Source organism: Halobacillus sp. 12SKB (assembly GCF_052941655.1).
Window position 1 is genome coordinate 2,318,769 of record NZ_JBRFWR010000001.1, and the last position, 922,746, is coordinate 3,241,514.

The following is a 922,746-nucleotide window of genomic DNA, read 5'->3' on the forward strand; positions in this document are numbered from 1 at the left end:
AAGATAGTTGATACTTCTCCAACTGTTTACATACAATAGTACTGGTGCTCCATCGTTTGACTTATCTGCAGTTGAATTACATAATGAGGATGGTGCAGGAAAAGTTGCGCACACCTCTGAAAAGGTATTGCTTTTTTGTTTGAAGTTAATCTGATATGATGGGCAAAAGAAGTGAAGTGGAAACGTAAGCGTCGTATCATGAAACTTCAGTCGCAACGATTGCGTCATTATAATAAGGGGTGAAACGAATGTTTAAATTTAACGATGAAAAAGGACAGTTGAAATGTTCTTTCTGCGGTAAAAGTCAGGAACAAGTCCGTAAACTCGTAGCAGGACCTGGCGTATATATATGTGATGAATGTATTGAACTTTGTACGGAAATCGTCGAAGAAGAGCTGGGTAATGAAGAAGAAGTGGAATTCAAAGAGGTACCGAAACCTCAAGAAATCCGCGAAATCCTCAGTGATTATGTCATTGGTCAGGATCAAGCTAAAAAGAACCTGTCCGTAGCGGTTTATAACCACTACAAACGTATCAATGCAGGTGTTAAAAATGATGATGTAGAACTTGCGAAAAGTAACATCCTCATGCTTGGACCTACAGGTAGCGGTAAAACCCTACTTGCTCAAACCCTGGCACGGATTCTGAATGTGCCATTTGCTATTGCTGATGCTACTTCCTTAACAGAAGCTGGTTACGTTGGCGAAGACGTTGAAAACATCCTGTTAAAGTTGATTCAAGCAGCAGACTATGATGTGGAAAAAGCAGAAAAAGGCATCATTTATATTGATGAAATCGATAAAGTGGCTCGTAAATCAGAAAACCCTTCCATCACGAGAGATGTGTCTGGTGAAGGAGTGCAGCAAGCGCTTCTGAAAATCCTTGAAGGAACTCAGGCGAGTGTGCCTCCACAAGGTGGGCGTAAACATCCTCATCAAGAGTTCATCCAAATTGATACAACCAATGTATTGTTTATCGTTGGGGGAGCCTTTGATGGAATCGACCAGATCATTAAGCGTCGTCTAGGACGTAAAGTGATTGGCTTCGGTTCTGAACAAGCAGCTGATGAAGCTGAGAAGAAAGAATTGCTTACAAAAGTGCTTCCAGAAGACTTGTTAAGCTATGGTTTGATTCCAGAATTCATCGGTCGTCTTCCGGTCATCGGCAGCCTCGAGCAGCTTGATGAAGATGCGCTTGTAGAAATCCTAACAAAACCGAAGAATGCGCTTGTGAAGCAGTATCAAAAACTATTCCAAATCGACCATGTTGAGTTGGAAATGGAAGAAGATGCGCTTCGGGAAATCGCACGCTTAGCAATAGAACGTAAGACAGGGGCTCGTGGATTGCGCTCGATCATTGAAGGAATCATGCTGGATGTCATGTATGAACTTCCTTCCCGTGATGACATTGAGAAATGTATCATTACGAAAGAGACAGTCACTGCTAAAAATGGACGTCCTAAACTGGTTTTGACTGACGGCACTGTTGAAGATGATAATAAACAATCTCCTAAAGAGAGTGCGTAAATCTTAAGGAATAAATCCAAGAAGCCGTGCTACGAACATGATGTAGCACGGCTTCTGTTTTATAAAATTGACAGATGGCTACATAAGCATGAAAGGCTGGTTTCTGTTCATAATAAAGTATTAGAGGAGTGAGCCCCTTGACAGTAGTTGGTTAGGGGATTTCGGTGATGGCATCATTTGGTGCCGTTTCGTTTACTTTCCAAGTACATTTATATATGATAAAAATACGTAGTTGCAATAATCGGAGGTGCAAGAAATGACGGATAAACATAGAAAAAAGATACCTCTACTTCCTCTCAGAGGGTTGCTTGTGTACCCTTCAATGGTCCTCCACTTGGATGTGGGTCGTGAAAAGTCGGTACAAGCGTTGGAGCAATCCATGATGGATGACAATGAAATTTTTCTCGTGTCACAAAAAGAAGTGAATATTGATGAACCCTCAAACGATGACCTTTATGAGATTGGAACGGTTGCAAGAGTTAAACAGATGGTTAAATTGCCAAACGGCACCAATCGAGTCCTTGTAGAAGGTTTATATAGAGCTCATGTTGAAGAAATAGTCGATGATGATGACTTTTATCACGCAAATATCTCAAAAATTGAGGATGAGCATGTAGGAGAAAATGAGGAAGAAGCTCTTATGCGAACGCTTCTGGATCAATTCGAGAAATTTGTAAAAGTTTCTAAAAAAGTAAGCCAGGAAACCTTTAATACCGTATCCGACATCGATGAACCAAGCCATATGGCAGACATGATCGCTTCCCATTTACCTGTGAAGCTGAAAGAAAAGCAGTCGATTCTGGAAACAGCGAATGTGAAAGAGCGCCTTCAAAAGCTTGTCGACATGATTGGGAATGAACGCGAAGTTCTGCAAATTGAACAAAAGATTGGAAAAAGGGTAAAAAAATCAATGGAAAAAACGCAAAAAGAATACTATTTGCGTGAACAGATGAAAGCGATCCAAAATGAACTTGGTGATAAAGATGGAAAATCAGGTGAGGTGGCTCAGCTTAAAGAAAAAATAGAGCAGGCCGATATGCCTGAACGGGTGGAAGAAGTCGCATATAAAGAGCTTGGAAGATATGAAAAAGTTCCACAAAGCTCAGCGGAAAGTTCTGTCATCCGTAATTACATTGAATGGCTCGTAGCTTTGCCATGGTCGAAGGAGACAGAAGATAATCTGGATGTGAACCGCGCTGAGAAGATCTTAGACGAAGACCATTATGGTTTGGAGAAGGTCAAAGAACGCGTTCTTGAATACTTAGCGGTTCAAAGACTGACTCAAACGATCAAGGGGCCAATATTGTGTCTTGCTGGACCTCCAGGAGTAGGGAAAACATCCCTTGCTAAGTCCATCGCTCGTTCCATCAATCGAAAATTTGTAAGAATCTCGTTAGGTGGTATTCGAGATGAAGCTGAAATCCGTGGCCATCGCCGAACGTATATCGGGGCTATGCCCGGGCGCATTATTCAGGGAATGAAACGTGCAGAGACCGTGAACCCTGTATTTTTACTTGATGAAATCGATAAAATGGCAAGTGATTTCAGAGGAGATCCTTCTTCAGCGATGTTGGAAGTGCTTGACCCGGAACAAAATGGTACGTTCAGCGATCACTTTATTGAAGAGAATTATGATCTATCGAAGGTCATGTTTGTTGCTACAGCCAATAATATATCCAATATCCCTGGACCATTGCGTGACAGGATGGAAATTATCACTATTGCTGGATATACGGAAGTTGAGAAAGTTCATATTTCCAAAGAGCATCTGCTTCCTAAGCAGATCAAGGAAAATGGTTTAAAGAAAGGGCAGCTTCAATTACGTGATGATGCACTTTTGAAATTGATCCGGCGCTACACTAGAGAAGCGGGTGTACGGGGATTGGAACGCGAATTAGCTAGCCTATGCAGAAAAGCTGCCAAGATTATCGTTTCTGGTGAAAAACAACGGGTGGTTGTGACGGAAAAACAACTGGAAGACCTTCTTGGACGTCCGAAATTCCGGTATGGCCGTGCAGAGCTTGAAGATCAAATTGGAGCAGCTACCGGTCTTGCCTATACGACAGCAGGTGGAGATACACTATCAATTGAAGTTTCCATTTACCCTGGAAAAGGAAACCTTACTTTAACAGGGAAATTGGGAGATGTGATGAAGGAATCGGCACAAGCGGCTTTCAGCTATATTCGTTCAAGAGCGAATGAACTAAACATCGACCCTGAGTTTGTGGAAAAGAACGATATCCATATTCACGTACCTGAAGGCGCAACACCAAAAGATGGCCCTTCTGCCGGCATCACGATGGCGACTGCGCTCGTATCGGCACTGACAGGCCGTCCTGTCCGTAAAGAAGTGGGTATGACTGGTGAGATTACGCTTCGAGGACGCGTTTTACCTATCGGCGGTTTGAAAGAAAAATCCTTAAGTGCCCACCGTGCAGGATTAACAAAAATTATCATTCCAGATCAAAATGAAAAGGATTTGGAAGATATCCCTGACAGCATCAAGGAAGGTTTGACTTTTGTACCTGTGAAGCATTTGGATGAAGTTTTAGAACAAGCATTAACGGAGGCAGTACATGAAAGTTAACTCGGCTGACATCGTCATCAGTGCGGCGAGCAAAAAGCAGTACCCAAACACACCGATTCCTGAAATTGCACTGGCAGGAAGATCGAATGTTGGTAAATCTTCATTTATCAATCGGATGATTCAACGTAAAAATTTAGCAAGGACTTCTTCAAAACCCGGAAAGACCCAAACATTAAATTTCTACATCATTAATGAAAAATTCCACTTCGTCGATGTGCCTGGTTACGGGTATGCGAAAGTTTCAAAAAAGGAACGAGCGAAGTGGGGAGAGATGATGGAAGAATATTTTGCAGAGCGTGAGCAGTTGAAAGCGACTGCTTTGATTATCGACATCCGTCATAAACCAACAGAAGATGATCAATTGATGTATGATTATTTGAAGCACTTTGATCTCCCTGTTATGGTGATTGCTACAAAGCTTGATAAAATCAAAAAGGGTCAACGGAAGAAACAACTGAAGATGATCTTTGATGTCTTGGAAATGGAAGAGGAAGATGCATTGATTCCCTTCTCATCCGAAACCGGTGAAGGTAAGGATGTAGCCTGGAGAACCATGCTTTCCCATTTGAATTTATAATAACAGAACCACTTCTCTACACAGGGAAGTGGTTTTTTTAGTGTGCATGTATATTCATGCAAATTTCTATTATATTAAAGCAAATTCATGCATTTATACGAAAAGTCTGGCATTTTGCTGGTCATATCTATTATCAGCAGTATTTAATAGATTTTGGACTATGTTTAATTTTGGGAATTGTTAGATAACTAGATATAATTTAAAGTGTCGCTATTATTACAGAAAAATGACAAATTGATGAAGGGGAGAATTCTGGTTATGAAAAAATATTTATTAATGATCACCTTAAGCTTCTTCATGATTTTTACACTGGCTGCATGCGGTGGAAGTGAGGATGAAGGAGAAACTTCAGGGGATACAAACGAAAATGATTCTGGTAATGAATCATCAGAAGAAACAGCTTATGACCTTGTTGAGGATGGAAAGTTCACGTTCGCTGCTTCTGGTGAATTCCGACCATTCAGTATGACAGATGCAAGCGGGGAAATGACAGGTTTTGATATTGATGTGGCGAATGCCATTGCGGAGGAATTGGGCTTGGAACCAAACCCGCAAAAGCAGAAGTTCGCGAGTATCGTTGAAGGTGTGAAGACAGGCCGTTTTGACGCGGCAGTAGCAAGTCACACCATTACTGAAGAAAGACAACAGGAAGTAGATTTCTCTAGTCCTTACTATTATTCAGGAGCGCAAATTTTTACGCGTCCTGACAGTGATGTGGAAACATTAGAAGACTTAGAAGGAATGGAAATCGCCATTTCTAAAGGTTCTACTTATAGCACGTATGCGGAAGAAGTGACAGAGAATATCAAAACATATGACAGTGATGTAGTAGCATTACAATCGCTGGCAAAAGGTCGTCATGATGCTGTAATCACGGATTTCTTGACTGGGAAGGAAGCTTCAGGAGAAGGTCTTGAAATTGAAGCGAAAGAGATGATTGAGCGTAGTGAACAGGCGGTTGCTGTTGCAAAAGAAAACGAAGCCTTACTTGAAGAAATCAATGCAGCTCTAGAAACACTTCGTGAAGATGGAACACTTGCTGAAATCAGTAAAGAATACTTTGGTGAAGACATTACGACTCTGCCGGAGTAAACGCTTGTTTTTCAGGTTGAAGACCGAAGTTAAAAAGAGTGCGCAATGAGCGTACTCTTTTTGACATTATAGAGGAGTTGAAGTCAATTGTATTTGTATTCTGCTAACTTTTGGACAGCACTTATCGATAGTCGAGGCATGTTTTTTGAAGCCGCTCAAATGACCTTGGCCCTTACTGCGGTCTCTATTTTAATTGCGATCGTCATCGGGTTAATGTTCGCTTTTATGAAGATATCCAAAATCAAGCCGTTGGAATGGCTCGCTAATGTGTACATTTATGTGGTAAGGGGAACCCCTCTGATTGTTCAAATCTTCGTGTTCTATTATGGACTGACAGAAGTGTGGATGATTAGTGGGTTCTGGTCTGTAGCTCTTGGACTTGCCTTCCACAATGGCGCCTATATTGCAGAGATTTTCCGTGGATCCATTCAATCCATTGGTAAAGGTCAGACAGAAGCTGGTCGTTCACTTGGAATGAGCGGTACCTTGACGATGCGTCGGATCATCCTGCCGCAGGCTTTTAGACGTGCATTGCCTCCGCTTGGGAATCAGTTTATCATTGGTTTGAAGGATTCATCATTGGCAGCATTCATTGGTGTATCAGAAATATTTGCTGTAGCCACCACTCAAGGGGCCAATACATTCGACTATATGACCTGGTTGCTCGTAAGTGCCGTATGGTATTTGATTCTCGTATTCCTTCTGACGCTTGTTGTCAGTGCAATTGAGAAGAAAATGGCTGTGAGTGACTAACAGAGGAGGAAACACAATTGTCAGAGCAAATGATCCGAGTCAATAAATTGAATAAATCGTTTGGAGATCTGCATGTACTCAAGGACATAGATTTTCATGTGGAAGAAAGTGAAGTGGTTGTACTCATCGGGGCCAGCGGGTCCGGAAAAAGTACCATGCTGCGCTGTTTGAACTTTTTAGAAATGAAGAACAGTGGGGAGCTCTTTATTAAAGGGGAACAAATTGACCCTAAAAAAGATAATTTGAACAAAGTAAGACAACAAGTGGGGATGGTCTTCCAGCACTTTAATCTTTTTCCTCATATGACGGTATTAGGCAACGTTATTGAAGCACCGACCCAAGTCAAAGGAATCTCTAAAAGTCAGGCGAAAAAAGAAGGTCAAGAGCTTTTAGAAAAAGTTGGGCTTGGGGAGAAAGCCAATGATTACCCATCAAGACTATCAGGTGGTCAGAAACAACGAGTTGCGATTGCCAGAGCTCTTGCAATGAAACCAGAAATCATGCTGTTTGATGAGCCTACATCAGCACTCGATCCTGAACTGGTCGGAGAAGTTCTTGCTACAATGAAAGACCTTGCGAAAGAAGGAATGACAATGGTCGTGGTCACCCACGAAATGGGATTCGCCAGAGAAGTTGCCGACCGAGTTGTTTATATGCATGATGGAAAAATCGTAGAGTCAGGAGCTCCGAAAGACTTGTTTGAAAATCCTCAAGAAGAAAGAACTCAAGCGTTCCTGAGCTCCATTTTATAAAAACACAGAACCCCAGAGCCGGTCTCTGGGGTTCTGTGTCTTTTTCCTTTAAAGATAGTTGTTAAAGAAAATGGCAGGATTGTGGAAGACTTGATTTCGAGATGTTTGTGTGGATTTAGGGGCTCCGGGAAAAAGTTCGCTTTCCGTGGGCGAGTGATGAGCCTCCTCGAGCTAACGCTCTGCGGGGTCTCATCTACCACGCACTTCCCACAGGAGTCTCACCGTTTCCCTCCGCCCCTTGGCCGTATGAGTGTCTCGAAACCACTTCTAGAAGATGCAGATATTCAGCTTGATGGGAGTATAAGAATAAAACTCCCATGCCTAGGTATTTGAATCCAGGAAGCTTGATACTGGGCGCTTTATGCTTATAACAGTAGGTTAGTGGAAGACAATAAAAATTGGTAAAGGGGGTCGTTTCTCACATACATCGCATGGGGGGGTTGGGAAGCTGCGAGACTCCCGCGGGAATGGATTGGCTGGCGAGACCCCACAGAGCGGAGCTCGAGGAGGCTTGCCGTCATCCCCGCAGGAAAGCGAGTGGCTTCCCAACCACCCCTGACGCTCAACCCCAGCAACGAAACCCGAAAGCATCTCGAAACTGAGTCTTCCACAATCGGGAGCTTTAACAGAAGAATGGTTATTTCTTTTTTAATAGATAAAAGCCAAAAGCGATCAGGGCAAGCGGCCAGAAACGTTCGATCAATTGAAAAACGCCGTGGATCCATTGGAACCACGTAGGGCTGGTAGGGGCGAATATGGCAAACAAACCGATGCCGAGAAATAGAAGTGCAGGAATCAAGCCATTCTTCGTTTTTCTATAATGCAATAGAAAAGCTACGCCTACAATAATCAGATACATTCCCCAATGATCGCGCCAGAAAGGGATATGATCAACGGCTATGAAATGCAAACCGAATCCAGACAAAATCACACCAGTGAACAAGGATGAATGATCTTTTGTCCAATAGCTATGTAATAGAAAGGCCACCCCTATGAATATTACTAAAGTGGGCCATGAGTAAAATAGGGTCAGTTCGGGAATATTGAGGTGACGAAGGAAATAGTAAACGCCCACCCCGATAAATAACAGTCCGATCAGTGAATTTTGCTTATTCAGTATGAACACATCCTTTTCTATCGTACAAAAATGTCGTATCCTTGCGATTATGCGAAGGTTTTGGTATATTACAATCGGATTATAATTTAAAGTTCTTCTAAACAAATCGTTATTATTTTCTATATTATCTAATTTCATCCTATCATAAGGGATTCAAAATCTGTTCATATTTCTAACGGAAAATCGTCCGGATTTTGTGCTATACTAGTGGATATGTGATAAGTCTTGAACGTTTAATGGGGGTAGATGAAATGCACATTTTAGCTATCGGTCTTAATTACAGAACAGCCCCTGTGGAAATTCGCGAGAAGCTCACATTTTCCGAGGATAAGCTCACAGAAGCCATGCAGCGCCTCAACACTCAAAAAAGTGTTTTGGAAAATGTGATTATTTCTACATGCAACCGAACGGAAATTTATGCGGTTGTGGATCAAATCCACACAGGCCGCTATTATATTAAGCAGTTTCTATCCGACTGGTTTAACATCGACAAAGAAGAGTTTTCTCCTTTTCTTTCCATTTATGAATCTGATGGTGCGATTGAGCACCTGCTGCGCGTCACGGCAGGTCTTGACTCAATGGTCCTTGGAGAAACACAAATCCTCGGTCAAATGAAGCAGTCTTTCCTTCAGGCACAGGAGGCAGGGACCACAGGTACCATCTTCAATCAGTTGTTCCGTCAAGCGGTTACCATGGCGAAAAAGGGCCATAAAGAAACGGAAATCGGTGAAAACGCTGTATCTGTAAGCTATGCGGCGGTAGAGCTTGCCAAAAAGATTTTTGGTGATCTTGTCCACAAGCATATTGTCATCCTGGGTGCAGGGAAAATGGGAGAATTAGCTGCCAAGAACCTTCATGGTTCTGGTGTGCGAAAAGTTTCGGTGGTCAACCGCACCTTAGCTAAAGCTCAAAACGTAGCTGATCAATTCAACGGACATCCGCACACGATGGACGAGCTTGAGGGTGTGCTGGAGAATGCTGATATTGTCATCAGCTCAACAGGTGCAACAGACTATGTCATTACGAAGGAAAAGATGGAACCTATTCATAAGAAACGAAAAGGGAAGCCGCTCTTCTTTGTAGACATTGCTGTTCCACGAGATTTAGACCCGGCAATGGAAGCGTTGGAAAGTGTATTCTTGTATGATATTGATGACCTGCAAGGGATCGTGGATGCGAATCTTGCACTTCGAAAACAAGCAGCAAAAGAAATTGAAATCATGATTGAAGCGGAAATCGTAGAGTTTAAGCAGTGGTTGCAAACGATAGGCGTTGTTCCTGTGATTTCAGCTCTTCGATCAAAAGCCTTGGGTATCCAGGCAGAAACGATGAAGAGTATTGAAAGAAAAATGCCGGAGCTTACCGATCGTGAACGAAAAGTCTTGAGTAAACACACGAAGAGTATTATTAATCAAATGCTGAAAGAACCGATCTCTCAAGCGAAGGAAATGGCAGCTCAGCCAGATTCAGAGGAAACCCTGCGATTATTTACTCAGATCTTTGGTATAGAAGAACAGGTGAAAAAAGAGGCGGAAGAACAAGAAAAAAAGAACAGCGCGAAGGTGAAGAACGATACAGAGGCCAGTGATTCCATCTCCATCATCAGCCCTGTAGCCCATTCATAAGGTGGAACTGAAATGCTTGAATTCAAATGGGTTTACGAACTTATCCTTTTTCTATATGGATTGAGTATCATTGGATACTTCATCGACTTTGTACAAAATAACCGGAAGGCGAATATTACTGCCTTCTGGTTACTTAGTATGGTTTGGGTTTTGCAAACCTTCTTTCTGCTTTCGCAGGTTTTTGTGAAAGATGATTTTCCGATCATGACCGTTTACGATGGGCTATATTTTTATTCGTGGATTCTAGTGACGTTCTCGCTCATCATTAACAGACTCTTCAAAGTGGATTTTCTCGTATTCTTCACTAATGTGGTTGGGTTTTTAATCATGATCATTCACATTTTCACGCGGGCTCAAAATGTCTTGGAAAACAGGGGAGTGGCTCTCGTCAATGAGCTGCTTGTCATCCATGTCAGTCTGGCGATTATATCTTACGGTTTCTTCACGTTATCTTTTATCTTTTCTGTTATGTATTTGTTGCAGTACCGTCTGCTGAAGAAAAAGAAATGGGATGCAAAACTATTCCGTCTTGGTGATTTAACTAAGCTGGATCACTTCTCTTATGTGTCCATCATATTAGGTGTTCCTCTATTGTTGATCGCCATCATATTGGGAGTTGTCTGGGGATATGTCTCTACAGCTGTTTTCTATTGGTATGATTCTAAGACACTTGGGTCGTTGCTGGTATTAGTCGTCTACATTGTTTATTTGACGCTGAGAGTCATCAAAGGTTATCAGGGACGGACGATTGCCATTTTTAATGCAGCAGCATTTCTATTTCTATTGATCAACTTCTTCTTATTTGGTTCACTATCTAACTTTCATTTTTAGTTTCGAGGAGGAAATGTTTTGAGAAAAATCGTTATCGGATCCCGCAAAAGTAATTTAGCGATCACACAAACAGAATGGGTGATCGAACAGTTAAAACAGATCGATCCATCCTATGAGTTTGAAATCAAACGAATTTCGACGAAAGGGGATCAAATTCTTGACGTTACCCTTTCGAAGGTTGGAGGCAAAGGGCTTTTCATTAAAGAGATCGAGCAGGCCATGTACGATGGAGAAATTGATATGGCTGTGCATAGTATGAAGGATATGCCTGCAGTTGTTGCAGAAGGGCTGATGGTGGCGGCTGTTCCGATTCGTGAAGACCACCGTGATGCTTTTGTTTCTAATGGAAACGTGCCTCTTAAAGATCTTCCTGCTGGAGCAATCGTTGGGACAAGCAGTTTGAGACGAGGATCTCAAATTAAGGCTGTCCGCCCGGACGTTGAAATTAAATGGATTCGTGGAAATATTGATACACGTCTCCGTAAGTGTAAGGAAGAGGATTACGATGCCATTGTCCTTGCTGCTGCAGGATTAAAACGCATGGGCTGGGATGATGATGTCGTAACTGAATATCTAGAGCCTGATGTATGTGTTCCGGCTGTTGGGCAGGGAGCGCTTGCGATTCAATGCCGTGAAAACGATTCTGAATTACGTGATTTCCTTAAAAAATTGAATCATGAATACACCGCAACCACGGTAGCAGCTGAGCGTAAATTTCTCCATGACTTGAATGGTGGATGTCAAGTTCCAATCGGTGGCTATGCCTACCGTAAAGGAGAGGAAATCGTTTTGACAGCACTTGTCGGAACTCCTGATGGAAAGACCATCTTGCATGAAACGGTTTCAGGTAAAGATCCAATTGAAGTTGGAAAAGAAGCAGCAGATCGTTTGAAAGCTCAAGGGGCACAGGAAATTGTGGATCGTGCTAAAGAGGAGTATGACCAATAATGCAGCCATTGCAAGGGAAGAGAATTCTCGTTACTAGAGGACAGTCCCAAGCACGCTCATTTATTGAAAGAATAGAAGCAGAAGGTGGAGTGATCTATCATACTCCCCTTCTCTCCTTCCAATTGAATGATTCTGAATCTCACCAAGAGATTTTGACACGACTTCACGACTATTCCTGGGTGTTTATCACAAGCGCGAATGGCGTGAAGTTTTTTTTCGAGCTACTGAAGAAGTACAAAGTTGAGGTTCCTCATCACCTTAAATTTGCCATCATCGGTTCAAAAACCGAGAAACATTTAAACGAACTTGGATTTCAGGCCGATTTCATCCCCTCAAAATATCATGCGTCTTCGATGGGGGAAGAGTTTTTAGCAAGAGAACCTCTGCCTGGTCTCATTTTGTACATAAGAGGAAATCGTTCAAGAGACGCTCTTCCCCGCATGTTTAAGGACAAGGGTGTATTTTTCCATTCCATGACCGTATATGATACGCTACTAGTGGAAGATAAAAAGCCTGAAATCCTTGCGTGGATTCAGGAACGAAAAATTGATGCACTGACCTTTACCAGTCCGTCGACTGTCCGTGCATTTGTGTCTATGGTCAAGGAAAAAGGGACGGAGATTCCTTGTTTCTGTATTGGTCCAACCACAGCAAAAGAAGCAGATAAATGTGGGTTTACCAACGTTCATGTCCCGGAGCAGTTCACCATCACCCACATGCTAAAAGAAATGACTAACTATTTTTCTAATGAAGGGAAAAGATAAATATGAATGACTTGCAGTTCAAACGCCACCGTCGCTTGCGCCGAACGGATTCTATGAGAGCGCTTGTGAGAGAGACTCATCTTCGGACGGAAGATTTAATCTATCCGATTTTTGTTGTAGAAGGAGAAGACATCAAAAATCCAGTTGCTTCTATGCCGGGAGTTCATCAAGTCTCCCTTGACCACTTGAATGAGGAAATGGACGAGCTGGTAAGATTGGATATTAAATCTGTCATTGTCTTTGGTGTACCGGCAGAAAAAGACGACGTAGGAAGTCAAGCCTATCACGAGGAAGGGATTGTACAACGTGCTATTCGTCAAATCAAAGAAGACTTTCCTTCCTTAACCGTCATTGCAGATACTTGCCTATGTCAATATACTGATCATGGTCATTGTGGAATTGTCCGTGATGGAGATATTGCCAATGATGAGTCCTTGACCTACATTACAAAAACGGCGGTTACTCAAGCGGAAGCAGGTGCCGATATTATCGCCCCATCCAATATGATGGATGGTTTTGTTGCCGCTATTCGTCAGGGCCTTGATGAAGCTGGCTTCAGCCACATCCCTGTCATGTCTTACGCTGTTAAATATGCTTCTTCTTTTTATGGCCCGTTCCGTGATGCGGCTCACAGTTCTCCTCAATTTGGTGACCGTCGTGCTTACCAGATGGATCCAGCGAACCGCCTGGAAGCATTAAGGGAGGCAGCATCGGATGTAGAGGAAGGCGCTGATTTCCTAATCGTTAAACCAGCTCTTTCTTATCTTGACATCATGCGTGAAGTGAAAGATCGTTTTAACCTGCCACTGGTCGCCTACAATGTCAGTGGGGAGTATTCCATGATCAAAGCAGCTGCCCAAAATGGCTGGGTCAACGAAGAGGAGATTGTCCTTGAAAAACTGACCTCCATGAAACGAGCAGGAGCGGACCTCATTATTACTTATTTCGCTAAAGATGCAGCTCGTTGGTTAAATCAATAACGCGGACAGAAAGGGTGTCGTATAAATGAAAACATTTGATCGTTCAAAACAAGCCTATACGAAAGCAGTAGAATTAATGCCGGGTGGAGTGAACTCCCCTGTACGTGCATTTAAATCTGTCCAGATGGACCCGATTTTTATGGAAAAAGGCGCAGGTTCTAAACTTTATGACCTCGATGGCAACGAATATATCGATTATGTATTAAGCTTTGGCCCCTTAATTTTAGGCCATGCTGATGAAAAGGTAACAGAAGCGTTAACCAAAGCGACAGTGAATGGCACGAGCTTCGGTGCTCCTACTGAAATGGAAAACAAGTTGGCTTCCCTTGTGAGAGAACGGGTGCCTTCTATTGAAATGCTGCGGATGGTGAATTCAGGAACAGAAGCAACGATGAGCGCCCTTCGTGTTGCTCGTGGGTACACAGGCCGCGATAAAATCTTGAAATTTGAAGGAAATTACCATGGCCATGGAGATTCCTTGCTGATCAAAGCGGGCTCTGGTGTAGCGACTCTTGGTCTGCCTGACTCTCCTGGTGTACCGGAATCCATTGCCCAAAATACAATTACGGTCCCATATAATGATATAGAAAGCGTCCGGTATGTTTTTGAAGAGTTCGGAGACGATCTAGCGGCTGTCATTATTGAGCCTGTCTCCGGAAATATGGGTGTCGTCCCACCAAACGAAGGCTTCCTGCAAGAGTTAAGAACAATGACGGAAGACAATGGAACGGTTCTGATCTTTGATGAAGTTATGACTGGCTTCCGTGTTGGATACCACAGTGCTCAAGGACACTTTGGTGTGACACCTGACATGACATGCCTTGGAAAAGTCATTGGAGGCGGTCTTCCTGTAGGAGCCTATGGTGGAAAACGGGATATTATGGAGCGGGTTGCTCCTGTCGGTGACATCTACCAAGCAGGTACTCTTTCTGGAAACCCACTCGCAATGACGGCAGGTTTCGAAACGATCTCTGCTATGACGGAAGAAGCGTATGCTTCCATCAATAAAAAAGTAGACCGCTTAATTGAAGGTTACCAGCAAGCCGCTGAAAAACACAACATTCCACTCACAGTGAACCGGGCTGGTTCCATGGTCGGCTTCTTCTTTACAAACGAACCTGTGACGAATTTTGAAACAGCCAACCAATCGGATTTGGACCTGTTCATGCGTTATTTCCAGGGAATGATTGAAGAAGGGGTCTATCTGCCGCCTTCCCAATTTGAAGGGTTGTTCTTGTCTGTCAAACATACGGATAAGGATATCGAGAAAACCATTCAAGCAGCGGAGAAAGTCTTTTCACAAATTAAATCTTAATGTTATAAGCGCATGGGGTCCTCCATGCGCTTTCGTTATGTATATTACTCTAACTCTCGCATAAGGTGGTAATAGAGAAAAGTGTTTATTACCTTAGGGAGGGGACCGAACTTTGCAAAACAAACAAAATGTATTTTCCTTTTATTTAGATGAATCCATATGGTTCAAGGAAGGACAGGGCGTTCGCGAGTTAATCGGTATATCATTAGAACCTGAAATTACTATTGAAGAGCTTGGAGATGAGGTCCGGTTGAAAGGGACCGTCGATCTTGCGGGTGAATACATTCCGACTGGAAAACAGGATGCGCAGGATGAAAGTCCTCTTGCACCCTCTGTTCGAACCATGGACGTAGTCGAACCATTTGAAGAAGGCGTTCATACATTCAGCCACTCATTTCCAGTGGAAATCACGGTACCTTTAGAAAGGGTATCAAATTTAGAAGATGTGCTCATCGACATTGAAAGTTTTGATTACGAACTTCCCGCCAATCGTCAACTCCGGCTTCATGCTCATGTGAATATCAATGGACTGGAAGAAAGGAAGCAAGAAGCATCGAATGAACCGAATTTTGATGAATCAGCGACTGTCGGTCCTGTCAATTTTCAAGAACAGAGTCTAAAAGAATCACCTGTTCTCCCAGAGCGGGAAGCCCCTATTTTTCGGATTGATGAAAAAGATGAGAGTGAGCATACAGAAGAAGATGACGGACGATGGTTTTATAAAAAATCACAAAGCTTCCCAGAGTTCTTTGGTCATACTCAGGAAAATACCCAATTAACTCCGGAAGAGCCATCTTATGATAGTGGGGATTGGGGAGAAGTCAGTATTGAAGAGTCCAGCAGTAAAGAATCCAGCAGCGAAGAGTCCGACCAAGAAAGTGCTCAAGCACCTGGAGGTATGGATGGGATCAAACAAATCTTCAAACACTTGTTCCCGAACAGAGAGGACACGTACACACAAATGAAAATGTATATTGCCCAGGAAGAGGAAACGTTATCTTCGATTGCGGAAAAGTATGACGTATCGGTAAAACAATTAGAACGAGTCAATGATTATAAAGACGACGTTTCTCCTGGGCAGATTGTGTATATTCCGAACTAAATCCATTTATATTTGAAAGCGAGATACAAACCGAGGACCAATCCGAGAAGGAAGATGTCGAAAGTAGTCGGGAAGATGATGGTTCGCAGGGCTTGGAAAATTACGATGGGCAGCAAAGATTTTTCAATGACAAACAGCCACGTTCTGCACCATGGAGGCAGACGATAACGATACAAACGACTCATAAAGAGCACCTCTTTTCATTGGAGGATAAAGGCTCCTGGGCAATCGGCTCAGGGGTTTTCGCCTTTTTCTTTGACGTAGTTGACTAAATGCCTCTTTTTTATATACAATATGTAGTATAGTCTTTATACGTGAAATGCTTAGATAGGGAAGAGTACATGAACAATTCCTTCAGAGAGGAAAACGATTGGTGAGAGTTTTCCAGGAACCCTGTTAATGGAAGGTCGCCCTTGATGCAGCTTCTTTGAACAATGAGTAGGAGAAGCCGGTTAGAAGCCGTTATTTTTATTTGAGTGTACAGGAATGACTTCCTGTAAATTAAAGGTGGTACCACGGAAATGAACCCTTTCGTCCTTTTTTAGGATGAAAGGGTTTTTTATTTTTATAAAGAGAATAAAAGGAGGAAGATCACATGGATCAACAAGATCTTTCAATGCCTACAAAGTATGATCCGGCCGCTGTTGAAAAGGACCGGTATCAGTACTGGGTAGATGGTAAATTTTTTGAAGCTACAGGAGATAAAAACAAGGAACCTTATACAATCGTCATTCCACCGCCGAACGTAACAGGGAAGCTGCACCTCGGTCATGCGTGGGACACGACATTACAGGATATCCTGACACGTGTGAAGCGGATGCAGGGCTATGATGTACTGTGGCTGCCAGGTATGGACCATGCGGGGATTGCTACACAAGCAAAAGTAGACGCGAAACTTCGTGAAGAAGGCATCTCTCGTCATGATCTCGGCCGTGAAAAATTCCTCGAAAAATCGTGGGAGTGGAAGCATGAGTATGCGAAATTCATCCGTGCCCAGTGGGAAAAACTAGGGCTTGGACTGGACTATTCCCGTGAACGTTTTACTCTTGATGAGGGTCTTTCTGAGGCTGTTAAAGAAGTTTTTGTAACACTTTACGAAAAAGGTCTGATTTACCGCGGGGAATATATCATCAACTGGGATCCGGCTACGCAGACAGCTTTGTCTGATATCGAAGTGGAGTACAAAGATGTGCAGGGTGCGTTTTACCATATGCGCTATCCATTGAAAGATGAAGAAGGCACCATTGAGATTGCGACGACACGTCCAGAAACGATGCTTGGGGATACAGCCATTGCGGTACATCCGGAAGATGAGCGCTACAAGCACCTGATTGGTAAAAAGGCGATCCTGCCGATTGTCGGCCGTGAAATCGAAATTGTCGCTGATGATTATGTCGATATGGAATTTGGTTCTGGAGCTGTTAAGATTACTCCAGCACACGACCCTAATGACTTCGAAATTGGTAACCGTCACAACCTGGAACGCATCCTCATTATGAATGAAGACGGAACGATGAATGATAACGCCGGCAAGTATAAGGGTATGGACCGCTTCGAATGTCGTAAACAAATCGTCAAGGACCTTCAGGATGACGGTGTCCTCTTTGAAATTGAAGAACACATGCACTCGGTTGGTCACTCTGAGCGAAGCGGAGCAGTCGTTGAACCTTATCTTTCCACGCAGTGGTTCGTTGACATGAAGCCACTAGCTGATGCGTCCATCGACTTGCAAAAGGGAGACGATCAAGTACAGTTTGTTCCTGATCGATTTGAAAAGCCATATCTGCACTGGATGGAGAATACAAGAGACTGGTGTATTTCCAGACAATTATGGTGGGGTCACCGTATACCAGCCTGGTACCATAAAGAAACGGGCGAATTATATGTCGGTAAAGAAGAGCCGAAAGATCCTGAGAACTGGAAGCAGGATGAAGATGTTCTGGATACTTGGTTCTCCTCTGCGCTTTGGCCTTTCTCAACGATGGGATGGCCTGATGAAAACAGTGAAGATTATAAACGTTACTTCCCAACTAACGTACTTGTAACAGGGTATGACATCATTGGTTTCTGGGTCAGCCGCATGATTTTCCAATCCCTCGAGTTTACAAACGAGCGTCCGTTCAACGATGTTCTTATTCACGGTCTTGTTCGTGATGCTGAAGGACGTAAGATGAGTAAATCACTTGGAAATGGTGTCGATCCAATGGATGTCATCGATGAATATGGAGCCGATTCTCTTCGTTATTTCTTATCGACCGGTTCATCCCCTGGTCAAGACCTGCGTTTCCATTGGGAGAAGGTAGAGTCTACGTGGAACTTCGCCAACAAGATTTGGAACGCTTCCCGTTTTGCTTTAATGAACATGGGCGATTTGAAATATGAAGACATTGATATCACGGGTGAAAAATCAGTAGCTGATCAATGGATCCTGACTCGTCTCAACCAAACCATTGAACATGTGACGACAAACATTGATAAATATGAATTCGGGGAAGCCGGCCGTCACCTTTACAACTTCATTTGGGATGACTTCTGTGATTGGTATATCGAAATGGCGAAGCTGCCATTGTATGGAGAGGACGAAGCCCGTATCCATACGACCCGTTCTATTCTCGCGTACACACTCGATCAGACGATGCGTATGCTACATCCGTTCATGCCATTCATTACTGAAGAAATCTGGCAGCACCTTCCTCATGATGGAGAGTCCATTACACAGGCTTCATGGCCGGTGGTAAGTGAAGATTTCCATAATGAAGAAGCGGTGGAAGAAATGAATCGTCTGGTATCCATCATCCGTTCTGTTCGTAATATCCGTTCAGAAGTGGATACACCAATGTCTAAGGAAATCCAGTTGATGATTCAGGCGAAAGATGACGCCATTGTAAAAGAGCTTGAGAAGAACCGTGACTATTTAGAAAGGTTCTGTAACCCTAGTGAACTGACGATTGCTACAGACTTGCAGGCTCCTGACAAAGCGATGTCAGCCGTCATAACTGGAGCCGAATTGTACCTTCCATTAGCAGGCTTGATCAACATCGAAGATGAAATCAAGCGCCTTGAGAACGAATGGAAGAAATGGGATCAGGAAGTCACGCGTGTTCAAAAGAAACTTTCCAATGAAGGTTTCGTGAGTAAAGCCCCGGAACATGTCGTTGAAGAAGAACGCAAAAAAGAAACAGATTATCTTGATAAGCGTGCTAAAGTAGAAGCACGAATCAAAGAGTTAAAAGCATAAAGAAGACGGAGGGTATTCTACGGAGTACTCTCCTTTTTTGAAAAGAGGGAATAGAAATGGAGTATGAAGAAGCAATTGCTTGGATTCACTCTAGAGAGAAATTCAAAGTGAAGCCAGGATTGAAGCGGATGGAATGGATGATGGAGAGGCTTGGCCATCCAGAGAAAAAATTCAGATCGGTCCATATTGCTGGAACGAACGGGAAAGGGTCCACGCTATCTTTCCTGCGTCATATTCTTCAACAGCAGGGAATGTCTGTGGGAACCTTCACTTCTCCCTATATAGAGAGGTTCAATGAGCGGATTAGTGTTGATGGCCAAGCCATTGAAGATGAAGTTTTAGCTGAGTTAGTGATTAGAATCAGACCGCTGTCGGAAGAATTGAGACAAACGCCATTAGGAGAACCGACCGAGTTTGAAATTATAACAGCGATGGCCATGCTTTACTTTTCCGAGGCTGCACTTGATATTGTGTTAATGGAGACCGGTTTAGGAGGAAGGTTTGATTCTACCAACATCCTAACCCCTGTTCTATCTCTTATTACCAATATCGGACATGATCATATGAATGTTCTAGGTTCTACCATAGCAGAAATTGCAGAAGAAAAAGCAGGGATCATCAAACCTGAAATTCCTGTAGTTACGGGGGTCAAGCAGCAGGAAGCTATAAAAGTAATCACCAAAAAAGCGCAGTCATGTCATTCAAAGGTGTTCAGGCTTTATGATGATTTTGATGTCACTCATCAATCCAGTAGTCATGAAGGGGAGAGTTTCGTCTTTTCAAATGGAACGTTCCATTCTGAAACCTTTGTCAGTCAAATGAAAGGTCCTCATCAGGTGGAAAATGCGTCGTTGGCCATTCAGTCTGCAGAAGTTTTAAGCTCCCTTGGAATTCAAATGGATCGCAGTCTTTATGAAAAAGGAATTGCATCCACACGTTGGCCCGCGAGATTTGAGATAGTGAAGGACAAGCCTTTGACAATTATAGATGGCGCGCATAATGAAGAAGGCACAAGCGCTCTTGTAGAAACAGTGAAACGTCATTACTCTGGTAAAAAGATTATCCTCGTCTACTCGGCATTAGAAGATAAGCCTGTTAAAAAAATGTTGAAACATTTGGAAACTGTTGTCGATACAGCGTATATGACAACTTTTGATTTTCCGAGAGCCTTGAAAGGTCATGAGCTTGCTGAATACTCAGGGATTACGAAAACCTTCGCTGTAGAAGATTATAAGCAGGCGATTCGTAAAGCCTCTTCCAATGTTGGAGAAGGTGACGTCCTGCTCATTACGGGATCGCTGTATTTCATCTCTCAGGTAAGGGAATATTTTGAAATTAAAGAAAATTTAAGGTAGTATAGTAATGATCTGAATATTCTTATGATAAAATGGTCATGTTTTCAGTATAGGTCTTTAGGTTGGGGTGGTAGGATGACAAAGCGAAAGAAATATGCCGTTTGGTTTGTGTGGGCATCGATTTGGCCTACTAGTTTAGTTTACTTGTACTTATGGTTATCCCCTGTCTTTGAAGGAAACAAGATAGAGATTGCTGCATTTATCATCCTTGCTTCGATCGTAGCATTATTTCCGCTGCAAATCGGAGACCACCCTGTATTTTTCACGCATGGAATTGCCTTTGCCGTTTTTCTATATTATGGACTTTTCATAGAAATCATCGTTTCCCAAGTGGCCATTTTAGCATTGATGGCAAAAATGAGACTTGGTAGAACAAACCTTCACCGGTTACCGATTAATTTGTTTATGTTTTTACTGATTTCAGTAGTGTCCGCAGGCATCTATTACGCACTTGGAGGCACACATGGCCCTTCAGCTGTGAACGATCAAGGAGATGCCCTTCCAATTGTGAGTTATGCACTTTCGCAGATTGTCCTCAACCAATTTTCAATAAAATTTGTAGCCAAAGTACTTTACCATAAAGAGATTAAGTGGCTGGATAAAGGGTTTGTCTGGGAATTGCTAACAGCAAGCCTTGTCCTGCCAATCGGCTTTGTCCTTTATATGGTTTATTCAGAATTTGGAATGAGTGCGATCTTCTTTGTCGGCATTCCTTTTATTTTTATTTCAGGGATGTTGATGCTTTATCATAACAGCAATCAAGTGAATACCTATTTAAAAAAGACAAGTATCATAGGCCATGAACTGACAGGAAAACTCGGTGTGAAAGAAGTGCTTGATATTTTCGTCGATCGCTTGAGCGAACTCCTTCCCGTGGATTATATCTATGTGTATGACGTTAGTGAAAAGAAGCGGATGGATCTGATCCGCTTCTTTGATCGATCGGGTGAAATCGATTTTCCGCACATTCAACTTTCCAAGGGGCAAAGCATCAGCGGCAATACATGGCAGGAAGGAAAGAGTGTCTTTTATAGAAAGAAATCAGAATGGTCCCACTTGGAAAATCAATATACCCCTGACCGTGCTGAAACAGTCTTGTCTGTCCCTGTTGAGAGAAATGGAGAAATTGTTGGAGTCATTACCATCTACTCCAACAAAAAGCGAGCTTTCTTACAGTTTCAATTTATGATTTTAAATATCCTGGGAAACTATTTAGGTGTGGCGATAGATAATGCCAGGCACTATGAAAAGACAAAAGCAGAAAGTGAGCATTGTGCTCTTACTGGCTTATACAATTATCGGTATTTTGAGGACCACATCGTGAATATCTTTGAAATATATCAAGGTCAAGAGAAAGTAGAACCTATCTCCCTCGTATTATTAGATATTGATCATTTTAAACGTGTGAATGACACTTATGGACATGAAAGTGGCAATACAGTCCTTGCTGCAATGGCGGAAAGACTTCAAGAAGTGGTGGCAGGGCAAGGGACACTTGCAAGGTATGGTGGAGAAGAATTTGTGCTCCTTTTGCCAGGGTATTCTCAAAGTAAGGCATTAGAAGTGGCTCGTTCCATCCGCAAGAAGATCATACAAAAACCTTTTATTTCAAACCTGCACATTCATGAATCGCCAGGCCCCGTCTCTATCTCAGTCACGGCAAGCATTGGTGTAGCTACGTGCCCGGATCATTGTGATGGACCTTTTGATCTTATCCGTCAAGCGGACCGAGCGATGTACATCGGCGCAAAACAAAGAGGTAGAAATCGTGTGGCAAGTTACGAAGAACTTATTCAAACTGTTCAATGAAAAGAATTGAACAGTTTTTTTGTTTGTTTAGTAGGTAATTTGTCGAATGTCACAGGACAAAGTCCTATATTTACGATATAATTTTGATAATAGATGCAAATTGGGGGAGAAGGAGGATGTCTTATCTTAGGGAGGAGAAAGCATTTTCACTTGTAGAAGTGATTGTTGCCATGGCCTTGCTTCTTGTCGTATTCATCGTCTCGACACAAATCGTCATGAATACGCTGACACAATCGAATACGATAGATGAGGACTTTACGACTATGGAAATTGCTGATGGTGTGCTGAAAGCCTATCAATCTAAATCTCTTGAAGATTTGGACGATCTAAAAGGCGAAGGGGAAATACCTGTGAATATCCCTGACCTGCTCGAATTGCCATCCTCAACAAGTGTTGAACAATATGAAGGTCGTGTGCTGGTGACTGATCCTGATGAGACTAGTTTGGGTCACTACTTAACGAAAATTGTTGTTACCGTCTCGTCAAACAACAAAAAGACTCAACTGGAAGGGTATGTTGAGCGATGAACATCAAAAATGAAAAAGGGATGACATTAGTAGAGCTCCTAGCTGTTGTCAGTCTCTCGATGATTGTTATGGTGGCCGCTTATCATGCGTTTTACTTTGTCACAGGTGCTGTTGAAACGTCCTCGACAAAGACTGAAATTAGGAAAGAAGCGAACATCCTTGTCTTGAGTTTGGAGGAAAACTTAATCAACGTTGATTCTATTAAAGTCCAAAATGCGGATACAACGATCTTTCAAGCATTCACCGCAACAGCGACTCGTTTAAATGGCATGGATGACGATTCAACCTTTACATACATAGAAGAAACGACAGAAGTCTCTATTCAAAATGGTCATTTACTGATAGACGATATTCAGCAAAATGCTGATGATATGGACTTATCTAATACAACATTCGAGCTTAATGGTGATAAGTTGACCGTCCATTTAGAAATATTTAAAGAAAATACAGATGAAACCTACAGCCTGGTAAAAATCTTCCGCTTAGGGACTGAGTGATAGTAATGAGAAATTTTTTAAAAAATGAAGATGGCTATGTCCTTGTTACCGTTCTAATTATGTTTGTCATCTTTAGTATCTTAGGCTTGAGTTTGATGAGTTATACGATTGGTTCTCAGCAGTTTTCTTCCGCTAATACAGATTTTGTAGAGGCGAAAGCGGACGCAGAAATGAGAGCTCAGGAAACTGAGGCTCGCATTTTAAAAGGTGTGAATGAAATTAATGGTCACTTGGCTGGAGGTAACTTAAGTCTTGATGAAGTTATTAGTAGGATTTCAAAAGTGATTAATGATGCGAGAAACGAATTACCAGAGGGTGGCCACATAAAAACACAATTAATCAAAGACGGTGTCAATGGTGCTTACCTACAAAGGGTGGATATTGAGGTAGACATGGTAGAAACAGATAAAATATATGTCCGTACTCTTAGTATTTCCACAATCGCGGATGTTTTTCAATATAGTGCGGTTACACCTGGAAACTTAATTTTGAATGGACCTTCTTATTTGAAAGGAGACGTACAGGCAGGTGGTAATTTAATCCTTGATGATCACGGTTACTTTATATCCGGTGGACGAGGGCGTTGGGTTCCAACCACCTATGCCGGTATACAGGGTGACTTAAGGGTAGTAGGGAATTTTTATAACAAATCCAAAGGTGAAGAAACAAACATGTTTACTCCGAATGAGGATAATTTGACCAAGTACTTCAGTATTACCCCAAGAGTTATAGATGAATCAGTCGAAGTAGATGAGATTAATGTGGATAAGTACATTGATGATAAAAGAAATCATCCTCTAAAAGACGGTTATGGTTTAGTAGAGCAAGAAGGTGATGAAAGAATCACTAGAAATGAACGGTTTGATTATGGGATCACTTACAGCCCTCATAGGGAGTGCTACTTTATATTGTGTAGTACCTATCCATCTGATTTAGAAATTAGTCATGGTGGATCGTTGGTTGTTAAAGGCGACCTTCATGTGAGTGGAAATCTCATTTTAAAAGGGAAGTTAGAGGTTGAAGGCTCTATATATATTGAACGAGATGCAATCTTATCAGGAGAACTAATATTGGGTGAAAATCAATTTATTTACGTAGGCGATGATAGTACAATAGAAGATTTCGAACTAAAAAATGGAGCCATGTATATAAACAGGGATTTAAATATTAACGGTGATATGGATACAAACAGCACGATATACACCGGAAGTGGTGGTCGCATTGAGGGGATGGAGAATAAGTCTGGTACGTTAGTTATTTTAAGTGAAGGTCCCTTGATCATAGCGAACAATAATTTGTACATAAGCCCTAAACATGAAGAGCTCAAAACAATTAACGCTTTCTTTTATACAAATAGTGATTTAGAGATGTATGGGGTTGGTTCAAACTTAGTTATAAAAGGTGGAATTTATGGTAGGAATATTAAACTTAATGCAGTAAAAGGAAATACTAAAAAATATGGAGTTATTGACCAATCTCACTTTCGTGTTTATGATATGTGGTTTGAAAAAGGACAAATTACTCTTCCTATGGATGTATCTCGTTTTATTATTGACTATGAAGAAAAACTCATATCAAATCCACCGGATGGAATACCTACAGTCGACAAAATTTCAGTGAAAGAAATAGATTCTCACTTTAAAGATGAGTAAAGAAAGGAGGAGTCATGATGACAGATCTACTCATATGGTTAGTAACCATTGCTCTTGCATTCATTATTCTTCGATATGTACCGATGAACAACATATCTGTTAAAGGCCGAATGATTTTATGGCTCTCAGGATCATTGATTAGTTCATTGGCTCTTCTTGCAACCATCACATACACTTTTTGGATGGGGATTTTAGCTGCGCTGGTCCTAGGGGTTGTGTTTACTGTTCTACTTCAAGAAATAACCTCTCAAGTGTTCTTAGAGGAAAAAGGTCAAAATAACGTTACATCAAATTTGGGAAAAAGGAACCCATTAACCGCTGATCATGATTACTGGAACCAAAATCAAAATAATCAGGAACATATGATAGAAGAACATGATCCCATTGCACATGCGGATTCCTACCCTGATGAAGTGCCATTACTGAATGAAGAGACCCTTCAGGAAAGTTCATATGAAGAGGAAGAAAGTGAAAAGGAAATCCATACATTGGAGTCTACAGAGGTTGAAGAGAAATATTCTCTATCAGATGATACGGAAGTTGACTTGGAGGATCCTGATGAAGAGTTTCAAAAGAAAGATGATATAACCGAACTTTCAGCGTTAGAAGATGTACAACCGCAGGAAGATGAGTCTAACAGTGAAAATAATGATGATGAATTGCCCCTTATGGAGGAAGAGCTTGCCCAGCTAAGGATGGAAAAAGAAAGTATAGTTGATGAAGAAGATATTGAAGAGGCAGAGGATATTACAGAAGAAGAGTTGATGGCAGAAAGGAATCTTCAATTAGATTTTGATAGGCCCTACCTCAAACTTGAACCCATTGAGGCTGAAGAGATTCCAAGGGAAGAGGACACAGAAAGCTTGATTTTTGAGAATGAGGATTTGGAAACTGAGGAATATATTGTTCGCGAAATTAGCGAATCTACAGATTCCGACAAAGATATTACCCGGGAAATGAATGGTGAGGATGAGAATATCGTAGAAGATGATCATGATGAAGATCTCGTCGAGAGTCCACACCATAATATAGACCCTGATGTGGAAGATAACGAAGATAGTCTCGCTCTGGAAGAAGACAATAATGCAGAACTGGTAGCAGATGAAGCATTACGGAAACAACTGCTTGAGCTGATGATTGAAAAGATTGAACATATGGAAGAGCAAATGTCTGCTCTTGAGTATGAAGGTTACATCAAAGCTCATCTATCCGAGAGCTTACCAGATTTAGAGTATTACTCGATTTCCAAATTTCTAATTAAGCAGTACATTAAAAATGGAAAGATAGACGAGCTTGACTTGTTTGTAGGTGAGTTAATCGATAAGTTCGCATCATACTCGCTACTTATTGAAGATTTAAGATATGTACAACAACGATTTCAATATACAAAATAATGATAGGTGTGTAGAAAGAATATGAAAAAGAGTGTAGAAATTATCGGATTTCCAATCATCAGTATTTCAGCCGGTGAAGAAATTGGACGGGTGAAATCCATTGTAATTAATCCAGAAAAAGGGTCCGTAGATTTTTTGACGGTAGAGCATGAAGACTGGCAAGTGAGTGTGAAGGCGATTCCTTTCCAAAAAATCATCGGGATCGGGAAATATGCGATTACTGTTGAAAGTAAGCATTCCATTCTGGATTTGAATGAGATTCCGATTGCAAATCAGCTGATTAACAAGAAGGTTTATATTAAAGGTGCTCAAGTTATGACTCGTGTTGGGGAATTAGTGGGAGAAATCACGGAGTACTATGTAAACGAGACGAATGGACAAATCCTTTCTGTAGATGTGACAACAGGAGATCAACATAGTATTGAAGTTTCTTCAGAGTACATCATTACCTATGGTGAAAACCTACTCATACTGAATGAAGAGTTTTCAACAGGAGAAGTGGAAGCTAGGGATTCAGAAAAAGCTCCCGCACCAATAGAAACAAAGAAATCCTTTCATTTCTCTACAACCGCTAACCAGGAGCGTATCAATGAACTTGATCGTAAGCAAGATGAATTGTTGGAAGGGAAACAAGCGACAAAAAACATTGTGAATTCTCATGGTGAGACCGTTGTCACAGAAGGAACAGTTTTAACTAAGGCTGAAATTGACCAATTAAAACAGTACGGTCCAAGCGTTATTGTTGAATTGAGCATGAATGTAAAGTAATTCAAATAGATCCAGAGGAGGTGTTAAAAGTTGAAACGATCATTGAACCTTAAGCTGCTTTCTTTAGTGGTTGCTGTTGGTATGTCGATGTTTCTTTTTACAATCGGAAGTTCAGCAGCTATTCAATTTGTCACCACTGGAAAACACCTCCCGGAAAATACCGTAATTGCTTCAGTTAATGTATCAGAAAAAAGTAGAGAAGAAGCGGTACAACTGCTTTCAGAAAAGGTACAAGACTGGAAAGACAACCATTCAATTATTGTGAAGATGGATGGCAAGGAACTGAGCGTTGATGCGGAAATGATCCAGTTTAATGTAGAATCAACGGTTGAACAAGCGATGAATACAACCATACGAGATTTGCAGGTGACCATTGATGAGTCTTATATGTCGGAACTGAAATCTTATATGAATGATTCACTGGCTAAAGAGTTTTCCCAGAAACAATTCATTGAAACTGTGAAAAGGGATGCAGCCCAATTGGTAGATTCACCATTAGAGTATGTGGCCTATGACTTTGTGAAAGGTAATACAGCCTCCCTTTATGAAAGCGTTGGGGATCAATCGGTCGTCGTGCCAAAAGAAACGAGTATGGATCGAGCGGTGAACCTATTTGATGGAGAAGAGCTTGAAGATGGGGCGGTCTTTTCATTCAACCGCTTGTTAAATAGTGATGGAATTTACGATGAAGTTTCTCTAGATGTGCTGGCATCTGCTATTTATGGAGCGAGTGTTAAAGCAGGAATGATCATTCAGGAAAGACATATCAGCCACCGATTGCCGGAGTACGCAGAAATCGGTTTGGAAGCTAATGTAGACCTGAAACAAGGTCAGGACTTGAAAGTGTATAACCCATTCTCAGGGGACTATCAACTGTCGGTAAATGCAGAAGGTGGAAATGTCGATGTCCATTGGATCGGGTACCCGACAACCTCTGACTTTCATGTTCAGTTGCTGGACCGGGAAGAAATATCACCTAAAACAATCATTCAATATTCTTCTCTTGTTCAAAGAGGGTCATTCAACCTTTTACAAGAAGGAGAAAATGGTGAGGTGGTATCGGTTTATCGTATCGACAGATCTTTATCCGACGGAGTGCAGGAGTTTATTTCAGAAGACTATTATCCTCCTGTAGCTAGAGTGGAAGAGCACCCTCCTGGTTCAGAGGGGAGTTCAACAGAGAATTCAGGGTCGGATATTGTAGACAATAGCTCTAATTCTGAAGATGGCAGTGAAGGGGACTCCAGTGATTCGAAATCATTGCAAAAGAATGAGGATGGCATTTGGGAGGTCGTTCCTGATGGAGAATCTAAGTGATGGACGAAAAAGGATGAGCCGGTCATGATCAAGAGAAAAAGGTTAGGCGATTTGTTAAAAGATGCAGGAATTATTGAAGAGAGTCAGATTCAAGAAGCGCTGGAAAGCAAGAAGCCGGACCAGAAGCTTGGGGACATTCTCGTAGAAAAGGGCTATGTGACGGAAAAGCAATTGATTGAAGTGTTGGAATTTCAACTTGGGATACCACATGTTTCTTTGTTTCACTTTCCTATTGATCCTAATGTGATTGCCATTGTCAGCAAGGAGTTTGCCCTACGCAATCTCCTTGTTCCTATTCAACGGAAAGGGGAGGAATTGACAGTAGCTATGGCGGATCCGATGGACTATTTTTCTATCGATGATTTAAAGATATCTACGGGTTTCAAAATTTCTCCTGTCATTGCAACGAAGCATGAAATTCTCCAAGCCGTTAACCGCCATTATAATTTGAATGATTCGAATCTTGATGAAAATGAAGAAGACACGGATGAAGCACCTGCGATTAAATTAGTGGACCAGTTGCTTCAGGCGGGTGTCCAACTAAAGTCGAGTGATATCCATATTGACCCTCAGGAATCCCGGGTTTTGATCCGCTACAGGATTGATGGTGTGTTAAGGACAGAACGCACGTTACCGAAGTCTTTTCAAAACAGTCTGATCGCCCGTGTGAAGATCATGGCTAATTTAAACATTACTGAAAACCGGATGCCGCAGGATGGGCGAATCAAAACGAATGTTGATCGGTCACCGGTTGATTTAAGGATATCCATCCTTCCTACAGTCTATGGAGAAAAAGTCGTCATTCGGATTCTTGACCTTTCGAATGCATTAAGTTCAATCGAAGACCTTGGTTTTAACAAGATCAATGCACAGAAATATAAGCAATTGATTGAGCAGCCCTCTGGTCTTATCCTCATTACAGGCCCTACAGGGTCGGGGAAATCGTCCACACTTTATGCATCCTTGAACCGTTTGAATACAGACGATGTCAACATTATCACGGTAGAGGATCCTGTGGAGTATCAAATCGAGGGACTGAACCAAGTCCAGGTAAACACATCCATTGGACTTACCTTTTCTAAAGGGCTCCGTTCGATTTTACGTCAGGACCCTAACATTGTCATGGTCGGTGAGATCCGTGATTCCGAAACAGCGGAAATCGCCATTCGTGCTTCGCTCACGGGGCACTTAGTCTTGAGCACGTTACATACGAACAGTGCTATAGCCACAATTCCCCGTTTGTTCGATATGGATGTGGAGCCGTATCTTGTCGTTTCTTCCTTGTCAGGTGTGATCGCTCAGCGGTTAGTCAGAAAAATATGCCGGGATTGCAGACATGCCCATGCACTTACGGAGATGGAGAAAAAACATTTTCAAAAACGTGGAATGACAGCAGATACCATCTATAAAGGATCGGGTTGTGACAGCTGTCAAAACACGGGATACCGCGGTCGGATGGCCATTCAAGAAGTGTTAGTTATTGATGATGAAATCCGGACCATGATGATGAACAATGGCAGCATCGACCAAGTCCGGCGTTACGCATTGAAGCAGGGAATGCTTTTCTTATTAGACGATGGTTTGTTGAAAGTGAAGCAGGGACTTACGACGTTAGAAGAGGTGCTCCGCGTCGCCAAAGTCGACTAGCGAGGTGGTTAGACATGAGAGAGAAATTTGATCAGCTTCTGACGGTTGCGAACGAATTTGAGGCCTCTGATATTCATTTGACAGTTGGAGTGCCTCCGATATTCAGAATCCACGGTCAGTTAAGGAAGTATGGTAAAACTCCACTTAAACCAGTAGATACGGATGGAATGGCGAAAGCAATCTTATCTGATGATTTACACCAACAGTTGCTGAGTAACCGTGAAGTGGATGTATCCTACGGAATTGCAGGCGTTTCGAGGTTTCGTATTAATATTTACTATCAAAGAAATTGTCTTTCGATGGCGGTCAGGATTGTTCCCCGGGAAATCCCTTCCATTGAAGACCTTCATATGCCGCAAGTTTTAAAGAAAATCAGCAGTTATGCCCAAGGTCTTGTTCTCGTCACAGGTCCTACAGGTTCAGGAAAATCGACGACACTCGCTTCAATGGTTGATTACATAAACCAATCCGCGCGCAAGCATATCATCACTTTAGAGGACCCAATTGAGTACACCCATAATCATAAGAACTGCATAGTGGATCAGCGGGAAGTCGGATTTGATACGAGAAATTTTGCAAATGGACTACGTTCTTGCCTTCGCCAGGATCCTGATGTCATTTTGGTTGGGGAGCTTCGTGACTTTGAAACAATTTCGACAGCACTGACGGCTGCAGAAACCGGTCATCTTGTATTTGGGACCTTACATACGACCAATGCACCAGATACGATTGACAGAATCATTGATGTATTTCCGCCCAATCAACAAGGGCAGGTGAGGGTACAGCTCGCCAACGTCTTACAGGCAATTGTCTCCCAGCGCTTATTCCGCCGTCTGGATAAAAAGGGAAGAAGAGCTGCGGTTGAGATTTTGTTAAATACACCAGCGGTCAAAAATCTGATTAGAAACGAAAAGATACATCAAATAGAAAATGTCATGCAAACGTCCAAGGCTCAGCAAATGCAAACGCTCGAGATGTCGATCCAGGAATTGCTGAAAGAAAAAGTCATTGATGAACGTGATGCAGCTCCATATATGAAGGAAGGGGGCTTATAGCATGCCTCATTATTCCTATCAAGGACGCAGCCTTCATGGCAAAGCTCAAAAGGGCAGAATGCGTGCAAATTCTAGAAAAGAAGCAGTCATGTCGTTAAAAGAGCGGGGCATTACCATATCGGAAATTAAGGAAATCGATAGTATCTTCCTAAAAGATATCCAAGTAGGAAACCCGGTAAAGCCCAAGGATTTTGTTATTTACCTGAGGCAGTTTTCTACACTCATGAGAGCCGGGATTTCTTTGCTTGAATCGACAAAAATTCTTGCAAAGCAATCAAATAGTCGGGCATTAAGTGAAGCGCTCTATGATATTAGTGAGCAATTAGAAAGTGGACGCTCTTTTTCGGATGCAGCTGACTCCCATTCGAAAATCTTTTCGAACCTATTCATCAATATGGTACGAGCGGGCGAAGTAGGGGGTAATCTCGACGATATCCTCGAACGTTTAGCTGTTTATTATGAAAAACAATACGATACAAGACAGAAAATCATATCCGCCCTAACCTACCCACTTGTGGTTGGTCTGATAGCAATCGGCATCGTCATTTTTTTGTTAACCTTCGTAGTTCCGAGGTTTGCAAGTATGTTCGACACAATGGGAGGAGAGCTACCATGGATCACTCAATTGACGCTTAGTATGAGCCAGTTTTTCCAAAACTATTGGTATGCGGCCATCCTTACCCCGGTGCTACTAATTGTTACTTTTAAGCTGCTCGTAGTAAGAAATCCAAAGCTCCAATATACAGTTGATGCGCTGAAGCTTAAAATTCCTGTTTTCGGTCCGTTGATACAAAAAGCCGCCCTGGTGCGCATGACAAGTACACTGAGTTCATTAATGAATAGTTCCGTTCCTATATTAAAATCTCTGCAAGTGACACAAAACGTCGTAGAAAATAAAGTGGTGGAACGAGCAATCATGAATAGTTACAAATCCTTGGAAAAAGGAAACAACCTCTCCGATCCATTACGGCAGTATCCTATTTTCCCACCATTAGTGATACAGATGATGGCTGTAGGTGAGGAGACAGGGTCTCTCGATTACATGCTTTCAAAGGTGGCTGAATTCTATGAATCTGAACTTGAATATACGACAGACCGATTAAAAACGTTGATTGAGCCATTAATGATCTTAGTCCTCGCACTTGTGGTCGGGGGTATAGTTGCGGCTATTGCTGTGCCGATGTTTTCGATCTTCGACACAATCAATTAAGTTTTTGTAAGAATGTGCAAAAATGCTAGTTTGCAAGCTTTTTATCCTTTATAATGAACATAGGACATTTTGCTAATGAAAAAAGTAGTACATATCCGTTAGCAGAAAATCGAAAGTACTACAAAAGGGGAGAGAAAATGAAGAAGTTAAGAGAAATGTTGAAGAATGAGAAAGGTTTCACGTTGATTGAGCTTTTGGCTGTTATCGTTATTTTGGGGATTATTGCTGCGATTGCTATTCCGGCGATTGGAGGGATTATTAATAATACAGAGGCTGATGCACATGATGCTAATGGCTTGTCACTCATTGAGTCTGCAAGATTAGCTGAAGCAAGTGGGTTAGCAATGGATGATGTGGGAGACGGAACAGATAACGGATACACTATGGATACTCTAGTAACTAACACCTTTTTAGATGCAGTTCCACAAGATCCTGAAGGTGATGGAGGTTATGATAGTGGTTTTGTGGAAATAGCAATGGATGATGATGGAGTCACTTATACTGTTACCCTGGTTGGCTCTGATGGAACCACTAACAGAGTTAATGCTCAAACTAAAGCCCAATTATCGAATTAGATCTGTATGATTATAAGAGGAGGACATAATAACCAAGTCCTCCTCATTTACTTAAGGGGAAAATGAATAAAATGTTTAATATATATATGTTTATTACCGGTACAATACTGGGCTCATTTTTCAATGTCGTCGGTCTACGCTTACCAAAAAACATCCCATTCACAAACTCACGCTCTGCTTGCCCACAATGCTCCACACCTCTGCAAGCTAGAGACTTAATCCCACTCTTCTCTTACCTCATCTCTAAAGGTAAATGTAGACACTGTCAGCGTTCGATTTCCATTACATACCCCCTCGTTGAACTGATCACAGGGTTCCTTTTTCTAGTTGCATATATGTATCTAGGTTTATCATGGGAATTCGCAGGGGCGAGTCTGTTAATTTCTCTGGCGGTTATCGTGACGGTGAGTGATTTCCACTACATGTTGATCCCGAATAAACTGTTACTTTTCTTTGCGATAACCTTTGTTATATACCGAACTATTAGTCCATTGCAACCATGGTATGACTCGATATATGGTGCTTTAGCAGGGTTTACTATCATCCTTGTAATTATTTTATTGAGCAAAGGTGGCATGGGAGCGGGAGATATGAAGCTGTTAGGAACGTTAGGAATCCTGTTGGGTTTTAAATTAACGTTGCTCACATTATTTTTAGCCACTTTCATTGGGATGGTTGTCAGTCTGACTTTGCTGGCCTTCAAAGTGATTGGAAGGAAAGATCCTTTTCCATTTGGACTATCCATTGTGCTCGCTGCGGTCATTAGTTATCTTTATGGCTTTGACCTCTTGCGATTTTATTATGATACGTTTTTCTTATAGGAGGAGAGACTTTTGTTTCGTTTTTTTAAATCAAGCGGCCGGGTGAACTTCGTAATTAAAAACCATTGCATTCGATATGTCTTTTCAAAATCAGAGCATGCATGGGAGATCGATGACACTGGTGAAATCGTTCTCCCTCCTCATATTATGGAGGACGGGAAAATCAAAGACTCCAGGGAGCTTATGAGAATTGTTGATAGCTTCATTGAAAATAAAGGCTGGAGCAATAAACCGCTCTATTTCACTGTACCGGATCATTCGGTGGTTGTACGTCCTTATGAAGTGCCCGTTCACTTGAAGAATGATGAGATCAAAGGTTACTTATATATGCAATTGGGGGAAACCCTGCATCTTCCTTTTGATGACCCTGCATTCGATTATAGTATCCTCAGTGAAAATGAGGAAAAGAAAAAGCTGCTTCTTTTCGCTTTTCCAGAAGAACAGATTCGAATGCTGGATCAGGTGTTCAGAGGGACCAAGCTGAAAACGAAAGCGGCTGATATTAGTGCGCTGTCCATTTATCGTTTATACGAATATTTGGATTTAACCGTAGACGGAGAACATTTACTTTTGATCGATTGGAATTTAGATGGTTGTGTGCTGACAGTCTTCAACGAACACTTGCCGGCATTTATCAACCATACAAAAAGTCCGCTTCCTATGACGTTATGGAAACGAGAAAACGGCTGCTATTTATGGCAGGGGGATGATGAAGGTCCAACCGAATTTACTTATGATCAGGTAAATGAAGTAGAAAGAATTATGGATTTTTACAAATTTTCTGTTATGAATGGAGAAGCTTCGGTATCTAAAGTCCTTCTTACAGGAGATTGGCCGGAGAATGAACGGGTAAGGGTGTTGCTTGAAGAAAGAGGGATCCAGGTCGCTGCTTTGAAAGATGCAGACGTATTCTTGAATTCAGACCAATCTTCAAGCGTTGAATATATGGATGCGATTGGATTATCCATCAAGCCTTAAAGAGATGGAGGGGATGAGAGAATGGTAGTAGAAATTAATTTACTGGAACAAAAAGAAAAGAGAAATGTCCTCCCGTATTTAGTTGTCGCTTTTTTTGCTCTCCTATTATTAATCCTGTCCATCGTTTTCAATGCTCAAGAGTCAACCCTGGTCGAAGAAGCTTCCCGCTTGGATGAGCAGATCTCACAGGTACAGGTTGAACAGGAAAGCTTTGCAGCGACACCTGGAGGAGAAGGAACCGAAAGAGAACAGTTGAAGAATTCTCTTGAACAGTTGAAAGGTACGGTTGTTCCTACGATCCCTGTGGTCGAGGGTCTTGTATCTTTGCTACCGGAGCGAGGATTTTTTGAATCGTTCGCTTTAACGGGAGCTTCTGAAATAACAGTGAATGTAAGGTTTGACACGATCCAGGAAGCGGCTGAATACACGAATACCCTTCTTCAACAATCATTTATCTCTGACGTTGAATTAGCAGGGGTGGATACAGAAGTTGTAGATGATACAGAGGACCTATACGATTATCAACCCCGTTATACCGCGAGTTATTATATTGTTCTTGAGGAATCTATCCTCGCTACTGAGGGGGTGTCTACCCAATGAAAATCGAATGGAATCGTTCGAGTTTATGGGGCATCATTGCAGGGGTTGTCCTAATCATAGCGTTTTACATACTAGGTCAAAGAGTCATTTTGGATCCATATCAGGAGCGGGTGGCAGAAAAGGAAGCGACCTTAGCTCAAGAGCAGAAAATCCTTTCTGCCATAGAGAATAACCAGGAAGATAGTGATAGAGAACAAATCCTCAGTTCCCGTACAATGCAGCAGCAGTTGCCGGTCGTTCCTCTCATCGACCAAATGTTGATCGGTCTGGACCGGGCCGAGAATGCTTCAACAAGTTTGATCAACAGTATAGGTATTGCTGATTCTGAGTCATCCGTATCTATTGTAGAACGAGAAGAAGAATCGGAAGTGAATGGTGAAAATGATGAAAGTGAGAAGGGGGTAGATCTACAGAGTGATGCTCCCTCGGAAGATGAGGCTGGGCAACGGATTGAAGGGCTGCATACTCTTCAGTTCACCCTCGAGGTGACTTCTGAAAATTATGATGAAATGGTCTCTTTTATGAAAGAGATTCAATCGTTATCACGGGTCATACAAATCGAGTCGATCCAGTTTGATGCACCGGAGAGCGAGAATGAACTAGGCTATTCCATCGTCTTGAATAGTTACTATCAGCCATTATATGCCAATCTTGCTAATGAAGCGCCACAATACCATTATGGTGGAAGTCCGAACAAGGTGGACCCTTTTGCTTTCGAACAGTGGGATCATCCGAAGCCATCTGTATCTACAAAAACTGAGGAAACAGATCAGGAAGAGTCTTTGGATGGAGAAGATCTTGATCCAGTAGAAGATGACGAGGAAGAATCCTCCGAATCAGAAGTTGAAAGTCAATTGTAAGCCAAAATTGTCGAAGGACTACTGACAAATTTCAGCGTCGTTTTCAAAACTGCTGTGATAGGGTTGGAACAAACCTTGCAGGAGTGATCAAACCATGGATTCCAAAAATAAGATCTCCATCTCATTTCGGAACGAACATCAGCAGGAAACAAAACATGAAGTTGTTCGGACACAAAAGGAACATGCCGCTGCCATAGAGGAAGATAAGGAAGATGAACGTCCCGCTACCCGGGTGTACCACATTCCTTTTAAAAAGAAACGCTTTTCTTCAACACCAGTGAGGCCGTTGATCACTACCGCTCTGACCGCCCTATTTGTTAGTCTTGCCCTTGGTTTCCTGCTGCTTCGCATGTTTGTATCTTTAACAGATTCATCTGAGGCAGGCACGGAAACCATACCTGCATCTGGAGAGGCGAATACGGACACGGAAGTGGTGACATCAAAAGAAGAACCAACGGCCGAGCTTCCGGCAGGCCCCGCGCAAACGTTTGATACATATATCGTTCAAGCGGGAGCCTTTTCTACGGAGGGAAAGGCGAATGAATGGCAGAGTAAACTGACAGCTCTTCTTGTACCTTCCCTGGTTTGGCAACGGGATGGTCAATATTTCTTGTTTGTTGGGAGTGCACCGAATAAACAGGAAGCAGATCAAATTGCTGATCGTCTTGCAGGAAAAAGCATTGAGACTTATGTGAAACCTTTTGTCGTTACGATTGATAAAGAAATACCTCAAGCGTTGATCACCGCAATAGAAACCCATGAAATGGGAGGTTTGTCAGAGGCTGAAAGGAAGAAGCTCATGGGTGAAGTGGGTAAGAATACATCACTTGGACAAGCTTTGAGTGAATGGGAATCCCAGGATGATACGAATATTAATTGGTTAAAAGTTGCTCAATCATTAGAATAAGGAATACATCACGTGATATTCTAAGAAAAAAGGGAGTTTTCTTAACGGGAAACTCCTTTTTGTATATCTTTTTCTTGTAGAAGATGGTTATTTCTATTATCTACTGTTTTATGGGCATCTTGTAGAATAGAAAGAGCCCCATGTGTAGAGAGGATGAGTTTTGGGATGAAGCGCTTAGTCTTAGGGTCACAATCCCCAAGGAGAAAAGAATTACTTGAGCTGGCAGGCTTCGAGTTTGATGTCCGTCCTTCGAACGCTGAAGAAGTGATCGAAGAAGGGATGTCACCTGAAGAAGCCGTCCTTCACTTAGCGAGGTTAAAGGCTGAAAACGTAAAGGTGGGGGAGAGTGAGGTACTCCTGACTTCTGATACTGTCGTTGTTTACAATGGTGAAATCCTGGGGAAACCAAAGAATCATCAGGAAGCAAGAAAGTATCTAAGAACTTTAAGTGATACGACACACGAGGTTTATACAGGTGTTTGTTTAAAGACAGATCAAACTGTGGATCTGTTTCATGTTAAGACAGAAGTGACCTTTTACGCGTTGTCAGAGGATGAGATCGAGGCATATATCGGGACTGGGGAGGCCTGGGATAAGGCTGGTGGGTACGGCATCCAGGGCAAAGGATCTTTGTTTGTAGAAAAAATTCATGGAGACTATTTCAGTGTAGTTGGTCTGCCACTGTCAAGGGTGGCGCGTGAACTTAAGAGGTTAGGTATCTTCCCTGAGTAACTCCTTCTTGCATGGGGACTTAGAAGGAAAGGATGCGTATCTTTGACCCAAACGAGTGTTATGATCAAGGATGTTCCGAGGCAAGACCGCCCCAGGGAGCGGCTGATTGAACTCGGAGCTTCTCATTTATCGAATCAGGAACTGTTTGCCATCCTGTTAGGAAGCGGGACGAAGCGTGAGTCCGTAATGGAGCTCTCCAACCGGCTTCTTGTCCATTTTGAAGGAATCATGCTTCTTAAAGATGCAACCATTGAAGAGCTTACAGCCATTCGCGGGATTGGATCAGCAAAAGCTGTTTTGCTTCTGGCAGCGATTGAATTAGGAAAACGCATGCAAAAAATGAAGCCTGTGGAACGTTATATGATTAGAAGTCCAGAAGATGGCGCGGACTTTATCATGGAAGAAATGAGAGATCTGAAGCAGGAGCACTTCATCTGTTTGTTTTTAAACACGAAAAATCAAGTCCTCCATCGACAAACCATCTTTATCGGAAGCTTGAATGCTTCGATTGTCCACCCTAGAGAGGTGTTCAAAGAAGCGGTGAAAAGGTCTGCTGCTTCTATTATTTGCGCCCACAACCATCCTTCCGGAGACCCGACTCCATCACAAGAAGATATCCAGGTGACACGCAGGTTAAAAGAATGCGGAAAGATGATTGGCATCGAATTGCTGGATCATCTTGTCATTGGTGATCGCAAATTCATTAGTCTTAAAGAAAAAGGCTATTTGTAACACTATCTATTTTTGTGGATTTTTCGTATAATTGAATAGATGAAAAAGAAAAAGCGCCATTTATAGGATCTCCTTATAAATAGGCGCTTCTTCTAATCATGATTCTATATAGATGCCTAACCCCCGTTGATAGGAAAACGGGTTTTAGAAAGGAAGATATTATTGGGGATTTTTGGATTCTCTCAAGATTTAGGAATTGATTTGGGCACTGCAAATACTCTTGTCTTTTTGAAAGGTAAAGGAGTGATTGTCCGAGAGCCTTCAGTTGTTGCCAAAAATACACAAACCGGTGAAATTGAAGCTGTCGGAAATGATGCGCGAAACATGATCGGGCGAACGCCAGGTTACATAAATGTTATCCGACCGATGAAGGATGGCGTTATTGCCGATTATGATACGACTGCTCAAATGATGAAATATTATATAAAAAAAGCGTTAAAAACACGTTCCTCTTTTGCAAGTAAACCAAATGTCATGGTTTGTGTACCCTCCGGCATTACGATGGTTGAAGAGCGTGCAGTCATTGATGCAACGAAACAGGCGGGAGCGAAAGAAGCCTATCCGATTGCGGAGCCATTTGCGGCTGCCATCGGTGCAGGACTTCCTGTATGGGAACCGACCGGAAGCATGGTTGTTGATATTGGTGGAGGCACAACAGAGGTGGCGATCATCTCTCTTGGTGGAATCGTTACGAGCCAGTCCATCCGTATTGCAGGAGATGAGATGGATGACAATATCATTCAACATGTGCGCAAAAAGTACAACTTGATGATTGGTGAGCGTACGGCTGAAGAAGTGAAAATGGAATTGGGTGGAGCTGGAGAAGTCTCTGAAGTTGACGAAATGGACATCAGGGGACGGGATTTGCTCAGCGGCCTGCCGAAAACCATTACAATCCAAAGCGACGAAATTGTAAGTGCTATGAAAGATACGATTGATTCAATTATAGAAACGGTCAAAAATACGTTAGAAAAAACCCCTCCAGAACTAGCGGCGGATATCATGGAGCGCGGGATTGTCCTTACCGGGGGAGGCGCCTTGCTAAGGAACATCGATACAGTCATCAGTGAAGAAACGAACATGCCCGTATTTATTGCCGACAATCCGCTTGATTGTGTGGCGGTTGGAACAGGAAAGTCTTTGGAGTATATCCATCATTTCCGTTCTCAGCCGAATGTAGCAAGCCGGGCGAAAATGGAGTAGTATAACCCGTTATGCCCTCGTTATTTCGCAGAAAAAGACTGATGATTGTATTAGTAGGATTTATCGTACTCGTAGCATTAATCGGCTTTTCGATCCGTGACCGTGATTCGTTAAGCACACCTGAGAAATTTCTACAGGATTCGGTGGGTTGGATGCAAACCGTCTTCCATAAACCGGTCAGTCTTGTGGACAATACCATTGAAAATATTCAAGACATGTTTGGTGTTTATGAACAGAACGAAGTATTGAAGGCGAGGCTTTCAGAATACAAGGGTGTCATTCAGGAAAACCAAAGACTTCGTAGCGAAATTGGTGAACTCCAGCAAACGTTGGATAAGTCAGATAGTTTGAGTGAGTATTCCCCTGTGCAGGCAACGGTCATAGCCAGAAGTTCAGACCGTTGGTTTGAGCAGATGACGATCAATAAAGGGGAAGAGCACGGCGTTGAAAAAGATATGGCTGTTATGACAAGTGACGGTCTGATTGGGAAAATCAAGTCTGTTGGTGCTTTTCATTCGACGGTACAACTCTTAAGTGGGTTCGATCGTTCGAACAAAATTTCTGCCTGGGTCGTTCGGGAGGATCAGGATGAAGCCTTCGGTCTGATTGAAGGCTATGATGATGAAACCGGACGTCTATTACTAGAGGAAATCAAGTTAGATGAAGAGCTCAAGCCAGGGGACACTGTGATCTCATCTGGATTAGGAGGAGTTTTCCCCAGCAACTTGAGAATAGGAACGGTCGAAGAAGTCGTCAATGACCAGTTTGGGTTGACGCAAACCGCCTATGTAGAACCATTTGCCGATTTGTTTGATATCAATCATGTGATGGTTGTGGATCGAACAGCAGAAACGGTGGATCCGGAAGCTGAACAGGAGGAAGAAGCATCATGAGTCGATACTTCATTGCACTACTATGTTTGTTTTTCTTGATCATGCAGGGGATGGCCATGAGTATGCTGCCGGCTAATCTTGTTTACTCTGATTTGCTTATGACACCCCATTGGATCTTGATCTTCCTTTTGATTATTGCCATTTTCTATGACAAGGACGATACGTACAACGCTGTGTGGTATGGCCTTGCCTTCGGCTTATTGATTGATGTCGTCTACACAGGCGTTCTCGGGGTATATATGATTACATATACGCTGATCATTTATACCGTGCATGGTCTAAACAAATGGCTGCATGCCAACTTTTTTGCAGCCTCCATATTGGCGGTCGTCGGTGTGGCTTTAGCTGATACGATGTTGTATATCATTTATTCATTCGTACAAATTACATCCATGACTTGGGGAGATTACGCTCTATTGAGACTGCTGCCGACCCTGGCAGCCAATATGATTTTCTTCATCCTCCTCTATCCACTAGTGAAGGAAAAGGTGTATGCCTGGGGTGAAGAAGTGAGCAATATCTAATTTGGTGGAAATGTTTGAGGTTTGAGGTGAAAGAGACTATGGCTGCTAATGTACAGAAGGTGATGATTAAAGGAACAAGAGACGGTCTGACATTGCATTTGGATGATCAATGTTCCTTCTCATCCCTTTTAAAAGAATTGCAAAACCAATTGTCAATGAACGGACTGACAGATGAACATCCGATGATCCGTGTGACGATTAAGCTTGGCAACAGGTATTTGACTGAAGAACAAAAAGAAAAGCTCACAGAGGTTGTACGGGAAAAGCAGAAACTCGTCGTTGAGAAAATCGAGTCGGATGTTTTGACGAAAAAGGAAGCACTTGAGTGGAAAGAGAATACGGAAATCACCCCCGTCGCTAAAACCGTCCGATCCGGACAGTTGGTTGAAGTCAAGGGAGATCTACTTTTGATTGGTGATGTGAATCCAGGTGGACAAATCAAAGCCACGGGCAACATTTTTGTCATGGGGAGTTTGCGCGGAATTGCGCATGCAGGATTTGAAGGGGATACGGATGCGGTGATTGCATCTTCTTACATGCAGCCGAGCCAACTAAGGATTGCCGATCAATTAAGTCGTTCGCCGGACTATGAATCTGAGGGTGTGTATATGGAATGTGGATTCATTGATGAATCCATGGAGAAAATCCGTATCGATCGAATACAAGAGGTTGTAAAAAAGAGACCGGATCTGGTTAGTTTTGAAAGGAGAATGATCAATGGGTGAAGCGATAGTCATTACCTCTGGAAAGGGAGGGGTCGGAAAAACGACAACTACTGCGAACCTGGGGACCGCTTTGGCCTTGCAGAAAAAGAAGGTGTGTCTCGTTGATACTGATATCGGTCTCAGAAACTTGGATGTCGTGATGGGTCTTGAAAACCGCATCATCTATGACATTGTCGATGTCGTAAACGAACGCTGTAAAACGAAACAGGCCTTAATTACGGATAAGCGTTTTGATTGCCTTCATTTGCTTCCAGCGGCCCAGACCTCAGATAAATCTGAAGTAACTCCGGAAGCGGTCAAAGCCATTGTTCAGGAATTGAAGCAGGAGTACGATTATGTCGTCATCGATTGTCCGGCCGGGATCGAGCAAGGGTATAAAAATGCGGTCGCAGGTGCGGATAAGGCGATTGTAGTAACGACTCCTGAAAAATCAAGCGTCCGTGATGCAGACCGGATTATTGGACTTTTGGAGCAGGAAGAAATGGAATCTCCGAAGCTTGTGATCAACCGTATCCGGAATCATATGATGAAGAACGGGGACATGCTTGATGTTGATGAAATCGTCAATGTCCTGTCTATTGATCTATTGGGCATCGTTATTGATGATGATGCCGTTATTAAAGCATCCAATAGTGGAGAGCCTGTGGCTATGAAGCCTAATTCCAAAGCTTCTCTTGCTTATCGAAACATTGCAAGAAGAATTCTAGGGGAAACGGTCCCCCTTATGAAGCTTGATGAAGAACGAGGCGTTCTTGCGAAAGTGAAGAAATTCTTCGGCATGCGAACATAAAGATCGTGGTTTCACCTGTCACACCTTGTGGCAGGTTTTTTTATTTTGAATTAATAAACCTCCTCCTTGTCCCATAGACTGATAGAAAAAGACGTAGAGAGGGGTTTGGTTGTGAAAAAGAACATACGTGATGTACGCAAGAATATAGCCGATCGTAAAAAGAGAAAAATGCATAGTCAGGGGACAAGCCCGCCTGGAGGTTTCTCTCCACCCCAGGATGAAGAAATGCATGGCTATCCCCCACTGGTTAATAATTATGGCCATAAACCGGTGAAGAAGGAAGGTCAGTCAAGTGCTGTGTCTCGTTTAGGCATACAGGTGTTATTCGCTGTCTTACTTTTTGCCGTCGTAGCCTTAGGGAAAAATACCGACCTCGCTGTTGTGAAAGTACCGGGCGATTGGGCAGTCAGCCAAATGCAGGAAGAATTTCCTTTTGCCAAAGTAACGGCATGGTACAGCGACCGTTTCGGCGATCCTTTACAAGTCATCCAGCCGGATGATGAAGCGGATCAAGAACCTCTTGCCATGCCTGTAAATGGAACCGTGACGACTCCATTCCAAAATGATGGGAAGGGGATTATTTTAACAACGGAAAATGGATCTCAAGTAAAAGCGGTGCGAGAAGGAACCGTCATTTTTGCAGGCAATGACCCGGATTCAGGGAAGACGGTGGTTTTACAGCACGAAGATGGAACGAAAACCACGTACGGATATTTATCCTCCATTGATGTCCATTTATATGAACATGTCCAATCGCAAAAGGATTTGGGATCCGTGAAAGCGGAAGAGGGGCAGGCAGCTGAATTTTTCTTCGCCATTGAAAAAGACAATACATTCCTAGATCCAGTACAGGTGATCAAAGTGAATGAAGGTCCTTAAATTTCACGACCATATCCATGTCCACCCCCTCTTCTTTTTGCTCGCTCTTTCTGCTCTATTGACAGGGGCGATTTATGAATTTATCGTTTTGTTTTCTATCGTGTTTGTTCATGAGCTGGCCCATTTCCTTATGGCAAAACGGTTCAAATGGCGTGTGGAAAAAATGGAAATCTGGCTGTTCGGCGGGGCTGTCGTGAGCGAAGAGCACAACACAAGGCCCTTCCGGGAGCAGATGTTAGTAGTCATGGCCGGTCCTTTTCAGCATTTGTGGATCTTCGTCTTACTCAAGACCATTCAATCCATGATAGGCGTTCACCCTTTATTAGATGCCGCCTTTTTTTATAATGGGTTAATTTTTCTTTTTAACATGCTCCCGGTTTGGCCGTTGGACGGGGGGAAGTTGCTCTTTTACTTATTAAATCGTTTCTTTGCATTCAGGGTTAGTCTAGTTGTAGCGCTCTGCCTTTCACTTCTTTTCATGACAGTTGCTGGCTTTTGGATGTTTATGGAGGGGCGTTGGACGTTAGCGGCTATCCTTCTCACCGCCTTTTTATTTATTGAGAACATCCTGGAATGGAAACGGAAGTCTTACACGATGATGCGTTATCTCCTTTATTGCACGTATCAAGACAGGGAAACATTGAAAATCAAATACGTAAACGTACATCAAGAAACGCTTGTCCGTGATGTGCTGAAGAACATCCACTCCAACCGGCGCCACAAGTATGTATTGAAACATTCGAATCCTTTCTATATAGTAGATGAACAAGAGTGTCTCCGGGCTTTTTTTGAACAAAAAAAGCCGCATTTAAAAGTACGGGACATTGCTGAAATCGCTATATGACGAGGGATGACATGAGAAAATTAGTTTTACATACAAAGGCAGCTGAAAAATCGGGAGTGGTCATTGAAAATGGGGAAATCCATGAATATGTTATCGACCGGCCCGGTGCTGAAAAGCTCACGGGCTCTATTTTTTTAGGTAAAGTAGAACGTGTGGATCAAGGTTTGGATGCAGCCTTTATTGACATAGGAGCGGATCGATCAGGTTTTCTAAGGAAGGATATGGTTCCATGGTGCGAAGGGAATTTATCAACTGCATTGAGTGAAGGGCAGAGAGTTGTTGTACAAGCAATAAAGGAACCTGTGGGGAACAAAGGTGCTGCACTGACCGCTGACGTGACTGTGCCCGGGTTGTACACCGTTTATCAACCTTTTGCTCAAGGGAAACTTTCGATATCACGAAAGCTGGAAGTCGAGAAAAGAGCTGAGCTGGAGTGGCGGTTGGAGCAGGAATTGGAAAGTCCTGAAGGATGTATCATACGAACGGCAGCTGGAGACGTTGCTCCCGAGACCGTTATCGAAGAGCTGAGAGGCCTCCGGGTGGAGTGGGAAACGATGGTACAAAATAACGTTAATCAACCTTGTTGTTTATGGAGTGAGCCGAGCATTCCTGATGCATTCCTTCGTAAATTTCCAGCGACGACCATTCAAGAAGTGCTCATTGATGAAGCGAGCACCTCTAAACGTTTGAAGAAAAAGTTTCCTTCTATGGCAGAACGTATCCGCTGGGAAAGTGATGTGGAAAGAAATCTACCTGTATCCTTGGCGCGTCTTCAGGAGCAACTCATCAATCCTCTTGTTGAGTTGAGTAATGGGGTCAGCTTAGTCATCGAAGAAACGGAAGCGATGACAGTCATCGATGTCAATAGCCATAAGATAAAAGGGAGCTCTTTTGCAAACTCCCAGGCCCTTGATGTCAATAGAGCAGCAGCAAAAGAAATTCAAAAACAGATTCGTTTAAGAAATTTATCGGGCATCATTCTTATTGATTTCATTTCCATGAAAAATGAGAATAAAGAGAAAAAACTCGTCTCAGAAATGAGAGATCTTGTGAAAAAGGATCCTACAAAGACGAATGTGTTCGGAATGACTAAATTGGGACTTTTAGAAATGACGCGGAAAAGGGAAAACGCCAGTCTCCCTTCGTTATTAACCCACCCCAGGGAAGTGAATTTTACGGATGAGACGGCCGTTTACCGTTTAGAAAGGGAGCTTCTTAAAAAGAGGGAAGCCGAGGCTTTGATGATCGCTGTGCATCCGAATTTCATGGATTGCAAAAAACAATTGCTTTCTGAGCCGATTTCTAGTAAAATTCCACAGGAGCTGTTTGTTAGGCAGGATGCTGACATCTCTGGCTATCAAATAGAGCTTGAAGGGTCTTATGACATGATCCGGGAAGCTGTTCAGCGTCGCGGATATCATGTTGACAACTTGTTTTGATCTGTGGTAACATTGTTTTGTTATTCTAGTAGCACTCCGTTGCTACAACCGCACAGAACAGGTTTTAAAACCGATTTCCGGTACCTGAATGGCGAGTCTGAGTATATTGAGGAGGTGCAAGTATGTACGCAATTATTGAAACTGGTGGTAAGCAGGTAAAAGTAGAAAAAGGCCAGGAGATCTATGTTGAAAAAATGGACGTAGAAGCTGGTGAGTCTATCACTTTTGACAAAGTTCTTTTCGTAGGTGGAGATAACACGAAAGTTGGTGCTCCATACGTTGACGGTGCTTCTGTAACAGCTAAAGTTGAAAAACAAGGCCTTCAGAAGAAATTGACTGTCTTCAAATACAAGCCTAAAAAGAACTACAAGCGCAAACAAGGTCATCGTCAGCCGTATACGAAACTTGTCGTTGAAGAAATCAACGCGTAAGGTTCGTAACGATGATACAAGTATCGATGTTTCGCTCACAAGGAGAAATTACAGGCTTTGAAATTTCCGGACATGCGGAGAGTGGCCCTTATGGTCATGATCTCGTTTGTGCAGCCGTATCGGCTGTTTCGTTCGGTGCTGTCAATGCCGTTATCAGCCTTTGTGGATTCGAACCTGATGTCGAACAAGGTGGTGAAGGTGGTTATTTAAAAATCACTCTTCCTGAAGATCTGGATGAATCCATTCATTCAAAAGCTCAAACCTTATTAGAAGGCATGCAGGTGTCCTTGGAAACGATTGAACAAGAATACGATCAATATATGAAAATATCCCAACGATAAGGAGGTGAAGACTCATGCTACGTCTTGATTTGCAGTTTTTCGCCCAGAAGAAGGGTGTAGGTAGTACAAAAAACGGTCGTGACTCTGAGTCCAAACGTCTTGGAGCTAAACGTGCAGACGGACAACAAGCAACTGCTGGTTCCATCCTTTACCGTCAACGCGGTACAAAGGTGTACCCTGGTGCGAACGTTGGCCGTGGTGGAGACGACACATTGTTCGCGAAAGTGGACGGTGTTGTAAAATTCGAACGTTACGGACGTAACCGTAAAAAAGTCAGCGTTTATCCTGTAGCACAGGAAGCGTAAGCGAATAGTCCATCAGCAAAAAAGCCGCGCTTTGCTTTTCGCATAAGCGCGGCTTTTTTTATATCCTCAAGTTCATTTTTTTATTTAGCAGGTTTGACAAGGATCTTTACTCGTTCGTGTGGGGAGAGAGATTCTGTAGTCCAATTTAACCCATGCAAGATCAATGGGTTTATTCTGACCTCCATTCACCTGCGTAAATGTAACGGAACCTATAAGCTTAGGTTTTTTGTTTCCTTGAATTTTTGCTATACTTTTTATTATTATGGGTTGAACGAGGGAGCTGAAAGGATGGAAGAAAAAGAAATTATTGCGTTGCTCAGACATAAGCGTCATGACTGGATGAATCAAATTCAATTGCTTCAAGGTTACGCTACCCTTGGAAAACAGGACCGCTTGCTTTCACAAATGGAAGAAATTAAAGAAGAGGCGGAAGAAGAACGGAAATTATTGAACAGTGATGCGCTACAATTTCCTTTATGGCTTCTTTCTTTTAATTGGGTACATAAGACCTACCGACTGCGGTATTTCATAAGGGGAGAAGTTGATTTATCCCGTCATGATCATACATTGTTGGCTTATGGAAAACGGATGATTGAAATCATGGATGGACATATTGGAAATGAAGAACTTTATGAAGGTACATGTACCATCTATGTAGGTGGTCAGGATACGCTTGGATTGAGCTGGGAATGGGATGGTCTATTTCATGAGCCGGACCGTTTGAAAGAGAGGCTCAACGAAGAAGGATTTATTGCAACGATTTTTGACAGTAAAGAACTTTCTATTGAAATGACAATAGAATGAAGAGGTGAATAGACATGTTTGTCGATCAGGTGAAAGTATTTGTAAAAGGTGGAGACGGTGGAAATGGTCTTGTAGCTTATCGCCGTGAAAAATTTGTACCACGAGGTGGACCTGCTGGTGGTGATGGTGGAAATGGCGGCGATGTCATTTTTGAAGTCGATGAAGGTCTCAACACGTTGATGGACTTCAGATATCAACACCATTTTAAAGCGGCTAAAGGTGAAAACGGGATGAACCAGAAACAGCATGGGAAGAATGCTGATCCATTGGTTGTCAGTGTTCCTCCGGGTACGACTGTGAAAGATGCGGAGACTGATAAAGTCATCGCTGATTTGACGGACCATAAACAAAGAGCGGTCATCGCTAAAGGTGGGCGCGGGGGCCGTGGAAATGCGCGTTTCGCTACAGCAAGGAATCCCGCTCCTGAAATCGCTGAAAATGGAGAGCCAGGCGAAGAGCTTGATGTCGTCGTCGAATTGAAACTGTTGGCCGATGTCGGATTGGTCGGTTTTCCGAGTGTCGGTAAATCAACATTCCTATCCGTCGTAACCGCAGCAAAACCGAAAATTGCGGATTATCATTTCACTACTCTTTCTCCAAACCTTGGGGTGGTGGAAAGTCAGGACCATCGTAGTTTTGTTATGGCCGATCTTCCTGGGCTTATCGAAGGAGCGCATGAAGGCGTCGGTCTTGGTCATCAATTCCTGCGCCATGTAGAGCGGACGCGTTTGCTGCTGCATGTCATTGATATGTCTGGAATGGAAGGCCGCGATCCATATGAGGATTATGTAACGATCAATAATGAATTATCGTCTTATGATCAACGGTTGGAAAACCGTCCACAAATCATTGTCGCGAATAAGATGGATATTCCTGATGCAAAAGAAAATTTAGAACTGTTCAAGGAGCAGCTGGGGAATGATGACATTCCCATTTATTCCATCTCTACCGTTACACGGGACGGGTTGGATGAATTGTTATATGCCGTCGCGGATAAACTGGATGAAATTCCGAAACAGGAAGAACAGGTCGAAGAAGTGGACGAGCGGGTCATCTACAAATATGAAAAAGAAGAAGCACCATTTAAGATTACGCGTGATGATGACGGTGCCTATGTCCTTTATGGGGAAAAAATTGAATCCCTGTTCAAGAGAACAGACTTCTCCCATGACCAATCCATCAACCGGTTTGCACGACAAATGCGGAGTATGGGTGTGGATGAAGCGCTCAGAAAACGCGGAGCGAAAGATGGCGATACGGTAAGATTGATGGATTATGAATTTGAGTTTGTCGATTAAAGGGGAGGATTTTTCATGGCGGATTACAATGAGAAATTTTATTTAGTCCGTAGCGACATTCTTCCTGAAGCTATGATGAAGACCATTGAAGCGAAAGAATTATTAGAGCGGGGTAAAGTTGAGTCCATTTTTGAGGCTGTTCAGCAAGTGGGTTTATCCCGTAGTGCTTTTTATAAATATAGAGATGCTGTTTTTCCTTTTCAGGCGATGGTCAAGGAGCAAATGATTACTTTGTTCTTTCATCTTGAAGATCGAAAAGGAACGTTGTCGAATTTGTTAATGACGGTTGCTAAGTCGGGGTGTAATGTTTTGACCATCCATCAGACAATACCTCTTCAAGGGAAAGCCAATGTGACGCTCTCTTTGAATACTTCCGGAATGGAAGACAGCATAGAAAAACTGTTGCAGCAGCTGCACAAGTTAGATTTTGTAGATCGTGTAGAGATTTTAAGTACGGGAGCTTAATTGGAGGGGAAATCATGACGGAACAACGGATCGGATATTTAGGACCAAAGGGTACGTTTACAAAAATGGCAGTGGATGCTTTGTTTGAAGGTGGAGAGTTCATCGGTTACGAGAACATTCCTGCCTGCCTGGACGCGGTAGAGGCAGGGGAAATCAGTACAGCCGTTGTCCCGATTGAAAATGCGATCGAAGGCTCCGTACACTTGACGGTGGATTACCTCGTGCATCACGTCAACCAATCGATTATTGCAGAGTTAACGGTCCCAATTAAACAACACCTCCTCGTCCACCCGGATCATAAAGGGGAAATCAAAAAAGTTTATTCACACAGCCATGCCATAGCCCAGTGTCACCAGTACCTGCACACAAAGTACCCAAAAGCTGAAGTTGAATACACAGCCTCGACTGGGAAAGCGGCGGAAGTGGTAGCAAGTGAAGGGGCAGGTGTCGCTGCCATTGCCAATCATTTAGCGGCAGAGCAAAACGGGTTAAGGTTTATGGATACTGACATCCATGACTATGACAATAACCATACGCGGTTTGCGGTCGTTCAGAAGGTCCCGACTACTTTAAAAGTAAAGGATCATCCTATAACGAAACATAAAACGACAGTGATGGTTACACTGCCGAAGGATTATGTCGGCGCCCTGCATCAAGTACTCGCAGCCTTTGCATGGAGAAAAATGAACTTATCCAAAATCGAATCCAGGCCTCTGAAGACCGGTCTTGGTAACTACTTTTTCTTGATAGATGTCGATCAACCATACGATCACGTGCTATTTCCAGGCGTACAGGCAGAACTTGAAGCGTTAGGGTGTCAGTTGAAGGTGCTCGGAACTTATCCGAGTTACCAAGTAGATGTACCGACCCCTGTGAAATAAGCTTGGCCCTCATAACCCCAGAATCCCTTTGTTAATAGGGATTCTGGGGTTTGTTTATATTTTTTATCAAATTATTATAGGCTTTTTCATCAATGTTTTGGCTTGTGTTGCATAGAGTGTTATGAAGCTATTATTGCCTTATTGTTTTTACAGAATTACAGGAAGGGAGTTGCAGATGTGAGAATTCACATTGTACAAAAAGGAGATACACTCTGGAACATTGCCAAGAAATACGGGGTCGACTTTGAACAGTTGAAATCCATGAATACCCAGCTTTCCAATCCTGATATGATTATGCCGGGTATGAAAATCAAAGTCCCTCAAGGTACGAAGCAAGTGAAAAAAGAGGCTCCTAAAAAAGAGGCGCCTAAACAACAAGCACCCGCACCTAAGAAGGAAATGCCTTCACAACCACCATATAAAGATACAACACCAAAGCCGATTCCGAAGATTAAAGAAGATGAGAAGAAGCCAGTAGCTAAAGGTGTTATGGAAAAACCGATGAAGCCGATGCAGCCCATCAACATGAATATGCCGATTACCATGCCGAGTATCGATCAGCAGATGCAGAATTATTATACAACGTTCCACCTTCCTCAAATGCCGATGCCGCAGCCGAAAGAAGAATCACCAAAAGAGGTTTTAAAAGAAGAAGTAAAAGGAGAAAAGATGGAAGAAGTGAAGGGGATGCAATCTCCGGAACAAGCTCCTATGTTCGAGCAGCCTTATTATCAACCCATGCAACCGATGCAACAACCGATGCAACAACCGATGCAACAACCAATGCAACAACCCATGCACCCACAGTTGGTTCACACAGACTATTATTGCTGCCCGCCGTATCCTGTTATGATGCCCATGCATATGCCGATGTACCAACAGCCAATGCCGATGCAGCAGCCCATGATGGGGGACGAATCGAGCGATGATATGGTCCAAGGCGTGCAAGCAGGTGGTGACTGTGGATGCGAAGGAGGACAGCAACAACCATATGGACCAATGATGGGACCGTGGGGTCAGTCTCCTTACGGCGCTCAGCAGCCATGGGAACAACAACCATATGGGGGTATGCAGCACCCAATGGGTTATGGACCGCAGCAACCTCCTCACATGGGATGGGGTCAGCCACAGCAAGGCTGGGGTCAACCATATCCACAACAAATGGGGCAGTGGGATCCCCAACAGATGGGCCAAGGATATCAACAGCCTTGGAGGGAAGATGATGTAGATGAAAGCTGAACATCGAATGGGCGATTCATACACGGATCGCCTTTTTCAATGGATGCAAACAGAGGAAAAGCTCCCGATTGAATATGAACAGACCATCAAACCGAAGGTATACAAAATCCGGTATGACGGCCAGCCATTTATTTTAAAGGGATACCGTCGGTTTCATGTGATTGAAAAACAGGTGGAGTTTTTCGAACATTGGAATTATGCGTATAAAATAGCTGCAAGACCGTACCCTTTCTATGATCGAGTTTTTACCATCAGTAAACTTGGTTGTGACTGGGCTTTATTTGAATGTGTGGAAGGAAGGCATGCAGACTTCAGCCGGCATAAGGATCGAAAACAAGCGGTCCGTATTCTCCATCACTTTCATCGAACAACCAAAGGAATTGGAGTATTGTCGGTCCCTAAAGATCCACTCTATGTTAAATGGGAAAGGCGCTTAGAACAATTTGAAGAAACGAAAGATCTATTCACAGAGTTACGGAAGCGGGAAATGTACCAGGAACTACATGCTTGCATGAGCAAGCGTTTGGAAGATTTTACGGATCATCCCTGGGGGGAAGTGGAGGAGAGAGCCTGGGATCGTAATGAATGGCTTCATGGAGACGTGGCTCATCATAACTTCATTGTCGGTTCCGATAAGAATATAAAAATGATTGATTTTGACCTTTTGCATACAGGGCCTCGTTTATATGATCACATTCAATTGGCTCAGCGTTTTTTGCCATACGTGGAGCTTAGGAAATCTACATTGTTGCCGTACTTTCCGCATGTTACTGATAAGGAGATTTGGTGGAAAGGGGTCCTCGTCCCGGCTGATCTTTTGAGGGAATGGCTATATGGGTACCGGTTAAGCCTGAGAGAAGAAGCGTCAATGCCGCGCCATATGAGAAAATTGGAAAAAGCATGGGAAAACCGGAAGAAGTTTGTCCGATATGCTGAGCATATGCTATGATTAGATATCATATGTGTGAAAGGATGAACAATCCGGTGGAACAGAAAGTTGAAAAAATCGTATCCTGGCTTCAGGAAAAAGTCAAAGAAGCAAATGTAGAAGGTTTAGTCGTCGGGGTCAGTGGTGGAATCGATTCCGCTGTCGTTGCCAACCTGATAAAGAAAGCATTCCCAGATAACTCTTTGGGTGTCATCATGCCATGTAAAAGTCAATCCGATGACCAAGTGCATGCAAAAAGCGTGGTGGAAGCATGTGATCTTCCAGTAATGACCGTTGATTTAACGGAAACACACAACGTCATGTTCCAAACGATCAAACAGCAATTGAGCGATGCTGGATCTTTCAATGAAGAACAAGAAAAGTTAGCTGATGCTAATTTAAGAGCCCGCTTACGAATGAGTACCCTCTATACAATTGCCACCAATCATAAATACTTAGTGGTCGGTACAGATAATGCAGCCGAATGGTACACCGGGTACTTCACGAAGTTCGGGGATGGAGGCGTGGATCTCGTTCCTATTTCCAACCTCACTAAAGGTGAAGTACGAGAAATGGCTGAATATTTGGGTGTGCCTGATGAAGTGATCCATAAACAACCGAGTGCAGGATTGTGGGAAGGGCAGACAGATGAGAACGAAATGGGCACGAGTTATGATATGATTGATCGTCATTTGAAAGGGGAAGAAATCCCTGAAGAAGATCGAAATATTATTGAAGCGATGCACAAGCGCTCCGCACACAAACGTCAAATGCCACCTGCGCCTCCGAAATAAGCTTGGCGAATATTGACAGACTAAAACATTCTTCTTGGACCCATAGTAAGGGTAAAAGGAGAATGTTTTTATGTGGAAAATTGTTAGTATTCTTATGTTGACCTCGTTATTCATGTTCGCGTGTCAGGCGGATGAAACCGCGGAACCGAAAGAAGAAGAATCATCCCCTTATCAACCTCTTGGTTACGCACAAGATGGAGCGATTGAAAGAAGGGGGCAGATTCCTACAGGGAAAGACAGTTATTTCAAACGTACAGCAGAGGAAGAGTTCAGAAATGCGAAGTATGGCGAAACCAATCGTTCCCACGACAATGATTTTAATAACGAAGATGCCATGGCAGTTGTGGAGAAAGTCAATGAACTGAAAGAAATTACGATGACTCAGGCCTATTCAACCGATGAACGTATGTACGTGGCGGTCATGATTAACCCGTATGATCTTAGAGATAAGTCAATCCCGGAGAAAATAGAAGCCAAGGTAAAGCAAGTGACAGATAAAGACTTGATTGTCTATACCAATAACAATAGCTGGGATGAAATGAAAAACTTCAATGCCAGGGAATCGGAAGCACCTGATAAAATCAGGCAGAGATTTCGGAACTTTTTCAATCAACAATAGGGGCAAAGGGTTTGCTTTCAAGAAAAATGGGGATTGTGATATATTAGGGAGTAGAGTCCGGTGCGTATGTGAACTTACGCAAAGATACATGGAACTATAAGATTTGTCTGGGAGAGGAGAATGTCCAATGGCTGGCCATTCAAAATGGAGTAATATCAAGCATCGAAAAGGTGCTCAAGATGCGAAACGCGGAAAACTCTTCATGAAGCTTGCTCGTGAAATTTTCATGGCGGCGAAACAAGGAGGCGGCGATCAAGAAACTAATCCTGCCCTGCGTATAGCTGTAGATAAAGCAAGATCAAACAATATGCCGAAAGATAACATCGATCGCGCCATTAAGAAAGCGACCGGAGATCTCGAAGGTGTCAATTATGAGGAATATACGTATGAAGGGTACGGTCCTGGTGGGGTAGCGGTCATGGTTAAAGTGTTAACGGATAATAAAAACCGTACGGCAGCAGACGTCAGACACGCTTTCAATAAAAATGATGGCAATTTAGGGGAAAACGGCTGCGTGTCCTTCATGTTCAACCGCTCAGGCTATCTCGTCATCGACCGGGAAACAACAGAGGCCGATGAAGAAGAAATAATGCTTGAAGTCATAGAAGCCGGTGCAGAGGAAATGGAAACAACAGAAGAACAATTTGAGATCTACACAGATCCGGAATCTTTTTCTGATGTAAAACAAGCTCTGGAGTCTGGTGGGTATGTGTTTACTACAAGTGAAGTGACCATGATTCCTGAAACCTATACGGAACTAGGCGAAGAAGGCGTAGAAAAAATGTTGAAACTGATTGATATGCTCGAGGATAATGACGACGTTCAAGAAGTTTATCACAACCTGGATGCCGATGAAGCAATTCTAGAAAAATTGTCGTGACCCCCTGTTGCTATGATAATAACTTCTGTTTCTGGACACACTAGAAACAGAAAAATCAAGGCAAAACAGGGATTATTACGGTAAACGTTCATCCATCGACTTCTAAAAATGCTGATATACAAACATTTATAATTGAATACCTGAGATATACATTTAACTCACTCTCTTGTGTGAAAACACTTGGGGGTGAGTTTTTTGTTTTTGTTAGAGGATTTACACAAAGAATTTGTCTATGAGATTCAAGTCAGGGGTTACACGGACAAAAGCATTAAGGGTTATAAAAATGGTGTTCAACGTTTGCTCGATTATCTTGAAAAAGAATACTCAATTACAAAACTTGATCAAATCACTACCAAACACATTAAGACATATTTCATGTTCCTGAAGAAGAAAGGACGAAAAGAAACCTACATCAATGGAATTCACAAACAACTGAGATCGTTCTTTAAATACTGTCAGGAAGAAGAATATTTGACTGAGGATGAAAACCCTGTCCTTAAAATCAAATGGATGAAAGAGGAAATGCCCATAATCAAGACATTTAATGATGATGAAATCAGAAGAATGTTGAATGCCTACCACACCAAAGATTACTTAAATGGGCGTAATAAACTTATCCTAATGTTTCTATGTGACATTGGATGCCGGAACTCCGAACTCTGCAATATTACTGAGATAGATGTGATGGAAACGACAATCCGTATACATGGAAAAGGCAGAAAGCAGCGGTATGCCTTCATTAGCCCTTATTTGAAGAAATTCATGATTAAATACGAAAGGTTGAAGGATCACTATTTTAAAGATCGTCTCTTAGAACATAACAACTATTTCTTATCGTTTACTGGTAAGCCATTAACTCCTGAATCCATTGAGAACATTGTAAGGAAGGCTGGGCAAGTAGCAAAGGTGAGAGAGTCAATAAGATGCTCACCTCACACCCTGAGACATTACTTTTCACAGAAGATGCTGGAATCCTCAGATGTGTATTCTGTCTCTCGCTTACTTGGTCATGAAAATATCCAAATTACGAAACGATATTTGCAATCAATGGAAGACGAAAGAATCTTAGACCGTACAAGAGCGAACAGTCCATTAATGTCAATTAAGGGGAGCGGTAATCGCATCTAATCAAAATAAAAGAGGGCTAGAGATGGCGGTCTCTAACCCTCGGTTGGCATACTTGCCAGTTTAAGCGTAAGTCCATTTTACATTTTTTAAGAATGGATTTCAAGAAATTGGTGGAGTATGTCCTATTTTAATACGGTAGGGGGCATATCCATGTTAATCGGAAAAGTGGAACAGTTTAAGTCATTTAGTCAATTTGATTCTTTGAAGGACTTTAACAACAATATAGAACAATGGTTATTAGAGTATAAGCATGATTTTACTAAAAAGGAATTAGTATGTCTGAAACGTTTATATCGTTTCTGCTCCAAAGTGTTTGGAGTATCAACTATTTCCATCAACAAACTTTTGGCTGCCATTGAAGAAAAGGATCAAGTCAAAGTATCTGAAGCCACTTTCCACCGATTCAAACGTAAAGCGATTAAACTTGGCTTATTGTCTGTCCATGCAACGAAAAGGGTAAATGATAGTCAATCATCAAACGTTTGGATTTTTAACAAATATGACACCCCTTGTGAAACGGAAAAGGCGATAGAACAACAAACCGAAAAGCAGGAAAAGACATCCCCTAAAACTAGCAAACTATTTAAAACTACCAAACATAAAAGAGAACGTAAGGAACTCACTCATGAATATGTGTCAAGCAATGTACCTGAATCATTAGTTAATGCCATTAAGAGTCATTTTAACGATGCTGAGACAATCTATAAGGTTTGGCATAGGTTATCTATCGTCTGTCGTAAACAGTCCTCAGAAACGCTTAAATACGACTATATAGATGAATTTGTGAAGACGTATAGAGAAGTTATAGGTAGGCACAAACAAAATAAAATTAAAGGTGACTGGATGGGTTACTTATACTCAGCGTTTTGTATAAAGTGTTCTGAAATAAATCGAATGATCGGTGCAAATGAATCTGAGTTGTTTAGTTGGTTTAAAGAGGTTGTAGAAGTTTAGAAACCTTCTATAAACGTATATATGACGGTGCTTAGAGCGATTTAGAGATATTTTGTACTAGTGAAGTAGAAACGTGGTATTTCTCTGTATGGATGTAGATTAAGACGTTTTGTGGTATTTCTCTGAATAGATAGATGATGTAAACAGTTAATGTTATTTATCTGTATGGAATGTAAACAATGACTTGGTATTTATCTGAATAGGATAAATGTGAAGTTTTAGAAAATCGCTGGAGTGGTTGTCATTATTGGCTTTATAAAGATAAACGCAATTTTGTACTAGTGATAAGACCACGGATTACTTTATTTATCTGTATAGGTAAGCGTGTATAAACGGTGAAACGCCAACCCCCTTGGTACAACAATGTTTGTGGAATAAGTTGTTATTTTGTACTAGTGATAAGAAACTGTTTAGGAAAGCAGACTTTATTTATCTGAATAGATAAACTAGCGAAATAGGTGGTATTTCTCTGAATGGATAGATGTTCGATTTTTTACCATTTAGAAAACCCTACTCAACCCTTGTCATTGTTGGCTTTTTGAAATCATTTGCAAAAATGTACTAGTGATAGAAGTGACGCAATAGAATGGTATTTATCTGAATAGGTAAGTGGTAGCGAAACGAGGAAACCATATATCTCTTGATATGACTATATTTATGAAGGTTAATGATATTTTGTACTTATGATAGAAGAACTACCTATTTAGGATTTATTTATCTGAATAGGAAGTGAGCGTGTATAAGCAGAATATATTTATCTGTATGGATAAGAAATGTAACGCAGTAGGACGTATTTATCTGAATAGGATAAAAAACACCCGATTTTGGACAAAATTTGTACATAGTCCATTATACAAATTCAACTGTATCAATACTTCCAGCCGTTTAGTTTGGTCAATATATGGAGAGGGGTCAAAACTAGATGTTCGAAATAGAACCTTATTTATCTTAATAGGATACAAATTAAAATAGGTATTATTACCTACCTGTATGTTGATGTAACTTTTTTCAAAACCCACTTATACCAACGGTTCAAGAGGTCTAAAAGTGTTCCCTAATGGTAGGGGGCTTAATTAAGACTTTTCATGGTATTTATCTGAATAGAATAGCAACAACTTTTATTCCGAAAAAATGGTCGTATTTATCTGAATGGATATGCCTATAAAACATGAGTTTCATTTTGTCCAAGTTTAGAAAACTGTTTATGCCTTGATATTAAGGCATTTTCAAAATAATTGATTTTGCAATATCCTATAAAGTGTTGGTGTTACTGACTTTATGGACTATTCCATAACTCGACCCTAAAGGAAGAATAATGCTAGAAGTTTAGAAAACCGTTTACGCCTTGCTACTACTGTATTCTCAAATAAATTAAATTTATCAGTGCTTAAAGAGCCAGTAATAATGGGCTTTGTAGAAGATCCCATAACTCGACCCTAAAGGAAGAATAAAGGTGTGAAGTTTTAGAAACTCTTCAAACCATTGATATGCCTGCATTCATAATTCCCAATAAATTGACTTCCCTTATTTTATGGGACTCAAAATGGTTTTTTAAATGCACCATATAGGAAGGAAAAAGTATTTATACATAATGGGGTATTTTGATTTAGGATATTTTTTGTAGACCATGTGGCAGTGGGGATACAGAAGATGAAAATTTATCTAAACGTCTAGTATAATCAATGAAAAAATGCCTGAATCCTTTGGTGTGACTTACTTTCAGCCATATGAGGGGTATATGGAGTTCGATGCCCTCTAAGGGAAACAATAAATTCTTACCAAAACGAACATATCCAAATAGCGTAAACACTTTATAAACCTATGTTTGAGGAATTAGAGATAATTGTCTATAAGGGATGCTAATCAATTAGAAAAACGGCAAAACCCTTGATATGAATGACTTCACGGTACTTTCCGTTAAAATGTACTAGTGATAGAGAGTATTCCAACTTGCTTTAAGCGTTCAAGTTATTGAATGTTTAAAGGGGATTGGAACACCCCTCTTAGTATTGTATTACATTGTTATATGCCTCCTAGGAATCATGTTTTGATTTCTACTTTTTGATTGAGTAGTCGTTTTGGCTACTCTTTTTATTTTTTTTTAATATTTATGAGTGAGGTGATCTCATGGACATATCACAAATTCCAATGGAATCTTTGTTAGGTCAAGGAATCTTTTGTTTACTTTTCGTGTGGCTTTTAATTGATACTCGAAAAGAAGCGAAACAAAGAGAAATCCAACTTTCACAACAAATAGATAAACAAAATCAGGTACAAGAAAAGATAGTAGGTTCATTAGAAAGACTTGAAACACAAATAATTTACCTAAAGGATGATAGAGATGGCAGAAATAACAAGTAGTGCTTATGCAGATTTACGCAATCACATTGAATCAAATTGGCAGCATATTGAATTACAAGACGAAACAGGTACACCAGTTGTAAGATTAAGTCCTTCTGACAGTCGTGTCTCATGGACTCATTCAGCAGGAAGTCAAACACTTACATTACAAGTGGTTATAAAAGGTTCTGATTCTGATATAACAACTCCACAGACATTTGCAAAATCAGTTATTTTTAATGTGGCTAGTGGTGGAAGTGCTTTATCTACAGAATCATTTACTGCTTTCACAATGGAAACTGATCAAGACGAATTAACGGTGACTCATTCTATCCAAGTACCACAGGTGTAAGGAGTGGTTAAATGGCTACTCTAATTAGCACTCCACAAGATTTAGATAACATTCGTAATGACTTATCAGGCACATATGAGTTAGTAAACGATATTGACATGAGTAGTTGGGGGAATTGGACTCCGATTAGTGAATTTGGTGGTTATATTGATGGTAAAGGGTTTAAGTTAATAAATTTAACTGTGAATTTTGATGGGACATATGGTGGTTTAATTGGAAGAACCTCATCAACATTTACTGCAAAAAATTTAGGCTTTGAGAATGTTGATATATCCATCACAAATTATAATGCAGGTGCTTTGGTTGGTTATACAAGCGGTGGTAATACAGTTATTGATAATTGTTTTGTTGAAGGTGGAATAATTCAATCACAAGGTTATGCAGGTGGATTAATTGGTAATTTGCGTGGAACAACCACAGTGAAAAATTGTTATGCAATTTTAGACACTATCTACACCACTAATTATAGATCAAGTGGTTTTATTGGTGCTATGGTCGGTGATAACCACCTTGTAGAAAATTGTTATTCGGTTACTTATAACTTAACTTCTGCTGATCCAAGTGAAGTGTTTGGATTTGCATGGTATGAGAATAATTCTACCGTTACAAACTGTTTTTGGGACACTGATGTAAGTGGTGTAACTCAATCACATAATGGTACGGGGAAAACTACACAGGAAATGCAAACTCAATCAACTTATACAAATTGGGATTTTACTTCCACTTGGGGAATGAACGGTGACTATCCGTACTTACAAGTGTTTGGTTCTCCTGCACCAGTGGCGAAAACTCAGGAGATTACAGTTTCATCTTATGTTGGAAACATTAATTCTCCTTTGAAAAGGTTTGTTTCCACAAACAAGAAAGTTGAAAGTAGCATTTCTCCTATAATGACCCACACAGAAGCCAGTAGAAACGTTTTAAGAGAGGTTGAGGGTTATGTGTCTAGTATTAACTCAAACGTCTCTAAGAGCGTTAGAACACTTAAATCAGGAAATAAGAATGTAACAAGTTTTGTTAAACCGTTTAATTCTTCTCTTGATAAACAGGTCAAATTGCTTAAATTGTTAGATAGTCATGTGAAGCAAATAAACGCTAATACAGACGTTTTTATACCTTTGAATACTAACATAGTCAATGCCTATCTAAGTGTGCTGACAAACGTTTCTGAGACGTTTCATGTACATAATCAATCCATTACATACCAGGTTGAAAATCCTTCAATTTTGGAGGTGAAAGAATGATTTATAAGGGCGATACTGTCCGGCTGCAATGCCACTTTAAAACTTTTGAAGGACAGTCAGTTAATCCTGATAATGTGACTTTAACTATTTATGATTTAAATGAAAATCAAATAGAACAATTTACAGACACCAACAATGAAAAGTTAGGTGTCTTTTCTTATGATTACGAAACTGCCAGTGAATTGGACGAATTTATATTCGAGTTTGCTGGCAGTTTAAATCAAAAACCTATCCTATCAAGGGAGAAGGTTACTACAAAATTCATAGGAGGTTGAAAGAATGGAAGAGAATCAAAATCAAGAGCAACATGAAGAACAGAATCAGGAACAGGTTGAAACAGTCGCAAAAGAGGACTATGACAACTTAGTTAATGAGTTGGAACAAGTTAAAGGAAAACTTCCAAAAGAACCAACGGAAGAAGAACTTGCATTCCAAAAACGTGAAGCAGATTTATTTAATCGTGAGGTAAATGCAACTTTGAAAGAAAATGGCTTAGAACAATTTGCTTCAGTTGTCAAAGTATCCAACAATGACGAATTAGAAGAAACAGTAAAGGCACTCACACAAATTAAGAATGACATCATGGTTTCAACTGGTTATGTTCCAGAGGATCATGCGAAAGATGATGAGTACAGTAACTACGAAAAGAACAATGATGTTGCTGGAATGATTGGTACTAAATTAGGTAAGTTGTTCAAATAATTGTGGCTAGTCCACTTACATAAAACTATTAAAAGAAAAGGATGATTACATTGTTTAAACACGATAACTTTACAAATGCAGAACAGATTTCACTATCCCAGGAGATTGCTAAAATTGGAGTGCAATCTACACCACTAACCTCTATGTTGATGGCTAAAGGGAATGTTGAGAAAGCATTGTCAACTGTCTACACATGGAGAGAGAAAACTCTTGATCACACAGAAGATTTGTCAGCGGTTGAAGGGGAAGATACTACTACTTTCTACGAGACTGCTCGTGCAGAACTTTCCAACATTCTTGAAATCTTCAAGAAAGGTGCTTCTATTTCAGGAACGGCACAAGCGATGAAAGCAAGTCAACTTTCAAAGGAAGTCTCTGACCGCCTTCTTGAATTGAAAATCAACATGGAGAAGAAATTCATCAATGGTGTTAAAGCCGATGGTTCAACTACACCATTCAAACGTCAAATGAGTGGTCTGATTGAATTTGCTGATGCTTCTAATGATGTAGCAGTAACAGGTGGAGTAGTAGTAGAGAATACTGTTAAAGAAGCAATGCGTAACCTATGGGAACAAGATCTTGCAGAAGGTCAGGTGTATGCACTAGTAAACGCTGACGTTAAAGAAGATATTGATGCTATTTACAGTGATTCTTACCAATACAATCACGTAACGACTAACTTTGGTTTGAAAGTTGATTCCATTAACACAAACTACGGTACTGTAAATCTTGTACTAAGTAAGCATGTACCTGCTGATAAGGCAGTATTCTTCAACGATTCTTATGTTGATCTTGCTTACCTACGTCAACCACATTTTGAACCACTTGCGAAAACAGGTGATTCTGTAAAAGGTCACGTAATCGCAGAAGCGACACTTAAAGTTGGTTCTCCAAAAGGTATCTCAGTAGTAACAGTTTCACAAGCATAATACATAATCCAAGGGGATTGTCACTTAGAGTGGCAGTCCTCTTTTAATATTATTCAGAGTAAAAGGAGAATAAAAAATGACTAGAAAGGAAGAGTACCTTCTGAAACGTAGACGGAAGAAAATCAAACAAAATGAATTGGCCGATGCATTAGGTTGTAGTCAATCATTAATCAGTCGATGGGAAAAAGATGATTGCTTAATGTCAGAGGACAAAATAGAAAAATACGAAGAATATATAAATCAAAAATAATTCAAAAAGTAGAGGTGAAAATGTGATTATGAAAGATTCGTCATAACCACCACTTCTCACCCTGTTTGTGAAATAAAAAGAAATCACAGACATTAAAGGGTAAGGAGTGGCTGGAGATAACAATAAGATAATTTGCCGTACAGAGAAGTAGTGGGAGAAAATTTCTCTTCACTACGGCATGAAAAAAGAATTAAGAGAAAAGTTCCCTAAATGGTGTTCATTAGATGAACAATACTCAACAGTTTTAACAGATGACCTTGATAGTCTTCTAGGTTGTGCTATTCAAAAACAGGTAAAAGGACATGAAATTGATCACTTTTACAACTTTAATACTCTTTATAAGGGTAGTGAAGCCACAGACAATAAACTTATTGGAATTGATTTAGCCCTACATAATGGAATGAGTTGGTGTAATCACGTTGTTAAAATTGGAAAAGATGATTATGTGAATCCAAGAACCGCCAACCTTAACGTAATCAATAACATTCATAAAGGTAACTACTTTGAGAAATATGCAGGATCAACGGCAATGTTGATGTGGTCATTCTATGACTTACCATTGCCTGAAACAAAGTTAGGAAAGATGTTGCTGCTTTGTATTGATTCAGGTTTCTTAGGTCATTACGATAACAGGTTTAAAGAAGCGCATAACAACTATCTTAGGATGTTGGGGTTTGATGAGTTAATTGATTTACTCAATGACACCAATAAACAGGATTACTTTGATTTACAGAAACAATACAAAACAAAAGCAAAAATTAGATTGAATAGTGAAGGCAATCTTCAAACAAATTTACCTCTTTCAGAATTGGAAGGGGTTTTTAATTTGCCTTTAGAGTTACCTACACAACAATTCAGTATCAGAAAAAGGTTTAAAGAAACTTCAGGAACTACTCAAAGGATCAATTCAAAAGAGCAGATTGATAAGAAAATTATTTCCTTTGCTCTAACTGGCAAGAACAAATTTAAGTACACATATTTGTAAACAATTTACAATTATCACCGATAAAAAACAAGGAGAGATAAATAATGACAGTTACTAACAAAGACTTATTCTACTGCTATAGTCGAACCGTTTCTGACCATATATATAAATATTCGGAAGGGGAAATTTCACCTTTGACAATCGCAATTAATCCGAAGTCAGGTCGAACATTTTCTCTTTACGTGAAAAGTCCATTATTGCAAAAGGCATTAGACGATTATAAAAAGCAAAAGTAATTCACCGAAGGGAAAAAATAGGGTACGTTTCAGGACTTTTTGTAGAAAAAAGAGGGTATAAATGAAGCCCATTTTTCCATTATGTCGGAAAAAAGAGGGTATAAATGAGGACGAATTTACCCTGTTTACAAAGTAACTATAATTACAAATTAACTATATACAAATAAAAAAGAGTTGTCTGTTTTTCGCTTGCGCTTGGGAAGATCAAGTTCAAAACCATTCTTGGACAATTGTTATTTGTTGTTGGTTGTTTGTTATTTTTTATTGAATCTAAAGGAGAGAATCTATTAATGAAAAATGTCAAAGGTAATAAGTCTATCCGTTTGTATAATAAGTTTGTAGAAGAAAATAGTGAATACAAATTGTCGGTTGATGAATTGTATCTCTATTCTGTTTTGAGACGTTTAATTAATCGTAATGAAGAAGTTGTTACAAATATGGATGTCTTAGAGCAATACATAAAATTTTACAGTAAGCAACAGAAGTCCAGAGAGTATTTAAAAGAATGTTTGTTGTCTTTGATTAATAGACAAATAGTCCATGTGGATGGAAAAATTAACTCTTTCTCTTCATTGCTTACCTTTACATTCACTGAAAACTTAGGTGGGTATGAGTATATTCCCTTTGAACAATTTGATTCTTACGAGAAGAGAATCTACAACTACATTTATATGTGTGTGGCAAAGTGGAAAGGTAAGGGTGCTTTTATCTGTACTAAGAATCGTTGGGGAGACATTTTAGGCATTCATCCTAAGACGGCTGAGAAGTATGTGAATGAATGTGTTGATAATGGATTGATTTACAAAAGACCTGGCGACTTTACCAGTAACGAGAAGCGAAAAGGGCAGAAGTCACAAGAACCAAATCAATATAAAATTGTACCCTTTACTGAAGAAGAAAAGTCCAATATCCAGAAGAAGAAGGAGAAAGAAAATACTCTTAATTTAGATGCTGGTATTGATAAATCTTGGGGAGAAACGAATGAGTTTCCTTTTCCTACTGGCAATTGGCTTGTTCAAGGCAATGAATTAGATGAGCATGACTATGTTATTTATCTTAAACATAAAAAGAAGAATGATCACCTTTCAAAAGATTTTATTAGTAAGTGTAATGAAACAAGGAATCGCCTTGATAAGAATGGCAATTTTAAAAAGTACAATGAGAAAAAGTTAATTGAATTAGCAAAAGAAGAAATGAAGGGTGAAGAGAAGCAACTTGCTGATAAACTTAAAGAGCAAGCGACAGAAATTATAGATAAGACAAATGATGTTGCTTTGTTAGTTAATGGTCAAATAATTTCTCATGCCGAATGGAATCAATTAGATAAAGTCGAGGATGTTTATGGTTATTACGGCAAGCAGGAATCAAATACACCTGATGGGATGGCTTATGTAGTAGAACGTTATCCTGTATCTGATAACCAAGATGTAGAAATGTATAGACCTAAAAAGGATGGAAAATGGAGAAACTATATTGATACTGATTTAGAAAATCAGGCATACGAAGACGAGCGAATGATCGGGATTCCAAGTGATTTTGAATAATACATAAGTGTGACAGGGAGGGGACATTAGTGTCTCCTCCTTTTTTAATTCAAAAATAATCAAAATAGGAGAGATTTAAAATGGCAGAAATCAAAAAATTTGAAGTGAAAGAATCTAACGTGGAAGAGATGACAAGAGGTCAATTGATTGATCAAATGGTTGAGTTAGCACAAAAGAATTTAGAAGTGAGTAAACGTAATTCAGAACAAATAAATGAAATCAATGAACAGATTGAAAGAAGTAATCAACAACATACTTACATCATGGCTCAGGTAGATGAGATTAATGAAACTATTTCTAATATGAGAAAAACGGTAAATGCAACTAACAAAATGTTACGCAGTGGAAAAGGTGATAAGTAATGAACATTTATGAAGCGTTAGAGCATTGTTCGCACGTAAACAGAATTTATTTTATGTGGAAGCATGATTTGAAATTCGATCAAACTAGAGAAAAGTGGACAGAACAACAGTTATTGAATAATACGAACCGTAAAACATTCAATGGATTTAAAAAATGGGAACGTACACCTGAATATAAAGCGTTGCTGGCAATCTATTTAGATAGTCAAATGGCAAGCGACCTTGAAGAGATTTATGAGAAGGTTGCTGAATCTGCCAAGTCAGGTGAGAGTGCAAGCGTCAAACTTTATTTGGCTTTAACAAAAGAATTACAAGCACAGAAAAAGACAGCCATACAATTTTTAAATTCTACTGAGTATGAAGAAGATGAACCTGAAGAAGACGATGATTTAGATTTAGACTAAGGGAGTGAGGTGAATGGCTGCAACCAAAAAGAGAAGCAAGAAATTAGATAAAGTATTGTATGATTTTCGTTTGTTTGCGAAGAATTGGATTTACATAACTGATAACAATGGAGAAAATATTAAATTTGTCTTAAACCCTGAACAAGAACAATTCATAAATGAAATGGTTAAGTACAATATCATAGGCAAGGGTCGTCAGATAGGGTTCACGACTCTCTCTATTTGTTACATGATATGGTCTGCATTGACTAAACCTGATACTTCTTATCTGCTTATGACTCACCACAATAAAGTTACTCAGAGTGTATTAAGGCGAGTGAATAAGATTTATCAGATGTTACCGCATGAGAAGTACCCTGATTTATTCCCTAAGAAAGTCATTAGTAACAGAGATGAGATTTATTTTGATAACCATAGCAGGATTCAAGTTGCTACGGCTGGTGGATCGGATAGTATTTCAGGCAATACATTTCAACTTATACACTTCTCTGAGATGGCAAAATATCCTACTGAAGAACAGGAAGAAATTATTGCAACCGCTATTCCGGCACTTGCTAAAAACCCATATAGTAAAATTATTATTGAGTCAACGGCAATGGGTTTTAATACATATCAAGAAATGTTTATGAGGGCATGGAGAGGAAAGGAAACTGTATGGAAGGCACATTTCTATTCGTGGCTGGCTAGGGCATACAGTAAGCAATTCAAACACTCTTTTGATGAAGCGGAAGAATGGTATAAGTTACACAATGGGAGACGGATGAAAGTCAGTGACTTAGATCATGATGAGAAAGTGTTAAAGGAAAAGTACGGTGCTAACTTCCGTCAGTTGATGTTCAGGCGACATTACATAGAAACGAATAGTATTGAGAAGTTTCACAGAGAATTTCCAACTACTCCTGATGAAGCGTTCCAGACAACTAACAAAGGTGTATTTGATACTGGTAAGATTGTTGAACGTTTGCAGCATGTGATTGAACCAATGACTAACAATGAGATTTATGATGAGTTACCCGATGAATTGAAGCCATACATAAATAAGAATCTGTTCATTTACCACTGGCCGAAGAAAGGTATCCGTCATTATGGCGGTGTCGATGTGGCGAGTGGAACAGGAAATAAAACCGATAACTCTACAATTTCAATATTTGATGCGGAAGGAAAACAAACGGCTTCCTTCTATGCTAATGATGTACCTGTCTACAGGTTTGCCGAAGTGGTGAACAGTTTAGGCAGGTTTTTTAATTATGCTTATTTATCTATTGAGCGTAATAGTTATGGCTTGCCACTTTTAGAAAAGGTTAGGCAAGAGTACGGCTATCTTAATTTGTTGAAGCAGAAGACTTTCGACAAGAAAGGGAATCGGAAACTTCAGTTAGGTTTCCAAACTAATTCAGTTACTAAGCCGATTATCATAAATGATTTTGTTGAGTATTGGGATACAAACATGATTGTCATTGAATGTGTTCAGACGTTGGAAGAAATGAAGATATATCAAGACAACAATGGAAAGTTATCTAATAAGCAAGGGAACGGAAATCATGATGACTTAGTTATTAGTGTGGCTATGGCAATCCAAGCCATGAAGCAAGGTAAGTATTACGTAGATGTTTAAAGGAAGGTGATTAAATGGATTTACAACAATATGTGAATGAAAAGTATGAAGGTAAATCAGATTGGTTTGTAGAGGAAATACATATGGTACGTAATCAACAACGTGTGTTAGATGTACAAGATAAGAAAGAATATCTAAGTGGTGATCATAAGATCCTACAGAAACAATCGTACAAGTATAATGGTAAGACAGTTGAACCAACTAAGATTGTATTGCAATATGCTAAGACGCTACTTAATTTCCAGAAGGCATACTTGCTGCAGAATCCTATTACATTAACTGGTGATGAGAGTGTAGTAAAGAAATATCAGAAGGTTAATCGTAAAGGTAAATACAATCGTTTTAACCTGAGAGTATTGGATAAGGTATTGAAGTACGGTGAGTGTGCTGAATATATCTATATACATAATGGTGTGATTAAATCTAAACTAATTAATGCAGATGAGTTTGTACCTGTGTATGATGCTAACAATAATCTATTAGCAGTTATTGAAGCGTTTGTACATGATGGTATCAGTCATTACATTGTATATACTGAGGACACAGTGAGTAGGTATAGTGATAATGGTGGACAGTTACGAATGGTAGAACGTAATCCTTCTTTAAGTGGGCTACCTATTATATATCATAATGAGAATGAGTTGAGTGATGTTGAGGGTAGAAGTGAGTTAGATGATTGGATAAGTATCCTTGACCAATTGGAGAGTACAATTAGTAAGTATAGTGAAGCGACTGAGAAGTTTCTTGATCCTATATTCATTAATGTAGGTCAACAGTTAAAAGGTGAGTCCTTGCCAAGTGATATGATAGGTAAGGGTATTAACCTTGACGATGGGTCTCAGGCATATTACTTACAAGCCAAGTTAGACAGTAAATCATTTGAGACATTACATAAAACATTAGTACAGTCCTTGTTGGATATAAGTAGTACACCAGCAGTATCAATGAATAAGACGGACATAAGCAACTTGTCTGAGGTGAGTATTAAGTTACTCTTCCAGTTGGCTAATATCAAGGCAAGTATAAATGAACAGTTCATGCGTGATGGAATAGAGGAAAGAAACGATAAGATTAGACGGTTGCTGGCTATGCAGGGTACTAAAATGAGTGATGAGAAGTATGAAACTTTAGATATGGTATTCCAATATGCTACTCCACAAAATGACAGTGAAATCATTGAACAGTTGGAGAAATTGAGGGAACTAGGTGGATTAAGTTTAGAATCGTTGCTTAGTAAGAGTCCTCATACAACAGATGTTCAAGAGGAATTGAATAGATTGAGAAGTGAGTCGGGAAATAACGTGGGAAATAATTCTACTGATGAGGAATAATACATAGTAAACTTATCGTGATTAGATTGAATGAGAACGTTGATTTGTAGGGGAATAGATGAGGATAATATACAGTAGTGTACACACACCGCTGTTATGTCCTCGCTTTCTTCTTCAATTATTATTATTAAGTCCCTAAATATGCGCCATATCCCATGGTATATCCCTATAAAAGCAAAATTTTAACCGATAGATGCTACTGGAAAGCCCCTATTTATGCAAGATTCTATGCAGTATATTTCTATGAATAATTAAGCGTAAATATACGTTGTTTGAAAACGTTGATATATCAAGGGTTATGAGATGACTAAGTATAACAAACAATATGTAACCTAGTGTTCGTATTTTGTCTTTTAAATATTGATATTAAAGGGTTTCATATGCGAACACAGGCGTTTATATAGGCGTATTGCAAGTGATCATAGACTGTATGTGAGTGTATGTAATATACATAGTTGCCAATACCCCTAATCACTTTGGATAACCCCCTAACTAACCGTTTTACACACCCAGTAAAAAATATCCATTTATAGGCATAATGAAGCAGGAATATCCATTTATTTGTTGAATACTGGTAATTAAGAAGTTATTTCAATAAAGGGGGAAATCATGAAGAAATTATTACTGGTTGCTTTTCTTTTGATTTTAGTCGCCTGTAGTGAGAGTAGTAATAGTGAGACACTTGATGAAAATGACACTCAGCAAGGTATTAGACAAGAGGTTCGGGATGAGTCAATTGATATTGCTAATTCAGTTAATTATTTCGTTGAAAACAAAATAGTCGTTCCCTCAGCAATCAACAGGGACTTATTAGAAAAATGGTTTCCAGATATGGAGTTTACGGATGAGGAGTATGAACTTTACCAATATATTATTGATTTAGTATTAATTGGTGGAGGGGTAGTAAGATCTGATTTTGATGAGTACAATGTTAATCTATATAACGAAAATCTTGAAGTCGTTAAGGGTATTTTAGGTGAAGAGAATATATCTGATGAAAATTTAGATATGGAGTACGTTAGATTAATGCAAAATGTTGAAAGTGAATACGAAGATATTCAAAAAGACTCTATGCCTTCGTTATCATTAGAAGATACAAACTGCCGCACAGAGAATGGCTACATTAAAACAACTGGCTATATAAAAAATAACGATTCAAAGTCTTTTTCTTATGTGAGAGTCCAAGTTACCTACTTAGATAATAATAAAAATGTAATTGATACCGATTGGACTTACGCAGTTGATTCTCAACCACTTAAACCTAATGATCGAACATCGTATGAAATTTCTTCTCCCAAAAACAGTGAGGTAAAAAACTGTACTCATTCTATTACCGAATATCAATAACATAAATACCTTCATTACGAAGTTTATTTTTCAAGCCACTCATTTCGAGTGGTTTTTATTTTGCATTATTTTAGATAGGAGTGATCAAATGAACAATATACAACGTCTTGAAATGGAGACTAAAGGTGTCCAGTTAGAACAAAATGAATTAATTATCTACCTACAAGAAAATGGACTTCAACCACATGAATCATACAATGCTGAATCTGCCACAAGTAAGAAACAGATATATCAATCTGCCCTCTCTATTCTTGAATCATTAGCCAACAACCCTACACAAATGAAAAATAAAACATATGAAGATATGTCTGTATCTGACTTTGCTATCAGCATTCAAAATAGGATTGATCAATTAGAACGGAAAGTACGGAAACTAAAAACTGATGAACAGATTGAAAATGAATCCAACTTCTTCAGATTGTTTGGGGAGTGATTGAATGTTTGAGACAGAATTTAGTGAGTTTGTTAATGAGTTTGGTGTGAGTGTACATATTAATGAAGAAAGTCGAAAAGTAATCATTTCGTCTAAGACTGTTAATGAAGATTTTGATGATAGGGAAATACATACTGACTTTAATATTAAACGTGGAGATATCGTTCAATTTGATAATGGTGATTGGATTGTAATTTCTGAGGTTGCTGCTAAACGTTCTTTTGAATATAAAGCAATTATCCGTCCATGTAATCAAGCAATAGGAGTAGTTACAACTGAGCAAGTGTTTACTGGAGAATACGATCCTATGAATCGTCCCATTTACGATACGGTAGAGACAACAACTAATGTACCTGCATTTGTCGATTGGCAAAGGTTAAGTATAGAAGGTACTCAAATACGTTTGTCAGATACTGATATAGATATTGTTGTACAAGATAATGAAACAACTTCTACTATTGTAGTTAATGATGAGTTTGATTTAATCGACAAAAGGTATGCCGTACAGAACATAAATAAGTTTAAACAAGGTCTTCTTATATTACGTGCAAGTGTAACTTCCTAATAAAAAGGTATGATGTACAGGTTAAAAGGAGTGGCTTTTCTTGGGTATATTTGCTAAGATATACTTATCAATATCTTACATAAGAGAGAAGAGTAAAAGCCATATCTATAGGGATTTTCCTTTATAAATGTTTGCATTAGACAGGAAGTCTATCACAACCTTGATGCAGATGAAGCGATTCTGGAAAAATTATCGTGATCTCCCATTGCTATGATAATAACTTCTGTTTCTGGACACACTAGAAACAGAAGTTATTTTTATTTAGGGGGGATCCTGTCATGAAACGATGGGCCTTAATTGTTGGGTTAGCCATAGGCGTTGCAGTATTGAGTTGGTCGATCATTGATCAAACTCCACCGAAAACTTTTAAAGATAACACGCCACAAAGAGTCATCCAGGGTAAGGAGGAGCAATCAGAATCAGTGGAAACGTTGGTTAAGCCTGAACCTTTGAAGCTGACAGTCATTCTGAAGGAGCATTATATAGATGGTGTGACAGAAACCACAAAGAAAGAAGAAACCATCTGGTCTATGATGGATTTTTGGGCTTCGTATGAGGGATGGACGGTTGAAGAACAGGAAATAGATAAAGTAGTTTTTCAAAGGGAAGTTGATGATATTTCTCCTTTGACAAAACAGACAGGGTATTTTGGTTTAACAGAGGATGGGGAGTTAGCCGTCTTTCAAGGTCTTCCTGATCAAGGGAAGGTCATTGAGTCCTTTAAACCAATCCCCATTAAGCCTCTTGAAAGTAAAAGAGAGCATGAGTTGAAACAGGGAATTAAAATCAAGGACCACCGGCATTTTGAGCAAGTCGTCCGTCAATTTTCCAAAGAAGAGGAAGTATAAAAGACGTGAAACAGCCACCATTATTGTGGCTGTTTTGTTCCGTTTCAAGGGAGGTTCACTGCTTTTATCCATGGGCGAACATGTGCTTGTATGTTACAATAGGAAGGATAGCAATAAAGGGTAGAGAGGGAATTTTACAATGATTAGTTACGTGAAAGGTCAATTGACGACACTCGATGAAGGGTCGTTGACAATAGAAACAGGCGGCATAGGATACGAAGTGCTATGCGCTAATCCATTTCATTTTCAGGATTCGATGAACAAGGAAGTCAAAGTACATACGTACCATTATATAAGAGAAGATAATCAATCGCTTTTTGGTTTCAAGAAAAAAGAAGACAAACAACTATTCGCTCAATTACTGAACGTTTCCGGGATTGGACCTAAAGGAGCTCTTGCTATTCTTGGTACCGTCAGCGTGCCAGAATTCGTATCGGCCATTGAGCAGGAAGACGATAAATACTTAACGAAATTTCCGGGAGTAGGGAAGAAGACAGCTCGTCAGATGATCCTTGATTTGAAAGGGAAACTAATTGTCTGGCTTCCAGATGAAGATAATGAAGACACCCTATTCTATCAGGAAGATCTAACCTCGAAAGAGAAAAGGGCTGTAGTGGATGACGCAATTGAGGCTTTAAAAGCTTTAGGTTATACAGAAAAAGAAGTGAAGTTTGTCCGTACAGAACTTGAAAAAGCCAAACATGGCAGCGTGGATGATTATGTCAGACAAGGGCTGCAACTATTGATGAAATCTTAAGGTGAGGAGGGATGAATGTTGGAGGATCGCATGATATCTGGAGAACAACAGGAAACTGATCAGGAGATTGAGCTTAGTTTACGACCAGAAACTCTGAAGCAGTATATTGGTCAGGATCAGGTGAAAAATAATCTAAGCATCTTCATTGAAGCAGCAAAAATGCGAAATGAGCCGCTTGATCATGCGCTGTTGTATGGACCACCCGGGTTAGGTAAAACCACTCTTGCTTCGATCATTGCTAATGAGATGGGCGTTCAGTTTAGAACAACAGCTGGTCCAGCGATTGAGAGGGCTGGGGATTTGGCCGCGATATTATCATCTTTGGAACCAGGGGATGTCCTTTTCATCGATGAAATCCACCGCCTTCCACGTTCTGTAGAAGAAGTCCTCTATCCTGCAATGGAGGATTTTTGTCTTGATATCGTCGTAGGTACGGGGCCAAGTGCCCGTTCTGTCAGGCTCGATCTTCCCCCTTTCACATTGGTCGGTGCCACCACTCGAGCCGGCTTGCTTTCCGCACCTCTCAGAGATCGATTCGGGGTGCACAGCCGCCTGGAATATTACGATACCAAAGCGCTTTGTTCCATTGTAGAACGGACAGCAGAAATATTTTCTGTTGATATCGATGGTGCGGCAGCTGTTGAAATCGCACGACGTTCCAGAGGAACACCAAGGATTGCAAACCGCTTGTTAAAGCGTGTCCGCGATATTGCTCAAGTAAAAGGTGAGACAGTCATTAGCAAGGAAACGACAAAGGAAGCGCTTGAAATGCTGCAAGTAGATGCAGAAGGTCTTGATTTTATCGACCACAAGTTGCTGAAAGGGATCATGGATAGCTTCCAGGGAGGGCCTGTAGGCTTGGATACGATCGCCGCAACGATTGGAGAGGAGCCTCAGACGATCGAAGATGTCTATGAGCCCTTCTTGCTGCAAATCGGTTATATCCAACGGACACCAAGAGGCCGGGTAGTCACACCTAAAGCCTACGCTCACTTCAACAGGGAGGTGCCTGGCTCTTGACGGGCTTTGGTAAAATCTTTATTGTAATAGGGATTGTGTTCATATTGATCGGTATACTATGGAGTATATTTGGGAAATTACCAGGGGATCTTAGCTTTAAAAGAGGGAACGTTACGTTCTATTTTCCCATTATGACTTCCATTATTGTGAGCATTGTCCTTTCGTTGATTTTCTATTTCATAAGAAAATTTTGATACATTAAACATAAGAATAGGGGATTCACATGGATATCAAGCAATACGATTTTGATTTGCCGGAGGAGCTGATCGCTCAAGTTCCATTAGAAGATCGGACAGCTTCCCGGCTTATGGTTTGTGATCGTACAGAACAAACCATTGAACATCGGCATTTTTCTCAAATCACTGATTACTTAGAAAAAGGTGACTGCCTTGTATTGAATGACACGAAGGTTTTACCTGCTCGGCTATACGGTGCTAAAGAGGGGACCGGTGGAAAAGTAGAGGTCCTTCTTCTTCACCAGACCGAAGATGATGAGTGGGACGTGCTTGTCAAACCCGCGAAAAAGGTGAAAGTAGGCACGAAGATTGTCTTCGGAGAAGGGAAACTTGTAGCCGAGTGTACGGAATTGCAAGAGCATGGAGGACGCAAAGTCAAATTCAGCTACGAAGGCATTTTCCTTGAAGTATTGGAATCTCTTGGAGAGATGCCTTTACCTCCATATATCAAAGAGCAGTTGTCTGATAGAGATCGATATCAGACGGTCTATGCGAAAGAAGAAGGCTCAGCAGCTGCCCCTACAGCAGGACTGCACTTTACCGAAGAACTGTTAGAGGATTTGCAGGCGAAGGGGATTGAACTTGCGTACTTGACTCTTCACGTAGGGCTTGGCACCTTCCGACCTGTCAGTGTAGATCAAGTGGAGGAGCATGATATGCATGCCGAATTCTATCAGTTGAGTGGAGAAACAGCCAATCAGCTGAATGCTGTCAAAGAAAGAGGCGGAAGAATCATTTCTGTTGGGACGACCTCAACGAGAACTCTCGAGACGATCATCCGTGATCACGGGACATTCAAAGAGGCAAGCGGTTGGACGGATATCTTCATTTATCCGCCACAAAAGCTGAAAGCCATCGATGGATTGATTACAAACTTCCATTTGCCAAAGTCCACACTAATTATGCTGGTGAGCGCCTTTGCCGGACGCGACTTTATTTTGGAAGCCTATAAACAGGCAGTAGAAGAAAGGTATCGTTTCTTCAGTTTTGGAGATGCGATGTTCATTAAATGATCTTATGGGTCAAGAGTAAGAAAGGATAGAAATCATGGCAATCACATATGAATTGATTAAAACATGTAAGCAGACAGGCGCACGATTGGGGAAGGTCCATACTCCGCATGGGTCTTTTGAAACACCAATGTTTATGCCTGTCGGAACACTAGCAACCGTTAAAACAATGAGTCCGGAAGAGTTGGAGCGCATGGGCGCACAAATCATCCTCTCGAATACGTATCACCTGTGGCTCCGTCCTGGGGAAGACATCATTGAAGAGGCGGGTGGTCTGCACAAGTTCATGAACTGGAACGGATCCATTCTAACGGACTCTGGCGGATTCCAAGTCTTCAGTTTGAGTGACCTTAGAAAAATTGAAGAAGAGGGTGTCCATTTCCGTAACCATATTAGTGGGGAAAAGCTTTTCTTATCTCCAGAAAAAGCGATGCACATTCAAAACGCCCTTGGACCGGATATTATGATGGCCTTTGATGAGTGCCCTCCATATCCTGCCGAGCATAAGTACATGAAAGATTCTGTAGAGCGTACGAGCCGCTGGGCTGAGCGCTGCTTGGAAGCACATAAACGTCCGCATGACCAAGGCTTATTCGGGATCATTCAGGGTGGAGAGTATGAAGATTTACGCCGTCAAAGTGCTCGTGACCTGACATCCTTGGACTTTCCGGGTTACGCCATCGGTGGTTTGTCTGTTGGTGAGCCGAAAGACGTTATGAATCGTGTTCTTGAATTTACCACTCCTCTGATGCCGGATCAAAAGCCCCGTTATCTGATGGGTGTCGGTTCCCCCGATTCACTAATCGATGGAAGCATCCGCGGAATCGATATGTTTGACTGTGTACTCCCAACACGAATTGCTAGGAATGGGACGCTGATGACTTCTGAGGGAAGACTTGTGGTGAGAAATGCGAAATACGCACGTGATTTCCGTCCAATTGATGAGAATTGTGATTGCCACACATGCCGGAATTACAGCCGGGCTTATATCCGCCATTTAGTCAAAGCTAACGAAACTTTCGGTTTCAGACTTACGACTTATCATAATCTTTATTTTCTGTTAAACTTAATGAGGCAAGTGCGTGAAGCCATTAGAGAAGATCGACTCGGTGACTTTAGAGAAGAATTCTTTGAAATGTATGGTTTCAACAAACCAAACGCAAAGAACTTTTAGAAAGGGGGAAAATAAATGGATACATTAGTAGGTTTACTTCCAATTATTCTAATGTTTGTCATTTTCTATTTCCTATTGATTCGACCGCAGCAAAAGAAACAGAAGCAAGTACAACAAATGCAGTCGGACCTCCAAAAAGGCGATAGAGTTATAACAATCGGAGGACTTCACGGAACGATTCATGCGATTGATGAAGGTACTCTTGTGATTTCTGTACAAGATGGTACTCAACTGAAATTCGATCGTTCATCTGTACGTGAAAAATTGAGCTAATCAAATGCAATCCCGCTACATATCCTTGTAGCGGGATTTTACGTTTTATCATCTTTTTACGGTTTTCCGTGGCAGGTTGACCCCTATCATGCCTCCAAGCCAGGCCGCAAGAACCAGGCCTCCAAAATAACTCAACTGAGGCAGGGAAACCCATGAGTTTTCAAAAATGACCTGAAATAAAACCATGGCACTGACGAAGATCAGCCCTGTCATCCCCCCAGAGAGCCATCCCTTCTGTTCTCCCTTATAAGCAGCCAGCATGCCACCTATGGCGAGTATGCTGATACCGGCGACTAAAGCCAATTGATTGAGTGTCTCATATTCCATCCCAGTAAACCTTAGTAAAAGTGCTAACACTCCAGCAAATACAATCATCAAAATGAAAATAGAGCCGACTCCATACCCCAGGACCCCTGACAATAACTTTTTCATCCCATCCCCCCTTGATATGCTTGTCACTTTTATCTATATGCATGAAAACTCTATAGATAGAAGCAGATATTTTCCACTGGACTTGAATAAGTATTAGTAAAGTCCGTCCAAAAAGGGGAAGATCTATGTCAACTGTACTCGCAATCCTTATCTTTGTAGCTAGCTATGTACTGATTATGACGGAGAAGTTAAACCGTGCACTGGTAGCTGTAGCAGGTGGCGTACTTCTTTTAATGACAAAGATTTATGAGTGGGAACAAGCTTTTGGTTTTATAGACTGGAATACCGTTGCCCTCCTGTTTTCTATGATGGTGTTGGTTTCTATCACGAAAAAAACGGGGATTTTCACTTTTTTAGCTATTTGGTTAGCACAGCTTGTAAAAGGAAGACCTGTTCCGCTGTTGCTGGTAACAGCCCTTTTTACAGCGGTAGGGTCTGCTTTTTTAGATAATGTTACGACGGTCCTTTTGTTTGTACCTGTATTATTAACCCTCGTAGATCGTTTGAAACTACCGGCATTTCCTTACCTGATCATGACGATTTTCAGCTCCAACATTGGGGGTACGGCTACACTTATCGGTGATCCTCCGAACATTATGATCGGACAGGCGGTGGACCACTTCAGCTTTGTATCATTCCTTTATCATCTAGGACCTGTGGTATTGATTATCTTTATCCTCGTAACGATTGGCGTCATCCTGTTATTCCGCAAAGGACTGACGTATGATCAGGCATTAGCTGAAGATTTAATGAAAGTAGATGCGAAAGAACATCTGAAAATGTCTCCTTTGCTCTTTCAATCCATTTCCGTAATGCTTTTGACCATCATCGGTTTTATGATGCATCCGTTTATCCATATGGATATTACGACTATCGCTGTCAGTGGAGCTCTCTTGTTATTGTTCTTGTCTGAGAAAGAGCTTGACGTGGAACATGTTTTTCAAGAAGTGGAATGGGTGACATTATTTTTCTTCATGGGCTTATTTATGCTTGTTGGGGGATTAGAGACGGTGGGCGTGATTGATGAGTTAGCTAGAGGAATGGTATGGATCTCTGGAGGAGATATGCCGGTCACTTCAATGGTGATGCTTTGGAGTGCAGGAATTCTTTCGGGTGTGGTCGACAATATTCCGTTCGTTGCCGCAATGATTCCTGTAGTGCAGGAGCTTCAGGGATATGGAATGATGAACGTCGATCCGGTCTGGTGGTCTTTAGCTTTAGGGGCATGTCTTGGAGGGAACGGTACCCTTGTCGGAGCATCTGCCAATGTAGTTGTGGCCGGCTTAGCAGCCAGCCATAATAAACCGATTCCTTTTATTAAATTCTCACTGTACGGCTTTCCGGTTTTAATTCTTTCCTTAATCGTTTCATCCATTTACGTTTGGTTCCGATATTTGCTGCCATTTCTTTAATAAAACAGGAAAAATAGGTGATGTTAACTAAAGGGAAACCTTTAGGAAAGGTTGTGCTCGGATTGGTATTCAGCATTATCATTCGCACACTAATCACCTATTTGATTATCCTTCTTGTATTCCGCTTCATGGGGAAAAGGGAAATTGGTGAACTTAGTGTTATGGATCTGGTCGTATTTATTATGCTCGCTGAAATTGCCGTCTTTCTTATAGAAAATCCGGATGAGGCTATTTGGAAAGCCATCGTCCCCATGGCCGTCCTCCTTGCAATCCAAATAGGGAGTGCCTGGATTTCTTTAAAAAACCAGCGGTTCAGAAATTGGTTCGATGGAAAGCCTTCCATTATTATTAAACATGGAAAAGTAGATGAGAAAGAGATGAAGCGGCAGCGTTATAATTTCAATGATTTATTGTTACAATTGCGAGAACATGGCATTCAACAAGTCGGTGACGTCGCTTATGCAATCCTGGAACCATCCGGGAAGCTCTCAGTATTCGAAAAGAAAGATGACGGCAGCTCTGATTATGCCGTTGTTTTAATTGCTGATGGTGAAGTGCAATATAGTGGTCTTCAAACAATCCGAAAAAATAAACAATGGCTCGTAAATGAAGTACGAAAGCAAGGGTTTCATTCTTTCAAGGAAATATCATTATGTACGATTAACGATCAGGGCGAAGTTCAAATCGACCAAAACAACGAATTCCAATAGTCGATTTCTTCAAAAAAGGTAATAGATTTATTCAACTAACTGGCAGGATTGTGGAAGACTTGATTTCGAGATGTTTGTGTGGATTTAGGCGCTCCGGGAAAAGGTTCGCTTTCCGTGGGCGAGTGATGAGCCTCCTCGAGCTAACGCTCTGCGGGGTCTCATCTACCACGCACTTCCCACAGGAGTCTCACCGTTTCCCTCCGCCCCTTGACCATATGAGGTTCTCGAAATCCCTCTTATATTACCTTGCTTAAAACTGTTATAAATCCTGCTTAAACCGCGTTGATATAGGATTCTCAACCATAAAAGCTCCTATTGCTGGAAGGTAGTTTCGAAAATTTCTTCCGGCAAGTGGGCGGAGGGGAATGGGGAGACTCCTGCGGGAAAAAAGTGCATGGTGAGACCCCACAGGACGCAGTCCGAGGAGGCTCACCGCGCTCCCGCGGAAAGCGAGTTATTCCCCGCAGCCCCATCCACTCAACAAACGTCTCGAAACTGAGTCTTCAAGTATAGGGAGCTTTAGTGAAGTAAGTGAAATTAAGAAAGAGGATAAAAAAATAACCGCTTCGAGGCGGTTATTTTTTGTGGAAGAGACGGTTCCAGGGGATCATTTTTATTTCTTCCATTCGGATTAGACGAAAAACGAACAATAGCACAATGTATAAAACAGTAAGTCCCAACCCCATCGTCAACAACTGTGAAAGAGGTTTACTCTCAAGAAGCCACCGATGTTTCCATTGAAACCCCACGACCCCAATGATACCGATAACGAGGCCGAATCGAACGAACATCTGTAAAGGAAAGGAAATGACCTTATATTTCATAAGTACACCTAAGTGAAGCAGTGTAACAACAACGACACCTACTACGATGGCAAGGGCAACTCCATGAATACCGAATTCAGGCCGAGAACTTAGCCCGACAAGGACAATAAACTTGATAATGGCTCCAATTAAAGTATTCCACATGGCGGGGCGGGCAAGGTCCAAAGCTTGCAAGGTTGCTTGAAGAGGCGTCTGGATATAATGAAGTAGAAAGAATGGTGCCATAAACTGTAGCATGAAAGAAGCCTGGCTCGTACCATACACAGTCGTCAGGATGACAGCTGGAAAGATCATAAACACAATGGTGATCAGACCTCCGGATGCAATCGATAATCGGATTGACTGCATGATCCGGTAAGCAATCGTTTCGTTTTTTCCTTGCGCTGCAGCTTCACTAATTGATGGAACGAGTGAAATTGACAGAGCGTGAGTCAGAAAAGTTGGTAAAAACAGCAAGGGCAGTACATAGCCTGTGAGCTCACCATATTGTTTGGTAGATTCTATAGCAGTGATTCCAGCAATAGCCAAACTTTGGGCGACGAGGATCGGTTCAAAGAAATACGTTAAGGAACCAATGAAGCGGCTTCCAGTCGTTGGAAGAGCAATAGTCATCAGTTCGTTAAGCGTCTTCTTGCCCTCATGGATATGGTTTTTCCACGATTTACGCAGCCGGAAACTTTTGTGGATATTGAATTGTCTCAACATGTACATCAGGGAAACGAATTCCCCTATGACTGCTGAAACCATAGCTCCCGCGGCTGCATATTGAACGCCGTACGGAAAGAGCATTTTTGTAAGGACCACAACTGAACCAATCCGTACGATTTGTTCAATCACTTGAGAAACCGCCTGTGGTTTCATGTTCTGTCTTCCCTGAAAATATCCTCGAATGACAGATGATATGGCGATGATCGGGATGATGGGAGTGACGGCTAGCAAGGGATATAAAGCTCTTGAATCTGTAAGGAAATAAGTGGCTACAACGGGGGCTAACAGGAAGAGTCCGATCGTAAACAATATGCTCAAAGACCCCGTAATAGCAAGAGAAACTAATAGGATGCGTTTGATTTTACTTTCGTTCCGAGTTGCTTCCGCTTCTGACACTCTCTTTGAAATGGCCACAGGAAGACCGAACTGGGTGATGGTAATGGCTAAAATCAAAGTAGGTAGAGCCATCATATAGAGCCCCACACCTTCAGGCCCCATTACGCGGGCAACGACGATCCTGTTAATGAAACCGAGTAATCGGGTGATCAGTCCAGCAGCAACCAGAATCAGTGCACCATGTAAAAAAGATTGTTTTGACATATGATTGATCCGCCTTCTCAAAGAAATGAAATTCCGCTACAATGAAGTATATGCGTAAGGATGGACAAGGCATGACACCCGTTTACGAAAACCTTAGAGTGAGGAGTAACCTGATGGATCAGAAAAAAGTGGTCACAAGCTGGAGAAATGAATTGAGAATAGTTTTGCAAAGCAAGGTAGAAGAGTTTCACTTATTAGGTTATAAACGTGCGACCGAAGAAGAAGTGTGGGATTGTTTGATAAAAAAAGTTTGGAATGGCGAACCTGAAAAGAGGCTGCACCAAATGGTCCAGGATATCTTACATTTGCAGATCCATACATATACAAGTTATCTGACAACAGAGGCTTATCAGAATGATGACCTGCTCGCCTCCATTGAAGCATTGAAGGGGCCTTCAGAATATGAATGAGGCTTGATTTCTTTATGGTGATCAGCCTAAAGTTTTTCCTATTGTTGCGAAAGTTTGAAAAAGTAGTAGAATAGGTACGGGGATTATCAAATATTGTCTATTAGCATTTATACATATTAGCCGATGAATCATCGCATGTGTTCGTACATAAAGGAGGAACAGGACAGTATGGTGAAACGAGGGCGGATCGTAGCCTTTTTTATTGTGGTTTTATTACTGGCTGCTACGATTGGAACGACAGTAACAGGAGTTACAAAAGATATTAAATTAGGATTGGATTTGCAGGGTGGTTTCGAAATCTTATACGATGTCGAGCCGTTAGATGAGGGTCAGGAAGTGAATGATCAGGTCCTCGAGGCTACAGCACGTTCATTGACGGAACGTGTGGATACACTTGGTATAAGTGAAACGAACATCACTATTGAAGATGGGGGAAGAATTCGAGTACAGCTTGCGGGTGTGGAAGATCAGCAGACGGCAAGAGAACTGCTTTCGACAACCGCTGAACTTTCTTTCCGTGGTACGGATGGAAAGTTGTACATGGATGGTTCAGATCTTGTTGAGGGGAGTGCTCAGCAGTCCTATCATCCAGATACAAATGAACCCATCGTAACGCTGAAGGTTAAAAGTGCATCAAAATTCTATGATGTTTCAGAGGAAATATACAACACTCCGAACGATCCGAATACACCATATCCGGACAACCTTTTAGTGATATGGTTGGATTATACTGAAGAAACTTCCTTTGCTGAGGAGTGGGGGAAAGAAGATCCTGCTTATATTTCTGCACCAGGGTTTTCAGACGGCCCCGTTCGTAGTAATTCAGTAATGATCAGTGGAGATTTCACACAGGAATCCGCCAAACAGTTGGCAGATATTCTGAATGCAGGATCCCTGCCGGTCAATCTTGAAGAAACATATTCAACATCTGTTGGCGCTCAATTTGGTGAGCAAGCCATGAATAAAACGATCCTTGCAGGCTTTATCGGAATCGCAGCGATCTTCTTGTTCATGATTGCGTATTACCGTTTCCCAGGGATTATTGCAACACTTACGTTGAGTGTGTACATCTACCTGATACTCGTTGTCTTCGAATTGATGAATGGTGTCTTGACACTGCCGGGTATTGCCGCCTTGATTCTGGGTGTCGGTATGGCCGTGGACGCCAACATCATCACGTATGAACGAATTAAGGAAGAATTGAAATCAGGTAAATCTCTTCTCTCAGCCTATAAGGCAGGAAACAAACGTTCCTTAGCAACCATTCTCGATGCAAACATTACCACCTTGATTGCAGCCACTGTTCTATTCATTTTCGGAACAAGTTCAGTCAAAGGTTTTGCAACGATGTTGATTGTGAGTATTCTCGTCAGTTTCATAACAGCAGTGTATGGTACGCGATTATTCATGAGTTTATGGGTGAAGAGCCGCTTCTTGAATAAGCGACCGAAGTGGTTTGGAGTAAAACCAGAGGATATCCATGATATTGCTGAAGGAGAAGAAGTAGAAGCGACCTTCATGAAGCGGAAATTCGATTTTGTAGGGCTGAGAAAACGATTCTTTACGATTTCGATCGTCCTCGTCCTAGCGGGAATCCTGGCCCTTGCTTTCTTCCGCTTGAATCTAGGGATTGATTTTACAAGTGGCTCTAGAGTGTCAATTTTGTCTGATGGTAACGTCACTTCAGAACAAGTGGAACAAACCATGCAGGAAGAATTTGATGTCAATCCGAAACAGGTCATTATATCCGGAGACAACAGTGAAATTGCAGTCGCTCGCTTCGATGATGAGTTGAGCAAAGATAAAATCGGCGAAATTCAAAGCTACTATGAAGAGGAGTTCGGCAATACTCCGAACGTCAGCACGGTATCACCGATTGTTGGTCAAGAGCTTGCTAAAAACGCAGCACTGGCTGTTTTATATGCATCAATCGGGATTATCATCTACGTTACGATTCGGTTTGAAATCTTCTTTGCTTTGACAGCGATTATCGCCTTACTGCATGATGCGTTTTTCATCGTTGCATTCTTCAGTTTAACAAGACTGGAATTTGACATTACAATTATTGCAGCCATTCTTACCATTGTCGGTTACTCGGTGAACGATACGATTGTCACGTTCGACCGGATCCGGGAAAACTTGAGAATGAAGAAAAAAGTCAAATCCTTCAAAGAGCTTGCTAAAGTTGTCAATGACAGTTTGATGCAGACACTAGCCCGTAGCTTTAACACGGTCATTACCGTCATTTTCGCGGCTGTGATGCTGTTATTCTTCGGAGCGTCATCGATTACGAACTTCTCGTTCGCTCTAGTCATCGGACTATTAGCAGGAACGTATTCGTCCTTGTTTATTGCGTCACAGCTATGGCTCATATGGCGTGGCCGCAATATTAAAGATAACCCGATCAATTATGTGAAAAAGAAAAAAACAGACGGCCCTCAAGTATAAAAACTAAGGGTTCTACTTAGAAAAGACCATCCTCCATGAGGGTGGTCTTCTTTGGTTATTACAGCTTTTTTCAGGGTATAGGAATAATAGAAAGAAAACCTTTACCTATGAAGGAGTGTTTAACTTATGAAAGGGCAAAGCTATCTCATTTTGGCTTTCATTTTTGCATTAGTGATTGCTATTTTTGCCGTCATTAATGTTGACCCTGTTCAGGTCAACTACTTGTTTGGGTCAGGAGAAGCGCCACTGATTCTTGTTATTCTTATATCTGTTTTATTGGGTGGGCTGGCCACAGCATCCGTCGGGGCTTTACGTTATTACAAGTTGAAAAGAGAAAACAACAGATTAAAGTCAGAGGTTTCTGCCTCCCCTGGTATCACGAGTGAAGATCGGGATGTTCCTGATGAAAAAGGAGCGGATCCTGAAGAGGAAAATTCTTCATCAAACGTCACATAATTGCGTTTGCTACCCCTGGTCCGCTCTTGTATAATAGATGGGTCAGGGGTGAACTTATGATACAAAGCAAGATGAAATGGAAATTTACATATAGAAATCCGGAAGAAAGCTCGTCAGGTCTTCCAGGTGTTACTCCGCTTACGCAGCAGCTTTTGGAAAAAAGAGGGATTCACAATGCGGAAGCGGCGGACCGTTTTTTAAAACCTTCGATTGATCAGCTTCACGATCCTATGCTCATGGAGGGAATGGATCGGGCAGTAGCTCGTGTAAATGAAGCCATCGCCTCTAATCAGTCCATTCTTGTGTTTGGTGATTATGATGCAGACGGGGTAACCTCTACATCTGTCATGGTGGAAGCACTCAGAAAAGCGGGAGCGGATTGTGACTTCTATATTCCCAACCGCTTTACAGAAGGATATGGACCAAATAAAGAAGCTTTTCAATTTGCCTACGATTCCGGTTATGCTTTGATCATAACCGTGGATACAGGTATTGCCGCTATGGAAGAGGCAACATTCGCGAAAGATTTGGGTATCGATTTGATTATCACGGACCACCACGAAGTCCAGGAGGTCCTTCCTGATGCCTTTGCCATTATCCACCCGAAGACTTCAGCGGATTATCCGTTCCAGGAATTAGCTGGTGTTGGTGTTGCTTTTAAATTCGCCCATGCTTTATTGGGCCGGTTTCCAAAAGAGTTTCTTGACCTTGTTGTGATCGGTACGATTGCGGACCTTGTACCTCTGAAAGGGGAAAACAGGGTGCTTGCTTCCATTGGTCTGCAGGCAATCTCCCACTCGTCCCGCCCTGGAATTCAGGCTTTGAGGAAAGTGTGCAGCATTGAGGGGGATATGGATGAAGAGACAATCGGTTTTACAATTGGCCCCCGGCTCAATGCTGTAGGGCGACTGCAGGATGCAACTCCTGCGGTAGACTTATTGCTTTCGGAGCATTTAGAAGAAGCTGAACAAATTGCAGCTTTCATTAACCAGTTGAACCAGGAAAGGCAGAAAATTGTCGCTGCTATCGCAAAGGAAGCCGAAGAAATGGTTTCTGTTGAAAATGGGGAAGCTGAGAATGTCATTGTGGTTGCTAAAGAAGGATGGAACCCAGGCGTTCTTGGGATCGTCGCCTCCAAACTTGTCCGCCAATTTGATCGCCCGGCGATTGTCCTGGCCATTGATGAAGAAAAAGGGGAAGCTAAAGGTTCAGCACGAAGTATAGATGCTTTCGATTTATTCTCGAACTGTATGGAAATTCGCCATCGCTTTATACACTTTGGTGGGCATGCTCAAGCTGCAGGTATGACACTTGCCCTTGACCAAGTCGATGATTTACGGAACGATTTAATTTCTTTAGCCGAGGAAAAACTATCGGATGACGATTATCAACAAGTCCTTGATATTGAAACAACGGTTGAGCTGGAAGATATATCGCTGAAACAAATTGAGGAAGTCAACCAGCTCCGTCCATTTGGGATGGGCAACCCGAAACCTTTGTTTCATCTCAAGCACACCCCGAAAGAAGTACGGTTGATCGGTAGTAAAAAAAATCATCTGAAATTCCAATTCCAAAGCCAGCAGTCTCGCTTGGATGGTATAGCATTCGGAATGGGAGATCTTTATCAGCAAATATCCCCTCAAGCAGCATTGGATGTTGTAGGTGAACTTGGAATCAATGAATGGAACGGCCGGAAAAACTTACAAGTGATGATCAAGGACCTCCGTGTGAGCGAATGGCAGCTTTTTGATCACAGAGGGTCTAAGCATATAGAAAAGAATTTGATTATTCCACCCGATCAAAAGTATGCAGCTGTCAGCTTCCAGGGGGAAGAACAAGCTCCATGTGACGTTCCTGTCATTCAGGCAGAGACACTAGAAGCTGGTGACTCCTACGATGGTCTTCTGATTATCGATCTCCCTAAAAGGATGTCGGATTTAACTGAACTTTTATCTAAACTGGAAACTCGGAAAATTTTTGCCTGTTATCATATACAGGAGAGTACTTTTCTAAAAACATGGCCTTCAAGGGACCACTTCAAATGGTTTTATGGTATGCTATTGAAGCGTGGTCGGTTCAACCTTCATGAAGAAGCAGATTTACTTGCTAATCGTAAGGGATGGGACAAGTCCATGGTGGAATTTATTTCTGAGGTGTTTTTTGAACTCGATTTTGTTAAAATAAAAGACGGGATTATTACAGCAGAATCCGAACCTTCTCAAAAAGACTTACGCGAATCTTCGCTTTATCGTCAACGGGAAGAACAGCTGCAAATCGAACGTACCTTGTATTATTCCACATATAAAGAATTGAAGAGTTGGTTTGACCAATATATGAACCAGCGTTTTAAGCAAGTCAAGGAGGAAGTAACGAATGGATTATAAAGAGCACATTGCAATCGTTGAAGATTGGCCGAAAGAAGGTGTCCAATTTAAGGACATCACTCCATTGATGGACAATGGCCCGGCTTTCAAAGCAGCGGTTGATGAAATTGTAGAATACGCAAAAGACAAAGAAATCGATATTGTAGTAGGACCGGAAGCACGTGGCTTTATCGTCGGATGCCCTGTCTCCTATGCGTTGGAAATCGGCTTTGCACCTGTGCGTAAAGAAGGAAAGCTTCCACGTGAAACAATTAAAGTGGATTATGGTCTGGAATACGGAAAAGACGTTTTGACGATTCATAAAGACGCAATTAAGCCAGGTCAACGAGTACTGATTGTCGACGACCTTCTTGCTACTGGTGGTACAATTGAAGCGACCATCGACCTTGTCGAGCAGTTGGGCGGGGAAGTAGCTGGGTGTGCGTTCCTGATCGAACTCACATACTTAGATGGCCGCAGCAAATTGGACGGACATGACGTCCTTACTTTAATGCAATATTAATGGAAAGAGTGCCCTTATTAGGGGCGCTCTTTGTTTTACAATTGATCATCGGGCTTTTCCCTTTACAAGAAGAGTCCTTTTTTTGATAATGTTAATCAAATATATTTTGAAAGTTCTAAAGAAACTAGGGTGATTGAATGGCGAAAGATACAGTTCTAACTGCGGAAGAAGTCATAGAACAAGCGAGTCAGTATTTGAACGAGTCAGATCTGGCGTTTATTCGTCGTGCTTATGAATTTGCTGAAAAGGCTCATAGCAACCAGTTCCGAAAGTCGGGAGAACCTTACATCATCCATCCCATTCAAGTAGCTGGTATTCTTGTGAATTTAGAGATGGATCCTGAAACAATCGCGGGCGGTTTTCTTCATGATGTCGTAGAGGATACAGATGTCTCTTTGAAAGAAATTGAAGAAGCCTTCAATGAAGAAGTTTCTATGCTGGTTGATGGGGTTACAAAACTGGGTAAAATTAAATATAAATCCAAAGAAGCTCAGCAAGCGGAAAACCATCGAAAAATGTTTGTCGCTATGGCGAAAGATATGCGCGTCATTTTAATTAAGCTTGCCGACAGACTTCACAATATGCGTACCTTGAAACACCTTCCAGCTGAAAAACAGCGCCGGATTTCAAATGAAACGCTGGAGATTTTTGCCCCTTTGGCTCATAGACTTGGTATTTCCACCATCAAATGGGAGCTGGAAGATACAGCTCTACGGTACTTGAATCCTCAGCAATACTACAGGATTGTTCATTTGATGAAGCAGAAGAGGAATGAACGGGAGCATTATATCGAGGAAGTCATTGATGAAATCCGAGCTCAATTGCAGGAAGTTAATATTGATGCGGATTTATTTGGACGACCAAAGCACCTTTACAGTATCTACCGGAAGATGGTTCTTCAGAATAAACAGTTCAACGAAATTTATGACTTGTTAGCCGTTAGAATTACAGTCAACAGTATCAAAGATTGTTATGCCGTACTTGGCATCATACACACATGTTGGAAACCGATGCCGGGCCGCTTTAAAGATTATATAGCCATGCCGAAACCCAATCTATATCAATCTCTTCATACGACAGTGATCGGACCAAAAGGAGATCCTCTTGAAGTCCAGATCCGTACGCACGAAATGCATGAAATTGCGGAATACGGAATCGCTGCTCACTGGGCTTATAAAGAAGGAAAGCAAACGTCTTCAGAACAATCGTTTGAAGAGAAGCTTACATGGTTCCGTGAAATTCTAGAATGGCAAAGTGAAACGCATGATGCTGAAGAGTTCATGGAATCTCTTAAAGTGGATTTGTTTTCTGACATGGTTTACGTCTTCACACCAAAAGGAGACGTTATAGAGCTTCCATCTGGTTCAGTGCCTGTGGATTTCGCCTATCGCATTCATACGGAAGTTGGAAATCAAACGATTGGTGCAAAAGTGAACGGTAAGATGGAACCCCTGGATTATGAGTTGAAAACCGGGGACATCGTCGACATTATGACTTCCAAGCATGCGTATGGGCCTTCTAAGGATTGGATAAAGCTTGCTCAAACATCACAGGCGAAAAATAAGATCAAGCAATTTTTCAAGAAACAGCAAAAAGACGAGAACATTTCCAAAGGGAAAGAGCTTGTCGAGCGTGAAATTCGCAATTTCGGTATCCAACCTAAAGATGTGTACACAACAGATAATTTGAATCGTGTGTCTGAAAAGTTCAATTTCGCAAATGAGGAAGATATGTTTGCTGCTGTTGGATATCAGGGAATTACCGCTGCTCAAATTGCTACTCGGTTAACAGAGAAAATCAGGAAGCAGAAGCAGCAGGAACAAGATCTGGAGCAGACACTTGCTGATGTGAATACAACCGAAATCAAAACACCTGCAAAAACAGGAAAGAAAGATTCCGGAGTACGAGTGGAAGGCGTGGACAATCTTCTTGTGCGTCTATCCAAATGCTGTAATCCAGTACCTGGTGATGAGATCGTCGGTTATATTACAAAAGGGCGAGGAGTATCTGTCCACAGAAGCGACTGCCCTAATGTCCATACAGAAGAAGCACAAACACGGCTATTGCCTGTTAAATGGGAGACTTCAGTTACAGATTCCAAGCAGTATCACGTAGATCTTGAGATTTGGGGATATGATCGCCGTGGTTTGCTTAACGAAGTGCTTCAAGCTGTCAATGAAACGAAAACGAATATCACAGCGGTCTCAGGAAAGTCAGACCGGAATAAAATGGCGACCATTCATATAACCATTTTAATTCAGAATACGAGCCATTTACGGAAGATTGTTGAGCGAATCAAACAAATTCAGGAAGTGTACACGGTTCGTCGTGTCATGCAATAGAAATAAAAGGGGAATCTACGATGAAAGCAGTGGTTCAAAGGGCTGTAAACGCCTCAGTCACCGTTGAGGATAAAGCCGTAGGTACCATAGATCGGGGCCTGGTTGTTTTATTAGGTGTAACTCATGAGGATACGGAAGAAGATGCACGGTATTTAGCTAAAAAGATTCCATACTTGCGGATTTTTGAAGATAAAGATGGAAAAATGAATCATTCACTGGTTGATCTAGGCGGCCAGATGCTGTCTATTTCTCAATTCACATTGTATGGTGACTGTCGGAAAGGGCGCCGTCCCAACTTCATGCAGGCAGCGAAACCTGACCAAGCTGAAGAATTGTATGAATCCTTTAATCAGATGGTGGAGCATGAAGGTGTTAAAGTGGAAACAGGGCAATTTGGTGCAATGATGGATGTTCAATTAACCAATTCAGGGCCAGTGACATTAATCATCGACAGTAAAGAGCGATAAAAAAAGCTGTACTCACTCGAGTACAGCTTTTTTTGTTTGGCATGGTCGGAATTTGAAAGGTTCACTTTAACTAGTTGAAGTAATGAATTAAACCTTCGGTGATTCCTTGACTGGCCTTCATTTGATAAGATCTCGTTTTGACTGTTTGTTCTTCTCTTGCATCAGACAGGAAGCCAAGTTCTAGTAGAACAGACGGCTTATTATTTTCCCTGATCACATGGAAGTTTCCTTTTTTCGTTCCCCGATCTCGCAATCCTGTATGTGCAACCATGGATGACTGCAAAGAATCCGCGAGTGCTTTGTCATTAGGAGAGTAATAGTAACTATTAAGACCTCTGGCAATGACACTCATTGGTGCCGCATTGTAATGCAGGCTGATGAAAGCATCGGCATTGGAACGGTTTGAATGGAAGGAACGGATGGAAAGGGAAATGTACTGATCACTCGTCCTGGTCATCAGCACTTTGGCTCCATTGCTTTCCAGCTGGCTTTTAAGAAGAAAAGCCGTATCCAACGTTAATGTCTTTTCGTAGCTTCCACTTCTTCCCACTGCGCCAGGGTCGCGTCCTCCGTGTCCAGCATCGATCATAATCGTTTTCCCATTAAGGGAATTTGAAGTTGCCGGTGTTGCAGCAGTACGTTCTTTATTCACCTCTTCGACAATCCATCCAGCCACGTATGCTGTTTTACTGTCATAGGAAATCTTGTACCATTGTCCTTCTTTGCTTAAAACTTTAAATTGGTCGCCTTTGTGCCCTCGACCAACAATTTTGTCATTAGTAGATGGTCCTGATCTTAAGTTCGTGCCGTTATAGTTTAAAGATACATAGGTATTTTTAGAAGCAGGGGTGTTCGTTTGATTGTTGTCTGTTTCATTTACAAGCCAACCGGCTACCCAACCGGTATTTCCGCTGCTGTATTTAATTTGATACCAGCGGTCTTTTTTCGCTATGTATTCATAGGTTTCACCTTTACCTATGGTGGTAAGGATTCGGCCTCTTGTAGAGTTTTCACTTCTGACATTAAGAACGGCTGTTCCAACTTTTACTTTTCCTTTGACGGTTGATGACTGACCCTCATCTGGTTCCTTTTCTTTTGGAGGTTCATGAGTTTGTCTATTTTCTTTCGTCAGATAGTCCCCATGCACCCAGCCTTTCTTATTACCTTTTTGTACATAAACCCATTTCCCGTCTTTTTTCTTTGGCTCTACTACATCGCCTTTCATCAAGTAGCCTTCAATTCTTCCATCTAAATTCGGAACGGATCGAATCCTTAGATAGTCATACTTGGAATAGTGGCTCTCGGCTGTGCCTTGCTCCGCTTTTACTTTTGTCAGCCATTTGGCGACCCAACCGTCCTCCCCGCGTCGCTGAATTTTAAGCCAATCGTCTTTCTGATCTAAAATCGTGTACGTTTCCCCTGTATGGACTTTGCCAATACGGTTGTAATCCGTTCCAGGTCCGGTCCTTACGTTCAAGTGATCGACCTGGATCACTGCTTTGTCTGCATACACGGAAGGAGTCTCATAAAAGCTAAGAACCCCTAAAATAAAAATGAAGAAAATAATTCCTTTTTTCAAAAAATATCCCACCTCCTCATCAGTCTCCTTTCATTATTCGACAAATGCAATAAATATCCTTCTCCATAGGAAAAAGATTGATCTCATTAATTTGTGGTCATAAACTTGACATAAGGTTGAGGAAGATTATATGATTATAATCAATTCTAAAATGATTCGAACAAAACCATTGAGGAAAAAAGTAGTCAGTTTCCATGCGGACAGAGAACGAATGCCCTAGGCTGAAAGCATTCGATCGTTATATTCTGATGAAAGACGTTTCTTAGGTTCTACATCGAAATGACAGTAGGTGTGGACGTACACAGGCGTTAACTGTTTTGAGTGGAGGCTCTTAAGCCTCAAATCAGGGTGGCAACGCGGGTAATCCCGTCCCTTTTTCGCAAGCGCGGAAAAGGGACGGGATTTTTTGTGGTAAAAAATGGTTTATTTCGTTAGGAGGAGTTAGAAATGAGTATGAATGCCCCTCGTGGTACGCAGGATATTCTGCCTGGTACATCTGAAAAATGGCAGTACGTAGAAGAACAATTAGCTGACCTATGCCGTCGCTATCATTATAAAGAAATCAGAACACCTATTTTTGAACATACCGAACTTTTCCAACGTGGTGTCGGGGACAGCACAGACATCGTCCAAAAAGAAATGTACACGTTTGAAGATCGCGGAGGAAGAAGCATTACCTTGAGACCTGAGGGAACAGCTTCTGTCGTTCGTTCCTATGTACAGAATAAAGTTTATGGTTTACCGAACCAGCCGACCAAATACTTCTACATGGGTCCTATGTTCCGTTATGAACGACCACAACAAGGAAGAATGAGGCAGTTTGTGCAGTTTGGTATCGAAGCCTTGGGCAGTGACGATCCGGCCATTGATGCAGAGGTGCTTTCCCTTGCTTTGAACTCATACAGGGAGCTAGGGCTGAAATCATTGAAACTAGTGGTCAACAGTCTTGGTGACAAAGAAAGCAGAGAGGCGCATCGAGCAGCTCTGGTCCGTCACTTTGATCCACACCGGCAGGAACTTTGCGCGGATTGTCAAGTGCGGCTTGATCAAAACCCACTTAGAGTCCTGGATTGTAAAAAAGACCGTGAGCATCCAGCGATGGAAACAGCACCTTCCATTCTTGAATACTTGAATGATTATTCCAAAGATTACTTTGAACAGGTCAAACAATATTTGGATGTAATGGACATCGATTATGTCGTCGATCCAAATCTTGTTCGCGGACTGGATTATTACAATCACACCGCTTTTGAAATTATGAGTGAAGCTGAAGGTTTTGGTGCCATTACTACACTGAGCGGTGGTGGTCGTTATACAGGTTTAGTTCAAGAAGTGGGCGGTCCTGAAACCTCTGGCATCGGTTTTGCCATGAGTATTGAGCGCTTGTTGATGGCATTAGAAGCAGAAAACGTTGAACTCCCTACGGATGAGGGTTTAGATGTATTCTTTGTTTCACTTGGCGATGAGGCGAATCGTACAGCTGTCAAGTTAACAGATGAATTACGTCGAGCCGGTGTACAAGTGGACAAGGATTACTTAGGAAAAAAAATGAAAGCCCAGTTTAAAGCAGCTGATCGTCTTGGCAGTAAATTTGTACTTGTGCTCGGAGATCAGGAACTTGAAAATGGGGTCATTAATGTAAAAAACATGACATCAGGAGAGCAGCAAGAGGTGGCTCTTGATGGCGTCATCGACCATATGAAGAAAGAACTGACAGGAGGCAAATAAGATGGAAAGAACAAAATGCGGATCTATACGCAGAGAACATCTGGAGCAAGAGGTCACACTGAAGGGATGGGTACAAAAACGCCGTGATTTAGGTGGTTTAATTTTCATCGATTTAAGAGACCGTTCAGGCTTAGTACAGGTCGTTTTCAACCCTGAGACTTCTGGGGAAGCTTTGGAGAAGGCTGAGAATGTTCGCAGCGAATATGTCCTTGAAGTTAAAGGGACTGTTGTTGCGCGGGACGCTCAAACCGTTAACAGCAATCTAGGGACTGGGGAGATTGAAGTCGCTGCAAAGGAATTGACAATCCTCAACAAAGCGAAAACGCCGCCGTTCATGATTGAAGATCAGTCAGAGGTATCCGAAGATCTTCGTCTTAAATACCGCTACTTGGACCTGAGAAGAAAGGAAATGCAGGAGACGTTTAAAATGCGTCACCAAACAACTCAGTCGATCCGGAATTTCTTGAACGAAGAAGAATTTCTTGATATGGAAACACCGATGTTGACGAAGAGTACACCAGAAGGAGCACGTGACTACCTTGTTCCGAGTCGGGTTCATGAAGGTGAATTCTATGCATTGCCTCAGTCTCCTCAGCTTTTCAAGCAGCTGTTGATGATGTCTGGATTCGAGAAGTATTATCAGATTGTCCGCTGTTTCCGTGATGAAGACTTGCGCGCTGACCGTCAGCCTGAATTCACCCAAGTGGATATTGAGACTTCATTCATGACAACAGAAGATATCATGGCCTTGACTGAACGTATGATGAAGCGCGTCATGAAAGAGGTGAAAGGCGAGGAAATCGAAACCCCGTTCCTTCGTATGCCTTATGATGAGGCGATGGAACGGTTCGGTTCTGATAAGCCTGATACACGCTTCCGTCTTGAATTAGTGAATTTGTCTGAAGATGTGAAGGATTCCGGTTTTAAAGTCTTTAGCGGAGCGGTGGCTTCCGGGGGCCAGGTAAGTGCCATTAATGTGGAAGGAAAAGCCGATGAGTTTTCCCGAAAAGATATTGATAAAATGACAGAGGATGTCAAAGTATATGGAGCCAAAGGATTGGCATGGTTGAAAGTGAAAGACGGGGAGTTCAATGGGCCAATTGCGAAATTCTTCTCTGAAGAAGAGGCGGCATCGATCAAAGAAAAGACAGGCGCAAAAGACGGTGACCTTCTTCTCTTTGTAGCGGATCAGACTTCCGTGGTTCATGACAGTCTGGGAGCTTTACGTCAAAAGCTTGCCCGTCGTTTAGACTTGATTGATGAGACCAAGTTCAATTTCCTTTGGGTGACGGACTGGCCGCTATATGAGTATGATGAAGATGAAGGCCGATATCATGCGGCGCACCACCCGTTTACGATGCCAGCCGGAGGCCGTATGGATGAACTGAAGAAAAATCCAAAAGACGTCCGAGCAGAAGCCTATGACATCGTCCTGAATGGTTACGAACTTGGTGGAGGTTCCCTGCGTATTTTCGAAAAAGAAATGCAGCAGGAAATGTTCGAGGTGCTTGGTTTCAGTCAGGAAGAAGCGAACGAACAGTTTGGGTTCCTTCTTGAAGCATTAGAATACGGTACGCCGCCGCACGGGGGGATTGCCTTTGGACTGGACAGGCTCGTCATGCTACTAGCTGGCCGTACGAACTTGCGTGACACCATCTTGTTCCCGAAAACGGCGTCAGCCCAAGATCCAATGACAAACGCTCCGGGACCTGTAAGTGAAGCGCAGCTGGATGAACTTCACCTGCAATTGAAATTATCTAGTCAGTCTGACTCAGATGAATAAATGTGCTGGTTAATTGTTGATTCTGTTTAGGTTATATGCTAAGATTACAATACAAAATTAAAGAGACCAATCCTGATGTGTACGTTGTTCGAATGTACGTTTTGACCGAACATTTTTGAAACGGGAGCCTGGTGTTTCCATATGGAATGCATGCCTCTTAACCATCATTGATGGGAGGACGCAAGAAATGTGGAACAGGGCACCCACCTGCCTAGAGCGGGTTCAAAACTCATGATACGACGGCACAATTGGGATTGGTTTTTTTAATTGTAATTTTAATTGATCTGAAATGAAGAAGAGTGAATAGCAAAAAAGCGTTTCCCGGATAGGGAAACGCTTTTTTTAATGGTATTTCAAATGATAAAGATCGCCACGCTTTTTTTAGTTAGCGTGCAAGGTTCTCTAGATTTCCGTTTTTCTCCATACGAAATTGAGGTTTATAAGCATGCTCAGAATCATCAAACATAACCATTTTTCTAGCCCGATCCATAATTTGAATCAAGGCCTGGTAATCTTCGGTCATAGCTTCTAATTGGCCATTTAATTGCTGGTTTTGTTCTACTAAATCCTTATTTTGACGCTCTAGTTCTGAAAGGCGGTTTTGAAGAGAGCCAGATTGTTTACTTTCTTGCTTAAGGTTTGTTAAAAATGCAATCACGTCTTCTAAATCAAGTTCATGAGGAGACTGTTTCTCTTCATGATTTTCCGAGGCAACGGGCTCAGGAAGTAGGTAGTCTTCTTCCTCAATTTCTGCTTGATACAAAACAGGGGCCTGTGGCCTTTGATAGACGGGTTGCTGCTTCGCTTCTTTCCGCTTCTTCTCTTTTCGTTGCTTCTTCGCAAGCTCAACGGCCTGTTCATACTTTTGTCTGACTTCTGCATTCCATCTGAATCCGCAGGCAGCGGAAGTACGGTTCAAAATATCACCGACTTCATCAAAAGCTTTCAATTGTGTGCTACCTTCCCTTATATGTCTCAGAACGGTTTCAGCTAATAATAGATCATCTTCATGAGACCAGGCATCTTGTCTTACTTTAGGCATATTCACCACTCCTAATTTTACCTTTTAAGATAATAGTTTGTCAGATTTAGTAGTAGTGTAGCCAAGAAGAATTGGAAATATACTCAAGTAGACTTTTGCTTTTTTATTTTACTATAAACTTGCTCAAGAGCTTGTTCGAATTTACCCGTACGTTTTGGTTCATAGTACTGGCGTGTTCGTATGGGATCTGGAAGATATTGCTGATCCACCCATGCATTCTCATAATTATGAGGATACTTGTAATCAATCCCTCTTCCTAGCTTTTCTGCTCCTTTGTAATGAGAGTCTTTTAAATGCTGAGGAACTTCCCCGCTTTTTCCATTCCTAATATCAGCAAGCGCCGCATCAAGGGCTTTGTATGCACTGTTGGATTTCGGGGAGAGAGCAAGCTCAGTCACAGCTACCGCTAATGGGATGCGTGCTTCAGGAAATCCGATTCTTTCTGCTGCTTCCACGGCAGACAGGGCTCTGGGACCTGCCTGGGGGTTGGCGAGACCAATATCTTCATATGCAATGACTACTAATCTTCTAGCGATACTATCAAGGTCTCCTGCCTCGATTAATCGGCCTAAATAATGAAGGGAAGCATCGACATCACTGCCGCGAATCGATTTTTGAAAGGCTGAGAGGACATCATAGTGAGCATCTCCATCTTTATCATGTGAGAAACTTTTCTTCTGCATACATTCTTCGGCAACCTCTAAGTTGATCTCTACACGTCCTTTCTCATCAGCAGGTGTAGAAAAAGCGGCCAGTTCCAACCCATTCAATGCGGCGCGCAGATCGCCATTGGAAGATTGAGCAAAGTGGTTAAGAGCTTCGTCAGTGATTTGGATGTTCATGTGACCAAGCCCCTTTTCACGATCCTCTAGCGCCCTGTGTATGGCTTGTTTGATATGATCACTATCTAATCGAAACAGCTCAAATAAATGACAACGGCTTCGAATTGCGGGATTTATGGAATGGTATGGGTTACTTGTCGTGCAACCAATCATGGTTAAACGATTGCTCTCCAGGTGCGGAAGAAGGAAATCCTGCTTTGCTTTATCCAGGCGGTGGACCTCATCAAGTATTAAGACGAGTTGCCCGTGCATCTTCGCTTCTTCAACAGCGATTTCCATATCTTTTTTCTTATCGGTTACCGCATTCAACGTCTTATGAGGGATATTTAAGCTTTTGGCAAGTGCGGTCGCCATCGAAGTTTTCCCTGTCCCAGGGGGCCCGAATAAAATCATCGAAGCCAAGCGTTCAGCCTTGATCATACGGTTGATGGTTTTTCCTTCGGCGACGAGGTGGGACTGTCCGATAATTTCATCTATATTAGCTGGTCGCAATCGAAAAGCAAGCGGTTGCTGACTCATAGAACATTCTCCTTTTGACAGTTATGAATGTAAGCGTAGAATGATTCTTAGGAAAATGCAAGGGACTTGCCATTCATGCTATAATAGCGTTTGGTATAATAGAGAGAGGAAGATGGCCATGACTTATTTACAAAGGAAAAAGCGCGAAAACTTCATTCGCTGGAGCTTTTTCTTTATTGGTTTAGTCATCCTGGGCCTTGGCATTTCGATGACAATGCAGGTGAAAGAGTTTGGAATTGGACCATGGGATGTTTTTCATTATGGTCTATTTCTTCAACTGGGTCTTACCGTAGGGACCTGGTCGATTATCGCAGGATTGCTGATCGTTCTGACTAGTTCGGTTTTACAAAAAAAGTGGCCGCAGGTTGGGACAATCTTGAATATGATCCTCATCGGTGTTTTTATTGATTTCTTTAATTGGCTATTGCCAGAACCTGAAACAATGATTATGCAATTGTTTATTTTTATATCTGGAACGTTTGTCATTGCTCTAGGAATTGGTGTGTATGTTGCACCTGATATCGGAGCAGGACCACGTGATAGTCTTATGTTATTGATTACAAAGGCAACAGGATGGAAAGTGTCGAGTGTTAGAAATGGAATTGAAATCATCGTAGCCATTTTAGGCTTTGCCCTTGGAGGTCCGGTTGGAGCAGGAACAGTATTTATTGCTCTGTTTCTAGGTACATTCGTTGGATATACCTTACCACAGGCGAAAACATGGCTACAGTTTTTAATAATGAAGGGTGACATGTATGAAGATATCTACCAAAGGCCGTTACGGGCTAACCATCATGATTGAATTGGCAAGGAAATATGGAGACGGTCCTATTTCTTTGAAACAGATTGCAAGAGACAATGACTTATCCGAACATTATCTGGAGCAGTTGATCGCTCCATTGCGAAACGCAAGTCTTGTGAAAAGTGTTCGTGGTGCCTATGGAGGATATATGCTTACGAAGGCTCCCCATGAGATTACAGCAGGAGATGTGATCCGTGTCCTGGAAGGACCGATCACCCCTGTGGAAGGTATTGAAAATGAAGAGCCTGCCAAGCAAGCCTTGTGGAAGAGAGTCAGAGATGCAGTGAAAGATGTACTTGATACTACGACTCTTGAAGACTTGAAAGATCATGTCGATGATCAGACTCAGGATGCCTATATGTTTTATATTTAATGGTCGGAGGTGAAAAGATGAAGTCAATTTATTTGGATCATGCGGCGACTTCACCAGTCCATCCCAAAGTGATCGAAGAAATGATGCCTGTTTACCAAGAAGTATATGGTAATCCATCAAGTGTTCATCAGTTTGGTAGGCAAGCCCGTCGGATTTTGGATGAAGGGCGAAGAAGAATTGCCCATGGCCTCGGTGCGAATGAGAAGGAAATTGTTTTTACAAGCGGAGGAACCGAAGCGGACAATTTAGCGATCATCGGTACGGCAAGAGCCAATCGATCCAAAGGCAAGCATATCATTACCACTTCGATTGAACATCATGCTACATTACATGCAGTCGAATACTTAGAGTCTCATGACTTTGAAGTGACCTATCTGCCTGTGGATGAGCATGGGATGGTAAAAGTGGATGATGTAAAAGATGCGCTTCGTGAAGATACCATTCTTGTCTCCATCATGATGGTCAATAATGAAACGGGAGCCATTCAGCCGATTGAAGAAATAGCCGCTGAGTTAAAGGAACACCAGGCTTATTTTCATTCTGATATCGTACAGGCATACGGTCTGATGGATATTGATGTTTCACAACTTGGCGTTGACTTGATGGCGGTGTCCGGTCATAAGATCAATGGCCCGAAAGGTATCGGATTTTTGTATATCCGTGAAGGTACGGTGATTGAATCGCTTCAATATGGTGGAGAACAGGAACGGAAAAGGCGAGCAGGTACAGAAAACATCCCCGCCGTTCAAGGGTTGAAGACAGCTGTAGAGATTATGAAAGCTGAGCGTTCGACGTATAAAGAGAAATACCTTCATTATAAGCAGCTCTTTCTTCAAACACTGAAGGAAGAGAACGTTTCATATGAAGTAAATGGGTCTCATGAAAAAACAATAGAATCAATCGTAAACATCAGTTTTCCAGGAATGAATGTGGAAACGCTGCTCACGAACTTTGATTTATCAGGCATCGCTGCCTCTAGTGGAAGTGCCTGTACGGCAGGGTCTGTAGAGCCTTCTCACGTGCTCACAGCAATGTTTGGTTCCGACCATCCGAAAACGACAAATTCGATTCGGTTCAGTTTTGGACTCGCAAATAATGAAGAAGATATAATAGAAGCAGCAAGGAGAGTCAGCCAAATTATTAAACGGCTGACTTGATAAAGGAAGGTGAAAGAAATGAAAGATCCTAAAGATACACGGGTAGTCGTTGGAATGAGTGGCGGGGTGGATTCATCTGTCGCAGCTCTCCTATTGAAAGAACAAGGCTATGATGTCGTGGGTATTTTTATGAAGAACTGGGATGATACCGATGAGAATGGAGTCTGTACAGCTACGGAAGATTATGAAGATGTGATCCGCGTCTGCAACCAGTTGGATATTCCGTATTTTGCAGTGAATTTCGAGAAACAGTATTGGGATAAAGTGTTCACTTATTTCCTTGATGAATATAAAAAAGGTCGAACACCGAACCCTGATGTTATGTGTAACAAAGAGATCAAATTCAAAGCGTTCATGGATCACGCGATGTCTCTTGGTGCAGATTATTTGGCGACAGGCCACTATGCGCAAGTCCGTGAAAACGACGGTACGTATGAAATGCTTCGTGGAGTCGATCACAATAAAGATCAGACGTACTTCTTGAACCAGCTATCACAGGAAGTGCTCTCTAAAGTAATGTTTCCACTAGGTCATCTTGAGAAAAAAGATGTGCGTGCGATTGCTGAAGAGCATAGTCTAGCCACAGCTAAAAAGAAGGATTCCACAGGGATCTGCTTTATCGGTGAACGTAACTTCAAGGAGTTCCTAAGTGAATATTTACCTGCACAGCCAGGTAAGATGGAAACTCTTGATGGTGAAGTGAAAGGTAAGCATGATGGTTTGATGTACTACACATTAGGTCAGCGTCAAGGACTAGGCATTGGAGGCGCTGGAGATCCGTGGTTCGTTGTAGGTAAGAATGTTTCAGATAATATTCTCTACGTTGGACAAGGGTTCCATCATGACGCGCTTTACTCTGACGGTCTCATCGCTTCTGAAGCGAGTTGGACAAAAGGAGATGTACCGACTGAATCATTCAAATGCACCGCTAAATTCCGTTACCGCCAAGAAGATAGTGGAGTGACGGTGTACCCTATGGAAGATGGTACGTGGAAAGTCATGTTTGACGAACCAGAACGTGCCATTACCCCAGGGCAGGCGGTCGTCTTCTACGATGGAGAAGTTTGCCTGGGTGGAGCGACTATCGATGTCGTGCTCAAACAAGATGAAGCGATCACTTATGTAGGATAGAATGAAAAAGTCATGTCCGTATCTTTTGGACATGACTTTTTTATGAGCATAAGAAAAAAGTGAGGAAATGCCGTTAGAAATGTGATCGGTGGCATGAAAATGTCGATCAAGAAGAATATGGAAAGGAGAATTTTGAGAATGGATAAACTAAAGCAAGGAATTGAACAGATGCAAAACCATAATTATGAGGAGGCAGCGAAGCTGTTTACGGAGGCCATTGATGAGAATCCAAAAGAGCCTGTTGGGTATATCAACTTCGGTAATTTGCTCACACATATGAATGACCATGAAAGAGCAGAGCGCTTCTTTCACCGTGCCATCGAATTGGATGAGACGGCTGCCACCGCCTACTATGGTCTGGGGAATGTATTCTATGAGCAGGAGAAGTACACGAAAGCGCAGGAACAGTTCATCCAGGCGATTCAGCACGGGCTGGATGAAGCGGATGTCCACTTCATGTTAGGGATGACATTCATTCATCAAGAATACGTAAAGCTTGCTCTGCCTTATCTTCTTAGAGCATCAGAACTCGCCCCGGAAGACGTTGATGTCCAATTCCAATATGGACTGTGCCTGGCTCAAAATGGACAGATTGATCAGGCTGAACAAGTGATGAACCATGTGCTACAATTAGAAGAACAACACAGTGATGCGCATTATAACCTTGGGGTTGTTGCTCTTCATCACGAGAATGCCGAGAAAGCTTTGGACCATTTTTCTAAAGCTTTGGAAATAAATCCTGAGCATATGCTGGCAGCTCATGCTAAGGGACAAGTTGAACAAGCGTTAAACGAGTAGAGGAGTTCGATGGTCATGACTCAACAATCGCTCTTTCAAGATTCTAATGAAGAACGTCCGTATGTCAAAGGGGAATTGAGTCGGATGATCTTTCATAATGAATCCGAGCATTTTTCGATCGCTTCCATTCATGTGAAGGAAACAAATGAAGCTTTCGAAGAAAAGTCCCTTGTGATCAAAGGGCATTTTTCTCCTTTGGAAGAAGGCGAAACGTATATGTTTTATGGAGAATTCAAAAACCATAAGAAATTCGGGCTGCAATATGAGGTAGACATGTACAATCGTGTCCTCCCTGAAACGAAAGATGGAATCGTCCTTTACTTGTCCAGCGATCTTTTTCACGGCATCGGAAAAAAAACGGCCGAACGAATCGTAGATGAGTTAGGAGAACAAGCGATATCAAGGATACTTGAAAACCGTGATGTGCTGGACAGTGTTCCCAAGCTCCCTAAAGAAAAAGCGGATCAACTATATGAATCCTTAAAAGAGCATCAAGGGTTCGAGCACGTCATGATTCATTTGTCCCAATATGGATTTGGTTTGAAGCTTGCTCAAAAAATTTATGAAGCCTTTAAGGATCAAACGATGGCCATCATTGAAGAGGACCCTTACCAGCTCGTCTTCCATGTGGATGGCTTCGGCTTTCATCGCGCGGATGAAATGGCGAAGATGCAGAACCTTTCCCATGATCATCCCACAAGGATTCGGGCGGCATGTTTATATATGATGCAAAAAAGTATGAGTGCGGGCCATGTCTATTTACCGACAGAAGAGTGTCTCGTCCAGGTTGAACAGCTTTTGAATCAGGGCTCCGAGCCAGCCATTACTTTCGAACAGCTATCTGAGCAAATGATCCACCTTGGCGAGGAACGTTTTGTGTATATTGAAGAGGAACGGATCTACCTTCCGACACTATATTTTGCTGAAAATGGCTTTTGCAGTCATGTGGATCGCATTCAGGAAAAAGAGGTTGATGCAGCTCATACGCAGGCAGATTTGATGAAAATCATCGGGGACCTGGAAGAAGAGGAAGCGATGAGCTATGGGGAAGATCAGTTCAACGCCATTGAAAAAGCTCTTCATTCCAAGTTAATGATTTTAACTGGTGGACCGGGGACGGGGAAAACGACAGTTATTAAAGGAATCATCCATACGTATGCAGAATTGAACGATCTTTCTATCGATCCCGGAGATTATGATAGTGACAAGCCATTTCCATTTGTTCTTGCAGCACCGACAGGGAGAGCGGCAAAAAGGATGACAGAATCGACAGGACTTCCGGCAAGTACCATCCACCGTTTGCTTGGGTGGGATGGGCATGACTCCTTTGAACGCAATCAGAACAACCCACTGGAAGGGAGTGTCTTGATCATCGATGAGTTTTCGATGGTCGATATTTGGCTTGCAAATCAGTTGTTCCGTGCCATTCCTGATGATATGCAAGTTTTACTGGTTGGAGACGAAGACCAACTGCCTTCGGTAGGGCCCGGGCAAGTGCTTGCTGACCTCCTGGCTTCTAACACGCTTCCTTCTGTGAAGTTGACAGAAGTCTATCGTCAAAAGGAAGGTTCGAAAATCATCCAGCTGGCTCATGAAATAAAAAAGGATGCTTGTACTTATGCCTCCCTTGAAAAGGATCATGATTTTAACTTTATCCCAGCAAGAGAACACCAGTTAAGTGATCTCGTGACAAACATTGTTCAAAAAGCGTTGGACAAAGGGAATGAATTGAAAGATATTCAAGTACTGGCCCCGATGTACCGTACTGACGTGGGGATTCATAAGTTAAATGAAAGCATCCAGCAGACGGTCAATCCGAAAAGTAAACAAAAACGCGATTTGAGGCACTTCGATGTTACCTATCGAAAAGGGGATAAGGTCATCCAATTGGTAAATCAGCCTGAAGATGGTGTTTACAATGGAGATATCGGTGAGATTGTAGCGATTTTCCGAGCGGAAGAAAACGTCGATGGCGTCGAGCAGGTGGTCGTCGATTTTGAAGGAAAAGAAGTGGTCTATCCGAAAAAAGACTTGAACAGTATTATGCACGCCTACTGCACATCCATCCATAAATCTCAAGGTAGTGAGTTTTCCATCGTTATCCTGCCAATCGTAAGAAGTTACCGTAGAATGTTAAGAAAGAATCTAATCTATACGGCTATTACAAGATCCAAACAGTCTCTCATCATTTGCGGCGACCCTGCCGCTTTTCTTGACGGTGTGGGAACGACCGATACAAATACGAGATATACCAGGTTGAAAGAGAAACTCCAGGAAGAATCAGCTCCTGAAGTGGACACAGAAGAAGAGGAAGAGCAGTTGTCACCATATGATTTCATGTAGGAGGGAACGTTTTGGCTCATTCTATTGGGTTGTCTGGAAGTACCATCTTGTCCCATCATGACCGTCTTCCAGAGCTGTTTGATAAAGGATTGCCTCATGTGGAAATAGGAGAGTTTGGGGACAGAGATTCCTACCTCTCCTTTTTGAGTTTAGCGAGAGAGAACAACGTGAGTTTTGGTATTCACGTTCCTCACTTCAGAGAAAACAGCAAGTATGACCTTTTAGAAAAAGTGAAAATGGAACCGTCCCATGCGAGGGAATTGTTTGTAAAGGAAGTGCAGGAAGCGGCTCGATCAGGGGCTTCTTATGTCCTTGTCCATTTTCCTTACTTCAAAGGTGAGGCGGTGTTTTCGCACGATAAGATGGAGGAAGGGTTGCAGTTTTTACATCACTTACAGGAATCGTATGAAATTCCGATTGTGTGTGAACCAAAGCTCGGCCAAAATAAATCACCTGCAGGCATTCAGTACTTGTATGATTTTCCTATGAAACTCTGGGAAAAATACGGTCTGAGTATTTGCATCGATATCGGAGATTATAGGATTGCGGTGGAAGACAAGTGGAGAGAGTACATCGAACCGCTTGTTCCATTTACAAAAGTCGTACATATGCATAACGTCCGGTTCACTGATGAAGGATATATTTGGACACCCATTCACCCGGATTTTGAAAAACAAGGCACGGCCTTTGATATGGCGCCTTGTATAGAGCTTCTGGCTAAGGGCAGGGACAAATATTTCATACTTGAGCACACCCCGCATACAAATCCTTCTGGAAAAGATGTCGATGAAGGGATTGAGTGGATTACCCAACAACTCAAGTAATGTATGAATCTCATGATCGTGGACATACTATTTGGTAAAAAAAGGAGTATGTCCGATGAGATGTCCGAACTGCAATAATAAGAACCTTGGGAAAATCGGTAACGAACAATACTATTGTTGGAATTGTTGCCTGGAACTAACGATTGAAGATGGGAAAATGAATATCAACCAAATTGAGGAAGACGGCAGTTTAAGTTCTTTGAATGATATCTTTTATCAGCAGGGATCTTGATGATTCATGAGTGATCGCTCCTCTAAATGGTTGCGGAGATTCACCATCTTTTTCATTATCTTACTTTCTCTCTTATTGCTAGCCTGGTTGTTTCCGTATTATGACGGTGTCATCATCGTCATGGGTAAAGTACTCCTGCCGTTTTTGCTCGCTCTCGTTTTGTCCCTTTTGCTGCATCCACTCGTCCACGCGATGGAGGATCTTGGTCTATCCCGTACGGTCAGCATACTTGTGATTTTTGTGCTGTTCTTTTCGTTAACGGCCTTCGGACTGTATAAAGGGATTCCACGTTTACTGGATCAATTGAAGCTTCTGAATGAGCATTTGCCTTATTTGGTTGAGTCCTATCAAAATTGGACAAAGCAGCTTTATGCTCAAACAGAAAAGCTTCCGGATGGTCTGCATCATGAAGTGGATGCGCGTTTTGCAAGCTTTGAAGAATGGATGAGCGGAAGAGTGCTAGCCTTACTAGCTGGTCTTAGCGGGATTTTTAACATGATTGTTCTTCTGGCTGTTGTCCCTGTTATGACTTTTTATTTTCTTAAGGACTATAAGAGCATAGGAAAAACCCTGGTTTTTCTACTCCCTTCTAAATGGCATGAGGAGTCCAGACGGTTGGTTAGAGAGTTAAATCATTCTCTGGGAGGCTACATTCGAGGGCAGCTATTGATCAGTTTATTTGTTGGTGTATTAGCCACCGCGGGTTTTTGGTTGATTGATCTTCCATACCCTTTGGTATTAGGTTTAATTGCCGGATTGACCAACATCATTCCCTATTTCGGTCCTCTTCTTGGAGCGGGGCCTGCCGTCATTGTTGCGCTTACTGTCAGTGTGAATACACTCCTTTTTACATTAGCTGTTATCCTGGTCATTCAATTGGTCGAAGGAAATCTTCTTTCCCCGTATATCATGGGCAAGAGCATCCATATCCACCCCTTGTTCATCATCCTGGCTTTACTAGTGGGCGGAGAAGTGGCCGGGATCCCCGGACTGATTTTGGCCGTTCCTGTATTGACTTGTTTGAAAGTAGTGGCGTCTGAGATCCGTACAGGAAGGTTAAATATTGACAGATGAACAACAGTTATCTATAATTACGCTTAGCAAAGACTCTAAGGACGATAGAACACGATGAAGGAAAAAAGTAGGCGATTTGTTCATGAGCAGAGAGGTGCGTTCCAGGCTGAAAAACGCACTGCATGGAGGTTGTCGAAAGCTATTCCGGAGTGCGGTTAATTCCCGCCGGGTTCATGCCCCGTTACAGGCATTCAAGCTGATAGACGTGTATGGTCTATAACCAGGGTGGTACCGCGGAAACAAAACCCCGTCCCTGCCGATACTAAAGGCAGGGACGGGGTTTTTTTGTTCCTTCGTCGTCCGGAACTGTCTCTATACTAGCGATGAAACTGAGGAGGTTATTGAAAATGAAATCATTAACATCAGCGGAAGTCCGTCAAATGTTTCTTGACTTCTTTAAAGAGAAGGGACACAGCGTAGAACCTAGTGCGTCACTTGTCCCCCACGAAGACCCTACACTTCTATGGATTAATAGTGGTGTGGCAACATTGAAAAAATATTTCGATGGTCGAGTCATTCCTGAAAACCCGCGTATCGTTAATGCACAAAAATCGATCCGTACGAATGATATTGAAAATGTAGGCTTCACGGCCAGACACCACACCTTCTTTGAAATGCTCGGTAATTTCTCTATTGGAGATTACTTTAAGGAAGAAGCCATGGAATGGGCCTGGGAATTCCTTACCAGTGAACAGTGGATTGGGTTTGACCAAGAAAGGCTATCTGTTACTGTACACCCGGAAGATGATGAAGCTTACCAAATTTGGAAAGACAAGATTGGACTCGATGAAGAGCGCATCATCCGCATCGAAGAAAATTTCTGGGATATCGGAGAAGGACCTAGTGGCCCTAATACAGAGATCTTTTATGACCGTGGAGAAAAATACGGAAATGATGAAAATGATCCAGAACTTTACCCTGGTGGAGAAAATGAACGCTATTTGGAAATTTGGAATCTTGTTTTCTCCCAGTTCAACCACAACCCTGATGATACTTATACACCACTTCCTAAGAAAAACATTGATACTGGAATGGGTCTTGAGCGTATTGTTTGTGTTATTCAGGAAACGGAAACGAATTTTGAAACAGATCTATTCCTTCCAATCATTGAAGCAACAGAAAAAATGGCAGACAAAAACTATGGAGACAGCTTCGATACGGATGCTTCCTTCAAAGTGATTGCAGACCATATGAGAACCGTGACATTCGCTGTCAGTGATGGAGCTCTGCCTTCGAATGAAGGACGCGGTTACGTGTTGCGTCGCCTGCTGCGAAGAGCTGTACGGTTTGCAAAGCAGATCGGGATCGACAAACCGTTCATGTATAAACTAGTTCCTGAAGTCTCTAAAATCATGGTCGACTTTTACCCGGAAGTGAAGGAAAAAGAAACCTTTATTCAAAACGTCATTCAAACAGAAGAAGCGCGTTTCCATGAAACATTGAATGATGGGCTTCAAATTCTTTCCACCATCATCAAACAGGAGACAGAAAAAGGAAGCAACGTGTTCCCTGGAACAGAGGTCTTCCGTTTATATGATACGTATGGCTTCCCGAAAGAGCTGACAGAAGAGTATGTAGCAGAAGCTGGCTTCACTATTGATGAAGAAGGTTTCCAAAACGAAATGCAAAAACAGCGGGAGCGCGCACGGAGTGCTCGTCAAAAGACCGATTCCATGCAAGTCCAGGATGGAGTTCTTGGTGACGTTCACGTCGAAAGTGAATTCATCGGCTATGACACCCTTCAAGTCGAAACGGAAATTGTAGAATTGATTAAAGGTAAAGAGTTCAGTGGATATGCTGAAGAGGGCGACACCGTTTACCTTTTCCTATCCCAAACTCCTTTCTACGCGGAGAGTGGTGGCCAGATCGCCGATCGCGGTTTCCTGAGAACCGAATCTGCGGTAGTCGAAGTTACCAATGTCCAAAAAGCGCCTAATGGTCAGCATATGCATGAAGCGGTCGTTAAACAAGGTTCTATAGAAAAAGGAGCCACAGTCAAAGCAGAAGTGGATCAAAGTGGACGTTCCTTTATTGTTAAAAACCATACAGCGACACACCTTCTGCATCAAGCATTGAAAGATGTGCTCGGCGAGCATGTTAATCAGGCTGGTTCCCTTGTAGCTCCTGATCGCCTGCGCTTTGATTTTTCACATTTCGGTTCTGTAACGAACGAAGAAATGGAGAAAATTGAAGCCATCGTTAATGAAAAAGTATGGCAGTCTATTCCGGTCTCCATTGAGCTCAATTCCATTGAAGAAGCTAAAGCTAAAGGCGCGATGGCCTTGTTCGGTGAGAAATATGGCGACACAGTCAGAGTCGTTCAGGTTGGCGATTACAGCCTTGAGCTTTGCGGTGGTTGTCATGTCATGAACACAGCTGAAATTGGCTTGTTCAAGATTATTTCAGAATCCGGAATTGGTGCAGGCACTCGAAGAATTGAGGCTGTCACAGCTAAGGATGCCTATTTGTATATGAATGGCAAAGAAGCGTTGCTGAAAAAAGCCGGACAACAGTTGAAAACGAAGCCTGAGCAGGTGCCGGAACGAATTGAAGTCCTTCATAAAGAAATGAAAGACCTTCAAAAAGAAAATGAATCGCTAAGTGCGAAACTATCGAACATGGAAGCCTCCAATATCCTGGATGAAGTGGAGGAAATTAACGGTGTGAAGGTTCTTGCGAAGCAAGTGGATGTGAAAGATATGAACGCTCTCAGAACCATGGTTGATGATCTGAAACAGAAACTTGACTCCGGAATGATCCTTCTAGCCGCTCCGAATGGAGATAAAGTTCAATTGATTGCAGGAGTATCGAAGGACTTAGTAGAAAAAGGATATCATGCAGGTCAATTGATTAAAGAAGCAGCTACCCGATGTGGCGGCGGCGGTGGAGGCCGTCCAGACATGGCCCAAGCAGGTGGTAAAGACGCTTCTAAAATTCCAGAAGCACTGCAATATGCCAAGGAATATGCAAGTCAAAACGCCTAGTTTTTCCTATAGAAGAATTAGGTATATAATAGAGTAAATACTACAAAGTGCGAGGTGACTGTAATGAGTTCAATGGATAAAACGATGAGGTTCAACTTCTCTGAAGAACCGTTTGATCAAGATGTCCAATCCGTACTACTATCTGTTTACGGAGCATTACAAGAGAAAGGGTACAATCCGATCAACCAGATTGTCGGATATTTGCTTTCAGGCGACCCTGCATACATTCCTCGTCATCAGGATGCCAGAAACTTGATCCGCAAAATTGAGCGTGATGAGTTGATTGAAGAGCTGGTTAAATCTTACATCAAAGAGAATAAAGAGGGCATTGAATGAAAAAAATAGGATTGGATGTGGGCGAAAAAACGATTGGCATCGCCATATCGGATGCTTTGGGCTGGACGGCCCAGGGCCTCACCACACTCCGTTGGGACGAGCAGGACTATAATACGGCTAAAGAGCCGCTAAGAGAAGTCATACGTGACCATGACGTGACGGAAGCAGTCGTAGGGTTTCCGAAGAATATGAATGGTACGGTCGGCCCCCGCGGAGAAGCGAGCCAGACTTTCGCCTCATGGCTAGAAGAAGAATTTCATCTCAAAACACACCTTTGGGATGAACGTTTAACAACAATGGCAGCCGAACGAGTGCTGCTGGATGCAGATGTCAGCAGGAAAAAACGGAAAAAAGTCATTGATAAAATGGCTGCTGTCATGATTTTACAGAGTTATTTGGATTCGAAACAATAAGGAGGACGTTTGATATGGCATTAGAAAAAGAAGAACGCATCATCATTCCTGATGAAAATGGGGAAGAGCATTTATTTGAGGTCTTGTTCACCTTTGATGTTGAACAAACAGGACATTCTTATATTGCAGTAGTCCCTGCTGAACAAAAGGATGGGGAAGAAGTAGAAGTCTTTGCCTTCCGTTATGAAGAGAAAGGGAACGAAGAGGATGACCTTGCGTTATTCCAGATCGAATCCGACGATGAATGGGAAATGGTTGAGGAAATGTTGAACACGTTGACAGATGAAGATCTAACGTAATTTCTACCGCCTGCAGTGATCAGCTGCAGGCTTTTCTTATGCTATGAGATGAATACTCTTCCTTTCCACTCTAATTCCATGTAATAGAACGGAAAGAGTCTCTTCCCCTTGTAGAAAATTAAGGGAATATGTAGAAAGATTCTTTTACTTTATAGTATAATGAACCGGATGGAAGGGGGAAGTCCGTTGTCTAATTCTGACTTTAAAAATCAATATAAAAAAAGATTAAAAAATAGAATAGAGGAAGCGAGCACGGTGAGAAAAATAGTGTCAATCATTCTCACGGTCTTGGTTCTTGCTCTTTTGATCGGCGGATTCTCCGGCTACTTTTATGTGAAATCTGCATTAGAGCCTGTAGAGCCGGGGAATGATAAACAGATCAATGTCGAAATACCTTTGGGATCTTCAACATCTTCGATAGCAAGTATTCTTGAAGAGAATGAAATCATTAAAAACGATTTAATCTTCCGCTTTTATACTAAATTTAAAAACGAATCCGGTTTCCAAGCGGGGAATTATCAATTTACATCTTCCATGACGCTGAATGAAATTATTGAGACGTTAAAAACAGGGAAGCTTGTTAAGGAATCTGTGTACAAAGTGACCGTACCCGAAGGACGTAACCTTGAACAGATCGCAGAAGTTTATGCGGAAGACTTACCATTTACGAAAGAAGAATTCATGGAAAAAGTGAATGATGAGGCTTATATTAAAGAAAAGATGTCTGAATATCCTCAGCTATTGACAGAGGATATATTGAACGAAGAAATCCGCCACCCATTAGAAGGGTATTTGTTTGCTGCTACCTATGACGTCTATGTTGAGGATCCAACCATTGATCAGATTGTTAAGAAAATGCTGGATAAGACCCAGGCGGTTGTCCTTCCTTATGTCAATAAGATGGGAGATCTTGAAGGGATTGAAAATGTCCACGATCTCGTAACGATGGCATCCCTTCTGGAAAACGAAGCTCGAACAGCAGAAAGTCGTAAGATGATTTCCGGTGTGTTCCAGAACCGTCTGGTTGAAGATATGAAGCTTCAAACAGACCCGACCGTGCTTTACGCCCATGGAGAGCATAAAGACCGCGTCTTGTATGAAGATCTTGAAATCGAATCCCCATACAATACTTACTATATCACCGGACTACCGGTCGGACCGATTTCAAACTTCAATGAGAACTCTTTACAGGCAGCTGCTAAACCGAAGGATCATGATTATTTCTATTTCCTAGCTGATAGTAGTGGAGAGATTCATTACGCCAGTTCACTGGAAGAACATAACCAACTGAAAAATGAGTATATTAACTAACATGTTTTTTGAAGGAATGCAAAAAGATACTCGCATTCCTTCTTTTTTTTATGTTAAAATAGTGGGGTTGTAAATCGGATGTAAAAATGATGGGAAGGGTGAAAATCGGTGAATCAAGAAGAATATTTGCAGTCATTGCTTTCAAAGCCTTCCACAGCTGTTAAGAAAATGGAGTCCGATGCAGAAGAAATGCGTGTGCCAATCATGGAACCATTAGGAATTGATTTTCTCATGCAGCTTCTCAGGATCCAACAACCAAAAAAAATCCTGGAGATCGGTACAGCCATTGGTTATTCCGCGCTACGGATGTTGGAAGCTTGTCCAGGTAGTCAAATAACGACGGTAGAACGTGATGAACAACGTTACGAAGATGCTTTAAAAAATATTAAGGCTATGAATGCCGAGGAACAGATCCATGTAATAAAAGGAGATGCCCTAGAGGTAGCATCTACCATTGAAGAAGAAGGTCCGTTTGATTTATTATTTATTGATGCAGCCAAAGGGAAGTATGAAGAATTTTTCCACTTGTATTCCCCAATGGTATCCGACAATGGCGTCATTCTTTCTGACAATGTACTATTTAAAGGTTTTGTTGCTGATGATTCAGAAGCAAACCCAAGAATGGCTAAAATCGCTGATAAGATCAGGAAATTTAATGAGTGGCTTGTCCAACATCCTGATTACTACACAACCATTGTCCCAATCGGAGACGGAGTTGCCATTACTAAAAAGAAAGAATCATAAGAGGAATTATAGATAAGAATGGATTGGATGAAAGGAGCACCCAGGAGCATGAGTGATAAACCAGTAGTGATTGGAGTAGCGGGAGGATCAGGATCAGGGAAAACGAGTGTGACTCGTTCGATCATCCAGCGCTTTACAGATAAGACGTTATTAATGCTAGAACAAGATTATTATTATAAGGATCAAAGTGATGTACCGTTCGAGGAAAGGTTACAAACAAACTATGATCATCCTCTAGCTTTCGATAATGATCTTCTCATTGAGCATTTGAAACAATTGCTTGAGCAAAAGCCTGTAGAAAAACCGGTCTATGATTATAAGATGCATACCCGCTCAGATGAAACCATTCATGTCGAACCAAAAGAAGTAATCATCGTTGAAGGGATTCTTGTGCTGGAAGATGAACGCCTCAGAGATCTTATGGATATTAAAGTTTTTGTAGATACAGATGCAGATGTAAGAATTATCCGTAGATTAATGAGAGATATTAATGAGAGAGGCCGTTCACTCGACTCTGTTATTGAGCAATATATCAATGTTGTACGTCCTATGCACTTGCAGTTCGTAGAGCCAACCAAACGATACTCGGATATTATCATCCCAGAAGGTGGACAAAACCACGTGGCCATTGATCTTATGGCAACGAAAATTCAAACGGTTCTTTACGAAAAAGGACAATCAGTGACGAAAGAAAATAGTTGAAATACTGCCAAAAATCTGGCATAGTTTTCACTAGTAGTTCTAAAACATAATGTCCTCGGGTAGAGTATAGTAAATCATCTGTAATGAGCGTACAGTCGTACTGCTCATTTCCTATATAAAGGACATCATTTTTTCTTGTATTTAAAGGAGTGTATTTGGACCATGGCAGAAGAAAAAAGTTATTATATGACGGAAGAAGGTAAACAAAAGTTAGAAGAAGAATTGCATCACTTAAAAACAGAGCGACGTAAAGAAGTAGTCGAACGGATTAAAATTGCTCGCGGTTTCGGAGATGTATCAGAGAACTCTGAGTACGATGCAGCTAAAGATGAACAAGCTTTTGTCGAAGCACGAATTACACAAGTAGAAAACATGATTCGAAATGCAGTCATTATTGAAAATGATAATGAAAACCCTGACACAGTGACTATGGGTAAATCTGTAACGTTCCAAGAGCTTCCTGATGGAGACGAAGAGACGTACACAATTGTCGGAAGTGCAGAAGCTGACCCATTTGAAGGTAAAATTTCAAATGACTCTCCAATGGCTCAAAGCTTAATTGGACATGTTGTTGGTGATAAGGTTAAAGTTGCGACACCAGGCGGAGAAATCGACGTAAAAATCATTACAGTTGAATAAAAAAGACAGGGGCTTCCCCCTGTCTTTTTTCATGCTTACATACTGATTATCTTGAAGAAAATGGCAGTCTTGTGTGAGACTTCGTTTCGAGATGTTTATTTAGTGGATGGGGCTGCGGGGAAAGACTCGCTTTCTGCGGGAGCGCGGTGAGCCTCCTCAGGCTGACGCCTTGCGGGTTCTCACCAAGCACTCTCTTCCCGCAGGAGTTTCCTCATTCCCCTCCGCCCCTTCCCATGGAAGATTCTCGAAACATCTTCTTAAGTAATTAGCTCTTGATTGAGTGAAGTGGATAATATAAACCTCTCCAGAGCGGGTAATCACCGTAAAAGCTTGATACAGAGCATTTTATTCCTGTTTAGGAGGGAAGAGTGGGAGACACTACCTTTCGTTATAGGGGTTCGTTTCTCCCTTACATGGAATGGGGTGGTTGGGAAGCTGCGAGACTCCCGTGGGAGAAGGAGATAGGCGAGATCCCGCAGGACGTAGTCCGAGGAAGCTCGGCGCTCCCCACAGGAAAGCGAGTAGCTTTCCAACCACCCCTGAATCCCAATATGGCAAACGAATCCCGAAAACATCTCGAAACTGAGTCTTCCACAATAGGAAGCGATCGTGAGGTTTGGAATATAGCCCGGGAAATGAGATAGGAAAAAGAAAGCATTGGTAAGAGTCAAAACTTCATGTATAATAAACGGCGAGTAAAAAGGAGGCAGGAAATCATGTCAAACAAACAATCCCCGTATTCCCGCTCAGGTCGTTATGAGAAAAAGCGTCGTGGCACGAAGATGTTGACTTGGCTTGTAGGGGCAGGCAGTGTTTTCATGGTGTTACTCGTTGGGTTGATGGTCTTCGGTGGAGAGGACCAAAAAGGACAAGCACAGGATACAGCAAGTCAAGAGGTTACAAAGGAAGAGGAAGGTCCAAAGGAAGATTCTCAAGCGGAAGCCGGCGAGACCAGTGACAAAAATGACAAAGAAGAAATAGATAAACAAGAGGAAGATACTGAAGAGAAATCAGATAAACAACAGGTTTCCATTGAAGAATTCGAAGAACTGAAGCCGATCGAAGACGAAAAAGGATTGAAAATTGAAAAAAGTGATGACCCTAATGTAGAACGTGTCATCACAAAGGATTGGCCAGTTATTCCTACAGAAATGGAAACGAATGGTGAGCATCGGATTACTTATCAATCAGGTTCCCAGGACTATAAAGAGTTACAAGAGGCAATCAGAAGCGCTGTAGGCCTTTCTGAGGACAATATCATCTATTGGGATGTAAGTAATAGAGGTCACCACCAAAAAGCTAAGGCAACGGTCTCTGACAAAAATAAGACAGGATACCTCAGGGTACAGATTGACTGGATTGAAGGACAAGGGTATAAACCAGTCAAACTTGAAATTTTAAAAAATAAAAACGGTTGAGAGAGGAAGTTCAGTTATGGCAATTGGAATCATTGGAGCAATGGATGAAGAAATTGAATTATTAAAAACGAATATGGATGTAGCCTCAGAGAAAGAAGTAGCGGGCAGTCTTTTTGTTGATGGCCACTTGCATGGAAAAGAAGTCGTTCTATTAAAATCTGGCATTGGTAAAGTTAACGCTGCTATGGCTACGACTATTCTTCATGAACAATACGAAATTGATGCTGTTATCAATACAGGTTCAGCTGGAGGTTTTGCAAAAGATCTTGAAGTCGGAGATGTGGTTATTTCTTCTTTAGTGACACACCATGATGTGGATGTGACAGCTTTTGAGTATAAATATGGTCAAGTCCCAGGAATGCCTGACATGTTTGCTGCGGATGAAAACCTTGTAAAACAAGCAATGGATGCTGTCGAGAAGACGAATGCTAAAGCAGCGAAAGGCATCATCGCTACCGGTGATTCTTTTATGCAAGAGCAAGCCAGGGTAGATTTTGTTCGTGGTAAATTCCCTGAGATGATTGCAGCAGAGATGGAAGCCGCTGCGATCGCCCAGGTTTGTTTTAAGTATGGAACACCATTTGTTGTCATTCGAGCGTTGTCCGATATCGCTGGTAAGGAATCGTCCATTTCTTTTGATCAATTCTTACCGAAAGCAGCCGAAAATGCAGCCGTTATGATTATGGAAATGGTTAAGAATTACAAATGACAATCATTTCCACCGACACTATGATTCTCATATGTTAAGATTTTCATAGTAGGAGGTGGGCCGTTTTGAATACTTCCCAATGGTTAAAGAAGAAAGTAATGGATTACAAGCGGTTCGTGATGACACTTTTAATATTGAGCACGTATTTTTATATAGGTACACTGATCAGCCTTTATGAATACGGGACAAAGGCTTACTTGTTTTTGTATCCTGTCATTGGTATTGCTCTTTTAGCAGCATTTATCATGACTTTGAAAATAAGAAAATGGAAACGTCAACTCATAGAGGACTGAATGAAACAGCCACTCCATTCTCATAAGATGGTAGTGGCTGTTTTTTATCCATTCTTTCCTTGTTTACTCTGCTTATAGAATTCATGAAAGATCTTCATTAATGCTCGCTTTTCAATCCTTGATACATAACTCCTCGATATACCAAGCTCTTTGGCAATTTCACGCTGAGTTTTCTCTTCTGTTTGATTCAGTCCATATCGAAAGATAATAACTTCTTTTTCCCGCTCATCTAATACAGTGATGAAATCTTTGATCTTTTCCAATTCCATATGAAGTTGGATTTCCTCCACAATATCCGTGACATCCGCCTGAAGAATATCAAGAAGATTTAATTCGTTTCCTTCTTTATCATGGCCGATAGGATCTTGCAGCGAAATGTCCTTGCTCATTTTTTTCGTAGACCTGAGGTGCATAAGAATTTCGTTCTCAATGCAACGGGCGGCATAAGTGGCAAGTTTCGTCCCTTTTCCTGTCGAATAACTCTCAATTCCTTTTATTAAACCGATTGTACCGATAGAAATAAGGTCTTCAAAGTCTTCTTTCGTGTTTTCAAACTTTTTGACAATGTGCGCAACAAGTCGTAAATTGTGTTCAATCAGTTTGTTCCTGGCATCATGACTGCCTTCTGCCATCAATTGGAGCTGTTTAGCTTCTTCTTCTGGAGGCAGGGGATTCGGAAAAGCCTGGTTTTTTACATAAGACATGAAGAAGAGAGACTCTTTGAAAAAATAAAGGATGGAAGCGATGAGACTGCTCATAGGACGCACCTCCTCAAGGATTAGGCGAATGCCTACAACATACTTATGTCCTTGAGAAGTTGTCTGTGCTTGTCTATGGTTAAAAATAATGTTCATAAAGGTAAAAAAATGCCCCCATGAGAATGGGAGCATGTCGTATTATGAATCTGGTGCTTGTCGCTTCTGCTCTTCTTTGAGAACTTCTGCGTATTCATCCTTTACACTCTTTTCCCAAAGAGGAACGCCGGCGCGGTAGGCAGCTCTCGAAATCATATGTCCGGATACAGGAGCTGTCAACAGGACGAAGAATATTCCAAGAAGCAGCTTACCACTTACAATGTCATGTTCTACGTAGTGAAATAGAAAGGCACCGATCATAATTCCTGCTACACCCAGGGTTGAACTTTTTGTCGCCGCATGAAGTCGAGTGTAGACATCAGGAAAACGCAAAATTCCTATGGAACCAGAAATAAGGAAAAAGGCACCAATCAATAGCGACAGACATATGGTGATGTCGAAAATTAAATTAATCCATGTCCCGCTCAATGATAACACCCTTTTCTAAGAATTTCGCCAGTGCGACCGTACCGATGAATAGAAGAATACCAATCAGCAGGACGACATCATTAAACCTTGTTGTTACGAGCAGGACGGCGATTAGCCCTGCTAAGGCCATTAAATTGATTCCAATAATATCAAGGGCAACCGCACGGTCCGGATTTGTCGGGCCGAGGATCGCGCGATACAAGAGGAGAATCACGGAGATTGCTACAGCTACGACAGCAATGGTAGCTGATATTTGAATCCATGTTTGTGTCATATCAAGGATATCTTCCATTTAACGGGTCACCTCCATGATACGCTTTTCAAATGAATTTTTAATTTCGCTGACAGATTCTTGAACATCCGGCATATCCATCGCATGGATAAAGATTTTTGTATGATCTTCACTTACGACAACTGACAATGTTCCGGGAGTCAAAGAAATCAAGTTGGCAAGAAGAGTAATTTCAAAGTTTGTTTTCACATCGATTGGTAAAGCAAATATCCCTGGCTGCATATCCATTTTTGGCTTATAGACATGCTTGACAATGTCGATGTTGGATAGGACAAGCTCCCGTATAAACAAGAGAATGAGAAGGAAAAACTTCCACGTCCGTTTCATATAGAATGAATCTGGTACAAAACGCTGCAGGACGAAGAGAAGTATGATTCCTAAGATATAACCGACAAAGAAAGTTGTGAAATTGTATGTTTCACTCAGGAACATCCACATCATAGCGATGATGATGTTCAGTACGATTTGTAAAGGCATCAGCTTCTACTCCTTTAACACAGAATCAATATAGAGTTCTGGATCCATCATGTATTGAGCGATGATTTCTATTGTCGGGAAAAACCATTCAGCACCTACACCGAGGAGAATGGAAACCGTAAGCAGCCCCGCAGCAGGAAGAGCCATCCGTTTTCCTTTCTTTTTCCGTTCAGGAACAGGAATGTCCATCTTTTCTCCCCAATACCCTCTGATGAAAATCCTGATCATCGAGAATAGAATCAATAGACTTGAAATGAGGGCGATAATGACGATGAAAATTTCTTCTTCGCCTAGTCCGCCTCGCAACAATAATAGTTTTCCAATGAAACCACTGAATGGTGGTATTCCAGCCAAAACTAAAGATGCTAGAAACATAAGCCATCCGAGAACAGGATAATGATGGATCAAGCCACCCATCTTCCGTAGATCAGAGGTGCCCGCTACATAAGCAGTGGCTCCCACCAGGATGAAGAGTGCTCCTTTGATGACCATATCATGAACAAGGTAATAAATCGTCCCGGTTATGGAAACCTCTGTAAAGATTCCTATCCCCATAAGCATAAATCCTACGGCTGGTATAATATTGTACGCGACAATCAGCTTGATATTGTTTGTTGACAGAGCACCAACGACTCCAAAAATCATAGTCAAAGCTGCTAAGTAAATGAACAATGTGTGTGTCAATTCAACCTCTTGATTGAAAATCAAGGTGAACGTCCGCAGGATAGAGTAAACCCCTACTTTCGTCAACAGAGCCCCGAACAAGGCGGATACGACCGGATTTGGAGATATATAAGGCCGTGGCAGCCAATAATAAAGAGGGAAGACCGCCGCTTTTGTTGCAAATACAAAGAAGAACAAAATAGCGATTGTTGTCAAAATTCCTTGCTGTTCCACTTCCTGGACACGCTGAGCAGCTTGAGCCATGTTGACTGTTCCTACAACCGAATAAAGAAAGGCGATGGTCGTGACGAACAACATGGAAGAAAATAAGTTGATTAAGACATATTTAATCGATTCTCTAAGTTGTGTCTTCCCATTCCCTAATACAATCAATCCATAGGAAGCCATCAAAAGGACTTCAAAAAACACGAAAAGGTTGAATAAGTCTCCGGTTAAAAATGCACCACTTACTCCTGAAATCAACATGAAGAAGAAAGTATAGAAGTAAAAGGATTCTTCTTTTTCTGATAAGGATTGAGGGGCAAAGAAAACACTTGCTACAGCAATGATGTTTGTCGTTAGAACTAACGTCATTGCAAGTAGATCAGCGACAAGGACGATGCCAAAGGGTGCATCCCAGCTCCCCATCTCCAGGACAATGTTCCCGTTGTCTCTCACTTGCATGAAAATCCACCCGACAACGAGGAGATTAATAATCGCGAAAGCTTTGGATAAAGTGCGAACTAATTTTGTTTTTTTGTGTATAAAAGCTAAGAAGATGCCTGCTAATAAAGGCAGCACAATAGGCAATACAGCTAAATTACTCATAATCGTTACCCCTTAATTGCTCCATATTATCAGTGCCGTTAATTTTTGCAGCACGATAAGCTAATACAAGTAGTAGGCTTGTAACACCGAAACTGATGACGATTGATGTCAAGATCAACGCTTGCGGGAGCGGATCCGTGTAATTTTCTACTCCTTCAGTCAGTACTGGTGGTGCTCCTGTTTTCAACTCTCCCATTGTCAGGATGAACAGGTGGGCCCCATGAGAAATGAGGCCTGTTCCTATGATAATACGTAACAATTGTTTTTGAAGGAGGTTGTAGACACCCATAGTGAAGAGAATGCCGGCAAGAATGGCCATAATAATTTCCATGTATTATTCCTCCTCCTTGTTCTTTCTTAAACGGATTAATCCGTAGATTGCCATAGCGGCAATCCCTAATACAACAATTTCAAACAATGTATCTAATCCACGAAAGTCTACGAGGATGACGTTTACGATATTGTCCCCGCCGCCAAGCTTGTAAGAATTGTCTGTAAAGTAATCAGAAATAGACTCAAAGAACTTACTGCTGTGAGAAGAAATGGCTACCATTGTCATTAGTGCACCAAAGCCGACAGAAATGACAAGATTGAGTACCTTCGTGCTTGCAGGTTCATCTTTTTTACGAAGCTTTGGTAAATGATAAAAGACAAGCAAGAATAAAGCGACGGTTACCGTTTCAATGATCAACTGAGTAAGAGCCAGGTCGGGTGCTCGGTATAGAACAAATAACATGGACAATCCATAACCTACAACACCTAAAATAAGGATTGCGGCAATTCGGTTATTGGTAAGAGCGGTTCCTATCGCTGCGATGACCATCGTAACGGCAACAAGTATTTCAGGAGCCGTAATTTCCGCTACATTAGATGTATCCAATGTAAATCCACCCGTCATGGCCATAAAGGCGAATGAAATGACGATGATGGCTGCTAGAATCAAACGGACATATCGTCCTAGAGAACCATTCATGTATCCTTTTGTGATTGTACTAGAGTATCGTTCTACTCGATCAACGGTTCCATCGTAAACTTTGTTCATGCTTAATACTCCGGGTACAACGTTGTACACGGGTGCCCATACTTTTCTGGATAGGGCCAAAATACTACCAAAGACGAGAACAGTAAGGGACATAATGAATGGGGGGATAAACCCGTGCCAGAAGTATATATGTTTCTCTTCTAACGCGGCCCCTTTGACAGCTTCAGCAGCATGGGCAATGAATGGCTCATTGATGAAACTCGGGAACAAGCCAATGACAACAACACCTGCGACTAGAATAATCGGTGATATAAGCATACCAATGGGTGCCTCATGCGGTTTCTTAGGCAGTTCATTCAAGTGGGATTTTCCACGGAAAGTCCCGAAGAAAAAGTACATGGAATAGACGAACGTAAATATACTACCGAGAACAGCCAAGTAAGGTACACTCGTTTGTAAAATTCCAGCGATCCCGGTACTCGCTGCTTCCAAATGCAGGGAGGATTCAAAGAACATTTCTTTACTATAGAACCCGTTTAAGAATGGAAGGGGTACCCCAGCCATTGAAAAAGAAGCAAATAATGCGAGAGTGGCTGTCATAGGCATAAATGTCATTAATCCGCCAAGTTTACGGATGTCTCTTGTTCCTGCTTCATGGTCCACAATACCGGCTACCATAAATAGACTACCTTTGAACGTAGCATGGTTAAGAATATGGAAAACAGCACCAAAGATCGCGGCTTTTGTACCGAAACCAAGCATAGCCATAATCATTCCAAGCTGACTGATTGTTGAGAAAGCTAGAATTCCTTTCAAGTCTGTTTGCCTAACAGCCATATAAGAACCCCAGCATAATGTGACAATTCCTGCAATAGATACAATGATAAAGAACCACTCATTAGCGGAAAGCATTGGGGAATAGCGGGCAACCAGATAGATGCCTGCTTTTACCATTGTTGCCGAGTGTAAATAAGCACTGACCGGAGTAGGAGCTTCCATAGCATCCGGCAGCCAGATGTGAAACGGAAATTGAGCAGACTTTGTAAAAGCACCAAGCAGCAATAGAATCAAAATCAATGGGAAATATTCACTGTTAAGGATCAACTGTTGCTGATCGATCATTCCTCTTATGCTTGACGTGTTTGTCAATACACTCATGAAGATGAGAGCACCCAACAGACTTAACCCACCAAAGACAGTGATGAGCATCGACTTTAATGCACCGTATCTTGATTCTTTCTTAAAGTTCCAAAATCCGATCAATAAGAAAGATGATAGGGAAGTGAATTCCCAAAAGCTGTACAGGGCAAATACGTTATCAGATAATACAACTCCCAGCATAGAGCCCATAAATATGAGGAAGTACACATAAAAATGTCCCAGTTGCTCCGATTTATGTAGGTAAAAAACCGAATAGAAGGCAACTAGGGCGCCGATTCCGCTGATTAATAGAACAAATAGTAAACTCAGTCCATCCAGATGAAAGACCATATTCATATCCAGGGATGGAATCCAGGAGTACTTTTGGACGACCGGTTCAAAACCAGTACCTAAAAAGCGGGCAAAATAAATAAAAATCAACACAGGTACAATCGTAACGAAGAATCCTGTGTGTACTTTTTCTTTCCATTTACTTAAAAATGGGATAAAAATTGCAATGATAAAGGGCAATAATACAGCCACCAACATGTGGTATGTTCCTCCTTTGACGTAACTTTCCTCTATTTTTTAATTGGATTTTGGATGTTCGTAACGATGTGTTCACTCAATTGTAATCAAAAAAAGGTTCATTATTCAACTGTAGCATACCGGAGATATGCGCCGATAGGCTTTAATTAGTCTGTCCTTATAAATAAGAAGAAAGACATCATTTAACCAAATAAAAAAAGTCATAAAAAAACTCGTCCTCTGGTGGATGGACGAGTGTTCTTCGAATGGAAAGTCATTTTTTGTCATATAGTGTAAAATTTATCCTACATGTGAGATATGCTTATCTAAAAGGTGCTGGATGGAACGCGCATTTATTTCCCGTCTAATTTGTTCAATAAACTCATCTGAAAGATTGAGTTCAATGGCTTTGTGGTAAGATTGTATTAGTAGGGAATCCGATAATTGCTTCATGCCGCTGTCACACATGTGACAGTCACCTCCCGCTTAAATTGAATCACTGAACGTTCGAATTTTTAATGTATTCTTACCTTATCACGACCCTTATTTCGCCACAATATGGAAGTTATCTACATAAAATTGTAGATAACTTTTTGAAAAAAGTGGTTTAGGTGAGTGATAACAAAGAAGTTACTGTGTGGAATATGTGAATAAACTTATCCACAACCTATAATTGTCGGGATTTGTCGAACGATTCTTGTTCTTATCGTAAGTCTTTTTGAAACATGCTTCGATTTTGTATATGATGGTGAAGGAGATTTTGCCGTTGTATGAGGAGATGAACTGTATAGATGTTTAAAAACTTTTTACCAGATGAACATGTACCGAGCGTTTTTGATATCGACCCGGAACATTTAAAAGAAAAAGGAATTAAAGGTGTCATTACCGATTTAGATAATACTCTCGTCGCCTGGGATGAACCGGATGCAACCGAAGACATCAAAGGATGGTTCGATAAAATGAGCGAGCACGGCATCCAGGTTACGATTGCTTCCAACAATAATGAAGCGCGAGTAAAGCTATTTTCTGAACCGCTGGACACTAGGTTTATCCATAGTGCCAGAAAGCCATTATCCAAGGCTTTCAAGAAGGCTCAGAAGCAGATGAAGCTCAAGAAGGATGAAGTAGCTGTTATTGGAGATCAACTGCTGACCGATGTCCTGGGTGGGAATTCTGCTGGTTTCCATACAATCTTAGTTGTTCCTATCGTTGAGACGGACGGATTTGTCACGAAGTTCAACAGAAAGATTGAAAGACGGATATTAAATTGGATGCGAAGAAAAGGGAAGATTACATGGCAGAGGAGAGATCAGTGATGGCTGAAATAAGATGTCAAGGATGCGGAGCCGTCATTCAAACGACAAACCCAGAAGAAGCAGGCTATGCACCTGCGTCAGCACTAGAAAGGGAAGATATCATTTGCAAGAGATGCTTCCGATTAAAACATTATAATGAGGTGCAGGACGTTCCATTTCAAGATGATGACTTCCTGGAGATGTTGAACCAAATCAGTGATACAAAAGGGCTGGTGGTCCAGCTTGTAGATATATTCGATTTCAATGGAAGTTTCATTTCAGGATTGAAGCGTTTGACAGGAAACAATCCTGTCATTCTTGTAGGGAACAAGATGGACGTACTTCCAAAGTCAGTGAACCACGGGAAAGTAAAACATTGGTTGAAACGTTCAGCTAAAGAGAATGGCTTAGAGGTTGAGGATGTGTACTTAATCTCAGCCGAGAAAAATCAAGGGATTCAGCAATTATCCCAAGCCATCGATCACTACCGTGAAGGTGGAGATGTTTATGTTGTAGGTACGACAAATGTGGGTAAATCAACATTTATCAATACCCTTATTTCAAATACATCTGGCGTTAAGGATGCCATTACAACATCGTATTTTCCAGGGACAACTTTAGGATTTATCGATATTCCTTTAGATGATAACAGCTCACTATACGATACCCCGGGGGTCATACAGCGTCATCAGATGGCTCACTATGTGTCTGATAAGGATTTGAAACTTATTACTCCACGTAAAGAAGTCAAGCCGAAAGTGTATCAGTTGAATGAAGAGCAGACGCTTTATATAGGCGGGCTAGCCAGGCTGGACTTTGAGGCAGGCGAACGTAGTTCATTTGTGTGTCATTTCTCTAATGAATTGAATATTCATCGAACAAAATTGGAAAAAGCAGATGAACTGTATGAAAATCATTTGGGGGAACTGTTATCACCACCAGATAAAGATACAATGGCAAAACTTCCTCCGTTAAAAGGGCATACGTTAAAAATTAAAGAAAGCAAAACGGATATCGTTTTTTCTGGACTCGGTTGGGTGACTATTCCAGAAGGTGGCATCACGGTTACAGCACATGTGCCTGAGGGAGTGAAAGTGTCCTTGAGAGAGTCACTCATATAGGAGGGGATCATTTGTACAAACTAGGATTGATCGGCCACCCGATTGGTCATTCCATGTCTCCATGGATTCATGAAAAACTTATGGAACAACAGGGGATTGAAGGGAAGTATGAACTGCTGGAAATCCAGCCGGATGAGTTTGGTGAAAAAGTCAATTTATTGAAAGAAAAAGGGCTGGATGGTTTCAATATAACCGTGCCTTATAAAGAGAAAATTATCCCTTACCTGGACGGCCTGGATGAAAGCGCTCGGCACTTGGGCGCAGTGAACACGGTTCATCACACCGATCAAGGTTGGATCGGATATAACACCGACGGCAGGGGATTTGTCCATTCTTTGAAAAATCGCTACCCGGATATTTTTCACAAAGATGCAAATGTCTTGTTGTTAGGAAGCGGAGGGGCAGCAAGAGGGATATTTGAAGCTCTTTCGAGAACTGAAATTAATCGTGTAGATATAGCGAATCGTACGATAAAGAGAGCCGAAGACCTTATTCAGGATATTCCTACAAAGGGGTATGCTGGTGCTCTGACGCTTGAACAGGCAAAAAATACTCTCATGGATTATGACTTAATCGTTCAAACGACGACGGTCGGGATGAACCCTGATCATGACCAAATGATCGTATCATTGGATCACTTGACAAAAGGGACCGTTGTAAGCGATATTGTTTATCGTCCTATGAAAACGAAATTCTTAAACGAAGCGGAAAAAAGAGGAGCGCGGCTCCATTTTGGACATGAAATGCTGTTGCAGCAAGCCGTTTATGCCTTTCAAATATGGACAAACACCGAGCCTGATTCCTCGCTTTTGCTCACTGAATTCGAACAGAAATTGAAAGGGGTATAGAATGTTAACAAGTAAACAAAAGAAGCACTTACGAGCAGCTTCCCATAATATACAGCCGATTTTTCAAGTAGGAAAAGCTGGCGTGAATGAAAATATGACGAAACAAATTGATGAAGCCCTTGAAAAAAGGGAACTGATAAAAGTAAGCATTTTACAAAATTGCTTTGAAGATAATCATGTTGTTGCAAATGAAATTGTGGAAGCCACAGATGCTCATATTGTTCAGGTGATTGGAAATACAATCATCCTTTATAAAGAGTCCAAAGAAAATAAACAAATCGAATTACCATAAAGGGGAAGGTCAATGAAAAAAGTTGGAATTCTTGGTGGTACGTTTGACCCTCTTCATCAAGGTCATTTAATTATGGGTGAGTTTTCACGGGAAGCCATGAACCTTGATGAAGTATGGTTTATGCCTTCCTATATCCCCCCCCCATAAGCAGGAGTCTTCAACTAAGCCGGAAACAAGACTTGCCATGGTACAGACAGCGATCGCAGAACATCCGCACTTCCGTATTTGTGATGTTGAATTAGTCCGGAAAGGAACCTCGTTCACGGTTGATACCATGACTGATCTGGTCGAGAGGTTTCCTGATTATCAGTTCTTCTTCATCATTGGAGGGGACATGGTGGAACATTTACCAAAATGGCACCGGGTCGAAGACCTCTCGAAACTGGTCCAATTTATTGGGGTTGAAAGGCCTGGATATGGGTGGAATAATGAAATTCCAGTCCATTTTGTTGATATTCCATCGGTCGATGTATCTTCTACAATGATACGCGAACGTATTTCACAAGGGAAAAGCGTTCGGTATTTATTGCCGGAAGTTGTTGATTCTTTCATAAAGGAGCATCATTTGTATGAGAATTAGTCGTGAAGAGGCACTTGAATTTGTGCGTCCTGCCTTGAAAACAGCCAGATATGAACACACAGTGAGGGTGACAGACCAGGCGGTGGAACTTGCTGAGCGGTTTCAAGTAAATGTTAAAAAGGCAGAACTGGCAGCTGCTTTTCATGATTATGCGAAATATAAACCTATAGAGCTTATGGAACGTTGGATTGAGAATGACCGCCGACTGCCTAAGGATCTCTTGGATTATCATCATGAGCTGTGGCATGGACCCGTAGGAGCTTTAATGCTCGAGCAAGAGATAGGGCTTAAGGATGCTGAAGTCATTTCTGCTATCAGCTGCCATACGACAGGAAAAAAACATATGTCCACATTAGATAAAGTTGTGTTTTTAGCCGATTATATAGAACCTGGGCGTGATTTCCCGGGAGTGGATCAAGTACGGAGAAAAGCAGAAGAAAATTTGGATGAAGCATGTGCCTTAGCTTTGAAAAATACAATCATTTTTCTTATTGGTAAGGAAAGGACCGTTTATCCGGACACGTTTCATGCATATAATGATTTAATATGATCTTTTGATCATGGAAAAGATAGAGATGAAATAGGGAGGAAACCCATGGAAAGTAAAGAACTAGTAAATTTAGCAGCACAAGCGTGTGATGAAAAAAGAGCGCAGGATATTGTTGTTTTAGATATGTCCGAAGTTTCATTAATCGCAGACTATTTCTTAATTTGCGAAGGATCCAATGAACGCCAAGTGCAGGCTATCGCAAGGGAATTGAAAAATCAAGCGGAAGAAAACGGGATTGAAGTGAAGCGAATGGAAGGATTTGAGCAAGCACGCTGGGTTCTTGTCGATCTTAATGACATCGTTTGTCACATTTTCCATAAAGATGAGCGCCATTACTACAACCTGGAAAGACTATGGGGCGACGCAGATACGGTCGCTGTGGAAGGGCTAGAAAACTAATATGAGCTACGGGGATATGGCGCGCGTTTATGATCTCCTTATGCAGGATGCACCATATGAACAATGGGTGAATTTTACGAAGCAAATGCTTCAACAATATCATGCCAAAGGTCAAAAAATTCTTGATGTAGGTTGTGGTACAGGAGAGATCACCCACCGTCTCCATGATGAGGGGTATCAAATGACGGGTATCGATTTGTCTTCAGATATGTTAACCGTCGCGCAACAGAAAAAACCTCGAGCTGCGATTGAATGGATTCAACAGGATATGACTTCATTAGAAGGTTTGTCAGATTATGATTGTGTCATCAGTTATTGTGATGTCGTCAACTATTTAACTGATGAACAGAAGGTGCAGCAAGCGTTCCGTTCTATTTACCAAACCCTTACCCAAGGGGGAGTATTTTTATTTGATGTGCACTCTATAGATCATATTCGTAATGATCTCAGTGGTGCAACATTTGCTGAAGTCCGTGATGATCTATCTTTCATCTGGTTTTGTGACCCTGGGGAACTGGAGGATAGCCTTGTACATGATTTGACATTCTTCGTTGAGAGTGATGAAAAATATCAGCGTTTCGATGAAATTCACGAACAGCGAGGGTATGACCATACGGTGTTGCAGTCCTGGCTCGCTCAATCAGGCTTTAAGGTGCATGGAACATTTTCTGATTTTAGTGAAACCCCATCCATCGTCGGGGAACGCTGGTTATTTGTTTGTACTAAGGAATGAAAGTTGTGAAAGAGTCCGATATGTCGGACTCTTTTTTTATTGGCTTTGTTGAACTTCATAATGAATAAGTTCTCAGGGTGATCTTTTTGCAGGAATTTCGGAACTCTTGTCGAATATTATGGATTATAAATCAATGTGTTTTTTGTCCTCTTTATGTTTATTTTGAGTAGCCTCAAACATTTTTTGGAACAAAGGTCCAATGTGATCTTCTAAAGCTTGCAATCCCTCACCTGTAACCCCACCTTTCACAGTAACCTTTTCCATCAATTCCTCTAAAGTCATGACTTTCTGTGCCAGAAGTTCTCCCAATCCGACCATCATATTTTCCGTTAACGAGGTAGCTTTATCTTTGGGAAGGCCAGCAACATCACCTGCAGCTGCAATCCATTGGCTGAGTAAATAACTAATGAAGGCAGGCCCGCATGATACGATGTCAGACGCTACACGAATGTGTTCTTCTTTCACTTCGATGGGAGTAGAGATATGTTGGAAAGTCTGCTTTAGTAACTCTCGATTTTCATTCTTTATTTTTGATCCAAAAGTAAACAAGCTTACACCTGACCACGCATGATTTGTTATTGATGGAACAATTCTTGCAACCTGACAAGGCGTTACTTTTTCTAACTGCTCGACAGCTACAGGGCTCGTGATGGAAACTAGACACTGGTTTTCAGACCATTTGCCTTCCAGTGCATCAATGATGCCTTTGTAGTGATGCGGCTTTACGCAGATGAAAATAATATCGCTGTTATTTTGTAGTGCTGTTAAATCCTTCGCTACGTGTAGCTTTGGAAATTCTTCTTGGATTTTCACCGCTTTTTCGAGCGTTCGGTTGTAAATCGTCAATTTCTCAGCAGGTACGGCCCCGCTTTTAATGAGCGTTGAGATGAGCATACTTCCCATATTCCCTGTGCCGATGATTCCCCATTTCATTGGAATCCCTCCTTATTGATTACCTATATATCCATATTCCGAAAAATTATATTTATGAAAGAAGGTCAGAACATGAGCGTATTAAAGAGATACGTGTGGATTATTATTGTCCTTGCGGTTATTTCCTTCCTTTACCTTTCCAATCCATCTAATGAAGGAGATACCCAACTGACGGAGGTGGAAGAAGTGACCACCCAGGAAACAGTAAAGAAAAGTACTTCTTCAGGGAGTGTGAAAGTGGACATAAAAGGGGAAGTGCATAACCCAGGTGTTTATACAATGACAGAAGAAACAAGAGTGGATGATGCCATTAAAAAAGCAGGGGGAATGACAGAATCGGCGGACCTCACCAGTATAAATCTGGCGCAAAGAATACAGGACGAAATGGTTATTTTCGTAGCCTCTGACCAATCATCCTCAATTGAACCAGACGAAGTTGCATCACCGACGGGAGAAAAAGTAAGCATCAACCGTGCTTCAGCAAGTGAGATGGAAACGTTAAATGGAATTGGACCATCCAAAGCTGCTAGTATTATTAAATATAGAGAAGAGAATGGCCCATTTTCTTCTGTGGAAGATCTTGTGAATGTGCCAGGCATTGGTGAAAAGACATTAGAAAGTTTGAAGGAACTGATTACTGTTCCCTAAGTTTGACGGAATTTAAAGGTCAGAGTAAACTTGATGAAAAAAGTGGGGGTTACATAATGGAGCGGATTACTTGGAATCAATATTTTATGTCTCAAAGCTATTTATTAAAATCACGCAGTACGTGTCAGAGGTTAGCAGTCGGAGCAGTCATCGTAAGAGATAAGCGTATGATTGCCGGGGGATACAATGGGAGTGTCACCGGGGGTGTTCATTGTATCGACGAAGGGTGTTATGTCGTGGATGGGCACTGTGTACGTACCATTCATGCTGAAATGAATGCGCTTCTCCAATGCTCAAAGTTCGGTGTGGCTACAGAAGGGGCAGAGATCTACGTGACTCATTTTCCTTGTGTGCACTGTACGAAGGCAATTATTCAAGCAGGCGTGAAAGCTGTCTATTATAGCGAAGATTATAAAAATGATCCATATGCAATTGAATTGCTGCAGCAGTCGGGGGTACGTATGCAAAAGGTTCCTGTTGAAAAGGACCCGCTTCAACAGGAACAACAACTGCTTATACGTCAGATGCTTGAAAAGCTTGAGTCGAGTGATGATCCTGAGACAGAGCAACTCGTACAAGAAGCTGCTCAACTGCTAAGGTTGGACAACCAGTGATTTTGTTAAGAGGATCTTGGCATATTCCCATCATAGCCTTTGTGCTTGGCGGGGTGTTATCTATCCAGGAAGGTTTTACGTTTTATGTTGTTGGGTTTATTTTTCTTGCCTGGTTGTATAGTCACCGCCAACATCTTCTGTTTCTCTTCATTATCCTCTTATTCGGAATAGGAGGGTATATCCATCTTCCACTTGGTTCTTCTCTTTTTCCTCCTCAACTCCTTAATGAATCCATAGAAGGTAAAATCGTATCTGATTTGACAGAAAGTGATCAATCCTTCTCCGTCATATTAAAAGGGGAAGCTGGAAAAATACTCGTTCGCTATCTCAAAGAGAAAGGGAATGATCCTCCTCTTCCTGATAGTTTGAAACATGGAGCTTTTTGTAGGATTCAAGGAAAGGCGGAACCTTTTGAGGGTGCGAGGAATCCAGGGCAATTTGATTATCGTGCATATATGGCAGGCAAAGGAATTCATTCTCAAATTATTATAGCAGAGGAAGCGGCTCTTCAGTGTGAAGGGGGCTCGTGGATCAGTCATTTGTACGACACAAGAAGACAATTGAAAATGACTGTTCAAGACCGGGTGTATTCAAGCACTTATGTATGGATGGAGGCTCTGATATTTGGAGATACAGACCTTATCGATTCATCGACGGTTGAATGGTTTAGGGAGTTTAATTTATCCCATATTCTTGCCATCTCAGGGTTGCACGTGGGCCTTACACTTGGAGGGACTTATTTCCTTTTATACCGGACAGGCATAGCTACAAAAAAGCAATCCAAGCTCTTCTTACTTGCGCTTCTGCCTTTTTATATGTTTATTTCAGGTGGTGCTCCATCTGTCATGCGGGCAGGATTTATGGGCGTGCTTCTTATATTCTCAGGTTCAGTCCAGAAGAAGATCCCCATCACTGACCTCTTATCCTTCACCTGTTTTCTCTTATTAATTTCCTCCCCTTCTTATTTTTACCATTTAGGTTTTCAGTTCTCGTTTTTAGTCACCTTCAGTTTGTTGCTTACGATTCCAATTTTGAAACAATATGAGAGTAAATGGATTCAGTCTGCGGTGATAGGGTTGGTCAGTCAGCTTTCCCTACTTGCCTTACAGGTCCATTATTTTTATGAATTTCAACCTTTTTCTTTATGGATTAATATGATTGCTGTTCCATACTTTTCATTCTTCGTCATCCCCTTATTGATGATTCTTTTCCTCCTCTCCTTTTTCATGCCGTCTATATGCTTCTTTCTTTCCTATTTATTTTCCGTCGTTCATGAACTTGTTTTATCCACCTTTATCACCCAATCGGAATTCCTGGATTACCCATGGGTGATTGGGGAGCTTTCCTCTTTCTACATCGTTTTGTATGCATTCCTTTTCGTAATCATGATGAAAAAATGGGAACAGGAGCAGAAGGTGAAAACATTTCTTGCATCTCTAGCGGTTGTTTTCGTATTTGTATTTTATAGTTCGCTTCCGTATTTCTCTGAAAGAGGAGTTGTAACCATGTTGGATGTTGGTCAAGGGGATTCGTTTGTTATCGAGCTGCCGTATAGGAGGGGGATCGTTATGATTGATGCCGCAGGGCCGCCGATTTTTACTAAAAATAAAGAAAAGACTGCGAATGAGGTGATTTTACCTTTTTTAAAGTCGAGGGGGATTCATCGTATTGATGCGTTATTCATTACTCACGAAGATTCTGACCACAGTGGAAGTGTTCCATTCATCCTTCAAGAACTGAAAGTGGATCGGATTTATGTAAGTCCTTTTCATACAGAAAAATACGAAACTGAAGTTAAGGTAGAGAAAGTAAGCGCTGGGCAAAGCGTTTTGCTTGCTGGACATGAAATTCACGTCGTACACCCTGTGAGCGATAAAGATCATGGGGACCCAAATGACAATTCGCTTGTATTAGATGGTCTGTTTGGAGGGAAGCGTTGGTTCTTTACTGGAGACATATCTTCTGCAATTGAAGAAGACATCGTAGAGAGGAACTCGACATTAAAGGCAGATATATTAAAAGTGGCTCACCACGGAAGCCATACATCCACCTCAGATGAATTATTGATAAAGCTGAACCCCAGAATCGGCTTAATTTCAGCGGGAGTGGATAATCGTTATGGCCATCCGCATGATGAAGTGATGACAAGGTTAACTGGCCATGGGATTGTCTCGCTTCAAACGAACCGCCACGGTGCTGTCCAATACTTTTTTTCTGGGCAAAGTGGAACGTTTTCAACGTTTTTTCCGTATAATGCGAGCAGAGAATAAAAAAAGACTGCCGAAACAGCAGCCTTCCGGTTTTGCATCTCATTACTGTCCAAGAAAAGAAAACAAAACACCGATGAAGAAGATGACGAAGAAGAAAACAAATGAAAATACAAACCCTAACCCAGAGTCGATCACATCATTAGTTTTGGATTGAATATCGTTTTTAAACTCGTTCACTGTTACCCCTCCTATATCAATTACTAAGTATAGTCCATTTTTACCCAAAAATCTACATTTACCAGGCATGAAAACGAATTTTATTGACGATTCATACCTTTCCCACTCCTAGCAAGACTTGTCACAGATAATTCTTACTTAAGCGGTCAAACTAAACGCAAGAGAGGAACAACATCGTCCTCTTCAAGAGCTTCCGGGGCTCTTGAAATGGCGTTTATATAGATGGTTCATACGGCGACATCAGCACACCATTTTGACAGAAATTCCAAAGAAACATAAAATGGTGACACTGAGTTCCCCATTTTGGGGCGCCGTACTCTTTTTTTATAAAGGAAGGACAACCACTTTATGGTCAATGTAAAACAATCACAAGTGTACTTATTATATGGAGAAGAATCCTATTTAATCCAGGAACATAAAAATAAAATCATTGAAAAAACATTAAAGAAAGAAGACCGGGAGTTTAACATCTCCCAGTATGACTTAGAGGAGACACCTATTGAAGATGTCATTACAGATGCAGAAACCTTTCCATTTCTCGGTGATGGAAAAGTTGTTATTGCCAATCATCCTGTTTTTTTAAAGGCGAAACCGGATAAGCTTCCGTTCGAGCATGACACGGATGCACTACTGGAATATGTTCAAAATCCTGCTGAATACACAGTGCTAATTTTAGTTGCTCCTTATGAAAAGCTTGATGAACGTAAAAAAGCGTTTAAACAATTAAAGAAAAATGGAGAAGTGATCAGTTGCCAACCGGTTAAAGAATGGGACGTTGACAAATGGATTCAAACATTAGCAAACGATTTACATATTAACGTTCCTCATGAAATTCATGAACTGTTTACTCAAGAAATTGGTGCGAATCTCATGGCACTGAGAAAAGAAATGGAAAAATTAGCTTTGTATGTAGGCGAGGGCGGCGTTGTCACGAGAGAAATTGCAGAGCAGCTCCTTTCACACAGTGCTGAAGCTTCAGGTTTAAAACTTGTCGATGCCGTTATGGAAAAAGATTTGGGGAGAGCGATCCGGATATATAAGGACCTGGAAAAACTGAATGAAGAGCCGATCGCTCTAACTGCTCTTCTGGCTTCTCAATTCAGGATAATTAGTCAAGCGAAGGTACTTAAGCAGAAAGGATACGGTCAAAACCAAATGAAAAGTTATATAAAGGCCCACCCGTATGTCATTAAAATGGCGCTTAAAAGGGAGCGAGCCTTCTCCCAACAGGAATTGAATCAAATTATGAATCAGCTTGCAGAAACTGATCACAACCTGAAGCAGGGAAAAATGGAGAAAGCATTAGCTTTTGAAATGCTTCTCTATCGCTTAATCAATATCAAACAAAATACTCCCGTCTCTCCATAACTTTGATTTATGGGGAAGTCCGGTGAGCTTTAGGTAAAGATAAAACGAATATAAAGAAGCCCTCCGATAAATCGGAGGGCTTCTTTCATGTAAAAACGACCCATTCAATAAAGAAGGATCGTCTGTTGGTCATAAATTACGAATGAATTATAATGCGTTGACTAGTTTTGTTAGGCGGGATTTTTTACGGTTCCCTGTGTTCTGGTGAAGGGCACCACGTTGAACAGCTTTGTCGATTTTCTTAACAGCTGTAGGAAGTGCTTCTTTCGCGTTCTCTACATCCTTGCTTTCAACAAGCTTTTCTACACGTTTAACCGCTGTACGCATGTCAGATTTGAAAGCTGCATTCAAAGAACGAGCGTCATCATTCGTACGTACACGTTTTTTCGCTGATTTAATATTAGGCATAGTTTCACCTCCTAGGTAAAAACAAAAGACTCATTCATATCGAACAAGAGACATTTTACCAGAGCGGTGTGCTGTTTTCAATACTTATCTTAATACCAATCCCTTCATTTGCATAGTTTTTATCTGCTTGGGAGAAGATTTTCTTAAGGAGGTTGAAGTGAATGGAGGAAATTTTCGACTATACGTTGAGAACGGACCTGGCGCTTGAAGCACAGGAGATGAACGTGAAAGATGAACCGGGATCCTCAGACACTGATGGGGTCGAGGTTCATGAGAATGAAAAGAATGATATTAAAATTACGTATGTAACGGTGGATGAAGCAGGTGCGGAAAGAATAGGAAAAAAGGCGGGGCATTATGTCACGTTGGAATCACTCGCTATTCGTAAACAGGATCATCAGCTACAAGTGAACTTAGCAAAGACATTATCCGGACAGTTAAGGAAATTAATGAATGAATGTGGAATAAAAGAAATGGACCGGGGTTTAATCGTCGGGCTTGGTAATCATAATGTGACGCCAGACGCTCTGGGGCCATTAGTAACAGAAGAAGTCTATGTTACAAGCCACTTATTTGAGCTTCATCCTGAAACCGTATCGGATGGTTACCGACCTGTTTCTGCATTCACACCTGGGGTTATGGGCGTGACCGGGATTGAAACCAGTGATATGGTTCATGGCATCATTGAACAGACGAAGCCGGATTTTGTTTTGGTCATCGACGCCCTTGCTTCACGTTCTATCAATCGTATCAATGCGACCATACAACTTTCTGATACCGGGATTCATCCAGGGTCGGGGGTAGGCAACAAGCGGAAAGAAATCAGCAGAGAGACATACGGCATCCCTGTGATCTCCATTGGAGTACCAACAGTAGTCGATGCGGTGACAATTACAAGTGATGCCATTGATTATGTGTTAAAACATTTTGGCAGGGAGTGGCGTGAAAAAGATCGTCCTTCTAATGCTTTGTCCCCCGCCATGAACCCGTTTGAAAGAAAAACGCTGACGGATGAAGACCATCCGGATGAAGAGCAAAGCAAAGCGGTTATGGGCATGTTCGGCCAATTGGAAGAGTTGGAAAAGAAACAACTGATTAAAGAAGTGCTGACCCCGCTTGGCCACAACTTGATGGTTACACCTAAAGAGGTGGACAGTTTCATTCAGGATATGGCGCATGTCATCGCGAAGGGAATCAATGGGGCACTGCATCCTGGGATAGAAGATGGCGAAGCACAATCTAATTTTTAATAATGATTTAATAGAGAGGTTCTATTAAATTCCTCTCTCTCATACCATTTACTAGATAGTGGATGAGGGGGAGGATTTTTCATGTCTCGTTACCCGATCATGAAGAAAAATAAGAAGAGTTATATGAAGCAGGGGACAAGATGGACCATCATCGCAGTCACCGTTTTGCTTTTATTGTTTATCGGGATCGGTATCCTAACAGGAGCAAAAACAACCTATCGTATTTATTCAAGTACGATACAAGAGTGGACCACTAAGCTTGAAGGCAGTGCTTTCTTATATCTATTTGAAATGGAAAACCGGGCCTTTAAAGACGCCCATCCGGAAGGGAATCGAATTCCGAGTTTGACGACATTGTCTTTTCAATTACTCACGAGCCTGACACCCAATGATCCGCGAAGCCTTCTAGGGAGAGAAATACCGGGGTTATCTTCTTACAACAGTCAAATTATCATCGCTGGTAAAGGGACAGACTACTCCACACTGCCTATTGAGTCAGAACCTCCTATGATTGTAGATGACCGCGGGGAGGAAGGGGATGTGGAAGAAAATAACGAGGACAAGGGCAAGACAGAAGAAAGGCCTGTGGGTGAAGATCGGGTTTACATTTACCACACCCACAACACAGAATCTTTCTATCCGCATCTGCCTGATGAATCTACAGTCTATGACGGGAAAGTGAATATTACTCTTGTGGGAGAACGTCTGGGGGAAGGTTTAGAAAAAAGGGGTATTGGAACAATTGTTGATACGACAGATGTAGCTGCACTAAGAAGTGAAAACGGCATGCAGTATTATCAATCCTATGATGCCGTGAGACCTGTGGTGGAAGAAGCAATCAGTCAGAATGGAGACATACAGTACTTGTTTGATCTTCACAGAGATTCGCTTTCTAAGGAGCACACAACGACAACAATTAACGGTAAAGAATATGCGCGTTTTGCCTTTATCATAGGGGCTGAACATCCCAAATATGAACAGAATTTACAACTCGCATCCAAAATTCATCAGCTCTTGGAGGAGGAATATCCAGGGATCAGCCGAGGTGTTATAACGAAGAAGGGTTCTGGGGTAGATGGCGTCTATAATCAGGATTTGCATCCGAACGCTATTCTTATCGAGTTCGGTGGTGTTTATAATCATTTAGATGAGTTGTACCGTTCAGCTGATGTTATGGCTGAAGTTTTCAGTGATTATTACTTTGAAGATGAAAAAGTATCCACCGAGTAATGGAGGAGGGGCACAATGAAATGGTTGGCGGGGGGACTCATCATTGTCATTGTTTTTGTGACGGGAACTTTTTATGGCATTGAGAAGACGAACGAAAAGCTGGATGACCGCCCTGCTGTGGTGACGCCTGAAAAACCAGAGCAGGAAGTGGATCACAGGGTGGAAGAGCAAACATCCACCTTACCGGATTCTGGTGATTTCTGCGCTCCTCTCACGATAGACTCTGATGCGCCCTGGATCTCCCGGCTTGCCGGAGGAATGGGAAAAGGGGTAGCCTCGAGCTTCAATGGAGTCATCGTCGTTTTGTCTGAAATCATTCAGGCAGGGGAATAAGATTGAGATGTTGTTGGAGTTTACATTGAATAATGCTTCCCGTATTGCTATAATCAACCTAGATATTTGTGTCGAATTCAGTAGGAGTGATTTAAGTTGACAGCACAATCCAAACAAGAAAGGGTCCGCAATTTTTCGATTATTGCCCATATCGACCACGGGAAATCGACACTTGCAGACCGTATTCTGGAAAAAACGAAAGCATTAACCCAAAGAGAAATGAAGGAACAATTCCTTGACGCGATGGATCTTGAACGTGAACGTGGCATCACGATTAAATTAAATGCCGTTCAATTGTCATATGAAGCGAACGATGGACAGGATTATACGTTCCACTTAATCGATACCCCAGGCCACGTCGACTTTACATATGAGGTCTCTCGTAGTTTAGCGGCCTGTGAAGGTGCGATCCTGGTTGTAGATGCTGCACAGGGAATAGAAGCACAAACATTAGCCAATGTTTACCTGGCACTGGAAAACGATTTAGAAATCATCCCGGTCATTAATAAAATTGATCTTCCTGGTGCAGACCCTGAACGCATCAAGCAAGAGATAGAGGATGTCATCGGGATCGATGCTTCTGATGCCATTCTTGCTTCTGCTAAAGAAGGAGTAGGAATCGATGAGATTTTAGAACGGATCGTAAGCGATATTCCGGCTCCTGAGGGCGATGTAAAAGACCCGACTAAGGCTTTGATTTTCGATTCCTTGTACGATTCTTATAGAGGCGTCGTGGCCTATACCTGTGTTCGTGAAGGCTCTATCAAGCTGGGAGACAAAATTAAAATGATGGCCACTGGCAAAGAATTCGAAGTGAATGAGTTGGGAGTGTTCCGTCCGACCCCTACTCCGATGAAAGAGTTGAATGTCGGGGATGTCGGTTATTTGACGGCATCGATCAAAAATATCGGTGACAGCCGTGTAGGGGATACCATTACACTTGCCAATAACCCGGCAGCAGAACCACTGCCAGGATATAAGAAGATGAATCCGATGGTGTTCTGTGGGATGTATCCTGTAGATGCGAGCAAATATAATGACCTAAGAGATGCTCTTGAACGATTGGAACTTAATGATTCCTCCCTTCAATTCGAGCCTGAAACTTCCCAAGCTCTTGGTTTTGGATTCCGTTGTGGTTTCTTAGGAATGCTTCATATGGAAATCATCCAAGAACGTATTGAACGGGAGTATAAGATTGATCTTATTACAACTGCACCAAGCGTTATTTATCAGGTGACTCTTACAGATGGATCGGTCATTGATGTCGATAACCCTTCCATGATGCCGGATAACCAGAAACTTGAAGAAGTTCAGGAACCTTACGTTAAAGCAACGGTCATGGTACCAAATGATTATGTCGGTCCAGTCATGGAAATCTGTCAGCGGAAGCGCGGCAATTTCATGGATATGCAGTACCTGGATGACAACAGGGTTAATATCGTATATGAGATTCCATTGTCTGAAATTGTTTATGATTTCTTTGATTCCTTGAAGTCCCAAACAAAAGGGTATGCATCCTTTGATTATGAGTTGATTGGGTATCGTGTCTCCAATCTCGTGAAAATGGATATCTTGTTGAATGGGGATACCATTGATGCATTGTCCTTCATCGTACACCGTGACTTTGCGTACGAACGCGGCAAGCTCATAGCTGAAAAGCTCAAGGAATTAATTCCGAGACAGCAATTTGAAGTTCCAGTCCAAGCCGCAATCGGAAATAAAATCGTTGCTCGAACGACGATTAAAGCGATGCGTAAAAACGTTCTTTCCAAATGTTACGGTGGAGACATTTCCCGTAAACGTAAATTGCTTGAAAAGCAAAAAGAAGGGAAAAAGCGCATGAAGATGGTCGGATCTGTGGAGGTTCCACAAGAGGCCTTCATGTCCGTCCTTGACCTGAACGAAGACTAAAGCTAAAGGAAGACAGTTGAAACCGCAGGAGATTTTTCTCTTGCGGTTTTCCTTATGAAAGGTGGTAACATCCATGAAAATCCCATCCGCATATATTCACATCCCTTTTTGTCAGCAGATATGTCATTATTGTGATTTTACGAAGTTTTTCTATAATGAGCGCTTGGCAGATGACTATTTAGAAGCGCTTGAAAAAGAAATACACACGTATATCCCTGGAGAAAAAGCGGACGTGCGAACCATTTTTGTCGGTGGCGGTACCCCGACAGCCGTGAACCACAAGCAGTTAGAAAAGCTTCTGAAAATGATTGATGATCATTTTGATATTCCTGGCTGTGAAGAGTACACCTTTGAAGCGAACCCGGGAGATTTAGATATCGAAAAAGTACGTTTGTTAAAGGCCTATGGCGTCGATCGCATATCACTCGGCGTTCAAGTTTTTGATGATGATATGCTTGAAAAGATCGGCCGTGTACACAAAGTAAAAGATGTCTATACGAATATTGACCGTCTTGTTCAAGCAGGATTGACGAATGTGAGTATAGATCTTATGTACGCTCTTCCAGGGCAGACGGTTGAAGACTTTGAAAAGACTATTGATGAAGCGATGCAGTTCGGTTTGCCGCATTACTCTTCCTACTCTCTTCAAATTGAACCGAAAACCGTGTTTTATCAACGGTACAAAAAGGGTAAGCTCTCCAAGGCTAAAGAAGATGATGAAGCAGAAATGTACGAACTACTTCAGCGTAAATTAGCTGATGCTGGAGCTGTGCAATATGAAATCAGCAACTTCGCAAAGCCCGGGTTTGAAAGTAAACACAACCTGACATACTGGAATAATGAATATTATTATGGCATCGGAGCGGGTGCCCACGGGTATCTTCCAGGTAAGCGGACAATTAATATCCGTCCTTTGCCTGCCTATGTTAAGAAAGCCACGGAAGATGGAATGCCTGTTCTCCATGAGGAACCTATTGGTCTAAAAGAGCAGTTGGAGGAAGAAATGTTTCTCGGTTTGAGAAAGACAAAAGGAGTATCGAAAGAGCTTTTTCAACAAAAGTATGGAAAAACACTTGTCGATGTCTTCGGAAACAAGCTTACAGAACTAAAAGAGCGCTCGTTAATAGCAGAAGACACTGACCATATCCGTCTTACATCCAAGGGTCGTATTCTTGGTAATGAAGTATTCCAGGAATTCTTGTTGGATGAATGATCATAGGAACGTGCTTTTTGTTAAAAAGATCGGTTGATTTATAATGATAAGGGAGCGAGGGAAACGGTGATACTCCCGTAAAGTTAGGATCCATGCGATGTCCGTAGAAGACTATTTCCATGGATGTTTAGAGACTGTTTAGTGACCATTGATCCCTTTCCCTCCCTACCCTGAACTTTTATTGCGACGCTTGCTAGGGACATACTTCCCCACTGTGAACAAGGACATGGAGGAATGAGTAAAAAAAAGAGGTTTATCCGTTGACATCCCCCAACCCTTTTGATAATTTATTATTAGATTTAGCACTCACTGTAAACGAGTGCTAACAGAGGTGATCATCGATGTTAACAGATAGACAATTGCTCATTTTGCAAGTCATTATTGATGATTTCATTCTGACCGCACAACCTGTAGGTTCACGGTCAATAGCCAAAAAAGATGCTGTAACATTCAGTTCAGCAACGATAAGGAATGAAATGGCTGATTTAGAGGAATTGGGTTTCATTGAAAAAACCCATTCATCTTCGGGAAGGGTCCCTTCTGAAAAAGGGTATCGCTTCTATGTCGACCATCTTCTTTCTCCATTGCGCCTTTCCAGTCAGGAAATTGTGACCATCAGAGAAGCATTCGATGATAAAATGATGGAGTTTGAACGTGTGGTTCAGAAGTCAGCAGGTATTCTCTCCGATTTGACGAACTACACATCCATTGTTCTAGGACCAGAAGTATTCGAAACAAAACTAAAACAGCTGCAGATCGTTCCATTATCTGATCAGTCTGCTATTGCGATTTTAGTTACGGATACCGGTCACGTGGAACATCGTGCTTTCAACGTTCCTGTTGAGATCAAGGGTGCAGATCTGGAAAAGATGGTGAACATTTTAAACAGCCGGCTCCAAGGAGTCCCGTTGGTGAAATTGCATGATGTACTCTATTCTGAGATTAATGATCTATTGAAAACACATACTGATCATCACGAAGAAGCTTTCCAGTATTTGCGTGCAGCTCTCGTGGATGAGCATCCTACGAAACTGTACATCGGTGGAAAGACAAACATTCTCATGCAGCCTGAATTCAGGGATCTTGATAAAGTCAGGTCTTTATATGCCACCATCGAACGGGAAAGTGAGATGGCTGACTTGCTACGGACCGGTAAGGAAGGGATTCAAGTCCGAATAGGACAAGAAAACCCTTTTGATGCCATGCAAAACTGCAGTCTGATTACAGCAAGTTATCAGCTGGGGAATAATCAAGTGGGGACGATTGCCCTCTTGGGCCCGACTCGCATGGAGTACAACCGAATGTTTTCATTGATGAACGTCTTATCCAAGCATATGACAGATACATTCCGTGGCTGGTATTAGTACGGAAGAAAAGAAGAGGGCCATGCGCCCTATCGCTTCTTTATGTCTCATACTTTTTCAGGATAAGGATTCATGTTATAGTCAGTAACGGTGTAATGGAAAGTAGGAGGTGGAAGTCGTGGAAGAGAACAAGCAAGAAATCATCGATGAAAAAGATGAAACTCAAAATGAGGAATCTGAACAAACAGTAGTAGAAGAGACTGATGAGCTTGAACAGCTTCGTCAGGAGAAAGAAGAAATCAATAATCGACTGCTTCGTTTGCAAGCGGATTATGATAATTTCCGCCGCCGTACTCAAAAGGAAAAAGAGGCGGACAGGAAATATAGATCCCAGAGCCTGGTAGAGGAATTAATACCAGCTTTGGATAACTTTGAAAGAGCTCTACAAGTGGAAGTGGATGGCGATGCCGCCAAAAACTTCGCAAATGGAATGAAAATGGTCTATGACCAGTTCAAAGCAGCTCTGGAAAAAGAAGGCGTCGAAGAAATTCCTGCTGTAGGGGAAGAATTCGATCCTCATATGCATCAGGCGATCATGCAAGTCGAAGACGAAAATTATGAAAGTAATATCGTCGTCGAAGAGTTGCAAAAAGGATACCGCCTGAAAGATCGGGTCATCCGCCCGTCAATGGTAAAAGTGAACCAGTAAAAAATAATCTTATGAACGAGTACGTAAAGGAGGACATTTAACCATGGGTAAAATCATTGGTATTGACTTAGGTACAACAAACTCTTGTGTAGCAGTAATGGAGGGTGGAGAAGCGAAAGTAATTCCTAACCCTGAAGGGAACCGTACAACTCCTTCTGCTGTTGCATTTAAGAATGGTGAACGTCAAGTAGGGGAGGTCGCTAAACGTCAGGCGATTACAAACCCGAACACGATTCTTTCCATCAAACGTCATATGGGAACAGACTACAAAGTAGAAGTTGAAGGTAAAGAATACACGCCTCAAGAAGTTTCTGCCATCATTCTTCAGTATATCAAGAGCTATGCAGAAGATTACCTGGGAGAAACAGTAGATAAAGCGATCATCACCGTTCCAGCTTACTTTAACGACGCTGAGCGTCAAGCTACAAAAGATGCTGGTAAAATTGCTGGTCTTGAAGTTGAGCGTATCATCAATGAGCCGACAGCAGCTGCACTTGCATACGGCATTGATAAAGAAGACCAGGATCAAACGATTCTTGTTTATGACCTTGGTGGCGGTACATTTGACGTATCCATTCTTGAAATTGGCGATGGAACATTTGAAGTTATTTCTACAGCCGGTGACAACCGTCTAGGTGGAGATGATTTCGACCAAGTCATTATCGATCACATGGTAGCTGAATTCAAAAAAGAAAACGGCATTGATTTGTCCCAAGATAAAATGGCAAAACAGCGCCTGAAAGATGCAGCTGAGAAAGCCAAGAAAGACCTTTCCGGCGTTGCTCAGACTCAAATTTCTCTTCCATTCATCACTGCAGGAGAAGCGGGGCCGCTTCACCTTGAGATGAACTTGACTCGTGCGAAATTCGAAGAGCTTGCATCTGACCTTGTTGAGCGTTCTATGAAACCGACACGTCAAGCGCTCAAAGATGCTAGTATGAGTGCAAGCGACATCCACAAAGTTATTCTTGTAGGTGGATCTACTCGTATCCCGGCTGTACAAGAAGCCATTAAGAAAGAAATCGGAAAAGAACCATCTAAAGGTGTAAACCCTGATGAAGTTGTAGCTCTTGGTGCATCCATCCAAGGTGGCGTACTTCAAGGTGATGTGAAGGACGTTGTGCTTCTTGACGTAACTCCACTTTCCCTTGGAATCGAAACAATGGGTGGCGTAACAACGAAATTGATCGAGCGTAACACGACAATTCCGACAAGCCATTCTCAAGTGTTCTCCACTGCTGCAGACAATCAGACGGCTGTTGATATTCACGTCTTGCAGGGTGAGCGTGAAATGGCGCAAGATAACAAGACACTTGGCCGTTTCCAGCTGACAGATATTCCACCAGCACCACGCGGTGTGCCTCAAATCGAAGTAAGCTTCGACATTGATGCTAACGGAATTGTTAATGTACGTGCGAAAGACATGGGTACAAACAAAGAACAATCCATCACGATCAAGTCTTCTTCTGGTCTTTCTGATGAGGAAGTCGAAGAAATGGTTCGTCAGGCGGAAGAAAACGCTGAAGAAGACAAGAAGAAACGTGAAGCGATTGAACTTCGTAACGAAGCAGACCAGCTGATCTTCACGACAGACAAGACGATCAAAGATCTTGGCGAACAAGTAAGTGAAGAAGAAAAACAAAAAGCTGAATCTGCGAAAGAAGAACTTCAGACTGCCCTTGAAGGCGAAGATCTTGACGCAATCAAAGAGAAGAAAGAAGCACTTCAAGAACAAGTGCAAGCTCTCTCTGTGAAGCTTTATGAGCAGGCACAAGCTCAGGCTGAAGCTGCGCAAGGCCAAGAAGGCGGCGGAGCTGACGACGATGTCGTTGACGCAGATTATGAAGAAGTGAACGACGACGAGAACAAGAAGTAAGAAAAGGTAGAAAAAAAGTCAAAGTCAGGTTCTTCTTGACTTTGACTTTTTTCATGAACAGGTAAAGAGATGACGTTTGCCTGCCTAGATTTTCAATGTTAATATAAACCTTATGTAATAGCGTCCGGGAGAGTGATCGACAAGTGAGTAAACGTGATTATTATGAAGTCCTTGGCGTGTCCAAGGATGCTTCAAAAGATGAAATTAAGAAAGCCTACCGTAAACTGGCGCGTAAGTATCACCCTGACGTCAGTGAGGAAGACAATGCTTCTGAAAAGTTCAAAGAAGCAAAAGAAGCTTACGAAACGTTAAGTGACCAGCAGAAACGTGCCCAATATGATCAGTTTGGTCATGCCGGTCCGAACCAGGGCGGCTTTGGCGGTTTCGGTGGAGGCGCAGAAGATTTCGGTGGCTTTGGCGACATTTTCGATATGTTCTTTGGTGGCGGTGGACGTCGCCGTGACCCGAACGCACCAAGAAAAGGTGCAGATTTGCAATATACGATGACCCTTCAATTCGAAGAGTCCATTTTCGGAAAGTCCACCGATATCGAAATTCCTATGGAGGAAGACTGTGACACGTGTGATGGTTCCGGTGCTAAGCCAGGAACAACACCTGAAACTTGTTCCCACTGTCAAGGTTCAGGACAGGTCAATCAAGAACAGAACACACCGTTCGGCCGCGTGGTCAACCGTCGTGTTTGTCACCACTGCCAAGGCACAGGGAAATTCATTAAAGACAAATGTAACACCTGTGGCGGCGATGGCCGTGTGACAAAGCGCAAGAAAATTCATCTGGATATCCCAGCAGGTATCGATGACGGTCAACAAATTCGTGTGCAAGGTAAAGGGGAAGAAGGGGTCAACGGAGGTCCAGCTGGAGACTTGTTCGTAGTCATCCGCGTTCAGCCTCATGAATTCTTCCAACGCGAGGGCGATCACATTTTCTGTGAGATTCCTCTTACCTTTGCACAGGCCGCACTTGGTGATGAAATTGAAGTCCCTACTGTACACGGAAATGTGAAATTGAAAGTACCTGCAGGAACGCAAACTGGAAAGACATTCCGTCTGAAAGAAAAAGGTGCACCAAACGTCCATGGCCGTGGCCAAGGGGATCAGCATGTGAAGATGAAAGTCATCACGCCTAAGAATTTGACAGAACGACAGAAAGAATTGCTGCGTGAATTCAATGATATTAGTGGCAATGAAGCAACAGATGAGCAGCACGGAAACTTCTTCGAACGTATGAAACGTGCGTTTAAAGGAGACAGCTAAAGGTTAAAAGGAAGGTGTCTGTACGATTGGTTGATGGGTAGTTCATGGAATTTCCCGTTCTCTCGTACAGGCACTTTTTATCTTGAGAGTCTGGTTAACTATTCATAAGTACTTAGAAAAAATAATGAAGAGGGTGGATCATCAATGAAATGGTCTGAAGTATGTGTCCATACGACAACAGAAGCAATTGAACCGGTATCGAATATTCTCCATGAGTCAGGAGCGAGTGGCGTTGTCATCGAAGACCCGTCAGATATGAAAAAAAAGAAAACGAAACTGGGAGAAATTTATGAATTGAATCCAGACGATTACCCGGCAGAAGGGGTGTATGTAAAAGCCTACCTGCCTATGAACAGTTTTCTTGGTGAAACCGTGGACGGGATTAAGAAAACCGTATCCAATCTGACAGAATTCGGCATTGATATAGGGCATAATCATGTGACAATCAGTGAAATTCATGAAGAAGATTGGGCAACCGCGTGGAAAAAATATTATAAACCAGTCAAAATTTCTGAAAAAATTACGATCATCCCGACATGGGAAGATTACACGCCGGTATCCAGTGATGAAATCATTATTGAAATGGACCCTGGAATGGCTTTTGGAACCGGTACGCACCCGACAACAGTTCTTAGCATACAAGCCTTGGAGCAGTACTTAGAAAAAGGAGATAAAGTATTGGATGTCGGTGCTGGATCTGGAATACTAAGCGTCGCTTCTGTCCTTTTGGGTGCAGAGCATGCTTATGCTTATGATCTAGATGATGTAGCCGTTTCGAGTACAAGGAACAATGCTGCTCTAAATGGTGTGGAAGATAAAGTGACGTCTAAACTCAATGACCTTCTCGAGGGGGTAGACTGGGAAGCGGATTTAATCGTGTCGAATATTCTGGCAGAGATTATCGTCAAATTCACAGATGATGCCTACCGTGTCGTCAAGCCTGGAGGATATTTCATTACGTGCGGGATTATATCTGGTCGCAAGGAAATGGTCCGAGAACAGTTGATCCAATCAGGTTTTGAGATTGTCGAGACGAACAAAATGGAAGACTGGGTCAGCATCATTGCTAAAAAACCGGAGTGATTGAATGCAACGTTATTTTGTTGATCAAGAATGTTGGAACGGGGACACCGTTTATGTGAATGGGGAAGATACCCATCATATTGTTAGAGTGATGAGAATGAAGGAAGGGGACAACCTTGTAGCTATCCACCCAGAAAGAGGCCCCGCTTTATGCGAAATCACGAAAGTGGCCGAGGACGTTGTTCATTGTCATGTGGTTACATGGATGGAGGAAGACCGGGAGCTTCCTGTCCATGTGACAATTGTAGCGAGCCTTGGTAAAGGGGATAAGCTGGAGCAAATTGTCCAAAAAGGGACAGAGCTTGGTGCTTCTGCCTTCATCCCCTATCAAGCTGATCGTTCTGTTGCCAAATGGGATAATAAAAAAGCTGACAAGAAGATCCAGAGATTACAGAAAATATCTAAAGAAGCGAGTGAACAGTCCGAACGAACCATCGTTCCAGAGATACAATCTGTTCATACTCTCCATCAGCTTTTGGAGTTAAAAAAGAACTATGACCATTGTTTGTTTGGATATGCAGAGAGTGCGAGGCAGGGAAATTCCCGTTTGTTAAGTGAAGCTTTGGAATCGTTAAAACGGGAGGAAACTGTTTTAGTGGTATTCGGCCCTGAAGGTGGATTTTCTGAAAACGAAGTGGAAAAACTATCACACAAAGGGTTCGAATCGATTCGCTTAGGCCCGCGAATTTTGCGAATGGAAACAGCTCCTCTTTATTTCTTATCTAGTCTCTCTTATAAATTGGAAGAAGTTTGAAATGTCTGGACGAGCTCGCATTTTAATCGCTTTCATGCTAAAATGGAAGAGATGTACGAACAACTTAAACTTGAAAGGACGATCAACAAATGGAACAAAATCTAGCTAAAATGATTGATCATACACAGCTTAAACCGGATACACCGAAAGATAAGATTACACAGATTTGTAAGGAAGCAAAAGAACAAAGTTTTGCTTCCGTATGTGTCAACCCTCACTGGGTATCTTACTGCGCAGAGCTACTAGAAGGAACAGATGTAAAGGTTTGTACAGTTATTGGTTTTCCACTAGGAGCGACAACGAAAGAAACGAAAGCCTTTGAAACTAAGCAAGCGATCGAAAAAGGCGCAACTGAAGTTGATATGGTCATTAATATCGGTGAATTGAAATCAGGAAACAAAGAACTTGTACAACAAGATATCGAAGCAGTCGTTCGTGAAGCGGAAGGGAAAGCTATTGTAAAAGTGATCATTGAGACTTCGCTACTTACGGAAGATGAAAAAGTTACAGCATGTGAACTTGCAAAAGCTGCAGGAGCAGATTTTGTTAAAACATCCACTGGTTTCTCTGGTGGAGGAGCAACGGTTGAGGATATCAGCTTAATGCGTAAAACAGTCGGACCAGACATGGGTGTGAAAGCTTCCGGCGGAGTGCGTGATTACGAAGGTGCAAAAGCAATGATTGAAGCTGGTGCTACCCGCATTGGTGCAAGCTCCGGAATCGCCATCGTAAACGGCGAGCAAGGAACTTCTGATTATTAATTAAACGAAAGAAGCCATCTCCAAAAGGAGATGGCTTCTTTTTATGAGTTTCCGCCTTATTAAAGAATATGACAGGATTGTGGAAGACTCAGTCTGGAGATGTTTGTGTGAGTTTAGGGGCTCCGGGAAAAAGTTCGCTTTACATGGGGCGGGCGGCGAGCCTCCTCGGTCTTCGTCCTGTGATGTCTCACCTGTCCAGCACGGACCATAGGAGTCTCACCGTTTCCCTCCGCCCCTTTGCCATATAAGGTACTAAAAATCATGATAGGTATAATCAGCATCCACACATAAGGGAAGTGGGTAAGCAATTGTCTTCATAGCTAGCAAACTAAGCCTAAAATGCTGATGGAGTGCGCTTTAAATATAAGTCGTCAAAAATGAGTCTTACACAATCGGGAGCGATAGTGGAGGAGAGAGTAATGGAATTTGACTTTAGAGGTGATTTAAAAGATTGTATAGAGGAGGAGGGGTGAGATGAAAAAGAAAGATCATGTAAAAATGCATAGTTACCCTGGGATGGTAGCCGTTGTGGGAGTTTTTCATGAAGGAAAGGTTAATTTTATGGCTGCCGGTTGGCACGCATACCTATCTATGTCCCCACCAATGTACGGCGTAGCCATAGGAAGAGAACGACATACATATGGTATGGTAAAACAATCGAACCAATTTACAATCAATTTCCTCCCTTTTGAGGAAGCTGGATTCATCCAATACAGTGGAACTGTTTCAGGTGTGGATCTTGATAAAAACGAAATATACGATCAGCCGTGGAGAATAGAACAGCAGGGGGATCCTTTGCTTGAACATGCTTATCTAGCCTATGAATGTCATGTTCACCAAATTGTTCCCACAGGTGATCATGACTGGGTTATCGGTGACATCAAGGGCTGTCATTACAAGGAAGAAAAATTTCTTGAAAATGGGTTGCCGAATTTTAAAGATTTGAACATTCCGCTCTACCTCGGGCGTTCAAGTTACATGAAGCTAAATGACAGTGTAGAGATTAGTGAAGTTATCGACCCTTTATCTTTCAAAAAAAGTTGACCATATGACATGCATATAATATAATTGTCAAAGGTATGGGGGGTTCCCATACAAGAGAAACAGTTTTGTTTGCTTCGGAGGGAGGGAAATTAGCATGTCAAAAACAACTCGCGTTCGTAAAAACGAGTCTCTTGAAGATGCTCTTCGTCGCTTTAAGCGTGATGTATCAAAAAGTGGTACATTAGCGGAATATCGTAAGCGTGAATATTACGATAAGCCTAGCGTACGCCGTAAGAAAAAGTCTGAGGCGGCTAGAAAGCGTAAGTAATTAAAGAGGGTGTTGAAGAGATGACAATTACAGACCGTCTCACCCAGGATATGAAAACAGCCATGAAAGCCCGCGATAAGGAAAGACTATCGACGATCCGCATGGTGAAAGCTTCTATGCAAAACGAAGCCATTAAACTGGGGAAAGACTCATTATCTGAAGAAGAAGAATTGACTGTTTTATCTCGTGAGGTAAAGCAGAGAAATGATTCCCTCCATGAATTCAAAGAAGCTGGACGTGAAGATCTTGTAGAAGGACTCGAACGTGAAATTGAGATTTTACAAGTATATATGCCGAAACAGCTGACAGATGAAGAACTCAAGCAAGTCGTTGATGAGACGATTCAGGAAGTAGGCGCTACTTCTAAGAGTGACATGGGTAAAGTCATGAGTGCCGTCATGCCTAAAGTCAAGGGCAAGGCCGACGGAACCAAGGTCAATAAGCTCGTTCTTCAGCAACTATCGTAAATATAAAGGCCTCTCTTTGTTAAGGGAGGCCTTTTTACATACGCTAACATCTCTTCGATGCGTTTATGAAAGTACTAAACTTTTTTGAAACCAACCATGGTTTTGATTCGTAAACGTATTATATGGTGGGAAGGCTACCTGTAAAGGAGGTGAAAATGAATGAAGCGGTATTTACGTTTAGGTGTTTGGGGGATACTCCTTATTTTAGGAAGCGTTTTATCATTCTTCCATTTACAATCATCGGTTCAAGCAGATGGGGAAGGTCAGACGGTGTACGTTATTCCTGTAAAAGATACGGTGGAACGAGGGATGGCTGCGTTTCTTAACCGGACGACAGAAGAAGCTCGTGAAAATGGTGTGGATCATATCATATTTGAAATCGATACACCCGGAGGGCGCGTGGATGCGGCGGGTGATATTGGAGAAATTTTTCAAGATTTGGACGTTCCTAATAGTGCATTTGTAACGAACAGGGCCTATTCGGCAGGATCATACATTGCTTTAAACGCAGATTCGATCTACATGAAGCAGACGGCGACCATGGGTGCTTCCGGGGTTATTAATTCTGATGGAACCGCTGCTGATAAGAAGGCACAATCCGCCTGGATATCAGCTATGGTAGCAGCGGCTGAATCAACAGGACGTGACCCTTTATATGCGCGTGCTATGGCCGATGCATCTGTCGATTTGAAGGATTATGGAGCCCCTGAGGGAGAATTTTTAACATTAGGTGCAACGGATGCGGAAGAAGTAGGTTATGCTGAAGGAATTGTAGACGACCGTAATGAGCTTCTCAGTGTTCTTGGTTTGTCTGATGCAACCGTCGTAGAGGAGAACCCGACCCTTTCTGAGAATATTGCCAGATTTTTGACAGATCCTGTTGTTATTCCGATCTTATTATCCATCGCAAGTATTGGTCTAGTGGTTGAGTTGTATTCTCCAGGCTTTGGCATACCAGGAACAATGGGAGCGCTCGCGCTTGTCCTGTTTTTTTATGGTCACATTGTTGCTGGCCTTGCCGGGTATGAAGCAATTATTCTATTGGTCCTCGGAATCGGGTTAGTGATAGCTGAATTCTTTTTACCAGGGGGCATTGCAGGAATAGCGGGGGTTGTTGCTATTGTATCCTCATTGATGCTTTCATCAGCGGATATGGGCCATATGGCGATGAGTATAGGAATTGCTCTATTGGTGACGATTGTTGTCTCCATTGTATTATTTAAGTTTGTTGGTTTGGAAAGAGGCTTCTTTCGTCATATCATTTTGAATGATTCGACATCATCAGAAAAAGGATATGTATCTTCACAAAACCGATTGGATTTAATTGGTATGGAGGGGGAGACGATTACACCGCTCCGTCCTTCTGGAACAGCTGATTTTGATGGTGAACGTTTAGATGTAGTGACTGAAGGTGGATTCATTCCCGCCCTTCAAGCAGTGAAAATTTTGAAAACAGAAGGATCACGTATTGTTGTGCGTGAGATTAATAAAAAAGAACAAGAGGAGGAAACAAAGTGACACTTGAACAATTAATGCCAATCATCATCATTGGTATCATTATCATCGTAGTAGCGGTGTTATTTACATTTATTCCTGTCATGCTATGGATTAGTGCTCTAGCTGCAGGTGTAAAAATTAGTATTTTCACATTGGTAGGTATGCGATTGAGAAGGGTCATTCCTTCACGTGTAATCAACCCATTGATTAAGGCTCATAAAGCCGGTGTAAATGTAAATACAAACCAATTAGAGAGTCACTACCTGGCAGGTGGTAATGTTGACCGTGTTGTCAATGCTCTTATTGCCGCACAAAGAGCAAATATTGAACTCAGTTTCGAGCGTTGTGCAGCCATTGATCTCGCTGGCCGTGATGTTCTCGAAGCTGTTCAAATGAGTGTTAATCCAAAAGTTATTGAAACGCCATTTATCGCTGGTGTGGCGATGGACGGTATCGAAGTGAAAGCAAAGGCACGTATTACCGTAAGAGCAAATATTGACCGACTTGTCGGTGGTGCTGGCGAAGATACAGTCATTGCTCGTGTAGGTGAAGGGATTGTATCTACGATCGGGTCCAGTGAAAATCATAACAAAGTATTGGAAAACCCAGATAGGATTTCACAAAATGTCTTAGGAAAAGGCTTAGATGCTGGAACGGCCTTCGAAATCCTTTCCATTGATATTGCAGACATTGATATCGGCAAGAACATCGGTGCTATACTGCAAACAGACCAAGCGGAAGCAGATAAGAATATTGCCCAGGCGAAAGCGGAAGAACGTCGTGCCATGGCGATTGCTCAAGAGCAAGAGATGCGTGCGCGCGTACAGGAAATGCAGGCGAAAGTGGTCGAAGCAGAAGCCCAAGTCCCTCAAGCGCTTGCCGAGGCTTTACGTTCCGGTAAGATGGGTGTCATGGATTACATGAACTATCAAAACATTAACGCGGATACGGATATGAGAAACACGCTTGGTAAAATGTCCGATGAAGAGGAAGAAGAAAAATAATCCTTGATCAGCTAAAAGGAGAATTTGTATGGGAGATTTAATCGAGCTCATTTTCAGTAACTTCCTCATTCTCGCTGCTATCATTGGTGGGATTATCAGTTGGTTCAGCGGTATGACGAAAGAAAATGGGAAGAAACAAAATCCGGAAAGGAAAACCTCTCCAATTCCTCCCGCCTACCCTAGTGGTCCTTCTCCAGATTTTCGGGAAACAGAAGCGATGGAGAAGTCTGGGGAAGAAAGGTTGAAGGATTACTACGAGACCAAACAGAAGAAGCTTGCTGAAGCGAACACGGCTCGAAATGAAGAAACTCAAGAAGAGGAGGAGGGAATTTACTCCCACCGCTCTGAGTCAAGAAAAAGAACACAGACCGTTTCTGAACAGTTGAATCAAAATGGTCCACTCATAGAAAAAACAAGGAAGTGGGATAAAAAGCGGTTAGCTGAAGGGATTTTAATGGCTGAAGTGCTCGGTCCCCCCCGTGCCCGCAAGCCTCACAGCTCTCACCCACGAAAAAGATAAGCAGAACGCACGAATTGTAGTGATACAATTCGTGCGTTTTTCGTATAAATGAAAAGAGGGGAGGGCGTCGCATGTCAAAATGGCAGCAGCAAATACGGACTTGGATCAGTCGTTACTTTGATTTACCATCTGATGTCATGTTGGATCTTCCAAGAATAACGACAATCGGGTCCATTCATGTGTACATAGAAAATCATACAGGCCTCCTTCATTTTTCTGATGAAGAAGTTAGGATTCAATACAAAAAAGGTCAGGTTCGCATTTTGGGAAAAGACCTTGGTGTGAAAATGATGCTGAAGGAAGAGTTATTACTGGAAGGTGAACTCAAGTCCGTAGAATTCTTGCCGGAATCCAAAGGGGGGTGAGACGATGAAGAACCAGCATGATTTCTTTCAGGGAATCATGACGGTACAAGTAGAGGGGCCGTTGATTGAACCTTTTTTACAAGCATGTACAAAACGCGGGTGCCAAATCACAAATATGAGAAGGTTAGATGAATCTCTAGTTATTTTAACGATTCGGCTGAAGGATTGGAAAACCCTGAGGCAGTTGAGGAAGAAGTACCGGTGTAAAATATCCATCAAAGGTGGAAAAGGGCTTCCGTTTCTTATCCAGCATATGATTGGGAGGTTGTCGGTTCTTCTCGCCTTCATCGCAGCGGTTGTGATCATTTTTGTTCTTGCAAATACGTTGTGGTCCATCAAGGTGGACGGACTTTCGCCGGAGCTTGAAGCAGATGTAGAAAGTAAATTGAATAGTTATGGTGTCTCTCCTGGAAAACTAACGATAGGGATGAAGGATCCCATTGAGATACAACAGCAGTTGTTGGAAGATATCCCGGACTTGTTATGGATTGGTGTGAAAAAGCAAGGGACGAGCTATCATTTGTATGGTGTGGAAAAAACGAGATACGACACAGAAATGAACACTCGACCTTCAAACCTTGTAGCAGCAAAAAAAGGGATGATTATTGAGACCTTTATTAAAAAGGGGCGCCCTATGGTATCGGTCTACGATGTAGTACAAAAAGGACAAATCCTTGCCACGGGTCAGTTGGTGGAAGAAGAGGATCTGTTTATACATTCTGAAGGAGATGTGATTGCTGAAACCTGGTACCGTGTCGCCCAAAATCTTCCTTTGAAACAAGTGCTTTCCTTAACAGATGGTTCTGTGGAAAGTGAATACCACTTGAAATTCGGGAAGCTTTCTATTCCTGTTTGGGGCTTCTGGCGTGGTGAAGAAGGAGACTTCAGGGAAGAATCGCATACATCAGACTGGCGTGTCCTGGGGTTCCAAATTCCTGTCAACATGAAGACGATCGATTACTATTCTATTGACCGAAAAGCTTATGAATCGTCCCGGAAGAATATTGAGAAAATAGGGATGTCATCAGCAAGGAGCAACCTTCAGCAGGAACTGGATCCCGATGCGGAAATTAAGGATGAAAAAGTTTTGCACCTCAGTGAGGAGAATGGTAAAGTAAAATTAATCCTAATGTACAAAGTTTATGAAAATATTGCAGTGACCAAGTATGTAAGTCAAGGAGATTGAGTATGCCAGAAGATTTAAAAACAATGGACATTCAATTAGATAATACAACAGAAGCATTAGCCCTTTTTGGTACAGAAGACCGCAACCTCAAGCAAATTGAGGAACAGCTGAAAGTCACGATCATTTCACGTGGGGAACAAGTCAGAGTATCCGGCCAGGCGGAACATGTTCAGCTTGTGGAAGAAATACTCAACAGTGTTCTTGCAATTATCCGTAAAGGTTTGACTGTGACGGAACGAGATGTTGTTTACGCTGTAGAGCTCGCTAAAAAAGGGAAAATTAATCAATTCGAAGCATTGTTCGAAGATGAAATCACGAAAAACTCAAAAGGGAAATCAATCAGGGTGAAAACCCTTGGTCAAAGAAATTATATTGCGGCGATCAAGAAGAATGACCTTGTTTTTGGTATTGGCCCTGCTGGTACAGGTAAGACCTATCTTGCTGTAATTATGGCAGTCAATGCTTTGAAAAATGGTGATGTGAAGAGGATTATTCTGACTCGTCCGGCAGTGGAAGCAGGAGAAAGTTTAGGTTTTCTTCCAGGTGATTTAAAAGAGAAGGTCGATCCTTACTTAAGACCGCTTTATGATTCTTTGCACGATGTATTTGGCGCAGAACATACGGCACGCTTGATCGATAGAGGAACGATTGAGATTGCTCCGCTGGCTTATATGAGAGGGCGGACGTTGGATGATGCATTCGCTATTTTGGATGAAGCTCAAAATACGACACCTGAACAAATGAAGATGTTTCTGACTCGTTTAGGATTCGGTTCGAAAATGATTATCACTGGAGATATCACGCAAGTGGATCTTCCTAAAGGTGTGAAGTCCGGTTTGCGAGTCGCTGAGGAGCGGTTAGCTAAAGTTAAAGGGTCTGCCTTCATTCATTTGGATCAATCCGACGTTGTCAGGCACCCACTTGTACAGCGGATTATTGATGCATATGAAGAGGAAAGTAAATAAGACCCAGCCAATGGGTCTTATTTACTGTCTTCACTTGGAATAAAATGGGAAGGGGTGGGGTGATGTGAAGGCGCGATTCCTTCAACAGCTCCAAAAACTTAACATGCACAAGTCGAAGCTGTTGTATGCTTTACCCGCATTCGCTGTTGCTGTTTATTTTTTTGCGCTTGCCATTCCAAATGTCTACACGCAAACTTATGAGCTTGAGAAATACAGCACGGCTCCTGAAACAATTCGTTCCCCTATCACCATAGAGAACAAGCAAAAGACAGAGCAGCAGCTGAGAGCAGTTACTCAGGCCGTTGAAGATCAATATACGATCTCTGAAGATATTGCGGAAGAACGCCTGAATATGATAAGTGAAATTTATGATGTCGTAAAAGAAACGAAGAGTCAGGGAGAAAATCTAACTAATGAAGAACAAGTAACTATGATTGAATCGCTTTTAACGGGTGAACTCTCTGAAGGGCTTCCCACAGAGGTTTTCCTTCCTTTGCTGAGGGCGGATGATCCTTCGTTGAGTGAGAGCCAGCGGATGCTTGAAAACCTCTTACATAACTATTTTAAAGAAGGGGTCCAAGTATCAGAAGTTGAAGATGTGGAACGAAGAATTGATCTGGAAGTTCAATATTCAGAAACGCCTATGCCTTTGAAATCAGTCATTTCAGACATCGGGGCCTATGCCCTTGTCGAGAACTCCTTGTTCGACCCTGAAAAAACAGATAGAGCCATAAAAAAAGCGGCTGCTACTGTCGAGCCGGTCATGATTAGAGCTGGAGAAGTGATTGTTTCAGAAGGGGCTACGATTACAGGGGATATCTATGATGATCTTTTGTTGACCGGACTGCTTGATCAACAGCGCAATATCCTTCCATCCATTGGACTGGCTATGTTTGCCCTTCTATTAGGCGCTATTTTGTATGTAGAATGCAGGAAGGCCGTTAAAAAGAACAACTGGACGGTACGTCATATTTTTATATCCACGCTGGTATCCTTATTAATGATTACGCTCATGAAAGTGTTCAGTTTATTCGGGTCAATGGAACAACCTGTCTACTATCTTTTCCCGGCCGTCACAGGTGTTATGATTATCAAGATCCTCTGTTCTGAACGATTTGCGATTGTATTGGCGGTTGTCTATTCTTTAATGGCTTGCTTGTTGTTCAATGGACAACTAGCTGGAGCTCTTCATGCAACCGCAGGAATGTATTTACTTCTATCTCAGCTGTCAGGTATCTTTTTCCTCACTCAAAGTAAAGATAGGTTATCCATTGTGCGTGCTAGTGCAGGTGTTGCTTTTACCAATATATGTGCAATCCTGTTCTTTCTATTCATTTCTTTTGAAAAATATTCATGGTCGGAAGTGCTTTTATATAGTGGGTATGGAGTCAGCGGCGCTTTTCTTTCCGCAGTTTTGACGCTTGGCTTTCTTCCTTTCATAGAGACCGGTTTCGGGGTTCTTTCTGATCAAAAATTGCTGACGCTTGCCAGTCCTAACCACCCGCTTTTACGTAAAATACTAGTGGAAGCACCAGGTACGTATCATCACAGTGTCATGGTAGCCAATTTAAGTGAAGCGGCGTGTGAATCAATAGGAGCTCATGGTCTTCTTGCACGTGTGGCATCCTATTATCATGACCTCGGAAAAACCGCCCATCCCCATTATTTTATTGAGAATCAAATGGGGATGAGAAATCCGCATAATTTTCTGGAACCTGAACAAAGCGCTGAAATGATTATTAACCACCCCTATGATGGTGCGAGGATGCTGAAGCAGAGTAAATTTCCCGACGAAATTATTGATATCACTAAACAACACCATGGGAAGACGCTTTTAAAGTATTTTTATTATCAGGCTAAGGAAATGAACGAAGATACCAAAGAAGATGATTATAGGTATCCAGGTCCGAAGCCCCAAAGTAAGGAAGCGGCCATCGTTTGTATTTGCGATTCGGTGGAAGCGGCGGTAAGGTCATTAAGTCACCCGACAGAAGAAAAAATCCATAATATCGTGAGGTCTATTGTGGAAGACCGGATGCTCGATGGTCAGTTGGATGGCAGTAATTTAACGTTTAATGAGTTGAAGACAATGGAAACAGCCATATGTGAAACACTGCATGGCATCTTTCATTCAAGGATCGAATACCCAGAAACCAAAACATTAGTCAAGGAGGCAAAATAATATGATTACCATTGATTTTCAAGACGAAACCAATTCAGTAGATGAAGCATTTGTCGATATGATTCAGCGTATCATCCGTTTTGCAGGAGAAAAAGAAGGGGTTACAGGGGATGCGGAAGTCTCTGTCAGCTTTGTGGATAACAAAGAAATTCAGGAAATCAACCGCAATTACCGTCAAAAAGACGAACCAACAGATGTCATTTCTTTTGCTATGCAAGAACTTGGGGAGGATGAAATGAATGTGTTGGATGAGAACATGCCGCTTATGCTAGGTGATATAATCATTTCTGTCGATAAGGCAAAAGAGCAAGCCGAAGACTATAACCATTCTCTTGAACGAGAATTTGGCTTCCTGGCGTTGCACGGGTTCTTGCATCTGCTTGGTTATGATCACATGAATGAAGAAGATGAGAAGAAGATGTTCGGCAGACAAGAGGAAATTTTACATGAGTTCGGACTTCAAAGATCGTAAACAGAAGTCAGGGATTGGTTTCCGTTTCGCTTGGAATGGAATAAAAGAAGTGTACCAGTCGGAGCGGAACTTTCGGATTCATCTCTCCGTAGCTTTATTAGTTTTCATAGCAGCCTTTTTATTCGGTTTAACTAAAGTGGAGTGGATGACCATCCTAATCATCATTGTCATCGTCCTCAGCCTGGAAATGGTTAATACAGCTATGGAAAGGCTGCTTGATTTTTACCATCCAGAACAACACCCCGTCATAGGGTCCATTAAAGATATTACAGCCGGGGCTGTTCTTGTAGCGAGTATTGGATCGGTCATCATAGGACTCATTATTTTCATCCCTAAGCTTTTCTTGTTATGAGAATAGGAATGAACCCCAGAAGATGATATAGTATAGTGAAGCAGAACGACTGCGTGAACATTTATTGGAGGAACATTTATGACAGAGAATTTCAAATCGGGTTTTGTTACAATCGTTGGCCGTCCGAATGTGGGCAAATCAACGTTCATGAATCGTGTAATTGGTGAAAAAATTGCCATCATGAGTGACAAACCCCAAACCACTAGAAACAAAATCCAGGGAGTAATGACAGATAAGGAGTCGCAAATCATTTTTATTGATACTCCCGGAATCCATAAACCGAAGCACAAGCTTGGAGACTATATGGTGAACGTTGCAGAAAATACATTGAACGAAGTGGATGCCGTTCTTTTTATGATCAATGCAGAAGAAGGATACGGCAGAGGGGACCAATTCATTTTGGACCGTCTCCAGCGTGTCGACCAGCCTGTATTTTTAATCATCAATAAAATCGACAGGGTTCACCCAGATGACTTACTGCCTTTAATTGATCAGTACAAAGAGAAGCTTGATTTTGAAGAAATCATTCCAATCTCAGCGCTTGAAGGAAACAATGTCAACCATTTGTTGGACGTCCTAAAACAGCATCTGCCTGAAGGGCCGCAGTTTTATCCGGAAGACCAAATCACGGACCATCCGGAACGTTTTGTAATAAGCGAATTTATTAGAGAAAAAGTGTTGCATTTAACTCGTGAGGAAATCCCTCACTCTATTGCTGTTGTCATTGAAGCGATCGAGCCTAGGAATGAACATGATAAAGTACAAATTCAAGCGGCTATCATTGTGGAACGAAAGTCTCAAAAAGGCATTATTATCGGTAAACAAGGCAGTATGTTAAAAGAAATCGGTAAGAGAGCCAGAAGAGACATCGAGTCACTTTTAGGCAGCAAAGTGTATTTGGAACTTTGGGTTAAAGTACAAAAAGACTGGAGAAACAAACAAATCCAACTTAGTGATTTCGGATATCGCGAAGACGAATATTGAGGGTTGGAAAATATTAAGCCTTATGTTTTCGGTCAGGGGAAGCATTCTAGTAATGTACAATCGTTTAGCGATGATAAGAAAGGCGGTGTTTCTTGTGCGCGACAAGCTTTCATGGAACGTTTTCAGTCAAACAGGCAGTGTGGAAACTTATTTACTGATGAAAGAATTGGAGTCTCAAGATCAACAGTCTCAAGAACAGCTCGCTTCCCCTACTGAACCAATATCTACGGATGATCTTCATTCGTAAACGGAGCAGGTGAGCCATTTGATGGACAAGGTGGAAGGAGTCGTCATCCGGACGAATAATTACGGTGAAACACATAAAATCGTCACGATGATGACACGAGAAAAAGGGAAAATCGGCGTAATGGCTCGTGGGGCTAAAAAACCAAAGAGCCGGATGTCCTCAATCACCCAACCATTCATCCACGGCACATTTTTAATTCAAACAGGGTCCGGCTTAGCATCAATGAGTCAGGGGGAGATGTTATCTTCCCTCAGGTCGATTCGCGAGGATATTGTAAAAACGGCGTATGCCTCTTACATCGCAGAATTGACAGATAAACTCATTGAAGAAAAGCAGCCGGATCCTTTTCTTTATGAACAGTTGCTTCAAACCTTCCAATGGATGAATGAAGGAAAGGATCCAAATATCCTGACGTTGATGTATGAATTGAAAATGTATAAAAAAGCGGGATTCGCTCCGGTCGTCGATCACTGTATCCAATGCGGCAGTCAGGAAGGACCTTTTGCATTTTCTATGGTAGAGGGCGGTCTATTATGCTTTCGTTGTAAGCAGCGGGACCCGCAAGCTTATGGTTTGCCAGATCCATTACCAAAATTGCTGAGAGTCTTCTTACATATGGATGTGAAGCGGCTTGGTCAGATTACGATGAAAGAAGAAAATAAAAAATTGTTGCGTCACATTATGGATGAATACTATGATCGATATGGTGGATATTTCATTAAATCAAAGAAATTTTTAAAGCAGCTGGATTTGTTTTCAGACTGAGGTTTGACAATTTTGCTGAAATTAGAGTATGATTCTATTACTAAATAACGTGTTGCTGTGAAGGAGAGTAGTAACCGGTCTTTCTGTTTCCAATAAGCGAGCTTGTGATGGTGAGAGACAAGCGGAAACCAGCTGGTGAAGGCGTTCTGGAGCAATAATCAAAGTGGCTTCCTTTTTGGGAAGCAATTAGGGTGGAACCGCGGAGACCCCGTCCCTATGTCTGGATGCAGACGTAGGAACGGGGTCTCTTTTCATTTGAACAAGCCATTTTTAGGAGGGAACGTATGAATATTCAAGACATGATCTTAACACTGCAGAATCACTGGTCAAAACAAGGATGTCTGCTTATGCAAGCTTACGATACAGAAAAAGGGGCAGGGACGATGTCTCCCATGACGCTTTTACGAAGCCTTGGACCTGAGCCGTGGAACGTTGCCTATGTAGAGCCTTCCCGCCGTCCTGCTGATGGGCGATATGGCCAAAACCCGAACCGTTTATATCAACACCATCAATTTCAGGTCATCATGAAACCTTCTCCTGATAATATTCAGGAATTGTACTTAGAATCACTGGAAGCTCTTGGAATTGATCCGAAGAAACACGACATCCGTTTCGTTGAAGATAACTGGGAAAACCCAACTCTTGGTGCCGCAGGTCTTGGTTGGGAAGTTTGGCTTGATGGCATGGAAATCACTCAATTTACGTACTTCCAGCAAATCGGCGGTCTTGAAGCGAAGCCTGTTTCTGCTGAAATTACGTACGGCCTGGAGCGGCTGGCGTCTTACATTCAGGATAAAGAAAATGTATTTGAATTAGAATGGACCAACGGAGTAACGGTGGGAGATATTTTCACCCAGCCAGAATATGAACATTCGGTTTATACGTTCGAAGCTTCTGATGAGGAAATGTTGTTCGATCTTTTCTCGACTTATGAAAAAGAAGCACAGCGCATCATGGAACAAGGGCTAGTTTTCCCAGCTTATGATTATGTGTTGAAATGTTCACACACATTTAATTTGCTTGATGCAAAAGGAGTCATTAGTGTAACGGAACGAACGGGTTATATTTCCCGTGTAAGAAACCTGGCTCGGAAAATAGCTAAAACCTATGTAGAAGAAAGGGAACGTCTTGGCTTCCCGATGTTGAAAAAGGAGGAGGGTTATCATGAGTAATACCGTATTATTTGAACTAGGTGTGGAAGAGCTTCCTGCTCGTTTTATCAATGATGCATTAGATCAGCTGCAAGCAAAAACAGCTCAATGGTTTAAGGATAACCGAATTCCTTATGGAGACATCACCGGCTTTGCAACCCCGAGAAGGTTGGCAGTTAAAATTACAGACGTTGAAGAAAAGCAGCCTGATATTGAAGAGGAAGCGAAAGGACCTGCTAAGAAAATCGCTCTTGATGAAGAAGGCAACTGGACGAAAGCGGCCATCGGTTTTTCCAAGGGGCAAGGCAAAGATGTAGAGGATATTTATTTTAAAGAAATCAAAGGCACCGAATATGTTCATGTCAATAAGTTCATTGAAGGAGAAGCAACCACAAAACTCCTACAAAACTTCCGGGATGTTTTCTTATCTCTTACTTTCCCTAAAAACATGAGATGGGGAAATCGTGACATGCGTTATGCACGTCCAATCCGGTGGATGATCGGTCTTTTCGGTGAACAAGTCATTCCTTTTACAATCGAAGGGGTGGAAACAGGAAATACGACATTCGGGCACCGTTTCTTAGGGTCCGAAACGACAGTAACTGAAGCGGGTGCTTATGAACAAACGTTGAAAGAACAGTATGTCATGGCTTCTGTGGAGGAAAGAAAAGCTGAGATAGTCGATCAGTTGAAGAAGCTTGAAAGTGAAAATGAGTGGAAGTTGATCATCGATGAAGATTTATTGAACGAAGTGACGCACTTAGTTGAATATCCGACGGTTTTCAGTGGCACTTTCTCGGATGAATTCCTTGATGTTCCCGAAGAAGCACTGGTTACTTCAATGAAAGAGCATCAGCGGTATTTTCCGGTACGTTCTCTGGACGGAGAGTTGAAACCTCATTTCGTTGGCGTTCGTAATGGGGATGACCAGCATCTTGAGACCGTTGCAAGAGGAAACGAAAAGGTATTGAAGGCACGTCTTAAGGATGCTCAGTTCTTTTATGAAGAAGATCAGAAGGGAAGCATTGATGAAAAAATGCAAAAGCTTTCTCGCATGGTCTATCAGGAAGAGCTTGGGACGTTAGCAGATAAAGTCCAACGGATCGTGGCCATTACTGGCAAACTCGGGGAATGGATCGGTCTTGAAGAAGCCCAACTGCAAAAAGCAAAACGGGCAGCTGAAATTTGTAAATTTGACCTTGTGACCCAGATGGTCGATGAATTTACAGAACTACAAGGAACGATGGGCGAAAAGTACGCGCGGATCTTCGGTGAGGATGAAGAGGTAGCTGTAGCCATTAATGAACATTACATGCCTCGTCAAGCAAATGGGGAGGTACCTTCGTCAACCATTGGTTCACTTGTCAGCATTGCAGATAAGCTGGACACAATCGTCGGTAGTATTTCCATCGGTATTATTCCAACTGGTTCACAGGATCCATACGGATTAAGACGCCAGGCTTTAGGAATCCTGCAAACCTTAACGGCTCATGGATGGTCCATTCCAGTTGAACAACTGATCGATCTCGTACATCAATTTTATTATGAACTGGAGCTCCCGACTCGTGAGGAAAAAGAAGTTCATAACGACTTACATGAATTCTTCCGCGTACGTGCGGCCTACTTAATGAGAGAGGAAGGAGTCGCACCAGATGTTGTGGAAGCTGTGTTGGCAAAAGGAATCGGCATCTATCCTACAACGAAGGAAAAAGCGGTTCTACTAGTAGAAAAACGCCAGGACCCTTCATTCAAAACTGTGCATGAAGCACTAGGTCGTGTGTTGAATTTGGCTAAGAAGGCAGATGATGCAAATGTCGATCCTGCCTTGTTTGAAAATGACCAAGAGCGAAAGTTATATGATGCATATCAGCAAGTACAGGAAGATTATCGACACGCATTGCGTGAAACTAAGCTGGGTCCTGCTCTTGATCAGTTATCCAAACTTGCAAACCCAATCCATTCCTTCTTTGATGCAACGATGGTAATGGCAGAAGACGAAAGCATCCGCCGTAACCGCTTAGGTCTATTGAAGCAGATTTCTGAGGACGTCTATGCGTTCGCCAACTTGAATGCCATTGAATGGAAACAACAGTTCTAATCAGCTTTCTTTTACCGATAATTAAAATGAGCTATAATTAAGAAATAGTATGTCACAGTTAGTGATCGGGGTGAAGAATGATTGGAACTATCAAACCGGCAAGAACAAATTATTCAAATCGTGAAAGATAACGGGCCTATTACAGGTGAGAATATCGCAGATCAGCTGAACTTGACACGGGCGACGCTGCGTCCAGACTTAGCCATTCTTACAATGGCGGGTTTTCTGGACGCCCGCCCGCGTGTCGGTTATTTCTTTACGGGAAAAACAGGGTCTGAGCTTTTTACCGAGAAGCTTAAGAAGTTCAAAGTGGATGAATATCAATCCCGCCCGATTGTTGTGGAAGAAGATGTATCGGTTTACGATGCCATCTGCGCTATGTTCTTAGAAGACGTAGGGACACTTTTCGTAACAGATCAACACTCCATTTTAACAGGAGTCTTATCAAGGAAAGATCTGCTGAGAGCGAGTATAGGTAATCAGGACCTTACATCCGTTCCTGTCCATATCATTATGACGAGGATGCCGAATATTACGGTTTGTGAACCTGAAGATTTGTTGTTAGATGCAGCCCAGAAGTTAATTGAAAAACAAATTGATGGTCTGCCTGTAGTCCAACCTACTGAGGAAGGGTTGAAAGTGGTCGGGCGACTGACAAAGACAAATATCACAAAAGCACTTGTGGAATTGGCCAGAGACCAACACTTGTAATTTTAAAGGGGAGGAGGGATCGTATGGAAAAGCCCTTAATTTATGTTTTATCTGATTCAGTAGGTGAGACGGCGGAACTGGTCGTAAAAGCGTGTCTCAGCCAGTTTGATGACGGGCCTTTTGACTTGCAGCGAATCCCTTATGTGGAAGACAAAGGGACGATCAATGAGGCGGTGCAGCAGGCGAAAGAACATAACGCGATGATCGGTTTTACACTAGTAATTCCAGAGTTCAGACAACACCTGAAGCAGGAAGCTGAAAAGCACGGCATTGAGTGCGTCGATATTATGGGACCGATGATGGAGGTCATGGAAAATCATCTGCAAATCAAACCTCGGCTTGAACCGGGACTTGTTCATAAGTTAGATGAAGATTACTTTAAGAGAGTAGAGGCTATCGAATTTGCTGTCCGGTACGATGACGGTCGTGATCCACGTGGCATTTCCAAAGCCGATATCGTGTTGATCGGCGTTTCTAGAACATCGAAGACTCCATTGTCTCAGTATTTGGCTCACAAGCGCCTGAAAGTAGCTAATGTCCCGATTGTCCCGGAAGTGCAGCCGCCATCGGAATTGTTCCGTGTCGATCCCGATAAATGCATAGGCTTAAGTATAAGTGCAGAGAAGCTAAATGATATTAGAAAAGAAAGATTAAAGTCATTAGGTCTTGGAGATCAAGCAAGCTATGCGAATATGACGCGCATTCAACAGGAAATCGATCACTTCAATCGAATTGTAGAAAAGATCGGCTGCCCGGTGATTGACGTATCAAATAAAGCTGTCGAAGAGACAGCGAATGTCATCATGAACAAATTACGTCAAAATGCCCAAGAATAATACAAATAGCGGAAGTCGCGCTTTGATTAAGCGCGACTTTTGTTGGGAAGAATGAAATTAGGTACAATTAGACATAGCGTAATTGATAGGAATGTATTATAATATCTATTTGTGGTAAAAATCCTTATAATGAAGGGATGTCCATTCCTAGGAAGTTTTTCTGATAGTGAGCCCTAAAAGCACATACTTTTCAGAAAAATAAAACATTCACTTTTAAGGAGGATTCTACCGCTTATTGTAGAAATATTGATACTATGCCAAATTTAAATGTTCATATTTATGTTGATGCAGATAGCTGTCCAGTACAAGAAGAAATCATCGATGTGTGTATGCAGTATGATCTACATCCTTATTTCATCGCAACCGTCAATCACTATAGTCGTGAGAAAGCAGAAGCTGGATGGATGTTCGTCGATGATGGATCGCAATCTGTTGATCTGTATATCCTTAATCAAGTAGGCGAAGGCGATGTCGTTATTACCCAGGACCTTTCCCTGGCTGTATTATTGACTTCCAAAGGGGTTTATGTCCTTACTCCAAGAGGTAAACTGGTTAGAGAAAATGATGCAGACAACATCATGAATCAAAAATTCATAAGGCAGCAGACGATGAAGCAGAGGAAGAAATGGAAGGGCCCATCGGCATTCACTGCCCAGGATCGCGAAAAGTTTCGATCTGTTTTCCAAAAATTGTTGTCAGAACATGAAGGATTTTAAGCATTGAAAGAGAATAATTGAGTAGTATGGTGATCTTATGGCTGGACATATTCCAGAAGAAAAAGTCGATGAAATCAGAAGGTCAACGGATATTGTAGAAGTGATCGGCAATTACGTCGATTTGAAAAAACAAGGCAGGAATCATTTCGGCCTTTGTCCTTTCCATGGAGAAAACACTCCTTCCTTTTCCGTTTCTCAAGATAAGCAGATCTTTCATTGCTTTGGTTGTGGAAAGGGAGGGAATGTCTATACCTTCCTGATGGAGATTGAAGGGTTCAGTTTTATCCAGGCATTGAAGCAACTGGCTGAGCAGACAGGTATTGATCTGCCTGATCAGTTATCTGAAGATGCCCCGTCAGAAAAGAGCCAAGAATCCCAGGCTATGCTTGAAGCGCATCAATGGTTGACTAAATTATACCATCATTTGTTAAAGAATTCCAAAGATGGTCGGGAAGCCTACCAGTATTTAATCGACCGTGGCTTTACGGATGAAACGATCCAGAAATACCAAATTGGATATTCACCGGATTCCAAGGACTTTGTTGTTACGTTCCTTGAAAAGAAAGGGTATCATCCACAGACGATGGTCAAAGCAGGGCTGCTCAGTACCAATGATCATGGTGAATATGCGGACAGGTTCCGTGGAAGAGTGATTTTTCCACTTAGGAATCACTTAGGAAAGACGGTGGCATTTGCGGGAAGATCTCTTGGGCAGCAGGAACCAAAATATTTAAACAGCCCCGAGACAGAACTTTTTCATAAGGGACGCCTGCTTTATAATTTCGACCTTGCCCGCTCCGCTATTCGAAAAGAAAAAACGGTGATTCTGTTTGAAGGATTTGGAGATGTTATATCTGCAGACCAGGCAGGCATTCACCATGCCGTGGGTACGATGGGTACTTCATTATCAAGCATGCAGGCAAACCTGTTGAAGAAATACGCCGAGCAGATCATCATCTGTTATGATGGTGACCGCGCTGGTATTGAAGCAGCAGTCAAGGCAGCGAAGCTCTTAAAAAGTGTGGGCTGTCAAACTTACGTTGCTCGTGTCCCAGATGAACTTGATCCGGATGATTTCATCCAAAAGTATGGAGGGGACCGATTCAAGCGTGAAATTATCGATACTAGTGATACGTATATTTCCTTTATGATGAATTACTTGCGTAGAGATTATAATCTGCAAGTAGAAGGAGATCGCATTACTTATATCGAAAAGGTATTACAAGAGATCGCAGGGCTTGACCGTGCGGTCGAACGAGAGCATTACCTTAATGAGATCGCTACAGAATTTCAGCTCTCCGTAGAAACTCTGAAAGAAGAAGTTCAGCGGATTCGATCACAAAGCGGTGTAAAGGATAAGGAGCCTAAGAACCGATATACTAATGATACAAGGCAACCTACGGTTCAAAAAAAACTATTACCCGCTTTTCATAATGCAGAAAGAAAGTTGATTGCGTATATGTTGAGAGATCCTTATATCGCTGATAAAGTTCAAGAGGAAATCGGAGGAGCTTTCAATATTGAAGACCATCAGGTCATTGTCACCCATCTTTATGCATATTATGAAGACGGCAATGAATCAGATATCAGTCAGTTCGTTGAGATGATTGAAGATGCTTCCATCAAAAACCTGGCGATCGAGCTAGCAATGGCCCCTGTCAGCGAAGAAGTTTCTGATCAGGAAATCCATGATTACATCACAAGGATTCGGTCAGAACAATGGGATCGAACGGACATTAGAAACCTTGAATCTGAGTTGAAAAAGGCTGAACAACAAAATGAGCCGATCAGGGCAGCGGAAATTGCGATGGAAATCATCAGACGCAAGAAAGAGTTAAAACACCACTAGGTAGAGTTTGTATAGATTGTTGGAAGGAGGGGGACTTATGGCAGATAAGCAACAGCAGCCATCACGTTCTAAAGAAAATGAGAACCAAACAGAATTGACACTTGAGCAAGCGAAAGAGCAAGTGGTAGAGTTAGGGAAAAAACGAGGGATTCTCGCATATGAAGAGGTAGCGGAAAAACTATCGAGCTTTGAATTGGATTCCGATCAAATGGATGAATTCTATGAACACCTGAATGAGCAGGGTGTAGAAGTGATTGGAGACTCGGAATCAGATCCAAGTATGAAGCAATTGAATAAAGAGGAAGAGTTCGACCTTAATGACTTGAGTGTACCACCTGGGGTCAAAATTAATGACCCTGTGCGTATGTACCTTAAAGAAATCGGCCGTGTGAACCTGCTATCTGCGAAAGATGAGATCAGCCTTGCCCAACGCATTGAGAATGGTGACGAAGAAGCGAAACGTGACCTAGCGGAAGCCAACCTGCGTCTTGTCGTAAGTATCGCTAAAAGATATGTAGGCCGAGGGATGCTTTTCCTTGACTTGATACAAGAAGGTAACATGGGTCTGATCAAAGCGGTAGAAAAATTCGATTATCGTAAAGGTTATAAATTCAGTACCTATGCTACGTGGTGGATCCGCCAGGCAATTACAAGAGCGATCGCTGACCAAGCGCGTACAATTCGTATCCCTGTCCACATGGTGGAGACGATCAACAAACTGATTCGTGTCCAGCGTCAACTTCTTCAGGATCTTGGTCGTGAACCGACACCGGAAGAGATTGCACAGGATATGGACCTCACTCCAGATAAAGTTCGTGAAATTTTGAAGATAGCCCAGGAGCCGGTATCTTTAGAAACACCGATCGGGGAGGAAGATGATTCTCATTTAGGTGACTTCATTGAAGACCAGGAAGCGACATCTCCTTCAGATCATGCAGCATATGAACTGTTGAAAGAACAGCTTGAGGATGTCCTTGATACATTGACAGATCGAGAAGAAAATGTACTCAGACTCCGTTTCGGTTTGGACGATGGACGTACAAGAACACTTGAAGAAGTAGGAAAAGTGTTTGGGGTAACTCGGGAGAGAATCCGTCAAATCGAAGCGAAGGCTTTGCGTAAACTCCGCCATCCAAGCCGGAGTAAACGTCTGAAGGACTTCATGGAATAAAGATTCTCCGACTCAGGGGTGCTTTCGCCAATAGATGCGAGAGGGCTCCTGAGTTAACTTTTCTTTTGGGGGCTGCTATGAAACATGAAAGGACAAACATCATCATTGATGAAATCAGGTACTGGAAACAAAATCAATTGCTTCCAGATGAATATTGCAATTTCCTGTTAGCGCTTTATACTCAAGGTGAAAGCCAGGAGAACGAAGAGAGCACTGAAGGTTCACAATCACTCGCCTTTTATATGCTCATGGCAATGAATGCTTTTTTGTTACCCCTTTCATTTCTTGTCATTTATTTTACTGAAATGGGCATCATATTGCAAACAGTGGTTTTGTCGAGTTTTGTAATCGGGGTATGGATTCATATCCGTTGGTTACAATATAAAAAGTCGGACTGGCTTTTCGTGCCGCTACTCAATGGTGCTTTAATTCTTCTGCTTCTGACCGTTCACCTAAACCAAAATATAATAGGCCTTGGATGGCCCTTTTACATAACACTTGCTTCAAATTTGATTTTCTGGCTTTTTCTTGGCTGGTTATGGAAAGTGAAAACGCTTTTCTATTCAGGCGTCATTGGCTTCATTTTTTTAATTATTTACATTGTTTCACAAGTTTTCACATGATATCTCTTTAATAAGTAACGGTTTTCAAGTAAAATAAATATAGTCGAATAGACACGAAAATTCTATATGAGGGAATACATAAGGAGGTTGCAACAAATGAGAAAGAACCCTGTGATTCCATTCGCAATTATCGCTGTGCTGGGGATCGTCGTCATGATTGTCGTATCTGCAGCGGGGATTAACCAACGCGAAGCTATTCAGAATGAAGAAGAAGGCGGCGGTGAGAAGCAAGAGGAAACCGCAAGCGCAAGTCCTGAGGAGTTGTATCAGAATCAATGTGCAAGCTGCCACGGCGGAGACCTTGGCGGGGGAGCCGGCCCTAACCTTCAAGAAGTAGGAAGCCGCTATTCAGCTGAAGAAATTAATGACATCATCGTAAATGGTAAAGGTTCTGCCATGCCTGCTGGTCTTTACACAGGAGAACAAGCAACGAAATTGGCCGAATGGCTAGCCGAAAAGAAATAACAATAAGAAGAAGAACGAAAAGCTTTCTGGCTAATCAGGAAGCTTTTCTTTTATGAGAGGAAAGCGTCTATGAATGTAAATCAATTATCTAAACGTTTAGCACTGGTGGCCGACTATCTACCGAAAGGAGCACATTTTGCGGATATCGGTTCTGATCACGCCTATCTTCCGTGCTTTGTATGTATGAAAGACCCGGAAGCAAGAGCAGTAGCGGGTGAAGTGAATCAAGGACCGTATGATAGTGCAAAAAGTGAAGTGGAAAAACATAAGCTTGAGGATCGCATTGATGTCCGCCTTGGTGACGGGCTTGCTGTAATCGCTCCTGGAGAAATAAAACAGGTTGTGATTGCTGGAATGGGCGGGCCTTTAATTCGTGATATTCTTGAAGGAGGAAAAGAGAAGCTGTCAAGCGTCAATCGAATTGTCGTCCAGCCCAATATCGACTCAAGGTCTCTTAGAAGATGGTTCTTCCAGCATGACTATACACTTGTTGATGAAACGATTGTAGAGGAAAGCGGCCACATTTATGAAATTCTTGTTGCAGAAAAGGGTGACCCATCCTCATCTTACAATCAACAAATGATAGACAAAGAAATGTGGCTTGGACCGTTTTTATTAGAGAAAAGACCAGAGTCGTTTATTAAGAAATGTAAAGAGGAATGGAAGAAGAAACGATATATTATTAAGCAGATGAAACAAGCGGCTTCTCCTGATGAAGAGAAATTAAAACAACAACAAAAGGAACTGAAATGGTTAGAGGAGGTATTGCAATCATGAACCAAATGTCCACCGCCCAGGACATCATCCGTGAATTTGAAAAATGGTCACCCAAGGGGTTGGCCTTTGAATGGGATAATGTTGGTCTCCAAGTTGGCACCCTTAATAAACCAGTGAAAAACATCATGGTTACCCTTGATGTGTTGGAGAACGTTGTAGATGAAGCGATTGAAAAAGAAGTGGATCTAATTATTGCCCACCACCCTCTGCTTTTTGTTAAATTGAATCGAATCAATTTGGATACACCGAAAGGGAGAATCGTCCAGAAACTGATTAAACATGACATTACGGTTTATGCTGCACACACGAACCTTGATATTGCCAAAGGTGGTGTGAACGATGTCATGGCTGAACTGATTGGAGTAACGAATAGCCGGCCCCTGATTGAAACAGGCAGCGACTCTCTCTTAAAGCTCACAGTTTTCGTCCCTGAAAATCACGCAGATGAGTTACGGAATGCCATCAGTGAGGCAGGAGCAGGTCATATCGGTCGTTATAGTCATTGTACGTATCAACTTTCCGGACAAGGAACATTTAATCCGGAAGAGGGGACCGATCCGTATTTGGGTGAACAAGGAAAGCTTGAAGTCGTTGATGAAAAACGAATCGAGACGATTGTTCCGAAGTCACGCTTATCCGGAGTTTTGAAAGCGATGGAAGAGGCTCATCCATATGAGGAAGTCGCATATGATGTTTATCCATTATTAAATGAAGGTGAACCAATGGGAGCGGGGCGTGTAGGAGAACTGAAAAATCCATTGCCTTTGCAGGAGCTTGTTGAGCTGGTTAAGAAGCAATACAAAGTCCCGCATCTGCGTGTATCTGGGGAAATGGATAAAAAAGTAAGGAAAGTCGCTCTTCTTGGAGGCAGCGGAGAAAAGTATATTCATCATGCTAAGCGAAGCGGTGCAGATGTTTACATTACAGGAGACATGACTTTTCATATGACCCAAGATGCCATGGAGATGGGGCTTTCCATCATTGATCCTGGACATCACGTTGAAAAAGTCGTTTGTCCGAAAGTAAAAGAATATCTTGAAGCGAAGTGTAATAAAAAAGGAGATTTTAACTTCTTCGTTTCTGAAGCGAATACGGAGCCATTCACAGTTGTATAAAAAAAGGATGAAAGCCAGGCTTTCATCCTTTTTTATTATCTCTTTACTTTTTTTCTGGCGCGAACAGGAGGTAAGATCTTTTTCTGCTCCACTTTTGACTCGCGAACCCACGTGCTTTCATCATTGTGATCAAATTGCTCGATAAATTTAATTACTTCTTTTGTTATAGGGGTCGGGGTCGACGCTCCTGCTGTAACAGCAACTTTTTCGACACCTTCCATCCATTCTAATTGGATTTCTGTCACATCAGCAATACGATATGCTGTTGTACCTGCTTTTTCCATAGAGACTTGGGCTAGTCGATTGGAGTTGTTACTCATTGGATCACCAACCACCAGCGTCAAATCAGCTTCGCCCGCCTGTTCGGAAACGGCTTCTTGACGAACCTGGGTCGCCATGCAAATCTCTTGCTGCTTTTCAAGTTGGGGGTACTTTTCCTTTGCTTTTTCCATGACATCATAGACGTCCCATTGACTCATGGTCGTTTGGTTGGTGATCATCAATTTGTCATGATCAAGATTCAGTTCTTCAACATCTTGTTCCGTTTGGACGAGATGGACTTTACCTGGTGCTACACCCATAGCGCCTTCTGGTTCCGGATGTCCTTTTTTACCTACGTAAATGACTTCAAAACCTTCAGCTACTTTTTTCCTGATTAAGTTGTGGGTATTCGTCACATCAGGGCATGTGGCATCTAAAACGGTGAGCCCTTTCGCTTTCGCGCGTTTCTTCACTTGAGGAGAAACACCGTGAGCGGTAAAAATAACCGTGCCATCATGAATGCCTTCTAGCATGTCACTTCGGTTTTTTCCATCTACAGTAATAATTCCTTCTTCCTTGAAGGCATCCGTTACGTGTGAGTTATGAACAATCATGCCTAATATATATATAGGACGTGGCAGATTCGGGTCTTTAGCTGCGTTTCGAGCAATGACCATTGCATCTACTACACCATAACAATAACCGCGAGGGGCGATTTTAATGACTTCCATTGATTAACGTCCTCCTCTATAAATCCAATCCAATAACTTTAAAGATACCATTATCATTATAAAGGGTAAAGGGAAAGATGACAAAGAAAGACGTTCTAAGACAAGGTTATCGTGCAATTTGTCTTCTGCTCTATTATAATAGGGAAGGAACATTTTACATTAAAGGAGAACGGTTATGAGTAAGCATACATTTGATCAATATGCCATTACTTCTACAGTCAGTCGAATTGTAGAGGGATTAGGCTTTAAGAAACCCACACCTATACAAAAGCAGGTCCTGCCTGCAGCTTTGAGAGGGGAAAGTCTCATCGGACAGTCCCATACAGGATCAGGTAAGACACATGCCTACTTACTTCCACTGTTCAATCAGATGGATGATGAGGCAGAACATGTGCAGTTTGTGATTACCGCGCCTACAAGAGAATTAGCCATTCAAATTCAGGATGAAGTGAAAAAAGCCATCCAAATGGCCGGCAAAGAAGAGGTTTGGCGCTCAAAACTCCTCATAGGTGGAACGGATAAGCAGAAAATGGTTGGCAAGTTATCTTCAAGAGCTCCGCATATTGTCGTCGGAACACCTGGGCGTATATTAGACATGGTCAAAGAAGAGGCGATTGACCTTTATCAAGCCAAAGCCTTTGTGCTGGATGAAGCAGACCTGATGCTGGATTTAGGATTTATTGAAGAGATAGACCAAATTCTTGTACGGATGGACCAGGATGTACAGATGCTCGTCTTTTCAGCGACCATTCCTGAACGTCTGCAGCCATTCCTAAAGAAATATTTGACGAACCCCACACATATCCAGATTGAAGATGATAAGCCATCACCGGAAACGATGGAGCATCGTCTAGTACCTCTTAGACATAAAGAGCCGGCTGATGTCATTGTGGAAATATCGAAGGCGATTCAGCCTTATTTGGCCATCATTTTTACAAATGGCAAAAATCATGCCGATGAGCTTGCTGGTGAATTGATGAAGAGAGGTCTAGAAACAGGAATTCTTCACGGAGGTCTTTCACCAAGAGAGAGAAAAAGAATGCTTAAAGAGTTGCAAAACTTGCGCTATCAGTATATTGTAGCCACAGACCTTGCATCACGAGGAATTGATATCCAAGGCGTAAGTCATGTCATCAACGCTCAAATGCCGAAGGAAGAAGAATTCTACATTCACAGAGTCGGGCGAACAGCTCGAGCTGGAATGCAAGGAACGGCTATTAATTTGTATAAGGAATCCGACCTGCCACTCATTCAGAAGCTTGAGAAAAAAGGTCTTACTTTTGAATTTTATGAAGTGAAAAATGGAGAATGGAAAGAAACAAATGCCTACAATGAGAGGCAGAACCGTGAACGTCATGCTTCCGATTTGGAGAAAAAAGCGAAGCAGATGGTGCGGAAGCCGAAAAAAGTAAAGCCTGGTTATAAGAAAAAAATGAAGCAACAGACAGATAAAAATATGAGAAAACTGAAACAGAGCCGTTTCAAGAAGAAATAAGAAAGGGTAGATCGTATGTTGAAGATTGGATCACACGTTTCTATGAAAGGGAAAAAAATGCTGCTGGGCGCCAGTGAAGAAGCTACATCCTATGGTGCAAGCACATTTATGATCTATACAGGAGCTCCGCAGAACACAAGACGCCGCCCTATTGAAGAGCTGAACATTGAAGCTGGGACGGAGCACATGAAAGCGAATGGCATTGGCGACATTGTGGTTCATGCTCCTTATATCATCAATATCGGAAACACAACCAAACCGGAAACATTCCAGTTAGGTGTTGATTTTCTAAGGAATGAAATCGAGCGTACTGAAGCACTCGGAGCAAGACAAATCGTACTTCACCCAGGGTCTCATGTTGGACAAGGGGTAGAAAAAGGGCTGCCAAAGATCATTCAAGGATTGAACGAGGTCCTTCATAAAGATCAAAAGGTTCAAATCGCTCTTGAGACGATGGCAGGGAAAGGCTCTGAAATAGGTAGGAACTTCGATGAATTGGCACAAATTATTGATGGCGTGACCCATAACGAGAAATTATCCGTCTGTATGGATACGTGTCACATTCACGACGCAGGTTACAATGTCGTGGAGGATTTTGATGGAGTATTGAATGAATTTGATAAAATCGTCGGCATCGATCGTCTGAAAGTGATCCATGTAAATGATAGTAAAAACATTCAAGGAGCAGCCAAGGACCGCCACGAAAATATTGGATTCGGTCATATCGGTTTTGATGCACTTCATAAGGTGATTCATCACCCGACACTCAAAGATCTTCCTAAAATTCTTGAAACGCCTTATGTAGGGGAAGATAAGAAGAACAAAAAGCCTCCATATCGCTTTGAAATTGATATGGTCAAAGAAGGCATATTTGATGAAGGTTTAAAAGATAAAATCATGCAACAATAAAGAAGGAGCCCTTGTGCTCCTTCTTTTTTTCGTTAGTTATTAAAATAAATGGCAGGATTGTGGAAGACTCAGTTTCGAGATGTTTCCGGGGTCGTTATCGTGGTGAGCGCCAGGGGTGGCTGGGAAGCTACTCGCTTTCCTGCGGGGATGACGGCAAGCCTCCTCGTGCTTCGCACTGTGGGGTCTTGCCAGCCAATCCATTCCCGCGGGAGTCTCGCAGCTTCCCAACCACCCCTTTCAGTGTAAGGGAGAAACGAACCCTTGTACCAAGTTGGAGGGTCTTCCACTATCTAACTGTTAGAGATATAAAGCGCTTTGGATTAAGCTTTTATGTGTTATGGAGGTGTTCTATACCCCACTTCCCATAATTATATGAGCTGACCTTTTGGTAGTGGTTTCAAGGATCTTCCTTGGCAAAGGAGCGGAGGGGAATGGCGAGACTCCTAAGTTAAGTATGCAGGCGCCTTGATCAGCGGCGTATGGACTGGACTGAGCTGGGGGAGATAAAGGAAACACGAATAACAGAGTGATTCGATGTTGACTTATCGTACAGAAGCGAGGGAAGTCTCACTAGCCGCTAGGCGCCGGAACCGGATATCGAAGAGGAAAAAATGCAGGGTGAGTCCCCAAAGGACGCAGTCCGAGGAGGCTCACCGCGGTCCCTCGGAAAGCGAGCTATTCCTTGTAGCACCCATCCACTCAACCAAAGTCTTGAAACTGGGTATTCAAGTAAAGGGAGCGTTTGTTGAATTAAGAACAGAGAATGGTTAGTGGTTTATTTATTTTAGCCAATGCTCTACACCGTATTCTTTTGCCATTTTCATGAGCAGTTTATTTACAGATCTCGCGGTATCTTTTGAAGTTATTTTGGCGAGTTTGCTCAACATTCGTTTCCGTCCATCCGGTTCGAAGGGATTATCTTTGTTAGTCTTCAATGCTTTGACAATAGCAGCAGCTTCATCCTTTGTTATCGGAATTTGGTATTTCTGACTATAAAAAAGTAGTTCTTTTACGGTTAACTGCTTCAATTTCTGGGTAATTAACTGTTGTGCCACATTCTTCATAGGCTTATACTCCCTCTCTCCTTATTTACTACACCATATGAATGTTGAGAAGGATTTGTGTTTTTAAAAAATTATGTCTATAAGTATTTCAATTGAATTACATATTTCATTCGGTTAGTATAAGCCAATGGGTTTAGTGGAGAACTGGTCAAAAGTACCAGTGTGCATAAAGTGAAGGAGTGAAACATATATGAAGGAACAAAAACCGCTTTGGACAATGGGTGTGTTGATGCTGCTCGTTGTGGCGACACTCTTTACTATAAACCAATGGAACCAAAAGCAGGAAAAAGCCTTGGCTGACCAAAAACAGGAATTGAAGCATAAAAATGAAAAGCTATCTCTGGAAATTGAGCGGTTACAATCCACGAATGAATATTTAAAGGATCAGCCGTCAGCAGAACAAGAAAAAAATGGGTATCATACATGGCCCGAAATCGAAAAAAATGCAGAAATCCTTGTAAGTGAAAGTGATGGGAATTTCAAAAAATCGTGGGCAATGTACCTCGTTAAGGAAGCGCAGCGCTATGAGATCAACCCCTTCCTTGTTTATGAACTACTGAAGGTGGAAACAGGGGGAACCTTTGACCCTAAGCTCGTGGGACCTGAAACAAAATATGGACATGCTTATGGGATGTCACAATTTATGAAAAACACAGCGCCTTGGATTGCCGATATGGCTGGTTTACCTTATGAAGAAGAGTTGCTTTTCGATCCTTATTATTCCATGCAATTATCCTTAGTTTATTTAGATTTCTTACAAAACAAATATGATGATTGGGATGAAGCACTTACGGCGTATCACCGGGGGATGGGCGGTTTAAAGGAATATAAAAAAGAAAATGGACATGCCGAAAGCTGGTATGCAAAAGAAATTCAAAAGAAGGCAGAAAACCATACGGCCGTCGTATTAGCGAATTGATTAGAAGCGTCTGACGTTAAGTCAGGCGGTTTTTTACCATCAAATCCCTCATGTAATTTCTTGTACTCTCCATATAATAATCATGATTCTTCAAACAGAAAGTGAGGGTATTCTAATGCATGATCCGAAAGATACTGTTGAGAATCATCATAAAACGCAAAAAGCCCCTGAACATGGCGATGAATTAGAGCAAGTTCATGAAGATGCCGTGGACGAGCATGATGAGCCGTCGACTGAACAAGTATTGAATGAAGCTTTTGAAGAAATACAAGACCAGGATTTAAGGCAGGAAGCTGGTTATAAAGAAGCTAGAGCGTCTGACTTTGATGACGTTGTAGCGGTCGACGATCATGGCCGTGGGCCAGATCAGCCTGTTTATGGCGATAGTTATGAGGAAGAGTTCGCTCAGGAAGCGGCTGTAGGCCCGATTGATGAGCCGATGAATAACGAGGAAAAGGAAACAACAATGAAAGAAGAGGAAGATGTAAAAGTGGGGATGGGCTGGTTGGGTTTATCCGCCGCAATCCTTTCTTTCTTTTTTGCTCCATTAATTCTTGGTGCCGCCGGGATTGTTCTCGGTATCATTGGTAAGCGACGCGGAGCCGATACACTAGGGAATATGGCGATTATTGTCAGTATCGTTTCCATCGCTTTTTCATTATTCTTCGCCCCGATTTACAACTTGATATAAACAAAAAGGTGACCCAATCAGGGTCACCTTTTTTTAGGATTGTTCTTGCTCTTGTTTTAGTTTCTCTTTTTCTTTACGTTCTTTTTCGTAATGTTCCTCAGCCAATTTGTCGACTTCTTTCTTCAGTTCATCGACCATGATGTCTTCAGGTACTTTACGGATAATTTCCCCGTGACGGAAGAGTAAACCTTCTCCTCGTGCACCGGCAATACCGATGTCTGCTTCTCTAGCTTCACCTGGTCCATTGACAGCGCAGCCAAGTACAGCTACTTTAATTGGTGCTTTTATGGTCTGGATATATTCTTCAACCTCATTGGCGATAGAGATCAAGTCAATTTCAATTCGTCCACAAGTCGGACAGGATATTAATGTTGCGGCGTTCGAAGCAAGACCGAACGATTTGAGAAGCTCTTTCGCCACTTTTACTTCTTCTACAGGGTCAGCACTCAAGCTGATCCGTACGGTACTTCCAATTCCTTTACTCAAGATGGCTCCAAGTCCTGCAGCACTTTTTACTGTACCTGCGAAAAGGGTCCCTGATTCGGTGATTCCCAAGTGAATTGGATAATTGAAAGCAGCTGCGGCTTTTTCATAAGCTTCGATAGCCAATTTCACATCAGAAGCTTTAAGGGATACGATGATATCGTGGAAATCAAGGTCCTCAAGAATCTTAATGTGATGCAAGGCACTCTCAACCATCCCGTCTGCGGTCGGATAACCGTATTTTTCAAGGATATGGCGCTCGAGTGAGCCTGCATTAACTCCGATTCGGATTGGAATGCCCTTTGCTTTTGCGGCTTTGACGACTTCTTCAACTTTTTCGCGTTTGCCGATGTTCCCAGGGTTGATACGGATTTTGTCTGCTCCACCTTCAATGGCTTTCAAAGCTTTCTTATAATCGAAGTGGATATCAACGACCAATGGGATGTTGATGCGTTTTTTAATTTCAGGAATTGCGTCAGCAGCTCTGTCATCAGGGCACGCCACTCGGACGATCTGACAGCCGGCTTCCTCTAGTCGCTTGATTTCAGCAACTGTTGCTTCTACGTCGTGTGTTTTGGTGGTGGTCATGGATTGGATCACAACCTCATCAGAACCACCTATTGTAACGTCACCGACTCTTACGGGACGAGTATCTTTTCTGTGCGTAATTGCCATTAATATCGCTCCTTTGTATATTCACAAAAAGGTATGCAAGATGAATTCCAATCTTCATTATAAGGGCTAATTTTGTAAATGAGAAGTCAGGAACCTTAAATAAGCACATTTGTGAGTTAAATTTGTGTAAACCCATAAATGCTGACATCATTATATCATGGAGAAAATGAAGAAAAAATAATTGTAACTTTGAAACAAAAGAAGCTTTTCAAACGTACATATAGTAATTAAGGAGAGGATGTGAACCATCATGTTTACCTATGATTGGATCGCTTTATTTATTACTTTTCTCGGCACGATGTTTTTAATTGGTGAATTACTCGTTAACATGCGCGGTGTGTTCGCGATTATAGGCTTCGGCTTTATAACCGTTTATTTCTCTGGTTATCTTGAAACTGAAATGTTCATAGTCATGATGCTCGTATATTTTTTGGGAATTATTCTTATGATCATTGACGGTAAGCTCCTGAATGATGGGACACTTGCGACAATCGGTGCTGTAACGATGATTATTGCCGTTGGCTTCAGTGCGCCCAATTGGGTAGCTGGTTTGTACAGTGTGATCGGGGTCATTTTAGGAGGTGCAGCTTCCTTACTGTTCTTGAAAGTTTTCAAACATAGAAAGATGTGGTCGAAAATGGCTCTCAATGATCAAATGTCCTCGGAAATGGGGTACAACTCAATGAATGAAAAGTACCAGTATTTACTTGAACAACAAGGAGAAGCGCTCACTGATATGAGACCAGTAGGTACGGTTAAAATTGAGGACGAAGAATATAGTGCCGTTTCAAATGGTCAATGGATTACTCACGGTGATAAAATTAAAGTTGTTAAAGTGGATGGGACAAAAATCCTGGTCAAGAAGTTGTGAAATTACTAAACCTTAATAGGTCATTAACAATTCCTTAACACTCTGTCTTCATACTTTGTTTGTGCAATCAATCAAAGAGATGGAGTGTTTATACTATGAAAAAAAGGATACGACTCAAACTGGTGGCATCAAAACTCGGATGGCCGAAAATCAACTTGCAGATAAGGTTGACAGCCATCGTTTGTGGCCTTGTGCTTATTTCAGTTTCTATGATTGGTTTCTTTTCTTATACGAAAGCTAAAGAAAATCAAATGAATTTGGTACAGGATCGTCTGGAGCGGGAGTTGTTGATGGCTCAGGATGTGGCAGAACAATTGATGTATGCCTTCGTTGGCGATCAAGAAGAATTCACAAATCGCATGGAAGGATACTCAAATGCTCAGCAGGCGCAACTTCAACAAGATGGCTTATCCTCTGCAGCTTATATTATTAATAACGAAGGAGTCTTTTCATATCCAACAAAGGATCAAGCTTCTCTTCCTGATCCACTAGTGAAGCAATTCCTGAGTACAGAGAATGGCACGGAAACGATTCAGTTGGACGGGGAAAATTACGTACTATCCTATGCGCCTGTCCAAGAACTGCAAGGAATCTATGTACTTGGAGTGCCGGAGAAGGACTTTATGAGTAGCGTGCGCCAAATGGCTATGTACACAGTGTTATTAGGAATCATAACCGTCCTTGTAGTTGGCGTGATTGTTTATTTTGTCGTTAGGAAAATTGTTCATCCAGTAAAACAGATGCAGCGTGTCATGAAACAAGCAAGAAATGGGGTTTTATGCGACTCGGATTCCATTAAAACGAGTCTCCCGGAAATTCAATCGTTAAGAAAAAGCTATGAAGAACTTATACATAAAATTGCGGATATTCTGTCTTCCCTTCAAGGAGCTGTTGATCAACTTGAAAAAGGTGGGGAACAAATGGATGGTTCCTCTAGAGAATTGAAGCTTGTTCATCAGGATCTCAGCAAAAGTGTGAATCAAGTCCAGGACGAAAGTGATCGAACTTCAGAATACATGGATAGTCAAAAGGAAGTTTTCGATGAATTAAACAAGGTGTTCGGTCAGTTGCATAAAACATTGGAGACCCTTTTTGGTGAGCAGGGACGAATGAACGAAGCTGTTCACTCAGGAAATGGCGGGGTGGAGCAGGTCGAACAATCTTTACATAGCTTTAGAAAAGAAATTCAGGGGATGACTTCAAGAATCGAATCTTTTCAAAATTACATGGTGAACATCCAGGATTCGGGTACCAAAATACAAGATATTGCAGAGCAGACGAGAATGCTTGCATTGAATGCATCCATTGAAGCTGCCCGTGCAGGAGAACATGGTAAAGGATTTGCTGTAGTCGCACAGGAAGTCAGAAAACTTGCTGACCGATCCAGAACAGCAGCTGTAGATATTGACCAGCGGATGAAGCAGGTCATGTCGCTCGGAGGAGATCTTTCCGCACAATTTGATCAAATGGAAAAAGAGTTACAGGATAGACAACTCCAAATGGATATATCAAAGAAAGCTTTCAGAAACTTATCTGAAGGAATGAGCTCGTTTAATCTAGAATTAGAGTCCACTAAAGACCAATTGAAAAAAGGCAATGAGGTTATGCCGCGTATGGAAGATGTTATGGAAGGTATGAAGAAAGTAATATTAAACCAGGCTCGTTCCACTGAACAATTAGTAAAAACTTCTGACCGGCAACAAATAACGATGCAAACGTTCGATGCATTTACCTATGATCTAATTGCACTTACCCAGGAGCTTTCAAGTATTATTGCTTCCAATCAATTTGAAAATGAGGAATTGGCAGAGGAACAATCCCAGCCAACTTTAACAGAAGAACATGAAGAAGACACTACAATAGAAAAGAAGGTTTCGTAAAAGGTCCCAGAAGGGGCCTTTTTTTATCGGAAAATTCGAATAACACACGACAGTTGTGTCAGTATTATATGAATGTAAATTTAATGTTAAGATTCATGAATTGCCTTTACAAAAGCTTTGTCCATGGTTAATATGAGTGAGGTTGTTTTAATAAAGAGAAAAATGATGAAACTTGGATGAAGAAAGGGTGGAGAACATGGAAATCGATGTGCAACAGATGATATTTGAATTCATCGGTGGACTCGGTATCTTTCTATTCGGCTTAAAGTATATGGCGGATGGACTGCAACGTACGGCTGGAGATCGTTTGAGGGAGCTATTAGACCGTTTCACAAGCAATCCATTTATGGGTGTGATCGCGGGTACCGTCGTTACAATTCTTTTGCAGAGTAGTAGTACGACAACCGTACTGACTGTTGGTCTTGTCAACGCAGGATTCATGACATTCAGGCAAGCGATTGGTGTTATTATGGGTGCCAACATTGGTACAACCATGACTGCATTTATCATTGGTATAGATATTAAAGCTTATGGATTGCCAATCCTTGCCGTTGGTGCTTTCTTGCTATTCTTTTTCAAAAGTAAAAAAGTCGCGAACTTTGGTCAGACCATCTTCGGTCTAGGTGCTTTGTTCTTTGGACTTGAAGTAATGAGTGGAGGAGTGAAGCCACTTCGATCACTACAGGCTTTCCAGGATTTGACGGTAAGCATGAGTGATAACCCGATATTGGGTGTTATCGTAGGTACCTTATTCACTGTTATCGTACAAAGCTCCAGTGCAACAATAGGGATTTTGCAGACGTTGTTGGGAGAAGGGCTTGTCGATTTACAAGCAGCTATCCCTGTATTGTTTGGTGATAACATCGGTACAACGATTACGGCTGTCCTAGCATCCATCGGTGCAAGTGTCGGCGCGAAGCGAGCTGCATTTGCTCACGTCATATTCAACGTGTTAGGAGCTACCGTATTTTTAATTTTCCTAGTTCCATTTGAAAGATATGTAAACTGGTTACAAACGAGTATGGATCTAGAGCCCGAAATGACTATTGCCTTTGCTCACGGATCCTTCAACATTGCGAATGCGGTTGTGCAATTCCCGTTTATTGCAGTCCTTGCATGGATCGTCATTAAATTGGTGCCAGGGAAGGATTCAGAAATTGATCATAAACCACAGCATTTGGACCCGATTTTTATTGAACAATCTCCATCCCTTGCTTTAGACCAAGCAAAAGAAGAAGTTGTTCGTATGGGTGAATATGCATATAAAGGTCTTGAAGAAACAAGTCTTTATTTGAACAATAAACAACAAAAGCACTCTGAACTTGCTATGCAAATTGAAGATGCTTTGAACAATTTGGATCGTAAAATTACTGATTATCTCGTTGATCTTTCTCAAGCTTCTCTATCAGATGAGGAAAGTCATAAGCATTCCGCACTAATGGATTCTGTCAGAGACTTAGAACGGATTGGTGACCACTTCGAGAATATCATTGAATTGATTGACTATAAGAACTCAAATAAAGTGAACCTTACTCCTCAGGCGATCGAGGATTTGAATACAATGTTTGACCTTACGTTAATGACCGTTAAGCAGGCAACAAGATCTCTTGAAACGATGAGCCGTGAAGAAGCATTGGCCGTTGTCCAAAAAGAGAATGAATTGGATCGTATGGAACGTAGTTATCGTAAGAAACATATCATCCGTTTGAACGAGGGTGTATGTACAGGACAAGCAGGTATTGTATTCGTAGACATGATCAGCAACTTAGAGCGTATCGGTGACCATGCCGTGAATATTGCTGAGGAAGTTTTGGGAGAAAAAGAAAGTTTATAAAGTAAAAAAGGCGGCTGACAAAGCCGTCTTTTTTTTGGATAAGCACTATAAAGAATATGTTGAAAAAAGATAAAGGGTGATTTTGGAAGGTTTGATATCCAGACAATAGATGAAGGGTTAGATAGACTTGAGACTCCTCTAGGATCTTCGGAGAGTTACCTTCTCTTTAGTACGAGTGTCAGGGGTGTTTTTAAACTCCTGTTCAAAGGAAAGCGAACCCAGAACCTTTCCTGTCCCCTCCAAGGACACAAAATATCATGGAATTGTTATTTCCCCTCAGGAAGCCAATATGTTGGAATATTCAATGCTTTATTTTTTCTTCAAAAAACCCTTGAAACGAAAAGAAGGGCGTGATATATTATTTTTGTCGCTGATTTGAGAGAGAAAAAACAGTTGACGTCTTGAGATGAAAATGGTATATTAATTAAGTCGCTCACAAGCGATATTAATTGGCGGTGTAGCTCAGCTGGCTAGAGCGTACGGTTCATACCCGTGAGGTCGTGGGTTCGATTCCCTCCACCGCCACCAAACATACATAATTAAAAAACGTGGCGGTTGTGGCGAAGTGGTTAACGCACCGGATTGTGGTTCCGGCATTCGTGGGTTCGATTCCCATCAACCGCCCCATGTGGACCCTTAGCTCAGCTGGTTAGAGCTATCGGCTCATAACCGATCGGTCGCAGGTTCGAGTCCTGCAGGGTCCACCATAACATGATACGGAGGAGTACCCAAGTTTGGCTGAAGGGAGCGGTCTTGAAAACCGCCAGGGGCTTTACGGCCCGCGGGGGTTCGAATCCCTCCTCCTCCGCCATGATACATACTCATCTACATCACTTGCACCTTGCCAAGCAAGGGATTTCCTTGAATGAGGATCGATACAAGTTTTTGAGCTGAAAAGTAAAAAACGTATGTTTTATGGCTCGGTAGCTCAGTCGGTAGAGCAACGGACTGAAAATCCGTGTGTCGGCGGTTCGATTCCGTCCCGAGCCACTCCTTTTAAACAATCAAGTTATTCTTGGTTGTTTTTTTATGTTTTAAAATTTCCTTTCAGGGAATTCTTAATATCGTGATGCAAAACATTTGCTAATCAATTTTCCGTTTGATAATGTAAAATGTGAAGCAAATCGCTTCTGTTTTACATATTAATTTAAAGGAGGAGTTACATTATGGCTAAATTTGAACTACCAGAACTACCTTACGCTTATGATGCACTAGAACCTACTATTGATAAGGAAACAATGAACATCCACCATACGAAGCACCACAACGGATATGTGACAAAGCTTAACAATGCACTTGAAGGACACGCAATCTTCAAGACAAATCTTTGGAAGAGCTTCTTTCCAATAATCTTTCTGTGGTACCTGAAGATATTCGCACTGCAGTGCGTCGAAACGGTGGCGGCCACGCAAACCACAGCCTTTTCTGGACAATCATGTCTCCGAATGGTGGCGGTGAACCAACGGGCGATCTTTCTACAAAAATTAATGATACGTTCGGTGGTTTCGACCAGTTTAAAGAAAAGTTTGAAGAAACGGCAAAAGGCCGCTTCGGATCTGGTTGGGCTTGGTTAGTAGTCAATAATGGTGACCTTGAAGTTATCGATACTCTTAACCAAGATTCTCCGATTATGGAAGGTAAAACTCCAATTTTAGGTCTTGATGTTTGGGAGCATGCGTATTACCTGAATTATCAAAACCGTCGCCCTGATTATGTTTCAGCATTCTGGAACGTTGTAAATTGGGATGAAGTTGCTAAGCGCTTTGACGCTGCTAAATAATTGAAAATTACGGAGAGGCATGGATATTAATCCATGCCTCTCTTTTTGTATATCTCCTTTTGTTCTGAAAACACTAAAGGTGAACACAAAGGAGAAATGGATATGGTGAGTAAGCTGCGTGTGTGGCTCAGCCACGAAAATGTATCAAAAGATTTATTGCTATTACTTCTCATTGGAGGCTTATATTCTCTCGGTATTTTTTTATCCAGTACATTTGTGAATATATACTTATGGAAACAATCCAATAGCTATATTGACATAGCTCTATATAATTTAGCCATTTATGTCTTACAACCCTTAACTTTCATATTAGCGGGAAAGTGTGCGAAGAGAATAGATCGGGTGATCGTATTGAGAACCGGGGTGACCGTGCTCTCTTTGTTTTTTTTAACGGTCTTACTTGTCGGAGAGCGGGCTGCCACGTTCAATATTATGCTTGGTTCATTATTGGGGGTAGGGTATGGTTTTTACTGGCTTGCTTACAATGTATTGACCTTTGAAATCACCGAACCCGATACAAGGGATTTTTTCAATGGATTTCTTGGTGTGCTGCAATCTCTTGGAGGAATGACCGGCCCGTTACTTGCCGGTTATATCATTTCTAGACTGAACAATTTTACTGGATATACGGTGATTTTCACGATTTCCTTCGGCTTGTTCATCATTGCTGTCCTTGTAAGTTTCGGCATATCGAGAAGAAAGGCTAAAGGGAATTTTTCGTTTCGACGAATTGTGTCAGAGAGAAAGAATAACTCAAATTGGAGACGCATCTTAAATGCTCATGTTTCGCAGGGCTTTAGGGAAGGAACTTTCTTATTTGCCGTCTCTATCTGGATCTTTTTAATGACTGAGGATGAGCTGTCATTGGGTGTATTTAATTTGGTCTATTCTGGTTTTTCTTTTCTATTTTACTTTCTTGTCAGTCGTTGGGTTAAACCCAGGCGTAGAAAGAAGGCGATCCTCATATCAGGATTGGCTTTATATTTAAGTGTATTGATTTTACTGTTCAGTGATACCATGGCTCTATTGCTCATCTATGCGGGTATTGCAGGGGTATTTTTCCCGTTGCTCTATGTGCCTTATATATCTTTGACATATGATGTGATAGGTAAATCCTGGAATGCTGCTGAAATGAGAATCGAATATATTGTCGTAAGGGAAATTTTCTTGAATTTTGGCAGGGTCTTGTCCATCGTGATATTTCTTTTAGCCATTACTCTAATCCCACCAGAAACTGGAATACCATATATCTTGTTAATTGTTGGAGGTGGTCACTTCTTCATCTACTTCTTCGTAAAAGGTATTGACACACAGTGCAAGGAATCGACACATAATTGAAACCAATAACCCATGAGCTTCGTCTATTCTATGATGCATAAAAAATGCTATAATAAATGAAGCATGATAGAGAAGGAGAGGAGTTCATGGGAAAGAAGCATAAATACAAAACGAAACACAAGTCACACCTTTCTTTCCGATTGAACGTGGTGTTTTTTGTTGTATTCCTTATATTTGCTGGAATTATACTACAGCTTGGGGTCGTTCAAATTCTTAACGGAGAAGAGGCCCAGGAAGAAATTGACCGTACAGAAAACACAACGACCAGCATACCAGTCCCGAGGGGAGAATTGTATGATCGGTATGGCCGTGTAGTGGTTGATAACCAGCCTTTGTATTCAATTACTTACACACCCCCAAAAGGTGTGCAGCCTAAAGATAAGCTGCAATTAGCTGAAGAAATATCTAAGTATATCGATATGGAATATGAAGGGAAGTTAACGGATAGAGATCTTAAGGAGTATTTCTTTCTTCAAAATCAGGAAGAGGTTACTGCCCGTATTGAAAATGAAGATACCTCCGAATTGGATAATGGTGAAGTCTATCAACTTCAACTAAATAGCATTAGAGATGATGAAATTGCTCTCTATGACAATCAAACGAAGGAAATCATAGCTATTAAGAAGGAATTGGATAAAGCCTATGCGCTTGCACCTCACGTTTTGAAAAACACGGATATTTCTGAAAGGGAATATTCTGTCGTTGCTGAGCACTTAGCTGAGTTGCCGGGAATAAACGTGACATCAGATTGGGAGCGTACATATCCGTATGATTCTGTTTTTCGCAGTTATATTGGCAGCATTACATCGAAAGAACAAGGGGTTCCGAGAGATCAACTGGATTACTTCATGTCTCTGGATTACAGCCGTAATGACCGTGTGGGAACAAGTGGGCTTGAGCAGGAGTATGAGGATGTCTTAAGAGGTAAAAAAGAAAAGGTCCAATACGAAACAGACAAGAACAATAATGTGATTAATTCCAAGGTGATTCGCGAGGGAGAGAAAGGCAAAGACCTCGTCCTCACAATTGATATGGAGTTTCAGGAACGAGTCAACAAGATTGTTCAGGAAGAGCTTGAAGCAGCAATTCGCAAAGCTCCTGGACCAAACAGACACCTGGAGAACGCGGTGGCAGTCGTTTCAGATCCAAATACAGGTGAGATTTTGGCAATTACAGGTCAAACCTATAATAGAACTCCTGAAGACGGAGAATCTAGATTCACTGACACGTCCCACCAGGCGCTTTATAATTCCTATATGCCTGGGTCCATAGTAAAAGGAGCTACTGTCCTGACTGGATTACATGAAGGGGCGGTGACACCTAATACTTGGATTAATGATAGACCTATCACAATTGCTGGAAAGCAAAAAGGTTCTTACACCTCCAATATAGGGGCAGTTAATGATGTTGCAGCTCTTCAGCAGTCTTCAAACGTTTATATGTACTTCCTTGCGATGTATTTGGGAGGGGATTATAGTAACAAATATGATATGAACTCCTTATCATTAAAAGAAGGCACGTTTGACAACTTTATTTATAATTTTAACCAGCTCGGACTTGGTGCGAAAACGGGTATTGATTTTCCGTACGAAGGTTTAGGGGTAACAGGTGAGCCTGGGAACCCAGGACACATCCTGGACTTTTCCATCGGCCAATTCAGCACTTATACGCCGATGCAGTTAAACCAATATGTATCCACCATAGCGAACGGCGGCGACCGAATGCGTCCGAGATTGGTGAAGAGTATTCATGAGCCGTCGCTGGAAGATGGGTTAGGTCCGTTGTACAAAGATTATAGTCCAGAGGTATTAAACCACCTTGAAATGGACGAATCTTATATCGAAAGAGTACAGGAAGGATTCAGGCAAGTGGCTCAAACGAATCAGGGAACAGCCAGTCATGTTTTTTCTAAAGAACCTTATGCTCAATATAATATGGCAGTAAAAACAGGAACAGCGCAAGCATTCAAAGCTGTGTTTGATGAAAATGGAGAAAGAACAACTTATAAGAATTTATTGAATAAAACATTGGTTGGATATGCACCTTCGAATGATCCGGAAATTGCCTTTTCCATTGTCTCTCCTTATTTAGGAGAAAACGCAACAAGCACGTTTGATATAAGCAACAAGATTGGAGCGCGGATTGGCCAAGCGTATTTTGAACTAAAAGAGGAACGTAAAGAGAGCGGAATAAGTACGAATAAATCAGAAGAAGAAGCAGAAACTGAGGAGTGATACGACAAGTATCACTCTTTTTTTATATATTAACGGAAAAATCGTGTGGAATATCCAAACTTAAGGGTGTTTATGCAACAAAAATCGCCAATTTACAAAACCTTTACGTTTGATTCATATGTCATTAAAACTCTCTCGTTAATATATAAAATGTGAGTTGGCCAAGCAGCCAAACACAAAACATAACCATACAAATAGGGGGAGAAAGAAATGAAAAACTTTAAAAGTTTAGCACTAATGCTAATGTTCATCCTAGTGCTGGGAGTACTTGCAGCATGCGGGGGTTCAGAAGAGGAACCAGCAGCTGAAGAAGGTAACAACTCAGAAGAAGGCACAAACGCAGAAGGTTCTGAAGAAGTATCCGGACCGATCGCTATTGATGGATCTTCTACTGTATTCCCAATCATGGAAAACTTGACTTACACTTACAATCAGGAAAACCCTGATGTGAATGTAACAGTGAACTCTTCAGGTTCCGGCGGTGGATTCAAAAAATCCACAGTAGGTGAAATTGATCTAAGTAACGCTTCTCGTCCTATTAAAGAAGAAGAAATGGCGACTGCTGAAGAAAACGGCATTCAATTAGAAGAATTAGAGCTTGCATATGACGGTCTTTCTGTTGTTGTTAGCCAACAAAACGACTTCGTTGAAGAATTGTCAATTGAACAACTAAAACAAATCTTCCTTGAGTCTTCAGATGCTACAATGTGGTCTGATATCAATCCAGAGTGGCCGGAAGAGGAAATCAAAATCTTTAGCCCTGGGCATGATTCCGGTACATTCGACTACTTTAATGAAGTAATCCTTGAAGAAGAGCCAATGAAAGAAGGTTCTAACACTACACTTTCTGAAGATGACAACGTACTTGTCCGCGGTATTGAGAATGATCCTAACGCTATCGGATTCTTTGGATATGCTTACTATGCTGAAAACGAAGATGTCTTGAAAGTTCTTGGAATTTCTGAAGGTGGAAACGAAGCTGTGAAACCAAACCCTGAAACAATTCAAGATGGTTCTTACACACCACTATCCCGTCCGCTATTCACTTATGTAAATGTGAATGCTTATAAAGAAAAAGCACAAGTTCGTGATTTCGTTGAGTACACTTTGAACAATGCTGGAAAAGCTGCTGAAGAAGTAGGCTATGTAGCTCTTCCTGAAGACAAGTATCAAGAGCAACTTGAAACAGCGAAAAGCTGGGCAGAGTAATTGATTTGAAAACCTAACAAGGAAGGTGAGACTTAATTTAAAGTCTCACCTTGCCTTATGGATGAGAGGAGTTTTTAACATGGACAAGGGGTTACAATCAGAGGGGAAAATGATTGACGTCCAACAAATGATTGAAAGAAATAAAAAGAAGAAAAGTTTAGGGGAAAGAATAGAGAAAATCATTCCTTTTTTCTTGCTTCTTTGTGCTACAGTTAGTGTCTTAACAACTGTAGGGATATTATTTACTTTGTTGCGTGAGTCTATTGGCTTCTTTTCCAATGTGTCTTTAGTTGATTTTTATACAGGGACAAGCTGGTCACCGTGGTCAGGTGAGTATGGAGTTGCTCCATTGATAGGTGGTACATTACTCATCACTTTGATCGCTACGCTTGTAGCTGTACCATTGGGACTTATGTCAGCCATATTTTTGAGTGAATATGCAAATGATAAAGTGAGACGTGTCATCAAACCTGTACTTGAAGTATTAGCAGGTATTCCAACTGTTGTTTATGGTTATTTTGCTTTGACATTCGTTACACCAATGTTCCAATCTTTTATTCCTGATTTGGGAATTTTCAACGCCCTTAGTGGTGGGTTTGTAGTCGGTATTATGATTATCCCTATGGTTGCATCTCTTTCGGAAGATGCTATGAACTCTGTTCCTAATGCTTTAAGGGAAGGAGCTTACGGATTAGGTGCAACAAAACTTGAAGTAGTATTTAAGGTGGTTTTACCTGCAGCTCTATCAGGAATCATTGCATCCATTGTTCTTGCTATTTCAAGAGCTATCGGAGAAACGATGATTGTAACCATAGCAGCAGGAGCTACACCTAATCTCACTTTCAATCCGACAGAATCGATACAAACCATGACTGCTTTCATTGTGCAGGCAGCTACAGGTGATACCACTTTCGGATCTACCATTTATTACAGTTTGTACGCAGTAGGAATGACCTTGTTTGTTTTCACACTCGTCATGAACCTTATTGCTCAGTACATTTCTCGTAAGTTCAGGGAGGAATATTGATGCTTGGTCAAAATGAACAAAATATCAAGAAACGTATGGAAGGGAGAGTAGCCACCAACAAAGCCCTTATGGTCCTGTTTGGACTGGCTACTACAGTAGGGTTAGTCTTCCTAGTCTTGCTTTTTTATCGTGTATTGACTCAAGGAATTGGTTATCTGAGTCTTGATTATATCTTAAACTTTCCAGCACCATATCCAGAAGAAGCTGGTATTTACGCCGGATTGATCGGATCAGTTTTTTTAATGATTATCGTGGCAATTTTCGCCGTCATTATTGGGGTTGCGACAGCGATTTACTTGGAAGAATACGCACCTAAAAATAAGTTCACGGATTTTATCAGAGTTAACATTCAAAACTTAGCTGGTGTGCCATCCATTGTATTCGGACTATTAGGATTAACTTTCTTTGTTTATATGTTTAATTTCGGCTATACACTCATTGCTGGTGGATTAACGATGGCCTTGTTGATTCTTCCTGTCATTGTAGTAGCTGCTCAAGAAGCTGTCCGTTCAGTTCCAGCAGAAATCAAGGAAGCATCCTATGGCATGGGAGCGTCTAAGTGGCAAACCATTGCACGCGTTATTCTTCCAGCTGCCATTCCGGGAATTCTTACCGGTGCGATTATCGCTTTGTCCCGTGCAATTGGTGAGACAGCGCCATTAATTATCGTAGGTGCAGCAACAGCCATCTACACTTTACCGGATTCATTACTGGCTAAATACACCGTCATGCCGATTCAGATCTATAACTGGACTGGTAGACCACAGGAAGAATGGCAGTTTGTTGCAGGAGCAGGAATAATTGTTCTCTTAGCTGTATTGCTACTCATGAATTCAATTGCTGTTTTAATCAGAAACAAATATCAACGTCGTCTTTAATTAGGATGAGGAGGGTTTCAATATGAATAAAGTAATGGAAGAGAAAACAAATAAAAAGGTAAACCAGGGAACAGCGAAGCCTGAGGTTAAAAAAGAGGGAATTAAAAAAGAGAAAACGAATAGCATTATCGAAGTGAATGACTTGAATTTATGGTATGGTTCAGACCAAGCTCTATACGAAGTGAGCATGGAGGTACCAGAAAAACAAGTAACAGCCATTATCGGGCCTTCCGGTTGTGGGAAATCTACGTTCTTGAAGACATTGAACCGCATGGTTGAGATGGTTCCAATTGTAAAGACTTCCGGTTCTATTAAATATCGTGATCAGGAAATCTTCAGCAGTAAGTATAAAGAAGAATACTTGCGTACGAAGGTAGGAATGGTTTTCCAAAAACCAAACCCGTTTCCAAAAAGTGTATATGACAACGTAGCCTATGGACCTAGAATCCACGGCATTAAAAAGAAAGAAGTGTTAGATCAGATCGTTGAGAAAAGTTTAAGAGGTGCAGCGATTTGGGATGAGTTGAAAGATCGTCTAAATGAAAATGCCTATGGTCTTTCTGGTGGTCAGCAGCAGCGTGTATGTATCGCTCGTGCTTTAGCAGTTGAACCGGATGTGATCTTAATGGACGAACCGACTTCAGCGTTAGACCCTATTTCTACAGCAAAAGTAGAAGAACTTGTTCAAGAGTTGAAAGAAAAATACAGCATCATTATTGTTACACACAACATGCAACAGGCCGCACGTATTTCAGATAAAACAGCCTTCTTCTTAAATGGAGAATTAATTGAGTTCGCTGACACCGATGACTTGTTCCAAAACCCTAACGACAAGCGAACAGAAGATTATATTACTGGACGCTTTGGCTAATTTTTTAGGGGGGATTATCCATGTCAATCCGTGTTCATTTCGAAGAAGAACTTGAAAACTTAAAGAAACAAATTAAAGAGTTAGCTCATGATGCGAAAGATTCACTTGACCAAGCCATTTATGTCCTATATCAAGGGGACGTAGAGGCTGCAAAAAAAATCTTGGAAGATGATGCAGCCATCGATCGTAAGGAAGAAAAGATAAACGATGATGCAATTTTGATGCTGGCGAAGCAACAGCCTGTAGCAAGGGATTTGAGAAGGATCATCATTGCTATCAAAATCTCCAGCGATTTGGAGCGTATGGCTGACCATTCGACCAATATTGCGAAGGCAACCATTCACTTGGGTGAAAATCATGGGATTGAAGTAGATCCTGAGTTGCGTGAAATGGCTATCCTGGCTATGGATATGGTGGACCTTGCAATTAAATCTTTTGAGTATGAAGATATTTCGTTAGCGAAGAAGCTTGCTGAAATGGATGATGTTGTAGATAAAAAGTATGGTTCGATTGTAAAAGAAATGCTGGAATTGACCGCGATTAATCCACAACAGATCCAGCACATCATGCAGATGGCCTATGTTGCCAGATATATTGAAAGGTTTGCTGATCATATTACGAACATCGGCGAAAGTATCTTCTATCTGGTGAAAGGAAGAACGTATGATTTGAATAAATAACACAGAAGACATGAATCGATTGTTTCGATTCATGTCTTCTTTATGTTGAAGTATTCCACGCTCTATCGTTATTAGGGAGCGTATATTTGATTGAATGTATGGATCATTTATGGATGAAATGATTCTAATCACCGATGTTAAAGTGGAATGGTAGTTACGTTCATTAAATTAAGAAAAAGCCGCTAGAGTGCGGCTTTTTTACTTAGATGTAATAGCTTCAGCAATTTCTTGAAGCGACATATCTGAATTTAATGTAGCTTGGCCAATCTGAATATAGCGGCTGTAGTCATTTTCTTTCATGAATGATTCAAACTCGGCAGCATCTTCTATGATTTGGGCCTGAATCAGTTTATCACTTATATCATCTGTTGTAGTACCAGGGACTACGTCAATAGAGAAAGTGGTTATTGGCTCCTCAACAGGTGGGGGAGTCTGTGACTGCCTATTATCGTTTTCCTTGAGGGTTTTCCACTCGTCCATAGTTATAGCTTGATATCCTTTACTTTCAAGCTGTTCAATCAACTCTTCTGTACTGTTTTCCATTTCAACGCCCGTTGAGGAAGTGGTCTCTGTGTTCCAGTAGGATATGGCGAACACTATCACTGCTGTAAGCAAACCCAGGGCATAGGAGCGTATCCATTGTTTCATGTTCGAACACCGCCACTTTTTTGTTGTTGGATCATCGAATGGACATCATACTCACTCAAATTCGTCTGTTTTGCTATGTAATGGGTTTTATAACCCTTTTGATACATGGATAGAACAGTATCGATTAAAGGAAGGCTTTGAGGGGTTTCTTTTTTCTTTGGTGGCTGTTTCATGATTTCTTGAGTTAAATCTTCAGCCAGAAGTTCTTCTTCCAAAATCTTCATTTTCTTTTTTAGCTGGTAATTGCTTTGCATCATTGTCATATTGACTTGCTCAACTTGGTTTTCAAGTTCTTTCATGCGGTCATTCATGAAGTATGAAAGAACAAAAAGGCCCAGGGCAACGGCGGTCAATGTACCAATTACATAAATCAAGCTGTATCACTCCTTTAGTTTTCCACATTTATTTATATCATAGAAATAGAAGCGTGGCTATGGGATATTTCACCGTTTTTAGCTGAATAACTACTTGAAAGGTTCCATCGTTTTTGGTATTATGTATTAGTCTGATAATGTGAATGAGACAGTGAATAGCTTTTATGATTAGGAGGAATAATAATGCGCGTAAACATTACACTTGCATGCACCGAAACTGGTGACCGCAATTATATTAGCACAAAAAACAAGCGTAAAAACCCAGAGCGTCTAGAGCTTATGAAATACAGCCCACGCGTAGGGAAGCACACGCTTCATCGTGAAACAAAGTAAGCAGTAGGATTATTTCCTACTGTTTTTTTTATATCCAAAGCTATGCTAACCACTGAAAGCTCAGTTATTGAACAATATGGCAGGATTGTAGAATACTCAGTTTCGAGACTTTTGTTGAGTGGATGGGGCTTCGGGGAATAGCTCGCTCACCGCCCGCCCCATGGAAAGTGTTCAAATGCGGAATCGTCCTGGTAGACACGACTGGCATAAGCAGAACAGCAACGGAATGTGTTTTTCATTCCTTGGCTGTTTTGCTTATGACGCAAGTGTCTGGACGATGGAGCAAGACGAACCTTTTCCCGGAGCCCCCAGAACCACACAATCGCCTCGAAACTGAGTCTTTAAGAAAAGGGAGCTTTTGTAAAATTAATTTAAAGAGCAGAAAAGGAGGTGTAGAAATGGAAAAGAACGAACTTAGGTTCAAAGGAAAGAAGATTCTTCAGGACATAAGTGTGAAAGAGCGACTCCAAATTGAGGCAAAAATGCAAGAGAATTTGTTCAACAGTGAAATATGGAAGAGTGCCCATGTCGTAGGTGTCACCTTATCACAAACGCATGAATGGTCTACAGAACCTATTATTGAGGAAGGGTGGCGTACCGACAAGAAAGTGGTCGTACCAAAATGTATTCCAGAGAGTAGAAAGATGGAGTTTTATCACTTGGAGAAATATGATCAATTAGAGAGAGTCTATTTTGGTTTAAGAGAACCGAAGCCTGAGAGTTCAGCCCTGGTGAAGAAAGGTGATATTGATCTTCTCCTTGTACCAGGACTATTGTTTGACGATAAAGGGTACAGAATAGGATATGGCGGAGGTTATTTTGATCGATTCATTGAAGGGTTTCGTGGGAAAACCTTAATGATCGCTTCCGAGCGACAAAGGTACTCGCCACTTCCTTTTGAAGAATATGATCAGAGGGTGGAATATGTTCTTACCGAAAGTGGGATTCAACCTACATATCATTTTTAATTCTGACGATGTCACAAAACATTCATTCATTGTGAAGTATTGAGCAAACTTTTGAGTTATAATAAGGTTAGATTAATTGAGGAGGGATTGGATTGGAACATGTAAATCGAGTAGCTTTGATCGGTACAGGTGCGGTGGGTTCTAGTTATGCGTTTGCTCTATTAAACCAGGGGGTAGCAGATGAACTGGTTATGATCGATTTGAATAAAGAGAAGTCGGAAGGCGATGCGATGGATCTGAATCATGGCCTCGCTTTTGCTCCTGCAAACAAGAAGATATGGTTTGGGGATTATGCCGATTGTGAGAGCGCTGATCTTGTCGTCATTACTGCTGGGGCAAATCAGAAACCAGGAGAAACAAGGTTGGATTTGCTTGAGAAAAACACGGCCATATTTAAATCCATTGTGGACTCCGTTATGGAAAGTGGATTTGATGGGATCTTCCTTGTAGCAACAAACCCTGTTGATATCTTAACCTATATGACTTGGAAGTTTTCTGGTCTTCCTGCGGAACGTGTAATCGGGTCTGGAACGATCCTGGATACAGCTCGGCTGCGTTTCAAACTGAGTGAATATTTCAATATTGATACACGTAATGTCCATGCATATATTATGGGTGAGCACGGAGACTCTGAGCTCCCGGTTTGGAGTCATGCGAATGTCGCTGGTCGCTCTGTGTTTGATCGCATTAAAGATCACCCTGATCTGTATGATGAAAAAGATCTTGCAGGTATTTTTGAACAGGTGAGGGATGCCGCCTATCATATTATTGCACGAAAAGGAGCCACACATTACGGAATCGCAATGGGGCTTGTCCGTTTAACAAAAGCCATTCTGCATAATGAAAATGCGGTTTTGACTGTCTCTGGTTATCTTCAGGGACAATATGGCATGGATGATCTTTATATAGGTGTACCTGCGATAGTCAACCGCAAAGGAATTCAAGAAATCATCGAATTGGATCTTGACAAGGATGAATTGAAAAAGTTTCATTCTTCTGCGTCCATCTTAAAAGATACGATGGACCCTGTCATTCATAACTATGTGTATAAGGATGATGACTCTAGCAAAAAATAAGTTCACCTAATAAAAGAAGAGGTGGATGAGATGCGTCAATTTTTTAGATGGGTTATGATCATCGGCTCGGTTATTGCAACGGTTTATAAGTATCGATACACAGCGTTGGACGTCGTTACGAAAATTCCTTTTCTTCGTAAGCTCCTTGTTCGTTTGTCCATGAACATTCCCTGGATTCGGCAAAAATTTCTTTCGCAAATGTTTCGGGGGCTATGAATAAAATAAGCTGTCGGGGTATGTTCCTGGCGGCTTTTTTAATGCTTTCAGTTAGCTCCTTAACAAAAGGGCATGATATGATGAAGGTGTGATCGAGGGGGTTGCAACGTGTTTATTGAGCAAGAGTATTATTTATGGAAACTTACTTATGACCTGGTTGTAGCACAAGATTTTCAAGTGCTAAATATGAGTACGGAACGAGGGGAAGTTTGGCTTGAGAAGGAACAGGATTGGCAAACGCATGTGATCCGCTTAACTCATAAACAAATCAATTGGAAAAATGAGCTGCGGAGGGACCTGGAAAAGTCATATCGACAGTTGTCTCAAAATAAGAAATTATTCCGGGGCGGAAAAGTCCAATTCCACGTAGTGTATGTTTCGGAATACCCACCTGTGGAAGAGCGGGAGGATGTTGAAAAAAACATCTCTTCACAAAAGAATTCAATCTTTCTTTACTATATGGATGACGAAAACAAAGCAAGAGAAAAGAAAAAGTTTTACAGTGCTTTTCAATTAGAAGAACCTCTCGTGGATCAACAGGTTAGCGAAAGCGAAATGGAGGCTATGCTTCCATACCTGAAACACCAGCTTGTTAAGAAACAACAAGATCAAAGAAAAGAAGTTATGTCAATCTTCGATTATGGCAAACCTCGAATGACCTACTTTTTACTTGCTATCAATGTACTGATTTTTCTTTATATTGAATGGGTGGGTGACAGTACTTCAGTAGAAACACTCATACAGTACGGAGCAAAATTCAATCCAGCAATTATGGATGGGGAATGGTGGCGGCTCGCCACTTCTATGTTTCTGCATATAGGGGTTCTCCATCTTTTTATGAACATGTTCGCCCTTTATTACCTAGGCACGGCCGTTGAAAAATTGTATGGAACTTGGCGTTTTACATGGAGCTATTTACTTTCAGGTTTGTTTGGTGGTGTGGCGAGTTTTATGTTGAATCCCCATGTGGCTGCTGGAGCATCAGGTGCCATTTTCGGATTGTTTGGAGCACTCTTGTTTTTTGGTGTCCAGCATAAACAGTTGTTTTTCCGAACAATGGGTTGGAATCTCATTTTTATCGTCATCATCAATATTTCATTCGGACTGCTCGTTCCTCAAATTGATAATGGAGCACATATCGGAGGGATGATCGGTGGTTTTATCGCCACTGCAGTCGTACGTTTGCCTAAACAGATGAATAGGCCGAAACAGCTTGCTGCTCTTGTTGTTTTTTTATTACTTATCTCAAGTATGGCGTTTACTGGTTATATGGGATTATTCAATGATTCGAAAGGTTTTAGCGAGGTCCAAGAGACACAGGAGCTAAATCAATCGGGTGCCTATGACGAAGTGATTGAAATCACGAGTGAAGCCCTGGATAATCCTGGTCAATATGAAGCTGCTCTACGTTTCAACAGGTCATTTGCGTACTTGCAAAAAGGCGAAACCAGTGCAGCCAGGAAAGACTTGATCCGTGTCCTTGAACTTTCTCCTGAGATGGCAGAAGCACATTATAATTTAGCGCTATTATACCAGCAAATCGGAGAAGAAGAGAAAGCGGCTGACCATGCAGAACGAGCCGCCGACCTTAATCCCGATCAAAAGGATTTTAAAGAACTATTCAACAACCTCCGTTAATAAGACTGAATGAGGCGGTGCTTTTTCCCAGTATCATCCTCATAAAGGACAATTAAATGGTTCCCTTTTTTATCAAAAAGAATGAGTGGAATATAGCTCTGGATGGGGTGGGAAGATTTTGTATCACTAATTCCCAGCACATAGTTTTTATACAAACCTTCCCACAGTTGTCCTTTTATTCGTTCAGAGTCATCTTCCTTTGTTCCAGGTAGCGGCTTGTCTTTATAGTCTGCGAGGTCAGTTAAAGGGACAAGCGTGTAATCTTCTTTGTTTATCCCGTAGTACGTAAGCAATTCTTCCCATTGAACTTCCAACTGTTGTTGAATGGAGTGATCCAGTCTCTTTTTCCATTCTTCCTCCTCTTGATTGGCTGCTTCTTTGAATGCCGTTCGCTTCGAGTGAGGCGAATCAATGACGTAAAGCTCGTCCTTCGAGCTTGCCTGGATGCTTTTAATTGGACCACTATCCTCATGTATTTCTCCATGATGGAAAGAGATGGCCTGATATTTTTGACTGTCTTCCCCATGTAAAGACGTTTCCTTCTTTATTTCTGATGCGTTTTCCTCCCACTTACTGACAACACCTTTTAGTCGTCCATTTACATACAAAAGGGAGACGTCCTGTCTCAAGTACATGGCTTTGTCACTTTCAGAAAACATATTCCATAGGATTTCATACTCATCCTCATCTTCTTGGGAAGCAAAATTCAAGGAAGTTCCGTACGATTCAAAATCACTTCTGTCATCTAAAGGGAAATACTTGATGACCGCTTCATCATTAAAGTATTGAGTATAGATTGCGATGAATATAGCTAAGGCCAAAGGACCAAGTACCCAATGTACCCACACTTTTCTCAAACCATCATCTCCTCATATATCCTCTCTGCATAGGTAATCTATAGTTCAGGATATGTTCCATTTTCTTTGGACATGCGTATAATCCTCTCTCTTCCTTCTGTGTATGAATAATTGAATTTGGAAGAAACTATGCCAAGAAGGTTAAGAGGAGGATGCGTTTTGGAAGAACAACGTTTATTTGATAGTTACGAAAAAAATGTATCGTATCTCAAAGATCGGCTTGGAGTAGACGAAAGTTTTGACATGGTTCATCTCGATCTTGTCTATGCTGGGCGAGGGATGTCCTTATTTCTTGTCGATGGCTTTGTAAAAGATGATATCCTTCACTATTTAATGAAGCTCCTTTCAAAGTTGGACCCGGATCAACTGGATCCTGATCCACTTGAAAAGTTATTAAAAACCCATCTTCCTTATGTAGAATTAGAGAAGAAAAAAGATTTAAATGCGGCAGCGGATTGGGTATTGGCAGGACCAACAGCTTTAGTCGTCGAAGGCGTCGATGAAATCATTATGATTGATGCTCGTACTTATCCTGTTCGTGGACTGCAGGAGCCAGATCTTGAAAGGGTTGTGAGAGGATCGAGAGATGGGTTCGTAGAGACCATTATCTTCAACACGGCTTTGACGAGAAGAAGAATCAGAGACCGTTCTTTAAGAATGGAATATTTGCAAGTCGGCCGCAGGTCATTAACGGATGTGTGTATTTGTTATGTTAAAGACATTGCAGACTCCGACCGGGTCGAAGAATTGAAGAAAGTATTACAGGACATTGATACGGATGCGCTTCCGATGGCAGAAAAGACCATTGATGAATATATCAGCGGTCGTTATTGGAACCCATATCCAGTGATCCGGTACACAGAACGTCCTGATACGGCAGCTGCCCACCTTTATGAAGGACATATTCTTGTCATAATTGATGGGTCACCGAGTGTCATGATTACTCCATCAACCTTTTGGCATCATCTACAACATGCAGAAGAATATCGTCAAAAACCGTTAGTAGGTGCTTATTTACGTGCCGTGCGATTTTTTGGATTCTTTGCATCGATCTTTATTCTGCCCCTGTATTTTCTTTTTTCCAAGAGGCCGGATTTGCTTCCTGAAGCTCTGGCGTTCATTGGACCTACGGACACCGGCACCTTGCCGCTCATCGTCCAGTTTTTGATCGCCGAAATAGGCATAGACATGCTGCGGATGGCAGCAATCCATACACCATCTACGCTAGGGACCGCTCTCGGCTTAGTAGCGGCCATATTGATTGGTCAAGTGGCTGTAGAGGTTGGCATGTTCTCGAGCGAAGTAGTTTTGTATTTAGCCCTTGCTGCCATTGGTACTTTTGCTACACCTAGTTACGAATTAGGGCTGGCCGATCGAATAACAAGGCTTGTGCTGCTTCTCGTTACGGGCTTATTCGGATTAAAAGGTTATGTGTTAGGAGTGACTTTGTGGATCCTCTATATTTCCAGCATGAAGTCTTTCAAAACACCTTATTTGTGGCCATTTCTACCTTTTTCATGGAAACCGTTAAGAGATGTTTTACTTCGTTCTCCAATTCCTTTAAAAAACCGCAGACCTGCATTTCTTCACCCGAATGACCCTGATCGTTGATCGATCGGGGTTTTTGCATTTTCAAGTCTTAAAGGTATTGGTATAATGAATGGTGGTGATGACGAATGAAAACGATTTATGATATTCAGCAATATTTGAAAAAATTCGGAACGATCATTTACATAGGAAACAGGTTGGCTGATTTAGAAATGATGGAAGATGAAGTAAGGGAGTTGTACAAAGCCCAATGCATGCCATCAGAAGACTATCAAATGGCTATCCTGCTTTTAAGAAGTGAAATCGCTAAACAAAAGGATCGTCAAATAGGGGAGGAAAAGTGATGAGTCATTATTATATCGGTGCAGATATCGGGGGAACGACAGTAAAATTGGCTATTATTGAGGAAACCGGTACAATCAAAAAAAAATGGGAGATTCCCACGAATACAGCTAATCAGGGAGAAGCCATTCCTTCTGATATCGCCATTTCCATTTCAGAAACTTTGAAAGAAGAGGCGATCGACACGTCTATGGTTGTAGGGATTGGCGCAGGCGCGCCAGGTTTTGTTGATACAACGACAGGTTATATTCATGAAGCTGTGAATATTGGCTGGAAAGATTTTGACTTCGGTAACCTTCTCAAAGAATTGACGGGAATGACTGTGTGGGTAGATAACGATGCTAACTTAGCTGCTTTAGGTGAGAATTGGCTTGGTGCCGGAGAAGGGTGCACAGAACTGATTGCGGTTACTCTCGGTACGGGTGTAGGTGGCGGCATTATTGCTAACGGTCAGATTCTCAATGGAGCCAATGGTACAGCAGCCGAACTTGGCCATGTTACAGTGGTACCAAATGGAGGAGCTCCTTGTAACTGTGGAAAAACCGGGTGCCTTGAGACCGTTTCATCAGCTACAGGTATTGTCAGAAAAGCAAAAGAAGCAGCAGAAAAACACCCAGAATCCAAACTGAATGAGTTTATAAATGATTCGACGTTAACATCCAAGAATGTATTTGATGCATCCAAAGATGGCGATGAAGCAGCAAGTGGTGTGATTGCGGAGATTACAGATGTACTTGGAATGGCGATTGCTAACATGGCAATTGCCATTAACCCTGAAAAAATCGTGATCGGTGGCGGAGTCTCCAAAGCAGGAGATTTGCTGCTGGAACCGCTTGAAAAAGCGTATAGGAAATATGCTTTACCACGAACAGCAGAAGCATCGAGTTTTGGAATAGCTGAATTAGGGAACGATGCGGGTGTCATTGGAGGAGCTTTCTTAGTTAAAAAGAATAAATAAAAAGTTGGAGCCTCAAGGCTCCAACTTTTTTATGTTTCATTTGTATAAAATTTGTAAATAGATTTTAATCGTTAGGACTTCTTTTTATTATGTTTTTGTCTTATGATAAGAAAAGCTCCACCCTATCATTTTGAAAATGATGGAAAATGTAAATTTCATGAAACCTTATTGGGACCATTTACGTCATATATGAAGAAAGAGTTTAATATGGATTATAAGTGGAAAATGTTAAAGAAGATAAGGAACCTGGTTAATTTTTGTTAAAATGGACCAGTATCGTACTAGAGGAGGAACCATGATGCAATGGAGAATGAAGAACATGCCATTATTTATCATTGCGACATTGTTATTTGGTCTGAAGACATATGTCGTGTATAGATTCATGTTCGATTTATCGATTGAGAATCCAATGCAAGAATTCATACTTTTATTTAATCCGATTGCCAGTGCCTATTTGATTTTTGCGATTAGTGTATGGTTAAAACCAAAAAATCAAATGAAATATTTACGCTGGACAACATTGATCGGTTCATTGGTCTTATTCTTAAACTTGATTTTCTACAGGAATTTCACAGACTTTATTACCATCCCCGTGCTTTTTCAGGGGAACAATGCTGCAGATCTCACAGGAAGTTTTTTAACACTGCTTCACAATGAAGACATTTTCATCTTCGCTGATGTAGCACTTGTATGGTATTTAAGCCGCAAAAAGTTTGACCTTACTGTAAAGCTGCCCAAACGTGGGAAAATTGCAGCCACAGCTGTTACATTTTTGCTTCTGGCTGGGAATGTTGTGCTTGCAGAGATTGAACGTCCGATGCTTTTCGTACGGGCCTTTGACCGCGAATACCTGGTGAAGAATATTGGGATATACAACTACCATCTTTATGATGCAACAATGCAGACGAAAACAAAAGCTCAGCGTGTATTTGCAGATGGCAGTGAAATCAGTGAAATAGAAACGTATTTGAAAGAAACCTCTCCTGATCAAACTAACAAAGATTCGGAGTTGTTTGGGATTGCAGAAGATAAAAACGTCATTTTTGTTAGTGTGGAGTCGTTCCAGAACTTCCTGTTCGACTCAGAGATCAATGGCACAGAGACGACACCATTCCTTAATGACTTGAAACAAAGTAAGGACACCATCACTTTTGAAAACTTCTACCATCAAACAGCACAAGGGAAGACCTCTGATTCGGAGTTTATTGTTGAAAATTCTCTTTACCCATTGGGAAGAGGTTCTGTGTACTTCACACATGCAGGAAATGAGTACAATGCCCTCCCGGAAATATTGAATGAAGAAGGTTATCAAACATCTGTTTTTCATGCCAATAATGCAAGTTTTTGGAACAGGGACGTCATGTATGACAATGTAGGGTATGATCAGTTTTATGATGAGAAATCGTTCGAAGTTACCCCTGAAAATTCTTTTGGTTGGGGACTGGAAGACAAAGCGTTTTTCGAACAATCCATTAAATATTTGCAAGCACAGGAAAAACCGTTCTATAGTAAATTTATTACTTTGACTCACCATTTCCCATTTGAACTTCCTGAAGAAAAAGCGAATATCGATAAATACGATTCCAATTCAAAAACATTGAATTCTTATTTTCAAACCGCCCGCTACACAGATGAAGCATTGGAACAGTTTTTCCAGCAGTTGAAAGATGCGGGTATTTATGATGATTCCATCATTGTTTTGATGGGTGATCATTATGGGATTAGTGATTTTCACAATAAAGCTATGGGGCAATTTCTGGGAGAAGAAGTGGACCCTTATGTGCAAACACAACTTCAACGAGTGCCATTTATGGTCCACATACCAGGATACGAAGATGGGGGAGTGCAGGATAAGGTTGTCGGACAAATTGATGTCAAACCTACATTACTCCACCTCCTTGGTATTGAAGAGAATGGAGATTTGACCTTCGGTGACAACATGTTTTCCGAAAAGAATAAAGACTTCGTTGCCTTAAGAGACGGCAGCTTTATTACAGAAGATTATTTATATTCAAATGAAACGTGCTATGATCGCTCTTCAGGAGAACCTCTTCCTGAAGAAAATGCACAAGCATGCCAGCCCGTTAAAGAAAAAGTAAGCAAAGAAATGAATTATTCGGATAATATCATTTATGGTGACTTGTTTAGGTTCTACGATTTCGAACAATCCGATAAATAAGTAAAAGCCGCTGGGACATGGTCTTAGCGGCTTTTTTCTGTGTAAGAAATGAACTTCGATGAAAAATGGTAGGCTCAAGCAGCAACTGAGCGAATTTAGAGGGGTTTGCGGACTGGAATTTAGAAAACTTTATAAAAAACTGATAAGCTTTGTAGATGAGGACAAAGGGTATTGGGATTTCCATGTAGTGAAGGGGGGAATCCTTATCTTCTACAGGAATTTATATAGGAGTGAGAAGAGGAGCTTTAATAGAAGCATAAACAGCTTTTCCTTTGCTGTTCACATAAATTCATACATATAAGGGTAATGATATTTACAAACAACGTTTTATGGAGAGAGGGAATGGTATGTTTCGTTTTGAGCATGTGTACCAAGGGGTGCTTCAAGATATTAATTTTACAATGGAAAAGCAGGATAAAGTTATCCTCTTTGGACCATCAGGGGCTGGGAAGAGTACTTTACTATTCTTATTAAACCGTCTGAATGATCCGGAGCAGGGGAACATTTATTTTAACGGGGAACCGATTGAACAACATTCCATCACTGACTTGAGAAAACAAGTGGGTCTTGTTCTCCAGGCGCCGAATTTATTTCCGGGAACCGTATTGGATAACATTAAATATGGCCCCTCCTTGTTTAATGAATGGGACGATCAACAAGGAAAAAAATTAATGGAATACGTTCAACTTCCCTCCGATTATTTAGAAAGGGATGTAGATCAGCTCTCGGGCGGGGAAAAGCAAAGGGTATCCCTGGCAAGGACCTTAGCCAATTCACCAGATGTGTTACTACTCGATGAGCCGACCAGCGCTCTGGATTATCGCACGGCAGAAGAGATTGAAGAGGTACTGGAGTGTTTGATGGAAGAACATAAACTTACCATGCTTATGGTTACTCATAATTTGAATCAAGCAAGGAGGCTTGGCAACCGAGGATTGTTTATAAGTGATGGACAGATTGTAGAAGACGGGAAGATACCAGATATGTTTGATGATCCGAAAACAGAAGAACTTGCGAAGTTTTTAGAGCAGTAGGGAGGAAGAAGGTTTGGAACCAGAAATATCAAATCAGTCGCTATTCTTTTTAATTATATTTGTAATCGTACCTTTAGCATTGTCTTATTATTATCAGCTGGGTGTGAGCAAAAATGTCATTTGGTCTACGGTTAGAGGAACAGTCCAGTTGTTTGCCATCGGTTACATATTAACATTCCTTTTTGATCTGCCCGCTCGTTACGGGATCCCATTTATGTTGACAGTCATGATCATCATTGCAACTTTTCATGCCAGGCAAAAAGGAAAGGATTTGCCTTATGTAGGTTTTATACTTTTTGGAGGACTTTTGGCCATAGAGGTAGGGGTGTTGAGTTTGTGGCTCTTATTTGACATGATCCAGTTCAAACCTTCTGAAGTTATCCCAATGAGTGGAATGGTCATTGGTAACAGTATGACCGCAATGGGGCTTGCTCTTGAACGAATGAAAAATGAGTTTAAAGAAAACAACGGCCGGTTGCTCGCTTCCTTATCCTTAGGAGCAGAGCCTAAACAGGCGTCTCATCTAATTGTTCAAAATACGTTGCATGCATCCCTAATACCTAACGTCGATCGACTAAAAACGATCGGCCTTGTCCAGCTTCCGGGAATGATGACAGGTTTGATTCTTGGTGGTGTGTCACCTGTCATGGCCATCAAGTATCAGTTAGTCATCTCTCTTAGCATTTTTTCTTCCGTATCATTGAGTGCCATGTTTATTACTTTATGTATGTACAGGTATTTTTTCAACAAAAATAAGCAGCTATTGCAAACGGATGAAGAAATTAGAAGTTCTCGTTCCTGATATGATCATCATGAAAAAAGCAAGCAGACCTGATAGGTCTGCTTGCTTTCATTGTTTAACCGAATAAGTTGTACCAGATGGTCATGACTGAGAACCATCCGAAAATCAATGCTGATGCACCTGCAAAAAGAACAGCAAAGAAGTTTTTTGTTTTAAGTTCACGGAAAATTGCCCAAACACATAAGATTGTTACGAGTAAAAGAAGAATAGCTGTTACCAAATTCAGCACCCCCTAAGTCTCTTTTCATTATTATCATCCACAAAGGATAGATGTTATACTATATGTAGTTATTGGTACTTATCTATTTTATAGTATAAACAAAAGATTGTCGAGTTATCTACATTTTTTTTACACAATGTACGATCAAGCCGATAATTTTATAAGGAAATAAATGAGGTGTAAAGAATGAAGAAAATTACTAGGTTACCGCTTGGTCCTATAGCAACGAATGCTTATATTATCCATGAGAATAATAAAGCGTTGGTCATTGATCCGGGTGGGGATTTTGAAAAGTTACAGAACTATTTACAGGAAAGAAAACTTGAGGTTATTGCTGTCCTACTCACCCATGCACACTTCGATCATATTGGGGCTGTTGATGCAGTAAGGGATGCTTATGAAGCTCCGGTTTACATACATGCAAGTGAAGCAGAATGGTTGGGAGACCCTGAAAAGAACGGATCCGCATTATTTGGATTAGGTAAAATTACTGCTAGGCCAGCGGATTACTACTTTGAAACAGGTCAAATGCAAATAGGGGATTTTCCATTTGAAGTCCGTCATACCCCTGGACATTCACCCGGAAGTGTTTCCTTTGTTTTTAGGAACCAGCGACTTACCATTGCTGGAGATACCTTGTTCCAAAGAGGCATCGGACGGACAGATTTACCGGGAGGAAGTCGCGAAGTTCTTGAGAAAAGCATTAGGGAACAACTATTCCCATTACGTAATGATATGCGAATCTTTCCTGGCCACGGTCAGCCGACAACGGTAGGCGAAGAGCGGGAAGAAAATCCTTTCCTTAATTAAGATTAAGAGTAAAAAAAAGAACCTGTCACCCTTAAAAAGGATGACAGGTTCTTTTTTTAGTGTCCACCAAATCCTGGTACTAAGATAAAGGAACAATAATACGTGAATCCAATCATGAAGACTGTCAAGTATGAGAAGAATATGTACACATACATACGTTCTGACAGCTTAAGGTAACCAATAGTAAGGAAAAAAGCCGTTTGAACTAGTGATAATAAGGAAGCTTCCATCATATCGCCTGTATAGAACATGACAGCGAAGATACCTGTCCAAAAGGCCAGTACTCGAAACATTCGATCCATGCTTTTTCCCCCTCCTTTTCTATCGTTAAACTATCATTCATATTATAAACGACCCGGATACAATTGTAAATAAAACGTATTCATCTTTCATTCTTCAGTATTTGTATTCCCACTTGACCTTATTCTTTAACCCGCCAAATTGTGAAAATAATTTGTCTAATAGAAAAAAGGAGTTTAAAATATTGTACAAAGGTTATACAATCAATATACAATAAAGTTATACAAAAAAGCGAGGAGCGTTAAACATGGAAAAGTTAAAATTCTACACATACCCAAGTTGTACATCTTGTCGGCGCACGAAATCATGGTTAAAGAGTCAAGGGGTGGATTTTAACGAACAGCACCTGTTTCGTGAGACTCCTACCGCTGATGAATTAAGAAGGATCCTATCACTGACCACACATGGGATTGATGAAATTTTAGCGAAAAGAAGCAAAGAATTTAAAACGCTTGAACTTGATGTAGAGGACCTAACCTTGAATGAATTTCTAGAGTTGGTTATTGAGAAGCCTAAGCTTTTGAGACGTCCCATCCTGACAAATGGTGATAAATTAGTCATAGGGTATGATATAGATGGACTTCGTGGGATTACAGATAAACGGATGGAATATAAGCAAAATATCTCATAAACGCATCGTCCCTCAGTGAGGGGCGATTTTTTTATGGGATTTGAAAAGTTCTAACCTGGAATTGATTGTTGTTTACGACTATATTCCAAAGGCAATCCCAATGACTTTCTTCACGTGTGCAGTCAACTACACTTTCACCATCAGGAGTATGAAAGGCAGAAGAGTATTGCCTTTGCTCTATGGGAAGTGTTTCTAGTTTTACATTTAATCTCATTCGTGAAGTGTCGAGGATGTGTTGTTTTATAACCGAAGATTGATGACTTTTAACAAGGAGAAGATGATTATTATATTGGTTGATGGTTGATAGAGTGACAATGAGAAGTAAAAAGCACAGAATGAGCACCCAAGGGAAGACAATTCCTTGCGCATTATGGAAGATGGATTTTTCTCGTGTGAGTTTGGTCATGAATTTCTACCTCCATGCGAATTGAAGGAGATTCATGTTCAAAAGAAATAGAACCTATATTTTGAATGAGGGTTTCGTGTCCAGATCCGTCGACGGTTCTCCTGAAAATTTCTCCATAATGCTCCATTACAATGTGACGGTTTTGCTTATCAATCAATGAGATGGAATGATCGGAAACGTTATAGGAACGGCACTGGTTGATTTCCCATTGTATGACTGCGCTGAGCTGATCAATTGATAATTCAGAGTAATGGTCAAATCCTTTCAGTAAAGAAAATAAAGGGACAGAAATCGTTAATAGGATCATGGTCACCATTAGGCTGATCAATACTTCTGATAATGTGAATGCTCTTTCACTTGACCTATTCCCTTTTTTCATACAAGCAGAACTCCTTGTTTTCATTTCTCTGGTTTTTCCATAATACGCACCCTACGACCCATTCTTCCTCGGACTGAATGGTCAGAGTAATTTCAGTAGGTAATGAACGTTGTGATGTATAAGGGAGTGGACCGCTCCTCATCCTGTGTTCAAAAAACTCATCATGAAGCAGCGTGATGGCTTCTCTTTCTATTAGAAGGTCCTTCTGCGCGCTCCTTATTTCGGTGAGCAGAGGAACCGTGAATAGTGCGATGGCCATAAGAAGGGTAAACGCACTCAGGGTCTCTAGTACCGTGAAACCCTCAGATTTCTTCAATGCGTAACCTGCTCGAACCGAACGGAAAAACGACTTTGTATGTTTTATTTGGTGCATACAGATACATCGTTCCTGCTCTTTGAATGATTCCCTTCTGATTGAATCGCACCGTGGGCTGGAGAGTAGTCAAAAGCATGACCCATTTTTCAGGGAGTTTTCTAGTGAAAATTGTTTTTCTTTCTTTCGTGTCATATAAAACATAACCTCCCGATTCTTCGTCAAAATTGAGCGTATAGTAAATATGTTCGTTCATGGAAAGGTGTTGGGTAAGGAGAAGATCTTCCTTTAATTGTTGAAGGGTAAGGTTTGCTTCAAGTTCTTGGTAGGTACGGTATTGCAAAGGAATGAAACAGGAGAGGAGTATGGACCAGCACAATAAAACGATGACCATTTCTGTAAAAGTGTAGCCGTTACGTTCCTTCTGTTGATACTTTTTCACTTACATCTCCCTCTGAGCTTATAACCAACTCTTTACCATTGGGACATTTAGCCTGAGATATATAATTTTCATCCACCAGTATTTGAATAGAAGCGGGGGGAGTACCTGTTTCTATAAAGTATGCTTGTACTTGAGCCTCTACGGTCTTTTTGAGTGCTTCACACCCTTTTGTTTTTACGGAGTCAGTGTTTTTGGCCATGTTAGGGATCGTGATGATAAGCAATACGGATATAACAAGCAGAACAATGAGCATCTCAATTAATGTAAATCCTTTTTCGTTTTTTATCATGAGTGTTCCTCCTCGTTTAAATTTGGTTCATCCACTGGTACAGAGGCAGCATGATGGATGCGTAAATCAAGATGATAACGGTGGCAATGATGATAAAGAAAGCCGGCTGTATAATGTGGAGCCATGTGGAAATCCTTTGGCTTAGATAATCCATTAAGAATTCGGCAAGAAGTTCAAGTTCATCCTTTAAAGCTTCGATGTCGTTGGTATGATGAAAAATATTGGTGAGTTCTGGTCTGAATAACGGACAGCTGTAAATCGCCTGAGCAAAAGTTTTACCGTTGGACAGTTCTTGCAACAATTCATTGCAATAATAAGAGAGCAATTCATAATTTTTATTCCCGTTGATCATTTCTATTGCATCCTTTAGTGGAAGGCCTGCCTGGAGTAAAGAGTGGAGGTGGGTTGTAAATAGAAAGGAGACGGAGTAGGAATGGTATAGCTTTAAGAGAGAGACTTTTTCATATAACGACAGCTTTTTTTTTAATGACATCCGCGGTAAGATAATTATAATGGTCAAAAGGAGAAGAGCAGTCAGAAGAACGAGGATCCCCGTTCCATTCATGATGTGCATAATGATGATCATCAGTCGGAAGGTTCCATCTTTCTCACCTTCAAATAGATGTAAAAAATTTGGGATCACTGTTCTTTGTAAGATTGTGCAAGCAATAATAAGGAAAACAAATAAAAATACGGGGTACCGAATAACTTTAATGAATTTCTCTTTGTAATCCTTTTTCATTTGCAACATGTCTTTACACTGCATAAAACTTCTGGACAAGTTATGGTGAACCTGACTGAAGTAAAGGAAGTTGGTAACAGAAAGGGAGAAGTGGGCTTTCTTAAAAGCTTCATGGATGGGCTCACCAGCGCAAAGGTGTCGGGTCAAGGTATCACAAGTGGATTTCAGTTTTGTGTCCCAGCTAGTCATTTGCAGGGCGTCCAGAAGAGGATAGCCTTTGTCTAGAATATGACTGCACCTTTTGAAAAACTGTATCTGTTGACTGACAGACAAAGGTGGGTCACGAAAACGAGCCCACTTCGGTTTTTGCAACGAAACCAAGTGCATAGGCTTTCCTCCTTAAGTGTCTGAACGATTGAAAGTTCTGTTGGTGTTTGGCCTGCCCTTCAATCGCTTTTTTTAATTGAGGCCCTTCCAATAGTTCAAGAATTGCCGCTCTTTTAGGTAAATGCTTGGCTCCTTCAAGAGATACGAGTTGTTGAGAGGCGATGGCGATCATGGTCTGGTCGATATCCGTTTGTTTGATGCTCATTTCTCTAAGCCGATGTATGGTGCCGTGGGCATCTCGAGCATGGATGGTGCTAATGACAAGGTGTCCGCTTAAAGCAGCGCGAAATGCGAATTGTGCGGTTGACTTGTCACGAATTTCCCCAACCATCAACAGGTCCGGGTCGTGTCTTAAGGCTGCTTTTAACCCTGTATCATAAGTCACACCTGCACGCTCGTTCACTTGTACTTGAATGATGTTGTTTAAATTCTTTTCAATTGGGTCTTCTAGGGTGATGGCCTGAAAAGAGCTTGTGGAGGTAAGGGATTGGAGCAAAGCATATAGAGTGGTGGTTTTCCCGCTTCCCGTCGGTCCTGTGAAGAGGATCATGCCACTGCGGTGATTCAACCAACGCTGGATTTTTTCTAGTTGGTAAGGAAAGAGGAAAAGCTGCTCAAGCGGGGTGTGGTCCATCGGTCTTAAAATTCGGATGGCCAGACTTTCGGTGCCAGTTATGGGAAGCGTTGATAGACGTAAGTCAAATGTGTTCTGATTGGAGCGGTGTTGAAACGTACCGTTCTGAGGACGTTTGTGTTCTCCTATGTCCATTCCTGAAGTGAACTTGAAGTAGGAAAGTAATTTCTTGTACAAAGGGAGTGGAGCCGTGGAGTGGAAAATTCGTTTGCCGTGAATGCGGAAATGGATGGAGGCTGTTTCTTCATAAGGGGAAAAGTGGATGTCCGTAGCGGTTTGCTGGATAGCAGAAACGATTAGCTCATGGGCATATTGAGCGATGGATTTCAATCATTTACCACCTCTTTCGTATTATTTGGCCTTTTATATTATTCGACATAAAAAGCGTAATTCCTGCAAGGATTTTAAAGGGGGAATATTTAGTGATATTTTTAACAGGTTTCATGGGAAGTGGAAAATCTACAATAGCAAAGATGATAAGTGAAAAAATGAAATATCCATACATAGAAATGGATGAGGCTATAGAAGAAGCGGAAGGAATGAAGATCCGGGATATGTTTGCTTTAAAAGGAGAGCAGTACTTCCGAAATAAGGAAACAGAATTCTTGAGGAACTTAAAAGAAGAGGTTGTCCTATCTACAGGAGGGGGCGTCATTCTCCGGGAAGAAAACCGAGCCCTCATGCAAGAGGGGACCGTTGTGTACTTAAAAGCAGAATGGGAAACGATTGTGGAAAGGTTAACAGGTGATACTGACCGGCCATTATGGAAAGGGGATGACTCTGAAAAGAAAAAACGTTTTGATGAACGTCTTAGTTTATACGAACAATCGGCAGATGTTGTCATCAACGTGGATCAGAAAACCCCTGAAGAAATCACCGAAGAATTGGTAGCACGTCTATAATAGCAGGATTTGGAGCATACTAAAAGCAACAATGGAAAAAGAGGGGTTCTCATGAATCAGAATGATTATGTAAAGTTTTTGACAGAAGAAGTTGTCAAGTATATGCACATGTCTAAGGATGAGAAGCAGCAACGAAAAGAATCCAAGCCCTCCAAAAAATCCTCCTTTTACTGGTTCGGATTGCTTCCTTTCGCTTTGAAAATGTTCAAAAGGAAACGAATCAACAATCATTGAAAAAGTAAGAAAAGCCGCTGAAAATTTCAGCGGCTTTTTTCTTCTTTTTAAACTTTGCATCATGGGTTCCCCGGGCGCGGGTACAAGGTAGAGTTATTCACGGCATATTTACGTGCTAGGCTGCCGTCAGCTCTCTTCACCTGTTAATTCTAAACTTTTGGAATGTCTTTAGCTTCGTTCTGCATCCAAGTCCTGCTGGTTTCCTGTGAAATGTAAAACAGTCCCCCATTGATGACTTCCATTTCTATATATGGCTTGTATCGATTGTCGAGTTGCTCCCGTTCTTTTGTGAAAGAATCCAAACTGATGTCTTCAGACTCATAAAAGGATTCAAGCAATTGAGTTTCTTTTTCAAGATGATGCAAAGAATCCTTCGCCCATTGATGATCGAGCGATCCGACATACGTTTCAATATGTCGTTCCATGCGTTTATAAGCATGAGATAAAGAAATGACCGGCCTCATCGGAAATGTATAATCCGAAACGGTTGTTTCAAAATTCATATCCATCATTTTGTCCATCATTCCAAGCATCATCGTTCCGTGGATCAAGTTGATTCCTATGGAAACGGCTTCATCCCTTGTGTGCTTTCCACGAAAGTGCAGAAGCCCGTTGACAACCAGCCAGGGACTCATGGCCCTGTTTTGTCCGGTCGTCTGATGGACCACTTCATAAAGTCTAGCTGTTCGTGCTTTAGAAATTGCTGTATTGTACAAGCGGTGAAGTTTAGGGGTCCCTGCATGAAGATAAATGCCCCCCGTCTGTTTCTGATCTGTATCGCTGAAGCTCAGCTTCATAGGGACGCCTTCTCGATTCATCTTCTTCATATAATGCCAGTAGAAGGGACGGTTCATGATTTCCTCATCCATCTCATTTGTAAGTTGTACAGTGAAATGGGAAGGGGGATCGTTTATTATTGAACAACCATGAGATAAAAAGAACTGCTTGACGAACGATTTGTATGGGTTTGGGGCATTCAACTCGATTCTCTCCTTTCATTCACCGTATGCTCGACATAACTGACCAAATTGTTGAGTTTGATGTCGACCTCTCCTTGACTTTCCGACTGTTTGAGAATGGACTGGATTTGATGCTCGAACGACCCACCTGGAATTTGCTCAAGAATATGATCGAGGTCACCGACCGCATTTTTGAACATTTCGATCTTCTCATACAGCATCTTCATGATGTGATCCTCGATCGTATCTTTAATCGCAAAGTTGAAAATTTTAACATCGTGCTCCTGTCCGAAGCGGTGAATCCGGCCAATCCTCTGTTCGAGACGCATTGGATTCCAAGGAAGATCGTAGTTAATCATGTGATGGCAGAACTGGAGGTTGATTCCTTCTCCGCCAGCTTCTGTGGCCACCATTACCTGGGCTTTGGTCTTGAACAACTGTTTCATCCAATCCCGCTTGCTCTTATTGAATTTTCCACTGAATGGAACGGAGGTGATTCCATTCTGCTGGAGATACCACTGCAAATAAAATTGGGTGGCACGGTATTCAGTAAATACAATGAATTTCTCGCCTGTATTTTCAATGAGTTCCGTCATCCGCTTTGCTTTCACATGATGAGGAACCTGGCCGATTGCTTCAATGTACTCATCATATATACCTGCTTTTTCTTCCGGTGCTTTTTTCTTCAATTGGTTCAGGGACATGTAACAAGCTTCTCTAGACGAACATAGTTCTTTGGCAAGTGTCAGCCAAGTAAAGGAGGGGTGACTCGCTTTCAGAGCTTCTAAGTTTTTATACATGTTCATTTCTTCCTCAGAGAACGAGAGCCTCTCATTGACGACTTTACGCTTGGATGAATCGAGTCCGGTATCTTTTCTTCGGTTCCGGATCATTAAATGACCGACGAGGGAATGGATGTGTTGGATATTATCCTCATCATCCGCGTTTTCTTTATACTTTTTCTTGAAATCAGTCAGGTTTCCGAGATAACCGGGTTTAAGAATGGATACTAAATTAAACAAATCACTCAGTTTATTTTGAATGGGTGTGGCTGTTAATAAAAGACAATAAGTTTTTTTCAAGGATTGTACGAACTGATAATTTTTCGTTTGGTGGTTCTTTAGCTTATGTGCTTCGTCAATAATGATAAGGTCATAGTCGATATCCAAGATGACTTCTCTATGTTTATCACGTTTAGCCATGTCTATGGAAGTTACGGTCACATCCCATTCATTCCAGGAGGCGTGTTTTTTCCGGGGGGATGCAGCCTGAATATAAAACTTTTCATTTAACTCCTGGATCCACTGGTTTACAAGTGATGCCGGAGTTAAGATGAGGATTTTTTTAGCTCTTCCCCTGATCATATATTCTTTTAATATCAGTCCTGCTTCCAATGTCTTTCCAAGCCCTACTTCATCAGCTAGAATGGCACGTCCATTCATCTGATGGACTGCTGTTTCTGCTGCTTCAATCTGGTGTTCCATAAAATCTACATGGGGAAGGTGTTCAAGAGCAAGGAGGCCGTCGAATCTTGGTACGGTTTTAAATTGAGCGGCCTGATACGCAAGCTTAAAACCATCCCATGTTGTAAGTTTATCAGGGTGTTCCAGGTTCTCGCTTAATATTCCAATAAATCCCTGGTCTGGATGAATTTCAATCATAATAGTAGCCCTCCATCAATAGGAATGATAAAAGATTGCGAATTATTGTAGAATTATCATGTCTTTTGTGAAAGACGCGTGATATAATGATGCTGAAAATATACACAACATTGTGTGAACGTTACACAATAGTATGCCCGGTAAAATCTAGAAAAATACGAAAGCGAATGACTGTAGAGGGAGAGACCACGCCCGTGGCGCCGAAGGAGCAAGCATTCATTTGTGAATCTCTCAGGCAAAAAGACCTCTATAGGACGCAACTCTGGAGAGTGTTTGCATTTTGTGTGCAAACCACCCAAGAAGCAAGCATCAGGTCTTCCTGTTGTGAAACTTTCTGGTGAAACGGACAGAGACTCCCGTGCAAGCGGTGAAGTCTCTTTTTTTATGGGCGAAATCAGTGTAATCAGTGATAAGGAGTGGTTCCAATGGCAGATTTGAAACGAACACCGCTATACTCTGAATACAAGAAACTAGGAGCGAAAACCATCGATTTTGGTGGATGGGATTTACCTGTACAGTTCTCAAGTATCAAAGAGGAGCACCAGGCCACACGAACAGCCGCAGGGTTGTTTGATGTCTCTCATATGGCAGAAGTGATGGTAGAAGGACCGGATAGTCTTCCTTTCCTGCAAAAAATGCTCACCAATGACGTGTCTAAGCTTGAGCCAGGGAAAGCTCAATACACGATCATGTGCTATGAAGACGGAGGAACGGTTGATGACTTGATCGTCTACCATCTTGATCAGGATAAATACCTCCTTGTCGTCAATGCAGCGAACCGTCATAAGGACTATGAGTGGTTGAAAGAACATCAGGAAGGCGATGTAACCGTGGAAGACGTCTCTGATGAATACGTACAGCTCGCGGTCCAGGGACCGAAAGCGGAAGAAGCGCTTCAAACCATTACGGACACGGAACTTTCCAACATCAAGTTTTTCCGTTTTGAACAAGGTGTGACATTGAAGGGCGTCGATGGAAAGGCTCTTGTGTCCCGCACAGGATATACTGGTGAAGACGGGTTTGAAATTTATCTGCATGCAGAATCGGGTGCCCAGCTGTGGCAAGCCATCCTTGAAGCTGGTGCACCGTTTGGGTTGAAGCCGGTTGGACTCGGAGCTCGTGACACACTTCGATTTGAAGCGAACCTTGCGTTGTATGGCCAAGAGCTTAGTAAAGAGATTACTCCCATTGAAGCTGGATTGAACTTTGCTGTGAAAGTGAATAAAGAAGCAGATTTCATTGGTAAAGAAGTTTTGAAAAGGCAAAAGGAAGAGGGACCTGGTCGAAAGCTTGTCGGAATTGAAATGATCGACAAGGGAATTCCGCGTACCCATTACGACGTTCTGGACGGAGAAGAAGTCATCGGTTTTGTTACGACAGGGACCCAGTCACCGACCCTTGGAAAAAACGTTGGTTTGGCACTTCTCAACAGTGAATATACCGCCGAAGGGACAGAAGTAACGGTACAAGTCCGTAAAAGGAAATTAAAAGCGAAAGTTGTTAAAACACCTTTTTATAGAAGATAAATCGAGGGGGATGGAAGCATGGAGTTTCGTTACTTGCCCATGACAGAAACAGATAAAAAAGAAATGCTGGATGTAATCGGTGTCGAACATTCCGATGAACTTTTCTCAGATATACCGGAAAATATTCGTTTTAAAGGCGAGCTGGAAATTAAAGAACCTAAAAATGAATTCCAACTCATGAAAGAATTGACGGAACTTGCAGGGAAGAACGTCAATTTGAAGTCTCACACCTCTTTTCTTGGTGCAGGTGTCTATGATCATTACATTCCGTCTATTGTAGATCATGTGATTTCAAGGTCAGAGTTCTACACGGCTTATACTCCTTATCAACCTGAAATCTCTCAAGGTGAGCTGCAGGCAATCTTTGAATTTCAAACAATGATTTGTGAATTGACAGGGATGGATGTGGCGAACTCCTCGATGTACGATGGTGGAACAGCTCTAGCCGAAGCGGTCAACTTGTCTGCAGGACAAACGAAGAAAAAGAAAGTACTCGTGTCGAAAGCGATTCATCCTGAGTCCTTAGCTGTTATCCATTCCTATGTTAAAGGACCAGGCGTTGAAGTGGTGGAGATTGACCATAAGGACGGTAGAACAGACCTTGAACAGTTAGAAAGAGAATTAGATGAGGACACGGCAAGTGTTGTTATTCAGTATCCGAACTTCTTCGGTCAAACCGAACCGCTGGAACAGGTTAGATCTATTGTAGATACACAGAAAAAAGCGATGATGATTACATCAAGCAACCCCCTCGCTCTAGGATACTTAACACCTCCAGGGGAATTCGGAGCTGATATCGTTGTCGGAGATGCTCAAGTGTTTGGAATACCAGCACAATATGGCGGCCCGCACTGTGGATATTTTGCGACTACGAAGAAATTGATGAGAAAAGTACCGGGGAGACTCGTTGGGCAGACAGTGGATGAAGAGGGTCGTCGTGGCTTCGTGTTGACATTGCAGGCAAGGGAGCAGCACATCCGTCGTGATAAAGCAACATCTAACATTTGTTCCAATCAGGCATTGAATGCTCTCGCTTCATCCGTAGCGATGTCTTCGCTTGGTAAACAGGGACTGAAAAAGATGTCCTGGATGAACATCCAAAAAGCAGCCTATATGAAGAAACAACTTCAGGAAAATGGTATAGAGGTTGTTTTTGATGGTGCATTTTTCAACGAAATTGTAGTCAAATTAGACAGAGATGTAAAAGAGTTCAACCGCAAGCTGCTTGATCGAGGTATCGTTGGAGGATATGACCTTGGTGAGGCAGATGAAAGACTGAAGAACTGTATGCTGGTAGCCGTAACAGAAATCCGGACAAAAGAAGAAATGGATACGTTTGTCAAGGAAGTGGGGGATCTTCATGTCTAATCAGGACTTTCCATTGATATTTGAATTGAGCCAAGAAAGTCGTACCGGCTATAGTTTGCCAGAGTTTGATGTGCCGGAAACGAATGTTGACGATGTAATCGGAGAAGCCTATGTTAGAAAAAGTGAACCGGACCTTCCGGAGGTGAGTGAACTGCAGATTATGCGTCACTACACCGCTCTTTCTAAAAGAAACCACGGGGTTGACTCAGGGTTTTACCCTCTTGGATCTTGCACAATGAAATACAACCCGAAAATGAATGAAGATGTAGCTCGGCTGACTGGTTTCAGTCATATCCACCCTTACCAACCGGTGGAAAGTGTCCAGGGAGCTCTACATCTAATGTATGATTTGCAAGAATCCCTTGCTGTGATCACTGGAATGGATACCGTTACTTTACAGCCAGCTGCAGGCGCACACGGGGAATGGACGGGGTTAATGATGATTCGTGCTTATCACGAAGCAAAAGGAGAAACGAACCGGACGAAAGTGATTGTTCCAGACTCGGCTCATGGTACGAACCCTGCCTCAGCAACAGTCGCAGGTTTTGAAGCGGTAACGGTCAAGTCGGATGAGCGAGGTCTTGTGGACCTGGAAGACTTGAAGCGTGTCGTAGATGAGCAAACGGCAGCGTTAATGCTCACCAACCCGAATACCCTCGGTTTGTTTGAAGAGGATATCGAAGAAATGGCAGCCATCGTGCATGAAGCTGGAGGTAAGCTTTATTATGATGGAGCGAACCTTAACGCCATTCTTGGCTATGCACGACCAGGAGACATGGGCTTTGATGTCGTTCACCTGAACCTTCATAAAACATTTACAGGTCCTCACGGTGGCGGAGGTCCGGGGTCAGGTCCAGTAGGAGTAACGGCAGAGTTTGCTGAATACTTACCAGCACCGATTTTGACGAAGGAAAATGATCTATATGTGTTTGACTATGACCGTCCTCAATCCATTGGGAGAGTGAAACCGTATTATGGGAACTTCGGAATCAATGTACGTGCTTATACGTACATCCGTACGATGGGACCAGAAGGGCTGAAAAAAGTGAGTGAGTACGCCGTCATCAATGCGAACTACATGATGCGACGTCTTCAAGAGGAATTCGATCTTCCATTCGACCGTCATTGTAAACACGAATTCATTTTGTCAGGGAAGCGGCAGAAGAAACTCGGGGTCCGCACATTGGATATGGCGAAGCGTCTCCTTGACTTCGGCTATCATCCGCCAACGATCTACTTCCCGATCAATGTGGAAGAGGCACTCATGATCGAACCCACAGAAACGGAATCCAAAGAAACGCTGGACGATTTCATTGATCGTATGATTCAGATCGCACACGAAGCGGAAAACGATCCTGAAAAAGTGCAGGAAGCTCCTCATACAACGATTGTGAGCCGTATGGACGAAACACAGGCAGCACGTAAACCCGTTTTAAGATACCAAAAAGAGCAATAACAAAACCCGGCGTCCATATCTAGGTGGACGCCGGGTTTTATCTCTTAAACAATCTGGCAGGATACTTGAATACTCAGTTTCGAGGCTTTTATTGAGTGGGTGGGGCTACGGGTAATAGCTCGCTTTCCGGGGAGCGCGGTGAGCCTCCTCGGACTTCGTCCTGTGGGATCTCACCCTGCACTTTTGTCCCGCAGGAGTCTCGCCATTCCCTCCGCCCCCCTTATCATGGAAGATTCTCGAATCCAATTCTAATCATCCACTTCCTTAACCATACGTTCTGATCCTTTTAGAGGTCGTTTCGAAATACTTATATGGTCAAGGGGCGGAGGGAAACGGTGAGACTCCTATGGGACGTGTGGGACAGGTGAGACCCCGGAAGGCGTAGCCTGAGGAGGCTCACCGCCCGCCCCATGGAAAGCGAACCTTTTCTCGGAGCCCCTAGAACCGCCCAATCGTCTCGAAACTGAGCCTTTAAGAAAAGGGAGCAATAGCTTGAGGTGAAGAAAACAAAATCCCGGTTCTTTGAGAACCGGGAGGGTGGTTATTTTTTAGCTTTGATTTTACCATTCCACTTTTTGAAGCCACCTTCAAGCATATTGAGGTCTTCATATCCTTGTTTGTGGAGCATCATTGCGGCACGCGCAGAACGGGCGCCGCTTTGGCAGTATAGATAAACAGGTTTGTCTTTGCGAATTTCAATAAGGCGGTTCTTCATTTGAGACAATGGAATATTTCTTGCCCCTAAGATGTGACCGCCATCAAATTCTTTTGGTTCACGAACATCAATCAACTGGGCTTTTCTGTAGCCTTCGCGGAACTTGTCTTCCGGTAATGTGGTCATGATTTTTCTTGCTTTGAAGAATCTATACAAACCGAAAGCGATAATTAATAGGATCGCTGCGATTAAGATCCATAAATCCATCTTTCCATCCCCCTCATTTCTCTATTCCTTTATCTATTATAGGAGGGAATGATGAGTATTTCAAAAAAATTTTTTTGAAACTTGAGGGGAATTGTTATTTTGTCGAGGATTGTAGAAGGTATAGGGATGCAAATGATGAAAAAGCTGATTCAAACAATAGGGAGCAGGTTTTTCTTTCAATCTCTGGTTTATACGTTTAATATCTCAAGATTTTTCGATTGACAAGTTTCTACATATTCGTTCAACAGCACAATATATGGTGACTGAAAATTATCACAACACAATATATTGATTATCTTTTTGTGGATGTGGTATGTTACTTATATCAAATGAAAATTACTTAGTTTTTAGTTTAAAGGGAGAGATGCAAAATGCAGACGACCACCTCCACAGATGTACACACAAAAATTGACGTGGACCGCCTCAATGCGGATATCAGACAATTTCCACAGGTCCATGAGATTACTGAATCTATGACAATTACGCACAAAGGTGTTTCAAGACTTGTGATGCTGGACAGGTATGCGTTTAAAGATACAGAAAAGTTGACTCTTGCAGAGGGGGATTTCGTTGTTCTTACGGTTAAGGACGACCCTAAGTTTCCTGCTCGGGGATTTGGGTTTATTCATTCCATTGATTGGCAGTCCCATCAGGCCATTGTGAAAGTGGAGGATGAATTTTTAAATGTTCTTGAACATGAAGAGGAACGAAAAACAGGATTGATCAAGCGCAACCTTGATACCATTGATAAACCTCTGGAAGTCTATTACGAGCAGATTGCACTGCGAAATGCATCAGGTCTCTCAGAAGTAGAAACAGACCCTGAAAAGAAACAGCAGAGCTTCAATGACTTCTATGAAGAGTTATCGGAATTGAATTTCATTCCAGCTGGACGTGTTTTGTATGGTGCAGGTTCACAAACTGACGTCACGTACTTTAATTGTTATGTCATGCCATACATTCAAGACTCCCGCGAGGGAATATCGGACCATCGTAAGCAGGTGATGGAAATTATGTCCCGTGGAGGTGGAGTTGGAACAAACGGATCGACGTTACGCCCACGGAACACGCTTGCTAGAGGAGTGAATGGTAAATCATCAGGTTCAGTTTCCTGGCTCGATGATATCGCGAAGCTTACACATCTTGTCGAACAAGGCGGTTCGAGACGCGGGGCGCAAATGATTATGTTATCCGACTGGCACCCTGACATCTTGGAATTTATTATTTCTAAAATGCAAAACACGCGAATTCTTCGTTTCCTCATTGAGAATACCGAAGATGAAACGATCAAGCAGTTGGCTAAAGATAAATTGAAGTTTACCCCTCTCACGGAAACGGAGAAAGACTTGTACCAGAGTGTGGTCAATTATAAGCACATTCAAGGACAAGGAGGATTTACGGACCAAAGCATTCAAGAAGCGGAAGAAAAACTGCACTTGGGTGGAAACTATACCGTCCATAATTCTGAATTCCTGACAGGTGCCAACATTTCAGTGTGTATCACGAATGAATTCATGGAAGCAGTAGAGAATGATGCTGATTATGAGCTTCGCTTCCCCGATGTTGAAAATTACTCAGCGGAAGAAATGGAAACATACAATGAAGAATGGCATCAAAGTGGAGATGTTCGTGAATGGGAAGCTCGCGGATTTGGTGTACGCACGTATCGTACTGTTAAAGCTAGTGAACTATGGAACCTCATCAATATTTGTGCTACGTATTCGGCTGAGCCGGGGATATTCTTTATTGATAATGCCAATGAAAAAACAAATGCCACGGCCTATGGACAGAAGGTAGTTGCTACGAACCCTTGTGGGGAACAGCCGCTTGCCCCTTATTCTGTTTGTAATTTGGCTGCTGTTAATTTGGCAAATGTTGCAGACAAAGACCGTAAGCAGGTCGACTTTGAAAAGCTTAAGAAAACGGTACGCCGCGGCGTGCGTTTACAGGACAATGTCATTGATGCAACTCCATATTTCCTAGAGGAAAATAAAGTACAGGCCCTGGGAGAACGAAGAATTGGACTTGGTGTTATGGGGCTGCATGACTTGTTGATTTATTGTGAAACGACTTATGGATCAGAAGAAGGAAATCAACTGGTCGATGAGATTTTTGAAGCCATCGCAACTACGGCCTACCGTGAGTCCATTGAGCTTGCAAAAGAAAAAGGAAGTTTCCCATTCTTAACAGGAAAAACGGATGCAGAGACGAAAGAGCTGCGAGAACGTTTTGTTCAAACTGGTTATATGAAGGAGATGCCTGAAGATATACGCCAGGATGTATTGACGTATGGTATTCGAAACTCCCATCTCTTAACTGTTGCACCTACAGGAAGTACAGGTACAATGGTAGGCGTAAGTACGGGTCTTGAGCCTTATTTTTCATTCTCCTATTATAGAAGCGGTCGATTGGGCAAATTTATCGAGGTTAAAGCTGATATTCTTCAGGAATACTTGGATGCTCATCCAGAACAAGATCCAAATGAGCTGCCGGATTGGTTCATCACAGCAATGACTATGACACCCGAGGCACACGCGGATACACAGTGTATTATACAGCGCTGGGTGGATAGCAGTATATCCAAGACAGTCAATGCTCCGAAAGGGTACACAGTTGAAGAAGTGGAACGAGTGTACCAACGACTATATCGTGGTGGAGCCAAGGGTGGTACGGTGTATGTCGATGGAAGTCGAGATAGTCAAGTATTATCTTTGAAAGCAGAAGAAAATGACTTCGAGGGAGAACAGACGGAACTGTTTGAATCTGAAGACAAAAAACCCCATGTTGTTCTTATGGATACCATCCATGAACTCGATAAGACTAATGTTACGATTGGATCTGAAGTAGGAGATACTTGTCCAGTCTGCCGTCAAGGTACGGTTGAAGATATCGGTGGTTGTAATACTTGTACAAATTGTAATGCCCAACTGAAGTGTGGATTGTAAATAAAAAATAACCGGTCGTTTTTTACGGCCGGTTCATTTTTTACTCCGATTTATTAAGTTCCTGCTCTAACCACCTTGGTTTTAGAGCTTCCCAAATCCAAATGCACAGAAATTCATAAGTACAGCCCTTGCTTGTCACTGGTAGGAATCTGGTGTATCATTTTAATGTGCAAACATATGCTATAAAAACCGTCCGTCATATTATGTATGGCGTGTACATAAGACAGGGTATTGGGGGTTCAACATGCCGACACCTAGCATGGAAGATTATATTGAACAAATATATATATTGATTGAAGATAAAGGGTATGCACGAGTTTCTGATATTGCTGAAAATCTCCAGGTGCATCCGTCATCCGTGACGAAGATGGTTCAAAAACTTGACCGGGACCAATACTTGAACTATGAAAAATATCGCGGATTGATCCTGACACCAAAAGGAAAGAAAGTTGGCAAACGCCTCGTATATCGTCACGAACTATTGGAGCAGTTCTTAGAGATTATCGGGGTCGATCAGGAGAACATCTATGATGATGTTGAGGGTATTGAACACCACATGAGTTGGAATTCCATCGACCGCATAGGCGATCTCGTTCAATATTTCGATGAGAACCCAGAGCGAGTGGAGTCATTGAGAGAAGTCCAAAAAAAGAATGAAGAACAGAATGATGAGTAAAAAGACGCATGGGATCCCATGCGTCTTTTATTTGCTGTTAAACTTGTGCTCCGAAACGACAGGGCAAGATCTCTTAAATATATTGGATGTGTTTTGGGGTCTTTGATAATTTTCAGCAATCTTTCCTCACCGGGTCCAGCCCCTGATTAGTTAAGGTAAGGAAGCGATTAAGTGTCAGCGAAAGACATGATTTAGCACTATGAATAACCTTACATTTCAAATCGGCTGCTTTCGTTCTAATTTGCCAAACGCGTGTTTATAATGAAGTAAAGTGGGGTGAAGCAGGATGAAAGTGGACGGAGTTTTTTCCGGTGGCGGTGTGAAGGCCCTTGCTTTCATTGGGGCTCTTGAAGAACTGGAAGAGCAAGGGTACACATTCAAACGAATGGCCGGAACATCCGCTGGTGCCATTTTAGCGAGTTTGACAGCTGCCGGCTACACAGCTAAAGAACTGAAGGAAAGACTCAATAATCTTTCGTTTCTTAGTCTAGTAGACGTTCCATTGACAGATCGCCTGTTTCCATTTATGAAATGGCTTCTTTTGTATTACCGGATGGGGCTTTATAAAGGGAATCAGTTGGAAAATGTTCTTGAGGAGTGGCTTGGTGAAAAGGGTGTTCGTACGTTTGCGGACTTACCGCCTGGGTCTTTAAAAGTGATATGTTCTGATCTGACACAGGGGAGAATTGTTGTCATACCTGATGATCTGAAGAAAGTTTACGGCATAGATCCGGCTACCTTTTCAGTAGCAAAAGCAGTAAGGATGAGCTCGGGACTCCCCTACTTTTTCATTCCCGTTAAAATACATGGGAAACGTGGTAGATCCATTATTGTAGATGGTGGAGTGTTGAGTAATTTTCCTCTGTGGATTTGGGAAAAACAGGACGGCTGCCGTACCAGACCTGTAATTGGAATGAAGTTAAGTGATGAACCAGATAAACTACCTGAACAGAAAATTAAGAATGCGATTCAAATGTTCCACGCCCTTTTTAAAACGATGCAGCAGGCTCATGATGCAAGGTACATTTCCAAGGCTCTAAGTAAGGATATTATCTTTATCCCGGTCAGTGGAGTGGAAACGACGGATTTCGATATGAGCAAAGAAGAAAAAGAAACTTTGATGGAATTAGGTCGGGAACATGCGGGTAAATTTTTAAAAAGGTGGAGCCGTTGATACTATAATTAAGAAATAAAAAATCGAGCCATTAGAAGGTGGCTCGATTTTTTCCTTTGCTTTTACTGCCTTCAATAACACGAAGCTGTGGACCGTTCACGCGTTTGCGGTTTTTTCGACCTAATGGTGAGGCCTTGGTCTGTGCTTTGGCTACAGGGCTTTTTTTAATTGCGGGGGTTGGCTGCTTGTATTTTTGTTTGGATTGCTTGACCGCCTGCTTATATTTTTTCATTTCATTTCGGTTTCCACCTGCCGCTCCTCCAAAGCCGCGTTTGCGGAGGAAGAAGAAGTAGATGGCTCCATAAATGAGAGCGGCGATTCCGATCATCGTGACGATCGAAGTGAGAAAGCCAGTCGTGTTTGTAAACAGCTGAATGCCAACGAAGAAGATAGCTAAACCGATCAACGTGTAAATGACAGGAGTCATCCAATTACGCATGATATTTTCCTCCCTTCTCGTAGTGGTCGACTATGAATATCTGGTTATTGAACTATACCCTTATTTCAACACTATTCATCATCAGATGCGGCGGATGGTAGGCGGTTATGTGCTATTTAAGATTGTTTCCTTTATAGAATAAAATATGCAGCCCCATCTTAATTTTTGAATGGTGGAAGAGTACGTTTTAGTAAACTCTTTCCTTCAAGCGGGCTGTTTAAACAATAGAATAATAAAATTGGTTGGACTTCTATTTTACCTCAAATCTCCATGAATCACTAGCCCAACAATTGAAAAGAGCATGAAAAAATTGGGGTTGGTTAAAATGAGAATAGAGGTGATGAAAATGGCTGAAAAACAAAAAGATCAAAGACAACAAGAGCCACAGCAAAGTGTCATATCAAAAGCATTAGTCACAGGTTTTACCGCCGGAGTTTTATGGAGTGGTTTAGGGACAATCGCTTATTATTTTAATTTCACAGAGGTGTCTCCTGCCTCCTTCATATTTCGATCGTTCTGGCAGACGGAATGGACCGGAACATGGCTTGCTGAAGTGTTAGCCATTCTCATTGTAGGTATTCTATCTTTAGGAACGGCCCTCGTTTACTACCTTCTCTTGAAAAAAAGGAATGGAATTTGGCCTGGGGTCTTTTATGGAATCGGGCTTTGGGCGATTGTTTATTTTCTATTGACTCCGATCTTTCCGGCAATCCCGGCTTTCATGGAACTCAATAGTGATACATGGGTTACAACCGGCTGTTTATTTATTTTATACGGTGTTTTTATCGGGTATTCCATTTCCTATGAATACAGGGAGTTCAATGAGACAGTGAATTCTTATTCAAATCAAGGGAGAGTATGATAAACTTAAAGTGTATGACAATTTTGGAAATGGTGGGATTGTTGAATGGGGAAGAAGCGGCTGTTTTTAATCAATGGGCCGAATTTGAATATGTTAGGCAAAAGAGAGCCGGCTACGTATGGAAAAATGTCTCTCGAAAATGTTGTGGCATTGGTCAAGCAAATAGCCGCCGACCAGGGGTTTGAGGTGACATCTTTTCAATCCAATCATGAGGGGGATCTCGTAGACTGGATTCAGCGAGCGGAAGAAGAAGCTGATGGAATCATCATTAACCCAGCAGCCTATACACACACAAGCATCGCTTTACGTGATGCCGTCAGTGCCATTTCAAAACCTGTGGTAGAAATCCATATATCAAATGTCCATGAACGGGAATCTTTCCGCCATATTTCGATGTTAGCACCGGTATGCTCAGGACAAGTGGTCGGATTTGGAATTGATGGCTACCGATTAGCGACATTGGGGCTGATCCAAAAGATAGAAAGTGAAGGGAGAAATCATTCGTGAGTAAACTTTCAAATTTAAGAAAATCGCTGGCTTCAAAAGAATTAGACGGTCTTTTAATTATGAGTCCGAAAAACAGAAGGTATATATCAGGTTTCGTAGGCTCTTCCGGAGCTCTTTTAGTGACAAGGGATGAAGCTGTTTTAATTACAGACTTCCGCTATACAGAACAAGCGGCAGAGCAAGCCAAGGAGTTTGAGATCCTTGAACATAAAACGCCTATGCCGAAAACGGTAGCCGAAAAAGCGAAAGAACTAGGCTTGAAACGAATCGGGTTTGAAAAAGATCATGTCACCTACACCCTTTTTGAACAATATGAAGAAGCATTAGAAGCAGAGCTCGTTCCTACATCAGGCCTTGTGGAAAAATTACGCTTGATTAAGACGGATGAGGAGATTAGTATATTAAAGGATGCCGTTAAGATTGCTGATGATGCTTTCGAACATATTCTTGGTTACATAAAGCCTGGTGTGAAGGAGATTGATGTATCGAATGAACTTGAGTTCTTCATGCGTAAGCAGGGGGCGACCTCCTCAAGTTTTGATATTATCGTTGCATCAGGTTACCGTTCAGCTCTTCCACACGGTGTTGCCTCTGAGAAGGAAATCCAATCCGGGGAGCTTGTAACGCTTGATTTTGGGGCCCTTTACAAAGGATATTGTTCTGATATCACAAGAACTGTAGCTGTGGGCGAAATCAATGATCAGTTAAAGGAAATCTATGATACCGTTTTGCAGGCCCAGTTAAAAGGGATGGAAGGAATAAAAGAAGGCATCACCTGCAAAGAAGCGGATGCACTGACACGTGATTACATTAAAGAAAAAGGGTATGGCGAGTATTTCGGTCATTCCACGGGCCATGGAATCGGTCTGGATGTCCATGAAGGTCCTGGATTATCCTTCCGTTCCGATGTCACTCTTGAAGAAGGTATGGTCGTTACGGTTGAGCCGGGCATTTATGTTCCGAACGTCGGCGGCTGCCGGATCGAAGATGATACAATCGTTACGAAAACAGGAAATGAACGATTGAGCAAGTCTACCAAAGAATTAATCACGTTGTAATTAAAAGGAGGAAGTCAAATGATTTCAGTAAACGATTTTCGTACAGGTCTGACAATTGAAGTGGATGGGGATATCTGGCAAGTGATGGATTTCCAACACGTGAAGCCAGGAAAAGGAGCGGCATTTGTTCGTTCAAAACTTCGTAACCTGCGTAATGGAAATATTCAGGAAAAAACGTTCCGCGGCGGTGAAAAAGTAGAGCGTGCTCATATTGAAAACCGTAAGATGCAATATCTTTATGCGAATGGTGATATGCATGCGTTCATGGATATGGAGACATATGAGCAAGTAGAAATCCCGACAGCTACCATCCAGGATCAATTAAACTATCTAAAAGAGAACATGGAAGTTCAAATCCAGTCTTATGAAAGTGAAACAATCGGTGTTGAACTACCGAAAAACGTTGAGCTGGAAGTTACAGAAACGGAACCTGGAATCAAGGGTGATACAGCAAGCGGAGGTACGAAGCCTGCAACGCTTGAAACAGGGCTTACTGTTCAAGTACCTTTCTTCATTAATGAAGGAGAAGTGCTGGTCATCAGTACAACAGATGGCAAATACGTATCCCGTGCATAATTTTGATCTTCGAAAAGGACTTGTCCAAACAGGGCAAGTTCTTTTTTTGTGAAAACATTTCTGTTTTCCAAGGTGAGCGATCATTACTCTTCCATACTTTCTTCCTGATGGATCAATTTCAGTATCCATGTGTTAGAAAATGTTGAATCTACTCCCGAATCCGTTGAACTCAAATAAACGCCTCAAAATTAAGTGTTCACTAATTCTGCTTTATTTTGTTATATAGCTCAGGAATATGATGGACACATACGGACATATATTGATTAAGGCCTGCCCCTGCAGTGTCTATCAATCACTCTATTACCTCTCTATTACCTCTCTCAAAATCTTCTAGTTTTATACCATTTCACAGTCATAAGCTCTCAGTAAGCACATACATATGAAGTAAACCAAATAAAGGAGTAGGAGAGGATGAAGGAGATTATACGTTTGTTTCCACCCTCTATCCAGCATCTCTTAAAAAGTGAGGTGCAATGGAAGAGAGTGCAGGAGATCCGTTTAAGAATCGGTCGTCCGATAGAGATTCTTGAAAATAATCGTCATGAATCCATTGAAACTGCGGTGATGACCGTTGAACATCTCTCTTTCGTCCTAAATCAGATCAGTCAGTTCTCACTCTACCGTTTCAAGGAAGAGTTGAAAGAGGGATTTATTACGATCGAGGGTGGCCATAGGGTAGGGTTGGCTGGTAAGACGAACACTCATCAAGATCATGTAGAAACGTTAAAGCACATATCCTTTATGAACATCAGGGTTGCTAGAGCTACTTCCGGAAATATTGAACCTCTCATTCCATACCTTTATCAATCTGGGCGCTGGATGAGTACGCTGGTCATCGGACCTCCGCAATCAGGGAAAACCACACTACTGCGGGAATTGGCGCGTTACATTGGATCTGATCAACAAGGGTACCGCGCAGCGAAAGTCGCCATTGTGGACGAGCGTTCCGAAATTGCAGCTAGTATGAGGGGTGTTCCTCAGCTGGATGTCGGGTTCCGTACAGATGTGATGGATGCTTGTCCTAAAGCAGAAGGCATGATGATGATGATCCGTTCCATGTCACCTGAGGTGTTAATTGTAGACGAAATTGGTGGAAAAAAAGACGCGGAAGCGGTCCGAGAAGCGACTTATACAGGGGTAGAGGTCATTTGCAGTATTCATGGTCAAAGTTTTTCAGGTGTAAAGAAGCGTCCATCAGCCAAACAATTGATGGATGAGAAAGTGTTTCAACGCTACCTTGTCTTGGACCGGATGTCACCTCAAAGAGAAAGAAACTGGACAGTACTCGATCAATCAGGAGACCTATTGATTCAGGGCAAGGGGAGGGGATCGAATGCAATGGATTGGGGCCGTCATCATATTGACCGTTACGACCTGGGCAGGGTTTGATATGGCTTCCCGTTTTAAGAAGCGCCCAGGGCATATTCGGCAATGGAAGAATGCTTTACAGATGATAGAGGCCGAGATGGTTTATGGACAATCTTCACTGCTGGAAGTTTGTGAAAATCTATCTACACATTTACCGAAACCCATTAATCAGTTCTTTGAAGGGATTTTGAATGAAAATGGAGTTTGGGATGACTTTTATTCCTTATGGTCCAAACAGTTAAAGAAACACTGGTCATTGAACGCGTTGTCGAAAAACGAATATGAAATTCTGATGCAGTTTGGAAGGACGCTTGGACAGCACGATCTGGAGCAGCAGCAAAAACAGATTCAACTCACTATCCATCACCTTGACCGCGAACTGCATGATGCCCTGGAAGTCGGTGATCAATATCAAAAGATGGCGAAAGGGATGGGGATATTAAGCGGGCTGCTCGTCATCATTCTAATCGTGTAGGTGGTTTAACTAGGTCTATATGGATTTTACAAAAGGGGGAAGAGGCATTGTGCTCCAAGATGCAACGATATTATTCCAAATAGCTGGTGTCGGTATTATTGTCGCGATGATCCATAGCATCCTGAAACAGATGGGAAAAGAAGAGATTGCACAGGCTGTGACCTTGACAGGTTTCATCATTGTTTTATTTATCGTCCTTCACAGGCTCGCCGATCTGTTTCAACAAATCAAGTCTGTTTTTCTCTACCAGGGGTAACTCATGGATATCATTCAAATTGTCTCCTTAGGATTAGTGGCGGCCCTGTTGATATTACTTTTAAAGGAACACAAATCTTCGGTCGCTTTTCTTCTCCTTTTATTCACAGTCATCATCTTGTTCTTAACCATCCTTGATCAGGTCAGGCATATCTTTTCCCTGTTGTCTTACATGGCAGAAAAGGCTCAGGTCGAACCTGTGTACTTCAAGACCATTTTGAAAATTATTGGCATCGCCTATATTGCTGAATTTGGGGCTCAACTTATTCGAGATGCCGGACTAAATTCCTTGGCTTCTAAAGTGGAACTCGCGGGGAAATTGTTCATCTTAATGCTCGCCATACCGATTGTGACAGCTGTGATTGAGACCATATTGAATTTCATTCCAGGGGCATAGGAAATTCGGGAGGGATGCCATGAAAAGGGTCGTGTTGTGTTGTCTAATCATAATCGGTTGCTTGAACTCTCCAATCATTGTTGCCGCATCTCCCTCCCCAGCCCCTGAAGATGCTGATATATCAATGCTCGACCAGGTATCTACAGAAGAGTTGGAGGAAAGTTGGCGTCAATTGAATCAACAGTATGGAGATTACCTGCCTAGCTTTCATACGAATAATTTCCGTGAATTTATTCAAAGTGAAAGTTCCGTTGAATCATCCGATTGGTTTTCTGGAATTCTGGAATTCTTTTTCCATGAGCTTCTCCTCAACGGGAAGTTGCTGGCTTCACTATTGTTTTTGACACTTTTCAGTACTTTGCTTCATTCGGTGCAGTCCGCTTTCGAAAATTCTGTAGTAAGTAAGATTGCGTACATGGTGGTTTACCTTGTTTTATTGACACTTGCTCTCGAGAGTTTTCGGCAGGTCATTGAATATACTCTAGGGGCCATCGAACGAATGAGCAGCTTCATGATCGGGTTGATTCCTCTCCTTCTTGGAATCATGGCTTCCTTCAGTCACTTGATGTCAATTTCCTTTTTTCACCCCATTATTATTGCCCTCGTCCAATCCAGCGGCCTGCTAGTCAAATACTTACTCATCCCATTGTTTGCATCCTCCGCTCTTTTGCTAATTGTGGGAAGTTTGAACGAGACGTACAAAGTGGATCAGCTGGCTGAACTTTTGAGGAAAACCGGCATGGCAATCATGGGTGTGTTTTTAACCATTTTTCTTGGAGTGATATCTGTTCAGGGCACTGTGACTGCGGTACAGGACGGGATTACGATGAAAACAGCTCGATTTGTTACAGGAAATTTTGTCCCTGTTGTCGGGAGGTTGTTTACGGATGCCACCGATACAATCCTCGGGGCTTCCCTTGTTCTAAAAAACACACTAGGAATTGCTGGTGTCGTCATATTACTTGGAATCGCTGTGTTCCCGGCTATTAAAGTGCTGGCTATTGCGCTTATTTATAAAATCGCGGCTGCTCTTCTTCAGCCTCTGGGTGATGGCCCGATCATCCAGGCGATGGATGTCGTCAGCAGGCACATCCTCTATATATTCGCAGCACTCTTAATGGTTTCTATGATGTTCTTTCTTGTAATCGTCATCATGGTGGCGGCTAGTAACATTACGATGATGGTCAGATAGGGTGGTGAACATGGAGTATCTGATTGAGTGGATCACAAAAATTGTTCTTTTTCTCTTATTAGCGATGGTAGCAGACGCTCTTCTGCCGTCAGGCGTCATGAAGAATTATGCACGACTTGTCATGTCTATTTTGCTAGTACTGATTTTTATGGGGCCGCTCTTACAAATATTAAATATCGACCCTGAAAGCCTCGTCCAACGTGCAGATCAGACCATGCAGCAACAATTGGATGCAGAAGTTTTCGAGGAAAATGTAGAATCAAAGAAAAATGAAATACTCGCCGGACAAGATGCATATAAATTAGAACAAGTTACCCAGGCTCTTACAGCTGAAATTGAAACACCATTAAAAGAAGAACAAAACTTGGTTCTCGTCGATGTTCAAATGAGCTTCCATCAACAGCCCTACAGTTTGGAAACATTGGACAAGCTGACCCTCACGCTTTCTCGTGATGAACTGACCCAGTCGGTCGAAGATGTAGAGATCTCAATCATGGATGAAGTGGAAACAGAAGATAAAAAGCAAGATCCAGAATTATTAAAATGGGTCGCTGACTATCTTGATTTGAACAAAGAACAAATCATTATCCGCTGGGAGGATGAGGATGAATAAATGGTGGAACAAACTGACGGAACCTCTATCAAACAAAGAGGGGAGAAAGCTGAATAAAACGAAGTATTTGATCGCCATTGGCATTATCGGAGTGTTGATTATTCTAACAAGCAATTGGTTTCAACCGAGCGATCCTCCTTCAACGGCTCTTGATGAAGGAAATGTCCAAAGTCAATCCGGAGAGGGTGCATCTGCTGCTCAAACTCCAGAAATGACGGACTCTATTTCACAGTTGGAAAAAGAGTATGAAAAACAGCTCAAGCCTCTTCTTGAAAACATTCAAGGGGTGAGTGCTGTGGACATTATGATCAACCTGTCATCGACACATAAAAAAGTGTACGATAAAAATTTAATCGTCGGAAAACAAACCACCAAGGAAAATGATAAGAACGGAGGGGAACGTGAAATTGAGGATTATTCGAGAGAACAGCAGCTAGTTCTCGTCCGCCAAGGCGATCGGGAAGTTCCGCTGTTAACACAAACATCTAAGCCAGACGTAAGCGGGGTTTTCGTAACAGCCGAGGGGGTCGATCAAATGCAGGTGAAAGCGTGGGTGGTGGAAGCTGTCTCTAGAGTTTTGGATGTCCCGACTCACAGAATTTCTGTTTTGCCTAAACAATAAGGAGGGGTTACTTTGGTTAAAAAACAAACGGTTTGGTTGTTGACAATGTTGAGTCTCTTGATTGTTCTAAGCGTATACTACATGACATCCCCGGACAATGGTGAAATGGCCTTTATACAAGAAGATGAATGGGCAGAAATTACAGAAGACGCTGCTGGAGAAGAAGGTGTAGAAACAACAGGTGATGGCACGGTCATCTCGCAAATTTCTACAGATGAACTTTTCTCAGCCATCCGTCTGGATATGCAGAATCAACGGGATCAAATGCAGGAACAATTATCCGAAATCGTTGCTTCCAGTGACTTTAGTACAGAAGAAAAGAATGAAGCTTTAGAAAAAATGGAGACCATTAAAGCAAACCAATCCAAAGAATCCATCATCGAAAATACAATCCGTGCAAGTGCTTCCTACGATGATGTATTAGTAAGAGCCGAAGATGAGGTCGTCCACGTAACAGTAAAAGCAGATGAGTTATCGAAAACAGAAACGAACAACATCATCCAAATGGTCTCTGACGAATTCGGGCAGAAAGAAGTCCAAGTACAATTCCAGCCAGCAGGTTGAAAATAAAACAAAAGCCTCACTCCTTCCAAAAAAGGAGTGAGGCTTTTTTATCTTTTCTCTTCACTTATTATCCAGGAATTCTTGAACAATTTGGCAGGTTTCTTGAAGACTCAGTTTTGAGACTTTCATTGAGGGGGTGGGGGCTGCGGGGAATAGCTCGCTCCCTCACAGGAAAGCGGGCAGCTTCCCAGGCACCCCTGACTTCCATTATGGCAAACGAAACCCGAAAGCATCTCGAAACTGAGTCTTCAACAAAAGAGAGCTATTGTGGAATAGTTGTCAGAATATTACTGAGGGTTATTCTTGTCGCGAGTTGCAGGGAGGTGGTAATGTATAATAGAATATGAAGAGGTATTAGTACCAGTTTATAAAAAGTAACTTTACATAAGAGGGGTGCCAAAAATGCTAAAGGTACAAGAAATCAGAGAAATCATTAAGTTGATTGATCAATCCAATATCGATGAGTTTTCCTATGAAGCAAACGGAACTAAAGTTCACATGAAAAAGCCACAGGGAGAGGTTGTTACTGAACCTGTACAAGTCAAACAACCAGTGCAAGCTCCACCAAAACCAGAGCCTAAACAAGAAGCTGTTGAGCAAACACCAAAACCAGAGGTGAAAGAAGAAACAGCTGAGAAAGAAGCGCCTAAAGCTCAAGGGAATGCCGATTTCGATGCAGAGGTGAAATCACCGATGGTCGGAACTTTCTACGCATCTCCTTCGCCTGAAGAGGATGTATATGTGAAAGTTGGAGACACAGTCAAAGAAGATTCCGTCGTCTGTATCGTTGAAGCGATGAAGTTATTTAATGAGATTGAAGCGGAAGTATCTGGGGAAATTGTTGAGATTCTCGTTAAAGACGGTGAATTAGTGGAATATGGACAGCCGTTGTTCCGCGTGAAGTCCAAGTAAACGGGGGTTTGAGACGTTGATTAAAAAAGTTCTGATAGCAAACAGAGGAGAAATCGCTGTCCGTGTCATCCGCGCTTGCAAAGAGATGGGGATTGAAACGGTCGCGGTGTATTCCGAAGCTGATAAAGAAGCATTGCACGTCCAGATGGCTGACGAAGCATATTGTGTCGGTCCGACATTGAGTAAGGACAGTTATTTGAATTACACGAACATTATGAGTGTTGCTACATTAACGGGGACAGATGCGATCCATCCAGGATACGGATTTCTTTCTGAAAATGCAGAGTTCGCTGAGATGTGTGAAGAGTGTAACATCACTTTCATTGGACCTTCCTCTTACGCCATCCAAAAGATGGGGACGAAGGACGTCGCTCGTGAAACGATGAGAGATGCAGGAGTGCCTGTAGTTCCTGGCTCAGCGGGCATTATTAAAGATGAAGAAGATGGTATGAAAGTCGCTGAAGAGATCGGATATCCGGTCATTATCAAGGCGACAGCAGGCGGGGGAGGAAAAGGGATCCGTGTTGCCCGCAACGAGGAAGACTTGAAAAAAGGAATTCGTATGACCCAGCAGGAAGCAGAAACTGCCTTCGGAAATCCTGGTGTCTATATTGAAAAATTCATTGAAGATTTCCGCCATGTTGAAATACAAATCCTTGCCGACAACCACGGAAACGCCGTTCACCTTGGTGAAAGGGATTGTACCATTCAACGCCGCCTTCAGAAGCTGATTGAAGAAACACCTTCTCCAGCTATTTCTGAAGCTATGCGTGCCAAAATGGGAGATGCAGCAGTGAAAGCTGCGCTTGCCGTTAACTATTCAGGTGCGGGTACCGTTGAGTTTATCTACGACAAAGAAGATGATTCTTTCTACTTTATGGAAATGAATACCAGAATCCAAGTTGAACACCCCGTTACAGAAATGGTGACAGGTGTAGACTTGATTAAAGAGATGTTGTTGATTGCTGATAACAAGGAACTTTCCTTCAAACAGGAAGAAATTGAATTTGAAGGTTGGTCCATTGAATGCAGGATCAATGCAGAGAACCCTCACAAAAACTTTATGCCTTCCGCTGGGAAAATTGATATGTACCTTCCACCAGGTGGACTCGGTGTAAGGGTTGATTCAGCAGCATATCCTGGCTACATGATTCCGCCTTATTATGATTCTATGGTCGCTAAATTGATTACTTATGGTCGTGATAGAGATGAAGCGATTCGCAGGATGAAGCGTGCCCTTGATGAGTTTGTCATTGAAGGTGTTCATACGACAATTCCTTTCCACCAACGAATGATGGACCATGAAGTATTTGTTGGCGGAGACTTTAACACAAAGTTTTTAGAGAAATATACTATAATGAAGGATGAATCATAAAAAGGAGTGGTCATTGTGAGTGATAAGCAATTGTTGAATGTGACAGATGGATCGACATTAGGCAACATCGAGATTGCTCCTGAAGTCATTGAAGTGATCGCTGGAATCGCTGTTTCTGAAGTGGCTGGAGTTGCTTCGATGAGAGGCAATTTCGCCTCTGGCGTAGCTGAACGCCTTGGTAAGAAGAACCACGGAAAAGGCGTGAAGGTGGAGCTCACTGAGAATGGCATTTTAATAGATGCCTATGTAGTCATGGATTATGGGATTTCCATTCCTGACACGGCACAAAAAATTCAGGACAACACAAGGCAAGCGCTTAAAAACATGACAGCACTTGATATTAATGAGATCAATGTCCACGTTGTCGGCGTACAAATGGAAACAGGGAAAGAGGAAGAAGTAGAAGCAGAAGAATTGTGAGATTAATCAGAAAGGGGCCCGCTCCCTTTCTGATTTTTTTGTTTTACTCTTGACCCTTTCGTTTGAAAAAAGGCAAATTTTGCGATCACCTGATTACAATGGCTTTTATCAAGCTAAAATGTTATTATTCTAACGGATATTACCTTAAAGGAGAATGAAGATGAAACGACGCACAGCACGTGAAAAAGCTTTCCAGGCGCTTTTTCAAACGATTACGAGTGATATTGAAACCGATGAGGCTATTGCTCATGTAGTCGAAGGCCAGGAAGTGGACGAGTTTTTGTATGACCTCGTACATGGAGTCATGAATAACCGAGAAGAGTTGGATCAATGGATTTCTGACAATCTCGACCATTGGACGTTTCCACGGTTAGCCAAAGTTGAGAAGACCGTCCTGCGAATGGCTGCCTATGAAATGAAATACAAAGAAGACGTACCTGCGCAAGTAGCCATTAATGAGGCGATTGAGCTTGCGAAAATTTTCGGAGAAGATGATTCAGGAAAGTTTGTAAACGGCGTATTATCAAAAATGGTATAAACAAATAAGGGGGAAATGGGACATGTCAGCAGAAGTGATCTATGGAAAACAACTGGCAGAAGATCTACGTCAAGAAATGAAAGAAGAAGTGAGTGCACTTCATACAAAAGATATTCGTCCGAAGTTGGTCGTCGTCATATTGGGTGAGATCCTGCTTCGATGTCTTATGTAAAAGGAAAGCAGCGTGCTTCTGAAAAAATCGGTATGGATTCTGATCTCATTGAATTACCTGTAGAAACTTCAGAACAGGAACTGCTGGATTTGATTGAAAAATTGAACCAGGATTCTACTGTTCATGGGATCCTAGTTCAATTACCTGTGCCTGACCATATTTCTGATCAAAAAATCATTGAAGCTATTCATCCAGATAAGGATGTGGATGGTTTTCACCCCGCAAATGTCGGAAAGATGATGACCGGCCAGGACACCTTTTTCCCATGTACACCTTATGGAATACTCGTCATGCTTAAACGTGCAGAGATTACGCTTGAAGGGAAGCATGTGGTGATCATCGGACGTAGTAACCTTGTAGGAAAGCCTGTAGGTCAGTTACTGCTCAATGAAAATGCGACAGTTACCCATTGCCACTCCCGTACAAAACATCTGCAGTCTCATACGAAGCAGGCAGATATTCTTATTGTTGCCGTAGGTAAACCTTCCTTAATCTCAGGTGAAGATATTAAAGAAGGTGCAGTGGTGATCGATGTTGGAGTCAACCGTGTGGATGGCAAGCTGACAGGAGATGTCGACTTTGAGTCAGCAAAAGAGGTAGCTTCCCATATCACTCCAGTCCCTAAAGGTGTAGGTCCAATGACAATTACTATGCTCCTCCACAATACGATTAAAGCTGCTAAGCGAATTCACAATCAGTAAGGAGGATGGGTATGCAGGATCAGTACTTGAGTGTTACGGCGTTAACGAAATACATCAAGCGTAAACTTTCAGGGGATCCGCATTTGAAAACGGTTTGGTTGAGAGGGGAGATTTCGAACTTCAAGCACCACAGCCGAGGACATATGTACCTCTCCTTGAAAGATGATCAGGCCAGAATCCAGTCCGTCATGTTTGCCGGGAATAATCGTTCCCTGAAGTTTGTCCCTGAGAATGGAATGAACGTCCTCGTTAAAGGGGAAATCAATGTTTATGAACCGATGGGTCAATATCAGCTGTATATTAAAGAGATGCAACCAGATGGAATTGGAGCTCTTTACTATGCTTTTGAACAGTTGAAGGAAAAATTGGAAAAAGAGGGCTTATTTTCTTTTGAACGTAAAAAGCCTCTTCCTACATACCCCAAACATATCGGTGTCATCACTTCTCCTACCGGGGCAGCTGTAAGAGATATATTGACAACGATAAAAAGGCGTTACCCTATTGTGCCAGTAACTGTCCTGCCTGTTCTTGTCCAGGGGGAGCGGGCAGCTTCTTCTGTCGTCAATGCCATCCGGTACGCGAACGAAAAAATGGATATGGATGTGTTAATTGTTGGCAGGGGCGGCGGTTCTATTGAAGATTTATGGGGATTTAACGAAGAGGTGGTTGCAAGAGCGATTGCAGAATCCGAAATTCCCGTCATCTCGGCCGTGGGTCATGAAACGGACACCACCATCAGTGATTTTGTCGCAGATGTAAGAGCAGCGACCCCAACGGGAGCTGCTGAAATTGCTGTCCCATCCATTGTGGAGTTGCGTGAACAGGTGAAAGCCTTGGATCACCGCCTTCATAGGGCGATGGAAGTGAAGAAGATAGAGGCCAAGCAGCAATTGGAGCGTTTAAAAAAATCATATGCTTTCAAGTACCCTGAACAGATGATGAAGCAAAAAGAGCAGGACTTGGATCGGGTCATGGAACGTATGGCGATTCAAATGAAGCACGTTCATCAAAAGAGTCTAGTGAATTGGGGCAACATGGCTCGAAGGTTACGACAGCAGGGGCCGGAGTTGAAAATCAGGGAAGGCGCGGAGTCTCTAGAGCGCCAGACGAACCAGCTGCAGAAGCGGTTTCAAGCTCTTCTTCAGCAAAAAAAAGAACGCTTCTATACAAATGTCGATAAACTGACCTTAGTCAACCCTTTAGACATTATGAAGCGAGGCTTTGCTGTACCCTTTGATTCTGAAGGAGACGTTATAAAGAGTACTTCTGAGATCACTAAAGGCCAATCCCTCTCCTTGAAAATGCAAGACGGAATCGTTGATTGTCACGTAACGGATGTAAAGGAGGATGAAAATGACAGATAAGCAGGAAACCCTCAGCTTTGAGGAAGCGATGAAGCAGCTCGAAGAAATTGTTGAGAAATTGGAAACAGGAGAAGTTCCCTTGGAAAAAGCGATCCAGTATTACCAGGAAGGCATGAAACTTTCCAAGCTTTGCAGTGAAAAACTAGGGAATGTGGAGACTCAAATGCAGCAAATCATGAATGAACACGGAGAGTTGGAACCGTTCTCTGTCCAGGAGGAAGACTGAGCAGTGCATCTAGCTGAATATCTTACAGAAAAAAGACAACGAATCAATCAGCAGCTTGAAATGCTTGTCCGCGACTATACGATTTCAGGACGACTCCAGAATTCCATGTTATATTCCATTCATGCTGGAGGAAAAAGGTTGCGCCCCATTCTATTAATGGCTACTGCTCAAGCTTTTCGAGTTCCTGAAGAGAGAGTGATGGGAGTCGCCTCAGCTCTCGAAATGGTCCATACTTATTCCTTAATCCATGATGATCTCCCTGCGATGGACGATGATGATTTAAGACGCGGAAAACCAACGAATCACAAGCGTTTTGATGAAGCAACCGCAATCCTTGCAGGAGATGCATTATTGACTCTGAGTTCCCAGGTTATTTCTGAAGATGAGGGATTGAGTGATTCTGAACGCGTCTATTTAGTCCGTGAATTGACCAAAGCCAGCGGTGCGAGAGGCATGGTCGAAGGGCAGATGCAGGACATGCTGAGTGAAGGTGCTGAAATCTCCTTAGAGGCTCTTGAAAACATACACAGGAATAAAACCGGGCAATTGCTGAGATTCTCTATCCTTGCTGGAGCGTATTTAGGCGGAGCCTCAGAAGAAGTTCTCGAAGAAATGACTGAGATGGCTGAAGCACTTGGGCTTTTATTTCAAATTCAAGATGACATCCTGGACGTCACAGGAGACTCTGAGGTTATCGGTAAGCCAGCTGGAAGTGATGAAGGCAACCATAAAAGTACTTACCCCAAGCTTCTAGGATTAGATGGAGCCATAGCGCAAAAAGACAAATACGTTCAAAAGGCTCAACAGGCTCTTAAAAATGCAGGTGTTGAGGGAACCACTCTTTCTGAACTTATTCACTACTTGAGTACCCGTGATCATTGAGGTAAATGATTTCGATTGAGCCACGTGAAAAAATGTGATATATTATCATTACAAAAGGAATGGTGCAGTATTCTAGTCGGCCCTCCGTTCCTGAAGGCGGGCCTAAAAATCCGCCGAAGGGCACATCGATGAAGTTCCTTGTGTTGGCTTGAGGCGCCCAGCCTTGGGTCGATGCTGGGAGTTAAGGTCGCAGGGCGATCCACAAAGGCATGTGGGCGTTGACCCTGCTTCCGCGGAGGCCCATTATTGTAATGGTACCTGAGCCAGGTACCGTTATGAAATGGGGTATGAACCTGCAGCATATGGAGTAACATCTATATGCGCAGCGTAGCCTGCCTTGAGTGGTTCTTGAGGGGATTATAGTCAGTGAACATCAAGCAGCTTCAGATGGCCACTGAGGTGCTGATGCAGAAACTATATGAAATCAGAACTGCAAAAGAGGCTAAGGAACGGCTAAAGGCTGTCGGGGAAATCCCCTAGACTGTTCTATGGACATGATTTAGGAATTATAGTGCGGACTAAGTGGCAATCTAGTCCAGCTGCCGGAGACGGGGCTGAGTCGAGTTTAAAGGGGAACCGCCAGAATGGTGACATTCGGTACTCGTCTGGGAAAACCTACTAGACCTAAGCCGCAATTTTTACTTGAATCATGACCATTCCTTTCCTTACATAGGACACATCAATTTAGTGATATAGAGGGTATATATGGATAACAAATTAAAAAAATCTTTAAAATTCAGTCTGAGTATCGCCGTTATCACATTCGTGTTAGCGGCTATTTTTTCAGTTATATCTTCTTCCGTTTTAAGTGGAGTCGTATGGATCATCGGCCTCGTCCTTGTATTCATTATCGTCTTTACAGGTGTCGTATTTGACATGCTGGGTATCGCAGCCACTGCTGCTCAGGAGCAGCCTTTCCATGCGATGGCGTCTGAAAAGGTGAACGGAGCAAAAGAAGCGATTGCCATTGTCAGAAACGCTGATCGATTCGCAAGTTTCTGTAATGACGTTATAGGGGATATATCTGGTATAGTTAGTGGTACGGCGTCTGCAGTTGTGGTCATCCAACTGGCCAACAACTTCGGCTATAGCGACGGATCAACGGTTCAGATTGTAATATCAGTGATCCTGACAAGTATTGTAGCTGCACTTACCGTCGGTGGAAAAGCCCTTGGTAAATTTTTTGCCATCAATAAGTCCACGGATATCATTTTCTTCGCTGCAAAAGTCATTTCATGGTTAGAAAAGCGACTGAAAGTAAGAATAGTAACAAGTGCACCGTCATCCACTAAAAAATCAAGATAAATACAAGGGGGTCCTTCAATGGATCTGTGTAAAATTAAAGACCCTTCAATTCTGAAGGATATGAATACAAACCAACTAGAACAACTGGCGGATGAAACGAGACAGTTTCTCATTGAAAACCTGGCTACGACAGGAGGCCACCTGGGGGCGAATCTGGGGGTCGTTGAGCTTACTCTCGCTCTTCATAAAGTTTATAAAAGTCCGGAAGACCGCTTTCTTTGGGATGTCGGTCATCAATCTTATATCCATAAAATATTGACGGGTCGTGGTGGGCAATTCGAAACACTCCGACAATATAAAGGGCTGTGCGGCTTCCCGAAACGTGACGAAAGTGAACATGATGTCTGGGAGACAGGACACAGTTCCACATCTTTATCTGCAGCGATGGGAATGGCCATCGCAAGGGACCTGAATAATGAAAAGCATTCGATTTTACCAATCATAGGTGATGGAGCTCTTACAGGTGGTATGGCTTTAGAAGCCTTGAACCACATCGGACACGAGAAGAAGAATGTAACCGTTATCCTTAATGACAACGAAATGTCGATCGCTAAAAATGTAGGGGCTCTTCACGGTGCGCTCGGCAGGATGAGAAGTGCCGGGAAATACCACCGCGTAAAAGACGACCTTGAGTGGGTATTGAAAAAAATCCCTGCGGTTGGCGGAAAGATTGCGCAGGCTGCTGAAAGACTAAAGGACAGCATGAAATATTTTGTTGTCCCCGGTATGTTCTTTGAAGAACTTGGTTTTACGTATTATGGTCCAGTCGATGGGCATGATTTTAATGACCTTATCGAAAACCTGAATTATGCCAAAAAGACGGATGGTCCTGTCATCGTCCATGTGATGACACAAAAAGGAAAAGGTTATCACCCTGCAGAGACCGACGTAAAAGACAAATGGCATGGTGTGGGACCATATAAAATTGAGTCGGGTGAAAAAATCAAACCCGTGGATGCTCCACCTGCGTGGAGTTCGGTTATCAGTGATGCTTTGAGCAAAGAAGCAAGGAAAGATGATCGGATTGTTGCCGTAACACCAGCAATGATTCTTGGATCTAAATTGGAGAAATTTGGTGAAGAGTTTCCAGGTCGTCTCTTTGATGTGGGCATAGCTGAACAGCATGCAACGACAATGTCTGCCGGTCTTGCAACACAGGGTATGAAACCATTTTTAGCTATCTATTCCACCTTTTTACAAAGAGGGTATGACCAGGTCGTCCATGATGTAGCAAGGCAGAAATTAAACGTTATCTTTGGTATCGATCGCGCTGGATTGGTAGGGGCTGATGGCGAAACCCACCAGGGAGTATTCGATATTGCCTTCCTGCGTTCTGTTCCGAACTTTGTGATATCCATGCCTAAGGATGAAAATGAGGCGCAGCACCTTGTGCATACAGCTACACACTACGATGATGGTCCTTTTGCTATTCGTTATCCAAGAGGCAATGCAAAAGGTGTACAAACAGATGAACAGCCTGAAATCATACCGATTGGAAGCTGGGAAGTGTTAAAAGAAGGAACGGATGCCGTCATCCTGACTTTCGGTACAACTATTGATATGGCTCTTGAAGCTAGTGAAAAGATGGAAAAGGATGGCCGATCAGTAAAAGTGGTGAATGCTCGTTTCATCAAACCTTTAGATGATGCCATGCTTCATGACATCATGAAAGCGGGGATGCCGATCCTTACTGTAGAAGAAGGCGTCCTGCAAGGTGGATTCGGTTCAAGCGTTTTAGAGTTTGCAGAGGAAAATGAATACTCCTCGCAATGGGTCAAGCGTATGGGTGTACCGGATCGCTTCATTGAACATGGCAGTGTTCAAAAGCTTTGGGAAGAAATTGGGTTAACCACGGATCACATGGTACAAAATTTGAAACAAATGATACCGAATAAACAGCAAAGGGCTTAAGTATATGGGAAGAAAAGTAAGGCTAGACGTTTTATTAGTAGAAAAAGGGTACGTGGAAACACGGGAAAAGGCGAAGAGAACCATAATGGCAGGACTTGTTTTTCACAATCAAGTCCGCCTGGATAAGCCCGGTCAAAAAATAGAGGAAGACATAGAGCTTACTGTCAAAGGCAAAGCGATTCCTTATGTAAGCAGGGGCGGGTTGAAATTAGAAAAGGCCTTAAAGGTTTTTGACCTTTCAGTGAAGGATAAAGTGATGATTGATATCGGTTCTTCAACCGGAGGTTTCACAGATTGCGGTTTACAAAATGGAGTGAAGCTGAGCTATGCCATCGATGTCGGCTATAACCAGTTGGACTGGGGCCTTCGTAATCATGATCAGGTCGTTGTCATGGAGAGAACGAATTTCAGATACGTGACAAAAGAAGATTTGAAGGAAGGCCAGCCACAGTTTGCTTCCATTGATGTTTCCTTTATTTCATTAAGAATCATTCTTCCGGTACTAGCCACGCTTTTGGACAAAAAAGGTGACGTCGTTGCATTGATTAAACCTCAATTTGAAGCTGGTCGTGAACAGGTAGGAAAAAAAGGTATTGTCAAAGACCCGTCCATACATAGACAGGTGATTGAAAATATTCTTGATTTTGCAACTCAACACAGCTATTCTGTACATGGACTCACTTTTTCTCCGATCACAGGCGGAGACGGGAATATCGAATTTCTTGTCCATTTGCGCTTGAATGAGGTAGGACAGGGTGGAATTTCTGAAGAAATCAATATCGGGGCGGTCGTTGAAGAAGCGCATGAAGCGCACCGTAAAAACGCATAATGAACATAAAAGGGCTTATGAAAAGCCCTTTTCTTATGGAAGGACTGGAAACGGAGGATGGTCATGAACAAAGGACAACGTCATATCAAAATCAGGGAATTGATTACGAATGACGACATTGAAACGCAGGATGAGTTAGTCGATCGATTAAAGGGTATGGGCTATAATGTTACTCAAGCTACCGTTTCAAGGGATATCAAAGAATTGCACCTTGTCAAGGTACCTATGATGGATGGGCGTTATAAGTACAGTCTGCCGGCAGATCAACGCTTTAATCCTTTTGAAAAGTTAAAACGTTTAATGATGGATGCGTTTGTAAGCATCGATCGGGCTGGTCATTTCATCATATTAAAAACTCTTCCAGGAAACGCGAATGCAGTAGGGGCACTCGTTGATAATTTGGAATGGGATGAAATTATGGGCACGATTTGTGGAGATGATACATGTCTGATTATCTGCCGCAGTGCAGAACAAACAGAAACGATAAGTGAGCAGCTGCTCAATATGTTATAACTGAGGTGAAAGTTTCATGCTAACAGAATTGTCTATTCGAGATTTTGCAATCATTGATCGAATTTCAATTACGTTCAAAGAAGGTCTCACCGTACTCACAGGGGAAACAGGTGCGGGTAAATCGATCATCATCGATGCCATTCAACTGCTATCTGGTGGACGAGGGTCCGTCGAGTTCGTGCGTCATGGAACAAAAAAAGCCGAAATTGAAGGGTTGTTTACCGTTGGAAGTAACCATCCCATTCATAAAGTGGGAGAAGAATTTGGCGTTGATATTGATGATGATGGAATGGTCGTTCTGCAAAGGACCATTACGCATCAAGGGAAGAGCATTTGCCGGGTGAACGGGAAACTGGTCACACTTGGAATTATGAAAGAATTCGGTCATTCTTTAATCGATATCCATAGCCAGCATGAAACACAATCACTCATGGACCCGGAACGTCATATTGAACTCTTGGACATTTTTTCAGGTGAAGAAATGAAGTCTTCCTTGGATGAATATCAACGGGTATATGATAAATACCGTGTACTGAAAAAACGCTACAAGGAACTGAGCGAAAATGAGCAGGAAATGGCTCAACGGTTGGATTTGCTTGAGTTTCAGCTCCGCGAACTGCAAGAGGCTGAAATGCAGCCGCTTGAGGATGAGGAGCTTTCAGAAGAGCGTAAAAAGCTAATGAATTATGAAAAAATATACCAAGGAATCCATGATGCCTATTATTCGTTATATGGCGAACAAAAAGGTCTGGACTGGCTGAGTCATGCTATGACATCACTGGAAAGTACGGCAGATGTAGATGAAGAGTTGGCCAAACTTTCAGAAGAAATGTCGAACTCTTACTATATTATTGAAGAACTGACCTTCCAGTTGAGCAATCAAATGGCAGCCCTCGAATTTGATCCAGAACGTTTAAATCAGATTGAATCACGGTTAAATGAGCTGAATCGTCTGAAGAAGAAGTATGGGGCAACGGTCGATGATATGCTTCAATACGCTTCGAAGATTGAGGAAGAGATTGACGAGATTAAAAATAAGGATTCTCATTTAAGTAAAATGGATAATGAAATTCATGAGCTGGGTCAGGATGCTGTAATGGAGGCGAAAGCTCTTCATGACATTAGGACGAGATCAGCATCGACCTTATCTGAATATATCCATGAAGAGTTAAGGGATTTGTATTTAGAAAAAGCCTCTTTTGCCGTCGACATCAACTTGAAAGAAGGCCGGGAATCAGATCCTGAACTTGACGGTCATCCCGTACAATTGCTGCCGAATGGAATTGACATCGTTAAATTTCTAATTACCACAAATCCAGGAGAACCTTTAAAAGAATTACATAAAGTTGCATCAGGTGGAGAAATGTCGCGTATTATGCTTGCTTTGAAGCGCATCTTTTCACGACACCAAGGCGTTACGAGTGTGATTTTCGACGAGGTAGATACGGGTGTAAGCGGTCGAGTAGCTCAAGCGATTGCTGAAAAAATCTACGGAATATCAGAAGGGTCACAAGTCTTGTGTATTTCACACCTTCCGCAAGTAGCTGCTATGGCCGATACTCACGTAAGAATTGAAAAAAGAGTGGATAATGATCGCACTCATACAGCAGCAAAAGAATTGACATATGATGAGAAAGCCGATGAAATTTCCAGAATGATCACAGGCGCAGAACTTACAGAAACAACGGTTGAACATGCGCGTGAACTGCTACTCATGGCAGATAAACATAAGAAACGATGAAAGAACAAAGGATAAGCGTATGGATTTTCAGTCCATACGCTTTTTTTTATCTATCCTGTATTCTCTGCAAAATTTGATTCTATATTCCAATCTTTACATATACGTTGGAGAATGTTTCTACACAAGGGAAAGGGTACTATAATTACTGTGATTATGCTCGTTTAAAAATGCCTGTGGAAGACCACATTATAAGTAAGCCATTTAGTTGGTACTGGAGTGATAAGGAGTGTGAACCCGTGAAAGATCAACAGACATTTAAATATATATGTGGTTCCGTTCTCCTGCTGTTCATGCTCATTTTACCTTTGATAGCCCCTGTTCATGATTATCTGTCCATCCCTACCGATGTAAAAATCAGTGCATCCAATGATTCGGGATCTTTTTCTGAATCAAAAGAGACAGAAGCGTTAACTGCTTTTTCATCTACGGATGACCATCAAGTCTTTTATGAGTTCGCTGGAGTTCCGCTTAAGAAAACAGATGTAACTCAAATGCGTGACATACGTTTGATTCCTGGCGGTCAGTCTGTCGGAGTTGAATTGCATACAAAAGGAGTACTTGTCGTCGGTCACCATTTAGTCAATGGAGAAAGGGAGACGAAGAAATCACCAGGAGAGGAAGCGAATGTCCTCATTGGTGACATTCTCCTTGAAGGGAACGGCCAAGAACTCAATAGTATGGAAAAACTGTCAACCATCGTCAAAGAGTCCGGCGAAGCGGAAAAACCCATTGAACTTAAAATCAAGCGAGGGAAAGAGATGATCTCCACCTCTTTAACCCCTGCCTTTAACGCCCAGGAGAAGGAATATCAAATTGGTCTATACATCCGTGATTCAGCTGCGGGTATCGGGACAATGACGTTTTATGATCCAGAGACGAAAAAATATGGAGCACTTGGTCATGTGATTTCTGATATGGATACGAAGAAACCGATTGAAATCCATGAAGGAACGATTGTTCGTTCCCACGTAACCTCTATTGAAAAAGGGAGCCAGGGAATTCCTGGAGAGAAAAAAGCGAAGTTTTCGTTACGCGATGATCGCTTAGGAACGATTACAAAAAACACGCCATTCGGCATTTTCGGAGAATTAGACGGGGATATGAAGAATGATACGTATCCTAAAGGTGTCCCTGTTGGATTTGCAGAAGAAGTCGAAGAAGGACCTGCGCAAATTATGACTGTGTTAGATGGTGAGGAAATGCAGACCTTTGACGTGGAAATCGTCAGTAACATGCCGAAAAAATCGGCGGTTACAAAAGGGATGATCGTTAAAATTACCGACCCTGAACTTCTTGATAAAACAGGAGGTATTGTTCAGGGAATGAGCGGAAGTCCGATCATTCAAAATGGAAAAATTATTGGTGCAGTCACTCATGTGTTCGTCAATGACCCGACAAGCGGCTATGGTGTACACATTGAATGGATGCTACAAGAAGCCGGAATAGAAATATACGAAGATAATATCAATAAACAGAAAGCAAGTTAGAAGAGCCTTCCTAAGGGCTCTTCTTTTTTATGTTATTTAATATACTCAATCGACAAATTTCGACAAAAAGTAAATGAGGTTGTCGAATATGTACGAATTCATGAGTATTTTAAAGCATTTTCAAGATAATCTCAAATATTGAAATTTTTTTGTTATAATAAAAGAGGGTTAAATTCCTGGATGTCGAATATGTGTATTACGGAAAAAAGAAGGACTATTTTGTAAGGAGGAAAAATAAATGGAAAAGATTCGAGTCTGTCTTGCTGATGATAACCGTGAGCTTGTAAAGCTACTTGAGGAATATTTTGATGATGCGTCGGATATTGATGTCGTAGGTACGTCCTATAATGGGAAAGATTGTCTTCAAATGGTTGAGGAGAAGAAACCGGATGTATTAATTTTGGATATCATTATGCCGCATTTAGATGGTCTTGCTGTGTTGAACAAGTTAAAAGACATGGACAAGCATCCAGAAGTCATCATGTTGACGGCGTTCGGTCAAGAAGAAGTCACAAAGAAAGCGGTGGAACTTGGAGCAGCTTACTTTATGATGAAACCATTCGACCTTGACCATCTTGGAGAGCAAGTTCGTCAGATTAAACATGCAGGCGACCCGATCAACCGTGCATTGGGTAATAGTTACACCTCCACCAAATCGAAGAAACCTGACCTTGATACAAGCATCACTCACATTATCCACGAAGTGGGAGTACCTGCACACATTAAAGGTTATCAGTATTTAAGGGAAGCCATTACGATGGTTTACCATGATCTTGAACTTCTAGGCTCAATTACAAAAGTCCTTTACCCGGATATTGCTACGAAATATAACACGACGGCATCCCGCGTGGAGCGTGCCATCCGGCATGCGATTGAAGTAGCCTGGAATCGAGGAAACATCGATGCCATTTCTTCTCTTTTCGGTTATACGATCTCCAATACAAAAGCGAAACCGACAAACAGTGAATTTATCGCCATGGTAGCGGATCGCTTGCGTTTAGAGCATAAAGCGAGTTAATTAAAAAGCACGAGAGATGTACAAACATCTTTCGTGCTTTTATTTTTGTGTTGTCATCAGTTCAGTGATTTCTTTGGCTAGGTGTACATCTTCATATAAACCTGCATCAATATCGTCGACTTGGTTGCGTAAGAAATCAAAAAGCTCTTCCTCTAATAAAAATAATCCATCTCTGTTAATCATCCGGTAACTGAAAGGGAGGTCCAAGTATTGAATGATGACAAAGGTGTGTCCTTGATCCTCGTATGTACATAGTATGGTTAATTCACTATCTTCGGGATAATACCTGAATCCACCAAATCCATCCCTTTTTAAAACCATAGAACCACCCTTCCTCTTATCATCCATCATATCTAAAAATACCAAAAGATGTAACAAATTTATAGAATAAATGTAAAAATTCCCATGTTTCCGTCAATTTTCGCAGTTCGTTTGTTTTTTTCTAATTTTTTATTCAATTGCCCCCCTTTTTTGTGATACAATTCTTAATTATTAATTACTTTCGTTCTTTAATGGGGTGTTGTATAAATGAAGGTTGTAAAATTCGGAGGCAGTTCTCTAGCAGATGCCGGACAAATTAAAAAGGTGAAAAATATCATGGATTTAGATGAAGATCGACGCGTAGTGGTCGTGTCAGCTCCAGGGAAACGTCATAGTGAAGACGAAAAAGTGACGGATCTCCTTATTGCTTTAGGTACATCCATACAAATGAACCAAATGGATGAGACCGTTTATAAAAAAATCATCGATCGCTTTCAATCGATGACCGAGGAGCTTGATCTCTCATTCCATGTGGCAGAACAAGTAAAGGATAAAATTGATGAAGCGATTGTACTGGTGAAAGATGGATCTGAGCATGCACTTGATGCCTTGAAAGCTTGTGGAGAGGACGGTTCTGCTCATATTGTAAGTGCTTATCTGCAAAAGACCGGGTCTGATGCTTCCTATGTAAATCCGAAAGAAGCAGGAATTCTCGTGCGAGATCAACCTGGTGGAGCGTTGGTTCTAGAAGAGAGTTTTGAAAAATTATATAGCTTGAGGCATCGTAATGAAATTCTCGTTATTCCAGGATTTTTTGGCTATACGCCTGAAGGTGAATTGGTGACGTTTTCCCGCGGTGGATCTGATATTACCGGGTCGATTGTAGCAGCTGGTTTAAAAGCAGACTTGTATGAAAACTTTACGGATGTCGATTCCGTTTATTGTGTGAATCCCATGTTCGTTGATCAGCCAAAACAGTTGACCTCTTTAACTTATCGAGAGATGCGGGAGCTTTCCTATGCTGGCTTTTCCGTATTTCATGACGAAGCGCTTATCCCGGCGTTTAAAGAAAAAATTCCTGTATGCATTAAAAATACCAATAACCCTGCGGCACCTGGGACAATGATAGTAGCGGATCTCCCTGAAAGGGAAAGTCATGTCGTAGGTATTGCAAGCGATGACGGATTTTTGAATTTATATGTGAGTAAATACTTAATGAACCGGGAGATCGGGTTTGGTCGCAGGTTACTTCAAATATTAGAAGATGAAGAAGTATCTTTCGAACATGCTCCTTCTGGAATCGATGACATGTCCGTTGTCATTCGTGAACATCACCTTCCACCTGAAAAAGAGGAAAAGGTTATAAAGCGGATTAAGGAAGAGCTGGAAGTAGATACCGTCTTGATTGAAAGAGAGATGGCTATGATTATGATTGTAGGGGAAGGTATGAATCAAACGATTGGTATCGCCAGCCGTGCAGCAGCAGCTTTCCGTGAGGCAGAGGTCAATATTGAGATGATTAACCAAGGGTCATCTGAAGTATCGATGATGTTCGGTGTCAAGTCCTCAGGTTTAGGCAAAGCCGTCCAATCTCTATATCGCACGTTTTTTGAATAGGCCTCTTCACTATCCATGCTGAAGGAAGTCATTTAAAGGATATGTTGGGAAGCTGCGAAACAAAGGAGTTAGGTGAGTTGCTTCCCAGCCACCCCTGACGCTCAACTAGGCAAGGAACCCCGGAAACATCTCAAACCAGAGCCTTCCACAATCAGGAGCTTATGTGTAAAAGATAAAAAACGAAGCAGTGTTTTTCACTGCTTCGTTTTTTTCTGTTGAGCTAAAACTTTATTCAAATGTTCCAATGTGTGAACGTCATAATCAATCGTTTCCGAAAGCAGATACCGAAATAATTCTGCCGTCATAATAGCATCATTCAATGCGTGGTGTCGTTCCCTTTTCTCAATACCTACGTACTTCAGCAAAGGATCAAGCTGATGTTTTACGTTCGGGAGAAGCCACTGGGCCATAAGTTGGGAGTCGATCACGTGTGGTTGGTAATCGGGAAGTTTCCATCTTTTTAACATGGCCTTTAAGAACCGCATATCAAATTTAGCGGGGTGGGCTACAAGAACAGATCCTTCGCTGAATTCCATGAAGTTTTGGAAACCTTCAATGAAAGGACTGGCATTGTTGAGACGCTCCCGGGATAGGCCTGTCAAACGCAGTGTTTGTTTGTTGACAGGACGAATCGGTCGGATCACTTGATGGAACTTTTCCATTCGGCAGGCATGCAGTCCTTGAAGCCTAATTGCCCCTATGGATATAATTTCATGTCCGATCTCTGGTAAAAATCCGGTTGTCTCAAGGTCAAAGATAGTAAAGTCCAAGTCCTTTAGTGGTTTCTGTTGAAAACTTTCCTTTTTATTAAAAATGGTTAGCTGCTTTTCTAATTGACTGTATGTGTGCCATTTCAAGTAAGGTTTAATCTTGAAATAGTACATGGGTTTCTCAAAAAGCAGATACTTTAAAATTTGTAAGTCAACTGGAAGCATCATACCACCCGATTTCGGTTATAGCTCAATTCCAGCACCTGTTGCAGGCGTTTGGCGATAATGAGTGCTTCTCTGAGTGATCGACGTTCTTCTTTTTTCATAGGTCCGAGTTTTAAATCATTGCTTAATGGTTCTTCATCGTCCAACTGTTGAAGATTAGCTTTCAAACGAAACAACATAAGACGGTGCAGGGCTGTTTTCGCATTTTCCACATCACGCGGGTGGAAACGTTCCTGTTCAGCTAGAGCTTCAAGCCTGTTTACGGTATTAATCTCTTCAATGCCATATTTCATACTGTAAATACGGATGGCATTGACGATCTGCATAATCGCTGATTTTTTCAAGTTCAGCGTTCGCTTTTTGCCAATTCCTGAAATTCTTCCGAATGGTTGAACAGGGACCCGGAAACGAAGCGTATCTTTCATAAGCAATTGATGAAGGTTTAAGGATTTCTGAACGCGTTTCGTTACATATTTCTTTAAATCATAAGCAAGAGAATAATCGCCGGTAATTGGACGGAAATCCATGAAGATGGTAAAATCCCGGATTTCTTCTGCGTCCATTTTGTTGATCCACTGGTCGATACTTCCTTGCCAATCGCTCATCTGCTGACGCCATTTCGGTTCCCTTGCCATAATACCACCAGTACAGTAAGGAAAGCCGCATTCATTCAACATATCATTGATTTTAATGGTGAAAATTTCGAAGTATCTTTCGATTTTCGCTTTATGCTTACTTTTGTCATAGTCAGCAAGAATAATGGCGTTATCCTGATCTGTGGAGAAAGCCTGTTCCTTCCGTCCTTCACTGCCCATAACAAGGAAACAGTAATTGACCGGAGGAGCTCCATGACCTTCCCTGATCATTTCATCTTCTGCAATCTGTACGACTTGTTTGTGAATTCGATCGTTATAGTTCGTCATCAACTCCGCTATGTCATAAGCGAACATGTGATCTTTAATCAAGCTCGCAACGAATTTTTGGAACCGTTCATTATGAATCGGGGACAGCGGTTTGATTTCTTCGATCGTCGTAGCGTTTGAAATCTTATAGGTCAGGTCGAAGTACACGGAATTTTTTATAGTGAAAAACGAGGACTGCCTTAAAATCCCAACGACCTTGTCCTTATGAAGAACAGGAATGATTTCTGTAGGATGGTGCTTCAAATAACTCAAAGCATCATAAATGAATTCCTGCTCATTGATTTCATAAGCTTCTTCAGACATATAAGCTTTGACAGGATTCTTGTGATCGTTCTCAAAGTAAGCCTTCAATATTTCACCGTATCCAATCATACCAAGCATGGACTGCTGGTCATCACTTACAATCAGTGCTTCAATCTTCTGCTGCTGTAGCATGCGGGCAGCTTTCTCGATGGAGGCTTCTGGATGTATAAAAGTAGGGGGCTCCATATAAGCGTCTGCACGCTTCTTGTACAGTTCGCGATCATCCTGTTCATCTGTCGTAGAGCTTTTATATTTTACTTCATCGTATAAACTTTTCATTAAGTGGCTGATGCCATCCATCACAACTTTCGAAAAGTGATTGTTGTTTGACATCACTTTCAAGAAAGATTCACGTTCAAAGCAGATGGTTTTGATTGGTTCTAATGCCTGAACAGAAAATCGCATTTCCCCACTTGTGAGGAGGATCATTACCCCTACCAGATCTCCCGGGTAATAAAATCTTACTGATAATTGGCGGCCGTTCGACCGGTGCATGATATTCTTAGCAAGTCCGGAGACCATGAAGTGGATATCGATCGTATCATCTTCCTGGTCTTCATGGATGATGAATTCGTTCTTTGAGAATTCTCTGACCATGGCTTTCCCAAACACTTCTTCAAACTCTTCCTCAGAAAGCAAATCGAAAGGGTATTGCTTTCTAAACATTTCAAACTCTGTCACAGAGCAAAACTCCTTCATCACGGTTGTTATTTTCACTATGTCCTAATCCTTTTGTTTGAACCGCCCTTTGGTCAAGTTGCGCTTTCTGTCTCTGTGCAGGATAAAACCTCCAATGAAGGCCATTCCGCCCGCAACAAAGAGAATTCCAACAAGTCCCTGGATGGCGATGTGAAAGAAGATCGAGTGAAACTCACCAAAAAGGGCATCCCGAATCAATTTTATCCCATAAACGGCGATCAAACCGGGGGTGACTAATAAAAGTAAGGCAATTAATCGCATACTCATAACTCCTTTAATTCAATCCATGAATAAGTATATCAAATGGCAGGGCAGGTTGGAACTATAGACGTACTTGCTAAAACGTGCAGATTAGGGTACGATAAAGTTACGCAAAAAGTTGCAGGGTGTGGTGAAATGAAACGTGTGTTGATTGTCGGAGCGGGGAAAGGTGGAACCGCCCTGTTGAAATTGTTGAAGAAAATGGATCGTATGTTAGTGGTTGCAGTAACAGACATCGACCCAAATGCACCGGGAATAGCGCTTGCTGAGAGTTACGGAATTTCCACAGACCGCCAGTGGCAGGATTGGATACATAGAGAGATTGATATCGTGATCGAAGCCACAGGGGATGAACATGTGTTCAATGAAATTCGTGAAACCAGAAAACGCTCAACGGTTGTCATTCCAGGTTCGGTCGCTTATGTGACCGCAGAATTACTAGATGAAAAGGAAACACTCGTGCAAAAATTGAAGCAGCAGACGGAAAATCAACACCTGATTTTGAACAGCATTCATGATGGAATGATTGTTATAGATGAGGAAGGAAAGGTTTCATTTATCAACCGAAGCGCGGAGCGCATTGTCGGTATGGGACGTTCATCTATGATTGGAGAACCCATCAATGAAATCATTCCGGATTCGAGGCTTCCTCAAGTCCTGGCCTCCCGTGAAGAAGAGGTGAATCAGAAGCTTGCCTTAGGAAACGGGAAGAAAGTCGTGACTACAAGAATTCCGATGATCGGGCAGAATCAAAGGGTGATCGGTGCGTTTGCTGTCTTCAAAGATATTACGGAAGTGGTCAATCTCGCTGAAGAAATCACAGACCTTAAAGAAGTAAAAACGATGCTTGAGGCCATCATTCATTCTTCGGATGAGGCGATTTCGGTTGTCGACGAAAATGGAAGCGGTTTAATGATTAACCCTGCATACACGAGGATTACAGGGCTTTCTGAAGGGGAAATCGTAGGAAAGCCGGCAACGGTCGATATATCTGAAGGAGAAAGTATGCACATGAAAGTCCTTCGTACAAGAAGGCCTGTCCGGGGCGTGCGTATGAAGGTTGGACCTTCGAAAAAGGACGTTCTCGTCAATGTCGCCCCTGTGATCGTCGATGGAAAGCTTAAAGGGAGTGTGGGGGTTCTTCACGACGTTTCGGAAATTCAAGCGTTGACGAGTGAACTCAAAAGAGCGCGACAAATCATACGCAGTTTGGAAGCAAAGTACACGTTTGATGATATTATCGGAGACTCTCAGGAAATGACCTTGGCTCTTGAACAAGCGAAAGTCGGTGCGCGAACGCCAGCTTCCGTCTTGTTGAGAGGGGAGTCGGGAACGGGAAAAGAACTTTTCGCCCATGCGATTCATAACGAGAGCAAGCGGCGCCATAATAAGTTTATCCGTGTCAATTGTGCGGCCATAGCAGAATCCTTACTCGAAAGTGAATTGTTCGGTTACGAAGATGGTGCCTTCTCAGGGGCAAAACGAGGCGGTAAAAAAGGGCTGTTCGAAGAAGCGAACCATGGAAGTATTTTTCTTGATGAAATTGGTGAATTGACTCTGCCGATGCAGGCAAAATTGCTGCGGGTGCTGCAAGAGAATGAAATCATCCGGGTCGGTGGTACCAAGCCTGTCCATGTGGATGTCCGTGTCATTGCTGCAACGAATGTGAATTTGGAAAAAGCGATTATGAACAAGAATTTCCGCGAAGATCTTTATTATCGTCTGAACCGGCTTCCGATTTACATTCCTCCCCTTCGTGAAAGAATCGGAGATGTTCAGCTTTTGACGGACCATTTGATCCAAAAGCTGAATGAAGACTATGGAAGGCATGTAACTTCAGTCGATGAGGAGGCATTTAGGATATTGAAAGACTACGATTGGCCGGGAAATGTAAGAGAGTTAGAGAATATTATCGGCCGGGCAATGATTTATATGGAGAATATGGAAGACACGATCAAGGTGGAACATCTTCCTCGGCTGAAAAAGGCAACAACGGAATCAGGTGGACCTACCGAAAATGCGCCATGGCTGGGAGAGACCTTGCAAGAAGCTGTAGATGAATATGAAAAGAGTCTGCTTGCTGATGCTTATCGGTCTCATGATTTTAATAAAACGAAAACAGCCAAAGCTTTAGGGATTTCCATTCGGAATTTATATTATAAATTAGAAAAATATCAACTGGACAAAAAAAGCATGCAAAATTTTTCATAGTGCAGATTTTTGCAGAGGCGAAAACCTCCAGGTGAACCTGTTTTGGTGTTCATAGGAGTTGGCATGAATATTGCATGTATAGAAGAGGGGAAGAGGTGACGCATGAAAAAGTTAGATGAACTAGTCGATCAAATTGACCGTCGCTCACCGAAAACGGTCGCTGTTGCTCAAGCAGCAGATCATGAAGTATTGAAAGCAGTTAAAATGGCCCGGGCCTCCAATCTGGCGGAGTTCTTTCTTGTAGGAGATCAATCTGAGATTGAAAATAAGTCAAAAGCTGTTGATTTGGATTTATCACAGGAAGGTATTGAAGTGATTCATGCAAGTGAGAAGGATAGTGCAAAAGCCGCTGTGAAAGCTGTTCACTCCGGCGAAGCTCATGTTGTCATGAAAGGTCATATCGATACAAAATCACTGTTAAAAGCCGTTCTGGATAAAGAGTACGGACTCAGGAAAGGCTCGGTACTGTCTCACGTCGCGTTGTTTGAAATTCCAGACAGAGATAAACTGATCTACCTCACAGACGCAGCAATGAATATCGCGCCAAGTCTGGAGGAAAAAGCCCAAATCATCAACAATGCCGTGGAAGTAGCTACACGGGCAGGTTGGGAGAACCCCAAGGTAGCTCCACTAGCAGCAGTAGAAGTAGTGAATCCTTCTATGACAGCCACTCAAGATGCTGCGATGCTTACCCAAATGAACAGGCGTGGGCAACTGAAGAACTGTATCGTTGATGGTCCTCTTGCTTTTGACAATGCGGTCGATCCAAAAGCAGCAGAACAAAAAGGAATCGTATCAGAAGTAGCGGGGCAGGCGGATATCCTCGTCGTTCCATCCATTGAAGTGGCCAATGCCTTGTACAAATCATTCATATATTTCGCCAAAGGAAAAGTGGCGGGCGTCATCAGTGGGGCTAAAGCTCCGATCGTATTGACGTCTCGAGCGGATGATGCTCAAAGTAAAATTTATTCACTGGCTTTAGCTTTACAAGCCAGTCAACAATAGGAGGAATTACAATGAAAATTTTCAGCTATATGCAAGAGTATGATTATGAGCAATTGTTATTTTGTCAAGATGAACAATCAGGTCTAAAAGCAATCATCGCCATCCACGATACAACACTTGGGCCTGCTCTCGGAGGCACTCGTATGTGGACATATGCTTCTGAAGATGATGCAGTGGAAGATGCCCTTCGTTTGGCGAAAGGGATGACATACAAGAATGCTGCTGCCGGACTCAATCTCGGTGGAGGGAAAACGGTCATCATCGGAGACCCTAAAACAGAGAAAAATGAAGAGATGTTCCGTGCGTTCGGCCGTTATATCCAAGGGCTGAATGGCCGCTACATCACAGCAGAAGATGTAGGAACAACCGTTCAGGATATGGATCTGATTCATGAGGAAACGGATTATGTGACAGGGATTTCTCCAGCCTTCGGATCTTCCGGAAACCCGTCACCAGTAACTGCTTACGGTGTGTACCGTGGAATGAAAGCTGCTGCAAAAGAAGGGTTCGGTACGGATTCCTTAGAAGGGAAAACGGTAGCTGTCCAAGGTGTCGGAAATGTAGCCTTTACCCTTTGTCGTCATCTTCATGAAGAAGGAGCCCACTTAATTGTTACAGATATCAACAAGGAAGCCGTTCAGCGTGCTGTAGAAGAATTTGGAGCAAAAGCGGTTGATCCTGACGATATTTACAGCGTGGATTGTGACATTTATGCACCTTGTGCTCTTGGTGCGACAATCAATGATGAAACGATTCCTCAACTAAAAGCGAAAGTCATTGCTGGTGCAGCAAATAACCAGCTGAAGGAAACCAAGCATGGCGATATCCTGCATGAAAAAGGCATCGTCTATACTCCGGATTACGTAATCAACGCAGGGGGCGTCATCAACGTAGCAGATGAGCTTCACGGATATAATAAAGATCGTGCGATGAAGCGGGTAGAAACGATTTATGACAACGTATCCCGCGTATTTGAAATTTCACGCCGTGATAACATTCCAACATATGCAGCTGCAGACCGCATGGCGGAAGAACGCATCGAGCGTATGCGCAGATCCCGCAGTCAGTTCCTTCAAAATGGTCAACACATCTTAAGCAGAAGACAGAACGGTTAACGGGGGTTTAGGAATTGCAAACACATCGTATTCTGGTCATCAACCCAGGTTCCACATCTACGAAGATCGGAGTCTTTGATGATCAGGAAGTCGTTTTTGAAAAAACCATCCGTCACACGGCGGATGAAATCAATTCATACAAGCGCATCATTGATCAATATGAATTCCGTAAACAGGTCATTCTCGACGAGCTTGACCGTGAAGGCATAAACATCAGCAAGTTGAGTGCTGTCTGCGGAAGAGGCGGCTTGCTGCGTCCTATTGAAGGTGGGACGTATGAGGTCAATGAGGCGATGCTTGAAGACTTAAAAAATGGATACAATGGAGAACATGCGTCAAACCTTGGTGGAATCATTGCCAATGAAATTGCTCAAGGCTTGAACATTGGAGCCTATATCGTCGACCCTGTGGTGGTGGATGAACTCCATGAATTGGCCAGAGTTTCTGGTGTCCCTGAGATTCCAAGAAAAAGTATCTTTCATGCCTTGAATCAGAAAGCTGTCGCGAGAAGAGCGGCAGCTGATCTTGATCTGTCCTATAAGGATGCACGCCTGATCGTTACTCACATGGGGGGAGGAATCACGGTAGGTGCCCATGTTGGAGGCCGAGTGATTGATGTCAACAATGGTTTACACGGGGATGGACCTTTCTCCCCTGAACGGGCAGGGACCGTTCCTGCTGGTGACCTTGTTTCCCTATGCTTCTCCGGCCAATATTATCGCGATGAAGTGATGAAGAAGTTGGTCGGTCAAGGGGGACTTATGGCGTACTTGGATACAAACGATGCCCGTGAAGTCGAAGAGATGGTTTCTAATGGAGACAGAAAAGCGAAAGTTGTCTTTGATGCCATGGCTTACCAAATTGCCAAAGAAATTGGAAGCATGAGTGCTGTGATGGAAGGTAAAGTGGATGCGATTGCGCTCACGGGTGGACTTGCATACGGCAAAGCGTTCGTTGAAGAGATATCAAAACGTGTACATTGGATTGCAGATGTCCTCGTGTATCCTGGTGAAAATGAGCTTGAAGCATTGAATGAGGGGACGCTGCGTGTCCTTAATAAAGAAGAAATTCCAAAGCAATATCCTAACTTTCAAGAATAGGAAGGAGAATCCAAGGTGGCACAAGAATACGATTTGGTCATTCTCGGAGGTGGCACAGGTGGTTACGTCGCCGCCATCCGAGCTTCAAAATTAGGCTTGAAAACAGCGATTGTAGAAAAAAGAGAACTTGGTGGGACATGCTTACACAGAGGGTGCATCCCTTCAAAAGCATTGCTTCGAAGTGCTGAAGTATTTAAACAGACGAAAGAAGCTGACCGGTATGGGGTTTCAACAGAAAACCCAACTTTGAATTTTACAAAAGTCCAAGAACGGAAACAATCGATTGTAGACACACTACATAAAGGCGTTCAAGGATTGATGAAAAAAGGAAAGATCGATGTCTATGAAGGCTTTGGCCGTATCTTAGGACCTTCTATTTTTTCACCGACAGCAGGAACGATTTCTGTGGAGATGAACAATGGGGAAGAAAACGAAATGTTGATTCCTAAAAATGTGTTAGTGGCGACAGGTTCGCGTCCTAAATCATTGCCAGGACTTGAAATCGATGGTGAAGTTGTCATGAGTTCTGATGAAGCTCTTCATATGGATGAGCTTCCAGAATCGATCATCATCGTCGGTGGAGGAGTCATCGGAATCGAGTGGGCCTCTATGCTTGCAGACTTCGGTGTTAAAGTCACCGTTCTTGAGTATCTGCCACACATTCTTCCTACCGAAGACGAAGATATTTCCAGGGAAATGTTGAAGCAGATGAAGAAGAAAGGCATCGACATTGTTACAAGCGCTAAGGTCCTTCCTGATACGATCGAGAAAGGCACTGGTGTGAAAGTTGATGCAGAAGTCGACGGGGAAACGGTTACTTATGAAGCGGAACGCATGCTGGTTTCTGTCGGGAGATCAGCAAACGTTGACAATATCGGTCTTGAAAACACGGATATTCAAGTCGAAAACGGGATCATTCAAACCAATAATGTCTACCAAACGAAAGAAAGCCACATTTACGCGATTGGAGATGTCATCGGAGGCATGCAGCTTGCTCACGTAGCTTCTCATGAAGGAATGATTGCTGTTGAACATATGGCTGATCAGAATCCACATCCGATGAACCAGGATCAAGTGCCATCCTGTATCTACTCCAACCCTGAAGTTTCAAGTGTCGGTTTGACGGAAAAAGCGGCAAAAGAAAAAGGGTTTGATGTGAAAGTAGGCAAATTCCCATTCCAAGCGATCGGGAAAGCGCTCGTCCATGGAGAGACTGATGGCTTTGTTAAAATCGTTGCCGACAAAGAAACGGATGACGTATTAGGCGTGCATATGATTGGACCACATGTGACAGACATGATTTCAGAAGCTGCTCTGGCTCAAGTTCTTGATGCCACACCTTGGGAAATCGCTGAAACGATTCACCCACACCCAACGCTCTCTGAAGCGATCGGGGAAGCGGCTATGGCCGTTGACGGCAATCAAATCCACGGATAAATAAGAAGGAGGGATCCTCATGGCTGAAAATCGCCATAAAGCTCTAGGCTTAAGTGATGATCAAGTGTTGGACATGTTTCGCACGATGTTGTTAGCAAGAAGAATTGATGAACGGATGTGGTTATTGAACCGCGCCGGTAAAATCCCATTCGTCATTTCCTGTCAAGGTCAGGAAGCTGCCCAAGTAGGGGCGTCCTACGCGCTTGATCGTGATAAAGATTATGCTCTGCCTTACTATCGTGACATGGGTGTTGTTCTGTCATTCGGTATGACCGCTCAAGATCTGATGCTCTCTGGTTTTGCTAAAGCAGAAGATCCAAACTCGGGTGGCCGCCAAATGCCAGGTCACTTCGGCCAAAAGAAAAACCGGATCGTAACCGGTTCATCACCAGTTACCACACAAGTTCCCCATGCAGTAGGTATTGCATTGGCAGGGAAGATGGAGAAAAAAGACTTTGTTTCTCTTGTAACATTCGGAGAAGGGTCTTCCAACCAGGGTGATTTCCATGAAGGTGCAAACTTTGCTGGGGTACACAAGCTTCCTGTTATCTTTATGGTTGAAAATAATAAATATGCCATTTCTGTTCCGGTATCCAAGCAGCTTGCCTGTGAAAAAGTATCTGACCGTGCCATCGGTTATGGTATGCCAGGTTTCACAGTAGACGGCAATGATCCTCTAGCCGTTTATGAAGCGGTGAAAGCAGCAGCGGATCGTGGCCGTAATGGAGAAGGACCGACTCTCATCGAGACTGTTTCCTACCGTCTTACTCCGCACTCCAGTGATGATGATGATCGTACGTATCGGGAGCGCGAAGAAGTGGATGAAGCGAAGAAAAAGGATTCGATCGTCACCTTTGCCCAGTACTTGCGTGACACAGGTGTCCTGACGGATGAGAAGGAAAAGGAAATGAATGACGAAATCAATGAAATCGTCAATGAAGCGACTGACTATGCTGAGAATGCGGCGTATGCGGAAGCAGAATCAGCAATGAAATATGTGTACGAAGAGTAAGGAGGGGGAGCAATAATGGCAGTTATATCTTATATTCAAGCCGTCACTCAAGCTTTGAAAGAAGAAATGAAGCGGGATGAAAAAGTGTTCGTCCTTGGTGAAGATGTTGGAAAACGCGGGGGCGTATTCCGCGCGACAGATGGTCTTTACGATGAATTTGGTGAAGACAGAGTTCTTGATACCCCACTAGCTGAATCCGCAATCGCCGGAGTTGGGATTGGTGCAGCTATGTACGGCATGCGTCCAGTAGCTGAGATGCAGTTCGCTGATTTCATCATGCCGGCGGTCAACCAGATTATTTCAGAAGCCGCTAAAATCCGTTACCGTTCTAATAACGATTGGAGTGCTCCAATTACTATTCGTGCCCCTTATGGTGGCGGTGTCCACGGGGCTCTGTACCATTCCCAATCCGTTGAAGCGGTTTTCGCAAATCAGCCGGGATTGAAAATTGTCATGCCATCGACTCCTTATGATGTCAAAGGTTTGTTAAAAGCGTCGATCCGCGACAATGATCCGGTCCTTTTCTTTGAACATAAACGAGCGTACCGCTTAATCAAAGGTGAAGTACCTGATGAAGACTATACACTTCCAATCGGAAAAGCAGATGTGAAGCGCGAAGGTTCTGATATTACGGTCATTACGTACGGTCTTTGTGTCCATTTTGCTCTACAAGCTGCAGAGAAACTTGCAGAAGAGGGCATTGATGCACATATTCTTGACTTGCGTACAGTCTATCCACTGGATAAAGAAGGAATCATTGAAGCGGCATCTAAAACGGGGAAAGTCCTGCTTGTAACGGAAGACAATAAAGAAGGTGGAATCATCTCAGAGGTGTCCGCGATCATCAGTGAGAACTGCCTGTTCGACCTGGATGCTCCTGTTCAGCGTCTGGCCGGCCCAGATGTACCAGCGATGCCTTATGCTCCAACAATGGAGAAGCACTTCATGATGAATCCGGATAAAGTAGAAAAAGCGATGAGAGATCTCGCGGAATTTTAATAGAAGGAGGAGATTCCTGTGGGTGTAGAAAAAATCAAAATGCCTCAGCTTGGTGAAAGTGTCACAGAAGGAACGATCAGCACATGGCTTGTACAACCTGGAGACCAGGTGAATAAATACGATCCCATTGCAGAAGTTATGACAGACAAAGTGAACGCAGAAGTTCCGTCTTCTTTTTCCGGGGAGATCAAAGAGCTCGTCGCATCTGAAGGAGATACCATCGAAGTCGGTGAACTCATGTGCTATATTGAAGTAGAAGGAGCGGGGTCTGCCGAAGAGCCTTCGTCAGAGGAAAATAAACAGGCGCCCGCACAAGAAACGCCTGTTGCTGATGAAAAATCGACAGCTCCGAAAAAGCCTGAGAAAAAACAGGACAAAGGCAGTAAAAAGCGGTATTCTCCAGCGGTTATGACGCTTGCACAGGAACATGATATTGACTTGAATCAAGTCGATGGTTCCGGTCGTGGTGGACGTATTACGCGTAAAGATATCGAGAAAATCATTGCAAGTGGAGATATTCCTAAAGAAGGGCAAGCAAAAGCTGAGCCAGTCCAGCAACCTGCACAAGCGGAGCAAAAGGCAGCACCATCTCCAGCCCCTTCACAGCAGACACCGAATGTACAAGCGGGTGAAGGAGACATCGAGATCCCTGTTACTGGTGTCCGTAAAGCCATTGCAGCGAACATGGTGAAGTCGAAGACAGAGATCCCTCATGCCTGGATGATGGTTGAAGTGGATGTCACGAATTTGGTTGAACTTCGCAATTCCAAGAAAAACCAGTTCAAACAACAGGAAGGTTTCAGCCTGACTTATTTCGCTTTCTTTGTAAAAGCCGTCGCTCAAGCATTGAAAGAATATCCACAATTGAACAGTATGTGGGCAGGGGACAAGATCATTCAGCGCAAAGCGATCAACTTGAACATTGCCGTTGCGAAAGACGACCAGTTGTTCGTTCCTGTTATCAAAGATGCTGATGAAAAGAGCATTAAAGGAATCGCTAAAGATATTACAGACCTTGCCAATAAAGCACGTCAAGGCAAGCTGACATCGAAAGATATGGAAGGCGGTACCTTCACTGTCAATAACACAGGTTCATTCGGTTCCGTCCAGTCCATGGGTGTGATCAACCACCCTCAGGCCGCTATTTTACAAGTGGAGTCCATTGTTAAAAAGCCGGTTTACCAAAATGGGATGTTCGGAGCTCGTGACATGGTCAACCTATGTCTATCGTTAGACCACCGGGTTCTTGACGGTCTCGTTGCCGGCAACTTCCTTGCTCGCGTGAAAGAGATCTTGGAAAAAATGTCAGAAGACAACACATCGGTATATTAAGTAAAAAAAGCTATCCTCCACTTGTGAGGATAGCTTTTTTAAAAGATAAATGCTGTTTAAGACCATGGTTCATAAAAATGAAACAAGCTTAATGGTGAATAGTAATACTTTTTTCAAAAGCCATTCCCAGATAGTTATAATGTATGATCACTTCATTTATTTCTTTATGGTTAATGATGCTTAAACCGTAGCTGTTATCTTTTTCAGTAGCGGTACCATTGTTCACCTTTTCTAATTGTGATGATGGAGAAGTATTCGGCTTAATGATCACGTCCTGGATATCGGTCAGCCCATACTCTTCCGCCTCCCCATCAAAGCTGTCTGCTACGATAAAACCTTTGAGTGGATGGGTTACCTGAACTTTTTCATCCAATGGTTCTTCACTCGTATTTATTCGCACATCCTCGATTTTTATATTACTAAATCCTTTATTTCCGATACTAATAACTACGGACTGTTTATCTGCCGAAGAACCAATCGCTCCACTTACTAATGGTGTATGAAATTTAATAAAAGAGAAAAGTCCAATCGAACATACGATAATGATCAGAACGATCATCAAATTTATTTTTTTCAAGTCTCCTCCCCCTTCTGTCAGCTCGCTTCTCTATTTGTATAAAGCATGATGTTTAGACCGCGCCTTCATTGCCTTCAGTTACATAAGCGTATCATACGTTACTTATGCTTAAGAAGTCATACTCGTTTAAACTCTGGGTTTCTGCTGCTTTACTAGACAATTCAATTGAAAGATGTCAGATATCTTGGTAAAATGTTCATAGCATTTCTATAAAGGGGCCATGTTAAATGGATTTTAATATTTTTATGAACGATGTTGTATCAAAAGCACGTGAAGAAATTACACAAGCAGGATACACGGAACTGACGACACCTGAAGAAGTCGATCAGGCTCTAAATAAAGAAGGTACGACCCTTGTAATGATCAACTCCGTATGTGGATGTGCAGGCGGTATTGCCCGTCCGGCAGCTGCTCATGCGATTCACTATGATAAGCGCCCTGATCAGCTTGTGACGGTCTTTGCTGGACAGGATCGTGAAGCGACGGATCGTGCTCGCGAATATTTTGAAGGATACCCTCCTTCTTCTCCATCTTTCGCGCTTTTGAAAGATGGTAAAATCCAGACGATGGTCGAGCGTCATGATATTGAAGGATTTGAACCGATGGAAGTGATCGGAAAACTTCAACGCAGCTTTGAAGAGTATTGTGAGGAAGTATAAGAATACAATAGGCGTAGGATCTTTGTTTATAAAGCAAAGATCCTTTTTTACGTAAAACACGGCCCTTACATAATAGTCCGCTTGATCTTCATAGATCAGCGAGATATTGAAAGAACAGAGGTGAACACAGGATTGAAGATAGGATATCGGACCATAAAGACGGCATTGGGAACACCGTTTGCCATCTGGATTGCTCAGATGCTTCAGCTTGAGAATTTCGCATCAGCAGGAATCTTGACCATTCTCTGTATTCAAATTACGAGAAAACGTTCCTTTTTAAGTGCATGGCACCGCTTTTCCGCTTGTTTATTAGCGATGGGATTTTCATTCGCCTTTTTTGAACTGTTGGGATACAATCCTATTGCCATTGGATTAATGTTGTTTGCCTTTATTCCGGCGACGGTGTGGTTCAAGATCACACCTGGAATCGTAACCAGCTCAGTCATCATCCTTCATCTCTATGGTTCAGGTGATATCGGATGGAGTATTATTTGGAATGAAGTGTTGTTAATTACCGTGGGGATTGGAACAGCCTTGCTTCTGAATTTATATATGCCTAGTCTGGAGAAGAAGTTGAATCAGTACCGAAATCAGGTGGAAAGCAACTTTTCTATTATTTTGAGAGAAATAGCTCAATTTTTACGTAATGGAGATAATGACTGGTCTGGCAGGGAGTTAACGGAGACTGCTAACCTTCTCGAGAAAGCCAAATCCCTCTCCTACCGGGACGTAGAAAATCATTTGCTGCGCTCCCACAATCATTTTTATCACTATTTCCATATGCGAACCAAACAGTTTGAACTCCTTGAACGTATGCTGCCACTCGTTTCCCGAATATCAACATCAGATGCACATGGCATTCGAATGGCCGAATTTTTCGATGATTTAGCTGATGCTGTTCATCCCGGGAATACAGCCCTTATCTATTTAAGGATGCTGAAAGAGATGAAAGAGGACTTCCGGGAAGACCGGCTGCCGGAAACGCGGGAAGAGTTTGAAGTAAGGGCCAGTCTATTCCATTTATTAAATGAAATAGAGGACTATCTAATCATAAAAAGGTCATTTAAAAAGAGTGATGTATAGGGGGAAACCGTGAGGGGAAACTCTTAGTAAAAGAGGATGATTACGTTGTACAGCTTTCTTTTACTTGTCAGTTTATTAAACCCTCTACTTCCTCCTCACACGCCGGCTGACCCCGTTATTATCGTGAATAAAGCGACCCATGAGGTTGCCCTCTACCAAAGCAACGAGGTTTTGTTCAGGGCTCCTGCGGCCATAGAAAAGACAAAGGACTTGACGCCGGAAGGACAGTTCAATGTCAAAGTGAAAGCCAAAGATCCATACTATCGGAAAAAAGACATCCCAGGCGGTGTTCCTGAGAATCCGCTAGGGAGCAGATGGATCGGGTTTGATGCAAGAGGAACAGACGGTAGGATTTATGGAATTCATGGAACAAATCAGCCGGAGTCTATCGGCAAATCAGTATCAGCTGGTTGTATCCGCATGAATAATAAAGATGTCGAGGTTTTATTTGATATGGTTCCCGCTGAAGCAGATGTATGGATTGTAGACAGCGAAAAGCGAATGTCTGATTTATATCGCCTCTGGGAAGAAAATAACTTACAGAAACAACTCTAGAAACTAAGAAAGCCGAACAGATGGTCATTCCATCAGTTCGGCTTTTTTTCATTCATTTATTATAAGAAGAAACTCGCGCCAGCCAATGCACTGGATAGAAGCATAGACAAAATCATGACATAGATCACGACTTTCATACGGCGTTCGCGTTTTGAACGTTTTTTTGTAGCCAAGGTGTGTTACCTCCTTCTCAGTCAATCCTACTGACATTCTACCTAAAAAAGAGAAATTGGACAAGGGCGTGAAATCATTTACAATAAAATTGTGAATGATAGTAATTTTTAGATAGGTAAGCGCTTCATTTCTGGTATGCTAGTAGTGTGAATGGACTGAATAAGGAGGCCTTTCTTATGAACAGATCATCAAGTGACCAACGCCCGAAGCAACAATGGGAAAAAGATGTAGAAAAAACGACGGAGCGTTTTCCTGAACGGAAAGAGACGTTTCATACGAGTTCCGAGATTCCGGTCGAACGATTATACACTCCGGGACAGATGGATCAGGATTACATAGAGGAGATCGGCTTTCCGGGCCAATATCCTTATACGAGAGGAATTCAGCCGACCATGTATCGTAGCCGTTATTGGACGATGCGTCAATATGCAGGATTTGGGTCGGCAGAAGAAACAAATGAGAGATTCCGTTATTTATTGAAACAAGGTCAGACCGGCTTATCGGTCGCCTTCGATCTGCCAACACAGATCGGCTATGATTCTGATGACCCGATGGCTGATGGAGAAGTGGGGAAAGTCGGTGTCGCTATTGATTCATTAAAGGACATGGAGCAGTTATTCGATCAAATTCCACTCGATCAAGTAAGTACGTCGATGACGATCAATGCACCGGCCAGCATTCTGCTTGCGATGTACATCGCTGTTGGAGAAAAGCAGGGGGTAGCTCCTGAAAAACTGACAGGGACGATTCAAAACGACATTTTGAAAGAATATATTGCTCGAGGTACGTATATCTATCCACCTAAACCTTCCATGAGGCTTATCACAGACATATTCGGCTACTGCCAGGAACATTTACCGAAATTTAACACGATCAGCATCTCCGGCTATCATATCAGGGAAGCAGGGTCTACGGCCGTGCAAGAAGTCGCCTTTACGATTGCGAACGGCATGGCTTATGTAGATGCGGCGATCGAGGCTGGACTTGAAGTCGACCAGTTTGCTCCAAGGCTTGCCTTCTTTTTCAATGCTCACAATCATTTTTTTGAGGAAGCGGCCAAGTTCCGGGCAGCCCGCCGTATGTGGGCAAAAATCATGAAAGAACACTATGGAGCAGAGAATCCAAAAAGTTGGAAGCTTCGTTTCCATACACAAACAGGAGGAAGTACACTGACGGCTCAGCAGCCGGATAACAATATTGTGCGTGTCACATTACAAGCACTCGCTGCTGTAATGGGAGGAACGCAGAGCCTGCATACCAACTCACGGGATGAAGCTCTTGCCCTTCCGACAGAAGATTCCGCAAGAATTGCGTTACGCACACAGCAGATCATTGCTAATGAGAGCGGTGTAGCAGACACGATCGATCCACTCGCTGGTTCTTACTTCGTAGAGTCTCTGACAGACCAAATCGAAAAAGAAGCCAATGCTTACTTAGAGCGCATCAAAGAATTCGGTGGAGCTGTCCAGGCGGTGGAAGAAGGGTATATGCAACGTGAAATCCATAAAGCTGCCTATGATGCCCAAAAACGGATCGAATCGAATGAAGACATCGTCGTCGGTATGAACGAATACAAACTCGAAGAAGAGATACATGCGGACTTGTTGCGCGTGGATGAAGCGCTGGAACAAGCACAAATCAAGAAGACGCAGGAAGTGAGGTCTTCCCGCGATCAGGGATCCGTCGACCAATGCCTTCAAGCCCTTCGGGAAGCGGCGAAAGGGTCGGAAAATGTCATGCCTCATATTGTGGCGGCGGTTAAAGTTTATGCCACAGTCGGGGAGATCGCGAACGTTTTGCGAGAGGAATTTGGAGAATATACCGGAATGTAGGAAGGGATGATGAGGATGAAACCAATACGTGTACTTATAGCGAAACCAGGGTTAGATGGACATGACAGAGGAGCTTTAATTATCGCTCAGGCACTCAGAGACCATGGAATGGAAGTCATCTATACAGGTCTTAGGCAATCAGCTGTACAAATTGCGAGAGCTGCCATACAGGAAGACGTGGATGTTGTAGGGCTTTCTTCACTATCTGGTGCTCATAAATCATTGTTTCCGAAAGTAGTCCAAGCCCTGGAAGAGCAGGGAGCATCTGATATTCCCGTCGTCGGTGGCGGTGTCATACCTGCAGAAGATATTCCTTTTCTTGAGGAAAAAGGGGTAAACAAAATCTTTACCAGCGGGTCACCAACAGATGCCATCGCTCTTTATATTAAACAGCTTCTAAACAAGGATACAATAGAAGCACCGAAACGGATTGCTCATATCGGAATTGCTGTGGAAAGCATTGATGCAGCCCTGCCTTTCTATCAACATAACCTCAGCTTGGAGCTTGAAGCTGTTGAAGTTGTGGAGTCAGAACAAGTGCGTGTCGCTTTTCTGAGAATCGGTGAAACGATGTTCGAATTGTTGGAGCCTTTGAGTGATGACTCTCCGATTCAATCGTTTTTGACGAAAAAAGGAGAAGGTGTCCACCATATCGCTTTGGAAGTGGACGATCTTACCAAGCGTTTGGAGCAGTACAAAGAGCAAGGGGTCCGTCTTATTCACGAACAGCCGAAACGAGGCGCTCATGACAGCCAGATCGCCTTTTTGCACCCGAAAGCAGCCAACGGTGTCCTATTTGAACTATGTCAGCATGGGGAGGAGGAGTAAGAATGGACATTTTTGATAAAATCAATGAATTATACGATAAGCGTCGGCAAGTTGAACTGGGCGGCGGTGATGAAAGAATTGATAAACAGCATGATAAAGGGAAATGGACAGCGAGGGAACGCATCGAACACCTGTTGGATGAGGGCTCTTTCATTGAGCTGAATCCTTTTATTGAACATCGGCATGATGCCTTTGGAATGGACGGAAAATCAGCACCGGGTGAAGGGGTCGTGACAGGGTTTGGTAAAATTCATGGACGTGATGTGTATTTGTTCGCTCAGGACTTCACGGTTTACGGCGGAGCCTTAGGGGAAATGCATGCGAAAAAAATTGCCGCAGTCATGGACCTTGCTGCCAAAAATGGAACCCCTTTTATTGGCCTGAACGATTCTGGAGGAGCACGCATCCAGGAAGGCGTTTCTTCCTTGGATGGTTACGGACAAGTCTTTTATCGCAACTCTATTTATTCTGGGGTCATTCCGCAAATATCGGTGATTATGGGGCCATGTGCCGGAGGAGCCGTTTATTCTCCAGCAATCACAGATTTCGTCATCATGGTGGAAAAAACATCACAAATGTTTATTACCGGCCCTAAAGTCATTGAAACCGTGACCGGTGAGCAAATTTCCGCGGAAGACCTCGGTGGTGCCGGTGTTCATAACTCTTTGAGTGGGAATGCTCACTTGAAAACTCCTGATGAAGCCTCCGCTTTGGATGCTGTCCGGGATCTTGTCAGTTACCTGCCTCAGAACAATGAGGAACTGACACCTGAAGTTGAAGTTGAGCTTGATGATGACTTCAGACCTGACATCACAGATAAAATTCCTTTTGATCCAATCCGCCCTTACGACGTGCGTATCGTTATCGATGAATTCGTTGACGAGGGTTCCTTCTTCGAAATTCATAAGGACTTTGCAAAAAATATTGTCGTCGGATTTGCACGTCTGCAAGGGAAGACCGTGGGACTTGTTTGTAATCAACCGAAGTACATGGCTGGCGGACTTGATATCGACTCCAGTGATAAAGCTGCCCGTTTTATCCGTACATGTGATTCTTTCAATATCCCGCTCATTACATTTGAAGATGTGACCGGCTTCTTCCCTGGGATCAAGCAGGAACATGGGGGAATCATCCGTCATGGAGCCAAAATTCTATACGCTTACTCTGAAGCCACTGTTCCTAAACTGACGGTTATTACGAGAAAAGCTTATGGTGGAGCCTATGTCGCGTTAAACAGTAAATCGATCGGGGCGGACCTTGTCTATGCCTGGCCAAACGCGGAAATTGCTGTAATGGGTCCTGAAGGGGCAGCGAACATCATTTTCGCAAAAGAAATCAGAGAAAGCGAAACCCCAGAGGAAACGCGACAAAATAAAATCAACGAATACAGGGAACGATTCGCAAACCCTTACGTGGCAGCAGGACTTGGGATGATTGATGATGTCATCGACCCAAGAGAAACGCGGTCTACATTGATTAAAGCCCTGGATATGCTGAAGAATAAACACGAAGAACGCCCGTATAAAAAGCATGGCAACATCCCTCTATAATTGACACAGTCCTTTCGTTCCGCTAACGTACTAAGAGGAATGTGTTTACATATGAAGGAGGCAGACATAGATGGTAGCCATTAATAAAGAACGCTTACTTGAAGAATTTCTAGAGTTGGTGCAAATCGATTCAGAAACGACACAGGAAGCAGAAATCGCTAAAGTATTGAAAAAGAAATTCCAGGACTTAGGTTTGGAAGTCCTGGAAGATGATGCAGCCTCAATTACGGGTCATGGGGCAAACAACCTTATTTGTAATTTAGAAGGCTCTAAAAAGGAAGCAGAGCCGATTTACTTCACTTCTCACATGGATACGGTGGTTCCAGGTAACGGTGTGAAACCTTCTGTTGAAGATGGTTATATCGTGACCGATGGAACAACAATCCTTGGAGCTGATGACAAAGCGGGTGTCGCTGCGATTCTTGAAGCCATCCGTTCTCTTCAGGAACAAAATGTCGAGCATGGCGACCTGCAGTTCGTCATCACTGTAGGAGAAGAAAGTGGCCTCGTTGGCGCGAAGGCACTTGATGCTTCCATGCTCAAAGCTAAATACGGGTATGCGCTCGATAGTGACGGTCAAGTTGGAAACATTATCGTAGCTGCTCCTACACAGGCGAAAATCAACGCCATTGTCAAAGGGAAGACAGCTCATGCAGGAGTTGCTCCTGAAAAAGGGATTTCAGCAATAACACTGGCTTCCCGTGCAATAGCTAAAATGCCGCTGGGACGGATCGATGACGAAACAACAGCGAACATCGGACGTTTTGAAGGTGGTCAAAAAACGAATATCGTTTGTGACCACGTAGAAGTCTTAGCAGAAGCCCGTTCTTTAGACCCTGAAAAAATGGAAGCGCAAGTAGAGAAAATGAAACGAGCATTCCAAGAAACAGCGGAAGAAATGGGTGGCGAAGTCGAACTTGATGTCGAAATCATGTACCCTGGCTTTAAGCAACAAGCGGGAGATCAAGTCGTGGAAGTCGCACGTTCTGCTGCGAAACGCATCGATCGTGAAAGTGAACTGTTAACAAGCGGCGGCGGAAGTGATGCCAACGTCATCGCAGGGCACGGCGTACCTACAGTCAACTTGAGTGTAGGGTATGAAGAAATTCATACAACCAACGAGCGCATGCCTGTTAGTGAGCTTGAAAAAATCGCAGAGTTCGTAACGGCGATCGTTGAAGAAGTAGCACAATAACTTGACACCCCGATACTCCCTGAATCTTCAGGGAGTATTTTTTATATTCTCTATTACACCCTTCCACATAAGCTCTCTTTTCTTGAAGACTCAGTTTCGAGACTTTTGTTGAGTGGATGGGGCTTCGGGGAATAACTCGCTTTCCGCGGGAGCGCGGTGAGCCTCCTCGGACTTCGTCCTGTGGGGTCTCACCCTGCACTTTTTTCCTCTACGATATCCGGTTCCGGCGCCTAGCGGCTAGTGAGACTTCCCTCGCTTCTGTACGATAAGTCAACATCGAATCACTTCGTTCTCCGTGTTTCCTTTATCTCCGCCAGCTCAGTCCAGTCCAGTCCAGTCCATACGCCGCTGATCGAGGCGCCTGCACACTTATATTAGGAGTCTCGCCATTCCCCTCCGCCCACTTGCCGGAAGAAATTCTCGAAACTACCTTCCAGCAATAGGAGCTTTTATGGTTGAGAAGCCTATATCAACGCGGTTTATGCAGGATTTAAAAGAGTTTTAGGCAGGGTACTATAAGAGGGATTTCGAGAACCTCATATGGTAAAGGGGCGGAGGGAAACGGTGAGACTCCTGTGGGAAGTGCGTGGTAGATGAGACCCCGCAGAGCGTTAGCTCGAGGAGGCTCATCACTCGCCCACGGAAAGCGAACCTTTTCCCGGAGCCCCTAAATCCACACAAACATCTCGAAATCAAGTCTTCCACAACCCTGTCAGTGAGTTCAATAACGCGATTATGAGTTTTATGTTTTGGACAAACAATAAATAAGGCATTGTGGAACATGAACAAAGCATGGCATGTTATAATAGAGAACAAATGTTCCAATGGAGGAAGAACGTTATGCAGTCCAGATGGTATCCCAAAAAAGGACGCGTCATTTTTCATGTCGATATGAACAGTTTCTATGCGTCTGTGGAAGCAGCTTTTGATCCATCTTTAAAAGGAAAGCCGCTTGCCATCGCAGGAAACCCTGAAGAAAGACGCGGAATCATTGTCACTAGCAGCTATGAAGCCCGCAAATATGGAGTTAAAACGACGATGCCTTTAGGAGAGGCTCGACGGTTGTGTCCTGAACTCATTGTTATGGGACCAACGTTTGAACGATACCGTACAGCGTCCAAAGAGATGTTTAAAATTCTAGCTGATGTGACACCGCTCGTTCAGCCGGTTTCCATTGACGAAGGTTATATGGATATTACCGACTGTGCGGACCAAGGTTCCCCTCCAGAAATAGCCGAGCGTATTCAGCAGCGTATCAATGACGAGCTCGATCTTCCTTGCAGTATTGGGATAGCCCCAAATAAATTTTTGGCAAAAATGGCTTCTGATATGAAAAAGCCTATGGGAATTACGATTTTACGGAAAAGAGATCTTGAAACAAAACTATGGCCTTTACCGATAGAAGAAATGTACGGAGTCGGTTCAAAAACAGCAGAGAAACTAAGAAAAATCGGTATTGAAACCATTAGAGGATTAGCTGAACACCCTGTCCTTGAGTTGAAGGGTGTTCTTGGAATCAATGGAGAGCGATTGAAAAACAGAGCGAATGGAATAGATGATCGGCCTGTCGATCCTGATGCTGTTCATGAATTTAAAAGTATCGGCACATCAACAACGCTTCCACAAGATACGACGGATGATACAGAAATACAAACGGTCATACGCAGACTTTCCAATAAAGTAGAAAGTCGGATGAAGAATAAAAAGGTTCTTGCAAGAAATGTCCAGTTGACGATACGTTATCATGATCGGAAGACAGTAACACGCAGTCGGCAGCTGCAGGAATTTATTCATTCCTCTGAGGACCTCTTTCAAGTGTCGATGCAGTTATTTGATGATCACTGGAATCAGCAGCCTGTTCGCCTGCTCGGTGTTACCGCGAGTGATCTTGCTGAGAAATCAGAAGTCAGTCAACAACTGGATCTTTTTAATTTTGAACAGTATGCCAGCAAGGAAAAATTGTATAAGACGATTGATGATCTGACTGAGAAATATGGCAAAAACCCTTTCCGTGACCTTAGTAATCCGACGAATCCTCAGGTGAATACGAGCTTTCAAAAGGATTTTCTCGACGATTTCAAAAAATGATTCCCAGGCATAGCCTCCACCTTCTTTTCCATACTAAGAGAGAAGGGAGGCGTTCTAGAATGGGTAGAGATCGACAAGAGAAAAAGTTAAAAAAATCCGGCAGAGTGGAGTCCGATCGTGATCAGCGCTTAAGTTATCCTGGTGCGACCGCGATGGAGGGGCCAGAAGCAGCTCGTAAACGCAGATAAACAAGGAGGCGGATTTTTATGGGCAGACGTATGGGACCAAAACAACAAGAACAACCAAACTTACCACTAGGGCCGAAACAAGCATACGGGGAACCGGCTCAAGGATCTCATAAAGTGAAAAACAGACAGCATTCGCGTCAAAAACAGAAATCTTCTCACGATATGTAAGGTAAAAAGGCAGCCGTCTGGCTGTCTTTTTATTTATCTAACCATCCAATAATCCCCTCCGGATGGGGGGCATATGATCTCGATTCTTGGACAAAATAATTCTTGAGGAGGTTGAGAATGATGCCAGAACGAATTGTCGCCGTTAGAAAAAACGGGCAAGGTAGCATTGTTGAAATGCAACTGTCGTCAGGACAAGTGATCGATTATAAGCGAGCACATGAAATGGCGCGCAGTGGTGAACTGGAACACGTGAACCTCATTCGAGGTAAAGATGGAGAAGATCATCTGCGCAGTGAACCAGATGGCATTCAATCCAACAACTTGGACAACCTTCCATCTTTTTAATAGAGAACCCAGGCAAAGCCTCGCGCTTGCCTGGGTTTTCTTTTCTTTCACTAAAGCTCCCTAATCGGGAAGACTCAGTTTCGAGATAATCCGCGATTCGTTGCCTAGGTTGAGCGTCAGGGGTGTCTGGGAAGCTACTCGCTTTCCTGTGGGGGAGTGGCGAGCTTCCTCGGACTACGTCCTGCGGGATCTCGCCGATCTCTTTTCTCCCACGGAAGTCTCGCAGCTTCCCAACCACCCCATTCAATGAATGTGAGAAACGAATCCCTTTCCCAAGATGGATTGTTTTACACTATCCCACTGTTAGAAGCATACAGCCCTTGACACAAGCTCTCATACTCGGAATGACCAAAAACCCTACAAGCAGAGTATCCGAGAATTGGTTTCGAGCCACTCACCTGGTTAAGGGGCGGAGGGGAATGGGGAGACTCCTGCGGGAAAAAAGTGCATGGTGAGACCCCACAGGACTTAGTCCGAGGAGGCTCACCGCGCTCCCACGGAAAGCGACTCATTCCCCGCAGCCCCCATCCACTCAACAAAAGTCTTGAAATCGAGTCTTCCACTTTCCTTCCATTATCTGCGATAAAAATAGTGATCGGGATGATAAATAATGAAATATATACATATAAATATTTCAAAAAGTTATTGACTTCTTTTTTTATTGAGGTACACTAAAAATGAAATAATTGATGTGTTTCATTACAAAACTTTTAATTGGAGATGATGAAATGGCAATCTTCGCAAATCAAGTCAATAAAACGTATCAGAGCGGAGAAGTAACAGTTCAGGCGCTGCGCCAGGCGTCATTAGAAGTACCAGATAAAAAAATCGTAACGATTCTTGGACCTTCAGGGTCAGGGAAATCAACGCTACTCAATGTCATTGGGGGCATAGACCGTTACGATTCAGGATCAATCAAAGTAGGAGATACCATCCTTGATCAATTAAAGGATCGTCAACTTACGGATTACCGCCGGAAATTCGTGGGGTTCATTTTTCAACAGTACAATTTAATTCCAACGCTGACCGTCGAAGAAAATGTTGAAGTCGGGCGGGAATTGAGTCAGCAGCCGCTTAATATGAAAGATATTTTAGAAAAAGTAGGAATGTGGGATAAGAAAGATAAATTTCCTTTTCAATTGAGTGGAGGTGAACAGCAGCGTGTCGCAATTGCGAGGGCGCTAATAAAGAACCCGCAACTTTTACTATGTGATGAACCTACAGGAGCCCTGGATGAAGAAACAGGGAAAAATATCCTGAAGTTGTTGAAGTTCGTCAATGAGCAGTATGGAACGACGGTCTTAATCATCACTCACAACCAGGGGATCGGGGAGATGGCTCATTCCGTTATCCGGATGAAAAGCGGTGAAATTGTAGATTCCTATGAAAATGAAAATCCTGTACAGCCAGAGAAGGTGACATGGTCATGATCTTAAAGAAATCTGTGTTCAGGACTTTAAAAGAAAAGAAATTCCAATATGCCGGGGTGGCTGTTCTTCTTTTACTAGCAGTGATGCTTTATGTCTCCTTATCCATGGCCATTACGACACTGGAATCAAGAAATGAAACTTTTTCGGAGGACTACAAACAGGAAAGCTTTCATTTTGTAGCTGGGGGGGAAGTTACAGATGAACAGCTCTCCTCATGGGAGAATAAGTATAATGTCATTTTAGAAAAACGTAAGTATGCAGATTTTGAAATCGATGATTCGACATTGCGCGCGTTTACGACTACTGATTCCGTTAACATCCCTTACATTTCTGAAGGAAAAGCACCATCGAGCAATCAAGAGCTGGCGATTTCCAAAGTGTATGCGGAAAAACATCAACACGAACTGGGCGATATCATCACACTGGACGACCAAAAGTTTGAAATCACAGGATTCGTTTACTTGCCTGATTATATTTATATGGTCGAACAAATGACAGATTTGTTAGCAGATGCTGAAAAATTCGGTGTCGCAGTCGTTTCCGGTTCAAGTTTTCCCATGAATGCACAAACGGAAATTCTAGGCTGGACGGAGAATGGAGACGTTCCTGATGGGTTGAGGGAAGCGGTAAGTGAAGAAACGGCTCTTTTGCAATTCGTGAACTCAGAAGATAACCCGCGTATAGGTTTTGTAGAAACAGAAATCGAAGGTGCAAAAGGCATGACGACGACATTACCGCTGTTCATTCTTGCCCTTTCCATTGCTATGGTTTTGATGTTGATGAAGCGACGTATGGAAATGCAGAGAAAAGAAATCGGGACGCTGATGGCGCTTGGGTATCGGAAGAAAGAATTGGTCCGTCATTACTTAGGCTATGCCTGGGTCATCGGATTGGCAGGAACAGTCGGTGGCTTAACTGCGGGTGCTGGTCTGTCTGTACCGCTTTCGAATCTGTACGCGAATTACTTTAATTTACCAGCCCTTTCCATGTTTGACTGGGATCCTTTTGTTCTTGTCATAGGATTTGTCCTTCCTTTATTGCTTTTGATCTTGCTAACGACTTTCGTCATCAGTCGAACGTTACGAACAGAACCATTGACACTCCTGAGACCTAAAGAAATGTCCAGTGGGAAAAAATCCTGGCTTGAAAAACTTCCACTTTTGCAAAAAGGAAGCTTTATTCGCAGGTTTCGTTTGAGGTTACTAGTGAGAAATAAAGCGAGAAGCTTCTATATTTTTATCGGGGTGATGTTCTCAACCGTTTTATTATTGTTTGGATTGATTACGTTCAATAGCATGGATCAGCTTGTAGAAACAACGTATAAGGAAATTTTAAAATACGATTATGCTATCCACTATCAATCGTTAATTACAGAAGAAACGGAGGATGAACAAAGTCCTTTTATAATGAACGAACTTGGTGTCGTGGATGAAGACGTGAAGGTTACGGCTTATGGAATGGAAAAAGATAACGAGTTTATTCAATTGAGTGCTGAAGGAGAAAGCCTGCAATCCAATTTATCGCAAGGAGCCATTATCAGTGCTCCTCTAGCCGCGGTACTTGGTGTAGGGGAAGGGGATGTAATCAACCTCGAAAATTCATTGAACTCGGATACGATGCAGGTAGAGGTCGCTGCAGTGGCAGACCTTTACATTGGGAATAACTTATATCTTCCTCGCGAGGAATTGAATGATTTCCTTGGCTTCCCTGAAGAGGCCTATACAGGTACATGGCAGAAACAGTCCCCGGAGAATAGTGAAAATGTTTATATGGTAGAAGATAAGCAGAAGGCGATTGACAGTTTTGAATCGACGACAGGAGCAACTAGAGCGTCGGTTGCAGGGATGGCCGTTTTCGCTGTATTAATTGGAGTGATTGTTCTTACTTTGCTCACTAATTTGATCGTTGAGGAAAATTCACCTTCCATTTCGTTGTTTAAAGTGATGGGCTATCATGATAAAGAAGTTTCTAAACTTGTTTTGAGTGTGTACACCCCTATCGTATTGATTGCTTACTTTGTCTCTATTCCTCTAGCAAGTTTGAGTTTGGAGCAAACGATGAACACGTTGGTGCAGGAGACCGGTTTTCTTATGCCGACTGATGTAGCATGGTGGATGGTAGTGATCGGATTCATAGTCATCCTGCTTACGTATTGGCTTTCTCTTGGACTATCCAAACGAAAGTTGAAGAATGTCTCGTTGCAGGAAGCATTGAAAAAGCAACAGGACTAGAGAAAAAGGACAGCGGCCCGGCCGCTGTCCTTTTTCGCGCGCAAGAAAGCCGAGTCGCGCGCAAGAAAGCCGAGTCGCGCGCAAGAAAGCCGAGTCGCGCGCAAGAAAGCCGAGTCGCGCGCAAGAAAGCCGAGTCGCGCGCAAGAAAGCCGAGTCGCGCGCAAGAAAGCCGAGTCGCGCGCAAGAAAGCCGAGTCGCGCGCAAGAAAGCCGAGTCGCGCGCAAGAAAGCCGAGTCGCGCGCAAGAAAGCCGAGTCGCGCGCAAAAAAAAAGCGAGCGCTATGCTCGCTTTTTACTATCCAAAGAATTTCTTCAGCACCGCCATGCCTAGCTGAGACCCGGGATAGCGGAAATTCTGATCGAAACGGGTGGTTTGTTTTGTGATGCTTTTTTCGTGCGTAAAGGTATCAAAGCTTCGTCTGCCATGATAGCTGCCCATACCGCTCTCGCCAACCCCTCCAAATGGCAGGTGTGGATTGATGATATGGTAAAGGGTATCGTTGATGCATCCACCTCCGAAAGAGATTGAGTTGAGGATGCGCTGCTGTTCGACTTCGTTTTCGCCGAAGTAATAGAGGGCAAGGGGCTTCGGACGGCTGTTGATCTTATCAATCGCTTCGTCCAATTCATGATAAGTCAATACAGGGAGCACAGGCCCGAAGATTTCATCCTTCATGACTTGATCTTCCCAAGTCACTTGATCGAGAATGGTAGGCGCGATTTTGTGTTTGGATTCATCCAGAGCACCGCCAACAACAACCGTACCGGAATCCAGGTAAGAAGAAACGCGTTCAAAATGCGTTTGGTTAACGATCTTGGTGTACTCTTCATTGTCCAAAGGATTTTCTCCGTAAAACTGCTGGATGTACTTCTTCATGGTACGGATTAAGTCTGCTTTCACTTCATGGTGGACGTAAAGATAATCAGGCGCGATACACGTTTGACCTGCGTTGGTGAACTTGCCCCAGACGATTCGCTTGGCGGCAAGGTCGATGTTTGCATCTTTGTGAACGATTGTGGGGCTCTTTCCTCCAAGTTCCAGCGTGACAGGGATGAGCTGTTTGCTCGCTTTCTCCATTATGATTTTCCCGACGGGCACGCTTCCGGTGAAGAAAATATAATCGAGTGGTTGTTCAAGCAGCTCCTGAGTCACTTCTTTATCGCCTTCAATAACGGCAATATAGTGTGGGGGGAAATATTGTTCAATCATCTTTTTCAACACCCATGAAACAGTTGGTGTAAGCTCAGATGGTTTGATGATGACCGTATTTCCTGCTGCAATCGCACCGATTACCGGGGCGAGGGCAAGCTGGATAGGGTAGTTCCACGGTGCAATGACTAATACAGTACCATAGGGTTCTTTTCGAATGAAGTTTTTTGAGCCTGTATGGGTGAGCGGGGTCTTTACTTTAGTCGGCTGCATCCATGTTTTCAACTGTTTCACATGGTGGTCAATTTCGCTTTTCAAAAACGCGATTTCTGATGCGTACGCTTCATATTCCGATTTGTTCATATCGAATTTTAAAGCATTAAGAATCGGTTTTTCGAAAGTCGTCAGCATCTTTTTCATTTTTAAAAGCTGTTCTTTTCGGAAAGCATAGCTTTTCGTATGTCCTTCTTGGAACCATGTTTTTTGTTGCTTGACCGTTGCGTGCATACTGCTCCTCCTTCGTTAAGTACGTTTAATGGGATGTTGATAAAAATCATATGCAATCGTCGTGTTTGGAAATAGGTTCTGTGCTTCTTCCAGGAGGTTCTCCACAGAATCTCCCTGGTACCTGGAAGAAACGTGATTCAGGATCAGTTCGCCTACATTTGCTTTCTTCGCGAGGGTAGCGGCTTGTTTGACAGTAGAGTGGAAATAATCATAAGCCATCTTTTCCTCGTTTCCAGCAAATGTAGCTTCATGGACAAGAACATCGCTTCCTTTCAAAACCTCTTCTAGATGAGGTAGGTAACGTGTGTCCCCTAAAATGGCGACTTTTCGCCCCTTTTTAGGTGGTCCAATTACATCTTCGCGGTTGATGACTCTTCCATCTTCAAGGACTGTCTTCGGTTGACTTTTAATCTTTTGATAGATGGGACCAGGTTTCACTCCTAGCGCCTTCAGCTTCTCAGGCTGTAGTTCGCCGAGTTGGTCTTTTTCCTTAAGGATATATCCATAACTTTCGAGTCCATGTTCAAGTTTGACAGCTTCAACGATGAACTGTTCGTCTTCGAAAAGCTCTCCTTCCTCCACTTCCTCTATGTAAAGGGGATAGCGAAGGTGCGTTCCGCTCAATTCGAGACTGATATCAATGTAATCTTTTAAACCGCGCGGCCCGTAAACGGTTACAGGTGTTTCTCCACCCTGGAAAGAACGGCTGCTCAATAATCCAGGCAGTCCGTAAATGTGATCCCCATGAAGGTGGGTGATAAAAATCACTTCAATTCGTCGCGGACGTATGTTTGTATTCAATATTTGCTGTTGTGTGCCTTCTCCACAGTCAAAGACCCATGTCGTTCCCCGCTCTTCAAGAAGGCGGAGGACAAGGGAGGAGACATTTCTTTCTTTTGATGGGACACCAGATCCTGTGCCTAAAAAAAATAGTTCCATTGCCAACACTCTCCTACACTTATCATGATACCACCAGAAAGGGGAGAACACACTTGAAATGCCATAAAAAAACTGCCGGATGCTTTTCCGGCAGTTCACAGTTATTTACCAAGCGCGGGTATATTGTCTTGGGCCTTCTAATGGGTAGCTAAGCTCATCAGCTGCTTCTTTCGGCCAGTACGGGTTTCTTAAGAGAGCCCGGGCAAGGAAAATCAGGTCTGCCCGTCCATTTTGCAAAATTTCTTCTGCCTGGTTGCCACTTGTAATCAGGCCGACGGCCCCCGTGTCGATGCCGGCTCCCTGTTTGATTTGTTCCGCATACGTGACCTGGTATCCTGGGTAAGGTTCGATCGTAGCAGGAACCACACCACCTGAGCTGACGTCGATGAGGTCTACGCCTTGGGACTTCATTTCACGGGAAAAATAGATGAAATCTTCCATCGTGTTTCCGTCTTCATGATATTCTTCCCCAGAGATTCTGACGAACAGTGGGCCATCCCACTCTTGCTTGACGGCTTCAATCGTCTCACGCAAGAAACGATATCGGTTTTCACGGGTGCCTCCATATTCATCGTCGCGCTTGTTTGTAAGAGGGGAGAGGAATTGGTTGATCAAATACCCGTGGGCTCCGTGAAGTTCAATCACATCAAAGCCCGCTTTTTTAGACCGGCGAGTCCCCGCACGGAAAGCTTCCACTGTACGCTCGATGTCTTCTTTTGTCATTTCTGTAGGGAGCTTCATGGATGCGCTGAAGGCTTCAGCACTCGGGGCGAAAGTTTCATCCCTTAAGTTGGCTTTTCGTCCGGCGTGAGCCAGCTGAATGCCTGCGTTAGCGCCGTGGCGATGAATACCTGCATTGATTTTTTGTAACCCTTCGATATGCTCGTCGCTCCAGATGCCAAGGTCTTCATGAGAAATACGGCCTTCAGGTAAAACAGCTGTCGCTTCTGTAATAATCAGTCCAACTTGTCCAGCCGCGCGGCTTTCGTAATGGGTAAGGTGAAAAGGCTGAGCATAGCCGTCCTGATTGTCTGAAGAATACATACACATCGGAGACATGACGATCCGGTTTTTTAACGTGATGTTTTTTATTGTATATGGTTCAAATAATTTATGTTTCAACGGTGATCCTCCTCCGAATTACGGAAAAATTGTTTTAATTCCTTGATGGAATACCGGTTTCCACGCCATTCAATTCCTCCACGAACCCATGTCAGGATAAGTGCTCTGCCTAGCATGAAAACAAACAAAAGAGCAAAAATCGGCAGACCGAAAATCATCCCCAATGGATAGTTTGTGAAAGAACGGGTCGTTAAACCATATAAACAAAATAACAAAAGGATGTTGATTGCGCTAATGATTTGAACGGAAGGACTTCCGAAAAAGACGAATATGAATGGGAACACTTGCGAAACCAGGACACCCAAAAGAGCAAACAAGGAGAGGGAAATAGAATAATTCAATCCAGCAAAGGCATTTTTTTCGAACCCTTTTAGAGCGGATTTGAAGTCAGGATACCATTCGACAGAAAGAAGCTTTTTGGCCGTTACGAGTTTTTGCTTGAAGCCCGCCGCTTTAATTTTCTGTCCAAGGGCAAGGTCATCATCGGGGCGGAAACGCACCACTTCATGGTTCCCGATCTTTTGATAACAGGATTTTGTCATCATTTGGAAAGCCCCGATCCCCATGCCACCTTTAGGTTTCTTCTGGTTCGCTGTCCATGGGCGTTTTAAATACCCGAAACCGAACAAGAAATAGGAAATCAACCCGCGTAACGCGAAGGAATGAGCTTTTAAGTCCGGTGCGGCTGTGAGGTGATCGAGCTCATCAACTTTCATAGTTGTCATCGCTTTAGCGAGGGTCTGTTCATCAAATTGAATGTCGGCGTCTGTAAAAAGCAAATAAGCGCCAGAGGCAAGCTCGGCGCCTTTTTTCAGAGCATGATTTTTCCCAAGCCACCCATCTGGCAGGTGGTTAATATGAACGGCGCGAATGGTAGAGTATGACGCAGCTGTTTCGTCGATGAACTCACCCGTTCGATCACTGGAGCGGTCGTTCACAGCGATGATTTCACACCTCACGTTTTGTTGATGAAGAAGGGTGTGCAGCGTTTCGCGAATGGAGTCTTCTTCGTCTTTGGCCGCAATGATAACAGAAACGAGTTCATCCGTTTGCGAAGGAACGGTAGCTTCAAGCCTTGGAATTTTCCTGATTCCTTGAAGGAAGTCCACAAGGAGAATCATCCATACGAACAGAAGTCCAACAAATACCCAGAACATATTATCGATTTCTCCGTTTTCGATAAAGATCTCGATATTCAATAGCCTGATGAGGAACATCTGTGAAAATTCCGTTTACACCCAGGCTGTAACACTTCTTCATCATGGAAGGGCGGTTGACCGTATATATGCGGAGTTCGAGATTTTCTTTATGGCAGCGTTTTACGAGTTTTTTATCCAGCAGGCGGTGTTTCACATGCAAAGCGTCACACCCTTCGGACTTCGCGTATTGAGGGAGATTCCGCATTTTCGTGGATGTCAGGAATGCTGTCTGTATCGATGGGTTGATTTCTTTCATGCGAGTGAGGGAATCGACATTGAAACTCGAAATAACCGTTCGCTCCAGAACGTGGTATCTTTTTAGAGATTCATAGACAATCCGCTCGATGTTCTTGTAGGCAATGACATTCGTTTTGAGCTCGACATTTAAAAACATAGGCTGGTCCCGAAACCAGCGAAGAAACTCGTCCAGTGTTACAATATAAGTGTCAGAAAATTTAGGAGAAAACCAGCTTCCTGCATCAAGCAGGCGGAGCTGAGCATATGTATAGTCTTGTACGAACCCTGTTCCGTTGGTGGTGCGTCTCAGGTTTTCATCATGGATGAGGACGGGGATCTGGTCTTTCGTAAGCTGTACATCGGTTTCGATTCCATCAGCTCCAGCTGCACGTGCCAGTTCAAAAGCGGGCATCGTATTTTCCGGAGCCAGCTTACTCGCTCCTCGATGAGCGTAAATAAGGGTTTTCATCGTGACGTTCACCTCTTCCAAGTAGCTTATGAGTTTGATTGTGTTTGATAATCCAGGAAAAGTCAATAAGGAGTGTGACCCCATGACAGTTTGGCAGACGAAAGAGCAGTTGACGGATCTACTATGTTCTCTTGTAGAGTACCCTAGTATAACGAACAGCAATGAGGAAATCGCAATCATCGAATACTTATATTATATTTTAGAAGATCGCGATTATTATAAAAAACGGCCCAGCCACCTCAACTTGCACCCGCTGGACGATGGGCGTCAATTACTGACAGCCTTAGTGAAAAAAGACGAGGCCAAGGAGACGCTTGTGTTGATTTCCCACGTCGATGTCGTAGGGATTGAAGATTACGGCTCCTATCAGAACCTTGCTTTCTACCCGCGTGAGCTCACCCAGGAGCTACATAAAAATAGCGAAGATCTGCCAAAAGAAGCCGCCCGCGATTTGGAGTCCGGGAATTGGCTTTTCGGACGTGGAACGATGGATATGAAAGCAGGTCTTACCGTCCACCTATCCCTCTTGGAAAAAGCGATGGCCGGGGAATTTGAGGGAAATTTACTTCTCGTAGCTGTCCCTGATGAAGAAGTGAACTCTGAAGGCATGCTTGCTGCTCTTCCTGCCCTCGCGGAGATTCGGGATAAGGAAGACCTGGTCTATAAAGCGGCTATGAACGGTGAGCCGATGTTCAGCAAATATCCCGGCGATCCAGCTTATTATTTGTACACAGGTTCCATAGGAAAGACGCTGCCCGGTTTCTTATGTTACGGAAAAGAAACACACGCGGGTGAACCGTTCGGAGGATTGAATGCCAATCTGATGGTCAGTTATTTAGCACAGGAAATGGAATTGAATGAAGCCTTTATCGAAAAGGTAGGAGGAGAACGGACGCCGCCCCCGCTCAGTCTGATGCAGCGTGACTTGAAATTTGAATATTCTGTGCAGACACCTCAGGCAGCGGTCGCTATGTATAACGTCCTCTATATGAAGCAGTCGATAACAGAACTGAATGAAAAGCTTCTACAAGCAGCACAACGGGCGAAAGCTAAAATCATTAATCATTATCATCATCAGGCTTCTTTTTATCTAGAAGGAACACAAACGTCCGCTTTCCATCCCGATATCACCATTCTGACCTATGATCAGCTGTACAAGGAAGCGGTCGCACGGTATGGAAAAATGGAGGTCGATCGCAGGCAGAACCGGTTAGTCAATTTGAGAGACCAGGGCGACCGTGATTTCTCTACCACACTTGTCCAAAGTCTGGCGTCCATATGTAAAGATATCAGCCCGATGATCGTTCTTTTTTACAGTCCACCTTTTTATCCGGCAGTCTCTTCGAATGATGATCCTTTCATTCAGCATGGGGCCCAGATTGCCATCGATTATGCGAAGGAAAAGTTTGGAGAAGAACTCGAAGTAGTGGAATATTTTACAGGGTTGAGCGATTTGAGTTTTATCGGACCCACATCCTCTACGTCTTCACTCTCGGATTTGACGAAACAGATGCCGATACACGGCAATGGTTTTGAGTGGCCGACAGAAGTGATGGAATCGATCACAATGCCGATTATCAACATCGGACCATTAGGAAGGGATCCGCATCAATGGACGGAACGCCTGGAATTATCGTACAGTTTTGAAAAACTGCCGCAGATTTTGACAAGGGTCATTCATGAGTTCTTTAGGAAGGATCGGGGATGAAAGGGTCTTTGAGCAAACCTCACTAAAAGGTCGGTGGTAGGATGGGAGTTATTTTTGTAACAGGGTTATCTGGTGTGGGGAAAACGAGCGTACTGCGAAAGCTGGAGAATGAAGGTTATGATGTGGTCGATACCGATGATCATGGCTTCACCAAGAAAATCACTACCGTAGAAGGAGAGGAAATCGTGTGGGATGAAGAAAGAATCTCTCAACTCATTGATAAAAGAAAGCACCCTCATTTAATCCTATCCGGGTGTTATTCGAATCAAGGGAACTTTTATAAATCCTTCGATGCTGTCGTCCTCCTGGAAGCCCCTTTGGATGTCATGCTTGATCGTGTGAATCAAAGAGATACAAATCCTTATGGAAAGCATCCAGATGAGAGAACAGCAATCATAGAAAGTTTCACTCATGCGCTCCCAAAATTGCGAGCCAGCGCAAATGTGGTGATCGATACTTCAAAGGTGGGCATCTCTGAAACGGCAGATCGTCTGAAAAGTTTAATGATCATGGCACATCAGGTCAGGATATAGGTAATAAAAAAGCGTCCGGAAATCATATCCGGACGCTTTTGTTTATGATGGATTAACCATTGTATTCGAATCCTGCTCCAGGACCGATTGGTGCGCCGGTCAGCATCCAAATCAACAGCATCAATGTCCAAATGGCAAAGAATGCAATGGAATAAGGAAGCATGGTAGATATCAATGTACCAATACCGACCTTCTTATCATACTTCTGGGCAAACGCAATGACGATGGCGAAGTATGGCATCAATGGTGAAATGATGTTCGTCGTAGAGTCGGCAATCCGGTAAGCAAGTGTCGTGAGCTCCGGAGAGTAGCCGAGCTGCATCATCAACGGTACGAATACGGGAGCCATGATCGCCCATTTTGCTGACGAGCTTCCGATAAACAGGTTGATGAAACCAGCGACGAACATGAAAGCAATGATGAGACCGATGCCTGTGAAACCGATGGAATCCAAGAACTCGGCACCACTGACAGCAATGACTTTTCCGAGATTCGTATGGTTGAAGTAGGCAACGAATTGACCTGCCGTGAAGGCAAGGACAATGTAGATTCCCATGCTTGCCATCGTTTCAGACATTTGATTGGCTACGTCCTTATCATTTTTGATCTCCTCTGTAATCTTCCCGTAAACATAACCAGGAACGAAGAACATGATCAGAATGACAGGCACTAAGCTATGGAAAAATGGAGATGCTAAGAAATCATCAGGGTTACGCAATGGTCCCCAGGATGGTACGACGAGCAGGGACAGCAGGCCGATGGTCACGATAAACGCGATCAGTGCACCGATCATACCCTTTTTCTCAAGTGGAGAAAGGTAGTTGACTTCTTCTTTCACCCCACCTTTGTATTCTCCAAGGCGCGGCTCGACGATTTTGTCTGTTACGAGTGTACCGACAACCGTAAGGACGAAAACAGATACGATCATGAAGTAATAGTTCATCGTATAAAGAATCGTATCCGCATAGGCTGGATCAATGGTTGCTGCCGCTTGAATCGTCAAATCACCAAGCAATGGGTCGAGCGATGTAAGGAGCAAGTTGGCACTGAAACCAGCAGAGACACCCGCAAATGCTGCAGCAAGACCAGCAAGTGGGTGACGGCCAAGACCAGCAAATAGGACCGCACCAAGTGGTGTCAAAACAACGTAACCGGCATCGGCGGCCATACTGGACATGATACCACCGAATACGAGCGCTGCTGTCATCAGTGAACGTGGGACGGATGTAACGAGTCCACGAAGCATGGCACTGATCAGCCCTGAACGCTCGGCGATTCCGATACCAAGCATCGTAACGAGGACGGTACCGAGCGGCGCGAAGCCTACGAAGTTTTCTACCATGCTTTCAAACATGTATTGAATGCCGTCACTGGAAAGCAAGTTGACGACTTGTAACGTTTCGCCGGTCGCTGGGTCTTCGACTTCCACGTTCATCGTGGAGAAGATCCAGGAAGCGACGACAACCATGAGTGCAAATATTGCGAACAATGTGACAGGGTGAGGCAATTTGTTCCCGACACGCTCAATCCAGTCGAGCATGCGCATTGTCAACCCTTTCTTTTCTTGTTGTTCCATGATCTTCCTCCTTATTGACCTTTACATTTCTTTTAGATTTACAATGACGCGTTAAAGTATAATGAAAAGTAATTTTTATTTGAAGTCTTTTGGAAAAAGTCCCACTAGAAAAAGAATTATGAATAATGTGACGTCTGTAATCTTTGTCATATAGGAGGAAAAGATAGGACAATCATGCTACAATATAGAAAAGTGAATGATCATTCAGTATGGAGGAAGTGTTATGAAAACATTGAAGGATACCATTACACAATTCACGTTGCCGACCCCTTATGCGGTTGGGGATGTTCATGTTTATTTAGTAAAAGGAGATCGGCTGTCCCTTATTGATGCAGGGGTGAAAACAGAAGAGTGCTGGAAAGCCTTAGTGGAACAGTTAAAGGAAGCGGGGTACGAGCCGGAAGATATCGAACAGGTGATTTTGACTCACCACCATCCCGATCATATGGGGCTTGTCGAACGGCTGCCCAATGTAGATGTTATCGCTGGCCACCCGAACTTGAAACCCTGGCTTGAACGGGAAGAAGAATACTTCTCTCATTATGAGGAGTTCTTCAAAGGCATGTACAAGGAATCTGGAGTTCCAGAGCGCTTTTTTCCATTGTTAAAAGGATTGAGAAAGACATTGAAATGGACGTCGGAAGGAAAGCTTACCCATGAATTGACCGAAGGCGATCGGTTACCGGGGCATGAAGAATGGGTGACGATCGAAACTCCCGGCCATGCCCAAAGTCATTTATCTTTTTATAGAGAAGGGGACGGGGCGCTCATCGGTGGAGATCACCTGCTCTCCCATATTTCTTCCAACCCTCTACTTGAGCCACCTCACAACAAAGGAGAGGCACGCCCAAGGCCTTTGCTTGATTATCGCCAGTCTATGGAAAAGTTGTTACAGTGGGAGATCGGTACCGTTTATCCAGGGCACGGGGAAATGTTTGATCATGCACACGAGCTGATTCCAGAACGCTTGAAAAAGCAGGAACATCGTGCAGAAAAAGTGTTCCGGATGTTTAACGATGGGCCATTACGTGCATATGACGTATGCAAGCGTCTCTTTCCGAAACACATCGAGAATCAATTCGGTTTGACGATGTCTGAAACAATCGGACAACTGGACTACTTAGAAAGCGTTGGAAAGCTTAAGGTTTCTTACGTAGACGGAGAGAAATTCTATCAAGCAAATAGGTGATCGAATGAATGAACGAGTAAAAGGAAAAAAAGTACTTATCACAGGAGCCTCGAGTGGAATTGGCGAATTTCTTGCGATTCACGTCGCGCAGCAAGGCGGGACCCCGATCCTTGTTGCACGGACCGCACACAAATTGGAAATCATCGCAGAAAAGATTGAAGAAGCCTTTGGCGTCAAAAGTCCATGGTACCCTGCGGATTTATCGAATGATGCGGAGTGGAAAGATACAATTGACCGGATTTGTTATGAACATGGATCCATCGACGGACTGATCAACAATGCAGGGGTCGCTGTGTTCGATCCTGTGGCCGAATCGAATTGGCAGGATATCGAGCGTATGCTGTCTGTTAACGTGAAGTCACTGTTCCGCGCCACGCATCAGCTGCTGCCCCATTTGGTGCAGCACGGAGAGGGCCATATCATCAACATCGCATCCCAGGCAGGTAAAATCGCCACACCGAAATCAGCGGTTTATGCAGCGACTAAGCACGCGGTCATTGGATTCACGAATGCGTTAAGGATGGAAGTAGAGCCTTTAGGCATCTATGTCACTTCCGTCAACCTCGGACCTGTGAGAACGAATTTCTTTCAACAGGCGGACCCGAGCGGGAAGTATGAAAAGTCGGTCGATAAGATCATGCTTGATCCTAACCGTGTAGCGAGGACTGTCGTCCACCATCTATTTACGAAACAGCGGGAGATCAATATGCCTTCCTGGATGGATTCCGGAAGCAAAGTCTACTCTCTCGCACCAGTCGCGATGGAAAAACTCATGCAAAAACAATTCAACAAAAAATGAACCAAAACAAACCTCTTTCCTCATAAGGAAGAGGTTTTTGTATGGGGGTGGATGGAAAAATATGTATGACCTGGTACACCAATAAATGTAAGATTTGGTCAAACAGGATATGGTAGAAGGAATTGGTACTTGCAAACGCGAACATATATTCGCATAATGGGGATATACTAGGTAAAGGAGGTGGAGGCGACATGGGAAATCCGAGCATTGATTATGGAAGGTATCCGGACAGGGGGATTTTGTGTGTGGATATGAAGAGTTTCTATGCAAGCTGTGCGGCCATTGACCGGGGACTCGATCCGCTCACGGTTCCGCTTGCTGTTGTGGCGGATACGAACCGGAAAGGTAGTGTCGTATTGGCTGCGACTCCGGCGATGAAAAAGAAATACGGCATCCGTACAGGAAGCCGCCTGTTCGAAATTCCTTCCGCGCCGGAAATTGTCATCGTCTCCGCACAGATGAGGAAGTACTTAGAAGTTTCCACTCAAGTGACGAACCTTTTTCACAAATTCGTTCCAAAAGAAAAGATCCATACCTACAGCGTAGATGAAAGCTTTTTGGAAGTAGGAGATAACAAAGGAAAGTTCGGCGTACCGGAAGAAACGGCACAAATGATCGTCGATGAATTAAAAGAAACATTCCATCTGGATGCAGCAATCGGCATCGGGCCGAACATGCTGCTTTCCAAACTCTGCCTCGATCTTGAGGCAAAAAAGAAAGGCATCGCCCGCTGGACGTATGATGACTTTCAAGAGAAGTTGTGGCCGGTTGCTCCTCTGTCAGAAATGTGGGGGATTGGCCCCCGGCTTGAACACCGCCTGAATCGCATGGGCATCTGGTCTGTCGGTCAACTGGCGAAATTCCCGCTCGACCGTCTTGAAAAAACGTTCGGTGTGATGGGGAACCAGCTTTACTATCACGCGAATGGTATCGACTTGTCCGATCCTGGTGCTCCCATCATTCACGGGCAGGTGAGCTATGGAAAAAGTCAGATTCTCCTTCGTGACTACCAAGATCCGGCAGAGGTAAAGTACGTCATTCTCGAAATGTGTGAAGAAGTCGCCCGTCGCGCCCGGAAAAAAGGCCACGCAGGGAGAACGATTTCTCTTGGGATCGGTTATAGCAAAAGTGAAGGTGCGGGTGGCTTTCACCGGTCGGTATCCATTGAGCATCCGACGAGCATTACCATGGACATCTATCACGCCTGCCTAACCCTGTTCCACCGCTTTTATAACGGCGGCGTCGTCCGCCGCATTTCCGTTACCCTCGGAAACATTACCGAAGATGCGAATGTTCAACTCGACTTGTTTGATGACGGCCGCGATAAAAAAAGGGACCTCGGCTATGTGATGGATGAGATTCGCGAGCGCTACGGACAGGATATGCTTCTCCGCGCCGTATCCTGGACAAATGCAGGGACCGCACGCCATCGCAGTCGCCTTGTCGGCGGGCACTATGCAGAATAAAACAGAACCATTGCCTCTGAAGCTCTGTTTTTTTACAATAGAAGAAACAGGAGGGATGAACGATGAAACTACGCATCACCGATGAAGCCAAGCAGCAGCTAGAACAAATCCAGGATCCCGAGCGTCCGATCATCCGGCTTTTCTATGACACTGAAGGATGTGGCTGTGGCGTGAATGGACTACCCACCATTCGTCTGGAGAAAGAGGAGCGCTCGACCGATCGAAAAGTGGAAAATGATGATTATGACGTCATTATTGATGATCAGCAGGCGACTTTTTTTAAAAAAGACATGAAGCTTGATTTTATGAGAGGCACGTTCCGCCTTTCCAGCCCGGACGGGATCCTGAATCCGATCATCCCGATCAAAGACGTGAAAGAAGGGGCGACTGTATGAGTAAGAAAAAGCCGCAATCTGGATCACTCGGAGACCAGCTGAATGCCGATGTTCTTTCAAAACTGAAATCAAAAAAGACGGAGCTGAAACAGCAGGCCGTCGAACGGGAAGAACAGGAAAAGCAGCGTCGCATTGAAGAGCGCAAACGCGCAGAAGCGAACAAAAGCTTTGAAGAATTGCTGAACGAAAGTGAGCTTGATTGGAAATCCTTCAAAAAATAAGCACTCCGCAGGGGGTGCTTATTTTTTGTGATTTTTTAAGTGCAGTAGCTATGGAGTTAGGGCGACTTCCTCTTATTGTGCTCGATCAGGTCGTTGTTTCTTTTGCTTAGATCCCTATCTACTTATTTTTTGGAAAAATTGAAACATTCGGAGCGTATCGACCGTATAGAAAAACAGGAGGGAACAAAATGATCGATTTTTTCCTTGTATTCTTCATTGGAACGATAGGAGTGACGGTCGCTGTCATCGGGTGTTTTCTTGCGATTGTCCGTAACGTTCGATCAACAGGCGAGGCGGAGCGGATTCAACGTTTGGAAAAAGAAGTGGAAGCATTAAAGGAGAGTGAACGGAGTGAGGTGTAAGGCATGCGGACGCAGTTGGACATTTGGAAAAGCGATGCTTTCATCGATAAAAGTCACCGGAAGGAAAGAATGTCCGCATTGTGGAGCGGAACATTATTCTACGCGACGATCCTATCATCGTTCAGGTATATTAGCAGTTTCGGCATTTTTTGTGTTTATGTTTTTAATAGAAACATTCCAAATGAGCCTGACGTCAGCCCTGTTTTTCGCTGTCTTTCTTTTAGTGATCGTCCTATTCGTCCAACCACTGGTGATCCACTTGTCTGATGAAAAGGTCTTGCATAAGGAGTGAGAGTATTGTTGAAAGATTTTTTCTCTTCTTAAAGAGAAGTAAGAACGATATTCAAAAGAGTTCAACAATATTCAAATCCTTAGTTTTCCACTCATCCGGATCATTCTGGAAGAGTCCGAAGAAACTTGAAGCAGTCTTTTCAAACGCTGCCCCCAGCAGATCCGTTTAACAGAAAGAGGTTTAAGAAGGTGATGTCTTGAATTATAAATATAGCAACACAGAATTATGGAGAAAAAAAGCGAGGGGGTCCTTGTTTCACGTTTTCACAGGTATATTACCGGTAGGACTTTCTCTGTATTTGCACGGACGTGTTGAGTCGTTTATCGTTTTCGGATCAGGTGTCATCTTTCTATTAGGGCTTTGGCAAATGATTCACTATTACAAAATGCCTGAGCGTAATTATGTGTGTGTAGAGGATGATGTTCTCGACATACGGATTGGAATCGCCGATCCAAACAAGCGCCTGACAAATGAAGAAGTTCATCGTATTCAGAAAATGGGTGATGTGATTTCTATAAAATTAGACAAAGGTGAGGAAGAGAACATTTATTTAGAAAACTTATCCGATGAGGATGCAGAATCTCTTACAGCCGAGCTGAAATACCATTATGGAAACCGTATGAACACCAGTGGCCATTCAGCTTGAACTTCCATCATTTAAAAAGGGAAGCAGACTTACGGATGGAACAAAGAGAGGAAGAAAGAGATGAGCCAAACGACAGAACATAACAGTAAAGCATGGGATATAAAAGTGGAAGACGGGGTACGTTACACCCAAAGCGTCACGCATGAAACAATCGAAAAAGCTCGTAGCGGGGAGTGGTCGATCGGTGTGACCGCCGATCGACAGGTGCCGAGAAGCTGGTTTCCCGAAACATTGAAAGGGATGAAAATCCTCTGCCTCGCCTCCGGAGGCGGCCAGCAGGGCCCGGTTCTCGCTGCCGCAGGTGGTGACGTCACCGTTTTTGATATATCGGAAAAACAACTTCAGCAAGACGACAGGGTAGCTGAACAAGAAGGGCTTGAATTGAAAACGGTTAAAGGTGACATGACCGATTTATCAGCATTCGCAGATGAGACGTTCGATCTGATTGTCCATCCTGTCGCTAACGTGTTCATCGAGAATGTACGACCGGTTTGGAAGGAAGCGGCACGCGTTTTGAAGGACAAAGGAACGCTCATCTCAGGCTTTATGAATCCTGTCCTTTATTTATTTGATGCAGATAAAGAGGATGAAGGCAAGTTGGAAGTGGCTCATACAATTCCTTACTCCGCACTTGAAGAGGAAGAAGTGATCGAAGGCGAAACGCTTGAGTTCGGTCACACACTGGAAGACCAACTTCAAGGCCAGACGGATGCAGGCTTCGTGATTGCAGGAATCTATGAGGATGACTTCGGCGGTGGAAGAACGATTGATCACCATATTAAAACAATGCTTGCCACAAGAGCCGTTAAATTGAAAGTGTAAGGAGCGGTTTATGGTTTCCACAATCATTACAGTGCTGTTTTCCTGCTTGATTGTTTCCGTTGTCCTGCGCACCGCCTATCGTATGTTTGTGAAAAAGCAGTACCCGGACAATTCCTATACACCGTTCGATTACGTGAGCGGGCAGACAGAAACGCCTTTTCATGAAGAAGAAAGGGAAGAGGAAGAAGAAAATAACAGAACAGGGCACCGTTATGACTAACGCCTGCCCTGTTTTTTAGCTTAAGTTATTAAAGAAAATGGCAGGATTGTGGAAGACTCAGTTTCGAGACTTTTATTGAGTGGATGGGGGCTACGGGGAATAGCTCGCTTTCCGCGGGAGCGCGATGAGCCTCCTCAGGCTGACGCCTTGCGGGGTCTCACCTAGCACTCTTTTCCCGCAGGAGTCTCCCCATTCCCCTCCGCCCCTTTACCAAGGGAGATTCTCGAAACCACTTCCCGAATAATCAGCTAGTCAGTTATATAAGGATAAAGCTCCCATACCGAGGTACTTGAACCCTGAAAAGCTTGATACAGAGCGTTTTATGCTTTTCCAATCGGTATAGCAGGAGACAATCCAACTTGGTAAAGGGGTTCGTTTCACACACATATCGAATGGGGTGGTTGGGAAGCTGCGAGACTCCCGTGGGAGAAGGAGATAGGCGAGATCCCGCAGGGCGCAGTCCGAGGAAGCTCGGCGCTCCCCCACAAGAAAGCGAGTAGCTTTCCAGCCACATCATTCGAAGTGATAAACAAATGCCCTGTGCTAAGGTCGAGGATCTTCCATTATCCAAATGTTTGAAGTATATAACGCTCAGGATCAAGCTTTTACGTATCATATGATCTACTTCCCGCAATCATACGAACTGACCTTTTAAAAGTGGTTTCGAGAATCTTCCATAGCAAAGGGGCGGAGGGAAACGGTGAGACTCCTATGGGACGTGTGGGACAGGTGAGACCCCGGAAGGCGTAGCCTGAGGAGGCTCACCGCCCGCCCCATGGAAAGCGAACCTTTTCCCGGAGCCCCTAGAACCACTCAATTGTCTCGAAAACTGAGTCTTTCACAAACGGGAGCTTTTATAATATAAGAAATCTATGGTGAAGGAAGGAGTTTCGAGGGTTTGGTGGAATACATACATCGATAGGAGGACGACGTATCATGAACCATTCATTAATCCGAGTAGGGACCATTTATTTACCTGTTAAAGAAGTGGATAAATCCGCAATCTGGTATCAGGAAAAGCTGAGGGCTGACATCAATTATCAAGATAACCAGAAAGCCATCATAGGTTTAGCAGGCCTCAGTATATTCTTAGTGAAATCATCGCCGGAACAAACATCCAACTTCATGGATGTGGGCGGAAGCTCTCGTTTTGCGATCACATTCGAAGTGAATGGAGTAGACGCTTTGAGGGCTTTACATAAAGATTTAAAAGGCAAAGGAGTCTCGGTTAGCGAAATCGAAGACAGAGGTCATCCTGGTTTGAATTTTGTATTTGAGGATCTGCAGGGGAACCGGTTGGATGTCTGGAGTGAGTTAAGTCCTTCTTATGAAGTTTGATGGTGAGTTTCGGTAGGTGACGGGTGATAGTTCTCCTGAAAATAATAAAGATAGTTTTTTACAGGAGTGATTGTAATGATCCAACCATTTGTTTTGTTTCTATTAGCAGGATTGGCTGAAATTGGGGGAGGATATCTGATTTGGCTATCCATCCGTGAAGGAAAGCCGTTATCCTGGGGAATAGCAGGAGGATTCACGCTGGCCTTGTACGGAGTGATCGCTACGTTTCAAAGCTTCCCGTCCTTTGGTCGTGTATATGCTGCCTATGGTGGTGTGTTCATCATTTTATCAGTGTTGTGGGGATGGGGCGTGGATCGTAAAACACCTGATTTATATGACTGGATTGGTGCAGGCATTTGTATGATCGGTGTATGTGTTATGTTATTTGCGCCAAGACAATAGGAGATGAACATCGGATGAATAAAGGAATTCGTGGTTTGGTTGCAGTCTTAGTGTTTCCATTAACGGTTTGGAATATGGAGCGAATGAAAAAACCAAAGTGCTTCCTCCAGGAATGATGGTCCATACGGAAACCAGTGATACACATGTCATTTCCAAGGGGGAAGAGCCGGTGACCATCGTTATTGCTGATACCGGCCATTCTGTTCATTTAGAGAATCCGGACCTTATCGTTCGTAAGGTTCTCGAACGGATCCAACAAACATCTCAAAGAAATCAGTTACAGAGTTAAGGACGGTCACCGGATCGTCCTTCTTTGTTTTGGAAGAAGGCATGTTTCGTTTGGGAGGCGAACTCGATTTCTTCCAACGTCCGGCAGTAAAACGATTCAATATCTCCACTAAATTCCTTTGCATTCTTTTTCATCAAATCGAGGATATTTAAACTCTTGAACCAATCACCTGCCTCCGCCTCTGCATGGACCCAGTCCTCCCATGCAATTTCTAACCTGGGACTGTAGATTTTTGGCCCGTTCTGATTTCGTTTGCAGGGGCTCACGGTCATTTCATGGACATGACCCGGCGGTGTTTCATTGACATCGTTGAAAAGTTGCGGCCAGTAATCTTTACGCGAGCCCGTGTGTGCATGAGTGGAGCACCATTGGACGATTTGGTCCAAGCGGGACCGCACCCCATAAAGAAGCTCGTAAAGGGATCTTCCGAGCAGAATGCGTTCATCCACGGCCGAAAAGTGGTGAACGGTTCCACCGACGAGTTTTATCTTTTGCTGGATCGGGGTCATATAAGGGAAGAGGATATGATTCATAGAAAGCACATCTTGAAGTTTGAACATCACTTTGTCCATCACTGTCGCCATATAAAGATGGTTTCTTACCACGCGATTTTCGATATAATGCTGTTCATTGACGATGAGTGCTTTGGTCAGTTCTTCACTATTTCCACTTTCCCAAAAGCGTTCCCAAAAAGGTTTCATGAATTTAGATACGTTCAACGCATCCAACAGGTGGTAGAGAGGGCGGCCATGCTTCAAACTGGCATCATACAATAATAGTTGTGGATAGGCATCCTGAAAAATGAGCCAATTTCCACGTTCTAAGAAAACGAAAAAGTCTGTTCCTTCTTTTCCTGTCAGCAACTTTGGAAGATATTCACCCTTCAGGTCAGTCATGTTCCAGCCGGCGTTTCTGGATACGAGATGGGCGAGCAGTGCCCAGTGGATTTCAGGATGCTTCTCAAAAAAATGAAAATACGCCATTGTTCGCGTCACGTTGTTTCGATTCTTTTCCTGAGTGATCTTCCTTATTTCCTTCACCAGCATGTCTTCCTCTGTGGTCAATGAGGCTGGGGTCGACTTTAATGAGGTCTTCAACTCTTTTTTCAGCATGCGCCATTTGGATGAAAACATATCGTCCTCACCTCCTACTACGAATATATTTCTGAAACGAAGCTATCATGATTAACTTAGTATTTGTCCGTCATCATTCTCTATGTAAAAAAAGGAAGGAATTTCAATTCAAGTAGCGAATTTTAAGAGAAGGAGGAGCGAGATGGTATTCCCTTTGAAGAAAAAGATAATCATTGGCGCGAGCTGCCCATTCAAATCTCAGCAGTAACCGTATAACAAACAGCTCCCACAAGCACCCGAACAAAAGCGTGAAAGCAGTGAGGGATGCGGCAGCTAGAGAGAGTTTGAAGCTGTATGACTGAGGGGGATCTTTTTCAGATGGAGAGGAGTAGTTTGGCACATGGTAGGGGACCTTCCGCGTCAAGACGTTCATTCATCCCGCCTTACTTCTACGATGTTTTGCAGAAAATGGAGGTGCAGGATGGTTCAGTTCCGAACGATTGATTTGGAAGAAGACCGGCAGTCTATCATCGATTTCCGTAAAGATTCGTTTATGGTGAGCTTCGGAAACACCTCAGGTTTTGACGCAACTGCCTATTTGTTCTACGTGCTTGAAAAAGTAGAGCAGTACCCTGATGGTTTCGTCATGGCAGTGGTGGACGGAGAAGTCATTGGTCAGCTGGAGTTATCCGTGAAAAAGGATAAGGATCGGAGAATCGGATACATTCACTTGTTTTACCTGATCCCTTCGGAGCGTGGGAAAGGCATGGGGAAAGCACTTCACAACTACGCGATCGATTTTTTTAGAAAACGTAACCTGGAGGAATATCATTTGCGTGTTGCACCTGATAACCATCGAGCGCGTCGATTTTATGAGAAGGCAGGGATGAAAACGATCGGTCCTGAACTTGATGGGAAAGTCATTCGGATGAAAGGATCTGTCACAAAATCCATTTAGGAGGGAATCATATGGAGCAACGTGTGATTTGGAATCACCTGGAGTCTGCTGGGGCAGAACATTTAACTTTAAAAAAGTTAACGAATCATATGGAGGTACGAGGGACCGTATTGCTTGTGGATCAGGGAGTGCCACATCATCTTACTTATGATTTGAAGCTCGGCCTGGATTGGAAGACGAAAAAAGTGAAGATTTATCAAGAACAGGAGACGGAGCCCTTTGTCGTCCAGGCGGAAAACCAGGATAAGTGGTGGGTCAATGGAAGGTACGATGAAAATCTGGACGGTGCGACTAACGTTGATTTGACGATCACGCCTTTTTCTAACACGTTGCCGATCAATCGTGTGACCTGGCATATAGGAGAACGACGAACGTTCAAAATGGTTTTTATTGATGTATTAAAGAAAGAAGTATTTCCCCTGCTTCAAGTGTACACGTATTTAGGTGACAACGACGGTTATAGGATCTTCCAATATCGCTGCAGGGATTATGAGACCGCTCTAGTCATCGATGAAGAAGGTTGGGTCGTTGAGTATCCTGGAGCTTTTGAACGCAGAGCCCTGCTGACAACAGGTGAACGTCGGCTAGGAAAACAACCACAGCCTCTTCTAGCCAATGCACCATCATCATCTGGTGGTTTTTATTAATAGCTGTAAAAGTTATGATGACGGTCTAAGTGAATCTGCGAAATTTCCTACCGTAGGAGTGTGATGAAGAGAAATTCTTCATCACACTTTTTTGTATTGAAACCTTTTATGAAAATTATTCCATATGACGCATTTTATTGAAGGGTAAATAATACAAGATATTCGACTTGCACACAAAATCGCCCAGTTTTTCATAGGATAGGTTGATGACTTCTACAAGGAGGTTGAATTTATTGTATCGGAATCAGTATGGTTATACATTCAACCCATATGGTTATGATGGTTACTTTCGTATCCAAAATGACCAGTCCCTCGTAAAAGACGTGGAAAAAGCCATTAACGGGGAGTACAGTGCGATTGCTTGCTACAAAAAGTTGGCTGATTTAGCCCCTACACAGCAGGCAAGACAGCAAATTAATGAGATTCGACAGGATGAAATTCGTCATTATGAGGCCTTCACCAATATTTATAAGCAACTGACAGGAAAGCAGCCAACCCCGAAAATTACTGAGTCGTGCCCTGATCAATATAGGGATGGAATAGAAGCGGCGTTTGTCGATGAACAAAAGACGACTGACTTTTATTATCAAATCGAGCGAAAAGCTCAGGATCTTTCCATCAAAGAAACGTTCCGTCAGGCCGCAGCTGATGAACAGAACCATGCCGTTTGGTTTCTTTACTTTCATTCATTTCCCCAGAGGGATCGTTCTGAGATAAGGCAGCAAGAATATGGAGCGGTGGGTGCCTTGAGCGCTTCTTCATTAACCCTTGCAGACATGTTGACATTTGCGATCCAGGATGAGTACCTTGCACAAGCCCGCTATGACGACATTAGGAGGGTCTTTGGTGATATCCAGACATTCGTCCGTATCCAGGAAGCAGAGAAACGTCACATATCTGCTCTGAATACACTTTTTACAAGGTATCAAGTTCCTATACCATCCGATGATGCGAGTCAATATGTAAGCACTCCTGACAGTGTGAAAGCAGCATATGCTGCCGGTGTCCAAGGGGAAATTGAGAACATATCCATGTATGAAAAATTCTTATTGTACGACTTGCCGGAAGATGTGAGAACTGTTTTTACACAGTTAAGGAACGCCTCACTGAACCACCTCGCAGCCTTCCGTCGCGGCCTTGCACGTTTTGAAGAGTCCTAAGAGCTGCCTGACAGCTCTCTTTACATAAACCCCTGTAATCTTCAGTAGTAAATGATGTAGTGTGAGTGATTAAACTATATGGCAGTCTTGTGTAAGACTCGGTTCGAGACTTTTGTTGAATGGATCAGGGCTACGGGGAATGACTCACTTTCCGCGGGAGCGCGGTGAGCCTCCTCGGACTGCGTCCTGCGGGGTCTCACCAAGCACTTTTTTCCCGCAGGAGTCTCCCCATTCCCCTCCGCCCTTTTCCATGGAAGATTCTCGAAACCACTACTGGTAAATCAGCTTTTATGATTGAGAAGAGTGGATAGTATAAACATTTTCAAAGCGGACTTTCAGAACCTGAAAACTTAATACAGAGCGTCTTTTTTTCTTACTTAGGGGGAGTTTGTAAGACACTACTTTTCGGTTTAGTGGTTCGTTTCTCCCTTATATGTGATGGGGTGGTTGGGAAGCTGCGAGACTCCCGTGGGACAAAGGAGATAGGAGAGATCCCGCAGGACGTTAGCCCGAGGAAGCTCGCCAACTCCCCCACAGGAAAGCGAGTAGCTTCCCAGCCACCCCTGACGCTCAACCTCAGCAACGAAACCCAAAAGCATCTCGAAATAGAGTCTTCAAGAATAGGGAGTTTAAATGGAACAGGTAAAGCAGAAGTGGATCGTGATTTTTCTGATGACTTATGGTATTCTTTATCTAAATGTTAACCTATTATTTTTTAGGTTAACTAATTAGGCATCAGAAAGGGGAATCTGTATGTGGAGTCGTCTAGCGGAGAAATCGTTGAATGGGCAAGAAATTACAGATCAGGAAGCGTACGATGTGTTGAACTGTCCAGACGATGAACTTCTAAACTTACTACATCAAGCTTACCAAGTTAGAAAAACGTATTATGGAAATAAAGTGAAACTGAACATGATCGTCAATACGAAGTCCGGGTTCTGTCCGGAAAACTGTGGGTATTGCTCACAGTCCAGAGATTCGAGTGCGCCCATCCAGAAATATCGTATGATGGATAAGGACACGATAGTAAAAGGGGCCGAAAAGGCATCAAAAATGGGATCAGGGACTTACTGTATTGTGGCGAGCGGCCGGGGACCTTCCAAGCGGGAGCTTGATATCGTCACATCAGCAGTCAAAGAAATCAAAGAAGCGTATGATATGAGAGTTTGTGCATGTCTAGGTTTATTGAAATCCGAACAGGCGGAGCAATTGAAAGAAGCAGGAGTGGACCGCTACAACCATAATATAAACACTTCAGAAAATCATCATGATGAAATAACAACGAGCCATACATACCAGGACCGGGTCGGGACGGTCAACCATGCCAAACAGGCCGGTATTTCGCCTTGTTCGGGGGTCATCGTAGGGATGAAAGAGACGAAGCAGGACGTCATTGATATGGCGCGTGCTTTGAAAGCTCTTGATGCAGACTCCATCCCCGTGAATTTTTTGCATGCCATTGATGGAACAGCTCTAGAGGGGACAAATGAACTGACTCCTTCTTATTGTTTGAAAGTACTTTGCTTGTTTCGTTTGATCAACCCAACGAAAGAAATCCGGGTCTCTGGAGGACGTGAAGTCAATTTAAGGAGCCTTCAGCCTTTCAGCTTGTATGCCGCGAATTCAATTTTTATCGGTGATTACCTAACGACGGATGGGCAGGAGAGTACGAAGGACCATCAAATGATAGAAGACCTCGGATTTGAAATCGACGTAGTAAATGAAGACAAAGTGATGATGTGAAAAAACTGCTTAACGGCAGTTTTTTTCTTTTGCCGGAAAATCACCTGTTTGTGTACACAATATCCATTCATCTGTTGATATAGTACAGGTTTGCAATTAGAATAATATGTAAGCGCTTAATAAAATTGCTAAAGGGAGAGGGTTTCCGATGCATGTTCCATTGATATTGACAGAATTTCTTGACAGGGCGGTACAGTTATATGGGGAAAAACCGGCCATCATTGATGAGGAGTGGACACTGACGTACCGCGAGTTAAACGCTCGGGTCAATCAGTTATCAAGAGGGCTTGAATCCTTAGGTGTAAAGAAAGGGGACAAGGTCGCCTACCTTGCTCCTAATTCGACGGAGATGCTTGAAGGATTCTATGGTGTCTTTCAACTGGGGGCCGTTATGACACCGTTGAATACAAGATTGAAACCAGCGGACTATCGATTCATTTTAGAACATAGTGAAAGTAAGGTTCTACTCGTCGATCATACCCTGCTGCCGTTGGTAGAAGAGGTTGTAGAGGACCTTCCTTCCATTGAAAAAGTTATTGTCCATGGAGAGCCCTCAAGCGAAGGGTATGAGTCGTGGCTGTCCCAGTTTTCATCCGATCGTTTTGAACGGGAAAATGTAGAGGAGACAGACATCGCGTCTTTACTTTATACGAGCGGAACGACAGGAAATCCTAAGGGGGTATTGTTGAGTCATCGATCCAATTACCTCCATGCTTTGTCATCCATGCACCACCTAAAGGTTTCGGATCAGGATACGCTCCTTCATGTCCTGCCAATGTTCCATGTGAACGGATGGGGATCTCCTTTTTATTATACGGCAAATGGTGCTACACAAGTGATGCTTCGCAAGACAGATCCGCAATTGATCTTAGATAAAGTAGAGAAACATAAAGTATCCGTGCTACATATGGCGCCGACGGTGTTGAACATGGTCATAGGGGCGTACGAAGAGAAGCAGCCCTCCATTGACCATGATGTCAGAGTAGTGATCGCAGGTTCTGCCCCGCCACCGGCGTTCGTCCGTAAAGTGGAAGAAGACTTGAAGTGGAAATTCGTTCAGGTGTACGGCATGACGGAAATCTCACCATTGATTACTACGTCGGAACTTCGATCTATGGATGTCGATCGACCAGCGGAAGAACGTTACCGATTAAAAGCAAAAGCTGGGTACAGCATGATCGGCAGTCAGGTAAAGGTCGTGGATGAGTTGGGAGAAGAAGTTTCGAGCGATGGAACATCCATTGGGGAAATCGTGACAAAATCAAACAACGTGATGGAAGGGTATTATAAAAATGTGGAAGCGACTAATGAAGCTATAAGAGATGGATGGCTTCATACGGGTGATATGGCAGTGGTAGATGATGGAGGAAATATTGAAATTGTCGACCGTAAAAAAGATGTCATCATCAGCGGAGGAGAAAACATATCTTCGATCGAGATTGAGGCGGCCTTATATGAACACCCGTCCATCCTTGAAGCGGCTGTCGTTGCTGTTCCAGATGAAAAGTGGGGAGAGGTACCCCACGCGGTAGTGGTAGTGGAAGAAGGAGAAACCCTCTCAGAAGAAGAGGTGATTCTGTTTTGCCGGGAGAAGCTGGCTCATTTCAAAGCACCAAAAAGTGTTTCTTTTATTGAAGAATTACCAAAAACTGCGTCAGGAAAAATCCAGAAAGTCATCATTAGGAAAAAGTTTTGGAAAGACAAAAATCGAATGGTCAATTAAAGAGATTCGTTAGCCTGAAGCCTAAGCTTTGGGCTTTTTTTTATTTCTGCGAATGATTAAATATCGACCTGTGCAGATGTCTATAAAGTGGTACCATGGGTTCTAAATGTAATTAGAGAGTGAACAATTAAGACACAAGCCCTTATTCTGGATAATAGGCTCGATCTCTGCTTAAATATTCCTTGGGAACAAGACTTTAATTGTTGACATATATACCTTGTAGGGTATAAAATGTTTTTAGTTCAAGACAAAAGGAGGAACATCATGTCATTACTAATGATTGTAACGTTAATCGTTGGATCAGGGCTTTTTATCCTTCACCGTTATCTCCCAGTTTCACATGTGAAAAAGATGGACATATCCGAAATAGCTGCTAAAAATGATGGCATGGTTGTTCCTGTGGATACGAGGGATTATCAAACATCATCTCAAGATAAAATGGATCATGCCATTTGTCTACCGCTGGCTTATTTAGAAAGACATCATCAAGATATACCGCAGCGTCCGATTGTTTTGGTTTGTTCAGATGAAGTGGAAAAGAATTTGGCAGCGAGACTTCTGAAAAGGAAAGGGTACGAAGTGATCGGTTATACCATTCCTGCAAAGCACCAGGAGTGCCGAGCGATGCCTTGTATGATTGAAAAATAAGGAGTGAAACAAATGGAAGTTGTCCTCCCTTGGGGAATTGGCCTGTTTATAGGTTGGTTTATAATTAAAAAGCTTTTACCCGTGAAAGGTGTTCAAAATATAACGGTTCAGGAATTACAGAATCGATTGAAAGAAAAAAATGTGCAATGGATTGATGTCCGCACCCCCGGCGAATATCGAGCGAATCATAAAAAGCCATTTAAAAATCTACCTCTCTCCAATCTTCCAAAGCGGACGAGTGAATTGGACAACGATAAAGAAGTCGTTTTAATTTGCCAAAGCGGAATGAGAAGCATGAATGCAGCCAAAGTTTTGAAAAAGCATGGTTTTTCAAAAATCACAAATGTAAAAGGCGGAATGAGTGCTTGGAGTTGAGGGAGCATTTCATGAGAAAGATCAGAAAAGTCTGGTCTTTTTTTATTATTCTGAAACCTCACCCCCAGTCGCTTCGTAAACGTAAGTAGTGGGGTGATGATATGTTTTGGGTGTATTTAATACTTGGTGCCGCCGGTGGTATCGCTATGTTTTTATTTTTCAACTGGTTGATGGGTTACCGGAAAGGTCATATCCAAATTGATTTTGATGAACGTTATATGGATCATCAAGAATATGTACAAGCGATAAGTAAAGAATTAAGAGAAAGAGGGTATAAAGAAGTACACTATAAAGGGGATCATATTTTTATGGTGGACGGAAAACCGTATGTTTTTTTTGAAAGGAATGTTCCCATGGGTGGAGTTCCTTTGCAGAGGACAATATTGAAACCAGAAAAACAATGACCGTTAACCAGTTCCTGAAGGGGACTGGTTTTTTGTTTGGGGAGACTTTCCGTTTTTTAGTCGGGATAAGAGAGCTTTTTACCCACAAACTAATTAAAAAGGAAAGGGGGGGCTCACTTGAAAAAATCCACCCTGTATCTTTTAATGCTGGTCATTGTTTTTCAAACGAACATTGTAAGCGTTTCCGCAGAAAATCATCCTAGGAATTATTATGAGGAGCAAGGGACGGCGATTTGGGACGTACCCATTTCATCAAAGTATATAGCCATCACTTTTGATGATGGTCCAAGCTCAGAGTACACGCCGGAAATTTTGGATATTTTACAAGAGCATAACGCGAAAGCCACTTTTTTTGTAGTAGGATCAAGAGCTCAGGAGAATCCGTCCATCATCAAGTCTATGGTGAAAAGTGGTCACGAGCTTGCCAACCACAGTTTTCATCATCCTGACTTTACAGGTATTACGAAAGAAGAGCTGATCCATGAAATGGACAACACCTCAGAAGTTCTTGAAAGTTTGACAGGAGCGCCGCCGAGGTTATTCCGTCCTCCCGGAGGTGTCTATAACGATATTATCGTCAATACGGCCAATGAAGAAGGTTATATGGTGGTTATGTGGTCGTGGCATCAAGATACAAGAGACTGGAAAAGCCCCGGCGTCCATAATATCGTAAAAACCGTTTTAAATAATATGAGGAATGGGGATATTGTGCTTTTTCACGACTTTGGAGGCGATCGTTCACAGACGATTGAAGCATTAAAACAGATTCTCCCTAAACTAAAAGAGGAAGGCTATCAATTCGTTACTGTCTCGGAACTACTTCAAAAGCATACAAAATATAACCTCCTGCATGGAGTCAATGGTGTAGAATAATTCTAGATCCCAAACGACTGGGATCTTTTTTTTTGTGATTTAAAAATGTAAAAAAAGACTGAGGTGAAGGCTTTTTTAGCATCTTAGAAATTTCCATTCATATTCTATGTTAAGAAACCTGACATTTATAGTTGTGTAAATATTGCGACTTTGATACAATGCTTAATAACATAAGATGTTATAAAATCTAACATAAGGGGAGTTAAGAGAATGGACGCTACTTTTTTGATGAATAATCTTTGGATCATCGTCTGTACGATCCTGGTTTTATTGATGCAAGGGGGCTTCATACTATTAGAAGCTGGTTCGACACGGATGAAAAATGCAGGGCATATTGCAGGGAAGACGGTTTTTACTGTCGGTATTGTTTCTGTGGTATTCTGGGCATTAGGATATGGACTGATTTACGGTGAGGGTAATGCATTTATTGGCTTTTCTAATTTCTTTTACGGGGATGCAACGACCATGGGTGAGGGCTTGGCTGGTTCCACAGACTTCTTGTTCCAGCTTGCGTTTGCAGCTATTGCGATGACGATCGCTTTCGGTGGTTTTGCTGAGAGGGCAAAACTTGTCGCCTACGTGATTTTCGCCATTTTATTCTCTATTCTTGTTTATCCTGTTATTGCTCACTGGATCTGGGGCGGCGGCTGGTTAGGTGAACACGGAAAACAGGACTTCGCTGGTTCAACAGTTGTCCACTTGACAGGTGCCATGGCGGCTTTAGCGGCAACAATTATTCTGAAGCCTCGTATTGGAAAATACAACAAAGATGGTTCTTCTAATGAAATTGCGGGACATAACCAGGTCTTTACAGCATTAGGTGTCCTCCTCTTGTGGGTCGGCTGGTTCGGATTTAATGCAGGAAGTACCTTTGGGGTAGCGGATGCATTCTTTGGTTACGTAGCTCTGAACACCCAGTTGGCAGCTGGTGCTGGTGCGATCGGCGCGATGCTGATGGTGTGGGCAGTGACAGGGAAAGCAGATGTACCGACAACGTTGAATGGTGCACTTGCGGGTCTTGTCGCGATTACAGCTTCTTGTGCTTTCGTAGAACCATGGGCAGCCGTTTTGATTGGTTTGATTGGTGGTGGAATTGTATTCTTCAGCATGCGTTTCTTTGATAAAAGGAGAATTGATGATCCGATTTTCGCACTCTCTGTCCACGGTGTCGTAGGTGTATGGGGGACGTTATCCAATGGTTTGTTTGCAACACCAGAACTTGCTTCTGTGGGGCGACCAGGCTTGTTTTACGGTGGTGGATTGGAACAGCTATGGGTGCAGACGCTCGGAGTTGTGAGTAGTGGGTTGTATGCATTCATCGTTTCATTCATCATTTTGAAGATCATGGATAAAGCAATGGGTGGTCTTCGTGTATCTGAAGAGGAAGAAATCATGGGTCTTGACTTAAGTGAACACGGCGGTTATGGATACCCGGAAAATTTGACACCTCCGCAAAAGACAAAATCAGGAGCGTAAAGACATAATCATAAAGGATGGAATGAATGTTTAAGACATATGAGGAACTCAGAGGATGGCGGGAAGACATGATTGAATCTGTAAGCAAAGATCATTTCCAGTTGAACGCCTTTCACGACCAATTAATCCATCACACTTTCCATCTGGCAAAAGAAAAGGTTGAACGTGAGCAGGGGCCTCCTCCTGCTCCTTTTGCATTTTTTCTAATGGGGAGTGCCGGAAGATATGAGCAGTCATTATGGAGTGATCAAGATCATGGAATTCTGTTTGATGGGGATGAGAAGCATCAGGACTATTACTTATCGCTGGGAGAAGAGATCAGAGAAGGAATGGCCATTGTCGGTTACGAACGGTGTGAAGGGAATGTGATGGCTTCCAATCCTTTATGGTGTCAATCCGTGGAAGTGTTCACGCTGCAAATTTCAAAGTGGTTGAAAGAAGCAGAGTGGCAGTCACTGCGGCATTTTCTCATTTTTTTTGACTCAAGAGTATTGGTGGGCGAAGCAGAACTGTTGCGTAACGTCAAAGAAACTTCTTTTGCAGTGATTCATGAAGAACCGGAGCTTTTGACGAGGTTGATGGATAATGTCAATTATGTAAAAAAAGGCGTGGGGGTTTTCGGTCAATTGCTTCCGGATTACAGTGGAGAGAAAAAAGGTCATTTCAATCTGAAGCAAACGGTTTATTTTCCATACATTAATGCTTTAAGGATCCTGTCTCTTTTTCAGCATGTCGCAAGTTCTTCAACGTTATCAAGATTTGAAGAGCTGCGTTCACTCTATCCTTCTCTTTCTGAATATGAGAAGGGTTTCCGGCAGTTTCTTCAGCAGCGATTAGAACTGAAAAAAGATGCTGAAAATTATCACCATGTCCACGTGATCAAAGTGGAACAGTTGTCGAAAGAGGAAAAACAGCAATTGAAAAAGCAGGTCAAAAGGGCTCAAAAACTACATCAAATGGCGAAAACCATCATTAAAGAGGGTCGGACATGAACCCTTTTGTACAATTTGTGAAGGATTTGTCCGGAAAAATCGGCGGTGGACTTTCTTCATTGAATCAGAATGATCCATCGAATATGGCCTATTTAAGGAACCTGGAAAGAGAGATGAAGAATGAGAACACGCTGGATCTTCCTTTTGAGGATTTGAATATTACGGTTTTCGATTTGGAAACGACCGGTTTTTACCCATACAGTGGCGACCAGATTTTATCCATAGGGGCTGTGAAGGTGAAAGGGGATCAAATAGTCGATAGCCGAACATTTTATACGTTGGTCGGAACAGATGCTGTGCCATCTAATGAGGTTGCCGACTTAACGGGGATTACAAAGGAAATGATTGAAGAGGCACCACCTCTCCGCGATGCTTTGAAGAGCTTTTATAATTATGTAAAAGCGGATGTGCTCGTCGCGCATCATGCGAATCATGAAAAACAGTTCATGAATCATGCGACATGGATCGCTTTGAGGAAAAGGTTCCAACATAGAATTGTCGATACAGCCTTTTTGACGAAGATTCTCCAAAACGAGCAAGTGCTCACGACGTTAGATGAATGTTGTGAGTATTATGGGATTGATATAAAAGAACGTCACCATGCGCTTTATGATAGTTTGGCAACTGCTGAATTATGGGTGGTCTGTATAAATGAATTAAAGAAAGAGGGAATAACAAACTTGAGCGAAATCTATGCACGAATTGCTACGATGGAATGAGTATTCATCCCCTTTCATGTATTTCAATTTTTCAGCATAAAATGATAGGACACCATGAAGGGGGATGGCAGCATCATGTATCCATATGCACCTTATCATTATGGTTATGGTGGACCGCCGGATTCTTATGGAAATAGGGGTTATCCTATGGAAGGTAATGCCTTTTATCCATACGTTTCTTATCCACAGGGCTACTACGGGCAACCAGCATACCAACCTTATCCTTATCAGGGCAATCGGGCATTCGGTCAATGGAGGGACAACTGGAAGAGATGGGAAGACCTCGGATCACCTCCGAGAGGATTTAGAGGATCACCATGTGTGGCCTCATGGCAGGCGAATCGGTTGGATTGCTTTGTCAGAGGAAGTGATAACCGTCTCTGGCACAAATGGTGGGATGGCTCAACCTGGCGGGACTGGGAAGACCTAGGCGCCCCGCGTGGAGGGGTGAGAAGCTCACCTGGGGCCGTATCGTGGGGTCCGAACCGAATTGATTGTTTTGTCAGGGGAAGAAATGATCGGATGTGGCATAAATGGTGGGACGGTTCCAGATGGAGGGAGTGGGAAGATCTAGGCTCGCCACCTCCCGGATTTGATGGATCACCAGCTGTATCCTCCTGGGAGAGGAATCGCCTGGACTGTTTTGTCCAAGGAGATGACAACAATCTTTGGCATAAATGGTGGGATGGTTCCCGGTGGCGAGAGTGGGAAAACCTCGGTGCGCCAAGAGGGGGTGTCCGGAGTTCTCCGGCGGCTGTATCCTGGGGTCCGAACCGGATTGATTGCTTTGTCCGGGGACGAAATGATGTCATGTGGCATAAGTGGTGGAACGGAACGCGCTGGAGTGATTGGGAGGATTTGGGATCGCCAAGAGGTGGATTTGATGGTGCCCCTGGTGTTTCCTCCTGGGCGCAAAACCGGCTGGATTGTTTTGTCAGAGGTGATAATAATCAGCTCTGGCATAAATGGTGGGACGGTCGGCGGTGGAGAAATTGGGAGAACCTTGGCGCTCCAAGAGGAGGCGTACGTTCCTCGCCATCTGCTGTCTCGTGGGGAAGAAACAGGATTGACTGCTTCGTGCGCGGGGCGAATGATCATATGTGGCACAAGTGGTATTCATAATACATCAAGCAAAAACCTGAGGAACATTCCTCAGGTTTTTACAGTTTTATTCATTCGCTCCAGGCCCTTGCTTGGGGCGGTTCTTATTGGTGCGGTGACCGACTTCTTCTTCAATCGGCAGGCTTTCTTTCGGTGTTTTGTTATTCGTTTTCGCTGCGTTCATTTGTGACGTTCTCTTTCCCATCAACATCTACCTCCTCTTATGGGCATAGTTTGTATATAATGAAGAGAGGTAAAACGAGGAAATTTTTTCATCCATGAAACCTTCAATCGCTAAGAACCGTAGTGTGGATTAGGAGGTGGCCCGATTGAGTCAATGGTTGAAAAGTAAGAAGCAGGTGTTGAAACGGCGGAGGCAGGAATCTGAGAAGTTCAATGTTCTTGAAGTATTGTTTGAACTATTGCTTTGGTTACCTGAGTTGATCCTTTTCCCGATTCGAGTGGCCATTTGGTTATTGAAAGGGCTAGGAAGGTTAATCGGTCTCATAGCCGATATCAATTAATCCTTCTTCCGTAAAAGGTGTTAATCATCAGTTATTAAAATAGATGGCAGGATTCTTTAGGCTCAGTTTCGAGAGTTTTAGGGGTTCGGTGCCCGGGTTGAGCGTCGGAGATGGCTGGGAAGCAGCTTTCTCTCCTGTGGGGGAGTGGCGAGCTTCCTCTGGCGGTCTAAAGCACTAAGGGGTCTCGCTATCTCCTTTCTCACACGGGAGTCTCACAGCATCCCAACCACCCCTTTCGATGTAGGAGGGAAATGACCCCCTTCACTGTGGAAGAAAGCCCTCCATTATTCTAATGTCATAAGCATAAAGTGCTCTATACCAAGCTTTCCGCATGAAGAATAGCGTCCTTAGGAGTTCATTCCCTTCCAATTCCCATTTGCTTATATGCAGCATATTCCAAAGGTGGTTTCTAGATACTTCTATGGCAAAGGGGCGGAGGGGGGTGGCGAGACTCCCGAGGAAAGCGAGTCATCCCCCGCATCCCCAACCCACCGCACAAACATATCGAAACTGAGTCTTCAATAATGAGGAGTTTATACAATATAAACAGAAAAAACGAAAAGAGGGAAGGGCATGCGTACGATTACATTATCGAATGGAGACACGGTGGAAGTAGACTGTCTCAGTTGTGCTTTGACCAGTGGCAAAATCGAACCTGAAGGGGGAGTGATTGCAGAAACAGCACATTTCCACGCACATCAGGATGTCGCTTATCCAATTAGAGGGCTGGTTATTGTGGCTTCCAAAAGGCACATCAAAGGCCTGGATGAGTTGACAGAAGAAGAACAGCACGATTACATCACGTTCATCACAAAGATCAGAAAGGCGCAAAGGGAAGTTTTAGGGATTGAGCATGTATATTATTTTTGTAACGAGGATACGACTCACCATTTCCATTTATGGATGGTACCCCGTTACGACTGGATGTATGAATTTGGCCGCTCGGTGGAATCTGTTCGTCCTGTTTTGCTTTATGCGAGGAATAATGCATGGGATCGGGCAAAAGTTTTAGAAGGTATTCGCTTGTTAAAAGAGGTGCTGAATGAATAGGGTAATCCTCCTTATGTTCTTGTCCGGGCTTCTTTTTTTAAACATAACGGCTTATGCTGCCAGCCCATTTGTCATCAGCGAAGAAGGGGCAGCGGGTTATTATTATCAAGTTACCAAAGCTGATTATACATACACATGGTTGATTGAAGGGAAAGACAGAATGTTGACTGTTATCGAAACAAAAGCCAATGAAAAAGCCTTGGAGTCCTTTCGGTACGGTGTAGAAAATGCGAACAGTCATCTGTCTACCCTCTGGATTACAGGCGTGTTTTTTGTCATCGTCTTAATCTTCACCATTTACCTATTTGATAAGCAAAGGCATATGGTTAAGGGATCTTTACCTGTCATCATCCCAGCTTTGTGTATTCCGATTTACATATTGTTTAGAACTTTCATCGAATTGAACCAGGCGTTGTATGAAACGGAGATATACTTTCAAGCGCTTTTAACCTAGGAGGAACGGTGTGTTGTTCTTTAGTATCAGCTCTGTGCTGAATATATTATTGAAGACTACGAAAAAAAGAAATTGGGCTGTATCGGCTCTTTTGAGTATGACATTAGCCCTGTTTCTGGGAGGATTAATAGGAGGTTGAAGGGAACATGGAATGGAGAAGTGAAGCAGGGTCACGTCTACGAATTTTAACGGTCCTACGATTTATTTTTGGAGGGCTTGTATTAAGTTTAAGCGGTTATGGTATATGGACAGAGGATTTTCGGGTTTTGCCATTCATGATGTTGATGTTAGGTTTTTTGATGTTTGTTATAGGAATGGGTGAAATCGAAAAAGGTAGAGGAGCTTATTCGATTCTTCATTTCCTTACCGCTACAGGCATCTTTGTCTTTCTGTTTTATACATATATCATATAATAGGAAGTCCCTCTGGATCACAGAGGGACTTTTTTAAAGAAGAATGCTTTCGCAATCAATCTTTTATTAACTCAGATATGATTTCATAGGAGCGCAAACGTGCGCTGTGGTCGTAGATTTGTGAAATGACCATCAGTTCGTCAGCCTCTGTTTCTGCCTGGAATTTCTTGAGTTTTTCTCTCACTGTCTCTTTACTTCCGATAATAGAAGCGCCGAGCTGCTGTCTTAGAGCAGCTTTCTCTTGTGCTGTCCATACTTCGTCCATGTCATCAACCGGTGGCTGGAGCAAATGATTCGTATTTCGTACGAGATTCAGGAATTGTTGCTGCAAGGACGTCGCCAATCTTTCAGCTTCTTCATCCGTATCTGCTGCAATAACATTGACACCTACCATGACGTAGGGTTCATCAAGCACATCGGAAGGCTGGAAACTGGAACGATACAAATTCAATGCACCACGCGTATTGTTTGGTGAAAAGTGGCTTGCAAATGAAAACGGCAGTCCGAGTTGACCTGCAAGTTGTGCGCTGAATCCACTAGAACCGAGGAGCCAAACCGGAATGTCCAGTCCTTCTCCTGGAATCGCGCGAATATGGTGATCTCCGGCAAAATAGCCTCTTAACTCATCTAACATCGCAGGAAACTCATTGGGATCAGAGTCCAAGTTTCTCCGTAAAGCCCGAGCTGTCATTCCGTCCGTTCCTGGAGCACGCCCGAGACCTAGATCCACACGTCCGGGAAACAGAGTTTCCAGTGTACCGAATTGTTCTGCGACAACGAGTGGAGCGTGATTTGGAAGCATCACTCCGCCTGAGCCGACTCGGATGGAGTCCGTATTGTGCAGCACATGACTGATGGCAACAGATGTTGCGGAACTTGCGATAAACGGCATGTTATGGTGTTCGGCCATCCAGTATCTTGTGAATCCCCATTTTTCAACATGTTGAGCAAGGTCCACCGTATTTCGGAAAGAATCCGCCGGCGTTCCACCCTCAATCACAGGGGCAAGGTCGAGGACCGAGAATTTAGTATTTGCTAATCCTTTTACAGACATAGGATACCCTCTTTTCTATTTCACTTTATAATAGATGGGCATGATTTGATCACCCTTCTCTTCTATAACAACACTTATCATATCAGCTGTATTTCGTGTCTCAAAATAATTTGTTTGAAACTTATTCCAGATATAGACGTCTATTATCAAAAGGAGGGAGACGATGCGGGTATTGGTTACACTCTGTTGTTTACTTTTCCCATTTTTCTATTTATCTACAACGGCTTCAGCCACATCATGGGCTTACCCTTTCGTTGTCTATGATGGTTTCATTTATGTGGTTGAAGAAGAAGCGGCAGAAGTGAAAGTGGAAGAGAGGATTGGCGAAGTGACCGCTTATTCGGATATGCACCAGGATGAAGGGAATTTCTCCAATGTTTTTGAAAAAGGAACGGATTATTATAAAATTGCCGGCCGTCCCACCACAGAAGTGATTGCTGTTGAGATGCGTGAGGGCGTGTTTAGAAAAGCAGAACGAGAAGCTGCTTACACCTACGTGGGTGAAGGACAGGAAGCGACGGGCTCTTTTATGGAAAAAGGAAAGCCTGGGGAGCGAAACGACCTCATCTTTGGCACGGTCGTACTTGTGAGCTTTCTCGCCTTCGTCGCTGGTACGCTCTATTTTTTTCAACGTAAAGGGACGTGAGGATGCGAAGCCGGCATGTAAGTATGCCGAACCCCATGAAGGAGGGAAACTTTGCTGAAAAAATTGAAGGATTTATTTTCAAGGAAGTCTTGTGCCATCTGTAAGAAAAAGCCCGTGGACCCGAAGCAATATTTCAATGACGAGGGAGTTCCAGTGCTCGTTTGCAGGTCATGTGTTCCTTATGCTGAACGGAGGGCTATGAGAAAAAGGTAAGTCTATTGATCTTTATCATGATTGCATGTTTTTGATGATATAATGAATACAGAAAAACTTTTTAGAAACGGAACATCTATGGACCAGCTCCTCAACTTTTTCCTAGGAGGCTTTAGATGGACAATATTAAAGAGACGTTTCTTGAAGTCGTCCTCTCCATTCTCCCCATCACGATCGTCATTACCATCCTTCAATTCACTTTAGTCTGGCTTCCGTTGGACATGTTCCTGCAATTCATTATCGGCGCAGGAATGGTCGGGGCCGGCTTAGTGTTGTTTTTGCTCGGAGTCAATATCGGGTTGTTACCCATAGGGGAAATGATCGGTTCTGCCTTGTCTAAAACGAAGAGAGTCTGGCTGATCATTTTTTTCGGATTTCTCCTGGGTCTTGTAGTGACCATAGCAGAACCTGATGTCCGTGTACTTTCCTCTCAGGTGGATCAGGTCTCTGGTGGACAGATACCGATGGATATTCTTATCCTTTCCGTTGCGATCGGGGTAGGTGTGTTTGTCGCTCTGGCTATGTTCCGGATCATCTTCAGTATCAACATCGTTTACTTGCTTGCAGGAGGATATGCGCTAGTGTTTCTCCTGGCGGCCTTTACACCAAGTGTTTTCGTCCCGATCTCCTTTGATGCAGGTGGAGTCACCACGGGGCCTTTGACCGTACCATTCATTCTTTCACTCGGCGTCGGTGTGTCTTCGGTTATGCGTGGCAAAACTTCATCGGGTGATGGATTTGGACTTGTTGCTTTGGCATCGATCGGCCCGATTTTATCGGTTCTCCTTTTAGGGGTGATTTATGGGTGAATATTAAAATTTTCGATGGTTTCTGGCACGTCCTGTTTGATGTCGCGACAGCACTCATTCCACTATTCTTCTTATTCCTTCTCTTTCAACTTGCCTTTCTTAAGCTCCCATGGAAAAAGTTGCAGGACATCCTTGTTGGTTTCTTTTTGACATATGCAGGTCTGTCATTGTTTTTGCAAGGGGTTCATATCGGTTTCCTGCCCGTCGGAAGCATGATGGGGGAGAAACTGGGAACGATTGAACACACGTGGCTGCTTGTCCCTATCGGTTTTGTCCTCGGTTTTGTTGCCATTTACGCAGAGCCTGCAGTCAGTGTGTTGACCCACCAGGTTGAAAAAGTCTCCGGTGGATATATCCCGCAGAAATTATTGCTCTATACACTTTCGTTTGGCGTCGGCCTTTCCATCGCTTTGTCCATGGTGCGTATTTTAATCGGAATCCCTATTTGGTATTTTGTGGTCCCTGGTTATCTGTTCGCCTTGGTCATCGTTCGGTTTTCCAATAAAACATTCACATCGGTCGCCTTTGACTCTGGAGGAGTAGCTACAGGCCCGATGACCGCCACTTTTATACTGAGTCTATTTGTAGGCATTGCCTCTGTCACAGAAGGACGCGATCCGCTCCTGGACGGGTTTGGAATGGTGGCTCTCGTCGCTTTGGCCCCGATTATTTCTGTACTTACATTAGGCGTGATCTACAGGAGAAAGGAGCAGGAACAGTATGACAAAGAACAAATTCGGACAAAAGCTCATAGTAACGATCGTTAAAAAAGAAAAAGCAAAAAAAGTCGTACATGCCTCAACTCTTGCAGGCGCCCAGGGAGGAACGACTCTTTTTGGGAAAGGCTTCAGAATGGATGAAAAGAAGCGTTTTCTTGGCATACCTGTAGAAAGGGAGCGGGAAGTCATTTTAACTCTTGTATCCCATTCTATTTATGAGTCGGTCATGGAAGCAATCATCCAAGCAGCAAAACTGAACCGCCCGAGGCAGGGCATAGGATTTGTCATCGACACGAAAAATATCAGCGGGATCAATCATATGATCGGCCTTGGACTTGAACCAGAACAAAACGCAGGTGAGGATGTGAGGCAGGTGGAGAAGCAGAAACTGGACTATGATCTAATTGTGACGATTGTCAACAAAGGGGATGCGGAAAAAGTCGTAGATGCTTCTAAAGAAGCGGGAGCAGAGGGCGGTACCATCATCACAGGACGTGGGACAGGAATACATGAAAAGGCGAAGCTCTTTAATATATTAATCGAACCTGAAAAAGAAGTCGTGCTGACATTAATAGTGAAGGAAAAGTGTGATAGAGTCCTGCGTGCGATTGAACGAGGAGCAAGACTCGATGAGCCGGGGCGTGGGATTGCCTTTGTATTGGATGTTGAACGAACGGTAGGGATCAATCATCTATTGAATCAACAATGGAGTGAAGAAATGAAGGAGTAAGAGCATCTATATTGGAACAAAGAGGAAAGGGAGACTGGAGAATGAGAAGTCACCTTTTCGAATGATTCATAGAGTTTATGGCATAAGGGGGAGAAAAGTTGAGGAAGTTTCTCATTTTTATGTTTGGAGTGTTTGTCCTTCTTGCCGGATGCAGTTCAGAAAAAGTAAAGTTGATGGATGAAATATCCTCGGGGGTGGAAGGACGCTATAGTGTCCTGGCCTTTAAAAGTGAAAAGGATTCTGCTGAAACGTTCCAAAACGAAATCAATGAAAGGTTCAGTGACCCCGAAGTCTGGGAGACCAGGCTCTACTCATTTAATGTTCTAAAAAGCGTACCGGATCAACCCTATGATTATAAGAAGTTTTTGAATATTGAAGAACTACCTCAATTCATCGTTTTAGACACGAAGGAGATTGTTTTTAGGACTTCCCATATTGAGGAATTAGAAAGGTTCTTGCTGGGTGAGGGCGACCATTCATCTCATGAGCATTAAAAACGGAAGCTGAAGAGCTTCCGTTTTTTGTGGCTTTAAAAAGGTTTCGTATGTTTAGGATCGGCTGCTTTTTTGGCGGCACCTTGGTTATAATACATTTCTTCGTAAGCTTCTTTGTTTTCATTAGTCATATTGACATGAGGCTGTGCTTTTCTTCTTCGGGCGAAGTAGATGGAGAGAGCAATCAATACGATTGGGATCAACAGTAAGAGCCATAACATGTTTTCGTTCCTCCTCAATGTTTTTGGCTTACAGTAATCTCTATTCCCTTTTTATCCGCTTTCATGTTGTTTATGACAAGAAATCCTTCTAAGGAACTGCTCCCTGTAATAAACGAAATAAATCCTTCATATGAAAATTAAGGAAACCGGTTTACTAAAAAACGAATATAATTGTGAAAAAATTTAAAAAAACCGTTGAAAACGGATACATTTGTCGATATAATCAAGCTAACCTAATAAATCAATTGATTTTTTTTGAACATCAACGAAACCGGTTTCGTTGATGAGGGGGAAGAGAAATTAGGCAGGAATACGAAAGGAATGGTGAATGTGAAAAAGAATTTATTTGTCGTTATGTTGTTGGTCTTATCGATGTTCCTTTATGCATGTAGTAGTGGCGATGAAGAATCAGCTTCAGGGGAAGGCAAAGTCACTCTTGATTTCTGGGTTTTCGGTGCTACCAACTATGAAGATTTAGCGAAAGAATATGAAAAAGAAAATCCGAATGTCAAAATCAATATCAAAAACTCTGAGCTTGGCGATCACCACGATAGTTTGTTCACATCGATTTCAGCTGGAACAGGCGCACCGGATTTGACGATGATCGAGGTTGACCAGTTGGACCGATACCGCGAAGCGCAGGATCGTTTTGTTAACTTGTACGACTTAGGTGCAGATGAGATTCAGGATCAATACTTAGATTGGAAATGGCAAATGGCTGAAAATGGCGAAGGTGATTTCTTGTTCGGTTTACCGACAGACATAGGTCCGAAAGCAATGTACTTCCACACAGAAGTATTCGAAGAAGCTGGACTGCCGACAGATCCTGATAAAGTCAGTGAAATGATTTCAACTCCTGATCAATTTGCAGATGCAGCGACAACTGTTTTAGATAAAACAGGTAAGCCGATGGTGGACAGTATGGAAATGGCGTTCCGTGCAAACATGGATGCTCTTGAAGTCAGCTACTTCAACCGTGATGGTGAACTGTTGATCGGTGAAGCTGATAATGGAGTAAAAGAAGCTTATGACTACGCGGTTGAACTTCATAATAAAGGTGTCGTAGGATCATTCGAAATGTGGACACCTGAGTGGGCGAATGCGTTGAACCAGGGTGGATTTGCGGTAGAAATGGCACCGGCTTGGTTGAAAGGTTACATGACTGAAAACGCTCCAGAAGGCGCAGGTAAGTGGAGAGTAACAACACTTCCGACAGACTTCGCCGGAAACTGGGGAGGTTCTTACGTAGCGATTCCTTCTGAAACGAAACATAGTGAAGAAGCGTACAAGTTCGCTAAATGGATGCTTTCTCCTGAAAACCAACTAGAATCCTTCGTAGAAAGTGGTTTGTTCCCTTCTGCTCCAGAGGTTTACGAAATGGAAGAATTCGTGAATAACTCTGATGAGTATTTCGGCGGACAGAACACAGCTGCTTACTTTGCAGAAGCGGCAAAAGAAATTCCTGAAGTTTACAAAGGACCAAAATACGTAACGGTAAACAATGAAGTATTGACAGCTCTAAGAAATGTTCAAGAAGGCGCAGATCCCCAAAAAGAATGGGAAGCGGCCGTTGAACGTATTGAAGGTTTAGTGAAACGCTAAATGTTTTAAGGGCTGGATGGGATCCATCCGGCCTTCCTACATAAAGGAGGGAATCATGTGGAGAATGTACAAAAACGTCAGCAAGCCTCAAAAGTGAAAAAATCCACTACCCAAATGTCTGAAAAGAAAAAAGATATGCTGTCAGGATATTTATATATTGCACCCTTTTTCATCATTTTTGGCATTATAGGTCTTTATCCAGCGGTTTTTAGTATCGTATTGGCCTTCCAGGATTGGAATGGACTTGGAGAGATGGACTTCGTAGGGTTGAACAATTTTGTTGTCGTCCTTCAGGATCCTTTGTTTTGGAAATCTCTGTATAACACCGTCATCATCGGCTTGATGGGGACAGCTCCCCAATTGATCGTCGGAATCATCCTTGCCTACTTCCTGAACATGGCCGTCATCCGTTTCACGAACTTTTTCCGTGTAACGATCTTCATGCCATACATTACATCGATGGTTGCGGTTGCTTTAGTGTTCGGTGTGTTCTTCAGTAGTAGTGAAACAGCTCTGGCTAACTATGTGATCGGTCTATTCGGACTGGATCCTGTCAGTTGGAAAACATCCGAGTGGGGAGCAAAAATTGCGATTTCCTTAATGGTTTTCTGGAGATGGGTCGGATATAACACGATCATCTACTTAGCAGGTTTGCAAAGTATTCCGAAAGACTTGTATGAAGCAGCAACCATCGACGGTGCTGGCAAGGTTCAGCAATTCCTTCACATTACCATCCCCATGCTGAAACCATTCATCATCCTGACGGTCTTCATGTCTACTGTAGGAGCCCTGCAATTGTTCGCTGAACCAGCGGTATTCTTAGGTTCTTCCGCTTTCAACCGCGATGAAGCAATGACTGTCGTTATGTATCTTTATCGTGACGCCTTCAACTTAGGTTCATTTGGTACAGCTTCAGCCACAGCAGTATTATTACTTATTATCATCGTCAGTGCAGCCGCCTTGAATACGTGGTTGACTTCCGGTGTCGGTCGTAAGCAGAAAAGGAGGGCGTTTAAGAAATGAGAAAATCTAAAGGATTGAAAAAAGGGACGCTTCCCGTTTACATCGTCTTATGGATCGCCTCCATTTTATCCATTTTTCCATTCTATTGGATGTTCGTCATGGCGACCAGGCCGAGTGCTGCTTACAATTCGATTCCGCCGACACTCCTGCCGGGTGATCAACTTGTCCAAAACTTCATGAAAGTCCTGGATACGATTCCATTCTTTCAGGCCATGTGGAATACGATCCTCTTATGTACCACGGTAACCATCGCGGTATTATTGATCAGCTCGTTGGCTGGATTCGCCTTTGCGAAATTCCAGTTCCCAGGTAAAAACTTTTTCTTCATCCTGATTCTATTGACCATGGTCATCCCTCCTCAGCTGGGATTGATTCCACAGTTCTACTTAGTTTCCCAGTTAGGATGGTTGGATACGTTACTTGGTGCTGGAGTCCTGTTCTTGTTGAATCCGTTGGGCATCTTCTTAATGCGCCAATACATCAGTGAATCTGTTCCGGATGAGTTGATGGAAGCAGCGAAACTTGATGGCTGTTCGAACTTCAGAATTTTCCGGAGCATCGTGCTTCCGATCATCAAGCCAGCCTTTGCAACATTGGGAATCATCGTGTTCACGCTTGTATGGGGAGAATTTTTATGGCAGTTTACCGTATTGCGTGACCCGGCGTCCTACACTTTACAAGTAGCGCTCGCATCATTGAACAATGCGTTCCGTGTTGACTTTGGTATGCTGCTTTCAGGTGTCTTCTGGGCAACTGTTCCACTCATTATCATCTTCCTGATTTTCAATCGCTGGTTCATTTCAAGTATTACAGAAGGGTCAATCAAGTAAATCTATGCCATCCTCTATGAATTGTTGATACAATAGATGGTAATCACAGAGCGGCTAGCTTTTTAAGGAGAGAACAAGATATGGATTTAACAATACGTGACATAGCAAAAATGGCAGGTGTTTCTCCAGCCACTGTTTCTAAGATCATCAACAATTATGGAGGCATCAGTGAATCGACGCGGAAGAAAGTCTATAAGATTATCGAAGATACAAAATATCAACCTAAGTTTTCAGCCAAATCTTTGGCTACAAAAAAATCGAATCTGATCGGCTTGATTTATGCCGGTAAGATCAACGTTGATTTTACCCACCCCTTTTTCAATGAAGTCGTCAATTCATTTAAGAGAGCCGTAGGAGCTTTAGGTTATGACTTGCTGTTGTTCTCAAATGAAAAATTTTATAAAGGGGAAAGCAAGTACCTGGAAAGGTGTAAGCATTTCCACGTTGATGGATGCCTTGTCATCGCTGGTGATGAAATCGAAGAGGCTGTGAATGATATTGCAAAAAGTGAGATTCCCTGCATCGGAATTGACTTGAAGCTTGAGGGTCCGAGATCTAGCTACATTATGACAGATAACGCAAAAATCGGAGCGAAAGTCGTCGAGTATCTGTATTTGAATAAAGTCCGCAACATCGCCTACATCGGTGGGAAACAAGATTCCCTCGTTTCAAGCATCCGGAATATCGGCTTTATTGATGCGATGAATCAATTCGGACTCACGATCAACAAGGACTGGATCTATTATGGTGATTTTTTCGAAGAAAGTGGATATGAAGGGATGAAGGAAATTCTGAAGGGGGACCGGCTTCCTGAAGCGGTTTTCGCAGCTTCCGATATGATGGCCCTCGGGGCATTAAAGGCGATGAAGGAAGAAGGATTGTCTGTTCCTGAAGATATCCAATTGATCGGTTGCGATGATATCGAAGCTTGCCGGTACAGTGATCCACCACTGACGACTGTAAAGCAAGACAAACAAAAACTAGGAAAACTAGCAGCGTATATGCTTGAAGACTTAATTAAGGACGATCACGACATCCATGATGTCAAAGTGGACCCGGAACTGGTCCCACGAGCATCTACCAAAGAACGCTAGACTCCTAAAGATTAACTGGAGGTAAAGGCAATGACAACGATTCAATTTCCTGACAAATTAAAATGGGGGGCAGCAACAGCTTCCTACCAGATTGAAGGAGCCGCAAACGAAGGGGGACGCACCGCATCCATTTGGGACGTGTTCTCCCACACCCCTGGCAATGTGAAGAACGGAGATCATGGCGATCACGCGTGTAACAGTTATCATATGTACAAAGAAGATGTGCAGCACTTGAAGGAGCTCGGAGTTGATTTGTACCGCTTTTCTATTTCGTGGTCCCGCGTCATTCCAGATGGGACAGGTGATTTGAACCCAGAAGGTGTCGAGTACTATCGTAACCTGATCGAAGAGCTGATTGATAACGGAATTGAACCGATGATTACGCTCTATCACTGGGATCTTCCACAAGTCCTCCAGGAAAAAGGTGGATGGGAGAATCGCGAAACGACAGAGGCGTTCCTGGCGTATGCGAATGCGTTGTTCCAGGAGTTCGGCGGCCAGGTTAAAAAATGGCTGACGATCAATGAACCTTGGTGTGCATCCTTCTTATCCAACTATCTAGGCATCCACGCACCTGGAAAAACGAGCTTGCAAGCGGCGGTAGATGTTTCACATCACCTGTTGCTCGCTCACGGAAAAGCGGTCCAGTCGTTCCGTACACTCGTTCCGGATGGAGAAATCGGATATGCCCCGAACGTTGGCTGGCTTGAGCCATACAGCCCGAAACAAGAAGATATTGATGCGTGCAAGCGAGGCATGATGTGGCAGAAGGAATGGTTTATGGACCCCGTGTTCAAAGGTACATATCCAGAAACTTTGGTGAAATTGTTTGCTGAACACAACGCGACCTTGAACATGGAAGAGGGCGACCTTGAGATCATTTCTGAACCGATCGATATGATGGGAATCAACTACTATACAGGAAGTCTCGGCCGCTACAAGGAAGACGGCGGATTGTTCCAGGTAGAAGAGATTGCACTCGATGAACGCCGTACAGATATTGATTGGCCGATTTACGGGGAAGGTTTTTACAAAACCCTTACAGATCTTCATCAAACTTATGGGGATGTCCCGATTTACATTACGGAAAATGGCGCTTGCTATAACCATGAAGTAGGAGAAGATGGGAAGGTACACGACAAAGAGCGCGTGGATTACCTGAAGCAGCACTTGACCGCTCTAAACCGAGCAATGGAAGCGGGCGTACCGATCGTCGGTTATATCGTCTGGTCACTTCTTGATAATTTCGAATGGGCGGAAGGTTATGAGAAAAGGTTCGGGATCATTCATGTGAACTTCGAGACGTTCGAGCGTACGAGAAAAGATAGTTACTACTGGTTCAAAGAAACAGTGGAAAATCACAGCTTCGAAAGATAAAATTTTTTAACCATTATGGAAACCGGTTTCGTTATGGGGGATTGGAAAAGGAGGGAGTGAATCCCTCCTTTATCTGTTTCCTTGATGTATTTTCTACATGATCGATATGAAATTGGCAACCAGCGTTTATTATAACTAAACAATAAAGTCAGCTTAGAGGATAACCACACCTAGTTTTTTAACAAAAAAGGAGGAGACGGATTGAAGAAAGCTATGTATTATTTTATGGTGCTGTTTATCGTTTTAGGAAGTTTCACGCCTGTTCATGCTAAAAAGTCAGAAAGCAAACAGGTAACTGGACAGAACTGGTATGAAGCGGGACTGTTCGAAGGATTAAACAATAAGAAAAATGAAAACGCCTCCATGAGTTATGGAGAGTATGCCGTTGTATTAAGTCATTGGTTTGGCGTGGATAAGGAAGAGGCTGTTCAAAAAACAAAAGAAGCAGCGGGCTCTGATATCAACCTACGTTCTGCCATAAAGCAGGAGGAAGCGAAGAACGTTTTAACTGAATTTCTTCCTTATCAACTGGAAGAAAAACTGGATGCTTGGAACGATTCCAGTAAGCCGGTGAAACGTATAGGCGTCCTTCAGTTAGTGAGTGGATTTGTGGATGCTTACTACCATGAAGAAGGAGAATACACAGGACAGGACATCAAAGGCAATGGGTGGATCAATGCCTCTGGTGTAACGATCACGGATTCTACTTTCGATGGTGATTTAATCATTGCCAACGGAGAAAACATCCTTTTGGAAAATGTAAACGTTTCCGGAACGGTTTATATCAATGAAGGGATTCAAAATGAAGTGTCTACGGTGGATGCTGATTTAAACACTGTGGTCGTTTACGATGCAGCTGAACAAGCTTCGGATTGGTCGCTCGTCTGGAACGATGAATTTTTAGCAGAAGAGATCGATTCAGACAAGTGGACGTATGACATTGGAAATTGGATTGTCGATGAAAACGGAGATGGTGTCGCTGCTGGCTGGGGAAACAATGAGAAAGAATATTATACGGATTCCAGCGAAAACTCCTATACCGAAGATGGTCACTTAGTCATCAAAGCGAAAAAGGAAGAAGAACCGGTTACAGATAAGTTTGGAAGCTATGATTATACATCTGCCAAACTGAAAACCAAAGGTCTCTTCAGTAAGAAGTATGGAAAATTTGAAGCGAAAATGAAACTTCCTGAAGGTCAAGGGTTCTGGCCGGCATTCTGGATGATGCCGGAGAATGATGTGTATGGACCGTGGCCGACTTCCGGAGAAATCGACATTATGGAAGCCGCTGGAGGGGACACGAGTAACATCGGAGGAACGATTCACTACGGTGAAGAATGGCCGAATAATACGTACACAGGTAAAGAGTACCACTTCCCTGAAGGAGAAGACTTTACAGACTATCATACGTATTCCGTCGAATGGGAACCAGGTGAGATTCGCTGGTACGTAGATGGAGAACTTTACCAAACCTTGAATGATTGGTTCAGTAAAGGGACAAATCAAGGAGATCAGTATGCGTATCCTGCTCCGTTTGATCAAGAGTTCTACATGATCCTGAACCTTGCCGTCGGCGGATGGTACGGTGGTGATCCAGATGAAACGACAGAATTCCCAGGCAAGATGGAAGTCGACTATGTGCGAGTATATGAATTGACAGGAAGAGATTACAGAGAGCCGGTCGAACCTGTCGTGGAAGAAGAGACACTGCCGGAAGATGCTAAGCAGCCACTAGAAGATGGGAACTTTATTTATGATCAGAATTACGAAAAAGAGATAACTGTCGTAGATTCCCCAGAAAAAACGCTCGATCCAACCTATTGGAATTTCCTTAAGCTTCCTGACTTCCAAGGGCAGGGGAATCTAACCATTGAAGATGTAGATGGAGAGAATTTTGCGAAAACGGAAATTACAAATCCGGGAAATGCGCAGTGGTCGCTGCAGCAAATCCAAAAGCTTCCGGTTCTAAAAGGACACACGTACAAGGTGTCGTTTGATGCAAAATCCAATACGACCCGGAACATCATGACAAAAATATCCGGTGGAGCCGAAAGAGGCTATGCGAATTACTCCGGTGAAAAAACGATGGGACTGACGGAGAACCTTGAGTCTTATGACTACACATTTACATTCAAACAGGATACAGATTTATTTGCGCGTCTCGAGTTCAATCTGGGTGGTAATGGAACAGCACCTGTATGGATCGGCAACGTAGGTGTGGAGGATATTACCGATCAAGTCGGAGAGGACACTTCGAAGCCGGCTTTGGGTGATGGCAACCTCATTTATAACGGGACCTTCGACCAGGGGGATATGACTCGTTTGAACTATTGGGAACTGTCCTCGAAAAATAGTGCGGATGCGAGTGTAGTCGTACCGGAATCTTCTCGAAAAGCTGAAATCACCGTTGAAGAAGAAGGTCAGCAGCCCGGAGACATTCTTTTCTCACAAGGCGGCATTCCGTTTGCAGAAAACCAGGAATATGAATTGACATTCGATGCGAATGCATCAGAATCAAGAAATATTCAAGTGGAAGTGGTCAGCGAAGATGGTTCTGTCCAGTACTTCAGTGAAGAAGCGGTTTCATTGACGAAAGAGGTGGCGGAGCATACGTTAGAATTCCAACTGCCTGAGGAGCTCTCTGGTGAAGTCGGTCAGCTGAGATTTCTTCTAGGTGGAGAAGACGGGGATGTGACGTTAGATAACATTCGTATGATTCAAACGTCCGTCATCGTGGCTCCGATCAATTTCCGAAATGGTGACTTTTCACAAGGATTGGAATCGTGGTCCCCGTATATACACTTTGATGCGAATGCGGATGTTAGCGTTGTTGATGAAGAACTGAAAATAGCGATCGAGAATGGCGGCAATGAAACTTGGAGTGTTTTAGCAGAGCAGCCAGGTCTTTCCCTTAGCAAAGGGGCTGCCTACACCTTATCTTTTGATGTTGAATCAACCTTAGCCAGGGACATAGAGGTTACTCTCGAAAACGCGGCTTATACGCGTTACCTGAGTGAGAAGGTCTCCTTAAATGAAGACATGGAACATTATGAGTTTGAGTTTGAGATGATTAAAGATGATGTTACTTCTTTGAAATTCTTGATGGGACAAGTGGCAGATGCCCATGATATTTATATCGACAATGTAAAAGTCGAAGTGAAATGAAAATAAAAGGACACGCTCTTCTTTAGAGGAGCGTGTCTTTTTTTGCGGGGAGTGAGGTGGTCTTGAGATGTAAAGAGGAGGGAATGACGAGGTTGAAGGAGAAAGTATACGATAAACGGCAGCCCTCTTGCTGGCAGAGGAGCTGGCGAATCGAATCAAGGAGGCTGGTTCTATCCCTGTCATAAGCGAAGATCTATCGAAGCTTGTTGAAAAGGATTCGAAGTTGATGGAGAAGAGGGGAAATCTTGCGCCCGAAATAATGGAAGAATTGTATCGTCAACGCTTTTTTCAGTTGTTGGTACCAAAGCAGCTTGGAGGTAGGATCTCAACTTTACCTGAAACATTGAAAGTATATGAACAGGCCTCATTTATTGATGGGAATCTTGGCTGGTTATTGGCGGTATGTACAGGGAATATGTACCTTCTAAAATCACTGAGAGAAGACATTTACAGGAAGTATTTATCCAATGATGACACCGTTCTATCAGGAAGCGGTTTTCCAACAGGATCTGCGAAACCTGTTCCTGGCGGCTATCAGATCAACGGAGAATGGAAGTTTTGCAGCGGGTCTTCCATCGCTTCGTTTTTTATGATGAATGCAAAGGTTGACCATGGAGAAGGGGAGTCATCGACAGAAGTTCGTAGTATTATCTTTAAAAAGGATCAAGTAAAGGTCATGGATGATTGGAATGCCTTTGGGTTGAAAGCGACCAATAGCCACACCCTTATCGTTGAAGATGAATTTGTCCAAGATGAGTGGACGATGGCATTTCATTTGTCTGGATCCAATTATGAAGACCCGCTCTTGCGTTATCCATTTTTTCAATTCGCCAAATCCCAATTTGCATCGATCGGTTTAGGCATTGCTGGAAAATTTCTTTTAGAATCAAAAGTGGTAGCCGAGAAGTTTAAAGATGAGTGGAGGAAAAGCGGTCGCAATGATTTTGTCCTGAACAAAATTCAGGCGGCGGAAAAAAGACTGACCGATACGAAAAACTCGTTTGATCGAGTCATTTCCCAAACCTGGAATCTCCATATTCAAGGGGATGAGCTTTCTGAAGATCATTTGAAAGAAGTCAGTCACGTGTGTGAAAATGCAGCAAAAGAAGCCTTGAAATCAGCACAGTCGATCTATAATTACTTAGGCATATCAGCTGTTTTAGAAGATACAGTCATTAATAAAACCTACAGAGACTTGCATACGGCCTGCCAACACGGGTTAATCGTATCATTTAGAGATTGATAATTAATGAGAGCATCTGCCCATACTCTCATCAACGCCTGCACATAGGCTAAGGGGAATGAAGGGAAGGGGCGATCGGTTTGGATCGAGTCTATCATCATGGTCACGGCACGTACATCCCTGGGTATGGGTACCATCACGGTCATGGCACGTATATCCCGGGCTATGGATACCATCATGGTCAAGGGACGTATTCTCCTGGATATGGGTACGAACATGGGCATAGCACATATGCGCCGGGCTATGGATATCATCAAGGGCATGGGGTCTATCATCCCTGGTATGGAGGGTATCATCACACTCATGGAGGATTTTATTAATCCATCACTAAAAAAAGGAACTTTCCATAGGGAATGGTTCCTTTTTTTATGAGCGGACGCATAAGATGCTTGTACAGGACTTATGAGGAGGGCGACCACATGAAAAAGTTTTATCCTTTCATACTGCTCTTAGGAATTGTAGCGTGGATCGGTTACATGGAATCTCCGCAGATGAAACCGGAAAACCATTTCCGGGCACCCGTCAGCACAGAAGAGAATGAAACAGAAGCGGTAGCCAATAAAGACAAGGAGGCCGTAGGGACAACTATGGAGTTGGAGCTTAAACACGAGGGGACGAAAGTCGTGGATGGATCCAGAGTGGAAGCCTATCGGGAATATGAAGTTTACAAGGATCATGATGGCAATATTATTGAGGAAGTGCCTACGGAATATTATAACTATATAAAGTATGAATGAAAAAAGGTCACTCTGATTGAGAGTGACCTTTTTTGTTCATCAAATGGATCGACGGAAAGCTTTCACAATGATTCCGTCATTCGCAGGCTCAAAGTCGTGCTCCGGCAAACGCTCGAATCCGTAGCGCTCATACAAAGCGATCGCGTCTTTCATAAAATCACCCGTATGCAGGCCAATCTCGTTATAGCCTTTCGCTTTCGCCCTTTGGATACATTCTTCAATCAAAGCGGAAGCGATACCTTTGCCGCGTGCTTGCGGTATGACAGCGAGTACCCGAATCTCCGGGTAGTCGAGTTCATCTACGAAACCTTCATAGGCATCTGTCTTTGCAGGGAAAAGGGCTACACTCCCAAGAATGTCCCCATTCACTTCTGCCACTAATAAATCCACACCCGGCTGCTGGTCAGCCTCAGAGGAAATCGCTTTTTTCAAAGCTTTCCAATGTTCGTCGGGAATAGAGGCGGTATGGTCTTCATAAGCAGCGATTCTCAGCTTTCGTATTTCAAGAATTTCTTCTTCCTTTGCATTGCGGATCGTAATGTTCATGTCGTACTCCTTTTATAGTTAAACTTCTCTTTCGTCCTGCTTAATTGTTCGCGGTGATGAGGGGTATTCCATACTGAAAGGTCAGGACCTTTCGGAAGGATCTTTTCCTCGGTGCGCTCAGGATTGATGGTAATGGATAAGTGATAATGTTGTTTGATGGCTTGAAAATCAGTGGTATCCCCAAATCCTTCTGTTTGATACAAGTCACGGGCGTAACCCCACAGGTTCGGAAACTCACGGATCAGGTTCCGGTTTGTATTAAATCCGTTATAATACGCGACATCGAAACGTGCAAGGGTCGTATAAAGTCTTACATCGGAATCTGTGATGAAGTCCCCCAGTAGAAAACGATTCTCTGCCAAATGGTCTTCAAGCTCATCGAGACGTGCAAAAAGTCGGTCAAATGCCTGTTCATATGCGTCTTGTGAGTGTGCAAAGCCACATTTGTAGACACCATTGTTGATGTCATGGAAAATGACGTCGCTCCATTGGTCGATGTCTTTTCTCAAATGTTCGGGATAAAGGTCAGGAGCCCCTTTTTTATGTAAAGGAGCCCAGGCTGTTTCGAAATCTGTAGTCAAGTTGAAATAATCATTGTTGACGGCCTTTTTCTCATCAATATCGACCATCACAGGTACAGTCGGCCGCCCGGTGTAGGATGTATCGGAATTGAAGTAAACTTCACTCACATATTGTATCCCCAGTTCAGGATCTTTGTGGTTTTTATCTAAAGAAAATTCCCAATCCACACGGTCGATCTGTGGGCGGAGAGGACTTGCGGTCCCAAGACTGATGGAGGTATCGAGTCCGAGAATTTTCCGGACGATGACTGCACGGTGAGCCCATGGACAAGCGGGAGACCAAAGGAGACGGTATTTACCGGATTGTATGGGAAGTTCTTCACCGAACGGAGCAGTAAAGCGGTTCGTCTGGCGTTTGAAGGAACCATCCTGATCGATTTCTGCAGGTTTATTAGTAGAACTCATTCAACATCCCTCACTTTCAAGATCATGACTCGGTACCTTGTTTATCGCATGTTCTTAACCAAGGGTCAATAAAAAAGCACTGGCATTAAAAATTTTTAAAAATATGGTGATCCGAACATTATTTCCTTTCGTAAGCTTTGTGAAACATGAAAGATCTCCTTTGAAAAGATATACTAGAGAGACATGGCATAAGTAAAGGGGAATTTGAATGAGCAAACCCACGGACTATGAGTTGTACGAACAACTCCGTAATAAAGACAAAGCAGCTCTCGAAACCCTCTACAACCGATATGAGAAGTTATTATATTCTTTTGCTTATCGAATGATGAAGGATCAGCAAGCCGCAGAAGAAGTGATGCAGGATGTTTTCATCAAGTTGTGGAGAGGCAGAGGAGCGGGTCACTATGTGAAGGAGCGCGGCAAGTTTTCAAGCTGGCTGTTGACGATCACACGAAATGCCTCCATCGACTTGATCAGAAAAAAGAAAGTTCAGGAAGTGGAGTGGGATCAGAGAGATTCAATGAATGAAGAAATGCCTGGTGTCGAAGAGGTCGTCACAAACAAAGAAGAGCGCGACCAATTGCGTAAAGCCATCGACACTTTACCTGATGAACAACAACGCATGATCTGCCTTTTTTATTTCCAAGGATTATCGCAACGGGAAATCGCTGAAAGATGTGACATTCCCCTTGGTACAGTCAAAGGACGGGTCCGGCTCGCATTGAAAAAATTGCGCGAGCATTTGGATGAGAAAGGGGGGGACCACCGATGAATGACAAACAATGCGAGAATGTTCTTGATTACTTGAATGACCAGTTGACAGAAAAAGAGAAAAAAGAATTCGAACAGCATTTACGGGAGTGTCCCGACTGTCAGGAAGAAGTTCAGGAATTGGAAAACCTGATGGGAGAGATCCCTTCCTATATGAAAGAAGCGACACCTCCGGCTGGCATGAGAGAACGTATATTAGGTGGGGTCTACAATGAAGAAGAGGAACATGGATCTGAAGCGGAAGAAAAACAGACGCCGGTCCTCTCACCTAAAAAGCCGAACAAGTGGAAGGTTTGGGCTGGTGCGCTGGCAGCAGGTCTTCTTTTATCCGTAGGTGGAAATATATTCGCCGGCTTGCAGCTTCAGCAGCTTTCTTCACAAAATGAAGATCTGGAGTCGAATCTTTCTGATCTTCAAGTGGCATTATCTGAACTCGAGGACCGTGAAAGTGAGGATGGTGATACGGTGACACCGACCAAGCGGACGCAGCTTGCATCCACAGGTGAAGCCGGATCCGGAATTGCGACCTTAGTTGATCGGAACATCGGTTCTGAACTGCTTGTCCAAGTGGAAGAACTGAGTCAACTCGAAGGCGACCAGGTCTATCAAGTATGGCTGATCGAAGGTGAAAATCCTGAACCAGCAGGTGCTTTTACAACCGATGGAGAAGGTAACGGTGCGGTGACTTTCCGAATTGATGAAGAAAATCAGAAGTCATGGGATGCCATCGCCATCACGAAAGAACCACAACCGAATAACGAGCTTCCTGAAGGGGATGTTGTATTACAAGCAGAACTATAGGGATGGTTTGAAGGGATTGGCTCATGTAGCTGATCCCTTTTTATGTTTCCATTTGTTATTCAGGCACTCCTGCCCATAAGTTCACTTGTAACTGAGAAACCGTCATTATTACAGTAGATTCTTCTTTTACATTGATGGAAAAATGGAACCCGAATTGATCCCCATCTTGATAGTTGAATGCAGAGAAGCCGGAAGGAGAAACCTCATAAATATCACCTTTATACTCGACTTCAGCTTCCGCTTTGAAATGAGAGGTGAAACCATTGTTACTCCGTGCATGTTCCAAACCAGAAACTAATGTCGCCCCATCTGCACTATAACTCCCGCTGGATCTGAAAATGATTTCGTAGTCTGAACCATTACGCGATACTTTCGTTACATAAATTTTATTTTCACTATCCTCAAACAGCACTTTTCCTTCGTTACTTTTTAAATCATCGACATTGATTTCTACTGTATATTTCCCCTCCATAGGAAAGGTCTTATGATAGTAATCATTCATGTTACTCGTTACATAACGGATGCCTTTAGAATGGAGCTGGATCCCTTCCACGAAACGGGGGATCACCAGAATGCCGATGGCGAAGATTATGATGAGAATATACAACGTATTTAACTGGAAGATCCTTCTTATCATGGGTTTTCCTCCTTATAAAACGAATGGAAATCCTGTAAAGCAGAGGGGTTCTTACCCCTTCTGTTAATCCTACCATAAAATGCCATTTGTTTTATTTCAAAAAGCTAAGGGGGACAGCCTTAGCCTTTTGCCACCTTTAACATGTGTAAAAGTGGTGAATCCAGGAATTATTCACGTGTACTACTTTGAAAATTTCTATCGTTCGACAGCCGGGTTCGACAATGATTTCCTCATCCGCCGGAGTATAATGTTGCCATATAAACGAAGGTGGTCATGGAGGTAAGAGAATGCTGCTAAAAAAACTTGTATTTGCGTTGGGAATTTTATTGTTGAGTTCCTGTTTGATGGCAAAGCCTGCAGATGCTGCTGAGAAGGAAGCCATCATTATTAACAAAAGCAATAATCAACTGGCTTTTTATGAAAATGGGAAACTTCAGAAAGTCTTTCCAGTAGCAACGGGAAGAACGAGAAGTTTGACGCCGGAAGGGAAATTTATACTTGTAAATAAAGTCAAGAACAGGCCATGGTATAAAGAAGGAATACCCGGCGGTGATCCAAGGAATCCTTTAGGTGTGAGATGGCTTGGGATCAAAGTTCCCGGAGACTGGGGACATACCTCAGGGAATGTTTATGGCGTCCATGGGACCAATCAGCCCTCTTCCATTGGAACTTATGCTTCCAACGGTTGTATTCGAATGTATAACGAAGATGTTGTATGGCTGTTTGAACGTGCGGATAAAAATATTCCCGTATATATAACCAGTTCTTCCTCATCATTCACAGCATTAGCGCAAAATTATGGAGTGGGATCCAGCAAAGCAGTCGCAGGGTATGAATTCTTCAATGAGACGTTAAGGTACGGCAGTAGAGGAGATGCAGTGGTCATTCTTCAGAGAAAACTCGGAATAACGGCTGATGGAATGTTTGGTCCGCAGACCTTAAAAGCTGTTAAGAAGTTTCAAACATCAAAAGGATTAGTAGCGGATGGTATCGTGGGTCCAAAAACAAGAAAAGCATTATTTAATAAATAGGTGAGAGACTTTTACGTTGAGAATAATAGACATTCAATCAGATGGGCAGGAAACTTTTTTCTTTCATAAAATATTCCCTACCCTTTTTAGAAGCTGAATAATCTTCAGCTTCTTTTTTTATGCACAAACAACTTTTCTATTGAATGGTCGAGTAGGAACTCACGATCAAACATGGCTCCTTTTATTTTTATGTAACTTTTCCATATTATGGTCGTCTTATATATTATAGAAGGAGGATGGGTGAGAAGAATCCTAGATCCCATAGAAATGGGAGAATAAGATGAACCGTTTTAGGTAGCGCTAATCAAGGAATAAGCGTGCCTTTTCATAAAGCATCTGGGCAGGAAAGGAAAATGGAACTGTGGTTGTAAGGGGACGGCCGTTATGCTTTTACAATAGAACTACACGAGGAAGGGGAGATGGATTTGTTATCAACAGACCGGACAATGATGAAAGAGATTCAAAGCATGGATTATGAAGAGGTAAAACAACTTTACTTGAATCCATTGGTTAGGAAGTACCTTGGAGGTCCGCGGGAAGAGGATTGTTTGGATTCGCTATTGGAAGGGATGCAGACATCAGTTGTAAACGCTCTCTATTTAGTGGTTCGTGAGAAAGGAACCCATCATTTTATTGGGTTCGTTTCTCTTGACCCTCATCATGATGGGGATAGTATCGAGATTTCCTATCAATTCCTGCCTCGTTGGTGGGGGAAAGGATATGGTTCTGAAATTGTGAAAGAAGTCATAGACTATGCTTTTACTGAGCTGAAACTTCAAAAAATTACCGCCGAAACGCAGATGGCCAATGTGTATTCCTGCAGGCTTTTAGAAAGAGCGGGGATGGAATTGGATAAAACCCTCGTTCGCTTTAGTGAAACACAATGTTTATACTCTTTAAGTCGAAGTGACCGGCGTTGATCTACATAATCTTTTGAACGATAGAGGATAAAGTGAATCGGAGAACTTTATGAGTTGATAAAAGAAAGGGATGACAATGTGAAGAGTTATAAAAAGCGTTTATACATCCATCTGATTTTAATCTTCATTGTTTTCGTGACCGTTGGATGTCAGGACATAAAGGGGAAAGAAACAACTGTAACTACCAGTGATGAACATTCTGGTGTCGACCAGCATGCAGAGGCAGAATCAACAAAAAACGAGAGTGATCAAGCAAAGTCAACGGAAGAAAAGGGTGCATCTTCGAAAAGATCCGGGGAAGACGCATCCAATGCTGCCTCCTCAAGTGATGGGAATTCTAATCAACCATCAGGTGAGGAGAAGGTAGACTTGAGCTCCTACACATCCAGTGAAATAGAATGGGCAAGAGTTTGGCATCAACTAGCACCCAACCAACAGATCGACAAAATGTATGTTAGAAAAATTCCTGCTGGTAGTCGTATTAACCCTAACCACGAAGAGAGTGCTGTCTATCCTGAGGATGTGATTCAGTTGAAAGGTACTCGCTTAGTCGATGGAGCCGTCACGTATAGTGGTAACGGGGATGGTACTGTGAATGTCTACAATGTACCCGCCCAATGGAATGAGAAGCTGAATGGGGAAGTAGATAAAGAGGAGATTAAAAAAGTCACCAGAGATGTGATCAAAACCACCAAACAAGTGAAGATCGAACCTTTTTCCAATGAAGACATCATAGAGTTGATCAAAAAGATACAAACGGTCCATCCAGGTCAGTGAATATGGATAAGGGTTATGAAAGGAAGAGCATAAGGAGAAATGGGGAGTCTCATGCTATTTAGAAATGCTGATCTAATCGTCAGGAAACTAGTTAAAGAAGATGATGATGTACTAGCTAAGTGGCTTTCAGACCCTCGGGTACTCGAATATGATGAAGGGAGAGATCAACCTTTTAATCTGAGTAGGATTGAGAGTGATTTTGTAACCTTGGAGGATGAAAAGACTCAGTGCCTTGTCCTTTATAAAGGGGTGAAAATAGGGTATATCCAATTTTATGAGTTTGATAAAGGAATGAAAAATCAATATGGGTACAGGGATCCGGTCGTTTATGGAATGGATCAATTTATTGGAGAAGTAATGTATTGGAACAAGGGAATCGGCTCCCTGCTTGTTACGTCGATGGTTGAATATTTACTTGAGAATAAGTGTGTCGACAGAGTGGTCATGGATCCACAGGTAAGAAATGAGCGGGCTTTGAGCTGTTATGAAAAATGTGGGTTTAGAAAAGTAAAGCGGCTTCCAGGTCATGAGCTTCATGAAGGGAAGTTTGAAGATTGCTGGTTAATGGAGATCCAAAAATAGTACATCGAGCGAATTTTTTATCTAAACTTACCAGAATCGGAACTAAAAGAGGCAGACTCTTTGGAGACTGCCTCTATTTCGATGTTTATAAAAGCCTTTTCCAAACACAGTCTGCTGTATTGAAAGCAAATTCAGTATAATGTGGAGGCATATATCGCAACGCTATTGAATATCTAGCAATCACGGATTCTTTTTCTATCCAAAGGTGTCATAATCGGAAAGTCTGTGTCAATTTGGTCTAAAGCCCATAAGAACTGATGCCATTTCTGGATATCTCCTATGACTTTGATGGAAGAAGGAGAAGGGCGGTTGTTGGTGGTGGCTAATTCATACAAGGTTTCTTTGCTCATGATGACCTTCACTTGGCCCTCTTTTAATTCATTAGATAAATAACGGAAAATACCTCTTTTGACTTCTGTTAAGGCTTCTTCCTTTCGATCCGGAATAATAAAGTTCAATTTGAAATCGTACTCTCCAGCAATCAACCCGTTGATACGTATACTCAACATGTTCAACACTTGTTCAAGAGTCATAATATCGAGAACTTCTGTTGTGATGGTCGACTGCTGTATCGGAATGATTCCATACCGTAGTTCTTGTGCTCCCATCAAGTATTCATTGCGCCAGGGTCCGGATTCTGCGATGTAGCCAAGCTGCTCCAGAGCATCCGCACAAAGGTATTTGGCTTTCTTATTGGAAGGGTTTGCGAAGATGACGTGCTTGGTGACTTCAGCTACCCATTGGTAATCGCCTTCTCTAAAGCTTTCTTTTGCTTTTTTGATAACTTCATCCTCTCCACCCATAAAATCCACATATTTTTTTGAGGAATCTTCCGGCAAGAGTTTATTTAAATCAACAGGGTTTCCGTTATACCACCCCATATACTTCTGGTACACCGCTTTTGAGTTATGGTTGACCGTTCCGTAAAAAGAGCTGTTAAACCACTCGTCTTTTAAACTTTCAGGAAAAGTTACCATTCTTCCTACTTGGTCGATGGTGTAGCCTTGATTGATCAACCTTAATGTCTGATCATTAATATATTGGTACATGTCCCGCTGCTTTTCCATATAATCGATGCAGTATTCTTTTCCGTGCCTTGGCCAATTATGGACTTCAAAAACCGAGGTCATATTGTCTCCAAAAAGCTCAATGGCCTGCTGGATGTATTTAGCCCAGGCGACGGGGTCCCGTACTTCAGCTCCGCGTAATGTATAGATGTTGTGAAGCGAAGCTGTACAGTTCTCCGCAATACAAAGGCTCTTTTCTTCAGGGATATAGGTGTTCATTTCAGCCGGAGCTTCTGTATCCGGGGTGATTTGGAATTGCACTCTTACACCATCAATGACTTTCTCGACATAGGGTTCATTATTCAGAGGGGAGATTTCTTCTGCTGAGTTGACTAAAGTCACAACACCAGTGGACACATACTTTCCGATCCCACTGTCTACTTGACCTTTTTCGCCACGGGGCAGCACCTCACCATACATGTAAAAACCTCGCCTCGACATGGCAACACCTGCGGTCACATTCTCTTCCAGGGCTGCACTTAAAAATCCGCTCGGTGCGTAGATTTTCACATCATCTGTCGTTCCACTGTTAAGAACTCCATCCACACCGCCATAATGATCCACGTGTGAATGAGAGAAGATGATGGCACTAACCGGGAATTTGCCAAAGTAGCTGTCGATCAATTCAAAAGCGGCTTCTGCTGTTTCTCTGCTGGTAAGACAGTCAATCACAATCCAGCCTGTCTTTCCACGAATGATACTCAAATTAGCAAGATCGTATCCTCTCACCTGGTAAATGTTTTCTGTCACTTGAAAAAGTCCGGCATTTAAATTCAGTTTTCCCTGATACCATAGTTTCGGGTTAACGGATGGAGGGAGTTTGTCTTTCAGCAGGAATTCATATCGTTTTAAATCCCAAACAGGAAGGAGTGAATCATCTGGCTTAATTACGGGCAGGGAGACGCTTTTCAGCACATTTCGTGCCGCCCACTCTTGTTCGATCTTCAGTTTTTCCCAGGGGATGTTCTTTTTTATTAGTTCATTGATTTTCCGGGTTTTCTTCGTAGCATCCTTACGTAAAGGGGTGAATTCGGCTTCTAACTTCTCCTTATCGTTATGTTCCATGAGATGTCACCTCCATGGGATATAGTATTCAGGTGAAAAAACCTTCATTCATGGGAACAGTAACAAACATGAACGGGGGGCGTGGAGGTTGGCGTTTTTTAGATATTGGAAAATGGGAATGATAGATGGTACGAAATCAAGAGATATGAAGGTTTATGGAGGGAGTTTAGTGAGAAAACATTTGTATCGTGGGATCATAGGGGTGCTTAGTTCAAAAAAGGTGGGGCAGCTTATTGAGAGGGCCAGTCGAGCTTCGGTCACGAGGTGGTTGGTACCCCTTTATGTAAAAGTGTTTGGAATCAAAACGGATGAACTGGAAAAACACCTGAGGGAGTACACATCTTTGCAAGAGTTTTTCATCAGAAGACTAAGGGCGGATGCACGCCCCGTTTTTGGTGATGAGAATGAAATAATCAGTCCTGTTGACGCGAAGCTTGCACAGTTTGGTGAGGTACAGGATACGTTGATAAAAGTGAAAGGTCTTACTTATTCGATCCACGACCTGCTGCAAGATAAGGAGATGATTACACGTTACCGGGAAGGGTTGTTTCTTGTTTTGTATCTCAGCCCGAAAGATTATCACAGGATTCACTCTCCCGCTCATGCTGTTGTAAAAAAACAGTTTGAACTTGGAGTGACGTCCACTCCTGTGAACAAGTGGGGATTGACTCTAGGAAAATCACCACTAACGACTAATTATCGTATCGTCACTGAGTTAAAACAGGAGGATGGGATGTTCCTCGCTCTTGTGAAAGTAGGGGCGATGTGGATCAATACCATTGAATTGACCCACCCTCATACCCACCTCAGAAAAGGAGAAGAAGTCGGCTATTTCAGCTTTGGCTCAACGGTTGTGCTCTTGTTCGAAAATGGAAAAGTAAACCTTCATCCAGATTTGAAAAGACAAGGTTTCGTCAAAGCAGGAGAACCATTGGCGAGAAAAAAATAATAATAAACTTCGGAGTGGAAATATTTAATCAATGAGAGTCTGAAAAACTGAGACTTTACTGCTTTTCTTCTCCATGCTCTTGATATTTTTTCTCCAGGTCCAGTTTTTTCTTTTCCAATTCCAGCTTTTTCTCTTCCAGTTCCAAATTCTTCTTTTTCAAGTCGTAACGGATGACAAAATATAAGAAAATAAAGGTCATACCAACGATGACTGAAATAAATAAAAACAGGTCCAAATTTATCTCCCCCAATAATTTTCGTTAAAAATAATATATGCAGCGTCTTTGCGTCAAAGTTAGTTGAAAGGGCTACTGTAAGCTTTAAAGATGGCCATAGCAGTCCATATTCTTCTATCCTATTCCATCCACTCTAACACAGCCTGTATTTTGGTACCAAAGCTGATATAGTATCTTCCTATTAGAGAATGAACTTGCTATATTCATAATAAGGAAGAAAAAATGACAGAGAGGAAAGGTTTTATGAAACAGATCCTCATCAACTATATGAAAAGATATTCTAATCTCAGTGAAGCAGAATTGAATGACATTGCTTCTGACGTACCCATCGCTCCTTTTCAAAAAGGGACGGTTTTGTTAAAGCAAGGAGAAATCCCAGAGCAATGTTACTTTATCTTAAGAGGATGTATCCGGAAATACACCGTGAGTGAATCAGGAAAAGAAACGACCGTCAATTTTTATACCGAGGATCAGAGTGTGACCATTTTCAACCAGCATGCCGGTGATCAGGTTTCCAAGTATTCATTGGGATGCGTGGAAGATTGTGTGTTGGTCGTTGGGGACTTATCCATAGGACAAGATGCGTATGACACATCCCCTGGCCTGGAAACCATGATCCTTAAAATGGTAGAGAACGACATGGGTGCCATGCATGATGATTTTGCGGCATTTATATCTTCCACGCCTGAGGAACGGTACCAATCCCTTATTGAAAAAAGGCCGGAGCTGTTGAAAAGGGTACCTCAGCATCAGCTGGCCAGCTACTTAGGCATGACCCCGGAATCCTTGAGTCGAATCAAAAAGCGATTAGGAAGCCCCCACATATGACGGTCGCGTGCTGGATTTGACTTTGATTCCTTTGACTAACAGCCACATACCGAATCCTAATTCGCCAATCATCATCGGTAGACTAAGAATGGTCTCCATCGTAGCTGTTAAAGTTTCATATTCAGGAAGTGCTTGGTACATGGAATGGATCAGCAGGTAGCTTACACCAGCCAGGATCAATAAACCAATCAAAAACTTTGGAATGAAACCAGCTTTTGAAGCTGTCATACCCACCATGATTAAATGGACTCCGAATACGATCAACCCGAGGGACCATATTTTCTCGAAGCTAAGAATATGGGCCATCACTTGGGACGCTGAGCCTGAATCACCTTGAATGACCTGGCCGACCATCCATAACCGGAAGACAGCTACGGTTAGAATGATGGTATAGATGAGGCGGAGAACTCCTGCCAATAAGGCATACAAGGAATGGAAAGGTTTTAAAACTTTGTAAAAAGCCAAGGAGACGATGAGATCTGTGAAGATGATGACGACCCAGCCGGCAATTTCCAGATGAAATAAGGGGAGAGAGGATTGTAAAAGGTCATACGTTTGATCAGCATCTTCGTGTATTACCAAAGAGCTATGGACGTAACCATAGGAGAAAAAAGCGGCAAGGGTCATCAAAAGTAAACTCACCCCAGCAATAATGGCTGGATGTCTTTGGAATTCTTCACTTCTATGCAGGTTTTTCATCAGGATTAAGATCCTCCTTGTTCTTTTGATTGTAGTTTACCTTTTCCCAAGAAGCATCACATTGACTTAAATCAATAAAGCCGTGAATTTTAATTTTTTACTGATGAGGTAATCGTAACTGCTTTTTTTTGGTCACAACCTATGAAGACAGCAGGAATTGTAAAATTCCTGAAGAAAATGTTTATGAGGAAAGATTTCCTAATGACCGATATAACTTTTATTGGAATCAAATCATGCTTGTGGAGGTGAAAAAATGGATCCGAAAATCATAGCACTAGAGGAAAAAACGTTGATTGGAAAGTCGAAGCGGATGTCTTTAGATAAAGATTCCACCCGGGAACTTTGGAAAAGTTTTATGCCACGCCGTGATTCTATTCCTCATCGAACCGATGAAATGCTGTACAACCTAAAGGTTTTTGAGCAGGGGTTGGGTGCAGAGAATTTTAGTTCTTCCACACCTTTTGTTAAATGGGCGGCTGTGGAGGTTGATCGAATAGACACTGAAAAAATGCCTGAAATGGAAACTCATCTTTTGAGTGGGGGTCTTTATGCAGTCTTTCTGCATCACGGTCCCGCAAGTGAATTCAACCAAACGCTGCAGTACATATTCAAGGAGTGGCTGCCATTTTCATCCTACGTCCTGGATGATCGGGAGCACTTTGAACGTTTTACCGAAGATTATCGTCCAGCGGATCCTGAAGCTGTGGAAGAGGTATGGATACCTGTTAAATATCAGGGGGCAGAATTCTGATAAGTATTTAAGAAGCTCAGCACTAGGATGCGCATTTAAAGGTTATGAATATATGTGTCCGATTAGAAACCTTCATTCAAATCTTCCTTTTAGGGAAGAGTCTCCTATGTAAGGATCGTGAGTCGTTGTATGGAATTCATAACAGAAAAAGTCCTGTATATCTCTTTATTCATTTTGGTGATCCATACCATTGAAACCCTGGCCTATGCCGTACGGTTGTCGGGAGCTAGAGTAGGTTTGATCGCTTCCGCTTTATCGCTGTTCAATCTGATGGTCATCGTTTCAAGGATGGCCAATATGATGCAGCAGCCATTTACAGGTAGTTTAATTGACACAGCTCCTTCGGTAGATCCTCTTTCATTTGTTGAGAGTCAATACAGGGCCATCCTCGGAGCCTCCACGGTGGGAACAATCATTGGAATGATTCTACTTCCGACCTTTGTCGCCTTGTTCTCCCGTTCAATCATTCGGTTATCAGAAAAAGGAGGATCGATCCCATCCTTGTTTCGAATGCTGTTTACGATTGAATACATAAAGAGAGGGCTCCACCTGATCCATTTTCCCAAGAAAAGCTACCTGAAAGGTTTTTCTTTAGAACATATCCCGAAACGGTTGTTTTTCATCAATATGCTCGTGACATCGATCTATACAGTGGGTGTGTTATCAGCCCTGTATGCAGCACTATTGGTACCAGAGAGGGCATCGACAGCCATCATGGCGTCTGGGTTGATCAATGGAATCGCTACTATTCTATTGGTCGTATTTGTAGATCCTAAAATCTCCGTCATGGCGGATGATGTCATCAATAAAAAAGGTGATTATAGTAAACTCAAAAATGTATCGCTTATGATGATCACTTCAAGACTTTTCGGAACGCTGTTGGCTCAACTCGTTTTCATACCAGGTGCGCAATACATTGCCTGGTTCACAAAGTTCATCGTGTAAATGTAAAAGGGGGAGTTTCGTGGGAGGTATAAAGAAAATACATATCATCGGATCTGTGGCGAGTGGGAAGACGACACTCGCAAGAAATCTATCCAGGGAATTGGACCTTCCCTATTATGAGCTGGATAATGTCGTTTGGGAAAGGCACCCGTCGGGCGACATACGAAGAACAGAAGAGGAGAGGGCCGAATACTTGAAAGAGATTGCCGGAATGGAAGGATGGATCGTGGAAGGTGTCCACAATGAATGGTGGGTGGAAGAAAGTTTCCGTCAAGCGGATGTCATCATCTTCCTTGATACGTACTACTCCGTCCGAACATACCGGATTATCAAACGGTTTATTTTCCAAAAGTTACGGGTGGAAAAGGCTCATTATACTCCCACCTTCCGAATTTTTCTGAAAATGTTCAAGTGGAATAAGTACTTTGAAGAAAACGGGAAGCCACACTTCTTTGAAGCATTTAAGGAAGTTCAAGATAAAGTAATGAAGGTGAGCACGATCAAAGAGTTGAACCAGAGAATACCTTCCCTGCGAACGACAAGGCCAGCAGAGAAAGAGTGAGACTGGTTTTAAAATCACCTACGGAAAACCACTGGAACAAGGTGGTTTTCTTTATTTTTTTTGCAAAAAAATTTGCCAGTATGACAGGGGTTTTAGACTTTTTTGAAACTTTTTTTGTTTTTTTGTGATCCAAAATGAATCTCTTCCCGTTAGCTTAGTGAAATCAAAATTAAGAGGAGTGGTTGGAAATGAAAAAACAAATCAACTGGAAAAAGTCTTTGATCGCTTTACCGATGTCCGCAGCGCTTATGTTGCCGACAGCCACGGTTACGTTTGCAGATGATCATGGGGATCATAATGAAAAAATGTCAGATGTAACGGTATCGACACCTGCAGCTGATTTAAGAGCGACACTTGATCAGTCGCTTTCCGAGCACGCCTATCTTGCCGTTGTAACGATGCAGAAAGGAATTGAGGGGGCCGATGATTTTGATGCAGCAGCGGCAGCCCTTGAAGGAAACACACAAGATCTGACCGCGGCGATTGCTTCTGTATATGGAGATGAAGCGGGGCAGCAATTCGAGTCCATGTGGTCTGAACATATCGGATATTTTGTTGATTACGTAAAAGCGACAGCGGAAGAAGATGAAGCAGGACGGGAAGAGGCGTTGAGCAATTTGGACAACTATCGTGAAGATTTCTCCATGTTCCTGGAGACAGCAACAGATGAACGTTTAGAAGCTTCTGCGCTCGCTGAGGGTCTTCAAATGCACGTCAATCAACTCATCGGTGCTTTTGACAATTATGAAGAAGGCGACTTCGATGAAGCTTATCAAAAACTCCGTATGAGTATCGATCATATGTATGGGGTCGGAAAAGGTCTATCAACAGCGATTACCGACCAATTCCCGGATAAATTCGAAAACACAAATCCAGCAACATCGGCTGCAGACCTTCGTGCAGACTTGAACCACCTGCTATCTGAGCACGCAGCGCTTGCTGTCCTTGCGATGCAAAAAGGTGGAGATGGTGCGGAAGACTTTGAAAATGCCGCAGCTGCGCTCAGCAACAATACAGAAGATCTGACAGCGGCCATCACTTCTGTTTATGGGGACGAAGCTGGACAACAATTTGAAGACATGTGGTCTGAGCATATCGGATACTTCGTCGACTACGTAGAAGCGACAGGGGCAGGGGATGAAGAAGCGAAAGAACAAGCGCTGACGGCTTTGGACGGTTACCGAGCAGACTTCTCCGAGTTTCTTGATACCGCGACAGAAGGTGGATTAGAAGCAGAAGCGACTGCCGAAGGCCTGCAAATGCACGTGAACCAATTGACAGGATCTTTTGACAGTTATGTAGATGGTGACTTTGATGCTGCTTATGACCAGCTGCGTGAAGCTTATGCTCACATGTATGGAGTAGGGGAAGGACTATCTGGTGCCATCGTCGCGCAAAACCCGGACATGTTCGCCTCAGACATGCCTTCTGAAATGCCGGACACAGGTCTTGGTGGAACAGCAGACAGCGGATTGAACGCTTGGATGATCGCCTTCGCCAGTATGGCAGCCGTCCTATTCGCAGCAGTCATCGGCGTACGCAAAAGCAAAAATAATGCATAATGAATAACACCTAAAATTTACCACACCAGGTCATACAGATATTCCCATTTTTTGATCTGTTGCACAGGGGATTTTAATAAAGAAGTTGGATAATATGATGATGGGGTGGTTGATTATGCCGGCCATAAAATGATAGGAACCCTGGATAAACAGGCATCTACTATAGTAGATGCCTGTTTTTATATTCTGGCCTTTTACTAGCTTATTTGAATGGCATTTGTATAGCTGGAAATGCTGATGTAACTGAGGAAATAATAATAGTATGGCTGAATACTGGTAAGGCAACTTTCCATCAATAAAGGAAAAATTCTGCTTACCATTCTGCTGAAGTTATATATGTTAGATTTATAAGTGGACGCTGAAGGAGGCAGGCAGATGCAATACTTAGGGATTGATTTATCGGGGCCCAGTAACAGTAAAGACACGGTACTGGTTCATTTTAAGAAGCAGAGAGGCAAACTCCATTATGCACAACATAAAACGCCTATGAATGACCAGTCTTTAATTACATATGTTGAAGCTCTAGCGAATAAAGACTCCGTCACCATCGGCATAGACGCTCCATTATCCTATGAAGACGGGGGAGGAGACAGGGAAAGTGATCGAGATTTAAGGTCATTTGTAACTGGCCTGGGGATGAAAGGGGCCTCTATCATGCCGCAAACAATGATGCGCATGGTATACTTATCGTTGAGAGGGATCCGTATCACGAGGGAAATCGAACGTCTTTGCACGCAACATAAGATTCATGTCGTTGAAGTTCATCCTGGCGCTGCTCTTGGAGCAAGAATGGAAACGATTGACGATGTCCTTCACTACAAGAAAGAGCTCTCCATTCGTAAGAGGATTAGCGAATGGTTTGAAACACAGCAAATGATCAGTATCCCGGAAGCGGTGGCTGAGGAATCCCATACCATCGATGCTTGTGCTGCGGCTCTTGCTGCCTGGCACTGGAAGGATCCTGAATACGAACCCGCATGGCTTTATAAAGCTTCCTTACCTCTTCACCCTTATGATTTTTGTTGTTGATTAGAACATTCTTCTTTGAAGATTTCAGGTAATGCGTCATGTGGAATACAGCTGTAGATGTATGAAATAGACTATTTGATAGAAAAGGGGACTAGACCATTTTGGAAACCTATAATGAAAGAAGAGCCATCCGAAAGGAAGAAAACACCGGTACAACTTCCGGTTTATGCGAAGGGTATATTCAGACCAATATGGTGACACTGCCGAAAGAATATGCTTTCGATTTCCTGTTATTCTGCATGAGGAATCCGAAGCCCTGCCCTCTGGTCGAAGTGATGGAAGCAGGGCAGACCGCACCTAAAGTGGCGGACGCAGATATACGCACGGACGTGCCGCGTTACAGGATTTATCGAGATGGGAAGTTTTCCGAAGAAGTCCTGAATATATCAAATGTGTGGCAGGATGATTTTGTGACATTCCTGATCGGGTGCAGTTTCACTTTTGAAAAAGCGCTCCTTGATGGTGGAATTCCGTTGTTCCACCAGGAGCAGAAAAAAGTCGTGCCGATGTTCGATACAACGATCCCGTTAGAGACAGCTGGTATTTTTAAAGGGAACATGGTCGTCAGTATGCGGGCGGTCCCTAATCATTTAGTCGATCAGGCACTGGCCATTTCCGATCGGTTTGAACAGTCGCACGGCAGACCCGTCCATATCGGATCTCCAGAGGAAATCGGCATCAAGGATATACAGAATCCGGATTACGGGGAAGCGGTCGATTTTGATTCTGCAGAAGCGACGCCTGTGTTTTGGGCATGTGGTGTAACCCCGCAAAATGCCGCTCTCCAGGCGAAACCTTCTATTATGATTACCCATGCACCCGGCCATATGTTGATTACCGATCAGTTGGATCCGAATTATGAAAATGGGTAACTCTTACCAAACGAGGTTTCGAACTTGCAACAAAGCCCCTGTAGTGATAAGTTTTTCTTAACAAAACCTTTACAATAACAGGAGCGATACATATGGATACACAATCTCAGATGAAGCTTTTCACATTGAACTCCAATGAACCATTAGCCCAAGAAATATCAGAAATTCTCGAGGTCCCATTAGGGAAAAGTAAAGTCGTCCGTTTCAGCGACGGAGAAGTTCAAATTAATATTGAAGAAAGTGTCCGCGGTGACGATATCTACCTGATTCAGTCCACATCCCAACCTGTCAATGAGCATGTGATGGAGATGTTGATTATGGTTGATGCCTTGAAGCGAGCTTCCGCCAAAACGATCAATGTCGTCATTCCTTATTACGGGTATGCGCGACAGGACCGCAAAGCACGTGCCCGTGAACCGATCACGGCGAAATTGATTGCCAACCTTCTGGAAAAAGCAGGAGCTGACAGAGTCATTTCCTTGGACTTGCATGCGCCACAGATCCAGGGTTTCTTCAATATCCCTGTTGATCAGCTGCAGGGTATTCCGATCCTCGGGGAGTATTTCAAAATGAAAGACATCGAAGACCTCGTGGTTGTCGCTCCTAATACAAGCGGATTGAACCGTGTAAGGAAAATGGCGAACATCCTTGATGCTCCACTTGCGTTCATCGATAAACGAAAAGCGGAGCCCGGGGAGCCTGAAGTCCGTGACGTTGTCGGAGAAGTCGAAGGGAAAAACGTCATCATCGTCGATGATATGATGGATACAGCGGATACCGTCACTGTAGCTGCTGATATTCTCTATGAGAATGGCGTCAGTGATATTTACGCCTGCGGTACGCACGCGGTGTTATCCGATCCGGCTGTTATCAAAATCGAGCAGTCACCGATCAAAGAATTAGTGATCACAAATTCAATCTTCCAGCCTGAAGAAAAACAGATTGATAAGATGACCGTTCTTTCTGTTGCACCTCTGCTCGCGGATGCGTTGCTGCGCGTCCAGCACGAGCATTCCGTGAGTGTCTTGTTCGATTAATATCCAGTGTTCAAAAGCACCTCTTTCCGAAGAGGTGCTTTTTTCATGTGGAAATCATTTTAAAATATAAAAATACAGTTGCACATACAATACTGTATGACATATAGTAAGTGTAGATAGTGTTTGTCGTACAGTATGAAGAGGAGTGGAGATCTTGAGTCAATTACTGAACTCACTGCTGACCGAACAGCGGCGTGGAAACCTGACGTTAGCGGTTTTAAGTCAGCTCCGTACCCCGCAATATGGGTACTCTCTCGTAAAACGATTAGAAGATTCAGGCATCACCATCGAACAAAGTACGCTTTACCCATTGCTTCGCAGGTTGGAAAAAAAGGATCTGGTCACGAGCAGCTGGGATACATCAGAGTCTCGGCCCAGGAAATATTATGTGTTGAGTGATTACGGGGAAGATGTTTTTCAGACATTGAAGAAAGAATGGAAAAAAGCCACGAATGAATTGTTCCGTTTATTGGAGGAGGAGAACAATGAAATGGATTGATGTCTACTTACAAGAAGTTGAACGCCGGCTTCCGGAAAAGAACCGGGAAGACATCTTACTTGAAATCCGGTCCACCATCGAGGATATGCTGCCCGAGGATCCTACAGAGGAGGAGGTCAAAGGTGTCCTACAGGAATTGGGCGATCCTGTAAAACTTGCGCATGGATATAGTGAAAAACCCATGCATCTTATTGGGCCGCGCTATTATGATACCTATATCTCCCTTATCAAAATGATCCTGCCGATTGCGATTACGATTTCTTTAATTACGCTCGTTGCTGAGAATATCATAGGATCTGTCGATGAAGGGAATTTGATCATGATGATTCTCGCCATTGTCGGGGAAGGTGTCTGGCGGGTGATTTCTGTCGGCGTGCAAGTCTTTTTCTGGATTACGATCATTTTCGCCCTCATTGAGCGTGTGGACCTCGGTATAGATGACGAAGATTTGAGGTCTCAACGTAAAAAGTGGAGACCAGAAGATTTGAAAAAAGTCGCTCATGTCCCTAAAAAACGTGCGATCTCCCAATGGGAAGTTTATGGTGCTTTTCTATGGACAGCGATCTGGGGAACCGTTTATTTCCACGCCGGCCAATTGCTGGGGATCTATGAAAATCAAGGCGCAGGACTCACCTTCATCACCCCGGCTCTTAATCAAGATGTCCTGCTCAGCTATTGGCCTGGAGTCGTCCTGGTCATTGGTCTGGAAATCGCCTTGGCCCTTTATAAATTATTGAAAAGAGAATGGACCAAAGGCGTAGTATGGTTCAATACCGTTCAGGAACTCCTAGCCATAGGGATTTTCGTTTGGATCATTACTGACGAAAGCCTGTTTCAACCAGCGTTCATCAGCTATACCGCAGACCTTTTCGGGGTGAATGCAGCGCAGGTCGAGAGCGGCCTCGCTTGGAGGATCGCTGCGATCTTTGTTATTTTCGCTGTGTGGAATATCATTGACGGTTGGGTGAAATATAAAAAAGGAATGAAGAAGACGAAGTTGAGCCATGAACTTGTTAAGTGAGAAGAATTAAAAAGGTGATCCGGGATGTCCGGGGTCATCTTTTTTTGTGTGACAACCAAAATATTCCTGTGAATGATACAATGGTAAAAGAGGTTGATATGTTGGGACTATGGCTAATAATCGAGGGGAGTGGGGACTTTGAACGATCGAACAAAATGGATGGTATTAACATTATGTACGTTAACGATGATTATGGGTATTTTTTTAGTAGGGACGCAGTCTTATTTCAATATCAAAGAAATCAATAATGCCAGTGATCAATGTTATGAAATCGGCGGGACTCCAGAAGTTGAAAGTGATTTTATGGCTATCAATTACTCATTTGAATGTCATACAGCTGAGGGCTCAGAGTAAATAGGGCTTTTATGGATGTGCAACAATCTTTACTTCCCTTTTAAGTGGGATGGAGTACATACTTTTATGCAGTTCATGTTAAGGCATGAGCTGCTTTTTTATGTGGGTTTCATTCTTTTACTATGAAAGAAAGGCTGACACCTCATATATTTAATGCTCACAGTTAACTAGAGTCCCACAGCTTTCAAATGCTTACGAATCCTATCCATCCTTGTCATCCTTCGATTTGACGAGTTGTACGAACATCTCTATAATTAGTCCCTATGTGTTAAAAAGTCTTAAAACAAGAGGAGTATTCGTTTTCTGAACGTCTAAAGAACAAAGCCATTGTATATTCGTCATCAATTTAAAAATATATTAACTATCACAGGTTAGAAAACCTAGGAGGAAAATAATGAACGAAAAAACGAATAGGAGAACGAGAATTGACTGGATCACATTCAGCATCAGCGGAGGCTTTCTCGTCTTATTTTTACTATTGTCTCTATTAAACAAAGACCTGATGGGAGAATGGATCTCAAGCTCGTTCGACTTTTCTGTTACATTCTTTGGTGCCTTTTGGCAACTGCTGCTGCTTGCTACATTCGTAGTCGGCGTCGCGCTTGCCCTATCGAAATATGGAAAAGTGAAATTAGGAAAAAAAGATTCACCGGAAAATGGCTGGTTCCGCTGGGTCTCTATGATTCTTTGTACATTACTAGCTAGTGGGGGCGTTTTCTGGGCAGCCGGAGAACCGATCTACCATTTCTTAACGACGCCACCTCTTTTCGCGGATGAGGGGATGACAAGTGCACAAGCTGTGGTCCCTGGTTTAGCGCAAAGCTTTTTCCACTGGGGCTTTACCGCATGGGCTTGTTTAGGAACAGTAGCTACGATTGTACTGATGTATGCGCACTATCATAAAGGATATCCTTTAAAACCACGGGCGATTTTGTATCCGATGGTAGGAGAGAAAATTTTCAATAAGAAAAGTGTTATCGGAGCTGTAGCGGATATTGTTTCTGTCATTGCCGTAGCCGCTGGAACCATTGGACCGATCGGCTTCTTAGGCTTACAAGTCGGTTATGCTCTCAATTATTTATTTAATATCCCGGATACCCTGTTCACTCAGTCCCTTGTGATCATTTTCCTTGTGACAATCGCTGCCATCTCTGCAGCTTCAGGCGTGGATAAAGGGATTCAACTGCTCAGTCGTCTGAACGTAGGATTTGCCGTCGTTCTGATGATCGGCATGCTCATTCTAGGACCAACTATGTTTATCATCGATTCATTCATCGCAGCAGAAGCATTTCAACTTCAAAACTTCCTGCGTATGAGTCTTTACAGGGGAGATAGTGGCTGGCTCGGTTATTGGACCGTCTTCTTCTGGGGCTGGTTCCTCGGTTTCGGCCCGGCGATGGCGATGTTCATCAGCCGTATTTCCAGAGGTCGTACCATTCGTGAACTGATTCTTGCCGTAGCGATCCTCGCTCCGATCGTAAGTAACTTCTGGTTTGCTGTTGTCGGAGGTTCTGGTTTGTTTTACGAGTTGGAATCACCAGGAGCTGTTTCCACAGCCTTGAATGAAACAGGCATGCCTGCCGCCGTCATGGCGATTATGGAACAAGTACCATTCGGAATGGTCATGGCTGCTGGATTCTTAGTTGTTACGATCATCTTCGTCGCAACCACAGCCGATTCGATGTCGTATTCCGTCGCAGTCACGATTACAGGCGATACCCATCCGCCACGTGTCCTTCGCGTCTTCTGGGCCCTGTTGTTTGGAGGAATTGCGGCAGCTTTACTCGGTATTGGAGAAAGCAGTATTCAAACCCTGCAAAACTTCATCGTTGTTACCGCTGTTCCGGTTTCCCTATTATTGCTGCCACCTGTCTGGCTGGCACCGAAAGTCGCTAAGCAGATGGCGAAGGAACAAGGGCTGATTACGGAAAGAAGTGTATCTGTCTCTGTTGAGGAAAAAGAACGGAAAACATCATAATTGAAATGAAGCCGCTATTCTATCGTTTGTCTCAGATAGAATAGCGTTTTTTTTAACCCCGTTAGACGTGATTGTTCCAAATATGAGCAACGTGTATTTATTTCTTCCACAGACCTTTACACGGTCAGGGGAGAGGTCTGATGAAGTTTTCAAAAACATACGATAATTAGAGGGAATTGAGGATTCTTATCTGACAAAGTTTGTTCAAAAGGAGTTTATTTTAACTTTTCTAAGGTAGACCATTTACCCAACAATCTTCATTTCTTTTTGGAATCTGGTAAAAGGAAGGGATAAACATTAAGAATTCTAACAATGTAAGACTAATCATATGGATAGCAGTTGGAATGATAATTTTGGTTCTCCCGATCCTAACCAACCAGCTCATGACGTTTCGCTGGTTCAAAGTTGTCGGTGATGAAGAAACCTGGATCGCTTTCTACGGAAGTTACCTTGGTGGAATTATCGGTGGGTTGATGACTCTGGCAGGTGTCCTGCTGACTTTAAACGTACAAACGAAAAATAAGCATCAAGAAGATGAAGTGAATGAACATAAAACGCTACTCATGCTCTATCCGAAATTTCTTTTGATCAAATCAAATTTAAAGGACATTCGACTTTCTTTGGAAAACCATCATCAAATGATCGGAAAGGGTCACGAATGGAATAAGATCGAGCGTGACATGTTCAAGTGGAGAATAAACAGGTTGGCAGAAAAACTTAACTTTCTGGAAGAAATAGATTCTAGTAAGCTGTTTCCAGAAACGATTGTAAAACTCATGGACTTGAACAGAGAATTAGAAAATATATATGTTGCCGTCTCTGTATTAGAGGGGAACTTTGAAAGTGGGTTTCCACCTGAATCATGGGAGGAATATTCCCGTGGAGTTAAAGGTGCTATTGACCTGTTGGATTTAACGATTAAGGACTTGATTATTCGTTGAAGTTTCGGTTAACCGAATTAGTACTGGCTTTGTGATCTCCTAACCAGGGTGTCTTACACAAAATTCCTTCCTATTCTTTCACAAGAGATTTGTTCTTAACTTGAGTGATCCGCTAAGACGTATCGTAGGTTTCTGCCTTTTCCTATTAGGGAAAATGGTTTTTATAAAACCTACTCAGGAGGAATCACAATGCCTAACGAAACCAAGCAAACCTTTCACATCACAGACGCCAACGACTTTAACCGTGTCTGCGTAGAGAATGATGGATTAGCCTTTCCTGAACTCAAAAAAATGATGGAAGACTACATACTAAGTCAGGCCACCATGGAGTTCAAAGAATGCTGGATCCAGGATCAGCAGGTGGAAGAAGGGGAAGTCAGAACGGTCCAGGTCAATTTCGTGGATACGAACTCTCATAACTTTATCCGCCTTTGGGGTTCGAAAAACAATCAAACCGAAGAAGTATTGAATATGAAAGTGGATGCGATTGATTTGAATACGGAAGAGCTCGTCTATGAGCGTCAATTGGCATAAAGGGTAGAGAAGGCGACAGTTGTGGCCTTCTCTTTTTTATGAAAATGAAGTATAAATATATTTATACATAACTCTATATTTACTAATTTGTATTATACCTGAATGCCGTTCTACAATTAGACTCGTAAACAAATTCACTTTCTCAGGAGGAATGAAAAATGAGTAAACATATACTGATGGTCGTTACGACGGCGGATAAAATGAATGATGAGTTGGACACGGGTCTGTGGCTTTCTGAATTTGGGGAAGCTTATGTAGAATTTGCGAATAAAGGGTATGATATTACTGTCGCAAGCCCGAAAGGTGGAAAAGCGCCGGTGGATGATCGTAGTTTGGAAGATGGAGAAACACCTCAGGAAATTCTCGATACCGCGAAGTATTTGGAAGATACCATGAAGATCGATGACGTCAAAGACGTTTCCAGATTTGATGCGATCTTCTTGCCGGGTGGTCATGGAACCATGTTCGATCTTCCGGATAACACGAAGCTTCATGAATCCATCCGTGACCTTTATGAAGCGGACAAAGTAGTGGCAGCGGTTTGTCATGGTCCGGCTGGTCTTGTCGGTGTGACGCTTTCCGATGGTTCACCGATTGTAAGAGGTCAAGCGGTTACGGCATTCACAGATGAAGAGGAGCGTGCTACGACCTTGGATGCGCACATGCCATTCCTGTTGGAAACGCGTCTGCGCGAGCTTGGTGCAGACTTCGTCGGTGAAGAAAATTGGGCGGACCACGTGCAAGTATCCGGCAACCTGATTACAGGCCAGAACCCTCAGTCAACCATCAGCGTTGCCAAAGCAGTCATCAACCAGTTTGAAAAATAATGATGTTTGGAGGAGCCTGTGAGATGTACATCTTACAGGTTCTTTCGTTCTGAAAAGGAGAAAAAACATGATAACGATCACCGCAATCATTCAAGCGAAACGAGGACAGGAAGAGGCACTGTTCTCAGAATTAAAAAAAGTCGTTGAACCTTCGAGGAAAGAACCGGGTTGTGTGGAATATGCGCTCCACCGATCATTGGAAGATGAAGCGACCTTTGTTTTTTATGAAACGTGGGAAAATGAAACGGCGTTGAAGGCGCATGTTGAATCAGACCATTATCAAACTTACCGCGAGGCGACAGCCGAACTGACTGAATCACGCACGGTTCATAAACTGCGGAAAGTATGAAACTATGATTGATTTTGAATGGTATCGCAGTTTCATCAGTATATACAAGCACGGTTCCGTGTCCGCGGCTGCTAAAGCGCGCTTCATGACCCAACCGGCGATGAGCCAGCATTTAGCTGCACTGGAGTCAGAAGTCGGAGACCCGCTTTTTACTAGGGCACCAAGAAAAATGGTTCCGACAGATCGAGGGAAGGAATTGTACACGAAACTTGTGCCACTCATTGAGAACCTGGAAAGCACGACACAGGAAATCAAGCATACTTCCAACCATCCGTCCGAAATGCCGCTCCTCAAACTGGGTTCACCGGTAGAATTTTTTACAGGGAGAGTCCTGGATAAGGTCAGGTCTCTGGATATCCGCTATCTTGTGCATTTTGGTACGGCTCCTACACTTCTGAACCAGCTGATCAACGAAGAAGTCGATGTAATCATGACACCGCAGAAACAGACTATTAGCGGAATTGAATACACTCCATTGGAAGTGGAGACATTCGTAGTCGTGGCCCCAAAAAATATGAAGGTAGAGGAAGAATGGAATGACATCGAGTCCTGGCTGCACGAGCAGGCCTGGCTGAGTTATGGACTCGATCTTCCAATCATTCGTCGGTATTGGCGCGAACACTTCAATAAACGGCCGGATATTAAAGCGAAACACATCATTCCCAACCTGCAGTCGATTCTGAAGGCGATTGAAAAAGGTATGGGCATTAGTGTGCTGCCGTTGTACTTGATTGAAGAAGCAGTAAATGAAGGGAAGGTACAGATTCTCTTTCCTGATGTATCTGTAGAAAATGCTCTTTATGCTGCCTACCGAATCGACCAGCGTGATGAGCCGACAGTCAAGACTATGATCCAACAGTGGAAAAAATAAGACCGTGTCCTCCCTATGGTGGAGAAGACACGGTCTTTGTGTTTTATGAGTTGACGGTTGTTCCTTTTACCTGCTTCACGAACTCTTTCATAATCGAAGGCAGGTCTGGCCATGCGTGTCCTGAAATGAGGTTGTCATCGACATAATTCATTTCATCCATGTATTCGGCCCCGATACTCTCTACTTCAGGACGACATGCGTGATAGGCAGTCATCTTGCGTCCTTTTACAACATCAGCGATTGTTGTCAGAACAAGGCTCCCATGGCACATGACGGCAATCGGTTTATCAGCGATGAAGAAATGGCTGACGATTCCCGGAAGATCATCGTGCATACGGATATGTTCAGGAGCGCGGCCTCCTGGAATGATCAGCGCATCATAATCATTCGGGTCGACTTGTTCGAAAGTCATGTTTGAGTCAATCATGTATCCTTTTTTCTCGGTGTATGTTTCCCAGTCTTCAAAATCGTGGATAACGGTATTCAGTTTCTTCTGGTGAGGTGCGGCAATATCGACATCAAAACCTTCTTCCAGGCAGCGGAAATAAGGATAGTACACTTCTAAAGCCTCGACAGCATCTCCGGTGACGATCAACACTTTCTTTGCAGTCATCTTTCACCCTCCTAAAGTAGAATTACATAAGGTGTAGTACCCTTATTTTCATCTTTGATAACCACATTTTTACACCAATCCCAGGAACATGGTGATGCTTCATGGATTGCGTATGATCGAGGGAGCGTTCCCTGTTAGGAGAGTAAAAGCATCCTTATTTTGATTTTTGAGCCCCTGTATTTTTTGCTTAAGTTAATGAATACTGAAAAAACTTTTTGTCGACTTGTAATAGGGGGAAATTCTTAGGTAATTCTTCAATCCCTATACTCGTAAAGCCATTCTTTTCGTAGAATCGATGGGCCGCTAGAAATTGTGGAGTCGTTCCAAGAAACACTGATTTTATGGAGTTCTCCTTCATCCATGTGATTGCACGGTCCAATAATAAATGTGCCGTATTATATCTTTTTCCTCTGAAATCTTTATCTACAAACATTTTCCTTAATGCGACTTGGTTATTTCCTATATCTAATAGACTAATGGTACCAACAACCTGATCGTTAAAAACAGCCACCCAAAAGTTTCCATGACCCGTTTGATAAAAATTTTCTATATTATACAAATCCGGCTGCTCTTCCTTTGTAATCGGAATGTTATATTCCTGCTGTTGAATTTGAAGAATTAAATTTACGGCTTGCGCCTGATGCTCAGTAGAATATGGTTTCACAATGGGGATCTTATCCAAAAAACACACCGCCTCTATAATGAACTGTTTTTTTATTCTACTATAAAATACTTTTTTAGAACGCACTAGTCTTTGTTTGCGTTCCAATAATTCAGGTGGAAAACCTGACACCAGGAAGCACTCGCTGTCAAGTTTTCATGGTAAAGTATGGATAGAATGAAACGGAGGGAGGAGACGCCATGACTTGGATCCAGTCGATGCAGAAAGCGATTGACTTCATGGAGCAGCACTTATTGGAAGACATCTCCATGGAAGAAATCGCACAGGCTGCTCACATATCACCTTTTCACTTTCAGCGTATTTTCAGTCTGCTTACAGATACGACGGTCGCGGAATATTTGCGCAGACGGAGATTGACGCTCGCAGCGCAGGAATTGAGAAAAGGGGAGTGTAAAATCATCGATGTCGCTTACACATATGGCTATGAAACTCCCGAGTCTTTTTCCCGGGCGTTCCGGAAGCAGCATGGCATCTCACCACGAGAAGCGCGAAGTTACCGCGGGAAAATGACCGCATACAACCGCCTGGTCATTCAGGTGAATTTAAAAGGAGCTGATCCGATGGAGTATGAAGTGGTAGAAAAAAATGCGTTTCAAATTGTCGGTGTGAAGGAGCAGTTTTGTTGTGTTGGAGAAGAGGAGAATGTGAAAGGGATTCCTGAGATGTGGGATCGAGTGAATGGGGATGGAACCGACCTGAAGTTGTTGAAGCATAACAATGGATCGGTTAAAGGTCTGCTTGGCGTCTGTGAAGATAAAAATGAGGATAAACCGAACCATATCGATTATTGGATTGCAGTCGCTCATGAAGGTGGAGAAGTCGAGGGCTTGGAATCTTTAGACGTTCCAAAAGCAAAATGGGCGGTTTTCGGTGTTCGTGGTGCCATGCCGCATGCTATGCAGGAAGCGTGGAAGAAGATCTATTCGGAATGGTTTCCATCGAGCGGCTATGAAAATGCCGGTGGTCCAGAACTTGAAGTCTATCACGATGGGAACCCGAACAGTGAAGATTATTACTCGGAAATATGGATTCCAGTCAAATAAGTAGGAAGAGCACAGTCCTTTGTCGGATTGTGCTTTTTCTTATAGAATAAAGGATTTTATTGCCAAAATGTAGAAGGTAAAGAGTATCAATCCTATCAAATGGAGGGAAGTCGTGAGATCATTTTTTCTGTTTCTCGCTGTTTTCCTAACCTCATGTTCCCCACTTTCTGCACGCATGCCTGGGGAAGTGACCATTCATGAAATGGAAAGTTTTGAAGGAGAGAAACAAGGCGAAGCATTCGTCATCTCCGATAAAGTAGATATTCGCAAATTTCAAGCGGGAATCTGGGGTGCAGGCAAGGAAACCGGGGCTGTTGACCTTCCTCATCCTGAGTTTTCTTTTACATTAGGGAAAGAGTCTTATTTATTATGGTTGGAGTCAGGATTCATCATGAACCAAAAGAATACCCATATCCTTTACAGGTTAAAGGAACGGGATCATGGAAATCTAAAAAGGGTCATTGTGGAGAGGAAGGGCAGACCGTGAGCTTTTTTACAGGCGTCTATCAAATCAATGTGAGAGTAAAAGAAATCAAAAAGGCTGTGGAATGGTACGAGGACATCCTTGGTTTACGTGTTTTGAAAGATTACGGAAAGACCGTTGTGCTGGAGCATGATGGAGGGGTACCTGTTTGCCTGATTGAAAAGCCTCCGCACATAGAACTTCCTGACAACCTGGAAGGAACACATCCTGTATTCAGCATTTCTCCAGGCAACATAGATGATTGCAAAACAGCCCTGCTGGATCGTGGTGTCGTCGTCTTAGAGGGTGGCAGTAAAGGCCATTTCAAATTCAGAGATTTGGATGATAATCTATTAGAAGCTTATTTACCGGGGCTTTATGAGGAAGACCGGTTCAAGCCGTATCGTTGAGGAGGGGAAGGTTTGGAAGTCGGATATACCATATGTTTCATCAAGCGTGAAGATGAATTGCTGCTGTTGAATAGAAACTCGCCTCCCGTTCAGGGGATGTGGAACGGTGTAGGAGGAAAAATAGAGGATGGAGAAACGCCCCTTTCCTGTGTGCAGCGTGAAGTGGCAGAAGAAACAAATCTGTTCCTTGAAGAACATCTATTCGAATATAAAGGGACCATTTCCTGGGCAATAGATGGGGGGGGGGAATCAGGCGGAATGGAGGCGTTTATCGTGACGGTCCATGATGATGACCTCTATCCTGTGCCTGTCGAAATCGATGAAGGCATTTTAAGTTGGAAAAAAGTGTCCTGGATCCTTTCAGGAGACAATCATGGGGTTAGTCCGATGATTCCTTATTATTTACATACAGTATTGAATGAGAATCAAGAAGTTCATCACCATTTTACAGTAGATCATGGGAAAATCGTTGAATACGTCAAAGGGGAGGAGAGAGGGCATGTTGTTGTTCCGTGAGCTGAAACAAGAAGACTGGAAAAAGATCCATACCTATGCATCAAAACCGGAGGTCTCCCAATATCAGCCGTGGGGACCGAACTCTGAAAAGGATACACAGGACTATGTCCAGCACTTGGTCCATGAAATCAGACAGCCCGAACCCCAAAAACATGCGTGGGCCATTTTACGTGAGGTGGATGAAGAGCTCGTAGGTGTTGCGGAATTGACGATTTTGGATACTTATCATCAAGTCGGCGAAATAGCTTACATCCTACATCCCGACGAATGGGGCCGGGGCATGGGGACAGAAGTAGCGGAGAAGTTGATTAGCGACGGATTCCGAACTTTCCAGCTAAAGCGGATCCAGGCGACTTGTCATCCTGAAAACAAAGGTTCGATAAGGGTGTTGGAGAAGTGCGGCATGGAGATGGAAGGGCGTTTGCGAGGGCACTTGAAAATGAAAGAGGGTCGTCGTGATTCCCTGCTTTTTAGTGTGTTGACCGATGGATAAGTGGCGAGGGGCGGCAGCTGTCTGTATCAATGATAAGAACGAACTTTTGATGGTCCTTCAGGGTAAGCCGGAAGAAAAGAAAACCTGGACCGTGCCTTCTGGAGGGGTGTTTGCAGGGGAAAGTTTGGAACAGTGCTGCGAGAGGGAGACGTTTGAAGAAACAGGGTATCACATCCGTGTGGGTGAAAGGCTGCAAACGAAGAGAGGAAGGATTGGGAAGGCGGATATCCATGTCGAATACTTTTTCTGCAGGGTCATTGGCGGAGCTATGCAGATTCATGACCCAGATCATTTGATTCATGAGATTCGCTGGGTTTCAAAAGAAGAGCTGACCGAATTGTAACTTTCTTTTCCTGAAGACCAGCCCTTTTTACATCAGATCCTGACAAAAAAGAAGGAAGGAGTGGAACGAACATGAAGCTGCTTGTCATTGGCGGGACGAAATTTCTTGGAAGGCATATCGTTGAATCAGCTTTGGAAGAGGGGCATGAGGTGACGTTATTTCATAGAGGGAAGACGAATCCGGGCTTATTTGAAGAGGTGACCAACATTTTCGGAGACAGGGAAAAACGGGAGGACCTGGAAAAGCTGGGCGAGCAGAAATGGGATGCGGTCATAGATACGTGTGGATATAAACCTTCCACCGTATCGAAGAGTCTGGATGTCCTTGCCGCCTGCACGAAGAAGTACATGTTCATCTCCACGATATCTGTCTATCCGGATTTGACCGCTGTTCATAACTTGGAAGAAACAGTAGAACCGATGACTTTGACTGAGGAAGAACTGGAACGAGCGGAACAAACAGAAGAGTTTGAGCCAGGTTTATATGGACCATTGAAAGCACATTGTGAGCAGGAAGTCCAAAACCGGATCAAAGAAAAAGGCATCATCATCCGCCCGGGATTGATTGTCGGTCCTCATGATCCGACTGATCGTTTTACATACTGGCCTTCAAGGATTGCGGAAGGAGGGGAAGTGCTCGCTCCCGGCAGAAAGGATCAACAGATTCAGTTCATTGATGTAAGAGATTTAGCGGATTGGATTGTCTATCTGTCTGCTTCTGCACACACAGGTGTCTTCAATGCCAACGGTCCTGAATCCAAGCTGACAATGGAACAATTACTGGAAACGTGTGCCTCGACGCTTAATGAAGAGGTGTCTTTGACATGGGTACCCGCACAGTTTTTGACAGATGAAGGCCTCCAGCCGTGGAAAGACCTTCCCGTCTGGATTCCAACAGAAAAAGATTTCAGTCAGGATGTGTCGAAAGCGATTCAGTGTGGGTTGGAATTCCGTCCGTTAAAAGAAACCATCTTGGACACGTACCACTGGGACCAGCAAAGAGTGGATGGTGTTAAAGGTGCAGGATTGACAAGGAATCAAGAAGCAGCCGTTTTGAAAAAGTGGCATAGACAATAAATCGGTCCATGAGCCTTCAGGAAATCAAATCACAGCAAAATTTACTAGGGAAAGCAAAAGTATGGAACCAAAGAGTTTAACATGTAGGAGGACCGTATGGACCGTTATTTTATAAAAGTCCGAGATAAAAAAGTCCGTGTTACTGAATGGGGAGAAAAGAGTCATCCCGTCATTTTCTGTCTGCATGGACTAGGATCGACGAGTCTCAGCTTTATCGAGGTTGCGGAAGCCTTGCAAAATGAATACCATGTCATCTCTATAGACAGCCCTGGACATGGGCAGACAGACCCTTTTCACACAGGAGAAGAGTATGAAATGAAAGCAATGGTCCGCTGGTTGAAGGACGTACATCACGAGTTGAACCTTGAAGAATTCTATTTTCTCTCTCATTCATGGGGAAGTTTCCTCGCCTTATTTTATGTGGATGCCTATCCAAACGATGTGTTGGGAAGCATCCTTCTGGACGGCGGATATCAGACGAAGCGTTTGGGAACTCAAACCGTCGAAGAGGAAGTGGATTTTTATGAAAAAGACTTTGAGGGATCGGTGGAAAGTTGGGAAACGTTCTTGGATGACGCCGTCTTCGCACCGGGTGCCCGACGTTCAAATTCATTAAAGATCGCTGCAGAGGACCTGGCTTTGAAAAAAGACGGAAGGTTTTATTGGCATGCCAGAGGCCGAACCGCGGCGTCGATGGTACGTGCGATGCACAAAGATGAAGCCGCAGACCTTTATTATCGGCTTCCTACGAATTTGCTTTTATTACGGGCCACTCAACCGGAGAGTATGGAAACGCAAAGGAAGAAAACCGCTTCTATTTTTGAAAAAGAAACCGGTGCCGAGGTCGTGGAGGTGCCGGGAGCTTCCCATATGCTGCACTGGGATCGTCCCGGACTGGTCGTTCAATACATAAGAAATCAATGGAGGTGAAACATCTCATGAAAAATCTAAAAGGGAAAGTTGCCATTGTCACGGGCGTGAGTCGTGAGAATGGGATTGGAACAAGTACATGCTATAGACTCGCTGAAGCAGGAGCGGATATCTTTTTTACCCATTATCGTCCCTATGATGAAACAGATGGAGAAGGGATAGAGGAACATTGGCCGGAGACGCTTGCAAAACAGCTGGATGGAAAAGGGGTTCGAACCGCTCACATGGAATCGGATTTGAGGGATGAAGACCTGCCGCAGCAATTATTAGAAAAGGTAGTAAAAGAAATCGGCGTGCCCTCGATACTCGTTCATAATGCTACATATAGTGTGAACTCGAACTACAAGGATTTGACTTCAGAGCTGCTGGATCAACATTATGATATCAATAATAAAGGGCCGATCCTGCTGACACAGGCCTTCGCCAAGTTATATGAGAAAACGTTCCAACCTGATGAAGCAGGAAGCATCGTCTTTTTAGTATCCGGAGGTCCCGACCCGGGTAATCTTGCTTATATAGCTACAAAGGGTGCTTTGAAGGCGATCACCCCGCCCCTAGCAACAGGACTTGCGCCCATCGGAATCAATGTGAATGCCGTCGATCCAGGCCCGACGGATACCGGCTGGATGGATCAGGAGACGAAGGATGGCCTTTTGCCCTTATTCCCTAAAGGCCGCCTTGGAACAGCGGATGATGCGGCCAAGCTGATTCGATTCCTAGTGAGCCCGGATGCTTCGTGGGTCACAGGGCAGGTTATCCATTCGGACGGTGGATTTTTAGGTCGATAATAATAAAGGAGGACAATTCGATGAAAAGCCCGATTCAAAACGAAGTAGGAGCCATTTTTGTTCCAGTCAAGGACATTGAAAAAGCACGCGACTGGTACTGCGATCTGCTTGATGTGCGAGCGGAAGAGGACTTTCCAGGCGGCCACCTTTATGTTTTACCTATGAAACATACAAGAGTCGTGCTGGATAGCAAGATCTATTCAGAAGAAGCGGTGTTTAGAGTCCCCGCTTTTCATTTCAACACCGATGATATCGAGGCTGCTTATACGTACATGAAAGGAAAAGGAATTGATGTTGTTTCTGATATTCAATTCGGCCATTTTTTCAATTTCAAGGACCCGGATGGCAATCTATTGATGATTTGTAAATGTTAGGAGGAGAACGATGATTTTACATACAGAGGTCGCAGGAGACGGGGAACCTCTCGTTTTCCTGCACACGGGCTTACAAACACGAAAAACGGATTTTGACAAGCAGCGGGAGTATTTCTCTTCAAAATACCAGGTGATTTCGCCTGATTTACGAGGGCATGGGGAATCTCAGGCTGATGATTTGGATGACTATTTCAACCAGGCAGCCGATGATTTGGCAGAAACGCTGAGTTCCCTGGAAATCAAAAGAGCTCATATCGCTGGATGTTCATTCGGAGCACTCGTAGCGATCTTTCTGGCAAAAAGACACACTGAGTTTGTGATGACTTTGACGATTTCAGGGGTGACTCCGCTCAAGCCTGACAATTGGAAATTTATGAATGAAGAAGAATCAAAGTTCCGCATGAACCTATTAAAAGACCAAGAGACATGTGCCTATTTCGATTCTCTCCACGGAGAAGGATGGCAACGGTTTATTCATATGGGACAGGATGACGATTGGTACCCATTTGAAGCGATCCGTTCCATTCAGTCACTGAACATGCCCATTTTTTATCTGATCGGGGAAGGGCTGGAACATGAGGTTAACGGCTTGATGGATTACAAAGAACAATCGGACTCTGTTCATACAGCCGTTCTACCTTTTGCATCTCACTTGGTCCATACAGAACAACCCGAATTATATAATAAGACGTTGGAAGTGTTCCTTTCCAATTGCGAATCCTAGTGACGTTTACGGCATAGAATGAAGAAAAACCGAACGTCGCCCGTTCGGTTTTTAGAGACTGATTATGCGAGTCTTCTGATATTAATGGTACTAATATCTGTCATATGAGTAGACTGATCACTGTCATCAACCCACAAAAGGAAATCGTTGTTAAGGTTGAGTGCTTCATTAGCAGAGGTGAACTGGATGAAGACGCCTGTCCCGATCGACCTTCCAGCCGAAAACACTTCAATGCGGTCTCCTGTACGAAGCATATCTATCACCTCCTTTCATCATAGAGGGATAGTCTATTCTATGAAAATGGGAAAAGGAAAGCTTGGACTCGTATGTACATTTATATTTTTGGATCTATTAAAGTTCATTGTTGATATTTAATATCTCGAAACTAAGTTTTCGATGAACCGGCAGGATTGTAGAAGACTCGATTTCGAGACTTTTGTTGAGTGTATGGGGTCTGCGGGGAATAACTCGCTTTCCGCGGGAGCGCGTTGAGCCTCCTCAGGCTGAAGCCTTGCGGGGTCTCACCTAGCACTCTTTTCCCGCAGGAGTCTCGCCATTCCCCTCCGCCCCTATGCCGTAAGAGAGTCTCGAAACTCCTTCTTAAATATTTATAGGATTTGCAATTAAGAGTGAGGATATAAACGAGCCTTCGTAGTGTGAAACCTTGATATAGAGCACTTTATGTCTGCTTCGAAGTGAGACTCATCTTGGTGTAGGGTTTCGTTTCTCTCCTGCATGGAATGGGGTGATTGGGAAGCTGCGAGACTCCCGTGGGAGAAGGAGATAGGCGAGATCCCGCAGGACGTAGTCCGAGGAAGCTCGGCACTCCCCCACAGGAAAGCGAGTGGCTTTCCAATCAACCCTGGATCCCTATATGGCAAACGAATCCCGGTTATTTCGAAACTGAGTCTTCAAGAATAGGGAGCGTTAGTTGAATAAGTTAAAACAAAAAAGAGGAAATTTAATAAAATATGGAGGTTCCCTCTTCTTTTGCAATTATGATCAATACTAAAGTTTAACAGAGCCATATGTATAAAAGGGAAGGAGGTCGTTTGGATGAAGAGGTTTGCTGTGATGACAGATGTCCATGGGAATATCTATGCTTTACAAGCTGTGCTTCGAGATATCAAAGAACAGTATGTAGATTTCACGGTGTGCACGGGAGACCTGATAGGGATCGGTCCTTTTTCCAATCAAGTGTGCGAAAGGCTATATTCTTTAAAGGACACAGAAATTGTCACAGGAAATCATGATGAAGCGGTGCTTGCCCTTATGAATGGGGAGCCTTATCCTGAAAGCAGAGTCAATGTGAAAGAGCATCACCAGTGGGTCGCCGATCGATTGTATAAGAGATATGCAAAATGGTTGGGAAGACTACCGCGGCAGATTGTTACAAAAATCGAAGCACGTACTTTTCACTTCACACACTATCCTATGGACACAAAGGCAAGTAACCTGCCTATAAGTGAGGATCCATTCGACCAAATCGGACCACCGAATGAAGTAAACTTCTCACGATTGGTTGAATTAGATGCAGAGGCTGTCCTATGCTTCGGTCATGACCATGATGTGCACCATTTCTCCATGAACGAGAGAGTATTTTTCAACCCGGGAGCTCTGGGTTGTAACAACGTACCTTATGCACGCTACGGAATCATTGAAGTAGACGATGGAAATGTCCGATTCATCAAGCGTCACGTGCCTTATCCAATGGCTACATACTTAGAACACTTAAATCGGATCGATTTCCCGCGCAAGGAAGTGATTCTGAAGATTTTTCATAAAAATAGGAGGACTCATCATGACACCACCGAAACACATTGTATCAGCAGCGACCATTATAACGAATGAAGAAAACGAAGTGCTCCTAATCAAAGGACCGAAGCGGGGCTGGGAGATGCCTGGAGGTCAAGTGGAGGAAGGCGAATCATTGAAAGCGGCCGCGATCAGAGAAACGAAAGAAGAGTGTGGATTGGAAGTTGAAGTCACTAGGTTTTGCGGCGTGTTCCAAAACGTCGATCGTTCCATTTGCAACACGCTGTTCTTAGGAAAAGCGGTTGGAGGAACATTGAGAACGACAGATGAAGCTTTGGAAGTCGGTTTCTTTCCCTTGGAGAAAGCACGTGAAATGGTGACATGGGGAAACTTCTGGGAGAGAATAGAACTCTGTTTAGATGAAAGCCGTCAGCCATTTTTAGTGGATTTTTAATAGTTCAGCTGATAAAAAGGAACTTCCGCGAAGGAAGTTCCTTTTCTATTTATTCCACCCATTTCACGACATCGTCGAAAGAACGGCGTGACTTTTCAGGCTGCTCCTGTGCCCGGTAGCCGAACGCACACATGACGGAAATGCGGAAGCTTCCGTCCTCGAGAAGGCCTTCGCTTTCCAGGAGTTCATTCATTTTGTTTATATTGAAACCTTCAATCGGACAGGAGTCGATGCCGATTTCAGCAGCAGCTGTCATCATGTTGGATAGAGCAATATACGTTTGTTTACCAGCCCAGTCATAAAGAGGGCGATCGCCTTCAAGAAGGTCGAAATCTTCTTTTTGAAACTCTTCGATTCGGCTCAAGTATTTTTCCAGAAAATCATCGGGCAGTTGTTTAACGTTCTTGAAGTGATCTTGCAAGTATTCGGAATCATACTGGGTATCTTTCCTCGTTCTTGCCAGGAAAATGACGAAGTGACTGGCATCTGGAAGTTTTCCATACGCTCCCCAGGCCGTGTCTTTGATTTTTTGTCTCAGTTCAGGATTCTGAACGACGACAAACCGCCAAGGTTCAAAACCGAATGAGCTTGGAGATAACCGGCCGACTTCCAGGATGAATTTGAAATCATCTTCTGGAATGGTCTGATCCGGGTCGAATTGCTTGGTCGCATGCCTGAACCTGGCCGCGTCCAGAATTTCCTGCTTTTTCGTTTCTTTGTCACTCATCTTTCTTTCCCTCCTTGTTTCGTTTACAAAAGTAATATACCACAAGGAAGGATTTTCACGTGCTGCGGATGCTCAGGAGAAAACTCGATATGCTACAATGAATCTAACAGAATGATACATAAAGAAGGTGTAAACGTGGTCAATATGAAAGATGTAGCCAGGGAAGCGGGTGTCGGTTTAGGTACTGTATCCAGAGTGATCAATAAAAATGGTCCGGTTAAAGAAACGACACGATTGAAAGTAGAACAAGCGATTAAAGCATTGAAGTATAAGCCGAATGAGGTCGCCAGAAGTTTCAAGATGCAGCAAACGCATTCGGTGGCTCTCATCGTTCCTTCGATCTGGCATCCTTTTTTCTCAAAATTCGCTTACCATACGGAAGAAAGGCTTTCCATGCATGGCTATAAGATGATCCTTTGCAATTCTCAGGATGAAGTAGCGAAAGAAATCAACTATTTATCCATGTTGGAGAAGAATAAGATTGATGGTTTGATTGCCATCACCTACAGTCATGATCTGGACCAGTACATCTCCAGCCAACTGCCTATTGTAAGTATTGATCGCCATTTTACAGAAGATGTGGCCTATGTAACGAGTGACAATGAAAATGGAGGCCGGCTGGCAGCTAGTAAGCTGATTGAAAAAGGATGCGGAAAAATAGCCTTTCTTGGCAGTGTCTCTCCAATTATGAATGAATCGATGAAGCGGAGGCGGGGGTTCGAAGCTCAAGCGAAAACGCTCCAACACCCTTATCAGATTTTTGAATTGCAAGAACCGGTCCACGATATCTATGCGAGTGTTCAACTGTTCTTGGAAAAATATCCTGATGTGGATGGCGTGTTTGCTATGAATGATAAGTGGGCAAGGATCGTCATAGAAGTTCTGGGAAAAATGGGACGTGGTGTGCCGGATGACGTTCAAGTCATCGGTTATGACGGGGTGACCGCAAGTAAAGATGACCAACTGACTATTTCAACGATCAAACAACCGGTATCACTGATGGCTGAAAAGGCTGTAGATACATTACTCTCCATCATCACGGATCAGCAGACGGAAGAAAAGGTTGTCCTTCCTGTCCAATTTCACGATGGAAACAGTACAAAATAAAAAAACGGTTGACAGGCCATCATGTAAGCGATAACATGAACGTAGTAGCAAAAGCGATTTCTAGAGTCGCTTTTCTTTATAGCAAAAAGTGGAAACGTTTCCACTTACAAACCTTTATTTTTACCCTAAAGTGGAAACGTTTCCACTTTAGGGTCAATATGAAATAGGAGTGAGGCGGATGGCTAAAAATGCGAAAGTGGTGGCAAGTCAGGTCTTAGAAGCTCTTGGTGGAAAAGAAAACATTTATAGAATGACTCATTGTGCTACAAGGTTGAGAGTGGAGCTGCATGACGATCAAAAATTGAACCCGGACGCGTTTGACTCCATTGCAGGGGTCAGTGGATATTTCCATCAGAGTGGCCAACACCAGGTCATCCTGGGTACGGGTTTTGTTAATAAGGTATATGCTGAATTAACAAGTCAAGGGATTACTGAAACACAAGGAGAAAAGGAAGAGGAAACGGGAACAAACCGTACGAAGGCTCAACAATTGACGAAGACTTTTGCTGATATTTTTATCCCTGTCATCCCTGTGTTAATTGCCACAGGTTTACTGATGGGACTCAGAGGTTTGTTGATCAATGGTTTTGGAATGGAATTATCCAACACGATTTTGGTATTATCCCAAGTGCTTACAGATACAGCCTTTACGTTTATTCCCGTACTAGTGACATGGTCCGCGATGAAGAAATTCGGTGGTTCACCCGTCATCGGAATCGCTCTTGGTTTAATGTTGGTCGCGCCTCAATTGCCGGATAAATGGGCCGTTTCTTTTGGAGAGGCGGAACCATTACTTCTGCCGTTCTTCGGCTTTGATATTCCGATTACGGGAATGCAGAGTTCCATTCTTCCCGCCGTTTTTATGGGGTGGATCGCTGCAAGGATTGAGAAGAGTGCAAGAAAATATATCCCTGAAGTGTTGGACTTGATTTTAACTCCATTTGTCACCTTGTTATTTTCACTTGTTTTAGGGTTGGTCATGGTCGGTCCCCTAATTTTAGGGATTGAAAATCTGATCACATCAGGAATCATGTATTTCTTTGAACTGCCATTCGGGCTTGGAGGTTTCATCTATGGGGGAGCGATTCAGTTCCTTGCCATTACAGGGATGCACCATACCATTGTACCGATTACCGTCAAAATGGTTGCGGAAACCGGCTACGACTTGATTAACCCAATTGGTACAGCTGCTATAGCAGGACAGGCTGGAGCTGCCATTGCTGTCATCCTCAAGGTAAAGAATCGAATCAAACGTTCGAATATGTTCGGATCTGTCATTCCGGCCTTTTTAGGAATCACGGAACCAGTGATGTTTGCCATTAACCTGCCGAAAGTAAAGCCATTTTTCTTCGGTTGTTTAGGAGGAGCCGTCGGTGGAGGTTTAGCTTCCATCTTAGGAATAGCAGCTGCAGGAACTGGTTCGACGATGCTGCCGGGACTGCTTCTCTATATCGGAGATGGTTTCTTTCAATATATTCTCGTCATCCTTGTCTCGCTGGCGACCTCTTTTGCTGTGACATTTTTGGCCTATAAAGAAAAGTCGACAGCCCAACAACCAGATATGAACTATCAGGTCAATCATGGATAAAACGTTTGACTTGAATGTAAAAGAAAGGGATTTGCCTATGATGACAGCTATTGATTTTACGAATCGTAAAAACCGTTATTTACGTTTGACGGATGTGTCCGAATATTATTTGCAACACATTGAAAGGACGGCGAAAGAGGATCCATATTACCCAACCTATCATGTAGCTCCAAGGCATGGACTACTCAATGATCCGAACGGTTTATCTTATTACAATGGAAGACACCATATCTTTTATCAGTGGTTTCCTCTAGGACCTGTCCATGGACTGAAGCACTGGTACCATGTTTCGACGAAAGATTTTGTCCATTATGAAGATCACGGTGTCGCTCTTTCGCCTGATCATTCTTATGATTCTCACGGCTGCTATTCAGGATCCGGAGTGGTGGAAGATGATTCTCTTCATCTCTTTTATACAGGGAATCACTTGACTGGTGACGGAGAGGTCGTCCAAAGCCAGGTTCATGCGGTGATGGATTCTGACAATTTCATCAGGAAAGAACAGGTCATAGCCGATGGTTCTCCTGAAGCATTCACCCATAACTTCCGTGATCCTGTCGTTTTTGAAAGGGAAGGTTCCTATTACATGTTGGTCGGTGGTGAAATGAAGACCAGTGAAGGGGGACTGGCCTTATATAAAGGCGGCTCAATGGATCAGATGTCTTACGAAGGAACAGTGTCCACTCCATTAGGTAAGCTCGGTTACATGTGGGAATGTCCCAATTACTTTGAAGTGGAGGACCAAGGGGTCTTCATTTTTTCCCCGCAAGGAGATTTAAAAACCGACAAGTACAATTTCAACAATGTATTCTCCGTCGCTTATATGATAGGAGAGCCACTGGACCTCGAACGTAGACATTTTGAAGTTGAGGATTATATTGAATTGGATAAAGGTTTTGACTTTTACGCACCTCAAACGTATATCGATAATCAAGACAGAAGAATCCTCATCGGATGGCTCGGAAATTCCAAAAGCGAATACCCGACGGACCCTAACATGTGGGCTCATATGTTGACCATACCGAGAGTACTGGAAGTCAAGGACAATCAATTGATTCAAAGCCCTGTGGAAGAACTGATGGAACTCCGGAAAGACAAGGAGGCACTTGAGCCTCTCCATAGACTCCATTCACAAGCTTTTGAAATGAGTGTCACGGTTGAGAGTGTTTTTGAAATAACCTTCGAAAATGACAAAGGGGAGTGTGTGACCTTCTCATCAAATGGGGAAGAGTATGAACTTGACCGCTCAAAAATGACACATGTGTATGCAGAAAAGTTTGGAACAAAAAGGTATGCAAAAAGAAGATGCCTGACCAGCCACGAAGTTGAAATTTTTGTTGATCGGTCCACTATTGAAATTTTCTGTGATGATGGTGCAACGGTTTTCACCAGTCGTATGTTCGTAAGCAATCTTGATATGGTCCGCTCTGCCGGGGTATCCGGCAATCTTTATCATTTGAGTTCTGCAGAATTCTTGGAATCAAACTAAAAAAAGGAGGACTGTTTGATGCAGTCCTCCTTTTTAGTTTCAGGCTTGCTGATAAGCTTTTTCTCCTGTGGGATGCATTCTGTAATACAATGGGTACGCTCTCGTGTAGAAATATTGAATGACTGGCCCGAGAAAGAGCATCGGTGCAAGGGTGCCCAGTCCGACCGGTCCACCAATGGCCAAGGCAAGGCTTGTCATGATCACCGCCACCAAAGTTTGACCAGTCTGAAGACTCAACTGAAACCTGGAACTTACCGCAAGGAACAGCTGATCGACTGGAGCTCTCGGGAATTGCGGCAGGATATAGATCGCAACTCCCAATCCGATGAATCCGACTCCCGCAAGCAGCGTCACGACTTGCAAAGCGAATGGGGCCGTGGACAAGTTGACTGGAGCAAATACAAATTCCAACCAAAAGTCCAAAATCAAACTTTCCAGAAACACAGGCACGACAGCCCTCGATTCAGGCAGGGAATTCATCAATTTGGCATTGATGAAAATGATGATCAGTTGAAAAGCCCCGTACCAAAATCCGACGGTATAACCGAAGTGATCGGATACACCGATGAAAAACGAGGTCCAGAAACCAGCCCCGAGCGTCGCATTGATGAGAAGCGCGACTCCAAAGAAATTGATGAACATTCCGACAAGGTAAACCGTGGCACGATAAAGCATGACAAATGCCTCCCTTCCATAAAAAAAGTGGTCACGAGTAGAGAATTTCTCTAAATCGTGACCACATTTTATTAGCGATTGTTTTATAGGTCAATCAAAAAATTTTGGAAAGAAAACCGAGTCCCGGCATGGAGGAATTTCGACTCTTAAAATACTTTTGTCGTCCAGTCTTCGCAGTTCCAAACATCTGTGACGACATCTTCGTAAAATTCAGGTTCGTGTGAGATCAGCAGCACACTACCTTTGAATTCCTTCAACGCACGCTTCAATTCAGCCTTGGCGTCCACATCCAGGTGGTTCGTCGGCTCATCGAGTACGAGCAGGTTCGTTTCTTTGTTGATCAATTTGCAGAGGCGCACCTTTGCTTTTTCGCCACCGCTCAATACTTGGACCTTACTCTCGATATGCTTACGAGTCAGTCCGCATTTCGCCAGCGCCGCGCGTACCTCGTATTGGGTGAAGTGACGGAACTCCTCCCATACTTCCTCGATACATGTGTTGTCACCGATCTCTTTCAACTCTTGTTCAAAGTAACCGATGTGCAAATGCTCGCCAAGCTCCACGGAACCTGAAACCGGCTGGATCTCACCAAGAATACTTTTCAGCAAGGTCGTTTTTCCGATGCCGTTCGCTCCGGACAAGGCGATTTTCTGTCCGCGTTCCATTGATAGGTTGAGAGGTCTGGACAGCGGTTCATCATAACCGATCACGAGGTCTTTTGTTTCAAACAAATACTTCCCTGGAGTCCGGGCCTGCTTGAAATTGAACTGCGGTTTCGGCTTTTCGGCATCGAGTTCGATGACGTCCATCTTATCCAGCTTCTTCTGACGGCTCATCGCCATTTTACTTGTCGCTGCATTCGCTTTGTTTCGGGCAACGAAGTCCTTCAAATTGGCGATTTCTTTCTGCTGCTTTTTGTAGGCGGCTTCCAACTGCTGTTTCTTCATGTCGTAGACGCGAAGGAATTCATCATAATCGCCAGGGTAGCGGGTGAGCTCCTGGTTTTCCATATGATAGATCAAGTTGACCACACTGTTTAGGAACGGAATATCGTGGGAAATGAGGATGAAGGCATTCTCATATTCCTGCAGATACGTTCTCAGCCATTCGATATGTTCGACATCGAGGTAGTTGGTCGGCTCATCGAGAAGCAGAATTTCCGGCTTTTCCAGTAACAGTTTCGCAAGCAGGACTTTCGTTCGCTGTCCGCCGCTGAGGTCATGCACATCACGGTCAAGCCCGATTTCGTTCAGACCGAGTCCGTTCGCGACTTCTTCGACTTTGGCATCAATCGTATAGAAGTCGTTATTCGTCAGCATATCCTGAAGGACGCCGGTCTCTTCCAATAAATCCTGAAGCTCATCCGGGCCGACTTCGCCCATTTTGGCAAAAAGGTCGTTCATCTCCTGCTCCATATCGAACAAGTATTGGAAAGCCGTCCGCAAAACATCGCGGATCGTCATGCCTTGTTTTAAATCGGCATGCTGATCAAGGTAACCGATACGGATTCGCTTCGACCAGGTGATTTTCCCGGCATCCGGCTCAAGTTTTCCTGTAATGATATTCATGAATGTCGACTTGCCTTCACCATTCGCTCCGATCAAGCCGATGTGTTCTCCTTTTAACAAACGAAAAGACACGTCATCAAAGATCGCACGATCCCCGAAGCCGTGACTCAAGTTTTTCACTGTGAGTAAGCTCATTGTCGTTAACACCTTTTCTATCGTTAGATTCGTCCTTCTATATTATAAAGGGGAATGAGGGGAAACGATAGGGGAAAAGTAGGAAGAGTTGAGGAAAGGAGCGGATGGGCTTGTCTTATGATTGTGTCATCATCGGTGGAGGGATTGCAGGCTTGCAGGCAGGGATCATGCTCGGAAGGTACCGGCTCCGGGTGTTAATGATCGATAGCGGCCGGGGGCGGTCCAGTCTTTGCCACAGGTATAACAATATAATTGGGTTTCCAGATGGAGTCAGCGGCCGACAGCTACGCCAGGACGGGATCAAACAAGTACAAGCCGCCGGAGTAGAGACACTGGAAGGTAAAGTCGTTGATGTCCATTCAAATTTCGTTGTTGAAACGGATGAGGGGAAATCCTTTCACACTCGGACGATTTTGTTCGCTACAGGGATTGAAGAAAAATTCCCGCCTATCCACGGTATTAAGGAATGTCTGGGGTTATCTGTATATGTTTGTCCGGATTGTGATGGATTTGAAATCATCGGTAAGAAGACGGCTGTCGTAGGAAAAGGAGAAGCGGGTGCGCAGATGGCGCTCACTTTGAAAGACTGGAGCAAGGAGATCATTTTCTTTAATCATGCAGGGGCACCTTTATCCCTTGAGACACAGGGGAAGCTTCGGGAACACAGGGTCCTTGTACAGCAGGCGGAAGTCGCTAAGTTTGAGCATCACAGAGGTGTACTGGAAGCGATTCTTACAGAAGGCGGTCACCGCTTGGAAATAGATAAAGCTTTTCTTGCTTTCGGTGGAAATAGGATTCAATCGGATATAGCGGTCAAGCTTGGAGCTGAAGCAAACGATAAAGGCCACCTCCTCGTGGATCCCAGGACGAAGATGACCAATGTTGAAGGAGTCTGGGCCGCAGGTGATGTGATGGATCACACTCAATTCGTCACCACGGCCATGGGTGATGGGGCACAGGCGGCGGTCTGGATACACAAATGGCTGAAAGGCGCAAGGTGATATCTTTGATTTCAGGCCATGGATATAGGATAATGATGGATATACCATGGACGCTTCTTATCCTAAACATTCTACTTCAGATCGATTGACCCACGCTCCATCTACTGTTTTTCCAAGATATCAATCCAAACCATTCAAAACAAATTGAGTGCATAAGGAGAATCGAAACCTACATGTTTTTTGACGCTTTTGGGACGGATTCATTTTTATTACTTACTGCATTATTACTATTCAGCGGTGTGCTTGTAGCGAAGTTTTCCAGCCGCTGGGGCATACCTGCTTTGATTTTGTTCATCATGGTCGGCATGGCCTTTGGCAGCGAAGGTCTTGGGATCGTTTATTTCAGTGATGCCGGAACAGCCCAGGTCATCGGCGTATTTGCCCTCGTCATCATTTTGTTCGAAGGTGGTCTACATACGAAATGGGGAACGGTGCGCTCCGTTGCTGTACCTTCGTTATCTCTTGCAACGATCGGGGTGCTGATCACCTCCCTTATTGTAGGACTTGCCGCTTATCTATTGTTTGAACTCAGCTGGCTGGAATCGTTCCTATTCGGTGCGATCGTTGGCTCCACCGACGCAGCGGCCGTTTTTGCCGCATTGAAAGAAAGAAACATCAAGGCGAAAATGGGAGCGACCTTAGAAGCGGAGTCTGGAACGAACGACCCGATGGCCGTCTTTTTGACGCTCTCTCTCATTGAATTGATCACAGCAGAACAATCATCATTCTGGATGCTGATTCCGACGTTCTTCCTTCAGATGGGGCTTGGCCTTATCATCGGTCTGGGGTTAGGAAAATTAGCATCCCTGTCCATTAACCGCATCAAACTGGACTCCAGCGCCCTTTATCCGATTTTTTCCGTAGCCTTTGCTTTAGCCACCTACAGCATAACCGCATTTAGTGGAGGAAGTGGATTTTTAGGTGTGTACGTAGCGGCACTGGTCATCGGAAATAGTGAACTGACGTATCGCTACTCGATCTTCCAGTTCAATGAAGGGTTCGCCTGGATGGCACAGATTCTCATGTTCGTGATCCTCGGCCTTTATGTATTCCCGAGTGAATTGTTTACAGCTTCTATCATGGTAAACGGCATATTATTATCCATTGTGCTTATTTTAATCGCAAGACCCATTGCCGTTTTCTTATCGATGATCAAAATGAACTATTCAACGAAAGAAAAGCTGTTCATATCCTGGGCAGGCCTGCGCGGGGCCGTACCAATCGTACTCGCAACCTTTCCGATTGTGGAAGGACTGCAGAACAGCCAGGCCCTATTCAATCTCGTTTTCTTCGTCGTGCTGACCTCAGCACTCGTCCAGGGATCGACGATTTCTCTTGTTGCGAAAAAAATGAACCTTGTCGGACCGAAAAAAGACATTCCGCACCACAGCATCGAACTGATCTCTATGGGGAAAGCCAAAGCGGAAATGATTCAATACCAAACCAATGCCGAATCAGCCGTTGTCGGAAAGAAACTCCATGAAGTCAGCTTCCCCAACCGTGCCAACATCAGCGCCATCATTCGGAACAACGAAGTTATCACGCCTTATGGAGAGACGGAAATCAAAGCTGGAGACTTCCTGTACATTCTTGTGGAAGAAAAGTACAAGGAGCAGCTGAAGAAAACGTTAGAGCAGCGTGTACAGAAAAGTGAACAGCTCATGAAAGAAAAAGACGCTTCCTCCTAAAGCGTCTTTTTCTAATGGACAGATATATAACAATTAAGCTCCAGATTGTAGAGGGTTCGATTTCGAGATAACCGGGGTTCGTTGCCGTATTGGGCGGCAGGGGTTGTTGGGAAGCCGCTCGCTTTCCTGCGGGGATGACGGAGAGCCTCCTCGAGCTCCGCTCTGTGGGGTCTCTCCAGCCAATCCATTCCCGCGGGAGTCTCCCAGCTTCCCAACAACCCCATTCGATAGCGGAGAGAAACGCCCCCTATAACTAGGTGAGATGTTTCCTCCCCAATAAGAAGCAGGCACAAAACGCTCTATATCAAGCTCTCATGCTTGGAATGATCGCCGGGGAAAGTTTAATATTTTCCACTTCGCTTGAGCATACAAAGATCGTTCTCGAGTAGCGGTTTCGAGCTCAACACATGGCAAAAGGGGCGGAGGGGAATGGGGAGACTCCTGCGGGAAAAAAGTGCTTGGTGAGACCCCACAGGACGCAGTCCGAGGAGGCTCACCGCGCTCCCGCGGAAAGCGAGTCATTCCCCGCAGCCCCCATCGACTCACAAAAGTGTCGAAACTAAGCCTTTAAGAATCCCGCAATATTAATGAATATGTGATAAATTTAAGGCTTTAGGACATATGTCCTTTCCGGAATTGGCGTCATCCTTTTTAATGGAATTCAGAATAGGAGGATGAACGATGAAAGGTGCTTTATTTTCACTACTCGGAGGCTTGTGCATCACGATGCAGGGCATCTTCAACGCGAGGATGAGTGATTCCATAGGCGGCTGGCATACCACTTCGATGGTCCATCTGGTCGCCTTCACGATATCCATTCTTGTATATTTTTATGTCAGAGACGGAAAAGGGAAAAGCTTTAAAAGAGTACCCTCCCTTTACTTGATCGGAGGGACGTTCGGAGTTGTCGTCGTATTCGCAGAATTGACGGCCATCAAAATGATCGGACCGGCGAGTGCCATCGCGATTTTACTCGTCGCACAAATCGGTACGGCTTTTGTCATCGAATCAAAAGGCTGGTTCGGGGAGAACAAAGTTCCTGTGACGAAAAGGCAGGGAATCGGAATCGCTATGATGCTCGTGGGTGTCATCCTTTTCCAGTTGTAAAAAGGAGTTCGTTTTTATGAAAGAAAACAAAAAAATCAATCCGCATGCTTATATCGAGAGGTACGAGTTGGAACGGATTTTTCCAGAAGAATTCATTCCGAAAATCAACGTGTACACCTTCACGAAAGGTGATGTTCTTTTTGCTCCTGGTGAAACGTTGGATGACATGTATTTACTCGTTGAGGGTAAGATCAAAATTTTCACCCTGACACCGGAAGGGAAGTCTCTCATCAACCGTTTCAAACGACCGCTCGGAGTCATCGGGGATGTGGAATATGTCAAAGGGAATTCGGTCATCAATTCTGTCGAGGCTGTGTCTGATGGGGTGATGCTTGCTGCATCCTTTGAGGACTTGAAGGTTCTTGAAAGGAATCATCCGCCATTCATTCGTTTTTTACTGGAGACGGTGGCGCACAAGTTTTATTCTGAATCCCAGGCGTCGAGCCTGCATATGCTCTATCCTGTCGAAGTAAGGCTGGCCAGTTATTTCCTATCCATTTCTTCCGATGGGGAGGGGACGCTTTTTCATCAGGAAATGCGGACGGCGAATTTAACTGAGCTTGCGGAATGGGTGGGGACGAGTTACCGCCATTTGAACAGGGTGCTGAAAAAAATGGTATCCGATGAAATTATCGAACGAGCGAATGGATCGATTAAGATTAAAGATTTGGAAAAACTCCGGGACCTTGCGAACGGAAACATCTATGAATAAGGAGGGTTACAATGCTAGGTGTATTATTTTCAGTTGTGGCCGGTATTTTGATCAGTATGCAAAATGTGTTCAATGCACGTGTCAGTGAAAAAACAGGATCGTGGGCGACGACATCACTCGTGCTCGGTTTAGGGCTTGTCTGTTCTCTGCCCGTCTTCTATGCCATGGAAGATAGGAGCTTGTTTGATTTCGGTGATGTGAACAAAATCTTTCTGTTCAGTGGCGTTTTCGGAGTAGGAATTGTGTTCTGCCTCATGCGCGGAGTGACCCTGATCGGCCCCGCCTATGCGATTTCCATCGCCCTCATATCCCAAATCGTCATCGCTTTTGTGATCAATACGGGAGGCTGGTTCGGCTTCGATGCTTCTCCTCTTTCTGTGACGAAGCTTGCCGGAATCGCTTTGTTGATCGGCGGGGTGCTTGTGTATAAATTGGAAAAACCGCCTGTAGAAGAAGAACAAGAGGAAGTGGAACGACTGAGAGCGTGACCTCACATGGAGGATCACGCTCTTTTTTTCGTTACATATTTTCCATCAGCTTCTTGGCGATCCGTTCGTAATCATCACGGTCGATTCCAGGGGCGAATTCTTCCGGCAGGTCATCAAGGTCAGGGATCGGAGCTCCTTTTGGCGTCCCTTGGATGACCTGGAGCGGCTGCCCGTTCTCAGGGTTCGTCCCTTTCCAAATCTTCTTGATTTCCTGATAGTCATAATCGCTCCATGTGTACAGAATATTATCCAGTCCCTGATCAAGGTAGGGGCGGGCATAATCGAATTTGGAGTTATCAAGGTCAGGAACAGGAAGCATTTTTTTCACATCGACACCAGTGGCGATTTCCAAGGCTTTTGCATAGGCAAGAGCATGCGTGCCTCCACGGACAAGTAAGTAGCCGATCATTTCACGTGCCGTCGGGTGATCGGTCATTTCATAGACCCTCATCTTATGGGTTCGTGCACCGAGTTCGAGGAAGAAGTTGTGTAAAAGGTCAAGCACCAGGTTGCCACTGGAAAATACGTTGTCGCCCGTCCAGGCACGTCCCATCGAGTCGCCGGGGAGGGCCGTCTGGGCTGTCGCTATGAATTGATAGGAATTTCTTTTGTTCAACCCGTTTTGCAGGGGAGCGATGTTGGGATCCCCGGTAAAAGTCACTCCGCGGGTGAGAAGGTTAATCGAATTGTTGACGAGTTCGACATGTCCGAATTCTTCCGCTGTAATACTTGCCACAAGATCGTAGAATGGACGGTGCTTTTTCTTTTGACGAAAAGCGAAGGACTGAAACATGTAATTATTCAACGTAGACATTTCGCCGAACTTTCCACCTAAAAGTTCTTGTACAGCAGCTGCTGCATTGGCGTCGCCGTGTTCGGGAATGGTCAAAGCAATCTGCATCCGGTCGAGTCGCTTAAACATGACATCCTCCTTTTACTTGTATCGTTGGTCAGGAAACACCCAGACGATCTGCTGGGTCCGTACGAAAAATGGAGTTCCACTCACCTCGACGACAATATGATCCGGCATGACTGTCTTCAATCCGCCGCGTACAGACCCTTGTGTCGTCTGGACGACGACAGGTGCGCCTTGAATGGACAAGAGCGTCTGGTACACATAGGGGTCGATAGCGGAATTCATGGACACGTTTTGAGAATTCATACATTCTGCTCCCTTCACAGGTAGTCTCACTTAAAGATGTATATGTACAAACCTCCTTTTTAGGCATCCTGTGCTGGAAAAAAGAGGCGGAGGTTTGTGTTTTCACCCTGTGGCTTTCGATATATTAGCGAGTTTCCGGGTTTTATTAGCAGGTTCTTGATTTTTATTAGTAACTTTCCCGCTTTTATTAGCAGGTTTCGGAGTTTTATTAGCGACTTCACTGATTATATTAGCAACTGGGCGATATGGTGATGATCTTCTATGAGCTGAGCGATAAGTATTTCTTCAGCACAAGGAGCGGCCAAATGTAGTTGTAGCTGTGATAGTAGATGTAAATGTTTCCTGGCAGTCCTGCTCCTGTCGGGTATTCATAGGTCCAATCCTTCGCCTCCAGTTTTCGAAGCAAACAAGCGATTCCTTTTTCCATGAGCGGCGTCCGTTTTTCGTATACCATCATCAAGGCATCCAGAGCCCATGAAGTTTGTGAAAGCGTACTCTCTCCTAAAGGAATGTAGGTCTTCTCTTGATCACTTTTACAGGACTCTCCCCATCCACCGTCTTCATTCTGAATGCTCTCAATAAATTGGACGCCTCTTTTGATGGAACGGTCGTCTTTGCTCACTCCTACCGCCCGCATACCTGTGAGGGCAGCCCAGGTTCCGTAAATGTAGGTGATGCCCCAGCGTCCATACCAGGACCCATCGGTTTCCTGATGGGAGCGCAGCCAGCTCAAAGCTTTTTGAATACGAGGATCCGTCAAAGGGAAACGAGCATCGGTACCGAGGAATTCGAGGGTCCGGCCCGTCAAGTCCGCTGTGGAAGGGTCGATGCTTGCCGATTCCGCCCCATCCATGGGAACAAACGTCATGAGAGGGTTCGTTTTCCCTCTCTCGAAGGCAGGCCACCCTCCGTCTTCATTCTGCATCGCGAGCACCCACTTCAAGCCTCTCGTGTAATGGCTCTGGAGGGAGGGATCTTTTCGCAGTGCCCTCAATGCCGCTGTCGTATCATCGACGTCAGGGTGAATACTGTTGCTTTTGGAAAATCCCCATCCTCCTGGTTCTGTATGGCTGGTCGTGACCATCCAGTCTCCGAATTTGGTCTGTTGGTGTTTCAAGAGAAATTGCTCTGCTTCATGTAGAGGGACATCCGATGCGGGACGCACTTGAAGGGCATGACTCAACAGGGCCGTATCCCATATATCAGAAGGCGAGTTTTGGATATGTAGGCCACGCTCTGTGGAACAGGCATGCCGGATCAGCCCCTGGATGGCTTCTTTGATGATGGGATCGTGTTTTTGATACCCACAGCTCACTAGAGCATAAATCATATAAAAAGTGGAAGTGAAATAGCTGTATAAGGTTCCATCCTTCTCAATCCGTTGCAGCATGTAGGTGAGCAGACGCTGCCTTGCAAGCAGATAGAGTTTGTGAGGAAGGCCAGTCAGAGATTTGACCGCTTCCTGGACACTTGTCAATAAGGACCGGTTTTCCTCAGGAATCAGCTCTTGCTCCTCTCGAATGAAGCAGTCACTCATATCGGGAATGCGTTTGTTTTTCATCACAAAAGGTTGATCGGATAAGAGCAGGAGTGGTGCCATGTGCACACGGGCGTAACTACTGAAATCGAAAAAAGAAATGGGAGAAGAAGGGGGCAGTAAAATGATGTGAACAGGCAAATGGAAGAGATTCGGCCATGGATACTGTCCGTGGATGGCTAATGTAATCTTAGTTAGAGAATGTGCACGATTCAGCCCGCCTTGCTTCCGGATGAATGTTTTGGCTTTCCTGATCGGGAGGTCTTCATTCGAATAGTATCCGGCATAAAGAAGAGCGAATACCGCTTCAATTGTTGCGGAAAGGTCTCCTTCATCGTCGGGATAGAGTTTCCAGTATCCCTGTTCGTTTTGAAGAGAAGAGAGACGTGCGCACAACTGATTGGTCAACTCTTTTTCTTTTGTAAAAGTTTGAAGCAAAAGAATCATCCTGGTATCGGTGATCAAACTGTTTTCAAAACAAAAATGAAAACGTCCGTCGGCTGTCTGGTGTGCATGAATCTCATCCGTCAATTGGGCAATGGCTTCATTCATCCGTTCATTCACAATGATTCACCCTCTTTTCATCCATCCTACTTTTTTATATGAAGCGGATGCTTCATTCAGAAGAAGCTCTTTACACATAAAAAACGAGCTTCCATGATAGAAGCTCGCTCTTCGTTATTTCATATTTTCCCGGATATACTTAATGATTTTTCTGATTTCATCAGGGTGTGGCCGGCCGAACGGACTTGTTTGTCGCTGCTGATAAAGGACGCGTCCCTGTTCGTCGGTTAAAAAGTAAGCCGGTTCACCGTGCGTTCCGTGGTCTTCGTAAGGAGCATGCTCATCATGATAATGAACATGGTAGTTGGAAAGGAACTCCAGGTTCTCATCCATCAAGACAGGGAAGGTGAAGTCGTGCTCACTGACCATCTTTTCCAAACGGTCCTTGCTTTCGTGAGTAATCGCGGCGAATTTGATGTCATGTTCTTCAAAGTAACTCAACGTATTTTGAAACTCGTCCAGCTCACTCATGCAGACAGGGCACCAGGAGCCGCGGAAGTACACGAATAAGTACCAATGATTATTTCCTTTTAGATCCTCAGAAAAGTGGAACTCTTCCCCCTGCACGGAAGACAGCTTGAAGTCCGGGGCATGTTGATATAATTTAAAGCTCATTGAATGACACTCCCTTATCATTTTTATCGCTCATACATCCCCATACCCTTATTTAGTTACATGTAATTATTTTTTTCGACATTCAATGATAGGATTCGTTCAGAAGAAGCTTTTAGGAACGAGGAGCAGGTGATGGATCGTTTTTTCTTAAAGGGTTTACACATATGTTATTGAAGTTGTTAGGGGATGGAAGTTTCATTAATGGACGGACATTACTTTGGAAGGTCAAACTCACATTCTATGAATATGAGAACGAAGACCTTGGAGAAAGAAAATGATACCCAAATTTTGGTATAATTGGATGTGGGGGTGGGGACAAGTGAAAACAATTCTTTGTATCGTTGGAAGTATCGCGACAATCGTCATAGCAATTGTATTACTTTTTATATATGAAATGACCCCGGAGGCAAGTAAGGAAACGAAGGCAGAAGCGATGGGGGAAGATTATATACAAAAGCATTTTGAGGGACTGGCGGAGGTCTACGATGTGCTTTATGACAATATGGGGAATCATGAGTTCGATTACGCCGCAAAAGTAACGCACAAGTCAACAGGGGTTGATTTTCTAATCTATGAATCTCGGGGTTCCGGGAAAATGAAGGATACCTATGCACAGAGTTACTACGAAAATCAAATAGAGAAGGATCTTGAACCATTTGTAAAGGACAAGGAAGGGGTGGTTTCCCATTTGGTACATATTCCAGATGTCCCTGTCGAGTACCAGGGGGAGGAGGATCTGCCTGTATTCAAAGACTTGACCCTTGTTCCACATGTCATTATAGACCTGGATCGAGCGGCGAGGGATGATGATAACGAAACGATGGAAGAACTCTTCGTCTTTATGAAAGAGAACCTGGAGATTGAGCGGGGAGGTGGTCGTTTTGTGTATGATCCGTCCTCTGGAGATGAGATGCTCGACATGAGTTATTGAACAGGAGTGATTTTCAAGAAGGAAGAGTCTTTTTCTTACAGCAGAAATAAATAGGAGGGGTGTTATGAAAAAAATCGTATGGATCGTTTTTTTAATGGTTTGTGTCGGCTGTCAGCAGGCAGGGAATGAAGAGACCGAAGTCAGCACGAAGACCGAGGAGTTTGAAGCCGGTTCCTACACGATGAGAGGAATTCCTGACAGAGTCGCTTTTATCGATGCCCCATGGGTTGAAGATGAGGCGCAAAAGTACATGTGGCATTTTTGGGGAAATGAAGATGAACTTACGGGACCGTTCAAAGTCTCAGGTACTCATATGAAAACAGGTGAAACAGTCACCGTTTTCGAAGCTGCAGAGATTGCGGGACCGGTGAATGGCGCAGATGCATCCCTGCCATCAAATATGGTCCTGCCAGAGAGTGGAGATTGGAAATTGGAGACGAGTATGGATGGGGAGGCGTTTGGGACGATCCTTGTCCATGTAAAGGAATAGAGGAGGGATCCATATGGAAACGGCAGGCGTCATCATCATTTTTTTGCGATCGCCATTCTTCTTGATTACTTTTGGTTCGATCATGATCGTAAGCGCTGGGGATGGATGAAAAACTGGACGCGCATGCAAAGAGGTCTGTTTCTGGCAAGTTTCTTTTTAGCGGCTATGGTTATTTACATCGGTATGAGTCTTTAATTTTTTTGAAAGGTTTTTATTTTATGAGAGTCCTATTAGAGTTGTTACGGATCGTCTTCCTATTCATCTTCGGAGGGGCGCTGGTCTGGATTGTTGTCGGACTTTTCTTAATGTCCATCCCATATCCGGCGAGTACCAATGGCTGGGTGTGTACGGGATTCTATTCGTGCTGTACAGGAATCGCTGGCAGTTTTCAGGATGGTACAAGGGGCGGGGGAAAAAGACACTGCCTCGAAGGATGACTAGAATCCTTGTGTTCGCATCACCAAGGATTATGGCCATAATCAATCATTGAAGAGGGGAAAAGCATGGCAGGGAATGAAGTGATCGAGTTGAAAACCACAGAAGACATTAAATCTGCGTATCCTGTAATGAAGGAATTGAGGTCCCATTTAAGTGAAGAGCAGTATGTGGATTTGGTGGAAGAGGCGATGGCGGTGGACCGTTATCATCTTTTTGCATTAGTTGCGGATGAAGAGGTTGTGGCCTTGACGGGATTCAAAGAAATGACCACCCTGTATTATGGACGGTTTGTGTGGGTTTGTGATCTAGTGACATCTTCTGCGCATCGGTCTCAAGGATACGGTGAAGAATTGCTGGCGTTCGTTGAAGACTGGGCCAAGGAACATGGATTGGAAAGTGTCGCCCTTTCTTCAGGCCTCAGCAGGCTAAGGGCCCACCGATTTTATGATGGGAAGATGGATTACGACCGGGTCAGTTATGTGTTCAGAAAATCCTTAAACACCTAGGGATCGACAGGTGCCTCTGATGGTCATGATTTTCTGGCTGTTGCTGCTCTGTGCACCTGTTGTGATCTATATAAGAAGGGCCGTGAAAATTGGGAGGGTGGTCGTTGTCTTCTCCTTAGCTACTTTCTTACTTTCTTTATTTTTCGGTTCGCTTCAGTACGTGTACAGATAAGGAGGTTCATCCAGTGCAGATCATCACGATATTTCCGTCGGGGTCCTCGATGTTGAAAAAAGAGACATCGGCAAATCTTTGTATATCACTTTTAATGATGTATCCGAGCTCCTCAACGAAGCGATAGGCTGCATCAATGTCATCTGTATGAAAATTAAAAAGTGGATGGGGGGATGGGGCAACATTTGCTGCTCCTGCATCAAGGGTGACGCCTGTATGACTTTTCATAGGCAGGTTAAAGACAGGGGGATGGATATTTTCCTCGTCGTAAGGTTCACCGATCAATGCGCTGTACCATCGAGCCGAACGCTTGAGATCCTTGACAGGAATGAATGTCGTATGGAGACGGTTGCTAATCGGACTTTTCAAATGGCTTCCTCCTCTAATTGTTATATTTCTACCATACCATGAAAGGGCGTTATTTTATGAAAATGAACAACAAGGTGGAAGAAAAAGACGCACTTACGATCATAGGTTACAGGGTCGTCTGTGATGGAAAAGATTATATGTTGGAAATTCCGAAAGCAGCGGAAAAGCTCCACCAGCGTTTTCCGGAAGCGAATGTCCAAATAGGAGCATTTATCCCGGGAGATTGTAAGGAAGGAAGTGATGGGTACTGGCTAGGGGTCCCTCTCACTCATGATACAACCGTCCCGGAGGATCTGACCCGACTAAAAATAGAAAAGCAAACCTATGCCATTACTACATATAAAGGTTCAAACGAAAGAATTCGGGAAGCTTATGGGTCCCTGCATGAATGGATGGAGCGGGAGAGATATCCCCGGGATTTGGAAGCCTGGCATGTGGAAGTCTACCATTCGTGGCAGGACAAGGAAGAACTCCACATGGAACTCTGGGAAACGGTACGGACTTGACTCTGTGGTGCACCCCACGGTTTACTATAGGAAGTGGGAGGATACACCGTGTATAAAATCAGCGAATTTTCACAACTGACCGGGCTCAGTAAAGAGACGCTCCGGTACTATGCAGAGGTCGGCCTGCTTGAGCCTGCGTACATTCATCCGGATAACCATTATCGGTATTATGATGATGGCAGTTACTTTTTGGCGCTCATGCTCGGGAAGCTGCGGGCGCTTGGGTTCACCATTCAGGAAATGGTGAAAGTGATGGAGGATGAATCCTTTTTACATCTGGAAGAACTACTACTCGAAAAACGTAAAAAGATCTATGAAGAGATTCATGATCTCCAAGCGAGACTTGCTGACATTGATGCATTTTTAGAATCTGGCAGGGAGGAAGAAGAATGATCCAATGGGAAAACGATAGAGTGATTGCCGCACCAATCGATGAAGTGTGGGAGCTTTTCAGAGATTACAACATCAAACGGATCATGCCTAAAGTCGAAGAGCATGAACTGATTGAAAAAACGGAAAAGGAAGTAGGTGCCAAACACCGCCAAACGTACCGGGAAGGCAAACGCCTGGAAACTTATACGGTTGAGACGCTTGTTTATGAAGAATCGCCTGAACGCAAGCATAAGAAAATTGCGTTCGTCATCGGGAAAGCGTTCGAAGTGACGGCATCCTTTCTCTTGGAGAAAGTCGATGAGGAACACACAAGGCTTACTTATTCCGGACAAAACAAAGGCGTGAACTTCGTAGGGAAGGCCATGATGAAACTGGCGAACAAAAAAGGAAATGAACGTGTAGTCGAAGAATTTCTCGACCGTGTTGAAAAAGAAGCCACTCATACGAACGTATAAGAACCCGTCCATGGACGGGTTTTTGTTTCGCTTTCTCCATGAGATGGAAATGTGTACACGTATGATTTTCTCTTTTCCTGCATAGAAATGTTTATAGTTTGGAGAAGGGGATGAGGTGTATGATTCACATTCCATATAGGTATGGATACCCGCATACTAGGGCGTATAGAAGTGCTGAGCAAAACACCGAGGACATTTTAGAGGGAATCAAAAAGAAGGAAACTGCCATTCAGATCTTTCGTCAACTGGCCGAGGTTGCTCCTGATGAGTCCTACAAAAATGAAATCCGTCAAGCGTTGGAGAACGAGAAGAGACACTTGAATCATTTTCATAATTTATATACATCATTCACTGGCGAGCAACCGGAATATGAAAGAGAAGAGGCGGATTTCAACACGTTTGAAGAAGGATTGAGAGTTGGCTATGATCATGGAGTTGAAGAGTTTGAAAAGTACCAGAAAGCCTATATAGAAAACCAGGGAAATCAGCTGGCGGATGTATTCTATAGAGCCTGTCATGATAAGGCCGTCACGACCAACCGAATCGTCGCTTTTTCGCGAGGGGAAGGCCGTGTAGTGATCAAAGATTACGGGGGGCAGCCGTTCGTCCTTAATATCGAAGAAGCGACGACTCAAAATCGTACATTCCGAACAGCCTTATGGACAGGAGACCATTTACAGGTAACTTTGATGAGTATAGCGGTGGGTGATGATATCGGGCTAGAGCTCCACCCTGACGTGGATCAGTTTTTGCGAATTGAGCAAGGGCAGGGGCTCGTTCAAATGGGGGATACCAAAGATCAGTTGAACTTCCAGCAGCAAGTGTCTGATGATTATGCCATCATGGTACCTGCAGGCAAGTGGCATAACCTGACCAACACAGGTCAGGAGCCGTTGAAACTTTATTCCATTTATGCCCCGCCGGAACATCCTTTCGGCACGGTCCACAAAACCAAGGCAGATGCTATGGCAGCAGAAGAATAATAAAATGAACAGCTATTTGTAACGAGGGGTAGCTCGAGTTGAGCAACTTGTGTGTACGTAGAGGAATGAGTCAGACCAAATCGGATAAGATTTGGTCTTTTTTTATTTAGTGATGATTCTACAAAATGTCTCATGGATGATAATCGTTGTCCTTGTTCCAGTGATTATGTGAAGTTCATGGAATTTTTCATTTTATATTAAAATAGGTGTAGAGTATAGGAAAGACTGTACCAGTAAGGGCATATGGATTCTCAGCAATAATATAAAAGGAGTGATAGAGTGTGATCACAGCTTGGATTGGAAGTGCCGCATTGTTATCAGTGGCTGTTTTGTACGTGTTGTTAGCTTTTGGTTTGCCTTATGGAGACTTCGCAATGGGCGGGAAATATAAAGTATTACCAAAGCCGATGCGAGTCGCCTGTGCGGGATCTGTATGGATTCAATTGGCTGCCATTCTATTTATCTTACAAGTAGGAAATGTCATTTCCATAGACTTCCTGGCCCCTATCTCAAAAGCAGCGTGTTACTTTTTTGCAGGCTATTTATTCTTGAATACGGCTCTGAATGCTCTTTCCAATAGTAATAAGGAAAAGCTTGTCATGACACCCTTATCTTTAATCACAGCCGTTTGCTTTCTGATCACTGCTTTGAATGGTTAAGGTGTTTTTATAGATTGAAAGGATGAATGGGAATAAATCGACCAAAACGCTTGGATCCTGGAATCCAAGCGCGTTTTTATTCTAGTATTTATAGGATCGATATAAAACGAGCATACGGCAGCGAAGATCATTAACTTCCCGGATGTTATAGATAGAAAAAAACGAGTGGTCCTGTCATACTATTGGTAAAGTGTTCATTATAATCGCCATAGGCGTTTGGAGGAGGGATACGTATTGGTATCAATGGTCATGTGGACGGTGATTGTTCTACTTATTATTCAGTTATGTCTCCTGGGAGGCCTGGTCATTTCAAAGATCCACAGTTTGAAAGATGAGAGGTTCATTTCCATATACATAGACAAATACGAAGAGCCCTTTTTTCAATATTTAGAGAGAGAAACAGAGAAATGCCCGGAGCTTCCACGCGACATCCGTTATCGTGTGCGGCTTGTGGAGCGGCTTTTGAATCGCTTTGTGGACCAACGGAGGGGACAGATCGAATATACGAGAGTGCGGGATACGGCACAAACCTATCTCTCCCATGCTTATCGTCTGTATTTAAAAAATGGAAGTTGGGCTCAACGGGTGAACACCCTATACTATATAGAAGATTTCGACATGGTTGATTTGAAAATCGACGTTTGGGACTACTTCAACCAACTCAACGTGATGGACGAGGAATACCGGCAGGCAGTGAGGGTGCTTGCAGCCTTTCAGGACGAGCGTGTCATTCGACTGCTGCTGGATAAAGAAACGCCTCAGCGTCTCGTGAAACAAGTCCTGCGCCGATTTCAGGACGACCTTTTTCAGCAGATGGTGATGGTTTTAGAGGATGAACCAGGAAGGGTGCCCAGTCAGGTGCATCTGGCCGTTGTTTCCTACTGTGGGGAAAAAGGATCCCTGGATTATCTGCCGTTCGTTGAGCGGATGCTCCGCTTTCCATCCAAAGAGATCCGGCTTAAAGCCCTTCGGAGTTTAATGGAATTGAAAGCCTGTACCGATTACCAACAGTTGGATCAGTTCTACGAATCAGAGATTTGGGAAGAGCGAATGTATGCGGCTAAAATTGCGGGTCGTCTGAAATTGGAATCTGCCCAGGATGCTTTGCTCAAACTTGCCGGAGACTCTCACTGGTGGGTGCGGTATGCGGCTTGTGAAGCGATGAAGAACCTTCCGGATGGTGCGCGGCTGCTTGAATATACCCACAACTATCATGAGGATAAATTCGCCCGTTCCATGGCAAGGCAGCATTTGACAGTGAAAGTAGGGGAAATGATATGAGTGTACAGCAAATTTACAGCCTATTTGAAATCATGGGTTACCTCGTCATTGTTTATATGATTGTAGTAGCGGTCGTCTACCTTGTTTTATTTTTGATTGCAAGCCCACAGATCCGCAAAGAACGGGGGCTTCATAGAGAGGAACTCATTGAAGATACGGCCATCAATTCAGACACTTTCCCAGTCTCTGTCCTGGTCCCCGCCTATAACGAGGAGGTCGGTGTCGTCAGTACAGCACGGTCGATGCTCGCCTTGAACTATCCTCAGTCCGAAGTGATCGTCATTGATGACGGCTCGAAGGATGAGACGGCTGCGCGTATGATCGATACGTTCGCCATGGAACCAATGGAACTAGCCGTCCGGCGTCACTTTAAAACCCAGGACATTTTAGAAGGATATCAATCCAGGACTCATCCGAATCTTTATCTGCTGAGAAAAGAGAATGGGGGGAAAGCGGATGCTCTCAATGCAGGGATCAATTTTTCCAAATATCCTTATTTCGCAGCGATCGACGGCGATTCGATTCTGGACCGTGATGCGTTATTGAAGACGATGAAACCGATCATCGATTCCAATGGGACCGTTACAGCGACAGGCGGGACGGTGAGAATTGCGAATGGTTCCAAAATCATCAAAGGGGTCGTCGAGCGCATCGGTTTACCTAAAGAGCCGATGCTTCTCATGCAGATCGTGGAATATTTCCGTGCCTTCTTAATTGGAAGACTGGGTCTTTCCAAATTGAACATTCTTTTAATCATCTCAGGAGCCTTCGGTGTTTTTGAGAAAAACCGTGTCATTAAAGCAGGAGGGTACGATCCGAATACGGTCGGTGAGGATATGGAGCTCATTGTGCGCATCCACCGCTCGCTGAAAGATGAAAAGTCACGGCAGAGGATCGAGTATATCCAGGATCCGGTCTGCTGGACGGAAGCTCCCTCCACTTTTTCATCCCTTAGAGCCCAAAGGAAGAGGTGGCAGAAAGGACTCGCGGAAACCCTGTGGAAACATAAAGAAATGTTGTTCAACCCCCGCTATAAGGGGATTGGCATGTTTTCTCTCCCTTATTATCTGTTGGTTGAACTACTGAGTGCGATCTTTGAAATGATCGGCTACTCCATTATCATTTCGGGTGTTTTCTTTTCTTTTGTATCGATAGAAATCACCATTGTCGTCGGTTTGTTGACGGTCTTTTATGGTTCAATGATCTCCTCTCTCGCTGTCTTATTGGAAGAGTGGACCTATCATAAAAACCCTGACCCGAAGAGCGTCATTCTTTTGTATGTATGGGCTCTCTCGGAAAGTTTCTGGTATCGGCCTCTTTTGGTCTGGTGGAGATGCGAAGGGCTGTTCCTGTTTCTCTTAAAAAAGAAAAGCTCGTGGGGCAATATGAACAGAAAAGGTTTATCGCAAGACTATTAGGTGCTTTTGAAATCTTCAAATCCCGATAAGCTGCACAGGTTTCTGAAGGAAATGACTTCCGGCATGGAGAATCTATACCATAAAGGAGGTCATGTCGTGGAAGTCACTATTGTTGCTTTACCCGCGTTCAAGGTCAGGGGACGGAAATGGGAAGGAAGTTATGAACAAGTCCCTGTATTAAAAGAAGTGATTAAAAAGGTGGAAACCGAAATAGTAGAAATAAATCCTGTGGATCCGAATTATCAATGGGGGTTATCGGTTCATACGATTGAAAATGGCTTTGTCCATTTCAGCGGCTTCGAAGTGGAAGGTGCGAGGAGCCTGGGAGCGTATGAGGAAATGAACGTACCGCATCATACATATTTGAACGTTCATCATCCGAAAGGCAGAGAGATCGGTGAAACCTATGCATCGATTTACCAATGGTTCAGAGAAGGAAATGCGAAGCCCTACCTCGACCCGGAAACGAACTATTATGATGGGCTGCCATTGAAATTCGAAAAGTATCCGGTCGATCGGGATTTTGATGATCCTCATTTTGATATTTACATTCCGATACAAGCGTAAAATAAAAAGAGCCCGCTCGGGGCTCTTTTTTTAATAGACTTTATCTCCATTGAAGATGGAATTTTTAACGATCACATAGTCGACGTGGCGGATACTGTCAAGGTCTGTGCCACCAGCGTAACTGATCGCAGATTGCAGATCCTGTTCCATTTCCGTCAACGTATCCTGAAGGGCACCTTTGTGCTCGACAAACATTTTCTTGCCTTCCACGTTCTTCTTTTCCCCTTTTTGGAACTCAGAAGCGGAGCCGAAGTATTCCTTGTAAAGCTTGCCTTCTCTTTCAACCGTGTCACCAGGGGACTCTTCGTGACCGGCGAAAAGTGAGCCGATCATGACCATCGTCGCGCCAAAACGTACGGATTTGGCGATGTCTCCATGTGTGCGGATACCGCCGTCAGCGATGACAGGTTTGCTTGCCGCCTTGGCACACCAGCGCAGTGCTGCCAACTGCCAGCCGCCTGTACCGAATCCGGTTTTAATTTTCGTAATGCACACTTTTCCTGGCCCGATTCCGACCTTGGTTGCGTCCGCTCCTGCGTTTTCCAGCTCACGGACGGCTTCCGGTGTTCCTACATTTCCGGCGATCACAAACGTTTCCGGCAGCTGTTGTTTGATGTGCTGAATCATTTCAATGACAGCTGTGGAATGGCCGTGGGCAATATCGATCGTGATGTATTCAGGGACCAGTTCCTTCGTTGCCAACATTTGAACAAACTCATATTCCTCCGGCTTCACACCAACACTGATGGAAGCGATCAATCCTTGTGCGTGCATTTTTTCGACAAAAGACAGACGAGTTTTTGGTTCAAAGCGGTGCATGACATAGAAATAACCTTCTTGTGCTAATTGAGTAGCGATCGTTTCATCGATGATCGTCTGCATGTTGGCAGGGACGACGGGAAGCTTGAATGTATGGTTGCCGAGCTTTACGGATGGATCACAGGCCGAACGGCTGTTTACGACACATTTTGCGGGAATCAGTTGAATATCTTCATAATCAAATACGTTTTCCATGGATTTCACTCCTAAAAACCGAATATTTTTAAGGTTAATTAATTTTATTGTTCGTACATTTGTAATTTACATTATCTTTGTTCTGTTGTCAAAGGTTCATGGTAAAATGATGAAAAAGGGGGAGAAAGTATGTTTGTACATAAGATTGATCAGGAGCTTTCACTTAAACTCGCAGGCCAAGAGGATGCGGAGGCATTATTTCAACTGACAGACGGGTCACGTACATATCTGCGCGAGTGGCTGCCTTGGCTTGATGCTACGAAAACCGTAGAGGAAACGAAATCATTTATTCAATCTGGAAGACGGGGATTTTCAGAAAACAAAAGCATGACGACTATGGTAATCTATAATGGTGACATTGCTGGTACCGCAGGATTCAATGAAATCGACCACACCAATAAAATCGTGAAAATCGGTTATTGGCTCGGCCGGGAGTTCCAGGGAAAAGGAATCATGACACGGGTCGCTGAAGCTTTGACGGATTATGCCTTATTGGAAATGAACATGAACCGAGTGGAGATTCGTGTGGCGGAAGGCAATCAAAAAAGCACGGCAATTCCGGTCCGCCTGGGTTTTAAGGAAGAAGGGAAAATCAGGTGTGCCGAATGGTTGTATGACCATTACGTCGATCATACGATCTATGGAATCTTAGCGGAAGAGTGGAAGAAGTAAAAGGTTCGGATTTTAAATATAGAGAAGTAGAGGGATAGAGATGGAAAAGCAATACAATAGAAAGATCATACTGGTTACATTCATGATCGGTGCATTTTTTGCCGTCCTGAATGAGACGCTGCTTAACATTGCACTTACAGAACTGATGGAAGTGTTCGGGCTGGATGCGCCGACGGTCCAATGGATGGCCACCGGGTTCATGCTCGTGATGGGTGTGTTGATGCCGGTTTCCGCGTTAATGATCCAATGGTTTACGACGAGACAAATGTTCATCGGAGTTATGACGGTTTTCTTAGCCGGAACGATCATAGCTGCATCGGCTTTGAACTTCCCCATGCTTTTGACAGGACGGATGATTCAGGCGGTGGGAACCGGCTTGCTGATCCCTGTCATTATGAATGCATTATTACTGCTTTATGAACCGGAAGTCCGCGGGCGGATCATGGGGACGTTCGGTCTTGTCATCATGTTTGCACCGGCGATCGGTCCGACGCTTTCCGGAGTCATCGTAGACTTCCTGGGCTGGAGATGGTTGTTCATCACCGTCATTCCGTTTGCCTTGTTTTCGATATTATTTGCCGTCAAGTATTTGGAGAATGTAGGAGAAGTGACGCGTCCGAAAGCGGATATCATTTCAATCGTATTATCATCCATCGGAATCGGCGGGATCGTCTATGGGTTCAGCAGCGCAGGGGAAAGTGGAGAGGGATTCTCTTCGATCAATATCATCATCATTTTAAGCGTCGCTTTCCTCAGTTTGATTTTGTTTGTCCTAAGACAATTGAAATTAGAAGAACCATTATTGGACGTACGAGTGTTTACGTATAAAAGCTATGCGAGAGGAATTACCATTTTCGTCATTGTCATCATGGCGATGTTCGCTTCTGAAATCGTCATGCCGATGTATTTGCAGGGGCCATTAGGATTTTCCGCTAAGACCGCCGGGCTGTTGCTGCTTCCCGGAGCACTGCTCAATGGCCTGATGTCACCGGTCATGGGTACACTTTTCGATAAATTCGGCCCAAGAAAATTGATCATTCCAGGTACATTGGTCCTCGTCGGTGTCATGCTCTTCTTCAGCAATATCAATCCTTCGATTCCCGTTTGGTCTTTTATTCTTGCTTATGTATTACTGATGCTGGCGGTTTCTGCGGTTCTTATGCCGTCACAGACCAATGCGTTGAATGAACTGCCTAAGCATTTGTATCCACACGGAACGGCGATCGCAAATACGCTGCAGCCGATCGGAGGAGCGCTCGGCGTTTCCATATTCGTAAGCATCATGAGCCAGGGAGAAAGAAGTTATTTGAACAATGAATCCGGAGAAGTGACAGGTGAGGTCATGGATCAAGCGATGACAGCAGGAGTCCATCAAGCCTATTGGTTTGCTTTAGGTCTTGCGATTCTCACATTCGTCGTTGCTTTGTTCATTAGAAAAGCCGTGGCTCCGGATTACTCACCAGAACAGCAATAATAGAAAAGCAGGACCTTTCCGCTTGGAAAGGTCCTGCTTTTTTTATGATTTCATGCGTTTAACAAAGGATTCGAGCGGTTCACGGGACTGGATGTTTTCATTGCATTTCCTGCTGTCATGGCAGATATAATTGCCGCGGCTGATCGTTTCTTCGTCATTTTCCCCCTTGAAGGTAGCCGTGAACATGCCCACCTTTTCATGTTCGTGGCAAATCGAACAAATGCTCTTTTGCCGCAGTGGTTTGTAATGGCCGTACACCCCTGTCAGTTGGCCATCCACCGTCGTAATGATATATTTTCGGTTTGTTGCTGCATCGTTCCATCCAATGTAGGAGAGTTCTGCCCATTCTTCATCAGGGATCGTAGGCACTCTCAATTTTTTCACTTTCGGGAACAACCGTTGGATATCGGCTTGAGACAGCTTTGGAAAAGGAACGACATACTGCTTCAAGCGGGAGAAGTAGAGGATCGCATCGGTCTCGTCTTTGACGTCACTCGCTTGAGCAATCAATTGCTCCTGCTCTGGTGAGAGCTCTGTAAATAATTCCAACACTTTTTCGTTCGTGATCGATTGGAGAGCCTGGGTGACAGAAGCATCGTTCGTTGTCATATGACCATTCAACAGGTTGTGAGCCTGATTTTTTATAAAGTGATACTGATCGGAGCGGATAAATCGTTCCATAAGTAAACCCCCGTTCCATTGTTTTCTTTTTATTATTTCAGAGCACGTCTTATCTATCAAACGTTATGTCTTCAAGTTTATGGTGGTGCAGCAAACCGGCACCCGGGCTACCGGTTTGGTTCCACGTACCTCTCTCTTCCTGCTGCATCCTTTTACAATTATATTTAAGTTGAAACTCGTACCAAATCGCGGTTTTCCTTTGCCAGGTACCGGAAAAACATGAAACACTTTCATGTATGATATCGTAGAAGTACATTGAATAAGGGAGGGAAGGGAAGATGACATGGAAACGGACAATGGTGAAAACAGACCGTGGAACCTTTGAAGTTTTCGAAAAAGGACAAGGATCTCCGCTTGCTGTCACCCATTTGTATTCAGAGTTCAATGAAACGGGGGACTATTTTGCAGAAGCTTTTGTGGTTAGCCATACGGTCTATTTAATCAACTTGAAAGAGTGCGGCAGGACGGACAAAGCATCCTCTCCTCATGAGTTGACAATGCTTGACAGCGTTTTAGATCTTGAAGAGATCCGGAAAGCGTTGGGATATGACTATTGGAGTTTTGCAGGGCATTCAACGGGAGGGATGCTTGCCGTCGTTTACGGGATCTATTTTTCAGAAAGCCTGGAAACTCTAGTTATTGCAAATGCTGCAGCGCGCGAGTATATGACTTTTTCAGAGGATTGTATCTACAATGAAGCGCACCCGAAATTCGATGACATGCAATCACTGATCGAGCAGTTGAAAAAGCAGGATCTTTCGGAGGAAAAAAGAAAAGAGCTGACGATGGAACGGACAAAGTTTTCCTTATGGAAGCCTCATAATTATGAGCATTACTTTCGTCGACCGGTTGAAAAAAAGATGTCAGCGGTCCGGATGAACTTCTTTGCACGGGAGCTTCATACCTTTGATGTGACAAGAAAGTTGGGTCTTATTACGGCGGAAACGGTAGTCATATCGGGTAAGTATGATGTTCAATGCCCGCCCTCTTATTCTGAGGAAATCGCAGAAGGTATCCCAGGGGCTGTTCTTCACCTGTTCCATCAAAGCAATCACTACCCTCATCTGGAAGAAGAGCAGAAGTTTAAACAAATCCTTCGTGCCCACTTTGACTAGCCTGATCTGGGAGTGGTAAAGTTACTCTTGATGACAGCGTTTTAACAAGGAAGGAGATTATCGATGCACCAGGAAAAACAACAACGAAAAAGTGATTTTGCTAAGTTCAAAGAACTATGGTTTCTTTTGTTCATGCTGTTGTTCACCCTTTTTCATAACACGATGGTCATCCTCATTGGTGAGGGATGGAGCTTTATTGGCTACAGCCTCTTGTTTCTAGTGATGTATGCATTATTCCGCTGGCTGCGGAAAATCGTCGTGTTCATGAGCAAACCATTGTCCTGGGGATCTCTGATCGGCTTTTACATTGCCGGTGTGTTCGTGCTCGGCGCGCTAATGATCCCGTGAAGCAAAAGGGAGAGGAGTTCATGGGGATAAAAAGACTTCTTTTAGTAAATGCCATCGCATTTACCTAAGGGTTATTGAACGCATGTTATCAGTGATTTCTACACTATCAAAATTAATATTGCCTTTATGTTATGGAGCATTATTTACGCAGATTACATCATGAGTGTGGACAAAAATACATAAGCGATGATTTTTTTTGAATGATTAAAGATAAAGCGGGGATTCAAAGTCTCAGAATTAAGGCTTATACAAATGGCGGCTCATTTGAGGTGAATGAATTCAATGAGGAGAGGTATTCTGGATGGACTATGTTAAAGAGCTTAGAAAAGAAGTCGGGACAAGACCATTAATTTTACCTGGAGCTGTGGTGATCATCGAGAATGACCAGCAGGAAATTCTCCTTCAACATCGTAAAGACGGCGGGTGGGGACTTCCTGGTGGTTTAATGGAGCTTGGTGAAAGTCTGGAGGAAACCGCACGCCGTGAAGTGAAAGAAGAAACAGGTCTTCAATTAGGTGCGCTTGAACTTCTGGATATCTTTTCAGGGGAGGAATACTTCTTCAAGGTTTCCAATGGGGATGAACTGTACTCGGTTACGGCTGTCTATAAGGCGAATGAATACGTGGGGAAATTAGAAGTTGATGTTGAAGAATCCCGTGACGTCTCTTTCTTTTCTATGAAAAAGATCCCCGCAGACTTAACCAGGGAATACCGTGATTATCTACAATCATATTTAAAAAAACATGAATGACGGGGGATTCGATGCTGGAATTTTTCATGCTGATCATAACAGCTGTTTTGGTCGTGGGTTATATCTATTTGATCTATAAGAAGAGGAAAAATCTTAAAAAAGAGTATGGGTGGAAAAGCTATGTGACTCCCGGCGCTTTCGTTGTGGCACCATTAGTAGCCTTGTTTTCCTATCTCTTTGAATTTGGGGGCATAATCACTTGGTTTACTCTGGGGATCTGCTTTATCACCGGAGCATTTTTCACGAAATATTTACCTGAGCCGAGAGAAGGCTGATTCACACAGGACAGTAACCGTTCAAGGGTTACTGTTTTTTTGTTTTGGAAAACGCATGCTCGAACTTTTCCTGATCAACATAAATGTGACAGAAAAAGAAATAATAAAGGAAGAGGAGGAGGGTGCCTATGGGTGAGTGGTTGGAGTTCGTCGGAACAGGAATCATCGTTTTTATTATACTTTACGTTTTAGCAAGGATTCTAAGCAAGAAGCTGATCTCACAAATGACGCTTTTCGACTTTATCGCAGGCATTACGCTTGGTTCAATGACAGCCACAACATTCCTTTCAGATAATGTGACGCTTTCAAGGGGAGCTCTTGGATTGCTTACCTTTGCTTCCCTTGTCCTTCTCATCGACTATCTCACACTGAAAAGTCTGGCGATCAGGAAACTGGTGAACAGTCAGCCTACTCTATTAATGGACAACGGGAAAATTCTTATCAAGAATATGAAAAAAGTACGTTTCAACGTCGACGAACTCATCGCTGAATTAAGGAAAGCAGGTGTGTTCCAGTTCAGTGATGTGCAGACAGCTATTTTGGAAACGGACGGATCTGTAAGCGTTCTAAGAAAAGCACAGTTTTCCCCTGCAACCCCTCTCGACTTGAAGCTTGACCCTGATCCTGTCACGTTTTCACATGTCGTCATGGTGCAGGGGGAAGTGCTTCCTGATCAGTTGAATGCGAGTGGTTACAGTGAATCCTGGTTGGAAGATCGCTTGCAGTCCTATGGGGTGTCTAACCGGAAAGACGTCCTCGTTGCCCAGGTCAATTCGGACGGAACTTTATATATTGAGACAATGGAATAGGCGCATTGGTTATGAAAAGGAAAATACAAAAGCAGGGAGCAGACCATCACATTATTCATGGTCTGCTTTTTTATGTACACCTTGTATGAAAAAAGAATAGAACCTTAGGGGGAAATTTGGAATCATGTGTTTATTTTTGAGGGTTGAAGGATATAGAGGGGTAGGTGGAAAATTGTGGGATGTTAAAGTCAGCCTTTGTCTCTACATAGACCAGCCTCTTTTTTTACCGAATAAAATTCGGGAGTGTTTGGATGTTAAAAAAATGTAACCTGCTGTTATTGAGTGCTCTGGTGTTGTTCCTGTTTCCTCTTCAAGTATTCGCTGCGGAGATGACGGCAGAAGAAGTGTTAAAGAAATCGAATGAAGCCATGAAGAATCTTGATAGTTATTCGATGAAACAAGTATCAAAGGCTGAAATGCCGATGATGAATGAAGGAGAGGGAATGGAAACAAAAACCATGGCTGATGTGACGATGGATCCCTTCGCCTTTTATATGAAGACTGAATTGGCAGGAGAGACGACGGAGTCTTATTTTACAGAAGAAGGCTACTACAGTGAACTTCCAGGACAAGGGTGGGTGCAGCTGTCCGGTGATTCAAGCCAGGAAATGATGGCTTCTATGCTCGCTGAAGGTCAGATGGCGCAGGCGCTCCCTCTAGCCGGAGATATGAGTGTGGAAGAAAGTGACGGTTCCTATGTTCTTCACTATGAGGGAGATGGGGAGAAGCTTTTGGAAATGTCGATGAAAATGCTTCAACAGGGAATGGGTTCCAGTGAAGGTGAGCAAGGGTTGAAGGAATTGGGTGAAGAAATCCTTGATAAAATCTCCATCAAAGATGTGACCTATAAAATGAACATAGACAAAGAGAATCATTATTTAACCTCCAGCCACATTCTATTGGAAATGGAAATCGAAACAGAAGAGGGCCAGCCCATGCCTATTACTCAAGAGACAGAAATGACGCTGGAAAACTTCAATGGTGTCGGAGAAATCCAAATCCCACAAGAGGTATTGGATCAGGCTCAACCGATTGAAGAAGCCATTGGAGGGGAACTTCCTGATACAGCAAGCCCGAATGTCATGTATGCGTTCCTTGGCGCGACGATGGTGCTGTTTGCTGGAAGTGTTCTATTCATGAGAAAGAGGTCTGTACAGTGAAATGAGAGCTGGGCTTCGGCCTGGCTCTTTCATCCTTCATTTGACGAGGAGGTCATTATGCTTAACAAAGTTCTGTTTCTGTTTGTCGTTATCGGGTTTTCGTGTACGGCTTACTTCACATTTCAATGGTGGGATTCCACCCAGGCTGTTGAAAAAGTGACAGAAGAGGAAATAAAGGAATGGCAGTCTTATGATCAGTCAGAGAAAACCCAGCCCTTGGTAATGAAAAAGAATGATGAACCGAAACCACCTACTTATTCGGATGAAATCCAAAAGTTTGAGGATGGGGAGAAAGTAGGGCGGCTGATCATCCCCTTTTTAAATAAAGGCTATGCTACTTATTGGGGCACCGATGAAGAATCGCTTCATCAAGGGGTGGGCATGTTCATAAGTCAATGGACCACGACACCAGATGAGAAACGTCATACCGTCCTGAGCGGTCATCGGGAGACCGTTTTTACCCAGCTCGGGGAAATCGAAAAAGGAGCCCCCCTGTTTTATGAGTATGAAGGAAAACGGTACAAGTATGAAGTGGAGAAAACGTGGGTCACAGATGAAGACGATCGGTCCGTCATCGTCGATCACGAGGATCCGACGCTTACACTCACGACCTGTTATCCATTCGATTTCATAGGGAGTGCCCCGGAGAGGTTTATTGTCCAGGCGCAGTTCGTCGATGTGCAGGAAATCGAATGATGAGCCCATGACACACGTTGATGTTATTTCATCTATCGCACGGATCTGTCCTGTAACCAGGGATCACACACGGTTTCTATGAAATTCGTGAGCATGAAGGACGTCCGTAAAACCTTATCTACAACAGGTGAAGAAAGAGGGTTTGGGAATGTCTGCTTTATTTCTGGTCATAGGGTTGTTAGGGCTGATTGCCTACATTTATATTACGAGAAGAAGCTTTTTTTCTGATGAGCGGAATGTGAAATTGTGGATCATGCTGTTTGTATTTTTACCTTTAGTAGTGATGGGGTTGTGTATTTCCTTATCCTTTTGAAAAAAGGGAGGAGATGTTAAAGATGGGGCAGACAAGGAAAAAGTCAAAAACAGATAGAAGCAGGTCTTACCTGCTGGAGTACTCCATACCTACATAAGGAACGACCCTCTTGGCTAAACTATGGAAAAACAGGGAGCAGGTGAAAAACATGACACTATTTAGACTCGGATATGTAGCGATGAGTGTCCATTTGCAAAATGCTTCCCCATCTCAAACGATGACCTATAAACGTTTTTCGGAAATTCGAGATGTAGAGGCAGCCAAACGGAAGCTTGAGCGGATTGCGAAATCAAACCTTCACAACTGTCTTCGATTACTGAAACATAATAAAGCCCATGACATTCACTTCTTCAGACTAAGTTCACGACTTGTTCCGCTGGCTACGCATGAACAATTGCAAGGGTGGGATTATTTGAATCCGATCAAAGAGGAACTTGCAGAATTAGGCGGTTTTGCGAAGGAGAACAACATGCGGATTGATTTTCATCCCGATCACTTTGTGGTCATCAATTCTCCGGACCAAGGAATTTTCAAGACTTCGATGGGCGTGCTCAAGTATCATTATCTGCTTCTCCATCATATGGGGATCGACCCGACCCATCGGTGTGTTTTCCACCTTGGAGGCAGGTATAAGGATAAAGAAAAGTCGCTGGAGCGGTTCATCGAAAATTGGGCATCGGTTCCGACCGGCATTCAAAAGACCGTCATGATTGAAAATGATGATACGTCCTATACGTTAGCAGATGGTCTTTATGTCTGTGAAAAATTGAACATCCCACTCGTCTTTGATATCCACCATCATTATGCAAACAATGATGGGGAGAAATGGGAGGAGCAATGGCCGCGTGTCGTGAATACTTGGAATCATTCTCCTCTTCCTGTGAAAATGCATATTTCGAGTCCCAAGAGTGATAAGGAATTTAAAAGTCATGCGGATTTCGTTGATTTGGATATGTTCCTTGAATTTGTAAAGAAAACGAATGGCTCAACAGAGCAAATTGACTGCATGATTGAAGCGAAACAAAAAGATGAAGCCTTGTTCCGTCTTGTAGAAGAGCTGAACCAGCATCCAAATATAGAGATGCAGGATGATAGTTCGTTCATTTGGAAAGGGTAGATGCCGGCGGGAGGATCCTCACTTCTCGAAATCTTGTTGTTTTGCACGTTCAAGGCCTTTTTTGATCAATTTTTTCAGGCGGCGTTTGATTCTTAAAAAAGGGATGAGTCTGTCTTCTTTCATCAGTTCATAGGTCAGGTGCGCGAATTCCTGTCTTTCTTCCGGTGTCAGAACGATGACTTCTGCAGGTTCTTTTTTAGGAAAAGGTATTAAATCTCCCACACGCATCGCCTCCTTCTTAAACGTTTATGCAGAAGGATACATAACATGCTATTTTTGCGATACGGTTTTACGATCAAAAAGCAGCTCCGTGCCATTGGCGTAGAGCTGCTTTACGTGTGCTTCGATCTATGAGGGGAGCGATTAAATTTTCGAAAGTTTCCAAGCTGGAATCAAAGAATGGAAATGGAAAAAATAGCTCATCGGTATATGGATAAGCGTGTAGATGGTGAGCGTAAGGATGTAGGTTAGAAACCAAAAAGGGACAGTGACGTTAAGAAAAGAGTAAAGTAAGAACATACCTACCGGGAAGGGGACGACGACGATCAACCACATGGGACTGCCGAAGGCTTCTGTCAACGCACCGAGAGAAACGACGGAAAACCCAATGATGAAAGCCTGCCAGTAAAATAATCCGTTACCAAGAAGGAGGCTGGCTATAAAATATGAAAAACCATTCAAAGTGACAGCTAAAATAAAATCTAACGTGTATTTCACTCATTCGTTCCCCTCTCCATTAGGAGCCCTTATTTTCTACAAGGCTATATGATTTACACTCTTGTTCCTTTCATTACTTTAACATAAATTCCCTTTTTTATATGGCAATAGCCCGGGATTTCTGCCTGTCCTCATTCTTTATTTACAGGAAGCAGAGCACTTATACAGGACGATCATGGGATTCGTTGATTCATCCCCTTTCCATCTACTTGGTGGACCAGTTTCAGAGTGTTATATTGGAATGGAAATGAATGGTTCTGGTTCAATGAAGGTTGCTTACATGATAGAGGAAGAGAGGGAGTTTGCTATGCCTGAATTCAGGTTAACGATAGAAATCCGAAAGCCTCCATACGCGCAGAACCGAACGGTAAGAGACTCAATCCCCCGGTCCTTATGGAATTCTGTGCGCGGTCATGTTCTTAAGGAAAACGATGATCAATGCCAAATTTGTGGCTTTTATGATAAAAAGAAACTTCATGCCCATGAAGTGTGGGAATATGATGAAGACAAGTTTCTTTTGATACTAAAGGAAATCCAGTGTTTGTGCAGGTCCTGCCACGATTTAAAGCATATTCACCATGTTGGACATAGAGTAAACGAAAGTAAGAAAAGTAATTACGTGATGAGGAACTTAAAGAAACATTTCATAAAGGTCAATGGGTGTACGGAGAAAGATTTTATCAGACATTATCGAAATCAATTAGCCAGAAGTACGACGGAACCTGTGAAAAGGTCGATGGAAGACTTTATAGAATTACGAGAATTGAGAGAGAGGGAAGCGTTCCTAATAGCGCAGGATTGGAAATTTGTCATCGGGCCACATGTTCCATTAGCAGATGAAATGGAGGAGGCTCTTGATAAAAAAGGGTTGCTTTATAAGAAAAATGATCAAGGTTCTTCCCCTTTTTTTTAAAGTTAAAGATTTTTTTAGAGAGCTTGATCTATGTTCGTGTGCTAGCGTGCGCACACCTTAAATAAATCAAGGGGGAAGTTATATGAATGATCGTGCTTTAGGAATATTATGAATAGGGATGTCTTTATTGACCGGAGTCCTTGTTTACTCTATTGCTGAGCTGATCACAGCAATAAAAATATCAGCTGCCCATGTCGTGTCCTCCATTTCAGGAGAGGATGGACCAGCAATTGGTTGGGGAGGGAACCCGGTTTTAACAAATGGTCCTATGATATCGATTGCCAGCTGCATGATATTAGGATTTGTAAAGACCAAACGCAAATAAATAGATCTTCAACAAGTCAGCAAACAAAGCTGGCTTTTTATGATGTGAAAGCGGTGTCGAAACCGTAGTGAAAAAAGGGATGAAAAAACGTGCGTGAATCATTCACGCACGTTCGTTTATCCAAAACATCTCTTCGATTTAACCTTCCCACGCCGGAAGCATATGACTGAGCGGTTTGTCTTTCCTGTAACCCAAAACATATTCCGCCTGCATAATGGTGTGGATTTCCCTCGTCCCCTCATAAATCACAGGGGCTTTGGAATTCCGTAAATACCTCTCCACAGGATATTCATTGGAATAACCATAAGCTCCGTGAATCTGCACGGCATCGTCCGCCGCCTGGTTGGCAAAATCACACGCCTGCCATTTCGCGAGCGAGGTTTCTCTGGTATTTCTCACCCCTTTGTTCTTCAACGCACCTGCCCGGTAGACAAGGAGACGGCTCATGTGCAGGCCTGCTTCCATTTTCGCGATCATCTGCTGGACGAGCTGGTGCTTTCCGATTTCTTTTCCAAATGTCTCTCTCTCATGACAGTAGTCCACGCTCGCTTCAAGACATGCCATGATCTGTCCGCAGGCGCCTGCTGCCACCGTGAACCTGCCGCTATCCAGAGCGGACATGGCGATCTTGAAGCCATCCCCTTCGTTGCCGAGCAGATTTTCTTTCGGTACCTTCATTTGATCAAAAAACAATTCGCCTGTATTCCCAGCGCGTATGCCCAGCTTTCCTTTCGTCGCTTTGGAGGAAAAGCCTCCATAAGTTCTCTCTACAATAAAACAGGAGATGCCGTGATGTTTCTTGCTTTTATCCGTATAAGCAAACACTAAAAAGTGATCCGCCACATCACAGAGGGAAATCCATGTTTTCTGTCCGTTCAGTACATAATGGTCTCCGTCGAGCGTCGCGGTCGTCTGTAATGCGGCCACATCAGAGCCTGCCGCAGGTTCCGTCAACCCGAAAGCACCGATTTTTTCGCCTTTGGCCTGCGGAACTAAGTATTTCTGCTTCTGTGACTCTGTCGCCCACTGCAGAAGGGTCATGCTGTTCAGGCCGGTGTGGACGCTGACAGCTGTACGGAAGGCCGTGTCTCCGCGCTCGAGTTCTTCACAGACAATAGCGAGGGAATTGTAATCCATCCCACTTCCTCCGTAGGTTTCAGGAATGCAGACCCCCATCAGTCCAAGCGCTGCAAGCTTTTTCAACGTCTGCTGATCAAAATGTCCTTTCGCATCCCATTCCCCGATGTAGGGCATGATTTCATGGTCGACGAAACTCCGGACCGCTTTTCTTAACATGACTTGCTCATCACTGAAATCGAAGTTCATTTCGTTCACTCCTTAAACCTTGTGATCCTTTTTCCATTGACGGATCGTTTTTTTGTCATACCCGAGCCTTGTAAGAATTTCTTCTGTATGTTCACCCGCTTCCGGGGGATGCTGCCTGTAATCCACCGGTGTTCGGGATAGTTTCAGTGGGCTTCCGATCATCTCCACATCACCTGCTTTTGGATGCTTGCAGGTGAGGAACATGTCCCGGGCTTTCAGCTGTTCATCTTTACAAACCTCTGCGAGCGATTGAATCGGGCCGAAGGGGATTTGTTTTTCCTGGCACCGGCTTTTCCAGTAAGCTGTATCCTCGTTCAAAAACCGCTCCTGTAAAATCCTCGAAAGCTCCTCCCTGTTTTCCACCCTGCCTGCATTCGTAGAAAAACGAGGTTCTGCAGCAAGTGAAGGTTGTCCGACGATCGAGCATAATTGAGCGAATTGACGGTCATTCCCGACAGCGATGACCATTTCACCGTCACAGGATCGGAACGTCTGGTACGGCACGATATTGGCATGATGATTTCCGAGCCGCTCCGGTACTTTTCCGGTCATTAAAAAATTGCTCCCGATGTTGATGAGGGAACTGACGGCAGAATCGTATAGAGATAGGTCGATTTTCTGACCTTCTCCTGATCGTTCACGTTCCAACAGCGCCGTTTGGATTCCGATGCAGGCATACAGGCCGGTGAGAATGTCGGTAATAGCCACACCCAGCTTCTGCGGACCCGACTGGTCGTCACCCGTAATGCTCATCAAACCACTCATCGCCTGGATGATGAAGTCATAGCCGGGGAGATGCTTGTATGGCCCTGTCTCTCCGAAACCCGTAATCGAGCAGAAAACGATGCGGGGGTTGAGATCTTTTAAATGGTCATACCCGACCCCGAGCCGGTCCATCGTTCCCGTCTTGAAGTTGTTGATGACAACATCACTTTCCTTGACGAGTTTTTCCAACACTTCTTTTCCTTCCGTAGACTTCAGATCGAGCGTCAAACTCTTTTTATTCCGGTTGGCACAAAGATAATAGGCACTCACCCCTTCTTTGAAGGGAGGTCCCCACGTACGGGTTTCATCACTACCTCCGGGAGCTTCGACTTTAATGATTTCAGCTCCGAGATCTCCAAGGATCATCGAACAATAAGGGCCGGCGAGAACCCGGGTCAAATCGAGGACACGGATGCCTTCCAATGCGGCGGTCACCACTCATCACACCCTTTCACATTAGAAAAAGCCAGAAGAACCCATACGACGTATGAATCCAACTGGCTTGGGAAACACGGATCAATTCAGATAGGGGAGTTGTCCTTGACGGGCTATATCACACTATATGCAGCGATTTGGAAAAGATGACCTGGAAACTTTGTTTCATAGAATGAGGGATGGATTAATAGGATAGAGCGATGGGACAACCAGAATGTCTGAAGGGGGTCTTTCCATGATCCAAAGCTCGAAGCAGGTGCGAAGCCTGCCACCTTACCTGTTTTCCATTTTTCATAAAAAGAAAGTCGCGTTGACCGCTCAAGGGGTTGATGTCATCGACCTCGGCATCGGGGCCCCGGATCTGCCGACACCACCATTCATCATCGACCGTTTGACCGAAGAGGTACGTAAACCGAAGAATCACAAATATTCCCCGTACGGCGGCTGCCGGGAGTTCAAGGAAGCCGTTGCGGATTTCTATAGATCGCATTATGACGTGGATTTGGATCCAGAGACGGAAGTGCTGACACTGATCGGATCGAAGGAGGGCATCGCTCATTTGATCAGTGCCGTCCTCGACCCGGGGGACGGGGTCCTTGCGCCGGATCCGGGTTATCCTGTCTATCAATCCGCGATCCATCTCGCCCATGGAGTCACGGTCCGCTTTCCGCTGGATGAAGAAAAAAGTTATGCCCCGATGTTCGATCAAATCTCTACGAGGGATGTTTCAAGGTCGAAAATGATGCTGCTCAACTATCCGAACAATCCGACCGGCGGAACAGTCGACGTAGACACATTTGAGGAAGCGGTCCGTTTTGCGAAAGAACACCAACTTTCACTCATCCATGATGCCGCTTACGATCTTGTCACATTCGGAGATTACAAGGCTCCCAGTCTACTGCAGGTGCCGGGGGCCAAAGAAATAGGAGTCGAATTCGGATCGCTTTCGAAAACGTTCAACATGTCCGGCTGGCGTCTTGGATACATCGTCGGCAATAAGGAACTGATCCGCTCTCTCAGCGTGTTCAAGAGCAATATGGATACGAGTCAGTTTTTACCGGTCCAGTTGGCGGGCGCTACGGCACTACGCAGTGATTTTTCAACGGTAAGAGCGAACAACCGGACGTACGAGCAGCGGCTCGATCTTATGATGAGTGCCTTCAACGGAATGAATATCCAGGCTGAAAAACCGAAGGGCACCTTCTTTCTATGGGCACGTGTGCCTGAAGGATATACGTCGCAGGGGTTCTCTGAAAAAATGCTCGACGAAGCGGGCATCATCCTTACGCCAGGAACAGCGTTCGGTCAGAAAGGAGAGGGCTATTTCCGGATGAGCCTGTCTGTTCCGATTGAACGGCTCCATGAAGCTTCGATACGCATGAAAAAAGCGATGAAAGGAGGCTGAAGTCTATGGACGAACGCCAGATGACAAGCGCTGAAGCGATTGTCTCCTGTCTAAAAAAACAAGGCATTTCCAAAGTGTTCTGTGTACCAGGGGAAAGCTATCTCCCTGTGATGGATGCCATTTTGAAAGAGCCGGACATGGAGCTCCTCTCGGCCAGACACGAGGGCGGGGCCGCGTTCATGGCGGAAGGGTACGCAAAAGCGAGTGGAACGCCGGGTGTTGTGATGGCGACAAGGGGCGTCGGTGCGAGCAACCTTGCGATTGGTGTTCATACGGCATACCAGGACTCCACACCCATGGTCGTCCTCCTCGGGCAGGTGCACACGAACTTCAGTGGACGCGAAGGCTTCCAGGAAGTCGACCTTGAAGCCTTCTTCAGGCCCATCGCTAAATGGGTGGCTGAAATCCGCGAACCGCCCCGGACTCCTGAACTCATGCAACGGGCGCTCAGGATCGCCATGTCGGGCAGGCCTGGACCTGTCGTTCTTTCTCTGCCTGAAGATGTTTTGAAAAAAGAAGCGCTCATGTCGTTCGGCCCTGTTGTAACAAGGCCGGCACCAAAGCCTTCGGATCAAGAAGTCATCGAGGTGGTCGACCGGCTCCGTTTAGCGGAACGTCCGTTGATTTTAGCGGGTGGGGGAGTGAAGCTTGCGGGTGCAGAAATGGCTTTGAAACGGCTGGCTTATAAATGGGGCGCTCCGATTGTGAGTGCATTCAGACGACATGATGTTTTTCCGAACGACGACATCCACTATTGCGGACATCTGGGACTCGGCACGCATCCGAACATTCTGGAGACAATCTCTCAGGCGGATACGGTGCTCGCGATTGGGACAAGACTTTCGGAAGTGACGACACAGGACTATTCGCTTTTAAAAGGGCAGACCTTGATCCACTGTGATATCGATGACCGTGTCCTTGGCAAAGTCTATCCTCCTGATGTAGGCATTGTAGCGGATGCGGGCGAAATGCTTGAAGCACTAGCTAATGCGGCCTACGGAAGGGATTTAATTTCGTGGACAAGCGCGCGTCGGAAAGCTTATGAAGCGACGCTTGTTACCGATGGTCGCAAAAACTTGAATGGGGAAGTGATTTCGCTTCTTCAGGAAAACCTGCCGGAAGACAGCATCCTGACAAATGATGCGGGCAACTTCGCCGGCTGGCTGCACACGTATTTTCAATTTAAGAAACAACGATATATAGGGCCAACGTCAGGCGCCATGGGGTACGGCATGCCGGCAGCCCTGGGAGCGAAACTTGCGAAACCTGAAAAGAAGGTCGTTTCTCTTTCAGGCGATGGTGGCTTCATGATGACGATTCAGGAGCTTGAGACGGCGGTCCGCTATGACATTCCAATCATCAGCATCGTTTTCAATAACCGGATGTACGGAACGATCCGCATGCATCAGGAAATCCATTATCCAGGCGAAGTCATCGGTACGGATTTAGGGGAGGTCGCCTTTTCAAAAGTGGCGGAAAATGTAGGCGCTGCCGGTTTTCTTGTGAAAACGGCGGAAGAGTTCAGACAAGCCCTGGATCAGGCGCTGGTCCTGGACAAGCCCGTGGTCATAGAAGTTGAAACAGATCCTGAGCAAATATCCTTATCAAAAACGATCAGCCAATTAAGAAAAAAAGGGGGAGAATCAAAGTGACATTGATTCATGAGGAGCAGTTAAAGAATTTCATAGATGGAAAATGGTTGGAGCCGTCTTCCGGCAAGGCGACAGCCGTCATCAATCCGGCGACATCCGAAACGCTGGTAAACGTCCCGCTATCGACAGCTTCTGATGTGGAAAAAGCGACAAGTGCTGCAAAAAAAGCGCAGAAAACCTGGGCACTCGTACCGGCCCCTCAAAGAGCAGAAGTGTTGTACCGGGTCGGTTTGATTATGAAAGAACGAAAAGAACGGCTCTCCCAGCTGTTGACGATGGAAAACGGAAAAGTCATCGAAGAAGCGCGTGGAGAAGTTCAGGAAGGCATCGACATGGCCTTCTACATGGCGGGAGAAGGACGCCGGCTGTTCGGGCAGACGACACCTTCAGAGCTGAAGGATAAATTCGCGATGAGCGTCCGTGCTCCTGTCGGCGTCGTCGGCATCATCACTCCATGGAACTTTCCGATCGCCATTGCGACATGGAAGTCCTTTCCGGCGATCGTTGCCGGGAACGCGGTCGTGTGGAAGCCTGCGACCGAAACACCGATCATGGCCTATGAACTGGCGAAGATTTTTGAAGAAGCCGGGTTGCCAAAAGGGGTTATCAATGTGGTGTTCGGCTCGGGGTCCACAGTAGGAGAAGCGATGATCGAGCAGGACGACATCCGGGTCATTTCTTTTACAGGATCCAATGAGGTCGGTCGTGGCATCGCAGCGAAATGCGGCCAGCGTCTTAAGAAAGTTTCCCTTGAAATGGGCGGGAAAAACGGCGTAATTGTCATGGATGATGCCGACTTGTCCCTTGCTGTCGAAGGGATTCTGTGGAGTGCATACGGGACAAGCGGTCAGCGTTGTACAGCCTGCAGCCGTGTCATGGTCCACGAAAAGGTCAAAGATGAACTGGAAGAACGCCTTCAAAAAGAGATTGCCAAGCTTTCGATCGGAAATGGACTGGATGAATCGATCAAAGTCGGACCGATCATCAATCGTGCGGGTCTTGAAAAAGTGAAAAGCTACATCAGCGTCGGGAAGGAAGAGGGAGCGAAACTTCTGACCGGTGGCTATATCATGGAAAACGGCGACCACAAAAAAGGGAACTACTTCGCTCCGACGTTATTCACGGACGTGAAACCGGATATGCGGATCGCCCAGGAAGAAATTTTCGGGCCGGTCGTTTCCTTGATTCCTGTGAAAAGTTTTGAAGAAGCTGTTGAGATCAACAATGGGGTGGAATTCGGCTTGTCGAGCTCGATTTTCACACAAAATGTGAACCAGGTATTCGCCGCTCAGCGGGATTTAGATACAGGCATCGTTTATGTGAATGCAGGGACGACTGGGGCTGAAATCCACCTGCCGTTCGGCGGGACGAAGGGAACCGGAAACGGCCACAGAGATTCTGGAGTGGCTGCCCTCGATGTGTTCACCGAATGGAAAGCGGTGTACGTCGATTTCAGTGGGAAATTGCAGCGTGCCCAAATCGATGTCGAGTAATTTTACAGAGATAAAGGAGTGCGGACTATGAAAGTAGCTGTTCTAGGGTCTGGATTGATGGGAAAAGAAGCGGCGCGCGATCTCGTCCACAGTTCGGGAGTGAAGAAAGTCGGACTCGCTGACATCGATCTCGACCGTGCGCAACGAGTTTCTGATTCATTGAACTCATCAAAAATACAAGGATTCAAAGTGGATGCCGAAAATCAGACCGAACTTGCAGAGTTCATTAGAAACTATGATGTTGTCATCAATGCGCTTTTCTACTCCTTCAATGAAATTGTCGCGAAAACAGCGATCGAAGTCGGGGTCCACTCCGTCGACCTGGGGGGACACATCGGTCACATTACCGATAAAGTGCTGGAGCTCGATGAACAGGCGAAAGAAGCCGGAGTGACGGTCATCCCTGATCTCGGTGTCGCTCCTGGTATGATCAACATTTTATCAGGATACGGTGCAGGCAAGCTCGATAAACTTGAATCGATCCGCCTGTTCGTGGGTGGCATTCCGGTAAGGCCGGACCCGCCGCTTGAGTATAACCACGTGTTTTCCATGGAAGGGTTGCTGGATCATTACTCCGATCCTTCAATGATCATCAGAGATGGAAAACTGCGGGAAGTCGAGTCGTTGACGGAAATCGAGAACATCTATTTTGAACGCTTCGGACCACTCGAAGCTTTTCATACATCTGGCGGGACGTCGACGCTCTTAAAATCGTACCCGCACATCGACAGTCTCGAGTACAAGACGATCCGCTATCCCGGCCATGCAGAAAAAATGAAGCTGCTCGTCGACCTCAACCTGACCGGAGCCGATCAAGTCGTCAATATCCGGGGAACGGAAATCAAGACGAGGGAAGTGCTGCTGAAGAGCATCGATCCCCTCCTTGAACTGAAGGATAAAGACGATGCCGTCCTGCTCCGTGTCATCGTCGGTGGAGAGAAAGACGGGGTACGGAAAGCTTGTGAATATGAAATGGTCACCTATAAAGACAGGGCGACGAACGTAACCGCGATGGCACGCGCAACAGCGAACACCATCTCTGTCGTCGCCCAATTGATCGGCGGAGGAACAATTACAAAACGAGGCGTATACCCACCGGAAACGATCGTGCCAGGCGATGTGTATATTGATGAAATGATGAGGCGCGGAGTTGTAATCAGAGAACAGGCGTAGGTTTTATAAAGACCGGACATTGTCCGGTCTTTTGCTTTTTGTGGTTCCATGTACGGTTTCCTGTATTCATTATAGTATCTACAAACAAGCGCGTCGTGCCAGGTGTGAAGCTCAAACTTTCACAAATGCGTAGAAATTTTTACATGGAGTTTAGGAACGAAAGAATGAAAACGGTTATCCTAGGGGTAAGCTGGACGGTTTGTTAAAGCTTTGTGAATAAAGCAACAAACGACAGATAATGAGTTTAAAAGCACGTATGATTAGGTATGTATAATGAAAAATGGGGAGTGCGTATAGGTGCATATAAATGGGATTGAGAACCTGAAATTTCATAGTCAGTTGAGTTTGAAGCAAGTGGAGGATCGTGTCATCATAACGGCAGACTTTCCGAAAGAATTACGGGTAGAACTAGGGATGAGAGAACCATTTTTATACGTCACCCTTTATGTCAGGGGCGGCGCACGCATTAAAATTATCGATGAAGACAATGCTACGTTACACATTCCATCCAAGAAGGATTTCGAACAGAAAACGTACAATAAGATCATCAATTTTGCTAAAGAGCATGCGAAGCAATTCCGTTCTGAAAGGATTCAATAGCTTAGTATTTTATGTTGTGGTCAATCACTACTTTTCTCGACAGTTAAACTAAAAATTAACCAAAGATATTTCAAGTATACAAACCAGTATTGTTCTCCTCTAATAAAAGAGGAGAACAATACTGGTTTTAAATTTATCTCGAAACTGAGTCTTACGCTAACGGGCAGGTTAGTTGAAGACTCAGTTTCGAGATAACTGGAATTAAACACTTCAATTCTGTATCAAAAAGAGACAAAAATTTACCAATTTGTGTTAATATCCCACTAAGGAGGTTGCTTATAATGAAAAATAAAGATCGAGATAGTTTTAGAGAAAATTTATATTACAAAGACCACATTTCTCAAATTGTACATGATGCGAAGGAAAAGGGGGATTTTGACAACCTCCCTGGAAAAGGTAAGCCCTTAGATTTAAATAAGAACCCCGTTAATAGTTATGAAGGTCAGCTAAATAAAACACTTAAAGATAATAATGTCATACCGGCATGGATTCAGTTAGGGAACGAAATTGATTCTTTGAAGGAAAGACTAGAATCTTGTGATCCAGGAGAGGAGAAGAAGATTAGAAAACTAATAAACAAAAAAATAAAGAGTTACAATTGGAAGTGCCCACCCTCACTGCAAAAGGGTTTATTATAATTTGGGAGGGTAAGGCATACCTCTTACTGGTATGAATAGAGAGTAATTGTCTAGATTAAGTTTACAGGTTAAGGTTTTATGATAGCGGTTTCATCACGCTGTGTTGAGGTGATAATTTGATTAAGCAAATATGGATACATAAGTGGAAACAACCCGTATTACTTCTTACAGGGGTTGGTATTTCCAGGTTAGGTGACTTCATTTATCTTGTGGCAATTAATTTGTTAGTTTTGAAAATGACTGGATCAGCAGCTGCTGTTGCTGGACTTTGGGCTATCAGTCCACTTGCAGTGATCTTTACCCAGTTTTGGTCAGGGAGCATTGTCGATAGAGGTAATAAACGTCACCTAATGATTGGTATGGATATAGTGCGTGCAGGAGCAGTTGGGGTTATTCCACTCCTACCTAACGTTTGGGCAATATACTTCGTGTTATTCCTCATCGGTATGGCAAAAGCATTTTTTAACCCTACTTCAATGACTTTTACAACCCAGCTTGTCCCAATGTATCAGCGTAAACGGTTCAATTCAATCAATAGTCTGATTACTTCAGGGGCATTCATTGTAGGTCCTTCCATTGCAGGTATCTTAATCATGATAGGTTCTGTTGACTTTGCAATTTACATAAATGCAGTTTCTTTTTTGGTTTCTGCTTTTTTTCTATATTTGCTACCTAATGTGGACAGTAAAGTTGAATTGAATAAGGGAAAGCTTTCAATAAAACAGATGCAAGAAGACTGGAAGGAAGTCATTGATTATGGTAAACGGGAATCGTTTATTATTTCGGTTTATGTGTTGTATCTGGTAACCACTGTTTGCACATTAGCCATGGATTCCCAGGAAGTAGTATTCACCCAGCAAGTAGTAGGTGTATCAGAGTTTCAATTCAGTCTTTTAGTCACTATTACTGGTATCGGTTTTGTTTCTGGATCATTATTGATTGCTGTCGTTTCTAAGTATATCTCTACAAAGAATTTGATCGGGATAGGGTTTCTTTTGGTGTCTGTAGGTTATGGAATATATGCATTCTCGCATACATTCATGATGTTGGTAATTGGTTTTATTATCCTCGGGTTCTTCAACGCATTTTCAAGTACTGGAATCCTTACGTTCTATCAAAATAATATCCCTGTTGAGCGGATGGGGAGGATTACGAGTGTTTTAGGAGTGCTCCAAAGTATAGCTCAAATTTCTTTCATTTTATTGATTGGTTTACTTGGGGAGTGGTCTTTGCGTTATACGATTATAGGGATGGCAGCCTTTTTATTTATTACTTCCATAGCCATTATTTTATTGGTGTATAAGCGATCCAAACAAAAGTATTTTTTGGAAGATGTTTCAGGGATTTGATTCTTCAGTTTATATACTCACTATTATCGCTTGTGCTTAGATTTCTTAATTCCATTGTCAGAAATCTTGCAGTCGAGTCATACACAAACGGGGACAATTCTTTAACAGAAGAATTGTCCCCTTCTTAATGTTTTGGGCAGGTTTGTTGAAGACTCAGTTTCGAGATAATTATTGATAAAGCATGTGTTTACTTTTATGGAATTAGTGTTTCCTAAGCCTCAAGACTTATGGCTAAATAAATCTGAAGTTCATATATAAGTATAAATTTGTATGATATGATGGAAAAAATTAGTGTTTGAAATAGGGGATAATGCCCTGTTTGTTACGTAAAAAAAGTTATGAGGGAGGGTGTGCGTATGAATGTTGGGATTAAAATAGTTAGCCTTTTTAGTCTACCAGTAATAGTTGTTCTTTATGTTGGATTGCTCTTTTCTGCTTTTATTGCAGTAATAAGCGGAGTACTTAGAGCTTCAGGAATAGAGAGCATACCAATGAGCATTTTACCAGGGGTTACTATGCCTGAATGGTTAGGTATGCCAATGGCAGTTATAGTTGCTGGTCTTTTACTATGGTTTACAAATAGGTTATACAAAATATTAAAACAATTACTGTTTAACATAAGAAATTAAATAGACTTTGGGATATTCACAGATCTTTAAAGAACTTTTCGGTGATACCTTGGTTTCTAGTCTTACAGAAACGGGGCTTTTCTGGAATACAAAAAGCTCTTGCTATTGCTTTTTGAGGCAAAGTTGAAATACTGTGTTGGTGACAAGAAAACAGTATGAGTAACGCTGGAGATATATGATATTTATATTTTGCTAAGGGAGATACTTATGAAAACTCATTATTATTTAGGTTGGTTTAGAAACTTTTTTCCTGAGAATCTGAGAAATGTTTTAAAGGAAGATATCATTGATAGAAAATCAATGGTTATGATTAGCTCCAATCCGTCTCTTTATGATGATAATGGTGCCACTGAACGATCATGGCTTGATCAGGCAGGCATTAAGTTTGATGAATATCATTTAATTAATTATCAGGTTCAAAAGGAAGATGCTCAAACGTTAATTCACAATGCTTCAGTTATTTTCTTTTTGGGTGGAAATATTCTTAAACAAAATGGTTTTTTGATGGAATATGAATTGTCGGATTGGATTAAAAAAAGCAGCGCAGTTGTAATGGGGGCAAGTGCTGGTGCAATCAACATGTCCGCTAAATGGTTATGCTCAAAAAAACTAGGAGATGAAGTTGAAGGAAGCTCTGTTTACGAAGGAATCGGCCTTGACGAGTTTTCTGTCTTATCTCATTTTGATCTAGAAAATAACATGGAGCTTGTTCAAAGGGAACTGTCTCCCTTGTCAGAAGAAATAAATATTTATGCCTCGAATAAAGATTGCGCTGTTCGTATAAAGGGTGACAAAGTTGACATTATTGGGGATGTATATTTTATTTCTCAATCAAAAATTCAGAAATTGGATGAGACAGTCTAGTTTAGGTGAATGGCTAAAGATTAATTGTATTCATTTTTTATAGTAGATCCATTTTACATAGGAAAATACGCAAATGTCTACATAAGCTACGGCAACTGAGTAGGTGAAAAGTATAAGAGTATCTCGAATTCAAGTCTTATAGAAACGGGGGCAATTCATGAATAGTTGTTAACTATGTGGATGCAAGTATTGAACTAAGTAAGCAGGACCGTGAAATTAATGCATATTTAATAGCTAATAAGACGAATAACATTAAAAGTGAGGGTTCATATGAAGCAATTAACATTTAGTGAGTTACAAAGCTACCTAGCACTAAAATACAAAGAAGGACGCACTTCATCTGGTTTGTTTATGAAATTAGTAGAAGAAATTGGCGAGGTAGCAGAGGTTCTAAACCAGTTAGAAGGTCGAAAGGAAAATTCAGGGGATTCTTCTTTAGAAAAAGAGTTAGTAGATGTTATACACTACGCAGTAGCACTTGCAAGTATTAATGAAATTGATTTAACAAAGGCCATTATTAACAAGGATAAAGTTGCTGCAATTAAATATAATCAATCTCCAAATTTAGAAGAGTATTTAGGTTAGCTAAATATTTATTGAAATGTCTCGAAATCAAGTATTACAGTAAAGGGGGCAATAGCTGAAGAAGAGATACCTTTATTGCATTTTCGGAGTGCTTTAACCAAAGAAGTTAGATGAGGTAAACGATATAGGAGGGAGAAAATGAATAATCACAAATTTGGTGAGTTTATAAAAATTGCACAAAGATTGAATGATATTGAAATTTTTCCATTGTTAATGGGTTCGGTTGGTTTAGAAGTCATCACAGATAAAAACTGGGATGCACAAGACTTAGATATTCATGTGCCTGGTGATAAAAGAGGCTGGGAAGTATCGCCAGAATCTAACATACATAACTGGAATGATATAGTAAACATTATGAATTCGTTGGAATATACCTTGATTGATTTACATGAACATGAATTCTCGAAACAAGGTTTATCAGTTGAGTTTGGAATAATTGACACTTTGCCTGGTTTCGCAGGAGTACACTTAGATGAGCTAGAAATGCATCAAAGGGGAGAGGTGAAGTATTACTTACTGAACCAGGACCAATACTTGAGTGTTTACGAATCTTCATCCAAGGATAGTTATCGAGCGGATAACAATAATAATAAAGACATTAAAAAAATAGATTTTTTAAAAGGAATAACATATGATAATTAAAAGTTTCATGAGACGACACACTTAACGTAAGTAAAGTATTTTGTGAATATATCTCGATTTCGAATCTTCATGTAACGGGGGCAATTGTTCAATAGAGCATTAGCCCTTAATTACATAAGCGCAAGGAAGACCGTGGCATTTAACTATTTAACTGACGGAGCAGATTAGTGGAAGAGTGTTTGGTATTATGTTCCGCAATCGAGACATTTTGTTGAGGAGAAATTAGAAAGAAAAAGAGAAGGTGGGATAAATATGTTCGATGCTGGTTGGCTTAACATCGGCAGTTTGGTACTTGGATTAGTTGCTTGGATAATTCCTATTATTAATCTTGCGTTAGGTAAAAAACAGATGAATAAGAAATGGATTGCTCTTACCATTATCAGTTTCAGCGCTTGTGCTATCGCAATATGTTTACAAATTTTTTATAACCTTTACTTGGTAAACATTGAAGACTGGTCTGCTCTGTCGGAAATGCACGCTGTAGCTGTTGCTTCAACTGTACTTGTCATTGTTACCATTTTATTAAATGCACCTACGTTGTTTTTATATCGGGTTAGGGGCGCTTCGTAAAACTAACGGGGCTATAGTTAAATTATTAACATACAATAAAAGTCATAAAAAGGAGTAGTCTATGGTAAAGAAAAAATTTTTAGCAGCTCTAATAACTCTAATAATAACAGTTCCTTTATATAGTTTTATCTCTAAAAGCGACGCATCTGACTTCGTAAGCTTTTTTGTCTATATTCTGACCTTTGCAATTGTATGTGGGACCCTTTTATCAATTGTTATTGGTTATATTGAGACTAAAATGATTTCTCTTAGCTTCCCGTTACGATTGATCCTACATATTATCATAGCCTTACTATTAACAGCAATTTTTGTTAATGATAGTTACTTCCAAATTATCTTTTATTTTGCTTTGCCAGTTGCTAGCGTTTTTTTCGTGATCGATGAAGTGTTAAGAAATACATTTAATAAACCAAGTAAAGTTGCTCTCTAGTGGAGGTGCTTAGTCACGTTTTGTCTTTAAGACTGTGATGATACGGATAATATCTCTAATTCAAGTCTTCAACTAACGGGGGCGATTGTTGTACAATGACTATCGGTTATTAAATGATAGAAAAATTTTTAGGAATATTCAATGGATGTACTTGTGCCAACTTTATTAATGTTTTTCCCTATTATAGTATTGGCTTTCCTAATAAGGTGGGTACGCTTAATAAAAAATAATAGTGACATTCAGGTTGAACAAAATAAAAAGATCATATCACTTTTAGATAAAGCAGAAAATGAAAAGTAATTGTTGCTTCACGAACGCATGCGGAAGGATTTACTCTACGGCTTTAAGATTATCTCGAAATCAAGTCGTATAGAGAAGAGGGCGTTTATTATATTCGAAAATCTAGAATTAATTCGGAAAGCCTATGGGAAAGTTGGTGTATTTAAATGACTAGGTGTGATTGCTGCAATACTAAGTTTACATGGTGGAGTTTACTTAAGAAGAACAGTTTTTATGGTTCTCTTAAATGTCGGATTTGTGGTTGTAAACATAGGATAGATTTCGCTTCAAGGTTCTCAGTCACACTAGTAAGTGTTGTTCCATTTATGATGTTTGGTTTGATTTTATCACCTTTTGAGAGTATTTTTTTAACTATATTAGTCGCACTTCTTATATTTATTCTTGGCATGTTACTAACTCCTTTTGTGGTGAATTATAAATTAACGAGAAGGTAGGGAGTTTTCAAGAAATACTATATAACATTGATTCAAACAAATCTCGAATTCGAGTCTTAAACTAACGGGGGCTTTACTTCAATAAGGTAAATTAGTTCTTCTTGTTAAAGTAACGGTGCAGAAGGTGGTGAAAAAGAAAGTGACCAGGAGTGAAGTAAAGTGCTAAAGAAAAAGTGGAGTTCCGTGGCTTTTGCAAATGATGAAGCTTTTCGCTCCGGTTCCGGATAAGATTGTTTAATTTGTTAAAGTCCTTTTTGCAATCTCAAAGATTGATAAAGAGTACTGCAATAATTATTGAATTATAAATCAAAAAAATTTGATTTATCGATTGACTTCACCGTATGGAAAGTTTATCCTTGTTATACATCAATAAAAGTTGATTTAAAGGAGGCGAGAATATGAAGAAAGAAATAGCGAACAAGGACATTTCATTGGATTCAACATTTCTTACCTATCAAAAGAAATTTAAAGCACTGGCAGACGGAAAGAGGTTGCACATTCTTCATGAAATTACTGAGTCTGGTGAAGTCTGTGTTTGTGATCTATCGGAAAAGCTACATTTACCCCAGTCAAAGCTTTCATACCATTTGAAAATCTTGATGGACGCAGACATAATCCTTAAAGAAACGCGTGGAACTTGGAGTTATTACAAGTTGAATCACTCCGAAATCAACCACCTATTGTCTGAAGAGCTTTGCTGTTTGTTCAGAAGATAAATTTTTTGAACTATATATCAAAAAAAATTGATGAAAGGTGTGTCGAAGAATGAACCCTTATTTACTGAAAATCAACAGAGAACAAATAAAAAAATCTATACGCTTTTACCGTCAGCCAATAAATACTCAAACTCAAAAATCAGAAACAGGAAGATTCTTTCCTCATTTGACTGGCTTCTTTAAGGAAAGGGGCGAAGAAGCTTGTTGTTGCTGTTGAAGCTTCATTCTGTATGAGTTTTTAATCAAAAAAAATTGATGAAGGAGGTTTTGACATGGAGGAAATATTGAAAAGCTTTCTAAGTATTGCTCTAGAACTGACATTGCTGTTTGTGGTCGTATCTTTCACCATCAATTTGCTGCAGGGTTTCATTCCGTATCGACGAATGGAAGAGCTTATGGATAAAAGTCATCCGCTTGTCAGCGCCGTGATCGCCGTTGGTTTTGCTTTTGTGACTCCCTTTTGTTCTTGTTCGACCATTCCAATTGTTGTGAACTTATTACGAAATCGAGTCAGGTTTTCGATTGTCATGATTTTCTTATTCGCATCCCCAGTCTTGGATATCACGATCATCACTTTAATGACGGCAATACTCGGTTGGAAGGTATCACTAACATACACCATCGTGACGGTTTTATTTTCCGTCATAATCGGATTCTCTTTAAGCTCACTTGGTTTCCAGAATCAATTGAAGAATGTGATGGTTGATGGGTTTTCATATCCTGAGACAGGAAAGAGGTTCGATTTCAAATACGCTCTAGCAGAAACGTTATCATTGATGAAAACCGTTTATCCTTTCCTGATTATCGGAGCAGGAATCGGCTCGATTATTCATGGATCTATTCCGAGTGAATGGATATCTACATATATGGGAGGGGAGAACTGGTGGCTCGTGCCTATTGCGGCCATCATCGGAATCCCTCTGTATATCCGTTTGGCTACAATGATTCCATTGTCTCAAATACTTATCACGAAGGGGATGGCTCTTGGGCCTGTAATGGCACTAATGATTGCTTCAGCTGGTGCGAGTTTACCTGAAGTTACTCTTCTCCACAGTATATTTAAACAAAAATTAGTAATTGCATTTGTGAGTTCGGTTTTACTGATGTCTACAATTTCGGGATTCTTGTTTTATCTTATATAAAGGAGTGAGCTATGATGGAATGGCTGAAAAAGCTAAAAGGTAATAAAGAGGAGAAAGCTTGTTGTAAAGTACAAATTAAAGAAGTGAAACAGGATAAAGAGGATAACGTTTCAAACTCTTCATGTTGTAGCAAAGATAAGCAGTTCAAGTGATTTACTCTGAAGGAGGGAGTTATTTTGAATACAAGGAGAGTTAACCTTAATTCTGACATAGAGTTACTCAAAAAATTTAGATTAGATACAGAATTGGAAAGTGTTGGGTGTTATACACTTTTTAATACAGATGAATATCTTAACCGCATTAGGATGAGGCTCCAGGAACAACCTGATGGCCAGTTATTGGTAGAAGAAAACGATGAAACGATTGGACAAGTAGACCTGGTGATCAAGGAATACAACAATAGAAGAATAGGTTATGTGAATTTAATTTACCTTGTGCCTGCTTATAGAGGTTTAGGGTACGGTAAACAAATAATTAGCCTAGCCGAAAACTATTTTAAAAAACACCAAATGAAAGAATACCATTTGAGAGTTTCTTCTACTAATACTAACGCTCTAAAACTTTATACAGCGCAGGGTATGGAAAAAATATATAAGGATTCTGAGCAAAATTGGTGTATGAGAAAAGCCTTGTGATGTTGCTTCTTACGGGGGTATCTTAAATTGTAGAAAGTAAAAACTCGCCTAAGAAATAGTAAGTAAATCTAAATATTATCTTGAATTCAAGTCTTCCTGTAACGGGGGCTATTGTTCAATAAGAATGGTGGCCTTTTTATATATAGAGATTTGGATTGATTTCTACAAAATAATTTGTTTGAAACAAAGTGGGACCTTCTTTCGTAGATATACTTGAAACGGATGAAAATATTGAAGAAGGACTAATAACAAGTGGACGTGTGAAGATTAGAGGTGGTCAAAGTGCTAAGTTATATTAGATTTTTCTTTTCCATGATTGTCGGCATTTTCTTATGGAATATATTGTTTTCATCTGATAACCAGACAATCGTTGACATAATTGGAATCTCTTTTTTTGCAACATTATTTAAATGGTTATATGAGGTGTCTTTCGAAGGATCAGAAGGTACTGAGAAAACTTAAATTAAGGTCATAAATGGAGATGGAAACAATATGAGGTGTCTATGTAAACAACAAGAAACAAATGAATTAAAAGTTGAGGGAGATGTAGGAGCAGACCCTATCTGGTGTAATCAATGTAATTGTAACCTTGAGCTAGAAGAGGTTCCAATTGAACTCAATTTGAAATTGGAATTAATGAAATGGATTAGAGAGTATGGTGAATGGATTGATTGGGATAAAGGTGGAATAGTTCCTAATGGAATTGAACTTGAAGAAGAGCATAATAAAAAAGGATTAAAAATAACAGAAAAAGTAATGAAGGAACTTGAAGGAAAATATAAAGTCTCATTCTCACCTTCTACATTTGCGTATGAATATAAATAGAGATTCTTCAAAGCAAAACTAGGTAGCATACCTGGATACACGTGAATGATGCACTCTGAACTTGCGTGAATGTTTTGATTAGGAGGTGTAAGAGTGAAAGACATTGAGCGAATAAAAAAACACATAAAGAAAGAAGAAGAAGTGATAGGGTTATTCTCCTTGTTTATTGTGCTAGCAGTAGCTTTCGGGGGAGGAGAAACTTTATATGCAGGTGTTGCAATAATAGGGGTTTTGTTAATAAAATTCCTTTTAGATTTTTTCAACCAAAGCAGAAGGGAACATAAGTTGCACAAAAGAGCTTTTAATAATCTTTCAGCTGTCACCGTTGTCATCATGGCTATATTAGCTTTTAGATTGATGTTTTAATGAATTATTAGAGAAGATTCCTTCCTTGTTAACTTATGAGAAAGGACATTGAGATCAATATATTGGCGTGTGACTTTTGAACACCCGAGGTAAACAAAAATTTTAAGATACCAGAAGGGTGGAGGGCTCTATGAATAAGGAGAAACTTTTTAAAATAATGGCTTTATCAAGTGTGATTATATGTATAACGGTTTGGATTCCTAACATAGTATTTCAAATCTCTAGTCCGTTATGGATGATAACATTTATTATAGCGCCCGTTGGTATTGTGTTTGCGAGCTTAATAAAAAATGCTTGGCTCATAGTATCTAATGTTGCTATGCTTTTTAGCTTCTTCATTTTAATGTTTGCTGGGTATATTATTAACTATATAACTGGTGGAACCCCATAAATATGATGTGAATGGGCATGGATACTATGATGGTTTTTTCTTTCTCGGTCGGAGTAGGTGCTTTAAGCATTGTATTGACAATGGTTAAGAACGATATGGGAATTATTGTTTATATCTAAAGGTATATGTATATTTCAATTTATCTCGAAATCGAGTCTTGAAGAAACGGGCACGATTCTATAAGAGAGAATGGCCTCCTTATTATGGTTTGGGTATGATACTTGAGGGTTTAGGTTCGCGATATAAATATTTGAAACTTTAATAAATCTGAATCGTATGTGAAATATGAGACCTTTTGCATATATATGCTGTAGACTACACTTTTAAGATGCAATCGACAACATGGTCATAGAAGGGAAGATAGTATGAAAAAATTATTACTAATAATAACATTAGCATTGATTTTAGGGGGGTGTAGTTCGACAAATGGATTATACAAATTCAACAATGATGAACTGAGCAAAAAAACGATAGATATGGCTTTCAACCCTCAACTTCCGACAGAACTTCCATTTGAAGTAGAACAAACTGAATTTAGTCATCCACCTAAAGTGCAGCAGCCTTATAAAACTTTAACATTTGATTTCTATGGAGAAAGTAAGGAGCACCTTAGTTTATTAACTATAAACGGAGGTGAAGTTTCATCTACTTCTCAAGAAGAATATCAAGATGTACAAGTAGGGGATAAATCCGGAAAATATTTTGTTGATAGTTCAGAAAATAAGACTTTGAGATGGGAAGAAGGGAAGATTCATTATGTTTTAAAATATTTTGCTGAACAGTCGGAAACTAAAGTTGAAAAGAATGACTTAATTGAGGCAGCAGAGTCTTTTCAATAATATCATGAAGAAAATTATTTTACCTTGGCATACATAATATATCTTGAATTTTTTTGAAGAATTGGGCGCGATTTTATATCAAAGGATTGTCTCCTTATGTGTGGAATACGAGTATTTTTCTTGGAGGAGTAATATGATTAATGTCTACATTTATGCACTGGACACATTAGCAGACTGGGAAATTGGATATGTGACGTCAGAATTAAATTCGGGTCAATACTTTAAGAAAAATAGTGATCATGTTTCTGTTAAGATCGTTGGGGCTTCCAGGGATTCAATTGTAACCAAGGGAGGGATGAGAGTTATACCAGATATAACCACTGACGAAATCGTTTCTTCTCCAGCGTCAGTTTTGTTGCTGCCAGGGGCAGATACGTGGAATGACTCAAAGCATAAACCGATTATAGAAAAGGCAACTGAACTGTTAGAATGTGGAGCTATTGTTGCTGCGATTTGCGGTGCTACAACTGTACTCGCCGAAGCTGGTGTTTTTAATAAACGTGTACATACTAGCAACAGTCTTGATTATCTCAAGATGGTAAGCCCGAGTTATAAAGGGGAATCCTATTATAGAGATGTTAAAGCCATTTCGGACCAAAACTTGATAACAGCTAGTTCTGCAGGTGCGCTGCCATTCGCTCAAATTGTACTAGATAAGTTAGATGTCTTCTCTGAGGAAACCCTTGAGGCATGGTATAGCTACTATAATACGGGGGACCCTAAATATTTCTACGGTTTAATGCAGACACTGCCTTCTTAATTGAACTGAATGAACCAATATTGATAAATTTATAGAATATCTTGAATTAGAGTCTTCCGTTAACGGGGGCAAAGCCGGAGTAAGACTCTTATAAGACCAGTGTCTTCAAAAAACCTCTAAAAAAATGTGGATTCCTTAGCTGTTTCGAGAGGATTTGCACCAATGAATTCAACATAACGCCTCGATAGAAGTATTTTTACAAAGATGCAGAAGCGCGTTTATAGAATAACGCGTCTTGTGAGTTTTGAGCATTTATGATGATTCAGTATTGAAGCTTTTCTTCTCGGTGGAATTATAAGTTTTACTAAAAGAAATAATCTTCCCAGTTCTGAATTGAATTCTAAATCTTACCTAACCAAAGCCCATTAAAAAAAAGAGACTTCCGAATTCGGAAGTCTCTTTTTTAACTAGTAACGATTATTTTTGAACGTTAGCAGCTTGTGGTCCACGGTTACCTTCTACGATTTCAAAGGAAACTGTCTCATTTTCTTCTAATGTTTTGAAACCTTCGCCTTGAATAGCAGAGAAATGAACGAATACATCGTCTTGCCCTTCTACTTCAATAAAACCAAAACCTTTACTTTCATTAAACCATTTAACATTACCTTGTAACATAACTTGTTACCTCCTGCGTGGAACGGATCCACATTGTATTACTATTATTGCTCTGCATATTCATTCCAGACGAAAGTTACTTACTAGTTACTTAGGCTTTCATTCGTAAACACGAACAAGAATAATTAACTTTAATTGTACCAACAAAGTTAATTATCGTCAACCGGGGAGGGGCGGGGGCGTGGATTTTTTCTTATGTTGCTTATAGTAGCTATTGTCTCTTCCACTTTGATGTTGCAACTCCTGATCCAGGAAATCCCTCAATTGGGTCATTACAAAGTTATAATGGTAGATCCTTAGTTGTGAGATTTAAGAATAGATTAGTGGGGGAGTTTATTCAGCGATATGTAAAACAAAAAAGTGAGGGTAACCTCACTTTAAAACAGCTCTGTCGATCAATTTGTTTTTCTAACCTCTTTTATATAACTCAATTTGGTTCTTTAACATTGTTTTTTTGACATTCAGAAATAGGTGAATCGCTGTATAATCTCTCAAGTATGGCTATTTCTCTTTGGAAAAGTAGCTTTTCGTCATATGACATCTTTTGCTTTCCTAAAATTAGGACGTATGGGCTCTTACCCTAAGTGAGAACATAATAAACCGAATTTTAATTACAAGAGAACTATCTAAAATGACATTCAAAGATGAATTCACCAAGTCTTAGATGAATCTACCGATTTATCCTGAAGTTGGTTATTCCATTAAAATACTTGAAGCTGCCTCTTTTAGGCACTCTCTTCCAACTTTCCATACTTATCGTTCTAAGTTTGACTCGATTTAGGAGCGATCCAAATAAGGAAATGCACTCTTGGGTAATTATTATGAAGGGAATATATTCTTTCTGTCGAATTAGTTCGTTAGGAGGGAGGTGGTGGAATGCAGCACCCATCATCAAAGCTTGATTATCTTATTGTTTACTTGGAAACCCTTTCAAAAATTAAGAGCGGGGATGAAGAAACGTATCCTGCCTGGGTCAATGAAAAGATGCAACAAACATGTGAACAGATTGAATCCTTAAGTAAACAACTTTACTAAATTATGGCATCCCATAACGGGGTGCTTTTTCATGCTAACAAAACTATTACATAAATGGGTACAAGGGTAAGGTGTTATGAATACTTGATCCAATGGCTTTAAAAGGGAAGCAAAAGAAAAGATAGGAAATCAAGGTGAACCAACTTGGAAAATGGCCCGGCCAATTCTTTATTGCAAATTCTGTGAGAGGAAATAATAAGAATTCTTCCCATTTAGTTTATCTCGAAGTCAAGTCTTCAAGTATAGGGGGCGTTAGTTGAATAACCCCAAAATAAAAAAAGAGGGACTTCGATTAAATTGGAAGTTCTTTTTTTGCTAGTAATATGAACATTAGACCTTAACAATAATCAAAGGAGTGTGTAAAGCACCCTTTACGTAAAGGGTGCTTTACTATACACTGATGTATGTAGGAGTTGGTAAGAACATTGAAAAATAAAATGAATGAACATAGAAAGAAGCTTGGTTTATCTCAAGACAAGTTAGCAGCAAAGTTAGGGGTATCTAGACAAACAATTATATCAATCGAAAAGGGGAGGTATAATCCTTCTCTTCCATTAGCTATGATAATCGCTGAAGTATTTGATACAACTGTGGAGAACATCTTTTTCCTGGAACAGGACGATTATAAGTAATCTTATTATCAGGAGGTAGTATTATGAATAATAAATTTGGTCAAATTCAATTTGTGGTCTTTGGATTTCTCTTTTTACTATTTAGCGTAATAACAAGTATCGCATCAATTTCAGGTGAGGTATTTCCGTTGGGGCACGATATAGTGTTGTTAGGTGTTAGCGTGATGTCGTTTTGCAATGCTTACCTTTATCCACAATTTAAAGAAAATGATGAACGCTCAAAACGAATACGGGAAAAGGGCATGTTTATTAGCTACTTTTTCCTTTTAGGTTATATGATAATACTGATGGGGCTTTTCCAATTTAATATAATAACTTTGAGTGGGTATCAAAGTGTAAGTATGTTAGCTGCTTTAACAATGATAACTGTCTTTATGTCTTTTGTTGTAATTTCGAGACGCGTTTAAATAGCAATTCTTATTCAATTCGTTATATTAGGAACTACATCAAGATATCTCGAAATGAAGTCTTACATAAACGCGGGCAATTCTAAAACAAAGGGATTGCCCTCTTCTTAGTTTAGGGTAGGTTTGTTGAAGAATCAGATTCGATATATTTGGATATTTTTTGAAAATTATATTGTTATTAAGCGTACATTTTATTAAATTGATCATTACCCCCTTCTATGCAATGAAAGGAGAAAATAATGAATATGGTTCTGGGTGCAAATCTTATACTGTGGGGGGTTTTTAGCTTATGTTCCTCATTATTTAAAATGAAACGCATAGAAGATTATGAGGATGATGCAAAATTCGGTTCAAGCGGCTATATAGAGTGGGAAAGTCTATTTAAATTGTTTAATAAAATCCCGTATAGCTTGGCTAAAAGTTTTGTAGTAATCATTGGTACATCATCGTAATATTAGGAGCTTGTGTAATATAAGCGTTAAAATTACCTCGAAATCAAGTGTTCCGTTAACGGGGGCGATTGTTCAATAAGAGCATTCGCTTTTTTTTTTTGATAACGGGCAGGTTAGGAAGACTTGAATTCAGATAGTTTTGTTATTTAAACAATTTGCATTTTACTTTTAGTGAAATTTTCATAGAAGTTTAGCAGATCATTCAATTACAAAATATGGATAATGTGGTACGGTTGATCTACACAAAATAGCTGAAAATTATACCAATTAAAAAAGGGGGAGTAATATGAAAAACACAGGAATGTATTTTATATTATTTGCTGTATTAATTCACGGTGTACTAGATATATTTGATGGAGTTGCTTTGATTTACCGCTTAATAAATTTAAGCTTTTTACTGCTTATTGCTGTTGGAGTCCATATGTTATCAACAAAGAGAAAGAATAGATCAACAACTCAGCATTGAAAAAAGCATATCCTTAAAATTGCTATATCTTTTCGGATAATAAACATGAAGTGAATAGTGCAATCATCTTAAAGAACTGAAAGTATTCTTTTGGAAAATCACTAATCAAAAATTTGCAGGTTGTGGAAAAGTAAAGTACTGATTAAATTGTTATATTGAAGTAAAGGGAGCTATAGCTGAGGATCGTTCTAATGATCTTCAGCTTATTGTTTATTTACTTGGCATTATTCTTGGAGGCTCAGTTTTGAGTTGATATTGTTAATTACCTTAAGAAGTCGGACTTTTAGTTGGAACTTATAATGCTGTCATTACGTAGAGGTGGATAGGGGGGTGTTTCTATGTATGGTGTTACATATTTTTACGCTTTAACAGCGATTGGATTGCTATTTTTCATTCCGTATTTGATCCTTAGAGACCTTAAGAAGGGCAGGAAAATTTCTTCGATTCTCACATCTAATTTAATGCTTGTAATTTTGCTATTTGTGGCATTAGGTGAAGTATTAAAAACAGTTCTGTCGGAAGCATACATGATGTATTACAATCAGGTGTTCTTTCTTGTGATAATTGTATTTATTGTTGTGCCACTTGTATTGTTCTTGTTTTTCACTGTGAAAAAAGAGCATCAAAAGTGGGAGGATCCGCAGGAATACAAATACGAATGGCTATATAAAGTTAGATACCTTTTACTAGGGTGCGTGGGGGTACTTTTCGTCGGTGCTTTGTACCGTTTCTATCAAGTATATGTCTTCCTTTTTTAATCTTTAGTCAATTATCCCATAGAAGGTATTTGTTCTTTTTATAATACATAGATGAGTTATGGAGAGTTGTAAGATTTTTGTGTTGATATTGAGGAGGGGAAGAGAGATTAAAGTAGTTGAAGTGTTATTACTTATAATTGCAATGGCTTCAGTTTGTACATACTTGTTTTATAAGGCCGACTATTTAATTTACATAGCATTAGCTGGAGGGATTGGCTATTCAATATTACATTTAATAAGAACATATGATAAAAGAAAGGGAGAAGTATTAGGTAACCCTGACGCTAAATACTATAATACGTTTGATACTTATCATGACGATTTTTCTAATGGTGATAGTTTCACTGATGATAGCGATAATTAATTTTCTTTCTAGAGCCAAAGTAAGTGTAGATTATCTCGATATCAAGTCTTATAGAAACGGGGGCGATTGTTCAACATGAGCAATCGCATTTTTACTAATGGGCAGGTTTGTGGAAGACTCAGTTTTGAGGTAGTTTCATCCATGGATTGTAAATTGTTAAGAGGATTGCTACTCTTTATGTTGAATGTAAAAATTAGGTAGTTCCGTTGGGAGGATGAGAGATGGAAGAAGATTGGACTACATTTTCTCCACTAGGATTAGTGATTAAATATGATTATGTGAAGATAGATGTTCTGAACAATTATGGTGAAGTGAATATAGTAGACCTAAGAAATGAAAAAGTCTTAATGAAGCTGTTCATAAATTTAAAAGAGGATGTAGTAGAGAAAGAAGGTTCATTGGAAAATTACGATATGGATGAAGAGGCTACTATTACAGAGATTAAAGGTAATGTTGAATACTTCATAAGTAAGGGGATAACGAATCCTTTTAATTAAATGTGCTCTTTTCTTATTCAGGGTAAGGGGGCGTTTGCTCAGTAGGAATACTCGTCTTTTTCATTAGAGAGCAGAATTGTTGATACTTTCCTATCCGTAGAAGAATACAATTAAACGTTAAAATTTGAAATGGAGGTATGTAAGTTGAAAGTTGAAGTTCTTATATTTGTACTAAGCATACTGTTAATGCCCTATTTTTTGTTCGAACTTATTAGTGAGATTAGTGATCAAGCAGGAATTATATCACTAATCTCACCAATTTTTATGTTGGTATTGTTAATTTTGTCCGCAAGCCTTATTGTCATTCATTGGAAAGAGAAAAAAGAGACGGTAAATTAAACTAAAAGAATATAAAGGTTATTAGGTTATTGGGTGTGTTAGTTGAAGAACAACGCCATATTATCTCGGATTCGAGTCTTCATGAAACGGGGGCGATTGCTTAATAGGAGTAATCGTTTTTTTTTCACTATAGAGCAGGTATGCAGAAGACTCAATTTCGATATAAAACACTGTATGAAATTAAATTGAATCGATTTCGTATGTTTATTAGGAAGCTTTATTAAATAAGCATAGCAGCTTGAGATAATTTTAAATAACGAAAGTGGGTTAGGTTTTAACCGTTAACAAAAGTGTTTTGAAGGGAGAAGAAGAATGAAAAGGGTAAGAAATTTATTTTTTGCTGGATTACTCTTATTTTTGTTAGGAATATATTTATCTACTCTTTCATTAACTCATTGGGTTATCATCGGTACATTACTTGCCATAATCGGTGGATTTTTAATGGGGGGTAGTACATATTTTTCACCTAAATTTAAGAAGTAAACACCTTAAGTTTACCTATTCTTCAAGTTAAGGATGATCCTTTAAGTATGCCAAGTATATTTGATAATTTCTACGTCGTATTTTTATTAGTTTTAGGGCTCGCCCTATTTACACTAGGTTTATTTAGATTCATCACAAACCAGTGGAACTCTTAATAAAAGGCGGAAGAAGCACCTCCTTTGATGGTAACCAAACTGTCGATGTAACTATTAAATGGGATGAACAACAAGAAAAAATAGAATTAAAGGAAACGGTGACATTTCTATATTAGATTAGTAACATTATTTTTAATGAGGTGTTGAAATGGAATTCATAGCATTTTTCTTATTTGGATTTTTAGCATGCTTTATCATAAGTTCTATATTTAACTTTGTGTTTAATATGAGAAGCAGGAGAGACTGGATCATTACAGTGGTATTGAGTATTGTATTAGGTTTAATTTTCTTGCCTTTCATGGTAGGTTAGGTTGTTTATACTCAATAACTTAGTATTTATCTCGATTTCAAGTCTTATAGAAACTAGGGCGATTACTTAATATAGTACTCTCCTTTATTACATAATCATATGGCTAATAAAATTCAATTTGAAATTGACGGTGCAGACTTGCTAGTTATTTCAATAAGAACGCTAAGATGAAGGTGGTGTAACTACCAATGGACGATGTTGTAAGGTGTCCTGAGAGTGGGGACGAGTTGAAGCAAAGATATATTTTCTCTCCTCGAAGAATTTGCTGGCCAGACTCGCCTGATTAGATCATTGCTGACTTTGGAAGTGAAACATAAATAGGTGATACATGTTCAAAAGTCAAAAAAGTTCCAGAAGGTGTGGAGAATGTAGTAATAGCAGTAATTCTGACCTTAACTTATTTAACAAACGGGGGCTTTTGTGTGATACAGAAAGCGCTTGTAAAATTTAAAAGATTGCTTTACTCTCATACCATTCAAACTCTATTTGAGATTCAGCAGAAGTGCGACTACATAAAAAGAACATTGCGTTTGTTCCTGGTTCTATAATTAATCGACCGTCAACTCTAAAGCCCAGTTCGGTCTTTTGGGGACTTAACGCTCTGGTACCTACAACTTTTCCTCCTGAAAATGAACCTGATACACTAGGGTTAAATAGAATTTCTCCTACAGGCTTATGATTGGAGGCAAGTTTCAGAACACTCACGTCTGATGATCGACGTGGAATTCCAGGTGGGTCAGCATTAATAACAAAGTCTGCCTTCACTAGTTTAGTCGAGAAGTTTGTCAAAGCAAAAAAAGAGACATATAAATTCACATTAGATTCTAACGGATTTACAAGTTGAGCCCATGCATTTTTATTAGCGCTCGTCTTTAACACCCCAGAAGTTCCAGCAAACAACCTTCCTTTACTACTCTGAAATGCCGTGTTTATAATATCTGCTTTTGGCCTAATTTCCATGTAAGGTCTACCTCCTACCAGGTCCACTTTTTACAATATATATACTTTAGAATAGTCATTATGCTTTTAAAACAATTAATATTTTCCTGGGTCTTAGCTGTATATAGAAAGGGAAGATAGATTACTACTATACTCGCCTTTTACATTGGGAGGAAAAGACTAAAATGGGATGATTTTTTAATAGATCCTTAATGAGAGATTATTGAGTGAGAAAAGGTATAAAAATCAATAAGTCTCAGTTTTAAGACATCAACTAAAGGGGGAACAAACGATGATCTGCCTAGAAAATTTTAGTGGAGGTGACGGGGTGAAGCAGGTCGTACACGCATGGGTTCCACATGAAGCTTGTACCCATTATATATCGTTGGATAAATGCACACTGCTCCCTTACTGGATAGAATTGAAGTTTACGCTTCTTTTCAGAAATGATAATGGTGGGCTTTGTAATTCAGGAAAAAAGATCACCTTTACATTCGAATCCCCCGTTGCAGTAAGGTACTCGGAGGAGGCAGACCGAGAAGACTTAATTAATGCAGATTTTGTTGATGAGTCTTCGGTGGCCCAAGACCTCGTGTGGCCTTACTTCAAAGTGGAAGTTTCAGATTTCCTGCAATGGCAACTCAATCTTAATGCAGCTATTGGGGAACCGAGTAAGCTGACGTGTTTTGGTTTTACCGAAGAGCACTATTTATTTGAAGTCCTAAGTAATAAGGACCCTGTCGTGAATGTGGTTTGATTCAGCATTTGGATTTCAGTCTATCCTATGATGTCTTAATCAAGGAGAATTTTCAGCGATTGCGATCGTTAGTTGGAAAATAACTATTGAGTATCTCGAATTCGAGTCTTCACGTAACGGGGGCGTTTGCTTAATAGATAATCGCTCTAATTACTTAAGGATAAAAACTATACCGGAACTAGATTGAGGAAGAGTAAAGGCAAGTAAGGGTATCAGAAGGGAAATGTAAATAATGGGAAAAAATAAAAAAACAACCGGGGATACTTATCTACCGGTTCGAATTGGTATTGGGTTATCTTTAGGAGCAGTGCTAGGGTTAACTTTATTTGATGAATTAGCGATCGGAGCTGGTATAGGTTTAGTTCTTGGAGTGATGGTTGGAACAACAATTGATTCAGATAAAGCAAAAAAAGAATAAAAAACTACTTATCTAATCTTTTGCTAAAGAAAAAGGCAGTAAGAGATATCTCGAATACTAGACATACATAAACGGGGGCATTAGTTAAATATGCCAATTCAAAAAGAACTTCCATTTTAATGGGGGTTCTTTTTTTGCAAGTGGTATAAAAAAGAAGTTTTCTCAGAAACAAAAATTGATGTAACCTCTTTATGTAAGGTGAATTTCACGAGCTACTACCTTGAATTTTCATACTGTCCCATAATAGTGAAGGCTTGGTTGTTCTCCGCTTAAGATTAAACAGTCAAGCCAAGGTTCTGTAAAATGTTCTTGTCAAAATGTTAAAGATTGTATTCAATTTGACAAAAATATGTTACATTGAACTTGAGGAGGAAAAAAATGAAAAAAACGGGTAATTTATCAAATTCTGTTTATTTATTGCGAGCAGAAAGGAGGTTATCGCAAAGTGAATTAGCTAAATTAATTGGTGTAAGCCGTCAGACAATCGCATCTTTAGAATCAAATAAGTATAATCCCTCTTTGGTTCTTGCGTTTAAGATTGCTCGTACATTTGATAAGAACGTTGAAGATATATTTACATATGAGGAGGAATAACATGTTAACGATTATTACTTACATTCTGTTCATCCCACTAATTTTAAGTTTTTTGCACTGGGCTACTTTCATGAACACTGAAGGAAAAGATGAAAGAGGTCAAATTATATTGGGAAGAGTTAGCCAAGTTACCTGGGGGCTAATTATTTTTGGAGGCGCTATTCTCCTTATAATTGATATTTTGTTCACTCTTTCTAAAACATCATTTCAACAAGGATTACTTATCCTTTTTTCCATTGTTATGATAGTAAATTCTACCTCTATATATAGAATTAAAAAGACAATGTAAGGGATCTGATATTCACCAATGATGTAGTGAAATCTGTTAATTATCTTGAGTTCAAGTCTTACGCTACAGGGGACTATTCTGGGAGACTTTAAGGAATACAAACACCAAGTATAAAGTTATAGTTTCCAATATAAGTAGGAGAAGTAGAATTGCAAAATGTGCAAAAGAACAAAAGATGGTGTTATCTCTGCACTAGTTTTTGCATTTGTTGCTATCCTCTCTGTGTTCTGGATATACGCAGAAATAAAATGGTCAACCATAATAGGATTTATGATCGGCGGTTTTATTTCTTGGTACTTTATTATTCCTAAAATAAACGAGCTGGGGCGTAGAGACAAAATGTAAAAACATTTGGGCTTCGAGTCTTCAACAGTTGGGGGCGTTAATACAGAAAAGACGAATAATGAATTCTGAAAAGGGGCACCTTAAGCGCCCCAGTTCTGAAAGTATTCGAAAAATCCCATATTCATAGGTACAGCCCATATGTAAGCACCTAAAAGAACAACTCCAACCAAAAAGTAATTAAAGATTTGTTTTGGTATCCAATTGAAAATGTAAAAGTAAATCAAACAAACGCCGCTAATTGTAATTGTAAGAACTATAAGAGGACCAATAAACATCATAGTATTAAGATCCACACCTTCAAATATATTCATAGAATTTTCCTTTCAATGTTTGTTTGGTTAAATTTTACTACTAATCTTTAATTTTTACTAGTCCTTTGAACGTATCTCGACGTTTATCGCTATATATCTCGAAATCATGCCTTCAAGTAAAGGGGGCCATTCATTAATATCCACACCTTGTGATCCAATGAACTAAATAAGCTACAAACCCGGGACTAATTTATAAGAGATGAAACTTAATCTATAGGGTGCCTTAAATTAACGGGGGCGATTGTTCAATAAGAGCAATCGCTTTTTTATTAGGCTCTGTTAAAGTTAGTTGTTGATATTTTCTCCTAGGCACGGAGTATTCAATACTAGGACTTTTAGAGATGTATGTTGAGTGAAGGTTCTACGGTGAATTACTCGATTTCACAAACTCCTACAAGAAGTGGGGTCCTTGAAGCCTGGATCAGAGTCATATACTAACCGAACCACCAACCATGGTCCTGCCAACCCTTCTTAGCGGTCATCCCCAGGGCGAGTACAGATTTCAGCATTCTTGTTGTGTACATCAATGCACCCTACTTAGGTAAAAGAGGCTTACAGTATTCTGTTCTAATATTTACTGTCATTAAAAATAATATTTTGTTAATTCAGTATTCTCCGAAACGAATAACAGGCGCTTTTCGTAAGGAGTAGTAGCCATATTATTAGGGAGAGGATTATTTTTATGATTTTTATTTTCACACTATTATTTGGGTTCTGTATCTTATTTTTCCCTTTACAAGGGATTAGAGATTTTAAGACTGAAAAATTATCTTACAAAATCATTCGGTTGATTTTCATTGGTTTGGCTCTTTCACTCCTTACAGCAGGTATTATTGATGGTGTAAGCTATATAAATAACCCGGAAGATTCCTTGCCATAAGCTAAACAGAACTTCCTTTCTTAAGGGAGTTTTGTTTTTTTATGAATATCAACATTTAACTTTAACGGAGCCTTTTAATTAGATTGTAGATATTTTTAAAGAAGGTGATCGTTGAAACTACATAAATGTTATACTTTTGGAAAATGTTCAAGAGGGATTGTGATTGGATATAGCTTTTCTGCGCAAATTTCAGGTAAGGGATATGCAACAGAAGCAGTTAGACAAATAGTGAAGTATTTTTTGAAGAAGTGAAAGTGCATTGGATCCAAGCCATCTTTAATGCAAAGGCACATGGCAGAAAAGGACGGCCATGTGCGTTCAGTTATCTTTACAATTTTTTTCTTAGAAAACATCAAGATTTCCTGGGTATTCAGCTGTATGCCTAGTTTGTTCGACTGTATTGCGTCTTCTGTAAATGCTCAATAATAAACCGACAGCTATCATTTCAAGTAGTATATGGGATCCGCCGTAACTCATGAAAGGCATGGCCGCGCCAGGCAATCCTGGTAAACCGAGGTTCGTAAGGATGCTCAGAATGAACTGAACGGAGAATGTCGCTGCCAGACCGATAATGAGAAGTCGACCATAGGAATAAACCATTCTCCTGCCTGTACTAATGATTCTCCAAATGAAAAATGCAATCAACGCGAAGACCATGATGGCGGACAACCAACCGAATGTATAGATCGTGTACGAAAAGATGAAATCTGTATGGACATCAGACATGAGTCCGGGAGTGGACTGTAAGGCACTTCCTATGAACTCCGCATCCCCCAAAGTCAAACCAGCATACGTGTTAGGTAATGTGGACGTATCTGCTTGGACGAAAAAACGCACCAACGGCAAAATGGATAGAGGTACAGTAAAGGATAAAACTTGCTTGATGCTGGCGCTCGACATGGACATAATGGCAGTAGATACGATCAGGCTGATGAATGTAGCCCCCACTGCTCCAGTCGTTGACAATAAAAGGATCGGTACGGCAAGAAGTCCTACTCCAAGCCAGACCTTTCGGGTGTCTTTCCAATTCCATGAATGAAAGATCCCCGCAAAAGATACGGCCAAGAGGTATGGAGTGATTTCCGTGAAATTAATAAAGGCAAAGCCGATATTTAAAAATGGGATGCCATCGACCCAGACACCGAGAAGGAGGGTCAATGAAAGAACGAGTACCGTCCCTGCATAAATATGGCTCGAGTACTTTGCAAGTTTTCTATAATCATAGCTGAAAACAACTAGCATAATCAGAAGGCCGGCTAAATAGAAAACAAGGCTTTTATTGAATATGTTCATCTCATGAAACGCTGTGATGGTCGAATGAAATTGCAGGTAGTACATAACCAGAAGTCCTAATAGAGAAACCGCGAGAACGGGAAGGATGGTTTGTACATCCAACGGGGCTTTGTGCGTTTTGTTCAACTGCTTCCCTAATACTTTCTCATCACCTATATGCGCCAAAGCCTCATTTACAGCTTCTTCCTCAGAAAGTCCCCTGCGCATGGCATCCTCTTTGAGTTCCTGAAGATGATCGCCTATCTCGAGCCTGATGTTATCATGTACATCTTTATTCCTGATCCGCTTACACAATCTATCAATATATACTTCGAATTTCTTATCTATTCCCATACGCTTTTCTCTCCATGGAGCACCTGGTCCACTGCATCTTTAAAAACGGACCATTCCTCTTTTTTCTCCTGAATGAGTTCTCTGCCCGAATCATTCAACTTGTAATATTTCCTCTTTCTCTTTCCAGTCCCTTCCCCCCAGAATGAGACAATCAGTCCTTTTTTCTCAAGGGTGTGAAGGATAGGGTAGATCGTACCTTCCTTGAAATTGAAGATACCATCAGACTTCAACTCCAGTTCCTTAATGATTTCATATCCATACCTTGGCTTAGTGTCCAACAAGCTTAAAATCAGCGTGGGGGTACTCCCTTTAAGCAGCTCTTTACTAACTTTCATAGATACCTTCCTTTCGCATGCATAGTAATACAATGCATAGTGATTATATGTATATTGTATTCTGCCTAATTAACCCTGTCAATGTGTGTTTAGGGGAAAAAGTTTTTGCGTAGAGGAATCGAATGAAAGAGTGTTTGGCAGGATTGGTGAAGACTCAGTTTCGAAATAGTTAAAGGAATATACGACTGATATGGTTATTATTTCCATTAAACTGTAAATTTGATATGATATATTTGCTTACCTATGATTGTTTAATTTGTTTAGAAAATGTGACATGAAATAGCACTTGCTGAGAGGAGAATGTGGATGTTTTCAAATAGGAAAACCACAACAGGAAAGTGGCTTGCTCATTTAGGTTTATGGATTTTTGCTGCTGGATTAGCATTTAGTGAGATTTTGGGTATTGATGGTACGCCGGATCTATTAAAGGCTGCATCAATCCCTATGATAGTAATAGGACTATTGATGATCATTACATCAAATTTCTTTAATAAAAAAAGTTCAAAAGATATAAGTTGAGGGTATCGCGAATCCAGGTCTTCCGTTATTGGGCGGCAATTCCGTAATAAAGGGGACCGCCTTTGAAAAATTATTAAGTTTGAGCTATCTGAGGAGGTATAAATTAATTTGGATATTTGGGTTAAAGATTATGATGATGATCCTTATAAATTAGAGGATATTGATGACCAAATCATTCATGCATTTGAGAAAGAACTTAACCTTAAATTGCCACTTAGCTATAAGGGCATACTACAAAATCAAAACGGCGGAATTATTAAATATAACTCTATTCATGCAAGTAGTTTTCCAGAAGGGGAGGTTTACATAGAAATTAACCACATTTATGGAATTGGCCATCCTGGGTTATTAGACAGTCCATATTTGATTAAGGAGTGGGACCTTCGTCAAAACATTTTAGTCTTTAATGGAGAAGGAAACGCTTGGTTTGCTTTAGATTATACCTCTGAACCCCCTCATGTCATATATATTGATGCAGATAGTAAAGAAGTAATAAAAGTAGCTTCCAGCTTTGGACATTTCTTGAAAAAACTTACTTTTACAGAATTGATTCAGGAAAATGAGAAAGACAGTTGGTCGAAGGAAGAAGCTGAAATAATATTTTCAGGTCAAGAGGAATTCCTGATAGAAGAGGTGCTTCTTAGCTACCAGGACACAGAGGATATAGAGTGGTATTTAGCCAAGCTATTGCAACTAACTGAGCATTCAAGTTTATTAGTGAGAGAAACTGTGGCCAATGTCATAAGAGATAATACAGAATATTTCCTTTATGAAGGTCCAGAGCCTTCTTTGAAAATTCTTAATCGGATCATAAACCATTTGTCTAGGGATAGAAGCGAAGGTATAAGGTGGGAGATGAAGGAAGTAAAAGACCAATATGACCTATAGATTACCTTGAAACTGAGTCTTACATAAACGGAGGCGATAGCTGTAGCATGTTTATCGCTTATTGTGCTAACGAGGCAGTTAAACTACTATTTTTTGAAAATAGAAGGGTTGAGATTTGAATCAGGAATGGTAGAAGCTAAGTTAGACAGTCATCCTATAAGGGTTTACAAATCAACTGTGAAAGCAAACTCATAAACGAAGAATGAGGTTTATCCACGATATGCATGTCCTAACTGTGGCTTTTTTGATCTTTACGCTTTACATCCTGAAAGGTTGATTTAAATAAGAAAATGTCGAGGTTTGGTTAATCAAGATTAATGGAAGCTTTAGTATAAGATCAACTAGAGAGTACCTCGGATTCAAGTCTTTAAGAAAAAAGGGCAAGTCTATAACAGAAGAATTGCCCTCTTCTTATGATGAGCTTAGACCATCTAAGTGTTCTGTATAAAGGCAGGTGGGTATAAATATGAATCGAATGTTTATTGTATCTATAATTCTTTTCATCTTTTTATTATCAGGCTGTATTGCTGAAGACTATGATTTTACTCCTCCTACTGTTTCACTTGGGGACCAGTATTTAAGAGAGCACGAAGAATTAGAAGCAGCAAATATTGATTGGAATTCCGATAAAGAGTACACAAAAGAGACAGAAGATATTTATTCATTGGCAAAAGAACAAAAGCCATTGTACTTTAGTTCTGGTGAACAAGTGCAAATACTTTTTGAGACTCAGGATTTTGCAATCGAGGAACTAAGCGCTTATGTATGGCAGAATGATAAAAAGACTAAATCACAGGTGAATGATCAAAAGTTCTCTCTCCCAAAAGAAAAAGGTGAGTATGTAGTTGTTGTGGACCTTATTTCAGATAATGGAAATGTTCAATACGTGGGCAATATCGTCATTGAATAATAGGTGAAGCAGAGTTAATTCTTATTAAAAAGGTTCTAAAATAAATTGTTATTAAAGGAACGGAGCAGTTTAGTTTAATAAAAGGAGAGTAACTTTGGATATAAATTAAAAACAGACAGAAAAGTCTACCTCTGTCTGTTTTCAGTATTAGAATGAGTAAGAGTCTCCATCATCTGGAACTAGAACTTTCGAGGAGATACCTTTTTCATTAGAAAAGCTCTTTAATTCTTCTCTTGATAATGTCCAATGATTGACAGCTTCCATATGGACAGCAATAATTTTTGAGTTAGGAGCAGTCTTATACACTTCATAGACATCGTCTTTTCCCATGACCAAAGAACCTCCTTCAGAGAATTGATTATCTCCAGCATTTACCACGATAACTTCAGGTTTATGTGTGTCGATGGCCGTTTGAACTTCCTCATACCAAACCGTATCTCCAGCGACGTACAGGGTTTTCTCCGCGGAATGTTTGAAGACAACACCACATACAAGACCGGTCATTTTTAAGATTTCGCCTCTTCCATGTTGGCCTTTGGTTTTGATCAATTGAATACCTTCGAACACAGTATCTTCTTGTAAAACCTCTACATTTTGGAATCCATCGTTTCGAATTTCTGTCGCATCTTCTTCATTCTGGGAGAAAATTTTCATTTCTTTTGGCAATGCTTTTTTAGCCGCATCATCCCAGTGATCGGCATGCAGGTGAGTGACGATCACCGCATCAACATCTTGAATAATACTTTCGATGGAAGTTGGTAAGCTTACCAAAGGATTGTTCTGATCTTGTCGTGGTGCGTTAGGGAAAGGCGGGTAAGCTCCTTGCTCAGCAAGCATTGGATCGATTAAGAACTTTTTCCCAGCGTATTCAACCACGATTGTCGCATTTCTGATTTGGTGGATATTCATATCTGATTTCTCCTTTTCTTTCTAAATGACTAGGTTCAATGTATATTCTATAATACACCCATAAATGGATATATAGATTTAATAAAGTCTTTTGGACGTTTGACTTTATTTTTGAAAGGAGTGAAAGACATGTTAGATCGAACGGATTTTCTTATCATCGATGAACTATCCAAGAACAGTCGGATTACGATGAAGGAATTAGGGGAGAAAGTCCACTTAACAGGACCAGCTGCAACAGCAAGGGTGCTTAAATTGGAAAAGAGTGGAGTTATTGAGGGGTATTCGATTAAAATGAATCAAGCAAAAATGGGATATCCTGTTCATGCCATCATTCATATCTATACCGAGAATCCAAATCACCAACCTTATCTGTCCTATATAAGAAAGCAAGATCTTTACGTGGTTAACCATTACAAAGTCAGTGGAGATAGTTGTTACCTCCTCGAATGCAGATTTCCATCCAACGAGATATTGGATGAATTTTTGACAGGGATAAGTAATTATGTGAGCTACAAATTATCGATCGTTATAAAATAAAAAAATAGGTGGGAAAAAATCTACTTAAACTAAGGGTGAGGGCGTCCGTTACAAATCCTTACGAAGAAATCTTGGTTTCGAGTCTACAAGTATCAGCGACAATTCTTTAATGCTTTTAGGAATACAAACACCAATAATAAGGGTATAGTCTCAAATATATGCAGGGGAAGGAGAATTGTAAAATGAGCAAAAGAATGAAAGATCGTATGATCTCTACACTTGTTTTTGCATTCGTTGCTATTCTCTCTGTGTACGTCATATACGGGGAAATAAAATGGCCAATCATAATAGGATTAATGACAGGGGCGCTGATTTCCTGGTACTTTATTATTCCTAAATTAAATAAGCTACGCCGTAGAGACAAATTGTAAATACATCATGGCTCCGAGTCATAAATAATGGGGCTTATCTATATGGGAGCCAGTTTTGTATGATCATGCATTTGGATGCTCTTTTCCTGGGTGAAACGTGCATTGATGGGGGTATTTAGTTGTTTGATCTTTTGGAGGAGTTGAAAAAAGGTAATCAGAAGGAAAGAAATGCATATAAAACCATTAAAGGACTGTGTATTTTTGAAGAATTGAGTATTTACAATCCTGTGCTTTGTGGAACTATTCCCATTGGTCTTGACTTAGATCATTCAGATCTGGACATTGTCATGGATGTAAAAGACTTAAAGACTTTTGAAAAAAAGTTAGTCGACCTTTATGGAAGCAAGCCTGGATTTGCCATGAAAAGAACAATGATAAGAAGTCGTGAAGTTGTTAAGGCGAATTTCCTGTCTAACAACTTTGAATTAGAGTTGTTTGGTCAAGACCAACCTACATATTGTCAGAACGCTTATTTACATATGATTATTGAATACGAACTTTTAAAAGATCGTCCGTATCTTAAAGATAAAGTTATTGAACTCAGAAGACAGGGGTATAAAACTGAACCAGCATTCTGTGAGCTATTGGGTATTGCCGGGGATCCATATGAGGGCTTGGTTCAATATGGAATGAAAGAAGGAATCATTAGACTGGATTGTTGAATGTTCATTTTATAATGGATCGTATTCCATTCACTTCTAATTGTATTTAAACAATAAAAAAGCGTATGAAATCAAGATTGAAAATTCTGGTTTCATACGCTTTTGATTTATCCATTCTTAATAGAATTAATATTACGATAATACTTGCGATATGTCTGGTGTTTGGGAAATACGTATGCAAAACGAGTGGTTTAAAGGGGGTCTGGAAGTTCGACTTAGGCAAGTTTTATTAAAGAATTGTTCATACAGCGTCATTAATAGAGGATATGATATCCGCAAGTATACGGTGGGTTCTTCTTTACCTGCCAGGGTTTTTGTTAAAGGTGTGTTATGGGAAAAGGGGGAAGTTTTGTTTACTTTCAATTAAATAATAGAAATGTCAAAACACATATCTTGAAACCGAGTTCTCGACAATACCTAATCGAGGAAAAAGAAAACTAAAAAACACTGACATTATTTTTTGGAATACATTACCATTATAAGTGTAACTGTGAAAGGAGTGCATGGTAGTGAAAAAGCCCGAAATAATCTTGAATATCTTTTCTTCGATCGATGGAAAAATTACAACGGCTCCAAAAAGGGATGTAGCGGAATGGACAGCGGCAGGTATTGATGGAGAAGCCCACGAAGTAACACATCAACTATACGATGAGTTCGATTGTGATGGTTTAGTATCAGGTAGCGAGAGTTTGATCGTATGGGGCGCAAATGGTGTAAATCTGGAGAAACCCATCTATGAACCCAAAAAATCAAAAGCTTATATTGTATTCGATGGTCGGGGGCGGATGGATTGGTATCAAACGGAGGGATTATTAGTAGTTACCAGGGAAGATGTTTCGACAAAGTATATTCAACAATTGGAGGAAAAGGGTATTCCCTATATAACAGCAGGCACGGGTGCACACATAGACTTACCTCTAGCTCTACATAAATTACATGAATTAGGATATAGAAGATTGGGGCTTAGTGGTGGAGGAGTAATCAATGGTGCATTCTTAAGGCAGCGTCTGATTGACGAAATTAGTTTAGTGATTGCACCTTTAGCGATAGGCGGAACGACTACACCTTCGATTTTTGACTCCGAAGATTTAAAAGAATTAAAGGATGCGGCCAGGATCGAGTTGAAAAATATGAAAACCGTGGGTCATGGATCCGTTTGGCTTCACTATAAAGTAATGGAATGAATTCGAGTGAAAAATTGATCGATGACTTATGACCTGCCCGTTTAGGTGTATCTGTCATATGTCATACCTATCCCATGAATTCTTTAATTAGATGAAAGAAAGTAAACGTAGATTATCTCGATATCGAGTCTTACCAAAAGGACGATTCTTCAATTAGAGGAATCGTCCTTTCTTTATATTGGGATTGTTTGGAAAATTACTCCTTTGGTAATAGAGGTTTATAGGGAAGCGAATGGTGAATTCGTACGAAGGATAGATCATACAAAGGGTATATTTGATGAAACGGAGGTTTTCCAATGAATGACCAGATGAAAAATGGTCTCCTCTCTGCAATCGCGTTTGCGATCATGGCTATCCTTTTTGGTTACTTCTTTTACGGAGAAATTGATTGGCAAAATGTCATTGGACTGTCGATCGGCGGTTTTATTTCCTGGTACTTTATTATTCCTAAAATTAGCAAACGGAAAATGAGAAAAATGTAGTTAACGTAACGGATAAGTGAATTGAAATTGTGTCTTCACCTTTACTGAAAGATCTATTGGATTGGTTGTATCGATCATGTAAGGCGGAAGGAGATGAAGTTATGTATGAAGACGGTAATTTTTTTAATCCTATTTATTCTGGCGATTACATTCGATAATCAAATCGCTGCATTTATTCAGGATACATTCCATGTAAACTCATTTTTTACAGGGGTTATCTATGTGTTGACAGTTTCAGTGACTTTACTCGTAGCTTTACTCTTACACAATAAACGAACAACAAAATAACAGCAGCAAGTACAAGTTCAGTCATTTTGTATGATCTCGGAACGGAGTCTTTCAGAAAGAGGGCTTTTCTGCAGCATCAAGGAAAATCTCTTCAACCATATATACTTTTATTGGGAGGAATCAGATTGAGAGTACAAAGAGTAAAAGCAGAACAAACGTATAATCTTCGTCACAAAATACTTAGACCTCATCAACCATTCGAAGCATGTCAATATAATACCGATCAAGACGATGATGCTTTTCATATCGGAGCGTTTAGTGATACGGAATTAGTTAGTGTGGCTTCTTTTTATTTAGAATCACATCCTGAATTTCAAAGCACTATTCAATACAGATTACGAGCTATGGCTACTGCAGAAGAGTTTAGAGGTAGGGGGGCGGGAAGAGAAGTTGTACATTACGCTGAGAGCCGATTGAAAAATCTCAAAGCTGAACTCCTTTGGTGTAAAGGAAGAACTTCTGTTCAGAAATATTATGAAAAGTTGGGTTTTAAACCTTATGGAGAGGTTTTTGATTATCCACCCATTGGGCCTCATGTGATCATGTATAAAGAATTAAGGTAGAGGGGAAGAGACGAAAATGATAACGGACTCATTTCATTAATTGCTATTCGCTTTTTTAAATTTAAGTCTCAAACTAAAGACGATTTAAGATACATAATAAAATGGTTAAATATGTTAAAATTACCTCACTGGTGCTGATACCAATAAGGAAGTAAAACTTAGTTGAAAAGGGGGATTATATTGAAAAAAATGAAGGTCGCCTTTGTCCTGAACACGATAATTAGTGGTTTACTCGCTATTCTTATCTCTACTTTTTTTGCGGGGGGTACGATAGCAGAGAACTACACGGATAAGACTTGGGTGGCCCCTGAGTTCTTTGTGATCTTACCTATTTGGGCTTTAGGGTTTCTAGTAGGGCTTCTCATTTATAAAAGTAAAAATCCTGGGATCGTTTTGTTCATATCTATCCTTATTACATGGGCTTCCATTCCACTTGGATTGCAATGGGGATTTAACTTGGCTACGTGAATACCAAAATGAGGTTTTTAAGAAGGTTCAACAGACGTATCTCTTGAAAAGCAGGTGGATTCTATGAAGATTACAGTTGAAAAATTAAGATTGGACGATGCTGAAGCAGTATTGAATTTTGAAAAAGAGAATAGAAGCTACTTTGAAAAAATGGTACCAAGTAGAGGTGATCACTATTATAACTTTGACCATTTCATGATGCGCCATAAAGAATTATTGGATGAACAGAGACAAAAGTCAGCTTACTTTTATTTGATAAAAAGAACCAATGGAGAAATCTTAGGAAGGATTAATTTAGTAGATATAGACAAAACTCAACATTCAGGGTACATCGGATATCGGGTGGGGGAAAAGCATACAGGGCAAGGGGTTGCCTGTAGGGCTTTACATATTCTGATGGATCACTTGTGTAAGGATGGTTTCACTGAAATATTTGCCAAGACAACAAACCATAATATAGGTTCACAAAAAGTTCTGGAGAAAAATGGCTTTATGAAGACAGAAGAAAGTGATGAAGAGTTCGTTATGAATGGCGAAAACTTAAGGTTTGTAAATTATAAATGGGATATGTAACGCATCATTAAACCATCTCAGTACCGATTCTTTCCAACAAGCGGGTACGATGATAAAGAAGAATAGAAGAACGTTTTACCAAAGAGAGGTGGGGTTCATGATGTCGAAGAAGTCTCTTTCAATTAGTTCGGGGCTTTTGTTTATACTAACTGTCTTTCCTATAATAGCCGGTTTAACTCGATGGGGAAATGGGATATTTACAGCTGTTTTACATATAAGTATTTTTTTACCTTTAACATTTGCAGTGTTGGGATTAGCAGCTGGTTTATTTGGAATAAAAGGAAGTGTAAAAGTAAGCCTTGTTGTAGTCAATTTTATTGGCATATGCCTTTCATCCTTTTTGATATTTGTAGCGGTATTCGGCTTTCAACAACCATAATAAGGCCTATCTCAATTTCAAATCTTCGAGAAGGGATAAGTATCATATTCATTAAAAGTAGAGAAGGCACGCCGCGAAGGTATGAACGCGAAATGGAATAGAAGCACGATTAAATTGCAATGAGGTGGTAGCATCAGAACAGCCATTCATCTAACCAATATTATATTGCTGGCAGGATTATTAGTCTTAGGTTTTTTCGCTTTCTTTGGATTGCATTTTGTTCCTCAACAAGAACCCTACACCGCCGAACACATACATATTATACTGATTTACATCATATGGGCGATCGGGTATTACCTGCAATTAAAGCAGTCAAACATAAGGAATTTTATCATTATACTGGTTGTTTTCTTAATCGTTCAGGTCATGAACTTCTTCTTTGGTTATTACGTCATAACGTTTTTGGAGTTCTTTTTAGAATAGTTCGGCGTCTTTTGGTAAACTACACTTCAACAATAACTACCAATTAAGAAAATACGGTAGATCCATCGCCCTCCGTCAAACATATTCTGTGTGACTGATGGTGGTCTTTTTGGTTAAAGAAAGGTGTGGTCCTTTCTGACTAAGGGTTTATATTATTTTGCCGATTGGAATAAACTATCTCCATAAAGGAGTTGGTAGCGTGGATGTTAACGGAAAAATAATTCGAGGAGAGTTTGATCGGATCAATGACGAATTTGTGCTGAATCAAGTGAAGCACTTTACGACTCAATCCACCCTTAATAAAGACCAATTGGAAATCATTTATGACTACTTGAGTAATCATAAAGATGAAGAAGATGGTCAAATCCTTACATTAAATGAACAGATGCTCGTTCGGTTGAGTCAGGAGGAGGCCGGCCATTTTATAGAAGACTTAAACCAGATTCGTGGATTGTACCACTAAATTCGGTGAAAATGGTCACATGTCCTAAAGACAAATATAAAATCATTCAAATGGACTCATAAATGAGCACGAGGAAAGGATGACGACTTTTGTGTCCTTTCCTCGTGCTTTAGTTCTATTTACCGTAATGATGTTTGGTCCATACTCCTCCAGGGAAAAAGGGGCGTATTCGGAGGTGCAGCTTATGAAAAAACATCGGAAATGGTGGATCGGTCTGCTCGTACTGGCTGCTATCGGCCTTGGCGTGTTTGGATTCCAATCATCCATGTCTCATCAACAGGAAGAACAAATCGTCGCTCTCGGCGATTCATTGACCTACGGGGTGGGGGATGAAAGTGGCCATGGGTATGTCGAGAATCTACAGCAATGGTTCGATAAAAATCACGACGATCCCGTCACCGTTGATAATTATGCCATACCAGGTCAGCAGAGTGATGGAATGCTCGGCCAGATGAATGAAGCGGCCGTAATGAAATCGTTGGAACATGCGGATTATATTTTATTTTTTATCGGAATGAACGATATCATCAAAAGTAATGGAGGCGATCTTTCTCCATTACATGAAGATAAAATTGCCATTGGGAAAAAGGATTATGAGAAGAATGTCAAAACGATCCTTGAGCAGATCCGTGAGAAGAACCCGGAGGCACCGATTTTGTTTCTCGGACTATATAACCCGTATCCGGACCAACCTGAAATCGGACAAATCATCAAAGACTGGAACGGAACGAGTCAGTCGATCATAGAGCCTTATGAGAATGTCACGTTTATCCCAACGAATGATTTGTATGAAGAAAAGTCCTCGCGCTATTTCAGTGATGAAGTCCATTTGAATGAACAAGGGTATGAGAAGCTGACGATGCGGATCATCAAAGCGTATGATTTCAAATAGGGCAGTAAAAAAGGGCTTCCTTTTGAGGAAGTCCTTTTTGATGGCTATTAACTTGAGAATATTCCTCCCAGTTGGAAGCCGGTCCAGGCTAGAACAATTCCAAGCGTATAGCTGAGGACGGTGTACAGGACGAACGTCTTCCAGTTCTTCTTGAAGCGAAGCTGGACCGATTCCAACTTGAAGGTGGAAAAGGTCGTAAAAGCACCGAGAATACCTGTGCCCAAGAAGAGCACCCAGAATTTTGAGAGATCAAGTCCTGTGAGAATCCCGAGGATAAAAGAGCCGAGCAGGTTGACAAAAAGGGTGGCAACAGGGAGAGTGGAGACTGTACGTTTATTGATCCATTGGCTGATCCCATAGCGTAGGATCGCTCCAATGAATCCACCCGCACCAACAAGCATGAGTTTAGAAAGCATCAGGAAGCCCTCCTTTTTCCGAGGGTGAATCCGAGCATAGAGAAGGCTAGCCCACCGAAGATGCTTATGACTATGTATAGGAGGCTGAGGGTCACGTCTCCACGTTCATAGAGCGAAACGGCGTCCATACTCAGGGTGGAGAATGTCGTGTACGACCCGACAAGCCCTGTACCGAGAGCTGCTTTCCATTTTGAAGAAAGGGAAAACTTCTCTACGATGCCCATCGTGAACCACGCAAGGATGAAGCTCCCGGTCAAATTAACGGTCAGCGTCGAATAAGGAAACCACTGGTCAGGCTCCTTCAGCCATTCGCCGATCAGAAACCGAAGGGATGCGCCGATCAGCCCACCTATTCCGACATAAAAATAAATCATTCCACAAACCTCCTACAAATCTAATCGTTATTATATAGACTTTCGGAGTAATTTAAAAGGAATGCTTTTTTTACACGGCAAGAAGCCTTATAATTTACATAATAGTACCAAACGAAAGAGGGTTACGCATGATACGGAGAATTTTGAAAAACATAGATTTTACCATCCTATTCGCTGTATTGGCTTTGTCTGCTTTCGGTACGGTGATGGTGTACAGTGCCAGTATGGTCAGTGGTGTCATGGTTTACGAAGTAACCCCTGATTACTTTTTCAACAGGCAGTTGATGTCATGGGGGATCGGCTTGATTGCTCTATTCCTTGGGATCATCTTTCCTTACAAAAACTATCGAAGGATGTTCAAGCTGATTCTGTTTGGAACCGTCATCCTTCTTGCTGCGGTCTTTGTATTCGGACATACGTCCAACAATGCCCAATCATGGCTGCCGATTCCGGGACTTGGAAAATTCCAGCCGGCTGAATTGGCCAAGATGTCCCTGATCATTTACATGGCGACCATTTTTACGAAAAAGAGCGGGTATATTGATGATTTCACGAGAGCGCTGTTGCCGCCGATCATTTTGATGATGCTCGTCGTCGCGATGATCTTGAAACAGCCGGATTTAGGGACAGCCCTTATTGCCCTTGCTGTTTCCGGGCTGATCATTATGTCGAGCGGATTAAAGAAGGTCCACCTCTTTTCCATGATCGGGATTGCCCTTGCCGGGGCGGTCTTCATGTACAATTTCGGTCTCAGTGAAGAACAGCTTTCCCGTTTCGACGGTGCCTATCAACCGTTCGAATACGCCGATGATGCCGGGTACCAGCTGATCAACTCTTACCTTGCGATTCATAATGGAGGGTTGTTCGGGACAGGCCTTGGTGCTGGCGTACAGAAACTCGGATACTTACCTGAAGCCCATACCGACTTCATCATGGCCGTCATCGCCGAAGAATTAGGCGTGATCGGTGTCGGTGTCGTGTTGTTGTTACTCGGTTTGATCGTGCTGCGAGGCTTCTATGTCAGTATGGAAAGTCACGACACATTCGGCCGCCTGCTTGCGATCGGGGTCTCCGGTTTAATCGGAATCCAGGCGATTGTCAACCTCGGTGGTTTGACCGGCCTGTTACCGCTGACGGGGGTACCGCTTCCGTTTGTCAGTTATGGTGGAACATCGCTGCTCATGATGATGTTCTCTGCCGGAATCCTGATCAACATCCATGCCATATCAAAAATTAAAAAAGGTCAGGAGCAGAAAGCAGCCGCCTAAGCGAAAAACGTCACCAATGTATGGTGGCGTTTTTTTGTTGTGTGCTTATTTAGTAGTCAGAGATAGGTGGGGGGGCGCGCCGAAGAGAGTTTGATTCGCGCCAAAGGGAGTGAGAGTCGCGCCAAAGGAGGTGAGAGTCGCGCCAAAGGAGGTGGGAGTCGCGCCAAAGGGAGTGAGAGTCGCGCCAAAGGAGGTGGGAACCGCACCTAAGAGAAGTTGGAATACTCGTTAGAGCAGCTGAAGTGAATCTGAAAACTAATATTCTGAAAACTACTGAAACGTAACTCCACTCTCATTCGTTAGTATAGTAAGCAAGGATTTTAAGACCGATATAAATATAATCTTGGAAATAGCGGTTACGGCTGATGTTGATGTTTTTCACACCATAAAGGGGAGGATTGGCGCTTGTGGAGATACTTATATTGCTATTACTTATCACACCATTTTTGCTCATTGGATATTTTGCATACAAATCTTCTGGATATCAGAAAGGCAATATCGTCATGCACTTGGATGAATGGTACAAAGATCATGATAGTTATTTGAGAGCTATTGAGAAAGAGTTGAAAAAACAAGGGAAAAAGGTGACTTGCCATGGGAAATTCAAATTTGAGATTGATGGAAAACCCTACACCTTGCATCCACAAATCGTCACAGTTGCCCGCGTGCCGACGCAGCGAACAATATTAATACCTGATAATAAATGAAGGCTTTTTTCAAAAGAAATGATGGTTGACCTAATGCAAAACACGGCTGAATATTATTTCAAGATCGTTATTTAAAGTGCAATACACTAGAGGCGATAAACAGAAACAGAGTGGAAAACGCAACGTAACTTTTCTTCAATCGTATGAATAACAAGGAGGGATTTTATGAATTTTATCATGGCCATAGCGATGATTGTAGCCCCTGCGATGTTTTTAATTTACTGGGGGAAATCAGGTTTCGATTTTGGCGGGAGAAAGGATGAAGAGTAAAGGGCTCGTTCTTCTCCCTCTTTACTGGAAATGTTTATGAGGATCACTGTGTCCGACAGTACAATTTGGCTGGTCGCTCGCAGGAATGAGCCTGAATTGCTAAGTGTTCAGCCACTACCATGGAGGTGAATCATGAGGGTACGAAAAGCAAGGCATGAAGATGTTCCAGCGATTGCAAAGGTCCATGTGGATGCATGGCTGGAAACCTACCGAGGGATCGTACCGGATGCTTACTTGAACCGCCTGAGCTATGAAAAACGGGAACGTCTGTGGTATGAGAATATAAAAAAATTCAACATATCTATCGTGGAAACGGAAGAAAGTGGCGTTTTCGGCTTTGCTGCCTGGCAGGATGGGTCCACTTTTGGAGATTATGACTCAGAGTTGAGTTCGCTTTACATACTGAAAAAATACCATCGTCAAGGGGCAGGGAGACGGTTGCTTTCTTTCACATTCAGGGAGATCAAGGAGAAAAGGCATAAAACGCTGGTTGTAAAAGTACTATCAGAAAACCCTGCTCGTCACTTTTATGAAAAAATGGAAGCTGAGAAATTAAAAGAGGTTTCCATTGTCATTGAGGGGAAAAGGCTTATGGAAAGTATTTACTCCTGGATGGTCGGTGGGGGAATGGAAGACGACTCAAATGGACAATAGAGGGGGAGATCCTATCATATGAACAATTTCATACGTCCTTTTATAAAACTTACATCGATATTAGACCGGGAAGATTACGAGAATATCCGTGCCTTAGAAAATATGTGCCTTGAAAAAGAAAATGTGACATTAAAACTGGAACTTGATTACAAATTAAGTAAAGCTGATGAGAAAAAAGGAATGGACAGGATCAATGAATTTATGTTTTATGATGAACGAATGCTTATTGGATATATGGGGATCTGTCAATTCGACGCGAAAACAGTAGAAGTGAACGGGATGGTTCATCCTGAGTTTAGGAGAATGGGGGTCTTCACTCGTTTGTTTTCTTTGGTTAGAGATGAATGGTTGAAGAGGGATTCGCAACATATGCTCTTGTTGTGTGATCGACACTCTTCCTCTGGCATCGAATTTATTAAACATATGGGAGCCGTTTATCAGCATTCGGAACATGAGATGGTTTTGACAAATGAAGTCAGATCATCCCAGGGGAATGAAAGTATAAAACTTAGGAAGGCACAAAATGAAGATGCAAAACAAATCGCCAGACAGAATGCTATATACTTTCAAGTAAGTGCTCCAGAAGAAGGTTTGAAACTTCCTGAAGAAGAATCCAAGCATGGAATAGATACTTTCATGGTTGAACGAAATCAAACGGTTATAGGAAAAGTTCATCTCGAAGTACAAAGTGGTGTAGGAGGAATTTATGGATTAGGAGTTCTTCCTGAATATCGAAGAAAAGGGTACGGGAGAGAGATTCTGATGAAAGCAGTAAAGATACTTAAAGAAAAGCAAGTTCAACAGATTATTCTTCAAGTAGAAGTAAAGAACAATCATGCCTTACATTTATACCAGTCCTGTGGATTCGAAGTAACTTCCACAATGGATTACTATGAACTCACAAAGTCATGAGTTTTGTTATCTTCCTCGCCCTTTAAATTAACTGTATTTTTATTATGTAAACTGTAATTGTGAAAAGAAGCGGCTGATGACCATAAGTTCCGCTTCTTGAAATGATTACCGGATCACAATATCAATTTCATCCGTATCCAAAGTTTTGACGTCATTCTTTAACACCAGTTTCGTTTGTAGTAGGTACGTCGTTTCCGGGTCATCCAACTCCAGCGCTTCCGGGAGGACGAAATGGAAAGGATACTCACTTTCTTCTTTGGGGTCAAGTTCACGGTTCATTAACACCGTCGTTACGGGTTGTAAGAGGCTTGGTTTTTCTCCCGCTTTTCTTTTCATCAAGTCACATTCAAGCCGCTGGATGATCTGCTGATTCAATCCGCCGATCAAATGGAAAGATCCGGTCACTTTTTCTCCGGGTGCATATTCTGTCTTAGGTAGAACCAAGTCGACCTTGGGCAGGCCGGGTCCAAACCAGTTGAATAGCTTCGCTAACATAGTCAAAGCCTCCTTATCTCTTCGTTCAAGACGGCACGTAAACGCCAGGCCTGGAACTCTATCATTTCCATTTATAGTTGTATCATATTCGAGCGTGTACATCCCGTCAATCTTTTTTCGAAAATTCAGCAATCGACCATAAATCGCTTTTTTAGAGGTTAATCTTGGAAATAATCTATGGTAAAGTAATCAAGGAGGAGTCAGATGGATGGTCTAATCAATGTCATTCATTACTTGTTATCTAATAAAAAAACACTCGTCCATACCACATTCATACAAAAGGAATATTATGAGACAGCTTCCAAACGATCTGCGGGAGGTGTGAAATACAGAGTCGCCACCGTCAGCAATACGCCTTCCGTAGGTTCACCTGCACACAGATATGATTACAGCGTAGAATTCAAATTTTATGTAAGAAAAGTCGATCGCCACAAAGCGGAAGAAGCAATCCATAGATAGGAGATAAGTAGAATGGCAAAGAAATACTGGTCCGGTATTTTATTTTTTATCAGCGGCGTCATCCTTTATGGTTTTACATTGGTGGGGACAGTCATTTACTTGTCCTATATCGAGGGCTGGAGCCATCCTCCAGGGAAGTATTGGAGTGCGGTTCTGCAGGGAGGTTTTCTGTTTCCGATGATTTTCAGCTGGTTTCTCATGGGGCTCGGCATCCTCGTTATGTTTTCGAAGGAACTGAAGATTATTTACCATCGCCTGAGCAATTAAAAAGAGCCGGGAGAGAATCCCGGCCTGCTTTTATGTGAAAATGCCGAACGGTTTCCCGATAGGCAGCGTGACTTTCCCGAAATGGACATTCAAGACGCTGGCGGCTGACCCGTAAAAGCTCATGATCGCAATCATGAGTTCAGCTACGGCTGCTACCATATGCGTGGCATGTGGAGCGATTCCGAGTGTGGACAGGGAAAGGCCGATGAACAAGAAGTCGATCAAAACAAAAATGATGAACAATACTTTGTTCGTTTCCATGGCGCCGACCGTCATGAATATGGAGAAAATCAGGTAACCGATGTAGGCGATGCCCAGTTGATGGGGGTCGACCGCTTGGGATGCTGCTTCTCCGAAGACTCCAAAGTCGATGAGCCAGGACGTACCGACTCCGAACCAGAAGAGTCCGAAAGCGGCAAATGCCGTCGTTCCGAAAGTGTTATTATGCTTCGCATCTTGAATGGCTGCGAAAAGCTGGGCAAGCCCTCCGAGGAAAATCGCCCATGGAAGAACGAAAGATACCCCGTCTGTCCATCCGAGCTTGGCTGAAGATGCCACCAGTGTAACCATAGCGAGTCCAAAAAGTCCGATCGCGGAAGGGTCTGCCGTTGTCATTTGTACCCGTTGCGTCGTTGTTGATTGATTCATAGATGATCCCTCCTAAAAAACATACTTGTCTAATTTACATAAAAAATAGAGGGCATGCAATGAGTTTTTTCATGTAAGCGAAACTTTCATAGATTCCAAAGGGATGGAGAGGAAGTGAAGGATGTTCCGACATGTCATTTCAAATGAAGAAGAGCTTCGGGCGATTACAGGTGAACCGAGTGAACTTGTGAAAAACAAGGTGATCCGCCATTTGGACGAGGGCTGCAAACAATTCATCAGACAATCGCCGTTTTTGACGCTTGCGACTTCGGATGCAGAGGGGAATTGTGACGTCTCCCCACGCGGGGATGAAAAAGGTTTTGTTCACATTTTGAATGAAAGGACACTTATTATTCCTGAAAGGCCTGGAAACAAGCGGGTGGATTCAATGAAGAACCTGCTTTCAAATCCTCAAGCAGGGCTGATCTTTTTCATACCAGGATTGGAGGAGACGCTCCGGGTCAATGGCAGGGCGTGCATCGTGGCAGATGAAGATCTTCTTGAAAAAATGGCACACCGGGGAAAATTTCCTTCCCTCGGAATCGCCATAGAAGTCCAGGAATGCTTGATCCATTGCGCTAAAGCCTTTAAACGTTCAGGTTTATGGGACCCCGGCACATGGCTTGCAAAAGAAGAACGTCCATCCGCTGCAAAAATACTGGCAGAACATGCGAAGCTTCCTGACTTGGATGAGGAAGCGGTCACCAGGCGTTTAAAGGAAAGTTACAGAGAGCGACTTTATTGAGAGGTGTGGGGAATATGGATTTTCAAGAATTAGAAACCGATCGCTTGAAGCTGGTCGAAATCACGGACGACTATATTGACAGTTACTATGCCATCATGTCGAAGGATGAGGTCACCAAGTATTACGGAATGCCTTCCCTCACCGATCGTGAACAAGCGGAAAACATCGTCCGCTCCTTCCGGGACAACTTTGCAGTGAAAAAGAGTATCCGCTGGGGGATCATTTGGAAAGAGACGAATGCATTCATCGGTACAGTCGGTCTGAACAATTGGAGCCCTTACAGCAGGAAGGCGGAAGTCGGCTATGAACTCACCCCCTCCTTCTGGCGGAAAGGGATCACATCAGAAGCTGTAGCGGCTGTTATGGAATATGCGTTTCGTGAGCTGGGTCTCTACAGGCTCGGCGCCGTGACTTTCCCACAAAACGATGCGTCCTCAGGGCTGTTGAAAAGACTGGGATTTAAAAAGGAAGGGGTTTTGAGAGGGTACCTCTTCCAGAACGATCAAAATCATGATGCGTTCATGTTCTCCCGCCTGCAGGAAGAGTACTTGAAGGGGGAATACTGATGGAAATCAATCGTTTCTTCCTCATGTTCGCTACGACGATGATGTTAATTTTTGGAGGCGTTTTCTTTCTTCGTTACCTTCGCAGTGGAGAATACCTCGTCGCTCATCTGATGAGCGCTTTAGCAGGTCTCCTTCTTCTTATCATCACACTCATTTGGAGGCAAAAGAACAAAGAAAGGTGATTCATACATATGTGGAAATTTCTTTTTTGGATACTTGGCGTTGGTCTTGTCTTCGGTGGGGGTTATATCGTTGGGATCGTCACATCGGATGACCCCTCCTACCAAATCACAATCCAGGAAGAAGGGGGAGAAAGCCAGCCACCAAATGGGGCAGTTCTTACAGATGTCGACCAACCAGCAAAAATGGATTCTATGCTTGGCATTCTCCTCCATAAACAACCGGCAGAAGGGGTGTCGGTGAACATAGATGAACCGGATGCTTTTCTGAAACTGATGAGCCCGCAAAGGTCGATCGGATTGACGAATCACAGGGTATGGTTCACGGAAGATGGGGCGGTTTTGGCTGAAGAACGAAACGGAACGTGGCAGGATGCTGTCTTTTTCACGATTTCAGAAAGGGATGCATCGTATATACAATCACTGATGGAGGGAGAGGAAGAATAGCGTGGAGATCGAAAAGCTTCGCGGACCCATCTATTTTCTAGGCATCTGTATACTGTTCGCCGGCTGTGCCGCTTCAAGCGGGAATGAAGGTTCATCCTTTCAACAGAAGGATTATTCCTATGAGCTCGAAGGCATAAACCAGGAACTGCAGATGCTGAGGCAGGAAGTCGAAATATTGAACGAACAATTGTCAGAGGAAGAGTCAAGTGAACGCACAGGGACAAAGCGAACCTACTAAACATGGAGGGATCGGACATGAAGAGCGAATTCAAGCGTTATTTTTGGAAGCGGTTCTGGTTGATTTTTGTACCTCTATATCTCATGGCCATTGGGAACGAAAGCTACATTGTCTCAAATCCTCTGACAGGATTAGAGGATTATGGATCCTTTTTATATTTCATCGTCTTGTATTTCGTCGGTTATGGAACGATTACAGCCGGGATCCTTCATCTATTATGGCGGGGCGGCAGAAAAATGGGAGCTTTGAACAGTGAAGAGAAGATTAGAGAGTAAATTTTTCCGATTATTTACTGGGGAGGGGACAGCTCTCGTTTTGTTCCTTTTCATGTATGTATTTATGTTAGATCGAATCAGTGTCATGGAAACCTTTCTTTTTACTCCTTTGTCCTTCCTTTGTTTTATTCTCCTTGAATGGATTTTACTTCAAGGGACGGTCTATTGGTTTCTCAAATGGAGGAGGATTTCTAAAAAGAAAAAGACAGGACTTCATGATTCTCATTACCTGTGGTTTGAAAGGTTAAGAAAGAGCAATCTCATCCTCCTCTTCCTTGCCGGAGGATTCTGGACAATCCAATGGCTATTCACAAATTCGGGAAACTGGTGGGCGTTGTTCCTGCTTGCTTTTGCTACCGGCGAGCATATCAATTATTACCATATTCGCTTGTCCTATCAAACACCGGAGGAATGGAGAGATTGGAGAAGGAGAGGGTGGCAGCGCTCTGTACTGGCCCGTGAGTTGAGTGATCATAGAAGGAAGTAGCAACAGCAGGATCTCCGTTGCCAATGAATAGCTTAAGAATGTCTACGAAACAATTGAACGTACATAAAAATAAGGGGTTGGAAAAGGGGGGAGAGGTGTGCATTTTCCACCAATGGAAACAGATCGTCTCCATCTGGTGAACGTGAGCCAGAAGCATACGAATTTCATTTTCAAACATTTCAGTGACAGCAAAGTTTGTGAGTATTTGTATGATGAAGAAGACTTGAAGACTTATGATCAGGCTCAAGCATTAGTCGATTGGTTTTCAAATCCTGAAGAAAAAGGGTACAACCGCTGGATATTGGAAAGTAAAGAGATGGGCGGGGTTCCTGTCGGGACATGTGGTTTCCATTTATGGGACCGTCAGAATCGGATGGCGGAAATCGGGTATGACCTCTATCCAGACTATTGGAGCAAGGGGCTGATGAAAGAGGCTTTGGTGGCCTGTATCCACAGCGGTTTTCAAAACATGGACCTGAATCGTATCCATGCTTATGTAGCGGTGGAGAACCAGCGTTCTTCCGCTTTGTTAAAACGATTAGGTTTCACTTGTGAAGGCATTTTCCGGGATAAACATTACTATCAAGGGCACTATTACGACCATTACACCTATTCTCTGCTCCGTAGAGAGTGGGAAGGTCTTGAGGGGAGATAGTCTGGGTGGACAAGGGTGAAGCTGGATGAAAAATAGATAAAATCTTCCCCCTTTACAAAATCCAAGTCCTGTTATAAGATGTAATTCGTAATCGTTACTATTCATTCGGATTAGGCTTCGCTCTCTGGAAACAGGAGCGTCCTATTTTTTTACACGTTTTTAAATCGTAATCATTACTAATGTTGGAAGGTGTGAAGATATGGCTAAAAAGTCAAAAGTAGCAAAAGAGAAAAAACGCCAGGCGATGGTTCAAAAATATGCAGCCCTGCGTAGAGAGTTGAAGGAAAAAGGAGACTATGAAGCGTTAAGGAAACTTCCTAGAGATTCCTCCCCCACACGCCTGACCGGCCGCTGTGAAGTGACCGGAAGACCCCGGGGATACATGCGCAAATTCAAAATGTCCCGCATCGCCTTCCGAGAATACGCCCACAAAGGCCAAATCCCAGGCGTGAAAAAATCCAGTTGGTAATTCTAAGTGTGGAGACACCCCGGTAGATGCGACAAGCATAAGCAAAATCACGTCGTGGCGGTCTTTGCCGCAGAGTGAGGTTGCTTATGTCTCAAGCATCTGGGTGTCGGAACCGGATAATATGCAAAAGCGGAGAGGCCTTGTTCAGCCCCGACAAGCATAAGGGGTTCAGTGGAGGTTTTTATTCCTCCGCTGCCTTACATAAAAAGAAAGAGGAGGTGGCTCGTTGTATAAATGGGTCATCATCGGTGGAGGCATTCAAGGGTGTACGGTTGCCTCCTACCTTTTACATTCAAAAAAAGCAGACACTGAGAGCTTGAAAGTGATTGATCCACACGAGGAACCACTTCACAGGTGGAAGACGCTCACGCACCGCGTTGGAATGAAATATCTGCGTTCTACTTCTGTCCACCATTTGGATCCAGACCCTCACTGCCTCAGGAAATTCAGCAGGAAAGAGGAATATGCTCAACCCTTCATAGGACGGTATGATCGTCCAAGTCTTGATTTGTTCAACGATTACCATGACGATCTTTTCCATCAATATCAATGGAACGACTTTTGGATGCAGGCGATGGTCAAGGGCTTGAAGAGGAAAGCAGGTGGATGGGAAATTCACACAGATCGTCACTCCATTTCTGCTGAACGAGTCGTTGTTGCGATCGGAGTCAATGACCGTCCCCATCTTCCGGAATGGGCAGATCCATCTGATAAGCGAGTGGGTCATTTGTTTTCTTTTCAAGAAACCCGGGGGAGTGGATCTTTGGTCATTGTAGGTGGAGGGATATCTGCCGCTCACTTGGCCAACACGTATGCGATGGATGGGGAGAGGGAAGTGACGCTTCTGAAGAGACACCCGTTCAGAATCAAAGATTTTGATAGTGATCCAGGATGGTTGGGGCCGAAATATATGAATGGCTTTCAAAAAGTGACGTGTTATGAAAAGCGGCGTAAAATCATCAAAGCTGCCCGTCACCGGGGATCCATTACGAGCGGACTTTCCGTAAAGCTGAAGCGCCATGAGCGTCAGGGGAGATTGAAAATCATCACTGACCAAGTGGAAGCGGCTGTGTATGATAAGGATCACATCCACCTTCAGTTGAAAGACAACGAAGGATTAATGGCGCAGACGGTGCTGCTTGCAACAGGTGCGGAAAACTGTGTTCCGGGATTGGAGTGGCTTGAGGGCGTTATGGACTCCTGCGCACTTCCTACAGCTCCCTGTGGCTTTCCTGTTGTGGACAGTCACCTGGAGTGGGGGCCTGGTTTGTATGTAGCAGGAGCACTTGCTGAACTTGAGATCGGCCCTTCTGCGAGAAATATTGCTGGAGCGAGAAGAGCAGCAGAAAGAATTGCTGCCATTTAGGAGGAAAAGATATGAACGGAAAAATACCAGTCACCGTGTTGAGTGGATACTTAGGTTCTGGAAAGACGACACTACTCAATCACCTTCTTCATAATAAAGAAGACCGGAAAATCGCAGTGATTGTCAATGATATGAGTGAAGTGAATATCGATGCATCCATGGTCAAACAAGGAGGTTTCTCTCGAACGGAAGAGAAGCTTGTGGAGCTTCAAAACGGCTGTATCTGCTGTACGTTAAGAGAAGACCTGATCAAAGAGGTCGAAAAACTCTCAGAGATGGATATCGATCATATCGTCATCGAATCGACAGGGATTTCTGAACCGATCCCCGTGGCTCAAAGCTTCACGTATATCGATGAAGAGCTCGGCATCAACCTCAGTGAAACGTGCCGTTTGGATACAATGGTTACGGTCGTGGATGCTCATCGCTTTTGGGACGATTACGCTTCCGGAGAATCTTTACTCGACAGAGAGGAAGCCGCCGATGTAACGGATGAACGGGAAGTGATCGACCTTTTGATTGACCAGATCGAGTTCGCCAATGTGTTGGTCCTGAATAAAATCGACCTGGTGGACGAAATCGATCGAAAAGAACTGAAGGCTGTCCTTCAGCAACTGAACCCTGAAGCAAAAATCATCGAAACCTCTTTCAGTGAGGTCCCACTGGGAGAGGTATTAGACACATCGTTGTTCGACTTTGAGAAAGCAAGCCAGGGAGCAGGCTGGATCAAAGAATTGAACAATGAACATGTCCCGGAAACAGAGGAATATGGGATCGGATCCTTCGTATATCGTAGAAAAACACCTTTCCATCCTGAACGGTTTATGCACTGGCTGGAAAACTGGCCCCCGGGCATCGTCCGGTCGAAAGGTTTTTTCTGGCTGGCGACTAGGAATGATGACGCCGGACTCCTTTCGCAAGCGGGATCATCGTTAATGATTCAGGGGGCGGGGAATTGGATCGCCACGTTCTCCGAAGAGGAGCGAGCGGAGCTGCTTGAAGAAGATCCGCAGCTGCAGGAAACCTGGGATGCCCGCTACGGTGATCGCCAGACGGAACTTGTATTCATCGGAATCGATATGGACCGTGAAGGTATCATACAAACGCTGGATCGTTGTTTGTTGACAGAGGAAGAAATGGAAAAGAACTGGGATGGTTTTCATGATCCGTTGCCAGCGTTTACGAAATAAATATGGACCATAAAAAAGTAGGGGCTCTCATGAGAGTCCCTACTTTTTACATACTGCAACACCCAAAGGATAATAGACCCCTTCTCTCGGAGGCTCAATGGTAACGCCGCACTGATAATAGATTTCTTTTTCAGAAAAGCCCTTGAACAAATCCTCGAATTCCTCTGGGGTCAGTTGAAAATAATGGAATGGCTGCCCGCATTCGTATTCCCTTCCTTCACCGAATGGAGTGGAGAGGATAAGCATGCCGCCTGGCTTCAATAAATCGTACATCCGCTTCACGAACAAACGGTCATCCTTCACATGTTCGATCGTTTCAAAACTGAGAATGGTATCAAACATGCCGATTTCCTCAGGCAGAGAAGCATCCATCGCATCTCCCTGTTTGAAAGTGAGCAGAGGATGATAGTAGTTGCGCACCGCGTACTGCAACGTTTCCTCACAAATATCCATGCCAATGATTTCATCGATCTTCTCTTTTGTTTCTTTCGCTATTTTAAGACTTCCGTAGCCGGTGCCGCACGCGAGATCCAGTACCCTTCCTTTTACATAAGGAGTGGAAAACACATACCGTGCAATGTGCTCGAGAAGCATGTTATTCATCGGATCCATTTGTTTCGGTATGACCCTTTCGCCCGTATCTTCTAACATAAACCGTTCACCGCTTTATCTGATTTTTCTTACTTTTGATCAGTATAACATAGTCTGAAATGACAGATGGGTCAACACAAATCCGTGCAGACGAAAGTGGGACGATTAAGAGGCACTGTCCTTGGTTTGCTGTTGCCTTTTGAGATAACGAACTGTCTTCAACAAATCCCCTGCACAAGCCCTGCCGAAGGGACCGGTCTGCTTTTGTTGATAAAGCAGCTCTCCCTTGTGATTGATCAGGAAGAAGGCAGGCTCACCGAAAGTACGGACTCCTTCTTTAGAACCTGTTGCATGTTCCGTAAACACTCCGCATGCTTCAATGATCGAAAGGAATTCATCTGATAATACGGGGAACGTGATGTTTTCTTTTTCCGTCATACGAATCAATTCAACCACGTTCTCCGCTGCAATCGCCATGACGGTTACATGTTCACTTGTAAATTCGCTGAGATGGTCCTCCATCTGTTTCAACAAGCGGACGCACTCCGGCGACCATGACCCTCGGAAGAAAACGATCATATGCCAGCAATCTTTGTGGGTTTCCTGATGGGACTCTAATAAAAACTGTTCTCCAGTGACAGTAGGTAAAATAAAATTCGGAACACGATCCCCGAGCCTTAACTCAGACATAGCTGCTCCTCCTTTCCTGTGGGTACTTCTTCAAGATAATCCAACCGCTCGTTCGTTGTGACTGTCCTTCAACGCTTTCATTATACGGATCACGAAGGTAGAAAAACGGTCTTTTCCTTTAGATTAACCAAATTTTAAGATAATTATAATAATTGGACGGATGCTTATGAAACTTTTTCCTATTCCAGACCGTATACACGAGAAAAGAGGAAATAGAAAAGAGGGTTACGAGATGAATGTGGAAAGAGAGTTATATGAGGAAGCAAAAGCACTGGTAGACCATAGATACCCAAGTGGCTGGGGAGGAGCGGCAGCAATGCGGATCGAAGATGGAACCATCCTCACGAGTGTCGCTCCGGATGTCATCAATGATGCTGTGAATCTTTGCATGGAAACAGGAGCGATCCTTGAAGCTCATAAACGGAACCAACGGGTCACACATTCCCTTTGCATCGCCCGGGACGATGAGACCTCCTCATTTAAAGTGTTGTCGCCTTGCGGGGTTTGTCAGGAGCGGTTGTTTTACTGGGGAGATGATGTGAAAGTCGCTGTCACTCATGAAGGTAGAGACCTTCTATTTAAGACACTTGCTGAAGTTCAGCCCCATCACTGGTCGAGAGCTTATGAGGGGGAAGAATGAATCTACGAATCAGCGATCAAGATTTGAGGGTATTGCAAAGATGGACAGGTGAATCCATTCAAGAGATGCAGTCTGATTTCTTCCACATGTATATGGATGATTTTAAGAATCAAAGTTTCACAAGCAGTGAAGCGCTCGTGCTGATGAATGCACCGAACCGGTACCTTGTTTTCGGAATTGAATCCGATTTAACGCCTGATTTTGAAGATGTTTGGCAGATGACCGTCAGTGAAAAGCCGACACCCAGCCCCCTTTCCTATGAGGAGAGGTCAGGTTCTGCGCAAGCCACCCGTTCTTCAGGGCTGTCTTTGTTTAGTAACATCGAAAGTATTGAGATTTATCAAAAGGACATAGAATCGTTTTATTTCGACTATGCCCTGGTGTTCACGATGAGCAATGGGGAGAGGTTTTGTGTGGCTGGTGATGTGTTCAGGTTCTGGGTGAGTTTTAATCCAGAAAGGATAAAAGAGAAGCTTGTCGGTTGTTCTGTGCGTTGGAAATGTAAAGCATAGAAACGTATGTTGGGAACCCGTCGTGTTTTTGCTAGTATCCTCCAAAGGGAGATTGGAGTGGGAATTTTGAATGGACTGAACAAGCATATCATCCCATCGATGAAGTATGGTCTACTGTCTCTGTTTGTGTTTTTTAGTGTGAACCTCATTGGTGTCTTGTCGGCACTGATCATGACGGACCTCACTTTTGAATATTCTCTATCCTTTTTTGATCAGTCCCTGTATCACTTCTCTGTAAAAGAAACAGAATTCCATTTGAGCGGCTCTTTTGTTTTATTGGTAGTCATCTTTGTCATTGGTCTTCTTATTTACTTCATCAAGCTGAAAGTGACAGAGTAGAGGAGGTATTTTCATTGGGGATGCTGATTTCTTTGATGATTATTGGAATTCTCATAGGGTTGGGCTTTAGGTTCGGTTTATTATCCGTAAATCGAATGAAAGGTGGATTCAAAAGATTGCTCGCCCCCGACTCAGCTTCGATCACCTGCCATCATTGTGGGAAAACGGTGAAAAGAGGCAGAAGCCAGACGGTCTGTCCAAACTGTTATCAACCGCTGTAATTTGTCTTTTGTTTATTTGGTGAATGGGACACTTTATTAGCAGGTTTTGAGCTTTTATTGGGAGGTTTTAAGCTTTTATTAGCAGCTTTTGCATTTTTATTAGCGACTTTTAGAATTATATTAGCAACTTTGGTGCTTTCCGAGTCTGGGAGCAGGTGAGTCCTGCTCTCTTGGAGCGAGTCTCTAGTGCAAGGAACAAGGGGGAAGCCTGCCCTAGTTGAACAATGCATTAGTAATAAAAAGTAAATCTAAAATCCTAGCATTTTTAACAAAATATGACTATAAACCCATGTCAGTATTTTCAATTTATTCCATACGTGGTACGCTTTTAGTAAGAATACAACGGAGAGCGCTGTCATTGTGTGCTCGAGTTCGCAGAAAGGTGAGACATCGTGAAGAAATTACTTGTCGTTCTTTTACTCTTAGTCGTGGGTTGCAGTGTAGCGGGGAAAGACGTCAATGCATTTGAAGGTCATGTGACAGCAGTCAAAGTCGGCGGTCTTGAAGTCGATTGCTCCTCAGCAGTACAAGGGGAAGAGGAGACAGATACAGAAGAAGGATGGCCCTGCCTCGTTCTCGTTCCTCATGATACTCCCGTCCATACTAATGATGGCGAGAATTTAAAAATGGAAACGTTCAGAGAGCAGGCGGGAGATGAAGAACTTCTCAAAATCCGAGTGAAGCTCAGGGAAAGCGCAGAGATCACGGAAGATCCAGAAACCAGGAAAGTGACAGCAGAGGAAATCACAGTCCTTGAATAGGGGTCATACATATACTTGAGGTGTTTTCATGAAAAGATTTTTGTTTCATCTGGGGTTTGCTGTATTTCTCATCGCCGTGATGATGGGACTGCTCAGCATCCGCGGAGGACTTTTGGATCAGGCGGAGATGGAATTCGACGTCCTGCCTCTGATGATCTTTGATTTTATCTTCCCGGTCGTCTTCGGGATGTTATTCGCTCTTCCTTTTCTATGGCACAGATATAGAGAAGGCAGGATGAAAGGCTTCCAATGGGCAGAGTTCATCGGCATCGGTATACCGAGCCTTTTCGTAAGCTTATCCCACTGGTTGTTTTACACGAACTTCCCGATGAACCCGGTGACGAGGTTTTTTGCGACCCATGCGATCAATGGCCCCCTTCTTTTTGGGTTCATTTTCGGCTTCACCCTGATTTATTCGGTCAGAAAAAGGGAACACGCAGAGTGAAAAGCATTTATGCAGGGATGGTTGTTGCTGTATTCCTTCTGTCAGCCTGTTCTCCCGGAGCAGGCGAAGGAGGACGTTTGAGCCTTGAGCAGGTGCTCCGCATGAATCCTGATGCTGATTATGTAGCATTGGAAAACGGAGACGTCTACACGCACGGAGCTGAGTGGGTCAATGAAAAGAACCTGACGAAAGGTGAAAGGATCGCAGAAGTTGAAAAAGGGATGGCGAGCGATCTACCCGCAGGAACCGTCCTATATGAATCGAAAGAAATTCCAGCCATAGTGATTGCGGTATACGACGGAAAAACGAAACGTTATCATCTGGCCATGGGAGAGTAGAAGGAGGAGAACATAGTCTATGCAAGAGAAAGTGGCACTCGTGACAGGAGGCTCCAAAGGTCTTGGTAAGGGAATAGCTCAAAATCTGGCAGCTTCTGGTGTGACGATAATCATCAATTACCATCGGGATCAGGATTCGGCGGATGAAGTCGTTCAAACCATCCGTGAAAATGGCGGACAAGCTTTCGCGGTCCAGGCTGATGTGACGAAGGAAGAAGAGGTGGACCGGCTGGTACGAGAAGCAGAACAACAAGCGGGCCGCCCCATTAATATCGTCGTAAACAACGCCACAGGTCCGCAACCGGAATATTCGCTAGAAGAAGTGACATGGGAGGATTATCTCGATCAGTTGCTGTTTACGACGAAGGCTCCGCTTTTGCTTACAAAAGCTGTCATTCCTTCAATGAAGGAAGAAAAATGGGGGCGGATCATCAACATTGGAAGTGAAGTCGTCGAGCTCGGCAACGCTCATTTTTCCAATTATGTAACGGCGAAGTCAGCGGTCGTCGGCATGACGCGCTCCTGGGCGAGTGAACTCGGGGAGCATGGCATTACGGTCAATGCCGTCCATCCTGGTTTTACACCTGTGGAACGTCACGGAGAGGTATCAGAAGAGACGAAAGCTTCTTACCTGAGGGATGTTCCTTTGAAAAGAATGGGGGAGCCGCACGACATCGCGAATGCTGTCCGTTTCTTAAGCAGCGATGATGCGTCATTCATTACAGGTCAGAACATCAGTGTCAATGGAGGGAAAACATTTTAGAGGGGTGTGTGATTGGGATGAACAAAGAGACGGTGACACGCACGAGCAAATGGATCAAAAGGAATGCACGACCACTGGAAGCGGCCCGTTGGCATGCATTGATGGAGGGCGGTTTGAAGAGTGAAGTCATCCATTACATACGCGCCTTCCAAAACGAGGATGGAGGTTTCGGTCACGGCATCGAACCGGACTTTTGGCTGCCGGAATCTTCTCCGATGGCGACATGGGCTGCCGGGCAGTACTTGTACGAATTGGATGTCGCTTCTAAAGAACGTGTCGTCCTTGATATGCTTTCCTACCTGCTTGCTACGTATGATGAAGAGACAGGCATGTGGCCCTCGGTCCTTCCTGAGCACAACCATCATCCTCACGCCCCGTGGTGGCATTGGAAAGAAGGCATCCAGGAAAATTGGATGTTCAACCCCGCGGCGGAACTCGCCGGTTTTCTCATCCACTGGTCGTATGAAGACAGTGAAGGGGCGAAAACGGGATGGGCGAGCGTAGAAAAAGGCGTCGCCCATTTGATGGCGGTCGATCTGATGGACTTTCATGAAGTCAACTGTTTTCAACGGTTGATGAATGTGCTGTTCCGTCATAAGGACAAAGTCGCTGCCCACACTCCTTTTACATTCGAAGAAGTGAATGCAAAAACGGTCCTGCTTGCCGAGCGGTCTATAGAGAAAGATCCGCAGAGCTGGGGAAGCAGCTACAAACCGCTGCCGCTCGATCTCATCCATTCACCCAAACATATCCTGGCTGAAAAGCACCCGAGACTGTTGAAGGAAAACCTGGACTTTTACTTGGAAACGATGAACGAGGATGGTGTCTGGGACCTGTCGTGGGATTGGGGCGATGACTCTGAAGCTTTCGCCGTCAGCAAAAGGCAGTGGCAGGGGATCTTGGCCGTGGATCGCTATCAGAAATTGAAAGCCTTCGGCCGTTTGCCGGAGTGATTGAAAGAAGGAAACAGGAAATGAAAATCGTAGACTTGCAGCACCTATCCACCGCAGACAAGGTGGATTTTTTTCATACCCATTGGGGTGGAACAAAGATGGTCATCTCAAGCGGTGTGTATGAATGCCTGGATCTTGCCGGCTTTGCAGCATTGGAGAATGACAAGATCCTAGGGTTGGTCACCTATATCAAGAAGGAGAGGGAGTGTGAAATCATCTCTCTCGACAGTTTGATAGAAAACAAAGGGATCGGAACGGCGCTCATTCAGGCTGTAGAAGCTGAAGCGGAGCGTATGGATTGCCATTCTCTTCGTGTCATTACGACGAACGATAATATAAGAGCCCTCGCATTCTATCAAAAACGCGGATTCCGTATCCAGGAGATCCTTCACGATGCCGTTCAGCGAGCGCGTGAAATCAAACCGGAGATTCCGGTCATCGGTCATCATGGCATCCCGATCGTTGATGAGCTTTTGTTGAAAAAGGAGATTTGATGGTATGCGGAAGTGGCAGTTGGCAGGTTCCCTTCTGGTTTTAAGCGGCCCTGTGCTTATCCTTTCCGGCGTGCAGAATACGTTCCTCGTCCTTTTCCTCATGGTACCAGGACTCTTGATCGTCATGTTCCATGCCCTTTTAGAAAAGGACAAGAGTAGCTTACGGTGCAGGCTGGGGCTTCATACATATGAACGCGTGAGTTGGAAAGAGGGTGGCCCCGGGGAGATCATAGAATGCAAGCGGTGCAAAAGAAGAAAAGAAGTGATGAGAGGCTTTTAATATAGACAGTAAGAGGAGGAGCTGGAGTGGATCCATTGAAACTGGTTGAACCTACTATAGAGCTAGAAGAATCGTATCTTTGTTTTTATAAAGAATGGAAAGAAAGCGGAGAGGCGATGATTCCATGGGTGATTGAAAAAGATCCCACCAACTTTCACGACATGGTCCAGAACTTACATAATGACGCCAATGGGCTCGACCTGCCTGAAGGATTCGTACCGGGCTCGACCTACTGGCTCGTCGATCAAGAAAACAAGGTCATCGGAGCCGTCAATATCCGTCATTCCCTGACCGAACCACTAAGAAATGCCGGCGGTCACATCGGGTACGGGATCCGCCCGTCACAGCGCAGGAAAGGCTATGCGACGGAATTGTTACGCTTGTCCTTGGAAAAATCCAGGGAGCTGGGCATTCCAAGTGCGCTCGTCGTATGCGATGAAATCAACATCGGATCGATGAAGACCATCCTGAACAATGGTGGCGTGGAGGATCATGATTTCATCGAGGACGATGGGAATGTCGTCAAAAGGTACTGGATTGATTTATGAAATCATCCTGAAGGGGTGGAACGATGGAAGTACATCGAAAAGAAGGGATCGGGTCGGAAGGTGAAACCGCCTATACCCATATCCAAAATGGAACGGACCGCGTCTGCTTCATGTTTGCGGGGAGAGGGTATGGCTATGACCGCCCGCTTTTCTATTATACGACGATGAAACTGATCGAGGAGAAGTGGGACATTGTGCATGTACATCATGATTATGCCTCTTCTTTTTTTGAACAACCATGGGAGAGTATAGCGAAGCGCATGGAGCGGGACTTCTCTGTGGTCATAGAAGATGTTCTTGATCAAAAGGATGACTTTCATTTGTGTTTCCTTGGGAAATCGATCGGCACGCTGCCGATTGCTGAAGGGTTGATTCAAAAGTACCGAGGGGCCAAGTTCGTCCTTTTGACCCCTTTATTCAAGTACGACTTCTACAAAGACCCCCTCTCACAAACGAGCGCGGAGGTGCTGGTCTTTGTAGGCGATCAGGATCATCACTATATCAAAGATGTCGTGGAAAATTTGCAAAGACGGGCGAATGTCCGGATAGAACTCCTGGAAGATGCCGATCATTCGCTCGAGATAGCCGGAATGGATACATCCAGATCCATAGAGGTTATGAAAAAAGTCGTCGCATCCATCGGAGTGTTCATAAAGGAATAAAGGAGGCGTGAACATGAAAGGTTTGTTAATCAAAGAACCATGGATCGACATGATCCTCAATGGAGAAAAGACATGGGAAATCCGTGGCACGAACACGAAGCAGAGAGGGACAGTCGGGTTGATCAAGAGCGGCACCAGTCATGTATTCGGAACGGTGGACATCAAGGATAGCCAATCGTTGACGGAAGAAGAATATGTGAAGAGCACACATTTGCACGGCATCGCGGAAGAGGATTGTAAAGAGCTGCCATACAAGCGTACCTACGCATGGGAGCTAGGGAATCCGGTCCTCTATGAAGAGCCGATTCCCTATACTCATCCACTTGGAGCCGTCATCTGGGTCGACTTGGACAAGGCGATGAAGGCGGAAGTTTGAATACCTACATAAACCAAAAGCCCATCCCTCACAACGAGGGATGGGCTTTTACTTAACGCGGAATCCATATTTTCGAAAAGTCGAAGTGACCGAACGACTGAAACCGTACGTCCTGAATCATCGGGTGGAACGTGCGGACTTTCACGGGATGGTATTGGAAAATCAGCAGGTACTGCTTTCGTATGTACGTTTCAATCTCATCCATCACCCGCTCACGTCCTTCATACGTCTTCTGTCTTTTGAAGTCCTCGAGTTTGTCATGGATCCACTGCAATCCCCAATCCGGGAAAAAACGCCGGAAGAAGAGGTTTTTATTGTAAAAAGCACCTAAAAAAGAGAGGTGCGGGTCGAGCGATGACACTTCTCCCATGAAGATCAAATCCACGTCTTCGCCCATGTCTTCGGCATAGAAGTTGGAAAAGTTGAAGGGGTGACGTTCGAAATGGATGCCATACTCCGCTCCTCTTTCCTCGAGCCACTCCGCTTCTTTCACTGCACTTGGAAATTCAAGGTGATACAGCTTCAACGATTCTCCCGCATAGCCGGACTTTTTCAAAAGCTCTGGAATCAACGCGCTCTTTTTCTCCAAATGTGTGGATCTTTTAGGTGCGAAGCTGCTGGCTTCCACATACTGATTCTCACCGGGCGGTTCAGTCGGATCACCGAAGGCGTGCCACCCGAAAGCGTCCGCCATCCTTCCGATATCCAGAAGGTGATAGACGGCTTCCCGGAAGTAAGGGTTCTGGACGATGTTGTCTTTATGAAAATTGAACGTCAGGAAGCGGAACCCGGTCTCGACTTCATGCTTCTCGGCAGGATTCACATCTTCCCCGTCTGCCACCGTGAAATTGATGATGCTTGCCGCTTCCTGGGAAACTTTGAAAAATTGGACTTCATCCAGTAACGGACGTTCTTTGAAATACCCGTCAAATGCAGCGAGGACGAGCTTGTTCTCTGTGCGCTCTTTCAAATAGAAAGGTCCGGTTCCGATCCACTCGTGTTCATCGAAGGGAGTTCCGGAAGGGAGGGTGCACAGGTTCGATGCCGCCATGTATCGCGGGAAAAATGGGTTCGGTTCGTCCAAATGAATGATGACTTTATAACGGCTCGGGCAATCGATGCTCCGGATGCCTCCTGTCAGCCATGATGTGGAGGCTTCCGTGTTCATCGCTCTCGATAATGTGAATTGGACATCCTCGCTTGTCAGCTCTTCGTCATTATGGAACCGCACCCCTTTTCGTAAATGGAAGGTCCACGTCTTGGACGAGTCGTCGGCCTCCACATGATGAGCGATGTGGGGGAGGACTTCATCCTTTTCCGCATCATATTTTAGTAGCGGATCGCCGAGCTGTTCGATCAGATGGGCTTCGAACGTGATCGAGACTTCCAGCGGGTCGAGGGTAGTCACCGATCGTGCCATGAAAGCATGGAGCACGTCTTTCGGACTGCTCTGTTCTCTGTAGCTGAACATTTTGCGGATATCATAAGACGCTTTGGCAATCCACGACTTCGGGATCGGCAGGCGCAGCAGGTGTGCCGCCTCATCCAGTTCGTCCCGCTCGACACACGCGGTGACGAAATCCTCCACTTCCTTTTGAAACGGTTTCGGAAAAACGAGGGTCGACCGTTTCCCGCGCCCTTTGCCGGGAATGTACGTCAGCTTTCCATTCGCTTCCAGTTCTTTTAAAATTCTCTTCGCATTCTTTTGAGAGCAATACCAAATAGCTTCAAGCTCTTGCAGTTTGAACGCGATCGTTTGGGCTTCTTCCCGTTCATACAGGGGGGCCCTCAGTGAAAAATACCGTTCATCAAGCATCGATACACCTCCTAAAAGGGGACATATTTTTCTAAATTGTACCCTTTTTACCCCTTTTTGGAAAGTCCATAATAGAGGGAACGAAGGGGGAGGTCACATGTTCAAAGAATTGCATCCTAACATCCGGATCCGCATTTATACATCCTTTCTAAGCCGGGTCGTAGGGGCGGCTGTGTTTCCATTCATGGCCATCTATTTTACAAAAGAAATCAATGCGACGGTGGCGGGCGTTCTGCTGCTGGTTCAAGTCGCGGCCCAGTTCCTGACGGGTCTTTACGGCGGGTACCTGGCGGATATCATCGGACGGAAACGCTTGATGGTGACAGGGGAGATCCTGAAACTTGCGGCTTTCATCGGCATGTTCCTGGCGAACTCTCCGTGGTTCCAATCCGCATGGGTGACGTTTTTCATGCTGCTGCTCATCGGAATAGCCGGAGGACTTGTGAACCCTGCGGCCGAGGCGATGCTCATCGATGTCAGCACGAAAGATTCACGGGCGTTCATGTATGCGATCAACTACTGGGCGATCAACATGTCGATGATGATCGGACTCATGATCGGCGGCTGGTTTTTCGAGAGGAACCTGTTCGAATTGATTGCCGTCCTGTTAGCCATCAGCTTGTTGACGCTCTGGATGACGAGCACGAAAATCACCGATACATACGTTGTGAGCGAAGAGAAAGTGAGGGAAGGGTACGGGCTGAAGCCGGTTTTGAAAAATTACAGCCTCGTCATGAAAGATGTCCCGTTCCTCGCGTTCACGATTGGCGGGATCGCGATCTTAGGCATCGAATTCCAGCGCAACAATTTCATTTCCGTACGTCTCGAACAGGACATCGCTTCAAATATGATGGACCTATTCGGACTGTTTTCTTTTGAACTGGACGGCATCCGGCTGCTCAGCTTGCTGACGGTCGCGAACACCTTGTTCATCGTCCTGTTCACCTCGCTATTCTCGAAATGGATCAAAGGGAAGAAAGAAGAACCGATTATGCATGCCGGCTTCGCCTTGTTCGGGCTTGGGTATGCGTTCCTTGCGTTCAGCAATCACATCCCCGGCCTTTTCATCGCTGTCATCGTCCTATCGATCGGTGAACTGCTGTATGTCCCCACGAGACAGTCCATCCTTGCTGATATCGTCGATGATACGCGCCGGGGAGCTTATATGGCTTTCAACGGACTGGTTTTCCAGTTCGGAAAAATCCTCGGAGCCTTGGGAATCATCATCGGGAATGTCATCGGAGGGTACGGCATGGCTGTGCTTTATGTCGGGCTTGTGTTCGCAGGCATCCATTTTTCCAGAATGGCGATCCGGCGCAGGAAATCACCGGAAGAAATCGTTCTTGAGGCGAGTGGTTCATAAGGAGAGAAGACAGGAGAGGGAGCCCTCTTCTGTCTTTTTTTGGATAAATTAAGATGAATTGCTAATAATTTGAAACGAAAGGCCATGCCCTTCCGTATGGAATGAGTAAGAGCATCAGAACGGAGGAATCGTTTATGGAAACCATCAAAAAATATCTAAAACCATTATTCTTGGTAGGGATCCTACTATTATCTGTAGGCTGCACCAATTCGGAAGACGCAGAGACCAATGCAGAAGTAAACGGAAGCGAAGAAAATATTCGGACGATTCTGGAGCATACCTTTACTGGGCCTGATGAAGAACAGGAAAAAATCATCAACGGGTATGATGGTGATACAGAAAAATTAGCCAAGGCGTTGAGTGATTATAACGAGGAACATTTCAAACCTTATATGAGCGAGCGTTTTTATGAAAATTACGCCGTAAACACGAATGGAGGAATGACTTTTCTAAGGATGGCGTACCCCGATAATCAGTTGGAAGTCGAGGACATAGAACTGGAGGAAAAAGACGACTATTATACCTTCACAATGGATGTGTCCTATACGAATAACAACAGCAATAAGAGTGAAACCATGGAAGTTAGAGGAAACGCACAGACCAATGAAGAAGATAAATTAACGAGTGTTGAATTCAATAATCTTGAAGATATTCGCACAACCCTGGAGGGAACAGAATAGAGCGATGGCAAACAGCCCCCGGCTAAATACCGGGGGCTGTTTCATGTTACAGCTGTCCATCATACCAGGAAAAATAACCGAAATAGAGCGAGATTGCAATCGTCACCCCGAGCATTCCGAACATCATCACCGGAAAAAGCCAGTCTTTCCGCTGCACGTTCATCGGACGGTAAAAGGTGCGGGCCTTCGCACCGGTGAATCCTTTCGATTCCATCGCGATCGCTGTTCGTTCCGCTTTCCTTATCGCGCCGGCCAGGAGGGGAATCGCAAACCGTTGATACTGAAGAAGTTTTTCCTTCCATGAATCCGGTCGGTTGACGCCGCGGATGCGGTGCGCCGCGCGGATCTGTTGGAATTCGGTCTTCAACATCGGCAAAAAGCGATACCCTGCAAGGACACCGTATGCGATTTTCGGTGGCAGTTTCAACTGTTGGATTAGACTAAGGATGAAATGGACCATGTTGGTCGTGAACAGGAACAGCAGCGACAGACTGGCGAACGCAAGGACCCTCAGACCGAGAGCCGCCGCCGTCCATATGTCTTCCGTTGGAAACTCCATCCCGAGGAATGAAACCGTTTCGGAAGTCGCGGAGGCGGTGTCCGAAAAGACGATTGTCGTCCAGAACATCCCGAAGGCGAAGAGCGTGAACGGAATGAAATAATACAGGTAGTATCTTTTTTTGAACGACCCGAACAGGAAGGTCACGATGACGGTCCACACGATGTAGAGCAAAGGCGTGACCGGATCGAACACGAAGGCGAGGAGGAAGACGGCACCGATGATCGTCAATGTTTTGACCGTCGGATTTACGTTATGAAGAAACATAAGCAGACTCCTCTCGCTTCAAACCGGCACGCTTCCATTGTTCTCTTGGAGGCAGCTCCAGGTGATGGTCCGTCAAATCAGGGCAGGCCCAGAGTTCCTTCGGCTGTCCGTCAAAGCTGAGTTCGCCTTCGTTCATGACAAGCACTCTTGTCGCGTATTTGTCCACGAGCTCCATATCATGGGTGATCATGACGATCGTCGTCTCGTTTTCATGTTTTTCTTTGAGAAGGGACATCAAATCTGACGTCGATCTTTCATCCTGTCCGAACGTCGGTTCATCAAGGAAAAGCATCTGCTGATCCTCGACAATCATCGTGGCGACACTCAATCGCCGCTTCTGTCCCTGGCTGAGCAGGAAAGGGTGCTGATTCTCCAGTCCATCCAGCCGGCAGAACTTCAATGTTTCCTCGACAATCCGTGTCCACTCCGCTTCCTTCATCCCGGCATGCTGGAGACTGAAAGCGACTTCCTCATAGACACTATCCGTAATGAACTGGTGTTCCGGGTTCTGAAAGACATATCCAATTTCTTTCCGCATCTCATTCTCTTTCCATTTCTTGAGGGCGCGGCCGTGCAGGGAAACCGTCCCCTTGCTCGGAGGCTGGATGCCCGCTAGGATTCTTGATAAGGAAGATTTTCCGCTCCCGTTTTCCCCGACGATGGCTACCCATTCTCCCTCATGAAAATTAATATGGATGTTCCGCAAAATCGATTTCCAATGCACATTCTCTGTTTTCAACAACACCTTACCAGCAGATTCCGCAGGAGGATTCTCTGGGAAAGCAACAGCCGGCATTTCTCCGATGTGAAGCGGGTAGGGAGGCGTCCATTCCTGTTCCAGAGCTGTCCTTGTAGCATAAGGAAGCTGGATGCCCATCTCATGAATGTCCCGGGCGTAGGTTTTCAAATGGTCGTGAAGCGGACCATCGTAGGCGAGCTCCCCACCTTCATTAATGATGAGGACCCGATCCAACAAGTCCAGCCAGCCTTCCAGCTTATGTTCGATGACAAGCAGGGTGAAAGAGAGCTCCTTTTTCAACCTCTTCAAAAGCTGGATGAATTCCTTCCTCGCCACCGGATCCAAATTCGCCGTCGGTTCATCGAGGATCAACACCTCAGGTTCCATCGCGAGAATGCAGGCAAGGGCGACTTTCTGCTTCTGCCCGCCGGAGAGGCTGGAGATGTTCTCCGTTTTGAAAGCTTCCATTCCGACCGATCGTAAAGCCCTATCCACTTTTTCCACCATCAACGCATAAGGGGTATTCAAGTTCTCAAGCCCGAAGGCCACTTCATCCTCAACAGTGATCATGCAGAACTGCGTCTCCGGATCCTGGAAAACGACGCCGACGTTCTGTGCCATTTCACCAGCGGGGTAGGAGTCGGTCCTCCGTCCTTTCACATGGATTTCTCCCTCCATGGAACCGTCGAGTTCTCTCGGATAGAGTCCATTCAGGCAGTGGGTGAGGGAGCTTTTCCCCGACCCGCTCGGACCGAGGATCAGCATGCTTTCTCCTTCATCGATGGAAAAATTCAGCCGGGACAGCACAGGCTTTCGCCTTTCCTCATAATGAAGGGTGAGGTCCTCGACGCGTATCACTTCCTGACTCATGCCGCATGCTTCCTTCGGTGTTCTTTTCCGAGAGCGAAGCTTGAGAGGACACCCGTTTTCGCTAAGGCGTCACTGAGCGCTTTGCCTGCGACACCTGAAATGATGGCGCCGCTGATGATGCGGGCGATGAACATGGCGGCGACGTACCCGGTACTGAGTGCTGCATAACCGGATAGGAAGTAACCCCAGACGAAGCTGAACACAGCGGCCATTACACCGGCAAGCATGAGGGTGAACAGGTCATAACGCTTGTACCTCGTCATCGCGAAGGCCGATTCTGCGCCGAGCCCCTGGATCATCCCTGAAACAAGAAGCATCGGGCCGACCGCATTGCCGAGCAGCACTTCGACCGCGGCCGCAATCGTTTCCGATAAAAACGCGGCACCGGGTTTGCGGATGATGTAAGCCGCGATGATCGATACGATGAACCAGATGCCGAAGATGAGGTCATAGCCGATCGGTCCGAAAAAGCCGACGAGGATTTTCCCGACCGGAAGGAAGGCCAGGTACACGACCGCAAAGACGACAGAAAGGACGGACATGACGACGATTTCTTTCAGTTTCCAGCTGTTCATGAGCGATCATCCTTATGGGAAGGGCTGTTGGCAGAGACCGTCACGGTCATCACCGTATGCGATGAGCCGCTCGCTTCCGTTTCCCTGAACACATCCTCAAGCCCTGTGAAAATGTCGCGCGTATCCCCGTCGAGACGGGTCGAGTAGTGCGCAGGCGTGACTTCAACGCCTTTTTCTTTCATCGCTTGTATCTGACGGTAGATCGTGTCCATATAATCGCCGCCACCCATCGGATACAGAGAGAACTTCGCCGCAATCCGCTGTTCGATTTCCCTGGATTGTGGTTTGTTCAACCGTTCCTCCGACTCATCCATATGGACATCGCCGGAAGAATCCCCCGGGCAGCCAATGGAAAACGTTCCTTGAAAAGCGACATGGACACCCGTTTTCGCGATATGTAATAAAATCGCTTCGGTGACATCGAAGACATGTTCCATCCGGCCACGCACGGTCGTCGTGACGTCATCCGTCTTCATCCACACTTTCGAGCTGTCCACCTCACGTAAGCTCGCTTTGATGTAATCCACGAAATTGTCTGCCATCGGGTGTACGGAAAAAGAGCACCCCGCGATTCTTGATGTTCCACATTGATGATCCATTTCGAATTCCTCCTTTTTTGAGCACAAAAAAACTGCATCCCACGGGAATGCAGTCTACCACTCATAAAGGAAGAACCAGTCTGGTCCTTGTGAATGACGACCGCACTTCCCCACGCTAGTATTATCTAGTTCGGGTTCCAAGGGTCGGAAATTTTCCTCTCAGCCGCTTCAAGCAGCTCCCCCAGTGCAAAACGCGTATGCAGTTCTTGTACGTTGCTTCCATCGTAGCCGAGAGTCATAGATTTGTAAACCATCTTTTGCTAGAAAATAAAAGGACCGGTTCGCTCAAAAGCGGATCCGGTCCATGCCTTATGCTTTTGACAAGCGTAATTTCATCACGTTCTGATCTATGAAACAATCAATATACGGTACGCGTTCATAAGGATAATAAGTGACGGAGGTCGGCGTCACATCCATTAGTTGATAAAGGTCCTCTGTTGAAGCCACATCATTCAACACCAATTGGACGTCTTCACCAGTCAACGAGGAGAACTTGGCCGAAGTGTAACCTTCATTTTTCATAAATTGGAGTAGATCCATTGTAGTCTCCTTATTATCTGACCTTGAACCTTACATTTTCCCTGAATAGCATTAGTTGAAACATAAATCTACAGAAATCAATTAGCGGCAACTCTCTAACTGTTATTCTACTATAATAAGGTGCAGGAAGGAAGCAAATAATTTCGACAATAAACCAGGTGCTTCGTCGCGCCTTGTCGCATCAATAATAAGGGGAAATCATCAAGTAGACGATGACGCCGGTGAGACTGACATACAGCCATAACGGCATCGTCCATCGCGCGATTTTCCGGTGCTTGTCCACCTTCATCGCAAGCCCGCGGAACAATGTAAGCAGGGCAAGAGGCACGATGAGTGCAGCCAGTACGATATGGGTGATCAAGATGAAATAATAGATCCCTGCGACAATCCCTTCACCGCCGAACGATGTCGACTCCGCCATCGAATGGTACGTCAAGTACGAAACGAGGAAAAGAGCCGTCGACGTGAAAGCAGCGAAAATGAAACGCTTGTGCCACTTGACGTTTTTCCTGATGATCATGAACAAGGCAGCAAGCAGGAAAACGAACGTAAAGGAATTCAAGACGGCATTCAGGAGGGGAAGGAGTTTAATATTGAATCCAAGATCCCCGTCCACTTTCGGTAAAAACAATAAAGCTACAACGATGAGGTTGATAGCGATGGAAAGCCCCACGACCCATGGGACGTAATTGAATTTTTTCATGGTATCGATCCTTTCTAAAAGACACTTGATATAGAATCCTAGTCAAGTATAAAGAAAGTGAGGGGAGAATGCTATGACAGAAAACGCACAATTTGTCGAACAAGCATATTCTGATTGGGAATTAGGAAATAACGAGGATTTTAAAAAGGAAGGCATTGAAAAAGAGATGGGGCAAAAGCTCCATCTCTTTTTCGTCGTTCTGGGTGAATGGGCAAACCGATGACGACGAAAACCCATAGGATACTACACAGAAAGGAGGGACTTCGATGTCCGAAAGAAACTTGTTCCTCAGATTCATAGGCACAGGCCTTGAACTCATCGTATCCGGATTCCTTGCCATCCTATATACAGCCACACAGGACACAGGTCGCGGCTTTGATCCGAACCCCGTCTTTTGGAAAGCCTTCATCATCATCCATGTCTCGCTTCTCATTCTTTTCCCGCTGCTTGCAAAAGGGAGGACGATCGGCATGCTGTTGACGCACCTCACCATCGAAACGAATGCAGGCAAGTCGCCGACCATCATGCAGATTTTCATCCGTGTCATCCTTGGATTCGGTCCGGTCATCCTTACCCAGGGAATGTGGTACTGGATTTCCTTCGTCACCGCTTTGATGGATCCGAAGGGGAGAGGGTGGAGTGAGATCATATCCTTTACGACGATTAAATGGAAAGAGCCTCCGTTGGAATAAGTGGCTCAGGCTACCGCTGCTTTGCGGTACCGGAACAGACTTGCTCCAATAAAAATGAATGTGATCAACACAAGGATCCACATCGTATCACGGTAAGTAGAAAAGGATAGGGGCTGAATCCAATCATGGTAAAGTTCGATCGCGAGCCAGCCGATCGGGAAAATCGGTGCCGCTTTTGCATAGGAAGCGTTCACCACTGCCTTTCCTTCCTCCGTTTTTCCCTTCTTCCCCCAGGTGAAGCGTAAAAGATAAACGAGAGCTACTAGGAAAATCGGGGTCAATAAAAGTCCTACAAACATCATTTTTCTTCCCCCTTTCTTAACTGTTCATTAATGGTTTGATCCAAGTAATCGTCCATCGGATTTCTCTGTCCGAAATTTTTCAGTCCGTTTCCGATAAAGTAGCCGGCTAAGGCGATTCCTGCAGCCAGGATGACGGCGTCCAGTGAAAATTCCATCTTTAACATCCTCCGATTCGTTTATTATCACTATGCTATACGTTTAGGAAGGAGGAAGGTTTCAATGAAGGGTTCTCTTTTTAGAGAAGACAGAAAATTCCCTCACTTTATTTACGAGGGAGTCCTGAGATGGTAAAATTTATCATTGTAGTGAACTAAAGAATACAAAGGAGAGAGGGCAATGGGAAACGATCTACTCTATGCAAAATCATATTTTGAGAGACTGCCGGAACTTGGGGATTTGGCACCAGAAGCGTTCAAAGCTTTTGTAGCGTTTGATAAAAAAGCGCTCGAACCAGGAAAGCTGAACGGTAAATTAAAAGAATTGATTGCTGTAGCGGTAGCTCATGTGACGGGATGCCCTTACTGCATCGATTTGCATGTGAAAAATGTGAAGAAGCAGGAAGCGACGAAAGAAGAAGTGTCAGAGGCAATCCTTGTAGCAACAGCACTTAAAGCAGGTTCATCGATCGCACACAGTGTAAATGCGTTGAATACATACGATGAAAAAGGCGACGATGCTTTATACAAAGCCTCTTACTTCGACCGTCTGAAAGAACTTTCCAACCTTAATGGGGATGCGTTCCATGCCTTTGTCGATTTTGATCAGCAATCCATGAAAGACGGAGCGATTTCCGCTAAGGATAAAGAGCTTATTGCCACAGCGTCTGCTCACACAACTGGCTGTCCTTACTGCATCGATGTCCATACGAAAGGTGCGAAGAAGCAGGAAGCTTCAAAAGAAGAGGTAGCCGAAGCCATTTTTGTTGCCACGGCTTTAAAAGCAGGTTCGGCTCTTGCTCATAGTGTGAATGCTTTAAATGCCTATGATGATGAGTAAGAGAATGATGGATAAGTAAATAAAAATTTTCAGAGGCGATTCCTTAATCAAGGGATCGCCTCTATTACAACTCAGCATGCTGAAAAGTGCCTGCCTCCAACTTCGCTAAGCGGTTGACGTGGTGGGGCAGGCTTTTTTATAAAAACTCCCCGATCTTCTTTCACTGCATTTAGCTGGACCTTACAGTTCCCCGTTAGAAAAATTGACCATTACTTTCATCCCAGTAACTATCTGAAATTTACGACAATTACTACTATTATCGTATTTACCAATATCCTAGAGTCCTGTACACTTTAATCGAAACGTTTCACCAATCTTTGAAAGGAAGTGTTTTTTTGAAAAAGAAGGTTTCTTTTTTATTCTTGGCATTTATCCTGGTGATGAGCGTCACCGCACCCGCTGCGACGATGGCGAAGCATGGTCAGAAATGGAAGGAATTTGTTTTATCGAAACAATTGGAAGCGATTTCAAAGAAAACGTACCGGTATTTTGAAGATTTTACAGTAGAGGAAACAGGACTCACTTATGATGCTGTCAGATATGATGAGAACGGGGAGAGGACGGCACAGAAACACACCTCGCCAACGAACATCGGAATCTACATGATGAGCACGATTGCAGCTGAAGAAGCGGGGCACATTTCCCGTGATTCAGCGGTTGATAAAATCAAAACAACTTTAACGACGCTTGAAGACATGGAAAAATGGAACGGCTTGTTTTATAACTGGTACAACACCTCAGATGGTTCTCTTTATACGGACTGGGGCGAGTTCATTTCAACCGTAGACAATGGCTGGCTTTCTGCAGGGTTGATCGTCGTCGGACAAGCGTACCCGGAACTCTATGATCAGTCCAATGATATCGTACAGGATATGGATTATTCCACGCTCTATACGCCTGAAGTCGGGCAGATGAGAGGCGGATATGATGTCGCAGCAGAAAGCTATACGTCCCACCATTACGGAGCGTTCTACACAGAACCTCGTGTCGCCAGCTACATCGCGATCGGTAAAGGGGATGTTCCTAAAGAACATTGGTGGAAGATGTACCGCACGATGCCTGACAGCTGGGACTGGCAAGCCCAGAAGCCGGAAGGATATACGACGACGTATGATGGTGTGGAAGTGTTTGAAGGCCACTATTCTTACAACGGTAAAAAGTATGTACCAAGCTGGGGAGGAAGCATGTTCGAAGCTCTCATGCCACCTCTTGTATTAAAAGAAAAAGAACTGGGTAAAGATGCACTAGGACTGAACAATAAGCGTCATGCGGACATTCAAATCCAATATGCCAAAGAGGAAGGATACGCAGCCTGGGGAATGTCGCCTGCTGCGACGCCGGAGGATTATTCTGAATTCGCCGCTACACCGCTTGGCATGGATGGATATAAATCAGACGGCACGGTAACCCCTCACGCCACTTTCCTGGCTCTTGAATATGCACCGATGGAAGCATTCAAAAACATCCATCAATTGAAACGTTTCGATACTTATAGCAAGTATGGCTTCTTAGATTCCGTCAATGTAGAAACAGGGGAAGTGACCAACGCTTATCTCGCTCTCGACCAGGGCATGACGATGGTTGCAATCATCAATTACCTTAAGGATGGGGTAATCAGAGACTATTTCCATGAATCAGACATTGGACACGGTCCTGAAGAGCTACTGATCAAAGAAGAATTCTCCATCAAATAATAAATAACCCGGTGACTCTCAAGAGAGAATCACCGGGTTTTTTTATTTGCTTCTTACAGAAGAGCGTTTCACAAATTCTGTGGTAAGGTCAAACGACTGATCCACCTGCTCTCCTGCGAGCATTTGAAAAATGGTATGGACCGCTAAAGCTCCTGCTTCATACTTCGGTTGCTTGACGGTCGTCAATGGGGGGTTTACATACTCCGATAACTGGATGTCATCAAATCCTACGATAGAAACGTCATCCGGGATGGATATTCCTTTTTCTGCGAAAGCCTGAAGGCCGCCGATCGCCATTTCATCATTGGCATAAAACAGCGCATCTGGCAGTTGCTGCTGGGCAATGAGCATTTTGGTTGCGCGGTATCCGCCATCACGAGTGAAATTCCCACTTATTTTAAAGCGCGATTGGAACGTAATCCCATGTTCTTTCAAGGCATCTGAAAAGCCTTTGAACCGTTCTTCATTGTCATGGGAATCGTGGGGACCGCTGATATACCCGATCGATCGGTGTCCATTTTCAATCAAATGTTCCGTGGCTTGATAGGCGCCATGGCGGTTATCGACTTTCACATGAATCGCAAACGGATTTTGGACTTCACGATCCAGCACGATGATCGGGAAATCTTCACGTGCAGACTCCTCAATCAACTGGGTACTGACATTATTCGCAAGGATGATCGCTCCGTCCACTCGTTTCTCCCGCAGAAATTTCGTGGCGGTGGATCGATCGCCGCCCAGGGAACTGCAGGCGATCAAATCATACTGATGGCTTGCGGTCACTTCCTGGACCCCTTTGATCAATTCAGAAAAGTAGGGGCCTGACATATCACTCAATATTAAGGCGATCGTATTTGTTTTGGTCCGCTTCAGATCGGAAGCGAACCCGTTCTTCTGATAATTCAACTCTCTAGCGGCTTTGAGCACTTTTTCGATCGTCGATGCACTCACTTTTTGATTGCCATTCAACGCATAGGAAGCGGTCGAAAGCGCAACCCCTGCGCGCTTAGCCACATCTTTAATTGTAGCCATATTAAATCCTCCATCTGTCTATTCGTATAATTAATTATAACAGTTTTTACAAGAAAACCGACTTATTTGATGCCTGACATGGTAAAACCTTCCACAATATACTTTTGGAAAAAAGAGAAGATGATGATGATCGGTACAACCATGAAAGCAGCCCCCGCCATTTGCAGGGCGAAATTATTCGCATACTGCCCCTGCAGCAGGGAGAGTCCGACGGATAAAGTGTAAAGACTTTCATCATTGGCGATGATCAACGGCCAAAGGAAACTGTTCCAACCCGCGATGAAGGTCAGAATTCCCTGCACCGCAAAAATCGGTTTCGCGATCGGCATGACCAGCCGGAAAAAGATGTAGAATTCCCCGGCGCCATCCAGCCTTGCCGCTTCAATCAGATCGTCGGGGATCGTCGTCATGAACTGACGGAACAAAAAGATGCTGAAGGCGACAGCCAAGCCCGGTAAGATAATCCCTGTCATCGTATTCGTAAGACCCATCGCATTCAGCAACAGATATACAGGAATCATGGTGACCTGACCGGGGATCATCATCGTCGCCAAGACGATATAAAACACTTTTTCCCGGCCTTTGAAATCATACTTAGCGAAACCATAGCCTGCCATCGCATTGAACAATAATCCGAGGAAAGAGAAGAGTACAATGACGAGCGTATTCCTCAGGTACACGGCAAAATTCATATTGGTGAACAGGTTGATATAATTTTCAAGGGTCGGATTATCCGGAATGATGGTCGGCGGGATGGCCAACACTTCACTTTCAGGCTTGAAAGAGCTTGAAATCATCCAAATGAATGGAATCGAAACGAGAATGCCTCCCGCTACCATAATAAAGATGACAAGCGCTTGTTCCCATTTGTTTTTCTTAGTCGCTACTGCCATAACTGCTGGAACTCCCTTCTATTAATATTCCGTATCTGATTTTCTGAATTTGAATTGGAGCATCGTTACGATGATGATCATCGCGAAAAGCACAAAGGACGCAGCGGCCGCATAGCCGAATTCGCTGAATTGGAAACCTTCTTTGTAAATGAACAGGGCAATGGAAATCGTGCCGTCCAATGGTCCGCCATCGGTCATGACGAACGGCTCTTCGAAAAACTGCATCCAGCCGATCAGGGTGGTAACGGTTACGAAGAACGTGGCGTAGCGCAGGAGCGGTAACGTTACGTGAAAGAGCACCTGCAAGCGGTTCGCTCCATCCATTTCGGCTGCTTCATAATAGGATTTAGGGATTCCCTGCAAAGCGGCGAGGAAGATGATCATATTGATCCCGATCCCTTTCCAGACCGCTAAGATGATCAGTGAGATCTTAGCGATGGTCGGTTCCTGCAGCCATGGAACATTTTCAACTGTAAGTAAAGAGAGTAAGTAGTTGAACAAGCCGTACTCTGTGTTGTATAAATAACCCCAGATCACAGCGACCGCAATGATGTTCGTGATTGAAGGCATGTAGTATACGGCCCGGAACATCGTGAACAGTTTGCTTGTCCCGTAATTCAGCAGCAAAGCGATGGACAATGAACAAATGATGACTAATGGAACACCGATGACGACATAAAAGATCGTATTGAAAATGGATTTGATGAATTTATCATCAGCGAATAGGGATTGGTAATTTTCAAGACCGATGAAGGAAATCGAAGACCAATCGGCCAGACCTTTCAAGTTCATATCCGTAAAACTGATGAAAAAGGCAATAAGAATCGGAATCAAACTGAAAAGGGATAACAGTAGAACAGCTGGAGATATGAACATATAAGGATGTCTATTTTTTAATTTCATGAAAACCCACCTACCTTGTCGTGACATGGATAAAAGAAGATGGAATGGGGGTTCCATTCCATCCTGCCATGTGATGTTTTATTCTTCGATCAAGCTTTGAGCTTCCTGGTTGAACTCCTCAAGCTCTTTTTCTACGTCAGCGCCACCTACGGTAATGCGTTCGATATGAGCCAGTAGTTCCTGGGCAATTCTTTCAAACTGTTCGGTCTGCAAACCAGGCTTCGTATTCTCCAGCTGTTCGCCGAATGTTGCATACATCGGATTTTCCTGCATCACTGGATCTTCCCACGCTTCCGTACGGGAAGGGAGGGTGTTGGACTCTTCCAACCAGCTCAACTGTGTATCCACATCCGTCATATAGGAAATGAACTTCAAGGCGCCTTCCACGTTATCGGAGCTCTCAAAAATGGATAGATTGGCACCACCCATGCTGGACGTATTCGTTTCTTTGGTAGGCATGACAGCTGTCGACCATTTCCCTTCAAGGTCCGGAGCCTGGTCATTGATGATATTGATCATCCAAGGGCCACTGAAGAACATCGGTTTCGAACCATCCTTGAAAGCTTCTACGATGTCTTTTCCTTCCTGCTTCTGACTGATTCCTTCTTCGAAATAACTCGTATAGTATTGGATCGCTTCTTTGAATTCCGGAGAATCAAAATTTAACTTTCCTTCCTCAAGGTTCGCTTCATAACCATTCTGCCACGCGAAAATGAAAGGAGTGATCTGATCATTTCGATCGATGTCAAGACCATAGGAATCTTCGCCACGGTCCGCTAACGTTTGAGCCGCATCCTTCAGCTCGTCCCACGTTTTCGGTGCTTCTTCATAACCCGCTTCTTTCAAGATATCCTTCCGGTAGTAAATGACCCGTGTATCGGCATACCAAGGAATTCCTACGACCTGGTCGTCATGTTCCATCGTTGTTACAGAACCATCGAAGTAATTTTCTTTTGCAAAATTCGGGTAGTCTTCCATGTATTCAGATAAGTCCAGTAGAGCTCCTGCTTCTGCAAATTCCGGTACCCAGGTGGTACCCAGCTGAACGACATCGGGTCCATTTCCTGAGGCAACCGCTGTCAACAATTTGTCATGGGCTGTATCCCATGGAATAGCTTGCACATCGACCGTCAAACCTTCGTTCTTTTCCTCGAAATCTTTACTGAACTCTTTCAGTTTTTTTCCTTCTTCTCCCATCGCCCACACCGTTACCGTGTTTTCATCCCCTTCAGAGGATGAACTGTCTGAGCATCCTGCCAACATCAATGATGTCATAACAACTGCGATCAACAACCATAGTTTTCCCTTCACATAAAGCACCCCTTTTTGAAAAATTAAAGTTTATTGAAACGTTTCGATAACTGTATTATAATTTACTTTGTATCCGCTTTCAACTACTTCTTTGATTTTTCTAATAAAATTTAATAAACCTTAATTAATGACTATTTCAAAGCAGTTGACGGATAAGATTGGTGGCATTATACTGCAGTTATATTTTATTGAAACGTTTCACTAACTATTATATTGAGGGGGAACATTCATGGCAGAACATCATCTGAAAAACTTATTGGATCAAATGACCGTAGAAGAAAAAGTAGGGCAGCTCGTCCAATTGGCCACACCATTTTTTAAAGGAGCTTCCGATCGGGGAGAAATTACAGGTCCGATGGTTCACATGAATATAGATGAAGAAGATATCAAACGTACAGGTTCGGTCCTAGGAGCTTCAGGAGCGAAAGAAACGATCAATATTCAAAAGGTTCATATGGAAGAGAGCCGGTTAGGGATTCCGTTGTTATTCATGTCGGACATCGTTCATGGGTTCAAGACCATCTTTCCTGTCCCCTTAGCGATCGGCTGCTCCTGGGATATGGAGCTGGCTGAAAAGAGTGCTTCCATTGCAGCTAGAGAAGCGGCTGTCGCGGGCGTCCACGTCACATTCGCTCCGATGGTGGATTTATCACGGGAACCGAGGTGGGGACGTGTCATGGAAAGTACCGGGGAAGACACCTTCCTGAACAGCCAGTTCGCCCGTTCATTCGTCCGGGGGTTTCAAGGAGATTTGGAAAATGATCCTTATAAAGTAGCTTCATGTGTCAAACACTTCGCTGCCTATGGGGCACCGGAGGGCGGCCGTGATTACAATACCGTCGATATGTCCGAATGGCAGCTGCGTGAAAACTACCTTCCCGCCTACAAGGCTGCGTTAGATGAAGGTGCTCAGATGGTGATGACAGCTTTCAATATTTTAAATGGCATGCCATCGACAGGAAATGAACCGTTAATGAGAGGACTTCTCCGGGATGAATGGAACTTTGATGGTGTGCTCATCTCTGATTGGGGAGCGGTGAAGGAATTGATCCCTCACGGCGTCGCAGAAAATGAAAAGCAGGCAGCAGAAAAAGCGATGAAAGCGGGCGTCGATGTCGAAATGATGACATCCTGTTACGTTAATCATGTAGAAGATCTGATCGAAGAGGGGACATTGGAAGAAAGCATCCTCGATGAAGCTGTGCTGCGCATCCTGCAATTGAAACAGAAACTCGGATTGTTCGATAATCCTTACCGGGGAGCGAGTGAACAAGAGGAAGAAACCCATATCCTCTCCGCTGAAAACAGAAAAGCATCCCGTGAACTGGCCACAAAATCGATGGTGCTCCTGAAAAACGAACAGACCCTGCCGTTGCAGCAGGATCAAAAAGTCGCACTGATCGGTCCGTTTGCCGAAAATACCGATATCCTCGGGCCATGGTCATGGGGAGGTTCAGCCGATGATACCGTTACCGTTGCTTCCGGCCTCTCCCAATACTTAAATGAAAGCCAGCTCCTAACTTCAGCCGGATGCGGCATCGAAACGGGAACGGACGAACAAATGGAAGCCGCATTGCAAAAAGCGGAACAGGCGGAATCCATCGTTGTAGCGCTTGGGGAGCATTCCGATATGAGCGGGGAGGCTGGCTGCCGGGCAGACATCCGCATTCCTGAGATCCAGCTAGAGCTTCTGAAAAAAATCAAATCATTAGGCAAACCTGTCACAGCCGTCCTTTTCAATGGTCGTCCCCTTGATCTACGGGAAGTCATCGAGAACGCCGACGCCGTCATTGAGGCGTGGTATCCAGGAACCGAAGGCGGGAACGCGCTTGCCGATCTCCTGTTCGGCGAAGTGAACCCTTCGGCTAAATTGACGATGTCGATGCCTTATTCCGTCGGACAAGTGCCGATCTACTACAACCGTTACAATACAGGCCGTCCTAAAGGCGCGCCAGATGCGCAGGAGCGCTATGTCTCTCAATATCTTGATATCCCGAACGAACCATTATTTCCATTCGGCTTCGGAATGAGCTACAGCCGATTCGATTATGACGAACTTACGATCTCCTCTAACCGGATCCAACAAAATGAGTCGTTGACTGTTTCTGTTCAAGTCACCAACACAGGCGACTATGCGGGAGAAGAAATCGTTCAGTTATATGTAAGAGATCTAGTTGGAGAAGTTGTCCGCCCGCTGAAAGAGCTGAAGGATTTCGAAAAGGTTTATCTCCATCCTGGTGAGAAGAAGGTCGTCCAATTCACTCTGACAGAAGAGCAGCTCAGGTATTATCATGCGAACATGGAACATAAGAGTGATGCCGGGGAGTTTGACGTTTTCGTAGGGCCGAACAGTCGGGATACGAAGTCTGAAAGATTCTCGCTTATTTAAATATCTTTACTTCAGAACCACATGGGATTTTCCGTGTGGTTTTTTAGTTGAAATTTATAGGGTCATGAATGCCTGTCCATTAAAAAATAAAAATGTTTTTATAATGACTTATTTCATGGCTTTTAGTAAATATTAGAGGTTGAAACAGGAGGTGAATGCATGAAAATCAAAGGACCGATTTTATTAGGCATTTTAATTGCAGCGATTTTGAACGGTTGCGCTGGCAACGAACCAAATGAACCGGAAGATGTGAATTACCAGCCGACACGTTATGACCAGGACGATCAAAGAAACCGTTTGGACAGAGATGATGGCGAGGATACGAGGCCTGATGTTGATTATCCGATCATCGATAGAGAGGACCAGGAGATCGAGTTTGGTGACAGGGAAATTGATCTTGAGGACCCTTTTGATGAAAGAACTAATAATGACGATAACAACCGGGAAATGGATGAATAACTGATACAAAACCTCGTTGTACATCAGAATAGCCCTGGCGTATGCCGGGGAATATTTCGCCCTGTGGAATTTTTTGGGAGTAATATTCTTTGTCATTTTTAAGCTTTATAGTATGACTAAAGACCTTCATTTACCAGTTTACTTCTAATGCCCGTGTGGTAACATATACATAATCAGAACAAACGTTCGCGCTTATGTTAAGGGAGTGATCATCAATGAATGGCGTATTGAGAAGGGCTTTAGAGGAGAAACAACAACTGGAACTCATCTACATGGCTGACCAAGGAAAGATCTCACAAAGGGTCATCCGCGTAGTATCCATCAAAGAGGAAACCGTTTTGGCTTATTGCTATACTCGTAAGACTGTGCGGTCGTTCAAGCTCGCCAATATTTTGTCTGTAACCCCTTATAAAAAGAGGGAGAGCTATAAAAAGACACTTTGAAATCCTGTCATCGAAATATGGTGAATGTACGGTTGCTCTAGTGGAAACTAGAAAAGGTACATTAGAATCGTTGAGATTTGCAAGAAAATAAGTATGTAAAAAAAGAACCACAAAATAGTGGTTCTTTAGTCTTTCATGGATCCTGCCTCACGCGATGTCATGGCGCCTATCCCTGCGTTTACATCCTTTTGAATTTCCTGCTTTACTTTATTTGGATCTGTCCCGGAACGGCCTGGATTCAATGGTTCCGGATTCTCTCTTCTTCCTTGTCCGACCTCAATTCCTGCCTTTGGCTGGTTCGTTGCCATTACCCATCACCTCCATATTTGTAGGTTTAGCGACAACTCAAAAAATAATCAGATGTATAGACCTTTCCTTCCTCGGGGGAGGGATGAGTGGTGTTTAAATGAAAAAAACACGCCTACTAATCTTGCGTACTTGAATGTGAAGGAGAAGATTTTTCCTCTACCTCTCTCAGTTCCTCTTTCAAAGCCGCATGATCAAGATCATCACCAATAAACACTAAATTGTTTTCCAAATTTAGAGGAGAAGGGGTGAAGCTTGGCATTCCATAAGCATATTGAAAAAGTTGAGTTCCTGCTTGACCTGTCAGTCGTATATATCCCTTAATACGATAAATCTGCTCAGGCATGGACTTCAAGAAGTTTTCAAATCGTTCCTGGTTAACGGGAGAGGAGAATTTATGAACATATGTCTTAATATGAAGATGGTCGATCGTTTGTTCTTTTTCATGGTCACGCCTTTGTTTAACCTCTATATTTGAAAAAGTATCCCGGGGAACTTGAGCGTGTTTAGCTGCAAGCACCTTACCACCAGGGTTTATCTCATTTAATTCTCTCATCAATTTCTCTTTATTTCGTATTGTAAGCTGGTCTGATTTATTCAATATGACAAGGTCTGCATGCTTGACTTGTTCTGTAATCAGCTTTCTGAGTGGGATTCTGAGGTTATGCCGTCCTGCCCAACTATTGGGATCGACCATGGTGATAATCGAATTCACTTTAACTTTATCGGATAAAAGGGGCGTTAAACACGCATCTAATACCTCAACCGGGTGTGCAACACCTGTCGTTTCTATATAGAGGACATCCAGATCATGTTGGAACAGGATATCCGAAATTTGAGTTTCCAGTTTATCAGAAAGTGTGCAGCAGACACAGCCGTTTAACAGTTCTTTTAAAGGGGTGCCCTCAGGCAATGACTGGGTATCAATCGGCAGTTCGCCTGCTTCATTCATGATCACGCCTACTTTTCGTCCTTTTTGATATTCTTCTTCCAGTATTCTCTGCAATAGCGTGGTTTTTCCTGAACCTAAGAAACCAGAAAGTATGTGGATGCCGGTGAGTTCCATTCATAGACACTCCTTGTGAAGTAAGTAATAAAGTTTGGATAGTCTTCTTCCTATCTCCTGATTGAAAGTACCTGAGATCGCCGAATTATGCAAACAAGTGAATCACTTTATCTATAGTCATCTTTTTTCAATCCTTCGGGAAGCCTTAATGTTTTTCTGTGAGCAGGGGCTTCCATCGATCATTGCCATTATCCTGATCGATATATCCCAGGCCGGGAAATGGGTAATGACATACAAAGAGCATGATCCCTTGCTGCTTAGCAAAGTCCATGATGGCTTTTCTCGTTTGACGTCCCTTTTCCGGGGAAACTTCCAACCCGATATGCGATGGGAGATGATTGAGGGTTGAGGGGTCATTCAATAGATCAGAGACAATGAGAAGTCTTTCATTTTCTGAATTCACCATGACAGAAAGGTGCCCATGGGTGTGTCCCGGCGTATGAAGGAGTTTGATTCCTGGAAGTATTTCGATGTCCTTATGTACCAGGGTGATGGAATCCTCCAATTCAGAGAGGATTCTATATTCTTTTGAACTTTTCTTATCCGCCCACATTTCCCACTCTTCCACCCGCAGGTAATGGTTTGCGTTGGGAAAGGAAGGTTTCCCGTTAATCACAGCTCCTCCAATATGATCTAAATGCCCATGAGTTAGAATGACCTCATCAATGTCTTCTCTGCAAATTCCGTGTTCAGCTAAAGAATGGAGCAGTTGACCGGCCTCCTCACATTCCCCGCCAAACCCTGTGTCTATGAGAATATTTTTATCTCCATATGAAAGGTGAATAAAGTTGAGAGGAGCATGAAATTCAGCAGGGAAATTTTGAACGATAGGATCAGGTGTATGAGCGAAAAAGAAATCTTTCGTTACCGGCATTCCCCCATCAGAAATCACCAAAGCGTTGAAGTCTCCTATGCGAAAAGGGTAAGTATTCATTATAAACCTCCTATAAATATATAAACCACTCGAAATAAAAATGGGACATCTTATTCAGATCATCGTTTTTTATAGTTTCTAAATGCTTAGGAACACCACTAAACACATGGCTCTTCCTTTCGTAATACGCGCCTTAAAATAAATGATTGATCTTGTCACCAGCATTGTTACAGCTGCCGCCCATACAAATCATTGGATGATTGGTTTTGCATATGTCTTGTGTAGTCATTTATTTCCTCCCGCAATATTATAAATAGTAATAATTACTATTTACTTTGGGGGATTTTCATTCTAACTTCATTTCATTAAAGATGCAACAAATCCATTCCAAGGATTTGCAGTACGAGTAGAATGGAGGGGGAAGTACAAAATGAAACAATTAATGCTTGTTCTTATAGAAAATTAGTGGTACATTATATTCCGAGAACAAATAGTAATGATTACGATTAAGTTTTTTGACAATAAATACAGGTCCAAATTCCATAAGCTAAGGTTTGATTCTCACTAAATCAGAGGTGAAACAATGAGTGATTATTTAATGAAAACACTGACCGATCATATTGTCCGTACCCTGCCGCAAAAAAAGAGAGAAATATATAACTATGTGATAAAGATGGAGGATGAGATTGCAGAAGAAGTGACTTCTTCAGGAGAGTTCATGGACCGTCTCAAACATGACTCTCCTCATAAACGTGCAGCGGAACATTTTGACTTAACTTTGTTTGAATTATTACAAATGATGAAAGAAATGGAGGAAGAAATCGCCTGCCAGCTTGCCTCGAAAATGGATGATGTCAAGTGGATCGATTGTACAGACATCATTCGAGCTAGATCGAATGTAAAGGAAAATCAAAAAATCTACTTTGTATCACTTCCGCATTCGTAACGAAACTGGAATCAGTCAAAGGGGGAAATGGCACGGGATATGCCAGGCAGAGTCCTGTAATTTTATGGGCTCGTCTACGCTTATCATCATAAAGAGTGGGAGGTTATGAAAATGTTAGATGATCTATATCGTAAAATTGTGATGGACCACGCCAAATACAAACGAAATTATGGAGCGATGGACGGAGAAAGAGATATTCATAAAATCCATTATAAAAATCCTACTTGCGGAGATATTATGGTCTTATATGTAAGCGTAAGGGAAGGGGGAATTGAAGATTTATCTTTCGAAGGCGAAGGCTGCAGCATTAGTATGGCTTCATGCTCCATGATGACTGAGCTTTTAAAAAACCGTACCGTAGAGGAATGCCTGAAGAAGAGACGTGCCTTTGAGCGCTTAATAAGGGAAGGGGAACAGGAGGATGAGATTGATTTAGGGGATGCCGCATCTCTCCAGGGCGTACATAAATTACGGGCAAGACATCATTGTGCTCTTATGCCTTGGAAAGCACTTGATCAATGGTTGGAGGAGCAAAAAACATGACGGCAATTGATACAAGAATCCCTGTAACCATAGTAACGGGGTATTTGGGATCGGGTAAGACCACTTTCCTTAATCAGCTGCTCAAGCATACAGAAGAAAAAACAGCACTCATAGTGAACGAATTTGGAGAGATAGGGATTGATGATCAGCTCATTGAACAAACGAAAGAAGAAATCATCGAAATAAACAGTGGTTGTATTTGCTGTAATGTACGCAAAGATTTAATTGATACGTTATCCATGCTTGCGATATCCAGGCACGAGAAAATGATTGAGTTTGACCGCGTGATTATTGAAACGACAGGACTCGCTGATCCTGCACCTGTTGTGCAGACATTCCTGATGGACAAAGAAATGGTCGAAGATTATTTCATCGATGCGGTTTGTACATTGGTTGATGCGAAGCATATTTCCAGACACTTGGATCAACAGGGGGAAGCTATCAATCAGATCGCTTTTGCAGACGTTGTTCTTGTCAACAAAGTGGATTTGGTAACAAAGGATCAGCTTACGGATCTGCGAAAAAGATTGGAACGCATCAATCCCACCGCCTCGCAACACCTTTGTGAGAACAGCCGGATTTCACCGGATGAAGTTCTAGGGATTCATTCCTTCGACTTGCAGGAAAAATTGAAAGTACATCCGGATTTTTTGAACAGCCATCACCATTCCCATGATGACGAAATTTCTTCTTTGGCTCTCCGGGAAGGAAAACCATTGAATTTGAAAAAGCTGAACCTTTGGTTCTCCTTTCTCGTCCAAATTCAGGGAGAGCATTTATATCGGTACAAAGGGGTTTTGAACATTGAAGGAAAAGAAAAACGCTTTGTCTTTCAAGGCGTTCATATGCTTTTTGCAGGAGAGGAAGCAGGTTCGTGGGGAGAGGATGAGCGTGTAAGTGAGCTTGTATTTATTGGAAAGAACTTAGATAAAAAAAGTCTTACGGAACAGTTCCGGCAGTGTGTGACGGATTAGAAATTTTTTTGCAAAGTTTTAAATCGTAATGTTTACTATTTAATGGAGAGGAGGATTCTCATGAACCAATACGATGTGCTCATTGTAGGTGCAGGTGCTTCAGGAATTGGAATAGGAATTCTCATGAAGCAAATGGGATGTGAAAATTTTTGTATCATAGACCGGGGGGAGATTGGGGAAACCTTTCGGAGATGGCCGGAAGAAATGAGATTTATAACCCCATCTTTTCCATCTCAAGGATTTGGCCAAACAGACTTAAATGCAGTAGCACCCAAAACTTCTCCGGGTTATACGTTAAATGAAGAACATCCTACAGGAGAAGATTATGCGGAATATTTGGAGTTGTTGGTCAGCCACTATGAATTGCCTGTCCAAACAGGAGTAGAAGTGAAGAGTGTAAATAAATCAGAGAAGCGGACGTTTGAGGTGACCACTTCACAAGGACCGCTTTCGAGTAAGTATGTGGTTTGGGCAGCAGGAGAGTATCAATATCCGGATACGAAGGTTTTCCCGGGTGCAGAGTTATGTATTCATAACAGTCACGTTCACGCATGGAGAGAGATGGAAGAAGAAGATTACCTCGTCATAGGCGGGTATGAAAGTGGACTTGATGCTGTGTACCAGTTGAATAAATGGAAGAAAAATACACGGATTCTGGCAAAGACACCAACATGGAAGATTGACAGTAGTGATCCTAGTACGATTTTATCGCCCTACACGTTTAAACGAATGCAAGAAGCGATACCTGAAGGAAGAATCGAAATCTTTGAACATCAAACGGTCCATTCCGTGTCAAAGGAAAAGGGTATGTATTATGTGGATACGATGGAAGGAAAACAATGGACTACACATACACCACCGATTTTAGCGACAGGATTCAAGGGCAGCACCTCGATCATTTCGCATTTATTTGAAAGTGGAAAGCATGGAAAACCTCTAGTCAATGATCAGGATGAATCGACGAAGTGTGAGGGGTTGTATCTATGTGGCCCTGAGTTACGGCACGACAGTCATGTGTTTTGCTTTATATATAAGTTTCGGCAACGATTTCCTATCGTCGCCAAAGCGATTGGCTCACAGTTGAATTTGAATATGGATATTCTTGATCTATATAGAAAGGAAAGTTTCTATCTGGATGATTTATCGCAGTGTGGAGAGCGTTGTGAATGCTGACGAATAAAAGGAAAGAAGAGAAAAGAACAGTAGCCTTAGCAGGGCTTGAATCTGTAGGTAAAACGGGTCTATTCAGACATCTGACCGGTCACCAGACAGGTGTGGAAACCAATGTGAAGGGCTCCACTGTAACCATATCAAGTGGGGCTATAAAGCAGGATTCCACAATGAAAATAGTGGATACACCAGGTATTCTTTACAAAGATGATAGCATCACCACCCAAATGGCGTTGAATCAGATCAAAGATTTGGAAGAGGTTCTCTTGGTTGTGAAAGCCTCACGTCTAAAAGATGACTTGCTCCAATTAGAAGAGCAATTGGAGTTAAGAGGAAAGAACGTTGTGGTAATAGCTACTCACAGCGATAAATTTCAACCAGATGAAGAAGATAAACAGTTTACCCGAAAATTATTGAATGTCCCTGTCATATGGTGTAATAGTCGTTCACTTAGTGAAGAAAAGCAGAATGAAATAGGGGAGGCCATTCAGACTTCCTCGATCTGGGAGATGAACAGTCAGTTACTATCGTTTTTACCGGGCGGTTTAGAAGAAATAAATTCAAGCTGGATGGAAAGATTACTAGCTAAACGGCTGGTAGGGCCTTTCCTCGCTTTATTCATAGTTATAGCTATGTTCGCTGGGCCGGTTATTGCAGCATATTTATTTTCCAGTTACCTCCAGCCTATTTCAGAAGACGTACTGTTACATCCTTTAAAAGAAGGCCTTGCGCATGTTCCGGAATTCATACAAGTGTTATTGGTAGGAAGCTATGGTGCTCTAACTCTTGGCTGGTACTCATTTTTATGGGCGTTTCCAGTCGTTTTTCTCATCGGTTTAAGTGTGGCGATTACGGAAGAGACGGGTGTCCAGGAACATATCACCTATGCATTGAACCCATGGCTTATGAAAATTGGTTTATCAGGAAGAGACCTCATCCCAGTTTTAACTGGTTTTGGGTGCAACGTAGTAGCTGTGATGCAGAGCAGGAGCTGCAGCAGTTGTACAAGAGGGGCTTGTATTTCGATGATCTCTTTTGGTTCCGCTTGCAGCTATCAAATCGGGGCGTCTTTATCGTTATTCGGCTCTGCTGGTCACCCGCTTTTGTTTATTCCTTATATCTTCCTATTGTTCTTAGTGGGGGCGGTCCACACTAGAATCTGGGAAAAGAACGCTACTCCGCTAACTTCTGTTCCTTCTCTTCCATATTTACAGGCTGTTACGTGGAGAGGTGTAAAGTATCGCTTAACGGGTATACTGAAGCAATTTTTAATTCAAGCGATGCCTATTTTCATTATCATTTGTGTAGTCGCTTCTTTGCTCCAATATTTTGATGTTATGCAGGGGATGGCCGCTCTTTTCTCTCCTTTATTGACAGTGTTTTCATTACCGGCGGATGTTGCGCCGGGTGTGATTTTCTCTATCTTCCGTAAAGATGGGATGATGGTGTTGAATGAAGGAGAAGGGGCTCTATTACAAACGTTGGAGACGTGGCAAGTGTTTGTAGTCGTGTATTTCGCGTCTACGCTGTCTTCCTGCCTTGTCACCTTGTTCGCCATTTATAAGGAAATGGGTTTCATACATGCATGTAGAGTCTTAGGGAAACAAATGACCACTTCAATGATCAGCACATTACTATTGGCTGTCATTTTGTCGTCATTGTTCCATTAAAAATACAAGGAGGTATCCTATGAATAAGAAAATACCTGTCACAGTTTTGAGTGGTTACTTAGGTTCAGGAAAAACCACGTTACTCAATCATCTATTAAACAACCGCGACGGACTTAAAATCGCTGTCATCGTCAATGACATGAGTGAAATCAATATCGACGCAGACCTAGTGGAAAAAGGCGGCCATTTCTCCAGGGTGGATGAGAATTTGGTCGAGATGTCCAATGGCTGCATCTGCTGTACGTTAAGAGAAGATTTATTGATCGAAGTGGAAAAGATTGCAAAAGCCGGGGATGTGGATTATATCGTGATTGAGTCCACAGGGATCAGCGAGCCTGTACCGGTTGCGCAAACCTTTTCTTATATCGATGAAGAGCTTGGAATCGACCTTACCCGGTTCTGTCGTTTGGACACGATGGTAACGGTGGTAGACGCTTACCGGTTTTGGCACGATTATGAATCCGGAGACCGCCTGTTGGACAGAAAGCAGGCGGTAGGCGAAGAGGACGAACGAAATTTGGCAGATCTGCTGATCGACCAAATTGAATTTTGCGATGTGCTTCTATTGAATAAATGCGACATGGTGACGGAAGAGCAGCTGGATGCCTTGACAAAAGTGGTGCGGACGTTACAGCCTGATGCGGAAATCATCCCAACAACGTATAGTGAAATCGATCCGGATAAGATTTTAAATACGCATCGTTTTGATTTTGAAAAGGCGAGTCAATCGGCTGGGTGGCTCCAGGAATTAATGGCAGGTCCTGAGGCCCATACCCCGGAAACGGAAGAATATGGGATTCAGTCTTTTGTATATCAGAGAAGGCTTCCTTTTCATTCCCAACGCTTCTACGATTGGATCAGCCGGATGCCAACTTCGATTGTAAGAGCTAAAGGAATTTCATGGTGTGCCACAAGGAATGATCTGGCGCTTCTCTTATCACAAGCAGGCCCATCGGTTTCCATAGAACCGGTCTCCTATTGGGTAGCCGCCCTCCCGAAAGAACAAAAAGACCGTACGATTATGCAAAACCCGGATGTGTTGAACGATTGGGATGTAGAGTACGGTGACCGAATGACCAAGCTGGTTTTCATTGGAGTGGAACTTGATCAGAAAACGATTACCAAAGAGTTGGACGAGTGTTTGTTAACGCCTGAAGAGGCGGACATGGAATGGTCGGAGATGGAAGATCCCTTTAACTGGGAAGTCAAATCCTATCAATGAAAATAAAGAAGGTGACAACATGATACTATCCCGTGAGTCTATACAAAACAAGGTGGAGAAAGAGGAGTTGGGCATCGATCCATTTATCCTGGATCATGTGCAGCCTGCTTCTGTTGACTTGACTCTGGGCAGGCATTTTATGACAGTGGATGAACATAGTACAGGCAAACTGTCTTTTAAACAGAAAGCTTCCTATCGCGATATCTATATTGGCCATAATGAATCCATGATTATCCCTCCTCATTCATTTATTCTTGCGACGACGAAGGAATGGGTGAAATTACCTGATGATCTCACCGCGTTTGTCGAAGGGAGAAGTTCAATCGGGAGGATGGGGTTGTTTGTGCAGAATGCAGGCTGGGTGGATCCGGGATTTGAAGGACGCATCACGCTGGAATTGTTCAATTCAAATCGGTGCCCGATTGAATTGACGGAGGGATGGAGAATCTGTCAACTCGTTCTTGCCCAGATGGATCGACCGACGAACGCCTATAAAGGTAAATATAGGGGTCAATCCAGTACAACGGCTAGTGCCGTATATCGAGATAAAGAGAATCATTTTAAAAATTTTAAATCGTAATGATTATCATTAAAGGAGAGCATACAGAATGGCTAAGAAATCTAAAATAGCAAAAGAGAAAAAAAGACAGGAGATGGTAGCGAAATACGCGGAACTTAGAAAAGAGCTGAAAGCCAAAGGAGATGATGAAGCACTTCGAAAACTACCGCGTGATTCCTCTCCCACACGTTTAACAGGGAGGTGTGAAGTGACGGGAAGACCGCGTGGCTATATGAGAAAGTTCAAGATGTCCCGGATCGCCTTCAGAGAATATGCACATAAAGGTCAGATTCCCGGGGTGAAAAAATCAAGCTGGTAAGTGACCTGTGACCGGCTTTCAGTTCCTGAAGAATTGCAGGTAGAACAGGATTATGATAAGAGCCACGGATATCTAATGAGTAAAGGGTGAAGTCTATTGGACTTACAAACAGCCATCCACACCTTAAAAGAAAAAGGATATAAACGTACAAAACAAAGAGAGAGAATGCTGAAGATTTTCATCGATCAGCCTCACTATCTGGCAGCTAAAGATGTCATAGGGAAAGTCCAGGAATATTTCCCTGGTGTCAGCTATGCCACCGTTTATAAAAACCTTTATCTTCTAACCGAGGAAAAACTATTAGAAACCATAGAGATGAATAGGGAAAAGCATTTCCGGCTTGCGCGTCCGGGCCATAAGCATCTCTTTATTTGTAAGGCATGCAGGGAAACGAAAGATATCGACCTTTGTCCGATGGAACTCATCAAAAATGATTTGGAAGGGTACTTTATTGAAAATCACAAGTTTGAAGTTTACGGGATTTGTCCTCAATGTCATGGAAGTGTCAGGTAACTCATATTAAAAGTAATGATTACTATTTACAAACCGTAATGGTTACGATAAAATCAAGTGTGGAAGAGAAGGAGGAGAACGAATGTTTAAGAAATTTTTAGGATTATTCAGTTTATGTTTCATTATTTTTACCATGGCTGCATGTAATGGGGAAGAGGCAAGCAGTGATGAAAGTGAAAAGGAATCTCAGGATTCAACGGAAGAGATGAAGGTGTTCACAACGGTTTATCCCCTTCAGTTTTTCACAGAACAAATTGCTGGAGATCTAGCTTCAGTAGAATCTATTCTGCCACCGGGAACCGACCCTCATACTTATGAACCAACGACGAAAGAAATGATAGAAATCGCGGAATCAGATGCTTTCATTTATAACGGTGCAGGATTAGAGCCTTATGCGAAGAAAATCTCTGATTCTATCGAGTCGGAAGATGTTCAAATTCTTGAAGCATCCAAAGGCATTGATTTGAAAGATCACAGCCACAACCACGGCGAAGAAGATAACCACGACGAACATGCTCACGATGAGGACGAACATGCCGACGAAGAAGATAGCCATGACGACCATGCCGATGGTGAAGGCAGCGACGAAGGGGAACATGAGGGGCATCACCATGGCGACCAGGACCCTCACGTTTGGCTGGATCCGATTCGTTCCATTGAAATGGCCGAACATATTAAAGACACATTAGTTGAAATAAACCCTGAACAGGAAGACGTATTCCTAGAAAACTTTGAGAAGCTGAAAGAAGATCTTGAACGTTTAGACGAAGAGTTCCATACGAAGATGGAAAGCCTGCCTGGGAATAAGATTATCGTATCCCATGCCGCTTATGGCTATTGGGAAGAAAATTACGGAATAGAGCAGGTGGCGGTCTCTGGACTAAGCCCTGCGAATGAACCTTCACAGAAGGACCTGGAAAATATCGTGAAAACGGCTGAAGAAAATGGCTTGAACTATGTACTTTTCGAACAGAACGTAACCCCTAAAGTAGCAGAAGTTGTACGCCAGGAAATCGACGCCGAGACGTTACGCATCCACAACTTATCTGTTTTAACGGAAGAAGACATTCAAAATGATGAGGATTACTTCAGCCTCATGAAGCGTAACTTAGAAGTCCTTTCAACCGCTTTAGCGAATCCTTCAGCCGCTTCAGACAACGCTGATGAGTCTGAGGAGCACGATCATGACCACAGTCATGAACATGGGCATGACGAAGAAGCGGAGAAAATTTATGAGGGATACTTTGAAGACAGCCAAGTGGAGGAACGAAAACTTTCCGATTGGGAAGGAGACTGGCAGTCGGTGTACCCTCACCACCAAGACGGAACGCTTGATGAAGTCTATGCTCATAAAGCAGAAGACGGAGACAAGACAGCGGAAGAATACAAGGAATATTATGAGCTGGGGTATAAGACAGATGTGAATCGTATTGATATTCACGGAAAGACCGTCACTTTTTATGAAGATGGAGAAGAACGATCCGGGGACTATGTCTCGGATGGGTATGAAATCTTAACTTACGAGAAAGGCAATAGAGGGGTAAGATACATCTTTAAACTGGAGGAAGAAGCGGAAGGACTTCCGAAGTATATCCAGTTTAGTGATCATAATATCTATCCAACCGAAGCGGATCACTATCACCTGTACTGGGGCGATGACCGTGAGGCGTTGCTTGAGGAAGTGAGTCACTGGCCGACCTACTATCCATTAGATATGGATGGACAGGAGATCGCCCATGAAATGATGGCCCATTAAGATTCTATTCTGGTTATCATAACTATTCCGGTGATCAAAGAAGGGGGAAAAGCTGAAGACTGAACATGGTCTTCAGCTTTTCTATTGTTCGCGCATGAATACATAGGGGTGGTCAATGATCTATTCTACAAAAACACATCACACCCAATTGGAGTATGGAGAGGAATAAGTATGAAACAGACGCATAAAACGATCGATTTCACATGCAAAAGCGATTTCAACATGCCTATAGAATGGAGAAGGAAATTACAGATCGAAGACGGCATGACCGTCACGTTTAACGTCGTGAATCATCGGATTGTTATTAAGCCCGCTTACGAAAGAACCCTGGATGTGATGAGCACGGTGGGAAGAAAAGGACTGATTTATGTACCGAAAGAAATACGTACCTACTTTGAGCGGAAAGGCTTGAAACGTTTCCATATGGATATAGAAGAAGGAGAGATGGCTGTAATCATGAAGCCTATGCAAGAATAAGGAGAATGGATTCCGGATATTGGGAAGTATCGTTTTTGTTCCATCCCCTAAAGATTTCACTACCTATCTCCCCCCATATAGGCATATGCCTCTTCCACATTGTAAACATGCTAGGAGCGAACCACCATGCCGTGGTTCGCTTTTTTTCGTTATCCATCAGGCGGCTGTCCATACTCTTGTAAAAGAATGATTTCATGGCCTCGAATGAAGGATGATATTAAGAATACTCCTGCTTTATGGTGTGCTCAGAGACTGTTGTTGATTTGAGCGTATCCATCGATGTTCAAGCGACCAATAGTCTTCGTTCTGATGAATACCCACCTTCAAATTCGGAGTCCTACAATCGAATGAGGCCTTTGGATGAATTTTAGGAAAAGCTATTGGTTCATACGCATATTTTTCTTCTTTAGATAGTAGATTGTCTTAAATAGTAACGTTTACGATTTAAAAAATGGAGGAGGATGCTGTTCGTGCTCATACCGACGTATATGATTAGTGGCTTCTTAGGAAGTGGAAAAACCACCGTTTTATTAAAAATGATCCAAGAATGTGAGAGGAAGAACCAACGGGTAGGGGTGATTTTGAATGAACTGGGAGAAGTGAATATAGAAAAACCTCTCTTTCAAAAACAAAACGTGAAAGAACTATTAAATGGCTGCATATGCTGTACTATCAAGAAAGATTTAGAGACGACACTGGATGAATTGATAGAGGAGGCGCAAAGGAATAAGCTGGACCTTTTAATTATTGAAGGAACAGGCGTTTCCAACCCTCTCGAAGTGAAGAAAGTATTAGAGAATCCTGTTTATTCGTCTCATTTCCGTTTGTATTCGATGATTAGTTTAATAGACTCCAGTACCTTTTTAGAGTATCAAAGTGTTTTTTCAAGCACGGCGGACATACGGAAGCTGCTGGAAGAACAGATGACCAGCGCCGATGTCATTCTGTTAAACAAACAGGATCTTACTAAAGAGAAGACCTTAAATAAAACCATGAGGAAAATCAAAGGACTTGCAGGAGATTCCGTTCCGATCTTTCAGACGACCTATGGGCGGGTCCCACTGGAGGAGTTATGGAAGAGACGAACCGATCATTCTACTTCTACCCATTCTTCAACGGAAATGAGAGAAGAGGCGGCCCATTCCCATCATCATTCCGGGTTGCAGGCAATAAAGATTGCCCCCGTGCCAATGGTGAAGAAACAGGAGCTGGAAAATTGGTTGAGCCACTTACCTAAAACGGTCTTACGAGGAAAAGGAGTCGTGAATCTTGCAGGGCATGAAGGACTTTATTCCTTTCAATATTCCTCCAACACCCTGGAGTTTGAAAAGATTCAACAACAAGCAGGAATTCATCCGGCCATCATTTTGATCGGCGACCGGATCCAGCGGACCGAACTTCTGAACAGCTTCCACCGGATAGGAAAGCGATAAAGGAACAGCTGAAACTTAAGGACCGCAGAATGGATGATTGATGGTGGAACGAGAATAAGCATGGGATAGGAGGAAGCTATGACTTTCAGGCTTTACAACACACTATTGGATGTGACAGCCGTTTTAGCTTTTGTTATGGTTGCTTACTTTGTTACGTATAGTCAATGGGTGGGAAAGAGTGTTTCCATGATCCTTCCCGGTTCTTTCAACCAGCTGAACACGATTTTTCTCAGTCTCATCATTGAGGCCATTCCTTTTGTACTCATTGGCGTTCTCATTGCCGGGTTTATTCAAATGTTTATTACAGAAGAACATGTGAAGCGGTGGATCCCGCAAAATAAGTACCGGGCAATCCTGATGGGCTGCCTGGTGGGATCTGTTTTTCCCGCCTGTGAATGTGGCATCGTCCCCATTGTCAGGCGGCTGGTAGCAAAAGGAGTGCCCTTGCCCGCGAGTATTGGATTTCTTCTAACGGGACCATTGATCAACCCGATTGTCATTCTATCCACGTTTATGGCCTTTGGGAATGATATGAAAATGGCAGGGTTACGGATGGGTGTGGGCTTTGTTGCGGCGCTGCTGATCGCCCTCTTGATCAGTACTTTATTCAAGTCGAACCAGCTCAAACACTCGGTTTCAGGGTTGTATGGTTCTGAAGGGTCCCCGCAAACAGAGGTATCGTTCATGAAAAAGCTTAAAGGCATGTGTATCCATTCGATTGACGAATTCTTTGATATGGGGAAGTACTTAATTATTGGTGCATTCGTTGCTGCATTTGTTCAGACGTATGTACAAGCCCAGTCCCTCTTTTTGTTCGGAGAAGGATTGATGGGGGCGACGGTCGTCATGATGGGACTTGCTTTCGTGTTGTCCTTATGTTCAGAGGCGGACGCTTTTATCGGAGCATCCTTTAGCAGTTTGTTCCCTTCCGGAGCTGTTTTAGCCTTCTTAATCTATGGACCTATGATCGATTTGAAAAATACCATCATGCTGTTGAGTGTGTTCAAATCCAGGTTCGTGTTCATATTATTCCTTTCGATCACGGTCATTGTTTTCTTATGTACGATCACTATATCTTTGGTGGGCAGGTGAGTAGGCGGTGCGCTTTCACTTTTATCAATTCCTGAAACTGATCCTATTAGCCGCCTTCGCTTTTTTTCTTATCCAATTGCACCATACCGGGGAGATTGTGAAATTGATTAACCCCAAATATGTCCTGATGAGTCAGGTGGCCGCAGGAGTAATCGTTCTCTTGTTTTTTGTCCAGCTGGGTAGAGTGTGGCAGGGAAATACCGACGAACATGCCTTCTGCGCTCCCGGGTGCACTGAGGACCACGATCACAAGCAGTCGTATGTAAAAAGGTGCGTGAGTTATCTGGTTCTCCTTTTTCCTTTATGTACTGGATTTGGACTGGATCTCACCTCATTGGATGCTACGATTGCCAAAAATAAAGGATCCCTTCTCCCGCAAGGAGAAAGTTCTTATCAAGAGGATCCATCATCGAATCCAAATACTCTCGATGAGAACAAGCCAATACCAAATAACAACTATTTGACGGATGAAGAATATGAACAGAAAATGGGGCGTCTAAACGATGAGGTGGTTGAGATGGACGAAGATATTTTCGCTTCGTATTATCAGGAAATAGAAGAAAACCCTCATCAATATAAAGGCAAAACGATACAAATGAAAGGTTTTGTGTACAAAGAAGAAGGATTAGATCCCAATCAGCTCGTTGTAGCAAGGTTTCTGATCACCCACTGCGTCGCTGATGCCAGGGTGATTGGATGGTTGAGTGAATCGGACGAGGCCGTTAACTTTGGTGTAGATACGTGGGTGGAAGTGCGTGGTGTGATCGATGTTGGAGAGTATAATGGTGTCGAACTTCCAATCATTCAGATAAAAGAAATTACCCCGATCCCTGAGCCGACCAATCCTTACATTTTCCCTATTTTGACGAAGGTTCTTTAAAGTCCGTCTTAATTAAGGGACAAACCTTTTCGAAAAAATAAAAAAACTTTCAAATTCATAGACACCAAACACACACTTCCTTCGATTATAGAATTGAGGAAGTGTTTCTCTATGCACAAATCCTCCACCTTTCCATAAGAATAGGAGAATCCAAATGAACTATATCAAAGCGATCAACGCCTTCTACGATCACCAGGAATTCAATCCTCTAACTTCTGCCGCTATTAATCTTTGGCACAGCCTCATGCATGTGAATAACAAATCCCGTTGGAAAAAAGAATTCACGGCTTCGATGACCGTCCTTTGTCTGAAATCCAACTTGAGCGAAAGCAGCATTCGGAAAGCACGCAAGGAACTCGTGGAGAAAGGGTATGTGACGTTCACTTCGAGACCAGGCAACCAGGCTCCCATCTATCGGATCATCCCTTTATATGAAGAAATGGACAGCGAGAACGACAGTGCGGAGGAGAACAGTGGCGGCAAGTCGAACGGCAATGATACCGACAAGTCGAACACATTAAGTAAACAAAACGAAACGAAAGAAAAAGAAGAAGTAGTAGAAACGCAGGCTCAGAATCCCTACCACTTTTACGAAAACAACATCGGAACGTTGTCACCGTTCATCGCAGAAAAAATTACCGTGTGGTGTGAAGAGATGTCTGATGAACTCGTCACCCAATCGATGAAGCTTGCGGTGGAGAGCAACAAGCCTTTCTTCAGCTATTGTGAAGGCATTCTGAAACAGTGGCAGCAAGGTGGCGTCCGCACCCTGAGAGGAGCGGAACGAGCTCAGGAAACTCACAAGAAAAAGAGGACAGGTTCGAAGCATGAAAAGAACAAATCGGTGTTCGATAAGTTGAGAGAGGAGGTACAGGGATGAAGAGAGAAGAAGCCATTGAGGTGCTCGAGACGATGAGTGAATTGTATCCGCAGAAATTCGATATCACCGAGCGTGTCGCGAATATGCTGATTCCGAAGCTTTTGGAAATGGAGTATAGAGGGGTAATGGCCAAGCTTTCCGATTTCGCCGTCCGCAGTCCGTTCCCGCCGACCATCGGAGAAATCGCAGTCTATGAACCGGAGGAAAACCGTCACTTGGAGCAAATGAAAGTTTGGGAAGCGGAAGCAGCCGAAGTATCTGATGAGATCCGCCAGCGGTTCATGGACAAACTCCGTTCGCTGGCAGAGGAGAAGTCCCATGAGTCATAATCTACAGACGGAACAGGCTGTATTAGGTATTTTTCTCGTAGACGGGGAGAAAATCAAGCAGACAACGCTCGTCCCTGAGCATTTCTCCCGACACGACCATCGACGCATTTTCTTAGCGATGCAGCAGGTGGACAACAATGGAACACCGGTGGATATAGTGACGGTCACAACGAATCTCGGAAATGAGATCGCTCAGGTAGGGGGAGTGAGCTACCTGTTGGGACTGGCCGAATCCGTGCCGACGACCGAGAACTTCCACTTCTATGAAAAACTCCTCGTCGAATCTTACACGAACCAGCAAATGAGACAGTCGGCAATAAAGTACATAGAGAACCCGAGTGCTGATGCACTGCTCGGCTTGAAGCAACAGCTTCATCTGATGGATCAGGACCCGGAAACGGATGAACAGACGGTGAAAGAACAGCTCAGTGACATCGCCATGGAGATGATCTCCTCACCAGTCCAGACGGGTTTAGCCACAGGATTCGATGACTATGACAAAATGACCGGCGGAGCGCAGCGCGGGGATTTGATCATCGTCGCTGCCCGACCGTCGATGGGTAAGACCGCCTTCGCCTTGAATATCGCCATGAACCATTGCAAGAACGGAGGAGCCGTCGACCTGTTCAGCCTGGAAATGGGATCCAAACAGCTGCTGCAGCGGATGATTTCTTCTGAAGCACGCATCGACGGACAGAAGTGGCGCTCGATGTGTTTCTCTGCCGAAGACTACAAAAGTTCCTTCCATGCCATCGGTGAAATCGCCGAGTGGGACCTGTCCATCCACGAGCGCCAACAAACCGTTCAGGACATCACGGCAAAAATCAGATCATCCGTAGTTTCCGACCCCAACCATGATCACATCATAATCATCGACTACTTGGAGCTGATGAACGTCAAAGGCCGCTATGAACGTCAAAGGCCGCTATGAACGTCGCGACCTCGAAGTCGGCGCCATCACCCGTGAACTGAAACTCCTCGCCCGAGAACTCAACATCCCGATCATCCTCCTCTCCCAACTCTCCAGAAGTGTGGAACAACGCCAAGACAAACGTCCGATGATGTCTGATTTGAGAGAATCCGGAAATATCGAACAGGACGCTGATGTCATCAGCTTTTTGTATCGAGATGATTACTATTCGCAGGGAGGCAGTGATGTAGTGGAGGTGATTTTGAGGAAGCAGAGAAATGGCCCTGTGGGGACGGTGATGTTGGGGTTTGAAAAAGAGTTCGGACGTTTCGCCTAACAGAGACTTTAAAACTTAAGGTTCTTCTCTTTACTAGCGAACATATGTATTCTATTATTATATATATAAGATATTACGTACGTAATAGAAGGGGATGCTCATACACATGAACGCCGCATTCAGTTATAACTTTCCAGCTTTACGTGGAATTCAAGCTGGTAAAGAATATTTTGTAGTGATGTGTCCACTAAGACTCATACCAAAAATTTTCTTATTTAATGAAGAAGAAATACCAGCCAAGTACCGTGCGCAGAGGATCTTAAATAAGAATAGGATACCTGAGATCTCTAGTTACATACTAGATAACTCAGATGATTACGTATTCTCATCCTTAACCGCATCTATTGATGGGGAAGTTGAATTCCAACCATTTAGCGATGAGCAAACTTGGAATGACTTAGGAAGATTACAAATATCACTCGACTCTAGATTCCTCATTAATGACGGACAACACCGTCGTGCAGCTATAGAAGAGGCTTTAAAGATATCACCAGAACTGGGTGATGAAACAATTTCCGTTGTTTTCTTCAAGGATGAGGGCTTAGAGAATTCTCAGCAGATTTTCTCTGACCTCAATAGACATGCAGTAAACACGACTACGTCTATTGGTATTCTTTATGATCACAGAGATGAACTTGCAATGTTAACGAAAGAAGTGGTTTCAGAAAACGAACTATTGGAAAGGTACACGGACACAGAACGTGTATCTCTATCTAAGAACTCACCAAAATTGATGGCGTTGAATCACGTCTTCAATACCAACCTTAAGCTCTTGGATAAAGCTAAAGGCGATCCTCTTAAGGGGGAAGAAGAAGCTCTAGTTAAGGAGTTCTGGCCAGTATTATGTAGTCACATTCACGAATGGGAAATGGTTTTAAATAAAGAAATAACCCCAAAAGAGCTCAGAATGAACTACATTGTGGGCCACGGTGTTTTTCTAGAAGCTATAGGGTTAGTAGGGCGTGCAGCTATTAATCAAAGTCCTGAAAACTGGAAAGAGTATATTAAAGCATTAAAAAACATTGACTGGAATCGCTCAAATATAAAAGAATGGGAAGGTCGAGCTTTCTCAAGTAATGGAAGAATTCAAAAGAATAACCTTACGATACAATTGACTGCAAGCTTAATTAAACAAAAGGTTGGATTGGAATTAAATTCGCAAGATAAAAAAGCCGAAAGCAAGTTAAAGGCAGGTGCAAATAATGGATAGTAATATAATTACTTCTATGTTACAAGAACAAGCAACAATAGTGGAAGAGGCTAAGGAACAGATTAAAGATGTATATTTGCAAGATGAACGTCCATGGGTAGTTGGTTATAGTGGAGGGAAGGATTCCACTGTTGTGTGTCAGATTGTATTTGAAGCACTTAAAGAGTTGGATAAAGAACAACTCCACAAAAAAGTTTATGTAATCTCATCTGACACACTAGTAGAAACGCCATTAATTATACAGTCCATAAATACAACATTGCACCGTATTCAAACAGAGGCATTGAATTTAGGACTACCAATTGAGACTCATAAAGTAAAACCAGAACCTACCCAGTCGTTCTGGGCTAATATAATTGGAAAAGGCTATCCATCGCCTAACCAACAAATGAGATGGTGTACGGACCGAATGAAGATCGATCCAGCAAATAAATTCGTAAAAGATAAAGTATCTAAATTTGGTGAAGTTATTATGCTACTTGGTGTTAGAGAAGATGAAAGTGCCACGCGTGCTAATGTAATTAAATCACATACTGTAGAAGGCAAACAATTGATGAAGCACTCTACCCTTTCAAATGCATATGTATATGCCCCTATAAAGAAGTTTAGTTTAGATGATGTTTGGGATTATCTTTTAAATTATGAGTCTCCTTGGGGCGACAACAATGAAGAGCTTCACAAGTTGTATATGGATTCAAGTAGTGGAGAGTGTCCATTAGTTATTGATAAAACGGTAAAACAATCAGCTGGTTCTTGTGGAAATAGTCGCTTTGGTTGTTGGACATGTACTGTTGTCACGGAAGATAAGGCCTTAAATGGCTTTATAAAAAATGGCGAAGAATGGATGACTCCATTATTAGAGTTCCGAAATTGGTTGGCAGATATTCGCGATGACCGAACGAGAAGAATGAAATACAGAATGAATGGTCAGATATACTTTAATGACATCAAGGTTGAAGAAATTGACGATAAACTAACAGCTATACTTCCCAAAAAAGGTAAAAGAGGCAAGAAATTTATCCAAGTAAAGAATTTTAACGTGGTGGACGAAGCCAATCTAAGCCATTACCTATCAGAAAATAAGGTGGATTTAAGTGCACCTGGTGATGATAATATATTAATCCGTAAAAAAGATGGTGGCTACGCTCAACTTGGGTTAGGGCCTTTCACAATGGAAACAAGGAAAGAGATTTTAGAATACTTGTTAAAAATCCAAAGAGATATTCAACATCCCTCTGACCCAAACTTTGAATTAATTAGAGAAGAAGAACTAAGGGTTATAAGAAAGTTTTGGTTAGAAAAAGGTAATTGGGAAGACGAACTTCCAGAAATCTATAAAAAAGTTATGGGCAACGAGTTGAACTGGGATTATGACGACCAGCCCCTATTTGATCGTGATCAGATTACGGATTTAGAAATATTATGTGAGCAAAATAACATTGACTTTAAGCTGGTTAAAAAGCTTATTAGCATTGAAAAGGATTATGCTGGTTTCAATGTTAAACGAGGATTGTATGATGAAATTGATAAAGCTCTAACTCAAGATTATTTACACGTGGTGAAAGGAAATAACTAATGTTACTAAAATCAATTACACTAGAAAACTTCGCAGCGTACCGGCATAAAAATACTATTGATTTTAGCGTTAAAGGATCAAGGGAAAACGTCATATTAATTGGTGGGGAAAACGGGGCAGGAAAGACCACTTTATTAAACGCTATTAAAATTGCTCTATTTGGTCCATACGCATATGGACTAAAGACGGAAAGCGCTAAGTACACTAAGACAATTTATAATTATTTAAATACAAAGGCAATAAAGAATGAAGATAGTAATTTTCAACTTACACTGAGTTTTAATGAGACCGAAGACTTTGAGAAAACTGAGTACGAATTTGTACGTAGTTGGGAAATAAAAAACAACAAACTAAAAGAGAATCTAGGGATCTTAAAAAATGGTAGACTGCTTAGTGATTCTGAAGCAGAGATTTATCAAACAAAATTAAGAGAAAACATGCCGCCTGAATTATTCGACCTCTGTTTATTTGATGGTGAAGAAATATCCAGAATTATAGGCGACAATTTGTTATCCACCTATCTTCAAAGGTTGTCAAAAGTTGTGTTTAATTTGAAGCTTTTTGAAAATTTAGAGACTGACCTTAACACTTATTCCGATAAAAAAACCAAGGATCACTCTAATGATAAATTAAATCAAGAAATTGATGGTTTAGAAAAAGAGTTAAAGGAAAAGGAGTACTCTAAATATCAATTGGAAGACTTGATTAACAATAAACGTGATGCGGTTGATAACATGAAGAATGAGTTAAGTACTCTAAAAAAAGATTTCGAAACTCATGGCGGATTATATAAAGAACAACGTGATGTGTTAGTTGCTGAACTAAACGAAATCGAAAATACTAGAAAAGAGTTAAACAACGAGGTAAAAAATTATATTGGGGTTTTATTGCCTTTTAACCTTAATAAAGACTTACTCGATGCAACCGTTAAGCAACTAGATAGTGAAAATACACAACAAGTATTTAATCAACTCTCTAACAAGTTAACTAATCAACACTTGAGCAGTATCCTTGATGACCTTGGATTTTCACCCAATGAGTCAAAGAGAGAAGCTCTAAAAAAGAGTTTAATAAAAAATATGCAACCTGACCATGACTTAATTCTGCATCATGCTTCAAATGATCAAAGAAATAAAGTAGCTCAAGTAAATGATTTAGTGAATTCTAAGTCTTCAGACCACTACGATGAGCTTTTGACTAAAAACCAGGATCTTCTTAAAGAAGCACAAAGCCTGCGTAGTAAAGTCAATATACACGATGAAACAAATGAATTTACGCACATGATTCAAAAAATGGAGCAACTCAAGGTTAAGATAGAATCAGAAGAACAAAATCAACAAAGTATGGAACAACAACTGCAGCATACAAATGATGAAATAGTAGCAACAAAGAATCTAATTGAAGAGAAACAAAAAGAAATTTTTAAGAATCATAAACAAAAAAATGCTTTGAATCTTTTGAATGACTTAATTAATACGAGCAAGGAATTCCGTAGCAGGCAGTTACAGAGGAAATTACAAGAAGTAGAAGCACAAGCAATGAAAATGCTAAAAAAGCTTATGAGAAAGCAAAAATATATTGAAAGTATATCTATAGTTCCTGAAACGTTTGAAATACAGTTGTTCGATAAGAATCATAACGAACTGTTCATGGATAAACTATCTGCAGGCGAAAAAGAAATTCTTCTTCTCTCGCTTATATGGGCAATGTTCGAAGTGTCTGGTCGCAGAGTGCCATTTATCTTTGATACTTTGTTAGGTAGATTGGACAAAACGCACAAGTCAACTGTTCTAAGTGAGTTAATACCTTTAAGCGGTGAACAAACGTTGGTTCTTTCAACTGATACTGAAATCGACGAGTATCATTACCAAATTATTAAACCGTACTTGTCTCATGTGTACACGTTAGAATTTGACAATGAGACACATGGTGTGGACATTAAGTCTAATTACTTCTTTGTGAAAGATAATGAGGTGGTTTAAAATGAATTTTCGTCTTAAAACTTCATCTAAAACTGCAGACACTCTAAAATCACTTCAATCAACAACAAAATTAACACCGAATGTCTTGTCTAGACTGGCTGTATCGTTATCATTGAAAATAAATGAAGAGCCGGATACAGAAGTTGAAGATTCGTCTGGTATAGAGTTCAACAGAAACACTCTGACAGGTGAATACGACTATGTGTACAAGGCATTGATAACACAGTATTCACAACGAGAGATCTCGGACGAAGAGTTCTTTCCGAAGTTATTTAATGCGCATTTAGAAAGAGGCATTACGATACTGGAAAATGAATATAAGCATGCAGGTAACGCTGAAAAGTTCTACCATAATTTAATGAAAATTTAAAGGGGAGTAAATATGTCTCTTTATCTTGATAACAGTGCCACAACTCAAGTCTTACCAGAGGTTAAAGATGCGATGCTTCCTTACCTATTTGAAGAATTCGGTAATCCGTCGAGTAAGTATTATGCTAGAGCAGAAAGTGCTAAGAGCGCTGTGAAGGAAGCTAGAACAACAATCTCTGATTTAATTGGTTGTGAGAAAGCAGAAGTTATATTTACAAGTGGTGCTACCGAAAGTAATAACTTTATTATTAAAGGAGTGGCTGATTTCTACTCAAATGAGCTTGGAAATCATATCGTCACTTCTAAAGTGGAGCATCCCTCCGTGTTGGAAACTTGTAAGTATCTAGAGACAAAAGGTTTTAGAGTGACCTATCTGGAAGTGGATCATTATGGAAGGGTGGATCTAGATGAAATCAAAGAGATTATTGATAATGATCCACCTTTACTTTTATCAGTAATTTGGGGGAACAATGAAGTTGGTTCTCTAAATCCAATAAAAGAAATCGCTCAATTATGTGGAGAACACAATATTTTCTTCCATTCTGATGCTACACAAGTTGTGGGGAAAATCGATATTAACTTAGAAGAACTTCCTGGTTTAACATTTATGTCTTGCTCCGCCCATAAAGTACATGGTCCTAAAGGAACTGGTGCTGCTTTTATTAGATCTAATCATTTGGGTTTACCTACTAAAATTACTCCTTTACTACATGGAGGAGAGCAAGAAGAAGGGTATAGGAGTGGTACATTACCCGTTCATAACATTGTAGGTTTTGGTAAAGCTGCTGAAGTAGCAAATAGAATGCACAAAAGTAATGTTTGTTCTCTGGAAGAGAATGAACAATATTTAACAGAGATACTACAAAAGAAGTTTAGAGGTCAGATCAATCTAAATCATGACATGAGGGATAAAATCCCAGGTATACTAAGTGTCACTTTTAAAGGGGTAAATAACGAATTGCTTGCAAAAAAGCTGGCTCCGTATGTATCCTTATCAACTGGCTCGGCTTGTAGTACAGGGAAGCCTAGTCATGTTCTACAGGCTATGGGCTATAGTTTGGATCACATAAGATCTACAATTCGAATTTCTATGTCCCCCTATACAAATAAAAGTGAATTAAATATCTTTAATGAGTTATAAAAAAACAAGCGCTCAACGCGCTTGTTTTTTTAAATCCTACTATTAAGTGAACTAATATTTACCACTTGAGTAACTGGGTTAGATAGCTCTCCATTTGGCAATCTTATTGGTGCGTGTACGATACACTGTCCTTTTTTTAAAGAGGATAGCTTTTGCTCCCAGTACCGTTTATCTTCTTTATCCTTAGCTAAGCTATTCGCTATTGTACTCACTTCCTGCTCAGGAGGAGAAAAATAAATTTTTTGTGAAGAGTTTTGAAGTCTTGCTAGTTCATCCGAATCAAGTTGTGACTTTAGAAATTGTGTTGCATACCAACCTGACCAACCAAATTTTCTTCCTTCTGTCAGAATTCTAGCAGAAGGTGAATTTTCTCTGTGGTCTAAATTCTGTGCTTCGTCCATAACTACCGGTATGGGGTAGTCCTTATTTCCATTTCGAACAGAATAATTCCACAAATCCCAAAGTATAAATTCAGTGATCATTAATTGAACGTCTCTTGGATAACCAGTTAACTGAATAACATTAACTGTACCATCACTATTAATAATCTTGCCCCAATCCATTTCTTCTTTACCTGATCTAAAGGGGTTACGATCAATTAGATTGCTGATTTGTGATAATGTTTTTTGCGCGTAAGAAGTTCCGAGCTCTTCTAACTCAAATTTCAGCTGAGTTAGCGTCATTTGGTCCCCATATTTCCCTACACCCTTCTTAGTGGCTTCGTAGATGGCATTGAGCTGTTGTATTCCAAGAGACGAATAGACTGCTGAGAACACACTTTTAATTCTTTCTGCTATATCTGTTTCGGTTTCTTGTAGTTCAATTCCGCCGATATTTCTCATGTTCTTTTTAAAAGGATTTATAGGAAATCCTTCGTTATATACAATCGATTGGCTGAGTTTTTCACCTAAACTTTCTACAAATTCAACCTCCAATTGGTTAGGAAGGAAGCCCTCAGTATAATCTATTATTATGCTTGAAATATGGTGGAGGGCCTGTTCAAGCAATAAACATTGCATAAAATATGTTTTACCTTGACCGGATTTTCCGGAGATTAACATATGTCTATTTGCTAACTGCTTATTTCCGTATTCCCAATATATCTTTTTATTAGATCCTACCGCTTCACCTATAAGGACGCGAACATCTTCTAGGTTATTCTCTGGAAAAGTTAAAGGCTCCTCAATATCATCCTTTATTGGTTTATCCTCATGTTCGTGCTCTAGTGTGTGTTTTCCTACCACATATTCTTGGAACTCGTCATCCTCTTCTATAGAGTTATATTTATAGTTATAATACAAAAGGTTATCTATTGGAAAATCTGTTTTTTCAGCGACTATATCGTTTGCTAATGTATGGACAGGTTCTACAATTCCTTTAAAGCCATCGCTCTCTGGCAGATTTAAAATAGTAATCTGATCTTCAAAATCCACAGTCCGTACATATCTTTCTCTCTCAAAGGAAACTATTGCCCCTTTCCCTATAATAGGGATAAATTGTTCAGAAACCTCGAACTGATCACTGAGTAATTTATACCTTACATCATTTGAAATGGAATAGGACTTTTCATCCCATAGTCCACTTTGTTTAAGCTTATTCATATTTGCAATTAGCAATTGAACAAAGAATTGGCGATAAAATTGATGATTAAAGTTATTTTTACCGTTCACATCAACTTTGGTTAAATTTTCTTCAAATAATTTTTTTGTATTACGTAGTTGTTCTTTGGCTTTATCGATAACGGCTGAATTATTATGACCAATCTTAACTTCAATTGGATAGAAATGTAATTTTACTTCCTTTTTGTCAGTTTCAAGCCCTATAAGAAGCAAATCATCACTATGCGAACCACTGACGCCAAGGTTCTTAGCGGTGAATACTCCATTTTTTTTATTTAACCCAACTGCACCAGCTACACGCAAAACTTCTTCTAGTGAAATAGGTACCCACATAATATCTTTATGGTTAAAGTATGTTAGGGAGTATTTAATAGCTGAAATTATACTTAGCTTTTCTTTGTCATAATAACCTTTACTACCTACAATCCGTAATAGCCATTCACCGTTAAATGCATTAAATGCTTTAATAACTTGATTGACTTCATGGTCATCCACATTAATATCATGTTTGTGTAAAAACTCTTTAATAGCGTTGTTGTACTGACTAGATTTATCCGTAACCGTGATTGCATCATAACGACTAGACGAAGTGTATTGGTCACTGTAATGAATAACCACTAAGTTCCTTTGGTAAGATTGGAAGAAGTCTAAGTCTACAGTTGGATCCAGGAAAGTAACCCAATATGATGAATTAAATAAACTCTCTAATGTCTCTTCGTCATCAATTGTGGTTCTAGACATAATAGATTGACTTTTACTGTAAGCATTGAAGCCTTGATTGTTACAGTTTGCAGCTAGTTCGTTTAAACCTTTTATTACTTTGAGTAGCTGACTATCTGAGTCCTCATATGCTTTAATCCCAAAGCCGCTTTTATATGAATCTTGGCTTTTCATAGAAGGAACTGAAGATAGTAAACCATCTAGACTGACTCCGGTTATCATTTCGTTCATGGGATGGAATACTATGTTTTCTTCTCCCATCATTTTGTAAAAAGTAAGGTGAGCATATTTTAATTCAACGTTTGTATTGAATTTAAAGTATCTAAGCGATTGTCTAATGAACCTCAACATATCATACTCATCATAGTTTTTCGCCTTAAGTTTTACATTGTATTTATGTGATACCTCTTCCGGTTCTTTTAGACTAGAGAATTCATCAAAAGCAGTGTCTTGAACTTCTTTTAAATATAATGAAGCTTCAATTGGATTGATTTGTTCTGGTCCTTTTTTATCAATTCTTGCAATTAACCAATTTAATATACCCTTTAGAATTTCGTGATCATTATTTACGTTCACGATATTTATTTTAAGAGGTGCATTAGATCCCTCTAAAAATAAATACTTAAAGTGCTCTTCAAACTGTTTGAATTTATCTTCTACAACTTTAGCTAGATAACTTGAGGCATCAGAGATTGTGACTTGATTAACTGGCTTGTATTTAACCCATTCTTTTAATGAATTTTCTGGATCGGGCTTATAAAGGCGGTTTTTGTCATCATAAATAAATGGCAAGAGTGCATCAGGCTTAAGCCTTTCTAGAATACTCTGCTCTATCTCAAGATCATCTAACACTTCATTGACCTGCAGCTGATATGCTATTACTAACGGGTTAAAGGGAGTTAAAAATATTCCGTTATTAGATTTTAAAGTTCCCAACCTTAATAAATCTATCCGTTCTTTAGCAGGTGAACCACTGACATTTAGTATTTGATCTAAGAAATCGCTCAAAAAGTTAGTGGCCACTGATCTGTAGCCTTCACTTACATAGCTGAGTGTTGGCACTGTTTTGTTTGTTTCAAAGTAGCTTAACAGCTTCAAAAAGGATTCTTTCAGTGGGCCACTCACACTTAAAGGCTCATCAACTATTAAATCGGATTCTAAACGAGCAGCCAGCATTTTGTTTTTTATAAATTCATCTTCCCATGCAAGGAACCTTGTGTACTCAGAGTGCGTGAAAAATTCTCTATTGCCTATTGTAAGTTTGTTGTTATCGTAAACAAAGTCTTTTTGCAATTCGCGTTTTAAACGCCATATTCTTAAAGCTCTGATGGGAGTAGCATCTGGTGACTCATTGTTCAGTAATATGGATAAAGGGGGTGAATTTTCTATCTCCAATAGAATAGTTAATTGACCTTCATCATTAAATGCATCAGCTTGGGGGCATAAGGCCAAACTCTCATCTTCATTATTTAGTTGGATAGACTGCTTATCCTCAGTTATATCGATTTGTTGCTCATCTGATGAACTGCCAATTTTGAGTTCATCATCAGTTTTAATTTCTACAAATTTTTTTGAAGGATTAACGGTGTAACGAGTCTTAACTGATTCTAAATAACCCTCGCCAAACGGTAGTATAACAATATTGAATTCTGCTCCTAAAGAAGCTTTATTTTCATGCTTATAGTTTACACGTGCAAATGTGACATCGTTCGGAGAACATCTGATATCTATATTTAGATTCTTGTTTCCAACTTTAGTTGTAACATAAGATTGGAACTGCTTTTGAACCTTTGTAAAATTACTACTTAAGCTCTTTGTAGCACTACCAGATACTTCAAACTTGGCTTGTAAGCTAACCGTTTCTTTTTGCTCAGTGTTAAAAATAACAATTTGCCTTTTTCTGTTACCGGCGGTAGTTTCTTTTTGGGGTCTATCCCAAAACTTAAAGTCAGGAACTTTTAACTCACTTAGATTAACCTTGGCATTTTTATTTTCTTTTTCTTTATCTTCCCACGCTGTATATACTATAGAGAAAGAAACTTCAGTCCAGTCTTCTTTCTTAAGTTCATTTACCCCTTTACTACTGAACTTCTTATCAAGGTCGTCTTCTATAGATGTACTAAACTCATGAGCCTTTCGAACATATTCAAAGAGTTCACGATTGTCTCGGAGGCGTTTATTAAGTTCTTTTCCAGGTTTTTTTACTAAATCATAATCTTTAAAGAGTCCGAAATTCACATAATCTTTATCCTGAATAGATCCCTTTTCCAAAACTTCGAAAATATCTTTAAAATCCAATAAAGAAACTTGTTGTAAGTACTGATCTTCAATGAGTTTGTTTAAGTTTTCTTGGAGAATTACTTGGTCTACTTTTTCTAAAACGCTGTTGGTTATTTCATCCGTAAGGTAATGATACAAAGATTGTGGGTGGAGAGGCATCCCTTCTTTTTGAAGGTCACTACTTCCACCTTGGATGCTGTCCAATTGTTCAGAGACTAAACTTAGTAAGGATGTGTCTTGCCATATTCCTTTTTGATCACCAACCTCGTTTCTTAATGTAACTAAGAAGTCGGGTGTTACTCCGGAAGAAGTGGATGCAACGACAAGCTTGACGCCATTTAAATTGATAGCAAAGGTATCATACGTTGATCCACTTTCGTGTTTATAAGGAAATCTTTCAACTCCATTTAAAATTTCCATAGCGTCAACTATGTACTGTATTTCCTGAGGGTCATCCATTTGAAGGTAGTATCGATCTCCTGGACTTACTTGGCCGTTGAGCTGCTTAACTAACATTTCACTTATATAATTAAAGAATTGCTTTGACATATTGAGCATCACCACTATCACTTTTCTTTTCTATAATATTTAGATTGTCTAACAGGACTGTGACTTCTTGTTGTGAATAACGATCCAATGCAACACCTCGTTTTCTAAATTCTTGGAAGAGGTTCTTTAAAGGAATCCTTTTTTTATCTTTAACCGCAAGAACAGTTAAGAGCAATAGAAAATCTTGTGTAATATTTAAAGTATGTCCTAAACTTCCTCTTGTTTTAAGGAACTTTCCATAAGCAGCGTCTTCGATTAGCTTTCCGTGATTCTTGCAAACTTCCGCAGACATTCCCAATTTTAGAAGGTTATATAATGTTTTAAATCCTTCAATCAAATTAGACACCGGTTTGGGCCTAGTAATTTTTAGCTTCTCGCTATATAATTCCAACCATAGGTTTAGGTCTTCTATATATTGTCTAAGCTCTTCCTCACTAGCTTCATCTTCCAATAAAGTTCTTAATTCAGAATAGGTTAAAAACTTCAGATTGGGATTCAACCAATTATGACTAAGTTGTGCCTGTGTATGAACGTGAACAAAGGTAGAAGAGGAGCGCTCCTTTAATACCTTGAAATTGTACATTCCATCAAAGGCTTTCCGCCTCTTATTTAATGCTTCCCAATCCAAAGAATAGAATAGGCTATCTATTTTTGTGTAATCTGCTTTCTCTACTTGTTCAAATTTAAAAGTAATTTGCGATACATAGAGGAAGTAATAATGCTGTAGTAAAGTTTGAAAGTTATTTAAGAAGAAGTCTTTATGACTACTAATAAACTTCAAGTCTTCTCTAAACAAACGTGATATTTCCGGGATCAATAACTTATAACTACTCGATTCATTTTGCACATCTAATTCATCTAAATTATGAAGAATCATAGACACTAATAAGTCTTCATCATCACTTTTCTCGAACGCATACGAAAGGTCTTCAACACCATTATGACTTAGAATCTCATTTAGAAATTTAGAAACCTTTTTTTCAAGGGGTTTCTTTTTACCTGATGATAGAGGGTAGTACTTAAATATATGTGGATGTATTACCTTAACATCCTCCTGTTCATTGAATAGAAGGCTACTAAATAGCCTTTCTAAATCATAGTTCCCTTGATCACTATCACTTTTTACATTATTACTGATTTTTTTCACAAAGCTATTTTCAGGGTTTTGATCTTTAGCTTTAAGCATCATTGGGTCACTGTCATCTTTTAGGTTTTGATTTGAGACCTTTCTGGAAAATTCTCCTACAACAGATTTAAATTCCCCTTTAATCATGTTCTTTGAATCATTACCTGAAAAAGGTAAAACATCATCAATCTTCCCTTTAGTATGTCTCTTGGGAGCGACGATTTCGTCTAACTTTTCGATATGCAATCTGTTATTCATTGATTTACTCCCTTTCAAATGTGAAACCACTAAATTCATTTTTTTCTAATCTGTACATTTTTTCTTCATCGGGTATGTGAACTAGAAGCTCCTCTTTATAATTTCCGTAGCTCATAATCTTGTCGAGGAACTCTACGAATTGAATGGCGTCCTCTTCATCCTTTTTATTCGGGCAATAACCTCCCAAAATCATTTCAATTAAACTATATAAGTAAAAGTCAACGTTTAGCATCACTTTCTCAGGTGATTTACCCCCATGAAATCCTACTGTTAACGTCGTGCTGAAATTATAAAGTAAATCCTCTTCTTGGTAATCGAGATGCTCAACATAGGGCTTCAAATTAAGCATTTGGGCTACTTTAAACTTACCCCAATCATTAAGGTAAATGTAATTTCTTTTTGGACTTCCTTTCCACTTAAATATAGATCCTTTTACTTTTTCATATAATTCTTGGATTTGTGTAAGGTCTTTTTTGTTGAAAGCATACAAATAGCTAATATAATTATCAAATGAACTTACGGAAACCTCTTTGTTTAGCTCCTTAGAAGTTAAAAAGGCTGTTCGTACTACTGCTTGAAAGAATTCTTGTTCACTTGAATAAGTGAAACTTTCTCCAGTTACTTTTAAGTCCTTTTTCAAATCTATGAATTGCATCATCCATTTGTATGATACAGGTTCTGCAATAAGCTCCTTTACTACGCTTCCCCAGTCCTCTAATGTGTTCAAGTCAATTAGTATTTCATCCACTCGTTTACTTCTATAACCAATCGGATCTAAATTTACCATAGATTTTAAAATATACGACCTATCTTTACGTTTAAACAACAAACTAGGAGTGGTGCAATTTATTTTCTCAAATGGTCCCCACTGCAGTTCATCACCCTCCACATAACCTTCTGGAATTACAATATCAGCAATGAAATTAAATAAAGCTCTAGCTGATATTACAAGTTTATGCTTTATTAGGTTATTGATTAGAAGCCTAACAATATGTTGCTGTACAGATTCATTCATAAGAAACTTGTAGTTTTGATGAACCACCCAATCTATACCACGTTCTGCATCTTTTTTATATGCCTGGTAAAAAGGATTCTGTTGGTGATCTGAAAAGATCTTTGAAAAGGCAGACTCAAAGAAAGATGATCTCGGACCTTCTTTTGATAACTCAAAAGGTTGGTAATCACTAAAACTTATAATATTAAAAAAACCTTCACAATATTTTCCAGTAATGTTTGACTCGAATATTTTGCTTTCTTGTATAAACCCTTTGAGCTTGTTAAAGGTTTTATCACCGTGATCAGCTTCAAGGAAGTTGTTTAGAATTCCTAAGTTAATAGCTATTATTATACGGTCATTACTCTGATCAATCATTTGATCAGAAAAACCCTCAAGCTCTTCGCTTAACGTTTGTATCGCACTCTTTTTAGGATCAAAGCTCTCTGTTGCATCGTTATAAAGTCTGTAATCGCTGAGGAGCTCGTTTTCATTTTTTCTCAAATACGACAGCAAGTGGGATTTTCCGTCCCCGACACTACCACTTAGTAAGATTAGAGATGGTCCCTGCTTAGTTTTTTCTTGTTCTAAAATAAGTTCAAGGTCTTTTTGTATTTTCCGATCAATATGCATGTAACCTTTTAGTTTACTAAACTCTTCAGGACTCTCAACTGCTTCTTGGGAAGACTCTTGTAATTTTTTTAGTTCTTTAAGGAGGTAGCTTTGATTATCTTTTAATTCGTAATTAATTAATTTCTCATCTGTTTGTAATTTTGGTTCCCCTGAATAGTCATTTTTGTCTATATCCTCTTGCTTCTGATTACGCAACTTTTCTAATACTTTTTCCACCAAGTCATCGTCGTTAATGCTAGTGGTCTTAATAGGTAGGGGGTTCCTGTATTCTGGTATTTTTAAATTAAATGAATAAACTTCTGCGTACCACTTACAAACTTCATATGTTGCTTTATAGACTTTAATAGCAGACTCTAGGTCATCAAAGGCGGGTTCATGTGCTGCTTTGTTTCCGAAACTCCTTATCGTGTCCATATTACTTTTAACTATTTTGGTGAAGTACCCATGTTTATCGAGGTGTATGATCTTGTCGAATAACTTACTGAAATATGTAATTTCTTCACGTTCAATGACATCATTAATTATTGACTCCAATGTTTGCCTACCACTTATGCAGGCAACTTGAGGGTCATCAAAGACGGATTGTTCCAGTTTGTATGCACTTATGTATGCTTCTGGATTCAATTCCTCTATAAATTTAAATATACAACCTGATCCGTGCATTTCGCCGACACTCCTAAGTCCTTTTATTTATTTTTATTTTATCATAGTATTGGTAACTGTTCGAAAGTCACAATTATAAATTATGAAAGTGATTGTATAGAAAATATCAGGTGGAATAGACAAGTCAAGGGACCTAGGGAGTATGAATAGGAGGAATAGATTCCTTCTGTTTTTTAAGTAGAATGGTCTTTTAATATGAAATTTATGATTTTTTTACTGCATATGATTTGGAGGAAGACCCTGCCTTATTGTTAATGGAATTGAAGTTGCACGTCGCTATATAAAGGTCGGGTTCCATTATATCGATAATGACCTTTTGTCCGCTTAGCGGAAAGTAAATAATTTCAAGTTTACTGTACAAAATACCTGTCTCCTTTTCTAAATTGATTTTAGCTTTAATGAGAAAAGTCGCGAGTAGGAATACCTCAAATGCAAATGGCATGTGACATATACGTTGTAAATTAAGGATTCGAGGTGAGACAAATGTTTCCGAATGAGGGAGGTCCTTTCTTGTTTCTCGGTTTATCTATTGCTTGTGCGCTTATCGTAGCTATGATCCCTACAACACTACCAGAGGAAGAAGATGGAGAAGTAGAAAGGGAAGATACACAATTACTAAAGAAAACGATGCACCACGCTAAAAGTTTCGTACTAGCTATATATTTGCTGGCCATATTAGTTTGCTTGCTGGAAATTACAGGATTTTTGCAATACATAGTCGGCGGAGAAGTCAGGAAAGTGTTGGGGTTCTTATAAAATAAAAAGGGGGCAGATATAGCAGCCGCTCTTTTGACCCACGTTATAATTTAATTCCATGAACATCCTTTAATAGGTAAGCATGTTAAATATTCTCTATATTTTGTTACTTTAATTATAAATGAACTAAAGGAGGATTTTATGAGTTCTGAAAGTACTTATAGGAGCAAAGAAGAATTGATTGAGCAGTTAAAAAATAAGAAAGAGACGTTTTGGTCTAATGAATCACTTGAACCTTATCACACGCTTGAAAAAAATCTGCCTATTCCTACCAAAGACCTTCATGAAGCAGAAATGCTTCTTCAAAGATTTACTCCATATTTAGCTAAAGTATTTCCAGAAACCAAGAAAATGAACGGAATCATTGAATCTCCCATTCGCAGCATACCTTCTATGCAACAGGAATTGGAAAAGCGGTTCCAGCAATCCATTCCCGGCCATTTGTATGTAAAGTGTGATCACGATCTTCCGATAGCAGGGTCCATAAAAGCGCGAGGAGGTATTTATGAAATATTAAAATACGCGGAAGGGCTGGCCTTAAAACATTGTAAGCTTACAAAAGATGACGACTATTCCAAGTTAGCTAATCCCGAATTCAAGCAGTTCTTTTCCAACTTTTCGATAGCTGTAGGATCCACAGGCAATCTGGCTCTAAGTATAGGCATCATGAGTGCTGCTTTAGGTTTTCAGGTAAGGGTCCATATGTCCGTGGACGCGAAAGAATGGAAGAAAGAGTTACTCAGGGATAAAGGTGTAGTAGTGGTTGAGCATGATAAGGATTTTTCTTTTGCCGTAAACGAAGGACGGAGACAATGTCAGGAGCAAAACAACTGTTATTTTATTGATGACGAAAATTCCAAGGATTTATTTTTAGGCTATGCCGTGGCTGCTTTGCGCCTTAAGGAGCAATTAAAACAGGAAAATATCACGGTTGATGCGGACAACCCCCTGGTGGTTTATTTACCTTGCGGTGTAGGAGGAGGCCCTGCGGGGATCACTTATGGACTGAAGTATGTTTTCGGGGATCATGTCCACTGTTATTTTGCAGAGCCGACCAGCTCCCCTTGCATGATGCTTGGACTTGCCACAGGAAAACATGAGGACATTTCTGTACAGGATATCGGGCTTGATAATAAGACGGAAGCTGATGGATTAGCTGTTGGACGACCATCCGCTTTGGCTGGCCGGTTGGTAGAAAATATGGTGAACGGCATTTATACGATCAGCGACGAAAACTTGTACAAGCTATTAGCCCTTTTGCATGATTCGGAAGGAATTTCCCTCGAGCCATCGGCACTTGCTGGCATGTACGGTCCTTCTTCCATTGACATTCAAAAACAGTTAGACGGCATGTATGGCTCCCGTTTAAGTCATGCGACTCATTTAGTCTGGGCAACAGGTGGAAGTCTGGTGCCAAGAGAAATTATGGAAGGTTTTGTTTCTAAAGGTAAAACATTTCTTAAGCGGGAGGAATAGAAAGACTATCCTGCTTGAGATGATCCTGTGAATTCAGTTATAGAAAATTTTGTCCCATGGTTCCATAATGGCGGTACGAATATTTAAGTCATTAAAATACATACTGAGAATTTCATTGGGTACTTGCCGGAGGTTCCACACATCAATTACTTGCTGGAAAAGGAAAGTATTGCTAAGCCCTCTACTTTAAATCCGTTTGAACGAGTGCTGCTTCAATACTTTGAAAACAAGTGTTTCTATTGTGAGAATTCTCTAAACAGAGGACAGGCCAAAACTCAAGTGGATCATCATCGCACTGTTGTTGCACAGTACAACGAAACGTTCCGTAAGAATGTGTAATAATAGAGGTGTCACAAATGAAGACGTCGGATATGATTCTACAACTTGTAGCGAAATGAATATAAACATTTCTGAATTACACAGATACCTCAAAACTTTAGTAAGAGCCTAAACACGGAAGCAACACCTTAGACGAGTTACATGCCATAACTGATGTAGTGGGCGTTAAATATGAACAGTCTTTTGTATTGCCGGATGGCAAAACAAAAACAGAAAACGGAGGAACGGTTTTATGAGTGAAAACAAAGTAAATAGCCAAGCCAATGAATTCAGGTATATACAAAAGACCGAAGATGAATCTAAAGCTTCCTACGATATTCTTATCGAAAATAGACAGAGTTTTGAAGCAGATGATGCCTCCGCTGATAAACTGGATTATCAAATAGCTGCTTTCTGTGGAACCTTGACAGCCGTACTTGATATTTTTTGGGTTGGTGATTTTTCACTTTCCGATGCACAGTCCTGGGGACGTAAAGAAGTAAGCGATTTTGTTCTTAAAGTCTCACAAAGCAAAGGCTATAAAGGCAAAGAACTGGATGGTGCCATTAAGTATCTAGAAAGTGCCTATAAAATTCCAAGTGACCGTCTCACTCCCGAATTTGGTGGAGGACTTCAGCATCATTTGCGTGATTTCGCTCATCATCCTACGATTGTGGGACTCTTTATGTCTATCCTTTCTCAGTTTACAGGTAAAGGATATGGAACCGATACAGAAGGTGATTTTATTATGAAAGACTTTCCGAACGATGAACGAATTGGTTCGACATGTAAAGAGAAAATCTTCAATGGAACCGTCATTTGGGCATTTCACCTTGTGAGTGATATGGCTGGTTCAAGCCATAACGCTGGCAAGGGTACAGGAATTCCAGGCCCAATATTGTCCTTTTTCAAAGAAATATCAGTCCTTCCAGTAGTAAAGGATATGACTTTTAAATATCGAGAGGACGAAATCAAATTCTCAGCGTTGATTTCTAAGATTTTTAATAGCACGTACTTCAAAGGTGTACGTGTTGACTTACGTACAGAACTTGGAGTTACACACGAACTGTCGAAACAGGCATTGCCGGTGCTCTTGAATGATTGCATCGTGAAGGGCTTTTATTTTGTAAGAAGACTTTGCATGGAGATGCAAGAGAAAGGTGTTCACTCGTTTGCAGATTTGAAAAAGCTGAAAACAAAGAACTTTATACCAGCAAATAGCAGAGCTCTCACAAGGATGGTAACGATTTCCTCTATCACATTTAATGTTGTTGAGAAATCAGCTGCTTTCACTAAGGCTACCATGCAGAATAAAGGAATGAAAAATGACTTCGCAAAGGACTTCCTCCTGAATATTAATTTTATCGGCATTGCACATTTTGCGGTTGCCTTTAAGCAGGACTCCAAGTTTATGCATGATGATATAAAAGGTCTCTTCCAACTTAAATCTGATAAAGTTATTGAGGGTAATCAGCGTGAGGTTTTGATTTCGTCTTTAGAAATAGAAACAAAGATCGATAATAGAAACCTGTACTTCTATACATTTGATCAATTACTCAAGAGAGTAGTTAAAAGCAGAGATAATTTATCATCACCACTTAATACCCACCTTAGAGAAAATACAGGACGCATTTATGATATAGGTGGCAATGACTTTAGAGTTTATAGTTCAATAGTGGCTACAAATGAGGTAAGAGCAATTAGTGCGATATCAAAATTGCTCATAAAATTGTTTGAACAAAATGGTATGCATTACGAAATGTATCCTGTTGATTCTAAGTTTTCTCGGATGCTCCCTGAACAGCAGAAAAAAAAGTTACCTTTCCATTTCATACTAGTTGAAAACAGAAAAAGAGTTGGATATCTTGTTACTAGCAAACCCCCTAGTTTGGTACCAAATGAAATTGAGCGATTAAAGAAATATGATATTGACGCTGTTAAGTATATCCGTTTGAATAATCCGAGGGGTGATATTCCAATTAGAGTCTTTAATGAGGAAATAGAATATGCTGCCAAGCAAAGCGATGGTTTTATACAGGTAACCTTGATCAAGGATTTCTTTGATACATACTTTGGGCCAGACGAGTTTTCTGTGTTCATGGAATATGTTACGGATTTTAACGAGCGTGCTAGGACATGTGTTGGCTTCAACACTGTTATTGCACCAACTGATGACTCTATTGCTAAATTCAATAAGAGCAAATCTCAAATGTTGCATAACTCTGATTATCTGAAGAAATTACCAGGCGATATATATAAGGGTCAGGCTGATATTCTTTCTGATAATTATATTAATCGTGGACTTTACAGAGCAATGACAGGTTCTTGTGATTTTGCAGATAGTTTTGTTAGCTCTGAATGGTACTACAGTATAAATAAGGTTACTAACAGTTTGGATCAAACAGCCGTTGTTACAGGATATTTAAAATCAGTAGAGCAACTCCTTTATTCAATAGTAAGATTGTCGATAGATAGCGGAAAAACAATAAAGAGAAAAGGCTCAAACGACCTAATAGACTTCACAAGAGCAAATGAGGATTTAATTGACACAACATTGGGTTCTCTAATAAAATTCGCAAAACGTTATGGGGCAATTTTTGTGGTGAATTCTTATGTGAAGAGGCATATTGTCGATACGCTCAATGATTGGCGTGTGAACTACCGTAACGGTCATCTACACAAACATAACCTTTATGATAGCAAACAGATAGATGCCATTCGTGAGAAAGCAATTTATATATATTTCCTTTTACTAGGTGGTTGCAAGATTGATGAGAGTGATTTGGATAAGTTTGGGATAGTGAGCCTTGAGGCTGAGGCTGATATTCATATGAGGCAGTTTGCCTTTTCTCACAAACGATTTGAGGATTGGATAAATCCCCTATTAGACTATGGTTTACCCAAAGATGCAAAGGCAATCATATTCCACATATATGAGAAAGCTGTTTTTGACAACAAAGATTATGGATGGTACCTACAGGTGATTGCGACTAGTAGCTATACTAAAGAAGACTATAAGTGGACATCCGATGAAATGGATTCATTAGGTCACGATATGTTTTGCTGGGAGGCAAAGTATTCACAAGCAGATGCGTTATCTGAAGCAGTCAATGCTGTAAAAGAGTATATAAACAATGGTCAATATTCCGAGAAATTAAAAAGGTATTCTGCTGTCGTGGTCTCCATAAGTCATCATAAATGGGGCGAACATAACGTGGAAGTATATAGCAAAGACTGAAATATAAATATACCGATTACGGAGGTTATGCTATTGAAGTTATTTATTATTGGTAATGGTTTTGATATAGGACATATTACTCTTACTGCATACTAGGATTTCAGAAATTATCTTGAAAGAACTCAATTAGTAATAAGTCCATATATTAACTGGCGGAGATAAGAGATGCAAAGTCTACTATAACCACGAAGATTAAACGGAAGCGCTGGTCCCGATGGTCCCCGCGCTTCCGTTTATAAGATGGCTACAAGTTGGTTATTCATTCTGTTGTTTATAAATCATTTGTAGTTACATCCTTTCAGTCACTCTCCTACTCGTCTCTAATTTTATAGATTGGATTGGTTATTGATGGTCAGCCTGATTTGGACGGCACATATCGGGATGGATAGGATGATTGGTTACAGTTTGAAGTATCATAGCGGTCTCAAAGATACACATTTTCAAAAGGTCTAGGAGGGAGGAGAGATGGTAGAATCTTTTCTCGAAGAATGTAATGAGCAAATCCCTAAAATTATAGGAGAGCATTTGGTTGGCGTATTTCTGCATGGTTCCCTTGTATTGGGGGCGTCCCTCAAAATAGAGGTGTGACCTTATCGTCGTGACTGAAAAGCACATGACAAGGGAACAAGCAGAGTAACTCACAGCTTTTTCACTCCATAAATAAAAATCTCCATTTTCGATGGAGTTATCAATCCTGTGTCGGAATCAATTGAACCAATGGCAGCATTCCTGTCTCTATGACCATCTTTTTTATAATAACCTATTGCACCGTTTCGAATCGCATGATATATTATTATTTGTCGCTTTAAGAGAGGGCTAACCGCAAACGGCTTAACAAAATAAATCATAAAAAAGTTGTTGACGAAAACAGCAAGGAATGATACATTTATTAAGTCGCTTTTTTGAAGCAGCACACAAAACATTTGATCTTTGAAAACTGAACGAACCAACCAGTACGTCAAAACATTTCTTCTTTATAGAAGAGATTTGAAACAAAGCACATTCGGTGTGCAAATGAGCAAGTCAAACTTATCTTTTATGGAGAGTTTGATCCTGGCTCAGGACGAACGCTGGCGGCGTGCCTAATACATGCAAGTCGAGCGCGGGAAGCGAGTGGATCCCTTCGGGGTGAAGCTCGTGGAACGAGCGGCGGACGGGTGAGTAACACGTGGGCAACCTGCCTGTAAGATCGGAATAACCCCGGGAAACCGGGGCTAATGCCGGGTAATACTTTCTTTCGCATGAAGGAAAGTTGAAAGATGGCTTCTCGCTATCACTTACAGATGGGCCCGCGGCGCATTAGCTAGTTGGTGAGGTAACGGCTCACCAAGGCGACGATGCGTAGCCGACCTGAGAGGGTGATCGGCCACACTGGGACTGAGACACGGCCCAGACTCCTACGGGAGGCAGCAGTAGGGAATCTTCCGCAATGGACGAAAGTCTGACGGAGCAACGCCGCGTGAACGATGAAGGTCTTCGGATCGTAAAGTTCTGTTGTTAGGGAAGAACAAGTACCGTGCGAATAGAGCGGTACCTTGACGGTACCTAACGAGGAAGCCCCGGCTAACTACGTGCCAGCAGCCGCGGTAATACGTAGGGGGCAAGCGTTGTCCGGAATTATTGGGCGTAAAGCGCGCGCAGGCGGTTCCTTAAGTCTGATGTGAAAGCCCACGGCTCAACCGTGGAGGGTCATTGGAAACTGGGGAACTTGAGGACAGAAGAGGAGAGTGGAATTCCACGTGTAGCGGTGAAATGCGTAGATATGTGGAGGAACACCAGTGGCGAAGGCGACTCTCTGGTCTGTTTCTGACGCTGAGGTGCGAAAGCGTGGGTAGCAAACAGGATTAGATACCCTGGTAGTCCACGCCGTAAACGATGAGTGCTAGGTGTTAGGGGGCTTCCACCCCTTAGTGCTGAAGTTAACGCATTAAGCACTCCGCCTGGGGAGTACGGCCGCAAGGCTGAAACTCAAAGGAATTGACGGGGGCCCGCACAAGCGGTGGAGCATGTGGTTTAATTCGAAGCAACGCGAAGAACCTTACCAGGTCTTGACATCCTTGGACAATCCTAGAGATAGGACTTTCCCTTCGGGGACCAAGTGACAGGTGGTGCATGGTTGTCGTCAGCTCGTGTCGTGAGATGTTGGGTTAAGTCCCGCAACGAGCGCAACCCCTAATCTTAGTTGCCAGCATTCAGTTGGGCACTCTAAGGTGACTGCCGGTGACAAACCGGAGGAAGGCGGGGATGACGTCAAATCATCATGCCCCTTATGACCTGGGCTACACACGTGCTACAATGGATGGTACAAAGGGCAGCGAAGCCGCGAGGTGTAGCAAATCCCATAAAACCATTCTCAGTTCGGATTGCAGGCTGCAACTCGCCTGCATGAAGCCGGAATCGCTAGTAATCGCGGATCAGCATGCCGCGGTGAATACGTTCCCGGGCCTTGTACACACCGCCCGTCACACCACGAGAGTTGGCAACACCCGAAGTCGGTGAGGTAACCTTTTTGGAGCCAGCCGCCGAAGGTGGGGCCAATGATTGGGGTGAAGTCGTAACAAGGTAGCCGTATCGGAAGGTGCGGCTGGATCACCTCCTTTCTAAGGATATTACGGAAACGTACTGTGTTGGTTGTTCAGTTTTGAGAGATCAAACGATCTTTCAACTTGTGAACCTTGAAAACTGGATAAGGAATCATTGTTTCATCTAACGATGAGACATTTGATGACAAGACATCTAATTGAAATTGTAAACGTCTTTTCACGAAGATAGTTAAGTGAATAAGGGCGCACGGTGGATGCCTTGGTACTAGGAGCCGATGAAGGACGGGACTAACACCGATATGCTCCGGCGAGCCGTAAGTAGGCTTTGACCCGGAGATTTCCGAATGGGGAAACCCACTGTTCGTAATGGAACAGTATCCTATACTGAATACATAGGTATAGGCAGGCACACCCGGGGAACTGAAACATCTAAGTACCCGGAGGAAGAGAAAGCAAACGCGATTTCCCAAGTAGCGGCGAGCGAAACGGAATCAGCCCAAACCAGAAAGCTTGCTTTCTGGGGTTGTAGGACACTCCATTGGAGTTACCAAAGAGGAAGATAGGCGAATCGATCTGGAAAGGTCAGCCAGAGCAGGTAACAGCCCTGTAGTCGAAATCTTTCTCTCTCCGGAGTGGATCCTGAGTACGGCGGAACACGAGGAATTCCGTCGGAATCCGGGAGGACCATCTCCCAAGGCTAAATACTCCCTAGTGACCGATAGTGAACCAGTACCGTGAGGGAAAGGTGAAAAGCACCCCGGAAGGGGAGTGAAAGAGAACCTGAAACCGTGTGCCTACAAGTAGTCGGAGCCCGTTAATGGGTGACGGCGTGCCTTTTGTAGAATGAACCGGCGAGTTACGACCGTATGCGAGGTTAAGCAGCAGAAGCGGAGCCGCAGCGAAAGCGAGTCTGAATAGGGCGAGTGAGTATGCGGTCGTAGACCCGAAACCGTGTGATCTACCCATGTCCAGGGTGAAGGTCAGGTAACACTGACTGGAGGCCCGAACCCACGCAAGTTGAAAATTGCGGGGATGAGGTGTGGGTAGGGGTGAAATGCCAATCGAACACGGAGATAGCTGGTTCTCTCCGAAATAGCTTTAGGGCTAGCCTCAGAATAGAAAGTCATGGAGGTAGAGCACTGATTGGACGAGGGGCCCCTATCGGGTTACCGAATTCAGTCAAACTCCGAATGCCATAGACTTTGTTCTGGGAGTCAGACCGTGGGTGATAAGGTTCATGGTCGAGAGGGAAACAGCCCAGACCGCCAGCTAAGGTCCCAAAGTGTGTGTTAAGTGGAAAAGGATGTGGAGTTGCTTAGACAACCAGGATGTTGGCTTAGAAGCAGCCATCATTCAAAGAGTGCGTAATAGCTCACTGGTCGAGTGACTCTGCGCCGAAAATGTACCGGGGCTAAACACACCACCGAAGCTGCGGATTGATCTTATGATCAGTGGTAGGAGAGCGTTCTAAGGGCCGTGAAGTCAGACCGTAAGGACTGGTGGAGCGCTTAGAAGTGAGAATGCCGGTATGAGTAGCGAAAAAAGAGTGAGAATCTCTTTCACCGAATGCCTAAGGTTTCCTGAGGAAGGCTCGTCCTCTCAGGGTTAGTCGGGACCTAAGCCGAGGCCGAAAGGCGTAGGCGATGGACAACAGGTTGATATTCCTGTACCACCTCCTTTCCGTTTGAACGACGGGGGGACGCAGGAGGATAAGGAGAGCGCGCCACTGGATGTGCGCGTCCAAGCAGTGAGACGGTCGGATAGGCAAATCCGTCCGGCAACGTCAAGCTGTGATGGGGAGGGAAATAGAGTACCGAAGCTCCTGAGTTCACACTGCCAAGAAAATCCTCTAGTGAGGAAAGAGGTGCCCGTACCGCAAACCGACACAGGTAGGCGAGGAGAGGATCCTAAGGTGAGCGGGAGAACTCTCGTTAAGGAACTCGGCAAAATGACCCCGTAACTTCGGGAGAAGGGGTGCTCCTCTGCCGAGGAGCCGCAGTGAAAAGGCCCAAGCGACTGTTTACCAAAAACACAGGTCTCTGCGAAGCCGTAAGGCGAAGTATAGGGGCTGACACCTGCCCGGTGCTGGAAGGTTAAGGGGATGCGTTAGCTTATGCGAAGCGTTGAACCGAAGCCCCAGTAAACGGCGGCCGTAACTATAACGGTCCTAAGGTAGCGAAATTCCTTGTCGGGTAAGTTCCGACCCGCACGAAAGGTGCAACGACTTGGGCACTGTCTCAACGAGAGACCCGGTGAAATTATACTATGTGTGAAGATGCACATTACCCGCGACAGGACGGAAAGACCCCGTGGAGCTTTACTGTAGCCTGATATTGAATGTTGGTACAGCTTGTACAGGATAGGTAGGAGCCTTGGAAGCCGGAGCGCTAGCTTCGGTGGAGGCGCTGGTGGGATACTACCCTGGCTGTACGGACATTCTAACCCAGGACCGTGATCCGGTCCGGAGACAGTGTCAGGTGGGCAGTTTGACTGGGGCGGTCGCCTCCCAAAAGGTAACGGAGGCGCCCAAAGGTTCCCTCAGAATGGTTGGAAATCATTCGCAGAGTGTAAAGGCACAAGGGAGCTTGACTGCGAGACCTACAAGTCGAGCAGGGACGAAAGTCGGGCTTAGTGATCCGGCGGTTCCGCATGGAAGGGCCGTCGCTCAACGGATAAAAGCTACCCCGGGGATAACAGGCTTATCTCCCCCAAGAGTCCACATCGACGGGGAGGTTTGGCACCTCGATGTCGGCTCATCGCATCCTGGGGCTGTAGTCGGTCCCAAGGGTTGGGCTGTTCGCCCATTAAAGCGGTACGCGAGCTGGGTTCAGAACGTCGTGAGACAGTTCGGTCCCTATCCGTCGTGGGCGTTGGAAATTTGAAAGGAGCTGTCCTTAGTACGAGAGGACCGGGATGGACACACCGCTGGTGTACCAGTTGTTCCGCCAGGAGCATCGCTGGGTAGCTACGTGTGGTCGGGATAAGTGCTGAAAGCATCTAAGCATGAAGCCCCCCTTGAGATGAGATTTCCCTTTGCTTTAAGCAAATAAGATCCCTCAGAGACGATGAGGTTGATAGGTCCGAGGTGGAAGCGTGGTGACACGTGGAGCTGACGGATACTAATGGATCGATGACTTATCTATCTGATTGTAATCATTCGTGAAGAACGTTACTTTTCATAAAAGATGTTTCCTTATCCAGTTTTGAGGGTTCACCTGAACTTATGGGAATAAATAAATTTTCATATTATGGGAGCAAATAAAGTTTCCCACATTATCGCGGGGTAGAGCAGTCTGGCAGCTCGTCGGGCTCATAACCCGGAGGTCACAGGTTCAAATCCTGTCCCCGCAACCAATTATTTTTCTATAAACATCCATAATAAGTGAAAACAGTGTCACTAGTTTTCTGGGTTTACTTCAAACTTTATATTGATGTGGTGGTGAAGGCGAAGAGGTCACACCTGTTCCCATGCCGAACACAGCAGTTAAGCTCTTCAGCGCCGATGGTAGTCGGGTTTACCCCCGTGAGAGTAGGACGCCGCCACATGATCCATTAGCCCTTCAGGATTCATCTTCTGAAGGGTTTTTTGTATGCTCATTTTGGTGTAGAGGGAGAGCCAGCAAAAAGTGCCTGACCCCCAAAATGTGTTAACGTGATGGGGGTCAGGCACTTTTAATAAAGGCTGAAATTCATCTTCGGTAGCCTTGAGTTTAGTCGGAAAGAGAAGCTACATATTTAGCATTCCATAAATAATTAACAAAGAGGAAGTGTCTCCTATGAGGCGCTTCTTTTTTATAGATACGGGATCTCTTATAGAAGAGTCCGATTGAAGTGGTAGTATGGTCTGAATTCATTTGAATGACGTTATCGAAGAATCTCGGACATCATTACTCTCTGTCTTCTCATGTATAATGGGAAGTAACTAAATGAAGAAAATAAATGTGATTCGTATGAAAGAGAAAATGACTTTGCTAAGGGATCGTTTAACTATTTGAGCTGAGATAATTGCCCGGTTAGGTTGCTTAAAGAATGGAAGCGCGGTGACGGCTCATGCGCTTCAATTCTTGATTTATGAACACAGAAAATATAGCAATTTTCCAAATAGAACACATCCATTCATGTAGACGGACGTGACTGAAATGAGGAAGCACTTGATCAGTCCCTCACTTCAGAGGAGATAGAAGAGAGAGGAGATATAAAGTTGAAAAAACTCTTAGCGTTATCAATGACTGTCTTCTTTTTAATAACAGGTTGCTCTGATAATAAACAGGAAGAACCGCCACTACCTGCTGAAGGTTTAGAAGTGATAGCAAATAATCTGGAAGTCCCGTGGTCTATCGAAAAAATGGAAGATACCTTTTATTTAACAGAAAGATCAGGGAACATTGTCAAAATAGAAGATGGTGAAGTAGAAAGGCAAAGCGTAGAACTTGAAGAAGAGGTATCCACAGCTTCAGAGGCAGGATTGCTTGGTTTTGTTCTTGCCCCTGACTTTTCCGAATCGAACCTTGCCTATGCCTATTACACGTATGAAGATGGGGAAGAACAGTTCAATCGTATCGTAACGCTTAGATTGGAAGATCGTGTATGGAGAGAAGAGGATCTGCTTCTTGATCAAATCCCCAGCGGTACTTACCATCATGGAGGAAGACTGAAAATCGGTCCTGATGAAAAACTCTACGCTACGGCTGGGGATGCTTCTGATCCTGAAATAGCACAAGACCTGGATTCATTAGGTGGAAAAATTCTAAGAATGAACTTGGATGGATCGATACCAGGTGATAATCCTTTTGCGGATTCCTACGTTTATAGCTTTGGACATCGCAACCCTCAAGGGATGACTTGGTTGTCAGATGGTACGATGTATGCAAGTGAACATGGGGATAATGCAAACGATGAGATTAATTTAATTGAAGCTGGTAAAAATTACGGTTGGCCGGTTATAGAAGGTTCTGAAGAACAAGAGGGAATGGTTTCGCCTCAATTCACTTCTGGAGATAGCTCCACCTGGGCACCATCCGGAATGGACAATTATGAAGGGAAACTTTTTGTTGCCGCATTAAGAGGGGCTGCCGTTTTAGAATTCGACCTGGAAACAGGTGAATACCGTGAAGTGATCACTGGTCTTGGAAGAATTCGGGATGTACAGATTAAGGATAACAATCTTTATTTCATTAGTAATAATACAGATGGTCGTGGAAATCCTCAGGAAAATGATGACAAGCTATATAGAATTTCACTCTCAGATCTGGATTAACTACTGAATAGTAACCGGTCAAAATCGGTCCATACCAAAGAGCGCTTCATGAGTGAAGCGCTCTTTCTCTATGGCGACTTGGTAGTAGGATTTTTCACATTACTACGTTCCCTCCATAATAAATGGAAAAGGTTGAAAAGAGCGAAATATGGGAAAAATAAATAAAATTAGTCTCTTGGAGCTGAAAGTAGATGGTATTAACCTCTTTCCTGACCAATGATAGCTTCATGGGCCCGATCATTCTGTTTTTTACTTTTGCCGGTTTAGCAGGTCTATTTTACCTTTCCTTCTTTAAGAACAAGTGATGTGAGTGGCACATCTAGAGTAATGAGTGGAGTTGATTGAGAAGTTTATCCAACTTTTGAGATATGTTCAAAACTTCCTGATCGTCTGCTCCATTTGTATAGGCGTCGTACATTTCCTGTCGAACAGATTCTATTATTTCTTCTAACCGTGAGATATCATCCATATGTAATCCTCCGCATAGGCTCTTCCAATTAAAGGTTAACACATGTCTTTACAATAACCTTTCATTTTTATTGATTCTTATCGTGGCAGTTTGAAACAGGTAAAACGCCCCAGGGAGGAATTCCTAACTTTGGGTTTTAGAGGAAAGTGAATTTTACATGAAAAAAAGGTCAAAGAATACATCTCTAACCAGTAGGGTGAAATGGGTTACTCTATAATCTCTGGTTTCAGCCTGGCGATAACGGTTGGTAAACGTTCAAAATAAGGTTTTTGTATGAAGTCATAGGCTCCGTGCTTAGCAAATCTCTCAATAGTGAATTGATCGCCTAAAGAGGAACAGACAATGACTCTCACGTTAGGGTTAATCCTCTTTAACTGGATGAGGGTTTGCAGTCCATTTAACTTAGGCAAGACAAAGTCTAGTATTACTAGATCGGGGCTATGGGTCTTATATTCAATAATCCCTTCAATCCCGTTCGCAGCTTCTGCGATCACATGAATGGATTCTATTTCTAATACCTTTTTCAACCATGATCTCATAAATGAAGAATCATCAATAATTAGTGCGTTAATCATACAATCGTCCTTACGTCTTTTCTCTATATTCCCCTTTACTGTTCACCCTCACGTAACCTTAACAGATAAAATTATCTTAGTATAGTGAATTTGACTCGGATGCACTTGTTTTTAAGCAAAGAAAAAAGCCAGAGCAAAACTCTGGCGTAACTAAGAGAGGGACTCATCACATGAGCTAGATGTAAGGGAGGTGTATGTGAGAGTCACCTTCACCATTATGGGCAGTGAACGAACATTTATACATAAAAAAAGCCAGTGTATGAAAACACGCTGGCAAGTAGGGGTGATTTATCTATGATTTAATTTTTCTATAGCTGGAGACAATCTGTGGAGAAGTGGCTTTTGAATGAAGTCAATCACTCCTATAGAAGCACACTGGTCAAGTATATGGATATCACTGTGTTCCGAGCATACAATCACCTGTGCTTTTGGGTACTTACTGCGAAGTGCCTTTAGATCTTGCATATCAGAGGTTTGGACATCCATAAGCACTAAATCTGGTTGATACCGATCATACAGTGAGATTACTTCCGTGCCAATTTCAGTTTCCGCCAAAACTGTATAGGAGTGTCTTTCTAATATACTTTTCAATCTTAGTTTATCTCGAGTATTATCTAACAATATTGCAGTAGGCATATAATCTTCCTTACGTCAATTGGTCTCCCTAACCCTATCTTTATACCTGTGTATATAGTCACCCCAGACCTATCATACCAGAGTAGGTTAGTGGAGAGTAGAAAAAAGCCCCGATCAATTCTCCAACCTATTCAACTGGAATGAATACTTGCATAAGGATTAGTAATAGCAACAGAGAAGGAAGAGTCCAAGACAAGTGAAAGCTTACAGTGAACTCACTGGGGAAAATAGTGAGACTAGTGATTAGTGTAGTAGAAAGGCTAGTTTCCCTTTCTTGAGAGTACCAGCAAAAAACACATTTGAGGTCTTTCCCCATTTAATCCATGCCTCTCTTGGAATGAAATGATGAAAGGGTGGATGTGAATAAATGGTGGAGTGAAGAACATCAGATCATCGTACATATAAACTCTTTGTTTTGTAAATGGGATTCTATTATTTTTAAGCTTGGGAAAGTAGTGAGAATTTTGGATGGAGAAGCAGAAAAATATGGAGGTTATTTCCCAATCTGTAATCTCTTGTAAAAGGAGTTGTGTGTGATCATCTATTCCCTGTAAGAAAAAAAGGGAAAGGTGGAATTTTATTATGAAAAGAAAATTGATATCTGCTATGGGTGTAACATTAATAGCTTCTGCAGCTATTTCAACGGGAGTTGGGGCAGCTGAATCTACGGGCAAAGATTTGTCTGAAGATAACCAAAAGACTCAACAGTACACGATCAACTGGGAAAGTGAATGGGAAAAAGCAGAAGACCTCAACGAATCAGTAGAGTTTGGGAATGCCAGCGCAACTTCAGGTGGCCAGTTTCAAGGGGCAGCATCCTCTTGGGGATCATTAGCAACCGGAAGTACAAATGTTGCATCCGACTATCTTTCAGATGCGGTTAGTAGCACGGGTACTTCAAAAGGTAAGGTTTACACGACAGTTACATCCGCAACTACGAGCCTTAAAAATACAAGTTCTGGATATACTGTAAATGGCGATAAGTCCACGGCAGTTGCTAAGTTTACTGCTGAATCAACAGCAGAAATGATCGGATCATTCAACACTGTATATTCCGGCCTGACCATCCATACAGCTACAGATTCTGGAGTGCTATATGAAGCGAGAACTTTTGATAGTGTGCTAAACTATTAAGTAAAATACATAAAATTGCACTAAGCTACTTTTTAGCTTAGTGCAATTTTCATTCGAAAGGATATACATATGAAACAAACCTTCATTCTTATTAGTCTCATAATCATTGCTTTAAGTGGTTGCTCGGGAGAAAAATTGAACAATGAATTTAGTGGGGACGATGTTTCCGTACTATCCAGTGGGGATCCAGCTTTAGAAGAATCTAAGAATCTTGAACTGCTAAATAAATCTGATCAAGTTGCAGAATCATCTGTCCCTTTTACTTTGGTGAAAGCTTTCGTTCCTGATGATGATTATAAAAATGAAACCTCCGTAAAAGGTGAGGAATTTACCTTTCTTACGTTACCTAAAAACAAAGATTACTTAACAGGTAACATTATTGTAGAGAATAACAAGGACGAAAATGTAGAGATGCAAGCAATATTCATGCAGGGAGATCACACGGCAAAAGTTAGACCAGAAGAAGACGAAAAGTGGTCAAGGTCTATAAAATATGAGGTTCCCCCTAAAACTTCCATAACCCTTCCTGTGGAAATTTCTATTCAGCAAGAGGGGCAGGAAGAATTATCATTCATACCTCTAGCAGATCTTTCAGACAAGGAGAAGATAGGGAATGAAAATGTAAGCAACTATCGCTTTTTTTTACAATTGGGCGATGTTTCCATTGATAATGGAAAATTAGAAGATCATTCCTTCACATTAAGTGAAGAGCAGATGAGTACGTTAAAAGATCCTTATCCTTCTCCATCGTGGAGTACGGATGGTGGTGAGCCTGTGAAGTTTTATGAAAACAACGATGAGCTTACTACTAAAAATAGCATCGAAGGGATTACGTTAAATCCCGTCCCTTATTCAACGAGTGTTGATGTGGTTCATTTTGATGAACATGGAAATTCTACTGTACTAAAAAAAGATGTAGTCCTAAAAGAAAATGAAAGCAAGTCTATTCCCTTTGACCAAGCAACGATAGAAAGTCTATATGAAAAGGATCGTCGGCAATTCATTAAAGTGACTAATAATAGGGGAAAAGATATATTGGCAGACTTGAAAGCCCTGGATCATGGGTCTAAACCATTTCCAACATCCTATCAAGGCATTATTGAATTACATCCAAAGAAAAAAGGGGATTGAAGATGGTGAAAGTAATTAATAAGTGGAGCTTCTTTCAATTGTTGAACTTAGCAGCGTTAATAACCCTTATTATGCTGTTCGAAAAAATGGGGTACATACTATTTGATGCGTTTTTATCAAACGGCTCTTCAATAATGATGCAAATCTATTTTGCTGTAGCCATTTTGTTAACGGTCAGCTTTAATTACATTTGGATCTATTGTCAGGTAAAGAAAAGCAGCGTGAATATTTTCCAAAATAAATTTTGGAGAAACGGAATAAAAGTATTTGGTCTCTCCCTTGTGATTCTTATATTTGCTATATTATTATTTGGATTTACTGGTGACATTTTTATCATCGTGGAGCAAAATCGCTGGGTTATGTATTTGATTGCTACGCTATTTATTTCTATTACCTATTTTATGATGGTTTCCATCGTTTCTAAATTTGAAAACTCTCCCTTTTCCATAATTAAAATGAGTTTTCATGCGACCTATATCATGCTTGTTATCTCCATTTTTATGATGTAGCTCACCCCCACAAGAAAATGATTAAATATGGCAGCGTAAAGTAAGCCGTATGAAAGTGCCTGACCCCCACTGCGTTAAAGTGTTAACGTGGTGGGGGTCAGGCGCTTTCTTTAACACATAGGGTGAGTACAGGATAATCTTATTAAATCCTGAGTATAAAAGAGCGTTTCAGTCACGAAGCGCTCTTTGTTATGCTACATCATTTAAAGGGGATGCGATAACATGTGGCAAATTTTAGAACGTTTACATAACCCGAATGAAAAAGGAAAGTATCGCTTTTTGCTTAATATACTGGAAGGAGATGTGAGAAAAATCAGAGGAGGTTATTTGTGGACGCATTCTTACTGATTTTGATGTCATTGGCGCTAGCAGGAACGATCGTCTTTTTTGTTTTTGCATTTGTAAAAGGAAAGAATCACAGGCGTAGGAACTTTCTAAAATCAGGTGGGTGTCTGTACGCCTGTTTTGTCCTGGCTATGATTTTAGGATCTGAGTATGGTGCTTTTCTAACTAGCTTAGTGATTTTAATGGTAACAGCTTTAGTAGGAATGGTTGTATTTTTCATATTAGCCTTCGTTAAAGGAAAAGGTAACAGGCTGCGAAACTTCCTGATATCAGGGGGCTGCTTTCTTGCCTTACTAGTGTCTACCCTTGTGGTAGGAGCGATGAGCGAGGATATCACGGTTGCGGAGAACGCTAAAGCTTCTGTAGAAGAACAAGAAGCTGAAGCAAAGGCGAAACAGGAAGAGGAAGATAAAGAGCGCGAGGCTAGAGAACAAGCGGAAAAAGAGCAGGAAGCTAAGGAACAAGCGCAGAAAGAGCAGGAAGAACGGGAAGCTAAAGAACAAGCGCAGAAGGAGCAGGAAGAACGGGAAGCTAAAGAAAAAGCACAAAAAGAACAGGAAGCCAAAGAGGCTGAGGAACAGAAGAAGAAAGAAGAAGAACGTAAGGCTAAAGAGGAAGAAGAAAGGAAAGCAAAGGAGGAGGCAGAGCGTAAAGCTAAAGAAGACAGCATAACCGTTTCTCAAAAGCAGGCGGTTGCTATGGCTGAGCATTACATTAATTTCATGGCATTCTCGAAATCGGGGTTGATCGATCAATTGGAGTTTGAGGGATTTAGCACAGAAGACGCTACTTATGGTGTAGAAAATATTACCGTGGATTGGCAGGAACAGGCGGTGATCAAGGCCGAGGAGTATCTTGATTTTATGGCGTTTTCAAGACAGGGTTTGATTGATCAATTGGTTTTTGAAGGGTTTAGCCAAGAACATGCAGCTTACGCGGCCAGTCAAGTGGGTTTGTAATTGATGGAGGCAAGCAGGTGTGAGTCGCTATACCTAAAAGTTTGAATTCCAACACATAACAAAAAGCGCTTGCGAAAGTGCCTGATCCCAACTCCACTAAAGTGGAAATGTGGTGTAGTCAGGCACTTTCTTTTTTATGTGATGTGAGCATGTACTCGCGAGCAAGTCTGCCGAATTAAGCAACTATACCTTTGGTCATCAGTATATACTCGAATATAAACACTAACATCTTCCATTAATTAACTTCCTCCGAGCAGAACAGTGCCAAACGTTATGAGTTGTATAACGCTTGTGGAAGTAACCGTTATATTTCTTAGATAATATAACAAAAAACATAAAATTGTGAAAATTAACTGTCTTAACTTGTAGTTTTCCATGATAAGTTGGTATAATTTGGCTTAAATAGATTATCGAATTTGTCGTAGTTTGGGAGGAGAGTCTTATGTCTGAGGCATCAGAACGAGATGGTGGATATTATGCAGTTAAAGGATTTATCTATCAATTTGACTTAACAATATTAGAAATACTAGATAATCCTACCTCAAAAGTTATGTTTGAGTTTCAGCAGGATATAAACTATGAACAATATGTAATACAGGTGAAGCATAAAGAAACTCAGACCTTCAAAAATAGCCTAATAAAAAAGCCAGTTATTCAACTATTGGAAGAGTTCAAATTAGATAGAAGTAAAACGTTCGCATTATATGGATATTTCAAAGATAAAGAAGTAGGCGAGAAGATTTATAAATTAGAAGAATTTAATAAATTGCTGGGTAAGAAGCAAAATGAGTATGAGGAAGATTTGAAAAAAGAATTTGTGGAAAATTTCAAGGTTGTTTTTAAAGAAGATTATAGTAGTCAGTTTGAAACAGTTATAAACAAGATTAAACAGGAATATGACCTTAAAAGTAAGGAGTTAGCTGTGATTTATCACATGATAATCCATTCTTCTCTCTTTAAATTAGCCATAAGAGAAAGAAAAGATAGATATATTGATAAATTAGAAGTTGACGAAATGTTTGCTAGAGCTACAGGTGTTGTTTTTCAGCACGCATATAGAGAATATTTATCTGAAGGAAAGTATGAAAAAGAAATTAAAAAGCGTTATTTTTCACCCCTGGGCCATAGTAGGAGACCGAGAGAAAGGTTATTTATTGTAGATTGCGATAATGTTGTGTCTACCAGTAATATCGCAAGTATAGTATATGAAATAATTCACAAGTATTATAAAAAGCCTAAGCCACCTTATGTACTTTTTCGGAACATTTCAGATATGAAATTAATTGAATTAAAGAAAATGCTAATCAACGAACAATGGCCAATGTATTTCAATGATGGTTCATATTTTGATGGAGATGATATAAGTGTAGAGTCAATTGTTAAGAGGGATAGCCGCTTTAGTGACATTACATTCGTATTACTTTTAAAGGAAGGTAATCTTCCCGAAATAACTGAAGAGATTAATATGTCTGAGGTTTACGAATTCTTCATTAATACCCCTATCGTTTCAGAAGAAGTTAACTCCACGAGTATTCAAATCAGTGAAACCAATCAGATTATTAGAATGATAAAATAAAAGATGGAAGGTGAGTTTTTTGATAACACTCGACAATATAGCGAAAGTAGTATCTGTCCTGCCTAATAAAGTAAAGGTTCAAGTTCAAGATTTAGATAAATTTCACGAAGATAGTATGGAAAAAGTCTCCTTAGGTTCTTATTTAAGAGTTTCAGATGAAAAAGATTGTTCTCTAATTGCAATGGTAGAAAATTTTACGATTGAAGAAAATAAAGATAATCCTGGTGAACCTAAATACATAATAGAAGCTACACCAATGGGTTATTTAGACGTAGAAGGAGTTTTTCATCGCGGTAATTATAGCCTCACTATACCGCCGACTGGAGTTGAGTTAGCAAAAAGAGACGAAATAAAACATATTTACGATACAGGTAAGAAAGAAGCTCGATTTTGTTTTGCGAAACTACAGCAAGATGAAATTACAAAGGTACCCGTAGATGGTAATAAATTTTTTAATAAGCACATCGCTGTTGTAGGTTCAACTGGTTCTGGTAAGTCACACACTGTAGCTAAAATCCTTCAAGAAGCTATTAGTGCTAAAAATTCAGATTATGAAGGACTAAACAATTCACATATTGTAATATTTGATATTCATTCAGAATACAAATCTGCTTTTCCTGAGTCAAATTATATCGACGTAGGAAATCTATTTTTACCGTATTGGCTAATGAATGGAGAAGAGCTAGAAGAAATATTTGTAGAAACTGGGGATAATAATGCATATAATCAAATATCTTTATTGAGAGATATAATAACTAAAAACAAACAATATCACAACGATGATAATGAGAATATAACTTTTGATACACCAGTGCCCTTTTCTATGAAAGAGGTTGTAAGGTGCATAGTTAATTTAACAAATGAAACTGTAGATAATAATGATGCAACGAAAGTAACAATAAAAGATGATGATGTGGCAGATAGTCACCTTGATAATGATAGCGGAAAATATAAACACTACTTTGAGAAGCAGATGAATTTTCGTCCCCTTAAAAGAGGGCAAGTTACCAGAGGCACATACAATGATAGTGATAGAAAATTAGATAAGATGATATTTAGAATGAATGGAAAGGTTAACGACAATAGATTGAATTTCTTATCTTTGGGTGAACAAGTCGATAATTATGACACTCCATTTGTTAATGTACTTGAAGATATTATAGGTTATAGTAAAACGAATAAATCAAATATTTCTATAATTGATATAAGCGGTGTTCCTTTTGAAGTATTAAATATTACTGTCTCTTTAGTATCTCGTCTCCTTTTCGAATACGGTTATTACTTTAAAAAATACTATGAAGAAAAAACTGAAGGTAAAGAAATGGATGATGAAGACTATTTACCTTTAATGCTTGTTTATGAAGAGGCGCATAAGTATGTTCCTAAAAGCTCTGAGGCGAAATATAGATCTTCGCGCATGTCTATAGAAAGGATTGCAAAGGAAGGGAGGAAATATGGAGTATCGGCTATGATTGTTAGTCAACGTCCTTCCGAAATATCAGAAACAATATTTTCCCAATGCAGCAATTTCGTAGCAATGAGATTAACAAACCCTGAAGACCAGAACTATATTAAAAGGCTTTTACCCGACAGTCTTGAGTCCCTTACTGCATCAATTTCTACTTTGCAAAGTGGACAAGCAATTTTAACTGGTGAAGCAATTATAATGCCATCATTAGTTAAGATAGACCCTTGTTCACCTGCCCCGTCTTCTAGTGACATTAAATATCTAGAAGAATGGAAAAAACCTTGGGGTGAGGCGCAATTAGAAATAATTACGAAGCGATGGAATAATAGTTAGTTGAGTTTTTGTTAGGACAGTTTTTTAAGATTAGTTTAGCAAGTAGCGGTCAGATACAGATATCAGCTCTTAAAAATAGAGACCTACCACTACTGCGCTACAGTGTTAACACTGTGGTTGAGTTCCCCAAGTCTTATAACGGTTATGAAAGACCTTAAATGTTGAAAAAAATCAGAAACTCTTATAACGAAGGAGTGTTTCTCTTCGTGGAGATGATCAAAGAATTTGAGCTGCGCTCGCATAGCCTCTGTAAGCCTAAAGATTGATATTTTTTAGTTGCTGGTCAGGTGAAGGGCGACAATAATGTCTTGATCACTTCCAGGAAGTGCTTGACCTCCACTGCGATTAAGTTTTAACTTGGTGGGGTTCAGGCACTTTCAAAGTCCTGAAAATTTCATGCATGAAAAAAGTAGTACAACTTGGGTTATATATAGTAAGGAAGTGGGGGAGGGGAGGAGATTACATGAGTTTAGTCTGGACTATAATTACTAGTGGACTTGTAAGTAGTCTTGTAACAGGATTTTTCAATTTTTTGTTCAAAAGAAATATTTCAAAATACCAAAATCAATTGTTATTTGATTTACAGAGAAAGACTCATGACTTCCAGTTGTACACGAATAAAAGGCATGAATCATACGCGGATTTATATAGTTCGTTACATGAAACTACGGATGAAATAATGAAAGTCACTCATTCCGCTTTGCAATTACCCAATTTCATGCATCTTACTGAATCGGAAGTTGATGATTATCTGGAGAAACGTGAGGATTCAGAAAACTTAAAATCTGCAATAAAAGATTTATACTATCAAGATCTAGTAATATTGGACAAAGAATTAAAAAGAATAGAAATAAAATGGCAATGGAAAAAAGCATGTGATATGAAATCTAAAAGTTATCAGAATTACACTAAATCCATAATATTTCAATCCTCAAATGTCTATGAAATTTGTGAGAATTTATTTGAACAACTTCAGGAATTACTACTTGTTTTCGAAGGGTTTGACTTTAAGCATGATGATCAAGATTTAATTAATAATAAACGGAAAGAAATTTATTCTCTAAGGAGGTATTTGAGGGGGGAAATTCAAAAGGAACTGAGTGTTGGCTATTATTCAAAGTAAGACAAATGTAGAGGTTTAATGTTTTAAAAGTTGACTGAAATGTTTTAAGACCCTGAAAGGTAGTCATTTGAAATAACCTTCTAAAACTCCTGAACTTAATACACAAGTTGATAGAAATAATAAAGGAGTAGTGTTGGAACAATAAGGTAAGTTGAAAGAAGCGGAACAATTTTACTTAGCAAATATACAAGAGTAGTTTGAATATATGCGTCTGCTCTCCGTTCCGCTAAATGGTTACAAATCATCAAATAGAGAAAGAGCGCTTCAGTCACGAAGCGCTCTTTGTCTATAACTACCAGTCTGAGACAACCTCTTCCGCACATTCTCATTCAAAGCATCCATCTCTTCAATAAACTGCTCACTCGAAGCAATAATCCGCTCCGAAGACTGCTCTGTCGTTTTCAATGCTTCAAAAACATTATCAAAAGACTCCTGAAGAGCTTCCATACTGATAGCCGGATTCTCCATCATCTCTGTCGTCTCTTGCGCATTCTCCTTCAAATTCCTGGAGTTCGAAAGCAGCATCTCCTCGGTCGCTTTATTCACGCCGTTGACCGTATCGATCACTTTCCGCTGATTATTCAACGCTAGCTGGATCGAAGCAGAGACGGTAATGATGTTTTTCGTCAGCGTAACCGCATTGCGAATGGATTCCTTCAGCTTTTCATTGTTTTTCTTAATGATATCAACAGAAGAAATACTTTGGTGAAGCACACTCTTCATCTGCGTCATGTTTCTAGTACGCGTAATGATCTTCTCTTTTCCTTCGGTAAGCAGGGCCAGATCGTATTCACCCGTCGCTTCTTTTTCTTTCAAAAGCTCAAACAGCTTCTTCCCGAGATAGATCTGCTTGTCCAGGTCGTAAATCCGCTTCTGGGCGTTTTCTTTGATCAGCTGTAATTCGACGCTGTCTTCTTCCAGGCGGTCTTTCGCGGCTAGGAGACTGCGGACCACCATATCAATCTTCGAGTCCACCGTTTCATACTTCTTAATGTAGCGGTCGATGGGCTGCTTTTTGCTTAGTTTATAAAAGAACTTCTGTACCCCGTTGCCTTCAGTGCGCTTCGGATCAAGGTCTGATACGATCGTTTCGAGTTCTCTCAGAGAATCGGGGATGTCGTTGTTGCCTTTCGTCATGAGGTCGTTGACTGGGCGCTTCAATGTTTCCATCGTTTCCCCGGCGACGCGCTGTTCTTTTTCTCCGAGGTCTCCGAGTTCTCTCATCACATCAGATAGGGAGTCGTCTCTGGATGTATCGAACCTTCCCGCATAGGCTTCGGCTTCTTCGTTCAGGCGGTCGATATCCTCTTTTTCAATAAGCGTCATCGCTTCTCTCAAGTCCTGTTGGTTCATTTCCGCTTCTTTATCTTTATAGGGAGAATGTTTACTCATGTCCATACCTCCTGTAAGTCATTCGTTGGTTATTAGCAAAATAAAACGGCCGTTTACTTTCGTGAAAGGAAGTTTTCATCTTCCTTATTATATTTGGAAGCAATGATTCCTTTGCTTCTGGCAAAGTTCTGCGTATGACTTTCTTCTTCTTTTCGCTCCAGTGTTTCGATGAACTTCTGCAAATCGTACATCGTTTCCACTAGTTCATGTTTTCGGTTTTCCTTATTCTCATAGGACAAACGCTGGAACGATGCGATGAAGTCAGGGACGTCTTTGTCCATCATCGTCTCAAGGGCGTATTGTTCTTCGATGTCGAGTTCATCCTTCCGTCTGAACTGTTTCTCTGTCCGTTCCTTCAAAGACGTCCACTCCTGTTGAAGGTCCGGATGGTTCTCGAGAAACGGGAAGTCCCAGTCTTTGAAGATCGGTTCCTCCGGATGTTCAAACGTTGTACTCTCCGCGGATACTTCCATGTGCTCGACATAGGTATTCACATGTTTGAACAGTACTTCTGAAAAATCTCTCAGCGTGCCTCCGAGTCCTTTTTTTCTCGTGAATTCTTCTTTCAGAAAAGTAGGGAGGAAGGCTTTTTCTTCTTCGATCCATTCAAAGCGTCCCAGCAGCATTTTCGGCGGCTTGCCGTAAAGCTCGAGGGTCCCCCGGAATGTGTTGGACTTGGGAATCACGGCGGAAAATAAGACACCGTTCCAAAATCCATCCATAATATATCTCTTCTTCATCTCTACCAGTTCTTCTATATCCAGATCGAAATAAACAGGGCGTTTCCCTTTGATCACCTGCTTCATATCTCTCATCGTTTGAAAATCGATGTAGCGCTGATATTCGGAGGTATGTGGCATGAATGTTCTTTCCAAATTCTCAAGCATAAAAGAGTTGAGGTTTTCCATGCTTCGTCAGCCCCTTTTCCGTCTTTCCTTTTTCCACGACTAAATGAATCTATGATACTTCAAGAATACCACAAAATGGGGTTTCAGACTAAGATTGGCCTACGTCACTTCCCAATGAGAAGGAGGGTGCTGAGTCATCATCTGTGGGGAATCTATCTTCCATTTAATATGAATATACGTATATACGAGCTTAAATGTTTCACAATTTTACATAATACTCTTCGAAGTTCGAGTGGGAATATTTATGCATATTTTTTCCTTTATAGGGAATTAGAGCCAAAAGAGAAGGACACTAGCCGTTGAAGAAAGAAGGAATATAAGGAGGAATTTCAAGGTGAAAAAGATTTTAATCGTCCTAGCAACGATCCTATCCGTTTTATTCGTTACCAGCGCATGCACAAATTCGGATCAAAGCTCTGTGGAACAAGAGGGAGATTCAAGCGAGGGAAACGAAACCACAACCCCTTCAGATGAGAATCGCGAACGAGTACGGGAGTTTCTCGAACACGAATTTAACGGACCGAGTGAAAAAACGGAAGAAATCTATAGGGAGGGGACGACTGAAGAGCTCCGAAATTATTTAGAGGAAACGTACAAACCTTACTTTAATGAAAAAGGATACGAAGACTTCACACAATATAAAAAAGCTTTTATGTATATCAGTGAAGCACATAGGAACGGTTATGAACTTAACGCAACAGACATGACCTTAAACAAAGATGAAGAAAATAATGCTTACGCTTTTGAAGTCGATGTGGAATACAGCAAAAATGGCGAAACGAGCTCTACAACTGTGAAAGGGAGAGTCAATTTGGATGAGGATGGAAAGTTCGACTTCCTCCGATATTCAGATCGAGGCGGATTAATTGAGAGTATGTGAGTTTCTTTAAGCATCATGTGTTGGAGTCCTCCTAAAAAAACAGGACCACGATCCTTATCAAAGCTGTACTAAACATTTGGTTAAGTTTTTTGAAATTTGAACTTTTGTCCAATGAAATATGATAGGTTGGTCATACAAGGATTCCTTTTAAAATGGAAGCAGATAGATTTTGGTATTAAAAGTGGTTAACAGGAGGGGTTGAAGTGACGAGGGTTTTCCTCCATGTGGAAGGAGCATTCGTATTCCTAGCAAGCCTTTATTTTTACCAGCAGAATGATTTCAGCTGGCTCGCCTTCGTGTTCCTTTTATTGATCTTCGACATTTCCATGCTCGGATACCTCGTCAATGAAAGAGTGGGGGCGGTTGTTTATAACCTTTCCCATAGTTATGTTCTCCCATTATTGTTCCTAGTAGCTGGTATCGTTGCCTCCTTGGATTGGCTCTTGATGATCATCTTGATCTGGATGGCGCATAACGGGATGGACAGGATGTTCGGGTATGGGTTGAAATATCCGACCGGTTTCAAGGACACACATCTTCAAAGAATCTAGGAGGGTAAATCAATGGTCGATGCTTTTCTCGTAAGGTGTACGGAGAAGTTCTATGAAATTTTCGGTGAGAATTTAACAGGCGTGTATCTGCATGGTTCGCTCGTTTTAGGCGGGTTTGTACCTGCGAAAAGTGATGTCGATTTAATCGTCGTGACGGAGAGACCGATGTCCCGGATGGATGCCGTCCAGCTGACAGATTTTCTGCTCGAGCGCTCGAGCTCTCCTTATCCGGTCGAAATCTCTGTATTGAACCGCCGCCAGTTGGACGAATGGCAGCACCCGTGTCCGTTTGATTACCACTACAGCGAGGACTGGAGGAATCGTTTCCTCGATGGCGTATCAGCCTATTCGGACGGGGAAGTACGGAAAGACGCAGATTTGGCCGCTCATCTGACCATCATCCATCACAGCGGGTGTGTGCTGTTCGGAAAGCCTATCGATGAAGTATTCCCTCCCGTTCCGAAGCAGGACTATGTGGATTCGATCCTGATCGACTATGAGGATTGTCTGGAAAACGTGGAGAAGAACCCGGTTTATGGTGTGTTGAACATCCTCCGGGTCTATTATTATATGGAAGACGAACGCATCTACTCGAAGGATGAGGCCGGCCAGTGGGCATTGAGTTCTCCTTTTTCAAAAACCGTGGTGAAAGTATTGAAGCGGAGGCGGGGAGATGATGTTTCGATCTCAGATGATGAACTCTCATCATTCAAACGGCATTATCAAGAGAAAATAGAGGCCTTGCTTCAAGAGAGGAAAGGGAGGGCAAATGGGTCTGTTAAAGTTGGTGATTGACCGTTGTTTGATTTGAATGATGGGAATCACCGAGAAGAAGGGGAGGACGGGAAGAGCAAACGATATCTTTAAATCCAATCACTCACCGGAAAAACATCGTATACGTAAGCTTACGTGAATACGATCCCTACACACGAACGATATCTTCCTGTAATCGGTCAAAAACGGACTATCATCCTCCCTCTAATTCATGTATAGTAGGTAAGGCATATCTTAGGCTTTTTAAGCAAAAGATTAATTATTATTAGAGGTGAAACAGATGGACTACAATCAAATTACACAGAAAATAGAAGATATTGGCGGAAACTATATCACGATCTCTTACTTGCAGGCGACCGAGGAAGATGACTCGTTATATGACGTTTTCGTGAATGTATGGCCAAATAAGAGTATGAAGAGGAACTTCGAAACGATCGTCGTTAAAACCGATATTTCGATGGAAAAGGCTGAGAATATTTCTAAGCGTCTTCACACATCATTGGGGCGTGTTTATGGAGATGTTCATTACACAGGACTTGAAGCTTAATATCTAAGTAAGAAAGCATGGATAGCATCCATGCTTTTATTTTTATCATCATTACTCCAGAAGAGCTAAGACACCTCGTTTGAGGGTTATTCGCTGTGGAAAAAAATGAGGCGTCTACCACAGTCAAAATAAAAGAGAGAAAAGCATTCATGGCTTTTCTCTCTACATATTGGTTGTATTAAATTTAAGAAATGGAAAAACTCTGTTCTTCCTTCACTCCTGAGTTCTCAGTAAACTCATCAAGCAGAGCACGGACTTCATCCGTCGATTCTGTACTCATCAGCTGATTTCTGAGCTCACTCGCCCCACGGAATCCGCGCACGTAAATTTTGAAGAAGCGGCGAAGCGGTTTGAAGAGACGCGGCTCGAGTTCTGCGGAATACTTATCATGCAGGTCAAGTTGCAGACGCAGAAGGTCGAGCAGTTCTTCACTCGTATGCTCTTTCTTCTCTGTTTCGAAGCAGAACGGATTGTGGAAGACCCCACGTCCGATCATGACTCCGTCTACGCCGTACTTCTCCACGAGTTCGAGTCCTTTTTGACGGTCAGGGATGTCTCCGTTGATCGTCAGAAGTGTGTCGGGAGCTATTTCATCACGCATTTTCTTGATTTCCGGGATCAGCTCCCAGTGCGCGTCGACATTACTCATTTCTTTTTTCGTACGAAGGTGAATGGAAAGGTTGACGATATCCTGTTCCAATAGGTGCTTCAACCAAGTGCGCCATTCTTCCACTTCGGTATAACCGAGACGGGTTTTCACACTGACAGGAAGTCCGCCAGCTTTCGATGCCTGGATGATCTCCGCTGCGACATCAGGACGGCGGATCAGTCCGCAGCCTTTCCCTTTCGTCGCGACGTTCGGAGCCGGGCAGCCCATGTTGATATCGATTCCTTTGTAGCCCATTTCGGCCATCCCGATACTCATCTGACGGAAGTACTCGGGTTTGTCACCCCAAATATGGGCGACGATCGGCTGTTCATCTTCGGTGAACGTCAGACGCCCGCGTACGCTGTCTTTTCCTTTCGGATGGCAGTAGCTTTCCGTATTCGTGAACTCTGTGAAAAACACGTCAGGTCTCGCTGCTTCACTCACGACATGACGGAACACGACGTCCGTCACGGCTTCCATCGGTGCCAGTACAAAAAACGGTTTCGGCAACTCATGCCAGAAATTTTCCTTCATATATATCTGAACCCTTTCTTTATAGAAAATAATCTTAGTTGAATTGTAAATTTATTGTCTCTATTATATCCATTACCATTTAGGCAGGATTTGAACCATTATATACTTTAATGGTATCGAGTGAAAAGTGCAAGGGGAAGAGCTGGATTGTATCTTTAAAGGTGTTGATGAATCATTTATTTCTCTTTTGTTCGGTTTATGAGATACCAAAATGGTTTGTCAGTGGCAACTCCAGGTAATAGACTCCTAAAGAGTGTTTTGGAGGGCTAATATGAATGATACGCTTTTGTAAATCATCATTATTCTATTGGTTTCAGCGGGTTGGGGAGCCATTATCCTTAGAGACTTTGATATCGCAAAAGGAATAACGAAGGGAAAGGGAGTTCACCTCGTGGCTGCTGTGGGATTCGCTTTTTTACTTATTTGGATAGCTACAAGCTTATAATCATAGAAAAAGCCAGTACTCCCAAAAAGGAGACTGGCTCATTTTTATATCTCATCAAGCACATCATTCAACTGCACACGCTGCTCATCCATCTCTTGTAGCGCATGAGTGATATTCCGCTCATGAAGCTGCAAAATCAACTGACCATACGTATCTCCAGGAACAGCCCATCGGCCGTTCAGGCGGGTCCACGTCGGTGCGATGCCGCGGGTGACGAGGTCGAAGCGCGGATCGACTTTTTCAAGTCCTGCTGGGATCGGATCCGTTGACGCATAGGCATAGAGGTGCTGGATGTGGGCGTGGACGCCTTCTTCTGGTGTTTCGAAAGTGGCTCCTCGTGCGCCACCACCAGTCGCGCCGATGCCGGCGTAGTTGTTCTGATCCGCTCTCACATCTCCGGTGAAACGGAAGTAGTTGGTTTCGTTGAGGGCCTGGGCATAAGCGACGTCACCTCGGATCCCGTATGCTTCTCCGTATTTCAAGTAGAAGCGTCCGAGGTCCGGGGCGTCCGGGTTGACGGTTTTCGTGTAAGCGTCGAGCTGGCAGGGGGTCAAATACATGTCACCGAGGATTTTGTAACCGCCGTCGTCCACGGGAGGTTCTGGCTCTGGTTCAGGCTCCGTTGGTGGTTGCGAGCCTCCACCGATGATGAACGCACCTGTGATGCCGATGGATTCGAGGCGTTCCACTTGGGCCTCGGCGTTTTCTCTGTCCGCGTAGGCTCCGGTTTGGACGCGGTAATAGGTGACACCGTTGATTTCCGCCTGGACGATGAAACCGTCGATGCTTTCTTTGGCAAGAGCCGCCACTCTTTCTTCCGCATTCTCTCTATTTCGGAACGACCCTGCGATGACACGATACAAGCCATCTTCCGGCTCTTCCGGCTCTGGTTGAGGTGGGGCAGGGGGGTCTTCTCCCCGTACGATGAAAGCGCTCGTAATGCCGATGCGCTTGAGACGCTCCACCTGTTCTTTTGCGTTTTCTTCTTTAGAAAAAGCGCCTGTTTGCACACGGTAATACGTCGTTCCTGAAATGGTCGTCGGTACGACAAAGCCGGGAAACCCTTGGGATGCGAGGGATTCGATTCGTTGTTCCGCATTCTCTCTGTTTCCGAACGATCCTGCGATGACCCTGTATAATGAGTCGTCTCCAGGTGGTGATGGCGGGGTCTGGATTCTCGGCAGATCGAGCGCATCGGCGACGCCTTCCGCGATACCACGGCTTACGTTATTGATGAAAGCAGAATTTCTCAACAGCGCGAGATCCCCCGGGTTATCGACGAAAAGCACTTCGATGAGCAGGGAGCTCATATCGGTTTCCCTTGTGACATAAAGGTTGGCACGTTTTTTCCCACGGTCGCGTACATTATATCCTCGGATGGCACGGTAGGTGGAGTCGTGGATGATGTTTTGATAGGTGCGTGTATTGGGACTCAACGGACCGTTGTAAATATACGTTTCGAATCCGCTTCCTCCTGCTGCATTGTTGTGAATCGATAGGAAGAAGTCGGCGTTGGCGCGGTTGGCAAGATTTGTACGAGCAGCGAGTGATAATGTAACGTCAGTCGTTCGTGTCATGAGTATTCTCACTTGATAATTTTGTGAAAGGATCCGTTGGACATTCATGGCGATAGACAAATTGAAGGTCTTCTCCTGGTATCCGCGATAGGTTGCACCAGGATCAGACCCTCCGTGACCAGCATCTATAACAACTGTTTTCATACTAGTTGATCTCCTTTCTGGACTTCCTCCTATTATATGAATATATAAGACAAAGAGTATGGTCACATATACTGTTATATTCGCAATTATTTTCATTCTAGATAAAACTTTATTCCTACTCTCTCATTTCTCCCTCTTTCTCTCTACCTATCATTTATAATTCGAAGAAAAAATCATGTATAATGGACACAGATAAAGAAAAGCAGGAGGGGGAACCATGGATCCACTCGATATCTTAGGCAATTTACATAAAATCAGACCGGTCTTCCAGCCGATCGTCAGCGCGATCAACCAGGACGTCATCGGCCATGAGGTGCTTGCGCGTTACGAAGAAAATGGGGAATGGCACAGCTTAGGTCCTTTCTTCCTTGACGCCGACGTTCCGGAAGAATTCAAGGTCGAAGTCGATCAGCATGTGCTGAGACTGGCTGTCGAACAGATTTTAGAAAAAGGGACCGATGGGCTGTTGTTCATCAACCGCAATGCGAAGCAGCTGATGATCAATGACGGAGAAGATCTCTTGCAGTCGCTCCTTGAGTATGAAGAGAAAGGGTTGGACATGAAACGGATCGTCATCGAAGTCACCGAGCACGATTTCGATGAGGAATTCGAGACGTTGAACCATCTGCTTCTCTACTATAAAACGTACGGCATCCAGATCGCTGTCGATCATGTAGGGGCGAAGAGTTCGAACATCGACCGCATCCGGCAGCTGGAGCCGCATATTTTGAAGATCGACACGAGGATCATCCGCCAGCAGAACGGAGACACGTTTCACGACATCATGTTCTCGCTGTCGATGCTTGCCCACAGGATCGGGGCCGCGCTCCTTTTTGAAAACATAGAAGATGACTATCAGCTCTATTTCGCATGGAAACATGGCAGCCGTTACTATCAAGGGTTCTATCTCGGATACCCTGCGTTCCAGCCGGTCACCCGGGAGTCGCTCGCCTTGAATATTGGGGAGAAGATGGCGGGTTACGTCCAGCGTGAAAAAAGCCTGCTGCAGCAGCGTCATGATTTCATTAAAGCATGGGAGAAAAAAGTGAAGAACCTTCTGCCCAAGTGGGAAGGGCCGAAGAAGGCGGACGTTTTCATCGAAGGCGTAACAAAGGAGTTCGATGAGGAAAGCTTCCGGATGTTCGTCTGCCACATCGACGGGCAGCAAGTGTCCTCGAACTTCAGGAAAAAGACCGACGTATGGGAACTGGAACCGCACAAACGTGGATCCAACTGGGCCTTCCGTCCATACTTCCTTGAAAACGTGATGCAGATGAAAGCCCTCAATACAGGCCTGCTGTCTGGTCTTTATTCCGATATCGAAACGAAGGAAATGGTAAGGACATTCAGTTTTCCTCTGACGGATCAACACTTCCTTTTCATCGACTTGAGGTATGCCTACCTCTATGAGCACGAGTGTCTGCTTGCCTAAACGGAGAAAGAGGTGCAGGAAGATGAGGACAACCACGCCATTTGATACGTTCCTGTAGGGAGAGAGTGAGTGCCTTGAGCCACCTTGCGGGATCGTGTCAAATCTCGAGGAACAGGACGTGGGTACGATGAAAAACAGAACGACCGACTATTACCGCCATCACAGGGAGCGCATCATCCGGAAGCATCTGGACATGCTGCTGAACGTGAGACAATATGAGGAAAATGAACCCGGCCACCCGTGGCTGAAACACCCTGGAAAACTGGCGAAAGTGCACCGCAAAGGGGCGTATCGGTATGAAAAGAAACACAAAATCAAATCAGCACCGGAAAAGTCGCGGCTGAAGATGATGCTTGCCGAAATGGAACATGATGAAGAGGACTGGTGCTGATCGAGGGGGAGCAGGTTGAACCTTTCTGTACAAGATATGACGAAAGAATATGCGGAAGAATCTCTCCGGTGGTCGTACGAGCCGCCTTACGATTTTTATAACGTGGAACTGTCCGAAGAAGCGCTTGCCGAGCGGTTGGACGGAAGTTATCGTACGGTTGTGGATGAGGATGGAGCGCTCATCGGCTTCTTCTGTACGGGAGAGAGTGCAAAAGTTCCCGCCGGTGAGAAGGATGGCGTCTACGCGGAAGTGGCGGTCGACATGGGGCTTGGCATGCACCCTGCGCTTACGGGGCAGGGGAACGGGGGGCTTTTCGGGAAAAAGGTCCTTGCCCAAATCGAACAGGAAAATGAAGGCACCCCCATCCGGCTTTCGGTCGCAACCTTCAACAAACGGGCCATCCGTCTTTATGAGAACATGGGCTTTGTCAAACAGGCTTCATTTCAGACGGATGCGTGTCCATTCATTACGATGATCAAAGAATAATACTAAAGTCCGGGACTGTTGTTCCGGGCTTTTTTTATCCTGCTGTCCTCTAATTGTCTAAAACATTAAAATTGCCAGACATCTTACTACTGGGTATAATGGTGAATATACAGAGATAGGTATTATGGATTATTACACGGGAGAGGATTGGTTGAATGTTACATAGGACAGAAAAAGTGAGTGTGAACAAAGATTTAATGTTTGAAGCGGCGGAGAGGAATCTTGCGATGATTCAATTCGGTACAGACCGGAGAGTCTCTTACGTAAATGATATCTTTTCTTCGACGATGCAGTTCAAATCAACCGAGGATATGATCGGTTTACATCATAAGAACTTTTGTTTTGATGATTTTGCCGGAAGCAGAGAGTACGATACGTTCTGGAAAGACTTGCTGAGCGGCCGCAGCTTTCAGGATAAAATTGAGCGTAAGGATGCGAAAGGCCAGCGTGTCTGGCTTGAAGCTACATACATGCCGGTTTACGAAGGCGCTGAAATCGTCGGCGTAATGAAAGTCGCGACAGATATCACCAAACGTCAGAGTGAAATCACTGAAGTGGTCGACAATTTGAAAGAAATGTCTTTTACCTTGAATACAAGGGCCGATGAAGGGGTCCGCCAACACGAAGAATTGAATCTGAAAATCAATGAAATCGCTGCCAAATCAAAAGGCAATACCGATATCCTCATCGATTTACGTGCGCAAGCGGAAGAAATCCAGGGAGTCGTGAAGACGATCCGGGACATCGCCGCCCAGACGAACCTGCTCTCATTGAATGCCGCGATTGAAGCGGCGCGGGCAGGCGAACATGGCCGCGGCTTTGATGTCGTCGCGAAAGAGGTACGTAAGCTTTCGACGAAAGTGGAAGAATCCATCGGCGAGGTCCGTGAAAATATCGATAATATCACCAAAGAGATTTCCAATATCACATCAGGGACCGAGCAGATCAGAAAAGATGTGGAAAGCAGCCAAATCCAGATCAACGAAGCTTCTGCGGGCTACAAGGAAGTCGTAGGGTCGGCGGAATCATTGAAGCGGGAAGCGGAAGCCTTGTCCGGCATCATTTGAACATTGAATGGTTTCAAATGTAGTAGGAGGGGTATTTTCATCTTAGAGTAAATAGGCCTGGGTCTATATGACTCTTCAACAATATATTTATTCTTACCCCTTTGGAAAGGTCGTCTTGCTATGAAATTGAATTATTTAAGGTGGATGCTCGTCATCTATATCGCTCTAGGGACTCTCATGGGCATCAGTTTTTCGCTTGTGCTCGATCAGTTCATCCCTATCCCTGAGCAGCGGTTCTTCTTCTTCATGATTGCTTCGGTCTTTGCAGGGGCGCTGCTCGGGATGATCAACTATCTGGTTTATTTTTACTTCACAAAAGTGTTCATCCGTCACGTGAATGAGGTGTTGGATTCCGTCAGAAACGGGGACCTGTCAGCAAGGACGAAGTTCCGTTCCGGAGGCATCATTGGAGAATTGAACAGAAACATCAATAAGACGCTCATCAATTTGGAACGCTCGCAGAACTCCATCCTTCATGATGATCTGACAGGGATCCCGAACAGCAAGGCTTTACAACAGCGTTTTCTGAACGATGAGGAGAGCGGGGCCGGTGCGCTGTTGTTCATTGATGTGGACGAATTCAAAAGGATCAATGATACATACGGTCACGTGATCGGAGATGAAATGCTCAAATCCATCGCAGCCGTCCTGCAGGAAGCGGTGAAAGGGGACGGGCAAGTGTACCGCCTGAGTGGCGATGAATTTGTCATCCTTCAAAAAATGCACAGCGGGGAGAGTTCGAATGAATTGTCTGCCCGCATCCATTTTGCTTTTCATGAACCGTTCCAACAAAATGGACACCAGATCCCTGTCAGCATCAGTATCGGTGTGGGCGAATTCGAATTTGGGCAAAAGGATTTTATCAGCATATTGGACGAGGCGGACCAGGAGATGTATAAAGCGAAATATAGGCGTAAATTGAGGGTCCAATCCTAAGGGTTGGTCACACCCGAAGGAAGCGGTTTGGACTGGGTCCAAACGGCTTCCTTTTCCAAATATTCTCGCGTCCTACTCGAATTTGTTTCCTAATAAGACTTGATATGCCACGTCATTCCTGTATTATTTCACGATGAATCCTAGGTCCCCGACTCCTATTTCAGCATCGATATGAATGCGTGTTTCACTGGAATCATAAGCTTCGTTCACCCATGAATCTCCCATTTTTGTGAAACCATCCGTTGTGATCTCGCCGATTCCTTTCACTGCAGTAATTTTCACACCGGTTCCTTGAGGCAGGTAAATGGTGCTTTCCCCAACCCCTGTTTCCATTTTCACATCAAAGCTTTCCTCATAATCGCCGGATAGATCGACAGTCAATTCACCTACACCAGCTTCGAGGGAGAGGTTTTTCAGCTTCGCCGTTTTCAGGTCAAGTTTGGATTCCGCAGCACCCGTTTGGATGGATAAGTCGACAGGGATCCTTTCCGTTAAGAGTACGTCCCACTCACTCTTTTGATGATTGATGAACTTCTTTTTTACTTTGGTTTGTGTAAGCTTGATCGTTTCGTCTTGATAAGAAAGCTCTGGAGTCAAATAGCTCTCAGGGTAAAGGAACGACCCTTCCAGCCAGTCTTCCGATCCTGTACCTAACGTAAGCTCTCCGACGCCCATGTCAATGTCGACCTTTAGTTGATCTGCATCATCCTGCTGGACTCGTTGTGTTTCTTCCACCTGTTCCCCGGCATGAACGAATGAACATCCTGCCAGTGTCATCAAGGTACTCGCGCCAACCAGAGTTTTGAATAACTTCTTCATCATCACCGCTCCTTTTTTCCAACTACAACCAGTATAGAGGATTTCCTGCAAATGGCTCACAGGCTGAGGGTGTATCTTTCATAGGTCTCGGGGTGTATTTTTCTTCCATAAAAGGTGCGTTCTACTCTTTCAAATAGGGAATAGATTGGAAAAGAAGGAGGAGATGTTGTGAAGGTTGTTGCCTTAAAAGATGTGATCGGGACGAGTCAGGATGTCGATGGAGGGACGTGGAACAGCCGCCGTCTCATCGTCAAAAAGGACGGAATGGGCTATTCGGTCCACGACACGATCATCCGCGCGGGTACGGAAACACACATATGGTACAAGCACCATTTGGAATCGGTCTATTGTATCGAAGGAGAGGGGGAAGTCGTCACGCTCAAAGACCAAAAGACATGGCCGATCGAACAGGGGGTCCTCTATGCGCTCGATGAACATGATGAGCATCTGTTACGGGCGAAAACGGACATGAGGATGATCTGCGTCTTCAATCCACCCATCAGTGGGAATGAAGTCCATGATGAAGATGGGGTGTACCCAGCCGATGAATCGTAACCTTTCCTGGTCCAGGAAGGGTTATTTTTTTCCATAAAAACGGAAATTTTTGTTACAATAAGACCCGTGGTGTTGAAGGAGGGTTCTTCGTGATAAAGGTATGGGACAGGATTGGTATCATTTTTTTAGTTGCCGGATTCTTCGCCCTCATCCTCCCGCTGTTTACAGAATTTCCTTTTCGATGGGAGTTATTATGGATTTGCTCCGTCCCATCCATGGTGGTTAGGAGAGTAAAAGATATGCAGAATGTAAAGAGAGTGGAACCGATTCTTACTATCGCTTTCGGTGTCCTTATTTTGGGGTTTTCCCTGTATAGTTTGTTCTTTCATTCGTTATGAAAAGTGTTCTGATCAGTGAAGACTCTTTGAGCGAATACCTGCTGCTAATAGACCTGTGTAGCTTGAAAGGGGGATGAATTTGAAGAAGACTTGGAGATGGGTGGTCCATATTCTATTCGGGGCTGCCGTCCTTATTTTTCTTTTGATGCTGTTCACAGATTATCCATTTCGTGCAGAATGGGGTTGGATTTTCCTGGCGCCATCCGTTGTCATTACAAGGGTGATAGATATGCGTGAAACAGGAAAGACCGTCGAGCCCTTGATCACGATTGGACTTTGTTTCCTCATTTTTAGTCTATCCTTATATGGTTTGTTATTTTTCTGATTACATATTGCGAGGGAGTTTATATGGAAGAAGCATTAAAACAAGAAAGTGTGGACCAGAAAAAGGTTAGAAACAAAGCCCGGAGCTCTATGTGGCACCTTTTCCTGCTGATGGTTTTGTGTATTGGCTTTGGGCAGATTTTTTTCAAAATGATTCCGGGTCTCTTTTATCTGGGGGCTGTTATCTTTTATGGATTTTTTCTTTATGAAACGTACATGAGCAGGAAAACGAATGAAGAGTTGTGGCAGATCTGGGATGAACGGTGGAGGGACCGGCGCTTTCTCTTTCAATTCCGTTCTTCCCTGTCCAAAAGCTTAGAAGTGCTGTTCCCTGCCATTCTTGGAGCAAACGCTTCATGGATGATGTTCGGCCTGTTCCTGGCTATTGGACTGGCGGCCGGTTTTAGACAAGGCATTAAGAAATGGAAAGCCAAAATGCATTACTATGAAGAATACATGAAGGATAGGAGCATGGCCGCATGAAAGCATTGAAGCTATTTAATGTCTTGTATGGGGGTGTGGCGCTGATCTGGCTCACCACAAGTTTGTTTCATGACGGCTTCAACCCTTCGGTACAACTCAATGGTGTGATCATTGGCGTGCTGGTATTATTGCTGGGGATCGACGAATGGATGGATGACCGGAAAGAGTATGCGCTTTTCTATTTCTTCATAGCGTCTGTTTCCATATTTACGGTGATGATATAAAAAAAGAGCCATGAACGGCTCTATCTGTGGTGGTAGGTCAGATCGATCATTAAGGTTGTACATAAGATCAGGATGGCCTGTTCTTCACTCCACTCGTGGCCTCTTATATGATAGAGGTCTCCGGAAAGCCAGGCTTCTTTAGTGGTCGGAGCTGGAATCGATCTTTTCTGGATCGTTGCGATTTGTCTTTCTCCGGATTTCACTTCAAAATCAGACGCCATGTTTTTCCCATTCACTTCAAAAAGTGTTTCTCCAGCAGATACGGCTATGATTTTTTGTGACACGCTCCCTTTGAAATGGAGGTCGAACGTAGAATCTGCCGTTTGAATGGAGACATCGTTTGAGAGCCCTTTTTTTCTATGAATATGAGCGATCACATCCTGTTTCGTCGATATAAGCTTGATATGTAAGCTGGTCATTTGATTAAGATTGATCAATTTCAAGGCATGATTCAGCCAGTGGGTAGACGTAGAAGAATCCTCCTCGAATGTCGCGACTCTCTGATTCTCATGATCTGAAATGCTGTACTGAGCGCTTTGATGAGCCATAATAGTTTCGGTCTGCAGTGTGTAGTAGGTTGAATGATGTAACATAATCGTCTCGCTTTCTATATAAGGATTCCTATATAGTACGGATGAATGAGTGTGGTGGTTTCATCCATTTAAAAATAGCGAATCGCGCCAAAGGGAGGCCGAATCGCGCCAGAGGGAGCCGGAGTCGCGCCAGAGGGAGCCTGAGTCGCGCCAAAGGGAGCCGGAGTCGCGCCAAAGGGAGCCGGAGTCGCGCCAAAGGGAGCCTGAGTCGCGCCAAAGGGAGCCCGAACCGCGCCAAAGGAAGCATGAATCGCGCGAAAAGAATAAGAGTTAGGAAGATACATATGAAAGGAAAAACATTGATCATCTCTCTGCTGATCATCGCGATCAGTTGGGGAGGCAACTTATGGTTCTACCAATCCAAGCAGTTGGAGGAACCGATTTTTCTTGAACATTTTTATGATGGAACCGGTATGTTCGAGCTTTATTACTTAACCAATCGAGAGGACCCGGCCCGTGTCGTGAGTGTAGAGTTTAGTGATGGAACGACATTACATGCGGAAGCGGACCAGTATGCCTTTCCGAATGAAAACCCTGCCTTTGGGCCGGATGTCCGCAGCAGGTCCACGCATTATCTGCTGAAAACAACAAGGTTTGATGAGCAGCAAATGAGAGAATTGGAAGTCGATCATGAAGGGAAAGCCACGATTCACTTCAATGATGGAAAGACATTATATGCGGATATTGGCATGATTGAAGCCCGGGAGTTGAGGAAGGGGAATGGACTATTCACACAACAATCCAGTTCAAGTAGCAGTAACGGTCGTTCCTTCCGATCTTTTTCAGTAAAAGAAGAGTTGGAAATAGAATCGATATCCTCGCCGTTCCCTGAAGTTGATGAAGATATAAAGATGAAATTGTACACGCCATCCATTGGTTCGACAGGTACGCCCGATGGGGGAGGGCCCCGCACGTACTCGAAAGAAATGGATAAGGATTGGAGTGAAGTGGCGGGAGTTCCTCTGGAAAACATCGATTTCCCCATCGAAATGAAAAGGGGAGAAAGAATCAGGCTGACGATGCAGGAAAAACCGAATGAGATCCGCTCCTATTCCTATGAGATCGTCATGGAAGGGACGATGATCAATGGAGATCAGCCGTTCACGCAGCCTTTTCTCGTATCTAATGACCCGCAATTCTCACCAGAACAGATGGAACTGCTGATCGAAAGGAGGGGAAGTCAGTGAATCCTTTTTATCGGATCTTCGGAGGTTTATTACTGGTCTTAATCGACATCCACCTCGGCCAAATTGAAATCTTGGCTGATTTTATCGGTTATCTCATGGTATTAACGGCCTTGAATGGAATGGATGGGAATTTGAAAGGGATGAAGGGGGCGAGAACCACAGCCCTGGTCATCAGCATTCTCGCTATTCCGCTTGCTTTCATTGGCCAGCCTACAGGAACAACCATGGGTGTCAGTATCAGTATCGATCTTGTGACGATTTACCATCAGTTCACGAGTATCGTTCATCTGATCCTGGCCTACTTCCTTTTTTATGTTTTCATGGATTGGTCGAAAAAAGGAGGCAAGGAAGAGTTAAGGAAGAGAACCTATAAACTATTCAGGTTTTATCTAGGGGCGCATATTCTCTATTTCTCACTCATCCCATTTTCGATCAATATTCCTGAGAACGTGACGATCCCCTTGTTCATCATAGGGTTGGGAGCTTTGCTCATCATGGAGATCGCCTTTCTGGTTTTGATAAGAACGTACCATAAAGAACATCAGAATATCGTTCCTGTGTAAAAAAAGGCGCCTCGCTATGAGGCGCCTTTTTATGCTGGTTGCTTCTCCAATTCCGGATCTGCTTCGGCTGCATCAATGAATAAAAAGATCGCTGTCAAAATGTGCATGACCATACCGACGAAAGGAACCCAGCCGATGCATGAGGTGACGATTCCGAGTATGCTTCCTCTCGTTTCCCGTCCTTTCTGCTGGGAAAGCACAAGCGTGATGATATGAAGAATGAGCATGACGGCCAGGGGAGTCCACAATAAAGTGATGACGAAAGATCCTCCGATCAAAGGGATGCCTAAGAATGCTTCCAAAGAGGCGGTGACCCACATGAGAACACGTGCTGCTGACATACAAACACCTCCCGTTTATCCTTTTTCAATGTATTCAAAGAACCCAGGTTTAGAACTTGGGACTATAGAAACAGGACAATCGTTTCCTTTTCAATCATTTTCTGAATATTTATTCACACTCAGGAAATGTATGGTATATTGGTTTGTGAAAGCGTTTGCACTAAATGTCGTGCATCGCACTCAGAACCCTTTTTAAGGAGGAAAATAATTTGAGGATGAGAAAACAGTGGTGGAAGGTTGTTATCAGCGTTGTGTTCGTGTTTTTGCTGGCGAGTCCGACATCTTTACCTTCGGGCAGCTCAACAAAAACTTTGGCGGAAACAAATGAAACCGTTACCATTCATTACAAACGATTAGATGGAAATTACGAAGGCTGGGGACTGCACCTTTGGAATCAGGACGGTTCCAATCCTGCGATTAAACAAGGGACGGATTGGTCGGACCCTGTGGAATTTACCAATGAAACGGACTTCGGAATGTCCGTGGAAATCCCGGTCATCGACATCAAGAACGGATTGAATTTCATTGTACATAAGGGGGATCTAAAAGATACTCCGAATGATCGCAGTTTTCCAACGACCGGTGAAACAGAGTTCTGGCTGGTCCAAGGCAAGGAGGAAGTCTATTTGGAAGAACCTGTGCTGACGACTTACGTGGAGTCGGCGAAAATTAACAACGACACGCTCATTTCTGCGAAGATGAGCCAGGTGATTGAAAATGCAGATCGTTCTGATTTTGTTTTGAAGGGCGCAGATGGAGAGCGCGTCACCATTGAGTCTGCTGAGGTGGATGGACAAGACGTCCGACTTGAAACAGCAGAAGCGCTGGATCTCACTCAGACATACACCATCCAGTATGGAGGTGAAGAAACGAATGTCATTGTCGACTGGAAGCTGATCGATGAAAGGTTCGCTTATGACGGGGACGACCTCGGAGCGACACTACATGACAACGGGACGGCTGAACTAAAGCTTTGGTCACCGATCGCGACGAATGTTTCTGTCGTTCTTTATGATAAAGACGATCAGTATGAAGTCGTGAACCGTGATATCCCGATGGAAAAAGGGGACGATGGCGTATGGTCGGTAACGCTGGATGAATCCAATACAGGAATCAAAGACCTCAACAGCTACTACTATCAATACAAAATCGAAGCTTATGGCGAAGAGAAGCTTGCTCTCGACCCTTATGCGAAATCGATGGCGGCTTCAAACAATGAGGATAACGATGATGTAGGAAAAGCGGCGATCGTCGATCCTTCTGACATCGGTCCGAAACTTGATTTTGCCAAAATCAAAGGCTATGAAAAGCGTGAAGATGCGATCATTTGGGAGGCACACGTCCGTGACTTCACATCTGACCCGAGCATTGAAGGGCAACTCGATTCCCAGTTCGGCACGTTCAATGCTTTTGTAGAAAAACTCGATTATGTAAAAGAGCTCGGTGTGACCCACATCCAACTGCTCCCTGTCATGAAGTATTATTTCGGGGATGAGTTCGACAGCAGTACACGTGAGCGGGAGTATTCCGCTTCAGGGAACAATTACAACTGGGGCTATGATCCTCACAGCTACTTCGCTCTTTCCGGCATGTATTCGGAGCGTCCGGAAGATCCGGAAGAAAGGATCAAAGAGTTCAAGCAGCTGATTGATGAAATCCATAAACGCAAGATGGGTGTCATTTTGGATGTCGTGTATAACCACACAGCCAAAGTGAGCATCCTTGAAGACCTTGTCCCAAACTACTACCACTTCATGGATGAGGAAGGGAATACCAAAACAGGCTACGGCGGAGGAAAAGTGGGAACGACGCACGAAATGTCCCGCAAGCTCATGGTCGATTCCATCAAATACTGGGTCGATGAGTTCAAAGTGGACGGTTTCCGCTTCGATTTGATGGGTGATTTGGATGCAGAGAGTGTCCAAGCCGCATACGATGCAGCCGAAGCTTTGAACCCGAACATTTTGATGCTCGGAGAAGGTTGGAGAACGTATGCCGGCGATAACGGTGGAGAAGGAGTTCAACCTGCGGACCAGGATTGGATGGATGAAACAGATGGAGTGGCTGTCTTTTCTGATGAAATCAGGAATGAATTGAAGTCCGGTTTCGGCAGTGAAGGCGAACCGCGCTTCATCACAGATGGCGCGCGAAACATCGATACCATTTTCAACAACATCAAAGGACAGCCTGGAAATGTGACGGAAGATGACCCGGGCGATATCGTCCAGTACATCGCGGCCCACGACAACTTGACGCTTCATGATGTCATTGCACAGTCGATTAAAAAGGACCCAGCGAAGCATGAAGAGGAAATCCAGAAACGGATTCGCCTTGGGAATTCTATGATTCTAACAAGTCAAGGAATCTCTTTCCTTCATGCCGGGCAGGAATACGGCCGTACGAAACAGTGGAAAGCCGATGGCGTTCCAGAAGATAAGTGGACGTACATGGAAGATGAAAACGGGCATCCGTTCGAGGACCCTTACTTCATCCATGATTCCTATGATTCTACTGATGTGATCAACCAGTTCGACTGGCAGGCCGTGTCCGAGCAAAGTATCCAGCAGGAAACAATGGAATATACGAAAGGTCTGATTGAACTGAGACGCTGGACAGATGCTTTCCGCCTCGGTTCTGAGGAAGCGGTCGAAGAAAACGTCACGCTATTGGATGCACCTGAAATCCAGGAGACCGATTTGATGATCGCTTATAAAGCTGTCGATCCTGGCAAGAAAGCAAAAGGAAGCTATTACGTGTTCATCAACGCCGATGACGAATCACGTACGTTGACTTTAGATGAGAACTTGAAAAAAGGAAAAGTACTCGTCGATCATGACGAAGCCGGCCGCAAAAAAGTGAAAGACCCATCCGGTTTCGAGCTCAGTAAAGATGGCATTACCATCGATCCATTGACGACAGTTGTCATCCATAAGAAATAAAGAGAAGCCAGCTCCTCATCTGAGGAGCTGGTTTTTTGAATGTGTCCGAACGGTTGGGCAAAGTGACTGAACGGAGAGCGAAAGTGCCCGAACGTACGATCAAAGTGACTGAACGCTCATCCAAAGTGCCCGAACGCACCACGAAAGCGCCCTAACGCCATCTCAAAGTGACTGAACGATCAAGAAGCGGATTTTTCTCTATGCTGCGCAGGCTTCTTTTTGGACTCCTGCACAATGATGACAGATAAAAGCACGAGCACGACGCCAGCATATTGATAGATCGTCATCACTTCCGCATATACGAAATAACCGACGAGCGTCGCGACGACGGGTTCGATGGTGGCGACGATGGAAGCCCGGCTCGATTCCACATGTTCGAGGCCTTTCGTGTAGAGCAGAAAAGGCAGAACGGTCGAGATGAGTCCGAGTCCGGCAATCAGCAGCCAGACGCGGATGTCTGTAAGGATTGCCGCATTGTTCCATAGCCCGCTGAAAGGGACCACCGCAATGGTTGCGAAGGCAAACGTATAGAAGGTTACCGTCAAGGAAGGGTACTTTTTCAAAACGACCTTCCCGAAGATGCTGTAAAGCGCGTAAAACAGACCGGAACCCAGTCCGAATAGTAAGCCGGCCAGCGACAAGGAGGCCTCTAGTTCCGGTAGCAATCCGATGACGAAGGTGCACCCGGTAAAAGTTGTGACTAGGGCGACCAGTTTTTTTCCTGTCCAGGCTTCTTTGAAAAATATCCTCGAAAAAATGGTCACGAAAACAGGCGCTGTATAAAGGAGGACGAAAGCGATCGACATCGAAGTCGCCTCGATGGCGCTGAACAGACACCAGTTGAACAACGCGATGCTGATCACACCTGTTCCGAAGAAATAGCGCGAGTCTGCGGGTTTTATTTTCAAAAGCTTTCGATTGGAAATGATGATGTAGCCGAGCAGCATCACCATCGCAGAGGTCACCCGGAGAGCGACGACTTGAATGGGGGAGAACCCATACTCGTACAATTCGTTCACAAAAAGACCGATGATTCCCCAAAGCGATGCGCCAAGAAATATGAGGATAAATGCGCGGTTTCTCGTCATCCGATCCCTCCTTCATCCATGAATGTCCGTCTATTATACAAAAATTTAGAAAGGTTTGAATATAGCTGTTGCAAAAAAATAGGAATTCTTGTTTGATAGAGGATAAGGATGAAATCGAATCACAAGGGGATGGGACAATGAATCCAGTTATGCGAGACGTCAAAACACATATAGAAACAGAACGGCTGCTTTTGAAAATGCCGGAACCGGGCGACGGAACAGCCGTCAATGCAGCGATTCAAAGGTCTGTGAATGAACTGAAACCATGGCTCGGGTTCGTCCAGGAGACGCCGACCGTCGAAGACACAGAATCAAACGCGAGGGAAGCGCACGCGAAGTTTTTGCTGCGGCAGAACTTAAGGTATCTCGTGTTTCTGAAAGAGGACCGGACATTCGTTGGCTCGACAGGCTTTCATCGGATGGACTGGGATGTGCCGAAGTTCGAAATCGGCTACTGGATGGATACCGCTCACAGTGGAAAAGGATACATGCGGGAAGCGGTGGAGGCTTTGACGGTGTATGCCTTGGATGATTTAGGCGGTGCCCGTGTGGAAATCCGCTGCGAATCAGAAAATAAAAGAAGCCGCGCCATTCCGGAGTCTCTCGGTTTTGAGCTTGAAGGAATCCTGCGCAACGATGATCTGTCTGTAGATGGGAAGCGTTTGACCGATACGTGCATCTATGCCAAAGTCCGTGAAAAAGGGGAGTGATCCTGTGTATGACGTGACGATCATTGGTGCCGGTGTCAGTGGTGTATTCCTTGCTTACACGTTAGCAAAAGAACATCCGGAAATGAATATTCATGTGATCGATAAAGGGAAACCTCTGGTTGAACGGACGTGTGGATTACAGAAGGAAGCGTGTACGTGTGAAGGGCCTTGTGATCGGTACGTCGGATTTGCAGGGTTGGGGAAATCAGAAGGGAAATTCAATTATACGAACGACTTTGGCGGACAGTTGGGAAGGAAGATCGGAGAAAAAGAAACGCTCGCGCTCATGGAAGAGGTCGATGAGCTTTTGTGTTCTTATGGGGGCGGCCATGTGGAGAGATACAGTACGAAAAATGAGAAACTCTCTGCACAAGCAGCCCAGCATTCCTTACGAGTGTTCTCGACAGAAGTGCGCCATTTGGGGACACAGCTCGCCCGGGGGATCTTTCAACGCATGTATGAGGAGATGTCTGATAAGATGACCTTCACTTTTGAAGCGGATGTCACAGCAGTCACAAAAGAAAAAGGCCTGTTCTCGATCGATACCAACCACGGCCGGTTCCAAAGCAGGAAAGTTGTGTTCGCGACAGGAATGAGTGGGAGTGACTGGCTGAAACCCATGACAGCAGAATTAGGGCTGAAGGCAGGCGAGACAAGGTTGGACTTGGGGATCCGGGTGGAGATGCGCGGCAGTCAGCTCGATGCCATCCTTCAGGAAACCTTTGAAACGAAACTGCATTACATAACCGATCGTTACTCCGCAACCACCTACTGCATGAATCCGCGCGGAAGGATCGTACGCAAGTATCAACATGGCCTGGTGATGGCAGATGGTCAGAACCAGAACGAGGAGGAACCGAGTCAGAATTTGAATTTCACTCTTTTCGTGCCGCGGTACTTCAAAGATCAAATCAGAGCCATGACGGAAGCTCAGCGTGTCATTGGAGGCATCAATCAGGGGAAAGGAAGGATTGTGGCGCAAAAGTTGGGAGATCTATTGGAAGGAAAACCGTCGGATCACCTTTCTTCAGGTGTGATCCATCCCTCTTTGGAGGCAGAAGCTGGAGATCTCCAAAAAGAAGTTCCGCCTCTTTATCTAGAAGCGCTGCTGGAGTTTTTCGAAGCGTTGGAAGGGCTGCTTGGGGAGAAAATCGATCGTGACACCATCCTTTATGGGCTGGACAGCAAGTTTTATGAAGCGAAGATTTATACGGATGAGCACTTTGAAACAGAGCTGCCAGGGCTGTACTTGATCGGGGACTGCTCGGGGGAGACGCACTCGTTGTCACAGGCGGCGGCGAGCGGCATTTACTTGGCCCGTTGTATGAAAGCTTAGCCTTTTACCTTGAGGCTAAGCTTTTCTCTACGGTCAGGATCGCTTCTTTCACTCTTGCTTCCGTTTGAAGACCCATGAGGTGAATCGATTCACTTGGACGTGTGGAATAGTAGGAGATGGTATCAATATCATCCAAAGAATCTGCATCTAGATCCTTGAGTGAGAGAGGCAGACGCATGGATTTGTAAAAAGGGATCAGCTGCTGGATTTGTTCTGTTTCCCCTTCAAGAGCCAGCTGGACGAGGATGCCGTAAGCTACTTTTTCTCCATGCAGAAACGCATGTGTCCCCGGCACTTTCGTCAGTCCATTGTGGATGGAGTGCGCACCGGAGATCCGGCCGTATCCATCCCCGTACCCCCCGACCATACCTCCAGCCATGATGATCGTTTCAGCGACACGGGTAAAAGCGGTCGTGCATTGAGCTTTTTCATTGGCAAGTACGGCATCTTTTCCTTCCTGAAATAGAATGTCTCTACACAATTTTGCTGCGTGAAGGGCAATTTCCAAGGGGAGGGGTTTTTCTTTTAAATGTTTTGTCAAAACATCTGCTTCATACCATTTGGCAATCGTATCCCCAATTCCCGCACGGAGATATTTGACTGGAGAGTGAGCGAGCATATCCGGATCTATGAAAACCATGTATGTACTTCTTTTGAAAATGGTATATTCATGGAAATTCCCATCCTCATCATAAAAAACACTCAATGGCGTCCAAGCGGCACAGTTGGATACCAAGGTGGGAATCAGAATAACAGGGAGATCCAGGTGATCCCCGCATGCTTTCGCGAGGTCAAGGATTTTCCCGCCTCCAACACCGATCAGGACATCAGTGGATGTGATGTTCTCCCCGATTCTTTCTACTTCTTGATGTGTGCATTCCCCCTCATACCGGATTGTTTCGACTGCGAATGGAAATTCAGGCATATAAGGTTCGGCCATGTTCCACGAATCACTGCCGTGGATGATGGTGCCATGCTTGAACTTTTCACCCTTCGCGAGTTCAGGCACTTGTTTCAACACGCCTGGTTCGCACCGGTAATAGGTCGGCGCTCCCTGGACTTGGATCGGTTCCATTGAACATTCCCCCCTCTAAGATATGCCCATTATTATCCATACCTGAAAATCGAATGTCAATGTTGAAAAAATATAATTTAAAAAATTGAGAAAATTATTTACAAACCCTATCACATGCGTTAAAGTGTTAAAACATAAACGAAATTCTTATCGAGAGTGATTGAGGGAGAAGGCCCGTAGATATCACAGCAACCTTCCAAATGGAGTGGTGCTAATTCCTGCAGAATATTTTTATTCTGGGAGATAAGAGTTTGGCAGTCTTTCATGCGAAACTCTCTCCCGTAAAGGGCGGGAGTTTTTTTGTAGGACTTGAAATTGTGAATGAGGGGGGAAGCCGATGATTTCATTGGAACAACTGAGCAAAGTCTATCAATCCAAGGGAAAAACCGTAATCGGAGTCGATGACGTCTCCTTGGACATCAAGAAAGGTGAGATTTTTGGAGTCGTCGGGTACAGCGGGGCTGGGAAAAGCACCCTGCTGCGATGCATGAACATTCTGGAACGCCCGACAGAAGGGAAGGTCATGGTGGATGGAATCGATCTCATGACCTTGAATGCCAAGGAACTAAGAAAGGCGAGGCAATCGATTGGCATGATCTTTCAAGGTTTTCACCTCGCGATGGCGAAAACCGTTTTAGAAAATGTGGCTTTTGCACTGAAAGCTTCAGGCGTCAACCGTCAGGAAAGAAAAAGAAGGGCACAGGAATTGCTGGAGCTTGTCGGTCTCTCAGATAAAGCCGATCAGTATCCGGCCCAGTTGAGTGGGGGACAGAAGCAGAGAGTGAGCATTGCGAGAGCGCTTGCCAATGACCCTAAGGTGCTTTTGTGTGATGAAGCCACCTCAGCGCTTGATCCGAATACGACGCAATCAATTTTGAACCTGTTGAAAAAGATCAATCGTGAACTCGGCCTAACGATCGTTCTGATCACCCATGAGATGGAGGTCGTCAAGGAAATCTGTGATCGCTGTGCCGTTATGGAAGACGGAAAAATCGTGGAACAGGGGTCTACATACGAGATCTTCGCTGCGCCTGAAAACGAACTGACGAAACGCTTCATCCAAACGGTGATCGACTTCCGGATCCCGGAAAAGGTCTTATCAGAGCGGAAAGGAACCATCGTACATATGACGTTTAAAGGGGACTCGGCCAACGATTCTATTGTGTCAGACCTCTTACAAGGGTATAACGTACGGGCTAACATACTCCACGGGAAGATCGATTACATCCAGGACCAGGCTCTTGGTACCTTTGTGATGGAATTGACCGGAGAACAAAAGGTCGTCAAACAGGCCATACAAGAATTGAAAGATAAGCTTGGAGAAGTGGAGGTGCTGCAAGATGATCGAACAGCTGATCAATCTCTGGCCAGAGCTGAATAAATCATTCCTGGAAACACTGATCATGGTGGGCATCGGTCTTGTCGTCGCTTTAATTGCAGGTCTTCCGCTCGGGCTGCTCTTATTTGTGACGGACCGTGATCTGTTCCTTGAGAATCGACTCGTCAAAAGCATTGTGGGCGTTGTGGTGAACCTGATTCGTTCGGTTCCGTTCATCATTTTACTTGTCTTCCTGTTTCCTTTTACAAACTTTTTAATCGGATCAACCACAGGTCCGGTAGCGGCTTCCGTAGCCCTCTCTGTAGCTGCGATCCCTTTTTACGCGAGGATTGTCGAATCATCGGCGCGTGATATTGATAAAGGGGTGATCGAAGCGGCCATCGCCTGCGGGGCTTCTCCATGGTTAATCATCAAGGATATCATTTTCCCGGAAATCAAACCGGGACTGATCAGCGGATTGACCATTACAGCGATCAGTTTGATTGGATACTCAGCCATGGCGGGTGCCATCGGGGGTGGTGGAATCGGAGACCTGGCGATTCGTTATGGTTACTATCGCTACGATAACTTTGTCATGTTCACGACCGTCATCCTGCTTATTGTCCTTGTCCAAATCGTGCAGTACACAGGCGATTACATTGCAAAAACTGTGAAGAAAAATTGAAGCAAATTTAGGAGGAACCATCATGAAAAAAATCATTCTATTATGTGTTACTTTACTATCGATTACATTTCTCGCTGCGTGCGGGGAGGAAGAAGAGAGTGCAGACGCTTCCGGAAAAGACACGATCCGATTTGGAGCTACTGCCGGACCCTACAGCGATATGGTCACGAAAGCGATCGCTCCCCTATTAGAGGAAAAGGGATACGAAGTGACGAACAAAGAATTCACGGACTATGTTCAACCAAACAAAGCCCTGGCAAACGGCGATTTGGATGCCAACCTTTTTCAGCATAAAATCTACTTAGAGTCTTTCGCCAAGGAAAACAATCTCGATCTATCTGAGGTCATCATCGTACCGACAGCGCCGATGGGGATTTACTCCAATACATACGAGGATATCGAAAGTATTGAAGAAGGTAGCACGATGGGAGTACCGAACGACCCAACCAACCTGGCTCGTGCTTTGATTGTTCTTGAGGATGAAGGTCTGGTTGAGGTTGACGACAGTGTCGATCCATTGCGTGCATCATTGAACGATATTACGAAGAATAAGAAAGATATCCAGTTTGTCGAAGTGGAAGCTGGTCAACTGCCGCGACTTGTTGATAGCGAAGATTTATCCATGGTTCCAGGAAACTACGCCTTAGCTGCTGGAATGGACCTCTTGAATGCCTTAGCGCTTGAAGATATGCCGGATGACTACCGTAACCGTGTAGCTGTCAATACGGAAGATCTTGATGCACAGTTTGTAAAAGATATTAAAGAAGTTGTGGAGTCAGAGGAGTTTGAAAAAATCATCGATGAAGAATTCAAAGGCTTTGGAAAACCACAATGGATGAAAGAGTAGAAGGAAAGGCTGACGTGGATGCGTCAGCCTTTTTTTAAAAAGGAAACCGCCTGGTTGTTAACATCCAGGCGGTTTCCTGATTCTATTATTTTAGGTTGGTTGATGCTCCCAGGTGTAGTCGATGTATTTAGAAAGGATTGGTCGCCCATTGAAGCGACTGCTTAATGAAGATACGAGGATGTAATTTCAATTGAGAAACCATGTATTCAGCAAGGTCCTCCGGCTGCATGTACTTCTCTTTATCCTGTCCTTCCATATCTTCCCCTAAAGCAAGTTCTGTCGCCACGAGGCTCGGATTCAACGTGAAGACACGGATGTTGTCCCTTCTCACTTCCTGCATCAAAGCTTCCATCATGCCTTGCAGGGCGAACTTCGAACCGCTGTAAGCCGTGGATCCGGCTGTCCCTTTGAGACCGCTGCTTGATGAAATGTTGATGATATCGCCTTGTTTTTTCTCTTTCATCATCGGCAGGACCGCTCTCGTCACGTGGTATGTACCGTAAACATTCACTTCAAACGTCCGTTTCCATTCTTCAGGCTCCAGTTCAAGGAACTTCCCGTATACTCCGATCCCCGCATTATTAATAAGGATGTCCGCTTCACCTAGTTCTTCCTGCAACTGCTGGACCGCTTTTTCAACTTGTTCAAGGTCAGAAATATCTGCAGCTGCTACAGACGCCTGAACACCATAAGAACGAGCTTCCTCTGCAACCTCTTCAAGACGGCTTTCTGTCCGGGCGATCAGCCCGACATGGACCCCTTCTTTTGCAAGTTGCAACGCTGTCGCACGTCCGATGCCGCGGCCTGCACCCGTCACATAAGCGATTTTCCCTTTGATTTCCTGTGCCATGATCCTCACTCCTTTTCCTGTTCTTCCTTCAAGTCTACGAGTTTCCGTTTTTGAAATCAAAAGATAGCGTCTACCTGTGGGGTGATTCCTTTGATAGACTATTAGAGGGAGGGAGTTTATGGAAACTTTTGTGCTTTTGAGACAACCCAGGCATGAAGTAGAAGCCTGAGTCTTGGAATCCAAAAGAGAGATGAGTTACATAACTTGAACTGAGTTTTCCGCAGACGGAAAGTTTTTTTAAAACGTATTACAAGGTTTGGAACCTTTACGTGGAGGAAAACGTACAGGCTATTATATTGAACAACTTTGCTGTATGTCACCATGGGTAATATCTTTTAAAGCAGTATGACGTATAGCCTATTGGGTTCGGGGAGGTGTATGATGCAAAAGGCGATCACAGTTCATTATCAATCCGATAAAAAGAATAACGTAAGTGAGTTAAATCAGCTTCTGCAAGAGGGATGGAAGGTTGTTTCACAGAGTCCAGTTGGATTGGTTCCAATGGTTTCTTCCCTTGTCATTCTGGAGAAGGATTAGGCCCCCTCTCTTCGCAATTCCTTGAAAAAAGGAGACCAATAGTTATGGGTACCGCCTTTTCAATAGAAGGCGGTCTTTTTGTATTAAGAACTTTAGTCATGTTCATTCAGAAAAGGCGGCCCCATAAATTTGCGGCTTGTGTATAAATGATCGTGAATTCAAATCTTAATGTATGGGGGGACATATTTAACTATGTGGATAATATTAGGGGTTATTGCTATAGTCGCAACTTTTGTAAATCTTTATATGTACAAAGCAGGAAAGGATTATAAGCTTGCTATGGCGATGGGAATATCATTTACAGCATTAACACTTTGTGCAGAATACAGCCTTGTATCTCGGTGGGTAAGAGTGGAAGACTGGGCAGCTTTATTGGATGTCGTACCAGGCATGGAAAGGGCATTATGGTTTTTGACAATCGTTTCGATCTTACTAAATATAGCACCTATACTTTTAGAAATAAAAGGTAGGAAATAATGACTTATTGTCACTTTATTTAGTTCCTTATGTATAACTAACGGTTGCGTTAGTTGAAGAAGGGGTCGTTTGTTCAATGGAATGATTTTCTTTTTATAGTATAAAAAGATCCGGCGATTCACTTGCTGGATAGACAACGGGTCGACACTTTTGTTTGTGCAAGATTCATAAACAAAAGGATCGCCCTGTTTTTTTTATGTAAAAAACCAATTAATGGTTGTAGTTGCATTCGACTGTGTATATAATGTGTATATAGTATATATACATTATATCCTGAGGAACAAGGATACAAAAGAGGGATTAGCATGCAGATTATTATTTCCAATAAATCGAAGGAGCCGATTTATGAACAAATTACGAATCAGATCAAATCTTCTATTTTAGCAGGTGACCTGATTGAGGGTACGGCGTTACCATCGATTCGTCAGTTGGCCAAAGATTTACAGATTAGTGTGATCACGACGAAGCGTGCGTATGAAGAATTGGAGAAGGCTGGTTTTATCTACTCCATCGTGGGCAAAGGATCATTCATCGCTGAACAGAATTTAGAGGTCATGAGAGAAAGGAAGATCAAAGCTATGGAAGATCAGCTGAGTGCGGTCATAGCCAACAGCCGGGAGCTCGGCCTCACACTTGATGATCTACAGCAATTATTAACAACTTTATATGAGGAGTGAAACCATGGAGAATGTGGTTGAATTAAAAAACGCGACAAAAAAATTCAAGGGCTTTTCCGTAGAAAACATCGATTTACAAGTGAAGCAAGGGTTGATTACAGGTTTCATTGGAGATAATGGCGCCGGCAAGTCGACAACGATAAAGATGATGATGAATTTATTAAAGCCGGATGCAGGGGAGGTCAAGGTGTTCGGGTTGGACTACAGGACACATGAAAAAGAGATCAAGGAACGCATTGGGTTTGTGTACGATGGAAATGTTTTCTTTGAAGGGTTGAATTTGAAAGATATAAGACGGATCGTCGGCCCTGCGTACAAACGGTGGGATGATGGATTATTTAATAAATATGTGGAACAGTTTGACTTGCCGCTCAATAAATCGATAAAGACCTTCTCAAAAGGAATGCAGATGAAAGCATCCTTGGCCATTGCCTTATCCCATCATGCTGAGTTGATTATCATGGATGAGCCGACAGCTGGTTTGGACCCCAATTTCAGGCGGGAGCTGTTGGAACTTTTGCAGGAGGTCATGATCGACGGCAGGAGAACGATTTTTTTATCTACCCATATAACGACAGATCTTGATCGAATCGCGGATTACATCGCCTTTATCCAGAGAGGGGAATTAGTATTTAATCAGTCCATCCAGGACATCTCCGATAATTATGCCATCGTTAAAGGGGGATTGGACCTATTAGATCGAGACACAGAGCAGGATTTTGTACATGTAGAGAGGGCCTGCACAGGGTTTCAAGCCTTAACGGAAAATGTGAAAGCGGTGGAAAATACTTTCGGTGATTCGGTTGTGATCGAACAGGCCTCTCTGGAAGAAATTATGTATTACACGAAGGGAGAAAATCAGAATGTTTAATTTGATAAGACGTGATGTTATTCTGCAGAAAAAACAATTGCTTTTCTTTATTCCATTTATTTTAATCTTTATTTTGTCGAATTCACATCCCATTCTGACGTTTCTCGTGGCAAGTATTTTCATCCCTTTTAACGCTTATGCTTATGATGAAAAAGCGGAGACCAATGTGTTATTGAATTCCCTGCCTTATACACGTAAGGAGATTATAGCATCCCGTTATCTAGGTGCGATCTTATATATGATTCTTGCCCTTGTGTTATCGAGCCTTGCTTTATTTTTATTGGATAAACCATTCACAATCAAGGATATTGCCATCGGAAGCGGACTGTTCTTAACCTTTTCCGCATTCACTTTTCCATTGTTCTACATCTTTAAACAAGGCTATATATTCACAATCGTGCTGATCTCTTTTCTCATTTTGGCAGGAATTGGACCTTCCATCCTGAATTATTTAGAAGGCTATTTGACTCCTTTAACCAATTTTGTCGCTAATCTTTCTGTTCAGGCTTTGTATACAGGAGCAGTAATCACTGTGATGATTGTATATGGCATCTCATGGAGCGTTTCCCATGTTATTTATCAACGAAAAGCGTTTTGACAGAGTACGAACGTTGGAATAGGGAGGATGATTCTCTCTGTTTCGCTATTTCACATACAAAAAATAGTCTGGCTGTTTATGTACGAAGGTGGATGACTTCAAAGTATAGAGTAATTGAGCGTTAGTTATAGATTTGCAAGAAATTATACAAATCAAGTCTTATAGTAACAGGGACTAATGTGAAATAGACTCTAAGTGAAAGACCGTAAAATAGGCAAAGTTTATGCAGAGTGCTTATTTTACGGTCTTTCTATTATCCAAAAACATACGGCCATTTCAAACATAAATGAAATGTCCAATACAGGATCGTGGATGGTTATGTAGAAAAGTATATATATAAGCAACTTAGACCAAACGTACTTCGTTAATAGCTGTATTAAATATGCACTTATGATGATGGAGTGTTTGTATGTAGCCATTCGTTTACAAAGGTTTTGATAGTGTGGGGATTTTTGTATGCTGATGTTTTCCTTTAAAAAAGGTACTGAACAAATGAGGAGTGGTGGAAATGAAAACAGGATGGAAACGCTCGACTCCGGTCATCGTCCCGGGTTCCAGCGATTATACACCAAATTGTTTTAAGTGGTGGTCAAGATGCTTGTAGATTCCTTTTCCCCATTGTTCGGAAGTAAGTTTTCCGAAAAAAGGATGTGGATGATCTGTACAAGCCTCTGGTCCATTCTTTTGAAATGTTATTATTTTTTGTTTCAGTTTTTCTCTTTCTATTTCAAAATCTCTTTTACTTGTAATTAAGATAGTAGGAATAGTCGACATATTGTGGTCTAAAGGTTTGTCATTATAAAAGATGGGTTTTGCAAATCTACCTACGAATAACCCCAGCCAACCTCTTGGAGGTAAAGAATTTCCCATTGCGATATCTTGGAAAGAGGAGCAATGAGCTAACATTTGAGAAACATCCATTTTTCCCCACTTTGGTTGTGAATCCACACTCAAGTTTTCAATACGATTTAATATTTCATCTGTATACGTGATCTCAAAAATATTATTCATTAGATTACTCCTTTCGTTTTTTTTATTACAAAAACGCGCTTAATTATATAGTACATAATTCAACGTCAACGTTATTTTATCCTTTTAACTAACTGATGCTATTGTTTAAATTTTGCTTCAGGATATCTCGGAATCAAATCTTCCAGATAAGGGGTGATTGTTTAATGAAAAGTAAAGTGCTTTATGGAGGTTTAATGGCAATTTAGAATACAAGTCAATTGTGAATGATATATGGAAATAAAGGAAATCTCATAAAGAATAGGGGGACCTACAGATGTTTAGAAAAGATGATTTAGACATCATTCTTAATGAAAGAAAGGATGATTTGACTCCATTGGTAGTAATGATGTGTGGTGTGGCTGGTTCTGGGAAGACCACATTCTCACAACAATTAGAAAAAGAAGGCTTTGTACGTCTCTCTATTGATGAAGAAATATGGGCTACAAAAGGTCGTTATGGGATTGATTTCCCCATTGAAAAATTTGAGGAATATAAGAAAGATGCAGAAAGTAAATTACGCAATCTTTTAATAAAGTTAATTCATGATAAACAACAGGTGGTCATTGATTTCAGTTTTTGGGATCGTGGAAGAAGGGACCAATATAAGAGACTAATTGAGGATTCTGGAGGTAAATGGAAACTTTTTTATTTAAAAGTTCATCCAGATGATTTACGTGAACGACTTAAGTTACGTAACAAACGTTTTGATGCAAATTCTTTTCCCATTTCTGAAGAATTGTTAACTTCTTACCTTAAGGGCTTCGAGATACCGAATGGTGAAGGAGAAATTGTAATTGAAAATAAGACCTATTGAACAACACAAGGGTTTTAAATTCCATAATATCTTGAAGCTGACCCTTCAGGAATAGGGGGCGATTATTCAATAAGAATGATCACCCTTTTATTATTAAAGAGTTGGGCAGGTTTATGAAAGACTCAGTTTCGAGATATTAAGTATTTTGAAACTAAATTGGAGAAGTATCGTATGTGTAATAGGAGAAATTTCAATAAAGGTGAAGAGGAATACTATTGAACTTCTATAATGGAGGTGTTGAATCGTCTATGGGTAATGGAAACCAACATAAACCATTCAGTGATTCTAAAGCCCACAAGCAAGGTTATCCTAAACCTAGCGGAGGAAAACTACCATTACCAATAAAGTTAATAGGATATTGTTTTTTTTGGAGCTTTTTCTTAATGACTTTGTTTGGGGTTTGTAGGGAATTTTCTTTTCAACTAACGGTGATGTTTCTGCAATAAGTAGAAGGAGATCTTAAAATCAAGTCTTCAAGTATCGCTGGCGATTGCTCGATATGGAGTTTTTCATTGTTTATGCAAAGGGAATAAAAAAGTTAGGACTAGTATATTAACCGTATGTACATAGTGGAATAAGAGTGACTTTTGGAGGGGTATTATGATTAATGTCTATATTTATGCACTGGACACACTAGCAGACTGGGAGCTTGGATATGTGACGTCAGAGTTAAATTCCGGCCAATACTTTAAGAAGAATAGCGATAATGTTTCTGTTGAAATCGTTGGGGCTGACAGGAATTCAATAGTAACCAAGGGAGGGATGAGAGTTGTACCAGAAATAACCGCTGAAGAAATCATTTCTTCACCAACAACAGTTTTATTGCTGCCAGGATCAGATACGTGGAACGACCCAAAACACAAACCGATTATTAACAAGTCAATTGAATTGTTAGAAAGTGGAGCAGCCGTTGGTGCAATTTGCGGTGCTACATCTATACTTGCCGAAGCTGGTGTATTTGATGGACATGTACATACAAGTAACAGTTTAGACTATCTCAAGATGGTAAGCCCTAGCTATAAAGGAGAATATTATTATAGAGATGTTAAAGCAGTTTCAGATGGAAATTTGATAACAGCTAGCTCTGCAGGTGCGTTGCTCTTCGCTAAAATTATACTGGAGAAGTTAGATGTGTTCTCGGAGGATACCCTTGAGGCGTGGTATAACTACTTCAATACAGGTGATCCTAAATATTTCTACGAGTTAATGCAGACACTACCTTCTTAATTAGGATGTTTGTTTTTTTCACTATCAATATCTTGAAATCGAATCTTATAGAAGCGGGGCTAATGTGAAATAGACTCTAAGTGAAATATCGTAAAATATCGTGGATGGTTATGTAGAAAAGTATAAATAAAAGCAACTTAGACCAAACGTACTTCGTTAATAGCTGTATTAAATATGCACTTATGACGATGGAGTGTTTGTATGTAGCCATTCGTTTACAAAGGTTTTGATAGTGTGGGGATTTTTGTATGCTGATGTTTTCCTTTAAAAAAGGTACTGAACAAATGAGGAGTGGTGGAAATGAAAACAGGATGGAAACGCTCGACTCCGGTCATCGTCCCGGATGGTCAAACATTATCGGACATGCTGCATTCCTTCTTGCGGGGCAGACGGGTCATGGGAGTTGAACCGATCGATGGAGGACTCAGCAATTCGAATATCAAACTCTCCCTTACCGATGGAGAGGATGTTGTACTACGCATTTACAATGGTGGCGGCATTAAAGGTCATATCGAAAAGCGGATTTTGGAACGTGTCCAAAACCACCTGCCTGTTCCGGAAGTACTATATCATGATTTTTCCTTGTCCCGGGTCGAGTACCCTTTTCTCGTTTTGAGTTGGGTGGAGGGTTTTCAGCTATCCGAGGTGTTCAACGAAGGGAATGCCGATCAATTATCGGATGCCGGACACAAAGTCGGCAGGTGGCTCGCCGAGATGCATTCCATTCAGTTCTCTGCACCAGGGTTCTTTGATGAAGAGCTGAATGTGCAGGAATTTTTGACGATTGGAGCGGATTCTTTCAGGAGTGTATTAGAGGATATCATCACTAAGGGCTATGTAGAGGAGAACATAGGTTCAGAAATGGTCGAGGAGATCAGACGATTCGCTGATGAGCAGGCTTATTTGTTGGATCGAATCGGGGAGCAGCGTTCTTTAGTGCATAGCGATTTCAACCCCTTGAACATTCTCGTCAAAACTGGCGGAGAAGCGGTGGAAGTGACGGGCATCATAGATTGGGAGTTTTCGTTCAGCCACTCTCCGTTACATGACATCGGAAATTTGCTTCGCTATGAGGATGTGGAAAACTCTCCATTTCTAGGTCCATTCATTTCAAGTTACCTTCAGCATGGAGGAGAACTCCCTGTGGAATGGCTGCAGCAAGCGAAAATGATGGATATGATCGCATTATGCGATATGGTGAGTAAAAAGGGCTGTGAAGAAACGCGGTTGCGTGATATTCAAAGCCTTTTTCGAAAAACGTTCCGGGAATGGGACCGCTATGCAGAGGTTCAAGAGAAGATAAGGTAGACGGAAGGCTTGAAAGGGTGTGAATGTGGGCGCATCCTTTTCTAACAAAAGGTTCTATTAAAGATGGGTGAAGGTATTATTCAGTTTGAAGCTGAGTTTTCAAGTAAAGGGAGCGATTCTTTAATAGATCTGACATTGTTATGATGTGATTAAGCATAGGAAGGGGAGATTTTAGTGAGTGAAGGCTTACTTCATCATGTAGAAATTTATGTTTCCAATTTAAAGAAGTCAGAATCATTTTGGAACTGGTTTTTGGAAGAGTTAGGTTACCAGTCTTATCAAAAATGGGAGGAGGGACAAAGTTGGAAGTTAGGAGAAACTTATTTGGTGTTTGTTCAAACAGAAAATAAGTTTTTAGACGTCCCTTACCACAGGTGCAGGACCGGTTTAAATCATTTGGCTTTTCACGCATCTTCCCGTGAAAGAGTAGACGAAATGACAAAAATGCTCAAGGAGAGAGGTATAACTATTTTATACGAAAACGAACATCCATTTGCAGGTGGGGAGGATTATTATGCGGTTTACTTTGAAGACCCGGATCGAATCAAAGTAGAATTTGTTGCCCCATCACCATAAATTGTTAAACAATGATCTTGTTTCCGATTCTTACATAAACGGGATATCGTTTAATCATCTTAAATTACTCGGAAAGAAATTTTTGGTTTTTTTGAAACTTTCCCCAGTTAGTCTTTAGCTGGAAGTCAATAGGAGGTCATGAATATGACCTCCTATTTTTTCTATTTGTGCCCGGCTGAATGGCAGGGTTATTCATCCTGAATAAGAAGATTAGGTGATAGAGCTACTAATCTTGTTTGCGGAGAGACGTCTCAAGTGAAAACCGCTCATGAAAAGGGGAGAGGGTAAAGTGAAACATGTGGAAGTGTTTGTAATCGGAGGAGACGCTGACAGCTTGAGTGCACCGCTTGTGTTGGGGCGATCTGAACGCAAATCCCTCGTATGGAAGGCATTCTCAGGATTGCTGAAGGATGCAAGAGATGCCTCTAATATGACCCATCCAAGGCTGATGAGAGTTTGGAAACGTGGTGAAGCATCATGACGAAACCAGTCTATGATACACATTATCAAGAACAGAATTATTTCGGAAACCCTTATCCTGGACTTTTGGCATTCTTTGAGACGTATGAGCCGAAAGGGCATGTGCTCGATCTGGGATGCGGCCAGGGCAGAGATTCATTATGCTTGGGAAGGTTAGGGTACACAGTGACAGGCGTTGATGTCTCCACTGTCGGGCTCGATCAAATGAATCAAGCCGCCTGTGACGAGCAGTTAAACGTGACCGGCAAAGTAGGAGATGTGTACACCTACCCGATAAGAGAGGAACACGACATTGTCCTTATGGATTCAATGCTGCACTTTTATAAAAGGGATGTGGAGAACGAAACGAAGCTCCTCCAGCGTATTGCTTCAGAGCTGAAAAACGGTGGGGTGTTGGCCATTTTCATGATCCAGGGGGTAAAGAGGGAAATCTATTTGAAGCGTGTGCTGGATGAGATGGAGGTCGTATGGGAAGTACTTGCTGACCACTATACAGACTACCCGGAATTCGACGCTCGCTATCATATGTATATGATTAAAAAAGTTCGTTGAGTGACCGATTATAACGGCGCCTGCCCTCCCCGCTCTGCCACCTTAAAAGATTGGGGATCAGGTGCCATTTTAAATCTTTATAGAACATATGACGCTAACGAAAAAATTAAAGGAGGAGTGGGAACATGGAGATGTGGGATGTTTACGACAAGGACAGAAATCTGACAGGCAAGCAAATGAAGCGTGGGGATCGATTTGAACAAGGTGCTTATCATTTAGTGATTCACGTGTGTTTATTTAATCAAGATGGAGAAATGCTGATTCAACAGCGTCAGCCAAGTAAGGAAGACTGGAAGAACATGTGGGACATTACCGTAGGAGGCAGCGCGATCGCCGGGGAAACAAGTCATCAGGCAGCAGAAAGAGAGGTGAGTGAAGAAATCGGTTATCCATTGCACCTTCGAGATAGACGACCTTCTCTAACTGTTAACTTTGAGTATGGATTTGATGATTATTATCTTATTGAAACCGATGTAGATATCTCAGCCCTTCCGCTACCGACAGAAGAAGTTAATCAGGTGAAATGGGCGTCAAAGGATGACATCATCCGTATGATTTCTGAAGGTTTATTCATTCCTTATCATGAGTCGTTGATTGAATTATTGTTTGATTTGAGAAAGAACATGGGAGCACACAATTTAAAATGAAATACGTTACATATTGTCAAAAGGTGGTTTGAAAGATGAATGATGGTCAATATGATCTTCCATTTAAACGGCTATGCTTTAATGCTTGCTTGGGTGAAATCGTCGGCCCTGCTGAACAAATAGCTGGCGGACTTCTACACAAAATGTACCTATTAGAAACAACAAAAGGTAAATATGCAGTGAAAGTATTGAATCCTGAAATAATGAAAAGGCCAGAGGCAATGATGAACTATATGAACTCTGAAAGAATCGCAAACCTTGCTTCCAACCACATTCCGGCACTGCCAGCGAATATCATTAACGGCAAATCTGTTCATGAAATAAATAACCAGTACTATATGGTGTTTGAATGGATGGACGGCAGGATTCTAAAACCTATAGACATTAGGAAAGTACATAGTAAGAGAATGGGTTCAATTCTTGCGGATATCCATAATATAAACTTTAAAGACCTGGATATTGCGTTTGATGGACTAAGTAACGGCCCCCTGATAAAGTGGGATGATTACTTGAAGAAAGGTCTGCAGGCGAGTGCTGAATGGGCAGGGTTATTGAACGATAACAAGGATAAACTCTATGAATGGGAGTCTAAGTCAAGAAAAGCAGCTGAAGTTCTCTCATCAGACATGGTGATTAGTCACAGGGACTTAGACGCCAAGAATGTGATGTGGGACCAAGATAGCCCGGTAGTCATTGATTGGGAGTCAGCAGGCTATATAAATCCTATGCAGGACTTAATAGAAACAGCAATCTATTGGTCCTATGACGGATTGGGGAACATAAATGAAGAACGGTTTATGGCATTTATAAAAGGTTATAAAAAGAAATACGGCGTACTTCAAGCAGATTGGACCCGGGTATTAGAAACTGGGTATTCAGGTAAGTTAGGATGGCTTGAATACAACTTAAAACGTTCTTTGAAAATGGAATGTTCAGATGAAGAGGAGCAAAAGCTGGGATCTGCTCAAGTAACGGAAACACTTTTGGAACTTAGACAATATGAAAATTCAATCCCCATACTTCTTGATTTGCTTAACAACAAGGTAGGAGTGATCTAAAATGGATCGAGTTGATGTAGCTTACGCCTTTATCTTTAATGAAATTGAAGAGAAAGTTTTGATGGTGAAGAATAAAAATAGTGGATGGTCTCTTCCAGGAGGCGCTGTTGAAAATGGTGAAACCTTTCAACAAGCAGCAATACGCGAAAGTAAGGAAGAAACAAATCTAACAATAGAAACTCAAAACATAGTTGCTGTAAATGAAGCTTTCTTTGAAAAAAAGGGCCATCATGCCCTTTTCATTACTTTTAAGGCGAAGATTGTGGAAGGTTCTCTACAAATATTACATAATGATGAGATCGATGAAATTAAGTGGGTAGATATAAAAACTGCTAATAAACGAATGCCTTATAATGCAGGTGGGGTAGAAAGTTTACTTAAATCATCTGCTCCTTATACATATCAGGGTTAAAAGTCCGATTTATGTAGTGTTGATAAATTACACCAGAGACTGAAGGGAGTAAAGTAATGAAGAAACTGCGCAATCCTAATGGAGATTAAGTGAGATGGCTCTAATGAAACTTAATGGTAATTTCATTTTGTTTTTTCATTAGTAGTTGCTACTAATATGATTTGCGTGTTTTATAAGAGAAAGAAAATTACGAAACGTCACATTGGAAATCATAAAAAAATAAGTTTGAGTCGTACACAAGAAAACGCTAAATATCTTAACGGATTATGTTTTTATAAGAATTATTCTTCAACCGGAACGCCTCCTGTATAATCGGTAAAAGGATAATGGGAATGTCCAATTCAAATAACAAAGTGTTTGTTGACCACCAACATAGGGGGACTTATTTACAATATTTAGATACCGTTTCATTGCTGGACAAAACAAATGGGAGCAAGTGATTTATGCTCCTTATTGCAAGAAGAAAATGGGGCACCACCTTTTTTTAAGGTAGGTGCTTTTTTATTGGTTAATACCTCACGAAACCATTATTAGATCGGGTTTAGAAGTTAACAATAAAGTTGTGAGTTTCAAATATAGAAACCACAACTTCTTTTTTTGATATTCACAATACAGCACTATATGATGACATATGTGCAAAGGGGGCACACACTCATGAGTCAATATGAAGTTTCAACGTTGAAAAAAGGACTGATCATTCTCGATCTGCTTATGGAGAGCGGGGGAATGACAATGAACGATGTGATGCATCACATGAAGTTAAACAAAACAACGGCCTTTCGCATGCTCTATACGCTCGAACACATGGCCTATGTAGAGAAGCATGGTCAAGTTTACCGGGTTTCATCTAAGCTTACGGAATTCAAACAAGACCATAATCCTTTAGTGGATTGGGTATCGGTTTCCCCTCTGTATGAACTCAGTCATGATCTGGGAGAAACCGTATATATCGGCATCCTGGACGGGACAGATGTGATTACCACTCAGGTGGTCAATGGTACACATGCGATGCGCATCCATTCACAAGTGGGGGATCGTGATCCTGCTCACGGAAGTGCCCTTGGCAAAGCCATCGTTGCTTTTTTTGACGAACCAAGACAAAGGAAATTCCTGAAAAAACTGCAGTGGAAGAAGCAAACAGTGAATACGTTCGACGATGAACAATTGTTTCTTTATCACCTCAAAGCCATTCAAAATCAGGGCTATGCAGTGGATGATGAAGAAACCGAGATTGGACTTCGATGCATTGCGGCCCCTATTTATCGAAACGGGGAAGTGGTGGCCTCTGTAGCATTGTCTGGACCGGCTAGTAGAATTCCTAAGCCATACGACACACAGATAAGTAAAAAAATCAGAGCATGTAGCGCTCAAATATCAAAACTATTGTAACTTGACGTAAGGAGGAGACAACGATGAGTAAATTGTCACCAAAAGTTATTATCGGACTTTTGTCACTAGCGATCAGTGCTTTTGCTATTGGTACGACGGAGTTCGTTATTGTCGGACTCCTTCAAACCGTTGCTGCTGACCTGGACATTTCCGTAACCAAAGCAGGTACACTAATCTCAGGCTACGCAGCAGCTATTGCGATTGGAACCCCCATTGTTACGACGATGACGGGGAAGTTGCCTAAAAAGGGCCTGCTCATTACATTTATGTCCATTTTTATCATTGGGAATGTCCTCTCAGGACTTTCCCAAACCTATGAGTTACTTCTCATATCACGCATAATCACAGCTGTAGCGCATGGTGTGTTCTTCGCCATTGCCTCAACCGTAGCTGCTGAACTTGTTCCAAAAGACAAGCAGGCCCAAGCCATTTCCATTATGTTCACAGGATTGACGGTTGCCACCATTATTGGTGTTCCATTCGGGACATTTGTTGGGCAGGCGGTTGGCTGGAGAGCCACATTCTACTCTGTTGCAGCTCTCGGCCTCCTTGGACTGGTCGCCAATGTTTGGGCAGTTGAGCGTATGAAGCGGCCAGCTGAATCCCCAACTCTCAGCGACGTTGGACGGCTCGTATCTAACTCAAGAATTTTACTTGCTCTACTGATGACCGCATTCGGTTTTGGAGGAACTTTCGCGCTATTTACGTACCTTTCTCCAATACTTGAAGATGTAAGTGGGTTCTCAGAAGGGGCTATATCATGGATGCTTCTCTTATACGGAATAGCCGTGGCTATTGGCAATATTGTCGGTGGTAAAGTTAGTAACAATCATCCTGTAAAGGCGTTACGATTTGTATTCTTTATCCAAATCTTCGTACTGTTGTTACAAATGGTGCTGCTTCCGAATCATTCCCTTAGCTATCTTTCTGTTTTCATTCTAGGTTTATTTGCCTTTATGTTGACCCCGGGGGTTCAGTCCTACATCCTAATGCTCGCTGAGAAGCTTGTACCAAAAGCAAAAGATGTCGCTTCTGCGATGAATATCTCTGCCTTCAATATCGGGATTGCAGGAGGATCTGCCATCGGCGGCTTTGTTGTGGAGACTATGGACTACCTTGATACAGCCTGGATTGGTGCTGTTATGGTGGCCATCGCACTCCTGTTGGCTGTGATCAATTATAGATTAGATAAAAAACAAAATTTATTCTAAAGGAGAATAGATATGAATACAAAACAACTGCAACAACTTGAGAACGAGCTTGAGTTTGAACAATTTACAAATGAACAGGCATTACAGCTTGGTATGGAACTTGTCAATTATGCCAAAGAAAATGGTAAGTCTGTGGCGGTACACATCGAGAAGAACCGTCTGCCACTTTTCACTCATTTAATGGATGGAACATCGGAAGAGAATATGAAATGGTTATACCGGAAGAAAAAAGTCGTGGATCACTATAACCATAGCACGCAATTCATTGCCGCTCGTTTTGAAGAAATGGGAACTACACACAATGAAAGTTCCTTACTTTCCGAAGAGGAATATCAGGCTGTCGGTGGTGCTCTACCCATTGCGATCAAGGGTGTAGGCACGGTCGGTTCTGTTACTGTCGCGGGACTCACTCCGCAAATGGACCATGATTATTGTGTGGCAGGTATGAAGCGATTCTTAGGAAAAGGTGAATGAGTTACCGCCATAAAAACCAGTAGGTAAACGTATAAACAAGAGTACCTATTCAATAGAAATAAACGAAACATGATACTGTTTGACAGTCCAAATCATATGATTTGGGCTGTCTGTTTTTTTATTTATTAGCTTATCTTACTTGTAATATCATACAATAATGTATTCCAAACCATAGGTGCAATGATTCATAGACTCTATTTACTTTTAATAAAAGTAAATAGAGTCTAATCCTGGACAATCCAGAGGTAATACGATGAAAACAGTGTAACCATAGATCAACGCTTAATCTCCTTATTATTCGAGGTATCACCCACTCGACCGATTATCCACTTCTTTCATTTAATGAAAAAAGATTTGTATAAATGATGAGGGACTAACTATATCCGTTAGAAAATCTTGTATAATGGGTATGAAGTATAAATCGGTGTACAAGACAAAATCCATTTCGTTTTTGAAGAGAATCTGTTTTTTTAGTGTTATGCGCCCGTTCAGTAACAATAAAGAGGAGGTGCCGGTGATTGAATATGATGAATGAAAAAGAGACCTATGACGATCTAATGAATGCCTTTAAAAATGCACAATCGATAGAGGAAACCCGTTTTTATTTTGTAGAAATCCAACAGTACTTAGATAATCTTCAATCAACCAACGAGCTGTCCATAACGAAGCGCCAATTGGAAGAGTACCAACGGTTGAGAAAGGAATTGGTTGACTCTACGTCGAAGAAGGAAGTCAGGTATTATGAAGATCAGATCCATGAATGGTTAAATAAAATACATCTCTAGACTGGTATAAGTTGTTATTGCAGACATTATTTTGCAAAATAGTATTTATTTTCTGATAATAATAGTGTACACTATTACTACGGTGTTCATTATAGTGGGATACCTGTATTTAAAAAAATAACGGACTTAAACGGAGCGGCGAGCTTGGTTGAGGATTTAGTGCATAGTAGCGTATGTTTCTAAGTTTCTTTCTACCAACTGCCGCTCTTTTTAGTCTAGGGGGAAAATTTCTTATGAATACGATACTTATTGCTGGGTGTATCGGGGGGATGACAGGCATTGTCTCTCATTTAATGAGAAATGGAAAGGTGCTGATCTTCCCTAAAAAAAGAAAACGGCCCAAGGGAATTTATTTAGGGTTCCTGGCAGATTTCCTTATCGGGGCGGCAGCTTCAGTTTTCGCCGTTACTTATATTATCCCTGAGCCTGAGGTATTAAGGTCGCTGATTGGCATTTCTATATTAGCGGGGATGACAGCGGAAAATGTATTATTAAAAAGAGAATTGAATGTGGAAAAAGCGAAAGTAGAAGGATTGGATCGGATCAATCAAAGATTAAAATAGATATTTTCTAATCCAATCCTTATTTTTTCTTCAGAGTTGATCTCCTCTGGAATCCTCCTTTTCTACCATTCCTACAAAAATGCCCCCGCTTTTATCCCATCATTACGTTAACAGTCAGGTAAGGTCATTTTTTTGTTATGCCTTGATCCAGCTCTTTCTGACTACTGAAACCGTTACTAAAACCAGTACGTGTCATGAACTGCACTATAGGAAGACTGAAAGCTCCTGTAATGGAAGGGAATTGCAGTCTAGTACATAGCCTCAGATAGAAAGCGGAATGCTGGATGACCCTTTGTTCCGCGTAAAGTAATGCAAATAGGTGAAACTTAAAAAAACGCCTGTCCGTATTTCGGACAGGCGTTTGACTCACGCTTTAGTCTTATAAGAGGTGATGTGATCCTGCAGCGTGTCGTCATTGCCGAACAGGAAGTGTTTTTCCATATCCGGGGAATACCTGGAGTTTACAGCTGTACGGCCGACGGATTCTGCTACTTCACGAAGCATGGCAGGAGAAGCTCCACAGCAGAGTCCCAGGTAGTTCACACCAATGCTGTGCGCTTCTTTGGCCCATTCCGCAAGTTCATACCTGTTCGTGTAGAGCGGGTCCAGGGACGTTGGGAACGTGGTTTCCGTTGGAAGTGTACAGGCACAGCCCCCGTCCGGCAGGTTGAAGAAGGTCGGGTGTTCTTCCGTCGTGCGGTAAGGGATGGGAAGGGCACCTACATAACCGTCCACTGTTTGACGGATCTTTTCTACATATGGCTGCATTGTCGCTGGGCCGCGGAAGCAGTTCATACCGACGACAAGCGCGCCTTTTTCTTCTAATAAGCGGCAGGCTTCTTCCACTTCATAGCCATCCCGGAGAATATTTTCCCCCATCAGACCGAATGTGATCACGGCAGGCAAATCTTGTTTTTGAATTTCCTCGAGAGCAATCAGCGCTTCTTCGTAATAATAGAAGGTCTCGCCATTCACAAAATCCACGCCTTCTTCCTTACACCAGCCGATCATCTCCCCAAACATGCTTCTTGTTTTTTCAACAGCTTCAGGATCATCAGGGTTGAACAAGTTCGTGTTGGAAATGTTCCCGGCAACAAGGGCTTCTTCCTCCGGGTGCTCCTGAGCTACTTCTTTGGCCAGGCGGATGGCCTGACGGTTAAGCGGCTCTAATAGGTCCTCTTTGCCGATGATTCTCATTTTCTCTCGGTGGCCGTTATAGGTGAAGGCCAAGACGACGTCCGAGCCTGCGAGCATAAAGTCACGGTACGTCTGTTTCAATGCCTGTGGGTTATCAAGGGCTACTTCAGGTACAAAGGAGCCGGCCTGTAAATAGCCGCGGCGCTCCAGTTCGAATAAGTATCCTTCTCCACAAATGACGGGTCCATCCTGTAATCTCTGTTCTAATGATCGTTTCATTTCATTCCACAACCTTTCCATTTTGTATGAGTCTTTTATTAGAAAGCTAGCCCCTTCTGACAGGGACACGCTGACTTTCTGCCTTGCATGAGCTGACATTGGTTCAACTCTGTTCAGAAATCATTTTCTTCAAAAAAATAAAGGACCTCCTTGGATAAGGGGTCCTTTGTGTATAAAGAGTCTCCTTATCTTCAAGGTAGAACAACTACCTTCTGGATTTAGCACCGTGCCAATGGCTGGTTGCTGAGGTATCAAAGGGCCAGTCCCTACACCTCTCTGGATAAGTTTCATAATTATGTAGTTTTAGGAAAAGCAGTTGGACACGTCGTAAAGCGTATCCTCAAATCAAAAGTGGAGTTTATCATTTCGCTTGCGATTTACAATACAGGAAAATGAAAGAAGAATCAATGGAATTTTCAGAAAAAGTTTCGGGATTCTGTTTAAAAGTACCTGAGCTCTTTCCACAAAAAAAGAAACTTATGGTAATCTTGGTTTGAAGACTTAAACAGGTCCTACCTTTTATGAGCCCGCAATTGAACGAAAGAACCGTTCCCTTACCTATGGTTTAATCCCTCAACCATACCAGTCAAGCTTAAGAGATTGATGAATGGCATGAGAGAAATATACTGAAGTATAAAAGCGCTTGTTTCATTACCAACCTTGTCATGCCTGGATACCAGTGATGATGGCACGAACGTTCCTTTTTTTATCAAAAAATCGGCGGACTAATAAAAATATCTAAGTTGAATAAGTAGGGCAAGTAAGTGACTAGGGGGAGAGAAAATGGATCTATCTATTCGAAGAGCCGAGGAGAGCGATTATGAGTCATTGCTGCCTCTATTTAGGCAGGTTCATGAATTCCACGTTCGTGTAAGACCGGATTTGTACAAAGAGAATGCAACTCCAGTCGAGAGAGAGTTCTTTGAAAGCCAGGTGATGGATAACAAACAGCACATGTTTGTGGCTATCTTAAGCAATGAGATCGTGGGAGTTGTAGTGACTAAGGAAGAGGAAACACCTGAGAATTCTTTTGTCAAAGCGAGAAAGGTTTTATCTATCCATAGTTTATGCGTTTCTGAAATGCATAGAAACAAGGGGATTGGAAAAAAACTAGTTGCCCACGTTTTTGATTTCGGACGTAGCCTCAAGGTCGATCGTGTTGAACTGGGAGTATCTGAGGAAAATACTGCTGCCATAGAATTTTATCGGTCTATGGGGATGACAACAAAGAGTAGAAAAATGGAGATGAAATTCAACTTAGCTTAATCGTTGTTCCATTTCCATTAACCAGAAAGTGAGGGATATTATGATTAACCCCCGTGCTTTACAAGAGGGGGATCGGGTAGCAGTGATTGCACCGGCGGGACCTCCGGATCGGGAGCAATTAAGCCAGGGGATACGTGTGTTGGAAAAAATGGATCTTGAAGTCATCATTGGACGCCATGTGTTCCAAACCGATGAAGAGCATGCAACGGTCGATCAAAAGCGACTTGCTGATTTACATGAGGCCTTTAACGACCCTGCAATCCGCGGAATTTTTTGCACCAATGGAGGGTTCGGCACAGCGAAGCTTGCACCTATGATTGATTACGAAAAGATAAAAAGTAACCCTAAAATATTCTGGGGATACAGTGATTTAACGTACCTGCTTCATGCTATTTACAATTTCAGTGGTCTGGTGACTTTCCACGGGCCTATGGTGGCCTCTGATCTTAATGATGAACAGCGAACAAAAGAGACAGTATCATCGTTTTCATCTCTGTTTACAGGCGAGATGATGACCTATGATTCTAACCGATCAACTCTCAACACGCTCGCCCATGGTACGGGAGAGGGACGTTTAGTGGGAGGGAATTTAACACTCCTCACCAACGGTTTGGGCACGCCTTACCAAGTGGACACAGCTGGCGCCATCTTACTACTTGAGGAAGTTGCAGAACCACCGTTTCTTATCGATTTGAAGCTTACTCATCTTAAACAAGCGGGTGTCTTCAATGACGTTCAAGGTGTCGTATTAGGGAATTTCCAGGTGGAAACAGAAGAAGAAACGGAGTTGAAAAAAGTGCTTCACCGTTTCTTCGCCGGTTCTCCATTTCCTGTTGTTGAGAACTTTCACTTTGGTCATTGCCAGCCGAATTATGGTGTACCGTTTGGGGTAAACGCGAAGCTCACGACGTCGCCGCCTCGATTGGTCGTTGATTCAGGAGTGAACTATTGATTTCGAACAACAATCTATATGTTGAAAAAGTTATGTAACGTAACAATTGGAGGTTGGAATGAAATTGGATTTATTCAAACAATCAATAGATATGGCCGCTCTGTATGAAGAGAACCCAAAGGTTAAAGCCATTCTACTTGCTGGTTCTGTGTCTAAAAACCTAGATGATGAACATTCAGATATTGAATTACATATTTTATGGTCCAATCCCCCGACGGATCATGAGCGGAAATCTCCCATTGAGCAAATAGGTGGCACCATTCTGTCTTATCATCCTTATGAAGATGAAGAATGGTCGGAAGCCTACTTAACCCGGGACGGCGTTAAATTTGAAATCAGCAGCTTTTTGGTTGAATCAGTAGAACGCTTCATTTCCGATGTGGTGGATGAACACGATACCGATTATGACAAACAATGTATAGTAGCTTCCATCCATGATGGTGTAAGTCTCTGCGGGGAAGGAAAAATCACTGAATGGAAGAACAGGTTGGCTGTCTATCCTTTCGAACTTTCAGCACGGATGATTGCAGAAAATCTATGGCTGGGGAATCGCTGGAATAACCGGGAAGCTCTCTTGAAACGTCAGGACTGGTTGATGCTCTATGATGTCCTGTGTGGAGTGCAGAAGAAATTGTTCGGCGTTTTGTTTGGCCTGAATCGTATGTATGTCCACCACCCTGTCTTTAAATGGATGGAAAATAATATCGAACGGATGGAAATCAAACCGGAAAATCTCCATGCTCGCATGAACAAAACATGGATAGGGGACCCGGCAAGCGGTGTGAAAGAGTTAGAAGGTTTAATTGAAGAGGTTATGGAATTGGTTAAGGAATACCATCCTGGTTTGGACATTAGCGAACAGAAGAGAAATATAGAATATGTTAAATGATTGGAACTTCAAAGGGTTGATTGTAACTTTCTCCAACCCAGATCAATCAAACCTCAGAGATTGACGGTATGAAAGCTTTCTTTTATCGGAAATGCAGTAAAAGTATGTGGCGGACTTAAGCGATCAGGAGGAGGAGTAAGAATGATCCGTGAACTTAATAAAGCAGAATTCTATAAATGCGGAAAGTTAACAAACGATGATGGACATTTAGAAGTTCAAGCGGTCATAGAAGGGAATAATCCAGGTCGGATTTTTGTAGATGATACCGATGCTCCTCAAACAGGACTGATCTGGCTGGGGAACCATGATGGTTTCTTCTTTATTGGAGATGAAGGAAATGAGCCATTTAATGACCATATCAACGGTTTTATAGAAGAAGTCATATTTCCTGAAGCAAAGAAGCTGAATGTACGTAATTTTATAGCCATCGGTCATCATCCCGGATGGGAGAAGACGATTGAGAAGGTCTTTGGTCATCGTGACATGGAGAAATCAAATCAGAATGTCTATAAGTTGGAAAAAACCTCAGGCGATCAATCAAAAGGAACCTGCGATTAAACAAGAATACATAACATTTAAAGTCACCAAAGATGTTTTTGACAATCAGGATCATTATCTGGAAAATATAGGTTTTTTACACTCGAAAATATTAGAATTCTGGCCTTCTCCCATGGAATTTTTTCAAAAAGGGACGGGGTACGGTATTCTCTACCAAAACAAGATTGTCAGCTTATGTTTTTCTGGATTTGTAGCTGGACATGTGCACGGATTGGATATAGAAACCATAGAAGAGCATCAGGGGAATAAATTAGGTCAGAAGGCAGCCCATTGGGTTGTGAAAGAATGTGAAAGGAAAGGATGGATTCCATACTGGGATTGTGAAGCGAGTAATACGCCTTCCAATAAAATTGCAGAAAATGTCGGGTTGGAACTTTATTTGAAGTACAACGTGTACATCTTTCCAATTGATGCCTCGTGATGGACTATTGATGGAATCCTGGTTTCTTTTCGGCGGAATTAGTAGCGGTTTATTTTTTGGATGCCCCTCCCCTGGTCATGAGGTTGAAATGAAATTTACGCATAATCTATCGTGGGTCCTTTTTCAAAACGTTGTTTTTGTCAGAATATTTTGAGATGATTGAATGAGCACCATCAACTGTCGACGGAGGTGGACGATTTGGAAAACCTTTCTTACCCAGTCGGGAAGACGAGAGAAACTCATGCAAAGCCTATGAATGTATGGCGATTCTTTGCATGGGGTCATATTCGTTGATATCGTCATAAGATTATTCATTTGGCTTTGCCCCTTATTATTTATTGATCATAAAAATAAGGAGCTGGCGAAAAATGAAATATGTGAATGCCAAAGATGCTTTACCGATAGAGTTGTTGAAAGAAGTACAAAAATATATACAAGGGGAGACCCTTTATGTGCCCAAATCCGGGAATACCCGTGAAAAGTGGGGGGCACGCACTGGTATTAGAAGAGAATTATCGGAACGGAATAGAAAGATAAAAGAAGACTACGCAGATGGAAAGTCCATAGAAGCCATTGCAGGAAATTACCATCTCTCAGTTGAAACCATTAAAAAAATCATCTATTCCAGAAGAGAGATTACCTGATCAGGTAATCTCTTTTAGATGGTTTCATTCTAAATTAAACTCGTCCTATCAATTGCGCTTGTGCCCCTTTATGATGAAAACAAGATCATGATGAGGGGGAAGGGTTATGGGGAAAGACATGATAAAGCTATTAGAGGACGATCGGGTTTATTTAAGGCCGTTGGAGCAGGAGGATCTCGATTTATTTTATACAAAAGCTCTCTGGGATCGAGAAGGGAGAAGGCTGACGGGCACCCAAACGGTGTTTAGTCGTAACGGTGTCCAAAATTGGTTCGATCGGATATCGATGGATGATTCCAGGATCGATCTGGTCATCTGTTTACAAGACACTGATCGACTGATTGGCGATATCGCTATGCTGGACATCGATTATCAAAACAGAAAATCTGTGATCAGAATTTCAATTTTTGATCAAAAGTATTGGGGCCATGGGTACGGTACGGAGTCCATCTCCTTATTCGTACGTTATGGGTTTGAGATGTTGAATATGAACCGGATCGGGTTGGATGTATTTTCGTTCAATGATAGAGCCTTGAAATGCTATAAAAATTTAGGGTTTCAAGAAGAAGGCAGGTTGAGGGATGATTTATTCTACGATGGGAAATATCATGACTCTATCTTAATGAGTATCCTGAAGCGGGAATTTTATGAGGCTCCTTGACGGATTTCTTTTGCAGATTCTTATTGTTATTCGGTGACACATAGGAAAACATTGAGCCTGGGGAGCGATGTGTACCCACCTATATTCGGATAAGGAACTGACTTAGTAGATACATAAGAAGCAATAGACCGATTCCGATTGCGCCGTATCCTAAACGTTTACGTTCCGACATGTGTTCCCCTTTAGTCGCTTTCCAATCGGGGAAAAAAAGCCGATCACCCGGCTGCCTATGATTCCGATCGTGATTAAAACAACAGCTAGAACTTCCATAAGAAAGACTCCTTTTTACCATACTAATTTCCTTCTATTTGCTATGTAAAACAAAAAGGAGAAGAGCGCTTGTTCTGATCATCGAAAAAGGAGATGGAGAGAGTGGATGCCAAGATTCGTGAAGTAGCAGAAGAAGAAGGTTTTTCAGGAACGGTTGTCGTTAAAAAAGGAGAAGAAGTGGTCTATTCCAATGGGTTTGGTTACAGAAACGTTGCCGAAAAACTTTCTAATCACAAGGATACCAGGTTCGGAATCGCTTCAGGAAGCAAGTTGTTCACAGCGGTAGCCATCGCTCAGCTCGTTGAACAGAATCGTTTCGCATACGATACACCTGTCCATCAGTTGTTGCAACAAAAACTATCTTGTATCGATGAACGCGTAACCATTCATCATTTGTTGACCCACACGTCAGGGATGCCTGATTATTTTGATGAAGCGGTGATGGACGACTTCTCGGAACTTTGGGAAGAAACGCCGATGTATAAGATGGAGAATCTCGATGATTTCGTACCGATGTTCAGAGAAGAAGAGAAGATGTTCAACCCTGGTGAAAGATTTCACTACAATAATGCAGGATTCATCGTTTTAGGTTTAGTCGTTGAAGCAGTCGCAAACAAGCCTTTTACAACCTACGTGTCAGAAAACATCTTCAAAGCTGCAGGTATGCAAAAATCTGGTTATTACCGTTTGGATCAGCTGCCGGAAAACACTGCGTTCGGATACATAGAACAGGAAGGTTCTCTAAAGACGAATGTGTATTCTGTGCCGGTCGTCGGTGGAGCAGACGGTGGCGCTTTCGTGACCGCTCCGGATATGATTGGGTTTTGGGATGCGTTGTTGAGTGGGAAGCTTGTTGGTGAAAGACATGTAGACCGCCTGGTAACGAAACACGTAAAAGTCAAAGACGGCATTTCATACGGGTATGGCCTTTGGCTCGATGATGTGGACGAAGAGACGGTTTATCATGCCATGGGGTATGATCCGGGTGTCAGTTTTCATTCATGTGTTTATCCGAAAGGTCAATGGAAAGTAACGGTTCTTTCCAATAATGGCTCAGGAGCTTTTCCGATCGTCAAAGCGTTCGAGGAACTTTTTATAAAATAAATAAAGTGGAGGGGAGACCTCCACTTTATTCTGTATTGAAGTTTTGAGTTCCGAAGTCTGTAATTTCGGTCGTCACTTCCACCTTGAACGTTATGTCAGGAAAGATCTCACGCCATTCTTTTTCGTGTTTTTCCCAATACTCTGGTTCGTGAATTTGAACCCAGTTGGACACATTAAGAAAATCAATCCGGTATTCCTGTTGGGCGAGCTTCAGCACTCGTTCCACTTTTCCCTGGGTGACTTTGTTGGAAGCATCCTCAATCGCTTTTTTCCATCCTTTATTATAAACGTCTCTCCCCGTTCCCCAATCTTCAGCTAATGTCGTGGATGTCGCGATTTTAAACGTCATCTCCAGATGATCTCCGGTCACTTTGGTCTTGAATTTTGTTTTCGAACCTTTGATTTCCAGAATAATCGGCCCATCCTCAACTTTTTCTTCATCCAGATAAATAAATCCGCCTTGGACCGTATTGTGGATATATCGGACGCCTTCCATATCCTCGACATTGATCCAGCCTACATATTTCGAACTCTCCGCTTCAATGATTCCTGCACCTGAGGATTTGATTGTCCCTTCATTCAACGTAATCCCAGGGATCAAAAAGCTTTTGTTTTCAGAAATAAGCTGGGACATATCCCCGATAGATAAGTTCGTCGGGTTTTGATTGTTTTTATTGAAGTTTTCACTAAGGGACTTGATTTGTATGGACGGAAAAAGTTCCTTCGCAGGATCCGTACTTAGAATATCTAAGACAGGATCCTTCGTTAGAAAAACAGGCGTCGTCCTTCTGAACTCATGGTCACGGATGAATAAGTCGATCACCTGGTCGGCGCGTTCTTTTTCAAACAAGGCCGTTGAAGTAAGGATCGACTTCAGGTGTGTGTAATTGGGCGGTCGGTTGCTTTCCAATGAATTGTTTCGGATGATTTCAAAGAATGTTTTTCCTGATTGGGAAATGTTCTGGTAAGGAGCCGTTTGCTGCTGGGCACTGCTTTGCTGGGTCGGGATTCTTGCAGGAACCACGTACTGGTTGATCATCGTCAGTTCATCCTTATCTTCGTTGACATCCAGCCCCATGCCCGTGACAATTCCGACATCCTCGATTTCTTTGATATCCCAGCATCCGGTCAACAATAAAAGCATCAGGAAACCTGAGAAAAAGACTTTACGTGGCATACGTGTTCCCCCTAATCAAGGAAACGATCAATAGAAGAGCGGGGAGCACGACGATGGCTGCAACGGATATCAACTGAATATGAGTCGAGTAGTGGAAGACTTCCGTCAAGCCTTCCGGATATAGAGTCAATGCCAGGATCAATACCCCAGCGACCGGCAGGAACCAATGGCTGGGTTTGAAGATATTTTTCAACCCCAATGTCAATGCATACATATAAGCGGTGAAGGAAGTGAAAGCCGTCGTCAACCATCCGAAGAGAAAGATCAACTCGAACCGCTCGAAAAAGAAGCCTTGAAATTCGATGCTTTTTGCCATTTCGATCGTCGGAAAGGTGATTTCTTTTAGTTCTTCTACTCCGAGTACTCCAATTGAAATGATGTGGAAGACGACATAGATGAGGGCGGTCAGACCGATACTCGTCCACATCGTAAACAATAGGTGTTTGGCTTTTTTCTTTTTGATCAATTTGGAGAAGATCAGGAGAAGCTCCATGCCTAAAAAAGAGAAGAAGGTGATTTGTGCTCCGCTGATCGTCGTCCATATATTGTTTTGCAGAACGGGTCGAACGTTATTGAAGTCAAGGTTTTTAATACTCAATAGGCAAAGCACGATGAACATCACCATCATGATCGGAAAATAAAGCTGGAAAAAACGGACGATGTCACCTGCTCCATTGTAGATCAAATACATACTGACGAGCATGAAAGAGCCTACCACGGCATACAAAGGCGTCGTATCCAGCAGGTAGTTTTTTATGATTCCACCGGTCACTCTTAATATATAAGCTGCAACGATCAGGCTGTACACAACAAAGTAAAGATTGAAAAGAAAGCCTAGGTATTTTCCCATGATCGTTGAACTCATTTCGAAAAAAGTCAGGCCGGGATAACGCACAGCGAGTGCTACATAAATGCAGGAAACCACGCTTACGGCCACCGCCCCGAAAATGATGCTCAGCCATAAGTCTTGAGAGTCTACGATATTGGCTAGGTCGCGCGGCATGAGGATGATGCCGATCCCGATCATCGAAGATATGAATACGATGACAAGCTGCAGCATAGTCAGTTGTTTCAAATCACTCAATGCGTCCGCCTCCTTTTTTCAACTTGAACCGGATCAAGGAATCTTTCCATCGTTTCACGTAAAAAGGTGCAAAAGGCTCTAAGTACGGAACAGAAAAACTTTGCAGATGAACAAGGTGGATGCTGACGACAAACACAGCCAATATCAATCCATATATCCCCAGGAAGGCGGCAGCGAAAAGCATGATGAAACTAATGGTTCTCAGTGCCAAACTTAACGCATAATCAGCAATTGTGAAGGAACAGATGGCCGCAAAGGAAACGACGATGACCATCAAAGGGCTGACGATTCCAGCTGTAACAGCCGCTTCACCAAGGACAATCGCTCCCACAATACTGACGGCAGGTCCGATCGGCTTTGGTAATCGGATCCCAGCTTCCCTCAAGGTTTCAATGGTTAGCTGCATAATCAGCGCTTCCATGAACGAAGGAATCGGTACACCTTCCCTGGTTTTTGCAATCGAAATAGCCAGATCGGTAGGGATTAGACCATGTTGATAAGAGATCAAAGATATATAGATCGAAGGAAGCATGACTGAAAATAAAGCAGCCATGTATCTCATCAGCCGGATGAGTGAAGCCGGGATCCATTTGAAGTTGTAGTCGTCGGCCTGCTGAAATAGACTGTTCAATGTTGTCGGAGCCAGCAGTACAGAAGGAGAACCCTCTACGAAAATCGCTACTTTGCCTTCCACAAGAGCGCTGGATACTTTCGTCGGCCTTTCTGTTTCCTGGATTTCTGGAAACAAGGAATAGTTGTTCTTTTCAATCAGTTGTTCCATCACCCCACCATCCGGAATGTAATCCTCCTGGACGGCATTGATCCTTGCCCGTACGTCTTTCAACAGTTCTTCATTGACCGTACGATCGACATACGCGATGGATACATTGGTGAAGGAGCGGGTGCCGACAGTGAACTCCTCAAATTTTAAATCCGTGGAGCGCAGGTGAACACGCAGAAGAGCGATGTTTTGTTCGAGTGATTCGATAAATCCATCACGAGATCCACGCAGTGTCATCTCTGATACAGGTTCCTGGATGGACCGGTACGCAAATTGTGCAGTGTCGAGCGCATAAACGGTTTGTTGTTCGATCAACAGAGTGAAACCGTCAAGCAGGTATCGATCGACGTCGTTTTTTTTCTCTAATTGCAGCAAAGGTTCTGCGGAAAAAGCATGAGGAAGAGGTTTTTCTTTGTGGTTCCATTCTTGTAATGGAAGAAGGATTGCATCCTGAACTTGATTGATATCCGTGATGGCAGGTATGTAAATGACGTGGACAGGGTGATCTTCAAGCTCCAGTTTTTTGATGGTCACATGGTGATTTTTCTGTTTTTCGCGAAGGATTTGTTCGATGTTCAACGTTTGATCCATGTGCTCACCTCGAATCCCGACAGTTTTTTATAGTATGCACCGTTATTTTTAATTTACACGAACGTAATCATGTTCATAAACGAGGTGTTCCACCCTGCATCTAATGGATGTTATTTCATTACATGGATTTTGGTTGGATATCACAAAATAAAGGGGAAGGGAGGTCTTTAGAAATGGGTAAAAAAGCGAAAAACAAAAGTAAGAAAGACCTGAATGCGCTTCGTCGTGAAAAAGGGGAGAAGAACGGTACGGGCAAACAGGATCCTTACCGTTAAGGATGATAAAAACGCCTGCTTCCAATGGGAAGCAGGCGTTCCTTTTTTATACCGTTTGTGGTCGTTGTTCGATCGTATCGTTCAGCTTACTGAACTTATTCTTGATGACAGATGTATCGGCAAAAAGATCATGGATCCCTTGGTGTCGCTTTGTGAAGGCGACGACTAAATAGGGGATGCCGAGAATCGCCATGCTGATGTAACGGCCGATGCACTCACGGAAAATGATCTGACCATTCGATAACGATTCTCCTTTTAAAGAAACGACAGATAATCCCAGTATCATTTTTCCTAACGTCGCACGGAAAAATTTCGTCATCAGTATGAAGTAAGCAAAAAAGATGATCGATGTCGTAATATTCGCTGCGCTGAACATAGGTACCCAAAGCTCTGCGTCTTCCAGGTTCAAAAGTCGCAGCAAAGGCCGGGTCACAATGCTATTGACGCTCCAAATGACGATCAAGTCGATGATGTAGGCGAGGAATCTCGAACCGAATCCTGCGTACAGCAGTTTTTGGAGGTCGTTTTTCTGATGATGGATCAACGATGATAGCTGCCCATCGTTTTCGTTATGATTGGTGTAATCCATACCGTTCCCTCCTTAATCTGTGTACATATACATCATGCGTGGTCCTTGACGCTTGTTCATCAATTCTTCGATGTAGCGGATTTCACTGTTCGGCATCAAGCTTTCAGCAAGCGGCAGGTTGAAGAAGGACCCCATTGTATTTTTGTATTGGAACACCTGCGGGTCGCCACCGATTTCTTTTTTCAATGCTTTCAACGTGTCTTCACGGAATCCGATGTCGTCCACCAGTCCGTTCTCCACGGCCTGCTTCCCAGAGTAGATTCGGCCGTCCGCCAATTCTTTCACACGGCTTTCAGGCATTTCACGTCCCTCTACAATGACATCGACGAACTGCTGATAGGATTCATCGACAAGCGTTTGGAGAATCTCTCTGTCCGCTTCGGTCATTTCCTTGGTAGGGCTCATGATATCTTTGAACTCACCACTTTTGATGGTATTGAATTTCACGCCATATTCATTGGCGAGTTCCTGATAATTGATGCTTTGCATGATGACACCCAAAGAACCAGTGAACGTATCGTTACTCGCAAAAATACGGTCAGCAGGGGCAGAAACATAATACCCGCCCGAAGCGGCCATATTCCCCATGGACACGTAAATCGTCTTGCCTGCTTCTTTTATTTCAAGCAGTTTGTCATGGATTTCAGCACTTTCATATACGCCGCCACCTGGTGAATTGACATACAGGTGAATGCCTTTAATGGAGGCATCTTTTTTGATCGCTTCTAACTTTTTCATAAAGCGGTCATGCTGATAGCCGCCACCCCCGAAAGGATTCGGGTTCGTACTCGGGTTGTCGATGATGGCCCCTTCCAGGTTTAACTCCACAATCCGTTTGCTTCCACTTCCCCGTTCAACGACTTTTTCTTCTAAATTTTCACTGCTTGCAAAAAGTCCCATCGCCTCATTCTCCGCTTCTTCCCCAGTGAAAACCGTTCCGATCAGCTGGACGACGAGAGCGAGAATCAAAATCGTTGCCGCAATGATACTTGCTGTTATTCTTTTGCTCATATGTAAACTCCTTTCCATCTGTTGTTCAGAATTCAACCATACCATAAGGATATGTCCAAATGATACGAAATGAACCTGCAAGTGTTTCTGAACACCTTTATTACGATTCAAGATTTATAAGGTTTCATAATTGGTGAATTTTTAAGTTCTTTTTATTTTTTGAGGAGACGTTCTCTGGGTCATAAAAGTTAAGCGGGAAATTTTAAGCATAGTTGCCTGAAGGAACGGGTAGAGAAGGGGAGGAGGGATGGGACATTGAGTCAAAATAAGTTGAGAGTCATCATCATTGCCATTATTGTTGTATTTTTAATCGGACTTGTTGGATTATCCATACGAATGGCTCTTCAGCCGGAGGTCATGGACGGAAAAAGGACGGAAGAGATTTCCGTCCTTTAGTCCGGGTTCACGTGGACGAGTTGGAACCTCTCGCAAACAAGATCCATATCTTCGCTGTATTCATATCCGATTTCATCCGCTTCCTTTTTGAAAAACTTCTTATGGACCTCTAACCAGTGGTCATAAGATAGATCTCCTTCCCCTTCTGCTCTCGCAAACTCTGCGGTTACTTCATGAAAAGGGACAACTTCCACATCTGTCGTTCGGATGATGGCTGCAGGTTCATCTTCTCCATTGAGGATGATGTTATATTCACCGACTTCAGGGAGCGCTTCATTTTCAACCTCATAAGCTTGACGAGCCGAGCATGTGGCTGTCTTAATCCCGTCCATAACCAATCTTGCCATACGATCAGGGGCGGTTCCGAATGACCATGCCTTTACGCTCACCGGTTTTTCTTTTCCTTTCCAATAGCGGTCCCAATACGCTTTTGCCTGTTCGTTCATTGGTAAACACTCCTTTTCCAAACATGGATGGACTTTACGTTTACTCTCATTATGGGATGTTATAATGAATTCCATGCATTTTTCCATTTCAGGAAGGGAGTCGTTCCATGTATCTGGCCAGACCACCGCGTTGGGTTGCACCTTTCTTTGCGCCAATAATCATAGCGGACATACGGGAGCAGGAAATCACCATAGTCACGATTTTGATTTTTGCTCTGATTCTGCTTATCCTTGGTCTTTCTTATCAGTTAAAAGTGGATCAAATGATCGAATACCACGTGTGTATTTTTAAAGTCAGGGTTTTCGGGTATCGATTACACCCCGGAGACATACATAAGATTGTTTTCAAGGATGCTGGCTGGGGCACGCCGGCCGCATCTGTACAAAAGAAAAAAGGGTTTCCTATTCGTGTTGTTAATTTTGATTCCGTAAAAGTCTTCGCCGATCTTGAATGTTTCGCCGAGTGTAAACATATCAAAGTGGAAGAGCGAAGATATTTCAGAACCGTATATGACAGGAAAAGGAGTAAAGAAAAGCAAGGCGCCTAATAATGAAAAAGAGGAGAATATTCATGAAAAAATGGCTGGTGGCAGCAGGGTTCACCTCTCTTATCGTCGCTGTTGGAGTTGTGACCCTAGTGCTGACAGGAGAGAACGTGGCTGTGGGGGCAAGTAAGGTTTATGAAGGTGGGGATGTTTCTGTGGAAATCCGTTCATTGAAAGGCCGGTATGAAATCGATACATATTCCATTGAGTCGGAGAGGAATATCTCCATTCCGTACACTTCTTCCATTGAACAAGGGAATGTGACGCTTGAAATTAGGAGAGACGGCGAAGAATTCTTTTCTACATCCTTGCCACAAAACGATGAAAGTGAGTTAAAGCTGCATATGGGAGAGGGGGCTTATACTTTTTCTCTTGAGACAGAACAGGCGGAGGAAATTGAATTGACACTGAAGCTTTCGGGCCAATAAAAGCGAATTTCCATATTATTGACGGTTATATTAAGATTCATTTACATCTCTTCGACAATCCGCCTGTACCGGTGTATTTTCCATTAGAATAGTGCATGCAACACGTAACATACATCAAAGGAGATACCAACGATGAACGTTGAACAGATATTGCAACTACTCAATCAAAAAACGAAAATGAATATAGATCCTCAGTCGCTCATCACCGGTGTCACAGACGACTCGCGTAACGTTGAGGACGGATTTGTCTTCGTAGCCGTAAGGGGCTATCAAGTCGACGGCCATGACTTCATTGAAGAAGCGGTCGGAAAAGGTGCGTCTGTTATTGTCAGCGAAGAAAAAGTGGAGCACGACGGAGTGTTATGTCTTCAGACTGAAAACAGCAGGAAAGCCCTAGGACAGATTGCGACTGCTTATTATGGGAATCCTTCAGAGGATAAAATCGTGATCGGTGTAACAGGGACGAACGGGAAAACGACGACCTCCCATATGATTAAACACCTTTGCGAAAAGAACGGCTATTCATGCGGGATGTTCGGAACCATCGATTATATGGTCAATGACAAAGTCGTTCCCGGTATTCAGACCACACCGAGCGCACCATTGCTGCAAAAGCTCCTCTTTGAAAGCGAGGATGATGTGGTCGTGATGGAGGTCTCCTCCCATGGACTGGCTCAGTATCGCCTGGAGGGCGTTCAGTTCGATTATGCGGTATTTACCAATTTATATAAAGATCACTTGGATTACCATGACTCGATGGAATCGTATTTTGAAGCGAAATCGAAACTTTTCCATATGTTGAAACCCGAAGGGAAGTCTGTCATCAACACGGATGATCCATGGGGTGAAAAACTGGCACACCTTTTAGAAGAACAAGGATCGTCCATTTGTAAAGTCGGCCACCACCTGGAAAATGAAATGGTTTTGAAGGATATTGATACGGATGATTTCACAGCCTCCATTCAATACGGGGGAGAAGTCCGGAAAGTGACTTCCCCGCTCAAAGGTACGCATAACGTCTACAATACTTTGGAGGCGTATGCAGTCGGTCTTAAGCTCGGACTTTCATTCGCTGATATGGAAAAGGCGATGACTTCCTTATCAGGAATCCGCGGCCGCTTCGAGCTCTTCAATTTTGAAGAAGGGCCGACCGTCGTCATCGATTATGCCCACACGGCAGACAGTATTGAACACGTCCTCGATACAGCAAGACAACAAGGGGCTGGGTCACTGACGCATGTGTTCGGTTTCCGCGGGGACAGGGACGTATCAAAAAGAGGGGAAATGATCGGTGCATCCGCTTTACGAGCCGATCAATACATCCTCACGCTTGATGACTTGAACTCAGCTACGTTTGATGACATGGTGGCCACGCTTGAAGACCTCCAGAAAGAGTTCGGCGACTCGTCGGGCAGGATGATCCCTGACCGGACGCTTGCCATCGAAGAGGCGATCGTGAACAGTGGAGCTGGAGATTGGGTGGTCATTACGGGTAAAGGCCATGAGAGCTATCAGCAGCAATATCATTATCCTGTGAATTCGGACAAGGAAATGGTAGATGAGATGAAACGGAAGTTTAAGTCAATAAAGAAAAATGTCCTGGCATGAACCTGTTTGTTAAAGCAGGTTCTTTTTTTGTGCTTCTACACAATCAATGCCATAGAAACATTTTGAAACGAGACCTAGATCCACATTTTATCATCCCTTGAACTCTATGAAGGAACTCAGGACTCTTCTAGAGAAAAGTACTAAGGACAAAGAAAAAGGAGATGAGTAGATGGGGAAAGAAGTATTAATCGTCATTGATGTACAAAAGGCCGTCATGGAAAACACGTATCAGTGCAAAGAGAAAATCAACAATATGAATCGAGCGATCCACCGGGCGAGAGAAAAGCAGATTCCGGTCGTCTACGTTCAACATGAATACCCTGAGGGTCCAATGGAGCGCGGAGCGGAAGGTTGGCAGCTGCATCCTGATTTGGAGAAGCCGTTGGAGCAGGATGCTGTGATCTTCAAAACGGTTCCGAACGCTTTTGTAAACACATCCCTTAAGAAGACTCTTGATAGAGTTGAAGCCGATCACCTCTTCATCTGCGGGGCGCAGACGGATTATTGTGTTGACTCTACCTCCCGGGGAGCTTTTGATCATGGTTATCACGTAACATTAATTTCAGATGCTCATACCACTTGTTCGAACGAGCATTTAACTGCTGCTCAGATCATTGAGCACACACAGCATACGTTAACGAACTTTTGGAGTGAAACGGCAGCAATTGATTTGAAGTCTTCCCATGAGCTTGGATGGGAGAAAGTGAAGTAAACAAAAAAGGTCACCGTTTTCGACGATGCCCTTTTTTGAGTGATTAAGAGGATGAAGGAAAGGTGATCGTAGATTCGTCTTTTATTCTGAAAGGAGTGAGCTGGTCCTATGAGGAAGGGAAATTCAATCATTGCTCAGCTGAACATAGATCATCCAATCATCCAAGCCGGCATGGCAGGTGGGGTGACCACTCCTGCACTTGTCTCATCCGTTTCAAATGCAGGAGGATTAGGGAATTTAGGGGCAGGTTACATGACCCCAGAGGCTATGGTACATACCCTTACGGAAATCAAACAATTCACGAGTCGGACCTTTGGTGTGAACATTTTTGTCCCTCAATACCCACAGGCGACAGAGGAAGAAATAGCCTACGCGAACAAGTGGTTGGAACCATATCGTGCCGAGCTGGGAATCCTACAAGATCCTGCACCGAAGCAGGACCTTTCTCTTTTTGAAAAACAAATCGAAGGACTGCTGAGTGAACAAGTTCCCGTCGTGAGTTTCACATTCGGGGTGCCTCCACGCGAAGTGATCAAGGATTTGAAAAAAGAAGGGGTCGTTGTGATCGGGACGGCTACCACGGTGGATGAAGCGATCATCAATGAGGAGTATGGCATGGATATGGTCGTCGCACAAGGAAGTGAAGCGGGCGGGCATAGAGGGACTTTTTCCAGAGCTTTCGATGACTCCATGATTGGAACGATGTCGCTCGTTCCTCAAGTGGTGGATCACGTGAAGATTCCCGTCATTGCGGCAGGAGGAATTATGGATGGCCGTGGGGTTAGGGCCTCACTCGCCTTGGGAGCTCAAGCCGCCCAGCTTGGAACGGCCTTTGTCACTTGTCAGGAGAGTGGTGCGAAAACTCAACATAAAGAGGCGATTTTGAATACAAAGGAAACGGACACCGTGGTTACTTCTGTTTTCAGCGGTAAACCAGCAAGAGGTATTCGGAATTCTTTTATCGAGAAAATGGAAAAAGGGGAAGGTCGTCACCTTTTACCATATCCTCTACAAAATATGCTGACGAAAGAGATTCGTAAGGAAGCAGCCAGCCAAAACCGCCCTGAATATATGTCACTTTGGTCAGGTCAGAGCCCACGATTAAGCACCAGCCAATCTGCTTCCTTCATTGTAGCGTCAATTGTTTTTGACCTGGAAAATGAATAGAAGTAACAGTCCTGTCTTCATTCATAGCTGTTTGAAACTGAAAGGTAAGTCAATCAAGAAAGAGTTCATGGTGAGAACCTGCATGTGTGGCAGGTTCTTTTTCAGATCAGGATTCAGGTGTCATAAAAGGAGGAATGGAAACGTGGTATGATTACTTATCATGTATGTAGGAAATTTCCATTTTTCCTTGGAATGATTGAATAGAATGATAGGAAAGAAACGCGGGAGGTTCGAGTTAAGAATGAGCCATTCTGAACTGTGGACAAGTGGACATCAAAAAGAATAGCTGGAGGAGGACCACATGCTTGAAATATTTCAAATTCATATGACGCCGTTTAGAGAAAACAGAATTGTAAGAGTTTATCTACCTGAAGGGTACAATCCAAATGACAAAAAACGTTACCCCGTCATCTATATGCACGATGGCCAGAACGTGTTTCGGGATTCTGATGCAATCGGAGGCCTTTCATTATCCTTGGAAGATTATTTAGATAAAAATGGTTTGGAAGTCATTGTTGTAGCGATCGATCAGAACCCACAAGAGAGAATCAATGAATACTGCCCTTGGATCAATGGGAACTACAGCGAACGAGTGCTGGGGTATCCATGTAACCTTGGAGGTAGGGGTGAGCAATATATTGATTTCATTACAAAGGATCTTAAGCCTTTCATTGATTGCAAATACCAGACTTCACCAGAGGATACATCCATGGTGGGAATATCCTTAGGTGGTCTGGTTTCTGTTTATGCAGCATGTAAATACCCGCAAATCTATAAAAATGTCGTGGGTTTCTCTTCAGCTTTTTGGCGGAACCAGGAGCAAATGGAAGAGCTGATTAAAAAATCGGACCTTTCATCAATCCATAGTCTTTACTTGGACTGGGGAGATCGTGAGGGAGAAGATGAAGAAGTAAACAGAAGATTCTACGCTTCAAATGAGAGAGTTGCCTGTATATTAAGAGAAAAGGTACAAAACTTTACATGTTCCGTAATCGTTGGCGCTAAACACGATTACTCGTCCTTTAAAAACAGAGTGCCTAAAATCTTCTCCTGTATTCGAAGCAGGGGATCAGTCACGAAAATAAACACCTGTACACCTTCAAGAAGGAGTTATTGACGAAATGTTTTCCCTTGACGATTCCGGTAATAAGTAATACTATATAGTGGTAATAAGTATTACTTAGTATTAGTGCTGCAAAAATTTAAACAACGGGAGACTTCAATTAGAAACGACAAAGGGAGATAAAAATGGGAAACTTCAGAGAAATGATGAAAGGGGTACTTGAGGGATGTGTGCTCGAGATTATCAGTCGCGGCGAAACCTATGGCTATGAAATCACACAACAGCTGCGGGAACTCGGCTTCACTGATGTGGTGGAAGGCACCGTTTATACGATTACCATGCGGCTTGAGAAAAACAACCTCGTGAATATCGAGAAAAAGCCATCCACCATGGGACCACCTAGAAAATTTTATACACTTAACGCAGCAGGGCAGGAGCATCTTCAAACTTTTTGGGGGAAATGGGAATTCGTATCTAGCAAAATTAACGAGCTGAAAAATAAAAGCTAGAGGAGAGATCAGATGAGTATCTTTGAAAAAATTATTGGTAGTTTGGATGACAAGCGGGAATGGCGAGCGATGGAGGCACGTGCGAAGGCGCTCCCTAGGGAGTACCATAACGCTTACAAAGCCATCCAAAAGTATATGTGGACCACCGGCGGCCCTACGGACTGGAAGGATACAAAACGGATCTTTGACGGCATTCTTGATCTCTTCGAACAGGGGGCAGCAGAAAACAGGAAAGTCACTGATCTTACTGGTGATGATGTGGCCGCTTTCTGTGATGACCTGTTAGAGGATGAGAAAACTTGGAAAGATAAGTATCGCACAAAGTTAAACGATTCGGTTAGCCGTGGCTAGCGGTGTAAATGTGGAGGCTCGCAAATTTTTTTATTTTGGTAGTAAGTCATACAGAGTATCAGATGTGCAAAATAGGGTGGGAGTCGGATTTTCGTAATCTTTACAAAATGATCTACTGTTCAGGAGAGCGGCGAGGCTGGCACCAGCTGAAGAAACGTTATTTCATCCAAAAACGGGAGACTTCCTTCTCCCGTTTTTATCATTATGATCGCAAAAAGTGTAGAACAGGCATGAGCAATCCAATAACCCGTTCATCCCCTGAACCATTCATTTAATTATGAAGAAATGGAATTAACTCTCTCTTTTCTTCCACTTCCACCCATTCGTTATGACCCCGACCAGGCCGGTTACCGTAAGTATGTAAGCTACAAAAAGTGGTATATCTTGAAGTTCAGCTGTGAATAACCGGAATATGCCGACCATGAATATTAAAAAGCTGCTGATCAGTGCGATGCCTATTTTCATCTCTTCATTCATAGGATTTCCTCCCTTTCATTCGTTACTAGATTAACATATATACTTGGTTTGGTTCATGCTATAGTGGAAGTGATTGATTTTTCTGAATCTATGAAGGTGGTGGGAAAATGAAAGAAGAAAGCTTATTCCAGCAGATGCGTTTCGTTAGGAAAAGGAGCCTTGCAGCTTTAGATGCGACGACCGAAGGGATGGCAGATGCTAAACCTGATGGCTTTTTAAACAATATTCGTTGGAACTTCGGTCACATTTTCGTTTCACAAGAAAACTTGTTAGCTAGGTTCTCAGGAGAAGACGCGCATCTGCCAGAAGGATATATCCATCTATTCAATGGAGGTACTTCACCAGACGAATGGCCGGAAGATGTCCCGCGTTTGCCCGATCTTAGAAAAGACCTGGAGTCTCAAACCGAGCGTTTGATTCAAACGTACCAGGGACGCTTATCTGAAGAAGGGGAAAAGCCTTTTGACCTTGGCGGTGGAATCGTCTTTCGGACGCTGGATGAAGTGTTGAATTTCACGATCTGGCATGAAGGGCTCCATCAAGGAACGATATCTGCCATGAAAAGGGCTCAAGGGATAGAAAATTTATTCTGATGATACATAAGGCGATTGAGAATCTAACACGGACAGGCAATGGCGTCGTCATAAGTGTATTCGTCGTTTCACTGCTCTCTGAAAAAGCCTTTGATTTGTCCTTTGTTTTTTATTTTCTCATCGGCTACTTCATCATAGAAACTATTCGAATACTTCCAGATGGGAAGGAGGCAGATTGATGGAACGAGCTGGATTTTGGAGCCGGTTTTTCGCCTTGATCTTGGACGGTCTCATCATTACCGTTCCTATGAACCTCTTATGGTCTTTGTATCAGGGAGATTGGAGCACGGATGTAACGGATGGATGGTTGTGGCAGGTCATTTACGTGAGTTATTTGACTGTGCTTCCCGTGCTATGGAGCGGGTATGTCGTAGGGAAAAGAATACTGACAATCAAAATCAGAAAAGAAGGAGACCAGCCTGTAGGTTTATTCCAGATGTTCATTAGAGAAGTCATCGGGAAATTTCTCCTCGGAGTGATTACCTTTGGAATCGCTTCTGTTGTGAGTGCTTTGATGATCGCTTTTAGAAAAGATAAACGAGCCATCCATGACCTGCTTGCTCAAACCTATGTGAAAAACATCCCCTGAAAAGTCGATGGAACTTCCCATCGACTTTTCCTATCCATCTCCATACCTTTTACCACCACATCTTGAAAAAGCCCCCGTTTGTAGACTCAGTTTTGAGATGTTTGTGTGAGTTTAGGGCTCCGGGAAAAGGTTCGCTCTTGACCATAAGAGTATCTCGAAACCACTTCCGCAATAAGCGCTTTCCTGCGTAATGGAAGTTGATGGATACAACTTCCATTACGCAGTATTTGGCACTCTGACCTTGTTAACTAGAAAGAGTCTGCTGTGTAACGTGCCCCTTCCGTTTAGGCGGGTTCGTTCATCAACCACCCCTGACGCCCAGTTCGGCAACGACCCCAGGAGATCTGTTTACTAAAAGGAACGAATAAAATGAGATGGACTCTAGTACGCTCTAATAGAAGGTTGAAGGGGGTACGTTATGCATAAATGGAAGAGTCGTTCACCACTGGGCCAATTGCCGGTATTCAGAAAGGATCCACTGGGATTTCTTATGGAAATGGAAGAGACACAAAAACCCGTGACAAGGTTCAGGTTTGCCCATAGACCAATGTTCATGTTGATGCATCCCGCTCTGATTCAAGAAGTACTCGTAAGAAAAGCGGACTTTTTTTACAAATCCAAACCTTTTCAGGAATTAGAGCCGCTTCTAGGGAAAGGCCTGTTATTGAGTGAAGGGCAGCTTCATAAACAGCAGCGCCGGAAAATCCAGCCTTTTTTTACTCCTAAACACATCCAGCGCTATTGTGAAACGATGGGGAGAGTCGTTACGGATCATACCTCTCTCTGGAACGAAGGCGACCGGCTGATTTCTGAAGATATCAGAAGCCTTACGCTTCAAATCATCACGGAAACGATGTTCGGTACAGAAGTGAGAGCGGATCATGATCTAGTGGGACAACAACTGGATACAGCGCTGGAAATCGCCACCCAAAGGATCCGTAGTGTTTATAAAACGCCACGTTCGTGGAAGACAGTTCGTAACAAACTGTTCGATGATGCGGTTGATAAGCTGGACGAGGTGGTCTATTCCATTATCCATAAGTCGGGCGAGCCTGGGGAGCACCTGCTCAGCGTCATGAAGGACGCTGAAGATGCAAGTGGTAATAAAATGGATGCCGGGCAACTCCGTGATGAAGTCATGACTGTCTTTCTAGCCGGTCACGAAACAACAGCGTCGGCATTGACATGGACTTTCCACTTACTCATGGAGCACCCCGATTGTTATCAGAAAGTGGAGAGCGAAGTGGAAGAGATCCTTTCAAATGATACGCCATCTGTTGAAGAAGCGGGTAACCTTTTGTATACGAAAAAAGTGCTTCTCGAAAGCATGCGCTTGTATCCACCAGCCTGGATGTTTGGCCGGCGTGCCAAAGAAGATGTGAACATCGGATCCACGTTCATTAAAAAGGGGGCGACCGTCATGGTCAGTCCTTATCTGATGCATAGACACCGGAGGTATATCGACTATCCAGAGGAATTCCTTCCTGAACGCTTTGAGGATGGACGTCTCCTTGGCGGGCCTGATTATTTGTATCTGCCATTCGGGGGCGGCCCCCGCGTATGTATTGGACAGCACTTCGCTATGCTTGAAATGCTCGTCATTCTCTCGTCCCTGATCAAATCATTCAAATTTGTTCCTTGTTCTGACGGTTTTCCTGTAAAGGCTGAGCCATTAATCACGCTTCGAATGAAGCATGGCCTGAAACTTCACCTTTCAAAAAAGGGGGCAGGGGTCAAGTAACTCGTTATTTTCTGTACCCTGTCTTTCTGTTCATGTACAATAACAACAGATGAAATGACAGGGATTGAAGGTGTTACTATGAAAACCATCATTATTGGAGCAGGAATATTAGGCGCGTCGACAGCCTACCATCTGGCGAAAAAAGGAGAAGAAGTGATCGTCATCGACCGGAACGACCCGGAACAGGCGACGCGGAATGCTGCTGGAATCGTCTGTCCATGGCTGACAAACCGAAGCAACAAAGTGTGGTATCCTCTCGTCACAGGCGGGGCGAAATATTACCCTGCTTTGATGGAGGAGCTTGCAGAAGCTGGGGAAACACAAACCGGATATAAGCAAGTGGGAGCCATCAATATTTTTGATACGGAGGAAAAGTTGGAAAAGAAACGGCAGGTTGCTCTCGAAAGGAAAGAGCAGGCTCCGGAAATGGGAGAGATTACCTGCCTTTCCCCGCAAGAAACGAAAGAGATGTTCCCCCCTGTAGCGGAACACTATCGAGCCCTTCACATCTCCGGAGCCGCTCGAGTGAATGGGGCGGAAGTGACATCCTCTTTATTAAAAGCAGCCAGGAAAAGTGGAGCGACTTTTATCAACGGAGAAGCTGCATTTTTGTATGATAACAAGCGAGTTGAAGGGGTCTATGTCAATGGAGAAAAGATCTTTTCTGACCGGATTGTTGTCGCCAACGGTGCTTGGACGAAGCAGTTATTCGAACCGCTAGGAATGCGCCCGAATGTCACCTTTGAAAAAGCGCAAATCGTCCATGTGGATATGGAGGATTACGATACAGAGAATTGGCCTGTGATGCTTCCACCGTACAACCACTATATCCTCACCTTTGGGAATGGACGGGTCGTCATTGGCGCAACAAAAGAGAAGGCTTCTGACTCCAGCGTCACCGCAGGTTCTGTCCATCAGTTGATGGATAAAGCTCTCCGTGTAGCTCCTGGACTTGCAAACGCCACTTATATCAAAACAAATGTCGGGTTTCGCCCCTTCACCCCGGGTTCAACACCTGTGATTGGAAAAGTGCCGGGGCATGAAAACATAGTGGTGGCGAATGGCTTGGGTGCATCGGGCCTGACAAGTGGTCCTTATATTGGATCTGAACTTGCAAACTTCCTGGTAGGTGAAGATACCGAACTCGATTTTACAAACTATACCGCGGATCATTTATTTGAATAAACACAAAAAAGGTTCCCTCATCGAATGAGGGAACCTTTTTTGTATGGCTTCAAGACTAGCAAATACATGGATCACTGTATTCTAGTAGTTTTCTGCTTTTTGAACGCCACTGCTTGTTTCATGCTCACTGCCTTGTTCTTCATCCGGTGGATAGGTCCGCTTGACGAAGAAAGCCAGAACTAACCCGGCAAGCGATAATGCTGTAACGATAAAGAAGGCGATATTGACCCCGTAAATCGCAGGGTGATCGATCGTCGGATTGCTTTCGGCAGATTGAGCGGTTGTCGTCATCACCGTAACAAGAATGGCTGTTCCGACAGAGGCTGCTACCATCCGCATCGTATTGCTCATAGCGGCCCCGTGCGGAATGAGTTTTTTAGGCAATTGATTCAATCCCGCCGTCGTCACAGGCATCATGACCATCGATAACCCGAACATGCGGATCGCGTATAAAACAGTGATCGTTGTGAATGTCGTTTCAATATTCAAGAATGAAAAGGCAAGCGTTGCGCCTGTAATAATCGTGAGTCCGACAACAGCAAGCAGACGTGCTCCGATTTTATCAAAAATACGTCCGGTGATCGGGGACATGAATGCTGTGATGACCGCTCCCGGAAGCAGGGCGAGTCCGGATTCAAAGGCAGTAAAATCACGCATGTCCTGCATGTATAATGGAATCAAGGTTTCTGCTCCGATCAATCCTAAGAAGGTAATCATGGCAATGACGGTCGTGATCGCAAAGACTGGGTACTTGAAGACACGGAACTCCAGCATCGGGTGGTGCATCCGTAATTGTCTTCGAATGAATAAGGTCAAGGTTACCGCGCCGATGATCAGGACCGTTACGGTGTCGATGCTCGTCCACCCCTGGTTTCCAGCGAGTGTGAATCCGTATAAGAGTCCTCCGAAACCTATGGAAGAAAGAATGATGGAAACCGGATCGACCTTAGGATAGGAGAGTTCGGTGACATTTTTCAGGATGAAATAGGCGAGAACAATAATCAAAAGGGCCAACGGTAAGATCATCCAAAACAAATATCTCCAGGAATAGGCGGAAGTAATATAGCCGCTGAGCGCAGGTCCGATCGCTGGTGCGAATGAAATGACAAGTCCGATGTATCCCATGGCCGCCCCGCGTTTATGAACAGGAAAAATCATGAGAAAGACGGTCTGCATCAAAGGAAGCATCACACCGGCACCTGCAGACTGGACGACTCTCCCTAAAAGCAAGAGGGGGAAGTTCAATGCCAGTCCACCAAGAATCGTTCCAAAGGCAAATACACTCATCGCCGATATGAAAAGCTGCCTCGTTGTGAATCGTTCAATAAGGAAAGCACTGACAGGGATCATCACACCGTTCACGAGCATGAAAACAGTGGTCAGCCACTGGGCGGAATTCGCTGTCACATTCATCTCATCCATGATGGGAGGAATGGCGGTAATCATAAGGGTCTGATTTAATATCGTAATAAAGGAACCAGCGAGTAAAAGGGCTGCCATCAGCACTTTGTTGGTGCCTTTGGATGTCATAATGTCGTCCTCCTATGAATCAACTAATATAACATTATACCCCTCGCTATGATGGGAGGACAACTCATCCAACTCAGTTTACCAGTTCAATATTATGTAAACTATAGCCGCTGTTTTATGCCAGAGACATTTGGTCATGGTTTGGTTTAAAGTAGTGGGGAAGAATTCTCTATACAGAGTCATATATGAGACAATCGGAATAGGAGAACATCCCCGGAAGAGCGCAGTCCAGGGATGTTCTCCTATTTTTACAAAGAGGATTGCACGTGTGATCTTGGATGAGTAACCAGATCCCTTCTCAATAAACAGGTTGAAGATTTATGCGAAAACATATCACCTTAAAGCCTCTGTGTCTGTCTATTTGCGCGGAGTCCCATGTATGGTTTGCGTCCTACAGAATGGTATTCCATGTTTCTTCCCTCAAAGTCCTCGCGTGCATAACAGTTGCGTCCATCAAATAGGACGGGTTCCTTCATGAGATTTTCATAGACTTCTAAAGGTAAATCACTGATGGAAGACCATTCCGTGCAGACCATTGCAAAGTCGGCTCCGTTTAAGGCCTCGTGAATCGAATCGGCCACAGGGCAGAAGGAGATACGTTTGACTACAGGATCATAAGCGATAGGCGCGGCCCCGAGTTCTTGCAGACGTTCGATCAGCGAAACGGCCGGAGATTCACGGACATCATCTGTATTCGGTTTGAAAGCCAGTCCAAGCACCGCCACTCTTTTTCCTCTCAAACTTCCATAGCGTTTGCATGCTTTTTCAATCAAGAGGTTCTTCTGTCTTTCATTCACATCAATGACGGTTGTTAGAAGCTGAAAGGAGTGACCGGCTTCCTTTGCGACCTGGACCAGAGCTTTCGTGTCTTTCGGAAAACAAGAGCCGCCGTATCCGATCCCTGCCCGCAGGAATTGTTCCCCTATACGGACATCCATTCCCATTCCTTGGGCCACTTGTTCTACATCTGCCCCGAGCTCCTCACAAACGGAAGATATTTCATTGATAAAACTGATCTTCGTCGCCAGAAAAGCATTGGAGGCATATTTGGTCATTTCTGCGCTTAAAGGATCGGTCTGCAGGATTGGTGTTTTGAGCTTGCCGTAGATTTCCTCCAGACGTTGTCCTGCACGGACATCTGAAGAACCAATGACAATACGGTCTCCGTAAAAGAAATCATTAATGGCAGAGCCTTCTCTTAGGAACTCTGGATTGGATACGACGTGGAAAATCCGTTCCGTTCGTGGCTGAATCCATGACTGCACCTGCCTATTCGTTCCTGGAGGGACGGTACTTTTAATGACGATCAGAGTCCCATCGCCGACAAAATGGGAAAGGTCTTGGACCGCATTCTTTAGAAAAGATAGATTAGCAGACCCATCCTTGTTCTCAGGTGTTCCGACGGCAATGAAAATCACCTCTGCCTGTGGAATCGCTTCTTTCAGGAAGGTTGTGAATCGCAGTCGTTTTTCACGAAGGCTGGATTGCAGCAAAGCTGGAAGTCCGGGCTCGTGAAGAGGACAAAAGCCGTCCTTGAGGGAGGAAATCCTTTCTTCGTCTATGTCCACACAAGTCACTTCATGACCAAGACTCGCAAGGCAGGTCCCCGTGACCAAACCGACGTAACCCGTTCCGATGACCGCGATTTTTCTCATATTCATCTTCTCCCGTCCCTAAGCGAAGGAGGCGAGTTCAACATCGCCGACCGCTTCTTTATAATCTCTCATGAGCTGTTCGAAAATTTCTTCCCACGATCTCCGGAGTGCCTCTTGGCGAGCTTGTATCCTCATCGCTGTCAGTTTTTCCTGATCAGAAAGAAGATCTAAAATTCCTTGAGTGAATGAGTGATCATCATTTGGTGTGCACAACCATCCAGTCTTGCCATGGTCCAGGATTTCTTTGACACCACCAGCGTTTGCTGCGATTACGGGTGTCCCGGAGGATAAGGATTCGAGAACGACGTTACCGAATGTTTCGGTGGCTGAGGGAAAAACAAATAGCGTAGAGGAAGCGTAAATGCGAGCAAGACTTTCTCCATCCTGATAACCTGCGAACGTCATGTTGTGAGGGGCAACCGATTGAAGATGGTTTCGTAAAGGACCGTCTCCTACGATCAGCCAGTGAATGTTTTTATTGATGTCGTGGGGGAGGGCTTTGGCCACATTCATGAGGGTGCCGAGTCCTTTTTCCGGTGCGAGTCTCCCGACATAACTTAATAGAATAGGGGCGTCGATTTTAAAATGTTTTTTTACACTGTCATCCCTATGAGCAGGGGAAAAGTGCTGATGGTCCACACCTCTCTGCCACAGGCCGATGTTATGAAGACCGTGCAGCTCTAACTCTCTTTTCGTATGAAGGGAAGGGACAAGCGTTTTTTTGAAGGGCTGATGGAACCATTGCATATATTTCCAGACAAATGGGGAGAGGAAAGATAATTTGTAATAGTCTAAATATTGATCGAAGTGCGTATGATAAGAACCCACGAGTGGGATGCCCATCTTCTTTCCGAAGTGGAGCCCGGCAAGTCCCAGGTTAAAGGGAGTGGCGATATGAATCAGGTCGGGCTGAAAATCGGTAAGGTCTCTTTTGATTTTCATCACATTTGGAAGAGCCAGACGGCATTCCGGGTATAACCAGAAAGGGACGCTGTTAAATCTATGAATATGATCCAAGTACTCTTCATTGCTCCGCACTTCTGGAGCATACACCCTGTAGGGGATGCGTTTCTTTTCGAGATATTCGGTCCACCGTTTTAATGTACGAGCGACTCCATTGACCTGCGGCACATACGTATCCGTGAAGATCGCCACTTTCATGTTCCATTCCCCCTTTTAAACCGAAGAGCGTTCCGTCCTTGTCCTTCGGTACTTATCTATTCGCTCGAAAAAGGGTTTATGCAGGAGAGGGGCGAATGGAATACAACTTTACATAAAGTTGACAAAGGGAGAGAACGAAAAAAAAACCTGCCTATGCAGGTTTTTGTCAGAAGAATATGGAGGCTGCTTCCGGGTTGGGTTTGAAAGTATGGCGATGGATAGAAGAGAGTTTCGTGGAAGGCTGTGTATAATTACGCTGATTTTTTTGTGAGAGAGTGTTGGCTTACGGCTTTTAAAAGGGTCATCTTGTCTTGGTTTGTCAACTTGTTCCAAATGCCCACTTTAATGTTCATCGTATATTTCCTCCTCAAAATTTAATGGGGCTATCAAATGTTTGACGAACAGACCTCACCGCTTTGTTCATACTTAGCATATACCGTCATTTAATCAAGATTAAACAACAAAAATATCTACAAAATTCGAGGGTACCGACGTTTTGAAGAAGGTTAAGGGATGAAAGTGTCGAATATGATTAAGGAGCCTGTAAAAAATCATAGAATGCGGGCCGAAAACCTGAGAAATTGTAAAAAAGAAGAGGAGGAAGTTTTTCATGATTTCTTATCAAGTTCAATCAGAAAAAGGTTTTTCTGAGAAAATCGGGGAACTCGTATGTATGCTTGAACACGCACGTGCGGTAACGATCCAGGAAGTAGCGGACCTCACGCAGGAAGAACTTGATGAGTGCGAAACCGGTGGAAACTCCATTGGTATGCTTCTCTCCCACATGGCAGCGATTGAGTTTGTCCATCAGGTCATCAGTTTTGACGAGAGGGATTTAACGCCAGAGGAACAGGATGAATGGGGAGCGGCACTTGAACTGGGGGACAAGGCACGCGCGAAGTTCCGTGCTTTCCCGGTGGACGATTATTTGGATCTTCTTGAGACGACGAGAGATACGACGCTGGAATATTTGAAAGAAAAAGACGATGATTGGCTGTTTGAGGAACGCTCATGGCCGAACGGAGTGAAGTACAACCCATACTACCTCTGGTTTCATGTCATGGAAGATGAAATCAGTCATCGCGGACAGATCCGTGCCATGATCCGTTTGAAGAAACAGCGGAAAATCAGTAGTTTCTAATATAATAAAGTAATTTTATAAGTTTATACTAAAATAGAACTTCCTTAACATAGGAAGTTCTATTTTTTAGTGTATAATGATCCATCTTCATATTCGTTCACTCAATCTGAAAGCTGTCCAAGACCCTTACCGCCTTTTGTTTGTAAGGTTTTTACTCTCTCCATTCCCGTTATGATTGGTTTTGCGCGACGGATTAATGTTTGTGTAGTTTCAAGAGTCAGAGAATCTTGATGAGCATCTTCGCTCTTCCACACCTCATAAACATACACAGCATTTGGTTCATTTTCAGAAATATTTACGAGATAGACCTCGCATTCTTCAAGGTTTTGCAAGGATTCAGCTGCTTCCAACAAAAGATCAACCATTGTATCACGTTCGCCTTCTTGTACTGTGAACTTACCGAACAAACTGAATTTGCTCATGATCGTCCTCCTTTTTTTATGACCTGTTCAATGTTCTACAACCGTACTCCAATCCCCTTCGAATCTCACAGCTCTTCAATTTTTAGCGGAGCCGCTTCTTTTTACCTCTCCAGTCTATGACAGCTATGAAGATCATTTTTTTGTTATATAGTTTTCTGTTCTCTTGAGGTAATCCTCAATGGCTTCCTCCAAGGGACGGAATGACTCGTTCCAGAACGTCTGTGTGTTCAGGTCTTGACCGAGGAAAGCTGCGCACAGTTCATCCATCGGCAGATCCCCGGAACGACTCAACAAGCCATCGTACTTTTCAGGGAATGACGCAGGATGTTCTTTGTATTGGGAGTACATGCCATTACTGAACAGATAACCGATCGTGTAGGGAATGTTATAAAAAGCTTTTTCGGTATCATAGAAATGAGGGATGCTCATCCAATTATAAGCATTTACCTGATCCAGCTGGTCTCCGAACCAGTCCCTTTCTTTAGCTTCCATCAAATCGATCATCTCTGAAGAGGAGAGCTTTCCTTGTTTACGCTTTTCATAAAAATCCTTTTCAAATTCAAATTTTGCCGGGATGAACGTGGTGTATTTCAGTCCGTTGATGATTTTCATTTCTAAGAGGGAGAGGGCGTCTTCTTCTGTTTTTGCAAGATCAATGGCCGCGTCCAGTACAAGATTCTCTGCGAACGTGGACGCTGTTTCTGCAAGCCCTGTCCCTGCATGCTGGGCAAATCCGGGTTGTTTATGAAGCAACGTATTGTGATAAGCATGTCCAAGTTCATGCGCCAAGGTCACGACATCCTGATACGTTCCGTGGAAAGATAGGAGTACCCGGCTTTCTTTCGCATGCGGTAATGAGGCGCAAAAGGCACCGTGGCGCTTGTTTTCATGTGGATCCGCATCGATCCATCCGTCATGGAAAGCCTGTTTAGCAAAGTCTCCGAGTTTCTCACTATATTGAGAGAACTGCTTGATCACAATTTCCGCTGCCTCTTCATATGTAAGTGTTGTCTTAGCTGTGAAAGAAGGTGCATATAAATCATACCAGTCCGGTTTTGCAACGTTGTCGATCTGGGCTTTTCTATTCAGGAATTGATACAAAAGATCCTTATGGTCGTGGAGAGCTTCCATCATGCTGTTGACAGAGGGTTCTGTCATTCTGTTCTGCTCATACATTTCTTTCAGAGGATTCGTCCAACCTCTTAACTCATATAAATCATTCCTGAAACCGGCGAAGTGGTTAAAAATAAGGGCGAAGCGGTCCTGATTTTGTTTACAAACCTCAATGATGGACGCGGCAATGGAAGAACGGACAGAACGATCCTTGGATAACATCGCCTTCATGAATGCCATATCAAATGACAATTCAATTCTCTCCCCACCTTCTTCCACAGGTACACGAAGGCGGGCAAATTCCTGCTCATACAGATCTTCCCATCCCTCGAAGCCATTGACAGACAATGTGTGGATGGCCTGTTCCAATTCGGGCGCTGACCGCTCTTCAATCTGCCTTCTCCGCTCCATTAAAGAAGTGCGGATTCCGTCCAGTTCCTCTGCTAGGATCCATTCATGCCAGGAAGATTCATGGATGGCAGCGATATATTGGTCGAAAGCCAGTAACAAAGTTTCCATTTTTGCTTTTAATCTTTGACTTTGATCCATAAAATAGTGGCCATTACGATCCTGAACATCTTGAGAGGACAGGCAGATGGCGTATTCATCGATCGCAAAAACTTCAGAGTAAAGCTTTTGTACTTCTTCTACAGTCAGAAAAAAATCTTTAAAGTCTTCGGGAGTTTTTGAGTTCTTTATCTGGTCATGAAGAGCTTCCATTTGTTCAATCTTCAGTTGCAGTTCATGCTCAAGCCCATCAGGAAAGAGACGCTCCAGATCCCATTTTTTCATTACCGTATTCTTCATTTCATTCCTCCTAAGGTTTTGATAGTATTAGTGTAATCCACTTTGGAAAAATCTTCATCATCCTCAAGACGGACTCCTGCTCTCATTCCCGACGCAGGAGCGTTATCAATGAATGTTTGTCAAATGCATATACGTTATATGTAAATAAAGAATAGGGTAGGATTGTGTAAGGGCTTTATTGAGATAACCGAGGTTCGTTACCATTTATACGAGTCAGGGGTGGTTGGGAAGCTACTCGCTTTCCTGCGGGGATGGCGGCAAGCCTCCTCGGACTTCGTCCTGTGGGGTCTAGCCAGCCAATCCATTCCCGCGGGAGTCTCGCAGCTTCCCAACCACCCCATTTGATGAATGTGAAGAACGACCCCCTTTACTATGGAAGGATGCCCTCGACTATCCTTTTGTTATAAGCATAAAAGCTCTATAACAAGCTTTCTGGGATGTAGAATCTTGTCTTTGGAAGTTTATGTTCCTCCAATTAACTTGTACATAAAAGAAACTTATGCCAGAAGTCATTTCGAGATAATTATTTGGCAAAGGGGCGGAGGGGAATGGCGAGACTCCTGCGGGAAAAAAGTGCTTGGTGAGACCCCGCAGGACGTAGTCTGAGGAGGCTCACCGCGCTCCCGCGGAAAGCGAGCCGTTCCCCGCAGCCCCCTATCCACCCAACAAAAATCTCGGAATTGCGTCTTCCATAACCTTTATGGAGGAAAATGATGATTTTTAAGGAGGAGAAGTAGATGAAAGTACCGTTCATAGATGGACACAATGATACGCTGATGAACTTTGAGAATGGGGTGAAGCCGTTCTTTACAGGGACGAAAGAAGGGCACATCGATTGGCCGCGAGGGAATCGTTCCGGCCTGGCCGCAGGCTTTTATGCCGTATTCTGTCCGAATCCTGATACCGATCCACGCCCCGTCGCCTACAAAACAGAGAAAGGTTATGAAAAACCGCTCCCACGACCTCTGTCTTATGCGTATGCTTGTACATACACCAACAAGATGATCGCGCGTTTCTTGAAAATGGAGGCAGAATCGGGTGGGAAATTCAAAGCGGCTAGAACCGTTGGGGATTTAGAACGGGCCATCGCCGGAGAGTACATGGCCGGGATTTTACATATTGAGGGAGCAGAAGGCATCGATGAAGATTTGCATGCGTTGTCTGTATTATATGAAGCAGGGTTACGTTCCGTCGGTCCTGTCTGGAGCAGAGGGAATGCATTCGGGGAGGGAGTTCCGTATCGTTTCCCCTCCTCTCCAGACACAGGTCCCGGCCTTACACAAGCTGGGAAAAACCTTGTGCGGGAGTGTAACCGGTTAGGAATTATGATTGACCTTTCCCATTTGAATGAAAAGGGGTTTTGGGATGTCGCCTCGATCAGTGATGCTCCACTGGTAGCTACTCATTCCAATGCCCACCGGTTGTGTCCGGTCACCCGGAACCTGACAGACAAACAAATCGATGCCATCGGTGAGTCGAACGGTTTGATCGGGGCCACCTATAGTATTAATCCCAATATGGTGACAGAAGATGGTGCAAATAACGAAGGAGCTGCTTTATCTGACATTACGAAACATATCCATTACATCGTCGACCGCATCGGAATCGACCATGTTGCTTTAGGGTCGGATTTTGATGGAACCCGGGTGCCAGCGGCTCTTAAAGATGTGACCGGGGTGCCGAGATTATTTGATCAATTGAAAAAAGAAGGGATGGGCAGGGAAGAGATCGAAAAGATCGCCTATAAAAATTGGCTGCGTGTACTAAAGGAAACATGGAAAGACAACAGCTGATTCAAGCGTCCTATAGAAAAAAGACGAGAATCCCCTTTGAGAAGAGGGTTCTCGTCTTTTCATTTGCCAACCTTTATTTAGCTCTATGTTTTTGATAGGTGATTCCTCTTGTCAGTGCCTGGATTTGCTTGTAAGTCTGCTCCGTCAATGAAGGAGACTCAAGGTAGCGCAAGTTGTCATTCAACTGCTCCACTGAGCTTGCTCCAAAGACTGCACTAGCAACGGCAGGGTTTTGCAGGACATATTGAAGCGCGAGCGTTTCTGCCGTTTTTTCGTCAGTGGTGAACGTCTGCCATTGCTTTGCGATTTCCAACACTTCTTCCTGGCTGTACTCTAAAAATCCATTTTCTGCTTTTTCCTGGGCTTTTTGCTGTCCTTTTGATGATAGCATTCCTTTTGCCAGCGGGCCCCTTGCCAGGACACTAATTTCTTTGTCTGCAAGCAGTTCGAGGATCTCTTCTTCAGGTCTGCGGTCCAGAGCATTGTACTGCATCATCACACTGACGATGTTGGATTTTTCCACATATTCTTTGATGACATTCGGACGGATCGATGAGATGCCATATTCTCTGATCAAACCTTCTTGTTTGAGCTCTTCAAAAGCTTCGATGCTTTCCTCTATCGGATCATCAATGGTTCCGCCGTGCAGCTGGTAAAGGTCGATATAATCGATTCCCAGTCGTTTCAGGCTGTCTTTCACACCTTCTTTGATGTGTTTTTTGGATGGATCCCAGTACCAGTCTTTCTCACCGCGGCTAAAGTTGTTTCCGACTTTTGTTCCAATCAGGAGATCCTCTCTTTTTCCTTTGACCGCTTCCCCTACGATTTTTTCGTTTTCCCCAAAATCGTATAAGTCGGCTGTATCTAAGTAATTGATGCCGGCATCGACAGCTCGGTCGATGATGTCTTTTGCTTTGTTATGATCGGTCCCGAGCGACATGCACCCTAGACTGATTTCTGACACGTATAAATCTGAAGATCCTAGTTGGCGTTTGTTCATGTAATCATCCTTTCCATTTAAGTGTAGCGGATTGTTCCGGTTCCATGCCACTCCTGTGATAAAATGACGGTAGGAACAAGAGAGGATGAATGTTTTGAAGAAATTTGAAGAGAAAACATATGAAACCGAAACGATTTATAAAGGGAAAATTGTTCAATTGGATATCGACAGTGTTACTTTACCCGATGGGAATACATCTAAACGGGAACTGATCCGTCACCCTGGAGCTGTAGCCGTCATCGCAGTCACCGAAGAAGGGAAGCTCGTCTGTGTCGAGCAGTACAGAAAACCGATGGAGAAAAGCATCATCGAAATTCCTGCAGGCAAGCTTGAACCTGGGGAAGAACCGAAAACATGTGCGCTTAGGGAACTGGAAGAGGAAACAGGATACACGTCCGATGACCTTGAATTCATTACCTCTTTCTACACATCTCCAGGGTTTGCGGATGAAATTGTACATCTTTACTTCACAGACCAGATCAAACCGATGGAAGAACAGCCGGACGGGGATGAGGACGAGTTCGTCGAACAAATCGAACTGACGGTGGAGGAAGCAGAAGCGTTGGAAAAAGAAGAGCGGATCCATGATGCGAAAACCGCCTATGCCATCCTGTATATGAAATTGAGAAATGCAAGGTGATGGATACGTTTTTCGTTGATCTACATATTCACATCGGGAGGGACTGGAACGGAAAGCCTGTGAAAATCACAGGATCCAAATCGCTGACCCTCTCAAATATTCTTGAAGAAGCGACGAATCGAAAAGGGCTCGATATGGTTGGAGTCATTGATGCTCAGGCTCCTTCCGTACAGGAAGAAAAGTTGGATCTGATTGATCGCGGAAAAGCCGTGGAATTAAAGGAAGGGGGCATTCGTTATCAAGATACGGTCCTCCTTCTAGGTTCTGAAATCGAAGTGTACGATGCGGCATGTTCCGGTCCCATTCATGTGCTTTGTTATTTCCCGACGGTGAATCAAATGGAAGCGTTCACCGCGTGGCTTTCTCAAAAGATGAAAAATGTGAATTTAAGCTCTCAACGTTTTTATGGCACCGCTCGCGAGCTCCAGCAATATGTGAAAGAGCATGAGGGGATTTTCATTCCTGCTCATGTTTTCACTCCTTTTAAAAGCCTTTATGGAAGAGGAGTGAAAGAAACGTTAAGGGAAGTGCTTGATCCTGACAAGATCGATGCCGTAGAACTCGGATTGAGCGCTGATACGGATATGGCTGATTTGATCGGGGAACTGGAACCGTATACTTACGTGACCAATTCGGATGCTCATTCCTTAGGAAAGCTTGCTCGGGAATATCAGGAGGTGGCTTTAAAGGCATTGAATTTTGAGGAATTGCGGCTGGCTCTCCATAATCAGGATGGAAGGAAAGTCGTAACCAATTATGGGATGAGTCCCGCCATGGGGAAATACCACCAGACCGTTTGTGCCAAATGTCTGACTCCGGCTGAGCTTTCTACTTCTCACTGTGAAGCATGTGGATCGAAAAAAATCGTCAAAGGAGTGAAAGACCGTGTGGAAGAGCTGAAATCTAGTTCCCAGATGAAAGAGAGACCTCCTTATATCTATCAAGTGCCTCTATCATCTCTACCTGGAGTAGGAAAGGGTACCTACGAGAAGCTAGTGGATGCGTTTGGCACCGAAATGGCTGTCATCCATGAAGTTTCAAGGGAAGAATTGAAGATGGTCATCCCTGAACAAGTGGCTGAAAGGATCATGGCCATGAGAAAAGGTACGCTCACCATTCAGGCAGGTGGAGGCGGAAAATACGGAAGAATTCAATAGAAACTGAGCTGGATTTGGTCTACTTTTTCCATCTCTCTCATAGATTGGTCATAGACCGGTGAAGAGAAAGGTGGATAAAAGATGCAGCAGGGTATGCGAATGGTTAAAAACGACGTTCAAACACATATGAACATCTTCGTGTTTATTTTCGTTCTATTTATTATGGGGATGATTTTCGGGGCAGTGATCGTAAACAGTATGAACTTTGTCCAAAAACAGGACCTCTTCTTTTATCTGAAGCAATTTTTTGAACAGCAGACGATGATTGGAGGAACAGGAAAAGCTACCCTTTGGAAAGACAGCGTTCTTTATCATCTCAAGTATATGCTTCTCTTATTTCTGTTAGGAATCTCTGTCATCGGGATGCCGATCATCACGGTACTGCTTTTTATCAAGGGATTGGTGATCGGATTTTCCGTCGGTTTTCTAGTCAATCAGATGGGCTGGTACGGACTGTTGATCTCATCGGTTTCGATTGCTCCTCAGAACGTCATTATTATACCTGTATATCTGATAGCAGGCTCTCTAGCTTTGATATTTTCCCTAACCTTATGTAAGCAGCTTTTCATTCGTAGAGTTCATCAGCCGATCATGAAGGGCTTTGTAAGGTATAGTGCACTCTTTGGAGCCTTGATTGCGATTCTGATGGTTTCTTCTGTTGTAGAAGTCTTTATCAGCAACACTTTTTTGGAATATATATTGAAATGGATTTACAAGTAAGTGATATCAGATAATAATGATTATCGTTAACAGATTAAAATAATTATAATTTGACACTCGTTCTGTCTCTGATTATAATGAAATTGGTATTACGAGGGAGGGACGAACGATATGGAACATCGTATAGATAAAATAAAAAAGCAGCTGCATTCCCAAAGTTATAAGCTCACTCCGCAGCGTGAAGCCACAGTACGGGTACTTTTGGAAAATGAAGAAGACCACTTAAGTGCGGAAGATGTTTACCTCCTCGTAAAAGAGAAAGCACCAGAAATTGGTCTAGCAACCGTCTATCGAACATTGGAATTGCTATCAGAACTAAAAGTTGTCGATAAAATTAATTTCGGAGATGGCGTCTCCCGATATGACTTGAGAAAAGAAGGTGCCGAACACTTTCACCATCATCTCGTATGTATTGAGTGTGGATCTGTGGAAGAAATCGATGAAGATCTCTTAGGGGATGTAGAGAAAATCGTTGAAGGTCAGTGGGGTTTCGAAGTGAAAGATCACCGCTTGACGTTCCATGGCATATGCCGTGTGTGCCAAAAACAGGCCGTGACGACATCATCTGCAAAATCAAATGAAGAATAAAAAGACCGCCGCTATGAAGGACATAGTGGCTTTTTATTTTGCTCTTTTTTCTAATTATCCAGCAGTAGGCAAAAGAGGAAGAAAGGTCTTGATTGGTCCTCTGTATGCGTTTTCTAAAATCTCTGACTCTTGTATTTTTATTTACAAACGAACGAAAATCGTGTACGTTAAACCTAGATAGGACTTGTCCTGTTTGTTCAACGTTTCCGTCATCTGATTCTCTCATCATTCTACGTATATTTGTAAGGAATTTAGGCATATCCTTTACAAAAAGGTACGGAAGTGAGGGGAGTGCCAATGACTCGTTTGAAGAACAGTTTAAGAGATTTAATCAAAGTCCTGATTGTATTCACTGTTTGTACTTGCGTTTTTTATATGGCTCTACGTATGGTGCATGAAGAATACGAGCGTCAGCATCGATACGATCCGCCAGGTGGTACGGCAATCAAAGTCTATCAACCCATGGAACAACCATGGACGGATCGTCTGTCGATATTTTTTCGGTTAGGGGAGTAGATGTACGATGCAGCATGCCCTGGAAGATTTTTTTCATTATTTGACCGTCGAGCGCGGGTTATCGCCTAACACGATTCAATCTTACAAGCGGGACCTGTCTCAGTACGACCGCTTTTTACAGCAGGAATTAGGAGTGGAAAGCTGGGATGAAATGACCCGCTCCCATATTATGAAGTACCTGCATCACCTCAATGACCAGGGACGTTCATCAGCCACCATCGCACGCTTGTTGTCATCCATTCGTCTTTTTCACCAGTTCCTGATCCGGGAAAAGGTGACAGATCAGGATCCGAGCTTACATATAGAGACACCGAAGAAAGAAAGGAAGCTTCCGAAAGTGCTCTCTTCGGACGATGTGGACAAACTTTTGAACATCCACGCGAAAGACCCGCTCTCAGCGCGGAATAAAGCGATGTTTGAAATGCTGTATGCGACGGGTCTGAGAGTGACGGAGCTCGTCTCACTCAAAGTGACGGATCTTCATTTGACAATGGGGTTTGTCCGATGTCTGGGCAAAGGATCGAAAGAGAGGATCATCCCTCTCGGTGACATGGCCAAAGATGCGGTTGAAAATTATTTGCAAATCGGTCGTGATGCACTTGTCAAGCATAAACAGACCGAAGAGCTGTTTGTCAATCATCATGGGAACGCCTTATCACGGCAGGGTTTTTGGAAGATATTGAAAGCGGTTGCTAGAGAGATGGGCGTCAATAAAGAATTGACCCCCCATACATTGCGCCATTCATTTGCAACACACCTTCTGGAAAATGGAGCCGATCTGAGGGCTGTTCAGGAAATGCTGGGACATGCAGACATCTCCACGACTCAAATCTATACCCATGTCTCCAAGACAAGGTTAAAAGACGTTTATCGCTCGTATCATCCACGGGCATAAACTCTTTTGTGTTTTAAGTTGTCTGACATCCTACATCTCAAGAATGTAGGGTAGTTTTTCACGAATTTGGGAAATTAAACATTAGGAGGGATCTTTGATGAATTCATTCAAACGCGTATTTTTAGTAGTTATGGACTCTGTGGGAATAGGAGAAGCCCCGGATGCAGAGAAGTTCGATGATAAAGGGGCGCATACGCTCGGGCATATCGCCGAACATATGAACGGCTTGGACATGCCGCATATGGGATCACTTGGACTAAGCAACATTCGTCAAATTCAAGGCATTGACAAGGCTGAAAAGCCGAAAGCACATTACACAACGATGGTGGAAGCGTCGAACGGAAAAGATACCATGACCGGACACTGGGAAATCATGGGTCTTTACATTGACCAGCCTTTCCGCACATTCCCGGACGGTTTCCCGGATGAACTGCTGGATCAGATTAAAGAAAAGACCGGTCGTGGAATTGTTGGAAATAAACCGGCTTCAGGGACGGAGATCCTTAAGGAGCTGGGAGAACATCATATGGAAACGGGAGATTTGATCATTTACACGTCTGCCGATTCAGTCTTACAGATTGCTGCTCATGAAGATGTGATTCCACCGGAAGAGCTTTATGAAATCTGTGAGTTCTGCCGTGAAATTACGAAAGATGAGAAATATATGGTCGGACGCGTTATCGCCCGTCCGTTCATCGGTGAACCAGGAGCCTTTGAACGTACATCCAATCGTCATGACTATGCTTTGAAGCCATTCGGACGCACAGTCATGAATGAGATGGAAGATGAAGGACTCGATGTTGTCGCCATCGGTAAAATCTCTGATATTTATGATGGAGAAGGCGTCACAGAAGCCATCCGCACGAAAGACAATATGGATGGGATGGACCAGCTGGTGAAGACTTTGGATAAAGATTTCACCGGAATGAGCTTTTTGAACCTGGTCGATTTCGATGCCAAATATGGGCACCGTCGTGATCCTCAAGGGTACGGGGAAGCGCTGCAGGAATATGATGCACGTCTGCCTGAAGTATTGGAAAAAATGCAGGATGATGATTTATTGATCATCACGGCAGACCACGGCAATGATCCTGTGCATCATGGTACAGACCATACACGGGAACTTGTTCCATTGATTGTCTATCACAACGGCATTAAAGAAGGGCAGGAACTAGACCAGCGCCAAACATTCGCAGATATCGGTGCGACTGTTTCTGAAAACTTCTCGATCCAAATGCCTGAACATGGTAAGAGCTTTTTGAAAGATATTCAATAAGGGAGGAGAAACAATATGAACCAAACACAAGTAAAAGAAGCATCTCAATTCATTCAAGGGAAATTGACGCATGAACCAAGTGTCGGGCTGATTCTAGGATCTGGCCTCGGCGTACTGGCGGAGGAAATTCAAAATCCGACAACCATTCCTTATACGGAAATCCCTCACTTTCCTGAATCCACGGTTTCCGGACATAAAGGGCAGCTGGTCGTTGGTGAATTAGAAGGACGTCAAGTCATCGCGATGCAAGGTCGTTTCCACTATTATGAGGGCTATGATATGAAACAGGTGACGTTCCCGGTCCGCGTAATGAAAGCACTGGGTGTGGAAACACTTTTCGTTACAAACGCGGCAGGCGGTATCAATGAAACCTTCAAGCCGGGCAACTTGATGATCATTACCGATCATATCAACAATATGGGAGACAGTCCGCTGATTGGACCAAATGATGAGGATCTTGGACCGCGTTTTCCTGATATGTCTGAAGCGTATGATCGCGCTTTGATTGATCACGCGAAGCAGTCAGCTGAACGTTTGAACCTTCAGGTGCAAGAAGGAGTTTATGTAGGAAACACAGGACCTGCCTATGAGACAGGTGCAGAAGTACGTATGCTGCGTACACTTGGTGGAGATGCCGTCGGAATGTCCACGGTTCCAGAAGTGATGGTGGCAAACCACGCAGGGATCCGTGTCCTTGGAATCTCCTGTATTTCCAATATGGCTGCCGGAATTTTAGATCAGCCGCTTACGCATGATGAAGTCATCGAAACGACGGCTCAGGTGCGTGAGGATTTCCTAGGATTCGTTAAAGAACTTTTAAAAACATTACCAGCATAAAAAAAGAAAGCGTCTTGACTGGCGCTTTCTCACTTAAACTTTTAGTAAAGGGTGATCGAGATGAGAATGTATGACATTATTGTAAAAAAACGCGATGGCGGGGAATTGACGAAGGAAGAAATCGAATTCTTCGTTGAAGGTTACACAAAAGGTGAGATTCCTGACTACCAGGCCTCTGCTTTTACGATGGCGATTTATTTCCAGGGCATGACTGCTGAAGAAACGGCGACGTTGACTCAAGCGATGGTAGACTCTGGAGAAACCATCGACCTCTCAGCGATTGAAGGGAAGAAAGTCGATAAGCACTCTACGGGTGGTGTAGGCGATAAGGTAACATTCATCGTCGGGCCATTAGTTGCTTCTGTCGGCATTCCTGTTGCAAAAATGTCCGGACGTGGACTTGGTCATACAGGTGGAACACTGGATAAACTAGAGTCCATCAAAGGCCTTGAAATCGAGATGACGAAAGAGAAATTCATCGAGAATGTGAATACCCACAAGCTTGCGGTTGCAGGTCAAACCGGGAACCTTGCACCTGCAGATAAGAAGCTTTATGCACTAAGAGACGTGACGGGTACCGTAAACTCCTTACCATTGATCGCTGGTTCCATCATGAGTAAAAAAATTGCATCCGGAGCAGACAGCATTGTGCTTGATGTGAAAACAGGTTCTGGAGCCTTTATGAAAACACTTGAAGACTCTGAAGCGCTTGCTCGTGAGATGGTGAACATCGGAAACAACCTGGGACGTAACACCGTAGCGGTCATTAGTGACATGAATCAGCCCCTTGGCTATGAAGTCGGTAATGCGAACGAAATTAAAGAAGCAGCAGAAATTCTTCAAGGGAAGAACGTCGAAGACTTGCGTTTGCTCTCCCTTGAAATCGCTTCCCACATGGCTGTGCTTGCTGAGAAGTTCTCTTCTTATGAAGAAGCATATAAAGCAATTGAAGCGAATATCGAAAACGGAAAAGCCTTCCAGTCCCTGCGCACGCTGATTGAAGCACAAGGTGGAGACGTTTCTATGATTGATGACCTTGATCGTCTACCTAGAGCGGCTCATGAAATTGAAGTCACAACCGATCAGGATGGCTACGTATCTGCGATTGATGCAGAATCCATCGGTATAGCCGCCATGTATCTTGGAGCCGGCCGTGCAACCAAAGAGGATGAAATCAATCACGGTGTAGGCATCAGTCTGAAGAAGAAAATCGGCGATCCTGTCAAAGCCGGAGAAGCTCTTGTCGTCTTGATCAGTGATGACGAACAGCCGGATGATTCTATCCAGAAAGTCAAAGAAGCTTACACGATTTCTGGTGAAAAAGTCGAAAAACCGACACTGATCCACAACATCATTAAATAAAATCTCAGACTTAAAAAAGAAGCGAACCGTCTACACTTGTAGGTCGGTTCGCTTTTTGTTTGTCTATCCAAGCCTGTTCTTTTATAGAGAAGAATATTTGGATGTGAAGAGGTATTGGATATTCATAAACGGGAAGGTTCATGATATTATTCTTGTAGAAGGGGGAATAGGATGTTCCGGATTTTAGAGGTGATGGTCGCGTCAGTTGCTCTTATCCTTTTATTGTCCCATTGGATTTTCTCTTTTAACGTAAGCATTGATCTCATAGCATTCGTGTCGGCTTTTTTGTATGTATTCTTAGGCGTTCGTTATTTGAAAGAGGATCGCGTCATCAGAGGAACGATCATTCTTGTTCTTTCATCTATGATGGCCTTTATCTTCATTGAAAGTTTCATGCCCATTACATAGGGAGGGGAAGACATGGACCAATGTATATTATGCTCACCAGAAGCGGATAAGGAACAGAAAATCATTTTTGAAAACGAATCCTGTTACTTTGTCCAAAAAGACCAGCGAATATTAAAAGGATCAGGCTTGATCGTTCCTAAATCCCACCGAACTACGGTGTTCGACCTATCCAGAGAGGAATGGATGGATACGCAGGATATGATTCAACAGGTCAAAGAATGGCTGGATGACACACTTCAACCAGACGGCTACAACATTGGTTACAATTGCTACCAAACCGGTGGACAGCATATTTTCCACGCTCACATGCATATCATCCCCCGTTTCCAAGACGAACCCCACGCAGGAAAAGGCATCCGCCACTGGCTCAAACAAGAAGAAAACAAACGCCACATCTAAAACACGACCTACCCAGGTCGTGTTTTTTATTGTTCTCCTACACCCGTTTACTACCACACGCTCCCTATTCTTAACGGCACAGTTTCAATATGCCGGTCTCCGTTTGCCATATTGAGGGTCAGGGATATCCAATCGCAACGCTCTCCGTGTTTCCTTTATCTCCGCCAGCTCAGGCCAGTCCATTCGCCCCTGACCAAGACGCCTTCACACTTAGAGATATGAGTATCACCGTTTCCCTCCGCCGCTTGACCATAAGAGTGTCTCGAAACTATTTCCAGAATAAGCAGCTTTTCAGTCAAAGGAGAGTTGGTGGATTCGACATTCAAACAGGCAGACATTGGTTTTCTAATAACTTCGATCGAGTTCTTCTTTTTTAGATAGCATTGGAGAAGACACTCCGATGGTGTACGTGAGTTCGTTTACTCCATTGGTTGTATGGTAGAAACTAACCCCTATAACGTGGATAGTCGTTACCATTTTTCTCTACCGAGCGAGCATGAACCCCTCTGTATTAAGCCACTACATCTTTAGTGCTTTCTGTGGATGGTTTTTATGATCCACTCTCCTCAATCATGTAAGCCGATGTTTTTATAAGTGATATCGAGAGTCTCACTTGGCAAAGGGGCGGAGGGGAATGGCGAGACTCCTGCGGGAAAAGAGTGCTTGGTGAGACCCCACAGGACGAAGTCCGAGGAGGCTCAACGCGCTCCCGCGGAAAGCGAGCTATTCCCCGCAGCCCCGATCCACAGCACAAAAGTCTCGATATCACGTTGCCATATTATTGAATGCCTAGAGGTGCTGTTATGGATTATGTATAGAAGATGATGGTAAGGGAAAGATAGGGTCACTTAAAGCAATGGGAGGTTTGGGTTATGAAAAAAATGATGGGTGTGTGTCTCGCTCTTTGTTTAGTTGTCTCACTTTTTCCGTTAAACATGACTTTTGCAGAAGAAAGGGAGTCAACAGAGATCGTCAATTCGGCGAAGTCCGCGATATTGATGGAAAAGAACAGCGGGATGACGCTTTATGATAAGGATTCAAATAAAAAGCTGCCCCCTGCGAGTATGACGAAGGTCATGACGCTGTTGTTGATCATGGAAGAACTCGATAAAGGCGGCATCAAACTGGATGAAAAAGTCCGTATTAGTGAACACGCCGCTTCTATGGGAGGTTCTCAAATCTTCCTGGAAGCCGGGGAAGAGATGACGGTTGAAGATTTGCTCAAAGGAATTGCTGTAGCATCTGGAAATGACGCAAGTGTCGCTATGGCTGAACGGATTGCCGGCAGTGAAAAAGAGTTTGTGGCTCAAATGAACAAAAAAGCGAAAGATCTCGGTTTGAAAAATACACAATTCCAAAACCCGACCGGTCTTCCAGCTGAAAATCACTTCAGTACAGCTCATGATATGGCTGTCATGGCGAGAGAATTACTACTTCATGATGAAGTAACGAATTACACAAAGATTTATGATGATTATTTACGAAAAGGGCAGGAAAATGAATTCTGGTTAGTCAACACGAACAAGTTGATTAAAAATTATCCGGGAATGGACGGATTGAAAACAGGTTATACAAGTGAAGCGAAATATTGTCTCACAGCATCTGCAAAACGAGACGATATGCATATGATCGCCGTTGTTATGGGAGCAGAAAATCCGAAAATGAGGAACTCGGATGTGACAAGTCTATTGGATTACGGGTTCAGTCAATATGAGGGTGTCAAACTCTATTCTAAAGATGACACGATGAAAACGATGAAAATCACAAGAGGGAAGCCTTTGGAGTTGAACCTTTCCCCGGAAAAAGATGTCGTCGTGCTGAAGAAGAAAAATGACAAGAAGAGCAAATATGAAACAGAACTAAAAGTAGCGGAAAAATCAGACCTTCCATTGGAAAAAGGGGCCCATATGGGATGGGTGATCGTGAAGAACGGTGATCAGGAAGTCGCTAAAGTCCGTTTGGAAACATCTGAAACGGTGGAGAAAGCAGGTTTCCCTGCTCTATGGCAGCGTTCATGGAAGAATTTGACGAGCTTTCAGAGGTTTTAGCATTTTCCCACTAGTTATGTTTTTGAGCAGGAAATGACAGCGAAAAGTACGAAAAGACATAGTGACTCTTATAAAGTCAGAGGAGGTAATTCACTTGAGTCTTCAAGTTAATTTTGCTGTCAGAGAGAATGTTTTGCTCGTCCGATTAAATGGGGAGCTGGATCATCATGAAGCTACAACGCTTCGGGAAGCTTGGCAGAAGGAGCTCGCGAACAATGGTGTCGAACATGTGATTGTCAATTTAAAAAAATTGTCCTTCATGGATAGTTCAGGCCTTGGTGTGATGCTCGGTCGTTATAAAGAAGTACAAGCGAAAGGGAATGAAATGGTGCTCTGCTCGATTTCGCCTGAGGTACGGAGATTGTTTGATATGTCGGGAATGTTCAAAATCATGAAGCTCGTGGATGATGAGGCATCCGCGCTTGAGATGTTGGGGGTGGCATCATGCGAAATGAAATGACGCTTGAGTTTACGAGTGTGAGTGAAAATGAATCCCTTGCCCGGGTATCTGTTGCCGCTTTTGTCAGTCAAATCAATCCGACGATGGAGGAGTTGACGGATATTAAAACCGTCGTCTCTGAAGCCGTTACAAATGCCATCATTCATGGCTACGAAGAGAAAAGCGATGAAAAAGTGATGCTTACATGTGCGATTGATGACGGAGAAATAGAACTCATCATCCAGGATCGTGGTCAAGGTATTGAGAATATTGATATTGCAAAAGAACCACTGTACACTTCGAAACCGGAATGGGAACGCTCGGGAATGGGTTTTACTATCATGGAGAATTTCATGGATCGCGTAGACATTACATCAGAGCCCGGGGTCGGAACGACGATCCGAATGACGAAGCAGTTGACGTCAACCCGCGCTTTGTGTAATTGAGGCGCCGCCTATGAGCGATACGACAAAAGAACGTCTGTCCGACAAAGATGTCAAAGAGCTGATCAAAAAGAGTCAGGCGGGCGATCAAGAGGCGAGGGACTTTTTAGTTGAAAAAAATACCCGTCTCGTATGGTCGGTCGTCCAGCGATATCTCAGACGTGGATACGATCAGGATGATCTGTATCAAATCGGCTGTATCGGCCTGCTCAAATCCATCGACAAATTTGATTTGAGTTATGATGTGCGTTTTTCAACGTATGCTGTACCCATGATCATTGGTGAAATCCAGCGTTTTATCCGTGATGATGGCAGTGTCAAAGTAAGCCGCAGTTTAAAGGAACTGAACCATAAAGTGCGTGCTAAGAAAGAAGAGCTGTTAAAAGAATACGGCCGTTCGCCGACAGTTAATGAGCTCGCAGATGCGTTAGGTCTGACAAGGGAGGAAATCGTCCAGGCGGAGGAAGTTGGACGAACCCCTCAGTCTATATATGAAACGGTTTATGAGAATGAAGGCGATCCGATCACGCTCGTCGATCAGATTGCCGAAGAGGAAAGCAATTGGTTCGATCATCTGACCCTCCAGGATGTGATGAGTAAACTGGACAAGAGGGAGAGGCTGATCATTTACCTGCGTTATTATAAAGACCAAACGCAAACCGAAGTGGCGGAGCGCTTGGGCATATCGCAAGTACAAGTATCACGGTTGGAAAAGAAAATCCTGGCCGATATGAAAGAAACCATGAATGATACCAGCTGATGGCTGTACCTAAAGAGGTACAGCTTTTTTATGGTCATAGAAAATTTCGAATGGTGAATGGTTCGAGCCGTTTCAGTTCCACCATTACTTCACGAATCAATCTCCAAGGACTCTTCGTATGATTTTTACGTTCTCACACATAATAAGTCTAAGAAAATTCATACAGGGGAGGCGGTAGGATTGGCGACTCCTGTCTATATTCGTACAAAACAATCGATTTATGTTCAACCTTTGGCGAAAATTCGTTTACAGGATGTGGCTCGTGTAACGGGTCAAAAGCGTCATAAACCTGTCTTGGAGCAGATGGTCTTACATCAAGTGACAGAAGAGGATCATAATATCGTGGTCATTGACTCTTTCATGATCATTGAACAAGTGATTGAGAAATTCCCAGAGCTTGAAGTTGAACTGATCGGCCCGAATCAATGCGTAGTTCATGTCGAGAAACACCAAAAGCAGCCGTCTCCTCTATTAATCAGCGCAATATGGATCCTGCTGTTTATCGGAGCAGCGATGGCGATTATGAACTTCCATTATGATGTGAGCATGCAGGCCGTTCAACAGAAGTTGCATTTCATGCTGACGGGGGAAAAAGTGGAACATCCATTATGGATTCAGGTGCCGTATTCCATAGGTCTTGGAATTGGAATGATTTTATTTTTTAACCACTGGTTTCAAAAACGATTCAATGAAGAACCGAGTCCAATGGAAGTAGAGATTTTCAATTATCAGGAAGACCTCGACCATTACGTGGCCATTAAGGAGAATAAGGTGGAAAAACAGGATGTGGATCGTTGAAGTACTCATTGGGCTTGCTGCTGGCATTGCGGTCGGAACCGGCTTCGTCGCTTTTTTGACAGTGCTTGGGATTGTCCCGAGGCTCATGCAATTGAGCCATTCAGAGTCCAAACTCCGAAGTTATGAAATGGCCGTAATTTTAGGTGTTTTTGCTGGGATTTATCTTTCATTTGGAGATGGACCCGTGAAAATGACAGTGATTGGCCTTGTGATATGGGGGCTTTTTCATGGCATCTTCGTAGGGATGTTAGCTGCTGCTCTTACAGAGGTCCTGAATGTCTTTCCGCTATTATTTAAAAGAATCGGTGTGGATGGCTTTCTATTTACGCTTTTAATGGCACTGGTCCTTGGGAAAATTGCGGGGTCGTTGTTTCAATGGATTATTTTTGTCAGGTGAACGATGTGTGATTAGGAGGAAACCGTGTGGATAAACAACCACTGAACGAGAAGAATTTTGATAAAGCGAGAAAATCGTACCAGCCGAAACCACCCTATGTAATGAATTGTATAAAAGCATTTATCGTGGGTGGATTGATTTGCGTATTTGGTGAACTTTTGACACAAATGTATATCCACTGGTTCGATTATAGCGAAAAGAACGCCATCAACCCGACGGTAGCGACTTTAATTCTTCTATCTGCGCTCGCAACAGGGTTTGGTGTTTATGATAAACTCGGACAGTTTGCAGGAGCCGGATCTGCGGTCCCTGTGACTGGGTTTGCTAATTCAATTACTTCAGCCGCCCTCGAGCATAAATCCGAAGGCCTTGTACTGGGGGTTGCAACGAATTTGTTCAAGTTAGCAGGCTCGGTCATTGTATTCGGTGTGGTTGCTGCGTATGTACTGGGAATCATTCGTTACGTGTGGTCGCTTATTTTTTAGGAGGAAAAGCATATGGGTAAAACGGGAACACAATCATGGACATTTACAGAACCTGTGTACTTACAATCCACGGGTACAGCTGTCGGACCGATGGAAGGCGAAGGCCCGCTGAAAGAAACGTTCGACGTCATTCATGAAGAACTTCATTGTGGAGAATCCAACTGGGAGCTTGCGGAGCGCAAATTGATGACGGATGCCGTGTACACGTGTTTGCAAAAAGCAGGGATCGACCAGTCCAATATCGATTTGTTTTTAGCTGGGGATCTGTTGAACCAAAACGTAACGGGGAACTATGTGGCAAGACAATTAGGCATACCCGTACTAGGGATGTTCGGCGCGTGTTCAACGAGTATGGAAACCCTTGCGACAGGAGCTGCGCTCGTTTCGTCCGGATACGCCAAACAAGCGTTGGTGGCTGTAAGTTCTCACAACTGTACTGCTGAGCGCCAGTTCCGTTACCCAACGGAATATGGAGGACAAAAGCCCAAAACCGCAACATTTACTGTGACGGGAAGTGGTGCAGCCATTCTTTCGAAAACACCTTCACAAATCCAGGTGGAAGCAGCAACCATAGGAAAGGTTATGGATTATAGTGTCAAGGATCCGTTTGATATGGGATCAGCCATGGCTCCAGCTGCATGGGACACGATTAAAACGCATCTGGAAGACATGGGGCGCGTACCGGGAGACTATGATGTCATTGCAACTGGTGACTTGTCTGCCGTCGGTACCCCTATTCTTAAAGATTTAATGAAACAGGATGGCTATGACATCAGTGATGTTCACAAAGATTGCGGACTTCTGGTCTACCACAGTGATCAACCTGTGTTCGCAGGCGGAAGCGGGTGCGCATGCTCAGCGGTCGTGACTTATGGGAAAATTGTGCAGGACCTGATTAGTGGAAAGTACAAGCGTGTGTTAATTGTTGCGACAGGTGCACTCATGAGTCCGATGATGCTCCAACAGAAGGAATCGATTCCAGGAATCGCTCATGCCGTTGTTCTTACGAGAGTGGAGGGGGAATCATGACATTTTTATGGGCGTTTATCGTCGGGGGAAGCATTTGTGTGATCGGTCAGATTTTATTGGATGTCTTCAAATTGACTCCTGCCCATGTGATGTCATCCTTTGTTGTCGCTGGTGCGGTTCTGGACGCGTTCGACCTCTATGACAACCTTATTGAATTTGCCGGGGCAGGAGCGACGGTACCGATTACAAGTTTTGGGCACTCGCTTTTGCATGGAGCGATGGAACAAGCGGATGAACATGGCTTTATCGGAGTTGCCGTAGGAATTTTCGAATTGACATCTGCAGGTATTGCATCCGCGATATTGTTTGGCTTTATCGTTGCTGTGATTTTTAAACCAAAAGGATAAATCGAGATCAAGGAGTGGAGGTTTATGCCAGAGAAGAAAAAAGAAACGCCCATCGTTATGAAACTCGATCAAAACCGGAAGACGATGAATGAACGCATTGGCGTAGACCAATCATTTGATGCCGGTTTCCGTACGCTGACCCTGCTGGGTGTTGAAGTGAACTTCTATTATGTCACCGGGTTGGTGGAAACTCCAATCGTTGTAGAAGTGATGCGGCAGTTGATGGAAATGAATGATACAGAGGATCACGTCGATTCTGTTTTTAAATCCATTAAAGATGAGATCCCCCACCAACAAGTAGAAACAACTTCAGACCTTGATAAGTGTATCACCCAGATGCTTTCCGGGTTGATGGTCATTTTTGTTGATGGAGAAACAGAGGCCTTCATTGTTGATGTTCGGACGTATCCTGGAAGGACTCCGGAGGAACCGGATACGGAAAAGGTCATCCGTGGTTCGAGGGACGGTTATACAGAAAATATCATAGAGAATACAGCACTTACACGACGCCGTATTAGAGATGAACGTTTGAGAAATGAAATCATGCAGGTCGGAAATCGTTCAAAAACAGATGTTTGTATTACTTACATCAAAGACGTTGCCGACCCAGGTCTCGTGCAGTTATTAAAGGATGAAATTCAAAAAATCGATATCGACGGCTTGTCAATGGCGGATAAAAGTCTGGAAGAGTACATTGTTAATCAGGGAAGGAATCCGTTTCCGCTGGTAAGATATACGGAACGGCCGGATGTCGTTGCTTCCCACTTGTTTGAAGGGCATGTGGTCATTATGACTGACACGTCCCCGAGTACAATCATTACTCCCACTACTTACTTTCACCATGTACAGCATGCGGAGGAATTCCGACAGTCTCCTCCTGTCGGGACTTTTGTACGGTGGGTTCGTTTCTTTGGGATCTTTGCATCTGTCTTTCTTCTGCCATTATGGATGCTGTTTGTTATGGAACCGGATTTGCTTCCCGAACCTTTTGCTTTTATTGGACCCAATGAGGAAAGCTCGATCCCTATCATCTATCAAATATTAATTGCTGATTTAGGTTTGGAAATGTTAAGGATCGCAGCCATTCATACACCGACGCCTTTATCGACGGCTATGGGACTTATTGCCGCTGTTCTTATAGGACAAATCGCCATTGACGTAGGAATGTTTGTACCCGAAGTCATCCTTTACGTAGCCGTTGCAGCCATCGGATCTTATTCAACACCGAGTTATGAATTATCTGTAGCCAATAAAATGGCACGTATCCTGTTTGTGATATTAGTCGCTATATTCGGAATCAAAGGGCTGATGTGCGGATTCTTGGCTTATGTTCTGCTGTTAGCGAATACCAAGTCGCTGAACACTCCATATTTGTGGCCTTTTCTCCCGTTCAACGGAAAAGCGGCGGTCCAAATTATTCTGCGTCTCAGTATGCCATCGTTGAAAGTGCGGCCGAGCGTTGTACATCCTCAAAACAATAAGCGTCAGAAATAATCGTATTGCCCGTTCTTTAGCAATGTGATAAATTAAAATAAATCTTGATGTCCTTTGATTTCCAAGGGGCATTTTCTTTTTATCATTTCTCCGTTAGTAGAAAAGGTGGGTTACGATGAATCATGAAGTTAATGAAAAAGGGCAATTGTTGATCGGGCAGGTCCCAGCTGCAGATCTTGCCGAACAATACGGCACCCCTCTTTATGTATATGATGTAGGTGAAATCAGGAAAAAGGCGCGGGCCTTCGTGCAGACGTTCAAAGAGAATCAGGTAGCTGCTCAAGTCGCCTATGCGAGTAAGGCTTTTTCTTCTGTCGCTATGCTCCAGGTTGCGAACCAGGAAGGTCTCAGTTTGGACGTCGTTTCGGAAGGAGAACTACATACTGCCCTTGAAGCAGGCTTCCCGGTAGAGAAGATCCACATGCACGGCAACAATAAAAGTATCCGTGAATTGGAGATGGCCGTGGAACATGGAATCGGATGTATCGTCGTCGATAACTTTTATGAAATCGAACTCCTTCACTCCATCCTTGAAGAGCAGAAGAAAGAGATGGATGTATTACTGAGGGTGACACCGGGGATTGAAGCCCATACCCATGATTATATTTTGACCGGGCAGGAAGACTCAAAATTCGGTTTCGACTTAAGCAGTGGCCAGGCTGAAGAGGCATTCATGAAAGTCAAGGAGAATGCCAATATTCGCTTAGTCGGACTTCATTGTCACATCGGCTCCCAAATCTTCGAGACGAGCGGTTTCGAGATGGCTACACGTAAGCTTTTCACTACGTTGAACGATTGGCGTGACCGCTGCGGATATGAAGCCTCCGTACTGAATTTAGGTGGCGGCTTTGGTATTCAATATACTAAAGAGGACGAACCGCTTGAGCTGGATCAATATGCCCATGCCCTCATCCGTGAAGTGAAAAAACTGTCCGCACAGTACGATTATCCTATGCCGGAAATCTGGATCGAGCCGGGACGTGCCATTGTCGGGGAAGCCGGTACAACGATCTATACCATCGGTTCCACCAAGGAAGTCCCTGATGTGAGGACCTATGTATCTGTCGACGGTGGGATGACAGATAATATCCGGCCAGCTCTTTATCAGGCGAAATATGAAGCTGCGCTTGTAGAAAAAATGAATCAAAAGCCGGAAAAAGAGTATTCCATAGCTGGAAAGTGCTGTGAATCTGGAGATATGCTAATATGGGATGTGGCGCTTCCGCCGGTTGAACATGGAGATCGACTTGCAGTTTTCAGCACGGGAGCGTATGGTTATGCTATGGCTAACAATTATAACCGCTTTCAAAAAGCGGCCGTTGTGTTTGTCGAAGACGGAAAGCATCAGCTTGTCGTCAGAAGAGAGAGCTATCAAGAGATGACACGACTTGATTTAAGTTATGAAAAATGAAAAGGGGTATGAGAAATGAAACAAGCAACGATTGAATTTGAAAATGGAGAAAAAATGCTGATTGAACTTTACGAGGAAGCAGCACCGAATACAGTAGCGAATTTTGAGAAACTTGCTAATGATGAATTTTACGATGGATTGACTTTCCACCGTGTCATCCCTGATTTCGTCATCCAGGGCGGATGCCCGAATGGTACAGGAGCGGGTGGCCCAGGATATACGATCAAATGCGAAACAGAAGGCAATCCTCATAAGCATGAGCGAGGATCCCTTTCCATGGCCCACGCTGGAAAAGATACCGGAGGAAGCCAATTCTTCGTCTGTCACTCTCCTCAACCACATTTAGATGGTCGTCACACAGTATTTGGCAAAGTGATTGAAGGTGTGGACACGGTCGATCGTGTTCGTGTCGGAGATGTGATGCAGAAGGTCCGCGTCGAGGACAAATAATCACTAGAAGAGCCCTTCATGATTGTCACATTACTTGTCTTGATTTTTTTAGTGGCACCTTTAAGCCTGTTCGTCCATGAACTTGGTCACCTTTTTCCCGGCTTGTACTTTCGGGCGGATCAGAGTATCCTGCACCTCGGCCGGGGAAAGGTCATCGGGCGATGGAGAAAAAATGGGGTCTGCGTGTACATTCACCTTTTTTTCTTCCAGGGAGCTTACTCGGTGAATGAACGGAAACGGCCGTTCAAGGATTTTGAAAAAGCCTGGATCAGTATTGGCGGACCTTTGTTCAATGCTGTAACGGCTATGGTATTGTTCATATGGTTTAAGGACCAGGGTGGTCATCTGCTTCGTGTCTCCTTTCTTTTTAATACTTATCTTGCCATCATGAATCTTGTTCCGTTTTCGATCAAAGGAAAGGATTCTGACGGTTATCGGCTTTGGTCGATTGTGAAACGCCGGTTTTTAGACAGGCTTGAATAATTACGGGCTATGCTATATTCTATGTAGCGGGGCAAATCACAAAAAACCGGGGGCAACGTATAATGAAAATGAAAAATTGGATGCTGTTTACGTTTTTATCGTTGTTCAGCATCGGTTGGGGTTTATACTACTGGTTCGTCATCGTCATGTAAGCTTGACATACAGGATGAATTGGACAATGATTGAAAGTAACCATTTTCTTTTTCGATCCATCGATCGATCATCTGGAACTCTAGGAAAGTTATTTTCATAATTGAGGGGTTAATATGTTAATTCGATATAAAAAATCATTTGAAAAGATTGCGATGGGTTTGCTTTCTTTCATGCCTGAAGTATCAGACGTGAAGACGCTTCAGGAAATTATAAGGGAATACGATTCCAATCCGGATTGGAATCTATTTTTGTGGAAAGAGGAAGATATCCTCGGAGCGGTCGGAGTCCGTCTGGAAGATGGCAAAGCCATTATCCAGCATCTATCCGTCAACCCTTCCCATCGTAATACTGGGATTGGACGACAGCTGATTCACCGTGTCCGTGATCATTTCAAAGATGAATGTGAAGTGTGCTCAGATGTGGCCACAGAATCATTCATTGAGAAATGTGATGAAGAAAGTGCCTCTTCACAGTTATAAAGAACAAGGAGGTGTCGCGAAACGACACCTCCTTTGTTTCGTTTTATCACTGAACTCAAAATGACTTTTTTCTCCTCTTGTGTTTGAATACAAGGTTTTCATCGGAAAGGTCACTGGGGGATCCATAAGCAACGCCCCATTGCTGGCATAACAGTTGGACTTCTTTTAAGAGCTCCATATCAATGATGGGCAAAGTCCAGCTGCGATAAGGCACCTCTGTGTCCAAACGGGCTTTGAATTCTTCCAGCTGTTTTTCCAGACGTTCTCCATCCAAGCCGAGGAGTGGGAGTTCTTTCTCGTGTTCGATTTTCTTTTTTAAGCATCGTTGTACCAGAGTTTTAGCACCAGCTTGATTGCCTCTGCGATCATGATACATAGCTACGGCGATTTGGATGAGCCATACCCAGATGGAAGATTGGTTACGAGGATCTACTTCTTTCCAATGCTCTTCAAGGACCTCATGACACTCAAAGTAATCTCTCGTTCCATGGAAATGGGCAAGAAATTCAATATAAGCTTTCGGATACATATAATCAATCCATTCCTTTGATACAACCATGAGATGCCCGGTTGTTGAATAAACAGGTTCTAGTACTTATAACTATAGTATAACGTAACAGAAGATGTAAGGCTAAAGACATTCATGGTCATTGAATACATGCTGTCACAGCAGGGTGTTTTTTGATACCATTATAGAAAGAACATTGGAACGTAAAGGAAGAATGATATGAAAAAAAGCTACCAAGTGAAAGTAGAAGGTTTTGAAGGACCTCTTGATCTTCTTTTACACCTGATCAATCGATACGAAATTGATATCTATAATATACCCGTTTCCCAAATTACCGACCAGTACATGAATTATATCCATACGATGCAGGAGCTGGAACTGGATCTTGCGAGCGAATATCTCGTAATGGCTGCTACTTTACTTGCCATGAAAAGTCAGATGCTTCTTCCTAATCAGAACATGGAAGATGAATTCGACGATGGGGAGATGGAAGATGACCCTCGTGAAGATTTGATGCGGCGCTTGATTGAGTACCGTAAATATAAACAGGCGGCAGAGGAACTGAAGGAAAAAGAACTGGATGCCAACCGCATCTATACCCGACCTCCATTGAATATGGAAGGCTGGGAAGAAGAAATGCCGGAAGTACGCCCTGGAGAAGCTTCTGTTTATGATATGATTCAAGCGATGGGGAATCTGTTAAAGCGGGCCAAAACTGAAAAACCACAGGAAGCGAAAGTCCGGAGAGATGAGATACCCATCCAAATGAGAATGGAAGAAATTCTCGGTAAAATTGATGTACAAGCAGGTGGCACTCCTTTTCATCAGTTATTTGAAAAACGAACACGACCGCATATCGTCGTTACTTTCATCGCCTTACTTGAGCTGATGAAGAGTAATGATATCGTATGTGTCCAACAACAACATTTTGATGAACTAATCGTATATAAGATGGAGGATGCACCATGGAGTTAGAAGACTACAAAGCCATAACGGAAGGCCTGCTCTTTGCCGCCGGAGAAGAAGGGATCACAAAAAAGAAACTGACAAACCTATTAGAGTTGGATACGAAGACGTTCAAATCCTTGTTGGAAGAAATGATAAAAGACTATCAATCCAAGAACAGAGGTCTCACAATCATGGATTCACAAGGAACTTTGCATTTGACCACAAAGCCTGAGCATGCTTCCTATTATAAGCGTCTTTTAGATTCACCAGGATCGACAAGGTTGTCCCAAGCGGCTCTTGAAACGCTTGCCATCATTGCCTATCAACAACCGATTACAAGAATAGAAGTTGATGATCTGAGAGGGGTCAAAAGTGATCGTGCCATCCAGACTCTCGTCAATCGCAGTCTGATTGAAGAAAAAGGACGGAAGGATGCTATTGGTCGTCCGATTCTATATGGAACGACCAAAGACTTTCTGATCTATTTTGGATTGACATCCATTGAAGAGCTTCCACCCCTTTCTGAGCTCAAGCAAGGCGAAGGGGAAGAAGAAGGCGAAGCCGACCTCTTTTTCGAAAAATTCAACGAAGACCCCTTCGCCGACGACTAAAAAGCTGTTCCCCACCAGGAACAGCTTTTTTTCTATAAAAGATTCCGATTGGGGAGGAATCGATTCAAGGAAAATTCGGGTTTCGTTTATCATATTAAGAGTCGGGGGTGGTTGGGCAGCCACTCGCTTTCCTGTGGGGGAGCGCCGAGCTTCCTCAGGCTATCGCCTGGCGGGATCTCGCCTATCTCCTTCTCCCACGGGAGTCTCGCAGCTTCCCAACCACCCCATTCGAAATAGGAGAGAAACGAACCCTATAGCTAGAAGGAGTGGCTTACACTCTTCCTTACTAAGTAAGCATAAAACGTTCTATATCAAGCATTTACGTTCGGAGTGACAGCTGTGGAGAGGTCTATATTCACCACTTTCTTCAATCATAAGAGCACACTCAATAAACATCTCGAACCTGATTCTTCCATAATCCTGCCATGATTGTATCTTTCTATTACTCATAAGCTTGTACGCTTTTGCATAAGTTGAAGCAAATGATGTGAATAGGAGGAAGTCCTCTTGAGAAGGTTCTTTTATATGATTATGGCACTGACTATACTACTCCCATTCTTTATGGTGGATCGGGTTCAGGCGCAGCCTAATATCTCGGTATCTGCTGAGCGGGCCGTTCTGATGGATGCAGAATCAGGAAGGGTCCTGTATGAAAAGAATGCCTATGACCCTACACTGATTGCCAGCACCACAAAGATCATGACCGCTATCATAGCGATTGAATCAGGAATGATGGAAGAAAAAGTGAAAGTAAGTAAAAGGGCCGTTTATACAGAAGGGTCCTCCATCTATTTGACAGAAAAAGAAAAAATCCCTCTGAAGGATCTGGTCTATGGGTTGATGCTGAGGTCCGGAAATGATTCCGCTGTAGCCATTGCCGAACACGTAGGGGGGAGTGTCGAAGGTTTTGTGCAGCTGATGAATGAAAAAGCGGCTTGGCTTGGAATGAATAACAGCCATTTTGAAAACCCACACGGCCTGGATGGAGAAACCCATTACTCAAGCGCGTATGATTTGGGGCTGCTGATGGCCTATTCCATGAAAAATGATACGTTCCGTGAAGTGACAGGCAGCGAAATGTATCGTTCTGAAAATCGTGAATATTCCTGGAAGAATAAAAATAAAATGCTCACTCAATATTATGAGCCGACGAACGGTGGAAAAACCGGGTTCACAAAAGCCGCTGGACGAACGTTGGTAACAAGTGCCCAAAAAGACGGCATGGAGCTCATCGCTGTTACTTTGAATGCTCCTGATGATTGGAATGACCACACACGGATGTTCGAGTGGGGATTCAGTAATTTTGAAACGGTCAAACTTCAAAGTGAAGGTACCGTTGAAGTGAATGGACAATCGCTATATATTCCGCGGGATATCTATTATCCTCTGACTTTATCTGAAAAAGAAGATCTTCAGGCTACATTTTACCGATACGATCATCAAGGGAAGTCGAATTTAGCAGGTGTGACGTACTTCATGGTGGGAAAAACACCATTAGTGGAGGCCCCTGTATGGAATGAACGCCCTTCTCAATCCTTCTTTTCAGAAGTGAAGAACTTCCTGAACAGGATGATGGGGGTCGCGCCATGGTCAACTTGATTTGGGCGTTCCTTGCGGTTACGGGAATTATCTATGCAGCGTTCAATGGTACGATGGCGGACGTGAACAAAGCGATTTTTTCAACATTGGACGAGGCGATTATGATTACTTTGAGCCTTGCAGGTGTGCTCATTTTCTGGCTGGGCCTGATGAAAATCGCGGAAGAGGCGGGACTGCTTGCCGGCCTGGCTAAAATCTTCCGTCCTTTTGTCAAACGCATCTTCCCAGAGATTCCAGAGGGTCACCCGGCTCTTGGTTACATCCTTTCCAATATGACGGCCAACATGTTCGGTCTTGGAAATGCGGCCACACCGATGGGATTGAAAGCGATGAAGGAGTTGAAAGAGTTGTCAGGTTCGGATAAAGCGAGCAGGTCTATGATTACACTGCTTGCCATCAACACCTCCTCCCTGACACTCATTCCGACTACCGTCATTGCGATTCGGATGAAGTATGATTCACAAGATCCGACTTCCATCGTAGGTGCTACCATTTTGGCAACCATTATTTCTACCATTGCCGCTTTATTGATCGACCGTTATTTTCATTATAAAAGGGAGAGGGCGATGCGCTTATGATCAGCATATGGCTTATCCCATCCATCATCCTGCTTGTGCTGGTCACAGCCACCATCAAGAAGGTGCCGTCTTACGAGGTATTCGTGGAAGGAAGTAAAGAAGGGATTCAAATTGCCATCAGCTTACTTCCTTTTTTATTGGGGATGATGGTGTCGATTGCTGTTTTCCAGGCATCCGGTGCAATGGGGGCGATCGTGAAACTTTTCGAACCTCTTATGGCTTTGGTCGGAGCTCCAGCTGAAATTCTCCCTCTGGCTTTCATCCGCCCTATATCAGGAACGGCCGCACTCAGTATGACAACCGAGCTGATCCGCACGTTTGGACCTGACTCGTTCATCGGGCACCTCGCATCTGTGATGCAGGGAAGTACCGATACCACGCTCTATATCATCACTGTCTATTTCGGTGCTGTCGGGATCAAAAGAATGGGAGATGCTTTGAAAGTTGGACTCATGGCTGACTTGGTTGGTATAATAGCATCAATAATCATTGTAATCATCCTATTTGGTTAATAGGATGATTTTTTGTTCAAAACTTTATAGAATGTGTATAATGTAGAGGAACGGATGAGCCGCGCTTTGTAAGCGTGGCTTCGTTTCATGAAAAAAAGTGATTTCAAAGAAAGTTGGTGACGGTCGTATGGCAGATATGGAACGACTACAAAAGGTGATCGCCCACGCAGGTGTCGCATCACGAAGAAAAGCAGAAAAGTTGATTGTTGACGGCAAGGTGACAGTCAATGGAAAAGTAGTAACAGAATTAGGAACCAAGGTTGGTAAGAACGATGATGTTGAAGTAGAAGGAGTACCGATCGATAAGGAAGAGCCTGTCTACTATTTGTTATATAAACCACGCGGTGTCATTTCGAGTGTCAGTGATGATAAAGGACGTAAAGTAGTCACAGACTTCTTACCGGAAGTCCGAGAGCGGATTTTCCCAATCGGCAGGCTGGATTACGATACATCTGGATTGATTTTGTTAACAAATGACGGGGAGTTTGCTAATTTACTCATGCACCCGAGTCATGAAGTGGACAAAGTGTATATCGCAAAAACAAAAGGCATTCCTACCAAAGATCAACTGAAACAGTTGAAGAAAGGAATGACTGTAGACGGGGAGTATCTGAAAGCCGTCCATGCGAAAGTCACTTCCACTGATTCGAAGAAGAATACGGCGATTGTACAAATCGTTCTTCATGAAGGAAAGAACCGTCAAGTCCGCCGGATGTTTGAGGCCCTTGGATACCCTGTCGACAAATTGAAGCGTGAACGCTACGGGACACTGGACTTACATGGAATGAATGCTGGTGATTCTCGTCCATTGAAACCGTTCGAAGTGAAGCAGCTTCGTGCACTTGCCGAAAAAACTGTTGAATAACGTTCAAATTTACAGCCTTCAATCAATGTTATAATGGTTTGGGAGTGAGTCAAAATGAAGGAATCAACCATTAGAAAAAAAAGAAAGCGCCTTATTTTCAGAACAGCTATGCTTGCCGTCATGGTCGGCCTTGTTGTGTTCGCTCTCGTCGCCAACGGCAAGGATGAACAAGCGGTGATCGCCAAAGGGGAGAAAGCTCCCGATTTTCAATTGAAAAAGTTCGGTACAGATGAGACGGTTCAATTGAGTGATTTGAGAGGAAAAGGCGTCATGGTCAACTTTTGGGCAACGTATTGTAAGCCATGTAAAGATGAAATGCCTTATATGGAAGAATTGTATCCCGAGTATAAAGAGAAAGGTGTCGAAATTCTTGCTGTCAATTTGGATTCAACCGAACTTGTGGTGAAGAATTTTGTGAACGAATACAATCTGACCTTTCCTATTCTCCAGGACAAAAATGGAGAAGTGATGGATCTTTATAACATCGGTCCGATTCCTTCTACGCTGTTCATCAATCCTGAAGGTGAAATTGAAGAGCAAGTCATCGGCCCGCTGACGTTGGACAAACTCGAAGGCCACTTGCAAAAGATTGCACCGGAGGAATAGAGTCTACTTGACATTGTGAGGTTTTACTATGAAAGAGATTACCTGTGAATGTGGTCATGTGAATCCTGAAGGTACGGTCCTTTGTGAAGCTTGCGGGAAACCTGTCGAGCAGAACCAGCACATCGATGGCAATGAAGACAAAAAGCTGCTCAACATGCGCTACGATGGAAGTGCCCGCCGTTCACAAACGTATAATCGTACGATCGTTGATAAAATATGGAATTTCTTTTCCTCTGTAAAGGTAGGGGTCACCCTGATTTTTATCACCGTCGTGGCATCTGCCATAGGAACGATATTTCCTCAATCCGTGTTTATTGGCGGGGCAGATCCTGCAACCCACTATAAGGATCAATACGGGATAGCCGGGCAGATTTATTATCAACTCGGATTTCATGACCTTTTCAGCTCGTGGTGGTATATGCTTTTAATTGCCATGATCGGCATATCCATCGTCATTGCATCCATCGATCGTTTCTTCCCGCTTTATAAAACTTTGAAAAGGCAGAAGCCAAAGCGTCATGAACTCTTCATGAAAAAACAGCGGGTGTTCGGGGAGACGAAATCGGATTCTATCGATTATGAAACATTCAAAGCCAATTTGAAAAAAAGACGCTTCAAGGTTTATGAACAAGATGGGCATATACTGGCAGAGAAGAACCGCTTTGCAAGGTGGGGGCCTTATGTCAATCATATCGGTCTTATTATTTTCCTATTAGGTGCAATACTCCGGTTTATCCCTGCTTTTTATGTCGATGAACACGTATGGGTGAGAGAAGGGGAAACGACATTAATTCCTGGTACGGAAGGCGAGTACTATATAAAAAATGAATCCTTTACTCTAGAAACCTATGATAAAGACAATCCGGAAGATGCAAAATTTAAAGAAGCCATTGAAAATCAGGATGGAGCAATCCCGAAAACGTTCCGGACAGACGCGGTTATTTACGAGCGTACGAATCAAGGAGTCGCCGGAGCTGATCCTGAGCTTGACCCGATCAAAGAAGGTTCGGCAACGTTAAATAATCCATTGAAGTTTGAAGACTTTGCGCTCTACCAGGCGAGTTATCAACTGGACGAGTTCAGTGAAATGTCATTCAAAATCCATGACCAGGATGATGAAGATACCAACTATGGCGAGTTTACAGTCGATTTGACGGACCCCCAATCTACATATGAGCTGGACGGCGGGTTCCGGATAGAGGTCGTCAATTATTTTCCAGAGTATGAAATGCAGGATGGTCAACCTGCTTCCGTATCCAAGTATCCGAAGAACCCAGCTTTCGTATTCAATTTGTACCCACCAGGTGAAGAAACGCCTGAAACTAGTTTCCTAGGTATAGGAGCGAATATCGGTGCTGGAGAAAATAACCAATATAAACTTGGTCTTACAGGTTTTGATACGCGGGACGTCACAGGCTTGACCGTGAAAAAGGATCATACATTGGGGATTATTTCTCTTGGTGGCGCGATCTTCATGATCGGCGTTATCCAGGGGATGTATTGGAACCATCGCCGGATCTGGCTGCAGCCAAGATCAGACGGAGCATGGATTGCAGGACATACGAATAAAAACTGGTACGCCTTGAGAATGGAAATTGAGAAATCAATTGAAGGCACTCACATCGAGGCCCCTCAGGATCAGTATGAAATGAAATCATAGAGTCAGGAGGATGAAATTATGGGAGATTGGACAGCCATAAGCGGCAATCTGCTCTATGCTGCTTTTTTCATCTATTTAATAGCGACTTTCTTCTTTGCAGGAACCATCCGCGATAAAAAGAAAGGGAAGAGCCGCGTAGCAGGAAATATCGGAATAACGCTTGCGATTATCGGATTCGTAACTCAAATCGGTTACTTTATAACGAGGTGGATCGCAAGTGGTCACGCCCCGATCAGTAATTTGTTTGAGTACACGACGTTTTTTGGAATGATGCTTGTATTCGCATTCATCGTTCTCTACTTTATTTACAGAGTGGATCTCTTAGGATTATTTGCTTTGCCGATTGCTTTATTATTGATCGCATTCGCAAGCATGTTCCCGACAGAGATTTCACCTCTGGTACCATCTTTACAGTCTCACTGGTTATACATCCACGTAACCACGGCATCTCTTGGTCAAGGAATTTTATCTGTTAGTTTTGTGGCAGGGTTGATTTTCCTGATCAGCCAGGTGGATCAGAGCAAACGTTCAAAACATACGGTCTGGCTCGAGTTCGTCATCTATATTATTGCCGTAACTCTTGCTTTCATTATCGTTTCATCGTCGTTCAGTGCCGTGAATTATGAAGCGACTTTTGATGCACCGATTGAAGGGCAGCAAGCAGAGATTACGTACAACATGCCAGCCATTACAGGACCTTATAATGGAGAATTGATAACTGAAGGTGCTATGTCACCATTGTTCCAGGCGCCGGAATGGATGCGCGGGGAGGATGCGGCTAAGAAGTTCAACACCTTCCTATGGGCGCTGCTTGGTGGAGTGGTCTTATACTGGGGGACAAGGCTGATCTTAAGAAAACGGATCGCTGCAGCAATCCAGCCGTTCTTAAACAAAAAAGTGAATCCTGAACTGGTCGATGAAGTAAGCTACCGTGCCGTGGCCATCGGTTTCCCTGTATTTACATTGGGAGCACTCATCTTTGCCATGATATGGGCTCAACAGGCCTGGGATAGATTCTGGGGATGGGACCCGAAAGAAGTATGGGCCCTGATTACTTTCTTCTTCTATGCGGCCTATCTTCATTTACGCCTTTCTAGAGGCTGGCAGGGAATGAAATCTGCTTGGCTTGCCGTTGGTGGTTTTGGAATCATCATGTTCAATTTAATTGCGGTCAACTTAATTATTTCAGGTTTACATTCTTATGCATAAAAAACAAAAGGCAGGCGAGATTTTAAAACTCCGCCTGCCCTTTGTGTAAAGGATAATATGTTATGAAACCATAGGAGAAGCCATTCTATGAATTGGAGGTTTTTAAATGGATCAAGAAGCCAAAGTGTTAGTAGTAGATGATGAGGAACGTATTCGACGACTGATTCGCATGTATTTGGAAAGGGAGGATTATGTCATTGATGAAGCAGAAGATGGGGATGAAGCTTTGCAAAAAGCTCTTCATAATGAATATGATGTGATCCTGCTTGATTTGATGCTCCCGGGAAAAGACGGAATTGCAGTGTGCAAAGAGCTGCGTGAAAAGAAAGCCACTCCTGTGATCATGCTTACGGCAAAAGGGGAAGAGGCTAATCGTGTGCAAGGTTTTGAAGTTGGTACGGACGACTATATTGTTAAACCATTCAGTCCAAGAGAAGTCGTATTACGAGTGAAGGCGCTTTTGCGAAGGAGTTCCTCCACGAAGTTTTTAGAAACGGAAACATCAGCCCGCAACGTGCTTGTTTTCCCTCATATGACGATCGATAATGACGCCCATCGTGTGACAGCTGATGGGAAGGAAGTGGCTTTGACTCCGAAAGAATACGAACTTCTTCATTACATGGCCCAGTCTCCGGATAAAGTTTTTGACAGGGAACAATTGTTGAAAGAAGTCTGGCAGTATGAATTTTTCGGCGATCTTCGGACGGTGGATACGCATGTCAAACGTCTCCGCGAAAAATTAAGCAAGGTATCTGCAGAAGCAGCCGGGATGATTGTTACGGTTTGGGGAATCGGCTATAAGTTTGAGGTCTCTGGTGACTGATGTTCTGGCGTAGTGTAGTCGGGAAGTTATGGTTCACCATCTTACTATTGGTTTGTTTTGTCCTTTTTATTTTGACTGTTCTTCTCCTTGAATTCTTTCAAAACTATCACGTAGTGGAAGCGGAAAGACATTTGCTGCAAACGGCGGACCGGATTTCAGATGTTGTGGACCGCTATGAACAAGAGGAAGACCTCTTACTTTCAACGACAGCCCTTGTCAAAGATCCTGCGAGTCGTGCGGTCATTGTATTGAGTGAAGATGAGCAGCTGGTTTCAGAAAGTGATTCAGATTCTCTGCCCGTGCTTGATTATGCATGGTTTGAAAGTGATGCAGATACAGCAACTGTTTTGAATGAAGGCGCTGATGTCAAAAAAGTTGCTGATCTGGGAAATGGAGAGACAGGGGTCATGGTTGTCGGTACCCCGCTTGATAACCGGGACGGGGCTGTCTTTGTCTACCAATCACTGGATACGATTGAGGAAACGTCTGAACAGACGACGAAAATTATATTCCTGGGTGCTGGAATTGCCATTGTATTAACGACTATTTTTGCCTTTTTCCTCTCCACTCGAATCACAGCTCCTTTAATTAAAATGAGAGAAGGAGCTCTCGAACTTGCCAAAGGCGAGTTTAACACGAAGATTCCTATACGTACCCATGACGAAATCGGTGAATTGGCGATGGCTTTTAATCGGATGGGCCGGGAGTTGAAGTTTCATATTAACGCTCTGAATCAGGAAAAAGAACAACTCTCAGGCATTTTGAGGTCGATGGCAGATGGTGTCATTACGTTTAACAGGGAAGGGAATGTGCTCATTTCCAATCCTCCTGCCCAACAATATTTAGAAGCCTATGAGTTTGAAAAGAACGCTGCATCAACCTCGGCTGATCAAACGTCCCTTCCAGAACCACTGATGGATTTGTTTAACGATGTCATCACTGATGAGAATGAATCCATGATCGAAATGACATTGCAAGGCAGGTCCTGGGTCATCATCATGACACCTTTGTATGACAAAGAAAAAGTACGTGGGGCCGTCGCGGTGCTCCGGGATATGACAGAAGAAAGAAGATTGAACAAGCTTCGTAAAGATTTCATCGCGAATGTATCCCATGAACTGCGAACTCCCATTTCCATGCTTCAGGGATATAGTGAAGCTATTGTAGATGACATTGCTGAATCAAAAGAAGACAAAAATGAACTCGCGCAAATCATCCATGACGAATCGTTAAGAATCGGCCGTCTTGTAAATGAGCTGCTGGATATTGCACGGATGGAAGCGGGACATATTCAGTTGAACGAAGAGTCGGTGGAAATGGAGCCTTTCATGAACAAGATCATTCGTAAATTCAGTGGAATCGCCAATGAAAAGGAAGTGGACCTTCAGTTGAAGGTCGAAGGAGAGTTCGGGTTTCTCGACTTTGATCCTGACCGCATTGAGCAAGTGTTTACAAACTTGATTGATAATGCGATCCGACATTCCGATCCGGGTAGTGAGGTTCAGGTGATTCTTGAAAAAGAGGACAATGAATGGATTGCAAGTGTCAAAGACTCCGGGTACGGAATCGCCGAGGAAGATCTTCCATTTGTATTTGAACGTTTCTATAAAGCAGATAAATCGAGAAAACGTGAAAATAAAAATTATAAAAAAGGGACAGGTCTTGGGCTTGCCATTGCGAAAAACATTGTAGAAGCTCACGAAGGCACCATCAGTGTGCATAGCAAGTTGAAAGAAGGGACAACGTTCACTTTTAAGGTCCCCTTTTCACATAAGGAAAAATAATGTTGCTATATTCGGAAAATTGTTGTAATCTTGTTTATGGAAACTTCATATGAAGAGGATTCAGGTGTCTGAAAAGACCTAATAGGGAATCTGGTGCAAAACCAGAGCTGTCCTCGCAACTGTAAGTGTAGACGAAAAGGAAATTCCACTGTGCCATCGGTATGGGAAGGATCCTGATTAGGATGACGCACAAGTCAGTAGACCTGCCTGATCCAATGTTTCAAAGCTTCGGGGATTGAGCATTTGAGACAACCGATCGGTATGACGTGAAACGTAGATCTTATCCTTTCGTTTGTCTTAAGCTTACCCTTGTAGAAGGGTAAGCTTTTTTTGATAGAAAAGAATTTTACGATGTCTACCATACATGTTACTTGGTTGTCTCTGCTTTTCTCTCCTCCTGGCCGTGAAATAAAAAGAAAAGGGAGAGATGGTTATGAGAAAATGGAACACTGTTTTAACAGCCATGATTCTAGCTGTTGCTGTACTAGCAGGCTGTGGTACACAAGAGGAAAAGGAAACATCGGCGACTCAAGAAGAACAAGTACAGGAAGTTACGGTACAAGTACAGGTATCTAAAAACAATGGCGAAGAAATGATGGCTGAAGATGAAATTACGGTAGAAGAAGGAACCACCCTCATGGAAGTCATGGAAGATAACTATGAAGTAGAACAGTCCGAAGGGTTCATTAACAGCATTGAAGGAATTGCTGGGAACCAGGAAGAAAAAATGGCTTGGATGTACACCATTAACGGGGATGAAGCCATGGTTGGAGCGAATGAATACGAAGTAGAGGATGGAGACGAAATCGTTTTTGATTATCAATCTTGGGAATGATGAATGATGAATACGTATAAGCTTACATTGATAGCCATGCTCGCGTCCTTAGCCATAGCAGGAAGGATGGCTTTAGCCCACTTTCCGAACATCCAGCCGGTAACAGCCATTATTATTATTGCGGGCTTCTGGCTCGGACCTAGTGCAGGGGTTCTCATCGCTCTGCTCACGACCTTTGTATCCAATGTGTTGCTGGGGATGGGGATTTGGACCATCTGGCAGATTATCGCCTGGTCAATCATAGGCATCATTGCTGGACTTCTAGGGAAATATTGGTCGAAATTGCCGTATTGGGGTCTTTCCATCTATGGCTTTGTCAGCGGCCTTTTCTTCGGAGTTATTCTTTCTTTGACGATGCGGGCAGCAGGACAGCCATTTTGGGCGTACTATTTAGCGGGTCTCCCGATGGATATCAATCATGCGATTTCTAATACTGTGTTCATATTGGCGCTATCTCCAATACTCGGAACACTTTTCCAACGCTACGAAAAAAGAAACGCCATATCGAAAGTCACTTAGCTACCCAAACCAAGGGTAGCTTTTTTTGCTCTCTTAGCCGGATCGTTTATTAAAGTTAAGGGCAGGATTCTTTAAGACTTGATTTCGAGGCTTTTGTGCTAGGGTCGGGGCGGAGGGGAATGACTCGCTTTCCGCGGGAGTCCCTAGAATCACACAAACGTTTCGAAACTGAGCCTTCAAGTAAAGGGAGATATAGTTGAAGTTGGAATAGAGGTGATGGGCAGGTGATTTTCTTTTGGAAACGCGGTTCCTTTTTCTTTTTTGGCATATTAAGATAGATAGTGTAACTTTTTTCATACATAAAACGACTACTAAAGTGACCCAGGAGGTACCACCATTGCGAACGTTCTTTGACGAACTATACGAAAACTATCACCATGACCTTTTTCAGTTTCTTATCTATATGGTCAAGGACAGAAGTCTTGCTGAGGACTTGGTTCAGGATGTATATGTGAGGGTCATGAAATCATATGAATCATTCAATGGAAAAAGCTCAGAGAAAACATGGTTGTTTTCCATAGCCAGGCACGTAGCCATTGATTATTTCCGCAAACAAAAAAGAAAGAGAAACCGATTCATGGAGTTCTTTGATTGGAGTGAGAAAGGGGAGCAAATCAAAGACCAGAATAAAATGCCCGAAGAGATTGCCGTGCAGAATGATGAAATTCAACAAGTCTATCAAGCTCTGGACAAATGTACGGTTGATCAGCGGAGTGTGCTGATTTTCCGTTTCATTCAAGGAATGTCTATAAAAGAAACAGCAGAAATCTTAAGCTGGAGTGAGAGTAAAGTGAAGACGACTCAACATCGAGCTATGAAAGCTCTTAAGGAAATACTTGAAGACATTGAAGAAGGGAGGGGAGACCGTGAAGAAGCGTAACGACGAAGATATCAAAAAGGTATTAGGGAAACTCCCTTCTATGGAAGACCGCCAATCGAAAGAAATGCTTTACCAAAAGGTTTCATCCCGTGTTCATACACCAAAAAGAAAAGTAGCTCCATGGGTGTTTCCTGGATTAGCTACGATCGCTGTTTTGTTGGTACTTGCTGTGTTCATTCCTGTCTTTTTTAGTAACAATGGTTTGCTTACCGTCGAAGATACTGCCGATCATGCGAATGAAAGTACAGAATCTTCCACAGCAAATCAGGAAACGGGTCCTTCCCTTGATGCACCCATTTTAGAAGGGGAAGAGGAAAGCGCTGAAGTCCAGGAAGCCGAACCCTCCAGCGAAGAGGAAAGTCTCCCTCCAGAAGAAAACCAAGAGGAAGGATCCCAAGAGAATGATTCAAACCTTCAAGAAGAACAGGAATCAGTGGAGACCGAGCTTGAATCACTGGTGTTACAGAGTGACGACGGGAGTTTTATTACGCTTTCTTATCCAGGTAAAAATGCTGAAGTCATTCTTCCTACACTCCAGAGCCAGCAGGAGTCCAGCGCATTTTCGCCTGAGAGGTACGGTTTAGCTGAGAGAGCTGTAAGTGAAATGGAATATGAGGTAGATGAAAAAGAAGGTCGGGCTGCTGTTACGTTTCCTGATGATTTCACGGTTAGTGGAGCTGCGTGGGCAAATGCGATCATAGAAAGTATCCGTTGGGAGTTGGCTGACTTTCAACTGCAAGAAATCACGGTTCAAACAGAATCGGGGAACCCTGTCATTCTAGGAAGCTACGGAGAAATCACCGAAGTTCCTGTTATTCAACAAGGAGAGTACATCTTTCAATTGTATCAATATGAAGGTTCATCTGAACGTTTACTGGCTCCTATATCTGTGGATGGTTCTCCGACGTTCCGCGATGCTCTTTCACTGATGAAAGAAACAGGGGAAGGTCTCTTTGTGACACCGGCCGTGCCGGAACATGTTCAGTTCACTTCAACGACAGTTGATCAACAAACGGTGAATATAAATCTTCAACATGAATCATGGGCAAGTGAACAGCAGCTTTTGACTATGGTTGAAGCTATCCTTGCAACAGCAGGCCAGTTTGGTTTTGAAAAAGTCAAGTTCAATGGGATCAACGTAAGCGAGTTTTCCACCTATGACCTTGAAGAGCCGATTGATGTTCCGCAAAGAATCAACCCTGTTGCGAAGTAATGACCTAGAACCCTCAGCAGTGACTGCCGAGGGTTCTTTATATTCATTAGAAAGGATAGAGCGGTCGCCATATAGCGGGATTAGGGAGTCTACCCTTCTTCTGAATTTCTACTGATATATTTCTTGTCTATCCGAACACTCCCAGAGCCTTTGTTCTAGGATTGCCCCTCTTGCTCGTGTTAAAATAGAGGAACGTAGTAAAGGGGACGATAGGTAATGGATAAACAGGAAGTGCGTACAAAGGTATCTGAAAAAATAAAATTGATTCGTGTCGAGCATGGATATACGCAGGACAAAATGGCGGATATTCTCGGATTATCTAAAAAGACCCTTGTTCAGATTGAAAAACAAAGAACTTTGGCCGGCTGGACAACCGTTGTCGCCATATGTGCTCTGTTTCAAGAGAGCGATGTTTTGAAAGGCGTGTTAGGTGATGCTCCTGTAGAAATCGTGGAAACCATAGCCCATGAGCAAGTAGAGCCTCAAGGAAAGAAGACGCTTGGTGGGAAAGTATGGTGGCAGACGATTGCAGAAGGGGAAAACTACACCCTTCAGCAAAACCTGATTAGTCACCACTATAGAATCATTGATTCCGAGGATTATCGTATGTTCTCTACCATTGACCGGACGGAGGCGGAGATCCGTTTTGAACAACTAGTCAAATAAAAAAGCCCCTTTTTAAGGGGCTTTTGGTCTCGAGGTCCATTACTCTTCGTATTTCAAAGGGTCTCCGTGAAATGGGGCAGTAGATATTTTTATGGAATCTGTAGGACACCCTTCCAATGCATCCTCCATGTCTTCTTCGTACAGCTCCGGAACTTCCTCTGTACCCTCGTTATCATCAAGGACCACATAAGCGATACCTTCATCATCGTAATCATATAGATCAGGGGCAGCAGCACCGCAGGCCCCGCAAGCAATGCAGGTTTCTTTATCTACGATGGTATATTTGGCCATAGAACGACCTCCTTCATGAGACTTGCTGTATGATCAAGGAATGGAATACATAAGTACAACGTTTATTGTAAATCGCACATGATTGGTTTTCAACTAAACCATATTGAACAAGTACGGAAAGGGGGAAGAAGATGTTTGGTCATTTGGTTTTAACGTGTGTGGATCGATTCAGAGGGGAGCGTACAGTTTCCGGCATTTATCACTTACTGACAGGCAAGCGGTCTTCGCAAACATTACAGGATGCCAAAGGGTACGAGCTTGATAAATTTTTCGGTGTTTATCCATCACTGAAGCGTGAGACATTGGAAACGCAGGTTCAAAAGCTGGTTCGGGACGGGTGTATTCAAATCAATGAACAATCATTCCCTACTATAACTGCTGAAGGGATTAAGCAATTGTCTTCCTTCCCTGTTTATGAACTAGAATACTTTGAAGGTATGATCTGGCATGATGTCATTCCTACTTTTATGAACAGAGTCTATCTTTTGTTACAGACGGTGGCGAACACCCATGCGGGCATTCACCAATATGTACCCATCGTGGATGATTTCGCCACACAGAAATGGGTGCGTACGGTTTATCATCAATTCCAGGATAAATTACCGAAAATGGTAGAATCGATGTATGAAGAAATCCACCATTTACTAGTGAAACATCCATCGCTTCAAGCTGATTTGTTCGCCCATCGCTTGACAGGGGGTGGAGTGATCGGCATGACAATCGATCAGCTCAAAAGGGAGTTCAAGTTGAATGTAGAAGATGTCGAGCTCATGCTGCAACATACTCACTATTATTTATTTCTGGAATCCAAAACAAAAAAGGATGACTACCCTGTCCTCCACCTTTGTACGAAAGGGCTCGACGCGACAAACTTAATTACAAAGTCTGCTGGAAAAACGTATCAATATATGAAGCAGGGTTTGAGCTTGCAGGAAATTATGAAAGTAAGGAGATTGAAAAAAAGCACCATCCAAGACCACATCGTAGAATCTGCGTTAATCATCCCGGACTTTTCCATCACATCCTTTTTGAGTGAAGAAGACGTACGAGAGATCAATAAAATGGGAAGTCAAATGAATACAAAAAAGCTGAAGCAAATCCATGAAGCACTGGAAGGAAAATATGACTATTTTGAATTGCGCCTCGCACTAGCGAAAGGCCAGCATGCAATAAAGGAAGGTATGACACAGGATGAGGTATGATCTAGGTTCAGTACTGAAAGAAAATTTCGGCTTTAACGAATTCCGGGAAGGGCAGAGAGAAGTGATTACAGATGTTCTCGAGGGCAATGACGTATTAGGAATCTTACCTACCGGAACAGGGAAATCGCTATGCTATCAACTTCCTGCCAAGATCCTTGGTGGTACAACACTTGTCGTTTCTCCACTCATATCATTAATGGTGGATCAGGTGAAGCAATTGAAAGCATCTGGTTTTAAGGCAGTTACAGCTATGAACAGTTTCATGGATCAGTCGGAAAGAAATGCTGTATTAAAAAACCTTCATAAATATTCTCTAGTCTATATTTCACCAGAAATGCTGCAAAACGATTGGTTGCAGCAACGTTTGAATCGCATGGATGTCAATCTCTTTGTTATAGACGAAGCCCACTGCATTTCTCAGTGGGGACACGAGTTTAGAACAGATTATCTCAAGCTTCACCAGACCATCGAAAACCTTGGGCACCCAACCGTAATGGCCTTAAGTGCAACGGCTACCCCTGATGTGCAGCGGGACATCATGGAGAAGCTGAGACTTCCTCACATGACAAAAAGAATCTATCCGATGGATAAACAAAACATTAGTTTTGCTGTTGAAGAATGCAGTAATCCTGAAGAAAAAACGGAACGGATTGTTCAATTGCTCCAGAAGAACCTGGCCCCGACGATGATCTATTTTTCAAGCCGGCAGTGGGCGGAAAAGGTTAGTTTTGAACTGAGGGACCGTTTGAAGCAGAGAGTCGCTTTTTACCATGGTGGTATGGAACAAACAGATCGAATGCTGGTGCAGCAGCAGTTCATGAACAATCAATTGGATGTCATTTGTTGCACGAGTGCCTTTGGAATGGGTGTAGACAAGAAAGACATACGAATCGTCATACACTTCCATTTGCCCCCTCAATTGGAATCCTTTATTCAAGAGGTTGGCAGGGCAGGACGGGACGGGGGAGCGGCTGTTAGTCTTCTGCTCTATACACGTCAGGACCATTTCCTGCCTCAAAGGCTCATACAGAGTGAATTACCGGGAAAAAATGACCTTCAACAGGTGTTTTCCTTTTTAAGAAAAAAACAAGGAGAAGAAGTTCCTGAAGATGATGTCATGATCGAACGTTTTGAATTATCCGAATCTCAGTGGAACTTTATCAAGCTTCAATTAGAAGAAGAAGGTGCATTGCATCGCGGAAGATTAATAGGCGTATCCCCTGAACTCATTCAAGAAATTCATCGCTTCTTAGAGGAGAGATGGCAGTATAAACACAACAAACTGAATGAAATGTTGAGGTGGATTCATGTATCCGATTGTCGCAGAGAAGCGTTGTATAAACCGTTTCAGGACATGATCCGGAAGCCTGCCGTCCCATGCTGCGACAGATGTGATTTCAGCATAGGTGAGCTATCTTTCCAGGAGGAGAGACAAACATATGATACATTCAGCTGGGAAGATCGCTTAAGGCTTATTTTTAAACAAGGAGTCGGTTTATGAAACGAAAGAGTCAATCAGAACTGATTATGGAAATGGACGACCGGGAAATTACATTACAGTTGGTTCTAACTCAGTTGAGCATACTGATCCTTGCACTTATAGGAAGTGTATTCCTTTTTGACGCCTTTTGGGCCGATTGGAGCAGTCAATTTGATTTTCACGCGAACGAACTGTTGGTATATGGGTTCCTCCCAGGACTTATGGTGCTTCTCATTGACCTTTTTCTCGTGTATCGTTTACCTCAAAGGATGTACGATGATGGCGGGATTAATGTCAAAGTGTTTAAGAATCGTTCCAGCTTAAGTATTGTAGGAATTACCTTGCTGGTTGCGGTGAGTGAAGAAATGTTATTCCGCGGGGTCCTGCATGCAGAGTTTGGATATGTCATTGCCAGTGTCCTCTTTGCCGTTATGCATATCCGTTACTTAACAAAAATCGTGTTATTTGTTTCGGTTTTATTTGTCAGTTTTTTTATCGGTTATATGTATGAGGTGACCGGTAATTTACTTGTGACCATCCTGGCACATTTCCTTATTGATGTTGTCTTAGCTTTTTGGATACGTTTCGGAAAATGGGGGGAAGCCGATGAGTGATCAGCATTCATCAGAAGATCAAGCAGAAAAGTTGAGGGGATACACAAAGGAGGAAGGGTTTGAGAAGGAAGAGTTAGATATCCTGGATCTGCCTCCGAGAAAAGATGTTCATGAAGGAAGGAAAGAAAAGACGAGATGGAAGGTGAATGCGATTTGGATGCGCTTCCTCTTTGTCATCCTTCTTATTTTGATCATTGTGATCCTATCCTATCCTTATTGGGATGTGTGGTTCGGACAAACCTTTCCTGAACCGGGCATCATAGAAGAAACGCCCTACCATGAACCAATCACGGTAGAGCGGTGACCTTTAGAAAAATTGCTTGCGATCCCTTTCGAACTTAAGTATTTCAACCGCTTCTCTGAACCTTTGGGAATGAACCACTTCTCGTTCACGTAAAAATTTCAGACTGTCATTCAAACAAGGGTCATCGGACATGTTAATGATCCACTGATAGGTAGCTCTGGCTTTCTCCTCAGCAGCAATATCCTCATATAGATCAGCAATCGGATCTCCCTTCGCCTGGATATAAGTGGCTGTCCACGGGCTCCCGGCTGCATTATTGTAATACAAAGCATGATCGTGGTTTGCATAATGCGCGCCAAGTCCAGCTGCTTTCATCTGCTCCGGTGTAGCATCTTTCGTAAGTTTATAGATCATCGTGGCGATCATTTCTAAATGGGCGAATTCCTCTGTGCCGATATCTGTTAAAAGCCCGATCACTTTATCCGGTATACTGTACCGCTGATTCAGGTAACGAAGGGCTGCGGATAATTCGCCGTCCGCTCCTCCATATTGTTCAATTAAATATTTTGCAAGCCTTGGATTGCATTCTGTTACTTTTACAGGATATTGTAACTTCTTTTCGTAATACCACATAAGCGCCCTCCTATTTCCTTCATGAATGAAGGGTTATAATTGCCATGGCCACGGGCTGTCGCCCCAATTCCATGGATACCCTGAAAAACTGCCTCCGTACTGCCTTAAAGGCCCAAAGCGCTGCTCATAGGCAGATTTCAGATCCCTGCTTTCAACGGCAAGCTGATTGAACTGCTGGATCGCCTGAGTGTCCTGTGGATGGGTATCCAGGTAGAGGGTAAGTTCCACCAAAGCGAAATCCACCATCTGAATCTTTTCCATTAAAGCATATCGGTCTTTTGCAGGATCGGCCGCTTGCTTCATCGTTTTGCTCCTTTCTCTAATGGTGTAGGGTATGGATCATACAATGCCGGCCAGAGAGTTCCTTTATACAAAGCTTCTTGAATAGGGAATTGTTGCAAATTTGGAGGCTGAAACCCTAAATAAAGGTTTGGAGGTGTTTGGTAACAAATCGTCCCTCTAGGCGGACAAGGATCGAAAGGGCCACGGTAAGGCTGGTAGCATTTGATTGGTGTGTACATCCTGAATCACATCCTTTTCCTTGGAATTTTATGTGTCCCTTTCTTGTCCTATTCGATCCAGGCAGGATATTAGCCGGCTGATGGCGAAATTATAACCGTGCAAATCAAAAGAAGAGGTGAGTGTATGTTTGTTAAAGGTATTATGAAACCTGCCCACAAATCCTTCACGGCGGAATCATCCACGTCACTTTCAGAAATTTTGAAAGTGCTGGATGAGAAAGATATTGAGGCCATGCCTGTTTTGAAATCGGGTCAATTCACAGGAATGGTTTCTAAAGAAATCATCTTTCGGGCCTATTTTAATTCAGAAGAAGGAATGGATCGGAAAACGTTTCTTAGTGAAACCACTGCTGGTGATGTTGCCATGCATAAAGATTATTATATTCACGATGAAGAAGTATTTGAACATACGCTGCCTATGTTCAAAGGTTTTTCTGTGCTGGCTGTTGTCGACCAAACGAATAAGTTTCTCGGTCTCGTAACAAGGTTTGACGTCATTGAACAGTTCGAAAGTGCATTTGGGGTCAATAAAAAAGGAGTAAGGATTGCCTTCACTTCCGAAGAGTCGTCAGGCAGGATCGAAAGGCTCGGAGATATTATCAAGAGTTATCATGAAAACGTGATTTCACTTGCTACTTTCGATGAAACCGATAAGCTTGCCAGAAGAATCGTGTTGAAGATTGAAGAAAACGATAATATTGAAGCATTCACTAAGAAACTTGAAAAAACGGGTTTTAGAATTTTGAGCGTAAAGAACGTGTGAGTAAATCATACTTTAATGCACCATCTATCAACATGACATAAGAAGTTAATGAAACCGCTCATGATGTGTAATCATGAGCGGTTTTTTCTACTATTCATGTATGATGCAGCCAGATTTTTCTATTGAGAGAAGTCCTTTTAGATTGGAACTGTAAGGATCATATTTGCAAGCAGAACTATTAACATAATCTAAGGCTATCCTAACTGCCCAAGTCCTTGTAGTCTGTCAAAAGTGTTGAGATCCATAATCTCTGCTCCATACTTTTAGCATCCTGATGACTTTTCCCTTTGTACGATGAAGCGTAAGGCTTCCATAGGCATCCATTTTATAAAGTTTGGGCGTTTATGATAATATAAGATTTCTACTACTATAAGGAGGGGGTGCACAGATGATAGGGGCGCTGATTGTTGTCCTTTTAGGTGGACTCATCGTTTTGGGGTATATGTATTTTCTGTCAGGGAACGATCACTTACAAGAAAAGCAATTGCCCTGTAAGGGTTTGGGTGCGCACCAAAGAGTACAACTACTATTTATAAGTGACATACATAATCGATTATTGAAAGAAGCGACGTTTAAAAAAATAAACTCCGTCGATCTTGTAGTGATCGGTGGTGATTTTGTAGATAAAAGGACATCTTACGAACGTTTCATGCACAACCTATCCTTATTAAAACAATGGGGCGCGCCGGTTTATTTCGTTCCAGGTAATAACGATCATGAGTGGAAATATGGATCATTCTTGGATGACTTGATTAAAGAAGAAGTCACCCCCCTCTCAAATGAGGATGAATATGTGGAGTTATCAAACGGCACACCCATTGTCTTGAGTGCTCTAGATCCCTATTTCATGAAACCTAATCGAAATGCTTCCTACTTAGAGGATCAAAACTGTCTGCAGATCCTCTGCGTACATGACCCTTATGTATTTAAACGAATGAACCAAGGGTCCAGAGAAAGGTTTGATATGGTTTTAAGTGGACACACACATGGAGGACAAATCCGGTTGTTAGGCTTCGGACCTTATGAACGGGGAGGATGGCAGATCAATGAAAACCAATCCTTTCTGGTAAGTGAGGGATATGGAACATCCTTATTGCCACTACGTCTGGGAACACAAGCAGAATGCCACTGGATTGAATTAACCCCTGAAAATTAAATCAACCTCCTAAACATATTAAGAGAATATTGAAATTTTACACACATTCTTGACATCCTATATAATAAAGTAAAATGGACGGGTGGAGGCAGACTTATGGCGACAACGAAAGCAAAATACAATATTAAAGCTGTGTCACAGTTATTGGGAATTCAGCCGGGTACGCTCCGTGCCTGGGAAAGAAGATATAAAATGATTCGCCCATCAAGAAATGAGGCTGGCCATCGTCTGTACACCGATGATCATGTTCGAATTTTAAAATGGTTGATGGAAAAAGTGAATAAAGGATTTACTATCTCGCAGGCTGTATCTTTGTTGGAAAGTAACGAAGAAGCGGTGTCGAAACCGGACCACTCTGAACACAAAAACGAGTTGGACAAAATCGGAGATGAGCTGCTTAACAGCCTGCTGTCATTCAATGAGAACGATGCTCAGCGTCATCTGGATCATGCGTTTAGTTTATTTACACCAGAAACGGTTGCCATTGATATCATTGGTCCTATTCTTGTTAAAGTCGGTGATTTATGGGAGGAAAACCGGATTACGAGTGCGCATGAGCATTTTGCCAGCCAATTTATCCGTTCAAGGATCGGCATGATGCTGTTGTCTATTCCAGTAGATGGAATGCTGCCAAAAGCTCTGCTTGTATGTGGCCCTAATGAACGGCATGAATTAGGGCTGCTCATCTTTGCTCTGTTCCTGAAACGGAAAGGATATGATGTCATATATCTCGGTCAAAGTATTGCTGGTGGAGATATCGATATTGTCATTGATGAGATTGAACCGACGTACATGTTTATGTCCTGTACGCTCAAAAAAAATATTCCCATTACGGTAAGGCTGGCAGAATCATTACAAAAACAATACCCTGACTTGAAGATTGGCCTTGGTGGATATGCTTATGACCGCCTTTCTGAGCTTGATAAAAAACGCATCCAGCCATTTATCGTAGGGAATTCTAAAAAAGCATGGGAACGTTGGTTACAGGCGACCTAACGTTAGATTCTACAAATGAAATAGGATAAATGCTTACTAATGGAACGGAACCTTCTTAGAAGGGGCCGTTCCATTATTAACATTGGAAGGAAGGATGCAGGTATGTTTTTGCGCCTTTCTGAGATTACCGTCTGACCAGTTGAAGACTAAGCAATGAAGTATAAGTAAGAACCTTCTGAGAGGATGGTTCATTTACATAACCATTGATGGGGTGCAGGAAAATGTTTGCCCATGCCCAAATCGTTAGATATAATTTGAAAAAAGGTGCCATAATCGCATCAGTCATCATAAGATATAGATAACACATCGTGACAGGGGGGCGATCATGTGCGAGTGGAAAGAATGACAAATGAAAAATTTAAGATTTTCCTTACGTTTGATGATCTGATGGATCGGGGATTGTCTCGTGAGGAGCTATGGAGTGATTTACCTAGAGTGCATCGCATTTTCAGCGATATGATGTATGATGCAGGAATTGAACTAGGTGTGGAACTTTCAGGTGTCCTGTTGGTGCAGGTATATCTCCTGCAAGCGCAAGGCATGTTAGTCGTCGTAACGAAAACAGAGCCCGCCGATATAGAAGACGATGAAGATTACATTGAAATGAAGGTCACTTTGGATGAAAGTAAAGAAATGATGTTCTCCTTTGAAGACTTCGAACATGTCATTCGGGCAGGGCACCAACTGTATCAGCTTGATGTAACCGGAGGCAGTGTTTTCTTTTATCATGAATCTTATTATATGCTTCTTGAAGATGAAGATATCTTTCATTTAGATCAAGATCAAGTCATTGCGCTAATGTCTGAGTTTGCTTCTGCTACAGCAGCAACATCGCACCGCTTGATTGAATATGGAAAACAAATCATGGACAAAGATGCATGTCGAACCATCTATAAACATTTCTCATAAACTGCAAGAGCGACGCTTCAAAAGAGTCGTTCTTTTTTTATGACCTAACGAAGTTGCTGGTAGGTTATTTCACCATGCGGCAGTCTTATTAAAGACTCGAATTTAAGATGTTTCGAGGTTGGTTTGCCTGCGCCCTGTGGAAAGCGAATCTTTTCCTTAAGCCCCTATCCACTCATCAAACATCTCGAAACGGAGTCTTCCATAATTCAGGAGTTTACAGTTTGGTTTCGAACGGGTTATAAAATGGCCCAGAGCATTATTTTTAAATAGAAGCTTGAAAGGGAACATGTTAAGATAAGAGTTGGTGTAAGTTAATAATTATTTAGTGGTCAATGAAATGGAGTGTAACAAATGAAGATTGCGGTTTTATATGGTGGTACATCAGGGGAACGAGAAGTTTCTCTCTCAACGGGAAAGGGAATCATTAAAGCATTGGAGAACAAAGGACACGATGTTACGCCGATCGACTTTTCTCCTGAGAAAATGGAAGAAGTCCTCAATTTAGATGTGGACCTCGTTTTCATCGGTTTGCATGGACGGTTCGGGGAAGACGGTAAGATCCAAGGTCTTTTAGATATGCTCGGCATTCCTTATGTCGGTTCAGGTGTTTTAGCTTCAGCCCTGGCCATGGACAAAGCAAAATCCAAGCAGATATTCTCCTTGAATGGTTTACACACAGCGAAAAGTGAAGTGTTTGATGTTACCGATCCACAACATTTTTCAATGATTGAGGATGAAATCAAGCGAACGTTCACTCTCCCATTCGTCATAAAACCGAATCAGGAAGGATCTACCCTAGGTTTAACCATCGTCAAGAAAGACCAGGATATACGTCAGGCAATTGAAATGGCAGCAAATTCTGACTCTATGATTCTAGTCGAAGATTATGTCAAAGGTAGAGAAGTGACTGTACCTGTCATGGGATACAAAGGGAAAGAACAGGCCCTTCCTGTTATAGAGATCATTCCTAAGAATGATTATTATGATTTTGATTCAAAATATAAACCAGGAGGCAGTGAACATATCGTACCTGCCAAAGTGAGTGACCAATTGACAGCACAACTTCAACAAGATGCCGTCTTGGCTCACCAATTGCTTGGGTGTGATGTTTATTCACGTGTTGACTTCATTATTAACGAAAAGGAAGAACCGGTCATCTTAGAAGTGAATACATTGCCAGGAATGACACCGACAAGCCTTTTCCCTGATTCTGCTCAGGCAATCGGCTTAAGCTATGACGACCTTATCCAAAAATTCGTGGAGCTATCGTAATTAAATAAGGACACACCGGTGTAAACGTTTACAATTTTTCTTTGAAAACGATTAGAAAAAGCGTCATACAGCTTTCCTAATTAGTAGTGAACGTGTATACTAATCACTGAAGAACGAGCCCTAATCGAATGGATTGATATAGGAGGTAAATGGATGGTAGCCGATAAGCCAACAGATTCTGCAAACCAAAATAATGAGAAACTTGATGTGTTAAAATCCACTCAGACGGTGGTCAAAAAAGCACTTGATAAATTAGGTTATCCAAATGAAGTTTATGAGTTGATGAAAGAACCCGTAAGAATGATGACGGTAAGAATTCCAGTTCGTATGGATAACGATCAGATTAAGATTTTCACAGGCTATCGTGCCCAGCATAACGATGCGGTTGGTCCAACTAAAGGGGGCGTCCGTTTCCACCCGAACGTTTCAGAAAAAGAAGTAAAAGCGCTCTCGATTTGGATGAGTTTGAAAGCGGGAATCGTTGACCTTCCTTATGGAGGAGGTAAAGGTGGAATCGTATGTGATCCTCGCGAAATGTCCTTCCGTGAACTTGAAGGAGTCAGCCGTGGATACGTGCGTGCCATCAGTCAAATTGTAGGCCCTACAAAAGATATTCCTGCCCCAGACGTGTTTACAAACTCGCAAATCATGGCCTGGATGATGGATGAGTACAGCCGGATTGACGAATTCAATAATCCTGGATTCATCACAGGGAAGCCCCTGGTTCTTGGTGGTTCCCATGGCCGTGAGACAGCGACAGCCAAAGGTGTGACCATATGTATTGAAGAAGCGGCCAAGAAAAAAGGAATCAACGTAGAAGGTGCAAGAGTCGTGGTCCAGGGCTTCGGTAATGCAGGGAGTTTCCTGGCGAAATTTATGCATGATCGTGGAGCGAAAGTGATAGGGATTTCAGACGCCTACGGTGGACTTCACGATCCAGATGGACTTGATATTGACTACTTACTCGATCGCCGTGACAGCTTTGGAACAGTTACAAATCTATTCAAGAATACCATTACAAATGAACAGTTATTGGAGCTTGATTGTGACATTCTCGTACCCGCTGCGATTGAGAATCAAATTACAGAAGATAATGCGCATAACATAAAGGCAACCATCGTTGTAGAAGCAGCCAATGGCCCGACGACCTTGGATGCTACAAGAATCCTTTCTGAACGTGGAATTTTACTCGTACCAGACGTTTTAGCTTCATCAGGCGGAGTGACCGTTTCTTACTTTGAGTGGGTCCAAAACAACCAAGGTTATTATTGGACAGAAGAAGAAGTGGATGAAAAGCTTCATAAAGTCATTGTGAAAGGCTTTGACAACGTTTACCGTACGGCTGAGACGCGTCGTGTAGATATGCGTCTTGCCGCTTATATGGTCGGAGTTAGAAAAATGGCGGAAGCTTCGAGATTCCGTGGATGGATCTAACTTGATTCTAATAATGCAATCTCCTATCATGGTTATGGTAGGAGATTCATTTTTTATGAAAAAGTAAATTTCCGTAAAGGATACCTCTCCCATTATATGAACATCACCGGTTTTGTACATTTTAACCAGTAAATTGTACAGAGCACCATTTGGGGAGTTGTAACATGGAAACCATACCAGATCGATATAGGATTGAATGGAAGAATTGACCTATTGGGAATGAAAGAGGAGTGTTGGTCGTGCAAGAAGAAAAAGTCATTATCATCGGTGGCGGGCCATGCGGAATGAGTGCAGCCATCGAATTGCAAAAAGAAGGAATAGAACCACTCATTATAGAAAAAGGGAACATCGTCAATTCGATTTATCACTATCCTACACATCAGACGTTTTTCAGTTCCAGTGAAAAACTCGAAATAGGGAACATCCCCTTCATCACAGAGCGCCAGAAGCCAGTCCGCAATGAAGCACTGGCTTATTACAGAGCCGTTGCTGGAAGAGAAGATCTGCGGGTGAACACCTATGAAAAAGTGAATCAAGTGGAACGAAACGGCAACGGGTTCGTCATCTACTCAGAAAAAGGTGACGGTGAAGAGAAGAGTTACCGTGCGAATCAAATCGTCATCGCTACTGGATATTACGATCAACCGAACTATATGAATGTTAAAGGGGAAGACCTCCCGAAAGTGATGCACTACTTTAAAGAGGGACATCCGTTTTATAAAAAGAACGTCGTCATCATCGGTGGGAAAAACTCGGCAGCCGATGCTGCGCTCGAATTAGAAAAATCAGGGGCCCACATTACTGTCCTTTACCGTGGGGAAGATTATTCAAAAAGTATTAAGCCATGGATTCTCCCTCAATTTGAAGCATTGGTCAATAAAGGCATTATAGACATGGAGTTTTGTGCAAACGTTAAAGAAATCACCAAAGATGAAGTTGTCTATGAATGTCATGGCGAGGAAAAGCGAATTGAAAATGATTTCGTGTTTGCTATGACTGGTTACCGCCCTGATCATGCCTTTCTCACTAAAATGGGAGTAGAAATGGATGAAGATACAGGTAGGCCTTCGTTTGATGAGGATACAATGGAGACGAATGTTCAGGGAATTTATATTGCAGGTGTAATTGCAGCTGGATATAACAATAATGAAATCTTCATTGAAAATGGCCGTCATCATGGAGGAAAAATAGCAAAAGCCGTTATCAATAAATAAAAGCCTGGAGTCCATGGACTCCAGGCTTTTATTTAGGCATGTATCATTGAAACATCCATCTCCTCAGCTGAACATATGTTCCAGTTCCGTCATATTTGTCGTCATTTCAAGTGCGACCATCAGTTTAATGCGGGCTTTTGGTCCAGTAAGACCGTTAGCAAAAATAATGCCCATATCCTTCAGTTGACGTCCACCACCTGGATAACCGTATGTATCCTGGACAATTCCTTGATAGCATCGCGAGACCAGCACAATAGGAATCGCATCATCAAGGGTACGCTGCAAAGCATCAACCGTTTCTGGTGGTAAATTCCCTTGTCCTAGGGCCTCGATGACCAGACCATCCACATGGCTTTCCCGGACGGCGTCAATCAAAGTCCCATCCATGCCTGCGTATGCTTTGATGAGGGCCACTTGCTTTCCTATATCCTGAATAGGGTAAGAATCACGGCGTGTCATTTTATGATGGAAGAAGACTTCCGTTTTTGTAGTAATACCGATTGGACCATATTGGGGGCTTTGGAATGTCGCTACATTACTCGTACTTGTTTTCGTTACGTTCTTAGCTGTATGAATTTCATCATTCATGACAACAAGCACACCTTTGTCCTGCGCCTCGTCACAATTGGCTACCCTGATTGCGCTTAATAAGTTATACAGACCATCTGATCCAATTTCATTACTTGAACGCATAGCGCCGGTGACGACTACGGGTTTTCTCGTCTGCAAAAACAAATCCAAGAAATAAGCGGTTTCTTCTAGTGTATCTGTCCCATGAGTGATCACAATGCCGTCATAATTTTTTCTGGACATTTTCTCATGGATGGACCGCCCCAGTTTCAGCATGTGATCCGGCCGGATATGCGGGGAAGGGAGGTAGAATAAAATTTCGTCTTCTATGACCGTGTTCCCTTTAAGCATCGTTGAGATCTCATCCAAAGGATGCTTGGATGACGTGTTCACTTCACCTGTTTCTTTGTTTTCCTTCATAGATATTGTGCCACCTGTGTGGATGACCAGTATACGTTTCATACTTACACCATCTTCCATTTAAATGTTCCTTTTCTCATACCTTCATGATACGATGAAACGTAGGTGAAAGAAAGAGAGAGGGTTGAGAAATATGGCCATTTTGACTGCCGCTATATCTCCTGCCGTGGCCATCATGACATTTATATATTTAAGTAAACGGATCGAATTAGAGCCCCTTCCGCTAATTATCCGTATGTTCATCATAGGCGTAATCATGGTTTTTCCTATCATGTTCATTCAGTATGCTTTTGAAGCTGAGAACGTATTTCATTCCTCATTTTTGAAATCATTTTTCCTCGCTGGATTACTAGAAGAATTCTTCAAATGGTTCTTTTTGTTATTCGTGGCGTATCGTCATTCTGATTTTGATCATCATTATGATGGAATCATATACGGAGTGGCCATCAGTTTAGGATTTGCAACGATAGAGAACATCATCTATATCTTTCAAAACGGAATTGAAATTGCCATATTACGTGCTGTTTTTCCAGTTTCATCACATGCCCTTTTTGGTATCATCATGGGGTTTTATATGGGAAAAGCTAAGTTCAGAACGAACCGTTCGAACTGGTGTCTAGCGTTCGGCCTGGCTATTCCTGTAGGATTACACGTCATGTATGACTATATAATTACTGTAAAAGAAATGACATGGATGTACTGGATTACCCCTTTTATGATTATTTTGTGGCTTATCGGGTTTCGTAAGATCAAAATAGCGAATCAGCATCATGAAAAATTATTAAAACCATGAAGAACAGCCATCGAGCTGTTCTTTTTTATTTAAAAAGATTGCGAAAGATCATTTCTGACTCAAACTGTTATTGAAAAATCAGGTTTGTGGATAGTTCGAAACTTTGTCTTGATTATATAGAAAGCATGGATTAATATCATGTCTTTCATAGTTGCTGAGTCCATAAATGAAAATATGCATAATCTTTTGGTTCTGTTAAAAACTACCCCTATAACAAAACTATTGGGTCAGGGGTGGATATTGGATGGTATGGAAGAAGACGATGGTCGTTTTTTTGGGGCTAGCCTTGTTGCTTTTCCCTTTATCAGAGTTGACCTATGTCAAACCTGTCCTAGGTTTCTCAAATCAGGTCATTCAGCAAGGGGCCACGGGTGATGATGTTATTGAACTTCAATCCAGGCTGCAGTATTTAGGTTTTTACAACGGTGAAATTGATGGAGTCTTTGGTTGGGGAACCTACTGGGCTGTCCGTAATTTTCAGTACGAATTCGGTCTGGAAATTGATGGACTAGTAGGACAGGAAGTAAAAAATAAGCTGAATAAAGCAAGCAATTATGATGAGGGTTATGTAAAAGAACAAATCAGAAAAGGTAAAGATTTTACGCATTATGGAGGCACACCGAAATCTCAGCAAACCAAACAAGGAAATCAAGAGCAGCAAAACCAGCAAAACCAGCAACAACAACAAAATCAGCAGCAACAACAACCCGAGGAACCGACAGCCGTCAATGTTCCAAGTGGTTATTCGCAAAATGACATACAGTTGATGGCGAACGCTGTTTACGGTGAAGCCCGCGGAGAGCCTTATGTAGGCCAGGTGGCCGTAGCAGCTGTTATATTGAACAGGATCAAGAGTGCATCATTCCCTAATAATGCATCGGGTGTCATTTTCGAACCTCGTGCTTTTACTGCTGTAGCTGATGGTCAAATTTGGCTTGAGCCTAATGATCAGGCTAAAGAGGCGGTCATGGATGCCATTAACGGCTGGGATCCTTCTGGTCAGGCCTTGTACTACTTCAATCCGGCCACAGCGACATCAGACTGGATCTGGTCAAGGCCGCAAATCAAACAAATCGGCAAACATATTTTCTGTAAATAGGAGGTGGGCGTATGGGAAAATGGATCGCCATCATATTACTGAGTATAACAACGATCGGTGCAGGTGTATGGGGATATAAAGAGAACCAGGATAAGAATGCTGTCCTGATTCAAGCTGAAAACAGCTATCAACGAGCATTTCATGAACTGACTTACAATGTTGATCTTCTCCATGACAAAATCGGTTCAAGTTTAGCCATGAACTCTCGAAACCGGCTATCACCTCAACTCGCTGAAATATGGAAAATTTCTTCTGATGCAAGTTCAGATGTAGGTCAATTGCCACTGACGCTTCTTCCATTTAATAAAACGGAAGAATTCTTACACGACATCGGTGAGTTTACTTATCGTACAGCCGTACGGGATCTGGAAAAGAAACCCCTTAGTGAAGAGGAGATTCAAATGCTTGAGGAGCTTCACAAAAAGTCGGGTGAAATAGAAGGAGAACTAAGAAAAGTTCAAAATGTCGTAATGAAAGATAATCTAAGGTGGATGGATGTTGAACTTGCCTTGGCCACGAACGATGAAGTTGGAGATAACACGATCGTTAATGGGTTCAAGACCGTCGAAAAATCGGTGGATGGTTTTGAGAAATCTGTGACTAAAACGAGCCTTGGAACCTCCGGACCGGAGAAGAGCTTCCGCCACCTTAAAGGTGAAAAGATTGATGAGAAACAAGCGAAGAAAATCGCCAGTCAATGGCTGGAAAAAGTATCCACTGATAAGCTTACGGTTACAAAGTCTGGAAAAGGCGCCGATGTACCCATGTACACCGCTTCTTTCCAAAACGGTGATAAGAATGGCTACATCGATTTAACGGAAAAAGGAGGACATCCTTTGACCATAATGATCAGCCGTAAAGTGGGAGAGCCGAAAATATCACTTTATGAAGCATCTGAAAAAGCTAAAGAGTATGCGAAAGGCTTGGAAATATCTAATCTGGAGCTTGTCGAAAGCAACCAATATGACAACATGGGGGTTTTCCGTTTTCTCTACACTCAAAATGATGTCAGGTTCTTCCCTGATTCAGTTGTGGTAAAAGTAGCGCTTGATAATGGCGAAGTGCTGGGAATGAGCGCGCGTGATTATTATAATTTCCATAGTGAGCGAGAACTAAATGAACCTGAAATTTCGTTGGAAGAAGCAAGAACGAAAGTTAACCCGAATGTTGAGATCCAGGAGAATCACCTTTCTGTGATTGAAAATGATGTCAACGAACAAGTTCTTTGTTACGAATTTCTTGCTACGATGGAAAATACGACCTATCGGATTTTTATTAACGCGACCAATGGACAAGAAGAAAAAGTGGAAACGTTGAAGAAAGCGGAAATGAAATTCAACCAGGAAGTCTAAAAAAGAACCCTTTAACCAGGGTTCTTTTTCTGTGTCTTTAGACCTAACATCTTCCTTTTTCTGAAGAGGCATGAGATAATATAACCATGTTTATTGAGGGGGAGCATGATGCAGAATTTGAAGGTTGGGACACCTCTGACGTTAGAGTTAAGAAAATCAGAAGTCGAGGAAGTTGATCAATACAAGTGTAAATTGGTGGACTTTGAAGATGGTAAAATTTACATTGATTATCCTGTACATAATAAGACCGGAAGGACAGGTTTTTTTCTGGATGGTACACAATTCCAAGCAAGTTTTGTCGGTCAGGACGAATCTGTTTATTGGTTTAAGACAGAAGTCATATCAAGGGAGAAAAGAAATATCCCAGTCATCGGTTTATTTTTTCCTGGTATGGAAGAATTGAACAGGGTCCAAAGGCGCAAATATGTCCGTGTCGACGCTTCTGTGGACGTAGCTGTAGGGAGGGGCGCTTGTTCTTTTCCTACGATTACGAATGATATTAGTGGCGGAGGCTTGATGTTAAAACAATTGCCCTCTGAAAAGTTAGTGGAAGAGGAAAAGATCGATTTGACTCTTGTCCTTCCTATGAACACAGGGGAAACCCATTACGTGTGTGCAAAGGGTAAGGTGACCCGGGTGATTTTAGCGAAAAATTCCCAGCCTGAAAGAGTTTCTATTGAATTTTTAGATATTCCTGAAAAGGATAGGCAATGGATTATTAAATATTGTTTTGACCAGCAAATGCAGTCACGGATGAGAGCATTCAAATAAAATGGATTTTCATAGTAGAATTATGTTATTCTTGACTGTGATCATTAAGCAAAAATTTTAGAGAAAACGCGCTGTGCCAGTGCGTTTTCTCTTTGATAAGACAGATGGAGGATACGGATCGTATGAACACAATGACAATTGCCATTGACGGCCCAGCGGCAGCCGGAAAAAGTACTGTAGCAAAAAAAGTCGCAGAAAAGCTATCATTTATTTATGTGGATACAGGTGCAATGTATCGGGCATTGACATGGAAGGCATTGAAGAATGGCGTCTCGCTTGAAGATGAGGCTGGTCTGGCTCTTCTTCTAAGTCAATCTGATTTAAACCTTATTCAAAGTGAAGCGGGACAAAGGGTCATCCTCGATCACCGCGATGTTTCCGAAGAAATCAGAACAGCAGAGGTTACCAATCAAGTGTCGATCGTTGCTAAACACAAAGATGTGCGTGAAGAAATGGTGCAAAGACAACAGGAACTCGTCAAAGACAAGGGTGTGGTCATGGATGGCCGCGATATTGGAACCCATGTGCTTCCAGACGCGGAAGTGAAGATCTTTATGATTGCCTCTGTGGAAGAAAGAGCAGAGAGACGTCATAAAGAAAATCTTGAAAAAGGCTTTCCTTCTGATTTGAAGCAATTGAAGGAAGAGATCCGAAAACGTGATGAAATCGACTCCAATCGAGAAATTGCCCCTCTAGTTAAAGCAGAAGATGCGATCGAAATCGATACAACGTCCATGGATATTGACCAAGTAGTCGAAAAGATACTAAATATCGTGAAAAAGAACGGGGAGAAAGGGGAGCAGGGATGAATCTATATAAATTAGGAAAAGCCTTGTGCAGCATTATCTTATATCCGATGTACAGAATAAAAACTGTCGGGAAAAAGAACATACCTGCAGAAGGTCCAGTCATTATTTGTTCCAACCACATCTCCAACATTGACCCGCCGGTTGTAGGCATCACAAGCAGTCGGAATATTTACTTCCTTGCGAAGGAAGAGTTGTTTAAAAACCCAGTAATTGGGGGTATATTGAAAAAAGTCCATGCTTTTCCGATCAAACGTGGCATGAGGGATAGGAACGCCTTGAGAAAAGGTCTGGATATTCTAAAAGAAGGTCATGCACTCGGACTATTTCCTGAAGGAACAAGACAGAAAAGCGGGGAAATCGGCAAAGGTCTTGCTGGAGCTGGCTTCTTTGCATTGAGGTCTGAAGCTGCGATTGTCCCTTGCGCAATCATCGGTCCATACAAGAAATTCAGGACATTGAAAGTGGTATATGGAGAACCGATTGATATGACGGAATATCGAGAACAGAAGGCTTCTGCCCAGGTTGTGACAGATCGGATCATGGAAGAAATCAGACAATTGCATAAAATTCATCAATGATGAGGCGTAATCACTTGACAAAATGCTCTAAATATTAGAAGTTAGACAAAAGGGCATTTCTGTATTATTAGGTTGTGTCGGAATTTGAAGGAGGTAGCTTGGTATGGATGAAATGAATCAAGAAGTATCTGGAATGAAAGAATTCTCTGCAGGGGACATCGTGACTGGTAAAGTCGTGAAGATTGAAGAAAAACAGGTCCTCGTAGATGTTGGATATAAAGTCGAAGGTATTGTACCTATCAGTGAATTATCCAGCCTTCATGTAGAAAAAGCTTCAGACGCGGTGAGTGAGGGAGATGAGCTCACTCTACAAGTGAAGAAAGTGGAAGATGATGAAATTGTACTTTCTAAGCGTGCCGTTGATGCAGATCAGGCATGGGAAGATCTAGAAGCTAAGTTCGAAAGCGGAGAAATCTTTGAAGCTGAAGTCAAGGATGTTGTTAAAGGCGGCCTTGTTGTAGATATTGGGCTGCGTGGATTCATTCCAGCTTCCTTGGTCGAAACGTATTACGTTGAAGATTTTGAAGACTACAAAGGAAAGACTCTTTCCTTGAAAGTCGTGGAATTGGATCGTGAGCAAAATCGTGTAATCCTTTCCCACCGTGCAGTCGTTGAACAAGAAGAATCAGCGAAGAAGCATGAAGTGCTACAATCTCTAGAAGAAGGACAAGTCATCGAGGGCACAGTACAACGCTTGACAGACTTTGGTGCTTTTGTAAATCTCGGAGGTATTGACGGACTTGTACATATCTCCCAGTTATCCCATCAGCATGTCGAAAAAGCATCTGATGTTGTCGAAGAGGGCCAGGAAGTTAAAGTCAAAGTGCTTTCTGTCGACCGTGACAATGAAAGAATTTCTCTTTCATTGAAAGCTACACAGCCAGGACCATGGCATGATATCACTTCTAAAGTGAACCCTGGTGAAACTCTTGAAGGAACTGTTCGTCGTCTCGTAAGCTTCGGTGCTTTCGTCGAAGTGTTCCCAGGAGTTGAAGGCCTTGTCCACATTTCTCAAATTTCCAACCGCCATATCGGTACACCTGATGAAGTGTTAGAAGAAGGACAAACGGTTGAAGTGAAAGTTCTGGATGTAGATGAGAATGCTAAACGTCTTTCATTAAGCATGAAAGAGTTGGAGCGTGATGAAACTCGTGCTGAAATCCAACAGTATGAGAAAGAAGAGGACAATTCAGGATTCTCATTAAGTGACATGATTGGCGACAAACTGGATAAATACAAAAAATAAGCTCCTAAACAACCGAATTTGTTGAGCTAAAAAGTAGGGATGGATATGAGCAGATCTAAAAGAAAGATTGACCATATCCGCCACGCCATCAGTCACGAGCGGGAGATTCATAATCATTTTGATGATATCGAAATTGTTCATCAAAGTCTTGCCCGTCTCAATTTTGAGAAAATTCAAATGAATATACAAGTAGGGGAACTTTATTTAAGTTCCCCTCTTTTTGTTAATGCGATGACTGGCGGGGGCGGAGAAGAGACCATGGTGATCAACCGTAACTTGGCTCTAGCAGCAAAAGAGACGGGAATCGGGATGGCTGTCGGTTCTCAAATGTCAGCTTTGAAAAATGCAGAAGAACGCAAAACATATGAAATTGTTCGAGAGACGAACCCTGAGGGAATCATCTTTGCTAATGTGGGAAGTGAGGCTACTTTAGACCAGGCAAAAGAAGCGGTTCGTATGCTCCATGCCGATGCCCTCCAAATTCATATCAACACTCTTCAGGAGATGATTATGCCTGAAGGGGATCGTGATTTCTCACAGCGGATGCATAGGATTCAAGACATCATTGATTACATCAATGTTCCGGTAATTGTAAAAGAAGTGGGCTATGGAATGTCTAAAGAAACCGCTGATACACTCTATCAAATGGGAGTTCGTCACCTTGACGTTGGTGGAAGAGGGGGGACGAATTTCTCTAAAGTGGAGAATATGAGACGTGAGCGCGCGTATACTTCGTTCAACAACTGGGGCATCCCCACTCCTGTATCTGTACTTGAAGCATCGATTCGCGATGATTTGCATGTCTTCGCATCAGGAGGGATTCGTAATGGCCTTGACGGAGCAAAGGCTATGGTGCTTGGAGCAAAAGGTTTCGGTATGGCCGGATCCCTGCTAAAGGTACTAGTGAATGAGGGTAGAGAAGCGTTAATTGAAGAAATCCACCATGTTCTACATGAATTCAAAATAGCTATGATGCTTCAAAATGCTCTCCAACCTAAAGAATTGAATGGAAAAGCACACGTTATGTTCGGTTATACGAAACAATGGTATGACCAAAGAATGAATTAAGCCTATGACAAATCTGTCATAGGTTTTTTTGTGGATTTTCTTAAGCTTATTTAACATAAGCTCCCTTTACTTGAAAACTCAGTTTCGAGATTTTTGTTGAGTGGATGGGGGCTGCGGGGAATGTCTCGCTTTCCGCGGGGCCCCACACGAGTTATCATGAACGAAACTAGCCCCTTACTCGTAAAATCGTAGGTTGAGTTGGGTAGACTGTTTACTGTTAAAAACACTACCTAAATCAGAGCTACATTACGGAAGGAGCTAGTTACTATGAAGGATACCATTAAATATGTAGGTTTAGACGTATCAAAAGAAAAAATTGCTGTTGCTATTGCGGAGGAAGGTAGAGAGAATCCGAGGTATTTTGGAGTTATTCCTCACACCCCAGTAGGAATAAGAAACTTAGTGAAAAAACTTGGAGATCCCTCCACCTTGCGTTTCTGCTATGAGGCTGGACCTACTGGATACCCATTGTACAGGCAATTTCTTGCCTTAGGACTTCATTGTGAGGTTATTGCTCCGTCTCTAATACCTCAAAGGCCAGGGGAACGTATTAAAACCGATCGACGAGATTCCATCCGCCTCGCTCAATTATACCGAGCTGGTGAGTTAACTTCGATTTATGTTCCTACCCACGAAGACGAAGCTCTTCGTGATCTTGTGAGAGCTCGCGAAGATGCGAAAGAAGACGAGTTAAGGGCTAAACACCGTTTGACCAAGTTCTTACTTCGCCATTCCATTCAACCACCTAGCGGAGTAAACGCATGGACAAAGAAATATCGGGAATGGCTAAATGCGCTTAAGCTTGAAAATTCTTTATTACGTTGCGTCTTTCAAGAATATTACCACCATCTTCAAGAAATTGAACAGCGTATTAAACGCTTTGAAGAAGAAATTCATATCCAAGCGGCGGAAGGCATTCATGCAACTACGATTCAAGCTCTCCAATCCTTAAGGGGAATAGCTCAGATTACGGCTGTAAGTCTTGTCGCTGAGATTGGTTCCTTTAAACGCTTTTCAACCGCTAAACATTTCATGGGGTATGTAGGGTTGATTCCGAGCGAATCGTCGAGTGGGGAAAGTCGTAAACAAGGAAGTATCACGAAAACAGGAAATCGTCATGTGAGGCGTTTATTGATTGAGTCTTCTTGGAGTTACCGACACCAACCGGCTGTAAAAGGAGATTTGAAAAAACGACAAAAAGGACAGCCGGCCAATATTCTGTCGATCTCTTGGAAAGCCCAACACAGACTTCACAATAAATACTTTCGTTTATTATCTAGAGGAAAAGAACAGGGGAAAACAATCACCGCCGTAGCCAGAGAATTGGCAGGATTTATTTGGGCTGTGACTCAAGAATTAGATGAAGAAATCTGCCATTAAGCACTGAGATATAAAAAGATGAAACGTAAGTCTCTTACCCATAGATTTATGAGATTAGGGCTCGAAGGCAAAGAAGAACACCGGAAAGGAAAACCCACGTGCCTCCTTTGTGCTATATCTACTCAGATTAACGCACGTTCCGAGTTAGTGGAAACGTCCTTTATACGGAAAGATAAAATGTGAAAACCCACGAATATCAGAATGCTAACCGCAGCTGAGTTTTTGCCTTCGTGCCGTGCCCTCATCGTCTAACGAAAAGGAGGAAAGTATCTTCTTAAGCTTGAAAATAGAGTCTCATCCCTTGGAGTGACAGTCAAGGAAAGCACTTGACAGCCACTCCAAGGGATGAGAAGGAATCAGTAAGCTAAAGAAGGACCCACTGTGTCTTATCAAGACAAAAATCCACCATTGATAAAGAAGCTAAAAACAGCTTCTCTTCTTTAAAGCGTCTTATTTTAATCCAACGATAAATGTAGTAGGGGTATCTTGACAGTTTCGTTCATATCAGGAGGCTTGCCGTCATCCCCGCAGGAAAGCGAGTAGCTTCCCGACCAACCCTGACGCCCAACATAGCAACGAACCCAGGAAACATCTCGAAACTGAGTCTTCCACAATTCTGCCATTCTTAAATAACTAATAATCACAACCACTGGGTTAACAGACCATTTCTTTATAGAAAATGTTTAAAGCTTTCCTGAACCACACATAATAAATGATGAAGCTTGGGAGGTGTGGGTCTTGGAGGTAACGTTTTATTGGTTTGCTTGGTCGCTAACGGTCATAGCCATCTTTTTCATTCAACGGCGGAAATTGAAACGCGATTTATTACTGGTTTTGGGTGTTCTTATGTGTACATACGACATGCTTTCTTGGAGTCAAAAAGGGCAGGTTTACTTTCACGTTTTTATCCTTATATTCTTCGGCACTTATCTTTTTATAACGATCAGAAGGGCGTGGTTTGATTATTTCTGGCCGTTTATTTTCAGTATTGGGTACGCAGCTGTTTGGATGTTTCTCATTGTCCATCCTGTGTGGGTGAATTTCCCCGGAATTTCTTTGTTTCTCCTACTGATCGTAGGTCTTCTCCGTGTGTTTATTAAGGATGTAGGCGGTCAGATGGGGCTGTGGATGTTGACAAATGCCGGGGGGACCTTTTTTTCATTCCTTATCTTCTCCCTTTACCAAAACGAAGGGCTGATTGACACTCATGTCATGCTTTCTCTCTCGATAAAAGGGGTGTTTGTGCTGCTCCTATTTCATGGTGTAGGTCAGCTGAAGAGATCTATACGTAAAAAAAGAAAATCCATATCAAAAGGAGCTGCTTTTGTGTGAATGAATACACCTATCCAATAATACTAGGAATCCTTGTCGGGACAGCTCTTCGCGTCTTTATGCTGCGGACGGATTACAGACAGTATCCGACTTATCTTCACGGGAAAATCATCCACTTATCTTTAGGATTTATTGCCGCGGCGCTTGGAACGATCGCCATTCCTTCCATTATGGAAAAAGAATTCACCGCCGTGACCTTCTTGACGTTAGCTGCTTCTCAATTTCGGGAAGTACGTAATATGGAGCGGAATACATTGACGGAAATGGACTCATATGAACTTGTCCCGCGAGGCAATACGTATATTGAAGGTATAGCCGTCGCTTTTGAGAGTAGGAATTACCTCGTCATTTTCACTTCTTTTGTGGTCACTCTTTGCTATTTAGCACTTAATATTTGGGTGGCTTTAGCAGCTGCAGTCGTATGCTTTTTTCTATCAGGAATGTTAATGAGCGGTTCGAAGCTCTCGGATATCGTGACGGTAGAGGAGAAACCCATTTCCTTCGACGGCGCCGGGTTATATGTCGATAACATTTATATCATGAACATTGGTTTACCTGAGCGGCAGGAAGAGATCATGAAATATGGAATGGGCTTCGTTTTGACCCCTAAAGAATTCAGCGTGCGGTCTACCATTGCCAATCTAGGGCAGAGACAGGCCATTTTGCATGATGTATCTGTAACATTAGGGGTTTTCAGGGATTCAGGCACTCCCGCTCTTGTGCCACTAATTAAAAGAGATTTGAATGATGGAAGGATTGGAGTGTTCATTCTTCCTCAAGAGAAAGATTCAAAACGAGCGAAAGAAATTATTGAACACGTACCCGTCCTTGAAAATGCAATACAAATGCCTTCGAGAAAAGGTAGGAGGAATCATTCATGAAAATGGAGAAGGCCATTTTGGCAGCTGTGACTACGGAGGATGATCGGGTCCATGGCAGTGCAGCTGTGTTTAAATGCGACACGAAGGAAGAGATGGAAGCTGTTGCGGCAAACCTAGAAGCCATTTTAGATGGAATTGCTCATGCATTAAGTGATCAACTCTATATTATCGTCAAGCATTGAGAAAGAATTGTTTCTTTTTCTAAAGTTTGCTAAGATAATAAAGTTAATGGCTTCCTGCTGTTCTTCGGAAGATGGGCTATTAAACCATCGCCCGGGGGAGAGCAGTATTTTTTTGCTTTTCACTACTGAGGAAACATGGAATAATGAAAATAGAAATAAAGAAAGGATGATCCTTTCATGAGAAAATCAGTAATTGCTATTGTAGGCCGACCGAATGTTGGGAAATCAACAATCTTCAACCGACTGGTCGGAGAAAGAATCTCTATTGTAGAAGATACCCCCGGTGTCACGAGAGACCGGATTTATGCAGAAGCCGAATGGCTGACCACACGATTCAATGTCATTGATACGGGTGGGATTGAGCTTGGGGACGAGCCGTTGCTCGTGCAAATGAGAGCCCAGGCGCAAGTAGCTATTGATGAAGCGGATGTCATTGTATTCATGGTAAACGGTCGTGATGGAATTACAGGAGCTGACGAAGAAGTCGCAAAGCTTCTATTTAAATCGAATAAACCGGTCGTTCTTGCAGTGAACAAGGTGGACAACCCTGAAATGAGAGAAAACATTTATGAATTCTACTCTCTCGGTTTTGGAGAACCTTTCCCAATCTCAGGCACACACGGGCTTGGACTTGGAGATATGCTTGATGAAGTAGTGAAACACTTCCCGGAAAAAATCCAGGAAGAGATCGATGATGATACCATTCGTTTCAGTTTAATTGGCCGACCGAATGTTGGGAAATCATCGCTCGTAAACAGCCTACTTGGACAGGAACGCGTTATTGTCAGTGATATTGCTGGTACGACAAGGGATGCCATCGATACTCCTTTCACGAAAGACGATCGAGATTATGTGATCATCGATACAGCTGGAATGAGAAAACGAGGCAAAGTTTATGAAACGACCGAAAAGTACAGCATCATGAGGGCGTTGAAGGCGATTGAACGCTCAGATGTTGTTTTGACTCTAATTGATGCTGATGCAGGCATTCAAGAACAGGACAAGAAGATCGCGGGCTATGCCCACGAAGCAGGAAAAGCTGTCATTATCGTCGTCAACAAATGGGATACCATAGAGACGGAAGAAAAAACGATGAAGGAGTTTGAAGATAAGGTTCGGGATCAATTCCGTTTCCTTGACTATGCTCCCGTTGTCTTTTTATCTGCCAAAACGAAAAAACGGATTCATACATTGATTCCAAAAGTTTTGGAAGCAAGTGAGAATCATGCGAAGCGTGTACAAACGAATCTGCTTAACGAAGTCATTATGGATGCCCTTGCTATGAATCCATCTCCGTCCATCAAGGGGCAGAAGCTGAAAATTTTCTACGCTACTCAAGTTTCTGTTAAACCGCCAAGTTTTGTGGTCTTCGTTAATGAACCTGAATTGATGCACTTCACCTATGAGCGATTCTTGGAAAATAGGATCCGCGAAGCTTTTGGTTTTGAAGGAACGCCAATCAAGATCTTTGCAAGAAGACGTAGCTGATTCATTCAGGAAGGGAGTAGGTAGCATGGAGAAAGTAGCTGTACTTGGGGCGGGGAGCTGGGGCACAGCTCTTGCCCTCGTTCTTGCTGATAATGGGCACGAGGTTCATCTTTGGACACACAGAGAGAATCTAGCTCAAGAAATCAACCAAACGCATCGAAATGAAAAATATTTGAAAGAAATTGATCTTCCTCATTCGATTAAGGCAAGCCATGATCTAGGAGCGGTTGTAGAGAAAGCGGAACATGTCATATTAGTCGTTCCTACAAAGGCAATGAGAGAAGTATGCGGTCAATTGAAGCAAGTACTAAACGGAAAAGTAATCATTACACACGCCTCAAAAGGGATAGAGCCTGGCTCTTACAAGCGTGTTTCGGAAGTGATTTCCGAGGAGATCCCCGAAGAAAAATATGAGGGGATCGTTGTCCTTTCCGGTCCAAGTCATGCGGAAGAAGTGAGTCTCAGGCAGCCAACTACTGTAACCGTTTCTTCAAAAGAACTAGTTGTAGCGGAGAAAGTACAGGACCTCTTCATTAACCGGCAATTCCGCGTTTACACATCTCCTGATCTGGTCGGTGTGGAGCTTGGAGGGGCATTGAAAAACATTATCGCCCTTGGTGCTGGTATTTCTGACGGGCTTGGATATGGGGATAACGCCAAAGCGGCTCTTATTACTAGAGGGCTTGCTGAAATTGCCCGTCTTGGAACTTCGATGGGAGCAAACCCGCTTACCTTTTCCGGCCTGACAGGAATCGGTGACCTTATTGTAACTTGTACGAGCTCTCACAGCCGAAATTGGAGAGCAGGAAATAAACTAGGACAAGGGTACCCATTGGACGATGTTTTAGATCAAATGGGTATGGTCGTAGAAGGTGTAAGGACGACAAAAGCCGCTTTTCAACTTGCTCAAGAACAAGGAGTTGAAATGCCGATCACTTCAGGAATCTATAGAATCTTATTTGAATCGGCTGACCCAAGAGATGTCGTTGACGAATTGATGACAAGGATTCGACGCCATGAAATGGAGGATTTGACAAATATTCTTGATGAAAAGATGAATGACTGACACATATCGACTCTCGTGCATATACTACACAGAACCTAACGCACGAGGAGGTCAATTGTTCATGAATGATTTTCAGAAGAATATTTTTGATCATCTGAAGAAAAAGGCAAACATCGACCCGGAAGATGTTTTTAAAGTGGCGAACTCTGTACAGAATGCTGATTTCAGTGATGAAAAGACGGTCAGACGTCTTGTTCGCCAGCTCGCTAAGGTTGCTAATAAGAACGTTTCAAAATCTAAGGAAGATAAAATCGTTGAAGCAATCACGAAACAAAACATGCCTTTGGATATGAATACTTTAGGTAAGTTCTTAAAATGATTACGAACCAATAGGCGCCTGAGGAGGCGGTCCTTCATTCGTATGCATAAGATATTACGCAGCAATCATTACACATGAGCTGGTCAGGGAATTGTTTAGTCAACCGGAGCAAACCATTTGCTCCGGGTTTTTTTATGCTTTTTTCATTTGAAAGGATCAGTAAACCGAAATATTTATTTCATGTAAGCTTTCTTTAGTTGAATACTCAGTTTCGAAATGTTTATGTGATTCTAGGGTCTCCGGGAAAAGGTTCGCTTTCCATGGGGCGGCCGGTGAGCCTCCTCAGGCTACGCCTTCCGGGGTCTCACCTGTCCCACTCGTCCCATAGAAGTCTCACCGTTCCCCACAGCCCCCATCCACTCAACAAGAGTCTCGAAACTGAGTCTTCAACAATCATGCCATATTCATTAAGAACACTTCATCGACAAAATATTGAACAGAGACATTCAAAAAAAGGTTGTAAGAAAGGCTATAAAAGACTGATAGACTCTGTTTTCTCATCTGTCCGTTTATAGCGACTTGTGGTATAATACCATCAGCAAAGTGTGCTTTTAAGGAGGAAGAGCTGTGTCAGAATCAATGCTCAAAATGTACATATCCTTCGCAGGGATTATTTCATTGTTCCTGGCTGTTGGTTTAATTTACGTAAGCAGGTATAAATTAAAGGGCTTTCTATCAGTAACGATCGCTGTATTCGCTTATTTGTTCATGATTTTCGGAGGAATTATAATTTTTTACATCGTCCTGAGCGGACCGACGGCCTAACAGGAGGGAGACACCACATGAAACGCGTTTTATTCATATTATTGCCCTTGATGGCATTTCTGCTTTCCGGATGTCTATATCCGCAGAACGAGTTGGCGAAGAACCAGGTGCCGAATGACCAGCAGCTTGAGATGGTTCAAAATGCTGTCGACACCTATCAGGAGAAGAAAAATGGTCTCCTGCCTATCAAAACAAAAGATCAGGACACGCCGATCTTTCAAAAGTATCCCATTGAATTCAGTAAGTTGAAAGAAATGAATCTACTCACTGATTTACCAGGTACGTCCTTTGAAAACGGCGGTCATTATCAATATGTCATCATCCATCCAGAAACAGATCCGACTGTAAAAGTACTGGACCTTCGAACCACGGAGGAGGTACGTTCTCTACAGGTGAAGGTGAAGTTCTACAGAGATAATAACAAATATCCGCCTTTTGGGGATTTTGTAGCTCCTGGGGTGTATGAACTGGATCATGAGAAAATTGGAATGGACGAGCCGCCTATGGTCAACAGCCCCTATTCCGACCAAAAACTTCCCGTTTACCTTGATGAACAGGGGAGAGTGTATATTGATTATCGGAAAGACTTGTACACATATTTAAGAGAAGAAGAGCACAATTACGAGCATGGAGAAGATATCCGTTATTTACTGACAGATCATACTCCAATTGTCCCTGCCTATTCGACCACTTATACAGTAGAAAATGGTGAGCCGGTGTTTTCAAAAGCTCAGCCATCGACATGATTGTTAACCGTTCCTGCATAGAGGGACGGTTTTTTTCATAGATTTTAGTGAGCATAAACTAAACTTGCTTATATCTTACCGATCCAGCGTTTCTCTTCTCCTGTTTATGCGGACCATCTATGATCGTTCGTCCAGTATGGGATTCCGTACTTATAATTTCTTGCATATTTCACTAGGACAACGTCATAGAATTAGATTGTCTAGGCTTGTATGAAGGTGAAATTTTATTTGGGAGGGGATCCTTTGGAAAAGGTTGATATCTTCAGTGATATTTCCAAACGGACAAATGGAGATATTTATTTAGGAGTCGTCGGGGCTGTTCGTACTGGAAAGTCTACATTCATAAAAAAATTCATGGAGCTCGTAGTTTTACCAAATATGGAGGAAGAATCAGAGCGTGAGCGTGCGTTAGATGAATTGCCTCAAAGCGCGGCTGGAAAGACGATTATGACAACAGAACCTAAGTTTGTCCCTAATACGGCCGCAAATATCAATATTGATGACCACCTTGACATCCGCGTCCGCATGGTCGACTGTGTCGGTTATGCAGTGAATGGAGCGGTTGGGTATGAAGATGAGCACGGACCAAGAATGATCCATACACCCTGGTATGAAGAGGCGATCCCTTTTCATGAAGCAGCGGAAATTGGTACGCAAAAAGTAATCCAGGAGCATTCGACCATTGGAATCGTTGTAACTACGGACGGTACCATTGGTGAAATCGCTCGAGCCGATTATGTAGAAGCAGAAGAAAAAATTGTAGAAGAGTTAAGGGAAGTCGGAAAACCTTTCATCATGATTGTGAACTCCGCGCAGCCTCATCATCCGAATACGGAGAAATTGAGGGCGAATCTATCTGATAAATATGATATTCCTGTCCTTGCGCTATCCGTAGAAAGCATGAGAGAAAATGATGTTCAAAATGTCCTGCGTGAAGCATTGTTTGAATTCCCTGTGCTGGAAGTCAATGTGAACTTACCGAGCTGGGTGATGGTTCTTGATTCCCGCCACTGGTTGAGGAACAACCTTCAAGCGGCGATTGAAGATACGGTTAAGGATATTAAACGATTACGGGATGTAGATACGGTCGTAGGAAACTTCGATCAATACGAGTACATTACAGGTGCTCATATATCAGGGATGGACCTTGGGGAAGGAATTGCTGAAATCGATCTTCAAGCCCCGGAACATTTGTATGATCATGTTCTGAAAGAAATTGTCGGAGAAGAAATTCGAGGGAAAGACCATTTACTTGAGATCATGCAGGATTTTTCTCATGCGAAGAGAGAGTATGACCAAGTGGCGGATGCCCTGCAGATGGTCAAACAGACAGGTTATGGAATCGCTGCACCGACATTAGAGGATATGACTCTTGATGAACCTGAAATCATCAGACAAGGCTCGAGGTTCGGGGTCAGGTTGAAAGCCGTCGCACCATCGATCCATATGGTTAAAGTGGATGTTCAATCAGAATTTTCACCGATTATAGGAACAGAAAAGCAAAGCGAAGAACTCGTGAGGTATCTCATGCAGGACTTTGAGGAAGATCCGCTTTCCATTTGGAATTCCGATATCTTTGGCAGATCCTTAAGTTCCATCGTTCGTGAAGGTATCCAGGCCAAATTGGCGCTCATGCCGGAAAATGCAAGATACAAACTACAGGAAACACTCGAACGTATCATCAATGAAGGATCTGGTGGTATGATCGCAATCATTTTATAACGGCTCCGTGTGAGCCGTTTTTAATTTTGTTTTTTTGACCAAAGCACATCCGCAGGTTTTCATGGGTTTTTCCTGACACTTGATGGGTGTGATGGAGAAAAAATATGGGTGATATTTTCACATAAGAAAACGGCATGATCCTCTTGGTTTCATTCTCAAAAACACCAGAAATGCTTATTTTTCAGTGTTTTTGAGAAAAAAATTGCGAAGTTTAAAGGATTTTTTAAGGTGGATGTCGTAATTACCTATGTGGAGATCAATAAAGTTGTGAAAACCCCGTCATATCAAGGTTTTAGAGGGTTTGCCACTGGAAGAAGATTATGGCAGGCTACACCTGAAATGAAGCGGAATTCAGCTTGTAAGTCGCGTTGTTACGCGTTTTTAACATGATTGTCTATTGAATTTCGCTTTAAACTCGTTTATTATAAGGCTTGTCATCAAATGATGGCACCTAAATAAACATTTGAAGTGGATAAAACCACTTGAATGAGTTAAACCTTCTTGGGAGGAGGTGAATGGCATGAATAAAACAGATCTTATCAACGCTGTATCTGAAAAAGCTGATCTTTCTAAGAAAGATGCTACACAAGCTGTAGATTCTGTATTCGAATCTATCATGGATTCACTTAAAGACGGTGATAAAGTCCAATTAATTGGATTCGGTAACTTCGAAGTACGTGAACGCGCGGCACGTAAAGGCCGTAACCCACAAACTGGAGAAGAAATCGAAATCTCCGCGAGCAAAGTACCAGCTTTCAAACCTGGTAAAGCCCTTAAAGATGCGGTTAAATAATAGCTACATAGGGCTTCGAAAAAGGGTGCATGTGCACCCTTTTTCTTTTTATTTTTATTAAAAAAACTGCTTTGAGGCCATAATGATGAAAAGGCCGTTTATTCCCAATGTTAAACAAGGTGGATGTTTTGACAAAAGTCCCCTTTGTAAGAGATAGTAATGATACTAGAAGGAGGCGATCCTTATGACTACATCCAACAATGATTTCTTCGTCATAAAAGCCCTGGAAGATGGCGTCAATGTCATCGGTTTGACCCGCGGTACAGACACGCGCTTCCACCACTCCGAGAAGCTTGACAGTGGAGAAGTAATGATCGCTCAGTTTACCGAGCATACTTCTGCAGTGAAAGTCCGTGGTAAAGCGGTCATCCAAACGAGCCACGGGGAAATGACGAACGATGCAGAGTGACCATTCGCTCTGCGAACGTATACATAGTAAACAGTAGATGGTCAAATATGCTATAATAGGAATGGTTTAATAGTGTTCAGGAAGGGACAAGGTGATCAAGTTGAATTCTTCAGATAATGACATCAAACAACTCAAACGAAAAATTGCATCGAAAGTTCGCCACCCTTATTTGGTACGTTTTATCCCTGAGCCAACGATAGATGAAGACAAACTTGTGATCCTTTCTTCAATCATGGATCACACGAATTTGACGAAAGTGAAAAAAGAGCAATATATCATTACAACAATGCTCGTTCAGATTGCTCTTGATACACACGACCTCGTTACTTTATCTGATGAAGATGATGATCGCGACATCGTTCGCAGCCGTCAATTGACGGTTCTTGCCGGCGATTATTACAGTGGCCTATATTATTATCTGCTCTCCCAACTTGACGACATTCCTATGATTCATACGCTTGCGGGTGCAATCAAGGAAATCAACGAATTGAAGATGGAACTATATTATAAAGATGTGGAGTCATTCCAGGAATTTTTAGAAGGTTTGAAAAAGATTGAATCGCTTCTAATTCAAAGGGTTGCTTCGTATGTCCAAAAGACAGCCATTAATGATATGGCGGGTGAATGGTTGTTAGCTAAAAAGTTACTGGAAGAAAAGCGGAGCTATCAGGAAGGGAAGTTTTCTCCTCTTATTGATGCGCTCATCAAACGTCCGGCATTGCTTGGGAACAGTGGCCAAGTACTGGTTAACATTGAACAAATGCTGCAAAATCACATGCACCGTTTGGAAGCAACAATCACCCAGCTTCCCGTCCATTTCAACTGGCTGAAATCTTACATGCACGCGGCCATTCATCATCAATTCAACCATAGACAGATAGCGGAAGAAGGGTGAACATGGAACCACAATCAAAAGAAGAACGAGTACATCACGTATTCGAAAAAATTTATGAACGATATGACAGTATGAATTCAATCATTTCCTTTCAGCAACACCGGTTATGGCGTAAAGATGTCATGAAACGAATGAATGTGAAAAAGGGTGACCATGCACTTGATGTCTGCTGTGGTACAGGTGATTGGACGATGGCATTAGCGAATGAGGTCGGTACAGAGGGAAAAGTCATTGGCCTTGACTTCAGTGAAAACATGTTATCTGTCGGAATAAAGAAAAAACTTGCAGGCAGAGTCAAACAAGTCGAATTTCAACATGGAAATGCTATGAGCTTGCCCTATGAAGATCACCAGTTCGATTTTGTCACGATTGGCTTCGGGTTACGAAATGTACCAGATTATCGACAAGTATTAAAGGAAATGTTTCGTGTTGTAAAACCTGGAGGCAAAGTGGTCTGTTTGGAAACATCACAACCGACCAATCCAGTCTTCAAAGAAATTTATTATTTCTATTTCGGTAAGATCATGCCCGTATTCGGAAAACTCTTTGCCAAAAGTTATCAGGAATACAGCTGGCTTCATGAATCAGCCAAAGACTTCCCTGGAAAGAAAGAACTGAAAGCGATGTTTCAAGAAGTCGGATTCACAAATGTAACAGTAAAATCCTATACGGGCGGCGTTGCAGCCATGCATATGGGGGAAAAGCAATAACTAAGGATGAAATGCCATGAAACTAGCAATGATTTACTCTTTTCTTAAAAATGATTTAGCGGTAATCGAAGAGGCTGTAAACGACACGATCCAATCTGATAACCCAGTACTCAGAGAAGCGTCCAGCCAATTGTTACAAGCAGGAGGGAAACGCATCCGTCCTGTCTTTGTCTTGCTAGGCGGTAAATTCGGGGATTATGATATCGAGCGAATGAAAGCAGTCGCTGTATCTTTGGAGCTTATACATACCGCATCCCTTGTCCATGATGATGTCATTGATGAAGCTGAGCTGAGGCGAGGAGAACCAACGATCAAATCACGTTGGGATAATCGGATAGCTATGTACACAGGAGACTATATCTTTGCGAGGTCACTCGAGAATTTATCTGTTCTTGAAAACCCACGTGCTCATCAAATTCTTGCCGGTACGATGGTCGAATTATGTTTAGGGGAGATTGAACAGATTCGAGATAAATATAACATTGAGCAGAACCTTCGCACGTACCTCAGAAGGATTAAAAGGAAAACGGCCTTGCTCATTGCTGCCAGCTGTAGGCTTGGTGCCATAGCTGCCAATGCAGATCCTGCTCATGAGCGTGCGCTGTATCAGTATGGGTACTATGTCGGAATGTCCTATCAAATTATCGACGATGTTCTGGATTTTACAGCATCTGAAAAAGAATTAGGGAAACCTGCTGGCAGTGATCTTCTCCAAGGGAATATTACTCTACCCGTACTAATTTCAATGGAGAATCCTGAGTTCAAAAGGGAATTGGAACTAGTTTTTCAACAGAAAGAGGATTTGACCAGGGAACAACTTGAACCGTTGATTGAGAGAGTCCAGTCCAATGGTTCGATTGAACGATCACTGGAACTGAGTGACCGCTATTTGAAAAAAGCTTATCAAGCCTTGAACAAATTACCGGCGAACCGTGCGAAACAGACACTCAAAGGGATTGCGAAGTATATTGGTAAAAGAAGGGCATAAATCTATTGCCTTTCTTGCCTTTGTTTGATAGACTTTTTTATGGCACTTATTAAAAGCGCTTTCACACTATACATAAGATGAGGTGTTTGTCATGGAAAAGACTTTTTTGATGGTTAAGCCAGATGGTGTACAACGCAATTTGATCGGTGACATTACAGCAAGATTTGAACGCAAAGGGTTTAAACTGGCAGGGGCCAAATTGATGGCTATTCCTACAGAACTTGCAGAAGAGCATTATGGTGAACATAAGGAAAAACCATTCTTCGGTGAGCTCGTAGACTTCATCACATCAGGTCCTGTCTTCGCAATGGTTTGGGAAGGCGAAGATGTAATTGCAACTGCACGTACAATGATGGGAGCTACAAAACCTGCTGAAGCTGCTCCGGGAACCATCCGTGGTGATTACGGTGTAACAGTAGGGAAAAACGTCATCCATGGCTCTGATTCGAAAGAAAGTGCTGAAAGAGAAATCGGTTTGTTCTTCGATGAAAAAGAACTCGTCGATTACGAAAAAGATTCACTCAACTGGATCTACTAAAGAAAAAGCCACCTTCCAAAGGTGGCTTTTTTATTTCATATTTATTAAAAATTGATAAATACAATTTGTCAGGATTATAGAAGACTCGATCTTGAGATGTGTTGGGGTTCATTGCCATGTAGGGCATCAGCGGTGGCTGGGAAGCTGCTCGTCTAGATCTATCGCCCAGACACTCTCTTCAAAAGCAGAACAGCAAAGGAATGAAAGGGCACCTTCTGATGCTGTTCTGCTTATCCCAGTCGTGTCTATCAGGGCGATTCCGCATTTGAACACTTTCCTGCGGGGATGACGGAGAGCCTCCTCGAGCTAAAGCTCTGCGGTGTCTCTCCAGCCCATTCATTTCTGCGGAGTCTCGCAGCTTCTCAACCACCCCATTCCATGAAGGTGAGAAACGATCCTCCTTTTAATGTGAGAGGGTGCTTGCCACTATCCTAGTGTTCTAATCATAAAGCACTCTATAACAAGATTTTTGCATACAGGAAGAGCGTCCTTAGGAGTTCATTCCAACCGGAAGAGGTTTCGAGATACTTGTATGGCAAAGGAGCCCAGCGCCAGCCCCATGGAAAGCGAACCTTTTCCCGTAGCCCCTAAAATCCTACAAACCTCTCGATATGGAGTCTTCTGCAATCGTGAGCTTTTGTTGGGTCGTTGGGATTGCTCGTTTACAACATGATGAAGCTGGAGTACGCTTAAATGGAATAAGCAGAGGGAGTTTTGGGGATGAGTCAGGATTACATACAATTCATAGAAAAAGTCCATCGTAAGACAGGGATCGATTTATCACAGTACAAGGAAGCTCAAATGAAGCGGCGGCTGACTTCATTGAGGGATAAGCGGGGCCATCGTGATTTCAAGAGCTATTATGAAACCTTGGAAAACAATGCATTGTTGTTGGATGAATTATTAGATCGTATGACAATCAATGTTTCTGAATTTTATCGGAACAGGAAAAGGTTTGAAGTACTAGAACAAAAAGTCATTCCGTATTTGCTACAAAAAAAGAAGAAGTTACGGATATGGAGTGCTGCATGCTCCACGGGCGAGGAACCGTACACATTGGCTATGATATTGAATCGATATATGTCTCTTCAACAAGTAGAGATTCTGGCGACAGATCTTGATGGTAATGCCTTAGAGAAGGCCGAACAAGCCTTGTACCATGAAAGATCATTGAAGGAAGTATCACCTGAGATACTTAGAAAATACTTTAGAAAAGAAGGAAGCTCTTATCGAGTCGTTGATGAGATAAGAAAAAGTGTCAACTTTAAAAAGCATAATCTTTTAGCTGATCGTTACCAAAAGGATTTTGATCTTATCGTCTGTCGTAATGTAATGATTTATTTTACGGAAGAAGCGAAGAAGACCATCTACAAAAACTTCAGCCATTCTCTTGTAGAAGGTGGGATCTTTTTTGTCGGAAGCACGGAGCAGATTTTTTCTCCACAAACCCATGGATTTGAAGTTTATGACACGTTTTTTTATAAAAAATGGCAAAAATAAGCGTCCGGAAACGCTTTCTAATCTCATTTTATAAAAATTCCGATATTTTGACGACACAAATTTACATCCATATGATATAGTAGTATCTAAAATTTAGAACACCCCCTACATGGGGATGAATACATAGGAGGTACGTTTATGCGCTACTTGACCGCTGGTGAATCACATGGAAAGCAATTGACAACGATTATCGAAGGAATCCCCTCTCATCTTCCTTTACTGAGGGAACAAATAAATGAATCATTGATCAGACGCCAAGGCGGATATGGGCGTGGGAAGCGTATGCAAATTGAAAAGGATTTAGTAGAAATAACAAGTGGAGTTCGTCATGGATACACCCTTGGCTCTCCAATCACTCTCGTTGTAAATAACGATGACTTTAAACACTGGACAGATATTATGGGAGAGGACCCTCTGCCTGAGGATACGCAAAAGATTCGTCGAACTGTGACGAAGCCTCGCCCAGGTCATGCAGATTTAAATGGTGGAATGAAATACGGCCACCGAGATATGAGGAACGTACTTGAACGATCTTCAGCAAGGGAGACGGCTGCACGTGTCGGGGCAGGTGCTGTTGCCAAGGTGCTTTTGAAAGAACTCGGCATTGAAGTGACAGGCTATGTGCGTGAAATCGCAGGCATTGTGTCAGAGGTTGATGAAAACCTAACGTTACAACAACGAAGAGAAATTTCAGAAGCTTCTCCTGTGCGTACTTTTGACGAAGAAGCGGCAGAAAAAATGATGAATGCGATTGATAAAGCGAAGAAAGAAGGAGACTCGATTGGTGGGGTTACTGAGGTGTATGTAGAAGGAATGCCACCTGGAATCGGTTCTTATGTCCAATATGATCGCAAGCTGGATGCGAAAATTGCAGGCTCTGTAATGAGTATTAATGCCTATAAAGGTGTTGAATTCGGGATCGGTTTTGAAGCTGCTCGTAGAAACGGTAGCGAGGTTCATGATGAGATCTTATGGAACGAGCAACGAGGATATTACCGTCGTACCAATCGCCTTGGTGGATTTGAAGGTGGAATGACGACGGGAATGCCGATTGTGGTAAAAGGGGTCATGAAGCCAATCCCTACCTTGTACAAACCGTTACAGAGTGTGGATATCGAAACGAAAGAACCGTTTAACGCAAGTATTGAACGCTCTGATTCTTGTGCAGTTCCGGCTGCTTCTGTTGTGATGGAGCATATCGTTGCTTTTGAATTGGCTGAAGCCATTACAGATGAATTCCCAGCCGACTATTTCCCACGTCTGAAACGTGCTGTTGACGATTACCGCAAGGAAGTGCGTGAATTTTAATGGCTTCGGTTACGGTCAGATCAAGCAGTCATGACTATGAAGTTTTGATTGGAAAAGGTCTACGTCATGGTTTGGATGAGTTTATTTCAACCAATTATACTTCTATATTAGTCATTACAGACAGCACGGTTAAGGATTATTACTTGCAGGATGTGAAAAAAAGCTTACCAGAAACAGTTCCTGTATTCACGGCAGTGGTTCCTGCAGGAGAGTCTTCGAAAAGCATGGAAAGGTATGAAGAGCTCCTTGACATTTGTGTAGACGTCAAATTAGATCGCAAATCTCTCATCGTCGCCTTGGGTGGCGGGATGATCGGGGATTTGGCAGGGTTTGTAGCATCGACCTATTTACGCGGGATCGATTATATTCAGATGCCAACTACAATCTTAGCTCATGACAGCAGTGTGGGTGGTAAAGTGGCCATCAATCATCCTAAAGGAAAGAATCTAATTGGTTCGTTTTATCATCCCGTGCAAGTCATCTATGACATGGAAACGATTGAAACCTTGCCGGAGAGTGAACTACGCTCCGGATATGGGGAAGTAATCAAACATGCTTTTCTCAGTGACGAAGAATGGGCGCACCGCCTGTTAAAAGGGTCGCTCTCCAAAAGTTCTGGTGACAGTTTAGAGAGTGATTTAATGAAAGGGATTCAAGTGAAGGCTTCGATTGTAGAGAAGGATGAAAGAGAAGCTGGAATTAGGAAATACCTGAATTTAGGTCACACCCTTGCTCATGCGATTGAAGCGGAGCTGGGTTACGGGGAAATCACTCACGGAGAAGCTGTCGCTGTCGGCCTTTTGTTTATGATGAAGTTGAGTAACGATCTTAAAGGTGCGCAGCTTCCTGTACAAGCCTATAAGGAATGGTTGGATAGAAATAATTATCCTATTTCCGTTTTATCGAAAATCCGTCCCGATCGAATGGTGGAAAAGATGATGTTGGATAAGAAAACCCTTCGGCGGAAAATCAATTTTGTCCTCCTTCATAAACTGAGTGATCCGTATGTTGTGGAAGTCGAGGAAGAGCAACTACTAGAACAGATGTCTCTTTTAATAAACGAGGTGAGTGGAGAATGATGATTCGAGGTGTTAGGGGAGCCACAACGGTTGAAAAAAATGAACATGATGAAATTGTAGAACAATCCTACCAGCTGCTCCGAGATGTCATAGCTTCCAATCATATAGAAGCAGCGGATGTCGTGTCTGTCTATTTTACAGTGACGGAGGACCTGGATGATGCCTTTCCTGCAAAGTCCCTGAGAAAAATAGATGGATGGACATATGTACCCGTCATGTGCATGCGGGAAATTCCGGTGCCTGGTAGTCTAGAGAAGTGTATCAGGGTCATGGTGACCGTCCAGACGGGAATCGCCCAAAAAGATATCCAGCATATCTATCATAATCATGCAAAACAACTGAGGCCAGATTTAAAGAGTTGAGAGGAGTATCCCAATGAAAGCCAAAGACATTCTAAAAAATATGAAACCATACAAGCCTGGGAAAGGTATTGAGGAAGTAAAGAAGGAATTCGGTTTGGATCGGATTGTGAAACTTGCCTCTAATGAGAATCCATTCGGTTTTTCCCCTGTGGTGGAGAAAGAATTGCCGAAACTGATTTCGAATTTAGAAATCTATCCTGATGGATATGGCGCGGAAATTAGAAAGAAAGTCGCCCGATTCATCGGTGTGGAAGAAAACCAATTAATTTTCGGTAATGGGTCAGACGAAGTGGTTCAAATCATTTGCCGCACGTTCCTCGAGCCAGGTGCCAATACAGTCATGGCGACACCGACGTTTCCGCAGTACCGTCACAATGCTTTGATTGAAGGTGCAGAGGTCAGAGAAGTTCCTCTGATCGATGGTCACCATGACTTGGAAGGCATGCTTCAAAATATCGATGAACAAACGCGTGTCCTATGGATTTGCACTCCGAATAATCCGACAGGTGTCCATATCGATCAAGCCACACTACAGTCGGTTCTGGAACAAACTCCTGATCACGTTCTTGTTGTTATTGATGAAGCGTATTACGAATATTTGGAAGCAGATGATGCCTTTGATTCAATAGAAGCATTGAATCATTATCCTAACCTGATGGTACTCCGTACTTTCTCTAAAGCTTACGGTTTAGCAGGTTTACGAATTGGATATGGTGTCGGCCATCCAGAGGTCATTCAAATTCTTGAACCATCCCGTGAGCCCTTCAACACTTCAACGGTTGCCCAAGCGGCTGCTCTCTTAGCCTTGGATGACCAGAAGTTCATTGAGGAAACAGTTCAAGAAAACCAGAAAAACAAAAAAGCTCTCATGCAATTCTGTGATGATCATGGGTTGAAATATTTTGATACCCAGGCCAATTTCCTTTTGATTCATTTGCCTTGCAGTGGTGATGAAATGTTTGAATACTTGTTAACCAAAGGGTTTATCGTTCGCTCAGGGGAAGCGTTAGGTTTACCGAATACCATCCGATTGACCATTGGGAAGAAAGAAGACATGCAGGAGATCCAGGAAGCGATGAAGCAAAAGCTTGCTTCTGTCCGTGCACAATGAAGCAGAACATACTCATCGTTGGTTTAGGACTCATCGGTGGTTCCATAGCTATGAACGTCTCTAAGAAAGAGGATGTATTTATCGTTGGAATGGACGGGGATGACGAAACCCTCAACATGGCTTTGAAGCAAGGCGTCATCGATCAGGCTTCTTTTAACTTTGAAGAATCTGCTCAGGAAGCAGATATCTGCATTTTAGCCACGCCTATTTCCATTACCATCGACTACATTCATAAACTAGAGTCTATGGAGTTGAAAAAACCGTTGCTAGTGACAGATGTCTCGTCTGTGAAAAACCAAGTCCTTGAAGCGGCGAACAGACTTTCACACCCTCTTCTCTCCTTCGTAGGGGGACACCCGATGGCAGGTTCGCATAAACATGGCTATACAGCTGCCAAACCCCACCTGTTCGAGAATGCGATTTATGTGTTGACTCCCTCCGTTCATGCAGATGAAAAGGAAGCGGAAGTGATTAAGGAGTTGTTATCAGAAACGAAGGCTCGTTTCGTTACCTTTACAACTCAAGAACATGATGAGATGACCGCGGTCATCTCTCATTTTCCTCATCTGATCGCTTCATCTCTCGTCCATCAAGCAAAAGAGTGGGAAGTTACACACCCATATATTAAACAGATGGCGGCCGGGGGATTCAAAGACATTACAAGAATCGCCTCTAGTAATCCGAAATTGTGGCAGGATATTTTCTTTCAAAATAAAAAACTCCTCATTTCCATGCTCGATGACTGGATTGGGGAAATGGAGAGGATAAGAACCTACCTTTCCGAAGGGGAGAAAGAGAAGACTTACAAGTATTTGTCCGATGCTAAATTGTACAGAGATGGTCTTCCAATGAAAGACAAAGGAGCGATCCCTTCTTTCTATGACATCTATGTGGATATTCATGACCAGCCAGGTGCGATCCGTGATGTGATTGGAATCTTAGCTGAAGAAGCGATCAGCATTAAAAATATCCAAATCCTCGAAATCCGAGAAGGGATCACCGGGGTACTTAGAATCAGCTTTGCTACAAGTGAAGAACAATGGAAGAGTAAAGAAATATTAGATCATTATCAATATGAAGTGATGATCCAGCAGTAGAGGAGGATTCCTATGTCTAGCATTGAGTTGAAACCTACAGATAAACAACTAAAAGGGGACTTATCTGTACCTGGAGATAAATCCATCTCCCACCGATCCGTCATCTTCTCGGCATTAGCGGAAGGAACTTCTGTCATTACGAATTTTCTTACCGGTGAAGATTGCTTGAGAACCGTCGAAGCTTTCCGCCTCATGGGGGTAGATATCGAGCAAGAAGGGGATAAGATTACGGTTCATGGAAAAGGGATTTCCCACCTAAGCGAACCTTCCCAACCAATCAATTTTGGAAATTCAGGGACAACCGCCCGGTTAATGAGCGGGGTGCTTGCAGGGCTTCCTTTATTTACGACAGCATTCGGAGACGAGTCATTGTCCAAGCGTCCCATGGACCGGGTCATCCAACCGCTTCGTGTCATGGGAGCGGACATTCAGGGGCGTGAAAATGATTCCTTGCTGCCACTTGCCTTCAGAGGTAAAAAGCTTACAGGGACACGTCACGAATTGACAGTGAAAAGTGCTCAAGTGAAGTCGGCTTTACTTTTAGCCGGGATGCTTGCAGAGGGTGAAACAGAAGTGATAGAGCTTGGGGAAACCAGAAATCATACGGAAATGCTGCTTCCTGAATTCGGAGTGGATGTAGAAGTAGAAGGCAGATCTATCACAATCCAGGGAGGACAAAAGCCTAGTGCTTCTGATATCAAAGTTCCAGGAGATATCTCTTCGGCAGCCTTCTTCCTAGTCGCCGCTTCAATCGTTCCTGATAGTGAATTAGTGATACGGGATGTCGGGCTTAATCCGACCCGTGATGGAATTGTAAAAGCATTAAAAGAAATGGGAGCGAATATAGAGGTCGAGGTACATACTCATATTGGCAGTGAGCCTGTTGGTGATATCGTTGTCCGTCATGGTCAACTAAAAGGGATGACGTTAGAAGGCGATCTCATACCCAACGTGATTGATGAAATCCCGATCCTTGCCTTGGCAGCAACGCAAGCTGACGGGAAAACAATCATAAAAGATGCGGAGGAACTGCGTTACAAGGAGACAGATCGAATCGAAGCTGTTGTTGAAACGCTCTCTTCATTAGGAGCAGATATCCAAGCCCAGGAAGATGGAATGGTTATCCAGGGAGGCACACCTCTAAAAGGTGGGGCCATCGATTCTTATGGAGATCACCGTATAGGTATGATGGGGGCCATTGCCTCCTTAATTTGTGAAAGTGAAGTCACTGTTAAGAACAAAGAATGTATTAATATTTCTTATCCATCATTTTTCAATGACTTAAATCAAGTCTTGAACTAAATTAACTTCATAGTTTATGTAAAGCTCTCATACGATATAAAAAGCCTACTTGGAGGTTTCGTCGTATGGGAGCTTATTGGTTTCAAGGGTATGTTGAAAATGACAAAGGTCCCTGTTTTAGTGAATGCACAGTTAAGGAAGAGAAGTTCGTCAGAGATCGAACCGGAAAAGAACCCTATACGTTAATGGTAGTGGATGGTTTTCACGTCAGTCCAGGGCATGTGATGATAGACCTTAAGGAACCGCTTGCTTCTTCACCCTCCATGATCGACACAGGAAATCGTTACATAAAAAGAGGGTGTACCTTGTTACTCACACAACACCTAGTGACTAGTTTACGTCACTACCGAAATCAATATGACCAATTTTTGAATCGATGTGAATCACTGCCCCTCGATTATATGGTCATACCTGTTGTGCCGGCAAAGATCCTCCGGCCTGAAATGGTCCGTTTCTTTGCCAGAAAAGGAAGCCCCTTTTTATGTGTGGAAGTGCAGTCCGTAGGTGACCTTACTGAGGTTTGTTGGGAATGGGTAGCTCAGGCGCAGGCTTATAAACGAATGCCGTTGACAATGTTCGTCAAAGATACAGAGAATACGTCGAACAACTATGCAGAATTGTGGTCTTCACTTTGCGAACAGTATGGTATCATAAAGCTATCAGATGTACAGGATGATGAAATACTCTCTCTGAAAAATTTAAAAGACAGCGGGATCTATCCTCACAAAGGCGGAATCGTCCCTGGAGGGCACGCGGATTATAATCTTTATCGCCCTTCAGAAGACCGAACGTTTGAAGAGACGGAGGATTTTAGATATCATGATTCTGTTCCGAATGTAACGGTTATGAATGGACAGGTGAAACAGGTGAACCAGAAGGTCATCAATGAGAAGCCTGGATCCCACATACAAGTGAAGATTCACAAGCATTTTGTTTAAACGGAAAGGATGTCATCATGGAGGAAATTCAAAAAGCCATCCGTCAAATGGAAGCCCATAAGACGGAAGATGCGATAAAAACTCTAACACAATATTTACCAGAAGCTGACGAAGAAGAGAGATTCACGATTGCTGAACTATATATGCAATGGGGGATGCTCGAAGAAGCGAAGATGGTGTTGCACGAACTGATTCAACGCTATCCTAAAGAACAAGAACTGAAAGTCATGATGGCAGAGATTCACATTGATCTTGATGAAGATGATGAAGCCATTGAACTGCTGGACCAATTTGGGCCGGAAGATGAAGACTATTTGCAAGCGCTTGTGCAGCTTGCCGATCTTTATCAAGCTCAAGGACTTTTTGAAGTAGCTGAACAGAAATTACTGATGGCGAAACAAGTGGAGCCGAACTCAGCAATCATTGATTTTGCATTAGGTGAGCTCGCTTTTTCCAATGGGGAATATTCCAAGAGTATCCCTTATTATGAAAATGCGATGCATCATCAGCCGGTTATTGGTGATATTGAAGTTGCCACAAGACTTGCCGAAGCTTATGCTGCGAATGGTGAATTTGAACAAGCGCTTGAGTATTTCCAAAAAGTCGAAGAAGATAATCCTGATGTCATGTTCCGCTATGGATTCGTAGCTTACCAGGCAAATCGTAACGATATTGCGATCCATGTTTGGGAAGAATTGATTGAAAAAGACCCTTACTTCCAATCCGTGTATCCACACTTAGCTCAAGCTTATGATTCAGAAGGTATGCCAAAGGAAGCGCTGGAAATGGCTAAAAAAGGGCTTGCCAAAGATGAATTTAATAAGGAGCTCTATCATCTTGCCGGTACGTTATCTCATAGACAGGGGAATAAAGAAGAAGGTTACGAGTGGATGAGAGAAGCGGTTGCTTTGGATCCAGGATATAAAGAAGCGATTCTTTTCCTCATCGAGAATTATAAGTCTGATGATATGAATGATAAGATCATCGATTTGATCAATGAATTGATCTCCCTCGGAGAGGAAGACCCGAATTACTTGTGGGAACTTGCCCAAGCTTATGAAGAAGAAGAGAGATTCAAGGAGGCTTACGAGCAGTATCAACAAGCGTATCCTTCCTTAAAAGAAGATACAGATTTCTTGAAATCCTACGGTTATTTCCTTGTAGAAGAAGGAAGGATGTCTGAAGCAAGGCAGATTTTCGAAGAATACCTGGCAATTGATCCTACAGATACAGAAATTGAGGACTTCGTTGAGCGGCTGAAAGAACAATGAGCTGATTAATAAAGCGCAGGAGGGGCGCCCATATGCAAACACCAATCTCTGTGGATGAGAAAAAAGACTTTGTCCGCTGGTTTTTAAATCACTTTCAGTTGAAAAAGCGAGAGAGTGTTTGGATTCTGAACTATTTAATGAACCATGAATCTCTTTTGTCAAGTGTCCATTTTGTCCAGGAAGTGAAGTTTTGTCCGCGCGGCATGGAAATTAGTGCCCAGGGTGTTTCTGACCCACCTTTCCGTTTTTATAAAGGCCAGGTTATGACGAATGATGCCGAGAAGTCGTTTCATGATTTAAGGATGAATCAAGGAGAACCAGTCTATATTCAAATGAACTTTGAGAATGCACAGCAATGCTCAAAATATGCTCTCGTACTCGAAGAGAATCCTTATCTTCCAAAAGACTATTACTTAAATGACAGAGATAAGAATGAAGCAGAACGTCTATTGTCTGTCAGTCTTTTGCAACACAGACAGAAAAGCATAGAGGACCGAATTGACGAAGCTCTGATCAATGGGGCACGCGATGAATTCAAAGCATTATGTGGAAAGCTTGAAAAAGTTAAACAGGATTTGAATGCATTTCTTTAAATACGGAAGCCGGTACCTTTTAAAAAAGAGGTCCCGGCTTTCATTTTTGTTTAAATATAGTAAAATAAAGAGAAAATGATACATAGATAAAGGATGGAATGAATTATGAGATGGACAAAAGCAGATACTACGCAATACATACCAGAAAAACAGTATATTGATACTGTCATCATTCCCTTGATTCCATTTGATCCCGGGAACGAACAACACATGGTAAAGCAAGCCTTCCAACGTGAGTTGAACCAAGTGTTCACAAACCTGATCGAAAAAGAATACAGGGGAAGAATATTTCTAGCTCCGGATTATCATTATCTTGAAGGATCACAAACGGACGAAAAAGAGAGAATCAATCGTTGGATTCATAAGTTCAAAGAGCAGCCTTTCCAACACATTTTCCTTTTTACTTTCGACAGTAAATGGAAGAAATACGAAGCAGAACTTGAAGGACACGTTCTATGGGTGCCTGGTATGGGTTCTGGCGATATTCAGTCTACTGAGACACAGTCGTTCGTTCGCGAGCAAGCTCACCAGATCAGTGAATTGATCCAGGCTTATTGGTAACTGGATAAAAGTTCCGACAAGGTTTGATAATTTATTGACCGCGCCTTGAGATTGCGCTATCATGGTAATGTCCTAGTAAACTGTGTGTAATCAATCCATGTCGCATGGATTACAGCATAGAGGGGGGAAAAGAATGAGCGATAAAAAACGAGTATCCCGGCGTCAGTTTCTGAACTATACACTCACTGGTGTAGGCGGTTTCATGGCAGCGGGCATGCTTGCACCGATGGTTCGTTTCGCAATCGATCCTGTATTGAAAACGAAAGAGGGTGGAGATTTCGTCTCCGTAGCTTCCGTTGATGAAATTACGAATGAACCGCAGCGTTTTGAATGGACGATCGATCAAGTGGATGCTTGGTATGAATCAGAAGTTCAAAAAACAGCTTGGGTGTACAGAAACGACAATGATGAAATTGTAGCACTATCACCGATTTGTACTCACTTGGGATGTACGGTCGACTGGGCTTCCAATGAGGAGTACCCGAACCAATTCTTCTGTCCTTGTCACGCTGGTCGTTACACGAAAGACGGAACTAACGTGCCAGGAACTCCACCGACGGCGCCACTGCCTCGATTTGAGTTTAAGGTAGAAGAAGGTATGCTTTACTTAGGTGAAACGAAAGATTCAGGAGGGGGGGCATAATACATGCTTCAGAAAATTTACGACTGGGTGGACGAGCGTGTAGATATTACCCCGCTGTGGCGTGATATCGCAGATCACGAAGTTCCTGAACACGTAAACCCAGCACACCATTTTTCAGCATTTGTGTATTGTTTTGGTGGATTGACTTTCTTTATTACGGTCATTCAAATCCTGTCCGGGATGTTCCTGACCATGTATTATGTGCCGGACATTGAAAACGCTTGGAAATCTGTGTATTACTTGCAGCGAGAGGTTGCTTACGGTCAAATCGTCCGTGGTATGCACCACTGGGGAGCGAGTCTCGTCATCGTCATGTTATTCTTACATACGCTACGGGTATTCTTCCAGGGAGCTTATAAAAAACCACGTGAGTTGAACTGGGTTATTGGTGTACTTTTGTTCTTCGTCATGTTGGGGTTAGGCTTCACAGGATATCTGTTACCTTGGGATAACAAAGCTTACTTCGCGACTCAGGTCGGTCTTGAAATAGCAGCAGCCACACCATTTATCGGTGATCAGATTCGGACATTACTGGCGGGAGACCCATCGATTGTTGGTGCTCAAACGCTTACACGTTTCTTTGCAATTCACGTATTCTTCTTGCCGGCTGCACTGTTCGGGTTAATGGCGTTCCACTTCATTTTAATCCGTAAACAAGGAATTTCCGGACCACTATAAAATGTAACGTTAAAAAGGAGGGAAAGCTGTGCATAGGGGAAAAGGGATGAAGTTCGTCGGTGATTCACGAATCACGGCAGAACGAAAAGCCAACTTACCAAAAGACTATTCGGAATACCCAGGCCGTACAGAAGCCTTCTGGCCTAACTTCCTGTTGAAGGAATGGCTCGTAGGATCTGTCTTCTTAATCGGATTTCTTATTTTGACTGCTGCTCACCCATCACCACTTGAGCAACAGGCGGATCCAAACAACGCCGGTTATATTCCATTGCCGGACTGGTATTTCTTATTCTTGTACCAATTTCTAAAATATCAATTCGCAGGTGGAGATTACATTGTTCTTGGTGCTATCGTTATGCCAGGACTAGCTTTCGGTGCTTTGCTGCTTGCGCCATTCCTGGATCGTGGTCCAGAACGTCGCCCTCAAAAGCGTCCGATTGCTGTTGGATTGATGATTTTAGGCTTTATCGCAACTTTCTGGTTGACATATGAGTCTGTTTCTCATGCTGATTATGAAATGCGTGCGGAAAAGTACGGAGTCAACGTGGAAGCGGTTGAATCAACGATCGATAAAGAGCATCCTGGTTATGCGGTTTATGAAGCAAACTGCTTGAGCTGTCATGGGGATGCCTTGCAAGGACAAGGGAACTACCCATCCTTAATCGATGCTGAATTGACTGTTGATCAAGTCAAAGATATTGCAGTTAATGGTGTCGGTGAAATGCCTGCTGGTATTTTTGGCGGTAGTGATGAAGAGCTTCAGCAACTTGCTGAATTCGTCGTTCAAGCTGGCGGCGGTGAAGCTGGTGGCGAAGGTGGAGAGTCTTCTGGTGAAGGATCTGAAGGAAACTCTGAAGAAGGTTCTTCTGAGGAAGGATCCGAAGGCGGGTCTGAAGAAGGTTCCTCCGGTGAAGGATCTGAAGGAATCTCTGAAGAAGGTTCTTCTGAGCAAGGATCCGAAGGTGGATCTGAGGAAGGTTCTACTAGCGAAGGATCTTCAGAAGAAGGTTCTAGTGATTCAGAAGGTTCTGGATCTGAAGAGTAATTAGATACTTAATTCAATGTAGCCGCGCTTTTAAAAAGCGCGGCTACATTTGTATTGGAGGTACAAGGTAACATGAAACAAATGATCACCTATATACTCAAGAACCGATCTTTTTTAATCATGCTTTTTTTTATTAATTTATTTGGTACTATTTATGGATACATATGGTATGAACCACAGCTCTCTGTGACCGAACCGATCTTTCTATTGTTTGTTCCTGACAGCCCTACAGCCAGCTTGTTCTTTACTATATTCCTTGGATTTTATATTTTTGGTAAAAACATTCCTTACATAGAAGCACTCGCCATCATCACGCTGTTAAAATATGGATTATGGGCAGTTGTTATGAATGGTTTGACTTTATTAGAGTATGGATCGCTTCCATGGACCGGCTATATGTTAGTTTTTTCACATGGAGCGATGGCAGTACAAGGTCTTTTGTATGCCCCGTTTTATAAAATAGAAATGAGACATATTGTCTTTGCCGGTATATGGACGCTTCACAATGATGTAATTGATTACGTTTTCGGTCAAATGCCTGTCTATCCAGCTATTGTTGAGTATATGGATGAAATCGGATATTTTACATTTTGGCTTAGTATCGCATGTATACTATGTGCCTATGTCTTATGTGTAAAGAGAAAATCCCAAGTCTAAATCGCCTTTCCTTTTCATAAGATGAAATAATACTTGTGAGAGGGGAGAAGTGAAATGGGACGTGTTATTTTGGTGTTCATTTGTTCCCTTATTTTCACACTCGTACCATCCGGTCTTACGCATTCATGGTCGGAGGAATCTCCTGATTGGGAAGCTTTTGCAACACAATATCGTCGGTTGGCTGCTGATGGGAAGTTTGAGCTTGCTGAGCGACTGTGGAATAGTAAGTATGCAGAAATGGAACAATATGTTCAAACCCTATCGGATGATCATAAAGAAGCATGGATACAACTGGATATCTATAGTTCTACAGATGATTTTAAAGAAACCAGGTGGGAAGAGGGTCTCATTACTTTTCTGGAAGTTAGTTCATCCAATAATCCTTACCCTGTCATAGCAGAAAAACTGGAGCATTTTTCAAACACATCAGTAACTTCTGTTTCTCTTGAAGATATACAGGAGGAGTGGAATTTGATACGTCCAGTAGTCACTAATTATGTAGACGTGGTCAAAGTGAACGAAGTAGATCAAGCGCTACATGAATTAGCGATTATTGACTCAATTAATGGCAGGGAAAATTTCAGTGGGAAAATTACAGAACTCGTTAAAGGACAATACCAGCAAGACTGGAATACTTTCCTGTCGACAGCCATTTTCATAGGCGGGGCTATATTAGTGACGTTACTTTATGTTGGGGCGATCAATTATAGAGAAAGTTCGAAAAATAGACACACAATGAAGAGTGGTCATAGTTGATTTTTCATGATTTTTTGACTAAAATTGACCTATATACTCACATCCAAGATGGAGGAATGAAAGATGAGTTTTATCCTATACTTTGCGCTGATATTGATTATTCCACTGTGGGCGCAGTCAAAGGTGAAAAGCACCTACAAAAAATATTCAAAAGTTCCGACATCCTCAGCCATGTCAGGAGCTGAGGTAGCTAGAAAAATTCTTGATGACAATGGATTATACAATGTTGCTGTAGAAGAAGTTCGCGGGCATTTAACCGATCATTATGACCCTCGTTCGAAAGTGATCCGTCTTTCAACTGATATTTACCATGGCCGGTCAACAGCAGGAGCAGCTGTAGCCGCACACGAAGTCGGTCACGCGATTCAAGATGCACAAGATTATGCATTCTTACGCTTCCGCAGTGCACTTGTTCCCGTTGCAAGTTTCGGTTCTAACATTTCCATCTTCCTTATTATCGGTGGATTTCTTCTTGGGATGGCTGGACTTGCCTTAGCAGGAATTGTATTCTTTGCGGCTGCTGTGTTATTCCAATTGATCACTTTACCTGTAGAGTTTGATGCATCAAACCGCGCGATGAGCCAGTTGGTATCAACTGGAGTCATCAGAAACGATGAAGAGCGCAAGACGAAGAAAGTATTGAACGCTGCGGCGATGACTTACGTCGCTGGTGCTCTTGTTGCACTTGCTGAGTTGCTGCGTTTTGTATTCATGTTCGTAGGTATGAATGAAGAATAAATTAGAAAAACCGATCCTTGTTAAAAGGATCGGTTTTTTTAGATCTTTTTATTATCATCTAATCGATAGGGTTTTTGTTTTCATCAAGAGTAAAGCCTTCGCCCATCACATCATGTACATGACTTACAGCAACAAATGCATGGGGGTCAATATGATCGATAATTGACTTTAGTCTGACAATTTCATTTTTACCGATGACGCAATAAAGAACATCCCTCTTCGAACCAGAAAAGGAACCTCTTCCTTCTAGCACGGTTACACCTCTATCCATCTCTTCCATCACGCGCCTTGAGATTTCTTCACTTTTCTCAGAAATAATGGTTGTACCTCTCGCCGCGTACGCTCCTTCTTGTATGAAGTCTATGACTCTTGCTCCGACAAAAACAGCTACAAGAGTGTACATACCTCTTGTGTACTCAAGGTATGTGATAATGGATACAAAAATGACAAGGGCATCAAAGAGGAACATGGCTCTTCCCATACTCCAGCCAAGGTATTTGTTGACAAGACGTGCGATGATATCGACTCCGCCTGTGGTCCCCCCGTACCGAAAAATAATGCCAAGTCCTACACCTATGAATACACCTGCAAACAACGCAGCCAATGTAAGATCATCAGACAGGTTAAATTCAATCATATAGTTTTGAGAAACGGAAATGAAAACGGAAACGGCTAAGATACCAATTAAGGAATAAAAGAATGTAGTACGCCCAAGAATCTTCCATCCGATGATGAGGACCGGAATATTGAGCACAATATTCATAAGGGCAGGGTCCCACTGGAATAAGTATAATAGCAGCAATGTAATACCTGTAAAGCCGCCTTCTCCTAATTCATTTTGAATGTTGAAGTGGACGAGTCCGAAAGAGAAGATAGCGGATCCGATTAAAATCCATATGATATTTTTCACGCGTAATCCGAATATTTTCATATGTACACCTCCAATAGTTGTCACACGATTTCAATTATAGATAATTCAAGTGAAAGCGGCAATAACATCTTTTTATATATTGGCTTTTATTACCCTGATATTAATTGAAAAGGAAGTTATTGAACTATATGGCAGGATTGTGGAAGACTTGATTTCGAGATGTTTGTGTGGATTTAGGGGCTCCGGGAAAAGGTTCGCTTTCCGTGGGCGAGTGATGAGCCTCCTCGAGCTAACGCTCTGCGGGGTCTCATCTACCACGCACTTCCCACAGGAGTCTCACCGTTTCCCTCCGCCCCTTTGCCATATGAGGTTCTCGAAATCCCTCTTATATTACCTTGCCTAAAACTGTTATAAATCCTGCTTAAACCGCGTTGACATAGGCTTCTCAACCATAAAAGCTCCTATTGCTGGAAAGTAGTTTCGAGAATTTCTTCCCCTCCGCCCTATCCACTCAACAAAAGTCTCGAAACTGAGTCTTCAACAAACGGGAGCTTTTATATAAAAATAAATTTTACCGGCTCAAACTAAAAAATTTGTCAAATGGCGGCCTTTTGGCTAACATTTAGAGAGAGTCCTTAAAGAAACGAGGGTTTAGCATGAATTACACGACAAAAGATATCCAACAAAGAGTAGATGATTACATATCTCAATTTAAAGAAGGTTATTTTTCTCCCCTTAGTCTTCAGGCACGATTGACAGAAGAAGTCGGAGAGATGGCAAGGGAAATAAACCACCGGTATGGGGAAAAACCAAAAAAGAGTACAGAAGAAGATAAAGCTCTTGAAGAGGAGCTTGGCGATGTTATTTTCGTACTTACATGTTTTGCAAATTCCTTGAACATCGACCTCTCTGATGCTTTTGAACAATCCATGAGTAAAATTGAGACGAGGGATAAAGATCGCTGGACAAGGAAAGAAGGAGGAATGAAAAGTGAGTAATATTAAAGTGATTGTCGCAGGCCCCCGTGGTAAAATGGGCAAAGAAGCATTAAAAATGATTCATAACCAGTCCACTCTTTCACTGGTGGCCTGTATAGATCGGAAACACGAAGGAATGACTGTGAAAGAACTGGATGGTTTTCCTGATATGGAAGCGGTCATTTATACGGATGCTGCAAAATGTCTCAGTGAAGTGGAAGCTGATGTTCTCATTGATCTGACCACACCTGAGAATGGGTACAAACATACCAAGCTCGCTATTGAAAACGGAGTCCGACCTGTCGTTGGTACCACAGGCTTTTCAGAAGATGAACTTTCCGAGTTGACTAACCTCGCATCCGAAAGAGGAATCGGGACAATCATTGCTCCTAATTTCGCGATTGGCGCAGTCCTCATGATGCAATTTTCAAAATGGGCAGCCAAGCATTTCCCAGAAGTGGAAATCATCGAAAAGCATCATGACCAAAAGCTTGATGCTCCTTCAGGAACCGCGCTTAAAACCGCTGAATTAATTAAAGAGGTACGCGATCCTCACAAACAAGGACATGAATCAGAAACAGAGACCCTTGAGGGCGCACGTGGGGCTGATGTAGATGGAATGAAAATTCATAGTATGAGACTTCCGGGGCTTGTGGCGCATCAGGAAGTCATTTTCGGTGGACATGGGGAGACATTGACCGTTAAACATGACTCCATTCATCGTGAATCATTTATGAGCGGAGTGAAACTTGCTGCAGAGCGTGTGATGGAACTTGACGTCCTCGTATATGGTCTTGAACACATACTTGACTAACAAGGAGAGGTTTACCATGAAAATTGCATTGATTGCGCACGATAAAAAGAAAGAAGATATCATTCGTTTTGCGAAAAAATATCATTCCATCTTATCGAAGCATCAATTGTTTGCTACAGGGACAACAGGAATGAGGATCTCAGACGAAGCAGATTTGAAGGTGACAAGGTTTCAATCCGGGCCGCTCGGTGGGGATCAACAAATCGGTGCAAAAATAGCAAGTGAAGAGATGCATATGGTTGTCTTTTTCCGTGATCCGCTAACAGCACAACCTCATGAGCCAGATATTAGCGCACTGCTGAGGTTATGTGATGTTCATCAAATTCCGGTAGCGACTAACCAAGCGATGGCAGATATCATGATTCAAGCTTTGGATCATGAAGACTTTGATTGGAAAGGCATCATTGAAATGAACAGATAACAGGAGTGATCGATTATGGCTAAAATAGGTATCACTTGTTACCCCACCGTAGGGGGATCAGGTGTCATTGCTACAGAGCTTGGGAAGCTGCTGGCAGAAAAGGGGCATGAAATCCATTTTGTTGCTTCTCAAGTGCCCTTTCGTCTGAACCGTGTATATCCGAATATATATTATCATGAAGTGGAAGTCAGCAATTATCCAGTCTTCCAGCACCCTCCTTATGACTTAGCTCTAGCAGCTAAAATGGCCGATGTAATTAATAGAGAGGAATTGGATATTCTTCATGTCCATTATGCGATGCCGCATGCCATTTGTGCGATTTTAGCCAAACAAATGTGTGAACGTGATGTGAAAATTATTACGACCCTTCACGGTACAGATATTACCGTTCTAGGTATTGATTCCAGCCTTAAACAAATGATTCGGTTTGGAATTGAACAGTCAGACAGAGTTACAGCTGTCTCGCAAAGCCTGGTTGATCAGACGAAGGAGATGTTACATACAGACCGGTATATTGACGTCATCTATAACTTTGTAGATGAAAGGGAGTATTATCGTAGAGAAGATCAACGTTTGAAAGAACACTATGGGATTCAGGAAGAAGACGCGGTACTCATCCATATATCTAACTTTCGTAGAGTGAAAAGAGTAACGGATGTTATTAAAACCTTTGCAGCTGTCGCAGAGCAGATGCCAGCGAAGCTGCTGCTTGTCGGAGATGGTCCGGAATATTCAGAATGTCACCAACTTGTCCAACAGCTGGGTTTAGAAGACCATGTCCTCTTCTTAGGGAAGCAGGAAAATGTAAGTGAGTTGCTTTCGATTTCAGATCTGAAGTTATTGTTATCTGAAAAAGAGAGCTTTGGACTTGTCCTGCTTGAAGCTATGGCTTGTGGTGTGCCCTGTATCGGAACAAATATCGGAGGAATTCCAGAGGTCATTGATCATGGGGAAACCGGTTTTATCGCAGAACTTGGAAATGTCGAACAGATTTCTTACTTCGCTACAAAGTTATTAGAGGATAAGGATCTGCATCAAACGATGGCTGAACAATCTAAAAGAGTTGTTCATGACAAATTTGCAACGAATACAATCCTTAGACAGTATGAAACTTTATATGAACAGGTCTTGAACTATGAGTAGTCACGAAGTATTTGAACATGCTTTTGAAGTGATCCAAAAGATTGAAGAAGCCGGTGGTGAAGCCTATATTGTCGGTGGTGCTGTGCGTGATTATTTAAGCGGCAGGCCGGTCAATGACATCGATATTGCGACATCGGAAACGCCTGAGCGGATTCAGGAAATTTTTGATAAAGTGATCCCTGTAGGAATCGAACACGGGACGGTAATCGTGCGCCATCGTTCTGTTTCTTATGAGGTGACAACGTATCGGGTGGAAGAAGGCTATGAAGATTATCGCCACCCAGATGAGGTGACTTTCGTACAGGATATCACTCTTGACCTGGCTCGGAGAGATTTTACGACCAATGCAATCGCCATGAGCAGGGAAGGAAAGCTTATTGATCCTTACCGCGGACATGGTGCCATTCGGAATAAGAGGATTGAAGCTGTCGGGGAGCCGTCTGAGCGTTTTCACGAAGATCCATTACGAATGATGAGAGCGGTCAGGTTCGCCAGTCAACTTTCATTTAAGATTGAAAAGAGGACCGAAGAAGCCCTGAATCACTTGTCTCCATTACTTCAACACATTTCCATTGAAAGAATTGCAGTGGAAATGGAGAAAATTTTCGGAGGCTCGGATTATGCTTTAGGCTTGCATCTTCTGCAGTCGACAGGGTTAAAGAATCACCTGCCAATTCTTAAAGACTTGGACATTCATAGGAATGTTCCGTATTCTCCTCTATTAGGGTGGCACGAAATCGTTGCTTTTTATGTGCTGCAATACCCACATCTATCTGCAGAAAATTTCATGAAGTCATGGAAACTTTCAAAGGATACAAAGAAGAAAACAGAACAGTTGGTACACGCCTATAGAAAGTATGAAAACGAAAAGAATGTGACAGCATCACTTGTCTACCATTTGAATGAAGAACTCTTCCCGTCTTTCTCTAGATTGGCCTCAGCTTTGGATCGAGTAGGTAAGATTTCGGATGAAATTTTGATTGAGAAGAAAAAACAGCTGCCTATTCACAGTAAGAAGGAGCTCTCGTTCCAAGCTAGAGACCTTTTGCAATTGTTCGCAGACCTGCCGAAAGGTCCATGGATCTCAGAGTGGATGGACAAGATTGAACAGCATGTGGTCACCGGGGAAATAGAAAATGATTATGAAAAAATAAAGGAGTGGGTGAGGGAATGGAATCCACCCGCAAGGAACTAATCGAGTTACTGAATAACGGAGAAGGTCATATTTCAGGTCAGGAACTTTCTGAACAGCTGGGAATATCAAGGACAGCGGTTTGGAAGCACATGAACGAATTGAAAAAAGACGGATATGAAATTGAAGCCGTCCAGCGGAAGGGTTACAAAATAATATCTTCCCCTGATAAGATCAGTGAGAACACTCTCAGGTGGGGGTTGGATACCAAGTGGATTGGTCATGAATTGCATCATTACGACCAGGTGGAATCCACCCAGGAAATTGTACATCAATTAGCTAAACAGGGAAAACCCCATGGAACTGTGGTCATCGCAGATGAGCAAGTGAAAGGGAAGGGAAGAATGTCGAGGAATTGGGATTCACCGAAAGGAAAAGGGATATGGATGAGTGTCCTCTTACGTCCGAATCTACCTCCTGTGCAAGCACCTCAAATCACTCTTCTGGCCGCAACCGTATTAGCAAGGATGGTTGCAGAAAGATCATCGTTGGTCCCGCAAATCAAATGGCCGAATGATTTATTGATCAATCATAAGAAAGTGTCAGGCATTCTTACAGAAATGCAAGCAGAGCAGGATACGATTCAATATATTGTTCTGGGTATGGGAATGAATGTAAATCAAGAAGATCGTGAAATCCCTGAGGATATTAAATACAAAGCGTCTTCCCTTAAAGTCGAATCTGGCCAGCATTGGAATATTCAACAAACGGTCCAACACATCTTGCGTCTTTTTGAAGAAACCTATGAACGGTTTGAAACTCATGGGTTTGCATCCGTGAAAAAGGATTGGGAGCATTTCGGTTACAAAATAGGCGAAGAGGTCACCATATCTACCATGAGAAAAACCTGGCAGGCGACTCTCATCGGGATCGAGCCAGATGGAGCTTTGCGTGCGAGAAGCAAAGACGGAGAGGAAGAGAAACTGTATTCAGCGGAAATTCACTGGGGAGAGGGAGGATACCATGCGTAATAAGGCACAGTTCCTGCGTATGAAGCATGAGGAAGAAAAAATCGTCATGATCACAAGTTATGATTATCCATCAGCGAAAATGTCTGAAGAAGCGGATGTTGATATGATTCTGATCGGCGACAGCTTGGGAATGACGGTACTAGGTTATGACTCAACAATTCCGGTAACCATGGAAGATATGATTCATCATGGAAAAGCTGTCTACCGTGGTGCTCCTGACACATTTAAAGTGATTGATATGCCCTTTATGTCTTATCATATATCCACAGAGGACACATTGAAGAATGCTCGTAGACTCTATCAGGAAACAGGAGCCCAGGCATTGAAGCTTGAAGGAAGTGGCGAGGTCTCTGAAGCAATGAAAAAGCTTGTTCATGCCGGAATTCCTGTCGTTGGCCATATAGGTTTAACTCCGCAGTCCGTCAATGTTCTTGGAGGCTACAAGGTTCAAGGTAAAGACCATCAATCCGCAGAAAAACTCATCGAAGAAGCGCTTGAAATCGAAGCAGCCGGGGCAATGGCTCTCGTACTTGAGTGCGTTCCCAGACAGTTGGCAGAGATAATCACGAACCGCTTGTCTATCCCTACGATTGGGATCGGTGCCGGCGCAGAGTGTGATGGTCAGGTTCTCGTCTACCACGATATTCTCAAATATGGGGTTGATCGATTGCCGAAGTTTGTAAAACCTTATATCGACAGCAACCATCTTTTAGGAGAAGCAGTACAATCTTATGTGAAAGAAGTGAAGATGAAAGCTTTTCCGGAAGAATCCCATACATTTACTATGAACCTTAATGAATTGCCGGAGGAGTAAGGAGATAAATGAAAGTATTAAGAGAAATTGATCTTGTAAACACATTGATTTCCGAATGGAGAAAGAATGGGGAGACCATCGGATTCGTCCCTACGATGGGCTACCTTCATGAAGGCCATATCCGCCTAATTCAGGAAGCGAAGAAGGAAAATGACAAAGTGGTACTCAGCATTTTTGTAAACCCGCTTCAGTTTGGGGAAGGAGAAGATCTGGATACATATCCTCGTGATGAGGAACATGATCGTAACGCAGCAGAAGAAAACGGTGTCGATCTTGTTTTTCTTCCCACAAATGAAACGATGTATCCCCAATCATTATCCGTGAATATGACAGTTAACAAACGGACGAATGTCTTGTGTGGAAAGAGTCGTCCAGGGCATTTTGATGGTGTTGTTACTGTGCTCACGAAGCTTTTCAATATCACGAGACCTGATAATGTCTATTTCGGAATGAAAGATGCACAACAAGTAGCTGTCGTAGATGCCTTAATCAAAGATTATAATATGCCTGTCCATCTCATCCCTGTCCCTACGGTACGGGAGGGAGACGGTCTTGCGAAAAGTAGTAGAAATGTCCGTCTCTCCGATGAAGAGCGACAAGAGGCTCCTTCTATACAGGAAGCACTGCAGTATGGAAGGGAACTTGTTTTCGAAGGTCAAAAGTCAAAAGAATTGATTGTTGAGGCGACAGAGAAGTTTCTTGAAGAGAAAACTCGTGGTAAAATAGATTATATTGAATTATTATCTTATCCTGAGTTAGAATCTATAGAGAAGATTGATCGTCCTGTGATTCTCGCTGCGGCTGTATTTTATGACCATGTGAGGTTGATTGATAATGTCGTATTTGATCAAGAAGGACATGTCATATATGGGTGATCGGCAAGGAGGCCATTTCATATGTTACGTACAATGATGAAAGCAAAAATACACCGTGCACGCGTAACGGAAGCGAATTTGAACTATGTTGGGAGTGTGACGATCGATCAGGATTTGCTTGATCAAGTCGGGATACTTCCCCATGAAAAAGTGCAGATTGTGAACAATAATAATGGCGAACGGCTTGAGACCTACGTGATCGCAGGTGAGCGTGGCAGTGGGGTCATCTGCCTGAATGGTGCAGCGGCCCGCCGCGTTCAGCCTGATGATATTATCATTATTGTTTCCTATGCGATGCTTAATGAAGAGGAACTGGAAGAGTTTCGACCAAAGATTGCCCTGATGGATGAGAACAATAAAGTCGAGCAAATCATCGAGGAAGAACCACCTTTACAAGCATTGCCATTATAAGAAATGACTAGCGAGTGAAGAAAGGATCTATGCCACGGTCTTAGGCAAGGTCCTTCCTTTTTGTTGTGAAAGTAGGGATGAACATGAACAGATTTGCAATAGTGGATTTAGAGACAACAGGAAATGCGGCTTCTAAAGGGGATCGCATCATAGAAATCGGTGTCGTTGTTATGGAGGAAAATGGAACCATCGTGGAAGAGTTTTCTTCCCTTGTTTATCCTGAAAAAGAGATTCCTCCGTTTATCCGGTCATTAACCGGAATTGAAAATGACGATGTTTTAGATGCGCCGCTTTTCTCTGAAATTGTCGAGGATGTTTATCCTCTTTTTCAGCATGCTTATATTGTGGCGCATAATATCGAATTCGATCTTGGATTTCTAAATGACGAATTGGCACGGTGCGGTTATCAACCTTTACATAATCCGATTATTGATACCGTAGAATTCGCACGCATTCTGATGCCGACTTCTCCTACTTTCAAGCTAGGGCAGCTGGCCGAACGGTTAGAGATGGGGCATGATCGACCACACCGAGCATTATCAGACGCTCAAGTCACTGCTGATTTACTCCTTTATTTATTGAAAGAACTTCAGCGTCTCCCAGAGCGTACATTGCATCATCTCCTGAAGATCGAAGGGAAATTGAAAAGTGATTTCAGAGAGTTCTTTCTCAAGTATTTGGAGGAAAAGCGGTATGGGAGTGATAGTGAATCCGATGATGTGATGTTGAAGCACGGAATCGCTGTGCGGAAACAAGTGCCTGACCGTTCTTCTAAATCCGTACAACTCCCACCGTTCGACACGTGGAAAACACAAGTGTTTGAAGGGGAAAATGGTCTTGAAAGCCTGCTTCCTGATTATGAAATCCGCAAAGGCCAACAGGACATGACGACTAGGGTCAAGCAAGCGCTGGAAGAGAACAAACATGCAATAGTAGAAGCAGGTGCTGGAACAGGCAAGTCAGTTGCTTATCTACTTTCCGCTGCTTTCCAAGCTATGGAAAGTGGTAAACGAGTTGTCATTTCTACTCACACAACGAGCCTTCAAAAACAATTACTTGAGGATGAAATACCAAAAGTTGAGCGGATGTTTCCCCGTCCGATCAAAGCTGTCCTCTATAAAGGGAAAGCTCATTACATTAGTTTGATACACTTTCAGTATGAACTTGAAAGATCGTACCAGGATAATTATGATATTGCACTGACAAAGGCCATGATTCTCGTTTGGTTAACCAAAACGCGTACGGGCGACGTTGATGAAATTCAACTTCCTTCAAATGGAAGGCAGTTTTGGCATAAAGTATCTTCGGAACAGTCAAGCAAAACCGTTAGACTTGGTTTCACGGATGATAGCTTTTTCCAATGGGCTCAAGAAAAAGCGGCTCAAGCAGACCTTGTCATTACCAATCATGCTCTTCTGTGTATGGATATAATGAAAGAAGAATCTGTACTGCCAGATTATGAGCACGTGATTATTGATGAAGCCCATCATTTGGAAGCAGTAGCTAGCCGGTACTTTGGGGTGCGGATGAATTATCGTGAACTTCAACGGCATTTGACTCAATTTGGCGAGATCTTTCATAAGAATCTTTACAAGGACTGGTCTTTACAGGAAGATTTTTATACCAATCTAATCAAAGGTCAACAATCCATTGACGAGGCGAAGGAAGAGCTGAGCCATCTTTCACGTTACATTTATCAAAGTGTCAAAAAACAGAAGCGGCTAGGTAAAGGGAAAAGTGATATTGGACGTACTCAGCTTCTTTTGAAGTCAGGAGAAATGCCTGCATTTATTAACACAGCCAAAGAAATGTCCCATCGTTTTTTGGCTATGATCAAAAAGTTGATTGTCCATATGGGGAGAATGGAAGAACAGTTGAGAATGCAGCTTGCCGTTAAAGAAGACTACAGTATCCCAATACTTCTCTCCCGATTGAACAATCAAATCGATGTCTGCCACCAAATTCGTTCTCAGCTGATTCATTACTTTGATTTTACAAGAGAAGAAGAAGTGAAATGGGTCGAAATTGAAGGAGAAGGGGCCGTTAACGCGATCTACTTATTTAGTGAACCGTTTGATGTCGCTCACCTTCTTGAACAACGACTATTTAGAAGGAAGAGCAGTGCTATTTTAACGAGTGCTACCTTAACAACAGAGGGGTCTTTCGACTACATTCGAAAATCCTTGGGGATGCAGGACCTTACTCATACAATTGAAGCTGTCATTCCGTCTCCTTATCAGTTTAAGGAGCAGGTCCAGCTTATGGTTCCGAATGATTTCCCAAATATTAAAAATGACCCCGACTCGTTTGTTGAAGCACTCAGTGAAGCGATTTATTCTGTGGCGGAAGTAACAAAAGGAAGAATGCTCGTTTTATTTACTTCTTATGAAATGCTTCGTCAAACCTACTCACTTTTAAAAGAGTTTATTGACCCAGAAGAGTTCATGGTTTTCGCACAAGGCGTATCCAGTGGAAGCAGGGATCGTTTAAAAAAGAACTTTCAAGCGTTTGACCAGGCTATTCTTCTCGGGACGAGTTCGTTCTGGGAAGGGGTGGATATACCCGGAGACGATTTATCCTGTTTGATGATGGTCCGATTGCCTTTTCAACCACCAGATCAGCCTATCCAATCGATAAGGAATGAACGATTGCAGAAAGAAGGGAAAAATTCCTTTATGGAGAAATCCCTTCCTCATGCCATTATTCGATTCAAACAAGGCTTTGGAAGGTTGATCCGAAGCAGCTCCGATCGAGGAATCGTGTTTATTTGTGACCAGCGGTTGATGGAGGCGCGATATGGGAAATACTTCTTGAATTCCTTGCCGGAAGTCCCTGTTTCTTATGAGTCCACCCGTCAATTGATCAATAAGATCGAAAAATGGCTCTGACTTAAGCGCACGGGATTGGACGTACCTGTTATAATATAAAGCGGACCCCGCACAATGGAGGTTTTTAACGATGGAAAATAAAATTGAAACGTTATCGACGGTCAGGATTCAAAAGTCTGACGATCTTTATAAAATTGTCGATTCGTTGAACCGCACACTTAAAGAAAATAATCTGATGTTTGGGTTGGCACTGGATGATGACGATGCTGAGACCGCAGTCTTCACCATTTACCGTACCTAGTTGGTTGAAGTGGAGCCTTGCCATAGCAGGAACCCTTTTTATTCTAGCTTTTATCCTTTTCCTATGGGTGTATATAGATGTGAATCAGGACCGTAAAGAAGGTCACACTGAAGCAGAGACGATTGCGCTGGAACAAGGAGACCTTGCTACGGTCAACCATGTTTCTACATACCATGGCAAAAGGGAGTTCCATATCGTCCAAGGAATGAACGAGTCCAAAGAAGCATCGATCTTATTTATAGACATAAAGGAAAATAAGATCCTTGATGAGGTTTTAGGAGAAGAAGCGCTTTCTTTGGAGGAGATGCGTTCCCGGTGGGAGAATACGTGCTCCAGTTGTACATTCAAAGATATACAATATGGTTTTGAGGAAAACGAACCCGTGTTTCAATTGACCTATATCGATGATCAGGACCGTTATGTATTGGATTATTTCACATTGCAAGGTGAAGCGTTTGATCAGCGCTTTGCTTTCAGACAGAATGAGTAAAAGGAGTGAACGATTATGGAATTAGCACAACGAGTGAAAGCTTTAACACCATCAACGACATTGGCGATCACAGCCAAAGCAAAAGCATTGAAGGCTGAAGGCCATGATGTGATTGGATTAGGAGCAGGAGAGCCGGACTTTAATACCCCGTCATATATTCTGGATGCTGCTAAGCGTGCGATGGATGAAGGAATGACGAAATATACACCAGCTGGTGGAGTTCCTGAGCTAAAAAACAGTATCACAGCAAAACTTAACCGTGATCAAGGTTTAACGTACACGAATGAGCAAATCATTGTTACTACAGGGGCGAAGCATGCTTTGTTCACTTTATTCCAGGTTCTTCTGAACAAGGGAGATGAAGTCATCGTTCCGGCTCCATACTGGGTCAGTTATCCAGAACAAATCAAGCTCGCTGAAGGTAAGCCTGTGATCGTTTCAGCAGATGAATCCAATGATTTTAAGCTCACACCACAGCAACTGAAAGAAGCGATTACACCTAAAACGAAAGCTGTTATCATTAATTCGCCAAGTAACCCGACAGGTATGATGTATTCGCAATCAGAATTAAAAGCGCTCGGAGAAGTGTGCCTTGAGCATGACATCCTGATCGTGTCAGATGAAATTTACGAAAAATTGATTTATACAGAGGAAAAACATGTTTCCATAGCTGAGCTGTCTGAAGAACTGTATGATCAAACGATCATTATCAATGGAGTTTCCAAATCTCATTCGATGACAGGGTGGAGAATCGGTTTCGCTGCGGGGAATAAAACGGTGATTAAAGCGATGACCAATATGGCTTCACACTCGACATCAAACCCGACGACCATTGCCCAGTACGCGGCACTCGCTGCTTATACAGCTTCTGAAGAAAAAGTAGACGAAATGAAAGAGGCATTTAAAGAACGGTTGGATGTCCTTCACAAACGCCTGGTACAAATTCCCGGTGTGCACTGTGCGAAACCATCCGGCGCATTCTATCTTTTCCCGAACGTGAAAGAAGCGGTGGAGAACGGTGGTTTTGAGGATGTCGATGCTTGGGTGAAAGCTCTATTAGATGAAGAAAAAGTTGCGCTTGTTCCAGGTTCAGGGTTTGGAAGCCCGGATAATGTGCGCCTGTCCTACGCGACATCTTTAGATCAGCTCGAGAAAGCAGCTGATCGAATCGAACGATTTGTAAACAAATATCAATCTTAAGCTTTTGGAGGTTTTATTGTGAAAACAACGATATCTGAAGTATCAAAATATGTAGGAGAAGAAGTAACGTTAGGAGCCTGGCTTAGTAACAAACGCTCCAGTGGTAAAATTGCATTCTTGCAACTTCGTGATGGAACAGGTTTTATGCAAGGGATCGTCGTTAAAGCAGAAATCGGGGAAGATAAGTTCCAGGATGCTAAAGCTTTAACACAGGAGTCATCTCTTTATGTGACAGGTGTAATCGTGGAAGATACCCGTTCTCCACTTGGATACGAAATGCAAGTCAAAGATTTTGAAGTCATTCATGAAGCGGTCGACTATCCGATTACACCAAAGGAACACGGTCCAGAGTTCCTGATGGATCACCGCCATTTGTGGTTGCGATCTAAACGTCAGCACGCCGTCATGAAAGTACGAAATGAAATCATTCGCTCCACTTACGAATTTTTCAATGACAATGGGTATGTGAAAATTGATCCTCCTATTCTTACAGGATCTTCTGCAGAAGGAACGACAGAACTTTTCCATACGAAATATTTTGATGAAGATGCTTACTTGTCTCAAAGTGGTCAACTTTATATGGAGGCTGCTGCGATGGCGTTCGGACGTGTATTCAGTTTCGGACCAACATTCCGTGCTGAGAAATCAAAAACCCGCCGCCATTTGATTGAATTTTGGATGATTGAGCCTGAAATGGCCTTTATGGACCATGAAGACAGTCTTCAAGTCCAGGAACAGTATGTTTCTCATGTGGTTCAATCGGTTCTTAAGAACTGTAAGATTGAACTTGATGCACTCGGGCGTGATACAGAGAAACTTGAAAAAATCCAGGCTCCATTCCCGCGCATTAGTTATGATGATGCCATCCAACTTTTGAAAGATAAAGGATTTGATGATATCGAATGGGGAGAAGATTTTGGAGCCCCGCATGAAACAGCGATTGCTGAAAGTTATGATAAGCCTGTATTCATTACAAATTATCCTGCTGACATCAAAGCGTTCTACATGAAGCCGGATCCTGAGCGCCCTGAAGTGGTTTTATGTGCAGACTTGATCGCTCCTGAAGGGTATGGTGAAATCATCGGTGGGTCTCAGCGAATCGATGATCTAGAATTAATGCAGCAGAGGTATGAAGAGCATGATCTCACTGGAGATGCTTACAAATGGTATTTACAATTACGTGAATACGGAAGTGTCCCGCACTCAGGCTTTGGGTTGGGGCTTGAACGTACCGTAGCTTGGATTTCTGGAGTGGAGCACGTTCGCGAGACGATCCCATTCCCTCGTCTATTGAATAGACTTTACCCGTGATCACCAATCATGCTGATGAACGAACACCGATCTAACGCCCGTGGCGTATCGGTGTTTTTCATTCCATGAAGATTAAGAATGGAGGGATTGATTTGGCTAAATACCAAAGCTTTCAGAACATCATGGATAACCAAATGGTCGTTCCAACGAAACTTCTCGAAAATTATCACCAATTGAAGTTAAATGAAACGGAATTGGTCGTTCTTCTACAAATTCATCGTTTCCGTACAGAAGGTAATGGATTTCCGACACCTGAACAACTGGCGACTCATCTAACCATTACGTCCCAAGAATGTTCACAAGTACTTAGGAGCTTGATACAAAAAAGGATGATGACCATTGAGCAGAATCAGAATGAGCATCGAGTCCTTAATGAATATTATTCACTAGAACCATTATGGGAAAAAATTTACGCCGTAGCACCGAAACCTCAAACGAATGACAGCACTTATGATGAGAATATTTTCCCTCTGTTTGAGCAGGAATTCGGGAGACCTTTGTCTCCATTCGAAATTGAGACGATAAATATATGGCTTGATGAGGAAGAGCAGTCTCCAGCACTGATCAAGGCGGCGTTAAGAGAAGCGGTATTAATGAGTAAACTGAATTTCAAGTACATCGACCGTATCCTGAGGGAATGGAAGCGGAAAGGTGTGAAAACGGTGGAACAGGCCCGGGAACAGGGCAGGCAGTTCCGCCAAGGACAACAGGGGCCTAAAACCCAAAAACAGGAAAATAAGAAACGTGACATTTCCCTTTACTATAACTGGTTGGAGGAGGATTCTTAAAACAAACGATGTTGAACAAACAGCAAATCCGTCATTGTCTAGATACGTTTGAAGAAATGTTTCCTGAGGCCGAGTGTGAGTTGACGCACAGCAATCCATTTGAACTCCTCGTTGCTGTCGTTTTATCGGCTCAGGCGACTGATGCATTAGTGAACAAAGTGACCCCTCAACTTTTTGATAAATATAAAAAGCCGGAGGACTATATCGCTGTTCCTTTAGAAGAGCTCCAGAATGACATCAAGCGGATCGGTTTATATAGGAACAAGGCAAAGAACATAAAGAAGCTATCCCAAACACTTGTTGAAAAGTTTAATGGGGAAGTACCCCCTACCAAAAAAGAGTTGGAAAGTTTAGCTGGAGTGGGGAGGAAAACGGCAAACGTAGTAGCTTCCGTTGCATTTGATGAACCTGCCATAGCGGTAGATACACACGTGGAGCGTGTATCCAAACGTCTAGCTTTTTGCAGGTGGAAAGATTCCGTCTTGGAAGTAGAGAAAACATTGATGAGGAAAATACCGGTGGAAGAGTGGAGTGTTACTCATCACCGGATGATATTTTTCGGTCGCTACCACTGTAAAGCACAACGCCCGAATTGTGAAGAGTGTCCTTTGTTATTTTTGTGCAGAGAAGGGCAGAAACGAATGAAAAAGAAAGAGAAATCCCAATAAAAATACCCTCTCGAAAAAATTCGAGAGGGTATTTTTTGTTTAGGCAGCATCTTGCTGTTCCTGATCCTCTTCAGCGGGTGGTTGTTCTTCGTCAGAACCACTGTCCCCACCGGAATCAGAACCATCATCTTGGTTTTGACCATCGTTTTCACTATCATTCGTATTGTCAGATCCATCATCGTCCTGGCCATTACCTTGACCATTCCCCTGATCACTTCCTTGACCATTCCCGTCACCGTCATTATTTCCTTGGCCGTCTCCTTCGTTGTTTTCTTCAGGAGGACCTTCGCCTTCCGTGTTCTCTTCTTCTTCTTCTTCTTCCTGATTTTCGCCGTCTTCGGATTCTTCAGGAATTTCCTGTTCAAGAGAACCTGGGGCTTGAACCGTGACAGTAGCCGGCTCACTATTTGCTGTATTATCGTCATCACTGATGACCACAACAGCAAATTCGTAGGAGGCACCCGGGTCGACGTTCGTAATTTCAACACTTGTTTCTTTCGTTGTTGTTAACTCTCTCATTTCTCCACCATCAATGGAGGCAGCAATACGGAAACTGATTCCATCGGTATTTCCATAGGACCATGAAAGGTCTATACTGGAGTTTTCTTCATTGAATTTTCCTGCCAGAGATTGAACAGGATCCAATTTCTGATACGCTTCTGATACTTTAGATGGCTGATTGTCTACATGGAATAGTTCTGTAACAATGCGGTCCGAAGGTGTATATTCACTAGGTAAACGTGCAGGTCTCGAACCTTTTTCTACGTCAACCCACGCAACGGAATCCGGTTTAGTAAAGTCAGCTGTTTCTATTCCCTGCGATAATTGTGTCATCAATGGTTTGTAAATCTGTTTGGGTATATTTTTGGCCGCCTGAGACATTGGATCTTCTTCATCGTAACCTGCCCAAATGGATATGGAGTAGTTCGTTGTGTATCCATTGAACCAGGAGTCTGATGCATAATCCCCACGGTTTGTCGTACCTGTTTTACCTGCATCAGGTACAACAGGTACGTTAGCAGCTGTACCAGTACCTTCACTCATTGTGGTTTGCAGCATGTTAGAGATCATAAAGGCCGTGTAGCTGTTCATGGCAGACTTAGGCTCCGGAGTAAGCTCAATGGTTCCTTCACCAGGTACTTCCACTTTTGTTACGGTATGTGGTTCATTATATACGCCTTCATTACCAAAAGCAGCGTACGCGGCAGCCATTTCTTTAGGATTTGTTCCAACTCCTCCTCCAATGGCATCTGAGAGCATAAAACCTTTGTCAGGCACTTTAAAGCCAAGTCCTTTTGCAAACTCTTCCGCTTTATCGATCCCTACTTCTTCCATTAACTTAATGGTTGGAATATTTAATGACCGGCTTAAAGCATATCTAGCTGATACCCATCCCCTGAACTGATTATCAAAGTTATTAGGTGTCCATCCGTCATTGACGTCAAATTCAGTTTTTTCATCTTTAATTTGATGATAGGTGGACATCTTATTATATTGGATTGCCGGACCATAGGCTGTGATTGGTTTGAACGTTGAGCCTGGTTGACGGTTGATTTGAGTGGCCGTATTGAATTGACCTTTTTGGTAGTTTCGGCCTCCGCCAATTGCTCGAATGGCACCTGTTTGTGTATCTGTGACAGTAACTCCAGCCATTAATTTTTCATCCGGCCACGGGGTAGGCCCCTCATTGCTTAAGAGCTGCTGCACCTGTTCCTGTGCTTTAGGATCTAAAGTAGTATAAATCTTTAATCCATCTTTATAGATATCTGAGCCATCCATTTTCTCTTTAATTTCTCTTTCCACTTCATCCAAGAACGCTTGGAATGGTGCTTCTTTTTCAGGTTGTCTCTCGATCAACATGTCTTCGATCTTCACTTGTCGTGCTTCTTCTGCTTCAGCTTCTGTAATTTTGCCGTGCTGCACCATCAAACTAAGGACGGTGTTCATTCGATCTTTCGCTAAATCTGGATTTTCGAATGGCATGTAGCCACTAGGTCTTTGCGGAAGACCTGCTAACAAGGCAGCTTCAGGCAATGTAAGCTCACTGAGGTCTTTCTTACCGAAATAAGTTTCGGCAGCTTCAGCCACTCCATAAGCCCCAGCTCCGTAGTAAATCTTATTGAGATACATTTCTAAAATCTTTTCTTTAGAATATTCCTGATCCAACTTAATAGCCAAATATTGTTCTTGTACTTTACGTTTTATGGTCTTATCTTTCGTCAAAAATGACTCTTTGACGACTTGTTGGGTGATTGTACTAGCTCCTTCAGCACCGAAACCGCCAGTAATGTTGGCTAGTACAGCGCCTCCGATCCTTCGAAAATCAATTCCGATATGATCGAAAAAGCGTACATCTTCTGTGGCTAAAACGGCGTCCTCAAGAACGGGAGGGATGTCGTTGTATGTGATTTTCGTACGTCTTTCGTCTCCGGCTAAATCAGCAAACAAGTCTCCGTTTTTATCGTAAACTTTGGAAGAGAATGGATCGGATAATTTCGATTCATCTAAACTCGGAGCCGTAGCGACATAATAGGCAAATAGTGCTCCAACTCCTAACATCAGAACAACTCCGATCGTTAGAAGGGTCATGAAAATCTTCTTGAATTTTGAAGTGCTTTTTCCTTTTTTCGATGATTTCATCTGTTTTCTTCGTGCTGTACGTGACTGGCTATCGTTGGCCATTTACATTTCCTCCATTTCAGAAATAAAGCTTATCGATGGCAGTGGCATAGTGAACCCGTGCCTGATAATGAAAAGGGATTTTGATTCCTTCTTTAGTAAAGGAAGCATAAGGAATCGATTTCCTTCCACCGTTCCACTGATCTTCCCAAAAGGTAAAGACCGAAGATGATGGGAGGAGGTAAGTCTCGTCTAAAGGTGTGAACTTTATGATCATAAAGCTGATTCCACCATGTGTTTGGACAGCCCTCATATGGTCAATCTGGTGCTGATGGACATTACTTAATGGAAAAGACGTTTTGTTTTTCGTTTCTTTTGCCTCAAAATCGATGTATTTCCCACGATAAACTCCATTAAAGTCTGTTGTTGAAGCTTGTTTAAAATATGCTTCTTTAATGACGGCGGCGCTTCGCTTCGGGTAATCCACTTGTACAATTTGAACAGGCGTAGGTTTTTTATGGACTACCGCTACTCCTGCCTGCAGATAATATTCATTTGTTACATTAATGTCTTCTTCAAGTGACATTCCCCTGTTACTGAAATCCGGTTTTGTTTTTCCTTTAGGAGCTGAATTTGTCTTGGATCCACGTCTCCCATTGGGATAATTCAAAATCAATCCCTCCCTATAGCCATGAGAGTATCATACCAAATTTTCGTGTCCAAGAATATATACATGAGACTCATTTTATATAGACGTATAAAAGAAAGGAAAGTTTCACTGTTCACATGATTGACACATATAAGGAAACCGCCATGACTATCTTCCCTCACATATTCCATTCAAAACCCTAATCATATTCCTTCGATAATGGATAGGGTTTTTTGACTCGAGCAGAGAGTGAAGGGTTTCCTACAGATTTGAAATGTAACGACGAAAAGGATGGAAAATAGCCTTATTCGTTTATCAGCTTTCAAACGGTTGATAAAAAAAGCTGCTGCTATAAAAAATAGCAACAGCTTCTGTCCAATCACGTAGAAGGGCGGTTCTCACCAGCAAGTTTAGGGTTGTCCGTTTTTGCAGGTGTCGGTTTTTTATTTTTCTTTTCTTTTTTCTTAGCCATGTGCTTTTCTCCTTTTATGTCGAAGATTTATGTCTGATTTGACTTGTTTTGTTGCTTTAGTTCTAGTCTTGTCATCCTTAGAGGAGTTATGCATGCAATAGAGAATTTGTTAAACACCAATAAAAGGGGGAGTAGTGTATGAAGAAAAATAGTGTCATCACACCGTATGAATTTGAGGAGCAGCTCTCGCACTTACAGGAAAAATTCTCCTTACTTGAGCGTAGGTTGTCGATCAAAGCAGATGAAATCGTGTTTAATATGGCCGTCTCCCACCGTAAAGAAATCGATGAATTGAAGAATGAAGTCTTCGGTCTTCGAGATGAATTAAGAAAGATGAAAAGAGAACGCCGTTATGAATATATGGAGAAAGTTGCTCAACAGGCAAGACGTCGTTCTGTAGGTTGATTTTGAAGCCCTTTTTCCCTCATGATATTATGAAGAGGGAAAGGTGTGGGATGTTATGAATTTGAAAGCTAATACGAACGAACTAAAGCGACTAATTGATGAACAACATCAACGCTTTTTAAATACGGAAGGTCCCGTAGATAAGAAAAGCTATGATTTTTTTAATCAGGTGAAAAAGGAAACAGCTCCGATGTTCCGATTGACAAGCGAATGGGTAAAGGAAGCAGAGGATTTCGTTAAAGACCGAAAGACGAATGTTCATCCTAACCAAGTGAAATCAACGCACGAAAATATTGAAATGATTATCCTCCATAGTTATTATCTGGATGTACATCGCAAAAGGTTTAAAGAATTATATCAGTCCTCCCATTACGTATTGGATATGGTCCTTGACGATATAGAACAAAATGAAAAAAGCTCCCTATAAGGGAGCTTTTTTCATTGATATTAAATTCTTTAGGATATTCGCAAATAATAAATCATCCAGTTGGTTATTTTCTGGATATTAACAAATAAAACGATGGAACAAGCAAAAGCGTGAGTACTGTTGAAAAGGCAAGTCCGGACACGATTGATACGGCTAATGGCTTAAACAATACATCTCCTGTATAGATGATTGGTGCCAGAGCTGCAATCGATGTTAATGATGTCAGAACTATAGGACGAATTCTTGCTCTTCCTGCTTCAATTACAGCTTCTACATTACTGCTGTAACGTTCGCGGTTTTGCTCAATAAATTCGACGAGAATCACAGAATTCCTCACAACAATACCTGAAAGAGAGACAATCCCCAACACAGCTAAGAAGCTTAAAGGTTCCCCTGAAACAAAAAGTCCTATAATAGCTCCTGTCACAGCTAAAAATACGGTTCCTGTAATCAGCAAAGGCATAAGCAGTGAATTGAACTGGATGGCAATCGTCAAATAAATTAAGAACAAGACGATGACAAAGAGTTTGGTTACTTCTACAAAGAACTCGGAACGAGCATCGGATTCACCGCTTTCAACAAGCGTATAACCTTCTGGAAGGTCATCCTTAATTTCATTTACGACTTCCGATGACTGTTCAGAGAAGGTACTTTCCATTCCCTCTTCTGGGTAAGCTTCAACAGTAATGGTTCGTTCTCCATCTAAGTGTGGAATCACACCAATCCTTTCGCTTGAATCAGTCGTGATAATTTCATCAAGCATAAGGATATCTGGCGGTCCACCATTCTGATTCGTCTGCTGACTGACTACATTCAGCTCAGATAGGGCCACGCCATTCTCTACACCGTCGTCTACCATTACTTCGATCGGCAGACGTTCCACACCATTGTCAAAGGTGCCTAAAGGTACTCCGATATTTGCCAGTTGGAGTTGAGAAGTGATTTGGTTGATCGGTATGTTGTTTTCCGCAAGTAATGATCGATCTGCATTGTATTCTGTGAAAGGCTGCGTCTCGGCATTAAGTGTCGCTATTTCAGCACCTTCCAGCTCACTTAATCGATTTTTTGCATTTTCAGCCTCAGAAATCAACGTTTCAATCTCTGGACCTTGGATTTGAATCTGGACAGGTGGTGAAGGTGGTGGACCAGAAACAATGGTTTCAAGGAAAATTTCACTGTCCGGGAATTCTTCCCTTAAAGGCTCTTCCCATTCTTCAATAAAATCACTTGCGCTCGTCTGGTCTCTGTCAACACGGACAAGAACCTGACCTGTGTTCTCACCTGATCGCTGCAATCCTGAACTGAACAAATTGGGAAGTCCACTTCCTGAATAAACCGCTGTTTCAGTAATGGTTTCATCAGAATCCTCCAGAAGTTCTGTCAATTCCTGTAATTTTTCTTCTGTTTCCTCGATCGTTGTCCCTTGAGGATTTTCAACAGAAATGGTGACTTCAGGACGATCAGCAGCAGGGAAGAATTCAAACGGAATTCTTATGGCCAGTGTTGCTAATAGAGCACATATAACCAGACCAATCAGGGATGTGATCAAAGGTTTCTTCGTAGTCGTAGGAAGAATCCTGTCAGCGTAGGTCCGTTCTAAACGGTCAAACAAGCCACCGAGGAGTCCAGATTTTGCTTTTCTGGATTTTTTCTTTCGTTTTTTTCTAGCATATTGAACGGTGGGAATAAACGTCAGCGCAATGATCGTGGATGCCAGCACCGTGAAAATTAAGACAGATGGTAAGGCTCTGATGAAATCCCCATTGGTTCCAGATAAGAAGGTTAAAGGCAAGAAACTGAAAATGATCATGAGTGTTGAAGTAATGATCGATTTGCCGACTTCTTTCACACCACGGAGGGTACCTTCCATCGGACCATCTCCAAGTTGGAACCTTCTTTGAATGTTGTCGTTGACGACAATAGCATCATCAACCAATATCCCAATGGCTATAATCATTCCAATAACTGATATTTGGTTTAAATCGACTCCGACATATGGAAGAGGGATTAAACCGATGAGAATGGATATTGGGATTGATAAAGCAACGAGAATCGCTGAAGATAATGGAAGGCCCAATACCATAATGATGATGACAGCAAGAAACGAAATGGAAAAAGAAGTAATCAGGTTCGAAAAGACTTCATCTATAACTGTACTTTGTGTGTAAAAACGATCGACCTGGATTTCTTCTGGTAACTGTTCTGACAGAACGTTAATTTTGTCTGTCAACTCTTTTTGAAGGGCACTAATGTTTACTCCTTCTTCAGTAAGCACGGTGACGGACAAGGCAGCTTTGTCTTTATAAGTAATAAGATCTTCTACTTCTTTGTTGGTAATCTCAATGGACCCGACTTCATCCAGGGTCACAGGCTCTCCTTCAGAGTTATTTCCGACAAATAGACTCTCCAATTCTTGTATGTCTGAATATTTTTCAAAGATCAGTTGATGAATGGTACCATCTCTTTGTTCAGTTCCAATTGGTGAAGGTCCTAATTCATCACTCAACGAACGTATGACAGAAGATGGTGAAAGCTGCAGCTCATTCAATTGTTCATTATCCAAGCTGACCGCTACTTTCTGATCAGGTAAACCTTTGACTAAAACGGAATCGACACCAGGAGTCTTGGTCAATTCTGCCTTCCATTCTTCCAAATCATCCCGTAAGTTGAATAATTCTGCTCGTTCATTGCTGGATAAATGATAGGAAGCAACGGCGGACATAGTCATGTCCGTGTTCACATTGGGAGCTTGTACTTCATCTGGAAAAGACCTGGATACTTCTGATACAGCCTGTCTGATCTTGGCATTCGTTGTATCTGTATCCACACCCCCGGATAGAGTAGCGGTCACTGTACCGAATCCTGTTGTGGACGCAGAGGTGATCTCATCAATCCCTTCAGTATTCAAAAGCTCTTCTTCAAGAGGGTTAACGATTGTCCTTTCCACCTCTTGAGGTGTCGCTCCAGGGTACACCGTGGAAATAGATGACACATTTACATTAATTTCAGGAATTTCCCTTTTTGGTAGTTGCAGATAAGTGAAAATACCTGTAAAAATCAATAATAAAATAAAAATCCAAATAATTTTGTTGTAATTTAAAATTGACTTCATTTTGTTCCTCCTAATCCATATGGTTTTAATGCTCTTTCAGTATAAACTTTTTTCCGACACATGTGTCAATTAAATGCTCTCTGGATGTGCTGTACTAACGGTAAAATGAAACCGCTTTACATTTCGCTTGTATTCGTATATAATTACCTTCCCATGGATTAGGGAGGGATGTAGATGGAATCGAAACAACTAATAAATGAAGCTGAAAAGATAAGGGAAAAGGCTTATGTACCTTATTCAAAATTCCCTGTTGGAGCTGCTTTAGTCACAGAAGACGGGACCCTTTATACAGGATGTAATATAGAAAATGCCGCTTATCCTGTTACATGTTGTGCAGAAAGAGTGGCGATTTTCAAAGCGGTTTCCGATGGGCATGACAAGTTTAAAGAACTGGCCGTTGTCGCAGACACGAAAAGACCTGTTCCACCATGTGGATCTTGTCGGCAGGTCATGAGTGAATTTTTCCAGTCAGATGTTAAAATTTATACAACAAACCTGCATGGGGATACAAAAACATTTACAATGGAAGAAATTCTGCCATTTTCGTTTTCTTCTGCTGATTTATCTGAAGAGGATGCGAATTAGAAAGGAAAAGGATGAGACTCTCATCCTTTTTTTTGTTGATTTTTCTGACTTAATAGAAATGAAATGATCTGGCAATGGTTCATACCGTTCACTTTCAAACCTTGCTGATTATTTGTTCTTATCCTATAAGTCTATCCAAAGTTTGTATTTAGAGCCCATCTGCTAATTAGTATAACAGTGGATAGGTGTCTGTTGATAAGAAAGTAATGGATATGATGATATCGCCCAGTACATTCATGCTCTTTGTGACATACGCTGATAAGGAATAACAGAACAAGGAGTGAAAGCACAATGCATCAACAGTCTATGCAGGACTCTTGCGGATGTGGACCTATGTCCCCGATGTCGCCAGCCGGAAACCGTAGACCAATCGTATGTCCGGTTCAACACTGTGTAGTGGATAACTACTTCTGTGAAAACCAAGATTATATTCATCCTACGCACATTCTCGTGCGCAACAATCATACGTTGAACAACAACCATTATTTCCCTTACATGGTTTCTGAGCAAAACAACTTCCGAACTCAAGACTTCGCTTTTCCTCAAGGATCTTCACCAGATTATAACTGGATGGATTATATGAATCCTCAAGACATGGGGCAAATGCCTATGGGCCAAGACCAAGGCCAAATGCCGATGATGAACGAAGAGGATATGGAAGACATGGAAGGTATGATGGGCCAGGGTGGCCAAATGCCAATGATGGGCCAGGGTCAAATGCCGATGATGGGTGACGGTCAAATGCCAATGATGGGCCAGGGTCAAATGCCGATGATGGGTGACGGTCAAATGCCAATGATGGGCCAAGGGCAGATGCCGATGATGGGCCAGGGTGGCCAAATGCCAATGATGGGCCAAGGACAGATGCCAATGATGGGTCAGGGTCAAATGCCAATGATGGGCTCAGGCTCGAATAGCTAAGATAAGATAAGCCACAATATTGTGGCTTATTTTCTTTTTTTCAGGAATCATATTAAAATGAATGAAAGGTAAGGAGGAAGTTCATTGAAGACCATTGTTGTTACGGGTTATAAACCGATGGAAATGGGGATTTTCAAGAATAATGACCCAAAAGTCGAATTTGTAAAAGAAGCCATAAAAAAAAGATTACGTTCCTACATAGAAGAGGGTTTACAATGGGTGCTTATTTCTGGACAAATGGGAGTCGAGTTATGGACAGCTGAAGTTGTACTCGATCTGAAAGAAGAGTATGAGGTGAAATTAGGTATTCTTCCTCCTTTCGAAAACCAGGAGGAGCGCTGGCCTGAAGACCTTAAGCTTATTTATGAGGAAGTTACAATGACCGCCGATTTCTACCAGCCGATTTATAATAAAGGATATGAAGGTCCTTATCAATTCAAAGCGAAAGATCAATTTTTAATCGACCACTCGGAAGGTTGTCTTGTTCTATTTGATGAAGATACAGAGGGAAGTCCACAATACTTTTTAAGATTAGCAAAAAAGGCACAAGATCAAGGTGGCTATGAGGTTGTTTATATTACTCCATTAGACCTTGAAGAGACGGTTGAAGAGCTTCGGATGGCAGATCCGGATTTCTGGAGTCAATAAATGTTCTGGATTTGAAATTGACATTTCCGTGACCTTTTGAAAAAATGGATATAATGTGTGAAACAGAGGTGAGAAAAATGAACTTAGAAGAGTATCATTTAAGCGGAAAGGATATACTTGAGAAAGACTTCAAAACGTCTATGAGAGGGTATAACCAGGAAGAAGTAGATGAGTATCTGGACTTGATCATTCAGGATTATGACCGTTTTCAGCAGGAAATTGAACGTCTGCAGCAGGAAAATGACCGATTGAAAAAAATGTCATCACGGGAAACTGCACAGAGACAAAGGCAACCATCTACGAATAATCATCAAGTGAATTATGACATCTTGAAGCGTGTTTCAAACTTAGAGAAGGCTGTTTTTGGTAATAAATACGCTGATTAGTATTCAAATTTTTCCAATGACAAGCAAATAAGTTTCTGTTATAATGGTTTAGCACGTCTTAAGAGACGCAATGACAAATGATAATGCTCATTTGAATACTCGGGTAATCGCTGTATAGGTCTCTATACAGAGGAAAGTCCATGCTCGCACAAGCTGCGATGCTTGTAGTGTTCGTGCTTGACGAAACCATAAGTCAAGGGAGTTCTTTAGAACTTACGGCAGGGAAAATTCCTAAGTCTTTGATAAGGAATGACTACCTTGAAAGTGCCACAGTGACGGAGCCGGAGTAGAAATACTTCGGGTGGAACGAGGTAAACCCCACGAGCGAGCAACCCAAATATAGGTAGGGGCACTTTTCAATGGGAAATGAACCAGAGAAGAGGCCGTTTGACGGCAGATAGATGATTGCCACCGGAGTACGAGGTTGACCACCGTTTGCAGTACAATGGCACAGAACATGGCTTACAGAGTATTCAAAGGTCGCTAATGATACAGATGACACCCTTCTGGAAAGCCTTAAGCTTTTTGGAAGGGTTTTTTCTTTTTGTATAACATTATTAGTGAAGGAAACGGTTCACGTTTGTTCATGCTACATATGAAGGAGGTTCATCATGTCAAAAAAAGTTACGTTGATTGCAACGGCAGCTATGGGACTTGAAGCCATAGTAGGAAAAGAAGTTAAAGCGTTAGGATATGAAGATATACAGATCGAAAATGGAAGGGTCGTATTTGAAGCGGACGTATCAGCGATACCCAGAGCCAACCTCTGGCTTCGAACGGCTGATCGTGTCAAATTGTTGGTTGGAAAGTTCAAGGCTACATCCTTTGATGAACTTTTTGAAAACACAAAGGCATTGCCTTGGGAATCTTTTATAGAAGAAGATGGCGAGTTTCCAGTAGTCGGTAAATCGGTGAAATCGAAGTTGTATAGTGTTCCGGACTGTCAATCGATTGTGAAGAAAGCAATTGTAGAACGATTAAAAGTCAAACACGGCATTGATTCGTGGTTGAAAGAAACGGGAGCCTTTTACAGAGTAGAAGTGGCAATTCACAAGGATGAAGCTTTACTGACAATTGATACATCAGGTAGTGGATTGCATAAACGTGGATATCGAGTGGGCCAGGGAGAAGCGCCACTGAAAGAGACCCTAGCTGCTGCGCTGGTCCAGATTACAAATTGGACACCTGACCAGCCGTTTGTGGATCCGTTTTGTGGCTCCGGTACGATCGCTATTGAAGCCGCACTGATCGGTCAGAACATTGCACCTGGTTTTAACAGGGGATTCGCATCAGAAAATTGGAGCTTTATTCCGCAAAAAGCTTGGGATGATGCATTTCAAGAAGCGGAAGATGCAGCGAATTATGATCAGCCGCTTCAAATATTCGGCTCTGACATTGACCCTGACCTCATTGAAATCGCCAAAAAGAATGCGATGGAAGCAGGGCTCGGAGAGTTGATCACTTGGAAGCAAATGCAGATGAGTGATTTCAAACCAAAGCAGGAAAATGGATACCTCGTGTCTAATCCTCCTTATGGAGAGCGAATGGGTGAGCGGGAAGAAGTCGAGCAGATGTACCGCAATCTTGGTACGATCATGCGTGATCATCCGACTTGGAGTGTGTACGTTCTTACTTCTCATGAAGGATTTGAGAAGCTTTACGGAAAGCTTGCCACTAAAAAACGGAAGCTCTTCAATGGCTTTATCAAAACGGATTATTATCAATATTTCGGTAGGAAGCCAAAATCGAAGCCGGACAATGGTAAAGGATTCGGTTTTTGATTCGTTTGATTCAGTTATCCATTCAGATGAAGGGGAGAGGTAGTTTTGAGTAAAACGACAGAACAAAAATTTATGGAGCTATTGAAAGAGCAATCGGCTTACGGCGAAGCGATTGGGCTGATGGCTTGGGACATGCGAACAAAAGCCCCCCGCAAAGGAATCGAAGGTCGTTCTGAAGTCATCGGCGTCATGTCACAAAAAGTCCATGAAATCCAAACATCAGAGAAAATGCGTGGATACATCGATGAATTAAAAGGTAAGGCTCAAGATCCCATTTTGAAAAGAGCAGTGGAAGAAGCGGAAGAGACGTACGATAAAACCGCTAAAATTCCTACTGAAGAGTATAGAGCTTACGTGACGCTCCAAACTCAGGCGGAATCCATGTGGGGGGAAGCCAAAAGTAATAATGATTTCGAAAGTTTTCGTCCTTATCTAGAAAAGCTGGTTGAATACAACCGTAAATTCGCGGATTACTGGGGTTATGAAAACCACCGTTATGATGCTTTGTTGAATAATTACGAGCCGGGTGTAACTGTGGAAGTACTGGATAAAGTGTTTCCAAAAGTGAGGAAAGCTTTAACTGACCTTCTTAAACAAATCCAAGAAGCGCCTAATCAACCTGATCCATCAGTCCTGCAGGGCCATTTCCCTAAAGAGCGCCAGGCAGAGTTCAGTGAAGTGATCTTGGAGCGCATGGGTTATGATTTTGAAGCAGGCCGATTAGATGAGACAGTGCACCCTTTTGCAATTGGACTGAATACAAATGATGTCAGGGTAACAACGAAATACGACGAAAAAGATTTCCGGACCGCTGTTTTTGGGACAATTCACGAAGGAGGCCATGCCCTCTATGAGCAAAACATAGACCCTAAGCTTGCTTTTACACCTCTTGCTGACGGGACAAGCATGGGTATTCATGAGTCACAATCACTTTTTTGGGAGAATTTCATAGCTCGCAGTGAAGGTTTTTGGCGAAATCATTATGAGTTGTTTAAATCCTATGCACCTGAGCATTTTCAAGATCTCCCATTGGAGAAGTTTTATCCGGCTGTCAATGAAGTAAAACCATCACTGATACGGATTGAAGCGGACGAGTTGACGTATTGTCTGCATATTATGGTGCGTTATGAGTTAGAAAAAGCGTTGATTGCTGGTGAGATTGAAGTGAAGGATCTTCCGGATTTGTGGAATCAAAAGATGAACGATTACCTTGGAATCACTCCTGCTAGTGATTCTGAAGGAGTACTTCAAGACATTCACTGGTCAGGTGGGGATTTCGGATACTTCCCTTCCTATGCTTTAGGATACATGTATGCAGCCCAGCTGAACTCAAAAATGAGAGAAGAGATTGATGTGGATCAATATATTGAAGAAGGCGATTTCTACAAAATAAAGGAATGGCTGACGGAAAATGTCCATCATTATGGAAAAATGAAAAAACCGCTGCAAATTTTAAATGACATTACTGGCGAAGGACTGAATCCTGACCATCTCATTGTTTATCTTACAAATAAATACAAAAAAATATATCATTTGTAATATGAAAAGAGCCCGGCTGATTAAGCCGGGCTTCGTTTTATTTAAGACATTTCTTCCATCAGATTCGGAGTAGCTGGGAAACCAGCTTCTTTAAGGATTTCATTGAACTGATCGTTGAATTCTGTGAATTTCTCTTCAGCTGCTGTAAAGTCAGCATTTTCCATGTTTTCATTCAATGCTTTTTCAACACCTTCATAATAGGCTTGAAGAGAAGGTAGTGTTTCTTCTAGTTTCGTCATTACATCATCCGGTAGATCGGCTTCAATTGAATAATCGTCGACCATGGAAGAAGCTTCGCTCGCTGCTGTCTTAGCTTCCTCAGCTGCATTTTGAATGGCTTCTGCATCAGGTTCTTCTGCTGATACGGCTGCTTGGTAAGCAGAAATTTTCTGTTGGTACGGTTTAAAAGTGTTCGTCAGAGCCATTTGAGCACTAAGCAATTCTTTCTTCACTTTTTGCTCATCGTTCTCTTGATTTTCTGTCGTATCTTCTGTCTGATTTTCAGTGTCTGCGTCTGTGCCTTCTTCCGTGTCACCATTACATCCAGCTAAAACGAGTGCTCCGGAAAGACCTAAAGCTAACAACCATTTTTTCATACAGACAACCCCCTTTTTTCTATTCACGATTTACATTCTATGTCAGCCTTTCCCGTATGTAAAGAAATTGCAAAAATGTTATACTATACTGAAAATTCAACACTATTGATGGAGGCCATTACGATGTATCTACCAGACTTTAGATTAGAAAGTAAACTTGCCGTGATTACAGGAGGAACAAAAGGAATCGGAAAAGCCATCACCCTTGCTTTTGCTGAATCTGGCTCGGATGTGATTGTGATCGCAAGAAACTTGAAAGACCTGGAACAGACGAAAAAAGAAGTGGAAGAGCTGGGGCAGCAAGCTTCAATAATTTGTCACGACATTAATGATTATAGGGATATTATCCAGGAGGTTGAACGTGTTCGTGAAGGGCGGAAGCTTGATATATGGGTCAATAATGCGGGAATGAATATCAGAAGTGAAGCAGAAAGCGTTACAGAGGAAGAATGGGACCAGATCATATCGACGAATATGCGAAGTGCTTTCTTCCTTTCTCAATATGCAGGTCAAGTGATGAAATCCTCTAAGGAGGGGAAAATCATTAACATCTCTTCCGTCGGTGGTCACACTGCTTTACGAACGGGAGTCGTTTATGCCATGACGAAAAGCGCGCTTATCCAAATGACCAAAAACCTGGCTCTTGAATGGGGAAAGTATAATATCAATGTCAATGCCATTGGTCCCTGGTATTTTCCGACCTCGCTCACAGAAAGACTCCATCAGGATGAGTCTTATGTCCAGGAGATTCTTGAAAGAACACCGCTGAACAGGATTGGTAAACTAGAGGAATTGAGCGGGGCGGCGGTTTTCCTGGCTTCAGATGCTGGAAATTATATGACAGGTCAAACGTTGTTCGTTGATGGAGGAATGACCATTTACGGATTTTAATCGAAAATTCATTTGTGATCTTCCATAGCTTGACATAACAAAAGCGCCCTTTCCAGCAAAGGGCGCTTTTGTTATGTCAAGCTTATTTTTTCTTCTATCATTAAAATCAGTGAAAGTTTATGTTCTTGTTCAATGGTCATAGGGACAAGGAACCCTTTACTGAAATCTTCCACTTTTCGTTTGCCTCCAATGACAGTCGGTGTAGTAATATCGATGGATACTTCATGCTCAGACACATGAGTAGCGAGATTTCCTGCAATCATATTCCCGAGCTCACCAGTAAAGGAAGAAAGCATTTCGCCTTCCAGGGACAGACCGTACATCTTTTCACCTACTAAGCTGAAACTCGCTTCAGTTCCTTCGACCAAAAGCTTCCCTGTAAGGTCACCGGTCATACCGATCAATACTCCCATATCCTCATTTAAGTAATCCTGATTTAGAAGGGAGGGTTGTTCAGCTTTTAATTCGAATGGCATAATGCGATGGACTGTATGGATACTTCCATTGAGAACAGCGGTAATGGATTGATTTAAAGACATCCGAATCCCTCCGAAATAGATTCTATTGACATGGGTCTATCATACCACAAAAATCGTTATTTAAAGACATAATTTCCTCTTTTTTTGTACATAGTAAAAAAAAGGAGGATGAAAATGCCATACATATTATCTTCGGGCGTCCAATGTGCTGACTATTCCTGTAATCAATCCGATGTTCAAAAGCTCGTTTATGAATTATTTCCTTTAAAAGATCATGAGAAGAAGAGATTAATGCCGATTTTTGAACATGCGAATATTGAAACGCGTCAATTCGCTGCTCCATTAGAGTGGTTCAAAGAAGATCATGGATTAGAAGAGAGGAACCATCTATACCATACCAAAGCTTTATCATACAGTTTACAAGCAATCAATTCTTGTTTAATGAACGTACCGGGAGATAACAAATTTATTAAAGAAAACATTGATCATATTATTTTTGTTTCTTCCACAGGCATTTCTACCCCTACCCTCGATGCTTATATTATGAATGAACTCGGTTTCAGGGAGGATACGAAACGGACCCCTTTATTTGGACTAGGATGTGCAGGGGGAACAAGCGGTATCGCTAAAGCTTACGAATGGCTTCTCGGTCACCCTGATAAAAATGTTCTTGTCGTTTGCGCAGAACTATGTAGCTTGACCTTTCAACCGAAGGATGCAAGAGTGAGCAATTTCGTAGGCACAGCTCTTTTTGGCGATGGAGCCTCCGCTGTCTTAGTTGCGGGTGACCATTCTTCCCTTTTGGAGAAAACGAAGCACCCTCTTCCGAAAATCATCAATTCCAGTTCCAAAACAAAAGCCCACAGTACAGATGTGATGGGTTGGAGGGTTGTAGATACAGGTTTTGAAGTGATTTTCAACAAAAGTATCCCCAGATTGGTCAAGGAATTTTGGAGTGTCCATGCGGAAGAAGTCGTACGCAGCAATGATTGGCTCATCGAAGAACTGCCTTTCATTGTAGCTCATCCTGGAGGAAGAAAAGTGTTGGAATCTTACGAGGAAGTATTCAATTTGAAGGAAGATGCTTTAAATATCCCTAAAAGCGTCTTGTCCTCTCATGGGAATATGTCTTCCCCAACGGTGCATTTTGTATTGCATGAAGTCTTAAAGACGCAACATGGAAAAGGGACGAAGTCGATCATGACTTCCCTTGGACCTGGGTTTAGTTCAGAAATTGTCAGTTTGGAGTGGGAGTAGAATGGAAATCTTTTTATGGATGATTTTAGCTTTATTAATATTTCAGCGTTTGGGGGAACTTGCTCTAGCTAACCGCAATCGTAAGTGGATGGTGGAAAGGGGGGCAAAGGAGTGGGGGCAGGGTCACTATTTCCTGTTCATTCTTTTACACAGTTCATTTTTTGTATGCATAGTTGCAGAGTTCGTTTGGACTCCATATGTTCAGCAGCCATTTTTTTATATCGCGCTCGCCGGATTCTTCGTATTACAGGTATTAAGATTGGCTTGCATTCGAACTTTGGGCAAACGGTGGAATACGAGAATACTTGTATTACCTGATGAAGAGCCGATAAGGAAGGGGATCTACCGGTTTGTTAAACACCCGAATTATGTGATTGTCTTTTTTGAATTGATGATTATCCCTGTATTGTTTCATGCCTATTTAACAGCATTGATCTTTCCATTTCTTCACTTGCTCGTCCTTACAGTAAGAATTCCTGCGGAGGAAAGGGCGTTACAAGAACGGATATAAATACTCAAAAAACATTGCTCATTTCTTGGATGTCTGTTAAGATTCTAATTAGAAATGAAATTCATTTTCAATTAGAAAGGTGAGAACAATAATGGTGGTTTTCATAATGTTAACGGTCGCCGTTTACAGTAGTTTGATGATTTTTGTATTAGCTAAGTTGGGAAGCATTCCTGCCCAAACCGTCATGAATGTCTTCAGAATGAAAAACCAAAGTTCTCATTTCTACCATAAAAAAAGATATGAACGAACCCTTTCGGCCAGGTGAATCCACCTGGCTTTTCTCATCGTTGGAATTCTAACAGGGGAAACAGAAATTTCGTGAAAAATTCAGGTCCAATTGACGAAAAACGCGAATTTTTTGTTATGATATAGAAAAATGTCGAATATACATACCTATGACGAATAAGGTTAGGAGCGAATTATGGATAGAGACACGCTAGCTTACTTCTTAGAAGATCTTTGGAGTAAGGGATTCAAATTGAGTGATGAGGATGTACAATTTATATATTTTGGGAACAACTCTTCTCATGCTCCGGAATGGAAAACCATTGTAGCTGTTAATATGACCTTGAAAATACAACAGTCCTTTGATCCGAGTTTTTTCATTAGTATTTTAGAACTAATTTCAAATCCATCCATCACTAGTAAAAGAAAGGCCTATGAATCCATCGAACAACAACTCTCCATTGCAAGGACCACACGAAATTAAAGAACCCAGATCATTGCTGATCTGGGTTTTGTTTCGTCTGCAGACACTCTCTGGCAAGGCGGTCTGCATTCTTATTTTGTTTGTCAGGTATCCATTTATAAAAAACGTAGGAGAAGTTTTCTTCAAGGTTTATGACTTTTTCAAACAAGGGCAGGAACTTCTCATTTTTGGTATATCGCTTATCCAACGTATCTACCGCGATTTTCGAATCAGACCTGATAGAAATAATCTCTCCTGAATATTTCTCCTTGCAAATTTGCAGCGCATGAATGATTGCGAGGAACTCTGCTTCATGATTCGTCCAGGTCCCCAAGTAAATTTGATGCTCTTCCGTGTTTTGGTTTTGTTTAATGACCACTCCTGCAGCACTAGGGCCAGGGTCTCCACTGCAAGCAGCGTCTGTGTACACTTCTAACATGGCTTATGACCTCCTCAATCAGAATATGGCATTTTTTTGGCCATATAAAAGAATGGTGTATCTAAAGCTGCCACGATGAACTTGATTATATACGTTGTTATGAAAATCTCAAGCCAAATCTCGAAAGGGTACAAGCCGAAAAAAGCGATGAAACAAAAAATGCTCGTATCTAACAATTGACTGATCATCGTACTCCCATTGTTCCTGACCCAAAGCGCACGATCAGATGGGAAGTGCTCTTTTAATTTGGCATATAACCATACGTCAAAATATTGGCTTACGATATAAGCAAGCATGCTGCCAAGTGCAATTCTCGGGACGAGACCAAACAAAGACTGCAGGGCGGGTTGAGCGATGTCGTTTTCGCCTGGGTTGAAAAGAATGGCGAATTGCATGATGATCGTCATAATGATTAATGTGGAAAAACCTAACCACACAGCTTTTCTTGCCTCTTTTTTACCGTATTTCTCATTGAGAATATCGGTAGCTAGAAAAGCGGTTCCATACACAATATTTCCAAGAGTTGCATTCAGTCCGAACATCTCTACTGTTTTGACTACTTGGATATTCGCAAGGACTGTAGACATTCCGATCCATACAAATAAGCCGGGTTTTCCGAATGCGCGATAAATTCCTAGTAGTAAACCGAAATTAATTAGTGCAAATAATATCCATAGGACTTCGTTACTCATCGTATTTCCTCCTTAGTTTTGGTATCGCGGGAGTTTACGAACCGCGGGTAAATAGAACCAACAGCGATCCATTATACGACGGTACGAGCCATTTGACAAGAATGATTTCTCTTATACAAAATATGCCAGGATACTTGAAGACTCAGTTTCGAGACTTTCCAGGGTTCGTTACCTGGATTGTGCGTCAGGGGTGGTTGGGAAGCTACTCGCTTTCCTGCGGGGATGACGGCAAGCCTCCTCGTGCTACGCACTGCGGGGTCTCGCCAGTCCATCCATTCCCGCGGGAGTCTCGCAGCTTCCCAACCACCCCTTTCAGTGTAAGGGAGAAACGAACCCTTGTACCAAGTTGGAGGGTCTTCCACTATCCAACTGTTAGAGGTATAAATCGCTGTTGATTAAGCTTTTAAATGTTATGGAGGTGTTCTATAACCCACTTCCCATAATTAAATGAACTGACCTTTTGGTAGTGGTTTCGAGGATCTTCCTTGGCAAAGGGGCGGAGGGGAATGGCGAGACTCCTGCGGGAAAAAAGTGCAGGGTGAGACCCCACAGGACGCAGTCCGAGGAGGCTCACCGCGCTCTCGCGGAAAGCGAGTTATTCCCCGCAGCCCCCATCCACTCAACAAAAATCTCGAAACTAAGTCTTCCACAAACGGGAGCTAATCTTGAAGATTGAATGGGGGAGATATAAGGCTTGATCGTCTTTAGAGGGAAAAGAAAAAGCAATCTCCAGAGAGATTGCTTTTTGATGATTCATCTATTCTTTCACAACGTTTGCAGCTTGTGGGCCGCGGTCGCCTTCTACGATTTCGAAAGTCACAGCTTGTCCTTCTTCTAGAGATTTGAAGCCTTCTTCCTGGATAGCAGAGAAGTGTACGAATACGTCGTTTCCACCCTCAACTTGAATGAAACCGTAACCTTTTTCTGCATTGAACCATTTAACTGTACCATTTTGCATGATTTGTTCCTCCTAAATCTTGCACGTAAAACGTGGAAATTACAAATATCAGACCGAAAAAAAACCTCATAGAAGCTCGGAACGATAAATTCCTAAGCACTTCTATGAGGAGTTACCTGTCATTTATGTTTCCGATCGTGTTATTTGCTTACCCCAAATATATCGTATGTAAAAAGGAGCGTCAACATCCTGATTCTAATAAATTTCAACAACTTGTAACCGCTTCCCGGACTGGAATACTATAACTCACAACAAGAGTCAGGTACAATGATAAAAGATACATAAGGAAAGGAAAGATTTTCAATGAAATCCGATATAGAAATCGCTTTGGAAGCTAATATGAAACCAATCCAACAGATAGCAGAACAGTTAAATTTATCAGAAGAAGACTGGGAACCTTATGGACATTATAAGGCTAAATTGTCGGACCAATTATTGAATAAACTCTCTGATCGGAAAAAAGGGAAAATCATCTTAACGACTTCAATCAACCCGACACCGGCAGGAGAAGGAAAATCCACAGTAACGGTCGGTTTGGGGCAAGCCTTGAACCGGATGAATCAACGCGCTGTGATTGCCCTTAGAGAGCCTTCCCTTGGGCCTACGATGGGAATTAAGGGTGGAGCAGCGGGAGGGGGATACTCCCAAGTTGTACCAATGCAGGATATCAATCTGCACTTTACCGGTGATATCCATGCCATTACATCCGCAAATAACGCACTTTCTGCTTTTATCGATAATCACATTCACCAGGGAAATGAACTCAACATCGATCCACGAAGAGTTTCATGGAAGCGTGTAATGGATCTGAATGATAGAGCTCTACGGGAAGTCATTGTAGGGCTTGGAGGTCCTGTGAAAGGAGTTCCGAGAGAAGATGGCTTTAACATCACCGTTGCGTCAGAAATTATGGCTATTCTTTGTTTAGCGAGAGATCTTGCAGATATGAAGCAAAGGCTTGCTGAAATTGTGATTGGATACACCTATGACAAGAAGCCAATTCAAGTGAAACAACTAGGAGTAGAAGGAGCGTTGACACTTCTTTTGAAGGACGCGATCAAACCAAATCTTGTCCAGACTATTGAGAATACACCAGCAATTATTCATGGAGGACCATTTGCGAATATTGCCCACGGATGTAACAGTGTGATGGCTACAAACTTAGCTGCCAAACTTGGGGATTATGTGGTAACAGAAGCTGGTTTCGGAGCAGACCTTGGAGCAGAGAAATTTTTGGATATTAAAACGAGAGCAGGCGATTTAGAACCTGATGCAGTTGTCATTGTAGCTACGATAAGAGCATTAAAAATGCATGGAGGTATGGAGAAAGGGATGCTTGAGAGTGAAAACGTGGAAGCACTAAAGGACGGAATCGGAAATTTGAAGAAGCATATGGAAACGATCCAGCAGTATGAACTTCCTTTTGTTGTAGCGATCAACCAATTCCCTTCAGATACACAACAGGAAATTGACTTTCTCACTCGATGGTGCCAAGAACAAGGGGTGGAAGTATCTCTTACTAACGTTTTTGCTGAAGGTGGCCAAGGTGGTATGGACCTGGCAGAGAAAGTGATGAGTGTTTGTGAGAAGAAAACTGCTCCGATGAAGTATATTTACGAATTGGAAGATTCTATAGAAGAAAAGATTGGTAAAATTGCGACGAAAGTTTATGGGGCTGAAGGTGTCGAGTTTTCATCAAAAGCTGAGAAGCAGATGCGCCAACTGAAAGAGCTTGGTTTTGGAGAGCTTCCTGTTTGTATGGCTAAAACTCAATATTCTTTATCCGATGATCCTAAAAAGCTTGGACGTCCGCAAAACTTCAGGGTAACCGTCAGAGAGATCTACCCATCCGTAGGAGCCGGTTTCCTTGTCGCTCTAACGGGAGACGTCATGACCATGCCAGGGTTGCCTAAACAGCCAGCTGCTTTACGGATGGATGTAGATGACAAAGGCATCATCCATGGTTTATTCTGATACAAAGCTCGTTTATGATCTGCTATAATCATTCAAGTCGACCATTATTCATGGGTTTGAATCGAAAATGGAGAAGAAACGTTTTTATAGAAGGTAAGGGGGCTTAAAGTGACAATACGCATTGGTTTGACAGGTTGGGGAGACCATCCTGCCCTTTATTCCGACAAGACGAGATCCGAGGAGAAATTATCCGCGTACGCTTCGCATTTTCCTGTAGTTGAAGTGGACACAGCCTTTTATGCAATTCAACCAGTTTCCCGTTATGAAAAATGGTTGAAGGAAACGCCTGAGTCCTTTTCATTTGTCATAAAAGCTTTTCAACAATTGACCGGTCATGACAGAGAATCGAGGACGGTGCAGGAAGCGAAGGATTTAATGAAGCGTTACGAAGAATCGATCCAGCCTGTATGGGAAAGTGGACAAGTGTATGCTCTGTTATTTCAATTTCCACCGTGGTTTGATGTGCGAAAAGAAAACATAAGAAAGCTGCGTTATATCCGGGAGTGGATGGAAGACTACCCATTGGCACTGGAGTTTAGAAACCGCACATGGTTTGAATCTTCCTATTATGACCAAACGCTCTCGTTCATGAAAGATCAACAATGGATCCACAGCATTTGTGACGAACCTCAGGCAGGAGAAGGCTCTGTGCCACGAGTTCTTGAACCCACCCACCCTGAAAAGACATTGGTTCGTTTTCATGGCAGAAACATTCACGGGTGGAACAAAAATGGTCGTAAAGACTGGCGGAAAGTACGTTTTTTGTATAGATACAATGAGGAAGAATTACAGGAGTGGAAAGAACAGGCGTTGAAACTTGAAGAAATAACCCCTGAAGTGACTCTTTTGTTTAACAACAATTCAGGTGGCGATGCCGCGGATAATGCCAAACAAATGCAGGAGCTACTTAATATTAAATATGAGGATCTTAATCCACGGCAAATGGACCTTTTTAACTTTTAGGAGGCAATATGGACAAAAAGGAAGCACTGAAAGCGATAAGGCAATTCGTTCATGATTTATTCAGAGATGATACGAGCGGGCACGATAACGTTCACATGAAACGGGTGGCCTCATGGGCGAAATATATCGCAGAAAATGAGGGCGATGATCCTTTTTTATGCGAAGTGGCAGCCCTCCTTCATGATGTGGGAGATCATAAATTGTTTTCCAATCCGGCGCAGGCAATCAAACAAAGAGATGAACTCCTTTTTAGTATCGGTTTTACGAAAAATGAAGTGGGTACGATTGCTGATGCGATTCAGACGGTATCTTTTTCAAAAGGAGCTGTCCCGAAATCTAGAATCGGAGAAATCATTCAAGATGCTGACAGGTTGGATGCTATAGGAGCGGTCGGCATTGCTCGAGCCTTTGCGTTTGGCGGAACGATTAATCAACCGATATATAAGGAAGGCGAAAAGGACGCCGTTGACCATTTTTATGATAAACTTTTGAAACTAAAAGAATTGATGCATACCGAAAGTGGAAAGCATGAAGCCGAAAGACGTCATCAATTCATGCTTCAATACTTAGAAGAGTTCTACCGTGAACAAGATTGTAGAGAGGAGACCAGCTATGTCACAGAATGAACAGGCTTATTTAAATATGTGCGAACACGTGTTGAGAGAAGGAAACTCAAAAGAAGATCGAACAGGGACCGGTACTCTTTCTGTTTTTGGACACCAGATGCGGTTTGATCTCCAAGAAGGTTTTCCGCTCATGACCACCAAACGTGTTCCTTTTAAACTGATTGCTAGTGAACTGTTATGGTTCATAAAAGGCGATACGAACATTCGTTATTTATTGCAACATAAAAATAACATTTGGAACGAGTGGGCCTTTCAAAAATGGGTGGAGAGTGATGATTATCAAGGGCCTGACATGTCTGACTTTGGGCGCCGCAGCCAAAAGGATGAGGAGTTTAAAAAGCAATACAAAGAACAGATGGATGTGTTTAAAGAAAGAATTCTTCATGACGATGCTTTCGCAAAAGCATTCGGAGATTTAGGAGCGGTTTATGGAAAGCAATGGAGGGAATGGAAAACAAGCAGAGGGCAGACCATCGATCAACTTCAAAATGTAGTTGAAAGCATAAAGGACAATCCTGACTCCAGAAGACATATCGTGACCGCATGGAATCCAGAAGATGTCCCCTCCAACATGGCGTTGCCGCCATGTCATGCTCTTTTTCAGTTTTATGTTGCAGATGGTAAATTATCATGTCAGTTGTATCAAAGAAGCGGTGACATTTTCTTAGGAGTGCCGTTCAATATTGCGAGCTATGCTTTGTTGACCCACCTGATTGCACATGAGTGTGGGTTGGAAGTCGGTGAATTCATTCATACTCTTGGAGATGCTCATATATACAGCAATCATATGAAGCAGATCACTGAACAATTATCCAGAGAACCCAGATCCTTGCCTGCCATATCCTTGAACAAGGATAAAGAAAGCATATTTGATTTTGAAATGGAAGACATTTCCATCGAAGGTTATGATCCTCATCCAAGCATAAAAGCTCCAGTAGCTGTTTAACTTGAAGTGAATCTTTATCGTGCCAGGACGTTGCCACCTGAAATAGGTCAGTTGCCATAATTCATATTCCTTCAATACTAATAATCTTAATAAAAGAGGTGTTCATGATGATTTCATTTATATTTGCAATGGATAAAAACCGATTGATCGGAAAAGACAATGATTTACCGTGGCACATCCCGAACGACTTTAAATTTTTCAAGGACACCACATGGGGAAAAACAATCATTATGGGAAGGAAAACGTTTGAATCGTTTCCACAACCTCTTCCTGAGCGTGAGCACATCGTAATTACAAGCAATGAAAATTATGACCGGGAAGGGTGTACAGTGATCCATTCCATCGATGACATTCTTCAAATGGAGAAAAATAACCCCGATAAAGAATGGTTTGTGATTGGGGGAAGCGTCCTTTTTGAAAAAATGCTTCCTTATGCAGACCGTATGTATTTGACCTATATTGACGCAAGCTTTGATGGGGATACTTATTTTCCAGAGTATGACGAAACCGAGTGGACACTTGTTTCTGAGACGAAGGGTCTTAAAGATGAAAAGAACCCGTATGACTATTATTTCCGTACCTACGACCGGAAAAGCTCCTGATGCAGCATAAGCATTTGTGTGGAGTGGTCCTCAATGGGGGAGGATCGACAAGAATGGGAACGGCTAAGTCTTCCTTGACTTTCGGTTCTATGACCTCATTGGAGTTGATTGCATCGACTCTTTCAAGAGTGACCGACACAATCGTAGTGAATCAGAATGAAGGAAATAACGTACCATATCCGGTCGTCAAGGATATTTACGAAGATGCAGGCCCACTTGCTGGATTGCATGCGGTTATGAAAGAAAAAACAGCCACCTGGTTTGTCATGGCCGCATGTGACACTCCTTTTGTCAGTGAGGAAGTTTATCATCACTTGATCCAAGAAGCGGATGAATCAGTGGATGCGGTAATTCCGATCTATGAGGGACGATACCAACCTATGTCCGGAGTGTATCATAACCGGATTTCAGACAAACTGGAGTCTTATCTATCTCAAGGCGGCAGGAAAGTCCGAGGGCTGTTTGATGATATAAAGGTAAAAGAACTGTCCACTTACCCTGGCATCGATCAAGAAAAGGTTTCCATGCACTTTTTTAATATGAATACCCCAGGGGAATACGCAAGAGCAAGAGAGTTGTTTAAAAAGTGGAAGAGGTAGAGACAATAGAATACAGAGCATGGTATGATAGGGAAGATAAAGATGGTAATAATTTTAGGTGAAGTTGTTTCTTTTCTTTGTCTACTCTTGTAAAATGGATATAAAGTACGTGTTGAAGGCGGTGAATGGACATGCTGTCAAGTATCGGAATACCAGGTCTGATTTTGATTTTGACGATTGCGTTAGTCATTTTCGGCCCGAAAAAATTGCCTGAAATCGGAAAGGCAGCTGGAGAAACGTTAAAAGAATTTAAAAATTCTGCTCGTGACCTTACAAGTGACTCTAGCGAAGAAAAAACGAACAAATAACATAAGCACAAATATTTAAAAGACATAACTAATGGAGTGATTGACCGTGTTATCAAGCATTGGCGTACCAGGTCTCATTCTGATCCTAATCATCGCACTTGTCGTTTTTGGTCCTTCGAAACTTCCTGAGATCGGGAAGGCGTTTGGGAGCTCCCTTAAGGAATTTAAGAAAGCTACAGGCGACATTATGTCTGATGATGAAAGCAGTAAGTCAGAAAAGAAAACCAAAGAATAAAAAGAATAAAGAAGGTGTAAGGGGCTTTCCCTTACATCTTCTTTTTGTCAGGCTCCTATAGGCCTGGAGGTGAATGTAGTGTCAGAACAAAAAATAACTCAGGATATCGAAATGAATGTGACCGATCACTTGAGTGAGTTGCGAAAACGCGTTTTATGGACGTTAGCTTTTTTTATCACTTTCTTCATTGTAGGCTTTATCTATGTTGAAAAAATACAGACATTCTTTATTAAAGATTTACCTTTTGAATTGAATATGACGAGTCCAGGTGAAATCATATGGATAATTTTCACGATAGCAAGTCTAGTGGCAATCGTAGGAACTTTGCCCATTTTATCATTGCAGATATGGCTATTCGTCAAACCCGCTTTAACACCTAAAGAGCGGCGGGTTTCGCTTTCATATGTACCCGCGATCTTTTTACTGTTTCTTGCGGGGCTCACATTTGGTTACATCGTATTTGTTCAGCTGATCCTGCCGTTTCTCTTGTCGCTCAATAATGGGATGTTCAATGAAATTTATACGGTGGAGCGATATTTCCGATTTCTTTTCAGGGTTACGATTCCTTTTGCGGTTTTATTCGAAATCCCGATCCTCATCATGTTCTTGACGAGTCTCGGGATCGTGAACCCTGTCTTTCTTGTGAAAGTACGTAAATATGCGTATTTTATCTTGATCATTATCGGGACGATCATCTCCCCACCGGATTTCATACTGCAATTGGTTGTTGCGGTACCTTTGATTCTTTTGTATGAGGTAAGCATCATCCTATCGAGGATCGTTTATCGTAAGAAACTTAAAAATCACAGGGAATTCATGGAATCTGAGGATTAGAGGTAGTCAATAAATCATGAGGCACTTGGATTAGCCCAGAGATACACATCTCTGGGCTTTTTATTTGAAGTTTTATCCATGGCCTGTTTTCCGTTTTGCAATATTATCTTTTGCTGTAAAGTCCGGAACATGATAAAAATAATGTAGGAATATGCAAGGAGGAACAAATCAAATGAGATCTTTTTACCATTACATGATGAGATATAGAGGGAACAAGAAAAATAATGATGAAAAACAACTCGCTGAATGGATGTTCGATGACCACAGTTTCCCAAAGCAGGCAAAATCTTATGATGAGATTAGCTCCTATTTAGAGTGGAATGCACCATTCCCTTCAGCTTTATCCGTTTTCGATCATTTATATGAGAAATACAAAATAGAAGAAGAATAAAAGAGAGGTGAATCCATGAAGATTTTACACACGGCTGACTGGCATTTGGGGAAAATCGTGAACTATGTACATATGACAGAAGACCAACGCTATATCCTTAAGCAATTCGTTGAAGTTGTAGACAGAGAAAAGCCGGATGTCATCATCATAGCAGGGGACCTCTACGATCGTTCCATCCCACCAAAGCAAGCGGTTGAATTACTGAATGAAACGTTAACGACTCTCATCAATGACTTCCAGGTTCCTGTCCTTGCGATTTCAGGTAACCATGACAGTCCCGATCGCCTGAACTTCGGCAGTCAAATGTTCCGGAGACAAGGACTCTTTTTAGATACGAAATTACAAAGAGATAGAGAACCTGTGACATTGTACGATCAAGATGGACCTGTCCACTTTCATCTTATTCCTTATATAGAGCCTTCTGAAGTAGCTTATGTGTTTGAAGATGACCATATCAAAACCCATCAGCAGGCAGCAGAAGTTCTCATCAGGGATATCGAGCAACGTTTTAACATGAATGATCGTCATGTCTGGATCGGTCACTCCTTTTTAGCTGGTGGAATGGAGTCAGAATCTGAAGAGCGCCTCTCTATGATTGGAGGCAGTCCTTATGTGGATGCTCATTTATTCAAAGCCTTTTCTTATGTCGCCCTTGGTCACCTTCATCAGCCTCAAAGAGTAACAGAAGATTATATAAGGTACAGCGGATCGATATTGAAATATTCATTTTCTGAAGTCAATCATGCGAAGTCTGTCACGCTGGTGGATATGGATCGCGAAGGATCTTGTGAATTAGAAAAAATCCCACTCACACCAATCAGAGACTTCCAAGTCATTGAAGGTTATTTTGAAGACCTCCTTACGGGGGAAGCCACTGATTATCCTGAAAACTACTTGCATGTGCGCCTTTTAGATGATGGACAGCTTGTTGATCCTATGGGCAAATTACGTAAGGTGTACCCGAATATCCTTCATTTGGAAAGGCGAAGGTCAAAAACAAATCTTCAAATGGAAGATCTCCAGGAAGTCAAAAAACGTCAGAAACTTTCGCCTGCTGATCTTTTCGCATCTTTTTATGAAGACATAAAAGGGGAATCAATCCCGCAGGAACGGAAAGAAATGATCGAACAAGCCATAGATAAGCTAAGGAAAGAAGAGAGGGGGAAATAAGATGAAAGCACTCACTCTTACGATGGCGGCTTTTGGTCCATATCGTCATAAGCAGGTGGTGGATTTTACGACGTTAGGAGAAGAGTCGATCTTCCTCATAACCGGACCGACTGGCGCAGGTAAAACAACGATATTTGATGCGATGTGTTTTGCCCTCTATGGACGTGCTAGTGGCAGCGATCGGGACCAGGACTCAATGCGTAGTCATTTTGCCGATTCAAAAGAGCCAACCTATGTAGAATTCACTTTTGAACTGCGAGGTAAAACGTACCGCATTGTGCGTATGCCAAAACAAATGAAAAAAAAGGAGCGTGGTGAGGGTTGGAAAGAAGACCCTGCCCGTGCCGACTTTTATATCCATCAAGGGGATGGAGAGAAACTGGTAGCATCGAAAATTAAAGAAGTGAACGAACACATTGAAGACATCCTTGGTCTTGATTATGAACAATTCAGGAAAATGATCATGATTCCACAAGGAGAATTCCGAAAATTAATCTCTGAAAACAGTAAAGAGAGAGAGGAAATCTTGCAACGTATCTTTAAAACAGAATTCTTCGCTGAGGTGACTGACTACTTCAAGAAACAGTCGAAGGAACTGGAAACAGAGATCAAACAATTTGAATGGAAAATTTCTCAGGAGAAAGAGAGAATCGTTTGGGGCGAAGAAGCAGACATTGAATTGGAGAACGAGGAACTTTCAAAAGTCCGAGAACGATTGAGTCAACGGATCAATCATCAAATAGAATGGATGACGGAACAAAAAAACTATATGAATCAACTCAAGCAAACGACCGATCATTTGCAAAACCAGTATTTCGAATCAAAACAGCTCCTGGATTTATTTGAAGAGAGAGACAAGTTGTCCACTGAGCGTCAGAATCTTAACGAACATTCAACTGTTATCAAAGGTCTGGAGAAAGAGTATGCCCTTGCAAAACAGGCAGCGGAGGTCCGTCCGTATGAGAAGCAGTATGAAGAACGAAAAAGTGAGCTTGAGGAGCTCCTTTCGAGTCAAAAAGAGAGAAAAGAAACATACAATCGTGTGAAATCGGAGTTTGATAAGGTTCAGGAAGAGTATGTAAAAGAAGCAGATCAACAAGAAGAACGTGAACGGTTAAAAGAAGCCTGGCAGCAAAAATTGAGGGAGAAAGAGCATTTAGAAGAGTTTTTGGAAAAGAATCAAGGACTAAAAAATCTCGAAAAGGAGATGGCCGATCATCGACGTGCCCTCTCGAGCTTTAATGAAACGGAACAAAAGATTGTAGATGACACAAAATGGATGAAAGAAAAGTTGAAAGGCGAAAGGACTTTAAGAGAAGCGGCTTATGAAAAAAAGCAGTCCTATCAGACCCTGAAATTAAGAAAAGAAACCATTGAACGCTTATCGAAAGAATGGTTTCAGTTGGCAAAGCTCCGATCCCGTTATCAGTCTGTTTCCAAACACTATCAGGAAAGGAAACAAACGTCTCAAAAAGCCAAAGAATCCTATGAAAAAGCATTGGATGAAATAAGGAAACATCATGCGTACACCTTATCCTTACATTTAAGTGATGACACATCGTGTCCTGTGTGCGGCTCATCAGACCACCCACATCCGGCAGGGAAACCGGATGGTGTGATGAGTGAAGAACAGGTGGAGCGACTTAGAGAGAGGCATAGAGAAAGTGAGCAATCTTTCGAGAAAGCACAAGATGAATTAATTCAGGTAAAATCTGAAGGAGAAGCCCAGCGGCAATTGACAGAAAGTTTGTGGAGTGATTTAAAAATAGAACATGATCTCTCTGAAGATTCGATCGAAAAAGAAAGACAAATCTGTGTTGGGAATATGGAAAAGGTCCTTAAAGAATATAACGATCTTAAAGAACAAATAGAAGACTTGCAATCCACCGAGAAGAAAATGGACCGGATGGATCAACAACTGGAATCACTAAAAAAAGAAAAAGACGCACTTCAACAAAAAATCAATGACCAACAGCAGGAACAAACCAAACGAAAAACAGAGTTGGAATCATTGAAAGAAAACCTGCCTTCCACTACTGAACATCCTGATGGATTAGTAGAAGAAGCTTCAAAGCTTGAAAAGGCATATAAAGAAGCAGATGAAAAATGGAAAGAAACCCAAAGCTTATATCAAAGCCAAAGGGACGAATGGCAGAAAATCCAAACAGCTGTAGAAGAAGGTCAGAACTACTTGGAGCAGGCGGAGAAGGCTTTAGAACAACGGAAAACGGAATTTGATCAAACGCTTGTTCAATTTTCTTTTGACTCAATCGAGCACTATCAATCGGCTATTCGAACACCTCAAAAAATGGAACAAATGATTAACGAAATTCAGCAGCACCAACAACGGGTTCAGGTTGTCAACGAGCGTTTGGAAGAATTGGACCAGAAGCTAAAAGAAAAAGACCGGCCGGAATTACATGCCGTTCAGGATAAGTTGGAAGAAATGCAGGGAAAACTGAACGAGCAGCGGGAAATGGTTAATCATCTTCATATGTCTTTACAACAAAATGAGTCCATTCGAGACAACATCCGAGCGTTAGTCGAAGAACAAGGGGAGCTTGCAGCGAAATATTATGATATTGCTGAGCTCGCTCAGATTTCCAACGGGGACAATCATTTACGTCTCTCATTGGAGAGGTATGTGCTAGCCTCATACTTGGATGAAATTCTCATACAGGCCAATTTGCGTCTCGATCAGATGACGGACCACCGTTATCAACTGATCCGTAGTGATTCTATAGCTAAGCGCGGTGCACAAAGTGGGCTCGATCTTGAAGTAATTGATCATCATACAGGACAACAGCGTTCAGTAAGAACTTTATCTGGTGGGGAAGGTTTCAAAACATCCTTAAGTTTAGCTCTTGGAATGGCTGATGTCGTTCAGGCCCATGCTGGAGGTGTTCAATTGGACACATTGTTCATCGATGAAGGCTTTGGAACGCTGGATGACCTTTCGCTAGAACAAGCGATTGGCTGCCTTAGAAGTTTGCAGGACGGCAACCGGATGCTCGGTATTATTTCCCACGTGCAGCAATTGAAGGAGGAAATCCCTGCGAAGTTGCAGATTGATGCAGGACCCGAAGGATCGAAAGTGGAATTTGTCTTTCAGTAAAAGTAGGAAGGCATATTTCCTCCTCTTCGGATGGTCTTGCCTGAAAAACGCCAACATATAGCATAATTCTCTTCATTCGCTAGTCGTATTTAGAGAAATTAGAAAGATACCTGTCATATTTTGCGCTTGCCCGGGAAATATTTTAAATTTCCCGTGGGAAATGCTCATGTAGGAGGTGTTCGGATGATTCAACCAGCGAATGATTGGTCAGATCTCCTGAACGAAGAGTTTACAAAAGATTATTTTAAAGAATTACAGAATATTATAGAGAAGGAATACAACGACCATGTCATCCATCCTGCCTATCATGATATTTTTGCAGCGTTAGAATGCACACCATATGCGTCAACTAAAGTAGTGATCCTTGGCCAGGATCCTTATCATGGAAAGAACCAGGCACATGGTCTCAGTTTTTCCGTGCGACCCGGCAATCGTATTCCACCTTCTCTTCGTAATATATACAAAGAACTACAGGCGGATTTGGGTGTTCAACCTCCGGACCATGGCTCGCTTCATTCTTGGACAACACAAGGGGTGCTTCTTTTAAACGATGTATTAACAGTGAAGGAAGGAGAGCCTCATTCACACAGAGGATTAGGATGGGAAAAGTTCACACATGCAGTCATTCAGTCATTAAATGAAAGAAAGAAGCCGGTTGTATTCTTCTTGTGGGGGAAACATGCACAAAAGAAAGGGTCGTTCATTGATCAGGAAAAACATTTGGTACTGACTTCTTCTCATCCCAGTCCATTTGCCGCACACAAAGGGTTTTTTGGTAGCCGTCCATTTTCTAAGGCGAATACATTTTTATATAACAACGGGATCGAACCAGTGGATTGGTCGTTACCACCTGCTAACATAAAGACAGGAGCCCAAACCAGTTTATAAATAAGGCATATGCTAGAGTATTCTAACGTTTCGGAGGGGTTTTTATGTTTCCGACAGGTCAACCGCCTTTCCCTCCTATGGGCCAATTCCCAGGGTTTCAGCAAGCTGCACCGCAAATGATGCGCTCGATGGCACCGTATATAAATGCGGGAAGCCGGGGCTTCGGCGGCTTTGGAGCTCCAGGCTTTATGGGAAATACAGGTTTTGGTTTTGGATCTGGACTCCCGGGAGTTCTCGGCGGAGGTGGAGGTACTGGTTTTGGTGCACAGGCTCTTGGTGCTGCAGGGACAGCTGCAAAAACAGGAGGAGCTGGATGGCTTGGTCACATGCAGACGGCACTTAAAGCCATGCAATCGGCAGCACCTATGATGCAGCAATATGGACCGATGCTGAAAAATATTCCTGCCATGATCAATATGATGAAGATTATGAATGAACCAGACGATGATGATGACGAGAGTCTTGTACCATTGGACGAAAGCAGTAGGAAACCGTCTGTTTCTCAGGAATGGGAATCAACGAGTGTTCTTGACAAAAAAGAGAAAAAACGATCTCAAGGTGCATCACAGCCTAAATTATTCATTTAGGCTGTGCATGTAGCTTGATTTTTTTTGTTGAGTTAGCAAGAATAAGAACTATATCCAAAAATAGAAGAAAGAACCTATGCCTTTAGGAGGTTTTATATTGAGTACACAATTAGAAAAAGCAACATTCGCAGGGGGATGCTTCTGGTGTATGGTCGAACCTTTCGATGAACGCCCTGGAATCGAATCCATCGTTTCAGGATATACAGGGGGACATACAGAAAACCCGACATACTTGCAGGTGGTTACAGAAACGACGGGGCACAGGGAAGCGGTACAGATCACATTCGATCCGGCCATTTTTCCTTATGAGCGGCTTGTTGAGCTTTTTTGGCAGCAAATCGACCCTACGGATGCCGGAGGTCAATTCGCTGATCGAGGCCACTCTTATACGACAGCTATCTACTATCACAACGAGAAACAAAAGCAAGTGGCTGAAAAGAGTAAAAAAGAGCTTGCATCATCGGAAAAATTCAAAGACCCGATTGTAACGGAAATTCTGCCGGCTGAAACGTTTTATCCTGCTGAAGATAAGCATCAGGATTATTATAAGAAAAACCGCTTCCATTACAAGCGTTACAAGAAAGGATCTGGACGAGCTGATTTTATAAAAGATCGATGGAGTTATGAAAAAGACCAGGAAGAATTGAAGCAGCGTCTATCCGATATCCAGTATAAAGTTACGCAGGAGAATGCAACCGAGCGCCCTTTCCAAAATGAATTTTATGATCACGAAGATGAAGGCATCTATGTTGACATCGTTTCAGGAGAACCGTTGTTCAGTTCAAAAGATAAATATGATGCGGGTTGTGGTTGGCCTAGCTTTACAAAGCCCATTGAAAAGCAGCAGGTGAAAGAAGAAGTCGATCGGTCTCATGGAATGTTCCGTACGGAAATTCGAAGCGACCGTGCTGATTCCCATCTCGGTCATGTGTTCGAAGATGGCCCGAAAGATCAAGGAGGATTACGCTATTGCATCAATTCTGCGGCTTTGCAGTTCGTTCCTAAAGAAGAAATGGAAGAAAGAGGATATGGATATTTGTCATACCTTTTTCAATGAAACCCTTCGGGCGCCCCTCTGACCTTTGATGATGATATAATGAAGGTAGTTTGAGGAGGTACCGAATTGGGAAGAAAACGAATTCTTACAAAAGAAGAGATTTTAAAAGAGACAGGCGCTTTGCTCAGGAAAGAGGGGATCCATGGGGTTCATTTTAAAAGACTCTCAACGGAGCTCCAGGTGAGCAGAAGTACTCTCTACGAATATTTTAAAAATAAAGAAGACCTCATTCTTTCCTACATGAGAAATATGATGGAAGAGATGAATAAACAAATTGAAGCGATTCCGAAAGAAGAAGATCCTAATAAAAAGCTATACGATCTCCTATTTATTTTTCTTGATCATGCCGAAACTCATCATATTGATCAAATGATTCGGGAGCTGCAGAGCAGTGATCAAACCTTGGCCTTATTCTATCGCACAAAGATCCATGAAGATCTTATGGGAACTTATGAGCAAATGTTGGAATGGATTGGCGATGCGAAGAGGTCGGGGCTATGGAAAGATGATATAGAAAGCGAGATGGTTGCTGATCTCATTTTCCATTCCATTTTATTTCCCACCAGGCATAAATATGGAGTGAAAGAGATGACGGATCAACTTTTTAGAATGATCGAATTTGGTGTGAAAAACAAATAGGCAAGCCGCTTTCCGAAAGGGAAGCGGTTTGTTGTATTTATCTAATTTCTTTCGTCTTGTTATATTTTCCGAAAGGAGCGGTGGCCCCATGAGACCTTCGAACAAGTTGAAAACATATTTAATCGCATTGCCGGGCGGTCTTTTGTTCGATTTGTTAAACATCCCGATCCCGTGGATATTGGGGCCGGTCGTGTTCGTTGTACTTGTTAAATACTTCACGGCATTGAAATCCGAAACTGTACCGATAGCAAAAAACATTGCTTTTGTTCTACTAGGAATTCAAATTGGTCTGACGTTCAGTGCCGAAACCTTTCATTCTATCGGTCCATACCTGTTTCCTTATACTATTCTTACATCATTGATGATTGCGATCAGCTTATTAGCTGGTTTGTACATCGCAAAACATGGGACAATTGACAAAACGACGGCGCTTGTTGGAAGTTCTCCAGGAGGATTGTCTGCCATGATTGCTGTCAGCGAATCCATGAAAGGGAATAGTGCGCTTGTTACGATTTTCCATACCTTACGTTTAATTAGCGTTCTTTTTATTATTCCTTTTTACGTTACCCATGGAAATTTCGATGTCTCAACAACAGTAGTTGCCTGTGTAACAGGAGAGATGGATAAAGGTTTGTATTATACCTTTCCTTTATATATCATCGCTGCTTTCATAGGCTGGCAGGTGAGAGACTGGATCCCGGCTGCTCTTGTCATCATCCCCATGCTTTTTATTGGGGCATTAAAAACAGCAGGTGTGCCATTCTACCCCTTGCCAGGAACGCTCTTCACTCTTGCGCAGTTCCTTATAGGCACTTACTTGGGACATACGGTATCTTTAAGGGAGATTATATCTGCTGGGAAGACTTGCATTGCTTTTTTTGCTTTGGCTGTTTCCATGATCGGAATAGGAATCGGGATGGCCTTTTTATTAAGCTGGTGGACAACTATGGACGTAAAAACGGCTGTTTTAGCTCTCGCACCGGGTGGGCTTGTAGAAATGTCTATCACTGCAGAACAAACAGGTAGTGAACCTGCCATTGTCAGCTCTTTGCAGACCATTCGTTTGTTGATGATCGTCCTGTTGCTCCCCTGGTTGTTCAAAAAGCTAAAAACATGAATTTTGACATTATCTCGAATTAAAGATAAAATGATTTTAGAATGAACCAGTTATCCAGAAAAATATTATGTAAATCAGAAAAGAAGAGGTGAAGCGCAATGAATATGAAACATATTTTCCAAAAAGGAAAGTCTGAACGCACCTTGTTGCTTCTTCATGGCACAGGAGGTACAGAACAAGATTTGCTGCCTATAGCAAAGATGATTGATCCAGATGCATCGGTCTTATCTGTAAGAGGGAATGTATCAGAGAATGGAATGCCACGTTTTTTCAAACGTCTAAGAGAAGGAGTCTTCGATGAAGAAGACTTAATAGAAAGAACAGATGAATTAAACAATTTCCTTGATGAAGCCAGCAAAGAGTACGGATTCGATCGTAATCATATCATTGCAGCAGGATATTCCAATGGAGCGAATATCGCAGGAAGCCTGTTGTTTCATTACAAAGATAGTTTGCGGGGGGCTTTGCTGTTTCATCCGATGGTCCCGCGGAGAGGGATAGAACTTCCTGAACAACCAGGTCTTCCTGTATTTATCGGTGCAGGTGAAAATGACCCGATCTGTCCAGCTCAAGAAACCAAAGACTTAGAAGAACTATTAACCAAAGCTGGAGCTGATGTCACCGTTCATTGGGAGCGTATGGGGCATCAATTGACAGAAAATGAAGTGAAAACAGCAGCGGATTGGTATAAAAGTCAATTTTAATCATTTGTTTTATTGAGTCATCTCTACGTTCATTGTATGATAGGTACACAAGAACCAAGGAGGATGCTCTATGATTCACAAAAATTGGGAAAGCAATGAAACCATCAAACAAATCGAGTGTGTTCATAACGATGCAAAAAAATTCGTTGTAAACAACGTTCTTACTCCAGGCAAAGTGTATGATGTAAAAAATGAAAGTGAAGAGTTTTACTTTGTTATTGATAATTCCGGCCGGATGGGCGGTTTCTATAAGGAGTATTTCAAAGAAGTGTAAATGACTGAAAAGCCAGGGAACCATTCCCTGGCTTTTTCTATGGCTGAAAAATGTTCTTCCCCCCTCTCAAAAGAAAAAATCTTTCATATAGGGATTTGTTCCCATGTTTATAAAAAAGATGAAGTGGGGTAATGGTTATTAAAAAATACTTGAAAGGAAGAGTATGCCATGATTTTGGATAACGTTAGAATCTACCAGCCCTATCAAACCTATGAAAGTGACCGCACTTATGCGATTAAAATAGAAGGGGAAAAGATTGAGTCCATATATGAGTCACCTTACGATGGTGAGGAAGATGTCGTAGATGGAAGAGGACGAGTCCTTTCTACGTCCTTTAACGATAGCCATATGCACCTGCTCCGTTACGGTCTGTTAAAGAAGGAGTTAGACCTTACCCAAGTAACGAGCTGGGAAGAAATGAAGGCAGTTGTCGAGAATCATTATGATGAACTGCAGCAATACGACTGGGTTTTTGGGAAAGGATTCAACGATGGAAACTTTGATGATATCGATCATCTTTTAACTGCAGAAGACTTAAATGAAATTCAAGTGAATGCGTATATGTACTTCATGCATCAGGATGGTCATGAATGTGTCATTAGTGAACAGGCGATGGAACTGTTGAAAGAAGAAGAGGATTTCAAGAAAGAACCGGATGAATTCAAAGAAAAAGATGAACACGGGAATTGGAATGGCCGCTTTAAAGATACAGCGGTTCACTATATTAAGCACCATTTTTGGGGCCGGTCGGCCGAGGATGCAAAAGAAGCATTAAAGAAAGCGATGCCTCACCTTAGTCAACACGGCCTGACCTCTGTGCATACGGATGATATTAACTTCATCGGCTCTTATCAACGGTTGTGGCAGGCCTACACAGAACTAGAACATGAAGAAGCATTACCGATCGATGTACAACTGCATCATTATGTCTTCAATATTGAGGACATGAAATCCTATTGTAAGGAAAATGATCATCGCACAGGCCAAGGAACACCTCAAGTGAGAGTGGGGTCTTTCAAGATTTTCCTGGACGGTACCCAGCGGCTTTATACGGCAGCCATGAGGAACCCTTATCCTGTAGAACCAAGTGCAGACGGCCGTTTGATTTATACCCAGGAACAGCTTGATGATATGGTCAAATATGCAAGTGACAATGATATGCAGGTTGCCATGCATGCCATCGGCGACCGTGCTGTTGAACAGGCAATTACTGCGCTTGAGAAGTCCAAGGAGGCGACGAAACGTTTGAGGCACCGGATTATTCATGCCCAGACGCTTGCTCCTGATTTGATTGCCCGGTTGAGAGAGTTGAAGCCTTACATTGAAACACAGCCTTCCTTCCTTCTTGATGAGTGGAGCGAAAAAGGGAAATGGACACCGGAGAGCCTTCTGCCTTATTGTGATGCTTATGAAAGCCTTTTAAAAGAGCAGATTCCATTAACGTTGAGCTCGGATCTTCCGATTGGTGCGCTGAATCCTTTTACGACCATATTCTCGGCTGTTAACCGGACAGACCTTAATGGAAACCCAGAAGGCGGCTGGATGCCGCAGGAAAAAATAAGCGTAAAAGATTCCTTTATCGGTTTCACAAAAACTCCAGCTGAGCTCGAATATAGAGAAGAAGAAAAGGGTAAAATAGAACCTGGTTATCAAGCTGATTTTGTAATCCTAGACAAACATCCAGAGGAAATAGAAACTGAAAAGCTGAAGGATATAAAAGTATTAGAGACCTGGCATAGAGGAAAGTGTGTCTATAGGAAGTGATGTGTTCTTCAACTTTTCTTGTAAACACTCGTTCCATCAGCCATAATGGACATAAGTGATGGAAAGGGGAGGATGGGTAGCAATGGAGAAATTATTTTTAGTGCGTCACAGTGAAACGGAAGGTCAACATGAAGATTCCCCGTTAACAAAGACGGGCATCAGGCAGGCCCAAATGCTTGCGGCTTTTTTAGAGAAGTACGGGCACAACATCGACCGCATCATCTCAAGTCCTTATTTGCGGGCGATTGAAACGATCAAGCCTTTTGCCAGAAAAAACAATGTGACCATCGAAATGGATGACCGTTTAGAGGAGCGTGTCCTCAGCCACGAACCTCTGGATGACTGGGAAGAAGTCCTTCATGACACGTTTGTCGACCCTGAACTGAAACTAACGGGAGGGGAATCCTCGACAGAAGCTAAGAAACGTGTCCTTTCTCTGATTGATGAACTTGAAAATGAGGACTGTGGGAACGTTCTCCTTGTTACTCACGGGAACCTGCTCGCCTTATTACTGCAAAAATATAACCGTGAAATCGGTTTTTATGAATGGAAGCGTCTCTCCCGACCAGATGTTTTTCTTGTACAAAAACAAGGAGGAGAATATACAGTCGAACGCATTTGGGAAGACTGAGATCATCCTTCCCATTTCTTTTTAAGTTCGATGCGAAAATGGTCGAACAACTACGGGAATTGCGATTTTTCATCAAAATCGTTATAGTATATTGTGGTGTTTATCTTAGCCATTATGGGTGAATAGTATTTTATAAGCACACGAAATTTTATAAAAGGAGGAGAAATAGATATGGCATTTGTAATCACATCCCCTTGTAAAGATGAGAAAGCTGGAGAATGCGTGGATGTGTGCCCAGTTGATTGTATCGAAGAAGGGAAAGATATGTTCTATATCGACCCTGCGATTTGCATAGATTGTGGTGCGTGTGAAGCGGTGTGTCCAGTTGAAGCGATTTATATCGAGGACGAGGTACCAGAAGAAGAAACTCCATACATCGAGATTAACCGTAAGTTCTTTGAAGAACAATAAGTATCATAACCAGACCGTGACCGTCTCTTTCCTAAAGAGGCGGTCTTTTTCATATCCCCTTTAAAATCCCTTCTTCCATTATAGCTCCAGCTAGTGGGTCCACAGTTTTGAGAGAACTGGGTTTCGTTTGCCGGTTTGGTAGTCAGGAGTGGTTGGGAAGCAAGTCATTCCCCGTAGCCCCATCCACTCCTTAAACATCTAGAAATTAGTTCTTTAAGAATCCTGCTTTACGGTCGATTCGTTAAGCGGCCTTTTGGTTCAGTTGGTTCTTGGGTGAATAAATCTTCTCTATGCAGGGTAGATAGAAAAGGAATGATTACAAGGGAGGACACAGATTATGACAAAACTAAAGAATCAAACAGCGATCATAACAGGGGCTAGCAGCGGAATCGGTAAAGCGATTGCTCACCATTTAGCAAATGAGGGAGCGAACGTTGTACTCGCAGCTAGAAGAGCAGAAAAGCTTAATGAACTCGCAGAAGAAATTACTGAACAATATAATGTAGAAGCGAAAGTGGTAGAAACAGATGTAACGAAAAGAGAAGATGTGGAGAAGCTAGTTTCAGAAACGAAATCAGCATTCAAAACGGTGGATCTTTTTATTAATAATGCTGGAGTTATGCTCCTCTCCTTCTTGAAGAATGACCACGTGGATGAATGGGAACAGATGGTTGATGTTAATATTAAAGGAGTGTTATACGGCATCCATGCAAGCCTGCCAACCATGATGGAACAGGAGTCCGGTCATATCGTTAATGTTTCATCTGTTGCTGGTCATGAAGTCTTTCCATCCAGCACCGTTTACAGTGCGACAAAATATGCGGTAAAAGCTCTTTCCATGGGAATGGAAAAAGAACTTTCTAAATCGGGCGTCCGAGTGACGAACGTTTCACCTGGAGCCGTGGATACAGAACTTACCGACCACATTACAGACGGAGACGTCATTGAAATGTTCAAAAACCGCAGCATGGATCCGCTGGAAGCGGATGATATTGCCCGTGCCGTTGCTTATGCTGTGACTCAGCCATCTTATGTGAATGTAAATGAGGTCATCGTTCGTCCCATGCATCAGAAGTAAATGAAAAAAAGATGACCGCAGGGATGCGGTCATCTTCATTGTACAACTTTAAATTTCTTGTAATTATTGATTTTATCCTTATTTTTAACATCGAGTGCCTCTACTTTACTGAAAGGTGTAGGCCCCTCATCTATTTCTTTTATGAACTGCTGTAATTTTCCATGTTCTCCTTCCGCTTCAATAAGAACGGTGCCGTCGGGCTGATTTTTCACCCACCCTGCAATACCGATCTGTTCAGCGATCTGTTTGGTTGCAGCACGGAAACCGACACCTTGAACGCGGCCGTGGACGATTATCTGATTGTTTTCCATTCTTACACCTCCTCATCTATCCTCTTGTTTCCCCAAAAATAGAATTCGGCAAACCTTGAAAAGGAGTGGATGTATGATGAAAGAGATCGATATCACGGAAATTGAAGGATTCTTTTTTGGTCAAAAAGAAAGTGAAAATCATCACACAGGGTGCACAGTTATTCTGAGTAAAGACGGAGCCACGGCAGGTGTGGATGTTCGGGGCGGGGCTCCGGGTACGAGGGAGACCGATGCCTTGAAATCTGAAAATTTTGTGCAACAGGTTCATGGCGTATTTCTGTCCGGAGGCAGCGCGTTTGGTCTTGAGGTTGGTTCAGGGGTGATGAAATATTTGGAAGAGGAAGGGATCGGTTTTGATGTAGGGGTAACTCGAGTCCCGGTCGTCCCTGGTGCCATTTTGTTTGACTTAAGAGAAAACGACCAGGGCATGCGCCCGGATGCTAAAATGGGTTATGAAGCTGCAGCAGCTGCTTTCAACCACTCTCATTTGAAACAGGGGAATTATGGAGCAGGTGCAGGGGCGACAGTTGGAAAAGGGAAAGGACCTTCTTTTAGTATGAAAGGCGGATTGGGGCATTGTTGCATTCAAGTCGGTGACGTCAAAGTGGGAGCGGTCGTTGCCGTTAATTGTTTTGGTGATGTAATCAATCCTGAGACTGGCCAAATCATTGCCGGCATCCAGAAAGAGGGTAGGTTCTTAAATAGTGAAGAAGTGTTGATGGATCAAATCAAAGAGGGGCCGACCAACCGGTTTCACGGGAATACGACCATTGGTGCCGTGGTTACAAATGCAAAGGTAGATAAACCGGCAGCAAACAAGCTGGCGGCCATGTCTCATGCCGGCCTTTCACGTACTATTCGTCCATCCCATACATTTGTTGATGGCGACACAATTTTTTTTGCAGGGTCAGGGAAAATTTCCTGTGACTACAACAGTTTAGGAGTCATGGCTGTGAGAGCGGTTGAAAAAGCAGTACAAAATGCAGTGAATCATGCTAAAACAACGAAAAACTTTTTATCAGCTAAAGATCTACAGTAGGAGGAAGAGTGAGATGAATGTTTTTGTTTACGGTTCTCTTTGCAAAAATCAGGAAAATCATCATTATATGAGAGAAGCGACATGTCTTTCAGAACAAGCTTTTGTGAAAGGTACGTTATATACGGGACATTCTTATTATCCCCTTCTCGTAAAAAACGACCATGAGATCACCTATGGAGAATTGTACGACATTCCCTGTTCATTATTAGCCGTGTTAGATGAATTAGAAGGCTATTCTAAGGGTTCAGATGATCCATATTTCGTACGCGAGATGTGCGAAGTTTCTACACCACAGGGAGTAAAAGAAGCGTTTGTCTATTATTGGCCGCGAGAAGCTGCAGGTCAAGGGGTCCACAATCACGATTGGAAAGTCCATCGGTATATTCAACGGGAGCATCTCCATTATTTTGCTTATGGGTCATGTATGGACAATTCCAGATTATGCGAGCATGGAGTTGACCATTTATTTACTACCATCAAAGGGAAAGGGATGCTTAACGATTACAGGCTTGCTTTTTCCACTCATTTTAGGGATGGTTCACGAGCTGATATTACCGAACACCCTGGATCTCACCTGGAAGGAGTTGTTTATGAAGTTGGAAGAGAGGCACGGGAGTATTTATATCAAAGGGAAGGGGTGGAAACGAAGGTCTATAGACCAACGATTGTGCATGTGATAGGAGACGATGGAATGACCTTCCCGGCTCTATCTTTCACGGTTATTGAAAAGAAAGCTGAAATCGCTCCACCTTTTCATTATGCCGAAGAAATTCATCGAGGAGGTTCGAAATACCTCTCTGATAACTACATGAAATCTATCGAACATAAATTCATAGAAGAATGGAAAGTGCCAGAATTTAGAACGTATTTGCAAAGAAAGGGGTGGAGAGAATGACAAAGGTCATGTGGTCAAGTTATACAGCCAGGGATTTCACGCGTTTACAATATGCGCTTCTTAAGAAGGGGACCTCTTCTAAGGAAGCGATTATTATCGTACATGGGATTACAGCCGAGTTTCATCACCATGAAGCTTTTGCTCAGGAATGTCTCCGTGACGCTGATATTTATTTTCCTGTGTTAAGAGGTTATGACAAGAGTCAAAAGAGAGGGGACATTGACTATATTGGGCAATATGATGATGATTTTTTTGATTTCCTCCATTTCATTGAAAAAAAAGGGTATGAAAAAGTGACCCTGGCCGGACACTCCATGGGCTGTGCCAATTTATTAAGGTTGATTCAAAAAAACAAGAGTGCTGCCAGTGAATACTTGTTTATCGCTCCATTCTTTCATCCTACTTTGCCTGTCTACCATGAGGATGCGACCGAGCAGTCCACTGATCGAACCGATGTGGATTATACGGTATTCGACAAGAAAGTCATGCTGCTCATGACTTTGTATAAGATGAATATCCATCGATTCAATAACAGGACTGTTGCGGAAATCCCCGATGAATTCAACAAATCTGAAAAACTAACGCTGAGCTTCCGACTCCTTGCCTCAAGGTTTCTTGAAAAAATCCCTCCGGATTTGCTACATGATATCAAGGATAGAGTGTCCATTTATGTGGGAAGTGAGGATGAAGTTCTATTACATGATAAATTCAAGCGTTATGTGAATGAGCATTGGAATGTTGAAGTCAACATCATTCAAGGAACAGATCACAACCATATCCTTCACCATTCTCAACTGCATAAGGAATGGGCGGGGAAATGAAACCTTTTTATTCCCAGTTGCTTACATTCCGCGGTCGTTATGATGACTTCGGGTACGAACAAGGAAAACGTTTGAAACATACGCTTTTATATAAACACCACGAACAAAGAAGGAAACGATCGAGGCTTCGTTACGATGTTGATGTTCAAGTGGTAAAAGAACAAATGGATCATTATTCAAAGGGTCTCTTCGACGAGCTCAGAGGTCTGGCTGAAGGATTGCAATGGTCGTTGGAAGAAGTCGTTCATGAATACAGTGGGTTTCAACAGGACTGGGAAGGTTCAGGATGCTCTATTTTGACTGGAAGCGGATACTTTGCAAGAAATTACGATTACCACCCTAAAACGTATGAGGGCCGATTGGTTTTGTTTCAACCCGAAGATGGTTATGCGAGTATCGGCCCCTCCCAGCGGATCATCGGGCGTACAGACGGAATGAACGAACATGGACTTTGTATTGGTTATAATTTCGTTAACAGAATTCACCCGGAAGACGGGTTTATTTGTTGTCTACTAACAAGAATGGTCTTAGAAACATGTAAAACGACCAAGGAAGCGGTTCTCCTGTTGAAAAAACTCCCTCACAGACATTCGTTTAACTATGTAGTATTTGATAAAGAAGGAACATCAAAAGTCATTGAGGGCTCTCCTCGCGGGGTAACCGTGAAAGAAGGGATGGCTTGTACGAATCACTTCACAGAACTTGAGAAGGAAAACCGCAGGCATCTCTCAGATTCACAGGAAAGACTGGATGACCTTAAAAGTCGTCAAGCTTATATTCATGATGAATTAGAGGCTTTTCATTTATTGAATGACTCCTACGGACCGATCTTTTCTCATGGGTATAAACAATGGACCGGCACAATCCATACAGCCTGCTACAGTCCAGGATCTTTAACTCTTCATTTTGGGCTCGGTGGAAATACGGAACCATCCGTGATTTTATTCGGTGACTGGCTGAATGGAAGAACAGCTCTTCCTAGTAAGGTTTATGGGGAATTGGATACGAATCAAACGATTCCCTATATGGATGACCCTTCGTTTTAAATATCTCACCCTTGAGGAAACACAGCTCTTAAGAGTAAAATGAGGGAGGACATTGTACGGCAAAGGAGACGAGACATGAGCCATTTGACAGAACTAAGCATCGGTAAAATTCAGAATTTATACGCTTTTTTAAAAGATCAAGGAAATGAAGAACAAAAAGAGAAAGTATTGGATTTATATGGAAAGTTAATTCAAGAAGAAATGATCATCGGCTTTGCGGGTCACTTCTCAGCAGGAAAATCCACATTGATCAATACGCTATTAGAGAATGACCTTCTCCCCTCAAGTCCCATACCTACGAGTGCGAATATCGTTCGGTTGAAGACAGGCGCCCCCTATACCCTTGTCCATTTCCAGGATGGAACGGTCGTCCGATATGATGCGGATATTGATCTGGAAACGATAAAAGCGCTCTGTAAAGATGGTGAAAAAATTACAGGACTTGAGATCTCACAACCAGGACAGTCTGTGCCTCCTCATGTGTCGATCGTCGATACACCAGGAGTAGATTCCACGAATGACGCGGACCGATTGATTACTGAATCATCTCTGCATTTGATGGATTACATGTATTATGTGATGGATTATAACCATGTACAGTCTGAAGTGAACCTTATGTTTCTATTGGAAATGCAGCGTCGAAAAACACCTTTTTCAGTGGTGGTCAACCAGGTGGATAAACATGTAAAAAAAGAGCTTTCTTTTGAAACTTATCAAAAAACGGTAAGAAACGCCTTCGAAAAATGGGGCATAACCCCTGAAGAAATCTACTTCATATCCTTGAGAGATTATTCCCTTCCTTTCAATGAATTTCAAAAGTTAAAGGGAGACTTCCGCTCTCACTTTTCCACCTCTCAACTGGAAAGACAAGCGGAAACGCAAGTGAAATGGATTGCCGAAGAAGCAGTGATGAATTATTCGGAACTGATCGAAGGCGAGATGGCGCAGCTTCGAGAAGACATGGAAAAGTGGGAGGGAAAGATCGACCAAAGCCCCTTCCATGTTAAAGACCTCGAAAACCAGCAGGCTCTCTATGAAAAAGCAGAAGCACACTTTCAGGAGAGGGTCAGCCAATTCATTTCGAATGCTTACCTCATGCCAAGCGCTCTTCGTGAATATGCGGAGGCTTACTTACAGTCAGTACAACCGAACTTTAAAGTGGGAATTCTTTTCACGCAAAAGAAAACAGATGAAGAACGCTCAGCAAGGAAACAGGCTTTTCACAAGAAGCTCACAGAGTCAGTAGAGAAAAACCTGTACTGGCCGCTGCGGGAACGAATGCTTCAGCTGATGGAAAGCTATTCGATCAGCGACCAAAGGCTGCTAGAACATGTGCAAAAAGAGACCTTCCATTATCCTGAGGAACGGTTATATGCTCTCGTCGAACGAGGGGCGTCTGTCACAGGTTCTTATGTATTACGATACACGGATGATGTATCAAAAGATATCCAAAAGGAAGCGCGTCGTTTCATACAAGAATGGAAGTATTTATTCCTCGAAGCGGTCGCTGCCAATCAACAAGAAATGATCGACCAGCATAAAGAAGTTTTTGAAGCGGCTAAAAAGAAACAGGTAATAGAAAAACAACTAGAGGTTTTGAATGAAGAAATTAAAGACTATCGTCATAACCTAGAAGAATACTTAGAGAAAGAGACCTCAGAAAAAGAGGCATCAAGGGTTAGTAAGGCATGGAAAAAACGACAAGAAAAGATGATCTATAGAAGTGCTGATGAAATTCCTGCTGAAACACCGGTCCGTGAAGAGGAAGACCTCGACCCTCATCCAGCGCCTTCTAAAAAGAGTGGTTCTTCCATTGATCAGGCGCTCCTCCGGGCAGACGAAACATTGGAGAATATCCATTCACTTGAAGGTACGAAGCGGCTCTATGCTCAATTAGAGAAAAAACGAAACCGTCTGGATAATAGACATTATACGATCGCTCTATTCGGAGCATTCAGTGCAGGTAAATCAAGTTTTGCTAATGCTCTGCTTGGAGACCTGGTACTGCCTGTTTCTCCGAACCCGACCACAGCGACGATCAATAAAATTTCTCCATCTCATGCTGGAAAACCGGACCGCTCGATTGACGCTTATGTGAAGACAGAAGCAGAAATGCTGGAAGATTTATCTCCTATCCTTGAGGTCCTTGACCTCAGCGCTCATACCCTGGAGGATGTTCACACGAAAGCTAGCCATATGAAAGAAAAAGATTGGCAGCCACTTGATCATAAGAAACACTCCTTTTTACGTGCTTTCATAGACGGTTATCCAACTATGAAACAGAACCTGGGAAAATGCATCGATGTGTCATGGGATGATTTTTCATCATATGTTTCTAAGGAAGAAAAATCCTGCTTCATCGAGTCTATGGAACTTTTCTATGACTGCCCGTGGACGGAAGCGGGAGTCACTCTCGTGGATACCCCGGGAGCGGATTCTGTCAACGCGCGTCATACAGATGTGAGTTTTGAATATATCAAGGATGCGGATGCCGTTTTATTTGTCACCTATTATAACCACCCATTTTCACATGCTGATCAAACATTCCTTAAACAGCTAGGCCGTGTAAAGGATAGCTTCAGCCTTGATAAAATGTTCTTCCTCATCAATGCTGCCGATTTGGCATCATCCGATGAGGAACGAAAGCAGGTGGAAAGTTATGTGAGAGGGCAGTTGAACGAATTCCAAATTCGTCACCCGAAACTTTTCTCTATTTCGAGTTTACAAGCACTCGATGAGAAGATGGAAGGAAAAGATTTGAATTCAGGCTTACATGCTTTTGAGGAAAGCTTCCACTCGTTCCTTCACGAAGACCTCGCACAGATGATGATTCATGGGATGGATAAGGATATTAAGAACATAAGACAAGTCCTTGAGAACTTCATTGCTGCAAGTCAGCTCAACGAACAAGAGCGCCGTGAAGAAATTGAAAAGACGAAAGAAGAACACCATCTTATACGCGAGACTCTTGAGAAGAATTTCGATCAGGGGGCGGAAGACGCTATTCATAACAAAGCGGATAAACAGATTCATTATGTACATGAACGAATGATGCTCAACTTTAATGATCTGTTCAAGCGGCACTTCAATCCAGCGACCATCCAAAACCAGGGAGATACAAAAGAAGCATTGAAGGTTTCTCAAAAGCAGCTTCTGGAGGAATTGAGTTTTGAAATGCTTCAGGAAGTGAAAGCGGTTTGTGTGCGGATGGAGCGGTTCATGGACCAGTTAGTGAATCAGTCCAAAGAGAGGATCGAAAGTGATCTTTATAACATCCGCCCCAGCCTTCAATTGTCAATGATCGAAGAAGGAACATTTCCTCTTCCGGTCTTAAGTGGAAGTGTGGACATTGGTGAAAAAGAAAAAGCCGGCTTGCGAAAATTATTTAGAAACCCGAAAGCTTTCTTTGAACGCAATGAGAAAGAAGAGATGAGGGAATCCATGGCAGCTCTCCTTTCTCCAGAACTGAAAACGCAATTGGATACACTTGAATCTCTGGTTATTGACCATTATACAGAGTTGTGGCAGAGAAGGTATGAGGAATGTATGAACATTTGGAAAGAAGATGTGTCCGACCATTTTACTCAACTTCGATCTCACCTTGAACGACCAGAAAACATGAAAGACCTGGAAAAGATTCTATCTCAAATTCCTAAGTTCTAATTCACTAAAGCTACACATAAGGTAATACATCAGCTTCCCCTTTTCTAAGGATTTCTTCCTCCTCCTCGGAAAGGGGGATTTGTTTTGCTGAAAAAGCTCTGGTCTAAGAGGACAACGGGAGTCATAAGCATAGACAGAAAGGTGGGTGTTATTCAGTGTATATCCAAAACGGTCCTTATAGACAAACGTATGCGTCTGAAACAGCGCAAGCGAAATTTTTGAGTAGTCCACTTGCTCCCAACTTGAAAGGGACCATTCAATTTTATCAAATGCCATACGGTGTCGAGGTTTTTGTGCAGGTAGAAGGCCTGCCTGATTTCAAAAAGCCAAAAAACGGAAAGCAGATTGGACCTCATGGGTTTCACATCCATGAAAAAGGGGTGTGTGAAATCGGGGACGGAAAGGACCCTTTCGCATCTGCTGGTGGACACTGGAATCCAGATGAGCAGCCGCACGGGAATCATGCGGGAGACTTCCCCGTGTTGTTTTCCAACCAAGGAAGAGCACGGATGATATTTTTTACGGATCGTTTCAAGGTGAGTGACATCATTGGCAAATCTGTAATCATCCATGAAGGACCTGATGACTATCAGTCCCAGCCCAGCGGAAATGCAGGGAAAAGAATCGCTTGTGCGATCATAGAAAGATCTTGACGGAATGGAATAATTCACCTTCTCCCCGTATATACTAATCGTGTAACGTTAATAGCACGCTCTGCTTGACTTCACCGGTGAGTCATAGTATAGTGTATAAAAGGATAAAATTTACCAATATTCTGAAGTTCGCACTTCCAATCACCTATTATAAAGAGTGATCAATCCTTATTGGTACTTTTTATAATATGTGATTTTTTCTTTATTGCAAAACGCATATTAATTTTTGAAACATTGGAGGATCCATCCCTATGAAAACAGGTACAGTGAAGTGGTTTAACGCGGAAAAAGGTTTTGGTTTTATCGAGGTTGAAGGTGAAGATGATGTATTTGTACACTTCAGCGCGATCAACGAAGAAGGCTTCAAGTCTCTAGAGGAAGGTCAAGCTGTAGAGTTTGAAGTGACAGAAGGCAATCGCGGACCACAAGCTGCAAACGTCACGAAACTATAATAAAAAATAGAAAGAGACTGGCTTTTGAAGGTCAGTCTCTTTTATATCATGACATTCTAAAGGGGGGGCTACGCCGATGGCTTTCGGAAAGAAAAATCAGGCTGAGATTAAAGAAGAAGATACGAAGATATGGGTTTGTACATCCGAAGACTGCAACTGCTGGATGAGAGATAACTTCAGAACCAATGATAACAAGAAGTGTCCCATGTGCGGAAGTGATATGGAAGAAGAAAACAAGGTGCTTCAAGTTGTCGAAAACAATAGTTTATACTATAAATCAGAATCTTAAAGAAAAAAGCGGTTGCTTCTCAGGCAATCGCTTTTTCTTATATTCCAGGGAGGGGAGACCATGGACCAAAAAGTTAAACAGATGCGTGAAACAAAACAATTATTAAGAAAGAATTCGCTCGCTACGGTTTTAGATAAATTTGATGGGGATTTAATGGCCCTGTCTGAGAAAGAGCGAAAGAAGAAGTATAACAAAATGAAAGCTGATCCTTACAGCTTTTTTAGAGGAAGTGCCTACTTGTTCTTTCATGATACCACAGAGCTTCCCTTTACCTTTCATACACCCGTGGACAAACCGACATGGCTCATGGGAGATTTGCACTTCAACAATTTCAGTGTCTTTCAAAACGAAAAAAAAGAGATTGTCTTCGATGTGGACGACTTCGATGAAGGGTATCTAGGTTCTTATCTATACGACGTCCTACGTATGGTCGTTAGTATACGTTTGATGTTGCAGTCACTTTCGTATGATGAGGAAGCCAAGGAAGAGATGGTTCATCGATACTTGAAAACGTACGTGAAGCAAATAGAAGCCTATCATGATCGAGAATTGAGTCCGGAGAAAGTCCAATTTACGAAAGAGTCCACAAAAGGTCCTGTCAAAAAGGCCATTAAAAAAGCGGAGAAAAGAAGTTTGTCACACGAACTGGAAAAGCAGACGATGATCAATCACGATTCCATACGTTCTTTCGATATCGGGAAGGACAAGCTCTCTTCCGTTCCTAAGCACGAAAAACGATTACTAGAAAGAGCATGGGAAGAGTATTATCAATCCCTGGAAGAAAAGAACAAGAAAGCGAAGGACTATTACCGCATCAAGGATGTGGTAAAAAAGACTGGAGCGGGAATCGGCTCAACCGGTTTAAAGAGGTATTACATTCTTATTGAAGGCGCGTCACACGAAGATCATGAGGATGATATCATCCTTGAAGCAAAAGAAGCACGAACTCCTATCCCTGCTTATTTCTTTCCCTATGATGAAAAATTCTGGAACGATCATAAACATCAGGGAAGAAGAGTCATTCACACTCAGCAGGCGATGCACCACCTCTCCGATCCATTTCTCGGCTATTTTGCTATGGAAGGGAAAGAATTTTACGTGCGGGAACGATCCCCTTTTTCCAAGGATGTTAAAGAGAAGCATCTAAGTGATCTTAAGTCTGTCAAACAGACGGTAAAGACCATGGCAAAAGTGAGTGCGAAAATTCATGCACGAGCGGATGTGGACATTGAGGAGGGAATGCTCGACTATCATAGTGAAGACAGTATTATGGAAGCGATCGGGACGGAGAAAAAGAGGTTCCGGCAGCAACTTGGTTTGTGGGCCGGCCATTATGAGAAGAGAGTGTATGAAGATTATAAATTGTTTATGGAGTGGGGAACAGAGCGTGAATATTTTTAATATCTCAGGCGGCTATCATACAACGCTTAAGAATGATATAATTTCTATGTTATAGAAACGAGAGTACTGGAGGATTATCACATGTTAACAGTAAACAATGTAAGTCTTCGATTCGGCGATCAAAAGTTGTTTGAAGACGTAAATATAAAATTCACCCCTGGCAATTGCTATGGTCTGATTGGTGCGAACGGTGCAGGGAAGTCTACATTCTTAAAGATTTTGAGTGGTGAGATTGAGGCACAAACCGGTGATGTCAGTTTGAAAAAAGATCAACGGTTGGCCGTTTTGAAACAGAACCATTTCGAATATGACGATTATCAAGTTCTTGAGACTGTCATTATGGGTCATACACGTCTATATGAAGTGATGAAAGAAAAAGATGCCATCTACATGAAAGGCGACTTTTCTGAAGAAGACGGTATGCGCGCAGCGGAACTTGAAGGAGAATTTGCTGAAATGAATGGTTGGGAAGCGGATTCTGATGCGGCCCGTCTATTGAAAGGCTTAGGCATTGGTGAAGATCTTCATGATAAGAAAATGAGTGAACTGCAAGGATCAGAGAAAGTGAAGATTCTCCTTGCACAAGCGCTATTCGGTAATCCGGATGTTCTTCTGCTCGATGAGCCGACCAACCACTTGGACATTAAAGCGATTCAATGGCTGGAAGACTTTTTAATCGATTTCGAGAATACAGTCATTGTCGTTTCCCACGACCGTCACTTCCTGAATAATGTCTGTACACATATCGCAGACCTTGACTTTGGAAAAATCCAGGTTTATGTCGGAAACTATGACTTCTGGTATGAGTCCAGTCAATTAGCTCAGAAAATGGCTTCCGAACAGAATAAGAAAAAAGAAGAGAAGATTAAGGACTTGAAAGAGTTCATTGCACGTTTCAGTGCCAATGCTTCCAAATCCAAACAAGCGACTTCACGTAAAAAACTACTGGATAAAATCACACTGGATGATATTCAACCTTCTTCCAGAAAATATCCTTACATCGCATTCAATGCGGAACGTGAAATTGGAAATGACTTGCTGACAGTTGAAAACCTTTCGAAAACGGTGGATGGTGAGAAAGTATTGGATAATGTCAGCTTTACCCTTAATAAAGACGACAAAGTGGCCCTTGTGGGATCAAACGAAGTTGCCAAAACGACTCTTTTCCAAATCCTTATGGGTGAGGTTGAGCCGGATGAAGGAACCTATAAATGGGGTGTAACGACTTCTCAAAGTTACTTCCCTAAAGATAACTCGGAATTCTTCGAAGGTTCGAATTTGAATCTTGTTGAGTGGCTTCGTCAGTATTCACCAGAGGATGAAACAGAAACATTCCTACGCAGCTTCCTTGGACGTATGCTGTTCTCAGGGGAAGAAGCGCTTAAAAAAGCGAATGTCCTTTCAGGTGGAGAGAAAGTGCGTTGCATGCTTTCTAAAATGATGCTTTCTCAAGCAAACGTTCTTCTTTTAGATGAACCGACGAACCACCTTGATCTAGAATCCATTACTTCCTTAAACAAGGGATTGATCAATTTCAAAGGTTCTGTCATTTTTGCCTCCCACGACCATGAGTTCATTCAGACCATTGCTAATCGTATTATTGAAATTACGCCTAATGGTAAGATTGTCAATAAAGAAATGACGTATGATGAATTCTTGAACGACCCAGAAGTTCAAAAGCAAGTAGCAGCTAAATAAGGATGTTTTAAAAGCACAAATCCTACGTGGATTTGTGCTTTTTTTCGCTAGAAAATGTTTTTTTCTATCATATTCGTGTAAAAAAAACTATGATTAGGCAGCAGTTCGCCTTGTTGCATAATGTCGAAACTGTGAAAAATTAGGGTGTTTCTGGCTGATTCATGGGTCGAATGCTCCTTTTGTAATGGTTGTGAAATATGGATGTTATGTTTGCAAACAAACTGTTGCTTGTTTGTTCTTAATTTATTCTGAGATTCTGTTAATCTTGTAATTGTGAATGGATCACCTAAATACATAGGGATCGACCAATCAAGAGGAGGCAGAATTTCATGAAAAAAACTGTATTTTCTGTTGTAGCAACTGTCGCATTAACGGGAGCATTCGCCACTACGGTAAGTGCCCACGAAACGGAATATAAAATCAATCAAGGGGATACTCTTTGGGGAATCTCTCAAAAATATGATGTCAGCGTCCAAGACCTAAAAACATGGAATGGTTTAAATTCAAACATCATCTATCCAAATCAAACGTTAAAAGTAGCAAACGAGTCTAAATCCAGCACACCTTCATCTACTACGTCTTCCAACACATCCACTTATACAGTGAAGTCTGGAGACACGTTGTACGCCATTTCTCAAAAATTTAATATTTCAGTTGATCAGCTGATGGCGTGGAACAACCTGACTTCCACCCTCATTTATCCTGGCGAACAGTTTAAAGTTGATGGACAGGCTGTACAAACATCTGCTCCAAGTTCCAATAGCAGCTCTAGTAATAGTTCCAGCAACAGCACATCAACAGCAACTCAAACCAGCACAAGTCAAGACACAAGTAACGATGTGGTTAAAGAGTTTACGGCTGAAGCTACTGCCTATACGGCTTACTGCACAGGATGCAGCGGTGTAACTGCAACTGGAATTGACCTGCGTGCAAACCCTGACCAAAAAGTGATTGCCGTAGATCCGGACGTTATCCCACTTGGTTCTAAAGTTTATGTCGAAGGGTACGGAACAGCAATTGCTGGAGATACCGGCGGTGCCATTAACGGCAACCGTATCGATATTTTCATGCCTTCCCGTGAGGATGCTCTTGCCTTTGGTAGACAAACCGTTAAAGTTCAAGTACTGGCTGACTAATTTGATAAGATATAAAACTCCTTTCTGTAAATGCAGAAAGGAGTTTTTTTATGCGGTTTATTTTGAGTTTCAACCACTTATTGATAGACTAAAGACAATTGTATTAAGAAGGGAGAAGGTATGGATGAGAGCGATTGTACACGAAGGAAAAGACGGACTAGAGGGATTGAAAGTTAAAGAATTACCGAAACAGCAAATGAGTGACAACGAAGTGAGGGTTAAAGTACATACGGCAGGAATGAACCGGAGAGATTTGGCTGTGGTTACAAAGCGTCACAAAGCGGATGACCCTGCATTGATTCCTGGATCAGATGCTTCTGGAATTGTAGAAACAGTTGGGAGAAGTGTCACCAAATTTCAACCAGGTGACGAGGTCATCGTTAATCCTGGCCTCGGCTGGCATAAAAATAGCCCAGCTCCTCCAAAAGGGTTCGAAATCGTCGGCCTTCCTGATCATGGTACTTTTGCGGAATATTACACGTGTACGGAGGACCATCTTGAACGAAAACCTGATCATTTGTCCTTTGAAGAAGCAGGCGTACTCCCATTAGCTGCACTAACCGCCTATCGCGCTTTGTTTACAAGAGGGAATCTTGAAGCGGGTCAAACAGTTATGCTTCCAGGGATTGGAAGTGGTGTTCTTACCTTTTGCCTGAAGTTTGCAAAAGCCGTTGGCGCAAGAGTCATCGTAACCTCCCGTTCAGAAAGTAAGCAAAAGGAAGCGATGAATCTCGGGGCGGACGTAGCCATTTCAACAGAAGAAAATTGGCATGAAGCTTTAGCTTCTGAACAAGTGGATTTGTTAATAGAAAGTATCGGGAACGCTACATTCAATAAATCATTAGACATTGTCCGAAAAGGAGGAACAATTGTTACTTTCGGTTCTACCACAGATGATGAAGTGACAATCAATATCCGGCAGTTCTTTTATGGGCAGTACAACCTGCTTGGGTCAACGATGGGGAGCGCAGAGGAATTGCGTGAGATGCTGGACTTTATTAGTAAGCACAACATTAAGCCTCAACTAGACAAAGTTTTTTCGATGGATCAATATAAGGAAGCATTTGAATACATTCGAGACTCCAAAAACTTCGGAAAAATTGCATTTACGATGGCATAATGTTCTTTCTTCAAACTTAGTAGTAACTCCGAATTAATCAAGTAAAAAAACACACATCAAGCGAACGAATGTGCGTATAATTAGACAATTCATCCATCTTTTGTTGTAAAATGATAGAAAGACCATTTTATGACAAGGGGTGGATGAATTTGTCACATAAAAATAATCCGAAACGTTTTGCTTTAAACATGAGTGCCGCGCAATTTACGAAGTTTTATATCATGCACCTGTTACAAGTGCATCAGCCGATGATTAGTGAACACTTCAAAGCAGAGTTTAAAAAGCTTACGAAAAACTGGATCCCAGCACCTTCCACACTACTTGATACCCTGCATGAAATGACAGAGCAAGGATTATTATACCGTAAAGATGATTACAAATCACATGATAAAAAGAGACAAAAAGTGTACTGGTATTACCTGACGGATGAAGGAAAAGAAGAATTCGATGTGTTAAAAAAGCGTTATAAGCTGTTATTTGAAGAGCAAATGCAAATACTGAAACAAATCATGGATGATGTTTATAAATAAAGGAAAGGTGAGCTTGCAGTGAAATTAAGTGTTCTGGATCAAAGCCCCATATCTGAGGGGGAGTCTGCTCAAGATGCATTACAGAAATCAGTAGAATTAGCGAAATACACAGAGAAATTAGGCTATCATAGATACTGGGTCGCAGAACATCACAATACAAATGGTCTTGCGAATACGTCTCCTGAAATTCTTATATCTAAGATCGCACAAGCCACCACATCCATTCGTGTCGGTTCTGGCGGGGTCTTACTTCCACAATACAGTCCATTGAAGGTAGCAGAGAATTTTCGTATGCTTGAGGCTATGTTTCCTGGGCGCATGGATCTTGGAGTGGGGCGTTCCCCAGGAGGTGGGCCAAAGACAAGACTTGCCCTTACAGATGGAATCGAAAAGCCCCTCAGTTCTTTTTCTAGACAAGTAAAGGAGCTGAAACAGTTTCTACAAAATTCCATTCCTAAAGGTGATCGGTTTTATGGTGTAAAAGCACGCCCGGAAACACCTCATCAACCTGAACTCTGGGTCCTCGGTTTGACCGAGCGCGGAGCCAAACATGCAGCAGTGAACGGAACAGGGTTCACTTTTGGTCATTTCATTAATCCTGATCATGGAAAAATACCTATTGAAACTTACAGGGAGCGATTCAAGAGCACGGATATGGAAAAATCAAAGGTGAATGTATGCATATTCGTCATTTGCGGGGAGACAGAGGAAGAAGCAGAGAAGCTGGCTAAAAGTCAGGACCTTTGGTTGCTTCGTGTGGAAAAAGGAATAGACACTCGTGTGCCCTCAATAGAAGTGGCTGAAAGTTACCCTTATACAAAAGAAGAAATAGAAAAAATAAAAAAGAATCGCAGACGCTGCATCATTGGAAATCCGGATCAAGTGAAAGCTAGATTGATGGAACTATCTGAATATTACGGGACAGATGAGTTTTTGGTGATTACCAATCTATTCGATTTTGAAGAGAAGAAAAAATCCTACAGTAGAATTGCTCGTCTATTCACAAATTAATCAAACCTCCTGAAATGTTTGTCTGAGACTAAATTTAGAAATGTTATTGTGATCCTAGGGAGCTGCGGGTTAAGTTTCGTCTTGCTGTACATAGCAATGGCACCGATCTTTTCATAAATTCGTACGGGAGACTTTTTTACAATAAGTGTAGATCCGCCTAATCACCAGGGAGCTCCGCCTTTCACCCATACCGATTCTTACCCAGCATCATATAAAGAAGTAAAGGGGGGAATTGGAATGAGTAAAGGATATGGTGGAGGCTTTGCGCTAATCGTTGTTTTGTTTATTCTCCTAATTATTGTAGGAGCTTCTTGGTGGTATTAATCACTACAGAGCGTGGCAGATGCCACGCTTTTTCTATTCCATAAAATCATCGTTTTAAAATGGATCAATGTAAGCTATAATAAGTACCATTACGTCACGAAAAAGGATGAAATTACATGAAAGATGTCAATATATTGGGAACTATTCAACAAGGGATAATTAAAAAGAAAATCACAGAAGGTTTCATTGTTCATATCCAAAACGAAGAAGTGGTACTGCCCGACGAAAATGTCACGGAAGAGATTGAATTGAATGAAAGCAGAGACATGTTCATTTATGAAAACAAGAAAGGACAAGCTTCTGCTACCATGGAAATTCCGGAAGTTACAAAAGATACCTATGGATGGTCGGAAGTCGTGGAAGTCGTTCCGAATATGGGAGTATTTGTGGATATTGGTTTAACAAACAAAGATATCCTTGTTTCCTCCGATCATCTTCCTCTCCTTAAATCCGTTTGGCCCAAAGAAGGAGACCATTTGTTTGTCAGTCTGGAACTTGATAAAAAAGGCCGCCTTCTAGCCGAACCCATCTCTGAACAAGAAGTCATGGATGATTTGGAACCTGCACCGAAAGAATTGCTTGGACAAGAAGTGACTGCTCGCGTGTACCGCGCAACGAAAGCAGGCTCTACTGTATTGACCGGCGAAGGATACAGGGGCTTCATCCATCCAAGTGAAAGAAAAGAAGAACCAAGGCTTGGAGAAACGATTACGGCCAGGATCATTGATGTGAAAGACGATGGAACAATCAATTTATCTCTTCGTCCTTTAAAACAAGAGGGAATGAAGGAAGATGCAGAGATCATTTATGAATACTTACAAGAAAATGACGGGGTCATGTTCCTTCATGATAAGAGTGATCCGGAAGACATCCGAAAAACCTTTAAAATCAGTAAATCAGCATTTAAACGAGCCCTCGGCCAATTAATGAAAGAAAGGAAAATCATTCAAGAGAATGGAAAAACTGTGATCAACCATGATCGCACTTAAAACTTAGTAGCAACTCCGAAACTAAATAAAAAAATAAAACAAGCATCTAAGTCATTTTACATAGATGCTTGTTTTTTCTTTCATATATCCTTTAATCTTCGTATTCTGCCTCTAAACCATTGCTATAAACAACTCTCAGTGTAAATTCCTTATATGTCTCATCCAGTCCAAAAACTTGTAAAACATCGTCGATTACTTCCTGTTCCGGGGAATCTTCATCGAAACTGAGCTCCATAAAATGAGGTGTCAGTTGATCCAGAGCCTTTTCTCCTGAAATCTTTTCTTCTCCGATTTCATGAATTACAGCACGTGTTTGTGATTCATCCGACACGTATTGAATTTCATAGGAAAGTGTATCAACATAATCAATTTCCAGTTCAAATTTTTGAAAAGGAAGTGCTTTCCTTGCTTTATCCACCTTCTCATTCGTTTCATAGTTCATATCATTGAGTGAATCGGTGGGGGGAGCAGTGGATAATGGCTGCTGCTCATAATCCATCATTTCTTCTCCATTGTTACCAGCCGCACATCCACTAATGATGACCAGGGCAATTGCCAGTACTGAGGTTAAAATTTTCATTCATGGTCCCTCCATTCATATCTTTTTTCTTAGGATGGACGAAAATTACTGTTTTCATAACTTGATTTAGTTAAGATGAGCGTTGTAATTTTTTGAAAGACAAGACTCATGGTAAGATGAAGATACAAATACTCATAACCTAGGGAGGAGAAGGAATGAAAAAGATGACAGCAGTAGCCATCAGCATTCTTTTACTATTGAGTGTCGGAGTCCTTTTCTTTTTCAATAAAAACTCTGGAGCTTCTACAACCATAACCAGCGACTCTGAAAGTGGAAAGAGAGTAGAGTTATATAATGGTGAAGTTGTTGAATATTCTGAGCAAGACTTAAAAAGCAAGCTTACGGATATCCAATATGAAGTAACTCAGCATGACGGGACAGAAAAAGCTTTTGATAACGCCTACTGGGACAATAAGAAAGAGGGCATTTATGTAGATATTCTTTCGGGAGAACCTTTGTTCAGCTCAACAGATAAATATAAATCAGGTACAGGCTGGCCTAGCTTCACAAAACCAATCACCGAGAAAAACATCACAACGAAGGATGATCCAGGAATATTCGGGATGAGGACGGAAGTAAGAAGCAAGCATGGAGACAATCATCTTGGACACGTGTTTGAAGACGGACCAGAACCGACGGGATTGAGATACTGCATGAATAGTGCGGCCATGGAGTTTATTCCTAAGGAAGAGATGAAAAACCGTGGTTACGATGAGTTTTTATATTTGTTTAAAGAAGAAGGGTGAGTTCACCTTTCTTCTTTTTTATTCTTATTGATAATGAATCTCATTGACGGACAACATTCCTTCCTTTACAATAACATTGATAATGATAATCTTTATCAATTAATCGGGGAAAGGGAGTTTTTTATGAAAATATGGCAGATGCTATCATTATTACTGCTTGTACTTATTTTAACTGCATGTGGAGAAGAGTCATCCAATGAAGAAGCTGCTTCTTCTGATACCTCAAGCTCAGAAGAAACAAGAACGATTGAAGGTAGCACAGGAGAAGTAGAAATTGAAGGGGTACCGGAACGTGTTGTCGTTTTAGAGTGGTCCTATGTGGAGCATATGCTACCCTTACATATTCAACCCGTTGGAGTAGCTGATAAAGAGGGATACAACAAGTGGGTCCATGTAGGTGAGCCGCTTGCAGATGAGGTGGAGGATGTCGGTACGCGTTCTGAACCGAACTTTGAAGCCATTTCACGACTCAATCCTGATTTAATCATAGGTGCGCAATACCGACACGAAGGATTCGAGGACCAATTGAATGAGATTGCTCCTACTGTTATGTTTGCGCCGTATTCCGAGGAAGGTGCAAGTGATCAGTATCAGCATCTAAAAGATGAGTTTAAAACAATGGGTAAGATATTCAAAAAAGAAGAGGAAGCTGAAAACTATCTAACACAAATGGATCAAAGAATTACCGAATTGGGTGAAGGAGTTGACGATGTTAGTCAAGTGGATGCGGTTGTAACCCAAGCCTTTACCTCTCAAAACACACCTACAATGAGGTTATTTACAGACAATTCCGTAATAGCTGGAGTGCTGACTCAAATGGGGATCAACAATGCAGTTGAAACCGAACAACCTGAAATTTACGGGTTTGTTAATTCCGATGTAGAGTCCCTTCAAAATTATCAAGATTCTCATTTCTTCTACCTTGTTCAGGATGACGATCCTATTTTTGATAATCTGGAGGACAATCCTGCCTGGACGAATTTAAACTTTGTAGAAGAAAACCGTACGTATAAGCTTCCTGGAGATATGGGTACCTTTGCCGGGCCTCTTTCAGCAGAGCGATTTGCTGAAGAAATCGCTAAGAATTTAAAATAAGAATTGCAAAAAGCTACCTGTGTAGAGGTAGCTTTTATTTTCTTATGCTCACCGGCCAATATTTTTTTATATCTTGTATTTAAAGGAAAAAACCTTGACAAAATCATTGAGAACGATTATCATTACCGTAAATAATACTTTAGATACGTAGGTGAGAGGTATGGAACAAACAAAAACAGAATTAGCAAGAATTATTCGTGAACGTCGCTCTGTGAAGAGTGGATATTTAGACAAAGAGGTACCGACAGAACTTGTTACCGAACTGTTAGACGATGCAAGATGGGCACCAACACACGGTTTACGTGAACCTTGGAGATTCATTTTCATTCCTTCTCACGAAAAAGAAGAATTCGTGGAATCCCTTGTACAAACATTTCCTCGTGACATGCAGGAAAACCGCAGAAACTACTTCAGCCAGCCGGCCGCTTTTCTTATAGCGATTATGAACGAAGATCCTCGTCAAAAGCAGTGGGAGGAAAATTTCGGTGCCATCAGCAGCATGCTTCAAAACTTCCAACTGCTGGCTTGGGAACGTGAACTAGGTGTTTGCTGGAAAACAAACCCACAAATCCACGAACCGAAAGTACGTGAACTTTTAGGCGTTCAACCGGGGGAAAAAATTGTAGGTTTTATCCATATGGGATTCTTTGAGCAGCAGCCAAAACAAAAAAAACGGACACCTATTGAAGAAAAATTAACGATTTATAAGAAGTAATGACGATGCATATCGACCAAAAAGACGCCGGGCTCGGCGTCTTTTATTTAATCTTTATACTTGGAATCGTAGGCGATTAAAACAACATTCAGTTGATTTTCAAGCTCTTTTACCCTTTGGAGCTTTTCTTTTGGCAGCTCTGCATAATCAAAAGCCATCTTCAAACGCCTCCTTGGCTCCTATCTTTTGCTTTTCACACGAGGAATATTCCGTCATTGGACTAATTTTGAAAGGCAAGCCTTTACAATAGACGCGCCTATGGTCGCCCATTTATTATTAAGATAAGACTATAAATAAAGGAGATCGACATGAATTTTGTAGCTCTTGATTTTGAGACAGCAAATGCTTCTAGAGGTTCTGTTTGTTCCATTGGTATGGTGGAATATGAACAGGGCCGTATAAAAAGAGAATATTACAGGTTAGTGAAACCACAGAAAAACTATTTTGCTCCCATCAATATCCGTGTACACGGAATAACTAAAAACGACGTTGTAGATGCCGAGGAGTTTGATGTGCTATGGGAGCGCGAGATCAGGGCATGGCTGGAAGGGAAGTTTGTCGTTGCTCATAATGCTCAGTTCGATATGGGGGTGTTGCGTGCAGTTTTAGATCAATACAACCTCAGCTACCCCATGCTTGCCTATAACTGCACGGTTAATATATCCAAGAAAACGTGGCAGCTGCCGAAATACAAGTTAAATGTTGTCTCCAGTCACCTTGGTTTTACATTTAGTCACCACCATGCGTTGGAAGATGCGAAAGCTTCTGCTCATATCCTTATGTCAGCGAAGGAAGAGCTTGGAGCGACTGATGCTAAGGACCTTATTAACAAAACAGGGACAACGAATGGGATGATGTTTGAGGGTGGTTATGAACCAGCCAGAATAAATAAGAAGAAACGGGCACAAAAAGCACATCCGTCTTCCTATGTAGCAGCAACCAAACAATTTGATTCAAACCATCCTTTTTATAACGCAGCTATTGTATTTACTGGAAAGTTAAAAGAAATGAAAAGGGAAGAAGCTAGTCAAAAAGTAGTTGATTTAGGGGCACAGCTCCACACCTCGATTGAATCCAATACAAATTTTGTAGTCGTTGGCGAACAAACGTTCGAAGGATATAAAAATGGCAAAAAAACGAGTAAACTCGAAAGAGCAGAGACGCTGTTAAGCCAGGGGTATCCAATTGAAATTATTTCAGAATCCGACTTCCATCAATATTTAACACGCTCATCCAATAGATAAGGATGAGCGTGTTTTATTTCTTAGAAAGATATCTGCGATCTTTTAACCGCTCAGGATGGACTGATTTTGCATGAGGAGAAATCTTCCCCAAATTGATACCTGCACCTAAATAGTAAGATTGCCACACGATTTTTGTACAATATTGCTCCTCGTTGTTCCTGCCTATAGGCGTCCATATTTTATAGGCTGCCCTAGGGTGCTCTTTTTGAAGCTTTCCTGCATAATCAGCAGCAGCCTCTCCAGATTTCGAATCAAGGGCTGAATAGATGCGTATATTGTTGAATTTGTTGAAATAAGCTTCCATTTGATCTTGTATGACTCCTGAAGGAATGGAATGAATGACTTTATTATTTTTCGTGACAATCCCAACATGACCTATATAACGCGATTCTTTTTTTCCTATTGGAGAAAAAAGCAAATCTCCTGGTGCAATGTACAGATTTGTACCTGGATATAGATGTTCATGTTCTTGAATTGCTGGTGCAGCAACTTTCTTGGGCTTTATAATTAATGCAAAAAATACTGTAGTTACAAAAAGCAGCAACTTCTTCATAAACATCTTCCTTTGCCTTCTTATATCTTTATCCTAGCTAAATTTATACGAAAAAACAAAGAGGAAGTGCTAATATCCACCATCAAGAACATATGTTCGATTTAATTAAAAGGAGAGGTCAGATGGGAGAGATTTTATGAATAAACCATTACGAAAAAGACAATGTCTAAGGTTGTATATAAAGTAGAATTCCAAGTCCAAATATTGATATGATTAGGGAGGAAAGTATAATTTTAGGCAATTAGAAGAGGTGGGATAGTGGAATACCGAAAAATTGTTATCTCGATCATTCTTTTACATATTATTATATTTCTAGGGATTTTCGGGTACATGATATTTGAAGATTTGGCATTTTTTGATTCTTTATGGCTTACCATTGTATCCGTTTTAACGATTGGTTATGGAGATATTTCCCCTGAATCAACCAGTGGAAAGCTCCTTACCTTAGTCTTAATTCCAAGTGCCATTGGTCTGACGACTTATATGTTAGCTCAATTGGCAGGTGCCATTTTAGGCGGTAAACTATCAAGCGAAGTGAGGAAAAGAAGAATGTCATTAAAGATACAAGATCTTCACCAGCATATTATATTGTGTGGGTACGGCCGGGTTGGTCAGCAGGTTTTTCAACAATTACGGAATGAGAACAAACCATTGGTCGTTATTGAAAGTGATGAGACTGTTATAGCCCAGTTGCCTGAAAATACTCTATACGTTAAAGGAAATGCTACAGAAGATCGGGTATTGCTTCAGGCGGGAGTTGACAGAGCAAAAGGGATGATCGTCACTCTCCCTGATGATGCTGATAATGTTTTTATTACATTGACGGTAAAAGGGATGAATCCTGCTCTTTATACAGTCGTTAGAGCAGAAAAAGATTTTTCTGAAGAAAAGCTTTATCGAGCAGGAGCCGATAAAGTAATTAACACCTCCAATATAGGAGGAAAACGGATGGCAACTGCAATTACAAAACCAGTAAGTGTTGAATATGTTGAAACAATTCTCCATGACCCTTTAAATGACTACAACATTGAAGAAATTCACATTCCTAAAAACTCCTTTTTATTAGATCAAACATTGAAGGAATCTGATATAAGGCGAATTTACGGTGTTAATATCGTTGCAATTAAACGGAAGGACAGAATTATAAGTAATCCTGAAGGAGACGAAACGTTTCAAGAGAATGATTTGTTGATTGTTTTTGCAACTTCTGAACAATTGAAACGTTTTGAAAAAGCAGCAACCTGATTAAACACAGGAGCTGCTTTTTACATGTGAAACAGGTATTTTAGACGCTTGGACTGAATGGTTAAGTTTCTTCGTTAAATTCATTATAAAACATACGATTAACAAACCAACGTAAAGTAGAAGATGCGGATCTCGTTTAAACGCGTACCCAATCTAATTAAGAGGTGAGGAGACGGAAGAGTATATGAGTTATAGCCGGATTGTGCTCATTTGTTTTTCATTAGCTAGTTTACATAATATTTATTATACTAAGTCAGTTTAGGAATGATAATTATGTCTCATTTAAAAAGTATACTTATGATATTGAGACATAACAAAAATAAATAATCATAAATACATCATCTATCCTTAATATTCATCAATCACTTGTCGTCCGAAATTATTATGCATTATGATTTCTATAAAAATCTAACTCAGCTTTGTTCAGTTCCAGTTAGATTAATTTGATTTATACCTTCCATAAGTCTTTCACAGCAACCCATAAATTTTGCATTAAGATCTCCAGCAACTGTTAAATCATGTCTAATAAATCATGTCTAAAGATGTTACGTTACATTTCATCCTGGACTTTCTAAACTGTTTTCCATTCAACTCTTGTACGTTTATCGAATTTTACATCACTGTTTTATAAATGTGATTGCATTAATATTTGGATTTGTGCGACACCTTTATATTTTAATACCCTCAATCTATCATCCAATGAGTTTTTGGATTCCAACCAAACACTTACTCACGTTTAAGCTATAAATTTTCATAATTTGTATGATAATCTCCTCATATATAGACTCATTTAAAATTCGTGTGCCTCCTTTCTTTCCTGCTCTAGACATATTCTTACCTTTGCTGCTCATTGGTTTTAGTATGGAGATGTCTTATTGATTGTTTTTTCTGAATATTTCGGAGTTGCTACTAAGTATGAATAGGTATTTTCTTATAAAAATGCTCATTATACGGAGGTCGGAACATGTGTTCTGTTTTTTGGGTTTTATTTGTATATTTAGAGTTACTACTAAGTTTTTTTAGCATACAAAAGAAAAGTCACAGAGCATTTACTCTGTGACTTTAACCTTTGATTTTTTTGACGTTGTTGCTGCCTGTTCTTCATACACCTTTAACGTCTTATAGTAATACTCAGGATCTGCTCCGAAGGTTTTTGCCAGCTATACTTTTCAGCTTCTTGGCGCGCATTCTTACAAAGTGTCTGATATAACTCCTCATCTTCCAGCCTTTCAATTGCTTGAATCATGCTGTCGGTGTTCTCATTTTCAAACAATAGCCCAGTTTTGCCGTCTTCTACTTGCTCCATGGTCGGGCCGCTCTTTGCGGCAATGACAGGTAGACCAGAAGCCATAGATTCCAGGATGACGAGGCCAAGCGTTTCTGTAACTGATGGGAAAATCAGAGCGTCAGAAGAAGCGAACGCTTGTGCAAGCTCCTCTCCGTGCATAAGCCCAGTAAACACTGTATTGGTGTCCTTGAAAGTTTCCTCTAATTCATCTTTCACAGGACCATCACCAACGATGGCAAGAGAGATATCGTCTCTCTTTTCCAATAAAGGTTTAATTTTATGAATTTCTTTTTCAGGAGCCAGTCTACCGACAAAAACAAGCAATTTGTTTCCTTTCCTGCCAGCAGATAATCGCTCCCTCATTTCTTCATTTTTATGTCGAGGATGATAATGGTCGACAGCGACTCCACGGTCCCATACACTCACATTATGGAAGTTTTTCTCATCAAGCTCCGTCTTAATGGCTCTGGAAGTACACAAATTTACATCTGCATAATTGTGTAACTTTCTAAAATACCACCAGACAAGAGGTTTGAACGGATATAACCGGTAGTAATCCAAGTATTTAGGGACGTGTGTATGATAGGAAGCAATGAGCGGATAATTCAGTTTATCTGCATAATAGACGCCAGAAACCCCTACAAGTGCAGGGTTGACCACATGGACGAGGTCAGGATCATGTTTTTGCAGCAAGTCCTTCACTCGTCGTTGTGGTAAACTGAATTCTCTATACCTGTAGAAAGGCATTTTTGTCGTTTTGACCCCTTCGACGATCGCCCCTTCATATTCCGTCACACCAAAGTCTGGAGCAATGACGACGACCTCATGATCTTGGTTTCGCAAGTATTTGATGGACTCTTTTAATCGTGTGACGACTCCATCTGTTGATGGTAGGAATGTTTCTGTAATGATGGCGATTTTCAAAGCGGAAAACTCCTTACTTCCAAGTGATTGACGGCAATACGTTCTCTTTGATGATCCGGTCTTTATTTTCGACGGCTGTGCGCAAAATGTCACGAATGACATCGTCTGTCAACAAGTGAGGTTCTAGACCAAGGTCACGCAGTTTAGTATTCACCGCGTTGTAATAGTGGTCTTCATTCTCGATACGAGGATTCTCGATCTTCTTCACTTGTGTATCAAGGCCTTCTTCTTTGGCAATTTTTTGAACGCGTTCAGCAAGATCCTGAACAGAGAACCATTCAGTAAATTGGTTGAATACGCGGAATTCACCTTTGTCTGCTGGGTTCTCAGCCGCGATCTCTACACATCTTACTGTGTCTTCAATGTTTAGGAACGCACGTGTCTGCCCTCCTGAACCATAAACCGTGATGTCATGGCCGATGGCTGCCTGGTTGACGAAACGGTTCAGAGCCGTCCCGAATACGCCATCGTAGTCCACACGGTTTACGAGCATCGGATCCTTACGCGTTTCAGCTGTATGTAAACCGTATACGATTCCTTGATTCAAATCAGTGGCGCGGATGCCCCAGATTTTACATGCAAACATAATATTATGGCTGTCATGTACTTTAGACAGGTGATAAAAGGAACCTGGTTGTTTTGGATAAGGAAGGGTATCCTTCCGTCCTTTATGTTCAATTTCAATATATCCTTCTTCAATATCAATGTTAGGAGTACCATATTCGCCCATTGTTCCCAATTTGATGAGGTGACATTCTGGAGCGAATTCTTTAATGGCATAAAGAACGTTCAAGTTCCCCATGACATTGTTTGTTTGTGTATAAACCGCATGTTCACGGTCGATCATTGAATATGGAGCCGAACGTTGTTCAGCGAAGTGAACGAATGCTTCAGGTTCCGTTTGACGGAAAACTTCGCTAAGGAAATCATAATGGTTCAAGTCACCAATGAATGTTTTGATTTCTTTCCCTGAAACTTCTTTCCATTTAGCTACCCGGTCTTCTAGTGTTGCAATCGGTGTAACTGAATTCGAACGTAGTTCATCATCATACTTTCTGCGTACTAAATTATCTACGATGGTTACATCATGTCCTTGTTCGGATAGGTATAGTGCCGTTGGCCAACCGCAAAAACCGTCTCCCCCTGCTACAATAATTCTCATAATCTACCTCCTAGTTACGTCTTGCATACTCGTATTCCATTATAGAATGACTCTTATGACTATTCGATCTTCTTACCAATCGTCCCTTGTTCGAAGACGGGAAAAGTCAAGGTCTCTACGTTTTTGACTTTACCATTAATTTAATTTTGAAACAATTAATTCTTTGTTAAACCGTCGATTCTATGTAGAGATATGCTTGTGAGACCTCAAACCTATTTACCCCAAATGAAGATGGCTTCAAACCTACTTTACAATAAAAGCCTGCAGAACAACAAGTTCTGCAGGCTGAGCGGTTATTTTCCTTCTTCCTGACCTTCTGTTAAGGATGTTTCTTCTTTCTTATTCTCATCCTCTTTTTTCGTAGCAGCCGCTTCCTTCAATTCATTATCAGAAGTTCCTCCAAATTCATGGACAGCCCCTCTTGATACATAGCTCTCAAGCATTGCTTTCAGATCCATGCCTGTCGTTTCTTTTAATGATTCCTGAATGCCGAGCATGGTAGAAGTCACACTGTTCGCTACTTTCGCAGAACCTCCACGTGAATCGTTTCCTCCCATATCAATGACCTTCATATCTTTGATTTGGCTAATTGGTGCGGATACTTTTCCTGCATATTCCGGCAATACTTTTATGAGCATTTCCATAATAGCCGCTTCTCCATAATGTTCCATCGCTTTCGCCATACGTTCTTTCGATTCCGCTTCAGCAATTCCTCGTTGACGAATGACTTCCGCTTCGGATTCCCCTTTGATACGTTCATTGTCGGCTTCTGCCTGTGCACGTTTTGTCACTTCATAAGCTTCAGCATCAGCGATGGAGCGGCGGCGTTTGTTCTCTTCCTGTTCTAATTCGACCGCTCTCTGTTTCTCAATGTATTGAACCTTCAACTCTTCTTCCTTGATCTGCTGGGCAAGTTTCTGCCTTTCCAATTCTCCAGCTTGGTCTGCGGTGGCTTTTGCACGGTTCGTTTCTGTCTGGAATTCCGCTTCTTTGATGTCTTTCTCCTTCGTCGATGCCGCAACCGCAGTCAAACGTCGGTTTTCTTCATCTTGTGCTTCCTGGTCGTTTTTCGCTTGATATATGCGAGTCTCTTTCGTGGCATCGGACTCTGCCATGTTCGCTTTCTTCTGAACCTCAGCGATATGAGGACGACCTAGCGCATCGATGTATCCATTTTCAACATCCACATCCTCCACATCATTCAGAGCGAAAGAAGTGATTTCAAACCCCATGCCTTTTAAATCGGATTCAGCAATTTTCTTTACCTGAGTGTTGACTTCTTTGAAATCATTATAGATTTTTTCAATCGGAAGCGATGCGATGATCGAACGTAAATGACCATTCAGCACATCTTTCAACTCTGATTCTCTTTCTTTCTGCTTTTTACCTAGGAATTTCTCCGCAAAGTTAGCCATGATCTCAAGCTCACTGCCAATACTGATGACGGCGGTACTAGCAACTCTAACGGGGATCCCCTCTTTTGTATAAGCCTTGTCTGAATTGACTTGCAGTTGGAAAGATGTCAAATCAATCGGTGTCGCTGTCTGGAACATTCTTAGACGGTATCCACCACCACGAATGATTTTTACCGAACGTCCATTATCATCTTCGAATACATTCTTTTCTTTTTCCGGATCACCAAGTTTTGGACCTGTAACAATCAACGCTTCATTCGAACTGGCCGTCTTATAGCGCATTCGGAAGACGATAAAAGTTATGATTCCCCCAACGAGAACGACCGCTCCAATAACACCTAGAATTAACAAAAATAAAGCACCTTCAAACAAATAACCACTCCTTTTTATTTCTCCCTATTTATGTAACAAAAGGGGTTATATGACATAACGATTACAACTCTATTAAAGTTTCAGGAATTTTGCAATATCAGACATCTTTCTGTAAGAAACATAAATCAACGAATGCAATCGAGCAGCAAATTCAGTTATACTATTTATAAGAAAATTCTGAAAAAGGAGGAACGTTCATGGGTACAGATATCAATGCATGGACCCCTACCGCAGAATATAAAGAAGCGACACGATTATTCCGATGGATGAAGAAGCATGGCTACAGTTGCTATGATGACTTTTACTCTAAATCCATTCATGATCTTGAATGGTTTTGGGAAATAGCTGTGAAAGAGCTGGACATCGAATGGTATACTCCTTACAAACAAGTGTTAGATCAATCCCTTGGAGCTATGTATCCTCAATGGTTTAAAGGTGGAGAGCTGAATGTTGCGCACTTAGCTCTTGATCGCTGGGCGGATGATCCATCTAAAAAGAATGACATTGCCCTTTACTGGGAGGGAGATAATGGGCAAACGGCCTCCTTCTCCTTTACTGACTTGCAAAAAGAAGTGGACAGGATCGCTAACGGTCTTGAGAGCTATGGGATCGTGGAAGGAGATATCGTTACATTGTATCTGCCGATGCTTCCTGAGACCCTCTTTGCCATGTTAGCCATTTCAAAAATAGGTGCCATCTTTTCACCTGCCTTCTCTGGTTACAAAGCGGATGCCGTCATAACAAGAATTCATGCAAGTAAATCAAAAGCGTTAATTACAGCTGATGGCTTTTATCGGAGAGGAAAAACGATACCCCTGAAACAGGAAGCGGACATCGTTGCACATCAATGCCCATCCCTAGAGCATGTGTTCATCGTCGAACGTACAGGGATGGAAATGAAATTGGAAGAACCTCGTGATGTTCGATGGAGTGATTTAAGAAAGAAGGAAACCGAGTACAAGACGAAAGTAAAAAGAGCGAACGATCCGTTTATGCTCATTTACACTTCAGGAACAACGGGTACGCCAAAGGGAGCTGTCCATACACATGCAGGATTCCCCATTAAGGCTGCTTTCGATGCTGGCATATGCATGGATGTCACGAAAAAAGATACGTTATTTTGGTACACGGATATGGGGTGGATGATGGGGCCTTTCCTCGTGTACGGTGGTTTGGTTAATGGAGCATCCATCGTCATGTTCGAAGGTACCCCTGATTATCCAGAACCCGACCGTTTATGGGACCTTGTCGAGAGGTATCACGTCACCCATTTAGGACTCTCTCCCACCCTTGTCCGCTCCATGATGAAGCACGGGGAAGCTTGGATCGAAAAACATGATCTCAGGTCTTTAAAACTTATCGGATCAACAGGAGAACCATGGAATCCGGAGCCGTGGCATTGGCTATTCAAACATGCAGGAGGTTCTCGTGTACCGATTTTCAACTATTCAGGTGGAACAGAAATTTCTGGGGGGATTCTCGGTAATGTACTCGTCAAACCGATTCAACCGGTCACTTTTAATGCTGCTCTTCCTGGAATGGATGTTGATGTTTATGACGAAAAGGGACAGTCACTCTTTGATGAAGTTGGCGAACTCGTGATTAAATCCCCATGGGTTGGAATGACAAAGAGTTTCTTTGGAGACGATCAGCGTTATGAAGAAACCTATTGGAGCCGCTTTAAAGATACGTGGGTTCATGGCGATTGGGTGATTCAAGATAAAAAAGGATATTATACGATTACCGGACGATCCGATGATGTTTTAAATGTGGCCGGAAAACGGTTAGGACCTACGGAAGTTGAATCCATCCTTATTAAACATCATGCAGTGATAGAAGCTGGAGTTATCGGAATCCCTCATAAGGTGAAGGGTGAAGAACCAATCGCTTTTATCGTCCTTAAGGATAACCACCCTCCAGGCGATCTAACAGAAGAGTTGACGACGCTTCTGAATCAAAAACTAGGTAAGGCACTAGCTCCGAAAAAGATATTCGTTGTTGATGACCTGCCGAAAACGAGAAATGCCAAAGTAATGAGACGGGCCATTAAGTCTGCTTATTTAAATAAACCTGCTGGCGACTTAAGTGCACTCGTCAATCCGGAAAGCGTGAAGCAGATCCGGAATATTGGCCAAAATGTTTCTTCAACTTAATCATGTGACGCTGCTGGAGCACGCTATATAGAATTCCGTATATAAGCAAAAAGGTTCCTGGACAATTAATTGTCCAGGAACCTTTTGATTATACCGGGTAGACGCCGTGCTTTCTTTCTGTAAATAGAACATCTTTTGTCTCGTAAGCATCATACCGAGTGGAAAGCTCTTCTCTCAGCTTATTCGGCTGAACGATGTCATCGATCACCATCTCAGAAGCCAAACGATAAATATCAATGTTCTCTTTGTATTCTTCATGCTTTTCTTTAATGAATGCCGGTCGCTCTTCTTCAGGCAGTGCGGCGATCTTATTAGCATAAACAGCGTTCACAGCCGCTTCTGGACCCATGACAGCAATCTGTGCGGTAGGCAAAGCTAGACATGCATCCGGATCAAATGCAGGTCCTGCCATTGCATAGAGGCCTGCTCCGTAGGCTTTCCGAACAACAACAGAAATTTTAGGTACGGTCGCCTCGCTCATCGCAGAAAGCATCTTCGCCCCGTGACGGATAATCCCTGCACGCTCGACTTTCGTTCCGATCATAAACCCTGGAATATCAGCAAGGAAAAGCAGCGGAATATTAAAGGCATCACAGAGCTGGATGAATTTCGCTGCTTTATCTGCGGAATCAGGGAAAAGGACGCCTCCTTTTGCTCTCGGCTGATTGGCGATAATTCCTACAGGCCGCCCTTCGATTCTCGATAAACCTGTAATGAGCTCCGGAGCAAACTTTTTCTTAATTTCACAGAACGAATGATCATCAATGAGACGATCAATCAATTGATACATATCAAACGGGGCATTTTGGTTTTTTGGAATCAATTCTTCCACGCTTTTCTCAAACGGAGCAGGCTCTCTTGATTCTGCTTTTTTCGGTAATTCCCTGTAGGACTGTGGGAAATAGCTCAAATATTTTCTGGCGAATGCAATCGCATCACTTTCATCTTTCGCGAGTACATCCCCGCAACCAGAGACGGAACAATGCATATTCGCACCACCCATTTCCTCGAGCGACACTTTTTCACCAATAACTTTCTCTGCCATACGCGGGGAACCTAAATACATCGAGGCATTACCATCGACCATGACGACGATATCGCAAAAGGCAGGTATGTAGGCCCCGCCCGCTGCGGATGGTCCGAATAATAAACAGACTTGTGGCACACGGCCGGATAGTTTGATTTGATTATGGAAAATACGTCCTGCTCCGCGACGATTAGGGAACATCTCCACCTGATCGGTAATCCTTGCCCCTGCAGAGTCGACAAGGTAAAGCATCGGTACATTCAGTTTTAATGCGGTTTCCTGAATCCGTATGATTTTTTCAACGGTCCGCGCTCCCCATGAACCCGCTTTTACGGTGGAATCGTTGGCCATTACACATACTTTTTCTCCGTTGACCTTCCCGATGCCTGTGACGACACCATCAGCAGGGAGGGAATCATCCTGGCAATTAGCAAAAAAAGCATCTTCAATATCGATGTTGTCATCAAACAGAAGCTGTAGACGTTCACGCACGAACATTTTTCCTTTTTCAGCATTCTTGCTGTGATACTTTTCAGCACCACCAGAAGCAATTTTTTTCGCTCGTTCTTCTAACGTTTCATTTGTAGGCATCGTTTTTTCCACCTTTTATTCTCCTTTGTATTCCGGTTTCCTTTTTTCCTTAAATGCTTGAAGCCCTTCTACACGATCATCCGTTGGAATCGTCTTTTCATAACAGGCACGTTCAATCTCAAGACCTGAAGACAAATCGGTATCATACCCCTGATTGATTGCTTTTTTGGCCTGCTTCATGGCAATAGGACCGTTTCGTGCGATGCAGGCAGCCAGGTCCTTCGCTTCTTCCATAAGGAACTGCGGTTCGTGAATATATTCGACAAGACCAAGGGTGTACGCTCTCTTTGCTTCCACAGGCTTAGCGGAATAAATCATCGCTTTAGCCTGACCGATTCCAATCAGTCTGGATAAACGCTGGGTCCCACCTGCGCCTGGGATGATGGCAAGTGATGTTTCCGTCAGGCCCACTTTCGTCGAGGTACTCATCATACGTAAATCGCAGGCAAGCGCGAGTTCCAGTCCGCCTCCAAACGCGACCCCGTTGATGACAGCGATCGTAGGTACATGAATATCTTCAATCATCCGGACCGTATCTCCGATTTTTCTAACGGTCTGGATGACTTCTTCATCACTCATACCCCGTCGTTCTTTTAAATCAGCCCCTGCGCAAAAAGCTTTCGTTCCTTCCCCAGTCACCAGAACCACTCTGATTTCCTGACGCCGGTTGATTTCGTGAGCTTTTTCCTGCAGTTGAGAAAGCAAATCGTTAGATAATGCGTTTGCTGCATCAGGACGGTTCAATTTCAGTACATACACATGGGGTGAAAGCTCATTTAACGTGACTAGCTCCTCCATTCGTTACACCCTTTCTTTGTTTACCACTTGCATTTGATGACTTGGCAGTGCCTTATTCAGGACGCGTTGGATATAAACGGCCGCTTCCTTCAGTTTTTCTTCATCGATCCCTGTTTCGATACCCATTTGATGGAGCATGTGCACAAGATCGTCTGTTGCTAAGTTACCGGAGGCTCCTTTGGCATAAGGACAGCCGCCGAGCCCTCCCAAGGCCGCATCAAAAGTGGTGATGTTATGCTGCATGGAGACAAGGACGTTCGATAAGGCCATCCCTCTGGTATTGTGAAAATGCATGGCCAGCTTATCGAAAGGCAGCCATTGTTTCCATTGGGAAAGTGCTTGATCAACCTGTCTAGGATTTGCCACACCAATCGTATCTCCTAAAGAGAGTTCATCAATGCCCATGTCCAGTAGACGCTCACTTACCCTTGCGACCTGATCTGTACCAATGTCTCCTTCATAAGGACATCCAAATACCGTAGACACATAACCTCTAACACTCTTACCTTCTAATTTTGCTTCTTGGACAACTTCTTTCAGAACCGGATACGTTTCTTCAATAGACTTGTTGATATTTTTTTTGTTATGCGTATCGGAAGCGGACATGAATACAGAAACTTCATCCACGTCCGTACTGATCGCTGCTTCTAGTCCTCGCCGGTTAGGGACGAGGGCGGCGTAGGTGATCCCTTTTTTTCGAGAGATCATCGCTGCCACTTCTTTTGCGTCTTTTAATTGTGGGATCCACTTCGGATGGACGAATGAACTAAATTCAATGTAGGAGTATCCCGCTTCAGACAAAAGGTCGATCCAGGTAACCTTATCTTGAAGCGGCACTTCTACAGGTTCATTCTGCAGGCCATCACGCGGACCGACTTCTTTAATGGTGACTTTTTCAGGCCATTCCAACATAAGAACCTCCTGTTTATTCGATGACTGCGATAACGTCCCCTTCGTTGACGAAATCCCCTTCACTCACTTTCAACTCTTTGACCGTTCCAGATGTTTCTGCAGGGATTGGAATCTCCATTTTCATAGATTCCAGGATGGCGATATCCTCCCCATCGTTCACTTGGTCCCCTTGGTTTGCTACAATTTTCCATACACTTCCTGCCATGGATGCTTTGATTTCTGTCATGATTGTTCCTCCTTAATGATTCGTCAATGTTGGTAGATAATAGTTTTCTACGAATGTGGTTTTTGTTTCGCCTTCTTTGAACTTCTCATGGGTGACGACGCGCTTCAGCATCGTCAGGTTACATTTGATACCTTCAATTTCGTACTCATGAAGGGCTTTTGTTAGTCGTTCTATAGCGTCCTCGCGATTCTCTCCATGAACGACGAGTTTAGCTATCATAGGATCATAGAATGGCGTCACTTGGGAATCCCCTTCTACCGCTAACTCATGCCGGACACCAGGTCCTTCAGGCAGGACCATTTTCGATAATTTTCCTGGAGAAGGATAGAAAGTATTTGGATCCTCTGCATAAATTCTCACTTCAATCGCGTGTCCATTGATGGTCAAATCCTTCTGCCTAAGGGATAATTTTTCACCATCCGCTACCCTCAGCTGTTGTTCGACTAGGTCGATTCCTGTGATCTGCTCCGTGACCGGGTGCTCGACTTGTAAGCGGGTATTCATTTCAAGGAAATAAAAATTCTCTTCATCATCAACTAAAAACTCAATCGTACCGGCATTGGAATAGCCAAGCGAAGATACCGCTTTAAGGGCGCTTTCACCCATTTTTTCTCGAGTTTCTTCGGATAGAACTGGTGATGGAGCCTCTTCAACGACTTTTTGGTGCCTGCGTTGTATCGAGCACTCACGTTCAAATAAATGAACTGCATTTCCGTGACGATCCGCTAACACTTGAATTTCGATATGACGCGGATGCTCGATCAATTTCTCGATGAACATTTTCCCGTCCCCAAAAAAGGCCTGGGCACGTTTGGAGTTGCCTTCAAACGCTTTTTCAAGTTCTTCATCGTTATAGACCGCCTGCATCCCGATGCCACCACCGCCCGCTGCTGCTTTCAGCATGACCGGATAACCGAATTCACCCGCAATTTTCTTTGCATCCTCTGTATTAGCCACAGCATCTTCCGTTCCAGGGATGATTGGAACACCGGCCGCTTTCATTTCCGCTCTTGCGGCAATCTTATCTCCCATTTTCGCGATGACATCCGCATTCGGCCCGATAAATGTTAAGCCTGCTTCTTCGGTTCTCCTTGCAAACGCCGCATTTTCGCTCAAAAGGCCATAACCCGGGTGAATCGCTTCCGCTCCAGAGTCTTTGGCTACTTGTAAAATTTTATCGATATTCAAGTACGATTCATTGACTCGAGGCTTACCAATGAGATGACTCTCATCCGCCATTTGTACATAAGGCGCATGTTGATCCGCTTCTGAATAGACAGCGACTGTCTGGATGTTCAGCCTTTGACACGTCCGAATAATTCGGGAAGCAATTTCTCCCCGGTTAGCAATTAGGATTTTTTGAAACAACAGTGATCACCTCTCTATTAGGATTTTAGGTTCATCATTTCAAGTGCGTGTTCCCGAAGTCTGAACTTCTGGATTTTTCCGCTCGCTGTCATTGGATATTGATCCGTGAAGCTTATATAACGAGGAATTTTATGTTTCGAAATTTTACCTTCGCTGAACTCTCTGATATCGCTTTCATTTAATTCCTTGCCTTCTTTCGGAATAATCCATGCCATGATCTCCTCCCCATACTTCTCATCAGGGACTCCGACCACTTGCACATCAAGAATGTCCGGATGCTGATACAAAAATTCTTCAATTTCTCTCGGATAGACATTTTCGCCACCGCGAATAATCATGTCTTTCATTCTACCGGTGATTTCGATGTATCCATTTTCATCCATGACCGCAATATCTCCCGTATGAAGCCAGCCATCCGGATCGATCGCAGTCATCGTCGCTTCCTCGTTTTTGTAATACCCTTCCATAACAAGGTAGCCTCTCGTACAGAGTTCACCAGGAACACCTGTGTCGACTTCCTCACCTGTAGCAGGCTCAATAATTTTCACTTCGACATTCGGATGAGCCTGGCCGACACTGCTTACTCTTAAATCGATCGGATCATCAGCTTTCGTCTGCGTAATGACAGGGGAAGACTCCGTCTGTCCATAGGCAATCGTGATTTCTTCCGCTCCCATATCTTCAATCACACTCTTCATGACTTCCATTGGACATGTGGATCCCGCCATGATTCCTGTTCGTAAGGTCGTCGGCTTCAAGTCTTCATATTCAGGATGGTTCAATTCTGCAATGAACATGGTAGGCACTCCATGCAATGCTGTGCATTTTTCTTCTTTCACAGCCTGCAGCACTTTTTTCGGATCAAACTGTTCCAGAATGACCATCGTGGTCCCTTTGGAAACGGCAGCCATCGTACCTAATACACATCCGAAACAATGGAAAAATGGCACTGGTATACAGAGACGGTCTTCTTCTGTCAGGCGCATACAATCCGCTACCTGGTTTCCATTGTTCACGATATTATAATGACTTAACATGACTCCTTTTGGAAAACCTGTCGTTCCTGATGTGTACTGCATGTTGATCACATCACGATGATGGAGGGTTTCTTTACGCTCTTTCAGTTCATCGTCAGTTACGGTCATCGCCATATCAAGGATATCCTGCCATGAATAACAGCCGCGATAGGACTTGTCACTTAAGACAACGATGTTCTTTAGAAATGGGAGACGATCACTTTGAAGATCCCCTTTTTCAGAAGTTTCAAGCTCAGGACAGATTTCTTTCAGGATATCAAGGTAGGAAGTGCCTTTGAAATCTTCAGCAAGAATCAATGTGGACGCATCCGATTGTTTTAATAGGTATTCAAGCTCCTGAGCACGATAGTTCGTATTGACGGTGACAAGAACGCCGCCCATTTTACCAGAAGCGAATTGGGACTGTAGCCATTCCGGCTTGTTATCAGACCAAATAGCGACATGCTCTCCTTTTTCAATTCCAAGAGCCATGAATCCCTTCGCTACTTCATCCGTCATCTCGTTGAATTCAGCATAGGTTTTTCTAAGACCTTGCTCAGGGTAAACGAACGCCTCATGGTCGGGATAGGCCACTGCCTGCTGTTCTAACAATTCACCAACCGTCTGTTCTAGTAGGGACATACCATTTCCTCCTTTAAAATTTTTAACAACCTAACTGACGGGCAATAACCAAGCGCTGGATTTCAGATGTTCCTTCACCAATCTCCAGGAGTTTCGCATCACGGAGAAAACGTTCAACTTCGTACTCTCTCATATAACCATATCCACCATGAATTTGAATGGCCTGATTCGCAGATCGAAAAGCCGTTTCTGAAGCAAAGAGTTTCGCATATGCCGATTCTTTCGTGAAATTTCTTCCTTGATCTTTCAGCCAGGCCGCTTTTAGAACCATGTTACGAGCAAGTTCCACTTCCATTGCCATGTCGGCCAACTTAAACTGAATGGCCTGGAATTTTGTTATCGGCTGACCGAATTGCTTCCGTTCTTTCGCATACGCGAGGGCACGATCCAATGAGGCTTGCGCGATTCCTACTGCCAGGGCAGCGATGGAAATCCTTCCACCATCCAGTGTATAAAGAAATTGTTTGAACCCTTTTTCTGGGTCACCGAGAATATTTTCTTTCGGTACTTTTACATCTTCTAAAATAATTTCAGAAGTGTTCGATCCACGAACGCCCATTTTGTCATAAGGACTAGTAATCTTCATGCCTGGTGTATCTTTCGGAACGATGAAAGCAGAAATGATATTCTTCCCGTCTTCGCGTTTTCCTGAAACAGCCGTGACTGTGATGGACCTCGCATATTCAGCATTTGTAATCCAGCACTTTTCACCATTGATCACATAGTGGTCACCTTTCAATTCGGCACGCGTCTTCGTTCCTCCTGCATCTGAACCTGCATTCGGTTCTGTCAATCCAAAAGAAGCCAAACCTTCACCTTTAGCAAGCGGGGTTAGAAATTCCTGTTTTTGTTCTTCTGTCCCGAAATAATAGATGGGACTCGCTCCTAGAGAAACAGCGGCTGCGTAACTAAGCCCTGTCGAACCACAAACACGACCGATCTCTTCTACAGCAAGAGCATAACTGACGGTATCTCCTCCTGAACCGCCATACTCTTCAGGAAACGGGATACCTAAGAGTCCCAGTTTACCCATTTCATCGAAGATATCCTTCGGGAATTCACTGTTAATATCGATGTCTACTGCTCGCGGGGCGATTACATCCTCTGAAAAATCACGGACCATCTTTCTTGTCATTTCCTGCTCTTTCGTTAAATCGAAGTTCATATGATTCCTCCTTAGGGAAATAAAGACCGACTGGTTGGTCTGTTGTAATGAAAAATATAATGAAAGCGTTTACTAGCTTTCATAAAAAAAAGGAACTTTTAACATATGACGGAAGTATTCACTGTCTTCTTTACCTGGAAGCAAAAAGTGCAGCACCAGATCAGTAAAAACCTCTGCGATTTGATCGATGGTGTAAGTCCCATCCCTCCGATACCATTTATAAATCCAGTTGACCATACCCAAGATCGCCATGCCGGTGATCTCAAGCGGAAGTTCTCTACGAAAGTGACCAGACTCCTGTCCTTCCGCAATGACATCGAACACCATGCGTTTGAATTCATCGCGCTTACCTTTGATCTCTTCCTCATACGCCGGTTTCAAATACAGGCTTTCCTGATAAAACACCGAGATATGTGGTTTGTACAAGTCGAACACTTGGACAAACGATTGTATGATCGCCTGTACTTTCGGTATAGGAGAAGAATGAGTTACGTTAGCGGCCTGTGCTTCCTTCAATACATATGTAATAAACGTGTCGTGAATGACGAATAGAAGTTCATCCTTTGACTGAAAGTGATGATAGAAGCCGCCTTTTGATGTGTTGGTTTGCTGTACAATCTGCTTTACTGAAACGCCGTGAAAACCATGGCGGTCGAACAACTCTAAAGATGTCTGGATGATTTTTTCTCGCAAATCGCTCATACATCAACTCCCATCTGCTGAATATACACTCATTTTATCACATTTTTCTGAAAATACAACGGTCTAAAGAATGACTTCAAATCCGTATCCATACATCCTGCTAAACCTATCGATTACCAGGTGAGAGATAAACCAATCCGATTAAGATAGAGGGAGGGATGCACTTTTTACTTCCATACAAAAAAGCCCTCTGAACGCAGAGGGCTTTACTTATCATTGGCTATCGGATTCTTTTTCAAACGGAACACGGTAGACCGGTTTAATCCATGCTTCTTCCGCTTGTCCTTTTTCTTCGGTATCCAGGACATAAGAACCGTTGCTGTATCGATCATTTGCTTTAAAGTCCATCGTGTCGACGACAATGGTTTCTTGTTTTTCTGTCATGATCATCACTTGGTCATCTCTGTTCACAAGATGCACATCCACTAATTGATGCGGATTCTTCTTCAACTCTCTTAACATGAGCACCCCGCGTTTTGCCCGCGTGGTTCGCTCAAACTCTTTCAACCGCATGCGTTTCACCGCCGCACGGTGAGTGGTCAGAAGGATGGAAGGGTCCTCGGACGCTCTGAACAACTGTCCAGAAACTACTTCATCCTCTTCTTTCAGGTTGATCGCTTTGACACCTGCTGCCCGCTGGCCGACGGTGTTCACTTCTTCTTCATGGTACCAAAGGCCGTAAGCTTTCTTCGTAGCAATAAACAAATCCGCCTTGCCATCCGTTTTGTGGACATCCACGACTTCATCATCATTTTTCAGATTGATAGCAACAAGGGCCTTGGAATGCCGCTGCGCTTGATAGAGCTGCAAATCGCTTTTCTTCACCATTCCGTTCTTCGTGAAGAAAATGAGGTATTCCTCTGATGTAAAGTCCCGAACAGGGATCGCTTCGACGATATATTCTTCTTTGTCGACCTGGACGATGTTTGAAATGTACTGCCCAAGATCCTTCCACCGGATATCCGGCAGTTTATGAACAGGTAAGAATAAATATTTACCGAGGTTCGTAAAGAGTAAAATGGTGTCCGTCGTATTGATTTCAAATAGACCTAACAGGTGGTCGCCGTCTTTCAAAGCAAAATCTTCCCCGTTCGATGCCGCATAGGAACGGAGACTAGTCCGCTTGATATACCCATCTTTCGTCACGGAAACGAGCACATCTTCACTCGCGACTGTCACTTCGAGGTCTACTTTCAACTCTTCCACTTTTTCCTCAATCTTTGTCATACGGTCATCGTTGTATTGTTTTTTCATAGAACGAAGATCGGCTTTAATGACCTTCATCATCTCATGTTCACTGGATAAAAGGCTCTCTAAGTACTCGATTTGCTGTTGAAGTTCATCCGCTTCTTTTTGCAAAGCTGTAATATCTGTATTTGTCAAGCGATACAGCTGCAAGGTGACGATCGCTTCTGATTGTTCTTCAGTGAAATCATAGCTTGCAATGAGCTGTTTCTTTGCATCCGCTTTGTCTTTGGAGCTGCGAATTGTTGCGATAACATCATCCAAGATGGAAATCGCTTTGATCAGGCCCTCCACAATATGAGCACGAGACTTCGCTTTATTCAAGTCATAGATCGATTGTCTTGTGACCACTTCTTTCTGGTGCTTGATATAGGCATCAAGCATCATTGGAAGACTCATAAGGCTTGGTGTCCGTTCATGGATGGCGACCATATTGAAGTTGTAAGAGATCTGAAGGTCTGTATGTTTGTAAAGATAATTGAGAACACCTTCACTGTTCGCATCCTTTTTCAGATCAATGACGACCCTCAGGCCTGTACGATCCGTTTCATCACGAACTTCAGCGATTCCTTCGACTTTTTTATCGATTCTCAGTTCATCCATTCGTTTGACCATGCTTGCCTTGTTCACTTCAAAAGGAATTTCGTCAATGACGATTTGTTCACGTCCTCCGCGCTGCTCTTGGATTTCTGCACGTCCACGCAGAACGATTTTCCCTCTTCCTGTTTCATAGGCTTTTTGAATACCGTCAATCCCCTGGATGATTCCGCCGGTTGGGAAATCCGGACCTTTCAATTTGGTCATCAGCTCCGGTACAGTCGCTTGAGGTTTATCGATCTTCATAATGACCGCATCGATCACTTCTCCGAGGTTGTGGGAAGGGATTTCTGTCGCATAACCTGCGGATATCCCAGTTGATCCGTTAACAAGAAGGTTCGGAAACTTCGCAGGGAGAACGGTCGGTTCATCGATTGTATCGTCAAAGTTCGGAATAAACTCCACCGTCTGTTTTTCAATATCCCTGAGCAGTTCAGATGAAATAGCGGAAAGTCTTGCTTCTGTATAACGCATCGCCGCAGGCGGATCACCATCGACACTTCCGTTATTTCCGTGCATTTCTACCAAAGATTTTCTTACTTTCCACGTTTGGCTTAACCGGACCATCGCATCGTAAACGGATGTATCGCCATGAGGGTGATAGTTACCGATAACGGTACCCACCGTTTTCGCGGATTTCCGGTAAGCTTTGTCGTGGGTGTTTTTTTCCTGGTGCATCGCATAAAGGATACGCCTCTGTACAGGCTTCAGGCCGTCCCTGGCATCAGGGAGGGCGCGTTCCTGGATAATGTATTTACTATATCTCCCGAAGCGGTCTCCGAGAACTTCTTCTAATGGTAAATCTAAAAACTTCTCTGCCTCTGCCAACAGAAGGTCCCCCTTTTACGTCTGTATTTTATCGTTTTCTAGTATGCTCGCTTCATCTTCTAGTCCAAAAGCGACATGGGATTCAATCCATTTCCGGCGAGGTTCAACTTTATCTCCCATCAACGTCGTCACCCTGCGTTCAGCACGGGCGATATCGTCAATTGTTACACGGATTAATGTGCGTGATTCGGGGTTCATCGTCGTTTCCCAAAGCTGATCGGCATTCATTTCACCTAAACCTTTGTATCGTTGGATCGAATAACCGTTCTTAAATTCCTTCAAGATCTTCTGCATGCCTTCTTCGTCCCACGCATATTCAATTTTTTCTTTCTTCCCTTTTCCTTTTGAAACTTTATAAAGGGGTGGAAGAGCTATGAAGACCTTCCCTGCTTCTACAAGCGGTCGCATGTATCTGTAAAAGAAGGTCAATAAAAGCACCTGAATGTGCGCGCCATCAGTATCGGCATCGGTCATGATGACGATTTTATCATAGTTACAGTCTTCAAGCGTAAAGTCCCCACCGACTCCAGCGCCAATGGTATGAATAATTGTGGAGATTTCTTCATTTTTGAAAATATCCGCGATTTTCGCTTTCTCTGTATTGATTACTTTTCCCCGCAAAGGAAGGACGGCCTGGAATTTCCGGTCACGCCCCTGTTTAGCTGATCCGCCGGCTGAGTCTCCCTCCACGAGGTACAACTCGTTTTTCTTGGCATTTTTGGATTGAGCTGGTGTGAGCTTCCCGCTTAAAAGCGTATCCTTCCGTTTCTTTTTCTTTCCTGAACGAGCATCTTCTCTCGCTTTCCTTGCAGCTTCTCTTGCTTCTTTTGCTTTGATTGCTTTTTTAATGAGCATTGAAGCGACATCCGGATTTTCTTCAAGGAAATAAGACAACTGCTCAGCGACAATGCCGTCAACGGCAGAACGAGCTTCAGATGTGCCCAGTTTACTCTTGGTTTGTCCTTCAAATTGAAGGAGTTCTTCTGGAATCCTTACCGATATAACGGCGGTGAATCCTTCTCTGATATCGTTTCCTTCTAAATTCTTGTCCTTATCCTTTAGAAGTTGGGCTCGTCTTGCATAGTCATTGAAGACCCTAGTGATGGCTGTTTTAGCTCCGGATTCGTGGGTTCCTCCATCTTTTGTACGTACATTATTGACAAAGGATAAGATGTTCTCTGCAAACCCGTCATTGAATTGAAAAGCAAAATCTGCCTCAATTCCACTATGACTTCCCTCGAAAGAGACGACGGAATGCAGTGTATCTTTTTCTTCATTTAAATATTCGACGAATGAGACCAGCCCGTCATCATATTGATATTCTTCTTTGACCGTTTCTTTTCGTTCATCCACAAGGACAATACGGAATCCTTTCAACAGGAAGGCTGCTTCTCGTAAACGTTCCGATAAGGTTTCAAAATTAAACTTGGTTATTGAAAAAATAGAAGCGTCCGGTTTGAAACGAATCGTGGTCCCTGTTTTACGTGTCGTTCCTTTATTTTCCAGGGAAGTAACAGGAACGCCTCCATTCTCGAATCTTTGATAAAATTTCTCGCCATCTCTGCAGATGTGTACTTCCAGCCATTCGGAGAGAGCATTCACAACAGATGCTCCGACACCATGCAGTCCCCCTGAGGATTTATAGCCTCCTTGTCCGAACTTTCCTCCTGCGTGAAGGACGGTTAAAATGACCTCAGGTGTGGGTTTTCCTGTTTTATGCATCCCTGTAGGCATTCCCCGCGCTTCATCCTGAACCGATACACTACCATCTTTATGGAGCGTGACAGTCATTTTTTCGCCGAATCCAGATAACGCCTCATCGATCGCGTTATCTACAATTTCGTGAACGAGATGGTGCAGACCTCTATGATCCGTGGATCCAATATACATCCCCGGTCGTTTCCGAACGGCCTCCAATCCCTCCAGCACTTGAATAGAATCATCTGAATACGTTTGATTTTGACTCGACAATTTACCATCGGCTCCTTTCTCTAACACACTGCTACATCAATAATAGAACAAACGTTCGATTATGTAAACGATGAGTGCAACTCCAGGTACTTCAACACTCACGACATAAGTCAATCAACGGTGTGGAGTCTCTCTCTTCCACTCCATTGATTGGCTTATGATCTAGAGAAGGCCGAAAAACCCCGCACAAGTGATGGGATCGTAGAAGCATCCCGTCTGATTTCGCTTACACTTCTTATTGTTTCTTAGACAACCGCACTGTTAAACATTAGCTCTCCAAATAAAAAAAGTCTTTCTAAGAAAGGGACCTTTTCTGTTTTTAGAGCTGTTCGATGTCTCTAACAAGAAAACGTCGCTTGTTATATTGTAGCGATTTTATAAGGTTTCGCAAACATAAATCTTCCAAAAAACATGAAAAAACCCCTGAGTGAACAGGGATTTTTTCATTTTCAATCTTATTTTTCTACCTGTAAATCGCATGGGCGACTTTAATGCAAGAGTCCATGATGACAAGCTTTGCATCGTCTTTCAGGATGTGATCCGCTTCTTCAGAATACACCCCTTGTTGAGCCCAAAAGGCTTTAGCTTCAATATTTTTCGATTCCTCTGCAATTTGCGGCAGATGTTCGGATCTTCGAAAGACATTGATAATATCTACAGGTTCCTGGATATCCCGAAGGCTCGCCACGGCTTTTTCCCCAAGGGACTCCGTAATTTGGGGGTTCACCGGGATGATCTTATACCCTGCATTCTGCATCGCCTCACTCACTTGATAAGACGTGCGGTGAGGTTTATCGGAAAGTCCTACGACAGCAATCGTCTTCGATTGGGCCAGCAGGTCTCGAATCTCTGCATTGGACGGATTTTCAAAAGTCATCTTTAAACCTCCTATTCATCGATTAACCCTTCACTGACTAAATATTCTCTTGCCACTTCTTCAGGGTCGCGGTCTTCAAAATCAACCTGGTAGTTCATTTCCCTCATTTTATCACCAGTAATCTTTCCTCCCAATTGATTCAGGACATCTTCAAGCTCTGGATATTGATCTAAGGTTTCCTGCCTCATCAATGGGGCGCCCTGGTAAGGTGGAAATAGATTCTCCGGATCTTTTAATACTTTCAAATTAAGGTCAACCATATAACTATCTGTAGCGTAAGCATCAATAATGTCGACTTCTCCACTCTCAATAGCTCCCTGCCTCAAACCAGGGTCCATTGTACGGACTTCTCCAAGGTTCAAATTGTATATTTCTTTCATACCTTGATACCCGTCCTGACGATCATTGAATTCGAGTGTGAACCCAGCTGTAATTTGATCCTCAACTGGTTTCAGATCCCCGATCGTTTCCAGATCGTACTGCTCTGCAAGTTCCTGAGTAGTTGCTACAGCGTAGGTATTGTTGAACTGCATCGGTTGTAAAAAGGCCATGTCATAGGTTGCTGCCATGCCTTCTTTTGCCTGCTCGTATACTTCTTGTGGTTCATTACTGTTCGCTTCCTCTCCTAAAAGAGAAACGATAGCGGTTCCCGTGAATTCAGGATAAATATCAATACTTCCTTCTTCCAAAGCACTAAAAACCAAATCCGTTTTTCCTAAATTCGGTTCAAGACCTACACTCAAGTCTGTTTCTTCTTCTATTAAAAGCTTATACATATTAATGAGAATAGCAGGCTCCGATCCAAGCTTAGCTCCCAGTGTTAAGTCATTCTTCACTTTTCCTCCGAACGCTAAAGGACCAACAGCAATCAATGCTGCAATCACTAATAAACTGACGAGTGAACGGAAGCCGGATTTGGCTGACGTTCGTTCAAATAGACGTAGAATAAGATCCAAAATAATGGCTAGTAATGCAGCTGGAATGGCTCCAAGCAAGATAAGGTTGGCATCTCCCCCTCTATCCAAACCGAGTAGAATTAAGTCACCAAGTCCTCCTGCACCAATAAGGGCAGCAATGGTTGTCGTACCTACGATCAGTACCATGGATGTGCGTATTCCAGCCATAATGACAGGCATGGCGATCGGTAATTCAATCTTAGAAAGACGTCTGAATGATTTCATGCCCATCCCTGTGGCCGCTTCCTTTAAAGCTGGGTCTACTTCCTTGATTCCTGTGTAAGTATTTCTAAGAATAGGAAGCAGCCCGTAGGCAGCAAGAGCGATGATAGCTGGTGTTTGACCAATACCGAAAAACGGGATGAGAAATGCCAGTACTGCAAGGCTTGGAATCGTCTGCAGAACGGCCGTCATACCGATAATTGGTTCTGCAATTCTCTGCTTTCTTGTCAGCCACAATCCAAGAGGGAGGGAGATCAGTGTAGCAATCACTAATGCAATAATGGATATTTGCAGGTGTTCCCATATTTTCTCTAAAAGAATGCCCTGCCTTTGGTTAAAAACATCTAAAAACCCACTCATTTATTTTCAACCTCCTCTTCCTTTTTACGTGACTGCTCTTTAAGGTAGAGGACAATATCCCTGTAAGATAACGTACCAATCAGTTGGTCACCTTTTACGACTGGCAGGATCGAGGAGTGACCCTCTTCAAAGATTCGAACCGCGTCTCTCAAAATCATATCATTGGATAACGGAGGCGCTTGCACTTGATTTCCATCCTCAATCATCCCCTGATACGTCCCGTTGTGGTTTTCAAGGGCAAAAGGCCCATCCAGAACAATATGCCCTTCTTTATAGTCTTTTTCTGATACGACACGCTTTTCAGCATGATTCATGATGACATCCACGGCTGTCTGCCAAGGAGTTTTTCTTCCTCCGATAAAATCTTCAACAAACGCATTGGATGGATTCAATATGAGGTTTTGTGGTGTATCCAACTGGACGATTTCCCCTGCTTTCATTAGGCAGACACGATCGCCAAGTGCGAGGGCTTCGTCCATATCGTGGGTGACGAAGACAATCGTTTTCTTGATTTCTTTCTGCAATTGACGGATGTCGTTTTGCAACTGTTCCCTGCTGATTGGATCGAGGGCACTGAATGGTTCATCCATTAGTATTATGTCAGGATCTGCGGCTAATGCTCTTATGACTCCGACCCGTTGCTGCTGGCCGCCGGAGAGTTCACTCGGTTTTCTTTTGCGGTGCTTTTCCGGATTCAGTCCAACCATATTCATCAATTCATCAATCCGTTTTGATAAATCCTTTTTCTTCCATTTCTTCATTTCCGGTACAACGGATATGTTCTCTTCTACCGTCATATGTGGAAAGAGAGCAATTTCCTGTAACACATAGCCGATATTCCAGCGTAGTTCGTGAATGTTGTATTCTCTAATATCTTTATTATGTATGGTAATAGTCCCTTCTGTCGGATGAATCAGACGGTTAATCATTTTCATCGTAGTTGTTTTCCCACAGCCGCTTGGACCGATCAGCGCGAGCATTTCTCCTTCTTGCACTTCTAAGTTTATGTTCTTCAACGCTGTCGTTCCATCCGGGTACGTCTTCGTTACATCTGTGAACGTGATCATCGTTTTCCCCCTAAACAAAAAATAAAAGACCTATTTCTATAACCACATTTCCACAATCTGAAACATTTTGCAATTCTCCTGCCTCTTATTCACGTACTATTTTCCAACACTATGCCGGGAGGTTCCTTCTATACTATTAAAACAACTTGATACCTGGTACTAAATTGATATAATAGAGAAGCTGCCTTATGAAATAAGAGTTCTTTATCTATGAAGCCCATGATAAAATAGTAGAAAGTGCAGAAGGAGTTGAACTTATTGGAATATGTACTCTATATCCTCGTTGCCTATCTCCTCGGATCCATCCCTTCAGGGTTAATTGTAGGTAAAATCGGTTACGATACGGATATTCGTGAACATGGAAGTGGAAACCTTGGAGGTACGAACACATTCCGAGTATTGGGGATCAAAGCAGGTTTGATTGTTACTCTCGCTGATATTTTGAAAGGGACGTTAGCCGCCGCTCTTCCTTATTTTATGGGGGCTGAAGTCATTCCTCTAGTTATAGGTATTTTTGCGGTTGTAGGTCACATGTACCCTGTATTTGCGGGCTTTAAAGGCGGAAAAGCTGTCGCTACATCCGGAGGTGTGATCCTGGGTGTCAACCCACTCATTTTTGCTATCCTCTTATTGTCTTTTTTCATTGTCCTATATTTAAGTAAATACGTCTCCTTATCTTCTATGGTAAGCGGGATCGTTGGCATTGTCGCGACTATAGTCGTAAAGGAGTACGGTTTGACCATCATCCTTTCCCTGTTTACCATCTTCGTCATCTACCGCCACCGTGCCAACATAAAGAGGATCATGAATAAAACCGAGCCAAAAATCACATGGATGTAAAAACTATTCAAGCTTAAAAGGGTAACGATTGCGGAGATAGTCTATCCTATAGAAGGATAGGCTTTCTTTTATGGTGTATTCTATAAATGCACACTCATCAAGCAATCCATTGTATAATCAGAAATACATATTGTATACTTTGACATAGAAAGAAGGCCTGAAAGGAGTCTTTGTTATGAATAAGACTGAATTGAACCAAAACAAACAACTGCCATCCAAAAAAGAACGCCATAAATTATTCGGCTCCGTGGAGCCGGGTCCACGGACAAAACCTATGGAAAAGGACCAAATGGCTGACCTTCAAAACTCAAAAAAAGACTTTTTATTCGAAATTGATATGGTGGGGATTTCCAGTGTGAAGCACCCCATTCGTATTCCCAGCACGATGACGACAGAGATCCAGACAACCATCGGAACCTTTTCATTCGGGTCCTCCATTGCTCAAGGGAGCAAAGGTACGAATATGAGCCGCTTCACGGAGCAGCTCGATAAATATCACAATGAGGGATTTGCCGTTGACATTGTCACACTAAAACAATTCACCGAAGAGCTGGCCGGCCGCCTCAAGCAATCAGATGCGGAAGTTGAAGTGACTTTTCCATGGTTCTTTGAACGAAAAGGTCCATACTCTGGCCTTACAGGAATGAACCATGCGGATGCAACCATCCGCGTCGAGTATGACAAGGAAACAGGGCATGATGTGACCGTTACTCTTACTGGGAAAATCACGACGCTTTGCCCTTGTTCCAAAGAAATCAGTGAATATAGTGCGCACAACCAACGAGGAAATGTAACCATGAGTGTGAAATTGACGGATGACTTTGACGAGCAGGAAATGGATTGGAAAGCAGCGCTTCTAGAAGCAGCAGAAAGCAATGCAAGCGCCCGCATCCACCCGGTATTAAAACGTCCAGATGAAAAGATGGTAACAGAACAAGCCTATGAGAACCCTCGATTTGTTGAGGATATCGTAAGACTAGTTGCTGCCGATCTTTATGAGTATTCCTTTATAGAAGCATTCTCAGTGAAGTGCCGCAATGAAGAATCCATTCACCTGCATGATGCGGTGGCTACCCTCAGTTATGATAAGAAAAAGGAAGCTGAGTAAAAGAAGCGGATGAAACAAATCATGATTGCCTTGATTCAATTTTACCGCAAGGGCATCAGTCCTTTTTTTCCACCATCTTGCAGGTTTCAACCCACTTGTTCAGAATACGGGTTGGAGGCTTTTCGCCGTTTCGGTTTTTTCAAAGGCAGTTATTTGACTGTCAAAAGAATTCTTAAGTGCCATCCTTTCCATCCGGGAGGATTTGACCCTGTACCTATGAAGCAATCCAACGATAGCTCTGAGCCGTCTTCTCCTGAAAAATAGGTTTATAAAACGACGACAGAGGAAAGAGACAAACACGTACCCCATTACAGGAGATGATCTAATGAACTTAACAGTAACAGAAGAAGCAGCGAAATGGTATGAAGAGGAACTTGATATTGATGGGAACGTCGACTTAAGATTTTACGTCCGTTATGGCGGCGTTGGTGGACTTCAACCTGGATTTTCTCTTGCCATCAAATTAGAGGATCCTGAAGAACCAATTGCAGAAACGACAACCGGCCCGATTCATTTCTTTATTGAAGCGGACGATGAGTGGTATTTTGATGAACATTCATTGGAAGTTACGCTGGACGAAAAATGGAATGAGCCATCATTTGAATACAAAAAATAAGACGCCGATACGGCGTCTTATTTTTTGTGTAATTGGAACCGGTGAATTTGTTCCCAACACCCTTCTTCTTTCAATATATGCAGTTGACGGTCCCCAAATAAATCAAAATGAGGGAAGGATGGATCGTTATGGATCCACCCCGGCTCTAAACCGTATTGTTTACCCCACGCTTTCAGTTTGTTGAGATCAGAACAACCGACTTTTGTGACTGTATCGCAACCAGGGAAACGGTCATCCAGCCAGAAATGAGTCAAAATAGCAATCTCCCCTTGCTTTACTTTCACTTTCCAATCCTTCAGTTCCGCCTTTTTCACACCAAAAGCCATTAGGATTCAGGCTCCATGGCAGCCAAATAAGCTTCATGCCATTCTGGAAAGCTACGCCTGATCGATACAGGTTTGAAGTTCTCTTTTTTCACGATGACATGTTTCGTTACACCTGTAACTGCTACATCACCATTTTTGAACGCTACTTCATAGCCGTAGGAAACACGGAGACCATCATAACTTTCCACCCATGTCCGTACATGGACATCGTCGCCGTATTTCACAGGTTTCTTAAAGCTCATCTGAGCATCAATGACAGGAGAAACAACCCCCTGCTTTTCAATTTCAGAATACATAAAACCAAGCTTTTCAATGAAAGATGTTCGTCCAATCTCAAACCACACTAGATAGTTGGCATGGTAAACGACACCCATCATATCTGTTTCCTGATACCTTACTTGAATTGGTGTTTCGACCACTTTCATTAAGAAGACTCCCTTCGCACCATCTGCCATGCTTTTTCCAAATCAACGAGTTCGAGTTCATTCATGTCTTCCGCTTCATTTTCCATAATGCGAATCGCCTGGAATTGGATCGCTTCGTTCACAAGATTATTGATGAATCGTCCGTTCCCCCGGACTTTGTGCTCCGTATATTTTTCTAAAAGGAAGGATTCTGCCCATTCATTAAAATGATACCCGTATTGTTTGGCTTGATAGTGAGTCATGGCAATCAGCTCTTCCTCTGTATAATCCGGGAAGTGGAAATATTTCTTAAACCTTGAAGACAATCCTGGGTTGCTCTCCACCAACTGCTCCATTTCCCGTTGATAACCAGCTAGGACAACAACAAGGTTTTCATTGTGTTTGGTCATTTCGTCGACGAGTGTTTCAATAGCTTCTTTACCAAAATCATCTCTACCACCGTTGTATAACGAATAGGCTTCATCAATAAACAAGACACCGCCGAGAGCTTCCCGGATCTTCCGTTTTGTTTTGATGGCCGTCTGTCCTACATACCCAGCGACAAGATCGCTCCTTGAGACGACCACAGTATGACCTCTCTTTAACAACCCACATTCTTTCAAGACATCTGCATAGATTTCTGCAACCGTTGTTTTTCCGGTTCCAGGGTTTCCTGAGAATACGGAGTGTAATTGGATAGGGACGACAGGGTACCCTTTCTCTTTCCTTTTTTGCTGGGCTTGAACGAAGGAAGACAGTTTTTTCACTTCTTCTTTGACATTAGACAAACCAATCAGTTCATCCAGGCGTTGCATCGGAGACCGCTCGTCTTCATCTGTTTCTATCTCCCATGCAAGATCATCCTTAGATATCCTCATATGATCCAGCCAATGATGCTTATCCTGCTCTGCTTCCTTCGCTCCTTTTTGGAATACAGTCTTTAATACTAGATTCTTAACCGTACGCGCATTGCCGAATGAGTCATCCACACGCTCTTGATCAATAAGCGAGGTGAATTGGTTCAATGCAGCTCTTGTAAAAAAGAAATCATTGTCGGTTGCCGTCTGCTCAGCAATTGTCAACAATTCATCCATATGATAATCAGGAAGTTCGATATGGTTTTGTTCAGGAAAACGACTTCTTAGGCCTGGGTTTGACCATAAAAACTGGCGCATTTCTTCTGGATAACCAGCTAAAATGACGGCGAACTTCCCTCCATATTCTTTGCTCGTCATGGCAGATACAAGGGTGTCAATGACTGCTTGTCCATAATCATTTCCTGTTTGACCTTCCCTTTTCAGGCTGTATGCTTCGTCGATGAACAACACACCACCGATTGCTTGTTTGACGTAGTTCATCGTATTCTCTTCACTTTGGCCTACATAAGATCCGACAAGGTGGGACCGATTCACTTCCACCACTTCTTTTGTATCCAGTATTCCAAGCTCATGGTAAATATTAGCAAGCAGCCGGGCAATCGTTGTTTTTCCCGTACCGGGATTTCCAGTAATGATCATATGTAACCCAGGTTCATCTACCATGGAAAAACCATAGTTCTTTCTTTGCTGCTGGTATCTTAAAAAGTGATAATACCGGCGTATATATGTTTTCACATCATGCAACCCTACCATTTGATCGAAAGCTTCCAAAGGATTTTGAATCGATTGATCAGTCAGAAAACCTGGCAATCGTTTGTAAATCTCATCCTGATTGTCCGAAAGACGTCTTGTACGATCGTTGATTTCTTTTACAGGAACTCGAATACGTCTATTTTCAATGGAATTGATGGCTTCTTCCAGCATCTGTTCCAAATCAGACAGTTCCTCATAGACATCCTGATACAATGTCAAACGGCTGGAGGCGTCAATGATTGTCTTTTTAGCTAGATCTTCGTCCCACTGCTCTTTCAAATTACATACATCAGAATAAATGGCTTTCGCTTTTTTGGCTTTTGCTGAATCATGATCCGTTTCATGAAGGATCCACTGATCAAGAGGTGTTTTTTTCAAAAGTGTATAGGCCTGCATCAACTGTTGAGACTCATACAATGCCGCTACTAAGGGGTGAGAAGGATTGAGAACCCGCGCCTCATCAATGAACTGTTCTGCAAGAGGATCGTCCCCCGGGTGTCTTTTAATCCGATGATAGGCTAGCGTGACATAAAGCAAAGCTTTAGCTTCTTTCTCATGCTCCCCATCCGTTTGGTCCATATATCGTAAAGCCTCCATTTCAGAAATCGGAGGCTGTTGTTCTAAACTATTCCACTCTTTCAGTTGGTCTAACATCTTCATCACTTCCTTTTCTATCGCCGATATCCATTTTATCATAGTCAAGATTTAATGTAGATGAAGATGCCTTAAACCTACACGGAATAGAGAAAAAACCGCTTCTCTAAAGAGAAGCGGTTGCTCAGCACGTTAATATTGTTGATGACGGGCTTCGTCCTTGATTTCATCACGCATAGCTTCTAACGATTGGTTTCTTCGTTTATTTTTCTTTTCGATGTTTCTCTTTTCTTCTTCAGATGCAAATTGCATAGCATCATGGGAAGCTTCAATGTTTTCAATTGTATCCGTGACTTTTTCTTGAAGACGATCGACGTTATCTGCGCGATTGTCAGGATTTGGTTTCTGGTTAGCCATATGCTGTTGCTTATGGGACATGTTCGTTTCCCTCCTGTTCATATCAATGGACCCTTGATGAGTCATCCTTTACTTTTCCCTGGAAGAGGACGAATTATGAATAGAAAAAGGAAGGAGCATGCTCCTTCCTCAATGGATTACACTATATACAAAAACAAACCCCGGTTACGATGGGATTTGCTTCATACGCGCATTGTGACGCTTTTCAATCCGTTCATCGATCTGGTCCAATAGCTTTTGATCAGCTTTGATGGAACGGATATTTTCTTTCACACGTTCTTCAAAAGATATGCTTTTGTGTTTTCTCATGGATATCTCTCCTTTTATAGGTAGGATTTCCATGAATTGATAAAAATATTCCTATTTCAGCGCATCTTTCTTCTTTTCCATCATTTCATAGGTCATAGGGCCAACGATTCTTGGTTCTTGAATGACACCATCCGTACCTATGAAATAAGTCGTAGGGATGGATAGAATCTGATAGGTCTGATTAATTTCAAGCTCCTTGTCAAGCAAAATGGGAAATGTGTAACCTCCCTCTTTAACAAAACGGTCAACATCTTCCCTTTTTTTCTCTGTCCCCGTACCGTTAACAGCCAAAACGACTACGTCATCTCCATATTTTTCATGGAATTTCTGCATTTCAGGCATTTCTTCACGGCAGGGGGGACACCAAGTGGCCCAATAATTGAGGAAAACTTTTTTACCGCGATAATCAGAAAGTTTAACGGTTTCTCCGTTTACCGTTTCTAGGCTGAAATTCGGAGCCTGCTCCCCTACTTGTAATCCATCGGGGGCATTCGGTGCAACCATCCCTGTTTCCTGATTAGCAGAAGATTTTTGCTGCTTCTTTTCATCTTCCTCAGAAAAGGTTGTAAAAATAACGAGACCTAAAAGTATAACCAGGAAAGCCGTTGCTAACCATTGTTTCATGATGATAGCCTCCGTCCATGATCCAAACGTTACTGTTTTATGTATAAGAATAAAGAAAACCATTTATGCTTGTAAAGCTTTATCTGAAAATGTAGAAGAATCGTTATTGATATGTTTTGATTTTGATTATAATTCGGAGTTGCTACTAAGTTTGAATAGAGAGTAATTAGGCATATAATAATGATCCATTTACCAGTTAGCTTTGTGCATGTTCGATCATTGTCCGTGTCGTCTTGAGAAGAATAAAAAGATCGCCCTTATAAGGGCGATCTTTAGAAAGAAATTTAGCTCAATTTGTTACGCAGAACCATTTGTAGAATACCACCATGTCGGTAGTAGTCGACTTCCACTTCACTGTCAAAGCGGGCGATGACTTCAAATTCTTTCTTATTGCCTTCTTCATCTGTAGCGGTCACTTTGACAAGGTCACGTGGTTTAACATCTTCTCCGACTTTTACATCGAAAGTTTCACGGCCTGTCAAACCAAGGGACTCGATGCTATCTTCCGGCTTAAACTGTAATGGAAGAACCCCCATCATGACAAGATTTGAACGGTGGATACGCTCGAAGCTTTCCGCGATGACCGTCTTAATTCCAAGAAGATCCGTACCCTTGGCAGCCCAGTCACGGGAGCTTCCCATACCGTAGTCATTACCGGCAATGACCATCAATGGAGTCTGGTCTTGCTGGTACTTCATAGCCGCTGTATAGATCGGCATCACTTCTTCTGTCGGCCAGTACGTAGTGAAACCACCTTCTGTACCTGGAGCCAACTGGTTACGGATACGAATATTTGCAAACGTACCACGCATCATAACTTCATGGTTACCACGACGAGAGCCGTAGGAGTTGAAGTTACGAGGACTTACGCCATTGTCCTGCAAGTACTCCCCTGCAGGCATATCTTTCGGAATCGCACCTGCTGGAGAAATGTGGTCCGTGGTTACGGAATCACCGAATTTACCGATGACGCGCATCCCTTCCAATGGTTTAACCGTTTCAGGTTCACTGGAAAGCCCTTCGAAGAACGGAGGATTCTGAATGTATGTGGATTTGTCATTCCAGTCATACAATGGCTCATCCGTTGTTTCGATTTCGTTCCATTTTTCGTTCGAGTTGAATACATTTTCATACTCTTTACGGAAAATTTCTGGAGTAACAACACGGGAAATTTCTGATTTGATCTCTTCCTGGGAAGGCCAAATATCATTGAAATAAACGTTGTTTCCTTCACTGTCTTTTCCGATTGGCTCATTTTTCAGATCGATATCCACAGTTCCCGCAAGTGCATAAGCGACAACTAGTGGCGGAGAAGCCAGGTAGTTGGCTTTTACTAGAGGGTGGATACGTCCTTCGAAGTTACGGTTACCAGACAAGACAGAAGAAGCTGTCAAATCACTGTCAGCAATCGCTTTTTCGATTTCAGGCAGTAACGGACCGGAGTTACCGATACATGTCGTACATCCATATCCAACGAGGTTGAATCCTAGGTCGTTAAGATAGGTCATCAGCCCTGAATCTTCAAGATATCGAGTAACAACCTTGGATCCCGGTGCTAATGATGTCTTCACATAGTCAGGAACCTGCAATCCTTTTTCAATTGCTTTCTTGGCGACAAGGCCAGCTCCAAGCATAACGTGAGGGTTGGATGTGTTTGTACAAGAAGTGATGGCAGCAATAGCAAGAGCACCAGTCTTCATGATGGACTTATCGCCATTATCGAACTGCACTTCAACTTCCTTATCGAACTCTGATTTATCTAGGCCAAAACCGTGGTTGCCTGCTGGACCTGTAATTGCCTTTTCAAATGATTCTTTCATTTGAGAAAGAGGAATCAAGTCTTGAGGACGTTTTGGTCCGGACAAGTTCGGCTCTAATTCACCGAGATCGATTTCAACCAATGATGTAAATTCCGGATCCTCGAAGGACGGATCATACCACAGGCTGTTCTTCTTGCAGTATTCTTCTACAAGCTTGATTTGCTCTTCGCTACGACCTGTAAGGCGAAGGTATTCAAGAGACTCTCCGTCAACCGGGAAGAAACCACATGTCGCACCATATTCAGGAGCCATATTGGAAATCGTCGCACGATCAGCCAAAGGCATTTCCTGCAGCCCCGGGCCGAAGAATTCAACGAATTTACCAACTACGTTTTGTTCACGCAGCTTTTGAGTGACTTTCAGTGCTAAGTCAGTAGCTGTTGTTCCTTGTGGGAAGCTACCATTCAGCTTCACTCCAATCACTTCAGGAGCTGGGAAGTAAGACGGCTGACCAAGCATTCCAGCTTCAGCTTCAATACCACCAACACCCCAACCCAGGACACCAAGACCATTGATCATCGTTGTATGTGAGTCGGTTCCGACAAGTGTATCAGGATAAGTATCATAAGAGCCGTTCTCGTTTTCTTTCGCGTGAACGACATTTGCGATGTATTCAAGGTTTACCTGGTGAACGATACCTGTTGCAGGTGGAACTGCACGATAGTTATCGAACGCTTTTTGAGCCCAGTGAAGGAATTCATAACGCTCTTCATTTCGTTCGAATTCGAGCTCCATGTTCACATTCAAGGCATCAGGAGTACCATACTTGTCTACTTGTACAGAGTGGTCAATAACAAGATCAACAGGAACTTCCGGGTTGATTTTGTCAGGGCTTCCTCCCATATCCACCATCGCTTTTCTAAGAGATGCCAGATCGACGACGGCAGGTACGCCGGTGAAGTCTTGCAGGATAACGCGGGAAGGTTTGAACGGTACATCTTCCCCTTTTGATTTTTCAGTTCCCCAGTTTGCTAGACTCTCGACATGATCATCGCTGATGACGCGTCCGTCATGTTGACGTAAAAGAGATTCTAGTAGGATACGGATGGAGAAAGGTAGACGGGAAATCTTACCATGTCCCGCATCTTCTAAGGCTTTCAAATCGTAATAGTTGTACGTTTGGCCATTGAGTTCAAATTGTTTGCGAGCATTAAAAGCATTGCTAGCCATATTCCTTTTACCCCCTCATCAATATTCAAATAGTGACCCTTTTTAAGGTTTCACTATTCCCCAATTTCTTACATTTGTTCCCTTTGTTTAAAACAAGTTCACAAATCTGCAATCCTTATTGTAAATGAAAACGATTTATAAGTAAAATGAATGACCACAAATTTTTCTGAATTCGATAAATTTTATACAAAAACCTACAAAAACGCATGCTTGTTTTTAAAGGACCAACCTTTTATAATGAAATTAGATAAGTCTAAGATAATGAAACAGGTGATATTATGTCAGGTGGATTTGCCCTATTTATCGTCGGGTGGATTATCATCATGGTTGGTCTGATGAGCATTGGCGGATTTTTTATGTTCCGCAAATTCCTGAAGCGTCTTCCAAAGGAGGACGGGAAGTCAATTATTGATTGGGAAGAATATTACGTGGACAAGACAAAACACATGTGGTCCTCGGAGCAAAAAGACCTACTGGAAGAGTTGATCTCTCCCGTTCCTGAACTGTTTCGGGATGTTGCAAGACAGAAGATTGCTGGACGCATCGGAGAAATTGCCCTTCAAAAGAAGAAAAAGACCATTACACAGGAAATATTGATTGAGGGCTACATACGGGCGACCCCGAAGCGGGATCATAAGTTCCTCGTCAAGAAGTTAGAAGAGAAAAAAATAGACATGAGCCCTTACGACCCACTCATTGAACGGTAAAAAGGACCCGGCTTAAGCCAGGTCCTTTTTTAGTTCCAACTTTTTTTCCAAATGTAAGTACTGTTTCAACATGGCGATCCGCCATGTCATGATCATCCCGAAAGCGAGCAAAAAGAACATTCCACTCGTCTCCCCAAGGGAAACATGCTGCCCGATAATGAGCTTGAAAACAATTCTCAAAATCAGGAGTCCAAAAAGGATAAATACAAAAGCCCTTGATGGTTTCAAATAGATATCTCCATCCCTCACTTCAAATTTAGAAGTGCGAATGAGAAAGATGGAAAAAATAACTCCAATGAGAATGGCTTCAATCACCTGTGTCCATTCTACTCGGAACACCGGAAACACAAACATAAGAGCTCCTGTGCTCATCATGAAAGGTGGGAGAATGATCTTTTTTACACTTGCCGGTTTTTTTGCCGCCCTCAATCGGACGAAAATCATCGCTGTAGCCATACCAGCAGCGACAATGGTACTTGCAATTAACCAAAACATAACGATTCACTCTTTCTACTCTGTCCTTAATATCAGTTCAACACAAGATTCTATGGCATCCAGGACCCGAGTTTCACCAAAGGGGGCTAAAGCGGTGAAGTCTTTTTAAAATCTCCTGCCTCGCCGCTGAGTACATGATGTCCTTTCTCCCTTACGTTCTTAAGAGTTAGATACATGTCCTTAAATCATCTACACTCAGATCTATAGCCGTGAAGGACTCTCACTCTTCTTCCCTGTCGTAGGCAATTGTCAAAATGATCGTCATTGTCACCCCTACAACAGCTAGATAAACACCGAGGTCGAACAAAAGCGCGGTAGCAAGTTCGGTCTTACCTAGGATTGGCAGCTGAAAGTAAGCAAACGTCTGGGTAAGGAAAGGCGCATCAAAAAGCATTCCACCAATTCCGGTTGCAGCCGCTACCATCAATCCAACAGGAATCAGAAAACGGAAATTAATCGGCAGAATCTTTTCCATTGCCTTACTTCCATAGGCCATATACATGAGGATGATTGCTGCAGCAGTCATTAAACCACCGATAAACCCTCCACCTGGAGCATTATGGCCAGCAAAAAATAAATAAACGGAAAACCCTAGTAGGATAAAAGCTATAAGTGTGGTTGTCGTTCTTAATATAATATCGTTGGTCTGGGTCATCAAAAAGCTCCTTTATTTTTTTTCTCTTCTATCATCTTAATATAAATGCTCACTAAAATCCACGGCTTAGAACCCCTGGAAATCGAAGAGTCCGGCAAGGTAGGAAGTCAGCATCGTCATCCAGTCAAAATAAAGGGAAATTCCGACAAGAATCATAATATATCCCCCTACTTTAACAATTCCCGTACTATGCCTTTTAATCCAACTCAATTTGCCAATGAAAAAGGATAAGGCCAAGAAAGGAACGGAAAAACCAAGAGAATAGAACAACATCATGACTAAGAAAAGTTCAGGAGAATCAGCAGCTAATGAAAGGACAGAAGCTAGTATAGGACCTGTACAAGGCGTCCAACCGAGTGAAAATGTAAGTCCGATAAGAAACGTACCTATGTAACCAGAGGGTCTATTCTTAAAGGTTATCTTCCTGTCTTTCATTAAAAAATCAAAGTTAAATACTCCAATAATGACAAAACCGAAGAAAATTATCAGAATGGAACCTAAACGCCGAATAACGGATTCATACTGTATAAAAAATTGGGCAAAAAACGACCCTGAAAATCCTAGTATCAGAAAGATCGTCGTAAATCCTAATAAGAATAAAACCGTATGGATCAGACTTGCTCTTTTCAGCATCCCATTGTCTTCCCGTAGTTCATGTACACTCATCCCAGTAATATAGGAAAGGAATGCAGGGTACAAAGGAAAAACACATGGGGATATAAACGATAAAAACCCTGCTCCGAAAGCAAGGAAAAGATTTACATCCATTCAATCATCACACCTTCGTTCATAGTCGCCTCCTATTGTATCAGAGCTTCAGGCCTAACACGATGTTTATCTTGTGAACATCTAAAGAAGTTCTCATAGAGAAAGCCTTCTTTCATTCAGAAAGAAGGCTTTGTGTCATTATTTCATTTGATTGTTCATTGAACGCATCATCTGATTGATCTTCTTCTGCGAAGGCTTTTGGCCCATCTGCATCATCAGTGTACGTAACATTTGTTCGTTAATTGGCGGGTTCTTTTTCAAATAGTTCATCATATACTTTCTTGCGATGAAGAAGCCTAGAGCTGCACCACCGACAAGAGTCAATAAAGCAATGATGATGACCCAAACGATCCCCAATGTCATGACTTCGTCTTCCTCCTTCGTGTTGTCTCCCATAACAGTATAGTAAAACGTCCTCGAGAATACAATAGTCGTTTCAATATGACCGTAATTCAAAGGCTACTACACAGATCAAGCGTCGATGTGTAAGCAACAGTACCCCAATAAAAAAAGGAGCCATCTGCTATGAACGATGACCGTACCAGAGACAACAATCATTCTTATGCCTATTATATCATATAGCGTAGGGAAACCGAAAATGGTTGTCCCTACTTTCATACCGCATTTTTAAAATGATATTGAAACTCTCAGCATAAAAAGAAGCTGCCTTAGGAACAGGCAGCTTCTTCCTAGTTTATTTCATCAAGTTTTCCGCATGCTTCACTACGTTTTCTACCGTGAAACCATAGTTTTCAATTACAGTATTTCCTGGAGCAGAAGCACCGAATTTGTCGATTCCGATGACGGAACCATCCAAACCTACATAACGGTCCCAACCGAATGATGCGCCCATTTCAACTGCCAGACGTTTACGGACAGAAGAAGGCAGGACCTGTTCTTTATATTCTTTAGGCTGAGCTTCAAAACGATCGAAAGAAGGTACACTGACGACACGTACATCGTAACCATTCTTCTTCAATTCCGCTTGAGCTTCAACAATCAATTGAACCTCAGAACCTGAGGCAAGCAGGATCGCATCCGGCTCTTCTTTATCAGAATCGCTAAGGATGTAAGCGCCTTTCTTCATCCCTTCATATGCACGTTCCTCTGTACCTTCCAGAGTAGGTAACCCTTGGCGTGTAAGGACAAGTGCGGTTGGAGTTGATTCAGACTCTAAAGCAAGTCTCCAAGCTGCATTGGTTTCGTTCCCATCCGCTGGACGAAGCACAGAAAGATTAGGCATCGCGCGAAGAGAAGCCAGTTGTTCTACAGGTTCGTGAGTCGGACCGTCTTCTCCAACGGCAACAGAATCATGAGTGAAGACATAGTTCACTGGAAGGTTCTGCAGGGCAGAAAGACGGACAGCTGGACGCAGGTAGTCACTGAAGACAAAGAATGTACCCGCATAGACTTTTAGCCCTCCGTGAAGGCCCATTCCGTTCATAGCAGCCGCCATGGCAAATTCACGAACACCGAACCAGATGTTTCGACCCGCGTAGTTGTTACGTGAAAAGTCTTCTTCATCTTTAACGGCCGTTTTGTTTGAACCTGCAAGATCGGCACTACCACCAAAGAAATTAGGGATAGCTTTAGAAAGTGCATTGATCGCATCTCCTGAAGCAGCACGTGTTGCAGGGCTGTCTTCTCCGACCTGGTATGTTGGAAGACTTTGATCCCAGCCTTCAGGAAGCTCTCCGCGGATTGCGCGCTCAAATTCTTCCGCAAGCTCCGGATAAGCCTCCTTGTACTGAACCATTAAGTTGTTCCAAGATTCTTCTTTATCCTGACCATTTTGCTGAACTTTTTCTTTAAAGTCCTGATAAACCTCTTCAGGTACGTGGAACGGCTCGTGTTCCCACTCGTAGAACTGTTTCGCAGCTGTTACTTCCTCATCACCTAGAGGAGCACCGTGAGAAGCAGATTTACCAGACTTGTTAGGAGAACCGTACCCAATGACTGTCTTCACTTCGATCATTGTTGGTTGATCTGTGTTCGCTTTTGCTTTCTCTAGTGCTTTCGCTACTTCTTCTGTATTCGTTCCATCCTCGACACGGATCACTTGCCATCCATACGCTTCATAGCGCTTTTCAACACTTTCGCTGAAGGAACGATCAAGATCACCATCAAGAGAAATGTCGTTGGAATCATAAAGAACGATCAATTTACCAAGGCCTAGGTGACCGGCAAGAGAAGCTGATTCCTGTGATACTCCCTCCATCAAGTCACCATCACCACAAATCGTATATGTGTAATGGTCAACAACGTTGTACCCTTCGCGATTATATTTTCCGGAAAGATGAGCTTCAGCCATCGCCATTCCGGTCGCCATTGCAATACCTTGTCCTAGGGGACCTGTAGTTGCTTCTACACCGTCTGTATGACCAAACTCTGGGTGCCCAGGGGTTTTGGAATCCCATTGCCGGAAGGACTTAAGGTCGTCCATCGTCACGTTATAACCGGATAAGTGGAGCAGGCTGTAAAGAAGCATAGATCCGTGTCCGGCTGATAGGACGAAACGGTCGCGGTCAAACCAGTTCGAGTTTTTCGGATTGTGATCCATGAACTGAGTCCATAGTGTATATGCCATCGGCGCTGCACCCATCGGCATTCCCGGGTGTCCGGAGTTTGCTTTTTCTACTGCATCGATTGTTAAAGTTCTAATCGTATTGATTGATGTTTGTTCAAGGCTGTTTGCCATGTTCAACATTCCCCTTTCTTTTCAGGTATATGTACCATGTATTATCCTATAATGAAAATCATTTTGAAACAAGCTTTGTGCAAAATTTCGCACAGCCTCAAACCTAATTTCCCCCTTATCCAGGGAATTAAACAAGAAAAAATCCGCATTCGAAAATTATCGAATACGGACGATTTGGCATTAATTCTTTTTTTCGTTCTTTTGCATTTGACGAAGCTTCTCTGGAGTTACGTCATTCCCTTTCGGATCAATGACGGTCACACCTTTCAACTGATTTTTGAAGGATGCACGTGCATTTTTCAAATATTCCTGGCGCAGCTTCTGCTGTTCTGCTTTTTCTTCCTTCGAAAGCTCTTCCTGCTTAGATTTATTAGCTAGTTCATTTATACGATTAATTTTTTCTTTTGATAACATAGATCCTTCTCCTTTACTCATAGTCTGGATCGTAAAACATGAAAAAGACAAGAAATCCTAAGATCCTTGTCTACATACCTTATATTATCGTGATTCTTCTTCTTTTTCAAGCGATAGGTGCTCCTTGTATCTGCGATGCACCGTAGCTTTTGATACATCATATCCCAAACCTCTCAAAGTCGCTGCGATATCTTTGAATGTCAGGTCACTTTTCCTTAAGCGAACAACTTCTTCAATAGGAAAGTCGATCCTCTCACGGCCGGGTGCCTGATCACGGTTGGATAAGTTGGCGGAGGGATCGTAGCCGCCCTCTACCGCTTTTCTCATCCCCCTCCGTATTTTCATATTATGTATTTTCCTTTGGTATTCTTCTACGATGCCAACAATCTGTAATACCATCGAATCTGATTCCGATAACTGTAATTCTCCATGATTTGAAAGGGAGTACACCTTGACCTTCAAACGGTTCATTTGATGAAACAAAGCGATCTTCGTATTTCCTCGGCCTAATCGTGTTTCATCTTGGATTAATAAGGCTTCCGCACGCCCTGAAGAAAAGTATTCCAGCATGCGGAAAATCCCTTCACGTTCGATATCGTAACCACTCGCTTGTTCTTCAATGCAATCCACAACTTCGAAGCCGTGACGCTCCGCCATGGATGTCAGCTCAGCTTTCTGCCGCTTTAAAGAAGTTACTTGAGCTTCTTTTTCCGTACTTACCCTGCAATACAAAATTACTCTCACTTGGATGTTCCTCTCTCTTTCTCTATTAAACAGCTGTGACCATAGAATAATAGAGAATGATAAAACTAACAATAAAAAGAATGATGTAGGTGTAATCCAGCTTAGATAATTTGTTAAACATTGATAACCCCTCCGCTTTCCTAGAACGAACGTTCCTAAGAACCTGTGTTCGCGTTTGTTAATTCCTATTATATACGAACACAAGTTCTTGTCAATGGTTTTTTTCGAACGCGTGTTTGTATTTTTGAAATATAAGTGGTACAATGTGGTTACTATAATCCTATGTACGAGGTGCTAATCTATGAGTAAACTTTCAAAGCGGCAGCAGGAAATACTAGATTTTATTAAAGAACAGGTTCTAGCAAAAGGATATCCACCGTCCGTAAGGGAGATCGGTCAATCCGTTGGTCTTGCTTCAAGTTCGACTGTGCACGGTCACTTATCCAGATTGGAGAAAAAAGGATACATTAGACGCGACCCCACCAAACCTCGTGCCATCGAAGTAATTGAATTAGAAGAAGATCACAGCATCCCGAGAAGTGAAGCTTCTTACGCTCCAGTAATCGGTAAAGTCACGGCGGGTTCACCGATTACAGCTGTTGAAAACATTGAAGAATATGTCCCTCTACCCGATACACTTGCAGGGTCGGATGACAACACATTCGTACTAATCGTACAAGGGGAAAGTATGATTGAGGCAGGAATTCTTGACGGGGATATGGTCATCGTCAGACAACAACAAACCGCACAGAACGGCGACATCGTTGTTGCGATGACAGAAGACGAGGAAGCCACTGTGAAGCGGTTCTTCAAGGAAAGAAATCATGTTCGCCTGCAGCCTGAGAACGCAACGATGGAACCCATTCTATTACAGGATGTATCCATTCTAGGAAAAGTCGTAGGTCTATACAGGACCGTACACTAAAAGAAAGAGGCGAGTTTAGTTAAACTCGCCTCTTTCTTTATTTATGTCACACTCCAGAGCGTTTACGGATAGAGGTTAAAGGAAGTTCAGATGATATATTATTTATTATGATCATTCTCACCTGTTTTGGCTCATAGCAGTAATATGTTCATCCTGAATGCCGACCACTCTGACCACTCTTTGTGATCAGGCGCGCCTTCGCGTTTGATATAGATCCACTCCCATTTGATCTTCTCCAGTTTTGAAAGCTGTAAGTATGCTTCCATTGGTAAACCTCTATGGCAGGAACATTCGTTCGTTTTTTGTTATATGTAACCTCTCAAAAGTATAGAAATACGTAGAAAAACCCTTGAAGCTAAAGGCCTCAAGGGTTTTAAACTTTAATACGTCTGCAAATATTGTTCGCGCTCCCACGGATGAACCTGAGTGCGGAACATATCCCATTCGATTTCTTTCGCTTCAATGAAGTGTTCAAATAGGTGTTCGCCAAGGGCTTCTACCATAATTGGATCCTGATGCAGCTCTTCCAGTGCATCATACAATGTAGCAGGTAGGTCTTTCACCCCGTGAGCTTCCCGCTCTTTCTTATCCATCACGTAAATGTTTCGATCGACAGGAGCAGGTGCTTCCAGTTTGTTTTCCACACCATCCAGTCCAGCAGCAAGAAGTACAGCCATCGCCATGTATGGGTTCGCTGATGGATCCACACTGCGCACTTCGATTCTTGTGCTCAATCCACGGGATGTCGGAACACGTACGAGTGGACTACGGTTTTGACCGGACCATGCTACATAACACGGTGCCTCGTACCCTGGTACAAGACGCTTGTAGGAGTTGACGGTAGGGTTCGTCACGGCTGTGAAGTTCGTTGCATGCTTGATAATGCCTGCTGTGAACTGATAAGCCACCTCAGAAAGTTGTTCCTTCCCTTTCTCATCAAAAAACGCATTGCCCTTTTCATTGAAAAGAGACATGTTCGCGTGCATACCAGATCCGTTTACACCAAACAATGGTTTAGGCATGAATGTTGCATGCAAACCATGTTGACGCGCAATAGTTTTTACGACGAGTTTGAATGTTTGGATATCATCGCAATGCTTGACGGCATTTGCATATTTGAAATCAATTTCGTGCTGACCAGGAGCTACTTCGTGGTGAGACGCTTCAATTTCAAAGCCCATTTCCTCAAGCTCAAGGACAATATCACGACGGCAGTTTTCACCAAGGTCGGTCGGTGCTAGGTCGAAATAGCCGCCTTTATCATTCAATTCCATCGTTGGTTCGCCTTTTTCATCTAATTTGAATAGGAAAAATTCAGGTTCTGTACCAATGTTGAAAGCAGAAAATCCGAGTTTCTCCATTTTTTTGATGTTACGCTTCAAATTGTAGCGTGGGCACCCTTCAAAAGGAGTTTGGTCTGGGTTATAGATGTCACAGATGAATCGTGCAACTTTCCCTTTTTCTGAAGTCCAAGGGAAGACGACGAAAGTATCCAGGTCTGGCACCAAATACATATCTGACTCCTCGATACGAACGAATCCTTCAATAGAGGACCCGTCAAACATCATCATGCCATCAATAGCTTTATCCAACTGGCTTAGTGGAATTTCTACATTTTTGATTGTACCAAGCATATCCGTGAACTGCAGGCGGATAAACTTGACGTTTTCCTCATCGATTTTTTTGTAAATTTCTTCTTTAGTTAAACCCATTGAATTTCTCCTCTCAACACAATATTAATGGAAGAACCTTGACATTTCTCCCTGTCTTATTGCTAATTTACCTTGTCTTCCCGCTGTGAATAGTTCTCGTTGCAGCATACGACGAAGTTCTTTTTCAGTAAGTTCATTGTGTACTTCCTTCACTTGGTCCTCATCATATACCTCATTATCTGGCTGATCATTCAGCTTCAGAACTTTCTTGATTCCGGCCATGTTCACACCCTGATCGATCAAGTCTTTAATTTCAAGAAGCCGATCGACATCATTGAATGAGAACATGCGGCGGTTCCCTTCTGAACGGGCCGGCTGAACAAGCTCGTGCTGTTCATAGTACCGGATCTGCCGTGCAGTAAGGTCTGTCAATGATTGAACAATCCCCATCGGGAATAACGGCATAGAACGACGAATTTCATCACTCATCGACGTGCCACCTCCCCATAAGAATGATACTTTAATTATACGACACGAAAGGGATATGTCAACATATGTGAGGAATGTTCACACAATTTGGAGTTGTTTTTTGAAAGGGTTACCATTACCTTTACTTCAAGCTTTGACCATACCCTCTTCTACCAACTGCTGCACTGCTTGTACGACAGCGATCTTTACATGCGCATAAGTCAATCCACCCTGGACAAAGGCTGTATATGGGGGGCGAATAGGACCGTCAGCGGTCAATTCGAGACTCGCTCCTTGAATGAAAGTCCCTGCAGCCATAATCACTTCGTCCTCATACCCCGGCATGACGCTCGGCTCTGGTTTGAATTGGGAATTGACTGGAGATGCCTGCTGAATGGATTGACAGAAGCTGATCATTTGTTCAGCGGTTTTAAAGTTGACGGACTGAATTAAATCTGTCCTCTTCACATCATAAGCCGGGTTGGTGTCGAAACCCCATTCACTTAAATATTTCGAAGTGAAAATAGCTCCTTTCAAAGCTTCTCCCACGACATGAGGGGCAAGAAAAATCCCTTGATACATCTCTTGCAGGCTGTTCAAACTCGGGCCCGTTTCCTTCCCTAACCCAGGAGCCGTCAAACGATAGCTGCATTTTTCAATTAGGGATCTACGTCCTGCAATGTAACCACCGACTCTGGCAATTCCGCCTCCCGGGTTCTTAATTAACGAACCAGCGATCATATCAGCGCCTACTTCAAGCGGCTCTTTCGTTTCTACGAATTCACCATAACAATTGTCAACAAAAATAATCACATCGTCTTTTATCTCACGCACAAATCGAATGATCGATTGTAACTCATCAATGAGAAATGAAGGGCGGTCCTCATACCCTTTTGATCTTTGGATGGCTACGACCTTCGTCTTTTCTTGCATAGCTCTTCGGATTCTATCATGAGCAAAAGACCCGTCTTCTTCTAAAGGAACGGTTTGATAGCTGATACCAAAATCCCGTAGAGAACCTGTATCCTTCTCGTCCTCGGAACCTATGACATCTCTTAGGGTGTCATAAGGCTCTCCGGATATGTATAGCAGTTCATCTCCCGGACGTAGTACTCCGAATAAGGCAGTGGTGATTGCATGTGTTCCTGAGATGAGCTGAGGTCTGACAAGGGCATCTTCCGCTTTGAATATTTCTGCATACAATGCTTCCAGAGTGTCCCGTCCGAAATCATCATAGCCATAACCTGTTGTCGGGTTAAAATGAGAATCGCTGACCCTCAGTTTATGGAAGGCCTTTAAAACTTTTTCTTGATTGTTCTCGACAATCTCGTCAACCCTATGATGTTGGTTCTTAATCTCTTTTTCTACACGCTGTTTCAATTCTTGAATGTTCATGATGGGTCCTCTTCCTATCTTGCAGTATTTCGTTGTTCCAACGTTTTGTTCACATTTATAAAATTTGGTGTTTCAATGGGCGTTCGGGATGGATGAAACCATGAAGGGCATAGCCCTCTTTTTCCTCATAAAAATTTATACTCGTAATCATACTGTAGGCTTTGAATTGCTGCAGCCGTTTCCCTTCAGAAGCCGGCACGAAAACATCATACTCATCCCACTCTTCTCTTAAAACCTCTTCGATTTTATGAAGAACACGTTTACGATCAATTGGATCATGCACGCTCACTGTCAGTGAAGGGAAGGAGTGCGGAATGAAATCCTCCTTCAGAAGATCTTTCTTATTATAAACGGTTAGTATCGGCAGTTGGCCAGCCCCAAGTTCATCCAACAACTTCAATACCGTCTTTTCCTGCTGCATATGATCAGGGTGTGAAGCATCAACCATATGAACGATAAAATCTGCTTCTGTCACTTCTTCTAACGTAGATCGGAATGCTGCTATGAGCGTCGTTGGCAAGTCCTGAATGAAACCTACCGTATCAGAAAGGAGAGCCAAAAAGCCAGAAGGAAGGCTCATCTGCCTTGTCAGAGGATCGAGTGTAGCAAACAATAAATCCTCTTCAAAGGACTGGCTATCGGTTACTCTATTGAAGAAAGTCGATTTACCAGCATTCGTATAACCGACGATCGCCACTTGAAAGGCGCGGTTTTCTTTTCTCCGCTTCCGGTATTGTTCACGTTGTTTAACGACCGTATCCAACCTCTTCTTAATATCATCAATTCTCCGTTGTATATGACGGCGGTCGGTTTCCAGTTTGGTTTCACCAGGACCTCGTGTACCAATTCCTCCACCTAACCGGGATAACGCTGTCCCTTGTCCGGATAACCGAGGAAGCAAATATTGCAGTTGAGCAAGTTCCACCTGCAATTTTCCTTCTTTTGTACGTGCTCTTCCTGCAAAAATATCAAGGATCAGTTGACTCCTGTCGATCACACGTACCCCGACTCTATCCGCTATATTTCTAAGCTGACCAGGTGATAACTCATCATTAAATATGACAAGCTCAGCTTCAGATTCCTCAGCTGCTTCTTTTATTTCTTCCAGTTTCCCTTCACCTAAATATGTAGCCGGGTGAACCCGGTCACGCTTTTGAGTTATAATTTTACATACTTCTCCATCAGCGGTCTCAGTTAGTGACTGAAGCTCTTCCAAAGAAGACTGAAACCGTTCTACCTTTTCGGATGGATCTTTTCTTGCAACTAACACGACCAATTCTTTTGCCATCTGTCTCTCACCTACTCTTCCATCTGCCTGTATCTTTTTCATCATAACAGAAAAACGATTCCTATGAATGTATGACCGTTCAGTTCAAGTCTGTTTCTTGTAGTGGAAAAACAAAATCTTCTGCCTGTAGGGTCATCAATGTCTTCTTCTTGGGGTTAGGGGTGCTGATTACTCTCCAGGCATGTTTTCGAATGGCCTCTTCAATGAGGTTTCTTACATAGCGGGCATTTGAAAAATTCTCTTCTCGTCTGGCGTACACGCAGGCCAGATGTTGGAAAAGTTTTCGTTCCGCCTCTTTTGTTAAACAATATTCCCTTTCTTCAATCATTCCAAAAGCTATCTGTGTAAGTTCTTTGGTAGAATAGTCCTTAAAAGAAAGCTGGATCGGGAACCGGGAAGCAAGACCTGGATTTAAGGTCAGAAAATCTTCCATTTCATCTGGATATCCAGCAAGGATAATAATGCATTCATTATGATGATCTTCCATGCATTTCACCAATGTATCAATCGCTTCTTTCCCGAAATCCTTCTCTCCACCTCTGGCTAAGGAATAGGCTTCATCAATAAAAAGGACCCCTCCCAAAGCTTTATGGATCAGATCCTTCGTCTTTTGGGCTGTATGACCGATATACTCCCCTACAAGGTCACTCCGATCCGCTTCTATGAATTGACCTTTATCAAGCACCCCGACTTCACGGAATAAAGCAGCAACCATTCGCGCGATGGTCGTCTTTCCCGTACCGGGATTTCCGTGGAAAACCATGTGAAGTACTTGCGCATTCGATTTTAATCCTGCTTCTTCTCTTTTCTTTGAAACCAGCACCTGTGCATAGATTTCTTTGACCCTGGTCTTTAGATCCTCCATTCCAATGATGGAATTGAAAAATTCCTCGATCTTCAGAAAAGGGGCCCCTGTCTGTTTGAGGGTGGCTGCTTTCCGATCAGGAATCGCTTTTTCTTTAGAATCATTCAACACAATATTGATCGTGCTGCTTGGTCTCGCCGTTTTAGCTTGGGGTTGCACATCGATCCCTCCTCATTCTTCTTCATCATACGCGTAGGTGGGGTTTCCTGTGACAAACGCCCAAGAATGAACGTGCATCATTTCCTCTTTCCATAAAAGAAGCGGATGCCTTAAAAAGGCACCCGCTTCTTTCGCTTACAGAACCATTCTCACTATTCTTTATCCAATGAAACATTTTTGACAGGAGCAAATGTTGAAATGGCATGTTTGAAGATCAATTGTTGCTTTCCTTCCGTCTCTAACAAGACAGTGAAGTTGTCGAAGGCTTTAACGATGCCTCTCAATTGAAATCCGTTGAGCAGAAAGACAGTCACCTGCATGCGTTCTTTCCTTAATTGATTCAAATAATTGTCCTGGATATTAACCGATTGGGCCATGGATCTTCCTCCTCTTTTCTATCTGTAATAATACGATTCTACGCATTAGTCTATCTTTCCTGCTAAATCGCCTAAAATTGTTTCAAATTTCTCCTCGTAGTTCGAAGGAGAGACTTCATACCAATTGATATTCATTTTGTTCTTGAAGTACGTGTACTGGCGTTTCGCATAGCGTCTGGAATTACGTTTTAACAACTCAATCGCTTCCGGCAGGGTACACGAACCTTCAAAATAAGGAATCAATTCCTTATAACCGATCGCCTGCATCGATTGAGCGTCCTTCAATCCCTGTTCATAGAGATCCTTAACTTCACTAACCAGGCCTTGTTCGATCATTTGATCAACCCTTTGATTGATTCGTTCGTACAGCAATTCACGATCCATTTCCAAACCAATTAACAGGGGGTTAAAAGGAGATTCATGCTGATTGCGATGATGACGATCACTCATCACCCTGCCAGTTGTTTCGTAAACCTCAAGCGCCCGCAGTACGCGCCTTTCATTATTCGGATGAATTTTTTCCGCTTGTTCGGGATCAATTTCAACAAGGCGTTTGTACATATAATCTCTGCCCTTTTCGTTCCGTTCTTTTTCAAGCTTCTCCATGATGGCAGGATTCTTTTTTTGTTCTGTAAAGTGGAAATCAAAAAGTGTCGCTTGTATGTATAAGCCTGTCCCCCCGACCAAAACCGGGAGCTTCCCCCGCTCATGGATATCCCTGATCAAAGCTTGCACATTCTCCTGGAACTCAGCGACTGAAAAATGTTCCGCAGGATCTTTGAAATCAATCATATGATGGGGAATACCCTGCATCTCCTCTTTTGTTACCTTCGCTGTTCCAATATCCATCGTCCTGTAAATCTGCATGGAATCTCCACTGATCACTTCTCCGTCAAAACGCTGAGCGATCCGGATCCCCAAATTCGATTTTCCGACTGCTGTAGGACCGACCACTGAGATCACCAATGGTTTCATACTCCCACCTCCTTCACACGTCTCTATTATACATGAATGGCTCTACAATCATACCTCAGGGAGCTAACTAACGCAATCCGTTACCACTACTAACGGTTTCCGTTACAAATATTCAAAATATTCGTTAGTCGTACTATCGCATTTCGTTAGTCTGTGTTATAGTATAGAAAAGGAGGCGTCTTAAAGTGGTTCATGAAAGAATTCGTTCACTTAGAAAAGAAAGACGTTTAACACAATCGATGTTAGCTGAAAAAGTCGGTGTGTCCCCACAAGTCGTATCGAATTGGGAACGGAGTTACACTTCCCCTGATCTTGATGACCTCACGAAGATTGCTCACGCTCTCCATACCACCGCAGATTACCTCCTCGGTTTGAGTGATGAACAAGAGGATGAAATGCGAGAAATTAAACAGCTCCTGGAAACGAAGGGATACACAAAACCTGTATTTTTCGACAAGAAAGCATGGTTCGGAATTCAACCGGAGGACATTAAACAGATCGATAACTATTTTCGTTTTCTTCTCCAGCAGAAGAACATCTCCTAATTCCCTACTCTGTCATTCGTACTTATATATAAGTTGAATATAAAAATATTATGTAAACAAAATAGCAAGCAAAAAAAAAGAGAGACTCCCACTTTGGAGTCTCTCTTTTTATTACATCACACGCTTGAACATTTTTTCCATTTCATACTCCGAAAAGAACACAATAATCGGCCGTCCATGAGGACAGGTGAAAGGGTCGGTCGACTTTCTCAAGTCTTCCAGAAGTTGAAACATATCAGTCTGGTTTAAATAGTGATTCGCTTTGATCGATCGTTTACACGACATGAGAATCGCCGCTTCTTCTCTTAGTTTAAGAATATCAATCCGGTCTTCCTCCATCAGCTGCTGAATCATTTCATCGATGACTTCCTCTTCAAAACCTTTCGGGAACCATTGAGGGTGACTGCGCACGATATAGGTCGTGTCTCCAAATGGTTCAAAGAACAATCCCACTTTTTCCAGCTCATCCTTGTATTCTTCTAACCTTAAAGACTCCGCTTTCGAAAATTCAAAGGTCATTGGTACAAGCAATTCCTGTACTTCGTGATTCACTTCTGACAGTTTGTCCCTGAAGAATTCGTATTTGATTCTTTCTTGTGCAGCGTGCTGATCGACGATATACATCCCTTCCTCGTTCTGTGCAAGGATGTATGTTCCATGCAGCTGCCCAATCGGATGCATGGTCGGAACTCTTTTCTGTTCTTGAGAAAATTCTTCCTTTTCGACTTCATCTTCAGGCCATTCATTCACTGTTGGAACAGAAGCATCTGAGTCAAAAGCCGGGACCATCTCTTTAATTAAATCGTCTTGGTCTTCTCTAAAACCACCCTCTAGAGGAAGTCCTTGCTCGCTTTTCACTAAGTGGTCCACCGTGGCCTCCCGCTCGCGATGGGCCTCTTCCTCCCTCGTGTGATAAAGGTCGAAAGATTCCTGTGTGGTTTTCTCTTTCGCAGGCTTTGGAGCTGGCTGTGTCACATCAGGAATAAGAGTTTGTTTCCGGAAGGCCTGCCGAACGGTCTCTTCAAGCAAATCATACAATTCCTTCTCTTTACTAAAACGCACCTCCATTTTTGATGGATGAACGTTGACATCGACAAGAATTGGATCCATGTCTATATTTAATACGACAATCGGACTTTTACCTATCGGCAGCAGGGTGTGGTAACCTTGCAAAACGGCCTTATTTAAAGGAATACTCCGAATAAAACGACCGTTGATGATTGTTGACATATAATTCCTCGAAGCACGGTAAACTTCAGGCTTCGCAATATATCCATCAACTTTAAAATCTGCCGTTTCCATCTCTATCGGGATCATTTTCTTTGCGACATTCATTCCGTAGATGTTCGCAATAACCTGGAGGAGATCTCCCCGTCCATTCGTCTTGAAGATCTGCTTTTCATTATGCGTGCAAAGGAACTGCACTTCCGGGTGGGCTAAGGCCATACGATTTAATACGTCCGTCACATGACCAAGCTCTGTATGAATGGTTTTCATATACTTTAACCGGGCGGGCGTATTGAAAAACAATTCTTCAACCGTAATGTCCGTTCCTTTTCTTGCATCACTTTTCCCTCTGGAGACGAGGTGACCTCCTTCTAGATTCATTTTCGTGCCAGCACTGTCCCCAATGGAGGTCTGGATACTCAAGCGGCTCACTGCAGCAATACTCGCTAAAGCTTCCCCACGAAAACCTAGGGTTCGGACATGAAAAAGGTCATTTTCATCAAGAATCTTACTCGTTGCATGGCGATGAAAAGCGATTTCGCAGTCTTCTTCATCCATTCCCGCTCCATCATCGGTAATCCGGATGCGTTGCAATCCGGCCTCCATCAAATCGATCTTCACCCATGTGGCACCTGCATCAACACTGTTCTCGACCAGTTCTTTGACGACAGAGGCTGGGCGCTCAACAACTTCCCCGGCAGCTATTTTGTTGGCTAGGTGGTCTGGCATTAGTCGGATCCGCGCCATCTCTGTTCCTCCTTTATGATTTCAAACGTTTTTGCAATTGGTACAATTCATTCATAGCATCCATAGGAGTCATTTCCATTAGGTCTAATGACTGCAGATGCTTTTCTATATGCGAAGCTTGTGGTGCAGCTGCCTCCTTTTTCTCAGGCTTCGATTCTTCTATAAACAAGCTTAGCTGCTCCTCTTCTGCTGCTGAGGTTGAGGCTTCATTTTTGATGGACCCATTTTCAAGCTGATCCAGAAGGTCGGTTGCTCTATTGATCAGGGGATCAGGCAAGTGCGCAAGCTTCGCCACGTGAATGCCGTAACTTTCGTCCGCAGGCCCCTCTTTGATTTGATGAAGGAAAACGACATTTCCCTCATATTCTTCCGCTCGGACATGGACGTTTTTCAGCCGCTCCAGCTGTTCCTCGAGCGAAGTCAATTCATGATAATGGGTGGAGAAAAGGGTTTTGGCTTTAATCTCACCATGAATGTACTCCACAATAGCCTGAGCCAGAGCCATCCCATCGTACGTACTTGTTCCTCTTCCTATTTCATCTAGAAGGATCAAACTGTTCTCTGTCGCATGAGTCAAAGCATGATTTGCTTCTAGCATTTCCACCATAAATGTACTATGACCGGATACGAGATCATCAGCTGCGCCAATTCTTGTAAATATTTGGTCGAAAACTGGTAAACTCGCAGACTGGCATGGCACAAAAGAACCCATTTGACCGAGAATAGCCGTTAATGCAAGCTGACGCATGTACGTACTTTTCCCCGACATGTTCGGTCCTGTAATCAGTAACACGTCCGTCTCTTCATTCATGTAAATATCATTCGGGACGAACGTTCCTTCCTGCATCACCTTTTCTACAACAGGGTGACGGCCCTGGCGGATGTCCACCACGCGTTGTTCCCGATACTCAGGTCGCACATATTGATAGGCCTCTGCTACTTGAGCAAAACCTTGGAGAACATCAATACGACTGATTTGTTCTGCAAGCTGTTGAAGTCTCTTCACGTAAGCCTTCACCTTTTCTCTTACTTCCAGGAATAACTCATACTCAAGCTCCACACTTTTCTCCTGCGCCTCTAGAATCATTGATTCTCTTTCTTTCAGCTCTGGGGTAATAAACCTTTCCGCATTGGTAAGTGTCTGCTTCCGCTCGTACCTACCTTCTGGTAAATGTCTCAAGTTCGCTTTTGTCACTTCGATATAATAGCCGAACACGCGATTGTAGCCGACTTTCAAAGATTTGATTCCAGTTTCAGCTCGTTCCCTTTGTTCAAGCTCTGCAATCCACTGTTTCCCGTTCTTGGAAGCATATCTGTAGTCATCCAGCTGTTCGTGGAAGCCGTCCTGAATCAAGCCTCCTTCTTTTACAGAAATTGGAGGATCATCGGCAATGCTTTCTTCAAGAAGATCTTTTAAGTCATGAAGCGGATCGACATGGTCATAAAGCTTTTCAATCGAAGAATGATCGAACTTAGAAAGCGTCGTTAAAATATCCGGAATATGACTTAAAGAATTCCTTAGTTGAATCATATCTCTGGCATTCACATTACCAAAAGCTACTCTCCCAGCTAAACGTTCGAGGTCGTAAACATTGGAGAGCTCATCTCTAAGCGTTTCACGTTCAAAAAACTGGTCGAGAAAGCCTTCGACCTGGTCATGCCTCATCGCAATTGCATCCGCTGACAACAACGGCCGCTCCATCCATTTCTTAAGCATACGCGCACCCATCGAAGTGACAGTTTTATCGATGACGGAGAGCAAGCTTCCCGCTTTCCCTTTCTTCCTGATGGTTTCCAACAATTCTAAGTTTCTTTTAGAGTACATATCAAGAGTCATGTATTGTTTCAATTCAATCACTTTCACTGGTTGAAGGTGATCAAGAGACCTTTTTTGCGTATGCTGGATATAATTAAGAAGCCTGCCGAAACCAATAATTAGTTTGTCCTGCTGAACGCCCTCAACAAGAGGTTGAAATTCAGGTGTGATCTCCGTCTCTTCCTGATGAGAAACGGTGTAATCCAAACGATCGATCAGCATTTGTTTATGCTCGACATCAAACTCATTGGATACAACCACTTCTTTCACCGGCCGGCTGTACAATTCACTCAAGGCTGCATCAAAACCGCCTGGAATAAGAGCCACACTGTTTTCACCAGTCGTGAGATCATTGTAACTGACCACGTAAGAGCCATCTTCAAATGCACTCAAAGAAGCCAGGTAGTTGTTTTCCTTTTCATCGAGCATACTGCCTTCCATGACCGTCCCGGGCGTGATCAATTGGACAACTTCCCGTTTCACGACACCTTTCGTCGTTTTCGGATCCTCGACCTGTTCACAAATGGCAACCTTGTATCCCTTCTCGATTAACTGCTTTATGTAATTGTCTGCCGAGTGGTAAGGGACTCCACACATAGGAATCCTACCGTTTGCGCCTCCGTCCCTGCTTGTCAATGTAATTTCGAGCTCCTGGGATGCTTTTAACGCATCCTCAAAGAACAACTCATAAAAATCGCCTAATCTGAAAAACAGAAAGGCATCTTTTTGGTCTGCTTTAATTTTCAAATACTGCTGCATCATGGGTGTGTATTGTGCCATAGGGTTAAACCTCCAAAACGTACATAAGATTCTCCACCTATTATAGCATACGAGGCAAATGATCTTACACGGAAGAACATGACATTATGAAAGTATCTGGCCGGTTTCTTGAAAACTCAGTTTCGAGACTCCCCGGGGATCGTTGCCCGGGTTGAGCGCCAGGGGTAGCTGGGAAGCTACTCGCTTTCCCGTGTGGGAGCGTCGAGCTTTATCGGGCTACCCCTATCTCCTTTTCCATGGGAGTCTCGCAGCGTCTCAACCACCCCATTTGATTTAGGAGAGCAACGAACCTCTTCACTGTGGGAGAGTGATTTCCACTCATCTGGTGTCATTAGCATAAAGCACTCTATACCAAGTTTTCTGCGCATGCAGAATAGCATCCCTAGGAGTCCATTTCCTTCGAATTACCATTTGCATATAAACCGCATATTTCAGAAGTGGTTTATATGGCAAAGGGGCGGAGGGGGATGACGAGACTCCCGCGGAAAGCGAGTCATCCCCCTCCGCAAAAACATCTCGAAACTGAGTTTTCAACAAACGGGAGCGATTATATAATTAACATGGAAATATAAGAAGACAAAAAAAGAATTCCTCGCTGAAGCAGCAAGGAATCCATCATTAATCGTGACTATCGTGATCTCTGTCTGATGAGGATGGAAGGAAGTCCGTTTCGATGGCTGAAAAATCATCCGAAGACAAATCATATTCGTAATCATCATCATGGCCGCATCCATGAGGATCTACTTTCACACACAATTTCGTTTCACCTATAACATCTACAGCAAACTCTCTTTCTACTTCTACGCAAATTTTTTGCCCATTCCCTGAGATGTTCGCTTCTAAACAGTTCGGTTGCTGTACGACCTTAGCGATTACCTCAAAGTCATCATGTACACAATTATCATCTTTCACTGCCAACTTGACGTGATCACAATAGCTGACACGCTCTGTAACGACTTCTGTTTTTGTATTGTCGTTATACGAATACCAGACGTTCACATCGTAACTGCCAGAGATTTCAACGTGATCTCCTTTCTTTTTGGCATTGTAGATGTGATTGATGACCCAACAACCTAGGATACTTGTCGGACGGTGCGAAGGGCTGATGGTGTGTGTGGATTCTGTAAACTTTTTACCTTTACCGATTACAGCTTTTGTAATGATCTCTCTGTAATCTCGTTCAAAAAAAGACATAGGGTTTCACTCCTCCTTATTCTACCACCCATCCTATGTGTGGGTTGGGCGAATGGTGACTAGCGGGAAAATGGCCTAAGGACGTGTTTAATTCATTCTATGCACTAGCCCATAAAATTGTACGAAAAAAATCCGCCAGAGGGGAAAACCCTCTGACGGAAGTGTATGCATTAATGACCGCAACCATGACTTGATTTATTTGAACCTGTTTCTCCTTGAAGGAGATCCCCGCCCGTAGAGCGGATGACTTCATTTGTAACTTCACGAGAAATCGTGTTTGAAACCATTTGAAGAATATCATTAATAATGGTTTGAGAATCTTTAAATTCTGCAACGACCGGAATCTCATCCAGTTCATCTTGAAGACGATCAATTTCCTTTTCAATCTTCTGAAGAGCTTCCGTTTTCCCGTACGCTTGAAAGTTAACCGCCTGCTTTTGCAAAGCTTTGATTTTCTTAATATGGGATTGAACTTTTTGATTGTCATTCAATTTCGCTTCCAATTGCTTGAAACGATCAATTTCTTCGATATCAGCCATCATTTTTGCTAATTTTTTTGCTTCTTCTACAACTTCTTGTCTAGTATATTGTGCCATCTATTTCACCTCTGCGTTGATTTCTACTAACTCTCCATCAAGCGACCAAGTTTTCGCTTTGGTCACCCTTACAGGTACAATTTGTCCGATTGTAGACTCAGGTGCACGGAAGTTGACCAACTTGTTCCGCTTCGTATACCCCGCTAACACATCCGGGTTATTTTTACTTTCTCCTTCAACAAGCACGTCTACAATCTCACCTTCGTATGCTTTCATGGCGTCTGCAGATTGCTGGTTGACAATTTTATTCAACCGCTGCAAACGGTCCTTCTTCTCTTCCATTGAAACGTTATCTTTCATCTTAGCTGCGGGCGTATTATCTCTTGGAGAATAAATAAACGTATAGGCAGCTTCAAATCCGACTTCTTCCACAAGGGATAACGTATCCTGGAACTGCTCTTCCGTTTCATTAGGGAACCCAACGATGATATCTGTCGTAAGTGTTGCATCCGGCATAGCTACACGAATTTTGCGAACAAGTTCAAGGTACTCTTCCCTCGAGTATTTACGACCCATGATTTTCAGAATATCGCTATTGCCTGATTGGACAGGTAAATGGATATGATCAAGCATATTACCACCTTTAGCAAGTACTTCAATCAAACGATCATCAAAGTCTCTTGGGTGAGAAGTTGTAAAGCGAACCCGCGGAATATCAATACCTCGCAGCTCATCCATCAAGTCCCCAAGCCCATAAGCCATATCCAAGTCTTTTCCATACGCATTGACGTTTTGTCCAAGAAGGGTGATTTCTTTGTATCCTTGAGCTGCTAGATGCCTTACTTCCTGGATGATGTCCTGTGGTAAACGACTTCTTTCTTTCCCTCTTGTATAGGGAACAATACAATAGGTGCAGAATTTGTCACAACCATACATGATGTTCACCCAAGCCTTGATTTTTCCTTTCCGTGATCTAGGAAGGTTTTCAATAATGTCCCCTTCTTTCGACCACACATCAATCACCATTTCTTTCCCGAACATCGCTTCTTTTACGAGCTGCGGGATTCTATGAATATTGTGTGTGCCGAAAATAAGATCGATAAAAGGGTGTTTCTTTAGGATTCGGTTTACGACAGACTCTTCCTGTGACATACATCCGCATATTCCGATAATCAGATTTGGATTTTCCATTTTCAAAGGCTTCAAATGTCCAATTTCACCGAATACTTTATTTTCTGCATTCTCTCGAATGGCACAGGTGTTTAAAAGAATAATGTCTGCTTCTTTCGTGTCTTTTGTAGGTTCATAACCCATTTCTTCAAAAATTCCTGCCATGACTTCAGTATCATGTTCATTCATCTGGCATCCATATGTACGGATCAAATATTTTTTACCTTTGCCTGCTTGATCCATATCTTCAGGAATTTCAAAATCATAATGCACATCCGTTTCTTTACGTTTCCGGCGCTGTGCATCCCTCATATTCGGAGGTTGGTATGTCGTTTCAAAGTATTTAACAAAATCTTCGCTTGTTTTTTGTTTCAGTCGGTTTAAGTTATCTTGTTCTGCTTTATCATCTGCCATGGAGGGCTGACGAATTTGTGACATTTCCTTACGCTGCTGTTCGTTCATAATGATCTCCTTTCAAGCCGAACCTTCTAACTGTATCATTATATCAAGTTTTACAGGATAAATTAAGCGTAAACATAAATTCCACCGTTTTTCATCTGTTTTCCAATCATTTTATTCAACAATTTGGCATAATTCTTAAATACTCGGTATCGAGATGTTTAAGGTTCGTTTACTATGTTGTGAGTCAGGGGTGGCTGGGAAGCAGCTCGCTTTCCTGTGGAGGAGTGACGAGCTCCCGCGGAAAGCGAGCTATTCCCCACAGACCAAAAGTCTCGAAACTGAGTCTTCAAGAAAATGGAGCGTTTGTTTTATAGAATGGTACTGTTTTTTGAATGAAAAAGAAGCCAGCTATGAAATTTCATAGCTGGCTTCTTTACTATTACAAGATCCCTAATTTTTTACCGACTTTTTCGAAGGCATTGAGAGCTTCTTGTAGTTCTTCTTTAGAATGTTCCGCTGTAACGATCGTGCGGACGCGTCCCTTTCCGCGCTGGACTGTCGGGAAGACGATACCCTGAGCGAATACGCCTTCTTCGAACAATTCATCAGAGAACTTGTGAGTGAGGGCGTCATCCCCAATCATGACAGGTGTGACCGGTGTTTCACTGATTCCCGTATCAAACCCAAGAGCGTTCAATCCATCTTTGAAGAATTTTGTATTGTCCCAAAGCTTTTCGATCAGTTCCGGCTCTTCTAACAATACATCAATCGCAGCATCATTCGCGGCCGTAACTGCCGGCGGATGGGATGTACTAAACAAGAACGGACGTCCTTTATGAATCAAGTAATCCCGAAGGGTTTTTGTACTTGCCACATAGCCTCCAAGTACTCCAATCGCTTTACTGAGTGTTCCGACTTGAATGTGGACGCGACCATCCAAATTGAAATGGTTGACTGTTCCACGGCCATTATCACCAAGCACACCACTCGCATGAGCATCATCCACCATAATTAGAGCGTCGTACTTTTCAGCAAGTTCTACGATCTCTGGTAGTGGTGCGATATTACCATCCATGGAAAAGACACCATCGGTAACGATTAATCGTGTACGATAATCGCCACTTTCTTTCAGCGCTGATTCTAATGATTCCATGTCAACGTGCTTATAGATTTTACGATCCGCTTTTGTCAAACGAATCCCATCAATGATGGATGCGTGGTTCAACTCATCGGAGATGACTACATCTTCTTTACCAAGAATAGAAGACAAGACACCCTGGTTTGTTGTGAAACCGGATTGGAATACCAGCGCAGCTTCTGTATGTTTGAATTTCGCTAATTTCTCTTCAAAGTCTTCATGCATTTTCAATGTACCTGCAATCGTACGGACAGAGCCTGTTCCAACGCCATATTCTTCATTAGCTTTTTCCGCTGCTTTTTTCATCTTCGGATGTGAGGTAAGCCCTAGATAGTTATTAGAAGAAAGTTGAATCACTTCTTTTCCTTTGATTGTCACTTTGGAACCTTGTGCAGATTCCAGAGGGATCAATGTACGGAATGTACCTTCTTCCTGCATCTCGTTTAGTTCCTTTTGCAAGTATTCAAAGCCTTTCATAAAACATCCTCCTTACAATTATGGGTGTAAAACTACTTTTCCACATTGACCCTGATTCATTAAATCAAAGCCTTTCTCAAATTCTTCAAGCTTTAGATGGTGAGTAATCAAGGGAGAGACATCCACTTGTTGAGATTGAAGAAGACGGGAAACCTGCTGCCATGTTTCGTACATCTTTCTTCCAGTAATTCCTTGAACCTCTACGCCTTTGAACACGATGTCATTCGTCACATCTAGGCTTACTCTCTTTGTAGGTAGACTTAGAATGGAAACGCGGCCTCCATTCGTAATCATTTTAAACCCTTGATCCATCGCTACAGGATGTCCACTCATTTCACAAACAACGTCTACTCCATGGCCATCTGTCAGTTCCTTTGCTTTTTCAACAGGATCAATTTCACCAGAATGAACCACGGTTGTCGCTCCCATTTTCTCAGCAAGTTCAAGACGATATGGATTCAAGTCAAAAGCAAGTACTTGTGATGCTCCAGCCGCCTTGGCTACACCTACAGCCATCAAACCAATAGGCCCACACCCGATGATGGCTACTGATTTCCCTGCTACATATCCATTCAGAACCGTATGTACAGCATTCCCCATCGGCTCTTGAATGGAAGCGATATCTGTTGGCATTTCATCAGGGTTCTTCCAAAGATTATCTGCTGGAAGAGCTACATATTCCGCAAAACACCCTTGCGTATCCACACCAATTATTTTAGTATTTTCACAAATATGGAATTTACCCGTCAAGCATTGCGGGCAGTGCCCACAAATAAGGTGCGTCTCTGCACTCGTATAATCTCCTGTTTGGAAATTATGAACCTTACTTCCTACTTCCACAATCTCTCCTGAAAATTCATGACCAAAAACATATGGCGGATTAACGCGGCTTTCAGACCACTCATCCCAATTATATATATGGACATCCGTCCCACAAATCGATGTCGCTTTCACACGAATCAATACTTCATCATCACGGATCTCTGGAATCGCAACTTCTTGCATCTGCGCTCCTGGACCTCGGTGATGCTTAACGATCGCTTTCATCGTTCCATTCACAGTGAACACTCCCAACCTCAATAAATCAATATTAAACCTCTTATATAAACAATATTAACATGTATTGAGGAAAACGCAAACTTGATTGTCCACTGGAAAAATACAATTGATCATATTACTATACATTCTACTAACCTCTATTAAATATCTATATTCAAGGCATAAAAAAAGGGCGTACTCGATTGTAAGTACACCCTTTTTAATCCATTCTATTTTGCTTTCATCCACAAAGACTAGGTATTTGCTAGCAAACATCATAAGTACGCGAAACTTATAAAAACGCTGGGGTTAATAAGTTCATCGAGGTTCGACGATCAACTTAATCGCTGTTCGCTCCTCCTCGTCGATCATGATATCTGTAAATGCCGGAATGCATATCAAGTCCATGCCACTCGGGGCAACAAACCCTCGAGCGATGGCAACGGCTTTAACTGCTTGATTCAATGCCCCGGCTCCAATCGCTTGAATTTCGGCCGTCCCGCGCTCTCTTACTACGTTGGCCAAGGCTCCTGCTACTGAATTAGGTACGGATTTGGCTGATACTTTTAAGACTTCCATTACTAGCTCCTCCTTCAATCACTATAGTTGTTCCATAACTACTATATTCTTGGAGATGTAGGATATTACCTTTTCATTATGAATGAATTTGTCGCAAAATTCAAATAATCATTCAAAGAATGGATGATCATCGTTAATTAAAATACGCTGGACTTTTGTAGATTTTCCTGTCTTTTCATCTACATCCACCAAGAAAGCACTCAGTTGTGCTCTTCCCTTTTTTGGAACTTCAAAACGTACAGGTAAGTTTGTAAGAAAACGCTTTAAAACCGCTTCACGTTCCATCCCTAAAATTCCATCGTAAGGTCCTGTCATACCCACGTCAGAAATATAGCCTGTACCTCTTGGGAGGATCCTTTCATCTGCTGTTTGAATATGAGTGTGCGTCCCTACGTTTACACTCACTCTGCCATCTACATACCAGCCCATCGCCTGTTTTTCACTTGTTGCTTCTGCATGAAAATCCAGAAAAATGATAGATGTCCTTTTTTTCGCTTCTTCTATCAGCTCATCGATCTTTCTAAAGGGATCATCATTTGGAGACAAAAATGTACGCCCTTGTAAGTTAATAACAGCGACCTCACCCTTAGGGGTTTTTACAAAAGTCATCCCTTTTCCTGGCGTGCCCTCAGGGAAATTGGCAGGCCGGACGAGGTATTCTGCATCATCAATGAAGTCAAAGATCTCCTTTTTATCCCATGCATGGTTGCCGAGAGTTACGGCTTGTGCTCCTTTTTCAAGGAAACGACGGTAAATTTTTTCGGTAATGCCTTTTCCAGACGCTGCGTTTTCACCGTTTACAATCGTCACAGCAGGCTGATATTTCTGCTTGAGTTTTGGCAGATATTCATCAATCATTTCCCGCCCCGGTGAACCTACGACATCTCCTATAAATAAAATTCTCATATAACAAAAAACCTTCCTTCCACAATCGTTTCTTTATTGTACCCGTAAAAACAGAAATGAAGCGACCAAAAAGGCCGCTTCATTCTTATTATTTCGCATACTCCACAGAGCGTGTTTCACGAATAACGGTAACTTTAATATGACCTGGATAATCGAGTTCTCCCTCGATTCGATTTCGAATATCTCGTGCTAATCTTGTTGCTTCAAGATCATCAATTTCATCAGGACGAACCATGATGCGAACTTCGCGTCCAGCTTGGATCGCGAAAGACTTCTCTACGCCATCATAAGACTCTGAAATCTCTTCCAGTTTTTCTAGACGTTTGATGTAATTCTCTAAGGTTTCACTTCTGGCTCCAGGACGTGCCGCGGATAGAGCATCGGCAGCAGCAACAAGTACAGAAATAATTGAAGTCGGCTCTTCATCACCATGGTGGGATGCCACAGCATTGATGACCGTTTCATTTTCTTTGTACTTCATCGCCAATTCTTTACCAATTTCTACGTGGCTTCCTTCTACTTCGTGATCAATGGCTTTACCAATATCATGAAGCAATCCCGCACGACGGGCCAGGGTTTCATCTTCTCCAAGTTCTGCAGCTAACAAACCGGAAAGGTATGCAACTTCCATTGAGTGTTTCAAGACGTTTTGCCCATAACTTGTACGGTACTTCAGACGTCCTAAAATCTTAATCAGATCAGGGTGGAGACCATGAACACCTACTTCAAAAGTCGTTTGTTCACCAACTTCTCTGATGTAATCATCAACTTCTCGTCTGGACTTGTCCACCATCTCTTCAATTCGAGCGGGGTGAATACGTCCATCCTGCACTAACTTCTCAAGGGCCATTCTTGCTGTTTCTCGTCGAATTGGATCAAACCCTGAAAGGATGACAGCCTCAGGAGTATCGTCAATGATCAAGTCAATGCCTGTCAGTGTTTCTAATGTACGAATATTCCGGCCTTCACGTCCGATGATGCGGCCTTTCATTTCGTCATTAGGAAGGTTGACAACGGAAACAGTCGTTTCAGCTACATGATCAGCTGCACAACGCTGAAGGGCAAGAGAAAGAATGCTTTTCGCTTTCTTGTCTGCTTCTTCCTTCGCGCGATTTTCCGCTTCCTTGATCATAAGCGCTGACTCATGCGATACCTCTTGTTCGACGCGTTCTAAAATCATCTGCTTCGCCTGGTCTGATGTTAAGCTTGAAATGCGTTCAAGCTCTGTTTGTTGTTCTTGAAGCATAGCTTTCACTTTGCTTTCCATTTCTTCAATTTGTTGTTGTCTCTCGGCAAGAGTCCCTTCTTTCTTTTCGAGTGAAAGATCACGTTGGTCAAGCGTTCCACTCTTACGATCAAGATTCTCTTCTTTCTGAGTTAAACGATTTTCAGTTTTCTGCAGTTCCATGCGGCGCTCACGGATTTCACTCTCCGCTTCCTGGCGAAATTTCTGGTTCTCTTCTTTCGCTTCAAGAAGAGCTTCCTTCTTGGCTGATTCAGCATTGCGATGACCTTCTTCCACAATCTGTTTCGCAAGGTCCTCAGCACTGGAAATTTTCGCTTCCGCAATCGATTTCCGAATAAGATAACCAACAACAGAACCGATGATAAGGGCAAGCAAAATGAAGATGAGCGAGGATATTATATCCATAATTTCACCTCCTCTTGCTATGAACTTGGTCCGTTTGTCGGCAATTACAAACGTTTCATTTTCAGTTTCATTTGTTTAAGATAAGGGTATAAAGATGAAAATGATACACATTCATTTTATGCTTGACTATACGGAATGTCAAGGAAACGCGCTATGTATCTGCTAACATATTCAAATATTTGAAAATGTCAGTCTATTAATTTCGCATTTTCAGAGCGTATCCCTTCGAAAAAAGACACTTAATCAATCCCTGGTGGGTTCTTGATCTTCACAAAAAACCAAATATATTAAAAAATCGAGTATGAAACAGTGGTTTCATACTCGATTTTTCTACTTGAAGCATTAGACGTCCAGCGTTTCCTGACTTTCTTTACTATTGGTTTCTGCTGATTCTTCATCTGCTTCCATGCCGTAATGGTCTCGAATCAATTTTTTCACTTCTTCGTAGACTTCTACGTTTTCTTTCAGGAATTGCTTGGCATTTTCACGACCTTGGCCGAGTCTATCATCCTTATAAGAATACCAGGAACCACTCTTTTGGATGAGATCAAGGTCTGTTCCGATATCAAGCAGTTCCCCTTCACGGGAGATCCCTTCCCCGTACATAATATCAACTTCCGCTTGTCTGAAAGGTGGGGCCACTTTGTTTTTGACCACTTTCAAGCGGGTCTTATTTCCGACCATTTCATTTCCTTGTTTCAAAGTTTCCGCACGACGGACTTCAAGACGTACAGAAGAGTAGAACTTCAACGCACGGCCACCCGGTGTTGTTTCTGGGTTACCAAACATAACTCCTACTTTTTCACGAATCTGGTTGATGAAGATGGCTGTCGTTTTTGATTTGTTAATAGCTCCGGAGAGCTTACGAAGCGCCTGAGACATCAAACGGGCCTGCAAACCGACGTGGGCGTCACCCATTTCACCTTCAATCTCAGCTTTTGGTACAAGTGCTGCTACAGAGTCGATGACAACCATATCAACTGCACCACTACGGACAAGAGCCTCTGCAATTTCAAGTGCCTGTTCTCCCGTATCCGGTTGAGATAGTAGAAGTTCTTCAATGTCTACCCCCAACGCTCTTGCATACACAGGGTCTAAAGCATGCTCAGCATCGATGAAAGCCGCCTGGCCGCCTTTTCTCTGAGCTTCTGCTATCGCGTGAAGCGCGACTGTTGTTTTACCAGAAGATTCCGGACCATAAATTTCTACAATTCTACCACGTGGATAACCACCAACACCAAGGGCCACGTCAAGAGCAAGAGATCCACTCGGAACCGTGTTCACTTTCTGCTCAGCGCTTTCCCCAAGCTTCATAATGGAGCCTTTTCCGAATTGCTTTTCTATTTGACGCAATGCCATATCTAATGCTTGTTTACGATCGCTCATTATATACCGCCTTTCAAAATTTCTATCCCTATCATAACTTGTTTTTGATTGTTTGCCAACTAAAAAGCGAATAAATGTTCCCTTTTTTTATAAAGAATAAAAGGTGCAATTTTTTATTTCCTCTACGTGAAATTATCAAAATTGCACCTTTTCAGCAATGAAAATCATTTTTTTAATCGATGGAAAATTAATTCGTACGCCCTTTTCACAGCTCTCACTCTCACTTGTTCCCGTCCTCCGTCGAAGTGAAATTTATGGACTTCGGGCTTTCTCTCTCCTATTTGAAGCCCGATAAAGACGGTACCTGGTTCATGTCCTTCGCTGGCATCCGGACCTGCCACACCTGTGAAACTGACAACCACATCGACGTCTAAGTTCGCTTGAGCATTTAAAGCCATCATCTCCGCACATTCATGACTGATGGTCCCATATTTCTTTATTAGAAATTTAGGTACCTGAAGTATTCTTTCTTTCATCTCCGGAGTATAGACAGTATATCCACCTTGACAGACGGCTGAAGCACCAGGAAGCGCGATGAGCCGCTCTAAAAATCTCCCGCCGGTGAAGCTCTCTGCTGAACCGATTGTTAATCCTTTTTCTTTGAGGAGATCTCTGACCTTTTCTTCAATGGTAATCGCATCACTGCCATAATAATACTTTCCGACTTGGTCAAGGATCTCGTTTTTAAGCGTAAGAATTTTTTCCTTCGCCTGTTCTGTTGACTCCCCTGTAGCTGTCAACCTTAAACCAACTTCTCCCTCAGAAGCGAGAGGAGCAATAGTAGGATTGGTTTGAGAACGAATCAAGGATTGGAGCTTAGTTTCTAAATCAGACTCTCCGATCCCGATAAAACGCATCATTTCTGAAACGATTTGGGATTCAATGTGGTAATTATTCTGTAAATAAGGAATGATATACTCATCCATTATATACTTCATTTCTCTTGGGACCCCTGGGAGGAAGACCCACAAGGTATCTTCATGTTTCACCAGTTGACCAGGCGCCATCCCTTCTAAATTTTGAAAGACAGAGGCACTCTCGAACACACGTGCCTGTTTACGGTTGTTTTCTGACATAAACTTTTGGTTTCTTTGATAATAGCTCTTGATCTTTTCCATGGAATCTTCATGTTCGACCAGTTCTTCATCAAAAACGAGTTGTGCGGCATCCAGGGTTAAATCATCTTCGGTAGGGCCGAGTCCGCCAGTGACAATTACAAGATCAGCCCTTGTTTCCGCCAATGCAAAAGAATCTGTCACTCTTTTCAAATTATCCCCGACAACGGTGTGATGATAAACGGAATGTCCGAGAGTCGCAAGCCGACTTGAAATCCACTGAGCATTTGTATTCGCAATTTGACCTAAAAGTAACTCTGTACCGACACCTATAATTTCTGCTCTCATTTAGAATCCCTCATTACATGCCAATTTTTTTTGAAGTAATCATAACCAGAGTACACGGTAATCAACAGCGCCAAGTATAGGGCAATCATTCCCAAAGGGAACCCGATGAAGGCGAATGGCCAATTATGCAAAAGCAGGAGGGAGATAGCGATGATTTGGATCCATGTCTTCAGTTTTCCCATTTGGCTTGCTGCAAGGACACTTCCTTCCCCTGCGGCTACTAGTCGAAGTCCCGTCACTGCGAATTCACGGCTGATGATCAAAATGACAATCCATGCAGGGGCCAGGCCTATTTCCACAAGTAAGATAAGCGCAGCACTGACTAAAAGCTTGTCAGCGAGGGGATCGAGAAACTTCCCTAAGTTGGTGACAAGGTTATATTTCCTTGCAATATACCCGTCGATCCAGTCCGTGGTAGAAGCTAAGATAAACAGGAGTGCACCTGCTAAATGGGCGAGGGGTAATTCGCGGTCTTCCATTTGGAAGGTTCCCCATTCAAATGGAACACTCATGAGGATGATAAAAATCGGAATAAGGAAAATTCTTGATAATGTGATTTTATTCGGTAAGTTCATAAAGCTCACTCTCCTAACAGTCATTTCAATACATGAAAGGCTGCCCGTCCACTAAGAGTGGTTTTACACTCTTACGATGAACCGCTGGGGCAGCCTGGTCATGATTATATTCAGTTTCTTACTTGAATTGCAACAATAATTTCTGTGTAGATACTTCAGGGTTAGGGTAAGGAATTTCCTTTTCGCCAATCGTAACGGTAGTTCCCGGTGCATTCCCGGTCTTAATGTACAATTCATCGTTATTTCCTAAATCAAGGGAAATCGGTGAATCTTCAGCGGTGTATTCTTTCGCTGTCACAAGGTCTTCACCATTCTTAGGCGCTTTCACTTCCATGTAGGCTCTCCCTGTCAACTCGATGGTTACGGATCGTTCAGTTGTGCCGCTTACATCATAAGTATGCTCAGGGAGAGATCCTGTCCCTTCCTGAACCAGTTGAATGTCTACCTCTTCTTCATCCTCTGCAGGTGTTTCTTCTTCTTCTGACGCAGATTCGTCTTCTGATGCTGATTCTTCAGATTCACTTCCATCTTCATTACCTTCCGCATCGTCCTGGTCGCCGGAAGTTTCACTTTCAGAATTCTCAGGCACGCTGATTTCATTGTTGGAACCATTGTCTGTTGCAGTATTGCCATCCTCTGCCCCGCTCATATTCTGCCATACGAGCCACACGACAAATATTAAGCCAATAATCAATCCCACAGTTAAAATCGTCGGCAGAACTCTAGAAGATGGGCCGCTTTTCTGGGTCGCTTCCTTTTTAGTCCTTTGGACACGGCTGTACTGTACCGTACTCTCCTCATCAAAGGTCGGAAGCTCCCCTTTATGTTCTTCCATAACTACTTCAGGGTCTAACCCGACCGCAGAAGCATATTCTCTGATAAATGCACGGGTGTAGAATTTTCCAGGCAGTACTTGAAACTCATTCTTTTCAATCGCCTGAAGGTAGCGTTTTTGTATTTTTGTCGTCTCTTGCAACGATTCTAAAGAAAGGCCTTTCGATTCTCGGGCTTCCCTCAGTCTTTCTCCAATCTCCATGTTAACACCATCCAATTTCTAAAAATCGAACATGGAAAAACCTTCATTCATAGACATCTCTTGTTTTTCCACAGGTTCATAAGTAATTTCTTCATCTTCGTTATTCCGAAGTTCGATAATATAATCAAAGTCATCCATTGTATATTCTGTTTCCTGAACAAAAATGTCCGGGTGTTCAATGACTTTCGTTGCAGGAAGTCGCATGATTTCACGTACAAGCTGCCAGTGCTTCTCATTCGCTCGTTTAGCAGACACAATCCCATCAATGATGTAAAGATTGTCTTCGCTGTATTCTTCATCGATCAACTGGTTTCGTACCGTCTGCTTTAATAGCGTGCTGGAGACAAACAACCACCTTTTATTTGCACATACACTCGCTGCTACGACAGACTCTGTTTTACCTACTCGGGGCATCCCGCGGATCCCGATCAGTTTATGGCCATCCTTCATAAAGAGCTCCGCCATAAAATCAACAAGTAATCCCAAGTCCTCCCGATTAAAACGGAATGTTTTACGATCATCCACATCGCTATGTATATATCGTCCATGCCTTACGGCCAAACGGTCTCTCAATTTTGGCCGGCGCAGTTTCGTCACTTTTATTGTATCCATTGTATTTAGAATCGATCTCAACCGAGTGATTTGTTCCTCATCTTTACATAAAAGAAGCATTCCCCGGTGTGAATTTTCTACACCATTGATGGTGACAATGTTGATCGCCATCATCCCGAGCAGTGAGGAGATGTCCCCAAGCAAGCCTGGGCGGTTATATTGGATTTCATATTCTAAGTACCATTCTTTTTTTTCCATAATACAACTCCTCTGAAAAATTGTCGTTATTTGTCAAAGTCGAGTGATTTATGGAATTTTTCACTCTCTATCTATCATAAAGGATTTTTTCTAAATAGGAAAGGACGATCCTACATAAACATACAAAAATTGAAAAAGCTTGGTTTCATTAGAAAATCCGCACAGACGTCTGTGCGGATTGATGACGAGGTTAACCTTGGTTTCCTTCGTTTTGAACCATCTTCACCATCATATTGGCAATGGCGTGTTGTTCTTTTTCATCAGCTACATTCCAAAGATCACGCAAGACAGCTTCCTGCTCGTTCTTCGCATCAACGGAGTTTGCTAAATAACCACCAATTTCGTAAGCAAGCTCAGAAACCGCTCCTTCTTGCATACCTTGACCTTTCGCCTGATGTAAGCGATCACCCAAGAAATCTTTCCATGAATCGAAATTATCGAGAACAGACATGATGTAACCTCCTCTGAATTTTTTCATGCTTAGTATGAGAAGGAAACACGGATCTTATGCAACAGAATTATGACCAGCCACCGTCCACTTGAATCACTTGTCCCGTTATGTAACTTGATTTGTCACTCAACAAAAAGCCGGCCATATGAGCCACTTCCTCAGGCTTCCCGGAACGTCCTAGAGGGATATCATCCTCTAGGAAATCCAGTTCCTCCTGATTGAGGTGGGCGTTCATCTTTGTAGCAATCAAGCCAGGAGCAATACTGTTAACTCTAATTCCACTTGGTGCGACTTCTTTCGCAAGCCCCTTAACGAAGCTGTTTTGTGCACCTTTCACAGAGCTGTAGACAACCTCCATACTCGCACCCTCAAGTCCAAAAATAGAACTGATGACCACAATATTGCCATTTTTCTTTTGGATCATATAGGGGAGCACCTTCCGTGCAATCATCCACAGTGATTTGACGTGAACGAAATACAGTTCGTCCATTTCTTCCGTTTTCATATCCTGAAATAAACCGCTATGCATATGTCCGCCAGCAAAGATCACGGCATCCCATTCATCCTCGATTTGTTCTAGGAGTGAATGGATGCCTTCTAATGTGGAAAGGTCCGCCCCGAATGCCCCAAGCCATTGAGAAACAGGGATTTCTTTTCTGTTTTCTTCAATGTTTTTTTTATTCTGATTGTAGTGCAGACCAACGGCAAAGCCTTGATCAACAGCACTTTGTACGAGTGCCTGACCAATCCCTCCGCTGGCTCCTATAATTAGACACTTTTTAAGCATTGTTTTGAGGTTTGATTTGGAACACGGTAATTGCGTCTTCTTTCAACCAGTGTTGCAAATATTCTTCCGCATCATCCGCAGTTAAGGATTCAATAATTGGCAGCACTTCAAATAAGTCTGTACCAAGGGTATGGTAGTGAGTGAACTGATTCGCAATGAACTCCAGTGAGTTCATCGCTCTCATGAATTGGCCGATTTTCTTCCTTTTCATCCTTGTGAAGTCTTCATCGGATATTCTCTGTTCTTTTAACTCATGCAGCATTTCCTTAATACGAGCTGCCATTTCGTCAGGCTTTCTGGAGTCTCCTCCTAGAATAGTGAAACCAAATTGGCGGTCGAGCTCTGTTTCAAACTGGAAACTGTCATCGATAAGGTCGTTTTTGTACAGCTCCTCATAAAAGACACCGCTTCTTGAGAAATAATAATCAAGGATCATCCCTGATAAAAGTTCTCCACGTACCAATTCCTCGCCTGTTAATCCTTCAACATTTTCCTTTACCCCGACCATCGCTTTTGCTGTTGTCACTGGCATGGTGATTGAATGTTCTTTCTTGGCTGCAGAAGCCGGTTCTTCAGGATAGGAACGGTTGATTTCAGGAGCCTCAGGAAATTCTTTTTTAGCTTGGTTGTCCCTGATCAATGTCATCATAGACTCAGGATCGATATTCCCAGCCACGAACAAGACCATGTTGGAAGGATGATAAAACGTCTCGTAACAAGTGTAAAGATCATCTTTGGTGATCTTTTGTATGCTGTCAACTGTCCCAGCAATATCCACCTTCACAGGGTGGTCGTGATATAAACTTTGGATGGTTCCGAAGAAGGAACGCCAATCAGGCTGATCATCGTACATACGGATTTCCTGAGCGATGATCCCTTTTTCTTTTTCCACAGACTCCTCTGAGAAATAAGGGTCCTGAACAAAATCAAGGAGTGTCTGGACATTCTTATCAATTTGACTCGTTGCCGAAAACAAATACGCCGTCTTTGTAAATGATGTAAAAGCGTTGGCGGATGCACCCAGTCTTGTAAAGTCCTGGAACACGTCGCGATCTTCTTTTTCAAACAACTTATGTTCAAGGAAGTGAGCAATCCCTTCTGGAACCGTCACCTTTTCACTTTTCCCGATCGGTGTAAACGTTTGGTCGATGGATCCATAGTTCGTCGTAAAGATCCCATAGGTTTTGGCCATTTCAGGCTTTGAAAGTAAGAACACCTTCAACCCATTATCTAATGTTTCCTGATATACCGTTTCGTTCAACTGAGTATAGACCAGTTCTTCCATTAAGATTCCCCTCCTTCTTTACTCGTCAGAAAGTAAATCGTATCCAATTCGATCTTTTTAGCCATTTGGACCACTTGTTCTTTCGTAACTTTACGAATATTATCGATCAATTCATTCGCAGGCATTTCCGCACCTGATAACATTTGATGATAAAGGACTTCGATCATTCCATTTGCATTATCCATCGTTTCCTGGAGTTGATGGATGACCTGTTCTTTTGTCTCTTCCACTTGTTCCTCTGTGAAATCACCGTTTTTCATTGCGTCCATCTGCTCTAGAATGATTGATTTTGCCTGATCATAATCCTTAGGATCCACCCCACTGAAGACAAGCAGAAGACCTTTATGACTCTCAAACCTTGAAGCGGCATAATAGGCTAAACTGTGTTTCTCACGAACGTTCATAAACAACTTGGAACTAGGGAAGCCTCCAAAAATCCCATTAAATATCTGCAAGGCATAATAGTCATCATCACCGAATTTCGTATATGTGCGGTAACCAAGATGAAGTTTACCCTGGTTGACTTCTTCCCTCTCGACAACTTCCCTTGACTCCTTCACTTCTTTCGTGATAGATTCCTGGTCGTCATCTGCATTGGTGCTTCCTTTTCTTGAAAAATACTGATCTGTCAGCTTCTCAATCGTCTTTTGATCCATGTCACCAATTACATACACGTCAAGCATATCTTTTGCGATCATGTCTTTATAATAAGCATAGAGCTTTTCAGATGTAATTGCCTTTAGGTCTTCCAGGTACCCATGCACATGCAACGCATACGGTTCGTCTTTGCACATGTGATCCATGAGTCTCATGTTGGCATAACTCATTTTGTCGTCTTTGATGCTGGTGATTTTTTGCTCAAGGGTCTGTTTTTCACGATCGACGATAGAGGAATCGAAACCTCCCCCTTCTGTCTTCGGATCGAAGAGCACCTCATTAAAAAGTTGGACCGCTTCTTCAAGAATCGGTTCCTGGTCATTCAAGTATGCTTCATTAACAACTTCCATGCGGAAACTAATGACATGGTTTTCTCCCTTTTTGGATCCATCACTTGAAAGAGCGGTGCCATAAAGGTTTTCAAATGCAGATTGAAGAGATCGAACATTCGGGTGATTGTTCGTAGCTTTTTGCAGGACATGTGGCAAAAGCGCACGCTCTGTGATCCCTTCTCTTTTCAAAGGGGCTTTGAATTTTGCAACAATCGTAATGGTTTTGTATTTTTTGCTTGGTAAAATATGTAGACGATACCCTTCTTTTTCGAGTAACGTTTCTTTAGTAATTTTCATATTCATCCTCCTTATCAGTCTCTTCTATTATAGACCTACATGTCCATATTCATCCATTCTAACTAAGTCTTATGCTAAGGTATATGTGTGAAAAAGTAAAAAAATTAAGTCCGGCACATGTGTACCGGACTTAATAATGATCATCGGTTGCCTTTCACATAAGCTTCTCCCAATGATTTTGGCGCTTCCGCTCTTCCGATGAATCCTGCCAGAGCAAGGATTGTCAATACGTAAGGAGCGATGAGCATAAAGACTGAAGGGACATTTTCTAACAGGGCAATATCTGATGAAACAATACTTAAACTTTGAGCAAATCCGAAGAAAATAGCTGCGCCGAGAGCGCCAAGTGGATGCCATTTCCCAAAGATGACCGCTGCCAGCGCAATAAACCCTTGCCCTACGATTGTACCGTGAGAGAAGTTATGAGTTACTGTCAGGGCATACACTGCACCACCAAGACCACCAAAGGCCCCAGAGAGCATCACCCCGATGTATCTCATCTTGTAAACGTTGATTCCGTTTGTATCTGCAGCCATAGGGTGCTCACCTACAGAGCGTAGACGGAGCCCGAATGGTGTTTTGAAGATAATGAACCACACAAGGAATGCTAGGGCAATTGCTAAGTATGAAGTCCAGTACCAACCGGTGAAAAACATGTCCCCAAGGATAGGGATCTTATTAAGTAGAGGAACATTTGAAGAATAGATCGGACTTTCAATGAAATCCGTCTGTCCTTTGTCATACCATTGTTTTGTAAGGAACAACCCAATTCCTAAAGCCAGGAAGTTTATAGCCACACCACTCACGACTTGATCCGCTCTGAAAGTAATTGAAGCGACCGCATGGACGAGTGCAAATATAGCAGATACGACCATAGCGATGAGCAAGGATACAACCGTAGTCGCTGAGCCGAAAACACTATAGAAAGTCAAGTTTGAAACAATCGCTACGAAAGCCCCCATGATCATCAAGCCTTCAAGACCAATGTTAATCACTCCGGATCTTTCACTGAACACTCCCCCTAAAGCAGTGAAAATAAGAGGGGTGGCAAAGACAACAGATGCACCGAGAATACGGCTGATCAGTTCAATAATCTCCATTTACTTCCCCTCCTTTTTAAACCGAAGAATGACCCATCGAATCATGTAGCTTGAGGCTACGAAGAATATGATCAAGGCAATAATGATTTCTACAAGCTCCGTAGGGACCCCTGCAGCTGTCGGCATATTCAAAGCTCCGATCTTCAGGATACCGAAAAGGAAGGCCGCAAGAATGACACCGAAAGCCGTGTTTGCACCTAGAAGAGCGACGGCAATTCCGTCAAATCCAATATTCGTAAATCCAGATTTAATTGACATGAAGCCGAAAGTACCGAGACCTTCCATCGCTCCTGCAAGACCTGCAAAAGCACCGGAAATGACCATCGCCAGGATGATATTTTTACTGACATTCATCCCCGCATATTTAGATGCGTGCTGGTTGAAACCTACAGACCTCAATTCAAATCCAGTCGTTGTACGGTTTATAATGAACCACATAACAAGTGCCATCAGCAAAGCGACAATAAAACCATAGTGAATCCTTGAGTAAAATGTCATTTCTGCAAGCCAGTTCGATTGTAAAGATGCCGTTGCTGCAACATTTTCTGTTCGATCCGCACCGTCGCTCAATAGATTACGAACGATGGAATTACTTAAATACAAGGCAATATAGTTCATCATAATTGTAACGATAACTTCGTGTACGCCTAACTTCGCTTTAAGAAGACCAGGAATAAAGCCCCAGAAAGCACCTGCAATAGCCGCAGCTAATATCGCCAGAGGCAAATGAAGGAACATTGGCAGTTCAAAAGAAATACCAATCCACACCGAAGCAAGCCACCCCATAAACACCTGGCCTTCCACTCCAATGTTCAACAGTCCTGATCGAAGAGCAAAAGCAACTGCAAGCCCGGAAAGAATGTAAGGAGTTACCTGTCTGATCGTCTCTCCGAAGAAGTAAGCATCACCAAAAGCACCATTCCATAGAGCCCCAAAGCCTGCAATCGGATTATAACCGAAGATCAGCATAATGATGGCACCAGAAATCAGACCGAGCAATACAGAAATGATCGGCACTAATATATTGAAAAGTCGATTGGAAAACATCACTGCTCACCTGCTTTCTGTGTTGAATTACCAGCCATCAGCAACCCGAGCTTTTGCTCATTTGTTTCTTCCGGTTGAACATCAGCAATGATCTGTCCGTCAAACATAACGGCAATCCGATCACTCAAGTTCATGATTTCATCAAGTTCAAATGACAGAAGGAGAACGGCGCGACCTTTGTCTCTCTCTTCAATTAATTTTTTATGGATAAATTCAATGGCTCCGACATCCAAGCCCCGTGTGGGTTGAGCAGCTATAATCAAATCCGGTGACCTGTCCACTTCCCGACCGATGATCGCTTTTTGCTGATTTCCTCCTGAAAGGGCCCTCGCCGGTGTATAAGCATCCGGTGTGCGGACATCATATTCGGCAATTAGATTTTTTGCTTTTTGGTAAATGTTCTTAAAGTTCATGACACCTTTTTTCGAATAAGGTTTCTGATGATAACTTTGCAGCACCATATTCTCACCAATGGGAAAATCGAGTACTAGACCGAATTTATGACGGTCCTGCGGGATATGAGAAACACCAGACTGCGTTACTTTACGAGGCGTTAAATTGGTAATTTCCTTATCATGGAGGCGGATGGTTCCGGATTCGCTTCTTCGTAAGCCTGTTATGGCTTCAATCAACTCGGATTGCCCGTTCCCATCTACACCCGCGATCCCAACAATCTCACCTGCACGCACTTCCAAATTCAGCCCTTTGACCATCTCGACACCACGGACGTCCTTCACACGTAAATCTTTTATAGAAAGATAGGTTTCCTTAGGTTCAGCCTTTGTTTTCTCAGTAGAAAAGTTGACATCACGCCCCACCATCAGAGAAGCAAGCTCTGTAGGATTGGTTTCAGAGACATCTACAGTCCCGATTCCCTGCCCTTTACGTATGACCGTGCACCGGTCACAAACCTCCATAATCTCCTTCAACTTGTGGGTAATAAGAATGATGGATTTTCCTTCTTTTACAAGGCTTTGCATAATATCAATCAGCTCTTTGATTTCCTGTGGAGTAAGAACCGCTGTAGGCTCGTCAAAAATAAGGATTTCCGCTCCTCTATAGAGCGTTTTCAATATCTCCACACGCTGCTGCATCCCTACGGATATATCACGTATTTTCGCTTTTGGATCGACATTTAAACCGTACCTCTCTGAAAGCTCTCTCACCTGGTCTTCGGCATATTTCAAGTTCACCGTTCCAGCTTTTTTCGGTTCGCTTCCTAAAACAATGTTTTCAGTGACTGTAAATGTGTCCACGAGCATAAAGTGCTGGTGAACCATTCCAATCCCCTGTGCGTTTGCGACGTTAGGATCTGTGATGTTGACTTTCTCTCCACGCACCCTGATTTCTCCTCTTTCCGGCTGATAGAGGCCGAACAGAACGTTCATCAGTGTAGATTTACCCGCTCCGTTCTCCCCAAGAAGAGCGTGGATTTCACCTTTCTTCACTTGCAAATTAATATTGTCATTCGCTACAATACCCGGGAACTCTTTTCTAATGTTCAACATTTCAATTACATAGTCCATTCGTCTCTCTCCCTCCCCCGTTCACCTTAAAAAATCACCAAAGGAAAAGGGCCGGAACAATCTTTTCATTTGATGACTTTCATTGACAGAAGAAAAGGCTGGCTCTCACCAGCCCTTTCTGAAAGTTGTTACATTGAATCTAAGAATGTTTGAAGATCTTCACGTGTGCTTGGCACTTCAACTTCGCCATTGACGATTTTCTCTTTCCACTCTTCAACAGCAGAAACGATTTCTTCTGTCATCGCTTCCTCGTTCGTGCGAGCAATGCTGATCGCATCATCAGCAAGACCAAACTCAAGAACTTCCCCTCCAGGGAACTCTCCGTTCATTGCTTGATTTGCTACTTCTTGAACAGCTATGTCTACACGTTTAACCATGGAAGTAAGTGTTACGTTGGAGTCACCGATCTGACCTTCTTCGTGTTGGTCACGGTCGACACCAATGACCCATACCTCTTCATCAGGGTTACTGTTCTTGATGTCTTTCGCTTGTGCGAATACACCGTTACCTGTACCACCGGAAGCATGGTAAATGACATCAATATCTTTAGAGTACATGTTGGATGCGATCGCTTGTCCCTTTTGGGAATCGTTAAAGCTCTCTGCATACTCTACTTCAACTTCAATCTCAGGGTTCACAGATTTAACACCTGCAACGAATCCTGCTTCGAACTTGTTAATCAAGCTTCCATCTACCCCACCAATAAAGCCGACTTTATCCGTGTTCGTCTTGTTTGCTGCAGCTACTCCTGCAAGGAATGACCCCTGGTGTTCTTTAAACACGATACTAGCTACGTTATCTCCTTCTTGGACGGAGTCAACAAGAGCGAAGTTCGTATCTGGATATTGCTCAGAAACTTCAGCGATTGCCGGTTGAAGAAGGTATCCGATTCCATAAATCAAATTGTAGTCCTGGCGTACAAGGCGGTTTAGGTTTGTTGCGTAATCGGCATCACTCTCAGATTGAGCGTAATCGATTCCCTCACCTTTGCTCATTCCATTCTCTTCACCGAAAGCCTGCAGGCCTTCCCAAGCGGATTGGTTGAATGACTTATCATCAACCCCGCCCACATCTGTAACCATAGCTACAGAAAAATCGCTGTTTTCTGCTCCAGAAGATTCTTCACTGCCAGAGTCATCACTGCTGCTTCCACTGGTTTCTTCCTCTCCTCCAGAAGAACCACAAGCTGCTAAGAACACACCAAAAGTTAATAGAAATACTAGAACCATAAGAAAACGACTTTTCAACAAAACGATTACCCCCTAATTGTTTAGTATGAAATGAATCAAAATCCAGCAGATTTCAAGTATCTATGACCAGCCTCACCTCCCTAAAATGAATCTGTCACACTTTTGTAAGCCCTTACACTCTTTTTCTTAGTACGTGGAAGCTGAACTTATCAGCCCGGAAGTAATTGGAGGAAAGTAACATCGGTACATCATCCTGAGAGTAATGCATTTGTCTCAAAAGTAAGAGAGCCTGGTCGGGTTCGCAATTCAGAATCGGAGAAATCCTTTCATGAAAGCCGATTGGTTCAATGTGGGTAACCGCATAACCGATGGTTTTCCCTGTATAACGCTCTAAAACATTAAATAATGAATCCGCTTCTCTAATTTGATCAATCGGGAGTAAACCTTCCGGAATTTTATCTGTACAATAAACCACTGGCTGCTCGTCGGCTGTTCGGACGCGCTCGACCTTCGCAATACTATGTACTTCCAGTGGAGAGAATCGTTTACGATCTTCTTCTGTCGGTTCGATAAGCTCCGCAGACAGGTACTGAGACCCAGGGGTCATACCTGATTTCGCAATCATGCCTGTTACACTATCTAATTCTTCAATTCCTGATGTAAACAGAGGTTTTGGATTAACAAAAGTACCCACCCCATGCCTTCGGGTAACCACACCTTCTTCTTCTAAAATTCTCAATGCTTCCCTGAGCGTCGCCCTGGAAACACCAAGGGACTTGGAAAGTTGGAATTCGGATGGTAACTTTTGCTTTTCTAAAAAGATACCGTTTTCAATATCTCGTTTAATTTGCTCGATCACCTGTAAATAAAGATGTCGAGTGTCTTGTCTGATGGACATCACTTTCACCCCAAGTCTATTGAACTATCGTCTAGAGATCTGACCTCTGACGTTCGACACATCACATTTTGACAATAATATAACACTATTCGATAAATAAATAAATAGAATTAGGACATTTTTATGAATTTTGACTCATTTCTATGAAAACGTTTGATAGATTTAGATCAGCATTCCATGAATGTAAAATAACTACATTTATAATAGAATAGCTCCCGTTTGTTGAAGACTCAGTTTCGAGACTTTTGTTGAGTGGATGGGGCTGCGGGGAATAGCTCGCTTTCCGCGGGAGCGCGGTGAGCCTCCTCGGACTGCGTCCTGTGGGGTCTCACCCTGCACTTTTTTCCCGCAGGAGTCTCCCCATTCCCCTCCGCCCCTTTTCCATATAAGATTCACGAAACCATTACTAAAAGGTCAGCTTGTATGATTATGGGAAGTGGATTATAAAACACCTCCCCAGCACGTAAAAGCTTGATCCAGAGCGCTTTATACCTCTAACAGTTGGATAATGGAAGAGCATTTAACTTTGTACAGGGGTTCGTTTCTCCCTTTCATCGAAAGGGGTGGTTGGGAAGCTGGGAGACTCCCGCGGGAATGGATTGGCTGGCAAGACCCCACAGTGCGAAGCACGAGGAGGCTTGCCGTCATCCCCGCAGGAAAGCGAGTAGCTTCCCAGCCACCCCTGGCGCTCAACGAGATAACGAACCCCGAAACATCTCGAAACTGAGTCTTCCACAATCCTGCCAGCTTGTTTAATAAGTAAATCAGAAAGCTTCGTCCATGTCTTTATTGAAACACACAAAAAAGGATCCACCCGATTAGGATGGATCCTTTTAAGATTTATGAAGTATGTTGTTCTTCTGCTTGTTGTGAAACAAGAACAGCACGTGGTTTACTTCCTTCATAAGGTCCGACGATGCCGTTGTCTTCCATGGCATCGATCAAACGGGCTGCTCTCGTATATCCGACGCGGAAACGTCTTTGTATCATAGAAACACTGGCACTTTGCATTTCGATAACCATTTGGACCGCATCAGGATAGAGGTCATCATCCACTTCCTGCTTCACTTCATTTTCCTCTTCAGGAATCATCTCTTCCTGGTACTGCGCTTTTTGCTGCTCCACACAGAAATTGACGATTCTCTCTACTTCCTCATCGGATAAGAAAGCGCCTTGTACCCTTGTCGGCTTGTTTGAGCCGACTGGTGTAAACAGCATGTCCCCTCTTCCCAAAAGCTTTTCCGCTCCTCCAGAGTCCAAGATCGTTCTTGAATCGGTCTGCGAAGATACACTAAAAGCAATTCTTGATGGAATGTTTGCCTTGATGACACCTGTGATGACATCTACAGAAGGACGCTGAGTAGCGATAATCAAATGGATGCCGGCAGCTCGGGCCATTTGGGCAAGGCGGGTAATGGCATCTTCCACTTCATTTGAAGCGACCATCATTAAGTCTGCAAGTTCATCTACAAGGACAACAATGTATGGAAGCTGTGGCTGTTCGTCTTCATTTTCCTGGTTATGCTTTTTGATATATTCATTGTAGCTTTCGATATTTCTTGTACCTGTATCTGAAAAGAGGTCGTATCTTCGTTCCATTTCAGATACTACTTTCTTCAATGCGCGTGAAGCTTTCTTAGGATCTGTGACAACCGGAGCTAAAAGGTGCGGAATGCCGTTATAGACATTCAATTCAACCTTCTTCGGATCAATCATCATCATTTTCACTTCATGGGGCTTTGCTCTCATTAGAATACTCGTGATGATTCCGTTAATACAAACACTTTTACCACTTCCGGTCGCACCTGCGACAAGCAAGTGAGGCATTTTATTTAATTCTGACATAACAGCCTCACCAGAAATGTCTCTCCCCAGAGCAAAGCTTAATTTGGCATCCGGTTTTGATTTGCCCGTTTCCAACACTTCACGTAAAGAGACCATGGATACTTCCTGGTTCGGCACTTCGATTCCGACCGCTGATTTTCCTGGAATAGGCGCTTCAATGCGGATATCCTTCGCCGCCAGTGCTAAGGCAAGGTCATCATTCAAGTTTACAATTTTACTGACTTTCACCCCTACATCTGGGTACACTTCATATTTTGTTACCGACGGACCGACATGGACTTTTGTCACTTTCGCTTTTACACCAAAACTTTGGAACGTCTTTTCAAGCTTCCTCACGGTCGCCTGAATGTGAGAACGCCCCTGACTTTGCGGAGTGGAAGTTGGTTCGTCCAATAACTCAAGGCTCGGTAACTGGTAATCCAGGTTTTCAAGCTCAGCTGTTGGCATCGATTTTTCAATGTTTACTTCATCGACATCCTGCTGCTCCACCGTACCATTTTCTTTCGATTTATCCGTTTCTTCAGAAGCATAAGCAGTATCAGTAAAGTCTTGTATGATCGGCTCTTGGTTCTGCTCTTCTACCTGATCATTAGACGTATCATTTAATTCATAAACCACTGTGTCTTCTTCCTGCTCTTCCAATGCCTGCTTTTTCTTTTCTGCTTTTTGTTCTTTCTGATCCTTCATCTTTTGTACTTGTTCTGTGCTCATTTCCTTTACTTTTCGTCCAAGCTTAGCAAAGAGCTCACCTATGGATTTTTCACTGACGAAAATCACACCGATAATAAATAGGAAAAAAGACAAAATTGCTGCCCCAGCTTTCGCGAAAAGGTAATAGCTGATGGAAAGAAGGATCGCACCCGTTAACCCTCCGCCAATGCTGTAAAAAGGAAGTTCTCCCCTCATCATTCCTGTGATTCTGTCCCAGGTCATAGCGAAAATCGAACCTTCGCCAGTCCCAAGCTCAGCAGAAAGTGTTTCAAGATGTGTGAACAAGAGTAAAGCCGTAACTATGGTGTACACGCCTAATAGACGTTTATGTAAAAAAACAGGCCACTTTCTCTTTACCATCAAATACACACCAACAATTAAAAAGAACAAGGAGGCGATAAAGTACCATACACCAAACAAGAACTGCCAGAACCTCTCCAAACCTCCTGGAACCGCTCCATCACTGATAGCAGAAGCCCCGCTCCCAATGACAGCAATAAAGAGGAAGAATAGCCCTATAAGTTCAAACCTCAAATGGCTTTTCATATTTGATTGCTTTTTCTTCTTTTTTCTTTTCCTAGCCATGGTCTTTCCTCCCCATATGTAAAACTAAAACGAGAAAAATGCCGATGGTTCCTTCAATATTCATGAAGAAATACAGCACCGGCATCCAGTCACTCATTTATTCTATTATACCATAGCCATCTACAATGTTACGAGTCCAACCATTGTCCTGGTTGAAGATCTGGATCCATGTAATGAGAAGGGTCTGTCGACAGAACTTGCATAATCTGCTTTTTTCCATCAGCAGATTTACGACACATTAACGGACAATTGTTATGTTCATGATACACGACCGACATTTCTTCTTCCATTGGGAAAATATCATGTTCACTTAAGGGTGTGTATAGAATGGTCATTGAACCACCTGCTGCTCAGAACCTTTACTCTGCTCTATGAGCTCGTTCAATTTTGACATGGCTTCTTTCACACCGCCAACAGCATCAATAAGACCATGATCCACGGCTTGCTGACCGACCACATTCGTTCCGATATCACGGGTGAGATTCCCTTTATCAAACATGAGTTCCTTGAATTTATCTTCAGCTACATTAGAATGCCTCGTTACAAAGCTGATGACACGATCCTGCATTTTATCCATGTATTCAAACGTCTGAGGGACACCAATAACAAGACCCGTCATACGGATCGGATGAATCGTCATCGTCGCCGTTTCGACAATAAACGAATAGTCCGCAGAGACAGCAATAGGAACACCGATGGAGTGTCCACCCCCTAATACAATGGATACTGTCGGTTTGGAAAGGGAAGAAATCATTTCAGAGATAGCAAGTCCAGCCTCAACGTCCCCCCCAACTGTATTTAACAGGACGACCAAGCCTTCAATTTTAGGGTTTTGTTCAATCGCAATCAATTGAGGGATTAAATGCTCATACTTCGTTGTCTTATTTTGTGATGGCAGCTGAACATGCCCTTCCACCTGCCCGATGATCGGCAGCACATGGATATTGGAATCAGCCGGCTGTGGGACATTGCTTTGTCCTAGCTGCTGAATTTTGTCAACGAGAGAGGATTGCGATTTGGATTGATCTTTTTCTTTGGAATCGTCTTTCATGGATCGATCTCCTTTCGCTCTTTTCCCGTAGTATGACTCAAAAGATGTGAAACATACTTTCAACATGAAGCTCATGATTACTTTCTTCATAAATCCCTCATAGAAATCGTTATTAAAGTATTTGGCAGGATTGTGGAAGACTTGATTTCGAGATGTTTGTGTGGATTTAGGGGCTCCGGGAAAAGGTTCGCTTTCCGTGGGCGAGTGATGAGCCTCCTCGAGCTAACGCTCTGCGGGGTCTCATCTACCACGCACTTCCCACAGGAGTCTCACCGTTTCCCTCCGCCCTTGGCCGTATGAGTGTCTCGAAACCACTTCTAGAAGATGCAGATATTCAGCTTGATGGGAGTATAAGGATAAAACTCCCATGCCTAGGTATTTGAATCCCGGAAGCTTGATACAGGGCGCTTTATGCTTATAACAGTAGGTTAGTGGAAGACAATCCAAATTGGTAAAGGGGTCGTTTGTCACATCGAATGGGGTGGTTGGGAAGCTGCGAGACTCCCGCGGGAATGGATTGGCTGGCGAGACCCCACAGAGCGGAGCTCGAGGAGGCTTGCCGTCATCCCCGCAGGAAAGCGAGTGGCTTCCCAACCACCCCTGACGCTCAACCCCCGTAACGAACACTGAAACATCTCGAAACTGAGTCTTCAAGAAAAGGGAGCTTATCTATAATAGTCCAATAAAAAACCAGGGCGATCTGCCCTGGCTTAGGTAATTTGTTGGAAACAGTCTACAATGACTGCTTCTTCGTCTTTTGTTAAAGGAACCAATGGGAGTCTTACTCCACCGGTTTCAAGTCCATGGATTTTCAAAGCTGCTTTTACAGGAGCTGGGGAAGGAGCGCTGAACATCGCATTGAACACTGGCAACAGCCTTCGATGGAGATCTCCTGCTTTTTTCCATTTACCTTCTTCAAAAAGGGAGAGCATCGTTTGCATCTGATTTCCTATGACATGAGAGGAAACCGATATAATGCCGTTAGCACCTACAGCGTATGCTGGAAGGGTCAGATGATCATCTCCACTGTAAATGGAAAAGTGCTCATCTGTGAATGCACGAATTTTGGCCATTCCTTCCAGGTCCCCGGTGGCTTCTTTTAAAGATACAATGTTTTCGATCTTAGAAAGCTCCATGATGGTTTCTGGTTGGATTCGTACGACCGATCTCCCTGGAACATTATAAATCATCACCGGAAGCTTTACGGATCCTGCAATGGTTTTGAAATGTTGATAAAGTCCATCTTGATTCGGTTTATTGTAGTAAGGGGCAACAAGCATGATGGCATCTACCCCTGTAGCTTCCGCTCTTTTTGATAACTTTATGGATGATTCTGTGCTGTTACTCCCTGTTCCTGCAATAACAGGTACACGTCCGTTGACTGTTTTCACGACATGACTCCATAAGCTTACTTTTTCATCAGCCGTCAGTGTCGGAGATTCCCCCGTCGTTCCAGCAATGACAAGTCCGTCGCTTCCATTTTTTAATAAATATTCGACCAGCTCAGTCGTTTTATCGAAATCAATCTCACCATGCCGATCAAACGGAGTCACCATGGCTGTTAAAACCTTTCCGAAGTTCATGTGAGTTGTTCCCCTTTCTTAGGTGCTTTGCTCAATCGGAAAGTTTTATGGAGAGCGTTGACCGCTTCTATAAGATCATCTTCCTTGACCAGTACCCAAATCGTCGTATGGGAATCAGCGGATTGGAGAATCTGAATACCCCGATCAGTCAGGGTTTGAACAATTTCTGCTGTTACCCCGGGAATGCCAGTAATACCAGCTCCGACCGTAGAAACTTTTGCACAGCCTTTTCTTACTTCTGGTTCATAACCGAGTTCCTCGAGAATTTGTATCGCTTTGTCTGTATACATGTGGTTGATGGTGTAAAGGACACCGCTCGGAGATATATTAATGAAGTCTACGGATATATTGGCGGAAGCCATGGATTTAAATACGTCGGATTGTAGTTTGGAAGGATCTTCTTTTGATTGGACTTTGATTTGTGAGAGGCCATCCATATGAGCGATCCCAGTTACGGTTCGTTCAGAAATGTCTCTTCCTGTTCGATCTTCTTTTGTGCCTGTCACCAGCGTACCTGGAAGATCAGAGTATGTGGAGCGTACACGGATGGGGACCTTCGCATACATGGCAATTTCTACAGCCCTCGGGTGGATGACTTTTGCTCCTTGGTATGCCAAGTTGCAAATCTCATTGTACGTGATGGTGTTCAGAGGTCTCGCTTCTTGCACCAATCGTGGATCTGCGGTCATGATTCCTTCTACATCTGTGAAAATATCGATATAATCTGACTGTAAAGCCGCTCCTAAAGCAGCAGCTGTTGTGTCACTGCCTCCGCGACCAATCGTTGTCATATCTCCTTGAATGGTCTGACCTTGAAACCCTGCAACGACAACGACTTCATGTTTTTTCAGTTCTTCTAAAATCCTGCCAGGGTTTACTTGAGTAATTTTAGCTTTAGTAAAATCTCCATTGGTCATAATCCCAGCTTGTGCTCCTGTTAACGATACAGCGTTTACACCAGCCAGGTTCAACTCATGGGCAAAAACGATCGAAGAAATCGTCTCCCCGCATGACATCATCAAATCCTGCTCTCTTAGCGAAACGTTTGTTTTCGGAAAGTCAATTAACCCAAGCAACGTGTCTGTTGCATATGGACTACCTTTTCTCCCCATAGCTGAAACGGTAACGACGACTTTATATCCTTCTCTCAAGCCGTTTTTAACATGGTGGATGGCCCGGGACCGACTCTTCTGGTCCCGGACGGACGTTCCACCGAACTTTTGTACAAGTAGCTTCATTTGGCCACCTCAACTCAATAAAAGTTTACAGCCACTCATTCGCAATTAAGCGTTCTGCAATTTGCACGGAATTCCATGCTGCACCTTTTAACAAGTTATCTGATACAACCCATAAATGGAATCCTTTCTCTTCATCGAGATCTTTTCTAATTCTGCCGACAAAAACATCTCGCTTTTCAGCCGCACTTAATGGTGTCGGGTATGTTTGGGTAGCAGGATCATCTTCGAGAACGATTCCAGGCGCTTCATTCATCAACTGTTTGACTTCTTCAACCGTAATCCCTTCTTTTTCTACTTCAATATATACACTCTCCGCGTGAGATGTGAAAAAAGGAAGGCGTACACAAGTAGCAGCAACAGAAAGATCCGGTGCATGCATGATCTTTTTCGTTTCATTGATCATTTTCATTTCCTCGAATGTATAACCATTATCCTGAAAGACATCAATTTGTGGCAACGCGTTAAATGCGATCGGATAGTGTTTTTTATCTCCTTTTACTGGTAGGAGATTAGCCTCAAGCTCTTCGCCATTCAAAAAGGATTGAGATTGTTCTCGCAGTTCCTCGGCAGCGTCATTTCCAGCTCCAGAAACAGCTTGGTATGTTGAAACGATGACACGGTTCATGCCGTAAGCTTTACGAACCGGTTCAAGAGCTGCCACCATTTGAATGGTGGAACAGTTTGGATTGGCAATGATTCCTTTATGTTCCTTGATATCTGCTTCGTTAACTTCAGGTACCACAAGAGGTACACCTTCTGTCATACGGAAAGCACTCGTGTTATCGATGACAACCGCTCCATGCTTCACAGCTTCCGGAGCCAGCTTCTTAGATATAGACCCTTCAGCAGAAAACAGAGCAATATCTATATCTTTGAAGCTTTCAGGTGTCGCTTCTTCCAGCGTGTATTCTTCACCATTGAACACCATTTTCGATCCTGCAGATCGACTGGATGAGAGTAGCTTTAAGGTACCAACAGGAAAATTCCGATCTTCCAAAGTCTCCAGCATCTTTTGTCCGACGGCCCCAGTCGCCCCGACGACGGCTACATTATATTTTTTAGTTTCACTCATATTCGGCATCCTCTCTTGTATATCATTTGTAAGAATAGTAAGACATGTCACTATTTTTGTTATTTTATCATATTTACAAGAACACCTGGTATGAAAAAAAGAATTAATTCGGATACCTTTCAATTAATACAGGTTGACGTTGCTTTCCTTCGAGAGCTGCTTCGATCGTTTCTGGGATCAATGTCATATCCGCTACCAATGAATTCGGCTTTTGGAAAGGATGGTCCTGACCTAAAGGTACAAAGTAAATGTTTTTCGTTGCCATTAGACGCATGATGTTCACACCATTCAATCCGAGAGCATCATTCGTTGATACGGCCAAGACAACTGGACTTTCATTTCTCAAGGTAGCCTTAGCAGCCATCAACACTGGGGAGTCCGTGAGCGCATTTGCGAATTTACTCGTCGAGTTACCCGTAAGTGGGGCAATAAGCATACAGTCCAATGGACGTTTAGGTCCAAGAGGTTCTGCATCAGGAATCGTCAAAATCGGTTCTTCACCTGTGATTTCTTTTATTTTTTCTAAATGTTCAGATGCATCCCCAAAACGGGTATCTGTCTTTTGAACAGTGTAGGATAAAACAGGAACCACGGTTGCCCCGAGGTCTACGAGCTCCTGCATGACAGGAAAAACCTCATGGTACGTACAATGGGATCCAGTTAACCCGAATCCGATTACTTTCCCTTTTAACTTAGACATCATTCATTCTCCTTTCGTGAACCTTCCTGAACAATTCGAGACACAACATCTGCTATGATTCTCCCTGCCGTTTTTGGAGCTACAATTCCAGGCAGACCTGGGGCCAGTAGTGCTTTGATTCCACGTTTATCTGCATAGCGAAAATCTGTTCCTCCCGGTTTGGATGCAAGATCCAAAATCATCGCATGTGAGGGCAACTGTTTAATTACAGAGGCGTCCACCACCAGGTGTGGGACGGTATTCAGTAAGATGTCACATGACATATCTTCATTCACTAAGTCATTCATATCAATCGGTTCCAGCCCCATTTCATAAACTCTTGCCGCTGCTTTTGAAGAACGGACCCCAACAGATACTTTGGCACCAAGGTGGTCAAACGTGCGAGCAAGACTCATCCCTACCCTCCCAAGACCAAGCACAATGACTTTAGATCCGTGAATCGTAAAGTCGGTATGTTGAATGGTCAACATAAGAGTCCCTTCAACGGTAGGAATAGAATTATAAATGGCAACATCATCCCGATCCATTAAGGGGATGAGTGTACGATTGGTTTTAGCAGCTAAATCTTTTAAGTGATCATTGGCGATTCCAGAAAACACTTGGCAATGGTCAGGTGTCTTTTTCAACCATTCTTCAGACAAGTGGATGAGCTGGTTGGAGAAGATTCCTTCAATCTTCCCCTCCGAATCCGTTCCTGGTACAGGAAGGATGATGGCATCCAATTTTTCTACCTGCTCGCTGTCGAAGTCAAGGTCGATGGCTTCTCTAAAGCTTTCGTTCAGTTGGTCGAACCCAGCCAAATAGACGGTGGCATCCCACTCATTCAACCTACGAATAAGTTCGATTTGCCGGGCATCGCCCCCTATGACTGCTACATGATATCCTGTTAGCATCCCGGATGTCTCCTTTATCTAGTATCTTATCTCCTTGTATCCTATGCCGGAATGCGGAGTTAGTGATTTCGATTAGCAAACAAAAAACACTGCAGATCAGTCTGCAGTGTTCATCGTTTTTTTAAGAGGATCGTTTCCTCACCAATGGTTTCAATTTGACTCCAATCGATCGTCATTTCTTTTCTGGAAGATCCGAAACCAATAAATCCCTGATTCATGATGACCAATGACTTGATCACTCCAGAATCAGGATCAATGATCAAGTCCGCTTTTCCCAGAATTCCTAATTTCTCCCCGTTCTCTACATCAATCACTTGTTTTTGAGCCAAAGATTTCATTCTCACTAGGGCTACTCTCCTTCTTCTCTATCTCTCTTCACTCAATAATTTTTGCAGTGAAGACAGTTTGTACCCTTTATCTTTAATTTGTTGAATTAATACTGGAAGGCTTTCTACTGTCACCTCGGTCGGATGCATAAGGATGGTGGCACCATTATGAACCTTGTTCATGACCCTTGTGATCAGGACATCCGTAGTTGGCTTTTTCCAATCGATTGTATCCACTGTCCACAATATGGTTTCCATATCCATTTCATCGGCCGCTTCCACAGTAGCCGTATTAAAGCTGCCGGACGGAGGAGCGAAATATTTCACTTTTTCCTTAGTCAAGGCGAATAATAGCTCATCCGCCTGTTCTAAATTTGCTTTTGCCTGTTCCTTTGTCATTCTACCCATGTCCTTATGCCTGTACCCATGACTGCCGATCGTATGTCCTTCCTCTTCGATCATCTGCACGAGGTGCGTAAAATCATTCGCAAAGGCTCCATCAATAAAGAAAGTCGCTTTTACTTGGTGTTCGTTTAAAATCTCCACCATGTCTGGAATGTATTCTTCACCCCAGGAGACGTTAATTAGAAAAGAAACGGCTTCTTTATCCGGATGACCTCTATATATAGGAGAAGCCGGTAAGTCCTCTAAAGAAACCTCAGGCTTGATCAATTTATAAACATACAATTCAGGATTATACTCGCCATGTTTTTGCATTTTCTTATAAGAGGCTTCGACATCTACTTTCCGACCAACAATCCCCGGTGTCTTTTTCCATACTGAATCAATCTTCGCATCCTGTGCTTCCCATTCGAATTCTTCTTTTTCAGCCTGGATTTTTTGGTAGATGGTATCTTCTTTATTAACGGTAACGACATGGTCTGCAGTAAAAAAAGCCATGCCAAACCCTATAAAAAAACAGAGATTAACGCTGAATAATACGATGAATCTGAAGCTCATGGACCATCACCCCTATCCCATTCTATGGGGCATGTCCTCTTTCTAGACCAAATTATGGACTACTCTCTATTCCCAATATCTTCACAAAAGCTTAAAGATGCACTTCAGGCAAAAAAAAAAAGAGACTGGCAAGCCAGTATCTCTTCTTTACGTACCGTTATTAAGATTGTTCAACGTTTTCCTGTTTTTTCTTCTCATCTAGAAGAATCGCTTTTCTTGAAAGATTGATTCGGCCCTGGTTATCGATTTCTTTAACCTTAACTTTAATCGTATCACCTAGGGAAACGATGTCTTCCACTTTACCGATGCGCTCTTCAGCCATTTCAGAAATGTGGACAAGCCCCTCTTTTCCTTTGAAGAGCTCAACAAAAGCACCGAATTTCTCGATACGTTTCACTTTACCATCGTAAACTTCGCCGACTTCTACTTCACGGACGATATCTTCAATGATTTTCTGAGCTGTTGCATTCATGCTGGCATCTGTTGAAGAAATGAACACTGTTCCATCCTGTTCAATATCAATTTTAACACCAGTATCATCAATGATTTGGTTGATTTGTTTTCCGCTTGGTCCAATGACATCACGGATTTTGTCTGGATTGATTTTCATCGTCATGATCTTAGGAGCATGGGCAGAAAGTTCTTTACGTGTTTCAGGGATGGTCTCAAGCATGTGTCCAAGGATTTCCATACGTCCTTTTTTCGCTTGAGCCAGTGCCTCTTCAAGAATTTCTCTTGAAAGACCTTCAATCTTAATATCCATTTGAAGAGCTGTTACTCCTTGTTCTGTTCCAGCAACTTTGAAGTCCATGTCTCCAAGGGCATCTTCCATTCCTTGGATGTCTGTTAGGATCGTATAATCATCACCTGATTTTACAAGTCCCATCGCAATTCCAGCAACAGGTGCTTTAATTGGGACACCAGCATCCATCATAGCAAGCGTACTTGCACAAATACTTGCTTGGGATGTAGAACCGTTTGATTCCAGAACCTCAGAAACAAGTCGGATGGTGTAAGGGAACTCTTTCTCCGAAGGAATAACAACTTCAAGTGCACGTTCACCTAGAGCTCCGTGACCGATTTCACGGCGACCAGGGCCACGGATTGGTCCTGTTTCTCCAACAGAGAATTTAGGGAAGTTGTAATGGTGCATAAAACGCTTGGACTCCTCAAGATCAAGACCGTCGAGGATCTGTACATCTCCAAGAGCTCCAAGGGTACATACACTAAGGGCCTGGGTTTGACCACGTGTGAATAATCCGGAACCGTGTGTACGTGGAAGCAATCCTACACGGGAGGTCAGTGGACGAATAACGTCAACACCACGGCCATCTGGACGAATTTTATCTTTCGTAATAAGACGGCGCACTTCCGTTTTCACCATATCTTCTAAGATGGATCCTACTTGTTTGATTGTTTCTTCATCTGCTTCTTGTTCTTCGTAAGAAGCGACTACGTCAGCTTTCACTTGGGCAATGGCTTCTTCACGTGCTTTCTTTTCTTCTGTCTTGATCGCTTGAACGATGGCGTCTGTTGCTTCTGCTTCAACTTTCTCTTTCAGCTCAGCATCCAGATCGAACAACTGCACTTCCATCTTCTCACGACCTACAGCTTCAACGATTTCTTCCTGGAAAGCAACAAGGCGCTTGATTTCTTCATGCCCGAACATGATCGCTTCAAGCATGTCCTCTTCAGAAACTTCTTCGGCACCAGCTTCAACCATATTGATGGCGTCCTTCGTACCCGCCACTGTAAGGTCGATATCACTTTTTTCTTGTTGTTCAACTGTTGGATTAATGACGAATTCCCCGTCTACCCGTCCAACAATAACACCCGCAATCGGTCCTTCGAATGGAATATCAGATACACCCAAAGATATGGATGATCCCAGCATTGCTGCCATTTCTGAGGAACAATCCTGATCAACACTCATAACAGAGCTGATTACTTGTACATCGTTACGGAAACCCTCTGGGAACAATGGACGAATCGGACGGTCAATCAAACGGGAGGCAAGGACAGCTTTGTCACTTGGGCGACCTTCACGTTTAATGAAACCTCCTGGGATCTTACCTACTGCGTAAAGACGCTCTTCATAATTTACAGTCAATGGGAAAAACGGCAGGTCCTTCGGCTCTTTACTACCAGTAGCTGTGGATAGGACAGTCGTATCTCCATAATGGATGAGTGCTGCACCATTCGCTTGTTTCGCCAACTCGCCAATTTCCACGGAAAAAGTACGACCGGCAACATCAATGGAAAACACTTGTTTTTCTTCTGCCATATAGAACTTAACTCCTCTCGATAACTCTTCTTATTTCATTATAAGGGTTTATTGTCAGTTTACACCCTTCTGTATGTAAACATACAGAAAAAGCGGGAATAACTCCCGCTTTTTCCCATACATTAGCGACGCAAGCCAAGGCTCTTGATTAGCTCACGGTAACGTGTAATGTCCTTATTACGAAGGTAGTTCAATAGGTTACGACGCTTACCTACCATTTTAAGCAATCCACGACGAGAGTGGTGGTCTTGCTTGTGAGCACGAAGGTGCTCGTTCAAAGTAGTGATCTGCTCAGTTAGTACAGCGATTTGTACTTCTGGAGATCCTGTGTCGTTGTCATGAGTTTTGTACTCATTGATTAGTTCTTGTTTACGTTCTTGTGTGATAGCCATTATAGCTACACCTCCTGGAAAAATTTAGAATTCCCTTTCCCCGAGCGGACGTCGGAGTTACGTTCCGCCAAGCGAAGGTTCCATATTAAAGGGTACATTTTTTTTAAGTGAAATGCAAGTAAAACCAACAAACTCTGATAAAAAACTGTGGACTTTGGGCTCTCATGTATGGCCATTCACTAATTCTTTATAAAAGCGAGAGTGTTAAAATACACGGACCGGCTTTATGAGGCCGTTTTTTCGTGGATGTTGCTGGTAAATCGCCAGGACCTCACCAGCGTTCATCACTGTAAATTGCTCATCATGGATATGGTCAGGCTTTTCGAATACTTGACCATGTTTGATTTTTTCGACCTTGTCAGCATCGACTTCCCATGAATCCATATGGACAAGTCCTCTGGATAAAGGAAGGAGCAATTGCTCTCCAGAGCTTTCATCTACAACTTGTTGGATTTCATTGAAAGTATAGCAGTCTTCTCTTGTGATATCCGCAGTTTGTGTCCGTACCAACGATGACATGTGTGCGGCATAACCAAGGGCCTTTCCAATGTCTACACAGAGTGTTCTCACATAGGTGCCTTTTGAACAGATGACTCGAAAAGAAAAGGTAAAGGTTTCCCCTTCCTGTTTAGGTTCAGGTGGCATCCATTCCATATGCTTAATGTGTACCTCTCTTGATGGCCTATCCACTTCCACACCTTCCCGGGCATACTCATAAAGCTTCTTCCCGTTAACTTTTACAGCCGAGTACATGGGTGGTGTCTGAGTAATCCAGCCTTGAAATGTTTCAAGGACGCTCTTGATCTTATCTATGGAAATACGTTCATGAACAGGGGTGGTTTTAACCGTCGTACCCGTTGCATCCTCTGTATCTGTCGCAGATCCAAGCGTAACAGAAGCTTCATACACTTTGTCTGTGTCCGTCAGAAAAGGAACAATTTTCGTAGCCTTTCCTACACAGAGGGGAAGCACCCCTTCTACTTCTGGGTCAAGGGTGCCTGTATGACCAACTTTTTTTGTTTTCAACATGCCACGGGCCTTACTGACACAATCATGGGATGTAAAGCCTTTTGGCTTCCATAATGGAAGAATCCCGTCCATTTACCTCTCACCTCAAAACTTTTTATCCTATATAAAATCCGTGCTGAAACAGCACGGATTTCTTATCAATCTTCCGTATCGTTCAAATCGCGAAGAATCGTTTCAATACGATTTCCTCTTTCGATCGCTTCGTCAAACTCAAACATGATTTCCGGAGTCTTACGAAGACGGATCCGCTGACCGATCTCTGATCGGATGAACCCTTTCGCTTTCGCAAGACCTACAAGTGTATCATGTTTCTGTTTATCATCACCCAATACAGAAATATATACTTTCGCTTGTTGTAAATCACCTGTCACTTTCACTTCTGTGACGGTGACGAACCCTACACGTGGATCCTTGATTTTTTTACTGATGATGTCACTCATCTCTTTTTTCATTTGTTCTCCAACGCGGTTCGCTCTTAAATCGTTCATGTAATCTCACCTCTTCTAACCAGACATCATAGCCATTCCTGATGGGTTTCTGTCCGTTCAAATTCAGGAAATGAATCAATGAAAGCCAAAGCTTGCTGCATCGTTTGTTCCGCAATCACTTTATCACTAGCAATCGTGACGAGGCCGATCCGGGTTCTCTGCCATAAGTCTTGATATTCAAGTTCACTTACAGCAATGTTGAACTCGTTCCTGAGCCTTGTCATGATGCGTTTCAAAACCGCACGCTTGTTTTTCAGTGACTGCGCATCATAAATGATACCATCCACTTCTGCGCTTACAATCATTTACGTTCGATTTCCTGCATCTCAAATGGTTCAATGATGTCGCCCACTTTAATGTCATTGAAGTTCTTAATTGTAATTCCACACTCGTATCCTTGCTGAACTTCTTTCGCATCATCTTTATAACGCTTCAGTGCATCGATTTCACCTTCGTAAATGACGACACCATCGCGGATGACACGGATACCGGAATTTCGGCCGATTTTACCATCTGTAACGTAAGATCCGGCAATTGTACCGATCTTAGATACTTTGAAGATTTCACGGACTTCCACCTGACCGATGATTTTTTCTTCATACTCTGGATCGAGCATCCCTTTCATAGCTGCTTCGATCTCTTCCATCACCTTGTAAATGATGTTATGAAGGCGGATTTCTACATCTTCCGCTTCAGCTGCTTTTCTAGCATTCCCGTCTGGACGGACGTTAAAACCAATAACTATCGCATTGGAAGCAGAAGCAAGTGTAATGTCAGATTCCGTTATGGCACCGACACCTGTGTGAATAATTTTAACTTTCACACCTTCCACTTCAATCTTCTCAAGAGAGCCAGCAAGGGCTTCTACTGATCCCTGAACATCGCCTTTAACAATCAGGTTGATTTCTTTAACATCGCCTTGTTTAATTTGAGCAAACAAGTCATCAAGGCTTACCTTTGCGTTAGAGCCGCGGTTTTCTTCCAATTGTTTTTGAGCACGTGCTTCTCCTACAGAGCGCGCTTTCTTTTCATCATCAAAGACTAAGAATCGATCGCCTGCCTGAGGAACATTGTTTAATCCTGTAATTTCCACTGGTGTGGAAGGTCCGGCAACTTTTACGCGACGGCCGATATCGTTCACCATAGCACGTACGCGCCCCCAAGTATTCCCAACGACAATGGCATCACTGACATTCAAGGTACCGTTCTGAACCAGCAATGTGGCTACTGGACCGCGTCCTTTATCCAATTCTGCTTCAATAACCGTACCATAAGCAGCACGATCAGGGTTGGCTTTCAATTCTTCCATTTCGGATACAAGGCCGATCATTTCAACTAGATCGTCAATCCCTTCTCCGTTAACGGCGGACATTTTGACAAAGATCGTTTCTCCACCAAAATCTTCAGCAATCAGCTCATATTCCATAAGCTCCTGCATCACACGGTCAGGGTTCGCGCCTTCTTTATCCATCTTATTGACCGCAACGATAATTGGTACTTCTGCCGCTTTCGCGTGACTGATGGCTTCTTTTGTCTGCGGCATAACTCCATCATCTGCAGCAACAACAAGGATAGCAATGTCTGTCACTTGAGCACCACGGGAACGCATGCTTGTAAATGCAGCGTGACCAGGTGTATCAAGGAACGTAATTTTCTTGCCATTGTCTTCGATTTGGTAAGCACCAATATGCTGGGTGATTCCACCGGCTTCGCCTTCCGTCACTTTCGTGTTACGGATCTGGTCAAGAAGCGTCGTTTTTCCGTGGTCTACGTGACCCATGATCGTAACGACAGCAGGGCGGTCCTGCAAATCTTCCGGTTCGTCGTCGAACACCATGTTCTCAATGTCCGTCTCGTCCACAACGACCTCTTCTTCGACTTCTACACCGAACTCATCACAGATCAATTCAATGGAATCTGCATCAAGTTCCTGGTTGATGGTAGCCATTGTGCCTAGGAACATAAGCTTTTTAATAATTTCTGAAGAATCTTTGTTTAGTTTTTCTGCAAGTTCACCAACTGTCAGACTGCCTGCATACGTGATTTTTTCAGGTGTCTGCTTTTTAGACTTCTTAGGTGCTTGCTGTGGTGCAGGCTTATGGTTCTTCTGGTTGTTGTTTTTTTGCTTCTTGTTGTTCGCCTGCTTCTTATTGTTATTCGGTTTTTGAGACTTCGCTTTATTCTGGTTTTGCCCTTTGGAAGCTTGCCCTTTTCCAAATGCTTGATCCAGCTTCTTCGCTGCATCATCCTCCAAAGTGGACATATGATTGTTCACTTCGATATTCAGATTTTGCAGTTTTTGAATGACTTGTTTACTAGATAGTTCATTTTTCTTTGCATATTCGTATACGCGCATTTTACTCATAAAATCTTCACCCCCGAATAGATTCATCGAGTAGCGATTGCAACTTTTTCGCAAATCCTTGGTCAAGAACTGCGATCGCGACTCTCCCTGCCTTTCCGATAGCCTGTGATAATGTATCTCGATCATCGACTTCATAGCAAGGTATTTCATAGAAGCTGCATTTATCTGTCAGCTTCTTCTTTGTTTGTTTTCCTGTATCATTGGCGATGAGAACGAGCTTAGCTTTTCGTTTTTGAATGTCTCGAACGATTGATTCCTCACCGAGCGTACACTTACCGGCTCTTAATGCCAGTCCCAACAGGTTCAGATAGCTGCCGTTCATGATGGGTCAGCCTTCACTTTTGTTCTCAATTCCTCATAGATGTTGTCATCCACCTTCGTTTTAAGGTGACGGTTCAACACCTGCTGCTTTTCAGCCTCCTCAATGACTTGAAGGTCTTTCATGAGATAGGCTCCACGCCCATTCTTTTTTCCAGTGTCGTCCACAAAAACCTCTCCCTCTTTATTGCGCACAACACGGATCAATTGCTGTTTAGGAACCATCTCCTGTGTGACGACACATTTTCTTAATGGTTGTTTTTTGGAACGGGTCATCGTTCTCCCCCCTCCTTAATCTTCAGACAGTTCTTCGTCAAAAACGTCTTCATCTTCCATATCGGTTTCTTCTGTAGAAAGAAGACCTTGCTCACGTGCTTCACTTTCACTCTTAATATCAATCTTCCAGCCTGTCAACTTGGCCGCAAGACGAGCGTTTTGACCACGCTTACCGATGGCAAGAGACAATTGATAATCAGGAACGATCACTGTTGTAGCCTTATCTTCTTCATCCACGAGCACTTCCACGACCTTAGAAGGACTTAACGCATTCGATACATATTCAACGGGATCTTCAGACCATTGAACGATATCAATTTTTTCACCCTTCAATTCGTTGACAATTGCTTGCACACGTTGACCTCTTTGACCTACACAAGAGCCAACCGGATCGATTTCCTGATCTTCTGCATATACGGAAATTTTTGAACGGTCCCCTGCTTCCCGGGCTACAGACATGACTTCGACAGTACCATCATAAATTTCAGGTACTTCCATCTCAAACAAACGCTTCAGAAGCCCTGGGTGTGTACGGGAAACATAGATGTGTGGCCCTTTGTTGCTGTTTTCCACCTTTGTCACGAATACTTTGAGGCGATCGTGGACTTCATAGGTTTCTGTCGGCATTTGCTCCCCTTCTGGAAGACGCGCTTCAATTTTACCTAGATTCACATAGACGAAGCGGGGATCCTTTCTTTGGATAATCCCTGTCATGACATCTTCTTCACGATCAACATACTCACCGTAAATGATGCCGCGTTCCGCTTCACGGACACGTTGCGTAACAACTTGCTTAGCCGCTTGTGCTGCGATACGGCCGAAGTCCATTGGTGTCACTTCGACTTCGATCACATCTTCAACCTCATAGTTCGGATCGATCTCATTTGCTTCTTCTAAAGAGATTTCCTGCTGCGGATCCATGACTTCTTCTACGATTTCTTTTCGCGCAAGGACTTTCATGGCACTTTCTTCTTCATTAATATCCACACGTACGTTCGTTGCGGAATTGAAGTTTTTCTTATAAGCAGAAATCAAGGCTGCTTCAAGTGCTTCCAATAAAAGATTTTTGTCGATGCCTTTTTCCTTCTCTAAATAATTCATGGCATCAAATAGTTCACTACTCAACAGTTTTCTCCCCCTTAATTAAACGTAACAGCTAAATTAGCTTTAGCTATTTTTTGATATGGTACTTCCAGTTGTTTTTTACGTGTCTTAATACGAATTTCTACGGTTGCCACGGAATTTTCAAAGGACTTCAGTGTCCCTTCAAACTCCTTTTCCCCATCAATGGGTTCGTATAGTTTCATATACACATATTCACCGACAAACTTTTCGAAGTCTGCTTCTGTCTTTAGAGGACGTTCCGCCCCAGGTGATGCAACTTCCAGGAAATACGGAATTTCAATGGGATCTTCTTCATCTAATTTTTCACTCAGTTGTTCAGATACTTGTCCGCATTCTTCTATGTCCACACCGCCTTCTTTATCGATGAAGACGCGAAGGTACCAGTTCTGACCTTCTTTCTTGTACTCAATATCCACAAGTTCGAGGTTCATATCCTCAAGGATCGGCTGGACAAGACGTTCTGTAACGGATGTAACATGATTGCTCATGCTCTTCCCTCCTTCGAACACAATGTAATGGTTAGTATTTATTATTATGGGATGTATTCGCTCATTTCATTAAGTAAGAGGGTTAGAAATGCAAGTACCATGAGAAACCGCTATGACAAAGATCATAGCGGTTCGTCTCGCGGGTACTAAAAACCCCTCATGCATCGAAGTATCTCCACAAGCAAGAGGCTAGAATATGACGAAAGAGTGGGTTGCCCCACTCTTTCGTCGTTCGTATCACTCTTCTCACCATAAAAAATATATCATAGATGCGTATTCTATGCAACAAAGGAAGAAATCAACAGCTTCGCCTCCACCACTCACATGAAGTTATTTCAAGGAAGCTTCCTATTTTGGAGGACTCAGTTTCGAGACTTTCATGTGTGATTCTAGGGCTCCGGGAAAAGGTTCGCTTTCCATGGGGCGGGCGCTGAGTCTCCTCAGGCTACGCCTTCCGGGGTCTCACCTATCCCGCACACCCCATAGGAGTCTTACCGTTTCCCTCCGCCCCTTTACCATATGAGTATCTCGAAACCACTTCCGGAATAAGCTGCCTTTATGCACAATGTCAGTAGAAGGATATTAACTTCTATGAACACTATGTTGCATGCCAAAAGCTTGTATAGAGCGTTATGCTTAAAACACCACGTCCAATTGAAGATACCCTCTTATAATAAAAGGGATCGTTTCTCGTATCCATCGAAAGGGGGGGTTGGGAAACTGCGAGACTCCCGCGAGAATGGATGGACTGGCGAGACCCCGCAGTGCGAAGCACGAGGAGGCTTGCCGTCATCCCCGCAAGAAAGCGAGTGGCTTCCTAACCACCCCTGACTCTCAATATGGCAAACGATCCCCGATTATATCTTAATACTGAGCCTCTAACAACTAACAATGGATCGCCTGTTTCACCTGTCGGGAGCTGAGACGTTAGAAAAGGGACAGTTGGTTTTCATCCGGCATTCCCTCTAAGCATCCGAAGTTATCCAGGTACTCAAGAACGGTTTTGGAAATACGGCTGCGCTCTCTCAAGTCCTGCTTGGATAAGAATTCGCCTTCTTCTCTTGCATTAACGATATTGATGGCTGCGTTTGTTCCTAAGCCGTCGACTGCATTGAACGGTGGAATAAGCTCGTTGCCTTCAACAAGAAAGTCCGTAGCACTGGAACGGTAGAGATCCACGTTTTTAAATCCATATCCTCGTTCACACATTTCAAGAGATAGCTCGAGGACGGTCATTAAACTCTTTTCCTTCGGAGTAGCATCGAAGCCTTTTTCCTGAATCTCTTTCATACGCTTCCGGATGGCTTCAGAGCCTTTCATCATGGTTTCCAGTTCGAAATCGCTCGCCCTGACAGTGAAATAAGCCGCATAGAAATAGATCGGATAGTGGACTTTGAAATAGGCGATTCTTACCGCCATCAGTACATAGGCGGCAGCGTGTGCTTTCGGGAACATGTATTTGATTTTCTTACAAGAATCAATATACCAGTCCGGTACGCCATGTTTTTTCATTTCTTCAATCCACTCGTCTTGAAGGCCTCGGCCTTTACGGACAAATTCCATGATCTTAAAGGCCAGGGAAGGATCAAGACCTTTGTGCATGAGGTACACCATAATATCGTCACGACACCCGATAACCTCAGGTAGTGTACATATGCCATCATTGATCAACTGTTCGGCATTTCCAAGCCATACGTCCGTTCCGTGTGAGAGTCCGGATATGATGACAAGTTCTGCAAATGTTTTCGGCTTCGTATCTTCAAGCATCTGCCTTACAAATCTTGTACCAAACTCCGGTACGCCGAGCGTCCCTGTTTTACACATAATCTGGTCCGCCGACACTCCAAGTGCTTCAGGACCACTGAAAATCTTCATAACTTCAGGATCATCGACAGGAATTTCCTTTTGGTCAATCCCACTGAGGTCCTGCAACATACGGATGACGGTCGGGTCATCGTGCCCGAGTATATCCAATTTCAACAGATTATCGTGAATCGAGTGGAAATCAAAGTGCGTGGTCTTCCACTCTGCTTTCGTATCATCTGCTGGGAATTGTATCGGCGAGAAATCATAAATCTCCATATCATCAGGAACGACAATGATCCCACCAGGGTGTTGTCCGCTGGTCCTTTTCACACCTGTACAACCTTGTACAAGACGATCGATTTCAGCATTCTTATAAAGAAGCTGATGGTCTCCGGCGTAACCTTTCACATAGCCGTAAGCGGTCTTCTCCGCTATCGTACCAATCGTCCCGGCACGGAACACACTGTCCTCACCAAACAACTCTTTCGTATAATTGTGCGCATGGGGCTGGTATTCCCCAGAAAAGTTCAAGTCGATATCGGGAACCTTGTCCCCTTTAAAGCCAAGGAACGTTTCAAATGGAATGTCCTGACCATCTTTCGTCAGGGATGTACCGCATTCCGGGCAGGCTTTTTCTTCAAGATCAAACCCGCTTCCGACCGATCCGTCTGTGAAAAATTCATTATATTGACACGACGGACACACATAATGCGGCGGAAGTGGATTCACTTCCGTAATGTCTGTCATCGTAGCAACGAATGATGATCCGACAGAACCACGGGAACCAACAAGGTAACCATCTTCTAGCGATTTGGTTACGAGCTTCTGCGAGATGAGATAGATAACCGCAAATCCATTTCCGATAATACTGTCAAGTTCTTTTTCCAAACGTTTGACAATCAAATCAGGGATAGGTTCACCGTAAATGCTACGTGCTTTGTTGTAGGACATTTCACGAATCTCCTGGTCCGCCCCTTCGATGTTAGGCGTATATAAATCATCTTTAACCGGAGATACTTCACCAATCTGTTCAGAAATTTTATGAGTGTTCGTTACGACTAATTCTGTCGCTTTGTCTTTTCCTAAGAAACCAAGCTCATCAATCATTTCATTCGTCGTTTTAAAGTGGACCTCCGGCAGTGTCTGTCTGTTCAGCGGGTTTCCATTTTGGGAGGAAATGAGAATTTGACGGTACTGCTTTTCATGAGGCTCCACGTAGTGAGTATTTCCGGTAGCCACCACTGTTTTCCCCATTCGATCCGCCATAGCGACAATCCTTTTCAAAATATCGAGGATTTGAGCTTCCGTCTGGACTAGATCTTTTTCCAGCAAGTGATAATAGTTCCCCGGTGGTTGAATTTCGATATAATCATAAAATTCAGCCACTTTCTCTGCCTCTTCTTCAGATTTCTGCATCATCGTTTCAAAAACTTCGCCTTTGTCACAGCCAGAACCTACGAGAATTCCCTCTCTATTTTTGGCCAAAAGGGAGCGTGGAACGCGTGGAACACGGTAGAAATAATTGACATGCGCTTCTGATACGAGTCGGTAGATGTTTTTTAATCCTGTGCTGTTTGTGGCAAGCAGGGTACAATGGGAAGGACGGGAACGTTGGTATGCTTTCCCCTCACCCATGTAATCGTTCAGATTTTTATGGTTCGTTATCTCTTTTTCCATGGCTCGTTTCAGAAGTTTCCACAATAAATACCCCGTGGCTTCGGCATCATAAATCGCCCGGTGGTGCTGGGTCAATTCAATATCGAATTTCTTACATAGCGTATTTAAGCGGTGGTTCTTTAATTCAGGCACCAGAAAACGAGCGAGCTCTAACGTATCGATGACTGGGTTCGTAGACTTTTCCAGCCCGATTTTCTGATATCCTGCATTCAAAAATCCCATATCGAAACTGGCGTTGTGGGCGACAAGGATGTCCTCTCCTGTCCATTCATGGAAGTCCTTGAGCACCTGTTCGATTTCAGGTGCATCCTTAACCATGTCATCCGTGATCCCTGTTAGGTCGATCGTTGTTTGGGATAACGGTTGATGAGGGTTAGCAAAGGATTCAAATCGATCGATGATTTCTCCGCCCTGTACTTTGACGGCAGCTAGTTCGATGATTTTATCATACACAGCTGAAAGCCCAGTGGTCTCCACGTCAAAAACTACGTAAACAGCATCCTCTAGCTCCCGGTCCTGTTCCTCATACGCAATCGGGACTCCATCATCAACCAAATTCGCTTCCACACCATAAATGATTTTCACACCATTCTTCTGGCCTGCGGCATGGGCATCCGGATAAGCTTGAACGACCGCATGGTCTGTAATGGCAATCGCTTCGTGGCCCCAATCTGCCGCTTGCTTGACCAGACGTGACGGGGATACAGGTGCATCCATCGCACTCATTGTGGTATGGGCGTGCAATTCTATCCTCTTTTCCCCTTCAGGCGCTTGATCTTCTCGCAATTTCGGCTTGACTTCGTTAATGTCGTTGGCCATCATCGTCAATTCATTCGTGAAGTTATCTGTCTGGATGCCCCCTCGCGCTTTGATCCACATCCCTTCTTTCACGTGCTTAAACAGTTCAGCGTGATCGTCTCCGCGTGAGAACATTTTGATTGAAAAGGAATCCGTATAGTCGGTGACTTTCAATAGTAATAAATGACGTCCGGAGCGAAGTTCTTTGATTTCGACATCGAAGATATAACCCTGGACAGCAATCTTCTTCTCTTCTTCCTGGATTTCCTCCATCGGGATGATGTCATCTTGAATTTTGTAACCAATTTCAAGCGGCCCTTTGGGCTTGGAATCGTCTTTATCTTTCGCTCTTTCCTCTTGTTCTTTCACCGCTTGCTGGACTAGTATTTTGTCTTCTTTTTGGCGTTCTTCCTGGAATCGTTTGATTTGTTCCGTTTCTTCTTTCACTCGTGTTGAAAGCATGAAAGAAGGAAGCCCGCATTTGAGACAAAAGCTTTTCAATGGTTCTTCCAATTTCTTTTGAATGGCATGGCTCTCAGCTAAGTTCCTGCAGGTTAACATAACTTTATTCCCGTTCACTTCAGGCTGCTGCTCCATTAATAAATCTTTATAGCTTGGTGTTAGATTCGTTAAGGTTTTAATGAAGCTCTGCCAGTATTCAAGCACATCATTCGATGCCAGTTCTTTTTCTGATGTCTCAATTGTCCACGTTACTTCTGCGATTGATCGGAAAGTGGCTACAAGTTTGCTCGTAAATAAATCATAGACAGACGGCGGAAGTGGTTTAGGCATATGAAAATGAAAATGCCACAATTTTTGTTCGCGGTAAACCACCAGCTTCTGCATGCTGCTTTCTTTAAAGTGAGGTTCTATTAGATCATGCGGGAACTGAATCTGCTCCAGCAAATAGTGCATTTTTTCCTTGTTGCTGACACTCAAACGGAATTCCTCCTCTTTCCTAACCCAACACCTGACATGGAAAAACCCTTGCTCTTTCCTTTAGCAAGGGTATAGTTTTCCATAAAAGATATTAGGCTTTGTACCAGTTCTTAATATATTCTAAAACTTCACTAGTTTCTAATTCATTCTGATCGCCCGTTGCACGTTCCTTCACTTCCACAACACCTTCACCGGCACGTTTTCCTACAGTGATTCTTACAGGTACACCGAAAAGGTCGCTGTCAGCAAATTTCACGCCGGCACGTTCTTTACGATCATCATATAAAACTTCGATCCCTGCATCAAGCAGTGTGTCATAGATTTGATCTGCCAATTCTTTCTGTTCTTCTTTTTTAGGATTCAATGAAAGCAGATGGACTTGATACGGAGCAATATTCTTCGGCCACGTGATCCCTCTTTCATCATGGTATTGTTCTACGATTGCTGCAAGCGTACGTGAAACGCCGATACCGTAGGATCCCATAATCATCGTCTTCGCTTTTCCTTGATCATTAAGGAATGTAGCATTCATCCGTTCGGAATAGAATTCACCCAGCTTGAAGACATGTCCGACTTCAATCCCGCGGGCAAACTTGATCATCCCCTCTCCATCCGGTGATGGATCTCCTTCTTCGATGAAACGTAAATCAGCATACGTCTTGACTTCAAAGTCCCTCTCAGGTGTAGCATTTTTAAAGTGCCATCCTTCTTCATTGGCTCCACAAGAGACGTTCACCATGGCTCCTACCGCATGATCGGCGACTACTTCCACTTCTTCAGGGACACCAATCGGACCAAGGGAACCAAATCCTGAACCTAGCAGTCGTTTCGTGTCTTCTTCTGAAGCCAGTTCAACCATATCTGCATCATAAAGGTTTTTCAATTTAACATCATTCACTTCATGATCGCCACGAGTAAGGGCAAGGACAAATTTCTCATCGACTTGGAAAAGGATCGACTTGATGCCTTCCTGTAAATCGTGCCCCAGGTATTCGGCTACTTCCTTCATTGTCTTTTGACCTGGCGTGTCAACTTTCTCCATCGTTTGAGGAGTAGCTTCGGACTTCTCATAAGTCGCGACGACTGGTGCCATTTCGATATTGGCTGCATAACGAGAAGTATCTGAATAGGCAATGACATCTTCACCTACATCAGATAAAACCATGAATTCATGGGTATCTTTCCCTCCCATGGCGCCTGAGTCTGCGATAACAGCACGGAAATTCAATCCACAGCGTCTGAATACGTTCGAGTATGCTTCGAACATCTTATCATAGGTTTCATCAAGGCTTTCATAGGATTCATTGAATGAATAGGCATCTTTCATCAAAAACTCTCTTCCACGCAAAAGACCAAATCGAGGACGGGCTTCATCGCGGAATTTATTTTGAATTTGGAAAACCGTCAATGGAAGCTGCTTGTAACTTTTAACTTCATGACGTACCAGGCTTGTGATGACTTCCTCATGGGTCGCACCAAGAGCGAACTCCCGATTGTGTCGGTCGTTCAGTCGCATCAGTTCAGAGCCGAAGGTGGTCCAACGCCCTGTTTCCTTCCAAAGTTCTGAAGGCTCAAGTGCAGGCATCGCCATTTCATGAGCACCGATTTTCTCCATCTCTTCCCGGACGATGTTTTCAACTTTGCTCAACACGCGGCGGCCGATTGGCAGGAAGCTGTAGATGCCGGATGCAATCTGGCGTATGTAACCAGCGCGAACGAGGAGCTGGTGGCTCTTGATTTCAGCATCAGCAGGGTTTTCTTTAAGGGTAGGTATTAACATATGACTTTGTCTCATAAATGCACCTCAGTTCTATTTAATCAAAATTTATAAAAGGAGGAAATCGCTAGTCTCGAAGATTCCCTATCTTTTTGACGTTAATAAAAAGAAGCCGGAAGCCTAGGAATCGCCGATCACCTCAGGACTTCCAGCTATAATCAATCACAAGAATAAACGTTGGATATCGTTCCAAGTGACGACGAGCATCAATAACATGAGTAAAGCGAATCCGATGAAGTGAACGATCCCTTCTTTCTGAGGGTCGATTGGTTTCCCTCTCAGCCCTTCAAGACCTACGAATAAGAGACGTCCTCCATCCAAAGCAGGGAGTGGAAGCAGGTTTACAATTCCAAGGTTAATACTCAAGATGGAGGTCCACATGACAAAATTCGTAAATCCTGTGCGCACAACCTGGTCTGTCGCATCATAAATGCCGACTGGACCTGAAAGCATATCCAAAGAGAATTGTCCTGTCACTAATTTACCGAGATTTGTTAAGATCAGTGCTGACCACTCATAAGTCTGAGTAAATCCAAACGTCAATTTTTTCGCAAAAGACTCTTCAAAAGCACGGGCGACCCCCACTTGCCCGATCGTCGTCTCTCTACTCTCTACGGAGGCAGGTGTGACGTTTAACTGTTGTGTTGCTCCCTCACGATTGATTGTCAACGTCACTTCTTCATCAGGATGAGCTCGAATGATGGTCGTGAATTCTTCCCACGTACTGACGGATTCTCCATCCACAGCAACGACTTCATCACCAGCCTGTAGACCAGCCTGTGAAGCCGGTGAGTTGCCCTGGATCTCTCCCAGTTTCGCTTCGTTCGAAGGGACCCCCTGAATAAAACCAAGAAGCATGAACAAGACAATCGCCAGGACGAAGTTCATCATAGGACCAGCGAAAAGCTGCATCGCACGCTGAGGAACAGATTTTGAAGCAAATTGGCGATTATAAGGAGCAATTTGTGTTTCTTTTTCATCCATGACGAACATCGCCTTCGGATCGACCTCAAAGAAGAGCTTTTCGTCTTCATCGATTTCGTACCCTTCAATGACTAGACGATGATCTAAATCCGCGCGTTCGACTTCAATGACACGCGCATGTGGATGCTTGTCTTTATTGTTTACGATTATTTTATTTACTTTCCCAGCGTCATTGAATTCAAGGCCAATATGGTGGCCGGCTTTCAATTCTACGATTTCTGGATCTTCGCCTGCAACTCGAACATAGCCGCCAATGGGGAGAATACGGATTGTGTAAAGAGTTTCATTCCGAGTGAATGCAAAAATCTTAGGTCCAAATCCTATTGCAAATTCCCTTGCGAGCATTCCCGCTCGTTTGGCAAATATGAGATGCCCCCACTCATGCACGAACACCAAAAGTCCGAACATAAGAATAAATGCAACCACTGTAGTCAAATGAAGCACCTTCCTTTTTTAGCTCTGGGTCATTCTATAGGATGGGATGTTTATAGTGGAAGTGAACCATCATCATTTAGACGGCCGCATAAACGTATTCAACCACCAGAGCTTTTAATTTATTTGGAAACGAACTCTTTCCCTCGTTTCCTTATCAATAGAAATTATGGTAGACAAGTCAGGGTTATGAATCCTGTCATGTTTTTCTAATGCTTGAGCGATGTATTTTTCAATATCAAGAAAAGATATTTTGCCTTCGAGGAACTGCTGAACAGCCTCTTCGTTGGCAGCATTCAGGACTGTCGGCATCGAGCCACCTGCTTTTCCTGCTTCAAATGCCATTCTTAAACAAGGGAATCGATCCATGTCCATCTTTTGAAAATTCAACGTAGCGATCTCTTCCAAGTTCAAGTTTTTCGTAATTGGAAGCTCCTTACGCTCCGGATAAGTCAAAGCATATTGGATCGGTACTTTCATATCCGGCGTTCCAAGCTGGGCAATCACATTTCGATCGACATATTCAACCATAGAATGGATGACACTTTCTCTATGAAGAATAACATGAATCTGGTCATAAGGTACATCAAAAAGCCAGTGCGCCTCAATAACTTCCAATCCCTTGTTCATCATTGAAGCAGAATCGATGGTGATTTTCGCACCCATCTTCCAATTAGGGTGATTTAACGCATCATCAACTGTGACACCGACAAGTTCTTCTCTTGTTTGGTCACGGAAGCTTCCTCCAGATGCAGTAATGATGAGTTTATTGATGTCTTTCCTTTGTTCACCGTTCAAAGCCTGAAAGATAGCCGAATGCTCACTGTCTACAGGAAGAAGATTGACATCATGTTTTCTTGCTTCTTCCATGACTAGATGCCCTGCTGTCACAAGGGTTTCCTTGTTGGCAATCGCAATTTGTTTTTTGGACTGAATGGCTTTTAAAGTAGCAGGTAACCCGATGCTTCCCATTACTGCATTGACAACTACATCTACAGGTTCGGCTATACTTGCTTCAATTAAACCCTCTCCCCCACAAAGAATCTGGGAGTGGGATAATTCTTTTTCCAGTTTTCTCTTCGTTTCTTCATCTTGAACGACGATCATGGATGGTTCGAACTCTCGGATCAAAGGGAGAGCTTTTTCGACGTTTCTGCCAAACCCCATGGCATATAAAGAAAATTGATCTGGGTGCAATCGAAGAACATCAAGGGTTTGAATTCCAATTGATCCCGTTGCCCCAAGTAAGGATACTTGCTTCATTGTTCCATGGCCCCTCTCTCCTAGGAAATAAAGTTAATCAAATGCAGGATCGGTAGAATAAAGATCAAACTGTCAAATCGATCTAATACTCCCCCGTGCCCAGGAAGGATTTTGCCGGAATCTTTGACCGCATAATGTCGCTTGAAAGCTGATTCTACCAGATCCCCGATCTGTCCTGCCATGGATACAAGTACAGTGACCAGCAACACAATAATTAAGGAATGCTCAAGAGGATAAATCAACTGGAAAATGAGAGCGACGACACAAGCGAGAATAATTCCTCCGACGGATCCTTCAATTGTTTTCTTCGGACTGATCTGCGGCCAAAGTTTGTGTTTGCCTAATGCACGCCCGAACAGGTATGCGCCTGTGTCAGTCGCCCATACGACAAATAGTGCAAAGAAAATATATTCCAGACCTTCTTCTCTTGTTTCCATCAAATAATTAAATCCCATTCCAATATAGATGGCTGATAATAAAAGAAACCCAGCATCATCAAAAGTGAAACGGTTTTTGACAAGCACCGTGTAGCTTAACAATACGAGGACCGCGAGCAGTGTAATCTCGGATTTTGTGATGATGTCCCCTGAAGTGATCGATTCATCGAATACCTCATACGGAAACATCAAGGCCCACATAAGAAGTAAGCCGAGTCCGGATGCTACTGAATATCGAGCAATTTTTTTCATACGTACTAATTCAAGCAGGGCGATACTTGCAATGATGTACACAAAAGCCTTAAAAGGCCATCCTCCCAACATGACGATCGGAAGAAATATGAGTGCTGCAACGATGGCTGTAATTGTTCTTTGTTTCATAAGTCTTTTTCACACCTTATACTCCGCCGAAACGACGTTTACGATTTTGGAAGTCATAAAGAGCTTTTTCAAAATGACTTTCATCAAAGTCCGGCCAATACACTTCTGTAAACCAGAATTCAGCGTAGGCCAGCTGCCACAATAAGAAGTTCGACAACCTTTGTTCTCCACTTGTCCGGATAAGCAGATCAGGTTCAATCAACTCTGAGGTGTACAATTCTTGAGAGAACATGGATTCATCAATAGCTGAAATATCCACCTCTCCTTTTTGTACTTTAGAAGCAATTTGCTTGACTGCATGGACCATTTCAAAACGACTTCCATAGTTTAACGCGAAATTGAGGATGAGCCCATCATTGTCCTTCGTTTTTTCCATCGCTTCTTTGACAGCCTTTTGAGTATGTGCCGGCAGGACGTCAAAATCACCGATGGTCCGGACTTGGACATTTCGCTCGATCAGTTCAGGCAAATATGTACTTAGAAAATCGACAGGAAGCTTCATAAGGAAGTCTACCTCATTTTTCGGGCGTTTCCAATTTTCCGTAGAAAAAGCATAAAGGGTTAGAACCTTCACACCGACATCGGAAGCATATCGAACGATTCTCTTCACGACGCCCATGCCCTCTTTATGACCGGCAATCCGAGGCATACCTCTATTCTTCGCCCATCTTCCATTTCCGTCCATAATGATCGCCACATGTTGGGGAATGTGGTTTTCTTCAAGGCCTAATGGCTCGGTGCGGGGCTGCTTTTTATCTTTTTTGAATGGAAACTTGATAGGCATGTTCAATCCTCCAGTCCAATTGTTCCATCTATTTATTATATACTAAATCCAATAAAAATGCCGAATCCCTAAAAAGCGGGTAGACATAACAAGACTCAAGGAGCACACATGTCACCACAGAACGCTTAACCTTATGTCGCATGAGTCGGATGTCAACCCCTAAGGGAATTCAGTTATCAATCAAGTGTTTCATTTCATAGACTAAAATAAAAGCCGCGCTGCCAAACATCTACAGCGCGGCTTGATACACCTTAAGGCATATAGAATTGGAGAATCAAACTTCCATGATTTCCTCTTCTTTTGTTTTTGCAAGTTGATCGATTTTCTCAACGTGCTGGTCTGTAACCTTTTGAACGTCATCCTGATAAGAACGAAGATCATCTTCGGTAAGCTCTCCATCTTTTTCAAGCTTCTTCAGACGGTCGTTGGAATCACGGCGAATGTTACGGATTTGTACCTTCGCTTCTTCTGAATACTTCCCTACAACTTTAGCAAGGTCTTTACGACGTTCTTCTGTCAGTGCAGGAATGTTGATTCGAACAACATTACCGTCACTAGAAGGAGACAAGCCAAGGTCCGCTTTTTGAATCGCTTTTTCAATTTCTGCAATCGCACTCTTGTCATAAGGTGTAATGACAAGCAAGCGTGGTTCTGGAGCAGAGACTTGTGCCAGCTGATTAAGTGGAGTCGCTGCTCCATAGTAATCCACATACACGTTATCCAGGATTGAAGGATTCGCACGACCCGCGCGAACCGTTGCAAGCTGACGAGAGAAAGCTTGGGTAGCTTGTTCCATTTGTTGCTTCGTTTCATTAATTACAGCATCAGACATGATTATTTCCCCCTCACAATTGTTCCAATATTTTCGCCCATTACGGCTTTCTTGATGTTTCCGTCCTCTGTTATTGAGAATACCAATAAATCGATATCGTTGTCCATACATAATGATGAAGCTGTAGAATCCATGACACCAAGACCCTCATTCAATACGTCCATGTAAGAGAGCTGATCGTATTTCACAGCATCTTCATTAACTTTAGGGTCGTCCGTGTACACGCCATCTACATTGTTCTTCGCCATTAAAATCACATCCGCTTCCACTTCTGCGGCTCTTAAAGCAGCTGTCGTGTCAGTAGAGAAGTATGGGTTCCCTGTTCCAGCCGCAAAAATGACGACGCGTTTCTTTTCTAGATGACGGATCGCTTTTCTGCGGATATAAGGTTCCGCGACTTGTCTCATTTCAATGGAAGTTTGGACACGGGTCGGAATCCCTAAGTTTTCCAGACTATCCTGAAGAGCAAGGGAGTTCATGACCGTTGCCAGCATTCCCATATAATCAGCGTTTGCACGATCCATTCCCATCTCGGCTCCTACTTTACCACGCCAGATGTTTCCACCTCCGACGACGACAGCGACCTCCACACCGAGTTCAGCCACTTCTTTGACCTGACGGGAGACTGATTTAATAATGCTGGGTTCTAGCCCGAACCCTGCTTCTCCACTTAAAGCCTCTCCACTTAGTTTTAATACGATACGACGATAGCGAGCAGTAGTCATAGTTACCTCCCGTGTTTTAACTGTATTCCTCTACATTTCCTTGCATCATCTGCAAATATGTAGCATGTTTGAAAATAGGGAACACCGGCAGTGTCCCCTATTTTTCATGTTCATTATTTTTTAACTTGGTTCATAACTTCATCCGCGAAGTTTTCTTCGCGTTTTTCCATTCCTTCACCAACTTCGAAGCGATCGAAACCAGTGATTTGACCACCAGTAGATGCTACGAATTGTTTGACTTTCTGGTCTGGATCTTTAACGAAGCTTTGGTCAAGCAGGCAGATTTCTTCGAAGAACTTGTTCAAACGGCCTTCGACCATTTTCTCAACGATGTTTTCAGGCTTGCCTTCGTTCATCGCTTGAGTTTTAAGCATTTCACGCTCTTTGTCTGCTTCTTCAGCTGGAATTTCGTCACGGGAAACGTAACGAGGGTTTACAGCGGCTACGTGCATAGCAACGTCTTTAGCTGCAGACTCATCTGTAGAGCCTTCAAGGACAGTCAACACACCGATGTTTCCGCCCATGTGAAGGTAAGCACCGAATGCATCGTTATCTGTCTTTTCTTTAATTACAAAACGACGAAGGGAAATCTTCTCACCGATTTTCGCAACGCGCTCTGTAATATAGCTGCTAAGGACTTCTCCATCACCGTGAAGCTTCTGCTCTAGAGCTTCTTCAACTGTTGCAGGCTTCTGAGAAAGCAAGTGCTGACCAAGATCTTTAAGCAAGTCTTTGAACTGATCGTTCTTTGTAACGAAGTCTGTTTCACAGTTCACTTCGAAAAGTACAGCTGTGTTACCGGAGATTTCGATTGCAGCAGAACCTTCTGCAGCAATACGGTCAGCTTTTTTAGCTGCCTTGGAAATTCCTTTCTCACGCAACCATTCCATTGCTTTGTCCATGTCACCATCAGTTTCAGTGAGTGCTTTCTTACAGTCCATCATTCCAGCACCCGTTTTTTCACGAAGTTCTTTTACCATTTTAGCGTTTACAGCCATTGTAAAGCCTCCTTATTAGTTGCATATAAGTATAGCTCTTGCGTTTATGGACGCTTGAGCTGTTACGGATTCTTTAAAAAAGGTGATAAAGGTATACCCCCTTATCACCTTTTGACCCTTCTTACTCTTGAGCAGCTTCTACAGCAGCTTCAGTTTCTTCCGTTGTTTCTGTTTCTTCCCCTTGTTTCGCTTCAAGGACAGCGTCTGCCATCTTAGAAGTCAACAATTTAACGGCACGGATTGCATCATCGTTCGCTGGGATGACATAATCGATTTCGTCTGGGTCACAGTTAGTATCAACGATACCTACAACTGGAATATTCAATTTGTGAGCTTCAGCAATCGCGATACGCTCTTTACGAGGGTCGATCACGAACATTGCGTCCGGAAGGCTCTTCATTTCTTTAATACCGCCTAGGAATTTAACAAGACGATCTTTTTCTTTAAGCATATCGACGACTTCTTTTTTAGGAAGTACATCGAACGTACCGTCTTCTTCCATGCGCTCAATGTCTTTAAGACGGTTGATACGCTTGCGGATTGTTTCAAAGTTTGTCAGGGTACCGCCCAACCAACGTTGGTTGATGTAGTACATGCCACAACGAGTCGCCTCATCGCGAACTGTATCCTGCGCTTGTTTTTTAGTACCTACGAAAAGAATGTTACCGCCGTCAGCAGCGACCTCTTTTACATAGTTGAATGCTTCATCAACTTTCTTGACCGTTTTTTGTAGGTCGATGATGTAGATCCCGTTACGCTCCGTGAAGATGTATTTTTTCATCTTTGGATTCCAGCGACGGGTTTGGTGTCCAAAGTGAACACCAGCTTCAAGTAGCTGTTTCATAGAAATTACAGACATGATAGTTCCTCCTGTTTGGTTTTTTTAGTATCCTCCGCCTCTTTCATCTTCTCTAGTGAACTCTAAAAAAAGAGCAACCTCACTTGAGAATCCAAAGGCGTGCGTATTGACACCGTCAGTAAATATATCATAACACACGGAGCCATTCAAGTTTTTTTCATAGGTTTTTGATGAAATTTGAAGAGTAATTCGATTTCTGTCTTTCCTTTATCCATTTTCTTCGCAATTTCCTCTATACTATAACCTTTTTCCTTCAATTCAAATACCTGTGAATAAAAAGACGGCTGATAGCTTTCTTTCTCATTCAGCTCAGGCGGAGTGTAGGTAGGGGAAGCCTCATTCGCGATCACTTCCCTTTCCGTGTGGCTGCTTTCTGCTTCATTTCTGTCTTCTACGTTAACATTATGAAAACCAGAATGGTGACTATTTTTCATGACGAGTCTTTCCATTCGTTTATTTTCTTCTTTAATTTCCATTAAATACGAGCTGAAAAGATCTTCGATTTCTGATGCCACTTGTTTTTGCCTAAGTTCTAGTTCTTCTGTTCTGCGTACCTTTTTCATCATGATAAACAGTGCAAAAAGCAGTACACCGTCAATGATAAAGCTGAAAATCAATAAAAACACTGTCATTTCTATCCTCACCATTCGTTTCAGGTCCTATTTCTATTCATTGTCTGTAACTCTCCCTACTGAAACCATCATTCAATCCTGGTCCAAAAAATGCATAAACACCACTGTAACCTTTACGGCAGGGGAGTGGTCCCTGCTAATCCGATAACCGTAAAAGCATATAATGGTCCGGTCTTTTTATGTAGTAGGGAGTTGAACCGTGCCGCTTCCTTATCCTTCATCTCATGCCGCCTATGCGGTTACAATTTCACTCAGAGCCCCTTTCAGCTTATAGATCGCTTTTGCATGGATTTGTGAGATCCTCGAGGTAGTCAAATCTAAAACCTGACCGATCTCTGTTAAGGTCAGCTCTTCATGATAGAAAAGACTGATGACAAGTTGTTCCTTTTCGTTCAGTTGTTCGATCTCTCTGGCTAATTCTTCATAGTTCTCCTTTTTGATCACCGATTCCGACGGGGTGAATGTTCGATCATCCGGAATCGAATACCCTATTCCTTCTTTATGATCGTCACTTCCATCATTCGTTTTTTCTTCCATTGAGAGCACATTGGCAAAGAGAGAATCCTTGATCGTCTCCTCTACCTCTTCTGGAGATATCTCTAGAGCTTCGGCAATTTCATTAGAACTTACCGGACGCTGCAATTCCTGCTCAAGCTTCTCAGTCATCTGTTCGATCTTCTTAGATCGGTCTCTTACTGATCTCGGAAGCCAGTCTTCTTTCCGCAAGCCATCCATGATCGATCCTCTGATACGAAAGGAGGCATATGTATCAAATTTCAAATCCCTTGTTCGGTCAAATTTTTTCAGTGCATCATAAAGACCCAGCATTCCTAAACTTCTCACATCATCTTTGCTTACACTCTTCGGTAAATGAGCGGAGATCCGCTGGACATGGTAGCTCACTAAATAGTCGTACTGCTGAACCAATTGATTTGCGGCTTCTTCGTCCTGCTCTTGTGTCCAAAGATTCCACCACTGTTGTTCTTGAGGAGATAAACAGCTGGCCATTCCAATCCTCCCTGTCCTTTAAGTTGGATATTGTTACTAAACCCTTTACTTATCTTCATTCAATAATTCCCGAACCATTTTCGATGTTTCTTCTGCATCCATATCCGCAGATGGTGCTGATTGAGCCCAGTTACGATTATCTTCTTCTGTATCAACAGGCGCTGCCGCAAAACTCCAAAGACTCCGAAACACGAAAGAAAGTCCAAAGAAACTAAAAAACCCTATAGTTCCCCTGTAGATCGCTGTATCAAAAGTAGTCACTTGAGTGCTGATCAAAAATATGAATAAAAAACCAAAGACAGCTGTCCATAAATTCCACAGAAGTGTCCCATTCATCAAATCACACTTTCCCCTAGGTTGACTTTTCTTATATGCAATTCCGCCGTTTCAGGGTGGAATTCAATCGTACGTCCACTCTTCCCGCCGACATCTTCTGCCAGAATCGGTATATGAAGAGATTGAAGGTTCTCTTTCACTGCCTCCACGTTTCTCGGGCCTATGCGCATCATGTCATTAGAAGAAGTAAATTGAAACATTTGTGCTCCACCTGCCAGTTTCGCTTTTAAACGGTAGGAAGAGGCACCGGCACTTTTGAGGGCTGCTAACAGATCTTCTATCGCTGTATCTGCGTATTTCGCTCTTTTCAGCCCCTGCTTTTTCGCAAGGGCTGCTTCAGGAAGCATAATATGTGCCATCCCCGCCAAATTTTTCACTTCATCATAAAGGACAATTCCGACACAGGACCCAAGCCCTGAAGTCCGGATTAAATCCGGGGAATGAACAATTCCCATGTCTCCGATACCAATTCTCAAAACTTTTCCTTCCTTAATCATCTGCACGCACTCCTAAGGAAGAAAATATCTTCTGATAAGAGGGAGGATCGGGGAAAAGAAAGAAATGACCTTCTAAAAATTCATCTTCCCCTCCTTCTCCATCTATAAGAGAAGTTTTGATGACAATGGCTGCATCACTCACTTGTGAGAGTTCAATTAAACCCATGCTTAAAATAGCCCCTACCATGTCTTGAGATATCAATGGAACCGTTGATTGAAGGTCCAATTCCGTGAAATCGCAAAGGGCGGTAAGGTATGCACCTGACAGGATATTGCCTAATTCCTGCAAAGCAGACATTGCCATTTCAGCATCATCTTTAAGCCCTTCAGAAGCATTTGTCATAAGCTTTACGAAGTGATGCGCTTGAGAAGGAGGCATGATGAAGAACATCGTGCCCGGCGCCTCTCCTTCCATTCTTTGAAAAATACTGACGACTTCTTTATCTGCTCCACCTGCGAGATCCATCACTTGATCAAAGTCCACCACTTCTACACCAGGAACGTGCATGTCTATTTTCTTTTGAAGCAGTTTGGATAGAGAGGTTGCCGCATGACCCGATCCTATATTACCGATTTCTTTCAAAACGTCCAATTGAAGAGGACCAAATTCTTCCGTGAAATCCTTGGAATTAGACATAAAGCTCATTCAATTCATGAACGTCATCTTTAGCAAGAACTTTTTCCAAATTCAACAAAATGAACAATCGATGATCCATTTTGGATACCCCTTGGATATACTCCGCTTCCACCGTACCTACCACCTCTGGTGGGGGTTCAATGCTTTCTTCATCAAGGTCCAGGACATCGTTTGCGGCATCCACAATCAAACCCACATTCATTCCATGGATTTTTACTGTGATGATTCTTGTCGCATCGGAGTCGTTCACTTCTTCAATCCCGAACCTTTCTCTCAAGTCGATAACTGGTGTGACGACACCCCTTAAGTTCAGAACGCCTTTCACAAATGGTTTTGTACCTGGGACACGGGTAATCGGCATCAAACGCTCAATGGAACCTACGAGATCTACAGGTACCGTGTATTCTTCGTCATTGATTTGAAACACGATCACTTTCAATTCTTTCTTCTCTTCGGCCATCATTCTATTCCCTCCTTTGTTACTTGATTAAAGCATTACTGTCGAGGATTAACGCGACTTGTCCATCTCCTAAAATGGTCGCTCCGGATATAGCGAAAGCGCCGGATAAGTAATCACCGAGAGACTTCAAGACGACCTCTTGCTGCCCGATGAAAGAATTGACGACGAGAGCGGCCGTCTTTTCTCCTTTTTTAACGATAACGACAGAGTAGTAATCCTCTTCTGGTACTCCCTCCGGTACCTGCAGCACATCTTTCAAAAAGACGAGAGGAACGACTTTCCCTCGGAAGTCGATGACTTTTTTATTATGGGCGTGCATGATTTCTTCTTTTTTCACAATAGCGGTTTCTATAATTGATGAAAGAGGGACAGCATATTTTTCTTTTTGAACTTCCACGAGCATGACGGATATGATGGAAAGAGTAAGTGGCAGCTGGATAGAGAATACACTCCCCTCACCGGGCACTGAATCAACAGAGATGTTCCCGCCAAGGGACTCGATCGTGCTTTTCACGACATCCAGACCTACTCCTCTACCAGATACATCAGAAATGGTGTCAGCCGTGGAAAAACCGCTTTCCATAATCAAATCGTACACTTGAGAGTCGGTCATTGTCGCTGCTTGTTCTTCTGTGACCACATGATTGCTCACCGCTTTTTGTACGACCTTGTCCCGGGCTATGCCGCCGCCATCATCAGAGATTTCAATAAAAACATGATTTCCACTGTGGTACGCTTTCAGCTCAAGCTTTCCAGTGGCAGCCTTTCCTTTGGCTTCTCTTTCTGCCGGCCCCTCAATACCATGATCGATCGCATTCCGAATAAGGTGGACAAGTGGATCACCAATTTCATCAATGACGGTACGATCCAGTTCTGTGTCTGCCCCGACCACACTCAAAACGATTTTCTTACTCAAATCTTTGGAGAGTTGGCGTACCATTCTAGGAAAGCGATTGAATACTTGCTCGACGGGTACCATACGCATGTTCAGGATGATGCTTTGCAAGTCCCCCGAAATTCTTGTCATTCGTTCGACCGTTTCACGGAGTTCATTATGCTTCAGGTCATCCGATATTTGTTCAAGACGGCCCCTGTCAATCACAAGCTCCTCAAACAAGTTCATCAGAGCATCTAGTCGATCAATGTTGATGCGAATGGTTTTGCTCCCTACCTGCTTTCCTTCTTTCTCGTCTTTTTGAACCGGCTGTTTTTCTGATGCAGCCACTTCTTTTTGTGTAGGCTTCGGTCCCTCATTGTTCTCTTCAGAATTCTGATAGACAGAGACTTGCACATTTTCAACCTCGGATACTTTTTTGATTTGACTTTCTATGTCTTCTGCTGAATCTTCGGTAACCAATAAAACATGGAAAGTGGTTTCAAATTCTTCGTTTTCCAATGCTTCTACAGAAGGGGAAGACTTGATAACATCTCCTGCCTGCTCTAAGATTTCAAAAACCATATAGACACGTGCAGCTTTCAATAGACAATCTTCTCTTAATGAGACTTCAATCTGGTAATTGTTTTTTCCTAGTTCATTAGATTGTTCCAAGGCTGCTTTTGTATATTCATCAACGGAAAGCAAAGGGGTGGTTACAGTTTTCTGTGGTGCGGCCGCCACCGAAGCAACGGGTGTACCTCCCCCACCGTTTTCAATATTCTTCAAAAGTTCGACGACCCTCTCTACATTTCTTTCTCCCGAGCCGCCTTCCGCAATATCGATGACCATCGCCTCCAGGTCATCAACAGAATCAAAAACGACATCCAAAATGCCTTCATCCACCGAAACTTTTTCATTACGTACAGCATCGAGGACATTTTCCATTTTGTGTGTCAAATTGGAAAGGTCTTGATACCCCATCGTTGCTGACATCCCTTTTAATGTATGGGCCGACCTGAAGATTTCATTGACGATAGAAAGGTCTTGAGGGTTCTTTTCCAAATGTAACAGCTGGTCGTTGATGGATTGCAAGTGCTCTTTACTCTCATCAATAAAAACTTCCAAGTACTGGCTGGTTTCCATAGCACTACCTCCTTTGAATTTGAAGAGATTCTATAATACTACGACTAATTTCATTTAATTTCCGAACGTCATCGGCAAGACCTGACTTAACGATTGCCTTTGGCATTCCGTAAACGACGCAGGTACTTTCATCTTCTGCAATCGTGTAGACCGCCCTCCCATACTCCTTCATGGCAAGGATGCCTTCCAAACCATCAGACCCCATTCCTGTCATAATGACAGAAGTGGTGGAGATCCCTGGTAGCTTTGCAATCGAAGAAAACATCACATTTACTGAAGGCCTGTGGCCATTTCGAGGACTGGATTCGTTCAGATGAATAACAAGACGTTCGTTATGCTTTACAACTTCCATGTGATAGCCACCGGGGGCGATATAGGCAGCGCCCTTATGTATTTCCTCCATATGTTCGGCTTCCTTCACTGAAATTTCAGACAGCCGATTGAGACGTAAAGCCAAAGATTTCGTAAAACCTTTCGGCATGTGTTGAACGACTAAAATTGGAGCGGGGAGATTGCCCGGAAGAGAAGTCAAGACTTCCTGCAGCGCTCTAGGCCCCCCGGTGGAGGTGCCGATTGCAATCAGCTGCCCTTCCTCTATCTGATTGTCAGGGAGACGAACTTTTACACTGGATCTTTTTAATGGAGGGTTCACCCTGGCTTGCCCGGCAATCAGAACTTTATGAACGACATCTTTGTCTACCTTTTCCATATCAAGAGATATAGAGCCGGATGGCTTTTGAATGAAGTCCACTGCTCCAAGACTCATGGCTTTCATCGTGCTTTCCGCTCCCTCTTGCGTCAAACTGGACACCATCACAACAGGGAGAGGGGAATTTCCCATGATCTTCTCTAATGCCTCTAATCCATCCATCACCGGCATTTCTATATCCATCGTTACGACATCAGGCCGTAAGATCTCCAGCTTATCCAGGCAGTCTTTTCCGTTCCTCGCCGTGCCAACCACCTGAATCCGATAGTCTTTTTCTAATATATCTGTCAAAATACGCCTCATAAAGGCAGAATCATCGACAATTAATACCCTAATCTGTTTCATCTCTCTACCTCTCAAAAACAAATCTCTTTAATTTATCTACGAACGAAAAGGCGGACGCCTGGGCATGACTCTCATTCAAATAACCATGTACCAACTCCTCAAGGGAGCGACTCACTTTACTTTTAGGACTGTCTATTACAAACGGCTGCTGTTTATTGACGGCTTCAAGTACTGACCTGTCATCAGGTAAAATACCTAATAAATCTACTTCTGAATCTAAGAATTTCTTGACCACAAGCGACATTCGCTCGAAAGTAGCCCTGCCATTCTTCTCATTAAGCGAACGGTTCACAAGGATTTTTATCGGCAGACTTTTGTCTTTATGTACGAGATGCTTGATCATTGCGTAACCGTCCGTAATTGAAGTTGGTTCAGGAGTAGTGACTACGATCGCCTCATGGGCTGAGCTGATAAAATGCAAGCTGTCTTGAGTGGCTCCGGCGCCCATGTCGAAGAGGATAAAATCGAATGACTGAGTCAGTTGTTCAAACTCGCTTTGAAAATAGGCAAACTTTTCTTGATCAAGTTCAAATATGTGAGAAAGCCCCGAACCACCAGCAATATATGATAAGGATCTTGGTCCTAGTTCAATAATATCATGAATCGACAGTTCTTCCCGAAATAAGTCGACAAATGTCCTTTTTGGTGATCTCCCCATTAAAATATCAATGTTTCCCATGCCGATATCCAAATCAAAGATCAAAACCTTCTTGCCTTCTTTGATAAGCTGCAGTGCGAAGTTGATGCAGAAATTCGACTTCCCCACCCCACCTTTTCCACTGGCAATGGCTATGGTTTTAACCTGTCGTTTCCCTTCCATTTTCTGCATTCTCCTGCGAAGGATTTCAGCTTGATCGTTCATCTGCAAACCCCTCCGTTACTTCTCTGGCAAGACCCATGGCCGAGGCTGTTTTAATGTCGTCTGGTACATTTTGGCCATGTGTTAAATAAGCGACTCCTATACCATGTGTAAGGACCATGTTTACAGCATTGCCCTTCCTTGCAGTTTCATCGGCTTTGGTGAAAATCAACTGATGGATGGGTATTTCTTTAAATTGTTCTACAATCTCATTCATGTCGGTATATTTACTTGTCAATCCTAGGACGAGAAAGTTTTCCGAGCTCTCATCAAAATCAATCACCTTTTGAAGTTCGCTGATGAAGGCCGAATCTCTGAAATTCCTTCCTGCCGTATCGACAAGGACGAGGTCGAAATCCTGGAATCGTTCCTTCGCCCTTTTGTAATCCTCCATGCTATAAGCAACCTCAAGAGGGATATTCAAAATTTCAGCGTAAGTCTTCAGCTGGTCTATGGCGGCAATCCGATAAGTATCTGTTGTAATAAAGCCTACGTTCAGCTGATGATTTAAAGCGGCATCCGCCGCAAGTTTTGCTAGCGTAGTCGTCTTCCCTACACCCGTCGGTCCCACTAAATGGATAAATTTCTTATCAAAAACTGGTTTCCCAAACTTCTTTTGTTTCATAGATTCATAAAGTTCCAGTCTCAGGTGGTTCTTAAGCTCCGTAAAATCTTCAAAGCTGATTTCCTTTTCTAATAGACGTTCAATCACGTTCCCCGCGACATCTTCCGCCACTTCCTGACCTAAGAGGAACTGATAGGCCCTTTCTAGATCTTCAGGATAGGCTTGTTTACGAGTTTGGATTAAGGACCTTAGCTGTTTTAATTCCTCCATAATCTCATAATTTGGGTTGTTTCGCGTTACAGGTTCTTCGTTCTTCTCCATGATTTTCGTCGCCTCAGGTGGCCTCTGTTGGTGCTCATCAGAAGGGTCAATGGCAGCAATAACTTCTGTAATCTCTTTTTTGAACAACCCTAGAAATCCACCCGATTTTTTCACTTTGGAATTAAGGATCACAGCATCTGTCCCCAATTCGGTTCTCACTTTTTTCATGGCTTCCGGCATTGTCGGTGCTTGGAACTTTTTTACTCTCATGCTACATTCACCACCCCTACACTCTGGACTTCGACCGTTGGATCTAATTCGTTATAAGACAATACAACCACTTGTGGCAGGAAACGATCGAGAAGTTGTTTCACATACATCCGTACGGCTGGTGAGCATAGAAGAATGGCCGTCTCTTCTTGTAAGGACATTTGTTCGACTTGTTCTGCAATGGCTGTAATTATAGTCTGCTGGCTTTCAGGGTCAAGGGCTAAATAACTACCATGCTCTGTCTGCTGTATATGATCGGCCATGATTTTTTCAACTTTTCCAGAAACAGTAATGACTTTTACTAATTGATTGTCTTTTTTGTACTGATTTGTAATTTGTGCAGACAATGCTTGTCTCGCATATTCAGCTAACAGCTCTGTATCATTGGTCATTTTGGCAAAATCAGCGAGCGTTTCGAAAATGACAGGCAGGTTTTTCACAGATACATTCTCCCGCAGTAATTTTGCAAGTACTTTTTGTACATCTCCGACACGAAGCGGATCTGGCGTCACTTCTTCTACAAGAATTGGATAAGATTCTTTTAAGTGGTCGATGAGCTGCTGTGTTTCCTGTCTTCCGAGCAGGGCATGAGCCTGCTGTTTAATGACCTCGGTAATATGTGTCGATACGACAGATGGGGGATCCACAACCGTATAACCGGATAGTTCTGCTTCATCTTTCTGATCTTCGGTGATCCATTTTGCCGGAAGACCAAAGGCAGGTTCCTGCGTATCAATACCGTCGATACCATCATCATCTCCTGGACTCATCGCTAAATAATGGTCCAATAAAAGCTCTCCTTGAGCCACTTCGTTTCCTTTCACTTTAAGGCGGTATTCATTAGGATTGAGCTGTATATTGTCTCTGATCCTTACTACGGGGATGACGATTCCAAGTTCAATCGCCAGCTGCCTCCGGATCATGACGATTCGGTCCAGGAGGTCTCCTCCCTGGTTCGTATCCGCAATCGGGATCAAGGCATATCCGAATTCAAACTCAATCGGGTCCATGCTGATCAAGTTCACTACGCTTTCTGGCGATTTCATTTGATCACCTTCCGCTTCATCCATCTCTTCCGGCTCATCGAATTCCGGCTCATTATCTTGGCGGGATAACCAATAACCCCCGAAAGCCAAAACAGCCGCAATCAGAGTGGTCAGAAAGAATGGAATTGGAGTCAAACCGAGCAGGAAGATGGTTGCTGCAGCAATGTAAAGCAACTTCGGATACCGAAGCAACTGACTGGTGACATCTGAACTCAAATTCCCTTCAGAGGCCACTCTCGTGACGACAATACCTGTCGCTGTCGATATGAGCAGGGCAGGAATCTGACTGACAAGCCCGTCTCCCACCGTCAGACGCATGTAGGTATCAATCGCTTCGCCGAAAGACATCCCCATCTGAACCATACCGATGATCAAACCAAAGATGATGTTAATAAGTACAATGATGATTCCAGCTATGGCATCTCCTTTAACGAATTTACTCGCCCCGTCCATCGCTCCATAGAAATCGGCTTCATTTTCAATTTTCGCCCTGCGTTCTTTTGCTTGGTGTTCATTGATCATTCCTGCATTAAGGTCTGCATCAATGCTCATCTGTTTCCCTGGCATCGCGTCCAATGTGAAACGTGCGGCAACTTCAGATACCCTCTCGGCACCTTTTGTGATGACGAGAAATTGAATAATGACCAAAATGACAAATACTACAAATCCGACAAGGGGGTTGCCGCCAATGACAAACGTTCCAAATGTCGCAATGACACCACCGGCTTCCGCTTCTGAGAGAATGGAACGAGTGGTTGAAACGTTCAACCCAAGGCGGAATAAAGTTAGTAATAGTAACAAAGTCGGGAAGACGGCAAACTGCAATGCCTCATCCATGTTCATAGACACAAGGATGACAATAAGGGCAAGGGTAATATTGATCAGTATGAAAAAGCTAAGGAGCCACCCCGGCAATGGTATGACAAGCATGACGATTATTAAAATCACGCCGATAAGTACAGATAGATCTCTTGCTGACATAAGGGTTTACTCCTTTCTTACATTTTTCTTTCTAATTGATAGACATAAGCCAATACTTCAGCCACAGCTTTATAAAACTGCTCATCAATCGGCTGATCGATTTCGGAATGCTGGTACAGGGCTCTTGCCAACGGTCTGTTTTCTACGGTGACCACATCGTTTGATTTGGCCACTTCCTTGATTTTCAGTGCAATAAAATCCACACCCATCGCGACAACGTATGGAGCATCTGACTTCGCTTCATCATATTTGATGGCAATGGCGTAGTGAGTGGGGTTGGTAATGACAACATCCGCATCCGGAACCTCACTCATCATTCTCGCAGCAGACATCTGCCTCTGCTTTTCCTTGATTTTAGCTTTGATTTGAGGATCACCTTCCATGTTTTTATGTTCATCTTTGATGTCTTTTTTGGACATGCGGATATTTTTTTCATGGTCGTATTTTTGGTAGGTATAATCCAGGACGGATAAAATCAACAAAGCTAAGGCTGACGCCAGCCCCATAATGGTCGTAATCGTACCGAAGAATGACAGCGCATCTTCCACCGATTTTTGTGACATCATCATCATTTGGTCTTTGTTGACCCATATGATGGCAAATGTGATGACACCGACCATACTGATTTTCAAGAGCGATTTCAGGAGTTCGACCAATGCTCTAGCTGAGAAAATCCTTTTTGCCCCTTTGATGGGGTCCAATTTCTTTAGATCCATTTTCAAGGGTTCTCCTGTAAACATGACACCGACTTGAAGGAGATTCGAAGCAATCCCAGCAACGACCGCTACTCCCATGACCGGCGCGATGATTTTTGATATTTCCATCGTCATTTCTACAAACATGGCATGAGTCTGTTCTTGAGAAAGGTCTTTATGTATGTACTCATTGAAGGCCACTTTGTACAATCCCTTGAGTGTCCCCTTCATATAATCACCGAGGAGGAAAAGCGTTCCGAATATGAGAATCAGCAAAAATCCCGTATTTACATCCTGACTTTTCGGGACCTGTCCTTTTTTTCTCGTATCTTCACGTTTCTTCGGAGTCGCTTTCTCTGTTTTTTCATCCGCAGCAAAATACTGGAGATCAAGCTTTAACCAAACCATTTTCTTCAACCTCCAAATACATGCATAAGATCACGCATCGTTGTCAGCATCGTCTCAAATAGATTGCTTATGAGCATGACGTAAAAAGTCATTGCAATGACAAGCACAGACAAGGCAACAAATATTTTCAAAGGCAAACCAACGACAAAGACATTCAGCTGAGGGACGGTCCTCGCTATAATCCCAAGCGCGATATCCACTAAAAACAGGCACCCTACAATCGGTATGGCCATGAGAAAGGCGATGACGAACATTTGATTAAAAGATTGGATAACGAAAATGATCCAGTCTTCTTCTCTTAACGGCAAAAATTGATCGATTGCAATCAATTCATAACTGTAAAACACACCGTCAATCATCAAGTGATGACCATCAACCGCTAAGATAAATAAAAGGGTTATGATATATAAGTACTGACCAATCAATGGACTTTGAGCCCCAGTCTGAGGGTCAATCACGTTTGCAATGGCAAAACCCATCTGAAAATCTATAAAACCTCCAGCGATTTGTATCGCGGATAGAATGATGTATGCTAATAGACCGACACCGATCCCCACAGCCATTTCTTTGAACAATAAAAGAAAATACTCCCCGTCAATGATCAATTCAGGTGCGGGAACCGTGAAATACATGATAGCAGCTAAGAAAAAGCTGAACGCGACTTTATGTCTCGTCGGAACGGTCCGATATGAAAAAAGAGGCAACGTAACAAAGAAAGACGTCACCCTGACTAAAATAAGTAAAAACGCTGGCACATTGGCCCATTCTATTGTATCCAGCATATTATCCCACCAGGATATTTAAGTTGTTAAAAATATTGGCAGTGAATTCAACCATATTGGTAAGCATCCAAGGTCCAAAGACAATGAGACCAATCATAACCGCTACGATTTTCGGTATGAAGGCAAGTGTCTGTTCCTGAATTTGCGTTGTAGCCTGAAAAATACTGACAAGTAATCCGATGGCTAGCGCCAAAACCAATAATGGGCCCGAGATAAGGAGGACGGTATAAATGCCTTCTTTAGCAAACGAGATCACCATATTACTGTTCATTCTTTAAACCTCCGATCTTAGAAGCCTTCCAATAATGATTTTGATATTAAATACCAGCCATCCACCAAAACAAAGAGTAGAATTTTAAATGGCAGGGAGATCATGACCGGTGGCAGCATCATCATTCCCATGGACATAAGCACACTAGCGACAGCCATATCAATGACGAGAAACGGGACAAAGATCATGAACCCCATTTGAAATGCCGTTTTCAATTCACTGATGGCAAAGGCTGGGACAAGAGTCGTCAGCGGGACATCCTGGATGCTTTCAGGTGCTTCCAACCCTGAATAATTCATAAATAAAGCGAGATCTTTTTGTCTCGTATGTTTTCCCATGAATTCTTTCATAGGTTCACTCGCTTCCTCATAGGCTTCATCCAAAGTAATCTCTTCATTAAAGAGCGGTGTCAATGCTTGTTCGTTCACTTCCTGAAAAGTAGGAGCCATGATGAAGAAAGTGAGGAATAATGCTATACCGATGAGGACTTGATTGGGGGGCATGGATTGAGTAGCCAATGAAGTCCTGACAAAAGACAATACAATCAAAATTCTTGTGAAGCTCGTCATTAATATTAAAATACCCGGGGCCAGGGATAGAACCGTCAGCAGTAACAACAACTTGACCGAAGTTGCCACACTTTCCGGGTCGGAACTTGAGAAGATATCAATGAATTCATTCATGCTCCGAA

984 protein-coding genes, 6 tRNA genes, 3 rRNA genes, 2 other RNA genes, 5 pseudogenes, 6 riboswitches and 4 other annotated features (1 of these 1010 cut by a window edge) are annotated in these 922,746 nt (G+C 42.8%); of the genes and pseudogenes, 738 read left to right on the forward strand and 262 right to left on the reverse strand.

The window, feature by feature from the left end; all coding sequences use genetic code 11:
• Positions 1-248 precede the first annotated feature (248 nt).
• The 6 genes from clpX (at position 249) to ACQ4XT_RS11185 (ending at position 7,287) form a co-directional block, all read left to right on the forward strand.
• Positions 249-1,526, forward strand: coding sequence for an ATP-dependent protease ATP-binding subunit ClpX (gene clpX / locus ACQ4XT_RS11160; protein ID WP_160915501.1), 1,278 nt, complete (start codon positions 249-251; stop codon positions 1,524-1,526).
• 256 nt (positions 1,527-1,782) lie between these two features.
• Positions 1,783-4,113: an endopeptidase La gene (gene lon / locus ACQ4XT_RS11165; protein ID WP_446853736.1), complete on the forward strand. Its 2,331-nt coding sequence runs from the start codon at positions 1,783-1,785 to the stop codon at positions 4,111-4,113.
• Positions 4,103-4,690 carry a ribosome biogenesis GTP-binding protein YihA/YsxC gene (yihA, locus tag ACQ4XT_RS11170; protein ID WP_446853737.1) on the forward strand — a complete coding sequence of 196 codons (588 nt, stop codon included), beginning with the start codon at positions 4,103-4,105 and terminating at the stop codon, positions 4,688-4,690. Before lon ends, yihA begins: the two co-directional genes overlap by 11 nt.
• A gap of 258 nt (positions 4,691-4,948) precedes the next feature.
• On the forward strand, positions 4,949-5,782 hold the full coding sequence (locus tag ACQ4XT_RS11175; RefSeq protein WP_446853738.1) for a transporter substrate-binding domain-containing protein: 834 nt from the start codon (positions 4,949-4,951) through the stop codon (positions 5,780-5,782).
• A gap of 138 nt (positions 5,783-5,920) precedes the next feature.
• Positions 5,921-6,535 (forward strand): amino acid ABC transporter permease, encoded by a 615-nt coding sequence (locus ACQ4XT_RS11180; protein ID WP_160915608.1) that lies wholly within the window; start codon positions 5,921-5,923, stop codon positions 6,533-6,535.
• 29 nt (positions 6,536-6,564) lie between these two features.
• Entirely contained in the window at positions 6,565-7,287 is a 723-nt protein-coding gene (locus tag ACQ4XT_RS11185) for an amino acid ABC transporter ATP-binding protein (RefSeq protein ID WP_446855659.1), read from the forward strand.
• Positions 7,288-7,924: 637 nt separating this feature from the next.
• On the opposite strand, the gene ACQ4XT_RS11190 is transcribed toward ACQ4XT_RS11185, so the two are convergent.
• A complete protein-coding gene (locus ACQ4XT_RS11190; RefSeq protein WP_446853739.1) occupies positions 7,925-8,542 on the reverse strand; it encodes a LiaI-LiaF-like domain-containing protein in 618 nt (205 codons plus the stop codon).
• A gap of 113 nt (positions 8,543-8,655) precedes the next feature.
• Here ACQ4XT_RS11190 and hemA point away from each other — a divergent pair, with 113 nt between their 5' ends.
• From hemA to spoVID, 7 genes are all read left to right on the forward strand, one after another.
• A complete protein-coding gene (gene hemA / locus ACQ4XT_RS11195; RefSeq protein ID WP_446853740.1) occupies positions 8,656-10,029 on the forward strand; it encodes a glutamyl-tRNA reductase in 1,374 nt (457 codons plus the stop codon).
• A 12-nt stretch (positions 10,030-10,041) separates the two neighbouring features.
• Entirely contained in the window at positions 10,042-10,860 is an 819-nt protein-coding gene (locus ACQ4XT_RS11200) for a cytochrome c biogenesis protein (protein WP_446853741.1), read from the forward strand.
• A gap of 18 nt (positions 10,861-10,878) precedes the next feature.
• Complete coding sequence (hemC, locus tag ACQ4XT_RS11205; protein WP_446853742.1) at positions 10,879-11,808, forward strand: hydroxymethylbilane synthase; 930 nt, start codon at positions 10,879-10,881, stop codon at positions 11,806-11,808.
• Entirely contained in the window at positions 11,808-12,572 is a 765-nt protein-coding gene (locus ACQ4XT_RS11210) for a uroporphyrinogen-III synthase (protein WP_446853743.1), read from the forward strand. Before hemC ends, ACQ4XT_RS11210 begins: the two co-directional genes overlap by 1 nt.
• A gap of 2 nt (positions 12,573-12,574) precedes the next feature.
• The gene (hemB, locus tag ACQ4XT_RS11215) at positions 12,575-13,552 is read left to right on the forward strand and encodes a porphobilinogen synthase (protein WP_446853744.1); all 978 of its coding nucleotides are present in this window, start codon (positions 12,575-12,577) and stop codon (positions 13,550-13,552) included.
• 25 nt (positions 13,553-13,577) lie between these two features.
• On the forward strand, positions 13,578-14,867 hold the full coding sequence (gene hemL / locus ACQ4XT_RS11220) for a glutamate-1-semialdehyde 2,1-aminomutase (protein ID WP_446853745.1): 1,290 nt from the start codon (positions 13,578-13,580) through the stop codon (positions 14,865-14,867).
• A gap of 112 nt (positions 14,868-14,979) precedes the next feature.
• Positions 14,980-15,969: a stage VI sporulation protein D gene (gene spoVID / locus ACQ4XT_RS11225; RefSeq protein WP_446853746.1), complete on the forward strand. Its 990-nt coding sequence runs from the start codon at positions 14,980-14,982 to the stop codon at positions 15,967-15,969.
• Here spoVID and ACQ4XT_RS11230 read toward each other — a convergent pair.
• The gene (locus tag ACQ4XT_RS11230) at positions 15,966-16,154 is read right to left on the reverse strand and encodes a YszA family small membrane protein (RefSeq protein WP_089652686.1); all 189 of its coding nucleotides are present in this window, start codon (positions 16,152-16,154) and stop codon (positions 15,966-15,968) included. The genes spoVID and ACQ4XT_RS11230 overlap by 4 nt on opposite strands.
• A 130-nt stretch (positions 16,155-16,284) precedes the next feature.
• Positions 16,285-16,511 (forward strand) — a binding site (T-box leader).
• Between the two features lie 53 nt (positions 16,512-16,564).
• Here ACQ4XT_RS11230 and ACQ4XT_RS11235 point away from each other — a divergent pair.
• From ACQ4XT_RS11235 to yajC, 67 genes and pseudogenes are all read left to right on the forward strand, one after another.
• Positions 16,565-19,207 carry a valine--tRNA ligase gene (locus ACQ4XT_RS11235; protein WP_446853747.1) on the forward strand — a complete coding sequence of 881 codons (2,643 nt, stop codon included), beginning with the start codon at positions 16,565-16,567 and terminating at the stop codon, positions 19,205-19,207.
• 56 nt (positions 19,208-19,263) lie between these two features.
• Complete coding sequence (locus tag ACQ4XT_RS11240; protein ID WP_446853748.1) at positions 19,264-20,562, forward strand: bifunctional folylpolyglutamate synthase/dihydrofolate synthase; 1,299 nt, start codon at positions 19,264-19,266, stop codon at positions 20,560-20,562.
• 75 nt (positions 20,563-20,637) lie between these two features.
• On the forward strand, positions 20,638-22,371 hold the full coding sequence (locus ACQ4XT_RS11245; protein WP_446853749.1) for a sensor domain-containing diguanylate cyclase: 1,734 nt from the start codon (positions 20,638-20,640) through the stop codon (positions 22,369-22,371).
• A gap of 116 nt (positions 22,372-22,487) precedes the next feature.
• Positions 22,488-22,898, forward strand: coding sequence for a prepilin-type N-terminal cleavage/methylation domain-containing protein (locus ACQ4XT_RS11250; RefSeq protein WP_446853750.1), 411 nt, complete (start codon positions 22,488-22,490; stop codon positions 22,896-22,898).
• Positions 22,895-23,395, forward strand: coding sequence for a PulJ/GspJ family protein (locus ACQ4XT_RS11255; protein ID WP_446853751.1), 501 nt, complete (start codon positions 22,895-22,897; stop codon positions 23,393-23,395). The genes ACQ4XT_RS11250 and ACQ4XT_RS11255 overlap by 4 nt, the downstream gene beginning before the upstream one ends.
• Positions 23,396-23,400: 5 nt before the next feature.
• Positions 23,401-25,047 carry a hypothetical protein gene (locus ACQ4XT_RS11260; protein WP_446853752.1) on the forward strand — a complete coding sequence of 549 codons (1,647 nt, stop codon included), beginning with the start codon at positions 23,401-23,403 and terminating at the stop codon, positions 25,045-25,047.
• A 17-nt stretch (positions 25,048-25,064) separates the two neighbouring features.
• Complete coding sequence (locus ACQ4XT_RS11265) at positions 25,065-26,441, forward strand: hypothetical protein (protein WP_446853753.1); 1,377 nt, start codon at positions 25,065-25,067, stop codon at positions 26,439-26,441.
• A gap of 21 nt (positions 26,442-26,462) precedes the next feature.
• Entirely contained in the window at positions 26,463-27,209 is a 747-nt protein-coding gene (locus tag ACQ4XT_RS11270; RefSeq protein WP_446853754.1) for a PRC-barrel domain-containing protein, read from the forward strand.
• A gap of 30 nt (positions 27,210-27,239) precedes the next feature.
• A complete protein-coding gene (locus tag ACQ4XT_RS11275; RefSeq protein ID WP_446853755.1) occupies positions 27,240-28,526 on the forward strand; it encodes a VanW family protein in 1,287 nt (428 codons plus the stop codon).
• Positions 28,527-28,550: 24 nt separating this feature from the next.
• Positions 28,551-30,173 (forward strand): GspE/PulE family protein, encoded by a 1,623-nt coding sequence (locus tag ACQ4XT_RS11280; protein WP_446853756.1) that lies wholly within the window; start codon positions 28,551-28,553, stop codon positions 30,171-30,173.
• A gap of 14 nt (positions 30,174-30,187) precedes the next feature.
• A complete protein-coding gene (locus tag ACQ4XT_RS11285; protein ID WP_446853757.1) occupies positions 30,188-31,228 on the forward strand; it encodes a type IV pilus twitching motility protein PilT in 1,041 nt (346 codons plus the stop codon).
• A 1-nt stretch (position 31,229) separates the two neighbouring features.
• Positions 31,230-32,438 carry a type II secretion system F family protein gene (locus ACQ4XT_RS11290; RefSeq protein ID WP_446853758.1) on the forward strand — a complete coding sequence of 403 codons (1,209 nt, stop codon included), beginning with the start codon at positions 31,230-31,232 and terminating at the stop codon, positions 32,436-32,438.
• A gap of 137 nt (positions 32,439-32,575) precedes the next feature.
• Complete coding sequence (locus ACQ4XT_RS11295; RefSeq protein WP_446853759.1) at positions 32,576-33,013, forward strand: prepilin-type N-terminal cleavage/methylation domain-containing protein; 438 nt, start codon at positions 32,576-32,578, stop codon at positions 33,011-33,013.
• Positions 33,014-33,099: 86 nt separating this feature from the next.
• Positions 33,100-33,339, forward strand: a pseudogene (locus ACQ4XT_RS11300) (prepilin peptidase); the annotation flags it as partial.
• A 9-nt stretch (positions 33,340-33,348) separates the two neighbouring features.
• On the forward strand, positions 33,349-33,834 hold the full coding sequence (locus ACQ4XT_RS11305; protein ID WP_446855661.1) for a prepilin peptidase: 486 nt from the start codon (positions 33,349-33,351) through the stop codon (positions 33,832-33,834).
• Positions 33,835-33,846: 12 nt separating this feature from the next.
• Positions 33,847-34,812, forward strand: a complete 966-nt coding sequence (gene pilM, locus ACQ4XT_RS11310; RefSeq protein ID WP_446853760.1) for a type IV pilus biogenesis protein PilM — start codon at positions 33,847-33,849, stop codon at positions 34,810-34,812.
• Between the two features lie 21 nt (positions 34,813-34,833).
• A complete protein-coding gene (locus tag ACQ4XT_RS11315; protein ID WP_446853761.1) occupies positions 34,834-35,412 on the forward strand; it encodes a PilN family protein in 579 nt (192 codons plus the stop codon).
• Positions 35,409-36,272 carry a hypothetical protein gene (locus tag ACQ4XT_RS11320; RefSeq protein WP_446853762.1) on the forward strand — a complete coding sequence of 288 codons (864 nt, stop codon included), beginning with the start codon at positions 35,409-35,411 and terminating at the stop codon, positions 36,270-36,272. The genes ACQ4XT_RS11315 and ACQ4XT_RS11320 overlap by 4 nt, the downstream gene beginning before the upstream one ends.
• 94 nt (positions 36,273-36,366) lie before the next feature.
• Positions 36,367-37,179, forward strand: a complete 813-nt coding sequence (locus tag ACQ4XT_RS11325) for an SPOR domain-containing protein (protein ID WP_446853763.1) — start codon at positions 36,367-36,369, stop codon at positions 37,177-37,179.
• A 165-nt stretch (positions 37,180-37,344) separates the two neighbouring features.
• Positions 37,345-37,911 (forward strand): Maf family protein, encoded by a 567-nt coding sequence (locus ACQ4XT_RS11330; RefSeq protein WP_446853764.1) that lies wholly within the window; start codon positions 37,345-37,347, stop codon positions 37,909-37,911.
• A gap of 60 nt (positions 37,912-37,971) precedes the next feature.
• Positions 37,972-38,643 carry a RadC family protein gene (gene radC / locus ACQ4XT_RS11335; RefSeq protein WP_143015261.1) on the forward strand — a complete coding sequence of 224 codons (672 nt, stop codon included), beginning with the start codon at positions 37,972-37,974 and terminating at the stop codon, positions 38,641-38,643.
• A 162-nt stretch (positions 38,644-38,805) separates the two neighbouring features.
• Positions 38,806-39,846 carry a rod shape-determining protein gene (locus ACQ4XT_RS11340; RefSeq protein ID WP_264187738.1) on the forward strand — a complete coding sequence of 347 codons (1,041 nt, stop codon included), beginning with the start codon at positions 38,806-38,808 and terminating at the stop codon, positions 39,844-39,846.
• Positions 39,847-39,857: 11 nt separating this feature from the next.
• The gene (gene mreC / locus ACQ4XT_RS11345; RefSeq protein WP_446853765.1) at positions 39,858-40,739 is read left to right on the forward strand and encodes a rod shape-determining protein MreC; all 882 of its coding nucleotides are present in this window, start codon (positions 39,858-39,860) and stop codon (positions 40,737-40,739) included.
• On the forward strand, positions 40,736-41,263 hold the full coding sequence (mreD, locus tag ACQ4XT_RS11350; protein ID WP_446853766.1) for a rod shape-determining protein MreD: 528 nt from the start codon (positions 40,736-40,738) through the stop codon (positions 41,261-41,263). The genes mreC and mreD overlap by 4 nt, the downstream gene beginning before the upstream one ends.
• Before the next feature lie 38 nt (positions 41,264-41,301).
• Positions 41,302-41,988, forward strand: coding sequence for a septum site-determining protein MinC (minC, locus tag ACQ4XT_RS11355; RefSeq protein ID WP_446853767.1), 687 nt, complete (start codon positions 41,302-41,304; stop codon positions 41,986-41,988).
• The gene (gene minD, locus ACQ4XT_RS11360) at positions 41,981-42,778 is read left to right on the forward strand and encodes a septum site-determining protein MinD (protein ID WP_226591224.1); all 798 of its coding nucleotides are present in this window, start codon (positions 41,981-41,983) and stop codon (positions 42,776-42,778) included. Before minC ends, minD begins: the two co-directional genes overlap by 8 nt.
• A gap of 111 nt (positions 42,779-42,889) precedes the next feature.
• Positions 42,890-43,657 carry a peptidoglycan DD-metalloendopeptidase family protein gene (locus ACQ4XT_RS11365; RefSeq protein ID WP_446853768.1) on the forward strand — a complete coding sequence of 256 codons (768 nt, stop codon included), beginning with the start codon at positions 42,890-42,892 and terminating at the stop codon, positions 43,655-43,657.
• The gene (locus ACQ4XT_RS11370; protein WP_446853769.1) at positions 43,644-44,501 is read left to right on the forward strand and encodes a site-2 protease family protein; all 858 of its coding nucleotides are present in this window, start codon (positions 43,644-43,646) and stop codon (positions 44,499-44,501) included. Before ACQ4XT_RS11365 ends, ACQ4XT_RS11370 begins: the two co-directional genes overlap by 14 nt.
• 11 nt (positions 44,502-44,512) lie before the next feature.
• Entirely contained in the window at positions 44,513-45,940 is a 1,428-nt protein-coding gene (locus tag ACQ4XT_RS11375; RefSeq protein WP_446853770.1) for a ribonuclease E/G, read from the forward strand.
• A gap of 36 nt (positions 45,941-45,976) precedes the next feature.
• Positions 45,977-46,049 (forward strand) — a sequence feature (ribosomal protein L21 leader region).
• 13 nt (positions 46,050-46,062) lie between these two features.
• Positions 46,063-46,371, forward strand: a complete 309-nt coding sequence (gene rplU / locus ACQ4XT_RS11380) for a 50S ribosomal protein L21 (protein ID WP_226591213.1) — start codon at positions 46,063-46,065, stop codon at positions 46,369-46,371.
• An 11-nt stretch (positions 46,372-46,382) separates the two neighbouring features.
• Positions 46,383-46,712 carry a ribosomal-processing cysteine protease Prp gene (locus ACQ4XT_RS11385; RefSeq protein ID WP_446853771.1) on the forward strand — a complete coding sequence of 110 codons (330 nt, stop codon included), beginning with the start codon at positions 46,383-46,385 and terminating at the stop codon, positions 46,710-46,712.
• A 14-nt stretch (positions 46,713-46,726) separates the two neighbouring features.
• Complete coding sequence (gene rpmA / locus ACQ4XT_RS11390) at positions 46,727-47,017, forward strand: 50S ribosomal protein L27 (RefSeq protein WP_035509352.1); 291 nt, start codon at positions 46,727-46,729, stop codon at positions 47,015-47,017.
• Between the two features lie 288 nt (positions 47,018-47,305).
• A complete protein-coding gene (locus tag ACQ4XT_RS11395; protein ID WP_446853772.1) occupies positions 47,306-47,821 on the forward strand; it encodes a Spo0B domain-containing protein in 516 nt (171 codons plus the stop codon).
• 14 nt (positions 47,822-47,835) lie between these two features.
• Positions 47,836-49,119, forward strand: a complete 1,284-nt coding sequence (gene obgE / locus ACQ4XT_RS11400) for a GTPase ObgE (protein WP_446853773.1) — start codon at positions 47,836-47,838, stop codon at positions 49,117-49,119.
• A gap of 15 nt (positions 49,120-49,134) precedes the next feature.
• Positions 49,135-49,584, forward strand: a complete 450-nt coding sequence (gene thrR, locus ACQ4XT_RS11405; protein ID WP_206945807.1) for a transcriptional regulator ThrR — start codon at positions 49,135-49,137, stop codon at positions 49,582-49,584.
• Positions 49,585-49,598: 14 nt separating this feature from the next.
• Complete coding sequence (gene pheA / locus ACQ4XT_RS11410; protein ID WP_446853774.1) at positions 49,599-50,465, forward strand: prephenate dehydratase; 867 nt, start codon at positions 49,599-49,601, stop codon at positions 50,463-50,465.
• 177 nt (positions 50,466-50,642) lie between these two features.
• Complete coding sequence (gene safA, locus ACQ4XT_RS11415) at positions 50,643-51,704, forward strand: SafA/ExsA family spore coat assembly protein (RefSeq protein ID WP_446853775.1); 1,062 nt, start codon at positions 50,643-50,645, stop codon at positions 51,702-51,704.
• Positions 51,694-52,653, forward strand: a complete 960-nt coding sequence (locus tag ACQ4XT_RS11420; protein WP_446853776.1) for a phosphotransferase — start codon at positions 51,694-51,696, stop codon at positions 52,651-52,653. The genes safA and ACQ4XT_RS11420 overlap by 11 nt, the downstream gene beginning before the upstream one ends.
• A gap of 35 nt (positions 52,654-52,688) precedes the next feature.
• Positions 52,689-53,426, forward strand: a complete 738-nt coding sequence (gene nadE, locus ACQ4XT_RS11425; protein ID WP_446853777.1) for an NAD(+) synthase — start codon at positions 52,689-52,691, stop codon at positions 53,424-53,426.
• A 70-nt stretch (positions 53,427-53,496) separates the two neighbouring features.
• Positions 53,497-54,045: a YhcN/YlaJ family sporulation lipoprotein gene (locus ACQ4XT_RS11430; protein ID WP_226591197.1), complete on the forward strand. Its 549-nt coding sequence runs from the start codon at positions 53,497-53,499 to the stop codon at positions 54,043-54,045.
• A 127-nt stretch (positions 54,046-54,172) separates the two neighbouring features.
• Positions 54,173-54,925 carry a YebC/PmpR family DNA-binding transcriptional regulator gene (locus ACQ4XT_RS11435; protein ID WP_446853778.1) on the forward strand — a complete coding sequence of 251 codons (753 nt, stop codon included), beginning with the start codon at positions 54,173-54,175 and terminating at the stop codon, positions 54,923-54,925.
• 195 nt (positions 54,926-55,120) lie between these two features.
• Positions 55,121-56,053, forward strand: coding sequence for a tyrosine-type recombinase/integrase (locus ACQ4XT_RS11440; RefSeq protein ID WP_446853779.1), 933 nt, complete (start codon positions 55,121-55,123; stop codon positions 56,051-56,053).
• A gap of 150 nt (positions 56,054-56,203) precedes the next feature.
• Positions 56,204-57,007: a hypothetical protein gene (locus tag ACQ4XT_RS11445; protein ID WP_446853780.1), complete on the forward strand. Its 804-nt coding sequence runs from the start codon at positions 56,204-56,206 to the stop codon at positions 57,005-57,007.
• Between the two features lie 2,127 nt (positions 57,008-59,134).
• Positions 59,135-59,368 (forward strand): BhlA/UviB family holin-like peptide, encoded by a 234-nt coding sequence (locus tag ACQ4XT_RS11450; protein ID WP_446853781.1) that lies wholly within the window; start codon positions 59,135-59,137, stop codon positions 59,366-59,368.
• Positions 59,349-59,699 carry a hypothetical protein gene (locus ACQ4XT_RS11455; RefSeq protein ID WP_446853782.1) on the forward strand — a complete coding sequence of 117 codons (351 nt, stop codon included), beginning with the start codon at positions 59,349-59,351 and terminating at the stop codon, positions 59,697-59,699. Before ACQ4XT_RS11450 ends, ACQ4XT_RS11455 begins: the two co-directional genes overlap by 20 nt.
• A gap of 11 nt (positions 59,700-59,710) precedes the next feature.
• Positions 59,711-60,943: a hypothetical protein gene (locus tag ACQ4XT_RS11460; RefSeq protein ID WP_446853783.1), complete on the forward strand. Its 1,233-nt coding sequence runs from the start codon at positions 59,711-59,713 to the stop codon at positions 60,941-60,943.
• Positions 60,940-61,218, forward strand: a complete 279-nt coding sequence (locus ACQ4XT_RS11465) for a hypothetical protein (RefSeq protein ID WP_446853784.1) — start codon at positions 60,940-60,942, stop codon at positions 61,216-61,218. Before ACQ4XT_RS11460 ends, ACQ4XT_RS11465 begins: the two co-directional genes overlap by 4 nt.
• A gap of 4 nt (positions 61,219-61,222) precedes the next feature.
• Positions 61,223-61,645, forward strand: a complete 423-nt coding sequence (locus ACQ4XT_RS11470; RefSeq protein WP_446853785.1) for a hypothetical protein — start codon at positions 61,223-61,225, stop codon at positions 61,643-61,645.
• Positions 61,646-61,686: 41 nt separating this feature from the next.
• A complete protein-coding gene (locus ACQ4XT_RS11475; protein WP_446853786.1) occupies positions 61,687-62,574 on the forward strand; it encodes an SU10 major capsid protein in 888 nt (295 codons plus the stop codon).
• Positions 62,575-62,650: 76 nt separating this feature from the next.
• The gene (locus tag ACQ4XT_RS11480) at positions 62,651-62,824 is read left to right on the forward strand and encodes a helix-turn-helix domain-containing protein (protein WP_446853787.1); all 174 of its coding nucleotides are present in this window, start codon (positions 62,651-62,653) and stop codon (positions 62,822-62,824) included.
• Positions 62,825-63,002: 178 nt separating this feature from the next.
• A complete protein-coding gene (locus tag ACQ4XT_RS11485; protein ID WP_446853788.1) occupies positions 63,003-63,809 on the forward strand; it encodes a hypothetical protein in 807 nt (268 codons plus the stop codon).
• A gap of 44 nt (positions 63,810-63,853) precedes the next feature.
• Positions 63,854-64,045, forward strand: a complete 192-nt coding sequence (locus ACQ4XT_RS11490; protein ID WP_446853789.1) for a hypothetical protein — start codon at positions 63,854-63,856, stop codon at positions 64,043-64,045.
• Positions 64,046-64,335: 290 nt separating this feature from the next.
• Positions 64,336-65,589, forward strand: coding sequence for a hypothetical protein (locus ACQ4XT_RS11495; RefSeq protein WP_446853790.1), 1,254 nt, complete (start codon positions 64,336-64,338; stop codon positions 65,587-65,589).
• An 80-nt stretch (positions 65,590-65,669) separates the two neighbouring features.
• On the forward strand, positions 65,670-65,951 hold the full coding sequence (locus ACQ4XT_RS11500) for a hypothetical protein (protein WP_446853791.1): 282 nt from the start codon (positions 65,670-65,672) through the stop codon (positions 65,949-65,951).
• On the forward strand, positions 65,951-66,355 hold the full coding sequence (locus ACQ4XT_RS11505) for a hypothetical protein (RefSeq protein ID WP_446853792.1): 405 nt from the start codon (positions 65,951-65,953) through the stop codon (positions 66,353-66,355). Before ACQ4XT_RS11500 ends, ACQ4XT_RS11505 begins: the two co-directional genes overlap by 1 nt.
• Positions 66,356-66,368: 13 nt before the next feature.
• Positions 66,369-67,970, forward strand: a complete 1,602-nt coding sequence (locus tag ACQ4XT_RS11510; RefSeq protein ID WP_446853793.1) for a terminase large subunit domain-containing protein — start codon at positions 66,369-66,371, stop codon at positions 67,968-67,970.
• Between the two features lie 14 nt (positions 67,971-67,984).
• The gene (locus ACQ4XT_RS11515) at positions 67,985-69,301 is read left to right on the forward strand and encodes a phage portal protein (protein WP_446853794.1); all 1,317 of its coding nucleotides are present in this window, start codon (positions 67,985-67,987) and stop codon (positions 69,299-69,301) included.
• Positions 69,302-69,910: 609 nt separating this feature from the next.
• Positions 69,911-70,648 carry an FxLYD domain-containing protein gene (locus ACQ4XT_RS11520; RefSeq protein WP_446853795.1) on the forward strand — a complete coding sequence of 246 codons (738 nt, stop codon included), beginning with the start codon at positions 69,911-69,913 and terminating at the stop codon, positions 70,646-70,648.
• 88 nt (positions 70,649-70,736) lie between these two features.
• Positions 70,737-71,081, forward strand: a complete 345-nt coding sequence (locus ACQ4XT_RS11525) for a hypothetical protein (RefSeq protein ID WP_446853796.1) — start codon at positions 70,737-70,739, stop codon at positions 71,079-71,081.
• A gap of 4 nt (positions 71,082-71,085) precedes the next feature.
• The gene (locus ACQ4XT_RS11530) at positions 71,086-71,646 is read left to right on the forward strand and encodes a hypothetical protein (RefSeq protein WP_446853797.1); all 561 of its coding nucleotides are present in this window, start codon (positions 71,086-71,088) and stop codon (positions 71,644-71,646) included.
• 278 nt (positions 71,647-71,924) lie between these two features.
• On the forward strand, positions 71,925-72,494 hold the full coding sequence (locus ACQ4XT_RS11535) for a BofC C-terminal domain-containing protein (RefSeq protein WP_446853798.1): 570 nt from the start codon (positions 71,925-71,927) through the stop codon (positions 72,492-72,494).
• A 139-nt stretch (positions 72,495-72,633) separates the two neighbouring features.
• Positions 72,634-73,251, forward strand: a complete 618-nt coding sequence (gene ruvA, locus ACQ4XT_RS11540) for a Holliday junction branch migration protein RuvA (RefSeq protein WP_446853799.1) — start codon at positions 72,634-72,636, stop codon at positions 73,249-73,251.
• A gap of 18 nt (positions 73,252-73,269) precedes the next feature.
• The gene (gene ruvB, locus ACQ4XT_RS11545; RefSeq protein ID WP_446853800.1) at positions 73,270-74,271 is read left to right on the forward strand and encodes a Holliday junction branch migration DNA helicase RuvB; all 1,002 of its coding nucleotides are present in this window, start codon (positions 73,270-73,272) and stop codon (positions 74,269-74,271) included.
• On the forward strand, positions 74,268-74,465 hold the full coding sequence (locus ACQ4XT_RS11550) for a DUF2905 domain-containing protein (RefSeq protein ID WP_446853801.1): 198 nt from the start codon (positions 74,268-74,270) through the stop codon (positions 74,463-74,465). The genes ruvB and ACQ4XT_RS11550 overlap by 4 nt, the downstream gene beginning before the upstream one ends.
• A 29-nt stretch (positions 74,466-74,494) precedes the next feature.
• Positions 74,495-75,520, forward strand: a complete 1,026-nt coding sequence (gene queA, locus ACQ4XT_RS11555) for a tRNA preQ1(34) S-adenosylmethionine ribosyltransferase-isomerase QueA (protein ID WP_446853802.1) — start codon at positions 74,495-74,497, stop codon at positions 75,518-75,520.
• A 31-nt stretch (positions 75,521-75,551) separates the two neighbouring features.
• A complete protein-coding gene (tgt, locus tag ACQ4XT_RS11560; RefSeq protein WP_446855663.1) occupies positions 75,552-76,691 on the forward strand; it encodes a tRNA guanosine(34) transglycosylase Tgt in 1,140 nt (379 codons plus the stop codon).
• A gap of 15 nt (positions 76,692-76,706) precedes the next feature.
• The gene (yajC, locus tag ACQ4XT_RS11565; RefSeq protein WP_089652641.1) at positions 76,707-76,964 is read left to right on the forward strand and encodes a preprotein translocase subunit YajC; all 258 of its coding nucleotides are present in this window, start codon (positions 76,707-76,709) and stop codon (positions 76,962-76,964) included.
• 48 nt (positions 76,965-77,012) lie between these two features.
• Here yajC and ACQ4XT_RS11570 read toward each other — a convergent pair whose 3' ends face one another.
• Positions 77,013-77,396 (reverse strand): TIGR04086 family membrane protein, encoded by a 384-nt coding sequence (locus tag ACQ4XT_RS11570; protein WP_226591184.1) that lies wholly within the window; start codon positions 77,394-77,396, stop codon positions 77,013-77,015.
• Between the two features lie 125 nt (positions 77,397-77,521).
• Between ACQ4XT_RS11570 and ACQ4XT_RS11575 the strand changes: the two genes are divergently transcribed.
• A complete protein-coding gene (locus ACQ4XT_RS11575) occupies positions 77,522-78,808 on the forward strand; it encodes an ArsB/NhaD family transporter (protein ID WP_446853803.1) in 1,287 nt (428 codons plus the stop codon).
• 20 nt (positions 78,809-78,828) lie between these two features.
• A complete protein-coding gene (locus ACQ4XT_RS11580; protein ID WP_446853804.1) occupies positions 78,829-79,518 on the forward strand; it encodes a DUF421 domain-containing protein in 690 nt (229 codons plus the stop codon).
• A gap of 575 nt (positions 79,519-80,093) precedes the next feature.
• Here ACQ4XT_RS11580 and spoVB read toward each other — a convergent pair.
• On the reverse strand, positions 80,094-81,650 hold the full coding sequence (gene spoVB, locus ACQ4XT_RS11585) for a stage V sporulation protein B (RefSeq protein ID WP_446853805.1): 1,557 nt from the start codon (positions 81,648-81,650) through the stop codon (positions 80,094-80,096).
• 113 nt (positions 81,651-81,763) lie between these two features.
• Between spoVB and ACQ4XT_RS11590 the strand changes: the two genes are divergently transcribed.
• The 7 genes from ACQ4XT_RS11590 to dtd all read left to right on the forward strand — a co-directional run bounded on the left by ACQ4XT_RS11590 (position 81,764) and on the right by dtd (position 90,659).
• Entirely contained in the window at positions 81,764-82,060 is a 297-nt protein-coding gene (locus ACQ4XT_RS11590; RefSeq protein ID WP_446853806.1) for a post-transcriptional regulator, read from the forward strand.
• A 168-nt stretch (positions 82,061-82,228) separates the two neighbouring features.
• Positions 82,229-84,508, forward strand: a complete 2,280-nt coding sequence (secDF, locus tag ACQ4XT_RS11595; RefSeq protein ID WP_446853807.1) for a protein translocase subunit SecDF — start codon at positions 82,229-82,231, stop codon at positions 84,506-84,508.
• Between the two features lie 126 nt (positions 84,509-84,634).
• Entirely contained in the window at positions 84,635-84,964 is a 330-nt protein-coding gene (locus ACQ4XT_RS11600) for a LapA family protein (protein WP_446853808.1), read from the forward strand.
• Between the two features lie 56 nt (positions 84,965-85,020).
• Positions 85,021-87,348, forward strand: a complete 2,328-nt coding sequence (gene recJ, locus ACQ4XT_RS11605; RefSeq protein WP_446853809.1) for a single-stranded-DNA-specific exonuclease RecJ — start codon at positions 85,021-85,023, stop codon at positions 87,346-87,348.
• Positions 87,338-87,850 (forward strand): adenine phosphoribosyltransferase, encoded by a 513-nt coding sequence (locus tag ACQ4XT_RS11610; protein ID WP_146812750.1) that lies wholly within the window; start codon positions 87,338-87,340, stop codon positions 87,848-87,850. Before recJ ends, ACQ4XT_RS11610 begins: the two co-directional genes overlap by 11 nt.
• Positions 87,851-87,987: 137 nt before the next feature.
• On the forward strand, positions 87,988-90,192 hold the full coding sequence (locus ACQ4XT_RS11615) for a RelA/SpoT family protein (protein WP_446853810.1): 2,205 nt from the start codon (positions 87,988-87,990) through the stop codon (positions 90,190-90,192).
• A 20-nt stretch (positions 90,193-90,212) separates the two neighbouring features.
• A complete protein-coding gene (gene dtd / locus ACQ4XT_RS11620) occupies positions 90,213-90,659 on the forward strand; it encodes a D-aminoacyl-tRNA deacylase (protein ID WP_446853811.1) in 447 nt (148 codons plus the stop codon).
• A 70-nt stretch (positions 90,660-90,729) separates the two neighbouring features.
• Here dtd and ACQ4XT_RS11625 read toward each other — a convergent pair whose 3' ends face one another.
• Positions 90,730-92,238, reverse strand: coding sequence for an N-acetylmuramoyl-L-alanine amidase family protein (locus ACQ4XT_RS11625; protein WP_446853812.1), 1,509 nt, complete (start codon positions 92,236-92,238; stop codon positions 90,730-90,732).
• A 160-nt stretch (positions 92,239-92,398) separates the two neighbouring features.
• Positions 92,399-92,615: a binding site (T-box leader), on the forward strand.
• A gap of 70 nt (positions 92,616-92,685) precedes the next feature.
• On the opposite strand from ACQ4XT_RS11625, the gene hisS reads away from it, so the two are divergent.
• The 3 genes from hisS (at position 92,686) to ssrS (ending at position 96,008) form a co-directional block, all read left to right on the forward strand.
• Positions 92,686-93,966 (forward strand): histidine--tRNA ligase, encoded by a 1,281-nt coding sequence (hisS, locus tag ACQ4XT_RS11630; protein ID WP_446853813.1) that lies wholly within the window; start codon positions 92,686-92,688, stop codon positions 93,964-93,966.
• A gap of 1 nt (position 93,967) precedes the next feature.
• Positions 93,968-95,749: an aspartate--tRNA ligase gene (gene aspS / locus ACQ4XT_RS11635; RefSeq protein ID WP_446853814.1), complete on the forward strand. Its 1,782-nt coding sequence runs from the start codon at positions 93,968-93,970 to the stop codon at positions 95,747-95,749.
• 66 nt (positions 95,750-95,815) lie between these two features.
• Positions 95,816-96,008, forward strand: a non-coding RNA gene (ssrS, locus tag ACQ4XT_RS11640) — 6S RNA.
• Between the two features lie 126 nt (positions 96,009-96,134).
• Here the strand turns inward: ssrS and ACQ4XT_RS11645 are convergent.
• Both ACQ4XT_RS11645 and ACQ4XT_RS11650 read right to left on the reverse strand, forming a co-directional pair.
• The gene (locus tag ACQ4XT_RS11645) at positions 96,135-96,791 is read right to left on the reverse strand and encodes an RsfA family transcriptional regulator (protein ID WP_446853815.1); all 657 of its coding nucleotides are present in this window, start codon (positions 96,789-96,791) and stop codon (positions 96,135-96,137) included.
• Positions 96,792-96,874: 83 nt separating this feature from the next.
• A complete protein-coding gene (locus ACQ4XT_RS11650) occupies positions 96,875-98,152 on the reverse strand; it encodes a replication-associated recombination protein A (protein WP_446853816.1) in 1,278 nt (425 codons plus the stop codon).
• 118 nt (positions 98,153-98,270) lie between these two features.
• On the opposite strand from ACQ4XT_RS11650, the gene ACQ4XT_RS11655 reads away from it, so the two are divergent.
• The 20 genes from ACQ4XT_RS11655 (at position 98,271) to ACQ4XT_RS11750 (ending at position 116,734) form a co-directional block, all read left to right on the forward strand.
• Entirely contained in the window at positions 98,271-98,954 is a 684-nt protein-coding gene (locus ACQ4XT_RS11655; RefSeq protein ID WP_446853817.1) for a YczE/YyaS/YitT family protein, read from the forward strand.
• A complete protein-coding gene (cymR, locus tag ACQ4XT_RS11660; RefSeq protein WP_146812759.1) occupies positions 98,908-99,327 on the forward strand; it encodes a cysteine metabolism transcriptional regulator CymR in 420 nt (139 codons plus the stop codon). The genes ACQ4XT_RS11655 and cymR overlap by 47 nt, the downstream gene beginning before the upstream one ends.
• Positions 99,328-99,344: 17 nt before the next feature.
• Positions 99,345-100,484, forward strand: coding sequence for a cysteine desulfurase family protein (locus tag ACQ4XT_RS11665; protein WP_446853818.1), 1,140 nt, complete (start codon positions 99,345-99,347; stop codon positions 100,482-100,484).
• 18 nt (positions 100,485-100,502) lie between these two features.
• Complete coding sequence (mnmA, locus tag ACQ4XT_RS11670; RefSeq protein ID WP_446853819.1) at positions 100,503-101,615, forward strand: tRNA 2-thiouridine(34) synthase MnmA; 1,113 nt, start codon at positions 100,503-100,505, stop codon at positions 101,613-101,615.
• A gap of 138 nt (positions 101,616-101,753) precedes the next feature.
• Complete coding sequence (locus tag ACQ4XT_RS11675) at positions 101,754-102,413, forward strand: tetratricopeptide repeat protein (protein ID WP_446853820.1); 660 nt, start codon at positions 101,754-101,756, stop codon at positions 102,411-102,413.
• Positions 102,414-102,428: 15 nt separating this feature from the next.
• Complete coding sequence (recD2, locus tag ACQ4XT_RS11680) at positions 102,429-104,756, forward strand: SF1B family DNA helicase RecD2 (RefSeq protein WP_446853821.1); 2,328 nt, start codon at positions 102,429-102,431, stop codon at positions 104,754-104,756.
• Positions 104,757-104,767: 11 nt separating this feature from the next.
• Positions 104,768-105,580, forward strand: a complete 813-nt coding sequence (locus tag ACQ4XT_RS11685) for a TIM barrel protein (protein ID WP_446853822.1) — start codon at positions 104,768-104,770, stop codon at positions 105,578-105,580.
• A 55-nt stretch (positions 105,581-105,635) separates the two neighbouring features.
• Positions 105,636-105,812 (forward strand): YrzR-like zinc ribbon domain, encoded by a 177-nt coding sequence (locus tag ACQ4XT_RS11690; protein ID WP_089652618.1) that lies wholly within the window; start codon positions 105,636-105,638, stop codon positions 105,810-105,812.
• A gap of 6 nt (positions 105,813-105,818) precedes the next feature.
• The gene (locus tag ACQ4XT_RS11695; RefSeq protein ID WP_446853823.1) at positions 105,819-106,886 is read left to right on the forward strand and encodes an AI-2E family transporter; all 1,068 of its coding nucleotides are present in this window, start codon (positions 105,819-105,821) and stop codon (positions 106,884-106,886) included.
• Positions 106,887-106,931: 45 nt separating this feature from the next.
• Positions 106,932-107,144, forward strand: a binding site (T-box leader).
• An 89-nt stretch (positions 107,145-107,233) separates the two neighbouring features.
• Positions 107,234-109,870 carry an alanine--tRNA ligase gene (gene alaS / locus ACQ4XT_RS11700; RefSeq protein ID WP_446853824.1) on the forward strand — a complete coding sequence of 879 codons (2,637 nt, stop codon included), beginning with the start codon at positions 107,234-107,236 and terminating at the stop codon, positions 109,868-109,870.
• A gap of 63 nt (positions 109,871-109,933) precedes the next feature.
• Positions 109,934-110,206 carry an IreB family regulatory phosphoprotein gene (locus ACQ4XT_RS11705; RefSeq protein WP_115822523.1) on the forward strand — a complete coding sequence of 91 codons (273 nt, stop codon included), beginning with the start codon at positions 109,934-109,936 and terminating at the stop codon, positions 110,204-110,206.
• Positions 110,203-110,619: a Holliday junction resolvase RuvX gene (gene ruvX / locus ACQ4XT_RS11710; protein ID WP_446853825.1), complete on the forward strand. Its 417-nt coding sequence runs from the start codon at positions 110,203-110,205 to the stop codon at positions 110,617-110,619. Before ACQ4XT_RS11705 ends, ruvX begins: the two co-directional genes overlap by 4 nt.
• 14 nt (positions 110,620-110,633) lie before the next feature.
• The gene (locus tag ACQ4XT_RS11715; RefSeq protein WP_089652614.1) at positions 110,634-110,918 is read left to right on the forward strand and encodes a DUF1292 domain-containing protein; all 285 of its coding nucleotides are present in this window, start codon (positions 110,634-110,636) and stop codon (positions 110,916-110,918) included.
• 186 nt (positions 110,919-111,104) lie between these two features.
• On the forward strand, positions 111,105-112,229 hold the full coding sequence (gene mltG / locus ACQ4XT_RS11720) for an endolytic transglycosylase MltG (protein WP_446853826.1): 1,125 nt from the start codon (positions 111,105-111,107) through the stop codon (positions 112,227-112,229).
• Positions 112,230-112,337: 108 nt separating this feature from the next.
• A complete protein-coding gene (locus tag ACQ4XT_RS11725; RefSeq protein ID WP_446853827.1) occupies positions 112,338-112,973 on the forward strand; it encodes an O-methyltransferase in 636 nt (211 codons plus the stop codon).
• Positions 112,974-113,021: 48 nt separating this feature from the next.
• On the forward strand, positions 113,022-113,675 hold the full coding sequence (gene udk, locus ACQ4XT_RS11730; protein ID WP_446853828.1) for a uridine kinase: 654 nt from the start codon (positions 113,022-113,024) through the stop codon (positions 113,673-113,675).
• A gap of 162 nt (positions 113,676-113,837) precedes the next feature.
• Positions 113,838-114,314, forward strand: a complete 477-nt coding sequence (gene greA / locus ACQ4XT_RS11735) for a transcription elongation factor GreA (RefSeq protein WP_446853829.1) — start codon at positions 113,838-113,840, stop codon at positions 114,312-114,314.
• Positions 114,315-115,030: 716 nt separating this feature from the next.
• Positions 115,031-115,732 carry a YrrS family protein gene (locus tag ACQ4XT_RS11740; RefSeq protein ID WP_446853830.1) on the forward strand — a complete coding sequence of 234 codons (702 nt, stop codon included), beginning with the start codon at positions 115,031-115,033 and terminating at the stop codon, positions 115,730-115,732.
• A 16-nt stretch (positions 115,733-115,748) separates the two neighbouring features.
• On the forward strand, positions 115,749-116,441 hold the full coding sequence (gene mtnN / locus ACQ4XT_RS11745; RefSeq protein ID WP_446853831.1) for a 5'-methylthioadenosine/S-adenosylhomocysteine nucleosidase: 693 nt from the start codon (positions 115,749-115,751) through the stop codon (positions 116,439-116,441).
• Between the two features lie 65 nt (positions 116,442-116,506).
• Entirely contained in the window at positions 116,507-116,734 is a 228-nt protein-coding gene (locus ACQ4XT_RS11750) for a YrhC family protein (RefSeq protein WP_446853832.1), read from the forward strand.
• Positions 116,735-116,778: 44 nt separating this feature from the next.
• On the opposite strand, the gene sigK is transcribed toward ACQ4XT_RS11750, so the two are convergent.
• The 8 genes from sigK to ACQ4XT_RS11790 form a co-directional block, all read right to left on the reverse strand.
• Positions 116,779-117,492, reverse strand: coding sequence for an RNA polymerase sporulation sigma factor SigK (sigK, locus tag ACQ4XT_RS11755; RefSeq protein WP_146812776.1), 714 nt, complete (start codon positions 117,490-117,492; stop codon positions 116,779-116,781).
• Positions 117,493-117,630: 138 nt separating this feature from the next.
• Positions 117,631-118,017: a monovalent cation/H(+) antiporter subunit G gene (gene mnhG, locus ACQ4XT_RS11760; RefSeq protein ID WP_089654341.1), complete on the reverse strand. Its 387-nt coding sequence runs from the start codon at positions 118,015-118,017 to the stop codon at positions 117,631-117,633.
• Complete coding sequence (locus ACQ4XT_RS11765; RefSeq protein ID WP_446853833.1) at positions 117,998-118,309, reverse strand: Na(+)/H(+) antiporter subunit F1; 312 nt, start codon at positions 118,307-118,309, stop codon at positions 117,998-118,000. The genes mnhG and ACQ4XT_RS11765 overlap by 20 nt, the downstream gene beginning before the upstream one ends.
• Positions 118,310-118,786, reverse strand: a complete 477-nt coding sequence (locus ACQ4XT_RS11770; RefSeq protein ID WP_446853834.1) for a Na+/H+ antiporter subunit E — start codon at positions 118,784-118,786, stop codon at positions 118,310-118,312.
• A gap of 6 nt (positions 118,787-118,792) precedes the next feature.
• Entirely contained in the window at positions 118,793-120,277 is a 1,485-nt protein-coding gene (locus ACQ4XT_RS11775; RefSeq protein WP_446853835.1) for a Na+/H+ antiporter subunit D, read from the reverse strand.
• On the reverse strand, positions 120,270-120,608 hold the full coding sequence (locus ACQ4XT_RS11780) for a Na(+)/H(+) antiporter subunit C (protein ID WP_226591097.1): 339 nt from the start codon (positions 120,606-120,608) through the stop codon (positions 120,270-120,272). The genes ACQ4XT_RS11775 and ACQ4XT_RS11780 overlap by 8 nt, the downstream gene beginning before the upstream one ends.
• 3 nt (positions 120,609-120,611) lie before the next feature.
• On the reverse strand, positions 120,612-122,948 hold the full coding sequence (locus tag ACQ4XT_RS11785; protein WP_446853836.1) for a Na+/H+ antiporter subunit A: 2,337 nt from the start codon (positions 122,946-122,948) through the stop codon (positions 120,612-120,614).
• Between the two features lie 279 nt (positions 122,949-123,227).
• Positions 123,228-123,380 (reverse strand): sporulation histidine kinase inhibitor Sda, encoded by a 153-nt coding sequence (locus tag ACQ4XT_RS11790; RefSeq protein WP_446853837.1) that lies wholly within the window; start codon positions 123,378-123,380, stop codon positions 123,228-123,230.
• A gap of 338 nt (positions 123,381-123,718) precedes the next feature.
• On the opposite strand from ACQ4XT_RS11790, the gene ACQ4XT_RS11795 reads away from it, so the two are divergent.
• The 8 genes and pseudogenes from ACQ4XT_RS11795 (at position 123,719) to ACQ4XT_RS11830 (ending at position 128,745) form a co-directional block, all read left to right on the forward strand.
• The gene (locus ACQ4XT_RS11795) at positions 123,719-124,243 is read left to right on the forward strand and encodes a YqeG family HAD IIIA-type phosphatase (protein ID WP_446853838.1); all 525 of its coding nucleotides are present in this window, start codon (positions 123,719-123,721) and stop codon (positions 124,241-124,243) included.
• On the forward strand, positions 124,243-125,343 hold the full coding sequence (gene yqeH, locus ACQ4XT_RS11800) for a ribosome biogenesis GTPase YqeH (protein WP_446853839.1): 1,101 nt from the start codon (positions 124,243-124,245) through the stop codon (positions 125,341-125,343). The genes ACQ4XT_RS11795 and yqeH overlap by 1 nt, the downstream gene beginning before the upstream one ends.
• Positions 125,344-125,354: 11 nt before the next feature.
• The gene (gene aroE, locus ACQ4XT_RS11805; protein ID WP_446853840.1) at positions 125,355-126,191 is read left to right on the forward strand and encodes a shikimate dehydrogenase; all 837 of its coding nucleotides are present in this window, start codon (positions 125,355-125,357) and stop codon (positions 126,189-126,191) included.
• A gap of 1 nt (position 126,192) precedes the next feature.
• On the forward strand, positions 126,193-126,483 hold the full coding sequence (gene yhbY, locus ACQ4XT_RS11810; protein WP_115822509.1) for a ribosome assembly RNA-binding protein YhbY: 291 nt from the start codon (positions 126,193-126,195) through the stop codon (positions 126,481-126,483).
• Between the two features lie 12 nt (positions 126,484-126,495).
• Positions 126,496-127,063, forward strand: a pseudogene (locus tag ACQ4XT_RS11815) (nicotinate-nucleotide adenylyltransferase).
• The gene (yqeK, locus tag ACQ4XT_RS11820) at positions 127,053-127,613 is read left to right on the forward strand and encodes a bis(5'-nucleosyl)-tetraphosphatase (symmetrical) YqeK (protein ID WP_446853841.1); all 561 of its coding nucleotides are present in this window, start codon (positions 127,053-127,055) and stop codon (positions 127,611-127,613) included. Before ACQ4XT_RS11815 ends, yqeK begins: the two are co-directional and overlap by 11 nt.
• Before the next feature lie 45 nt (positions 127,614-127,658).
• Positions 127,659-128,012, forward strand: a complete 354-nt coding sequence (gene rsfS / locus ACQ4XT_RS11825; RefSeq protein ID WP_089654329.1) for a ribosome silencing factor — start codon at positions 127,659-127,661, stop codon at positions 128,010-128,012.
• 1 nt (position 128,013) lies between these two features.
• Positions 128,014-128,745 (forward strand): class I SAM-dependent DNA methyltransferase, encoded by a 732-nt coding sequence (locus ACQ4XT_RS11830; RefSeq protein ID WP_446853842.1) that lies wholly within the window; start codon positions 128,014-128,016, stop codon positions 128,743-128,745.
• A gap of 123 nt (positions 128,746-128,868) precedes the next feature.
• Here ACQ4XT_RS11830 and comER read toward each other — a convergent pair whose 3' ends face one another.
• Positions 128,869-129,678 (reverse strand): late competence protein ComER, encoded by an 810-nt coding sequence (gene comER / locus ACQ4XT_RS11835; RefSeq protein WP_446853843.1) that lies wholly within the window; start codon positions 129,676-129,678, stop codon positions 128,869-128,871.
• Positions 129,679-129,750: 72 nt separating this feature from the next.
• Here comER and ACQ4XT_RS11840 point away from each other — a divergent pair, with 72 nt between their 5' ends.
• The 3 genes from ACQ4XT_RS11840 to ACQ4XT_RS11850 are packed head-to-tail and all read left to right on the forward strand — an operon-like array spanning position 129,751 to position 133,210.
• Complete coding sequence (locus ACQ4XT_RS11840) at positions 129,751-130,326, forward strand: helix-hairpin-helix domain-containing protein (RefSeq protein ID WP_446853844.1); 576 nt, start codon at positions 129,751-129,753, stop codon at positions 130,324-130,326.
• A gap of 56 nt (positions 130,327-130,382) precedes the next feature.
• Positions 130,383-130,940, forward strand: a complete 558-nt coding sequence (locus tag ACQ4XT_RS11845; RefSeq protein ID WP_446853845.1) for a ComE operon protein 2 — start codon at positions 130,383-130,385, stop codon at positions 130,938-130,940.
• Positions 130,937-133,210 carry a DNA internalization-related competence protein ComEC/Rec2 gene (locus tag ACQ4XT_RS11850; RefSeq protein WP_446853846.1) on the forward strand — a complete coding sequence of 758 codons (2,274 nt, stop codon included), beginning with the start codon at positions 130,937-130,939 and terminating at the stop codon, positions 133,208-133,210. Before ACQ4XT_RS11845 ends, ACQ4XT_RS11850 begins: the two co-directional genes overlap by 4 nt.
• A gap of 42 nt (positions 133,211-133,252) precedes the next feature.
• Here ACQ4XT_RS11850 and ACQ4XT_RS11855 read toward each other — a convergent pair whose 3' ends face one another.
• Entirely contained in the window at positions 133,253-133,387 is a 135-nt protein-coding gene (locus ACQ4XT_RS11855; RefSeq protein ID WP_089654323.1) for a YqzM family protein, read from the reverse strand.
• A 348-nt stretch (positions 133,388-133,735) separates the two neighbouring features.
• On the opposite strand from ACQ4XT_RS11855, the gene holA reads away from it, so the two are divergent.
• Complete coding sequence (holA, locus tag ACQ4XT_RS11860) at positions 133,736-134,755, forward strand: DNA polymerase III subunit delta (RefSeq protein ID WP_446853847.1); 1,020 nt, start codon at positions 133,736-133,738, stop codon at positions 134,753-134,755.
• A 147-nt stretch (positions 134,756-134,902) separates the two neighbouring features.
• Here holA and rpsT read toward each other — a convergent pair whose 3' ends face one another.
• The gene (gene rpsT / locus ACQ4XT_RS11865) at positions 134,903-135,163 is read right to left on the reverse strand and encodes a 30S ribosomal protein S20 (RefSeq protein WP_160910952.1); all 261 of its coding nucleotides are present in this window, start codon (positions 135,161-135,163) and stop codon (positions 134,903-134,905) included.
• 161 nt (positions 135,164-135,324) lie between these two features.
• Between rpsT and gpr the strand changes: the two genes are divergently transcribed.
• The 38 genes from gpr to ACQ4XT_RS12055 all read left to right on the forward strand — a co-directional run bounded on the left by gpr (position 135,325) and on the right by ACQ4XT_RS12055 (position 172,691).
• Entirely contained in the window at positions 135,325-136,413 is a 1,089-nt protein-coding gene (gene gpr, locus ACQ4XT_RS11870) for a GPR endopeptidase (protein WP_446853848.1), read from the forward strand.
• 81 nt (positions 136,414-136,494) lie between these two features.
• The gene (spoIIP, locus tag ACQ4XT_RS11875; RefSeq protein ID WP_446853849.1) at positions 136,495-137,643 is read left to right on the forward strand and encodes a stage II sporulation protein P; all 1,149 of its coding nucleotides are present in this window, start codon (positions 136,495-136,497) and stop codon (positions 137,641-137,643) included.
• A 15-nt stretch (positions 137,644-137,658) separates the two neighbouring features.
• The gene (locus tag ACQ4XT_RS11880; RefSeq protein WP_446853850.1) at positions 137,659-137,976 is read left to right on the forward strand and encodes a hypothetical protein; all 318 of its coding nucleotides are present in this window, start codon (positions 137,659-137,661) and stop codon (positions 137,974-137,976) included.
• Positions 137,977-138,072: 96 nt separating this feature from the next.
• Entirely contained in the window at positions 138,073-139,887 is a 1,815-nt protein-coding gene (gene lepA / locus ACQ4XT_RS11885) for a translation elongation factor 4 (protein WP_446853851.1), read from the forward strand.
• A gap of 73 nt (positions 139,888-139,960) precedes the next feature.
• On the forward strand, positions 139,961-141,100 hold the full coding sequence (hemW, locus tag ACQ4XT_RS11890) for a radical SAM family heme chaperone HemW (protein ID WP_446853852.1): 1,140 nt from the start codon (positions 139,961-139,963) through the stop codon (positions 141,098-141,100).
• Between the two features lie 341 nt (positions 141,101-141,441).
• Positions 141,442-142,464 (forward strand): heat-inducible transcriptional repressor HrcA, encoded by a 1,023-nt coding sequence (hrcA, locus tag ACQ4XT_RS11895; protein ID WP_446853853.1) that lies wholly within the window; start codon positions 141,442-141,444, stop codon positions 142,462-142,464.
• A gap of 118 nt (positions 142,465-142,582) precedes the next feature.
• Complete coding sequence (grpE, locus tag ACQ4XT_RS11900; RefSeq protein ID WP_446853854.1) at positions 142,583-143,113, forward strand: nucleotide exchange factor GrpE; 531 nt, start codon at positions 142,583-142,585, stop codon at positions 143,111-143,113.
• A 43-nt stretch (positions 143,114-143,156) separates the two neighbouring features.
• A complete protein-coding gene (gene dnaK / locus ACQ4XT_RS11905; protein WP_446853855.1) occupies positions 143,157-144,989 on the forward strand; it encodes a molecular chaperone DnaK in 1,833 nt (610 codons plus the stop codon).
• 143 nt (positions 144,990-145,132) lie between these two features.
• Positions 145,133-146,263: a molecular chaperone DnaJ gene (gene dnaJ, locus ACQ4XT_RS11910; protein ID WP_446853856.1), complete on the forward strand. Its 1,131-nt coding sequence runs from the start codon at positions 145,133-145,135 to the stop codon at positions 146,261-146,263.
• Between the two features lie 144 nt (positions 146,264-146,407).
• Complete coding sequence (prmA, locus tag ACQ4XT_RS11915; RefSeq protein ID WP_446853857.1) at positions 146,408-147,346, forward strand: 50S ribosomal protein L11 methyltransferase; 939 nt, start codon at positions 146,408-146,410, stop codon at positions 147,344-147,346.
• Positions 147,347-147,350: 4 nt separating this feature from the next.
• Complete coding sequence (locus ACQ4XT_RS11920; protein WP_446853858.1) at positions 147,351-148,100, forward strand: 16S rRNA (uracil(1498)-N(3))-methyltransferase; 750 nt, start codon at positions 147,351-147,353, stop codon at positions 148,098-148,100.
• Between the two features lie 89 nt (positions 148,101-148,189).
• Positions 148,190-148,861: a deoxyribose-phosphate aldolase gene (deoC, locus tag ACQ4XT_RS11925; RefSeq protein WP_446853859.1), complete on the forward strand. Its 672-nt coding sequence runs from the start codon at positions 148,190-148,192 to the stop codon at positions 148,859-148,861.
• 474 nt (positions 148,862-149,335) lie between these two features.
• Positions 149,336-149,905 (forward strand): flavin reductase family protein, encoded by a 570-nt coding sequence (locus ACQ4XT_RS11930; protein WP_446853860.1) that lies wholly within the window; start codon positions 149,336-149,338, stop codon positions 149,903-149,905.
• Positions 149,906-149,999: 94 nt separating this feature from the next.
• Positions 150,000-150,173 carry a 30S ribosomal protein S21 gene (gene rpsU, locus ACQ4XT_RS11935; protein ID WP_008638284.1) on the forward strand — a complete coding sequence of 58 codons (174 nt, stop codon included), beginning with the start codon at positions 150,000-150,002 and terminating at the stop codon, positions 150,171-150,173.
• A 20-nt stretch (positions 150,174-150,193) separates the two neighbouring features.
• Complete coding sequence (locus ACQ4XT_RS11940) at positions 150,194-150,640, forward strand: GatB/YqeY domain-containing protein (protein WP_146812806.1); 447 nt, start codon at positions 150,194-150,196, stop codon at positions 150,638-150,640.
• 159 nt (positions 150,641-150,799) lie between these two features.
• Positions 150,800-152,158, forward strand: coding sequence for an NfeD family protein (locus tag ACQ4XT_RS11945; protein WP_446853861.1), 1,359 nt, complete (start codon positions 150,800-150,802; stop codon positions 152,156-152,158).
• Positions 152,155-153,141 carry a flotillin-like protein FloA gene (floA, locus tag ACQ4XT_RS11950; RefSeq protein ID WP_089654302.1) on the forward strand — a complete coding sequence of 329 codons (987 nt, stop codon included), beginning with the start codon at positions 152,155-152,157 and terminating at the stop codon, positions 153,139-153,141. Before ACQ4XT_RS11945 ends, floA begins: the two co-directional genes overlap by 4 nt.
• Before the next feature lie 28 nt (positions 153,142-153,169).
• Positions 153,170-153,661 (forward strand): YqfB family membrane protein, encoded by a 492-nt coding sequence (locus ACQ4XT_RS11955; RefSeq protein ID WP_446853862.1) that lies wholly within the window; start codon positions 153,170-153,172, stop codon positions 153,659-153,661.
• A 71-nt stretch (positions 153,662-153,732) separates the two neighbouring features.
• Positions 153,733-154,026 (forward strand): sporulation protein YqfC, encoded by a 294-nt coding sequence (gene yqfC, locus ACQ4XT_RS11960; RefSeq protein ID WP_160910986.1) that lies wholly within the window; start codon positions 153,733-153,735, stop codon positions 154,024-154,026.
• Between the two features lie 4 nt (positions 154,027-154,030).
• Positions 154,031-155,212 (forward strand): sporulation protein YqfD, encoded by a 1,182-nt coding sequence (gene yqfD, locus ACQ4XT_RS11965; RefSeq protein ID WP_446853863.1) that lies wholly within the window; start codon positions 154,031-154,033, stop codon positions 155,210-155,212.
• A gap of 2 nt (positions 155,213-155,214) precedes the next feature.
• Complete coding sequence (locus tag ACQ4XT_RS11970) at positions 155,215-156,177, forward strand: PhoH family protein (protein ID WP_160915070.1); 963 nt, start codon at positions 155,215-155,217, stop codon at positions 156,175-156,177.
• A gap of 103 nt (positions 156,178-156,280) precedes the next feature.
• Positions 156,281-158,359 (forward strand): HD family phosphohydrolase, encoded by a 2,079-nt coding sequence (locus ACQ4XT_RS11975; protein ID WP_446853864.1) that lies wholly within the window; start codon positions 156,281-156,283, stop codon positions 158,357-158,359.
• A 1-nt stretch (position 158,360) separates the two neighbouring features.
• Positions 158,361-158,831: an rRNA maturation RNase YbeY gene (gene ybeY / locus ACQ4XT_RS11980; RefSeq protein ID WP_167356112.1), complete on the forward strand. Its 471-nt coding sequence runs from the start codon at positions 158,361-158,363 to the stop codon at positions 158,829-158,831.
• A complete protein-coding gene (locus tag ACQ4XT_RS11985) occupies positions 158,806-159,183 on the forward strand; it encodes a diacylglycerol kinase family protein (RefSeq protein ID WP_446853865.1) in 378 nt (125 codons plus the stop codon). The genes ybeY and ACQ4XT_RS11985 overlap by 26 nt, the downstream gene beginning before the upstream one ends.
• Positions 159,184-159,261: 78 nt before the next feature.
• Complete coding sequence (era, locus tag ACQ4XT_RS11990; protein ID WP_226591018.1) at positions 159,262-160,167, forward strand: GTPase Era; 906 nt, start codon at positions 159,262-159,264, stop codon at positions 160,165-160,167.
• Between the two features lie 70 nt (positions 160,168-160,237).
• The gene (locus ACQ4XT_RS11995) at positions 160,238-160,414 is read left to right on the forward strand and encodes a YqzL family protein (protein ID WP_160912888.1); all 177 of its coding nucleotides are present in this window, start codon (positions 160,238-160,240) and stop codon (positions 160,412-160,414) included.
• A gap of 18 nt (positions 160,415-160,432) precedes the next feature.
• Positions 160,433-161,179, forward strand: a complete 747-nt coding sequence (gene recO / locus ACQ4XT_RS12000) for a DNA repair protein RecO (RefSeq protein ID WP_446853866.1) — start codon at positions 160,433-160,435, stop codon at positions 161,177-161,179.
• A 284-nt stretch (positions 161,180-161,463) separates the two neighbouring features.
• Positions 161,464-162,351 (forward strand): glycine--tRNA ligase subunit alpha, encoded by an 888-nt coding sequence (gene glyQ / locus ACQ4XT_RS12005; protein WP_446853867.1) that lies wholly within the window; start codon positions 161,464-161,466, stop codon positions 162,349-162,351.
• Complete coding sequence (gene glyS, locus ACQ4XT_RS12010; protein WP_446853868.1) at positions 162,344-164,428, forward strand: glycine--tRNA ligase subunit beta; 2,085 nt, start codon at positions 162,344-162,346, stop codon at positions 164,426-164,428. The genes glyQ and glyS overlap by 8 nt, the downstream gene beginning before the upstream one ends.
• Before the next feature lie 81 nt (positions 164,429-164,509).
• Positions 164,510-165,139, forward strand: a complete 630-nt coding sequence (gene ccpN, locus ACQ4XT_RS12015; RefSeq protein ID WP_146812817.1) for a transcriptional regulator CcpN — start codon at positions 164,510-164,512, stop codon at positions 165,137-165,139.
• A 23-nt stretch (positions 165,140-165,162) separates the two neighbouring features.
• Positions 165,163-165,975 carry a pyruvate, water dikinase regulatory protein gene (locus ACQ4XT_RS12020; RefSeq protein ID WP_446853869.1) on the forward strand — a complete coding sequence of 271 codons (813 nt, stop codon included), beginning with the start codon at positions 165,163-165,165 and terminating at the stop codon, positions 165,973-165,975.
• A 254-nt stretch (positions 165,976-166,229) separates the two neighbouring features.
• A complete protein-coding gene (locus tag ACQ4XT_RS12025; protein ID WP_446853870.1) occupies positions 166,230-166,691 on the forward strand; it encodes a YaiI/YqxD family protein in 462 nt (153 codons plus the stop codon).
• A gap of 37 nt (positions 166,692-166,728) precedes the next feature.
• Complete coding sequence (dnaG, locus tag ACQ4XT_RS12030; RefSeq protein WP_446853871.1) at positions 166,729-168,540, forward strand: DNA primase; 1,812 nt, start codon at positions 166,729-166,731, stop codon at positions 168,538-168,540.
• Between the two features lie 37 nt (positions 168,541-168,577).
• Positions 168,578-169,711, forward strand: a complete 1,134-nt coding sequence (gene rpoD, locus ACQ4XT_RS12035) for an RNA polymerase sigma factor RpoD (RefSeq protein WP_089654288.1) — start codon at positions 168,578-168,580, stop codon at positions 169,709-169,711.
• Between the two features lie 77 nt (positions 169,712-169,788).
• Positions 169,789-170,334: a hypothetical protein gene (locus ACQ4XT_RS12040; protein WP_446853872.1), complete on the forward strand. Its 546-nt coding sequence runs from the start codon at positions 169,789-169,791 to the stop codon at positions 170,332-170,334.
• Between the two features lie 96 nt (positions 170,335-170,430).
• Entirely contained in the window at positions 170,431-170,799 is a 369-nt protein-coding gene (cccA, locus tag ACQ4XT_RS12045; RefSeq protein WP_146812822.1) for a cytochrome c550, read from the forward strand.
• A 69-nt stretch (positions 170,800-170,868) separates the two neighbouring features.
• A complete protein-coding gene (locus ACQ4XT_RS12050) occupies positions 170,869-171,576 on the forward strand; it encodes a tRNA (adenine(22)-N(1))-methyltransferase (RefSeq protein ID WP_446853873.1) in 708 nt (235 codons plus the stop codon).
• Positions 171,573-172,691, forward strand: a complete 1,119-nt coding sequence (locus ACQ4XT_RS12055; protein ID WP_446853874.1) for a Nif3-like dinuclear metal center hexameric protein — start codon at positions 171,573-171,575, stop codon at positions 172,689-172,691. The genes ACQ4XT_RS12050 and ACQ4XT_RS12055 overlap by 4 nt, the downstream gene beginning before the upstream one ends.
• 35 nt (positions 172,692-172,726) lie before the next feature.
• Here the strand turns inward: ACQ4XT_RS12055 and ACQ4XT_RS12060 are convergent, their stop codons facing one another.
• Positions 172,727-173,683 (reverse strand): 4-hydroxy-3-methylbut-2-enyl diphosphate reductase, encoded by a 957-nt coding sequence (locus ACQ4XT_RS12060; RefSeq protein ID WP_446853875.1) that lies wholly within the window; start codon positions 173,681-173,683, stop codon positions 172,727-172,729.
• 175 nt (positions 173,684-173,858) lie between these two features.
• On the opposite strand from ACQ4XT_RS12060, the gene ACQ4XT_RS12065 reads away from it, so the two are divergent.
• Together ACQ4XT_RS12065 and ACQ4XT_RS12070 are read left to right on the forward strand one after the other, a co-directional pair.
• Positions 173,859-175,178 (forward strand): DEAD/DEAH box helicase, encoded by a 1,320-nt coding sequence (locus ACQ4XT_RS12065; RefSeq protein WP_446853876.1) that lies wholly within the window; start codon positions 173,859-173,861, stop codon positions 175,176-175,178.
• A 15-nt stretch (positions 175,179-175,193) separates the two neighbouring features.
• Positions 175,194-176,087, forward strand: a complete 894-nt coding sequence (locus tag ACQ4XT_RS12070) for a deoxyribonuclease IV (protein ID WP_446853877.1) — start codon at positions 175,194-175,196, stop codon at positions 176,085-176,087.
• A gap of 779 nt (positions 176,088-176,866) precedes the next feature.
• Here the strand turns inward: ACQ4XT_RS12070 and ACQ4XT_RS12075 are convergent.
• A complete protein-coding gene (locus ACQ4XT_RS12075; protein WP_446853878.1) occupies positions 176,867-177,151 on the reverse strand; it encodes a DUF2624 domain-containing protein in 285 nt (94 codons plus the stop codon).
• Between the two features lie 190 nt (positions 177,152-177,341).
• On the opposite strand from ACQ4XT_RS12075, the gene ACQ4XT_RS12080 reads away from it, so the two are divergent.
• Together ACQ4XT_RS12080 and ACQ4XT_RS12085 are read left to right on the forward strand one after the other, a co-directional pair.
• Positions 177,342-178,070, forward strand: coding sequence for a lytic transglycosylase domain-containing protein (locus ACQ4XT_RS12080; RefSeq protein WP_446853879.1), 729 nt, complete (start codon positions 177,342-177,344; stop codon positions 178,068-178,070).
• A 115-nt stretch (positions 178,071-178,185) separates the two neighbouring features.
• Complete coding sequence (locus ACQ4XT_RS12085) at positions 178,186-178,761, forward strand: hypothetical protein (protein ID WP_446853880.1); 576 nt, start codon at positions 178,186-178,188, stop codon at positions 178,759-178,761.
• A 33-nt stretch (positions 178,762-178,794) separates the two neighbouring features.
• Here the strand turns inward: ACQ4XT_RS12085 and ispG are convergent, their stop codons facing one another.
• Entirely contained in the window at positions 178,795-179,919 is a 1,125-nt protein-coding gene (ispG, locus tag ACQ4XT_RS12090) for a flavodoxin-dependent (E)-4-hydroxy-3-methylbut-2-enyl-diphosphate synthase (protein ID WP_089654277.1), read from the reverse strand.
• A gap of 250 nt (positions 179,920-180,169) precedes the next feature.
• Between ispG and ACQ4XT_RS12095 the strand changes: the two genes are divergently transcribed.
• The 16 genes and pseudogenes from ACQ4XT_RS12095 to phoU all read left to right on the forward strand — a co-directional run bounded on the left by ACQ4XT_RS12095 (position 180,170) and on the right by phoU (position 194,521).
• Complete coding sequence (locus ACQ4XT_RS12095; protein ID WP_446853881.1) at positions 180,170-180,790, forward strand: NfeD family protein; 621 nt, start codon at positions 180,170-180,172, stop codon at positions 180,788-180,790.
• Positions 180,791-180,885: 95 nt separating this feature from the next.
• Positions 180,886-182,670 (forward strand): methyl-accepting chemotaxis protein, encoded by a 1,785-nt coding sequence (locus ACQ4XT_RS12100; RefSeq protein ID WP_446853882.1) that lies wholly within the window; start codon positions 180,886-180,888, stop codon positions 182,668-182,670.
• Positions 182,671-182,866: 196 nt separating this feature from the next.
• On the forward strand, positions 182,867-184,504 hold the full coding sequence (locus tag ACQ4XT_RS12105) for a Na/Pi cotransporter family protein (protein WP_089654346.1): 1,638 nt from the start codon (positions 182,867-182,869) through the stop codon (positions 184,502-184,504).
• A gap of 451 nt (positions 184,505-184,955) precedes the next feature.
• Positions 184,956-185,032, forward strand: a tRNA-Met gene (locus ACQ4XT_RS12110).
• A gap of 23 nt (positions 185,033-185,055) precedes the next feature.
• Positions 185,056-185,131: transfer RNA gene (locus tag ACQ4XT_RS12115), tRNA-His, on the forward strand.
• A gap of 3 nt (positions 185,132-185,134) precedes the next feature.
• Positions 185,135-185,211 (forward strand) — tRNA-Ile (locus tag ACQ4XT_RS12120).
• Positions 185,212-185,222: 11 nt separating this feature from the next.
• Positions 185,223-185,315: transfer RNA gene (locus ACQ4XT_RS12125), tRNA-Ser, on the forward strand.
• A gap of 106 nt (positions 185,316-185,421) precedes the next feature.
• A tRNA-Phe gene (locus ACQ4XT_RS12130) sits at positions 185,422-185,494 on the forward strand.
• A gap of 176 nt (positions 185,495-185,670) precedes the next feature.
• A pseudogene (locus ACQ4XT_RS12135) lies at positions 185,671-186,284 on the forward strand (superoxide dismutase).
• A 102-nt stretch (positions 186,285-186,386) separates the two neighbouring features.
• A complete protein-coding gene (locus tag ACQ4XT_RS12140; protein ID WP_446855666.1) occupies positions 186,387-187,622 on the forward strand; it encodes an MFS transporter in 1,236 nt (411 codons plus the stop codon).
• 86 nt (positions 187,623-187,708) lie between these two features.
• Positions 187,709-189,856, forward strand: a complete 2,148-nt coding sequence (locus ACQ4XT_RS12145) for a peptidoglycan D,D-transpeptidase FtsI family protein (protein WP_446853883.1) — start codon at positions 187,709-187,711, stop codon at positions 189,854-189,856.
• 210 nt (positions 189,857-190,066) lie between these two features.
• Positions 190,067-191,065 carry a PstS family phosphate ABC transporter substrate-binding protein gene (locus ACQ4XT_RS12150; RefSeq protein WP_446853884.1) on the forward strand — a complete coding sequence of 333 codons (999 nt, stop codon included), beginning with the start codon at positions 190,067-190,069 and terminating at the stop codon, positions 191,063-191,065.
• A 79-nt stretch (positions 191,066-191,144) separates the two neighbouring features.
• Positions 191,145-192,092 (forward strand): phosphate ABC transporter permease subunit PstC, encoded by a 948-nt coding sequence (gene pstC, locus ACQ4XT_RS12155; protein ID WP_446853885.1) that lies wholly within the window; start codon positions 191,145-191,147, stop codon positions 192,090-192,092.
• Positions 192,092-192,970: a phosphate ABC transporter permease PstA gene (pstA, locus tag ACQ4XT_RS12160; RefSeq protein WP_446853886.1), complete on the forward strand. Its 879-nt coding sequence runs from the start codon at positions 192,092-192,094 to the stop codon at positions 192,968-192,970. The genes pstC and pstA overlap by 1 nt, the downstream gene beginning before the upstream one ends.
• 22 nt (positions 192,971-192,992) lie before the next feature.
• On the forward strand, positions 192,993-193,841 hold the full coding sequence (pstB, locus tag ACQ4XT_RS12165) for a phosphate ABC transporter ATP-binding protein PstB (protein WP_446853887.1): 849 nt from the start codon (positions 192,993-192,995) through the stop codon (positions 193,839-193,841).
• A 20-nt stretch (positions 193,842-193,861) separates the two neighbouring features.
• Entirely contained in the window at positions 193,862-194,521 is a 660-nt protein-coding gene (phoU, locus tag ACQ4XT_RS12170) for a phosphate signaling complex protein PhoU (protein ID WP_446853888.1), read from the forward strand.
• Between the two features lie 198 nt (positions 194,522-194,719).
• Here phoU and ACQ4XT_RS12175 read toward each other — a convergent pair whose 3' ends face one another.
• Together ACQ4XT_RS12175 and ACQ4XT_RS12180 are read right to left on the reverse strand one after the other, a co-directional pair.
• Entirely contained in the window at positions 194,720-195,169 is a 450-nt protein-coding gene (locus ACQ4XT_RS12175) for a hypothetical protein (protein ID WP_446853889.1), read from the reverse strand.
• Entirely contained in the window at positions 195,166-195,543 is a 378-nt protein-coding gene (locus ACQ4XT_RS12180; RefSeq protein ID WP_446853890.1) for a hypothetical protein, read from the reverse strand. Before ACQ4XT_RS12180 ends, ACQ4XT_RS12175 begins: the two co-directional genes overlap by 4 nt.
• 183 nt (positions 195,544-195,726) lie before the next feature.
• On the opposite strand from ACQ4XT_RS12180, the gene rpmG reads away from it, so the two are divergent.
• The 5 genes from rpmG to ACQ4XT_RS12205 all read left to right on the forward strand — a co-directional run bounded on the left by rpmG (position 195,727) and on the right by ACQ4XT_RS12205 (position 199,774).
• Complete coding sequence (gene rpmG, locus ACQ4XT_RS12185; RefSeq protein ID WP_035509116.1) at positions 195,727-195,876, forward strand: 50S ribosomal protein L33; 150 nt, start codon at positions 195,727-195,729, stop codon at positions 195,874-195,876.
• Between the two features lie 398 nt (positions 195,877-196,274).
• Positions 196,275-196,844 carry a 5-formyltetrahydrofolate cyclo-ligase gene (locus ACQ4XT_RS12190; RefSeq protein ID WP_446853891.1) on the forward strand — a complete coding sequence of 190 codons (570 nt, stop codon included), beginning with the start codon at positions 196,275-196,277 and terminating at the stop codon, positions 196,842-196,844.
• A 92-nt stretch (positions 196,845-196,936) separates the two neighbouring features.
• The gene (locus ACQ4XT_RS12195) at positions 196,937-197,920 is read left to right on the forward strand and encodes an L-lactate dehydrogenase (protein WP_446853892.1); all 984 of its coding nucleotides are present in this window, start codon (positions 196,937-196,939) and stop codon (positions 197,918-197,920) included.
• Between the two features lie 30 nt (positions 197,921-197,950).
• Positions 197,951-198,136 carry a protein YqgO gene (gene yqgO / locus ACQ4XT_RS12200; RefSeq protein ID WP_446853893.1) on the forward strand — a complete coding sequence of 62 codons (186 nt, stop codon included), beginning with the start codon at positions 197,951-197,953 and terminating at the stop codon, positions 198,134-198,136.
• A 108-nt stretch (positions 198,137-198,244) separates the two neighbouring features.
• Positions 198,245-199,774, forward strand: coding sequence for a rhomboid family intramembrane serine protease (locus ACQ4XT_RS12205; RefSeq protein ID WP_446853894.1), 1,530 nt, complete (start codon positions 198,245-198,247; stop codon positions 199,772-199,774).
• Here ACQ4XT_RS12205 and ACQ4XT_RS12210 read toward each other — a convergent pair.
• Entirely contained in the window at positions 199,771-200,622 is an 852-nt protein-coding gene (locus ACQ4XT_RS12210; protein WP_446855667.1) for a hypothetical protein, read from the reverse strand. The genes ACQ4XT_RS12205 and ACQ4XT_RS12210 overlap by 4 nt on opposite strands.
• Positions 200,623-200,760: 138 nt before the next feature.
• On the opposite strand from ACQ4XT_RS12210, the gene ACQ4XT_RS12215 reads away from it, so the two are divergent.
• The 7 genes from ACQ4XT_RS12215 (at position 200,761) to ACQ4XT_RS12245 (ending at position 207,494) form a co-directional block, all read left to right on the forward strand.
• Complete coding sequence (locus ACQ4XT_RS12215) at positions 200,761-202,242, forward strand: spore germination protein (RefSeq protein WP_446853895.1); 1,482 nt, start codon at positions 200,761-200,763, stop codon at positions 202,240-202,242.
• 65 nt (positions 202,243-202,307) lie between these two features.
• A complete protein-coding gene (locus tag ACQ4XT_RS12220; protein ID WP_446853896.1) occupies positions 202,308-202,523 on the forward strand; it encodes a YqgQ family protein in 216 nt (71 codons plus the stop codon).
• Positions 202,520-203,479 carry an ROK family glucokinase gene (locus tag ACQ4XT_RS12225; RefSeq protein ID WP_446853897.1) on the forward strand — a complete coding sequence of 320 codons (960 nt, stop codon included), beginning with the start codon at positions 202,520-202,522 and terminating at the stop codon, positions 203,477-203,479. The genes ACQ4XT_RS12220 and ACQ4XT_RS12225 overlap by 4 nt, the downstream gene beginning before the upstream one ends.
• A gap of 298 nt (positions 203,480-203,777) precedes the next feature.
• The gene (locus ACQ4XT_RS12230) at positions 203,778-205,658 is read left to right on the forward strand and encodes an LTA synthase family protein (protein ID WP_446853898.1); all 1,881 of its coding nucleotides are present in this window, start codon (positions 203,778-203,780) and stop codon (positions 205,656-205,658) included.
• A gap of 58 nt (positions 205,659-205,716) precedes the next feature.
• Positions 205,717-205,959, forward strand: a complete 243-nt coding sequence (locus ACQ4XT_RS12235) for a hypothetical protein (protein ID WP_446853899.1) — start codon at positions 205,717-205,719, stop codon at positions 205,957-205,959.
• A 46-nt stretch (positions 205,960-206,005) separates the two neighbouring features.
• On the forward strand, positions 206,006-206,692 hold the full coding sequence (locus tag ACQ4XT_RS12240) for an ABC transporter ATP-binding protein (protein ID WP_446853900.1): 687 nt from the start codon (positions 206,006-206,008) through the stop codon (positions 206,690-206,692).
• A 13-nt stretch (positions 206,693-206,705) separates the two neighbouring features.
• On the forward strand, positions 206,706-207,494 hold the full coding sequence (locus ACQ4XT_RS12245) for an ABC transporter permease (protein ID WP_115894201.1): 789 nt from the start codon (positions 206,706-206,708) through the stop codon (positions 207,492-207,494).
• A 55-nt stretch (positions 207,495-207,549) separates the two neighbouring features.
• On the opposite strand, the gene ACQ4XT_RS12250 is transcribed toward ACQ4XT_RS12245, so the two are convergent.
• A complete protein-coding gene (locus ACQ4XT_RS12250; protein WP_089651730.1) occupies positions 207,550-207,714 on the reverse strand; it encodes a DUF2759 domain-containing protein in 165 nt (54 codons plus the stop codon).
• Positions 207,715-207,900: 186 nt separating this feature from the next.
• Between ACQ4XT_RS12250 and ACQ4XT_RS12255 the strand changes: the two genes are divergently transcribed.
• Positions 207,901-208,524 (forward strand): MBL fold metallo-hydrolase, encoded by a 624-nt coding sequence (locus ACQ4XT_RS12255; RefSeq protein ID WP_446853901.1) that lies wholly within the window; start codon positions 207,901-207,903, stop codon positions 208,522-208,524.
• A 56-nt stretch (positions 208,525-208,580) separates the two neighbouring features.
• Here ACQ4XT_RS12255 and ACQ4XT_RS12260 read toward each other — a convergent pair whose 3' ends face one another.
• Positions 208,581-208,826, reverse strand: a complete 246-nt coding sequence (locus tag ACQ4XT_RS12260) for a DUF2626 domain-containing protein (protein ID WP_146812856.1) — start codon at positions 208,824-208,826, stop codon at positions 208,581-208,583.
• Positions 208,827-209,071: 245 nt separating this feature from the next.
• On the opposite strand from ACQ4XT_RS12260, the gene ACQ4XT_RS12265 reads away from it, so the two are divergent.
• Positions 209,072-209,455: a Spx/MgsR family RNA polymerase-binding regulatory protein gene (locus ACQ4XT_RS12265; protein ID WP_446853902.1), complete on the forward strand. Its 384-nt coding sequence runs from the start codon at positions 209,072-209,074 to the stop codon at positions 209,453-209,455.
• A gap of 31 nt (positions 209,456-209,486) precedes the next feature.
• Here the strand turns inward: ACQ4XT_RS12265 and ACQ4XT_RS12270 are convergent, their stop codons facing one another.
• The 7 genes from ACQ4XT_RS12270 to comGA are packed head-to-tail and all read right to left on the reverse strand — an operon-like array spanning position 209,487 to position 213,317.
• Positions 209,487-209,861 (reverse strand): hypothetical protein, encoded by a 375-nt coding sequence (locus ACQ4XT_RS12270; RefSeq protein WP_446855755.1) that lies wholly within the window; start codon positions 209,859-209,861, stop codon positions 209,487-209,489.
• Positions 209,824-210,240: a competence type IV pilus minor pilin ComGF gene (locus ACQ4XT_RS12275; protein ID WP_446853903.1), complete on the reverse strand. Its 417-nt coding sequence runs from the start codon at positions 210,238-210,240 to the stop codon at positions 209,824-209,826. Before ACQ4XT_RS12275 ends, ACQ4XT_RS12270 begins: the two co-directional genes overlap by 38 nt.
• On the reverse strand, positions 210,224-210,556 hold the full coding sequence (locus tag ACQ4XT_RS12280) for a hypothetical protein (RefSeq protein ID WP_446853904.1): 333 nt from the start codon (positions 210,554-210,556) through the stop codon (positions 210,224-210,226). The genes ACQ4XT_RS12275 and ACQ4XT_RS12280 overlap by 17 nt, the downstream gene beginning before the upstream one ends.
• Positions 210,543-210,995, reverse strand: coding sequence for a competence type IV pilus minor pilin ComGD (comGD, locus tag ACQ4XT_RS12285; protein ID WP_446853905.1), 453 nt, complete (start codon positions 210,993-210,995; stop codon positions 210,543-210,545). Before comGD ends, ACQ4XT_RS12280 begins: the two co-directional genes overlap by 14 nt.
• Positions 210,967-211,284 carry a competence type IV pilus major pilin ComGC gene (gene comGC, locus ACQ4XT_RS12290; protein ID WP_446853906.1) on the reverse strand — a complete coding sequence of 106 codons (318 nt, stop codon included), beginning with the start codon at positions 211,282-211,284 and terminating at the stop codon, positions 210,967-210,969. The genes comGD and comGC overlap by 29 nt, the downstream gene beginning before the upstream one ends.
• A 16-nt stretch (positions 211,285-211,300) precedes the next feature.
• Positions 211,301-212,353, reverse strand: coding sequence for a type II secretion system F family protein (locus ACQ4XT_RS12295; protein ID WP_446853907.1), 1,053 nt, complete (start codon positions 212,351-212,353; stop codon positions 211,301-211,303).
• On the reverse strand, positions 212,307-213,317 hold the full coding sequence (comGA, locus tag ACQ4XT_RS12300) for a competence type IV pilus ATPase ComGA (RefSeq protein WP_446853908.1): 1,011 nt from the start codon (positions 213,315-213,317) through the stop codon (positions 212,307-212,309). Before comGA ends, ACQ4XT_RS12295 begins: the two co-directional genes overlap by 47 nt.
• A gap of 92 nt (positions 213,318-213,409) precedes the next feature.
• Between comGA and ACQ4XT_RS12305 the strand changes: the two genes are divergently transcribed.
• Together ACQ4XT_RS12305 and ACQ4XT_RS12310 are read left to right on the forward strand one after the other, a co-directional pair.
• The gene (locus ACQ4XT_RS12305) at positions 213,410-213,889 is read left to right on the forward strand and encodes a shikimate kinase (RefSeq protein ID WP_446853909.1); all 480 of its coding nucleotides are present in this window, start codon (positions 213,410-213,412) and stop codon (positions 213,887-213,889) included.
• 51 nt (positions 213,890-213,940) lie between these two features.
• A complete protein-coding gene (locus ACQ4XT_RS12310; protein ID WP_089651741.1) occupies positions 213,941-214,123 on the forward strand; it encodes a YqzE family protein in 183 nt (60 codons plus the stop codon).
• Between the two features lie 149 nt (positions 214,124-214,272).
• Here ACQ4XT_RS12310 and ACQ4XT_RS12315 read toward each other — a convergent pair whose 3' ends face one another.
• Together ACQ4XT_RS12315 and ACQ4XT_RS12320 are read right to left on the reverse strand one after the other, a co-directional pair.
• Positions 214,273-215,103 (reverse strand): YqhG family protein, encoded by an 831-nt coding sequence (locus tag ACQ4XT_RS12315; RefSeq protein ID WP_446853910.1) that lies wholly within the window; start codon positions 215,101-215,103, stop codon positions 214,273-214,275.
• Positions 215,100-216,743 carry a DEAD/DEAH box helicase gene (locus tag ACQ4XT_RS12320; protein ID WP_446853911.1) on the reverse strand — a complete coding sequence of 548 codons (1,644 nt, stop codon included), beginning with the start codon at positions 216,741-216,743 and terminating at the stop codon, positions 215,100-215,102. Before ACQ4XT_RS12320 ends, ACQ4XT_RS12315 begins: the two co-directional genes overlap by 4 nt.
• Positions 216,744-216,910: 167 nt before the next feature.
• Positions 216,911-217,000: riboswitch (glycine riboswitch) on the forward strand.
• Between the two features lie 3 nt (positions 217,001-217,003).
• A riboswitch (glycine riboswitch) is annotated at positions 217,004-217,095 on the forward strand.
• A 73-nt stretch (positions 217,096-217,168) separates the two neighbouring features.
• Here ACQ4XT_RS12320 and gcvT point away from each other — a divergent pair.
• The 3 genes from gcvT to gcvPB are packed head-to-tail and all read left to right on the forward strand — an operon-like array spanning position 217,169 to position 221,093.
• Positions 217,169-218,269, forward strand: coding sequence for a glycine cleavage system aminomethyltransferase GcvT (gcvT, locus tag ACQ4XT_RS12325; protein ID WP_446853912.1), 1,101 nt, complete (start codon positions 217,169-217,171; stop codon positions 218,267-218,269).
• Positions 218,270-218,287: 18 nt separating this feature from the next.
• Positions 218,288-219,637, forward strand: coding sequence for an aminomethyl-transferring glycine dehydrogenase subunit GcvPA (gene gcvPA, locus ACQ4XT_RS12330; protein WP_446853913.1), 1,350 nt, complete (start codon positions 218,288-218,290; stop codon positions 219,635-219,637).
• A complete protein-coding gene (gene gcvPB, locus ACQ4XT_RS12335; protein WP_446853914.1) occupies positions 219,630-221,093 on the forward strand; it encodes an aminomethyl-transferring glycine dehydrogenase subunit GcvPB in 1,464 nt (487 codons plus the stop codon). The genes gcvPA and gcvPB overlap by 8 nt, the downstream gene beginning before the upstream one ends.
• A gap of 541 nt (positions 221,094-221,634) precedes the next feature.
• Here gcvPB and ACQ4XT_RS12340 read toward each other — a convergent pair.
• Positions 221,635-222,015, reverse strand: coding sequence for a rhodanese-like domain-containing protein (locus ACQ4XT_RS12340; protein ID WP_160911108.1), 381 nt, complete (start codon positions 222,013-222,015; stop codon positions 221,635-221,637).
• 371 nt (positions 222,016-222,386) lie between these two features.
• On the opposite strand from ACQ4XT_RS12340, the gene ACQ4XT_RS12345 reads away from it, so the two are divergent.
• The 3 genes from ACQ4XT_RS12345 to ACQ4XT_RS12355 all read left to right on the forward strand — a co-directional run bounded on the left by ACQ4XT_RS12345 (position 222,387) and on the right by ACQ4XT_RS12355 (position 226,810).
• Positions 222,387-224,960, forward strand: coding sequence for a vitamin B12-dependent ribonucleotide reductase (locus ACQ4XT_RS12345; protein ID WP_446853915.1), 2,574 nt, complete (start codon positions 222,387-222,389; stop codon positions 224,958-224,960).
• A gap of 244 nt (positions 224,961-225,204) precedes the next feature.
• Positions 225,205-225,636: a transcriptional regulator MntR gene (mntR, locus tag ACQ4XT_RS12350; protein ID WP_446853916.1), complete on the forward strand. Its 432-nt coding sequence runs from the start codon at positions 225,205-225,207 to the stop codon at positions 225,634-225,636.
• 286 nt (positions 225,637-225,922) lie between these two features.
• Positions 225,923-226,810, forward strand: coding sequence for a patatin-like phospholipase family protein (locus ACQ4XT_RS12355; protein ID WP_446853917.1), 888 nt, complete (start codon positions 225,923-225,925; stop codon positions 226,808-226,810).
• Positions 226,811-226,841: 31 nt separating this feature from the next.
• Here ACQ4XT_RS12355 and ACQ4XT_RS12360 read toward each other — a convergent pair whose 3' ends face one another.
• On the reverse strand, positions 226,842-227,249 hold the full coding sequence (locus ACQ4XT_RS12360; RefSeq protein WP_446853918.1) for an SA1362 family protein: 408 nt from the start codon (positions 227,247-227,249) through the stop codon (positions 226,842-226,844).
• Between the two features lie 340 nt (positions 227,250-227,589).
• Between ACQ4XT_RS12360 and ACQ4XT_RS12365 the strand changes: the two genes are divergently transcribed.
• The 27 genes and pseudogenes from ACQ4XT_RS12365 (at position 227,590) to spo0A (ending at position 251,132) form a co-directional block, all read left to right on the forward strand.
• Positions 227,590-228,111 (forward strand): YqhR family membrane protein, encoded by a 522-nt coding sequence (locus ACQ4XT_RS12365; protein ID WP_446853919.1) that lies wholly within the window; start codon positions 227,590-227,592, stop codon positions 228,109-228,111.
• Positions 228,112-228,156: 45 nt separating this feature from the next.
• Positions 228,157-228,618, forward strand: a complete 462-nt coding sequence (gene aroQ, locus ACQ4XT_RS12370; RefSeq protein ID WP_446853920.1) for a type II 3-dehydroquinate dehydratase — start codon at positions 228,157-228,159, stop codon at positions 228,616-228,618.
• Positions 228,615-229,676, forward strand: coding sequence for a M24 family metallopeptidase (locus tag ACQ4XT_RS12375; RefSeq protein WP_446853921.1), 1,062 nt, complete (start codon positions 228,615-228,617; stop codon positions 229,674-229,676). The genes aroQ and ACQ4XT_RS12375 overlap by 4 nt, the downstream gene beginning before the upstream one ends.
• A gap of 18 nt (positions 229,677-229,694) precedes the next feature.
• A complete protein-coding gene (gene efp, locus ACQ4XT_RS12380; protein ID WP_220585216.1) occupies positions 229,695-230,252 on the forward strand; it encodes an elongation factor P in 558 nt (185 codons plus the stop codon).
• 411 nt (positions 230,253-230,663) lie between these two features.
• On the forward strand, positions 230,664-231,641 hold the full coding sequence (spoIIIAA, locus tag ACQ4XT_RS12385; protein WP_446853922.1) for a stage III sporulation protein AA: 978 nt from the start codon (positions 230,664-230,666) through the stop codon (positions 231,639-231,641).
• Complete coding sequence (gene spoIIIAB / locus ACQ4XT_RS12390) at positions 231,586-232,095, forward strand: stage III sporulation protein SpoIIIAB (protein WP_446853923.1); 510 nt, start codon at positions 231,586-231,588, stop codon at positions 232,093-232,095. The genes spoIIIAA and spoIIIAB overlap by 56 nt, the downstream gene beginning before the upstream one ends.
• A 49-nt stretch (positions 232,096-232,144) precedes the next feature.
• Positions 232,145-232,351 (forward strand): stage III sporulation protein AC, encoded by a 207-nt coding sequence (gene spoIIIAC, locus ACQ4XT_RS12395; protein WP_008637060.1) that lies wholly within the window; start codon positions 232,145-232,147, stop codon positions 232,349-232,351.
• Positions 232,352-232,354: 3 nt separating this feature from the next.
• The gene (spoIIIAD, locus tag ACQ4XT_RS12400) at positions 232,355-232,747 is read left to right on the forward strand and encodes a stage III sporulation protein AD (protein ID WP_146812886.1); all 393 of its coding nucleotides are present in this window, start codon (positions 232,355-232,357) and stop codon (positions 232,745-232,747) included.
• 19 nt (positions 232,748-232,766) lie between these two features.
• The gene (gene spoIIIAE, locus ACQ4XT_RS12405) at positions 232,767-233,939 is read left to right on the forward strand and encodes a stage III sporulation protein AE (protein ID WP_446853924.1); all 1,173 of its coding nucleotides are present in this window, start codon (positions 232,767-232,769) and stop codon (positions 233,937-233,939) included.
• Positions 233,940-233,949: 10 nt separating this feature from the next.
• Positions 233,950-234,552: a stage III sporulation protein AF gene (gene spoIIIAF, locus ACQ4XT_RS12410; protein ID WP_446853925.1), complete on the forward strand. Its 603-nt coding sequence runs from the start codon at positions 233,950-233,952 to the stop codon at positions 234,550-234,552.
• On the forward strand, positions 234,545-235,174 hold the full coding sequence (spoIIIAG, locus tag ACQ4XT_RS12415; protein WP_446853926.1) for a stage III sporulation protein AG: 630 nt from the start codon (positions 234,545-234,547) through the stop codon (positions 235,172-235,174). The genes spoIIIAF and spoIIIAG overlap by 8 nt, the downstream gene beginning before the upstream one ends.
• Positions 235,175-235,186: 12 nt before the next feature.
• Entirely contained in the window at positions 235,187-235,738 is a 552-nt protein-coding gene (locus ACQ4XT_RS12420) for a SpoIIIAH-like family protein (RefSeq protein WP_226590839.1), read from the forward strand.
• Between the two features lie 402 nt (positions 235,739-236,140).
• Complete coding sequence (accB, locus tag ACQ4XT_RS12425; protein ID WP_446853927.1) at positions 236,141-236,650, forward strand: acetyl-CoA carboxylase biotin carboxyl carrier protein; 510 nt, start codon at positions 236,141-236,143, stop codon at positions 236,648-236,650.
• Between the two features lie 16 nt (positions 236,651-236,666).
• Entirely contained in the window at positions 236,667-238,025 is a 1,359-nt protein-coding gene (gene accC / locus ACQ4XT_RS12430) for an acetyl-CoA carboxylase biotin carboxylase subunit (RefSeq protein ID WP_446853928.1), read from the forward strand.
• A 15-nt stretch (positions 238,026-238,040) separates the two neighbouring features.
• Complete coding sequence (locus ACQ4XT_RS12435) at positions 238,041-238,445, forward strand: Asp23/Gls24 family envelope stress response protein (RefSeq protein WP_446853929.1); 405 nt, start codon at positions 238,041-238,043, stop codon at positions 238,443-238,445.
• 160 nt (positions 238,446-238,605) lie between these two features.
• Positions 238,606-238,983, forward strand: coding sequence for a transcription antitermination factor NusB (gene nusB, locus ACQ4XT_RS12440; RefSeq protein WP_226590828.1), 378 nt, complete (start codon positions 238,606-238,608; stop codon positions 238,981-238,983).
• A 22-nt stretch (positions 238,984-239,005) separates the two neighbouring features.
• A pseudogene (folD, locus tag ACQ4XT_RS12445) lies at positions 239,006-239,856 on the forward strand (bifunctional methylenetetrahydrofolate dehydrogenase/methenyltetrahydrofolate cyclohydrolase FolD).
• An 11-nt stretch (positions 239,857-239,867) separates the two neighbouring features.
• Complete coding sequence (gene xseA / locus ACQ4XT_RS12450; protein ID WP_446853930.1) at positions 239,868-241,220, forward strand: exodeoxyribonuclease VII large subunit; 1,353 nt, start codon at positions 239,868-239,870, stop codon at positions 241,218-241,220.
• Positions 241,210-241,446, forward strand: a complete 237-nt coding sequence (locus ACQ4XT_RS12455; protein WP_446853931.1) for an exodeoxyribonuclease VII small subunit — start codon at positions 241,210-241,212, stop codon at positions 241,444-241,446. Before xseA ends, ACQ4XT_RS12455 begins: the two co-directional genes overlap by 11 nt.
• 3 nt (positions 241,447-241,449) lie before the next feature.
• The gene (locus tag ACQ4XT_RS12460; protein WP_446853932.1) at positions 241,450-242,328 is read left to right on the forward strand and encodes a polyprenyl synthetase family protein; all 879 of its coding nucleotides are present in this window, start codon (positions 241,450-241,452) and stop codon (positions 242,326-242,328) included.
• Between the two features lie 705 nt (positions 242,329-243,033).
• Complete coding sequence (locus tag ACQ4XT_RS12465; protein ID WP_089651773.1) at positions 243,034-243,633, forward strand: hypothetical protein; 600 nt, start codon at positions 243,034-243,036, stop codon at positions 243,631-243,633.
• 18 nt (positions 243,634-243,651) lie between these two features.
• Positions 243,652-245,544 (forward strand): 1-deoxy-D-xylulose-5-phosphate synthase, encoded by a 1,893-nt coding sequence (gene dxs, locus ACQ4XT_RS12470; RefSeq protein ID WP_446853933.1) that lies wholly within the window; start codon positions 243,652-243,654, stop codon positions 245,542-245,544.
• 4 nt (positions 245,545-245,548) lie between these two features.
• On the forward strand, positions 245,549-246,373 hold the full coding sequence (locus ACQ4XT_RS12475; protein ID WP_446853934.1) for a TlyA family RNA methyltransferase: 825 nt from the start codon (positions 245,549-245,551) through the stop codon (positions 246,371-246,373).
• A 63-nt stretch (positions 246,374-246,436) separates the two neighbouring features.
• Positions 246,437-246,886, forward strand: a complete 450-nt coding sequence (ahrC, locus tag ACQ4XT_RS12480) for a transcriptional regulator AhrC/ArgR (protein ID WP_089651776.1) — start codon at positions 246,437-246,439, stop codon at positions 246,884-246,886.
• Between the two features lie 16 nt (positions 246,887-246,902).
• A complete protein-coding gene (gene recN / locus ACQ4XT_RS12485) occupies positions 246,903-248,627 on the forward strand; it encodes a DNA repair protein RecN (RefSeq protein ID WP_446853935.1) in 1,725 nt (574 codons plus the stop codon).
• Between the two features lie 236 nt (positions 248,628-248,863).
• Positions 248,864-250,114, forward strand: a complete 1,251-nt coding sequence (gene spoIVB, locus ACQ4XT_RS12490) for a SpoIVB peptidase (RefSeq protein WP_446853936.1) — start codon at positions 248,864-248,866, stop codon at positions 250,112-250,114.
• Positions 250,115-250,352: 238 nt separating this feature from the next.
• On the forward strand, positions 250,353-251,132 hold the full coding sequence (gene spo0A, locus ACQ4XT_RS12495; protein WP_160914906.1) for a sporulation transcription factor Spo0A: 780 nt from the start codon (positions 250,353-250,355) through the stop codon (positions 251,130-251,132).
• Between the two features lie 39 nt (positions 251,133-251,171).
• Here the strand turns inward: spo0A and ACQ4XT_RS12500 are convergent, their stop codons facing one another.
• The gene (locus tag ACQ4XT_RS12500) at positions 251,172-251,453 is read right to left on the reverse strand and encodes a hypothetical protein (protein ID WP_446853937.1); all 282 of its coding nucleotides are present in this window, start codon (positions 251,451-251,453) and stop codon (positions 251,172-251,174) included.
• Positions 251,454-251,660: 207 nt separating this feature from the next.
• On the opposite strand from ACQ4XT_RS12500, the gene ACQ4XT_RS12505 reads away from it, so the two are divergent.
• Positions 251,661-253,010 carry an aspartate kinase gene (locus ACQ4XT_RS12505; RefSeq protein WP_446853938.1) on the forward strand — a complete coding sequence of 450 codons (1,350 nt, stop codon included), beginning with the start codon at positions 251,661-251,663 and terminating at the stop codon, positions 253,008-253,010.
• Positions 253,011-253,204: 194 nt separating this feature from the next.
• On the opposite strand, the gene ACQ4XT_RS12510 is transcribed toward ACQ4XT_RS12505, so the two are convergent.
• From ACQ4XT_RS12510 to ACQ4XT_RS12520, 3 genes are all read right to left on the reverse strand, one after another.
• Complete coding sequence (locus ACQ4XT_RS12510) at positions 253,205-253,867, reverse strand: 3'-5' exonuclease (RefSeq protein ID WP_446853939.1); 663 nt, start codon at positions 253,865-253,867, stop codon at positions 253,205-253,207.
• 77 nt (positions 253,868-253,944) lie between these two features.
• Positions 253,945-255,852 (reverse strand): DUF294 nucleotidyltransferase-like domain-containing protein, encoded by a 1,908-nt coding sequence (locus ACQ4XT_RS12515; RefSeq protein ID WP_446853940.1) that lies wholly within the window; start codon positions 255,850-255,852, stop codon positions 253,945-253,947.
• Positions 255,853-255,894: 42 nt separating this feature from the next.
• The gene (locus ACQ4XT_RS12520; RefSeq protein ID WP_220585195.1) at positions 255,895-256,131 is read right to left on the reverse strand and encodes a DUF2627 domain-containing protein; all 237 of its coding nucleotides are present in this window, start codon (positions 256,129-256,131) and stop codon (positions 255,895-255,897) included.
• 135 nt (positions 256,132-256,266) lie between these two features.
• Between ACQ4XT_RS12520 and ACQ4XT_RS12525 the strand changes: the two genes are divergently transcribed.
• From ACQ4XT_RS12525 to ACQ4XT_RS12560, 8 genes are all read left to right on the forward strand, one after another.
• A complete protein-coding gene (locus ACQ4XT_RS12525) occupies positions 256,267-258,342 on the forward strand; it encodes a sigma-54 interaction domain-containing protein (protein ID WP_446853941.1) in 2,076 nt (691 codons plus the stop codon).
• Positions 258,343-258,444: 102 nt separating this feature from the next.
• Entirely contained in the window at positions 258,445-259,347 is a 903-nt protein-coding gene (gene yqiS / locus ACQ4XT_RS12530; RefSeq protein WP_446853942.1) for a phosphate butyryltransferase, read from the forward strand.
• 11 nt (positions 259,348-259,358) lie between these two features.
• A complete protein-coding gene (gene bcd, locus ACQ4XT_RS12535) occupies positions 259,359-260,462 on the forward strand; it encodes a branched-chain amino acid dehydrogenase (protein WP_446853943.1) in 1,104 nt (367 codons plus the stop codon).
• Positions 260,463-260,476: 14 nt separating this feature from the next.
• The gene (gene buk / locus ACQ4XT_RS12540) at positions 260,477-261,562 is read left to right on the forward strand and encodes a butyrate kinase (protein ID WP_446853944.1); all 1,086 of its coding nucleotides are present in this window, start codon (positions 260,477-260,479) and stop codon (positions 261,560-261,562) included.
• Positions 261,563-261,577: 15 nt separating this feature from the next.
• Positions 261,578-262,999, forward strand: coding sequence for a dihydrolipoyl dehydrogenase (gene lpdA / locus ACQ4XT_RS12545; RefSeq protein WP_446853945.1), 1,422 nt, complete (start codon positions 261,578-261,580; stop codon positions 262,997-262,999).
• Between the two features lie 19 nt (positions 263,000-263,018).
• Positions 263,019-264,011 carry a thiamine pyrophosphate-dependent dehydrogenase E1 component subunit alpha gene (locus ACQ4XT_RS12550; protein WP_446853946.1) on the forward strand — a complete coding sequence of 331 codons (993 nt, stop codon included), beginning with the start codon at positions 263,019-263,021 and terminating at the stop codon, positions 264,009-264,011.
• A 15-nt stretch (positions 264,012-264,026) separates the two neighbouring features.
• Positions 264,027-265,010: an alpha-ketoacid dehydrogenase subunit beta gene (locus tag ACQ4XT_RS12555; protein ID WP_220585189.1), complete on the forward strand. Its 984-nt coding sequence runs from the start codon at positions 264,027-264,029 to the stop codon at positions 265,008-265,010.
• Between the two features lie 18 nt (positions 265,011-265,028).
• Complete coding sequence (locus ACQ4XT_RS12560) at positions 265,029-266,342, forward strand: dihydrolipoamide acetyltransferase family protein (RefSeq protein WP_446853947.1); 1,314 nt, start codon at positions 265,029-265,031, stop codon at positions 266,340-266,342.
• Positions 266,343-266,430: 88 nt separating this feature from the next.
• On the opposite strand, the gene ACQ4XT_RS12565 is transcribed toward ACQ4XT_RS12560, so the two are convergent.
• Complete coding sequence (locus ACQ4XT_RS12565) at positions 266,431-266,919, reverse strand: hypothetical protein (protein WP_446853948.1); 489 nt, start codon at positions 266,917-266,919, stop codon at positions 266,431-266,433.
• A 227-nt stretch (positions 266,920-267,146) separates the two neighbouring features.
• Here ACQ4XT_RS12565 and ACQ4XT_RS12570 point away from each other — a divergent pair, with 227 nt between their 5' ends.
• The 3 genes from ACQ4XT_RS12570 (at position 267,147) to ACQ4XT_RS12580 (ending at position 269,216) form a co-directional block, all read left to right on the forward strand.
• The gene (locus tag ACQ4XT_RS12570) at positions 267,147-267,578 is read left to right on the forward strand and encodes a BrxA/BrxB family bacilliredoxin (protein ID WP_089651791.1); all 432 of its coding nucleotides are present in this window, start codon (positions 267,147-267,149) and stop codon (positions 267,576-267,578) included.
• 132 nt (positions 267,579-267,710) lie between these two features.
• Complete coding sequence (locus ACQ4XT_RS12575; RefSeq protein ID WP_446853949.1) at positions 267,711-268,661, forward strand: aromatic acid exporter family protein; 951 nt, start codon at positions 267,711-267,713, stop codon at positions 268,659-268,661.
• Positions 268,662-268,697: 36 nt separating this feature from the next.
• Positions 268,698-269,216, forward strand: a complete 519-nt coding sequence (locus ACQ4XT_RS12580; RefSeq protein ID WP_446853950.1) for a L,D-transpeptidase — start codon at positions 268,698-268,700, stop codon at positions 269,214-269,216.
• Between the two features lie 59 nt (positions 269,217-269,275).
• On the opposite strand, the gene prli42 is transcribed toward ACQ4XT_RS12580, so the two are convergent.
• Complete coding sequence (prli42, locus tag ACQ4XT_RS12585) at positions 269,276-269,389, reverse strand: stressosome-associated protein Prli42 (RefSeq protein WP_226590761.1); 114 nt, start codon at positions 269,387-269,389, stop codon at positions 269,276-269,278.
• 177 nt (positions 269,390-269,566) lie between these two features.
• On the opposite strand from prli42, the gene ACQ4XT_RS12590 reads away from it, so the two are divergent.
• From ACQ4XT_RS12590 to ACQ4XT_RS12635, 10 genes and pseudogenes are all read left to right on the forward strand, one after another.
• A complete protein-coding gene (locus tag ACQ4XT_RS12590; RefSeq protein ID WP_446853951.1) occupies positions 269,567-271,222 on the forward strand; it encodes an acyl-CoA mutase large subunit family protein in 1,656 nt (551 codons plus the stop codon).
• 15 nt (positions 271,223-271,237) lie between these two features.
• Positions 271,238-272,050: a methylmalonyl-CoA epimerase gene (gene mce, locus ACQ4XT_RS12595; protein WP_446853952.1), complete on the forward strand. Its 813-nt coding sequence runs from the start codon at positions 271,238-271,240 to the stop codon at positions 272,048-272,050.
• Between the two features lie 2 nt (positions 272,051-272,052).
• Positions 272,053-273,600 (forward strand): acyl-CoA carboxylase subunit beta, encoded by a 1,548-nt coding sequence (locus ACQ4XT_RS12600; protein ID WP_446853953.1) that lies wholly within the window; start codon positions 272,053-272,055, stop codon positions 273,598-273,600.
• Positions 273,601-273,670: 70 nt separating this feature from the next.
• Positions 273,671-274,795, forward strand: coding sequence for a M20/M25/M40 family metallo-hydrolase (locus tag ACQ4XT_RS12605; RefSeq protein WP_446853954.1), 1,125 nt, complete (start codon positions 273,671-273,673; stop codon positions 274,793-274,795).
• 840 nt (positions 274,796-275,635) lie between these two features.
• Positions 275,636-276,883, forward strand: coding sequence for a DNA polymerase IV (locus ACQ4XT_RS12610; RefSeq protein ID WP_446853955.1), 1,248 nt, complete (start codon positions 275,636-275,638; stop codon positions 276,881-276,883).
• A gap of 59 nt (positions 276,884-276,942) precedes the next feature.
• The gene (locus ACQ4XT_RS12615; protein ID WP_089651799.1) at positions 276,943-277,071 is read left to right on the forward strand and encodes a YpzI family protein; all 129 of its coding nucleotides are present in this window, start codon (positions 276,943-276,945) and stop codon (positions 277,069-277,071) included.
• Between the two features lie 18 nt (positions 277,072-277,089).
• Positions 277,090-277,239, forward strand: a complete 150-nt coding sequence (locus ACQ4XT_RS12620) for a small acid-soluble spore protein P (protein WP_089651800.1) — start codon at positions 277,090-277,092, stop codon at positions 277,237-277,239.
• Between the two features lie 120 nt (positions 277,240-277,359).
• Positions 277,360-277,584, forward strand: a complete 225-nt coding sequence (locus tag ACQ4XT_RS12625; RefSeq protein ID WP_089651888.1) for a DUF3892 domain-containing protein — start codon at positions 277,360-277,362, stop codon at positions 277,582-277,584.
• Positions 277,585-278,312: 728 nt separating this feature from the next.
• A pseudogene (locus tag ACQ4XT_RS12630) lies at positions 278,313-278,819 on the forward strand (ABC transporter ATP-binding protein); the annotation flags it as partial.
• Between the two features lie 191 nt (positions 278,820-279,010).
• Positions 279,011-281,245: an ABC transporter permease gene (locus tag ACQ4XT_RS12635; RefSeq protein ID WP_446853956.1), complete on the forward strand. Its 2,235-nt coding sequence runs from the start codon at positions 279,011-279,013 to the stop codon at positions 281,243-281,245.
• A gap of 294 nt (positions 281,246-281,539) precedes the next feature.
• Here the strand turns inward: ACQ4XT_RS12635 and ACQ4XT_RS12640 are convergent, their stop codons facing one another.
• From ACQ4XT_RS12640 to ACQ4XT_RS12660, 5 genes are all read right to left on the reverse strand, one after another.
• Complete coding sequence (locus ACQ4XT_RS12640; protein ID WP_446853957.1) at positions 281,540-282,901, reverse strand: aldehyde dehydrogenase; 1,362 nt, start codon at positions 282,899-282,901, stop codon at positions 281,540-281,542.
• A gap of 15 nt (positions 282,902-282,916) precedes the next feature.
• On the reverse strand, positions 282,917-283,840 hold the full coding sequence (rnz, locus tag ACQ4XT_RS12645) for a ribonuclease Z (RefSeq protein ID WP_446853958.1): 924 nt from the start codon (positions 283,838-283,840) through the stop codon (positions 282,917-282,919).
• A gap of 105 nt (positions 283,841-283,945) precedes the next feature.
• A complete protein-coding gene (gene namA, locus ACQ4XT_RS12650) occupies positions 283,946-284,962 on the reverse strand; it encodes an NADPH dehydrogenase NamA (protein WP_446853959.1) in 1,017 nt (338 codons plus the stop codon).
• The gene (locus tag ACQ4XT_RS12655; protein WP_446853960.1) at positions 284,959-286,161 is read right to left on the reverse strand and encodes a glycosyltransferase family 2 protein; all 1,203 of its coding nucleotides are present in this window, start codon (positions 286,159-286,161) and stop codon (positions 284,959-284,961) included. Before ACQ4XT_RS12655 ends, namA begins: the two co-directional genes overlap by 4 nt.
• Positions 286,121-286,867: a glycerophosphodiester phosphodiesterase gene (locus ACQ4XT_RS12660; RefSeq protein WP_446853961.1), complete on the reverse strand. Its 747-nt coding sequence runs from the start codon at positions 286,865-286,867 to the stop codon at positions 286,121-286,123. Before ACQ4XT_RS12660 ends, ACQ4XT_RS12655 begins: the two co-directional genes overlap by 41 nt.
• Positions 286,868-286,949: 82 nt before the next feature.
• Between ACQ4XT_RS12660 and ACQ4XT_RS12665 the strand changes: the two genes are divergently transcribed.
• Both ACQ4XT_RS12665 and ACQ4XT_RS12670 read left to right on the forward strand, forming a co-directional pair.
• Complete coding sequence (locus tag ACQ4XT_RS12665; RefSeq protein ID WP_446853962.1) at positions 286,950-288,575, forward strand: M20/M25/M40 family metallo-hydrolase; 1,626 nt, start codon at positions 286,950-286,952, stop codon at positions 288,573-288,575.
• 41 nt (positions 288,576-288,616) lie between these two features.
• On the forward strand, positions 288,617-289,108 hold the full coding sequence (locus ACQ4XT_RS12670; RefSeq protein ID WP_446853963.1) for an RNase adapter RapZ: 492 nt from the start codon (positions 288,617-288,619) through the stop codon (positions 289,106-289,108).
• A 52-nt stretch (positions 289,109-289,160) separates the two neighbouring features.
• Here ACQ4XT_RS12670 and ACQ4XT_RS12675 read toward each other — a convergent pair whose 3' ends face one another.
• Positions 289,161-290,684, reverse strand: a complete 1,524-nt coding sequence (locus tag ACQ4XT_RS12675) for an AbgT family transporter (protein WP_446853964.1) — start codon at positions 290,682-290,684, stop codon at positions 289,161-289,163.
• Between the two features lie 223 nt (positions 290,685-290,907).
• On the opposite strand from ACQ4XT_RS12675, the gene ACQ4XT_RS12680 reads away from it, so the two are divergent.
• From ACQ4XT_RS12680 to ACQ4XT_RS12740, 13 genes are all read left to right on the forward strand, one after another.
• The gene (locus ACQ4XT_RS12680; RefSeq protein ID WP_446853965.1) at positions 290,908-291,873 is read left to right on the forward strand and encodes an MBL fold metallo-hydrolase; all 966 of its coding nucleotides are present in this window, start codon (positions 290,908-290,910) and stop codon (positions 291,871-291,873) included.
• A gap of 4 nt (positions 291,874-291,877) precedes the next feature.
• Positions 291,878-292,672 carry an SDR family NAD(P)-dependent oxidoreductase gene (locus ACQ4XT_RS12685; protein ID WP_446853966.1) on the forward strand — a complete coding sequence of 265 codons (795 nt, stop codon included), beginning with the start codon at positions 291,878-291,880 and terminating at the stop codon, positions 292,670-292,672.
• Between the two features lie 191 nt (positions 292,673-292,863).
• Positions 292,864-294,138: a Y-family DNA polymerase gene (locus ACQ4XT_RS12690; RefSeq protein WP_446853967.1), complete on the forward strand. Its 1,275-nt coding sequence runs from the start codon at positions 292,864-292,866 to the stop codon at positions 294,136-294,138.
• A gap of 62 nt (positions 294,139-294,200) precedes the next feature.
• Complete coding sequence (locus ACQ4XT_RS12695) at positions 294,201-294,533, forward strand: iron-sulfur cluster biosynthesis family protein (RefSeq protein WP_446853968.1); 333 nt, start codon at positions 294,201-294,203, stop codon at positions 294,531-294,533.
• Entirely contained in the window at positions 294,530-294,754 is a 225-nt protein-coding gene (locus tag ACQ4XT_RS12700) for a YqkE family protein (protein WP_115822387.1), read from the forward strand. Before ACQ4XT_RS12695 ends, ACQ4XT_RS12700 begins: the two co-directional genes overlap by 4 nt.
• A 188-nt stretch (positions 294,755-294,942) precedes the next feature.
• Positions 294,943-295,116, forward strand: a complete 174-nt coding sequence (locus ACQ4XT_RS12705) for a hypothetical protein (RefSeq protein ID WP_446853969.1) — start codon at positions 294,943-294,945, stop codon at positions 295,114-295,116.
• Positions 295,117-295,150: 34 nt separating this feature from the next.
• Positions 295,151-295,408 (forward strand): TIGR04104 family putative zinc finger protein, encoded by a 258-nt coding sequence (locus ACQ4XT_RS12710; protein WP_446855668.1) that lies wholly within the window; start codon positions 295,151-295,153, stop codon positions 295,406-295,408.
• A gap of 196 nt (positions 295,409-295,604) precedes the next feature.
• Positions 295,605-296,054 carry a hypothetical protein gene (locus ACQ4XT_RS12715; protein ID WP_446853970.1) on the forward strand — a complete coding sequence of 150 codons (450 nt, stop codon included), beginning with the start codon at positions 295,605-295,607 and terminating at the stop codon, positions 296,052-296,054.
• Positions 296,055-296,114: 60 nt separating this feature from the next.
• Positions 296,115-296,876, forward strand: a complete 762-nt coding sequence (locus ACQ4XT_RS12720; RefSeq protein ID WP_446853971.1) for a class I SAM-dependent methyltransferase — start codon at positions 296,115-296,117, stop codon at positions 296,874-296,876.
• A 10-nt stretch (positions 296,877-296,886) separates the two neighbouring features.
• Positions 296,887-297,096, forward strand: a complete 210-nt coding sequence (locus tag ACQ4XT_RS12725) for a DUF3951 domain-containing protein (RefSeq protein ID WP_446853972.1) — start codon at positions 296,887-296,889, stop codon at positions 297,094-297,096.
• 936 nt (positions 297,097-298,032) lie between these two features.
• On the forward strand, positions 298,033-298,434 hold the full coding sequence (locus tag ACQ4XT_RS12730) for a VOC family protein (protein ID WP_446853973.1): 402 nt from the start codon (positions 298,033-298,035) through the stop codon (positions 298,432-298,434).
• Positions 298,435-298,509: 75 nt separating this feature from the next.
• A complete protein-coding gene (locus tag ACQ4XT_RS12735; protein WP_446853974.1) occupies positions 298,510-298,836 on the forward strand; it encodes a YnfA family protein in 327 nt (108 codons plus the stop codon).
• Between the two features lie 115 nt (positions 298,837-298,951).
• Positions 298,952-299,125, forward strand: coding sequence for a hypothetical protein (locus tag ACQ4XT_RS12740; RefSeq protein ID WP_446853975.1), 174 nt, complete (start codon positions 298,952-298,954; stop codon positions 299,123-299,125).
• Here ACQ4XT_RS12740 and ACQ4XT_RS12745 read toward each other — a convergent pair.
• On the reverse strand, positions 299,122-300,258 hold the full coding sequence (locus ACQ4XT_RS12745; protein ID WP_446853976.1) for a DUF2515 family protein: 1,137 nt from the start codon (positions 300,256-300,258) through the stop codon (positions 299,122-299,124). The two genes, ACQ4XT_RS12740 and ACQ4XT_RS12745, sit on opposite strands and share 4 nt — an antisense overlap.
• A 421-nt stretch (positions 300,259-300,679) precedes the next feature.
• Between ACQ4XT_RS12745 and ACQ4XT_RS12750 the strand changes: the two genes are divergently transcribed.
• The 14 genes from ACQ4XT_RS12750 (at position 300,680) to ACQ4XT_RS12815 (ending at position 313,038) form a co-directional block, all read left to right on the forward strand.
• Positions 300,680-301,156: a GNAT family N-acetyltransferase gene (locus ACQ4XT_RS12750; protein WP_446853977.1), complete on the forward strand. Its 477-nt coding sequence runs from the start codon at positions 300,680-300,682 to the stop codon at positions 301,154-301,156.
• An 11-nt stretch (positions 301,157-301,167) separates the two neighbouring features.
• A complete protein-coding gene (locus tag ACQ4XT_RS12755) occupies positions 301,168-301,803 on the forward strand; it encodes a putative glycolipid-binding domain-containing protein (RefSeq protein WP_446853978.1) in 636 nt (211 codons plus the stop codon).
• 233 nt (positions 301,804-302,036) lie between these two features.
• Positions 302,037-302,963: a ferritin family protein gene (locus ACQ4XT_RS12760; RefSeq protein WP_446853979.1), complete on the forward strand. Its 927-nt coding sequence runs from the start codon at positions 302,037-302,039 to the stop codon at positions 302,961-302,963.
• A gap of 747 nt (positions 302,964-303,710) precedes the next feature.
• Positions 303,711-304,706 carry a biotin synthase BioB gene (gene bioB, locus ACQ4XT_RS12765; protein WP_446855670.1) on the forward strand — a complete coding sequence of 332 codons (996 nt, stop codon included), beginning with the start codon at positions 303,711-303,713 and terminating at the stop codon, positions 304,704-304,706.
• A gap of 148 nt (positions 304,707-304,854) precedes the next feature.
• Positions 304,855-306,429, forward strand: a complete 1,575-nt coding sequence (locus ACQ4XT_RS12770; protein WP_446853980.1) for a long-chain-fatty-acid--CoA ligase — start codon at positions 304,855-304,857, stop codon at positions 306,427-306,429.
• Positions 306,430-306,693: 264 nt separating this feature from the next.
• Complete coding sequence (locus tag ACQ4XT_RS12775; protein ID WP_446853981.1) at positions 306,694-307,077, forward strand: rhodanese-like domain-containing protein; 384 nt, start codon at positions 306,694-306,696, stop codon at positions 307,075-307,077.
• Positions 307,078-307,089: 12 nt separating this feature from the next.
• Positions 307,090-307,452, forward strand: a complete 363-nt coding sequence (locus ACQ4XT_RS12780; protein ID WP_446853982.1) for a rhodanese-like domain-containing protein — start codon at positions 307,090-307,092, stop codon at positions 307,450-307,452.
• Between the two features lie 101 nt (positions 307,453-307,553).
• On the forward strand, positions 307,554-307,856 hold the full coding sequence (locus tag ACQ4XT_RS12785; RefSeq protein WP_446853983.1) for a hypothetical protein: 303 nt from the start codon (positions 307,554-307,556) through the stop codon (positions 307,854-307,856).
• A 117-nt stretch (positions 307,857-307,973) separates the two neighbouring features.
• A complete protein-coding gene (locus ACQ4XT_RS12790) occupies positions 307,974-308,729 on the forward strand; it encodes a polysaccharide deacetylase family protein (protein ID WP_446853984.1) in 756 nt (251 codons plus the stop codon).
• 210 nt (positions 308,730-308,939) lie between these two features.
• On the forward strand, positions 308,940-310,205 hold the full coding sequence (locus tag ACQ4XT_RS12795) for an ammonium transporter (RefSeq protein ID WP_446853985.1): 1,266 nt from the start codon (positions 308,940-308,942) through the stop codon (positions 310,203-310,205).
• A 26-nt stretch (positions 310,206-310,231) separates the two neighbouring features.
• Positions 310,232-311,197 carry a DUF294 nucleotidyltransferase-like domain-containing protein gene (locus tag ACQ4XT_RS12800; protein WP_446853986.1) on the forward strand — a complete coding sequence of 322 codons (966 nt, stop codon included), beginning with the start codon at positions 310,232-310,234 and terminating at the stop codon, positions 311,195-311,197.
• The gene (locus ACQ4XT_RS12805; protein ID WP_446853987.1) at positions 311,194-311,916 is read left to right on the forward strand and encodes an exonuclease domain-containing protein; all 723 of its coding nucleotides are present in this window, start codon (positions 311,194-311,196) and stop codon (positions 311,914-311,916) included. The genes ACQ4XT_RS12800 and ACQ4XT_RS12805 overlap by 4 nt, the downstream gene beginning before the upstream one ends.
• Positions 311,917-311,980: 64 nt before the next feature.
• Positions 311,981-312,346 carry a hypothetical protein gene (locus ACQ4XT_RS12810; protein ID WP_446855756.1) on the forward strand — a complete coding sequence of 122 codons (366 nt, stop codon included), beginning with the start codon at positions 311,981-311,983 and terminating at the stop codon, positions 312,344-312,346.
• Positions 312,238-313,038: a PLL family lectin gene (locus ACQ4XT_RS12815; protein WP_446855672.1), complete on the forward strand. Its 801-nt coding sequence runs from the start codon at positions 312,238-312,240 to the stop codon at positions 313,036-313,038. The genes ACQ4XT_RS12810 and ACQ4XT_RS12815 overlap by 109 nt, the downstream gene beginning before the upstream one ends.
• Positions 313,039-313,084: 46 nt before the next feature.
• Here the strand turns inward: ACQ4XT_RS12815 and ACQ4XT_RS12820 are convergent, their stop codons facing one another.
• On the reverse strand, positions 313,085-313,222 hold the full coding sequence (locus ACQ4XT_RS12820) for a hypothetical protein (RefSeq protein ID WP_167356029.1): 138 nt from the start codon (positions 313,220-313,222) through the stop codon (positions 313,085-313,087).
• 124 nt (positions 313,223-313,346) lie between these two features.
• On the opposite strand from ACQ4XT_RS12820, the gene ACQ4XT_RS12825 reads away from it, so the two are divergent.
• The 4 genes from ACQ4XT_RS12825 to ACQ4XT_RS12840 all read left to right on the forward strand — a co-directional run bounded on the left by ACQ4XT_RS12825 (position 313,347) and on the right by ACQ4XT_RS12840 (position 315,458).
• Positions 313,347-313,541 (forward strand): hypothetical protein, encoded by a 195-nt coding sequence (locus tag ACQ4XT_RS12825; RefSeq protein WP_446853988.1) that lies wholly within the window; start codon positions 313,347-313,349, stop codon positions 313,539-313,541.
• A gap of 573 nt (positions 313,542-314,114) precedes the next feature.
• The gene (locus tag ACQ4XT_RS12830) at positions 314,115-314,591 is read left to right on the forward strand and encodes an HIT family protein (RefSeq protein WP_446853989.1); all 477 of its coding nucleotides are present in this window, start codon (positions 314,115-314,117) and stop codon (positions 314,589-314,591) included.
• Positions 314,584-315,045 carry a hypothetical protein gene (locus tag ACQ4XT_RS12835; RefSeq protein WP_446853990.1) on the forward strand — a complete coding sequence of 154 codons (462 nt, stop codon included), beginning with the start codon at positions 314,584-314,586 and terminating at the stop codon, positions 315,043-315,045. The genes ACQ4XT_RS12830 and ACQ4XT_RS12835 overlap by 8 nt, the downstream gene beginning before the upstream one ends.
• A gap of 146 nt (positions 315,046-315,191) precedes the next feature.
• Positions 315,192-315,458, forward strand: a complete 267-nt coding sequence (locus ACQ4XT_RS12840; protein WP_446853991.1) for a hypothetical protein — start codon at positions 315,192-315,194, stop codon at positions 315,456-315,458.
• A gap of 55 nt (positions 315,459-315,513) precedes the next feature.
• Here ACQ4XT_RS12840 and ACQ4XT_RS12845 read toward each other — a convergent pair whose 3' ends face one another.
• Entirely contained in the window at positions 315,514-316,512 is a 999-nt protein-coding gene (locus tag ACQ4XT_RS12845) for an LLM class flavin-dependent oxidoreductase (RefSeq protein WP_446853992.1), read from the reverse strand.
• A 163-nt stretch (positions 316,513-316,675) separates the two neighbouring features.
• Between ACQ4XT_RS12845 and ACQ4XT_RS12850 the strand changes: the two genes are divergently transcribed.
• The 5 genes from ACQ4XT_RS12850 to ACQ4XT_RS12870 all read left to right on the forward strand — a co-directional run bounded on the left by ACQ4XT_RS12850 (position 316,676) and on the right by ACQ4XT_RS12870 (position 320,123).
• Positions 316,676-317,158 (forward strand): hypothetical protein, encoded by a 483-nt coding sequence (locus ACQ4XT_RS12850; RefSeq protein WP_446853993.1) that lies wholly within the window; start codon positions 316,676-316,678, stop codon positions 317,156-317,158.
• Positions 317,159-317,487: 329 nt separating this feature from the next.
• The gene (locus ACQ4XT_RS12855) at positions 317,488-318,180 is read left to right on the forward strand and encodes a DUF1538 domain-containing protein (RefSeq protein ID WP_446853994.1); all 693 of its coding nucleotides are present in this window, start codon (positions 317,488-317,490) and stop codon (positions 318,178-318,180) included.
• Positions 318,177-318,947: a DUF1538 domain-containing protein gene (locus tag ACQ4XT_RS12860; protein WP_446853995.1), complete on the forward strand. Its 771-nt coding sequence runs from the start codon at positions 318,177-318,179 to the stop codon at positions 318,945-318,947. Before ACQ4XT_RS12855 ends, ACQ4XT_RS12860 begins: the two co-directional genes overlap by 4 nt.
• The gene (locus tag ACQ4XT_RS12865) at positions 318,901-319,629 is read left to right on the forward strand and encodes a P-II family nitrogen regulator (protein ID WP_446853996.1); all 729 of its coding nucleotides are present in this window, start codon (positions 318,901-318,903) and stop codon (positions 319,627-319,629) included. The genes ACQ4XT_RS12860 and ACQ4XT_RS12865 overlap by 47 nt, the downstream gene beginning before the upstream one ends.
• A gap of 98 nt (positions 319,630-319,727) precedes the next feature.
• Complete coding sequence (locus ACQ4XT_RS12870; protein WP_446853997.1) at positions 319,728-320,123, forward strand: hypothetical protein; 396 nt, start codon at positions 319,728-319,730, stop codon at positions 320,121-320,123.
• A 35-nt stretch (positions 320,124-320,158) separates the two neighbouring features.
• Here ACQ4XT_RS12870 and ACQ4XT_RS12875 read toward each other — a convergent pair whose 3' ends face one another.
• Positions 320,159-320,344, reverse strand: coding sequence for a hypothetical protein (locus tag ACQ4XT_RS12875; RefSeq protein ID WP_446853998.1), 186 nt, complete (start codon positions 320,342-320,344; stop codon positions 320,159-320,161).
• Positions 320,345-320,665: 321 nt separating this feature from the next.
• On the opposite strand from ACQ4XT_RS12875, the gene ACQ4XT_RS12880 reads away from it, so the two are divergent.
• The 9 genes from ACQ4XT_RS12880 to ACQ4XT_RS12920 all read left to right on the forward strand — a co-directional run bounded on the left by ACQ4XT_RS12880 (position 320,666) and on the right by ACQ4XT_RS12920 (position 331,415).
• A complete protein-coding gene (locus ACQ4XT_RS12880) occupies positions 320,666-321,946 on the forward strand; it encodes an ABC transporter substrate-binding protein (protein ID WP_446853999.1) in 1,281 nt (426 codons plus the stop codon).
• Between the two features lie 114 nt (positions 321,947-322,060).
• Positions 322,061-322,969 carry a carbohydrate ABC transporter permease gene (locus tag ACQ4XT_RS12885; RefSeq protein WP_446855673.1) on the forward strand — a complete coding sequence of 303 codons (909 nt, stop codon included), beginning with the start codon at positions 322,061-322,063 and terminating at the stop codon, positions 322,967-322,969.
• Positions 322,966-323,799 carry a carbohydrate ABC transporter permease gene (locus ACQ4XT_RS12890; protein WP_446854000.1) on the forward strand — a complete coding sequence of 278 codons (834 nt, stop codon included), beginning with the start codon at positions 322,966-322,968 and terminating at the stop codon, positions 323,797-323,799. The genes ACQ4XT_RS12885 and ACQ4XT_RS12890 overlap by 4 nt, the downstream gene beginning before the upstream one ends.
• A gap of 80 nt (positions 323,800-323,879) precedes the next feature.
• A complete protein-coding gene (locus ACQ4XT_RS12895) occupies positions 323,880-324,893 on the forward strand; it encodes a LacI family DNA-binding transcriptional regulator (protein ID WP_446854001.1) in 1,014 nt (337 codons plus the stop codon).
• 30 nt (positions 324,894-324,923) lie between these two features.
• Positions 324,924-326,270, forward strand: coding sequence for a GH1 family beta-glucosidase (locus tag ACQ4XT_RS12900; RefSeq protein WP_446854002.1), 1,347 nt, complete (start codon positions 324,924-324,926; stop codon positions 326,268-326,270).
• Positions 326,271-326,471: 201 nt separating this feature from the next.
• Positions 326,472-329,435, forward strand: coding sequence for a carbohydrate binding domain-containing protein (locus tag ACQ4XT_RS12905; protein ID WP_446854003.1), 2,964 nt, complete (start codon positions 326,472-326,474; stop codon positions 329,433-329,435).
• Positions 329,436-329,562: 127 nt separating this feature from the next.
• A complete protein-coding gene (locus ACQ4XT_RS12910) occupies positions 329,563-330,678 on the forward strand; it encodes an acyl-CoA dehydrogenase family protein (protein WP_446854004.1) in 1,116 nt (371 codons plus the stop codon).
• Between the two features lie 99 nt (positions 330,679-330,777).
• The gene (locus ACQ4XT_RS12915; RefSeq protein WP_446854005.1) at positions 330,778-331,050 is read left to right on the forward strand and encodes a hypothetical protein; all 273 of its coding nucleotides are present in this window, start codon (positions 330,778-330,780) and stop codon (positions 331,048-331,050) included.
• A gap of 47 nt (positions 331,051-331,097) precedes the next feature.
• Complete coding sequence (locus ACQ4XT_RS12920; protein ID WP_446854006.1) at positions 331,098-331,415, forward strand: hypothetical protein; 318 nt, start codon at positions 331,098-331,100, stop codon at positions 331,413-331,415.
• A gap of 39 nt (positions 331,416-331,454) precedes the next feature.
• On the opposite strand, the gene ACQ4XT_RS12925 is transcribed toward ACQ4XT_RS12920, so the two are convergent.
• Both ACQ4XT_RS12925 and ACQ4XT_RS12930 read right to left on the reverse strand, forming a co-directional pair.
• Complete coding sequence (locus ACQ4XT_RS12925) at positions 331,455-331,961, reverse strand: GNAT family N-acetyltransferase (RefSeq protein WP_446854007.1); 507 nt, start codon at positions 331,959-331,961, stop codon at positions 331,455-331,457.
• A complete protein-coding gene (locus ACQ4XT_RS12930) occupies positions 331,958-332,947 on the reverse strand; it encodes a glutathione S-transferase family protein (RefSeq protein WP_446854008.1) in 990 nt (329 codons plus the stop codon). Before ACQ4XT_RS12930 ends, ACQ4XT_RS12925 begins: the two co-directional genes overlap by 4 nt.
• A 208-nt stretch (positions 332,948-333,155) precedes the next feature.
• Between ACQ4XT_RS12930 and ACQ4XT_RS12935 the strand changes: the two genes are divergently transcribed.
• Both ACQ4XT_RS12935 and ACQ4XT_RS12940 read left to right on the forward strand, forming a co-directional pair.
• Complete coding sequence (locus ACQ4XT_RS12935) at positions 333,156-333,719, forward strand: RNA polymerase sigma factor (protein ID WP_446854009.1); 564 nt, start codon at positions 333,156-333,158, stop codon at positions 333,717-333,719.
• A complete protein-coding gene (locus tag ACQ4XT_RS12940; protein WP_446854010.1) occupies positions 333,716-334,519 on the forward strand; it encodes an anti-sigma factor in 804 nt (267 codons plus the stop codon). The genes ACQ4XT_RS12935 and ACQ4XT_RS12940 overlap by 4 nt, the downstream gene beginning before the upstream one ends.
• Before the next feature lie 55 nt (positions 334,520-334,574).
• On the opposite strand, the gene ACQ4XT_RS12945 is transcribed toward ACQ4XT_RS12940, so the two are convergent.
• Positions 334,575-335,156, reverse strand: coding sequence for a hypothetical protein (locus ACQ4XT_RS12945; protein WP_446854011.1), 582 nt, complete (start codon positions 335,154-335,156; stop codon positions 334,575-334,577).
• A 287-nt stretch (positions 335,157-335,443) separates the two neighbouring features.
• Here ACQ4XT_RS12945 and ACQ4XT_RS12950 point away from each other — a divergent pair, with 287 nt between their 5' ends.
• From ACQ4XT_RS12950 to ACQ4XT_RS12965, 4 genes are all read left to right on the forward strand, one after another.
• Positions 335,444-336,187 (forward strand): L,D-transpeptidase family protein, encoded by a 744-nt coding sequence (locus ACQ4XT_RS12950; protein WP_446854012.1) that lies wholly within the window; start codon positions 335,444-335,446, stop codon positions 336,185-336,187.
• A gap of 449 nt (positions 336,188-336,636) precedes the next feature.
• Complete coding sequence (locus ACQ4XT_RS12955; RefSeq protein WP_446854013.1) at positions 336,637-337,107, forward strand: GNAT family N-acetyltransferase; 471 nt, start codon at positions 336,637-336,639, stop codon at positions 337,105-337,107.
• A 54-nt stretch (positions 337,108-337,161) separates the two neighbouring features.
• Positions 337,162-337,884, forward strand: a complete 723-nt coding sequence (locus ACQ4XT_RS12960; protein ID WP_446854014.1) for a YdeJ family lipoprotein — start codon at positions 337,162-337,164, stop codon at positions 337,882-337,884.
• 51 nt (positions 337,885-337,935) lie between these two features.
• Complete coding sequence (locus ACQ4XT_RS12965) at positions 337,936-338,466, forward strand: GNAT family N-acetyltransferase (RefSeq protein WP_446854015.1); 531 nt, start codon at positions 337,936-337,938, stop codon at positions 338,464-338,466.
• Positions 338,467-338,639: 173 nt separating this feature from the next.
• On the opposite strand, the gene ACQ4XT_RS12970 is transcribed toward ACQ4XT_RS12965, so the two are convergent.
• Complete coding sequence (locus ACQ4XT_RS12970) at positions 338,640-340,598, reverse strand: alkyl/aryl-sulfatase (RefSeq protein ID WP_446854016.1); 1,959 nt, start codon at positions 340,596-340,598, stop codon at positions 338,640-338,642.
• A gap of 169 nt (positions 340,599-340,767) precedes the next feature.
• On the opposite strand from ACQ4XT_RS12970, the gene asd (ACQ4XT_RS12975) reads away from it, so the two are divergent.
• Positions 340,768-341,547, forward strand: coding sequence for an archaetidylserine decarboxylase (gene asd, locus ACQ4XT_RS12975; RefSeq protein ID WP_446854017.1), 780 nt, complete (start codon positions 340,768-340,770; stop codon positions 341,545-341,547).
• A 55-nt stretch (positions 341,548-341,602) separates the two neighbouring features.
• Here asd (ACQ4XT_RS12975) and ACQ4XT_RS12980 read toward each other — a convergent pair whose 3' ends face one another.
• Positions 341,603-341,782 carry a hypothetical protein gene (locus tag ACQ4XT_RS12980; protein ID WP_446854018.1) on the reverse strand — a complete coding sequence of 60 codons (180 nt, stop codon included), beginning with the start codon at positions 341,780-341,782 and terminating at the stop codon, positions 341,603-341,605.
• Positions 341,783-342,025: 243 nt separating this feature from the next.
• Here ACQ4XT_RS12980 and ACQ4XT_RS12985 point away from each other — a divergent pair, with 243 nt between their 5' ends.
• Complete coding sequence (locus ACQ4XT_RS12985; RefSeq protein WP_446854019.1) at positions 342,026-342,610, forward strand: Crp/Fnr family transcriptional regulator; 585 nt, start codon at positions 342,026-342,028, stop codon at positions 342,608-342,610.
• Here the strand turns inward: ACQ4XT_RS12985 and ACQ4XT_RS12990 are convergent.
• Positions 342,590-343,309: a DUF4386 domain-containing protein gene (locus tag ACQ4XT_RS12990; RefSeq protein WP_446854020.1), complete on the reverse strand. Its 720-nt coding sequence runs from the start codon at positions 343,307-343,309 to the stop codon at positions 342,590-342,592. The two genes, ACQ4XT_RS12985 and ACQ4XT_RS12990, sit on opposite strands and share 21 nt — an antisense overlap.
• Positions 343,310-343,562: 253 nt before the next feature.
• On the opposite strand from ACQ4XT_RS12990, the gene ACQ4XT_RS12995 reads away from it, so the two are divergent.
• The 16 genes from ACQ4XT_RS12995 (at position 343,563) to ACQ4XT_RS13070 (ending at position 357,441) form a co-directional block, all read left to right on the forward strand.
• Positions 343,563-344,060, forward strand: a complete 498-nt coding sequence (locus ACQ4XT_RS12995; protein ID WP_446854021.1) for a GyrI-like domain-containing protein — start codon at positions 343,563-343,565, stop codon at positions 344,058-344,060.
• A 129-nt stretch (positions 344,061-344,189) separates the two neighbouring features.
• Entirely contained in the window at positions 344,190-345,005 is an 816-nt protein-coding gene (locus tag ACQ4XT_RS13000) for a lipid II flippase Amj family protein (RefSeq protein ID WP_446854022.1), read from the forward strand.
• Between the two features lie 19 nt (positions 345,006-345,024).
• Complete coding sequence (locus ACQ4XT_RS13005) at positions 345,025-345,567, forward strand: AAA family ATPase (RefSeq protein WP_446854023.1); 543 nt, start codon at positions 345,025-345,027, stop codon at positions 345,565-345,567.
• 200 nt (positions 345,568-345,767) lie between these two features.
• On the forward strand, positions 345,768-347,129 hold the full coding sequence (locus tag ACQ4XT_RS13010) for a copper amine oxidase (protein ID WP_446855675.1): 1,362 nt from the start codon (positions 345,768-345,770) through the stop codon (positions 347,127-347,129).
• A gap of 375 nt (positions 347,130-347,504) precedes the next feature.
• The gene (locus ACQ4XT_RS13015) at positions 347,505-348,158 is read left to right on the forward strand and encodes a DUF429 domain-containing protein (protein ID WP_446854024.1); all 654 of its coding nucleotides are present in this window, start codon (positions 347,505-347,507) and stop codon (positions 348,156-348,158) included.
• A 101-nt stretch (positions 348,159-348,259) separates the two neighbouring features.
• Positions 348,260-349,030 carry a putative hydro-lyase gene (locus ACQ4XT_RS13020; protein ID WP_446854025.1) on the forward strand — a complete coding sequence of 257 codons (771 nt, stop codon included), beginning with the start codon at positions 348,260-348,262 and terminating at the stop codon, positions 349,028-349,030.
• Between the two features lie 92 nt (positions 349,031-349,122).
• The gene (locus ACQ4XT_RS13025; RefSeq protein ID WP_446854026.1) at positions 349,123-350,067 is read left to right on the forward strand and encodes a ribose-phosphate diphosphokinase; all 945 of its coding nucleotides are present in this window, start codon (positions 349,123-349,125) and stop codon (positions 350,065-350,067) included.
• Positions 350,068-350,221: 154 nt separating this feature from the next.
• Positions 350,222-350,566: a PadR family transcriptional regulator gene (locus ACQ4XT_RS13030; protein ID WP_160911347.1), complete on the forward strand. Its 345-nt coding sequence runs from the start codon at positions 350,222-350,224 to the stop codon at positions 350,564-350,566.
• The gene (locus ACQ4XT_RS13035) at positions 350,553-351,587 is read left to right on the forward strand and encodes an HAAS signaling domain-containing protein (RefSeq protein WP_446854027.1); all 1,035 of its coding nucleotides are present in this window, start codon (positions 350,553-350,555) and stop codon (positions 351,585-351,587) included. Before ACQ4XT_RS13030 ends, ACQ4XT_RS13035 begins: the two co-directional genes overlap by 14 nt.
• A gap of 138 nt (positions 351,588-351,725) precedes the next feature.
• Positions 351,726-351,941, forward strand: a complete 216-nt coding sequence (locus ACQ4XT_RS13040) for a hypothetical protein (RefSeq protein ID WP_446854028.1) — start codon at positions 351,726-351,728, stop codon at positions 351,939-351,941.
• A gap of 394 nt (positions 351,942-352,335) precedes the next feature.
• Entirely contained in the window at positions 352,336-353,919 is a 1,584-nt protein-coding gene (locus ACQ4XT_RS13045; protein WP_446854029.1) for a BCCT family transporter, read from the forward strand.
• Positions 353,920-354,263: 344 nt separating this feature from the next.
• On the forward strand, positions 354,264-354,860 hold the full coding sequence (locus ACQ4XT_RS13050; protein ID WP_446854030.1) for a hypothetical protein: 597 nt from the start codon (positions 354,264-354,266) through the stop codon (positions 354,858-354,860).
• Positions 354,861-355,049: 189 nt separating this feature from the next.
• The gene (locus ACQ4XT_RS13055; RefSeq protein WP_446854031.1) at positions 355,050-355,394 is read left to right on the forward strand and encodes a hypothetical protein; all 345 of its coding nucleotides are present in this window, start codon (positions 355,050-355,052) and stop codon (positions 355,392-355,394) included.
• A 158-nt stretch (positions 355,395-355,552) separates the two neighbouring features.
• Positions 355,553-356,221 (forward strand): type 1 glutamine amidotransferase domain-containing protein, encoded by a 669-nt coding sequence (locus ACQ4XT_RS13060; protein ID WP_446854032.1) that lies wholly within the window; start codon positions 355,553-355,555, stop codon positions 356,219-356,221.
• A gap of 67 nt (positions 356,222-356,288) precedes the next feature.
• Positions 356,289-356,570, forward strand: a complete 282-nt coding sequence (locus ACQ4XT_RS13065; protein WP_446854033.1) for a putative quinol monooxygenase — start codon at positions 356,289-356,291, stop codon at positions 356,568-356,570.
• Positions 356,571-356,574: 4 nt separating this feature from the next.
• Complete coding sequence (locus ACQ4XT_RS13070) at positions 356,575-357,441, forward strand: LysR family transcriptional regulator (RefSeq protein ID WP_446854034.1); 867 nt, start codon at positions 356,575-356,577, stop codon at positions 357,439-357,441.
• 43 nt (positions 357,442-357,484) lie between these two features.
• On the opposite strand, the gene ACQ4XT_RS13075 is transcribed toward ACQ4XT_RS13070, so the two are convergent.
• The gene (locus ACQ4XT_RS13075; RefSeq protein WP_446854035.1) at positions 357,485-358,054 is read right to left on the reverse strand and encodes a DJ-1/PfpI family protein; all 570 of its coding nucleotides are present in this window, start codon (positions 358,052-358,054) and stop codon (positions 357,485-357,487) included.
• Positions 358,055-358,241: 187 nt separating this feature from the next.
• Entirely contained in the window at positions 358,242-358,736 is a 495-nt protein-coding gene (locus ACQ4XT_RS13080; RefSeq protein ID WP_446855676.1) for a GNAT family N-acetyltransferase, read from the reverse strand.
• 179 nt (positions 358,737-358,915) lie between these two features.
• Here ACQ4XT_RS13080 and ACQ4XT_RS13085 point away from each other — a divergent pair, with 179 nt between their 5' ends.
• The 11 genes from ACQ4XT_RS13085 to ACQ4XT_RS13135 all read left to right on the forward strand — a co-directional run bounded on the left by ACQ4XT_RS13085 (position 358,916) and on the right by ACQ4XT_RS13135 (position 365,896).
• Positions 358,916-359,779, forward strand: coding sequence for an AraC family transcriptional regulator (locus ACQ4XT_RS13085; protein WP_446854036.1), 864 nt, complete (start codon positions 358,916-358,918; stop codon positions 359,777-359,779).
• 112 nt (positions 359,780-359,891) lie between these two features.
• On the forward strand, positions 359,892-360,266 hold the full coding sequence (locus tag ACQ4XT_RS13090) for a YhfM domain-containing protein (protein ID WP_446854037.1): 375 nt from the start codon (positions 359,892-359,894) through the stop codon (positions 360,264-360,266).
• A complete protein-coding gene (locus ACQ4XT_RS13095; RefSeq protein ID WP_446854038.1) occupies positions 360,263-360,652 on the forward strand; it encodes a VOC family protein in 390 nt (129 codons plus the stop codon). Before ACQ4XT_RS13090 ends, ACQ4XT_RS13095 begins: the two co-directional genes overlap by 4 nt.
• Positions 360,653-360,664: 12 nt before the next feature.
• Positions 360,665-361,168: an NUDIX hydrolase gene (locus tag ACQ4XT_RS13100; RefSeq protein ID WP_446854039.1), complete on the forward strand. Its 504-nt coding sequence runs from the start codon at positions 360,665-360,667 to the stop codon at positions 361,166-361,168.
• The gene (locus ACQ4XT_RS13105) at positions 361,152-361,661 is read left to right on the forward strand and encodes a GNAT family N-acetyltransferase (RefSeq protein WP_446854040.1); all 510 of its coding nucleotides are present in this window, start codon (positions 361,152-361,154) and stop codon (positions 361,659-361,661) included. Before ACQ4XT_RS13100 ends, ACQ4XT_RS13105 begins: the two co-directional genes overlap by 17 nt.
• A complete protein-coding gene (locus ACQ4XT_RS13110; protein ID WP_446854041.1) occupies positions 361,654-362,004 on the forward strand; it encodes an NUDIX hydrolase in 351 nt (116 codons plus the stop codon). Before ACQ4XT_RS13105 ends, ACQ4XT_RS13110 begins: the two co-directional genes overlap by 8 nt.
• Before the next feature lie 71 nt (positions 362,005-362,075).
• Positions 362,076-363,080 carry an SDR family oxidoreductase gene (locus ACQ4XT_RS13115; RefSeq protein WP_446854042.1) on the forward strand — a complete coding sequence of 335 codons (1,005 nt, stop codon included), beginning with the start codon at positions 362,076-362,078 and terminating at the stop codon, positions 363,078-363,080.
• A gap of 96 nt (positions 363,081-363,176) precedes the next feature.
• Positions 363,177-364,010, forward strand: coding sequence for an alpha/beta fold hydrolase (locus ACQ4XT_RS13120; protein ID WP_446854043.1), 834 nt, complete (start codon positions 363,177-363,179; stop codon positions 364,008-364,010).
• Positions 364,011-364,018: 8 nt separating this feature from the next.
• On the forward strand, positions 364,019-364,798 hold the full coding sequence (locus ACQ4XT_RS13125) for an SDR family oxidoreductase (protein WP_446854044.1): 780 nt from the start codon (positions 364,019-364,021) through the stop codon (positions 364,796-364,798).
• A gap of 20 nt (positions 364,799-364,818) precedes the next feature.
• Positions 364,819-365,172: a VOC family protein gene (locus ACQ4XT_RS13130; RefSeq protein WP_446854045.1), complete on the forward strand. Its 354-nt coding sequence runs from the start codon at positions 364,819-364,821 to the stop codon at positions 365,170-365,172.
• 10 nt (positions 365,173-365,182) lie between these two features.
• Entirely contained in the window at positions 365,183-365,896 is a 714-nt protein-coding gene (locus ACQ4XT_RS13135) for an alpha/beta fold hydrolase (RefSeq protein ID WP_446854046.1), read from the forward strand.
• A gap of 62 nt (positions 365,897-365,958) precedes the next feature.
• Here the strand turns inward: ACQ4XT_RS13135 and ACQ4XT_RS13140 are convergent, their stop codons facing one another.
• Positions 365,959-366,150: a hypothetical protein gene (locus ACQ4XT_RS13140; RefSeq protein WP_446854047.1), complete on the reverse strand. Its 192-nt coding sequence runs from the start codon at positions 366,148-366,150 to the stop codon at positions 365,959-365,961.
• Between the two features lie 802 nt (positions 366,151-366,952).
• Here ACQ4XT_RS13140 and ACQ4XT_RS13145 point away from each other — a divergent pair.
• On the forward strand, positions 366,953-367,747 hold the full coding sequence (locus ACQ4XT_RS13145; RefSeq protein WP_446854048.1) for a metallophosphoesterase family protein: 795 nt from the start codon (positions 366,953-366,955) through the stop codon (positions 367,745-367,747).
• The gene (locus ACQ4XT_RS13150; RefSeq protein ID WP_446854049.1) at positions 367,698-368,105 is read left to right on the forward strand and encodes an NUDIX hydrolase; all 408 of its coding nucleotides are present in this window, start codon (positions 367,698-367,700) and stop codon (positions 368,103-368,105) included. Before ACQ4XT_RS13145 ends, ACQ4XT_RS13150 begins: the two co-directional genes overlap by 50 nt.
• Before the next feature lie 49 nt (positions 368,106-368,154).
• On the opposite strand, the gene ACQ4XT_RS13155 is transcribed toward ACQ4XT_RS13150, so the two are convergent.
• Positions 368,155-368,832: an NAD(P)H-dependent oxidoreductase gene (locus ACQ4XT_RS13155; RefSeq protein ID WP_446854050.1), complete on the reverse strand. Its 678-nt coding sequence runs from the start codon at positions 368,830-368,832 to the stop codon at positions 368,155-368,157.
• Between the two features lie 111 nt (positions 368,833-368,943).
• On the opposite strand from ACQ4XT_RS13155, the gene ACQ4XT_RS13160 reads away from it, so the two are divergent.
• The 3 genes from ACQ4XT_RS13160 to ACQ4XT_RS13170 all read left to right on the forward strand — a co-directional run bounded on the left by ACQ4XT_RS13160 (position 368,944) and on the right by ACQ4XT_RS13170 (position 373,016).
• Complete coding sequence (locus ACQ4XT_RS13160) at positions 368,944-369,939, forward strand: LacI family DNA-binding transcriptional regulator (protein ID WP_446854051.1); 996 nt, start codon at positions 368,944-368,946, stop codon at positions 369,937-369,939.
• Between the two features lie 178 nt (positions 369,940-370,117).
• Positions 370,118-371,527, forward strand: a complete 1,410-nt coding sequence (locus ACQ4XT_RS13165) for a PTS transporter subunit EIIC (protein WP_446854052.1) — start codon at positions 370,118-370,120, stop codon at positions 371,525-371,527.
• Complete coding sequence (locus ACQ4XT_RS13170; RefSeq protein ID WP_446854053.1) at positions 371,520-373,016, forward strand: glycoside hydrolase family 32 protein; 1,497 nt, start codon at positions 371,520-371,522, stop codon at positions 373,014-373,016. Before ACQ4XT_RS13165 ends, ACQ4XT_RS13170 begins: the two co-directional genes overlap by 8 nt.
• A 39-nt stretch (positions 373,017-373,055) precedes the next feature.
• Here the strand turns inward: ACQ4XT_RS13170 and ACQ4XT_RS13175 are convergent, their stop codons facing one another.
• Both ACQ4XT_RS13175 and ACQ4XT_RS13180 read right to left on the reverse strand, forming a co-directional pair.
• Complete coding sequence (locus ACQ4XT_RS13175) at positions 373,056-373,691, reverse strand: YczE/YyaS/YitT family protein (RefSeq protein WP_446854054.1); 636 nt, start codon at positions 373,689-373,691, stop codon at positions 373,056-373,058.
• Between the two features lie 146 nt (positions 373,692-373,837).
• Positions 373,838-375,394, reverse strand: a complete 1,557-nt coding sequence (locus ACQ4XT_RS13180) for an ABC-F family ATP-binding cassette domain-containing protein (protein ID WP_446854055.1) — start codon at positions 375,392-375,394, stop codon at positions 373,838-373,840.
• Between the two features lie 110 nt (positions 375,395-375,504).
• Here ACQ4XT_RS13180 and ACQ4XT_RS13185 point away from each other — a divergent pair, with 110 nt between their 5' ends.
• The 5 genes from ACQ4XT_RS13185 to ACQ4XT_RS13205 all read left to right on the forward strand — a co-directional run bounded on the left by ACQ4XT_RS13185 (position 375,505) and on the right by ACQ4XT_RS13205 (position 380,390).
• Positions 375,505-376,395, forward strand: coding sequence for an NAD(P)/FAD-dependent oxidoreductase (locus tag ACQ4XT_RS13185; RefSeq protein ID WP_446854056.1), 891 nt, complete (start codon positions 375,505-375,507; stop codon positions 376,393-376,395).
• 173 nt (positions 376,396-376,568) lie between these two features.
• Positions 376,569-378,083: a potassium/proton antiporter gene (locus ACQ4XT_RS13190; protein ID WP_446854057.1), complete on the forward strand. Its 1,515-nt coding sequence runs from the start codon at positions 376,569-376,571 to the stop codon at positions 378,081-378,083.
• A gap of 681 nt (positions 378,084-378,764) precedes the next feature.
• Positions 378,765-379,190 (forward strand): DMT family transporter, encoded by a 426-nt coding sequence (locus ACQ4XT_RS13195; RefSeq protein ID WP_160911406.1) that lies wholly within the window; start codon positions 378,765-378,767, stop codon positions 379,188-379,190.
• Positions 379,191-379,206: 16 nt separating this feature from the next.
• Positions 379,207-379,902 (forward strand): Crp/Fnr family transcriptional regulator, encoded by a 696-nt coding sequence (locus ACQ4XT_RS13200; protein ID WP_446854058.1) that lies wholly within the window; start codon positions 379,207-379,209, stop codon positions 379,900-379,902.
• Positions 379,903-379,913: 11 nt separating this feature from the next.
• Positions 379,914-380,390: a DMT family transporter gene (locus ACQ4XT_RS13205; RefSeq protein WP_446854059.1), complete on the forward strand. Its 477-nt coding sequence runs from the start codon at positions 379,914-379,916 to the stop codon at positions 380,388-380,390.
• A 31-nt stretch (positions 380,391-380,421) separates the two neighbouring features.
• Here the strand turns inward: ACQ4XT_RS13205 and ACQ4XT_RS13210 are convergent, their stop codons facing one another.
• The 4 genes from ACQ4XT_RS13210 to ACQ4XT_RS13225 form a co-directional block, all read right to left on the reverse strand.
• Positions 380,422-381,312 (reverse strand): manganese catalase family protein, encoded by an 891-nt coding sequence (locus ACQ4XT_RS13210; RefSeq protein WP_146813024.1) that lies wholly within the window; start codon positions 381,310-381,312, stop codon positions 380,422-380,424.
• Positions 381,313-381,324: 12 nt separating this feature from the next.
• Positions 381,325-381,552, reverse strand: a complete 228-nt coding sequence (locus tag ACQ4XT_RS13215) for a YuzF family protein (RefSeq protein ID WP_146813025.1) — start codon at positions 381,550-381,552, stop codon at positions 381,325-381,327.
• A gap of 259 nt (positions 381,553-381,811) precedes the next feature.
• Positions 381,812-383,653, reverse strand: a complete 1,842-nt coding sequence (locus ACQ4XT_RS13220) for a terpene cyclase/mutase family protein (RefSeq protein ID WP_446854060.1) — start codon at positions 383,651-383,653, stop codon at positions 381,812-381,814.
• A 114-nt stretch (positions 383,654-383,767) separates the two neighbouring features.
• Positions 383,768-384,268, reverse strand: a complete 501-nt coding sequence (locus ACQ4XT_RS13225) for a peroxiredoxin family protein (RefSeq protein WP_446854061.1) — start codon at positions 384,266-384,268, stop codon at positions 383,768-383,770.
• A 319-nt stretch (positions 384,269-384,587) separates the two neighbouring features.
• On the opposite strand from ACQ4XT_RS13225, the gene ACQ4XT_RS13230 reads away from it, so the two are divergent.
• From ACQ4XT_RS13230 to ACQ4XT_RS13245, 4 genes are all read left to right on the forward strand, one after another.
• Positions 384,588-385,199: a hypothetical protein gene (locus ACQ4XT_RS13230; protein ID WP_446854062.1), complete on the forward strand. Its 612-nt coding sequence runs from the start codon at positions 384,588-384,590 to the stop codon at positions 385,197-385,199.
• A gap of 64 nt (positions 385,200-385,263) precedes the next feature.
• Positions 385,264-385,689 (forward strand): DUF4871 domain-containing protein, encoded by a 426-nt coding sequence (locus ACQ4XT_RS13235; RefSeq protein WP_446854063.1) that lies wholly within the window; start codon positions 385,264-385,266, stop codon positions 385,687-385,689.
• A 218-nt stretch (positions 385,690-385,907) separates the two neighbouring features.
• Entirely contained in the window at positions 385,908-386,126 is a 219-nt protein-coding gene (locus tag ACQ4XT_RS13240; protein ID WP_446854064.1) for a hypothetical protein, read from the forward strand.
• Positions 386,127-386,192: 66 nt separating this feature from the next.
• Positions 386,193-386,633: a GNAT family N-acetyltransferase gene (locus tag ACQ4XT_RS13245; protein WP_446854065.1), complete on the forward strand. Its 441-nt coding sequence runs from the start codon at positions 386,193-386,195 to the stop codon at positions 386,631-386,633.
• A gap of 178 nt (positions 386,634-386,811) precedes the next feature.
• Here ACQ4XT_RS13245 and ACQ4XT_RS13250 read toward each other — a convergent pair whose 3' ends face one another.
• On the reverse strand, positions 386,812-387,174 hold the full coding sequence (locus ACQ4XT_RS13250) for a VOC family protein (RefSeq protein ID WP_446854066.1): 363 nt from the start codon (positions 387,172-387,174) through the stop codon (positions 386,812-386,814).
• Positions 387,175-387,230: 56 nt separating this feature from the next.
• Here ACQ4XT_RS13250 and ACQ4XT_RS13255 point away from each other — a divergent pair, with 56 nt between their 5' ends.
• The 8 genes from ACQ4XT_RS13255 to ACQ4XT_RS13290 all read left to right on the forward strand — a co-directional run bounded on the left by ACQ4XT_RS13255 (position 387,231) and on the right by ACQ4XT_RS13290 (position 393,436).
• On the forward strand, positions 387,231-387,680 hold the full coding sequence (locus tag ACQ4XT_RS13255; RefSeq protein ID WP_446854067.1) for a GyrI-like domain-containing protein: 450 nt from the start codon (positions 387,231-387,233) through the stop codon (positions 387,678-387,680).
• 48 nt (positions 387,681-387,728) lie between these two features.
• Positions 387,729-388,073, forward strand: coding sequence for a MerR family transcriptional regulator (locus tag ACQ4XT_RS13260; protein ID WP_446854068.1), 345 nt, complete (start codon positions 387,729-387,731; stop codon positions 388,071-388,073).
• Positions 388,070-388,528, forward strand: a complete 459-nt coding sequence (locus ACQ4XT_RS13265; RefSeq protein WP_446854069.1) for an SRPBCC family protein — start codon at positions 388,070-388,072, stop codon at positions 388,526-388,528. Before ACQ4XT_RS13260 ends, ACQ4XT_RS13265 begins: the two co-directional genes overlap by 4 nt.
• Before the next feature lie 119 nt (positions 388,529-388,647).
• Positions 388,648-389,511 carry a cupin domain-containing protein gene (locus tag ACQ4XT_RS13270; protein WP_446854070.1) on the forward strand — a complete coding sequence of 288 codons (864 nt, stop codon included), beginning with the start codon at positions 388,648-388,650 and terminating at the stop codon, positions 389,509-389,511.
• A gap of 281 nt (positions 389,512-389,792) precedes the next feature.
• Positions 389,793-390,170: a hypothetical protein gene (locus tag ACQ4XT_RS13275; RefSeq protein WP_446854071.1), complete on the forward strand. Its 378-nt coding sequence runs from the start codon at positions 389,793-389,795 to the stop codon at positions 390,168-390,170.
• Positions 390,171-390,413: 243 nt separating this feature from the next.
• Positions 390,414-391,451, forward strand: a complete 1,038-nt coding sequence (locus tag ACQ4XT_RS13280) for a HEAT repeat domain-containing protein (protein ID WP_446855678.1) — start codon at positions 390,414-390,416, stop codon at positions 391,449-391,451.
• Positions 391,448-392,869, forward strand: a complete 1,422-nt coding sequence (locus ACQ4XT_RS13285) for a glycosyltransferase family 2 protein (RefSeq protein WP_446854072.1) — start codon at positions 391,448-391,450, stop codon at positions 392,867-392,869. The genes ACQ4XT_RS13280 and ACQ4XT_RS13285 overlap by 4 nt, the downstream gene beginning before the upstream one ends.
• A 96-nt stretch (positions 392,870-392,965) precedes the next feature.
• Positions 392,966-393,436, forward strand: coding sequence for a GyrI-like domain-containing protein (locus ACQ4XT_RS13290; protein WP_446854073.1), 471 nt, complete (start codon positions 392,966-392,968; stop codon positions 393,434-393,436).
• Positions 393,437-393,466: 30 nt separating this feature from the next.
• Here ACQ4XT_RS13290 and guaC read toward each other — a convergent pair whose 3' ends face one another.
• Complete coding sequence (guaC, locus tag ACQ4XT_RS13295; RefSeq protein WP_446854074.1) at positions 393,467-394,450, reverse strand: GMP reductase; 984 nt, start codon at positions 394,448-394,450, stop codon at positions 393,467-393,469.
• A 129-nt stretch (positions 394,451-394,579) separates the two neighbouring features.
• On the opposite strand from guaC, the gene ACQ4XT_RS13300 reads away from it, so the two are divergent.
• Both ACQ4XT_RS13300 and ACQ4XT_RS13305 read left to right on the forward strand, forming a co-directional pair.
• The gene (locus ACQ4XT_RS13300) at positions 394,580-395,122 is read left to right on the forward strand and encodes a GNAT family N-acetyltransferase (RefSeq protein WP_446854075.1); all 543 of its coding nucleotides are present in this window, start codon (positions 394,580-394,582) and stop codon (positions 395,120-395,122) included.
• Between the two features lie 40 nt (positions 395,123-395,162).
• Complete coding sequence (locus ACQ4XT_RS13305) at positions 395,163-396,596, forward strand: MDR family MFS transporter (RefSeq protein WP_446854076.1); 1,434 nt, start codon at positions 395,163-395,165, stop codon at positions 396,594-396,596.
• A gap of 42 nt (positions 396,597-396,638) precedes the next feature.
• On the opposite strand, the gene ACQ4XT_RS13310 is transcribed toward ACQ4XT_RS13305, so the two are convergent.
• Complete coding sequence (locus ACQ4XT_RS13310; RefSeq protein WP_446854077.1) at positions 396,639-397,277, reverse strand: FusB/FusC family EF-G-binding protein; 639 nt, start codon at positions 397,275-397,277, stop codon at positions 396,639-396,641.
• 278 nt (positions 397,278-397,555) lie between these two features.
• Between ACQ4XT_RS13310 and ACQ4XT_RS13315 the strand changes: the two genes are divergently transcribed.
• From ACQ4XT_RS13315 to uvsE, 9 genes are all read left to right on the forward strand, one after another.
• Positions 397,556-398,392: an alpha/beta fold hydrolase gene (locus ACQ4XT_RS13315; protein WP_446854078.1), complete on the forward strand. Its 837-nt coding sequence runs from the start codon at positions 397,556-397,558 to the stop codon at positions 398,390-398,392.
• Between the two features lie 63 nt (positions 398,393-398,455).
• The gene (locus ACQ4XT_RS13320; RefSeq protein ID WP_446854079.1) at positions 398,456-398,740 is read left to right on the forward strand and encodes a hypothetical protein; all 285 of its coding nucleotides are present in this window, start codon (positions 398,456-398,458) and stop codon (positions 398,738-398,740) included.
• A gap of 301 nt (positions 398,741-399,041) precedes the next feature.
• Positions 399,042-399,491 (forward strand): NUDIX hydrolase, encoded by a 450-nt coding sequence (locus tag ACQ4XT_RS13325; RefSeq protein WP_446854080.1) that lies wholly within the window; start codon positions 399,042-399,044, stop codon positions 399,489-399,491.
• An 11-nt stretch (positions 399,492-399,502) separates the two neighbouring features.
• Positions 399,503-399,766 (forward strand): hypothetical protein, encoded by a 264-nt coding sequence (locus ACQ4XT_RS13330; RefSeq protein ID WP_446854081.1) that lies wholly within the window; start codon positions 399,503-399,505, stop codon positions 399,764-399,766.
• A 128-nt stretch (positions 399,767-399,894) separates the two neighbouring features.
• Entirely contained in the window at positions 399,895-400,575 is a 681-nt protein-coding gene (locus ACQ4XT_RS13335) for a DUF421 domain-containing protein (RefSeq protein ID WP_446854082.1), read from the forward strand.
• Positions 400,576-400,826: 251 nt separating this feature from the next.
• A complete protein-coding gene (locus ACQ4XT_RS13340) occupies positions 400,827-401,735 on the forward strand; it encodes a DUF6612 family protein (RefSeq protein ID WP_446854083.1) in 909 nt (302 codons plus the stop codon).
• A gap of 57 nt (positions 401,736-401,792) precedes the next feature.
• The gene (srtD, locus tag ACQ4XT_RS13345) at positions 401,793-402,431 is read left to right on the forward strand and encodes a class D sortase, LPxTATN-specific (protein ID WP_446854084.1); all 639 of its coding nucleotides are present in this window, start codon (positions 401,793-401,795) and stop codon (positions 402,429-402,431) included.
• 148 nt (positions 402,432-402,579) lie between these two features.
• Positions 402,580-402,744: a hypothetical protein gene (locus tag ACQ4XT_RS13350; RefSeq protein WP_446854085.1), complete on the forward strand. Its 165-nt coding sequence runs from the start codon at positions 402,580-402,582 to the stop codon at positions 402,742-402,744.
• 148 nt (positions 402,745-402,892) lie between these two features.
• On the forward strand, positions 402,893-403,861 hold the full coding sequence (gene uvsE / locus ACQ4XT_RS13355) for a UV DNA damage repair endonuclease UvsE (RefSeq protein ID WP_446854086.1): 969 nt from the start codon (positions 402,893-402,895) through the stop codon (positions 403,859-403,861).
• Between the two features lie 18 nt (positions 403,862-403,879).
• Here uvsE and ACQ4XT_RS13360 read toward each other — a convergent pair whose 3' ends face one another.
• Both ACQ4XT_RS13360 and ACQ4XT_RS13365 read right to left on the reverse strand, forming a co-directional pair.
• Entirely contained in the window at positions 403,880-404,083 is a 204-nt protein-coding gene (locus tag ACQ4XT_RS13360; protein WP_446854087.1) for a hypothetical protein, read from the reverse strand.
• Between the two features lie 141 nt (positions 404,084-404,224).
• On the reverse strand, positions 404,225-404,578 hold the full coding sequence (locus ACQ4XT_RS13365) for a hypothetical protein (protein ID WP_446854088.1): 354 nt from the start codon (positions 404,576-404,578) through the stop codon (positions 404,225-404,227).
• A 175-nt stretch (positions 404,579-404,753) separates the two neighbouring features.
• Here ACQ4XT_RS13365 and ACQ4XT_RS13370 point away from each other — a divergent pair, with 175 nt between their 5' ends.
• Together ACQ4XT_RS13370 and ACQ4XT_RS13375 are read left to right on the forward strand one after the other, a co-directional pair.
• The gene (locus ACQ4XT_RS13370; protein ID WP_446854089.1) at positions 404,754-405,491 is read left to right on the forward strand and encodes a hypothetical protein; all 738 of its coding nucleotides are present in this window, start codon (positions 404,754-404,756) and stop codon (positions 405,489-405,491) included.
• A gap of 118 nt (positions 405,492-405,609) precedes the next feature.
• Entirely contained in the window at positions 405,610-405,816 is a 207-nt protein-coding gene (locus tag ACQ4XT_RS13375; RefSeq protein ID WP_446854090.1) for a hypothetical protein, read from the forward strand.
• 138 nt (positions 405,817-405,954) lie between these two features.
• Here ACQ4XT_RS13375 and ACQ4XT_RS13380 read toward each other — a convergent pair whose 3' ends face one another.
• Positions 405,955-407,142 carry an acyl-CoA dehydrogenase family protein gene (locus ACQ4XT_RS13380; RefSeq protein WP_446854091.1) on the reverse strand — a complete coding sequence of 396 codons (1,188 nt, stop codon included), beginning with the start codon at positions 407,140-407,142 and terminating at the stop codon, positions 405,955-405,957.
• A gap of 12 nt (positions 407,143-407,154) precedes the next feature.
• Positions 407,155-408,342, reverse strand: coding sequence for a CaiB/BaiF CoA transferase family protein (locus ACQ4XT_RS13385; protein ID WP_446854092.1), 1,188 nt, complete (start codon positions 408,340-408,342; stop codon positions 407,155-407,157).
• A gap of 235 nt (positions 408,343-408,577) precedes the next feature.
• Here ACQ4XT_RS13385 and ACQ4XT_RS13390 point away from each other — a divergent pair, with 235 nt between their 5' ends.
• The 22 genes from ACQ4XT_RS13390 (at position 408,578) to ACQ4XT_RS13495 (ending at position 426,780) form a co-directional block, all read left to right on the forward strand.
• Positions 408,578-409,747 (forward strand): aminotransferase class I/II-fold pyridoxal phosphate-dependent enzyme, encoded by a 1,170-nt coding sequence (locus tag ACQ4XT_RS13390; RefSeq protein WP_446854093.1) that lies wholly within the window; start codon positions 408,578-408,580, stop codon positions 409,745-409,747.
• A 5-nt stretch (positions 409,748-409,752) separates the two neighbouring features.
• Positions 409,753-411,399, forward strand: a complete 1,647-nt coding sequence (locus ACQ4XT_RS13395; protein WP_446854094.1) for a thiamine pyrophosphate-dependent enzyme — start codon at positions 409,753-409,755, stop codon at positions 411,397-411,399.
• A complete protein-coding gene (locus tag ACQ4XT_RS13400; RefSeq protein ID WP_446854095.1) occupies positions 411,396-412,892 on the forward strand; it encodes an aldehyde dehydrogenase family protein in 1,497 nt (498 codons plus the stop codon). Before ACQ4XT_RS13395 ends, ACQ4XT_RS13400 begins: the two co-directional genes overlap by 4 nt.
• An 18-nt stretch (positions 412,893-412,910) precedes the next feature.
• A complete protein-coding gene (locus tag ACQ4XT_RS13405; RefSeq protein WP_446854096.1) occupies positions 412,911-414,065 on the forward strand; it encodes a saccharopine dehydrogenase family protein in 1,155 nt (384 codons plus the stop codon).
• A gap of 297 nt (positions 414,066-414,362) precedes the next feature.
• Complete coding sequence (locus tag ACQ4XT_RS13410; protein WP_446854097.1) at positions 414,363-414,665, forward strand: hypothetical protein; 303 nt, start codon at positions 414,363-414,365, stop codon at positions 414,663-414,665.
• 281 nt (positions 414,666-414,946) lie between these two features.
• Complete coding sequence (locus ACQ4XT_RS13415; protein ID WP_446854098.1) at positions 414,947-415,303, forward strand: DnaJ family domain-containing protein; 357 nt, start codon at positions 414,947-414,949, stop codon at positions 415,301-415,303.
• Positions 415,304-415,419: 116 nt separating this feature from the next.
• Positions 415,420-416,652 carry an MFS transporter gene (locus tag ACQ4XT_RS13420; RefSeq protein WP_446854099.1) on the forward strand — a complete coding sequence of 411 codons (1,233 nt, stop codon included), beginning with the start codon at positions 415,420-415,422 and terminating at the stop codon, positions 416,650-416,652.
• Between the two features lie 356 nt (positions 416,653-417,008).
• Entirely contained in the window at positions 417,009-417,281 is a 273-nt protein-coding gene (locus ACQ4XT_RS13425; protein ID WP_446854100.1) for a hypothetical protein, read from the forward strand.
• Positions 417,282-417,488: 207 nt separating this feature from the next.
• Entirely contained in the window at positions 417,489-418,145 is a 657-nt protein-coding gene (locus tag ACQ4XT_RS13430) for a Type 1 glutamine amidotransferase-like domain-containing protein (protein ID WP_446854101.1), read from the forward strand.
• 270 nt (positions 418,146-418,415) lie between these two features.
• Complete coding sequence (locus ACQ4XT_RS13435) at positions 418,416-418,730, forward strand: MazG nucleotide pyrophosphohydrolase domain-containing protein (RefSeq protein ID WP_446854102.1); 315 nt, start codon at positions 418,416-418,418, stop codon at positions 418,728-418,730.
• 138 nt (positions 418,731-418,868) lie between these two features.
• Positions 418,869-419,372 carry a phosphoribosylanthranilate isomerase gene (locus ACQ4XT_RS13440; protein WP_446854103.1) on the forward strand — a complete coding sequence of 168 codons (504 nt, stop codon included), beginning with the start codon at positions 418,869-418,871 and terminating at the stop codon, positions 419,370-419,372.
• A 252-nt stretch (positions 419,373-419,624) separates the two neighbouring features.
• Positions 419,625-419,942 (forward strand): hypothetical protein, encoded by a 318-nt coding sequence (locus ACQ4XT_RS13445; protein ID WP_446854104.1) that lies wholly within the window; start codon positions 419,625-419,627, stop codon positions 419,940-419,942.
• An 876-nt stretch (positions 419,943-420,818) separates the two neighbouring features.
• Positions 420,819-421,106: a TIGR04104 family putative zinc finger protein gene (locus tag ACQ4XT_RS13450; protein WP_446854105.1), complete on the forward strand. Its 288-nt coding sequence runs from the start codon at positions 420,819-420,821 to the stop codon at positions 421,104-421,106.
• Between the two features lie 398 nt (positions 421,107-421,504).
• Positions 421,505-421,822: an ArsR/SmtB family transcription factor gene (locus ACQ4XT_RS13455; RefSeq protein WP_446854106.1), complete on the forward strand. Its 318-nt coding sequence runs from the start codon at positions 421,505-421,507 to the stop codon at positions 421,820-421,822.
• A 272-nt stretch (positions 421,823-422,094) separates the two neighbouring features.
• Positions 422,095-422,964 (forward strand): permease, encoded by an 870-nt coding sequence (locus ACQ4XT_RS13460; RefSeq protein ID WP_446854107.1) that lies wholly within the window; start codon positions 422,095-422,097, stop codon positions 422,962-422,964.
• Positions 422,965-422,978: 14 nt separating this feature from the next.
• Complete coding sequence (locus ACQ4XT_RS13465; protein ID WP_446854108.1) at positions 422,979-423,116, forward strand: hypothetical protein; 138 nt, start codon at positions 422,979-422,981, stop codon at positions 423,114-423,116.
• Between the two features lie 24 nt (positions 423,117-423,140).
• Entirely contained in the window at positions 423,141-423,599 is a 459-nt protein-coding gene (locus ACQ4XT_RS13470) for a GNAT family N-acetyltransferase (RefSeq protein WP_446854109.1), read from the forward strand.
• A gap of 492 nt (positions 423,600-424,091) precedes the next feature.
• Positions 424,092-424,424 carry an immunity protein CdiI family protein gene (locus ACQ4XT_RS13475; protein WP_446854110.1) on the forward strand — a complete coding sequence of 111 codons (333 nt, stop codon included), beginning with the start codon at positions 424,092-424,094 and terminating at the stop codon, positions 424,422-424,424.
• A gap of 93 nt (positions 424,425-424,517) precedes the next feature.
• Positions 424,518-424,790, forward strand: a complete 273-nt coding sequence (locus tag ACQ4XT_RS13480; protein WP_446854111.1) for a hypothetical protein — start codon at positions 424,518-424,520, stop codon at positions 424,788-424,790.
• 130 nt (positions 424,791-424,920) lie between these two features.
• Positions 424,921-425,181: a hypothetical protein gene (locus tag ACQ4XT_RS13485; protein WP_446854112.1), complete on the forward strand. Its 261-nt coding sequence runs from the start codon at positions 424,921-424,923 to the stop codon at positions 425,179-425,181.
• A 365-nt stretch (positions 425,182-425,546) separates the two neighbouring features.
• Positions 425,547-426,020, forward strand: a complete 474-nt coding sequence (locus ACQ4XT_RS13490) for a hypothetical protein (RefSeq protein ID WP_446854113.1) — start codon at positions 425,547-425,549, stop codon at positions 426,018-426,020.
• 43 nt (positions 426,021-426,063) lie between these two features.
• On the forward strand, positions 426,064-426,780 hold the full coding sequence (locus tag ACQ4XT_RS13495) for a DJ-1/PfpI family protein (protein ID WP_446854114.1): 717 nt from the start codon (positions 426,064-426,066) through the stop codon (positions 426,778-426,780).
• A 417-nt stretch (positions 426,781-427,197) separates the two neighbouring features.
• On the opposite strand, the gene ACQ4XT_RS13500 is transcribed toward ACQ4XT_RS13495, so the two are convergent.
• On the reverse strand, positions 427,198-427,395 hold the full coding sequence (locus ACQ4XT_RS13500) for a cold-shock protein (protein ID WP_035543224.1): 198 nt from the start codon (positions 427,393-427,395) through the stop codon (positions 427,198-427,200).
• Between the two features lie 876 nt (positions 427,396-428,271).
• Between ACQ4XT_RS13500 and ACQ4XT_RS13505 the strand changes: the two genes are divergently transcribed.
• The 7 genes from ACQ4XT_RS13505 (at position 428,272) to ACQ4XT_RS13535 (ending at position 432,006) form a co-directional block, all read left to right on the forward strand.
• Complete coding sequence (locus ACQ4XT_RS13505; protein ID WP_446854115.1) at positions 428,272-428,430, forward strand: hypothetical protein; 159 nt, start codon at positions 428,272-428,274, stop codon at positions 428,428-428,430.
• 425 nt (positions 428,431-428,855) lie between these two features.
• A complete protein-coding gene (locus ACQ4XT_RS13510; RefSeq protein ID WP_446854116.1) occupies positions 428,856-429,062 on the forward strand; it encodes a helix-turn-helix transcriptional regulator in 207 nt (68 codons plus the stop codon).
• Between the two features lie 23 nt (positions 429,063-429,085).
• A complete protein-coding gene (locus ACQ4XT_RS13515; RefSeq protein WP_446854117.1) occupies positions 429,086-429,469 on the forward strand; it encodes a hypothetical protein in 384 nt (127 codons plus the stop codon).
• A 738-nt stretch (positions 429,470-430,207) separates the two neighbouring features.
• Positions 430,208-430,387 (forward strand): hypothetical protein, encoded by a 180-nt coding sequence (locus tag ACQ4XT_RS13520; RefSeq protein WP_446854118.1) that lies wholly within the window; start codon positions 430,208-430,210, stop codon positions 430,385-430,387.
• 338 nt (positions 430,388-430,725) lie between these two features.
• Positions 430,726-431,145: a hypothetical protein gene (locus ACQ4XT_RS13525; RefSeq protein WP_446854119.1), complete on the forward strand. Its 420-nt coding sequence runs from the start codon at positions 430,726-430,728 to the stop codon at positions 431,143-431,145.
• 58 nt (positions 431,146-431,203) lie between these two features.
• Positions 431,204-431,509: a hypothetical protein gene (locus ACQ4XT_RS13530; RefSeq protein ID WP_446854120.1), complete on the forward strand. Its 306-nt coding sequence runs from the start codon at positions 431,204-431,206 to the stop codon at positions 431,507-431,509.
• Between the two features lie 221 nt (positions 431,510-431,730).
• Positions 431,731-432,006 (forward strand): hypothetical protein, encoded by a 276-nt coding sequence (locus ACQ4XT_RS13535; RefSeq protein ID WP_446854121.1) that lies wholly within the window; start codon positions 431,731-431,733, stop codon positions 432,004-432,006.
• A gap of 1,734 nt (positions 432,007-433,740) precedes the next feature.
• Here the strand turns inward: ACQ4XT_RS13535 and ACQ4XT_RS13540 are convergent.
• Positions 433,741-434,253, reverse strand: a complete 513-nt coding sequence (locus ACQ4XT_RS13540) for a DUF6143 family protein (protein ID WP_446854122.1) — start codon at positions 434,251-434,253, stop codon at positions 433,741-433,743.
• 271 nt (positions 434,254-434,524) lie between these two features.
• On the opposite strand from ACQ4XT_RS13540, the gene ACQ4XT_RS13545 reads away from it, so the two are divergent.
• The 4 genes from ACQ4XT_RS13545 (at position 434,525) to ACQ4XT_RS13560 (ending at position 436,290) form a co-directional block, all read left to right on the forward strand.
• Positions 434,525-434,989, forward strand: a complete 465-nt coding sequence (locus ACQ4XT_RS13545) for a hypothetical protein (RefSeq protein ID WP_446854123.1) — start codon at positions 434,525-434,527, stop codon at positions 434,987-434,989.
• Positions 434,990-435,221: 232 nt separating this feature from the next.
• Complete coding sequence (locus ACQ4XT_RS13550) at positions 435,222-435,407, forward strand: glycine zipper domain-containing protein (protein WP_446854124.1); 186 nt, start codon at positions 435,222-435,224, stop codon at positions 435,405-435,407.
• 378 nt (positions 435,408-435,785) lie between these two features.
• Complete coding sequence (locus ACQ4XT_RS13555; protein ID WP_160842064.1) at positions 435,786-436,001, forward strand: helix-turn-helix transcriptional regulator; 216 nt, start codon at positions 435,786-435,788, stop codon at positions 435,999-436,001.
• A 1-nt stretch (position 436,002) separates the two neighbouring features.
• A complete protein-coding gene (locus tag ACQ4XT_RS13560) occupies positions 436,003-436,290 on the forward strand; it encodes a hypothetical protein (RefSeq protein WP_446854125.1) in 288 nt (95 codons plus the stop codon).
• A 425-nt stretch (positions 436,291-436,715) separates the two neighbouring features.
• Here the strand turns inward: ACQ4XT_RS13560 and ACQ4XT_RS13565 are convergent, their stop codons facing one another.
• On the reverse strand, positions 436,716-436,946 hold the full coding sequence (locus ACQ4XT_RS13565; RefSeq protein ID WP_446854126.1) for a hypothetical protein: 231 nt from the start codon (positions 436,944-436,946) through the stop codon (positions 436,716-436,718).
• Positions 436,947-437,628: 682 nt separating this feature from the next.
• Here ACQ4XT_RS13565 and ACQ4XT_RS13570 point away from each other — a divergent pair.
• On the forward strand, positions 437,629-437,826 hold the full coding sequence (locus ACQ4XT_RS13570; protein ID WP_446854127.1) for a hypothetical protein: 198 nt from the start codon (positions 437,629-437,631) through the stop codon (positions 437,824-437,826).
• Positions 437,827-437,985: 159 nt separating this feature from the next.
• Entirely contained in the window at positions 437,986-438,078 is a 93-nt protein-coding gene (locus ACQ4XT_RS13575; RefSeq protein WP_446855679.1) for a GNAT family N-acetyltransferase, read from the forward strand.
• A gap of 90 nt (positions 438,079-438,168) precedes the next feature.
• Here the strand turns inward: ACQ4XT_RS13575 and ACQ4XT_RS13580 are convergent, their stop codons facing one another.
• Complete coding sequence (locus ACQ4XT_RS13580; RefSeq protein WP_446854128.1) at positions 438,169-439,452, reverse strand: FtsW/RodA/SpoVE family cell cycle protein; 1,284 nt, start codon at positions 439,450-439,452, stop codon at positions 438,169-438,171.
• Positions 439,443-439,787 (reverse strand): PadR family transcriptional regulator, encoded by a 345-nt coding sequence (locus ACQ4XT_RS13585; RefSeq protein ID WP_446854129.1) that lies wholly within the window; start codon positions 439,785-439,787, stop codon positions 439,443-439,445. The genes ACQ4XT_RS13580 and ACQ4XT_RS13585 overlap by 10 nt, the downstream gene beginning before the upstream one ends.
• 306 nt (positions 439,788-440,093) lie before the next feature.
• On the opposite strand from ACQ4XT_RS13585, the gene ACQ4XT_RS13590 reads away from it, so the two are divergent.
• The 3 genes from ACQ4XT_RS13590 to ACQ4XT_RS13600 all read left to right on the forward strand — a co-directional run bounded on the left by ACQ4XT_RS13590 (position 440,094) and on the right by ACQ4XT_RS13600 (position 442,104).
• Positions 440,094-440,306 (forward strand): hypothetical protein, encoded by a 213-nt coding sequence (locus ACQ4XT_RS13590; RefSeq protein ID WP_446854130.1) that lies wholly within the window; start codon positions 440,094-440,096, stop codon positions 440,304-440,306.
• Positions 440,307-440,414: 108 nt separating this feature from the next.
• Complete coding sequence (locus ACQ4XT_RS13595) at positions 440,415-441,194, forward strand: SMI1/KNR4 family protein (RefSeq protein ID WP_446854131.1); 780 nt, start codon at positions 440,415-440,417, stop codon at positions 441,192-441,194.
• A 466-nt stretch (positions 441,195-441,660) separates the two neighbouring features.
• Positions 441,661-442,104, forward strand: a complete 444-nt coding sequence (locus tag ACQ4XT_RS13600; protein WP_446854132.1) for a hypothetical protein — start codon at positions 441,661-441,663, stop codon at positions 442,102-442,104.
• Positions 442,105-442,251: 147 nt separating this feature from the next.
• Here the strand turns inward: ACQ4XT_RS13600 and ACQ4XT_RS13605 are convergent, their stop codons facing one another.
• Positions 442,252-443,013: an MBL fold metallo-hydrolase gene (locus ACQ4XT_RS13605; RefSeq protein ID WP_446854133.1), complete on the reverse strand. Its 762-nt coding sequence runs from the start codon at positions 443,011-443,013 to the stop codon at positions 442,252-442,254.
• Positions 443,014-443,142: 129 nt separating this feature from the next.
• On the opposite strand from ACQ4XT_RS13605, the gene ACQ4XT_RS13610 reads away from it, so the two are divergent.
• The 11 genes from ACQ4XT_RS13610 to ACQ4XT_RS13660 all read left to right on the forward strand — a co-directional run bounded on the left by ACQ4XT_RS13610 (position 443,143) and on the right by ACQ4XT_RS13660 (position 450,298).
• Positions 443,143-443,550 carry an Lrp/AsnC family transcriptional regulator gene (locus ACQ4XT_RS13610; RefSeq protein ID WP_446854134.1) on the forward strand — a complete coding sequence of 136 codons (408 nt, stop codon included), beginning with the start codon at positions 443,143-443,145 and terminating at the stop codon, positions 443,548-443,550.
• A 182-nt stretch (positions 443,551-443,732) separates the two neighbouring features.
• Positions 443,733-443,921 (forward strand): hypothetical protein, encoded by a 189-nt coding sequence (locus ACQ4XT_RS13615; RefSeq protein ID WP_446854135.1) that lies wholly within the window; start codon positions 443,733-443,735, stop codon positions 443,919-443,921.
• Between the two features lie 119 nt (positions 443,922-444,040).
• Entirely contained in the window at positions 444,041-444,583 is a 543-nt protein-coding gene (locus tag ACQ4XT_RS13620) for a DUF4269 domain-containing protein (protein WP_446854136.1), read from the forward strand.
• Positions 444,584-445,092: 509 nt separating this feature from the next.
• Positions 445,093-445,767 carry a RibD family protein gene (locus ACQ4XT_RS13625; RefSeq protein WP_446854137.1) on the forward strand — a complete coding sequence of 225 codons (675 nt, stop codon included), beginning with the start codon at positions 445,093-445,095 and terminating at the stop codon, positions 445,765-445,767.
• Between the two features lie 296 nt (positions 445,768-446,063).
• Entirely contained in the window at positions 446,064-446,249 is a 186-nt protein-coding gene (locus tag ACQ4XT_RS13630; RefSeq protein WP_446854138.1) for a hypothetical protein, read from the forward strand.
• Positions 446,250-446,662: 413 nt separating this feature from the next.
• Positions 446,663-447,100, forward strand: a complete 438-nt coding sequence (locus tag ACQ4XT_RS13635) for a GNAT family N-acetyltransferase (RefSeq protein ID WP_446854139.1) — start codon at positions 446,663-446,665, stop codon at positions 447,098-447,100.
• Positions 447,101-447,289: 189 nt separating this feature from the next.
• Positions 447,290-447,568: a hypothetical protein gene (locus tag ACQ4XT_RS13640; RefSeq protein ID WP_446855681.1), complete on the forward strand. Its 279-nt coding sequence runs from the start codon at positions 447,290-447,292 to the stop codon at positions 447,566-447,568.
• Positions 447,569-447,631: 63 nt separating this feature from the next.
• Positions 447,632-448,141, forward strand: coding sequence for a GNAT family N-acetyltransferase (locus ACQ4XT_RS13645; protein WP_446854140.1), 510 nt, complete (start codon positions 447,632-447,634; stop codon positions 448,139-448,141).
• Positions 448,142-448,241: 100 nt separating this feature from the next.
• A complete protein-coding gene (locus ACQ4XT_RS13650) occupies positions 448,242-448,520 on the forward strand; it encodes a hypothetical protein (protein ID WP_446854141.1) in 279 nt (92 codons plus the stop codon).
• 622 nt (positions 448,521-449,142) lie between these two features.
• Positions 449,143-449,406, forward strand: coding sequence for a hypothetical protein (locus ACQ4XT_RS13655; RefSeq protein ID WP_446854142.1), 264 nt, complete (start codon positions 449,143-449,145; stop codon positions 449,404-449,406).
• Between the two features lie 184 nt (positions 449,407-449,590).
• Positions 449,591-450,298: a GDSL-type esterase/lipase family protein gene (locus ACQ4XT_RS13660; protein WP_446854143.1), complete on the forward strand. Its 708-nt coding sequence runs from the start codon at positions 449,591-449,593 to the stop codon at positions 450,296-450,298.
• 47 nt (positions 450,299-450,345) lie between these two features.
• On the opposite strand, the gene crcB (ACQ4XT_RS13665) is transcribed toward ACQ4XT_RS13660, so the two are convergent.
• Both crcB (ACQ4XT_RS13665) and crcB (ACQ4XT_RS13670) read right to left on the reverse strand, forming a co-directional pair.
• A complete protein-coding gene (crcB, locus tag ACQ4XT_RS13665; protein ID WP_446854144.1) occupies positions 450,346-450,714 on the reverse strand; it encodes a fluoride efflux transporter CrcB in 369 nt (122 codons plus the stop codon).
• Positions 450,714-451,088 carry a fluoride efflux transporter CrcB gene (gene crcB, locus ACQ4XT_RS13670; RefSeq protein ID WP_446854145.1) on the reverse strand — a complete coding sequence of 125 codons (375 nt, stop codon included), beginning with the start codon at positions 451,086-451,088 and terminating at the stop codon, positions 450,714-450,716. Before crcB (ACQ4XT_RS13670) ends, crcB (ACQ4XT_RS13665) begins: the two co-directional genes overlap by 1 nt.
• Before the next feature lie 128 nt (positions 451,089-451,216).
• Between crcB (ACQ4XT_RS13670) and ACQ4XT_RS13675 the strand changes: the two genes are divergently transcribed.
• The 4 genes from ACQ4XT_RS13675 (at position 451,217) to ACQ4XT_RS13690 (ending at position 454,899) form a co-directional block, all read left to right on the forward strand.
• Positions 451,217-452,356 (forward strand): FtsW/RodA/SpoVE family cell cycle protein, encoded by a 1,140-nt coding sequence (locus ACQ4XT_RS13675; protein WP_446854146.1) that lies wholly within the window; start codon positions 451,217-451,219, stop codon positions 452,354-452,356.
• Positions 452,357-452,778: 422 nt separating this feature from the next.
• Positions 452,779-453,063 carry a hypothetical protein gene (locus tag ACQ4XT_RS13680; RefSeq protein ID WP_446854147.1) on the forward strand — a complete coding sequence of 95 codons (285 nt, stop codon included), beginning with the start codon at positions 452,779-452,781 and terminating at the stop codon, positions 453,061-453,063.
• A 402-nt stretch (positions 453,064-453,465) separates the two neighbouring features.
• The gene (locus ACQ4XT_RS13685) at positions 453,466-453,987 is read left to right on the forward strand and encodes a GNAT family N-acetyltransferase (protein ID WP_446854148.1); all 522 of its coding nucleotides are present in this window, start codon (positions 453,466-453,468) and stop codon (positions 453,985-453,987) included.
• Positions 453,988-454,005: 18 nt separating this feature from the next.
• Positions 454,006-454,899 carry a GNAT family N-acetyltransferase gene (locus ACQ4XT_RS13690; RefSeq protein WP_446854149.1) on the forward strand — a complete coding sequence of 298 codons (894 nt, stop codon included), beginning with the start codon at positions 454,006-454,008 and terminating at the stop codon, positions 454,897-454,899.
• A 105-nt stretch (positions 454,900-455,004) separates the two neighbouring features.
• Here the strand turns inward: ACQ4XT_RS13690 and ACQ4XT_RS13695 are convergent, their stop codons facing one another.
• Complete coding sequence (locus ACQ4XT_RS13695; protein WP_446854150.1) at positions 455,005-455,394, reverse strand: sporulation protein; 390 nt, start codon at positions 455,392-455,394, stop codon at positions 455,005-455,007.
• Positions 455,395-455,598: 204 nt separating this feature from the next.
• On the opposite strand from ACQ4XT_RS13695, the gene ACQ4XT_RS13700 reads away from it, so the two are divergent.
• Both ACQ4XT_RS13700 and ACQ4XT_RS13705 read left to right on the forward strand, forming a co-directional pair.
• Positions 455,599-455,853 carry a hypothetical protein gene (locus ACQ4XT_RS13700; RefSeq protein ID WP_446854151.1) on the forward strand — a complete coding sequence of 85 codons (255 nt, stop codon included), beginning with the start codon at positions 455,599-455,601 and terminating at the stop codon, positions 455,851-455,853.
• A 12-nt stretch (positions 455,854-455,865) separates the two neighbouring features.
• Positions 455,866-456,120, forward strand: a complete 255-nt coding sequence (locus tag ACQ4XT_RS13705; protein WP_446854152.1) for a hypothetical protein — start codon at positions 455,866-455,868, stop codon at positions 456,118-456,120.
• Positions 456,121-456,150: 30 nt separating this feature from the next.
• Here the strand turns inward: ACQ4XT_RS13705 and ACQ4XT_RS13710 are convergent, their stop codons facing one another.
• Positions 456,151-456,768: an acetate uptake transporter gene (locus ACQ4XT_RS13710; RefSeq protein ID WP_446854153.1), complete on the reverse strand. Its 618-nt coding sequence runs from the start codon at positions 456,766-456,768 to the stop codon at positions 456,151-456,153.
• A 121-nt stretch (positions 456,769-456,889) separates the two neighbouring features.
• Between ACQ4XT_RS13710 and ACQ4XT_RS13715 the strand changes: the two genes are divergently transcribed.
• The 11 genes from ACQ4XT_RS13715 to ACQ4XT_RS13765 all read left to right on the forward strand — a co-directional run bounded on the left by ACQ4XT_RS13715 (position 456,890) and on the right by ACQ4XT_RS13765 (position 463,385).
• Positions 456,890-457,513: a pyridoxamine 5'-phosphate oxidase family protein gene (locus tag ACQ4XT_RS13715; protein ID WP_446854154.1), complete on the forward strand. Its 624-nt coding sequence runs from the start codon at positions 456,890-456,892 to the stop codon at positions 457,511-457,513.
• Positions 457,514-457,527: 14 nt separating this feature from the next.
• A complete protein-coding gene (locus ACQ4XT_RS13720) occupies positions 457,528-458,079 on the forward strand; it encodes a GNAT family N-acetyltransferase (RefSeq protein WP_446854155.1) in 552 nt (183 codons plus the stop codon).
• Positions 458,079-458,261: a hypothetical protein gene (locus ACQ4XT_RS13725; RefSeq protein WP_446854156.1), complete on the forward strand. Its 183-nt coding sequence runs from the start codon at positions 458,079-458,081 to the stop codon at positions 458,259-458,261. The genes ACQ4XT_RS13720 and ACQ4XT_RS13725 overlap by 1 nt, the downstream gene beginning before the upstream one ends.
• A 9-nt stretch (positions 458,262-458,270) precedes the next feature.
• Positions 458,271-458,705 (forward strand): hypothetical protein, encoded by a 435-nt coding sequence (locus ACQ4XT_RS13730; RefSeq protein ID WP_446854157.1) that lies wholly within the window; start codon positions 458,271-458,273, stop codon positions 458,703-458,705.
• A gap of 1 nt (position 458,706) precedes the next feature.
• The gene (locus ACQ4XT_RS13735; protein WP_446854158.1) at positions 458,707-458,943 is read left to right on the forward strand and encodes a hypothetical protein; all 237 of its coding nucleotides are present in this window, start codon (positions 458,707-458,709) and stop codon (positions 458,941-458,943) included.
• A gap of 17 nt (positions 458,944-458,960) precedes the next feature.
• Complete coding sequence (locus tag ACQ4XT_RS13740) at positions 458,961-459,218, forward strand: hypothetical protein (RefSeq protein WP_446854159.1); 258 nt, start codon at positions 458,961-458,963, stop codon at positions 459,216-459,218.
• Positions 459,196-459,705, forward strand: a complete 510-nt coding sequence (locus ACQ4XT_RS13745; protein WP_446854160.1) for a hypothetical protein — start codon at positions 459,196-459,198, stop codon at positions 459,703-459,705. The genes ACQ4XT_RS13740 and ACQ4XT_RS13745 overlap by 23 nt, the downstream gene beginning before the upstream one ends.
• A gap of 112 nt (positions 459,706-459,817) precedes the next feature.
• Positions 459,818-460,360 (forward strand): GNAT family N-acetyltransferase, encoded by a 543-nt coding sequence (locus ACQ4XT_RS13750; protein ID WP_446854161.1) that lies wholly within the window; start codon positions 459,818-459,820, stop codon positions 460,358-460,360.
• A 199-nt stretch (positions 460,361-460,559) separates the two neighbouring features.
• Positions 460,560-460,829 (forward strand): 30S ribosomal protein S14, encoded by a 270-nt coding sequence (rpsN, locus tag ACQ4XT_RS13755; protein ID WP_446854162.1) that lies wholly within the window; start codon positions 460,560-460,562, stop codon positions 460,827-460,829.
• A gap of 226 nt (positions 460,830-461,055) precedes the next feature.
• Complete coding sequence (locus ACQ4XT_RS13760; RefSeq protein ID WP_446854163.1) at positions 461,056-462,195, forward strand: FAD/NAD(P)-binding protein; 1,140 nt, start codon at positions 461,056-461,058, stop codon at positions 462,193-462,195.
• A gap of 11 nt (positions 462,196-462,206) precedes the next feature.
• On the forward strand, positions 462,207-463,385 hold the full coding sequence (locus ACQ4XT_RS13765) for a GTP-binding protein (RefSeq protein ID WP_446854164.1): 1,179 nt from the start codon (positions 462,207-462,209) through the stop codon (positions 463,383-463,385).
• 39 nt (positions 463,386-463,424) lie between these two features.
• Here ACQ4XT_RS13765 and ACQ4XT_RS13770 read toward each other — a convergent pair whose 3' ends face one another.
• Both ACQ4XT_RS13770 and ACQ4XT_RS13775 read right to left on the reverse strand, forming a co-directional pair.
• Positions 463,425-464,036, reverse strand: coding sequence for a class I SAM-dependent methyltransferase (locus ACQ4XT_RS13770; protein ID WP_446854165.1), 612 nt, complete (start codon positions 464,034-464,036; stop codon positions 463,425-463,427).
• A 105-nt stretch (positions 464,037-464,141) separates the two neighbouring features.
• Positions 464,142-464,666, reverse strand: coding sequence for a peroxiredoxin family protein (locus ACQ4XT_RS13775; protein ID WP_446854166.1), 525 nt, complete (start codon positions 464,664-464,666; stop codon positions 464,142-464,144).
• Between the two features lie 232 nt (positions 464,667-464,898).
• On the opposite strand from ACQ4XT_RS13775, the gene ACQ4XT_RS13780 reads away from it, so the two are divergent.
• From ACQ4XT_RS13780 to ACQ4XT_RS13845, 14 genes are all read left to right on the forward strand, one after another.
• The gene (locus ACQ4XT_RS13780; RefSeq protein ID WP_446854167.1) at positions 464,899-465,306 is read left to right on the forward strand and encodes a cytidine deaminase; all 408 of its coding nucleotides are present in this window, start codon (positions 464,899-464,901) and stop codon (positions 465,304-465,306) included.
• On the forward strand, positions 465,303-465,818 hold the full coding sequence (locus ACQ4XT_RS13785; protein ID WP_446854168.1) for a hypothetical protein: 516 nt from the start codon (positions 465,303-465,305) through the stop codon (positions 465,816-465,818). The genes ACQ4XT_RS13780 and ACQ4XT_RS13785 overlap by 4 nt, the downstream gene beginning before the upstream one ends.
• A 57-nt stretch (positions 465,819-465,875) precedes the next feature.
• Positions 465,876-466,157: a hypothetical protein gene (locus tag ACQ4XT_RS13790; protein ID WP_446854169.1), complete on the forward strand. Its 282-nt coding sequence runs from the start codon at positions 465,876-465,878 to the stop codon at positions 466,155-466,157.
• 14 nt (positions 466,158-466,171) lie between these two features.
• Positions 466,172-466,378, forward strand: a complete 207-nt coding sequence (locus tag ACQ4XT_RS13795; protein ID WP_446854170.1) for a hypothetical protein — start codon at positions 466,172-466,174, stop codon at positions 466,376-466,378.
• A gap of 392 nt (positions 466,379-466,770) precedes the next feature.
• Positions 466,771-467,139, forward strand: coding sequence for a hypothetical protein (locus ACQ4XT_RS13800; protein WP_446854171.1), 369 nt, complete (start codon positions 466,771-466,773; stop codon positions 467,137-467,139).
• Between the two features lie 28 nt (positions 467,140-467,167).
• Entirely contained in the window at positions 467,168-467,584 is a 417-nt protein-coding gene (locus ACQ4XT_RS13805; protein WP_446854172.1) for a cytochrome c oxidase subunit II, read from the forward strand.
• On the forward strand, positions 467,581-467,922 hold the full coding sequence (locus ACQ4XT_RS13810; protein ID WP_446854173.1) for a hypothetical protein: 342 nt from the start codon (positions 467,581-467,583) through the stop codon (positions 467,920-467,922). The genes ACQ4XT_RS13805 and ACQ4XT_RS13810 overlap by 4 nt, the downstream gene beginning before the upstream one ends.
• A gap of 19 nt (positions 467,923-467,941) precedes the next feature.
• Positions 467,942-468,685 (forward strand): SDR family NAD(P)-dependent oxidoreductase, encoded by a 744-nt coding sequence (locus ACQ4XT_RS13815; RefSeq protein WP_446854174.1) that lies wholly within the window; start codon positions 467,942-467,944, stop codon positions 468,683-468,685.
• Positions 468,686-468,702: 17 nt separating this feature from the next.
• Complete coding sequence (locus ACQ4XT_RS13820) at positions 468,703-469,638, forward strand: hypothetical protein (RefSeq protein WP_446854175.1); 936 nt, start codon at positions 468,703-468,705, stop codon at positions 469,636-469,638.
• A gap of 20 nt (positions 469,639-469,658) precedes the next feature.
• Positions 469,659-470,132 (forward strand): GNAT family N-acetyltransferase, encoded by a 474-nt coding sequence (locus tag ACQ4XT_RS13825; RefSeq protein ID WP_446854176.1) that lies wholly within the window; start codon positions 469,659-469,661, stop codon positions 470,130-470,132.
• Positions 470,133-470,136: 4 nt separating this feature from the next.
• Positions 470,137-470,412, forward strand: a complete 276-nt coding sequence (locus ACQ4XT_RS13830; RefSeq protein WP_446854177.1) for a hypothetical protein — start codon at positions 470,137-470,139, stop codon at positions 470,410-470,412.
• A gap of 35 nt (positions 470,413-470,447) precedes the next feature.
• Positions 470,448-470,960, forward strand: coding sequence for a GNAT family N-acetyltransferase (locus tag ACQ4XT_RS13835; protein WP_446855683.1), 513 nt, complete (start codon positions 470,448-470,450; stop codon positions 470,958-470,960).
• A 23-nt stretch (positions 470,961-470,983) separates the two neighbouring features.
• Entirely contained in the window at positions 470,984-471,622 is a 639-nt protein-coding gene (locus ACQ4XT_RS13840; protein ID WP_446854178.1) for an alpha/beta family hydrolase, read from the forward strand.
• Positions 471,623-471,635: 13 nt separating this feature from the next.
• Positions 471,636-471,998 carry an ASCH domain-containing protein gene (locus ACQ4XT_RS13845; protein WP_446854179.1) on the forward strand — a complete coding sequence of 121 codons (363 nt, stop codon included), beginning with the start codon at positions 471,636-471,638 and terminating at the stop codon, positions 471,996-471,998.
• A gap of 52 nt (positions 471,999-472,050) precedes the next feature.
• Here ACQ4XT_RS13845 and ACQ4XT_RS13850 read toward each other — a convergent pair whose 3' ends face one another.
• Positions 472,051-473,814: an ABC transporter substrate-binding protein gene (locus ACQ4XT_RS13850; RefSeq protein WP_446854180.1), complete on the reverse strand. Its 1,764-nt coding sequence runs from the start codon at positions 473,812-473,814 to the stop codon at positions 472,051-472,053.
• Positions 473,815-473,911: 97 nt separating this feature from the next.
• On the opposite strand from ACQ4XT_RS13850, the gene ACQ4XT_RS13855 reads away from it, so the two are divergent.
• Together ACQ4XT_RS13855 and ACQ4XT_RS13860 are read left to right on the forward strand one after the other, a co-directional pair.
• Positions 473,912-475,177: an MDR family MFS transporter gene (locus ACQ4XT_RS13855; RefSeq protein WP_446854181.1), complete on the forward strand. Its 1,266-nt coding sequence runs from the start codon at positions 473,912-473,914 to the stop codon at positions 475,175-475,177.
• Between the two features lie 101 nt (positions 475,178-475,278).
• Positions 475,279-475,857 carry a hypothetical protein gene (locus tag ACQ4XT_RS13860; RefSeq protein ID WP_446854182.1) on the forward strand — a complete coding sequence of 193 codons (579 nt, stop codon included), beginning with the start codon at positions 475,279-475,281 and terminating at the stop codon, positions 475,855-475,857.
• Between the two features lie 46 nt (positions 475,858-475,903).
• Here ACQ4XT_RS13860 and ACQ4XT_RS13865 read toward each other — a convergent pair whose 3' ends face one another.
• The 6 genes from ACQ4XT_RS13865 to ACQ4XT_RS13890 all read right to left on the reverse strand — a co-directional run bounded on the left by ACQ4XT_RS13865 (position 475,904) and on the right by ACQ4XT_RS13890 (position 480,709).
• Positions 475,904-476,683: an energy-coupling factor transporter transmembrane component T family protein gene (locus tag ACQ4XT_RS13865; RefSeq protein WP_446854183.1), complete on the reverse strand. Its 780-nt coding sequence runs from the start codon at positions 476,681-476,683 to the stop codon at positions 475,904-475,906.
• Positions 476,670-478,292 carry an ABC transporter ATP-binding protein gene (locus tag ACQ4XT_RS13870; RefSeq protein WP_446854184.1) on the reverse strand — a complete coding sequence of 541 codons (1,623 nt, stop codon included), beginning with the start codon at positions 478,290-478,292 and terminating at the stop codon, positions 476,670-476,672. The genes ACQ4XT_RS13865 and ACQ4XT_RS13870 overlap by 14 nt, the downstream gene beginning before the upstream one ends.
• Complete coding sequence (locus ACQ4XT_RS13875; protein ID WP_220584962.1) at positions 478,289-478,867, reverse strand: ECF transporter S component; 579 nt, start codon at positions 478,865-478,867, stop codon at positions 478,289-478,291. Before ACQ4XT_RS13875 ends, ACQ4XT_RS13870 begins: the two co-directional genes overlap by 4 nt.
• Positions 478,864-479,466: a YkoF family thiamine/hydroxymethylpyrimidine-binding protein gene (locus ACQ4XT_RS13880; RefSeq protein WP_446854185.1), complete on the reverse strand. Its 603-nt coding sequence runs from the start codon at positions 479,464-479,466 to the stop codon at positions 478,864-478,866. The genes ACQ4XT_RS13875 and ACQ4XT_RS13880 overlap by 4 nt, the downstream gene beginning before the upstream one ends.
• Before the next feature lie 90 nt (positions 479,467-479,556).
• A riboswitch (TPP riboswitch) is annotated at positions 479,557-479,659 on the reverse strand.
• Positions 479,660-479,775: 116 nt separating this feature from the next.
• Positions 479,776-480,006, reverse strand: coding sequence for a hypothetical protein (locus tag ACQ4XT_RS13885; RefSeq protein ID WP_446854186.1), 231 nt, complete (start codon positions 480,004-480,006; stop codon positions 479,776-479,778).
• A 181-nt stretch (positions 480,007-480,187) separates the two neighbouring features.
• On the reverse strand, positions 480,188-480,709 hold the full coding sequence (locus ACQ4XT_RS13890) for a DUF420 domain-containing protein (protein WP_220584959.1): 522 nt from the start codon (positions 480,707-480,709) through the stop codon (positions 480,188-480,190).
• A gap of 73 nt (positions 480,710-480,782) precedes the next feature.
• On the opposite strand from ACQ4XT_RS13890, the gene ACQ4XT_RS13895 reads away from it, so the two are divergent.
• On the forward strand, positions 480,783-480,932 hold the full coding sequence (locus ACQ4XT_RS13895; protein WP_446854187.1) for a hypothetical protein: 150 nt from the start codon (positions 480,783-480,785) through the stop codon (positions 480,930-480,932).
• A 43-nt stretch (positions 480,933-480,975) separates the two neighbouring features.
• On the forward strand, positions 480,976-481,401 hold the full coding sequence (locus ACQ4XT_RS13900; protein WP_446854188.1) for an RDD family protein: 426 nt from the start codon (positions 480,976-480,978) through the stop codon (positions 481,399-481,401).
• A gap of 5 nt (positions 481,402-481,406) precedes the next feature.
• Here ACQ4XT_RS13900 and ACQ4XT_RS13905 read toward each other — a convergent pair whose 3' ends face one another.
• Complete coding sequence (locus tag ACQ4XT_RS13905; RefSeq protein ID WP_446854189.1) at positions 481,407-481,703, reverse strand: hypothetical protein; 297 nt, start codon at positions 481,701-481,703, stop codon at positions 481,407-481,409.
• Positions 481,700-481,858 carry a hypothetical protein gene (locus ACQ4XT_RS13910; protein WP_446854190.1) on the reverse strand — a complete coding sequence of 53 codons (159 nt, stop codon included), beginning with the start codon at positions 481,856-481,858 and terminating at the stop codon, positions 481,700-481,702. Before ACQ4XT_RS13910 ends, ACQ4XT_RS13905 begins: the two co-directional genes overlap by 4 nt.
• A 181-nt stretch (positions 481,859-482,039) precedes the next feature.
• Here ACQ4XT_RS13910 and ACQ4XT_RS13915 point away from each other — a divergent pair, with 181 nt between their 5' ends.
• Both ACQ4XT_RS13915 and ACQ4XT_RS13920 read left to right on the forward strand, forming a co-directional pair.
• Positions 482,040-482,699, forward strand: coding sequence for a carboxymuconolactone decarboxylase family protein (locus tag ACQ4XT_RS13915; protein WP_446854191.1), 660 nt, complete (start codon positions 482,040-482,042; stop codon positions 482,697-482,699).
• A 335-nt stretch (positions 482,700-483,034) separates the two neighbouring features.
• Complete coding sequence (locus ACQ4XT_RS13920; protein WP_446854192.1) at positions 483,035-484,393, forward strand: glucoamylase family protein; 1,359 nt, start codon at positions 483,035-483,037, stop codon at positions 484,391-484,393.
• A 42-nt stretch (positions 484,394-484,435) separates the two neighbouring features.
• On the opposite strand, the gene ACQ4XT_RS13925 is transcribed toward ACQ4XT_RS13920, so the two are convergent.
• From ACQ4XT_RS13925 to ACQ4XT_RS13940, 4 genes are all read right to left on the reverse strand, one after another.
• Positions 484,436-485,425: a LacI family DNA-binding transcriptional regulator gene (locus ACQ4XT_RS13925; RefSeq protein ID WP_446854193.1), complete on the reverse strand. Its 990-nt coding sequence runs from the start codon at positions 485,423-485,425 to the stop codon at positions 484,436-484,438.
• A gap of 62 nt (positions 485,426-485,487) precedes the next feature.
• Positions 485,488-486,318, reverse strand: coding sequence for a carbohydrate ABC transporter permease (locus tag ACQ4XT_RS13930; protein WP_446854194.1), 831 nt, complete (start codon positions 486,316-486,318; stop codon positions 485,488-485,490).
• Positions 486,319-486,339: 21 nt separating this feature from the next.
• Complete coding sequence (locus tag ACQ4XT_RS13935; protein WP_446854195.1) at positions 486,340-487,221, reverse strand: carbohydrate ABC transporter permease; 882 nt, start codon at positions 487,219-487,221, stop codon at positions 486,340-486,342.
• A gap of 78 nt (positions 487,222-487,299) precedes the next feature.
• A complete protein-coding gene (locus ACQ4XT_RS13940) occupies positions 487,300-488,532 on the reverse strand; it encodes a sugar ABC transporter substrate-binding protein (protein ID WP_446854196.1) in 1,233 nt (410 codons plus the stop codon).
• 229 nt (positions 488,533-488,761) lie between these two features.
• On the opposite strand from ACQ4XT_RS13940, the gene ACQ4XT_RS13945 reads away from it, so the two are divergent.
• From ACQ4XT_RS13945 to ACQ4XT_RS13955, 3 genes are all read left to right on the forward strand, one after another.
• Positions 488,762-490,921: a glycoside hydrolase family 3 N-terminal domain-containing protein gene (locus ACQ4XT_RS13945; RefSeq protein ID WP_446854197.1), complete on the forward strand. Its 2,160-nt coding sequence runs from the start codon at positions 488,762-488,764 to the stop codon at positions 490,919-490,921.
• A 159-nt stretch (positions 490,922-491,080) separates the two neighbouring features.
• On the forward strand, positions 491,081-491,380 hold the full coding sequence (locus ACQ4XT_RS13950) for a hypothetical protein (protein ID WP_446854198.1): 300 nt from the start codon (positions 491,081-491,083) through the stop codon (positions 491,378-491,380).
• Positions 491,381-491,595: 215 nt separating this feature from the next.
• Positions 491,596-491,823 (forward strand): WYL domain-containing protein, encoded by a 228-nt coding sequence (locus ACQ4XT_RS13955; protein ID WP_446854199.1) that lies wholly within the window; start codon positions 491,596-491,598, stop codon positions 491,821-491,823.
• 125 nt (positions 491,824-491,948) lie between these two features.
• On the opposite strand, the gene ACQ4XT_RS13960 is transcribed toward ACQ4XT_RS13955, so the two are convergent.
• From ACQ4XT_RS13960 to ACQ4XT_RS13970, 3 genes are all read right to left on the reverse strand, one after another.
• Positions 491,949-492,131, reverse strand: coding sequence for a hypothetical protein (locus ACQ4XT_RS13960; protein WP_446854200.1), 183 nt, complete (start codon positions 492,129-492,131; stop codon positions 491,949-491,951).
• A gap of 116 nt (positions 492,132-492,247) precedes the next feature.
• Positions 492,248-493,195, reverse strand: a complete 948-nt coding sequence (locus tag ACQ4XT_RS13965; protein ID WP_446854201.1) for a CobW family GTP-binding protein — start codon at positions 493,193-493,195, stop codon at positions 492,248-492,250.
• Between the two features lie 145 nt (positions 493,196-493,340).
• On the reverse strand, positions 493,341-494,129 hold the full coding sequence (locus ACQ4XT_RS13970) for an MBL fold metallo-hydrolase (protein ID WP_446854202.1): 789 nt from the start codon (positions 494,127-494,129) through the stop codon (positions 493,341-493,343).
• A 523-nt stretch (positions 494,130-494,652) separates the two neighbouring features.
• Between ACQ4XT_RS13970 and ACQ4XT_RS13975 the strand changes: the two genes are divergently transcribed.
• From ACQ4XT_RS13975 to ACQ4XT_RS14085, 23 genes are all read left to right on the forward strand, one after another.
• Positions 494,653-495,015, forward strand: coding sequence for a hypothetical protein (locus tag ACQ4XT_RS13975; RefSeq protein WP_446854203.1), 363 nt, complete (start codon positions 494,653-494,655; stop codon positions 495,013-495,015).
• Positions 495,016-495,126: 111 nt separating this feature from the next.
• A complete protein-coding gene (gene sufU, locus ACQ4XT_RS13980; RefSeq protein ID WP_446854204.1) occupies positions 495,127-495,558 on the forward strand; it encodes a Fe-S cluster assembly sulfur transfer protein SufU in 432 nt (143 codons plus the stop codon).
• The gene (locus ACQ4XT_RS13985; protein WP_446854205.1) at positions 495,555-496,532 is read left to right on the forward strand and encodes a CobW family GTP-binding protein; all 978 of its coding nucleotides are present in this window, start codon (positions 495,555-495,557) and stop codon (positions 496,530-496,532) included. The genes sufU and ACQ4XT_RS13985 overlap by 4 nt, the downstream gene beginning before the upstream one ends.
• Before the next feature lie 60 nt (positions 496,533-496,592).
• The gene (locus tag ACQ4XT_RS13990; protein ID WP_446854206.1) at positions 496,593-497,705 is read left to right on the forward strand and encodes an NAD(P)/FAD-dependent oxidoreductase; all 1,113 of its coding nucleotides are present in this window, start codon (positions 496,593-496,595) and stop codon (positions 497,703-497,705) included.
• Entirely contained in the window at positions 497,699-499,372 is a 1,674-nt protein-coding gene (locus tag ACQ4XT_RS13995) for a nucleoside recognition domain-containing protein (protein WP_446854207.1), read from the forward strand. The genes ACQ4XT_RS13990 and ACQ4XT_RS13995 overlap by 7 nt, the downstream gene beginning before the upstream one ends.
• Positions 499,373-499,391: 19 nt before the next feature.
• Positions 499,392-500,594: a GTP-binding protein gene (locus ACQ4XT_RS14000; RefSeq protein WP_446854208.1), complete on the forward strand. Its 1,203-nt coding sequence runs from the start codon at positions 499,392-499,394 to the stop codon at positions 500,592-500,594.
• 19 nt (positions 500,595-500,613) lie between these two features.
• Positions 500,614-501,174 carry a dCTP deaminase gene (dcd, locus tag ACQ4XT_RS14005; protein WP_446854209.1) on the forward strand — a complete coding sequence of 187 codons (561 nt, stop codon included), beginning with the start codon at positions 500,614-500,616 and terminating at the stop codon, positions 501,172-501,174.
• Between the two features lie 28 nt (positions 501,175-501,202).
• A complete protein-coding gene (rpsN, locus tag ACQ4XT_RS14010; protein WP_446854210.1) occupies positions 501,203-501,472 on the forward strand; it encodes a 30S ribosomal protein S14 in 270 nt (89 codons plus the stop codon).
• Between the two features lie 96 nt (positions 501,473-501,568).
• Positions 501,569-501,985: a Fur family transcriptional regulator gene (locus ACQ4XT_RS14015; RefSeq protein WP_446854211.1), complete on the forward strand. Its 417-nt coding sequence runs from the start codon at positions 501,569-501,571 to the stop codon at positions 501,983-501,985.
• Between the two features lie 82 nt (positions 501,986-502,067).
• Positions 502,068-503,741 carry a metal ABC transporter solute-binding protein, Zn/Mn family gene (locus tag ACQ4XT_RS14020; RefSeq protein WP_446854212.1) on the forward strand — a complete coding sequence of 558 codons (1,674 nt, stop codon included), beginning with the start codon at positions 502,068-502,070 and terminating at the stop codon, positions 503,739-503,741.
• A 171-nt stretch (positions 503,742-503,912) separates the two neighbouring features.
• Positions 503,913-504,218, forward strand: a complete 306-nt coding sequence (locus ACQ4XT_RS14025; protein WP_160911682.1) for an AbrB/MazE/SpoVT family DNA-binding domain-containing protein — start codon at positions 503,913-503,915, stop codon at positions 504,216-504,218.
• Positions 504,219-504,688: 470 nt separating this feature from the next.
• Positions 504,689-505,651 carry a CobW family GTP-binding protein gene (locus ACQ4XT_RS14030; RefSeq protein ID WP_446854213.1) on the forward strand — a complete coding sequence of 321 codons (963 nt, stop codon included), beginning with the start codon at positions 504,689-504,691 and terminating at the stop codon, positions 505,649-505,651.
• 78 nt (positions 505,652-505,729) lie between these two features.
• Positions 505,730-506,743: a permease gene (locus ACQ4XT_RS14035; RefSeq protein ID WP_446854214.1), complete on the forward strand. Its 1,014-nt coding sequence runs from the start codon at positions 505,730-505,732 to the stop codon at positions 506,741-506,743.
• Between the two features lie 7 nt (positions 506,744-506,750).
• Positions 506,751-507,623 (forward strand): TIGR03943 family putative permease subunit, encoded by an 873-nt coding sequence (locus ACQ4XT_RS14040; protein WP_446854215.1) that lies wholly within the window; start codon positions 506,751-506,753, stop codon positions 507,621-507,623.
• A gap of 154 nt (positions 507,624-507,777) precedes the next feature.
• Positions 507,778-508,503 (forward strand): DnaD domain protein, encoded by a 726-nt coding sequence (locus tag ACQ4XT_RS14045; RefSeq protein ID WP_446854216.1) that lies wholly within the window; start codon positions 507,778-507,780, stop codon positions 508,501-508,503.
• Positions 508,500-508,832, forward strand: coding sequence for a replicative helicase loader/inhibitor (locus ACQ4XT_RS14050; RefSeq protein ID WP_446854217.1), 333 nt, complete (start codon positions 508,500-508,502; stop codon positions 508,830-508,832). Before ACQ4XT_RS14045 ends, ACQ4XT_RS14050 begins: the two co-directional genes overlap by 4 nt.
• Positions 508,822-509,763, forward strand: coding sequence for a replicative DNA helicase (locus ACQ4XT_RS14055; RefSeq protein WP_446854218.1), 942 nt, complete (start codon positions 508,822-508,824; stop codon positions 509,761-509,763). The genes ACQ4XT_RS14050 and ACQ4XT_RS14055 overlap by 11 nt, the downstream gene beginning before the upstream one ends.
• Positions 509,741-510,079 (forward strand): DnaB-like helicase C-terminal domain-containing protein, encoded by a 339-nt coding sequence (locus ACQ4XT_RS14060; protein ID WP_446854219.1) that lies wholly within the window; start codon positions 509,741-509,743, stop codon positions 510,077-510,079. The genes ACQ4XT_RS14055 and ACQ4XT_RS14060 overlap by 23 nt, the downstream gene beginning before the upstream one ends.
• A gap of 106 nt (positions 510,080-510,185) precedes the next feature.
• Positions 510,186-511,289, forward strand: coding sequence for a DNA sulfur modification protein DndB (gene dndB / locus ACQ4XT_RS14065; RefSeq protein ID WP_446854220.1), 1,104 nt, complete (start codon positions 510,186-510,188; stop codon positions 511,287-511,289).
• Complete coding sequence (gene dndC / locus ACQ4XT_RS14070) at positions 511,282-512,865, forward strand: DNA phosphorothioation system sulfurtransferase DndC (RefSeq protein WP_446854221.1); 1,584 nt, start codon at positions 511,282-511,284, stop codon at positions 512,863-512,865. Before dndB ends, dndC begins: the two co-directional genes overlap by 8 nt.
• Positions 512,865-514,847: a DNA sulfur modification protein DndD gene (gene dndD, locus ACQ4XT_RS14075; protein WP_446854222.1), complete on the forward strand. Its 1,983-nt coding sequence runs from the start codon at positions 512,865-512,867 to the stop codon at positions 514,845-514,847. Before dndC ends, dndD begins: the two co-directional genes overlap by 1 nt.
• A gap of 1 nt (position 514,848) precedes the next feature.
• Entirely contained in the window at positions 514,849-515,217 is a 369-nt protein-coding gene (dndE, locus tag ACQ4XT_RS14080; protein ID WP_446854223.1) for a DNA sulfur modification protein DndE, read from the forward strand.
• Positions 515,218-515,229: 12 nt separating this feature from the next.
• The gene (locus ACQ4XT_RS14085) at positions 515,230-516,357 is read left to right on the forward strand and encodes a cysteine desulfurase family protein (RefSeq protein WP_446854224.1); all 1,128 of its coding nucleotides are present in this window, start codon (positions 515,230-515,232) and stop codon (positions 516,355-516,357) included.
• A 29-nt stretch (positions 516,358-516,386) separates the two neighbouring features.
• On the opposite strand, the gene dptH is transcribed toward ACQ4XT_RS14085, so the two are convergent.
• Genes dptH through dptF form a run of 3 tightly spaced genes read right to left on the reverse strand, consistent with a single transcriptional unit; the run spans position 516,387 to position 525,199 of the window.
• Entirely contained in the window at positions 516,387-521,525 is a 5,139-nt protein-coding gene (dptH, locus tag ACQ4XT_RS14090) for a DNA phosphorothioation-dependent restriction protein DptH (RefSeq protein ID WP_446854225.1), read from the reverse strand.
• A complete protein-coding gene (gene dptG, locus ACQ4XT_RS14095) occupies positions 521,506-522,909 on the reverse strand; it encodes a DNA phosphorothioation-dependent restriction protein DptG (RefSeq protein ID WP_446854226.1) in 1,404 nt (467 codons plus the stop codon). The genes dptH and dptG overlap by 20 nt, the downstream gene beginning before the upstream one ends.
• 4 nt (positions 522,910-522,913) lie before the next feature.
• Entirely contained in the window at positions 522,914-525,199 is a 2,286-nt protein-coding gene (gene dptF / locus ACQ4XT_RS14100) for a DNA phosphorothioation-dependent restriction protein DptF (protein ID WP_446854227.1), read from the reverse strand.
• Between the two features lie 510 nt (positions 525,200-525,709).
• On the opposite strand from dptF, the gene ACQ4XT_RS14105 reads away from it, so the two are divergent.
• The 5 genes from ACQ4XT_RS14105 to ACQ4XT_RS14125 all read left to right on the forward strand — a co-directional run bounded on the left by ACQ4XT_RS14105 (position 525,710) and on the right by ACQ4XT_RS14125 (position 531,440).
• The gene (locus ACQ4XT_RS14105; protein WP_446854228.1) at positions 525,710-525,955 is read left to right on the forward strand and encodes a hypothetical protein; all 246 of its coding nucleotides are present in this window, start codon (positions 525,710-525,712) and stop codon (positions 525,953-525,955) included.
• A 141-nt stretch (positions 525,956-526,096) separates the two neighbouring features.
• Positions 526,097-527,431 (forward strand): D-serine ammonia-lyase, encoded by a 1,335-nt coding sequence (gene dsdA / locus ACQ4XT_RS14110; protein ID WP_446854229.1) that lies wholly within the window; start codon positions 526,097-526,099, stop codon positions 527,429-527,431.
• Positions 527,432-527,554: 123 nt separating this feature from the next.
• On the forward strand, positions 527,555-527,770 hold the full coding sequence (locus ACQ4XT_RS14115; RefSeq protein ID WP_446854230.1) for a hypothetical protein: 216 nt from the start codon (positions 527,555-527,557) through the stop codon (positions 527,768-527,770).
• A 232-nt stretch (positions 527,771-528,002) separates the two neighbouring features.
• The gene (locus ACQ4XT_RS14120) at positions 528,003-530,987 is read left to right on the forward strand and encodes a hypothetical protein (protein ID WP_446854231.1); all 2,985 of its coding nucleotides are present in this window, start codon (positions 528,003-528,005) and stop codon (positions 530,985-530,987) included.
• 390 nt (positions 530,988-531,377) lie between these two features.
• Positions 531,378-531,440: a hypothetical protein gene (locus ACQ4XT_RS14125; protein WP_446855685.1), complete on the forward strand. Its 63-nt coding sequence runs from the start codon at positions 531,378-531,380 to the stop codon at positions 531,438-531,440.
• Between the two features lie 185 nt (positions 531,441-531,625).
• On the opposite strand, the gene ACQ4XT_RS14130 is transcribed toward ACQ4XT_RS14125, so the two are convergent.
• On the reverse strand, positions 531,626-531,949 hold the full coding sequence (locus ACQ4XT_RS14130) for a hypothetical protein (RefSeq protein ID WP_446854232.1): 324 nt from the start codon (positions 531,947-531,949) through the stop codon (positions 531,626-531,628).
• A gap of 73 nt (positions 531,950-532,022) precedes the next feature.
• Here ACQ4XT_RS14130 and ACQ4XT_RS14135 point away from each other — a divergent pair.
• From ACQ4XT_RS14135 to ACQ4XT_RS14155, 5 genes are all read left to right on the forward strand, one after another.
• A 16S ribosomal RNA gene (locus ACQ4XT_RS14135) occupies positions 532,023-533,587 on the forward strand.
• Between the two features lie 170 nt (positions 533,588-533,757).
• Positions 533,758-536,673 (forward strand): 23S ribosomal RNA (locus ACQ4XT_RS14140).
• 134 nt (positions 536,674-536,807) lie between these two features.
• A tRNA-Met gene (locus ACQ4XT_RS14145) sits at positions 536,808-536,884 on the forward strand.
• 78 nt (positions 536,885-536,962) lie between these two features.
• A 5S ribosomal RNA gene (gene rrf, locus ACQ4XT_RS14150) occupies positions 536,963-537,076 on the forward strand.
• Together the 16S, 23S and 5S rRNA genes with 1 tRNA gene alongside form the textbook arrangement of a ribosomal RNA operon.
• 655 nt (positions 537,077-537,731) lie before the next feature.
• The gene (locus tag ACQ4XT_RS14155) at positions 537,732-538,787 is read left to right on the forward strand and encodes a PQQ-dependent sugar dehydrogenase (RefSeq protein ID WP_446854233.1); all 1,056 of its coding nucleotides are present in this window, start codon (positions 537,732-537,734) and stop codon (positions 538,785-538,787) included.
• A 319-nt stretch (positions 538,788-539,106) separates the two neighbouring features.
• Here the strand turns inward: ACQ4XT_RS14155 and ACQ4XT_RS14160 are convergent, their stop codons facing one another.
• The 3 genes from ACQ4XT_RS14160 to ACQ4XT_RS14170 form a co-directional block, all read right to left on the reverse strand.
• The gene (locus ACQ4XT_RS14160; protein ID WP_446854234.1) at positions 539,107-539,256 is read right to left on the reverse strand and encodes a Spo0E family sporulation regulatory protein-aspartic acid phosphatase; all 150 of its coding nucleotides are present in this window, start codon (positions 539,254-539,256) and stop codon (positions 539,107-539,109) included.
• Between the two features lie 206 nt (positions 539,257-539,462).
• Positions 539,463-539,831, reverse strand: coding sequence for a response regulator (locus ACQ4XT_RS14165; RefSeq protein WP_446854235.1), 369 nt, complete (start codon positions 539,829-539,831; stop codon positions 539,463-539,465).
• A 288-nt stretch (positions 539,832-540,119) separates the two neighbouring features.
• On the reverse strand, positions 540,120-540,467 hold the full coding sequence (locus ACQ4XT_RS14170; protein ID WP_446854236.1) for a response regulator: 348 nt from the start codon (positions 540,465-540,467) through the stop codon (positions 540,120-540,122).
• Positions 540,468-540,826: 359 nt separating this feature from the next.
• Between ACQ4XT_RS14170 and ACQ4XT_RS14175 the strand changes: the two genes are divergently transcribed.
• From ACQ4XT_RS14175 to ACQ4XT_RS14210, 8 genes are all read left to right on the forward strand, one after another.
• Entirely contained in the window at positions 540,827-540,988 is a 162-nt protein-coding gene (locus tag ACQ4XT_RS14175) for a hypothetical protein (RefSeq protein WP_446854237.1), read from the forward strand.
• Between the two features lie 61 nt (positions 540,989-541,049).
• Complete coding sequence (locus ACQ4XT_RS14180) at positions 541,050-541,601, forward strand: hypothetical protein (RefSeq protein WP_446854238.1); 552 nt, start codon at positions 541,050-541,052, stop codon at positions 541,599-541,601.
• Between the two features lie 69 nt (positions 541,602-541,670).
• Positions 541,671-542,732 (forward strand): hypothetical protein, encoded by a 1,062-nt coding sequence (locus ACQ4XT_RS14185; protein ID WP_446854239.1) that lies wholly within the window; start codon positions 541,671-541,673, stop codon positions 542,730-542,732.
• A gap of 2 nt (positions 542,733-542,734) precedes the next feature.
• Positions 542,735-543,241: a hypothetical protein gene (locus ACQ4XT_RS14190; RefSeq protein WP_446854240.1), complete on the forward strand. Its 507-nt coding sequence runs from the start codon at positions 542,735-542,737 to the stop codon at positions 543,239-543,241.
• 329 nt (positions 543,242-543,570) lie between these two features.
• Entirely contained in the window at positions 543,571-544,545 is a 975-nt protein-coding gene (locus ACQ4XT_RS14195; protein WP_446854241.1) for an Ltp family lipoprotein, read from the forward strand.
• A 442-nt stretch (positions 544,546-544,987) separates the two neighbouring features.
• Positions 544,988-546,121 (forward strand): hypothetical protein, encoded by a 1,134-nt coding sequence (locus ACQ4XT_RS14200; RefSeq protein WP_446854242.1) that lies wholly within the window; start codon positions 544,988-544,990, stop codon positions 546,119-546,121.
• 10 nt (positions 546,122-546,131) lie between these two features.
• Positions 546,132-547,922 carry an ATP-binding protein gene (locus ACQ4XT_RS14205; protein WP_446854243.1) on the forward strand — a complete coding sequence of 597 codons (1,791 nt, stop codon included), beginning with the start codon at positions 546,132-546,134 and terminating at the stop codon, positions 547,920-547,922.
• 463 nt (positions 547,923-548,385) lie between these two features.
• Entirely contained in the window at positions 548,386-549,045 is a 660-nt protein-coding gene (locus ACQ4XT_RS14210) for a hypothetical protein (RefSeq protein WP_446854244.1), read from the forward strand.
• A 264-nt stretch (positions 549,046-549,309) separates the two neighbouring features.
• Here ACQ4XT_RS14210 and ACQ4XT_RS14215 read toward each other — a convergent pair whose 3' ends face one another.
• Both ACQ4XT_RS14215 and ACQ4XT_RS14220 read right to left on the reverse strand, forming a co-directional pair.
• Complete coding sequence (locus ACQ4XT_RS14215) at positions 549,310-550,437, reverse strand: toxic anion resistance protein (RefSeq protein WP_446854245.1); 1,128 nt, start codon at positions 550,435-550,437, stop codon at positions 549,310-549,312.
• A 53-nt stretch (positions 550,438-550,490) separates the two neighbouring features.
• On the reverse strand, positions 550,491-551,345 hold the full coding sequence (locus ACQ4XT_RS14220) for a hypothetical protein (RefSeq protein WP_446854246.1): 855 nt from the start codon (positions 551,343-551,345) through the stop codon (positions 550,491-550,493).
• Positions 551,346-551,679: 334 nt separating this feature from the next.
• On the opposite strand from ACQ4XT_RS14220, the gene ACQ4XT_RS14225 reads away from it, so the two are divergent.
• The 4 genes from ACQ4XT_RS14225 (at position 551,680) to ACQ4XT_RS14240 (ending at position 554,097) form a co-directional block, all read left to right on the forward strand.
• Positions 551,680-552,225 (forward strand): hypothetical protein, encoded by a 546-nt coding sequence (locus tag ACQ4XT_RS14225; protein WP_446854247.1) that lies wholly within the window; start codon positions 551,680-551,682, stop codon positions 552,223-552,225.
• 203 nt (positions 552,226-552,428) lie between these two features.
• Complete coding sequence (locus ACQ4XT_RS14230; protein ID WP_446854248.1) at positions 552,429-552,776, forward strand: DUF4260 domain-containing protein; 348 nt, start codon at positions 552,429-552,431, stop codon at positions 552,774-552,776.
• Between the two features lie 12 nt (positions 552,777-552,788).
• Positions 552,789-553,571, forward strand: a complete 783-nt coding sequence (locus ACQ4XT_RS14235; protein WP_446854249.1) for an aminoglycoside adenylyltransferase domain-containing protein — start codon at positions 552,789-552,791, stop codon at positions 553,569-553,571.
• A 259-nt stretch (positions 553,572-553,830) separates the two neighbouring features.
• Positions 553,831-554,097 carry a hypothetical protein gene (locus ACQ4XT_RS14240; protein ID WP_146818003.1) on the forward strand — a complete coding sequence of 89 codons (267 nt, stop codon included), beginning with the start codon at positions 553,831-553,833 and terminating at the stop codon, positions 554,095-554,097.
• A 184-nt stretch (positions 554,098-554,281) separates the two neighbouring features.
• Here ACQ4XT_RS14240 and ACQ4XT_RS14245 read toward each other — a convergent pair whose 3' ends face one another.
• Positions 554,282-555,280: a tRNA dihydrouridine synthase gene (locus ACQ4XT_RS14245; RefSeq protein ID WP_446854250.1), complete on the reverse strand. Its 999-nt coding sequence runs from the start codon at positions 555,278-555,280 to the stop codon at positions 554,282-554,284.
• A 489-nt stretch (positions 555,281-555,769) separates the two neighbouring features.
• The gene (locus tag ACQ4XT_RS14250; RefSeq protein WP_446854251.1) at positions 555,770-557,446 is read right to left on the reverse strand and encodes an N-acetylmuramoyl-L-alanine amidase; all 1,677 of its coding nucleotides are present in this window, start codon (positions 557,444-557,446) and stop codon (positions 555,770-555,772) included.
• 217 nt (positions 557,447-557,663) lie between these two features.
• On the opposite strand from ACQ4XT_RS14250, the gene ACQ4XT_RS14255 reads away from it, so the two are divergent.
• From ACQ4XT_RS14255 to ACQ4XT_RS14275, 5 genes are all read left to right on the forward strand, one after another.
• Complete coding sequence (locus tag ACQ4XT_RS14255; RefSeq protein ID WP_446854252.1) at positions 557,664-558,878, forward strand: EAL domain-containing protein; 1,215 nt, start codon at positions 557,664-557,666, stop codon at positions 558,876-558,878.
• 127 nt (positions 558,879-559,005) lie between these two features.
• Positions 559,006-559,269: a hypothetical protein gene (locus ACQ4XT_RS14260; protein ID WP_446854253.1), complete on the forward strand. Its 264-nt coding sequence runs from the start codon at positions 559,006-559,008 to the stop codon at positions 559,267-559,269.
• Positions 559,270-559,284: 15 nt separating this feature from the next.
• A complete protein-coding gene (locus ACQ4XT_RS14265) occupies positions 559,285-559,755 on the forward strand; it encodes a GNAT family N-acetyltransferase (protein WP_446854254.1) in 471 nt (156 codons plus the stop codon).
• A gap of 155 nt (positions 559,756-559,910) precedes the next feature.
• Positions 559,911-560,822 (forward strand): methyl-accepting chemotaxis protein, encoded by a 912-nt coding sequence (locus tag ACQ4XT_RS14270; protein WP_446854255.1) that lies wholly within the window; start codon positions 559,911-559,913, stop codon positions 560,820-560,822.
• Positions 560,823-560,942: 120 nt separating this feature from the next.
• Positions 560,943-561,758 carry a GGDEF domain-containing protein gene (locus ACQ4XT_RS14275; RefSeq protein WP_446854256.1) on the forward strand — a complete coding sequence of 272 codons (816 nt, stop codon included), beginning with the start codon at positions 560,943-560,945 and terminating at the stop codon, positions 561,756-561,758.
• 123 nt (positions 561,759-561,881) lie between these two features.
• On the opposite strand, the gene ACQ4XT_RS14280 is transcribed toward ACQ4XT_RS14275, so the two are convergent.
• On the reverse strand, positions 561,882-562,577 hold the full coding sequence (locus ACQ4XT_RS14280) for a toast rack family protein (protein ID WP_446854257.1): 696 nt from the start codon (positions 562,575-562,577) through the stop codon (positions 561,882-561,884).
• A 168-nt stretch (positions 562,578-562,745) separates the two neighbouring features.
• Between ACQ4XT_RS14280 and ACQ4XT_RS14285 the strand changes: the two genes are divergently transcribed.
• The 4 genes from ACQ4XT_RS14285 (at position 562,746) to ACQ4XT_RS14300 (ending at position 564,501) form a co-directional block, all read left to right on the forward strand.
• Entirely contained in the window at positions 562,746-563,132 is a 387-nt protein-coding gene (locus ACQ4XT_RS14285) for an ectoine synthase (RefSeq protein ID WP_446854258.1), read from the forward strand.
• A 417-nt stretch (positions 563,133-563,549) separates the two neighbouring features.
• Positions 563,550-563,795 (forward strand): hypothetical protein, encoded by a 246-nt coding sequence (locus ACQ4XT_RS14290; protein WP_446854259.1) that lies wholly within the window; start codon positions 563,550-563,552, stop codon positions 563,793-563,795.
• A gap of 23 nt (positions 563,796-563,818) precedes the next feature.
• The gene (locus ACQ4XT_RS14295) at positions 563,819-564,277 is read left to right on the forward strand and encodes a hypothetical protein (RefSeq protein ID WP_446854260.1); all 459 of its coding nucleotides are present in this window, start codon (positions 563,819-563,821) and stop codon (positions 564,275-564,277) included.
• Entirely contained in the window at positions 564,274-564,501 is a 228-nt protein-coding gene (locus ACQ4XT_RS14300) for a hypothetical protein (protein WP_446854261.1), read from the forward strand. Before ACQ4XT_RS14295 ends, ACQ4XT_RS14300 begins: the two co-directional genes overlap by 4 nt.
• 20 nt (positions 564,502-564,521) lie before the next feature.
• On the opposite strand, the gene ACQ4XT_RS14305 is transcribed toward ACQ4XT_RS14300, so the two are convergent.
• Positions 564,522-565,094 carry an LURP-one-related/scramblase family protein gene (locus ACQ4XT_RS14305; RefSeq protein WP_446854262.1) on the reverse strand — a complete coding sequence of 191 codons (573 nt, stop codon included), beginning with the start codon at positions 565,092-565,094 and terminating at the stop codon, positions 564,522-564,524.
• Between the two features lie 284 nt (positions 565,095-565,378).
• Between ACQ4XT_RS14305 and ACQ4XT_RS14310 the strand changes: the two genes are divergently transcribed.
• Together ACQ4XT_RS14310 and ACQ4XT_RS14315 are read left to right on the forward strand one after the other, a co-directional pair.
• Positions 565,379-566,281, forward strand: coding sequence for a hypothetical protein (locus ACQ4XT_RS14310; protein ID WP_446854263.1), 903 nt, complete (start codon positions 565,379-565,381; stop codon positions 566,279-566,281).
• A complete protein-coding gene (locus tag ACQ4XT_RS14315; protein WP_446854264.1) occupies positions 566,278-566,844 on the forward strand; it encodes a hypothetical protein in 567 nt (188 codons plus the stop codon). The genes ACQ4XT_RS14310 and ACQ4XT_RS14315 overlap by 4 nt, the downstream gene beginning before the upstream one ends.
• Positions 566,845-566,873: 29 nt before the next feature.
• Here ACQ4XT_RS14315 and ACQ4XT_RS14320 read toward each other — a convergent pair whose 3' ends face one another.
• A complete protein-coding gene (locus tag ACQ4XT_RS14320; RefSeq protein ID WP_446854265.1) occupies positions 566,874-567,185 on the reverse strand; it encodes a hypothetical protein in 312 nt (103 codons plus the stop codon).
• Positions 567,186-567,400: 215 nt separating this feature from the next.
• On the opposite strand from ACQ4XT_RS14320, the gene ACQ4XT_RS14325 reads away from it, so the two are divergent.
• On the forward strand, positions 567,401-570,124 hold the full coding sequence (locus tag ACQ4XT_RS14325) for a pullulanase (protein ID WP_446855686.1): 2,724 nt from the start codon (positions 567,401-567,403) through the stop codon (positions 570,122-570,124).
• 179 nt (positions 570,125-570,303) lie between these two features.
• On the opposite strand, the gene ACQ4XT_RS14330 is transcribed toward ACQ4XT_RS14325, so the two are convergent.
• Complete coding sequence (locus tag ACQ4XT_RS14330) at positions 570,304-571,212, reverse strand: DMT family transporter (protein ID WP_446854266.1); 909 nt, start codon at positions 571,210-571,212, stop codon at positions 570,304-570,306.
• 137 nt (positions 571,213-571,349) lie between these two features.
• On the opposite strand from ACQ4XT_RS14330, the gene ACQ4XT_RS14335 reads away from it, so the two are divergent.
• Positions 571,350-571,922, forward strand: coding sequence for a GNAT family N-acetyltransferase (locus ACQ4XT_RS14335; protein ID WP_446854267.1), 573 nt, complete (start codon positions 571,350-571,352; stop codon positions 571,920-571,922).
• A gap of 4 nt (positions 571,923-571,926) precedes the next feature.
• Positions 571,927-573,258, forward strand: coding sequence for an FAD-binding oxidoreductase/lyase (locus tag ACQ4XT_RS14340; RefSeq protein WP_446855687.1), 1,332 nt, complete (start codon positions 571,927-571,929; stop codon positions 573,256-573,258).
• A 4-nt stretch (positions 573,259-573,262) separates the two neighbouring features.
• On the opposite strand, the gene ACQ4XT_RS14345 is transcribed toward ACQ4XT_RS14340, so the two are convergent.
• Positions 573,263-574,333, reverse strand: coding sequence for an iron-containing alcohol dehydrogenase family protein (locus tag ACQ4XT_RS14345; protein WP_446854268.1), 1,071 nt, complete (start codon positions 574,331-574,333; stop codon positions 573,263-573,265).
• Between the two features lie 144 nt (positions 574,334-574,477).
• Positions 574,478-574,583, forward strand: a riboswitch (SAM riboswitch).
• A gap of 87 nt (positions 574,584-574,670) precedes the next feature.
• Here ACQ4XT_RS14345 and ACQ4XT_RS14350 point away from each other — a divergent pair.
• From ACQ4XT_RS14350 to ACQ4XT_RS14360, 3 genes are read left to right on the forward strand one after another with little or no spacing between them, the layout of a single operon-like run.
• On the forward strand, positions 574,671-575,714 hold the full coding sequence (locus ACQ4XT_RS14350; protein WP_446854269.1) for a methionine ABC transporter ATP-binding protein: 1,044 nt from the start codon (positions 574,671-574,673) through the stop codon (positions 575,712-575,714).
• The gene (locus ACQ4XT_RS14355) at positions 575,674-576,336 is read left to right on the forward strand and encodes a methionine ABC transporter permease (protein ID WP_446854270.1); all 663 of its coding nucleotides are present in this window, start codon (positions 575,674-575,676) and stop codon (positions 576,334-576,336) included. The genes ACQ4XT_RS14350 and ACQ4XT_RS14355 overlap by 41 nt, the downstream gene beginning before the upstream one ends.
• A 22-nt stretch (positions 576,337-576,358) precedes the next feature.
• Positions 576,359-577,183 (forward strand): MetQ/NlpA family ABC transporter substrate-binding protein, encoded by an 825-nt coding sequence (locus ACQ4XT_RS14360; RefSeq protein WP_446854271.1) that lies wholly within the window; start codon positions 576,359-576,361, stop codon positions 577,181-577,183.
• A gap of 127 nt (positions 577,184-577,310) precedes the next feature.
• Here ACQ4XT_RS14360 and ACQ4XT_RS14365 read toward each other — a convergent pair whose 3' ends face one another.
• On the reverse strand, positions 577,311-578,033 hold the full coding sequence (locus tag ACQ4XT_RS14365; RefSeq protein WP_446854272.1) for a 3-ketoacyl-ACP reductase: 723 nt from the start codon (positions 578,031-578,033) through the stop codon (positions 577,311-577,313).
• 381 nt (positions 578,034-578,414) lie between these two features.
• On the opposite strand from ACQ4XT_RS14365, the gene ACQ4XT_RS14370 reads away from it, so the two are divergent.
• From ACQ4XT_RS14370 to ACQ4XT_RS14390, 5 genes are all read left to right on the forward strand, one after another.
• Positions 578,415-578,570 carry a hypothetical protein gene (locus ACQ4XT_RS14370; protein ID WP_446854273.1) on the forward strand — a complete coding sequence of 52 codons (156 nt, stop codon included), beginning with the start codon at positions 578,415-578,417 and terminating at the stop codon, positions 578,568-578,570.
• Positions 578,571-578,762: 192 nt separating this feature from the next.
• Positions 578,763-579,047: a hypothetical protein gene (locus tag ACQ4XT_RS14375; RefSeq protein ID WP_446854274.1), complete on the forward strand. Its 285-nt coding sequence runs from the start codon at positions 578,763-578,765 to the stop codon at positions 579,045-579,047.
• A 305-nt stretch (positions 579,048-579,352) separates the two neighbouring features.
• The gene (locus ACQ4XT_RS14380) at positions 579,353-579,724 is read left to right on the forward strand and encodes a GntR family transcriptional regulator (protein ID WP_446854275.1); all 372 of its coding nucleotides are present in this window, start codon (positions 579,353-579,355) and stop codon (positions 579,722-579,724) included.
• A gap of 4 nt (positions 579,725-579,728) precedes the next feature.
• On the forward strand, positions 579,729-580,595 hold the full coding sequence (locus tag ACQ4XT_RS14385) for an ABC transporter ATP-binding protein (RefSeq protein ID WP_446854276.1): 867 nt from the start codon (positions 579,729-579,731) through the stop codon (positions 580,593-580,595).
• Positions 580,588-581,193, forward strand: coding sequence for an ABC-2 transporter permease (locus tag ACQ4XT_RS14390; protein ID WP_446854277.1), 606 nt, complete (start codon positions 580,588-580,590; stop codon positions 581,191-581,193). Before ACQ4XT_RS14385 ends, ACQ4XT_RS14390 begins: the two co-directional genes overlap by 8 nt.
• A gap of 561 nt (positions 581,194-581,754) precedes the next feature.
• Here ACQ4XT_RS14390 and ACQ4XT_RS14395 read toward each other — a convergent pair.
• The gene (locus ACQ4XT_RS14395) at positions 581,755-582,204 is read right to left on the reverse strand and encodes a DUF1569 domain-containing protein (protein WP_446854278.1); all 450 of its coding nucleotides are present in this window, start codon (positions 582,202-582,204) and stop codon (positions 581,755-581,757) included.
• A 274-nt stretch (positions 582,205-582,478) separates the two neighbouring features.
• Between ACQ4XT_RS14395 and ACQ4XT_RS14400 the strand changes: the two genes are divergently transcribed.
• From ACQ4XT_RS14400 to ACQ4XT_RS14465, 14 genes are all read left to right on the forward strand, one after another.
• Positions 582,479-583,018 (forward strand): P-loop nucleotide/nucleoside kinase family protein, encoded by a 540-nt coding sequence (locus ACQ4XT_RS14400; protein WP_446854279.1) that lies wholly within the window; start codon positions 582,479-582,481, stop codon positions 583,016-583,018.
• Positions 583,019-583,618: 600 nt separating this feature from the next.
• The gene (locus ACQ4XT_RS14405) at positions 583,619-584,245 is read left to right on the forward strand and encodes a DJ-1/PfpI family protein (protein WP_446854280.1); all 627 of its coding nucleotides are present in this window, start codon (positions 583,619-583,621) and stop codon (positions 584,243-584,245) included.
• A gap of 300 nt (positions 584,246-584,545) precedes the next feature.
• Positions 584,546-585,553: a phosphotransferase family protein gene (locus ACQ4XT_RS14410; RefSeq protein ID WP_446854281.1), complete on the forward strand. Its 1,008-nt coding sequence runs from the start codon at positions 584,546-584,548 to the stop codon at positions 585,551-585,553.
• A gap of 174 nt (positions 585,554-585,727) precedes the next feature.
• On the forward strand, positions 585,728-586,129 hold the full coding sequence (locus ACQ4XT_RS14415) for a VOC family protein (RefSeq protein ID WP_446854282.1): 402 nt from the start codon (positions 585,728-585,730) through the stop codon (positions 586,127-586,129).
• A gap of 289 nt (positions 586,130-586,418) precedes the next feature.
• Positions 586,419-586,610 carry a hypothetical protein gene (locus tag ACQ4XT_RS14420; RefSeq protein ID WP_446854283.1) on the forward strand — a complete coding sequence of 64 codons (192 nt, stop codon included), beginning with the start codon at positions 586,419-586,421 and terminating at the stop codon, positions 586,608-586,610.
• The gene (locus ACQ4XT_RS14425) at positions 586,607-587,161 is read left to right on the forward strand and encodes a class I SAM-dependent methyltransferase (protein WP_446854284.1); all 555 of its coding nucleotides are present in this window, start codon (positions 586,607-586,609) and stop codon (positions 587,159-587,161) included. Before ACQ4XT_RS14420 ends, ACQ4XT_RS14425 begins: the two co-directional genes overlap by 4 nt.
• A 125-nt stretch (positions 587,162-587,286) precedes the next feature.
• A complete protein-coding gene (locus ACQ4XT_RS14430) occupies positions 587,287-587,808 on the forward strand; it encodes an NUDIX hydrolase (protein WP_446854285.1) in 522 nt (173 codons plus the stop codon).
• Between the two features lie 35 nt (positions 587,809-587,843).
• Positions 587,844-588,866, forward strand: a complete 1,023-nt coding sequence (locus tag ACQ4XT_RS14435; RefSeq protein WP_446854286.1) for an aminoglycoside phosphotransferase family protein — start codon at positions 587,844-587,846, stop codon at positions 588,864-588,866.
• A gap of 1 nt (position 588,867) precedes the next feature.
• Positions 588,868-589,278 carry an NUDIX hydrolase gene (locus ACQ4XT_RS14440; protein WP_446854287.1) on the forward strand — a complete coding sequence of 137 codons (411 nt, stop codon included), beginning with the start codon at positions 588,868-588,870 and terminating at the stop codon, positions 589,276-589,278.
• A 654-nt stretch (positions 589,279-589,932) separates the two neighbouring features.
• On the forward strand, positions 589,933-590,667 hold the full coding sequence (locus tag ACQ4XT_RS14445; RefSeq protein ID WP_446854288.1) for an IclR family transcriptional regulator: 735 nt from the start codon (positions 589,933-589,935) through the stop codon (positions 590,665-590,667).
• 23 nt (positions 590,668-590,690) lie between these two features.
• The gene (locus tag ACQ4XT_RS14450; RefSeq protein ID WP_446854289.1) at positions 590,691-591,878 is read left to right on the forward strand and encodes an MFS transporter; all 1,188 of its coding nucleotides are present in this window, start codon (positions 590,691-590,693) and stop codon (positions 591,876-591,878) included.
• Between the two features lie 12 nt (positions 591,879-591,890).
• Positions 591,891-592,352: a heme-binding protein gene (locus ACQ4XT_RS14455; RefSeq protein ID WP_446854290.1), complete on the forward strand. Its 462-nt coding sequence runs from the start codon at positions 591,891-591,893 to the stop codon at positions 592,350-592,352.
• A gap of 518 nt (positions 592,353-592,870) precedes the next feature.
• Positions 592,871-593,137, forward strand: a complete 267-nt coding sequence (locus ACQ4XT_RS14460) for a hypothetical protein (protein WP_446854291.1) — start codon at positions 592,871-592,873, stop codon at positions 593,135-593,137.
• Between the two features lie 233 nt (positions 593,138-593,370).
• A complete protein-coding gene (locus tag ACQ4XT_RS14465; RefSeq protein ID WP_446854292.1) occupies positions 593,371-593,700 on the forward strand; it encodes a DUF4257 domain-containing protein in 330 nt (109 codons plus the stop codon).
• Between the two features lie 366 nt (positions 593,701-594,066).
• On the opposite strand, the gene ACQ4XT_RS14470 is transcribed toward ACQ4XT_RS14465, so the two are convergent.
• Complete coding sequence (locus ACQ4XT_RS14470; protein ID WP_446855688.1) at positions 594,067-595,116, reverse strand: homocysteine S-methyltransferase family protein; 1,050 nt, start codon at positions 595,114-595,116, stop codon at positions 594,067-594,069.
• Between the two features lie 182 nt (positions 595,117-595,298).
• Positions 595,299-595,403, reverse strand: a riboswitch (SAM riboswitch).
• A 496-nt stretch (positions 595,404-595,899) separates the two neighbouring features.
• Between ACQ4XT_RS14470 and ACQ4XT_RS14475 the strand changes: the two genes are divergently transcribed.
• The 8 genes from ACQ4XT_RS14475 (at position 595,900) to ACQ4XT_RS14510 (ending at position 601,881) form a co-directional block, all read left to right on the forward strand.
• A complete protein-coding gene (locus tag ACQ4XT_RS14475; protein ID WP_446854293.1) occupies positions 595,900-596,382 on the forward strand; it encodes a GNAT family N-acetyltransferase in 483 nt (160 codons plus the stop codon).
• 40 nt (positions 596,383-596,422) lie between these two features.
• On the forward strand, positions 596,423-597,334 hold the full coding sequence (locus ACQ4XT_RS14480) for a S66 peptidase family protein (protein ID WP_446854294.1): 912 nt from the start codon (positions 596,423-596,425) through the stop codon (positions 597,332-597,334).
• Between the two features lie 64 nt (positions 597,335-597,398).
• Positions 597,399-598,223, forward strand: coding sequence for a DUF4037 domain-containing protein (locus ACQ4XT_RS14485; RefSeq protein ID WP_446855690.1), 825 nt, complete (start codon positions 597,399-597,401; stop codon positions 598,221-598,223).
• A 141-nt stretch (positions 598,224-598,364) separates the two neighbouring features.
• Positions 598,365-598,781, forward strand: coding sequence for a GNAT family N-acetyltransferase (locus ACQ4XT_RS14490; protein WP_446854295.1), 417 nt, complete (start codon positions 598,365-598,367; stop codon positions 598,779-598,781).
• On the forward strand, positions 598,726-599,202 hold the full coding sequence (locus tag ACQ4XT_RS14495) for a GNAT family N-acetyltransferase (RefSeq protein ID WP_446854296.1): 477 nt from the start codon (positions 598,726-598,728) through the stop codon (positions 599,200-599,202). Before ACQ4XT_RS14490 ends, ACQ4XT_RS14495 begins: the two co-directional genes overlap by 56 nt.
• Positions 599,203-599,570: 368 nt before the next feature.
• Positions 599,571-599,846, forward strand: coding sequence for a CD3324 family protein (locus ACQ4XT_RS14500; RefSeq protein ID WP_446854297.1), 276 nt, complete (start codon positions 599,571-599,573; stop codon positions 599,844-599,846).
• A gap of 106 nt (positions 599,847-599,952) precedes the next feature.
• Positions 599,953-600,507, forward strand: a complete 555-nt coding sequence (locus ACQ4XT_RS14505; protein ID WP_446854298.1) for a GNAT family N-acetyltransferase — start codon at positions 599,953-599,955, stop codon at positions 600,505-600,507.
• A gap of 363 nt (positions 600,508-600,870) precedes the next feature.
• A complete protein-coding gene (locus ACQ4XT_RS14510; RefSeq protein ID WP_446854299.1) occupies positions 600,871-601,881 on the forward strand; it encodes a serine hydrolase domain-containing protein in 1,011 nt (336 codons plus the stop codon).
• A gap of 25 nt (positions 601,882-601,906) precedes the next feature.
• Here ACQ4XT_RS14510 and ACQ4XT_RS14515 read toward each other — a convergent pair whose 3' ends face one another.
• From ACQ4XT_RS14515 to sppA, 5 genes are all read right to left on the reverse strand, one after another.
• The gene (locus ACQ4XT_RS14515; protein WP_446854300.1) at positions 601,907-603,058 is read right to left on the reverse strand and encodes a Ger(x)C family spore germination protein; all 1,152 of its coding nucleotides are present in this window, start codon (positions 603,056-603,058) and stop codon (positions 601,907-601,909) included.
• Positions 603,048-604,142, reverse strand: a complete 1,095-nt coding sequence (locus ACQ4XT_RS14520) for a GerAB/ArcD/ProY family transporter (RefSeq protein WP_446854301.1) — start codon at positions 604,140-604,142, stop codon at positions 603,048-603,050. Before ACQ4XT_RS14520 ends, ACQ4XT_RS14515 begins: the two co-directional genes overlap by 11 nt.
• Positions 604,135-605,514, reverse strand: a complete 1,380-nt coding sequence (locus tag ACQ4XT_RS14525; protein WP_446854302.1) for a spore germination protein — start codon at positions 605,512-605,514, stop codon at positions 604,135-604,137. The genes ACQ4XT_RS14520 and ACQ4XT_RS14525 overlap by 8 nt, the downstream gene beginning before the upstream one ends.
• A 321-nt stretch (positions 605,515-605,835) precedes the next feature.
• Entirely contained in the window at positions 605,836-606,378 is a 543-nt protein-coding gene (locus ACQ4XT_RS14530) for an RDD family protein (protein WP_446854303.1), read from the reverse strand.
• A gap of 12 nt (positions 606,379-606,390) precedes the next feature.
• Entirely contained in the window at positions 606,391-607,389 is a 999-nt protein-coding gene (gene sppA, locus ACQ4XT_RS14535) for a signal peptide peptidase SppA (protein WP_446854304.1), read from the reverse strand.
• Between the two features lie 255 nt (positions 607,390-607,644).
• Between sppA and ACQ4XT_RS14540 the strand changes: the two genes are divergently transcribed.
• Positions 607,645-607,785, forward strand: coding sequence for a hypothetical protein (locus tag ACQ4XT_RS14540; protein ID WP_446854305.1), 141 nt, complete (start codon positions 607,645-607,647; stop codon positions 607,783-607,785).
• On the opposite strand, the gene ACQ4XT_RS14545 is transcribed toward ACQ4XT_RS14540, so the two are convergent.
• Positions 607,782-608,231 carry an ASCH domain-containing protein gene (locus ACQ4XT_RS14545; protein ID WP_446854306.1) on the reverse strand — a complete coding sequence of 150 codons (450 nt, stop codon included), beginning with the start codon at positions 608,229-608,231 and terminating at the stop codon, positions 607,782-607,784. The genes ACQ4XT_RS14540 and ACQ4XT_RS14545 overlap by 4 nt on opposite strands.
• A gap of 107 nt (positions 608,232-608,338) precedes the next feature.
• Here ACQ4XT_RS14545 and ACQ4XT_RS14550 point away from each other — a divergent pair, with 107 nt between their 5' ends.
• The 8 genes from ACQ4XT_RS14550 (at position 608,339) to ACQ4XT_RS14585 (ending at position 614,614) form a co-directional block, all read left to right on the forward strand.
• Positions 608,339-608,779, forward strand: a complete 441-nt coding sequence (locus tag ACQ4XT_RS14550; RefSeq protein ID WP_446854307.1) for a hypothetical protein — start codon at positions 608,339-608,341, stop codon at positions 608,777-608,779.
• 23 nt (positions 608,780-608,802) lie between these two features.
• Positions 608,803-609,204 carry a hypothetical protein gene (locus ACQ4XT_RS14555; RefSeq protein WP_446854308.1) on the forward strand — a complete coding sequence of 134 codons (402 nt, stop codon included), beginning with the start codon at positions 608,803-608,805 and terminating at the stop codon, positions 609,202-609,204.
• Positions 609,205-609,336: 132 nt separating this feature from the next.
• On the forward strand, positions 609,337-610,812 hold the full coding sequence (locus ACQ4XT_RS14560) for a UDP-N-acetylmuramoyl-L-alanyl-D-glutamate--2,6-diaminopimelate ligase (RefSeq protein ID WP_446854309.1): 1,476 nt from the start codon (positions 609,337-609,339) through the stop codon (positions 610,810-610,812).
• Positions 610,813-610,981: 169 nt separating this feature from the next.
• Entirely contained in the window at positions 610,982-611,524 is a 543-nt protein-coding gene (locus ACQ4XT_RS14565; protein ID WP_446854310.1) for a cysteine hydrolase family protein, read from the forward strand.
• A gap of 108 nt (positions 611,525-611,632) precedes the next feature.
• Positions 611,633-612,691, forward strand: a complete 1,059-nt coding sequence (locus ACQ4XT_RS14570; protein ID WP_446854311.1) for an NAD(P)H-dependent flavin oxidoreductase — start codon at positions 611,633-611,635, stop codon at positions 612,689-612,691.
• Positions 612,692-612,992: 301 nt separating this feature from the next.
• On the forward strand, positions 612,993-613,808 hold the full coding sequence (locus ACQ4XT_RS14575; protein WP_446854312.1) for an alpha/beta hydrolase: 816 nt from the start codon (positions 612,993-612,995) through the stop codon (positions 613,806-613,808).
• Positions 613,809-613,939: 131 nt separating this feature from the next.
• Entirely contained in the window at positions 613,940-614,263 is a 324-nt protein-coding gene (locus ACQ4XT_RS14580) for a PadR family transcriptional regulator (protein WP_446854313.1), read from the forward strand.
• A 12-nt stretch (positions 614,264-614,275) separates the two neighbouring features.
• Positions 614,276-614,614 carry a DUF1048 domain-containing protein gene (locus tag ACQ4XT_RS14585; protein WP_446854314.1) on the forward strand — a complete coding sequence of 113 codons (339 nt, stop codon included), beginning with the start codon at positions 614,276-614,278 and terminating at the stop codon, positions 614,612-614,614.
• A 291-nt stretch (positions 614,615-614,905) separates the two neighbouring features.
• On the opposite strand, the gene ACQ4XT_RS14590 is transcribed toward ACQ4XT_RS14585, so the two are convergent.
• The gene (locus tag ACQ4XT_RS14590) at positions 614,906-615,091 is read right to left on the reverse strand and encodes a hypothetical protein (RefSeq protein ID WP_446854315.1); all 186 of its coding nucleotides are present in this window, start codon (positions 615,089-615,091) and stop codon (positions 614,906-614,908) included.
• A 107-nt stretch (positions 615,092-615,198) separates the two neighbouring features.
• On the opposite strand from ACQ4XT_RS14590, the gene ACQ4XT_RS14595 reads away from it, so the two are divergent.
• From ACQ4XT_RS14595 to ACQ4XT_RS14615, 5 genes are all read left to right on the forward strand, one after another.
• Positions 615,199-615,684 carry a DinB family protein gene (locus ACQ4XT_RS14595; RefSeq protein WP_446854316.1) on the forward strand — a complete coding sequence of 162 codons (486 nt, stop codon included), beginning with the start codon at positions 615,199-615,201 and terminating at the stop codon, positions 615,682-615,684.
• The gene (locus ACQ4XT_RS14600) at positions 615,684-615,863 is read left to right on the forward strand and encodes a hypothetical protein (protein ID WP_446854317.1); all 180 of its coding nucleotides are present in this window, start codon (positions 615,684-615,686) and stop codon (positions 615,861-615,863) included. The genes ACQ4XT_RS14595 and ACQ4XT_RS14600 overlap by 1 nt, the downstream gene beginning before the upstream one ends.
• Positions 615,863-616,273: an RDD family protein gene (locus ACQ4XT_RS14605; RefSeq protein ID WP_446854318.1), complete on the forward strand. Its 411-nt coding sequence runs from the start codon at positions 615,863-615,865 to the stop codon at positions 616,271-616,273. Before ACQ4XT_RS14600 ends, ACQ4XT_RS14605 begins: the two co-directional genes overlap by 1 nt.
• A 418-nt stretch (positions 616,274-616,691) precedes the next feature.
• Entirely contained in the window at positions 616,692-618,014 is a 1,323-nt protein-coding gene (locus tag ACQ4XT_RS14610; RefSeq protein ID WP_446854319.1) for a cytochrome P450, read from the forward strand.
• A gap of 78 nt (positions 618,015-618,092) precedes the next feature.
• Complete coding sequence (locus ACQ4XT_RS14615; RefSeq protein ID WP_446854320.1) at positions 618,093-619,199, forward strand: NAD(P)/FAD-dependent oxidoreductase; 1,107 nt, start codon at positions 618,093-618,095, stop codon at positions 619,197-619,199.
• Between the two features lie 81 nt (positions 619,200-619,280).
• On the opposite strand, the gene ACQ4XT_RS14620 is transcribed toward ACQ4XT_RS14615, so the two are convergent.
• From ACQ4XT_RS14620 to ACQ4XT_RS14630, 3 genes are all read right to left on the reverse strand, one after another.
• Positions 619,281-620,729 (reverse strand): DHA2 family efflux MFS transporter permease subunit, encoded by a 1,449-nt coding sequence (locus ACQ4XT_RS14620; protein ID WP_446854321.1) that lies wholly within the window; start codon positions 620,727-620,729, stop codon positions 619,281-619,283.
• A 338-nt stretch (positions 620,730-621,067) separates the two neighbouring features.
• The gene (locus ACQ4XT_RS14625; protein WP_446854322.1) at positions 621,068-622,384 is read right to left on the reverse strand and encodes a UDP-glucose dehydrogenase family protein; all 1,317 of its coding nucleotides are present in this window, start codon (positions 622,382-622,384) and stop codon (positions 621,068-621,070) included.
• Between the two features lie 18 nt (positions 622,385-622,402).
• Positions 622,403-623,545, reverse strand: coding sequence for a glycosyltransferase family 4 protein (locus tag ACQ4XT_RS14630; protein WP_446854323.1), 1,143 nt, complete (start codon positions 623,543-623,545; stop codon positions 622,403-622,405).
• Between the two features lie 610 nt (positions 623,546-624,155).
• Here ACQ4XT_RS14630 and ACQ4XT_RS14635 point away from each other — a divergent pair.
• Positions 624,156-624,686, forward strand: a complete 531-nt coding sequence (locus tag ACQ4XT_RS14635; RefSeq protein WP_446854324.1) for a DinB family protein — start codon at positions 624,156-624,158, stop codon at positions 624,684-624,686.
• Positions 624,687-624,787: 101 nt separating this feature from the next.
• Here ACQ4XT_RS14635 and ACQ4XT_RS14640 read toward each other — a convergent pair whose 3' ends face one another.
• The gene (locus ACQ4XT_RS14640; protein ID WP_446854325.1) at positions 624,788-625,108 is read right to left on the reverse strand and encodes a putative quinol monooxygenase; all 321 of its coding nucleotides are present in this window, start codon (positions 625,106-625,108) and stop codon (positions 624,788-624,790) included.
• 132 nt (positions 625,109-625,240) lie between these two features.
• The gene (locus ACQ4XT_RS14645) at positions 625,241-627,028 is read right to left on the reverse strand and encodes a M3 family oligoendopeptidase (protein WP_446854326.1); all 1,788 of its coding nucleotides are present in this window, start codon (positions 627,026-627,028) and stop codon (positions 625,241-625,243) included.
• Positions 627,029-627,765: 737 nt separating this feature from the next.
• Between ACQ4XT_RS14645 and ACQ4XT_RS14650 the strand changes: the two genes are divergently transcribed.
• Positions 627,766-628,821: a dipeptidase gene (locus ACQ4XT_RS14650; RefSeq protein WP_446854327.1), complete on the forward strand. Its 1,056-nt coding sequence runs from the start codon at positions 627,766-627,768 to the stop codon at positions 628,819-628,821.
• A gap of 73 nt (positions 628,822-628,894) precedes the next feature.
• On the opposite strand, the gene ACQ4XT_RS14655 is transcribed toward ACQ4XT_RS14650, so the two are convergent.
• Positions 628,895-629,821 carry an aldo/keto reductase gene (locus ACQ4XT_RS14655; protein ID WP_446854328.1) on the reverse strand — a complete coding sequence of 309 codons (927 nt, stop codon included), beginning with the start codon at positions 629,819-629,821 and terminating at the stop codon, positions 628,895-628,897.
• A 94-nt stretch (positions 629,822-629,915) separates the two neighbouring features.
• On the opposite strand from ACQ4XT_RS14655, the gene ACQ4XT_RS14660 reads away from it, so the two are divergent.
• The 25 genes from ACQ4XT_RS14660 to ACQ4XT_RS14780 all read left to right on the forward strand — a co-directional run bounded on the left by ACQ4XT_RS14660 (position 629,916) and on the right by ACQ4XT_RS14780 (position 649,835).
• Positions 629,916-630,461, forward strand: coding sequence for an NUDIX hydrolase (locus ACQ4XT_RS14660; protein ID WP_446854329.1), 546 nt, complete (start codon positions 629,916-629,918; stop codon positions 630,459-630,461).
• Entirely contained in the window at positions 630,461-631,618 is a 1,158-nt protein-coding gene (locus ACQ4XT_RS14665; RefSeq protein WP_446855692.1) for an endonuclease Q family protein, read from the forward strand. The genes ACQ4XT_RS14660 and ACQ4XT_RS14665 overlap by 1 nt, the downstream gene beginning before the upstream one ends.
• Positions 631,619-631,717: 99 nt before the next feature.
• Positions 631,718-632,338: a stage II sporulation protein M gene (gene spoIIM, locus ACQ4XT_RS14670; RefSeq protein ID WP_446854330.1), complete on the forward strand. Its 621-nt coding sequence runs from the start codon at positions 631,718-631,720 to the stop codon at positions 632,336-632,338.
• Between the two features lie 111 nt (positions 632,339-632,449).
• Complete coding sequence (fur, locus tag ACQ4XT_RS14675) at positions 632,450-632,926, forward strand: ferric iron uptake transcriptional regulator (protein ID WP_226589953.1); 477 nt, start codon at positions 632,450-632,452, stop codon at positions 632,924-632,926.
• A gap of 297 nt (positions 632,927-633,223) precedes the next feature.
• The gene (locus ACQ4XT_RS14680; protein ID WP_446854331.1) at positions 633,224-633,442 is read left to right on the forward strand and encodes a DUF4227 family protein; all 219 of its coding nucleotides are present in this window, start codon (positions 633,224-633,226) and stop codon (positions 633,440-633,442) included.
• 7 nt (positions 633,443-633,449) lie between these two features.
• Positions 633,450-634,337 (forward strand): site-specific tyrosine recombinase XerD, encoded by an 888-nt coding sequence (gene xerD / locus ACQ4XT_RS14685; protein ID WP_446854332.1) that lies wholly within the window; start codon positions 633,450-633,452, stop codon positions 634,335-634,337.
• A gap of 97 nt (positions 634,338-634,434) precedes the next feature.
• Entirely contained in the window at positions 634,435-635,613 is a 1,179-nt protein-coding gene (gene deoB / locus ACQ4XT_RS14690; RefSeq protein ID WP_446854333.1) for a phosphopentomutase, read from the forward strand.
• 15 nt (positions 635,614-635,628) lie between these two features.
• Positions 635,629-636,450 carry a purine-nucleoside phosphorylase gene (locus tag ACQ4XT_RS14695; protein ID WP_446854334.1) on the forward strand — a complete coding sequence of 274 codons (822 nt, stop codon included), beginning with the start codon at positions 635,629-635,631 and terminating at the stop codon, positions 636,448-636,450.
• A gap of 60 nt (positions 636,451-636,510) precedes the next feature.
• The gene (locus ACQ4XT_RS14700; RefSeq protein WP_446854335.1) at positions 636,511-637,812 is read left to right on the forward strand and encodes a pyrimidine-nucleoside phosphorylase; all 1,302 of its coding nucleotides are present in this window, start codon (positions 636,511-636,513) and stop codon (positions 637,810-637,812) included.
• Between the two features lie 171 nt (positions 637,813-637,983).
• Positions 637,984-638,220 (forward strand): hypothetical protein, encoded by a 237-nt coding sequence (locus ACQ4XT_RS14705; protein ID WP_446854336.1) that lies wholly within the window; start codon positions 637,984-637,986, stop codon positions 638,218-638,220.
• Between the two features lie 12 nt (positions 638,221-638,232).
• On the forward strand, positions 638,233-638,619 hold the full coding sequence (locus tag ACQ4XT_RS14710; protein ID WP_446854337.1) for an HIT family protein: 387 nt from the start codon (positions 638,233-638,235) through the stop codon (positions 638,617-638,619).
• Positions 638,620-639,491: 872 nt separating this feature from the next.
• Complete coding sequence (locus ACQ4XT_RS14715) at positions 639,492-640,667, forward strand: D-alanyl-D-alanine carboxypeptidase family protein (RefSeq protein ID WP_446854338.1); 1,176 nt, start codon at positions 639,492-639,494, stop codon at positions 640,665-640,667.
• Positions 640,668-640,761: 94 nt separating this feature from the next.
• Complete coding sequence (gene spoIIAA, locus ACQ4XT_RS14720; protein ID WP_226589936.1) at positions 640,762-641,127, forward strand: anti-sigma F factor antagonist; 366 nt, start codon at positions 640,762-640,764, stop codon at positions 641,125-641,127.
• Positions 641,112-641,552, forward strand: coding sequence for an anti-sigma F factor (spoIIAB, locus tag ACQ4XT_RS14725; RefSeq protein ID WP_160911906.1), 441 nt, complete (start codon positions 641,112-641,114; stop codon positions 641,550-641,552). Before spoIIAA ends, spoIIAB begins: the two co-directional genes overlap by 16 nt.
• A 10-nt stretch (positions 641,553-641,562) precedes the next feature.
• Entirely contained in the window at positions 641,563-642,309 is a 747-nt protein-coding gene (gene sigF, locus ACQ4XT_RS14730) for an RNA polymerase sporulation sigma factor SigF (protein WP_146817825.1), read from the forward strand.
• Between the two features lie 180 nt (positions 642,310-642,489).
• On the forward strand, positions 642,490-643,107 hold the full coding sequence (locus ACQ4XT_RS14735) for a stage V sporulation protein AA (RefSeq protein WP_446854339.1): 618 nt from the start codon (positions 642,490-642,492) through the stop codon (positions 643,105-643,107).
• Positions 643,094-643,504, forward strand: coding sequence for a stage V sporulation protein AB (locus ACQ4XT_RS14740; RefSeq protein ID WP_146817819.1), 411 nt, complete (start codon positions 643,094-643,096; stop codon positions 643,502-643,504). The genes ACQ4XT_RS14735 and ACQ4XT_RS14740 overlap by 14 nt, the downstream gene beginning before the upstream one ends.
• 41 nt (positions 643,505-643,545) lie before the next feature.
• Positions 643,546-643,989, forward strand: coding sequence for a stage V sporulation protein AC (gene spoVAC / locus ACQ4XT_RS14745; RefSeq protein WP_242517721.1), 444 nt, complete (start codon positions 643,546-643,548; stop codon positions 643,987-643,989).
• A gap of 12 nt (positions 643,990-644,001) precedes the next feature.
• A complete protein-coding gene (gene spoVAD, locus ACQ4XT_RS14750; protein WP_446854340.1) occupies positions 644,002-645,018 on the forward strand; it encodes a stage V sporulation protein AD in 1,017 nt (338 codons plus the stop codon).
• Positions 645,015-645,365 (forward strand): stage V sporulation protein AE, encoded by a 351-nt coding sequence (gene spoVAE / locus ACQ4XT_RS14755; protein WP_206945248.1) that lies wholly within the window; start codon positions 645,015-645,017, stop codon positions 645,363-645,365. The genes spoVAD and spoVAE overlap by 4 nt, the downstream gene beginning before the upstream one ends.
• A 24-nt stretch (positions 645,366-645,389) precedes the next feature.
• Positions 645,390-646,859 (forward strand): spore germination protein, encoded by a 1,470-nt coding sequence (locus tag ACQ4XT_RS14760; RefSeq protein ID WP_446854341.1) that lies wholly within the window; start codon positions 645,390-645,392, stop codon positions 646,857-646,859.
• Between the two features lie 115 nt (positions 646,860-646,974).
• On the forward strand, positions 646,975-648,270 hold the full coding sequence (gene lysA / locus ACQ4XT_RS14765) for a diaminopimelate decarboxylase (protein ID WP_446854342.1): 1,296 nt from the start codon (positions 646,975-646,977) through the stop codon (positions 648,268-648,270).
• Positions 648,271-648,285: 15 nt separating this feature from the next.
• Positions 648,286-648,720 (forward strand): peptidylprolyl isomerase, encoded by a 435-nt coding sequence (locus ACQ4XT_RS14770; RefSeq protein WP_226589922.1) that lies wholly within the window; start codon positions 648,286-648,288, stop codon positions 648,718-648,720.
• Positions 648,721-648,738: 18 nt separating this feature from the next.
• Positions 648,739-649,203, forward strand: coding sequence for a site-2 protease family protein (locus ACQ4XT_RS14775; RefSeq protein WP_446854343.1), 465 nt, complete (start codon positions 648,739-648,741; stop codon positions 649,201-649,203).
• Between the two features lie 266 nt (positions 649,204-649,469).
• Positions 649,470-649,835, forward strand: coding sequence for a GNAT family N-acetyltransferase (locus ACQ4XT_RS14780; protein ID WP_446854344.1), 366 nt, complete (start codon positions 649,470-649,472; stop codon positions 649,833-649,835).
• A 55-nt stretch (positions 649,836-649,890) separates the two neighbouring features.
• Here the strand turns inward: ACQ4XT_RS14780 and ACQ4XT_RS14785 are convergent, their stop codons facing one another.
• The gene (locus tag ACQ4XT_RS14785) at positions 649,891-650,394 is read right to left on the reverse strand and encodes a DUF309 domain-containing protein (RefSeq protein ID WP_446854345.1); all 504 of its coding nucleotides are present in this window, start codon (positions 650,392-650,394) and stop codon (positions 649,891-649,893) included.
• A 168-nt stretch (positions 650,395-650,562) separates the two neighbouring features.
• Between ACQ4XT_RS14785 and ACQ4XT_RS14790 the strand changes: the two genes are divergently transcribed.
• From ACQ4XT_RS14790 to ACQ4XT_RS14865, 16 genes are all read left to right on the forward strand, one after another.
• Positions 650,563-651,318: a segregation/condensation protein A gene (locus ACQ4XT_RS14790; protein WP_446854346.1), complete on the forward strand. Its 756-nt coding sequence runs from the start codon at positions 650,563-650,565 to the stop codon at positions 651,316-651,318.
• The gene (gene scpB / locus ACQ4XT_RS14795; protein ID WP_446854347.1) at positions 651,309-651,902 is read left to right on the forward strand and encodes an SMC-Scp complex subunit ScpB; all 594 of its coding nucleotides are present in this window, start codon (positions 651,309-651,311) and stop codon (positions 651,900-651,902) included. The genes ACQ4XT_RS14790 and scpB overlap by 10 nt, the downstream gene beginning before the upstream one ends.
• Positions 651,903-652,463: 561 nt before the next feature.
• Complete coding sequence (locus ACQ4XT_RS14800) at positions 652,464-653,501, forward strand: D-alanyl-D-alanine carboxypeptidase family protein (protein ID WP_446855694.1); 1,038 nt, start codon at positions 652,464-652,466, stop codon at positions 653,499-653,501.
• Positions 653,489-654,079, forward strand: coding sequence for a nucleoside recognition domain-containing protein (locus ACQ4XT_RS14805; protein ID WP_446854348.1), 591 nt, complete (start codon positions 653,489-653,491; stop codon positions 654,077-654,079). Before ACQ4XT_RS14800 ends, ACQ4XT_RS14805 begins: the two co-directional genes overlap by 13 nt.
• A complete protein-coding gene (locus ACQ4XT_RS14810; RefSeq protein WP_446854349.1) occupies positions 654,076-654,591 on the forward strand; it encodes a spore maturation protein in 516 nt (171 codons plus the stop codon). The genes ACQ4XT_RS14805 and ACQ4XT_RS14810 overlap by 4 nt, the downstream gene beginning before the upstream one ends.
• A 136-nt stretch (positions 654,592-654,727) precedes the next feature.
• Complete coding sequence (locus tag ACQ4XT_RS14815; protein WP_446855695.1) at positions 654,728-655,456, forward strand: pseudouridine synthase; 729 nt, start codon at positions 654,728-654,730, stop codon at positions 655,454-655,456.
• A gap of 54 nt (positions 655,457-655,510) precedes the next feature.
• Positions 655,511-656,062 carry a thiol-disulfide oxidoreductase ResA gene (gene resA / locus ACQ4XT_RS14820; protein WP_446854350.1) on the forward strand — a complete coding sequence of 184 codons (552 nt, stop codon included), beginning with the start codon at positions 655,511-655,513 and terminating at the stop codon, positions 656,060-656,062.
• Positions 656,063-656,090: 28 nt separating this feature from the next.
• On the forward strand, positions 656,091-657,722 hold the full coding sequence (gene resB, locus ACQ4XT_RS14825) for a cytochrome c biogenesis protein ResB (protein ID WP_446854351.1): 1,632 nt from the start codon (positions 656,091-656,093) through the stop codon (positions 657,720-657,722).
• 18 nt (positions 657,723-657,740) lie between these two features.
• Positions 657,741-658,931, forward strand: coding sequence for a c-type cytochrome biogenesis protein CcsB (gene ccsB / locus ACQ4XT_RS14830; RefSeq protein WP_446854352.1), 1,191 nt, complete (start codon positions 657,741-657,743; stop codon positions 658,929-658,931).
• 106 nt (positions 658,932-659,037) lie between these two features.
• Positions 659,038-659,754: a response regulator transcription factor gene (locus ACQ4XT_RS14835; protein ID WP_446854353.1), complete on the forward strand. Its 717-nt coding sequence runs from the start codon at positions 659,038-659,040 to the stop codon at positions 659,752-659,754.
• A complete protein-coding gene (locus ACQ4XT_RS14840) occupies positions 659,754-661,538 on the forward strand; it encodes an ATP-binding protein (RefSeq protein ID WP_446854354.1) in 1,785 nt (594 codons plus the stop codon). The genes ACQ4XT_RS14835 and ACQ4XT_RS14840 overlap by 1 nt, the downstream gene beginning before the upstream one ends.
• A gap of 45 nt (positions 661,539-661,583) precedes the next feature.
• Positions 661,584-661,763, forward strand: a riboswitch (cobalamin riboswitch).
• 208 nt (positions 661,764-661,971) lie between these two features.
• Entirely contained in the window at positions 661,972-662,373 is a 402-nt protein-coding gene (locus ACQ4XT_RS14845) for a DUF4430 domain-containing protein (protein ID WP_446854355.1), read from the forward strand.
• Positions 662,374-662,376: 3 nt separating this feature from the next.
• Entirely contained in the window at positions 662,377-662,892 is a 516-nt protein-coding gene (locus ACQ4XT_RS14850) for an ECF transporter S component (protein ID WP_446854356.1), read from the forward strand.
• Positions 662,893-663,229: 337 nt separating this feature from the next.
• Positions 663,230-663,772 carry an RNA polymerase sigma factor SigX gene (sigX, locus tag ACQ4XT_RS14855; RefSeq protein ID WP_446854357.1) on the forward strand — a complete coding sequence of 181 codons (543 nt, stop codon included), beginning with the start codon at positions 663,230-663,232 and terminating at the stop codon, positions 663,770-663,772.
• Positions 663,759-664,985, forward strand: a complete 1,227-nt coding sequence (locus ACQ4XT_RS14860; RefSeq protein ID WP_446854358.1) for a hypothetical protein — start codon at positions 663,759-663,761, stop codon at positions 664,983-664,985. Before sigX ends, ACQ4XT_RS14860 begins: the two co-directional genes overlap by 14 nt.
• Positions 664,986-665,201: 216 nt before the next feature.
• Positions 665,202-665,651 carry a helix-turn-helix transcriptional regulator gene (locus tag ACQ4XT_RS14865; RefSeq protein ID WP_446854359.1) on the forward strand — a complete coding sequence of 150 codons (450 nt, stop codon included), beginning with the start codon at positions 665,202-665,204 and terminating at the stop codon, positions 665,649-665,651.
• Positions 665,652-665,690: 39 nt separating this feature from the next.
• On the opposite strand, the gene ACQ4XT_RS14870 is transcribed toward ACQ4XT_RS14865, so the two are convergent.
• A complete protein-coding gene (locus tag ACQ4XT_RS14870; protein WP_115823726.1) occupies positions 665,691-665,942 on the reverse strand; it encodes a ferredoxin in 252 nt (83 codons plus the stop codon).
• Between the two features lie 131 nt (positions 665,943-666,073).
• Between ACQ4XT_RS14870 and ACQ4XT_RS14875 the strand changes: the two genes are divergently transcribed.
• The 4 genes from ACQ4XT_RS14875 to ACQ4XT_RS14890 are packed head-to-tail and all read left to right on the forward strand — an operon-like array spanning position 666,074 to position 669,542.
• Positions 666,074-667,144 (forward strand): YpbB family protein, encoded by a 1,071-nt coding sequence (locus ACQ4XT_RS14875; protein WP_446854360.1) that lies wholly within the window; start codon positions 666,074-666,076, stop codon positions 667,142-667,144.
• On the forward strand, positions 667,134-668,645 hold the full coding sequence (locus tag ACQ4XT_RS14880; protein WP_446854361.1) for a RecQ family ATP-dependent DNA helicase: 1,512 nt from the start codon (positions 667,134-667,136) through the stop codon (positions 668,643-668,645). The genes ACQ4XT_RS14875 and ACQ4XT_RS14880 overlap by 11 nt, the downstream gene beginning before the upstream one ends.
• The gene (locus tag ACQ4XT_RS14885; RefSeq protein WP_446854362.1) at positions 668,642-669,238 is read left to right on the forward strand and encodes a CPBP family intramembrane glutamic endopeptidase; all 597 of its coding nucleotides are present in this window, start codon (positions 668,642-668,644) and stop codon (positions 669,236-669,238) included. Before ACQ4XT_RS14880 ends, ACQ4XT_RS14885 begins: the two co-directional genes overlap by 4 nt.
• Entirely contained in the window at positions 669,231-669,542 is a 312-nt protein-coding gene (locus ACQ4XT_RS14890; protein ID WP_446854363.1) for a hypothetical protein, read from the forward strand. Before ACQ4XT_RS14885 ends, ACQ4XT_RS14890 begins: the two co-directional genes overlap by 8 nt.
• Before the next feature lie 3 nt (positions 669,543-669,545).
• Here ACQ4XT_RS14890 and ACQ4XT_RS14895 read toward each other — a convergent pair whose 3' ends face one another.
• From ACQ4XT_RS14895 to ACQ4XT_RS14905, 3 genes are read right to left on the reverse strand one after another with little or no spacing between them, the layout of a single operon-like run.
• Positions 669,546-670,115, reverse strand: a complete 570-nt coding sequence (locus ACQ4XT_RS14895) for a manganese catalase family protein (protein WP_146815984.1) — start codon at positions 670,113-670,115, stop codon at positions 669,546-669,548.
• A gap of 33 nt (positions 670,116-670,148) precedes the next feature.
• On the reverse strand, positions 670,149-670,418 hold the full coding sequence (locus tag ACQ4XT_RS14900; protein ID WP_446854364.1) for a spore coat protein CotJB: 270 nt from the start codon (positions 670,416-670,418) through the stop codon (positions 670,149-670,151).
• Entirely contained in the window at positions 670,415-670,636 is a 222-nt protein-coding gene (locus tag ACQ4XT_RS14905; RefSeq protein WP_446854365.1) for a spore coat associated protein CotJA, read from the reverse strand. Before ACQ4XT_RS14905 ends, ACQ4XT_RS14900 begins: the two co-directional genes overlap by 4 nt.
• A 124-nt stretch (positions 670,637-670,760) precedes the next feature.
• Here ACQ4XT_RS14905 and ACQ4XT_RS14910 point away from each other — a divergent pair, with 124 nt between their 5' ends.
• The 7 genes from ACQ4XT_RS14910 to ACQ4XT_RS14940 all read left to right on the forward strand — a co-directional run bounded on the left by ACQ4XT_RS14910 (position 670,761) and on the right by ACQ4XT_RS14940 (position 678,380).
• Positions 670,761-671,399 (forward strand): CBS domain-containing protein, encoded by a 639-nt coding sequence (locus tag ACQ4XT_RS14910; RefSeq protein ID WP_446854366.1) that lies wholly within the window; start codon positions 670,761-670,763, stop codon positions 671,397-671,399.
• Between the two features lie 388 nt (positions 671,400-671,787).
• A complete protein-coding gene (locus tag ACQ4XT_RS14915) occupies positions 671,788-672,555 on the forward strand; it encodes a metallophosphoesterase (protein ID WP_446854367.1) in 768 nt (255 codons plus the stop codon).
• A 96-nt stretch (positions 672,556-672,651) separates the two neighbouring features.
• On the forward strand, positions 672,652-673,551 hold the full coding sequence (locus ACQ4XT_RS14920; protein ID WP_446854368.1) for a MerR family transcriptional regulator: 900 nt from the start codon (positions 672,652-672,654) through the stop codon (positions 673,549-673,551).
• A 342-nt stretch (positions 673,552-673,893) separates the two neighbouring features.
• Entirely contained in the window at positions 673,894-674,460 is a 567-nt protein-coding gene (locus ACQ4XT_RS14925) for a genetic competence negative regulator (RefSeq protein WP_264187799.1), read from the forward strand.
• A gap of 351 nt (positions 674,461-674,811) precedes the next feature.
• Complete coding sequence (locus ACQ4XT_RS14930) at positions 674,812-675,732, forward strand: D-alanine--D-alanine ligase (protein ID WP_446854369.1); 921 nt, start codon at positions 674,812-674,814, stop codon at positions 675,730-675,732.
• Between the two features lie 153 nt (positions 675,733-675,885).
• Positions 675,886-677,166, forward strand: a complete 1,281-nt coding sequence (locus ACQ4XT_RS14935; RefSeq protein WP_446854370.1) for a Glu/Leu/Phe/Val family dehydrogenase — start codon at positions 675,886-675,888, stop codon at positions 677,164-677,166.
• Positions 677,167-677,405: 239 nt separating this feature from the next.
• A complete protein-coding gene (locus tag ACQ4XT_RS14940) occupies positions 677,406-678,380 on the forward strand; it encodes a YpdA family putative bacillithiol disulfide reductase (RefSeq protein ID WP_446854371.1) in 975 nt (324 codons plus the stop codon).
• A gap of 63 nt (positions 678,381-678,443) precedes the next feature.
• Here the strand turns inward: ACQ4XT_RS14940 and ACQ4XT_RS14945 are convergent, their stop codons facing one another.
• Positions 678,444-679,412: an asparaginase gene (locus tag ACQ4XT_RS14945; protein ID WP_446854372.1), complete on the reverse strand. Its 969-nt coding sequence runs from the start codon at positions 679,410-679,412 to the stop codon at positions 678,444-678,446.
• 91 nt (positions 679,413-679,503) lie between these two features.
• Here ACQ4XT_RS14945 and prsW point away from each other — a divergent pair, with 91 nt between their 5' ends.
• The 41 genes from prsW (at position 679,504) to ACQ4XT_RS15150 (ending at position 716,939) form a co-directional block, all read left to right on the forward strand.
• Positions 679,504-680,163 carry a glutamic-type intramembrane protease PrsW gene (prsW, locus tag ACQ4XT_RS14950; RefSeq protein WP_446854373.1) on the forward strand — a complete coding sequence of 220 codons (660 nt, stop codon included), beginning with the start codon at positions 679,504-679,506 and terminating at the stop codon, positions 680,161-680,163.
• Positions 680,164-680,407: 244 nt separating this feature from the next.
• Positions 680,408-681,262: a spore cortex-lytic enzyme gene (gene sleB, locus ACQ4XT_RS14955; RefSeq protein ID WP_446854374.1), complete on the forward strand. Its 855-nt coding sequence runs from the start codon at positions 680,408-680,410 to the stop codon at positions 681,260-681,262.
• 11 nt (positions 681,263-681,273) lie between these two features.
• Positions 681,274-682,614, forward strand: a complete 1,341-nt coding sequence (ypeB, locus tag ACQ4XT_RS14960; protein ID WP_446854375.1) for a germination protein YpeB — start codon at positions 681,274-681,276, stop codon at positions 682,612-682,614.
• 108 nt (positions 682,615-682,722) lie between these two features.
• A complete protein-coding gene (locus ACQ4XT_RS14965) occupies positions 682,723-683,385 on the forward strand; it encodes a flagellar brake protein (protein WP_446854376.1) in 663 nt (220 codons plus the stop codon).
• Positions 683,386-683,507: 122 nt separating this feature from the next.
• Positions 683,508-684,194, forward strand: a complete 687-nt coding sequence (cmk, locus tag ACQ4XT_RS14970; protein ID WP_446854377.1) for a (d)CMP kinase — start codon at positions 683,508-683,510, stop codon at positions 684,192-684,194.
• A complete protein-coding gene (locus ACQ4XT_RS14975; RefSeq protein ID WP_446854378.1) occupies positions 684,191-684,772 on the forward strand; it encodes a lysophospholipid acyltransferase family protein in 582 nt (193 codons plus the stop codon). The genes cmk and ACQ4XT_RS14975 overlap by 4 nt, the downstream gene beginning before the upstream one ends.
• A gap of 103 nt (positions 684,773-684,875) precedes the next feature.
• The gene (gene rpsA, locus ACQ4XT_RS14980; RefSeq protein ID WP_446854379.1) at positions 684,876-686,018 is read left to right on the forward strand and encodes a 30S ribosomal protein S1; all 1,143 of its coding nucleotides are present in this window, start codon (positions 684,876-684,878) and stop codon (positions 686,016-686,018) included.
• Between the two features lie 45 nt (positions 686,019-686,063).
• Positions 686,064-687,086, forward strand: a complete 1,023-nt coding sequence (gene fni / locus ACQ4XT_RS14985; protein WP_446854380.1) for a type 2 isopentenyl-diphosphate Delta-isomerase — start codon at positions 686,064-686,066, stop codon at positions 687,084-687,086.
• Between the two features lie 267 nt (positions 687,087-687,353).
• The gene (locus ACQ4XT_RS14990) at positions 687,354-688,466 is read left to right on the forward strand and encodes an IS110 family RNA-guided transposase (RefSeq protein WP_446854381.1); all 1,113 of its coding nucleotides are present in this window, start codon (positions 687,354-687,356) and stop codon (positions 688,464-688,466) included.
• Positions 688,467-689,204: 738 nt separating this feature from the next.
• Positions 689,205-689,798, forward strand: coding sequence for a YphA family membrane protein (locus tag ACQ4XT_RS14995; protein WP_446854382.1), 594 nt, complete (start codon positions 689,205-689,207; stop codon positions 689,796-689,798).
• A complete protein-coding gene (locus ACQ4XT_RS15000; protein WP_446854383.1) occupies positions 689,795-690,679 on the forward strand; it encodes a YIEGIA family protein in 885 nt (294 codons plus the stop codon). The genes ACQ4XT_RS14995 and ACQ4XT_RS15000 overlap by 4 nt, the downstream gene beginning before the upstream one ends.
• Positions 690,676-690,861 (forward strand): capping complex subunit for YIEGIA, encoded by a 186-nt coding sequence (locus tag ACQ4XT_RS15005; RefSeq protein WP_206945209.1) that lies wholly within the window; start codon positions 690,676-690,678, stop codon positions 690,859-690,861. Before ACQ4XT_RS15000 ends, ACQ4XT_RS15005 begins: the two co-directional genes overlap by 4 nt.
• A gap of 177 nt (positions 690,862-691,038) precedes the next feature.
• On the forward strand, positions 691,039-692,349 hold the full coding sequence (der, locus tag ACQ4XT_RS15010; protein WP_446854384.1) for a ribosome biogenesis GTPase Der: 1,311 nt from the start codon (positions 691,039-691,041) through the stop codon (positions 692,347-692,349).
• A 25-nt stretch (positions 692,350-692,374) separates the two neighbouring features.
• The gene (locus ACQ4XT_RS15015) at positions 692,375-693,415 is read left to right on the forward strand and encodes an NAD(P)H-dependent glycerol-3-phosphate dehydrogenase (RefSeq protein WP_446854385.1); all 1,041 of its coding nucleotides are present in this window, start codon (positions 692,375-692,377) and stop codon (positions 693,413-693,415) included.
• A gap of 61 nt (positions 693,416-693,476) precedes the next feature.
• Positions 693,477-693,734, forward strand: coding sequence for a stage VI sporulation protein F (locus ACQ4XT_RS15020; RefSeq protein WP_089652586.1), 258 nt, complete (start codon positions 693,477-693,479; stop codon positions 693,732-693,734).
• 567 nt (positions 693,735-694,301) lie between these two features.
• Positions 694,302-694,499 carry a DUF2768 domain-containing protein gene (locus ACQ4XT_RS15025; RefSeq protein ID WP_446854386.1) on the forward strand — a complete coding sequence of 66 codons (198 nt, stop codon included), beginning with the start codon at positions 694,302-694,304 and terminating at the stop codon, positions 694,497-694,499.
• Positions 694,500-694,516: 17 nt separating this feature from the next.
• Positions 694,517-695,245, forward strand: coding sequence for a YphF family lipoprotein (locus ACQ4XT_RS15030; RefSeq protein WP_446854387.1), 729 nt, complete (start codon positions 694,517-694,519; stop codon positions 695,243-695,245).
• 243 nt (positions 695,246-695,488) lie between these two features.
• Positions 695,489-696,967 (forward strand): stage IV sporulation protein A, encoded by a 1,479-nt coding sequence (spoIVA, locus tag ACQ4XT_RS15035; RefSeq protein ID WP_446854388.1) that lies wholly within the window; start codon positions 695,489-695,491, stop codon positions 696,965-696,967.
• Between the two features lie 520 nt (positions 696,968-697,487).
• Positions 697,488-697,760: a non-specific DNA-binding protein Hbs gene (hbs, locus tag ACQ4XT_RS15040; protein ID WP_008638574.1), complete on the forward strand. Its 273-nt coding sequence runs from the start codon at positions 697,488-697,490 to the stop codon at positions 697,758-697,760.
• Positions 697,761-697,944: 184 nt separating this feature from the next.
• Positions 697,945-698,169, forward strand: coding sequence for a trp RNA-binding attenuation protein MtrB (mtrB, locus tag ACQ4XT_RS15045; protein ID WP_089652583.1), 225 nt, complete (start codon positions 697,945-697,947; stop codon positions 698,167-698,169).
• Between the two features lie 91 nt (positions 698,170-698,260).
• Positions 698,261-699,064 (forward strand): heptaprenyl diphosphate synthase component 1, encoded by an 804-nt coding sequence (locus tag ACQ4XT_RS15050; protein ID WP_446854389.1) that lies wholly within the window; start codon positions 698,261-698,263, stop codon positions 699,062-699,064.
• A gap of 2 nt (positions 699,065-699,066) precedes the next feature.
• Entirely contained in the window at positions 699,067-699,774 is a 708-nt protein-coding gene (menG, locus tag ACQ4XT_RS15055; RefSeq protein ID WP_446854390.1) for a demethylmenaquinone methyltransferase, read from the forward strand.
• Between the two features lie 16 nt (positions 699,775-699,790).
• The gene (hepT, locus tag ACQ4XT_RS15060; protein ID WP_446854391.1) at positions 699,791-700,762 is read left to right on the forward strand and encodes a heptaprenyl diphosphate synthase component II; all 972 of its coding nucleotides are present in this window, start codon (positions 699,791-699,793) and stop codon (positions 700,760-700,762) included.
• A gap of 91 nt (positions 700,763-700,853) precedes the next feature.
• Positions 700,854-701,300 carry a nucleoside-diphosphate kinase gene (gene ndk, locus ACQ4XT_RS15065; RefSeq protein WP_089652579.1) on the forward strand — a complete coding sequence of 149 codons (447 nt, stop codon included), beginning with the start codon at positions 700,854-700,856 and terminating at the stop codon, positions 701,298-701,300.
• Between the two features lie 720 nt (positions 701,301-702,020).
• The gene (locus ACQ4XT_RS15070) at positions 702,021-702,800 is read left to right on the forward strand and encodes a CheR family methyltransferase (RefSeq protein ID WP_446854392.1); all 780 of its coding nucleotides are present in this window, start codon (positions 702,021-702,023) and stop codon (positions 702,798-702,800) included.
• Positions 702,801-702,938: 138 nt separating this feature from the next.
• Positions 702,939-704,108, forward strand: coding sequence for a chorismate synthase (gene aroC, locus ACQ4XT_RS15075; protein ID WP_446854393.1), 1,170 nt, complete (start codon positions 702,939-702,941; stop codon positions 704,106-704,108).
• Entirely contained in the window at positions 704,108-705,187 is a 1,080-nt protein-coding gene (gene aroB, locus ACQ4XT_RS15080) for a 3-dehydroquinate synthase (RefSeq protein WP_446854394.1), read from the forward strand. The genes aroC and aroB overlap by 1 nt, the downstream gene beginning before the upstream one ends.
• Complete coding sequence (aroH, locus tag ACQ4XT_RS15085; RefSeq protein ID WP_446855697.1) at positions 705,187-705,549, forward strand: chorismate mutase; 363 nt, start codon at positions 705,187-705,189, stop codon at positions 705,547-705,549. The genes aroB and aroH overlap by 1 nt, the downstream gene beginning before the upstream one ends.
• A gap of 13 nt (positions 705,550-705,562) precedes the next feature.
• Complete coding sequence (gene hisC, locus ACQ4XT_RS15090; protein WP_446854395.1) at positions 705,563-706,660, forward strand: histidinol-phosphate transaminase; 1,098 nt, start codon at positions 705,563-705,565, stop codon at positions 706,658-706,660.
• Positions 706,657-707,757, forward strand: coding sequence for a prephenate dehydrogenase (locus tag ACQ4XT_RS15095; RefSeq protein WP_446854396.1), 1,101 nt, complete (start codon positions 706,657-706,659; stop codon positions 707,755-707,757). The genes hisC and ACQ4XT_RS15095 overlap by 4 nt, the downstream gene beginning before the upstream one ends.
• 12 nt (positions 707,758-707,769) lie before the next feature.
• Entirely contained in the window at positions 707,770-709,059 is a 1,290-nt protein-coding gene (gene aroA, locus ACQ4XT_RS15100) for a 3-phosphoshikimate 1-carboxyvinyltransferase (RefSeq protein WP_446854397.1), read from the forward strand.
• 65 nt (positions 709,060-709,124) lie between these two features.
• Positions 709,125-709,997 carry a hypothetical protein gene (locus ACQ4XT_RS15105; RefSeq protein WP_446854398.1) on the forward strand — a complete coding sequence of 291 codons (873 nt, stop codon included), beginning with the start codon at positions 709,125-709,127 and terminating at the stop codon, positions 709,995-709,997.
• Positions 709,998-710,014: 17 nt separating this feature from the next.
• Positions 710,015-711,268 carry a tetratricopeptide repeat protein gene (locus ACQ4XT_RS15110; RefSeq protein WP_446854399.1) on the forward strand — a complete coding sequence of 418 codons (1,254 nt, stop codon included), beginning with the start codon at positions 710,015-710,017 and terminating at the stop codon, positions 711,266-711,268.
• Positions 711,269-711,300: 32 nt separating this feature from the next.
• Positions 711,301-711,861: a ReoY family proteolytic degradation factor gene (locus ACQ4XT_RS15115; protein WP_446854400.1), complete on the forward strand. Its 561-nt coding sequence runs from the start codon at positions 711,301-711,303 to the stop codon at positions 711,859-711,861.
• A 105-nt stretch (positions 711,862-711,966) separates the two neighbouring features.
• Positions 711,967-712,422 carry a YpiF family protein gene (locus tag ACQ4XT_RS15120; protein WP_446854401.1) on the forward strand — a complete coding sequence of 152 codons (456 nt, stop codon included), beginning with the start codon at positions 711,967-711,969 and terminating at the stop codon, positions 712,420-712,422.
• Positions 712,423-712,555: 133 nt separating this feature from the next.
• Complete coding sequence (locus ACQ4XT_RS15125; RefSeq protein ID WP_146816068.1) at positions 712,556-713,065, forward strand: QcrA and Rieske domain-containing protein; 510 nt, start codon at positions 712,556-712,558, stop codon at positions 713,063-713,065.
• A 3-nt stretch (positions 713,066-713,068) separates the two neighbouring features.
• Positions 713,069-713,743 carry a menaquinol-cytochrome c reductase cytochrome b subunit gene (gene qcrB, locus ACQ4XT_RS15130; protein WP_160913544.1) on the forward strand — a complete coding sequence of 225 codons (675 nt, stop codon included), beginning with the start codon at positions 713,069-713,071 and terminating at the stop codon, positions 713,741-713,743.
• Between the two features lie 28 nt (positions 713,744-713,771).
• Positions 713,772-714,788, forward strand: coding sequence for a c-type cytochrome (locus ACQ4XT_RS15135; RefSeq protein WP_446854402.1), 1,017 nt, complete (start codon positions 713,772-713,774; stop codon positions 714,786-714,788).
• Positions 714,789-714,869: 81 nt separating this feature from the next.
• The gene (gene lhaT / locus ACQ4XT_RS15140) at positions 714,870-715,445 is read left to right on the forward strand and encodes a lipoprotein heptaprenylglyceryl N-acetyltransferase LhaT (RefSeq protein WP_446855698.1); all 576 of its coding nucleotides are present in this window, start codon (positions 714,870-714,872) and stop codon (positions 715,443-715,445) included.
• A gap of 54 nt (positions 715,446-715,499) precedes the next feature.
• On the forward strand, positions 715,500-716,201 hold the full coding sequence (locus tag ACQ4XT_RS15145; RefSeq protein WP_446854403.1) for a hypothetical protein: 702 nt from the start codon (positions 715,500-715,502) through the stop codon (positions 716,199-716,201).
• 63 nt (positions 716,202-716,264) lie between these two features.
• A complete protein-coding gene (locus ACQ4XT_RS15150; RefSeq protein ID WP_226589773.1) occupies positions 716,265-716,939 on the forward strand; it encodes a zinc metallopeptidase in 675 nt (224 codons plus the stop codon).
• 58 nt (positions 716,940-716,997) lie between these two features.
• On the opposite strand, the gene ACQ4XT_RS15155 is transcribed toward ACQ4XT_RS15150, so the two are convergent.
• Positions 716,998-717,870 (reverse strand): YitT family protein, encoded by an 873-nt coding sequence (locus ACQ4XT_RS15155; RefSeq protein WP_446854404.1) that lies wholly within the window; start codon positions 717,868-717,870, stop codon positions 716,998-717,000.
• A 596-nt stretch (positions 717,871-718,466) separates the two neighbouring features.
• Between ACQ4XT_RS15155 and ACQ4XT_RS15160 the strand changes: the two genes are divergently transcribed.
• From ACQ4XT_RS15160 to nth, 16 genes are all read left to right on the forward strand, one after another.
• The gene (locus tag ACQ4XT_RS15160; RefSeq protein WP_446854405.1) at positions 718,467-718,808 is read left to right on the forward strand and encodes a nucleotide pyrophosphohydrolase; all 342 of its coding nucleotides are present in this window, start codon (positions 718,467-718,469) and stop codon (positions 718,806-718,808) included.
• On the forward strand, positions 718,801-719,601 hold the full coding sequence (dapB, locus tag ACQ4XT_RS15165) for a 4-hydroxy-tetrahydrodipicolinate reductase (protein ID WP_446854406.1): 801 nt from the start codon (positions 718,801-718,803) through the stop codon (positions 719,599-719,601). Before ACQ4XT_RS15160 ends, dapB begins: the two co-directional genes overlap by 8 nt.
• A gap of 16 nt (positions 719,602-719,617) precedes the next feature.
• Entirely contained in the window at positions 719,618-720,022 is a 405-nt protein-coding gene (gene mgsA, locus ACQ4XT_RS15170) for a methylglyoxal synthase (protein ID WP_446854407.1), read from the forward strand.
• A gap of 15 nt (positions 720,023-720,037) precedes the next feature.
• Positions 720,038-721,165, forward strand: coding sequence for an N-acetyl-alpha-D-glucosaminyl L-malate synthase BshA (gene bshA, locus ACQ4XT_RS15175; protein WP_446854408.1), 1,128 nt, complete (start codon positions 720,038-720,040; stop codon positions 721,163-721,165).
• Complete coding sequence (locus ACQ4XT_RS15180; RefSeq protein WP_446854409.1) at positions 721,158-722,360, forward strand: CCA tRNA nucleotidyltransferase; 1,203 nt, start codon at positions 721,158-721,160, stop codon at positions 722,358-722,360. The genes bshA and ACQ4XT_RS15180 overlap by 8 nt, the downstream gene beginning before the upstream one ends.
• A complete protein-coding gene (locus tag ACQ4XT_RS15185; RefSeq protein ID WP_446854410.1) occupies positions 722,336-723,328 on the forward strand; it encodes a biotin--[acetyl-CoA-carboxylase] ligase in 993 nt (330 codons plus the stop codon). Before ACQ4XT_RS15180 ends, ACQ4XT_RS15185 begins: the two co-directional genes overlap by 25 nt.
• Complete coding sequence (panB, locus tag ACQ4XT_RS15190) at positions 723,321-724,142, forward strand: 3-methyl-2-oxobutanoate hydroxymethyltransferase (RefSeq protein WP_446854411.1); 822 nt, start codon at positions 723,321-723,323, stop codon at positions 724,140-724,142. The genes ACQ4XT_RS15185 and panB overlap by 8 nt, the downstream gene beginning before the upstream one ends.
• 8 nt (positions 724,143-724,150) lie before the next feature.
• Positions 724,151-725,017, forward strand: a complete 867-nt coding sequence (gene panC / locus ACQ4XT_RS15195; RefSeq protein ID WP_446854412.1) for a pantoate--beta-alanine ligase — start codon at positions 724,151-724,153, stop codon at positions 725,015-725,017.
• Between the two features lie 21 nt (positions 725,018-725,038).
• The gene (gene panD, locus ACQ4XT_RS15200) at positions 725,039-725,428 is read left to right on the forward strand and encodes an aspartate 1-decarboxylase (RefSeq protein ID WP_446854413.1); all 390 of its coding nucleotides are present in this window, start codon (positions 725,039-725,041) and stop codon (positions 725,426-725,428) included.
• 83 nt (positions 725,429-725,511) lie between these two features.
• Positions 725,512-728,316, forward strand: coding sequence for an ATP-dependent DNA helicase DinG, 3'-5' exoribonuclease type (dinG, locus tag ACQ4XT_RS15205; protein ID WP_446854414.1), 2,805 nt, complete (start codon positions 725,512-725,514; stop codon positions 728,314-728,316).
• Positions 728,317-728,386: 70 nt separating this feature from the next.
• On the forward strand, positions 728,387-728,557 hold the full coding sequence (locus tag ACQ4XT_RS15210) for a YpmA family protein (protein ID WP_226589742.1): 171 nt from the start codon (positions 728,387-728,389) through the stop codon (positions 728,555-728,557).
• A complete protein-coding gene (locus ACQ4XT_RS15215; RefSeq protein ID WP_446854415.1) occupies positions 728,514-729,047 on the forward strand; it encodes a cell wall elongation regulator TseB-like domain-containing protein in 534 nt (177 codons plus the stop codon). The genes ACQ4XT_RS15210 and ACQ4XT_RS15215 overlap by 44 nt, the downstream gene beginning before the upstream one ends.
• Before the next feature lie 15 nt (positions 729,048-729,062).
• Positions 729,063-730,247: a pyridoxal phosphate-dependent aminotransferase gene (locus ACQ4XT_RS15220; RefSeq protein ID WP_446854416.1), complete on the forward strand. Its 1,185-nt coding sequence runs from the start codon at positions 729,063-729,065 to the stop codon at positions 730,245-730,247.
• Between the two features lie 18 nt (positions 730,248-730,265).
• A complete protein-coding gene (gene asnS, locus ACQ4XT_RS15225) occupies positions 730,266-731,558 on the forward strand; it encodes an asparagine--tRNA ligase (RefSeq protein ID WP_115823321.1) in 1,293 nt (430 codons plus the stop codon).
• A gap of 92 nt (positions 731,559-731,650) precedes the next feature.
• Positions 731,651-732,346: a DnaD domain-containing protein gene (locus tag ACQ4XT_RS15230; protein ID WP_446854417.1), complete on the forward strand. Its 696-nt coding sequence runs from the start codon at positions 731,651-731,653 to the stop codon at positions 732,344-732,346.
• A gap of 8 nt (positions 732,347-732,354) precedes the next feature.
• A complete protein-coding gene (gene nth / locus ACQ4XT_RS15235; protein ID WP_446854418.1) occupies positions 732,355-733,014 on the forward strand; it encodes an endonuclease III in 660 nt (219 codons plus the stop codon).
• A gap of 39 nt (positions 733,015-733,053) precedes the next feature.
• Here the strand turns inward: nth and ACQ4XT_RS15240 are convergent, their stop codons facing one another.
• Both ACQ4XT_RS15240 and recU read right to left on the reverse strand, forming a co-directional pair.
• Positions 733,054-735,696 carry a PBP1A family penicillin-binding protein gene (locus tag ACQ4XT_RS15240; RefSeq protein WP_446854419.1) on the reverse strand — a complete coding sequence of 881 codons (2,643 nt, stop codon included), beginning with the start codon at positions 735,694-735,696 and terminating at the stop codon, positions 733,054-733,056.
• A gap of 16 nt (positions 735,697-735,712) precedes the next feature.
• Complete coding sequence (gene recU, locus ACQ4XT_RS15245; protein WP_446854420.1) at positions 735,713-736,303, reverse strand: Holliday junction resolvase RecU; 591 nt, start codon at positions 736,301-736,303, stop codon at positions 735,713-735,715.
• 589 nt (positions 736,304-736,892) lie between these two features.
• Here recU and ACQ4XT_RS15250 point away from each other — a divergent pair.
• Together ACQ4XT_RS15250 and ACQ4XT_RS15255 are read left to right on the forward strand one after the other, a co-directional pair.
• A complete protein-coding gene (locus ACQ4XT_RS15250; protein WP_226589728.1) occupies positions 736,893-737,159 on the forward strand; it encodes a hypothetical protein in 267 nt (88 codons plus the stop codon).
• 55 nt (positions 737,160-737,214) lie between these two features.
• Positions 737,215-737,586, forward strand: a complete 372-nt coding sequence (locus tag ACQ4XT_RS15255) for a YppE family protein (protein WP_446854421.1) — start codon at positions 737,215-737,217, stop codon at positions 737,584-737,586.
• A 64-nt stretch (positions 737,587-737,650) separates the two neighbouring features.
• On the opposite strand, the gene ACQ4XT_RS15260 is transcribed toward ACQ4XT_RS15255, so the two are convergent.
• Entirely contained in the window at positions 737,651-740,698 is a 3,048-nt protein-coding gene (locus tag ACQ4XT_RS15260) for an efflux RND transporter permease subunit (protein WP_446854422.1), read from the reverse strand.
• 174 nt (positions 740,699-740,872) lie between these two features.
• On the opposite strand from ACQ4XT_RS15260, the gene ACQ4XT_RS15265 reads away from it, so the two are divergent.
• The 7 genes from ACQ4XT_RS15265 to ACQ4XT_RS15295 all read left to right on the forward strand — a co-directional run bounded on the left by ACQ4XT_RS15265 (position 740,873) and on the right by ACQ4XT_RS15295 (position 746,558).
• Positions 740,873-741,283, forward strand: a complete 411-nt coding sequence (locus tag ACQ4XT_RS15265; protein WP_446854423.1) for a cytidine deaminase — start codon at positions 740,873-740,875, stop codon at positions 741,281-741,283.
• Between the two features lie 291 nt (positions 741,284-741,574).
• Positions 741,575-742,204, forward strand: a complete 630-nt coding sequence (locus tag ACQ4XT_RS15270; RefSeq protein ID WP_446854424.1) for a CotD family spore coat protein — start codon at positions 741,575-741,577, stop codon at positions 742,202-742,204.
• An 84-nt stretch (positions 742,205-742,288) separates the two neighbouring features.
• Positions 742,289-742,852, forward strand: coding sequence for an SLOG family protein (locus ACQ4XT_RS15275; protein ID WP_446854425.1), 564 nt, complete (start codon positions 742,289-742,291; stop codon positions 742,850-742,852).
• Positions 742,853-742,929: 77 nt separating this feature from the next.
• Positions 742,930-743,238 (forward strand): cell division regulator GpsB, encoded by a 309-nt coding sequence (gpsB, locus tag ACQ4XT_RS15280; protein ID WP_160912095.1) that lies wholly within the window; start codon positions 742,930-742,932, stop codon positions 743,236-743,238.
• Positions 743,239-743,333: 95 nt separating this feature from the next.
• Positions 743,334-743,708, forward strand: an RNA gene (gene rnpB / locus ACQ4XT_RS15285) — RNase P RNA component class B.
• A 141-nt stretch (positions 743,709-743,849) separates the two neighbouring features.
• Positions 743,850-745,019, forward strand: a complete 1,170-nt coding sequence (locus tag ACQ4XT_RS15290) for a THUMP domain-containing class I SAM-dependent RNA methyltransferase (RefSeq protein WP_446854426.1) — start codon at positions 743,850-743,852, stop codon at positions 745,017-745,019.
• Positions 745,020-745,091: 72 nt separating this feature from the next.
• Positions 745,092-746,558 (forward strand): carboxypeptidase M32, encoded by a 1,467-nt coding sequence (locus ACQ4XT_RS15295; protein ID WP_446855699.1) that lies wholly within the window; start codon positions 745,092-745,094, stop codon positions 746,556-746,558.
• Between the two features lie 41 nt (positions 746,559-746,599).
• Here ACQ4XT_RS15295 and ACQ4XT_RS15300 read toward each other — a convergent pair whose 3' ends face one another.
• A complete protein-coding gene (locus tag ACQ4XT_RS15300) occupies positions 746,600-747,154 on the reverse strand; it encodes a hypothetical protein (protein WP_446854427.1) in 555 nt (184 codons plus the stop codon).
• Positions 747,155-747,277: 123 nt separating this feature from the next.
• Between ACQ4XT_RS15300 and ACQ4XT_RS15305 the strand changes: the two genes are divergently transcribed.
• Positions 747,278-748,045, forward strand: coding sequence for an SDR family NAD(P)-dependent oxidoreductase (locus tag ACQ4XT_RS15305; RefSeq protein WP_446854428.1), 768 nt, complete (start codon positions 747,278-747,280; stop codon positions 748,043-748,045).
• Positions 748,046-748,116: 71 nt separating this feature from the next.
• Here ACQ4XT_RS15305 and ACQ4XT_RS15310 read toward each other — a convergent pair whose 3' ends face one another.
• The gene (locus ACQ4XT_RS15310) at positions 748,117-748,584 is read right to left on the reverse strand and encodes a chemotaxis protein CheX (RefSeq protein ID WP_446854429.1); all 468 of its coding nucleotides are present in this window, start codon (positions 748,582-748,584) and stop codon (positions 748,117-748,119) included.
• Between the two features lie 114 nt (positions 748,585-748,698).
• Here ACQ4XT_RS15310 and ACQ4XT_RS15315 point away from each other — a divergent pair, with 114 nt between their 5' ends.
• From ACQ4XT_RS15315 to ACQ4XT_RS15325, 3 genes are all read left to right on the forward strand, one after another.
• Positions 748,699-749,781, forward strand: coding sequence for a type III polyketide synthase (locus tag ACQ4XT_RS15315; protein WP_446854430.1), 1,083 nt, complete (start codon positions 748,699-748,701; stop codon positions 749,779-749,781).
• Position 749,782: 1 nt separating this feature from the next.
• Positions 749,783-750,292, forward strand: coding sequence for an isoprenylcysteine carboxyl methyltransferase family protein (locus ACQ4XT_RS15320; RefSeq protein WP_446854431.1), 510 nt, complete (start codon positions 749,783-749,785; stop codon positions 750,290-750,292).
• Positions 750,293-750,713: 421 nt separating this feature from the next.
• Positions 750,714-751,001, forward strand: coding sequence for a DUF6123 family protein (locus ACQ4XT_RS15325; RefSeq protein WP_446854432.1), 288 nt, complete (start codon positions 750,714-750,716; stop codon positions 750,999-751,001).
• Positions 751,002-751,011: 10 nt separating this feature from the next.
• Here ACQ4XT_RS15325 and ACQ4XT_RS15330 read toward each other — a convergent pair whose 3' ends face one another.
• The 3 genes from ACQ4XT_RS15330 to ACQ4XT_RS15340 all read right to left on the reverse strand — a co-directional run bounded on the left by ACQ4XT_RS15330 (position 751,012) and on the right by ACQ4XT_RS15340 (position 753,069).
• Positions 751,012-751,419: a ribonuclease HI family protein gene (locus ACQ4XT_RS15330; protein ID WP_446854433.1), complete on the reverse strand. Its 408-nt coding sequence runs from the start codon at positions 751,417-751,419 to the stop codon at positions 751,012-751,014.
• A 14-nt stretch (positions 751,420-751,433) separates the two neighbouring features.
• Entirely contained in the window at positions 751,434-752,111 is a 678-nt protein-coding gene (locus tag ACQ4XT_RS15335; protein ID WP_446854434.1) for a queuosine precursor transporter, read from the reverse strand.
• Positions 752,112-752,868: 757 nt separating this feature from the next.
• Entirely contained in the window at positions 752,869-753,069 is a 201-nt protein-coding gene (locus tag ACQ4XT_RS15340; RefSeq protein ID WP_035504999.1) for a cold-shock protein, read from the reverse strand.
• Between the two features lie 303 nt (positions 753,070-753,372).
• Here ACQ4XT_RS15340 and ACQ4XT_RS15345 point away from each other — a divergent pair, with 303 nt between their 5' ends.
• The 23 genes from ACQ4XT_RS15345 (at position 753,373) to ACQ4XT_RS15455 (ending at position 773,982) form a co-directional block, all read left to right on the forward strand.
• Positions 753,373-755,043 carry a formate--tetrahydrofolate ligase gene (locus ACQ4XT_RS15345; protein ID WP_446854435.1) on the forward strand — a complete coding sequence of 557 codons (1,671 nt, stop codon included), beginning with the start codon at positions 753,373-753,375 and terminating at the stop codon, positions 755,041-755,043.
• Positions 755,044-755,151: 108 nt separating this feature from the next.
• Positions 755,152-756,006, forward strand: a complete 855-nt coding sequence (locus ACQ4XT_RS15350) for a DUF72 domain-containing protein (protein WP_446854436.1) — start codon at positions 755,152-755,154, stop codon at positions 756,004-756,006.
• A gap of 8 nt (positions 756,007-756,014) precedes the next feature.
• Positions 756,015-756,632, forward strand: a complete 618-nt coding sequence (locus ACQ4XT_RS15355; RefSeq protein ID WP_446854437.1) for an HD domain-containing protein — start codon at positions 756,015-756,017, stop codon at positions 756,630-756,632.
• Positions 756,619-757,578: a thymidylate synthase gene (locus tag ACQ4XT_RS15360; RefSeq protein ID WP_446854438.1), complete on the forward strand. Its 960-nt coding sequence runs from the start codon at positions 756,619-756,621 to the stop codon at positions 757,576-757,578. The genes ACQ4XT_RS15355 and ACQ4XT_RS15360 overlap by 14 nt, the downstream gene beginning before the upstream one ends.
• A 107-nt stretch (positions 757,579-757,685) precedes the next feature.
• Positions 757,686-758,180 carry a dihydrofolate reductase gene (locus ACQ4XT_RS15365; protein WP_446854439.1) on the forward strand — a complete coding sequence of 165 codons (495 nt, stop codon included), beginning with the start codon at positions 757,686-757,688 and terminating at the stop codon, positions 758,178-758,180.
• A complete protein-coding gene (mobA, locus tag ACQ4XT_RS15370) occupies positions 758,180-758,779 on the forward strand; it encodes a molybdenum cofactor guanylyltransferase (RefSeq protein ID WP_446854440.1) in 600 nt (199 codons plus the stop codon). The genes ACQ4XT_RS15365 and mobA overlap by 1 nt, the downstream gene beginning before the upstream one ends.
• Before the next feature lie 131 nt (positions 758,780-758,910).
• On the forward strand, positions 758,911-759,087 hold the full coding sequence (locus ACQ4XT_RS15375; RefSeq protein WP_089652603.1) for a twin-arginine translocase TatA/TatE family subunit: 177 nt from the start codon (positions 758,911-758,913) through the stop codon (positions 759,085-759,087).
• A gap of 46 nt (positions 759,088-759,133) precedes the next feature.
• Entirely contained in the window at positions 759,134-759,322 is a 189-nt protein-coding gene (locus ACQ4XT_RS15380; protein WP_226589690.1) for a twin-arginine translocase TatA/TatE family subunit, read from the forward strand.
• A 111-nt stretch (positions 759,323-759,433) separates the two neighbouring features.
• Positions 759,434-760,156, forward strand: coding sequence for a twin-arginine translocase subunit TatC (tatC, locus tag ACQ4XT_RS15385; protein WP_446855701.1), 723 nt, complete (start codon positions 759,434-759,436; stop codon positions 760,154-760,156).
• Between the two features lie 172 nt (positions 760,157-760,328).
• On the forward strand, positions 760,329-760,547 hold the full coding sequence (locus tag ACQ4XT_RS15390) for a YozE family protein (RefSeq protein WP_446854441.1): 219 nt from the start codon (positions 760,329-760,331) through the stop codon (positions 760,545-760,547).
• Positions 760,548-760,562: 15 nt separating this feature from the next.
• On the forward strand, positions 760,563-761,717 hold the full coding sequence (locus tag ACQ4XT_RS15395) for an exonuclease SbcCD subunit D (protein WP_446854442.1): 1,155 nt from the start codon (positions 760,563-760,565) through the stop codon (positions 761,715-761,717).
• A 1-nt stretch (position 761,718) separates the two neighbouring features.
• A complete protein-coding gene (locus ACQ4XT_RS15400) occupies positions 761,719-764,832 on the forward strand; it encodes an AAA family ATPase (protein ID WP_446854443.1) in 3,114 nt (1,037 codons plus the stop codon).
• 183 nt (positions 764,833-765,015) lie between these two features.
• On the forward strand, positions 765,016-765,720 hold the full coding sequence (locus ACQ4XT_RS15405; RefSeq protein WP_446854444.1) for a uracil-DNA glycosylase: 705 nt from the start codon (positions 765,016-765,018) through the stop codon (positions 765,718-765,720).
• Positions 765,721-765,764: 44 nt separating this feature from the next.
• Complete coding sequence (vrrA, locus tag ACQ4XT_RS15410; protein WP_446854445.1) at positions 765,765-766,307, forward strand: VrrA/YqfQ family protein; 543 nt, start codon at positions 765,765-765,767, stop codon at positions 766,305-766,307.
• A gap of 97 nt (positions 766,308-766,404) precedes the next feature.
• A complete protein-coding gene (msrB, locus tag ACQ4XT_RS15415) occupies positions 766,405-767,364 on the forward strand; it encodes a peptide-methionine (R)-S-oxide reductase MsrB (protein ID WP_446854446.1) in 960 nt (319 codons plus the stop codon).
• Between the two features lie 66 nt (positions 767,365-767,430).
• Entirely contained in the window at positions 767,431-768,003 is a 573-nt protein-coding gene (locus ACQ4XT_RS15420) for a TetR/AcrR family transcriptional regulator (RefSeq protein WP_446854447.1), read from the forward strand.
• 106 nt (positions 768,004-768,109) lie between these two features.
• Complete coding sequence (locus tag ACQ4XT_RS15425) at positions 768,110-769,120, forward strand: AbrB family protein (RefSeq protein ID WP_446854448.1); 1,011 nt, start codon at positions 768,110-768,112, stop codon at positions 769,118-769,120.
• A gap of 104 nt (positions 769,121-769,224) precedes the next feature.
• Complete coding sequence (locus ACQ4XT_RS15430; protein WP_446854449.1) at positions 769,225-769,824, forward strand: alpha/beta hydrolase; 600 nt, start codon at positions 769,225-769,227, stop codon at positions 769,822-769,824.
• Between the two features lie 70 nt (positions 769,825-769,894).
• The gene (locus ACQ4XT_RS15435) at positions 769,895-770,098 is read left to right on the forward strand and encodes a DUF6501 family protein (protein WP_446854450.1); all 204 of its coding nucleotides are present in this window, start codon (positions 769,895-769,897) and stop codon (positions 770,096-770,098) included.
• Between the two features lie 168 nt (positions 770,099-770,266).
• On the forward strand, positions 770,267-771,862 hold the full coding sequence (locus tag ACQ4XT_RS15440) for an amidohydrolase (RefSeq protein WP_446854451.1): 1,596 nt from the start codon (positions 770,267-770,269) through the stop codon (positions 771,860-771,862).
• Between the two features lie 82 nt (positions 771,863-771,944).
• Positions 771,945-772,493: a histidine phosphatase family protein gene (locus ACQ4XT_RS15445; protein WP_446854452.1), complete on the forward strand. Its 549-nt coding sequence runs from the start codon at positions 771,945-771,947 to the stop codon at positions 772,491-772,493.
• A gap of 171 nt (positions 772,494-772,664) precedes the next feature.
• Positions 772,665-772,904 (forward strand): ferredoxin family protein, encoded by a 240-nt coding sequence (locus ACQ4XT_RS15450; RefSeq protein WP_089652514.1) that lies wholly within the window; start codon positions 772,665-772,667, stop codon positions 772,902-772,904.
• 337 nt (positions 772,905-773,241) lie between these two features.
• A complete protein-coding gene (locus ACQ4XT_RS15455; RefSeq protein WP_446854453.1) occupies positions 773,242-773,982 on the forward strand; it encodes an SDR family oxidoreductase in 741 nt (246 codons plus the stop codon).
• A 35-nt stretch (positions 773,983-774,017) separates the two neighbouring features.
• Here ACQ4XT_RS15455 and ACQ4XT_RS15460 read toward each other — a convergent pair whose 3' ends face one another.
• The gene (locus ACQ4XT_RS15460) at positions 774,018-774,293 is read right to left on the reverse strand and encodes an acylphosphatase (protein ID WP_446854454.1); all 276 of its coding nucleotides are present in this window, start codon (positions 774,291-774,293) and stop codon (positions 774,018-774,020) included.
• 73 nt (positions 774,294-774,366) lie between these two features.
• On the opposite strand from ACQ4XT_RS15460, the gene ACQ4XT_RS15465 reads away from it, so the two are divergent.
• The 16 genes from ACQ4XT_RS15465 (at position 774,367) to ACQ4XT_RS15540 (ending at position 791,360) form a co-directional block, all read left to right on the forward strand.
• Entirely contained in the window at positions 774,367-775,332 is a 966-nt protein-coding gene (locus ACQ4XT_RS15465) for a P1 family peptidase (protein WP_446854455.1), read from the forward strand.
• 13 nt (positions 775,333-775,345) lie between these two features.
• Complete coding sequence (locus ACQ4XT_RS15470) at positions 775,346-776,227, forward strand: gamma-glutamylcyclotransferase family protein (RefSeq protein WP_446854456.1); 882 nt, start codon at positions 775,346-775,348, stop codon at positions 776,225-776,227.
• Positions 776,224-777,048 (forward strand): alpha/beta hydrolase, encoded by an 825-nt coding sequence (locus ACQ4XT_RS15475; protein ID WP_446854457.1) that lies wholly within the window; start codon positions 776,224-776,226, stop codon positions 777,046-777,048. Before ACQ4XT_RS15470 ends, ACQ4XT_RS15475 begins: the two co-directional genes overlap by 4 nt.
• Positions 777,045-778,094: a C45 family autoproteolytic acyltransferase/hydrolase gene (locus ACQ4XT_RS15480; protein WP_446854458.1), complete on the forward strand. Its 1,050-nt coding sequence runs from the start codon at positions 777,045-777,047 to the stop codon at positions 778,092-778,094. Before ACQ4XT_RS15475 ends, ACQ4XT_RS15480 begins: the two co-directional genes overlap by 4 nt.
• 75 nt (positions 778,095-778,169) lie before the next feature.
• Positions 778,170-781,757: a dynamin family protein gene (locus ACQ4XT_RS15485; protein WP_446854459.1), complete on the forward strand. Its 3,588-nt coding sequence runs from the start codon at positions 778,170-778,172 to the stop codon at positions 781,755-781,757.
• 155 nt (positions 781,758-781,912) lie between these two features.
• The gene (locus tag ACQ4XT_RS15490; protein WP_446854460.1) at positions 781,913-782,410 is read left to right on the forward strand and encodes a superoxide dismutase family protein; all 498 of its coding nucleotides are present in this window, start codon (positions 781,913-781,915) and stop codon (positions 782,408-782,410) included.
• A 251-nt stretch (positions 782,411-782,661) separates the two neighbouring features.
• The gene (locus tag ACQ4XT_RS15495) at positions 782,662-782,862 is read left to right on the forward strand and encodes a cold-shock protein (protein WP_027954344.1); all 201 of its coding nucleotides are present in this window, start codon (positions 782,662-782,664) and stop codon (positions 782,860-782,862) included.
• 76 nt (positions 782,863-782,938) lie between these two features.
• On the forward strand, positions 782,939-783,151 hold the full coding sequence (locus ACQ4XT_RS15500) for a cold-shock protein (RefSeq protein WP_226589652.1): 213 nt from the start codon (positions 782,939-782,941) through the stop codon (positions 783,149-783,151).
• A gap of 60 nt (positions 783,152-783,211) precedes the next feature.
• Entirely contained in the window at positions 783,212-784,552 is a 1,341-nt protein-coding gene (locus ACQ4XT_RS15505; RefSeq protein ID WP_446854461.1) for a DUF2252 domain-containing protein, read from the forward strand.
• Positions 784,553-784,633: 81 nt separating this feature from the next.
• Complete coding sequence (locus tag ACQ4XT_RS15510; RefSeq protein ID WP_446854462.1) at positions 784,634-786,250, forward strand: ABC-F family ATP-binding cassette domain-containing protein; 1,617 nt, start codon at positions 784,634-784,636, stop codon at positions 786,248-786,250.
• A gap of 329 nt (positions 786,251-786,579) precedes the next feature.
• Entirely contained in the window at positions 786,580-787,386 is an 807-nt protein-coding gene (locus tag ACQ4XT_RS15515; RefSeq protein WP_446854463.1) for a 3D domain-containing protein, read from the forward strand.
• Between the two features lie 124 nt (positions 787,387-787,510).
• Positions 787,511-788,506, forward strand: a complete 996-nt coding sequence (locus ACQ4XT_RS15520) for a zinc-binding dehydrogenase (protein WP_446854464.1) — start codon at positions 787,511-787,513, stop codon at positions 788,504-788,506.
• A gap of 143 nt (positions 788,507-788,649) precedes the next feature.
• Positions 788,650-789,036 carry a helix-turn-helix transcriptional regulator gene (locus ACQ4XT_RS15525; RefSeq protein WP_446854465.1) on the forward strand — a complete coding sequence of 129 codons (387 nt, stop codon included), beginning with the start codon at positions 788,650-788,652 and terminating at the stop codon, positions 789,034-789,036.
• Positions 789,037-789,054: 18 nt separating this feature from the next.
• Positions 789,055-790,047, forward strand: a complete 993-nt coding sequence (locus ACQ4XT_RS15530) for an LLM class flavin-dependent oxidoreductase (protein WP_446854466.1) — start codon at positions 789,055-789,057, stop codon at positions 790,045-790,047.
• 237 nt (positions 790,048-790,284) lie between these two features.
• Entirely contained in the window at positions 790,285-790,371 is an 87-nt protein-coding gene (locus tag ACQ4XT_RS15535) for a YjcZ family sporulation protein (protein ID WP_008640034.1), read from the forward strand.
• Positions 790,372-790,487: 116 nt separating this feature from the next.
• The gene (locus tag ACQ4XT_RS15540) at positions 790,488-791,360 is read left to right on the forward strand and encodes a CvfB family protein (protein WP_446854467.1); all 873 of its coding nucleotides are present in this window, start codon (positions 790,488-790,490) and stop codon (positions 791,358-791,360) included.
• 91 nt (positions 791,361-791,451) lie between these two features.
• Here the strand turns inward: ACQ4XT_RS15540 and ACQ4XT_RS15545 are convergent, their stop codons facing one another.
• Entirely contained in the window at positions 791,452-791,940 is a 489-nt protein-coding gene (locus tag ACQ4XT_RS15545) for a YusW family protein (RefSeq protein ID WP_446854468.1), read from the reverse strand.
• A 155-nt stretch (positions 791,941-792,095) separates the two neighbouring features.
• Here ACQ4XT_RS15545 and msrB (ACQ4XT_RS15550) point away from each other — a divergent pair, with 155 nt between their 5' ends.
• The 4 genes from msrB (ACQ4XT_RS15550) to ACQ4XT_RS15565 all read left to right on the forward strand — a co-directional run bounded on the left by msrB (ACQ4XT_RS15550) (position 792,096) and on the right by ACQ4XT_RS15565 (position 795,740).
• The gene (gene msrB / locus ACQ4XT_RS15550; protein WP_446854469.1) at positions 792,096-792,686 is read left to right on the forward strand and encodes a peptide-methionine (R)-S-oxide reductase MsrB; all 591 of its coding nucleotides are present in this window, start codon (positions 792,096-792,098) and stop codon (positions 792,684-792,686) included.
• Positions 792,687-792,824: 138 nt separating this feature from the next.
• Positions 792,825-793,781, forward strand: coding sequence for an ABC transporter substrate-binding protein (locus ACQ4XT_RS15555; RefSeq protein WP_446854470.1), 957 nt, complete (start codon positions 792,825-792,827; stop codon positions 793,779-793,781).
• Between the two features lie 160 nt (positions 793,782-793,941).
• A complete protein-coding gene (locus ACQ4XT_RS15560; RefSeq protein ID WP_446854471.1) occupies positions 793,942-794,496 on the forward strand; it encodes a nitroreductase family protein in 555 nt (184 codons plus the stop codon).
• A 308-nt stretch (positions 794,497-794,804) separates the two neighbouring features.
• Complete coding sequence (locus ACQ4XT_RS15565; protein WP_446854472.1) at positions 794,805-795,740, forward strand: exonuclease domain-containing protein; 936 nt, start codon at positions 794,805-794,807, stop codon at positions 795,738-795,740.
• A 13-nt stretch (positions 795,741-795,753) separates the two neighbouring features.
• On the opposite strand, the gene ACQ4XT_RS15570 is transcribed toward ACQ4XT_RS15565, so the two are convergent.
• Positions 795,754-796,293 (reverse strand): YiiX/YebB-like N1pC/P60 family cysteine hydrolase, encoded by a 540-nt coding sequence (locus tag ACQ4XT_RS15570; RefSeq protein ID WP_446854473.1) that lies wholly within the window; start codon positions 796,291-796,293, stop codon positions 795,754-795,756.
• A gap of 258 nt (positions 796,294-796,551) precedes the next feature.
• Here ACQ4XT_RS15570 and ACQ4XT_RS15575 point away from each other — a divergent pair, with 258 nt between their 5' ends.
• Complete coding sequence (locus ACQ4XT_RS15575; RefSeq protein ID WP_446854474.1) at positions 796,552-797,538, forward strand: potassium channel family protein; 987 nt, start codon at positions 796,552-796,554, stop codon at positions 797,536-797,538.
• Positions 797,539-798,649: 1,111 nt separating this feature from the next.
• Here the strand turns inward: ACQ4XT_RS15575 and ACQ4XT_RS15580 are convergent.
• The 3 genes from ACQ4XT_RS15580 to ACQ4XT_RS15590 form a co-directional block, all read right to left on the reverse strand.
• Entirely contained in the window at positions 798,650-799,750 is a 1,101-nt protein-coding gene (locus ACQ4XT_RS15580) for a glycosyltransferase family 4 protein (protein WP_446854475.1), read from the reverse strand.
• Positions 799,751-799,763: 13 nt separating this feature from the next.
• Positions 799,764-800,912 carry an NAD-dependent epimerase/dehydratase family protein gene (locus ACQ4XT_RS15585; protein ID WP_226589616.1) on the reverse strand — a complete coding sequence of 383 codons (1,149 nt, stop codon included), beginning with the start codon at positions 800,910-800,912 and terminating at the stop codon, positions 799,764-799,766.
• 293 nt (positions 800,913-801,205) lie between these two features.
• Complete coding sequence (locus ACQ4XT_RS15590) at positions 801,206-802,678, reverse strand: flotillin family protein (protein ID WP_446854476.1); 1,473 nt, start codon at positions 802,676-802,678, stop codon at positions 801,206-801,208.
• A 218-nt stretch (positions 802,679-802,896) separates the two neighbouring features.
• Between ACQ4XT_RS15590 and ACQ4XT_RS15595 the strand changes: the two genes are divergently transcribed.
• The gene (locus tag ACQ4XT_RS15595; RefSeq protein WP_446854477.1) at positions 802,897-804,852 is read left to right on the forward strand and encodes an AMP-binding protein; all 1,956 of its coding nucleotides are present in this window, start codon (positions 802,897-802,899) and stop codon (positions 804,850-804,852) included.
• 88 nt (positions 804,853-804,940) lie between these two features.
• On the opposite strand, the gene ACQ4XT_RS15600 is transcribed toward ACQ4XT_RS15595, so the two are convergent.
• The 13 genes from ACQ4XT_RS15600 to ACQ4XT_RS15660 form a co-directional block, all read right to left on the reverse strand.
• Positions 804,941-806,470 carry an acyl-CoA carboxylase subunit beta gene (locus ACQ4XT_RS15600; RefSeq protein ID WP_446855703.1) on the reverse strand — a complete coding sequence of 510 codons (1,530 nt, stop codon included), beginning with the start codon at positions 806,468-806,470 and terminating at the stop codon, positions 804,941-804,943.
• Between the two features lie 15 nt (positions 806,471-806,485).
• Positions 806,486-807,268 carry an enoyl-CoA hydratase gene (locus ACQ4XT_RS15605; protein WP_446854478.1) on the reverse strand — a complete coding sequence of 261 codons (783 nt, stop codon included), beginning with the start codon at positions 807,266-807,268 and terminating at the stop codon, positions 806,486-806,488.
• A 3-nt stretch (positions 807,269-807,271) separates the two neighbouring features.
• Positions 807,272-808,180: a hydroxymethylglutaryl-CoA lyase gene (locus ACQ4XT_RS15610; RefSeq protein ID WP_446854479.1), complete on the reverse strand. Its 909-nt coding sequence runs from the start codon at positions 808,178-808,180 to the stop codon at positions 807,272-807,274.
• A 13-nt stretch (positions 808,181-808,193) separates the two neighbouring features.
• A complete protein-coding gene (locus ACQ4XT_RS15615) occupies positions 808,194-808,406 on the reverse strand; it encodes an acetyl-CoA carboxylase biotin carboxyl carrier protein subunit (protein ID WP_446854480.1) in 213 nt (70 codons plus the stop codon).
• A gap of 12 nt (positions 808,407-808,418) precedes the next feature.
• A complete protein-coding gene (locus tag ACQ4XT_RS15620; protein WP_446854481.1) occupies positions 808,419-809,774 on the reverse strand; it encodes an acetyl-CoA carboxylase biotin carboxylase subunit in 1,356 nt (451 codons plus the stop codon).
• A gap of 17 nt (positions 809,775-809,791) precedes the next feature.
• Positions 809,792-811,432 (reverse strand): AMP-binding protein, encoded by a 1,641-nt coding sequence (locus ACQ4XT_RS15625; protein WP_446854482.1) that lies wholly within the window; start codon positions 811,430-811,432, stop codon positions 809,792-809,794.
• Between the two features lie 22 nt (positions 811,433-811,454).
• Positions 811,455-812,597, reverse strand: coding sequence for an acyl-CoA dehydrogenase (locus tag ACQ4XT_RS15630; protein ID WP_226589597.1), 1,143 nt, complete (start codon positions 812,595-812,597; stop codon positions 811,455-811,457).
• Between the two features lie 72 nt (positions 812,598-812,669).
• A complete protein-coding gene (locus tag ACQ4XT_RS15635; protein ID WP_446854483.1) occupies positions 812,670-813,299 on the reverse strand; it encodes a TetR/AcrR family transcriptional regulator in 630 nt (209 codons plus the stop codon).
• Positions 813,300-813,512: 213 nt separating this feature from the next.
• Complete coding sequence (gene parC / locus ACQ4XT_RS15640; protein ID WP_446854484.1) at positions 813,513-815,969, reverse strand: DNA topoisomerase IV subunit A; 2,457 nt, start codon at positions 815,967-815,969, stop codon at positions 813,513-813,515.
• 15 nt (positions 815,970-815,984) lie between these two features.
• Positions 815,985-817,967 carry a DNA topoisomerase IV subunit B gene (parE, locus tag ACQ4XT_RS15645; RefSeq protein WP_446854485.1) on the reverse strand — a complete coding sequence of 661 codons (1,983 nt, stop codon included), beginning with the start codon at positions 817,965-817,967 and terminating at the stop codon, positions 815,985-815,987.
• Positions 817,968-818,403: 436 nt separating this feature from the next.
• A complete protein-coding gene (locus ACQ4XT_RS15650) occupies positions 818,404-818,817 on the reverse strand; it encodes a CoA-binding protein (RefSeq protein ID WP_446854486.1) in 414 nt (137 codons plus the stop codon).
• Positions 818,818-818,828: 11 nt separating this feature from the next.
• Positions 818,829-820,355 (reverse strand): ABC transporter permease/substrate-binding protein, encoded by a 1,527-nt coding sequence (locus ACQ4XT_RS15655; RefSeq protein ID WP_446854487.1) that lies wholly within the window; start codon positions 820,353-820,355, stop codon positions 818,829-818,831.
• A complete protein-coding gene (locus ACQ4XT_RS15660) occupies positions 820,352-821,422 on the reverse strand; it encodes an ABC transporter ATP-binding protein (RefSeq protein WP_446854488.1) in 1,071 nt (356 codons plus the stop codon). The genes ACQ4XT_RS15655 and ACQ4XT_RS15660 overlap by 4 nt, the downstream gene beginning before the upstream one ends.
• Before the next feature lie 258 nt (positions 821,423-821,680).
• Here ACQ4XT_RS15660 and plsY point away from each other — a divergent pair, with 258 nt between their 5' ends.
• From plsY to ACQ4XT_RS15680, 4 genes are all read left to right on the forward strand, one after another.
• A complete protein-coding gene (plsY, locus tag ACQ4XT_RS15665; protein ID WP_446854489.1) occupies positions 821,681-822,262 on the forward strand; it encodes a glycerol-3-phosphate 1-O-acyltransferase PlsY in 582 nt (193 codons plus the stop codon).
• 175 nt (positions 822,263-822,437) lie between these two features.
• On the forward strand, positions 822,438-823,370 hold the full coding sequence (gene folE2, locus ACQ4XT_RS15670; RefSeq protein WP_446854490.1) for a GTP cyclohydrolase FolE2: 933 nt from the start codon (positions 822,438-822,440) through the stop codon (positions 823,368-823,370).
• A gap of 9 nt (positions 823,371-823,379) precedes the next feature.
• A complete protein-coding gene (yidD, locus tag ACQ4XT_RS15675; RefSeq protein ID WP_446854491.1) occupies positions 823,380-823,634 on the forward strand; it encodes a membrane protein insertion efficiency factor YidD in 255 nt (84 codons plus the stop codon).
• 61 nt (positions 823,635-823,695) lie between these two features.
• Positions 823,696-823,986 carry a HesB/YadR/YfhF family protein gene (locus ACQ4XT_RS15680; RefSeq protein WP_146816278.1) on the forward strand — a complete coding sequence of 97 codons (291 nt, stop codon included), beginning with the start codon at positions 823,696-823,698 and terminating at the stop codon, positions 823,984-823,986.
• A 17-nt stretch (positions 823,987-824,003) separates the two neighbouring features.
• Here ACQ4XT_RS15680 and ACQ4XT_RS15685 read toward each other — a convergent pair whose 3' ends face one another.
• The 7 genes from ACQ4XT_RS15685 to acnA all read right to left on the reverse strand — a co-directional run bounded on the left by ACQ4XT_RS15685 (position 824,004) and on the right by acnA (position 831,281).
• Complete coding sequence (locus ACQ4XT_RS15685) at positions 824,004-824,312, reverse strand: hypothetical protein (protein WP_446854492.1); 309 nt, start codon at positions 824,310-824,312, stop codon at positions 824,004-824,006.
• On the reverse strand, positions 824,312-824,737 hold the full coding sequence (locus tag ACQ4XT_RS15690) for an acyl-CoA thioesterase (protein ID WP_446854493.1): 426 nt from the start codon (positions 824,735-824,737) through the stop codon (positions 824,312-824,314). Before ACQ4XT_RS15690 ends, ACQ4XT_RS15685 begins: the two co-directional genes overlap by 1 nt.
• Positions 824,737-827,001 carry an AAA family ATPase gene (locus ACQ4XT_RS15695; RefSeq protein ID WP_446855704.1) on the reverse strand — a complete coding sequence of 755 codons (2,265 nt, stop codon included), beginning with the start codon at positions 826,999-827,001 and terminating at the stop codon, positions 824,737-824,739. Before ACQ4XT_RS15695 ends, ACQ4XT_RS15690 begins: the two co-directional genes overlap by 1 nt.
• A 132-nt stretch (positions 827,002-827,133) precedes the next feature.
• Positions 827,134-827,379 carry a small acid-soluble spore protein Tlp gene (gene tlp, locus ACQ4XT_RS15700; protein ID WP_371933347.1) on the reverse strand — a complete coding sequence of 82 codons (246 nt, stop codon included), beginning with the start codon at positions 827,377-827,379 and terminating at the stop codon, positions 827,134-827,136.
• Between the two features lie 144 nt (positions 827,380-827,523).
• On the reverse strand, positions 827,524-827,667 hold the full coding sequence (locus ACQ4XT_RS15705; protein ID WP_446854494.1) for an FbpB family small basic protein: 144 nt from the start codon (positions 827,665-827,667) through the stop codon (positions 827,524-827,526).
• 51 nt (positions 827,668-827,718) lie between these two features.
• The gene (locus tag ACQ4XT_RS15710) at positions 827,719-828,291 is read right to left on the reverse strand and encodes a TlpA family protein disulfide reductase (RefSeq protein ID WP_446854495.1); all 573 of its coding nucleotides are present in this window, start codon (positions 828,289-828,291) and stop codon (positions 827,719-827,721) included.
• Between the two features lie 284 nt (positions 828,292-828,575).
• Positions 828,576-831,281 carry an aconitate hydratase AcnA gene (gene acnA, locus ACQ4XT_RS15715; protein WP_446854496.1) on the reverse strand — a complete coding sequence of 902 codons (2,706 nt, stop codon included), beginning with the start codon at positions 831,279-831,281 and terminating at the stop codon, positions 828,576-828,578.
• A 278-nt stretch (positions 831,282-831,559) separates the two neighbouring features.
• Here acnA and ACQ4XT_RS15720 point away from each other — a divergent pair, with 278 nt between their 5' ends.
• The gene (locus ACQ4XT_RS15720; RefSeq protein WP_446854497.1) at positions 831,560-831,988 is read left to right on the forward strand and encodes a DUF2621 family protein; all 429 of its coding nucleotides are present in this window, start codon (positions 831,560-831,562) and stop codon (positions 831,986-831,988) included.
• Positions 831,989-832,000: 12 nt separating this feature from the next.
• On the opposite strand, the gene ACQ4XT_RS15725 is transcribed toward ACQ4XT_RS15720, so the two are convergent.
• From ACQ4XT_RS15725 to ACQ4XT_RS15755, 7 genes are all read right to left on the reverse strand, one after another.
• Positions 832,001-832,483, reverse strand: a complete 483-nt coding sequence (locus tag ACQ4XT_RS15725; RefSeq protein ID WP_446854498.1) for a CcdC family protein — start codon at positions 832,481-832,483, stop codon at positions 832,001-832,003.
• Positions 832,484-832,703: 220 nt separating this feature from the next.
• Positions 832,704-833,138: a Na(+)/H(+) antiporter subunit B gene (locus ACQ4XT_RS15730; protein ID WP_446854499.1), complete on the reverse strand. Its 435-nt coding sequence runs from the start codon at positions 833,136-833,138 to the stop codon at positions 832,704-832,706.
• A gap of 66 nt (positions 833,139-833,204) precedes the next feature.
• Positions 833,205-833,906, reverse strand: coding sequence for a cytochrome c biogenesis CcdA family protein (locus ACQ4XT_RS15735; protein WP_446854500.1), 702 nt, complete (start codon positions 833,904-833,906; stop codon positions 833,205-833,207).
• A gap of 138 nt (positions 833,907-834,044) precedes the next feature.
• Positions 834,045-834,269, reverse strand: coding sequence for a YneF family protein (locus ACQ4XT_RS15740; protein WP_035505139.1), 225 nt, complete (start codon positions 834,267-834,269; stop codon positions 834,045-834,047).
• A gap of 331 nt (positions 834,270-834,600) precedes the next feature.
• Complete coding sequence (tkt, locus tag ACQ4XT_RS15745; RefSeq protein ID WP_446855705.1) at positions 834,601-836,604, reverse strand: transketolase; 2,004 nt, start codon at positions 836,602-836,604, stop codon at positions 834,601-834,603.
• 180 nt (positions 836,605-836,784) lie between these two features.
• Positions 836,785-837,018 (reverse strand): DUF896 domain-containing protein, encoded by a 234-nt coding sequence (locus ACQ4XT_RS15750; protein ID WP_206945099.1) that lies wholly within the window; start codon positions 837,016-837,018, stop codon positions 836,785-836,787.
• 84 nt (positions 837,019-837,102) lie between these two features.
• Positions 837,103-837,762 (reverse strand): YneB family resolvase-like protein, encoded by a 660-nt coding sequence (locus ACQ4XT_RS15755; protein WP_446854501.1) that lies wholly within the window; start codon positions 837,760-837,762, stop codon positions 837,103-837,105.
• A 301-nt stretch (positions 837,763-838,063) separates the two neighbouring features.
• On the opposite strand from ACQ4XT_RS15755, the gene lexA reads away from it, so the two are divergent.
• Complete coding sequence (gene lexA, locus ACQ4XT_RS15760) at positions 838,064-838,687, forward strand: transcriptional repressor LexA (protein WP_206945097.1); 624 nt, start codon at positions 838,064-838,066, stop codon at positions 838,685-838,687.
• Between the two features lie 131 nt (positions 838,688-838,818).
• Here lexA and ACQ4XT_RS15765 read toward each other — a convergent pair whose 3' ends face one another.
• The 8 genes from ACQ4XT_RS15765 to miaA form a co-directional block, all read right to left on the reverse strand.
• Complete coding sequence (locus ACQ4XT_RS15765; protein ID WP_446854502.1) at positions 838,819-838,953, reverse strand: hypothetical protein; 135 nt, start codon at positions 838,951-838,953, stop codon at positions 838,819-838,821.
• A 114-nt stretch (positions 838,954-839,067) separates the two neighbouring features.
• Positions 839,068-840,399, reverse strand: coding sequence for a type I glutamate--ammonia ligase (glnA, locus tag ACQ4XT_RS15770; protein WP_446854503.1), 1,332 nt, complete (start codon positions 840,397-840,399; stop codon positions 839,068-839,070).
• A 24-nt stretch (positions 840,400-840,423) separates the two neighbouring features.
• Entirely contained in the window at positions 840,424-840,828 is a 405-nt protein-coding gene (locus tag ACQ4XT_RS15775) for a MerR family transcriptional regulator (protein ID WP_089652332.1), read from the reverse strand.
• A 126-nt stretch (positions 840,829-840,954) separates the two neighbouring features.
• Positions 840,955-842,202, reverse strand: coding sequence for a methionine gamma-lyase family protein (locus ACQ4XT_RS15780; RefSeq protein ID WP_446854504.1), 1,248 nt, complete (start codon positions 842,200-842,202; stop codon positions 840,955-840,957).
• Positions 842,203-842,257: 55 nt separating this feature from the next.
• Entirely contained in the window at positions 842,258-843,490 is a 1,233-nt protein-coding gene (gene hflX / locus ACQ4XT_RS15785; RefSeq protein ID WP_446855707.1) for a GTPase HflX, read from the reverse strand.
• Positions 843,491-843,569: 79 nt separating this feature from the next.
• Positions 843,570-844,514: an AAA family ATPase gene (locus ACQ4XT_RS15790; RefSeq protein ID WP_446854505.1), complete on the reverse strand. Its 945-nt coding sequence runs from the start codon at positions 844,512-844,514 to the stop codon at positions 843,570-843,572.
• Between the two features lie 152 nt (positions 844,515-844,666).
• Positions 844,667-844,891 (reverse strand): RNA chaperone Hfq, encoded by a 225-nt coding sequence (gene hfq / locus ACQ4XT_RS15795; RefSeq protein ID WP_089652336.1) that lies wholly within the window; start codon positions 844,889-844,891, stop codon positions 844,667-844,669.
• Between the two features lie 45 nt (positions 844,892-844,936).
• Positions 844,937-845,866, reverse strand: coding sequence for a tRNA (adenosine(37)-N6)-dimethylallyltransferase MiaA (miaA, locus tag ACQ4XT_RS15800; protein ID WP_446854506.1), 930 nt, complete (start codon positions 845,864-845,866; stop codon positions 844,937-844,939).
• A 185-nt stretch (positions 845,867-846,051) separates the two neighbouring features.
• Here miaA and relB point away from each other — a divergent pair, with 185 nt between their 5' ends.
• Positions 846,052-846,411 carry a type II toxin-antitoxin system RelB family anti-toxin gene (gene relB / locus ACQ4XT_RS15805; RefSeq protein ID WP_115823239.1) on the forward strand — a complete coding sequence of 120 codons (360 nt, stop codon included), beginning with the start codon at positions 846,052-846,054 and terminating at the stop codon, positions 846,409-846,411.
• 111 nt (positions 846,412-846,522) lie between these two features.
• Here the strand turns inward: relB and mutL are convergent, their stop codons facing one another.
• From mutL to ACQ4XT_RS16155, 70 genes are all read right to left on the reverse strand, one after another.
• On the reverse strand, positions 846,523-848,385 hold the full coding sequence (gene mutL, locus ACQ4XT_RS15810; protein ID WP_446854507.1) for a DNA mismatch repair endonuclease MutL: 1,863 nt from the start codon (positions 848,383-848,385) through the stop codon (positions 846,523-846,525).
• Between the two features lie 13 nt (positions 848,386-848,398).
• Positions 848,399-850,981 carry a DNA mismatch repair protein MutS gene (mutS, locus tag ACQ4XT_RS15815; protein ID WP_446854508.1) on the reverse strand — a complete coding sequence of 861 codons (2,583 nt, stop codon included), beginning with the start codon at positions 850,979-850,981 and terminating at the stop codon, positions 848,399-848,401.
• A gap of 618 nt (positions 850,982-851,599) precedes the next feature.
• Positions 851,600-852,175 (reverse strand): outer spore coat protein CotE, encoded by a 576-nt coding sequence (locus ACQ4XT_RS15820; RefSeq protein WP_446854509.1) that lies wholly within the window; start codon positions 852,173-852,175, stop codon positions 851,600-851,602.
• Between the two features lie 170 nt (positions 852,176-852,345).
• Positions 852,346-852,771 (reverse strand): YlbF/YmcA family competence regulator, encoded by a 426-nt coding sequence (locus ACQ4XT_RS15825; RefSeq protein WP_226589521.1) that lies wholly within the window; start codon positions 852,769-852,771, stop codon positions 852,346-852,348.
• Positions 852,772-854,343 (reverse strand): tRNA (N6-isopentenyl adenosine(37)-C2)-methylthiotransferase MiaB, encoded by a 1,572-nt coding sequence (miaB, locus tag ACQ4XT_RS15830; RefSeq protein ID WP_446854510.1) that lies wholly within the window; start codon positions 854,341-854,343, stop codon positions 852,772-852,774.
• Positions 854,344-854,722: 379 nt separating this feature from the next.
• Entirely contained in the window at positions 854,723-855,898 is a 1,176-nt protein-coding gene (locus tag ACQ4XT_RS15835; protein ID WP_446854511.1) for a glycine C-acetyltransferase, read from the reverse strand.
• An 18-nt stretch (positions 855,899-855,916) separates the two neighbouring features.
• Positions 855,917-856,957 (reverse strand): L-threonine 3-dehydrogenase, encoded by a 1,041-nt coding sequence (gene tdh, locus ACQ4XT_RS15840; RefSeq protein WP_446854512.1) that lies wholly within the window; start codon positions 856,955-856,957, stop codon positions 855,917-855,919.
• Positions 856,958-857,254: 297 nt separating this feature from the next.
• Positions 857,255-857,515 (reverse strand): stage V sporulation protein S, encoded by a 261-nt coding sequence (locus tag ACQ4XT_RS15845; protein WP_008640081.1) that lies wholly within the window; start codon positions 857,513-857,515, stop codon positions 857,255-857,257.
• A gap of 108 nt (positions 857,516-857,623) precedes the next feature.
• Complete coding sequence (gene ymdB, locus ACQ4XT_RS15850) at positions 857,624-858,421, reverse strand: 2',3'-cyclic-nucleotide 2'-phosphodiesterase (protein ID WP_446854513.1); 798 nt, start codon at positions 858,419-858,421, stop codon at positions 857,624-857,626.
• A gap of 88 nt (positions 858,422-858,509) precedes the next feature.
• Positions 858,510-860,072, reverse strand: a complete 1,563-nt coding sequence (gene rny / locus ACQ4XT_RS15855) for a ribonuclease Y (protein ID WP_226589510.1) — start codon at positions 860,070-860,072, stop codon at positions 858,510-858,512.
• A 342-nt stretch (positions 860,073-860,414) separates the two neighbouring features.
• Positions 860,415-861,458: a recombinase RecA gene (gene recA / locus ACQ4XT_RS15860; protein WP_226589508.1), complete on the reverse strand. Its 1,044-nt coding sequence runs from the start codon at positions 861,456-861,458 to the stop codon at positions 860,415-860,417.
• Between the two features lie 164 nt (positions 861,459-861,622).
• A complete protein-coding gene (locus ACQ4XT_RS15865) occupies positions 861,623-862,861 on the reverse strand; it encodes a competence/damage-inducible protein A (protein ID WP_446854514.1) in 1,239 nt (412 codons plus the stop codon).
• Entirely contained in the window at positions 862,858-863,436 is a 579-nt protein-coding gene (gene pgsA / locus ACQ4XT_RS15870) for a CDP-diacylglycerol--glycerol-3-phosphate 3-phosphatidyltransferase (protein ID WP_446854515.1), read from the reverse strand. Before pgsA ends, ACQ4XT_RS15865 begins: the two co-directional genes overlap by 4 nt.
• Before the next feature lie 118 nt (positions 863,437-863,554).
• Positions 863,555-864,472 (reverse strand): helix-turn-helix domain-containing protein, encoded by a 918-nt coding sequence (locus ACQ4XT_RS15875; protein ID WP_446854516.1) that lies wholly within the window; start codon positions 864,470-864,472, stop codon positions 863,555-863,557.
• 18 nt (positions 864,473-864,490) lie between these two features.
• A complete protein-coding gene (locus ACQ4XT_RS15880) occupies positions 864,491-865,282 on the reverse strand; it encodes a DUF3388 domain-containing protein (protein WP_146816339.1) in 792 nt (263 codons plus the stop codon).
• A 190-nt stretch (positions 865,283-865,472) separates the two neighbouring features.
• Positions 865,473-865,733 (reverse strand): DUF3243 domain-containing protein, encoded by a 261-nt coding sequence (locus tag ACQ4XT_RS15885; RefSeq protein WP_220583198.1) that lies wholly within the window; start codon positions 865,731-865,733, stop codon positions 865,473-865,475.
• 67 nt (positions 865,734-865,800) lie between these two features.
• On the reverse strand, positions 865,801-866,520 hold the full coding sequence (gene ymfI, locus ACQ4XT_RS15890; RefSeq protein ID WP_446854517.1) for an elongation factor P 5-aminopentanone reductase: 720 nt from the start codon (positions 866,518-866,520) through the stop codon (positions 865,801-865,803).
• Positions 866,513-867,805 (reverse strand): EF-P 5-aminopentanol modification-associated protein YfmH, encoded by a 1,293-nt coding sequence (gene yfmH, locus ACQ4XT_RS15895; protein ID WP_446854518.1) that lies wholly within the window; start codon positions 867,803-867,805, stop codon positions 866,513-866,515. The genes ymfI and yfmH overlap by 8 nt, the downstream gene beginning before the upstream one ends.
• Positions 867,805-869,091: an EF-P 5-aminopentanol modification-associated protein YfmF gene (gene yfmF, locus ACQ4XT_RS15900; RefSeq protein WP_446854519.1), complete on the reverse strand. Its 1,287-nt coding sequence runs from the start codon at positions 869,089-869,091 to the stop codon at positions 867,805-867,807. Before yfmF ends, yfmH begins: the two co-directional genes overlap by 1 nt.
• A 140-nt stretch (positions 869,092-869,231) precedes the next feature.
• Positions 869,232-870,191: an ABC transporter permease gene (locus tag ACQ4XT_RS15905; RefSeq protein WP_446854520.1), complete on the reverse strand. Its 960-nt coding sequence runs from the start codon at positions 870,189-870,191 to the stop codon at positions 869,232-869,234.
• Positions 870,192-871,238, reverse strand: coding sequence for an ABC transporter permease (locus ACQ4XT_RS15910; RefSeq protein ID WP_446854521.1), 1,047 nt, complete (start codon positions 871,236-871,238; stop codon positions 870,192-870,194). It abuts the gene before it with no gap.
• A complete protein-coding gene (nupO, locus tag ACQ4XT_RS15915; RefSeq protein ID WP_446854522.1) occupies positions 871,238-872,764 on the reverse strand; it encodes a guanosine ABC transporter ATP-binding protein NupO in 1,527 nt (508 codons plus the stop codon). Before nupO ends, ACQ4XT_RS15910 begins: the two co-directional genes overlap by 1 nt.
• 128 nt (positions 872,765-872,892) lie before the next feature.
• On the reverse strand, positions 872,893-874,014 hold the full coding sequence (locus tag ACQ4XT_RS15920; RefSeq protein WP_446854523.1) for a BMP family lipoprotein: 1,122 nt from the start codon (positions 874,012-874,014) through the stop codon (positions 872,893-872,895).
• A 112-nt stretch (positions 874,015-874,126) separates the two neighbouring features.
• Positions 874,127-874,852 (reverse strand): GntR family transcriptional regulator, encoded by a 726-nt coding sequence (locus ACQ4XT_RS15925; RefSeq protein ID WP_220583204.1) that lies wholly within the window; start codon positions 874,850-874,852, stop codon positions 874,127-874,129.
• Positions 874,853-875,692: 840 nt separating this feature from the next.
• Positions 875,693-877,993, reverse strand: coding sequence for a DNA translocase FtsK (locus tag ACQ4XT_RS15930; protein WP_446854524.1), 2,301 nt, complete (start codon positions 877,991-877,993; stop codon positions 875,693-875,695).
• A 128-nt stretch (positions 877,994-878,121) separates the two neighbouring features.
• Entirely contained in the window at positions 878,122-878,328 is a 207-nt protein-coding gene (locus ACQ4XT_RS15935; protein WP_220583206.1) for a YlzJ-like family protein, read from the reverse strand.
• A complete protein-coding gene (locus ACQ4XT_RS15940; protein ID WP_446855709.1) occupies positions 878,325-879,044 on the reverse strand; it encodes a ClpP family protease in 720 nt (239 codons plus the stop codon). Before ACQ4XT_RS15940 ends, ACQ4XT_RS15935 begins: the two co-directional genes overlap by 4 nt.
• Before the next feature lie 710 nt (positions 879,045-879,754).
• Positions 879,755-880,627 carry a 4-hydroxy-tetrahydrodipicolinate synthase gene (gene dapA / locus ACQ4XT_RS15945; RefSeq protein WP_446854525.1) on the reverse strand — a complete coding sequence of 291 codons (873 nt, stop codon included), beginning with the start codon at positions 880,625-880,627 and terminating at the stop codon, positions 879,755-879,757.
• Positions 880,624-881,865 carry an aspartate kinase gene (gene dapG, locus ACQ4XT_RS15950; protein WP_446854526.1) on the reverse strand — a complete coding sequence of 414 codons (1,242 nt, stop codon included), beginning with the start codon at positions 881,863-881,865 and terminating at the stop codon, positions 880,624-880,626. Before dapG ends, dapA begins: the two co-directional genes overlap by 4 nt.
• A gap of 25 nt (positions 881,866-881,890) precedes the next feature.
• Positions 881,891-882,937 carry an aspartate-semialdehyde dehydrogenase gene (asd, locus tag ACQ4XT_RS15955; protein WP_446854527.1) on the reverse strand — a complete coding sequence of 349 codons (1,047 nt, stop codon included), beginning with the start codon at positions 882,935-882,937 and terminating at the stop codon, positions 881,891-881,893.
• Positions 882,938-883,040: 103 nt separating this feature from the next.
• Positions 883,041-883,640: a dipicolinate synthase subunit B gene (locus tag ACQ4XT_RS15960; protein ID WP_446854528.1), complete on the reverse strand. Its 600-nt coding sequence runs from the start codon at positions 883,638-883,640 to the stop codon at positions 883,041-883,043.
• Positions 883,637-884,530: a dipicolinic acid synthetase subunit A gene (dpaA, locus tag ACQ4XT_RS15965; protein WP_446854529.1), complete on the reverse strand. Its 894-nt coding sequence runs from the start codon at positions 884,528-884,530 to the stop codon at positions 883,637-883,639. Before dpaA ends, ACQ4XT_RS15960 begins: the two co-directional genes overlap by 4 nt.
• A gap of 110 nt (positions 884,531-884,640) precedes the next feature.
• Positions 884,641-884,868 carry a YlmC/YmxH family sporulation protein gene (locus ACQ4XT_RS15970; protein WP_446854530.1) on the reverse strand — a complete coding sequence of 76 codons (228 nt, stop codon included), beginning with the start codon at positions 884,866-884,868 and terminating at the stop codon, positions 884,641-884,643.
• Positions 884,869-884,895: 27 nt separating this feature from the next.
• Positions 884,896-885,816 carry a polysaccharide deacetylase family protein gene (locus ACQ4XT_RS15975; protein WP_446854531.1) on the reverse strand — a complete coding sequence of 307 codons (921 nt, stop codon included), beginning with the start codon at positions 885,814-885,816 and terminating at the stop codon, positions 884,896-884,898.
• Positions 885,817-885,976: 160 nt separating this feature from the next.
• Positions 885,977-888,100 (reverse strand): polyribonucleotide nucleotidyltransferase, encoded by a 2,124-nt coding sequence (gene pnp / locus ACQ4XT_RS15980; RefSeq protein WP_446854532.1) that lies wholly within the window; start codon positions 888,098-888,100, stop codon positions 885,977-885,979.
• 122 nt (positions 888,101-888,222) lie between these two features.
• Positions 888,223-888,492, reverse strand: a complete 270-nt coding sequence (gene rpsO / locus ACQ4XT_RS15985; RefSeq protein ID WP_128522718.1) for a 30S ribosomal protein S15 — start codon at positions 888,490-888,492, stop codon at positions 888,223-888,225.
• Between the two features lie 204 nt (positions 888,493-888,696).
• Positions 888,697-889,593, reverse strand: a complete 897-nt coding sequence (gene truB, locus ACQ4XT_RS15990; RefSeq protein ID WP_446854533.1) for a tRNA pseudouridine(55) synthase TruB — start codon at positions 889,591-889,593, stop codon at positions 888,697-888,699.
• Positions 889,594-889,658: 65 nt separating this feature from the next.
• The gene (gene rbfA, locus ACQ4XT_RS15995; protein WP_089652372.1) at positions 889,659-890,009 is read right to left on the reverse strand and encodes a 30S ribosome-binding factor RbfA; all 351 of its coding nucleotides are present in this window, start codon (positions 890,007-890,009) and stop codon (positions 889,659-889,661) included.
• A gap of 26 nt (positions 890,010-890,035) precedes the next feature.
• Positions 890,036-890,314 (reverse strand): DUF503 domain-containing protein, encoded by a 279-nt coding sequence (locus ACQ4XT_RS16000; protein WP_089652373.1) that lies wholly within the window; start codon positions 890,312-890,314, stop codon positions 890,036-890,038.
• Entirely contained in the window at positions 890,311-892,374 is a 2,064-nt protein-coding gene (gene infB, locus ACQ4XT_RS16005; RefSeq protein WP_446854534.1) for a translation initiation factor IF-2, read from the reverse strand. The genes ACQ4XT_RS16000 and infB overlap by 4 nt, the downstream gene beginning before the upstream one ends.
• Positions 892,375-892,381: 7 nt before the next feature.
• On the reverse strand, positions 892,382-892,696 hold the full coding sequence (locus ACQ4XT_RS16010) for a YlxQ family RNA-binding protein (RefSeq protein WP_446854535.1): 315 nt from the start codon (positions 892,694-892,696) through the stop codon (positions 892,382-892,384).
• On the reverse strand, positions 892,693-892,968 hold the full coding sequence (gene rnpM, locus ACQ4XT_RS16015; RefSeq protein WP_446854536.1) for an RNase P modulator RnpM: 276 nt from the start codon (positions 892,966-892,968) through the stop codon (positions 892,693-892,695). The genes ACQ4XT_RS16010 and rnpM overlap by 4 nt, the downstream gene beginning before the upstream one ends.
• A 15-nt stretch (positions 892,969-892,983) precedes the next feature.
• Positions 892,984-894,093, reverse strand: coding sequence for a transcription termination factor NusA (nusA, locus tag ACQ4XT_RS16020; RefSeq protein WP_446854537.1), 1,110 nt, complete (start codon positions 894,091-894,093; stop codon positions 892,984-892,986).
• Positions 894,094-894,107: 14 nt separating this feature from the next.
• A complete protein-coding gene (rimP, locus tag ACQ4XT_RS16025) occupies positions 894,108-894,581 on the reverse strand; it encodes a ribosome maturation factor RimP (RefSeq protein WP_146816390.1) in 474 nt (157 codons plus the stop codon).
• A 927-nt stretch (positions 894,582-895,508) separates the two neighbouring features.
• Positions 895,509-899,801: a PolC-type DNA polymerase III gene (locus ACQ4XT_RS16030; protein ID WP_446854538.1), complete on the reverse strand. Its 4,293-nt coding sequence runs from the start codon at positions 899,799-899,801 to the stop codon at positions 895,509-895,511.
• Between the two features lie 91 nt (positions 899,802-899,892).
• Positions 899,893-901,596 carry a proline--tRNA ligase gene (locus ACQ4XT_RS16035; protein ID WP_446854539.1) on the reverse strand — a complete coding sequence of 568 codons (1,704 nt, stop codon included), beginning with the start codon at positions 901,594-901,596 and terminating at the stop codon, positions 899,893-899,895.
• 144 nt (positions 901,597-901,740) lie between these two features.
• Positions 901,741-902,997 carry an RIP metalloprotease RseP gene (gene rseP, locus ACQ4XT_RS16040; protein ID WP_446854540.1) on the reverse strand — a complete coding sequence of 419 codons (1,257 nt, stop codon included), beginning with the start codon at positions 902,995-902,997 and terminating at the stop codon, positions 901,741-901,743.
• Positions 902,998-903,111: 114 nt separating this feature from the next.
• Positions 903,112-904,257 (reverse strand): 1-deoxy-D-xylulose-5-phosphate reductoisomerase, encoded by a 1,146-nt coding sequence (gene dxr, locus ACQ4XT_RS16045; RefSeq protein WP_446854541.1) that lies wholly within the window; start codon positions 904,255-904,257, stop codon positions 903,112-903,114.
• Positions 904,258-904,277: 20 nt separating this feature from the next.
• Entirely contained in the window at positions 904,278-905,075 is a 798-nt protein-coding gene (locus ACQ4XT_RS16050) for a phosphatidate cytidylyltransferase (protein ID WP_446854542.1), read from the reverse strand.
• A 16-nt stretch (positions 905,076-905,091) separates the two neighbouring features.
• The gene (gene uppS, locus ACQ4XT_RS16055) at positions 905,092-905,859 is read right to left on the reverse strand and encodes an undecaprenyl pyrophosphate synthase (protein ID WP_226589436.1); all 768 of its coding nucleotides are present in this window, start codon (positions 905,857-905,859) and stop codon (positions 905,092-905,094) included.
• Between the two features lie 274 nt (positions 905,860-906,133).
• Complete coding sequence (gene frr / locus ACQ4XT_RS16060; protein WP_089652385.1) at positions 906,134-906,691, reverse strand: ribosome recycling factor; 558 nt, start codon at positions 906,689-906,691, stop codon at positions 906,134-906,136.
• A gap of 2 nt (positions 906,692-906,693) precedes the next feature.
• Positions 906,694-907,416, reverse strand: coding sequence for a UMP kinase (gene pyrH, locus ACQ4XT_RS16065; protein ID WP_146816405.1), 723 nt, complete (start codon positions 907,414-907,416; stop codon positions 906,694-906,696).
• Between the two features lie 113 nt (positions 907,417-907,529).
• Positions 907,530-908,414 carry a translation elongation factor Ts gene (gene tsf / locus ACQ4XT_RS16070; protein WP_146816407.1) on the reverse strand — a complete coding sequence of 295 codons (885 nt, stop codon included), beginning with the start codon at positions 908,412-908,414 and terminating at the stop codon, positions 907,530-907,532.
• A 121-nt stretch (positions 908,415-908,535) separates the two neighbouring features.
• Entirely contained in the window at positions 908,536-909,273 is a 738-nt protein-coding gene (rpsB, locus tag ACQ4XT_RS16075) for a 30S ribosomal protein S2 (RefSeq protein WP_074734064.1), read from the reverse strand.
• Between the two features lie 146 nt (positions 909,274-909,419).
• Positions 909,420-909,905 (reverse strand): hypothetical protein, encoded by a 486-nt coding sequence (locus ACQ4XT_RS16080; protein ID WP_446854543.1) that lies wholly within the window; start codon positions 909,903-909,905, stop codon positions 909,420-909,422.
• A gap of 231 nt (positions 909,906-910,136) precedes the next feature.
• Positions 910,137-910,913, reverse strand: a complete 777-nt coding sequence (sigD, locus tag ACQ4XT_RS16085; RefSeq protein ID WP_446854544.1) for an RNA polymerase sigma-28 factor SigD — start codon at positions 910,911-910,913, stop codon at positions 910,137-910,139.
• Between the two features lie 45 nt (positions 910,914-910,958).
• The gene (locus ACQ4XT_RS16090) at positions 910,959-911,252 is read right to left on the reverse strand and encodes a hypothetical protein (RefSeq protein ID WP_446854545.1); all 294 of its coding nucleotides are present in this window, start codon (positions 911,250-911,252) and stop codon (positions 910,959-910,961) included.
• Positions 911,249-911,746: a chemotaxis protein CheD gene (locus ACQ4XT_RS16095; protein ID WP_446854546.1), complete on the reverse strand. Its 498-nt coding sequence runs from the start codon at positions 911,744-911,746 to the stop codon at positions 911,249-911,251. Before ACQ4XT_RS16095 ends, ACQ4XT_RS16090 begins: the two co-directional genes overlap by 4 nt.
• The gene (locus ACQ4XT_RS16100) at positions 911,739-912,383 is read right to left on the reverse strand and encodes a chemotaxis protein CheC (RefSeq protein ID WP_446854547.1); all 645 of its coding nucleotides are present in this window, start codon (positions 912,381-912,383) and stop codon (positions 911,739-911,741) included. The genes ACQ4XT_RS16095 and ACQ4XT_RS16100 overlap by 8 nt, the downstream gene beginning before the upstream one ends.
• A complete protein-coding gene (locus ACQ4XT_RS16105) occupies positions 912,376-912,843 on the reverse strand; it encodes a chemotaxis protein CheW (RefSeq protein ID WP_446855710.1) in 468 nt (155 codons plus the stop codon). Before ACQ4XT_RS16105 ends, ACQ4XT_RS16100 begins: the two co-directional genes overlap by 8 nt.
• Before the next feature lie 19 nt (positions 912,844-912,862).
• Positions 912,863-914,863 (reverse strand): chemotaxis protein CheA, encoded by a 2,001-nt coding sequence (locus tag ACQ4XT_RS16110; RefSeq protein WP_446854548.1) that lies wholly within the window; start codon positions 914,861-914,863, stop codon positions 912,863-912,865.
• Between the two features lie 4 nt (positions 914,864-914,867).
• Entirely contained in the window at positions 914,868-915,917 is a 1,050-nt protein-coding gene (locus ACQ4XT_RS16115) for a protein-glutamate methylesterase/protein-glutamine glutaminase (RefSeq protein ID WP_446854549.1), read from the reverse strand.
• 4 nt (positions 915,918-915,921) lie between these two features.
• Entirely contained in the window at positions 915,922-916,779 is an 858-nt protein-coding gene (locus tag ACQ4XT_RS16120; RefSeq protein ID WP_446854550.1) for a MinD/ParA family protein, read from the reverse strand.
• A complete protein-coding gene (gene flhF / locus ACQ4XT_RS16125; protein ID WP_446854551.1) occupies positions 916,763-917,872 on the reverse strand; it encodes a flagellar biosynthesis GTPase FlhF in 1,110 nt (369 codons plus the stop codon). Before flhF ends, ACQ4XT_RS16120 begins: the two co-directional genes overlap by 17 nt.
• The gene (gene flhA, locus ACQ4XT_RS16130; RefSeq protein WP_446854552.1) at positions 917,869-919,899 is read right to left on the reverse strand and encodes a flagellar biosynthesis protein FlhA; all 2,031 of its coding nucleotides are present in this window, start codon (positions 919,897-919,899) and stop codon (positions 917,869-917,871) included. The genes flhF and flhA overlap by 4 nt, the downstream gene beginning before the upstream one ends.
• A gap of 17 nt (positions 919,900-919,916) precedes the next feature.
• Positions 919,917-921,002: a flagellar biosynthesis protein FlhB gene (flhB, locus tag ACQ4XT_RS16135; protein ID WP_446854553.1), complete on the reverse strand. Its 1,086-nt coding sequence runs from the start codon at positions 921,000-921,002 to the stop codon at positions 919,917-919,919.
• Positions 921,003-921,007: 5 nt separating this feature from the next.
• The gene (gene fliR / locus ACQ4XT_RS16140; RefSeq protein ID WP_446854554.1) at positions 921,008-921,784 is read right to left on the reverse strand and encodes a flagellar biosynthetic protein FliR; all 777 of its coding nucleotides are present in this window, start codon (positions 921,782-921,784) and stop codon (positions 921,008-921,010) included.
• A 1-nt stretch (position 921,785) separates the two neighbouring features.
• Positions 921,786-922,055, reverse strand: coding sequence for a flagellar biosynthesis protein FliQ (gene fliQ / locus ACQ4XT_RS16145; protein WP_446854555.1), 270 nt, complete (start codon positions 922,053-922,055; stop codon positions 921,786-921,788).
• A gap of 17 nt (positions 922,056-922,072) precedes the next feature.
• Positions 922,073-922,738 carry a flagellar type III secretion system pore protein FliP gene (gene fliP, locus ACQ4XT_RS16150; protein ID WP_089652404.1) on the reverse strand — a complete coding sequence of 222 codons (666 nt, stop codon included), beginning with the start codon at positions 922,736-922,738 and terminating at the stop codon, positions 922,073-922,075.
• Positions 922,731-922,746, reverse strand: the 3' portion of a protein-coding gene (locus ACQ4XT_RS16155; protein ID WP_446854556.1) for a flagellar biosynthetic protein FliO. Its footprint extends 626 nt past the window's final position; the window shows 16 of its 642 coding nt (coding positions 627-642); its start codon lies off the right edge, out of view — the gene reads right to left on this strand; its stop codon occupies positions 922,731-922,733. Before ACQ4XT_RS16155 ends, fliP begins: the two co-directional genes overlap by 8 nt.

Bases quoted from the DNA above. Each gene is read 5' to 3' on its own strand.
- clpX (WP_160915501.1), top strand. From the start codon at position 249: ATGTTTAAATTTAACGATGAAAAAGGACAGTTGAAATGTTCTTTCTGC.
- lon (WP_446853736.1), top strand. From the start codon at position 1,783: ATGACGGATAAACATAGAAAAAAGATACCTCTACTTCCTCTCAGAGGG.
- yihA (WP_446853737.1), top strand. From the start codon at position 4,103: ATGAAAGTTAACTCGGCTGACATCGTCATCAGTGCGGCGAGCAAAAAG.
- ACQ4XT_RS11175 (WP_446853738.1), top strand. From the start codon at position 4,949: ATGAAAAAATATTTATTAATGATCACCTTAAGCTTCTTCATGATTTTT.
- ACQ4XT_RS11180 (WP_160915608.1), top strand. From the start codon at position 5,921: ATGTTTTTTGAAGCCGCTCAAATGACCTTGGCCCTTACTGCGGTCTCT.
- ACQ4XT_RS11185 (WP_446855659.1), top strand. From the start codon at position 6,565: ATGATCCGAGTCAATAAATTGAATAAATCGTTTGGAGATCTGCATGTA.
- ACQ4XT_RS11190 (WP_446853739.1), bottom strand. From the start codon at position 8,542: ATGAAATTAGATAATATAGAAAATAATAACGATTTGTTTAGAAGAACT.
- hemA (WP_446853740.1), top strand. From the start codon at position 8,656: ATGCACATTTTAGCTATCGGTCTTAATTACAGAACAGCCCCTGTGGAA.
- ACQ4XT_RS11200 (WP_446853741.1), top strand. From the start codon at position 10,042: ATGCTTGAATTCAAATGGGTTTACGAACTTATCCTTTTTCTATATGGA.
- ACQ4XT_RS11210 (WP_446853743.1), top strand. From the start codon at position 11,808: ATGCAGCCATTGCAAGGGAAGAGAATTCTCGTTACTAGAGGACAGTCC.
- hemB (WP_446853744.1), top strand. From the start codon at position 12,575: ATGAATGACTTGCAGTTCAAACGCCACCGTCGCTTGCGCCGAACGGAT.
- hemL (WP_446853745.1), top strand. From the start codon at position 13,578: ATGAAAACATTTGATCGTTCAAAACAAGCCTATACGAAAGCAGTAGAA.
- ACQ4XT_RS11230 (WP_089652686.1), bottom strand. From the start codon at position 16,154: ATGAGTCGTTTGTATCGTTATCGTCTGCCTCCATGGTGCAGAACGTGG.
- ACQ4XT_RS11235 (WP_446853747.1), top strand. From the start codon at position 16,565: ATGGATCAACAAGATCTTTCAATGCCTACAAAGTATGATCCGGCCGCT.
- ACQ4XT_RS11240 (WP_446853748.1), top strand. From the start codon at position 19,264: ATGGAGTATGAAGAAGCAATTGCTTGGATTCACTCTAGAGAGAAATTC.
- ACQ4XT_RS11245 (WP_446853749.1), top strand. From the start codon at position 20,638: ATGACAAAGCGAAAGAAATATGCCGTTTGGTTTGTGTGGGCATCGATT.
- ACQ4XT_RS11250 (WP_446853750.1), top strand. From the start codon at position 22,488: ATGTCTTATCTTAGGGAGGAGAAAGCATTTTCACTTGTAGAAGTGATT.
- ACQ4XT_RS11255 (WP_446853751.1), top strand. From the start codon at position 22,895: ATGAACATCAAAAATGAAAAAGGGATGACATTAGTAGAGCTCCTAGCT.
- ACQ4XT_RS11260 (WP_446853752.1), top strand. From the start codon at position 23,401: ATGAGAAATTTTTTAAAAAATGAAGATGGCTATGTCCTTGTTACCGTT.
- ACQ4XT_RS11265 (WP_446853753.1), top strand. From the start codon at position 25,065: ATGACAGATCTACTCATATGGTTAGTAACCATTGCTCTTGCATTCATT.
- ACQ4XT_RS11270 (WP_446853754.1), top strand. From the start codon at position 26,463: ATGAAAAAGAGTGTAGAAATTATCGGATTTCCAATCATCAGTATTTCA.
- ACQ4XT_RS11280 (WP_446853756.1), top strand. From the start codon at position 28,551: ATGATCAAGAGAAAAAGGTTAGGCGATTTGTTAAAAGATGCAGGAATT.
- ACQ4XT_RS11285 (WP_446853757.1), top strand. From the start codon at position 30,188: ATGAGAGAGAAATTTGATCAGCTTCTGACGGTTGCGAACGAATTTGAG.
- ACQ4XT_RS11290 (WP_446853758.1), top strand. From the start codon at position 31,230: ATGCCTCATTATTCCTATCAAGGACGCAGCCTTCATGGCAAAGCTCAA.
- ACQ4XT_RS11295 (WP_446853759.1), top strand. From the start codon at position 32,576: ATGAAGAAGTTAAGAGAAATGTTGAAGAATGAGAAAGGTTTCACGTTG.
- ACQ4XT_RS11305 (WP_446855661.1), top strand. From the start codon at position 33,349: ATGTATCTAGGTTTATCATGGGAATTCGCAGGGGCGAGTCTGTTAATT.
- ACQ4XT_RS11315 (WP_446853761.1), top strand. From the start codon at position 34,834: ATGGTAGTAGAAATTAATTTACTGGAACAAAAAGAAAAGAGAAATGTC.
- ACQ4XT_RS11320 (WP_446853762.1), top strand. From the start codon at position 35,409: ATGAAAATCGAATGGAATCGTTCGAGTTTATGGGGCATCATTGCAGGG.
- ACQ4XT_RS11325 (WP_446853763.1), top strand. From the start codon at position 36,367: ATGGATTCCAAAAATAAGATCTCCATCTCATTTCGGAACGAACATCAG.
- ACQ4XT_RS11330 (WP_446853764.1), top strand. From the start codon at position 37,345: ATGAAGCGCTTAGTCTTAGGGTCACAATCCCCAAGGAGAAAAGAATTA.
- radC (WP_143015261.1), top strand. From the start codon at position 37,972: ATGATCAAGGATGTTCCGAGGCAAGACCGCCCCAGGGAGCGGCTGATT.
- mreC (WP_446853765.1), top strand. From the start codon at position 39,858: ATGCCCTCGTTATTTCGCAGAAAAAGACTGATGATTGTATTAGTAGGA.
- mreD (WP_446853766.1), top strand. From the start codon at position 40,736: ATGAGTCGATACTTCATTGCACTACTATGTTTGTTTTTCTTGATCATG.
- minC (WP_446853767.1), top strand. From the start codon at position 41,302: ATGGCTGCTAATGTACAGAAGGTGATGATTAAAGGAACAAGAGACGGT.
- minD (WP_226591224.1), top strand. From the start codon at position 41,981: ATGGGTGAAGCGATAGTCATTACCTCTGGAAAGGGAGGGGTCGGAAAA.
- ACQ4XT_RS11370 (WP_446853769.1), top strand. From the start codon at position 43,644: ATGAAGGTCCTTAAATTTCACGACCATATCCATGTCCACCCCCTCTTC.
- ACQ4XT_RS11375 (WP_446853770.1), top strand. From the start codon at position 44,513: ATGAGAAAATTAGTTTTACATACAAAGGCAGCTGAAAAATCGGGAGTG.
- rplU (WP_226591213.1), top strand. From the start codon at position 46,063: ATGTACGCAATTATTGAAACTGGTGGTAAGCAGGTAAAAGTAGAAAAA.
- ACQ4XT_RS11385 (WP_446853771.1), top strand. From the start codon at position 46,383: ATGATACAAGTATCGATGTTTCGCTCACAAGGAGAAATTACAGGCTTT.
- rpmA (WP_035509352.1), top strand. From the start codon at position 46,727: ATGCTACGTCTTGATTTGCAGTTTTTCGCCCAGAAGAAGGGTGTAGGT.
- ACQ4XT_RS11395 (WP_446853772.1), top strand. From the start codon at position 47,306: ATGGAAGAAAAAGAAATTATTGCGTTGCTCAGACATAAGCGTCATGAC.
- obgE (WP_446853773.1), top strand. From the start codon at position 47,836: ATGTTTGTCGATCAGGTGAAAGTATTTGTAAAAGGTGGAGACGGTGGA.
- thrR (WP_206945807.1), top strand. From the start codon at position 49,135: ATGGCGGATTACAATGAGAAATTTTATTTAGTCCGTAGCGACATTCTT.
- pheA (WP_446853774.1), top strand. From the start codon at position 49,599: ATGACGGAACAACGGATCGGATATTTAGGACCAAAGGGTACGTTTACA.
- ACQ4XT_RS11420 (WP_446853776.1), top strand. From the start codon at position 51,694: ATGAAAGCTGAACATCGAATGGGCGATTCATACACGGATCGCCTTTTT.
- ACQ4XT_RS11430 (WP_226591197.1), top strand. From the start codon at position 53,497: ATGTGGAAAATTGTTAGTATTCTTATGTTGACCTCGTTATTCATGTTC.
- ACQ4XT_RS11435 (WP_446853778.1), top strand. From the start codon at position 54,173: ATGGCTGGCCATTCAAAATGGAGTAATATCAAGCATCGAAAAGGTGCT.
- ACQ4XT_RS11445 (WP_446853780.1), top strand. From the start codon at position 56,204: ATGTTAATCGGAAAAGTGGAACAGTTTAAGTCATTTAGTCAATTTGAT.
- ACQ4XT_RS11450 (WP_446853781.1), top strand. From the start codon at position 59,135: ATGGACATATCACAAATTCCAATGGAATCTTTGTTAGGTCAAGGAATC.
- ACQ4XT_RS11455 (WP_446853782.1), top strand. From the start codon at position 59,349: ATGGCAGAAATAACAAGTAGTGCTTATGCAGATTTACGCAATCACATT.
- ACQ4XT_RS11460 (WP_446853783.1), top strand. From the start codon at position 59,711: ATGGCTACTCTAATTAGCACTCCACAAGATTTAGATAACATTCGTAAT.
- ACQ4XT_RS11465 (WP_446853784.1), top strand. From the start codon at position 60,940: ATGATTTATAAGGGCGATACTGTCCGGCTGCAATGCCACTTTAAAACT.
- ACQ4XT_RS11470 (WP_446853785.1), top strand. From the start codon at position 61,223: ATGGAAGAGAATCAAAATCAAGAGCAACATGAAGAACAGAATCAGGAA.
- ACQ4XT_RS11475 (WP_446853786.1), top strand. From the start codon at position 61,687: ATGATTACATTGTTTAAACACGATAACTTTACAAATGCAGAACAGATT.
- ACQ4XT_RS11480 (WP_446853787.1), top strand. From the start codon at position 62,651: ATGACTAGAAAGGAAGAGTACCTTCTGAAACGTAGACGGAAGAAAATC.
- ACQ4XT_RS11485 (WP_446853788.1), top strand. From the start codon at position 63,003: ATGAAAAAAGAATTAAGAGAAAAGTTCCCTAAATGGTGTTCATTAGAT.
- ACQ4XT_RS11490 (WP_446853789.1), top strand. From the start codon at position 63,854: ATGACAGTTACTAACAAAGACTTATTCTACTGCTATAGTCGAACCGTT.
- ACQ4XT_RS11495 (WP_446853790.1), top strand. From the start codon at position 64,336: ATGAAAAATGTCAAAGGTAATAAGTCTATCCGTTTGTATAATAAGTTT.
- ACQ4XT_RS11500 (WP_446853791.1), top strand. From the start codon at position 65,670: ATGGCAGAAATCAAAAAATTTGAAGTGAAAGAATCTAACGTGGAAGAG.
- ACQ4XT_RS11505 (WP_446853792.1), top strand. From the start codon at position 65,951: ATGAACATTTATGAAGCGTTAGAGCATTGTTCGCACGTAAACAGAATT.
- ACQ4XT_RS11510 (WP_446853793.1), top strand. From the start codon at position 66,369: ATGGCTGCAACCAAAAAGAGAAGCAAGAAATTAGATAAAGTATTGTAT.
- ACQ4XT_RS11515 (WP_446853794.1), top strand. From the start codon at position 67,985: ATGGATTTACAACAATATGTGAATGAAAAGTATGAAGGTAAATCAGAT.
- ACQ4XT_RS11520 (WP_446853795.1), top strand. From the start codon at position 69,911: ATGAAGAAATTATTACTGGTTGCTTTTCTTTTGATTTTAGTCGCCTGT.
- ACQ4XT_RS11525 (WP_446853796.1), top strand. From the start codon at position 70,737: ATGAACAATATACAACGTCTTGAAATGGAGACTAAAGGTGTCCAGTTA.
- ACQ4XT_RS11530 (WP_446853797.1), top strand. From the start codon at position 71,086: ATGTTTGAGACAGAATTTAGTGAGTTTGTTAATGAGTTTGGTGTGAGT.
- ACQ4XT_RS11535 (WP_446853798.1), top strand. From the start codon at position 71,925: ATGAAACGATGGGCCTTAATTGTTGGGTTAGCCATAGGCGTTGCAGTA.
- ruvA (WP_446853799.1), top strand. From the start codon at position 72,634: ATGATTAGTTACGTGAAAGGTCAATTGACGACACTCGATGAAGGGTCG.
- queA (WP_446853802.1), top strand. From the start codon at position 74,495: ATGGATATCAAGCAATACGATTTTGATTTGCCGGAGGAGCTGATCGCT.
- yajC (WP_089652641.1), top strand. From the start codon at position 76,707: ATGGATACATTAGTAGGTTTACTTCCAATTATTCTAATGTTTGTCATT.
- ACQ4XT_RS11570 (WP_226591184.1), bottom strand. From the start codon at position 77,396: ATGAAAAAGTTATTGTCAGGGGTCCTGGGGTATGGAGTCGGCTCTATT.
- ACQ4XT_RS11575 (WP_446853803.1), top strand. From the start codon at position 77,522: ATGTCAACTGTACTCGCAATCCTTATCTTTGTAGCTAGCTATGTACTG.
- ACQ4XT_RS11580 (WP_446853804.1), top strand. From the start codon at position 78,829: ATGTTAACTAAAGGGAAACCTTTAGGAAAGGTTGTGCTCGGATTGGTA.
- spoVB (WP_446853805.1), bottom strand. From the start codon at position 81,650: ATGTCAAAACAATCTTTTTTACATGGTGCACTGATTCTGGTTGCTGCT.
- ACQ4XT_RS11590 (WP_446853806.1), top strand. From the start codon at position 81,764: ATGGATCAGAAAAAAGTGGTCACAAGCTGGAGAAATGAATTGAGAATA.
- secDF (WP_446853807.1), top strand. From the start codon at position 82,229: ATGGTGAAACGAGGGCGGATCGTAGCCTTTTTTATTGTGGTTTTATTA.
- ACQ4XT_RS11600 (WP_446853808.1), top strand. From the start codon at position 84,635: ATGAAAGGGCAAAGCTATCTCATTTTGGCTTTCATTTTTGCATTAGTG.
- recJ (WP_446853809.1), top strand. From the start codon at position 85,021: ATGATACAAAGCAAGATGAAATGGAAATTTACATATAGAAATCCGGAA.
- ACQ4XT_RS11610 (WP_146812750.1), top strand. From the start codon at position 87,338: ATGGATTATAAAGAGCACATTGCAATCGTTGAAGATTGGCCGAAAGAA.
- ACQ4XT_RS11615 (WP_446853810.1), top strand. From the start codon at position 87,988: ATGGCGAAAGATACAGTTCTAACTGCGGAAGAAGTCATAGAACAAGCG.
- dtd (WP_446853811.1), top strand. From the start codon at position 90,213: ATGAAAGCAGTGGTTCAAAGGGCTGTAAACGCCTCAGTCACCGTTGAG.
- hisS (WP_446853813.1), top strand. From the start codon at position 92,686: ATGAGTATGAATGCCCCTCGTGGTACGCAGGATATTCTGCCTGGTACA.
- aspS (WP_446853814.1), top strand. From the start codon at position 93,968: ATGGAAAGAACAAAATGCGGATCTATACGCAGAGAACATCTGGAGCAA.
- ACQ4XT_RS11645 (WP_446853815.1), bottom strand. From the start codon at position 96,791: ATGCCTAAAGTAAGACAAGATGCCTGGTCTCATGAAGATGATCTATTA.
- ACQ4XT_RS11650 (WP_446853816.1), bottom strand. From the start codon at position 98,152: ATGAGTCAGCAACCGCTTGCTTTTCGATTGCGACCAGCTAATATAGAT.
- ACQ4XT_RS11655 (WP_446853817.1), top strand. From the start codon at position 98,271: ATGACTTATTTACAAAGGAAAAAGCGCGAAAACTTCATTCGCTGGAGC.
- cymR (WP_146812759.1), top strand. From the start codon at position 98,908: ATGAAGATATCTACCAAAGGCCGTTACGGGCTAACCATCATGATTGAA.
- ACQ4XT_RS11665 (WP_446853818.1), top strand. From the start codon at position 99,345: ATGAAGTCAATTTATTTGGATCATGCGGCGACTTCACCAGTCCATCCC.
- mnmA (WP_446853819.1), top strand. From the start codon at position 100,503: ATGAAAGATCCTAAAGATACACGGGTAGTCGTTGGAATGAGTGGCGGG.
- ACQ4XT_RS11675 (WP_446853820.1), top strand. From the start codon at position 101,754: ATGGATAAACTAAAGCAAGGAATTGAACAGATGCAAAACCATAATTAT.
- recD2 (WP_446853821.1), top strand. From the start codon at position 102,429: ATGACTCAACAATCGCTCTTTCAAGATTCTAATGAAGAACGTCCGTAT.
- ACQ4XT_RS11690 (WP_089652618.1), top strand. From the start codon at position 105,636: ATGAGATGTCCGAACTGCAATAATAAGAACCTTGGGAAAATCGGTAAC.
- ACQ4XT_RS11695 (WP_446853823.1), top strand. From the start codon at position 105,819: ATGAGTGATCGCTCCTCTAAATGGTTGCGGAGATTCACCATCTTTTTC.
- alaS (WP_446853824.1), top strand. From the start codon at position 107,234: ATGAAATCATTAACATCAGCGGAAGTCCGTCAAATGTTTCTTGACTTC.
- ACQ4XT_RS11705 (WP_115822523.1), top strand. From the start codon at position 109,934: ATGAGTTCAATGGATAAAACGATGAGGTTCAACTTCTCTGAAGAACCG.
- ruvX (WP_446853825.1), top strand. From the start codon at position 110,203: ATGAAAAAAATAGGATTGGATGTGGGCGAAAAAACGATTGGCATCGCC.
- ACQ4XT_RS11715 (WP_089652614.1), top strand. From the start codon at position 110,634: ATGGCATTAGAAAAAGAAGAACGCATCATCATTCCTGATGAAAATGGG.
- udk (WP_446853828.1), top strand. From the start codon at position 113,022: ATGAGTGATAAACCAGTAGTGATTGGAGTAGCGGGAGGATCAGGATCA.
- greA (WP_446853829.1), top strand. From the start codon at position 113,838: ATGGCAGAAGAAAAAAGTTATTATATGACGGAAGAAGGTAAACAAAAG.
- ACQ4XT_RS11740 (WP_446853830.1), top strand. From the start codon at position 115,031: ATGTCAAACAAACAATCCCCGTATTCCCGCTCAGGTCGTTATGAGAAA.
- mtnN (WP_446853831.1), top strand. From the start codon at position 115,749: ATGGCAATTGGAATCATTGGAGCAATGGATGAAGAAATTGAATTATTA.
- sigK (WP_146812776.1), bottom strand. From the start codon at position 117,492: ATGAGCAGTCTCATCGCTTCCATCCTTTATTTTTTCAAAGAGTCTCTC.
- ACQ4XT_RS11765 (WP_446853833.1), bottom strand. From the start codon at position 118,309: ATGGAAGATATCCTTGATATGACACAAACATGGATTCAAATATCAGCT.
- ACQ4XT_RS11770 (WP_446853834.1), bottom strand. From the start codon at position 118,786: ATGCCTTTACAAATCGTACTGAACATCATCATCGCTATGATGTGGATG.
- ACQ4XT_RS11775 (WP_446853835.1), bottom strand. From the start codon at position 120,277: ATGAGTAATTTAGCTGTATTGCCTATTGTGCTGCCTTTATTAGCAGGC.
- ACQ4XT_RS11780 (WP_226591097.1), bottom strand. From the start codon at position 120,608: ATGGAAATTATTATGGCCATTCTTGCCGGCATTCTCTTCACTATGGGT.
- ACQ4XT_RS11785 (WP_446853836.1), bottom strand. From the start codon at position 122,948: ATGTTGGTGGCTGTATTATTGCCCTTTATCATTGCAATTTTTATCCCA.
- ACQ4XT_RS11790 (WP_446853837.1), bottom strand. From the start codon at position 123,380: ATGAAGCAATTATCGGATTCCCTACTAATACAATCTTACCACAAAGCC.
- ACQ4XT_RS11795 (WP_446853838.1), top strand. From the start codon at position 123,719: ATGTTTAAAAACTTTTTACCAGATGAACATGTACCGAGCGTTTTTGAT.
- yqeH (WP_446853839.1), top strand. From the start codon at position 124,243: ATGGCTGAAATAAGATGTCAAGGATGCGGAGCCGTCATTCAAACGACA.
- yhbY (WP_115822509.1), top strand. From the start codon at position 126,193: ATGTTAACAAGTAAACAAAAGAAGCACTTACGAGCAGCTTCCCATAAT.
- yqeK (WP_446853841.1), top strand. From the start codon at position 127,053: ATGAGAATTAGTCGTGAAGAGGCACTTGAATTTGTGCGTCCTGCCTTG.
- rsfS (WP_089654329.1), top strand. From the start codon at position 127,659: ATGGAAAGTAAAGAACTAGTAAATTTAGCAGCACAAGCGTGTGATGAA.
- ACQ4XT_RS11830 (WP_446853842.1), top strand. From the start codon at position 128,014: ATGAGCTACGGGGATATGGCGCGCGTTTATGATCTCCTTATGCAGGAT.
- comER (WP_446853843.1), bottom strand. From the start codon at position 129,678: ATGAAATGGGGAATCATCGGCACAGGGAATATGGGAAGTATGCTCATC.
- ACQ4XT_RS11840 (WP_446853844.1), top strand. From the start codon at position 129,751: ATGAGCGTATTAAAGAGATACGTGTGGATTATTATTGTCCTTGCGGTT.
- ACQ4XT_RS11845 (WP_446853845.1), top strand. From the start codon at position 130,383: ATGGAGCGGATTACTTGGAATCAATATTTTATGTCTCAAAGCTATTTA.
- holA (WP_446853847.1), top strand. From the start codon at position 133,736: ATGGTCAATGTAAAACAATCACAAGTGTACTTATTATATGGAGAAGAA.
- rpsT (WP_160910952.1), bottom strand. From the start codon at position 135,163: ATGCCTAATATTAAATCAGCGAAAAAACGTGTACGTACGAATGATGAC.
- gpr (WP_446853848.1), top strand. From the start codon at position 135,325: ATGGAGGAAATTTTCGACTATACGTTGAGAACGGACCTGGCGCTTGAA.
- spoIIP (WP_446853849.1), top strand. From the start codon at position 136,495: ATGTCTCGTTACCCGATCATGAAGAAAAATAAGAAGAGTTATATGAAG.
- ACQ4XT_RS11880 (WP_446853850.1), top strand. From the start codon at position 137,659: ATGAAATGGTTGGCGGGGGGACTCATCATTGTCATTGTTTTTGTGACG.
- hemW (WP_446853852.1), top strand. From the start codon at position 139,961: ATGAAAATCCCATCCGCATATATTCACATCCCTTTTTGTCAGCAGATA.
- hrcA (WP_446853853.1), top strand. From the start codon at position 141,442: ATGTTAACAGATAGACAATTGCTCATTTTGCAAGTCATTATTGATGAT.
- dnaK (WP_446853855.1), top strand. From the start codon at position 143,157: ATGGGTAAAATCATTGGTATTGACTTAGGTACAACAAACTCTTGTGTA.
- prmA (WP_446853857.1), top strand. From the start codon at position 146,408: ATGAAATGGTCTGAAGTATGTGTCCATACGACAACAGAAGCAATTGAA.
- ACQ4XT_RS11920 (WP_446853858.1), top strand. From the start codon at position 147,351: ATGCAACGTTATTTTGTTGATCAAGAATGTTGGAACGGGGACACCGTT.
- deoC (WP_446853859.1), top strand. From the start codon at position 148,190: ATGGAACAAAATCTAGCTAAAATGATTGATCATACACAGCTTAAACCG.
- ACQ4XT_RS11930 (WP_446853860.1), top strand. From the start codon at position 149,336: ATGAAAAAGAAAGATCATGTAAAAATGCATAGTTACCCTGGGATGGTA.
- rpsU (WP_008638284.1), top strand. From the start codon at position 150,000: ATGTCAAAAACAACTCGCGTTCGTAAAAACGAGTCTCTTGAAGATGCT.
- ACQ4XT_RS11940 (WP_146812806.1), top strand. From the start codon at position 150,194: ATGACAATTACAGACCGTCTCACCCAGGATATGAAAACAGCCATGAAA.
- ACQ4XT_RS11945 (WP_446853861.1), top strand. From the start codon at position 150,800: ATGAAGCGGTATTTACGTTTAGGTGTTTGGGGGATACTCCTTATTTTA.
- ACQ4XT_RS11955 (WP_446853862.1), top strand. From the start codon at position 153,170: ATGGGAGATTTAATCGAGCTCATTTTCAGTAACTTCCTCATTCTCGCT.
- yqfC (WP_160910986.1), top strand. From the start codon at position 153,733: ATGTCAAAATGGCAGCAGCAAATACGGACTTGGATCAGTCGTTACTTT.
- yqfD (WP_446853863.1), top strand. From the start codon at position 154,031: ATGAAGAACCAGCATGATTTCTTTCAGGGAATCATGACGGTACAAGTA.
- ACQ4XT_RS11970 (WP_160915070.1), top strand. From the start codon at position 155,215: ATGCCAGAAGATTTAAAAACAATGGACATTCAATTAGATAATACAACA.
- ACQ4XT_RS11975 (WP_446853864.1), top strand. From the start codon at position 156,281: ATGCACAAGTCGAAGCTGTTGTATGCTTTACCCGCATTCGCTGTTGCT.
- ybeY (WP_167356112.1), top strand. From the start codon at position 158,361: ATGATTACCATTGATTTTCAAGACGAAACCAATTCAGTAGATGAAGCA.
- ACQ4XT_RS11985 (WP_446853865.1), top strand. From the start codon at position 158,806: ATGAGTTCGGACTTCAAAGATCGTAAACAGAAGTCAGGGATTGGTTTC.
- era (WP_226591018.1), top strand. From the start codon at position 159,262: ATGACAGAGAATTTCAAATCGGGTTTTGTTACAATCGTTGGCCGTCCG.
- ACQ4XT_RS11995 (WP_160912888.1), top strand. From the start codon at position 160,238: ATGATAAGAAAGGCGGTGTTTCTTGTGCGCGACAAGCTTTCATGGAAC.
- glyQ (WP_446853867.1), top strand. From the start codon at position 161,464: ATGAATATTCAAGACATGATCTTAACACTGCAGAATCACTGGTCAAAA.
- glyS (WP_446853868.1), top strand. From the start codon at position 162,344: ATGAGTAATACCGTATTATTTGAACTAGGTGTGGAAGAGCTTCCTGCT.
- ACQ4XT_RS12020 (WP_446853869.1), top strand. From the start codon at position 165,163: ATGGAAAAGCCCTTAATTTATGTTTTATCTGATTCAGTAGGTGAGACG.
- ACQ4XT_RS12025 (WP_446853870.1), top strand. From the start codon at position 166,230: ATGCCAAATTTAAATGTTCATATTTATGTTGATGCAGATAGCTGTCCA.
- dnaG (WP_446853871.1), top strand. From the start codon at position 166,729: ATGGCTGGACATATTCCAGAAGAAAAAGTCGATGAAATCAGAAGGTCA.
- rpoD (WP_089654288.1), top strand. From the start codon at position 168,578: ATGGCAGATAAGCAACAGCAGCCATCACGTTCTAAAGAAAATGAGAAC.
- ACQ4XT_RS12040 (WP_446853872.1), top strand. From the start codon at position 169,789: ATGAAACATGAAAGGACAAACATCATCATTGATGAAATCAGGTACTGG.
- cccA (WP_146812822.1), top strand. From the start codon at position 170,431: ATGAGAAAGAACCCTGTGATTCCATTCGCAATTATCGCTGTGCTGGGG.
- ACQ4XT_RS12050 (WP_446853873.1), top strand. From the start codon at position 170,869: ATGAATGTAAATCAATTATCTAAACGTTTAGCACTGGTGGCCGACTAT.
- ACQ4XT_RS12055 (WP_446853874.1), top strand. From the start codon at position 171,573: ATGAACCAAATGTCCACCGCCCAGGACATCATCCGTGAATTTGAAAAA.
- ACQ4XT_RS12060 (WP_446853875.1), bottom strand. From the start codon at position 173,683: ATGGAAGTCATTAAAATCGCCCCTCGCGGTTATTGTTATGGTGTAGTA.
- ACQ4XT_RS12065 (WP_446853876.1), top strand. From the start codon at position 173,859: ATGAGTAAGCATACATTTGATCAATATGCCATTACTTCTACAGTCAGT.
- ACQ4XT_RS12070 (WP_446853877.1), top strand. From the start codon at position 175,194: ATGTTGAAGATTGGATCACACGTTTCTATGAAAGGGAAAAAAATGCTG.
- ACQ4XT_RS12075 (WP_446853878.1), bottom strand. From the start codon at position 177,151: ATGAAGAATGTGGCACAACAGTTAATTACCCAGAAATTGAAGCAGTTA.
- ACQ4XT_RS12080 (WP_446853879.1), top strand. From the start codon at position 177,342: ATGAAGGAACAAAAACCGCTTTGGACAATGGGTGTGTTGATGCTGCTC.
- ACQ4XT_RS12085 (WP_446853880.1), top strand. From the start codon at position 178,186: ATGCATGATCCGAAAGATACTGTTGAGAATCATCATAAAACGCAAAAA.
- ispG (WP_089654277.1), bottom strand. From the start codon at position 179,919: ATGGCAATTACGCACAGAAAAGATACTCGTCCCGTAAGAGTCGGTGAC.
- ACQ4XT_RS12095 (WP_446853881.1), top strand. From the start codon at position 180,170: ATGTTTACCTATGATTGGATCGCTTTATTTATTACTTTTCTCGGCACG.
- ACQ4XT_RS12100 (WP_446853882.1), top strand. From the start codon at position 180,886: ATGAAAAAAAGGATACGACTCAAACTGGTGGCATCAAAACTCGGATGG.
- ACQ4XT_RS12105 (WP_089654346.1), top strand. From the start codon at position 182,867: ATGGAAATCGATGTGCAACAGATGATATTTGAATTCATCGGTGGACTC.
- ACQ4XT_RS12140 (WP_446855666.1), top strand. From the start codon at position 186,387: ATGGTGAGTAAGCTGCGTGTGTGGCTCAGCCACGAAAATGTATCAAAA.
- ACQ4XT_RS12145 (WP_446853883.1), top strand. From the start codon at position 187,709: ATGGGAAAGAAGCATAAATACAAAACGAAACACAAGTCACACCTTTCT.
- ACQ4XT_RS12150 (WP_446853884.1), top strand. From the start codon at position 190,067: ATGAAAAACTTTAAAAGTTTAGCACTAATGCTAATGTTCATCCTAGTG.
- pstC (WP_446853885.1), top strand. From the start codon at position 191,145: ATGGACAAGGGGTTACAATCAGAGGGGAAAATGATTGACGTCCAACAA.
- pstA (WP_446853886.1), top strand. From the start codon at position 192,092: ATGCTTGGTCAAAATGAACAAAATATCAAGAAACGTATGGAAGGGAGA.
- pstB (WP_446853887.1), top strand. From the start codon at position 192,993: ATGAATAAAGTAATGGAAGAGAAAACAAATAAAAAGGTAAACCAGGGA.
- phoU (WP_446853888.1), top strand. From the start codon at position 193,862: ATGTCAATCCGTGTTCATTTCGAAGAAGAACTTGAAAACTTAAAGAAA.
- ACQ4XT_RS12175 (WP_446853889.1), bottom strand. From the start codon at position 195,169: ATGAAACAATGGATACGCTCCTATGCCCTGGGTTTGCTTACAGCAGTG.
- rpmG (WP_035509116.1), top strand. From the start codon at position 195,727: ATGCGCGTAAACATTACACTTGCATGCACCGAAACTGGTGACCGCAAT.
- ACQ4XT_RS12190 (WP_446853891.1), top strand. From the start codon at position 196,275: ATGGAAAAGAACGAACTTAGGTTCAAAGGAAAGAAGATTCTTCAGGAC.
- yqgO (WP_446853893.1), top strand. From the start codon at position 197,951: ATGCGTCAATTTTTTAGATGGGTTATGATCATCGGCTCGGTTATTGCA.
- ACQ4XT_RS12215 (WP_446853895.1), top strand. From the start codon at position 200,761: ATGCCAAGAAGGTTAAGAGGAGGATGCGTTTTGGAAGAACAACGTTTA.
- ACQ4XT_RS12220 (WP_446853896.1), top strand. From the start codon at position 202,308: ATGAAAACGATTTATGATATTCAGCAATATTTGAAAAAATTCGGAACG.
- ACQ4XT_RS12230 (WP_446853898.1), top strand. From the start codon at position 203,778: ATGCAATGGAGAATGAAGAACATGCCATTATTTATCATTGCGACATTG.
- ACQ4XT_RS12235 (WP_446853899.1), top strand. From the start codon at position 205,717: ATGAAAAATGGTAGGCTCAAGCAGCAACTGAGCGAATTTAGAGGGGTT.
- ACQ4XT_RS12240 (WP_446853900.1), top strand. From the start codon at position 206,006: ATGTTTCGTTTTGAGCATGTGTACCAAGGGGTGCTTCAAGATATTAAT.
- ACQ4XT_RS12255 (WP_446853901.1), top strand. From the start codon at position 207,901: ATGAAGAAAATTACTAGGTTACCGCTTGGTCCTATAGCAACGAATGCT.
- ACQ4XT_RS12260 (WP_146812856.1), bottom strand. From the start codon at position 208,826: ATGGATCGAATGTTTCGAGTACTGGCCTTTTGGACAGGTATCTTCGCT.
- ACQ4XT_RS12265 (WP_446853902.1), top strand. From the start codon at position 209,072: ATGGAAAAGTTAAAATTCTACACATACCCAAGTTGTACATCTTGTCGG.
- ACQ4XT_RS12270 (WP_446855755.1), bottom strand. From the start codon at position 209,861: ATGACCAAACTCACACGAGAAAAATCCATCTTCCATAATGCGCAAGGA.
- ACQ4XT_RS12275 (WP_446853903.1), bottom strand. From the start codon at position 210,240: ATGAAAAAAGGGAATAGGTCAAGTGAAAGAGCATTCACATTATCAGAA.
- comGC (WP_446853906.1), bottom strand. From the start codon at position 211,284: ATGATAAAAAACGAAAAAGGATTTACATTAATTGAGATGCTCATTGTT.
- ACQ4XT_RS12295 (WP_446853907.1), bottom strand. From the start codon at position 212,353: ATGCACTTGGTTTCGTTGCAAAAACCGAAGTGGGCTCGTTTTCGTGAC.
- ACQ4XT_RS12310 (WP_089651741.1), top strand. From the start codon at position 213,941: ATGAATCAGAATGATTATGTAAAGTTTTTGACAGAAGAAGTTGTCAAG.
- ACQ4XT_RS12320 (WP_446853911.1), bottom strand. From the start codon at position 216,743: ATGATTGAAATTCATCCAGACCAGGGATTTATTGGAATATTAAGCGAG.
- gcvT (WP_446853912.1), top strand. From the start codon at position 217,169: ATGGCAGATTTGAAACGAACACCGCTATACTCTGAATACAAGAAACTA.
- gcvPA (WP_446853913.1), top strand. From the start codon at position 218,288: ATGGAGTTTCGTTACTTGCCCATGACAGAAACAGATAAAAAAGAAATG.
- gcvPB (WP_446853914.1), top strand. From the start codon at position 219,630: ATGTCTAATCAGGACTTTCCATTGATATTTGAATTGAGCCAAGAAAGT.
- ACQ4XT_RS12340 (WP_160911108.1), bottom strand. From the start codon at position 222,015: ATGGATTTATGGATCTTAATCGCAGCGATCCTATTAATTATCGCTTTC.
- ACQ4XT_RS12345 (WP_446853915.1), top strand. From the start codon at position 222,387: ATGCAGACGACCACCTCCACAGATGTACACACAAAAATTGACGTGGAC.
- mntR (WP_446853916.1), top strand. From the start codon at position 225,205: ATGCCGACACCTAGCATGGAAGATTATATTGAACAAATATATATATTG.
- ACQ4XT_RS12355 (WP_446853917.1), top strand. From the start codon at position 225,923: ATGAAAGTGGACGGAGTTTTTTCCGGTGGCGGTGTGAAGGCCCTTGCT.
- ACQ4XT_RS12360 (WP_446853918.1), bottom strand. From the start codon at position 227,249: ATGCGTAATTGGATGACTCCTGTCATTTACACGTTGATCGGTTTAGCT.
- ACQ4XT_RS12365 (WP_446853919.1), top strand. From the start codon at position 227,590: ATGAAAATGGCTGAAAAACAAAAAGATCAAAGACAACAAGAGCCACAG.
- aroQ (WP_446853920.1), top strand. From the start codon at position 228,157: ATGGGGAAGAAGCGGCTGTTTTTAATCAATGGGCCGAATTTGAATATG.
- efp (WP_220585216.1), top strand. From the start codon at position 229,695: ATGATTTCAGTAAACGATTTTCGTACAGGTCTGACAATTGAAGTGGAT.
- spoIIIAA (WP_446853922.1), top strand. From the start codon at position 230,664: ATGAAGGAGATTATACGTTTGTTTCCACCCTCTATCCAGCATCTCTTA.
- spoIIIAB (WP_446853923.1), top strand. From the start codon at position 231,586: ATGCAATGGATTGGGGCCGTCATCATATTGACCGTTACGACCTGGGCA.
- spoIIIAD (WP_146812886.1), top strand. From the start codon at position 232,355: ATGGATATCATTCAAATTGTCTCCTTAGGATTAGTGGCGGCCCTGTTG.
- spoIIIAE (WP_446853924.1), top strand. From the start codon at position 232,767: ATGAAAAGGGTCGTGTTGTGTTGTCTAATCATAATCGGTTGCTTGAAC.
- spoIIIAF (WP_446853925.1), top strand. From the start codon at position 233,950: ATGGAGTATCTGATTGAGTGGATCACAAAAATTGTTCTTTTTCTCTTA.
- spoIIIAG (WP_446853926.1), top strand. From the start codon at position 234,545: ATGAATAAATGGTGGAACAAACTGACGGAACCTCTATCAAACAAAGAG.
- accB (WP_446853927.1), top strand. From the start codon at position 236,141: ATGCTAAAGGTACAAGAAATCAGAGAAATCATTAAGTTGATTGATCAA.
- nusB (WP_226590828.1), top strand. From the start codon at position 238,606: ATGAAACGACGCACAGCACGTGAAAAAGCTTTCCAGGCGCTTTTTCAA.
- xseA (WP_446853930.1), top strand. From the start codon at position 239,868: ATGCAGGATCAGTACTTGAGTGTTACGGCGTTAACGAAATACATCAAG.
- ACQ4XT_RS12455 (WP_446853931.1), top strand. From the start codon at position 241,210: ATGACAGATAAGCAGGAAACCCTCAGCTTTGAGGAAGCGATGAAGCAG.
- ACQ4XT_RS12465 (WP_089651773.1), top strand. From the start codon at position 243,034: ATGGATAACAAATTAAAAAAATCTTTAAAATTCAGTCTGAGTATCGCC.
- dxs (WP_446853933.1), top strand. From the start codon at position 243,652: ATGGATCTGTGTAAAATTAAAGACCCTTCAATTCTGAAGGATATGAAT.
- ACQ4XT_RS12475 (WP_446853934.1), top strand. From the start codon at position 245,549: ATGGGAAGAAAAGTAAGGCTAGACGTTTTATTAGTAGAAAAAGGGTAC.
- ahrC (WP_089651776.1), top strand. From the start codon at position 246,437: ATGAACAAAGGACAACGTCATATCAAAATCAGGGAATTGATTACGAAT.
- recN (WP_446853935.1), top strand. From the start codon at position 246,903: ATGCTAACAGAATTGTCTATTCGAGATTTTGCAATCATTGATCGAATT.
- spo0A (WP_160914906.1), top strand. From the start codon at position 250,353: ATGGAAAAGATTCGAGTCTGTCTTGCTGATGATAACCGTGAGCTTGTA.
- ACQ4XT_RS12500 (WP_446853937.1), bottom strand. From the start codon at position 251,453: ATGGTTTTAAAAAGGGATGGATTTGGTGGATTCAGGTATTATCCCGAA.
- ACQ4XT_RS12505 (WP_446853938.1), top strand. From the start codon at position 251,661: ATGAAGGTTGTAAAATTCGGAGGCAGTTCTCTAGCAGATGCCGGACAA.
- ACQ4XT_RS12520 (WP_220585195.1), bottom strand. From the start codon at position 256,131: ATGCGATTAATTGCCTTACTTTTATTAGTCACCCCCGGTTTGATCGCC.
- ACQ4XT_RS12525 (WP_446853941.1), top strand. From the start codon at position 256,267: ATGAAACGTGTGTTGATTGTCGGAGCGGGGAAAGGTGGAACCGCCCTG.
- yqiS (WP_446853942.1), top strand. From the start codon at position 258,445: ATGAAAAAGTTAGATGAACTAGTCGATCAAATTGACCGTCGCTCACCG.
- bcd (WP_446853943.1), top strand. From the start codon at position 259,359: ATGAAAATTTTCAGCTATATGCAAGAGTATGATTATGAGCAATTGTTA.
- ACQ4XT_RS12550 (WP_446853946.1), top strand. From the start codon at position 263,019: ATGGCTGAAAATCGCCATAAAGCTCTAGGCTTAAGTGATGATCAAGTG.
- ACQ4XT_RS12555 (WP_220585189.1), top strand. From the start codon at position 264,027: ATGGCAGTTATATCTTATATTCAAGCCGTCACTCAAGCTTTGAAAGAA.
- ACQ4XT_RS12570 (WP_089651791.1), top strand. From the start codon at position 267,147: ATGGATTTTAATATTTTTATGAACGATGTTGTATCAAAAGCACGTGAA.
- ACQ4XT_RS12580 (WP_446853950.1), top strand. From the start codon at position 268,698: ATGATTACGTTGTACAGCTTTCTTTTACTTGTCAGTTTATTAAACCCT.
- ACQ4XT_RS12590 (WP_446853951.1), top strand. From the start codon at position 269,567: ATGAACAGATCATCAAGTGACCAACGCCCGAAGCAACAATGGGAAAAA.
- mce (WP_446853952.1), top strand. From the start codon at position 271,238: ATGAAACCAATACGTGTACTTATAGCGAAACCAGGGTTAGATGGACAT.
- ACQ4XT_RS12600 (WP_446853953.1), top strand. From the start codon at position 272,053: ATGGACATTTTTGATAAAATCAATGAATTATACGATAAGCGTCGGCAA.
- ACQ4XT_RS12605 (WP_446853954.1), top strand. From the start codon at position 273,671: ATGGTAGCCATTAATAAAGAACGCTTACTTGAAGAATTTCTAGAGTTG.
- ACQ4XT_RS12610 (WP_446853955.1), top strand. From the start codon at position 275,636: ATGCAGTCCAGATGGTATCCCAAAAAAGGACGCGTCATTTTTCATGTC.
- ACQ4XT_RS12615 (WP_089651799.1), top strand. From the start codon at position 276,943: ATGGGTAGAGATCGACAAGAGAAAAAGTTAAAAAAATCCGGCAGAGTG.
- ACQ4XT_RS12620 (WP_089651800.1), top strand. From the start codon at position 277,090: ATGGGCAGACGTATGGGACCAAAACAACAAGAACAACCAAACTTACCA.
- ACQ4XT_RS12625 (WP_089651888.1), top strand. From the start codon at position 277,360: ATGCCAGAACGAATTGTCGCCGTTAGAAAAAACGGGCAAGGTAGCATT.
- ACQ4XT_RS12635 (WP_446853956.1), top strand. From the start codon at position 279,011: ATGATCTTAAAGAAATCTGTGTTCAGGACTTTAAAAGAAAAGAAATTC.
- ACQ4XT_RS12640 (WP_446853957.1), bottom strand. From the start codon at position 282,901: ATGCACGCAACGGTCAAGCAACAAAAAACATGGTTCCAAGAAGGACAT.
- rnz (WP_446853958.1), bottom strand. From the start codon at position 283,840: ATGGAACTATTTTTTTTAGGCACAGGATCTGGTGTCCCATCAAAAGAA.
- ACQ4XT_RS12660 (WP_446853961.1), bottom strand. From the start codon at position 286,867: ATGAAAACCCTTATTTACGCTCATCGAGGAGCGAGTAAGCTGGCTCCG.
- ACQ4XT_RS12665 (WP_446853962.1), top strand. From the start codon at position 286,950: ATGACAGTTTGGCAGACGAAAGAGCAGTTGACGGATCTACTATGTTCT.
- ACQ4XT_RS12670 (WP_446853963.1), top strand. From the start codon at position 288,617: ATGGGAGTTATTTTTGTAACAGGGTTATCTGGTGTGGGGAAAACGAGC.
- ACQ4XT_RS12675 (WP_446853964.1), bottom strand. From the start codon at position 290,684: ATGGAACAACAAGAAAAGAAAGGGTTGACAATGCGCATGCTCGACTGG.
- ACQ4XT_RS12680 (WP_446853965.1), top strand. From the start codon at position 290,908: ATGAAAACATTGAAGGATACCATTACACAATTCACGTTGCCGACCCCT.
- ACQ4XT_RS12685 (WP_446853966.1), top strand. From the start codon at position 291,878: ATGAATGAACGAGTAAAAGGAAAAAAAGTACTTATCACAGGAGCCTCG.
- ACQ4XT_RS12690 (WP_446853967.1), top strand. From the start codon at position 292,864: ATGGGAAATCCGAGCATTGATTATGGAAGGTATCCGGACAGGGGGATT.
- ACQ4XT_RS12695 (WP_446853968.1), top strand. From the start codon at position 294,201: ATGAAACTACGCATCACCGATGAAGCCAAGCAGCAGCTAGAACAAATC.
- ACQ4XT_RS12700 (WP_115822387.1), top strand. From the start codon at position 294,530: ATGAGTAAGAAAAAGCCGCAATCTGGATCACTCGGAGACCAGCTGAAT.
- ACQ4XT_RS12705 (WP_446853969.1), top strand. From the start codon at position 294,943: ATGATCGATTTTTTCCTTGTATTCTTCATTGGAACGATAGGAGTGACG.
- ACQ4XT_RS12710 (WP_446855668.1), top strand. From the start codon at position 295,151: ATGCTTTCATCGATAAAAGTCACCGGAAGGAAAGAATGTCCGCATTGT.
- ACQ4XT_RS12720 (WP_446853971.1), top strand. From the start codon at position 296,115: ATGAGCCAAACGACAGAACATAACAGTAAAGCATGGGATATAAAAGTG.
- ACQ4XT_RS12725 (WP_446853972.1), top strand. From the start codon at position 296,887: ATGGTTTCCACAATCATTACAGTGCTGTTTTCCTGCTTGATTGTTTCC.
- ACQ4XT_RS12730 (WP_446853973.1), top strand. From the start codon at position 298,033: ATGAACCATTCATTAATCCGAGTAGGGACCATTTATTTACCTGTTAAA.
- ACQ4XT_RS12735 (WP_446853974.1), top strand. From the start codon at position 298,510: ATGATCCAACCATTTGTTTTGTTTCTATTAGCAGGATTGGCTGAAATT.
- ACQ4XT_RS12740 (WP_446853975.1), top strand. From the start codon at position 298,952: ATGGTCCATACGGAAACCAGTGATACACATGTCATTTCCAAGGGGGAA.
- ACQ4XT_RS12745 (WP_446853976.1), bottom strand. From the start codon at position 300,258: ATGTTTTCATCCAAATGGCGCATGCTGAAAAAAGAGTTGAAGACCTCA.
- ACQ4XT_RS12750 (WP_446853977.1), top strand. From the start codon at position 300,680: ATGGTTCAGTTCCGAACGATTGATTTGGAAGAAGACCGGCAGTCTATC.
- ACQ4XT_RS12755 (WP_446853978.1), top strand. From the start codon at position 301,168: ATGGAGCAACGTGTGATTTGGAATCACCTGGAGTCTGCTGGGGCAGAA.
- ACQ4XT_RS12770 (WP_446853980.1), top strand. From the start codon at position 304,855: ATGCATGTTCCATTGATATTGACAGAATTTCTTGACAGGGCGGTACAG.
- ACQ4XT_RS12775 (WP_446853981.1), top strand. From the start codon at position 306,694: ATGTCATTACTAATGATTGTAACGTTAATCGTTGGATCAGGGCTTTTT.
- ACQ4XT_RS12780 (WP_446853982.1), top strand. From the start codon at position 307,090: ATGGAAGTTGTCCTCCCTTGGGGAATTGGCCTGTTTATAGGTTGGTTT.
- ACQ4XT_RS12785 (WP_446853983.1), top strand. From the start codon at position 307,554: ATGTTTTGGGTGTATTTAATACTTGGTGCCGCCGGTGGTATCGCTATG.
- ACQ4XT_RS12795 (WP_446853985.1), top strand. From the start codon at position 308,940: ATGGACGCTACTTTTTTGATGAATAATCTTTGGATCATCGTCTGTACG.
- ACQ4XT_RS12800 (WP_446853986.1), top strand. From the start codon at position 310,232: ATGTTTAAGACATATGAGGAACTCAGAGGATGGCGGGAAGACATGATT.
- ACQ4XT_RS12805 (WP_446853987.1), top strand. From the start codon at position 311,194: ATGAACCCTTTTGTACAATTTGTGAAGGATTTGTCCGGAAAAATCGGC.
- ACQ4XT_RS12810 (WP_446855756.1), top strand. From the start codon at position 311,981: ATGGCAGCATCATGTATCCATATGCACCTTATCATTATGGTTATGGTG.
- ACQ4XT_RS12820 (WP_167356029.1), bottom strand. From the start codon at position 313,222: ATGGGAAAGAGAACGTCACAAATGAACGCAGCGAAAACGAATAACAAA.
- ACQ4XT_RS12830 (WP_446853989.1), top strand. From the start codon at position 314,115: ATGCGTACGATTACATTATCGAATGGAGACACGGTGGAAGTAGACTGT.
- ACQ4XT_RS12835 (WP_446853990.1), top strand. From the start codon at position 314,584: ATGAATAGGGTAATCCTCCTTATGTTCTTGTCCGGGCTTCTTTTTTTA.
- ACQ4XT_RS12840 (WP_446853991.1), top strand. From the start codon at position 315,192: ATGGAATGGAGAAGTGAAGCAGGGTCACGTCTACGAATTTTAACGGTC.
- ACQ4XT_RS12845 (WP_446853992.1), bottom strand. From the start codon at position 316,512: ATGTCTGTAAAAGGATTAGCAAATACTAAATTCTCGGTCCTCGACCTT.
- ACQ4XT_RS12850 (WP_446853993.1), top strand. From the start codon at position 316,676: ATGCGGGTATTGGTTACACTCTGTTGTTTACTTTTCCCATTTTTCTAT.
- ACQ4XT_RS12855 (WP_446853994.1), top strand. From the start codon at position 317,488: ATGGACAATATTAAAGAGACGTTTCTTGAAGTCGTCCTCTCCATTCTC.
- ACQ4XT_RS12865 (WP_446853996.1), top strand. From the start codon at position 318,901: ATGACAAAGAACAAATTCGGACAAAAGCTCATAGTAACGATCGTTAAA.
- ACQ4XT_RS12875 (WP_446853998.1), bottom strand. From the start codon at position 320,344: ATGTTATGGCTCTTACTGTTGATCCCAATCGTATTGATTGCTCTCTCC.
- ACQ4XT_RS12880 (WP_446853999.1), top strand. From the start codon at position 320,666: ATGGTGAATGTGAAAAAGAATTTATTTGTCGTTATGTTGTTGGTCTTA.
- ACQ4XT_RS12885 (WP_446855673.1), top strand. From the start codon at position 322,061: ATGTCTGAAAAGAAAAAAGATATGCTGTCAGGATATTTATATATTGCA.
- ACQ4XT_RS12890 (WP_446854000.1), top strand. From the start codon at position 322,966: ATGAGAAAATCTAAAGGATTGAAAAAAGGGACGCTTCCCGTTTACATC.
- ACQ4XT_RS12895 (WP_446854001.1), top strand. From the start codon at position 323,880: ATGGATTTAACAATACGTGACATAGCAAAAATGGCAGGTGTTTCTCCA.
- ACQ4XT_RS12900 (WP_446854002.1), top strand. From the start codon at position 324,924: ATGACAACGATTCAATTTCCTGACAAATTAAAATGGGGGGCAGCAACA.
- ACQ4XT_RS12915 (WP_446854005.1), top strand. From the start codon at position 330,778: ATGGTCACGGCACGTACATCCCTGGGTATGGGTACCATCACGGTCATG.
- ACQ4XT_RS12920 (WP_446854006.1), top strand. From the start codon at position 331,098: ATGAAAAAGTTTTATCCTTTCATACTGCTCTTAGGAATTGTAGCGTGG.
- ACQ4XT_RS12925 (WP_446854007.1), bottom strand. From the start codon at position 331,961: ATGAACATTACGATCCGCAATGCAAAGGAAGAAGAAATTCTTGAAATA.
- ACQ4XT_RS12930 (WP_446854008.1), bottom strand. From the start codon at position 332,947: ATGAGTTCTACTAATAAACCTGCAGAAATCGATCAGGATGGTTCCTTC.
- ACQ4XT_RS12935 (WP_446854009.1), top strand. From the start codon at position 333,156: ATGAGCAAACCCACGGACTATGAGTTGTACGAACAACTCCGTAATAAA.
- ACQ4XT_RS12940 (WP_446854010.1), top strand. From the start codon at position 333,716: ATGAATGACAAACAATGCGAGAATGTTCTTGATTACTTGAATGACCAG.
- ACQ4XT_RS12945 (WP_446854011.1), bottom strand. From the start codon at position 335,156: ATGATAAGAAGGATCTTCCAGTTAAATACGTTGTATATTCTCATCATA.
- ACQ4XT_RS12950 (WP_446854012.1), top strand. From the start codon at position 335,444: ATGCTGCTAAAAAAACTTGTATTTGCGTTGGGAATTTTATTGTTGAGT.
- ACQ4XT_RS12955 (WP_446854013.1), top strand. From the start codon at position 336,637: ATGAAAGAGATTCAAAGCATGGATTATGAAGAGGTAAAACAACTTTAC.
- ACQ4XT_RS12965 (WP_446854015.1), top strand. From the start codon at position 337,936: ATGCTATTTAGAAATGCTGATCTAATCGTCAGGAAACTAGTTAAAGAA.
- ACQ4XT_RS12970 (WP_446854016.1), bottom strand. From the start codon at position 340,598: ATGGAACATAACGATAAGGAGAAGTTAGAAGCCGAATTCACCCCTTTA.
- ACQ4XT_RS12985 (WP_446854019.1), top strand. From the start codon at position 342,026: ATGAAACAGATCCTCATCAACTATATGAAAAGATATTCTAATCTCAGT.
- ACQ4XT_RS12990 (WP_446854020.1), bottom strand. From the start codon at position 343,309: ATGAAAAACCTGCATAGAAGTGAAGAATTCCAAAGACATCCAGCCATT.
- ACQ4XT_RS12995 (WP_446854021.1), top strand. From the start codon at position 343,563: ATGGATCCGAAAATCATAGCACTAGAGGAAAAAACGTTGATTGGAAAG.
- ACQ4XT_RS13000 (WP_446854022.1), top strand. From the start codon at position 344,190: ATGGAATTCATAACAGAAAAAGTCCTGTATATCTCTTTATTCATTTTG.
- ACQ4XT_RS13015 (WP_446854024.1), top strand. From the start codon at position 347,505: ATGCAATACTTAGGGATTGATTTATCGGGGCCCAGTAACAGTAAAGAC.
- ACQ4XT_RS13025 (WP_446854026.1), top strand. From the start codon at position 349,123: ATGGATACACAATCTCAGATGAAGCTTTTCACATTGAACTCCAATGAA.
- ACQ4XT_RS13035 (WP_446854027.1), top strand. From the start codon at position 350,553: ATGAAATGGATTGATGTCTACTTACAAGAAGTTGAACGCCGGCTTCCG.
- ACQ4XT_RS13045 (WP_446854029.1), top strand. From the start codon at position 352,336: ATGAACGAAAAAACGAATAGGAGAACGAGAATTGACTGGATCACATTC.
- ACQ4XT_RS13050 (WP_446854030.1), top strand. From the start codon at position 354,264: ATGATAATTTTGGTTCTCCCGATCCTAACCAACCAGCTCATGACGTTT.
- ACQ4XT_RS13055 (WP_446854031.1), top strand. From the start codon at position 355,050: ATGCCTAACGAAACCAAGCAAACCTTTCACATCACAGACGCCAACGAC.
- ACQ4XT_RS13060 (WP_446854032.1), top strand. From the start codon at position 355,553: ATGAGTAAACATATACTGATGGTCGTTACGACGGCGGATAAAATGAAT.
- ACQ4XT_RS13065 (WP_446854033.1), top strand. From the start codon at position 356,289: ATGATAACGATCACCGCAATCATTCAAGCGAAACGAGGACAGGAAGAG.
- ACQ4XT_RS13070 (WP_446854034.1), top strand. From the start codon at position 356,575: ATGATTGATTTTGAATGGTATCGCAGTTTCATCAGTATATACAAGCAC.
- ACQ4XT_RS13075 (WP_446854035.1), bottom strand. From the start codon at position 358,054: ATGACTGCAAAGAAAGTGTTGATCGTCACCGGAGATGCTGTCGAGGCT.
- ACQ4XT_RS13085 (WP_446854036.1), top strand. From the start codon at position 358,916: ATGACTTGGATCCAGTCGATGCAGAAAGCGATTGACTTCATGGAGCAG.
- ACQ4XT_RS13105 (WP_446854040.1), top strand. From the start codon at position 361,152: ATGTTGTTGTTCCGTGAGCTGAAACAAGAAGACTGGAAAAAGATCCAT.
- ACQ4XT_RS13110 (WP_446854041.1), top strand. From the start codon at position 361,654: ATGGATAAGTGGCGAGGGGCGGCAGCTGTCTGTATCAATGATAAGAAC.
- ACQ4XT_RS13115 (WP_446854042.1), top strand. From the start codon at position 362,076: ATGAAGCTGCTTGTCATTGGCGGGACGAAATTTCTTGGAAGGCATATC.
- ACQ4XT_RS13120 (WP_446854043.1), top strand. From the start codon at position 363,177: ATGGACCGTTATTTTATAAAAGTCCGAGATAAAAAAGTCCGTGTTACT.
- ACQ4XT_RS13125 (WP_446854044.1), top strand. From the start codon at position 364,019: ATGAAAAATCTAAAAGGGAAAGTTGCCATTGTCACGGGCGTGAGTCGT.
- ACQ4XT_RS13130 (WP_446854045.1), top strand. From the start codon at position 364,819: ATGAAAAGCCCGATTCAAAACGAAGTAGGAGCCATTTTTGTTCCAGTC.
- ACQ4XT_RS13135 (WP_446854046.1), top strand. From the start codon at position 365,183: ATGATTTTACATACAGAGGTCGCAGGAGACGGGGAACCTCTCGTTTTC.
- ACQ4XT_RS13140 (WP_446854047.1), bottom strand. From the start codon at position 366,150: ATGCTTCGTACAGGAGACCGCATTGAAGTGTTTTCGGCTGGAAGGTCG.
- ACQ4XT_RS13145 (WP_446854048.1), top strand. From the start codon at position 366,953: ATGAAGAGGTTTGCTGTGATGACAGATGTCCATGGGAATATCTATGCT.
- ACQ4XT_RS13150 (WP_446854049.1), top strand. From the start codon at position 367,698: ATGACACCACCGAAACACATTGTATCAGCAGCGACCATTATAACGAAT.
- ACQ4XT_RS13155 (WP_446854050.1), bottom strand. From the start codon at position 368,832: ATGAGTGACAAAGAAACGAAAAAGCAGGAAATTCTGGACGCGGCCAGG.
- ACQ4XT_RS13160 (WP_446854051.1), top strand. From the start codon at position 368,944: ATGATACATAAAGAAGGTGTAAACGTGGTCAATATGAAAGATGTAGCC.
- ACQ4XT_RS13165 (WP_446854052.1), top strand. From the start codon at position 370,118: ATGGCTAAAAATGCGAAAGTGGTGGCAAGTCAGGTCTTAGAAGCTCTT.
- ACQ4XT_RS13170 (WP_446854053.1), top strand. From the start codon at position 371,520: ATGGATAAAACGTTTGACTTGAATGTAAAAGAAAGGGATTTGCCTATG.
- ACQ4XT_RS13175 (WP_446854054.1), bottom strand. From the start codon at position 373,691: ATGCTTTATCGTGCCACGGTTTACCTTGTCGGAATGTTCATCAATTTC.
- ACQ4XT_RS13180 (WP_446854055.1), bottom strand. From the start codon at position 375,394: ATGAGCTTACTCACAGTGAAAAACTTGAGTCACGGCTTCGGGGATCGT.
- ACQ4XT_RS13190 (WP_446854057.1), top strand. From the start codon at position 376,569: ATGTTTTTTGACGCTTTTGGGACGGATTCATTTTTATTACTTACTGCA.
- ACQ4XT_RS13195 (WP_160911406.1), top strand. From the start codon at position 378,765: ATGAAAGGTGCTTTATTTTCACTACTCGGAGGCTTGTGCATCACGATG.
- ACQ4XT_RS13200 (WP_446854058.1), top strand. From the start codon at position 379,207: ATGAAAGAAAACAAAAAAATCAATCCGCATGCTTATATCGAGAGGTAC.
- ACQ4XT_RS13205 (WP_446854059.1), top strand. From the start codon at position 379,914: ATGCTAGGTGTATTATTTTCAGTTGTGGCCGGTATTTTGATCAGTATG.
- ACQ4XT_RS13210 (WP_146813024.1), bottom strand. From the start codon at position 381,312: ATGTTTAAGCGACTCGACCGGATGCAGATTGCTTTGACCATTCCCGAA.
- ACQ4XT_RS13215 (WP_146813025.1), bottom strand. From the start codon at position 381,552: ATGAATTCTCAAAACGTGTCCATGAATTCCGCTATCGACCCCTATGTG.
- ACQ4XT_RS13225 (WP_446854061.1), bottom strand. From the start codon at position 384,268: ATGAGCTTTAAATTATATCAACATGCCCCGGACTTCAAGCTGTCTTCC.
- ACQ4XT_RS13235 (WP_446854063.1), top strand. From the start codon at position 385,264: ATGAAAAAAATCGTATGGATCGTTTTTTTAATGGTTTGTGTCGGCTGT.
- ACQ4XT_RS13240 (WP_446854064.1), top strand. From the start codon at position 385,908: ATGAGAGTCCTATTAGAGTTGTTACGGATCGTCTTCCTATTCATCTTC.
- ACQ4XT_RS13245 (WP_446854065.1), top strand. From the start codon at position 386,193: ATGGCAGGGAATGAAGTGATCGAGTTGAAAACCACAGAAGACATTAAA.
- ACQ4XT_RS13255 (WP_446854067.1), top strand. From the start codon at position 387,231: ATGAAAATGAACAACAAGGTGGAAGAAAAAGACGCACTTACGATCATA.
- ACQ4XT_RS13265 (WP_446854069.1), top strand. From the start codon at position 388,070: ATGATCCAATGGGAAAACGATAGAGTGATTGCCGCACCAATCGATGAA.
- ACQ4XT_RS13270 (WP_446854070.1), top strand. From the start codon at position 388,648: ATGATTCACATTCCATATAGGTATGGATACCCGCATACTAGGGCGTAT.
- ACQ4XT_RS13280 (WP_446855678.1), top strand. From the start codon at position 390,414: ATGGTCATGTGGACGGTGATTGTTCTACTTATTATTCAGTTATGTCTC.
- ACQ4XT_RS13285 (WP_446854072.1), top strand. From the start codon at position 391,448: ATGAGTGTACAGCAAATTTACAGCCTATTTGAAATCATGGGTTACCTC.
- guaC (WP_446854074.1), bottom strand. From the start codon at position 394,450: ATGGAAAACGTATTTGATTATGAAGATATTCAACTGATTCCCGCAAAA.
- ACQ4XT_RS13300 (WP_446854075.1), top strand. From the start codon at position 394,580: ATGTTTGTACATAAGATTGATCAGGAGCTTTCACTTAAACTCGCAGGC.
- ACQ4XT_RS13305 (WP_446854076.1), top strand. From the start codon at position 395,163: ATGGAAAAGCAATACAATAGAAAGATCATACTGGTTACATTCATGATC.
- ACQ4XT_RS13310 (WP_446854077.1), bottom strand. From the start codon at position 397,277: ATGGAACGATTTATCCGCTCCGATCAGTATCACTTTATAAAAAATCAG.
- ACQ4XT_RS13315 (WP_446854078.1), top strand. From the start codon at position 397,556: ATGACATGGAAACGGACAATGGTGAAAACAGACCGTGGAACCTTTGAA.
- ACQ4XT_RS13320 (WP_446854079.1), top strand. From the start codon at position 398,456: ATGCACCAGGAAAAACAACAACGAAAAAGTGATTTTGCTAAGTTCAAA.
- ACQ4XT_RS13325 (WP_446854080.1), top strand. From the start codon at position 399,042: ATGGACTATGTTAAAGAGCTTAGAAAAGAAGTCGGGACAAGACCATTA.
- ACQ4XT_RS13330 (WP_446854081.1), top strand. From the start codon at position 399,503: ATGCTGGAATTTTTCATGCTGATCATAACAGCTGTTTTGGTCGTGGGT.
- ACQ4XT_RS13335 (WP_446854082.1), top strand. From the start codon at position 399,895: ATGGGTGAGTGGTTGGAGTTCGTCGGAACAGGAATCATCGTTTTTATT.
- ACQ4XT_RS13340 (WP_446854083.1), top strand. From the start codon at position 400,827: ATGTTAAAAAAATGTAACCTGCTGTTATTGAGTGCTCTGGTGTTGTTC.
- srtD (WP_446854084.1), top strand. From the start codon at position 401,793: ATGCTTAACAAAGTTCTGTTTCTGTTTGTCGTTATCGGGTTTTCGTGT.
- ACQ4XT_RS13350 (WP_446854085.1), top strand. From the start codon at position 402,580: ATGTCTGCTTTATTTCTGGTCATAGGGTTGTTAGGGCTGATTGCCTAC.
- uvsE (WP_446854086.1), top strand. From the start codon at position 402,893: ATGACACTATTTAGACTCGGATATGTAGCGATGAGTGTCCATTTGCAA.
- ACQ4XT_RS13370 (WP_446854089.1), top strand. From the start codon at position 404,754: ATGGGATTCGTTGATTCATCCCCTTTCCATCTACTTGGTGGACCAGTT.
- ACQ4XT_RS13375 (WP_446854090.1), top strand. From the start codon at position 405,610: ATGTCTTTATTGACCGGAGTCCTTGTTTACTCTATTGCTGAGCTGATC.
- ACQ4XT_RS13380 (WP_446854091.1), bottom strand. From the start codon at position 407,142: ATGAACTTCGATTTCAGTGATGAGCAAGTCATGTTAAGAAAAGCGGTC.
- ACQ4XT_RS13390 (WP_446854093.1), top strand. From the start codon at position 408,578: ATGATCCAAAGCTCGAAGCAGGTGCGAAGCCTGCCACCTTACCTGTTT.
- ACQ4XT_RS13395 (WP_446854094.1), top strand. From the start codon at position 409,753: ATGGACGAACGCCAGATGACAAGCGCTGAAGCGATTGTCTCCTGTCTA.
- ACQ4XT_RS13415 (WP_446854098.1), top strand. From the start codon at position 414,947: ATGAAAAATAAAGATCGAGATAGTTTTAGAGAAAATTTATATTACAAA.
- ACQ4XT_RS13425 (WP_446854100.1), top strand. From the start codon at position 417,009: ATGAATGTTGGGATTAAAATAGTTAGCCTTTTTAGTCTACCAGTAATA.
- ACQ4XT_RS13430 (WP_446854101.1), top strand. From the start codon at position 417,489: ATGAAAACTCATTATTATTTAGGTTGGTTTAGAAACTTTTTTCCTGAG.
- ACQ4XT_RS13435 (WP_446854102.1), top strand. From the start codon at position 418,416: ATGAAGCAATTAACATTTAGTGAGTTACAAAGCTACCTAGCACTAAAA.
- ACQ4XT_RS13440 (WP_446854103.1), top strand. From the start codon at position 418,869: ATGAATAATCACAAATTTGGTGAGTTTATAAAAATTGCACAAAGATTG.
- ACQ4XT_RS13445 (WP_446854104.1), top strand. From the start codon at position 419,625: ATGTTCGATGCTGGTTGGCTTAACATCGGCAGTTTGGTACTTGGATTA.
- ACQ4XT_RS13450 (WP_446854105.1), top strand. From the start codon at position 420,819: ATGACTAGGTGTGATTGCTGCAATACTAAGTTTACATGGTGGAGTTTA.
- ACQ4XT_RS13455 (WP_446854106.1), top strand. From the start codon at position 421,505: ATGAAGAAAGAAATAGCGAACAAGGACATTTCATTGGATTCAACATTT.
- ACQ4XT_RS13460 (WP_446854107.1), top strand. From the start codon at position 422,095: ATGGAGGAAATATTGAAAAGCTTTCTAAGTATTGCTCTAGAACTGACA.
- ACQ4XT_RS13465 (WP_446854108.1), top strand. From the start codon at position 422,979: ATGGAATGGCTGAAAAAGCTAAAAGGTAATAAAGAGGAGAAAGCTTGT.
- ACQ4XT_RS13475 (WP_446854110.1), top strand. From the start codon at position 424,092: ATGAGGTGTCTATGTAAACAACAAGAAACAAATGAATTAAAAGTTGAG.
- ACQ4XT_RS13485 (WP_446854112.1), top strand. From the start codon at position 424,921: ATGAATAAGGAGAAACTTTTTAAAATAATGGCTTTATCAAGTGTGATT.
- ACQ4XT_RS13490 (WP_446854113.1), top strand. From the start codon at position 425,547: ATGAAAAAATTATTACTAATAATAACATTAGCATTGATTTTAGGGGGG.
- ACQ4XT_RS13500 (WP_035543224.1), bottom strand. From the start codon at position 427,395: ATGTTACAAGGTAATGTTAAATGGTTTAATGAAAGTAAAGGTTTTGGT.
- ACQ4XT_RS13505 (WP_446854115.1), top strand. From the start codon at position 428,272: ATGCAGCACCCATCATCAAAGCTTGATTATCTTATTGTTTACTTGGAA.
- ACQ4XT_RS13515 (WP_446854117.1), top strand. From the start codon at position 429,086: ATGAATAATAAATTTGGTCAAATTCAATTTGTGGTCTTTGGATTTCTC.
- ACQ4XT_RS13520 (WP_446854118.1), top strand. From the start codon at position 430,208: ATGAAAAACACAGGAATGTATTTTATATTATTTGCTGTATTAATTCAC.
- ACQ4XT_RS13525 (WP_446854119.1), top strand. From the start codon at position 430,726: ATGTATGGTGTTACATATTTTTACGCTTTAACAGCGATTGGATTGCTA.
- ACQ4XT_RS13530 (WP_446854120.1), top strand. From the start codon at position 431,204: ATGGAGAGTTGTAAGATTTTTGTGTTGATATTGAGGAGGGGAAGAGAG.
- ACQ4XT_RS13535 (WP_446854121.1), top strand. From the start codon at position 431,731: ATGGAAGAAGATTGGACTACATTTTCTCCACTAGGATTAGTGATTAAA.
- ACQ4XT_RS13540 (WP_446854122.1), bottom strand. From the start codon at position 434,253: ATGGAAATTAGGCCAAAAGCAGATATTATAAACACGGCATTTCAGAGT.
- ACQ4XT_RS13545 (WP_446854123.1), top strand. From the start codon at position 434,525: ATGATCTGCCTAGAAAATTTTAGTGGAGGTGACGGGGTGAAGCAGGTC.
- ACQ4XT_RS13550 (WP_446854124.1), top strand. From the start codon at position 435,222: ATGGGAAAAAATAAAAAAACAACCGGGGATACTTATCTACCGGTTCGA.
- ACQ4XT_RS13555 (WP_160842064.1), top strand. From the start codon at position 435,786: ATGAAAAAAACGGGTAATTTATCAAATTCTGTTTATTTATTGCGAGCA.
- ACQ4XT_RS13560 (WP_446854125.1), top strand. From the start codon at position 436,003: ATGTTAACGATTATTACTTACATTCTGTTCATCCCACTAATTTTAAGT.
- ACQ4XT_RS13565 (WP_446854126.1), bottom strand. From the start codon at position 436,946: ATGAATATATTTGAAGGTGTGGATCTTAATACTATGATGTTTATTGGT.
- ACQ4XT_RS13570 (WP_446854127.1), top strand. From the start codon at position 437,629: ATGATTTTTATTTTCACACTATTATTTGGGTTCTGTATCTTATTTTTC.
- ACQ4XT_RS13580 (WP_446854128.1), bottom strand. From the start codon at position 439,452: ATGGGAATAGATAAGAAATTCGAAGTATATATTGATAGATTGTGTAAG.
- ACQ4XT_RS13585 (WP_446854129.1), bottom strand. From the start codon at position 439,787: ATGAAAGTTAGTAAAGAGCTGCTTAAAGGGAGTACCCCCACGCTGATT.
- ACQ4XT_RS13590 (WP_446854130.1), top strand. From the start codon at position 440,094: ATGTTTTCAAATAGGAAAACCACAACAGGAAAGTGGCTTGCTCATTTA.
- ACQ4XT_RS13600 (WP_446854132.1), top strand. From the start codon at position 441,661: ATGAATCGAATGTTTATTGTATCTATAATTCTTTTCATCTTTTTATTA.
- ACQ4XT_RS13605 (WP_446854133.1), bottom strand. From the start codon at position 443,013: ATGAATATCCACCAAATCAGAAATGCGACAATCGTGGTTGAATACGCT.
- ACQ4XT_RS13610 (WP_446854134.1), top strand. From the start codon at position 443,143: ATGTTAGATCGAACGGATTTTCTTATCATCGATGAACTATCCAAGAAC.
- ACQ4XT_RS13615 (WP_446854135.1), top strand. From the start codon at position 443,733: ATGAGCAAAAGAATGAAAGATCGTATGATCTCTACACTTGTTTTTGCA.
- ACQ4XT_RS13630 (WP_446854138.1), top strand. From the start codon at position 446,064: ATGAATGACCAGATGAAAAATGGTCTCCTCTCTGCAATCGCGTTTGCG.
- ACQ4XT_RS13640 (WP_446855681.1), top strand. From the start codon at position 447,290: ATGAAGGTCGCCTTTGTCCTGAACACGATAATTAGTGGTTTACTCGCT.
- ACQ4XT_RS13645 (WP_446854140.1), top strand. From the start codon at position 447,632: ATGAAGATTACAGTTGAAAAATTAAGATTGGACGATGCTGAAGCAGTA.
- ACQ4XT_RS13650 (WP_446854141.1), top strand. From the start codon at position 448,242: ATGTCGAAGAAGTCTCTTTCAATTAGTTCGGGGCTTTTGTTTATACTA.
- ACQ4XT_RS13660 (WP_446854143.1), top strand. From the start codon at position 449,591: ATGAAAAAACATCGGAAATGGTGGATCGGTCTGCTCGTACTGGCTGCT.
- crcB (WP_446854144.1), bottom strand. From the start codon at position 450,714: ATGCTTTCTAAACTCATGCTTGTTGGTGCGGGTGGATTCATTGGAGCG.
- crcB (WP_446854145.1), bottom strand. From the start codon at position 451,088: ATGATTTATTTTTATGTCGGAATAGGTGGGCTGATCGGCGCATCCCTT.
- ACQ4XT_RS13675 (WP_446854146.1), top strand. From the start codon at position 451,217: ATGATACGGAGAATTTTGAAAAACATAGATTTTACCATCCTATTCGCT.
- ACQ4XT_RS13685 (WP_446854148.1), top strand. From the start codon at position 453,466: ATGAGGGTACGAAAAGCAAGGCATGAAGATGTTCCAGCGATTGCAAAG.
- ACQ4XT_RS13690 (WP_446854149.1), top strand. From the start codon at position 454,006: ATGAACAATTTCATACGTCCTTTTATAAAACTTACATCGATATTAGAC.
- ACQ4XT_RS13695 (WP_446854150.1), bottom strand. From the start codon at position 455,394: ATGTTAGCGAAGCTATTCAACTGGTTTGGACCCGGCCTGCCCAAGGTC.
- ACQ4XT_RS13700 (WP_446854151.1), top strand. From the start codon at position 455,599: ATGGATGGTCTAATCAATGTCATTCATTACTTGTTATCTAATAAAAAA.
- ACQ4XT_RS13705 (WP_446854152.1), top strand. From the start codon at position 455,866: ATGGCAAAGAAATACTGGTCCGGTATTTTATTTTTTATCAGCGGCGTC.
- ACQ4XT_RS13710 (WP_446854153.1), bottom strand. From the start codon at position 456,768: ATGAATCAATCAACAACGACGCAACGGGTACAAATGACAACGGCAGAC.
- ACQ4XT_RS13715 (WP_446854154.1), top strand. From the start codon at position 456,890: ATGTTCCGACATGTCATTTCAAATGAAGAAGAGCTTCGGGCGATTACA.
- ACQ4XT_RS13720 (WP_446854155.1), top strand. From the start codon at position 457,528: ATGGATTTTCAAGAATTAGAAACCGATCGCTTGAAGCTGGTCGAAATC.
- ACQ4XT_RS13725 (WP_446854156.1), top strand. From the start codon at position 458,079: ATGGAAATCAATCGTTTCTTCCTCATGTTCGCTACGACGATGATGTTA.
- ACQ4XT_RS13730 (WP_446854157.1), top strand. From the start codon at position 458,271: ATGTGGAAATTTCTTTTTTGGATACTTGGCGTTGGTCTTGTCTTCGGT.
- ACQ4XT_RS13740 (WP_446854159.1), top strand. From the start codon at position 458,961: ATGAAGAGCGAATTCAAGCGTTATTTTTGGAAGCGGTTCTGGTTGATT.
- ACQ4XT_RS13750 (WP_446854161.1), top strand. From the start codon at position 459,818: ATGGAAACAGATCGTCTCCATCTGGTGAACGTGAGCCAGAAGCATACG.
- rpsN (WP_446854162.1), top strand. From the start codon at position 460,560: ATGGCTAAAAAGTCAAAAGTAGCAAAAGAGAAAAAACGCCAGGCGATG.
- ACQ4XT_RS13765 (WP_446854164.1), top strand. From the start codon at position 462,207: ATGAACGGAAAAATACCAGTCACCGTGTTGAGTGGATACTTAGGTTCT.
- ACQ4XT_RS13770 (WP_446854165.1), bottom strand. From the start codon at position 464,036: ATGTTAGAAGATACGGGCGAAAGGGTCATACCGAAACAAATGGATCCG.
- ACQ4XT_RS13775 (WP_446854166.1), bottom strand. From the start codon at position 464,666: ATGTCTGAGTTAAGGCTCGGGGATCGTGTTCCGAATTTTATTTTACCT.
- ACQ4XT_RS13780 (WP_446854167.1), top strand. From the start codon at position 464,899: ATGAATGTGGAAAGAGAGTTATATGAGGAAGCAAAAGCACTGGTAGAC.
- ACQ4XT_RS13785 (WP_446854168.1), top strand. From the start codon at position 465,303: ATGAATCTACGAATCAGCGATCAAGATTTGAGGGTATTGCAAAGATGG.
- ACQ4XT_RS13805 (WP_446854172.1), top strand. From the start codon at position 467,168: ATGAAAAGATTTTTGTTTCATCTGGGGTTTGCTGTATTTCTCATCGCC.
- ACQ4XT_RS13815 (WP_446854174.1), top strand. From the start codon at position 467,942: ATGCAAGAGAAAGTGGCACTCGTGACAGGAGGCTCCAAAGGTCTTGGT.
- ACQ4XT_RS13820 (WP_446854175.1), top strand. From the start codon at position 468,703: ATGAACAAAGAGACGGTGACACGCACGAGCAAATGGATCAAAAGGAAT.
- ACQ4XT_RS13825 (WP_446854176.1), top strand. From the start codon at position 469,659: ATGAAAATCGTAGACTTGCAGCACCTATCCACCGCAGACAAGGTGGAT.
- ACQ4XT_RS13830 (WP_446854177.1), top strand. From the start codon at position 470,137: ATGCGGAAGTGGCAGTTGGCAGGTTCCCTTCTGGTTTTAAGCGGCCCT.
- ACQ4XT_RS13840 (WP_446854178.1), top strand. From the start codon at position 470,984: ATGGAAGTACATCGAAAAGAAGGGATCGGGTCGGAAGGTGAAACCGCC.
- ACQ4XT_RS13845 (WP_446854179.1), top strand. From the start codon at position 471,636: ATGAAAGGTTTGTTAATCAAAGAACCATGGATCGACATGATCCTCAAT.
- ACQ4XT_RS13850 (WP_446854180.1), bottom strand. From the start codon at position 473,814: ATGCTTGATGAACGGTATTTTTCACTGAGGGCCCCCCTGTATGAACGG.
- ACQ4XT_RS13855 (WP_446854181.1), top strand. From the start codon at position 473,912: ATGTTCAAAGAATTGCATCCTAACATCCGGATCCGCATTTATACATCC.
- ACQ4XT_RS13860 (WP_446854182.1), top strand. From the start codon at position 475,279: ATGAGTAAGAGCATCAGAACGGAGGAATCGTTTATGGAAACCATCAAA.
- ACQ4XT_RS13865 (WP_446854183.1), bottom strand. From the start codon at position 476,683: ATGTTTCTTCATAACGTAAATCCGACGGTCAAAACATTGACGATCATC.
- ACQ4XT_RS13870 (WP_446854184.1), bottom strand. From the start codon at position 478,292: ATGAGTCAGGAAGTGATACGCGTCGAGGACCTCACCCTTCATTATGAG.
- ACQ4XT_RS13875 (WP_220584962.1), bottom strand. From the start codon at position 478,867: ATGAACAGCTGGAAACTGAAAGAAATCGTCGTCATGTCCGTCCTTTCT.
- ACQ4XT_RS13880 (WP_446854185.1), bottom strand. From the start codon at position 479,466: ATGGATCATCAATGTGGAACATCAAGAATCGCGGGGTGCTCTTTTTCC.
- ACQ4XT_RS13885 (WP_446854186.1), bottom strand. From the start codon at position 480,006: ATGGATCTACTCCAATTTATGAAAAATGAAGGTTACACTTCGGCCAAG.
- ACQ4XT_RS13890 (WP_220584959.1), bottom strand. From the start codon at position 480,709: ATGAAAAAATTCAATTACGTCCCATGGGTCGTGGGGCTTTCCATCGCT.
- ACQ4XT_RS13895 (WP_446854187.1), top strand. From the start codon at position 480,783: ATGACAGAAAACGCACAATTTGTCGAACAAGCATATTCTGATTGGGAA.
- ACQ4XT_RS13900 (WP_446854188.1), top strand. From the start codon at position 480,976: ATGTCCGAAAGAAACTTGTTCCTCAGATTCATAGGCACAGGCCTTGAA.
- ACQ4XT_RS13905 (WP_446854189.1), bottom strand. From the start codon at position 481,703: ATGATGTTTGTAGGACTTTTATTGACCCCGATTTTCCTAGTAGCTCTC.
- ACQ4XT_RS13910 (WP_446854190.1), bottom strand. From the start codon at position 481,858: ATGGAATTTTCACTGGACGCCGTCATCCTGGCTGCAGGAATCGCCTTA.
- ACQ4XT_RS13915 (WP_446854191.1), top strand. From the start codon at position 482,040: ATGGGAAACGATCTACTCTATGCAAAATCATATTTTGAGAGACTGCCG.
- ACQ4XT_RS13925 (WP_446854193.1), bottom strand. From the start codon at position 485,425: ATGGCTACAATTAAAGATGTGGCTAAGCGCGCAGGGGTTGCGCTTTCG.
- ACQ4XT_RS13930 (WP_446854194.1), bottom strand. From the start codon at position 486,318: ATGGCAGTAGCGACTAAGAAAAACAAATGGGAACAAGCGCTTGTCATC.
- ACQ4XT_RS13935 (WP_446854195.1), bottom strand. From the start codon at position 487,221: ATGAAATTAAAAAATAGACATCCTTATATGTTCATATCTCCAGCTGTT.
- ACQ4XT_RS13945 (WP_446854197.1), top strand. From the start codon at position 488,762: ATGGCAGAACATCATCTGAAAAACTTATTGGATCAAATGACCGTAGAA.
- ACQ4XT_RS13950 (WP_446854198.1), top strand. From the start codon at position 491,081: ATGAAAATCAAAGGACCGATTTTATTAGGCATTTTAATTGCAGCGATT.
- ACQ4XT_RS13955 (WP_446854199.1), top strand. From the start codon at position 491,596: ATGAATGGCGTATTGAGAAGGGCTTTAGAGGAGAAACAACAACTGGAA.
- ACQ4XT_RS13960 (WP_446854200.1), bottom strand. From the start codon at position 492,131: ATGGCAACGAACCAGCCAAAGGCAGGAATTGAGGTCGGACAAGGAAGA.
- ACQ4XT_RS13965 (WP_446854201.1), bottom strand. From the start codon at position 493,195: ATGGAACTCACCGGCATCCACATACTTTCTGGTTTCTTAGGTTCAGGA.
- ACQ4XT_RS13970 (WP_446854202.1), bottom strand. From the start codon at position 494,129: ATGAATACTTACCCTTTTCGCATAGGAGACTTCAACGCTTTGGTGATT.
- ACQ4XT_RS13975 (WP_446854203.1), top strand. From the start codon at position 494,653: ATGAGTGATTATTTAATGAAAACACTGACCGATCATATTGTCCGTACC.
- sufU (WP_446854204.1), top strand. From the start codon at position 495,127: ATGTTAGATGATCTATATCGTAAAATTGTGATGGACCACGCCAAATAC.
- ACQ4XT_RS13985 (WP_446854205.1), top strand. From the start codon at position 495,555: ATGACGGCAATTGATACAAGAATCCCTGTAACCATAGTAACGGGGTAT.
- ACQ4XT_RS13990 (WP_446854206.1), top strand. From the start codon at position 496,593: ATGAACCAATACGATGTGCTCATTGTAGGTGCAGGTGCTTCAGGAATT.
- ACQ4XT_RS13995 (WP_446854207.1), top strand. From the start codon at position 497,699: ATGCTGACGAATAAAAGGAAAGAAGAGAAAAGAACAGTAGCCTTAGCA.
- ACQ4XT_RS14000 (WP_446854208.1), top strand. From the start codon at position 499,392: ATGAATAAGAAAATACCTGTCACAGTTTTGAGTGGTTACTTAGGTTCA.
- dcd (WP_446854209.1), top strand. From the start codon at position 500,614: ATGATACTATCCCGTGAGTCTATACAAAACAAGGTGGAGAAAGAGGAG.
- rpsN (WP_446854210.1), top strand. From the start codon at position 501,203: ATGGCTAAGAAATCTAAAATAGCAAAAGAGAAAAAAAGACAGGAGATG.
- ACQ4XT_RS14020 (WP_446854212.1), top strand. From the start codon at position 502,068: ATGTTTAAGAAATTTTTAGGATTATTCAGTTTATGTTTCATTATTTTT.
- ACQ4XT_RS14025 (WP_160911682.1), top strand. From the start codon at position 503,913: ATGAAACAGACGCATAAAACGATCGATTTCACATGCAAAAGCGATTTC.
- ACQ4XT_RS14035 (WP_446854214.1), top strand. From the start codon at position 505,730: ATGACTTTCAGGCTTTACAACACACTATTGGATGTGACAGCCGTTTTA.
- ACQ4XT_RS14045 (WP_446854216.1), top strand. From the start codon at position 507,778: ATGAACTATATCAAAGCGATCAACGCCTTCTACGATCACCAGGAATTC.
- ACQ4XT_RS14050 (WP_446854217.1), top strand. From the start codon at position 508,500: ATGAAGAGAGAAGAAGCCATTGAGGTGCTCGAGACGATGAGTGAATTG.
- ACQ4XT_RS14055 (WP_446854218.1), top strand. From the start codon at position 508,822: ATGAGTCATAATCTACAGACGGAACAGGCTGTATTAGGTATTTTTCTC.
- ACQ4XT_RS14060 (WP_446854219.1), top strand. From the start codon at position 509,741: ATGAACGTCAAAGGCCGCTATGAACGTCGCGACCTCGAAGTCGGCGCC.
- dndB (WP_446854220.1), top strand. From the start codon at position 510,186: ATGAACGCCGCATTCAGTTATAACTTTCCAGCTTTACGTGGAATTCAA.
- dndC (WP_446854221.1), top strand. From the start codon at position 511,282: ATGGATAGTAATATAATTACTTCTATGTTACAAGAACAAGCAACAATA.
- dndD (WP_446854222.1), top strand. From the start codon at position 512,865: ATGTTACTAAAATCAATTACACTAGAAAACTTCGCAGCGTACCGGCAT.
- dndE (WP_446854223.1), top strand. From the start codon at position 514,849: ATGAATTTTCGTCTTAAAACTTCATCTAAAACTGCAGACACTCTAAAA.
- ACQ4XT_RS14085 (WP_446854224.1), top strand. From the start codon at position 515,230: ATGTCTCTTTATCTTGATAACAGTGCCACAACTCAAGTCTTACCAGAG.
- dptH (WP_446854225.1), bottom strand. From the start codon at position 521,525: ATGTCAAAGCAATTCTTTAATTATATAAGTGAAATGTTAGTTAAGCAG.
- dptG (WP_446854226.1), bottom strand. From the start codon at position 522,909: ATGAATAACAGATTGCATATCGAAAAGTTAGACGAAATCGTCGCTCCC.
- dptF (WP_446854227.1), bottom strand. From the start codon at position 525,199: ATGCACGGATCAGGTTGTATATTTAAATTTATAGAGGAATTGAATCCA.
- dsdA (WP_446854229.1), top strand. From the start codon at position 526,097: ATGAGTTCTGAAAGTACTTATAGGAGCAAAGAAGAATTGATTGAGCAG.
- ACQ4XT_RS14120 (WP_446854231.1), top strand. From the start codon at position 528,003: ATGAGTGAAAACAAAGTAAATAGCCAAGCCAATGAATTCAGGTATATA.
- ACQ4XT_RS14160 (WP_446854234.1), bottom strand. From the start codon at position 539,256: ATGGATGATATCTCACGGTTAGAAGAAATAATAGAATCTGTTCGACAG.
- ACQ4XT_RS14165 (WP_446854235.1), bottom strand. From the start codon at position 539,831: ATGATTAACGCACTAATTATTGATGATTCTTCATTTATGAGATCATGG.
- ACQ4XT_RS14170 (WP_446854236.1), bottom strand. From the start codon at position 540,467: ATGCCTACTGCAATATTGTTAGATAATACTCGAGATAAACTAAGATTG.
- ACQ4XT_RS14180 (WP_446854238.1), top strand. From the start codon at position 541,050: ATGAAAAGAAAATTGATATCTGCTATGGGTGTAACATTAATAGCTTCT.
- ACQ4XT_RS14185 (WP_446854239.1), top strand. From the start codon at position 541,671: ATGAAACAAACCTTCATTCTTATTAGTCTCATAATCATTGCTTTAAGT.
- ACQ4XT_RS14190 (WP_446854240.1), top strand. From the start codon at position 542,735: ATGGTGAAAGTAATTAATAAGTGGAGCTTCTTTCAATTGTTGAACTTA.
- ACQ4XT_RS14200 (WP_446854242.1), top strand. From the start codon at position 544,988: ATGTCTGAGGCATCAGAACGAGATGGTGGATATTATGCAGTTAAAGGA.
- ACQ4XT_RS14210 (WP_446854244.1), top strand. From the start codon at position 548,386: ATGAGTTTAGTCTGGACTATAATTACTAGTGGACTTGTAAGTAGTCTT.
- ACQ4XT_RS14215 (WP_446854245.1), bottom strand. From the start codon at position 550,437: ATGAGTAAACATTCTCCCTATAAAGATAAAGAAGCGGAAATGAACCAA.
- ACQ4XT_RS14220 (WP_446854246.1), bottom strand. From the start codon at position 551,345: ATGGAAAACCTCAACTCTTTTATGCTTGAGAATTTGGAAAGAACATTC.
- ACQ4XT_RS14235 (WP_446854249.1), top strand. From the start codon at position 552,789: ATGGTCGATGCTTTTCTCGTAAGGTGTACGGAGAAGTTCTATGAAATT.
- ACQ4XT_RS14240 (WP_146818003.1), top strand. From the start codon at position 553,831: ATGGACTACAATCAAATTACACAGAAAATAGAAGATATTGGCGGAAAC.
- ACQ4XT_RS14245 (WP_446854250.1), bottom strand. From the start codon at position 555,280: ATGAAGGAAAATTTCTGGCATGAGTTGCCGAAACCGTTTTTTGTACTG.
- ACQ4XT_RS14250 (WP_446854251.1), bottom strand. From the start codon at position 557,446: ATGAAAACAGTTGTTATAGATGCTGGTCACGGAGGGTCTGATCCTGGT.
- ACQ4XT_RS14255 (WP_446854252.1), top strand. From the start codon at position 557,664: ATGGATCCACTCGATATCTTAGGCAATTTACATAAAATCAGACCGGTC.
- ACQ4XT_RS14260 (WP_446854253.1), top strand. From the start codon at position 559,006: ATGAAAAACAGAACGACCGACTATTACCGCCATCACAGGGAGCGCATC.
- ACQ4XT_RS14270 (WP_446854255.1), top strand. From the start codon at position 559,911: ATGTTACATAGGACAGAAAAAGTGAGTGTGAACAAAGATTTAATGTTT.
- ACQ4XT_RS14275 (WP_446854256.1), top strand. From the start codon at position 560,943: ATGAAATTGAATTATTTAAGGTGGATGCTCGTCATCTATATCGCTCTA.
- ACQ4XT_RS14280 (WP_446854257.1), bottom strand. From the start codon at position 562,577: ATGAAGAAGTTATTCAAAACTCTGGTTGGCGCGAGTACCTTGATGACA.
- ACQ4XT_RS14295 (WP_446854260.1), top strand. From the start codon at position 563,819: ATGGAAGAAGCATTAAAACAAGAAAGTGTGGACCAGAAAAAGGTTAGA.
- ACQ4XT_RS14300 (WP_446854261.1), top strand. From the start codon at position 564,274: ATGAAAGCATTGAAGCTATTTAATGTCTTGTATGGGGGTGTGGCGCTG.
- ACQ4XT_RS14305 (WP_446854262.1), bottom strand. From the start codon at position 565,094: ATGTTACATCATTCAACCTACTACACACTGCAGACCGAAACTATTATG.
- ACQ4XT_RS14310 (WP_446854263.1), top strand. From the start codon at position 565,379: ATGAAAGGAAAAACATTGATCATCTCTCTGCTGATCATCGCGATCAGT.
- ACQ4XT_RS14320 (WP_446854265.1), bottom strand. From the start codon at position 567,185: ATGTCAGCAGCACGTGTTCTCATGTGGGTCACCGCCTCTTTGGAAGCA.
- ACQ4XT_RS14325 (WP_446855686.1), top strand. From the start codon at position 567,401: ATGAGAAAACAGTGGTGGAAGGTTGTTATCAGCGTTGTGTTCGTGTTT.
- ACQ4XT_RS14330 (WP_446854266.1), bottom strand. From the start codon at position 571,212: ATGACGAGAAACCGCGCATTTATCCTCATATTTCTTGGCGCATCGCTT.
- ACQ4XT_RS14335 (WP_446854267.1), top strand. From the start codon at position 571,350: ATGAATCCAGTTATGCGAGACGTCAAAACACATATAGAAACAGAACGG.
- ACQ4XT_RS14345 (WP_446854268.1), bottom strand. From the start codon at position 574,333: ATGGAACCGATCCAAGTCCAGGGAGCGCCGACCTATTACCGGTGCGAA.
- ACQ4XT_RS14350 (WP_446854269.1), top strand. From the start codon at position 574,671: ATGATTTCATTGGAACAACTGAGCAAAGTCTATCAATCCAAGGGAAAA.
- ACQ4XT_RS14355 (WP_446854270.1), top strand. From the start codon at position 575,674: ATGATCGAACAGCTGATCAATCTCTGGCCAGAGCTGAATAAATCATTC.
- ACQ4XT_RS14360 (WP_446854271.1), top strand. From the start codon at position 576,359: ATGAAAAAAATCATTCTATTATGTGTTACTTTACTATCGATTACATTT.
- ACQ4XT_RS14365 (WP_446854272.1), bottom strand. From the start codon at position 578,033: ATGGCACAGGAAATCAAAGGGAAAATCGCTTATGTGACGGGTGCAGGC.
- ACQ4XT_RS14370 (WP_446854273.1), top strand. From the start codon at position 578,415: ATGCAAAAGGCGATCACAGTTCATTATCAATCCGATAAAAAGAATAAC.
- ACQ4XT_RS14375 (WP_446854274.1), top strand. From the start codon at position 578,763: ATGTGGATAATATTAGGGGTTATTGCTATAGTCGCAACTTTTGTAAAT.
- ACQ4XT_RS14380 (WP_446854275.1), top strand. From the start codon at position 579,353: ATGCAGATTATTATTTCCAATAAATCGAAGGAGCCGATTTATGAACAA.
- ACQ4XT_RS14385 (WP_446854276.1), top strand. From the start codon at position 579,729: ATGGAGAATGTGGTTGAATTAAAAAACGCGACAAAAAAATTCAAGGGC.
- ACQ4XT_RS14390 (WP_446854277.1), top strand. From the start codon at position 580,588: ATGTTTAATTTGATAAGACGTGATGTTATTCTGCAGAAAAAACAATTG.
- ACQ4XT_RS14395 (WP_446854278.1), bottom strand. From the start codon at position 582,204: ATGAATAATATTTTTGAGATCACGTATACAGATGAAATATTAAATCGT.
- ACQ4XT_RS14400 (WP_446854279.1), top strand. From the start codon at position 582,479: ATGTTTAGAAAAGATGATTTAGACATCATTCTTAATGAAAGAAAGGAT.
- ACQ4XT_RS14405 (WP_446854280.1), top strand. From the start codon at position 583,619: ATGATTAATGTCTATATTTATGCACTGGACACACTAGCAGACTGGGAG.
- ACQ4XT_RS14410 (WP_446854281.1), top strand. From the start codon at position 584,546: ATGAAAACAGGATGGAAACGCTCGACTCCGGTCATCGTCCCGGATGGT.
- ACQ4XT_RS14425 (WP_446854284.1), top strand. From the start codon at position 586,607: ATGACGAAACCAGTCTATGATACACATTATCAAGAACAGAATTATTTC.
- ACQ4XT_RS14430 (WP_446854285.1), top strand. From the start codon at position 587,287: ATGGAGATGTGGGATGTTTACGACAAGGACAGAAATCTGACAGGCAAG.
- ACQ4XT_RS14435 (WP_446854286.1), top strand. From the start codon at position 587,844: ATGAATGATGGTCAATATGATCTTCCATTTAAACGGCTATGCTTTAAT.
- ACQ4XT_RS14440 (WP_446854287.1), top strand. From the start codon at position 588,868: ATGGATCGAGTTGATGTAGCTTACGCCTTTATCTTTAATGAAATTGAA.
- ACQ4XT_RS14445 (WP_446854288.1), top strand. From the start codon at position 589,933: ATGAGTCAATATGAAGTTTCAACGTTGAAAAAAGGACTGATCATTCTC.
- ACQ4XT_RS14450 (WP_446854289.1), top strand. From the start codon at position 590,691: ATGAGTAAATTGTCACCAAAAGTTATTATCGGACTTTTGTCACTAGCG.
- ACQ4XT_RS14455 (WP_446854290.1), top strand. From the start codon at position 591,891: ATGAATACAAAACAACTGCAACAACTTGAGAACGAGCTTGAGTTTGAA.
- ACQ4XT_RS14465 (WP_446854292.1), top strand. From the start codon at position 593,371: ATGAATACGATACTTATTGCTGGGTGTATCGGGGGGATGACAGGCATT.
- ACQ4XT_RS14470 (WP_446855688.1), bottom strand. From the start codon at position 595,116: ATGAAACGATCATTAGAACAGAGATTACAGGATGGACCCGTCATTTGT.
- ACQ4XT_RS14475 (WP_446854293.1), top strand. From the start codon at position 595,900: ATGGATCTATCTATTCGAAGAGCCGAGGAGAGCGATTATGAGTCATTG.
- ACQ4XT_RS14480 (WP_446854294.1), top strand. From the start codon at position 596,423: ATGATTAACCCCCGTGCTTTACAAGAGGGGGATCGGGTAGCAGTGATT.
- ACQ4XT_RS14490 (WP_446854295.1), top strand. From the start codon at position 598,365: ATGATCCGTGAACTTAATAAAGCAGAATTCTATAAATGCGGAAAGTTA.
- ACQ4XT_RS14495 (WP_446854296.1), top strand. From the start codon at position 598,726: ATGTCTATAAGTTGGAAAAAACCTCAGGCGATCAATCAAAAGGAACCT.
- ACQ4XT_RS14500 (WP_446854297.1), top strand. From the start codon at position 599,571: ATGAAATATGTGAATGCCAAAGATGCTTTACCGATAGAGTTGTTGAAA.
- ACQ4XT_RS14505 (WP_446854298.1), top strand. From the start codon at position 599,953: ATGGGGAAAGACATGATAAAGCTATTAGAGGACGATCGGGTTTATTTA.
- ACQ4XT_RS14510 (WP_446854299.1), top strand. From the start codon at position 600,871: ATGGAGAGAGTGGATGCCAAGATTCGTGAAGTAGCAGAAGAAGAAGGT.
- ACQ4XT_RS14515 (WP_446854300.1), bottom strand. From the start codon at position 603,058: ATGCCACGTAAAGTCTTTTTCTCAGGTTTCCTGATGCTTTTATTGTTG.
- ACQ4XT_RS14525 (WP_446854302.1), bottom strand. From the start codon at position 605,514: ATGGATCAAACGTTGAACATCGAACAAATCCTTCGCGAAAAACAGAAA.
- ACQ4XT_RS14530 (WP_446854303.1), bottom strand. From the start codon at position 606,378: ATGGATTACACCAATCATAACGAAAACGATGGGCAGCTATCATCGTTG.
- sppA (WP_446854304.1), bottom strand. From the start codon at position 607,389: ATGAGCAAAAGAATAACAGCAAGTATCATTGCGGCAACGATTTTGATT.
- ACQ4XT_RS14545 (WP_446854306.1), bottom strand. From the start codon at position 608,231: ATGAACGAACAGGCAAAAGCGTATTGGGACCGCTATTGGAAAGGAAAA.
- ACQ4XT_RS14550 (WP_446854307.1), top strand. From the start codon at position 608,339: ATGTATCTGGCCAGACCACCGCGTTGGGTTGCACCTTTCTTTGCGCCA.
- ACQ4XT_RS14555 (WP_446854308.1), top strand. From the start codon at position 608,803: ATGAAAAAATGGCTGGTGGCAGCAGGGTTCACCTCTCTTATCGTCGCT.
- ACQ4XT_RS14560 (WP_446854309.1), top strand. From the start codon at position 609,337: ATGAACGTTGAACAGATATTGCAACTACTCAATCAAAAAACGAAAATG.
- ACQ4XT_RS14565 (WP_446854310.1), top strand. From the start codon at position 610,982: ATGGGGAAAGAAGTATTAATCGTCATTGATGTACAAAAGGCCGTCATG.
- ACQ4XT_RS14570 (WP_446854311.1), top strand. From the start codon at position 611,633: ATGAGGAAGGGAAATTCAATCATTGCTCAGCTGAACATAGATCATCCA.
- ACQ4XT_RS14575 (WP_446854312.1), top strand. From the start codon at position 612,993: ATGCTTGAAATATTTCAAATTCATATGACGCCGTTTAGAGAAAACAGA.
- ACQ4XT_RS14580 (WP_446854313.1), top strand. From the start codon at position 613,940: ATGGGAAACTTCAGAGAAATGATGAAAGGGGTACTTGAGGGATGTGTG.
- ACQ4XT_RS14585 (WP_446854314.1), top strand. From the start codon at position 614,276: ATGAGTATCTTTGAAAAAATTATTGGTAGTTTGGATGACAAGCGGGAA.
- ACQ4XT_RS14590 (WP_446854315.1), bottom strand. From the start codon at position 615,091: ATGAATGAAGAGATGAAAATAGGCATCGCACTGATCAGCAGCTTTTTA.
- ACQ4XT_RS14595 (WP_446854316.1), top strand. From the start codon at position 615,199: ATGAAAGAAGAAAGCTTATTCCAGCAGATGCGTTTCGTTAGGAAAAGG.
- ACQ4XT_RS14600 (WP_446854317.1), top strand. From the start codon at position 615,684: ATGATACATAAGGCGATTGAGAATCTAACACGGACAGGCAATGGCGTC.
- ACQ4XT_RS14605 (WP_446854318.1), top strand. From the start codon at position 615,863: ATGGAACGAGCTGGATTTTGGAGCCGGTTTTTCGCCTTGATCTTGGAC.
- ACQ4XT_RS14610 (WP_446854319.1), top strand. From the start codon at position 616,692: ATGCATAAATGGAAGAGTCGTTCACCACTGGGCCAATTGCCGGTATTC.
- ACQ4XT_RS14615 (WP_446854320.1), top strand. From the start codon at position 618,093: ATGAAAACCATCATTATTGGAGCAGGAATATTAGGCGCGTCGACAGCC.
- ACQ4XT_RS14620 (WP_446854321.1), bottom strand. From the start codon at position 620,729: ATGACATCCAAAGGCACCAACAAAGTGCTGATGGCAGCCCTTTTACTC.
- ACQ4XT_RS14625 (WP_446854322.1), bottom strand. From the start codon at position 622,384: ATGAGAAAAATCGCGGTCATCGGAACGGGTTACGTCGGTTTGGTCACG.
- ACQ4XT_RS14630 (WP_446854323.1), bottom strand. From the start codon at position 623,545: ATGAAAGTGGCGATCTTCACGGATACGTATGTGCCGCAGGTCAATGGA.
- ACQ4XT_RS14635 (WP_446854324.1), top strand. From the start codon at position 624,156: ATGATTTCTTATCAAGTTCAATCAGAAAAAGGTTTTTCTGAGAAAATC.
- ACQ4XT_RS14640 (WP_446854325.1), bottom strand. From the start codon at position 625,108: ATGAGCAAATTCAGTTTGTTCGGTAAGTTCACAGTACAAGAAGGCGAA.
- ACQ4XT_RS14645 (WP_446854326.1), bottom strand. From the start codon at position 627,028: ATGAAGAATACGGTAATGAAAAAATGGGATCTGGAGCGTCTCTTTCCT.
- ACQ4XT_RS14650 (WP_446854327.1), top strand. From the start codon at position 627,766: ATGAAAGTACCGTTCATAGATGGACACAATGATACGCTGATGAACTTT.
- ACQ4XT_RS14655 (WP_446854328.1), bottom strand. From the start codon at position 629,821: ATGAACAAACGCCAACTAGGATCTTCAGATTTATACGTGTCAGAAATC.
- ACQ4XT_RS14665 (WP_446855692.1), top strand. From the start codon at position 630,461: ATGGATACGTTTTTCGTTGATCTACATATTCACATCGGGAGGGACTGG.
- spoIIM (WP_446854330.1), top strand. From the start codon at position 631,718: ATGGTTAAAAACGACGTTCAAACACATATGAACATCTTCGTGTTTATT.
- fur (WP_226589953.1), top strand. From the start codon at position 632,450: ATGGAACATCGTATAGATAAAATAAAAAAGCAGCTGCATTCCCAAAGT.
- ACQ4XT_RS14680 (WP_446854331.1), top strand. From the start codon at position 633,224: ATGACTCGTTTGAAGAACAGTTTAAGAGATTTAATCAAAGTCCTGATT.
- xerD (WP_446854332.1), top strand. From the start codon at position 633,450: ATGCAGCATGCCCTGGAAGATTTTTTTCATTATTTGACCGTCGAGCGC.
- deoB (WP_446854333.1), top strand. From the start codon at position 634,435: ATGAATTCATTCAAACGCGTATTTTTAGTAGTTATGGACTCTGTGGGA.
- ACQ4XT_RS14695 (WP_446854334.1), top strand. From the start codon at position 635,629: ATGAACCAAACACAAGTAAAAGAAGCATCTCAATTCATTCAAGGGAAA.
- ACQ4XT_RS14700 (WP_446854335.1), top strand. From the start codon at position 636,511: ATGAGAATGTATGACATTATTGTAAAAAAACGCGATGGCGGGGAATTG.
- ACQ4XT_RS14705 (WP_446854336.1), top strand. From the start codon at position 637,984: ATGTTCCGGATTTTAGAGGTGATGGTCGCGTCAGTTGCTCTTATCCTT.
- ACQ4XT_RS14710 (WP_446854337.1), top strand. From the start codon at position 638,233: ATGGACCAATGTATATTATGCTCACCAGAAGCGGATAAGGAACAGAAA.
- ACQ4XT_RS14715 (WP_446854338.1), top strand. From the start codon at position 639,492: ATGAAAAAAATGATGGGTGTGTGTCTCGCTCTTTGTTTAGTTGTCTCA.
- spoIIAB (WP_160911906.1), top strand. From the start codon at position 641,112: ATGCGAAATGAAATGACGCTTGAGTTTACGAGTGTGAGTGAAAATGAA.
- sigF (WP_146817825.1), top strand. From the start codon at position 641,563: ATGAGCGATACGACAAAAGAACGTCTGTCCGACAAAGATGTCAAAGAG.
- ACQ4XT_RS14740 (WP_146817819.1), top strand. From the start codon at position 643,094: ATGTGGATCGTTGAAGTACTCATTGGGCTTGCTGCTGGCATTGCGGTC.
- spoVAD (WP_446854340.1), top strand. From the start codon at position 644,002: ATGGGTAAAACGGGAACACAATCATGGACATTTACAGAACCTGTGTAC.
- spoVAE (WP_206945248.1), top strand. From the start codon at position 645,015: ATGACATTTTTATGGGCGTTTATCGTCGGGGGAAGCATTTGTGTGATC.
- ACQ4XT_RS14760 (WP_446854341.1), top strand. From the start codon at position 645,390: ATGCCAGAGAAGAAAAAAGAAACGCCCATCGTTATGAAACTCGATCAA.
- lysA (WP_446854342.1), top strand. From the start codon at position 646,975: ATGAATCATGAAGTTAATGAAAAAGGGCAATTGTTGATCGGGCAGGTC.
- ACQ4XT_RS14770 (WP_226589922.1), top strand. From the start codon at position 648,286: ATGAAACAAGCAACGATTGAATTTGAAAATGGAGAAAAAATGCTGATT.
- ACQ4XT_RS14775 (WP_446854343.1), top strand. From the start codon at position 648,739: ATGATTGTCACATTACTTGTCTTGATTTTTTTAGTGGCACCTTTAAGC.
- ACQ4XT_RS14780 (WP_446854344.1), top strand. From the start codon at position 649,470: ATGTTAATTCGATATAAAAAATCATTTGAAAAGATTGCGATGGGTTTG.
- ACQ4XT_RS14785 (WP_446854345.1), bottom strand. From the start codon at position 650,394: ATGGTTGTATCAAAGGAATGGATTGATTATATGTATCCGAAAGCTTAT.
- ACQ4XT_RS14790 (WP_446854346.1), top strand. From the start codon at position 650,563: ATGAAAAAAAGCTACCAAGTGAAAGTAGAAGGTTTTGAAGGACCTCTT.
- scpB (WP_446854347.1), top strand. From the start codon at position 651,309: ATGGAGTTAGAAGACTACAAAGCCATAACGGAAGGCCTGCTCTTTGCC.
- ACQ4XT_RS14800 (WP_446855694.1), top strand. From the start codon at position 652,464: ATGGTGGATCGGGTTCAGGCGCAGCCTAATATCTCGGTATCTGCTGAG.
- ACQ4XT_RS14805 (WP_446854348.1), top strand. From the start codon at position 653,489: ATGGTCAACTTGATTTGGGCGTTCCTTGCGGTTACGGGAATTATCTAT.
- ACQ4XT_RS14810 (WP_446854349.1), top strand. From the start codon at position 654,076: ATGATCAGCATATGGCTTATCCCATCCATCATCCTGCTTGTGCTGGTC.
- ACQ4XT_RS14815 (WP_446855695.1), top strand. From the start codon at position 654,728: ATGGAACGACTACAAAAGGTGATCGCCCACGCAGGTGTCGCATCACGA.
- resA (WP_446854350.1), top strand. From the start codon at position 655,511: ATGAAGGAATCAACCATTAGAAAAAAAAGAAAGCGCCTTATTTTCAGA.
- resB (WP_446854351.1), top strand. From the start codon at position 656,091: ATGAAAGAGATTACCTGTGAATGTGGTCATGTGAATCCTGAAGGTACG.
- ccsB (WP_446854352.1), top strand. From the start codon at position 657,741: ATGGGAGATTGGACAGCCATAAGCGGCAATCTGCTCTATGCTGCTTTT.
- ACQ4XT_RS14835 (WP_446854353.1), top strand. From the start codon at position 659,038: ATGGATCAAGAAGCCAAAGTGTTAGTAGTAGATGATGAGGAACGTATT.
- ACQ4XT_RS14840 (WP_446854354.1), top strand. From the start codon at position 659,754: ATGTTCTGGCGTAGTGTAGTCGGGAAGTTATGGTTCACCATCTTACTA.
- ACQ4XT_RS14845 (WP_446854355.1), top strand. From the start codon at position 661,972: ATGAGAAAATGGAACACTGTTTTAACAGCCATGATTCTAGCTGTTGCT.
- ACQ4XT_RS14850 (WP_446854356.1), top strand. From the start codon at position 662,377: ATGATGAATACGTATAAGCTTACATTGATAGCCATGCTCGCGTCCTTA.
- ACQ4XT_RS14865 (WP_446854359.1), top strand. From the start codon at position 665,202: ATGGATAAACAGGAAGTGCGTACAAAGGTATCTGAAAAAATAAAATTG.
- ACQ4XT_RS14870 (WP_115823726.1), bottom strand. From the start codon at position 665,942: ATGGCCAAATATACCATCGTAGATAAAGAAACCTGCATTGCTTGCGGG.
- ACQ4XT_RS14875 (WP_446854360.1), top strand. From the start codon at position 666,074: ATGTTTGGTCATTTGGTTTTAACGTGTGTGGATCGATTCAGAGGGGAG.
- ACQ4XT_RS14880 (WP_446854361.1), top strand. From the start codon at position 667,134: ATGAGGTATGATCTAGGTTCAGTACTGAAAGAAAATTTCGGCTTTAAC.
- ACQ4XT_RS14885 (WP_446854362.1), top strand. From the start codon at position 668,642: ATGAAACGAAAGAGTCAATCAGAACTGATTATGGAAATGGACGACCGG.
- ACQ4XT_RS14890 (WP_446854363.1), top strand. From the start codon at position 669,231: ATGAGTGATCAGCATTCATCAGAAGATCAAGCAGAAAAGTTGAGGGGA.
- ACQ4XT_RS14895 (WP_146815984.1), bottom strand. From the start codon at position 670,115: ATGTGGTATTACGAAAAGAAGTTACAATATCCTGTAAAAGTAACAGAA.
- ACQ4XT_RS14900 (WP_446854364.1), bottom strand. From the start codon at position 670,418: ATGAAGCAAGCGGCCGATCCTGCAAAAGACCGATATGCTTTAATGGAA.
- ACQ4XT_RS14905 (WP_446854365.1), bottom strand. From the start codon at position 670,636: ATGTACACACCAATCAAATGCTACCAGCCTTACCGTGGCCCTTTCGAT.
- ACQ4XT_RS14910 (WP_446854366.1), top strand. From the start codon at position 670,761: ATGTTTGTTAAAGGTATTATGAAACCTGCCCACAAATCCTTCACGGCG.
- ACQ4XT_RS14915 (WP_446854367.1), top strand. From the start codon at position 671,788: ATGATAGGGGCGCTGATTGTTGTCCTTTTAGGTGGACTCATCGTTTTG.
- ACQ4XT_RS14920 (WP_446854368.1), top strand. From the start codon at position 672,652: ATGGCGACAACGAAAGCAAAATACAATATTAAAGCTGTGTCACAGTTA.
- ACQ4XT_RS14925 (WP_264187799.1), top strand. From the start codon at position 673,894: ATGACAAATGAAAAATTTAAGATTTTCCTTACGTTTGATGATCTGATG.
- ACQ4XT_RS14930 (WP_446854369.1), top strand. From the start codon at position 674,812: ATGAAGATTGCGGTTTTATATGGTGGTACATCAGGGGAACGAGAAGTT.
- ACQ4XT_RS14935 (WP_446854370.1), top strand. From the start codon at position 675,886: ATGGTAGCCGATAAGCCAACAGATTCTGCAAACCAAAATAATGAGAAA.
- ACQ4XT_RS14945 (WP_446854372.1), bottom strand. From the start codon at position 679,412: ATGAAACGTATACTGGTCATCCACACAGGTGGCACAATATCTATGAAG.
- prsW (WP_446854373.1), top strand. From the start codon at position 679,504: ATGGCCATTTTGACTGCCGCTATATCTCCTGCCGTGGCCATCATGACA.
- sleB (WP_446854374.1), top strand. From the start codon at position 680,408: ATGGTATGGAAGAAGACGATGGTCGTTTTTTTGGGGCTAGCCTTGTTG.
- ypeB (WP_446854375.1), top strand. From the start codon at position 681,274: ATGGGAAAATGGATCGCCATCATATTACTGAGTATAACAACGATCGGT.
- ACQ4XT_RS14965 (WP_446854376.1), top strand. From the start codon at position 682,723: ATGCAGAATTTGAAGGTTGGGACACCTCTGACGTTAGAGTTAAGAAAA.
- cmk (WP_446854377.1), top strand. From the start codon at position 683,508: ATGAACACAATGACAATTGCCATTGACGGCCCAGCGGCAGCCGGAAAA.
- ACQ4XT_RS14975 (WP_446854378.1), top strand. From the start codon at position 684,191: ATGAATCTATATAAATTAGGAAAAGCCTTGTGCAGCATTATCTTATAT.
- rpsA (WP_446854379.1), top strand. From the start codon at position 684,876: ATGGATGAAATGAATCAAGAAGTATCTGGAATGAAAGAATTCTCTGCA.
- fni (WP_446854380.1), top strand. From the start codon at position 686,064: ATGAGCAGATCTAAAAGAAAGATTGACCATATCCGCCACGCCATCAGT.
- ACQ4XT_RS14990 (WP_446854381.1), top strand. From the start codon at position 687,354: ATGAAGGATACCATTAAATATGTAGGTTTAGACGTATCAAAAGAAAAA.
- ACQ4XT_RS15005 (WP_206945209.1), top strand. From the start codon at position 690,676: ATGAAAATGGAGAAGGCCATTTTGGCAGCTGTGACTACGGAGGATGAT.
- der (WP_446854384.1), top strand. From the start codon at position 691,039: ATGAGAAAATCAGTAATTGCTATTGTAGGCCGACCGAATGTTGGGAAA.
- ACQ4XT_RS15015 (WP_446854385.1), top strand. From the start codon at position 692,375: ATGGAGAAAGTAGCTGTACTTGGGGCGGGGAGCTGGGGCACAGCTCTT.
- ACQ4XT_RS15020 (WP_089652586.1), top strand. From the start codon at position 693,477: ATGAATGATTTTCAGAAGAATATTTTTGATCATCTGAAGAAAAAGGCA.
- ACQ4XT_RS15030 (WP_446854387.1), top strand. From the start codon at position 694,517: ATGAAACGCGTTTTATTCATATTATTGCCCTTGATGGCATTTCTGCTT.
- hbs (WP_008638574.1), top strand. From the start codon at position 697,488: ATGAATAAAACAGATCTTATCAACGCTGTATCTGAAAAAGCTGATCTT.
- mtrB (WP_089652583.1), top strand. From the start codon at position 697,945: ATGACTACATCCAACAATGATTTCTTCGTCATAAAAGCCCTGGAAGAT.
- menG (WP_446854390.1), top strand. From the start codon at position 699,067: ATGGAACCACAATCAAAAGAAGAACGAGTACATCACGTATTCGAAAAA.
- hepT (WP_446854391.1), top strand. From the start codon at position 699,791: ATGAAACTAGCAATGATTTACTCTTTTCTTAAAAATGATTTAGCGGTA.
- ndk (WP_089652579.1), top strand. From the start codon at position 700,854: ATGGAAAAGACTTTTTTGATGGTTAAGCCAGATGGTGTACAACGCAAT.
- ACQ4XT_RS15070 (WP_446854392.1), top strand. From the start codon at position 702,021: ATGAGTCAGGATTACATACAATTCATAGAAAAAGTCCATCGTAAGACA.
- aroC (WP_446854393.1), top strand. From the start codon at position 702,939: ATGCGCTACTTGACCGCTGGTGAATCACATGGAAAGCAATTGACAACG.
- aroB (WP_446854394.1), top strand. From the start codon at position 704,108: ATGGCTTCGGTTACGGTCAGATCAAGCAGTCATGACTATGAAGTTTTG.
- aroH (WP_446855697.1), top strand. From the start codon at position 705,187: ATGATTCGAGGTGTTAGGGGAGCCACAACGGTTGAAAAAAATGAACAT.
- hisC (WP_446854395.1), top strand. From the start codon at position 705,563: ATGAAAGCCAAAGACATTCTAAAAAATATGAAACCATACAAGCCTGGG.
- ACQ4XT_RS15095 (WP_446854396.1), top strand. From the start codon at position 706,657: ATGAAGCAGAACATACTCATCGTTGGTTTAGGACTCATCGGTGGTTCC.
- aroA (WP_446854397.1), top strand. From the start codon at position 707,770: ATGTCTAGCATTGAGTTGAAACCTACAGATAAACAACTAAAAGGGGAC.
- ACQ4XT_RS15105 (WP_446854398.1), top strand. From the start codon at position 709,125: ATGGGAGCTTATTGGTTTCAAGGGTATGTTGAAAATGACAAAGGTCCC.
- ACQ4XT_RS15110 (WP_446854399.1), top strand. From the start codon at position 710,015: ATGGAGGAAATTCAAAAAGCCATCCGTCAAATGGAAGCCCATAAGACG.
- ACQ4XT_RS15115 (WP_446854400.1), top strand. From the start codon at position 711,301: ATGCAAACACCAATCTCTGTGGATGAGAAAAAAGACTTTGTCCGCTGG.
- ACQ4XT_RS15120 (WP_446854401.1), top strand. From the start codon at position 711,967: ATGAGATGGACAAAAGCAGATACTACGCAATACATACCAGAAAAACAG.
- ACQ4XT_RS15125 (WP_146816068.1), top strand. From the start codon at position 712,556: ATGAGCGATAAAAAACGAGTATCCCGGCGTCAGTTTCTGAACTATACA.
- qcrB (WP_160913544.1), top strand. From the start codon at position 713,069: ATGCTTCAGAAAATTTACGACTGGGTGGACGAGCGTGTAGATATTACC.
- lhaT (WP_446855698.1), top strand. From the start codon at position 714,870: ATGATCACCTATATACTCAAGAACCGATCTTTTTTAATCATGCTTTTT.
- ACQ4XT_RS15145 (WP_446854403.1), top strand. From the start codon at position 715,500: ATGGGACGTGTTATTTTGGTGTTCATTTGTTCCCTTATTTTCACACTC.
- ACQ4XT_RS15150 (WP_226589773.1), top strand. From the start codon at position 716,265: ATGAGTTTTATCCTATACTTTGCGCTGATATTGATTATTCCACTGTGG.
- ACQ4XT_RS15155 (WP_446854404.1), bottom strand. From the start codon at position 717,870: ATGAAAATATTCGGATTACGCGTGAAAAATATCATATGGATTTTAATC.
- ACQ4XT_RS15160 (WP_446854405.1), top strand. From the start codon at position 718,467: ATGAATTACACGACAAAAGATATCCAACAAAGAGTAGATGATTACATA.
- mgsA (WP_446854407.1), top strand. From the start codon at position 719,618: ATGAAAATTGCATTGATTGCGCACGATAAAAAGAAAGAAGATATCATT.
- bshA (WP_446854408.1), top strand. From the start codon at position 720,038: ATGGCTAAAATAGGTATCACTTGTTACCCCACCGTAGGGGGATCAGGT.
- ACQ4XT_RS15180 (WP_446854409.1), top strand. From the start codon at position 721,158: ATGAGTAGTCACGAAGTATTTGAACATGCTTTTGAAGTGATCCAAAAG.
- ACQ4XT_RS15185 (WP_446854410.1), top strand. From the start codon at position 722,336: ATGGAATCCACCCGCAAGGAACTAATCGAGTTACTGAATAACGGAGAA.
- panB (WP_446854411.1), top strand. From the start codon at position 723,321: ATGCGTAATAAGGCACAGTTCCTGCGTATGAAGCATGAGGAAGAAAAA.
- panC (WP_446854412.1), top strand. From the start codon at position 724,151: ATGAAAGTATTAAGAGAAATTGATCTTGTAAACACATTGATTTCCGAA.
- panD (WP_446854413.1), top strand. From the start codon at position 725,039: ATGTTACGTACAATGATGAAAGCAAAAATACACCGTGCACGCGTAACG.
- dinG (WP_446854414.1), top strand. From the start codon at position 725,512: ATGAACAGATTTGCAATAGTGGATTTAGAGACAACAGGAAATGCGGCT.
- ACQ4XT_RS15210 (WP_226589742.1), top strand. From the start codon at position 728,387: ATGGAAAATAAAATTGAAACGTTATCGACGGTCAGGATTCAAAAGTCT.
- ACQ4XT_RS15215 (WP_446854415.1), top strand. From the start codon at position 728,514: ATGACGATGCTGAGACCGCAGTCTTCACCATTTACCGTACCTAGTTGG.
- ACQ4XT_RS15220 (WP_446854416.1), top strand. From the start codon at position 729,063: ATGGAATTAGCACAACGAGTGAAAGCTTTAACACCATCAACGACATTG.
- nth (WP_446854418.1), top strand. From the start codon at position 732,355: ATGTTGAACAAACAGCAAATCCGTCATTGTCTAGATACGTTTGAAGAA.
- ACQ4XT_RS15240 (WP_446854419.1), bottom strand. From the start codon at position 735,696: ATGGCCAACGATAGCCAGTCACGTACAGCACGAAGAAAACAGATGAAA.
- ACQ4XT_RS15250 (WP_226589728.1), top strand. From the start codon at position 736,893: ATGAAGAAAAATAGTGTCATCACACCGTATGAATTTGAGGAGCAGCTC.
- ACQ4XT_RS15255 (WP_446854421.1), top strand. From the start codon at position 737,215: ATGAATTTGAAAGCTAATACGAACGAACTAAAGCGACTAATTGATGAA.
- ACQ4XT_RS15260 (WP_446854422.1), bottom strand. From the start codon at position 740,698: ATGAAGTCAATTTTAAATTACAACAAAATTATTTGGATTTTTATTTTA.
- ACQ4XT_RS15265 (WP_446854423.1), top strand. From the start codon at position 740,873: ATGGAATCGAAACAACTAATAAATGAAGCTGAAAAGATAAGGGAAAAG.
- ACQ4XT_RS15270 (WP_446854424.1), top strand. From the start codon at position 741,575: ATGCATCAACAGTCTATGCAGGACTCTTGCGGATGTGGACCTATGTCC.
- gpsB (WP_160912095.1), top strand. From the start codon at position 742,930: ATGAACTTAGAAGAGTATCATTTAAGCGGAAAGGATATACTTGAGAAA.
- ACQ4XT_RS15290 (WP_446854426.1), top strand. From the start codon at position 743,850: ATGTCAAAAAAAGTTACGTTGATTGCAACGGCAGCTATGGGACTTGAA.
- ACQ4XT_RS15295 (WP_446855699.1), top strand. From the start codon at position 745,092: ATGGAGCTATTGAAAGAGCAATCGGCTTACGGCGAAGCGATTGGGCTG.
- ACQ4XT_RS15300 (WP_446854427.1), bottom strand. From the start codon at position 747,154: ATGAAAAAATGGTTGTTAGCTTTAGGTCTTTCCGGAGCACTCGTTTTA.
- ACQ4XT_RS15305 (WP_446854428.1), top strand. From the start codon at position 747,278: ATGTATCTACCAGACTTTAGATTAGAAAGTAAACTTGCCGTGATTACA.
- ACQ4XT_RS15310 (WP_446854429.1), bottom strand. From the start codon at position 748,584: ATGTCTTTAAATCAATCCATTACCGCTGTTCTCAATGGAAGTATCCAT.
- ACQ4XT_RS15315 (WP_446854430.1), top strand. From the start codon at position 748,699: ATGCCATACATATTATCTTCGGGCGTCCAATGTGCTGACTATTCCTGT.
- ACQ4XT_RS15320 (WP_446854431.1), top strand. From the start codon at position 749,783: ATGGAAATCTTTTTATGGATGATTTTAGCTTTATTAATATTTCAGCGT.
- ACQ4XT_RS15325 (WP_446854432.1), top strand. From the start codon at position 750,714: ATGGATAGAGACACGCTAGCTTACTTCTTAGAAGATCTTTGGAGTAAG.
- ACQ4XT_RS15330 (WP_446854433.1), bottom strand. From the start codon at position 751,419: ATGTTAGAAGTGTACACAGACGCTGCTTGCAGTGGAGACCCTGGCCCT.
- ACQ4XT_RS15335 (WP_446854434.1), bottom strand. From the start codon at position 752,111: ATGAGTAACGAAGTCCTATGGATATTATTTGCACTAATTAATTTCGGT.
- ACQ4XT_RS15340 (WP_035504999.1), bottom strand. From the start codon at position 753,069: ATGCAAAATGGTACAGTTAAATGGTTCAATGCAGAAAAAGGTTACGGT.
- ACQ4XT_RS15345 (WP_446854435.1), top strand. From the start codon at position 753,373: ATGAAATCCGATATAGAAATCGCTTTGGAAGCTAATATGAAACCAATC.
- ACQ4XT_RS15355 (WP_446854437.1), top strand. From the start codon at position 756,015: ATGGACAAAAAGGAAGCACTGAAAGCGATAAGGCAATTCGTTCATGAT.
- ACQ4XT_RS15360 (WP_446854438.1), top strand. From the start codon at position 756,619: ATGTCACAGAATGAACAGGCTTATTTAAATATGTGCGAACACGTGTTG.
- ACQ4XT_RS15365 (WP_446854439.1), top strand. From the start codon at position 757,686: ATGATTTCATTTATATTTGCAATGGATAAAAACCGATTGATCGGAAAA.
- mobA (WP_446854440.1), top strand. From the start codon at position 758,180: ATGCAGCATAAGCATTTGTGTGGAGTGGTCCTCAATGGGGGAGGATCG.
- ACQ4XT_RS15375 (WP_089652603.1), top strand. From the start codon at position 758,911: ATGCTGTCAAGTATCGGAATACCAGGTCTGATTTTGATTTTGACGATT.
- tatC (WP_446855701.1), top strand. From the start codon at position 759,434: ATGAATGTGACCGATCACTTGAGTGAGTTGCGAAAACGCGTTTTATGG.
- ACQ4XT_RS15390 (WP_446854441.1), top strand. From the start codon at position 760,329: ATGAGATCTTTTTACCATTACATGATGAGATATAGAGGGAACAAGAAA.
- ACQ4XT_RS15395 (WP_446854442.1), top strand. From the start codon at position 760,563: ATGAAGATTTTACACACGGCTGACTGGCATTTGGGGAAAATCGTGAAC.
- ACQ4XT_RS15400 (WP_446854443.1), top strand. From the start codon at position 761,719: ATGAAAGCACTCACTCTTACGATGGCGGCTTTTGGTCCATATCGTCAT.
- ACQ4XT_RS15405 (WP_446854444.1), top strand. From the start codon at position 765,016: ATGATTCAACCAGCGAATGATTGGTCAGATCTCCTGAACGAAGAGTTT.
- vrrA (WP_446854445.1), top strand. From the start codon at position 765,765: ATGTTTCCGACAGGTCAACCGCCTTTCCCTCCTATGGGCCAATTCCCA.
- ACQ4XT_RS15430 (WP_446854449.1), top strand. From the start codon at position 769,225: ATGAAACATATTTTCCAAAAAGGAAAGTCTGAACGCACCTTGTTGCTT.
- ACQ4XT_RS15435 (WP_446854450.1), top strand. From the start codon at position 769,895: ATGATTCACAAAAATTGGGAAAGCAATGAAACCATCAAACAAATCGAG.
- ACQ4XT_RS15440 (WP_446854451.1), top strand. From the start codon at position 770,267: ATGATTTTGGATAACGTTAGAATCTACCAGCCCTATCAAACCTATGAA.
- ACQ4XT_RS15445 (WP_446854452.1), top strand. From the start codon at position 771,945: ATGGAGAAATTATTTTTAGTGCGTCACAGTGAAACGGAAGGTCAACAT.
- ACQ4XT_RS15450 (WP_089652514.1), top strand. From the start codon at position 772,665: ATGGCATTTGTAATCACATCCCCTTGTAAAGATGAGAAAGCTGGAGAA.
- ACQ4XT_RS15455 (WP_446854453.1), top strand. From the start codon at position 773,242: ATGACAAAACTAAAGAATCAAACAGCGATCATAACAGGGGCTAGCAGC.
- ACQ4XT_RS15460 (WP_446854454.1), bottom strand. From the start codon at position 774,293: ATGGAAAACAATCAGATAATCGTCCACGGCCGCGTTCAAGGTGTCGGT.
- ACQ4XT_RS15465 (WP_446854455.1), top strand. From the start codon at position 774,367: ATGATGAAAGAGATCGATATCACGGAAATTGAAGGATTCTTTTTTGGT.
- ACQ4XT_RS15470 (WP_446854456.1), top strand. From the start codon at position 775,346: ATGAATGTTTTTGTTTACGGTTCTCTTTGCAAAAATCAGGAAAATCAT.
- ACQ4XT_RS15475 (WP_446854457.1), top strand. From the start codon at position 776,224: ATGACAAAGGTCATGTGGTCAAGTTATACAGCCAGGGATTTCACGCGT.
- ACQ4XT_RS15480 (WP_446854458.1), top strand. From the start codon at position 777,045: ATGAAACCTTTTTATTCCCAGTTGCTTACATTCCGCGGTCGTTATGAT.
- ACQ4XT_RS15485 (WP_446854459.1), top strand. From the start codon at position 778,170: ATGAGCCATTTGACAGAACTAAGCATCGGTAAAATTCAGAATTTATAC.
- ACQ4XT_RS15495 (WP_027954344.1), top strand. From the start codon at position 782,662: ATGAAAACAGGTACAGTGAAGTGGTTTAACGCGGAAAAAGGTTTTGGT.
- ACQ4XT_RS15500 (WP_226589652.1), top strand. From the start codon at position 782,939: ATGGCTTTCGGAAAGAAAAATCAGGCTGAGATTAAAGAAGAAGATACG.
- ACQ4XT_RS15505 (WP_446854461.1), top strand. From the start codon at position 783,212: ATGGACCAAAAAGTTAAACAGATGCGTGAAACAAAACAATTATTAAGA.
- ACQ4XT_RS15510 (WP_446854462.1), top strand. From the start codon at position 784,634: ATGTTAACAGTAAACAATGTAAGTCTTCGATTCGGCGATCAAAAGTTG.
- ACQ4XT_RS15515 (WP_446854463.1), top strand. From the start codon at position 786,580: ATGAAAAAAACTGTATTTTCTGTTGTAGCAACTGTCGCATTAACGGGA.
- ACQ4XT_RS15520 (WP_446854464.1), top strand. From the start codon at position 787,511: ATGAGAGCGATTGTACACGAAGGAAAAGACGGACTAGAGGGATTGAAA.
- ACQ4XT_RS15525 (WP_446854465.1), top strand. From the start codon at position 788,650: ATGAATTTGTCACATAAAAATAATCCGAAACGTTTTGCTTTAAACATG.
- ACQ4XT_RS15535 (WP_008640034.1), top strand. From the start codon at position 790,285: ATGAGTAAAGGATATGGTGGAGGCTTTGCGCTAATCGTTGTTTTGTTT.
- ACQ4XT_RS15540 (WP_446854467.1), top strand. From the start codon at position 790,488: ATGAAAGATGTCAATATATTGGGAACTATTCAACAAGGGATAATTAAA.
- ACQ4XT_RS15545 (WP_446854468.1), bottom strand. From the start codon at position 791,940: ATGAAAATTTTAACCTCAGTACTGGCAATTGCCCTGGTCATCATTAGT.
- msrB (WP_446854469.1), top strand. From the start codon at position 792,096: ATGAAAAAGATGACAGCAGTAGCCATCAGCATTCTTTTACTATTGAGT.
- ACQ4XT_RS15555 (WP_446854470.1), top strand. From the start codon at position 792,825: ATGCTATCATTATTACTGCTTGTACTTATTTTAACTGCATGTGGAGAA.
- ACQ4XT_RS15560 (WP_446854471.1), top strand. From the start codon at position 793,942: ATGGAACAAACAAAAACAGAATTAGCAAGAATTATTCGTGAACGTCGC.
- ACQ4XT_RS15565 (WP_446854472.1), top strand. From the start codon at position 794,805: ATGAATTTTGTAGCTCTTGATTTTGAGACAGCAAATGCTTCTAGAGGT.
- ACQ4XT_RS15570 (WP_446854473.1), bottom strand. From the start codon at position 796,293: ATGAAGAAGTTGCTGCTTTTTGTAACTACAGTATTTTTTGCATTAATT.
- ACQ4XT_RS15585 (WP_226589616.1), bottom strand. From the start codon at position 800,912: ATGAGAATTATTGTAGCAGGGGGAGACGGTTTTTGCGGTTGGCCAACG.
- ACQ4XT_RS15595 (WP_446854477.1), top strand. From the start codon at position 802,897: ATGGGTACAGATATCAATGCATGGACCCCTACCGCAGAATATAAAGAA.
- ACQ4XT_RS15600 (WP_446855703.1), bottom strand. From the start codon at position 806,470: ATGCCTACAAATGAAACGTTAGAAGAACGAGCGAAAAAAATTGCTTCT.
- ACQ4XT_RS15605 (WP_446854478.1), bottom strand. From the start codon at position 807,268: ATGGAGGAGCTAGTCACGTTAAATGAGCTTTCACCCCATGTGTATGTA.
- ACQ4XT_RS15610 (WP_446854479.1), bottom strand. From the start codon at position 808,180: ATGTTGGAATGGCCTGAAAAAGTCACCATTAAAGAAGTCGGTCCGCGT.
- ACQ4XT_RS15615 (WP_446854480.1), bottom strand. From the start codon at position 808,406: ATGACAGAAATCAAAGCATCCATGGCAGGAAGTGTATGGAAAATTGTA.
- ACQ4XT_RS15625 (WP_446854482.1), bottom strand. From the start codon at position 811,432: ATGTCCCTACTAGAACAGACGGTTGGTGAATTGTTAGAACAGCAGGCA.
- ACQ4XT_RS15630 (WP_226589597.1), bottom strand. From the start codon at position 812,597: ATGAACTTCGATTTAACGAAAGAGCAGGAAATGACAAGAAAGATGGTC.
- ACQ4XT_RS15635 (WP_446854483.1), bottom strand. From the start codon at position 813,299: ATGAGCGATTTGCGAGAAAAAATCATCCAGACATCTTTAGAGTTGTTC.
- ACQ4XT_RS15650 (WP_446854486.1), bottom strand. From the start codon at position 818,817: ATGACTTTTGAAAATCCGTCCAATGCAGAGATTCGAGACCTGCTGGCC.
- ACQ4XT_RS15655 (WP_446854487.1), bottom strand. From the start codon at position 820,355: ATGAGTGGGTTTTTAGATGTTTTTAACCAAAGGCAGGGCATTCTTTTA.
- ACQ4XT_RS15660 (WP_446854488.1), bottom strand. From the start codon at position 821,422: ATGATCACGTTCACAGATGTAACGAAGACGTACCCGGATGGAACGACA.
- folE2 (WP_446854490.1), top strand. From the start codon at position 822,438: ATGAATAAGACTGAATTGAACCAAAACAAACAACTGCCATCCAAAAAA.
- yidD (WP_446854491.1), top strand. From the start codon at position 823,380: ATGAAACAAATCATGATTGCCTTGATTCAATTTTACCGCAAGGGCATC.
- ACQ4XT_RS15680 (WP_146816278.1), top strand. From the start codon at position 823,696: ATGAACTTAACAGTAACAGAAGAAGCAGCGAAATGGTATGAAGAGGAA.
- ACQ4XT_RS15685 (WP_446854492.1), bottom strand. From the start codon at position 824,312: ATGGCTTTTGGTGTGAAAAAGGCGGAACTGAAGGATTGGAAAGTGAAA.
- ACQ4XT_RS15690 (WP_446854493.1), bottom strand. From the start codon at position 824,737: ATGAAAGTGGTCGAAACACCAATTCAAGTAAGGTATCAGGAAACAGAT.
- ACQ4XT_RS15695 (WP_446855704.1), bottom strand. From the start codon at position 827,001: ATGTTAGACCAACTGAAAGAGTGGAATAGTTTAGAACAACAGCCTCCG.
- tlp (WP_371933347.1), bottom strand. From the start codon at position 827,379: ATGTCCCATAAGCAACAGCATATGGCTAACCAGAAACCAAATCCTGAC.
- ACQ4XT_RS15705 (WP_446854494.1), bottom strand. From the start codon at position 827,667: ATGAGAAAACACAAAAGCATATCTTTTGAAGAACGTGTGAAAGAAAAT.
- ACQ4XT_RS15710 (WP_446854495.1), bottom strand. From the start codon at position 828,291: ATGAAACAATGGTTAGCAACGGCTTTCCTGGTTATACTTTTAGGTCTC.
- acnA (WP_446854496.1), bottom strand. From the start codon at position 831,281: ATGGCTAGCAATGCTTTTAATGCTCGCAAACAATTTGAACTCAATGGC.
- ACQ4XT_RS15720 (WP_446854497.1), top strand. From the start codon at position 831,560: ATGTCAGGTGGATTTGCCCTATTTATCGTCGGGTGGATTATCATCATG.
- ACQ4XT_RS15725 (WP_446854498.1), bottom strand. From the start codon at position 832,483: ATGTTTTGGTTAATTGCAAGTACCATTGTCGCTGCTGGTATGGCTACA.
- ACQ4XT_RS15730 (WP_446854499.1), bottom strand. From the start codon at position 833,138: ATGACCCAGACCAACGATATTATATTAAGAACGACAACCACACTTATA.
- ACQ4XT_RS15735 (WP_446854500.1), bottom strand. From the start codon at position 833,906: ATGGATGTAAATCTTTTCCTTGCTTTCGGAGCAGGGTTTTTATCGTTT.
- ACQ4XT_RS15740 (WP_035505139.1), bottom strand. From the start codon at position 834,269: ATGACATTGGGGATCGTTTGGGTCATCATCATTGCTTTATTGACTCTT.
- tkt (WP_446855705.1), bottom strand. From the start codon at position 836,604: ATGGCAAACAGCCTTGAACAAACATCAATCAATACGATTAGAACTTTA.
- ACQ4XT_RS15750 (WP_206945099.1), bottom strand. From the start codon at position 837,018: ATGTTATCAAAAGAAAAAATTAATCGTATAAATGAACTAGCTAATAAA.
- lexA (WP_206945097.1), top strand. From the start codon at position 838,064: ATGAGTAAACTTTCAAAGCGGCAGCAGGAAATACTAGATTTTATTAAA.
- ACQ4XT_RS15765 (WP_446854502.1), bottom strand. From the start codon at position 838,953: ATGGAAGCATACTTACAGCTTTCAAAACTGGAGAAGATCAAATGGGAG.
- glnA (WP_446854503.1), bottom strand. From the start codon at position 840,399: ATGGGTTTAACTAAAGAAGAAATTTACAAAAAAATCGATGAGGAAAAC.
- ACQ4XT_RS15775 (WP_089652332.1), bottom strand. From the start codon at position 840,828: ATGAGTGATGAAATTCGTCGTTCTATGCCGTTATTCCCGATGGGGATT.
- ACQ4XT_RS15780 (WP_446854504.1), bottom strand. From the start codon at position 842,202: ATGAACATTCAAGAATTGAAACAGCGTGTAGAAAAAGAGATTAAGAAC.
- hflX (WP_446855707.1), bottom strand. From the start codon at position 843,490: ATGGCAAAAGAATTGGTCGTGTTAGTTGCAAGAAAAGATCCATCCGAA.
- hfq (WP_089652336.1), bottom strand. From the start codon at position 844,891: ATGGCCCAATCGGTTAATATCCAGGACAATTATTTGAATCAATTAAGG.
- miaA (WP_446854506.1), bottom strand. From the start codon at position 845,866: ATGAAACCATTGGTGATCTCAGTGGTCGGTCCTACAGCAGTCGGAAAA.
- mutL (WP_446854507.1), bottom strand. From the start codon at position 848,385: ATGGCGCGGATCCGACTAATGCCAGACCACCTAGCCAACAAAATAGCT.
- mutS (WP_446854508.1), bottom strand. From the start codon at position 850,981: ATGGCACAATACACACCCATGATGCAGCAGTATTTGAAAATTAAAGCA.
- ACQ4XT_RS15820 (WP_446854509.1), bottom strand. From the start codon at position 852,175: ATGTCTTTTTTTGAACGAGATTACAGAGAGATCATTACAAAAGCTGTA.
- ACQ4XT_RS15825 (WP_226589521.1), bottom strand. From the start codon at position 852,771: ATGGCACAATATACTAGACAAGAAGTTGTAGAAGAAGCAAAAAAATTA.
- miaB (WP_446854510.1), bottom strand. From the start codon at position 854,343: ATGAACGAACAGCAGCGTAAGGAAATGTCACAAATTCGTCAGCCCTCC.
- ACQ4XT_RS15835 (WP_446854511.1), bottom strand. From the start codon at position 855,898: ATGAAAGGCTTTGAATACTTGCAAAAGGAACTAAACGAGATGCAGGAA.
- ACQ4XT_RS15845 (WP_008640081.1), bottom strand. From the start codon at position 857,515: ATGGAAGTCTTAAAAGTATCAGCCAAATCCGTACCTAATTCAGTAGCA.
- ymdB (WP_446854513.1), bottom strand. From the start codon at position 858,421: ATGAGAATTTTATTTATAGGAGATGTCGTAGGTTCACCGGGGCGGGAA.
- rny (WP_226589510.1), bottom strand. From the start codon at position 860,072: ATGGATATAATATCCTCGCTCATCTTCATTTTGCTTGCCCTTATCATC.
- recA (WP_226589508.1), bottom strand. From the start codon at position 861,458: ATGAGCGATCGTAAACAAGCATTAGATATGGCATTGCGTCAAATAGAA.
- ACQ4XT_RS15865 (WP_446854514.1), bottom strand. From the start codon at position 862,861: ATGAGAGCAGAAATTATAGGTGTCGGTACAGAGTTACTTTTAGGTCAA.
- pgsA (WP_446854515.1), bottom strand. From the start codon at position 863,436: ATGAACTTACCGAATAAAATCACATTATCAAGAATTTTCCTTATTCCG.
- ACQ4XT_RS15875 (WP_446854516.1), bottom strand. From the start codon at position 864,472: ATGGAGATTGGAGAAAGACTGAGGGAAGCCCGAGAATCGAAAGGCCTT.
- ACQ4XT_RS15880 (WP_146816339.1), bottom strand. From the start codon at position 865,282: ATGGAAAAAAAAGAATGGTACTTAGAATATGAAATCCAATATAACCGC.
- ACQ4XT_RS15885 (WP_220583198.1), bottom strand. From the start codon at position 865,733: ATGTCTGTTCTCGATAATTTCGATTCATGGAAAGATTTCTTGGGTGAT.
- ymfI (WP_446854517.1), bottom strand. From the start codon at position 866,520: ATGCTTAAAAAGTGTCTAATTATAGGAGCCAGCGGAGGGATTGGTCAG.
- yfmH (WP_446854518.1), bottom strand. From the start codon at position 867,805: ATGGAAGAACTGGTCTATACTCAGTTGAACGAAACGGTATATCAGGAA.
- yfmF (WP_446854519.1), bottom strand. From the start codon at position 869,091: ATGAAAATTACTAAAGAAACGTTACTCGAAAAAGAAGGGTATCGTCTA.
- ACQ4XT_RS15905 (WP_446854520.1), bottom strand. From the start codon at position 870,191: ATGGAGATTATTGAACTGATCAGCCGTATTCTCGGTGCATCTGTTGTC.
- ACQ4XT_RS15910 (WP_446854521.1), bottom strand. From the start codon at position 871,238: ATGTTTTCCAATCGACTTTTCAATATATTAGTGCCGATCATTTCTGTA.
- nupO (WP_446854522.1), bottom strand. From the start codon at position 872,764: ATGGACTATGTAATTGAAATGTTGAACATTAGAAAAGAGTTCCCGGGT.
- ACQ4XT_RS15925 (WP_220583204.1), bottom strand. From the start codon at position 874,852: ATGTCCATCAGACAAGACACTCGACATCTTTATTTACAGGTGATCGAG.
- ACQ4XT_RS15930 (WP_446854524.1), bottom strand. From the start codon at position 877,993: ATGGCTAGGAAAAGAAAAAAGAAGAAAAAGCAATCAAATATGAAAAGC.
- ACQ4XT_RS15935 (WP_220583206.1), bottom strand. From the start codon at position 878,328: ATGACCATTCTATACACACCCTTAAGTGAACATGATATTTTCCCAATG.
- ACQ4XT_RS15940 (WP_446855709.1), bottom strand. From the start codon at position 879,044: ATGAAAGACGATTCCAAAGAAAAAGATCAATCCAAATCGCAATCCTCT.
- dapA (WP_446854525.1), bottom strand. From the start codon at position 880,627: ATGAACTTCGGAAAGGTTTTAACAGCCATGGTGACTCCGTTTGATCGG.
- dapG (WP_446854526.1), bottom strand. From the start codon at position 881,865: ATGAAGCTACTTGTACAAAAGTTCGGTGGAACGTCCGTCCGGGACCAG.
- asd (WP_446854527.1), bottom strand. From the start codon at position 882,937: ATGAGTGAAACTAAAAAATATAATGTAGCCGTCGTCGGGGCGACTGGG.
- ACQ4XT_RS15960 (WP_446854528.1), bottom strand. From the start codon at position 883,640: ATGATGTCTAAGTTAAAAGGGAAAGTAATCGGATTCGGGTTAACTGGA.
- dpaA (WP_446854529.1), bottom strand. From the start codon at position 884,530: ATGCTAACAGGATATCATGTAGCAGTCATAGGGGGCGATGCCCGGCAA.
- ACQ4XT_RS15970 (WP_446854530.1), bottom strand. From the start codon at position 884,868: ATGAAATCTTTGGCTCAAAAACAAGTGATTGATGTAGAGAACGGGGAG.
- ACQ4XT_RS15975 (WP_446854531.1), bottom strand. From the start codon at position 885,816: ATGAGCTTCAGATTCATCGTATTATTCAGCGTTAATCTCTGTTTTTTT.
- pnp (WP_446854532.1), bottom strand. From the start codon at position 888,100: ATGGCAGAAGAAAAACAAGTGTTTTCCATTGATGTTGCCGGTCGTACT.
- rpsO (WP_128522718.1), bottom strand. From the start codon at position 888,492: ATGGCTATCACACAAGAACGTAAACAAGAACTAATCAATGAGTACAAA.
- truB (WP_446854533.1), bottom strand. From the start codon at position 889,593: ATGGACGGGATTCTTCCATTATGGAAGCCAAAAGGCTTTACATCCCAT.
- rbfA (WP_089652372.1), bottom strand. From the start codon at position 890,009: ATGAACGATTTAAGAGCGAACCGCGTTGGAGAACAAATGAAAAAAGAG.
- ACQ4XT_RS16000 (WP_089652373.1), bottom strand. From the start codon at position 890,314: ATGATTGTAAGCGCAGAAGTGGATGGTATCATTTATGATGCGCAGTCA.
- infB (WP_446854534.1), bottom strand. From the start codon at position 892,374: ATGAGTAAAATGCGCGTATACGAATATGCAAAGAAAAATGAACTATCT.
- ACQ4XT_RS16010 (WP_446854535.1), bottom strand. From the start codon at position 892,696: ATGAACGGCAGCTATCTGAACCTGTTGGGACTGGCATTAAGAGCCGGT.
- rnpM (WP_446854536.1), bottom strand. From the start codon at position 892,968: ATGACCCGTTCCAAAAAACAACCATTAAGAAAATGTGTCGTCACACAG.
- rimP (WP_146816390.1), bottom strand. From the start codon at position 894,581: ATGAGCAATCATGTTACATCCGTTACAGAACGTCTTGTCCAGCCGATC.
- ACQ4XT_RS16035 (WP_446854539.1), bottom strand. From the start codon at position 901,596: ATGAGACAAAGTCATATGTTAATACCTACCCTTAAAGAAAACCCTGCT.
- dxr (WP_446854541.1), bottom strand. From the start codon at position 904,257: ATGAAGCAAGTATCCTTACTTGGGGCAACGGGATCAATTGGAATTCAA.
- ACQ4XT_RS16050 (WP_446854542.1), bottom strand. From the start codon at position 905,075: ATGAAACAAAGAACAATTACAGCCATCGTTGCAGCACTCATATTTCTT.
- uppS (WP_226589436.1), bottom strand. From the start codon at position 905,859: ATGCCTATCAAGTTTCCATTCAAAAAAGATAAAAAGCAGCCCCGCACC.
- frr (WP_089652385.1), bottom strand. From the start codon at position 906,691: ATGTCTGATGCTGTAATTAATGAAACGAAGCAACAAATGGAACAAGCT.
- pyrH (WP_146816405.1), bottom strand. From the start codon at position 907,416: ATGACTACTGCTCGCTATCGTCGTATCGTATTAAAACTAAGTGGAGAG.
- tsf (WP_146816407.1), bottom strand. From the start codon at position 908,414: ATGGCTGTAAACGCTAAAATGGTAAAAGAACTTCGTGAAAAAACGGGT.
- rpsB (WP_074734064.1), bottom strand. From the start codon at position 909,273: ATGTCTGTAATTTCTATGAAACAGCTACTTGAAGCTGGTGTTCACTTT.
- ACQ4XT_RS16080 (WP_446854543.1), bottom strand. From the start codon at position 909,905: ATGACAGTGTTTTTATTGATTTTCAGCTTTATCATTGACGGTGTACTG.
- sigD (WP_446854544.1), bottom strand. From the start codon at position 910,913: ATGGCCAGCTGTTTATCTCCTCAAGAACAACAGTGGTGGAATCTTTGG.
- ACQ4XT_RS16095 (WP_446854546.1), bottom strand. From the start codon at position 911,746: ATGATTAAGGAAGGAAAAGTTTTGAGAATTGGTATCGGAGACATGGGA.
- ACQ4XT_RS16100 (WP_446854547.1), bottom strand. From the start codon at position 912,383: ATGTCTAATTCCAAGGATTTCACGGAAGAATTTGGTCCTCTTCAATTG.
- ACQ4XT_RS16105 (WP_446855710.1), bottom strand. From the start codon at position 912,843: ATGGCCGAAGAGAAGAAAGAATTGAAAGTGATCGTGTTTCAAATCAAT.
- ACQ4XT_RS16110 (WP_446854548.1), bottom strand. From the start codon at position 914,863: ATGGAAACCAGCCAGTACTTGGAAGTTTTTATTGATGAGAGTAAAGAG.
- ACQ4XT_RS16115 (WP_446854549.1), bottom strand. From the start codon at position 915,917: ATGAAACAGATTAGGGTATTAATTGTCGATGATTCTGCCTTTATGAGG.
- ACQ4XT_RS16120 (WP_446854550.1), bottom strand. From the start codon at position 916,779: ATGAACGATCAAGCTGAAATCCTTCGCAGGAGAATGCAGAAAATGGAA.
- flhF (WP_446854551.1), bottom strand. From the start codon at position 917,872: ATGAGAGTAAAAAAGTTCCAAGCACCGACAATGCCGGAAGCCATGAAA.
- flhA (WP_446854552.1), bottom strand. From the start codon at position 919,899: ATGTCAGCAAGAGATCTATCTGTACTTATCGGCGTGATTTTAATAATC.
- flhB (WP_446854553.1), bottom strand. From the start codon at position 921,002: ATGGTTTGGTTAAAGCTTGATCTCCAGTATTTTGCTGCGGATGAAAAA.
- fliR (WP_446854554.1), bottom strand. From the start codon at position 921,784: ATGCTGGATACAATAGAATGGGCCAATGTGCCAGCGTTTTTACTTATT.
- fliQ (WP_446854555.1), bottom strand. From the start codon at position 922,055: ATGAACAGTAATATGGTGATCTCGTTTGCTAAAGAAGGCATTTATACC.
- fliP (WP_089652404.1), bottom strand. From the start codon at position 922,738: ATGAATGAATTCATTGATATCTTCTCAAGTTCCGACCCGGAAAGTGTG.